Origin of the sequence: Peribacillus sp. FSL M8-0224 (assembly GCF_038003055.1) — a bacterium.
Lineage (GTDB): Bacteria > Bacillota > Bacilli > Bacillales > DSM-1321 > Peribacillus > Peribacillus frigoritolerans.
This window is the reverse complement of sequence record NZ_JBBOOJ010000001.1, coordinates 1-922,746: the sequence shown is the minus strand read 5'-3', so window position 1 is coordinate 922,746 and position 922,746 is coordinate 1. Positions and strand designations below refer to the sequence as shown.

Genomic DNA, 922,746 nt, shown 5'->3' with positions numbered 1-922,746 from the left:
TAGAGTAGCTGTTGTCCTTACTGCGGACCAGATCCCCATTCAGCATACCTCTCAACTCTTTATTGCTTTCAAGTTCCTTATCAGTAAGGTTTATCGTTTGAGTTTCAGTCGTATTGTTCATGGCGACGACAATCGTTTCTTCACCATATACACGCTTGAATACCGAAGCTCCACCTTTTTCATATAAAAGCTCCATATCCCCTTTTACCAATGCTGGGTACATGTCTCTAAGATCAGAAAGCTTCGTTATATATTCCACCAATTCCTGTTCTGTCTTAAAATTCATCAACTTATGATTATCCGGGGCAATATCGCCGTTCAAGGCAATTTCCGATCCATAAAATACGATTGGCACCCCTGGCATCGTATATAGATACGACAGGGCCATTCTCCATCTGGAACCTGGATTTTCGTTATGGTCGGCTGCATCCTTTGTAAACCGGGGCATTCCCTCTGTATCCATGAACAAAGCCTGATGGGCATTGCCCCCTAATTTATCTTCGCTTTTCGCAAACGCATTAAAAACAGGTTTCAATTCCTTATCGGGCGCAGCAAATGCTTCACGTAGCTCAGCATTCTGCGGATAAGCCATAAAAGCATCGATACCCGTCTCCTTGTAGCTTGAGATCAATTCCGCATCACCTTGAACATCGCCGATTGTATAGAAATTTGATTTTTCAGATTTGACTGCATCCACAAATTCCTTCCAAAAATCTTTTGCTACGTATTGGACTTTATTTATACGGTATCCATCAATATCGGTTTCCGTTATCCACCATTTGGCAGCATCAAGTAAATATTTCCTTGTTTCCTCATTATCTTGATTCAAATCGGGAAGACCATCAACCCACCCTGTTTCCAAATCCGTTTGGCTACCATCCTTGGAAATCTTTTTTTCTTCATGGAACCATTCTTGTTTTTTTGGATCGTTAAGCCACGCGGAATCAGGGCCCACATTATTTGCTTGAAAATCAATGATCACCTTCATATCGCGTTTATGTGCCTCGTTCACGAGTTTTTTAAACTCTTCCATTGTCCCATAGTGTTTATCCGTTTTATAAAAATCGGCCACCCAATCGCCATGATAGCCATTTGCATCATTAGCGAATATCGGTGAAAGGATAATAGCGGTATAACCCATATCTTTTAAATAATTCAGTTTCTTCGTGACACCTTCGAAATCCCCACCATTAAACGTGGAAGGATCATTCACGTTCGCATCTCCATTATTTTGGGTATCCCCATCGAAAAATCTGTCGACCAATAATGAATATACGATTTCATCCTTCCAAGTTCGTTGTTCTTTTTCAGCTGCTCCTACTGGAATGGCGTAAAAAAGAAGCAACGGAATTAAAGCGAGTGATAACGCTCTTTTTCTCATATCCGTTCTCCTCCTAGCTATCTCTTTACGCCTTTAAGATTAGCCTTTTGACCCCTTAACGTCAAATCCAATTTATAAAAAACTTTACACTTAAGGGACAAACTGGGGATACTGGTTATGGTTACTGAATTGGAAAAGAGCCGAACACGGTTAACGCTCTTTTTTTATCTTCTTGACCGCTTTATCCAAAGCCCTTTTTGGTTTTGCTTTTTGAGTGGTCATTTCATCCATGGCTGAATTCATCGGTCCCCATACTTTATTCATTTCCGGAATATTCGGCACTGGTTCAGCGTATTGTAATTGTATGCTTAAGGCTTGTGCCCTTTCATTTTCTTTGATTGCGGCACTGTGTTTAATTGATTTATTAGGTGGAAATTCCCCTGTTAAATCAAAACGCTTCATTGCATTATCATCATTAGTCAAATATTCAACTAACTTCGTAGACCAATAAGGGTGTTTTGTGAATGCTGTTACATGCCAGCCTTTGATTTCCATGAACGTTTTCATTGGCTGACCATTGGGCAATTCTGGCATGGGGGCAATTCCTGTATCCTTTCGCTCGGTAAATGAGTTCGCGTCACTCATGATAGAAGCCAATTTCCCTTGTAAAAACAACTTCTCGATTCCTGCCTTGTCGCCTTCAGGAATCAAACCCGCCCTATACCATTTTTGGATGTACGCTGCCCCTTTTATGGAACCCTTATTATTCAAACCAATGTCGGAAGGGTCTAACTTTCCATTCTTATCTTTAAATATATAACCTCCCATTCCAGCCATTACTCCATACGAATCATGGAAATCATTCCACTTGCCATAGTAACCATGCACGTTACGCTTTCTTAATTCCTTCGCCATTTTATAAAGGTCATTCATCGTCTCAGGAGCTTTAGCCATCAATTTTTTATTATAAATGAAGACGGAGGTGGTTACGGACTTTGGCAATCCAAAAACCTTATCTTGATACATCTCCCCCCTAATTGAAGGTTCAATGAAGGCATTCAATACCTCATCTTTCACCTTCACTTCCTGAATTAAGCCTTCCTTCACGATTTGCCCGACTTTTTCATGGGAAAAAGTTACGACATCCGGTGCCTTTCCATTTCCGATTGGCCCATCTCGACGAAGTCGTTCATACATCCCGGTAGCCATTTCAAGCTCTTCATGCTCAACTTTGATTCCATATTCTTTTTCAAAGGCTTCAATCACCGGCTTTAGGGCCTCCGCTTTACCTTCTTCCTCCCAAATGATCAATTTTTCCGGCTTCGCTTCATTGCTGGCTTCGTCTTCTTTTTTCTTATCTTCTTTCACTGCTTTATTTTTATTTTCTAAATCTGAACTGGATCCGCAAGCACTTACACTAACAATCAATAATATGGACATGAACAAATGAAAAATCAGCTTCTTCACTTTCATTCTCCTTTTTGCAATGTTTATTCTATCATGTCCAAAAGCACCAAATAATACTGTTTTTCAGTTCAGTACTTCAAATAAAGCCAATTGATGAAAGCGATGCCAAAGCTATTGTTATCATTATATGAACGGCTTTGATTTTTACAACATTTTCCTTGGCGTATTTATTTCCTTGTAGTGATGAACAATTTTTGTTATTTTTTAGTTAATAAGTGCTTCTTTCAATTGAAATTGGGTATATAACCATAATGAAAAAGCACTTAACCTGGCTTAGTACCACTTCATAGAGACCCTCCTCGTAACAGCCGGAAGTTTCCTTTTTCACAGCCCCAAAACTTATAGAATCGGAGTGGTTTTCATGGAATTTTCATCCATACACCATAGACCTAATGACAATTACGGCTATCCAATCAACACTGAAACCCTACATATCCGCCTACGTACGAAAAAACAAGATATCTCCTCAGTTGGATTGATTTTTGGGGATCCTTACATTTCAAATAATGGTCAATGGCAGTACGAGGAACTTCCCATGAGTCTGTCGGGCAGCGATACCCGTTATGATTATTGGCATATCTATGTGAAGCCTCCCTACCGAAGAATTCGATATGGGTTCAAGGTATCGTCAGAAGATGAATGCTCCATTTACACGGAAAAGGGCTTCTTCAAAGAGCCTCCCCGAGATCCCGGATGCTATTTCGCGATTCCCTATCTCCATCAAAATGAAGTTTTCGGGGCACCGGATTGGGTCAAAGATACAATTTGGTACCAAATTTTCCCTGAACGATTTGCGAACGGAAACCCCGCCAACGACCCCGAAGGTGTGAAACCATGGGGAAGTGAAGAACCGGCGGTGGATAATTTTTTTGGCGGGGACTTCGAAGGAATCCTTGAACATTTGGATTACCTGGAGAATCTCGGCATCAACGGAATTTATTTCACGCCTATCTTCCATGCCTACTCCAATCATAAATACGATACGATTGATTATCGGAGTATCGATCCGCAATTCGGAACGAAGGAAACATTGAAAACACTAATAGCCGAATGCCATAGACGGAATATAAGGGTCATGCTGGATGCCGTTTTTAACCATAGCGGCTACTATTTCCCCCCTTTCCAGGATTTACTCGAAAAAGGGGAGAAATCGAAATATAAGGATTGGTTCCACCCACACAGCTTCCCTCTTAAGGGAGGGGAAAGGCCCAATTATGAAACATTCGGTTTTTTTGAATCGATGCCAAAATTGAATACGGCAAATCCGGAGGTGAAAGAGTATCTGCTCGAAGTCTCGGCCTATTGGATCAAGGAGTTCGATATAGACGCCTGGCGGCTCGATGTGGCAAATGAAGTCGATCAGCCATTCTGGCGTGAATTTCGAACAACGGTGAAAAATATAAAGCCTGACCTTTATATTCTTGGGGAAATTTGGCATGACTCCATGCCATGGCTTCGCGGCGATCAGTTCGATGCCGTCATGAATTACCCTTTCACCAACCAGGTCTTTCGCCTGGTCGCCTCACAAACCATCAATGCACGCGAGTTCACTGAAGAAATGACAGCCATCTATCACAGTTATCCAACCAATGTTTTTGACGTGACATTCAACCTTCTTGGAAGCCATGATACACCGCGGATTTTCACGGATTGCGGGGAAGATCTAGCAAGAGCCAAGCTCATTCACGCAATCCTGCTGACATTCAATGGCAGCCCTTGTATTTATTATGGAGATGAAATCGGCTTAACAGGCGGCATGGATCCAGGATGCCGAAAATGCATGGTCTGGGAAGAAGAAAAACAAAACACCGAGCTACTCAATGAAATTAAGGCATTGATCCACTTGCGAAAAGAAGAACGGTTACTTGCCAATGACGGGGAGTTCAAATTCCTTGATACAGCCGGAAACGAAAATATCGTGGCCTACCAAAAGTATAATGAAAAACGTTCTGTCGTGATCCTCATCAATCCGACCGATGCCAAGCAATCCTTTACCCTTCCTGCTGAATTGAAAGGACGTACACTAACGGATTTAAGAACGAAGGAAACCACACAAGTTGGCAAATTTGAATTGGGTGGTTATCAATATAAAATTCTCGCAATCAATCATTGAGGCAAATGAAAACGGGGCGTTGATAATCATCCGCCCCGTTTTTTTCACTCGATTATTTGGATATCATATTCTTTGAACCATACATGGGTCTGTGCCAAATGCGCGAGCAATTGTGGCCCTGACATCAATTGGCCGAACCATGGCACTTTAAAAGCTGCACCCTTTGAATCTACTATATCGGTTAGCTTCTGTTTATCGAAAAATTCATGCAGGATCGAATTTTTATCCGTCAGTAAGTCTTTCAACCACGCCTGCACACGGTCTGTATATATAGGGTTATGGGTTTTTGGATATGGACTTTTTTTACGATACAATACTTCATCCGGTAATAGCCCCTCCAAAGCCTTCCTAAGAATACCCTTTTCACGGTTGCCTTCCATTTTCATTTCCCAAGGAATGTTCCATGCATATTCAACAAGGCGATGATCGGCAAATGGCACGCGCACCTCTAGACTTGCCCCCATACTCATCCGGTCCTTCCGGTCAAGGAGCGTCGTCATGAACCATAATAAATTCACATAGAAAAGCTCTCTCCGTTTTGCCGCTATACCGCTTTCCCCTTCCAATTTAGGCGTTTCGGCAAGGGTGGCCAAATAAGCTTCCTGGGCATATTCCTCCAGCTTCAATTTCTCGCGCCATCCCGTTTTCAATAAAGATACCCGCTCATCCGTAGATCTCATCCATGGAAAACCAGCACGATTCAAATCATCCTCACGGTGAAACCAAGGATAACCTCCAAAAATTTCGTCCGCACATTCGCCGGAGAGGCCTACGACAAAATCCCGCTTGATTTCCTTACAAAACCAAAGTAAAGAAGAATCGACATCCGCCATGCCTGGGAGGTCCCTTACAAGGACAGCTTCCGTTAAATAATTTGTCAACTGCTCTTGAGAGATGACCGATGAATGGTGAACCGTGTTAAAACTATCCGACATCTTTTTAATCCAATACCCATCGGAGTTTGGCTGGAAATCATTTGCCTTGAAATAACGCTCATTATCCTCATAATCAATGGAATACGTATGAAGCTGGCCTTTCCCTTCTTTTTGATAGGCATTTGCAGCAATGGCCGTGATTGCGCTTGAGTCAAGCCCTCCTGATAAGAAGGTACAAAGCGGAACATCGGATACAAGTTGCCGCGTCACTGCATCTTCGACAAGGAAGCGAACCTTCTCGGCCGTCTCATCAAGAGTATCCCGATGTTCTTCGCTTTTCACATTCCAATATCTCCAAATCCGGAGGCCTTTCCTTGATAAAGTTAGCGCATGGGCAGGCCTTAATTCCTGGATATTATGAAATACGCCTGAACCTGGCTTCCGGGATGGACCAACACCAAAAACTTCAGACAACCCTTCGCGGTCAATCTCCGTTTTAACATCCGGATGGGCCAGAATCGCCTTCAGCTCCGATCCGAAAATGAACCCGCCGTCCCTTTCCGCATAAAAGAATGGTTTTACCCCCATGCGATCTCTTCCGACGAATAATTTCTGTTCCTTTTCATCCCAAATCGCAAACGCAAAAATCCCATTGAACAAGTCAATGCATTTTTCTTTCCATTCTATATAAGAAGTTAGCAAAACTTCTGTATCAGAATGACCGTTAAAGGAATATCCTTTTAATAATAGCTGTTTACGAATATCCTCGGTGTTATATAGCTCACCATTATAACAAAGCGTATATCTGCCGTTATCTTGATTTTTCGTCATCGGCTGTTTTCCGCCTTCCGCATCCACAACCGTTAACCGTTTATGACCAAAGGCAACATGGGCTTCGCTCCAAACATTTTCTTCGTCAGGCCCCCGCTTTGCCAACGTTTTTGTCATGTTTTCCAGCGTTTTCGTTTTTGTCCGTAAATCTTTTTGAAAATGCACCCAGCCTGTTATCCCACACATTTTACACTTCATCCTTTCTATCCGGACTATCAAAAATATTGGCTCCCTGTCTTAAAAAGATTTACAGTCCCTAAGTATCGCTCAGCATCATTCCGTAGGGCCACCTGCCAACAACGCCCGGCGTCGTTAATGAATTGTTGAGCAAAGCATCCCGTGTTAAACATAGCCTATGCAAAGACGGAAAGATGGTTATTTGTCCATAATATTTTAAAATATACAGTTATATTTTCATTGGATTTTGACTAAAAAGTAGGTGAGGATTCCACTATTGGAGGTATATGTATGAGTCAGCAACAACGAACTAAGTTAATGAATAGGCAAACAAGAGCTTTTACCGAAGGAACAGTGGAAAATATCAATCAACAATGGATTTTTTTCGATGATGAAACAGATGAGGCCTGCTCCATTGAAGACCACGTTGACAGCATCATCGAAGTGTACAGGGGTGGGCGCTGGCAGCAAGGAGTAATTGAAGAAGAGGGAAAGATCCTGCTTCATCGGGAAATCACCTTCTTAAGGGAAAATGAGCCCATTCGGATACGCAAAAAACTGCTCTACTCTTTTGAACGTTTATTGGAAGAATTGAACGATGATTCCTTTTTCCAATTTGTAACGACATTGAATTCACTTGATTTTTCTATTTATGATTGTATATATAGCTATAACCAGCTCACTTTTTTAAGGGCCGTCCCAAACCAGTCCGGCGTGAATTTCTTCACCTTTGATAACGAGAGCCAAATTTGTCTCGTTCAGCACCATTTTTCATACGGGAAAAAGGATCATGATCGTTTTGAATTCACCCTGAACACCGGAAAAAGGATCGTCATTGAGAAAGTGAATTCACAATAACGGATAAAAGAAAACGGGTAAATGAGATTTCCTCATTTACCCGTCTTTAATTCTGTATTAAAAAAAGTCCATTCCTTGTGGCAGTGAAAGTCCTAAATAAAGGACGAATACAAGCGCTACGATGAACAATATCCACATGGCACCTGTGCTTTTTCTTTTTTTCGTACGGACCAGCACCATTTCCATCGCCGCAATCACGATGATACCAACAATCATTTTTACTGCATAGGCACCAAAATCAGTGATCAGCATGCCGCCAGTAAGGAAAATCAATAAATAGAACAACCGTGTTATCATATGTAGCATTTTCGCTTTCGGGTTTGCACCTTTAAGCATCGAATATGTGACAAAGAAAAGAATGATTCCGATAACCCAAGCTGTAATATGCATATGTGTCATTTTTTTGCCCCCTCGTTCAGTTTCCATTTCATCATATCATAGGCTTTTACAAAAAAACAAAACTAAGTATCCACCTGAATGGGTAAAACCAACAATTTAATGAACATCATTTACATTTCTTCTTAACTGGTCCCTACCTGCGCATGACCGGCTTTTTACCATACGTAAAAAAACGCCATATATATTCAACCGGTCCGTATTTATACAGGCCCATCCACAATAAGGAAAGCAGGATTTGCAGGCAAAACAGGGCTATTAGAAAAACAAATCCTGTAGTATATGAGACTGATCCATATAAACCAAGGCCATATGAATAAAAAATGCCCGTACATACCATCGATTGGAACAAGTAATTGCTCATCGACATCCTTCCGATATACGAAAGCGGATGTAACAGGCGGGAAGCCCCTGCCCGTTCCGCCAAAATCGTGATTGCCGTGATATAAAAAATCGTAAGTAACGGTCCTCCCAAATAATCCTGGACGAATATCGTTCCAAAATGGTATACCGTCACATATGGCAGCATCTTAATTGACATGCCCAATAGCAAGCTTACGATCGATATCGCTTTCAATTGTCGTTTATATTGGGTTGGATTTTGGAGAAAGCCCTGTTTTGCCACGCCTGCTCCCATTAAAAAAAACGGAAAAATCGATAAAAAAAGGATAATGGCATTAAAAGGGTTGTTCACCATATACCAATCCAACGCCCTTTGATTCATCAGTTCCGTAAATGTACCAGATTGATAAACTTCCAAAGACTGTTTCATCATCGCCGAATCAGTCGTGATCGCCATCCCTTCACTATCAAAAATGCCCATTATAAGAAATAGAGAACCCAATATCGCAAAAGGCAGGACATAACAAACCGAGCCAAGCAGAATTAAATTCCGGCCCTTCATCTTATAAAAAAACAAAAGTGCAAACCCAAATACAGCATAATTAATGAGGATGTCCCCATGCCAGATGAAGAAAGCATGAATGCAGCCAAGTATCAGCAGGAAACTTAGCCTTTTCATATATAGTAACGGAAATGATATACCCTTTTCTTCACTCCTTACTGCCAAAATGATTGCCCCGAAACCGAACAGAAAGGCAAATAACGGATAAAAGCTGGCCTGTGCGACTATATCACTGAATCTGTACAATATCCCATCCCATCCTCCTGCCCACCGCTTTGCACCATCTATGTACAAGAGCGGGGAGTGGAAAGATGGCATATTCACTAAAAAAATCCCTAAAATGGCTAATCCACGTAAAATATCGATGCTTACGATCCGTTTACTTTCCTGCAATGGTACCATCGCGCCCTTCATAGGTACACCCTCTTTCATTCATACAGATTTAACATCTTTTCTATATCTCCATTACATCACTTTTAACTTTCGTGACCGCTTTTTGCTTTTTTATCAGTATGACAAACAAGCTGCCCAATAAGCAAAAGATTCCAGCAAGGAAGAATGCCCATGTATAGGAGTTGAATATTTTGAAGATAAGCCCTCCACCGTACGCCGCCACTGCTGCACCCACCTGATGGGCCGCGAATATCCACCCGTATACGATCCCGCTTTTCTCCAAGCCAAATACTTGCCTTGAAATGCTTATGGTCGGAGGAACGGTCGCTATCCAATCCAAGCCATAGAAAACGGAAAAGATAATCAATAGACCGATAGAACCTTCATTTAATGCAAAAGGAAGTAATACGAGGGAAGCACCCCTTAGAGCGTAATACCAAAACAACAGCCAACGGTTATCAAAACGATCTGATAGCCATCCGGATACAGTCGTACCAATCAAATCAAAGATTCCCATGAAAGATAGCAGTGATGCTGCCGTCACAACCGGTAAACCAAAACTAATGCAGTAAGAAATGAAATGTGTCCCGATCAACCCGCTCGTTGAAAGTCCGCATATAAAAAAGCTACCTGCCAATAACCAGAATTCCTTCACTTTCACTGCTTCAATCAACGACTGAAAAGCCATGACGATGGGGTTCTTATTTTGGACTGTAACAGCCTCCTGCTTTTCCTCTTCCAATCCATACGGAAGAGTGCCCACTTCCTTCGGATTGTTTTTCATGAATAAAAAGATGATTGCCAGCATGATCAAGCTAAGGATCAAAATTAATCCAATCGCCCATCTCCACGAATAACTCTCAATGATGATGGCTAAAACCGGAAGTAAAATGAGCTGGCCCGTGGCCGTACTTGCCGTAAGTATCCCGACCGCCAGCCCCCGCCTCTTCTCGAACCAACGATTTGCCACATATGGGCTCAATACCGTTAAAAACACTCCAGAACCCAATCCAATGATAATTCCCCAAATTAAAATGAGCTGCCACTCATGCTGCATGAAAAAAGTGAGGAGAATCCCTGCCAATAAAGTGGACATGGCCGCTACCATCATTTTCTTCAATCCAAGCACTTCAATTAGGGCGGCCATGAATGGACCCGATAATCCATAAAGAAAAAGACTTATGGCAAAGGCTAAAGAAATGACGGACCGGTCCCACCCGAACTCATTTTCAAATGGTACGATGAATACTCCCGATGATGACCTAACGATACCGGCTACAATAATCGAGAAGAATGTTATGATTAAAATAACCCAGCTATAATGAATACGTTTCAATGCTCTCCCCCACAATCCAAAACTGTTAAAATCAACATGATGAAAAAAGAAAAATTATAATAATTTGAAATATTTAATAATAGTAACACTTTATCTTTAAACAGGAAGCTTTTTATCGAAACAAATTCCAATGTTCCTGAATGACCTTCCCTTATCCAACAATGGCATGAGTTACTTCGGCTATTTACGAATGGAAACATATCAGTGTCCACCTCAGGAAACCGTTTAAAACGGCAACAGAAAAAAACGCTGATCATTTCTGAACAGCGTTAGCGAGCTTCAATTAACGAATCTGCCTGTTTTCCCCTTAGATTCCCAATAATCATTACGAAGATGGATTTTTTGTATTTTCCCCGATGCCGTTTTTGGAAGCTCATCGACGAACGACACACTGGTAACTGATTTGAAATGAGCTAATTTTTCCCGTGTGAAGGCCTTTATATCATCCTCCGTTAATTTCACGCCCATTTTTGGCACAATGAATGCATGCGGTGTCTCTCCCCACTTTTCATGCGGAACGGCAATGACTGCCGCTTCAAGTATGTCCGGATGTTCGTAGAGTATTCCTTCCACTTCTATGGAAGAGATATTTTCTCCGCCACTAATGATTATATCCTTTTTGCGGTCAACGATATCCACATTCCCGTTTTCATCGATTGTGGCCATATCCCCTGTATGCAGCCATCCATTTATCAGTGTCTGGCTGGTCGCTTCTTCATTTTTCCAATAACCTAACATCACTCCATGGCTGCGGACGATAAGCTCGCCGATATCCACGCCATCTTGGGCAACTTCCTCACCATTGTCATGGATAACCTTTACCTCACTGCCTATGATGGGATATCCGGCTTTCGCCTTCATCCTGTATTTTTCTTTTTCCGGAAGATCATCGAATTCAGAACGAATCAGCGATATCAGACTGACCGGTGTTGATTCAGTCATTCCGTAAATTTGAATGAATTCCCAGCCTAACTCTTTTTCCACCCTTGTAACGAATGCAGGAGGCGGAGCGGAACCCGCAACAACGATCCGGATATCCTGCTCGATTTTCGGAACATTCCGTTCATAATATTGGAACAGTGAATTCAGAACCGTCGGTGCCATATGCATGATGGAAACCTTATGCTTTTGCAGTGCATCAAATATCATTTCTGGGCTGGTTTTCCTCAAACAAACTTGAGTGGCACCATTTGCCGTATAATAAAATGGCGCCCCCCACCCATTCACGTGGAACATCGGCAGTACGTGCAAATATGTATCGCGGTCATTGACCCTGAAATGATGCATCGCACCCAGGGCATGTAAATAGTTGTTGCGGTGAGTCAGCATCACCCCTTTGGGATTTCCTGTGGTCCCGCTAGTATAAAGAAGGCTCGAAACATCATTTTCATCCACTGACTCCCGGTTAAAGCACTTGTTATCATAACGTTCCAGCCAATGGTTGTAATCGGTTTCATTTATCTCTTCATCTTTATAATGAACGATTATGTGCTCCACCGATTCAAGTTCGTCCTTGACAGGGGAAATAAGATGATACAATTCCTGATCTACGAAAAGGACCTTGGACTCGCTATGGTTCAAAATGAAAACATAATCTGCAGGCTTCAAACGGATATTCAAGGGAACGATTACTGCCCCAATTTGAAATACCCCATAAAAGCCTTCAAGCATTTCAATTGAGTTAGGTGCCAAATATGCCACCTTGTCACCCTTTTTGACACCGAGATCCCTTAAACCATTTGAAAGCTGGTTTACACGGCCGTTCAATTCTGCGTAGGTTAATACCTTGTCATCTCCAATGATGGCTTTCTTATCGCCATATAGTAAGGCTGCTCGATCTAAGAAATGCGATAATACTAATGGTACATTCATTTCCTCACCTCTATTTTTATTTGAAAATTCTGAATTAGAATTATATTACCATATCTGTTTACAACATTCCAATAATATCAGCCGTTGTTATATAACAATATATTAATAGGCAGATGAATCACATCAATCATGAGTCAACATACAATACATTGAAACTCCCTTCAGTGATAGGCTCATGGCCTTAAATTCAGGGGAAAACCAGAATAAAAAAAGGGTGATTTTCTTGCCGGCCATCGTAGGAATCGTTCAAGTCATCAACGTCGGTAGCAGTGGAATTGTCCATATTGGTGACGTCTTTAAAATTAGTCCCTATTCCACCTCAAAAACGTTTGCAGGTGCTGGCTCGTTTAATACGGGTGAATCCATATCCCTTTATAATGCCTATAGCACCACGAATACAAATGATACTGATGGTGTTGATCAGCCACTGGTCCTAAATCTCTAATGTTTTAAGAAAGGAGTCAGCATGATCTTCAATATTCACCAGACCATACAAATTAATATGATAAAAATTGAAAGCATCGCCAATTCATCCGTTTTTCAAATAGGTAGTGCAGGGGTGATTAAACCATATTCCACATTGGCCAATACCGGTGGATTCACTGAGCCTGCTCCCGAAATTGAAGCCGATGTAACCCCATTAGCCAGTTTCGTCCCATTTACGCCCTCCTAGTTCATAGGCATTCACCTACATCCTACTTTTTCATATACTGTCTTATATGAAATCAACTTATTGTGAAGGTGGGTGTTGAATCGTGAATCAGGATCTCTATTCATATTCCATACAAATGCAGCGTTTTCTTGAAGCCCAGGATAAACGGATCATGAAACTTGAACACGAACTCAAACGCCTGACAGATGAAATTGCCGAGCTGAAAAATAAACCGCCAATCCATGTAGATAAAATTGAATATAAATTCGATCAGTTAAAAGTCGAATCTTTAGATGGAACATTGAATATCGGTTTAAATCCAACTGACCTTAACAACATTGATGAATTTGCCGTCAACAACCAACCCGTTCAACCTGCACCTAACCTATTTCCAGGAAGGGAAATCGTCGTCCAGGAAATTCACAATGATATACTTTCAGACTTGGAAAATATGATTCACGATGCGGAAACCCAGCTGAAAATATCCTTGGAAGCATCTTATCATGACTTCATTAAACAGGACGTCGAACGCCAGCTTCATCAACGCATCAATATGTATTTCGATAATCTTTCTTACGCGGAACGTGCACCGCAGCAACGGGATAATGTCAAGGAAAAGATCAGGGAGAAGGTGAAATCCGATATTCAAACTGCATTATTCCAATTCATTACCCATTCACAAGCCGAGACAGGAGGAAATCCAAATGGAGTTTAATGTAACCAATCACCAGCTTTGTGTAGGAGATATTAAAATTACCGGTGTAGCAAGCTCTGCTTTATTTCTCATAGGGGATGTACAAACGGTCCAACTATCCTCAGCATTCGATACCCCGCCGGAATCCCTTATCATAGGTCCATTCGTGCCGCTTTCTCCAGAAGGATAAATATGTTTTCAAGAATATCAAAAGTAAAATCTATAGTATCAGACACGGTATCGTTCAGCTCCGCCATGCAAATCGGGGATACTTCATATATTGACGGGAATTCCCTGGCTTTAGCCGTTCAAAAGAAAAGTGAAACTTTCCACTCAGTCGATATTCATTTCGCAGACTATGACATCTTTAAGAAACCATTTTATATCCCAAGATTGAATGAACCAGTCATATCAAGTTTTTCAAATCCGAATCCCTTCATACGGGTCGGCAATATCAATATAATCGGGATATCTTCCTCATCTGTGGTTGGTGTGGGGAACGTAGGCCATGCACGTATGGAGTCAAGAGTGAAACATATTCGGGAGGTTCCTAAAAAACCTGAAGAGACGCCAATCGGGGATTCCACCAACAACACTTAAACTTTTAAAGGAGGGGTTCATATGCCTGCCATTATCGGCCCGGTTCAAGTATTTAATGTCGCGCAAGGAAACCTGTTATTCGGTGATTGCGCCGTCATTTCCCCTAAGTCTTCCTCCAAATCGGTTTTCGGATCCGGCTCAGGGAACACAGCTGCAATCACTTTCACGGCCAATGGCCTGAATGGAAGCAATGTCCTTGATATCAATGGAGTTGACCAGCCCATTACAGGGAATAATTAGTCATAGAAAAAGCCTCCCATTTCCAGGGAGGCTTTTACATTCGGACTATTTTTCTAACATGTTAAATACTTGCTCAACATCTTTGTCTCCCCTGCCTGATAAATTAACGATCAGTATATCTTCCCTTGTTAACTCTTTAGCTAGCTTCATGGCGTGAGCCAGGGCATGTGAGCTTTCGAGAGCTGGAATGATTCCCTCTGTTTTGGATAATACCTGAAAAGCCTCCAGCGCTTCTTCCCCTTTTACCGTCACATACTCCGCTCGTCCGCTATTTTTCAAAAAACTATGCTCGGGTCCCACGCTTGGGTAATCCAAACCGGCGGCTATGGAAAATGTCGGTTTTGGTTCCCCTTGCTCATCCACTAACGTCAAACTTTTGAATCCGTGCAATACTGCCGGGACACCTTGCGAAATACTTGGGGCTTCAATTGGCTCTACACCAATTAAACGGACATTTTCTTCATCGAGATAATGAGCAAAAGCACCGATCGCATTACTTCCCCCTCCTGCACAGGCAATGATGGCTGTGGGCAGTTTCCCTTCCTTTTCAAGGATCTGGCGCTTCGATTCTTCACTTATGATTGATTGGAAATGCTTAACGATCGTTGGATATGGGTGTGGCCCCACTGCTGAACCAAGTAAGTAAAAAGTATTTTCATAGTTTTGCACCAAGTCATTCAATGCCTCATCAACAGCATCCTTCAATCGACCCTGTCCCTTTTCGACCGCTACGACTTTTGCCCCCAGCAATTCCATCCGAAAGACATTCAATGCCTGCCTCTCCGTATCCAGCTTACCCATATAGATCACACACTCCATGCCAAACATCGCACATGCTGTCGCAGTCGCCACACCATGCTGTCCTGCTCCTGTTTCTGCGATGATGCGTTTAGCACCCCTTCGTTTAGCAAGCAGGATTTGTCCAATCGCATTATTAATTTTATGAGCACCTGTATGATTCAGATCTTCACGCTTCAAGTATATTTTTGCCCCGCCAACCTTTTCAGTTAAATTCTTTGCAAGTGTTAACGGGTTTTCGCGTCCGACATATTCTTTCAGATAATATCGGAACTCCTCAATGAATTCCGGGTCATCCTTATATTTCAGGAATTCCGTTTCTAAAATATCCATAACTTCCTGAAGTTCACCCGGTATAAAGCTTCCACCGAACTCACCAAAGTATCCCTTGCTCTTGATCTCACTCGTCATACTCTTCTCTACTCCTTTAAAAAGGTATTTTTCTCCACTAGTATATAGTAAGCATTTACACTTTTTCAAACTATTCTGTTTATTCAACCAAAAAGAAGCGTCCCACATCAATGGGACACTCCTTCTCTCTTATACTTCCAATAAATGCGAGCCGTCAAAGAAAAACAAGTAACGGCCGGTTACCTTCTTATTCATTATCCCTTCAACAGCCCTCGTATAAAGCTGAAGCTGCATCTGGTATCGATCGGCAAGAATCCCTTTAGCCCCTTCGTACCCGTTTGCAAAACGGCCGGTGATCGTATCCGTTTTATAGTCGAGAAGCACAAGACCTTGTTCATCCTCAAAGATACAATCAATCACACCTTGGATAAGGACTTCTTCATCTCCAGCTTTCCAATCGCTGTAAGCTTCCTTTGCAGGCAGCGACATCGTAAATGGCACTTCACGGCGAATGCTTTTGGCCCTCTGCATTCTTTGCCCGATTTCACTATCGAAGAAATCGACGATCGTCTCAGGATCCACAGCTTCTTTCTGTTCCTCCGTCAACAGCTCACGTTGAATCAGATCAATGATCAGTTGCTGAATCGATTGAATGGTAATGTCTTTAGATAGATCAATATGCTGCATGACTAAATGTGTAATCGTACCCCTTTCAGCAGGAGTCAGTGACTTTTCTTGCATGAAAGTCGGCCGCTTCGTGATAGGCCGCTTAAATTTACGCAACAGCTCTGTGGAGCTTTGTTCGTCCTTGAGTTCATATTGACGTTTTAATTCAGAAACGGATTGCTTGGAACGATACACCGTCGCCTCATGCTCGGGGTACTCCCATTCCAGCTGTTCCTTGATATCATCATAAAACTCGGAAACGATGCCGACCTTCTCCGATTTCTGGACATGTTCAAGCATTTGCTCTTGAACCAGTGCCTCTTCCTCATCCAGAACAGCAAGCTCTTCACTCGGAATGACGGAAATGGACCAATTCGATGGATGTGACTCCATTTCCAAGCCAAGACCTGCAGCACCAAGAGAATCCCGATGTCGGACAAGGGATGGACCAATCCAATCAAGATAACTTTTTGCACCTGCCCGTACATAGTCCTTCAATAGCCAATCTCCATGTGCCGCATTACTTTCCCAGTTCTGCTGCGTTTTTTCTGCATCATTGATACTGGCAATCAAATATAGCTTTTCCTTAGCCCTTGTTAGCGCCACGTAGAGGACACGCATCTCCTCGGCAATTAATTCAAGCTGCTTTTTTTTCTTAAAAGCCAATTGAGGGAGGGATGGATATGTTATCCGTAATTCGGAATTCACATACTTTGCCGCAAAGCCATAATCTTTATCCAGTAAATAGGACTTTCGTAAATCCATCATATTGAATTGCTTGGAAAGACCGGCAATGAACACGATCGGGAACTCAAGCCCCTTTGACGAGTGAATCGTCATCAGCCGGACTACATCTTCCTGTTCCCCTAAAGCCCGAGCTGCCCCTAAATCATCTCCACGTTCTTGCATCCTTTCTATGAACCGCAAGAAACGGAACAGACCGCGGAAAGAACTTGCTTCATATTGCCTTGCCCTGTCATACAGCGCTCGTAAATTGGCCTGACGCTGTTTCCCGCCCGGCATCCCACCTGCAAAATCATAAAACTGCGTTTCGCGGTATAGGAGCCAGATCAGATCTGATAATGCCTCCTGCCTGGCAATCTTCCGCCACTTCACTAGATTTTTATAAAATGCAGAGGCTTTTTCATAAAGCCCCGGATGTTCCTCAGGGTCACTCTTTCTGTAAAAATCAGCTAGTGCTTCGTAATAGCTTCCTGTATGGAATAAACGCACCTTTGACATCTCTTCTTCATCCAACCCGACGATAGGTGAACGGAGAACGGAAGCCAATGGGATATCCTGTTGCGGATTATCAATCACCTTCAATAAGGAAATCATGATGGCCACTTCGGTCGCTTCAAAATACCCTGTGGACAAATTGGCATAGACTGGAATTCCCTGCTTTTTAAATTCCTCCATGATTTGCGGTGCCCATGGCATCGAACGAAGTAGAATGACCATGTCCCGATAAGTGGCAGATCGGTACCTTTTGGTTTTCGTATCATATATCCGATACTTTTCGCTTATAGCCTTTTTAATGAGCTTGGCCATCTGCCTTGCTTCGAGCTGCGCTTTTTCAAGCTCCTCGGCCTCAAATCCGCCATCATACCCTTCCACTTCCAAATGAGCTTCAGGATCGGCTGCTCCATCAATTAAATGAAGTTCGATCGGGTTTGGATCGTCTTCGGGATATGGGGCACCTTTTTTCAATTGGGCATCTTCATCATAATCAATCTCACCGACTGTAATGCCCATCAACTGTTGAAACAAGAAATTGGTCCCATCAAGAACTTCCTTTCGGCTCCGGAAATTGCGGTTTAAATCAATTTTCAGTCCGGAATCAACACCGTCATGGGTAAATCGTGTGTATTTTCCAAGGAAGAGATTCGGTTCTGCAAGCCTGAACCGGTAAATGGACTGCTTGACATCGCCTACCATGAAAAGATTCCCATCATATTCTCCATCAGCCGTCACCAGTTTTAAGATCGATTCCTGAACCAGGTTCGTGTCCTGGTATTCATCCACTAGTACCTCTTTGAACTGGTTCCTGTATTCAATGGCTGCCGCTGAAGGTTTTCGTTCACCATCCACCGTTTCCCCTGTCAAAATTTGAAGACAATAATGTTCCAAATCGGCGAAATCCACCAAGTTCTTTTCTGCTTTTGCAGCAAAGAATCTTTCGTCAAACCGTTTAACAAGCATTACAAGTGTATCGACATAACCCTTAAGCTCCCTTATATCCCGCAGGTAGCTTTCCGGTTTCCGGGAAAATAACTCTTCCTGTAACGATTTGATGATCTTCTTGGCCTTATCCCGGTACTTGGTAGCCTCATCAGCAACTTCCTTGATAAAATCTGCACCGGTAAGGCGTTTTGCCGTCCCGAATTTCACGTTTTGGATTTCCTCATAAAGTGCATTCCAGGATTGGTCCTTCACTTCCGAAAGTTTAGCAACCAGTGCAAGATCGGCTATATAGTTCTCAGCCCTTGGAGCCGGCCCCCCAGGGGTTTTTGTCAACGCAAGCGAGCGTTCCAATAAATCCCTGGCCGTGTCCAATTGTAAACCAATATCGAACTTCAATGAATCGATAAACGAAAGATCATCGATCCCATCATCATCTGCCAGCTCATACATGCTGGCGGCACCATCGAGCCATCGGTCCGGGTTTGGATTCGATTGCGAAAAATCATGCAGCGACCGAACGATATTCTGAAGTGCATCATCATTTCGATCACTTGTGAAAGCATCGACCAAATTAAAGAACTCTTCGTTATCACTTTGGCCATACTGCTCCTCGAAAAGCTCTTCCATCACTTCATCACGGAGCAGCTGGATCTCCGTTGAATCTGCAATCCGGAAGCCCGGGTCGATATCCGTAAGATAATAATACTTCCTGATCACCTCTAGACAAAACGAATGGAGTGTGGAAATCGAAGCACGATTAATCAAGCTCAACTGCTTACGTAAATGCTGTGAATGCGGATTATCATTAATCGCTTTTTCTAATGCCTCACTTACCCGATGGCGCATTTCGGCAGCCGAGGCATTGGTGAATGTAACCACGAGCAGTTCATCAACATCGATTGGATCTTCTTCTGAAATGACTTTTTGAATGATCCGATTGACCAGTACCGCTGTTTTCCCTGAACCCGCAGCGGCCGCAACCAGGATGTCCTGATCTTTAGCCCATATTGCCTTCCATTGATCTTCCGTCCAAGTCACGTCTCCTGGCAGAGCAGGAATTTTCGTTTTACTCATCGCTCTCCCCCTCTCCCCTTAATAGCTCAAGAACGTCATTTTGTTTCTTCTGTGCCAAATTCCTGAATTGGTTCTCCTCCAGTGACTGGTCGAATTGGCATACAGATTTAAAGGAACAGAAGGTACACGGCGTTTTTTCCTTTAATTTGTATGGAGTAATATCCACATCACCATCGACCATTCGATCACCAGCTTCCTGATAAATACGGCGCACATGATGATTCAGAAGCGAAAACTCTTCCCTGCTGGCAACTTTGGAAGCCGCCAGGAGCGATCCGTCCTTTTTAAATCCAGCTGGAATGATATCCGACTTACCCGAATTTTCAATATCAAGAGAGGTATCCATCAACTGAATGACATTTGAATGGTCCAGTACAAGTCCATTCATTTTAAAGCTTTTATAAATTTCTTCTTCAATTTTATCCAAACTGAGCATACCCTTTGATTTGACAACGGGATTATGCACATGAAAATACAAAACTCCGGCTGGAATCGCTTCTTTTCCAATCAGCGACTTGGAATGGGTGACGACGATATCTAGGTATGTCAACATTTGCAGCGCGAGTCCATAATATACTTCACTCATGTTCAGTTCCTTTTCACTCGACTTATAATCGAGCACACGCAAATAGACACCCTCATCTTCTTCCGCTTTATCCACTCGGTCGATCCGCCCGATCAATTCCATCTTCGTACCGTTTTTCAATGTAAAAGAAAGTGGCGGCAGCTCGCCATTTTTTCCGAATCCAAGTTCTAATCCGATCGGAGCAAAACCGCTCGCCTTTGCATGTTCACTTAATACGATCGAGGCACGTCCTATCACGTTTTCGAGTTTCCTGCGTAAATAGTGATGGCGGTTCGTACTTAACAAAATCTGATTTTGGAGTTTAGGAGCAAGTCTCTCCACAGCAATTCTGGCCAGCTCCAAGCATTGTTCCGGGGTCAATGTAGACCAAGGAATATCATGTTCCTTCAAGTAATCGGAAATCATTTTCAACGCTCCATGGAACATCTCGCCTATATCCGGGGCATCCAAACGGAAAATCTGCCTTTCCCTCAATTTCAAGCCATGAGCCGCATAATGGGAAAACGGGCAGCTATTGAACATTTCCATCCTGGATACACTCGTAAGAATGCTCTCACCGTATAATTGCTTACTTGTTTCCTCAGTTAATTTCTTTGTCCTATTTTGATAAAAAAGGCTCGATAAAACCTTAGTTGCTGAAGGACCGGCCATTTCATCATCAATAATGGCATTATATACATCCCACCATAGTGAATGGATTGGATAGTTCCTTTTCTTCAGCTGCAATTGGGCAGCCAGGTACGAAAGGGCCACATCATGATTCGCTGCATATTTCACCTGTTCCTCTGCAGGCAGATCGGACGGATCGTTCATATAATACACATCGGAAACGTTAGGCAATACGTCCCTTACCCGTTTCAAATAGGATGAAGGTAAAAGCGCCTTCCCTTCCTCATCGGCAAGCGGATATGATAAATAAAGGGCCTCGGCAGGCGTAGTGAATGCTTTGTACGCTGTGAACTCCTCATCCAGCAGGCGCACTTTCGAACTTGGGGCAACATCAAGTCCACCAGCCAGCAGCACATCACGATCACTATCTGAAAATATCCCGTCAGATACAGCTTTTCCCGGCAGAACCCCTTCGTTCAAACCGATAACAAAAGCTGTCTTCACATCATCCAGGCGGGATAAATCTAGATTAGCGACTAATACTTGGTCAATTGCCGGCGGTACCAAAGAAAATTCAAGAGACTCCAGACCAGCTTCAATGATTACCGCAAACTGTTTCATGGAAAGCTCTTCCCCGCTCAGCAGTTCAACGAATTGGTCCAATAGGTCGACAACCGCATTCCATGTTTGCTCATGCTCTCTTGCCGATACCAAATCACCTGCTTCTTCTGCCTCCAGTTTCAGCTTTTCCAATTTTTCCGGTATATGCAATTCTTCAAGATATAGATAAAGGGCTTCACACAATTCCCTGCCATTAGCAGCCTTTTTAGCCCGTTTTGATAGCTTCAAGATGGGCTCGGTAAATAATTGCTTCATTTCATTCAACTCTTGCTCAAGCATCATTTCCTTATCCGTTTGGTTCCGGTCCTCGAGTTCCAGACCGCGGAATCGCCGGTAGGTCCAACGATCTTTGGACGTCCACCCGCTTCCTTTAATGCCGCGTGCCAGCACATAGTTTTCCAGCTTATCTACCTGTTCACGCATCCGATCGTGGTTTTTTTGCAGCGGAAATAGAAGCTCTGTCTTGATTGCACGAAATACCGGTTCATAACGCCAATAGCCATTGATGATCTCCAAAGTCGAACGAATCAGTTCAATCAGAGGATGATTCAGCATCGTCCGCTTGGAATCGACGAACAAGGGAATTTGATAATCCCGAAAAACGGTTTGTAAAATATCTGCGTATGCTTCCCCGTTACGGACTAAAATCGCAATATCACGGAAACGGTGCTGTCTCTGTCTGACCAGCGACAAGATATCCCGGGCAACTCCTTCAATCTCAGCTCTGCGGTTAACTGCCTGGGCGATCGTTACATCAGGTGACTGCTCAAACGTTCGTGCAGGACGAATGGAAAAATAAGTTTCCAGATGATTCAGCCCCGGACTCTTTCCAAACCTTTCCGATCTTTTTAAGATTCGATCTTCTGAAATCGGTATGCCATTCCTCAATCCAGCCTGATATAGGTGATGATAAAGGTTTCCCGTTTGCCTGAACAATTGCAAATCATCCGGAGCATATTGCCTGTAGGGCTGATCTAACGTCAGCGAGATCGTTACACTCCTGCACAGCTTCATCATTTCTTCAACAATCAATAATTCCTGTGGAGTCAAGCTATAAAAACCATCGATATATATATCCGCATTCCTTATATATGAAGACTCTGACATTTTTTCGATCAGCAAAGTGAAATAATCTTCGGAGTCTAAATATTTATTGACCATTTCATCCTCAAAAGCCTGATAGACCAATTCAAGATCATGCAGTTTATCCTGAATGCCGCTGCCGGCCTGTGAGGTTTCAGCCAAATAGTTTTGAATGTCATCAGGTTGGATGCAATACTGCTTGAACTCAGCCAGCATTAGCTCCATCTGTGCAATGAACCCCTGCTTATCAGCAGATCGACTGAACATCTTTAACTCTTCCTTTTTATCATCCATGATCTTCCGTATCAGCATATTAACGCCAACACTGTCCAGATGCAGCCGGCTCATCCCCCCGGTTTCCTGAAGAACGCGCCAAGCAAGCCTGCTAAAACTGAAAACCTGTGTCCGGATCATTCCGGCAAGGCCTGGTGTTTTAATTAATTTATATTCAGATAGAAACGTCATCTGATCAGGAACGAGGTAGATAATTGGATTTCCTTCGGGATCTTCTGCCAATTTAGAGCGGATTTCGTCCAATATATTCGAAGTTTTCCCTGTACCCGATCTTCCCAGTAAAAAACGGAGTGACATCTCTTTTCCCCCTTACAACATAATATCTAGATCCATCATACCAGAAATACTTTCGTCTTTATGACTAGGTTTCTGTTTCCAATTAGATTTACCTTCTATTATTTTACCGTTTCCCTTAAAAAAACACCAACCGTACGTTCGCGTTTTCCCCAAAAGAAAAAGCCCGCATCATACTCGGGCTTCACAATCACTCACCTGTAAACTTAAAATTGAAATCATTGACCGGCCAATATCGAACATCCACTTTACCGACAACATTTTCTACCGGTATATAACCAAAGTGACGGCTGTCAGCACTTTCAAGACGATTATCACCCATGACAAAAAGCTTGCCCTCCGGAACTTTGGTCATATCCGTCAATTCTTTTAATGTAAAATCACCTGTAAAATCCTGTCCTGGGAAACCTTCCTTGAATTTCTCAAGATAAGGCTCATCCACTTTCTCACCATTTACGTATAGCCAATCATCTTTATAACGAATACGGTCACCTGCAACCCCTATAACCCGCTTAACATAATCTTCTTGTGAATTCGCATGAAAAACAATAATGTCAAAACGGTTGATATCATGAATCTGGTAATTGATTTTATTCACGACAAGTTTATTTCCATCTTCAAGGGTCGGCTGCATCGACTTTCCTTCAACATCATAGCTTGAAAAGAGAAATGTACGGATTAAGATGTAAATAACAAAAGCTATCATCGCTGGTTTTATCCAATCGGATAAAGAATTCTTGTTTGTTTTTTCCATCTAGTTCAACCCCTACTGCATTTATATATTAATTTATTGCCCTTCTTCTCTCTTCATGCTTTTATTTAACCGGACTTCCAGTCTTTTCCCCACATACCATAGGATAAAGATGACGATTCCGATAATGATCGTTCGCACAGGTTTATGAATCAATGATACTAAATCGTAACCTACGAAACTGATCGTAAAAATCATCACCGCCTTCCCTCCAACTACTGCAAGTCCATATTGCAGGGTACTGACTTTTGATAGCCCTGCAACGATATTAACGATAGCCGAAGGTGTAAAAGGGAAGCAGAGCAATATGAACAAAGGCCCGAATCCATGGCTCTCAACCCAAACCATCAACCTCTGCACCTGTTTATGCTTTTGCAAAAATCGGAAAAACCTCATTTGACCATATCTTCTAATAATCCAAAAGATCAAAAAGGACCCCGCTACCGCACCAATCCAAGAAAATAAAAACCCCCACCAGAGACCAAATGCCGTTGCATTGGCAAGCACGAACACCACTAAGGGCAAAAAAGGCAAAAAAGCTTCCAGCATCGGCAGTAAGATCCCGGGAATTGGACCGAATGAGCGATATTGCTGAATAAGTGCCGATATATGATCAAGTGTAAACCACTCACGTATAGTATCCAAATCCATAATTATCTCCCTCGACATGCTGCCATCAAAGCAGCATAAACTTATTAAAAACCGTTTATTTTAGATATATCACTTTCCCCCGAAATTGCAAGAATTATTATCCATATATCTTCATACTTTCCCTATCTCCGGAAAACATAATCTTATTAACGAATATTTCTAGATTTATCAAAACTGCTTGCATAACCACTGAAAATACATTAGGATAAAAACGGAACAAATGTTCTTATTTTTACGGAAGATACATATTAGTATTAAAAACGCGCTATTTAGAAAGGGGCGGTCATGATGACCCGCATTCCAGAAGGTGACCGAAATATGATTGAAAAAGCCATCTACCTCCCTATGGTTATTACAGTCTTAAACCGGGATCTCAAGGTCATCGAAATTAGTCCGTTTAAATTAAAAAGGCCCTATTCGGAGCTAGTCGAACATATTTTAAAAGTGGTTCAAGACGAACTTGCCGAGGTACGGCGCTATTTGCGCAAAGAGAATATTAAGGTTAGTGAAATCAAACGCGATGAATCCTTCACGATGTATTGTTTTTTATATAAAGGATACGAGGAACATCATAATTATTTCAATCCCCGCCTTCGCAACAAAACCGAAGACTTGTTATGTTATTACTTTTTCGAAAAAAAACCCTCAAGGGATTAACGGGTTACAACGGAGCCTTCCGGAAGGATACAAATTCCCTTGGACGTAAAAAGGATGACCATAAAAAAGCACCGCATCTCTCCTGGCATAAAGGTAAGGGAGTCTTTCATGATCAAGATCGATTAGACTCACTTACCTCCATTCCCCTGTTTGAATATTCCATAACATCATAATTTAATTGGCTAGTTCAAACCATGGAGTCATCTCCGTGAAAGATTACTTTTCGATCAAGGCATAACCTATGTAATCAAGTGCATACTGAATATCCTAACAATTTTAGTTTTAAGATTCCTTAAATGAAAGTTAATTACATGCTCCATGACAAAGGTTGGAGTGGCACCCGTTATGATCGACTCATCATATTGAAGAAAAGGATAGGAAAACAGTCAGCTTCGACAAATCGATGTAAAAGTAACCAATATCATGATCCGCCGCAGAATGTAACACGTATCCCATGATTTGCCCTGATCGATTGCCATCAACCAATCCCTGCATCGAATGAATGGAAATTCCTTTAGGACGATGGGACGCTTAAAAAGCCCATGCTATTGGATCAAGCTCTATCATGTCGGATGAAATGTCTGCCATGGATTTCAGATTTCAGATAGATAATATCTTCTTCTGAAAATACCTTTTACATTTAACTGCGTTACTTCAAGTTCCCTAGTTATGGCATCCTTCATTAAAAGTTTGCTGTATGCATAGCATCGCCTTCGTTCTTGATGATTAAACGGCAGAAAGTCGAAGCTGCCTGGTATGGTATACTATCCTCTTCCCTATTATAGGAACCGAGGACTGCCATAGCCGCTTCTCCTCTTCTTGTTACACAAGCCGTTTGCACTTACTGCTTACTGAATTAAGGCAACAGTTTCGACGAAAATGTCCTTAACGATTAAAAGGCTGGCCCGTTTGTTCATTATTAAGCGACATTTTAATTTCCATTCATCTATTATAACTATACGTCTAAACTATCATTTTAGTGTCAGTACAACGTTATTGAGAAAGATGTTAATTGCATATCCATAACTAGTATTATCTACTAGTAACACCCCCTTTATATTAAACGTATAAAGCAAAAAGAACTTCCAGAAAAACAAAACCATTTGTGAAATACTGAACAAAAGATACATCATCGGTGTCTTTCATATTATGTATTAAGGAGCCAATCATTAAGGAAACTTATACCCATCCCTAATTTCTTATGATAACCATGCAATGTTTTATTTGCATGGTTTAATTTGTAGCCAAAAGGGTTCCTATCTAAATTTTAAAACAAAGTTGGTTGGAACAAAAGGTGCAAACGCGCCGAGGAGGCTCTCGGACCGCCCGCGGAAAGCGAGTGCCTGGGGGGGGTAATCAACGTTTAAATTGTACAAATCCTAAAAAAACAGTAACAATCTCTTTAACAAAATATTTTGTTGGTAATACTAACTTTCTACGCAGCCTGCTCCTTTAATATATGCCAACTTCACACTCTTTTCTGAGAGGAATAGATTTTTTAGTGATTGACTCTTTAAAATAATGGTTTTCATTTTAATTCAAGAGATTAATCATAAATACCCAGGATCATTTTCCCTAAACATAAGCCTAGACGATATTTCCCTTTTTTTACCACAAATAAAAATCGTGTCCATATTCCCATATTCCCATTTTTCCGGTTACACATGGTAAATTATTAACCGGAGGGGAAAAATGAAGAAAATAAATATTCTACTGGTGGCTGTTCTTGTTTTATCTTTATTCACTGGACTTAAAACAACTGAGGCAGCCTCAAATGTAAAGGTACATTTTATCAACGTTGGACAAGGAGATTCAATCGGGCGGCAGAAGATGTCGTTGTAATAATGTGCTAAATATAGCACCCCGAGAAATGGTAACATTTTCTCCTTGGGACAGTACAGTGTCTGGGACCTAATCCCTCCCCTGCAATGAGAATTACCTCTTATTGTACGGGTCAGCTTGGAGGGTAAGAAACGGGGAAGTGAGCCGAAAGGATTGTAGGCAACAGGCAACTCTGTATGGTGAATAGGAACCTATGGTTAACGGGTCATTCGTGAAGTTGAGATGGGTGAGGAAAGTACACCGCCTATGGACGAAGAATCCTTGACAAGTCCATTTTATCCCCTGCTTTTGTATGGATTGAACGGAAGTAGAAGTCAATAGATGGCTGACTAGTGAAATAACGCTGTATACGGGATTTCGCGGATAAACACAGACACAGATTGTGTAACCATTTGAAGACAACCTAAAGGCTCCTGTAACGTGTTACAACGATAACCTGCAAAGGGCTAAGAATTGAGGATGGTTGAATATCCTACGACATTCTTAGTACCGAAAGACACATCGGATTAGTCCGCGACTGGTAAAAGTGAACCAAAAGTTCCTTTGAAAGTGTTGATAAACACGAGGGAATAACCCAGTTACACCTACATTGAAGAATGTAGGACAGTCCCTACGCGGTGACGCGAGTAATCCACGGTTCTTAATGGGTTGAAGGGTCTGCTGGCGAAAGATGTGAGGTTAATCCTAAGCAATAATTAACGATGGACTAGGAGGCGAAGCCCCGTGTTTCAAGCTACGGAAAGAATTGCTTATTTATCCAAGGTGGCAAAAGAAAAACCTGAATTGAGATTTAAAGATTTATATAACATCATTAAAAGACCTGAATTCCTCTTGCACGCCTACTACCAAATTGCGAGAAACAAAGGTTCAAAAACAGCAGGAATTGACAAAATTACTCGCAGTGAGTTAGAAGGAAATCTAGGACGTACAATTCAAGGGTTGTCGCAAGAACTGCACGACCAGAATTATACGCCACTAGCGGTTAGAAGGGTTGAGATACCTAAAAGCAGCGGTGGCAAACGACCTTTAGGAATACCTGCACTCAAGGATAGAATCGTGCAATCGGCAGTCAAACTTTTACTAGAGGCTATCTATGAATCTAAGTTCTCTGATTCATCTCACGGTTTTAGACCAAAAAGAAGCTGTCAAACAGCTATCAATTATATCACCGTAAAGAAATATGATTGGGTTATCGAAGGGGACATCAAAGGATGCTTTGATAATATAAACCACGGCAAATTGCTGGAAATACTCAGGTACCGCATTGCCGACGAAAAGCTTATAAACCTAATTAATAAATTTCTTAAAAGTGGATACCAATTGGGATATGGCATCGAGGGAAAGTTACCGGTGTTCGTAACCAAACAGGGAACCCCACAAGGTGGAATAGTAAGTCCAATTCTTGCAAATATATACTTAAATGAGTTTGACAAGTATATTGAACCCAAGCTGCTGAATTTTCCAGAGGACGAGTATAAGCTTAAAAGTAGTGAGTACACATACTACACAAATAGACTACGCGAAATCAGGAAAGCTATTCAGAACAATAAATTCCCCCTCACAATAAGTGAAAGGAATTTAGAGGAAGAATATAATACAAACTCGACCTACATTGAAAATAGCCTAGAGTTGGAGGATATATTACTTAAGACTTTGGATGAACGAAAGAAATATTCCTCCAAAGAAATTGAATATAAAACCCTAAACTCTAGAGTCCTCCGCCTAAGAAAGTACCTAAAAGAGGATAACTATCCAATAAGAATCTTCTCTAATGGTAGACCAAAGGGCTCCAAGGTGAAAATCAATAACAGGGAAGAAGCCGTGAAGAAAATCAGAGATTTAAAGAAAGATAGAAATAAAAGTAGCTTCTATGACAAGGAGAAATACTTCCAAACAAAAACTCTAGGATACGTCAGATATGCCGACGATTTCGTGATACTTATGGGCAACTACAATAAGAAAGCAGCCATCGAGCTCAAAGCAGAAATCTCAGAGTGGTTTACAGAATCGTTAAACCTCACACTAAGCGAGGAAAAGACGAAAATCACTCATTCAACAAATGGTTTCACTTTCTTAGGGTATGACATCATTAAACGCCCAAACGAAAAGGATAGAATTGGATACAGAGATACGTTTTCGCGGATATATGTTCCTAATAGCCGGATAAAGAGAGCGAAAGAAAGAATCGACTTTCTGATTCAAACACACTTTAACAGCCCACCAAGTGATTTGATAATAAATCTTAATAGATTCACGAGTGGCTGGAGTAACTACTACAAGATAGCCAACAATTGGCATACAATAGCTAGTAAACTCTACAGTTATTTATACTGGAAAGTGTTGCATTGGCTCGGTAGGAAATATAAATGCAGTATTCCACAGGTATGTAGGAAACACGTAAAGAGTATTGTTGCATTCGGAAACAACTGGAAGCGAATTGTAGATTATGTAGAAGGAAAACCAATTGTTTTAAAACAGTTTAGAGACTACAAATATACAACTCCTTACGAAATTGCTACTAAGATAATGAGTTCTAATTCAGGAATAACCGGATACCAAGGAACAGGCGAACATTATGATATATTGACCGCAAGCATAATATGGAGCGGTGGTTCACCAACACACCGCATACAACTGGAGGAAACTCAAGGTGCTATATGTTGCGAATGTGGTGATAAAGAAGGACCATTTGAAGTTCACCACATCAGAAAAGTCAATAGAAACAGGAAGAAAAGAGTCCTGGATATAATCAAAGCAAGTAACGATATTCCTAAGATGTTACTCTGCGTTCCCTGTCACAATAAGGTACCTACCACTTAAGAACAAATTGGGTAAAAGAGATTAATCGTGAGCCGTATGCTTCGAAAGTTGCTCGTACGGTTCTAACGGGGGCTTGGGAAAAACACAACTTGGTTGTGCGTTCTCATTCTACCCAATCTGATACAAACCGGTAATGAAAACGTTTTAATCGATGGCGGCGGTAAAGGAAAGGGCGACGAGGTTGTTGCCTACCTAAAAAAACAAAAGGTAAAAACACTTACTGCATTAGTTTCCACTCACCCAGATGCGGATCATGTTGGCGGTCTTGCTCATGTGATTAAATCGATTAATGTAAAATCTGTGTATGCCCCTAAAGTTTCACATACTACCCAGGCATACAAAGACTTTTTAACGACTGTTAAGAAGAAGACGCTTACAATAAAAAAAGCGAAGACGGGAGTGGAAATCAACACTAAAGCAAAGGATAATTCCCTTAAATTCATTGCACCTGTTAAGGACTATGCTAAGTCTGACTTAAATAATTGGAGTGCTGTCCTGTTGCTTAAACACGGCAAAAAAACATTCTTGTTTACAGGTGATGCCGAAGAAAAAGCAGAGAAAGATATGCTGGTTAAAAAACTGGTACCAAGTGTGGATTTACTTAAAGTAGGCCATCATGGTGCAAAAACATCGACAAGTTCAGCTTTCATTAACAAAACAAAACCGAAATATGCTGTAATCAGTGTAGGGAAAAATGGCTATGGGCACCCTACTTCCACTGTTATAAAACGGTTGAATTCAGTGAAAGCCAAAACTTATCGCACAGATAAATCAGGTAACATTATTTTTACTTCTACAGGTCAGAAAATTACTGTAAAGACGGTGAAATAATTGGTACAAGGAATTATTGATCGCTTCGAAGGAAAGATCGCTGTCGTTGAAATCGATGGTGGTGACATGAAGGATTTCCCTAAAAGTGCTCTTCCCAAGGGAGCAAAAGTAGGAGATATGCTGATTATCGATGGTGATACCATCACCATTTCCAAAGAAGGAACTGAAAAATTAAGAAAAGAAATTGACGATTTAATGGATGAATTATTCGAAGATTGATTCCAGGGCCCTTCTTTAATAAGAAGGGCTTGCTTTAAATTTGAATATTCCCGTTTGCATTCTCCTCTGATTTTTCCCCTGAACCCCCTCTTATCGCGGTATATACTTTGAGATTACCTCTGAAGCCTTGACTCCATTAGCATCAGTGAACAGATAAAAGGATTTCCTCTTTGTTTCCTCAATCCTCTGGATCAATTTCGTTTTTAAAAAAGAGGTCCGGTGCAGCTGGTTTTCGAAAGAGCTGCATGACACTGCTATATCGATGGTTTGTCTATTCCTGAATGTGATGGTTGTATGTTTGGAATCCAGGCGCTTATAGGATACCACATGCTCATGTGATAACCAGATGCATTGAGGACGTAACGGAGATGTAGTTGGAAAGAAGAATATCGAACTGGTCGGATCAATCGCGATCGGTGCTTTATGTGTGATGTTTATGAGCTGTTTCGTGCCTTGCTTGCGTCCTTCATAACTTGATCCGAAGAACTCGCAGCTTTTCTTTATTATTTCCATAGGTTTAAACGGGGAGATGAACTCGTCCTCCATTTCAACGATACGGGCATATATTTTACTGCCGTAATTAATTGGCGCAACCATTAGTGTATGTGGCGTGATTTCATATTCCTCGATGATTCCCTGATTGTTTTCCTTCATTTTTAATCCACCTCTTCCTCATTGCTAAACATCGCTATCACTTTCCAAAGCTTATATTCTTAATTGCTTGTACCCTTCCATTCCTGTCCAAGAAAAGTGAAGGGGGATAGTAAATGTATGTTAAATTACTCACTATAATAGCATAACCCTTAAACATAAAAAGCAAGTTCACAAAAAATTTAAAATTCTTTTATTTAGTGGCTTTTTCGTCACCTAAACGACACATTCTCTATCATAATTTAAATTTTTTAAATTTTCAGTTGATTTTATCCGCTCAAATCCATATAATAATAAAAAGGGTCAGGGGTGGTAACTTTGAAAAATGAAAAATCTTATTCAGAGTCAGTGAAGTCCTTATCAATGAGCGAAATGAAAAACGATGCCGTGGTTCAGGAAATGTTAATTGATATGATTATTCAGGAAGCCGTCCTTACTACCAAAAAGAATCTCCTTGCAAAACAGATCGATGATGCCTTGGATATAAAAAACAAACCTTTATTCTTAAAACTAAGTTCTGAAATGAACGTTTTACTAAAACAATTTGGAAATTAACATTCATGATCAAAAAAGCCTCCCATAATGTCGGGAGGCTTTTCTTATTATCATCACTCTTTATGAAACATACCCATGACCTCGGCAGTTTCGGTTATATTAACAAAAGCATTCGGATCCACTTCTTTTATCATCGTTTTTACATCTGTTAACTGATAACGTGTAATGACTGTCATCATTACTTTGCTCTTTTCTCCTGAATATGCACCTTCACCATCCATGACTGTAATTCCACGATATAGGTTGGTCAGGAGCTTCGTTTTCATTTCGTCACTCTTTTTGGTAACGATCATCAATGTTAATTTAATGTGATTGGAATGGATCGTATCGATCACCTTTCCTGCTGCATAAATGGAAATCAGCGTATATAATGCGGCATCCCAACCGAAGATGAAGCCTGAGATTACCACCACAACAGCATTCATCACCGAAAGCAATGTACCAAGCGGAAAGTCGCTCTTCTTAGCCAATAGCATGGCAATGATATCAAAGCCGCCCGAAGACCCCGAAGCGCGAAAGACGATGCCTATACCGATTCCCGATATGATCCCGCCAAATAAAGAAGACAAAATCGGTTCAGTGGAAATACCGTGAACTGGAATGAGGTATAAACTGATGGAAATCACGACAACTGATAATATCGTATAGGTGATAAAGCGTCTCCCTAATTTCAGGTAACCAAGAATCAGCAATGGCAGGTTCATCAGAAAATTCAATATCCCTGTGTTGACTGGGGTGATGATTCCGAACATGATCGCAAGTCCACTAAGTCCGCTGCTTAAAATTAAATGTGGTATCAAAAATAAGTTGTAGGCTACTGCCACAAGCACTGAGCCTACAGTGATGAAAAGTACATTATACATATCCGATCTCCTTAAAAAGAACTGGGAATTTAATTTATTATAGTAGAGAACCTAAGATTTTTAAAAATAATAGTTTTTTCTGAAAACGACCACAAACTTCCACTTTCCGAAGAAAAAAAGCCAGCTGGTTTTCAGCTGGCTTTCAATCACCCTTTGTATCTGCATTTTCAACCGTTGAAATCCGTTCGAGCATGGTCGGATGGGAATACCGCAGCCATTTAACCAGGAATGGCGGGTTGACCTGACTCAAACCCGACCTCGTGAGTTCCTGGAAAGTCGTGATTGCTGATTCTTTGTCCCCGGTCATTTCAATGGCATAACGGTCAGCCCTTGTTTCTTGATATCTGGAAACATAATTGGACAGCGGACTCGAAGCAAAGAGCAGCACAGACGTTATCAAGAGAAATAACGGAAGAGATGATATGCTGTCAACCGAACGGACCTTTAACTGATGGCCCCAGCGACCAATGATAAAATTCATGATTTTCGAAGTCAGCCACAAACCGATTAATGTCAGTCCTAAATAGCCTGCAATCCCTATATAAATGTGCTTTTCCACATAATGAGCCATTTCATGTGCCATGATAAAAAGGATTTCATCTTCCTTCAGTTTGTTCAGGGTCGTATCCCAAAGAACTATTCTTGAGTTGGAACCTATGCCGGTCACATATGCATTCAAGGCATTTGTCTTTTCCGCCATATTTACTTCATACACGTGTTCAGCCGGGATCTCAGCCTGTGAGGCTAGTGCCAATATTTCCGTTTCCAGCTCTTTATTTTTGAGAGGATAGAATTCATTGTACAGCGGATCAATCAATACAGGCTGAACGAACATCAGGAACAAGGAAAAAGGAATGGACAACATCCAAGCATAGAGCCACCACTTCTTCACACTTTTCTTCATTAACCAATATAAAATGCAAACGATGATGAACATCATCCCAAAATTCACCCAGAATTCGATGACTCCATCCTTCATCCACGAGGTGAAACTTTGTGTACTTATGTGGTAACTCTTGCTCATCCGATATCCAATGAAACTGATTGGAAATAGAGCCAGGTATGAAATAACGGAAAGCCAGAATAAGTAAATGCCCGTTCTGATCGCTTTCCGTCTCGAGACTGCCATTGACGATTTTTCAAATGCCTTTGAAAAACCGAATAACAATATGAAGAAATACAGAAGCCATTCATATGGTGTCGATACGAAAAAAATAAAATTCCGCAGTCCTGAATACTCTTCACTAAGCTTTAGTTCCCTTGCATTCAGGAACGTTGCAGGATCTGCTGCCGTTCCACGCAAAGCTTCGGGAATGGTCGTATCCGCTCCATAAAAAATATACCAATACATCGCTGCTGCATAAAGGATATATAATATAATCGCTCTTCCAGCCCATTTTCTAACCATGATGCCCCTCCTTAAAACGAATCTCCCTCTTAATAGTTTAATCCAAAATGGACAGGTTAGAACCGCATTTCCCTTCAATATTATTCTTCCTTACAATTCCCATCATTTTGTTGATTTTTCATTGTTCATTATCAACCTTTAGATTTCCCAGAATAATCCATAAGCCAAACATGCACTTCCGGGAAGGGAGGCAGAATGATTCGTATGCAGAGACACTAAAAAAACGGAGGGATGAGAGGTTTAAGGCAACGAGGAATTTATTCCTTTGCCTAATTGCTAAGATGAAATCGTTTCATCAAAGGATTTCAAATGTGAATTTGATTTATAATGAATGAGACCGATTAACGGAACGGCAGGCATGATCGGTCATCCCTTCATCCCGCTATTTTGAAAACCATACAAAAGTGCCATAAGCTCCGGTCGATTATTAACATTCAGTTTTCTGTAAATACGGCTTATATAGTTTTTTACCGTGCCGATCGATAGAAAAAGTTTTTTTGAAATTTGCTGATTCGTTTCGCCTTGGGTTAGCAGGATAAGCAGTTCATGCTCGCGTTTAGAAAAAGCCCCCAATTTTTCGATTGCCTTTTCCAAAGTTACTGGTGATCTTTCAACATCCCGCTCCAGCTTTTTCATTAAAATTGATTTGAATGAGGCAGGATAAACGATCTGACCGTTGGCACATTGACGGATTGCCGACATCAACTGTTTCATTCCGCCATCCTGTAACACATAACCTGCTGCACCATGGCCTATTGCTTCAATAAGATAATGATTTTCTGAATAGGCAGTAAAAATGACGAAAGGAGTGGATGGGTGTTTTTCCTTCAGGATTTGCATGACTTCCTGTCCATACTTCCCTGATGAGCGGGCATCAATAAGAATGACATCTGGAATGACTGATGTATGATCAGAATCAAGAAGGTCCATTTTATTTCCAGTCATCCCCATGACCTTAATGTCACCTTCTTGTTCGATGATTCCCTCAATTCCTCCCTGACCACCATATATCACTAGCTTAATCGACTTCATAACCTCACCTGTTACTTTCTTTATTTGTTATTAATCCGATAGTTTTTTATAACTGTTAGCCGTGGAATAGTTCTAATGGTCTATATTTTACATCATTAATTCACCTGTTAACAAATTTAAACTATAAAAATACTTTTAATAATTGTGTTCCTCCTGACAATAAAAAAGGCTATCAACCCGTTTGATTTCAGGATGATAGCCTTTTTCTTTGTTCCTCATCTATGAGCGTATCAAGTTTCATGATGCTTTCCTTTGCCCGCGGAAAATCAATTTTGCGATAATGGTGTTTTCCGCCTTCTTCTTCATCTTTTTCGTCGGCCCATTTGACGACTTGCTGAAGCGGTGTACGAATAATATCATTCGAAGGTAAGAACGAATCGGTATGAAATAAAATGGCGAGGGAAATGGTCTTTGCCTTGATCGGGTTTTCTCCCAAGCGGATTAACAGTTTATGTGCTCGTTCGGCACCTTTGATGGGGTGAATATCATTTTGTTTATAAAGATCATAATCCCATTTACCATTGCGATACCAGGTGAAATGACCCATATCATGCAATAGCCCGGCTTTAGCGGCAATATCAGGGTCGACATTATATTCATTTGCTAAGTGAAACGCATGGTATGCTACCGCAATCGCATGCGCCAGACCTGAACGGTTCAAGTATTTTTGAGCAATGGGATGTGCAAAAATATCCAAAAGCTTTACATCTCTCATCTAACCCCTCCTTACAATTTTGTGGAAATTTTTAATGACAATCATAACTCTTTTCGAAACAAGAATCAAGGTTTTAAGATTCTTCAAAATATTTTATGCAGCCTCATACACTTTGGTTGTACAAAAAAAGGAGCATTGCCGGTTATAGGCAATGATCTCCTCATGATCAATGTAATTCAGTTTTGCAGTACATGGTTTTTCAAGGAACGCCGTAAAATTTTACCAGTCGCGTTTTTTGGAAGTTCATCCAAAAACTCAATTTTTGCCGGCACCTTATATTTGGCCAAGTGTTCCATGCAATGGGCAAGCAGCTCTTCCTCAGTCAATGCATTGTTTTTCTTTACCACAAAGCATTTAACCACTTCCCCCTGATTGGGATCGGGAACGCCAATGGCTGCTGCCTCAACTACTTCAGGATGGGCATACAAAACCTCCTCCACTTCACGTGGATAGACATTATAGCCACCGACGATGATAAGCTCCTTTTTACGATCTACAATGAAAAAGTAGCCTTCATCATCCATCCTGGCTAAATCGCCTGTATATAACCAGCCATTTTTCAAGACAGCGGCTGATTCTTCAGGCATTTTATAATAACCTTTCATTACATTCGGACCCCTGACAATCAATTCTCCTACACCATTGATCGGCACTTCTTCTCCAAGCTCATTGACCACTTTGTTTTCCACCCTAAGGATGGATGTTCCGATGGAACCCGCCTTCCTTGGACGGTCCAAAGGATTGAAGCAGGTAACAGGGGAAGCTTCGGATAAGCCATATCCTTCTGAAACCCTAACATTAAATTTCCGCTCGAATGATTCAAGCAGGGACACTGGCATGGCGGATCCGCCAGATATGCATATCCGCAAAGACTTCAAAGCATCCTCTTTCGCATCTGGATATTGAAAAAGAAAGTTATACATCGTAGGCACGCCAGCAAAAACGGTTGCATCATATTTTTTGATTTGCCTGAATAATTCCTTTGGACTGAATTGCGGGACAATTAAAAGCGTACCTCCGCTTATCAACGGGGCATTCACAACTACCGTTAAACTGAAAACATGGAACATTGGCAATGTCGTAATGACACGGTCACTTTCCGTGATATTTAAATATTCACCAATATCATGTGCATTGGAGTAGATATTGGTATGTGTGAGCATGGCCCCCTTTGGTTTCCCCGTTGTCCCGGAAGTATAAAGTATGATTGCCGTATCTTCAGGATCCAGTTCAGGACCTTTAAAGCCTTCATCCCCCGATTCGACCATTTTTGTAAACGATTTCATTTTATTGCAGATGTTAAATTCGCTACTATCCCCATTATCCGGCTGCATTTCACAAATTACATATTGTTCTACGCTTGAAAGGATAGGGTTCATTTTCTCCAGTAAGGGTAAAAGCTTATCTAATGCCACAACAACCTTTACATCGCCATTATTCAGGATATAACCAATCTCGTCAGGTGTGTATATTGGATTGACGGGAATTACGGTCGCCCCTGCTCGCATAGCTCCATACAATGAAATGATGAAATGTGGAGAGTTGCCTAATAACAGCGCAATGTTATCACCTTTTGAAACACCAAGCCTATGTAATTCGTCTGCGAACTTCGTAACGGCTTTATCCAATTCCCCATATGAAGTGGATTGATCCAAAAAGTAATATGCTGGCTTATCCGCCTTTTTTAAAGCCATTTGATGAAGCTGTTCAGATAAATTCATCTTTCTCCCTCCCCTGCAAATAGCATGAATGAATGGTCATTCATTTTTATGGTGAACTAAATACATTTTTATTATATTAAAAGAATGCGATCACAGCAACCATTTTATCCATATTCAAGCAATTACTGTCATTATTAGTCACAAAAGCCGTCCTATTAAGTCGGGACGGCTTTCAGGCTTAATATATTAAAGCCAATATTTCTTCTTTTGTTACATTGCCAAAATAATGACGAACATCGATCTCATCCAGTGCTCTGCTGATTGCTTCCTTTTCATAGCGTATTCCAGTAAGCTTTCGTTCAATATCCGCAACCTCTCCGACCCCGAAGAAATCACCGTAGATCTTGCAGTTCTCAATGATTCCCCTGTTCACTTCAAGGCGGATATCAACAGATCCCACAGGAAATCTATGTGAGTTTTGCAAGTTGAATTTAGGTGATTTTCCGTAATTCCACTCCCAATTTTGATACCTATCTTCCGAGATTTCGTGAATTTTCTCCCAATCCGTTTCTGTTAAAACATACTCTGTAACCTTTCCGTTATCTTTGAAAATATTTTGCAGAAGGAATGAACGGAATTCTTCAACAGACATCGGTTCTTTTAGGAAATCGGCGATATTTCCAACACGGCTTCTTATCGATTTAATCCCTTTGGACTCGATTTTATCTTTTTTCACTTTTAAAGCGGATACAATGTGATCCATTTCTGATTGAAACAGCAATGTCCCATGACTGAACATTCTGCCCTTCGTTGAAAACATCGCGTTTCCCGAAATTTTCTTTCCTTCAGCCAGAATATCGTTACGACCGCTCAATTCAGCATGTATTCCTAGTTTCTCGAGCGTTTCCACGACAGGCTGGGTGAATTTCTTAAAGTTATGGAAACTATCCCCATCATCTTTCGTAATGAAACTGAAATTGAGATTCCCTAGGTCATGATAAACCGCTCCACCCCCGGAAAGGCGGCGAACAACTGTAATGCCCTTTTTATCTACATAATCAGAATTGATTTCTTCAATCGTATTTTGATTTCTGCCTATGATGATTGAAGGTCGATTAATGTAAAATAAAAGATAGGTTTCATCTATGTTTAAATGTTTAAGCGCAAATTCTTCGATGGCCAGGTTAATTCTTGGATCTGTAATTCCCTTATTATCAATAAAAAGCACAGTTGTTCCTCCTTGTAGACTTCATATCACTGATGTTTCATTTATAGTTGGAACTCGAGATTGGTTTTGGCTACAGCTATTTCCCTTTTGAATACCTCGGATGCTTCTTTTTTCAGTTGATCGAGATTCCCATAATGAGGGAGGTGAGTTAACAGCAAAAGCTGGACGTCAGCCTTTTCTGCCAGCAGGCCCGCTTCCCTTGCCGTCATATGCCCCGCCTTTGAACCATCCATATCACTGTAAAAGTTACTTTCACATAATAAAACATTTGCGTCTTTAGCGAAATCTGCAAGCTCATCCATATATGAACTGTCACCTGTGTAAACTATCGAATGATTTTCAGCTTCAATCCTCATTGCAAAACAAGGTACTGGATGTTTTGTTTTCATGAACGTAAATTTACACGGTCCAATGGTTAATGGCTGATCAGCAGAGATGGCTATCCCCTTTGTCACGTCTTTATAAGTTAACTTACCAAATTCGACTTCGTCCAAATCATGACCATATATAGGAATCGTCCTTTTTTCGCTGCCCAATATCTGCTGTATGAACGCAGCGTGCTGCAGGACACCAATATCCGCTACATGATCAGGATGATAGTGGGATAATACAACTGCACCAAGATCCTCCGGCTTCATATGGTTTTGAAGCTGTGATAGAACACCGCTGCCACAATCAAGCAGAATGCGAAAATCTTCATATTCAAGCAAATAGCCGGAACTTGCCTCATTTTTAGCTGGATAACCGCCCCAGCAGCCAATTACGGTGATTTTCATGCTTAGGCACTCCTTTTTTTCTCTCAATGACTTCCCCATTAATATAAACTATTCTTGCCCTTATTTCACCTTTTTTACTTATGTTATAAAACATTCATTGACATTCTAAATCTGTTATAATACAATAAAACCATAGAAAAGCGAATAATAAAAAAATTCAGGAGATGATGTTCATGATTCAAAGTAGCGTTGAGTTCTTTAAAAATCTGCCACCGAAACAATGCACGGAATGCGGAAAAAAAATTGAAGAACAGCACGAATGTTATGGAAACCACTGTGATCATTGCCTTTCTGGAGAGTAGTAGTCTTTGTGTTTCACCATCCTCTTCCCAAATAGCAGGATGAATTCATAGATGTTTCGGTTTCGCAGCTGAAAAAAACCCCAATAAAAGAAGAGATACCGATGATCGGTATCTCTTCTTTTATTGGGGTTCATTGCCTTTCAGCAAAAAAATAGAATGATCACGTAACGGATAATCCTTTGAACAAATATATTTTAAATAGTTCAGCAATTTCCTCTTTCTCTAATGGGGCATGATTCCTTTCCCAATCAAAGATCAGGGCAAGGTACATTTTTAGCATCAGGAAAGCTGTTATCTCTGGATCGCAAGGTTGTATATAGCCCTTATCAATCGCTATTTTTAGTTTTTCCTTAATATAGGATACGATGGCTTCTTCCATTTCATTAACCATTTCCTGAACGGCCGGCGTACCAATTTCCCGCTCTTCCTGAAGAAGTTTTAATGATAATTGATGTTCCTGCCTGAACTCCAGAATTCGATAAACGGCCCGATGCAGGTTTTCAAAAAAGGAGAGTTGGTCATCCAAAGATTGTTCCGCCTCATATTTCATTTCCTCTATCATCCGCTGAACGATTTCTTTAAACAGCTCTTCTTTATTTTTATAAAAGGTATAAATGGTCCCTTTTCCCACATTGGCAATTTTAGCGACTTGATCCATCGTCGTTGCCTTATAGCCAAAAAGTGAAAACGACTTGGTCGCAGCTTCCAAAATTAATTTTTTACGATCAACAGACATTTCCCACCCCAATCCTGACCAGACGGACAAAACAGTCATTATGTTCAACGATATCATACCAAAAATTTTCAGTTTTTTCAATTATATTTTCAATTTCCAAGAGAAACAATGGCCATCCTCGTTACTGGACAGCCACTTTTCGAAAATACATATTTATTTAATTCTGCAAGGCCAAAGGTAGCGTCGCTTTTCCGGTGAATAACATAACTTCAAATAAAAATATGCAGAGCACATGGCAAGCATGGTTAAACTGATTTTCTTCTATTGACTGATCACTTTTCCTGTAATCTGTTTAAAATGATCGTGGCCAAAGCATCGATGAATTCAGGTTTAACATTGGGCATATCCGGCCTATAGTAGCCTGCGCCAATCTCTTCCGTCACAACCTTACATTCATAATCGTTATCATAAAGGACTTCAAGGTGCTCGGCAACAAAGCCAACAGGAATATAAATGAAAGCTTTATAACCTTTTGCTTGATGAAGATCTCTGGTTAAATCCTGTACATCGGGTCCCAACCATGGTTCAGGAGTTTGTCCAGCGCTTTGCCAGCCTACTGAATAATTGGTAACCCCTGCGCCTTCGGCAATCATGTCTGCCGTTTCTTTCAGTTGATTTGGATACGGATCACCCGATTGCAAGATTTTTTCCGGGAGGCTATGTGCCGACACAATCAAAGCGAAATTATCGCGTTCTTCCGAGGTCATTTTCCCGATTACTTCTTTTACTTGGTCTACCCAATATTGGATGAATTTTGGTTCATCATACCAGCTTTCAACGGAAGTGATGGTCAGGTCCCCCAATTTAGCGGCTTCATCCTGGGCACGTCCATTATAAGACTTCACGCTGAATGTTGAAAAATGCGGTGCCAATACGATACTGACCGCCTCTTTGATTCCATCTTCATGCATTTGTTTCACTGCGTCTTCAACAAAAGGTTCAATATGTTTCAGTCCAAGATATGCCTTGAATTCAACTTCCTCCTGGACGGAATTCAATTTCTTTTCAAGCGCTTCAGCTTGCCCTGCCGTTATTTTTGCAAGCGGGGATAATCCACCGATCGCTTCATATCTGCCTTTAAGGTCGGCAATCAATTCGTCGCTTGGCCGTCTCCCATGTCGAATATGTGTATAATACCTTTCAATATCCTCTTCAGTGTATGGAGTACCATAAGCCATGACTAAAAGGCCCATTTTTTTTCTTGACATGAAATTACACCTCTTTTAAAGATTTCGTTCTTTTATTGTGCATCCAATTAAGGAGTTTTAGCAAATGGTTCGCTCACCTTACTTCATTTTTGATGAATATTCGTGAATGAAGGCGGTCAGCCTCTTCAGTGTTTCCGGATTTACGGATGGGAAAACTCCATGACCAAGATTAAAGATGTAGCCGTCCTGTTCCATGCCCTGATCCAAGATTCTTTTCGTCCGTTCTTCTATAACATCCCATGATGATAATAGCAGGGCAGGATCAAGATTACCTTGTACCGTTTTCTGGATTCCCATTTGTCTTGCTTCTGTAATTGGCAATCTCCAATCAAGCCCGACTACATCAATCGGAAGATCATTCCACTCAAGTGCCAAGTGACTTGCGCCGACCCCGAACATGATTAGCGGTACATTTTCTTCTCTCAATGAAGAAAAGATACGAGTCATGATCGGCTTGATGAACACGCGGTAATCTTCAACATTCAAAGCACCCACCCATGAATCAAAGATTTGGACGGCTTTAACGCCGGCTTTAATTTGTGACTTGACATAGATGATGATCATATCCGCTAGCTTATCCATTAATGCAAACCAGGCCTTTGGCTCGGAATACATGAAAGCTTTCGTCTTATTGTAGTTTTTGGAGGGGCCGCCTTCAATCATGTATGAAGCAATGGTGAATGGAGCCCCGGAGAAACCGATCAAAGGAACGGACAATTGCTCCGTGGTCAATAATTTAATCGTGTCCAACACATATGGGATGTCTTTCTCTGGGTTCAATTCACCTAATTTTTCAACATCTGTCACCGATTGGATTGGATTGGCTATGACTGGACCGATTCCGGACTTAATCTCAACATCGACACCAATGGCTGGTAGCGGTGTCATTATATCTTTATATAAAATCGCAGCATCTACATCATATTGCTCAACTGGCAATCTAGTTACATAAGCGCATAATTCCGGCTGATGAGTAATTTCAAAAAGTGAGTACTTCTCTTTTAATTTACGGTATTCCGGCTGTGAACGGCCAGCCTGACGCATATACCAAACAGGCACATGATCCGTTTTCTCTCCTCTTGCAGCTTTTAAAAATGTATCATTCGTAATTTCCTTAGACATTAATATCCACCTTTCAAGCAATCACGTTTCTATTTTTATTCATTACCTACATAGAATATCAGAAGGATGTTGAATTTCAAATCGAATCTCCTTAAACTATAGCTTTTTCTATAATATATTTGTCAAAAAATCGACTTTTATATATGTATCTTACCGGTTTACCAGCTTTATGGTTAGTGTGGAAATGGTAAAAGCACTATTCATTGGGTAAAATGGGTATACAGGCACTATATAGTAATTGGAGGGGAAATTATGAATGTATTCATCACATCAGGCACTTACGATTTTTTGAAAATCAAAAAAGATAAGCACCCGAATGAAAAAATATTACTTATGCAAAACCCTGACACTGCAGTACTTTTACATGAAACTACAGGTAAAACGATCTTCAGCTCTCCACGTAAGTATGAAGTAGTTAATGGGAAAGGAACCCTTCAGGATCATGGGTATGTAGTCATGAACAATATCCCTGTAAGTGAAGAAGGAAGGCCGGTATTCGAACATCGTTTTAAAAACAGGGCTGGATTGATTGAAAATGAACCAGGTTTCGTCGCACTTCGTGTACTGCGGCCAATCAACTCTGAAACTTATGTTATTCTAACGATTTGGGAGAAACAAGCTGATTTCCTGAACTGGAAGAATTCCAGTTCCTTTAAAATGGCACATAACAGCGACTCCAAAGCTCCCGTTACGAATTCCAGCCAGAAGATGTTTTCAGGTGAAGCCTATGTAACACAATATACATTGGTGAAGGATTCCGAAGAATAATCCATTCTTGCTCAATAAGAGGCGCATCCTAAAGGATGGGCCTCTTAAACTTAGACAAACTCGTCTCATTTTTTTTGCTTGTACAAATTTGGTAGTTGATTGGAACTTAGGCACTCGCTTTCCGCGGGCGGTCCGCCCTAGGCGCACTTTGCGCCTGGTGTCTACCTTGGACTGTTATTCCCGCAGGAGTCCGTACACCCGCTTCAATCACTATGTTTAAAAATTTGGAAATAACTCCTTTTGCCTACTGTCTTTTTTGTTTTAAAATAGATCCATTAAAACTTGAGGAGATGAGGATGCTTTCGTAACATCAATCTATTCAACGGGATCAACTGGTTCCGGCGAAGCATTTGGTTCGTAAAATGGAGGCTTACATTGACTTCTGTTTCATTATGACTTGGTGAAAGATATGTATTCAGAGGTAGGACGCCCCAAAATCATATAAACCTATAACAATCCGACAAATTCCTTCTTTATTTCCGGGGAAATGCAACCGATATTTACATATATTTCATCAGAATCCTTTAATCAAAGCACTCTAGACCCCAGGAATTTATACAATTTAAACAAGATTAAACTATATGCCGCCCCTAATGCAAAACCTGCCAAGATATCAGTTGGAAAGTGAACTTTCATAACGATCCTGCTGACACCGATCAGCAGGACCAGACAAACGAAACCAATTCCCATTGCCCATTTCAATGAGTTTCCTTTAATTTCATTCATGATTAAATAAGCTACCATACTGAAGAAAATAATGCCCACCATTGCGTGGCCACTTGGAAAACTGAAGCCGTCGATGTCCATCAAATGATTTTCAGGTCGCACTCTTTTAACATGATTTTTTATCCACCCGTTTAATACATCCCCGCCGGCAATCCCGATAGAAAAGACGGCCATGGTCCAATAATCCTTCTTTATTATCCACAAATATAGAACACATAGTAAGCTGCCAAAACCAATGAACATGGATTTCCCAAGATAGGTAAGGGACTTGAAGAAAGTGAACGAAAAAGTATTTTTATCTACGGAAAAGAGTTCCGCAATATATGTATCGAATGCTAAAGATTTCTCACTCTGAATTTCATTCATCAAAAAAAAGAATAGCAACAAGCAAAGCGAAACCATAGAAATCCAGGAATATTTATTCATTCTCTCTCTCTCTCCTCAAGGTATTTAATTCTCTTTGGATCATTCAGAATATGATATACTATTTACAATTAATCCAATCATTGGGAGGTGCAAAATGATACAGCGATTACACGATCTTCTGGATGGCTCATATGAAGAGATGGTTTCCATCAGGCGTTACCTTCATCAACATCCCGAGCTATCTTTTCAAGAAACCCAAACGGCTGCCTTCATCGCTGAATATTATGAAAAACATGGAATTGAACACCGGACGAATGTAGGCGGCAATGGTGTTATTGCCAAGGTAACAGGCAATAAGCCCGGTAAAACCGTAGCATTGCGCGCTGATTTCGACGCCTTACCCATTCAAGATGAAAAAGAAGTTCCCTATAAATCTTCCATACCCGGGGTCATGCATGCGTGTGGACACGATGGCCATACAGCGACACTCCTTGTCCTTGCAAAAAATCTGAATGAACTGAAGGATGAGCTCGAAGGTGAATATATATTTATCCACCAGCATGCTGAAGAGTATGCTCCAGGAGGTGCCAAACCGATGATTGAGGCTGGCTGCCTTGATGGGGTGGATGTAATTTTCGGCACCCATTTATGGGCCACGGCCCCTACCGGAACAGTCCAATACGCTTTAGGACCCCTTATGGCCGCTGCTGACCGTTTTGAAATCACCATTCAAGGGCAGGGCGGACATGGAGCCCAGCCGCATAAAACCCGTGATGCAATCGTAGTCGGCTCTCAGCTAGTCATGGCCCTGCAGCAAATCGTAAGCCGCCGGCTTAACCCAATAGATTCTGCAGTCATTACCGTCGGTTCCTTTGTAGCAGATAATGCCTTTAACGTCATTGCAGATAAGGCTAAAATAATCGGGACCGTCCGCACATTCAAGGAAGATGTCCGTTCATTCATTAGCGAAGAAATGGAACGGATTGTTAAAGGAACCTGCCTAGCTGCGGACTGCACCTATGAATATCAATACTTTCAAGGCTATCCGGCTGTTATTCCGCATGTTGAGGAAACTAAATTCCTCATCGAAAGCACTGAGTCCGTCAAGGAAGTTTTGATTACAGAGGAAATTGCCCCGGATATGACAGGTGAAGATTTTTCTTATTATTTACAAAATGTAAAAGGTACATTCTTCTTTACGGGAGCCAGGCAAAAAAATGAACATACATATCCACATCATCATCCTTTGTTTGACATTGATGAAAAAGCGATGCTCATTGCAGCCAAAATATTAGGCACTGCAGCGGTGACCTATCACAATAAGAAACAATCATCTAAAAAAGTGAATGAATCTTTATTACGATAATGGTAAAGGGACGGGTTTTCCCCGTCCCTTACTGTTTAAGAAGTCTGATTCGGTAACAATGGACAGCCGTCTTCCCAAGATGTTCCAACAAATGATAGTTGGCATATCCACCGACAGCTGCCCCAAAACCTGGAACGAGCTGAAACATTTTGATGACATCGATGTGATCGCGATATTCCTGCTGAAATTCCTGCCAGTCTATTTCCGGACATTTCCCTGAATCCCATTCCTCTATTACCCGTAATGTTTCCAATTTCTTCTCCTCGCTTGAAAATGCCATCTGGAAGATATGAAGGATGAACAATCGTTCCTCATATTTTTTTGGATCGAAACCGTATATACGGGATATTTCGAATAATAATTTCATCTTGATGCTAAGCAGTAATGGGAAATCAACCAATCCAATTAAAAGCCCTGCCGCTCCGGTACCCACACCTTCTATAACGGCCGTTTTCCTATATGCGGTTACAGTTTCCGCAACCCACTCTTCCTTTTGCTGCAAGGATAATAGCACTACATTTTTTTCTTTAGACATATATTTAGAACCTGATAATACAGCCTCTATCATCCCTTTAATACTATCAGTAATCACTTTGTGCACTCGGTCTGGAATATAACTATTCAATTTGATTTGCGCCTTTTTGGACATCCGCTCAAACCTGCCGGATTTCTTGGCTACTTTCTTTTTCCATGATATTAGTTCAGATAATGCCTTTTGTTCATATTCATCCATCATTTAACACCTCCGTTAAATATGTATATACCCCCTATAAGGCTTTTATTTTCAATTTTCATTTCTTAAAAATTAACTGAAACGTTTTTTTTGAGGGTTTGTAAAATTCGAACGTTGTTTTCCACTCCAGGCACTCGCTTTCCGCGGGCGGTCCGGGAGCCACCTCGGCGCTCTTTGCGCCTGTGGGGTCTCCCTTGGACGCGTTTTCCCCGCAGGAGTCTCGTACCTTACGTTCCAATCAACTGGAACGTTTTTTAAAATAAAAACTGCAGGCTGGTCTATTCCGAACCAAGTTTTAGACTAGGTTATCCTTGATGTTTTCTTACTGTATTCCTTAATGGATGGAAGAAATTTGCGACACACTCCTGCCGAAAAACTGGCTAGCCGAGACCCACAGACGCTTGCGTCGAGGAGGCTTGGCAGACAGTCGGCGAAAAGGGAGCGAATTTCTGAAATCAACTTTAACATTAATAAAGAAAAAGCTGATTTTATGAAAAATCAGCTTCTGCTTAAAAGTTTTTTATTTTCTTTGTTGCATAAATTTTAAAACCGAATATGAAAACAAGCCCCATTGCCAAGGCGGCTAAAGCGGACATCCATTCCCCTTTCACTAGCAGGACCAAACTGAAGACAAGGTCCTCAAATAATAGGAAATAGGAAATTAGTTTTATGACTGCAGATTCTCTCATTTTTGCTGGCAATGGATACAATGAGACCCATACTTTCCACTCATGTGCCTTCCAAACCGGCAGCAGTTGCAGGGCTGTCATGAATAAGAACATGAACGTAACAATCAAATGTGCAAATATGTTAGTGAATACACTTAAAATCACGGATCCCATGATCGTTAAACGAAAACAAAGTCCCACATAATCATTGGATCGCAGAAGGGTACGAGCGTAAAGATAGGTATAAGTTGATTTATCACCATACGGAATGAGTGCTAATAGCCAGTCCATCCATTTCCTTCTCGCTACCTTCCCTTTCAAATGAGGAACATCAGTAAACATGTTCGCTATTCGATAGAAAGAATTCATCCGTTTGTTTTCCAGTTCCACCAGCCGTTCCCACTTCAGCACGAAACCTTTAGTCGCGCTTCGGTAATACATGTAAAGTGCTAACAATAATAAGAAGGTTATAAGTGCAAACAGTATATTTGCCCTTGAACAGATGAAATAAAGAATCACACCATTAAGTAAAAAGCGGATGAGAGAGTCCCAATGGCTCACAGATGTATCCTGATATTTCAATACCAGCCAGCGCATGGTCAAATTCAAAAACTTCAAAATAAGCAAAACGGCCAGGATGATCCCAAGGTCCTTACCTCCTGCACCCGTAACCTTCGAATACATCGGTATCGATGCAATCAGGACAACCAGAAGAATAAAGCCCTGCATGACCCAGCTTATTATCAATGAATTCTTGAAATAACTTCTCAACTTCGTTTCAAGCGGAAGCAGGAATACCGTATCGGGTTCTTTCAAGAAAGTATTTATCGGGCTTCTGGTTACAATGATCGATAAAACAAAGGCCATGATCAATGCAGCAGGGAAATCACTGTTTAACGTCTTCACCCAATCACTGTAATAATAAGCCAACCCACCAAGAACCAATACCATGACAAAAACAAGATGGCCATTAAAAATATAACGAAGATATTTTTGCGTTTCATTTATATAGCCTAAATATCTTTCCTTCCAGAGATTTTGACTATTCATGACCGATTTCTTCTTTCGTCAATTGGATATATAAATCGTCCAGAGTTGCCCCTGGCATGGAAAATTGTTCACGAAGCTGCTCAAGATTGCCTTTCGCCCGAATCTCTCCATTATGCAGTATGATGAAAGAATCACAATACCTCTCGGCTGTCGCCAGAATGTGTGTAGACATTAAAATTCCCGCTCCGCTCTCTTTCATCTTCCTCATCAAATCAAGCAGGGATTGAATGCCTAGTGGATCAAGACCTACGAAGGGTTCATCGACGATATATAAAGACGGCTGTACTAAAAAGGCGCACATTATCATGACCTTTTGCTTCATTCCCTTTGAAAAATGGGCCGGGAACCATTTAAGCCTTTTCTCCATATGGAATTCCTTTAACAGAACGTCCATCCTCTCTTTAAATGTGGCTTCCGCCAAACCATGTGCCATGGCTGTAAGCTTTAAATGCTCCTCAAGTGTAAGCTCATCATACAAAATGGGCGTTTCTGGAACATAAGTGAATTGTTTTCGATATGTATCCGGGTCCTGAGCTAGTGTTTTACCATGAATCGAGACGCTTCCGCCTTTCGGCTCCATGAGTCCGATGATATGTTTAATCGTCGTACTTTTCCCAGCCCCGTTAAGCCCAATTAACCCAACGAGCTCATTTGGCTGAATGTCAAAACTTATTCCTTTTAAAACGGGCGTTTTCGTGTATCCGCCCACTAGCTGCTTTATTTCCAATAAGGACATATAAACGATCCTTTCTATATAGAGGTTCTTATTTCCATTTTATCAAATTCTCCTGCTTTTATATAGTCGAGTGTTCCCGGAACTAAATTTCCATAAATAACTAATTATATTTTTGCTGCATGATGGTCATCATAAATAAGGAAGAAGGGGTTAGTCATTACGTGTGATTCACATCATATTGTAAATGAGGTGTCAGTTAAAGACGTATTATACTGAAATACCCATTAGGTTTATTACAAATGATTTACATCATATTGTAAATGAGGTGTCAGTTAAAGACGTATAAACTGAATTAAACCATAAGCTTCATAACAAAAATCGTTTCGAGCAAGGAGATGGTTCTCTTGCACGTAAAAGCAGAAAAATCATTCAATAATTATCAATTATGCTTTAAAAGTTGATGAAACTTTAAAGATATAGGAGATGGTTGCTTTGAATGGAAAATCTCTATTTAGATAATAACCATATTTTACTACAATGTAGATGAGGTGTTTGTCGCAGAGAATTTATGCTAATGCGAATTTTGAAGCAAAACCCCCTTTTTCGACAGGCAGGGTGCAACTTAATGTTGCATCCTGTTTTTATATTTTTCCTTTTCTCAAGGATTCAAGCTATGGTACGATTAACCAAATACATTAACTTTTAAAGGAGCGTTATTCATGAGTGATTGCATTTTTTGCAAAATAATCGATGGGGAAATTCCAAGTAGTAAAGTTTTCGAAAATGAACATGTTTTGGCCTTTCTCGATATCAGTCAAGTAACGAAAGGCCATACTCTGGTAATACCTAAAGTACATAAGGAAAATCTTTATGAGTTGACACCTGAGATTGCCCAGAACCTTTTTGAAGTGGTGCCGGAAATTGCCCGCGCCATGAAGCAGGAATTCCAACCGGTAGGCCTGAACCTTTTAAATAATAACGGTGAAGCTGCAGGGCAGTCCGTTTTCCATTTTCATATGCATTTAATTCCTCGGCATGGGGAAGGTGACGGCTTTGGTGCAGTTTGGAAAACCAATACCAGCGACTATACACCGGATGACCTGAAACAAATTGCTGACTCCATTGCACAGCATATAAAATGAGACCGCATTAGCCTGTGAAGAAGGTTTCTTTCTCCTGACTAAACGCTGGTTGCATCAAAAACAATGATTCCGAGTTGGTCCTCACTTTAAAGTGCAGGACCTTTTTACTTTGGCCTATCATTAAAACGAATTGTCACTTAAAATTCTAAATTTTCCTCCTATTGAATTTAGTTTTCTGGTAGGATATATGAATAGTCTCAAATACTTTATCACATAGTCGCATAGGAGGAAAAAAATTGAAACGTGCACGCAATTTTAACGCTGGGCCAGCCGCCCTTCCTTTAGAAGTTTTACAAAGAGCCCAAAACGAGTGGTTGAATATTGAGGATTCCGGTATGTCAGTCATGGAATTAAGCCATAGAAGTTCCGAATTCGAAAAAATTCATAACCATGCCATTCAATCATTAAAAGATCTTATGGAAATTCCTGAAAATTATGAAGTTCTCCTGCTGCAAGGAGGGGCAAGTCTACAATTTTCCATGATTCCCATGAACATTTTGAAAGATGGAAAAAGGGCAGATTATGTCCTCACTGGTTCTTGGTCGGAAAAAGCATTAAAAGAAGCCAAAAAGGTTGGTGAAACGGCCGTAGTCGCTTCATCCAAAGATGAAAAATATACGTTCATCCCTAAAGTGGAAGATATCAAATTGAATGACGATGCTGCCTATCTTCATATCACAAGTAATAATACGATTTACGGAACACAGTGGAAGGATTTCCCGGAAACAGGCAACATTCCTCTAGTAGCCGATATGTCGAGTGATATTCTCAGCAAAAAGATTGATATTAGTAAATTCGGCATCATCTATGCTGGAGCACAAAAGAATCTAGGTCCGTCGGGAATCACAGTCGTTATCATCCGTAAAGATTTAATAACGGATAATGACAAAATCCCATCCATGATGAACTATTCAATCCATTCGAAAAATAATTCTTTATACAACACTCCTCCGACATTGGCCATTTACTTATTGTCCCTTGTGTTGGATTGGGCAAAAGATCAGGGCGGAGTAGAAAAGATTGCTGAAATCAACGAAGAAAAAGCAAAAGTCATTTACGATGCCATCGACGGCAGTGATGGTTTTTATAAAGGCCATGCCCTACCGGACAGCCGTTCATTAATGAACGTAACGTTCACGCTTCCGTCTGAAGAAGCTGAAGTGCAATTCCTTAAAGAAGTGAAGGAAGCCGGATTCGTAGGACTGAACGGTCACCGTTCCATCGGCGGCTGCAGAGCATCCATCTATAATGCGGTCCCTCTATCCCATTGCCAGGACCTTGCTGATTTCATGAAGAAATTCCAGGAATCGTATAAAGCGAAGGAAGCTCAAACTCTTTAATTCAAACAAATATAACTTCTAAAAAAATAGGTCTTATGATATACTATTTTAAACTTCTTGCAACAGGCAATAGTGCATTGTTGAAGAAAAGCTGTTAGTTGAGATGAGAATAGGAGAGATGAGTAAATGAAAACGAAAACCCTTGTGTCACTGTCCCTATTAATCGGGATTGGGGCTGCCCTGCATTTTATCGTACCTGGATTCTTCCTTGGAATGAAACCGGATATGATGCTGTTGATGATGTTTTTGGCGATAACCCTGTTTCCCGCTAAGAAGAATGTATTCATTGTCGCCCTGGCAGCAGGAGCCATCTCTGCCATGACAACTACATTTCCAGCAGGACAGATCCCAAATATCATAGACAAATTGGCAACAGCCTTTCTGTTTTACCTTTTATTCATCAGTCTAAAGAAGTTTTCAACATCCGTTGTCACCGTTAGTATCTTGACTGCCGTTGGAACATTGATTTCCGGCGCTGTCTTCCTTGGTTCGGCTTATTATATCGTTTCCCTTCCAGGGCCTTTCGTTGCACTTTTCGGCGCTGTTGTGCTTCCTGCCGTATTGTTAAATACAGTTGCGATGGTCATCATTTATCCAATTGTGAACGGCATCGTAAGAAAATCAAATATACCCATTAATGCTTAAGCAGCAGGATCATCATACCTAAAAAAGCACCGGAATGTCCGGTGCTTTTTTTTCCAATCATATGAATCTGGAATTCTAGTCAGAATCACCCTCCAATGATCAATGAATCAACATCCACATAAACCAAATGAAAAGCAGTAAAACCCCGGGGAGACCCATAGCGAAGGCTCTAGCCTGGAGCACCCTCCTAGGCGGATAGATGCCAGGAGTTTTTGCTTGCCTTAGAAAATAACCCATCCCGCACAGGCATACCAGGCCTAATAAAAAAATGATTTTCATTATTAACCCACCAGTGCCATCCATGTTCCGACAGCTTGTTTTTATTATCTATATGCCGCTCTTCCCTTTATATGAAGCATTATTATTAAAGCTTCAAGTTATTTTTAAATATTATATATTGGCTCTCTAAGTTTAAAAAAATATTTTTGTGATATAAAGATAAAATGGTCGATTCTCTTCCATAAGGATGAAAATTATGGTATTTTGATATCAATAGTATTTCTCTCCCTATTTATCATAATTTCCAATTGATGCAGCAGGGATTCAGACCATGGAAAGCGAAAACATATTATAAAATGAGGTGATCCTAATGAAAGCAAAATCATTACTAATTGGCTTTTTGACCGGAACAGTAGTAGCTGGTGCGGCAACCTTACTTTCGACACCAAGTTCAGGTAAAGACCTACGGACCCGCATCAAGACGAATACCGACGAAATTAAGACTACAATTGATGAATTAAAGGTAAAAATGCAGAATATTAAAGATGACACGATGGAAGCTTCACAAATCAGTAAAGAAACGGTAAAAACATTCATTTCGGATGTTCAGGTCGTCATCGAGAACTGGAAGCGGGAAATCGAACCCAATAAGAATGAATTATTGAAGAACGTTCAGGAAATTGAAAATTCATTGAAAGAATTGGAAGCGGCCGCCCCTACTTCTAAAAATTAATAGCTGACATCGTCACATAAGCTTGATTCTCCATTTTTCCCAATAAATTACATGGTTTATTGGAGAAGAATGGAGAATTCATTAAAAAACTAAAATTTTCTAAAAATTTTGCAAATATTTATCTTTATTAATTTTTATTTTATTGTCATAATAAATATATAGAATCTTATAAGTAGGTGAGCCCATAATATGCAGAATAAAAATTATTCTATGAAAGAAGCAATGATTTTTAGTCAACGAATTGCACAATTAAGCAAAGCATTATGGAAATCGATTGAAAAAGATTGGCAGCAATGGATCAAGCCCTATGATTTAAACATCAATGAGCACCATATTCTATGGATTGCCTACCATCTTAATGGCTCTTCCATTTCAGATGTTGCGAAATTTGGGGTCATGCATGTTTCTACCGCATTTAACTTTTCAAAAAAATTAGAGGAACGCGGATACTTAACATTTTCAAAAAAGGAAAATGACAAAAGGAATACGTATATAGAGATCACAGCGGAAGGTGAAAAAATTCTACTTGATTTAATGGAGACATACGACCCAAGTAAGAACTCCGCTTTCTCGGGTGCACTTCCATTGCGTGAGCTTTATGGCAAGTTTCCGGATATGATTGAAATGATGGCCATCATCCGAAATATATACGGTGAAGACTTCATGCAAATCTTTGAACGATCCTTCGATAACATCGATCAGGAGTTTACGGACGTGGAGGGTAAAATCACAAAAAAAAAGATAGAGAAAGAAACTGAGCCAGTTTAATCTCATACTCTATCCATTTCCTTCATGAATGATACATATAAACCTTGTGAGATGCATGCATCAATGCATTCCTTTGTAGTTATTTTTGGATTAACCTTTCTTTCAAATTGATTAAAAAGCGGTCGAAAGTTCATATACCCTTCCGCTTTTTCTATTTCATAGCGTTTGCTCAAGATATCACATGCTTCCAATAATTCTTCCGCTTCCTTCTTCGTGAAATTTTTTTCCACAAATAGATAGTCCAACTTGGCCTCCGGATTGCATATAAGGTTTAATAAAAGCCGTTGATGAAAACGGAGTATTTCCATTTCTTCATTTATATTTTTCATACATCACTAATCCCCATTCAATTTAACATAAAAGACTTATAACCAATTTTTGATTTTCCACACTCGGTAATCCGCCTGATCCCCATTTCAAAACCTGCCTTAAACGCCCATAGCATGCTTACTCACCAAAGTGATTTTATCTTAAACATAATCCAAGAATTCCATTGCTTTTTCCACCCATTCATCGTAATGTATGTAAGTATATTCAACAGCTTTGGAGGGCTGATTTCGAAATGAATTCGTGGAAAACAATTGACGTGGCAAAACAATATGGGAATTGCCGTCTGCTCTTTTTTTCAGTTTTTACTATATTGATGTCTTTTGTTCTGATCTATACATTATTAAGTGTCTTTTCAACCCATGTTATTTTGTATGGCGATCAAACAATGGTATTTTTTAGCCTATTGCTCTTATTATATCCTGTTCACAAACTATTACACTATTTACCTTTACGATTATTATGTAAAAAAGTGAAAACTTCATGGTCCTTGAAGTGGAACCTGGTGTTAACATGCAGAGTCAATGTGCATGATCCGATTCGAAAGCATCTTTATCTCTTGACCCTTATGTTGCCTTTCGTCATTATGTCAGTCACATTGATTAGTTGTGCCCTTAGTTTTCCGCATTACATCCATTATTTCACTATTTTATTATCCCTGCACACCGGCTTATGCGTATCGGATTTTATTTATATAAAAAACCTTGTTGGTTCCCCAAGGCATTCTTTTATCGAGGAACATCTCGAAGGATACGATATACTTATTCAAAAGTGATTTCTTATTCATTCATAATGATGACTGCTAAGATTTTTAGGTATCTTTTTTCATTATAATTTGGTATCGTATTTATACATGATGTTTTGCAAGGAGGGATTTTAGGTTTTGATCTCGTTCTGGTTTATTATTTTTGCTATTTTGATCCTTTATAATATTAATAGAATGACAAACTCTTTATGCATTCAAAAGGAAATTGCTGAAGACCGGCAGCCTAAAGTATTCAGGACCATTAATGTATTAATTACTATTATGTTATTATCCTCCTATATTGAAATTTTGTATACGTAGAGATGAGCAACAAATGATGTCCATCATTTGTTACATACATTGGTGATACCCGGAGCATTATCCACATAAAGAAAAAGGGCGAAGCAAAAGCTTCGCCTTTTGTTTATGAGTTTATAACCAAGAAGCTCCAATGATGACTAACAGGATGAAAAGAACGACAATTAGAGCAAAGCCTCCACCTATTCCTCCAGACATTGATCTTCCTCCTTTCCATTCTTAAGTAATAATAATTTAATGCACACTCTTCTATCCGCCAAAAGGAATCCATTCCTTTCATAGCTTGAAAATCACTTAAATCTTTTTTGTTGAGCGGCTACCCTATCCTATTCAACTCCATGGCAAAAGGAGTGGGCTCTTTCCATTAGTAATTTTGCAGCCGATTAGCAATAGGCTGCTCCTACAATTATTAATAAAATGAATAACACCACTAACAAAGCGAAGCCTCCGTTAAATCCATTACCCATTATGCTACCCCCTTTTGTTGTCCTCGATTTATCATATGTAATGGATTAATATCCGGGTAGGCGTACACCCATTTTTCAAAAAATCTTATTCAAGCACCAATATAATATTTTTTGTAAAGTAACCAGAATATGTTATAGTTAATTTTGTGGAAATACGAAAAAATAGCAAACCAGAAACTTATAACTAGGAGTTGTTTTTATGAAGAAGTGGGCATTATCGATTGCTGTTACTGCAGGGCTGATCGGACTTACAGCATGCAACAGCGACAAGGAAGCAGTCGTGGAAACTAAAGCGGGGGATATAACCAAAGAAGAATTTTACAATGTAATGAAAGATCGTTATGGTGAAACCGTTCTTCAAGAACTTGTTTATGAAAAAGTTCTTTCTGAAAAATATACAGTAACGGATAAAGAAGTTAAAGCTAAAACGGACGAACTTAAAGCGCAAATGGGTGAAAATTTCGAAACGGCCCTGGCCTCTTCCGGATATAAGAGCGAAGCTGATCTTAAACGTGCACTTAAAATTGGCATGCTTCAAGAAAAAGCAGCCGTTGCCGATATAAAAGTTAAAGAAGCTGATGTGAAAAAAGCTTATGAAGACTATAAACCACAAATCAAAGCGAGACATATTCTCGTGGAAGACGAAAAAACGGCCAATGAAGTTAAAGCTAAATTGGACAAAGGTGAAGACTTTGCCAAACTTGCCAAAGAATATTCAACGGACACAGGCACAGCTGAAAAAGGCGGGGAGCTAGGCTGGTTCGGACAAGGTGAAATGGTACCTGCATTTGAAGAGCAAGCTTACAAAATGAAGAAAGATGAAATCAGCAAGCCGATTAAATCCGATTATGGCTACCACATCATCCAACTTCTTGATACAAAAGAAAAAGAATCATACGAAGATATGAAAAAAGATCTTGAATATGATTTGAAAGTCGCTCAAATTGACCAAACTAAAGTTCAGGACATTCTGAATTCTGAAGTCAAAAAAGCGGACGTGAAGATTAAAGACAAAGATTTAAAAGATGCCATCACTTCTGGTGACGCAGCCAATGCTGAAAAATAATTGAATAGTAAAAAGCGACAGGACTTTACCTGTCGCTTTTTTTTCATCATTCGGGCTATGCTCCCTGATTTATATCCTTTTTACGCCTCTCACGCTCTTCTTCCATGCGTTCAATGTATTTCTGACCTTCCTTTTCAATCCAAGCATCATCTATGAGGCGTTCCTGCCTAGCTGTCCAAATTGACATGACTGCACTGACAATTATTCCAATAAACACGAACCAGATCCAAATTGGCATGTCCATTCCCTCCCAAAAAATCTACTATTCATTTACTAGAGAATATGCACGAACAAAAAAAATATGCCTCTTTCTCCATCGAGAAAGAAGCATATTTCATTAAAATGTCGGTTTATAGAATGAACGATTATCGAGCGCGAAGACTCTTTCCGTAAATTCACCCGGCTTCACTTTTTCCAAGGCGCGGTCCATCATATTTATCTTGGCATCCATATTATCAATATAATGCAGCACTTCCGCTTCCCTAACCATTGGCGGCTTGGGACTGCCCCACTCAGCTTTACCATGGTGGCTTAATATCAAGTGCTTGAGAATCATGATTTCTTCCGCTTCAATGCCCAATTCCTCTGCAGCTTTACCGACTTCATTCACCATGATGGTGATATGCCCCAACAAGTTCCCTTCCACTGTATAAACAGTCGAAACAGGTCCAGATAACTCATGCACCTTTCCAAGGTCATGCAGAATGACCCCTGCATACAAAAGATCCTTATTGAGGGAAGGATATAGGGTTGAAATGGCCTTAGCCAGCCCTAGCATCGATACAACGTGATAGGCCAGTCCCGACATATACTCATGATGGTTCTTGGTGGCAGCAGGGAACGTCAGGAATTCATTCTGATATTTTTTAATGAGATGCCTAGTCACCCTTTGGATATTCGGATTCCTCATTTCAAAAATGTATTGAGTGATGGTTTCCATCATTTCTTCCTGACTTAAAGGAGCCGTTTGAATTAAATCGGCTTTCGTGACACCATCAGTATCTGAAGTAATTCTAATATTACGGATTTTCAATTGGCTGCGTCCTCGATAATTCTGGACTTCCCCCTGAACTTTCACTGTTGCTTCCGCACAGTATGTTTTCTCATCAGCCTCGGAAACATCCCATAGCTTTGCCTCTATCTCCCCGGTTTTATCGCACAATATCAATGTTAAAAACGGCTTTCCATTACTTGCCACCGCTTTTGTACTCGTTTTAATGTACATATATATATCTACTACTTCACCAATTCCGTAGTGTATGATCCCATTTCCCATGCGACTGCCTCCGTTCAATTAAATATCAACATTATAACATACCAATCTTGTTAGTGCGTTTAGTTTTCGTTAATAAGTGATAGACATTGGACAGGAAAAGCTAAAGCTTTGCCGTCTCTTATCACTCCACAAGAAAACCAGGCTTAATCCCAAGCCTGGCTCTCCAATCAAATCTATTTCAACAGTTTTTGTTCGGACAATACGCGCACTTCTCCTGGCCATCAATTCGGTAATATAAACAGCATGTCACCCGTTTATAAGGGTTCATGGACTCCGGAACACTTTTTTCCCCAATGAATCGTTTAAAGGGGGAACGCGTTTCAATATTCAGCCATACTTCATCGTCAAGAAGCATTTCAATGTCCTTTTCAACTCGCGTCTTTATATCAGTTTGCTTCAATAACTCACTATACATCCATACCGTATAGCTCCAAATATTTTCCCAAAGTACTAGTTTCGATATTTTAGCAGTTCCGGAAAAGAAGCGAATGGCATCAGCACCAAAGCTGTTCAATATGGAATGGAGGGCAGAAGGGCTTTCCTTTTCCGTGACATTGCTCCAACTGTTGGTTTTCAGCAAAAAATTCGGGAGCCAATGCTCATCTTCCGGATCATCCAAAACACCAAAGTCCTGAAGTGTGCCTTCCCAGATAAGCCGATGTTTACTTAACATGTACAATTGTGCCGTGACAAAAAAAGCATAGCGTCTGAACCACATTGAAATGGCTATCCTTGACGTTTCCGCCCCAGTCCGGGCTTGTGCATACTGAATAAGCTCATCAGCATGATTGAAGGTCTTGGAAACTTTGGCTTCATCTCGAAAGGATATCCGGTATCCCTGAAGTTCTTTTTCAATGGATGGTGTAAGGTTATGCATTGGCCAGCGCTTTTATCTGAGTTTGTGCGTAGCGCCCTTTACCAAACGGGACGCACATGGGACTGCCGAAAATTGGATCAAAGGATATTTGACATTCCATGCTGAATACCTGCTGTACCAATTCAGGCGTGATGATATCCTCTGGCCGTCCTTGAGCATGTATCGCCCCATTTTTAAGTGCCACCAGATTATCCGCATAACGGCAAGCTAAATTCAAATCATGAAGCACCATCACGATCGTTCGGTTCTCAAACTCATTCAAGTCGAACAATAAGTCCAAAATCTCGATTTGATGGGTCATATCAAGATATGTAGTCGGTTCATCCAACAATATGACATCCGTATCCTGAGCAAGCGTCATGGCTATCCATGCCCGTTGCTTCTGCCCTCCCGATAATTCATCGACTGCCTGATCCTTTAAATCGGTCAGATTCGTTGCTTCAATCGCCTTTTGAACTTTTTCTTCATCCACGGAACTCCACTGTTTCAACCAACTTTGATAAGGATATCTTCCTTGTTTAACAAGTTGATAGACGGTAAGCCCTTCAGGAGCAACCGGGGATTGCGGAAGAATCGCCATCTTTCTCGCTACATCCTTCGATGACATGGTTGAAATCGCTTTGCCTTCGAGCATGACCGAGCCGGATTGAGGTTTTAACAATCGGGCTACAGACCTTAGAAGTGTTGATTTTCCACATCCATTAGCACCGATGAATACGGTGATCTCCCCTTTGGGTATTTCTATATTCATATCATTTATTATTAATTTATCACCATAACCGAGCGATAAAGACTGAGTGTTAATAGCTGGTCGCATTAAAATACTCCCCTTTTAGTCTAATAATACCAGTTTAATGAAAATGATTCTCACTGTCAATCTTAAAAAGGAATATAAACCAAAAACTCCATGTCCCGTTCCTCTTAAATGAATCATTAAAGTGATTGCTCCTTTAAAGATATGAAGCTTCCTTTGGAAACATTAATCTAAAAAAAAGCACATTATACTTTCATTTATCACTGCCTGCAGCTTCCGAACGATAGTCCATTCTCCCCCTTTGCGAATTACTATCGGAATTTCCAAACTCCATTTAGCGGAAAATAAAAAAAGCCCTCCATATGGAGAGCCTGTTAACCGACAAGCAGGCGATTTGTACAATGTTCCAAGGATTCATCCCTAATGAAGGTAAATAAATCCTGATCGATAAAAGGAATTAATCCTTCTGCAATATTCCATGCATTGACCTCTATTTGATAAAGGATTTCTGATTTTCCTGTACGGTGCAGCTCCTCACTAAGCACAGCAAGATCAGGGTCTAATGCGTGCCCCATCTCATGTGTGAGAATCACCCATGTATATTCCTCAAGCCTTGCAAGCGAGCCTAGGGAGCGTTCACACTGAATTTCAATATCTCTCTCATATAAAGTGATGCTATGACCTATGGCAGAATATTTTCCCCCAACACATCGTTTGCCAGGAAACTCCTTTTCGATGATTAACTCCAAAGAAGAATCATGGCGGCTTACAAACTCATTCCTATTCAATGACTTCACTCTCTTTATCTATAGTTTAAGACCCATTATATTTCGGGGATGATCAAATCATTCATATTTTGGCGCAATACGGGGCTGGATAGACGAATCACTTGATTTTCACTAAAGTACTCCATTATATATCGGTGGCATGTAAAAAATAAGATTTGCCGCTTTTCCGAAACTTTTTTCAATAACTCAAGCATCCGTTTTGTCCTCTCCGCATCAAAATTGACGAAACTATCATCAATGATGAGAGGGAATGAATCATTTTCAAAAGTATGATCAGCAAGTGCGAGCCTTAAGGAAACATAAATTTGCTCAGCTGTCCCGCGGCTGACCTCTTCAACCCTGAAACTCAAACCATCACTGCGCTGTACCAGAATCCCTTCTCCCGACTGATCAAGGATGATTTTCCGGTAGCTTCCATTCGTTAAAAAGGAAAAATGCCGCTCGGCATCAGCGATCACCTTCGGCAGGCGCTCCCTTTTATATCGGTCCAATGTTTTATTCAATAAGCTTTTGGCTATTGCCAATTTCGCCCATTCCTTCGCCTCTTCGTTAAAAGCAGCTTTTTCTTCATGAAAACGATGAAGTAAATCATCATAAATCCCTGAAACTTCAAGCTGTTTTATCTTATGCTTCGTATCCGCCCGCTTCTCTAATGAAAGGGATTTCGCCTTTACGGAATCCTTCCGTTTCTGTTCTAAATTCTCAAATGTATAAGTATTGGTCCCCTGTTTTAAATAAGATTGGATTTGATCAGGCAGCATTCTGGATTGCCCAATTTGAATGGTAATCAAATCAAGCTGCTTTTGTAAGGTGATTTTCTTTTCGGACAATGCAGCAACATGCCTGAATTCTTCCTCGTCCTTAACCTTCGCTAACTTAAAAAGCATTTCCATTTCTGCATCAAGATAGCCATTTTCCATCGTCAGCTGCTCGATTTCGTTCGTCAAACGGCTTCTTTCCTGCATCCATTGCGTTAACTGAACGGAGAATTCAACCGCTTTATTCAACTCCCGTTTCAATTGGCCAATCGCTTCCCTCCATGTGGAAGGTTCAAAATCAAGGCTATTTGCAAAATGAAATAAAGCCTTTGATTTACCCTCAAATTCTGCCCGGAGAAAATCATGCCTCTTGATTGTTTCATATTTCCTATCAACGGCTTCCTTCCATTTCTCAAGAAGTTCAAATACAGATTCAAGATTGATTTCCATTCCGGGATAAGACAGACCCCAACCGCTTAAGATGTTCCTCAATTCTTTATCCAACCGGTCCCTGCTAGCTTCCCAATCGGCATACTCCTGAATCGTCGATTCAAACGCTTCCTCCCTTTCTTCATATTTGAAACTTTCACTTTCAAAGCGCCTTTGGAGACGTTGGTCCAGTTCAAGCAGCCGCCCCATCGACTCTCCTTCACTCCCTTTATTGGTTTCACTCCCAATTGCAGCCCTTTTCCTTTTCATCTCATCCAATTGCCTGATATACCCGGACGATATATCATCACCTTTAAAGAGATACCTGGAAACCGCAAACAGAACAGCTACGGCTAGAAGTATCACACCCAACAAAATCTGTTCACTGAAATAACTCCCGATTGCACCTAAACATAGGAGCATTATTAAACTGCCATTCATGATATGTGAACGTTTGCGATTATCCGCTTCCTTCTTCCTCTGTAATCCCAATTGCTTTTCAAGTTCAAGTATTTGTTCATCAAGAATAAGGGATTGTGCTGCTTCAAATTCGATGTTATTCTGCTTGTTGTATAAGGACTCCAGCTCGATTCTTTTTTCATCTGGCAGTAACTGGGCCTTTATCTCCTTCAAGCGGGCTTCTGTCGTTTCCAGACTTCCCTTTTGCAGTTCATATTTCTCATCGAGCTGTTTTTTATCATTTTGGAGCTGATGCTTTTCCCTTTCGGCCCTTTTCACCTTTTCCTTCATGAATGTACTGATATCCAGTTTTCTTATTTCCTCATCAGAAACATCCAAGAATAATTCCTGCTTCACCTTTTCGATATTCTTTTCTTCCAACAGCCTTTCGTGTTCCGCTTTTTTCATATCCAGCTCGAGCTTCTCCAGCAATGTTCCTTGATCGATTGCATGTTCAATTTGCTCTTTATGCTCCTTGATGAATGGATTGATTTCGATTTCCGTGAGTTTTCCCTCAAGTTTGTCCTTTTTCTCAGTCAATGCCGCAAGTTGGGCTTTCATGGGCATTCCAACTGCCTGTAGCTGTTCAAGTCTTTTTAAGCCATCAACAGGAAAACTCACTTCCGGAATTTTACTTATTTCAGCCTCTAGCTCCCCCTGTTCTTCAACCAAGGGTTTAATTCGCAAAAATGTATCCACGTTAACAAGGTTTTCTTCAATCTCTTGAATATCTTCCGTGACTTTAGAGAGCTCCTCCTTAAGTTTTGCTTCTTCCTGAAGTAATGCCGTATATGACTGCTGTTCTTCTTCTGATGCTTTCACCTTTTTCTGCAATTCCTTAAGTTCTTTCAATTTCACATTCAGCAATGGTTTTTGGCCTGATGGCTTGAACCTTGAATCGAGCTCTTTTTGCAATTTCGTTTCGGCTTCAAGAAGTTTATCATTCCCGATCAGCCCGGCTGAAAGCAGATATTTACTCATCGTACCTTCACTTAGTGAATGTAATCCCTGCAGGCCTTGAAGGTCGAAAGAAAAAATGGCTTGGTAATAGTTTTTATCAACGCCATGAAGAATCTCATTCAATTCTTCCTCGCCGCCGACCCTTCCATCCTCGAAGGTCAATTTCACATCGCCAGTAGCTTTTCCCTTCACACGTTCAATAACGATTTCCCCGTCTTTTTTTGTTATAAGGCTGAGCCTTCCCCCATATTTGGCATGCATTTTGGGCTCGTAACGCGGTTCGTTTTGAACCTTTGTCGGAAAACCAAATAGCATACTATGAATGAAGGACATGATGGTTGACTTGCCCGATTCATTTTCCCCAAAGAAAATCTGCAGCTGTCCCAATTCAGGAAAACGCTGATTTTCCAGTTTGCCGTAACCATAAACATGGAGGTCTTTAATAATCAAATCCGTTCCTCCTCCTACACTCATTTATTCGCTTCAAAAATGTGCAAAAGCCATCTTTCCGCTTCATCCAACAGTTCGATCTGCTCTTCCGGCTCTATTGAATCGAGAAACCTTCTTGCTCCCGGATGAATGTAAAGCGGGGCAAGAGCAGCCTCCGTATCATCAAATTCAGAAGCAAGCCTGGATACCTCAGCCAGAAATGGCGATATACTTTCATTTGACCTATTCATAGGAATGGACTGGATGAGTTTGATTTTATACACCCAGACAAATGATTCCTCTTGGTCCTCCTCCTGCAAAATCCGGGTCAATTCTTCAAGATATTCCCCGGAAGCTCCTGCTGCATCACCTGCATCCAGCTTCAACTCCAAAAGAAAGCTTCTCCCATCGAAACCCTTCCGTTCAATTACTTCCTTGCATTGCTTGAACAGTGCATCAAATCCACCTTCTGCGGATCGTTCAATTGTTTCGCTTTCCCATATCACCTCAGAGGTTTCAATAAAAGAATGGCGCTTCATGTCCCCATCGAATTCTATAAGCATGCACCCTTTAACGCCTGACTCCTTTCTGTTCCTGCCTTGAATATTTCCTGGGTATATCACAAGCGGATCTTCCGAAACAACCTGATGTTTATGAATATGGCCTAATGCCCAGTAATCGAAATCTTTGGCAGCAAGTTCCTTCAATGAAAAAGGGGCGTACGGGCTATGTTCGGAATTGCCTTCCAAATTCCCATGAAGCAAACCTATATGATAATCGGCCCCTTCAGCTTTTATGTAGGTTTCGATCATTCTCTCCCTTACTTGACGGCGTGGATAACTGAATCCATAAAGATGGACAGTCGTCCCATCGATTTTTTCAAACCGTTTCACTCCGGTTTGCCCTGAAAATACGTGGACATTATCCGGCAGCTCCACAGTAATCCATGAGCCGCTGAGGTGATCATGGTTACCATGAATGATATAGGCAGGGATTTGATGCTGCTGGAGCTTTTCCATTTCGGTCCGAAAGCGGACCTGTGTCCGGAGACTCCGATTTTCCCCATCAAATAGATCCCCCGATAACACGATAAAGTCAACCTGACGGGAAATTGCTTCATTAATGATAGTTTGAAAAGCTTTAAACGGGCTTTCCCTTAATTCCTTTAATATAGATGACGGCATATCCTTCAACCCTGAAAAGGGACTATCCAGATGGAGATCCGCCGCATGAATGAACTTCACACCGCTCAAAAGTATCACCTCGATTTCTTTCAACATTTCACATTCAATTTTAACATGAACAGAACATACTTTCCCATACATTATTTTTATTACGTCATCATGCAGTATGGGCAAATTCAACAGGAAAAAGACCGAATGGCGAACATTGTTTCATTCACGGCATTCGGTCTTTTTCATCAATTAAAGATATCCATACTTAAATAGCGTTCACCATTATCCGGTGCAATGCATAATACTCGTTTTCCACTTCCAAGACGCCGGGCTTCCTGCAGGGCAGTCCAGACAGAGGCACCTCCTGAAGGCCCAATCAATATCCCTTCCTTCGAAGCCATATCCTTCATGGTGGAAATCGCATCTTCATCAGCCGCTTGAACGATTTCATCAAATACCTCTGTATTTAAGATGGCAGGGATAAAACCAGGGCTCGTACCCACTAACTTGTGGGGACCAGGCTTTCCTCCCGAAAGGACTGGGGAACCCTTAGGCTCGACAACGACAACCCTTAAATCCGGCAGATGTTCTTTCAAGGCTTCACCTGTACCGGTTATCGTTCCTCCCGTTCCAGCAGTAGCGACAAAAACATCCAGGTCTCCATCCATCTGATCCAGAATCTCGACTGCTGTCGTCACTCTGTGAATATCAGGATTGGCTTGGTTTTCGAATTGCTGCGGAATAAAGCTATTAGGAATCTCTGCGGCGAGCTCCTCGGCTTTACGAATGGCTCCCGGCATCCGCTCTGATGCAGGGGTGAGGACAACTTCCGCTCCGTATGCCTTTAAGATATTGATTCTTTCTTTCGACATATTATCCGGCATGACCATAATCGCCCGATATCCCTTAGCCGCGGCATTCATGGCAAGCCCAATACCTGTATTCCCTGATGTTGGTTCTATGATCGTAGCCCCGGCTTGAATGATACCATCCAATTCTGCCTGCCTGATTAAGTTGAAGGCAGCCCGATCTTTTACACTGCGGCTCGGATTGAAATACTCAAGTTTCACGAATACCTCAGCGTCACCCTCCGCTGTTAAATGATTAATCCTAACAACAGGTGTATCTCCTATCAATTCAGTGATATTATTAACGATTTTTACCGTCATTCAAAAAAACCCCCTTCGATCCATCCACTTCCAACATGCACCTTTACTCAAGTTTATTATATCATTTATGATTTTTCATTTTAAAGAAAGAATTCCTCTAGTATAAATAGGTTTTGTTTTCATTCTTTCCAAGCTTAAAGGAAAAAAACGATGAAGTTAGTTCGATATAGTTACTTTTTCAAGATATTCAGCTATGTATCAATATTCCTTGTCTTAATAGATTCACTCACATAACAATAGTCAAAATTGACAGATAATGATAAAATTTTTATAACAGTTGATAACATTTTTGATAAGGGAGTTTTGAAAATGAGCAGAATATACAAATTAACCGTTTTTGAACCGTCAGGGGAAAAACTATTGGATGAATCATTTACAGCCGAGAATGATGAACAAGCAAAAGAATTGGGACAAAATCTATTGAAGGAAAAAAACTATCAAGATCAAACACATCGCTGTACATCGCCTTCAGGCGCTTTATTGCTTTTTCATCGCTGATTGAAAATGGAAGCGCAATCACTGAGAATATGATCGAGTTTTCCATACTTTCCTTATATAAAAAAAGGCCGTCACTGGAAAGTGACGGCCTTTCTTATTCATTTTCCAATGAAGTTCGGTTTCCTTTTTTCCACGAACGCTTTTATTCCCTCTTGGTGGTCCGCTGTTTGGCGCATTTTCATCTGAGCAGCTTTTTCAATCTCTAGCATCTTAATTAATAGTGGGCGATTTTTTTCACTAAGGATCTTTTTCGTTTTAATCATGGCCTGCACCGGGCTTTGCAGCCAAGATTGCACTTTTTTCTCTACCGCATGTTCCAAGGTTCCGTCTGCCACTTCATGAATGAGGCCCTTTTCTTTTGCTTCAAGCGCTGTAAGCACTTTACCTTCCCAGATCAATTCTTTTGCACCCACTTCACCAAGACGGCGTTCAAGGAAGAAGTGTCCGCCGCCATCAGGGATTAATCCAATCCCGATGAAATTCATCGCAACCTTACTTTCCGAATCGGCAATAAGGTGATCCGTTGCAAGAGCTATACTCAACCCTAGCCCTGCAGCTGCACCATGAATGGCACTGATGGTCAATTTAGGCATGAAGTATAGGGTGGTCACCAATTCACTGATTCCATCCATCAGCTCATCGAAAGCGCTTTCTTTTCCAGGCGAGAGCATCATCTTAATGTCACCACCAGCGGAAAACGCTTTCCCATTCCCTTTTAAAATGACGACGTCCACTTCATCATTCTCGCTTACTTCCTTCAGGGCATTAATGAAATCATGCAGCATTTTCGGATTTAGAGAATTCATTGCCTCCGGACGGTTCATTGCAACAGTGGCCGTCCTGTCCGAATATGTGACTAAAACAGTGCCTGCAGGTGATGTCGATTCAATACTCAATTTATTTCCTCCTCTTTCGTTCTATGAATCTATTATATATTCATCAACCATTATGAGAATAGGGTGAAAAGTTATAATTAAACAAATATTACATTATTTATTGATATATTTATCCTGAAGCTGATCACGCAATGCCCTTTTCAAAAACTTCCCAACGCCGGTTTTCGGGATTTCATCCAAAAAGACCACTTCATCCGGCAGCCACCATTTTGCAAACTGCGGTTTTAAAAATCCGATGATGTCTTCCTGGGACACTTGCCCCTTGTATGCCTCCTTCAGGACAACACAGGCGATCGGCCGTTCCTGCCACTTTTCGTGAGGCACTGCGATTACCGCCGCCTCAAAGATTCCTTCATGGGCCATTAAGGCATTCTCTATATCAACGGAAGAAATCCATTCACCGCCGCTTTTAATCAAATCTTTAGTCCGGTCGACGATTTTCACGAATCCTTCTTCATCAATCGTGACTACATCCCCCGTATAAAGCCAGCCATCTTTAAACGTATCCCCTGACCGCTCATCCTTAAAATACTCATTGGCAATCCAAGGACCCCTAATCAGCAATTCTCCCATTTCTTTTCCATCAGGCTTCACTTCGCCATCCTTACCGATCACTTTAATTTCTATCATTGGCGAAACAAGGCCCTGCTTGGCCTTCAACTCATAAAGTTCTTCTTCAGGGAGGTCTTCCTGATAGCTTTTGGGTTTCGATATAAATACGAGCGGGCTTGTTTCAGTCATTCCATATGCATGCAGGAATGGTATCCCATACTTTTGTTCAAAGGTTTTAATCATGCTTTTCGGAGCAGCCGACCCTCCGCATAAAACGGCACGAATGCTGCTCGTATCATGGCTGCCTTCTTCCAGCTCCTTCAATAAGCCCAGCCATATCGTCGGAACCCCTGCTGCGATAGTAACCTTCTCCGTCTCTATAAGCTCCGCCAAAATCTTTGGGGTGAAATAGGGTCCTGGCAAAACCATCTTCGTTCCAAACCAAACACTGGCAAAAGGCATGCCCCAGGCATTCACGTGAAACATCGGCACGACAGGAAGGGCCACATCACGCTCGCTTATTGCTGTAGAATCGGCAAGCCCCAGTGCAATCGCATGCAGTAAAATTCCGCGATGAGAATAAACCACACCTTTGGGGTTCCCGGTCGTGGCGGACGTATAACATATGCCGGCAGGTGCATTTTCATCCAAGGTTTGGATGAATGGCTGTTTCGGATTTCCTTCGGCTAATAATTTTTCATAATGATAAACAGGTGAAAGGGTCGTTTCAGGCAGCTCATCTTTATCCGTCATAATGATAAACCCTTCCACTGTCGTTAACTCATCTTTAATTGCTTCCAAAAGGGGGATGACATCCGGATCTATCAATAATAATCGATCCCCCGCACTATTGACGATATAAGAAACATGTTGAGGGGACAAACGCATATTGATTGTATGTAAGACAGCACCATGACAAGGGATCGCAAAATAAGCTTCTAAATGCCGATGATGGTTCCAGGCAAGCGTTCCAATACGGTCACCTGTTTGAATACCGAATTTTTCAAGATTACTGGTCAGCCTTCTTGTACGCTCAGCAATCTCAGCATAAGTAAATGTGTGAATGCCACCATCCGTACGCGAAACTACCTCTTTCTTCGGAAAATATTTTTCAGCTCTCTCAATGATTTGAGTCATGATCAATGGAGTATCCATCATTACAATCTCCCCCTTATATTAAAAGCATGCTCATTATATATTCGACTAGAAAAAAAATAATCCTTTTTCCCTAGGTACCTTTTATGATTATTTTGAATCTTGCTTTATTTGATGATATTTTGAAATCAGTTTGACGACAAAAAGCGGATTCTGAAAAGGAGCGGATTTCTGAAATCAACTGGAATGTAATTTAAGAAAAAACGTAGGCTCATTCCGAAAAAATTTTAGATTAGGTTATTCTTCACGTTTTTTTCTGTAATCCTTAATGGATGGAAGAAATTTGCGACACTCCTGCCGAATTACTGGCTAGCCGAGACCCCACAAACGCTTGCGTCGAGGAGGCTTGGCAGACAGTCGGCGGAAAGGGAGCGGATTTCTGAAATCAAACAGAAACATTTATTAAGAGCAGATTGTGAAAAGTTTTTTTAAACCATCTAAATCCAGTGGTGCAGTTCCATGACAATTTTTTATGTTTCTTTCTAGAAAAAAGAGGAAATAGTAAAGATACAATTATATTTAGAGGGAGCTCATTTATGGTAAATAAAATAAACGAAGAACTAGAAGCTTATTGTGCGAGTGAATATTCAAAGCTATCACGGGTAATCGTCTGTGAACCTCATTATATGGAAATCCGGGAGATCATTAACGAAACACAAAAAGAGTTTCAAGAAGAAAATATCGATCAAGCGCTTGCCTTGGAGCAGCACGCACAATTTACAAAAGCTCTAGAACATGAAGGGATAGAAGTCATAAAACTTCCGCCTCAATTTACATATCCGGAACAAGTCTTTACGAGAGATATCGGTTTCACTCTTGGCGAAACCGTTTACGTAGCTGAGTTGGCAACAGGTATCAGGCAGGGTGAAGAACAAATATTGAAATCCTGGCTCGAAACGAATGGTATTTCATATTTCAACCTCCTCAAAAATCATATTGAGGGCGGGGATGTCCTTATTGACGGAAAAACCATCTATATTGGAATCAGTGAAAGAACGGATGAAACATCCGTCAAGCATCTTCAAACCTTATTACCGGAATACGAGGTCATAGCGGTTCCTTTCATTGAAACATTCCTTCATTTAGACTGTGTTTTCAATATCATATCACCGACAGAGGCGCTTATTTTTCCAGAGTCCTTTACAAAAAAAGAGATGGATATATTAGCTTCACGTTATGACATGATTGAAGTGACGAAAGAAGAACAATTCACTTTAGGAACCAACGTGCTTTCGATTGGGAATAAAAAATTATTCAGTCTACCCTGTAATAAACAGGTAAATAGTCAGCTTCGTGAACGCGGATATGAAGTCATTGAAGTCGATATAAGCGAAATCATCAAGTCCGGTGGCTCTTTCCGTTGTTGCACCATGCCACTATTGAGGACAACAAAAAAGAAGACTGATTCAGCCTGAGCAGAATGAAAGAAACCGGACTAATATGGAAGTCCGGTTTCTTTCTCCTTTTTGTTGTCAAATATTAATTTTCAATGGAATTTGCGACCACCCCTTAAAAGGCTGGCTGCATTATATAACTCTGATGATAGTCGGGCACATGAGAGTTCAAAAATGCTTGTCTGGAAGTCTTTGAAAGTAAGGATCTCTTCTATACATCAATTAAGCAGTCTTAATATAATTTCAGAATCCTTTCTATTTAACTGTACATACTGGCTATGTTCATCCTTTGTCAATTCTACAATATTTTCATCCGTATTAACCCAGGCATAATATACGGAAATTTCACCTTCGTTTTTCTGATCATTAAAATAAAAGATGAAGTCCGCCTTAGGATGATCCTTCTCCAGCGCGAATTCTTCCCAATCGGCATTCTTTATTATTTCTTTGGTTTTTTCTGTTTTCCCCAATTCTATCTTTTCTTTATATGCTTCGAATTTGTAGTGTTTACCTTCATATTTTTGAACGGAAATATGTTCTTGCTTTGTTGTGCAACCTGAAGCCAGCGTTATTGATAATAAGCAAAGGCCAACCAGGAGCGGTTTCCTTTTCATGACATGTCATCTCCTTATACCCCAATGGATTAATTATCCAATATTTTTCATTATACTAGCCCACGCAAAAGAGTAATAGGATGTTTGTCGAATTACCAACAGTAAAAAACCCTCAAGTTTATAACATGAGGGTTTTTGAACCTTTATCCCTTGGGCATATGTGCTGCATTCAACCAAACCATACAGAAAATAATTCCTCGTTGATGCCTAGATTGTACATATAATAGATTCCGAAAAGCGTGCTTATCACACCTGTCAATCGGATGAGTAAGTGATTGACTTTTTTGGAGGAAGAGCTTGTGACAAAGGGGATGCTTAAAATCGTAGTGAACAGAAGCATGCCTATACAAGTACCTACACCAAATATGATAATGTAGATTGCCCCCTGCCACGCTGCATCTATCGTACTTAAAGTAAGAAGGACCATTGCAGCACTGCCTGCAAGTCCGTGGACAATTCCCACTAACATCGATTTCAGATATGTAGCCCGGCCTGTATGGTCATGCTGCTTCGTTTGCTTCCAAGAAAAAATCGTCGTGATACCTAAATATACCAGCATGATTCCCACAAGAAATTCCAATGACATTGCCCAAGCTTCCGGAATTTCGTTTTTCAAAAGGATTAGGATTACACCGAACACCAAAAGAGTAAGTGTATGCCCTATTCCCCAAAATACGCCTGCAAGTGAAGATTTCCATATTTTCTTGCTTTGGCTCGCAATCGTAGAAACGGCAATGATATGATCGGGTTCCAGAGCATGCTTAATGCCTAATACAAATCCAATCGCTAAAACAAGCAATAAACTCATTTCCATAAAACATCGCCTTTCCCTTTACTAATATTTACGATAAAAAATTGGATCCTTCCGAAGGATCCTCCTTCGGAAGAGATCCTCACAAACTGAAAATGCCTTTTCTATCTGTTGAGTTTGATTTGCCAATACCCGCAACATCAAACCACGTATTGGCAGCCGGGAAAAACCTATTCTAACATTGCTTCCTAATGGAGAAAGCATTTCATCGAGTTCGGTAATGAATTCCCCATCCACCTCTTGATTTATCAATAATAGCGAGCCAAAATGACTATATCCTTCCAATAAAAGTACAGTGTCCATCTCGTCTGAAGGATTCAGAAACAAGTGGTCCATCAACAGCCTTTTACCATCCTGAAACACGTTCATTTTGGAGCGGATCCAATCATATGTGAATGCCCCTCTACTCTCTGACCATCCTGGTGTAAATATATCAGTCATCAACAATCCCGCTCCGCTTTCCATATGTATCGTCGTATCCTGAATATATCGAGCAGATTCATAGGCAATTACAGGGTCCTGCACATAGGTAAGGAAACTTTCCTTTTTTAAAACTAACTCGGTTTTCTGCACTGCCGGCTCATCCCTCGTTTTGTATATCTTTGTCGCAGACTGCGTCGTCAATGTTATTGTAGCCCCTTCTTCCAAACAAAAAAGCTGATGGTACTTGTCACCACCTACATAGCCGCCTCCAACATGAATGAGAAAATAGGTAGGTGAAAGTTCATCAAAAAACACAGGACGGGACAATTTGAATGCCCCGTCATAATAAGTATCACTCACTATCGTTCGAGCATTTTTCAGTTCCGCCTTTAAGCGAATGCTGCCTGTCCAACTCACTGCTCAAGACCTACTAGAAACGCCTCTGACTTTATCCAGTTCACGACATCAGTCAAACCCTTTTCGTCTTTTAAGTTAGTAAAAAAGAAAGGTTTATCCCCTCGGGTCGTTAATGTATCCCTCTCCATCACTTCCAGGCTTGCTCCTACATAAGGGGCCAAGTCCGTTTTATTAATGATGAATAAATCCGATTTAATCATTCCCTGGCCACCTTTCCGGGGGATTTTCTCCCCTTGTGCGACATCAATGATATAGATAGAAAAGTCGACGAGTTCAGGGCTGAAGGTCGCCGCTAAATTATCACCGCCGCTCTCCACAAAAATCAAATCCAGTTCCGGATGGAGTTCCATCAACTCATCAATGGCTGCAAAATTCATCGAGGCGTCCTCACGTATCGCTGTATGAGGACAGCCGCCGGTTTCCACACCAATGATCCGATTTTCAGGAAGTACACCATTTTTCATTAAAAACAGCGCATCTTCTTTTGTATATATATCATTCGTTACAACTGCCATGCTGAAGTCATTTTCCATTACCCGTGTCAACTTCTCGACAAGCATTGTTTTTCCGGCACCAACTGGGCCGCCTACACCTATTTTGACTACTTGTTTCATCTATTATCGATTTACCTCTATGAGGCAAACCTGTCACCTCTTTTCTGGTTAACTCATAAATAGTCTTACATGTAAATTCTCATGCCTCATTTGGGCGATTTCCAATCCCGGCAGTGTCCGTCCGAGTTCATCCTCCGGAAGTGCTTTAATGAATGCAACGGCTGTCTGGATGACCTCATGTGACCACAATAACAAGGATTGTCCAGTTGTCTGCCCCAAAGGGATTCCTCTTACTGCATTTTGGATAAGCGAGGACACGGCTGCATACAAACAGGCATAAATGGCCATTTCTACGGTAAGGTTCAGTTCGGTACACACAAGCGCAAATACAATGGCCGGATGACCATAGCATTGCTTTCCTTGGATTTTCTTCAAGTATGCCAATAACGCTTCGGATGGGTATAAGTTCGAGCATAGTTTAGCCATCTGCTGTCCAATTCTTTTCGAGGCTTCCCTGGATTCCCGAGCGGAACATGCGGCGTAAAGCAACTCATCCAGATCCCATATACCTTCAGCCCTATGACTACTTACGAATTCATATGCAAGCCGGCACCCCAGTCCATCTGTATAGGTTAAAGATTTAGAAATGTATACCTTCAAAAACGCCTTTAAAGAAGTTGCATCATGGACCTTCCCTTCTTGAATGTAGGTCTCCATTCCGAATGAATGGGAGAACGACCCAGAAGGAAAATTGGAATCACAAAGCTGGATCAACGGAAACAAACGTTCAATCATGTGAATGGCCGATATGACGGAATGCCTGCTTCACCTTTCTCTTTTCACGACGAAACGGTATATCAAGTTCCATTAAAAGCTCTTCCACCAGGTAATCGTATTGAACAAGCATTTCATCTCCTACAAATTGGGCAGGTAAGTGGCGATTTCCCAATTGATGCGCTACATCGCCCATCTGCCCTAGAGTTGTAGGCAAGATCGTCAAAATATCGTCATCTATCGTATGGATAACGATCATATTATTTTCATCCATATAAAGGATGTCGCCATCCATCAAATCCTTGTTTTCTTTAAGGCGTATCCCAATTTCATTTCCATGATCCGTTTTAACCCTTAGTATCCGTTTTCTTAATGCATCGCTTTCCAGATAAACCTTTTCCATATGTTTCGCTTTTTTTTCAATAAACTCTATATTTCCCAATACTTTTTCAACTATCATGTCATCACCTCAGAATAAAAAGTATCGTTGCGCCATCGGCAGGATTTCCGCTGGCTCGCACGTAATTAAATCACCATCCACCGTCACTTCATATGTTTGCGGATCAACTTCTATGACGGGGGTCTCCCCGTTTAATCTCATATCTTTTTTTGTAATATTACGAATATTCGAGACAGTCTTCACTATTTTTTTCAACCCCAGGTCATCATGAATTCCCGCTTCATATGACGCTTTTGATAGGAACGTAATCGAAGTACTCGCAACGGCCTGTCCAAAACTTGCAAACATCGGGCGGTATAGCACGGGTTGAGGTGTCGGAATAGAAGCATTCGGGTCGCCCATCATACTGTGCGCGATCATGCCTCCTTTTAGAATCATGTCCGGTTTAACCCCGAAAAAGGCAGGATCCCATAGCACCAAGTCTGCGAATTTCCCTTCTTCCACAGATCCGACGACATCAGAAATCCCATGTGTAATTGCTGGATTTATCGTATATTTGGCAATATAACGCTTAACGCGGAAATTGTCCCCTTCCCCTGTATCCTCCAGCATTTTGCCACGCTGCTTTTTCATCTTATCGGCCGTCTGCCATGTTCGCAGAATAACTTCTCCTACACGCCCCATCGCTTGGGAATCGGAGCTGATCATGCTAAAGACGCCCAGGTCATGAAGAATGTCTTCAGCTGCGATAGTCTCTTTTCTTATCCTGGAATCGGCAAAAGCGATATCTTCAGGTACGGATGGATCCAAATGGTGGCATACCATTAGCATATCCAAATGCTCTTCCAACGTATTGATGGTATATGGACGGGTAGGGTTCGTCGAGGACGGGAGAATATTCGGATAACTAGCCGCCTTGATGATATCAGGGGCATGCCCCCCACCCGCTCCTTCGGTATGATATGTATGAATGACACGGCCGTCGATCGCTCTGATTGTATCCTCGACGAAACCACCTTCATTAAGCGTATCGGAATGAATCGCCACTTGAACATCGTATTCGTCAGCCACCATTAAACTTGTATCGATCGCTGCTGCCGTCGTGCCCCAATCTTCATGTAACTTCAGCCCGATCGCACCAGCCTCTATTTGCTCAGCAAGCGGTTCTTTGGAGGAGGAATTACCTTTACCCAAAAAACCGAGATTCATAGGGAAATGATCTGCTGCTTCGAGCATTTTATGTATATTCCAAGCTCCCGGAGTACACGTCGTGGCGTTCGTTCCCGTTGCAGGTCCGGTTCCCCCACCGATCATTGTCGTGATCCCGCTTGACAGTGAAGTCTCGATTTGCTGCGGGGCAATGAAATGGATGTGGGCATCAATACCACCAGCTGTAACGATTTTTCCTTCAGCTGCAATTATTTCAGTAGCTGCTCCTATCACCACTGTCACCCCATCCATCAATAGGGGATTTCCCGCTTTTCCTATAGTTGCAATATTTCCATCCTTCACGCCAATGTCCGCTTTATAGATGCCTGTATAATCGATGATTATCGCGTTGGTGAAAACAAGATCCATCACCTCATCTCTTGAAGCGGTTGGATGCTGCCCCATACCATCACGCACCACTTTACCCCCGCCAAATTTCACTTCATCCCCGTACTTTGTAAAATCCTTTTCTACTTCTATGAAAAGCTCGGTATCTGCCAATCTAATTAAATCCCCTGTTGTCGGACCAAACATATCGGCATATTGCTTACGTGACATTTCATGGCTCATATTTTCACTCCTTATCAAGCGGACCATTCGTTTTATTGCTTAATCCATAAACTTCCCTCTTGCCGCTGAATGGGACCAGTTCGATTTCCTTCGCATCGCCCGGCTCAAAACGGACAGCTGTACCAGCAGGAATGTTCAGCCTTTTCCCAAAAGCATTCTCACGAATGAACTCCAGTCCAAGATTCACTTCATAAAAGTGAAAGTGTGAGCCAATCTGTATCGGGCGGTCTCCCCTGTTGATGACTGTTAGGACCGTTGAAATCTTTCCCTCGTTACATACGATCGGTTCTTTTTTCAAGATATATTCACCTGGTATCATGGCCTCTTCCTCCTTACTGAATCGGATTATGAACAGTCACAAGCTTTGTACCATCCGGAAACGTTGCCTCAACTTGAATATCGTGAATAATGTCAGGAATCCCATCCATAACATCTTCAATTGAAAGAATCGTCCTGCCAAATTGCATCAGTTCCGATACTGATTTACCATCCCTGGCCCCTTCAACTATTTCGTAGGTAATCAAGGCAATGGATTCCGGATAGTTCAATTTCAAGCCGCGATCTTTTCGCCTTCTTGCCAAATCCGCCGCCACTACAACCATTAACTTTTCCTGTTCCCTTGCCGTTAAACGCATACCCTCTCTCCTTTTGCCAATCTATGCCGTTAAAATACCTACCCCTTAAGTTCGGCTGCAACTCTTTCAATGCGCCGTTTCAGTCAATTACCATTATCCGACCCAACATTCCGGCCCTTAACTTTACATAGTTATGTAAGTTTATCTAACATTATTTTAATTATAATAAATTATCTGACAATTACAACCCTTAAAATGAATTTAATTGTAAATTGATAAGCCTTCCCCTTTTGAAAAGACTTAGCTAAAATTTGATAATACTGAATTATCCTTGCTATAATTTCATGGGATAACGTTTAGAAAAAAACAAGATTGAAAGGGGAATGTAAAATGAATTATGTTAAAAATCAACTGACAGCCATGCGCAGCAATCTTTTAAAAGAAATTGAGGGAATCAATCCAGAGTTCATGGATGTACAGCCTGAAGGTTTTAATAATACAATCCATTGGCACATTGGACATGTACTTTCTGCAGCGGAAAAATTTTTATTGAACTCCAGCAGCAATTTGCCAGAGAATTACGGGCAGCTATTCGGATATGGTTCAAAACCTGCCGACTGGACCGGAGATGTACCTACCGTTGAAGTATTAAAGCAACAGTTGCATGAACAACTTGATCGACTTCTTGAAATTCCGGAAGAACGATTGACCGAAAAAACAGCACAGCCTTTCAACGGAATGGAAACAGTGGGAGAATTCATTAATTTTGTAGTCTTGCACGAAACCAATCATATAGGCCAAATTCACGCAATGAAATTATTCATAGAATCCAATAATAACTAAGAGTAAGTAACTGTCACCCTGTTTTTCTTGAAATGGGAGTGGCAGTTCTTTTATTTAGGACGAAAAATTACAGTTTTGGTGCGTTTGCACGTACGTTTGGAGCATATGCTCGTGAGTTTTTTAGCTTTTACTCATAAAATTCTAGCGTTACTCGGTAATTCGGAGCTTTAATTCGTGAATTCGGAGCATTACTCGTGAGTTTTAAGCTTTTACTCGTGAGTTTGCAGTAAATACTCGTGAATTTGGTGCAAATACTCGTGAATTTTAAGCTTTTACTCGTGAGTTTGCAGCAAATACTCGTGAATTCGAGCGTTACTCGTGAGTTTGCAGCAAATACTTGTGAATAAAATTAAAAAAGGCCCCCGCTTTTTATAGCGAGGGCTTTCGTCTGTTCACCCGTAAAGCTGAGTAAACGCCTCTCAAGTCATCTGGTCCTGGTTATCCATATAATCACTGTATGCTTTTTCCGCTGAGGCTTCCGAAGTGAACAAAGCATCATCATCCTCGATCGTATGAAATGTATCGTTCAGGAACAAGGCAACTGCATTGGGATCTTTGGGGTGCGGAACAATTTCCGCTGCCCTGATATTCGAAACTGTAGGGACATGGGGATTATTATAAATCACAAACACCTCGTCACCGACCTGCACTTCTTTTGCATTGATTACACCCATTGAATTCTTCCTTTCCATTACTGATTTTCCTTTAGTTTATGGAAAGAAACTTATAATTATTTATGAAAGATGACAGACCTCGCAAGTGGCGTTATCTGAATGGGGCCCCTTCAACATGAAGGAGCCCCGCCATTCACTTAAGCATATTCATTTTTTGTAAAAATTCGATCGGATGCTGTTTCCGGAAAAATTCCCTAAGCATATAGGCAACACCATCTTGATCATTGGAGCGCGTCACCCATTTTGCCACTTTCCGTACTTCCTCATCCGCATTGCCCATGGCAACTCCCAGACCAGAACCGGCAATCATATCCATATCATCCAATCCATCGCCAATCGAGACGATCTCCGTTCTTTTCACCTTTAAATGGTCCGCTAAATACAATACACCACTCCATTTAGATACACCCTTCGGAACGATTGTCAGTTTATGTCCTGGGTGTAAGACTGCATCCACCTCAGGGAACATTTCCTTTATCAATTTCAACATATCATTTCGAGCATTTTTTTCTGGAAATATAATGTCCATCTTCGTCGGGGCCATCGGCTGATCAATAAGCTCTTCACTGATATCATCCACATAATTTTGAGCATAAATATTTTGGTCATTCAAATACATAACCGATTTACCAAGCAAATTCTCCGGGAGGTTCACCCGATTGCCCAGCGAGTATTTTTCATGAATGAGCAATATTTGGCACGTGGTCTTTTCAAGCATTTGCACTAGCTCTGCAGTCAGTTCTTCTGATATTCTTTTTACCATTATCGGCTTTTCCACGGAAGCTCCGACAAAGGCTCCTTGCTGAGCAACGATCATCGGATTTATTTTTAGGGCTTTGGCCACTTTTTTTGCTGAGTGATAGTTTCTTGACGTCACAAGTGCAACATGGACACCTTTTTGGTGAACATAATCTATTGCTTCTTTAGTCGATTTATTTAAACGGCCATTCGACTGGAGCAATGTCCCGTCGATATTGACCGCAAGTAGTCGATATACCATGCTGATCTCTCCCATCTGTTGTATCCTCTTTCAAAATTTATGACTAAAATTTCGAGAATAGAACAAATAGTGGTTCACGCCCCTTGCACTTGTGCTTTCAGGGAACAAAAAAACCCCCAACCATTAAAGAAGGGAGTCTCCAACTGCTTATTGCTGTTGCTCAGGCAAGCCATATAAATCTTCAAGCGGCTTCATGATAATTTTATTGAGGTCTGCGATGACCATGCTCATCCGTTGTTCAGCTTCCATCAATTGTGAAATGGTTGGGTTTTGTTGGACAAGCTGTACCGTCTTTTGTGCTTGCTCAACCTCTTCCGGTGCAATCTCCTGTCCCATCATTTGCTTTTGCTGCAATGACATCTGCAGATTACGGAAGTTTTCAAACATTCCTTTTGTTGCTTCATCCGAATTCACAAGATCATATAAGCGTTGCAAATCGGCGTATTCATTGCTTGCCCTAATCGCCTTTTCCATTTCATACGCTGCATCATATACGTTACTCATTTATTTCCCCTCCCGGTAATCATTGTATTCCTACACCTTTTCCACTATAACAAATCCGATTGAGAATTACACGTCATCCTATTAAAACAGTTACGAAACCTTGAAATAAACCGATGATTCCACCAAGCAAGGCCCCAAGGTATGTGATCATCGACAATTCCTTCTTAGTGATGGAAACGACCATTTCCTCAAGACGGGACACAGAAAAGGACGAAACCTGTTCTTCCACGATATCGTCCAAATGAAGTTTTTGGAATAGCGGCTGGAAATGATTGATTACGTACTCGGCACCTTTTTCCACAAAAATCGGAACGCCCTTTTCCACAATGGTGTCCGAGAAATTGACAGTCAATTCTCGAACCGGCTTATTCAGGATCGAAGCGACAGGCAGTATTTCAACCGTTTTTTCGGTAATCCATTGTTTTATCGTTTCTCTCCCGATCATTCCCTCGATTTTCTCTATATCCCATTTCTCGAGATTTCCCCACTCTTTCACCAACATCACTGACAATATATCAATCGTTCTCGATTGTTCAAAAAATTTAATGATTTCCGGCTGAATCTTGTCAATTAACTTTTCGTTTCCAATGAACATCTGAATTAAATTGATCAGCTTGCCCCGTTCCTTGAAAAAATCATCCAACATGTCTTCAAGACGGCGTTTGCCTTCCGCACTGTCAAAATATTCTTTTCCCTTTTTCACGATGAAACGTGACAAATCAGGAATCGAGTCGAGGGCTTTTTGCTGAAGGTGCGGAGGGACGATATCTTTCAAGCTCTTGCTCATGTTCTCTTCCGACCATATTTCATATTTACCAAGAATGAATGTTTGTAATCGCTGTTCTAACGTAAATGAAGAATTCTTCATTCCCAATTGATCAAGTAATTGAGCAGTACTTTTTTGTGTGGACAATGCTTTCTTTACTTCTGCCTGGACGAAAATTTTCATATTCTGTATAGAGGCATCATTGATGACTTTACTTTGAATGCTCTCTGGTGTGATTAAATGATCGACCACCAATTTGCCTAATTGTTTAGCTAACTCATCCTGCCGCTAGGAATCAACCCTGGTGTCAACGGCAGCTGCTTCCCATAAATATGGATTGGCTTATACGGTCTGAATAGCATTCTGATAGCCAATAAATTAGTGAAGCCACCTATTACTGCACCAACGATGACCATAAACAGTATCTTTAGCCAAAACTCACCCATGAAATTTCTCCTTTTATTGCTTGAAATAAAGGCTTTATGACACCTTCTAATTAAAAAATCATAGAATGTGTTATCCACATTTGCCCATCATTTAATTATTAAAGGATATCAAACTTAGTGCAAACGGGGAATTATTATGAACCTTAACCATCAGAAAGTTTACATTACGGTAAATCCCGCAGAGACTAGAAAGAAGGCGCTATTATTTATCGAAGAAAAATTATTTGAGGAATGGGACCTTCAATTTGGAGAACCCGTAACGATAATGGCTGGATGCCGTTCCGTCCCGGTACTTGTCCAGCCATTCCCGTCATCCCAGCCTACATTGAAACTTTCATATGATATGAACCAAATTTTATCCTTACCCGTTTTTTCCGATCCAATCTCCGTCTCATACCATGCGGATGAAAGGTCAATTAAGATAGGCCCATTCTTCGCTTCACTCATGAACCAGACTCCCTTGCAAGACGGGACATTCGGCGAGATGGAAAAATTTTATCAGGAAATGAAATCATATTGTAATCAGCAGGGCATCCCCTTCTATTTAGTTAAACTGCAGTCTCTTCAAGATGGGGTTGTGGAAGGCTACCTGCCAGGGCAAGGTGGCTGGAAAGCCTTGCCCCTCCCCATCCCTGATGTATTTTATAACCGGATACATTCGCGTAAACTTGAGCAATCGTCTTCTTTCAAGCTGTTTAAAACTGAACTGGAGGAACGGTCGATTCCGATGTTCAACGGAAGGTTCCTCTCCAAACATGATGTACACGAACTACTGATCTTAGAAGATGAGCTTTTGCCAAATTTACCAGAGACGATACTGTTTAACGAAAAGGAAACTTTCTTGACATTTATAGAAAAGCATTCGGTAATCTACTTTAAACCCGCATCAGGCAGCCAAGGCAGGAATATTTGCAGATTAACGCAAGTAGCTGGAAAATGGAAAATCGAGCAATCCGGACATCTCCAGAATGTACATTTTGCTGATACGGATGAAAAGTTGTTTGAAACCTTAAAAAAATTTTCCAGAAAACGATCCTTCATTCTTCAAAAAGGGATTTCCCTATTCGAAACCGATCAGAGAAAAGTTGATTTCCGCATACTACTTCACCGGAACGAACAGCTTGAATGGAAAGTTACATCAATGGTTGCCCGGATTGGGGATCCTGGTACTATTGTTTCCAATCTTGCACAAGGCGGATTGATGAAAAATGGGCCGGATTTTCTAAAAGAAGCATTTGAACTTCAGGACGCCAGCCGCATATATCAAAAGCTCGTACGCCTGGCTAAAAACACTGCACAGGCCTTAGTCGAAAACCTTGACGATTCATTCGGTGAGCTAGGGATCGATTTAGCACTGGACACCGATACCCATCCATGGATCATCGAAGTGAATTCAAAACCTTCGAAAAAATTTCAAGGCAACTATGAAACCTTTCGTCCATCAGTAAAATCAATCATAGATTTCATGCTTGCCCTTAACCCGAAAACCATCCATAAAAGGAGTTGCTAGCACGTGTTAATAGGATTAATGGCCGCGTCGGATACTCATGAAAACAACTACTTCACCGAAATAGCCAAAACCGCTAAATCATTTAATATGAAAGTTTGCAAATTCTCACCGGTAAATATTGATATGGATCTAAAAAAAGTGAGGGGCGAGCGTTTTGATGCCGAGAGCGAAACTTGGATCGCCACATCTTTTGATTTACCTGATTTTGTATATGATCGCTGTTTTCACGGTTTAGTTCGTGAGTCAACGGAAACTCGACACAAAATCGAGTGGTTAAAAGATAACTCGAATTTCTTAGGACTGGGACTTCCTGGTAAGTGGGAAGTGTACCAAATCCTCAAAAACCATCCACACCTACAGGCATTTTTTCCAGAAACCGTACAAGTGACGACACCTGAAGATATTATAGGACATTTGGAACGCCTGGATAAAATCATCATCAAACCTGAATTCGGTGCAGGCGGTACAGGAATCTATCTCCTTTCAAAAACCGAAGACGGGACTTTGGTTTCCATGACGAAAAAGGGCACCAAATATGACCGCCCATTCTCCTCCAAATCTCAGCTTAACAAATGGCTGCAGCATTTATTAAATCGATACCGTTATCTTTGCCAGCCATATTTAGAACTTTGCACCCAAAATAATGAGCCATTCGATTTACGGATTTTACTTCAAAAAAACGAGAAGAATCAATGGATGGAACGGGGACGCGGAATTCGTACGGGACAAAAAGACGGAATTACTTCAAATCTTGCCACAGGCGGGGAAGCCATTTCATTGGATAACTTCAACAAAAGAAACCCGGAAACGATTTCGATTGCTGTCGAACAAAAGATTCATCATATCCTTCGCACCCTGCCCGTTGAAACCGAAGCTGTCTTTGAAAGATTATTCGAGTTGGGAATTGATCTAGGCATCGATAAAAAAGGCCAAATATGGATAATGGACATTAACTCGAAGCCTGGTAGGAAAATCATTCAGGCACTACAGCCGGAGACCATGAAAGATATTCATCGAGCACCGTTTCAGTATAGCCAGTATTTAGCCGAACAGCTTCAGAAAGCAGGTGAATAGGAAGTGAGAAAGACTTATCCTGCCGAAATTGCCGCTATCCCTGGCAATGTTCTCTACTACCCTTCAGAGCTTGGAGATTTGGCAGAGATTGAATTAATTTATTTCGGACGGCATTCATGTCCTGCCATCGTCAAACAAAACCCGGCAGTCAATCAAACAATCGTGCTATCGAAAAGTCTTGCGGAATCTCTACTATTCGATCATACCGATATTCCCCTTCATTTATTCATATACGGCAAGAGCATCCATATCGGACCGCTTGTCGGAATCTTTTCCTCAGGCTTCACGGGCATTTCAAACAAACCTTTAGGGGAGAGATCTGAATTTTTCGCAAAGCTCCTTTCGCTTAGCAAGACCACAGGCTGTATTCCCTTTGTTTTTGGAGAGAATGTAATCAATTGGGATGAGGAGACAATCAAAGGCTATGTATTTGATAAAGATGACTGGAACATTTATGAATTTCCTTTTCCTAATGTCATCTATGACCGGCTACCAAATCGGTTGACGGAAAACCGTGATGGACCTAAAGAAGTGAAGCAGAAATTCCAAAAAATATATACCATACCATGGTATAACCCCGGATTTTTCAACAAATGGGATGTAAATGAAAGGTTATGCGCAGATGAGCGGGCACTGCCTTATTTGCCGGAAACGTATCCATTTCAATCCATATCCGTGGTGGAAACCCTTCTTTCCCATTACCGGCAAGTTTATATAAAGCCCATTCACGGCAGCCTCGGTCTAGGGATTCACCAAATTCTTTATGATAAGCATGAGAATGTTTACTATTGCCGCTATACAAACGAAGCAAAAGAAAATAAACTGCAACGGTTTTCGACATTGGAATCCATCGTTAAACACATTTTTCACGACCGCCCGCTCGAGAATCTGATCGTGCAGCAGGGCATCCCATTAATTCGATCTGAAAAACGTCCAGTGGATTTCCGGGTTCATACGAACAAGGACAGTAATGGAAAATGGCAGGTGACCGCGATTGCCGCAAAAATCGCCGGCGCCGGCAGCGTCACGACCCATATTAAAAGCGGGGGTGTCATCAAAACGGTTGCCGAACTGTTTGGAGATGACGATGAGGCGACAGAAGTCGAACGAAAGCTATCGGAAGCCGCACTGATTTTAAGTGACAGTATAGAAAAGAACTTGGACGGCATCATCGCAGAAATAGGATTTGATTTTGGATTGGATAAAAAAGGGCAGGTTTGGATGTTTGAAGCCAATTCCAAGCCTGGACGTTCCATCTTCTCCCATCCAAAACTCAAGGATTTCGAATTGCTGACCAGAAAGCTAAGCCTTGATTATGCCATTTATCTTACGGAACAGACGATTACAAAATCAATCAGAGTGCCGCAATGAACATTTTTTATGATATCCCCACTGAAAATTGGCACCACACTCATGAGAATGCGGAACTTTTCGCCGGCTCTGCCGAAGAAGAAATCAGCTATAAAAAGAACCATTCGAATCAACCTCTAATTCCAATCACAATATTTCCGGGTAACCGGATGCTTACCGTCGGAATTTTAACTGTTTCCAATCCCAAAAAGGAATCAGGTTTGGGTGGAAACCTGACCCTTTTTCGGGACTTATCATTATATTTATTGCAACATGGAATATTGGCGTATGTATTCACAGGAAATGCCCTTCATTCCGAGTCGATGAAAGGGTATCTTTTTTCCTCCATTTCAAACAAGTGGATTGAATGTAAGGTGCCCTTCCCTGACATCGTCTATAACCGTATCCCCTGGAGGAGCTATGAGGCGTCAGAGGAATTCCAACATCTTATCACACATTTTAAAGATTACCGAATGACTCTATTCAACCCCTGTTTTATAGATAAATATGTGATGTTCGAAGCATTAACTGAAGATGGATCCCTCACCAACCACCTTCCGCCCACCATGGTCTTACGAAACAGCGGTTGCCTTGATTCTTTCCTGGAGACATACAGGCATATATACCTTAAGCCATGCAAAGGAAGCCAAGGGAAGGGCATTTATACCATTATCAAAAATGATGATGATACCCTATTGTTCAATAGCTTAAAGCATAGTGAGTCCTTCCCTGATTTTGCTTCCTTCTGGGATACAAAAAAAAGGGATTTATTAAAAAGGAGCTATCTTGCTCAACAGGCGATCATACCAAAAAAACTCTTTGGACATCGTTATGATTACCGGATTCTCGTCCATTATGAAAAAGGTTTTTATAAAGTGACCGGCAAAGCGGTAAGGATGTCGCAAACTCAGGAAATCACCACCCACACTCCCCGAGGCGGAAAGCTTTTTCCTTATCAGGACATTAAATCAAAAAACCTGGATCTAAAATTAGCGAATATCGCCCAAAAATGCGGAGAGATACTTTCAAAAAAGATCGGGTTTCTCGGAGAGTTTTCCATTGATATAGGGGAAGACGAATCGGGCTCGCTTTTCATATACGAAGTGAACTCAAAGCCGATGCAATTCGATGAAGAAGAAATTGAAACAAACAGGCTTTTGCATTTAAAAAATCTTTTCATTGAATTAACTTTTCCCAACCTGAAAAGAAAATAACACCTCCAGCTGCCGTTTTCCATTATAATCGAATGAGAAACAGTATATATGGAGGTAATACATATGATCACTCATTTTCAATGGGAACCATTGCATAAGAATCTGCCAGGATGGAAAATTTCCTTTTATTTCAACAAGCAGGCAGTCAAAGCCTTGTATCATAAAGATGGATCCATCGAGTGGACAGCCAATCCGCCTTCCGAAACAGATGAAACTAAACTCAAAAGCATGATACATGATTTAATGATCTTCCATGTATATGAATGAAACCCCTTTACATTTATGAAATCGCTTAACAGAATAAAAAAAACTCCTTTGCCTAAACTAAAGAAAAGGCTAGGAGGGATTTCTTTTGGATAAAGAAAAAATGACATTTTTGAAGGATACCGAATATGATGGCAAGGACTCCGTTTACCTGGATATCGACCGTATCATCAATGAAGGAATGGCGGGCGGAAATGTGTATGAAGTCGCTAACCTTCAGAACATCGAAGAAGCACATGATTTTTATGATGAAACAGATCCCAATGTCAATAAATGAATAATGTGGGCTCTCTTATGGAGAGCTCTCTTTTATATCAGTCAGACCGTTAAACGGTAGCATTCAAATAGTCCCATTCTCCCTCGCACTTAAAATATTTTTGTTTAATATCGATGTAATGATATGCTCTGAATCCCATTCATGCCCAGATATCTCGATAAGGGGATAGCGATTCGGTAAAACGACCTGCTGGATTTCATGAACGGTCAGCCCTTGAGAATGCAAGCGTAAAATTTCCCCTTGGAGGTTTTCCAGATAATCCAGTTTTTTTCGAAACATCTCCTTCCCATCAGGAACATGCCCAGCATGACAGCAAAACACTTCCCCGAAGTCATATTGAAGCAATCTTTTTATGGAATCGATGATCACCGGGACAGACTCTTCCCGTAAGACAAGCTTTGTTTTTGGGGTTACGAAAAGGTCTCCTGAAAAAAGCACGCCATTATTGTGATTCAAATACACCATATGGTCCTTTGCATGACCTGGGGTAAAAATCGGCTCCCACGTTTGGGTACGGGAATGAATGGCCTTCCCTAGCGGCTCAGCTTTAAAGGCGTCTCTCTTTCCCCAGAAAATTTTGCGATATTCAGGATATTCAGCATCCTTTGCACAAACCTCAACCGACATCGGGTGAATGAAAAGAGGGACCTTTTTATGTTCCTTTATCCAGGCAGCGCCCCCCGTATGGTCTTCATGATAGTGCGTCAGGGCCACTGAGTCGAAGTCTGCGGATTCATAGAATGGAATAAGCTCTTCCAATAAAATCTGCGCGCCAGTATCTATCAATAGGCCATCCGTTAAAAAGACATACACACTCATCCCCCCCTTGTTCCCGCCAGGAGTCCCATGCACGCAAACCACATCATTTATCGTCTTGATCTCTATCATTCGGTTTCCTCCCCATCATTGTACAAAAATAGTTTTACCTTCCTTTTTTTAACTTTACTATAATAAATGTAGTACCACTTTACCTTTTTGACAAGGAAATATTGGAATAAATAGCCTCGATGAAAATGCTGGATTATTGCATAATAGCCCATTTTCCATGAATCGTTTTAACGGACCGTACCAGATTTATTGACAAAAAAATAAAAGAAACGATTGACATTGCCGGATTTTACAAATAATATAGATTATATTATAAAACTTGAAATATTCTAAAATAATAATTTACTTATCAAGAGTGACGGAGGGATCAGGCCCTGTGATGTCCGGCAACCGCCCTTAGGGAACGGTGCCAATTCCTGCAGAATGATTGCATTCTGAAAGATAAGCCGAGATATGATTTCGCTGCCTCTTTCTGAATGATAGAGGCAGCTTTTTTAATGTTTAAGGGGGAAAGCTCATGATTGAAATCCGTTCAATCCGAAAGGAATACGTCTCGAAGAAAAACCGAGTTATCGGAGTGGATAACGTATCTTTGACCATTCAAACTGGTGAAATATATGGCATTGTCGGCTACAGCGGAGCTGGAAAAAGCTCATTACTCCGCTGCTTGAATTTGCTTGAACGTCCGACAGGTGGAAATATCATTATCGACGGCATTGATTTAACCTCTTTATCTAGCAAAGAGCTTCGTAAACAACGCCAAAAAATCGGAATGATATTCCAGCACTTTTCCCTGGTCAGTTCAAAAACCGTTTATGAAAATGTCGCTTTCGCCTTAAGGGCCGCGCATCGATCCAAGGACGCGACTAAGTTACGTGTATTGGAATTGTTGGAAATCGTAGGGCTCAGCGATAAGAAAGATGTCTATCCTGCACAGCTTAGCGGTGGACAGAAGCAACGGGTCGGCATAGCTCGCGCGTTAGCAAATGAACCCACTGTACTATTATGTGATGAAGCGACTTCAGCCCTTGATCCAACAACTACAAAAGCGATTTTACAGTTATTGAAAAAGATAAGCAGTGAGCTTGGTATCACCATCGTGTTGATTACACATGAAATGGAAGTGGTCAAAGAACTATGCCACCGAGTCGCCGTGATGCAGGATGGCCGGGTAATTGAAGAAGGACCCGTTTATGAAATATTTTCACAGCCCAAACAGGAATTAACGAAGCAATTCATTAGCAGTGTACTGGATTTCGAACTCCCTTCGCACTTGATTGATGAAAGTGAAGGGACGATTATTAAGATCCAATTCGAAGGGCAAACCGCCGGTGAGTCGATTCTTTCGGATACTCTCCAATCCCATGCAGTAAAGGGGAATATTTTACACGGTAAAATTGAGTATATCCAGGATGTTCCTTTAGGCATTTTAATCATCGAGTTAATTGGCGATGCCGTCCAAATTCATGAGGCATTGGAATATATAAAAAATCGTTCCAGTTCTGTGGAGGTGTTAAAACATGTCACTGCTTAATCCCATCGTCAATATTTTACCTGATCTTAATAAAGCCTTTCTTGAAACGATTTATATGGTCGGCGTTTCTCTTGCAGTAGCCCTGCTGATCGGTTTACCGCTAGGAGTATTGCTATTTACAACAACCAGGAATTTATTTTTTGAAAATGGCATCGTGAATCGATCTCTCGGTTTCGCAGTCAATATTGTCCGTTCAATCCCGTTCATCATTCTCTTGGTCGCCCTCCTTCCTTTAACGGACCTACTTACGGGATCGACGATAGGGCCAAGAGCAGCTTCTGTTTCCCTGTCCGTATCCGCAATCCCTTTTTTTGCAAGGATTGTTGAAACGGCATTACGTGAAATAGACAGAGGAGTGATTGAAGCTGCAATTGCCGTAGGTGCCACTCCATGGATGATCATTAAGGATGTACTTCTTCCAGAGGCAAAACCGGGAATCATTCAAGGACTGACATTAACGACCATTTCGCTAATCGGTTACTCAGCAATGGCAGGGACAATCGGCGGTGGCGGAATTGGCGACCTGGCAATCCGGTACGGATATTACCGATATGACAACACAGTCATGATCACGACGATCGTCGTGCTGATCTGCCTTGTGCAACTCATTCAAATGGTTGGTGACAAAGTTTCATACATAGTTAACAAGCGATAGGATCAATCATTTTTTTAAATGACTCAATACATTTCATTACTCAGGAGGAATTTCAAATGAAGAAAATAGCTTCGTTATTATCAGTCTGTGCACTTGCACTCGGCTTGGCAGCATGCGGGAGCGATGATGCATCCCCAAATACTGAAGACAAAAAAGAATTGAAGATCGGGGCGACTACCGGGCCGTACGCCGATATGGTTAAGGAGGCCATCAAACCAGGTCTGGAAGATCTCGGATACAAAATAGAAATCGTCGAATTCACCGACTATATCCAGCCGAATAAGTCGCTTGGCAACAACTCGATCGACGCCAACCTTTTCCAGCATAAAGTGTACATGGATAACTTCGCTAAAGAAAATGATTTAAAGCTTTCCGACCTTATCATAGTTCCAACAGCGCCAATGGGCATATATTCTAATAAGTATAATTCATTGAAAGAAGTGAAAGACGGTACATCCCTTGCAGTGCCCAATGATCCGGTTAACCTGGCACGTGCACTAAAAGTGCTGGTGGATGAAGGGTTGATTGAAGTCGATCCAAATGTCGACCCTTTAAAAGTATCTGAAAAGGATGTAACGAAAAATCCAAAAAACATCCAGCTAAAACCATTGGAATCCGCTCAGTTACCCCGCGCAACAGACAGCGTTGACCTATCGGCGGTCCCTGGCAACTTTGCTCTTGCAGCGAAAATGGACCTCAAGGATGCCCTAGTTTTAGAAAAAATGCCGGATATGTATCGAAACGTTGTTGCAGTGAATACAAAAGATGTAGACGCTCAATTTGCCAAGGATATTAAATCAGTAGTGGAATCCGACCAGTTTGAAAAAGTGATCGATGACAAATTTGCCGGATTCGGAAAACCAGACTGGATGGATTGATCAAATAATCAAGGCCTGCTTCCCCTTTACCGGGAACAGGCCTTTCATTAAGGAGAGCAAATATGAATACCTTACTGGAGGTCCGCAGCGGCCCCGCTTATTACGCCTGTAAAGCAAATGTCCTTGAAAACCTGGAAGTGAAACTGAGTAAAGGGAACATTCGTAAAGTGCTCGTTATTCATGGACGAAAATCTTGGGAAGTTACTGAACCCTTTTTTCCTTCCTTAGAACATATTGAGACGATCTTTTTCACATACGGCGGGGAATGCAGTGACCCGGAAATTGAACGCGTCAAGAAGGCTGCTCTTGAACATGGTGCAGATGCATTAATTGGCATTGGCGGCGGTAAGTTGCTCGACCTCGCCAAATCGGCCGGAAACTCGCTTCAAAAGGAAATCATCCTCATTCCAACCTTGGCTTCCACCTGCGCTGCCTGGACACCGTTGAGTGTTATTTATGATGATAATGGTTCATATGTCCGTTATGATATTCATGAAAAAAGCACTTGGATGTTATTGATCGAACCAGGAATTCTTCTTAATTCGCCGATTAACTATTTACGTGCTGGAATCGGCGATACATTGGCGAAATGGTACGAGGGCAATGCACTGGCCGAAAAGCTTGCCACCAAGTCCGTTTGTATTGAATTGGCCCATCTGGCCGCAAGGCAATGCCAGGAAGTTTTATTGACATATGGCGAGGAAGCCTTAGCTGATTTGGAAAAAGGGAAATGGACAGATGCGCTGCAGCGTGTAATTGAAACGAACATCATCACCAGTGGTCTTGTTGGCGGGTTTGGCGGCCAGTACTTGCGCGTTGCCGGTGCCCACTCCATTCATAATGGCATGACTTCCATCACGCAAGCGCATCATTTACTTCACGGGGAAAAAGTTGCATATGGCATTTTAGTCCAGCTTGTGCTAGAAGGGAAATTCTCGGAAATCAAACAATTGCTGCCCATCTACCAGGTGCTTAAATTGCCGATGACATTGCTTGATATTGGCCTGACTGTTGAACATAAGGCCGAACTTCAACAGATTGCAGCCCACTCTGTCAAAGAAGGTGAAGACATCCATCTTCTCTTCCCTGATATCAACAAGGAAAAAGTGGCAGCCGCCATGGAAAACCTTGAAATCCTTACAAACCATGCAAACCCATCCACGGACTAAAAAAGCAATGGGGTTTTTACCCCATCGCTTTTTTTTGATTCCTCATTGTTTGTTTAAAATCATCCTTTTCACCAAGCATACATAATGTGCCGATAATACTTCAGTATAATAAAAGAAGGTATTACCTTACTGTCTGTTTCCATAATCCAAGAAGATCACTTTCATGTTGTCTGTGCATGCCTGCTTTTCTATCGGCAGATTCCGGACGGCCCTTTTCCCAATTCCATATATCTTCGAGAGTTTCTGATAGGGGACGGAATGTTAGTCCATTATTGATGGCTTGATCGTTGTCGACAGCCAAAAACCCATTCAAAGGTTCCTTACCTCCTGGTAAAGGGAATTCTTCCGGTATCCATAAAGGCATTTCTCCCCACGGCTCTACTTTATTGTCTTTTAAAAATTTTTCAGATACCCATGTAAAGGCAGCATCACTTCTTGTTACCTTTTTGCAGCCTTCAAGTATTTGCCCCATAGTCAGTGTGTAGTCTGGTCCAACGGCATTATACGTACCTGTCATGCCCTTTTCCATCATTTGGATGATCCAATGAGCCAAGTCCCTTGCATCGATAATTTGGATTGGACGTCCAGGGCGTCCAGGCGCTAAAACTTCTCCCCCTTCCGCTATTCTTTTAAGCCAGTACGGCAATCGGTCAGTGTAATCATATGGACCTACTATTTGCCCGGCACGAATTGACAAGACTTTCCCCGGCAGTTCTTTTTCAGCTGCTTTTTCGCTTAATGATTTTAACGGTCCATAATATTCACCGTATATCGGCCCAGCCGTTCCGCGGGTTATTTCTTCTGCTTTATCTTCATTTAGTGCATGAACCTCTCCATTTTCATCAATACCTGGTTCGGTTGGATCACTATAAACCGAGATGCTTGAAATATATGTATAATGTTTAACTTGATTAAGCAACCTGCAAGATTTCGATACAGTTCGAGGGATAAAGCCTGATGTATCAATTACTGCATCCCACTGTCTTCCTTTAAGCATTTCAAGATCCCCGTCGCGGTCCCCTTTTAACTGTTCTATTTCGGGGAAAACATAAGGGTCATTTCCACGATTAAAAAGTGTGACATCATGCCCCTTCTCTATTGCAGCTTTTGCTAAATATCGGCCTAAAAACCGTGTACCACCCAATATTAAAATGTTCATAAGATCTCCTCCTCTTTAACGATATTCCATAAAGCATACGCAATACCCTTTCCTGAAATTAATAATACTTGCAACTTTTCTTTGGTTTTCCCTTCTCGGAAAAACTAAAGATATCCTAATCTTTTGAACTTTATTCTTTTTCGCTATAATGATAGGGAAAGGGAGAAAGAAGGTGGAACCGATGCTTGAAAATCTTAAACAAAAATTCCCGAACGCTCTTACCAATAGAAAGGATACTGATGATATTTCTAATTATGTTTGGTTCGAAGACTTCAGAAGTATACTTGGCATTCCCCGTTCAGAAATCACAGCAGAAGAAATCCGTTTATTGGAACTGCTTTTTGTTCCTTCCATAAACCCAAATGACCTCAATGCACATCCAGGCTCATCATGGAAAATTTTTTTATCCGAACCGAATGCACCATTGCCTTTAACGAGCTGGGAGAATGTTCGATTCCTTCATTTCAAGTTGACTCATGCTGATTTTTCCAACTCCGATTTTGAAGGGGCCTTCCTCGCTTTCGTTCCATCTGACGCAGCTATTATTTGGGAAAATGAAACGTCAGGCGTCTTAATTGAACCGGACAAGGATGAACCATTATCAAATAAAGAACTGATCGCCATTACTTCCACACTTGAAAGTGACTTTTATGTAAAGACCCGTATGTTCACCGGGCGCTTTCACCCTGTAGATCAAGACCTTCGCCATCACTGGACTCAGGAGAAAAAGTGTTTTGAAGTGGCACAGGTGCATCTGCCGGATATAAAAGTGACTGATTTGGCAGACATCATCCCATACTCATTAATAAATGATCCATCCTTTAAGAATGCAAATTGGTTTATCAATGAAATTCTTGGCAAGACCAAGCAGGATACTGAGCTTATCAAAACGGTTAAAACGTATATCGAATGTAACTCCAATGCCACATTTGCCGCCAAACAGCTTTATATACATCGGAACAGCTTACAATACCGAATCGATAAATTCTCTGAAAAAACTGGTCTCGATATTAGAAACTTCCGTCATGCCCTTACTGCATACTTGATACTTTTACTGAATGATTAATTTCCAATGTAAGCACTTTTTTGTGCAATATGCCCATACTTTTTTCAAAACCTATAGCTTAGACTATAGCTAATTGGTACAAGTAATCTAAGAGTTTAAAAGGGGGATTTTTCATGGCAGAGTTAGTGTTAGATCATATATTCAAGATTTATGATAAAAAGGTGACGGCTGTTAAAGACTTCAACCTTCGTGTTGCCGATAAGGAATTCATCGTTTTTGTGGGACCTTCAGGTTGCGGTAAATCAACGACATTAAGGATGATTGCCGGACTGGAAGACATTTCCCAAGGGGATTTATACATAGACGGCAAGCGAGTCAATGATGTCCCCCCTAAAGATCGCGATATTGCGATGGTTTTCCAGAACTATGCCTTATATCCTCATATGTCTGTATTTGACAATATGGCATTCGGATTAAAGCTCAGGAAAACGCCAAAAGCTGAAATCAAGCAAAGAGTAAATGAAGCGGCAAGGATTCTCGGACTTGAAGAGCTGCTAAACAGGAAACCTAAAGCGCTTTCAGGTGGTCAGCGCCAGCGTGTTGCACTTGGCCGTGCAATTGTAAGGGACGCAAAAGTTTTCTTGATGGATGAGCCATTATCCAATCTCGACGCAAAACTGCGGGTTCAAATGCGCGCGGAAATAGCTAAACTGCATAAACGGCTCGACACCACAACGATATATGTCACACATGACCAAACAGAGGCAATGACCATGGCGACACGTCTTGTTGTAATGAAAGATGGTATCATCCAACAGGTCGGTGCTCCAAAGGATGTTTATGAGAAACCAATAAACGTGTTTGTCGGCGGCTTTATCGGATCGCCTGCCATGAACTTCTTTACCGGAACATTAAAAGAAGGCACAATCAAAATAGGCGAACAAACGCTTGAAATACCTGAATTTAAGATGAAAATGCTACGTGATCAAGGATATGTCGGAAAAGAAGTAATCCTTGGCATCCGTCCGGAAGATTTCCATAATGAAGGAGCTTATTTCACGGAGTCCCCTAACACTACATTCACGACCCAAATTGATGTAGCCGAACTCATGGGCGCGGAGATCATGCTCTACTCCACTTTAGAGGGGCAGGACTTCGTTGCAAGGGTCGATGCCAATAACATTATCCAGGCAGGCGAAAAGATCGAACTTGCGCTCGACATGAATAAAGCGCACTTTTTTGATAAAGGGACAGAACATCGCATTTTAGTTGAAGAAGATGAACAGATGCAGGAAAGCATGAAGTTATCTGCCAATTAAACATGAAAAGACCCATTCATTATGGGTCTTTTTACGTTTATTAAAATAAAGGGCGATTCATTCCTGGACCAATACCACTTCATCATGTCCGCATTCAGGGCATTTCATGAGATGGGGGCATTGCCCTTTTTGAAGGGATTGAGGGTATCCGTCGTTTTCTTTAAGTATGTCGATATCCATATAAGCACTGTAATCATCAGCATAATCCATGAATTTCCCTTTATCCTCAAGTTCACTGCCGCATTCCGGGCAATCTACATGAATTTTTCTTAGACCGTTGCAAAGCGGGCATATAGACATTGTTTTTCCTCCTGTTCCAGATACTTATGATTTCAGTATTTGTCGATTCCAGTATTTTAACACATGGAAACACCCTCCCTAATGCTAGAGGGAGGGTACTTCCATCCAATTATTTATTAACCATGTTAGCAGGATCGACCCATGCTTTGAATTCATCTTCCGTAAGGAACTCCAGTTTCAATGCCGCTTCTTTTAACGTGGAGTTGTCCTTGAAGGCAGTTTTGGCAATCTTGGCTGCTTTTTCATAACCGATATGCGGGTTCAATGCTGTTACCAGCATAAGGGAACGCTCTACATTTTCTTTAATCTTATCTTCATTTGCAGTGATGCCAACCGCACAATTATCGTTGAAGGAATGAATGCCTTCCGTCAATAATTTGACCGTTTGCAGGAAGTTATAGATGATGACTGGTTTGAACACATTCAATTCAAAGTTACCTTGGCTTGCTGCAAAGCCAATTGTAGCATCGTTACCCACGATTTGTGTCGCAATCATGGTAAGCGCTTCACTTTGGGTCGGATTGACTTTACCTGGCATGATGGAGCTGCCCGGCTCGTTTTCCGGAATGGCAATTTCTCCGATTCCGCTTCTCGGTCCGCTTGCAAGCCATCTGACATCGTTCGCAATTTTCATTAAATCCGCCGCCAATGCTTTCAAAGCACCGTGTGCGTAGACGATTTCGTTATGGCTAGTCAATGCATGGAACTTATTATCAGATGTGACAAAAGGATATCCTGTATCCGCTGCAATTTGTTTGGCAGAAAGTCCCGGGAATTCTTTCTTTGTATTGATTCCGGTTCCTACAGCCGTTCCGCCTAAAGCAAGGTTCAATAGTTTTTGGCTGCTTTCCTCAATCATCGCCAAATCTTTATCGAGCATCGCTTTCCAACCGGAAATTTCTTGTCCTAATGTTAAGGGTGTAGCATCTTGAAGATGTGTCCGGCCGATTTTCACGACATCCCAAAATTCTTTTTCTTTTGTATCGAATGTATCACGAAGTGCTTTGATGGCAGGAACCAATTTTTCAGCGACTTCCATAAAGGCTGCAATATGCATGGCAGTCGGGAAAGTATCATTTGAGCTTTGTGCCTTGTTAACATCATCATTCGGGTGAAGGATTTCCGATTCACCATTTTCTTTTAACCATTCATTCCCTTTGTTCGCGACCACTTCATTCACATTCATATTACTTTGCGTACCGCTTCCCGTTTGCCAAACTACAAGCGGGAAATGTTCATCAAGCGTACCTTCAAGGATTTCGCCGCAAATCTTGACGATGGCGTTCTTTTTAACTTCGGAAAGATCACCAAGATCAAAGTTCACCTTTGCAGCAGCTTGTTTAACGTATGCAAATGCACGAACCAATTCAATCGGCATTTTTTCGTTACCGATTTTGAAATTGTTACGGCTTCTCTCAGTTTGTGCTCCCCAATATTTATCAGCAGGAACTTTCACTTCACCCATCGTATCTCGTTCGATTCTGTATTCCATGTGTTCTCCTCCTAAGTTTGCACTATTCATTGAAGAATTTTTGCATATGAAATGAATAATGTCGGATTATTCTTTCTCTCCATACATTGTACAAACTTTATTATTTTAAAGCAAAAATATCCCGCTGACCCTTTCCATATTTCTGAAAAATCCTAGGCCATTCATATTTAGATGAAAATTTGGATATTCTTTTTTGACACATAAAGTGTAGGCACCGCTAGGCTTCAATTGACCTGGCCATGAACACCAACACATCATCACTCCCAAAATGTCCTTGACAGTATTTTGTATATATAGTAAATTCAAAAGAAATTGAATAATCTAAACTCTTATCGAGAGAGGTAGAGGGAATGGCCCGATGACACCTCAGCAACCTTCATTTGTTTCAAACCAATGAAAAGGTGCTAATTCCACAAGTTTATGAACTTGGAAGATAAGAAGAATGACTCGTCACTACTTAATCAAAGTCTTCTTCTTAAAGAAGACTTTTTTTTATTTTATTTAACTCAAAGGAGCAGTGAAAACCATGTATAAACCTGAAACATATCTTGCTCAATTAGGAAATCGCAGTGAAACGGCGACAGGAACAGTCAATCCGCCGGTATACTTTTCAACAGCTTTTCGCCACGAAGGAATCGGTCAATCGACGGGATTCGACTACACAAGGACAGGTAACCCTACCCGCCAGCTATTGGAGCGATCCATCGCCGATCTGGAAAAAGGAGACCAAGGCTATGCCTGCAGTTCAGGAATGGCCGCCATCTCCACTATACTCGCCCTTTTTAAATCTGGTGATGCGTGGATTGTCAGTGAAGATCTTTATGGCGGTACATATCGGCTGTTAGAACAAGGTTTTAAAAAATGGGGATTGCAGTGTGACTATGTAAACACTTGTTGTTTGGAGGATATCGAAAAAGCCATCACTCCTCACACGAAAGCCATCTTCATCGAAACTCCCACTAACCCTCTTATGCAGCAAACGGATATTAGCGCCGTTGCCGCATTGGCTAAACGATATAATTTATTGCTAATCGTTGATAACACTTTTTACACGCCTCTTATTCAACAACCCATCTTGCTTGGAGCGGATATTGTGATCCACAGTGCAACCAAGTATCTCGGTGGTCATAATGATGTGCTCGCCGGACTGATCGTTGCTAGCGGCGCTGAGTTATGTGATGCACTGGCCTTCCATCATAATGGCACTGGAGCTGTCTTGAGCCCATTTGATTCTTGGCTGTTGATGCGCGGAATGAAAACCCTGGCATTGCGGATGGAGCGTCATGAAAAGAATGCCAAGATACTTGTAGATTACTTATCGGAGCATGATTGTGTTACGGACGTATTGTATCCAGGCCGAGGCGGCATGATTTCTTTCCGCATCATTGATGAAGCGGCGGTCAACCCATTTTTACAATCGCTCTCATTAATTTCCTTTGCAGAAAGCCTTGGAGGGGTCGAAAGCTTCATCACCTATCCTGCCACACAAACACATGCCGATATACCGCTTGAAGTCAGAATGGCAAACGGGGTTTGTAATCGATTGCTCCGCTTCTCCGTTGGCATCGAAGATAGCGACGATTTGATTGGTGACTTGCAGCAAGCATTCGCACATGTAAAAAGGGAGGCACTACGATGACAGATCATGATTTTAGCTTTGAAACGAAATTACTTCATAATCAACATAAATTCGATCCGGTAACGGGCGGTGTGAGCGTCCCCATTCAGCATGCATCGACTTTCCATCAATCCGATATCGATCAATTCGGCAAATATGACTACAGCAGAAGCGGGAACCCAACTCGCGAGGCACTTGAAGATATCATTGCCGATCTAGAGGAAGGCACTCACGGCTTTGCCTTTTCATCAGGTATGGCTGCCATTTCAACAGCCTTCCTCCTATTGTCTGCCGGAGACCATATCGTCATTTCCGAAGATGTGTATGGCGGAACGTTCAGGATGGTCACAAGCGTATTGAACCGTTTCAATATTGAGCATACCTTCGTTGACATGACGGACCTTGAAAGTGTCAAAGCGGCGGTTCAGCCAAATACCAGGGCCATATACATTGAAACGCCTTCAAATCCGTTACTTAAAGTGACCGATATTCAAGCTGTATGTGATATCGCAAAAAAAGCTGGTGCCTTAAGTTTTGTTGATAATACATTCTTGACGCCCGCATTGCAAAAACCGCTGAATCTGGGCGCTGATGTTGTCCTTCATAGCGCGACGAAGTTTTTATCCGGCCATAGTGATGTGGTAGCTGGGCTTGCGGTCGTGAAAGATCCGGAATTGGCGGCAAGACTCGGTTCGCTTCAAAACTCCTTTGGAGCGGTCCTTGGTGTCCAGGATGCGTGGCTCGTAATGAGAGGCTTGAAAACCTTGTCAGTTAGAATGGAACATTCACAAAAAGGGGCAGAAAAGATTGCAGCCTACTTAAAGGAGCAGCCCTTGGTGAAAAAAGTGTATTATCCCGGCCTAGCCGATCATCCACAGCACGCCATCCAGAAAGGCCAGTCACTCGGAGCGGGGGCGGTCCTTTCATTTGAATTGGAAAGTGAGGAAATCTTCCGTTCCTTCGTGAACACTGTCGAGCTCCCTGTTTTTGCCGTAAGCCTGGGAGCGGTAGAATCCATATTATCCTACCCGGCCAAAATGTCCCATGCGGCCATGCCTGCTGATGAAAGGGAAAAGCGAGGCATCACGAATAGCTTGCTCCGCCTCTCTGTCGGACTGGAAAATCCGGACGATTTAATCAAGGACTTCGAAGCTGCCCTCGTCAATATTGCCAAAGGGGAAGCAATTGCTGCAAAATGATTAAAGTAATGGGTGCCTCATATTTTATGGGCACCTTTTTTATTCCATCAATAAAAGAAGACCATCGATTTCCCGATGGCCTGACTCTCATTTCTTCATATTATATTTATCCAGGAAGCGATCCACCCGTCCGCCTTTTTCAGCAAACTTCTGCTTTCCTGTATAATAAGGGTGCGTATCCGAGCTGATTTCCACTTTTAATAAGGGATATGTTTGGCCGTCTTCCCAAACGATCGTTTCATTGGACGTCTTAGTGGAGCCTGTCAAAAATTTATACCCACTGTTGGTATCCATGAATACCACTTGTTGATAATCGGGATGAATTTCTTGTTTCACTATTATCACCTCATCGTCAGTATAGGTATATCTTAAACGTAATGATTACTATTATCAATCATTATGCTTGAAGGTACCAAAAGTCGGTACCTTCATTATATTTTAATCTAGATGATCCACCCTTATTCAATTGTGTTCAGCCAGCCATGCCTTTATGCGGACCTGCCTGCAGTTCATACATTTGATAGTACTTCCCTTTCAGTTCCATTAATTCCTCATGTGTACCTTGCTCAGCAATCCGCCCTTTTTCCAGTACAAGAATTTGGTCGGCATTTTTTATCGTGGAAAGCCTATGTGCAATGATGAAGGTCGTTCTCCCTTTTTTCAGCACTTCCATTCCCTCCTGGATAATTGCCTCGGTTTCGGTGTCGATGCTTGCTGTCGCTTCATCCAAGATCAATATGGCCGGATTGAATGCGAGGGCACGGGCAAAAGAGATTAGCTGACGCTGTCCGGAAGACAGCGTTCCGCCTTTTTCGATCACGGGTTCGTCAAGCCCTAAAGGAAGATGCTTCAGCACTTTGTCCCCCCCGACATCTCTTAATGCTTTTTCAACCATTTCCCTTGTGATGCCTTTATGATTGAGACTGATATTGGAGGCGATGGTGCCAGTAAATAAATAGGGGTCCTGAAGGACGATCCCCATATGCTCCCTAAGCGTCTGATGGGGGATATCCAATATATTTCTGCCATCGATTTTGATCTTTCCTTCACTGCTGTCATAAAAGCGGAACAATAAATTCATTATGGAGCTTTTTCCTGAACCGGTGTGGCCAACTAAAGCGACCGTTTCCCCCTGTTTAGCGGAGAAGGAAATGTCCCTTAACACATATTCTTTATCCTTATAACCAAAAGAAACATTTTCGAATTGTACGTTTCCTTTGTATCTGGATATGTTTTCATCGCTGACTGCCAATCCCTTCTCATCCAATAAGCTGAACGTCCTCTCCCCTGCAACAAGCGCCTGTTCAAGATTAGCGAACTGATTAACGATTCCGTGAAGCGGATGTAGCAGGCGGCTGATCAAATCAACAATTGCATACATCATCCCTAAGGAAATGGCCGAACCCGCTGTAAGGGAAATACCGCCAAAATACCAGACGAAGGCCATCAGCGCCAAAACCTTAATGACGCCAATCAAGTTTCCACCCGTCAAAGAGTTCAAATGGAGCATTTTATTTTGATAGGAAAAATGCTCCCGGTTCAGATTTTCAAAAGATTGCTTCGTCTCCTTTTCACGTCCAAATGCCTGAATGATGCTCATACCAGAAATGGATTCATTGATCATTCCATTAATATCGCTGACCCGTTCCCGAATGATGTGATTATATTTCGAGGCGAATTTACGGTATACCATCGTCCAGATAACGATGATCGGAATAAGTAGAAGGCCAATGGTACCGACTCGTGGATCCAGAATAAACAAAGCAATTAGAACGCCGAAAATATTAATGGTACTCGAGAAGAAGTTGGCGAGCACGGTTACATATAATTCCCGGATAGCTTCCGTATCATTAGTGACCCTGGCTACAACTTTACCCGCTGGCATATTATCGAAATAACGTATCGGCAAACGGGAAATATGCCTAAATATATCATTTCGCATCTTCTGTATGATTCGGTTCGCCGCTTTCTGTAAATAAAAACTCTGGCCATATTGAAAAATGGAGGAAAGGATGACAAGGCTGAAATAAAAAGCCACAAGCTTAATGATCCGCGGGATTTCCGGTTGATAAAATCCCATCACTTCCTGACTCGTCAATTTCACTGCTTGCGCACGTTGCTCTTTCCCGTCTTTTTTGATGATCAATGATTGGTTCTCCAAGGTTCTGCGCCCATCGATAGGGACTGCTTCATCTACGAAGACAAATTGATTGCCAACCTGCAGAACATGGACTTCCCTGCCTTTCTTCTCACCTTTTGAAAAGTAATCAGCCCGTTTATACCAATTTCCATCATACTTAACTGCATCTTTTCCTTTACCTGCTTCATGCCAGGAAGATTCGATGCCAAGTATATGTGAATCGATGATTTTCTTGGCAACGAAAGGACCCGTTAAATCGGCCGCTACCGAAAGAGCAAGCATGATCAGGGCGCCAATGATCAATTTTTTATAAAGGGCAGCATAATTAAAAAGTTTCTTTACGACCTTCATGCCTTCACCTCCGTTCCTTCGTCAACCTGCTGTCGTTCATATTGCTCCCTATACCAGCCATCATTCAGCAGTAAATCCGCATGAGTCCCCTCTTCGATGATCTTTCCGCTGTCCAATACGATAATCCTGTCCGCGTGCTGAACGGCTGATAAGCGGTGGGTTGTGATGATGGTCGTTTTCCCTGCCCGTTCATTTTGGATATTTTCGATGATCGTCGTTTCCGTTTTTGCATCGACAGCGGATAAGGAATCATCCAATATAAGAATTTCCGGATTTTTGATCAATGCCCTGGCAATCGAGATCCTCTGCTTTTGCCCACCGGACAGAGCGACACCCTTCTCACCGACGAGTGTCTCTAGACGGTTTGGCAGCATCATTAAGTCCTTCTCAAAATCCGCAAGCCGGATGGCTTCAGCCAGTTCATCTTCCGTTGCATCCATTTTACCGAATAAGATATTTTCCCTAACAGTCTTCGAGAATAAAAAATGGTCCTGTGGAACATATCCGATCCATTCACGGATATCTTCAAGGCTCAGTTGCTCCAGCGGCTTGCCTGCAAAAGCGATTTCACCTGTTCCTAAAGGATATTCTCGCAGCAATTGCTTCACGAATGTCGTTTTTCCACTACCTGTTTTCCCCACTATCCCCAATGTTTGACCGCGCTCAAGCTGAACGGAAATATCGGATAGATTCACAACCGTTGAGGAAGGGTATGTAAAATGCACTGAATTGAATTGGATATTCCCCGGGTTCGTAATACTCTCCAGCCTCATTGAATTCTTCACATCCGCTTCATACGAAAGGGTATCCTGAACACGGTCTAGCGAAGCATTTCCCCTTTGCATGACATTGATCAGTTCACCCACCGCGATCATCGGCCAGATTAACATGCCTAGGTACACATTGAACGAAACAAGTCCGCCAAGCGTTATGGCCTGTTGAAACACAAGATAAGCCCCATAGCCCAACCCGATTAAATAACTGATGCCAATGATAATGCTGATCGTCGGATCAAAGAGGGCGTCGATCCTTGCCACGGCTAGGTTTTTGCGATATACATCCTCGGTCATTTCCTCAAATCGCTTTTCATCTTCCCGTTCCTGGACATAGGCACGGATAACACGGACACCGGAAATGGATTCCAGGACCTTGTCATTTAAAGTGCCAAAGGCTGCTTGTGCATCCGTAAAACGTTTGTAAATTTTCTTCACGTAAATTTGCATCAGCACTGCCATGATCGGAAGCGGCAGCACCGCCGCAATCGTTAACTGCCAGCTGATCGTGGCTCCCATCATGACCACTACCGTGATGGTGAACAGCACCGCGTCAACGAGGGTCAATATCCCGAAACCAGCTGTGAGGGATATGGCCTTTAAATCATTGGTTGCCCTTGCCATTAAATCTCCTGTACGGTTTTTTTCATAAAAACTCGGCGTCATTTTCAGCAAATGTCCCATAAACCCTGACCTTAGTTTCCGTTCGACCAAGTTTCCGCCGCCGAATAACAGATAACTCCATAAGTAACCAAATAGGTAACTGCCGATCAGTACCATGAGCAAATAAATAACGTATTTCATGACCCCTTCCTGCGTCATGCTGCCATTGTTCATATCATCGATGGCATTCCCGACAAGTTTTGGCGGGATAACCTCCAAGATATTCACTAGACATAGAAATAAAATCGCCAAGGTGTAACGCTGCCACTGTTCTTTAAAGAACCAGGACAGCTTTTTAAAAATCGCAAACATGAATTCCCCTCCCTTTTGGTCAAACCTTTCACTCGCTAACCGCTTTCTGGATCTCCCGGCTGCAATAAGATTTCCAATGTTTTTTGTCTCATTTATAGTTCCTCCTATCCTTTATATGGAAAGGGTGCTAATGCACCTGGATCCAAAATGCCAAAAAGCCCCCGCCAATTAGCGGAAGCTTTTTTAGATGCGTAATAACACATATAAAAACGCAGGCCGCGAAAATTCCACAACCTGCGCTTTAAAATCATGAATGGAAACGAGGAATCCTATGTCTGGAAAGACAAGGTCTCAGGGCAGGCGGAAGTATGATATTCAATTGTGACATCACTGTGCTTAACTGATTTAGTCATGACGTTCGCCTCCTTTTCCATTGATTAATGGTAATTTTTAACTTGTTTTTAAAGATTACTACGATTGCATATTTTTGTCAATTGTGACTTTTCTAGATTATTGATGGATAATCCTTTATTCTAATAAGAATGACGCAACCTAAGGAGGTTCAGCATATGCAATGGAGAAAATATATACTCCTGGCGGTTCCCTTTTTATTATCAGCCATTTTCATCTTATTTGCCGTACCGGTCCAATATAGATTTTTATCCTTCATTCCTGTGTTTCTTTTCTGGATAGTTTATTATATTTTATTGTACCGGGAAAAGAAGAAAAAAAGATGACATCACCTTGGGGCCGTTGTAAATGCAACGCCCCTTTCTTGATGGCCCTGCATATAATGATCGAAAAACATTCGTGGTGAAATGTATGCTTTCCCAATATTTGCAAAAGCTGTTGGGTAAACACCCTGCCAAAACCAAACCGATCATCGATTCTGAAAGATATGACACGCTAAAATCCCGTTTACAAAAAGAGCTCTTTCAGCCTGTTGATGAGTCAAAAGCTTTTTTCCCCGAGGAAGCCGCTCTGATAAAAAGCATTCGAACCGAAACGGCTGCCTTGAACCGGAACAATATCACAAGAACACAAGCCTATCTTGCCTTTTACAATCGCAATCCAGAGGTTCACTGGGCCTTTTTAGCACATATGGTTTCGAGGAATGGAGGATACCATATGACTGACTTGAAAAGTTCAAACATGACCCATCTACTTGACAGAGCGGAACGGCAGAAATTTTTCCTTTTCCTTGAGCGTGCCAATTCAGCCATATTTGCAGATGCCTTCCCCCAGCTTCTTTTATATGAACATTCTAAACAAAAAGAACTACCGCTAAGAAGGTATTTACCAGTATTCCGCATTTCAAGATTCATGACCCCGATTTGGGAATCCTTCATCGAAGAGCCCCATTCACCCCTTTTGACAACGGCTCTTATCATTAATGAACAAAGAATGCTTCAGGAAAGGATATTAAAACGCACCCGTCATGGTGAAATCCTCCGAAGGCTTGATTTTCAGCTTCAGGAATACTTAGGCTTCATGAAAGTGATCTTTCCTTATGCAAACAAGCAAAAAGGACTTCATTCCTTGACAGGACTTACCGTCGAACGCTTTGCCGACCCGAAACAGCGTATTGCAACGGGGAAATTATTATATGGGCTTCTTTTTCAGCATCCGGTGGTTTTTCGCGGTGTTCGCCATTTTACAAAAGAGATTTCCCACACGGGTTCCAGGGAGGATTACTGGGCAAGCATATATACCTCTGATGGATCCACGTCAAAAGCTGATAAAATCTTCAGTCCCACTCTTCATGATGCATGGAAAGATCAACTATTCTTTCCTCCCCATTCCTTTGATTGGTTCACGAATGAAAGCTTCATGGAAGATTTACGAAGTTTACCGATCATTAAAAAGGAGGACCTGACCAACGAGGTGCTAGAAAATGTCAAGCAGCTCAAAACCCTTAACGAAATGAAAGCCATTTTCTAGCATGATGCCTCTTACTTTGAATATCCCATCCGCCATTTGGCAAGAATGGTTAGCAAAAAGAATGGGTGAATCAAATGAGAGGCATTGTACTATTGAATCCAAATTACAAAATTGGGGATTTACATACGGATGAAAGCTTGGCAATCCAAAAGATCGTGACGGACAAGTATATGGAAGAGAATAATATTTCCCCGGTCATACTCAATCCGTATCAAATCCACCCTTATTACACCATCCCGCATGAGCTTCTATCCAATTTACAAAGTAAAAAAACGGGGCAAATCGATTGCCTTGTGCTTCACTCCCTGGAAACCATTGAACGCTTCAACTATATTTACCCTGAAAAATGGTATGAGCTATGCGGATATTTCAAAGGGATTATCAGTGTCACGACTCAAACTCCCGTTAGGAAATATGAAGCAAAATAAAATCATGGTACTTAAGTCGCTGTAGTGAATTAGGGTTATAGTCATTAATCGTTCATATACAAGACTTCTTTCCAAGTACCTTGATTTATGCTCCCCTTTTTTATATGAGCACCCCAACCACGCATCCCTACTAATGATTGCCGCTGTACCGCTTCTTCCTCTATTTATCTATTATATCAATTTTCCCAATTATAAGATTACTAGGAATTATATAACTCCAAAACATTGTTTTGGAAATATAGATAAATTTACGGATAAAGCATAGAAAAATAAGTTAATTTTATATATCATTGGAGATAGGAATTTTCTTATTTTTTACTTTTACTAGAAAGGAATGTTAATGATGGCCAAAGAAAAAAAGAAAAAAACCCCAATTCCTTTCCGACTGAACTTCATGTTCTTTTTAATATTCATTTTATTTTCAAGCTTAATAATCCGGCTTGGCATCGTCCAAATCGTGTATGGGGATGATTACCTTCGCGAAGTCGACCGAACGGAAAACGATGTGGCCAATACCCCTGTTCCCCGGGGCAAGATGTATGACCGGAACTTGAATCCGGTCGTTGATAATGAGCCGCGTAATGCCATCACCTATACGAAATACCCGAATACGAAAACGGCCGATATGGTGAAGACGGCAGAGGTCCTTGCCACCTTGATAGAAAAAGATACCAAAAAGGTAACCCTTCCGGATAAAAAGGATTTTTGGATTTTAAAGCATCCGAAAGAAGCCGAAGCCTTGATCACCAAGGCCGAGAAGAAGAAGGTAATCGAAAAGAAACTGGAGCAAAAAGATTTATACAAACTTCAAATGGAACGGGTAACCGATGAGGATATCAAGGAATTCACCAAGGATGAATTGGAAGTGATCGCCATCTTCCGGGAATTCAATAGCGGCTATGCCCTCGCACCTTCGATCGTAAAGAATAAAGATGTCTCCACTAAGGAATTCGCCAGGGTCAGTGAACATTTGGCTGAAATGCCAGGCGTGGATGTAACGACGGATTGGGAAAGGACCTATAAGTATGATGAGACCCTCCGCTCGGTTCTTGGCAAGGTCTCTTCTTCCGAAGAAGGCATTCCCAATGAAAATATTGACTATTATCTGGCACGCGACTATACCAGGAATGACCGGGTCGGAAAAAGTTATATTGAAAAACAATATGAAGATGTCCTGCGCGGTCAAAAGACGCGGATTGAAAATGTGCTGAGCAAAGGGGAAGTCATCAAAACGAATACCCTCACTGAAGGGCAAAGCGGAAAAGACTTGGTCCTTACAATTGATATGGAGCTGCAGCAGCAGGTTGAAAAAATCATCGAGAACGAATTGCGCAAAACCAAGGCTAAGGGAAATACCTACTTATTGGATCGTGCCTTCGTCGTTTTAATGGACCCGAATACAGGCGAGGTGCTTACGATGGCCGGCAGGCAATACGGCCGTAACAGTAAAACAGGCTTGACCGAAATGAACGATTTTGCCCTTGGAAACATTACGACCTCCTATACGATGGGATCATCTGTTAAAGGAGCCACTGTCTACACAGGCTTTCAGACAGGAGCCATCGCACCAGGGTCAGCTTTTTTTGACAGGAAACTCCTTTTAGCAGGGGCTCCTAAGAAAGGATCTTATAGTGATTTGGGTTATGTAACCGATGTCTCCGCGTTAAAGAAATCATCGAATGTCTATATGTTCATGACGGCAATCAAAATTGCCGGCGGTCATTATATCCCTAACCGGCCGTTAGGAATCAACCGGGAAGCTTATTCCATCATGCGGAATCATTATGCCCAATTTGGCTTGGGTGTCCGTACCGGCATCGACCTGCCAAATGAATCCGTAGGGTTTAAAGGAGTCGATATGTCAACAGACGGATTGCTGCTGGATTTATCGATCGGGCAGTATGATACATATACCCCTATGCAATTGGCACAGTATGTTTCGACGATTGCAAATGGCGGAAAAAGGCTTGAGCCCCATATGGTCAGGGAAATCAGGAATCCATCCAACGAACACAATGAATTGGGCAGCGTCTTTAAAACAATGAGTCCCAAAGTGTTAAACGATTTAGGCGGGAAAGACGTTTGGATGCAGCGTGTCCAGGAAGGATTCAGGCAGGTTGCCCAGGAGCCAGGCGGGACGGCATATAAATATTTCGGCGGGAAGTCTTACCGTGCGGCAGCAAAAACGGGTACTGCCGAGGCCTTTTACGACGGACCGCGGAGAAATCAATATAGCGCTCCAGTCCCGACTATCAATTTGACGCTTGTAGGTTATGCACCTCACAATAATCCGGAAGTGGCATTCTCTGTCGTCGTGCCATGGGTGTATCAAGGCAAGCCCTCTGATGATATTAACAAAAGGATCGGGCGGGACGTAATGGACGCCTACTTTAAATTGAAGGAAAAAAGAGCAAAAGGTGAATTTGGTGCAGATAAAGCAGTAGAAAGCACTCAATGATGAATACAAAAAAGGCCTGCTCGATTACGAGCAGGCCTTTTTATGATGCCCATTTATTCCAGCTTTTGAACGAATTCCTTATAAAGGGCCCTAAGGGCATCTCCCCTGCTGATGATGCCGACGACTTTATCATTTTTGTCCACGACGGGGATTTTCTTGAAATGATGCTTGGAAAGGACCTTTATCAATTCATCTAGCGGATCTTCGGGAGATAGCTTTGTAATCCTTTTATTTTTAATGATTTGTGAGACTTTATCATTCATTTTGGATGTAACCTTTTCATCCAATTCTTCACCGGGAAGAACCGTAATGTAGGTGAAATACCCCATGATGGCTTCCTCTGCAGGTGTCAAGTAACGTAGGATATCCCCGTCCGTCACCATTCCCAATAGCTTATCATGTTCATCCACAACGGGGACCCCGCCCACTTTATTTTCGATCAATATCCGCAGAATTTCCTTTAATGTAAAATCAGGACGGGCTACAAAGACTTCCCTTATCATGAAATCCTTAACTAACATATTACCACCCCTTTTTTAAGTTTGTACGCTCTATATTCATCTCTCCCCTATTAATACCCTTACTTACTCTATTTAAAAACCCTTGCCGCCTGAACTGCCTTTTTCCAGCCATTATATAAATCCTTCCGTTCCTGTTCTTCCATCTCGGGTTCGAATTTCTTATCGACTGCCCATAGCTTTGAAATCTCTTCCTGACTTTCCCAATATCCGACAGCGAGCCCCGCCAAATACGCCGCTCCTAACGCTGTCGTTTCACTAATAATGGGTCTTTCGACAGGTACATTCAGGAGGCCGCTTTGGAATTCCATCAAGAAGTTGTTTTTGACAACCCCGCCATCGACCCTCAATGCCTTTAGGTTAATGCCTGAATCGACTTCCATGGCGCTAAGGACATCTTTTGTCTGGTAGGCCAATGCTTCCAATGTTGCCCGGACGAAATGCTCCTTCGATGTCCCCCTTGTCAGTCCGAATACAGCTCCCCTGACATCACTATCCCAATAAGGGGTACCTAATCCAACAAATGCGGGAACTACATAGACACCATCGGCTGAAGTGACCCGCAAAGCATACTTTTCACTGTCTTTCGGATCATGCAAGAGTTTCAGTCCATCCCTTAACCATTGTATGGCCGAACCTGCGACAAAAATACTTCCTTCCAAGGCATATTCGACTTTTCCATTCAGCCCCCATGCAATCGTGGTCAACAGGCCATGCTCTGATTTCACTGCCTTTTCTCCTGTGTTCATCAGCATGAAGCATCCGGTGCCATACGTATTCTTAGCCATTCCTTTTTCAAAGCATTCTTGGCCGAACAATGCGGCCTGTTGATCTCCCGCTGCTCCGGCAATCGGGATTTCGTGCCCAAAGAAATGGTGTGGTGCTGTTTTCCCGTATACCTCCGATGAAGAACGAACATCCGGAAGCATCGACCGCGGAACCTGCAGGATTTCCAGCAGCTCTTCGTCCCACTTCAGGTCATGAATGTTATACATCAGCGTCCTTGAGGCATTCGAATAATCGGTTACATGTGATTTACCACCCGAAAGTTTCCATATCAGCCACGTATCGATCGTACCAAACAATAAGTCTCCGTTTTCAGCCTTTTCCCGTGCCCCATCTACATGGTCGAGAATCCATTTCACCTTCGTTCCGGAAAAATATGCATCAATCAATAATCCGGTTTTCTGCAAAAATAAGTCATCGAGGCCTTCACCCTTCAATTGCGTACAAATTTCGCTAGTCTGCCGGGATTGCCAGACGATGGCATGATGAATCGGCTGACCTGTTTCCTTATCCCATACCACAGTCGTCTCCCGTTGATTCGTTATGCCAATTCCAGCGATCTGTTCAGGCCTTACATTCATTTCCGATAGACAGGAAGCGATTACCGATAGGATGGAACCCCAAATTTCATTGGCGTTATGCTCCACCCATCCTGGATTCGGAAAATATTGGGTGAATTCCTTTTGGGCAATATGCAAAACTTCCCCGCTTTTATTAAATAAAATGGCCCGGGAACTTGTCGTTCCCTGGTCCAATGATAGTATGTAAGTCTCCACGGCTGTCTCCTCCTGCACTTAAGAAAAGGTTCATTTCAGCTTAAGTGTCATGCTGTTTTTTCTTTCTTCATTTTACTAGATATACCCGTGAAAACAAAAAATATATAAACTACTGCAGAAAACTGAAAAATATTGGCAGGTTAAGAGTTTATCTTTTACAATGAAAATAAGATTGATAGGAGGAATGGAAAATGAATAACCATGAAATAGATTTTAAATTATATGGAGATGACATGCAGTTTGTTGAAGTGGAATTGGATCCTCAGGAAACGGTGATTGCCGAGGCTGGAAGCTTAATGATGATGGAAGATCAAATCAAGATGGAAACCATCTTTGGTGATGGGTCTTCAAATGGTGACAGCGGAATGATGGGTAAGCTATTCGGGGCCGGGAAACGGCTACTTACTGGTGAGAGTCTTTTCATGACGGCTTTTACGAATGAAGGACGAGATAAAAAACACGTTTCATTCGCATCGCCATATCCAGGTAAAATCATCCCGATGGATTTAAGCGAGCTGGGCGGGAAAATCATATGTCAAAAAGACGCGTTCCTAGCGGCAGCGAAAGGCGTTTCAGTCGGAATCGAGTTTCAAAGAAAGATAGGGGCAGGCTTCTTTGGCGGTGAAGGGTTCATCATGCAAAAACTTGAAGGAGATGGAATGACCTTCGTTCATGCCGGCGGCACGATCCATAAAAAAGAATTGGCTGCAGGAGAGATCTTACGCGTCGATACAGGATGTTTAGTAGCAATGACTAGCGGGGTAGATTATAATATTGAAACTGTAAAAGGCGTGAAAACCGCTTTGTTCGGCGGCGAAGGTTTATTCTTTGCAACATTAAAAGGACCCGGAACAGTCTGGGTGCAATCTTTGCCATTCAGCCGGCTTGCCAGCCGTGTATTTGCTGCAGCCCCGCAAAATGGAGGATCATCCGAAGAAGGCAGCGTAGCTAGAGGCTTATTCAATTTATTCAACGATAAATAAGAACCGGACCAATGGCTGCCATCCTGGCAGTCATTGATCTTTTTTAAAAAGGATGGGTAGCTACATGCAGCTTGTTAAGTGGTCCTACATGAGACGCTATAATATCAGGGCAATTTTTGATCAATTCCCGAATTCGCCTGTTATTTTCCGAAAAATAAGAGATTACTATTTTGTTTATACCGTTCACTGGACAGCTGCCGATGCCCCTATCGGCATAAAAGAGCTTGAAGAAATGGAACAGCTGCTCAACCGTGAGCTCGGGACTGAACTGCAATATCTCTGCCGAAAAAAATGAGTTACTCCTCGTATATCATTTTTCTTGTCATGCCTCCATCGACGATAAGATCCTCACCCGTAACGAAATTATTTTCCGTTGCCGTCAAATAAAGACAGGCCCTTGCAATATCGTCGGGTTTGCCAACCCGATTGGAAAAATGCTGCTGGTGATCTTCATCCCTCAGCGATTCATAATCTCCCGTTTCAATCCACCCCGGAGAAATCGAATTGACCGTAATTTTCTCTTTGCCCAAAGAAGCGGCAAGTGCATGTGTCAGTGCTTTGATCCCTCCTTTGGTTGCTGCATATGATTCCGAATCAGGTTCAGACATCATCGCTCTGGTTGATGCTATATTGATGATCGCACCTCCCCTTTCATTTTTCCGCATCGATTCTGCCGCGGCCCGGGAACAAAGGAAAACACTGCGCAAATTCGTATTCATCATATCGTCCCATTCCTCTATCGTCAGATCATAAAGCGATTTGAATAATGCCTTTCCTGCATTATTGATTAATATATCAATGGTCTTATATGTTTTTAGAGTTACATCCATCAATTGTTGAATGTCAGCTTCCTTGCGTACATCCGTTTTAACGAACATGGCTTCATGACCGTTACTTTTGAGCTCTTCCACACACAGAAGTCCTTCCCGCTCGTCCAAATCTGCGAGAACGACTGAAGCGCCGCTTTCTGCATATCCCTTTGCCACGCCTCTCCCTATCCCATTCGAAGCACCTGTTACAATCACCGTTTTATTTTTGAAATCCATTATTCCAACCTCACTTTCACAGCCACTTTTCCCTATCATAATATCCAATCCGCTCCACTTCAAACAATTTTGAGCTATTTAAAAATCCTTTTCCTTATCATCAATAATCGCAGGGACCCTTATATTTTTGTAGCCTCCCTAAAGTGATGTATGATAGAGGGTAACAACAAGAATGAACCAGAGTGAAAGGCATCCGCTATTATCTTTCTTACAGTGTAAAAATTTATATTGGAGGAATGTAAAAATGGACTTATTAAAAAATGTGTTTTCTTTAGGATTAGGTGCTGCCGCTGCTACAAAAGAGCAAATTGAAAAAACGGTGGACTCTCTTGTCAAAAAAGGCGATATCAGCAAAGAAGACTCCAAGGTCCTTATTAAGCAATGGGTCGAAAAAGGGGAGCAAGCCCAAAAGCAGCTGGATGATTCCGTCAAGGCCAAAGTCAATCAAGCCCTCAATGGCCTAAACTTGGCAACTAAAGAAGAAGTCGAGGAATTGGAGCGCCGTATCGTAATTTTGGAGAAACAGAACCAAAACTTACAACCGTGACAGGAGGTACTTGAATGTTTCGCAAGCGACTGAAACACGCACATCGTTACCAAGAAATCATTAATGCCTTCTTGAAAAATGGGTTTGGTTACTTCATCTATCGCCTGGGATTATCCGAGAGTAAAGCGGGATCGAAACTCCAACCCGATGAAAACCTGAACCTCCGCTCAATCGGAGAGCGGCTGCATACGATATTACAAAGCTTGGGACCTACATTCATTAAACTTGGTCAGATTGCAAGTACGAGGCGTGATTTCGTTCCTGACGAAATCGTCCGCGAGCTTGAAAAGCTACAGGACCAGGTCACCCCCTTTCCATTTGATAGGGTCCGTAAAATTGTCGAAGCCGAATTGGGTGATTCTTTGGAAAACATTTTCCTTGAATTTAATGAAACCCCACTGGCGACCGCTTCGATTGGACAGGTCCATACGGCTCGGCTTCCATCAATGGAAGTCGTCGCAATCAAAGTGCAGCGGCCAGATATTCTGCCGACTGTGGAAACGGATTTGGAAATTCTCGATGATTTGGCAAGACTTATGGAAGCACGCATATCTTGGGCAAGACGCTACCAAATCAGAAAAATGATTGATGAATTCGCTAAATCACTCCGCGCAGAACTTGATTATAACTCCGAGGGTCGAAACGGGGAAAGAATAGCCAAGCAATTCATCGATGATCAAGGGTTTAAGGTACCAAGGATCCATTGGGAGTTTTCCACAAAAAGGGTCCTGACAATGGATTTCATTCAGGGAATTAAGATCAATCATTATAAACAGCTTGATGAGGAAGGTTATGATCGCCGGCAAATCGCGGAAAGATTAGCGAACTCCATGCTTCATCAAATATTGATCGATGGCTTTTACCACGGTGATCCCCACCCTGGCAATATCATCATATTGCCAGGGAATGTCGTCGCACTCATGGATTTCGGAATGGTGGGACGTCTGGAGGAAGAAACGAAATATCAGTTCGCCTCACTTGTCATCAATCTGAAACGCGGAAGCACCAATGGATTGATCAAGACGCTTTCAGATATGGGTCTCTTGACGGATGAAATCGATATGGCCCCATTAAGGGGGGATATTGATGAACTGCGAAATAAATATTATGATATCCCATTGAGCCAAATCAGCTTAGGCGGAGCAGTCAATGACCTGTTCACGGTTGCCAATCGGCACCAAGTCCAAATCCCACCCGAATTCACGATGCTCGGCAAGGCTCTGCTTACCATGGAGGCCATCGTCGAAGGATTAGATCCTAATTTCAGCATCATGAAGGCAGCTGAACCTTTTGGGGAAAGACTTTTTAAAGAACGCTACAACCCAAAAAACATTGCGAAGAACGCCTGGAATCAATTCATCGAGTCTGCTGAAGCCATTGCCGAATTGCCCAAGGATATCAGGGAAGTGACAGGCATCATTAAAAAAGGGAAATTGCGGCTCGATATCAACATTCCCGAACTTCAAGTTTTTTTACATAAGCTTGATCAAATCTCGAACCGGCTGTCGTTCAGTATCATCCTGCTTGCATTCAGCATAATCATGGTCGGTCTCATTATCGGCTCTGCAATAGGCGGGGAAACCTTGATCCTTTGGAAGATACCGGTTATCGAAATTGGTTTTGTCGTTGCAACCCTGATGTTCTTACTCATGCTCTACACTATTTTCAGATCCGGAAAAATGTAAAACTTCTTAAAATGGAATTCAGATTGGTCTCATCCCGAACGTGGAGTAGGAGGCACTTTATCATGGAAACCATAGCCTAAAAACCAGCGGTAAGCCATATTTGTTTCAACTTCTTCAATTGTTTTACGCATTGAACGAATTCCGAAGCTATATTGAATGAAAGTCAGTTTAACTTATATAACTGGATCAATACTTGGGCCTTCTACCTCTGAATACATGCCTCCAAATCATAAATGAAAGAGAAGTCAATGGCAGGCTCCATTTTAAGAACTAAGTTGCGCTGGCACCAGTTGATCTAAAGTAATTATTTCAAGTCGATTCCGCTGAATAGAATCATGTTTAGAAAGCATCCTCATCACCTCAGGTTTTAATACTTCTATACAAATATGACTCTAGGCAAAAATGTTCTATCAAAAAGGTAAAACAAAGTTGATTGGAACGGAAGGTACGAGACTCCTGCGGGAAAAGCGCGTCCAGGGGAGACCCCGCAGGCGAAAGCGAGGAGGCTCACCGACCGCCCGCGGAAAGCGAGTGCCCTACGTTCCAATCAACGTCCAAATTGTACAAGCCATAAAAATAGACAAACTCGATTTTCATCGAGTTTGTCTACATTCAAGGGAACCCCTTTGGTAAGGGGGTTCCCTTTTCTTGATTTGATTCATTGGTTTTTTATCCGACGTTCATATGAAACGGCATACGCACCATGGCGAAAATGCAAGATCTGGTCTTCCGAGCATTCGATTCCTTCAGGAATATTGGTTGGATCAAACAATAAAGTATCTTTACACACTTCCAATTTTTTAGAGATCATTAAATGCCCTATCGTGATTACCTGTTTATCTTCCGACCAAGCTGTAGTCGGATCGTCAGTCGGGTCATTTTCCCCTCCTATTTGGATGTTCAATTTAAAGCCCACCGGTCCTTCTTTAAGCCTTTTTTCCATTTCTTCTTCCAGATACTCCGGCGAATGCTCGGCCACCTCCCTTTTTTCTAACATACTAAGGCCCGCATCTGGCACCCACTCGTACTTGATTGCCTGCCGCCTTCCTTCCTTGTTAATGAAATAGAATGCGTGAATGGAGTAATATTGGCACGTTGAAAAACTGGCTGGAGAACGCATTTCTTTAAGCATTTGCAAGCTTGCCTTGCTTTCAGGGTATTTCCACAGGATTTTTGCAAGCTCTTTCAGATTGGGGAAACCTTCCTTTGCAGATTGGAAAAAGCCAGCAATATCAACAAACGCTTGCGGTGTTTTCGCAAAGAATAACGGAATGGTCACAGTAATAAGATCTGACACCTTTCCATTCGGCAAATGAAACTTGACTGCCATGCCCTTTACAGGGGAAATGGCATCAGGATGGCTTGGAATCGGTGAGCTATTTGAAAACCGAATGATCACCGGCACGGCTTCATCCTGTAGATGCGAAGCCACCGTTAAGGGGGACGCTTTTCCGTTTGGGGTAAAAACCCCCTCATAAACATATCCCCTTGCATGCACACGCCGATAACCAGGATGTGTTCCTGCTACATTTTCAATCAAATTTACTGCTTCCCTGGCCAGTCCAGGTTTGTAGTCGTCGGTTCCTTCCATGATACCTCACCCCACCTTTTCAGATTATAATCCATTATTACATGTACCCCTTATCCCATTAGCTTATTCTTTCTTGAATCACCGAAAGCATTGATTGCAAAAAAAACACCTGGCGCTGCAAACATATGTCATATCTTTATGGACACGTGATTTTATCCATTAATTCTAGAACCGTTCAAAATGATCAGCATATACAGATCTCTTTTTCTTCCATAAAAATACTCATTCCTGTTCCGGCTCCACCTGTGAAAGGATCACATGGGTAACGGTTGCCGCAAAAGGAATGGTCCGATTGATGAATTCCTCCACTTCTTCAAGGCTCTGAGTGTGGATTTTCAGCATAAAGCAAGCCTGCCCGGCAATTCGATAACAAAAGTCAACATTCGGCACCTTGGAGATATACTTTTTGAATTTCTCATATTCCCCATTTTTTATCGTAGCTTCCACGATACACTCAATTGGAAAACCTATCATTTTATGATCAATCTCGGCAACATACCCTTTAATGATTCCGAACGACTCCATTTGCCGTACCCGTTCGGCAACGGTGGGGGCCGAGAGGTTTACTTTCTTTGCCAATTCCCTCATGGAGATTCGGCTATTCAACGTTAATTCGGCAAGGATGCTCTGGTCTTTCTCATCTATTTTCATTTTTAAATTATTCTCCTTCTTCTCTTTACATTCATTCATTATTAAACCGCATTACTTTACAAACGGAATTAAAATTTCTGGATTTTTATATTAGGATTATCTCAAAGGAGAGATGTTCATGACAAGAATAAAAAAATCATCAAAGGGCTCCAGTCCATTTCAAAGATTATTTCATTCTGAAGAGATTTCGCATAAATGGTCGGACCTCTCAGATTGCATATCTGCAAATGGGAAACTTTCGGAGAAATTGAAGGAAAACGTCAGAAGAGTGCTGGCATACGGTAATGGCTGCTCATACTGTCAGGCAAAAGGGACTCCGCTAAAGCCGGAAGATATGAAAGAAAGCTATGCAATTGCCTTTGCGGAAGTATTTCTCTTGCAACGTGAAAAAACGGAGGAAAAGTTTTTCCAAGTATTGAAGGAAGTGTTCAGTGATGAAGAGATTTCTGAACTATTGGCATTCATTTGTTTTACAACCGCCCAGCAATATTTCGGGGCTTTGATGGATTTACAATAACACCAAAAAAGGAACAGGCCCTCCGCCTCGTTCCTTTCTGTAAAAAACCTAAATCCTACCCTTCATCAGTTTGAACGATATCCGAATCCTTAATCAGCATCAGTTGAATGACCGCCTAGGATTTCGCACCATGATCCTCCATTTCATTGATCCTTGGAAGAATGGAGCGGGAAGGTACCGGGGATGTCAAAACCACAGATGTATTCAGATGTCCATAGGGTATTAATCGATCTATCAGTAATCTCATGCTGTCCATATCAGCTAAAGCCGCTTTCAAAAAATATCCAACTGTTCCTGTTACACGGTGGCACTCGATAATGTCTAAATCATTTTTCACTAATTGCTCAAAATCGGTAACAGGAACCTTAAGTTCACTCACCTGAATGAACACAAGTACACCCCTTCCTATTGCCAAAGGGGAAACCCTTGCGCTGAACCCCTCAATGATCCCCTTTTCTTGCAGGCGGTACATTCGTTCAGAGATGCTAGGTCGACTGAGAGCCAATTTCTTCGATAGTTCACTAATCGTAATGCGTCCATCTTTTTGTAAAAGTTCCAGTAAACTGACATCTATTTCATCCATGAAGCAACCGCCTTTCATAATGAAGGAATATAAGCATATATTTCTTTAAAATGTTGTATGGATAGTGAAAAATACATTCTTTTTTGTATGTAATTTTAACAGTTAATATTCTATCATTAAAATAATCAAATAGAAAAAGAAAATTCAGAATTTACCAAAGGGAGGAACCTGCATTGACCTTTACTAAAATCCCGGTTCGACAAAACATCGAAAGCATTCGCCCATATGTTTCCGGCAAGCCAATTGAAGAAGTGCAACGTGAACTTGGTCTTGAAACGATCGTTAAATTGGCATCCAATGAGAACCCATTCGGTTACTCACCTCTAGCAAAAGAAGCCATGCTTGCCGAAATGGAGCAAACCTCCTTTTATCCTGAAGGTATGGCGCCTGCATTAGCTGAAAAGCTGGCAAGAAAATTGAAGATCGATAAAGATCATATCATTTTAGGCAATGGATCTGATGAAGTGATACGTTTGTTGACACGAACCTATATCCAACAAAATGATGAAGTCATCATGGCTGATGTGACCTTTCCACGCTATGAAACGAATGTATTGATTGACGGCGGCACACCTGTAAAGATTCCTCTTATCAATGGTGTACATGACCTCCAGGGTATGTATGAAGCCATAACAGAAAAAACGAGAATGATATTCGTCTGTAATCCCAATAATCCGACAGGAACGATCGTTCAAAAAGAAAAGTTACGCTCTTTTATCGAGAAGGTGCCGAAACATATTTTACTGATCGTTGATGAAGCATACTATGAATATGTCGATGATGCAGAATATTTAGAAACCTTGCCGCTTCTCAAAATGCATTCAAATCTGGTTATCTTACGCACTTTTTCAAAGATTTATGGACTGGCTGCTTTAAGGATTGGATACGGTTTAATGGATGCCTCCATCATACAAGAGCTAGTTAAAGTGAAGGAACCCTTCAATACCAATCGTTTAGCACAGGCTGCGGCATTCGCTTCCCTCGACGACGATCCATTTGTTGAGAATTGTGTTCGTAAGAATGAGGAAGGAAGAAGATATTTAGAAAATGAACTAAGCAAGATGGGTTTAACATTCTTCCCTTCACATGCCAACTTCTTGATGGTCGAATTGAACCAGCCTGGCAGGGACATTTTTGAGAAGTTATTAATCCAGGGTGTCATCATCCGTTCAGGTCATTTGCTAGGCTATGAAAATACTATCCGCGTGACCATCGGCACTCCGCTTGAAAACGAGAGATTCATAGCATCCTTACAACATATAATCAATAAAACATCTGGAGCATGACCAATCGAAATGAAGTTGCAGAATATCAGTGATCAGTAATGAAAGATACGCCATGGACGCCTTTGCCCATGTCGTATCTTTTTTACGTGGATTTTATTTAGCGATATTCTTTTCTATTATAGGTGTTTCCTGTTTGTCCACATTTTTAAATTTAAAAATCGAAATCGAGATTAAGGCAGCCAACACAATCAGGCAAGCAATGATACTGATCCGATTCTGTTCACTGAACACGAACGTGACACAAATGATGCTTAAGGTGATTATGGTAAACAAGGTTACATATGGAAATCCCCATAATTTAAAACTCGGAGCTTTGGGATATGAATTGCGAAGTTTAAGCTGCGCTAAACAGATGCTGATCCATACAAGTGATACTACAAAACCCGGAAACGCCATTAATAGAGTAAATGCCTTGTCCTGAGCAACGAAAGTAATCATGGAGCCGACGACCAATACACCTGCACTTAATATCAAACTGTACATGGGAACGCCATTTTTTGATACATAAGAGAACGACTTGGGAGCTTCCCCTTCTGCAGCTAAAGAATGAAGCATTCGGGTACACCCATATATTCCAGAGTTAGCAGCTGATAAGACGGCCGTAATCAAAATGAAATTCATGATATGTGCAGATCCCTGAAAACCTGACATGGACAAAACTTGTACAAACGGACTTGCCTGGTCGCCAATTTCATTCCACGGAATCAAACCGCAGATTACAAGTATCGGTAAGGTGAAGAATAATACGACTCTCCAAATATAGTTTTTAATGACCTTAGGTAAAATGCGCTCTGCATCCTTTGCTTCCGTTACCGTCACCCCTATTAACTCGGAACCGCCATAGGAGAACATGACGATCAGTAATGCCGAAAAGATGGACATCCACCCATTTGGGAAAAATCCTCCATGCCCTGTGAAGTTTTGCAGATAATTAGATCCGCCGCTTGGGATGACTCCAAATAAAATACAGGCTCCCAATATGATGAATAAGATGATCATTGTAATTTTAATGCCGGCAAACCAAAATTCGAATTCACCATAATTTTTGACATTCATCATGTTAATTCCAATGATGAAAGCTGTACACCCTAAACTTAATATCCATAACGGGATTGCCGGGAGCCAATACTGCAAGAAGCTTCCTGCCACCACTACCTCAATGACACAAACGGACAGCCACATAAAACAATACATCCAGCCTACGATGAAGGAAAAGCGCTTACCGAATGCTTTCTGAACGAAGCCTTTCATATTCGTATTTGGATAGACAATTGCCATTTCCGCTATAGCACCCATGACTACAAGCAGTAATAATCCTGCAAAGATATAAGTGAATATGACTCCTGGCCCTGCTAACGATATGGTTTCGGCACTTCCTTTAAAAATCCCAGTACCTATTGCCCCTCCCATTGCCATCATGCTAATATGCCTTGGCAATAATTTCTTTTGCAATGACCCACCATTTGACTCCATTACATTTGCCTCCTTCATTCCATAATTTTCTCGTATAAATTAAACCCATTTCAATCGTTGAATGGCGAATAGATATGTTATCTCATCAACCGTTATGGTTTAGGAGTGGAAGGATCCAAAGCCTTATTGAAAACTCTATACTTCCCCAAAGTAAAAATGATATCAATATGCCGATGGTTTTACAAGAGGGAATCATTGCAGGCCAATACGGCCCCTGTTTCGTCAAACGCCGGGACGGATTTTCGAAATGGAGTGAATTTACTGATAGCCTTGCCTTTCGGGGACAATTACCAGGTTTTTGACTCCATTAAGATAAAACATTCTAATCGGGGACTACATTGGTAATCCCCATTACTTTACCTTTTCCTATTTATTTACGATGTGAATTGCATGTCCCAAAACTGCCTCAGCCGCTTCCAGCCACCCCTCGGTCAAGGTCGGATGAGGATGCATGCTGAGGGCTATATCTTCGACCCGAGCCGCCAGCTCAAGGGCAAGGACCCCTTCACCTATAAGGTTGGAAGCATCAGCACCTACCATATGCATTCCGAGCAATATATGGCTATCGGCATCCACGATCACTTCGGCAAATCCCTCCGTTTCATTCGTTGCTAACGCCCTTCCGTTGGCACTGAACGGAAATTTGCCAACCTTGACGCTGTATCCCTGTTGTTCAGCTTCTTCACGGCTTAAACCAACACCAGCTATTTGTGGTTCCGAAAAGATTACATAGGGAACATAAGGCGAGTCAACGGCACTTGGCAGCCCCGCTATCACTTCAGCTGCCACGATTCCCTGTTTGGACGCTCGATGGGCAAGAGCCGGACCAGGCGTAGTATCACCGATGGCAAAGATGTGCGGTACATTTGTACGGCATTCCATATCCACTGCTATATGGCCTTTCTCGCCAACCGTCACTCCAGCCCGATTCAGGCCAATTTCTTCAGTGTTGGGGATCCTGCCAATTGTAACCAGTGACTTTTCGCTCACGACGGCTTCCGTCCCCTGTTCTTCCGAGGAAACAAGAAGATGCACTTGACCATCCACTACACTCGCTTTCTCTACCCTAGAGGATGTTTTGATATTGATCCCAAGCTTCTTGGCATTCCGGGTGACTTCCTTTACCAGGTTTTCAGCAACGTGGGGGAGTATGCGATTGTCCATCTCAATGATGGTCACTTTAGTACCCAGCTTTGCAAATGCCATACCCAGCTCGATTCCGATATATCCTCCGCCAATGATCGACAAGCTTGCTGGAACTTCCTTCAGCTGCAAAGATGATGTTGAATCCAATATATATTCTCCATCGACTTTAATGAAGGATGGAATGAAAGGCCTGGACCCCGTCGCAATAATTGCCTGTTCAAACTTGTAGGTTTCAAAATCGCCATCGGTTTCAACCCCAATGCGGTCATCAGATAAAAAAGTTGCTTGGCCTTTAACCACCGTCACTCCGTTTTCCTTACACAAATGGGCAATACCTTGCCCCAACTGGGATGTGATGCCCGCTTTCCAATCCTGCCAAACTCCCAAGTCCATAGTGGTTCCTTCCTGAGGTAGCCGGATCCCCATTTTCCCTAAATCGTTAAGCCCATGATATCGATCAGCTGCGTGAATCAATGCTTTTGAAGGTATACAGCCCCGATTAAGGCAAACCCCGCCCAGCTTATCCTTTTCAATCAGCACGACCGATTTTCCTAACTGGCCGAGACGGATAGCCGCAGCATATCCTCCCGGACCTCCTCCCATGATGACAACATCCGTCTCAACAGCAACTTCCCCTACTACCATTTATCTCATCTCCACAACTAAACGAATTGGATTTTCCAGCAATTCCTTGATTTTATTGGTGAATTGCACCGCTGTTACCCCATCAATCAAACGATGATCGAAAGAAAGAGACATATTCATCATTAACCGGATAACACCTTCCAAATCGCGAACGACCATTCGATGTTCCATTTTATGCAAAGCTAATATGGCCGCTTCCGGATAGTTAATGATCGGGGTAGCGTGCATCCCTCCGATAGGTCCTACATTGCTAATGGTAAATGTACTGCCTGTGATTTGATCAATACTCAACTTTCCTTCACGGGCTTGAGCTGCCAATTGCCTGATTTCATCAGCCAGTTGGAAAATGGTTTTTTGATCGGCATGTTTGATCACTGGAACAATGAGACCCTCGTTTGTATTCGTCGCAATTCCAATATGATAATAATTTTTCAGGATGATTTCATTGGTCCTTTCATCAATTGAAGCGTTTAGTGTTTTGAACTCCTTTAAGGCGATGACAATGGCCTTAACGAAAAAAGGCAAAAAAGTCAATTTTATATCCTTATCATCTGAATACTCCTTTAATTGATTTTTAAATTCCTTCAATCGGTCCATTTCCAATTCATCTACATGGGTTACATGAGGAATGGTCGAAACTGACTTCACCATATGTTCAGCGATTTTTTTACGAATGCCTTTAAGCGGAATCCGCTCTTCCCGCTCATTTCCCATTATCGGGGCCATCTCTTGACCCGTCTTGTTATCATGCTGTTTGGCCTTTTCCCGTGTAAATGAATCATTCTCTTTAAACTGCTTCAAGTCACTTTCGGTAATTCGCCCAGCCGGACCGGAGCCTTTAACCTTCTCGATATCAATCTTCATTTCCCTGGCCATTTGACGCACGAATGGTGTTGCCAGCGCACGCACTGCCTGATGATGATGTTTAGTCGTAATATGCTGCGCATTGACATTTACATCACCGGATTGCCCGACTTGGTTTTCTTCTTCACTAATGCCAGTATCCGGAACTGACACATCGTTCTCTTCCTGAATTGTGAATATAGTGGTTCCCACTTCCACGATATCCCCTACGGAAAAAAATATTTTCTTAACCACTCCCGCTGCCGGAGCTGTCAATTCCGCATTGACTTTATCCGTTTGCACCTCAACAATGGGTTGGTCCTGTTTTACCGCATCCCCTTCCTTGATGAGCCATTGGATAATTTCCCCTTCATGCATCCCTTCCCCTACATCAGGAAGTTTAAATTCCATCATGCGTCATCCTCCTTCTCCCTTAATCATTAAAATGATATCGTTTCGACAATTCCTTTTTTTACACGTTCAACAGTCGGTAAATAATGATCTTCTATTGTAAACGGCGGAACCGGTACATCAAATCCTGTTACACGCTTAATCGGCGCTTTCAGGTAAATAAGAGCTTCATCATTAATGATGGAGATAATCTCCGCACCTAGACCGGCAGTCTTGTGGGCTTCATGGACGATTAATGCACGACCTGTCTTTTTAATGGATTGCACGATCGAATCCCTATCTAAAGGGTATAAAGTTCTAAGATCGACCACTTCACACTTCCAGCCTTTTTCTGCTTCAATCTTTTTCGCGGCATTCAATGCCTCCCTTAACATGGCCCCCCATGCAAAAATGGTCAGGTCGCTTCCCTCCTGGACCACTTTTGCTTGACCGATTGGTATTCGGTACCTTTCGTCTGGAACTTCTTCCTTAAAAGCCCGATACAATTTAGTCGGTTCCAAAAAAATCACTGGATCTGGATCTTCGAGCGCTGAAATGAGCAGCCCTTTTGCGTCATATGGATTACTGGGTGCAACCACCTTTAAACCCGGAGTATGGGCAAAGAAGGTTTCGACACTTTCGGAATGAAGTTCAGGACCCCTGATTCCGGCACCATATGGCGTACGGATTACGATGGGCACCCCAAATTGCCCACGAGTACGATACCTCATACGGGCAGCATGGGAAACGAGCTGCTCGAACCCCGGATAAATAAAGGCGAGAAACTGGATCTCCACTATGGGCAGCATTCCGTTAAGAGCCAAACCAATGGCAGAGCCGATGATTCCGGATTCAGCTAATGGCGTATCCACAACTCGATCTTTTCCATACTTCTCATAAAGTCCTTCCGTCGCTCGAAAAACCCCGCCATTCACGCCAATATCCTCACCCAAGATCATCACGCGATCATCATGACCCAGCATTTGGTCCAGCGCTTCCGTAATAGCCTGGAGCATCGTTAAATTTTTGCCCATCATTTCTTCCCGCCTTTCCTTAAGATTTGGTTCAATTCCTGCTTCTGTTCCTTAAGATGCCATGTCTCCTCTGCATATACATGGTTAAACATTTCGAGCGGGTCGGATTTCGGATACGCTTCGGCCTTTTTAAGGTGGGCATCGATCAGTTCGTTGAATTGCTTTAACACCAATTCTTCCTGCTCTTCATTCCAATGACCCTCTTTATTCAAATACTTTCTAAGGCGTGTAATGGGATCGCGGTTTTCCCTCCAGAACGTTGAAATTTCGTCCTGATCGCGATATATGTTCGGATTGTCTGCAGTAGTATGGGCGCCATAGCGAAAGGTAATGGCTTCGATTAATGTAGGCCCTTCCCCTTTAAGCGCTCTTTCGACAGCCTCCTTTACAGTCATCCATACGGCAAAAATATCATTCCCATCCACCCGCACCCCATGGATGTCATAAGCAGCAGCACGCTGGGATATTGTTTTTGATGCCGATTGCTTTTCAAAAGGGACACTGATTGCGTAGCCATTATTTTGGCAGAAAAAGATTGTCGGGGTTTTATAAACGCCGGCAAAATTCAGTGCTTCATGAAAGTCCCCTTCAGAAGTCGCTCCATCGCCAAAATAGGCGATGCTAACATTCTTTTCGCCTTTAAGCTTACTTGCCCAAGCCGTTCCAACTGCATGAACCATTTGAGTGGCAATTGGAACACTTGGAGGCAATATCCTTTTTCCTTCTGGACAAATCGAACCATCAAAATGCGCCATCCAGTATAGGAAAACACGGTATAATTCCTGTCCATGAATGATTGCCGCTCCATGATCACGGTATGTGGGAAACATCCAGTCCCCTGCCGACAATGCCAAAGCGCTTCCTGCTTGGGACGCTTCCTGCCCTTCGAAAGGTGCATAAGTCCCGATCCTGCCTTGGCGCTGGAGATTAATTGATTTTCGGTCAAATGTTCTGAGCAGGAGCATGCTCTCATACATCTTTAACATAAGTGATTTATCGATTTTTCCATCAATCGCTTCAATGATTTCCCCATCAGAAGTCAATACACGAAACATTTCCGGCTCAACTCCGCTTGAATGCGCTTTCATTATTGGGTTTCCCGTCTTTTCCATTTCATTTCTCCCCTTAAGATAGATTTGTTTCGCAAACTTACCTAGGTTTTGAACAGTCATGAAATAACAGCCCAAAATGTTTTTATTAATCTTTCTGTCTGTGATTAAATGCTGTTTCATAAACTACATTTCCTTATATAAAAGGATAATACATCCATGTTTTTAATAATATGTTAAATAGAATGAATTTTTTACATATTACCTTTATTTAGAAGATGTTTTCTGATACTTCACCTTCATTTTGAAAATGAGAGCCTTTAATGGGAAATTTCATAATGATTACCTTCAAAATGTGATATGCTCCCGACAGATTTAGAACCTTCATCCCAAAAGTATCCAGCACAAAAAAGACCCATTATATAATATATGGGTCTTAGGCTGTATAAAAACTCCAAGAAATCAGTTGCCTACGTTTTTTTCAACAGACAGTTAATTTCAGAAATCCGCATCCCTTTCCGCCGACTGCCTGCCAAGCCACATCAAAGCAAGCGCCTGCGGGGCCTCGGCTAGCCAGTTTTTCGGCAGGAGTGTCGCATATTTCTTCCATCCAATGAGGATTACAGGTGAAAAACTTAAAGGATAAACTAGTCTAAAACTTGGTTCGGAATAGACCAGCCTGCAGTTTTTTCTAGAAAACATTGCTTATGATTTCAGAAACCCGCTCCCTTTCCGCCGACTGGCTGCCAAGCCTCCTCGACGCAAGCGTCTGTGGGGTCTCGGCTAGCCAGTTTTTCGGCAGGAGTGTCGCAAATTTCTTCCATCCATTAAGGAGTACAAGAAAAAACATGAAGGATAAACTAGTCAATTAAACATGGTTCGGAATAAGACGAGCCAGCATTTTTTTTAAATAACACAAAGGTGATTGGAACGGAAGGCGCGAGACTCCTGCGGGAAAAGCGTGGCATAGGAGACCCCGCAGGCGCGCCGAGGAGGCTCCCGCCCGCCCGCGGAAAGCGAGTGCATGAAGTTGAAATCAACGTTCCCATTTTACAAACCCACGAAAAAGCTGTCGGCAAACAATTATTATCTAGTTTTGTAAACAAAAGGGCTCTATCTAATTAAAACAAAGGTGATTGCAACGGAAGGTACGAGACTCCTGCGGGAAAAGCGCGTCAAGGGAGAGCCCGCAGGCGCGCCGAGGAGGCTCCCGCCCGCCCGCGGAAGTCGAGTGTATGAAGTTGAAAAAAATCATTACACATACCCTCTTTCAGGGATCCGAAATTAGATCAATGTTACCCTTTTTGCATTTCAGGATGGGGTAGGACCCGCAACGGGAATTGCACCCAAAGGTAGAAAAGGTCTATTTTTCAAATGTTCCTTTAACGACAGCATGGCCATCTTTGACCATCATCTGCCCCATCGCGATAACACTATTTATTTCTAAAGTTCGTTGATTCATCATGATGATATCCGCGTCCTTACCTACCGAAAGCTTTCCCTTTGCAGAAAGCTTTAAAATGTTTGCCGGGTTTTCCGTCACAACTCGTAGGGCATCGGCAATTGTCACTCCATCCTCGAGCACCGCATCGACAACACATTCATATAAGGACATGCATGTACCAATGTTCAAACCACGCAGGTTGCCGCTTCCATCGAAGTCAGGCAGGCTGGCTTGCCCATCTGAAGTTATGGTGATCTGTCCGATTTCAACGCCTTCTTCTAGAGCCATTTTAATTGCTGTACTTGCTTTGACCTCTCCTTCTTCGAGGAATTTCTGGATTGTACTTGTCGTAAAATCTATATACCCCCCCTTTTTTGCATATTCCACCCCTGCATTGAATAAATGCGGATTTCGGTTTATATGTGTAGGGTAGAACTGAGTGATCGGAATTTCCGTTGTTTCGACAACTTCTTCAATTACATGCAAATGATCTAGACTGTCGCCGACATGTATGTTTACTATACCGCTTTTCCCTGATAACAGACCTCCATTACGTGCCTGCGAGGCCAGCTTAGCGAGTTCGGCTGCAGTCGGCTGCGAAGAACGGTGATCGGCAATGGCTATTTCGCCAACACCAATAATTTTATCCACAAGAATCAAATCATCCTCGATCTTACCGGTTAACGTCTTGACTGGAACTTGATACGAACCAGTCTGAACGAAGCAGCTAATTCCTTCTTCTTCAAGCGCTTTCGCTTTAGCGAGAAGTGCAGGCATCGTCCTTGTCGTTCCATCTGTGCCGATGACCCCTACCAATGTCGTTATACCCGCTAAAGTGGCATCTGTTAATTGGATTTCAGGTGTCCTCGTTTTAAAGCCCCCTTCCCCGCCTCCGCCGATAATATGTACGTGAGCATCTATAAAACCCGGAGCCACAATTTGACCACTCGCATCAATCACTATCATTTCAACGAAATTGGCAGGTACATCAATCTTGTCCTCAATGAAGCCAATTTGCTTTCCAACCAAGAGGATATCTTTTTGGCCCATATATTCCGGACCATAAAGCTCCCCATTTTTAATAAGTGTGAGCATTGTTCGTTCCCCCTTAAAAAATTGAAATTTTCAAATAGGTTTCAAAATCTTTCACTCGGGTAAATATACAACATGACCCGCTAACAATTACATAAAAAAGTCCAAAACATACTTGTTCATTTTTAAACGTTGTAGCTGAATTGACATCTTGATTATGCTTTTCCAAAAGTATAAAAACAAAAGGAGTAAACGACATGAATAAAGTGATTTCTTCTGACATTCAAACAAATAAAAGATTATCCATGCGACAAATCATGAACCTATATCAAGTTACAAAAGAATTTAAAGGAAATATATATTTTATCTGCAACCATAAATTGGTCGATGCCAAGAAACTTTCGACTTTCGTATCCTTTGTGCTCATTCTTCAAGAGTGTGCAACCATGAAAGTCATACTTGAAGGCGAGAATGTACACGCCATGCTTGAAAAAGTACAGGCTATTTGTAAAGAAAATGATGAAAGTGCATTTCGTTTCCAATCGAACCAAACCGTAAATATTTAAATGATTCCAACTACTTTTTGAAGAGGGTGTATTTATATGAGAACCATTTTAATGGTGATAGGCGCAATCGTCGTAATCGGCATAATAGCAAATCTCATTTTTTAAGAATGATGAAAGACTGTCAATGATTGACAGTCTTTTTTTGTTGATTTGATTCAGAAAGGCTTGATCATGCTCCCGTACCTGGGAATCACCACGGAACCTCCCAGTCCCTCCATTTATTCAAGCCTTCCCGTATTTCATTTCCTTTGTCAATCCAATATTGTCTCCTCTTCTCCTCTTCTTCCTTCTCCTGTTGCTCAGCTATAAGTGCCTGTTGTTCTGCTATAAGCGGACCGATATCTTGAGCTTTAAAAGATTGAGCAGCTTGATTCTGTAAGGCTTTCGACATTATTTTTTGAAAGATGAGTGCACTTCCCTGACTGCTGTGTGTCGTTAGATAATGTTTTGCGTCCGTCTTATCATATCCCGCCCAAACAGCACCGACCAGCGAAGGTGAATAACCGATGAACCATTGATCTTTAACCCCTGATACTCCTTCGATGGGAACTTGTGTAGATCCTGTTTTACCTGCTATTTCATAACCGGAAACAGCCGCGTTTTTCGCTGTGCCATATTCCACTGTTCCAAGCAGCATGGCATTCATTTTGTCGACGGCGCCTACAGAGGTCACTTTGGTGCTTTTCTCTTTCCAGGCGGCAACCTCTTTTCCATCGGCATTTTCTATCCTTACAATGGCGTGGGTTTCCATCCGTTCCCCTTCGTTGGCGAAAGCGGAAAAGGCTCCTGCCATCTGCAGCGGGGACACACCTTTTTTCATCCCTCCTAAAGCGATAGACAGGTTTCGATCATCCTTGTCATATGGAATCCCAAACCGCTTAAGTGAATCAAGCCCCCTATCGATGCCAATCTCATTCAATAGCCAAACCGTCGGTACATTCAAGGAATTCATCACCGCTTCATACATGGGGACTTCTCCTTTATATTGACCACTCAGGTTTGTTGGCTCATATTCACCGAAGCTCATTTTTTCATCCTTTAAAGGGTCAGTGATATCATATCCCTCTTCAACAGCCGGCGTGTAAACGACAAGCGGTTTAATGGATGAACCAGGAGACCTTGTCAGTTGGGTTGCCCGGTTATATCCCATGAATTGGTGTTCACCTCTCCCGCCGACAAGTGCTTTTATGCCGCCCGTTTCAGGATCAAGAAGGACAGACCCGCTTTGAACCAGTTCCTCTGTACTCGTTCCAACCGGAAAATTGGCTGGATTCTCATACACGGTTTCTGTAGCCTGCTGCATGGACTGGTCCAGGGTCGTGTAAATTTTATACCCCTTTGAAAGCAGCTCCTCAAGCTTAATTCCATATTTACTCGATGCTTCCGATAAAACATGATCGACATAATAAGGATACTTACCTCTTAATGGATCGGTTTCCTTCTCCCCCATAAGAAGTGTCACCGAATCTTTTTTTGCGGCCGCTTCTTCATCTTTCGTCAAATAACCATGTTCCGCCATTCGCGAAAGAACCAAATCACGCCGCTTCACTGCACCGTCCAAATTCTTGTATGGATCAAGTTTGGATGGCAAGTTAATGACTCCCGCAAGCAAAGCTCCCTCGGCAACGGTCAATTCAGAGACCTCTTTGGAAAAATAAATATTTGCAGCCTTTTTGATTCCCCATGCCCCATGGCCAAAATAAACTTGATTCAAATACATTTCCAGGATTTCATCTTTTGTATATTGATTTTCAACTTCCTGGGCTAGAAAAAACTCTTCTATCTTTCTCTTCAGTGTTCGATCTGATTCCAGCATCGTGATTTTCACAAGCTGCTGGGTGAGCGTGCTCCCGCCTTCAACAACACTTCCAGCCTTCGCATTTTTAACCAAAGCCCGCATGATCCCTTGATAATCTATGCCGTGATGTTCATAAAAACGGTGATCCTCAATGGAAACCACCGCTTGTTTCATATGTTCCGGTATTTCATCTATCGCAACGCCCTCGGATTTATTTGCCGTGATCGTACTGGCTAGATTCCCATCCAGATCATAGATCCCTGTCGGTTGCTGAAGACTATTTTCAAGATGACTTATATCAGCACCCTGCTTGAAATACAATAGTGAACCGGCGCCTAAAACCGCAATCGCCAATATTATAATTAGACCTAATTTCACTAACCCTCTCATTTGTACCCCCATTTTTCCATCTGCGACATGTTTCATTAAAAATATTTTACCCTTTTTGTTAAAGAAAACTCGTCGATTGAATAAAAGGCGCTCTTTTCTTGTAGCACTTTACACGTGAATCGGCATCCTTACAGATGATAACCCTTCATCGTCTGAGCATGCCAATTAACTGAAGGACCATTTTCATCCTACCATTTTAACTATGCTCGTATCTATCCTTTACCCGTAAAAGGCAATCTATATACCGATTAAAGGCGTGAAGCCATTTAAAAGCGGGTATAACGCTATTAAGTTCTTATAAAGGGGAGAGATGATAGTAATGAAAGACTTAAAACATATTGTCGTCGCTTTTGATGGAAATGAAGAAAGTAAACGGGCCGTCGAATATGGAGCAACATTGAAAAAGGCCTTTCCAAAAGCTGAGTTGACCGTAGTTCATGTCCTAAATGATAAGGTTGAACAGCGTATCATCGGTAACGCCTCCGCGCCGGGGTTCGTGCCCTCTGCCGGATTTTATGTGGATCCAGTCCAGACACATCCTGTTGTTGAAGTTGACCAGCCAAGAAATCAAAAGGTAAATGACACCCCTTCACCCCTCGAGAATAGTATTCAGAACGCAGAAAGTAATACGTTGAGATTATTAAGTGAATGTCAAGTGACGGGAAAATTCGAACTATTGGAAGGATATGCGCCAGATAGCGTATGTGACTTTGCAGCGAGAACTTCAGCTGATCTTATCGTTGTCGGCAATAGCGATAAAAGCGGTTTGGAAAAATTCTTCCTTGGCAGTACAAGTAGTTCCATTGCGAAAAACGCACCATGTTCGGTATTCATTGCAAAATGAAGAATGAGCGGGTTTTTCCCTATTGGTTCGAGTCATACATTCTCCGAAAAAGGCCGGATTCATATAGAATCCGGCCTTTTTGTTAATAGGATTTTTTCAGTATTACATTCGGAGCAGCCGAAAGACACCGGGTTGCTAATTGTTGCCCAAACCACATCCTGCATCAGTGCTGACTATCAGGTTCAAAATGCCTGAATCAGAACCGTTCACTCTCAGTCTTTAGGCTCCCCTTGTGGAAGTATTTAATTTTCGATCAACGGTTAGAATATACTATTAGTTTCTTTAAATGAGAATTAAAGAAACTGTACATGTCATCGAATTCACATTTTACCATCATGTAAATATCATTTCGTTTATCCAACATCTTTACAGACTTTCAATACACCTGCTGAAAACCAAGTTAGATGGCTAAATATGACAATTTTTCTGTAGACTCACTAAGGTTTGATTTGGTATCTTTATTAAGCCTAATTTACATTGGGGAGGGAATGGACATGGATAAACATTCGATATCAGCTGAAAAAGGCGCCTACATAAGCATAGCCGCTTATATATTCTTGTCTGCTCTTAAATTGTCATTTGGTTATTTCGGTGATTCTAAAGGGCTTTGGGCTGATGGTTTAAATAATACGACCGACATCATCGCTTCCATAGCCGTTTTGATTGGTTTGAAAATTTCAAAGAGACCTCCTGATGATAATCATTCATATGGTCATTTACGGGCGGAAACCGTAGCGTCATTGGTAGCTGCCTTCATCATGATCACAGTGGGCCTTCAGGTTGTATTCAGTGCCATTGAATCCTTCTTTCACCAAGATTCAACAACCGTTCCCAGTATGCTGACCGGTTATGTCGCTCTATTCTCTGCAATCTTCATGTACGGAATCTACCGTTATAACCTTACATTAAGTAAAAAAATCAACAGCTCTTCCATCTATGCCGTTGCTCAGGATAATCGTTCCGATGCCCTTGTCAGTGTTGGTGCTTTCATTGGAATCATCGGTACTAAGGTGGGAATCCCTTGGCTGGATGCGATAGCTGCAGCAGTCGTTGGGGTCATCATATGCAAAACGGCCTGGGATATCTTTCGTGATGCTTCCATCTCTTTAACCGATGGTTTCGACGAGCAGCTCCTGCAAAAGATCGGACAAACCATTATATTGACAGAGGGTGTTAAAGACATGAGTGAAATTAAAGCCCGGATGCACGGAAGTGAAATCCTGCTCGAAACTACCGTTCATGTCAACCCTCTTTTGACCGTCATTCAAGGTCATGATATTACAGTTAGAATCGAAGAAAATCTTTTGAAGGAATATAATATCCAGCATGTGATCGTACACATCGAACCATATGCATTTCATAAAAAAGGTAACCGTCATTAACTTTACGGATACCTTTTTTTGTTATTTATTCCTGTAATTACTGTAATAAAACTGTGTCAAAAAAAGGTATTTATTGATTGATTGCCGAATATTTATCCAATTGACACATGTTAAAAGAACAGTAATCTGTTATCATGAAAACAAGTTGTAATTATTTTGATATTTTGTAATTTTATTCAAATAAAGCACTTTCTGGGTCAAAAGTAAATTCATTTTCCTACAGTATGGAGGGCAAAATGGTATCTAATCGAGAAATGACCATTCACTTTTTATCTTCTCAAAAAAACAGTATCATTTCCAAATGGAAAGATGAGTTGCTGCATTTACCGGACGGATATCTGGGGTATTTTAAAGGAGAAGTGGAAAATATTTTTAATTTGCTAATGGATCAGGTTGGAAAATCGGATACTGACATAGACGATGTACTGAAGGTCGTAGGGGAAAAAATTGCGGCTGATCGCGTTACTAAGCAATTGGATATGGAAAATTTCTTTTCCACTGCAACCATCGGGAGATCCGTCATCATAGAGCACATTTTGAATTCCGGAGCACACAAAGAAGAAATATCGGCTCTAATAAAACGGGTAAACGTTTACTTCGATAAACTCATTCATTTTGCATTATCCCATTATACCGAATTGAAAACGATGGAACTTGAAGAACGCTATCAATTCATAAGCCCAAACCATAAAGACCGTTTGACGCTCCTTGGCCAAATGACCTCGAGCTTTGTCCATGAATTCAGAAATCCACTGACTTCCATCATGGGATTCATACAATTATTACAGGCAGAACAACCTGAGATAAAGTACCTTGATATCATTTCAAAGGAATTGGATCAGCTCAATTACCGGATCACGCAATTTCTTAATATTTCCAAAAAGGAGACTTCAACAACACAACCTGATCTATTTTCCATTGCTCAGCTTGTGAATGAGGTGATCGAATTTTTATATCCCAGCATTTTGGAAGTTAATGCTTCCATTACATGCAATATTGCCGAGGATGCCGTAATTTCGGGTTCTAAAGAAGAATTCCGTCAGGTTTTACTAAATATTATATTAAATGCTCTTGATGTGGTTGCAGGGATGCCTTCCCCATCCATTTACATTTCAGGCTCTGAATCGCCACCCGGCATTCTTACTTTAAATATATCGAATAATGGGCCGAAGATACCTGACGACGTCCTGCCGAATATTTTTGAGCCATTCATCACCACAAAAAAAAGAGGAACGGGATTGGGATTATTCGTCTGTAAAGAAATCGTTTTAAAGCATCAAGGAACATTATCCTGTCACTCTACCGATTTCCTAACGACCTTTTCCATACAATTAAAAACTAAATAATGGATAAATATCCTTTTTTCCTTAGGCTTTTAGTGTGAAATTTTTGACTGATTGACGTCCAGTTACTTATACTAATAGGAAGGTTCCACTACTGATCGAGGTGAATGATCCTATAGATTGAAAATAAAAACCAGATTTCATACAAGATAGCGAATTATTTTTCCATCTAACATTTTATATACTAATATCATTTCATTCATTATTGGTTTTGGGAGGTGACTGGGATAATTAAATCGTTCGGCACATCTGACGATTCAATAAAGTCCCACACTAATTGGACATATTAAGTTTTTTATTTGTCATTATTTTAATTGCTTTAACAGCCTTTTTTGTAGCTTCGGAATTTTCGATCATAAGGGTTCGCAGCTCCAGGATCGATCAACTGATTGAAGAAGGAAACAAAAAAGCCATTGCGGCAAAGAAGGTTACATCCGATCTTGATGAATACCTATCCGCGACACAGCTAGGAATTACCGTTACTGCCCTTGGACTGGGGTGGCTAGGACAACCGACCGTCCTTAAATTGGTTGGGCCCTTATTCAATGCCTTGAATATCCCACAAGAAGTTACAAGCATTCTGACATTTGTCATTTCATTTTCCCTGATTACGTTCCTGAATGTGGTTGTAGGTGAATTGGCTCCAAAGACGGTTGCCATCCAAAAGGCTGAGCAAGTGACCTTGGCAATTGCCGGCCCGCTGATTTTTTTCCATAAGATAGCCTTTCCCTTCATCTGGGCCTTGAATCATTCTTCCCGATTCGTTGTCGGATTATTTGGCTTTAAGCCAGCATCCGAAAGCGAAATAGCCCATACGGAAGAAGAATTGCGTTTCATCCTGTCAGATAGCTATAAAAGCGGGGAGATTAATCAGTCGGAATTTAAATATGTAAATAACATCTTTGAATTCGATGATCGAGTTGCCAAGGAAATCATGGTTCCACGGACAGAAATCATGACCATATCCAAGGATGAAACGGTACAGGAATTCGTCGATGTGGCCAAATTGGAAAAATACACCCGATATCCTGTTGTCGAAGGTGATAAAGACCATGTCATCGGCCTAGTGAACTTAAAGGAAGTTTTTTCGGATCTTATCAAGAACCGGGAAATCCATATCAAAGCGATTGAAAATTACGCTCGTCCGATCATTCGGGTAATGGAAAATATACCAATTCACGATTTGCTGTTAAAAATGCAAAAAGAACGCATTCATATGGCTATTTTGATGGATGAATACGGCGGAACTTCCGGACTTGTCACAGTCGAGGATATCCTCGAGGAAATCGTTGGGGAAATCCGTGATGAATTCGATATCGATGAAGTTGCCTCAATCAGGAAAATTAAAGAAGGACATTATATTTTAGACTCTAAACTTCTTGTAAAGGAAGTGAATGATCTACTTGGCATTCACTTGGAAGAAGATGATGTCGATACGATAGGAGGATGGGTCCTTACGGAAAACTATGATGTGAAGGTAGGGGACATCATGGAAAAAGACGGATTCTGCTTTAAAGTGATTGAAATGGAAGATCACGCCATCCGCTCCATCGAAGTCACAAAAAAGGTCGTACATCTTCCTCTTGAAGAGGATCTTACCCAAGGTTAATGATCAAAAACAGCCACGTAAAAGGTTATTTTACGTGGCTGTTTTTTACGATTTGTTCATTTATCGGGAAACCGTCCCATTTTTTTGACCGTTACGATTGGAGGTGTGCTCTTTTTTTTCCATAAGATATACAGCATGATGAGGGTAAAGGAAAAACCAGCAGCCGGTGTAAGATAAGGTTCTGTTATTTCCCGGATTTGCTGCCAATTCTCGCCGAGAATCCTTCCTAAGGTCAGGAACAATATGGTCCAAGGTATGACAGCCGCAACCGTATAAAATATAAACTTCCATACGGACATCCTCGCAATTCCGGCAGGGATGGAAATGGCATGGCGAACAACCGGAATGAATCGAGCCGTAAAAACCACGCCCACACCATACCGCTTAAACCACTCTTCAGCATGTACAATATGATTTTCTTTAATTAGAATATATTTTCCATATTTCAAGAGAAAGGGCCTTCCTCCGTAATACCCCGCCCAATAGAGAAATAATTGTGCCATCGTCCCGCCTGCCACACCGGCAAGAACAGCTCCCCAAAAATTCATTTTCCCCAGGCCGACCACATAACCACCGTATCCAAGAACAAGCTCACTCGGGATGATTTCAACCATCAGCCCCAATAAAATCCCCATATAGCCCATTTCCGCAAACCAATTCAATATCGTCATAATAAGCTGTGATATCATGCTATCGGACTCCCCTTACCGCTAATTTCAAATTGTTTGTCCTTCTATCCTATTCAGCTCATAACGTTCTATTCGATTTTTCATATCCAGTTTCACAATGCACCACATTCAGGATTGCACAAAAAAAGACCAGCTGTTATGTACTCCGGTCTGTTTACATCAATATTCTTTTAGCTCCCCTTTTTGGGAAATTTGAGAAAAAACAGCGGTAGTGAGTAAGGATGAATCATTTTGTGAAACATTAGTGAAAATCTCCTGCCGTGATTTCGTTTTTTCAATATGAATCCCGAGATCTTTATACTTGTTGATTATTTGATTATTCATGCTTACCCTCCTTTTCTGCTGTACCGTTATCCTTTAACTTCCCATTTAACGAAGTAATAAAACCTGTTTAAACGATTCGATCCAAAAAACAATCAATTGACATGAATGGTTTGCAGTTGGTGTTCATGTACTTCGTCTTTTTCAACATGGACCTGGACCTTATAGGTTCCCGCTTCTTCGAAAGATACCTTATTTAGATATGTTCCATTCCCATCTTCTTCAGCTTTGGTGAAATGACTCTCTTCGCTGCCTTCCTTCCACACCTCGAAATTCACATCTGCATTTGTCAGTGGCTTCCCATTCAATTCAACCGTCGCTTCAAAGTTCGAACTGTTTCCTGCCTTTACAGGGTTACTTTGAAACCCGATAGATACATCCGTACTAGGATGAACCGATGCACCTTCACTTTCATGTCCTGGAACGACAACTTCTTTTTCAGGCATTACATGAAGGCCTTTAGCCGTTACATGGGACACTACAATATATTTGCCTTGTTCCTCAAAAGTATGCATCACTTGATACATGCCACTTCCAGTATTCTTAGCTTCAAGCATTTCCCGTTTATCCTGTCCGGACTTTCTCACTTCAAACAGCACCTCATCAGCTTCATTCACCAATTGGCTTCCCTGTTTCACTGTCGTTTCAAGAATGACTTCTTTTCCAGGCTCCACTTTCCCTTTAATGACAATTGATGCATCCATCGATTCTGGAACAGCACTGTTAACTTCCTTATCCTCTGGCATTTCAGACTCTTGACACCCTGCCAACATAACTAACAACGCAGTACACATATAAAGTTTTTTCATATGAACTTCCCTTTACTATTTATTAGACTAAAACTCTGTCCTCTTCATATTGCCCATCCTTTCCTTTTTCCAGATTTTTATACATAATTTTAAATCAAATAGTTCGCATTACGGTGACTGAAGTCAGCATGGCTACCGCGATGATCGTTAAAAATGAATATAAAAAGATTGAAGTCCCCACAACGCTCAATCCGCAAAGCAGTACACACCCATCAATGAAAAAAATCAGCAGACCTACATTGAGTCCACTTTTCCTGGAAAGGATCTGTGCCAACATATCGGTTCCGCCTGTAGAGGTCCCATACCGAAGCATTAAACCGATGCCAAGTCCAATCAACCCTCCCCCGATTATCGCACTTACATAAATGGGAAGGTTCCATCCTGTGACAGCGTCGGAAAAAATATCGATGCATAAAGAGGAAAAAAGCAAGCCATGCAAGCTGTTCAGGAATAATTTTTTTTCAAAGTACCAAGCATATATATATAATGGAATGCTGCTCAAAATCACACCCAGTCCTGTCGGAAGTCCTATATAGTAATGAAAAATCAGCCCAATCCCTATCATGCCGCCATCCAATAAATGATAAGGTATCAGAAAAAAATTGATTCCCACACCTACAAGCATGCTGCCGGCAATGATCGCTGCCATCCGTTCCATGATTTTCATGGCTGCCACCCCCTTTAATTCTTGCATTTAAAACTTGTCTTGGTTTCTATAGAATATGTTTGTACCATCAAAAAAATAATGAAACGGACCAATTTTTTTATGAAACGGCCATCAGTTTTCTGAATATTCTATAATATGTTACAATAAAGTAGAGAAAACAGTCAAAAACAGCTAATTATTAGCTCAAACTGATCCTTTACAAGCAATTTTCCGGATTTAAGGTGCCGTAAGCTGTTTGACTGAATGATTAACTCTTTCTATAATGAAAGTATTTAAATTAATTAGATTGAGGTGATTTGATGGGGCATTAAAGAATGTTCGTTTTGACGGACGGGCGCTGCTTTGCGTAACGGATATGTGCATCCTTTTGGAAAATGGCTGCACTCCTTCAGACAGAAATTCTTCTATTTCCCGTCTACGCATCGCTAATCGGCATATACTATTATTCTCTTCATCACTAAAAGAAATGGGAGTTCAAACGGCTGCACAACTATGGCCACGCCTTTTTGAAGCAATCCCGAAAATATTCAGCACGGCAAAAAAAATATACTTGTATATTTTAAAAATGTAGGAGGTGTACTCCTTATTCGTCTCGAAGGCGAGTTAAGGGAGACTATTTGGACATAATAAACTTGGTTCTTATTGCCATTTTAATTGCTTTAACAGCATTTTTTGTAGCTACGGAGTTTGCGATTGTTAAAGTGAGAAGCACGAGGGTCGATCAATTAATTGAAGAAGGAACGAGGAATGCCATTTCAGCAAAGAAGGTCATCTCCAACCTGGATGAATACCTCTCAACTTGTCAGCTCGGAATTACCGTTACAGCTCTAGGGCTAGGATTCCTTGGAGAACCGACAGTTGAAAACATTTTGCACCCACTCTTGAATCAATTGAATCTTCCAAATTCAGCTTCACATGCACTCTCGGTTGCAATTGCCTTTTCTTTCATTACGTTCATACATGTCGTTGTTGGAGAATTGGCACCGAAAACATTGGCGATTCAAAAAGCGGAGCAAGTAACATTATTGGTTTCGAAACCTTTAATTGCCTTTAACAAAGTCATGTATCCATTCATCTGGGTACTGAATGGCTCTGCAAGGACGCTTACAAGAATGCTAGGATTAAAAGCGGTTTCCGAACATGATTTGGCTCATACAGAAGAAGAGCTTCGAATCATTGTTTCCGAAAGCTACAAAAGTGGCGAAATTAACCAATCAGAGTTTAAATATGTGAATAAGATTTTTGAATTCGATGATCGGATCGCAAAAGAAATCATGGTTCCACGTACAGAAATTGCAACGGTATCCAAAGATGATACAATCCAGCAGTTTTTCACCGTAATGGCGGAAGAGAATTTTACGCGATATCCTGTCATTGACGGTGATAAGGATCATGTTATCGGAATGGTCAATATCAAAGAGCTATTCACTGAAATGATAGACAGAAACAATCAGGCAGCGTCAACGATCGACCGATATGTTCGTCCGATCATCCGTGTCATTGACAGTATCCCGATTCACGATTTACTTTTAAAAATGCAAAAGGAACGGATCCACATGGCCATCCTCATGGATGAATACGGCGGTACGTCAGGTTTGGTTACCGTTGAAGATATCCTTGAAGAAATCGTTGGCGATATCCGCGATGAGTTCGATCTGGATGAAGTTCCCGATGTCCGCAAATTAAAAGAAGATCACTACATCATCGATGCCAAGGTATTAGTCAGTGAAGTGAATGATTTACTTGGATTGGATATCAATGATGAAGATATTGATACGATGGGCGGATGGATCCTTACCGAGGATTATGAGGCCAAACAAGGTGATATCCTGACTTATGGTCCCTATAACTTCAGGATAAAGGAAATGGAAGATCACCATATTCGTTATATTGAAATATATAAACAAGCAAAAGTCGTAAGCGAAGTGAAAGAATTCCCGATCATATCACAAACCGAAATCGTTTCATGATAATAACCCCCGTTCCTAAAACAATAGGAGCGGGGGTTATTTTTTTCAACTGGTACATGAAATAAAATAAATACATATTATATAAAACCTGCTTCATTTAACATTGGATGATTACATGAAGTATAGTTCTACCTTTATTGTTTCATACTGTTAAAAAAGCGATACTTTTTGAAGGAGTGAAGAATCATGAAACTCATAACCATTTGCCAGCACTGCAAAGGGAAAGGGAAAACCCGTTATCTTCAATTCTTTTCCCGGGACTGTAATCATTGCAACGGTCAAGGTAAAGCGGTAAAAGATATGTCAAATTTAAGAAATCAGGCCAAAAACATCTAATAATCTTTCATATTTTGAAGTTGGTTTTAATGACACCTGCCCTCTTTAACGTATCATAAACAATCAGTATCGAAGGTCCAAGGAAAAGCCCAAGGAAACCAAGCATCTTAAACCCTAAATAAAGACTGACCAACGATGCCAAGGGGCTTAATCCCATATTTGCTGAATAGATTTTTGGTTCGATGGTCCTTCTTATGATGGTAATGACCAGGAATAGGATGATAAGGCCAATACCAAGATGATGATTTCCTTGAGCCCAAACGATCGCTGCCCATGGAACCAGCACAGATCCCGTCCCCAAGATAGGAAGAATGTCCACAACCACTATTAACAGTGCCAATGGAATCATATACTTCACATTTAACAACCAAAGTCCTCCATAAGCCATGATGAACGTTATTAAACTCAACAGGATTTGTGCCTTTATGAAGCCTACGGCTGCCATACTTAAATCTTGATAAACTAGCGAAATCTTTTGATAGGTGGATGTCTTTAAATAAAGGACTGCCTTTTTTCTTAATTTAGGCAATTCAAGACTGATTAAGAATAAAGCGATTAAGTAAATTAAAAAGTCAATGAAAAATCCCGGAATGAGTGTAACGAACTGAACCATATCCTGAACAAAGCCCTCTGCGAACCCCTCCAGAGCCATGACTCCCTTTTCCATCGTCTGTTCCACCGATTGGATGAGATTTGGCGGCAAAGTTTGGGAATACCGTTCCCATTGCCTAATGACTGGCAATATAGCCGTCAAATACACTTCACGTATGAAACCGGGAAATTCTTCCGAATAGACAATGACCTTCTTGATTAATACCGAAAAAGAAAAATAAGTGATGCTCATAAGCCCGCCTACATATAAAACAAATGAAATCAATACGGCCCAAAAACGATGCAACTTTGCCGTATCACCAATCATGCGGACCAATCCATCCAAAAGAATGGCGGTGAGCAACGCTAAAATCAACGCCCATGAATAGGGAATGACGATTAATATGACTAAAAGGAGAATCCCCCTCCAAAACCAGCGAAAAAAGACGGCGACATTCACTGAACAAACCCTCCTTGCACTTTCCTGTTCTCCTTATATTTATGAAACGGGGTCACATATATTTCGCTTATACGTTTTATTTTCTCAATAAGGGGAAAAAGAGATACAAAGAGATGGAGGGATTGACATTGGATAATAAAGATAAAGAAAAGTATATTGTGGAGCGTAATGATAAATCCAAGGCCTTCAAGAAAAATCAGGAAAAACAGCTGGAACGTGATCAAGTGGTCATGCCCATTGATGATTTACCAATTGATGAAATTAAATATGAACAGCAAGAAGAACGAAATAAAAAAGAAACAAAGCACCGCTCCACCAGCGAGAAGTTTTAAACAAAAACCAGCCACTTTTTAGAGGCTGGTTTTTGTTTGCAGGATATACTGCATTCAGCGCGTTTTTTACTTTTACCAATTTCGTCGGCACTTATGGACCATTTCAAAGAAAAATATATTCTTCCCATCATATATTACAAGCAGTAGACTAAAAGGGGTCCGGAAAACATATCTATCTTTAATTGATGTACCGGCAGCACCTTCAACTCCTCAGGTATGGTTTCTAACTAAATGTTATAACAAAATTGATTCGGGTGCTCGAGACTCCTGCGGGGAAAGCACGTCCAAGGGAGACCCCGTACGTGCAAGCCGAGGAGGCTCACCGGACCGCCCGCGGAAAGCGATTGCCTGGAACGGAAATAAACGCCCAAATGGACAAACCACAAAAAAACTGCAGGCAAACATGAATTCTCGAATTTGTCTCTAGGCTGAAATATATTCCATCATGATTAAGGTTCTTCTTGTGATTGTGCAGATGCTTCCCCTTTGTTGTTTGAGATTTGGGAAGACTGAGCTTTCCCTCAATTCATTCATTGCCAGAATTTTACCTTCCCCCGCTTTGCTTCCAAAAATAAACATTGACTGAAATAAATGATTCTTTACAATAGACTTTTAAGAATTAAAGAATATAATGGACTGGTCGACCATTATAAAGGAGAATCATATGACGAACCCTACTCAATTATTTCATCAATATTTACAAGTATCGAGATCATTAGTCAGCAAAATGAATGAACAAATTACAGCCCTTGAAATTTACCATAATCAGTGGACAATCCTGAATTACTTAAAGAACTGTGGCTATTCCACAATCCCCGATATTTGCAGTTACCTGGATGTAGACAGTGTGATCATCACACGTTCGGTCAACAGCATGGAACAGAATAATATGATTAAACAAGTTCCTGGTAAAGATGAACAGGAAAAACGAATCGAACTGACCCCCCGGGGCAAAGAGGTACATACAAAATGTCTTAAGATTGCAGAAAAAATCGAAGGAAAGGCCTTGGAAGGCATTACTGAAGAAGAACAGGAAGTATTTTTCCAGACGGTCCTTAAAATCCTCAATAATATAAGAAACTAAAATGGGTAGCTTGTATCATTGTAGAATAAGTGTGAAGCAAGGAATTTCCTTACTTTCACACCAAGCTATAGCCATGCCTTTTTTAAAAGCCGGATTCCAGCTTCGATTTCCCTTTCGGTTAAACCACCGTACCCAATCAAAATAGTCGGATCTTTCACTTTCTTTGAATGATAAACCGATGTTGGGTGGACTTTAACCCCCACACTGGCAGCCCTTTGGATGAGCTCTGCCTCACTGCTGCCGTTTTTTACGTTTAAAAGAACGTGCAACCCTGACTTTTCACCGATTATGGCTACACGATCATGGAAGCTCTCTTCCATTGCGTTCAGCAGCACCTTATTCTTTTTACGATAAATCGTTCTCATTTTATTCAGATGGCGTTCCCAATGTCCATTTTTCATAAAAAGACAGAGCGTTTCCTGAATCAGTCTGGAAACGGTCTGTTTATATCCGATTAACTTCTGCTGAAATCGGCAAGACAACTCCATGGGTAACACCATAAATCCCACCCTGATCGATGGGATGAACGACTTTGAAAACGTGCCTAGGTAGACGACCCTTCCATTTGTGTCCAATCCCTGCAACGACGGAATCGGTTTGCCTGCATGTCGGAATTCCCCGTCATAATCATCCTCAATGATATACCCTTTTTTTTCCACCGCCCAATTCAATAATTCCACCCGCCTAGTTATCGGCATGATCATACCGGAAGGAAATTGATGGGAAGGTGTGACATAGGCTACATCCGCTGTACTCTCTTTCAAGTAGTCCACACTCATTCCACTTTCATCCAAAGGTATGAATTCCGTAACCGCCCCCTCCAGCCTCAGTACCTCCCTTACCCGATGAAAGCCAGGGTCTTCTAACCCAAATACCCGCTCATTTCCAAGTAGTAACCGCAGAAGATGGATGAAATACTGGGTACCTGCCCCAATGATGATTTGATCAGCCCCGCAGCGAACTCCTCTTGATTGGAATAGATAGGATGAAATCTCAGCCCTAAGCCCCCATTCACCTTGCGGATCACCGCTCAAGAACATTTCCCTTTCCTGTAGATACAACGTATTGTTCAAGCATTTTTTCCATACGGCATGCGGGAAAGAATCCACGTCCACCCGGCCATGATTGTAATCTATCTCATTTCTTTCATTCAGAGGGTCCATCATCCCTTCTGTTACAGGCAACGGCTCATTCAAAGCTGAAATCGGTTCTAAATCGGCTACGTAATAACCTTTCCTTAATTGACTTTCCACATATCCTTCTGCCATCAACTGCTGATAAGCCGTATCAACTGTATTCAGGCCTATCCCTAAATGCAAGGCCAGTTTTCGTTTAGAAGGCAGTTTCATTCCGGCCTTTATTTGTCCATTCTGGATTTCCTTTATAAAGTATTTATACAATTGCACATATAAAGCCTCTTTGTTCGTTTTATCTAGGGTTAGAGTGATTTCAAACATTTGGTCCTCCTTCAAACTGGTTCCATAAATTATATCAGCATTGGTCCTTATTGCAGAACCAGAATATTTTTATAATGAAGATATCAATCAAGAGGAGGAAACTATGGAGCATTTCGAATTATACGGTAAACACGTGATACTCACCCCGATGATGGAACATCATATCGAACCGCTTTACGCCGCTTCCCTGCCATCTGAAATATGGGAATGGAGTGCAACAAAGATTTTGTCATATGAAGAGGCGATCTCCTATGTAAAGGAAGGCATTCGAGCAAGGGAACAGGAACTTCATCATCCATTTGTCGTTATCGATCGGACAGATGATTCGGTAGTTGGCAGCACGAGCTTAAGGAATATTCACTTTCATAATCAATCGCTGGAAATCGGCGCGACTTGGTATCATCCCGACAAATGGCGAACAGCCATTAACACTGAATGTAAGTACTTGTTATTGCAGCATGCTTTTGAAAAGTGGCAAATGAAACGGGTTGAATTCAGGACGGACGAATGCAACAAAAGATCACGTTCCGCAATAACCAGGCTCGGCGCCCTTGAAGAAGGGATTTTGAGGATGGAGAAAAAGCTGCAAGATGGGAGGATCAGGAATACGGTGGTCTATAGTATTCTCGAGCATGAATGGCCTAGTGTGAAAAGGAATTTGGAAGCTTTTTTAGAAAGGTGAAAATGTGAAAAAAGAGTGCCGTTGTTTTGCACTCTTTTCTCTTAGTGCTATTTTTCATGTGAGTCTTTACGAATTTTCGATAAAGAATCCTTTTGCCTTTTCGTTGATCGAATGAATATGAAAACGCCAATCGCAAATAAAAACGGCATTAGTAAAGCAAAAAGAAGATAAATCATATCACCAAAGAACAAGTTCATTACCCCCTAAGCAATGATTTTGTCTGTAAGCTTTTCCATCAGACTTGGAAGATCCCTGCTTAGTCCAAGCTTTGTGACAAGCGAATCATATCCTGGCACTGAATCCCATTTTCATAAATGGCCTCGAAATAGTTTCTATTAAAAAAATCCCTATCGACCCCGGTTATTCTAAAACCGCATTTTTGGTAAAGGGCAAGCTGCCCTATCCCCGAATTCCCCGTTCCGATTTCAATCATTTTATATCCCTGTTCCCTTGCATGGCCTATCGCATGTTCAATTAATTGCCTGCCGATTCCTCTTCCATGGTACTGTTCATCGACCGCGATGTTCATTATCTCTATCAGTTCCGGGCCTTTTTGCAGTAAAACACAAACGCCGATCATCCGGTTATCACCCACGGCAACAAAGCACGTTCCGCTTCCAAAATATTCCTCGACCAATTTCCTTGAAGGATCTGCCAAAAGCAATAAATGCATCGGGGGTGGCTCATCCAAGAATAATTCCCTTATCTCCATCAGCATCCAAACCCTCCTCAGTTTAATTCATCCACAAGCAGTTCAACCAATTCCGATGCAGGAAGTTCCCTGCTCAACTTATAACCCTGTCCTGCCCACAAAGCCATCAATTCAGGATTGTTCTTTTGTCCGGCTGCTTTTCGCATTTGTTTGGTCATGTGATGGACATAAGGATAGGCGACCGGTGCAACACTATCATATTCCGTTAAAAAGTGATTCACCAACCCGCGTGCCCTCCGGCCGCTGAAGGCTCGGGTAACAGCAGTCTTAGTAAATCGGGGATTCCCCAGCGCCGCCTTATGGACCGGACTTGCCCCGCTTTCGGGACAGCGAAGGAAAGCGGTACCCAATTGTGCCGCTGTTGCTCCCGCTTCAAGCACGGCCGCGATATCCTTTCCATGCATCAGTCCGCCCGCGGCAATGATCGGTAAGTCCAGCTCAGCCTTTATCATCCGAATCAATACTAAAAGGCCGTAATCATCTTCTGTGCGGTTATCAAAGCTGGCCCGGTGCCCCCCTGCTTCAAACCCCTGCACACATAGAACGTCCGCGCCTGCTCCCGCCGCCTTCTTCGCTTCCTGAAGGTTGGTTACTGTCACGGCTATAAGGGAACCGACATCTTGGAGCTCCCTTATTACATCTTCCGTTGGACATCCAAACGTAAAACTGACGACCGCGACCCCAGTATCCTTCAATACATGTAGTTTATTTCCCCAATCATCGTCATCACTATCGGCTTTTCCAATCTCAGCCCCGACGCTCTCGGCCTCTTTTTCGATCTTTTCACGATAGCCAGATAATATATTTTCATCCGCCGCCTCGTTGCCTGGCACAAATACATTCACGCCAAAAGAGCGTTCAGTCAACTGACGGGTCTGCCCTATCTCGTCCTTCATCTCTTCCGCATTCTTATAGCCAGCTGCGAGAAAGCCCAATCCTCCTGCATTGGATACTGAAGCCGCAAGCTTCGGAGTGGAAGCTCCTCCTGCCATCGGTGCCTGAATGATTGGGTATCTCATTAACTCTTTCAACATTCGATACAACTCCTCTTGATTTTTCTTCATGGCCTTATCATTTTTACGTTTTCTTGGTATAATGATTATCTGTAAGAGAAAAGTGTCTAAATGATCACCCTTTATATCTTGCAAATATAAAACATAGGTGGTAAATAAAAAATGGAAACAAAACCATATAGAGTATTACTTTATTATTTGTATGTACCTATCGAGAATCACGAAGAATTCGCAGCCGAGCATCTTGCGGCATGTAAAGCCCTTGAATTGAAAGGCCGTATCTTGGTGGCTTCAGAAGGTATCAACGGAACGGTTTCAGGTACGATTGAACAAACCGACAAATATATGGACATGATGAAAAGCGATCCCCGCTTTGCCGATATCGTGTTTAAAATAGATGAAGCTGAAGGCCATGCATTCAAAAAAATGCATGTTCGTCCACGCAATGAACTTGTAACGCTTCGCTTGGAAGACGACATCAACCCGAACCAGACGACAGGCAAATATTTGAGCCCGAAGGAGTTCTTCGAGCAAATGCAAGATGAAAACACCATCGTCCTTGATGCCAGAAATGACTATGAATTTGATTTAGGACATTTCAGGGGTGCAATCAAGCCAGAAATCACGAATTTCCGTGAACTTCCGGAATGGGTTCGGGAAAATAAAGAAATGTTCGAAGGCAAAAAAATCCTAACGTATTGCACTGGCGGTATACGCTGTGAGAAATTCTCCGGCTGGCTTGTCGAAGAAGGCTTTGAAGATGTAAGCCAGCTGCATGGCGGCATCGCAACATACGGGAAGGATCCCGAAGTCCAAGGTGAGCTATGGGATGGCCAAATGTATGTTTTCGATGAAAGGATTGCCGTACCTATCAATCAAAAGGAACATGTAATTGTCGGACGCGATATTTATTCCGGCGAACCTTGTGAACGCTATGTCAATTGCGCAAATCCTGAATGCAACAAGAAAATCCTTTGCAGCGAAGAGAACGAACACAAACATATGCGCAGCTGTACCCATGAATGCCGAGTGCATCCGCGTAATCGCTATGTAGTCGAGCATAACCTTTCTGAAGAAGAAGTGGCTGAGAGATTACAGCTAATCGAAGATTCCATTACGGCAAAATGATTTTAGCAAACCCGAATCAGTGGACATGATCCCTGTTCGGGTTTTTTTATGGATTCAATCAAATCTTATTTTTCTATATTAAACCTATGCTTTGGACTTCATTCCGCTGTAAGAATTAACTTTGATCTTTTAATGCCATCTGCTTTTACTGCAATATTACTTCCATTCTTACTTCTATATCACAATAGAAAAAACCTTCTTAATTCGTAAAAAGAATGGTTTCAGCTTTTAGATTTTAGCTGTCTGCAGTCCTACCTTCAATGAAAAGAGCGATTCCTCTTTAGAGGAATCGCTCTTCATTCATGTTATTTTGCCTCTGCACTTACAACAATCCCGCAAGCTTGTCTATCGCCTGCATCACCAGTTTTCAAAGTATCTGCATCCGGTCCTTTTTCTCCATTGGCTTCATAGCGATCAGGAATATTGGCAAAGTTGTCTGGGTTAGCATGAACGATTACAGCCAGCTCTTCTTTCTTCAGTTGGTCTATTGTCATGTTATCCAATGTTGCCGTATATTTTGCTGTCCCATCTTCTTTTACATATAAAGGGGGCATATCACCTGCGTGTTTAGAATGCGTTTCATCTGTTGGGTTGAAGTGTCCTCCCGCTGTAGTGAAAGGGCCATCCTTGGCATCCGCCTCACATGCTGCGTTCTCGTGAACATGGAATCCATGGTAGCCTGGCTCAAGACCTTCCAAAGCGGTCTCGATCACTACAGAATTCTCTTCAGCGGTAAAGTTCACCGTCCCAAGTGTTTTACCTTCTACATCTTTAACTTCCGCTTTCACCTGCGGATCAACCTCTGTATCTGTTCCTTGTCCCACTGTAGTCATGTCCTCAGCATTATTATCGGCCTCTTTTGAATCATCCGCTGAATTGCATCCATACAGTAAAAAGGCAGCACATATAGGCAGTATAAGCTTTTGTTTATAGTTCATGATAACTTCCCTCCACTCTCTTATATGTATCTTCCTCTTATTACTTTCCACTATTATGGAAGAATAAACAGATAACGGCATAAATAGGAAAATAGATTACACCACCGAGAGTGAACACCTTACTAAATTCACAGACAAGGATATTACACTATAGCTTAATGGGCTCACATTTTTACAAAGTGATGACCCCGAAAGTAATGGCTGCGATCGTCATGATGATGGTTGTCCCAAACGCCCATTTAAACAGGAATTTTTGATGATCCCCAAAATCCACGCCTACAAGGCCAATCAATATGAATGTTGCAGGCACCAATGGTGATAAGGGGAACCCTGCGGTCGAATGACCTAATAATGCCGCCCTTCCGATTTCTACAGGGGCAATGCCGAAGTTCGATGCCGTTTCACTTATGATTGGCAGAATGCCAAAATAATAGGCATCAGGTGAAAAAATGAACCCCATCGGTATGCTCGTCAGCGCTACCACCAGTGGCAAATGTGCCCCGAGCCACTCCGGAATGACAGTTACGATTGAAGCAGCCATCGAATCCATCATCTTTGTTTCCGTGAATACACCCGTAAAAATCCCTGCTGCGAAAATGAGTGTACAAATCATCACGAAACTATTGGCATGACTTAAAATCCTTTCCTGCTGTTCTTTTGGGTTCGGAAAATTAACGAATAGTGCAATCGCAAAAGCAGCGGCAAATAAGATTTGGATCGGCAGCACTTCCATCACCAGCAAAACCATCAGTAAAATCGTCAAGAACCAATTAAACCAAAAAAGCCTGGATGTTCCTTGAGGTGCGGTTTCAACAGCTGCCGCCTGTTCGCCCATACCTGGTTGCATGTTCGTCTCCAGGGAACCGACTCCCAATCTCTCCCTTTCCTTTTTGCCAAGTACATATGCCGAAAAAAGCGTCCATAAAAGACCGCAAATCATGACTGGAATAAGAGGTATGAATAACTCCGATACTTCCACCTGAAGGCTAGCGGCCGCCCTGACCAAAGGACCTCCCCAAGGAATCATATTCATGACGCCAGCGGCCAAACCAACGACACAGGCCAATACGAGCCTGTTCATCCCTAATTTGATATAAAGCGGCAGCATGGCCGAAACAGTGATCATGAATGTAGAAGAACCGTCTCCGTCCAAACCTACCAATATGGTTATAATGGCGGTTGCCATGACAACCTTTAGTGGATCTCCTTTTACAAAACTCAGTATTTTAGCGATCATGGGCTCGAATAAACCAACGTCAATCATTAAACCAAAATACAGAATAGCAAAAACGATCATGACTGCTGTCGGTGTCACCTTTAAAATACCCGCAACCATCATATCTCCCATTTCCGAGGCAAACCCACCAATCAGACCAAAAGCTATCGCCGTGAAGATAAAAGCGACAACCACTGATAACCGCTTCGTGATGACCAAGACCAGAAACGTTAAAATCATACAAAACCCTAAAATCGTCAACATGTTTAAAACTCCTTTAATTGGAAAAATGAAAACCTTTTGTTTATTTAACTTTTCTGAAAAATCAGTATTTTCACATTATACCATTTGCCCATTCATTAAAAAACCTGTTAAACAAATTCGTTTAATAAATTAGTTAATTTCTGTATACTATTATTTAGGAACCCGAAGTTTTTTTCGGAGGAAAGAAGTGTTGTATGTAAAATGAACGCTCATAAAATAGCTAAACGGAACCTTTTCATCATGTGGTTCGCCAATTTCTTCATAGGCGGGAGCATGACGATGGTTCTCCCATTCATATCCTTATACATTGGTACATTCGGAGATTATTCGACTCAATATATCCAGCATTGGTCCGGATGGACTTTTGGAATCACTTTCGTGACAGCCTTTTTATTTTCCCCCATTTGGGGACGGATTGGTGACCGGTATGGCAGAAAGAAAATCTTGATTGCCTGCGCCTTTGGGATGGGCCTGTCCATCTTCCTGATGGGATTCGTCGAAAATGTTTGGCAGCTATTCGTCCTAAGGATGTTCACAGGAATATTCACTGGCTTCATTTCCATGTCCCAGGCCTTCATATCAACGCAGACACCAAAAGAAATTGCCGGACGTGTACTGGGAACCTTACAAACGGGAAATATAACCGGTTCCCCTTTTCGGACCATTGCTTGGCGGCGTGCTTGCAGACACACTCGGCTATTCAACCGCCTTTAAATTCACCTCCATCACCATTTTCATCTCTGGTCTTCTTGTTTTTGCAACCAAGGAGTACCGAATGGAGCGGCAGAAGGGAACGAAGTCGAGCTATACTAGCAGGGAGGTTCTCTCACATATCTTAAGGAATCCCATCTTGGTGAATGTCATGCTCATCTCCACGCTTGTCCAAGTTGCCCACTTCAGCATCCAGCCCATTCTTTCTTTATACGTTGGTGAGCTGCATGGAACTTCCAATCTTGGTTTTTATTCAGGAATCGCCTTTTCTGCAGCAGGCCTGGGGAATTTATTGATGGCGCGTCACTGGGGCAAGATAGGTGATCGGCATGGACATGTGAAGATTCTTGTGCTGCTTCTTTTTCTGACAGCTCTTGTCTATTTTCCCGGTGCCTTCATCAATCATTTTTGGCAGCTTGTCTTTGTACGTTTCATACTAGGCATGGCAATAGGCGGCATCATCCCTGTAAGGATTGCCTACATTCGCCAAGAAGCGCCTGTCGCAATGCAGGGGGAAGTGCTTGGGTACAATACGAGCCTGCGCTTTTTAGGCAATATCATCGGACCCGCAATGGGCGGAATGGTTGCTGGTTTCTACGGATTCTCTGCCGTCTTCATCACGACCAGCACGTTACTCCTCATAGCCGGACTTGTCCTCTATTTCGCGATGCACCGTAATCCGGAGTTGGCCAGATCACATTAATCACATTTTTGGCAAGAAAGCCTGCTTCCATCTGGAAGCGTGCTTTCTCATGTTTAATGCTCATACAGCTGTAGTGCTCGATACTTCTGGAGCTTTTTTATATGGGGAATGATCGAAGAGAAATCAAGGAAAAGAGATTTGAAGGGTCACGTTCATGCCTATCCGAAAAGTTCACCAACTCTTATGACACACCCATAAACTGATAAGTATTTTTCCTGCACTTCATAAACACATCAAATTATATGTTAAGATTATTTTAGGCAAATTTTATGAAAGTAAAAGACGCAAAGCCACGGGCCTAAACCAACAACTTAGTTGTCATGGCAGCCGGGTTGCCAAGATTTTTCTTGAATGGATCACTTTATAATTAATTTTCTTGCCCCTTTTTAATTTGCCTAAAATTAAAGCAAGGAGGGTTATATATGTTCTTTCCAACCATTTACTCAGCTACTACGGATGAGAGACACATAGTTAAAGATAAAAATACTTGTGCATGTGGCACAAGATATAATGCATTCGCAATGTTATCCAGAAGCGACCTTCGAAAGATCAGGTTCAAGCATTATAAAGAAGTAACATGTCCTTTATGTAAATCCAGTATCATTGATGAGGAATAGCCCCTTAACACCATGACGGTTCCTACTCCCAAACTTTGATAGAGCTGGCTTTTCACCCTCACCACTTACATATATGGTAAAAGGGAAAATACCATTCCGATAAAAAACTCTCTTACCTCCCGCCCACATATTGACACAGTTAGAGCACGATCTTTTTTTCATTATATGAATGGTAAATGTATGGTCAACCTATAATGGGCTCGATAAGATATAAATCATGAAGTAATCATTAGATTGTATCGCGTAGAATGTCATGAATCGGTTCCAATCGGTGGCGTAAAGCTAGTAGGAAAGGGAAATCCATGTTTTTGATTTTTAATTATGAATTAGATCTCTACCGTTTTACTCCACTCCCCCTAGCGGGAATTTTACAAAAGCCCATAGGAGCCCCTTACGTCAAAAATGGCCAAGCCATTAACGGAAATCCCATTCGACTGACTTTATTCAAGCATGACATGTATGCATTCGCCCACCTCCATATAATTGACTTCCCTCACATGATAGCTCAATCAACTTTTGCACCAATTCTTCTCTCCTAAAGCATTTTTCCTTCGTACGATAAGAAATGAATAGCCCTCGATTTGTCGTTTATATTATCCATATAGATAGAATAAAGGACTCATGCTATAATTTAGTGCGTTAAAAAAGAAATGAACCCATATATATAAGAAAGAAGGAGTGTTTCTTTGAATACATCTGCATACAAAAAGGAATGGTTCGGCAACGTTAGAGGAGATGTTCTTTCGGGAATTGTCGTTGCCTTGGCATTGATTCCTGAGGCGATTGCCTTTTCGATCATTGCTGGCGTTGACCCAATGGTTGGTCTATATGCCTCATTCTGCATTGCCATCGTCATCTCCTTTGTCGGCGGAAGGCCGGGAATGATATCGGCTGCCACTGGCGCAATGGCACTCGTCATGGTCGACCTTGTTAAAGATCATGGCTTGAACTATTTACTTGCTGCAACCATATTGACTGGTTTGCTGCAAATTTTACTAGGGGTTTTAAAAATCGGGAAATTAATGAAGTTCATTCCGAAGCCGGTCATGACTGGTTTTGTGAATTCTTTAGCTATCTTGATTTTCACGGCACAGCTCACCCATTTCGTGGGCGAAACATGGATCATGTATGTCATGACAGCCGTTTCATTAGCTATCATTTATCTTTTTCCGCTGATCACGAAAGTCATACCTTCACCCCTTGTCGCCATCATATTCATGACGATCGTTGCGGTTACCATGGGGGCTACGGTGCGGACGGTTGGGGATATGGGGCAATTGACCGAAGCGCTTCCGATGTTCATGCTTCCAGGCATCCCTTTGACCTTCGAAACTTTGGCGATCATTTTCCCTTATTCCATTGCCCTTGCGTTTGTTGGACTGCTTGAATCGTTATTGACGGCTCAAATTGTCGATGAGATGACTGACACGGACAGTAATAAAAATAAGGAAGCAAAAGGCCAGGGGATTTCGAATATCATCGCCGGATGTTTTGGCGGCATGGCAGGATGTGCGATGATCGGCCAATCCGGTATCAACATTAAATCTGGTGGAAGGGGCCGGCTCTCGACATTTGTAGCGGGCGCATTCCTTATGGTATTAATCGTGGTATTGAATGATGTCCTTATCAAAATACCGATGGCTGCACTTGTCGCAGTCATGATCATGGTTTCAATCGGGACATTTGACTGGTCTTCCCTAAAGAGGCTCACTAGAGCTCCTAAGTCGGATGCAGCCGTGATGATCGTGACGGTCCTCATTGTCCTTTATACACATGACTTATCAAAAGGGGTATTTGCCGGAGTGCTATTGAGCATGATTTTCTTCTCGGCTAAAATTTCTAAAGTGGCAGTAGAGAAAACGGCAGACATCCAGGCTAAGAAAATCACTTATCGTATCAGCGGACAAATATTTTTCGCTTCTGTCCAGGACTTTATTTCAAAGTTCGACTTCAAGGAAAAAGCCGATGCAATCGTCATCGACTTCTCCCATTCCAAAATCTGGGATGATTCCGCAGTCGGTGCTGTCGATACGGTTATTCTTAAATATCAGCTCTTGGGAATACCTGTCCAAGTCCAAGGACTCGATGAAGAAAGTTCGACATTGCTTGAAAAACTCGCCACCTCAGAAAGTAAAATATCTTAAAGAAGTAAAATTCTGCTGAATAGAAACTTTTCAAACCGACAAAATAGATAACATGAATCATTTCCTTTTGAAAGGAGCGAAAAGCATGACACCAGAACAGGATTATACGGCAGCAAATCTGTCACCGGATTTATTGAATGAACTGAAAATCTTTGAAAGCAAACTTGGCGAGGAAGCCAATAAAGAATTGATTGTCATCGCCTATGAAAAAGAAAAGGAATCTTTAAATTAAGAAAAAAGACTCAAACACCCTTAATGGGATGGTTGAGTCTTTTTTTGAATGTACAGAAAAAGGGTGCCCATGTTTTTAATGAGCAACCCTTTTCCTGTATTATTTGCTGAATACGTCGGTTAAGACCGGCACGATTTGTTTTTTACGCGATACAACGCCTTCCAACACGGCGATGTTATTGTTTAATGAAACGTCATATGCCTTTTCAACTGCATATGACGCTTTACCAAGGGCCAAGGCAACGGAATCATTAGTCAGGATATCCGTTACGACGAATAGGAACAAGTCCAATTCCTTCACTGCGATGACCGCTTCAATCGCTGCTTCCAATTCAGCTTGCTTAGCAAGGACTTCGTTCGGATCAACAGCATTGACCTGTGCTATTTCCACTTTAGCCATTCCCATGGAGAATTCCTTTGCATCAAGAGTGATGAGCTGGGCAATCGTTTTGTCGCTTAAGTCAGCACCCGCTTTCAACATTTCCAAGCCATATTTTTCAGCGTCGACTCCTGCAATGGCAGCCAGTTCCATTGCTGCCGCAACGTCTTGCCCCGTGCAAGTCGGGGATTTGAACAATAAAGAATCGGAAATGATGGCAGATAGCATAAGACCTGCGATTGCTTTAGGGACTTCAATGCCGTTTTCTTTATAAATTTTATTTAAGATGGTTGCCGTACAGCCAACTGGTTCCGCACGGTAATATAATGGATCGCTTGTTTCAAAGTTAGCGATACGGTGATGGTCGATAACTTCCAACACACGGACTTGGTCAATATCTTCAGCACTTTGCTGGCGTTCGTTATGATCGACCAGGATTACGCCATCAGCTTCCCCTGCAACTTTTTCCACAAGACGGGGAGCATCGAATTTGAATTGGTCCAATGCATATTGAGTTTCACCATTCACTACACCCAGACGAACTGGTTCAGCGTTGATACCTAACTGCTTTTTCAGATCTGCATAAGCGATTGCTGAACAGATTGTGTCTGTATCCGGGTTTTTATGTCCAAAAACTAATACTTTTTCCAAGATTTTATCCCCTTTTTCATAAAAATTTTTCCGCGAATCCCCTCATTGCAATAAGGGAGAGCCACCTTTACTAGACACTTTATTTTAACACAAAATCCCGTAAAATCAGCGCTTGATTTATCCATTCCCCCATAAAATCTTTCATTCCCCTACCCTCTTCCATCACTTTGTCAATAGATAAGGGTTGGTTTTTTTCAAATATATTAGTTGAATTATCATCGTATATGGCTTACGATAATATAAGCAGAAATACTAGATATTGATTACATAAACAATTCCAATAACTATATATAGAATTTTTATAATCCAAGGTGCCAGTGATGGCTGAAAAGGGAATCCGGTGTAAACCCGGAACTGTCCCCGCAACTGTAAATGTGACGAAATGAGAAAACCACTGTATAGCTCTCTATACGGGAAGGACTCAAAGTAGGATGATCATGAGTCAGGAGACCTGCCTTGAATTTTTCACGTTTCTTATTCTTCGGGGATTGAGATGATGAAACGATAGTATAACGGCTATTTTTTCATGGCTCTTTTATTCTATCGTTTGATCCGCTCAATTCTTTGGGCGGTTTTTTTATTTTAGCGGAAGTTAACAAGGAGGATTATTAATGACTCAAACATATAACTCTACCATAAGTGAAAATGACACAGAAGCGAAATCCATCCAGCTTGAGACGTTATCGAAGGAATTCGAAGGCCGTCTCGATATGGAAAAGTTCAAAAGGCGTTTTACAAAATGGCTTGATCGCAAAAGTGACTCAACCGAAGAACAGGCATCAAAAAAACTGATTCAGCTCGCTCTTGAAGGCGTGGATATCGATGCACCGGATTGGACTTTCGTTGCTGCAGCAGAACTGTTGAATACAATGTATAGGGATGCACAAGCCAATCGAGGATATGAAGGCAAGAGTTATGGCCCATTCTATGAGCTGATCACAGAACTCTCCCAGCTATCGGAAGGTCAGCGTTATCCCATTTATAAACCAGAACTGCTATCTTCATATACAAAAGCGGAAATTGAGGAATTGGGATCGGTGATCGACCCGGAAAAAGATAAATTATTCTCTTACATAGGCATCTACTTATTGAATGACCGCTATCTGGCCCGCCCAAAAAAGGACAAGGTCTTCGAACTGCCGCAAGAACGTTTCATGATCATCGCGATGGAAATCATGCGAATGGAAAAAAAGGAGCACCGCCTGCAACTGATAAAAGAAGCATACTGGGCCATGTCCAACCTTTATATGACCGTTGCGACTCCTACACTCTCCAATGCAGGTAAAACACATGGACAGTTAAGCTCCTGCTTTATCGACGCAATTGAAGATTCCATTGACGGAATCTACCTATCAAACTACGATGCCGCAAAAGTATCTAAATTCGGCGGCGGTGTCGGTCTTTACGTCGGTAAGGTTCGCTCGCTTGGTTCCGATATCCGCGGTTTCTCTGGAAACAGTTCAGGCACGACGCCCTGGATTCGACTATTCAACCAGACAGCTGTTAGTGTCGATCAATTGGGTCAACGTAAAGGTGCCATCGCGATTTACTTGGATGCCTGGCATAAAGATATCATGAGCTTCCTCGATTTGAAGACTCAAAACGGGGATGACAGATTAAAAGCACATGATATTTTTACAGGTGTATGCATACCGGATTTATTCATGGAGGCTGTACGCGACAGAAAAGAATGGTATCTTTTCGATCCGCATACCGTTAAGCAAACCCTTGGATTTTCACTTGAAGATCTTTATGACGAAAAGAAAGGCGAAGGAAGCTTCAGGAATCATTATGCACTTGCTGTCGAGGCCGCAGAAAATGGCACGCTTCCAAACTATAGCTTTGAGAAAATCAATGCGATGGACATCATGAAAAGCATCATGATTTCTCAATTAGAAGAAGGCGTACCGTATATGTTCTACCGCGATGAAGTGAATCGGAAGAATCCGAATAAACATAAAGGTATGATTTATTGTTCTAACCTTTGCACGGAGATTGCCCAAAACCTAAGCCCTTCGACGATCACGGATGAATATGAAACAGAAGATGGAGATGTTGTTGTGGTTCGTAAAAGCGGCGATTTCGTTGTCTGCAACCTTTCATCCATTAACTTGCCCCGAGCGGTGGGCAGCGATGTTCTGGAAAGATTGATTCCCATTCAGATCCGTATGCTGGACAATGTCATTGATGTGAATAATCTTCCTGTCAAACAAGCATCCATCTCGAACAAACGGTACCGTGCGATTGGTTTAGGAACGTTTGGATGGCATCATTTACTTGCCACACAGAATATTTATTGGGAATCCGATGAGGCTGTTCGCTATGCAGATGCTTTATACGAAAAGATCGCTTACTTAACTATCAAGGCATCCAACGAATTGGCCAAGGAAAAAGGATCTTACCCATATTTTGAAGGTTCTGATTGGCATACAGGGGACTATTTCGAACTGCGTGACTATACAGATCAAAAATGGCTGGATTTAAAAGCAGACGTGCAGGAGCACGGAACCCGTAATGGCTATTTAATGGCGATTGCCCCCAATTCATCGACAGCCAAAATCGGTAATTCCACGGATGGAATCGATCCTTTGTATGAAATTGAATTTTACGAAGAAAAGAAAAACTTCAAATTCAAGGTGACCGCACCAGGCTTGACGCCAAATACGTATGAATATTATAAAAAGACGCGCTTCAATTTGGATCAACTGGAAAGCATCAGGCAAAATGCAGCCCGCCAACGCCATATTGACCAAGCAATCAGCTTTAATCTGTATGTACACAATACAATCAAAGCGAAGGTCCTTTTGGATATCCATTTAACGGCATGGGAAAGCGGGTTGAAATCAACGTATTATGTTCGTTCGACGTCTTCCGAATATGACAATGCCTGCGAAAGCTGTTCAAGTTAACGTCAATCATGACCCAGTAATCTATTCTTAAAGGAGTTTTCACGAATGACCAATCATATAAAAAAAATTCGGATGCTCGAACCGACGCATCCAACAAAGGCAACCGGTGTTTTCAAAGGAGAAGCTTCAGGCTTCCTCCTTTGGAACGATATACAGTATGAAAAATTCTATGATACCTATACACAGCTCATCAATAACTTTTGGAAGCCTTCGAGCGTGAACATGATTCAGGATAAAAAGCAGTGGGGCGAATTGGATGAAGATATCCAGGACGCTTTTCTCGATATCCTTACGATGATTGCTGGAATGGACAGTCTTCAAACACCCACTTTAGTAGAGATCCTTCGGTACATCAAAGATCCGGCGGCAAAAGCTATCCTGGCCAACATGGCCCAGCAGGAATCGATCCATAATGAGTCTTATTCCTATATCCTTGCTTCCTTGATTCCGGTAGGCAAGCAAAAACAGCTTTTCGACCGCATTAAAGAACATCCTGAAGTGATTAAGCGTAACCAACCGATCGTTGATGCTTATCAAACGTTCGTGGACGATCCCAGCCCTCAGCATTTATTCGAGGCACTGATCCATTCAACGAACCTTGAAGGGATTTATTTCTATCTGGCTTTCGCTTTTTATTATAATTTAGGACGCCAAAATCTAATGACCGGTTCCGCTACGATGATATCCTATATTCATCGCGATGAAATGGTCCATTTCGATTTCATTGGCATGCTCGTTCAAATCTTGATGTATGAATATCCTGAGTTAAATAATGAAGAAAACACGAAGTTCATCTATACAACGATTGAAAAAGCAGTCGAACTCGAAAAGGAATGGTCTGAATATATGCTCGAAGATATCCAAACGAAAGCCGATCTCGATTTGGAAGAATTCAATGAGTACATCGAATATATCGCCAACAAACGGTTACGTATGCTAGGCCTTGAAAATTTGTATAAAGAGTATGGCGAGAACCCGATGCCATGGATCAAAACGTTCGATGATGAATCCATCGGCCTTACCAAAACCGATTTCTTCGAACAGAAGTCAAGGACTTACAGTCAAGTAAATGCCAGCAATGGGTTCGATGAGCTGTAAGATTGCCATTGTCTATCATTCTGCCGGCGGCAATACAAAAGCGCTTGCTGAAGCCCTCGCTGCCCTTTTACCTGAGGCTTTCCTATATCGAATGAATGAATTCGATTTACGTACATTGCCGGATTACGATGCATTGATCGTCGGCACCTATACATGGGGCAATGGGGAGCTTCCCGCTAAATCAGCTGCCTTTTATAAAGAACTGGAACAGTTGCCTATTGCTCGCCTGAAAACGGGAGTCTTCGGCACTGGCGAAACCAACTATAATCATTTTTGTGGGGCGGTCGATCATTTCCGGGACATGTTATTTGCCAAGAGCCAGTTATTGGTGACATTGAAGATAGAACAGATGTATCAAGAATCAGACCTGCACAGACTTCAAAAGTTCGCCTCGCTATTCCAGAACTGACTGAAAGGGGATATGCGTTTTCGCATATCCCCTTTCAGTGTTTTTTTTAAAACTCGGCTCCCTCAATCATAGCAACGGTAAGCATGAAGTATAATGGAAGAAAAAAGGAGATGATATCCAATGATTGAGATTGCAACCCAGTTCCTGCCTATTCTTTTTATGCTAGTGCTTGTCGCTTTCGTTATATTCATCGTCTTTTTCCTGTCAGGGCATTTTAATCGTACTAAACGGATCGAAGAAAAATTGGACAAAGCATTAAGGGAAATCGCCGAAAAAAAAGAAAAATAAAAAGACTCCAATATCGGAGTCTTTTTTTTATATGCGTTCAATTATTTTTGAACGTTAGCAGCTTGTGGTCCACGAGCGCCTTGCTCGATTTCGAAAGAAACTTCTTGGCCTTCTTCAAGCGTTTTGAAGCCTTCACCTTGGATAGCTGAGAAATGTACGAATACATCGTCTTGGCCTTCAACTTCGATGAAACCGAAACCTTTTTCTGCGTTAAACCATTTTACTTTACCTTGTACCATGATAGTTCCTCCTGTGTTTGGAAAAATCCATTTTATTACTATTTTTGGTTCTGGATAATGTTTCAAGAGGAATCCTATTACAGTAAATCCTTCTATCAAACTTTTCCGAACAAAAATAATTACTCATATTATATCATGGAAAATCCTAAAAAAACAAGATTATCGCCGTAAATCAACCGACAAATTATCCTAAAATTCTACATTTTCCTCTTCTTGCTTTGTCGGAAGCCTTCGTCCAATAAGTAGCGTTCCGCCTCAACCGGACTTTCGAAACATTCCTCAAGATTCGACCCTGAATAAACATTCCAAAGCAGGTCTTCCTTTTGAAGTGTAAGCTCTTGCTTTTCAGGGCCAATCCATGCCCCTTCCAACCTAGCGAACTCGTTTTCCTCTTCTTCGATTTCAGCCGGAGGTTCAGATAGGTAATCCACGCTTCTTTGGATCAATTCTTTTAATTCCGCTTCATTATAGTCACGTATATTGATAAACCCTTTACGGTCAGTGTCTTTTTTTCTCATATGCCCTGCGTAAACGAACCCATTTCCATTGGGATGCAAGTGCTGAACGACGATCTTTTTCTCCTGGACGCTATCTGGATAATGGAAGTTCACACGTCCCAATGAAACGTCTTTTCGCTGTAATTCCGGAAAAGTTTCAATGATGCTCAATTTTTCTTCAAATGTTAACAAATTTCTTCCTCATTTCATTAGTTCATATTGTTTGTCGATTATAACACAGACTGATTAGAAACAATAATCCCCCTCTTCCATTATAATGTAATGAAAAGGAGTGATAGGATTTGATCATGAGAATTCGGGACCTGGAATCAGACTATGGCCAGCAGCTATTTAAACTGCAGAAAGAATCCTATAAAGTGGAAGCGGAAATGATCGGTTTTGCCGATATACCTCCTCTATTGGAAACATATGAACAATTCATACATTGCCATGAAACGTTTTTATGCTATTTAAAGGGTGATGCCTTAGCTGGTGCCATATCTTATACAAAAGAGAATGGCCAAATGCTGATTTGCAGAATGGTCGTCCACCCTGATTATTTTCGGCAGGGTATTGCGGACGCATTGTTGCATGCTCTCCAATTACACGTCGACTGGGAAAAGATATCCGTTTCGACCGGTAAAATGAACCTTCCCGCACGAAACCTTTACGAAAAAAACGGATTCACCCATAAAGAGGACGTAGAAGCCGCACCTCGCTTATCCATAAGCATATACGAAAAACAGCATTCATTTTATGTATGTCACGATAAAAAGCATAATGAATGAAATGACAATGATTACGGCAACCCATAGCCAGGCCAATGTCATATTCCCGGAGTCCATGGCGATATAAATCGCGGTCGGTATGGTTTGTGTCTGTCCGGGAATGTTTCCGGCAAACATGAGTGTGGCCCCGAATTCCCCCAACGCACGCGCAGAACTTAAGATGGCACCTGTGATGATCGATTTGACCGCCAATGGGAGTGTTACAAACAGGAATAACCTCCACTCGCCGGCCCCGTCAACCCTTGCTGCATTTTCAATTTCTTCATCTATACCTTCAAAGCCCGTTTTAGCGGATTGGTACATTAGCGGAAAAGCTACCACTGTAGATGCAATGACCGCAGCCCACCACGTGAACATCAGGGGCTGGTCAAAAACCCTTTCAATGAATTGTCCAGGCATTCCATTCTTGCCAAAAATCACGATCAACAAAAAACCAACGACGGACGGCGGCAAAACAAGCGGCAATAAAAACGCTGTTTCCAACAGGACTCTTCCCCTGAATTGCTTTTTAGCCATCATTCGTGCCAGGAAAATTCCTAAAATGAAAACAAGGATACCCGCCAGTCCCGCTACTTGTATCGATAGCCTGACTGGTGACCAAAAATCCCCTGTCATGATACTTCTCTCACACCACTATTAAATATCGGCATATGCAGGTCCTTATTCGGTTTCATTACCCAAACCATTTCTTTTTCATTAAAGGCAGATTTCATTTCATTTTCTCCCTTTCCTTTTAAAATAACATTTAAGTTTATTTTTCTTGACATCTTGCTGACACAAAGAAACGTTAAAGTAAGAGTATCACAAATATAAAAATAATTTCATTCCAATAAACTTGAAAACTTTGAAGGAGTCGATTTTAATGGTAACAATTTATACTACTCCAAGCAGTTTAGCGTGTCGTAAAGCAAAAGCTTGGCTTAAGAAGAACGAAATTTCCTTTAATGAACGTAACCTATATTCCCAACCTCTTTCTATAGAAGAAATAAAAGAGATTTTACGTAAAACGGAAGGCGGGACAGATGAAATCATCTCAACCCGTTCCAAAAAATTCAAAAGCCTGAATATCGATATAAATAATACACCGCTTAATGATCTTTGCAAGCTTATTCAAGATAACCCGGATTTACTTCGCCGGCCGATCATTTTCGACCATAAGAACTTGCATGCAGGATATAATGAAGAGGAAATGGGACGCTTCCTTCCAAGGAAGGTCCGTCATGTACAATTATGGCGGGCAATCAGCCAATTAGCTTAATTAGTTAGCATTCTGCATAATAAGAGGGTTGTCCATTACAAGGACAACCCTTTTTTATATTTGATCCGCTTTTTCTATGACAATCGTGAAGATGGTGCCTTGTTCATTGCTATCCTTAAGCATAAGATCTCCCTTTTGCGCTTTTGCGAGCATCTTACTGAATGGCAGTCCCAAACCTAAACCGCGTACCTTCAACTTTTTGTTTTCGCCTCGATAAAATGGTTCGAACACATATTGCTGTTCATGCTTGGGTATCCCCCGCCCGCTGTCCAGAACATCAATGCAGATTCGTTCTTCATCCTTTTCATAAAGATGAATTACTATTTTCCCTTTGCCGTCAAGTGCATGTCTGGCATTATTCAAAAGGTTAATGACGATTTGCTGCATCCGCAAAGAATCAATTTGTCCAAAGACCGGTTCATCAGGAACTTTTATCTCAAAAGCGAACGCTTGATCATCATCTTGGGTCACCTGCCAGCGATAGGCGATTTCCTTGATGAATATATTGATATTCTCTTTTTGCACCCGGATTTTAAAAGCGCCTGCCGATATGGCATTATAATTGAGTAAATCCTCTATCATACCTTGTAAACGCTGAGTTTCCTTTAAGGAAATATCGAGGAATTCCTTACTTTGCTCTCCCTTGACGACATCATCTTTCACCGCTTGTATCAGTCCGCTAATGGAAGTGACTGGCGTTTTCAAATCATGGGTTACGCCCGCGAGCAATTCCGCACGCAACTTCTCCATGACCTTCAATCGATTGGTCATTTCCTTAAATGATTCTATCAGTTCATAGATTTCTTCTTCCTTGATTTCCTCTTCCTCTTTGAAATGGATATCATAGTTGCCTTCACGAACCTGGACCGCGGCGTTAGCTACGTCTTGGATGGGGCGCGAAATCTGCCTGGAAAGAAAATAAATGACGCCCGTTCCGAGAATCAGAAGTCCTCCAATCATGATCGCCAACAAGCCATGATCTTGGTTGATTTCCTTCAATGCCCCTTCTTCCTGGGCAATGACCACCCAGCCTCTCGTCTCATCATTGAACGTAATGGGGGATTTGACGACATATACTTTGTTGTCGGAAATCTTGACCTTCTGCACCAACTCCGTATTTTTCATGATGACGTCCGGGAGTTTATTTTCATCCGGATCGATATACAACTGTGGCATCGTATATATGATGGTGGCATCGGGATCGACGATATAGATGATTGGCTGTTGATTCAGATGGAGGATTTTCTCCCGTTCCTCAACAATTTCCGAAAGGACCGGGCCAACGACAATCTGGCCATTTTCCTTAATCGCCCGATCGGATGTTTCATCCGCTAAGTACTTTAGAAGGCTGAGCCTATATTCCAAAGCCGTTTTTTCCATCCACCATAAGGAAAAAACAGATAATAATATCAAACCGGAAATCAAGGTCAATACGTATCTCTTTGTCCAATAGCGTTGTAAAGTGGTTCTTTTTTTAGTTTTCATAGACACTCAATTGATACCCCAATCCACGCAAGGTTTTTATTTCTCCCTCAGTTACCGGCCATCCATCTATCGCCTTCCTGATTCGTTTGATCGCCAGGTCCACTGCACGGTCACTGCCGTCATAATCCATGCCCCACACCTGGTCGAGCAGCTGCTCCCTCGTGAAAATTTGATTAGGGTGCTTAGCGAAAAAAACGAGCAGAGACAAATCACGCGGCGTCAAGTTTATCTCTTCCCCATTCAAATGCACCATATATGACAAATCATCGATGGTTAAACTCCCAAATTCGTGCACATGACCATCTTCCGTAGCAACCGATGATGATGACCTTCTTAAAACGGCATGCACCCGGGCCACGACTTCTTCAGCAACGAAGGGTTTGGAGATGTAATCATCCGCACCTGACTTAAATCCCGATAATCTGTAATCGACATCTGTCAGTGCAGTCAACATGATAACCGGACAGGTATCGTCCTCACGAATTTCCTTCAATATATCCCAGCCTTCCTTACCCGGCAGCATGACATCTAGCAGGACAAGGTCTGGCTTCGTTTCTTCAAACATTGGAATGGCCTTTAGCCCATCGTAAACTTGGACTACATCAAATCCTTCCCGCTCCAAATATGCTTTCAATACCATCGATATGGCAATTTCATCTTCTACTACAAGAATTTTCTTCATATATGGATTCCTCCTTCCTGAATTATAGTGAAATTATTTTGTATATGCTAACTATTAAAAAACACCAAGCCTTTTCCCTCAATTTTACCCTTTTTATGTGTCAGGATTATGTTCGCAGTAAAATTAACCGGTGTTTTCACTTCGTAACTTTATGTAAGTGATCTCGATTCATTTTAACAGGAATGCCGCAACATGATCGTAAAAATCATACAGAAAAACTATGAGCTCCTCATTACACTCTAAAGAGGCTGGCTCTAAACTGAGCCAGCCCTTTTCAATTACATGTCTCGTGTGGATTGGGACAGCCCGCTTCCTGCCTTTCCACTTGGATCGTGCTATGTTCAATTCCAAACTGATCATGAAGTAGTTTTTGCGCTTCTGCTAAAACTGAATCGTGATTACCGTTCTCATCTATGACAACATGGCAGCTCATTGTAAAAAAACCAGAGGTGATCGTCCAGATATGGAGATCATGGACATCGGATACACCATCCAATTCCACCAAGGATGCTTTCACTTCATGCATATCGACTTGGCCTGGTGTGCCCTCCATCAAGATATGGAATGAATCCCTCACTACCCTAAAACCGCTGATAATAATTAAAATCGCGACGATGACGCTCGCAATCGGATCTGCAATTCCCCAATCGAAAAAATAAATCAAGAGTGCGGCCGCAATGGCACCCACAGATCCAAGCATATCACCAATGACATGTAAAAAAGCACTTCGCACATTCAGATTGTCTTCTTTATCTCCGTTCATTAAAATCCAGGCGGCAATGACATTAACAAGTAAGCCGATGATTGAAATCATTAGCATTCCCATGCTTTGAACCTCAGGAGGATCCAGGAACCTCTTAATTGCCTCTACGAAAATGAATACGGATATGACGATCAATGTCAATCCATTCAAACAAGCAGCAATGATCTCAAACCGTTTATACCCAAACGATTTGGACGATGTCGCTTTCCTTTCCCCCAACCTTATCGCTGTATAACTAAGCCCTAATGCTGCCGCATCGCTAAGCATGTGACCTGCATCCGACAGTAAAGCCAGACTATTTGTCAAGAATCCCCCAATGACCTCGACTATCATAAATGTGGAGATTAATAAGAAAGATGCCAACAATGCTTTTTTATTGTTAGAATGGTGGTGTCCGTGCCCATGATCATGGGAGTGACCATGATGATGTCCCATGCCATCCCTCCTCTCGATTTGAAACTTATATATAGTATGGGATAAATCCAGAATGGTTTCAAATGATTCACTTCCGGTATTCACTGGCTGTAAAAAGAGCGATCAAACGGGCAGGAAGTGAGTTTTTATGAAAAATAAAAATCGGCCTTCAACCAATTCAAAGTAAAAATAAACGCTACAGACATTCCCTGCAGCGTTTTCCCCGTTTATTTATCCTCTTGCATCGTATCATCGACAATGGCAAACAGATCCTTATTAAACAATTCATCATTACAGACAAGACTATGCCGTTCCATCTCTTCCTGCTCTTGAATTACCTGTTCATTTTCCTTCATGACCTACCTCCAGCTTAATGATGTTTGCCTATTATCGTATCCGCAGGCATGTACCTTTATGCTCAACATTTCCCCAACCTTCATCTTATATAAACGTCTTAGGCCTGCTGCCCGCCATGGAAGGCACGTATAATGAATTCATGCTCTGGAACTTGTAAGCTTTGGTACGATGACAGGAACGATGTATTATCATAGGCCACTTTTTCAAGCTTTACCTGAATACCCGCATTTTCAATTGAAACAATGGCATAAGGAGCAACTGATTCACCATTACAGCCAAGAGAACCAGGGTTCAGGAATATCGTTCGGTCATTTTTATAAAGGTGGATAGGATGATGGTGTCCGAATGCTATTAAATCGTGATGCTGATCTTTGAAAAGCATTTCCAAGTTATTTAAACTCGGTTCAACGATTTTACTATATGGATTTTGGCTTATGTGCTCATCCAATTTCTTCGATTCCATGTGATAATGGGTGAAGTAAACGGAGTGATCATTAATGATATGATGTATGGTTCGAGGCAATTTTTCCAATTCATTTATGAATTTCCGCTGCATCCTTTCAGCTATCCATTCATGATGCTCCTTAACATGAATATGTCCGTCCGGATGCGGCTCCCCGTTAATGATGGCCAGGACAGCTTCATCATGATTTCCAGTTATCATCGACAAATCATTTCTTGAAAATAAAAGTTCAAGGACTTCATTTGTATCCGGGCCAATCCCAACCATATCTCCCAAACAATAGAGACGATCTATTTCTTCCCTTTTGTCAATATCCCTAAGGACGGCTTTTAACGCTGAAGCATTACCATGCACATCCGTTATAATGGCAACTTTCATGACTTAGTTCAGCTCCCTTCCTCCACAATCCACATGGTATATTATAACATTTAAAACGAAATCAAAAAAATATTCGGGCTTAATCCCTTGATTTGCCCACGCCCATTTTTTATGAATAAGCAAACACTTCGGCCTAGAATACATAGTATGAAGTATTCCCGGTAAAGATGTTTTGCTAGGTATGTAATTCATAATATATATGAGGAGGAAATCAAATGGGTGGAAATGGTAACGAATGTTGTGGCGGCGGTTTCGATAACGGATTCGCATTGCTGATCGTATTATTCATCTTGCTGATCATCATTGGATGCAGTTGGGGATTCGGCGGCGGATTCGGCGGATGCTGCTAATAATGACATAAATCAAAAAGGCGCCTGATCATGGCGCCTTTTTTTGTTATGGATTGACTTTTTAGTTTTTGTTTTTACTATTCCAAATAGGCTTTTCCCTCTTCAAACTTTTATTACATAATACGAGAAAGATCCATAAATTTCAGATGTTAACCTAGGGAAAACCTTCTTCTAGACATGGACGGATGGCAAATTAGGTACCTTCCGCACTCAAATCATAAAAGGGGCAGAGAGCCTGCTAAATCCATCCTCCATATGTTTTTTCGCATCTTTCATCATGTCATCAAGTAATTCCTTTACCGTGGGTATATCGTCAATCAATCCGGCAACCTGGCCGCTGTTCATAAAACCATTGGTAACATCCCCGTTCATCGCTCCATTAATATGATGGACTTCAGAGGTCATTTCACGATAATTCACGGGAGACAGTCCCTGTTTCTCCATATCCAGCACTTTCTCGGTATAAGGGTCCTTCAATACCCTCCTGACCTGTCCAAATGATCTGCCCAAAATTACCGTATCATTGCCCATCGCTTCGATTAGTTTCTGCTTATATGATGGGTGGAACGGTGCTTCTTGTGTAGCAATCAGCCTGGTTCCCAATTGGACGCCTGAAGCCCCCAGCATCAATGCAGCTGCCAACCCCTGCCCATTGCCTATTCCGCCAGCGGCCAAAACGGGAAGCGTCACATGCTTGCTGATTTGCGGAATGAGTGTAAACGTCGTCATTTCCAGGTTCGAGTTGATGCCGGCAGCTTCAAACCCTTCTGCGACCAGCACATCTGCCCCTGCATCTTGCGCTTTTTGTGCGTGCTTGACCGACGCAACGATGGCAATCACTTTTATATTCTTTTTTTGCAATAGTGGAATGAAAGGGGCAGGATTCCCTGCAGATAAGGAAACTACAGGTATATCATGCTTCAGGACAAGATTCACTAACTCATCTGTATATGGACTAACGTTTATTGGAATGTTCAACGCAAAATTGTTATTGGTTTTATCTTTGGTTTCGAGAATGATGGCTTCTACCTGTTCAGGAGTCATGGTACCGCACCCTATTGTTCCCAGGCCCCCTGCATTGGATACTGCAGCCGCTAGACTTGCATTGCTTATATTCCCCATGCCGCCTTGAATAATTGGATATTTTATCGCAAAAAGTTCACAAATATATTTCACTTTCATCCCTCCCAGTCATTTTAATGTTATACTATATTCATTAGAAAAACAATTCTGACTTTTTAAAAAAAGGAGCGAGACTATGATTATTCCGTACAATAATAAAAAACCATCCATTGATGAAACCGTTTTCGTGGCACCGGGTGCTCATTTAATCGGTGATATTTCGATTGGGAAAGAATCGACCATTTGGTTCAATGCGGTACTGCGCGGTGATGAAGATTCAATTACAATAGGAGAAAAATGCAGTATTCAAGATAACTCCACCATTCATTTATTTGAAGGATGCCCGGTTGTCATTGAAGATGAAGTGACGGTCGGTCACAATGTCATCCTGCATGGTTGTAAAATAGGCAAACGCTCCATTATTGGTATGGGTTCCACGATATTGGATAATGTAGAGATCGGCGAAGAATGCATCGTCGGAGCGAACACATTGATTTCCTCTGGCAAAATCATACCTCCACGTTCATTGGTCATTGGTTCCCCGGGGAAAGTGGTTCGCCGATTGAATGATAAAGATCTTGAATTGATCCAACTTTCCATCGATACATATGTTCAAAAAGGGAAAGACTTCAAGGTGATACTTGATTAATTATTGCAAGGAATTTGAAAAGAGCTTCGGTAAGTCGTTCTTAACGGCTGGCCGAAGCTCTTTTTCACTTAATGATAAGTGGATGGTCCTTGGCATCATAGGTTTCATCTTTCCGGCATAAATCATTGTTTTCCTGAAATACGCTTTCAAAGAAACGGCTTGCTGGTTCAGCCAAGACTTGATAATATTGGCTAAATAAAAGAGCAGCATGATTCCCATTCCACTTAGAAGGCAGAAGTTCCTTTGGCAGGCCCGGATCGATGAATAAAAATTTACGGTATTCATGCACCAAGTTCGTTCGTTCCACAAAACAATCTGCATCGGACATTTCGCCCCTGCTAATGATGCTTTGATGAACGATGAATTGTTTACTGTATTTCTCGATGAATTCTTCATATTTATTTTCAATCTCTTCTAATTGCCAGCTCTTCTCTACAAGCGATTGGTTTTCTTTTGGACCTTTGTACTCCGAGATGAAAAAATCAACATATTCATCTATGTCATATTTCTCGATCAAGCGATTGATTTGCTTCTCCAAATCATTGGGGGAAATCCAGCAACCACTTGAAAAACTGCCAAACCCGCTCCATAATAATTCTTTGCGGAGATCATCCCGTAATTGCCGCTTATCTTCTGGGATCGTGTACATTAAGATGCGCCATTTACCGTCCCATTCATTCGGTTTCATCTTATATATGCGATTGGCCGCTTCATCCATTCTCTGCACACCGCGATCAGTCAAAAAATAATAGCTTTTGTTTCCCTGCTTCTCTGACTGAATCCACCCTTGCTTGACCATTCGTGAAACGGCTACACGAACGCCCTGCTCATTATGGCCGAATTCCTTTAACAAACGAATTAAACTGCCTATCCAGATTTTACTTCCATAGTTACGGATATAATCGCCGTATATCGTAAAAATCATGGATTGTGTATTAGTACCTATCTTTCTCACCTCGTCCTAACATTGTTACTATTTTCACACGGAAGACATAATAATTATTATATCTTTTTAAAATGAAAGCGCAATATTATTCACCAGTAAATCGCGCTTTTCTCCGTTCACTAAATGCCAGGAGCGCTTCCGATCTATCTTGAGTCGGAATGGTCAATTCATAGGCTTTTCCTTCTATAGCCATTCCCGTTTGCAAGTCCGTATTCATTCCTTGGTCAATCGCATATTTGGCTTGTTTGACTGCAATCGGTCCATTCTTCATGATATTGGCTGCCAATTCCTCACAGGCTGACATAAGACGATCCCTTGGCACGACCTGCAAAAGGATCCCTAATTGACATGCTTCTTCCGCAGTCAATTTTTTAGCGGTGAAGATCAATTCCTTCGCCTTCATTTCCCCAATCAATCTCGGCAGCCGCTGTGTCCCGCCTGCTCCCGGAATAATGGCCCAGCTAGTTTCAGTGAGCCCCAAAGAAACACCTTCCGCAGCAATTGCAAAGTCACATGAAAGCAGCCATTCAAATCCTCCCCCCAATGCATATCCATTGACGGCAGCCATTGTCGGCTGCGGAAGCCCTGCGATACTATTAAAAACATCGCGTATCGCTTTAACGTTCCTTCTTACTTCTGTATCGTTCAAAGACTTCCTTTCTTTCAAATCCGCTCCCGCGCTGAACGCTTTTTCCCCTGCACCGGTGAAAATGACGACACGGATATCGCCGTCATAATAAACGGCATCGATGACTTCCTGCAGTTCACAAAGTGTCTCATAGTCGAAGCAGTTCAATACGTCGGGCCGATTCACTGTTATATAGCCGATTTGATTTATCACTTTATAAATAACCTTGGACATGAGTCTCCTCCCCTTTTGAAAAAATGACCCTTATGCAGATAAAATTAATAAGGGCCCTACGCTTAATCATTCTTTATCAATATTTTCTATAATGGCGGATATGCCTTGGCCGACACCTACACACATCGTCGCAAGGCCATAGCGTACTTTCCGCTTTTTCATTTCGTGGACGAGTGTTGTTAAAATACGCGCCCCGCTTGCACCGAGCGGATGGCCAAACGCTATTGCACCTCCGTTGACATTCACTTTCTCCTGATCCAATTTCAATTGGCGGATGCACTCCAAGGATTGGGAAGCAAATGCTTCATTCAATTCGACCAGCCCGATGTCTTCAATCTTCAAACTTGCCCTCTCCAATGCTTTTTTAGTGGCATGAATCGGGCCAAGGCCCATAATGGACGGTTCCAAGCCCGCTACCGCCCCTACAACATATTTGGCCAGAGGCTTCAATCCAAGCTCCCGTGCTTTTTCTGCACTCATCAAAAGCAGTGCCGAGGCTCCATCATTTACACCTGAAGCATTACCGGCGGTTACAGTGCCGCCTTTAAAGATCGGTTTGAGTTTTTCCAGCTTTTCGATGGTCGTGTCAGGACGAGGGTGTTCATCTTTATCGAAAATGACCTCATTCCCTTTTCGATCCGTATATCGAACAGGTACGATTTCATTAATGAAACGCTCATTTTCCACTGCGTTTTTCGCCCTTTGCTGGCTTTGATAAGCGAATTGATCTTGGTCCTCCCTTGAAACAGAAAAACGCAGGGCGACGTTTTCAGCCGTTTGAGGCATGGAATCCGCACCATACATTTCTTTAAGTTTCTCATTCGTGAAACGCCATCCGATCGTTGTATCCTGAAGCTCCATTGAACCCCGCGGAAATTCACTCTCAGGTTTGGCCATGACGTACGGCGCCCTTGTCATGCTTTCAGTACCCCCTGCGATATAAATATCGCCTTCACCGACTGCAATCGAGCGTGCTGCATACATGACGGCATCCAATCCGGATCCACATAAACGATTTATTGTCGTTCCAGCTACATTTACCGGAAGACCAGCTAAGAGGGCGGACATCCGGGCCACGTCGCGATTATCCTCTCCCGCTTGATTTGCATTCCCGAAGATGACATCCTCAATTTGATCAGGCGGCAGCTCTGGATTGCGATCCACCAGCGCCTTGATTACAATTGCGCCGAGATCATCCGGGCGAACGCTTTTCAATGCGCCTTTATATCTTCCGATTGGTGTTCTCACAGCATCAATGATCACAACATCCTTCATTTCCTCACCAGCTCGCCATCTTTTGTATAATCGTACACACCTTTACCAGACTTACGGCCGAGCCTGCCAGCTTTAACATACTGTTCAAGGAGGGGAGCCGGGCGGTATTTCTCACCCAGTTTACTATGTAAATATTTTAAATTATTCAAACGGGCATCCAATCCCACCAAATCACCTAGCTCAAATGGTCCCATTGGGTAATTCAGCCCTAACTTTATTGCCTTATCGATTTCTTCTGGTGTTCCTAAGCCTTCTTGAAGCATAAAGAACGCTTCATTACCTACCAAACAGCTGATCCTGCTTGTAACAAACCCAGGGAATTCATTTATGACCACGGTCTCTTTCCCCATTTTTTCGGCTACCTCTTTTATTATGGCTGCCGTTTCATCGCTTGTTTCAAGACCACGTACAATCTCAACGAGCGGCATCCTTTGTACAGGATTGAAAAAATGCATGGCAATCGTTTTTTCGGGACGCTTTCCATAAGAACCGATTTCTGTCGGACTCATCGTGGAAGTATTGGTTGCAAAGTAACAATCTTCTTTTGCATGGACTTCAATCGTTTCGAAGACTGCCCTCTTGATTTCCGCCTTTTCCGGAACTGCCTCTATGATCAAGTCGGCATATGCTGCTGATTCTTTCAGATTGGCAGAATAGGTAAATCTGCTTTTTGCAGCTGCCGCTTCTTCCTCCGTAATTTTTTGGTAGCGCAAACCCTTTTCAAAAATGGAATCGATTTCGTTTCTTGCACTTTCCAAAGCATCCTGATTCACATCCACCAATACTACATTAAAGCCCCCTATTGCTCCTACATAAGCTATTCCCCTGCCCATGACACCAGATCCGACAACCACTAGATTACTAATCATTCGTTCATTCCTCCTTCAAAAATAAATAGGGCTGGCTGCGGATGAATCAGATAAGCATTCAACCATACCTGAATTACTTTTCCGACATACCGTTCAGCCAGCCGTCTATTTTTTTGTTTTATTGAATTCCAAATGGATTTAAGGGACGGCTTCCATGATAGGAAATGATGCTTTTCGTTTCTGTATAAAGATCAAGTGTCTCAATGCAAAGTTCCCTGCCGAATCCTGACTGTTTATACCCTCCGAAAGGTGTTCCAGGAAATGCGGAGAATGGGCAATTCACCATGACGATTCCCGCTTCTATTTGATTGGCCACTCTAGTCGCACGCCCTCCATCTTTTGTCCAAAGGGCTGAACCCAAACCGAATTCCGTATCATTCGCGAGCCTCACAGCTTCTTTTTCATCTTTGAATTTCATTATGACAACGACCGGCCCGAATATTTCCTCTTTCACTACATCCATTTCATGATTGACATTCGCTATGACCGTCGGCTCATACCAATAACCGTTTTCGAAACCTTCAATGACCGCTGGCTTTCCTCCCGTCAGGATCTTCGCTCCATCAGTAATGGCAGATTGGACATAATTGTCGATGACATCCAATTGCCCTTGATCTATGACTGCACCGATGTGTGTTTCTTTGTCGAGCGGATTGCCCAATTTCAATTTTTTCGTCTTTTCTACGAATCTGGCAACGAACTCATCGTATATGTCTTCGTGAACGTATAAACGGGATCTAGCTTCGCAAGACTGCCCAGTATTATAAAAAATTCCATATAATGATCCATCGATGGCTGCTTCAAGGTCTGCATCTTCAAAAACAATATTAGGGGACTTGCCGCCAAGCTCCAATGTGACCCTTTTTAATGTCTGTGAAGCCTTGCCCATAAGATCCCTGCCGATTGGCGTAGAACCCGTGAAGGCCACCTTATTCACTTTCGGATGCTGAACAAGGTAATTCCCTACGTCCGATCCAGGACCTGGAATGATATTGACCACGCCAGAAGGAACACCTGCTTCTAAACAGATTTCCCCTAAAACAATGGCCGTCATCGGCGTTAACGAGGCTGGCTTAACGATTACTGAACAGCCGACTGCGATTGCAGGTGCAATTTTCCACGCTGCCATCATCATAGGGTAATTCCATGGGATGATTTGGGCACAAACGCCTACTGGCTCTTTTTCCGTATAGTTATGGAATTGACCAGGCACATTATTCACAGATCCGCGGTGTGCAACTAACGCTCCTGCATAAAACTCGAAATCTTCAATTGCCTGCATGACTTGGCCTTGTGCTGCAGAAATGGATTTGCCGCTGTTCAGGACCTCCAATTCAACCAATTCATTAAAGCGTGAACGCATGATCGCTGCAATTTTGTTCAAAACACGTGAACGTTTATTAATCGGAGTCCTCTTCCATTTCCCATTATCAAATGCTTCGCGTGCAGCTTGAACAGCTTTTTCTGCATCTTCCTTGGTCGCCTTTGCAACCTTGGCAATGATTTCACCAGTCGCAGGATTGTACGCATCAATCGTGGAACCATCCGAGCTTTCCACTCTTTCCCCATTAATGATCAGATGATAATAATCACGCTTCATTTCCGCTTTTTCAAATGCCGCCTCTTGTACTCTAACCATGTAATCCCACTCCCTTTTCTATATTACTTGCCTATGAAATGAGCTTTCCTTTTTTCAGTGAATGCTGCCACACCTTCTGCATAATCCTTCGTTAAGCCAGCAATGCGCTGACCCTCCGCTTCTTCTTTTAAGTATTCTTCCAATGAAAGATGATAGGACGCCTCTAAGTATCTTTTGATTAATCCGATTGCCTTCGTTGGCTTGTTTGCGATATTCTCTGCAAAGGCTTTCAAATGCTCGTTCCACTCATCCACACCGATCACTTTTGTAGCGAGCCCGATATTTTTCGCCTCGCCAGCCGTAACCTTTTCGCCCAATAAAGATAATTCCAGGGCTTTCGCATGACCAACGATTCGCGAAAGGTAATACAGATTCCCCGAATCAGGAATCAATCCAATATTGACAAAGGCATTTAAAAAACTGGCTTTTTCAGAAACAAGCCGAAAATCGCATGCCAGCGCCAGGCTGAAGCCAGCACCTGCAGCCACTCCATTGACTCCTGCAATGATCGGTTTTTCACAGTTTGCTATTTGCTCCATCATCGGACCGTAATCCTCACGCAGCTTCTGGCCTAAATTCATGCCCTCATCAACATCCGATAAATCCTGCCCCGAACAAAATGCCCTGCCTTCCCCAGTAATGATAATGGCCCGGACTTCATCTGCCCCCGCGGATATTTTGATCGCTTTCTGTATTTCCTTATTCATTTGGGACGTAAAGGCATTTAGTTTATCAGGACGGTTCAAAGTAAGCCAAGCAACTCCATTTTCAACACTATATTTGATTGTTTCGTACATAGAGCACCCCTTATCCGCCTGTGAATTTTGGCTCCCTTTTTTCAACAAATGCTTTCATTCCTTCTTTTTGGTCCTCTGATGCGAAAAGGATATAGAAATTCTTACGTTCAAATTGCATGCCCTCATTTAAGGGATAATCAACGGCCTTATTGATGGATTCTTTGATCAGCCTTACAGCTAACGGGGGTTGCTTTGCTATCTTTCTAGCAAAATCAACCGATTCTTCCATTAACAATTCAGGTGCCACGATCTTATTAATGAAACCATATTGCAGGGCTGTCTTTGCCTTTATCCTTTCAGCCGTCAATATCCATTCAAGTGCCTTCGTCTTGCCTACCAATTTCGTCAACCTTTGGGTTCCTCCTGCACCAGGCATGACCCCTAGTGTCACTTCAGGAAAGGAAAACTGGGTATCGCTGGCGGCAATCAGGAAATCACAGGATAAAGCAAGTTCAAAACCACCGCCGAATACAAAACTTTTCACCGCACCAATCACAGGCTTCTTGACTAGGCTTATTCGGTCCCAATCGGCAAATTGGTTCGTTAACTCCATACTGATTGGATCATCGTTCACCATCTCATCAATATCAGCTCCAGCGGAAAATGCTTTTCCATTGCCCGATAGCAAAATCACCTTCACTTGTGGGTCCCGGTCGAATTCTTCCATGGTCGAAACTATTTCCCTAACCATTATCCTGTTAAGGGCATTAAGTTGCTTAGGCCGATTTAAAGAGATATAACCAATTCCATCCGCGATTGACGTTTCGATGAATTGAAGCGCATTCATTTTATTTCTTCACCGATCATCATCGTTACAAGTTTCCCGGCAAAGCCCATTAGGTCTTTCCCTGATGCTTTTCCTTCCGGGGAACGCATTCCTTGTTGCAATGCATCATGGTCTTCATAATACATTTCACAAAGAATGTAATACTCAGAGTCTTTGCCCATTGGGGTCCCTACAATTTTAGTGACCTCCATTTTTTGAAGACCAGGAATTTTTTCCGTTATCGGACCATGTACATTGAAGTAGTGCTCATCGAATTCTTCCTTGTTTTCAGGTTGTTTATAAAGGGCGATTAGTTTTACCATTTTAGAAAACCTCCATTTTATTAGATAAGTTTTATCATCGGTTTCATCGCTTCGAACGGATTTTTGCATGCTTTACAATATAAAATGCTGCGGCAGGCCGTAGGACCGAAGATATTTTCCATCGTGACATATGTCGATTCACAATATGGGCAATCCACATGCCATGATCCATCACTTTTCATTTGTCGAGGAGGAGGGGAGATTCCGAAAACCTTCAATCCAGCTTTCCCCTTTTCCGTAATTCGATCGGATGTCCAGGAAGGGGAACGTAAAAATTCCACACTTACATTTTTTACGGCAGGCAGCTGTTTAAGGGCTGTTTCCACATTTTTTTGAATGATCGACAATGCCGGGCACCCTAGAAAAGTTGGCAGCATTTTTACCGAGACGTCCTGACCCGAAACCGTCACGTCTTCAACCATCCCTAAATCCAATATACTTACTGTATCGATTTCGGGATCTTTAACGTCTTCCAGGAGCTTATATATTTCTTCTGTGTTTAACTGTACGGTCGACATGGTACCCCTCCCCTTTCTATTGAATTACCATGAAGCTGCTTTATCAGTTGCGTATACTTCACTTAACGTTTTTAGCGCCTTTTCCAAATCTTCCGTATGCTGGCCATTACGGCCATCACCTCTTGCCATCCCTATTTGAATCGTTGCTGCCAAGCCGACACTTTCAAAAATCGGGGTAATGGCCTCGATCCACTTTTTCTGTAAAATAGCTTCCCCCTCTATCAAGCCGAGCTCAACCATTTCCTCCCCATATTGTCCAAGTGAAAATACGCCAGCAAAATCGGACATTGTTTTCCCGATCGCCGCTTTCATTCTCGAAACCGCTTCCAAGTGACCAGATCCCAGCAATTGGACGAACCAGGTTTTCCAGTGCATCAAATGATAGTAAAGTTCCATCTGTACCTTTTGTGCCACTTCAGCAAGCGGTTCATATGAACATGAATGAAGGGATTGAACCTTAATTGCTTTGGCTTGGGTATAAAAATAATTCCGCACTACCGCAAACGCCCAATCATAATCCGGGTCTTTCATATAGTGACCAGGACCATTGACCAATTCGAGAATGATCGCATTGCGCCGTTCCTTGGCGGGACGGTCATGAGCCAGCTTATCCGCATCCCCTTCACCGAGTTCATCAAGTAACTTATAATAAATGGCTGCATGCCCCATCGTGTCTTGGGATATCGAGGCGGATGCAACATCTTCTTCGATATGCGGTGCGAGTCCCAACCATTCTGCACCACGGTATGAATGGATGAAGTCATCGTCCGCCAGTTGAAGCAGCAATTCCTTGATTGCGATGTCCTTCAATGATTCATTCCTCATTTTTCACACCTCCAGCCCAAGACATTATCTCTTTTTCATCGAGCATTCCCTGCTCATACTTCCGCCATTTTTTCTTTAAATACCCGTACCCTTTTGTGGTCCTATAGTCTTTATTATCGATACGTTGAAGCGTTTTCTTTTCCTCGGCCGTCATTTTCCGTATATTCCGTCTTTTCACGACCCAGATATCATCAACCGCTTCACGTCTCATGAAGTTTTCTTGTGCCATCATGATGGCGATATCCTCATTCGGCGCCAGCAGGCTGAAGTGGTATTGAACGGGTGATGATTGCGTTTTACGGCTGAATACTTCAAATTCTTCAAAGTAATTTCCTTGTCTAGTTTCCATATCGTCCTCCCCCTCCCTTAAATGACCTTTGGCGCCAATGCCTCGCGTACCCATTTATTTTTTTCATAAGAATTTCTTCGAAGACTTAAGCGATCCTGCGATCGGGGACCTTCATTCCTTGCGAACACCTTCAATTTCCCCCAATCGGGTTGTTGGTAAATCCAGGTTTCAGACTCTTTGTCAAACCTAAGTGTTTCATCTGGAATGCTGAAGCCAAGTGAAAGGATCCGCTTCACATATTTGGAAAAAAAAGCTTGTCGAAGTTCTTCATTCGTACTGGTTCTGATTTTGTACTTGATCGTTATATCCTGTTTGGATGTGCCCACTTCATTCTTACTGGGAGGTCCAAAGAAAAGTAATAAAGATTCCCACCAATAATTGATGGAGTCTTGAACCAATTTCCTTTGTTCTTCCGTCCCTTCAGCCAAAGCCATGATTATCGCTTCACCATGCTGCGCGTGAAAAACTTCTTCCGCGCAAATCCTCTGTAATGCCCGGGCATAAGGTCCATATGAGGCGCCAAGCATGTTCGTCTGGGAAATGATGGCTGCACCATCAACCAGCCAGCCAATCAATCCAGCATCGCCCCAGGATTTTGCTTCCATATGGAAAACATTATGAAACTTTAAATCTCCTTTAAACAAATCTTGCATGAGGTCATCCCGTTTTTTACTGTAAGGCTTTAGCAAATCCTCGGCGACGCGAAGCAATAATTGCCCATGCCCCATTTCATCCTGCACCTTTGCCATGATTCCAAGTTTCCTATTTAAGGTCGGGGCTTTAGGTACCCATTCCTTTTCTGGAAGCGCCCCCATGATTTCACTGATTCCATGCATCGATATTAATTTGATTAAAGTGCCCCGGTATTCTTCCGGCATCCAATCATCCGCCTCTATCTTTTCTCCCGCTTCGATTCTGGCAATGAATTGATTTAGCTTTTCTTCTCCTGCCATATCATTTAAAAGAACGTTCATCCAAATCACCTCTTTTTTTCTAGTATAACGTTTATATAACGTTATTATATTTTACTGTTATATTTAATGCAAGACTATTCTGTCTTTTTTTAAAATAAAAGGAAGTTTTCTGGGTTTATTTGAATCTTTTAATCCACTAAAACTTTAAAGGGCGAAGTTTCCACTTTGATAGAATCTGTCGGACAACCCTCCACTGCATCATCCAGATCATCAAATAAACCTTCCGCGACCTCTGCAGTTCCTTCATTTTCATCCAGGATGACAAATGCCACTCCCTCATCATTGTAATCAAAGATTTCAGGTGCAGCGGCACCGCATGCACCGCATGCAATGCAAGTTTCTTGATCCACAACTGTATATTTTGACAAGAGGCCCTCCTCCTTCTCCATTTCATGATTGGCTCCATCTTCTCTTCCATTAAGAGATAAACCGATATTTAAACACGATTGCATCCGCTTTATGTATGGCGTTTACTTGTTCAATTTCTTCAGATCCACTTATTCCAATCGATACTTCAGCTGGAAAGAACTGAACGACAGAATCGTCCGGTTTCAACATGCATGTTCATGGTATGGCATTTATAAACGAATGACTTCATCCTTCCGCTTATCAACGACACGAATCGCTTTTCCTTCTGATCGGGGAATGCTTTTTGGGATGTTGACAACAATATCCATCGTGACAAGACATGCTGATTTCAAATGATGCTGAATCGTTTTCCTTAATATCTCTACATTCCCATGCGTTAAGTCTTCTTCAATCTCCCTGTAGAAACCGCTTTCAATTTCAATGTGCAGTTCAACACCGTCCATATTCCCCTTCTTAACCAGATGAATCTGATAGTGCGGCACAATTCCCTCCATTTGGAATAACACACGCTCTATTTCAGATGGAAATACATTCACTCCCCTGACTATGATCATATCATCCGTTCTGCCCTTAACACGGGACATTCTAGTTGTCGTACGCCCGCATTTACACGGTTCATGTGTAATTGAGGCGATGTCACCTGTACGGTAACGAATGATCGGAAGCGCTTCCTTTGTAAGACTGGTAAAGACAAGTTCCCCATCTACGCCGTCCTCAACCCGTTCAAGCGTGTCCGGATTAATGACCTCGACAAGAAAATGGTCTTCTGCGATATGGAGTCCATCCTGTGCTTCATGACATTCAATCGCCACTCCCGGCCCCATGATTTCACTTAATCCGTAAATATCGATGGCTTTCAATTTCAGTTTCCTTTCAAGAGTTGCCCTCATTGCCTCCGACCATGGCTCAGCTCCGAAAATCCCATACTCAAGCCCATTATCAGCAGGATCGATTCCCATCTCTTCCATCTTTTCAGCGATATTCAAAATATAAGTAGGCGTTCCGCAAATGCCTCGCGGTTTAAAGTCATTGATGATCGTAATCTGCCTATCGGTATTCCCCCCTGAAATGGGTACTGTCGCAACTCCTAGCTTTTCTGCCCCGCAATGCAAGCCCAGCCCCCCTGTAAACAGACCATATCCATATGCGTTATGGAAAATATCTGACTTGCGGCCTCCTGCAGCTACAATTCCACGTGCGACGATTGTTGCCCAGTTTTCCAAATCATTTTTTGTATATCCGACAATTGTAGGCTTTCCGCTCGTTCCGGATGAACCATGAATGCGTGTTACATCCTCCATCGGAACGGCAAATAAACCGAATGGATACTGATCACGAAGCGTCTGTTTTTTTGTAAAGGGAAGCTTTATCACATCGTTTAGAGTTTGAATATCTTCTGGTTCCAGGCCCATCTCTCTAAACCTTTCTCTGTAATAAGGTACATTTTCATAAACATGGCTAATCGTTTTTTTAAGGCGTGCCATTTGTAGACTTTCCATTTCAGCACGCGATGCCGTTTCAACTTCCGGATTGTACATTTTTTCAGTCCCCCTCAATTTACTATTGTCCAACCGACATTCATAACAGTAATAAAACGGAGATTAAATTATTGTTATGATTTAGTTCAAGATTAATACGTCATTTCTACGTTGTCAATCATGTTTTTATAATTCAGATAAAATGGCTGAATAGACAAAATACTAATTTACTAAATTTTCAGACTATGTTAATTTTAACAATGATATATCATTTTATCAAATACTCGTTTTAAAAGCGTACTACACTAAAAGGGGGCTTACCATGGAATCACAGGCTAAAACTGGGCATTCGCCATCAGGACATGACAGAGGAAATAAGTATCGTCAATTAATTGAAACGGAAGAATTCAAGGAACTAATCCAAAGGAAAAGAGCTTTCATCGTACCTGTCACTCTCTTTTTTCTTGCTTTTTATTTTGTTCTGCCAATTTTAGCTGCTTATAGCGAAGTGTTGAAAGGCGAAGCCTTCTTCCATATTACTTGGGCTTGGGTATACGCACTCCTCCAATTTGCCGTCGTATGGATAGGGGGAATCGTCTATATAAAAAAAGCAGCGAAGTACGACAAGATGGCTAAAAATATCTTAAATAAATATGAGAAGGAGCTTGGCGAATGAGCATTTTATCCCTCACGCTTTTTTTGGGCATCATCTTGTTAACGCTTACTATAACCTATTACTCTTCTAAGAAGACGAAAAATGCCAGTGATTTTTATACGGCCGGCGGCGGATTGACAGCATGGCAGAATGGATTGGCCGTGGCAGGTGACTTTATGTCAGCCGCATCTTTCCTCGGAATTACGGGGGCAATCGCACTGATTGGTTTTGATGGCTTTTACATGAGCATCGGGAACCTTGTTGCCTTTCTTGTCTTATTGTATCTTGTGTCGGAACCACTACGCAATCTAGGTAAGTTTACGCTGGCAGATATGATTTCAGCACGCTTCAAATCAAAAAAAGTGCGAGGGATAGCTGCGGCTAACACACTTGTCATTTCAATCTTTTACATGATTGCCCAACTTGTCGGTGCAGGAGGATTAATTAAACTCTTGCTGGGCATCGATTATTGGCTATCCGTTCTGCTTGTCGGTGTACTGATGACGATTTATGTGATTTTCGGAGGGATGACAGCGACAAGCTGGGTGCAGATCACCAAAGCGGTTCTCTTGCTAGGCGGTTCTGCTGTGTTGACGTTCATCGTATTTTCACGTTTTAATTTCAACATTTCAGAGATGTTTCATCATGTCCAAACTGCAACACCGCTCGGAAAGGATTTTTTGAATCCAGGAAATAAATACACCGATGGACTCGACATGATTTCATTTAATATGTCGCTTGTCCTTGGAGCAGCCGGCCTTCCGCATTTACTCGTCCGCTTCTTTACAGTAAAGGACGCAGCTACTGCAAGGAAATCCGTCGTATATTCCACATGGTTTATAGGGGTATTTTTCATCATGACGATTTTCCTTGGTTTCGGCGCTGCATCTTTCGTCGGGTTTGAGCGGATCGTCGATGCAAACCCGGCTGGAAACATGGCCGCTCCTCTTCTTGCATTAACCATAGGCGGTGAATTTTTATTCGCATTCGTTTCTGCTGTAGCATTTGCCACGATTTTAGCGGTTGTATCCGGTCTCGTTTTAACATCGGCATCCGCTTTTGCACATGATATATACGGTGAAATCATCAAGGATGGAAATATTACGGGAAAACAGCAAGTACTCGTTGCCCGATTGGCTTCTGTCGGCGTAGCGGTCATTTCGATTCTACTTGCTTTATTCGCACAATCAATGAATGTCGCTTTTCTTTCAGTCCTCGCGCTTGGGATTGCTGCCAGTGCCAATTTACCGATCATCCTTTGCACAATATATTGGAAACGTTTCAACTCAACCGGAGCGATCACAGGAATGTCATGCGGGTTACTCAGCTCCATCATACTGGTCATGCTTAGCCCCAATGTATGGAATCCGGAACCTGGAATGGGGATTTTCACAGGCGATCCCCTCTTCGCGATGAGCAACCCGACCATTTTCACCGTGCCGCTCGGCTTTATTGGAGCTTATTTAGGCACAATCTTGTCAAAGGCAAAAGATGAGGAAAACAGTTTTGCTGAAGTACTGTTCAAATCAAACACCGGATATGGGATAAGTTCAGCAAAAGACCATTAATAAGGGGGATTTCCATGACCACACATTTAGATAAGGATATTCACGAATTGCATTACGATCAAATCAAACAAGTACTGGTCGACGAACCATATGCTTCTTTTCTAGGGATGAGATTGACGAAACTCGGTCCCGGCACAGCGGAAGCAGAATTGATTCCAAGTGACCACATGCTAAATAGCCACGGAACGGTTCATGGTGCCATTATCTTTTCACTTGCTGATTACGTGTTCGCAGCAGCCAGCAATTCATATGGCAAAATAGCGGTTGGCGTTTCAAACAACATCAATTTCTTATCAGCTGGCAAACGGGGGGAGACTTTAATTGCCAGAGCGGAAGAGATCAAGAAAAACCATAAACTGGCCTGGTATAAAATAGACGTGTTAAATGAAAGGGAATTGATTGCAACCATGGAAGCGATGGTATTCAGGAAAAATCAATATTTCGTCGACCAAGTTGAATAAGTAACGTTTGAAACCGGACAAGCAATCCATTTGTCCGGTTTCCTTTCCCTTGATTTGCCAAGGATACGTACGCATAGAAAAAAAAGGGGGATTCCCGATTGGAATCCCCCCCCTCTATTTTATAACCCTTCTTCTAGTTATTGACCGCAATACTGGAACCTATCACTATTAACGGCTCCCCGCACTCCCGTTCACTTATCCCATCCGTCTGATAAGCGATTTTCCCTCTATGCCTTCCCGATGATCATGGCCAGGTTTGCTGAAATCCACATGGACATCCATTATTCAAAGAGACCGTTGTGATGCTACCATTTTCTCCTTCTTTCCTACATATACATCCAGTGCAGCCTGCAAAGCCTCTCCCCGATTAACTTGGAACCCCTTGCGCAAAAGGACAGCTTCCAAGGAGGCCAATACAAACAGGATGTTTTCTTTCCTGCAACTGAATCCCATGGTCCCGATTCTCCAGATTTTCCCGTGAAGCGGTCCAAATGAGGAAGCGATTTCGATGCCAAATTCATTCAACAGCATGTCTCTTACAGCTTCACCATCGATTCCTTTTGGAATTTCAATGCAAGTTACACACGGAAGTTTGTTTTTCCCATCCCCGAATAACATTAGTCCCATTGCCTTGATCCCTTCAACGAGAGCTGCTTCGTGGAGTTCATGACGGGCAAAGCGTGTTTCCAGACCTTCTTCGAGCACAAGGCGCAATCCTTCACGTAACGCATAAATCATGGAAGTTGCTTCTGTATGATGATTCAAACGACGCGGTCCCCAATAATCCTGCAGCATGCTTAAATCGAAATAATTACTGGCGATCGGACGGCTGAGCGAAACCTGTTGGTTGTCTTCATCCGTGGCAATACCACGTTCCACCTTTTTGCGGGACTGGATGATTTCTTCTATTCGCTCATTATACGTAATCGGTGCCATACCGGAAGGAACGGACAAGCATTTTTGCGTCCCTCCTATCAATCCATCAATACACCATTCATCCACCTTAACATCGGTGCCCCCGATGGAGGCAACCGCATCCACAATAAGCAGGACACCCAATTCACGGCAGGCCCGCCCGATTTCCTTCAAAGGCTGCATACAACCAGTGGAGGTTTCCCCATGTACGATTGCTGTTATTTTTGGGGAGACTTTCTTGATTTCCGCAATGACTGCTTGCGGTTCGAACACTTCTCCCCCAGGACATTCCATCGTATGGACTTCAGCTCCATATCGCTCACAGATTTCCACCAATAAATGACCGAACCTTCCGAATATAGGCACCAGGACCTTATCCCCCGGCTCAATGATGCTGCAAAGAATCGCTTCATTACCAGATCTTGAGGTGCCATCAATCGGGAACGCCCATTTATTTTTCGTTTGAAAAACCAAACGCAGCATTTCCATCACTTCATTCATGATAGTGGTGAATGCAGGATCGAATTGCCCTAATATCGGTGTGCTCATCGCCCTTAAAACACGCGGGTCAACTTCGACCGGTCCTGGTGTCATGATCGTTCTCATCGGTGCATTCAATTCTGAATATGCCATTTTTATCAACTCCTTCAATAGGCTATTTTATAAAGTATTTCATTCAAAAATCCGATTCCCTTATCCATATCTATCGCAACAGGTTTGACATCCCTCCATTGTGAACCCCCAGCTTCATTTCCGCTTTCTTTGCCAGGGAATCGAGAGTCGAAAAGTGTCCTTACAAAACCTTTCAAAAACCTATTCCTCACCGATGCCGTTCGGAACATTGAATTCCGAAGCCAGACGACAGCATCCTTCCTGTATGAATGGGAGTGGTGCCCGCATGATCACTCTTAATGATTTTCACCGTATAAAGGCGCTGCCGACAATATGGCTGACGCCGTCATATTCCACCCCATCCTTGTCCGTTTCCATATGGGAACTGGTCAGAATGATTCCACCGGAGGCCCCCCTAAAGCATACACTATCAAAATATATAATAAGTTTTTTCCCATCCTCAGCTTTCATTGCCTGCTGAGCGCTCATCCTTTCCTTGGAATATAATATCCGGGTCCCCCCATTACTCTCTGTTTCCCCGAAAAATGCTAACCATCTATCATCGAACGCAACATCATCCTTTTCATCTATTAATTTTTCGTTTTGATTGCCCATCATATCGCTTCCCTTCGCAATAGCCTTTGATGTCATGAACATTCACAAAATTTATGTCATCTATTATTTTACTTGCTTTCGCATTTAACTTCATTGACAATTTTGTTAGTATTTCGGTGTTTTTTTGTGCAAAATAACCAAATGAAAGACAACCAATAATGTGTATATATACAGATTTCTATGATCAAAAGAACTTTTGTTATAGTCAGCTCCTTATCATATTGACTGGTATTTTTGATAAATTAAGAAACTAGTTCTATTTATGCCAGCCAAATTAACTTTTGATGGACTGCAAACCTAAAAAGATGATGTCTTATCTTTGTTACAACTAATTCACATATGTTTTATTTGCTTTTTCTTTTTATAAAGAATTAGACCAAAATGGGGAACAAGTAATCGTGATACTTGTTCCCCATTTTATCGAATAATCACTTATTTTAATCCGAAGCCCCGTATGAATTACTGGTAGAAGTTAAGATATGACACTAAGCTAAGCCTCATGAAAATACTTAATTTGTTTTCGATTTCAAGTTCTCAAATTTATTGTTTTGTTTTCTTATAATCAATTTCAAGTTTATCGTTAGAGATGTCCAATCGTATGAACACCTTTTTTCTTCAATCGTAAAATGAAATCCCATTTTTTTTAGAATAATCACCTTATGTTTCCATTATCAGGTAGATATATCGGTTACTGCTCGACTTCCAACTTATTTGTTAACTTGTTCCAATTAATAAATTTTTCCAAAAAGATCGATATAATGACACCCATAATGAGACCATTTGTAATGAAAGGCTGCAAGAGGACAGGTATACTGCCGAATAATGCTGGCGGGATATTCATAATGCTAACTCCAACTAGGACTGGCCCCGCTAAACGGAGTATCGTTTCAGAGTTGAATAACGTTCCTTTCAGGCTGTTTAATGCGGTCCCGAATAATTGAAGGTATGCGACAAATAAAACAGCGTTACCTATTGTTAATGGTATTGTTCCTAAGAATCTCCCTAATGGCGGAATAACTCCAAGGAGAGTAAACAAAAATCCGCTTATAATGAATGGCTTTCGTTTGAATAACTTGGTACTTTGTAAAAAACCTATCGTAGATGTAAATGGTGTAAAAGGGACCAAGCCAAAAATCGAAGTGATAAACGCAAAAATACCTGTTACAAAAATAGATCTCCTGTATTGACTATGTTCCACCTTTTCCTTGTAAACATCTGCAACAGCTTGAATAGAAGCGAAAGAATTCGTTAAATTCAGAAGGACCGCAAAAAAGGAAACAAAAATAATACCAATATTCAAGTTTGGAGTTCCAAGTGGAAAGAAAGTGAATGCCATACCTGAAGAGCTAGCCGTCGGAAGATCTGAAGGGAAAATAATTCGATATAATGACCATCCTACGATAATTCCGATCAGGATTGAGAAATTGCCAAGTATTTTCCCTCCTTTAATCCTTAAAAAGCCAACGAAGATAACTATCAAGATTGAAAACAAACTGACAGGGAGATCAATTGTTCCACTTTCGGTTATTTTAAACATACCTTTGAAGAAAATAAAGATGAGCTGAAAGGTCAGTAAAAATATATAAACACTTATCACCATCGGCTTAATTACTTTTTGTATGATATAAATCAGGTTAAATGCCGCAAGCAGTACGGTTACAGCTCCAGCCAGCAAAATACCTGTTGCAATTCCTCCTCCTACGGTTGCAAAATCCAATCCGAGTGCAGATGCAGAGATGCCCATATTTATCATCAGACCCCACATTAGCCCCGAATGGCTGTCCAATAATGGATAACGATGTCCAATCCAGGCCTGCAGAATACAGGATATTCCTGTAAAGATAAAGGAGCATCTTATCGTCATTTCAATTGTTTCTGTAGGAAGCTGGAATGCTGCTCCTACAGAAATTGGTACGACAACCGTATTGGCAAAAATAAAAAAAAGCCACTGTAAAGAGGAGAATAATGTTACAGTAACTCCTTGCTGAGTCATCTTAATCATCACCATTTCCGATTTCTGGATTTTTATAAAATCTGTTTGCTAGTTTTTAAGGATGCTAATCGTAGAAATTACAACTCATCACTTTTTATAAATAAAAATATAAGCGAAGCGCTGTCTTCATTACAATCGCTTCGCCTTAATCACTTTTTTTGTTTTTTAAAGAAGAAACTTAAATTATTTTGTAATGTTTAATAATCTTAGCCTTTTTCTAATATCTTGTTATATCCATAGGCAATGCCCCTGCAGCAAAGCCTACAAACATGAATCGACTGTTTCCTGTATTACGCATTCCATGAATTTGATTAGGCTTGGCCAATACTACCATTCCTTTTCTGATCGTGATCTCATTCTCTAGATCAGGAAAGTATGTTCCTTCCCCCTCAATGCAGACCCAAATATCATCAACATTCGAATGGGAATGTAAAAATACTTCCTGCTCAGGTTCAAGACACCAAACTGCCCCAACTGTTTTATCCGTTTCATAAAAATAATTTTTTTGTGGTGCATTAGAATCGAATTTTGCTATTTTATCGATTTCAAAAACTCTTTCCTCAATTATCGACTTTTTGTTCAAAATTACATTCTGGTCCATACCTCGGCACCTCTTTTATATTTAATGGTTTTGAATTACACTTACCGGATCTCCCTAAAATACAATTCTGCCCGCATTAAATCTCTTGAAGTTGTCATCTACGCATTTCTTCTAAATGATGTGACCTTTTACAAGGATGCATCACGATTACAATCTTTAGAATAAACATATGTTAAATTTTCTCTGCCTACCGCATAGGCTGCTTGATGTACATATGGACCCATAAAAATGTAATCTCCTTTCTTTACAGGAACCCACTGATTATCCAGGTTATACATCCCTTCTCCCGAGAGTAAGTAGGCTCCATGTTCTTGCACATGTGTTTCGATGAATGGATGAGATGCAGCAGGATCAAAGGAAAGAATATGAAAATTCATATCAAAATCTATATCAGCAGGCAATAGATCCTTAAGATGGACATTATGCATATCATCATAAATCCTGAATTCAATGTTGTTAGCATGGTTTGAATAAACCCATGGCTTCCGTCCTTCAAGTGGACGATACTTTTGCTTATATAGGAATAGTTTAGAATCTCCATCCGATTGGTTTTCTAAATACATCTTTGTTCCTGGCGGACAGTATAAATAACCGCTTTCATCGAGGACAAACTCTTGTTCACCTGCAGCAGCTTTTATTTTCCCTTCAATAACATAGACAAATGTCTCAACATCTTCTTGTCCACCAAACCCTTCGCTGTTCTTTCCTTCCTTTTGCATTGTCACAATGTAATCGACAAAGCTTGCTCCAAGCTTTGGAGAACCCAAAATGGAAATGATACAATTCTCAAATCCCGGAACAACATTATTAACCAATCCTTCAGGTGCAATTAAAGCATATTTACCGTGCTCAATTATTGATCTGCTTGCTAATAAATCTTTAGGATAACCCATCTTTTAAACTCTCCTTTTAATCGTATTTTATTTGAAATATGTGACTCATGGTGTGCCCTGTTCCCGCTATAAATCAACTTATAATTGAAGCTTCTTTTCATATATTATTAGCTTGTGTTAGAAACAATTAAGTCCCTTATATAAATATTAACCGCTTTCATTTAATTAGTCTTTATGCCTTATCGATAAAAACGTTTTATATTTTTGTTCATTATAGATAAACATATTACCTTCATATTTTTTCTCTTTCAGGTAAGGTCCTGGTTCCTTACATGCTTCTTTTGCTTTTAAGATTGTGCAATAAGATTTTCTCCAGTCCTTTATAGCTTAACAATCCTAGATTTTAATTTTTTCCACAGTGGTAATGCTGCCATTTTCAAAAACAATAGCCCCATTGACGATCGTTGTTGTTACTTGCCCTTTGAATGTCCTGCCAACATAAGGCGACTGTTGATGGCGGTAGAACAAATCTTCCTTTTTCAGCTCGAAGCTTTTGTTCAGATTAACTATCGCCAGATCAGCGTCGCTATCAACAGCTATTATCCCTTTATGGGGATAAAGGCCAAATAACTTAGCTGGATTCGTTGATGTTAATTCAACAATTTTCCCCAGAGGAAGATTACGGTTGAAATGCCCCTCTGTCAACATAATATTGAGCGTAGATTGGGCACCGGAAATCCCACCCCAGGCACTGAAAAAGTCATCATTTATTACTTCTTTCATAGAGGCAGGTGCTGGTGAATGGTCGGATGCTATTACGTCAATTTCACCGTTTGCTACAGCTTCCCATAATTGTTCTACTTCTTCATCATCACGCAGTGGAGGGCAGCATTTTGCCAAACCGCCTTTTTCCTCTAAGTCTTTTAATGTCAAAGATAAATAATGAGGGCATGTTTCTACCGTAATATCCAGGCCTCTTTGCTTTGCCTGATTGATGACTTCCACTACTTTGCGGCTGCTCGCATGAACAATATGCAGCTTACACCCTGTAGCTTCTGCATATGAAATTATTCTTCTTACCGCTTCAATTTCGGAAATTATCGGTCTTGATTCGACGAAGTCTTTTGCAGTCGTCTTATTTTGTCTTTGTTTTTCTTGTGCAAGCTGATCACAAATGACTGTACTTTCAGCATGAACGGCTAAAAGTGAACCTACTGAGGCAATTTCTCTCATCCCTTTAAAAATCGTAATATCATCGACATGATTGAAATCGACAATTCCGCTCGGTGACATAAAAGCTTTAAATCCAATTACTCCATTTTCATCAAGTTCCTTAATATTCTCAATATTTTCTGGTATAAGTCCACCCCAAAAGCGGCAATTGACTACCGACTTTTCTTCGGAGCAAGCTCTCTTTAATGCCAAATATTCTTTATTGATTGTTGGCGGTGTACTGTTCAATGGCATATCAAAATAGGTTGTCACCCCACCTGCCGCTAAACTTCTGCTGCCAGTTTGAACACCTTCCCACTCAGTTCTGCCTGGCTCATTGAAATGAACATGAGAATCAATTAATCCTGGGAGGATGTGCTGCCCCTCAGCATTAATTTCTCTTGTTGCTATAGCATCAATATTTTTTCCGATAGTCACTTCTTTAATTTTCCCTTCCTTAATTGCAATATCTCCTTGAACAATCGAATCAAACATTACAAGATTTCCATTTCTAATGAGTAAATCATATGTAGCCATAGGTTCATTCCTTTCTATGGGAAATCAAATTTTATAAAAACTACAAGGCCAATCCTCTTTTACAGTTGCATAATGAAGAAACGAACATCTTGCTTTGGGCTGTTGGAACGTAAATATTCGGAATGAAATACAACTATTACATTCTGAACATCGTTTTGAGATATAGTAGATTCCACTTTCTATCAAGCAATTTTGGAAAGAATCGCATCCACCTTTATGAAGACAGGAAGCGAGATGCGCAGCCTTGGCTATTATCTTGTTTTGTACGGCATTTCCTCGCCAAGGTAAAAACGATTTTTAAATATTCAGACTCTTTTACTGACCATTTCACTTTTCCATCAATTAAGCCCCTTTAACCACATCCTCTCGTTTCTGTTGCGCTTTTTAAACAAGGCTCTTTTCGTAAAGATTGTTGTTTTTAAAACGAAACTATTTAAGGTTGATTGGAGCGGAAGTGCGAGACTCCTGCGGGAGCAGCGGGACAGGTGAGACCCCACAGGCGTTTACGCCGAGGAGGCTCACCGCCCGCCCCGCGGAAAGCGAGCACCTGGAGGGGAAATCAACCACACTGCACTACTTCGTAAATAGCAACAAAGTATGCGAAAACAGCCTTAAACAAAAACAATATAGATGAACGAATGCGAGCATCGTACCTGAGAAAAATGATAGAGAACTGGCGGATTGTATACGCTTCAAAATATAAATATAGTTTCTAAATATAATAAGAACTTGGGATTTATGGAATGTAAAAAAAAATCTTGAAAACAGTTTCATTAACCTTCAATCCTCTATACAATTGATTATAAGCGGATTCATTCACAAAATCATTATGCTATGTAAACAATTTCCATTTAAATTTTTGTCCAAATTTAACAAGATTCGTTTGCTTCCCTTTCTAGTAATAAAAACTGACAAAATGTAGAATTAGAAGGTGTATGATGAAAAAGGTAGAAGATTTATTTATCGTTGATGTGTTTCAAGAAGCCAAAATTATTGCTGGACATGCCGGACTTAAAAGGAAAGTAGAATCAATTGAGATTTCAGAAACACCAGATGCCATCAATTTTTTAGCTAAGAACTCCCTATTATTGACAACAGGATACGCTTTTAAAAACGACCCTCATGCATTATGCAATCTCATTTCCCAAATTAATGAACTTCCATGTGCAGGGATTGCCATTAAACTTAAAAGATTCATTGATAAGATCCCGCAGGATGTAATCGAATTGGCTGACTCATTAGAATTTCCAATTATTCAAATTCCAGAGACATTAACTTTAGGTGCGGTTGCTCATCAATTATTAAGCTTTATATGGGATAACCAAATTGAAGAGTTATTCTATGCGATGCATATTCACAAGGAATTTACCAATATGATGATAAAAGGCTACAGTCTGAATTCTTTAATTGAAAATCTTGGCTCCCTATTAAAATGTCCTGTTCTCCTACTTGATCCTATTGGTGATGTGACATCCTTTTCTCATCATTTTCGTACAGGAAATATGAAAATCGTTATGAAAAATGTTCAAGAACACATTAAACGTGATATAGAAACATACCTAGAGAAAAACCAGCTCACAATCGACATCCAAAATACGGACATTTCTATAAAGATGTTTCGGGTGAAAACAATGCGTCCCTATCCCTATTTTCTATTAATTCTTCACCATGAGAAGCTTTCATACCCATCATCACAATTAGCTATAGAACAAGCATCAACAGTCATTTCATTCACGCTGCTTAAAAACGAGGCTATTAGAGAAAACAGTCGTTTGTTAGAAAATAACTTTTTTGCTTCCCTTGTTGATGGAAAGATTTCTAACAAACAAGAAATTATTCATAGGGGAAAACAGCATGGCTTAATCGACAATATGAAATACGTATGCATTGTATGTAAGATTGATGATGATAAACAAAACGCTTTACAAAAAAGTGCAGACATAATGAATAGATTATACGACTATTTATATAAATTTTTACATAAATCATTTTTAAAAATAGATACTAACAACATCGTTTTTATGAAAGATGGATATTTTGTTATTTTGATGCAAGCTCCTCTGAATATTAATGATTCGATTAAAAGCATAATAGAAGAAAGGCTGAAGGAATTCCAGAATGAGGCTTATTCAAATCTAAAAATTTCGTTGTCGTTTGGAGTTGGTAACTTTTCTAATGACCTTACCTATATCCACCTTACATATGAAGAGGCAGTGGAAGCATGGACAAATGGGGCTGAACTGTTTCAAAATAAATTTATCAACTTTTACGAAACCAAGCAATTAATCGAACTGATTCGGTTAATTCCCGAAAAAGATTTAAAAAAATTTTATGAAAATACTTTACGTTCTCTATCCTACCCGAAAAATAAAGATGAAAAAGACTTAGTTAATACCTTATTGGTATATTTGGATAATAATTGTGAACTTGCTATTACATCCAGGAAACTGTTTGTTCACCGTAATACCGTTAAATACCGAATTGCCAAATGTGAGGACATGTTGAATTATTCCGTTCATGATGCCAAAAACTCACTTCATTTACGTATAGCTTTACTCATGAGTTCAATTTTCAGGGGTAATAGTGATTAATAAGTTATTGTAATCACTACTAAAGCAGATATTGACTGAAGGTAACTGCCCACGCAGACAGAGATCAATATAAAGAGTAAATCTCGACTTTATTTTCTGGAGTGTCTTGGATTATGGAGGAATCCAGGAATTTCAGTGGCTTTTTTATGAACATACAGAACTCCTTTTATTACATTGGATCATTGTCGATACTCATGACTGTTTCATCGAATGAAGGATCTTTGTCCTAAAATTGAAATGTATTCATTTTGAAAAAACTCGTGATCCGATACAGTCGGATCACGAGTTTTTTGTAAGTTCTCTTTTAGTTGATAGCCAAAACTTATTAGTTCCTCAATATTGGTTTGTGGCTATCTTAATCACTGTAGAGTAAAGGACTCTAGCTCCTGCACCCATATCTTCTACTGTCACGAATTCATCAGGGTGATGACTAAGACCATCTTTACAACGAACGAAAATCATTGCAACATTCGTTACATCCGCCATAGCCATTGCATCGTGACCAGCACCGCTTACAAGACTGATAGCACTGCCATCCAGTTCGCTAATGGACTCCTCGATTACTTTAATCAATTGTTCATCACAGTATACAGGATCGGCTTCCATGACCTGTTCAAAATGAATTTGGAGTCCTCTAGCTTTTGCTACTCTTTCACTTTCAGTTAATATGGCATCAATGGCTTTTTTCTTACGATCCACATTTAAATCACGGATATCCAGCGTTCCTGTTACAAGGCCAGGTATTACATTACTAGCACCCGGACTTACAGTAAGTTTTCCGATGGTCGCCACTAATGGTTCATTTTGGATAGCGATGTTCTCAATGTAGGAAATGAGATCACTAGCTCCTAAAAGCGCATCTTGTCTAAGGGCAACAGGAACTGTTCCTGCATGTCCAGGTTTCCCGATAATTTCAAAATAAAATCTTGTAGCACCAGCAATCCCACGAACTATGCCGACAGGTTCATTCGCCTTCTCAAGCACAGGCCCCTGTTCGATATGGAGTTCCAAATAAGCGAGAAGTTCTTCTGGAGTACGACTAGCGTTTTTATAAGCATATGGGTCAGCAATACCAATTCCTTTTAACGCTTCAGCAATTGTTATTCCTTGTTCATCTGCTCTTTCTAAATCTTCAGCAGTAAAAGTTCCTGCAATCGCTTTACTACCAAGGAACGTTGAGTGAAACCTTACTCCTTCTTCATCACAAAAACCTACCACTTCGATTGGATTGTATAATATAATGCCATTATCCTTAAGAGTTTGAACAACTTCGATTCCAGTTATAACTCCTAAAATACCATCATATTTACCTGCTTCAATCACGCTATCTAAATGTGAACCAATCATTAAAACTGGAGCTGTAGGATCTTTCCCTTCATAACGTCCGATTATATTATTAAGAGCATCTTTTCTTACCGTCATCCCAGCTGCTTTCATCCACTCTTCAACTAGACTTTCTGCTTTTAAACTTTCCACTGTGAAAGGTAGTCTAGTGACACCAACAGATGTGGATGAACAAGCTGCAAGTTCTTCGGTTCTAGTGTTGATTCTTATAGCATCAACATCCTTCTGAAGTTTAACCAATCGATCACTTCCCTGCCAATTTAATCTCTAAGAAAAATTTTTGTTATTTAAATCCAGTTACTTAATGCAAAGTCATATTAACACCTTATTTAGTCGTTGCTCAATAGGAATTCTGCATGATAAGCTAATTAAAAGTTAGATTAAACGGTGACAAGCAAAAGCACTTGTCACCGTTTAATACATATCGTACATATATATAGGCTAACTAACTAAACGCCCTTTTTTCGAATGTAATAATGACCATGCATCAACGAGTGTACGTTTTGACTGTGCAATTACAATATCAGATGATTCTGTACCGACAGGTTTTACTTCAAAAGCGACTATATTCTTTATACCTTCACCGATGTAACCAATTTCTAATAGAGATCGTAAATACTCCGCTAATTCAGGAACATCAACTTCACTTCCTGGATATCCGAAACGCGGATGCTGATCGCCGTAAGCAGGATCAGAAGTATCTTTAATATAGCAATTTCCGATATGGGCATGGTTAATATAATCACGAGCTACCGTTAATGCATCATGAGACGTTTCACGTTGCATTGGTAAATGACTTAAATCAAGCATTAAACCGAAAGTGGGATCTACCTTACGAACTTCTTTTGCAACTTCAACAGCAAGTTTATTCGAACCGATTAAACATTTCTTATCAGTCTCATCATCAAATGTTTCAAGTGAGAGTACTAAATCACCTTTAGATTTTGCATAATCGCATAATTCTTTGATAGAATTCGTTAGTAATTGTAAGGCAACATCTTGTTGAGTATCTGGTTTAGCCCCACTTAAGAAACCAAGTTTAGCAGCATTTACTTCGTAAGCCTGGTCAATTCCGCCTTTTACTAAATCGATAGCCCTCCTACGCTCAGCTTCATCAAAAGAATTAAGGTTTCCTTTGTTTCTTAATAGAATCGGTTGTGCACCAAATCCTATATTCATTCCACCAGATTGTAAAATTTGAGCAGCCTCTTTACGTTCTTCAGGATTATTAATAGATGTAATTTCAATTCCAGAGAAAAAATCATCTTGTACAATTTTCTTAATTGTTTCAACAGCTGGGCCATCTCCACCCATTGTTTCCGGATAAGCCATAAAGTGAACAATTCCGACTTTCATAGAATTATGAAGATTTGCTGACATTGTTTCGCCGATTTTTCGGCTTCCCTCCTTTAATAAACCCATTATTTAAGTACAGTCAATATGTTTTTTGAAGCAATAGGTTATATCCCATTGCTTCAAAAAAATCACTTCCATCAAGATGGTTATTATTTAGAATAATCAATTTTTTCAGAGTATTCGAAGCCGTTAAGTGCACCGTTATTAGAGAATTCACATGCGTTCTTAGGATCTGGATCAACTATAACTTCGATTAAATATGGTTTACCTGAGACTACTGCACGTTGCAGAGCTGGTTTGATATCATCATAATGTGTAACAAGCTCACCACGAACACCCATACCTTCAGCCGTTTTAACAAAGTCGATTCCTCGCTCTTCATTATCACATAATTCATTTTTGTAAATTAAGTCCGTAGAAATTTGACGTTCATTATAGAACCAGTTTTGTTGTTGACGAATTAATCCCATTAATGAGTTATTCATACAGAAAATAATGACCGGAATATCATGCTTTGCAGCTGTAGCAATATCTTGTAATGACATCCCTAAGCTTCCGTCACCAAGGATGTTTACACTTTGTCTTTCAGGAAATGCAAGTTTCGCTGCCATTGCTGCACCAAGGCCCCAACCCATTGTCCCCGCACCACCAGTTAATAAGTATGTTCTTGGTACATACGTTTCAAATAATTGAGAGGACCAGATTTGGCTGATACCGCAGTCATGTGATACGAAGGCATCACGATCTAAGAATTCACGAAGCTCTCGCAATGCACGCTCTTGTCTGATTGGAAGTGTTGTGTAATCCGTTTTACGTGCCCATTTCTTACGCTCTTCAGTTAAGTTAACTCTAGTACCTACTTCGGCAGTTGCAGCTACATGAGCACCAAGTGCTTTATGGGCTTCTGCAAGTTTAACCATGAATGTTTTTACATCAGAAACGATACCTAAAATCGTTGGTACAACTTTACCAATTTCCTTATTATCAAGATTTACATGGATGATTTTCTTACCGTTTTGTGTGAATACCGACACATTACCAGTTGAACGATCAGCGAAACGTCCGGCAAGGTTAATTACTAAGTCAGCTTCAACAATTGTTTTGTTACCGAATGGAGTATCAAGCATCGTTCCCATACGTCCAGCGAATAAAGGGTGATCGTTAGGGAAAGTATCCATCCCCATGCCAGAAGTTACTACAGGGATTTGCAGTTCTTCAGCTAACGCTTTCAATTCATTGGTAGCGTTTGCAATGTTGACCCCTCCACCAGAAAGTAAGACCGGTCTTTTAGCATCTTTTAATAATTCCAATGTTTTCTCTATATCAGCGTCAGAAGCCTGTGGTAAGTTATCGACTGGAGTAGAACCGATAAGCACATCTAAGTCGACTTCTATTTCAACTTTTTGTTGATCAACTGGTAAATCAAGAAGAACTGGACCTTTTCTGCCAGTAGTAGCTGTTACCCATGCTTCATGGATAAATTCAGCAGCTTTCGAACCGTCAGTTAAACGGTACGCAGCTTTCGTTACAGGCTTTGCCATTTCAACGATAGGCGCTTCTTGGAATTGCATGGTTCCAATTAAACTATTTTTTTGTTGACCGGTAATGGCTATCATTGGAATGGAATCCATCCATGCACCGTAAAGGCCAGTTAAGAAGTTAGTTCCGCCAGGACCTGAAGTGGCAGCACATACGCCCACTTCACCAGTTGCTCTTGAATAACCATCAGCCATGAAAGCCCCCGTTTGCTCGTGACGAACTATATATGATTCAATTTTAGTTAATTCTTTAATTGCATCATAGAATGGTAAAATTGCAGCTCCCGGTACACCGTAAACATGTTTCACCCCTCTTTTTTCTAAATACAAGGCAATTAACTCAGCAGCTGTCATTTTTTGTTTAGCCATTTATATCTCTCCCTTTTGATCCTTTTTTATATTTTCAAAGATTTGAGCAATTGAATCTTTATCCCCAACGTTGCCTGGAAATACGATATAAGGTGTATCTTTGAACTTAGCTTCACTTCCGGTTAACCATACTGGAACACCGGCGATCGCTTGCCCTAAAATTTTTGCATATTTAATATCTAAGCCGTCAGTTGCCACATCACTCGAAGTTATACCGCCTTTTGCCATGATGAATTTCGGCTTTACTTTTAGTGAGCGAATAACTTTAACTAAACAACTTGAAACAGTTTGACTAATCTTCAAGTTTTCTTCCTTATCTTTCGCACTAATTAAATCTCTACTCGTATATACAAGCGTATCGCGATTAGAAGAAATATTTTGATCTACTAATTGACATACTCGTGTTAGCTCTTCAATTCTTGTTTCTTTATTTAGAACTTTCACAACATTCATTTCGATTTGTTCAATCGGGTATTTATTCATTAGTTCCTTAATTTGTTCCGTAGTTTTATTCGTGTGAGAACCTACTATAATAAAGCCACCATTATTTTGGCTTTCATCATTTGAAACAATCTCATTAGCTGATAAATATGGACGATCCTGAATTCCCGCAATCGATTTTACAATGGATGCTGCAGTTCTAAACAAGAATTGCTTGCCAGAATCAATTGCTTTAAGGACAGCTAATGATACGATGTCCAAATCATAATAAGATTTAGCATTTACTATAATAGGAGTATTATTGTTAGCAGATATTAAAATCTCATAAACTCTATCAATGCCGCCTTTATGAATATCTTCCAGTGAAATGATCAATGCTGACTCTGAAGCTACGCTTCCATTTGTCTTTTCTTCAATCCATTTCGGCAAATTAGCGGTTTTGAAACCGAAAACGGAATCATTCGCAAATTCTGTTTCATTTACTGGGACAAGCTGGCCTTCCATACCTAAATAATGAATATTATCTATGGTGTAACGATGTGCTTCAAAAAAAGCCGGAATGATTAAATGACCAGAAATTTGTACATCAGCAGTTTTTAATAATTCATCTTGGAGCACATTAATTTCAAGTGGATAATGCCCTCTTAATGTTGAGTCACTTCTACTGATAATTGAATAATTGATTCCCATTTCCTTAGTAACGTCAACAATGTTTTGGACAATCTCCCTATTGATCTTTTCCGTCTTTTCTGCATTATAACTTCTTGTGTTTGTTAAAATATAAAGTACACTTCTCTCATCAGATAATCCTTTTTTAATCCAGTCTTTTCCCCAGTCCGTGATGACAAAAATATCATGTACCGTTTGGACACCGGTTGGATCATCATCTAAAACGATAAACTTATGTTTTGTTTGATTTAAATGTGCTTTGATTTCAGCACGAAGGCTGTCATCCGATTTAGAGAAGAGGTCTAAAGTATCCTTTAAACTTAGATATTGGGTTGCGTTTGACAAAAACCCTCCCCCTTTCATTATCTAAAAATGTGATTAGCTAGTTACTCTATGCCCTAATAATTCATTTGCAGTAGAAATAATACGGTGTGCTCTTAATTCAAATAAATCAAGTAATTCATCCATTTTTCCAGAAACCCCAAAACGGTCATTTGTACCGATTCTTCTTAATATAGCTGGTTGGCTTTCCGACAATACTTCAGCAACAGCACTACCTAATCCACCTATAATTGAATGCTCTTCAACTGTGATGACATGTTTTGTTTTCGCAGCAGATGCAATAATGGCTTCTTTATCAATAGGTTTAATTGTATGGATGTGTAAAAGTTCGGCGCTTACACCTTGCTTTTCCAATTCACCTGCCGCTTTTAGTGATTCATCAAGCATTATCCCAGTACTGATGATTGTAATATCAGATCCTTCACGGTATTTAATTGCTTTACCTATTTTGAATGGTTCTTCTTTTTTGGTAACGATCGGTACTGGTAATTTGCCAACACGGAGGTAAATTGGTCCTTCATGGTAATAAGCAGCTTCTACTGCTTTTTCCATTTCAACCGCATCAGCTGGAACAATTACAGTCATACGTGGAAGTGATCGCATTAAAGAAATATCTTCAAGCGGTAAATGTGTTGCACCTTCTTGAGCAGCTGATGTACCAGCGTTATGACCGACAATTTTCACATTGTTATTTGAATAACATACTGAAATTCTCATTTGATCAAATGCGCGCCCAGTAAGGAAGTTTGCATAAGCATTGGCAAATGGTACTTTACCCGCCACTGCCATACCGGCTGCGGTACCTACTAAATCACATTCAGAAATACCGATGTTGAAAAAGCGTTCTGGAAATCTATTTTTATATAGATTTGTCATATTCGATTTTGCGCAGTCCGCGTCAAGTACCACTAAATTGTCATGTTTTTCTCCAAGTCTAATTAGTGCATCAGCAAAACCTTTACGTGGTGCTTCTTGATTTGCCATCTTAAGCCAACTCCTTTAAAGCGATTTCTAATTGCTCATCATTCGGAGCCATTCCATGCCAATCATGTGTATCTTCCATAAATGAAACTCCCTTGCCTTTAACCGTATGAGCTAGAATTGCAGTAGGTCTGCCTTTAGTGCGTTTAGCTTCTTTATACGCTTCATTAACTGCATGAATATCATGACCATCAATTTCAACAACGTGCCAACCGAAAGCTCTAAATTTATCACCAAGATTTTTTACACCTTTTACATTTTCAACAAAATCATCAAGTTGAATTTTGTTCCAGTCGATAATCGCACAAACGTTATCAAGATTGTAATGTGCAGTTGTCATTGCCGCTTCCCATACTTGACCTTCTTGTAATTCTCCATCACCTATCATGCAATATGATCTTCTATTGCTGCCATCCAGTTTTGCAATTAATCCAACACCATTAGCTACCGATAATCCTTGACCAAGTGATCCTGAAGATATGTCTACACCTGGAATATGCTCTCCACATGGATGTCCATGTAACCTACCGTCAACATCCCTGAAGGTCATTAACTCTTCAACCGGGAAGAAACCTTTTTCAGCTAATACTGAATAAAATACAGGTGTACAATGCCCCTTAGATAAGAAGAAACAATCTCGGTCTTGCCAATCTGGGTTGTCAGGATCAACATTCATATGTTCAAAAAATAGGACGGACATTAATTCAGTTGCCGATAAAGAACCACCGGGATGACCACTTCCTGCATGGTTTGTCATTTTAACTATGTGCCGACGAATTGTTTTCGTTAGATTATTATAAAATTCGCCTTTCTCTTTAGAAAAATCCACTATTTACTCCTCCTTTTAGTCGCATAATAAGCAACGCAGTTTCATTAAATGATTAAAAAAATAAAAATAAGTAATTTGTTGCTTATTAACTAACCTTGTTTCTTATTTTGATATTATCACCGTTTTTTGAATATTTCAAGTATTTTACCATTAAATTTTTTATAAAAATTTTCGCAGGACAAAACACCAAAGTTCCTACTCGAAGATAAACTTGATTCAATAAATTTCCACAAAAAAAGAATTGGCATTATACCAATTCTTTCAGTTTGTAGACAAAAGGGATTCGGAATTAAAAAATTTCTAACCCCTTTTAAATTTTCCTTTGAAATTTTGACCAAAGGTTAAGAGAAATACTTGGGCGTCCTACCTCTGAATACATATCTTTCACCAAGTCTAAATGAAAGTGAAGTCAATGGAAGCCTCCATTTTACGAACCAAATGGTTCGCCGGCACCAGTTGATCTAAAGTAATCATTTCAAGTTGATCTCGTTGAATAGAAGGATGTTTCTAAAGCATCCTCATCACCTCAAGTTTTAATAGATCTATTCTAAAACAAAAGAGACTGTAGGCAAAAGGGTTCTATCCAAATTTTTATACCTAGTTGATTGGAACGGAAGGCGCGAGACTCCTGCGGGAATAGCGAGTCCAAGGGAGACCCCACAGGCGCAAGTGCGCCGAGGAGGCTCCCGGACCGCCCGCGGAAAGCGAGTGACTACGTTCCAATCAACGTCCAAATTTGTACAAGCAAAAAAAAATGTAGGCAAACTCGATTTTCATCGAGTTTGTCTACATTCCGAAGGAATTGGTCTTAATACCAATTCTTTTTTCACATTATTTAATTATCTGTGTAACCAAGCCTTTTGGAAATCTTTTTACCAATATCCATTATAATTGGTTTAATTTCAGTTAATCTTTCTTCAGTCATTCGTATGCTTGGTCCTGATATACTAACAGCAGCGGTAATTTTCTTCCGATTATCAAAAATTGGCGCTGCAATACAGGTGATTCCTTGTTCATTTTCCTCAATTTCCCTACCAATACCTTCGTTCCTTATTTTTCCCAATTCTTTAAAAAAGGATTCTTTATCGGTAATCGTTTGTTCAGTATGTTTTGGTAAACCATGCTTGTCAATTATATCTACGATCTCATTTAATGGCAGATGGGCCAAGATTACCTTCCCAACTGCCGTACAATGCATTGGGGCACGTCTCCCTACTTGTGAATGTGTTCTAAGGGTTTCACTTCCCTCAAGTTTTTCAATATAGATTACCTCTCCTTGATCATATACGGTCAAGTGGATCACTTCATTAATATGTGATTCTAACTCTTCCAGAAATGGTTTAGCTTGAGTTCTCAAGTCAATAGATTCAAGCAGCATCGAACTTAATTCTAAATATTTATAGCCTAATCTATATTTTTTAGTTTCAGGATTTTGTTCGATGAATCCATGATCTACAAGAGTACTTAATAATCTGAATATAGAGCTTTTATTTAAATCTAGGTTGGAGGCCAGCTCAGTAACCCCAATCCCTTCTTTACGCTTGCTCACTAATGAAATTATTGTTAACGCCCTATCTACTGACTTAACCATTTATATTAACCTCCGATTAAATCCTATATTACTGATCTGTTTCTTTATCTTACCACAATAGCAATACACAGACATAATACCAGTCAAAAAATAAACCAAAAAAGAAGGTATGACGCCATTAAGGACAACTTAAGTGCCCTTTTGGGTCAACCTTCTTTACATAACTTTATGCTTGTACGAAACTACTTTTTGCCGATATGAACTTCCCAATTGGATGACTTACAATCCCTTTTTCAAAATCAAATACTAGTTGTCCTCTTACGAACGTTTTCGTCACTCGACAGTTAATCTTTCTTCCAACATAAGGGCTTTGTTGATGACGGTAATACAAATCTTCTGGCTGAATGGTGTATGATTTATTTGGATCAAGAAGAATGATATCAGCGTCATAGGAAACTTTAATGCTTCCTTTATTTCTTAAGTTAAATATTTCTGCAGGTTTTGTCGCAATCATCTTTGAAAAATCACTTACAGAAACCCCACGTTTCTTAACAGCCTCGTCAAACATTAAATCAACATTATTTTGGCAGCCACTAATCCCTCCCCACACTTCAAACATATTATTGGTGTTGCTCTGCTTCATTTCTGGAGGACATGGGGAATGGTCTGAGGCCAGGATATCAATTTTCCCTTCCTTAAGAGCTTCCCATAATTTATCTTGTTCTGTTTTAGTACGAAGCGGTGGGGCGCATTTCGCAACAGGTCCTATCCTTTCAAAGGTTTCCATATCCAACGTGAAATAGTGAGGACACGATTCTATCGTAACCTCTTGGCCTAGTTTACGTGCTTTAAGGATTTCTTCAACAGCCTCTTCACTGCTAATATGAACAAAATGTAATTTGCATCCAGTCTCTTTACCCAATAACAAAGCACGTTTTACAGCATCAACCTCAGTAAAAATGGGGCGGGACTCTACATAATCTCTTGCTGTAGTCTTCGCTTGTTTTTTCTTTTCAATTGCCAGTTTATCAGTAAGCTCTGCATTCTCAGCATGTATAGATAAAATATGCCCCAATTCCGATAGTTTTTTCATACCTTGATATAGAGTAAAATCATCAACATTTTTAAAATCTCCAATTTCCTCACTGCCACATGTTGCCATAAAACATTTGAAGGCCACAACACCTTCGTTAGAAAGGTCCTCTAAATCTTGGAGATTATCAGGAACTAATCCACCATACAAAGCATAATCAACATACGCCTTATTTTCAGCAGATCTTAATTTTAAATGCAGTGAACTCTTTGTAGTCGTTGCCGGCAAAGCGTTTAATGGCATATCTACAAATGATGTTGTCCCTCCTGCAGCTAGTGCTTGAGTTCCTGTTTCAAACCCTTCCCACTCCGTTCTGCCTGGCTCGCAAATATGGACATGGGCATCTATCATCCCAGGCATGACATATTGATGAGCAGCATCTATGATTTCAGCAGATTCTCCGGCTATTTCTTTTGAAATTTCTGCAATTTTACCATGAAGTATACCGATATCTAGTTGTTCCACTGTATTTTCAATTACTACATTTCCGTTCTTTATAACTAAATCAAACTTCATTCTCCCAACCCCTTTTTGCAATTTTCAGTATATTGACATTGTTCAATTGCCTTGTTTATTTCATCCTCAGATTGCATCAATCCATTATAAATAGACAGAGAGAATAACCCCCGGAAACATAGAAATACAGGTTTACTTTTCAAAAATAGTACCCTTTTAGAATTTTGAATCTTTAAATGCAAATTTCATCAAAAGCAAATATGCACTGCCTCCCACAACAACGCCGATAATCCATGCCAGCTCCACTTTCAAACAGGCTGCACCGGCGCCGATAAGCAATGCAAGCACCGCTGCTGGATTATACCCGGCAAATGGACCGTCTTCCTTATACAAATCTGCAACATTCACCTTTTGCTTCCTTAATATATAATATTCGACTAATAATATAGAAACAATCGGTCCTAAAAATGCGGAATATATAAGAATGAAGATTCCAAGACCCTTTGCCGAAGAATCCTGCACAAGAACCCAAGGGAATGAACAAAATGCAAGCAGTCCAGTTATGGTAACTGCAGGTTTATATTTCATTTTTGTAAGCAATGTAATAACATAGGTTGGCGGAATAATATTGGCAACCATGTTTACTGCCACCGCACCCAAAACAATGAATGCGGATACAAAGAGGGTAATATACGAGTTATCCACCACGACCGCAAACGCTTTCACAGGATTGTTGATGCCGGTTGCGGAAGCAAGCATTCCACCGATTGTAAGTGTCAAGCCGTACGCTGTTAAAATAGGAAGAAAGTACAAAAACCCGCGTTTTTTGTCGCTAATACCGGTTTTTAGCTCTCTTGAATAGTCCGCTGCACTTAAAAAGATAGCCGCATAATTCCCCATAAACATCATGATCAATGCAAAGAAAGGTAAGCCCCATGATCCTTCTGCATGAACCCATTTTTCTGCAATAACATCGCTATAGGAGGTAAGTAGAACGCCAAATACATAGAGAAGCGCAAGTACAATAACAATAGACGCAAGCGTTTCCACCCATTTAATGGCATGGAATCCATACAGCGAAAGCCCAATTTGCACCAACTGCAGCACGACAAAGCAAATGGCAACATTATCAAAGGCGCCGCCCGTCATAATCTTCGCAATTTCATTTAAGGCAGTACCGCCAATCCAACTTTGAAAACCGTACCAAACGATGGCGGGAATACCGCGCATCAGTGATGATATTACGGAACCTTTCAGGCCAAAGGACATTCTAAGCTGTACAACATATGGGATACCCGTTCTGTATCCGAGCCTATCATTTAAAGCAAAAACAGTTGAAATGATACCAATTGCCATGATAGCTGCGGCAAATGTCTGAAAGATGTTTAACGTAGCGATTCCCGCTACAATCATACTGGCTCCAAGCGTCATATTACCTAGATTAACACCGTCACCAACCCACATGAAAATATAGTCTACCGGACTTACCGTCCTACCTTCCTCGGTTTTCGGATTAAGTGATTCATCCACACCCGTATCATGTTGGATCTGCGTTTCTTGTGGAACGTAACTTTCTAAATTTGTAGACATGATACATCCAACCCCTTTTTTATTGTTTGCCGCATTTTAATGCATTGGTTAACAAGTTAGGTCTTAGATGTTTGCCAAGGCTATGATATGATACAAACTTCCTTCTAAGTGGTCTTTTCTGTTCATCATTCACAGGAATTAAAATGCGAATTTGTTTTGTTAAAAGTACTATTTCCCATCGATCACCCGATGTCTATTCGCGCATTAAGCAACAGTGTTTCATTGAAATTGCAAAAAAAAACCACATGACAACACTTTAAATTTGAAAATGCTTTCGAAGGACTGTATCACCTCCTTAAAAACCCTTCCGGTAAGCGCTTTCAATAACTGTATATCAAATTACAATTAAAGAAATATATCTGACAAGGAAGAAGAGATCTGTAATTCCTCATTAAAATGCAGATTCGACTCAATTTCACTAAGATGAATGAGAGATAAGCGTTCTGCAAGATCACCATCCCTTTGCTTAATGGCATTAAAAATTTGCAAATGATCGTGAGAACCACATGTTTCCATTTTACCTCTTCCATAGATTGCTATAATCACATAAGTTAGGGAAATTAAGTCTTCCAGATATTGATAAAAATACGAATTCCCTGCGATTTCAGCTATTTTCAAATGAAAATCCCCAGATATTTTTAAAGATTCATAAAAATCCAGACTACCATAAATATGTCGTTCTTCTTCTACCAGAGTCTCTAGTTCTTTTAATTGTTGCTCGTTATAGAGGCTGCATGCTCTTCGCACTGCTTCCCCTTCTAAGATTCTCCTCATTTCAAATACTTCTTTTGCTTCTTCAATTGTTGAACAGGAGACAAAGGTACCTTTATGCTCTTTAATTTTCACTAATTTTTCATATTCCAATCTGCGCAGAACATTTCGAACAGGGGTACGGCTTACGCCAAACGATTCAGCAAGATCCTTTTCTATGAGTTGCATATTTGGCCGAAGCTTTTGCTGGATAATAGCTTGCTTGATTTTTTTATAGATATCTATTTCTAAACTATTCAACACTTTATACCTCCCCTCAATGAAGAATTCAAAATTGAATGCAGTATTGTATACAATACTGGGTAAAAAAATTTGAACTGGATGATTGTACTAAATTTTATAAACCTGATCATTTAAATTAAGTTGTTTAAAATGCTTCAATCTGTCTGTTTTCAAAGAACATTGCCAAAACTCAAAAGATCTAGTCACTCTTCCTGTCCCTCAATAAGCAACACCGTTTCAATCAGTGAGTAAAATATAACATTTTATTCTATATTTAACTTTTTTATACTATCACCACTAATTTAGTTTTTCAACAAAAAAATTGTAAAATTCAGAATATTTCTATCTCCTTATTAACATAAAATAAATACTATTATAGCAGGATGCAATTTTTTAACTTAAACCTATTCCTTTAAGGTAATAACAACTTTTGCACCTCACCACCCCATTATTACATATAGGAGAAGAGGCTGACCTTGTGTATGTGTAAGGCAGCCTTTCTACTGAGAAAAAAAGATTTAAATGCAGTAACATTTTACTTCTTAGGATTAATGAAAAACAATATGCGTTCTTTAAATCATGAGTATATTGTTTACTTATATCACTTTTTAACTTTTATAAATGACTTAATTGCTTTTATAGCTGCTTCATAGTTCGGATGTTCCGTAATTTCCGGAACGTATTCAACATACTGTACGACATCATTTTCATCTACAACGAATACTGCACGGCATTCTAAACGATGTTCCTTTATATATGTGCCATAAGCTGTTCCAAATGACATCTTAAAATGATCTGAAAGGGTTTGGGCTTGTTCTATTCCTGCTGCTCCACACCATCTTTTTTGTGCAAATGGAAGATCTACACTAATTGTTAACACTTCTACATCATTTCCTAGATTGCTAGCTAATTGGTTAAATTGCCGTGTTTGTGCGTCACATACTCCTGTATCAAGAGAGGGAACACATGAGATAAGGCGGACTTTCCCTTTTGAATCTTCAAGTGTAACTTTTGAGAGATCGTTTGCTAACACTTCAAAATTTGGCGCTTTATCCCCAACACGAATTTCACTCCCAATCAACGTAACTGGATTGCCAGCAAATGTTACTATACTTGATCTTTCTATAGACATATTATTTTTCCTCCTATTACCTTAGCAATTCTTCTAAAAAAAGTTATCTTCAACGATAAGTAGTATAGTTATAAATTATGTGGTTAAAGGGTTTATCTATGTGTCTAAAATATGGGGTACTGTTCAAAGGTTAGTATCATATTACTTCTTAAACATAGTAAGAAGCACTATCACTACTTATTAAAAAGTTTTCAATTTTTTCTTGTACTACGTTCTGAACTGCGTTTTGGACTAAAGTCAATGTTTCAGTCGGTAGTTCCGACCACTCTTTTTCTGTAACATGATTTTCTCGATTAAGAGTTTTTATCATCATATGTTCTAAATCTGTTGCAATATTCACTTTACTGATTCCACCATTAGGAATTTGAATTGCATTCTTTATCATCTCTGAAGGAGTGCCTGAACCGCCATGTAACACTAAAGGTACAGATGTTAATGCACGAATTTCCATTAAACGTTCAATATCAATTTTTGGATCTTTAACGAGATAAACCCCATGTGAAGTTCCGACAGATACCGCTAATGCATCAATACAGGTCTCTTCAACAAACTGCTTTGCTTCTTCAGGCTCTGTAAATAGCTCTTCATCAACGTCGGTTTCAATAAAGTCGGTTGTCCCTATCTTTCCTAATTCAGCTTCTACAGTTACGCCTTTTGAATGTGCATACTCAACAACCTTTTTTGTTATCTCAATATTTTTCTTAAATGGTTGCTCTGATGCATCAATCATAACGGATGTAAAACCAACTTTGATGGCTTCTGCAATTACATTGAAATCCTTCGTATGATCTAAATGTAACACAGCAGGGATCGTAATATTCTCCTCTTGGATTACACGATAAAACTCTCGGCTAAATTCCACTAAATTAATTCCATATCGTTCCTGCTCCCTCTCAGAAGTTTGAACAATAACCGCAGATTTCTTTTCTTGGGCCGCTCTAAGTATAGGAGCTACCATCTTTGTAGCTCTAGGGGTAAACGAACCGACAGCAAATTGATTTTGCGTAGCTACTGCAAGTACCTTTGTTAATGAACTGACATTGTTTGGTTTTAAATTTAGTTTCATTCATTCAAACTCCCTTAAAGATGATTTAACTTATTTCGTTCATTCACGCCCTTTCTGTTACCTAATAAGCAACAGTGTTCCCTTTTAATCTTTAAATGCTTTTCTGAAAATCCCCCCCCCCCCCCTCTTTCTTACCCACTATCTGAAAAAAAGCGTCTGTATTTCAATGTACGAGGATTCGGCATCTGACAGCCTCTTATCAACAAGGATTTTCTAAATATAATGCTATTACCATGTAAAAAAACATTCTCAACAAAGATAAATGAATCCATTTACTTACTGATAAATTGGCAATTCAAATTAGGCTTCCACTATTGTTTCTGAATTTAATGAATCTTCTTTTTCGGTATCATTGCCAATCGTAAGGGCGATGATTGCTGCTACAATGATGGCTGCAATCATTAATATGAAAGATGAATTGTAAGAACCACCGCTGCTTTCAATCATATATCCCATTAAAAACGGGGCGATAAATCCTGCAATTGATCCGAAACAGTTAACAGTGGATGAGCCTGCAGCCATTATTTTCGCAGGCAGTGTGTCAACTACCAAACCCCAGAATGCTCCTTGAGCCAAGAACATGAAGAAGGCTGCAACACATTGATACGTAATGACCATTGCAGTGGAAGAAGCTTGAAGCATTAATAATAATGCCAACCCACCAATTACAGCATTAGGGATGAACACCCATTTTCTTTTTCCTTTTACTTTATCTGACAAGTACCCACCAAGAACAATGGAGACTGTACCTACTAGATACGGTAAGGCACTGAAAATGCCAGTATTCATTAAAGAAAGTCCTCTAACATTTATCAGATAAGATGGAAGCCAAGAAGTGAAGCCCCAGAAAGTAATATCAAAGAAGAACCAAATAAGCGCCATTTGCCATAAAATTGGTTTTCTTAAAAGTTCCTTAAAGGAAACTCCTGATTTCTTTTCTTCTTTTGATTTTTCAGTATTAATGTCTTCTTCTAATTCTGCTAGCTCTTCTTTCGTCATTTTAGGATGATCTTTCGGATTATCTTTGAATTTAAACCAGATATACAGACCGAGTATAATCCCCGGAATACCCATTACGATAAACACTGTACGCCATCCAAATGCCCCAATAATTGCTGCAGCAGCAATAACAGCAATAGCCGGTCCCAACGTATTAACTGTTGACTGAATTCCAGTAGCTGTTCCTCGTTGTTTACTGGGAAAGTAATTAGCTATTCCTTTATAAGCAGCACCTGGTAAACATGCCTCACCTAAACCGAAAACGAATCGAATAAGTAACATAAGTGGATAAGAAAAAATCAAACCAGTCAATGATGTGAAAATTGACCACCAAACAATCGCAATGCTCATCACACGACGAAAGCCAAATTTATCTGATAACATTCCGCCCGGAATTTGGAACAGTGCATACCCCGCAAAGAAAATACTTAACAGTAACCCTTGAGCTGTTGCCGTAAGATTAAGATCTTCGCCAATATATGGCAATGCAATAGTGATTACCATTCGGTCCAGGAAAGAAAACAGCCAACATAACCATAATACGAATAAGACAGTATAACGAACTTTCCATTTAGGCTTCTTTTTCAGCTGCAGTTGTTTGTTCATTAAACAAAAACCTCCTGAATGATTTCATTTCCATCATGTAAAGTTGTGCCTTTTCTAAACTAGTTACGGTGTTACAGTCTAAAACACGGGACATTACCAACTGATAACCTTTATACAAGCGCTTACATTTCTTCCATTCCACAAAATAAATCATTAGCATACATCGCCATAACTTTTATCGGTGATGTAAACTAATTTTATTACATATTATTTCCCGTCCAATGAAGCACTTCAAATCATCTTTCTCACCCCCCTTATTAATAGATAGGAAGAATATTAAAACTGAAGATGTTTAATCAACACTACTAGTTCCCTAATAAGCAACACTGTTCCTTTCTATAACCAAAAAATTTTGTATAAAAAGAATGATTAGTTATGTCGAACTGTATAACAATCATTGTACTGATTTTTTGTTTTAAGGTACTAGGGAAGAAGGCGTCGCCATAGACTTTATTTCCTAGATAGAATCTTTAGTCCCTTCATCATTGGTTTTCGTTGCTTATTAAGAAACTCAGTTTCACCAAAAAATCAATATCATCTTATTTATAATATTCTTACCTGAAATGAATTCTAACATGTGCATGAACCACTTTCAAGAAAATTCTGAATTTTTAACCCTTCCCCCTCAAGTTTATGGCACAGCCTTTCTCTTTTACTAGTAATGTAATAGTAATTGATATTTTATTGCTTTGATTTTATAAGATCAGAAGAACTTATAAAACACCAGCAATTACAAGCTGCTTATTAAGCATACCGGCTTACCCTATACACGTCCTCGAACAAAAGAAGGGTTCTTTCGCAAACATGACCATTAATACGATGAACATTTTGAAAGTTACCTTCGTCTTCGGGCGAGCTATTAAAATGCTCAACAACAAATAAAGAGGGTCATCGCGAGAATAAATCGCCAACAACATCTGTGCAACATGCCAAGTTATCCTATTAAAAATAAGCGCTAAAAACACATGACAAAACCCCACCTGTTCCCATAGCAACTGGTGGGGTTTCTAACTGGCTTCTACATCTACATCAACCGGGAGGTCCATCTTTGCAATCACGTCCTTTCGTTTAAACGGCTAATTTACTGTATTCATCCAACTGATCTTTAGTTAAATTTTTGATGAAATGGTCAATGTTTATCGACTCGATTTCATACCTTTCACAAATCTTTAAATAACTTTCATAAGCTTTATCATAAATGTTCATCATCTAGATTCCTCCTTCTGTTATATAACAATAAATTTAACTTATTAATAATATATAACAACCTTAATTTCCCGTCAATGCATTTTTCTGAAAATTCGGTAAGAATTTCATTCTCTTAGTATTTCCCATATTGATCTTAGCTAACCGTCTCACTTAAAAAAAGTAGTACGCTAAGTGTTAAATAACTCATCTTTTTAAATACTGCTTTTTTTCTCCAAAAGTAAAGAAGCTGCTGATCAGCTTCCGGTAATGAACTTCATTATGGATTTACCTAAACATTAAGGGCGATAAATGTTTCCATTTTTTGATAAATAATGTTAGGTTGAGCAAATATTAAGAGTGTGTAAATTAATTGTTTGAATTAGAAACTAAATATTTATAAATAGTATACTTCATTATAGATAATCGACTTTGGTCTTTGGATGTTCTAAGAACTAAAATGACATGGATAAACCGTCAATTCAGGTACTTTATACACAATGGAATCTGATGGACTTTTAATAAATGAGGAACGAAACGTCGATGGGAAAATAAGAAAATTATTAATTCGACCACTGAAAAAGGAAATATTTATGGAAGCCGGAAAGAAAGCTTATGAACTTAAATAATAGGAGGACTATTTTAGTGAATCAAAACAAAACAAACAGAAGTTTAAAGTCACTAATTGAAATACTATTAGTTTCAACAAGGCTTGGTTTAACATCATTTGGTGGGCCAATAGCACATTTAGGTTACTTTCATGATGAGTATGTTAAACGACGAAAATGGATGGATGAAAAAAGCTATGCCGATTTAGTTGCTTTGTGTCAATTCTTGCCTGGTCCAGCTAGCAGTCAGGTTGGAATTGGAGTCGGAGTTATGCGGGGAGGTTTCTTCGGTGGAATTTTAGCTTTCCTTGGTTTTACACTGCCTTCGGTGATAGCGTTAGTAATATTAGCATCATTTTTCAAAGGAATGGATGTTTCAAATGAAGGCTGGATCCACGGATTAAAAATAGTAGCTGTAGCAGTAGTTGCACACGCCATTTTGGGGATGTCAAAAAATTTAACTCCAGATATAAAGAGAAAGACAATTGCATTAATAGCCTTGGTTGGGACCTTGATTTGGCAGACTGCCTATGTGCAAGTTGGTATTATAATACTGGCCGCATTTATTGGTTTTCTAATTTATAAACGACACGACGAAAGTTATGAATCTAACGTTCATTTTCCGATTTCGCGTGGTGTCGGTTTTGTTAGTTTAGTTTTATTTTTCGGATTACTGTTTCTACTTCCAATATTACGAGAGGTTACTTCATCAAATTGGATTGCTCTGTTTGATAGCTTTTATCGGTCTGGTTCTTTAGTGTTTGGTGGTGGACATGTAGTCTTGCCATTGCTTGAACGTGAATTTGTCCCTACTGGCTGGCTAGACAAAGAGGCATTTCTTGCTGGATATGGTGCAACACAAGCTGTACCAGGACCATTATTTACGTTTGCAGCGTACATAGGTGCCGTGATAAATGGATGGCAAGGTGGCTTATTAGCAACAATTGCTATTTTCTTACCTGCATTTCTTCTTATTTTAGGGACATTGCCATTTTGGGACACATTACGCCGTAATCCTAAAGTAAAAGGGGCATTAATGGGAGTAAATGCAGCAGTTGTAGGCATCTTGATTGCGGCTTTTTATAATCCCATTTGGACCAGCTCCATCTCAGCTCCTATAGACTTTGCTTTTGCTGCCATCTTATTTAGTATGCTTGTGTACTGGAAATTGCCTGCTTGGTTTATAGTGATAATCGGTGCTACTGGAGGCTCACTTATGACGCTAATATGAATCTTTATTCATTTATCGTTTCACCTTTTCACCTTGTTCATTATATATTTCCTACGGAACTAACCTGCACCGTTAGTTCAAAGGCTCCCCTAGTACAACCCTATTATTGAAATAAAATCCCCATTAGTTGCATTAGAAAAAGCTACGACAACGAAAGCTACAATCTTCATTTAAAGCTACAGCTGAAAAAAATAACCGCCCCCTTTAAAGGGCGGTCTTCGAGAATTTTGCTAAATTAATCTTTCTATAAACGCAATAATTGGCATTTAGATGCCTAATTTGACATTTTAAAAAAGCAGTATGTTGAAACAGAACATCAGGCGAGATTTCAAACTATGCTGCAGATTTTGAATCAGTTTGATAATTTCTTCCTGTTCGAGCAACTTTATTCCAGTCTTTGTTAAAGAAATAAGCAATGCTCCCATACATAACAATATACAAAGTTACAAATCGATAGACAAATATATCAAAAATAATTGTAATAAATAATCGATATCTATCTTTCTTCTGAAACGTAAACCCGTAATGCTTACCCATACCAATTGCCACCAAGTCATACGTTAAACTAAATAAAAAAATGTAAGACAAATAGGTAAATATATAATAAGGAGAGAAAGTAGGAGGGTTTAAGGTACTATTTATCACAAAAATACCTGTCGTAACATAAGTACCGATGGTCCCTACTAGAAAAGATTCGGCTATGTAGAAAAAGGAAACCGGCTTAGTGAAAAACGTTTTCCAAAAAAAGGATCTAAAATGGATAAAACAATCAATAAATGCTTTTTGCCATCGTATGCGTTGCTTGATAAAATCCTTCCAGTTCTCAGGTAATTCTGTATAACAAACAGCTTCCGGTACAAAAACAATCTTCTTTTTTTTCTGTCCCGATATGTACCTATGAATGCGCAGTGTTATATCAATATCTTCTCCTATTGTTGTACGATATCCTCCTACATCAACAAGAGCTTGTTTTGTAAAAATACCAAATGCTCCGGATATGATAGCTAATGCACGAAAGCGTGCAAGAGATACTTTAGTAATATAGAATGCTTTTAGGAAATCCAACATTTGGACACGAACTAGCATATTTGTATGAAGTAAAGACAAGTCTCTCAAAGGATTAGATGTTTTTGTTTGCAAAACGTGCACCATACCACCTGCAGCAACTACATCCTTATCCTCAAATGTGCTGTTAACAATTGATAAGGCCTGTTCTGTCAATATGGTGTCAGCATCTAATGTTACAATCAAACTTTGGCTAGAATATTCAATACCTGCATTTAAGGAATCAGCTTTTCCCCCATTCTTTTTATCTATAACGTAGATATTAGGATAAAGTTTGGATTGATAAAAATTTTCTACTTTCATATGGGAAAGCTTTCTAAGTGCAGATTTTGAACATGGTTTTAACTTTAGAAATTTATGAAAGAGATTCATAGTCTTATCATTTGAACCGTCATTGATATAAATGACCTCAAACTGTGAATAAGATAAGGATTTCATACTCTTAATGGAGGTTTCTATAATTCCCTGTTCATTGTAACAAGGGACTAGAATACTAATTCCTTTTTCCTTTTCAAGATTTTGTTTTATCCCTTCGTTTTGTTCACGAAACCAAGGTAAACAATGGAACAAATGAAGTAAAGAAAAAACAATTGATAAACAGAACAAAAATACGATAAAAATACCCAATAAAACAATCCTCCTTAAAAAAGAATAGCAAAATAATATTGCTTTCTCTCAATATAATTCAAGAGGAATTTGGCTTTTTTGAGGGTAAATAAGAAAAAGGATATATACTCCACGTATTTCAGGGAAATCTAAAACACTTAATGGATTCTTTTTTGATACTATTTTAGCGGTCTTCCTATAAAAAAATCCCTGTTTGGGAATTATCTTAAAATATAAAAAAGTACACCTATTAGTCATCTATAATAAACTAATAACTCCACCTAAAATTTTTATTTCCTCAGAATTTTTTTCCTTGTTTTTATACTTATAAACCTGTTTTTTTTGAACTTTGATAAAACTGCTTGTATTAACAAAAACGCTATACCTTTTAAGGCATAGCTCTCAGTAGCAAAAAAGAAATGATAGGTAGTCCCACCTTCTATTTCTTTTAAATATATTCCGCTATAATCGACTGAACCCCATTATCTCAATTGCATAATTTGTTACGCAGTTAGCAGAAACGGTTATTATTTTACTAATGTATTCGCCTGAACATAAACAACGTGTCCACCAACAATCGTTCGTTTAAATTTCAGGCGAAGTATACCAAATTTTGAGAAGAAGGATTGCACAGCCTTAATTACGATGTGGTAAGCGTAAAATAAGACAGCAATCCCTACTTTTAAAAAACAGAATTAGCTTGATGGGTACGGACCTCCCAAGAGAAAACACATGCATTATTTTTTAATGACTATCTAAACAGCGCTTTGTTTGTTCCCTTTTTTGAAGGGGGTGGGGTCGGTAGTATTTCTTTTTGTAATATAGGGCCGTATGTATCGACACGACGGTCTCTAAAGAATTGCAGAATTTTTCTAGTCTCTTCTATTTCTTTTAAATCAATTTCTTGGACAATAATTCCTTCTTCCTCATCAAGTGAAGCTAAAATATTCCCGAATGTATCGCTAATGAATGAACCGCCGTAAAAATTCATGTCCTTTTCCTGGCCCACTCGATTTGTCGCAGCAACAAATACACCATTAGAAATGCCATGAGCGGAAATTGCCTTTTCCCAGGATGATCTTGTTGATATCTCGGGATGATCTGGCTCTGAACCAATAGCAGATGGATAGAATAATATTTCTGCACCTTGTAAGCTCAAAATTCGGGCAACTTCTGGATACCACTCATCCCAGCAAATCCCAACTCCTATTTTTCCATAAGCCGTTTCATAGACAGGATATCCAGTATTGCCTGGAACGAAATAATATTTTTCATGATACTGGGGACCATCCGGAATATGATTTTTTCTTGTAATCCCTAAACATTCCCCATCAGCATCAAATACAGCTACACTATTAAAATAAATACCAGCACCTGCTCTTTCGTAAAAAGGGACAATCAAGACAATGGCCAATTCCTTAGCTAATTCACCCATTGCGGCCAATGTACCACTATCTACATCTTCTGCTAAATCATAATTTTTCACGCTAACCGTTTGCGGAAAATATTGCGAAGAAAATAATTCCTGTAAGCAAACGATTTGTGCACCTTTATTTACTGTTTCTTTTATTTTCTCTATCGTTTTTTGAATATTTTCCGCAATGAATTCTCCGCAATGAATTTGAATAAGCCCAACTTTCACTTTTGACATTTTTCTCACTACCTTCCTTTTTATCATTTTTTATTTTATACAGTTGTGATGACCTGGTTTTCATATACGATCTTTCCATCCATGATCGTCATCTTCACTTCTGTTTCAAGAATTTCCTCTGTTGATATGCTAAATAAATTTTTATTTAATACTGCGATATCCGCTATCTTCCCTGCTTCCAATGTGCCTAATTCCTTTTCTCTGAAAGACCCGAATGCCGGTGTAGCCGTGTAATACTTTAACGCTTGTGCTAATGTTACTCCTTCCGACTCTTGCCACGCCTTCCCGGTTAGATCTTTTCTCGTGATTGCCTGATAAATGCCCATCATGGGATTTAGGGGCACTACAGGAAAATCTGTACCAAAGGCAATTTTTGCACCAGTATCCACGAGTGTTTTGATAGGATAATAGAGTGGTTGTTGTTTTTCACTGATTCTGTCCGTATATGCCTCACTTTCCATTAATTCAATATGTTTAGGTTGAAATGAGGCGATTACATTTAATTCCTTAAAGCGATGAACATCGTCTGGATGCAATACCTCCACATGTTCAATGACATGTCTGGCATCTCTTTCCCCATTTACGTTTCTCGCTTCTTCAAATGCATCCAATGCTAAGCGGACAGCACCGTTACCAATAGCATGGAAACGAATTTGAAATTTTTCCTTATCTGCCTTTTTTACTAATTGTTTAATTGTTTCAGCTGGATACGTGGTCCCGCCTTTTGTTTCAGGACGGTCTTTGTAATGATCCAATAAAAAAGCAGTATGACTAGTCACGACACCATCTATAAATTGTTTTAATCCAGAAAAGGTAAGCTTGTCTGACTGATAATTTTTTTGTAATTCCTTGGCGGCAGCTACATCCATTTTTAACTCCGGCGAAAAGTGAATTCTGGTTGTTAGTAACCCTTCTCTCTCAAATTCCTTAAAAATTTCAAGGTCGTCTAATGGATTCGGAGCAATTTTAGCTCCGTATAAATCATTAACGGATGTGATTCCCAACCTTTTTGTTTCATTAAGAAAATCTTGGAATAGGTTTACACGTTTTTCTTTCGGTAATTTGTATGCATGTTCTGATGCATACCCAATTGCCTGTTCAAATAGAAGGCCTGTCAGTTCCCCATTTTCATCTTTTCCAATTTCTCCATATTCCGGATTTGGGGTATCCTTCGTTAATTGGATCATTTCCATCGCTTTACTATTAATCCATGCGTAATGCACTTCTGCATTGAATAATAAAACGGGACGATCACAAATATATTTATCCAGTGTTGTTCTATGTGGCAGCACTTTATTCTTCCAATTGGTATGATCCCAGCCAACACCGAATATCCACTCATCATTTGGTCTCGTTTCTGCAAATTCGGCTACTATTTTGGCTGCATCTTCTTCTGAAGCTGCATCAAATAATTTGGCACTATCCTTCTGTAAAATGCTTCCCATCATAATGTGCATATGAAAATCATGAAATCCCGGAATGATCAGCCCCTCTTCGAAGTCATACACCTTTGTTTGATCTCCAAGGAATGACATTATATCTTCTTTAGAACCGATTTTAATTATTTTATTATCTTTAATAGCGATAGCTGCCTGTATAGGCTCATCTTGTAATCCAGTAAAAACATGTTGACCAGAAAGAATGATGTCTGCATTTACCATTATTATCCTCCTTGATGCATAAAGCTTTTATGCTTTAATTTCTTTCAATCGCACTATCAATGGAAAGCTCTGGCGGCCGCTTACTAAACATTTTCGTATTTGAAAGCAGCATGATGACACCTATTCCGAACCACCCTAGTCCGAGTAAGAGTGCCTTTGAATCAAGACTGGTCCATAACCAAATTGTGAAGCTCGTACCAATCAGCGGCAATATTAGGTATTTCAATGCATTAATTCCGTTTCGCTGTTTTTCTCTAATAAAATAATGGGAAATAACCGAGAGATTGACAAATGTAAATGCAACAAGCGCCCCAAAGTTAATAAAGGATGATGCTGTCACTAAATCAACAAATAAAGCAGATAAAGCAAAAATACCAACTAAGATGATGTTGTGTGTTGGAGTTTGAAATTTTGGATGAATTTGACCAAATATTTTCTTTGGAAGAACTCCATCTCTCCCCATGGCATACAAAAGCCGCGAAACACTTGCATGAGCTGATAAACCGGAAGCCAGCCCACCGGTAATGTATCCTGCTAGAAAAATAGATTGAAATAAATGACCCCCGATGTACATGGCAATTTCCAAGGATGCGGAATCTGGATCTTTAAAGGCTTGGAAATTTGGGTAAACAAGGTGACTGATGTATGAGATGGTGACAAACAGACCTCCTCCTATTAATGCGACGAGGAAAATGGCCTTTGGTATCATTTTTTTAGGATTAATGGTCTCCTCTGAAAATGTGGTAACAGCGTCAAATCCTAAAAAAGATAAACATAAAATGGAGGATCCTGCCAATACTAAAGATAGCGGTATATCGCCATTCACGAATGGAGAACTCATGAATAATGTTCCTGAACCCATTCCGTTAAGTACCCCTTTAATCGAGAGGAATGTAAATATAACGATTATTAAAAATTGAAAGGCAACTAATAATAGATTTATTTTTGTTGCTATTTTCACTCCAATTATATTTACAGCGGTGATTAAAATGACAAAGGCAATTAACCAGACGGAAAAAGGAACGGATGGAAAATACGCGTTTAAGTAAATGGCGATCAATAATCCATTGATCATTGGCAAAAATAAATAGTCCAATAGGATGACCCATCCCACTAAGAAGCCAAGGTGAGGATTAAGGGCCTTTTGAGTAAATGTATAAGCAGAACCGGCAACAGGGTAGGCCTTGACCATTTGACCATAACTATAGGCTGTAAACAACATACCAACCAAAGCTATGATATAAGCAGCTGGCACCATCCCTTTCGTTATTTCCGCAACAACTCCATAAGTAGAAAAAACTGTTGTAGGTGCCATATAGGCCAATCCAAATAGCACTAAAGGAAATACTGTTAACGAACGTCTTAACTTTGCATTCTCCATGTATCACTCCACCCTTATTCGTGATTAATTAACTTATATGCAAATATCATACCAAGTGGGGATTAATGGTATTTTTCCAACAATTTAAATATACAGATTATTCGGTTAATTAAAAGGTTTATGCAATTCTACATCAATTATTTAATATTGCATAATCAGTCGTCCAGTGACGGGATATGGCAACCCATTATTCAATACTTTTCTTCTTCAGCTAGCCGTCCTCGGCGCTCACTATCGGATATGTAAGAAATATCTATTCATTAGGTCATATATTAAGGGAAAAAAATTAGCTGGGCTGTTTATTATTTTACTAATGCCCTCGCCGAACAGAGTCTACGTGTTCATAGCACATTAATGGTACCTTCTGCCGCAAACACTTCAAGGGACTTCAATCAAAGAGAGCGGTATCTGAAGGCTTCCCTACCTCAGCCGCTCTCCATTAACTGTGAAAACGTCACCATTTTTAAAGATCAATCTATTTCCCTCTTAGTAAGACAATCCATTACCCGCTTATTTGATTATCTGTATCCTTATCATCTAGTGTCCTTTTTTCAGAGAAAGGATTACTTTCATTTTGACTATTGCGGACAAATAATACTGAGATAAGAGATGCGATACAAAGAAATACTAAAAATGAAGCAAGCGGAATCCAAGAATTATTGTAGGCGCCCACTAATATAGTCGCAATCATTGGGGCCGTTCCACCAAATAATGCAGAGCCTGTTTGATAACCAAGCGTTATTCCTGTATAACCAACATTCGTACTAAACATTTCAGTAAACATTGTCCCGATAGTCGCCGCAATTGGAGGCCAAAGTATTCCTAAGCCCACTATTGAAATAACATATAACCAGGGAGTGGATTGTAAGGAAAACAAATAAAAGTATGGAAAGGCAAAAAGAGTTATCCCGATTGTCCCAATAAGAAAAACACGTTTAAGGCCAATTTTATCAGACAACATTCCCATAAATGGCATGCAAATTGCTGTAACGATTGTTGCCACCGTAACTACATTTAAAGCTGTAATCCTTGAAAAACCTTGTGTTTCCGTAGCATAGGAGATGAAAAATGTGGAAAATAAATAGAATGGGCCCACTTCAACACATTTTGCACCTAAAGAAATTAAGACAGCTTTCCAATGATATCGCAGTGTCTCAAAGAGTGGGATTTTTACGACGTTTCCTTTTTCTATCTCTTCTTTGAAGGCCGATGTTTCCTCAATCCCTTTTCTTATCCAAATACCAATAACAACCAAAATCGCACTTAGGACAAATGGCACTCTCCATCCCCATGAAAGGAATTGTGATTCCGGAAGTAAACTCATTAATGAAATGGAAAATGTCCCAAGTAACATCCCAAGAGGGATACCCATTGCAGGAAAGCTTCCAAAAAAGCCACGTCTTTCTTTAGGCGCAGATTCAACCGCCAGGAGTATCGCTCCCCCCCATTCTCCGCCAAGCCCGATACCTTGAACGAGACGAAAGAAAACAAGGAGAATTGGTGCCCAAAGCCCTATCATGCTATATGTTGGAAGAAGTCCAATACAGACGGTAGAAACTCCCATTAATAAAAGTGAAAGCACGAGAGTATTTTTCCTGCCAAACTTGTCTCCCAAATGACTAAATACAAGCCCTCCAAGAGGTCGTATAAAAAAAGTAATGCCAAATGATGCATAAGCAAGCAATAAACTTACAAACGGATCATCATTAGGAAAATACAGTTTATTAAATACAAGTGCAGCAACGGTTCCATAAAGAAAGAAATCATAAAATTCAATGGTACTGCCAAGTAAACTCGCAAATAATATCTTTTTTGATTTCTTGTCCAGTTTCTTTTTCCCACTCAATTTAACACACCTCCGGATTAGTTACTTTCCTGGATGTGGATTCTTGGATGTGGATGGCTTGCTGATTATTAATAGAAGGTTAAAGGTGCACCATCATTAATGAAGAACTAGGTTACTTCCCGATATAGAGAGTCTGACCTCCTGCCATTCGCTTACTTTGCTCCTATATGCTGGGTTAAATTCTACCCCTTTCCCCTTCTTTAGTTTTTCCTGTAAGATTCATCGTCATCAGCTGGCATCCAGTTAATGAGCGCCCAAATCCATAAGTATTATGTATAATGTATTGTGTATACACAATACATTATACAAAGCCTTCAATAAGGGCAATAATCGTTCTTGTAAAAAAGCATAAAGACTATCGGAATTGATCTCTCAACCGTGGACATATTCAGCTTCATTATCGGCATATCCAAATTCCCGTGAAATCTCGAGCGCTGCACTCTTCACTTTTTCAACCAATGGAGGCAACAACTCGTTTCGGTAACCCACCTCAAGACCAGTAACACTGATCCCCGCGATGATATAACCTTTGTCATTAAAAATAGGAGCGGCTACTGCAGATATATAATTTTCAAGTTCCGAGTGACTGACCGTATATCCCGTTTTTTGAGATTCTTCTAGAAGAATCCGAAGTCTCTCTTTATCAGTGATCGTTCCAGAAGCAATCGACTTCAGTTCGATTTGCTCTAAATATTGTTCGCGCTCATACTGCGGCTGAAAAGCGAGAATGACACGAGAACACGCTCCGGCATAAAGCGGAGTTCTCCGGCCAATTGCCGTATTAAGCCTAACACGCTGTTTTGTATCCAGTCTTTCGATATAGATGGCCTCTTTGCCATCTTGTACGACGAGATTAACAGCTTCCCCTACCTTGTCATGCAGTTTTTGCATTATTGGCAAAGCTACCTGCCGAATATCAAGGCGTTCGGCTACCAAATGGCCGAACTGAAGAAATAACAGGCCAAGTGAATATTTTCCAGCTCTCCCCTTATCGAGAAGACCCATCTCTTCAAGTGACATGACCATTCGATAAACAGATGTTTTCGGTATCCCTGAAATATTTGCGATTTCATTTAAACTTAACATTGAATGCGTAAAAAAAAGATTAAGGATTTCCATTGATCTGACGGCCGTCTTATTTTTGCTTTGCATGAGTTTCCCCTCCTAAACAAAACAAGACCCTTTCAAGAAAGCTTTACAGTCTATTAAGGAACCAGTAAGCTCCACGTTCGGATTCGTAACTTTTAAACATAACTTTAATGATCAAACTTAAATAATAATTCCGCCTTAAACAGCTTAGCTGAGTATTTTGCCGTATTTCCCTTCATAAAAGGCCAGTGGTGCCCCTTCGCTAATGACGAGTTCAGTTACTTCTCCAATAAAGAGTGTGTGGTCCCCAGCTATTTGTTTACTATGGACCTTACATACGATATTTGCTAAAGCATTTTTTATTACTGGAAGTTCATTTATCCAGCCAAATTCAATCTGACGGTTTTCTTTAATCTGCCCCGCAAAATGCATGGATAACTCTTTTTGAGCTTCTGACAATATATTTACAGCAAACTTTCCAGATTCATTAATTTTATCTAGCATTCTGGCTTTTTCGCCTATGGATATTAAAACCAATCTTGGATTAAGGGAAACCGACATAAATGCATTCGCCGTCATACCGTGTACTTCATCTTCTAAATATGTTGTAAGTACTGTTACGCCTGTTGCAAATTTCCCCATCGCGTTTCTAAAATTTCTATCATCCATCATTTTATAACCTCCTTAAAATTTGAACTATACTCAGGCATTGACCCAAAGGGTATCTTGTTTAAGAATTTAACTGTCAACTCTTCGGCAACACCTCCCTTCAGCATTTCTATAATTTGACCGCTTATTTCATCATTCCTCTTGCTGGACCCATATCTTATAAATAACCCCTGACAAGCTTTGTTCCCGTTTTTGATTTCTACACTATATACACCTGGTGCTGGCAGGATATACTTATTTTCAATATGAATTTCCGATTTTTTCTTTTTCTCATGTTTATGTCTATTTGAAATATAAACAAAGCCTTTAACTTCAAATTGATGTCCCATATAGTAAGGTACAAGGTGGACATCTCCGTCCCTTACTATTTTTCTAATTAAAGTTGAACTTATTTTTTCGCCATTATGTGCCTGTTTTGAAATGACGGTTACATCAAAGGAGTTGTTTTTACTCACTTTTTGCAAATAATCAACATTACCCTGAGCTTTATTTCCAAAGGTAAAGTCGAATCCTACCACTATATGTTTAGCTTGAAGACCTAAAACATATTGTTTAATAAAATCGGATGGCTGTAGGGAAGCCAATGATAAATTAAACTTTATGACAAAAAGCTTGTCCACTCCAAAAGCAGCCATTCTTTCAATCTTTAAAGCTAGGGGAGTTAAATACCGCAAATCTTTCTCCCATTTGATTACTTCATTTGGATGTGGATCGAAGGTCATTGCCGTGAATTTAAGCTTGTTCTTTTCGGCTATTCTCTTGGTTTGCTTTAACAAGGATTGATGACCTAAATGAACACCGTCAAAAAAACCTAATGCCATTACGTGGGGCTCCCTTGGATATAGGGATTCCTTTAGTGGATGTGCTAAATGGAAAACTTCCAACTTGCTTCACCTTCTCTGTCATCAAAATAATGACTTTTAAAATGTTTAGTCGATATTATTTAGTGCAATACTACTTCAAAAACCTTGTTTCCGTTTGGTACTAAGGACCATGTTTCGTCCCCAGTCGATAATCAACCATTAATGGAGTGCATTTTAAGTCATTTGAACTTTTCATGAATGTGCACTCATTGTTTACCGATTAGAGTTTATGTGTAATGAACTCTGTATACATAATTCATTACACATAAACTTAAAATAGCCACTTTCTGAAATAATCGAATTATCAATTTGAGCATTAGCATTTGGTTCCTGCGTATGAATGTATCAGAAATAAAAGGCTCCTCGTTGTTTGATGTCACGAGAAGCCATTTGATGGATTGCCATATTGCTATAGGAATGCAGAATCCCGGTACTTACCTCTTTATTGTTCCGTGGAGTAGTAGCGGACCTCGAAAATCTTACAGCCATCTGGTGATTTCCACGGTCCATGTTCCATACCGGGTGGGCGGCAAGCAACCATTCCTGCTGTAAATTCCTCATTTAAACGCAAATCGATTAAAGACCCTTCAATAATATATAATTCTTCCCAAAAATCATGGACTTGCACGCCATTAGGAGATGTATCTGTACCTGGACCGTTATGAAGAATTCTTGTAGCAACCCCTGTAGTAGGGTCAGAAGCAATGATTCTTTCAGAAAGGCTCTTAACTTTACTAAAAGGCTGCGCTTCAAAAGTGGTATGATCGACAAATTCATGTTCTTCTTTTTTCTGATCTGCATAATAGCGAACTTCGAAAATCCTGCAGCCATTAGGTGATTTCCATGGACCATGCTCCATCCCTGGAGGACGGCATGCAACCATTCCTGCTGTAAATTCCTCATTTAGACGTAAATCGATTAAGGATCCTTCAATAATATATAATTCTTCCCAAAAGTCATGGACTTGCACGCCATCAGGGGATGTATCAGTACCTGCCTCCAGTTCAAGGATACGAGTTGCTACATTAGTATCTGGAATCTGCGCAATGATTCGTTGAGATGCACCTTCTACAGTTTTTGAAGGAACGGCCTCAAAGGTCCTATACTCAACAAATTCCAACTCTGGTTTTCTATCAATTTTCATTTTTGATTTTTCCATTTCAAACTACCTCCGCATCCACTAAAATATGAACCTGATAATTCAATTGAATTTTGTTATCTGTTAAACGATCATATAATTCTGCTGAAAATGCTTCCCCATAAATGAATTCACCATTTTTAATCGGTAATGTTCCGCAAAACACAATCATATCCTCACTATCATAGCCACGTTCCTCGATAATTTTGAGCAAATCTTCAGGATGCAAGAATTCTCCTAGCTTGCCTGCTTGGTACTCTTTTTTCACCCCATCAACAATCATCCAGCTTCTCATTTCAATGTCATCCCATCGATCTTTTACGTCATCCAAGGCCCAAAATTGTGTTGAAATAGGTTTGCTGCATACTTGTTTGGATTTCTGAATAGACACTTTTTCAAGCCCGCGGTCCGTGTGGTCACTGCCAAGTCCTAAATACCATTTCCCTTCAATTTTCATGATGACCACTTCTGCTTCTCCGCTGCTGCTTTCTTGAATAACTGAAATTGAGTTATTTGTCGTAATGAGATTTGTTGAAAGATCGTAAATCATCGGAACTTGTGGAGGAGCCGGAACGCCGATCTCCTTCAATTCATCAATATGTTTTTTTACAGATTCCTGGTCTTTTCCCGTATACCCGGCAATAAGCAATCGTTTAGGGTCTGCGACAATATTTCTTCCACAAACATTAATATTTATCAACTGAATTCCTCCTGCCTATCTAAAACCCGGTGCTTCAAATTAGGAAATACATCACGAATTTTAGCAACCTGAGCTGGATCAATCTCTGTTTTAATAATAGTTTCTTCATCTCCTCCAGCAGCCACAACAATCCCCCAAGGGTCAACCACTTGACTATGACCAGCTAAAAGGACGTCATTAGTATTTCCAACACAATTACTCGAAATCAAGAAACACTGGTTTTCCAATGCCCGAACTGAATTGAATAATTTCCAATGCTCCAGTCTTCTATGCGGCCAAGCAGATGTAACAAGAAGTAACTCTGCTCCTAAATCCACTTCTGCACGGTACAATTCAGGAAATCGCAAATCATAACAAGTTGATAAGCCCACTTTCCCGAATTCTGTATCGACTACAGTTGTTTCATTTCCTCTCGTCAATATTTGACCTTCTTTTGAACCATAACGAAATAAATGCATTTTGCGATAGGTTCCTATTAGTGTCCCATCCGGAGAAAATAGAACACTTGTGTTGTAGTATTTTCCATTATTTTTTTCTATAAAACTACCTGCAAATATATATGACTTAACTTCTTTGGCCTTTGCGGAGAAACGTTGGACAAAATCGCCATTCAATTCTTCTGATTCGTCCATATAACGATCAAAAGAAAAGTACCCCGTTGCCCACGTTTCTGGTAAAACTATTAAATCTTGTCCTTTTAATCCATCAATCATTGACTCCACACGATCTATGCGAGCAGATTTAGATTCACTATCTTTAATCTCCAATTGTATTGATGCAATTTTCATTTCTGCAACACCCTTTTCTATATATTTTTTATATTAGTTCTTCCACTTTAGTGGGAAGTGAATAGCTTCCTAAAAATCTATCCACCATTTGAACCGGCTCATCATAGCCGTAATTTCTAAATGAAAAGCCTTTCGTGACGAAAGGTGCACCATTATAGAACATTTCATACTGTTGATGCCTGCCACCGAATTCTGAACCAATGATATCCCATACTAACTTAAATAGTTTAATTTTCTCCTCAGCCCCAACTCCCGTAGAACGTATATATTGATACATATCATCTTTCGTTTCAGGATTGATGAGCTCTTTATATGAGGATGGTAATTGTAAAACGCCTCCACCGCATAACTCCCGTAAAATTTTAATAGTGGAAGCATAGATAGTTTCCTGTTGACCGACTACACCATAGAGAAAACGTGGATTCGGTCGTGCCACACCGTTTTTGTCGATGATACAATTATATTCAGAAGCTAAAAGATTACCTTCTACAGAAGCCGCAATAGAAGCGAGTTCCCCTAACTTCTCTTGGACTGATGGGATTTTATCAATTCCATTCATAGCAGCAACTTTTCGGGCAGCACCAATCAAAAATTTCAATTTATTGCTAAATCTTATTTGCGCTTGATTATTGCCTAATACGTGAGCTGGTGTTTCATGGAACTGAGCTCTCACGATGTCAATATTTTTGTAAACAAAAATATCTTGCCAAGGAATAAATACATCGTCAAAAACAACTAATGAATCACTTTCATCAAAACGGGAGGACAATGGGTAATCAAATGTGCTTGGTGATTTTTCAGCATAACCAGGCCTCGCATAAAATTTTAATCCTTTTGCATGAATCGGCAGGACAAAAGACAAAGCATAATCTTCATCACCAGGTCTGAGTGGTGTAAGGCAACTTACGAATAAGTAATCGGATACGGCTGATGCAGTACCTAGCATTTGAGAACCTCGAACAATAATTCCATCCTCCCTTTCTTCGTACACTCCAACTGGGAGAAACTTATCTTCCTGCTCATGAGCTGCTTTACTTCGATCAATTTGTGGCGGAATAATAACGTATGTTACATATAGATCTTGATCTCGTACATGTTTATAGAAATTCAAAACATTATTTCCATAACCTTCTCCTCCACGATCAAACACTTCGGGTGAACTGGCAAAAGCAGCCAAAAAGCTGGCAACGTGATCAGGGCTTCTTCCGACAAATCCACAAGTTGCTTCAGACCATTTAGAAATCGCCAATCTTCTCTCTTTAAGTTCTTCCCGACTCCTTGGAATCATATAAATTTTATTTGCTAGTGTACCGTCCTCAGTTTTGTATGTCATATTCTGAGATTCATCCCATGCTAGGTCGTATAAGCCTGCAATGGTATGGGTAATTCCTGTAAAAGCTGGGTGGGTCGTCACATCCGGTACTCGTTCCCCATTTATGTAGATTGCCCTATCATCTTTCAATGTCTGTAAATATTCTTTACCTGTTCTAACCATACCTGATTCCTCCTATATGTTTGTATAAGTACATGTTTTAAAAACAAGAAACGATTTAAAAGCTTAACAGGCGAACCTTAATTGTATTTTGTATGATGTATTATGTATTGTGTATACATTAAAGGCTTTGCCAATTCCTATCATGTAATTATGGTTGGTAAAGTCAAAGTGAATTTAATGTTTATCCCTTAAATATTCTCTACTCTTTACCTATAAACATCAACGATGGGTAAACGCTTTCATTTGCAATGAACTATAGACGGTTCTTTCAACACCATGGCTTACTATCTAAGCAAAAACCCAGGAAAAAGCATTCGGAAGAATTTCTCCAAGGTTTTTGCTCTAAACGTGAGAATTGGTTTGATCTTGCTGTAAATCTTCCATTTCATAGGCAAGTTTGTTCAAAACCGTTATTTTTGTCCCTATAAATATAGTTAACTACCTTTTACTAGGAGCAATCCCTCCCTTCAAGCATTTGATAGAAAATCAGGAATTATCAACCATAATCAATGTTTCTTTTGTTTTTTCCAAATGGTTTAAAATCGCCTGTGAAGCTAGTTCGGGATTTTTCTCCTCTAAAGCCTGGATAATCTGAGTATGTTCCATTAAAACATTTTTCATTCTCCCAAGTTTACTGACTGCTTTTAACCCCATTAGCTGAGTAAGGTTATGAAGATTGTTCAAAACTTGCTCTATTATGGTGAAGTTTGCCAGTCTTGTCAACGAGAGATGAAACTCATGGTCTAGCTTAATAAAACTAATAGCATCATCATTTTGCAATGCTTCTTCTTGCTGCTTCAGAATTAATTTAAGCAGTCTCAGTTGTTCAGGTGATGTAATTTCTTTTGTTAGTTTTTTCACTGATTCAACTTCAATAGCACTTCTTAGTAAAAAGATTTCATCCTGTTCCTCTGGAGTAATCTTTCTTACAGTTAAACCCTTCCTTGGAATGGAAACAAGTAATCCTTCCTTCACCAAATCTTGAATAGCTGCCCTTACCGGAGTTCTTGAAGTATCTAACCTTTCCGCTAATTGAACTTCTGTAAATATTTCATCACTGGTAATACCACCAAATAAAATAGCTTTTTTTATTTGCTTATAAACTTTATCTTGTGTTGTTCTTTCCTTTTCGATTGGTTTTAAATGAATTCCTGCCATATTAATCCGTCCTTTTTGATAAGTCTTTACAATATGAACAACTTGGATTTATATGATTGGCTAAATCCTCATATGTGTTATGTATACATAATACATAACACTCCAGACATAAGTCAATAATATATTTTCCATTTTTCTGAATTTTACAAAACGGTCATTGTCTTTGTAATTTTCTTAAAACGCAACTTATTTAAAAATCATTCTTTTGGAAGTCAAAAACATGTAACAAAAGGATAAAAAATCCAAATAAAAACCCCCAAATAATGGGGGATGGATCGATATTCATTTATACAAAATATCATCTTTTAGTGAAGCAACTTTAGTCAAAGCTGTATCTATATCAGCTTCATTCACTCCAAAGTGAGCAAGTGCATCGTTAAGATGTTTGACAATGGCATTGAAATGGTCTGGTTGCAGATTCAATCCTTGGTGCGCCTTTGCCATGGATTGTCCAGAATATTGTTTTGGGCCGCCTAATGCAAAACTAATAAATTTTGTCTGATGACTCCGTTGCTTTTCCATATCCGTTTTTTCAAAAAAATGATTAACTGTCTCATCTTTAAGAACCAATTCGGAGTAAAAATAGTCCACAACTTTTGCTATCGCTTCTTCTCCGCCAACTTTTTCATATAGTGTTTGTTCCATATCTACACTCCTAATTTGTAATGAATAGAAGTATTCTTTGTAGAAAACTTGATTTTATTCCTTATCTTTCAATAATATCTCCTTCTGCTCTAGCACCCTTGCAACTAACCTGTCCCCTTAAATTCCGAAAGTGAAGTAAAGAACCGGTTAGTTCATTAGAAAATGATCGTAATCCATTTAACTCCCATTATTTCAACTTCTTGCCACCAAGTTGCTGAAAATGCATAATTGATATAGGTAATTTCATTTTTATGTTCAAGCTGTTATTTTCATTTTCAAATTGTAATGTGACAAAATTGTAATCTTACTTCCTGTTACATCTATGGTGGGGAAAGGAATGAATTTTATAGTATGTAACATGAGGAGGAGATTTTCGTTGCAAAAAGTATTACAAACTAAAAACTTATCTAAATCCTATGGAAAGTCACAGGTTTTAAAAAATATTGACCTGACCATAACTTCGGGTGAATTTACAGCTATTATGGGGCCTTCCGGTTCCGGAAAAACAACACTGATGAATGTGTTATCGACAATTGATAAATTTTCTGGCGGGGAAGTCTGGCTTGAAGAGCAGGCCCTGTTGGATTTGAACAAAAAAGCATTGCGCACATTTCGCCAAGAACGAATGGGGTTCATCTTTCAAGATTACAACTTGCTTGATACTTTAACGATTAAGGAGAATATTCTTCTGCCCCTTTCATTAAGGAAATTCTCTTCGGATGAGATGGAAAGAAGGCTGAGACCAGTCATTCAGGCATTGAATATTGAAGAGATTCAGGATAAATACCCTACAGAAGTTTCTGGCGGCCAGAAACAACGGGCCTCGTCGGCGCGCGCCATTATTACAAACCCTGCGATAGTTTTTGCAGATGAACCTACAGGCGCTCTTGATTCGAGATCGGCCACACAATTATTGGAACAGTTATCGAGCTTGAATGAAACGTTTCAAACGACGATCCTTATGATTACACACGATTCCTATGCAGCAAGCTTCTGTAAACGAGTCATCTTCCTGCGTGATGGGGGAATCGTAAACGAGCTTTATAAAGGTGACCAAAGTCAAAGTGACTTCTTTGATCGGATCCTTCACATCCAGAGTGCCATGGGAGGGAATCAAAGGTGAACTTACTGAATATGACGTTCCGGAACGTTCAGCGCAATTTCCGTGTTTATACGATTTATCTGTTTGCCATGATTACAGGTGTGATGGTTCATTTCACCTTCTCATCACTGATGTATAACCAGGATATATTGGATGTACTCAATAATAAGGAGAGTTTTCAAACGGGGGTGTCGATTGCCTCGGTGGTCATCTTCCTCTTTATCATTTTCTTTATTCTTTATGCTAACTCTTTCTTTATGAAGCAAAGAAAAAAGGAATTTGGACTCTATTTGCTGCTAGGTATGAAAGAAAGCCAGATTACTCGAATGGTATTCGTTGAAAATCTGCTCATTGGATCATTCTCACTTGTAATTGGAATACTCCTTGGCGGTCTGCTGTCCAAGTTTTTCGGTATGGCATTAATGAATTTAATGCAATACGATAATGTCATTACGCTGAATTTTCCTTATCAAGCGATCGGGTCGACAATCTTCCTGTTTCTCTTGTTAGCCATCATTGCAAGTATCCAAAGTTTCTTCATGATCAGTCGCGTACAACTCGTGGAGTTGTTTCATGCAAAAGAGAAAATGGAAAAACCGATACCATCTTCGGTCATTATGGCAGCTTTATCGTTAATGTTATTAGCAACGGAATTCTTTCTGATAAGCCGGGGCAAAGAATCAAGCATATGGCAAGATCACTTAACTTTTGCCATGATTGCTGTCACAGTCGGCATGATTGGCGGAACGTATTTGTTCTTCCGTCAGTTCTCCGGCTGGCTGCTGCAAAAGATCCGCCAGAAACATAACTTCCATGAAGGCAATCGGGTATTGTGGATCTCGTCATTACGCTTCCAAATAAGGTCGAATACGTTAAACCTTACCTTCATCTCTTTGTTCAGTGCGACCATCATTTTCTTGATCGGATTCGTTTCGATCAATTACGCTGTCCAGTTTGAAGCTGTCGGCAGGAATCTACCGAATGATATTGCGTTCCAATCATTGGATAAGGAAACTAACGAGAAAATTGATGCTAAGATAAAAAATTCCGACCACTCAATTGAATATCATAAAACTCTGGAAGCCTTAGTAGGAAAGCCGAATACAAACATGGACCTTGCTTTTGAGAACCCTGAGTATTTCTCAAAGGACGTTTTTCTTTTTCCAGAAAAAGCATATAACGAAATCATCTCATTGCGTGGAAATCAGGAGGAAATCCATTTAGAAGATATGGAAGCTGTAACTCTGTCACAAGGAACAGATTACCCAAAACCCTTCCCCTCCGATCAGCTTCCACGTTTTAAAGTGAATGTAAATGAAGATATCACTCTAAAACTAATAGAGAAAAAAGATTACGCATTATTAGGCTGGGCCAGCGACCCTGTTCAATCCATGATATTAAAGCCCGCAGTCCTGATTATTTCAGATGAGGCTTATCAAAACTTAAAAAGCAAAGCCAAAACGGTACATTTTGAAATTTATGAAATCGAAAATGAGAAGCAGGCTGATTCCTTATCAACTGATATACATGCCATTGTTACGAAAAAGCCCGACACTTACTATTCTTCGTTTGCTGATGTGTATTCAAAGCAAATAGAAGGTTCATCTTTAATGTTATTTGCAGCTGCTTTCCTGGCTGTCATTGCCTTGTTTGCATTGGCCAGCGTCATTTACTTTAAACAATTGCGGGAAGCAACGGAAGAACAAAGACAGTATTCCATTCTGCGGAAGATTGGAACCGCAGACCGTGAATTGAAAAGCGTGATCCGTAAACAACTTCTCTTTGTTTTCTTCCCTCCGCTAGTTTTAGGCATTTTACACAGCTGGCTCATTTTAAAATACTATATCCTGGATTCAGTACAAGATTTCCCGCAGCTTACCTCTATGCTCTGGTTCATCTTTGCTATATACTTTGTGATCTATGTATTGTTTTATCTGTCTTCCGCGAATCTCTACTACAAAATCGTAAATCAGAAATATTAATAAAAAACGCAATGGCCTTCATTAAGGTCTCATTGCGTTTTTTTGCATATTGAAATAGGGATCGACATTTTTGGGAAAGTGCATGACAAATTCGGTATACAAACCCGTTTCAGAGGTACAAGTGATATAGTGACCAAGTTTATTGGATAACTGCTGTGCTAAATATAACCCCATCCCTGTGGATTTTGTGTAGGTACGCCCGTTGGAACCTGTAAAACCCCTATTAAATATCCGTGGTAAATCAGTCTTTTCTATACCAATTCCATTATCTCTAATAATTAGCTGCTTTTCTTTTAAATCAGAACCTGTCTCAATCTTTATTTCCCCTTCTTCTTGCGTATACTTCAAGGAATTTGAAATTAATTGATTCAGGATGAATTGCAGCCACTTGGGGTCACTTTGGATGGTGGTTGGTTCAAGCTGTAACCGAAGGCGGATTTTCTTGGAAATAAATGTTTTGGAATGAGTTTTTATAACCTCTTTCACCAATTGGTCCAAATCACAATTCTTGATGTCATAATCCTGATTGAAGTTATCCAACTTTGCGTAATAAAGTGCCTGATCCACATAATGCTCTATCCTTGATACCTCATCATGAAAAATCTTGGCATCGATTTCTGTTTGCTGCATCAATCGCAGCACTGAGATGGGTGTTTTAATTTCATGAAACCACGAAACAATAAAATCATAATACTCGTTTTGCTTCTCATGAATCTGATTGAGAGACCTAATATGTTCCCTTTCCTTCTCTTCAAACAAATGCTGTAAAGAGGCTGCCTCTAAAGAAAGGTTCTCATGATCTTCGTCACCCCTTGCCCGGATTGCACGTAAACTTTGCTGATACCGATACAAAAAGAAAATAATCAATACGAAAAGGGTTAATACCACTGCATATAGAAAGGTGTTCCAGCTCCATGTCATATTGGGGTCCGTGTAAAACACGGCAGAAACCAGGCAAAAGATAAAAACGAATAAAACGATATAAGGCTTCTCGTATTTTAAAAATTGGATGAACCTCATTCGATCAGATACCCCATTCCTTTACGTGTCCCAATAAAGTCTTCTAATCCAATTCCAGAGATCTTCCGCCTTAATCGATTTACATTAACAGTCAGTGTATTATCGTCGACAAACTGTTCATCATTCCAAAGAGCTTGCATCAAGTCCTCTCTGGATACAATTTTCCCTATTCTGCGCATCATCAACTGCAAAATGATGAACTCATTACGTGAAAGTTCAATGGACTGATCCTCATATTGGATAGTTGAGTTTGTTACTTGCAAAGACAAGTCCCGGTGCGTTAATTTTAGGTTATGTCCATTTTGATAGGTATAATTCCTGCGTAGCAATGCATTGATTTTTGCTACAAGAACATCTAAATCAAATGGCTTCTGGATAAAATCATCCCCTCCCATATTAATGGCCATGATGATGTCCATGTTTTGATTTCTAGAGGAAAGGAACAGTATGGGCACACTTGAGATTGCACGGATCTGCTGACACCAATAAAAGCCATCAAAGGTTGGCAAGGTTATATCCAATAGTACCAAATCAGGCTGGAATTTCTCAAAATCATCTAAAATGTGGTCAAATTCCATTATCCCCACAACGTCGTATTTCCATTTTGTTAGCGTATCAGCCACAATTTTTCTAATTTTTTCTTCATCTTCAACTATCATAATTTTAAACATAACAATCTCCTATTCATGAATCGATAAAGGTTTACATGTTCTTTCATATCATTATGCTAATTATTCCAAACTCCTGTCATTTGTACAATACATCACTCAAGAATATGGCTCAATTAAAGTAACTATAGAGAAGGAATGCGATAGTGACACCCTGCCCCCCTTTTAGGGAATGTACAATTTGAACGTTGCCTCCAGGCACTCGCTTTCCGCGGGCGGTCCGCCATCCGTTCCAATCAGCTTTGTTTTAACTATGAAACGAGTTAGCCGACAATATTTTTTCAGCAATTAAATAACCACTAATGGGTAATGACATATCCTCAAACAGAAGGATACCCAAAAAAACTGAAGACATTAATTTTAAGATAAAAAAGTTACCAGTTTGGCCAAAAAATAAGTATAAGAATGTAATAGATTGGATAAACTAATAAAAAAGGAGTGGGAGATTATGGAGACTAAACTTAAAGAAGGAACGAAAGAAATGTGGAGCGAAATTAATGAATGTATAACTCGGAAAATCAATGAAAAGCATGATTTATCTTTTCAAAAGAAGAGCAATGATAATTATATGAATCTATATATTCAAACAGCCGTCTTACACACGTTATTTGAACTATCAGATGAGTTCAGGAAAATCGAAAGAAAATATAACGGATAGTGATGCTTCCGGAAAGGACATGCACTGAATTCACCATAACGGTGGATTAGGATTAAACTCTTTAAGGGAGCCTATTAATCCTAATCCACCTTTTCTTTCCAGCATTATTACTTACATCATTACCGCTGCCCGCAATTTGAACAGCATTATTACTGTACCATCTGTTTCCCTTCCCTATAAATCCCTCTTTCTATTCCAACTAGAATCCATGAACCAAATAGAAACCCCACCAGTTTTTAAGGTTGGGGTTTTTCCTGTGTTTAAGTTTTAGTATAATGCGAATGATTTTAATCGTACGCTAAGTTTAATACTATAATTTGTTGTTTTATTAATCTAAAATCTTGTATATTTAAATGAGTATTGTAATAACTTACTGACGTTTGAAACGAATGATCAGTAGCAGCTCCGAATAGCTTTTTAATTAGCTAAAATCATTGAAAATAAATATTTTTTGAAAGTGAGCTGAAAGCTGATGTTGTGGTCACCACTATTCGAAAATGATGTACCTGCAGTTTTTCTTCCTTAACGGCAGAAAACTTGCATCTCCGTTAGGGACTGGAATGTTTAGTTAAAACGGAGGGTACAAAAATGAAAAACACTATATTAGGTTCTTTATATTTATCACTCGCTGCCAGCATTTGGGGCGGGATGTATGTTGTGGTAAAAGTTGTGGTAGAGGTTGTTCCGCCGCTTGAATTAGTATTTTTACGATATGTAATTGCGATTTTAGCATTGCTGACAATTGGTTTTATAACAAAACAATCTTGGCGGATTGAAAAACGGGACTGGCTTCTGGTTTTCATTATAGGACTTGTTGGGAACACCATTTCCATCGTAACCCAGGAAGTCGGTACGCTGCTATCCACCGCACAAATGGGGGCCATCATCACTTCAACAACACCTGCATTCATGGTGATATTTGCACGCATCATTTTAAAAGAAAAGATCACTTTAAAAAAATCAATTTCTGTTATTTTAGCGACAATCGGTGTCGGTATCATTGTCGGAAATGCCCATATTGGCTCATCTCACCAACTTGGGGGCGTATCACTGCTTATTGCTGCGTTAACTTGGGCCCTTATGTCTGTTCTAATCAAACGTGTACCAGGACAATATTCACAAATTGTTATAACGACCTATGCCGTGCTTGTGGCAATTGTCTTTTTAACCCCTGTTACGATTAGTCGATTGGATGAGCTTGACTTTCAAGCCATCATGCATCCATCCATATGGGGCGGCCTTCTATACTTGGGCGTTATTTCAACAGCATGTGCCTTTTTACTGTGGAATCGCGGACTGCAAATGCTTACCGCTTCAAGTGGCGGACTATTTTTCTTTTTACAGCCTATAGTCGGTACTTTTTTAGGTTGGTTAATACTAGGTGAACAAATCGGCTTGCCTTTTTGGATCGGTACAATCTTAATTTTCACCGGTGTGCTATTAGTCATTCGGGAAGAATAACCCACATTAAGTTTATTAGAATTATATATTAAAAAATGTACCTTATAGAGCAGTCACTCTGAAACAGGCTGCCCATAGGGTACTTTTTTAGGTTTAAAAAAGGGGGCTTGTAGAAAAGTTGTTTTTTTGTTTATAATTTCTCCTTCTTATCCCCTATAAGGCGGAATCCAATAACCCATCGCACTAATGGGAATAGCATTATACTTGCTTGTTTGTCTAATGTAATCCAAACTTCCTTCCTCAAGGCAAAAAGATACTTTCTTTTGTTTATTTCAACCCATTATATCGAAAATCCCCAAAATTACATTCATTACGTAATTATTATCATAATTTTTTGTACATTTCGAAAGGATTTTTGTTATCATTAATTCATAATCTTGGAAATGAATGCTGAATTTTATAACAAAGGAGGAATCGTTTTTGAAAAATCCATATACGGAATTGACGATTGGAATGATGAGAACGGGGATATTAGGATTCGGCGGCGGGCCATCTGTCATCCCGCTCATCCGCCACGAAGCAGTTTCCCGTTATCACTGGCTTGACGATGATGAATTCGGGGACACATTGGCAATTGCCAATACGCTCCCAGGACCGATTGCCACGAAGATGGCTGCATATCTTGGTTATAAATTAAAAGGCTGGCCGGGAGCCATCGTAAGTGTGGCGGCTCACGTATTACCTTCATGCATTGCAATGGTTTTCTTGATTGCGTTCATTAATGTTCTAAGTAATTCGGCAATGATCAGTAATATGATCGCTGCTGTCATGCCGGTTGTCGCTGTCATGCTTGGTCAAATGGCTTATGAGTTTGGCGAAAAGGCGGTAAAAGGGTTAGGAAAGGTGCTCGGAATCACCTTTTTTGCGATTTCCTTTTTGCTTCTGCAGGTCATTTCCCTGCATCCGGGTATCGTCATTATGATGTTTCTTTTATATGGGGCGTTTCATTATAAATTAAAGGATAGATTGAAAAATAAAAAGACTGATAGGAAGGAGGAATCCGCTTAATGGGTATTATTATCCCAATAGGAGTTGCTGTTTTTCTAGCGTTTTTCATTGCCAATATTCTTGGTTACGGCGGAGGTCCAGCTTCGATTCCGCTTATGTATGATCAAATCGTTACCCGTTATGGCTGGCTTGATAATACCGAGTTCTCACAAATGCTTGCGTTAGGAAATTCACTCCCTGGACCCATCGCCACGAAAATAGCCGCATATGTCGGATATGATGTATATGGCTGGCCAGGATTTCTAGCTGCATTGGCAGGCACGATCATCCCTTCAGCCGTGGCTTTGATATATCTATTAAAAATCCTGCGAAAATACAAGCAATCGCCTATCGTAAAAGGCATGTCTCTACTTGTACAGCCCGTGATCGCGATCATGATGTTATTGCTCACCTGGAATATGGCAGCGGACGCGGTCGGGTCCATCGGCTACATCCATTCAGTCTTCATCGCTGGATTGGCCTTCTTGGCTTTAGGTAAATTCAAGATCCATCCTGCATTCGTAATCATTTTTGCCTTTGCGTATGGCGGCTTTATCATCCCGCTCACATAAATAAAAAAATCCGCCTGTATAGGGAGATTTTTTTATTAAAGCTTCATGCCCATCCGGCTTTTATAACGTTTAATGAGAATTTGGCAATCAACGCTGACAACCCCGACGACCGCATACAGTTTCTCATTAAGAAAGCGTTCCATCTCTTGATTATCAGTAAAGATTCCGTGCATATGGAGTTTACTCGGACCGGTCATATGATATAAACTCGTAACAGCCGGTTCACTTTCTAATTGCTGGGCGACCGATTCCAGATATTTTGGCTCAACCTCCACGTTAAAGAATGCCGAAACATGGATGCCGACCTTAGCTGGATTTATGACCGCAGTGAACCTCTCGATCACACCGTTTTCAACTAGATGATTAATTCTCATCTGAACCGCAACTCTGGAAAGCTCCACTTTCTTCGCTAAGTCGGTATATGAAATTCGTGCATCTTCATGTAAAACCGATATGATTTTCTTATCGATCTCATCAACTTTCAAGCTGGGAATCTTAAAGTCCTCCGCCATCTTACGTAACTCCTTTTCAATTTCTTTACTCCATTATCGCAGAGAACACCATCGGATCACAACAATCTTCCTTTTCACTTCTCATAACGCAAGAAATTTTTTCGTATCCCTTTTCAATGAACTCCCTCCTACTTGCCAAGAAATGTCCATCGTTTATGTAATTTTCAAACTTAAGGTGCATCAATTCAACCAGCTGGGTGCAGCCGCCAAAAAGATGAAATTCGATAGACTTAGAGCCCGACAAATTGACAACATCGCCCACACTTCCTTGATATCCTAATAGTCTGCAGTCCCCCTCCTTTCCCTAAGATTGAAAGGCGGGGGTTTTACAGACCGTATACTGCATGATAAAAGTTTATGAATAACCAAGGGACACTTCCTCAACCCTTTGATTGAAAGGTCTTTGCGATATTTTTGTATTCCTCATCATTGAGAATGCCCATTTTTTTGAATAATGCGGAATATGCCATTATTTTTTTCTGCGTACGGTTTGTACAATTCATATGGATCAGCTCCTTTTTTACATAGTATTCAATCACGACAAAATGTTTCCTCAATACAAAACATTTTGTATAAACTAAATCAAAGAAACGGTCCATTTTCACGGCAGTTTCCATTCGTTAGAGGTGTAATTAAAATAAGTTCTATATGAATAATTAGTAACAACTTCGAAAAGTGTTATGTTTAATGATTTCCGTATGGAAATTATGTTTTTCCACGGTTGCCGCATAGCAATCCTACGTATATGTTTTGGGAGGAGTGGCTAAATACAACCTGATTCCCCCCTGCACAGGACTTAAAAAAGTGACAGTTTTGGCCCATTAAACGGATTGTCTCTCTTGCAACAAGTCATCATTCGGATTATCGTTGTTTAATAGATGCGAAGAAATTGAAATAAACTGCATACTTTCTTCATACTTTTTCGCTAAACTGACTTTATTCAATAAGAAGGTGAATAATCCTGAAAATCTCCTTTAAACTCGGACTATCTATATTTATTTGCATTTTTTTGATGGAAACCGTCTCCATGATTTACTTGCATAATAAAGTGATCCATTCCCGTATCAATCAAGAATTGGAATCACTGAAGACCCGTGGCAATAGTCATCGTGATGTGTTGGAAATCACGTATTCCGACTCTACCCTTAAGCATATCGGCCTGATGGAATACCATACCGATACAGATGTCGTGATTACGAATACAAGAGGAGATATTCTGATATCTTCCGCAAAGGTAAATGGGGGAATGAACAAAATCTTGGCAAAAAACATCCGGCAAGTTCCCCGAAAAGGTATGGTCCTCCAATCAAGTTGGAAGGATGAAAGATATATAGCGACCATTACGCCATTTATCAGTGATAAAGAAAAAAAAGGCTATGTTTATATGTTCAAAGATACTAGGGAAGTTGAGGATTTAATTGCACAATTGAATAAGCATTTCCTTTTTGCGACTGCATTGCTCCTTTTCTTCATGCTTATCACCATTTATTTTCTATCAAAAGCTTTGACTAGACCGCTAATTTCAATGAAGGAAGCGACTACCAAACTCAGCAAAGGGAATTTTTCAGTGGCAGTGCCAGTACGATCTCATGATGAACTCGGAGAGCTTGCCCAATCCATTCAAAGCTTGGCTAATGAATTGAACTATTTAAAGAAGGAACGCAATGAATTTTTGGCAAGTATCTCCCATGAACTGCGCACGCCGCTAACTTATATCAAGGGATACGCTGATATTGCCCGCCGGAAAGACTTGAATGCTGCCGAACGAACACGATACTTAGAGATCATCCATGATGAATCCGAACGATTAAACAGCTTATTGGACGAACTATTCAATATGGCTAGAATGGATGTGAATACATTCACCATATCAAAAGAAACCGTCCAGCTCTCTTCATTCCTGCAAAACATTCATGAAAAAGTGCTGCCGGCTTTTACAAATGAAAGAATTCAATTGAATCTGGAATGTAAGGATGATTTATTTATAGATATAGATCCCTCACGGTTTGAGCAAGTCATTCTTAACCTGCTCGATAATGCGCTGAAGTACTCGAACGAATATACAGTCACCACCATCAAAGCAACTGAATGCCTTGGCAGGATTTCCGTCTCCATAATCGATCAAGGTGTTGGCATTCCCCCTGAAGATATCCCCCATATCTTTGACCGTTTATATCGTGTCGAGAAATCACGCGCCAGAGATACCGGTGGATTCGGATTGGGGCTCTCCATCGTCAAGCAATTAGTGGAGATACAAGGAGGGATCATTTCGGTTAAAAGCAACTTGGAGCAAGGAACGTGCTTCACTATCACATTTAAGGAGATTACAAATGAAGACAATAGTTCTGGTTGATGATGAACAGAGAATGCTTGATCTATTAGAGCTATACATTAAACCTCACGGATATACATGCATGAAGATGAAATCTGGACATGAAGCCTTACAGTTCTTATCGAATAAACATGCGGACATAGTACTTCTTGATGTAATGATGCCTAATTTGGATGGGTGGGAAACATGTGAAAGGATTCGTGCGTTTACCAACATTCCCATAATCATGCTCACCGCCCGGGATGCTGCACAAGAAATGGTGAAAGGGTTGAAAAAGGGCGCAGACGATTATATTACGAAACCGTTTAATGAAGAAGTTTTACTTGCCAGAATCGAAGCAGTGACGCGGCGAGTGCATAATCAGGATGATACTGTGATATTTAGAGGGCTAAAATTAAATGAATCCGCTTATGAAGCACATTATGATACAAAAACAATCCCATTGACACCAAAAGAGTTCTCACTGTTATGCTTGTTTTTAAAATCAACAGATCAAGTGTATTCCAGAGACCACCTGCTTTCGACCATTTGGGGATTTAAAACGGATACGGAAGATCGGACAATCGATTCCCATATTCGAAATATTAGAGAGAAATTGCGTCATGTCGGTTTTCCTGTAGATCAACACTTGAAAACGGTCTGGGGCATCGGGTATAAATGGAGTTCTGTGGATTGATATGAATTTCATTTCTGAGGCATTACTATCCAGCGGCCCTTTTTCCATTGCTGTAAGTTTAGTATTCAATATATTGATTAGCGTGCTTGGGTTTGTTCCAAGCGTATTCATCACGGCCGCCAATATCACCGTATTTGGATTTGAAAAGGGATTGATCCTTTCTTACATGGGGGAAATTGCCGGTGCAGTGGTCAGCTTTTGGTTATATCGAAAGGGCTTTCAAACATTCCAACCCAAGTTCATGAAGAACCGGTGGGTCATGAAGCTTCAAAAATCACAAGGGTTTCATGCATTTTGGTTGATCCTGATGCTTAGGCTCCTTCCTTTTATACCATCCGGCGTGATTAACCTTACAGCAGCATTAAGCAAGACGCGAATGATGATTTTCTTCCTCGCCACATCCATCGGAAAACTGCCTGCCCTCCTTGTCGAGGCGTATTCGGTGACACAAGTATTGAGGGCATCGGACGATATAAGGATTGTTTTGGTACTGTTGATTCTGGTAATCGCAGTCGTTTATTACATTAATAGAAATAAGTTATAATCCGAAATCTAACAAGTTGTTCTTAGGCAAATAACTATTCGTATATAAAACTGAAACGAAAACAAGGCTGCACCAGATTTTCCGTTTCTGGCTACCTTGTTTTCTTATTGGAAGATGGTAGTCTTCAAAAGTCTCTGTTTGCAATAGTATCTTAACACTACTATATGTGTTATCCGGTATGTGTGAGTAGGTGATATTAGCAAGCAAACATCCTATCATGTTTGCTTCTTAAATTATAGAAGATAAAATGTATTTCCTTCAGGACCGAGCGGCAGATGTCCATCTTCAAGCAATTCTACAATAAAGGAAAATGGGTTTTCTTCACCAGCAAGTTCAGCTGTACAAGCAAGAACACTTATATACATGGCATGTCCAACGAGGAACTTTATTGCTTTTTCATCCCTAAATGCGTTGAATGCATGTTTATATGCTCCATGAAAAACGGCCTCCGGCACTTTGTCCACGATATCTGCAAGCAGTTTTTCATTTCCAGCGGCATCGATCTTTTCCTTAAGTTGATCTGGTAATTCCTTTAGAACTTCCCAAAGTGTACTTCTTTCAAACGAAAGACAGCTGATTGCCTCTGAAACCTGAGTTGCCGAAAGCCACTTTATTTTATATTCACTGACGCCAATTGCGTTCATAAACTGATCTACTTTTCTCTCTGCTTCATTACACTTCACCCCGACTTGTGAATACCAGTCTATGGAAGTAAGTCGCACAATCATTTCATTGGCAGGCCGTGCGTCCGTACCGTACTTTTCTTCATTGATTATTCCGACTAAAGCCATATTAGTCCGCTCCTTTCATACCTTCCGTTTTATCAGGCTGACTGGGATTTCCCTGTCGACCAATGTCTGTTAATATTTTGTTGTCAGTTCTGGAGGACCAAATTTCGGTCCATATGGGCCTTCATCGAGCCAGCGTCCCAGTCTTGGAACTATGGATACGAGGGATGCTGCAAGTTCACGCTTTAGGTTCATTTCAGGGGCATCTCCTTGAAGGTGATGTAATGCAGTGGTTGATCCGTCACGGTTCCACTTTGCGGCAATACGTCTTTCGGTGGCAGCTGCATCAATTGCTTCTTTTCGCTCCGTTTCAGAGTTAGATTGAAGCGCTTTCTTAATCCCCCGTACAGAAATAATTGCATCCGGAACTCCGGAGTTCAATCCACGGGCACCAAAAGGTGCAAATAAATGGGCTGCTTCACCGGCGAGAAGAACTCGCCTTTTTTCATCTGTAAAAGAATTGGCAACGACCTGATGGAAACGGTATGTTGATACCCATGTAATACGCTCAGCATATTTAGCATCCATCACTTTTGGAAGCCACTTTTTGACACCCTCAATATTTGTATAGTCATTCGGATTGTCACCTTCTAAAAGCTGAAGGTCCACCCGCCAGCCACCTTTAAACGGAACAAACATCACATTCCTTCCTCCCATTGCTGGATGTTGATAATGAAATGTACGCTCAAGCGGCAGGGGATTTTCCTCATCCTCTTTTACATCAACTACAAGGAATGTATCTGCCGTTCGCGGTCCTTCAAATTTTAAACCAGCCTGTTCTCTTACAACTGAATGTGATCCGTCACTGCCAATAATGTATTGTGCTTCCCACACTTCACCGGATTTTGTAGTCAATCTCACCCCAGCACCGGTTATATCCAATTTTTTCACTGGTGAATCCCAAACGAACTCAACACCAGCGTCAAGACAGGCATCATAAATGTGATTTTCGATATCATCTTGGTGCAATGCCGTGAAATGGGGTAATTTTTTTTGATCGGTATTATCCGTAAATCCATAATTACGGACATATACTTCTTTTCCTTTATAAAGTGTTCGCTTAACAGGCCAAATGATCCCATTGCGCCCCAGTGTGAACCCCAGTCCTTTCGAAATTTCTTCCAAAAGTTTTAGAGTTGCACTATGCATATAGATCGCCCGGCTACCCGGACGAGGACGTCCGTGCGGATCCGCTTCTATAACTACAGAAGAAATTCCTTTTTGCTTCAATGCAAGACCTGCAACTAAACCAACCGGGCCAGCGCCAACAACTATTACATCGCATTTATTTATTTTTTCCATAGATGAGATTCTCCTTATTTAATATTTTATAATTATTTGTGGTTAGATTTATAAGGCAAAATAGACATTTTCAGTTTTACAATTCCTTAAACTTCACCGGCCAGTTTAACATCTACGGTGAATTCACCAATTTTGTCAATTTTAATGCGGACACAATCCCCCTCTTCAATCGGACCAACTCCTTCAGGGGTACCCGTTGCCACAATATCTCCAGGAAGGAGCGTCATATTATCGCATGCCACTTCAAAACATTTGTAACAATCGTAAATGAGATGTTTTGTACTTCCATCCTGACGCACTTCATCGTTCACCCATAATGTCATTGCCAAGTCATTTGGATCTTCGATTTCATCGGAAGTCACAATCCATGGTCCGATCGGAGTAAATGAATCAAACGACTTTCGCCAGGTCCGCTCTTCATTGCCCCGAATGGAAATATCCAATAAGGCAAAGTAACCAAAGATATAATCTTTTGCCTCTTCCTCCTTTATATTTTTCGCCTTTTTACCGACCACATATCCAAGCTCAGCCTCATGGTCCGTACGACGATCCTTATAAGGAAGTAAAATGGGATCGGAGGGGCCAGATAAGGACTCAGGTGATTTCAGAAACAAGGCAATTTCTTCGATTGTCCTAGGTGCGTTGTTGAATATTTCATTCATTTCTTCTTGATGTTTTCGATAGTTCACAGGTGCAGCCCAAATTTTCCGTGTACTTGGTACGGGGGACTTCAATGTCACCTCATTCAATGAATAAGAAGTTCCTGTTTCCGCTTCCCGATTCATTTCCTCTTTTAGTTCATTAAAATTTTCAACGAGCTTGAGGAAAGAAGAATTCGGGTCAGCTTTATCCCATCCTGCTACTTTTGATACATCTGTTACACGGTCTCCCATTACCACTCCAAGTAAATCGTCATTAAAAATAGCAATCTTCACAATGCCTCCCCCTTCTCTTCTCAAACGGTTCCGTCAGGTATAAAGACTTTTTCCACTACCTGGTGTCCATCATTTTCTTGGTATCCCTCGCTGAATTCAAGCTCTAATTTTTCCATGACGGGTTTGTCATTGAAGGAGAATAGGAACACATCTTCCGATCCCGTGTTCACATGCTCATGATTGCTCCATGGTGGTAGAATAAAGAAATCCCCTTTTTCCCATTCAAACTTCTGACCATCAATGACCGTATAGCCTGTACCTTCAAGAACATGAAAAATTGCGCTGTGAACATGTCGGTGCGCTTTCGTTTGCTGACCTGGTTTAAGCTTTTGCATCATTGTGCCAATGCGGGAATCAGCAGAGCCACCTGTGGTTGGATTAATATATTCAATCGCGTATCCGTCAAACGGGTCAAAATCTGCTTCTGTCATCTGATTAAGCAAATATTTAACACGATCGAATTTGTAACCGAAAATTGGTGATGGATAATCAGGATTTGATTTTTCATTTAGCTTTTTAAACGCTCCCATTGAAAATTGCTGATTAGCATAGTTTTCTGGTGCTTCCATCGGGTAAGACTCTTCCTCATACGGCTCAAAAAACGATGCAGCCATCGTGCGGACGAGACCTACATCTAGCCCATCCATCCAAAACATCGGCTCTGTTCCTTCATGCTTGTGCTCATGCCAAGTCCAGGCCGGCGTCAAAATCATGTCTCCACGTTCCATATACGTTTTCTCTCCATTAACCGCCGTGTATGCCCCGTCCCCTTCAATAACAAAACGGATCGCAGATTGTGAGTGATGATGGGAGGGGGCGCTCTCACCAGGTAACAGTAGCTGAATGCCAGCATATAAAGTATGTGTCCCATAGCCAACAAGACCTCGCTTCAGCAGGCTCGGATTTTGAAGATACACTACACGGCGTTCTGCGTCTTTCCCCGGCTCCAGCAATTCCCCTGCAGTCAGCACATATTCACGAATGGATTTCCACTTCCATAAATACGGCTCTACATCATGTACCGGCTCTTTGGTTACCATATGGCCAAGGTCGTACCATAGAGGGCCAAGATTTCTTTTCTTCATTCCTTCATAATACTGATCTAGCTTTTCCTGTGTATAAACTTCACTTTTAGCCACTCAATTCACTCCTTTTAAAATAAATTCATGATTTGAAAGCGATTCCATAATTAAATCTAATAATTGAACTTTATTTACCACCCCAATTATCTCGGTAGCTGATCAAGTATCTGCACTAATAACTAAGAAACATATTTTTCAGATTCAATAATTACATCCGCAATTTTACGCTTCACTTCCACAATATTTTCCGGGCAACTCATGATAAGACGTCCAGCAATCCGCGAAAATGCTTCATCATCACCGAGATGATTTAGAATATTTAAGGCTCTGATGGCGACCATTTGGGATGTTTCATGTATAAATACTTTCGTATAAGCAATTTTTTGGCTGTTTTCATACTTCCCTGTTATCTGTACTGCTTTTTCCGTTCGTAAAATGGAGCTTTCCGCCGAATAAATTCCTATGACTAGGTCCGCGATAAATGCAGCTGTTTCCTGTTCTTGATTTAGATTTATCAGGTCGTTCTTCCGAACAGACTCTATTGTAGAATGATAAAGCTTTTTCATCAGCTGAAGTGTCTGCTTTTCACGTAGCAGCGTACCTTCGTCAACATTTCCTTTCTTACTAGGCAATTCATAGGTTTTCAGTAATGTTGAAGCAATCAGGGTTCTATTAATTTCATTAGTACCTTCAAAAATCCGATTAACCCTGGAATCACGATATAGTGACTCTATTTCATATTCTTCCATATATCCATATCCACCGTGGATCTGCAAAGCTTCATCTACGATAAAGTCAAGAACTTCCGTGGACATAACTTTGTTGATCGAACATGCTAAAGCATAACGCGAAATCGTTTCACAAAAGTCATCGGAGCCCGTTTGTTTCATATTTGCAAACCCTTCCTGCATCGCGCCTGCAGTTCTATACACGGAACTTTCATTAGCGTATGTTTTTATAGCCATATCAGCCAGTTTATTTTTGATTAAGTTGAAGCTAGAAATAGGCTTGCCAAATTGCTTCCTTTCATTGGCGTAGCTAACTGCTAGCTCAATCGATCTCTTTGCAGTTCCTAATGAAGTGGCTGAAAGCTTATGGCGGCCGATATTCAATACGTTAAACGCAATAATATGCCCACGCCCCACTTCACCAATAACATTTTCAGAAGGTACTCTTACATTATCCAAAATAAGAGAACATGTGGAAGACCCCCGCAACCCCATTTTCTTTTCTTCAGGACTAATGGAGACTCCTTCGTAATCTTTTTCAATAATGAAAGCAGTAAACTTTTCACCGTTCACTTTTGCATACACAATAAATAGGCCAGCGATAGAAGAGTTGGTAATCCACTGTTTTTCTCCATTTAAAATGTAATATTTCCCACATTTTGAGAGTACCGCTGTTGTCTTTGCACTCATTGCATCCGTGCCGGATGAAGGTTCGGTTAAAGCATATGCAGCTATAGTCTCACCAGATAACATTTTTGGGAGATACATCGCCTTTTGTTTCACAGTTCCAAAATAGGCAATTGGCAACGCCCCAATTCCGGTTTGCCCTCCAAATGTAATGGAAAACGAACGGCCAAGCGCCATTTTTTCAGATATGATGGACGCACTGACTTTGCCAAGCTCTAGCCCGCCATCTTGCTCTGGAATATCTGCGCTGATCAGCCCGAGTTCACCTGCCTCTTTGATAAGACGCACTGTTTCATCAAACTCCTGGTTTTCTATGTTTCCTAATGCCGGATAAACTCTGTTCTTCACAAATTTCCCAGTCATCTCTTCCAGCATAATATGTTCATCACTAAAGTCTTCGGGTGTGAAAATTTCGTCAGGAAGGATGTCAGTATTCAAAAAATGTTTGATTTCCTTTTTTTCCGTAAGCATGTATTCACCTCTTCATAGACTGGTGGGTTTTTGGCATCATTTTTTTTCGGATATCTTCAGGAACCGGTAGCGCCTTCGGCTTACCCTCAAATGATGTCCAGGCACGTAATTCATACCCTTCAGCTACTATTTGTTCGCCTCTAATAAAAGCATGTCGCAATTTAAATACTTTGTTTTGTAATTCTTCAACTGTACTTTGCACAACCACGCTATCCTCAAAGAAAAGAGGACATTTGAAAATGCAGTTAGCTTCTAATAAAGGGACACCAATTTGCTGTTCTGCATAAAGTTTGGAGGATGGATACCCTAAGGCTGACAAATATTCATGAGTGGCTTCATCCATCCATTTATAAAAGTTGGGATAAAACACTATTCCTGCTGCGTCCGTGTCACCCCATCTAACCTGGAACGAATATTCTGCTATCATGTTAGATATGCTCCTTTCAATTTCAGACTGGACGACTGACCTTCGCATCCATCGGATCAAGAAGTCTCGATTTTTGGATTTTTCCGCTAGCCGTCATTGGAAAATCCTCAATGAACATGAGTTTTTCCGGGACTTTATAATTTGCTATTTGTTTCTTTACAAAGGCTTTAATTTCACCTTCTGAAATTTCTGTTCCTTTTTTTAGCTGAATGAACGCGCACACCACTTCACCAAGCACTTCATCTGGAATGCCCACGACTGCAGCAACCATTATGTTTGGATGTTTGGTCAGCACACTTTCAATTTCCTGAGGATATATGTTATAGCCCCCACGGATTATCATTTCTTTTTTTCTGCCTACAAAATGCAGATATCCTTCTTCATCCTGCACACCTAGATCACCGGTATAGAACCAGCCTTCCCGATCTAGAACATCGTCCGTATGTTCTTGCATTTTGTAATAGCCTTTCATTATCCCAAAGCTTTTGAGGGCTATCTCTCCTGTTTCCCCTAATGGGATTTCAAGCCGGTTTTCATCAACAATTTTCAACTCAACCCCAGGAATCGGTTTTCCTAGTGTCTTCGTTATTTTCTGTTCATCATCATCATAAGGAGTCAATGTAACCGTAACCGTTTCCGTTATCCCAAATGATTGACAAAGTTTTATGCCCATGCGATCTCGTATTTCCTTGACTTTACTTGGTGGAATTGGAGCAGATCCCACCATGCCTGTACGCAATGTCGACAAGTCGTAACTATCAAAATCATCCAGTTCCATTTCTTTAATGAACATTGTCGGTACACCCATCTTTATCGTAACTTTTTCTTGTTCAATCAGTTTAAGAGTTTCACGGGGATGATATTTTTCCTGTAACACCATTCGTGCCCCGGCGGATACGCCGCAAAACAAGTTGCATGCCATGCCAAAGATATGAAACAGCGGCGCTGATACAACAAAAACGTCCTCTTCAGTACATCTAAGTTCCCCTGCCAATGTATTCGCGGATTGTACCACACCTCTATGCGTGATCATAACGCCTTTTGGCACGCCGGTTGTCCCGGACGTATATAAAATACAAAATAGATCGTTATTTACATCAATTTCTGCTTCCATGACATCACCATCGGTTTGGTCCTCATATGGATGGAGGCCATCCCGTGTGAACCGTACAGAGATTAATGACGGCACAATCGACTGCGCTTCTTTTAACCCAAAGTTTTGATCAAATTCTTCCGTCACTATCAACGCTTTCGGCTCGGAATTCTTTAAGATGTATTCGACTTCATGTGTTCGATATTTATGGTTAAAGGGGACGATCACCGCCCCAATTTTGGCTGCAGCAAAAAATATAACCGCTGTTTCATACCAGTTGGGCAATGACACAGCAATCCGGTCCATTTTTTTTATGCCCAGATTGTAGAGTGTCCCGGCAAACCGTTCCACATCCTTTTTCATTTCATGGTAGGAGACCCTTCTCTTCAAATCATATATCGCTTCTTTATCCCCATTAGCTGAAACAGCACGCTCCAATAAGCCATAAACTGTCAAAAGATTCTGATCTTTTTCCATATACTCACTCGCTCCCGTATGGTTCTAAAAATCTCGCCATTTTTCCTGCCTCTATATGTGATTTTTCTAACCAGAAACTTGTTTTCCCTTTTAACTGAACCATTTAGCCTACATTAACTTCTATTTTCAGCATGAACGCCTCGTTATGGAATCCGCATTTTCATCAGTTATTTCGTCATTTGTACACAAAATCCTTTCAATCCCTGGAAAAGGACTGCCTTAAACTTTGATTATACGGTTCTATAAATCACAACTTTATAACGCTTCCCAAATTGCCGCAATTCCCTGACCTCCGCCAATGCAAACAGCTGTTGCCCCATATTTTTTATTGCGTCTTCTCAATTCATAAATGAGTGCGGTTACGATTCTTGTTCCGCTCGCTGCTAGCGGATGCCCCATTGCAACTGCCCCACCGTTTACATTTCCTATTTCAAGGTCAAAGCCTAATTCTTTTTGACAAGCAAGGTACTGAGCTGAGAATGCTTCATTGATTTCAATCAGATCTAAGTCTGCGATTGTTAAGCTAGCTTTTTTTAATGCACTTTGAATGGCCGGAACAGGTCCAATCCCCATGTACTTTGGCTCTACTCCGACTACGTCCCAGGAAACAAGTCGAGCAATCGGCTTCAGTCCTTTTACTTCCGCATAGTCACTTGAGGCGACAATGACTGCCGCCGCTCCGTCAACCATGCCACTCGCATTACCTGGTGTAACTACTCCGTTTTCAACAAATCTCGCCTTCAGTTTCCCAAGCTGTTCCATGCTAGTTTCCCGAATGTGTTCATCGTCTTCTATGACTTTATCGCCTTTTCTGCCTTTCACTTTAACAGGTACAATTTCTTCATTTAAATAGCCTTTTTCTCTTGCAGCAAGGGCACGTTCATGGCTTGCGAGAGCGTGCTGGTCGACTTCTTCTCTGGACAGACTATATTTGGCAGCCAAATTTTCAGCGGTTTCACCCATTGTACATTCTCCATAAGTATCGTATAGCCCGTCCCATACCCAGTCTTCTACAACAGGCGCCCCTAGTTGACTTCCCCATCTCATTCCGCGAATTACATGCGGTACCTGACTCATGCTTTCAGTTCCACCTGCTAATATGACATTCGCTTCTCCTGTTAAAATGTAACGCGCCGCTGTTAAAATAGATTCAACACCCGTTCCACACAGTCTATTAATGGTCAATGCAGGGACGTGAATCGGGGTACCAGCTTTTAACCCAACATGTCTTGCCAGCAAATGGGCATCTTTGCTTGATTGCTGCACATTCCCGAATACAACTTGATCGATATCTTCACCTGAAATTTTGGCTCGCCGTATGGCTTCTTTTGCGGCAAAGACGCCTAAGTCCGTTGCTGTGATATCACGGAATGATCCGGAAATTTCAGCAAATGGCGTCCTTGCTCCTTCTAACAATAAGATTTCCTTCACTTCATTCACCTCATTTTAATTTTTTATTTTAAACCTGATAATCAATACTCGTAGTTTTGGGCGTATCATTTTGCCTCATGTTCCTAGCTACCACCATTAAATGTCCTTGAATCTACAGATGAATACCTCTTTAATTGCCTTCATATCTACGTTTATGGGTTTTACATATCTAGTGTTGCTTCACTGTTTATCTTCCTGAATAAATTGGTTCTCTTTTTTCAACGAAAGCCTTAAGTCCTTCTTTCCGATCTTCCGTTGAAAATGCATTGCCAAAGCATACGCTTTCGATAATCAAACCCGATTCAAGGTCAGTATTGCCTCCTGCATTGACTGCAGTCTTCACCATTTGAAGAGCAACCGGTGGTTTTTTTGCCAAGTTCCCGGCCCATTCCTTCGCTGTCTCCAGCACCTCACCAGCTGCGACCAATTTATTGACGATATGTAAATCCAATGCCCGTTGCGCATCGATCATATCGCCGAAATAAAGCAGTTCTTTGGCAACACCCTGTCCGACGATCTTCTGTAGCCGCTGGGTACCGCCTCCCCCTGGAATGATACCGAGGCCAACTTCAGGGAAAGCAAACTTCGCACGATCGGAACTTATACGCAGGTCACAGGCAAGCGCGAGCTCGAGACCCCCACCCAGCGCCATTCCATTCAACGCGGCAATGACCGGCTTTGTCACATTCTCAATTTTCGTAAATACCGTTCTGGATGTCTTGTTCATCATATTGATTCCGACAAGATCAAGACTTGCCATTTCATTGATGTCAGCTCCTGCAACGAATGCTTTCTCTCCGCTGCCAGTAAGGACAATCGCTCGAACATCTTCATTGGCTTCAAGCTCATCAAATACGATTGAAAGTTCTTGGAATACCTTTGTATTCAATGGATTGACGGGAGGCCGGTTAATGGTTACAACCGCGATTTTATCTTCGATTTCACACAATAAAAATTTATACATTCATTTCAACCCCATTCTTATTATTCGTAGTCGTAAAACCCAGCGCCTGTCTTCTTACCGTGTCTCCCCGCCCTGACTAGCTGTTTCAGAAGAAGAGGGGGAGCAAAATGATCATCGTTGAATTCCTCTTTGAAATACTCCATCACATGGTACCCAATATCCACACCCGCAAAGTCCTGCAGTGTGAATGGACCCATAGGATAGTTCAGGCCTAGCGTAACGGCCTTATCGATATCTTCAGCAGAAGCCACGCCTTCTTCAAGCAGCTTGATCGCCTCGATAAACTGTGGAATCATGATCCGATTGACAATGAATCCCGGCGTATCTTTTTTCACCTCCACCGGCTCTTTGGTCAGCTGTTTAGAGAGCGCTTTCAATTCCTCTACAGTTTCATCGCTTGTCTGATATCCACGAACCACCTCTACAAGTTTCATTAATTGTGCCGGATTAAAAAAATGCATACCAGCCACCCGTTCCGGGTGTTGTGTCGCTGCTGCAATTTCTGTAATCGACATCGATGATGTATTAGTTGCCAGAATCACGCCTTCACGAACGATTTGGTCGAGTGCAGAGAACACTTCCTTTTTTAGATTAAGATCTTCCAAAACGGCTTCAATCACGACGTCCGCGTCTTTCATTTCTTCGAGGAGCGTCGTGGTTTGGATGCGTCCAAGCGTTTCCTGTTTTTGGTTTTCGGTCATTTTTCCCCTTGCAACACTTTTATCCATAAACTTTCCAATACGTTTTATTGCATTTTCTAAATAGCTGTCTTCAATGTCACACAAGATAACGGTAAACCCATTCATTGCCGCTAGATTAGCTATGCCTGAACCCATTGAACCTGCACCAACTACCCCAATTGTTTGAATTGCCATCTCTCCATCTCCCGACTATATAAAATTATCAATATTCTGTAAATTAATTATAACCTTGGTAATCTTAGGTTTGTACCTACAAAATGAGGGAAAAAACTATAATTACTTCGGCTATTTTGTAGGATAAAAAAACAGCCTATAAAGGCTGTTTTAGATAAGTCCACCATTCATATCATAAAGCTTTAATGCCATCATCAGATTGAACCGGACTTCAGCGTCATTTAATTCGGCATCCAGAAGCAATTCGATCCTTTCAAGCCGGTATATGAGGGAACTCCGATGAATATAAAGTTCTTCAGCCGTACCTTTTACATTCCCGTTATTTTGAAGGAAAACATGGAGAGTATTGAACAAATCGATGTTTTTCCCTTCTGAATATTTGATAAGAGGCCCTAGTTGACTCTTCACAAATAAATCAATGGCAGTTGAATGACCCAAATGATGGAGAATGGTATAGGAACCGAGGTCTTTAAAAAGTGAATAACCAGTGTTTTCGAACCGACTACTAACTATATTCAATGCCTGGACGGCCTGCTGATAGCTCACATAATAATCCTGGATATTCTCCGTTTCACTCCCGATCCCCATCAGTACTTTACATTCGATAGATCCCTTCGCGACCCAGCGCTGAATACTTTCAAAAAGCGTAGCCCAAAACTTTTTCGGCTTATTCCCTTCCATTTCAGTTGAAACAAGTAGAACAAACTTTTCGTCATGTGATGCAGATATAAAAGTACGATCGAGCTCCGACAGATGAGATTTTATTGAATCCCAAACAAGCGTTTTTTTCGTCTGCTGTTCAAGAAGATTGCTTCCTTCCATTTCACTTCCATCAAGCTCTATGGACAAAACAGCCAACCGATGGCGGCTGAACAGGTCCCATTGAAATAAGTTTGCATATTGGATAATGCTTTCTTCATTATCAATTTTTTCTGTCAGCAATTTGCTAATGAAGCTATCCTTTGCCTGTTCTTTTGCATCTAGGACGAGCTTTTGCTTTATAAACTGGATTGAGCAAATATTCCGAGCTAAATCTACCGTCAGACGGTCGAACTCATCCATCTCTACACCAGACCTGCGAATGGCTAGGTAGCCAAGTAAATTGCCACCGCCACTAACTGGCCAGAATGAAAAATAATAGTCTGCGCTAGTGGGATCTTGCATAGTGATAAGCTCGTTCCCTTTTTGGTTACCAAGTTCCTCCTTTGCTCTTTCAGCCAACTGATGTGTATATAGCGGACCACCTTCATGTCCATAGTCGAGAACTGATAACTCCCGCATAAACCGGTCAAATAAGATGACCGAACTTTGAAATATTCCGCCGAGCATGGTTGTGATGCCATCAAAATTGTCAACTTCAACGGTTTCTTTTACAAGCGCTTGCTGAGAATCCAAAAGAAATTGAAGCCTGTGTTTATGATCTCTTTCGCTATGATATAAACGAGCATTTTCGAGCAAAGCAGCAACGTGTTTGGACAACAGCTCCAACATTCTCAAATCATCTTCTGAGAATACACCTGTCCCTTCGTTCCCAACATGCAGGACTCCTATTGGTTTCAGATCATTGAAAAGAGGAATCGTTAGCTGATTCCCACCAGGTGTTTCCAGAAAGGGAAAGTAGTCTTTCAGCATATAATTGTCTTGGATCATGATTTTGTGTGCGTATTCCATCTTCCCGTAAGCAGGTTGTTGGAAAACAAAACAGTTTTCTTTTTCATTATATAAATAAATGCACGCAAAATCGGCATTGGTCCCTTTTCCTGCCCTAGACGTCAGTTCGGCGATATGCTGTTCAAGAGGTGCATCGAGTGAGAGGTTTTTGCTAATCCATTCAATGCCTTCTATTTTTTTCAGCTGTGTTTCCTTTTCCCTCGCCATTGCCATGGCAACTGCCATGTCCTTTCCAAATTCCTCAAAGTGAACTTCCATATCCAAAAGCGGGACGAAGCTTAAGAAACCAACTATGCAGAAGCCAAAATGGTGAATGTCGTCTTTGAGGGGGACAGTAAACCATGTTTTAATGTTGGCCTTCTTCAATACTTTTGCCATATGGCATTTTTCCGGCACTTCCGCTGTTTTATACGTCATACTTTGACGAAATAATTTGGAGGAACAGTCATCTGTGGAAAATGGAAAGGCCTCGGTTACAGAAGGTATGTTGCCGCTCCACGCTTTCGGTAAAAGCTGCCCGCCCTCTTCTAACACGACACCAACAAAATCGCAGTATAGTTCAGAACGAAAGGAATCGGTCAAGTACCGCAGTGCCTCTTCTTCGGTGTCAATCTTAATCAGATAACGTGATGTCTTTCGCAAATGGTTATCTACTTTTCTCATTAATTTCTCTCTTTTACTGCTAGACAAAACCCTTCCCTCCTTCCTAATTCTCCCTAATCCTATTGTAAATGAAGAAACACATAATGAAAGAGGGAAAACCAAAAATCATAGTACCTGATAAAATTTCATCTGCACATCAGAAGGTCTTCTTATGCCTTCTCCTACAAAAATATTTCGATTTAAAAAAGTATATTCTTCACTCCCGGTCTCAAACAAGGGAGCCGTTTTAAAATAATAAGATCCAATTGGAACCTCTTCCCCTTGGATGATACGGTCAATAATTTCTTTGGGGCCATGCCGGTAACCTTTGTTCACAACATAAATTAGCACCCCCTCCTCTGTTTGAATCGTATAATGGGCAAGCGCCTCCGTCATGCCGTCATATCGAATCATCTGGTAATCCGCGCCACCAGGTAAAACAATTCCTTTTATCCCAGGTCCGGAAAACGTTCCACCCGTTATAGGAATGATTCTTCTTATACCCGTTCCCACATCCCCTACTTCAATAGGATCGTCCACATGTATGTTTGCCGTAAAAATATGCTTCAGGTTTATGCTCATTTCCTCTTCCCCTTCCTCTCAGTCGTAAATCCCGAAGAGAGTATCTCATCGGGATTGAATATTATTTAGCGGCATTCAAACGATCTTCTGCCGATTCAGGTTTGTCCGCTTCCTTATTATAATTACCATGCTTCTCCTGAACGAACAGCATCGCGAATCCCCCAAGCACAGCGGCGCTTGCAATTGCTGCGAAGTTATACTGGGGCTGCAAGTTCATTGTAAGAAGAATACCTACGAATGTTGGAGCCACTATCCCCCCCATACGTCCAAAAGCCATGGTACTGCCTAGGGCCGTAGAACGCATTTCAGTAGGATAATACTGTGAAACAAATGCATTTGACATATTCTGTACACCAACCGATGCAGCACCTATTACTGAAATCAGGCCATATGCGATAAATGGACTGTTCGTGAAGCCAATGAGCGACAGGGCAATCGCACCACAGAAAAACAGGGGAACAAGTACTTTCTTAAAGCCCAGTTTATCCACCAATCGGCCAAATACGATGGTCCCTACAATAGCTCCGATTTGCATGACCGCAATAAAGGTGAGGCTTGATTTAAGGTCATAACCAGCCTGCATCATAAGGCGTGGAAGCCATGTATTCATCGAGTAAATCAAAATAAATGCGCTGAAGCAGGAAATCCAGAACATTACGGTGCTTATTGCACGTTTTTGTTCAAACAATTTTATAACAGGTGAACCTGGTGTTCTCTCATCAGGTTTCTTAAGTTCTATTGCCTCTTTCACGTTTATTGTAGGATCAATCTTGGCAAGAACTCTCTTGGCTTCTTCCACTCTACCAGTTTGAATTAGGAAGCTAACAGATTCCGGTATGACTTTGATTAACAATGGAAAAAACAAAAGAGGGATTCCCGCGAGCCAGAAAACGGGCTCCCAGCCAACAGTCGGCAGAAGCGACCGGCTTGTAAGTGCAGCTGCTATAGCTCCTACCGAATAACCACAAAAAACGAATGACACGAGAGCAGAACGGATGTGCTTAGGTGCAAATTCAGTGGTCAAGGCAATAACATTTGGCATGACTCCCCCTAGGCCAATACCTGCAATGACCCGAAAAATTATAAACATTGTCGGTCCATTCGCGAACCCAGATAGCAGTGTGAAAAAGCTGAAGAGGAAAATGGTCAACAAGATAATTTTCTTCCTGCCCAATTTGTCTGCAAGTAACCCGAATACGATTGCGCCGGCCGCTGTACCCATTACCGTATAACTACCAATTGCACCTGCTGTAACATCCGATATTCCCCACTCCTTAATAAGGGATGGAACGACAGCCCCGTATATGACAACATCATATCCATCAAACAAAATGACGAGAAAAAGCCAGAAAACAAGCCAAATATGGAATGAATGGATGCGGCTTCCGTCAATTACTTTCATTGGATTAATCAACTTCATTATTATTGCCCCCCTTTAATTTTAGATTTCATTTAACAAATCATACCCTGCACCAATAGGAAACGCTTTCATTTTTTTGTAACCTCTGTTCCCTCCTTTTAAGTAACTGACTTTTCCGTAATCTAATTTTATTAGCTGGCGGTAAGGATTGTTAGCCACTTAATGTAGGAAAAAAGAAGTTTATTTTCAGTTATTATGTAGTCTATTCGGATAGTGCAACCTATCCAACTAGTAAAACAGCTTAGTGATATATAAGAAAGAAGACGTTCCCTAATTTAATTTGCACAGTTTTCATTCGACTAATATTTATAGTGTTTTAGAAAAGCAGGGAACTCCGTTTTCAAATCTCCCTTGATCCTAATCTCTTTCGATTTCTAAACAATTTATAAAGGGCGAGCCCCTATGGCTACTAGCCTTGTTTGTTATGGCCTTATCAGTATCTTCTACCGAGTCTACTATTCATTAGAAAATTGCTTGTTAGTTTCGTATTAATGTTTATGTAGAGTTTTTTCTTTCTACTTTTTCGTTTGATTTCAAATAGACTGCAAAGCTTTTCTGGAAGAAGACCTTTGCAGACTTTTTGTTTCTTGTTTTACTGAGATAAAAATTTTGTATTTCCATTGGAATCCACTGCACACTAAGAAACCCTTCCGTATGATTCACGGAAGGATTTAGCTTCAATTCTTTTTTCTCTCTTTAGTTCTTTTTATTTTCTTTACCTTTTACGTGTTTATCTAAGAAGTTAATCAAGATTTTCATGACTTTTGGTTGCACCCAGTGAGTTCCACCATGGCCAGCACCTTTTACAACATAATAAGTGGAATCAACCCCTTTGTTAATTAAATTTTCGTGTAATATTTCAGTTTGGTTTGGTGAAACAAGTGTATCTTTATCTCCGTGCATGATTAAGAACGGAGGTGCATCCTTAGTGATATATGTGATGGGGTTTGCTTTGGATGCTTTTTCAAGATTATCAAAAATCGAACCACCAGGGCTCATTACGGAAGGTCCATTTACCCACATACCTTCTGGTGCGGAAGGAGATTTGTGAAGGGTCTGAATCTCTTCTGAAAAGCCATCTCCAACTCTCGTTAAGTCAGAAAGCCCATATAAATCGATAACCGCTTTCACATCACTGCTTTGATCTAGATTTTCCCCTTTATCGAATTCCGCCAAACCATTAGTTATTCCAGCAAACGCAGCAAGATACCCGCCAGCTGAACTACCCATTACAACGATATTCTCAGGGTCGATATTAAATTTTTCAGCATTGGCTCGCAGGTAGCGAATGCCCGCTTTCACATCTTCAAGTGGTGAAGGAAAGGTACTCTGAGGCGTAACCCGATATTCAATACTAGCGACAACGTAACCTGCCTCTGAAATGGTCATTCTTTGTTGTACAGACTTATCGTTATTAGCTGACATGAATCCACCTCCTGGTACAAATACAACTGCAGGAAGTGGTTTTTTACCTTCAGGCTGTAATATATCCATTTCTAGCGGAACATTAGAATCACCATAAATAGGTTGCTGAGAGTAAACAACATCTGAAATTAAATTAACAGAAGGGTCCTTAATAGGGACTTCTAACATTTTAGCCTTGTTGTCAGCTGCACTAGCAAGTGGAGTAGCAACAGCAAGAATACCAACCATTAGTAAAGAAAGAAAGGGAGCCTTTTTTATTTTCATTCAATTATCCTCCTAGAATATATTTTAAAGATTAATGATAATAACCCATAGGATGTATTGATTTATTTGAGCGCTTACATAATCTACACTCTTACTCAACCACGTCCATGAATTGTATCCTCCTTTATTAGGACCAAACTGTAATGGAAGTGCTGACAAATCATCAGATAGTCTCTTAGGAATTTTTTCCTTGTCTTTATATTAATAACATGCGTGTAAAATTGTTAGCCGCTTTCTGTAGGAAAAAGGAAATGTGTTTTTGTATGTTTTGAATACTAACCTGGAAGAGAAAATATTCCCTTCTTTTCAAAAGAAATTCATCGAGGGATTTACATATCTCTAAAATCTCCTACAGGAAGCTTTCAATCAAATGTATAATAAACTACTTATTACAAGGTTTCTGTCGACTAAGTTTTTTGTCAAAATGCTGGTGGAACCGATGATATCTATCGATGAAGAAAACACATATGTGGAAATTAAGTAGAGATTTAAACCGCTTAATTCCTAGAAGAGTATCCAAGAATCTTCTGACGATTCTTTCTTTTACTAAACCAATTTACAGTAGTTACGTTTTGTGATTAAGAGATTGAATATAAGCTGACTGCACCAGGTATCAGCCTTCGCATTTTTTAAGCTTATTGCATGTCGAAGGGTAAATGGGTTCATTTCCGCGAATGTTACACTTATATAATGAGATAATGCCTATACTATCTTCCTGTTTTCTGGAAAAAAGAATGAATTTATTGTGTTTTAATGGGAAATTCCTTTATAATGCGCATTAGATGATTTTTTAGCATTGAATACGAGAGGAGACTGAAATATGAAGAAACTATTGTACCCAATCATCATTGGATTATTGGCAGTTGTTCTGACGGCTTGTGGTTCGAACGATGAAGCTGATAAGAAAAATGACGAGAAAGAGGCTAAAACAACTGAGAAAGAAACGGCTAAAGCAACTGAGGAACAGCAAAAACAGATGGAAGAAATGCAGAAGAAACTAGACAAGCAAAAGGTGGATGAAAAGAAAACGGTAGCCATCGTCAATGACGAAAAAATTTTAGGTGCGGAATATAATACCGTGTTGTCCACCACACAAATGCAGATGCAGCAATTCGGACAAGACCCGACAACCAAGGAGGGAGCCAAACAAATTAAAGAGCAAACGCTCAACTCTTTAGTGGGGCAAACATTACTGCTTCAAGCAGCTGATAAAAAGGGCTACACAGCTTCCAAGGCCGAAATTGATAAGCAACTTGCCGAAATCAAAAAGCAATATGAGAGTGAAGAGAAATTCAAGGAAGCGATGAAGCAAGCAGGTCTGAACTCGGAAATGCTGAATGCCCAGATCGCAGAGAACATCCCATATACGAAGTACGTTGAAAAAGAGATTAAAGTAGAAGAAGCAACTGATGAAGAAATCCAAAAGTATTACGACCAGGTTGCGGAGCAAGCTAAAACAAGCGGACAGAAGGTACAGAAACTCGAAGAAATGAAGCCGCAAATCAAGGAACAACTAGAGCAGCAAAAGAAACAAGAAAAGCTTGTGAAGCATGTCGAAGAACTTCAGAAAAATGCTAAGGTCGATATTAAGATTTAATGATGAAAAGAGCTGCCGATTTTGGCAGCTCTTTCTTTATGGTCTTTGGTCCGCCTGCTAACATCCACGGCTTTTCAATTTCATTTATTCACCGGTTCTAGAGAAACGTGCAATTCTTTCATCTATTTCATCTCGAACACGTTGGAAGGTTGCCCATTTCTCTTCATCTGTTCCTTCCGCTTTTGCCGGGTCATCAAAGCCCCAATGTTCACGTTTAACGTGCGGTGGTGTCATAGGACATTTGTCAGCCGCATCCCCACATAATGTTACGACAAAATCGGCATTATTCAATATATCTGGGTCAATGATATCCGATGTTTGATTGGAGATATCCAACCCAACTTCATTCATTGCTTTTACTGCTTTGGGATTTAACCCATGGGCCTCGATTCCTGCACTAAGCACTTGCCATTCGTCACCTAAATATTTCTTCCCCCATGCTTCTGCCATTTGGCTTCTGCAAGAATTACCAGTACATAAAAAGTATAGCGTTTTCTTAGCCATGCGGTTTCTCTCCTTTGTTTGTAAAGTAAGGTTTAATGAATAATTTGCAGCCATATATATAAGCCGACCAATGTGATGAACAACGTTGGGATGGTTAAGATGATTCCCGTTTTAAAGTAAGTTCCCCATGAGATTTTCACGCCTTTTAATGAAAGGACATGAAGCCACAATAACGTAGCCAAAGAACCGATCGGTGTGATTTTCGGGCCCAAGTCCGAACCGATGACATTTGCATAAATAAGTGCCTCCCTGATTGCTCCCGTTGTATGGGTGTCGGAAATGGCAAGGGCATCAATCATAACGGTTGGCATGTTATTCATAAGTGATGAAAGAATGGCTGCTATGAAGCCCATCCCAATCGTTGCGGCAAATAATCCTTGATCGGCGGTAACTTGGATTAAATCCGTTAATACATTCGTCAATCCAACATTTCTCAGGCTGTAAACCACTACATACATGCCAATTGAGAAAAAGACGATGGCCCATGGTGCGCCTTTAATAACGGTTTTCGTGTTGATCGCTGGACTCCTTCTTGCCATCATGAGGAAGAAAATGGCGACAATGCCTGCAATGATCGATACAGGAACCCCAATGAATTCACTCGCAAAATAACCAACCAGCAATATTCCTAATACGATCCAGGACAGTTTAAACATCCTTTGGTCTTTAATGGCTTCCGCTGGTTTTTTAAGCTGTGATACATCGTAATTTTTCGGTATGCTTTTTCGGAAAAACAAATATAAAACCAAGATGCTTGCTACAAGTGCAAAGATGTCCGGAACGATCATTCTTGAAGCAAACTCGGCAAAACTGATATTGAAAAAGTCTGCGGATACAATGTTTACAAGATTACTCACCACTAATGGCAGTGAGGTTGTATCAGCAATGAACCCACTTGCGATGATAAACGGGAAAATCATTTTATCACTAAATTTCAAGGCTCGAACCATTGCTAATACAATTGGTGTAAGGATAAGTGCCGCTCCGTCATTCGCAAAAAAAGCAGCCACAAGAGCACCAAGGATACTTACATAAACAAACATCCTTACTCCATTTCCCTTGGCGGCTCTCGCCATATGCAGTGCTGCCCATTCAAAAAATCCTATCTCATCCAAAATAAGCGAGATGATGATGATGGCGACGAAGGCGAGCGTCGCGTTCCAGACAATCGCTGTCACGTCTATGACATCGGTAAAATCAACCACACCCACAAGTAAGGCCAAAACCGCACCGCCACAGGCTGACCATCCGATCGACAATCCCTTTGGCTGCCAGATTACGAGAATGAGTGTTAATAAAAAGATGATAACTGCCAAAATAACTGATCCCACTGAAGTAGTACCTCCTAGTTAGTCACAACAAATCCGTTTTCCTTGTGCTGTTAAGTTTTCTAATTTAAAGTTTTGACTTGGCAAATCCTTGATGACCGCCTGAATAAATGAGTAATGGGAAGAAGACGGGTTTAACGAGTAAAAAACCCATTGTCCCCTCCTCGCTTCATTCACGATCCCGCCATCTTTCAACTTTCGTAAATGCTGGCTTATAGCTGGCTGGCTCATCTCGAATAGATCCACAAATTCACATACACAGCATTCATGCTCAGACATGATCTTAATCATGGTCAAACGGGTTTTATCGCCTAGTAATTTAAGAATGTTTGCCGTGGTTTCTATATCCAACGCCTCATTCATTGCATTTCATCCCTCCTAGCCCAAATTAAATAAGTATATGCTTATATGATTATCCAACATCATTGTATAAGCATATTCTTATTTAATCAAGCATTAAATATTCAACCATTAATTATTAATAGTAGTCTGCTTAATAGATGGTTTCAAACTAACTCCCACTGTGGAGAACTTAGCCTACACGTCCCCTCGACTAGTCAGGTTCTCTATTTAAGAATTAATAGTACCAAGTTTTTGCGTGGTTTTGTATGAGTTCAATCATGCGAATTATCGAAGGGGAAAGCCATTTATCCTTATGATAAGTCAAATATGTTGATATAGAGGAATGGTGTTGTGGAATAATTTCTCCTTTTAGCTTATTGCTTTCTAATTCTTCTTTGACCGAAAAGTAAGGAACTAGTGATACACCTAAACCACTTTTAACGCATTGTTTTATCGCTTCTATACTTTGAAATTCTAAACTTTCTGTTACGTCCATATTCTGATGGCGAATATATTCATCGAAAACAGATTTATAACTACATCTAGATTCGGAGTACAGTGCTGTTTGAGATAAATCTTCTACATTTAGAGAGCTAATTAAAACCATTCTTTCTCTGATAAGTTTTTCAGAGTAAAGTTCTTCTTGTCTCCAACCATCTTTTTCTAATAATAAGGCTATGTCAATTTCCCCATTTTGAAGACTTTTTGTAACATCATAATTTTCAAGTGATTTCAATGAAAGCTTTACTTTAGGATATTTCGTTTTATATTCGAGAAGAAGAGACGGAATTCGACAAATCGTTAAAGATTCGGAAATCCCTAAAGTTAAAGCGCCTTGTGGCTCTTTGTCAATATTTAATGACTGATTATATAGTTCAATGATTTTGATCGCATAAGACAAAAATTCATTTCCATAGTGAGTTAACATAACTTTCTTTCCTAAGCGATCAAAAACTGGTCTACCTAATTCTTTCTCTAGTTCTTTGATGTGAGTAGTAATGGAGGATTGTGCATAACCAAGGTGTTCTGCCGCCTTATTAAACCCACCTTTTTCTACTATCGTTTTAAAAGTAATCAGTTGACGGAGTTCCATTTATAATTAAATCTCCTTTAATTCAATTTTTTTGAACTTAATTATCTAATATATCAATTTTACTAAACCACATAGAAGATTTAAACTAATATCAAGCAGTTGATAAATCAAATACTAATCAGATTATACATTTTTTTTTGCAAAAAAGAGGAGGCAAACATCATGTCCAATACAATTTTATTATTTGAACCATTCAATATAGGAACTTTTACGTTAAGTAACCGAGTAGGCGTAGCACCAATGACCCGTATTAGCGCTACTGAAAAAGGTTTTGTCACAGATAATATGATTAAGTATTATAGTTCTTTTGCTGAAGGTGGGTTTGGACTTATTATTACTGAAGGAACTTATATTGATGATAGATATAGTCAAACTTACGATTATCAGCCAGGTATCGCTTTTGATGAGCAAGCACAAGAGTGGAAAAGAGTTGTTAATGCTGTTCATTCAGCAGGATCAGCAATCTTTATGCAGTTACAACACACTGGGCCATTATCTCAGGGAAATCGTTTCACTGATGAAACAGTAGCTCCTTCTTCTGTTCAACCAAAAGGAGAACAGCTAAAATTTTATTTAGGGGAAGGACCCTTTCAATTACCTAGAGAAATAACAAAAGAAGAAATAGCTTATGTTAAAAACAGTTTTGTTGAAGCTGCAAAACGAGCTAAATCTGTTGGCTTTGATGGGATAGAACTACATGGAGCAAATGGTTATTTATTGGATGCGTTTCTAACGGAATATACAAACCAACGTACTGATGAATATGGTGGCACAACAGAAAACAGAGTTAGGTTATTAGTAGAAATAATTCAGGAAGTTAGAAAATCGGTAGGAGAAGACTTTACTATTGGTATAAGAATTTCACAATCAAAAGTGAATGATTACTCCTATCATTGGTCAGGCAAAGAGCAGGACGCCGCGATTATCTTTGGAGCATTAGGAAAAGCAGATCTTGATTATATTCATGTAACAGAATTTAAAGCGTGGCAACCTGCATTTGAAACAGGAAAAGATTCACTTGCAGCACTTGCCAAAGAGTATAGTCAATTACCTATAATCGCAAATGGACAGTTAGAGAAGCCAGAAAGAGCTTCTGAAATGATTAATAATGGTCATGCTGATATTATAACTTTAGGTAAAGGAGCATTGGCTAATCACGACTGGGTAAAGAAAGTTCAAAATGAAGAACCTTTAGAAGAGTTCAATTCGGAAAAAGTATTACGTCCAACTGCTGTTATTAAAGATTTCGAATTGTAGATGAAAGAATAAAATGTTTAACAACACCTATCCAAAAGTAATTTAATACTTCATCTCAAAAAAGCATCAATTTAATAAGACCAGTCGAGTTCATCAGACTGGTCTTTTGGTTTATTCAAAACAGGAATTATTTTTAATTTCCATTCTCACTTGTACATAGTTGCCACAGCAAGAACTATCGTTAGTAATAGTTGCAGGAATACCAGGATCGCATGAACTAGATGCCAGATTCACACTGCAAACTCCTGTTTCAGGAAGTTGTATGCACACTCTTTTGCCCCCTCAACATCCCCTGTCAGATAAGCCACCACGGAACGGAACAGAACGAATATCGGTGCCCTTCCGTAAATCTTTAATGAGACAAAAACAAGAAAACTGCCGAGTGACCGGCAGTTTTATCAACTTTATAAATATTTCCGGTGAATGCCTTTTCCATCATAAGAAAACAGGACTTCTTTTCCTTCTATGACTGATTCCATATGCACGGAGCGGCCCCAAAGCTGATGGATATATGGCATGACTTTTTCGAGATATTTCAGATCCAGCTCAATATCTTCATACCAATGTTTTAGATAAAGTTCCCCATTACGCATGAAGTCCCCATCGTTAACTGTGATATAAGGGAAACCTCCGTTAACCCTCATGCTCACAAGTTGATCACGAACATGTTCCCATGCCTTATCGACGATTTTATAATCCTTCCCCTGCTTTTGGAAAAGGTACATATCCTCCCGCATGACAAGATCCTTCGTCAAATAATTGCGGAGAAAGGAAATATCCGATTCGATTTCCCTGACTTCGAACATCTTTTCCCGGCCAGATCCTGGCTTGACGCCGAGCCTAATCATTTCTTCGGTCGGATTATCATAGCGTTCTTCAATATCTTCAAGCACTTTCAATCCTAGATAATAAGGATTGATGCTGGTCCGTGAAGGCTGCACGACACCTGCGTTCAGTTTAGCGAATTCAATCGCTTCCCCCGAGGATAGATCCAATTCACGGATAATCCGCTGATGCCAGTAGGATGCCCAGCCCTCCTATCGCATAGGTGTTTTTTTCTTTCTTCATATATGAATTCCCGATGCAGACATAAATTAGGCACCGTCCTACCCCCTACTGTTATATATAGGATATGACCAATGTTCATATATCACAAAGGCTTTTGTTAAATAAAACAGGTTTCCCACGATTTATCGATTATAGAGGGAAAGGATGGTGAAAAATAAAACAAAACAAACAGACCAAACTTTTATGAAAGATGGCCTGTTTACAAATAGTAATGGATTAAAACTTTCATCAAAATGCTCTTTGAATAAACCATACCAAACCAAACGCTAATATAGCTACCGACGTTCCAGGGATTACAAATTTAATGGGTTTTAAGGTAATTTTTTTCATCCACAGGATTATTGGAAAGGCTAAGGATACGATTAATAGTTGTCCCAATTCAATTCCTATATTGAAAGACAACAGAGAAGTGGCCAGATGATTTCCATCTAGTCGCATTTCTGATAGGATTCCTGCAAAGCCGAAACCATGAATGAGTCCAAAACCGAAGGCAAGCCATGGATGGTGTTTGGCATCTTTATCAAAAATATTGATGAGTGCAACATAAATAATGCTTAAGGCAATGGCCGACTCTACAAACCTGCCTGGTAACTGCACAATCTCTAATGTGGCAAGAACCAAGGTTATACTATGGGCTATCGTAAAGGCTGTGACCAAGGAAAGAATGTTTTTAATCGTCTTTGCCCCAAAGAGCAAACTAATGACAAAAAGAATATGATCATAACCTGTAAAAATATGTTCTAACCCAAGCAATAAAAACTGCTTTATGTTTTGTACGAAACTAACTTCTCCAATCTCAAATTCTCTTGATTCGTACGTAAGAATCTTTTCTTGTTGTTTTCCGTCCATTTTAACGGTTGCAAAGTTTGCATGGCTTGGATCGGAGTCATCCAGGAACATGTTATAGTCAACAGTTAGCTTTTTTGGTTTATGTTCCATCATATAAGTCAGGTTAATTACAGCAAACGGGCGGTCTTTTATCATTTCAACATCTGTTTTTTTGACATTTCCAACAACTTTTACACCATCTGCATAAAGAGATATATGTGAATTTATATATTGCTGTACTGTTTTAGAGTCAATTAATTGTTTTGCATCCGTTTCTTTATTAATCGAATGCCCAAGTTCGGTTAGATCCAGTTTAAGTTCGTAATCGAGGTTTTTCTCGTTCACTTCAATGACGGAAAACCCTTCACTGTTATTACTGTGAGCATATGCTGGTGGAGATAGTAAAGAGGTAAACGAAATCATCACAAGGAACATTAAGAACCATACCCTTTTCATTGCATTCACTCCATTCCGATTGTTTCTTTCTCTGATGTTTTAGGATTATAGCAAAGACGAGGAGTAATGATGCTCCTCGCCCATTTTTTCTCTTCACATTTACTTTGTGGACTTGATAAATATTGGGTTCGAGTAGAACCAAAGATCTGTCCATGGGTTTTCTCCCTTAGGGTCTTTTTCTGGCTCTAACTGGTCTGTACTCGTTCCACGTAAACGGATATAACTATCTTTATCAACATCCTTTAACGTATAGGAAATCTCGATATATTCGCCACGTTGCTTCCAATCTTTCTCAGTAAAACGTTTGACGACTTTTGTTGTCGGATTGGCAGCGGTTGAGCGGTCTTCCACTTTTCCAGTCACCTCTCCTACAATTAAGTCGACCCGTTTTACTTTTGGTTGATCTCCATGAGAATTCGCAGCATTAGGATCTTTTATTCGAACTGTGACTGTTACATCCTTAGACTTCTTACCTGGTAATGTAAGAGTTTCCCCAATAGAGGCCGAATTTCCTTTGGATTTAGAGTACCAGCGTGATTTTCCTCCAGCTTGAGCTTTAACATCTAATTCAGAGACGAGGTCACCTGTTGCTACGAATACTTTACCATTACGAAGGCTTTCCATGATGTCTTTGTAGTCTTTCTCTGCTTTTACATACGTTTTTGAGTATTCTCCAGGCCAGAAGTCGCTTCCCCCATCACGCCAGTTAACATGCGAGTCAGAAGTAGCGGTAATCCACCAGTGTCTTCCTTCACCTAGCATGGAATCCCATAAACCGCCAACTTTAGCTGTCATTTGATCAAATCCGCCCATGGTTGGGGCGTTTTCGTTTCCATATGATCCTCGGGCACCTTTAGGGTCAAGCGAGCCGTCTGAATTGATAGCGGAAGCTTGGTGGCCAGGAGCACCTTCCATACCGATGGAAATGTTCGGCGCTGTGTCGTTCCAATTACGGAATTCCTGCGGTGTATCCTGCCCCCACTCACCATCACCTGTTGCTGAACGAGAAGGGTGATGTGCAATTTGAATTGGAGGCTCGTCCATTTGCTTCATATAGTTAAGGGCATCGATCATAGTGGATTCCGTATCTCGGCTACCATCATTTGGATACGGCTCACGCTTATTAAACTTACTTTCTATGTCATAAAGTGTTTTTGATTCATTATCACCTTTTGGAATGATAATTGAACTGTGATCGGCAGCAGGCGTATCAAATTCCATTCCATAGAACTGAAGAACTTCTGGAACTGCTTGACGAGATTTCAACAATTCAGGGTATGCTTGCTCTAAATTCACCTTGGAATGGTTCGGTCCACCATGATCCGTCGTAACCATCCAATCAAGTCCATATTTATGTGCATTTTGAGCATTTTTGACGGTTGGGTATATAGCATCTCCACCTTTGATTGGTTCAGGAGGGTTTTTGGTGTTGTCCCAGCCTACACTCCATTCACTATGAATATGATGATCCCCTGCGAGCCATGTAGCCCTATTCTGCTTTTTTTCTTCTTTTGAAAATTCTTTTGCTTGTGTTTTTTGATCATTATCCTTGATAAAAGGTTGGGTTGTAAAAGCTGTGGTTACAAGAAGTGTTGTTGCGATTAAAGGAATAGCTTTCTTCTTATCACGAGATTTCATGTTCACGTTCCTCCTATGTATATAATCAACAGTTGAATTATAAGGAACCTGTGTATGAATTAAATTAATTGATTGTAAAACTCTTGTTAATATTCCGATAATTCTTTTGTAAAAAAAATTAGGGGGTAGCTATTCACCGAAGTGAAAAGCTACCCCCTCTTATATTACCTCAGCAACAACTGCTACCACCTAATAATACTAAGCCAACACCATCTTGATTTTCTTCCTTGTCTAATGTAAATTCCTCAGTTGAAGCAATTTAAAAAATCTATTGCCACTTTAATTCCGTTAATGTTCTGGATAGCATCTAATTCTTGCGGGGCATCTAAAGGCCATGTCATTTGTTTTCCGCAACAGCGAATAAGATTTGGTTACTACTAAGTGAATTTCTCATTCTTAATTCATGCGTGAATCAACCTTTTATATTGCAATGGATAGCATCAATCCCATATATAAGGCCGCAATAAAACTTATTCCGAACACGATTCCTAAATAGGGTTTTGTTTTTCTAAAACTTACAACAATCATCGACAAAAACACGAGCGAAATTATCATTAACAAGATGGTTTGAAGAGACGGGATGAACTGTATGTGCAACGGAGCAACAATATCTTTGCTTAATAACCATTCTACCCAAGGGGAGGCTCCTTCGGAACTTACTGTAATATCAATTTCATGAGGAGGCATGAGCGTCCCTAATACTCCTGTAAAATAGAAAACAATCATCAGTAAAATGGTTTCACCTATTAACCACGGACGTGGGTTGAAGGATGAAAGATACAATGCTTTTTTTACAAGATAGCCGTTAACAAATGCAAAAGCGATAACAGGTATGATACTTATGTGTTTAAGAAGGAGCATCTGCCCGTAAGGCAGGACCCAAGATTTCATATAATCCTGTGGTTCCACAAAAGAAAACATTATGATAAACCCACTTATTAATATGATGACTAAACAGGCAAGAGCAAATGGTGTAAACCATCGCAAAAACCTTAACCAATTGGACTGCTTCTTTGAGAACCAAGAAACATGGATGAGTATGCCTGTCCATAATGAGACAATAAGAAAATGTGTCGTGTGAGAGAACAATCCCGACCAAAATGACAACGATGCACTATGGCTAGCATAACCCACTCCAAGGAACATCAGTAATAACAACAACGCCTGTAAATATCTTGATCCTTGTACATGGATAGTCATCCATAATAACGTCGCCATAAAACCTATGAACGTCCAGGCTTTTCCTACCTGAAAATCAGTAAAGGCGGACAAGGTGGCTTGTTGTAACCCAATACCTTCCTTAAAAAAGGAGATGACTTGAACAATGGGTCCTAATGTGAAAATTATAATACCCAAAGTAGAAAGAAGCAAAACAGGTTTCGGTATCCTAATCACTGGCTTTTTTTCTTCTGGTACAAATTGTAACGCCACATGCCCAGCAAGTATGGAAAACAATATATAGTTTCCAAATTCAGCAAAAGGGATAAGCATATTCATCATTTGCGCTTCTTCCTAAACAGCAAAACTAGACCTAAGCCCAAAATGACAAAAAGAAGGACGGTGACGATGGTTGTTACTGGATTGGATGAGGTTTGATCTTCCTTCTGCACCGCTTCTTTATCCTGCTGTTCATTTTGTTGTTTGTTTTCTTCTGCTTTTGGTTGTGCCGCTTCTTTTTCTTCGTGCATGTCTTCTATTTGTACACTGAATGAAACCTTGCCAGAAATGGGATGCCCATCCTCCCCTGCAATAGTCCAGTCAATGATATACGAACCATTTTCAAGAGGAGCAGAAGGTGTTCCAACCATTTTCTTGTCTTGTACCTGAACTTGAGAAAGTGAAACTTCTTCTCCATCTTTCATGAGTTTCATAGTGCTTAATTCCTCAATAGCTCCTGCAAAGTCTAGAACGATTTCATCCAGTTCCTCGGTAACCATTTCCCCTTCTTTAGGGTTGGAGGAAGAAAGTTCCGTATGTGCATTGGCTATGGTAGGAATGGATAGGAACATACACATCAACATAAAGAGTATCTTTTTCATTCTTATGATCTATCCTTTCTTGTTAGCTGTTATTTTTCTATACAACCCATTCATCATAACATCCTTATCCTCTATAATTTCGCAGGCGTTTTCGACAATTTTGAAAACATCATAAAAGTCCATTCCGATATCGGTTCCCATTCCTTTTAGTATGGGACGTAATACTCTCTGACCCGTCCTTATTTTTTTTCCTTTTGGCACAAACTTATCAAACACGAGAAAACTGCCATTCTTCTTTAATACCCGTACCATTTCCTTAATCGTTTTTTCCGCATCAGGTACTACCGTAAGAATTAAGTTGGCAACAATAAAATCAAATGTTTCGTTCTCAAAGTCCAATTGCTGTGCATCCATTTCTTTAAACGTTATGGATTGATCCGCATATTTCCCTTGTGCCTGTTTTAACATATCACCCGAGTAGTCAATAGCCGTAATCTCATATCCCTTATGGAGTAGGTAAGGTAGGTCCGCTCCCGTTCCAACACCGACTACAAGAACTTTACTTCCCTTGTCCAAGCTAACTTCATGAAAGATTTCTTTTCTTGCTTTTAAAAACAAACCAGCATTAAAGACATAATCGTAAAAGGGCGACCAACATTTATAAATAAATTTATTCCACATGTTATTCATTGCTTTCCCCTCCAATCAAAATAGGCTCCCTCATGGGAGCCCTCTGTTATTTGTCTTTTAATCTGAGAAGTCGTAGGCTGTTGAGTGTGACAATTAGAGTAGCGCCCATATCTGATGTATGCTTTTTCAAGCTCTTCACCATATCGGATTGCCTTTTATCTTTAATCTTTTTTTGGTTTTTTTATCAAAAGCATGAACACGATAATCAAAGTAAAAGCTGATAATGCTAAAAATGGAATAGTGATAAAGCCAAGCCAGTTAATATATTCTGCACTACAAGGAACACCACTTACGCATGGTTTTAATTCGGCAAACCCTGGAACTTTTTGTTCGAGGTAGTGGAAAAGAGAAATACACCAACCAATTATCGCCATGGGTAATATAAATCTTTTTACCGAAGCGTCATTTTGGAAAGTACCAATTCCAAGAATTAAGGCTAATGGGTACATCAATATACGCTGATACCAACATAGTTCACAAGGAATAAACCCACGAATTTCACTAAAGTATAAACTCCCCAACGTTGCCACAACAGAAACTAACCACGCCATATAAAGAAATAACTGATTATTATTTGGCCTTCTTGCCCTTTCTTTCATCATTTACTATCCTCAAACTCTTTATCTATAAGGCTTGTAATCTTTTTATAGTCAAAGGGGTCTTCGAGCATCGTACCGTTAACCATGATACTTGGGGTAGATTGTACTTTAAACTCTTCAACTAATTTTTCATCCTTATTTACTTCTTCTAAACCCGTTTGGTTCTCTAAATCGTTTTTTAATTGTTGTACATCAATTTCAGGAATAGTCTTTGCTATTTCTAAAATTTTCTCATTTGTTATCCATAATCCGTCGTGATTCTCACTTGGTTGTGCTTTAAATAACTCTTTATGGAATATCCAATAACTTTCTGGGTTTTGTTTATAAACTGCTTCTCCAGCCAATGAACCTAGTTTGGATTCATCCCCATGAAATAACACATTGATATACGAAAACTTCACTTTGCCCGTGTCTACATAATCACTCATTAATTGTCGATAAATGGTTTCCCCCCAGGCTTTACAAGAAGGGCATTTAAAATCACCGAATTCCACTACTGTTATCGGAGCATCAGCTTCACCTAAAGTAGGTTGACCTTCTATTGGTGGCTGTTTATCATACGTTGTTTCACTATTTGATTTAGATTTCATATTGTTAACGATGACTAATGCAGCCAATAAAACAAATACGGCTAATGTTAGAATTACTGCAATTTTAAATGGTGGATTTTTACTTTTCATCATCCTTACACCTCTTTGAAATTATTTTCTAAACTTATAATCTTATTGGATACTTAACTAACAGTTAAATAACTTCTTTCGAAAATCAAACCAGTCCCCAACATTAAAACATCCTTTGATCCGTTTATTTCTGGACGATAATGCCTTGGCAAAAAGATATAAAAGAAAGCTACCTGTTAGAAGGGAAAGCAAAGAAATAATAATGCCTCACTAATTTCACCCAAGACGATCATTTTTCACTTTTTCCTCCTCATTAACCACAAAAAACTGCCTATAACGATAAATAATAAAACACCTATGGTTAATGGTATTATGTAAGACTGCATTTTATTTTGTTCAGTTTCATGTTTTGCTGGCGTAATTACTTCTTTTTCTTTAACTTGTGCAGTCTCTTTCTTTTGCTCTTTCGAAGGAGTTTCAGCCATAGGATCATTAACAGTGAAAGAAAAATGACCATCTATCGGATGTCCATCTCCCCCTATTATCGTCCAGTTAACTTTATAATCTCCGTTCTCTAAAGGCTGAAAGAAAGTAGCCCACATTTCATCGTCTTCGATTACGAAATTCCCAAGTGGAATAGATTCTCCGTTTGAATTTAAAACATTGATTTTACTTGTCTGTTCAACTTTCGTTCCAAAAATTAAAGTTACCTCTTGAATGGGTTGTGCTATTACTTCACCCTCTTTAGGTGTTGACTCTTTCAATGAAGTGTGTGCGAATGCTTGATTAGAACATAAAAAGTACAGGATCAAAAATAATACTGAAACCTTTTTAGTCATTCAATGAACTCCTTTTCATTAATTATGTAATCATTTAACATTGTTTGACACACATATTAGGTATTGCTAATATGATAATAACAAAACACATTAGCCCTGTCTAATATGTTCGGAGGTAAATATATGCAAAATATTGATATCGATATGAAGGTTAAACTAATCCATGGATTTTCAAATAAAACAAGGATTCAAATCCTCGAATGTATAAAAATTCAAGAAAAAACGGTTTCCCAAATTGTAGAAGAGATTAGCGGTAATCAATCTAATATTTCTCAACATCTTGCGTGTTTAAAAGGTTGTGGAATTATTGTGGGGAGGAATGAAGGAAAATACAGCTATTACAGTTTACGAAATCAACATATACGGGATTTATTAACGATGTTTGATACAGTTCTTGGAGATGTTCAAAATGATGTTGCATGTTGCGATCGTCATATCGATTAGGGGTGATTTAAATTGGATGACCAATGTTGTGGCTCAAATAAAATGAATGAAAATAAAAAGGAAAATGGTTGTAGCGCGTCTGATGAATCCATTGCAAAACTAGAGAATTCAAGTTGTTGTTCAAGTAACAATATTTCAGTAAATGGTAATAATCCATTACCTATTTTAATTCAAGTAAAAAATAATTGTTGTAGCAGTAATTCATCAAAGGAAACCGTTAATGAACAAGAAAAAATAAGCTGTTGTAGCCCTTCCCCAACAAGTGACAATAAGCAAAAAACTAATGCTTGTTGTAACAGTGAAACAACAGAAGAGAAAATTACCTTGAAAACAAACTGTTGTAGTAGTAATGATCAACAGACAAAAGATACAATCTCGAATTCTCTTCCTCCTTGCGAGAAGATGGCATATAGAGTTCATGGAATGGATTGTCCTGCTTGTGCAAAAACCATTGAAAAAGGTTTAAGCACATTAAAGGATATAGCTGAAGTAAAAGTTAATTACAGCACAGCGAAAATGCAAGTTGCTGCCACTAACGCTGATGCCTTTATCCCGATTGAGAGTGAAATCGAAAAACTTGGATTTTCTATTGAACCTTTAAATCAAAATGGGAATATCAAAACATTTGAAATTGAAGGAATGGATTGTGGTAGTTGTGCTAAGAGCATTGAAAACCACTTAAATACCCTTCCATCGGTTAAAAATGTCAGCGTTAATTTCTCGACTGGAAAAATGAAAATCGAACATTCCAATAGTGTTGAAGATATTATGACCGAAGTTTCTAAAATCGGTTTTAAAGCTTCCTTACCATCAAAAAACCAGTCGATACAGACCCATAAAAATAAAAACGAAAATGGTTTAGTCATCTTATCTGGTGTACTAATCGCTCTTGGCTTTATCGGTTCATTTAATGGAGTTTCTACCACGATGTCCTCAATACTGTACGCCATTGCAATGGTGATAAGTGGGGCTAAGCCAGTTAAAAGTGCATTCTATGCAATAAAAAGTCGTTCACTGGATATGAATGTCCTCATGTCTGTTGCGGCTATTGGAGCTGCACTAATCGGTGAATGGCTTGAAGGCGCTACCGTTGTTTGGTTATTTGCAATCGGCAATTTACTACAAACAAAATCAATTGAACGAACAAGGAATTCGATTCGTAATCTTATGGATTTAGCTCCCCCTGAAGCTTGGATCTATGTAGGCTCAGAAATCATCAAAAAACCAGTTGAAGAAATAAATGTCGGTGATATTATCTTTGTCAAACCAGGCGATAAAATTCCATTAGACGGTGAAATCATTCAAGGTGAATCAAGTGTAAATCAGGCACCCATTACAGGAGAATCCATTCCTATCGATAAGAATATTGGTGATACAGTATACGCAGGAACCATAAATGAAAATGGTTCTCTTGAGATTAGGGTCACTAAGTTAGTGGAAGATACGACTATATCAAAAATTATTCACTTAGTTGAAGAAGCACAAGAACAAAAAGCACCAACAGAAGCATTTGTAGATAAGTTTGCAAGTATATATACACCTGTTGTATTTATTTTAGCATTGGCAGTAATGGTTGTACCTTCACTACTTGGATTTGGCACTTGGGGAGAGTGGTTTTATAAAGGACTTGAAATACTTGTTGTAGCTTGTCCTTGTGCTTTAGTCATTTCTACTCCTGTTGCGATCGTATCAGCTATTGGAAACGCCGCAAAGAACGGAATATTAATTAAGGGCGGAACGTTTTTAGAAAAAGCAGGTGCCATCACGGCCATTGCATTTGATAAAACAGGAACTTTAACGGAAGGAAAGCCTCAAGTATCAGAAATTAAGTCGATAAACGTATCAGAAGAAACATTACTGTCCATAGCATTAACACTAGAAGGTTTCTCAACACATCCTATTGCCAAATCGATTGTTCGTTACGGCAACGAAAAAGGAATCCAACCTAAAAATGGTGAGTTATACAAAAGTATTGTAGGAAAAGGTGTTCAAGCAACAATTCAAGGAGATATTTTTTACGCAGGTAATCTAAAGCTATTCGAAGAAATGAATGTAGATTTAGAGGATATAAAAAAACATATTCATGAAATACAGAACAAAGGGAAAACAGTAGTTATAATAGGGACACAAACTCAAGTTATCGGAGTTATTGCTGTTTCAGATACAATACGGGACACTTCAGCATCAGCTTTAGAAGCATTAAAACAAAGTGGAGTTAATCAAACGGTTATGTTGACTGGAGATAATGAAGGAACCGCTAAAATGATTGCTTTTGAAGCGAATGTTAATCGTTATTTCGCGGACTTATTGCCAGAGGATAAAGTAGATGCCATAAAGAAATTACAAAATGAAGGTCATAAGGTGGCCATGGTTGGCGACGGTATTAATGATGCGCCAGCACTTGCAACAGCAGATTTAGGTATTGCTATGGGTGGTGCAGGAACTGATACCGCGATGGAAACAGCTGATATTGTTTTAATGGCTGATAACCTTGATAAATTATCCCATACAATGAAGTTAAGTAAAAAAGCTTTAACGATTATTAAACAAAATATTTGGTTCTCTATCATTATTAAAGTCCTTGCGTTAGTATTCATCTTCCCAGGTTGGCTTACACTATGGATAGCTGTGTTAAGTGATACAGGTGCAGCCTTAATTGTTATTTTAAATGCCATGAGATTGTTAAAATTTAAAGAATAGATATTTATGAGATGTTTCTTGATAAGAGATATCTCATTTTTTTACAATAATAATATTTTTAAAAAAACTGCCTTAAAGACAGGTTCGATATTAAGCTAACGAACCGTTAACCATCCACAAATAGCATTTGTTATAACTTCAATTAAAATTATTGCATCCAAATTCAGGCTACTACGTCAATGGTTTTCCTTCACCATCCCTTTTTTAATATCCCAAGTAGTAGTACAACATAGGGAAGACTTCAGCATTCGACCATTAAGTTATTTCAGAGAACGCACGACGGATTCCATTTCAAACTCATTATTCATTGTATTGAAGATTTAATTTAAGTAATTTGCATTTATTTGACCAAATTCAATTTTATTAGGGATGTTTAACAGGCATAACCTCCAACCCAATATTTGTTTTTCACAGTAATTTATCGATAGACATGACATCGACATATTCCCTGATTTTTAACTTGAAACAAGAAAACTGCCGAGTGACCGGCAGTTTTATCAACTTTATAAATATTTCCGGTGAATGCCTTTTCCATCATAGGAAAACAGGACTTCTTTTCCTTCTATGACTGATTCCATATGCACGGAGCGGCCCCAAAGCTGATGGATATATGGCATGACTTTTTCGAGATATTTCAGATCCAGCTCAATATCTTCATACCAATGTTTTAGATAAAGTTCCCCATTACGCATGAAGTCCCCATCGTTAACTGTGATATAAGGGAAACCTCCGTTAACCCTCATGCTCACAAGTTGATCACGAACATGTTCCCATGCCTTATCGACGATTTTATAATCCTTCCCCTGCTTTTGGAAAAGGTACATATCCTCCCGCATGACAAGATCCTTCGTCAAATAATTGCGGAGAAAGGAAATATCCGATTCGATTTCCCTGACTTCGAACATCTTTTCCCGGCCAGATCCTGGCTTGACGCCGAGCCTAATCATTTCTTCGGTCGGATTATCATAGCGTTCTTCAATATCTTCAAGCACTTTCAATCCTAGATAATAAGGATTGATGCTGGTCCGTGAAGGCTGCACGACACCTGCGTTCAGTTTAGCGAATTCAATCGCTTCCCCCGAGGATAGATCCAATTCACGGATAATGCGCTGATGCCAGTAGGATGCCCAGCCAAGATTCCAATAAAGCGGTTCAATCCTAACACATTGGAGTTATTCATTTTAAATGAATAACTCTACCCTTTTCGGCAGCTATCACCACGGCCTAGCTTTTCATCTTCAGATCTGTTTTCACTTCCGATATTAGGTCAAGTTGTTTGTTGTGAATTTCGTCATTTACCTCTTTATAGTTTGGGTACCAGCTTAAAGTGTCCATGTAATAATATTAATTGCCTTTGTCCTTTATTAATTTTTTTACTTCTTTAATCACATATTTCGCATCCACTCCGACTCCTCGAATGGTTGCAGAAGAAAATGATCGTTGTCCTGAAATTCCTACAAAATATAATCCATCGATAGTGGTACTAATTCCTTTATTTTGTAATGGGGAACCGTTGGAGCCTATTGCATTTTTAAGTGATGTTAGATAACTCACATGAGGACGATAACCAGTTGCATAAATGACCGAGTCCACTTTTTCCCTTCTACCATCACTCCATACGATCCCTTCTTCTGTATAGTTAATAAACATGTTTTTACATTCGATCTTGTTTTTTAAAATCGCTTCTTTATAAATTCCTGTATCCATTACTGAAGTATCCATCGCGAACTTTCTCCCGTAAAACAACGTATCAAATCCAGTTATTTTCAACCAAAAGTGAATGTCTTTCCCTAATATCCTTTGTGGTTTAAAAGAAATAGGTTTTCGTGTAGCAAGGGATACCTTTGATACTTTTGCTAATTCAAAGGCAATTTGCACAGCAGAATTACCTCCTCCAACTACCACTACTCTTTTATTCTTATACTCATCTACATTTTTGTATTGGCTTGAGTGTATGATTTTGCCTTTGAATCGATCACTTCCTTCTATTAGGGGCAGATTAGGATATGCAAAAGCCCCAGCTGCTGAAATGACCGTTTTCGTATAAAATACATTCCCTCTTGCGGTTACAATTGTGAAGACACCGCTAACTTTCCGAACAACCGTTACCTTTTCTCCAGTACGAATGTTCAAATTGAAATGTTTAGCATATTCGTTTAGATAAGAAATCACTTCGTCTTTGGATGGATAGCGACTTGAATCTCCTGGGAATCTTAATTTAGGAAGTGATGAATAACGTGCAGGCGAAAATAATTTTAAGCTATCATAGTATTTAGACCAAGAGCCAGCAATTTGATTATCAGTTTCAAGAACAAGGTATGTTAATCCCTGTTTTTGTAAGTGGTAAGCAGAGGCTAATCCTGCCTGCCCTGCTCCAATCACGATGCTATCAAAATGATTCTTCATATTATAATCCCCTTTTTCATATCGTTATTTAACGATATGTTATTTAAAAAAATGAACATATAGCTTCCTCCTACATGTTCATTTACAACAATCCATCAGTAATTGATTTAAGTTTTGTAATAACTCCATAATTTTATTGTTATCAGTGAAGTAAAATACTTCTTTTCCTTCTTTACGCGAAGACAGAAGACCCGCTTTTTTTAATATAGCTAGTTGCTCGGAAGATGTTGATTGACCAATCCCAACTAATTCAGAAACTTGGTTTACCGTTACTTCGCTCCTGTTTAGAAATAAAAACATAATTTCTTGTCTCTTCTCACTAGCTAGTGCTTTGAAAAAATGATGTATTTCTTCATTAATCAAGACTCATTCCTCTTTTTCTTTTTTATATATCGGGTTTATACGATATGTTTAACTTAATAGTATTCCATACGGAATTTTTTGTCAATTCACTTCAAAATGCGGGCAAAGAAGTTCCCCTCGCCTTTCTTATCAAGATGCATGGTATTGGTGTATATTTATATATGTTAAAGAATGTCATAATTATTAAGAAAATAGAAAAAGGAAGTCATCGACTCCCTTTCCTATAAAAAGAAATTTATTTAACAGCAGTTACTTGCACCTAATAAAACTAACCCCGCACCTTCTTGATTTTCTTCTTTGTCTAATGTTAATTCATCAGTTCCAGTAATTTGTGAATCGATAGCCACTTTGATTCCGTTAATAGTTTTAATATTGTCAGATTCCTGCGGTTCATCTAAAGATATGGTAAATTGTGGTCCACAACAACCAGCAACAGAAGTAAGACGAATCCCTCCTGCACCTTTTTCATTTAAAAAGTTTTCAAGTAATTCTTTTGCACCATCTGTAATTTTCATATTAAATCCTCCCCATTTCTTTCCTATGCATTAGGAAATATTCTTTTTAATGCTTCCTTCATTTCTGGTTTCACCTTAATTTTAGGACGTGCTGACTTAGCCATTTCCTCTGCTTCTTCAATGGACTTTGCCTCACCCAAAGTCAACAAGGTTCCAACGGCAACAGTTCCCGTACGATTGCTTCCTCCAGCACAATGAAAATACACTTTCTTTCCTTCATTATATGCTTTTACGACATGAGCGATCGACGTTTTAATGGATTCATCTTGGTGTTCAGCATCATCGACAATGGGACTATGCATGCGGTTATACTCCGTCTCGCCAGGTGCTTCTGCACGCAAATCAAAAATAATATCGGCTTTCTCATTTTCCATCATGTCTTTCACATCATCTGCGCCACCGATGTAAATGCGATCTTTAATTAATTCATGATAAGTCTTTGTTGTCATTATATAGATCCTCCAATTAAAGTGACTTACTCCAATCATGTACAACGTTTCCTTCTAAATATCTCTCAGCATCTAAAGCTGCCATACAACCAGTACCCGCAGCCGTAATTGCTTGACGGTATTTTTTATCTTGCACATCTCCGCAGGCAAAAACCCCAGGAATATTGGTTTCAGTAGTGCCAGGGATTACGTTGATGTATCCCACATCATCGGTATCTACTTGACCCTTTAAGAATGAAGTATTTGGTGTGTGCCCAATGGCAACAAAGATGCCCTCTGTTTCAATGATTTCCTCGGCATTGGTTTCATTATTTTTCACTTTCAAGCCTGTTACGCCGTTTTCACCAGCCATAACTTCGAGCGGGGCTTTATTAAGTTCCCAGACTATTTTCGAATTTTCTCGTGCGCGGTCCTGCATGATCTTTGAAGCGCGAAGTTCGTCTCTTCTATGAACAATGATTACTTCACTTGCAAACTTCGTTAAGAAATTTGCTTCTTCCATGGCAGAATCCCCGCCACCAACGATAACAACTTTTTTGCCTCGAAAGAAGAATCCATCACATGTAGCACAGGTACTAACCCCCTTGCCAATGTTTTCTTTCTCTCCTGGTATATTCAAAAGTTTCGCGGAAGCACCTGTCGAAAGGATGAGGGATTCCGTCTCGATTTCTCCCAAACCATTTACTTGTAAACGAAATGGTCTTTTTGAAAAATCAACATCCGTAACCCAACCTCTTTTAAATTCTGCTCCAAATCGCTCTGCTTGTTTTCTCATGTTATCCATTAATTCTGTTCCCATGATTCCATCAATAAAACCAGGAAAGTTTTCAACCTCTGTGGTTAATGTCAGCTGTCCTCCTGGTTGATCTCCTTCAATGACAATAGGATTCATGTTTGCTCTCGCCAAATAGATGGCAGCCGTTAATCCTGCTGGACCCGTTCCTAGAATTACAACTTTACTCATATCCATACACCACCAGTTTAGTTAATGTAATCTTTCAGCTTTTCATACCCAACCTTTTCCTCATGCATCCAAGGGATGATTACACATTTCTCAGATGACTTTTCCTTAACTTCATGAATCCATTCTTTTTCTGCCATTGCTTTCCCACTTAATACAGGGTCTGCCGTATTAGTAGCATATAGACTCTGATTAATTACCCACCACTGTGGGTTGATATTTGCCCTTCTTAAATCATCTTGTAATCGGGATGCTTCTAACACGGGTGTGGCTTCGGCAAGTGTGACGATTACGACGGAAGTTTCTTCTGCATTCCTAATTTGAGGAAGTAATTTTTTTACACTCTCAGGGACTTCACCCGTTGACTTGGCAATCTCTTTACTATAAGACTGTGCAGCATCCAACAATAACAACGTGTGACCCGTTGGAGCCGTATCAACGACGACTATTTCATTTTCTGATTTAGCGACTACTTCAGCAAAGGCTCGGAATACGGCTATTTCCTCCGTACAAGGGGAATTAAGATCTTCCTCTAAATAAGCGAGTCCTTCTTCATCTAAATCTTGGCCTGCGTTCTTTATGACAGCTGCTTTGTATTTTTCGACTTCTTCTTTTGGATTAATGCTGCTTATTGTTAAGTTTTGATTGAATTGATCATTTTCAAATTGGTAATTTAAGTGCCCCGCGGGGTCTGTTGTCGTTAAGTGTACACGATGCCCCTTCTCAACTAAACCGACGGCAATAGCGGAAGCCACCGTTGTTTTCCCCACTCCTCCCTTCCCCATTGTGAAAATAAGCTTTGTATTATTTGATGAGAAATCAGTGATCATTTCATTCAATCTTGGAAGATTCGCTGTGTCATCTTCATATGTCACCATCTTTGATGGAATCGTGTATTGTTTAAATAAATATCGTAAATTGTCTATCCCTGTTAAGGAAAAAGAAACAAACGGTAACGAATAAACAGCAATCTGTTTTAAATGTTCTGGTATGTGCTGTAATGCGTTTCTTTGGCGATGATAAAAGGCTGATGACACTTCATCTTCTTCAAGGTGTGTCTGAAGAAGCCCATTCACGATAAGTATTTGGTTTTTCACGCCAATCTCTTTGAGTTCACTTGATGCACGGTCTGCTTCTAAAAGGGATGAGGCATCAGGTCTTGTTACTAGGATTAGTGTGGTTTTACTTGGATTGGAAAGGACCTCCACGGTTTTAGAATAAAGGTCTTTCTTGTCCGCCAACCCTGATAAAGGACCTAAGCATGACGCACCGTGTGTGCTTTCTTCCAGGAATCCACTCCATGCCGTCGGAAGCTGTAAAAGCCTTAACGTATGCCCAGTTGGAGCGGTGTCAAAGATAATATGGTCATACTGATTGACTATGTCCACATTAGTCAACAAATTGGAAAATTCATCAAATGCAGCAATCTCCACCGTACATGCTCCTGATAATTGTTCTTCCATGGTGGCTACGACGGAATCAGGTAGCTTCCCTTTATATGGACCCACCACTTTGTCACGATACGCTTTCGCTGAAGCTTCTGGATCTAAATTACTAGCAAATAAATTATCAACACCAGGTACGGCTATTGGTGTATTGGTTAGACTGATTCCAAATACATCTTGTAAGTTCGAAGCTGGGTCTGTGCTGATGAGCAACACCTTTTTCCCACTATCGGCTAATGCAACGGCGGTGGCACTGGCTGTCGAAGTTTTGCCTACCCCTCCTTTACCCGTTAAAAATAAAAAGGGTGTTTGAATGACATTCTTCGGATTGAAAGATTGAAACATGCTTTTTCCCCTTCTTTCTTTCTTATTTCAGTTGATTTAAATCAATGGAAAGACGAGCTTTTGGCTTTTCATTTAACTCTTCAGGTTTTACTTCAAACCATTCTCCAAACTCTTCGTTCGTTGGATAACTTCCCTCTTTTACAATCTGATTATTAACTAAAATAATCGGCAAGGCATCAGGTCCTTTTTCATGTAAAGCTTTATTAATGTCAGGGTTTTCTGCGAACTTGGCAGGATCATTGGTTAATTGATATCGTTGAATATCAAACCCCTTTTTCTCCAAAGAATAAACAGCAGATGCAACTCTTGTTAATTCAGGATCAACACTCGGTCCACAAACCCCCGTTGAACAACACATGGCAGGATCAAAGATTTCAACTTTCATCACTTGCTCATCTCCTCTTCATATATAATCATTTACTTATACATTGGGTAAAATGAAAGCCGAGAGATCACTCGCGGCTTTTCAATTTTATTTATACGCCCGTTTTAGAGAAACGTTCAATTCTTTCTCCGATTTCATCACGAACACGTTGGAAGGTAGCCCATTTTTCTTCATCTGTTCCTTCCGCTTTTGCTGGATCTTCAAAGCCCCAATGTTCACGTCTCACATGCGGTGGCGTCATGGGACATTTGTCTGCCGCATCGCCACATAATGTGACCACAAAATCGGCATTATTTAAAATGTCAGGGTCAATGATATCGGAAGTTTGATTGGTAATATCCATTCCAACCTCGTTCATCGCTTTAACGGCATTCGGATTTAAGCCATGTGCTTCGATTCCTGCACTTAGCACTTGCCATTCGTCTCCTAGATATTTCTTCCCCCATGCTTCAGCCATTTGACTTCTGCACGAGTTACCTGTACATAAGAAGTAAAGTGTTTTTTTAGCCATGTTGTTTCTCTCCTTTGAGTAAAAAGATGTGTTTAGTGAATAATGAGCAACCATATATATAAGCCAACTAATGTGATGAACAATGTTGGGATGGTTAAGATGATACCCGTTTTAAAGTAGGTTCCCCATGAGATTTTCACGCCTTTTAATGAAAGGACATGTAGCCACAATAATGTAGCCAAAGAACCAATCGGTGTAATTTTTGGTCCCAAGTCGGAACCGATGACATTTGCATAAATCAAGGCTTCTCTTATGGCACCTGTTGTATTCGTGTCGGAAATGGCAAGAGCGTCTATCATGACCGTCGGCATGTTATTCATAAGCGATGAAAGAATAGCGGCGATGAATCCCATCCCGACAGTAGCAGCGAATAATCCTTGATCAGCCGTTACTTGTATAAGGTCGGCTAAAATGTTCGTCAATCCAACGTTTCTCAATCCATACACCACGACATACATTCCAATGGAGAAGAACACAATCGCCCATGGTGCGCCTTTTACAACAGTTTTGGTATTAACAGCTGGACTCCGTCTTGCCATAAACAAGAAGAAAATGGCGATAACACCTGCAATGATGGATACAGGAATGTTGAAAAATTCACTGATAAAATAGCCTACCAACAGAACACCTAAAACAATCCCAGACAGGCGAAACATTTTTACATCCCGAATGGCATCGACTGGCTTCTTCAATTGAGCCATATCATAATTCTTAGGAATGCTCTTTCTGAAGTACAAATATAATACCAGGATGCTAGCTACTAATGAAAACAGGTTGGGAACGATCATTCTAGATGCGAACTCAATAAACCCGATATCAAAAAAGTCAGCAGAAACAATGTTGACCAAATTACTTACCACAAGCGGTAAGGATGTAGTGTCCGCTATAAACCCACTCGCGATGATAAATGGGAAGATCATTCTCTCTTCCAACTTCAAGTTTCGAACCATCGCCAATACAATCGGAGTTAAGATGAGCGCGGCTCCGTCATTTGCGAAGAACGCAGCGACTAGGGCTCCGAGAATACTCACATACACAAACATTCTTACTCCATTTCCTTTGGCGGCTCTCGCCATATGTAGAGCTGCCCATTCAAAGAAACCAATTTCATCTAAAATTAAAGAAATAATGATAATAGCAATGAACGCCAACGTCGCGTTCCATACAATACCCGTAACGGTAATTACATCGTTGAAGTCAACAACCCCAACGAGTAAGGCAAGTACCGCACCCCCGCATGCTGACCAGCCGATTGACAATCCCTTGGGTTGCCAGATGACGAATGTCAACGTCAGCAAAAAGATGATACTCGCTAATATAACTGTACCCACTGATGTTCTCCTCCTTGTTAGTCACAACAAATTCGTTTTCCTTGTGCAGTTAATTCTTCTAATTTAAAGTTTTGACTTGGCAAATCCTTGATGACCGTTTGAATAAATGAGTAATACGCGGATGTTTGATTTAACGAATAAAAAATCCATTGCCCCCTCCTCGCTTCATTCACAATTCCGCTATCTTTCAACTTTCGTAAATGTTGGCTTATAGCAGGTTGGCTCATATCAAACAGGTCTACAAATTCACAGACACAACATTCATGTTCAGACATAATTTTCACCATCGTCAAACGTGTTTTATCACCTAAAAGTTTAAGAACGTTTGCCGTAGCTTCTATATCCAACGCTTCATCCGTTTGCATGTTATCCCTCCTAGCCTAATCGAATAAATAATCATATGCTTATGTGTTTATCCAATATCATTGTATAAGCATATTCTTATTTAATCAAGGATTAAATATTCAACAAAATAATTTTTAATTTTAGTCTGCTTAAAAGAGTTGATAAAAAATGATACTTATTGAACTTATGTTAGTAAATTGGTTGCAGAGTTAAGCTATAAAAGCAATTCTTAATTTTACAAACCAAAGTATTTTTCTTGTTAAATCTAAAGAAAACCAAAGCTCTAATTTTTATGATATTTACGGTGAAGAACATTTTTCTATGACCTTTGAAGTTAATGGGTTAACGCTATTCATGTTAATACATAGATGAGATTGTGAAGTATTGTATTGTATTAACGTCAATTAGTGAAAAAATTCAAAACTCCACTTTACCCTGTACTATGGTACAGGGTTTATAATTTATTATGAGGTGAATATGGTGAAATATCTTATAAGTGAACTTGCAAATAAATGCGGAGTTAATAAAGAAACGATAAGATATTACGAAAGATTTGGACTTATTCCAGAGCCTACTCGAACTAATACTGGTTATAGGACATATCAAGATGTAACCGTCAATCGTATACAGTTCATTAAACGAATGCAAGATTTAGGATTTTCTTTATCAGAAATTGATAAATTACTTGGAGTCGTTGATAAAGACGATGAACGATGTATGGATATGTATGATTTTGTAATTCAAAAAATAGATGAAGTCCAAAAGAAGATAAGAGACTTAAAAAAAATCGAACAAATGCTTAATAATTTAAAAGAATGTTGTCCTGTTGAAAAAACTTTACATGAATGTCCTATTATCGAAACTTTAATGAGTGAAAACAAGAAAACGGAAGAAGGCTTATAGAAATATAAATTGTAAAGGTGGAGGAATGATGGAAGATTGTTGTAGTAACCTAAAAACAACAAAAATTGATAATAATGGTAATTGTCCATCTTGTGAAAATAAAGCTAAAAATGTAAAGTTGATTACACTAAAATCATTGCTTAGACCATCTGCATTAGAAACATTAAATGCTAAAGAAAATCACTATTTTTGTTCAACCGAAGATTGTGAAGTAGTCTATTTTGATACAAGTAAAAAAAAGTACATTGTATCTGACATAAAGGTAGCTGTTCATCAAAAAAATGACTCAGTGACTACACCAATTTGTTATTGTTTTGATTGTACAAAGGAAAAAATTAAACAATTTGTAGAAAAAGGAATTAATCCTAATCCAGTAGAACATATTCGTGAAAACATAAAAGAAAATAGATGTGGTTGTGAGGTAAACAACCCTCAAGGTAGTTGTTGTTTAGGAAATGTTACAAAGTTTACTAATCAATTATCATAGGAGGATTTTATGGATTATTGTGAAGTTATGAGAGAAATGATTGGAAATTCCCCATTGATAGTAGTAAGGCCAAGTGTAGCTATTATTAATAATAAAGGAGAAATTATACTGTATAGATATGCAGGTGGAACATGGGGGATTCCTGGTGGTATTTTGCAGTTAAATGAGTCAGTTGAGGAATGTATTAAAAGAAATGTACAAGTAGATTTTGGGTTAACGTTAAATTCATTACAATTATTTGGTGTTTATTCTGGTATGGAATTATCTAAGAAACCAGAGGACGGTGGTGATGAGTATCACATTGTTGCAATAGGATATTTATGTACTCACTATGAAGGAGAATTAACTCCTGATGAGAATCAGGCAATTGAGGCTCAATTTTTTAAACTAGATCAATTACCTGAAGAAACAGATCCATTCATTAAGAACAAGTTAGTTGAATTAAAAGGGCAATTTACAAAAGTAGTTACACCGTAATGAAGTTGCAGACAAAAAAAATAAAGTATGAATCAATTCTATATTGGGTTCAGAACATCTCTAAACACATAGAATAAAATAAGAAGATAGGGATTAAAAAGTTTAGCTAGAAGTTAGGTTCTTCCACAATCGGGCGCGATTCTTTAATAAGAATCGATTTTCTTAATGAACTAACAGGTGCTTTACTTCATTATCAGGAGCTGACCAGCAGCTCCTTTTCTTATGGAATTTTCGGGGCAGGATAGTTCAGTAACGTCGACATATAGTGAACAAATAAAAAAAGACAGTGTACCACGCTGCCTCTTTTTTTATGGGTTAAAGAAAACGAAGAATTATTTAATCTTATCTAGTGAAATTATTCTATGTTTTAATTCTGAATTCATATCTAAAACACCTATCACAATTTGATTATCTTCCGTCAATGTTATGTATCTGAAATAATCATCATCAGAAATCAACAAATCGGTGTCATTCGTCGTTTTTTCCATTTTAGCAAATACATCTAATGTGTACTCAAGGTGAAAAAAATCATCAAATCCCTTGCTTGAGCTACCTACCCAGGTATATAGAAAATCTTTCAGTGTGATTTGTTCAATCACCGATAATTGTTTCTTAAATTTCAACTTATCTACTGTTACGCTTATCATCTTTCATCTCTCCTTAACGAGTTTTAATTATATACATTGAAGTCTCCTCCAACAATGCTATTTGCGTAACAATCCGTTTACAGTTTAGTTACTATACTAAAGGGGCAGGTTTGTTTAAGAAGAATGTCCATATTCTTCCTAAAGGCTAAATGATTGTTTTCTGATAAAATGATGTGAATTACAGCCTTTTAGGAGGAGAAAGATTGGATGCTTTGGTTGTTGGATTATTGTTTTTAATTCCAGGAATAATCTTTTTCATATTGGTTTTGTTAAAATATACGGAAGAGGAACATCTGAAGGAAGTTAAGAAGTGGAAATGGATAAGAAATGATACCTATGCTTCTTGGGCAGAACAGGATATGATTCTTTTTCACAAAATAGCAAGTAAATCCTACATTATAGCCAAAATAATTCTTATACTGTTATCAATCATTCCAATTGTAATAGGTGCTTTCGCTTTATGGGTCTTTTTTTCGTAGATTGACTCCTTATTCAGCTAACGGGTACGTTAGCTGAATTTCGAAGCTGCCATTAAGGCAGCCACATTCAATTTTATTGTTCATGTGTCCAAGTGATTGATTCACCTGTGGATGGGCAGCTTGGGAACTTTTCTCCTTGCTGAAGCACCACATGTTCTCCATCTGCATCTAGATAATGTCCTGATTCCATAACAGTTTCTCCAGTTCTATGAGTGTGGCTTGCATGAGTCCAGGTTGTAGAATTTCCTGTGGAAGGACATTCAGGAAAGGTTTCCCCTTGATGCAGGTCTTTTTTTTCCCCAGTAGTACAAATGTAAGCACCAGCTTCTGACACAGTTTCTCCTGTGTGGTGATGGTCTGTGATGTGAGTCATAAGAATTCCTCCTTTTGATTTAACTAAACAACAACTGATAGTTTCTCACAGATACATTAAATTATTCTATTGATGGGAAGGTAGAAATCGCAATAAATAATGAATCCCCACGATTCCCAAAAGCACGGTAAAAGCTACTTTTCCTTTCTAGAGACTTTTCGATTTCTGCCAAATCAATTCATAAAACGTGACGTAACCCATCGTTCCAATAGTCATTCCCATCATAACGGTATTCCACTTTATTGAATCCACTCTCATATTCAGACCCATAAAAATATTCACGCCGAGCACTATGGAAAGAGTAAAACATAAAATTGTAAAGTTTATTCTTTTCTTATTTGAGGGCCGCAACAACCTGCAATTGAGTATAGACGAATTTCTTTTGCATCATTTTCATTTAAAACGTTTTCTAAAAGTTGTTTTGCACCCTCTGTAATTTTCATATTAAATCCTCTTCATTTCTGGTTTCACCTTAATTTTAGGACGTGCGGACTTAGCCATTTCCTCTGCTTCTTCAATGGACTTTGCCTTTCCTAAAGTCAACAAGGTTCCAACCGCAACGGTTCCTGTGCGATTGCTTCCTCCAGCACAATGAAAATACACTTTCTTTCCTTCATTCTAGGCTTTTACGACATGATCGATTGACTTTTTATGGACTCATCTTGATGTTCTGCATCATCCACGATGGGACTTTGCACACGGTTATAATCATTTCCTTCATGGGCTTCTGCACGTCAATCAATAATAAAAATGATTTTCTCAGTAATTGTCGGACGCCATAAAAATAACATCATCTGCGTTTTTAAGACAATTTGAACCCTTTGATTTATCATTTTATTATGTTTATAGTTACATAGTAATTCATAAACAAAATTAAAAGGGGATAGGAGATAATGATTACGAGAGAACAACTTGAACATAACCAAGTCTGGCTATATGTCATTGTATTAGTTATAGCAGCTGGATTTGGATTAATGGTTCCTGATGCTGGAGGACAATTAGATATAACGATTTCTTTAGTCATCGCGATATTAATGTATAGCATGTTTTCACAGATTCCATTTGTATCTTTAAAAAAAGCATTTGGAAACCGTCGTTTTATAGGGGCTTTATTAACGGTTAACTATATTGCAGTGCCGAGTGTGGTATGGCTACTATCAAAGTTACTCCCAGACCATCCACCGTTGTTACTTGGGATTTATTTAGTTTTACTGACCCCATGTATTGACTATGTCATTGTTTTTACATCTCTAGGTCGCGGAAATGAAAAGCTGATACTGATGTCAACACCGATCCTCTTCATTACGCAAATGCTCCTGTTACCTCTGTATTTATGGCTGTTTATGGGAGAGGAAGCAGCAGGAATAGTGGAACCAGGTCCATTCCTTGAAGCCTTTTTCGGTCTCATCGTTATTCCACTTGGAATCGCTATTGCCATTCAGCTATTCGCAAAAAAGGCACCTGTCGGCAATCGAATATTAGATCTATCAGCATGGCTCCCTGTTCCGTTCATGGCACTTACCCTTTTTGTTGTCGTAGCGTCTCAAATTGGCAAATTATCTACCTACATAGACCAAATCATCCAGGTCATTCCGATATATATTGCTTTTATGATCATCATGCCGATCATTTCTCGATTCATTGCTAAGTGGTTCAAGCTCGATACAGGATCAGGTCGTGCCCTTATTTTCAGTGGATCAACTCGCAATTCGCTTGTGGTTCTTCCTCTTGCCTTAGCTTTGCCCGATGAATTAAGTACGCTGGTAGCAGCCGTCATCGTCACCCAGACAATCGTCGAGCTTGCAGGTGAACTGGTTTACATTCGGATCGTACCTAATCTACTCTTGCGTGAAAAATAAGCCTAGATCCTTTTGATTTGTAACAAAAAAGCCGATTCCTTCATATAAGGAATTCGGCTTTAACATTAAATAAACCTAACCATCAACTACAAGTACCATCCGATTTGACCTTTGCAAGACACTCTGACCATGTAAGACATGTACACTTTAATCCATTTTCTAAAATACCCAACATGGTGTTAATTTGTTTCTTCTTTTCCTCTAACTCCGAACGCTTTTTGTTTGCCATCTGTTTCCATCTCTCTGATGGGGAAACGGTAATATCGAACCCCTCCAAGAGGACCGTAATTTCTTGGTTACTGAATCCAGAAAGCTGGGCCGCTTTAATAAACCTTAATCGGTCTAAAATCTCTATTGTATAACGTCTTTGTCCATTCACTCTTTCAGTAAATGGTATCAATCCAATCGATTCATAATAACGAATGGCTGAAGGATTTACTTCAGCCTTTTTGGCTAACTCCCCAATCGAAAGAGTAGCATCCATAATAAGCACCTCTTCTACTCTTGACTTAAAGCTTACTTTAACTATTATACTTAAAAATGAATTAAGAATGGAGGATTTTAAATGAGAACTTTTTTTGCTGGAATTGGAGTAGTGGGCCTATGTGCACTCTGTTGTTTATTTCCTTCCCTTTTCGTTGCCGCAACAGCTGGAATAGTAGGAATTGGTCTTGGTTTTTGGAAATGGGGAGTAGTACTGATTTCTTTATCAGTAGTTGTTTTTCTATTTATGAAAAAAAAACGTACCTGTAATACAGATACTGGGTGTAATTGTTCTTCGGGGTCTTGCTCCCACAAAAAATAATTTAAAGGAGTCTATATTATGACAGATTGCAATTGTAAAAGTTCATCGGAGATCGCATGTAAAATTTCAGTTTTCAATCCAGAGGAGAGATCTCGTTATGATACAATTCGAAAGGATTTGACTAAAAACCTATCCTTCGTAAAAACCACTTCTGGCTATACATTTAATTTCCCCAATCAGCCTTCCCTATTAATAAAAATTGTTGAATGGATTTCTTTTGAAAATCGTTGTTGTCCATTTATTAGTTTTTCATTACACGTTAGTGGTGAATCAGAGAAGATAAAGGTAGAACTAAAAGGGAATGATGCAGTCCAGCATCTCTTAAAAGAAGAATTTCACTTAGACTAATAACTCCCCTAGACCATTAAGGTTTAGGCGAGTTTGCTATTTTTATTCTTAAACTGAAACTAGAGGAAAGAACAAGCGTTGCTTGTTCTAATGAAGGTAGAGACAGGTCAACGATCATTATTTGATATTAGAGATTCATTCTATTTCACTATAAGAACAGGACACTTAACTCTTTTCACCACTTTATGACTTACACTTCCCAATACCATCTCTTGTAATGAATTTAGTCCTCGGCTACCTATAATCACCAAATCAAACTTCCCTTTATTGGCATATTCGACGATGGTTGGACCAGGTTCTCCTCGTAAAACCTTAAAAGTGTAAGACACATTATTGGTTTCCAACCGTTCTTCAATAGGCAAAAGTTTCTTTCGTCGGGAAAGTTCTAATTCTTCTTTTCCATAGGAATGAAGAACTTCGTCCTTTGCCTTAGAAAAGTCAACTACATAAACCAATTCAATGGTACAATTTTCAATCAAAGAAGCAATCTTAACTGCTTCTTCCGTTGCCCGCAATGAATGTTCCGACCCATCTACCGCTAATAAGATGTTTCTATACATATTTTTGCTCCTTTTCATAAATTAATGTGATGATAATTTAGGATTGGTTTGATTATATATAGCTAACTTTTCCACTAACCTTTTACTAGCCGAATCTAACCCTTTAATGGTTACATTATTATTATTCTCACGATATTTTAAGACCACTTTGTCGATGGCTCCTACGGCTGAATCATCCCAAATATGTGCCTTAGAAAAATCAATTATGATCTTTGTATTTTGGACGCTAAAATTAAAGGACTCTACAAATCCTTCAACAGATGCAAAAAACAATTGACCCTCTACCTCAAAAATTTTATTTGAATCATTAAGTCGTTCTTTTACTTTTATGGTTGAAATCTTTGCAACAAAGAATATGGCGCTTAAAATAACCCCTGCAATAACGCCTTTTGACAAGTCATGCGTTGCCACTACGATTATGACGGTTACCAACATGACTACTGCATCACTCTTTGGTGCTTTTACTAAATAGGTAAACGAAGACCAGTCGAATGTTCCAATAGACACCATAATCATGATACCAACGAGAACGGGCATTGGAATTTGTACAACTAGATCTCCCAAAACAATAATTAAAAAGATTAAAAACAAGCCAGCAGTAAGGGTAGAAAGTCTTCCACGCCCGCCTGATTTCACGTTTATTACAGATTGTCCAATCATGGCACAACCCGCCATGCCTCCAAAAAATCCAGTAATGATATTGGCAATCCCTTGTCCTCTGGATTCTTTGTTCTTTTTACTTTCCGTTCCTGTCATATCATCAACGATGGATGCTGTTAATAAGGACTCTAATAAGCCCACAATAGCTAACGCGATTGAGTAAGGAAAGATAATTTTTAGGGTTTCAAAAGAAAATGGTACGTCAGGAATGAAAAAAGAGGGCAATGATTGTGTGATCGCACCTAAGTCTCCAACGGTTCGTAATTCCGCACCTGAAAAGATTGAAATAGTTGTTAAAACAATAATGGCTATCAATGGTGCAGGAATCGATTTAATAAACCTCGGAAATACATAGACAATTACCAAGGTAATGGCTACGAAAATGTATGTTAGCGAGGATATGCCAAGAAAATGTGGGACTTGAGCCATAAAGATGAGAATGGCTAATGAATTGACAAAGCCAATCATAACAGCCCTTGGAATAAATTTCATGAACCTTGCGATTTTAAATACTCCGAAAATCACCTGGATTACACCTGTTAATATCGTTGCTGCCAATAAGTAATTCAATCCGTGTTCCTTTACCAATGGAACCATTAGTAATGCCATGGCACCTGTTGCAGCAGAAATCATTCCTGGGCGCCCACCTACAAAGGCAATAATCACTGCAATACAGAATGATGCATATAATCCGACCATTGGATCTACTCCAGCAATGATGGAAAAGGCGATTGCCTCTGGAATTAAGGCTAAAGCAACAACAATCCCCGCAAGGATATCCGCTCTAACATTAGAAAACCATTCTTGTTTTATTTTTTCTACCACTTCTTTACACCTCATGTCTTTTTATTTTCTCACTCATACTGTATACAAGTTGAATTCGAATTTAATAAACCTAGTCTAACATCAACTTTCCCAAAATGGAACCTTTTTAGAACTTTTTTTAAAACGGATAAATATTATGGTATGATGAAAGAAACGTAGAAAAGTAAGGGAGAGTCTTAATGTTAATTGGATATATAAGACCAAATGAAGATGACCTTGATTGTAATATTCAACGAAATATTTTAATGAAATTACATTGTGAAACAATCGTATCTGAGGAACATTCATCCGCTAAAAGAAGAACACAACTTGATAACATGATGAACACCCTCGATCGAGGAGATAAAATAGTCGTGACAAATCTATTTGCTTTAGCAGACTCTACACGGCATTTAGTTGAATTATTAGAAATAATTAATGGTAAAGGAGCTTTTCTCCACTCACTTAAAGAGGACATTGACACACATCATCATTCTGGATATCCATTTTATGATATCGTCAAACACCTTTTAGAATTTCAAAGTGATGTGATCAGCGAAAAAACAAAAAAAGGATTATCCGAGGCAAAACAAAAAGGAATTACAACAGGTCGACCTAGAAAACCCGATGAAAATGTAAAGCGTGCCATTATTATGTACCAAAGTAAAAAGTATAGTCTAGCTGAAATTAAAAACGAAACAGGGATTAGTAAATCCACCTTATATAGATACTTAGAAAATTAACTTTACTTATTCGCATATTCCTTTAAAGGGCTTTATTTTTGAAAACCCCTTCTAACCAACGCGAAAAACAGGGGAATTCACTTGAATTCCCCTGTTGGTGCTTTATATGTTTTACGTTCAGTAACCGCAAATCAAAAATCTATAAAAAACTATAATGACACAGAAAAAAGCGGTGGAATTCCCATAAAAATTCGCACCGCTTTTATGATCAATTTTTTATTACTTACGCAGCCTAAGCCTGTTTATCTTTTACAAGCAAATATTTTAACATTGGCGGTGTTACGATAGTGGAAACAATCACTACAATAATAATTGATGTATAATATTGCTCTGCTAATAAACCTGAACTTAATCCAATGGTCGCAATAATCAAAGCTACCTCTCCTCTAGATACCATTCCAGCCCCAATTACAAGGGAAGAACGAGTGTTAAAACCAGTTAATCTAGCACCCAATCCAGCTCCAATTAATTTTGTCAAAATAGCCAAGATTGATAAAGCAACGATAAAGAAAACATACTCCGATAATCCTTTAAAGGAAACTGAAAGTCCTATACTTACAAAAAAGACAGGAACGAATATGGTATAAGCGATAGGCTCAAGCTTTTTCTCGACCTGCTTTTTATATTCAGTTTGTGAAATGGCTATACCTGCTGCAAATGCCCCAATGATCCCTGCAACACCAAGATATTCTGCAATATAAGCAAAGAGAAGACACAATACAAGAGCGATACTCATTACAGGCTCGGTAATTCTTAGTGAGGAGAGTTTTCTCATAATGAAAGGCACGAACTTCCACCCCAACAGTCCTATAATTAAGAAAAACACTATTTTTTTCCCTATTACTAATCCTAAACTGACATCACTTGCTGTTAAAAAGCTCATCATGACAGCTAAAGAAACAACAACAAGGATATCATCCACCAAAGCTGCCCCTAAAACGGTTGTGCTTTCTCTGCTTTTTAAATAGCCAAGTTCCTTAAATGTTTGAACAGAGATACTTACAGAGGTTGCTGAAAGTAGCAGTCCGAGGAAAAGAGCATGGCTTGGTTCCATGCCTATAACAATTCCTGAAACATATCCACCTACCAAAGGCAGTACAATACCAAATACCCCAACAGCGACAGAGGAATTCCGATTTTTGTTTAAATCACCAATATCCGTTTCTAATCCCGCAAGGAACATTAATAATAGAACTCCAATATGGCTAAATGAATCAATCACCTCTGAACTTTGTACCCAATCTAGCATGGCTGGTCCAATAATCACACCAATTATTAATTTACCTAATACGGATGGCTGCCCTAAACGAACAGCTACATCTCCTGCTAATTTTGTGCTAATAATAATGATCGCCAATTGAAGAAATAACTCCATATTTGCCCCCTCCTATACACATTAAAAAGACAAAAAGAGCCTGTCAGTGACAGGCTCCTCCAAGTGTTCTCGATATTTTTTTATACAAGTATTATAACATAATTACTTTAACTAAGTAAAACAATAAAGTGCTATTTATATACATAAGAGATTCAAATAATATCAGTAATCCTTGTTCATAACGTATAAATCACGTCTCTAAAGTGAATGACCATATTAGAAAGACCAGTCTGGTTCATCAGACTGGACTTTTGGTTTATTCGCAACAAGAGTTATTTTTAATTTCGAATCTCGCTAGAACGGGGCTGCCACAGCAAGAACCATCCTTCGTTTCAGTTGCTGGAGTATCAGAGTCGCATGAGCTAGATGTCAGATTCACACTGCAAACTCCTGTTTCAGGCAGTTCCAAGTGTACTTCTTTTGCCCCCTCTACATCCCCTGTGAGATAAGCCACCACGGAACGGACTTGTTCGTAGCCAGTAGCCAGTAAGAATGTAGGTGCTCTTCCATAACTCTTCATGCCAACAATGTAGAAGTTCTTTTCAGGGTGTCGTAATTCTTGTTCACCATGCGGCCGCACGGTTCCACAACTATGAATATTGGGATCAATTAGCGGAGCAAGCGCTTCTATGCTTTCCACAGCTGAATCAAGGTTTATCCTTACTTCATTTAAAAAGGATGTATCGGGTCTAAAACCTGTACTCACAACGATTTCATCGATATCACCGAGTGTGAATTCTTCCCCGTCTAATTCTCCCACCACAGTGATTTGACCGTTAGTTGGATACACTCCGTTAATATGAAAGGGAGTAAGAATATTGATTCGCCCAGACTCCACTAATTGCTGAATTCTAATACCCAATTCTCCACGAGCGGCCAAGCCGTCGTTTTCTTGCCCACCGTAAACTTCATGGATCTGTTTTTTACGGAGAACCCAGTAAATCTTGGTATCAGTAAATTTCTGCTGTAAGGTGGCCAGATCCAATAGAGCATTTATGGCAGAATGGCCGCTCCCGATCACCACGGTGGTTTTATTTTGATATCTGTTTTCTAATTGTTCGATGTTAGGGATGCCATAGTGGATTTGATTGTGTAATTGTCTCTCCGCATTCGTCCAGATACCATTGGAAAGGATCGGGTTTGGATTGGTCCAAGTACCTGATGAATCAATCACTGCTTTCGCTTCAATGACTTGTGTGTCACCATTCACTTCTACATACAGTTGAAAGGGAACCGTGTCTCGTTTTCCTGTTTTTAATTTATCGTGAGCCTTTTTGGCAACGCCGACTACTTTTGCCTGTAAGATGATCTGTTCTTTTATTTCTGGAAGGTTACTCAGTGGAAGAAGGTACTCTTCTACCAGTTCGCGACCTGTTGGCAAAGCATTTTCGTTCGGTGACATCCAACCAGCGTTCTCCAGTAATTCCTTTGCTTCTTTATCCATATTATACTGCCATGGGGAAAACATTCGGACGTGTCCCCACTCCAGCATGCTGGAACCAACCGAGTCGCCTGCTTCTAATACGATAAACTTCTCGCCTTTTTTTAGTAAGTGGGCGGCAGCGGCCAGCCCCACAGGACCTCCACCTATAATTGCTACGGGTAATGCACTTTTATCAAATTGAACCATCATTATTCCCTCCTATAATTTTTACAGTTTTATCTTCAAGAATCTTTCCTCATAAATAAGTTGTAATTTGCAAGTATTGTCGAAAAATTATACTACCCCCAAGGAGTAGTACAACATACCGAAGACTTCAACATTCGATCATTAAGCAATGTCAGAGAACGCACGACGGATTCCTTTTCAAACTCATTCATCGTCTTGAAAATCTCATTCAAGTAATCATTCATTTGTTGATCGATGGTTTGATTAATTTTCACGCCTTCATCGGTCAGAGAAAGGATAGAAATTCTCCGATCTTCCGCATCAGGGGTTTTTGTGACTAAATTCAATTTTATTAGGGATTGGATTTGTCGACTGAACGTCGTAATATCCGTTCCCAATGTTTCTGCAATTTGCTGGATGGAAGCCTTATTTTGTCGGTTTATTTCATACAGGATATGGCTTTGAACGAGGGATATCTCAATTCCATCAGCGCTGCAACAATTTTTATTCAATAATCCAAAACGTCTTGTTAAGAGTTGGAAGAGACCTCTAAGGTTTTCATTTTCCATTACTTTCACCTCACTTTATTTATACGCTAATTATTTGCATTTTGCAACTATTTAATTCAACTATTTTTTGTAGATCCTTTTAGCTTGTTAAAAGCCGTCATGAAATTTCGGTGAGTTTGCTCGCCGTAATAGCACGCTTCTCCTTTAAAAAAGTTGGTTTCGATGAATTCTTTTGCCTTTTCCACCACAGGTTCGCGAGAAGTTAAAACCAGTTTGAAATAGGCATCAAAATAACCAACAGACAATACGCTTGAATGGTTCACTGTCAAAATCCCTACCCCCTTTTTATTTACAGTAATTTCTCCATAGCCATCACATCGACAAATTCCCCGTCTAAAATTCCCTGGTTCTTAAACACTCCCACTTCGCGATACCCCCGTTTTTTGTACAATCCTTGACCCATCTGGTTAAAGGGAAATGTGAATAACACAATTTTATTGAAGTCATTTTCTGTTGCGAGCTTTTCGATGGATTGCAGCAATAAACCGCCAATCCCTTTTCCTCGATGATCTCTTGAGATATAAACGGATAAATCAGCAACCCCTTTATAAGCATTGCGGCTGTTATATGGATTCAAGGAAGCCCATCCAACGATTTCCCCTTCTTGCTCAGCGACCATTACCTTAAAGCGTCCGATGTGTTTGGTGAACCACTCCTCCATGTAGGTTTGATCCTTCAGTTCCGTTTCTAACGTGGCAATTCTATCCACAATCCCTTGATTGTAAATTTCTTTAATGGAATCTATGTCCGTTTCCATCGCATCACGAATGATCATACCTTTCCCCTTCTCCTTTCCCTTGAAAACGCAAATTAGTCATTTCAAATATTCTATATCCAATTTATAACACAAAAACTTGCAATTTGCAATTATAATTTATAAAATTCACATTTTAAGTGATACAAACATTACGTTTTCGCAAAATCATTAGTGGGGTTCCTCGTATTTAGAGTTAATACGAGGAAAAATTGTAATGCAATTTACTATTCAAACCACATTGCTATTAAGCTTTATGGTTCTTATTTGTTTATATGCAAAAAACTTCAGCAATTGCCCGAGGTTTTCTAACGGGAGGGAGTTTAGTTGAATAAGGATAAAATTTTAAATATTTCCACATGCTAAAGTGAATACACTTTAAGGGTGAAATAGAATGATTAAAAATGAATTGCAAGAATGCTTTCAAGAAAATATTAGCAATATAAAGAATACATTTCACCATACATCAGACCTTATCGTTAGAAAAATAAAAACGGGCTTCAAAAGTTCTTTCGAAATCAACATTGTCTATTTGGATGGAATTATTGATACAGACCGCATACAGGAATATGTTGTCAAACCATTATTAGAGCCGTTTAAGACTGTAAAGTTTAATGAATCACTTATTGATCAAGTTATCGAAAGAATGATTGAAGCAACTGATGTGAAAACCACGAATCAGTACAAAGACTTAATAGAAGCTATCGTACAAGGAAATACCATTATATTGATTAATGGGTATAGAAAAGGAATTATCATACCATCAGCCAATTGGAAGGAAAGAAGCCTTGAAGAATCACTAGGAGAACGGTCACCAAAGGGACCAGTTATTGGGCTAACAGAACAAATGAAAACAAATATTAATTTGTTAAGAAGTACAATAAAAACTCCCGATTTCTGTGTAGAAGCAATGGAATTTGGGACAATCTCCAAAACAGCAGTTTCAATATTATTTATAGAAGGTATTGTTGATAAAGGAATTTTAATAGAAGTACGAAAGAGGCTAAAAAGTCTAAAAATAAAGTATTTATTAAATTCAAAAGTTGTGGAAGATGTATTGGAAGGAAAACCAAGAACAATTTTCAATTTAGCAAGAACTTCAGGACGAATTGATGGAGTTGTATCCTCATTATATGAAGGAAAAGTAGCAATAATTGTAGATGGTTTCCCTAATGCTATCATTGCACCCACACTTTTTATGGATTTATTACAGGCACCAGATGAATATCACATAAAAATGGGTCGGTTTTCAAATCGAATAATAAGAATGATTTGCTTTTTCTTAGCTGTATACTTACCTGGTGTTTATATTGCGATAGCAAATTTTCATAAAGAAGATTTAACTAACAAAATTTCAAAGGCACTTATATCTAAAAGTGAGTTATTACCAACCTTTTGGGAAATTGCTCTTCTTTTATTTATCATAAGAATATTATTAGATGCTTCATATCGTATTCCGAAAAGTTCGGTGATTTTGCTTTCCTTAATCGGAACAATCGTAATAGGCGAAACAGCTGTTACGGCAAAACTAATTCATCCACTTAGTCTCATAATAGTAGGTATAACAACTATTTCTAGTTTTCTACTCGCTAACAGAGGAATGCTTGCTGCTGAAAATACTTTAAGACCTCTTTTTTTGATTATTGCTAATTTTTTTGGATTTAACGGATTAATCATCGCTGCAACAATTCAAATAATTTATATGGTAAGCCTTAAATCTTTGGGTGTTCCCTATCTTTCCCCTTTGATTCCGTTTAGGATACAGGAATTGAAAGATACAATTTATAGGGGAGATTTACAGACACTAATTAATAGCAAACATACTTATACTGAGGATGATGATTAATTTTTTTGTTATTATAGTCACAATTTGCAAAGAACACTAAAACATTAACTGTACAAGTCAACATATCTTGATCTTGGCTTTTTTGTCCCAATTTCGAACATAAATGCAGGTGCGAAAACATAAGTTGGTTGGTCCCTTGTTTAACTAACACTAAAGAAGACCACTAATAGGTGGTCTCTTTTATTAGTTCAAAAATCAAAATTAGTCTTTAACTAAGCCTTCAAAAGCAAAGCAATCATAAAAAACTGAAACATGTCTTCTCTTAATTCGTCCTATAAAAAAAGTTACAAGCAATGTAATTCCATTCGGAACACATTGCTCTTTATTCTCTTTTAAAAAGGTTTTATTGTAGTTTCTAAAGTTTCGTTATAGATTTTTACGGTGCATACTAGTTCCGTCATACGAGAATCGAACGGCTTTCTCCTCAACCCTCGTCTCCAAATTAACCCCTCTACCCCAAAGCTGATAAATATATGGAAGGACCTTCTCCAAATATTTCATATCCAACTCAATACCTTCATATTCATGCTTCAAATACAACTCACCGTTTCGCATGTAATCGCCATCTTGGACTGTGAGGTATGGAAACCCACCATTGACCCGCATATTCACGAGTTGATCGCGTACTTGGGTCCAATCTTTATCAACGACTTTATAGTCTTTTCCTTGTTTTTGAAATAAGTACATATCTTCCCTTGTGACCAGATCTTTTGTTAGGTAGTTTCGTAGAAAGGAAATATCTGATTCCACTTCCCTCACTTCGAATATCTGCTGACGACCTGATCCTGGCTCCACACCTTGTCTTATCATTTCTTCTGTTGGGTTGTTATATCGTTCTTCGATGTCTTCGAACATTTTCAAGCCTAAATAATAGGGATTGATACTTGTGGGTGAAGGTTGTACAACTCCAGCGTTTAGCTTCGCAAACTCAATTGATTCACCTGATGTTAAGTCCATTTCCCGAAGAATCCGTTGGTGCCAATAGCTGGCCCAGCCCTCATTTAAAATTTTCGTTTCAAGTTGCGGCCAGAAATAAAGCATCTCCTCACGCATCATGGTCAAGATATCACGCTGCCAGTCTTCTAGTTCATGACTGTATTGCTGAATAAATAACAATAGGTCCTTTTGTGGCTGTGGAGGAAATTTCCCGTCCTTCCTTACTGATGAGTTTTGTTTTGGTCCTGCTGTTTTCTCTAATCCCCATAAATCATCGTAAGGGGTAACCACATGTTTTACTTCTTCCTCTTCATCCTCAAATGTGATGGTGGAAGCAGGACGGAGAAGAGCAGGATCAATATGCTCCTCGATTGCTAATACCGCATCTAAAAACGTTTCAACCTCTTTCTTTCCATATTGGATTTCATATTGGTGAATGCGATTTGCTGTCGCAGCCATACTTTCCACCATATCTCGATTCGTATTTTGAAAACGTATATTATTTTTGAAGAAATCACAATGTGCCAAGACATGAGCCACAATTAACTTATTTTGAATTAACGAATTTGAATCTAATAAAAAGGCGTAACAAGGATTAGAGTTAATAACTAATTCATAAATTTTACTCAAACCAAAATCATATTGTAACTTCATCTTATGAAATTGTTTTCCAAAGCTCCAATGGGAATAACGTGTTGGCATTCCATAAGCACCGAACGTATAAATAATTTCACTTGGACAAATTTCGTATCTCATCGGATAAAAATCCAATCCAACACCCTTGGCAATCTCCGTTATTTCATCAATCGCCCGACTCAAAGCCTCTTGTTCATCTACTTTCACATAGTTCCCCCCTTAATCCTCTTCTCACATAATATGAGAAAGAGAGAAGAAAATGACGGAACAATTATAGTTGATAATAATTCAAGCGTTATTTTTAAGGAAAAATTGATCTTAATGACACCCAACTAAAATACTTATTGTAAATGAATAAGATACGATCGAACAATATGATTCATTCCATCTTGGATCACCAACTCTATAATAAAAAGTCATTCATAAAGAACATACGTTCGTTTATAATCTAAATAAGGAGTGATTTATGATGACCATTCGAGACAGAGGAAATATTAAATGGACCAGTCTGATGCTACCTGAGCATATAAAAATGCTACGGCAATATTTTGGTGAGGAATACTACGATGAACCCGAACCCGTGTTGGATGAACAACACCTGGAGGAAATGAATGATTTAATTGCTGCTTCGATGGAGTTTACTTTTCCGATTTCTTTTACGCTATACCAGAATAATCGGCTGAGTAGCGTAGAAGGATTGGTGCATTATGTGGATCAAATGAATGGACATTTACGAGTGATTGATGTGGACGAACGAATACATAAAATACCCTTTTCAACTATTAAAGGTGTGAAAAAGATCTAAATTTAAGTTTGTAAAATCATTCATTTTAGTACAGTAAAATTGCTTGTAAAAATGAAAAGATAAAGAGGATAAAATAAACATAATCAAGAAATTTCAATATATAATACTTCTAATCAATGCATCTCATCTCATCAAAAAGGAGATAAAACCAACTATGAAAAAGGTGCATACTTTTAGCTTGTATATCTTTGGTATTCTGTTGCTTTTGTTGCTTTTGTTAAATCTTTTGGAAATTTAAAAATTAGATGAGGGAATTTTCCTTCAAGGCATAGAAGAAAAACTCTTTTACATCAATGAAGGAATACAAGAGATAACAACTGATTAAAAGGCATAAACCACAAACTCTTCGGAGTCTGTGGTTTTTTTATTAACACGTTTAAATCACGAATAACCACTTGAGGTAAAAGAAATTTCAACATAATTGTTTAATAAATCAATTTAATAAAATCAGCATGTTTATGTTGATATCACTTAAATCTTTATGCGCTTCTTTCATATGCTATTTGCTTTATTACATTCCCTACTCTTTTCATTTGTTCTGTGTCAAAAATTTCATCGAACTCTAAACGCTTAACTCCGTATTGAATATACAGCCCTTTTTCAAAAGTGCCATCTTTAAACCAATTAATGTCCCGTATTGTCTGGTATCTGAATTTTTGAAGATTTCTTAATCCCAAGTCCAAGAAAAGCACTTTTTTGGAGGTTGCAATCAAATAACCCTTTATTTCTTGCTTCTTAGTTTTATCGAACTCACATTGTATAAACGTTAACCCTTTTTCACCAGGTTCAAAAACAGTTTCAATCAGTGATTTAAAATATTGTTTATTTCGTTTTACTTCCTGGAACTCGTATTTCGTATAATTAAGTTTATCAACATCAACCACATCAGAAAGAATAGCCAACACTTCTTGCTTTTCTTTTTCCAGTTTTTCTGCTGCAATTCGTTGATTTTCCTTATTCCTTTCTTGTTGTTCGTGCTTTTTCTGTAACTTCGATTCTTCTTTAGAACTCCGATACGTTACGACTTTTTGCTTAACTTCAACTGAGTTTTGTTTTCTTGAAAGAATTTTCACGAATATATCCTCAACCGTATAGCAGATCTTTTGATAAATCCCCATCGCTACCTCCCCTTACTTCAGCATTTTCTTTGCTACATAAAATCTTCTGCCTACCCAACCCAGTACCCCAGCGGCAACGACACCTGAACTAGCTGCATTTTTTTCTTTTCGTTCCTGATCTCCTTGTTCAAAGTAATATTTATAAATAGGCTCGGCGTGCTTGTATTTAGCTTTTACTATATAGTCATCTCCGTTTAATCCAGCGTTGTAAGCAGCATCTTGAATGGCTTTGACTTTGTTATTAGATTTGAATCCTTCCTTGTACCAATTAATGTATTTTTGTGATTTCAATTTTGGCGTTTTGTATTTCACGTTCTTAAATACTGCATCATATCCTTGTTTAACGTATGTCTTTTTAAGTTCACTTTGACCTTGGTCATATCCTTGTTTATATGCATCTATAAATATAGGTTTTACACTCTTTGGTTCGTTCATAATATCTGCTTTACCATCTTTGAATCCTAAAGCTATATAGTCTTTCTTTTTCTCTTCATCCTTTTCTTCAATTGCCTTATTGAAACCCTCATTGAATGAAGACTTTAAGGAGTTAATAGATGCGTATTGCTGAGGCACAACTAACTTATCTTGTTTTTTTCCCAGTGCGTACCCCTCTTTATTTGCAGTTATTTTTTGTTTTTCCAGCACTTCGCTTCCATTTTGATATCCCTCATCATATCCAATTGTGTATCCTTCCTGGTAAGCAGCAGAGCCTTTTGAAGTTGAATCACTAGTTACTCCCTTTTTACCTGCACCCAATCCAGCTGTATATCCAGCCTTTTCACCATTTGTTTTGTCCTGCACTGCTGCCTTTTCTGCGATTTGAGCAGGACTTCCGTTAATCTTGGCGGTATCGTATCCACTAGGTTCCTCACAGGGAATCCCGTCGTCCACTGCATTTCCCCAGCCATCCAATTTCTCTGGGTCATTCGTCTTGCTGTACCCCTTGCTGTTCCAATAGTCAACTATCTCATCATAACTGGAGAAATCCGTGCAATCCTTATCCCAAGAATCATCGGAACTTGCTGATGAATTCGAACTAGTAGAACTTTCGGAAGAACTATCATTACTAGAATTCGATTCACTTGATCCGCCATGGGTATGGTATTCTCCTGTTTCAAGACCCCAACTGGCACAATTTGTTCTACATGTGTGCCCACCACTAGAATCAGTTCGCCCTGGATGAGCATAAGTATCTGTCTCAAAAATAAAAACAAGGATAAAAGTTATTAAAAATAAAGGAACACAAAATATCCATTTTTTCATTGCAATACCCCTTTTGAACTAGAATGTCATTAACTGATTTTACCAATAGGATATTAGTAATGTAAATAAATATTTTCCAATTCTGCACTGTTAGATAAAGAAGGGTATTTTTTCAATTGTTTTTGAATTTATGATTAAAGGAATGATTTTTTTAAAAAAAGGCTTTGTTTAAGATTATTGTTGATTTTTGAACAAATAAAAGAGACCACCTATAAGTGGTCTTCTTTAGTGCACCCTATGGAACTAACGCACCGTTAGTTTAAAAACATTTCACAAACTCACTTGAAATATGAGTTGTACTTATCATTTAGGCATTCTATTAAGCCATGTTCCAATAAGCTTTTGCTTCTTCCTCAAGCACCTTTAGTCTTTTGTAGTAATCAGGAAACTCGTGAAGATGAGCTAGGGCAATTTTCCCCGTTATAATAGGATCATCACCAGTTACATTTGTTTGGCTGGATACTTTTCCATGTTCAAGCTCGGTATTTACTCCCACCCAAAACTCATCTAAATTAAACTTGCTTTTATTAAAATCAATGCCTAAAAGTAAGGCGATCGCTGCTGCTTCCTCTTTAGAAAAGCTAGTTTTTACAATGTTATTAGTTTGAATCCTATTTGGATACTTTGTTGGAGAATAGTGCATATCGCGGTCAGAACGGTGTTCTGCAACCAAAGCATCTGCTTTAGTTACATGAACCGTTCCAAATGGATGTTGTGGAGGTGCGTATATAGAATATATTTTCAACGGGATATTACCTGTATTGGTTACATTATGCCATGTTCCAGCAGGTATCATAATGGCAGAATCATCATAAACATTTCGTACAAAGTTTAAATTATCTTTTCTCTTGCCCATTTGAACAATCCCTTGACCTTGTTCAATGCGTAAAAATTGGTCAACGTTAGGGTGAATTTCTAAACCGATATCTTCCCCAGCTTTAAGACTCATCAATGTAACTTGAAAATGATTTCCTGTCCATAATGCGGTACGGTAGTTATTGTTTTGTTTTGTAGCTTCATTAATATTGATTACAAATGGTTTCTGTCCATAATCTTTTAGTCGGATTTCATTCCTTCCAATTAATGATTGAAAAAAATCAAATCGGTTAGCAACATCATGTGTAGTCCAGTATTGGGGCTGTATTACATTGTTATTTATTGGAGCATTAAAATAATAAGGATTTGGATATTGATATTGGTGAGGATACGAAAAAGGAGCATCATACATTTTTATCAACGCCTTCAAAGATTTTTTAAATTATCCTATTCACTATGTTAAGGAAATGTACTAATACTCAGGGTTACCCAATTAAAGAAATTGATTAGCCGTTAACATTTGCTCAATTTAATGGAACAATTCGAATAAGGAAATTCCCTTTTACAACTATCCTGCCCCGATAGTTCCATAAAGAAAAAGCTGCCTTAAAGACAGCTCATAATCTTCAGCTAACACACCTGTTAGTTCATTAAAATAATGTATTTAATTAGATTTTTATTATTTTATCTTCATCCCATATACGTTCCAAGATCACTTCATTATTAATACAGTTTATTTGAAAAACGTCAGGATTACTAAGACTTTTCCAACACTCGAAATCAAAGTCACTATTATAATTCTTTAAAAGTAAGGATATTATATTTCCGTGACTGACGATTACTGTGTTTTCACTCCTACTTTTAATGACTTCTTCTACAACATTTACGATTCGATTCATCGCTTCTTGACTCTCCTCCTTCAAATTTTAATTCCATATCATTAAATGTTGCTTTTAGTTTTTCATACCAATCAGGTAAGTCCGTTGTGCTTAGTGTGCGTTCTGAGAGCCGTTCATCTATCTCTACTTTAATATTTGTTTTATCACTTAATGGTTCTACTGATTGAATAGCACGCAAAAACGGACTTGATATTATTCGATCAATTTTTGCATTACTGAAAAAATCAACTAAATATTTCGCTTGTTTCGAACCTTTTTCTGTTAATTGAGATTCCGAAGGTTGCCCCTGTGCTTCACAATGTCTCACAACATAAATCTTTTTTATCATACGAATATCCCCCCATTAAGTAGTAAAAACTTTATTTCTACTATTCTCTTTAATTTTCCTTGTTTAACTAAACTGCTCCTTTAGTTCCGAAGAAAAAAGGTTGCCTCAGCAACCTCAATTATTGAAGTAAAGAACCTTATATTTCATTAAGAAAAGCCATTCTTGAATAAAAATTGCTAAGCTGAAAAATGATTATTTTGGTTATTGCTCTCATAAATTCTTGAACTACTTCCCCAAGGATGGTATCCATCACCTATATAATTGAATCCATATTTTTCATAGTATCCAATGTGGTCAGTACAAAGGAAAACTTTATTGAATCCTGCTTTTTCGGCATCAGCTTTAGCACGTAAAAGTAGCTCTTTACCTAAAGATTTACCACGATAGCTATTTTCAATATAAAGAGCACATATCCAAGGCCATAAATCCATACGACTAATAAAATCATTGCTAATAAGACCTGCACAGCCAATAACTTCACCTAAATCCTCCATTAAATACCAAATCGGAAACGGACTGTCCGTTGTTATGCTGTGTGTTATACAGTCCTCATATACCTTCATACTGTTATCGTTCGCCCATTTACTCTGAAAATATTTAATTGCTTTTTCTTTATACTCTGGATGTTCTCTAACGCTAATAATTTGCATATGACTTTCCCCCATTAGTGGAACAAAATAAAGCTGTCGCATTGAGTTCCAATCTTCTGCCTACACACCTTTTAGTTCAGATCTTTATTTGACTTGACTACCCATCAAAATATCCTTTAACTGGCTTATACTTTTGACAATATGAGTAGGGTTAGAATGAATTAGTTCTTCAAATGAACCATATCCATAAGTTACTCCAATAGAGTTAATTCCAGTGTTATTTGCACCAATAATATCGTGCTTCCTGTCGCCAATCATAATAAAGTCACTAAGCGTATGTTCCTTATACTTATCTAGTATGTATTGAATTATTTCAGTTTTTGACGCTCTAGTTCCATCAAGGTTACTTCCGACAATAAGTTCAAAATATTGGTCAATATTAAAGTACTTTATTATTTGTTCAGCAAATACAGTAGGCTTTGAAGTTGCTACAACTAAAGTAAATTGTTGTTCTTTTAACGATTTCAATAGTAATGCAATATTTGAATATAACTCATTCTCAAACATTCCCTTTTCTTTAAACCTCTCCCTATATAATTCAATTGCTTTTTGTGTGTTTTTCTCGTCAAAATCGTAATATTCAGCAAATGAAACTTGTAGTGGTGGACCAATAAAACATTCAAGTTTATCAATGTCAGGCTCAACAATGTTCATTTTTTGTAATGCATATTGAACCGATTTAGTTATTCCAACCTTAGGGTCTGAAAGTGTTCCGTCTAAATCAAATAAAATTACTTTGTATTTATCCATATTAAACTCCCTTATTGTATTTAATAATCACCCTAATTTTACCACAGTAATTACAAATAAGTTCCAACTCTTATAGAACTAACCTGCTCCGTTAGTTCATCAAAAAAATCAACAACATCCTTTAACTGAGCCAAAAAAAAATGCCCAGCAGGGCATTCCTATCTCTTTTAATTAATTTATCACCGTTAGAAAAAACTGTCTTAACAGATGCAGCCGTTATATTGTAATTTCTAATTAAGATCGAGACTTCTTCTTTAATAAGTTATTTCTCAAAAGGAAGATTATTTTGTTTAAAGAAAAGCTTTTTTTAATACATAAAGGTATTTTGTCCCACCATTCCGAATAAGTAATTAGGTTATAGGACTTCCCTTGATGAACATAGAATCTTAGAATAAGTGCTTTTTTTGTGATGGAGGTAGAAAATGATGCTGGAACATTTAGGTCAACAAATTCGGCAGTTAAGGGTACGAAAAGGAAAAGGATTAAATGAATTTGCAAAAGAACTTCATGTGTCAGCAGGGTATTTGAGCAATTTAGAAACAGGAAAATCCGAAACCATTAAATTAGATATTCTAGAGAAAATTCAAGAAGAGCTAAAAGTATTGCCAATCGACTCAACGTCTTCCTTTTCACAACGTATGAAGCGTATTGAACAGCATATTACAGAACTTGAAAAAAAAGATCCACTATATGCTGAGTTCCTAATCCAAAATATTGAGAATAGCATAGAGTGGTTTAAAGAGCGGACTAAATAACTTACTAAACAGTATATGTAAAGTTGTACCATTTATTCATATTCGTAAACAATCGTTTATTAATATGAATAAATGGTTATTTTTTTGGTTAAACTTATTTTAACAACACTTAAGGAGGTTTGACCCATGAAAAGGATGTCATTAAAAGAAATGTTGGGAAATCTTCAAGATGAGCAAATTTTATCACTGAAAGGAAAGCTTCAACGGTATAAAAAAGAAGGTACCTTATTTTTCAAGGGGACTATTCATGATATGGATTGGAATAAGCCAATGGAGCTTTATTATGCAATGTCTCCAGGTACTATCAAATACCGTAATGCCTTTCCAGTTCCATCATCACACTATTGGAGATTGGTAAATCATCAAAATCCATGGCAACTATTGAGTTCTTATTATCATGATTATTATAAAACTAAAAAAATCCCTAAGAAATGGGCTAGCAATCTTTATATCTATAAAGGAGAGAAATATATGTGGTTTTTTATAAGATAAAGGGATTTGCTTCGGTGATTATCATCTGAGCTTTTGGTAAGGTGCCGTTGTTTTCTTCACCTGGTGGATTATTCTTTTCTTCGGGACCTTCTTCATTAACAGATGGATTATTCTTTTCTTCGGGACCTTCTTCATTAACAGATGGATTATCCTTTCCTTCGGAACTTTCTCCATCAACAGGTAGATTACCCTTTCCCTCCTCAACCTTAATCTTCCCCTTCTTTTCTAGGTACATTGGGATTGTCTTTTTAAATAAACCTTTCGGAAAACGTGCTGCAATTTTAAAAACTGGACATCTTAATTTTTTTCCTTCTTCAGCCCAACATTCCTCTCTAATCTTATTATTCATATATATGAGATGATAATATTCTTCTATTTCATTTTCAAAATCCATGTATATTTTAAAACCTTCGTAACCAAGAACCTCTTGTTTAAACTCCCCCCATGTTTTTTGGTATTTTTCCCCATTATCAACAGATTCAGGATTTGGTTGATCCGCTCCCACATTTTCTGATTTGGTTTTAAATTCGTTTGTAAGATTCTGAATCATAAGCTTTATATCATCGATTTTTTCGTCGAACTTTTTATCTGTTTCTTGCCATCGCATATTTCCTTGTTGTAGATTTTCAACGACCCTTTCCAATTTGTTTTCTAATTGTTGAATTTTTTTTTCATTCTCCTCCATTTTCCCCTCAAGTAAGTAATGTTCGGGTTCAGACTTTAATTGTTTCTCAAGAAATACCTGGTGTATTATTTCACTGTTTTCCTTATTTATTATTTCCCTTTTCACTATCTTGTTCATGTCATTATAATACCCAAGGAGCTGCACAATTCCTGGGTTTACCTCGTTGGCAAATTCATAAACATCTTCCTCAAGAATTCTCCATCCCTCCTTTCTATTTTCTGAACGTTCTGCCAGGATTCTTCCCTCTCTTATCCAGCGAGTAACCATCTGAATAGAATCTGTCACGTAATGCACATTTAATATTTTCAATGCTTCATGTACATTGATATATCTTCCCATTATCCCATTCACCTCCAAATTACTATCGTTAATTTATATGAGACCCCCATAGGCTTATATTCAATTTCTGTTGAAGTTTATACCAATATTAAATGATTACAATTTATTAGTAACATGTCAGTTATAATATTATTTTAGTATGTTTACTGAAGTAAATTTATTATGTTAATTTTATTGAACTCATTTTAGTTAAGTAACTTTATTACAGTAAATTTATTATGTTAATTTTATTAAACTCATTTTAGTTAAGTAACTTTATTACAGTAAATTTATTATGTTAATTTTATTGAACTCATTTTAGTTAAGTAACTTTATTACAGTAAATTTATTATGTTAATTTTATTGAACTCATTTTAGTTAAGTAACTTTATTACAGTAAATTTATTATATTAAGGTCACTAAAACCGAGAAAAGAAAGACTTTTGTCTTATTCAGCCGAGAATAAAAATACATTTATTTATCAAAATATACAAAATAATACAACATATAACAAATACCTTAGAAACAGTAAGGACTTGTCCCCCCTTGTCATATATAGCTCGGCTGCACCATCCAAAAAGGATCCTTTTTGGATGGTGCAGCCGAGCTATAAAATGATTTTGGCCAAACAGCCGAGAAATAAGGAAAAATAAAATAAAGAAAAGAAAAAAAATGTAATATAAAATAACAAAAAAATACTGGGTAATATTTATGTTTAAATTAATTAGTCGAATGACGGATTTCAAATATAACTTGTCCAAATATAAGATCAGCATCATTAACTATTTTACTATTTATGTAAATTAAAATAATGCATAAAAAAAAGAGCCTCGATGGCTCTTTCTAGAGATTAATTCTTACTTAGGAGATAATGTAAAAACCTGATCAGGCATTGCATAAAACGTCAATGATATACGATCATCACTTACTAACCTACACTCTTTAACCATCAACAACACCAATGTTCTTAAAAAACGGGGATCATCTGTACTAACGTCCAGGGAACGATGGATTAGTTTTTCTAGGACACTTTTATCAAGTAAAATTCTTTCTAAATTATCAGCGTATTTCCTTTCTCTTTCAATATTCTCTTCTAAATCTTTAATTGTTTCATCACAATGCTTTTTGGCAATAAGCCATGCAACTTCTACTTCATCTTTTGCATCCTTCAGGTACACATTTTCTTTTTCAACTTTTCTTTTGTATGAGATTAATTGATGCAAATTCTCTCGCTCCTCTGCGAGCTGGGTTTCCCACCGAGAAAATTGGCTACTCTTCTGTTCAAATTCTACTTTAAAGCGGTTATAAACTTCATTAAATATTGCATCGAAGGAGTATGGCAAAGAATAATAAAAATTTAAAAACTGTTGGTGTACACTTTTTGCTAATATTTTTTGCCCACATGCACAGATATAATAACGGTATCCATCCTTTTCTCCAACTTTTGTTTTTGACTTGGTCTCCTGGTTTTTCCCCTTTAATTCCAAACCACAATGACAAAAAATAAACCCATTAAAAGGAAAGGAAGTGTAAAAGTAATTAGGACTAGGACTTAGTTTCTTTGACTTCTCATACTTTTCCCAGCATAGCAGCCATAATTCTTTTGAAATCGGAGGGTCTTCGATCCAATCACATTTTGTCCATTCCCATTTTTCCATAGGGTTCAGACTGTATCCCCCTCTTTTACCTAGTGTTCGGTTATATACAAAAAATCCTGTATAAAATGGGTTTGTAACAATAAAACGAACCTTCTTTGCTTGCCATTTTTCAGGTGAACGCTCCTTTGAGAGAATTTTTGCAATGCCTGTAAAGGTTCCTGTTCCTTGATACAGGTGGAAAATTCGTTTGATAACTTGAATTTCATCGTCAACTGGGATGAATCCACACACCTTTTTTACCTCTTTTCCATTTTTAAAGACCGTTTCTTTAACAGGTGAGTATCCATATGGAATTTTACCTCCAGCATATTTCCCTTTTTCTCGGATGGTTTTTAATGTGTCCCGCGTTCTCGTTGAATTATTATCGGACTCGAGTTTAGTCATTCCATCTTCAACAAGTTGCTTAATTAAGTTTTCTACATCAGTCTTTGTATACAATTCCCCTTTTGAAGCTACAATAACAGGGATATTTAGACGATCGAACTCTTCTCGAAGTTGAAAATGTTCTAACGTTTGACGAGAGATTCGGTCAATATCAGAAACAATAATACCGTCGACTTCTTTTCTTTTAACTGCATTTAATAATTTTTGGAAATTAGGACGTTTATCATGAGGGATGCGGTAAGCGGAAACTTCATCAATATATTCTTTATCTACGTCTAACTCCATCCCATGTGAATCAGCAAATCTCTTTACGATGCCATCCTGTCTTTTCTGATCCTGAACATCCGTAGACACACGTCCATAATAGGCAGGTTTTTTTATGTTCCGTATCCGTACATTCTGATCCATTTTATCTTCCATTTTACACACCTTTCTTAATCTTTTCACCCTCGTTATAAAGAAAATTAATTGTCGATTTAAAACAAACTACCCAGTCTAATAGCGCAAGAAAATCACGTTTATTATCGAAACTAAAATTAGAAAACGAGATGGCATCTATACTGTTAAAATGGGTGAAATTTCGAATTGTATTTTCTATCCGATGACACTGATTCAATAATTCTTCATGTTCACTACAAGTATCTTTATATCTCATCACAAGAGTTTGGACTGAAAGAACAATGGAAGGGTCGCTTTCTATATCTTTCATTGTTCTTTTTAAGTCCAGTTCTATTTTTAATATGGACTCCTCTAATTTTTTCTTTTTCTTAAAAGAAAAATGAAGGAATCTTCTTATTAACAAAAGTTTTAACTCGTCTATTTGAGATTGAGCCAATTCCTTTAAATGAGCGATAATTTTGTTGAACACAAACTCATCGAATTCTTGAATAGGTACCTTATAAGAACAATCACAATAATAATAGAACTTTTTTTTCTCTAAAATCTTCATCTTATCAATCTCTGTGTTACAGATACCGCACTTTATTTTTTTTTCTAACAGAGCTTGATAGGAATCCTTCGCTTTCTTCTTATCTATATCTGGACATGTAATTCTTAAGCGTCTATTCGCTTCGTTCCACACTGCATCCTCTTCATCATCGTCCCAAATCCGTAAATCATATCTAATTTTAGGAGCAGGATAATCCTTTCCTTGCAGCCTTTGGATAAGGACACCCTTATAAAGCGGCTGAGAAATAATCTTTACGATTGTGTCTTTAGGGAATTTCCCCTTTTTCAGTTCAGGATGTTGCTTCATGGCTCTAATAATTTCAGCCATTTCTTTATCTTCGCCCCAGCATGCAATAAACTCCTGAAAAATAATTTTCACAATTTCCCTTTTTTCACTTACTATTTCTATATGTCCATTTTTCGATGTGTATCCAAAAGGAGGGCTTCCACCACTCCATTTTCCATTTTCAGCTAAAAACACTCTTGTTTGCATTTGTCTACGGTGAATATTCTCTCCTTCTTGTTGAGCTAACCCTGCAAGAAGCACCTCCACAAATTCTCCAATTGGACCCGTTTGTAATGGGGGTTCATTATCCGCTGCGAAGTGGATTTCCACTTTAGAATCCAATAAACTACTTATAATTTGTAAATATTGTTCTACGTTACGAGCCAATCGATCTCGTTTGTAAACAATCAATCTTGCTATTTCACCATGCTCTGCTTCATATAGCAATTTAGATATGACTGGTCGATCTTCAATGCTACTTATTCGAGCTGATTTTTCACCTTCGTTATAAAATTCATGAACCAGCCAATCGTTATGGTGGGCATATTCAAGACAAACAGATTTTTGTACTTCTGTTGAATTTTTCTGTTTTTCCTGATCAAGCGATTGTCTTGCGTAAACGACTGTCTTTCTCAAATGTCTATGTCACCCTCCCTTAATTTCACCCTTACCTCTTGTTCCACCCAATCCGCACACAAATCTAGCCATTGCCTTTGAAATTCCTGCTTGTACACTATTTGAACAGATTCTAACCGCAATACAGATGGTGCTTTTTTATTACGTCCCATTATATTCACCTCCCTTTTGTTAGTATGTACCAACAAAAGGAAAATATTCATTTCAATAAACACTTGTTTATTAAAATGAATAAAAAAATTTTTTTATCTCATTCTAATAAAGGCAAAGAACCTTTAGGGTGGATAGTAATCGCCAGCTTTTGTTCGGGATCCATCTCTTGGAGTAAATGACCATAAGCAGAAATCCATACTTTTTCTTCCCATTTCACTAATCTTTTTGTTAAGCTTTCCCGTTCAATTAAAGGTAGTTCATGCAATTGGCAAAAGGATTGATCATTCCAATAAAAAACGACTCTCGGTTTTTCCTGCGTCATTCATTCATCCCCCTTTGTACACTTTATGCGTAAAGGAGGATTGGATAACACAGATTTCATAAGAAAAGAAATGCACTCATATAATGGACAAACAGAATGGGGGAATCGCAATGTTTAGTCAATCTGATGACTCTGATTTACGAGATATTGCAATTTACACAAGGGTTTCAACTGATGAACAGGCACGAGAAGGACTCTCTCTGGAAGAACAAAAAAATCGCTTGGAATCTTACTTTTACGCAATGGGTTGGAATCATTCCTTACGATATTTTATAGATGAGGGCTTTTCAGCTAAAAACATCAAAAGACCTCAATTGCAGGCCTTGATTGAAGCTGTCAAGGATGATCAAATCTCAAAGGTAATCGTAACCAAATTGGATAGGTTCAGCCGAAAACTTCAAGATCTATTGATTCTAATTGAGTTATTTCAATCTCACGGCGTTTCGTTTATCTCCATTAGTGAGAGTTTCGATACTAATACACCATCTGGGCGGCTGACCCTTCAAGTTTTAGGCGCAGTAGCCGAGTTCGAGAGAGAAAGGATCCGTGAACGAGTGATCGATAATATGTTTCATGCAGCAAAGAAAGGACAATGGCTTACTCAGCCTCCATTCGGCTATAAACTTGTGGATAAAGAATTAGTAATTGATGAAAGTGAAGCAAAGGTTGTGCGGCGCATTTTCAGCTTATACTTAGATGATAATTTAGGATTTTATGCAATTGCTAAACTTTTAAATGAGGAGGGTGTTCCATCAAGTACAGGCAAGGAATGGTGGAATCGAACGATTAAACTCATGTTGACCAATCCCGCCTATAAAGGAACTACCGTCTGGAATCGTAAAAATGGCAGTAGCCCCAAAAGAGCAGAGAATGACGTTGAAAAGTGGATTATTCAAGAGAATACACATATCTCCATTATCGATCCAGACAGATGGGAAAGAGTACAGATCAAATCACAAGAACGTTCTTTACCAAGTCGTTCTCAAAGAAGTTCATATTTGTTAAGTGGTTTACTCAAATGTGGATTATGTGGAGGAGGCATGAGCCATGATCGTGCAGGTTCCAAAAACAGCAAATATGGTGTTTACCGATGTTCAGCTAACAAAAACAAAGGGACATGTTCAGGAAAAGTATATCGTGCAAAAGAACTTGAACAATTTTTCAAGGAAAGCTTATACAACTTATCTAAGGACTTTACTCCACAATTTGTTCCAGAAGTACAACCTGCCAAAGATACAGTTACCTCTACATCTTTACAGCAAAAAATATACATAGCAAAAAAACGCTATCAACGAAAGGTTGAAGCGTACACCGCAGGTCTTATTGAACTTAATGATTTGGAAATGGAAAAGAAAAAGTTAGATGATCTATTAGGTGTCTTAGAAAAGACAAAAGTTCAAGAAATGAATCCAGGTCAGATTGCCGAAGAAATGAAGGCTAAATTGAAAACATTAGTTGACGCGCTGGAACAATTGCCTGTTGTGGAAGCGAAGCTGCTTCTTAAAGAGATTATTGATCGGATTGTTGTGAAGAGTGCTGAGGAGATTGAAATATATCTAATAAATTGAAAAGTAAAAAAATTCAATTTATCTTCTTATACACGCTAATCTAATTGTGATGAATTAAATTAAAAAACACCAATAATGGTGTTTTTTTTCTTTTCTCATTTTGTAATAACCGCTTAATTGGAACGAAGCCCAGCCTTCGTTCATGATTTTCGTTTCCAGCTGCGGCCAGAAATACAGCATCTCTTCCCTGATCATCGTCATGATATCCCGCTGCCAATCGGTTAAATCCCTGCTGTACTGTTCTATGAAAAGCATAATATCCTTTTCTGGCCTTGGCGGGAATTTTTTTCTTTTTTTAATGTTGGATTTCTGCGGTTTATCCTTATTATCAAGATTCCATAAATCATCGTATTGTGTGGCTGTCGGTTTTATTTCCTCTTCTTCTTCTTCATCTTCCATCGTCCAGGCAAGCTTCGGTCTCATCAGCGACGGATCGATATGTTCTTCAATGGCTAAAAGTGCATCGAGGAAGGTTTCCACTTCCTTTTTGCCATGCAGGATTTCATATTCACGGATTCTTTCTGCCGTTGCCGACATACTTTCTACCATATCCCTCTTGGTATTATTGAAGCGTATATTATTCTTAAAGAAGTCACAATGCGCCAAAACGTGGGCAACAATCAATTTATTTTGTACAAGTGAATTGGAGTCCAGCAGAAAAGCGTAACAAGGATCAGAGTTAATGACCAGTTCATAGATTTTACTTAATCCAAAGTCATACTGCAGCTTCATTTTATGAAATTGCTTTCCAAAGCTCCAATGAGAAAAACGGGTCGGCATCCCATAGGCACCAAATGTATAAATGATTTCTGAAGGGCAAATTTCATAGCGCATCGGGTAAAAATCCAACCCGAACCCCGTTGCTATTTCTGTAATTTCACTAATGGCATATTCCAGAGCCTTTTGCTCCGCTTCATTCATCCGATATCCCCCTTGTCTTCCGCCTTTAAACTAATGTATGAAAAAAAGGAGGAAAAATGCCGTGATCATGAGTAAAGGTCCTCGATAACAGAAAAAAAACACCTCCATGAAGAAGATGTCAGGCCAAATGTTTCATGCAGTTCTGCACTCAATCCCTTTGATATTAAAATTTTACTAATTCCGGATTCACAGCCTCTTTTTTCATTTTTGAACGGATCCAGGAAATGATGAGCGCTGCAATGATGACAAAACCTAAGTATCCTGTGATTGGGTATACCGTCCCAACCAATTTAATAAAGCCAACGAAACTTGCAAGGAAGGCGAGAATTCCGACTATAATCACGGATAATTTAAATCGTTTCGTTTCCGCAGGCACCAGCCTGGCGGTGAATGCATACAGCATCCCGACAGCTGTATTATAAATCATTCCTAAAAGGATGATTGATAGGATATATCCCAACCATGGAGAAATCTGATTCGCTAAATGAAGGGTAGGCATACCAGAGCTTTCTATGCCCTTTAAGTCGGACATCATCCCCAAATTGATCAAAAATAACAGGATCCCCAATCCGATACCTCCCAGAATTCCTCCCATTCCAGCCTGTTTCTTATTCTTGAAGGTCCCGCCCATTACGGCCAGCATGGCAATTCCTGCAGTCATATTATATGAAACATAAAGTAATGAACCCATCAACCAATTTCCGGTAGCAGCCGTTCCTTTACTTGAAGATGAAATGATTTGATTGAAACTTAGATTGGATGTGAAAAATGAATAACCTGAAATAATGATCATGATAACGAATAAAAACGGTGTGACGGCACTAATGATGGACATTATTTTATTAACATTAAGTAAAAGCGTACCGATCGTGAGCACCGTCATGACGATTGCACCGACCATGCTTGGAATCCCGAATTGTTCCTCAAAAATCGTTCCGGAGCCGGCAATCATGATGACTGTAACGCCAAACAAGAAAAATGTGATGATAATATCGATCGACCACCCTGCCTATATAGCGGCCGCAAATATGATCGATGATGCTTTTATGGGAACGTGTCTGGAGAGTGCTCCCCAACTGGGTAACTTGCATGCCCAAAAACGCGAATAAAACTGTCGCCACCACAATTCCCAATACACTGTAGATTCCAAAACTAGTGAAGAACTGTAACACTTCTTGTCCTGAAGCGAAACCTGCTCCAATGATGATTCCAATATATGCTCCTGCAAGATTTATACTGTTTTTCATATCAAATACCACCTTAATTATATGATTATTCTGACAATTTAAGTTATGAGAATATCTTTCCTTTCATCATTATCCTCCCAGCTTCAAGTTAACGGGCAATTGCCCATGAAGCCGGGAGGTCCTTTAATTCAACTCTTATTTATTTGTATATCTTTTACTATAGGAAGTGAATTCATCGACCGCAGTGTAATCTACTTCATAGCCAATGCCTGCCGCTTTTGGAACGGTTATGACCCCATCATTCACTGTAACCTCTGGTTGGATGATGTCTTTATGCCAATAATTCGCGGATGCTGCCGTATCACCAGGCATCGTGAAGTTATCAAGTGTTGTCAATGCGATATTATGGGCACGCCCCACACCAGATTCCAGCATGCCTCCGCACCAAACCGGTACATTCCTTTCTTTACATAATTCATGTATTTTCATAGCTTCCGTTAAACCGCCAACCCTGCCAATCTTAATATTAATGATTTTACAGCTTCCCAATTCAAGAGCTTTTCTCGCATCTTCGACGGAATGTATACTTTCATCCAAGCAAATCGGTGTTTTGATTTCCGCTTGTAATGTGGCATGATCGACAATATCATCCGATGACAAAGGCTGCTCGATCATCATTAAATCAAATTGATCAAGTTGTTTGAGTAATTCAATGTCTTTCAGCCGGTAAGCGGAGTTTGCATCTGCCATGATCGGGATATCGGGATATCGATTGCGCACTTCCCTGATTACGTCAACATCCCAACCTGGTTGAATTTTCATTTTGATTCTTTTATACCCATCCTTCAATCCAGCTTCTATCTTTGCCAGTAATTCAGGTACCGTTTTTTGGATGCCGATACTGATCCCAACATCGATCTTTTCCAGTTCCCCGCCTAAAGCCATACTTAAAGGGATATTCTTTTCTTTTGCGTATAAATCCCAAATGGCTCCCTCGATTGCCGATTTTGCCATATTATTTTTACGAATATGCGAGAACATATCCGATACATCACGAGGATGCTCTATTTCTTTATCCAATACAAGCGGAATCAGGAAATCCTCCAGCATGGTCCAATTGGTTTTTATCGTTTCTTCGTTATACCAAGGTGCTGAAAATGCCACAGATTCAGCCCAGCCTGAAAGTCCCTCTCCATTCTTCACTTCCACAAGAATGAACTCCTTATCCACAAACGTTCCAAAGCTTGTTGTAAAGGGAGCTACCAAATCCATATTTAAATGACGTAAACGCACTTCCGTTATTTTCATCCCGATTCCCCTCTTATTCTTGTTTTTTTAATAAATAGTTTTGAATGTTTTCACCTTGTTCCCGTTCGATCCCGGCTGCAACATATCCTTTGGCAAAAAGAGCTTTGAATAATTCACCGGTTTTTAACCGCCAATCAATCGCAAGGCGAAGATCAGATTTTTTGATTTGTTGAATATCCGTCGGAATGGGGATGGCGATCACCTCGGCATTGGTTTCTAAATGATAATCCTGGATGTAAGGAAAGCCTTGGTCATTCATTCCTGTCGTTACGATGTGTATGGCTTTATCAGGAAGCGGAGTCTCTTCCTTTGCTTCCTGCCGTATATTCCATTCCACCATGAATCGATCAGTGGAAAGTCCTTCATTGAGGGTATCCTTCATATTCCCATAACAATCTTCCATATATGTAGAACATACAGCTTTTAGCTTACCGATATTCAAGTTTGCATTCACACTTTCCAATGGATCATATGTCCATGTGATCAAGTCGTAGCCCTTTTTGAGTGCTTCTTCTTTTTGTGCAAGTTTAAGTAATCTGCCGAAGCCCTTCTTTTGATGGGCCGGATGGATGGCTAACATATGTGAACAAAGATATCCCCTTCCGTCCTTGAATCCCGGGAAACTGTATTGAAACCCGACTAACTGGCCATTGATATAGCAGCCTAATACAAGCCCGCCGTTTTTGACAGCCGTAATCGTCTGATGGATGGGAACGCAATCCATGCCCCATACAAGGGCTTCCAGCCGCTGCACTTCTTGTAAATCCTCTAGTGCGGATAGGGATTTAATGATGAATTCATCAGTCATGTAAGGGGCCCTCCCCTCCATACTTCTCGAAAGTGAGTATGATGGCTTTGGCTAAGATTTCAATTCCAGATAACAAAGCTTCTTTGTTGAATGTCATGTTCGGATGATGGAGCCCTGGTGCCAAATCACAGCCCAATCCAAGCATCGTCGCTTTGAGTTCAGGTCTTTTCAACGTATAAAAATGAAAATCCTCTCCTCCTGTTGTAATGACAGGCGCTACCAAATTTTCTTCCCCAAGTGTATCGGCTATCGCTTCAGACATTATTTCCTGTGCTTGATCGTTCACGGTTGCTGCAGCAACACAGGTTCCCGGTTCGAGTTTCACTTCGACTCCATGGACAATGGCCAAAGATTCTGCAACCTTTTCCACCTTTTTGGTGAGCTCTTTCATCACTGCATTATCCTGTGCCCGTAAATCCAATGAAAAAGTGGCTCTCCCCGGGATGATATTGGAACTTTCGCCGCCAGCAAAAAACTGCGTCATTTTTACGGAATAAGGGATGGACGGATTGAGATGGATTCCATTTAACAAAGTGATGAATGCCGCTCCTATCTCGATGGCATTCTGCCCTTGATGCGGTCTGGCTCCATGCGCATCAGTTCCCGCTATTTCTCCTTTAATGAACTGAGCGGCTCCATGCACAATGGCTGGCGCCGCTTGCCCATCTTTCACTTCCTCAACCGGTCTTAGGTGCACTCCATAAAGGAAATCGACATTATCCAATACTTTTTCTTCAATCATCTTCAAGGCGCCCGTGCCTTTTTCTTCAGCAGGTTGGAAAATGAATTTCAGCTTGCCTCTTGGACGAAAGCCCATTTCCTTCAATACAAGAAATACTCCAAGTGCCAAGGTCATATGACCATCATGTCCACAGGAATGATTGGCTTGAAACGTCCCTTGCACCTCCTGCCAAAGCGCATCGATATCCGATCGTAATCCGACCGTGAAATCCCCATCCCCGATTTCGCCAACCACACCTGTACAGTCCTCGAATGTTTTTACCGTACACTGATTCCCCGTTAAAATATTTGAAATGAAAGCTGTCGTATTCACCTCATTCCAACTCGTTTCTGGATTTGCGTGTAAATGGTCAAAAATACCGAGTATACACGGCCTTAATTTTTCGATAGTTTGTGTGATATCCATTTCTGTCTCCCCCTTATATACCGGTTTAATCGGCATGTTCACAAACTGATGGATGTTTTATCTCAAAAGAAATAATCGTCTTGATTGAACGCATCATATATAGCTTTTCTTTCTTTGAATCCTTGTTCATCCTTAATCGATACACCAGCTACTAAACTATTCAATAATGAGAATAACACTGGTGCCGTATCGATAGTGGAAGTCCTTGGTGTTGAAATGGGCAATAAAATGTCAGTATATTCCGCAATCGGAGCCAGTTCGGAATCCGTAACCCCAATTACAAATGCACCCGCTTTTTTGGCCATTTCCGTTATTTTCACAGTCTCTTTAACATAGCGATGAAATGAAATGGCTACAAAAACGGAATTTTCAGTCATTTTATTCAACAGTAAAAATATATCATCAGTATCAGGCCGATATAAATGAACCTCTTCCCTAACAAGCCTAAGTGTAAAGGTTAACCAATGTGCTGCCGAAAATGATAAACGGTGTCCGGATATCAAAACATTGTCAGCTGCCGCCAATTTATCGACTGTTTTGGCGAAATCTTCATTTGATAAATTTTTCATGGTCTTTTCGATGCTGATGATATCCTGCCCCATCACTTGAGCCATGAAGTTTGGCTGACTCGCGGCTTCAAGTTTTGAAGAATGATATTCATTCAAACTGCTGCTCTCGTATATCAACTGATTTCGAATAAGGTTTTGAAGCTCTGCATATCCGCTTAACCCCAATGAATAGCAAAAGCGGATGATGGTCGTTTCACTCACCCCAATGTCTTTTCCGAGCTTTTGAGCTGAAGTGACTGCAAATGTATGTGAATGCACCAACAAGTATTTTGCTACCTTTTTTTGACCAGTAGATAAACCAGGGAATACTTCTTTAACTTTTTGCTGTAAATCCATAAAACATCCCCTCTGAAGCAAGATATGAATCTAATACTTTTTATATGACAATATGAAGTATTAACTTCATTAATAATAGTGAGTATTTTATCACGGTCCTTTTAATAAAACAATAATATTCTGAATTTTTAATAATAAGATGGTGGCAATGTCCTTCAAGCAAAAAAAAAACAGAGATGGACTCCATGGTTTCAGTTTGGCGAAATAAGATGGGGTTCGGAGTACGAGGATGGTTTTTCAGTCGGCTAAAAGGGAGCGGATTTCTGAAAGAGGGTATGTGTAATGATTTCCACTCCAGGCACTCGGCTTTCCGCGGGCGGTCCGCCCTCGGCGCTCCTTGCGACTGTGGGGTCTCCCTCGACACGCTTTTCCCGCAGGAGTCTCGTACCTTCCGTTCCAATCAACTGTAACTATTTTTAAAAGAAATATTGTAGGGAAACTGGCTCTTCTCCAATTCGTCTACAGTCTGGGGGTTCCATCAATTTTTCGACAAAAGGAGTTTCGGATTGTCTCGCCCTGAACCAAGATAAAAATAAACTTGATTATCTTTCATGTTTTTTACTGCCTAATCTCGTTGGATTGAAGAAATTTGCGACGCTCCTGCCGAATTTACCGGCTAGCCGAGACCCCACAGACACTTGCTTTGATGCGGCTTGGCAGACAATCGGCGGAAAGGGAGCGGATTTCTGCAATCACCTGAAATTTTCCAATAAAAAAACTGCAGGCAAACTGATTTTTCATCGAGTTTGTCTACAGTCTGAAACCACGAAATGAACTCCGTAATTTTCCTTCATTTATTTTTTATGACGCTTTGCGTAGCCACACCGTTTACATAATTCTTCAACTGCACATCTTCTTGAGAAACCATCATACATATTTTTAGCCCGTTCACCATTTAAAATGTCTTCAAGTGATGTTTCGAATATATTTCCAAGCGGTATTTTCCCTTCACTATCCAAACAACAAGGTACGACTGTACCATCCACCAAGATACCTAACTGATCTCTAAGAGCATAGCAGAAAATATTTTCATCGATAATGTCACGGTCCAATTCCGGCCACTCGAATTTTTCGGCCATGTTTATATAAACCCGGTCCCTTAACTTAATATTATTCTTTTGCTGAAGAGCTTCACTTAAGCGAATGTCCAATGAAAGCTTCTCCTCCAGCATGCTCAGAATATCATCGTTCAGGCCATTACTCGCTTTTAATTCAGCCGTATCCATATTCCATAAACGAATGGCACAAATCACTTCACTTTTTTCATTTGCTTCATTTATGAAATCGGCAATATTACTGACATAAGAGTCAAGACTATTGGTCGTATCGTTTGCCTCAAAGCTATGAAGTGAAATATTCACCTGCCGGAGGGCTTTTTTGGAGAGCAGCTTGTCTTTGACCTTTTGAATCAAAGTACCGTTCGTTGTAATATTAACCTTCAGGTCATTTTCAGCACTGATATCCAGGAATGTACCCAAATTTTTATTTAAAAACGGTTCACCCATCAGATGAAAATAAATATGATCGGTGTGTGGTTTGATTTTCTTGATAACATCCGTAAACCCTTCGGGATCCATGAATTTCAAGGTCCTTTGCAAGCTGGAACTTGGGCAAAAATTACACTTCAAATTACATATATTCGTAATTTCCACATAAACTTTCTTAAACTTTCTCATTTTCTACTACCCCTACAATCAAGCTTATTGTTTCAATCTGATATTAACTATACTGGTTAGCTGTTCATAAATGCAATGAAAACTTCATGGCAGCTGACCGTATTGGAATTAATTTCCTTTAACAACGAATCCGATATCCCCCTTTTCCGGACAACTTTTAAAAGAAATCAGAAAAAAACATCTTCTCGAGGTGAAGATGTTCGGTAAGGTGCCTACCTGGAATTTCGGTTTGTCCTGATCTCACTTTCCTTTTTGCTCCGTGACCTTCAAACTAAGTAATATTTCATTTTTCAAATCATGTTGTACGGTAACGATGACATTGAACTCCTGACCTTTATCCTCGACCAAAAATCTGAAATCGTCTTCGACAAGATTTTTCGCTACAGTTTTTCTGCCCTTATATTCGTAGTCGGTAATCTCAACTTCAGGATAATCTGCCTGCACTACCGTAATCGCAATCTTTCCGTATTTTTCGTAATCGGGTTTTTGGGCCTGTGCTGAAATGGATCCTGCTTGTATGATTAAAAAAATCCCCATTAGCATCACGATGACTTTTTTCAAAATCTTTTCCTCCTCATACTTTCCGCTTAGTATTATTATGTAAAAATGTTCAGTTGTTATGCAGCTGCTTCGCTTCTTTTACAAGCATGATTCCAACTAATCGATTCCTCTTCCATTCCTCAGGAAACACAGTCAACGGCGGATTGGTTTCATCCACTAAATAACTAAGTTCAATCGTCATTCCCGGGCGGCTGAATTCAGTTATGAACCAATCAGTAAATCCGCTTCCTACCGCTTCTTTCTCCGGAAAGGTCAGTTCATACCCAGTCATTTCGGCAGTCTTTTTGGCAATCCCATAATCTCTCGCCATATTTTTCCGTTTATTTTTGTAATGCCAAAAGATTTCCCTTCCTGAGGTATGATAGGAAATAGCAATAAGGGGATCGATCTCCTTCGTGAAATTCGTAAGCGCTTTTACTTCAGCTGCTTCCAGTGGTTGTCCGCCTTTATAAAATTGATACGTCGGTTTTGTTTCATGACTCATGACTTCTTTCCATCCAGCCGGATATTGCCTATTCAAATCAATGCCTTTAGCGTTGGCTTTCCATCGGGACCAATTCCTGCTATATCGGTTCATTTTCCATACTGCAGCCTTTTCAAGAACATTTAAATTGGATAAATCCCCTTGCTGGATGCTCACGCCATCTGGATTAAGCATCGGGATGAACCAGATGCTCACTTCATCCAATGATTCCGACGGAAATTCTCCAATAGGTTTGCCGGCTCGATAGGCGGCTGCATATTCTTCAAGCATGCGCATTAAAAGTATGGAACTGAGCCATTCCCGTCCATGATGTGACCCCACCAGCAAAATCGATTTTTTTCCTTTTCCTAACCTGATTGCCTTTATATTTTTCCCCTTTTCAGTTTGTCCGATTATTTGAACTTCCAATCCATACTGCTTTTGGATTCCTTGCAAATCCATTTCCAGCTGTTCAGGGGAATACACTTCTGCCGCCAGCGATGGTTCAGGGAAAAAAAGAAGCACCAATATTCCAATTACCATTATTTTTCTCATGTACTCACCTTTTATTTTTATTCAGGTAAAAAGCAACAACCGCGGTCCAAATACATCGCCACTTATTGTAAGGAAATGTTCTGTCAGATCTGAACAAAATACAAATAGCTCCTTATTAAGGGGGAGAAGAACATGAGGATTGCGGATTATGATCAGGCATTGTTTCACACACACCGTTCTGATTGGGACAGCTTGTTAGTATTGATGGTTCGAACGAAAGATCACTTTCTTTCGAAAAAAATAGAACATTTTTTGCACGCTTACAGGTTTGAGCATGATTATCAAATCGTTCAATCCCAGCTGTATGCACTGCTTCGTTATCTGGATCATGCGGCAGAAAAAACAAGTGATTATTTAAGTGAACTTCCAAGCTAAAATCAACTATAGTTTTTGCAAATCGGGAAAATTTATACAAGAGGATTAATTATCGGGGATATAACTTTGGCTGGTGAAACCCTATAAAAACAAGGAAGGGTCAGGTATTGAATACCTGACCCTCATTTCATCATTTTTTCATTGTAGCATATGCAGTTGCATACATTTTAAGCTCTTCGATCATACCTTCAACAAGTACCGCAGACTCTTCAAATAAACCATCATTTTCGTAATCGAAGCAATGCGGATCCAGAACCAATTGTTTTGCGATCACATTTGCATAAAGGCTTCGACCCACTGTCCTCATTGAATTCAAGGCATTGATCCCGCCTTTTCCTCCGCCGGAGACAGCCAATAGAGCGACAGGTTTATGTGTGAATTGTTCACTGCTTAAAAAATCCAAGGCATTTTTCAAGGCTCCGCTCATGGAACCATGATATTCCGGAGTGGTCAGAATTACGCCATCAGCTTCCTCGATGCTTTTCCGGAGACCTTGAATCACTTCGAATTGATATTGCTCACCTTCACCTGAATATAAAGGGATTTCGCTATTGCTTAAATCAATAAGTTCCGCTCCGTATTTCTTGGATATGTAGCGTGAGGCAATCCCCGTACGCCCTTGTTTACGTGGTGAACCATTAATGATTACTAATTTCATGAATTAAACCTCCATTATTCCCGTTGTTTTCCGAGATCAGTCGCCAATACAGTATACCAAAACCGAAACGGAATTTCCTAGAATTTTGATTTTTCATGCAACTAAAAATCACCATAATAAAAAACCGAAAGACCGAGAAGTCTTTCGTTCAGACTGTAGACAAACTCGATGAAAATCGAGTTTGTCTACGTTTTTTTTTGCTTGTACAAATTTTGACGTTGATTGGAACGTAGGGCACTCGCTTTCCGCAGGCGGTCCGCCCTCGGCCCACTTGCGCCTGTGGGGTCTCCCTTGGACTCGCTATTCCCGCAGGAGTCTCGCACACCCGCTCCAATCAACTATGTTTAAAATTTCAGATAGGACTCCTTTTGCCTACAGTCCTTTTTGTTTTAAAATAGAACTATTAATACTTGAGGCGATGAGGATGCTTTCGAAACATCATTCTAATCAGCGAGATCAACTTGAAATAATTACTTTAGATCAACTGGTGCCGGCGAATCATTTGGTTCATAAAAATGGAGGCTTCCATTGACTTCACTTTTATTTATGACTTGGTGATAGATATGTATTCAGAGGTACGACGCCCAAGTATTGATCCAGGTATTTTAGTTAAACTCTGACGTTCTTCAATATACCTTCAGTATTCGTTCCTTGCGTAAAACGATTGAAGAAGTTGAAACAAATATGGCTTACCGTTGTTTCTTAGGCTATGGGTTTCCATAATAAAGCACCTCATTTCTCAACGTTCGGGAAAAATTATGAACGACGCTTTAAAAAGGGAATTTTAAAAGGGGTCCGGAATTTTAAATTCCGAACCCCTTTTGTCTACAAACTGAAACGAAAGACCGAAGAAGTCTTTCGTTTAGCTTTCATACATTTAAACCAATGCTTCAATCTTGCTCATGAAATCTTCCATGACTCCCGATAACTTGGACTCAGCTTCTTGCATTGATTTACCTTGGACACCGAAATAGAATTTAATTTTCGGTTCGGTGCCTGAAGGACGCAGGCAAACCCATGTACCATCCTCAAGGAAATACTTCAATACATTGGATTTCGGAAGCTCGATCAATTCTTCATCATTTGAAAGTAATGTACGCTTCTTGCTGCTTTGGTAATCTTCTTCAATGACTACCGGAATGCCAGCTATTCGGGAAGGAGGATTTTGACGGAATTGATTCAATATTCCTTGAATCTGTTTTGCTCCCTCAATGCCCTTTAAAGTCAATGAACGCAATCCTTCCAAGTAAAAGCCGTACTTTTCAAACACATTCAGCAACCCTTCATATAGTGTCAATCCCTGCTTTTTATAATGGGCACAGACCTCGACAGCAAGCACTGCAGCTTGAATGGCATCCTTATCACGTGCAAAGTCTTTAATCAGATAACCGTAGCTTTCTTCATATCCGAACAAGAAGCTACTTTCCCCGCTTTCATGATACTGATTTATTTTCTCGGCGATGAACTTAAACCCGGTAAGTACATCAACCGTCTTCAAGCCATATGACTCGGAAATCGTCCGCCCGATTTCCGAAGTGACGATGGTTTTTAAGACGACTCCATTTTGGGGAATCTTTCCTTTCTCTTTTTTCTGGGACAGTAAATAGTCCAGGAAAAGTGCACCTGTTTGATTTCCAGTCAGGACAACATATTGACCCATCTCGTTTTTAACGGCAATTCCAAGCCGATCGGCATCTGGGTCCGTTGCTATCAATAAGTCCGCCTCGACCTTGTTTCCAAGCTCGATGGCCATTTCAAATGCAGCTGGTTCCTCTGGATTCGGAGACTGAACTGTCGAAAAATCCGGATCCGGCAATTCCTGCTCCTTAACGATATGCAAATTTTGATACCCTAAGCTTTGCAGTGCCCGCCTGACTGATTTATTTGCCGTTCCATGAAGCGGCGTAAAGACGATTGACACATCTATTTCCTCGGCAAGCTGCGGGTTCTCGGGAACCGTCAGCAGCTCACGATTATAGGCAGCGTCCAATTCATCACCAACCATTTCGATGAGGCCCTGCCCTTTAAGGACTTCAGCTTCTTCAACCTGAATTTCAAGCTCACTTTCAATGGCATTCACATAGCTGATCACCTGATCCGCTGCTTCCGGTGGCAATTGTGCCCCATCTGACCCATAAACCTTGTAACCATTATATTCAGGCGGATTGTGGCTCGCCGTGATGACGATTCCAGCAAAAGCATTCAGCTCGCGAACCGCAAATGACAATTCTGGAGTTGGACGCAATTCATCGAATAAATAAGCCTTCACCCCAAATGTAGCCAAGGTCTTAGCTGCTTCGAGTGCAAATTCCGGGGACTTATGTCTCGAATCATAAGCGATCACAGCCCCTCTTCCTTTTGCTTCTTCCCCAAACGAAGAGATATATTGAGCCAACCCCACCGTTGCCTTCCTTACAGTATAAAGATTCATCCGGTTCGTTCCCGCTCCGATTTCCCCACGCATTCCGCCTGTTCCAAACTCTAAATTTTTATAAAAGGCATCTTCGAGTTGTGCTTCATCCCGCTGCATTTCCTCAAGGAGGACACGTAATTCCCCATTTAAATTCTGGTACCCTGCCCAAGTAGTGTATAAAGATTTCCAATCCATCTCCAACATCTCCTCCCAAACGCCTTATTTGTAATTATTATGTATCTGCCTTACATATACAAAATTATCATATTTATTCCAATAAATGAAGTAAAGGCTCGTAATGAAAAGAACCTAATCCAGTGTTCTTCACATCACGAGCTGTTTTCTTCCTATTTTCCGCCATCTTTGTAATGCAGATGGTAAATATCATGGCGGCGATCTTTCAATTGCTTTACAGTACCGGACTGACGCTCCCGCCTTAAGATCTCCAAATCGACATCGCCAATCAGGACCATCTCAAGGTTCGGGCTGGTTTCCCCGACTATGCCGTCACGTGCAAATTCGAAATCCGAAGGAGAGAAGATTCCCGATTGGGCATATTGGATATCCATATTTTCCGTTTGCGGGAGATTTCCGACCGTTCCGGAAATGACGGTATAAATTTGGTTTTCCACGGCACGGGCCTGGGCACAATAACGGACTCGCAGGTAGCCTTGCCTGTCTTCTGTACAAAATGGGGTGAATATGATTTTGGCTCCCATGTCGGTCGCAATCCGGGCGAGTTCCGGGAACTCAATATCATAACAAATTTGTATGGCGATTTTTCCACAATCCGTATCAAAGACACGAACGCGGTCACCTGCGTTAATACCCCACCATTTTCTTTCATTCGGTGTAATATGAATTTTATATTGCTTCTCAATCGTCCCATCGCGACGGAATAAATAAGCGATATTATAGATATTATCATCATCTTCTTTAACGAAATGGGAACCGCCGATGATATTGACGTTATACCTTACAGCTAAAGTGGTAAACAATTCAATGTACTGCTCCGTGAAATCCGACAGTTTCCTGACAGCCAAGCTTGGTGATCTTTCATTCAAGAAAGACATCAGCTGGGTTGTGAACAATTCCGGGAACACGGCGAAATCCGCATTGGCATCCGAAGCAACGTCGGTGAAATACTCGACTTGGTTAGCGAAGTCATCGAATGAATCGATTTTTCGCAGCATGTATTGCACAACGCAAATCCGTACAGGTTCCGATGTTTTATAATAACGTTTTGTTTTCGGCTGATAATCAACGTTATTCCACTCCATGAGCGTAGCATACTTATTGGATTGCAAATCGTCCGGCAAATAATTCGGATTGATCCTCATAAGCGTAAACCCATTTAAAAGCTGGAACGAAAGAACCGGATCATATATTTTGTGCAATTGAACTTCTTTTACATACTCCCTTGGTAACAGTTCCTCCGCATGTTTATGGTAATTGGGGATTCTGCCCCCGATAATGATGCTTTTTAAATTCAATTGGGCAACAAGTTCTTTCCGTGAATCATATAGTCTTTGACCAATTTTCATCCTGCGGAACTCAGGATGGACCATGACCTCGATTCCATATAAATTATAACCGTCCGGATTATGATTCGTGATGTACCCATTATCGGTTACATCATCCCATGTATGGCGGTCATCATATTCGTCAAAATTAATAATGAGGCTGGAACATGAGCCAATTACTTTTCCATCATATTCAGCCACAAACTGCCCTTCTGGAAAAATTGCCAGATGGCTCTCAAGCTGATCTCGCTTCCAGGGAACCATTCCCGGAAAGCAACTCGACTGCAAAGCAATTATTTCATCTATGTCTCCTAGCCTCATATTACGTATTTCCATTATTTTTTCATATTTATGCAGGTCCAAATTAGGCATTTTCCTCAGACTCCTTTAATCTCTTCCATAAGAATTATACCCCTTATTCAAAAATTAAAACAACTGAACCTACCCATTGATTTCAAATATAAACATTCTGAATGTCCATTAAAAGAATATATATTTTACAGACGCGGTCCTTACATACTATACTTTTCATGAGAGTAAAAAGAGATGGGGAAGAGGAACCATGAACAATACAAAACGCAATGTGGAAAACTTATTATTTGCGGCCTGGGCTGCTTCCATCATTGCGATGTTTGGAAGCTTATATTTTTCTGAAATAAAGCAATACGAACCTTGTGCGCTCTGTTGGTATCAGCGGATCATCATGTATCCTTTTACGATCATATTAGGAATTGCAATCATTCGAAAAGAGTATTGGATCAGCTTTTATACCATGATATTATCCGCTATCGGTGCATTCATTTCCACGTACCATTACTTGATACAAAAGGTTCCATTCTTTTCTGACCACACCCTTGCATGCGGAAGGGTTCCATGTACAGGACAATATATAAACGTATTTGGTTTCATCACCATCCCGTTCCTAGCCTTGACTGCATTCATCATTATTTTCATATGCAGTTACATCATATGGACAAGATCCAAGGAGGTTGCAGCTTAATGAAAAAAATGGCTATATTTTTAGTGATAATCGTCGCACTATTTGTCCTACTGGGCGTTTTTACAAACTTGAAAAAAGAAGAAAAATCAAAAGGGAATCCATACGGGAAGGATAAGCTTAAACCCGCTACTGTCGATCAGCTGGATGACCCCAATTATCAAAACCTGATCCTGCCGGAAGAATTGGAGCAGGACCTCCAGGATAATGAAGATGCGACTGTTTATTTCTATAGTCCTGAGTGCCCGCATTGTCAAAAAACCACCCCAATCGTGGCTCCTTTGGCAGAAAAGTTAGGGATCGATCTAGTACAATTCAATCTTTTGGAGTTTGAACAAGGATGGAGCGATTATGGCATCAAAAGTACACCGACAATCGTTCACTATAAAAATGGTAAAGAACAAGAACGGATCGTTGGCTATAATGATGAGAAAACGTTCGAGAAATGGTTCAAGGACCACGATATTAATTAAGGATCGAAAAAATGAGCCGGCCCTAACGGAAATGCTTCTCCCGTTATAGCCGGCTCATTTTTTTTACCTTATACTAAATATTGATTCGCCACCTGGATGTCCATCATCTGCATATCATTATTCGCTTCATGGTTTATACTTGAAAAATGGTCATAATAAAAGGGGAAGAATATTCCGCATTCATTCAATAGAGTGATGTTATGTTGGAACATTTCTTCAGATTTAGGTTCCATCACCCTCTTTTGTTTGTCTAATATCGACATAAGGACTTGAAGACATGTCATTACTTGAAATGCGTCTCTTAATGTTGCAAAGTAAGTAACAGAACTTCGATTGGGCTCTAAAACGCCAATCTCACGAAAATGAAGGATTTCACTTTCCGTAAAGTATTTTGGAAATACAGATTCGTAGAAACGAGACACGAGACTCGCTATTTCTTGCTCTTGTTCTTCCGTTGAAGAAAAGACCGTCTTCACTAAAAAAACCACCTTTTTTCAGATCCGTTAGACCTATCTATTATATGTATATTCTAGGACAAGGGATTTCTTTCCCCATAGAATAACATAAAAATTGTAAAAAATATGTGGTAATTTCCACCACTGAAAATCTTAGCAATAGGTCCAAGGTTACTTTTTTATACCTTATCCATAATTATTATAGATTTTTTTCATTCAAGCACAACCAAACGAGTCGAAAGTAGGAGTTAAATTGGAAAATTTCAAAATAACTAACCAACATTTAATAATTGATGTTCTCCAAAGTTGGAATGGATTAACATTGGAAAAGCTTTTCAGGGAGCGTTGGAAGGCCCCGAAAAAATTAGTGCATGAATGGAGGATGAGTAAAGAAGTGACAATGAACGGGAATTACGTCACCTGGTCAACTATCCTTAATGAAGGAGATACGATCAGCATCCCCTTATTGGATCACGCTGAAAATGAAACAGTTCAAGCTGCAGACTTAGGAATTACCATCTTATATGAAGATGATGTGCTGTTGATAGCCAATAAGCCGGCTGGAATGGAAACCCACCCTTCTCAACCGTGTGATGCACACTCCCTCCTCAATGGAGTCGCGCACCATCTTCAAAAAACCAGCCAGACCTGTATGATCAAGCATATTCATAGGCTTGATAAAGATACCACCGGTGCCGTCCTTTTTGCCAAAAACCGCCTCATTGGGTCCATGCTGGATAGAATGTTGGAAGAAAGGGAAATCAAGCGGACTTACCTAGCTTTAGTCGAAGGAAACATTAAAAAGGATGAAGGCGAAATCAAAGAAAAAATTGGACGTGACCGCCACCATGCCACTAGACGAAGGGTTTCCCCTACTGGCCAGACGGCAGTCACCCATTATCGGGTGCTCAACCGTGATTCCAAGAAAAACTTGACCCTTGTCAGCTGCACCCTGGAAAGCGGCCGAACCCACCAGATCAGGGTGCATTTCAGTCATTTGAACCATCCTTTGGCCGGAGATACATTGTATGGCGGAAAAAAGACATTTCCACGTCAAGCCCTGCATGCAAGGAAAATCGAATTCATCAATCCCATTTCAGAAGAAAAAATGATCGTTGAAGCTCCTTTCCTTGATAGACCTGAAATATTCGATCTCAACATTTAAACAAAAGGAGTACAACAAAGTTGATTGGAGCGTAAGGTACGAGACTCCTGCGGGAATACATGTCCAGGGGAGACCCCGCAGGCGCAAAGCGCCGAGAAGGCTTCCCGGACCGCCCGCGGAAAGCGAGTGCCTGGAGTGGAAATCAACATTTCAATTCTATAAACACTCAAAAATACTGTAGGAAAAATCAATTATTATCGAGTTTGCAGACAAATGGGACTCTTTCTAAAAGGTAAAACAAAGTTGATTGGAGCGTAAGGTACGAGACTCCTGCGGGAAAACGTGTCCAGGGGAGACCCCACAGGCGCAAAGCGCCGAGGAGGCTTCCCGGACCGCCCGCGGAAAGCGAGTGCCTGGAGAGGTAATCAACATTTCAATTCTATAAACACTCAAAAATACTGTAGGAAAAATCAATTATTATCGAGTTTGCAGACAAATGGGGCTCTTTCTAAAAGGTAAAACAAAGTTGATTGGAGCGTAAGGTACGAGACTCCTGCGGGAAAACGTGTCCAGGGGAGACCCCACAGGCGCAAGGCGCCGAGGAGGCTTCCCGGACCGCCCGCGGAAAGCGAGTGCCTGGAGTGGAAATCAACACTTTTTTTGCAAACTCAATTAATTTCGAATTTGAAAGTCTGAAACACCGTTCCATTTCAGACATTGTTATTCCTTCATTAATATTAATCCGAAATTGTCGCCTTTCGGATTTTCTGCATGTTGGTCAGATTTTTCTCCTCTACGGACTGATTATACGAAAGTCAAGACAGTTCATTTTGGCATAAAAAAATAGCTGGCCACTTGGGCCAGCTTTATTTTTGTATTTATGAAGCTTTTCTCATGCCTTTTAAGATAAGGCTTAAGATGAAGACAAATACGATTGCACCAATCAATGCTGGAATTATAGCGAAATCTGCTACTGAAGGTCCCCAGTTCCCAAGAATTAATGAACCTAACCATGCACCAACAAAACCAGCGATAATGTTACCGATAATTCCAAATGGTACGTCACGTCCAACAATCATACCTGCTAACCAACCAATGATACCTCCGATAATTAATGACCATAAAAATCCCATAATATATTTCCTCCTTCAAATTAGTTATTTTTTCATTTTCTGCAGCAGACTCCAAGAAATTAAATCACTTCCATATTGTCATGCTTTTTTTCAGTACTTTTAACCTTTACATTCAAATGGTATGATGCCGATTCGCACAATATCTAATGAATGTGAATGTTTTAGTTATTGGGTAGAGTTAGCTAGCTATAGCCCTTGAGTAACTGATTGGACAATCCTCTTGTTAGTGAATTTTTTCTTTTTGTTTGCTGCTGTACTCATTATTTTCCCCGTTTAATTAATCTAAAACCTAATTTTTTTTAAAAATATTTGGCAACAAAAACAGGATTATCAGACATGTTAAACGGGTATACCATAGGCTTAACTTTGTCACATAGTTAGTATAAGCAGCAATCGTCTTGATTATGTTCATAAAGGAAAAAGAAAAAAGGTGCCCCATTATCGGGACACCCTCCTTTCATTTGCTGTATTCTTTTTAGAACAAAAGTTCATCGGGATTGCTGCCGAAACGTTCATTTCTGTTCAAGGCATCTATTTGATTCATTTCATTTAAACTCAATGAAAAATCAAATACCTGCGCATTTTCCTTGATACGGGACGGCGTAATCGATTTAGGTATTACAACTAGATCATGTTGCAGGTGCCATCTAATCAATACTTGTGCTGAACTTTTCCCGTGCTTCTTTGCTATATGCTTAATTGTCGGCTCTTCCAAAAGGTTTCCTCTGCCTAGCGGGCTCCAAGATTCTACCTTTATTTCATGTTTTGCACAGTAATCACGAATTTCGACTTGAGTTAAAAGTGGATGCAATTCAATTTGATTGACGACCGGCTTCACTTCACTGTTTGCAAGTAAATTTTCCAAATGATGAACATGGAAATTACTTACACCGATTGATTTCACCTTTCCATCCTTATAAAGCTTCTCCAATGCCCTCCAGGTTTCCAGATATTTATCTTTTCCCGGCCAGTGGATCAGGTATAAATCCAAGTATTCCAATCCAAGGCGATTTAAACTATTCTCAAATGCCTTGAGCGTCGTTTCATATCCTTGCTCGGTATTCCACACTTTGGAGGTTATGAACAATTCTTCACGTGGCACTCCGCATTCCCGAATCGCTTGGCCTACACCTTCTTCATTTTCATAAATGGCCGCTGTATCAATCGCCCGATAACCGACTTCGATCGCTTTTTTGACGGACTCAACCGTTTCATTGCCGTTTTTCACTTTAAATACACCGAAACCCAACTGTGGCATTTTAACTCCATTATGTAAGGTGATCGTTTCCCCAATATTCGAAATCATTCCATCATTCCCCCTTACTTTTATTTACCAATTATACATCCCTCCACCTTCTATTTCTAACCATAAGCATCGGGATTTATATAGTCCCTTGAGTGAAAACCCATCCCTAAAGGCCATTTATATATATCAATGTAACATTTTATCTTTTTAATCATTCACTAAGTTAAATATTTTGTAAAAAAATGACGAAACATCTATCCTTAAAGGTATGTAATTCGTTACAATAGTATAGTTCGATTTTAAACCATGTAAAAAAGAAGGTGCCATCTTTAAAGAATAATCAAAACTAAAACTCCCATTCTAAATATTGAGGAGTGCAAACTGTCCTGCGCCCAATCATTGGCCACAAACTATATTCACTTTATATACTTGAAATCAAGGGAGTCCTCCATGTATGAATACCATACTCATCTTAACCGCGCTAATAATAATTTTTGCTTTGGTCTTTGACTTTATCAATGGCTTCCATGATACGGCTAACGCCATCGCTACAGCCGTATCAACCAAAGCACTTAAACCACGTCATGCAATCATCATGGCTGCGGTCATGAATTTATTGGGAGCATTGACCTTTACCGGTGTAGCGCATACCATTACGAAGGATATCGTCGATCCTTTCACATTGAATAATGGTTCTTATGTTATCCTTGCTGCACTAATTTCGGCAATAATATGGAATTTAATCACTTGGTATTTTGGCATTCCAAGCAGTTCCTCCCATGCGATCATTGGTTCAATAGCTGGAGCGGCCATCGTGGCCAGTGGATTCGATGCGATTAAATGGAGTGGATTCACTAAAATTGTACAAGCATTGATCCTATCTCCCATCCTTGCCTTTACGCTTGGATTCATTGTTTACAGTATCTTCAAGGTAGTATTCAAAAATAATAATTTAGGAAAAACCAATACACGATTCAGGAGAATACAAATTGTCACAGCGGCCATCCAGTCTTATACACATGGGACGAATGATGCTCAAAAATCCATGGGTATCATCACGATGGCTTTGATCGCTAACGGATATGCCTCTACCTCTGAAGTTCCTTTCTGGGTACAATTATCTTGCGCTATAGCCATGGCGCTTGGTACATCGATCGGAGGTTGGAAGATCATCAAAACCGTTGGCGGTAAAATCATGAAAATCCGCCCGGTTAATGGCGTTGCTGCCGATATGACTGGAGCAGCGATCATTTTCGGTGCAACCTTCCTGCATATGCCGGTCAGCACGACACATGTCATTTCTTCTTCAATACTTGGGGTCGGTTCTGCACACCGCATCAAAGGGGTAAAATGGGGAACCGCAAAAAACATGCTGGTCACTTGGTTCATTACATTGCCAATTTCTGCTTCCTTAGCTGGAATCATTTACTATTTGATTGCTTTATTTTTATAAAACCTTTTGCCTTTCCATATCGGAAAGGCTTTTTTTTTACAAATCCCCCTTATAAATGCAGGGTTTTTCCCTTTTTTTAATTTTCCTTGTTTTTTTATGTAAAGTTTTATTAAGATTTTGTAAATTTTCGTCGAAAAACCTTCCCGGATACTACATGAATTCGTTACAATCAATTTGTTAATACTAAGCGTACGACTAAAGTGCGTAAATTTGCATGACTAATTGGGAGGCTTTAACATGGCTTTTAAATCAAAAAAAGACAAATTCGCGGTAATGCTTTTTAACATCGCTCAAAACCTTAAAGAAGGTGCTGACTATTTCGCGGATTATAAACTCAAGAACATCTCCGATCTCAAAGTATTTTCAGATACCATGAAAGACTATGAGCATAAAGGCGATTCAATGGTTCATAATGTGATCAAAGAGCTGAACAATGCTTTCATCACTCCTATCGAACGGGAGGATATCCTTGAATTAACCATGAGAATGGATGATGTCATAGACGGTTTGGAACACTGTGCGGCATTATTCGAAATGTACTCAATTGTCAATGCAGATGAGTATATGCTTAAGTTTGTGGATGCAATCAAACAGTGTACGTATGAGATTGAAAATGCTGTCGATACACTATCCACTAAAAAATTACCAATGATTCGTGAACATGCAATCAAAATTAAAGATCTTGAATCCGTTTGTGACGGAATCCAACGTCAATCAATCAAAAACTTGTTTACAGTTGAAAAAGACCCAATCAGGATCATTCAATATAAAGAAATTTACGAAAGCCTTGAAGAGATTGCCGATCACTGTCAAGCGGTGGCCAATACACTTGAAACAATCATAATGAAAAACGCCTAAGGAGTACCCCAATAAATGGATACTTTATTAATTATAACAATATTAATCGTTTTCTTTGCTTTAGCATTTGACTTCATCAATGGTTTTCATGATACAGCCAATGCAATAGCGACTGCCGTTTCAACAAAGGCCTTGAAGCCTAGGCATGCCATCATCATGGCAGCCGTCATGAATTTCGTCGGTGCCATGACATTTACTGGAGTGGCGAAGACCATAACGAAGGATATCGTGGATCCGTTCACGCTTCCGAATGGTTCATATGTAATAATGGCTGCTCTACTTGCCGCTATCATATGGAACCTTCTAACGTGGTATTACGGAATACCAAGCAGTTCCTCCCATGCATTGATTGGTTCGATTGCTGGTGCAGCCATTGCTGCAGCAGGATTCGCTGGAATTAACTGGGGAGGATTCATGAAAATTCTTCAAGCTTTGATCTTCTCCCCGCTAATTGCTTTTGCAATCGGGTTTATCGTATACAGCATCTTTAAAGTTGTCTTTAAAAACAATAACCTGACAAAAACAAACCAAAGATTCCGGACTATACAGATTGCTACTGCAGCACTTCAATCGTATACCCACGGAACGAACGACGCACAAAAAGCGATGGGTATCATCACGATGGCCCTTATTGCAAATGGTTATGCATCAAGTACCGATATCGCCTTCTGGGTTCAGTTCTCCTGTGCGCTCGCAATGGGACTTGGAACTTCCGTCGGCGGATGGAAAATCATTAAGACCGTTGGCGGCAAAATCATGAAAATCCGCCCGGTCAATGGTGTTGCAGCCGATTTAACCGGAGCCTTCATCATTTTCGGCGCGACTGTAATACACATGCCAGTCAGTACAACCCATGTTATTTCGTCTTCAATCCTTGGTGTTGGATCTGCGCATCGTGTCAAGGGCGTAAAATGGGGAACGGCAAAAAGAATGATCATCACTTGGTTCATTACCATTCCCATCTCGGCAACATTAGCTGGTTTGATTTATCTTTTAATTAACTTCTTATTCTAAAATAAAATCCCTTCCGGTTTCCATCGGTAGGGATTTTCTGTTTTACAAAGGATTTATCTATGCTTATCAATAGGAAATCGTTTAAAATTCAAGGAGAAGGAATTTTTTTAGCGAGGGGCAAAATAAGAATGAAGGAATTCGAAAAAAATAGAGATATTTTTAAAGACCTTTATGGAGATATGATGGAGTTTGCCGATAGAATCAGTTCTGTTTTAGGTTGCCCCATTACAATCGAGGACGGTAACCACCGCTTACTTGCTTATAGCACTCACGATGATACTACGGATCAGGCCCGTATCATGACCATAATCGGAAGACGTGTCCCTGAAAAGGTTATCAACAGTTTATGGAAAGATGGCTTCATCCCTGCGTTATTGAAGGAAGATGCCCCCATTAAAATCGGGGCCATCAATGATGTCGGTCTCGGTAACAGGGTTGCGGTTTCCATCCGGAAAAATAATGAAGTACTTGGATTCATTTGGGCCTTGGAAGTAAATGAACCTTTCACAGAAGAAGATATGAAATTTCTGCAATTCGCTGCCAAGGAGGCAAAGAACCAGTTACAGCAATTGCAATTGAAAAAGAAAAGGAAAGAAGCAGGTCATCAAGAGTTTCTTTGGCGCATGTTGACCGGGCACTACCAAGAGGAATCGGAAATAATTGAAAATTACAAGAAATTCTCAATCCATGTTCCAGTGGTTTTTTCCATATTGGTATTCGAATTTCCTAAAGAGATCAATCGCGAAGTGGAGCGCTACATTTCATACATGTTAACGACCACTCAAAAGATAAACAGTTCCTTATTTGCCATTGACCATAACAAGCTCATTCTTTTCGCGGGAGCCAACCAGGAAAACAGCCCTTCTTTCACTTCATCGATTTATGAGTTCATCCCTTTTTTCATTCTGGAGATGAAACGGCGTTTCGGTGTTGAGCATATCCTTGGAACGGCTGGCAATATGTATAAAAACTTAATGGATGTTAAATCAAGTTACGAAGAAGCTCTATACACCCTAAAAATGAAGAATATATTCCCTGATGACATGGCACTCATTTTACATTATGAAGAACTTGGCATGTTTCAAATGATTGAATCACTCGCAAGCAACAAACAGCGTCGTGTTCATCCTTCCATCCTTAAACTTAAAGCATACGATATGAAAAACCAGACGGAATTGCTGCAAACACTCACCGTCTATCTAGAGAAAGACTGCAACCCAAATGAAGCTTCAAAAAATCTTCATATCCATGTAAATACATTGAATTACCGATTAAAAAGAATCTCTGAAGTGGGAAATATTCGATTAAAAGACCCTATTCAAAAAATGTCCCTCTTTCTTAACATTAAACTTAATCAATATGATGAATTTTTCAAAAAAAATTAATGATATATTCCCAGATATGGAATACTAAAAGAAGTGTGGAAAGGTTGATCATATGAAATTAGAAACAAAAGAAGAACTTGAAAAAGAATTAACAATCATTGAAAAATGGGAGAAAGATCAGAAAGGACTATGGTTTTGGGAACGGATTGGGCGCATCCCCTTCAAGCTATTGGATAAGTTGACACCGGATTTCATTCAGAAAAAATTGGGTGTCATGCTTGATGAAATCGGCAGCTACATTCAGAATGGCGGAAAATATTTAACGAAAGAAGCCCATATTCTAAGTCAGCTGCAAGCCAAGGTTCCCGATTTGAATATTAATGGCCTGGAAGATGTTTCAAGCATCCCCCTCCATATCATGGATAGCGTGAGTCAGGATATTAAAACTTCAGGCAGCAAATTGGCAACGGTTCAAGGTGCCACTACCGGGATTGGCGGAATCTTCACCTTGGCCATGGACATCCCGCTTCTTCTCGGGATGTCCATCAAAACCCTTCAGGATATCGCCATCACATATGGCTTCAATCCTAGAGACCGCCAAGAACGTATTTTCATCGTCAAATGTCTGCAATTTACAACATCGGATGTTGTCGGAAAAAAGGCTCTATTAAATGAATTGTCGAAAATGAACCAGACGGATTCCCAATCAAAAAGGGAAATAGCCTCCGAACTCCAGGGATGGCGAGAAGTCGTTTATACATACCGCGATCAGTTTGGCTGGAAAAAGCTTTTGCAAATGGTTCCTGTTGCCGGAATAATATTTGGCGCCATTACAAATCGTTCGATGATTGCCGATATCGCCGATACGGGAATCATGCTTTACAAGAAAAGAAGGATTCTAGAGCGCATTCAAGAACCTATTGCAAAGTATTGATTTCATTTTAAAAAGGTCTTGATCCTGGCAAGTCCATGTTTTTTGAAACTGCGTTTGTGGAATTCCACAAATACACCTTTTTCATTTTTCTGATTTCCACATACTAACTGTTTCTTTTTCCAACTATACTTGTGATACAAATAGTAAAACATATTATTGGAGGGATTAAGATGAGAATAGGAATTCCAAAAGAGATTAAAAACAATGAAAATCGTGTAGCTATCACTCCAGCTGGGGTCGTGGCATTAGTCAATGCAGGACATGAAGTATTAATCGAAATGAACGCGGGTCTAGGAAGCAGTTTCACAAATGAAGCATATCAAGAAGCTGGTGCCGTTATAGTCGAGGACGCTGCTAGCGTTTGGGCAAGTACAGAAATGATCATGAAAGTAAAAGAACCTATCTCATCTGAATATAAATATTTCAGAAAAGATTTAATCCTTTTCACATATTTACATCTTGCGGCAGAACCGGCACTAGCTCAGGCACTAAAAGAAAGCGGTGTCTTGGCCATTGCTTATGAAACGGTTGCAGTAAACCGCACACTTCCATTATTGACACCAATGAGTGAAGTTGCAGGACGCATGGCTGCACAAATCGGTGCTCAGTTCCTTGAAAAAAATAACGGCGGTAAAGGAATACTCTTAAGCGGAGTTCCTGGAGTTAAACGCGGTAAAGTCGCTGTAATCGGCGGAGGAATGGTTGGAACGAATGCTGCTAAAATCGCTATTGGTTTAGGCGCAGATGTTACCATTCTTGACTTAAGCCCTGACCGCCTGCGTCAGCTTGATGATATTTTCGGAAATGAACTGACTACACTCATCTCCAACCCTTATAACATTGCAGAAGCAGTCAAAGATGCCGATTTAGTAATCGGTGCTGTATTGATTCCAGGTGCTAAAGCTCCTAAGCTCGTTACTGAAGAAATGGTTAAAACGATGTCTCCAGGTTCAGTCATTGTCGATGTTGCAATCGACCAAGGCGGTATCTTTGAAACGGTCGACCACATAACAACACATGATAACCCTACTTATGTAAAACATGGAGTAGTTCATTATGCAGTGGCGAATATGCCAGGGGCAGTGCCTCAAACTTCTACAGTAGCTTTAACTAACGTAACAGTACCATTTGCTCTTCAAATTGCAAATAAAGGTGCCATCAAAGCGATCCTTGAAAATGATGCTCTTGCAAAAGGCGTCAATGTGGCGAACGGTGAAATCACGTTCGAAGCAGTTGCCACAGACCTTGGCTACAATTACGTAAGTGTTGAAAACGCCTTAAACCCGAATAACATTAACGCTTAATATAAATAAGACTCCAGAATCTTGTCTGGAGTCTTATTTTTTTTGGACGAGGGCCTCGATGAAGCTGAGTTTCTTCGTATGATAACCGGATCAGGCCGGGATATTCCGCACAAGGGTCGAATTATCCTCATATGGGTTGGATTATCTGCTCGGACGGGCGATTTTTCCGGAGATATAAGATATGCCACTTCTTGATCAAGTCTGCCCTTTCCCCGGTTGATGTTCTTACTAATCATACAAAATAGAATATTCCTCTTAATCTATGAAAATCTTTCCAGGATTCATTATTCCTTTCGGATCCAAAGCCTGTTTGATCGTTTTCATCACTTCATAAGCAGCTCCATGCTCCCTTCGCTGATACTTCGATTTTCCAAGTCCTACCCCATGTTCACCCGTACATGTACCGCCTTTTGTTAATGCATATTCGACGATTTCTTCATTTAACCTCTTCGCTTCTTTAACTTCTTCAGGATTTTTTAAATCAATCATGAACAATACGTGATAATTCCCGTCACCTACATGTCCTACAATCGCACCCTCCACTTTGGATTTTTCGACTTTCTTCCTTGTATCCAGTATGGCATTCGATAATTCATGTAGTGGCACACTTACGTCAGTCACCATAAGCCTTTTTCCGGGTGCACTATGAATGAAAGCGTACGCGAGATTATGGCGCGCTTCCCATAAGGCGTTCCGTGCTTTTGAATCGGTTTCAAACTGGATATCTCCACAGCCAAAATCACTTACGATTTCCTTGGCAAATTTGACGTCCTGTTCCAGTCCGGCAAAATTCCCATGAAACTCGAGGAATAGAGTTGGTTGGACATCATAGGATTTGTCCATGAATTGATTAACTTTTTTTATGGACTCGGCATCCACCAATTCAATTCGTGCAATCGGGATTCCAGCAAGCATGATCCCATTAACCGCAGATACTGCCTGTTCGACGGTTGGAAATGAGGCTCTTCCGGCCATTGTGACTTCAGGGATGCCATATACCTTCAATGTCAGTTCAGTAAATACACCCAGCGTACCTTCAGAGCCGACAAACAAGCCATTCAAATGAATGCCTGAAGATGATTTTGTCGCTAAGCTTCCGGAATGAATCACTTCACCGTTTGCTAAAACCACTTCCAAATCCCTGACTTGATCGCGCATTATCCCATATTTAACCGAGGTCGTCCCACTTGCATTCGTAGCTGCCATCCCACCCAATGTAGCATCGGCGCCAGGATCGACGGAAAAGAACAAACCGTATTTTTTTAATTCTTTATTAAGTTGCGTCCTTGTCACACCCGGTTGGACCTTAACAAGGAAATCATTTTCCCTGATTTCCAATATTTGATTCATCAAGGACAAATCCAGGGAAATACCCCCTTTGACTGGAACGACATGCCCCTCCAAACTTGATCCTAACCCAAAAGGAATGACTGGTATTTCATGCTCATTCGCATAACGCATGACTGCGCTTACTTCTGCAGTATCCCTTGGATATATGACCATATCCGGTAAATGAGGGGTGTGATATGATTCATCATGGCTGTGCTGTTCCAATAAAGTTTCATTCACCGTTACTTGTTCTTCCGAAAGTATCTTCCTTAATTCTTCTATATAACCTTTCATTATTGCAGCCCCCTCTTTTCTCCAAACATTCTGAAAATATTACACGAATGAGATTGCCCGCTAATAGGCAATCCATCTTTCTTCATTTACTGAAACCTTTCGTTTTATCCGTGCAGGCCTTCATTGCTTGCAGAATGCTGGATCTTAGCTGATTCTCTTCTAAAGACGCTACCGCAGATATCGTTGATCCGCCCGGCGTGCAGACATCATCCTTTAAAGCAGCAGGATGCCTTTCCGTTTCCAGTACCATTTTAGCAGCTCCCATTACAGCTTGTGCTGCCATTCGGTATGCTTGTTTTCGTGGAATGCCATCACGGACCCCTCCATCAGCCAGCGCCTCGATGAACATATAAACATAAGCAGGCGACGAACCGCTGATGGCCGGAACTGCGTCCATCAAATCTTCATGCAGGATTTCCGTTTTACCGAAACTATTCAGCAGTGCAGTCACATCCTCTATATCAGCATCGGTAATTTCATCATTGATGCACATGGCAGTCATGCCTTCACCGACAAACGAAGGAGTGTTTGGCATCGTCCGGACAACCTTCACTCTTTTTTCGAAACTTTTCTCAACTAGAGATACAGTGATCCCTGCTGCCATAGTAATGATAACGGTGTCTTCTTTAACATGATTCTTCACTTCTTCAAGTACTTGCTTATGCATGGCAGGTTGGATCCCCAGAAAGAGAAAATCGGCAAAACCGGCAACCTCTTTATTATCCAAAGTACCTCTAACGTTATATTTCGTGGTGATTTTAGTTTTGGTCTCCGCACTCGAAGTACTGACCATGATTCCTTCAGGTGAAATGACCTCTGCATGCAGCATGCCCTCAAGCATTGCCTCACCCATTTTGCCGCATCCAATAAACCCGATTTTTTTATTCATATCTTACACTTCCAATCATAAGTTCATCTATGTTCCACTTTATTATATCGAATATGATAAATGGAAACACGTTGGAGATATTAATCAGGAAGGATTTGGTGGTTTCTGGTCGAATTACTTAAAGTGATATGGATGAATCTTTATATTCACCTTTACGCAATATAGTCAAGTAATTGAATTCTTTTGCAAAAAAAAATCGTTGACTAATTGGTCATTAGAGATTTATAATTTTGACCTATTAGTCACAAACGAATAAGAAATACAGTTATAGAAATGGAGAAATGCTATGCAAATGGAAAAAAAAGCGGTCAATACCAAGCTTGTCTTAACAGGATTGATCATAGGAATGTTTTTCAGTTCATTGGAACAGACGATCGTCGGTACGGCCATGCCGACAATTATCGGGGAATTGAATGGTTTCACCATCTTTGCATGGGTAACGACTGCCTATTTAATAGCCTCAACGACTGTTGTACCCATTGTTGGAAAGCTATCTGATTTATATGGCAGGCGTTCCCTTTATCTGCTTGGCACAATCATATTTACGATCGGTTCGTTTTTATGTGCCACAGCCACTTCGATGGAGCAATTGATCATCTACAGAGGTCTGCAGGGAATCGGCGGCGGAATGATCATGCCTTTATCCCAAACAATCATCGGCGATATATTCTCTGCGGAACAAAGAGCCAAATGGCAGGGTGTATTCGGAGCCCTTTTTGGATTAAGTTCTGTCATCGGCCCTTTTCTGGGCGGCCTGATCGTTGACCATATCAGCTGGCATTGGATCTTTTTGATCAATGTACCGACGGGCTTACTATCGGCCATTTTGATTTATGTAGGACTGAAACATGAAGCGATAAGGAAAACCGAGAAAGTGAATATCGATTATCTAGGGATCTTCACCTTGATTCCTGGTATTGTCCTGTTATTGCTTGGCTTGACCTTCGGTGGTGATAAATTCGAATGGTTATCACTGGAATCTATCTTGATTTTCGGCAGCACCATTGTCTTCATTGTCCTATTCATCATTTTTGAAAGAAGAGCGGTCGAACCGATCCTTGATTTATCCCTCTTTAAAAATAGGGTTTTTTCCACCACGAATATTTTAGGATTCCTGCTTGGCCTTGGCATGTTTGGGGCAATCATGTTCGTCCCGCTGTTCATGCAAGGAGTTTTGGGAGTTTCACCAACAAAAGCGGGATCGACCATGACTCCAATGATGATCGGTATGATTCTTTCCAGCATCATTGGCGGGCGGTTACTTTTGAAATTCCGTTTTCGTACCGTGCTTACCTTTGGAATGGCCTTTGCGACGCTTGGCTTTTTCCTAATGAGTACGATGGACGGCAGTACGACTATATTCACTGCGTACTCATTCATGGCCATCCTTGGGATAGGTATGGGGCTTGTCATGCCGACATTGATGATTGCCGTTCAAAACGAATTTCCAAAATCGCAGCTCGGGTCGGTTACAGCGGCTTCAACTTTCTTCCGATCAATAGGTGGAACGATGGGCATCACGATTTTGAATGCTGTCATGAATCACAATCTCCAGCAAAATATGGATGATGCGGTCGTAAGTCAAAAGGACCCTGTATTGCATGAAGCACTGAAAGCATTAGCCGATAAAACGGATACGTTATTCAACATCATGCTTTATCCTGAAAACCTTAAAATGCCCGCAGAAGTCAGCAATGTCCTTGTAAAAACGATAGAAAATGCTTGGATCGATGCATTCTCCAGTGTTTTCATCACCGGTATCTTTTTTGTTTCCGCAGGGATATTAGTGGCACTTTCCGTGGGTTCGGGCCGAATCAAAAGAGATCAAGAAACGGAAAAAGAATTAGGCTAAAATATGCTCGGGACCGGCTGATATAATCAGCCGGCCTTTTTCATCCCTTCAATCCTATGTTTCTTTTTCATTGATAAGGGAATTTTACCTATATGAGACTAAATGGGGTGATACTATGAACAAGATAAACGATTCAATTTTGCCTGCAGATTTTTATCAGCAGCCCACGCTTGAACTGGCAAAATCCCTTCTTGGCTGCCTGATCGTAAAAGAAACAGCGGATGGAACCGCTTCTGGATTCATTGTTGAAACAGAGGCCTATATTGGACCTGGGGACAGGGCCGCACATAGTTTTGGAAATAGACGGACAAAACGGACGGAAGTGATGTTCGGAAATTCCGGTTTGATCTATACATACGTCATGCACACACATACACTGGTCAATGTCGTAAGCGGCGGACCTGAAAATCCGGAAGCCATATTAATTCGCGCGATTGAACCGTATTCAGGTCTCGAGTTAATGCAGGAAAGACGCGGAATTGCCGATATTCGTAAATGGACCGATGGACCAGGGAAGCTAACAAAGGCACTAGGCATCACCATGGATGATTATGGTCGATCTTTTACGGACCCCCCGCTTTATCTGGCTGCAGGAAAAAAGCCTGGCCACATATCCAGCGGCCCCCGCGTCGGAATCGACAACTCCGGGGAAGCAAAAGATTACCCTTGGCGTTTCTGGGTTACCGACAATCCATATATATCCCGTAAGAACTTAATTAAAAACAGGGGACCAAAATAGTCTCCGTGATGTTATCCCCTCTAAGTGAACTGTATAAACTCTGTGGATGTTACGCAACTTTGAGGGGATTTTACTATGTCCGTAAGCATTCCGATATATCAAAAAGTAGTGAATGAAAGCTTTAGGTATCCAGCCAATTACCCCGGTAATAATATCTAAATGTTTGGTATGAAATCCATATATAATCAGCCATTCAAAAAAGCCATTCCCCTACTCAAAGTATCATCACATAGTAAAATCGTGAGCCTGATGCCCCCTACGTACAAAATTAAAAAATTAATCACGGAAAGGTAAGGATTTATTATTCTTACCTTTCTTTTAATTACCGTAACTCAAACTTCCATTATACGAAATGCTCTTTTGAGTTTACTAGCTATCCATTTATGCAAAATTCCAAGATTTGGTCCTCTTATACTCCAATGAACCCACCCGATGTACCAAACTCCCATTTTCCTGTAACAGAATAACCCGAAAAATGATGAAAAAGTTGAATTTTATTGATATGGGCCATGTTTTTTATATTCCATACCTTTATAATATAAATGCTAGATATTTTTTTACCACATCAGGAGGAACTTTCCTAAATGAACAATTCTAAAAACTCTTTCATTCTTGCGGGGACCATTATAGGTACCCTAATCGCCGGCACTTCTGCTTATGCTGGTTCTTATCAAGTTAAATCAGGGGACACCCTAGATAAAATCTCTAAAGCCAATAATACAACTGTCCAGCACTTAAAATCTCAAAACCATTTGACTAGTAACCTTATTTTTCCCGGCCAAGTCTTGAAATTTAATACTCTTAACAACAGTACAGTTAAAAATAAAGATAAAACCGAAAAATATGTGGTTAAACTTGGGGATTCTTTATCTAAAATTGCCAATAAATATAATGTATCCGTTAGTGCCCTGCTTAAATTAAACCCTAGTATTTCTAATTCGGACCGGATATATATTGGCCAAACCATCCGGGTTTCCGGACAAGCCTCTGGATCCAGCTCTACGGCTAAAAACAGTTCAAATGCTACATATAAAGTCAAATCCGGGGATACACTGGGCAAAATTGCCAGAGTCAATAATATGACTGTCCAACAATTAAAGTCTATAAACCATTTGACTAGCACTCTCATTTTTCCCGGCCAGGTCTTGAAGGTTAATGCCATTACCAGCAACCCGGATAAAAGTAAAAATACAACAGACGTTTATGTCGTTAAATTAGGGGATTCCTTATCAACAATCGCTAAAAGATATAACCTTTCCCTTAGTGCCTTACTTAAAATAAACCCTAATATTTCTAACTCAGATCGTATTCGTATCGGCCAAACCATCCGGGTTTCAGGGAAGGCCTCGGCATCTGCAAGTAATAAACCGTCCAAATCCACCAAAGCAGATCAAGTTTTGGCAGCTGGTGCTAAATACATGGGAGCCAAGTATGTTTACGGTGCGAGCACTTCACGCACTGACGTATTTGATTGCTCATCCTTCACATTAAGGGCATTCCAAAGTGCAGGTATTTCCTTGCCTCGAAATTCAGTGGCCCAATCAAACGTTGGTACAGCTGTATCCTCGAAAGCCCTGCAAAAAGGGGATTTAGTATTTTTTGATACCAATAATGATGGAGTAATCAATCATGTAGGAATTTATGCCGGTAACGGTCAAATGCTGAATGCTTCGACATCTAAAGGTGTTTCCTACGCTAACATCAACAATTCCTACTGGGGACCTAGCTTTGTGAAGGCGGTCCGGGTTCTTAACTAAATGATGATGACAGTAAACGATAAAGAGCAAAAAAGCGTGGTTTGATAAAATATCATACACGCTTTTTTGCGTATCATAATGTAAAATAGCCGCCAACTGGTGTTACGATACAAATGCACTAGTAGGTTCCATATTACAATTTCCTTTGTAATGAGGAAAACAAGCTTCCATTTCAGATTGTCCCTTAAGGAGAGTCCCTCCACTGTCAGATACTGGTCATATTTTCATAAAAAATATATTTTTTTCAGTTCTATTAGTCTCTTTAGCAAGTAACATTTTCATCACTTTTGCTGGATTACCCGCAATGATGAAAAATTGTAGCATAAATACTTTTAGTGATTATCGATTCTGCCAATTACACACCTGACAAAATAGTATCCTGGCTCCTATCCAGCAATTATCATTTATATTAACTAGCTGACTTCAGAGCAGTTACCTTTTCCAAGGCAAAACAATAGGTAGAGATAATGGCTCCAAGACTCTCTCAATATAAAATGATATAATATTCAAAAAAATTAAAAATCATTTTACACCGTTACCTACAAATGTTCCCACATCATTATCTTTTTGACTCATTTCTTGCGCATTAACCTTTACATCTCCACAATCGCATAAAAGCGCAATAATTCAATTGTGGTTTATTATTTATAACTGGAAATTTATTTTTAATTTGTTAAAGTATTAAGTCTTTTTTTTATAGTTGATTTTACGATTAAAAATACTCAAAACACTTAAAAGTATTGCAAAAAATACAAAGTAAACTAAACCTTCACTAGTAAACCCGAATTTGTAAAAGATAATAGTAGCAATAATAAACACACCAGTTAAAAAGATTTTATAAGACCAATACTTACTCATTATCAACACCTCTTTTCAATTTTAAAAATCTGAATAGGTAGTTTTAGTTGCCCCCTTAAAATTCTTCTCTTTATAATATACAAATTTAAGTTGTCCTTTTTTATTAGATTTTGAACTTCTTTTGATATATACCTTGTATGACATATAGCCCTTTGAATATTCCTTTATTCCAAATGCAGATCCAGCTAAAAATGATGTAACACTCATTCCAGGAATCAAACCAGCAGCTCCTATTGCTAATGAACCGACTAATAATCCTTTTGATCTATTCTTATTACTAAAATACAATTTGTAATTTGTTGGCAAAATTGGTTTAGACATACATTGATATGCCGGATAACAAGCTTCTGCAGTTTTATTGGGAAACACTGGTGTAATTATACTAAATACTAAAATTAAAACAAATGTACTCTTATAAAATTTTTTTATCATCTCATTATCCCCCAATATTTTAATTTTATGTATAATTATTAAACTCATCGTTTTCGTTTAGCTAATTCATACTATTTTTTTTCGATTATACAGTCGATAAAGTTAAAGGGAATGCCTTCGTGCTCTGATTAATCGAGTAAATGCTGACAAAGCGCAAAGAAATTGATTTGGTTACTTAGGTTTTTATTTATGTATTTCATCGTCGAAGCGTTTCATATTAAGAGAATCCTGGAAGCGTTAATACGAATTCTCGGATTGTATTGGGGCTCCGAAGATCCGTCCTATTGTATTTACTACATTATCCTCTCTTTCCTCATACCTGGAGCATTAACCTTTGCATTTCCACAATCGCATAATTCAGTTGATTACTGATACGGACTCCTTCAAAGCTTGATAATTCCTTTCGTTGGCCTATTTCATCCTTCTTTTTTCTATGATAGGTAATCGTTTGTTGTAATAACCAAGCCTTTCTTAATAACATTTCCCTCACCTGCCTGTTTAGTTAGATGCCTTTCCTGCATTTCAACTTGCTTTCTATGGACTTTTTCTTCTATAAGATCTATGAACATCTGATTATTATTGAGATTTTCTTTATTAAACTCTATTAACCGCGCTAATGATACATTTTTACGCATTGTTTGGATCTCCTTCTCTACAGAAATTGCGATAAGAATATTTTTCCTATTACTTCATGATATCTTCATAATACTCTTAGTTTAAAAATTCTTGGTTTCAATTTTGAAATGACAGTTACCAATATTGGTATTGTCTTTTTGGATATATCCTGTTCAGTTTTTCAACTTGCATTATTGTCCTTGATTTGGCCGTGCAGATCTAAGTAAGTACATTATTTCCAACAAAAAAAGGCCTTCATCACAGAAGACCTTTTCAGAAAGTATACTAATAAGAAGAGTAAGTTTGCCTGAGCTTTTTTCTTTCAAAAACGTTCCAGGCGCTTTCAGAAATCAGCTCCCTTTAACGCCGACTGTCTGCCAAGCCACCTCAAAGCAAGCGCCTGTGGTGTCTCGGCTAGCCAGTTACTCGGCAGGAGTGTCGCAAATTTCTTCCATCCTTTATGAATTACTGTAAAAAAACAGCAAGGATCACCTCGTCTTAAATTGGTTCGGATGTGTCCAGCCTACGTTTTTTTACATTTCAGTCGATTCCAGAAATCCGCTCCCTTTCCGCCGACTGTCTGCCAAGCCTCCTCGACGTAAACGTCTCCGGGGTCTCGGCTAGCCAGTTACTCGGCAGGAGTGTCGCAAATTTCTTCCATCCTTTAAGGATTAATGTAAAAAAACCTCAAGAATCAACTCGTCTTAAACTTTGTTCGGGATGAGCCTAGACTACGGTTTTTTCTTAAATTACATTTCAGTCGATTCCAGTAATCCGCTCCCTTTCCGCCGGCTGTCTGCCAAGCTACCTCAAAGCAAGCGCCTGTGGTGTCTCGGCTAGCCAGTTACTCGGCAGGAGTGGTCGCAAATTTCTTCCATCCTTTAAGGATTAATGTAAAAAAACTCAAGGATCACCTCGTCTTAAACTTTGTTCGGGATGAGCCTAGACTACGGTTTTTTCTTAAATTACATTTCAGTCGATTCCAGAAATCCGCTTCCTTTCCGCCGGCTTTCTGCCAAGCCACCTCAAAGCAAGCGCCTGTGGTGTCTCGGCTACCAGTTATTCGGCGGAGTATTTCATAATTCTTCAATCTAGTGAGGTTTCATAAACATTCTAGTGTTTAATCAGGGTTGAGTGCATTCGAACATGGAATTACTTTAGTTTCTCTTGCTCTTCAAGGTACTGCCTTATTTTTTTCAAATAATCCGGTGCATCCATTTGATCTTTCACGACCAGTTCTATAAGGCAAAGTTTATCGGCGTTCATATCTTGGGCATTTGTAATGGCTTCATCCAGTTCACCATTCGTCTCGACTCTTGCTGTGAATGCCTCTTGACCAAATGCTTCAGCCAGTTTTGTATAATTCCACTCTGGTATCTCGTTGTATTTCTGTTTTTCTATATCGACTTTTACGTTTAAGAATTTTTCTATCGTATAGCCGTTATTGTTGAGGATAAACACGATGGGCTTACACCCGTTTTCCAGCATCGAGCTTATTTCCTGTGCTGTCAGCTGTATCGATCCGTCCCCGGTAAACAAAAGAACACGCCGGTTTCTATCCGCTATACAAGCACCGAAAGCTGCGGGCGTCGCATAACCAATGCTTTGCCAGCCTCCCTGGGCTATGTAGGTCGCCCCTTTCGGCAATCTGACCTGTGACATGCCATAAGAGAATGTTCCTGTTTCCGTGACCACAATATCATTTTCCTTCAACATTTGCTGAATTCGAGGATAATAGGAAGTCGCTTTCAGTGGTGCTGACGGGTCTTCCACCATTGTGTCATACGGAAACGAGATGTTTCCGACAGATTCGTTCTGACGGTAGCCAATGTCCTGGAGCGCATTTAGTATTTCCTCCGCCTTGACATTCATATAACTGGCTTCCCCCACTTTTAATGTGTCAGGCTGTATTTCCACCATTTTCAACGGGTTAAGCTTTGCTGTACCTTTGGAAGTATTGACGTCTGACCAAACAGCACCAACGGCTATGATCAAATCCGCTTCTTCAACAGTCTCAGTTACATCCTTACTTCCGAAAGCTCCGCCGTATACACCAATATACTGGGGATGACTCTCATCAAACCCGCTTTTCCCCTGCATCAATGAAGCAACTGGAACATTTAACCTCTCAGCGAGCTGCAGTACGGGTTTCTGCAGGTTATAACGAAGTGTTTTCACGTCGACAAGCAGAACGGCTTTATTTACATGTTCTAACATGCCTTTTATATGCTTCACTGCTGACTGCAAAGCATCGACATTCGTTTTGGTCATGTTTTCTGATGTCTTACCGTGAGAAAGCAATGGTTTTTCAACGAGATCGATAGCCACCACCAAATAAACGGGCTTTTTCTTTTCTTTCGCGATTTTGATTGCAGCCGGTATCTCCCTAGCTGCGTTTTCTGGTGTAAGTATTGCTGTATAACCGGTAATATGCTCATAAACCTTACGGAAAACATCAAAATCTCCATCCATTAACGTATGGTGGGCAAGCTCCTTTTCCTGCTGCATCATGGTCTTTGGCGAGCCGACAATATGGATGAGCGGCACATTTTCACTGTACGCTCCAGCGATTGCATTACATGCGCTCATTTCACCGACACCAAAGGTGGTTATCAGTGCCGACATGCCCTTCACCCGGGCATATGCGTCCGCTGCGTATCCAGCATTGAGTTCATTTCGTCCATTAATAAACTCAATCCCATCGTAATCTTCCAAAGTATCTAGCAATGAGAAATTATAGTCTCCGGGCACACCAAAAATCTCTGTAATGCCTTCTGCTTTTAAGCAGTCGTATAAATATTGTCCCAAGGTTGTGTTTTCAGCCAAGTCAATCACTCCTTCAATCGATTACTCTCTACTTTATTTATACCCAAACATAAGTAGGTTAACCGTATAAGTATCCATCTACTTTAATGTGGGTGGCGTCTCTATTACTCTAGTTTTAGCTTTGATAAATGAAATGAGTGAGACTATCCCAGGCATGATTCTTATAAAAAATGATTCAATTCCAAATCAAAATATCTGAAAATTCTTGATTTCGCTTCTGTTTTTGATTTATATTTGAATCACCGGCACAGTGGATAAGGGGGAAAATGATGAGTGATAACAACGTCAAAAGAGTTTTGGAATGCATTATCAACACATCCAATAATAATATTACCGTGACCGATGAAAAAGGATTCATTTTATTCACGAATCCTAACCATTGGTGGATATATGGAATTGAACCGGAACATTACCTTGGAAAGTCCGTTTACCAGCTCGAAACGGAAGGAATCCTTTCACCTTCGATTTCCGCCATGGTATTGAAAGAGAAAACACCTATCCAGATCATGCAGCAAACGAAGACGGGAAAAATCGTCATGTCGACGGCCTATCCCATCTTTGATGATGATGGTGAATTGATTCGTGTCGTCAGCTATGCCCAAGATCAAACTGAAATCAGGAACCTCCAGGATCAGTACGGTCAATTGGAGAAAAAGATTCAAGAATACCAATCGGAGGTCGAGGAACTAAGGGAACAGGAGGAGTTAATCTATCGCAGCAAGGAAATGCGGCAAATCGCCAAAACGGTACACCGTGTTTCCAAAACGGATGCGACAGTCATGCTTCTTGGGGAATCCGGTGTGGGAAAGAGCGTATTCGCCCGCCGGCTGCATAATCAGAGTTACCGCAGCAAAGAGCCATTCATCGAAGTCAACTGCAGTACCATCCCAGAAAGTCTCTTTGAATCGGAAATGTTTGGATATGAAGCGGGATCCTTCACCGGAGCGCAGAAGCAGGGGAAGCAAGGGCTGATCGAACAAGCAGATAACGGAACCTTATTTCTGGATGAAATCGGGGAGCTTCCCCTCGATATGCAAGTGAAGTTATTAAATGTCCTGCAAGAGAAGACCTTTAAAAGAGTGGGAGGAAAAAAAGAGCATAAGATTGATTTCCGGCTTGTGACGGCAACCAATCAAAACCTTGAGGAAATGGTGGAGAAGGGAACATTCAGGCTCGATTTGTATTATCGCTTAAATGTGATTCCCATCCAAATACCGCCGTTACGCGAAAGAAAAGAAGACATTGCCATCTTAATCAATCATAATCTCGAAATCATCAATAAGAAATACAAGTCGGATAAGAAATTGCACCCTTCCACTTACGAAATACTGATTCAGCATAAATGGTCAGGAAACGTGCGTGAATTGGAAAACCTGATTGAACGGCTCATTTTGACCTCGGAAGACTCCATCATTTTCCCAGGCTTTCTCCCCTCCCATTTCCATGGACAAGAATCTTTGGAGAAAATAGATGATACCCTAATGATCGACAATATGATGGTTGATGATAGTGATCTCAATACCGCCCTCGAACAAGTCGAAAAATGGATGATGATGAAAGCGAGTAAACAATGCAAGTCCACTTATGAAATGGCTAAATTCTTAGGTATCAGCCAGCCTTCCGTCGTCAGGAAAATGAAGAAATATAAAGATCATCTGCCCATTAAATAACAGGGGGATGGAAGAATGTTTCAATGCAGTATCCACTTTTTTTACCTGTATAAAAAGGAGACCAGCGTATCGAGGTCACCTTTTCCTTACTTATTTGACACGCCAGCAGATTCAAATGTTGCCATTTCTTTAATGACCAATGTCGCTGCCTTGAGAATGGGGTATGACAGGGCAGCCCCTGTTCCTTCCCCGATTCTCATTCCCAGGTCGAGGATCGGTTCCTTGCCAAGCAGTTCTATGGCCGCTCTATGACCAGGTTCTGCAGATCGATGTCCAACAAACATATAATCGGCTGCACGTCCGGAAATCAGGTTTGCCAATACAGCAGCCGTTGTTGTAATGAAACCATCAACAAGAATGGGTATACGGTTATTCGCTGCAGCAAGCATGGCCCCTGCCATACCTGCAATTTCGAATCCACCGATATTCATCAAAATGTTGATTGGATCATCAGGATTAGGATTTCTTAATGAAATCGCTTCTTCAATTATTCTTCTCTTATGTAAAATGCCTTCTGACTTCAATCCTGTTCCCTGCCCCACTAGTGATTCGACGCTTTTCCCGCTTATGATGGAGATGATGGCGGTACTGGATGTCGTATTTCCGATTCCCATTTCACCAAGAATCAGGCAGTTCACACCACGGGCAATCATTTTCTCTGCACGGTCATATCCAATGTCAAGTGCTTGATTTACTTCTTCCTTTGTCATAGCTTCTTCCTTATAAAAGTTTCTAGTTCCATTACGGACTTTTCTGGAAGTTAACCCCGGTGCTTCGATATCTGCATCGATCCCTATATCGACAATGTCCAAGTAAGCATCTATCGCACGGCTTAATACATTGATGGCAGCACCGTCATTCAGGAAATTAAGTGCCATTTGTTCCGTCACTTCTTTTGGATACGCAGAAACCCCTTCTTCCGTAATTCCATGGTCGGCTGCAAACACGATCACCCCCGGTTTCGAAATGTCCGGAAATGCCTCCCCTGTCATCTTGGCCAGTTCAATTATCCATTCTTCAAGCCGTCCTAAGCTTCCTTGAGGAACCGTCAGCGAATCGACATGTCCTTTAACCTGACGTCCCATTTCTTCATCCAGCATCGGGATGGAAATGGCAGATAAACCATTCTTCATATTAATCCCCCACAATCCAAAATAAAAACCTTACCAATAGGAAAAGGTTCTTATCCATCATCTGCTATAAATACAACTTAGTCCATATCATTATCATCTAGGCTTTCACTTGAATTCACTGTAATCCTTTTACTTCGGCACTCCCATTTCATTTAAAGGGTAGATACGAAATTTCACTTTGCCCACAAGTGATTTTTCAGAAATAAAACCAAATCTTCTTCCATCCCAACTATTCCTTCGATTATCCCCCATGACAAATAAATGACCGACAGGTACCTTGGATTTCCCGAGTAAATCACTTAGGGTGAAATTCTCCGTCAGATTCTCTTCAGGTGGAATTTCTCCTTTTTTTGTATTCAAATATGGTTCTGTATACTTTTTGCCATTGATATATAAGACATCATCTTTCATTTCGACGCTGTCCCCTGGTAAACCGATCACCCTTTTTATATAATTCTCTTCCGCGTCCGGAGCATAAAATACGACCATATCGAAGCGCTCCGGCTTTCCGATTTTAGCTACCACGATCCGGTCATCATTTTCATAAGTCGGCTCCATTGATTCACCTTTTACCGTGACTGGCGTAAATAAAAACTGTTGGCAAATGAACACGATCATTAAAGCGAATAAGATAGCTTTCAACCACGAGAACACTTCACTTTTCATATTCTTCATACGGACTCCCTCCCATCCATTGTCAACGGCTAAACCCACGATAATTGCTGTATTTTGGCTAGCAGCGCCAAAAGGAATTCATTAGCTTAATTTGCCGGTCGGTGATTTTTAGAGGAGACATTTCAAAGAAATATCTGGAAAAATTGTAACACATTCATTTATCGCTCGCGAGAATAAATGATTTTTCAGAGCCAATCTCAAACCATGAGAAAAAGGATAGCGATTTTAGCTATCCTCTTTCTTAGTTTATTCCTCAGAATTTATTCCAAGTCAATATAGTATCGAGTGGCAAACGGACTTTTTCAAAGCCTGCTTTAGTTCCTTTTCCAAGGGAAATCAACATGACAGGTTTGAAGTTTTCCGGTACATTGAACGCATCCACAAATTTGGCTTCATCGAACCCTCCCATTGGGACTGTATCGTATCCTTTTGCTTTTGCAGCCAACATGATCTGCATGGAAACCAAGCCACCGTCAATCAAGGCTACGCTTAAAGCCTTCTCAGCGGAAAAGTTGCCGTAATTATGCAGAATAGAGGCTACATATGGCTCTTTGATTTCATTCTTCATGATCCCTTTATTGACTAATTCACCATAAATCCGTTCTGCATTTTTGTAACCTTCTATATCAGCTAAAACGGCAATGACAGCAGATGCATCGACGATTTGTTGTTGGTTATTTGCGATGGGTAGCAATTCTTGTTGGGTTTGCTTATCTTGAATCACAAGGAATCTCCATGGCTGTAAGTTGGAAGAAGAAGGCGCTTGAATCGCAATCTCCAGAATTTCACGAATTTCCTCTTCAGTCATCACGTATTCAGCATCGTACTGGCGAACAGATCTCCGTTCTTTTGCTACCGTAATGAAATCCGTATCATTAAGGACTTTCGGCTTTTCAAGCGGTACATTCAATTCTTTCGCTTTATTCAGGTACTCTTCTTTACTCATTATATTTTTTGTCATTGATAATGACCTCCATTTAACTGTAATTATTACAGGAACAGTATATAACGCATACTGTTCTTTTGTCAAATACAGTTTAAGAAAAACGAAACCTTGTCAGTTTCGTTTTTCACATTAAGATTTTGATAGTAAATCAGCAATCGTCTTTTGTTCCAAGCCTTGTATAATCCAGCTCTCCATCTCGTTTTTCAAGCCGCATAAAGCTTCGCGGGAAGATGGTTGAAAGCATTTTTTAGCATTCACATCAAGAAAGCCTTTTGAAAAAGGTTCGGATTTAATTGCAGAGTATATATCTGCAAGAATGATTTGTTCGGGATTTTTGGCAAGTGAATATCCCCCATCTCTTCCTTCCTTCGCATGAATCAGCCCTGCCTTCACTAAATTACTTAATATTTTTCTAAGAAAACCTGACTCCGAATCAAGCTTAACGGCCAATTTATTACTATTGCATAATCCATCATGATCAGCAAGAACAAGCAGGGCTTGTACTGCAAGACTAAACCACATTATACTGGAAACCTTTTCTGACATTTCTTTCACCTCTCTCCTCTACTTTAAACTATTTTTCATTGAATATACAACGCTGCATCGAACAATCCTGCCTAAAAACCTCCTTATAAAACCATCCATCAGGGAAAGCTTGCAACCCTTTTTGTTTCATAGCGGTGAAAGTAATAGAGAACACAAAAAGAATGGATACATTAGCATCCCACTTGGCCTATTTTATATAGTCTTACATTAAATGCATTTCACCATTTCCAAAAAATTAAATTGACAAAATTCTTGTCTTACAAATTATATGTTTTGGAATATGGTAAACTTACTTAATAGAATGGATGAGGAAGTGGATGAATGATGCTGAAAACAATAAATGAACAACTCGATAAAGTCATGCCTCTCATCACGCCGATAAGCGTGATTATTGGGGTATTATTGTCCGAACATCTAATGGATTATACCTTTCTTGTTCCATGGATATTTGCCTTCATTACATTTTCCGGGAGTTTAGGCTCTAACTTTAAATCCCTGCAACAGGCAGTCACCCACCCTTTACCCGTTTTCATCGTATTGATCATCCTTCATATGCTTATGCCAATTTGGGCTTTTGGCCTCGGTCATTTAGTGTTTCATGGTGATGCTTTCACAATTACCGGCCTAGTCCTCGCTGTAGTGATTCCAACCGGTGTCACCAGTATGATCTGGGTATCCATTTATAAGGGTAATGCCATACTTGCCCTAACCATCATCTTAATCGACACCCTACTCTCGCCATTCATCGTCCCATACAGTATTTCCCTTTTCGGAGGCGGTTCGATCGAAATGGATTTGGGGTCGATAGTGAAAGGATTAATCGGAATGGTCGTTCTCCCCTCCTTGCTTGCCATGTTCTTGAATCAGGCTACAAAAGGAAAGATACAAAATACACTATCTCCCCGATTAGCTCCATTCTCCAAGATAAGCGTTGGAATCGTAGTCATATTGAACAGTTCAAAAATTGCGCCTTACTTAACCCATTTCGATAAGAAAATAATGATCATGGCCTTCTTGGTTTTGTTCATAGCCGCTTCAGGTTATGCCCTTTCTTGGATGGTCGGTGCATGTTTAAGATGGCAAAAGGCGGATATCATCACCTTGACATTTACAGGCGGTATGCGAAACATCAGTGCTGGAGCCGTTCTTGCAACCACCTATTTCCCTGCTGCCGTTGCGGTACCCGTTGTACTTGGCATGCTGTTTCAACAAATGCTTGCATCCTTTTTTGGCTATGTCATGGAAAAGCATTTTCATCGTGGTGTGATTGAAGAGCCATCCGCCGAATGATTATTTTCCAAGCATCCTTTTTCCCTTTCAATTACATTCCTATTATAATAGGTAAGTGGAACATTTACATGATTATCCATTATAAAATCATTGGAGGTATTGGAGATGAAAGTTGTTGCCATAGTGGGAAGTATCCGTAAAGAGTCATACAACCTTAAGCTTGCCAAATATATTCAAACTAGATATCAAGATCGATTTGATCTCGAAATCTTGAACATTCGGGATTTACCTTTTTATGATCAAGATATTGAAAATGATCCTCCATTGGTTGTAAAAGAATTTAAAAGCAAAGTGGCCGAAGCAGATGCAGTCTTGTGGGTAACACCTGAATACAACGGGACGATTCCAGGTGTATTGGGCAATGCTATTGATTGGTTATCACGTGTCGATAAAGTCTTGATCGGCAAACCATCATGGATCATGGGTGCGTCAATGGGGCAATTAGGGACGGTAAAAGCTCAATTGCATTTGCGTGAAATCTTATTCGCAATAGGTATCTCCTCCCCACTCCTTCCTGGGAATGAAGTATATGTTGGTGCAGTGCATGACAAAATCGATAACGAAGGCAGCCTTTTACATGAGTCGACTGTCCACTTTATCGATACGGTCGTCGATAATTTCATTAGCTGGTATAATCATCATACTCGTTAATGCTTTACACAAGAATCCCAGCAGGCTTGATCCTGCTGGGATTCTTGTTGCATCATATAAGAGGAATTAATCAAAACTCATCCTCTACCCGCTTGGAATGAAGGGTATTTTGTCATTCCTCCGTCAGCGAATAGAGTGATGCCCGTTACATAGCTGGACTCTGAAGATGCCAGCCATGCAGCAACCGCGGCAATTTCTTCAGGCTTTCCGATATACCCCATCGGAATCATGCTTTCAAGGTCCTTTTTCTTTTCGGGATCTTCAAGCTTGTCGGCATTTATTGGCGTGGCGATGGCTCCGGGACCAATGCTGTTCACGCGGATCCCTTTTGGTGCATATTCAAGAGCCAGGGTTTCCGTAAGCAGCTTCACCCCGCCCTTGCTAGCTGCATAGTGAACGAATAAAGGCCAGGGAATCATCTCATGTACACTGGACATGTTAATTACATTCCCTTTAATATCGTTCTCGACAAAATACTTGATAGCTTCGCGGCAGCCTAAGAAATTCCCCGTTAAGTTAGTATCGATTACCCTATTCCAGTCGCTTAACGGCATCTCGTGAGATGGTACCGGATTTTCAATCCCTGCATTATTGATGAATATATCGAGTTTCCCGAAATTCTTTATCGCTGATTGAACAAGGTTAATAACATCTTCTTCAACGGTGACATCGCCTTTTACTGCAATGGCTTCCCCGCCATTTGTTTTGATTTCTTCCATTACACTATCCGCTTCCTCTGATTTAGTGCGATAATTAACCACGACCTTTGCCTTTTCCTTAGCAAAGCGAATGGCCATCGCTTTTCCTAAACCAGTGGATGATCCGGTAATAACAACAACCTTACCTTCTAAATCTGTATACATGTAATCACCCTCCAATTAACTTTTTGCCAATCCCAGCATAATCCCAGCTATGATGATCAAGATAATCCCAATTACGATTCCAATTAGTTGGCGCTTCGTTTTCTTTTCACGTAAAATGAAGATCCCGCCAAGAGTTGAAATGACTATGCCCATCTGCGAAAGTGAAAAACTAGTGGCCACTCCCACACGTGGCTGGGAAATGAATAAAAACATGTTCCCTGCAGCCCATATCAATCCCGGAATGATATTGCGAATCGTATATTTGTTAAACGGTTTATGCTTAAAAGTCAATAACAGACCGCCTATCACCATCCCGATCGCTTGAGGGAACAACGCTGACCACCCGTCAACATCAAAAAGACGGGCCACGACCACATAAACCAAATAACCGAATGTCGAGATGAGGAGAATAACAATTCCTTTCTTCAAGTTTCCCGACTTGCCCTCTTTCGATTCTTTATCTTCCAAGGAGGTCAAGACGATTCCTATAATAATGAAGATCAATGCCAAAACGCCTAAAATAATCGCTTTCATTGTAGACCATTCGTTAAAAACTATGACACCGAATAAAGTGGTTGAAATGAGCTGCAATCCTGTTGATATCGGCATTGTTTTAGAAACTCCCATTAAATCAATGCTCTTAAGCTGATTAGCTTGTCCAACGGCCCAAAACAATCCAGATACGACTCCGACTCCAAACACCAAAAGTGACAGCTTAATATCGGCAAAAATATAAACACCAATTGAAAAAATCAAGGCGCCAATCGTTGTACCTAGTGTTTGACTATAGGGTCCACCCCCGAGTTTCACATTAAATAAAACGATGCTTCCCCAGAATAATGCCGGCAAGAGAGCTAATAATATATCCATTTTCAACCCCCATATATGTAAGTACAAAACTAAGCAGGATATTTCATTGTATTCTTTTAATATGTTCGCATTATTTGAAATGACCCTTGGTAATTTTATGAAGTGCTTTCCAAAAAAAGTGTTCAACACAAAAAGGGCTGCCGCTGCAGCCCTTTTGGATAATATTGATATTCTTGCAGCAGCTACCCGCCATGTTGATGATGTTGCATGTCCATTTCCGAATCTCCACCAACCTTGAAATAATCACGTTCCCAAAAAGCAGACGTTCCGATAATGATGATTGAGAACAAGAGGGTCAGAAAGAAAGGATCAAGCCCCCTCCCACTTTTTGTCTCTTTTACATCCTCTCTTTTTATATAAAAAGTCACAAAGAATATACTGCAAAGGTAAATTAGATCCATTGAAACGAGCATGAAAGTTTGTGAATCAAGAGGCAGCATGACCCCAAGCATGGCTCCCATCATTGCCCCCATCAGAGTCGTTGACAGAGACTCCATAACCGCTGTTAAACCGAAGGCCTTCCGATGATGAAACCTGCCACTGCACATATTGCGATGGCTAAAACGGTTAAAACCGCCAGCTTGCCGGGCATCAGGAATGACAGCATTAAACTTAAGGTTAAACTTGTCGTCATGCTTAACATCATGACCATGCATTTACCAAGGCCAACACCAATATGATCTTTTTTCAGATGGGCTTTTTTAGAAAAGTAAATTGTATAAGCCACGACTATCATAAAACTGGTCAGCAGCAGCATTCGATTCGTTTCCCCCTTTTCGAGCAATAGTTAGTGAAACGACTGATTTTAATGACAGGAAGAATGACCGTCCATCTGGCAAGCTGAATTCTTTGATTTTGATGGAGGCACGTCAAGAGCTGGATTCCGATTGAAAAAGCCCGTCGGTTTTAAAATGAAGCTAATATAAGCGGTCGGCATGACTGGCCAATCTTCGGGTCGTGTTATATGATGGTGTCCCATGTTATACCAGACCACAACATCTTCATTTTCAATGGAGCGATCGGCTTTAACCCAATCTTCCAACCCTTCTCCCCCCGCATGTTGGTTTGGGTATCGCCCTGAAGCAAACTGTTCTTCAGGATCGAATGGCGTCACCCAAAAATGGTGTTTTAAAAATCCAGCCCGTTTTAATAAAGGCGAATCATCATGGGCGAACGGGAAACAATTCTCCCCAGCAAACAATTTATAACCAACAGGTTCCCCCAATATATTCGTTTTTGCGGGATTGACGATCTTCCAGAAGCGCGCAGTACGTAAATCAAGGTCCCGGACAGCCTTGGATTCATTTTTAAGCAAAGTCGAAACCGGATAGAAACCATTTCCATATGGGTTGTCCGGTCCCTTTTCCATGCATTTTGTATTGACTTCATAAACTGAATTATTCATTCCATCAATCATCATATCAAGCCTCATATTAAAGAAATGCTGGTGATGTGCAGCAAATAATTGAGGTGCGACCAAATTGCCATGCGGGTGCTTCCGATTAGGTTCGATGGCTTGTGTATGCAATATGCCTGTCAATTTCACTTCAAACTGTATCGTCCCATCCTGAAAGAAATACCAATAAAATCCGTATTCGTAATTTCCAACTGTCGAAATGCTCGATAAGACCAATCTTCTAGAACGGCGGACTTCAACATGACCTGTCCTCCAATCCGTATGTTTCCACCCAATTCCAAAATCTTCTTCATGTAGACAAATTGCATTTTTAATTTGAATTACATTCCCTTTACTATCCACCAGATTCGCGTCAAAGTACTTGATCTCACCTAGGCAGTCACAACCAAGTTCAAGTGAATTCGCCAACATGCCAATGCCGTATTCCCCTGCATCAAAAGCATTGTTCCTGTTAACCGGATCAGTCGGATCACCATAAGGCACCACCATCTCGGATAAAGAAGCTCTATACAGGATTGGCCGCTGCACTCCATCATCATTGTAACTGACCGTATGAAGGACAAGACCCTCACGGGAGTTGAAGCCAAAGCGGATATTCCATTTTTGCCAATCGATCACATGTCCTTCCGTCGTGAAACTGGGTCCTTTTGGCTGAACTATTTCCAATGGCTTAACATCCTGCCTCATGTTACCTACTTGATCGGGTGTATAATTTCCATCAAGCGGCGGAAATGGTATGACACCTTTATCCACAATCTTGATGACTTCCATCTTATTTAAATCGACAAGGACATATATTCCTGAAATGGGACGTGCATACCCATTATCATATAATGATGTACGGTAATAACATAAAGCCCTGACGATTCGTACATCCACTTCCTCTTCAATTCCAAAATTCCCTGCTGACCATGGATCGACCATGATATTGTCCATATTCGTAAGCCCCCTTTTGGCAAAGGCTTTTATCATCTCAGGGTGGCTTTTCACGACTTCCTGACACTCCATGAATTCATCAGCCATTATGGATGGCTGCACTCCAGGAATCAGTTTCCATGACGTTATGCTGCCATTCGTTAAGGAAACTACAGCCTCATATGTTTTTCCCTCTTTATTATGAAGAATGATACAGAATGCTTCCCTATTGATTTGTTCTTCAACACGATAATCCAGAACAATGGATTTTGCAGGTTCCAGTAAGCTGATGTTAGCGAAGCGGTAATGGTCATCCAATCCTTTATCACGTTTTAAAATTTGGACCGTAAGTTTAAGTTCTTCTGCCGTTAATGGATCAAGCGGGTGATTTTCCCTCGTTACTTTCATGCTAGATGTTTTTTCCATCTTAACCTCTCCCTTATAGGTAAAATATCATTCTATCCATTAAGTAAACTTCCCCTCGAACTGCCTCGTGCATAAAGTGCAAAAATTTTATTTGCCTACCGCCATCTTTCCCGAAAACTGGTGTTGACTCTTTGTCCCAACATATTCAATATGATGAAGATAGCCAATATCAGTAACACATCCCACTCATACCGATTTATCAAGCGGATAGCTGGAAATCCAACTCAATCAAGCTGCCCATGAGGACGCGTCCCTGCCCTTAAACTCCATACCAGTTCAAGCCCTGCTCATTCAAATCGATCCACACATTTTTTGTTTCCGTGTACATATCCATCGCTTGGATGCCCAGTTCCCTTCCGAAACCGCTTTGCTTCCTGCCGCCAAAAGGTGCTGCACTATCAAGCATGCTAAACGTGTTCACATACACCGTCCCCGCTTTTAACCCCCTTACCATCCGGTGCGCCCGTTTTAAATCATTGGTCCATAGACCTGCAGCCAATCCATACAAACTGTCATTTGCCTTGTTCAATGCATCCTCTTCATCTTTGAACTTGATAACCGACAAAACCGGTCCAAAAATTTCTTCGCGGGCAATTGTCATATCATTGGTAACGTTCTCAAAAACAGTGGGCGTAAAGAAATATCCATTTCCTGCCTCCGTGTTTCTTTCTCCTCCCATGACAAGATTAGCTCCCTGTTCCAGACCGGCCGCTACATATTGTTGAATTTTGTCAAGTTGCTGCAAGGAAACCTGCGGTCCCATTTGGGTCGTATGGTCTAAAGGATTCCCTACACGGATGGATCGTGCTTTCTTCACGAATGATTCCATGAATCGATCATATATGCTTTCCTGCACAAAAAGTCTTGTACCCGAGGCGCATACTTGACCTTGTGCGAAGAAGATACCAAACATGGATCCATTCACTGCATTATCAATTGAAGCATCATCAAAAACTATATTTGGTGATTTCCCCCCTAATTCAAGGCTAATTGGTTTTAAGTTCTTACTTGCTGCCTGCATGATTAGGCGGCCAGTATTCGTTGAACCCGTAAAAGCGATTTTATCGACGTCAGGATGGGAGGAGAGGGCATCACCCGCTATCTTCCCGTATCCCGGAATAACATTGATGACTCCATCTGGAATTCCGACTTCTTGAAAGATTTTAACCAATTCCAGAATGCTTACAGGAGTTTGCTCAGCTGGTTTTATCACAATCGTATTGCCTGCAGCTAAAGCAGGGGCAAGCTTCCACATCGTCAGCATAAGCGGAAAGTTCCAAGGCACTATGGCCCCAATGACACCGATTGGCTCCTTCAAGGTATAATTGAACCGGTTATTGGGAGAGGCAAGGGTACTTCCCTGGACTTTATTGGCTAATCCCGCATAAAATTCGAGTACATCTATCATGGCTGGCATCGCAATGAATTTTGTTTCATTGATTGGCAGCCCGTTATCTTGTGATTCGACCTCGGCAAGCATATCGGCTTTCTCCCACAGTGCCTGTGCCACTTTATTCAGTAACCTCCCTCTATCCCCCGGTGCCATTTCAGCCCACGGGCCAGATTCAAACGCCCTTCGTGCAGCTTTTACCGCTAAATTAACATCTTCCGGACCTGCCTCGGCAACTACAGCATTCACTTCATCTGTTGCAGGATTAAGTGATTCAAATGTTCTTCCAGATATTGAATCAACCCATCTCCCATCAATGAACAATCGATAGTTTTTCCCCATCATCGTTTCCCCTTTCTAGTTAAAATCTCCAAACAACAAACACATATCTATTAATACAATAAGGCTGCGCACCATTTTTTTATTGTAAAAAACGGAACATTCAGAATATTTTTCGTGCATTAAAACCAAACAAAAAAGATCCTCGTCACCATGAACGGGATCCTTCAAATGTAATCACTATATAACAAGAACGTTATATTGGGTTTGAAGATTTCTTTGAAACGGCATCGATGAATTCAGTAGGAGTCAGATAACCAAATTTTTTAAATTCATTAATTAAATGTGATTGATCAAAATACCCATTCTCATTAATCACATCCCAAACTGTAAAGGCCTGTTTATTCAATAACATATGCAGGGAGTTTTGGAACCTCACTATTTGGCTGAATAATTTAGGCGGCATCCCTACATGGGCATCGAATTGCTTTCGCAAGTATCTTGTAGAGTATCCGGTCTCAGCAGCTAATTGATTCATATTTACATTTCCTTTAGAAGAATATATTTTGTTCAAGGAATATTCTATAATTGCCGGCAAACCGTTACACGTAAAAATATTAATTTCTTCTTTGAACAGCTTTATTCTTCTATGAAAATCCCGTTCAGTTATTAACCTTTCCATAATGGTAGGTTCAATTTTTAACATATCAGCTAAAGGAATTTGGCGATCGATCACCTCCTTCATGGAATATTTAAAATGCTGGGTTTCCTGCTTAGGCATAAACCTCACACCGAAATATTCACAATTAGCCTGAAAATTTATCGTTTTGTACTTGAGGACAGTCCCGTACACATCTGCGGAAGGTCTTTCGGGATCGCAATAAAATAATATGTCGATGCACCCATCCGGAATGACGGACATTGGATTCATTAAATCCCGATTGATTTTAAATTGATAGAATAATGTAGTTGAATGGTCAGAATTTCTTTGTTTATATTCTATATAATAATCTGATAGAATCTCGAATTCCGGTTGGAATGGAAAATAGTCGAAGTAATTGAAACTCTGAATGATGCTCAGCTACCATCACGCTCCTTTTATATTACACTGTCACCAAAGCCTTTTTAACACTGCAATAAGCTTGCATTTGCCCCAATTACTACAGTAATCGTTTGCCATGAATACGGCTGGGTGGTCATCCGCATCACTACGGGTCAGGAGAGCCGTTCATCATTCTTCCCACCCCTGGCCATTATCAATATGAGCGTTGTTTTTATAATTTTCGGCAAGTATTTCCAAATTCCTTTTGACTGAAAGATTTAAAACAATATCAACTTACAGAACACTTGGGTTCTCTTTTACCTTCGGTGAAAATAAAAGGCTCTGAGAAAAAACTCTTGTTTAAATATTGGTCAGGAACACTGAAATATATGGTAAAATATTCTAGTTAAATCCAGTTTTTAGCCTCTATGTTACGAAAGGAATGTATATATTGGTTTACTTATATGTAATTTTATTTTTCATTTTTGGCTATAGTTTTATATTTACCTTAATTAAAGCTATAAAAGATGAAGTATCCCCACATCTCACTGCAATCCTTTTTCTTGTATGGGCTTCATCAGCAATGATCGTGATGGCAAATTTAATGAGTTTTTAATTAATTCATCGGAGACGCTTGTTGAAAGACCGATGTAGGGGCAGTCTTTTTAATTCTAAGATTATCAGAAAGCAAACCTTATGTAGGCTTGCTCCTCCAGTTTGAGACAAAAGGGGTTCGGAAAACTTATCTTTTATCAAATGATGTTCCCAAACTCCTCAAGTATGGTTTCTAACTAAATGCTATAACAAAGCTGATTGTAGCGGAAGGTACGAGACTCCTGCGGGAAAAGCGCGTCTTGGGAGACCCCGCAGGCGTTAGACGAGGAGGCTCGCGGACCGCCCGCGGAAAGCGAGTGCCCTACGTTCCAATCAACGTCCAATTGTATAATTCATTAATAATACGTAGGCCCAATCATGAATACCGGGACCCACATTTGTAGACGGGAAACTTATCTTTCATCAAATGATGTTCCCAAACCAACACAACTTCAACTCCTCAGGTATGGTTCCTTACTACATACTATAACAAGGTTGAGTGGAGCGGGTGTACGAGACTTCTGCGGGAAAGCGCGTCTTGGGAGACCCCGCAGGCGCAAGCCGAGGAGGCTCGTCCACCGCCCGCGGATAGCGAGTTTCTTGAGTGGAAATCCACGTCCAAATTGTATAAGCCATAAAAAAATGTAGACAAACTCGATGAAAATCGAATTTGTCTACATTCTGTTCTATAAGATATGGAACTTACTTCTTTAAATGATATGGCACTGTCGTAACAACCACATTTCTTTTATAAAGTAAGTAAGCGCGAATCAGTAAACTTGATTGGTTATGAAGTATATTGTGCCAGCCCTTCTTCGGAATGAATTGGGGGATGATCACCGTAACTTTATAATTGGATTCACTAGCCTTATGTTCTACTGTATCCACAAATTTAGTTAGTGGCTGAATGATACTTCTGTAATAAGAATTCAGTGTAACAAGCCTTACATCCGGCTGCCATTTTTTCCATTTTTCTTCGAATTTCTTTTCATCATCTCTTTCAAAAGCGACATAAACGGCAATGACCTGATGTGCAGATAGAGATTTTGCATAATTTAAAGAGTTCTCAACCACATGAGTTATACCCGCAACAGGTACAATGATGATATTTCCTTCAATTGGTAAGATCGGCTCACATGTTGTAATCCTTAGTTGGTCTCCAACTGCTTCATAATGATTTCTAATTCGATGAAAAATTAAAATGATGATAGGTAAAAAAATCAAAACAGGCCAAACCTGACTAAATTTGGTTAAAAAGAATATCATCGTGACGATAAAGCTAATTATGGCACCAATTGAATTAATGGTTAATTTCATCATCCAGCCTTTTGGCTTTTCGCGAATCCATTTAACAATCATCCCGGTCTGGGATAACGTAAATGGGATGAATACACCAACCGCATAAAGCGGAATGAGATTTTCCGTATGTCCTTCAAATGCGACTATCAAGATGATGGATGCAAGTCCAAGTATGATAATTCCATTGGAATACCCTAAACGGTCCCCTCTGATCGTAAACGCCCTTGGTATGAATTTATCCTTCGCCAGATTTACCGCAAGCAAAGGGAAAGCCGAATATCCAGTATTTGCCGCAAGTATCAAGATCAATGCAGTTGTACCTTGAATGAAGAAATACATGAAATTCCGTCCAAAGATCCCTTCAGCAATCTGGGAGACGACCGTTACCTCTGCGCTAGGAACAATGCTTAAATAATAGGCTAAGAATACGATTCCCGAAAACAAAACAGCTAGTAAGGAACCCATCGCTACTAATGTTTTCGCAGCATTATTCGGTGCTGGATCTTTAAAGTTCGGGATTGCATTGGAAATCGCTTCGACTCCTGTCAATGCGGAGCTTCCTGATGCAAATGCTCTTAGCAGTATAAATAAACTGATGCCGGCTACCGGAGTCCCGATTGACGCATGCAATTCCGGTGAGACTCCTCCCGTCAGAATCTTGTAAATTCCAACCCCTATCAAGATGAACAAGGCTAAAACGAATAGGTACACCGGATAGGCCAAGACAGAGGCCGATTCCGTAACCCCCCTAAGGTTCAAGATAGTAAGTAGGATGACGAAAATAATGGCTATGAGGACATTATAGTCATGCAGGCCGGGAAAAGCGGACGTGATGGCATCCGTACCAGCGGAAACACTTACCGCGACAGTTAATATATAATCGACCAATAAGGATCCTCCAGCTATCAACCCTGGATTGACACCTAAATTGTTTTTTGAAACCACATAGGCTCCCCCACCATGTGGATAAGCGAAAATGATTTGTCTGTAGGACAAAATCAAAGCGGTTAACAGGATCAATACTCCAATCGCGATGGGGATTGAATACCAGAATGCCGCAGCACCGACCGTGATCAGGACAATCAATATTTGCTCCGGCCCATATGCAACCGAAGACAAAGCATCGGAAGATAATATCGCCAACGCCTTTGTTTTATTAAGCTTTTGTTCACCAAGTGCATTCGATTTTAAAGGTCTCCCGATCAAGAACCTCTTTATAGAAGATAACATTAAGAATTCACCACCAGTTTAATTTATAAGTTTATGTTTCCCAGCTGTAGCAAAAAACGAGACGGAACACAAAAATGCCTACAAGTCATAGCTAAATAGACCTGTAGACATCAATTTTTTTGTCTAACAAGCTCCACCTTCCTTCTCATATAACGCTTACGAGGTTAGCTGTCGGATTCGGACCTAAGAGTAGCCCTACCTTTTAAAGGATTCACCCCTTGGATTGTAAAAACAATCCCAATAACGGGTCCCCCGCACCATAAGGTTTAAGCGATTTAGAAATATGAAACTGTTGATTATCATACTCCCGTGAAATGGAAAAGTAAATGAAAATTTTGCACAGAAATAGAATTATTATTTATAAACGAGGCTTTATTCTTGACTTATATAACAAAAGTCATGCATACACATGATTCGAAGGTAGTAAAGGAGGAAAGTAAACGTCTGAAAGGAAGATATTCAAGAAGACAATGAACAAAGATAGATTCCCCAAAAGGAAAAATGAAGTAACGTGATGGATCAAGTAAAACAATCTGCCCCAGCTTGGATAGTCATTAAATCAGAATTTTCTCTTTCCGATTCCATTATTAATTCCCGTCCAATCGGGGGCATTATTCCACTGATCTACGCTAATCAGTTCCTTCCTTCTTGAATTGGCCTCAAATTGCTTTTTTTAAAGACAAAGTATTTCTGGCCAAGATAGTTAAGCACTGTATAAAAAATTGTTCCTATCAGAACAGCCAAATTTTGTTGTATGGATAAATGAACGGTTCCTTCCAGTGATTCTGCAATGGCTTGGCCTATAGAATAAGCGGCGGAATAACAAATCAGGATGACGCAAAAGAAACGGGCAACTCCTCGACGCCATTCTATATCGCTTTTAAAGGTAAAAGTCCTGTTCAAAAGAAAACTCGTTATAGCTCCCGTACCATTGCCGATAAAGGTGGAGATCCAGTAAGATAATTCAAGAACATTCATGAGAAAAAGCATGATGGAAAGTCCAACCGCTGTATTGACTATTCCAACCAATAAAAAGCGGATAAAGGAGTTAGTTTGTTTTAGATAGTTTTTCAATACTGTTCCGTTCATTGTCTAGTTGCTCCCGTTTTTTTAAATCGAGCGGATTAAATAGATCAAGATCAACAATATATTTAGGTCGGCGTTTGGATTCATTATAGATTTTACCTATATACTCCCCAATCAAGCCGACAGCAATCAACTGTAGTCCACCGATCAACCATATGGAGGTGATCAATGAGGTCCATCCAGTTTCGGTCTGCCCATAAAATTTCAACCATAAAAAGTAAGACCCAAAGAGTAAGCTAATGAAAAAGGAAAGACATCCTAGCCATAATACCAGCCGGATCGGTGTAACTGAAAAAGAAGTAATGCCATCAAGCGCAAAAGCAACCATCTTCTTAAATGGATATTTCGTTTCCCCAGCCAATCTTTCTTTACGGTCATAATAAACAGAGTCCGTCTTAAACCCAATGAGCGGTACAATCCCCCGCAAAAAAAGATTCGTTTCATCAAAACGTTCCAACTCCGTGATCGCCCTTTTGCTCATTAGCCGGAAATCGGCATGATTATAGACAAGGTTGACCCCCATCTTGTTCATCAATTTATAAAAACCTGTTGCAGATGTTCGTTTAAAGAATGAATCAAGGTCCCTTTTCTGGCGGACACCATATACGATTTCACATCCTTCATTGAATTTCCGAATGAATTCCGGGATGACTTGAATATCATCCTGTAAATCTGCATCAATGGAAATCACACAATCTGAGGCTTCCTTGGCTGTAAACAACCCAGCCAGAAGTGCATTTTGATGTCCAGCATTCCGGGAAAGCTTTAGCCCGCGAACATATTCATTATTAATCGTTTCTTTGTAAATGATCCTCCAAGTTTGATCCTTGCTCCCATCATCGACCAACAAAATTTTACTTTGACCGGAAACAACATTTTCATCGACCAACCCCCTCATCAATCCACAAAGCTGGGAAATGGTTTCCTGCAAAACGCTTTCTTCGTTATAACAAGGTACAACAATCGTTACAATCGGTGAATTCATTCTATTCCCCCCTTTTCACATGACTCTGTATAAATGAATTTTCCATACGCTTCCTTTTTTCGTAAAAACCCTATCCAGCAGCAATCCGTTTTCCTTCGCGTTGTTGATTGGGATGGCAGAAAATATATACGTACCGCCTAATCCTTTAAACGCATCCATGTTGAGGTCCAAATTTTCCAGCTCTTTCTTCGAGCCTTTCTTGAACATATAATGCTTCCCAAGCTCATCGGTAAACAGGTAACAACGTCCTCCCCATTCATCAAAGTAGATTCTGATGTTTTTATTCTTAGCCAATTCGTTTTCAATTATTTGACGAAATTGATGTTTGTAAGAAAGCGGATAAAAATTGTTATAGCTATCGAGCGTGTAAAATCCATTATATTGAGCGATTGCGGGATGCAGCCCAATGCTGGCAACACGATACTCTTCTTGTGGACGGTCTATATGATCTTTTATTTCCTGAAAAAGGCTTTCTGAATAGAACTCTTTAAAAGAGGGTTTTTTATTGTGAGTGATCTCTTCATTAAAACCCATTAAAATCAGAATTTGAATGGCGATGAAAATAGAAAGGGTTTTCTTAGCATAGTCGCTGTGTTCCCAAATGATTTTTATCGCGAGGGCAAACCCTAAGTAAATTACCATCGGCCTTAAAAAGTGAAATCTGGCAAAATTAAAGGTATCCAGGGTATGGAACCTTTCCGTTAAAGGAAGCCAGCCTTTATAAAACCAAAATGCGTACCACGCTGAGAGCATAAAATTCAAGCCGAATAAAAAAACATATACCTTCTCCTGTCTCCACAGTTTTTTGGTCAGAATAATATAAAGGGCAAAGACTGTAATCGGCAGGATGATAAGAGCATGTACAGTCATGACATGCGTATGTCCAAGAACGAAATTTTTGAAAGTAAGCTTAACGACCCAATCGAGCGGCAGCCTTGCGTGAAAATATTCATCTCTGCTGTTTGGCTCCGAATCAAAAATGAATGAAGCGACCAAACGATACTCCACCAAACCAAAAATGACGGTCATATAAACGATCGAAAGAAGAAACGTTATATTCCATCCTTTTCCCCTGATTACATCCGTTAGCCAAAGAAAACCCATTGCAACAAGGAAAAAGAAAAAGCCAAGTACGATGCTTGAATAAAGCGGTAAAAGTGTAAGGACCAAATAATTCTTCCAAGAATGATCCTTGCTGCGGATATTCAAAAAAGCCCAAAGGGCTAAAGGCATCCCAAGTGTACTGAGCATTCCCGATGGCCAAAATGGGGTAAGGGCAAAGGCTAAGGATGTTCCAACCCTAATCCAACCTGATAGTCTTCCTGTAACCAAATGTTTTTTCAATAAGATATACATACCAAAGAATGCAATAAACCTTGTTAATGCCTGGCTTATTGCATAAGCAACCATTGTCGGAAAAAGAGCATGAAGCCACACGATAATACTGAACTCACTGCCAAAAGCATTACGGGGCAGGCCATTCATAATCTGCGGAATTCTGGCGTCAATTGCACCGAATAACTCACCGCTTTCTGAAAGGACTTTATACCAGGCAAGGTTGGAATCCAAATTATCATGTACGCGAATATGCGCATTTTCTCCAAGGATGATTAAGGGGGAAAGATATAAAACAATGATGAGTAAGGCAAAAAGGATTTGTTTTCTCTCTTGATTTTCAATTGGCAAAATATCCACCTCTTGATTAAATTCATATATCCATAATATTTGGCTTCGAAGGTAAATCTATTCTTTTTAAGGGATTTATTTTAACCTATTTTGATATAGGTCAACCAATGACCACATAAAATGCAATAAGCATATAAAAGAACCTTAAAAAGGGGCTGGGCTATGATAAGGAAAGCGGTGATTCCAGCAGCCGGTTTAGGAACACGATTTTTGCCTGCTACGAAAGCTCAACCAAAGGAAATGCTGCCGATTGTCGATAAGCCGACCATTCAATATATTATCGAAGAAGCGGTACAATCAGGGATTACGGATATTATCATCGTTACGGGTAAAAACAAACGTGCCATCGAAGATCATTTCGATAAATCGATTGAGCTTGAAATGCTTCTGCAAATGAAAGGTCAAAATGATCTGCTTAAGATCGTGGAGAACATTTCCAACATGGTCGATATCCACTATGTAAGACAAAAGGAACCTTTAGGTCTGGGTCATGCAGTTTTATGTGCCAAAACTTTTATCGGAGACGAACCTTTTGCCGTCCTGTTAGGGGACGATATCGTGGATAGCCAGGTTCCAGCTTTGAAGCAGTTAATGGAACGGTATAACAAGGTACGAGCGAGCATTATCGGAAGTAAGGAAGTGTCACCAGCCGATGTCTCCAAGTATGGGATCGTAAACTTCCAAGAACGATATGAGGATTTATTTCTGGTAAGAAACTTAGTGGAAAAGCCAAAAGTGGAGGATGCACCATCAACACAGGCGATAATTGGCCGATATATTTTATCACCTGCGATTTTTGAAATCCTTGAAAACGTAAAGCCTGATCGTAAGGGGGAGATCCAGCTTACCGAAGCTTTAGACCTTTTGTTAGAAAAGGAACCATTATATTCGTATATCATCGAGGGAAATCGTTATGACGTAGGCGATAAATTCGGCTTCCTTCAAGCTTCAATAGATTTCGCCATGAAACGACCTGAACTTCGTGATCAGCTAATAAAATATTTAAGGCAGTTGTTTCCTTAATGAAGTTAATATAGACCATGCCCAATTACCAATAAGAGGTGATTGGGTTATTTCCACATCGGATTGACCCCTTTGGTTGTAAAATGATCCAATTACCATAATCCTCCAAGTGAAATATAACCGTTTATGCTTCCGTAAAATGTTACAGCAGAAAAAGTTGAACAGAGAAAGAATAGTTTTCTATAAGTGAGGTTATGTTGATAACGTATCCTTCATGAATGTTCCAAAACACGATATCCAGAAAGGATTGTAGAGAAACACATGCACAATAAAACCAATAATCCAATAATATCTGATGAATTTTTAGATCAAGTGGTTAAGGAAATCAATGCACAATTTGGCGGGCCCATCAATGAAAAAAATGATCGTTTCCAACATGGGGGCGATGATGAAAGAAGTTGAATTGAATCCCCCTTCATTAATCTAAAGCTCTCATGAAAAACTCTGGCTATATTCATCCAGAGTCTTTTCTCTGTAACTTTATTTCTTCAATAGAATTATCCGCCCTTTCTTTAACGACTTGTCCAAACCAATTTAGCTTATCCTCATAGAATGATTACATGTAAGTATTTTAAAGAAAGGGGAAAAACTTCATTGAGCCACGCTGATGATGTCTTCCGCACTTCTCAAATGGTTCCAAAAGGAAGGCTGGTTTCCGGACATACAAAAGAGTTTCAAACAGATCCGATTGGGTTTCTGACCCGATTGTCCAAGGAATATGGGGAAGTCGCTAAATTCCGTTTAGGACCATTCCAAAATGTTTATCACGTTTTAAATCCTGATCTAATCAAACAAATACTTGTAACAAAACAACAATCTTTCGTCAAATCCAAGGACTTCAATCTTTTAAAACCGCTTATCGGTGAAGGTCTGCTTACAAGCGAAAAAGACTTTCATATGCGACAGAGAAGGCTTATCCAACCCTCTTTCAAAAAGACTCATATCAGCCAATACGCCAAGGATATGATTGATATCACAATGGATTATATATCAACTTGGCAACATGATGATGAACGGATTATAACGAAGGATATGATGAACATCACTCTCGGGATAATCAGCAAGACCATGTTCAGCATGGAATTCAAGGATGGATATGAAATCGTTGGGAAACCTCTGGAAACTGCATTGAGAATAACAGTCAAAAGGATGAGAAAGATTTTCCGTATGCCATTATGGGTACCGACTAAAATCAACCGTGAATATAAAAAGGCGATACAAAGGCTTGATAAAGTGATTTACGGCATTATTGAAAAACGGAAGAACGACACAGAAAAACATGAAGACATGCTAGGGATCTTGATGGACGCCCGTGATGCCGACGACGGGTTAGGCATGACAAGCCATCAGGTCCGTGATGAATTAATGACTATTTTTCTTGCCGGTCATGAAACGACAGCAAATGCTCTTTCCTGGGCACTGTATGCACTTTCGAAGCATCCGGAAATTCAAGCCAAGCTTTTCAATGAAGTCAATAGCATAATCGGTCAACGGACACCCAAGCCTGAAGATTTCATGAAATTACAATACACTCAAAATATCATTCATGAAACACTTCGCTTTTACCCGCCACTGTATATCTTATCCCGTGATGTGACGGAGGATGTCACAATAGGAGGATATCGCTTTAAAAAAGGCGATATGATACTAATAAGTTCTTATGTGATGCAGCATAACCCAGAGCATTTTGATCAACCGGAATCATTTATCCCTGAGCGATTTGAAAATAACTTTTTGAAAAGCCTGCCTGCGTTCGCTTACTTTCCATTTGGCGGAGGGCCGCGGGTTTGTATTGGCAATCACTTTGCCATGATGGAAGCGGTGTTTGTCCTGGCCTGCATTGTAAAGCGATATAGGATAAAGCTTGCACCTGACCATCATGAAGTAACTCCCCTTCCCTCCCTTACACTCAGACCCAAGAATGGACTGCGCATGGTGTTAGAAGAAAGAACTGCAGAAGCCTTTGAACCTGGTGCATCCAATTTTTAGTAATAGGGGTTTTTTCCTAATAAATATCGTTGTAATAACTGGCCTATCCTTTTAGAAAGGAGGGATGAAAAAATGTATTTGCTCCATTCACCACGAAAGGGAATCATCCACACTGAATTGCACTATTTAGGAATGGCTTCGCAGGTATATACCGGTTATCTGCAATTTTTAAGCGAAATTGAACCGAAACAAGAAACCGAATACCTACAGGCGCCGCTCCCCTTTTCATATGGGAACGGATAGTTTCCGCTTCGTACCTTATATTAAAGAAAAACCGACCTTGAAAGGTCGGTTTTTTGTTATTCTGCAGTATGTTCCATAACCCTGGCCCCCGCAGCCGCAAATGCTGGCTGCAACAATCCTGATAGGATAAACTAAGCGACTACGACTATTAAGTACTGAAACTGATTCCATCTACGAAACAAATGCCAGTAATAATGCCATTAAACAGAATTATATTTCTCTCTTTTCAATAGGTATTTTAAAGAATGAAGAATTGCCAATTCATCCTAAAAAATCACCTAGCAGTTTTTTTCTTTGATTATTTAATAAAAACCAATATTTTTAGATAACCTTCTTCGCCGGTTGGAAATCCATTCCCGTTCACCGGCCTAAATTGACTTTTTTCCGATTCATGATATATTAATATAGTACTTTAGTACGTGAAAGCGTTCAATAATAGAAGAAACTTTTAAGTTTTACTGATAGACTATTTTATTAAAATTATGAAAGAAAGGCATGAATATAATGGAGAAGACTCATCAAGATCTAAAAAAGGGCCTATTGCCGAGGCATGTCCAGTTCATTGCTTTAGCCGGAATGATAGGAACAGGGATTTTTAAAGGGAGTTCCGATACATTAAATATGGCAGGCCCAAGTGTTGTAATAGCCTATTTAATTGGGGGGCTATTGTTATTCATTGTAATGGCCGCATTAGGGGAGATGGCAACCGCTTTTCCTAATATGAACGTCCAACATCTCATTAATAAAGCTTTTGGGTTTCAACTATCCTTCATTGTCGGATGGCTCTATTGGTTCAATTGGATTATCGTAATCATTGTAGAAATAGTCGCAGCCGGCAGTTTCCTACAATATTGGTTTCCTACAGTACCATTATGGCTGTTAAGCATATTTTGCGCTTCAGTAATAATAGGAATTAATTTGTTTCAAGTAAAATACTATGGAGAACTCGAATTTTGGTTCGCAGGAATTAAAATAATAACCTTAATTGCTTTTATCATTTTAGGAGCTTTGATCATGCTAGGACTCTTTCCTAGTTCGGCTTCATTTTCTAATTACACGGAACATGGCGGTTTTTTCCCCCAAGGAATTGACGGAATGTTAAGTGCACTTTTAGTGGTCATGTTTTCATATGGGGGTGCAGAATTAATTGGTGTAGCCGTCACGGAAACAAAGGATAGTCAGCGAGTCATACCAAAAATCATAAAAGGAACAGTATGGCGGGTGATTCTTTTCTATGTCTTGCCGATACTTATCATTTGCGGAGTAATACCTTGGAACCAAGTAAGCACTGAAGTAAGTCCTTTCGTTCAGGTTTTCAGCTTATCTGGTCTTCCCGGAGCCGCCGATATCATGAATTTCGTTCTTTTAACCGCTGTCTTATCAGCTGCAAATTCAGGTATATACGCTACCTCAAGGACACTGTTCACTCTTTCCCAGAACGGGGAAGCGCCCAAGGCATTTTTAAAAACAACGAAAAAGGGTATCCCGCTAAATGGTATATTTTTAACTACATTATGCATATTGGCTGGTGTGTTTTTATCCTATTTGTATCCCGACCTGATTTTAAGCTACCTTATGGCCATTCCTGGATTCACGGTTTTATTATTGTGGATCAGTATTTGTTCCGCGCAATTGAAACTGCGTAAGCAATACACTGGCAAACCAGGATTCCGGGTAAAATGGTACCCATATACAACTATATTAGCCATCACGGCTTTAAGCATTATCTTTTTGGCATTTCTCTTTAATAAGCAAAACATCATCGGGACTACAGTATGTCTTGTCACGTTAGTGATATTCATCCTTCTCTCATTTATTGTCAAACAAAAAAAATAGAAATATTATCCCCCTGAATTTTATTAGGGATTTCAGACTGAAGGCAAACTCGATGAAAGTCGGGTTTGCCTTCAGTCTTTTTAGTGCCAGTACAGATTGGACGTCGATTTCCACTGACCGCGGGCGGTCCGGAAGCCTCCTCGGCACCTTTTCCCGCAGGAGTCTCGAACACCCCTCCAATCAACTTTGTTTTAAAAGAAATAACACCTTTTGTCTACAAACTAATAACAAAGGAGAATCGGAATACTCTAACACCGACGATGGAAAGGGAACGGATTTCTGAAATCAACTGCAATTTTTTTCAAAGAAAAACTGAGGTTGGTCTCATCCCGAAGCATGTTTAAGATAAGTTTATCCTTCATGTTTTTTTCTTGTAATCCTTATTGGATTGAAGAAATTTGCGACACTCCTGCCGAATAACTGGCTAGCCGAGACCCCGCAGGCGCTTGCGCCGAGGAGGCTTGGCAGACAGTCGGCGGAAAGGGACGGATTTTTGAAACCAACTGCAATTTTTTCAAAGAAAAACTGAGGTTGGTCTCATCCCGAAGTATGTTTAAGATTAGTTTATCCTACATGCTTTTTCCTGTAATCCTTATTGGATTGAAGAAATTTGCGACACTCCTGCCGAATAACTGGCTAGCCGAGACCCCGCAGGCGCTTGCGCCGAGGAGGCTTGGCAGACAGTCGGCGGAAAGGGAGCGGATTTCTGAAATCAACTGCAACTTTTTCAAAGAAAAACTGAGAGTTGGTCTCATCCCGAAGCATGTTTAAGATAAGTTTATCCTTCATGTTTTTTTCTTGTAATCCTTATTGGATTGAAGAAATTTGCGACACTCCTGCCGAATAACTGGCTAGCCGAGACCCCGCAGGCGCTTGCGCCGAGGAGGCTTGGCAGACAGTCGGCGGAAAGGGACGGATTTTTGAAACCAACTGCAATTTTTTCAAAGAAAAACTGAGGTTGGTCTCATCCCGAAGTATGTTTAAGATTAGTTTATCCTACATGCTTTTTCCTGTAATCCTTATTGGATTGAAGAAATTTGCGACACTCCTGCCGAATAACTGGCTAGCCGAGACCCCGCAGGCGCTTGCGCCGAGGAGGCTTGGCAGACAGTCGGCGGAAAGGGAGCGGATTTCTGAAATCAACTGCAATTTTTTCAAGAATAAACTCATTTTCAACATACATATGTTAAAATAACCAATGAACCAATCATCCTACAAATTCGAGGTGTGTATCTTGACCATATCTAAAACAAATCGCTTATCACTTGTAGAGCAAGTGGTTTCCCAAATCGAATCGTTAATCGAATCAGGTGAATGGAAAATAGGAAATCAAATTCCCCCTGAAATGGATTTGATCCAACAGTTCGATGTAAGCAGAAATACATTAAGGGAAGCTGTACGATCACTTGTTTATGCAGGGCTTTTAGTAACGAAACAAGGAAAGGGGACATTCGTAAGGTCATCAAGTGCCTTGGGGGCTGCAATTGAAAGAAGGATCCAGCAGTCAAGTATATTAGAAACGTTAGAGGTCCGTCATGCCCTTGAAAGAGAAGGAGCTCAGTTAGCGGCATTAAGACGTAATCAAGAAGATATAGAACAATTGCGGTTTCATATATCAGCATGCAGCAGAGCTGCCGAAGCAAAGGATATCAAGGCCTACGAAGAAGCGGATATACAGTTACATAAATCGATTATGGTTTCATCACATAATGATTTATTGATTGATTTGTACGAGCATATGGAACACTCCCTGCATGAATCCATCCATCAGATAGTGGAGATGAGTTCTGATGTGAACTTTCATTTGAACATTCATTGCAAACTTATAGATGCCATCATCGAACAAGATGTGAACCGGTCAATCGAAACAGTGAATGAATACATTGCACAATTCAAAAAATCTTTAGAGTAGTAAGGAGGAGATTATGGGCATTCATCAAGCGGCAAATCAACTAGAACAAAGAAAAATGGATATTAAACCCAGAGTAGGACTGCTCATCATCGGAATCATTCTTCTTGGGGCAAATCTGAGGGCTCCCTTAACATCGGTTGGACCCCTTGTCACTTCGATCCGTGATAACTTGGGGATTTCCAATACATTATCAGGATCATTAACGACATTGCCTTTGCTTTCCTTCGCTTTATTATCACCGTTTGCACCAAGGATAGCACGGCGTTTTGGAATGGAGCTTACACTTTTCCTTTCCTTGGTATTATTAACGATCGGAATTGGGATACGCTCAGTTGGCGGAGTGCCGACATTGTTCATAGGGACCATTTTAATCGGGTTAGCCATTGCAATAGGCAATGTTTTGTTACCCAGTCTGATTAAACATAACTTTGCCAGGAACATCGGTTTGATGACAGGAACCTATGCTGTTTCCATGAATTTATGCGGCGCAATAGGTTCTGGGATCAGCATTCCCCTTGCTTCTTCATCCGGATTGGGATGGGCTGGTGCCCTTGGATGTTGGGGGATTTTATCACTTATTACAGTTTTCTTATGGATGCCGCAATTAAGACGGCCATTCAACTCAGGTAAGGATGTACAAACGGCGCAAAAGGATAAAAAGATTAACTTATGGCGTTCTGGTTTAGCCTGGCAGATTACATTCTTCATGGGTTTGCAATCGTTTATTTTCTATACAGTAATTACCTGGATGCCTGAAATCCTGGAGCAAAAAGGCCTGAATGCTGATGAAGCTGGCTGGATGCTATCCATCATGCAGCTTGCAGTCATTCCCATAACATTCCTTGTGCCAATTTTAGCTGGACGCTTACAAAGTCAGCGTCTGTTAGTGGTCCCGCCTGTCATCTTCCTTATATCAGGGATATTCGGCATATTATCCGGAAGCACTCTCTTCATCCCAGTATGCATGATATTGATTGGGATTGGAGTCGGAACCATATTCAGTTTATCGATGATGTTCTTTAGTCTTCGAACACAAAGCACCCATGAAGCGACTGAATTATCAGGAATGGCACAATCATTCGGGTACCTCTTAGCTGCCATTGGACCGGTATTATTCGGATTGCTTCATGACATTACCCACAGCTGGACTCTTCCCTTACTGATGTTGGCCGCTATATCGGCACTTATTTTCATTGTTGGAATGCGTGCAGGAAATAATGAATATGTAACGACTCAATAAAGCCAGTAAAGATATAAAAGGTCCTAAACGGCCATGGCCCCGGTATTGTACCGGGGCCATTTACATACCAGCCACTGATAGCGGTAAGACAGGTTCCTATTCCGTGTTTTTAATTTCGAATAAAGAGAGTGGTCTGTGGTTTAAATAGAGAAGGAATATATGGCGTTCTCGCTTTGGTCATTTCGCGGCTCCCTTATCTTTAGTAAAAATTATCAACCTTTAACTCTGTCAGATAAGAAAGTTTCACCTTCTCCATTTGGAGAAAAAGAAATGACCTAGGCTTAGAGGAGGTAAATTTATTTGCTGCATATTACGGTTCTTTATCAGTGGGGTAAGTACAAAGTGAATAAATGCCTTAAGACTTATATCAATCATATCAATCATTGTCTTCTTCAAATGGATATAAAATATTAGGATTTAAACCATACCGATCAATGAAATTCTTTCGAGTGAACATCTTGATTTCTTTTAATTCAGAGGGAGTTGGAAATGAAGAAACTTTATATACAGGAATGTGTTCAATATTAATTAACTGCCCTAAATCTGTGGTTATTAAGATATCAAACCCATTTTTTCTGAAAAGTGAGTCTATATCGGAAAAATCCATTACATAAATATTTAGCTTGTTTCCGAAATGATGTTTTAATATCTCACGAATATAATCTTTCTCTACATATGATCGGCAAATTAATGCAGTCTCTATAACCATTTGGTTTTGTTTTCTTAAAATTGAAGCTTGTACCAACATGAATATCTCTAATATTTCTATATTTTCAAAAGAAATAGCAAATTCATCCGATATGTATTGTGCTATTTCGTCAATGATTACAAATAACTCATTATTCTCAAAATAAGGAACGAATTGTAAAATATTATTTATTCTCGTATCCGTTTTTAACTGTAAGTCAAACGATATCCCACGAAGAGTTTGTGCAAATTCGTACATGAAAATATCATCCTGAGAAACATCCAGCCCAATTTTCTTTGATAGATTACTTAAAAATTGACCTAAAGGCTTACCGCTATCCGAATTGAGTTTGGAACGAATGTACCGAAGTTCTTGGGTACGATTTAAAGACATTTCTTCGCTCATAAAATATAAAGAAAAAAATAAAATTTCAGAAATCTGTTTCTCCCTATTTGGACATTTCACCATGAATTTAAATAGTTTCTTTGATATTTCGAATGCTGTGGATGTAACATTTTCATCTATAACCACTTTTGGTAATGTCACAAAACAATTATGATTTATTCGAATGTTGGAGATATGAAGGATTATCGCTAGTCTTTGTATGGCACCCATGTGTAAAGAAGTTGAATGTTCCTTCAATAGCTCCAATAAAGTGTCTTGAAACTCCTTAAGATTAAAGGAAGTAATAAAATCATTTAAATTGCCGGACATATACTCTACATACTGCATGATGAATCTTCTAATCTTTATTTCATCCCCAACAATTTTAAACGGACTATTTGATAATTGAACTTCGGCATTTTTTAATACTTCTTCTATTTTTTCTAACTGTCGGTACACTGTGGAGCGACTAATATGTACTTTTTGAGTAATATATTTAATCGTCACTCCATTGTTAAAAAGAATTAATTCCAAGGTTTGAAAATAGGTGTTTTCACTTTTAAGATGAAACCAAAGCTCTTCTAAGGTGCCGTTTTTAGGTTTCATTAACCTTACGCCCTGCATTTCATTCTTATCAAGTTTCCATTCAGTTGGAAGATTTGAACTCATATGCAATATATCCCGCCATAATGTGCTTTTCGAATAACCAGTTTTTTTTGCTAGCACTGTTAAACTACACCAGTTATCCTCATAAAATAAATGATACAGCAGTTTTGAATAGCGGTCAGTAAATCGATTCATAAAATCACCTTTAACTTTATTGATTTTCATATCTTTTCTTATTAAAACCATTAATATATGAATTGAGCATTAATGCCTAATATTTATGATTTCCCCACGCCTTTTTTTAAAGTAACAGAAAACACACACTACTTACTACCCAAATTTACCATAATTTTATTCCTGCGTCGTTTCATATGTGGTTTGTGAAAATCAATTATTGAAACTTATCTTAGATGTAACAAGCATGACCAGTTGGATACTATCAACAAACTATGTGTAGTTGTAAGGTTTAAAATGAAGATGCAGTAAATAAATAACCCAAATTAACAATGACGCATTTCATTTTTGAAACAATTTCTTTTGCATTATCAATCGTTAAGCAATAATGGTTTTCTTTACAGCTTTCATTTGTTCCGACAAAAAAAACACCTCATTCTTTTATAGAGGATTAAAGAGAAATACACCTTAAAAGAATGCAGTGCTTACTATTTATATGAGCAAAGCCTCAAAAGCAGTGCTCCATGTAAAAAATCGGTAAAGAGGTTTTGAAAATGAAAAGTTAAATTCATGGAAGACATCCATATTGAGGAGGAACAAATTATTCATAATTTTTATACATTCCCCAACAAGGTTCAATAGAATATTTAAGATACATCGTCTTTATATTAATGATGAATCAAGAAAAAGACTGTGTAGAATTGCAACCGCTACTCAACAATTTTCATAAGTGGACCCCTTTTGTAGATTCTCTACATAAGCCAGGTCAGTCTTTATCAAATGGGATATATGCGCTAATTCGAATTTCTCATGCTTAGCATCAAAGGAGAGAAGCTCGACTTTTAAATCATTTCTATAGATATAAATAATTTTATATTCCCTTGATTTATAAATCACTTTATCACCAATCTTCATAAGCACGCTCATTTCTAATGTAGATTTAAAAACGCTCCCCAAAAATGAAATCATTTTCAAAAGATAAGGATGATATAGGGGAATTCATCCAGGATCCTCCTTATCACAAATGATGGTATGCAGCTCTATCGCTTTTATATTTTCAACCAGCCTTTTTCTTGTAAGCTCAATCTCTCTGAAATTCAAACCATTTCGTTTATTGCTTAAACACACTAGATTGTCGATATCTTGATAAATCTGTTTAAATGTAATTCTCATATTTTGGTTTGCCTCCTTTTCATTGTAAGGAAGGTTACTTTTATATCGGGCTGTTTAGCTTATCTGCTAAATGTGACTGCATGAAACAGTTCCTTTAATGAATTGACCCATATCACACGACGAAAGAATCATCGGGCCAATTTGGACGGTTCAAGTACTTCCTTTACAATTTCCACGACCCGATCTTGATCCTCACATGTCATACCCGAACCGGACGGCAAACATAAACCTTGGTCAAATAACATACTTGAAATGCTTTTATCACCGCTTTCTGCAAAAAATGCTGCATTTTTAAAGACAGGCTGCAAATGCAATGGTTTCCATACTGGTCTGGATTCAATATTTCCTGCTTCTAACGCATTAATCACGTCACTGGATCGTACTCCATTGATATTGTCGTCTATTGTTAATGCGGTAAGCCAGCGATTTCCCATCGTATCTTTTAATTCAGGCATGAAGGTAATGCCAGGTATGTTCCCCAACGATTTTTTATACCGATCAAAAATTCCCCTCCGAACTTTTACACGGTCATCCAATACTTCTAATTGGGCACGGCCGATTCCAGCTAGAATATTGCTTAAACGATAGTTATATCCAATCGAGCTATGCTGATAATGAAGCGCTGGATCACGTGCTTGTGTAGATAGGAAGAGGGCCTTATGTAAGTATTCCTCGTTATTTGAAACCAGCATCCCCCCTCCAGAAGTTGTTATGATTTTATTTCCATTAAACGAATAAATCCCTATATCACCAACCGCTCCCGTTTGCCTCCCCTTGTATGTGCCTCCAAGAGATTCGGCCGCATCCTCTATTAAAGCAACCTTATATTTCCCGCAAATGCCCTTGATCTCATCTACCTTTGCACTTTGTCCAAATAGATGGACCAAAATAACAGCTTTTGGAATTTCCCGATTTTTCTTCGCATATTCCAAAGCCAGTTCCAATGCCTTAGGTGACATATTCCATGTATCAGATTCGGAATCAATAAAAACAGGATTCGCACCTTGATAGATGATAGGATTTGCACTGGCTATAAAAGTTAATGAAGAACAAAATACAGTATCACCAGTGGTGACGCCCAATACTTGCAAGGCCAAATGAATGGCTGCAGTTCCTGAACTTACTGCCAACGCCCCCTTAGTGCCTGCATATTTAGCAAACTCTTCTTCCAAAGCTTTTACGTTCGGTCCTAGTGGCGCTATCCAGTTTGTCTCGAACGCTTGGCTAATGTACATTTGTTCATTCCCACTCATATGAGGAGGCGAAAGATACAATCTTTTATTCTTCATCCCACACACTCCTTATTTATATTATCCTAGCTGGGGACCCCACAGCGGTAGATGCATCAGAAATGTCTTTAATAACGGTTGACCCGGCACCAACCGTACACCATTCCCCTATCGTTATGCTTGGTATGACCGTTGATCCAGCTCCTATCAAGGTACCAGTTCCTACCTTAACAGCTCCTGTCAGGGTAGCACTTGGTGCTATATGGATAAAGTCATCAAGATGGGTATCATGCTCAATGACTGAAGACGTATTAACAATGACGTGATTCCCCACTTTAGCGCCAGCGTTCAAGACGACATTAGGCATAATGACCGTTCCTTTACCTATCGAGACATTTTTACCCACTTTAGCAGTTGGATGAATGACTGTCTCATAATCCATTACATCTAAATTCAGTTCGTTGACGATTTTTACTCTTAAATCGTTCCTGCCTATCGCAATAATTACCTTATATTCAAAATGAATAAACAAGCTTCTATAGCTTAAGATGGGACCAAAATATACATTTCCCTTTCTTTTCAGCACTTCGTATTGATCATCTAAAATAGCCATGAGACGATATTCCCCCATTGCTTCAACAATATCTTGAACAACTTTTGAGTGCCCGCCAGCACCTATTATTACGATTTTCTTCAATTCAAATCACTTCTCACATCATCAAATTTGGAGTTACTTTAAGATAACTATCTAGAGAACCTGGACATTATCCAGCTGTTTCCTCCAGGTTCAATTTCATTTGATTTTTGTTACATCACACAATCATTCATCCTATTATCCAACAAATTTTTGGGTTGTGACATGTCCTTCCTGGGTAATGGCTTCTTGTTTACATACCTTAATCAAGGTATGGTATATGATCTTCATATCCAGTAAAAAGGATTGATTTTCAACGTACCAGACATCAAGCTCAAACTTCTTCTCCCACGAGATTGCATTTCGTCCATTCACTTGGGCCCAACCCGTCATTCCAGGCCGGACATCATGCCTCCTTGCTTGTTCGGAAGTATATAATGGAAGATATTCCATTAATAATGGCCGTGGGCCTACAAAACTCACATCTCCTTTCATGACATTAAATAATTGAGGTAATTCATCTAAACTTAATTTTCTAAGTAATTTCCCAAAATCGGTTAATCTCTTCTCATCAGGAACCAAATCCCCTTTTTCATCTTTTTCATCTGTCATCGTTCTGAACTTATACAAATAAAACGGTTTGCCATTAAGCCCTGGCCGCTCCTGCTTAAAAATGACAGGTGAACCTAATTTCAAACGGATGAGGATGAAGATAAACAGCATAAGAAGTGAACAGGATATAAGCGCAAGACAAGATATCAAAAATTCAAAAGCCCGTTTCATTTTTTCCTCCCAAATTATCATTGTGTATCGTTATCAAGTTAACGAATTTCTTCGATCTTTATTCTTACTTCGCTTTAACACTTTTAAAAAGGTGAATATATTGCCCAATTTCATTCATTGAAAAACACAAATTATTAAATTTGTTTGAATGTGTAACACTTGCTTTACCCTTTCTGATAATTGCTATCATCACCCGGAAATAAGCCATTATCACGGTATGGGAATTTCATTTCTCTCCCTATAATTTGCCAACTTTAACATTCTATCTTTTAACGTTTCTTCACTCAAGACATCATATGTCGTGATAATATCTTTTATTGCACTCCAATTTACTTCTCTTGGTTTTCCAATATGGATTTGCGGGTAGATCTGATTTAAGTAAACTTCGTCTTCCCCAAGCAGTTCTTCGTATAATTTTTCACCTGGCCGGATTCCAGTAAAAGTTATCCCAATGTCTTCAACAGTGTAGCCTGACAGTTGGATGAGCTTTTTAGCAAAATCGACAATTTTGACAGGTTCGCCCATATCTAGTACGAATACCTCCCCGCCTTTTGCCAGAACTCCAGCCTGAATGACTAATCTTGAAGCTTCTGGAATCGTCATGAAATAGCGAATCATATCCGGATGAGTGACTGTCAAAGGTCCCCCTTTTTTTATTTGTTTTTTGAAGAGTGGGATGACACTGCCATTACTGCCAAGTACATTTCCAAATCGGACCGTTACAAATTTAGTATGATTTGACAAACTCTTAGACTGGATCATCATCTCGGCTAAACATTTAGAAGCACCCATTATACTTGTCGGATTGACGGCTTTATCTGAAGAAACCATGACAAAAATATCCACCATGCCTGCCTCCGATGCCTCTGCAACATTCATCGTGCCTATCATATTATTTTTCACCGCTTCTTTAGGGTTGGACTCCATAAGGGGTACATGTTTATGGGCGGCTGCATGATAAACGATATTAGGCAGATGAAGGTCGATTACTTGAAACATCCTCCTGCGGTCCTGAATGTCTGCAATTTCGGTCACGATCTCAATTGTATCTGCATAAACCTCCCGCAATTCCAACTCGATTGCATATATGCTGTTTTCACCATGCCCGAGCAATACAATTTTAGCTGGATTATACTTCATGATCTGGCGACAGATTTCAGACCCAATTGAACCGCCTGCACCTGTTACTAAAATAGTGCTATCAACAATCTTTTCTGAAATCCCTTCATCATCAAGTTGAACGGGTAATCGCCCCAATAAGTCTTCCATCTGGATATCTTGCAATTCATTAATTGGAACCCCGCCTTGGACAATCGCTTCCAGGCTAGGGACAATTTGAGTCTTTTTGCAAGCTTTGATGCATTCCGAAAGAATCGTATTTATTTCTTCTCTTTTCAAAGAAGGGATTGCAATCACGATATGTTCGATCTTGTATTGCTCGACCACTTGAGAAATATGTTTTGTTACTGCTACTATAGGTATATTGAAGATTTCTAAACTTAGCTTCGCTTTATCATCATCAACGAATGCAACCGGGACTAAGTCTATATTGCTGGATTTTAACAACCGACTCGTTATCATCGTCCCTGCAGACCCTGCTCCAACGACCAACGTTCTTTTTTTATTGGGTGATTGCTTAATGTATCTTTCAAAATAGATCCTCCATGCCAAACGTGAGCACCCAATCATGGTCATATATAGAATACAAGTAATGAAAAGTTCTCTACTATATAGAAAATGGGTAAAGTATAGCTGAAAGGCGGCCGTAATGGTAATAGAAAAGGCTGTTAATTTGAATATATTGAACATTTCCTTGATACTGGCGTATTCCCAAGCCTTTTTATACTGTTTCAAATAAGCAGTAAAGAAATAATGACACACAAGCAAAATAAGCGTAATTATCATTGTAAATGCTGGTATTTCATCATACGGATGTATTAACCAGTAACTTAAAAATACAGCCATCACAACAACCAAAGCGTCCAGAAAGACTAATGTGAAAAGCCGGTTATAGTATGTCAAATCTACTTCTCCCCAAATTAATATTTTTATTCAAACAAGAATTCTTTAACTTTCATCCCGCATAATACATTCTCGGCATTTTCATTAAAGGCGTCGACTATTTCCGGTCCGAAATTCTTTTCAATCAACTTATGTGCTTCCCTGAGTTGAAAACCTCTGTTACCAACATTATGAGCATCTGATGCAATAAAATGAGAAAGACCTGATTGAACTAAATATTTGGAAAACCTTTTTGTTCTCCATCCGAATTTACCCGTGATGCTCCCTGCCGTTATTTGTGAATACGCACCCTTCCAAATCATTTCTTTTAGAAGTTGCGGATTTTTTATTATTTCCAAGTTCCGCTCTGGATGAGCAATGATCGGCGTCAGCCTTCTCAATTGCAGATCATAAATTAATCGTTCCGTATACCTTGGCACATGGTTTGAAGGCAGTTCGAGAAGGATGTACTGCGAACCATTCAAGCCCATGATTTCGTTATTATCATAATCATCTGAAAGCTCATCGGATATCCTGATTTCCTGACCTGGCCATACTTTTAGCCGGATTTCCAGTTCATCTAGCACCTGGTTCAATTTTGCAGCTTCATTCACGACTTTTTGCTTATCATTTTCATATATCCCCTTATTATAATGAGGGGTTGCTATAATGTTGGAAATCCCTTGATCTACAGCTTTTCTCGCCATTTCTATACTTTCTTGGATATCTCCAGCACCATCATCCATCTTCGGTAAAATATGACTATGAATATCAATCATCGTTATCCCCTCTTTAACCTAACCCGAATGCTATATTTAACAACTTTCAAACTACTTATTTTATTTTCCATAGTAGTAGTATTCGTCAGGATATTTTTGTTTTTTCTTATTTAGGATTGCTCCCAAAAGCTTTGCATTTGCATTCTCAAGTAACTCCTTCGCTTTTTGTGCTTGATGTATTTCAGTGCTCCCGCTGCTCAACACCAAAACCACGCCGTCTGTCATACTCGCTAGTACTTGAGCATCTGTGACTGCATTGACAGGCGGTGTGTCCAGAATTACTAAATCATAATGCTGCTTTGCTTCCTCCAACACCGTCACCATTCCGTTAGACCCAAGCAACTCCGATGGGTTTGGAGGGATTGGTCCACTTGTCAACACATCTAAATTGGGATAAATGGAAGGTTGTACAGCATCAAGCAATTGATTTTGCTTTGATATGATATTCGTTAACCCCAAGTAATTCTCCATATTAAAGTTAGTATGAACACTCGGCTTTCTCAAATCTGCATCTATGATGAGAATGCGTTTCCCTTGCTGAGAAAAAACTGCTGCGACATTGATCGAAGTCGTCGATTTTCCCTCACCAGCATTTGCAGAGGTAAAAATCATCGACTTTATGTCTTTTTCCACAGCGGAAAATTGAAGGTTCGTTCGAATCGTCCTATATTGCTCCACAACCGGTGACTTCGATTTCAACATGGAAATACTACTTCTTTTTTTTATCTCCATCGTTTTATGTCGTTTTTTGCGTGTCAAGCTTTTCACCTCTTGAGGTTCTGATTACAGATTTTTAATTTCCGTTTTTTTTTATTTTCGATTAAATTTACGATGCCTAGCATCGGGATCTTTAAATGTTCTTCAATATCAGACTCAACCTTGATTGTCTTGTCGAAAAATTCGATCATGAATGTAAGAATTAAACTTATGATTAACCCTGCAAAACATGCAACGATCGTATTCATGATCGGATTCGGTTTTATAGGTGAGGAATTATCTCCTATATTTGCTTTGGATAAGACATTGACATTGTCAACATTCATAAGCGTTTTTATTTCATCTTGGAATATATCCGTAATTGCACTTGCAACACTAACAGCAATTTTAGGGTCAGCACCCTCAACCTTAATGGTGAAAATTTGTGAATTCCCATTACTGACAATTTTGATTTGTTCCGATAATGCTGAATTTGATATGTCAAGATTCAGTCTTTCTTTAACTTTTTCTAACATCATTGGACTTTTTATGATTTCGCTGTACGTTTCAATCAATTGAATATTGGTTTGAATCTCTCCTACATTGTAAAGTTCTGACTTTTCTTTAGATTGATTGACTAAGATTTGTGTAGAAGCTTGGTAAACAGGTGAAAGAATGAAAAAGCTAACGATTCCCGTCATTGCCGTCAATAAGGTTGTAAAGATGATAATAAGCACGATGCGTTTTTTTATCATTTGAAAAAGATCTTTTATATTGAGTGCCTCCGCCATTCAATCAACTCCAATCCATGTAAAATACTTTCCGTTTATCCATTTCTAATTTCCAATTCCTATAATTTTGCGACCTTATCAGAAAGCAGTCCATTTTCCTCCATCACATTTTTGGAATCGAATATTAATGAAGCATGATCATGGACACTTTTCCAGTCAAAACAATTGTGTGGTGTTCCAATGACAACTAAATCGGCTTTTTGAAGAATGGCAGCATCGTATTTTACCACCTGTAGAACCTGTTCATTGATTCGAATTTCTTTTGCATAGGGTTCGATGACAGTTAGATTCTGGACCTTGTTTTGTAATCGTTCAAGTAAGCGGACGACCGGGCTTTCCCTTAAATCATCAATATCACTTTTGTAAGTTGCACCTAAAACCACAACATGTGAGTGTTTCATGAGCTTGTCATTGGCTGCAAGCAGTTCAAGGATGCGCGTATAAGAATAGTGAATCATTCCGTCATTAATATCCCCAGCCAATTCAATCATTTTTGTCCGATGACCATGTTCTTTTGCTTTATAGAGCAAGTAGTATGGATCGACCGGTATGCAATGCCCGCCGACACCAATGCCTGGGGTGAATTTCATGAACCCGTATGGTTTTGAAGAAGCCGCATCGATCGTTTCCCATATGTCAATTTCCAAATCATTACATAAAACCGTCATTTCATTGACCAAAGCCATGTTAATCCATCGGAAAGTGTTCTCAAAGATTTTGCTTAATTCTGCAACACGAATCCCCTTAACACGATGAGCTGTCGGACCGATGAACTTGCAAGCTAGACCTGTACAGGTTTCCGTCATTCCCCCCACAACCTTTGGAGTGTTGCTCAAATTAAACCTTTTATTTCCCGGATCTATTCTTTCCGGGGAATATGCTACAAAAAGGTTCTTCCCAATCCCATAGCCTCTTTCTATTAATGGTGTACAGATATATTCTTCTGTCGTTCCTGGATATGTTGTACTTTCCAAAATAACCAATGTACCTTCTTTCACATGTTCAGCGACAATTCTCCCTACATCCCTAACATACGAGATATCAGGTTCCTTCAAATTATTAACTGGGGTCGGAACACAAATCAAAAGGACATTCATGTCTCCAAGCAGCTTCATATCCGTCGTCGCTGTAAATTGCTTTTGGCTTATCAATTCTCTAAGCCCGTCATTATCTACATCATTGATATAGTTGATTCCGCTATTTAAACTTTCCACTTTTGTCTCAGAGACATCGAATCCTGTCACCTTATAACCTTTAGATGCATAATGGCAAGCAGTTGGGAGACCAACATAACCCAATCCAATCACTCCGACTTTAGCGGTCTTGTTCTTTAATTCTCTTAGCAAAGCTGATTTGTGCGAGTATTGGCCATTATTTTTTTGTTGCTCTCTTTCTCGTTTTATCGCTGTTATCATGATTCAATCCTCCATTTCCCTTACCAGAACATAACGAACATTTAAAATTAGTAGGCCACAATGAAATTTCAATACAAAAAAACTAGCAAATTCCTAACGATATCTTTCTTAATCAGCAAAGTTGACCAGATATATCATTTTTTATGATTGAAATACATACCTAGAGTTCCGCCTTGAAAATTCGCCTTGTAAGTTTCCCATTAATTTTTATCGTCAGCATTAATAAATTATCATATTTATTTTTGTTGCTGGTTCCAGATTTCGAATGAAGCGTTCTGTTTTTGATTCATCTACCTAATTAACCAGGATCACCTATTCTTTTGACGTGAGGTAAAACCATAAAGCCCCGTACAAGTGCATGGTTAGGGTAAAACTAATTCTGATTTAGCAACACACCTATATCCATAATTAAATATTTCATTTTGAATCAGACTTAATCCCACACATTTCACATTTATAATGGACGTCCCTCAAAATAAATTGGCAAACAGCTATAAAAACGAACATAGTCTTTTTCTATCCATACTCCATTCTTCTTATCGTTCAGGAAATGCAAATCCCCCGATTAAATGGCCTTTAAACGGGGTGCCATTCATCGGGGGAACTCCAATGTTCAGTCAGATCGTAAATTACATACTACTTTTCAGATGCGTCCTCTGTCATGTCCTTCACTTTGTTAATAATCCATTCCTGCTTATCTTTCGTTTCAGTATTTTCATACTGCACCTTGTAAGGTCCCTTTCCTTCAATCACATAGTACCCATTTCCTTTTACACTTTTTCCAGGAGCCAGTTTCGTGCCAAGATTATCTCCTGGATAGATACGTAGTTTTTTATCCTTTTGATTCCATACCGACATTTCAAAAACGTCTACAAATTTTTCTTCTGCCGTTTTATTAGTTGCCTTCAGCTGTAACTGCAAAACTTTTTTCCCTTTTTGATCTGGATGCTCGAGCTGTAATGCTTCTTCAATCCAAATACTTACGCCAGATATGTCTTTCTCCTGTCCTGCATCACCTTTAGCGGTGGAGTCCGTTTGCTTTGGCACTCCTCCCGGTTCATCCTTAGTATCCTTTTCTCCTGACATGCAGCCTGTCAAAAATATGGTTAAAGTTAATATACAGATCCAAATACCTCTGAATCTTCTCTTCAATATCATGATTCCACTCCTTTAAAAAAATATATATCCTTCTTAATGAGAGATTCTTCAGTACCTTTGATCTCATTTAAAAAATTGGACTTCATTTTGAAACGAAAAAATACTCAAACACTTTAAGAAGAACCCGCTTCCAAAAGGAGAGGCCTTCTTACATCATTATCACTTTGATTATTTCACTATTGTTTTTGCTATTTCTCCTCCAACTACTAGAGGTCCATTGTCAACTTCAATGACATCTCCCGCTTGCAATCTTCGAGTAACCCCATTTTCATCCATAATAAACCGGCTGTAAATTTGGTAACTTCCATCTGGATTAATGGTTCCGGCCCCAGTCTGAGTAAGGGACACTGTTCTCTGCGCTTTTCCATTCACTAGCAACCGGAGACTCTTAGTTCCCTCCGGCGCCTTGCCCGTAACATAATCTGCATTAGGTGCTACAGGATTCACCTGGAGTTTCTCCGCTTCCTTGATTACCGTAGTATGAGCTTGTAGGTTCGATGGAGTCCGGACACCGTAGTCAACCGTTACGATATCGCCTACTTGTAGGGTTTTATTATTTCCATTCCCATCTACTCCTACATACTTACTGTATATACTAAATGTTCCATCTTCATTGACAGGTGCCGTTCGCAGTGCTTCGCCATTTACCAACAAGCGTACAATCGTTGCTCCTTCAGGTGCAGTTCCTGATATCACTTCTGCATTTGGGTACACAGTATTGAGCTTAACAGGTTCACTCGGCATAAACTGTACTACCTTAACAGATGAGCTATCGCTGACATTTCCCGCTGCGTCTGTAAGGGTAACATTAATAACCGCATGGACTGGTTGATTTGGAATCGCAACCGCGAATTTCCCGTCTGGGCCTACAACTCCGGTATATTTCTTGGAATTAATGGTGACGGTCACATTTGCTTCAGGTTCACCGCTTCCTGTTACTTCTTTACTGTTTGTTGTAACTTCATTTAGTTTCGGTGCATTTGGAGCCGTTATATCTTTATCCAATAAATCTTGCGCTTTGTTCAGTAAATCTTGCAGACGGTCTTTTTCTGCACCTTCCGGAAGCTTATTGACCGCTTTTTGTGCTTCATCAATCGCCCCTTGATCCGTCGTGTCTTCCAATGTATCGAACTTATCATCCGTGAACAGATCTTCCACTTTGTTCTTCGCATCGGTTAGATCTTTTTCTGCCTGTTCTTTTTTATTCAATAAATCTTGCGCTTTGTTCAATAAGTCTTGCAGACGATCTTTTTCCGCACCTTCCGGAAGCTTATTGACCGCTTTTTGTGCTTCATCAATCGCCCCTTGATCCGTCGTTCCTTCCAATGTATCGAACTTATCATCCGTGAACAGATCTTCCACTTTGTTTTTCGCATCGGTTAAATCTTTTTCTGCCTGTTCTTTTTTATTCAATAAATCTTGCGCTTTGTTCAATAAGTCTTGCAGACGGTCTTTTTCCGCACCTTCAGGAAGCTTATTGACCGCTTCTTGTGCTTCGTCAATCGCCCCTTGATCCGTCGTTCCCTCCAATGTATCGAACTTATCATCCGTGAACAGGTCTTCCACTTTGTTCTTCGCATCGGTTAGGTCTTTTTCTGCTTGTTCTTTTTTGTTCAATAGATCTTTCGCTTTGTTCAGTAAGTCTTGCAGACGGTCTTTTTCCGCACCTTCCGGAAGCTTATTGACCGCTTTTTGTGCTTCATCAATCGCCCCTTGATCCGTCGTTCCCTCCAATGTATCGAACTTATCATCCGTGAACAGATCTTCCACTTTGTTCTTCGCATCGGTTAAATCTTTTTCTGCTTGTTCTTTTTTGTTCAATAGATCTTTCGCTTTGTTCAGTAAGTCTTGCAGACGGTCTTTTTCCGCACCTTCAGGAAGCTTATTGACCGCTTCTTGTGCTTCGTCAATCGCCCCTTGATCCGTCGTTCCCTCCAATGTATCGAACTTATCGTCCGTGAACAGGTCTTCCACTTTGTTCTTCGCATCGGTTAGGTCTTTTTCTGCTTGTTCTTTTTTGTTCAATAGATCTTTCGCTTTGTTCAGTAAGTCTTGTAATCGATTTTTTTCAGGACCGGCTGGTAATTTATTGACTGCATTTTGGGCTTCGTCAATCGCTGCTTGATTCGTCGAACCTTTCAATGTGTCGAACTTGTTATCCGTGAACAGATCTTCCACTTTGTTCTTCGCATCGGTTAGGTCTTTTTCTGCTTGTTCTTTTTTGTTCAATAGATCTTTCGCTTTGTTCAGTAAGTCTTGTAATCGATTTTTTTCAGGACCGGCTGGTAATTTATTGACTGCATTTTGGGCTTCGTCAATCGCTGCTTGATTCGTCGAACCTTTCAATGTGTCGAACTTGTTATCCGTGAACAGATCTTCCACTTTGTTCTTCGCATCGGTTAGGTCTTTTTCTGCTTGTTCTTTTTTGTTCAATAGATCTTTCGCTTTGTTCAGTAAATCTTGTAATCGATTTTTTTCAGGACCGGCTGGTAATTTATTGACTGCATTTTGGGCTTCGTCAATCGCTGCTTGATTCGTCGAACCTTTCAATGTGTCGAACTTGTTATCCATGAACAGATTTTCTACTTTGTTCTTCGCATCAGCCAATTCTCTTTCTTCTTGTGTATCTCTTAACTCAATCTGTTTGGTTTTAAACATGTACATATCTACTTTAGGAGTTTCTGACCAGAGGTACCCATTTGGGCGATAATTAGCTGCCCATTTAAAAGGGTCACCACCCCAGCCTTTATACATTTTGGTAGGGGTATTGGACGTGTCCTCCCAAATTCTAAACTCATCCGTTTCCACATGAAAACTCAAGCTTTGTCCATTATCAAAGGCCGTCTTATTACGCGAGGATATTAAAACATGCTTTGGTTTGGTAAAATACATATCCGCTGCATATGGTGCATACATTGCAACTCCATTTTCTGTACGCACATTAAGTTTTGCCTTTTCATTAATCCTTACATTATTATAAAACGAGAGCATAGCTGATGTATCTGTACCTTCTCTAGTCATATTCAATTCTGCCTCTGAATCCACTTTGAAATCTCGCAATGCCCCATCGTACGTAAAACTTTTTTGCCCAATAATATTCACTTTTGCATTTTTGCCAATTACTAAACTGCCATAATCATTTGTCGCATAAAATATTGCTTGCCCACTTTTTTTAGTATAAATATCCAGTCTCGCATTAGGTGCGACTACAAAATTAGGTAGTTTTGCAACAGTCCAAATAACGGAATAGGCACTATCATGAACTATGGAAGTGTCACCTTGAAATTCCACATCTCCTATTTCAGCCATTTCTTGACCCGTAATGTTTATGGTGTTTAATCCTTTAAAAGTTGCTTTTCCACCTTTGTTGTAAATCATTTGCGGTCCACTATATGTTACATTCTCAAATGTTTGTTCTACACCATTTAATCCATTCCCTATTGCAATTACACCATAAGGGTTGTTACCTATAATATTTATATTCTTTATAGTGGTACTTTGTAATTCGTATGCATACCCATAATATATGCTATCCAAATTCCCTGTTCTTCCAGTTTGCGTTAACGTATAGTTATTTCCATCAATCACTATATTTGTTTTTTTTGCCTGAATTTTAATTGTGCCACTTACATCAATATTTCTTCCAAATTTGACTGTCGTTATTCCGTTATCTCCTTCTAACGCAGCCTTTAACTCCGCATAATTGTTGACGACCGCTTCGTTGGCCATCAAAGCTCTTGCCGCTTTACTCTGTGATTGGGTTTCCTTTGTTTTTGTACGCGATTCCTGACCTTTGGTCTCAGACTCTTGCGCATTCGTAACTTCCTTATTTGGTGTTGATGATTCCTCCGCAAATCCTGCACTTGGGATTAATAGAGAACTTGCTAAAAGAAATGATGTTGTCATAACGTTGATAGGTTTTAACATTTTACTTTTCTTCATAAATGAAACGCTCCTCATAACTTAATTTTACTTACAAGATTAATATACTTTTTTTCGACAAGTACCTCGTTCCAATAATGACTCATAAAAAATCATTTTAGGAACCACATTAGAGCATTAAACATCAATTTTAATGTGATTATTTTCATTTATGGCGATGTGTTTAATCGGGAGAAATGATCCTGCAATTTATAAAAGCCTATCTTCTTATCAAATCCACCGTAAAATTCAAACTTTCTGTCTGGGGTTACAATCATTATGGTTACATAACTAAAAATGTGATAAGAGAAACCATAGGTTCCCTCTTATCACATTTTCCCTTATCCTATTTGGTTATTAGTTTCATTCCCTGAAGAGTTACTTCTATTTATCAACGTTCCGTCGGATTACATGAACTATCATCCAGTGCATAAGTGGCAACTCCGGTACATATTCCGTAACCTCCTTACATATCACTTTTACATTTATTCACCCTTTTTTTCCTTGGGCACTTTTAAGAAAGGATAGTGACGTTATTAAAATGAGGGTGATTTTCAGCTTATTTATTTCTTGTTCATTTAATAAAAGATACATCAAAAATAAGACTAAGAAGGCTTGAATAAAATAGATCCTGTATTTCAAAAGGATGGACCAAATTTGTGACATCCATAGTAAAAAAAGTTAAATGGCTTCGACATCATCTTTCTCCTTTATCATGATGTTGATATTATCTAGATTTATATTCTCGCATCATTATATACAAATAGGTGAATGGCGGTATTTCATAATGTAAAAACATTGGTTCAGAAAAAAAATGCCGTTCATTTTTAATAAATGGAACTTTGCTCTGTTTTTTTTTCATTAGATTTTGAACATGTTTGTGCTAATCAGAGTGAGCGGATGATTTTTCTTCAGAGGAACTAAGTTTGAATGAAATCGTGTAGAAAAAAAAAAAAAAAAAGAGTGGAAATCGCAAATATTTTATTTCTTAAAAGATCAAAAAAATCATTCTTAATTCAGGGAAATTAAAACAACCTGCCCCCTAGGAACATAGGGAACAGGCAGCCTGAGTGTTTATCCAAGGCACAATGTTTTGGAGCCGCTCAGAGAATAGGGTCTTCTTTTACAATGGGGTTTAGGGGAAAGAAGGGACCTCACTGCTACTTTATTTTATAACATATACAAAATCAGATCGTTCCAAAAATGAAATGATATAAACCATTATTAATATTTCGCCTTCCGTAAGAAATCATCAAACTGGTAAATTAGGATTGAAACGGAGTGTCATGAACGAAAATCCTAACTTTATATATTGAATTTATGAACAAATGTATTCATCTGCCTCATAGGGAGATATGTTCAAATCGTTCGATTAGTCACCAACTAGATCTGAATATTTTTAAATCAGATTGATCGATAAATAAAAAAAGATTGTAGAGAGAATAACGCTTTCCCTACAATCCAGAACAAGCTAACTTATTTATTTAAGCATACTTCTCACTTTCCTCATCTTTAAAAAAGCTCTTCATTGCATGGAAAACATCAGCCTTTTGCTTAAGGATATAGTACCTGAATTTTTCATTATCGATGTTCTTATAAGCTGTCATCAATGTCGAATGGCGATTGTATTGATTGACTTCCCCATATCCGAACATATTGGAAACCTTCATGAGTTCTTCGACAAGCTTAACGCATCGGACGTTATCGGATGTTAGGTTATCACCATCGGAAAAGTGAAACGGATAGATATTAAACTTCGCGGGGTCATATTTATGATCAATAAGTTCTAATGCTTTTCGGTATACGGACGAACAAATCGTACCGCCGCTTTCCCCTTTTGAAAAGAAATCCTCTTCCGGAACTACTTTCGCTTCTGTATGATGGGCAATGAACTCGATTTCCACGGTTTCATATTTTGTCCGCAAGAAACGGTTCATCCAAAAGAAAAAGCTTCGAGCCATATATTTTTCCCATAACCCCATACTTCCGGAAGTATCCATCATTGCCAGTACAACTGCTTTGGAATCAGGTTTTTGAACCTCATTCCAGGTTTTGAATTTAAAGTCTTCCTTATAAATAGGATGAAAACCTGGGTCCCCCCTTAAGGCGTTCCGTTTGAATGCGGATATCATCGTTTTCTTTTTATCGATATTTCCCATTAGGCCTGTCTTTCGGATGTCGTTGAATTCAATATGTTCAAGAGTGTGCTCCGCATGTTCTTTCTTCTGAAGATTAGGGAGTTCCAATTGACTGAACAGGGCTTCCTCCAATTCCATCATCGACACTTCGGCTTCATAATAATCCTCGCCGGCTTTGTCACCTGCACCTTGGCCCTTACCGGCTCCGGCATCGGACGGTGAGCCATCCCTTGCGACTACATCCCCCACTTTACTGTCTCCATCGCCTTGCCCTACATGTTTGTTCTTATCATAATTATAACGAATTTTGTATTCATCCAAGGAGCGAATGGGGATCTTGATGACATCCCGGCCATTGGACATTACGATGCTTTCTTCTGAAATTAGATCAGGCAAATTATTCTTGATCGCTTCCTGCACCTTTTCCTGATGACGTTGTTGATCATCATAGCCTTTCCGATGGAGGGTCCAATTTTCCTGTGAGATTACATACTGTTGATTACTCTCTTCCGACATTCTCTTCCCCCCTTAAAATTGTTTGCACGCTTTTCATCATTCCTTCATATAATAAGTTAGTGTGGGAATGCCCACATCATTCCGGTTTTCCATTGAAAAATACAGTGCGAAAAAACGGATGAAAAGAAAAGTATTACTCTATCTTATGCAGCGACGCAGGATAATTTACAACAAAATTAATAATGGATGTTTGCCCATGAACTAGACAAGTCCTGACAGGGGCGTTAAAGGTCCTGTCAGGTTATTTCTAAAAAAGAAATATAACAAAACGAACAGACCTGATGATTGTCAGGTCTGTTCGTTTTTTCATTCATTGGATTGTAGATCACTTTAAGCCAGAAATAATGGAGCTGCAAAAGGCTTCCAAGGACATCTATAAAAACAATGAAACACAACAAAAAAGGTGCCCGCAGTTTTTTCTGGACACCCCTTTTACACAGATAGAATGATTCTGGTTGTCATATTCGTCAATCTTCCTCTATTTCATGTTGAACTGTACCTGGGCGTTTATCCCACTCTTTCAATTCTTCATTCGTCCTTTGATTTTCCATCTGCTTTCCAAGTTCTTTCATCTCTTCATAATCCTTAGCCATGGAGCTATTTTCCGGTACATGTTCTTTTTTCAGTTCCTCTTTGCTCATTTGCCATCACCTCTACTTATTGATACCCAATATTACCATATCCGAAACGTAACATATCTAATGGAAATATGGGGTATAGATAAAACATTATGATCAAATGTAAGGAGGTGCAAGATTTATGCAAACAACTACCCTTTATGTAAAGGAAGCAACGTCAGAAGGCCCTATTTTAAATCTGGAGTCCATACTTTTGAAAACGGAAGGTGTGGAACGTGCGATCATCGATGTTGATGATGGGGAAATTAAAATCGACCATAGCGAAGAAAAACTATCACCGAATCAACTTATTACACTTATTGAACAGTATGGCTTGAATGTAACTAAATAGAAATCAATAGCACCGGGCTTCCTCCATTAAGAAAGGCCCGGTGCTTTGTTGAGTTATAATATCTATAAACACCGTTTAACGCCTTCAAAAGATGCATGATTTCAATGGGAATTCTGGATTTCCTCTAATCCACTTTTCATTCATCCAACCTTCCGTAAATGTTATAAACCCCTGCCCGATCGGGGGCAGGGGCAAAAAAGTATGGATTACCGATTTAACAAGCTGCCCACATAGCGCAGCAAATCATTGGCTGAAGTCGAATTATATCCGTGCTCGTCTATAAGTCTCGTGATGACCTCGTTCACTTTCTTCAGTTGCCTTTCGTCTGGTGTCTTCGTTGAAGTAGTGATCTTAACGACATCCTTCAAATCTGCGAATAGTTTTTTCTGGATCGCTTCCCGTAAACGATCATGGGAATTATAATCAAATCGCTTCCCTTTACGGGCATATGCTGAAATTCGAATCAATATTTCTTCGCGGAATGCTTTTTTTGCATTCTCGGAAATTCCAATTTGCTCTTCTATCGAGCGCATCAATTTTTCATCTGGGTTGATTTCTTCGCCAGTCAATGGATCGCGCAGCCTTGATTTATTGCAGTATGCTTCGACATTATCCAGATAATTATCCATGAGGATTTTCGCCGACTCTTCATATGAATATACAAAAGCTTTTTGCACTTCATTTTTTGCAATGGCATCGTATTCTTTACGTGCCAGTGAAATGAAATTCAAATACCGCTCCCGAAGTTCGTTCGTAATGGACGGATGCTGGTCAAGACCTGCTTTTAATGACATAAGTACATCCAATGCATTAATGGACGGATTTTCCTTACGAATGATCGTGGAGGAAATCCGGTTAATTACGTAACGCGGGTCGATTCCGCTCATGCCTTCGTCCTGATATTCTTTTTTCAATTCATTGATGTCTGCGGAATTAAATCCTTCAACATTTTCCCCATCATAAAGCCTCATCTTTTTCACTAAATCGATATCACCCTTTTTGGGATCTTTCAGGCGGGTCATGATGCTGAAGATTGCCGCCACCCTTAATGTATGCGGGGCAATATGAACATCCGAGACATCACTTTCACGAATCATTTTTTCATAAATCTTCTCTTCCTCGGTAACCTTCAAGTTATATGGAATAGGCATGACTATGATACGGGAATGCAATGCTTCATTTTTCTTGTTGGAAATGAACGCTTTATACTCCGTTTCATTCGTATGAGCCACAATGAGTTCATCTGCACTGATCAATGCAAAACGGCCAGCTTTAAAATTCCCCTCTTGTGTCAATGATAGCAAATGCCATAAGAATTTCTCATCACATTTCAGCATTTCCTGGAACTCCATCATCCCGCGGTTCGCCTTGTTCAGCTCGCCATCAAAGCGATAGGCACGCGGATCTGATTCAGAACCGTATTCGGCAATGGTCGAAAAATCGATGCTGCCCGTCAAGTCAGCAATATCCTGTGACTTAGGATCAGAAGGACTGAATGTTCCAATTCCAACACGCTTATCCTCCGAAAGGAAAATACGTTCGACCATCACATCTTCAATCCTGCTTCCATACTCCTGTTCTAACCTCATTACATTCAGCGGCGAAAGGTTTCCTTCAATCCTGATGCCATATTCTTCAAAGAAATCATCCCGTAAATACTGCGGAATGAGATGCAGTGGATCTTCATGCATCGGGCATCCTTTTATTGCATAAATCGCACCAGAGTCTTTCAACGAATAATTTTCAAGTCCACGCTTCAGTAAAGAAACGAGTGTGGACTTCCCACCTGACACCGGACCCATGAGAAGCAATATCCGCTTACGGACATCCAGCCGCTTTGCTGCCGGATGGAAATATTCCTCGATGAGCCTTTCCAGTGAATCTTCAAGGCCAAATAACTGACCGCTGAAAAAATTGTATTTCTTTGTTCCATTTACTTCTTCTATCCCTGCATCTCTGATCATGTTGTATACACGTGAATGAGCAGATTGAGCAACTAAAGGCGTTTCTTTCAATATTTCTAAGTACTCTGCGAAGGTGCCTTCCCACTTCAGCTTCTGTTCATCTTCTCTAAATTTTTCGATTTTCTTTAAAATATCCATTAAGGAACCTCCCCCTGTCACTTTCAGAGAATACTTAAATCTATGCTCCAAGTCTGACAAACATGTCAGACTTTAAAAAGTGGACGGGCATTGTTTCGAATCCCCTTTGACTCTCCATGTATCGAAAAGGGCTTAATCATTGAGAATTGAAGACAAATATGCTGACAAGAAAATTTGTGTGCACTCCTGCTAAAAATTAGGGTATACTAAGCCTATACTTAAGTGGGACAATATGGGTAAAGGGAGGTCACAACATGGGCACAGTTATTATCGTTGGAGTTGCTGTAACATTTTTAGCCGCTATCTTCACTGCCGGGTATGACGATAAACCAGGTGTGAAATAAAAAATAACAGCCTTTTCTAAAATTCAAAAAAAAAAGGGACAGCAAATTAAATTTGCCGTCCCTTTTTTGAAATATATAAATATAGAAGCACTTTCGAAGTCATTCACGAATGGCTTATTGAGCATGCCAATCGAATTGGCTTCATCATTTATACAGCGTCCTTTTCATCAGTTTGAGCTGCAACGTTGTTCTCCATCGATCTCAAGTCTTCATTTACTTTTTGTCCTTGTTCCAAATATTCCGTTTGGAAACCACTCTTTATTGCCCAACTATAAAACATTAGAGATAAACATGTAATGATGACCATGTCCAAACCAAATGGGATTATGTTTAGTCCACCAAACTTTTCACTGCCTAAGTATGAAATGGTCATCATACAGAGTAAGTAAACAACCATCCAAAGCCCTGCAGAAAAGTTTTGACGGAATCCCTTCCATTTTATTTTTGATTGATAATAGAAATAAACGGGAAGACCGGCCATAATGATAAATAATACTTGACCTGTCAGCGGCCATCTTGCCCAATATAGAACCAAAGAAGCAAAGACAAAGCCCAGTGGTGCAATGATGCTTAATCCTTTTAAACGTAATGGTCTGTACAAGTTCTGACCTGTGCGTCTTAATGTCATAACAGTAACTGGACCTGTAATATAGGAGACTAAAGTCGCAACTGAAATAACCTCTGCCAATACGCCCCAGCCTCTAAACATGAATAAAAATAAGAAAGATACGCCTAGATTAAAAAACATGGCTTGACGCGGGATACCATAAAGAGGATGCAGTTTTCCAAACACGCTTGGCAAATATTTATTCTTTTCCATTCCATAAAGCATTCGTGACGTTGTCGCCGTGTATGTTATTCCTGTCCCCGAAGGAGAAATAAAAGCATCTACGTATAGTAAAATAACCAACCAGTTTATGCCTAAAACAATTGCTAAGTCAGCAAACGGTGAATTGAAATTCAAATGTTGCCATCCATTCACAATCATGGACGGGTCAACGGCTCCAATAAACGCAACCTGTAATAAAACGTAGATGACCGTTGCAATTAAAATGGATCCAATTACTGCAATTGGGATCGAACGTCCCGGATTCTTTGCCTCACCAGCCATATTAATTGGACTTTGAAAACCATTAAATGCAAAGATGATACCCGAAGTTGCTACAGCAGTAAGTACACTTGCCCAACCATTAGGAGCGATACTTCCCGCAGAGGTAAAATTGGATCCGTGAAACCCGGCAAATAAAAGTGAGCCAATCGTAAGTCCAGGAATAATAACCTTAAAGACTGTAATAAATGAATTAGCTTTCGAAAACAAACTGACTGTCCAGTAATTTAATAAAAAGTAGACGATCAGCAATACAGAGGCAATTGCCAAGCCTCCCCCAGTAAGACTCCCATTTTCTACTAAACCGTGTGTCCACTGTGCCCATTCCCATGGCCATGAGCTCATATATTGAACAGAAGCAATCGCTTCAACTGGAATTACGGAAACGATTGCAATCCAGTTTGCCCAGCCTGCAATAAACCCTAAAAACGATCCATGAGAGTACTGCGTGTATTTTACCATTCCCCCTGCTTCAGGAAACATAGACCCTAATTCACTGTAAGATAGTGCGATAAATAAAATAACAACCATCCCGATAATCCAAGAGATAATGGCAGCGGGTCCTGCAATCTGTGCCGCTCTCCAAGCTCCGAATAACCAACCTGAGCCAATAATTGACCCGAGTCCTACCATCATTAACGAAAATGTTCCCATCTTTCGCTGCATATTATTCATATATTTTTCACCATGCTTTCCAAAAATTATTCCTTACGTTTAAAAGTAACTGGATTAATGATTTGTGCCAGTGCGTCCAATTACATCTTAAAGTAATTGCTGCATTTACATCACCCCTTGTAAAAATTTGTAAATTTGATGAGAAAATCTTAAGGATGTCCTCTTATTGCTTCTATTAATTACACCGGAACTAAATTTTTCTGTATTTCAGAAAATGCTTAAATCCCATTCTTGTGCCATTTGTTTCAATAACAAACTACCTGCTACGCTATTCCCATATTCATCGATGGCTGGTCCATAAATACCAATGCCACATCCATCTTGAAAAGGCATTCCGCTTCTGGCACTTGGAGGAACAAGCGCCATGATCCCGCCAGATACTCCACTTTTGGCCGGCACCCCAATAAAAGCCGCAAATTTCCCCGAAGCATTGTACATACCGCAAGTAAGCATTAATGCTTTGGCCAGCTTAGCCACTTTTTTAGGGATTACTTGTTCTTTACGAACGGGATGGTAACCATCTTGAGAAAGAATCAGTCCAAGCAGGGCTATGTCTTCTGTGGTCACTTCTATGGAACATTGCATGAGGTAAACCTCTAAAGCTTCCTCTACTTCCGATTCCAAATAATTAGTCTCTTTCAAATAGTGAGCCAAAGCTCTATTTCTATGAGAGGTTTGCCACTCAGATTGATACACTTCCTCATTGATTGTCGGGCGCTTCCCTAACAAATTTTCAAATAGCCCATAGAGAAATTCCAATTTCTTTTGTGAAGAATCCCCTGGGAGAAGCGAAGCTACGGTAATCGCCCCAGCATTTATCATGGGATTAAACGGCTTTCCCGGCTTATGCATTTCTAAACGAATAATTGAATTGAAAGCATCTCCTGTCGGTTCCACATCGACCCTCTCTAACACATAAGAAATGCCACGACCCAAACATGCGGCAATAAAGCTAAGCACTTTTGAAATACTTTGCAGCGTGAAAGGAACTTCCCAATCCCCTGACTTGATCATTGTTCCACCCGGCTCCAGTATGGTAATGCCCAATTGCGATAAATGTGCATTTCTCAATGCCGGTATATAATTAGCGGTTTGTCCTTCAATAGCAAAGGATCTGTAATGTGCTACCCATTCATCTAAGTCGGATTTTCTTTGACTATTAACGTGAATGTCATACTCTTTTGACAATTCTTCAATCACATTCTTCCACCTCTTCAGTTGTTGTATCATTATATTTTCTAAATGAACGTTTTACCGAATGCCATCAAGCTTACATATAATAGATTCGATGAAAAAATAATGAATATTCTAAAAATTATTAAGCGCTTTCAAAAATTTATATCTTCCGTTAATTTTAAATTGGGAACTACATAATCATACGAAAACCTACAAAATCTAAAAAATAAAAATCCACTAAAAAAACGTATCCCGTTACCATTTTTTGTGGATAGAAAAACAGATTGGTTTTGCCATAATAGATTATAAGCCGTTCTATTCAGGAACAAAGTAAGCGTTGTATTGAAGCCGATGAAACTGTATACTGATTTTTTAAACAACTTGGGAGGTGACGACTTGAATCTCAGTACGTTAATGAAAAAAGAGGTCAACATCCTCGCTTTGATGTTGTTAACAGTGCCATTAGCAGGCGAATTGAGTTTTTATCCTTTAAATGAAACGTTTCGGGTAAGTTTTGGTCCGCCTGTCCTTTTCTTCTTTTTACTATTATTACAGAAAACACCTGCCATTTTTTCGGGCTTCCTCACAGGAACAATGGTTGTGGTATTTCGTATTCTTATAGATTTTTTCATGCATGATAGTTTTTCCTGGGCATCCGCTTTCCAAGTTCATTATCCTAGTTTTTTCTTTTATTTCACCTACTGCTTTCTTTTTTATTTGGTGAAAATAAATCGCTTTCAAAACCGATCTTTGCTGATTGGATTTATTGGTCTCATTATCGAAATATTGTCCGACTCTGTAGAATTGATTTTTCAATATATTGTGTTGGAAACAACCATTACGTTAGGTTCACTAAACGAGATGATCATGATCGCATTCGCCCACAGTTTCATCGTTTTAAGCTTTTTTAATATGATGAAATTATATGAAGCACAATCAAGGGAAAGGCAAATCACAAAACAAAATGAACATATGCTTATGCTCATTTCCAACTTATATGAGGAAACGATTCATTTAAAAAAAACATTAAAGAATGCTGAGAATATTACTAAGAAATCGTATGATTTATATCGAGATTTAAAAGCTCTGGAAAAACGGGACAAGCACCCTCATGTTCATCCTGAGCCATATAGTCAAAAAGCATTGCGCATTGCGGGTGAAATGCATGAAGTCAAGAAAGATAATCAACGGATTTTTGCTGGTCTCTCCAAATTGATTTCCAATGAGAGTTTTAAAGATTACATGAATGCAGCTGAACTTTTTCATTTAATTATCCGAATTAATGAAAAATATGCCTTATCACTAGGAAAGGATATTCAATTTGAATACTCATTGGAGGGGAAAAACGATTCACCTTATCATGTGTATACCGTGTTATCTCTTTTCAATAATTTAGTCGCTAATGCAGTGGAAGCAATTAAAGAAAAAGGAATCGTCCGTTTAAGTTTGGGTGAAGTCCATGACCATGTAGAATTTAAAGTTGCTGATACCGGACCTGGAATTCCTCAAAAATATCAGACTGTGATATTCAAACCTGGATTCACTTCAAAATATGATCATTTCGGGACACCCTCAACAGGGATAGGTCTCTCATATGTAAAAGAGGTCGTAAAAGAACTGGGAGGCGACATCCTATTTGAGAATAGTTTTGACGGCGCCATTTTTTCCATAAGATTACCCATTCATAAGTTGGTCCAGAAAGGATGATTCCATGCGTTTTTTTATAACAGATGATGATTGTGCCATACGTTCAAACTTAAGCCAAATTATAGAGAACGAAGATTTAGGAGAAGTGGTGGAGGAAGCCGAGGATGGAAGTCTATTAGAAGGGCATATTTTGAATTTAAAACAAATTGATATTTTATTTATTGATTTATTAATGCCCATCCGGGATGGGATTGAGACACTTCGTCATATAAAAAATACATTTAACGGGAAAATAATAATGATTTCGCAGGTTGAATCAAAGGAGCTGATTGGTGAGGCATACTCACTTGGAATCGATTATTATATTACTAAACCAATCAATCGGATTGAGATATTAACAGTTATCCGAAAAGTTATGGAACGTATTCATTTAGAAAGATCAATCACAAATATCCAAGCCTCTTTAAATGGTGTATTGAACTTTGAACAGCCAAAGGTTGATAATTCCAATAGTTTTAATGAAAAAAGTATAAGGGAGGTGGGTGAATTCCTTTTATCGGAATTAGGGGTCGTTGGAGAAAATGGCGCAAAAGATTTAATGGAAATGCTTCAGTATTTATTTATGTATGAACGGACTTTTACTTTTGGAAAGCAATTCCCCACCCTTAAAGATATCTTTGTAGAAATCACCAAAAAAAAGCTCGGCACAGCAGCTTTGCAGGTAGATATCAATCGGGAAATAAAAGCTGCCGAACAGCGAATTCGCAGAACGATTAACCATTCGTTAAATCATTTCGCGTCGCTCGGTTTAACGGATTTTTCAAATCCTAAGTTTGAAAATTACGCTTCCAAATTTTTCGATTTTACAGTCGTTCGCCAAAAGATGAAAGAACTGCAAAATGATTCAACGGTAGTTCTTACACCTACCCGGGTAAATACAAAAAAGTTTATTCAAGTATTTTATTTCGAAGCGAAACGATTGAATCCTGATGAAATCATAAGATATAGATAATCCCTATTAATACAAAAAACTGCTGAAGCACTCAAAAAACATAAAATCCCCTGAAGATTTCAGGGGATTTTTTAGCCAGTTCTTATTTTTTCAGCAATAAATACATGAAATAAGGAGCACCGATCAATGCAACCATGATACCTGCAGGGATCCCCTCGGGTTCAATTATATTACGGCCTATCGTATCGGCAAGCAGCAATAGCCATCCACCGATTAAAATGGCAACCGGAATGAATAGTTGATTTCGAGGTCCTACCAAGGATTTTGCTATATGCGGGGACATAAGTCCAATGAATGCAATTCCGCCTGTAACAGAAACGGCAGCCGCTGCCAGTGCTACAGCCGTGATCAGCAGTACGATCCGCTCCTTTTCAATCGATACACCGACCCCAATTGCGACCGGTTCACTTAAACCAAGCAGATTCAAACGATTTGCTTTATATAAAGTGAATGGAATAAGGATGATTAACCATGGAATGATTGCCCAAATGAAAGGCCAATCCGTGCCCCATATATTTCCTGCCAACCATTTTGCGATGAAATCGACCTTCGCTCGTTCCGCTGACGAAATGAGGACAATCATCAGGCCAGAAAGCGCCATTGAAAAACCTACGCCGATCAACACTAACCGGACGGGTTCAAGTCCACTCTTCCTCTTGTATGAGAGGATATATATTAAACAGGCCGTCAGTAACGCTCCGATAAAACCGACAAGCGGAACCATATAAACAAACGAACCAGCGTCAAGCGGGAAAAACAGAAAGAAAGCGGCAATGGCAACACCTGCTCCCGAGTTGATCCCGATGATTCCGGGATCGGCTAAATCATTTCGTGTGATCCCTTGTAGAATGGCTCCCGACAGTGCAAGGGCCATGCCTGCTAAAAGGGTGATGATGATTCGCGGTAAGCGGACGGAAAATAATATGAATTCCTCTTTAAACGTCCCTTGCCCGAAGAGCGTTGGAAACAGTCGTCCTATAGAAAGATTGGAATATCCCGAACACGTCCCTATAATGATCGTAATGATGATGAGTGCACTCAATGCACCTATTATCCAACGCTGTTTTTTGACTAAAGCTGACTGGATCATGAAAATGCTTTACCTCCTTTACGCACGATTAGGAGGAAGAAAGGTAAACCTATCATCGCAACAACCGCTACCACAGGTGTTTCATATGGAGAATTGATCGTACGGCCGATCGTATCGGCAAGCAGCATGAAAGTGGCTCCCAAAATTGCAGACATAGGGAGGATGAATCGATAATCCGTACCCACGATAGCCCGAACGATATGTGGGACCATTAACCCGATGAACACCATATTTCCGACAAGCGCAACGGCAGCCCCTGCCAGGAGAATGATGACCACGAAGAGAACCGCCTTTATCTGTGTTGTCTTTTGCCCTAAGCCTACGGCCACTTCCTCACTTAAGCTAAGTATGGTGAGCTGTCTGGAAAAGATAAGGGAAATCAGGATGCCTATTAGAATGAACGGAACGATTACACGAAGCTGCTCCCATGAAGTTCCGATATTCCCTCCAGCTGTCCACATCGATACATCTTTTGATACCTTGAAATATATGCCGACCCCTTGGGAAACGGCAAATAGGAATGCAGAGACTGCAGCACCAGCCAGTACGATCCGCAAAGGTGAAAATCCTCCCTTTTTCATCGCACCGATTCCGAAAACCATGGTTGCCCCGACAGCGGCACCTATAAAACACGCAATCATGATCCCTAAATTATTAGCATTTGGAATGAATGCCAAAGTGATGGCGAGACCTGCATTGGCTCCTGCCGTCAATCCAAGCAACCCGGGATCGGCAAGTGGATTCCTGGTCATTCCCTGCATGATGGCCCCAGAAACGGCAAGCGCTGCACCCACAAAGATTGCCCCCACTTCACGAGGGAAGCGGATTTCCCGAATGATTGAAATCTTTTCACCGACAGCATTTGATGTCAGTGCTTGCCAAACGTCTTTAACGGTAACATCAGCCGCACCAAAAGCCATTGAAATAATGAACATGCCTATAAAGGCGACGATCGCTATGATCAGTTTACTTATAAATGGGATGAAACGTTGATTTTCATTAGTCATCTGTCTCTCTCATCTCTTTTTTTATAGAATAAAAGGAGAGGAATTGGAATCCCTCTCCCTCGCTGTATTATTTTCCAAGAAAACTTTTGGAAAAGAAGTCTAATTGGTAATCTAATGTGATTGGATCATTGAAATAGAATTTTTTTGCATCAGCTTCATATAGTTTATTGTTTTTAACGGCAGGTATGTTTTTAAACGTGTCAGTTTGTTGGAATGAATTGTCCTGATCTTTGTTATTGCTCAAAATCACATAATCACCGGCATAGTCTTTAAGGACTTCTAAGGATAAGGCAAAGTAACCATCTTTCAGCGCCACTTCTTTTACCTTTTCAGGCATACCCAATTTCATTTCTTGATAAAGGATTTCCGTTCCACGTCCCCAATTATCACCGTATACATAGAACTGTTTGTCAAACTTTTCGAAAACGGAAACGGTAGCATCTTCTCCAATTTTGGCTTTAATTTCATCACCGGTTGTTTTTGCCCGTTCTTTGAAATCATCCACCCATGCTTGAGCTTCTTTTTCTTTATTCAAAAGTTTACCGATTTCTACATGTTGTGTTAAGTAGTCCACTTTTCCGTATGTATAAGTTACGGTTGGAGCAATTTCCTTTAATTTATCGACATTTTTAATCGTCGATAAACCAATGATTAAATCCGGATTCAACTCGATGATTTTTTCCAGGTTTTCGTCCGTCACTTCTTCCACATCTTTTAACTCTTTAAAATTCGGGTTCATTTTAGACCAGGAATCAACCCCTACCAGGTTAACATCCAAAGCCATTACGTTACCTGCGAAAGATGATAGTACTAAAACACGCTGAGGATCTGCCGGAACTTCAACAGGACCATTTTCAGATTGATAGGTGATGGTACCTGATTTTTCTTTTTTGGAAGCGGAGCTTTTTTCCTTTTCGGCTGACTCGTTACCACAAGCACTAATAATTAACACTAACAGCAGTATAAACGGGATCAATATTTTTTTCATTTGTTGTCAAATCTCCTTTTAGTAAGTTGTATGTGCTGCACATTGGTTTGTTCGTTCGTTGATCTCGTCCGATTACCGCATCAATATGGAATACTTCCTTAAGAACTTCATGAGTGATGACTTCTTCACAATCTCCTGCTTTGACTATTTCCCCGTCCTTTAAGGCAATGATATAGTCGGCAAAGCGAGCAGCTTGGTTTAAATCATGAAGAACCATGACAATTGTACGTCCCTGTTCTACATTCAGCCTCTGTAATAATTCCAGAACCTCCAGCTGATGGGCCATATCCAAATAGGTGGTCGGCTCATCAAGGAAGATGATTTCCGTTTTCTGGGCAAGGGCCATCGCAATCCAAACACGCTGGCGCTGACCTCCTGACAGAGCATCCACGGGACGGAACTTGAAGTCTTTCGTGCCGGTCACTTCAAGTGCCCAATCAATCACATCATAGTCTTTCTGGGTCAGGCGCCCAAAACCTTTTTGATAGGGAAAGCGCCCATATGATACGAGCTCCCCAACCGTCAAACCGCTTGCACTCTCGGGTGTCTGCGGAAGTATGGCCATTTTTCTTGCAAGGATCTTAGTGCTTTCTTTTGAGATATTAACCCCATCTAAAACAACCGTACCTGATTGATTTGGAATGATTCTGGTGATCGCTTTCAAAAGTGTCGATTTCCCACATCCATTTGAACCGATGATCGTTGTGATTTTTTTATCTGGAATTTCCACACTGAGATCTTTTACAATTAAACGTTCACCATAACCAATATTCAAATTCTCTGTATATAGGCGAACCATTTTTTAACCTCCATTTACTGAAAAAATAGGTAAGTAAAAACTCAAATGAAAATGATTATCATTATCCACTACTTAATTACTATAATTCTATCTAAATATATTGTCAATGGTAATTTCATGGGCATATAAGAAGAAATTCTGACAGCATTTTTGGGGCCGGTCCGTATTACCGACTGACAAATGAACACAGTAAAGACCCCGGGGACACTTCCGGGATCTTTAGGTTTGGCTCATACTCAGGACTTTGGCAAAAATATTCCTAATAGGCCGTATTCATTAATCAATGTTTCTTAAATCCTTGCTTCTCAACATAATCTTTCATGTACAGCCTGCTTTTCTTTCCAAGCATTCCTGCCATTTGCCCGGTCCAGGTGTCTTTTCGTTTACCGTTAGTCCGAAGCTCATAATAACTGGAAATCGTTTCATTATACTCTTCAAGTTGTCCGATGAACTCTTGCTTATCCTCCTGATATCCATTTTCATGATAGATATTGGACAACGGCAAACGCGGCTTTTTATCCGAACGGTTTTTCGGATATCCGACCGCTAGAGCGAATAATGGTATAACACGATGCGGTATATTCAAAATCGCTGACACTTCCAGGAGATTATTGCGGATCCCGCCTATATAGCAAATGCCTAGATCCATCGATTCTGCCGCCAATGCTGCATTTTGGGCCGCTAGAGCCGCGTCAATACAGGCAACCATGAATTTCTCGGTACTTTCAATCGATTCGGACAGGTCCGTGTTTTCCATTTCGGAAACCATATCCTGACGATATAAATCGGCGCAAAAGACGAATAGATGTCCATTCTTCTCTACATATGACTGTGGTCCGGCAAGTTCGGCAAGCTTGGCTTTCTTTTCCGGGTCGGTTACCCCTATGATTGAATACGCTTGAATATAACTTGAAGTCGATGCAGCTTGGGCACATTCCACAATCGTATTGATTTGCTCCCCAGACAATAACTTGTCCTCAAAAGAACGAATGGAACGGTGATCTAAGATCTTCTCAATAATGTTATTCAATGCTCCCACCCCTAAAGAATATGTAAAGTATCCATCATCGGGGCTGAAATGCCCCCGATGACAGTATTGATGAAACTCAACCTTTTGTTTTCAAATCCAATTCACGGTAATTCTGCTGTCTAAGTGCTTCATAAACCAAGATGGCTGCCGTGTTCGACAGATTAAGGGAACGTACTTTATCCGTCATTGGAATCCGCAGGCACCGATCCATATTTTCTTGGATCAGATCTTTCGGCAGACCCGTCGTTTCACGGCCAAAAATGAAAAATATCTCTCTGTCTTGATCACTGTAATCGAAGCTCGAATGAGGCTGCTCCCCGAATTTCGTCAAGTAATAAAATTCACCGCCGGCGTTTCTTTCAAAAAACTCTTCTAACGAATCATAATAATGGATCTTTACATTCTCCCAGTAATCGAGCCCGGCCCGTTTGAGCTGTTTGTCATCCGTCGAGAAACCGAGCGGGCGAATGAGATGTAAAGACGTATCCGTCCCTGCACATGTTCTTGCGATATTTCCTGTATTTGCTGGAATCTGTGGTTGATATAAAACTACATGTATTGACACTTCATTTTCACCTCTAGTTTGAACTTCACCTTAATTATAGCATTAAACAAAAAAGACTAAAAACCAATCACCCTCCATCCAAAATCACAAAGAATTTATAAACGATGTTCGGTGTATATCTGGTTGAATCCTCATACGTCCAATATCGGTGACGGCTGTTCATCGTATGTGCATTCACAAGCGGCATCCCGTCCTGATCCTTCGCCGTTACAATCAAGTTATGGTCAAACCGTCCGTTCCCTTCGAAATCTATGCAGAGGATGTCGCCCAAATTCAATTCCTTGGCCGACTCCACCTGCTTTGTCCTGATGGCATTCCCGGCTTTAAGCAGATGATATAAAGAATGGGCTGTCGTCCATGTATAACTCCAGCTTTTCCCCCTTATCCACCAGCCCTTATTTTTATTTGGCGCCCCCCACATCGGTATTCCCCCTGCATGTAAACATTGTGAAATGTAATTCGTACAATCATCGGTGAATTTATAATAAGCCGGATTAAATTCATTCCACCAACGCTCGGCATATTGAACGGCCTTCATTCGATCATACTTATATGCGAGACGATCTGCGCCTGGATCACATTTTGGCGGTGCCTCTTCAGTTTCAAAGCTGGGAATCAACTCAATTTCATCCACTATATACCCATTTCGAAACCGTGCCTCCCTTTCTTCCATTTCTTCTTCTATATAAAATGAATCTTCCTGTTTCAATAAATATTGCAGATGGACATGATAGGTCAGGACTGTATCCCTGTCTTCCTTTCTTTTCGAATGTACCTTGCCTGCCGCATTCACCCGAACAATTTCGGCAGCGCGGTTCCTCATCATTTCCTTCTTCAAATGTAACTTCCTTTCACCCCGTTCCAGATCATCTGAAGTATAAAACTCCACTCTTTCTTGTAAAAGGCGTTGCAATTGTTCCCTCAAGTTCATGCCCTCCTTCTTACCATCTATGCTAATGTGTATGTACGAGGGCATGGACAAAAACACAACTTCATAAATGCGGGAGTTTCAATCCTTACCCATAATGAAACTTTTTATATAGATTTTCCTTGAAGCTGCCGGAATATCTTAAGCAAAAAAGCCGCCCCGTTATATTTACGAGGCGGCTGCATTTTAAATATTATTTTGTTTCCAAGGTAAACTGCAGTCCTTTCTCAATTTCCGCCAATACCTCTTCATCCTTTTCCTTCATTCGAGCTTCTTCCAATGCGGAAACAGCCTGCTCCCGGCCAATTTTCCCAACTGCCCAGGCAGCCGTCCCCCTGATGACGGGCCGCGGATCATTCTTCATGACCTGTATCAATAGAGGCAATGCCGTTTCATCTTTGAAATGGGCCAATGCTAAAATGGCATTTCGTTGGATTGGTTTTTTACCGCGCCAAGAGCCAGATACATGGCCGTATGTCTCTTTGAAGTCCCGATTTGAAATCGTAAGCAGGGGTTTTAACAGCGGTTTCGCCAGCTCGGGGTCGGGTTCCATCTCTTCATGAAAATGAAAATCCATTCCTTTGTTTTTCGGACAAACGGTCTGGCATGTATCACATCCATACAAACGATTGCCTATTTTCGTCCTGAACTCATCCGGAAGGAAACCTTTTGTCTGTGTCAAGAACGCAATGCAACGCTTGGAATTTAGCTGCCCGCCCTGAACGAGCGCTCCAGTCGGGCAAACATCGACACATTTATTGCATGTCCCGCATTGATCTTCCATCGGTTGATCCGGTTCAAATGGCAGGTTGGTTATCATGTCTCCCAAGTATACATAAGAACCGAATTCCGGTGTGATGATCATACTGTTTTTTGCACTCCAGCCAATACCTGCACGCTCAGCCACTGCCCTATCGGATAACTCACCCGTATCAACCATGGACTTCATCATTGCCCCTGGCACTTTATCTTTAATGAAATTCTCAAGTAACTGCAATTTATTACGGAGAACGGTATGATAATCCGTTCCCCAAGACGCCCGGCAAAAGATCCCGCGGCGTTCACTTTTTGTACTTTGCGGAGCATCCTTCAATTTCGAAGGATAAGCAAGCGCAATCGAAATGATGGATTGCGGTTTATCGAATATCAATTCAGGCCTCACCCTTTTTTCTATATCGGCTTCTTCAAACCCTGACTGGTAATCCAGTTCCTGTTGACGTATCAGCCGACCTTTCAGTTCGGTGAAAGCCGTAGCCGAAGTAAAGCCAATTTTATCGATGCCGATTTCCTTACTATATAAAATCACTTCTTGCTTGAATGAGTTCATATCCATATTAATCACCTACGTTCATTCAGTATTCCCATTGAAGCTTGAATCCATTTCAAACCATTGCTATCTATGATAAACTAATTGCAATCATTTTTGGAGGTGAAACGGTTGGAAATTACCGTATCAGCTAATCTTAGCAGTAAAATCCCTGAATTCAAAGTCGGGGTCATTACATATGAAAACATCGAAGTAGGTCCCTCCCCGCAAATGGTGAAAGGAAGACTTCAACTATTTCAGGAAGCTCTTTTCTTCGACCTTGAAGAAAAGGAATTGACCGACTTTTCCGGCATTAAAGTGTGGCGGGAAATTTTCAAGGCTACAGGAACGAACCCGTCACGGTATCGTCCCTCCGTGGAAGCCCTTTACCGCCGCGTAAAAAAACAGAATTACTTGACACCCATCCATTCCGCCATCGATTTGAATAACTTCTTCTCACTGTTATATGAAGTTCCGATCGGCATTTATGATGCTGAAAAATTAACAGGAGACATCTCGATTAAGATTGGCGAGGGTTCAGATGGGTATGACGGTTTGAACGGCCGCTTGAATTCCATGGAAAATATGATTACCTCAGCCGATCATGCTGGCGCATTCGGAAGTCCTTACGTTGATTCAGAACGCACGAAAGTCACCGAAGAAACGAAAAAAGCTATCCAAATCATTTATTTACAACCCAATACTCCAATCACGGAAGCAGATCAGCTGACGAAATCCCTGATGGACATGTTCCTTGAAATCCATGGTGGTGAAGGGACTTACTCGATTGTAGAAGGATAATTAAAAATTGAACGAAATTAAACCCTTTCCACAATCGGAAGGGGTTTTTTATGATTTTTCCAATTAATAAAACCAGTCCGCTAGTATCCTTTTATTCAACCGAATCGATCCCTACCAAAAAGGCAATAAAGATCACTGGAATTTAAGAGCATAAAGGATCACAAAGTCTTAAACTTGATTTGGGATGAATCTAGCCTACGGACTATTCTTAATTTACATTCCAGTCGATTCCAGAAATCCTCTCCCTTTCCGCCGACTGTCTGCCAAGCCTCCTCGGCGCAAGCGCCTCTGGGGTCTCGACTAGCCAGTTATTCGGCTGGAGTGTCGCAAATTTCTTCCATCTTTTAAGGATTAATGTAAAAAACCTCAAGGATCACCTCGTCTTAAACTTGGTTAGGGATGAGCCAGCCTAGGGTTTTTTCTTAAAATCTCATTCCAGTTGATTCCAGAGACCCCCCTCCCTTTCCGCCGACTATCTGCGAAGCCTCATCAAAGCAAACATCTCCGGGGTCTCTGCTAGCCGGTTACTCGGCTGAAGTGTCGCAAATTTCTTCCATCCTTTATGGGTTACTGTAAAAAAACTCTAGGATCACCTTGTCTTAAACTTGGTTCGGGATGAGTCTAGCCCACGGTTTTTATTTAAAAGAACGTTCCAGTTGATTGGAACGTAAGGTACGAGACTCCTGCGGGAAAAGCGTGGCCAAGGGAGACACCGAAGGCGAGAGCCAAGGAGGCTCCCGGACCGCCCGCGGAAAGCGAGTGCCTGTAGTGGAAATCAACGATCAGATTTGCTAACCCTCAAAAACACTTTCCGTTTTACCCAGAAATTCATTCCCTTCCCTCCGACTGTCTGCGAAGCCTCATCAAAGCAAACATCTCCGGGGTCTCGGCTAGCCGGTTTACAATGGTTACTTTCTGCCTTTCGATTGATAATCATCGATGCTACATAAGCCTGGCACGCCTTTCTCTTCCCCATTAACAAAAAAAGCACAAACTTAGTCAAACTGATTCTACTAACGTAGTTAATCAAATTGACTAAGTTTGTGGTGCATCGAAATCCCCACACTCCCGGATGAAGGATAATCAAAAATTAAAGTCCATTTTTCGGGTATGACATACTGTATTACCGCTTCGATGAAATGCAAAAAAAATCCCACTGTAAACAGTAGAATTCTTGTAATAATATTTAAACGCAAAGCTTCGTTCTCCAGGTAACGAAACCCTACGTTATGAGTATGTATTGGAGCGGGTGAAGGGAATCGAACCCTCATCATCAGCTTGGAAGGCTGAGGTTTTACCACTAAACTACACCCGCATATTCTTGTAGAAGTTTGTCGAATTACCAATCAACAAAATTAATTATATAGTCTAATATAAAAAAATGCAATAGTTCTTTAAAAAAAAAAATAATAATTAGCGTATTGTAAAATTAATATATTCATTCACTCTAGTAAAAATGTTAAAAAGTCCCCTGATTGAAGAGAACTTTTTCATCCTATATGGTGATTTAAGACCAAATGACTTCCATTAACCGCGGATAAACCTGCTGTGCCGTTTCAAGCAGCATGATTAACTTCCTGAACGCCAGATCAGGTACGATATCCCCCTCAATGGAGTATGAATAACGAATGGAAATGGTCCCATTTTCTTCATACAGTTTGGAATACCTGAAATTAGCATTATATTCATTCAATAGTGTATGTACATCCTGTTTCTTTTCAGGATTCTTCAACTCGGCGACATTAAAGCAAAATAAGTCCGCCACATTTTCATCTTGATTGAAAGCAAATACTAAAAGGACCTTCCACCCGTCCTTTAACTTTTGCTCGGCTCTAAAAAAGGTGGTGCCATCTTCATTCAACTCATTCATATAGATTTTCTCACTAGTTAAAAAATCACGAAATTTAGCAACGTTTGACATGGTTCATCACCTTTCTGTTTATAAGTACATTTTATAATGAAAACCAGCATTTTTACAGACTTTTCTAACATTCTGCCAATTTCCTCCTATTAACAGGGGCGACATTAAAAGGAAGGGAGTCAAATATGAGCTCCCTTCCTGGATTGATTAGCCAGTTGCTTCTCCGCAAAACTGAAGCGCTCCTTGCAGGTCCAAAATTTCCTGGCGGATTTTTGAGCATCCTTCAAAGGGTATATATGTCCAAGCACAAAGCAATATCCTTCATATGGATCAAAAGATACCACTAAGGGTAAGAAGGATCATATTTTAACTTGAAAGGAAAACGGCCTTTTCCCGATTGAATACGAAAAAAGGCCGCTTTTGTTATAAGCTGCTTAAAAATCACAACGAAGGGCCTTCCTCAGCTTTATTTCCATAAAACTTATAGTTGAGCGAATTCGGGTTCCGCAACTTTTACAAGCTGTTTTCCGAGGTTCGTTCCTTTAAACAAACCTAAAAATGCATCCGGTGTGTTTTCGAACCCTTCAATAATCGTTTCTTCATACTTCAGCTTTCCTTCTTGAAGCCACTTACCTAATTCCGTAGCACCCTCCTGGAATCTAGCGGCATAATTTCCAACTGTGAAACCTTTCATTAGTGCACTGGTTTTGATCATTGCCGATTGCAGACGCGGTCCTAGATCTTTTCCTTCCGCGTTATATGAGGAAATCGCCCCGCATAATGGAATTCGGGCATTCGCATTCAAAAGTGTAAAAACAGCATCGGACACCTCGCCGCCCACATTATCGAAATAAACATCGACTCCATCAGGAACAGCATTGGCTAAATCTGTTGCAAAACTATCACTTTTATAATTTACGGCTCCATCAAATCCTAGCTCTTTCGTTAAATACTCAAGTTTTTCATCTGAACCAGCGATGCCAACAACCTTCGCACCTTTAATCTTAGCAATTTGTCCGACTACTGAACCGACTGCTCCAGCCGCTCCTGAAACGACTACCGTTTCACCTTCTTGAGGTTTACCAATATCAAGCAAACCAAAGTAAGCAGTTAAACCGGTCATTCCAAGAATCCCTAAATGAGTTGTGACCGGAGCCACCTTGGGATCAATCACACGGATTTCCTTTTCAGTGACAACTGTGTATTCTGCCCAGTCGATATTCCCAACAACGACATCCCCTTGTTTGAAGGAATTCGATTTGGACTCAACAACTTCGGCAACAACGCCGCCCGTGATGACCTTATTCAATTCAAATGGAGCAATATATGATTTGGTATCTTGCATTCTGCCACGCATGTATGGATCGACAGATAAATATAGTGTACGTACTAAAATCTCATTATCCTTCGGTGTGGGAACTTCACTTTCAACAAAGTTAAAATCCCCTTTCGAAGGCATACCTTTCGGACGGTTTGCCAGGGTGATTATTTGTTGTTTGGTTTGTGTCATCATTGTTCCTCCTTGGTTTGAATACGTAATTTCGAAAAGAAGCGTATCACTGATGAAGTTCATAGGTCAAAGAATATGATTGGCTATCGCTTCCATAACACTATTTATGTAGCCTTTCCTGAAAACCTCAAACTTGCTACAGCCTATTATGTCCAATGTTTTTCATTTCGATAAACGGTTCGCTCACCAGAAAAATTAAACGGCCTTTCCCCGATTGAATACCGGGAAAAGGCCGCAGCTTGAAATAATCTATTTTTATTGTCTGCTTGGCAGGGTTACTGCCCCTTCTTCTCATTAACCAGTTTAATGAACTAATTCGTGGATAGTCTACATCAATTTTGAAATGAACATCGTTGCCATTCCAAAGTAAATAAGTAACGAGAGTATATCATTCAGTGTTGTAATTAGCGGACCAGAAGCAACTGCGGGATCGATGTTGAATTTATATAATATCAAAGGAATAATGGTCCCAGCTAAAGTCCCGATAATCAGGGTCATCACCAACGAACTTCCAACCACTAATCCCAGAACGGGATTTCCCTGCCAAACATAAGCTATGATGGAAATTAATATTCCGCAGGTGATGCCTATTATCAAGCCAACTTTCAGTTCCCGTATAATGAGCCTGGTCACGACTCCTTTATCCGTATCACTAGTGATTAGACCCCTTACAACAACGGCTAAAGATTGAGTACCTGTATTTCCAGTCATCCCTGCGATCATCGGCATAAAGAAGGCAAGTGCAACAACTTTGGACAAGGTTTCTTCAAAACCGCTTATAATGGTTCCAGACACTAATCCGATAAATAAAAGCAAAATAAGCCAGGGCAGCCGACGATACGCGGCCACGTGCGCCTTCGTGTCAAAGTCTATAGCTTTACCGGATGCCGATAATTTTTCAATATCTTCATTCGCTTCCTTAATGACAACATCAATAATATCATCGACGGTTACAATTCCTAGTAACTCATTATTTTTTTCAACTACTGGAATTGCTAAAAAATCATATCGCTCAATAACACGAGCTACCTCTTCTTGGTCTTCATATGCGGATACGGAGATAACCCGGCTGTACATAATATCTTGAATTTTTTCAGATTCATCATTTATTATTAAATCCCGATATGAGACAACACCTACTAATTTTTTATCATTATCTATTACATAAAGATAGTTGATCGTTTCCGAAAACTCCGCAAAGATTTTCAGTTTTTCAACTGATTCACGCACCGAATAATGTTGGGGGATCCATACAAAACGGTTTGTCATGATTCGCCCTGCCGTTTCAGGGGGGTAATTCATGATATTTTGAACGATTTTTGATTCTTCTTGTTTCATGCCAGAAAGAAGTTCTTCGATTTTTCCAGGGGATAGGTCCTCTAACAATGAAGCTAGATCATCATTATCCATTAAATCCATTACATGGCCGGATTTCTCTATTCCCAATTTACTAAGAATTTTTAATTGATGGACTTTCTCAACTTCTTGAATCAGTTCAGCGATTTGTTCTGAATCGAGTAACAACAAGAAGCGTGTATGGTGTTTTTCTGGGAGCCCTTCAAAAATTCGCGCAATGTCATATGGTTGGAGTTCTTCCAATATCGCTTGAAATTCTTTCTTTTTTCCTTCTTTTAATACCTTTATGATTTGTAAAGTCATTTGATCTTCCGTCAGGACTTTTATCATCTTGTCTCTCACTCCTTTTTAGGGGAGCCAAAAAATATTTCCCTTAAATATTAAGAATAAAAAAAATATTATTATTCCCCTTCCAAAATCTTGCTTCCATTCACGAGTATGTCGTCGTGAATAGTTATCCAAATCCCACACCTCCAGGAAAAAAATAAAAACACCTCCATTACAAATGAAGGTGTTAAATACGGTATATATGCGTACATTGTCTGGATGACAAATACAAACAGCCTTATATGACTGAATGACAAATACAAGCATAAATCCAGTTCCTCCATTCGTAGAGCTTTAGCACTGTGTGGCATAGGACAAAGCCAGCTACATTAAAAACCACCTTATGTCGATGGTTTCTGTTGACCCATTGGCGTCTTTCGACATTTTTGGGCAGTAGCGTATCTCCTACACAGGAGCCTCACCTAACGAGGATATTTAATTTACACATTCACTCTAAAAGAGTTTCTTTTAGATGTCAATATTTGATTCAAATCATTCTAATTTTGACCTGGTTTTCCGATCTCTAATGAAAACAACACCGACTTTTGCGCCCGGATTAAGATGGTGATTGAATGTCCCTACCTCTTCAAAAAAATTAAAAGTGTAGAGAAACAAACGCGACACAAGGGGAAATATTGGAATTTTATATTAAAAACTCCTTATAATGAAGACGGATATCCAATGACTGAGTCTAATTATTTTAAGAAAGGAACTGGCTCAAATGAAAAGACTTTTGTCGATTATATGTATTATCGTAAGTGCTGCTTTATTAATGGCAGGTTGCAGAACCAAGGACGAGGTACAGGTGGAAGAGAAATCGAAGGAAGTGAGCTCATTGAATGCTATTGAAGGCAGATGGGAAGGAGATATTAAGATCCCAAATCAACCGCTTCCAATCATTGTTCATTTTACAAAGAAAGATGGAACGATAAGTATTCCTGTACAAGGGTTGAACGAATTCCCCTTAACAAGTGTAAGGTTAAGTGAATCAGACTTGTTTTTTGATATGAAAATCCAAAATCAGCAAATTACGTTTGATGGGAAATTAAATCAGGATAAGATTTCAGGAACATTTGTTCAAAAAGGGCAAGCCTTCCCCTTTGAATTGCTCAAGAAATCCGTTCAGGCAGTTGAAGAAAAAGAATCAGGTGAAATCGTGCAGGCCGACTTAAAGAACGGAACCATTAAAGGCCTTTTAGAAACACCAAAACATGCAGGGCCTTTTCCTGTGATGATTATAATTGCGGGTTCCGGGCCGACCGATAAAGATGGTAACACCATTGCAACTCCCGGAAAAAATAATAGTTTGAAAATGTTAGCCGAAAGTCTTGCAGAAAAAGGGATTGCAAGCATCAGGTATGATAAGCGCGGAATTGGTGAAAATATGCAATTGGCAGGAAAAGAAGAGGACCTGAGATTTGAACAGTATATTGATGATGCAGCTGCCTGGGTCCAATTTACCAAAAAGGATGGCCGTTTTTCCAAAGTCGGCATCATCGGCCATAGCGAAGGCTCTTTAATTGGAATGGCAGCCGCAAAGAAAACAGAAACAGACATATTCATTTCATTGGCGGGTGCAGGGGAACCTATTGACCAAGTTCTCATGAAACAGCTTGAAGAGCAGCTTACACCGTCGTTATTAACGGAATCCAAAGATATACTGGCAAAGCTAAAACAAGGAAAACAAGTCGAGACTGTCAGTGCTCATCTGCAAAGTGTATTCCGCCCCTCTGTTCAACCTTACATGATTTCTTGGATTCAATATAACCCGCTAGAAACAGTAAAGGAACTGAATATCCCTGTTCTAATCGTAAACGGCAATAGAGACATTCAAGTGCCGGCAACTAATGCAAAAGCGTTACATGAGGAAAAAAGCGATTCAGAATTACTTATAATCGAAAAGATGAATCATGTATTGAAAGAAGCCCCTGCAGATCGAGCAGGGAATTTAGCAACCTATACAAATCCTGAACTGGCATTATCCTCTGGATTGGTGAGTGGAATCATTGAATTTTTAAACAAAAATGACATCACCAGTAAAAATAAAAATACCAATTGAGAATTGTGTCTCCCCCGGGTTTGCAAAGATCACTCAAATGATTCTCGTGCCTTCAATACTAGGGTGAATAATCTTTTTAGGTTATATCATCTTAGCCCTGGTTATCCCATAAGTGTTTGTATTACTAAAAGAAATGAAGATCATTAAGAACTTGAATTGAATAGTTTATTGGATGAGTTAAAAGCATTTTAAATAAATTCTATAGGGTTCTATCTAAAAATTAAAACATAGTTGATTGGAACGGAAGGTGCGAGACTCCTGCCGAAAAAGCGCGTCCAGGGGAGACCCCGCAGGCGCAAGCCGAGGAGGCTCCCCGACCGCCCGCGGAAAGCGGTGCCTGAAGTGGAAATCAACGTCCAAATTTGTACAAGCCTAAATCATTTTTTGTCATTCCCAAAATAGCAAGCTAAATATATTCTACCGAGGCGTTTATTGAGCCAAGTAAAAAAGCCCTCCTTCATATACATGGCATCAGTTGGCCATGTGAACGATCCTGTTTCAATAAAATCGTACATCCAGAAAAACAATGGCAGGTAATCTAACAAAGAGGAAGATTTTGTATAAATTCATTAGTATAATTGATGAAATTACAATAAGAAAGGAAGGATCACTCATGCATGCTTTAAAAAAGAATGCCACATGTATCCTTGAAATCAGTTATCTGTATATACTGTTCTTTTTTTCAGAGCTACAAACTACTACTGTAAGCTTTTTAAAAATAAAGTAAGAATTATGTAATTAAAACCCCTTGAATGAACTATGTTAAAGGATCCTCAAGTTTTCGAACATTCCCTTACGATTATTTTATCTTCATAATTAGCACTTTCAACCATCATAACAGCCAATTTGTGCGCCTTGTCTGTGCAAGATCCCCCAAGGACGAAATGACAATTCCCCATACTGGTTCCAGATTGATAAACTGGATGCCCGACAAGCGTTTTAAGACATTAACTCAGTCCTCTGTAACCCCATAGGGCTGAGCTTTTTTCAACAGGTAATGATTATTCTACCTCTCCCCCCTACTGAGCTACCTTACTAGCCGTAATGAAAAATATTACAAAGTTGTTCCTTTCAAGTGAGAAACATAAGTTCTCCAAAAAGGGACAAACTGTATTTGAAAAAAGAAAGGAGATGTGAGACATGACAAAAAAATTCAATAAAGGCAGCCGTAACCAAAATTCGCCGCAATTACACGGACAAACCCCTGTTAGTGGGGACAACAGCAAAGGAAATAAAAGAAATAAAGATCAGAGCTCTAAATCAGAGTAACTAAATGAAACAAACCGGTCATATTCAGACCGGTTTGTTTCATTTGCAGGCATTCTTCATTGTTAAAAAGAACAATTCTCAAAGGTCCCCTTCAAAAAAGGGCGATCATTGAATTATCCTGTGTCCACTGGACCAACTTTGATTCCAAAAAGCCCAATTCTTTAAAAGCGTTCCAAACTGTAAATGGCGTGCTGCAAAACTGCCCCAGGAAAGTTTTAATTGGAAGGAATTCGTGTTACATATTTATACCGGAAGTGAATGTAAAAAATCATGTTGAGTTAGCTATTTGATTCTTTTTGCATTAGATCTTCTGCTCTAGTGTTGATGTCTCCAAATCATCAGTATCTTGATGAGTATAAGTAAAGTTTTTTGTCATCAAACTGACCACCACTAAAACAACAATGTTAACAAATAGGGCGATAATACCCACATTCAGGTCTTTTATTGCTTGAGGAAGATAAGGAAATAGTTGACTGATTTTTATGTTCCCTAGTTCCATAATGGAGACTAGTACTCCTCCTGTTATTATCCCTGCAAATGCTCCATGTTTGGTTACAAAATTCTTTCTCATCAAACTTGCGAAAAAGGCAGGAGCAAGTTGTGTAATAAAATTATAGGCGATTAAAGCGAGACTAAAGAGGGTGTTTCCACCTTTAAAGGTCAAGTAAATCCCTACTAGAGAAATAAGCGGAACCAAATATTTCACCAGTTTTGCAATTTGATTTTCCGTTGCAGATGGAGTGAATACGCTGTATACATTTTTCGCAAGCAATGTTGATATAGACATCAACAGCATGGAACTTGGGACTAGAGCGGCTAACACGCCAGTACCACCGATTAAGCCTACAAACCATGGATCAAATTCTTGTTTAGAAAGCTGTAGCAAGATAAGGTCGGCGTCGCCGCCTTTTAATCCAGGCATCTGTAAGATCGCTGCAAACCCGACAAAAAAGGCAAACAATAAAATCAATTGGTACATTGGCATTAGGATTGCATTTTTTTTCAGTGCTTTCTCGCTAGAGGCAGCATAAATAGGAGAAAACCCGTGCGGCCACATATAAAATCCAATAGAGCTTAATACAACGGTCGATATATACCATGAAACGCTCTTTCCCTGATTTGGAAGTATGGTATAGTTCGGCTTTGCCTGTTCAACGGCCTCATACATAGGTTGAAGACCGCCATAATAATGAAGTGGGAAATAAACTCCTAAAAATACAACAACGCCAAGAATCAGAATATCCTTCAAAATAGCTGTCCTGGCAGAACCGTGAATACCGGAAACCATTACAAAAATGGTAACACCAATTGCTCCAACCCAAATGGCAGCTGTAGAAGAAATGACCCCATAGGATGTTGCAGAAACGATATATCCTAAACCCTTCAATTGCAGGACTAAGTAGCAAGTACAAGCTATAACACCTATTACAGCAACAAGCACACCAAGATATGGACTTTGATATTTTTTCACAAAAAAATCAGATTGGGAAACTAATTGGTGTTTCTTTGCATACCTCCAGATTGCCGGAAATGTCCAATAGGAGATGACTGTAGCCAGACAGCCATATGTCACGATACTAAAGATGGAACCGCCTTCCCCATAAGCCGATCCGCTTGCCCCCAAAAAGGTAAAGGTAGTATACATTTCACCTGCGGATAAGAGGAAAATCAATAGGGCCCCCATCCCGCGACCTCCAACCGACCATTGTTCTAAGTTCATTTCTTTCCCTTTTTTGGCCTGGATACCGATCAAAACGGAAATGACGAAAAAAAACAGGATGAAAAAAACGGCAATGTTCATCTTGAATCTCCCTTCTGATTAGCAGGATCGAGTAGATAAATAATCCCCATTATACCTGTGGTCAGCACAGACCAAAGTACAATCCAAAAATGAAAAAATGGCATACCCAGAACATAGGGAGTCACTTTATTTGTAAACAAGGTGCCTACGATAAAACCAAGAAACGGGATAATTCCGAGCCAATATATTTTTTTCATTCTCTTAGCCCCCTAGTATATTAGATTTAACATTTTTAAAGTCCCATGAACAAATAACTTCACCCCAATTTGTAGAGCCTGTTCATCGACTGTAAATTGGGGATGATGGTGAGGATATATAATCCCTTTTTCTTCATTACGAGCTCCTATTCCAATATAAGATCCCGGAACTACTTTTTGAAAAGCAGAGAAGTCTTCACTTCCCATAATTGGCTTTGAAATTTCTCGACTTTCTTCACCAAATATTTCACAGACTGTTTCGTCCATCAATCGGGTAACTTCTTCATCATTAATGGTAGGAGCATAACCAAACTGATAATCGAATTCATAAGTAGCTCCATGCGCTTCAGTAATCCCTTTTACTATCCGTTCGATAAAATTCGGGATTTCTTCCCGCAGTTCCGGATTGAAGCTGCGAACTGATCCACCAATGCTTACCTTACTTGGAATAACATTAATCGCACTTCCCGCATGGAACTGAGTCACTGAAATCACCAGGGCTTCCTGGGCATCTCGATACCTCGAAACAATGTGCTGGAGATTTGATACAACCTGAGTTCCAATTGCTATGGGATCGACGGTAAGTTCAGGCTGTGAGGCGTGCCCCCCTTTACCCACCACAGTAATGTTAAAAGTATCAGCTCCAGCCATCACTGGACCGTAACCCAAACTAATTTTCCCTAAAGGAAGAGTCGACAAGAGATGGGATCCAATGATCATATCCACCCCATCCAGCACACCGGCTCTAACCATTTCTTGAGCTCCACCGGGCGGCAGTTCCTCGGCATGTTGAAATAAAAAGCGCACCTCCCCTTTAATTTGATCCTTTAACTGTGTAAGAGTTTTTGCTGTGCCAAGCAGCAATGCCGTATGCCCATCATGTCCGCAAGCATGCATAACTCCTGAATTCTGTGACACAAAGTCAAAATCATTCTCTTCTACAATTGGAAGCGCATCCATATCTGCCCGCAGTGCAATAACCTTCCCAGGCTGCTGACCGATCAAACGAGCCATTATACTCGTTTTTGTCGGACGTGAAATTTCCAATTCACCAAAAGTTTGCAGCTTTTCATAAACAAATTGTGCTGTTTTTTCCTCCTGAAAAGACAGCTCCGGATACTTATGTAAATATCTTCTCCAAGCAATCACTTCATCTTTAACAGCCTCGATCAAATCATGAATCATTATGGTTTGAGACATACGCTACAACCCCTTTTCGTTTGATTTTACACAGCAACCCTTAATTTAGGTTAGTTTAAGGAAAAAATTCCTTAAATAGAGTATAATCTCATACGATCTTCATTACAATATTTTTTGAAAATTCCAAACTGTTTTTTCACACTAAAAAAGCACCCAAATTATGGGTGCCTGCAATTTATAATAATCGATAAATTTTACTCGGTCTTCCACGGGTGGCATTAGCCTCTTCACCAACACATTGTGCCAACTCAACTTCGCACATATCCGCAACAATACGCCGTACATTCCGCTCTGTCATCTCAAGATGTGTCGCTAAGTCCTTTGTAGTAAAATCACTCCAGCCCATTCTTTGAACGAGAGCCGATATCTTCTTATACGTTTTAACACTGATATTTCCGTTTTTCAACTTTTCTATAAGGGGTTTATTGTGGGTACGGGTACCATATTGCAGTTCTTTCTTTTTGCCTGGTGATTCGATAACTTTGCCATCATCTTGAATAATCACAATTTCTCGCTTCTTCATCTCTTTTGAATGTTGAATAGCACGAAAAGCATTGATTTCCGCCGAATAGGCAGTCTCACCGAAGCCAATTCCGACGGCAACGGTTGTATCTGCTTCAAAAGCCAATTTTTCAATCGTTTCTTCTAGCGTAATGATTTCTCGTTCAATTGCGCCGCGAGAACTAAAAATCATGTATCTTCCATTCCCTTTCTCTGAAAAGGAACCATTTATTTTTTCTCCAAGTTGAATCAACATTTCTTTTAGCCGTAGCTCCAAGTACTGTAAATGATAAGGAGTTTTCATTTCCTCTGCAACTTTGTTAAAATATTCGACTTCAATGATTTCAACTCCGATTTGTGTATCCTTAAAGTAGGAAGTCTTTACTTTTTCAGAAAGAATTCGAAGCGTTTGCCTCACTTCCATCTTACTCATCGACATACGGTAAGCTGGAATGCCATATTCCCTTAAAGCTTCACACACGGACGGAAAACAAGAAAAAGCGCCTTCTGTCTTTCCCGTATTCCATAAATCCAAGTGAAAATGTACCAATTCATCGGTATCAACATCTGTCTCAAACACTTTCGTATAAATCTTTTTGGTTTTTATATTCAACTGTGACAAAGCTTCCTCACTTATATTATTTGAGGACATAGTATCGATACTTAGATGCTCAATGATTTTCCCTTGTTCGTAGATCATCTCTAAAAAAGATTTATAAAAACCTGATTCCGTAGCAGGAACATGGACCATTATTTTATCTGTACGTATTGTTTTTCCCGCAATTTCATAGGGAAGTGGACCAGAAAAAAGCCATGCATGTACGTGAGATTCATGTTCCTTTACAATATTCTCCACCTCTTCGGTCCTTACATAGGGCAATGAGATGAATTCCAACTCATGTTTATATTCTTCTGCCAAAACTAAAATTTGTTCTATAGAAGTTTTTAGACCGACAAGTCCGATTTTATACATCCAGTAATCGACTTCCTTTACCATCTGTAATAGATTCATTGTTATTTGTAGAATATCCTGGTTTAATCCAAGTCATGATATCGTAATCCTATTTCTTCTGCTGTCTAACTATTGTTTCAATTTGTATGAGCCCTTGTTTTTATTTTTTGTTACCTCTTGATCATATCAGCAGCAAAAAGAAAAATGTGGTAGCCAATGCTATAATATATAGTTGTATTCATACCCACGCCAAATTTTTTCTCTTATGTATCATTTTATCATGCAACATGAAGTAAAAATACGTTGTATACGTTATTCAAGTGATTCATAACTACTTTTCCATCTCATTCGGTTTTCAGCACATATATAATTTTGGGTACCTATTTCGATAAAAAACCACGTAACTTTACAAGGGCTACGTGGTTTGCAAACTATGATATATTAAATTTTCACTGATAGTTCTTCTTGATAGATAATTTCACCATTAATAATAGTTGTTTCTACTTTTAAATCTTTAATTTGGTTTGGGTTGACACTTAAAATGCTGTCATTTAATATAACTAAATCCGCCAACTTTCCGACCTCTATGCTTCCTTTTATCTCTTCTTCAAAACTAGCATAAGCGCCATTCCAGGTGTATAGTTTAATAGCTTCCATTACGTTTATGGATTGATTAGCACCAAACTCCATTCCAGACTGGCTTTTTCTATTGACAGCAACATGAATTCCTAATAAAGGATTATAGTCAGTAACTGGCGCGTCCGATCCACCTGCAGCCATGATGCCACAATCAATATAATCACGAACAGCATACATGTGATTAACACGATCACCATAGTGTTGGACATATATCTCTCCGAATTCATATGGAAATGGAGGATTTGGAATAGGAACCATCTCGAGTTTTTTCATTCTCTCTTGTAAATCCGGTGAAGAAATTCCCGCGTGCTCAATCCGATGACGATGGTTTTTTCTTGGTGATTCCTCCAACGCCTTTTCCACACAATTCAAATACATTTCAATGGCTTTATCACCTTGTGCATGTACAGTGATTTGATAGCCTTTTTTATGTGCTTCACCTAAAACCTGATAGATTTCTTCCTCACTATAATAAAGAATGCCATAATTGTTAGAGTCACTGGAGTACGACTCACGAGTTGCAATTGTAGGCCCGGTACTACTTCCATCTGTAAACAATTTAACTGGTCCAACTTTGAATCTCTCATCTCCAGTACCAGTTACCACACCAGCTTCGACCATTTTATTAACAAATTCATGGGAGTTATTTACCTGACATATCATTGCATATATTCGGACACGAATATCCTTACTCTTCACAGCTTGTTGCAGTAAACGGTAACTCTCAGGACCATTTCCTCCTGCCTCATGTATACTTGTTATGCCCGCTGCAACGAAATGATCTGATGCAATTTTCACAGCCTTCATCAGTTCACTTTCTGTATAACTTGCAAACTCGTTCATACTCATATTTACTGCTTCAATTAATTTCCCTGTAAGCCTTCCTGCCTTATTCTTTTCAATGACTCCCCCATTAGGATTCGGGGTGTTCTCGTTAATTTGCGCTATTTCTAATGCTTTGCTGTTCACCACGCTTATATGGTTGCAAGTACGGGATACAATAATGGGGTGTTCATCTGAAATTCCATCCAGTTCAGCGATTGATGGATAACGCTTTTCCTTCACTGCGGCTTCATTAAAGCCCCAAGCACGTATCCATTCACCTTTAGGAGTTTCTAAGGCTTTCTTTTTCAGGTCAGCTAACAAAGCCTCGATGGAATCGATATGTTCAGCTTTACAACTTACCGCCAACTGATTCAACCCATAAAAAATGAGGTGAATATGAGAATCAATGAATCCAGGAAGAAGCGTTTTTCCTTTCAAGTCAATTACATCCGTTTTTTCTCCTATAAAACTCTTAACCTCCTGATTTGAACCAACAACTGCGATACGATTCTCTTTTATTGCTACAGCTTCGACTACTGTATTCTTTTGGTCTACTGTAATAACCTCTCCATTTATCAATACAACATCAGCTTTCATACACTCATCCCTTTCGAAATTACTCTTTTAGAGTGATCAGTTCAGTATTTAGCATTCACCTGCTTAAAATATGCCCACTTCCCATTTCACATTATTTCAGATTGATCTCATGGTTCATTTTATAATTCTTTTTCAAAAATACTGGACAATCCCACTCACAAACAAGGTCCTTAGCCAAGGAAACGACCCAGTCCTTTGTAATATGACACTTTTCTCCATCAACAGTAATAAACACTTCACCGTCTGTCACATAGAAAACTTCCTGTTCTTCTAGATGCCACGTTCCTTTATTCGGTTCGCCCACCCATGGTTCCCACGTGTCAACACCAAGTTGTTGTGCTTCTTCGGCTGTAAGTTTTTTCGCAAAAAACATGATGATCCTCTCTCTTTCTTATAGGTAATTTTGAAGGAATAGGTTTTATAAACTTACTGTCTTAACATTTGTATCTTTTAAACGTTTGAACTCTTTTTTCATAAAGTATATGGCAATGAGAAGGCCTGGAATTTCTGCGGCAGGACCTGCGTACCATATACCTTCTACACCCCAGAATTTCGGGAAAATAAATAGAAACGGGAACATGAACAACAGCATTTTGCTAACACTAATAAACGTTGCGGACCAGTTTCTCTCTTGTGCTTCAAAATAACCGGAGATAAGCAAGCTGACTGCATTAAGCGTAAACAAAGAATTGAATACAACTGTCGTCCAAATGCCCAGTTTCTGCAATTCAGGATTACCAACGGAAAAAAATGCCACAATTGGATTTGCAAAAATGATTAGTATGGATGTCACAATCACAAAGAAGGCAACCGTAAAAATGAGTCCCATCTTAATTGCTTGTTTAACACGATCAAGATTGCCCGCACCGTAGTTATAACTAATGATCGGTTGAAGCCCTGTCATCCCACCGAGCGCTGCTAAGGCGAGCATATTGGTGATGTAACCGTTTTGAATCGTGAAAGCGGCGACATGCAGCCCACCACCGTACCTTTGCAGCATGTTGTTGAAGAAAATAATGGCAATGAACATCATGAACAGACTCGAGAAAGATGCAAAGCCTGTCCAAGCCACTTCACCGATCGTCTTGAGATTAATCATCATATCTTTCATTTTTGGCTTAAGTTTTGTTTTACCAAACCAGAAATAAAAGATCAGGAAAACAGGGATCGATTGCGAAATCGTATTGGCCCATGAGGAACCCATCATCCCCATGTCATACTTCGTTACCATAATCCATTCTGTAATCCCACCAACAACTGCTGCGACTAACCAACTGTTCATTGATAATACAGGTTTTTCATTGATATTGGTTAAAACACTTAATACAACGGCCAATATCGTTAATGGCAATGAAATCCATAGCAGTCGGCTATATTGCACCGCATATGGAAGCGCTTCATCACTTGCTCCGAATAAGGTCATGATTTGATTTTCAAAGACCACTCCAATTACAGCTAGCAAAGTGGAGAAGAAAAGAGTAAACCATAAGGTTTGTCCCATAATACCTCTAGCTTCTTCGATTTTCCCTTTTCCAAGGCGAAGTGAAATGACCGCTCCGGCTCCCACACCCAAAAGTACGCCAAGCATACGGGTAATAACCATGACCGTAAATCCAATTCCAATCCCTTCGACTTCCAGCTCCTGAAAGCCACTGACGAAATAGCCATCGACAACCGCTGCAACTCCTAGAATTGCGTTAGCCATAATTCCTGCCAAAGCAAATCGTAAATATAGTAACGGAATACTTTTGGTTCCCAGCACTGAATCATGCGCTGGCTTATTCATTACTTCTACTTGCTCTTTCTTCGATGACGGACGGTTGTCTGCTATTTCCATGAGCATGTCCCCCTATAAATAATTGATGTAGTAAGTTAAGCTCAATTAATTCGCATACCAACCTACAGGCTTGGCATACTGGTGGATATTGATTTGCTTCGTTTCCATAAAGTGTTCCAGCCCAACAGTACCTAACGCTCTGCCGATTCCACTTTGCTTATATCCTCCCCAAGGACCTTCAACATAAGCGAGATGATAACTATTAATCCAAGTAATTCCCGCACGCAATTTACTAATGACACGTTTTGCACGATCCATATCTTCAGTAAATACCGCACCAGCTAATCCATAAATGGAATCATTCGCTTTTTGGATGGCATCTTCCTCATCTTTAAATTTCTGTACAACAAGGACCGGACCAAAAATCTCTTCCTTAACAATACGCATATTCGCATTTACATCAGCAAAGATCGTTGGGGCAATAAAAAATCCTCGATCAAGCCCATTTTCCGTTAAGCGCTTACCACCACAAACTAATTTTGCCCCTTCTTCGATTCCGCTCTTAATGTAATGTAAAACTTCATTCATATGAGGCTCGTTTGTGAGGGCTCCCATTTCAATGTTTTCGCTTTCCCCGTTGCCAACTACAATTTTGTTTGCGCGTTCGGCTAATCTTTCAACAAACTTATCATAAATCGTCTCTTGTACAAGCAAACGAGATGCAGCTGAACAAACCTGCCCAGCATTGTGGAAAATACCAAACATCGCATTCTCGACTGCAGTTTCAAAATCCACATCGTCAAACACAATAAGTGGAGATTTACCACCCAGTTCAAGTGTGATTTTTTTCATATTGCCCGCAGCTGCACGCATAATGCTTTGACCTGTTTTTGTTCCGCCGGTAAAGGCAATCTTATCAACATCATGGTTCTCGGCAAGCTCATTCCCAACTTTTGATCCAGGTCCCAATACCAAGTTTGCCACTCCGGCCGGAAGTCCAATCTCTTCGAAAATTCCAAATAACATGTATGCGCTTACAGGAGTGACCTCAGCAGGCTTAAGTACAATTGTATTCCCTGCGGCGAGTGCAGGAGCGATTTGCCAAACAGCTAACATAAGCGGGAAGTTCCAAGGTACAATAAGTCCACAAACACCAATCGGTTCATGAATAATAATTGTTTCTGAAGAATCAGCACGAGTGTAAGATTCCTTTTTCATGCCTTTGATCAAGTCAGCATAATAGCGGAAGCATTGAATCGATACCGGAATATCCACATAGGTGGTTGCACGAATGACCTTACCGTTATTTGCAGTTTCCAAACGTGCAATTTCAGCTGCCTTCTCTTCAAGACGGTTTGCAATCTTATAGAGATAGTCAGCTCTTTCATCAGCTGATAAATCCGACCAGATCCCGCTGTCAAACGCTTTACGAGCCGCCTTGATTGCTATCTTCGCATCGTCTGCTAATCCATCAGCAGATGTTGCGATCACCTCTCCGGTTGCAGGATTGATAATGTTTCGTCTATCAGCGGATAACGCTTCTACCCATTTCCCGTCAATGAACATGTTTATTTTCATAAACAACTCTCCTTTAAGCAATAATATCTACTAGTTTAAAACCAATATGTGCTAGATTTACCAGAATGGTTTTCTGATTATAGAATGGGAATGATTTGAGGCGTTCCTTTTCAAACCGATATCCACCTGCACTCCCCGTAACGATCCATTGTGCCAATAACTTGCCAAACAATGTCGAGAGAGAAGCGCCGTGGCCCGTATAACCCGTTGCGAAATATGCGCCTTCTTTGGATTTGCCGATAACAGGGAACGTATCAATTGTAACCCCGATAAATCCACCCCAACTGAAATCAATCTTGCTTCCTGCTAGTTTTGGCATTATTTTAACCATGGCATCGTAAACACTTTGATAAACGGCATCGCCTAAGTTTGGACGAATATCGCCACCGCCGAATACGATCCGATTATCTGGTGTACGTCGGAAATAGTAAAGGAAATTGCTTGTATCAAAAACCATGCGATCTTTAGGAATGATGGTATTCACCACTGATTCTGGTAGCTGTTCAGTAGCAATGATACGTGCCGAAATTGGCAGTACGCCTTTGTTCAGTTCATTCATGATTTTTCCGGAGTAACCATCTGTAGCGACAATAATGTCTTTCGCAGTAACAGCTCCTTTTTCTGTTACAACTTTCACTCTGTTTTGACCGTACTCAATAGATAGTGCTTTCGAATGCTCAAAGATTTTTGCACCGATCGATTTAGCTGCTTCTCCCAAACCAATTGCATAATTCAGTGGCTGGAACGAGTAACTCGAGTTGTCGACCAAGCATCCATAATAAATCGGGGAATCGATCTCTTGATGCAACTGACTTCGATCAAGCACGCTTGAATCATACCCAAAATTTTCGTTTAAGAATTCGCTTTCATTTTTCAATTCTTCAAAATGCTTGGCTTTGTAAGCCGCCACAATGTGACCTGTCTTTCTAAAGTCACAGTTGATTTGATGCTCGTCAATGATTTTTTTTACCAGTTCAACGCTAAACAGGGAGAGATCGTTAAGCTGTCTTGCCTCGTCGGCACCATACTTTTTGGCAAGCTCCTTCATCGTTGGCTTATAGCCTGGCAATACCATCCCGCCGTTACGGCCGCTGGCACCATATCCGATCGTTTCTTGCTCAAGGACAATGACACTCTTCCCTAATTTTTGCAAATGATACGCAGAAGAAAGACCTGTGAAACCTGCGCCAATAATGACAACATCCGCCTCTTCATTTCCTTTAAGAAACTTTCCTTTTTCATAGCTGTTTGCAGTCGCTGCCCACAGTGATAGAGTATCCATTCGATCCATCTTATCCATGCTCGTTATTCTCCTTATGTGACATGTATGCTATAATACAGTCAAATTTTATTCACAATATTCACACTTATTAAGTCCATCATATGACTTGGTGTTTCCTCCACGTCAATAGCCATTTGAGAGTTTTTTGAATTCATTTTCGTAAAAAAGTGGAGTAACTCCACTTTTTTTCATTGGGGGCATATATGAAAATAGGTACATTTGCAAAGCTTTTTCATGTTACGGCCGATACCGTTCGTTATTACATTGAACTTGGATTATTAATTCCAGACAAAAAAAACACCCAGTATCAAATGAACCAATTTTGTCTCGACGACATGGCTTTTATTGCTGAGCTGAAAAAATTTCACTTTTCACTTCTAGAAATTCAACAAATTTTATCGTATCGGCGAGTCACAAACTTCTCTGATCATGATGATATCAACTACTACAACAACTTACTCATTGATAAAAAGAACCATCTGATTAAGAAAAAAGAAGACATATCAAAAACTATCAAATTGATTGAAAAAGCGGTTCAAACCAGTTTACCTTCATCCAAAGAGGAGAATTTTACAGGGGTCCCACTTTCCTTTGTAAATCTGCTCTATTGTCCGATGTGCCACATTCCACTTGAAATGAAAGATGTAACGATTAAAAAAGTTTACATTCAAACGGGGAGTTTAACTTGTACCTGTGGATACGAGGCTGCTATCGAGGAAGGTATCATCATTACCGCGAACTTGTACGAGACTTCTCCTTATCCATCTTACTTTTACGATAAAGAAACGATTAAAGAGATCAATCCCAAAATGATTAACTTATTTGAAAAAAGTAATTTTTGGTTTCAAAAAGTTCTGCAAAATGTAGATTTGAAAAACAAATTAATCGTGGAAACAAACGTTGACGCTTTTGTGTCACTACCCAAATATATCGATGTTCTTGAAACGAGCGCATCCTATGTATTCAGTGGCTATTCGCTTGCGATGCTCAAGAAGGTTAGAAAAAGAATGGAGCGCATGAATCCAGAGCCAAATGTACTGTATATTTTGAATTCTGATTTAAATTTGCCATTGAAGCCGCTTAGCATCGATGTTTTTGTGGATAGTTTTACTGCAAATGATTTTTCACTGCTCAATCCGCAGTTCCCAATTCATGTTCTAAAAAACTATTTCCATAGCAGTTCAACAATTGTCGGCGGGTATTCATATTATGATAGCTCGGGCAAATCCTTGAAAAATATTTCTGCCTTATATCCAAATTCCCACGAGCATATTTTATATCCAAAATACTTAGAAGAAAATTTATCAGGCAACGGATTTCAAATCACGCAGAGTGAAAATATCGGTTACTGTACAGACCCAGGACCTTTTTTTGATTATCATGTAATAAACGAAAAATTCCACATGCTAATGTATTTGGCTAGTATGAAAAAATAGCATACAAAGAGGCTGGCCGAAAAGCTGCTAGTCAACGGATGAGACAGCTTCATTGTAGCCAATAAAGTTCTGGTGCGAAAACTTCAAGATAATTGCAATCAATCTCTGAATTTTTGTAATACTGATACTATTACTCTAATAAAGGTTCGTCAGAATATTTATTAGAGTGGAAACATTATCATCATGATATTTTTTTGCAAACAGTAAGATGGGAACTTTAGCTTTCGTAATTAGGTAGAAATGATGCACGAACAGGTTTTATCCGTTGCTCATACAACGATTAGCGTTGGGTTCTCAGTATTGATGGTGCACTGGCAAATTGGTTAGAACCCATTGAGGGCATCCAAGCGCCATTAACAGGTTCCTCGGAGGTGGGTGATGTTAGCTGGATTGTACCTACTGCCCAATGCACAACAGCTTGTTTTGTACTTGGGTCACCTTTGCATAGCTGGCAGTGGGTTACACTGGGATCAACATCCATTGCCCATAAAGGAATGCTTCATGCTGGCAAGGTTATTGCGGCAACTGCAGTAGAAGTACTTCAAAATCCGGAATTAATTGAAAAGGCAAAAACGGAACTAAAAGAACGATTACAAGGAAAAAGCTATATCTCCCCTATCCCGCAAGATGTAAAACCTTTAGTAAAAAAGATGAAGACTAGATTACTGAGTTGCCGTAATCGTAAATTGTTCGCAGCCAAACTCGATTTCTTCGAATTTGTCTAAAGTCTCAGGGATCTTCGATTGGAAGATCCCTTTTCCATTTGTGCTTATGAGCTCGCTGTTAAGATCAGGAAAGCCCCAGTTTCGCAAATCTCTAAGGGTCATAAAAATTAATGGTAAAAAGCTTATCCCATCACATTCAACAGATATCCTTCAATTTCGTGCTTGCTTTTTAAAATAACTATTAGCTTTTCAGGGTCACTCTTTTGAAGATCGGCAAATCTGGCTTTCATTTCTTTCTTGCGAGGAAAGTAAGTGGATATGATAAATTTAATAAACTGCCAGTCTAGTTTTTCATTGCAGCCTTTAGCCATATCAGGCCTTGTTTTACCTAGATTAGACAACAAGCGTTTTATCACACGGTAAAAGCAAACACGGAGAGGAAGTTCTAAATAAATAATCGTATCGGCTAGCTCCGAACGTAGGTTAAAAGAATGACTATAGTTGCCTTCCATGATCCACTTGTCATGACCCAATACCTTCTTCTGGGCAGAAATAAAAGCCTCTAAAGGAGCCTCCACCCAGCCAGGTTTCCAGTAGAATGTATCCAAATGATATACTTCGATATTCAAAAGATCTCCAAGCCTTCTTGCAAAAGTAGATTTTCCGACACCTGCGGACACTCCGATAACCATGATACGTTCCATTGATATACCATCCACTCTCCCCTTTTATGTTCATAAGAAAAGGCGACCCTTCTTGAAGAAGAATCGCATCAGTCATAGAAACGGAAATATGGGTACTGCATTGTCCTGTCATGAACAAGCCTGCCTTTTATCTTATCGCTATTAAATCAGTTGCCCTAAATGTTTCTTTGCCTCGTAATCAACAAGTCCTTCATCCTTCTTAATTCGTGCCAGATAATCCGGGTTGGCGATAAGCGGACGTCCAATCGCCGCAATATCAATGATGCCTTTTTCCAGTGCTGCTTCCGCTGTTTCAGGATCAAGCCCGCCCACACCGACTATGATTCCATCCCAGTGGCTGCGTACCAATTCATGCATGGTCAATCCTCTTGCAATCGGTTTGGTAAATTCCATCGTGGATGGGTGAATCATTTTGACTCCTGTTTCATTGAACGCTTCAATAAATGTTTGGATCGCTTTTTCAGGGTCTTCCCACATATAAGACGGCTGGTCAATTTTCAAAGCCGAGAAACGAATAAGGGTACGTTCCGCTCCTACCGCATCAATAACTGCTTTTAGCACTTCCTTCATAAATGTCAGACGCTGTTTTAAATCACCACCGTACCGATCGGTCCTTTTATTGGAGGTGTCAGAATTGAACTGGTCTATTAAGTAGCCGTGTGCACCATGAATTTCTACGCCGTCAAAGCCAGCATCCATTGCATTCTTTGCAGCTTGTTTATATTGGTCCACAACTTCAGCAATATCCGTCTCTGTCATTTCTTCAGGAATGCCAAAAGGTTTGCCGAATCGTGAAACCTTCCCTTCCGCAGCGATAGGTGACGGAGCCTGCGGAGGAAGTCCTCCTGCAATTTCATGGTGGCTTGCACGGCCCACATGCCAGATTTGCGCAATAATCGTTCCGCCTTCTGCATGTACTGCTTCCGTTACTTTTTTCCACCCGTCGATTTGCTCTTGAGTATATATTCCGGGAACCCCAGGATTGCCCTTTGCTCTTGGTGAAATCACTACACCTTCAGTAATGATGAGTCCGATTCCATCTTGAGCCCGCTTTCGGTAATATTCTACGGTCAGGTCATTCACAACACCAGTTTCGTTATCGGCAAACGACCGAGTCATAGGAGCCATTGCCGTTCTTGTTTTTAAGTTCCATGCACCTATTGTTACAGGTTCAAACATTTTGGTTTTTATTGTTTTCATTTGAGTTCCTCCTGTTAACCGCTTTACCTGAGCTGAATTTTAGTAACTTTCATTGTGTAAGATTATCCGATAAGTGGTTAATTTTCAAATAATTCACTCTGATTTTTTCACTTTTGATGAAATATGGTAATAAAGACCAGAAAAAAAGCCAGACAGAGAAACTCCATTCCCTGCTGGCTAATTTATCTTATTAGTCTCGTGCTGTTCTGATAAAAAACGATACGATCAAACCAATGATTGCAAGGACAAGGCCGAAAATAAAGGCATCTTGAACGCCTGCAGTCAATGAACCGCTAATGGCAGATGGATCGAACGGATCTTCTGCATTTGCCATATAATTTTTTTGGGATGCTGACATGATCGTAATGGCAACGGTTGTACCGATGGCCCCCGATACTTGTTGCAATGTATTCATTAGAGCCGTTCCATCCGGATAAAGATTTTTTGGCAGTTGATTCAGGCCATTTGTCTGGGCCGGCATCATGACCATCGAAACACCAATCATAAGGAGGGAATGCATGACGATTACCATTATGATCGTCGTTTCAGTCGTTACGTTCGTCAAAGTCCATAACATGACAATCATAATAATGAAGCCTGGAACCACTAACCCTCTTGGACCGAACTTATCAAAAATGCGCCCCGTAACCGGAGACATGATACCATTAAGCACTCCACCCGGCAATAGTACCAGCCCAGCAGAAAACGCAGCTAATGCAAGCCCGGTTTGCAGGTATAACGGTAAGAGAATCATGGATGACATGATGACCATGAAGGTGATGAAGACGGTTATTAACCCTAACGTGAACATCGGGTATTTAAAAACGCGCAAGTCAATCATCGGTATATCCATATTGAATTGCCTCACAGCAAACAGGAATAACGCTATAAGTCCAACAATGATCGAGGATAAAACGATCGCATTGCTCCATCCTTGCTCTCCGACAATACTAAAGCCATAAACAATTCCCCCAAAACCAATGGTCGATAAAATAATGGATGGTACATCGATTTTAGGTTTGGTGATTATTGAAACGTTTTGCATATACTTGAGACCGAATAGTAAAGCGATCACAAAGAACGGCAAAGACACCCAGAAAATGTAATTCCATTTTAGATTTTCAATAATCAAGCCTGAAACTGTCGGCCCGATGGCTGGGGCAAACATGATCACCAGCCCCATCAATCCCATCGTCGCTCCCCTTTTATGAATAGGGAAAATCAATAAAATGGTATTGAACATGAGAGGCAATAAAAGACCCGTTCCGATTGCCTGGATGACACGGGCTAGCATCAAGATGCCGAACCCGGGTGCAATTGCTGCAATGAGCGTCCCAATGATGGAGAACACCATTGAGGCAATGAATAATTGACGAGTATTAAACCACTGAATCAAGAGTCCCGAAACGGGAACCAGTATCCCCAATGTCAATAGGTAACCCGTTGTTAGCCATTGCACGGTTGAAGGACTGACATTGAATTCTTGAATTAGATCCCCCAGCGCCATGTTTAATGCCGTCTCGCTGAATAACCCGATGAACCCTGCAATTAAAAATGCAATTAATATAGGGGTCGTCCTAATGACTGGGTTTTGTTGCTGTGTTGCATCTGCTGACATAAAATAATTCCTCCAATTACTAACTGTTCGACCTAAGCTTAAGATAATTTTTCCGCATGACTTATTTATTTATCAGCAATAATGGTATCTGTTCCGCAATGGCTTGGAGAGGTTCCCCGTTTTTCGCCGTTAAGGATAAAAGGATACCGCCTTCAATCAAAGCATTAATTACGATACTCAATTCTTTTGCCCGTTTCTCACTGAAGTCTGCTTCGAGTAATTTCTTCACATAAATGGATTGCCAATCTTCCATCGCTTCTTGACAGGCCATTCTTATCTGCTCACTCGTCGTATATGTTTCCGCTGCAATCGTCCCGATTGGCAGTCCTAATAGATTTTCACTATGACCAAAAACCTCGGATAAATGAAAAATATGAGACTGAATGGCTTTAATAGGGTCTTCAATTTCATCAAACCCCCGTTTAATTTCATCTATCACGAATTCTTTTGTATGAATAATCGCCTCGATCGCCAATTCTTCTTTGCCTTTCGGAAAATAATGATACAGCGAACCTTTTGGGATACCACTTTCCTCAATAATGTCCTTAAGCCCCACACCGTAATATCCACGTATACGAAAAAGTCTGGAAGCAGCTTCAATAAGAATGTCTTTCGAGTTTCGTTTCTCTGCCATAGCTGGATCACTCCTTGAAATTATATCAACCGGTCTATTAGAGACTATACTTGTATATCATTGTTTTGTCAAAGATGAAACTTATGTATGCATGGAATATCGATTAAAACTCATTGGAAACAAAACAAAAAAGAACACCTCATAATGGTGTTCTCTGCAAGTTTAAAAAATCGAGAAAATCAATACCTTCTTTAAACAACCCAGAATTTTTTAAAACGCTTCCATTATTAATCAAACACATCGTCCTGCCTCAATATTATCAAGGATTCTTGTCATGATTTTTGAAATCAAGAATAGCAATTACAAACATGCCAAAGCTTAGCATCAGGGAAATAACTTCGAAAGTACCCATTCATACATCGCCTCCTTATATCCAGCTTTTCCTGATCAGAGATTGTCCTATACAAGAAAACATAAAGTACTGGCTTTTCAATGGTATATTGCATTAATAATAAAAAGAGCAACCCCAGTATGAGGTGCTCACGTAATAATCATATTCCTTGGAATCAAAAGTACATATTTATTGGAACGACTTCAATCTAAACTCTTTATTGACAGTAAGCTCTTGATTCCGCTTCTGCTATCGAGTGTTTTTTGAGCCACATCATATACACTCATACACTTTGCTCCTGTTATAGAATGAATTTATTATGTTGGTCCAAAGTTTAAGTTTAAGTCATTACTTACCTTTTAATAAGGCCGAACAACTTTTCCATATTTTTTCTTCTTTCTGCTCTCGCTTGGATGGCCTGATCAATGGTAACTGTGATAAAGTGACATTTCGATAAAGGTCTAGATTGAGAAATTAAATCTAAATCTTGGCTTATGACGGTGCCTATTGTGACAAAACCACCACCTGTCATTGCATCATTATGTAAAACAATCAATTCTTCCTCATTTGTAAACATAACAGATCCTATAGGATACGCAAAATCAACTACATTCGAAAAACTAGTTCCTGCACCGAATGGTGGGTATTGCTCAGTAAATGTCACACTTGGGCCAGTATATCGGTAAGCGACCCGGTTGGATTCATGCGAAACGATCCATTCCGAATTGAGGAAAGTTTTTAACCCCTGATCGCTCAACAAGTAACCTGATAACCCCATCGTGACACGTAATTCTTGAAAGTCATTAAAGGTTGGGACGAATTCTAGTGGAACAGATTTACCAACCTGCTTTGAAGCTCCCGGCAGTGGCTCATTAATCTGTATTCTATCGCCTACAGCTAACTTTCTGCCATCAAAGCCCCCAATCTGGCTTAGTTCATAGGTTGATTTACTACCTAAAACATCTTGAACCTTTATGCCACCAGAGATACTTAAATAGCTTTTCACCCCCTGTTGGCAAGCTTTTATCGTTAAGATGTCTCCTTCTTTTACTTTATGGGTTTCCCAGAAAGATAATCGATGGTGATTTAAGTATGCTTCCATTGGAGCACCTGTGAGGGCGATAATTAGATTTCTATGAATTTCAAACTTTCCCCCTAATAATGTCATCTCAAGTGATGCAAATTCAGCTGGATTTCCTACTAGAAGGTTTCCGATAATAAATGAATATTTATCAGCTGCTCCTGATGGCGGTACACCCAGATGATACTTCCCGACGCGTCCCATGTCCTGTACCGTGGTCCATAACCCAGGCTCCTTAATTTCTATCATTTAAAAACCCTCCATGAGCTCATCGATATACTTTTTTCCTTTTTGTACATATTCAAGTGGCGAAAGATCAATTTCTTTTACTTTATTAATATACGTTCCAGTACTTACATTGCTTTCGATCTCATTATATTCAGATTCCTTAACAGGACGATACTTCCATATATCTCCGGGTCTTGCCAAAAAGGAAGTCTCTTCTAAAGGGTTTATTTTATCTACTAAAGGGATAGCTGATCGTCCTATTAGTTGATAGCTGCCTGGTCCATTGACTGGATAAATCACATTGAATGCACCACCTAAACCAATGCTTCTTTCCGGCGTTTCTGTACGGGGACTATTATATTTTGGTGCTTGAATGATCTCATTTGGCTTTAATCCAAGCGGAAAATGCCAACCCGTTCCAGGCAGAAATCCAACCATCGTTATTAAATAGGGTGTCTCTGAATGAGTTTTAATAAATGATTCTTTGTCTGTAAACCCATTTACTTTCATCACATATTCAAAATCTGTTAAGTCAGGGGCCGGGTGTCTGCTCTTAAAACGCAGGGAATATTCTCTTGACACTGGATCGTCGTACCATGCTGGAATTTCTACTATTCGTACTGATAAATTTAATTTTTCAGGATTACTTTTCGTTAAATCTATTTCTTTTAAATAGTCCAATAAATCTCTTGCTGAGACGATGTCCGGATTATAACGAACTAAATAGGATGCATTGGATGAAACAATATCAATAATGCCTGGAATTTCTCTTTTTCTCAGCTCCTCAGTCACCGCAATTGCTTTAAAGTTACTCTCAATTCTCATTTCACGAGAAATTTCAGCATAAATGTATTCGTCTCCTCCGAAATTAAAATGAGTTTCAGGTAAATTAAACAATAATTGTCGCCCCCTTTGTTATTTCAGCTTTTTCATCCGCCTGCTTATTGTCGCAGGACTAACACCTAGTACCTTAGATAATTTATCGGCAGTGCCGTATTTTTGCATCCCTCTTTGAATAAGTTGAGTTTCTAATTCTTCTACCGCTTCTTTAAGCGGCATTAATTCTAAAACTAATAGTTGTTTTTTCTTTTTTTGAACTTCCCCGTACAAAAATTTCAATGCATGCTCCCGTTTAATCCATTCTCCCTCGCCCAATAATGTTAAGCGCTCCACTATATTTTGAAGTTCCCTTACATTTCCCGGCCATGAATATGTCTCTAAAACTTCAATGGCTTCTGGGGTGAAACTTTTCTTGATATCATACATTTTTTTAAATTGTTCCAAAAAATAAATGGCGAGGGGAAAGATATCATCTTTTCGTTCACGTAATGGCGGAATACTGAATGGAATAACATATAATCGGTAGTATAAATCCTCCCTGAATTCACCTTGGTTCACCAACTCTCGTAAGTCCTTATTGGTTGCTGTTATAATTCGAACATCTACAGGTCTCGGATGGGTCCCGCCAATTCTAGTCACTTCTCGTTCCTGCAACACACGTAATAGCTTCACTTGCATATTTAAAGGAAGTTCACCAATTTCATCGAGAAAAAGCGTGCTGTTATTAGCAATTTCAAACAACCCTGCTTTCCCATTTTTATCTGCACCAGTAAATGCCCCTTTTTCATAACCGAACAATTCACTTTCAATGAGATTCTCCGGAATAGCACCGCAGTTAATCCGGACTAGCTGCTGGTTACTCCGAGGACTGGCTGAATGAATTTGGTGGACAAATACTTCTTTCCCAACACCGGATTCACCTTCCAATAGAATAGTCGAATTAAATTGGGCTACTCGCTTTATCTCTACTACTAAGCGCTCAATTGTTTTCGAACGATAAACAAGTTGTTTATTGTTAAAATCATCATGATCTTGTAGAGTTTGAGAACTTTCGTCCGACTGATAATGAATTGAGGGACTTTCTTGTGTAATATCCCTTGAAAGTACAACTACTTTTTCTAATTTCCCTTCATGGTACACCGGGGTAGCGACAGACCAGACTCTACTTTTTCCCATAGAATCCTGAATCGATGTAACCTTTTTCTTTTGTTTTTGACATAGTTCAAAAACATTAGGCTGAAAAATGTTCTTTCTTGTAAACTCACTTATATGCTTACCAATTATGTTTTCTGGATTTTCTACTTTCCAAAAATCGTTAAGAAACATTCCCGCTACACGAATGATTTTTCCGCTTTCGTCAATGACGAGAATTTGTTCCTGGGAAGAAGCATATACCGTTTGTAAATCAGAATTCAGATTTCGAACAAAGTCTAATTCTTTAACAGAATCCTCGAAAACTTCACGCGAGAAAAAAATATGAATGAGTCCTTTTATTTTATCTTCCATTTTTAAAGGGTAAAAATTCCCAACTGTGTATTTAAAATTAATAGAAGCGTTCACATTTATAAGAGTTTCCCCAGTCATTACTTTATCAAGGTTTTTATCGATACTTAATAACACTTTATAGTCTCGAAACTGTAAAAATGAGCGGTGGAGACCTAAAATACTTTCTGCTGTTTCATTAATATATTCTATTTGGTAATCGATATTCGTTCGGACAATTCCTACCCCAGCTCCATGTAAAAGGAGATTTAAATCCTTCAAATTCAGCTCACTGATTTGATTTCGGGCATGTTCAATTGTAGTGAAGCCGATAATTTCTCCATTGGCATCTTCCCCTATAATAAGAGTAACGTTATGGAAAAATTCAACAGGCGAAAACTGTGGGACTTTTAAAATATCATTTTTATAGATAATTGGCTTTGATAAGTCTTCATTTTGAGCAATTTGGTTCATTAGAATCTCGATAGTACTATAGCCAACTAAAGACCCCTTATCCTTAACAAACACAATATTCGTTTTTTGATTTGATAATTTTTGAATGACAGCTCCAATAGTGCAATGTATATTAACATATACTGAAATCGGTTTAAGAATATCGTTCCAAATAATCAACTTACTCCCCCTCCCGATTACGAAATCTTTATTTTATTATACTTTTTTTAGTTAAGGATATGCATTTAGAAGTATTTTAATATAAAAATAATTTTGATTATTTGGATAACTATATCTATAATTTGTTTCAACAACTAGTGAAATAATTACGGCTTAGTTTGAGAAGTTTACAAATTAATTGAAGAGAGTCTAGAGGGCAATTACAATACAATTCGTTATATTGGGATCTAAACAGAATGACTCCGGCATACAATACCGGAGTCATTTACTAGTCAACTATCTATAAATCCTTTTTTAGGACTGTCCTTTTTAAAAGAGCATCGTTCATTAATTAGACCCCCACTACTATACCAATATACATTTTAGGACAAGTATCTTATTAGATGATCTTATTAATAGGGACAATCTCGACGCCACTCCCTTTTAAAGCTTCTACAACTTTTTTAGCCAGAGTCGGCGCTCCTGGTGTATCTCCATGAATACAAATGGTCTCTGCTTTAATGGAAACATCTTTTCCATCGTGTGTGATGACTCTTCCTTCTTTGACCATACGAACAACTCGCTGTGCCATTTCTTCATAATCATTGATTCGTGCGCCTGTTCTCGTTAGCAAAATGGATCCGCTTTCAGTATGCTCCCTGTCAGCATAAGCTTCTTTTGCAACTGGGACACCCATTTTTATCGCTTCTTCCATCACTTCCGATTGGCTAAGCGCAAATATGATCATATTTGGATCGATTTCATGAATTGTTTCTAATATTGCTCGTGCTATAGTCTTATCTTCCATTGCTTTCATAAATAAAGCACCGTGTGGTTTACAATGCTGGATTTTGACATCTGCTGCTGCACTGAATTCTCTTAAGGCGCCTACTTGATACATCACATAGTCTTTTATTTCTGATGGTGTACAGGTCATGAAGCGACGACCGAAACCCAATAAATCTGGAAAACCTGGATGTGCACCAATCCCTACATCATATTTCTTTGCTATTTCCACTGTTTTTCTCATAACATGGGGATCTCCGGCATGAAAACCACATGCAATATTAGCTGAGGTAATAAGCTGCATTAATTCTTCATCATTGCCTAATTCATAAAGGCCGAAGCTCTCACCCATATCACAGTTCAAATCTACCTTATACATAGTTTTCACCCCTCAACTTGAACTTTATTTTCTGCTAAAAATTGAGTCGTATAATTACCACTAATAAACTGGTTATTTTTCATGATTAGTTTGAGAAGCAAGAGGTTTGTTTTAACTCCCTGTACTTCAATTTCTTCAAGCACTCTCTGCATTTTTGTGATTGCTTGATCACGTGTTATTCCGTGAACAATTATTTTACCGATCATCGGATCATAAAAAGGGGTCACCGCACTGCCTTCAACGATGCCAAAATCCAACCTTACATCGTTTTCGGGTAATTTCAACCTAGAAATTACACCAGGGCTAGGAAAGAAAGTATTAGGATCTTCTGCATAAAGTCTGCTTTCAATCGCGTGTCCTGTTTTGTTTATCTCTTCCTGTGTAATCGTCAGTTTTTCCTTCGCAGCTATTTTCAACTGTAGTTCAACTAAATCTAGTCCCGTTATTTCTTCAGTTACTGGGTGTTCCACTTGCAGACGAGTATTCATTTCAAGAAAATAGAAATTTTGATTTTCATCAAAAATGAATTCCATTGTGCCTACATTTGTATAATCGATTTGTTTTACACCTCGAATGGCTGCTTCCAACAATTCTTTTCGAAGGGTATCATTTAGAAATGGCGAAGGGCTTTCTTCTATAACCTTTTGATTTCGACGCTGGACCGAACATTCCCTTTCAAATAAATGCAAGACATTCCCGTGTGTATCGGCGACAATTTGCACTTCTATATGGCGAGGTTTTGAAATCCATTTTTCTAAAAAGACAGTACCATCATTAAAAAATGAATTAGCTTGTTGCTTCGTCGCATCAAACACCTTTATTAACTCGTCATCATCTTGAATTAGCTGCATCCCAATACCACCACCACCGGCGCTAGCTTTTAACATGAGTGGATAGCCAAGATCGTTCGCAATCAGCAATGCTTCGTCAACTGACTCAATGCTTTTATCCGTACCTGGCACAACCCTTACGCCCGCCTTTTGCATTTGGGTACGAGCTTCAAGCTTACTGCCCATAATGTGTATCGTTTCCGCAGAAGGACCGATAAAGACAATATTTTCTTCCTCACATCTGCGTACAAATTCCGCATTTTCAGATAAGAATCCATACCCAGGGTGAATAGCATCTGCATGTGTTTCTTTTGCTACCTGAATCACTTTTTCAATATCAAGATAACTCTTTTTCGCTTGAGCAGGACCGATGCATACAGCTTCAGTCGCCTCACTGACATAAGGAGCCTCTGCATCGGCTTCAGAATAGACAGCGACTGTTTGAATACCTTCCTTTTTACAAGTACGAATAATTCTCCTAGCAATTTCCCCTCGGTTTGCAATCAGCACCTTTTTAAAATAGCCCATTTACTTTTCCTCCTTCCTTCTTCAAAATTGATTACTGTTCAATGATTACCGCTATTTCCTGTCCTGCGTCTAGAATGTCCTCGTCCTCTACAAAGAATTGTCCAAGAACTCCATCTGTTTCTGCTTTAATTTCATAGAAGTTTTTCATGACTTCCACCATAGCAAGAACGTCACCAGTCTTAACTGTATCTCCTTCTTTTACATACACGTCCTTATCAGGAGCGGGTTTGCGATAAAATACTCCTGGAATTGGTGATAGAACTGTTTTTTGTTCAGCCATGATTGATTCCCCCTATTTGTCCTAATACTTGTTTTTTCATTTGATTGATTTTTTCTTTGTATTCATTTCTTGCCTCGAGGGCTTCATTAATGTCAACAGCCACAAAGCGTACCTTCTCATTTGTTTTGATTTGTGCCATTTTGTCTAAATCCGTACTGATAATTGTACAAATCGTCGCATAGCCTCCACCTGTCACAGCATCGTTTAACAAAGCAATCGGTTCGACACCATCTGGTACTTGAATCGATCCGATAGGATACCCTAAATCCACAACATTTGAAGGATTGCTGCCGGCTCCAAATGGTTGTTGACGCTCTACGAATTTCAAACGCTCCCCTTTAAAACGGTAGCCAACACGGTTTGCTTCCGTTGTAACCGTCCAATCTATGGAGAAAAAGCGTTTTTTACTTTCTTCAGTAAGGCGATAACTGCACAATCCTACAACAACACGTATTATATTCGTTTTTGAGAAAACCGGAATTAATTCATCACTTATGCGTGTTCCGATTGCAATCTTTGATTGGTTTGCATTACCGATTTTCAAAAAGTCCCCAGCTTGAAGTGGTCTTCCTTCGAAACCTCCAATTCCGCACAATGTATATGTGGACCGTGATTCCATAATAAGCGGCACTTCAATTCCGCCAGCTACCGCTAAATACACCCGGGCTCCTTGTTTAACAAAATCAAAGGACAGAACATCTCCAGCCTTAACTTCTAATGTTTCCCACATTGGAACATACTGATCATTAATTTTTGGTGGTATTTCCCCTCCTGCAATAGCAACGGTTACATCTTGTTCGAATTTTAAGATTGGCCCCATATAAGTAATCTCGAGAACAGCTGCATTTTCATCGTTCCCAACAAGAAAGTTGCTTGCCCTGAAGGAGTATTTATCCATGGCTCCCGATGGCGGCATACCCACTTCATAAAACCCTATTCTCCCATAATCTTGAACAGTCGTTTGAAGGCCAGGGTTAATAACTTTAATCATGCATATAACCTCCTTATCACAGATTCTGAAAACGCATTTGGATTTTCGAGAACATCTTTAGGTCTAAAGGTTATATCCTTCGTCAAATAACGGAATTCCCCATTTTCAACTTGTTTTCGAATATCTTCGTACTCCTCCATGGAAATGCTTCGATATCTAAAAACATCCCCCTGTCTCGGGAAGGTCATTGAGTCTTTAAAATCATGTAAACGTTGCTCCTTTTGAAAAATCGGTGCTGCAGCAGTTCCAAACAATTGATAACCACCTGCACCTTGAACCGGATATATAACGGCAAATGAACCGCCGAATCCGAATGCTCTCTCTGGCGTATATGTTCGAGGACGGACATATTTAGGTGCTTCGATTTGCTGTTCGTTTGGAACCATTTGATAGCACCATGGCAAGCCCGGTACAAAGCCTATCATCGAAACCAGATAAGGGGCATCCGTAATTGATTTAATTAAATCTTCTTTCGTATGAAAGCCATTTGTATATGCCACATATTCAATATCTGTTGATGTTGGATCCTGATGTCGATCTCTAAAACGCATTAATGCCTCATGTGTCCAAGGATCTTCAAATAATATGGGTACATCTACTGCACGTGCAGTTATTTCAAAGTTTTCCAAGGAAACATATTGTCCAAGTTCTTTCAATTTTGAAATTAAGTCATCTGGATGAATGAGATCTGGATTAAACCGAATCATATAGGAAGCATTGGAAGGACAAATATCCAAAATTCCTGATACTTTCTCTTTTCGTAACGCCTTAGTAATGGCCATTGCTTGAAAATTTGTTTCAAGACTCATTGCCTCAGCTAATTCAACAAAAATAAACTCATCACCGCCATATTCGTAACGGGTCAATGGACTTCACCTCATTTATTGGATTTATACTAAACCATTGCAATTCTCATGCCAAAACGGAAAACTATAATATTTGTTGAATAATCAGACTATTAAAATGGTAAATCATCTAAATCTGTTTATTAATATTTCAATTTTGAAATATAATCTTTCAAAAATGAAATAAATCAACCGATTACTAGTTCATAATGTCTAAAATATAAAAAAGACCACAAAGCGTTCTAGGCTTTTGCGGTCTCTCAATTTATGTCCTCATCAACAATAATGAAAACTATCTATAAAGTATTTTCTTACAAAGAGTCCATTACTACTAATAACCAAGTTTTTTTTCTACAACGTTCATTAGGGGTTTACCGTCAGAAAAAAGCTTTAAATTTCTCAGGAATAATTCCATCACGCGGTCTAGGTGCTTGGAAGAGTTGTAAGCATTATGTGGGGAAACCATGACATTTTCCAGCTGCCAGAAAGGGTGGTCCTTAGGTAAAGGTTCTACTTCAAACACATCCAGAGCCGCTCCTGCTATGTGCCCATTGCTCAAGGAATGAATTAAATCTTCATCCACAATCGTATTACCTCGGCCGACATTAATTACATAGCTGCCTTTTTTCATTTTATTTAAGCGTTCTTTATTAAAAAAGTATGAAGTATCTTTTGTAAACGGAAGGGCCAAGACGACAAAGTCGGACCTGGAAAGGACATCATCCACTTGATCCATTCCCATTATCAAATCAGCAGGTTCATATTCTGTGTTCCTCTTGGAGGGGTTCCGACGGCACCCAATAACGGTCATACCCAGTGCTTTACATCTCTTTGCTATCTCATGGCCAATATCACCATACCCAATTATCCCCACTGTCGCATTTTCAAGATCTTTCACTGGAATTTCAACCCACGTTTTGTTTATTTGATTTCTGATCATTGTCGGTACGCCTCTTGCTAACGAAGATAGCATCGCAATTGTATGCTCGGCTATCGGGACAGATGTGCAGCCTTTGACATTGGTGATGATGACATCGCTGTTTTTTATATCTTCATTCAGCATGGCCTCCACTCCAGCACTATCTGAATGGACCCATTTAATCTTTGGAGCTTTTTTTATAATGTTAAGATTATCATGAAGCCCCAGCGTATATAGGACATCAAACTTTGTTAAATCAACCGTTGGCTTTGGTTCGGGTTCGCCGAATTCCCATGGCTCGACAACAACTTCTGAACAAATCTCCTTAAACTGATTGATGTATTTTTCCGGTATATCGACCCTGATATAAAGTGAAGGTGCTGTTTTCTTAGAAGCGGACATTATAAAACCTCCTCAAGAACCTACGATTCCTTTTTCCCTCTTTTACGGGAAGGCAATCCGTTGGGATTATACCATGCCGTGCTTCATGGTCACTTCAAGAAATCTGGTTGCTCTTTTCTGATCCTTTCCCACAGAGGCTGGAAACTCAGCCATCCCTCATATTCCGTTCCCGTTTGTTCTGCAGTCAATTTTGCATACTCTTCTTCTATAAAAATCGGCTTACCTACAGATTCAGCCATTATCTGTGCTTGACATGAACGTTCCATCGTTATGAACCACCAAGCAGCTGAATCTACAGATTGTCCGACCGTTAACAATCCATGATTGCGGAGGATGACAGCTTTGAATTGACCTAAAGCCTTAGCGATGCGTTTACCTTCTTCGGATGCATAAACCACACCTGTAAAATCATCAAATAATGCATGATCATTGTAAAATTGGCAGGCATCTTGCGTAATCGGGTCTAACAGTCTCCCTAAGGAAGACCATGTCTTTCCATAGACCGAATGAGCATGTGCCGCTGCAATCGCATCCGGCCGCGCTTTATGAATTTCAGAATGAATGGCAAAGGCTGCACCATTAACTGAATGTTCCCCCTCTACAATATCACCTTTATGATTAACCAATATAAGATCCGAAACGGAAATTTGACTAAAATGCATCCCAAACGGATTGACCCAGAAATGGTCTGTATATTTAGGATCACGGACCGTAATATGGCCTGCTATCCCTTCATCGAAACCAAACTTTGAAAAAAGGCGGAATGAAGCTGCCAAACGTTCCTTCCGGTGATTGCGTTCTTCTTCCATTGTATTGAATGTTGCCGGTTGCAGGGAAATTGTCTTTGTCATATTTCTTTCCTCCTTGAATCTTTTTCCGTTTTTTTGCTGAAACATCAATTAGCCATGGTATCCATATCAGCTTTACCCTTTATATCTTGCTTTACTTCACTTTCGTTTTTATGATCATTATTGGAACTTAGGAGAGTGATCGTAGTAATGACGACAAAACTAGTAGCGAGCCCGTACAGAATTGGTTGAGTGGAGGAAGGTCCATTAATCACCAATCCGACAATGATAACGATCATGCTGGCAAGAATCGAGTAAAATGCCGCTGTAGCCGTGACCCTTTTCCAAAAGAAACCAAGGATGATCGGAAAGAACACCGCACCGGATAAAATTGCGTAAGCTACATCCAATGCAACTAAAATATCTTGAATCCATATCGAAACGATTATGGTCAATACACCAATCGTTAAAGTTGTAATTCGGGATGTTTTTAAAAATTGTCGTTCACTCATTTTTGGACCAATATATTTTTTAATGATGTCATTAACAACTAAAGTGGACGAAGCAAGCAAAGTACCTGAAGCTGTGGACATAAGGGCAGATACCACACTCGCAATGACAACCCCCAATAGACCAGCAGGTAAAGTTACCATCGCTATACTGGTAAATGCATTTTGGGGATCGCCTAAATCAGGAAGGATAATAAAGGCGCACATTCCAATGATACTGATTGCAATCGCATAAAAAACACTATATAACCCCGCTCCAATCGTTCCGCCACGAGAAACAGCTTTGGTTCGTGCGGTGAATAGACGCTGCCAAATATCTTGGCCAACAACTACCCCGAGGGTAAATAATAGGAAATATTGAAAAATCGTCTCTCCGCCAATATTCCCTAACTCGAAATGTGATGCTGGGAGATTTCCTTTAAGCGAGCCCCACCCTCCTGCCTTAGAGATGCTCATCGGAAGCATGATAAAGAAAATACCGATCGTCATGATGACGAATTGCACGACATCAGTCATGGTGACTGACCACATACCTCCTAATATAGTATAAAATAAAACGATTCCGCCCCCGACTATCATGGAAACCGTTAAATTCCAACCAGCCAAAACATGTAAAATTGTCCCCATCCCTATCACTTGCGTTACAGTCAGCATGAATGTATAGATAACAGAGACAAGGGCACTGATCAATCTTGTCTGAGAGTTGTAGCGCTTCTCAAGCATTTCACTGATCGTCAATACTTTTAAATTAAATATCTTATTTGTTAAAAACAGCCCAATAGCGATAATGCCGAGCCCGATCATCACCACTAGCCAAATACCGGATATCCCAAACTGATAACCTAACTTTGCTGTTCCTAGAGTGGAAGCCCCCCCTAATATAACAGCAGCTAAACAGGATAAATACATAAAATGACCAAGATTGCGTCCTGCCACAATGAAATCATCTGCTGTTTTTGCCCGTTTGGATCCGATTACTCCCACAATGATTAAAACAGAAAAATATAGAATCATGATCGATATATCCAAAATATGCATGTACACATCTCCTTTTGGGCTTGTATTGTTCTTATCGCTTTGTAAAGAGGGAAGAAAGGACTTTACCGCTTCCTTCCTTCTCTACAGTTAAATGAGGAAACTAATTATTAAGCTGCGTTTCCAAATCTCCTACTCTCTCTTTCTTCTCCATTTTCCCTTTTTTTGCGAGTGCGATGAGTGTGATGAATTCATAGACAATATTAGCAGCTGCGGCAGCCGTGATTTGTCCGTGATCGTATGATGGTAAAACCTCAACAAGATCGAATCCAACAAAATCTATATTCGTCAATCCTCTCACCAAGGCTAAAGCATCATCAATGCTGGCACCGGAAACTTCTGGAGTCCCCGTACCCGGAGCATAAACCGGATCTAAAAAATCAATGTCAAAAGATAAAAACACCGGCCCATTCGCAACACGCTCATGAATGACCTTTAACATCTTTTCGACCCCGATACGCTTATAATCGTTTGTCGTGTAAACTCCCAAACCTAAATCCCGGGCATCCTGAAGATCTTCGGGTCCGTACAGACCGCCCCTCATACCAATTTGAAGAGATCGCGATACATCGATGAGCCCCTCTTCTATTGCGCGGCGAAAAACGGTTCCGTGATTATACTTTTGATCAAAATAACTATCCCAAGTGTCAGAGTGAGCATCGAACTGAAGCAGGGCAACGGGTCCATGTTTTTTTACGATTGCACGTAACTCCCCTAGTGTAATGGAATGATCGCCTCCCAATGAAATCGGAATGATCCCTTTTTCAATGACGGGGGTAAGCTCTTCTTCGATCTTTTTATATGTTTCCGAAATATACCCCGGGATGATCGGAACATCGCCATAATCAATTCCTGATATATAGTCAAAAATATTAATATCTTGTTCTGGATTATAAGGACGTAAAAGGATTGAAAAATCGCGAATGGCTTCTGGACCGAATCTCGCACCCGTCCTAAATGATTGCCCGGAATCAAATGGAATTCCCGTAATGACAAAATCCATATTTTCATCTATCTGTTCAACAAATGGGAGCCGCATAAACGTACGCACTCCACAAAAACGGGGTGATTTGAATGAGTCTTTCGGTTGATACTTCGTCATGTAACATCCTCCTAAATTCTGATTCTACTATTATTTTTTTCACTCCATTGCATTTGCAGATGTCATACAAACTTCCATCTTTTCTAATAGAATGGATATTCATAACACCCTTGTTTGGAAATTCTCTTCTTACCTTTTACATAAGCAAGATTCAGGCCAACTATTTCGCTGCGGTATATAAGGCTTTTCATTATTTTGTTTCACCAAATGATTAAAAACTTAATCATTTTCTCGTTTCTCGATTTAAATTTTGATTATTTAGACTTTTTGATTTATATTTTAATTAAGCAGCATCCCAAAACCCAAAGGAGCGTAACGTATGTACGATGATATGCTGGAGGAAGAACTAAATAAAATTATTGAAACATCGAATAATAACATTCTCATTACCGATCAAGATGGAATCATTTTATATTCCAACCCAAAGCTTTGGGAGATTTATGGTATGAAAAGTGACTCTTATATCGGTACCTCCGTCTATCAATTAGAAAGCGAGGGCCTTCTTGCACCTTCCATCAATGCGATTGTTTTAAAGGAAAAGAAAGCGAAACGCATAATGCAAGAAACAAAAACGGGTCATGTTGTCATGTCGACTGGCTATCCCATTTTTAATAAGGAAGGTCACCTCGTTAGGGTAATCAGCTATGGTCAGGATCAAACCGAGATCCTGCAATTGCAGGATCAATTTGAGCAATTACAACGAAAAGTTAAAGGCTATCAAACGGAAGTCGAGGATTTAAGAGAAAAGGAACTGGATTACCATTATCTGATTGCCAGAAGTAATGAAACGAAACATATTTTAAAAACGATCCATAATGTTTCAAAAACCGATGCCACGATTCTCTTATTAGGACCTTCCGGGGTAGGGAAAAGCACTTTTGCCCGTGCTGTTCATGACCAAAGCAACCGAAAGAAAGAACCATTTATCGAAGTGAATTGCAGCACGATACCTGAAAGTTTGTTTGAATCAGAAATATTCGGCTATGAGGCGGGATCATTTACAGGGGCAAATAAGCAAGGGAGGCAAGGCCTGATCGAGCAGGCTGACAGCGGAACTCTTTTCTTGGATGAAATTGGGGAACTCCCACTTGCCATGCAAGCTAAATTACTGAAAGTACTACAGGAGAAAAAGATAAAGCGCATCGGTGGAAAAAAAGAAAACCATATTAATTTCCGCCTAGTTGCAGCAACTAATCAAGATTTGAAGGAGATGGTAAGTCAAGGTAAGTTTAGATTGGACTTATTTTATCGTTTGAATGTGATTCCCATCCAAATTCCGGCATTGCATGAACGTAAAGAAGATATCCCTCTCTTAATTCAGCATTACTTAGAAAAAACCAATGATAAATACCAGAAATACAAAAAAATCCATCCATCGACTTATGAAGTCTTGACCCATTACCATTGGCCCGGAAATATACGGGAATTAGAAAACTTAATTGAACGGTTAATCCTGACCATCGAAGAGCCAATTATATTTCCCGAACACCTTCCACAATCCATCACAGGGCAAGTGGAACCCCCTGAAGATTCCACCTTCCTCGCAATCGAACAGGAATGTGAAGAGAATTTCGATTTAAAGAAGACATTGGAAAACGTTGAAAGGCAATTGATTGCAAAAGCATGGAAAAAATGTAAAACCACATACGAAATGGCAGAACATTTGGGCATCAGCCAGCCAACAGTCATCTATAAATTAAAGAAATACAAAAAGTATTTGTAAATTCATCTGGACTGAAATCCCCCGTAAACCATGAATGGTCCTTAGTCTTTAGCCACAGATGCTATTCAAGCTAAGGGCGCTTTTTAATATTTGCCGGCAATTCGAAGTGAAACGTATGAAGATTATCGACCATTCCAATATAAAGGCCATCAAAAAAATCCCCATTCAAGTTGAATGGGATTCGCAATATCACGTTTCCATATTTTAATGTTACAGCTTACATTATTTCAAACAGATGATCGTCAGTGAAGTTCCTGCAGATCCCCCACCTGTTAAGACAACGGTAGCCACTAAACCAATTAGCTTAAGGGATATTATATCCCCTGCTGATTAATGTACAATTACATCATTGAAAAACCCTCTTAGTATGTTTGGCAACTCCACTATATGTGGTTTTTTCACATCTTTGGTCGAAATGTAAAAAGGCTCCCATAAAAGGAAGCCATTCATTTACTAACATAATAATCTTGCCAAACATTTTTATACATTCAAGCTTTTTTCCAATTTGGAACCGCAAGATTCGCGGATAATCAACTCATCTTCCAGAACGAATTTTTTCTTTTCAATGGTTCCGCCTTTCATTAAGGTCAGCAATAAGTTCGTTGCCTTTTTCCCTATTTCGTACTTAGGCTGGTCAATGGTCGTCATATGCGGATTAAAAATCGATGCTATTTTCAAATTATCAAAACCTACGACAGCAATATCCTCGGGAACGCTCAACCCATGATCCTGGATTGCCTTTACAGCTCCCAGCGCCATTTCATCATTAAATACAAACACTGCTTCAGGCTTGTTATCAAGCGATAATAATTTCACCATCTGGTCATAACCTGAGTCAATGCCATAATCCCCTTCCTGGATGTATTCCGGGTTTACTTTCAAGTGATGCTTCTTCATTGCCTGCTGGAACCCCCCTAGGCGATCCCGGCTAAGAATGATGTTCATAGGTGCTGTTATATGGGCAATCCGTCTATAACCAAGGTTGATTAAATGTTCCGTTACTTTTCTGGCACTGCTTACATTGTCGATCGAAACAGTTGGAATGTCCAGTCCATCCACGTATTCACATGCCAATACAATCGGAAATTGATTTGATAGTTTTTCCAGGCTTTCCCTATTCATTCTAGCAGTAAGGAGTAACGCTCCATCTGCCTGCTTTTTGTAAAGCAAATCGATATATTCCTTTTCCCGTTCAATATCGTTCTCCGTATCTCCCAATATAACCTGATAGCCATTTTCTACAGCTGTATGCTCAATGCCCCGAAGCACTTCGGAAAAAAAGGGCCTTGTAATATCCGGAACGACGACCAGAATGATCTTTGTCTCTTTAGTCCTGAACTGACTGGCAATCATGTGAGGCTTGTAATTCATCTCTTCAATCACCTGCAGCACCTTTTGTTTAGTTTCCTCGCTGACTAAATCCGGCTGTCTGAGCACTCTTGAAACGGTTGCAGGAGATACATTGGCCAATTTCGCCACATCGCTCATTTTCATACTATTATCTCCACCTGCCTATTTCTTTTATCATTTTCATTAAGTCCATTATAAAGTAATTTAGACTTCATGTTAAAACATCGAATTCTCTAGGCAATGTTTCTTTCAAAACATTCATGGATTTTTTCACGCCCGTTAGTGGTTCCATTGTCAAATCTTCCATTTCGAGAACGATGGGCCCTTCATAACCAATCATTTTAACAATAGTAAAAAACTCCTTCCACCAGCCACTGTCGTGCCCATACCCGAGTGCAACATAATTCCATGATCTACCTGCATATTGGTTCATTGGTTTCACATCAATCAACCCCTGGACGTCATATATCCCTCTTTCCAAGCGTACATCCTTTGCATGAATATGATAAACTGCGCTTCCTAAAACCCTTAAAGCCGCAATGGGGTCGCCGCCCATCCAAAATAAATGACTCGGATCAAAATTCATGCCGATCGTATCACCGACTTCATGCCTCAATTTAAAGAGTGTTTCAGGATTGTAAACTAAATTGCAGCCTAGATTTTCGATGGCAACCTTTCTAACCCCATTTTGTTTTGCCGTTGTCACAGCTTTTTTCCAATAAGGGAATGCCACTTCATTCCACTGCCAATCAAGCATCTCAAAGTGTGAGGGCAAAATGGGATGTGTCAGCCAATTTGGCGTCCTGTCACTTGGTCCGCCGCCAGGACACCCCGACATCATGACAACCGTTTCAACACCTAAAAGCCCAGCTAGCTGAAAGGTCTTATTAACAACGGCTTTATGCATCTCTCCTTCAGCTGATGGATCAAGCTGATTGCCAGAACAATTCAACGCTGCAATGCTAATCCCCCTTACATTCAATTCATTTAATAATTGCTTTCGTTTTGCTGCATTGCCAAGAAGTCCATCGAGATCGAGATGTGGAGCCTTCGACCAATTGCCGCATCCTAGCTCCAGTGTCTCTATTCCCTGGTCCACACACGTATCCAGCATCTCTTCAAATGGCATGTAACCTAAAATATCAGTAACTAAACCAACCTTCATAAGTGCTCCTCCTCCATTAAACTAGCATCCCTTTCACATCGCTTAGTTCAAATTCAAATTATGTTTTGTTGCTTTCCTTTCAAGGTGACTCCATACAATCATAGAGAATAAAGCGGTTAAACCTAATGACCCCGCGAAATAAAATCCTGAAGAAATACCTAAATGAGAAATCAAAATTCCTGCAATGAAAGGTCCAGCGAACATACCAATCGCGTAGATTGCTTGATACCCCCCCATGGCCGTTGCCCTTTTTTCAAGGGAAATTGTCTCTACCGCCATTCCTAAAAACAATGGAAAAAGAATGCCTAATGAGAATCCATTCAATCCTTGAATCAGAAAAAGCAGCCCTTTTGTTTCTGCTAATGGCGTACATGCTGTAAAAATGGCCGTTAGAGCAAAAGCTAGTTTCAGTAACTTCCATTGTCCGAATAATGGTACGAATATTTTCCCGCTAAGCATGGTGGCAACGGCATGAGGAATCATGAAAGAAAAGATGACCATGCTGATCTCATCAGTATGGAGCCCAAGCTTTAAGGCAAATGCCGGGGTGAAGCCGAACATTGTCGAGAAGATGATGCCATGTGCGAGAATGGATAGAAATGATACTTTTAAAAGCGCCGGTTCAAGCATGACTGATAACAGTTCTTTCAATTGAATGGGCTCTTTCTGAAAATCCTCGTTTGATTCGTAAATAAAAAGCGAAAGGACGATACCAACGAAACCGATAATCCCGCCTATCCAAAAAGGTGCGTGCCATCCCCATAGATCGACAATGTATCCGCTGACCACCATTCCAAGCAGCTGTGCCAGAACCACAGCTAACGAGATACTGCCCATCGCTCGGTGAAGATCATATTCTGAAAAGTAGCTGGAAAATAAAATGGTGAACGCTACCCATGTAGCGGCGGCAACGCCTGCTAAAGAGCGGGCCAAAAGGATCCAGCCTAAACTATCGGCCCATGCAAATGTCACGCAGCTCAACGTACTCATGGTCATCCCAAAGATAATAAAAGGCTTTCTTACTTTTATGAGATCGGATAGGATTCCGAACGGAAGCCTGAAGAGAAATTGCATCAGCCCGTAACTGCCTAATACCATGCCGATAAATGTATAATCCCCACCAATCATCTCAAGGTAAGGGGACAAAATGGGAATATAAATGAAATTAGAAAACCAAAAAATAAAGCAGAGCACTAAAAACAAAAATCTATTACGTGCGGTATGTAACAAAGTCATTTCAACACTTCCTCTGACCAGCGAGCTATTTTTTCACCAATGGTACCTTAGGCAAAAAGTGAATGTACAAAAGGTGCCCGCAACGTAGTTGGGAACACCTTTTCATTCTTAAGCCTTTCCACTTGTATTGAACTCTGCGATTTTTCTCTTCACGACGGTGATGATAGCTTCTTTCGCTGGTGTGATGATGGCGCGAGGCTCATATACTGTTCCTTCAACGGCCAATACTTCCCGAATGGTTTTTGCCCACACTTGTATGCTTTCGGTATTGACATTTATTTTAGCGTGTCCAAGTTCAATTGCTTTTTTGATTTGGTGCAGCGGTATACCTGAGCCTCCATGTAAGACGAGAGGCACATTCGTCATATTCGAAATTAATTCCATTTCCTCAAAACCGAGTTTAGGTTCTCCTTGATATGGGCCATGAACGGAACCCAAAGCAGCCGCTAGTGCATCAATTCCCGTTTCTTTTACAATCCTCGTGCAATCATGGGGATCTGCATATTGAATACCGCCGACAAGGCCATCTTCCGTCCCACCGACTGTCCCCACTTCCGCCTCAACGGAAACGCCAAACTTTTGGGCATAGTCGACAACCCTTTTGGTGATTTCAATATTTACATCTATTGGATGATGGGAGCCATCAATCATGACTGATGTAAAACCCGCCTCTATCGCTTTCTTGCAGCGTTCCACATCCATTCCATGATCAAGATGAAGGGCAACCGGAACCGTAATGTCCATTTCTTCCATAAGGCTTTTTACCATAGCAGCAATCGTTTTAAATCCGCCAAGATAATCAACAAGCCTGTCCGATGCCGCAAGTATGATCGGCGCTCGTTCCTCATTGGCAGCCTGTAAAAACGACTGGGCGAATTCCAGACCATTAATATTATATTGACCCACAGCATACCTTTCTGCTTTTGCTTTTAAAAGCATCTCATTCATTGCTACTAAAGGCATTATTCCATCACCCCCTTATTCCCGAGTTTATTTAGATCCACTCATACATTCTGTAGTGCAAAGTATTTCGAAATAACTTGAATTGTCGTTTCTTTTGCAGTCTTAATGGCTTCTTCAGCATCGAGTTCATAATATTCTGGACGGAACAATTCCACGGAGGCGACGTCAGAATAACCAATTCCCTTCAAGATGGATAATATGCTATCTAAATCTATGGCACCATGTCCAGGCCATACCCGGTCTTCATCCGTCAAAAAACCAATCGGAAAATCCTCTGTATCATCAATGTGTAAAATGAAGATTTTCTCCCCATCCGCTTTCTTCAAGTCTTCCAAACTGGAACCCATAGCATGGAAGTGAAAACAGTCCAGCACCAAACCAACGTTATCACGGTTGACTGTTTCAACGATATCGTATGCCTGACCGAATGTATTCACAGTACATTGCGGATGCCCGACAAATTCCACTGCTATTTTAACGCCAAACGGTTCAGCGATCTCGGAAAGTTCAGCCAATACTTCCACACAGCTGTTTTTAATATCTTCTTTCAATATTTTCGCTTCCGTTACAAGCGGAACCGCCACCACATATTTCACACCCAATTTCTCCGCCATGATCATCATTTTCTTAAATTCGGCTATTATCGCCTTATGGGCGTCTTTATCGCGGTTATTAAAGAATACGAGGGCGTTGAAGGCAAGTGGCTTAATATGATTTGCATTAAAAAATTCGGCCAGTTCTTCAATTGTGTGTTCTTCCAAATACTCAGGCAATTTATCCATGGTACGGATTTCGATATAATCGTAACCGTGTTTTTCACAGTGTTTGAGATCTTTGACCAAGTTGGAATTTTCAAGTGTGGTCGCTTGGTTGAAACAAAGTTTCATTCTGTCAGCCTCCAATTCTTTCTGCTAAACCCAATCCGTCTCTCATTTTTTGAAGCATAAGCTTACTTGACCAGTCTGCTTTGTCGATCCAAGCAAATACTGCATTTGTCGCGATGCCGTCAAAATTCATTTCTTTCAGTTTTTTGAAGATCGTATCAAAGTCAACTTCCGCTTCGCCGATGTTCAAATGCTGGTGGACGGTTGCCTCGACACCTGGAGGATTGACGATATAACGGAGTCCGTTGGACGCTTTATGATTGAATGTATCAGCAAACAAGACATGTTGCAGGCGATCCCCGGCAGAATCGAACATAGGGGCAATATCGCCTTTACCATCATCATAGAAAAATGTGTGTGCTGTTGAATATACAAGGTTGATCCACGGACGATCAAGGGCACGGATCATATCCATAGCTCCCTCATGAGTTTCGATGAAATCGAATGGGTGTGCCTGCAAATTAAGTTTAACGCCTTCCCTTTCAAATACCGGAAGGAGCTCATCCATTGATTTAATGAATTTCTCTTCACAGATAACTTCATTGAATTTAGATCCGTTAAATTCACTATTCATCAAGTCAACATCCAATTCCACTGCCACTTCAATGGCGCGTTTCCAATTACGGACTGCGGCCTGGCGCCGTTCCTCATCAGGACCGGCCCAGTAGTAAAGCGGAAGCAAGGATGATATCTTCACACCTGCGTCGCTGCACCAGCGTTTCAAATTTTTAATCTGTTCCTTATCCACTTTAGGATATTTATAGAATGGGCAAAAATCTTCCCTCGGTGACAGTTCGATAAATTCATAGCCTAGTTCCGCTGTTTTATCGACCATTTCTTTTAATGATAAATTGGCATACATCGTAGGATCCAAAGCTAGTTTCATGGTCTTTCCCCCTATAATTTATTTTTCGTTCAATGCATAATTACGTTCACTGAACAGTAATTTTTCCCGTATAAAAAACTGGCTTCTCTTCAAGGTCAACGGATTCTTTCTGTCCGGACTCTTGTGCTTTTACACAAGCATCAGCTGTTACAGCAGCAATGTATCCATCCCATGAAGTCGGACCATTCGGCTGACCTGTCTTTACAATGGAATCTATGAAATCCTGTAATTCTATGTCATATGCATCCATAAAACGGTCCTTCCAATCTACCAAGATATCCGTGCTCCGTTTAGCGCCTTTCCTTGTCACGATGCTCGCTGGTTCAGGGAGATATGCAACACCGTCCTCACCAATGACTTCACATTGGATATCATAGCCATATTTACAATTCACGAATACTTCAGCTTGGATGACAATCCCACTCTTCGTTTCCATTATGATAAGTTGGGGATCTTTTAGGTTAGCATGCGCGCGGCTGGCTTTCTTCGGGTAAATGACTTGAACTGATTTGTAATCATCGCTGATTAACCAATGCAATACATCAATCTCATGAATCAATGTATCAACGACCGCCATTTGCGTCGTATATTTTTCATCCACTTCTGGATTGCGGTGTACACAGCGGACCATAAGCGGCTCGCCAATTTCATTTCTATCAATGGCTTGTTTCAGTTGTACGTAACCGCTATCATAACGTCGCATAAAACCAACTTGCACCAAACGCTTCCCGTGTTTCATTTCCGCTTCTGCAATTCTCCTGCAGCCTTCCGCCGTTGTCGCCAGTGGCTTTTCACAGAACACATATTTGCCAGCCTCAATCGCATTCAATACATTTTGCTCATGTGCTGGCCCCCAACTCGTAACAAGCACTGCATCGACATTTTCCGAGTTTACCAGTGATTTGTCATCCGGATATACAAGTGCCTCAAGTCCATATTGTTTCACGACCTGCCTTGCCGCCTCTTTATTCACATCGGTTACAGCCACAATTTTCCCTCCGGATAATTTGTCTGTGATTCTTTTAATATGCTCCCGGCCGATGGCACCCGTTCCTATTACACCAAAATTTAATGTCATGATCATATTCCTCCTTTTATGCATATCTGGTTCATTACTCTATAACTCTTAAATTATTTTTGTCATTTCCTTTGCAGGTTCTTTTCCATGATTGCGGAAGTTCTGTTCAAGCTGTTCAAGTGTAAGTCCTCTCGTTTCGGGTAAACATTTTTTCACAAAGGTGATAGCCATGATGCCAAAAGCGAAAAAGATATAAAATGTGGTAGACAATCCGACTTTATCTAATAAAACCGGGAATGTTAAGCCGATTAGAAAGTTCACGACCCAAAGGAAAAATACGGTGACACCCATACCGAGCCCACGAACTTGAAGCGGGAAGATCTCTGAAAGCATCAACCAGGTAACCGGTGAAATGGCCCCCTGCTGAAAGGCAAGGAAAGTGACAGTCAAGGTCAAAATGATATAGGGAAGTGCAGCCGTCCCTTCAAGAAGGGAAGATAAGACGCCAATCAATAACAATGTGGTCGTAGTACCTATCAAACCGGTTAAGAGCATTGGACGGCGCCCGATTTTACCAAGCAGCCAAATACCTAAAAATGTTGCCAACACAGAAATGATACCGTTTGCAATATTCCCGATCAAAGCAGCTTTTGTCTCAAACCCTGCATCTTTTAATATTTGGGTACCATAGTACATGATGGAATTAACGCCCGTTATTTGCTGAACGATGGCAATCCCGATTCCAAGAAAGACGATTCTCCGTATCCACGGGACGGTCAAATCCTTATATGTCGCTTTTTTAACATGGTTTTCCTCATCGAATGTCGCTTTGATTCCCTGAAATTCCGATTCTGCCTCTTCCATTTTACGTATTCTTTTCAAAACCTTCAGGGCCTCTTCATTTTTGTTCTTGGACACAAGCCACCTTGGACTTTCAGGCAACCTGATCATGCCAAAGAAAAGAAGTATGGCTGGAAGTGATGCAATGGCCAGCATGTAACGCCAAACATGTGAACTATCACCCATCGTTGTCCCAAGAATGGCATTGAAGATGAATGCAAGCAGCTGTCCGCTAACAATCATTAATTCATTTTGGGTGACGATCCGGCCGCGTCGTTCAGCTGGAGACATTTCCGCCAAATAAGTAGGAACGGTTACTGACGCACCGCCTACCGCAAGGCCGAGTAGAAAACGGCAGGCAATCATGACCGTAACACTCGGTGCAAACGTGCATCCAACAGTCGAAAAGAAAAAAAGTACCGAAAGAAAAAGAATGTTTTTTCGGCGGCCCGCATAATCCGAAAGTCTGCCTCCCAGAAAAGCTCCAAGTGCCGCGCCTAAAAGAAGTGAACTGGCAACAAGTCCTTGCGTAAGTGAATTGAGGTTAAGTTGATCCGCTTCGGACATGAACGGCAAGGCACCGTTAATGACACCTGTATCATATCCGAACAAAAGACCGCCTAACGTCGAGATAATAATAATCTTGCGTAAGAATGCCATTTGATTTCCATCATTATTCAAATTAATCACTTCTTTCCCGTTTTTAATCTTGAACTAGGAGCAGCCTTTCATTTATATACTTGCGAGCTATTAATGCGTATTCCAATGGATGGGCAACGGAAGGATCTTGTTCCGCCTCTACTACAATCCAGCCTTTATAATGATTTTCCAGTAATGTATGGTAAGCTTCTACAAAGTCAATGCAGCCGTCACCAGGCACTGTGAACATGCCGGTTAAAAAAGATTCTTGAAATGATTTCCCAACTTTTCGGCACTGCTCCAGCACGCTATGCCTCACATCCTTGAAATGAACGTGCCCAATGCGGTCGATATGCTTTTGCAGAAGTGACATGCAATCGCGATCCGATACATAAATATGTCCAGTATCATATAACAGTTGCACTTTCTTTTCGGTATTTTCCATAAGGCGGTCAATTTCACTCAATGTCTGGACGCCCGTCCCCATGTGGTGGTGATACACCAGTTTTAAGTTGTAAAGTCCTGCAATATCCCCTAGCCGATTCAGGCCCGTACACAATATTCCCCATTCTTCATCAGTAAAGCGGGGCTTGTCCTTAAATACATCGTACCTTTCGCCTTGGATACTGTAAGTCTGTTCGGATACTACCGCTACATCTCCATCGACAGCCTGTAAATATTTGCAGTGTTCATGGAAATCCTGTTCTGCTTTGTCGATGCCATCACGGATGATGAAACTGCTGAACCACTGACCGGCTATTTTTAAGTTCCGAAGCTTCAGCTCTTTATTCAGGACCTCCGGTTCCGGGAAGAAACCTCCTACCTCGGTCCCCTGAAATCCTGCCACGACAATATCGCTTAAAAGGTGGGATACGGTGTTTTCAGCTCCGATTTCCGGTATGTCATCATTACGCCAGCCAATTGGGGCAATCCCCCACGAAATCTCCTGCATTTTCCGACTTCCCCCCTTTTAATATTGTTTGGCCATTTTTAATTTCTCTTGTCTCGCTTCATATGCCCTTTGTATACTTTTCCGTTTCGAGACCTCTGCCACGCCAACATTCCACCAGGAGTCATAACCATCCGTCATCGTTTTCGGCAGAACCTTCATTTCTATTAATGTAGATGCCGTTTGTTTCTTTGCATCCTCCAATGCAGCTTTCAGCTCATCGACAGTATTGGCCCGATAAGTTTTGGCTCCATACCCTTCGGCTACTTTTGCGTAATCAATATTCATGATTTGGTTATCATGTGTTCTGAACTCACAGCAATATGTTCCGCTGCCATTCTCCATTTGCAGATTATTGATGCAGCCAAATCCTGAATTATCAAACAATAGAATGTTGATTTTATGATTATATTGGATGGCTGTGATCAATTCCGAATGAAGCATCAGAAAACTGCCGTCCCCTACCATTGCATAGACTTCCCGGTCTGGATGAGCAAGCTTGGCTCCTAAAGTTCCTGCAATTTCGTAGCCCATGCAGGAGAAACCATATTCAAGATGGTACGTGTTTGGCACGCTTGAATGCCAGAGGCGCTGCAAGTCACCCGGAAGTGATCCGGCCGAACCGACCACCACACTTTCCGGATCGATTGTATCGTTTATTGCGATCATCGCAGTTGATTGGGCCAATTCAGTTTTCAATGCATCCGAATATTCATTCAAGACTTGCTGTGAAAACTGGTCTTTGATTTCAGGCTTGAAATTTTCACGGCTAAAAGTGACTGTACTTAAACGGGTCCGTTCGGAAAGCCACTCCGCCTTCCAATCTCCAAGCATTTCCCCATATTCGGTTTCATAGCCCACTAGTAACGCTTCAAGGTTTTCAAGCGCCACTTTTGCATCGGCGACGACCTGAAATCCATCTAATTTATAAGTTTGAAGGCGGCTGACGTTAATGTTCAAAAACTTTGTCCTTTCAAAATCAAATGCAGTTTTGGAAGAAGTCGTAAAGTCCGTATAGCGGGTCCCGACACCAATTACGAGATCTGCTTGTCGGGCAGCCTTATTGGCAGCCATCGTACCGAGAATGCCGACGCCGCCCAGATTCTTAGGAAAATTTGATTCCACCGTCGATTTACCTGCCTGTGTTTCCACAAGTGGAATATTATGCTTTTCCGCCAGCTTCATCAAAATATCCCGAGCTCCGGAATATCTTGCTCCGCCACCAACGATGATGATCGGCTTCTTACTCGCTCTAATTCTCTCGGCAGCTCCTTGCAGTTCCCGTTCAACTGGAGCTTTCCGATCTAAATAATGGACTCGCTTTTCAAAAAAATGTTCATCGAAATCGAATGCCTCCCCTTCTACATCCTGTGAGATGCATATCGTCGCTGGGCCGGCTTTCCCGGGATCTGTCATCACCTCGAAGGCCCGGATCAGACTGGACATGAGCTGCTCAGGGCGAGTGACGCGGTCCCAATATCTTGATACTGCAAGAAAAGCGTCATTTGTAGTAATGGCCGTACTATGCTCATGCTCAAGTTGCTGAAGAACCGGATCCGGCTGACGTGTCGCAAATGTATCAGCAGGAAGTAGGAGGACAGGAATATTGTTGGCAAGTGCAGTCCCCGCCGCAGCTATCAAGTTTGCCGAGCCTGGCCCGGCAGATGTAGTAACTGCATAAATTTTCCTTCGGAGCATTTCCCGGCTGTAGGCAATTGCTGCGTGAGCCATCCCTTGCTCATTCTTTCCTTGAATCACTTTCAAGTGGCCAGCGTCCTGTTCGAGTGCCTGACCGATACCAACTACATTCCCATGGCCGAATACATTAAATACCCCTTCTACAAAAGGAGACTCCTCACCATCAACATGAATGTACTGCTGATTTAAAAACTTGATTAAAGCCTGGGCTGTCGTCAACCTCACTTTTCCCATCTTCTGTTCACCCCTCTATGTAGATAAATTCCTTACACGCGTTCTGCAATCAAACCCTCGATTTCTTCTGCTACGGGCATGGCCTCAGATGAGCTGTGCTTGCTTACTACTATGGAAGCGGAAGCACTGCCAAACTTCAAAGCGCTTTCAATCCCTTTGCCTCTCACTAACGCATATAAGAAAGCAGAAGCATAGGAATCCCCTGCGCCGAATGTTTTCAATACTTTCGTTTTATAGGACTTCGCTGTAAAAATTGCTCCTGATTTGGCATAGGCACATGAACCCTCGACACCGTGTTTGATGACCACCAGGTCTGCGGAATGTTTAAACAAGTAACGGACAGTTTCTTCATTTGTACCTTTTTCGGTATTTTCCATAACATCATATTCATCACGCGTGCCAATCAAAATGTCTGATTGCTCTGCGACTAACGAATAGTAAACGGACGTTTCTTCAATGGAATTCCATGTATAAGGACGGTAATCCAATTCAAATACGACTTTTACATCATTTCTTTTCGCAAGGCTGACAGCTTTTAAAACAGCCTCACGTGATGGGCTTTTTGCTAGTGCCGTCCCTGAAACCAATAGGATCTTTGATTTTTTGATATATTCTTCATCCAGTTCCGAAGGTGCTAAATGAAGGTCGGCCACATTATCCCGATACATCAGGATACTGCATTCTTCAGGGCTTTTTATTTCCGTGAAGGCAAGACCCGTTTTATGCCCTTCTTGATCGATTATCATATTCGAAGTATCAACACCTGCCTCACGCATATAAGATTCGATGAAACGGCCGTGCTGGTCATCGGCAAGCTTACCGACAAATCCGACTTTCAAGCCTAATTTTGCACTTCCAATTGCAACATTGGCAGGTGAACCGCCCACATATTTTGTGAATGTCATGGTCTCTTCCATCGGACGGTTATATTCATTGGCATTCAAATCGATGCAGGCCCGGCCAATGGCAATCAAGTCAAATTCCTTATCGATATTAAAAGTATAGTTCATCAGGTTAACAGCTCCTTTTCCTTTAACGATTCAGGATCCACTCATGATCGGGATCATTGTGAAATTTCCATGTCCTTGCCGGACCGGCCATGACATTCAAGTAATAGGATTCATAACCGTCAGGTACCCCTACCGGATGATAACCGGCCGGTACAAGTACGACATCGCCATTTTCGACTGACATGGTCTCATCGATTGAACGGTCATCTGTATATACTCGCTGAAAGACGAATCCCTGAGACGGATTCATTTCATGATAATAGGACTCTTCCAATAATGACTCATTTGGTAAGTTATCCCGATCATGTTTATGCGGAGGATAGCTCGACCAGTTTCCGCTTTCGGTATATACTTCAACAACGAGAAGGCTATTCGCATACGGAGCTGAATCCGGTAATATATTATGGACCAACCGCTTATTGCTCAAAATGCCCCTATGTTCCACGTCAACATCTTCCGCTTTAATCCATTTAGTCGGGAGTTGCTTATCGGAAGGCGAATAACACAGCGCCACTCTGGCCTCGGTTATCGCTTCCAATCCAAAATCCCTATCATTTGATACGTAAATGCTATCAGTCGGCACTTTATCAAATACACTTTCTCTTGTACCCAAGTCATGGTATACATCTTCGCCTACAGTCACATTGATTTTTCCCGTAAGAGCGACAATGCAGCATTCTTTTTTGGTTAATAATTCTGAATATTCCGCCCCCTGAGCCAACTCCACTATTTTGAATTCAACATATTCTAAAGGAGAATTTCCTTTCGTAACTGATTGAATGATTGTAACACCTTCAGCGACCTCTTGTTTTTCCGGTTTTTGAAGCAGTTTACTCATATGTACCTCCTTGTTTTCAAAAAATCCGGCCCGTATCCAAACGGGCCATCTTGCAATGTCTTTTTCATTCACTTATTTCACGTAGCGTGCAGTCACCATTTTTTTACGTGTATAGAACTCAACGCCGTCGGTTCCATTCGCATGAAGATCACCATAAAATGAATCTTTATATCCAGAGAATGGGAAGAATGCCATCGGTGCAGGAACACCCACGTTTATGCCCAGCATTCCGGCATGGATCGTTTCACGGAATTGGCGTACATCAGCTGCACTGTCCGTATATAAGCAAGCCCCGTTTGCCAGTGCTGAAGCATTGGCAATCTCAACGGCCTCCGTTAAATCTTTAGCACGGACAACGGAGAGCACTGGTGCAAAAATTTCATCTTGCCAGATTTTCATTTCCTGTGTAACATGATCAAAAATCGTAGCTCCGAGGTAATATCCATTGCCGCTTGCTGCCTCATCTTTACGGCCATCGCGTACTAGGGTCGCGCCCTGGGCTATACCTGATTCGATGTAATCAATAGTCCTCTTCTTAGCTCCTTCCCGGATCACCGGTCCTAGAAAAACGCCGTCATCCAGACCATTCCCGATCGTAATGGCATCAGCTGCCTGTTTCAATTTTTCAACTAACTCGTCCGCTACACTTTCTTCTACGACAACAACCGCAGCGGCCATGCAACGCTCACCGGCCGACCCAAAAGCCGCACTTGTTATTTCCTTGGCCGTCATATCAAGATTGGCATCTTTCAAGACAATCGAGTGATTCTTCGCTCCCGCAAGAGCCTGGACGCGCTTCAAGTTAGCCGTGCCTGTTTTATACACATATTCTGCCACTGGCTGTGAACCGACGAAGGAGATAGCTTTCACATCTTCATGCTCCAGAAGCCCATTAACCACATCATGTGCTCCATTAACAATGTTCAGTACTCCTTTAGGAAGACCTGCTTCCTCAAACAGTTCAACAATGCGTGCTGCAAGTAAAGGTGTACGTTCAGATGGCTTTAACACGAAAGTATTGCCACATGCGATCGCAAGCGGGAACATCCAGCAAGGGACCATCATCGGAAAGTTAAATGGAGTGATACCGCCGATTACACCAATTGGGTAACGGTACATACCCGATTCAATGTTGGTCGCGATATCCGGAAGCTGTTTGCCCATCATCAGCGTAGGTGCACCCGCCGCAAACTCGACACACTCGATGCCCCGCTGTACTTCACCAATTGATTCCGATAGGCTTTTACCATTTTCGATAGTGACCAGTTTAGCTAGTTCTTCCCAATTTTCCACAAGAAGCTGCTGATATTTGAACAATATGCGAGCCCTTTTCGGGACAGCAACCTGCGACCATTTTTTAAATGCCTCATTCGCCACTTGGACCGCACGATCCACATCTTCCCTAGTGGAAAGTGGCACCTCGGCAATTGCCTCACCAGTTGCAGGGTTGAACACGATTTCCGTTTGCTTTGAAGCGGATTCAATCCACTCACCATTTATATAATTTTTTAATTTTTTCACCTCATGTGTTACTGAAGACATGTTTTTTCCTCCTTAAAATAAAGTTATTTTGTTAGATCATCAGCCCCGTATAACCATCGCCTTTAATGAAATCGATTTCATTTACCTGTGGAAGAAATCCATCCATGTTTCTTTTTAGGATCAATCAATAAATTTTCTAGATCAATCCTAATATTCAAGCTTTAATCTGCGAATGAAATCGATTTCATTTATTTTCAGGGGTCCACCTTAAGAAAAAGTAAGGACCAATCCATTCCCCCTTAAGTTATAGCTTGTACATAACCTTGATTCAGGATGAAATCGATTTCATTTACTTTATAAGGAAATACTACAATGAAAAATTTTCCCTGTAAACACTTTTTTTGCATTTTTTATAATATTCTATCTTCTTCACGGTTCAAAACATTGATAAATATGGAAATGTGCTTGAATATTTATCAAAAACATCTTCAGAGGTTCTTAAAAACTGACCAATACTTTATCGATAATGGTAGTGGTATTTTGGTATATTAATATTCCTAAACTCAATTGACTTTATCATAGGAATTCCAGCTAACCTAAGAATAACATCCTTAGTCTTTCATATATGTAAACTTTTCAGACTACCTTCCTGCTCCCCTTTTCTTTACATTTCCATGAATGTCTCCATTTCAATGAAAATAATTGATATTTTACTATATCAACAGACATAACCTATCCCGAGATTTCATCAATAAAAAGAGGCACCCATAATGGGAGCCTGAATTTTAGTGAAGGTAAGCTATTATATGTGAACAGTAACCATTCCGTATCCTTATCCTAACAAGATGATTGAGAAATGGGATATTCCACCCAGTTACTTATTTGTACGGAATTTAAAACAGGCTGCTTAAGGTCAGTTATTTCACTGCCTTCTTAATAGCCTTCACTTCATATAATGATCCTTCCGAACTGACGATATATTCAGGCTTTGGTTTCCCTAGGTTTGCTTTATGGCCTGCGATATGGGCTTCACTCTTTTCCCACTGCTTCCAATGCGCCTCCGACTCCCAATTGATCATAATGATGACCTCTTCATCCCCGCGTCGCACTTTTTTCACCATTACACTTAAATCGATGAACCCTTCCTGCTTTTCTATGATTCCTTCCCCGCTGAACCGTTTTACTACTTGTTCTGCATTACCTTCTTTTACCACCATTTTTCTCATCTGAACGAACAATATGAACAACTCCAATCGATATACTTGTATTGAATTATTTTATTCGATAACGATTCTCATTGTCAATTAATGAGACTTTTATTTAAGTGTACTACTTAAAGTCTGATTCCCAAAAACAAAATAAAAAATGGATCAGGAAGTATTGAATATCTTCCTGATCCATTTTTTATTGTCACTCACCTTTTATCTTTAAGACTTTTGGGAACATAGTCATTCAGTTTGTTAAATAAAGAAGTAATGTAGGAGCTGAGTTCGAATCGATCCTCCTGAACAAATTCAACTAAAGACACTCCATTCTTTTTCATAACTTTTCCCCCTTTTAGTTTTTATCCCGGTGCATGAACTTTTCAGCAACTAATACCTGTGAATCCCGCCATTAGCGCACTTACACTCTTCTCTCCATCGTTTCTTTATTTAATTATACAAGAAAGCGCTTACAATGTAAAATATTATAATACTATAGATTGCTATTTACTTAGTATGTTCCAGGTAAATGAAGTTTTCTCTTCAGCATATTTATGGTTATCAGCTTTGCTGGCTTTTCAGTGTACATTCCATATCATAACTACTTGTCTTGTTCACAGAGAATAAAATTTCAGGAAATGCCCTTCAATATTTCAGTTAAACGTAGGAACTCTTCCTTATCACGATTTCTTAATGAGTCATCGATTTCTTTTTCGATTTGGGCTTTCCGGTAATCACTAAGGGCCTTTTTTAAAACCATTTCAGCCATCTCTTCAGGTTCAAGCGATGTTCCTGGCAATTGCTTCTCCATACGAAACCAACTCCTTAACCTTTTTTCTATTATACTAAATAACTTGGAGATTATTATTATTAATTAAAATCTTATCCTTTCCTCTTATTCATTTTTCATTTCCTTATCCACATGATTTCCACTTTGCCACTCTTCTATACACAAAATTTCTAAATATTCGGATTTCTAATCAGTAACACATTTTCTTTTTATTCACTTAGTCATTTTACCTAGGAAGATCGAATCGTTTATTTCCATTACTTTAGAATTAATTATATTCCATTACAGGTGAAGGGAGCTAAGTTATTTGCTTCATTTTTTCAGAAAAGTCAGAAATATATTGACCAGTATGGATAAGCCCTCTAAAATAATCTAAATAATCCAGTTTTTTACTTATATTCATTTACCATCATTTTTGTTCATTTCGGCTTTATTTATTGTTGAGAACAATATTGATGAAAAACTTAGCATTAAAGGAGCATTTATCATGAAAAAAAGTCGAGTTCTTTTCGCTAGTTTAGCGGGTTCCGTTATTGAGTGGTACGATTTCTATTTATACGGGACAGCAACGGGCCTGGTTTTTACGACGCTATTCTTTCCCAATCATGATCCAGCGATTTCACTTCTTCTTGCCTTTGTCACATTCGGTGCTGGTTACGCTGCCCGTCCAATCGGCAGCATCCTTTTCGGTCATATGGGTGATCGCATCGGACGGAAGGCAGCACTCATGTTCACCCTTATTGGTATGGGAGGGAGTTCAATGCTAATCGGTGTTCTGCCCACTTATGCCCAGGTTGGGTTGGCCGCCCCCGCCATCTTGGTGGTGCTGAGGTTGATTCAAGGAATTTCCTTGGGAGGAGAATGGGGCGGAGCCATCCTATTGGCAACGGAATCTGCTCCTAAAGGTGTCCGTGGGTTATATGGATCCATTCCCCAACTAGGGGTCCCCATCGGCTTGGTTGCCGGTTCGTTTAGCCTAACCCTCATCAGTTCCTTGACAACCGATGCCCAATTTTTATCTTGGGGTTGGCGGATTCCATTCCTTTTAAGCGGTGTACTGATCGGGTTGGCAATCTGGGTAAGGAGTGGCATTGAAGAAACGCCGGAATTTAAAGCGCAGAAAGATAGCGGCGATCTTGCGAAAGTTCCCATTATTGAAACGTTGAAACACGATTGGAGAAGTGTGCTGCAAGTGATCGGACTAAAAATTGGGGACGGCTTCTTCAATGTATTCATCATGTCCTATGTTCTCGTCTTTACTACGCTGTATTTTGGTTATTCCCAAGATTCAGCTCTTACCGGTTTAACGATTGGCTGCGCTACAATGCTGATTACCATTCCTGTCATTGGTTACATTTCAGATTTCATCGATCGAAAAATCATCTATTTTGGGGGCCTGACTCTCCTTTTCGTCTTGGCCATCCCATATTTCACAATGATTGGGCGTGGGGTTGGCTGGTTCTACATGATGCAGGCAATTGTACTCGGCGTCATCTGGGGAGCCATTTTTTCCACACAAGGGACATTATTCTCGGAGCTCTTTCCAGCCAAGGTCCGTTATACTGGATTATCCGTCGGTTATCAGGTCGCGGCGGCCATTGCAGGTTTCGGTCCGCTCATCTGGACCGCCATGGCGGATTCATTCGGCCCATCCCCTTTGGTATTTGGCGGATTCATGATGGCTGGTCTCGCGATTTCCTTGGCGCTTTGTATATTATCCCCGCATTTCAGCAGAAGGCAAGAAAAGGATCAAACACTCAAACCACATAAGCTGGATTTGAACTGATTCTAAAATCTCTGGCGTGATTAATAACAGAGGCTGCATGCCCTATCACTCGGACAAGCGGTCTCTGTTTTTTTACAATGCATATACCTCCCTATAATTGTTTACTTCCTACAATCTCCAAAAGATCAGTGAGTGTCCGGATTTCATAGGTGGGCTTGATTCCCAGATCATTATCCTTTTGATGGGGATTGTACCAGCATGTATCCATTCCATAATTCAAGCCGCCCTGTATATCTGAAGTCAAGGAGTCACCCACTATCAACGCTTTCGATTTATCCGTGATCTTTAACTTGGAAAATGCATAATCAAAAATCCCTCTATCAGGCTTCTGAAACCCAGCCTCTTGGGAAACTATCAAGGTCTCAAAGGTATTGCAAAGGGCTGACCCGCCGATCCTTGCTGTCTGCACTGCCGTGAAGCCATTCGTTATAATAGCAAGCCGGCATCCTCCAAGCTTCTCGCAAACCTCTATAGCCCCGGGCAGAAGATGTATTTCCTTTCCCAAATGTCCCAGGTACGCACGGCTGAACGCATCCGCATCCATATCAAGCCCATGCTTCAGGAACAACCGCTTGAACCTTTCCACTCCCAGAATCGTTAAATCTATATGCCCCCGTTCCAAATCCCTCCATAATACCTTACTGATTTCTTGGTAGCATCCCGCATAATCCTCCGCCCCTGTTGGCAAACCAAACTCTAAAAAGGCTTCATGCATTGCTTTCTTTTCCGATATTCCAAAGTCTAGCAAAGTATCATCAACATCAAATAAAATAATTTCGTATTTCATCGCTGCCCCCATAATCATTTTAGTCCAACTTAACACATTTCCTTTAATTTCGTATTAATTATGCAAATTCATGGTAAATACATACTGCAAGCTTGGAAAAATTGCGGGAACGTAAAGAAGATATCATTCCCCTTACGTACAATTTTTTAAATAAGTTCAATGAAAGGTATCATGAAAATAAAGTCATTTCGGAAGAATGCTTGAACCTATTAATTCATTATTCATGGCCCGGCAATGTACGCCAGCTCGAAAACTTGATTGAACGGTTGGTCTTAATAAGTGACTCCGTTATCCTAATGTCCGACTTGCCTGAAATATAACCGAGAACGTTGAACAGGTCACACAGATTGATCTCCCCACGTCACTCGATAAAGCACTTGATGAAACGAAACGGATATTGATCAGGAAATCTTACCAAACATACAAATCATCAAGGAAAGTCGCGAAGGACCTCTCTATCAGCCAAACGAAAGCCTCGGCATTGATCCGGGAGTACTGTGAGGACTTAATGAATAAATAGGTACCATGAAAATGAGCTTCCATTGTAATCACTATTTCTTCTTGTTTAAAGAACTAAGCTATTAAATTCAGGTACGAATAATAAATAAGGGACTTCCCCTTTGCGGGCAAGTCCCTTATTTTTATGAAGATCCCACTATTTTTTCGCCCCTCGGCTTTGTACTATTTGAGTCCGGTTCTCTTGTTATGCCAATTTGATTGAATTTATCATCTCTGGACAGTTTGTATGTCAATGATCCTGTACCTGCTTCATCAGGCTTGAAAGTGCCTGCATTTCTCCGTTTTCCATCTTTCAGCAGCCACACCTGATACACCTCGGACTCTTGAAGGCTAGGTAAATTCTGAATTTGAACGATTAACCTTCTTTCTTCACCTTGCTGCAAAATGTATGCAGCCCCATCCGTATTCATCTTTACTGCCGTCTTATTGGCAGGCTGCAAAGATAGCGACGTTTTAACCTCCGTCGGCAGCAGATTGATAGCTGCAAGTTCTTTTTTCAGTTGAATATTGGAATATAACAGCACAAATAACAAAACCAGAACAGCCAACAAAAGCCCTGAAGTTACTGGTGTAAACTGCTTAAAGAAAAAACCACTCCATTTCTTTCCCCTTCTCACCGGAACTTCATCATCAGTCTCAAAGACAAAATTCATGACCTCTGATTTCAGGGAAGAAGAAGGTTCCATTTCTTCGAAATCCCATTTCAATGAATCCCAGGCTTCCGTCATTTGTTCATACTCCCTAGTGCATTCAGAGCATTGAATTAAGTGTTCCGCGAATGCCTTTTTTTCTTTTTCTCCCAGTTCACCCGATAAAAATGAAAGCAGGTTAGCGCACTCTGTATTCATTTACAAACCACCTACTTCCAAATACTTTTTCAACAATTTTAGCGACTGGTGAAGTCTGCTCTTGATGGTACCAATCGGTTCATTTTCAATTTTGGCAATTTCCGTTAACGAGTACCCTTTCCAATACAGTAGATCAATCAGCCTTTTTTGCGGCTTGCTTAACTTACTTTTTGCATTGGCGATTTCACTGTATAATAGCCCATTTTCTATAGCATTATTAGGATCTTCTATGTCAATCGGATGACTCATGTCCATGTGTTTGTTATTCCGGTTATGAACGCTGTCTTTACGGACATAATCCACACACACATTTCGTGTAACGGTCAAAAGCCAGCTTACAAAGTGCCCCTTTTCGGAATTGTAACTGCTTTTTGTGGTCCAAAGCTTTAAAAAGACCAACTGCACGATCTCTTTAGTTTTTTCAGCATTTCCATTTGTGAACTTAAAAATAAAACCATAGATTAATTTAATATGCCGGTCATAAAGTTCTTCCAGAGCAGGACGATGCTTTTTCATGACTAATGCCATCAATTCCTTATCAAGTTTTTCTTTCAATCGCACCTGCAACTCCTCACAAGTAAATTTGGAAAAAAACGTGTAACAGGAACGACCATCACTGATCGTTCCTTTTTCTTATTTTGGAAAAACCGTCTTATCATTTACAATATACCAAACATTTTTCACACCTTCGCCATTGACATCTCCCGCTCCCTTATCATTCACAAAATAGTAGAGTGGAAATCCTTTGTACGTTACCTGCTCTTCCCCTGTATCTTCTCTTTTCATGGTTCCAAAGTCTTTTTCCTCAAATCCTTTAGGGACAGCAAAATCCCTTTCCATGAATGGCGGCCATTTTTTCAGACAATCACCCATGCAATTGCTTTTTCCTGATTTATCATTCTTGAAAAAATAAAGTGTCATTCCTTTGGAATCAGCAAGGTATTCGCCTGTTGTTTCACTTTCCATTAATTTCAGGGTCATTGCTTTTTCATTAGCAGTACCAGTAACCACTTGATCATTTTGAGGTGAATCATTAGCTTCATTTCCACATGCCGCCAAAACTAGGACCATCATAAAAACTGAAAATACCATCCGTTTTTTTTTCATATGCGCTCACTCCTCGTCAATTTACTTCCATCCCCATTTTTGAAACACTTGATGGGATTTTTCCGTTTTAAGATAATCAATGAACTGTTTTGCCTTTTTCTTATTATCACTTTTTCTTGTTATGCTTACCGGTGTTCCTCTATAAAGCTTGTCTTCCTCAGGGAGCTGAACCAGGTCCGTCACATCCGCTAGACGGTAATGCCAGGATTCATATGTAATCCAGGCGTCTAATTTAGAATTTGCCTTCCATAGATCGATAACTTCTGCACTGGATCTCACTGAAATGTCAATATTCCTGCTAATTCCAGGAATCAATCCTTTTCTTCCGGCCAAATCTTCCCATAGCCCCAGTTGCCCGGCTCCATTAACATCAACAATCTTTACGCCCTTCTTCGTTAAATCCTCCAAAGACTGTATATTCTTTGGGTTTCCTTTTCTAACCAGGATTCCAGCAGACCGTGAATACAATTCTGTACGGTCCTTTTCATCAAGGAGCTCCGGATGATCATGCATAAAATCTGTTAGCATATACTCGGACCCTCCGTATATGATATCCGCATCCTGTTTGGCTTGATCAATCCATTTTTCTTCGGGTCCCGCTGTTACTTCTACCTTTATCCCCGTTTCTTTGGTGAATTGCTCCCCCGCTTCCTTGATAGGTCCAAGAGGTCCACCTGGTCCATAGACTTTCACGACGCCGTCGACAGCATGGCCCCGTTTCGGAACCATTTCCGGTGAAAATCCTAACAGTACTAGCATTAATGATAAACATCCAACAAAAATGAGCTTTTTCAAATCTCTCTTCTCTCCCTTCTAAAAAATCTTTGTACTATAGATAACGGGTCAAAGTTCAAAACGGTTTGAAAAAAATTGTTATTTTTTTAAACTTGCTGCAAATACATCTGATGATTTTAAGCATTTCTCTTTTTTCTCGACAAAAACACCCCATTCGAAAAAGTATCCATTCGAATGGGGCATGACTTTAATTACATACTCTTTCAATCCTCTTAACCAAGTGGCAGAAAAGGTTAGCTTGAATTGCTTCCCTTTTTTCTCTGTCTATTTCTTTTAACAACAGCTATCACCAACAATAACAGAGGAATCAACGTTTGCATCAAAACCCCATAAAAAGGGAAGGCGATGATATCAAAACGGCTGACATCCATAGCGCTAGGATACGACCAAAAGCTGAATTCTACAATTAAAATCCCTATCGGCCATACCACAGGACGATAGTCGGAGAGATTCAGCCACTGCGCGGTACCCAAAGCAGCCGCATAATAAAACACAGAAATTTTGACAAACGCTCCTACTATCCATACGGCCATGATGGCGGACTCCAAATGTTCAAAAAAGTCGGCTAAACTGATGTACCGAGATACATTCATCAGGGGATAATTCTTTGTAGATGTTGTTGATCCGAGTACAAAAAGAACGATAAGATTCACTACAACTAACGTCACCATCACGGCAAACACAGTCATCATCCCGTGTTTCATTCCTTTTTTCATATCCGCTAAAAAAGGGAGTAGAAAAATGATCAGAAAAAACTCGCTGAACCATCCACCCGGTACAATTGAACCCTTGATTGGAGGCATAATTCCATTCCCCAATACCGGGAATATATTCTTAAATTCAAGATCAGGGCCCAGTAAGATGATTAAGAGGAGGATTGGAATGATAAAAACAGGAACAAACAATTGGGCAGCTCTCCCCAACACTTCTATCCCTCCGCATACGATAAAGGCACAGAGGAGTATCATCGATGCCATGACCACGCTAATTGGGGTTTTGACCAGAAAAGAGTCGACAATATATTCTCCGTAACTTCTTAGGATTTGCCCTGTGATCGGGATATAAAAAAACAAGAATAAAAAACCGAGAATTTTCCCCGGAATCCGCCCAATGATCTGTTCACTGAATTGGATAACCGTTTGTTTCGGATAAAGTTTGTGCAGTTTATAAGCGATATACACCGTCGCATATCCGATGAGAGACGCCAAAATGGGGGACAGCCATAAATCAGTTTTGGCATATTTCGCTGTGATGCTTGGAACACCGAGAATAGCCGTTGCCACAATCGTCGGATACATCATGAATGCCATCTGCAGAGATGAAATTCTCCCTTTCTCCATCATCTTCCTCCCTTCTGTGATAGTATGTAAATTTTAAATCACGCAACCGACCGATAGATTTACTTTTTCATAAACTCTTCAAACGGCTTCATAAAGAGATTAATCCATTCAGTACGTCCTGCCTTCTGCGCGAGTACGACATGTGTAGCACCTAAACGATAGGATATTTAGCATAAAAAATGCCCAGTCAGCTTGTTTAAGTTCCTTTACGATTTCTTTTTCTTACAACAGCAATCACCAACAATAACAGAGGAATAATCGTTTGCATCAAAATTCCTTGTAAAGGGAAGACGTTGACATCATTACGACTGACATCCACAGAGCTAGGCAACGACCACAAACTGAATATGACAATCAAAATCCCTATCGGCCATACAACAGGACGATAGTCGGAGAGATTCAGCCACTGTGCTGTACCTAAAGCAGATGCATAATAAAAAACTGAAATTTTTACAAACGCCCCCACTATCCATACCGCCATGACGGCGGACTCTACATGTTCAAAAAAGTCGGCAAAACTGATGTATCGAGATACATTCATCAAGGGGTAAAGCTTTGTGGATGTTGTTGACCCGAGTACAAAAAGAACCGTAAGATTCACCACAATTAACGTCATCATCACGGCAAAAACAGACTTCATACCGGATTTCATCCCTTTTTTCATATCCGCCAAAAAAGGAAGGAGGAAAATGATCAGGAAAAACTCGCTGAACCATCCCCCCGGTACAATCGCACCCTTGATTGGGGGCATTATACCATCCGCCAATATCGGGAATATATTCTTGAATTCAAGATCGGGAATCAGCAAAAGGATTAAGATACAGATTGGAAAAATGAAAACAGGTACAAACAATTGGGCAGCTCGCCCCAACACTTCTATTCCCCCGCGTACGATGAACGCACACAGAAGCACCATCGATGCCATGATCACACTAATCGGGGTATTTACCAGAAAAGAGCCGACAACAAATTCTGCGTAGCCTCTAAGGAGTAGCCCCGTGTTCTGGATATAAAAAAACATGAGTAAAAAACCGAAAATTTTCCCCGGAATCCGACCAATGATCTTTTCAGTGAATTGGATCACCGTTTGTTTTGGATACAGCTGGTGCAGTTTATAAGCGATATACACCGTCAGATACCCTATGAGCGCAGCAAAAATGGGAGACAGCCATAAATCAGTTTTGGCATATTTCGCTGTGATGCTTGGAACCCCGAGAATGGCCGTTGCCACAATCGTCGGATACATCAAGAATGCCATCTGTAATGATGAAATTTTCCCTTTCTCCATCTGCTTCCTCCCTTCTGTCATAATTTGAAATCATGCAACCGACTGATAGACTCACTTTTCCATAAACTCTCCAAATGGCCTGAAAAGAGCTTCGATCCATTGAGTGGGTCCTGACATCTGTGGGAGATTGAACATGGACAGAATCAAGCCAGTGAGGAGCAGTGTAAGAAAGGCCATTTTATCTTTTTTAGGATTCTGTTTCATTCTCGGCCATTCATACAAAATGATTAGAGCTACAACCACGCTTGTACAAAAAAAAGCTCCCCATCTCATTTGTCCTTCACCTCTTCCTCAGACAATCCTGCCGGTTTGTTTATATAGCCCTGTCTTCGAATATGGGCCGCAACATCGACTTCCACTTCCATTTCTGCGAATATCTCATCCCAGTGGTTATCGACCTTATTAAACTGTTTAGGATATTTCCGATAGAAATCTTTACCTAACCCTAAAATGTCCGCTTTCTTATGCTGAGTATTCAGAAAAGCCATCTCGATGCGTTTTTCTATATCTTTTTGATATGCTCGTTCTGCAGCTTTTAGAGACTTAGGATTTGAAAGGTTTAAATTCGTTCCATTTTGTATAACAGATCCATCTGTATTCACCCTCACTAATAATTTCCATTTTTCATTGATAATTTGCGGAATGATCTTGACTTTGGCTGACACTGGACTTAAAGATATCTTCCCTTTCACCCCTTTGGGTTTTATGGTCACGGTATATGATTCCACTTCATCCCTTAACCACAATAGCCCTCTTGTTTCTTTTTCCGTCATCATCCCAGTCATTTTATCTTTTTTGAATACGGCTGTCCCGACAATGTAAGGAATTCCCTGTAATTTCGTTTGACCTTTCCCTGGTGGTAAAATTTTAACGAATGGAAGTGCGGCCGCTTGAGGTATACCCGTTAACATTTCATCTAAATCCTGCATTGTGACCAGCATCCCGATATGTAAATCTGATAGTTCTCTAAGCACTTCCCCTGAATAGTTTTCCAGGGGTGGCAAAGATTCAAGGATAGGCTTTGCTTTCCCTTTGCTGACATACACATTTGCTTTCTCTCTTGGCTGCGGATGACGCAGTAAAAAATCCAGCTGCTCTTGAATTCCTTCCTTCGCTAACTGTTCACCGAATACAAATATTTTACAATGTCCCCAAAATACTTTTCGCGGAAGCTTGCTCTGAAGCTTAGACAATGCATCTGAAATATTGGAGCCTTTTTCATATCTTACCAATGTCGTAACCGCACCCCCTCCTTGACTGCTCCCTCCTCCTTGACCGCCCCCTCCACCACTTATTGAACTTGGAATAAAGACTTGGATGGATAGTTCGATTTGATTATTATCCTTCTTATCGATGGCTGCTGCTGTGACAATCGCCAAATCAGTGATTTCTGTTCGATCCCAACAACCGCTTAGAAAAGGGGTTGTTCCACTAATACCGAGCAAAAGAAGGACGCTTTTCAAGAAATGACGCCTCTTTACTTTCTCCCATATCTTTGTTCTCCTCCAACCATTATTCACTCCGTTTCACTCCCCCTTTTTGGATTTGGACTCTGTTCCGGGGCTTGACGGTATACATTAGAATCCCCTGTGAGGCGCGGGCGTGTATCCATCATCCACCAAGGAGCTCTCCACAGCACATCTTTCAGCTCTTGTCCTTTTAACGGTGCCAGTGGCGTTAAGTAGGGAACGCCAAAAGAACGCAAGCTGCATAAGTGAATGACTATGGCAATGATCCCCATCATGATGCCGAGCAGTCCTAAGGTACCGGCAAGCAGCATCATTGGAAAACGCAGCATCCGGAAAGCAATTCCGGCAATATAACGAGGCATCATAAAAGAAGCGATTCCCGTAATCGCAACCACAATGACCATTGGCGCTGAAACCAACCCTGCTTGTACGGAAGCTTGACCAATCACTAGAGCGCCAACAATGCTGACAGCAGAACCTACCTGCTTCGGCAATCGAACCCCTGCCTCTCTTAGTGCTTCAAAGGTAATTTCCATAGCCAATGCCTCTACAATTGCAGGAAAAGGGACCGATTCCCGGGATGCCGCGCTGCTTAGCAGGAGTGCGGTTGGGACCGCCTCATGATGGAACGTCAAAATAGCAACATATAGGGACGGAAGCAAAAGAGATAATCCCATAAAAATAAAACGTAACCAACGGATAAAAGTGGCTGCCATAAAACGTTGAGCATAATCCTCTTGTGATTGAATTAAAGAAAAGAAGGATATTGGAGCAATCAGAGTAAAGGGAGTTCCCTCTACAAGAATGACAGCCCGTCCCTCGAGCAAGCTTGAACAGGCTACATCCGGCCGTTCTGTCGTCATGATCTGAGGGAAAGGTGAATACGGATTGTCCTCAATCATTTCCTCGATGTACTCGCTTTCTAAAATTCCGTCTATTTTAATTCGTTCCAACCTGGTTGTAATCTCTTCAATCAGTGTTTTATCCGCAAGGCCATCAATATAAGCAATCGAAACATTCGTCCTGGTAAGAGTTCCAATCTTCATTGATTGTATTTTAAGGGCAGGACTTTTAATAATACGTCGCAATTGGGACGTATTTACTTCCAGAGATTCAATAAATCCCTCTCGTGACCCCCTAACTCCCCCCTCTGCCATAGGTTCTTCAATCGCCCGCTTTTCCCATTTGGACAATCCTAAAGAAAATCCATCGCTTTCCCCTTCATATAGAAGGATCGGGTTTCCAGAGGAAATCGATTCAATACAATCCGCCAACATATTCACTTTTACCACTTTAGGGACGGGCATTTTATGTTCAATAAACTCATTTAATGGCTGTGGCTCTTTTGATGACTCTTGCATGAGTGGAGATAGCACATATTGCTCTATCGCCTCGATGTCTGAGAGTCCCGCAATGTAAATAAGCATGGCCCTCGTCTTTCCGAAAAGTAAGAACGAACGGAACATCACATCCGAGCAATTATCATAAATAGAACGAAGTGTTTCTACATTTTGACTGAAATTCGCAGCAAGTACATCTGCAGGCTTAGAATCCTGGTAATTATTCTGTACACTGGATTTTTTTTCTTTCGTTTTCCTTAACAATCTACCTACATTACGAATCAAGCTGAATACCCCCATTTTTTTGCAGGTCGCTCTAACTCCATTTTTCTATGTTTCTTCATTAAGGGTATTTTATACAGGAAATCCTGTTTCCGGCATGAACTAATTTTCATGGAAAAGCTATGTTATTAGTTGATTTTGAATAAACCGTAAACTCTTGTGATATCCTGTTTGTAATTAATAACTAAAGGGTATATCAAAAACCGAGGCTATATATTAGTCGAAAACACTGTCTCTGGCTAAGTATTGTATTTTGAATAAGCTACACAGGACCATAAAGTAGGGGTTACTTTTTAAAGGATGGATATTGCTTTTAAAAATACCTCTGTTTTTTTATACATTGCATGGGCAATCAGACTAAAACATTAGAAGATAAGGGAGATTCTATGTCATTATTAATCACATTGCTCGGATTATTGGTGTCCACAATAATCGCTACAATATTAAATGCTATATGGCCTCGTATCCCACTTCCGATATATCAGATATCCATGGGAGCAGTGTTCTCATTATTACCATTTCAATTATCATTTGATTTTCATTCAGAATTATTTATGATCTGTGTCATTGCTCCGCTGCTCTTTACAGAAGGAAAAAATACGTCCAGAAAAGAAATGCTTGAATTGCGTAAGCCTATTCTGTTATTAGCCTTTGGGTTAGTATTTGTGACGGTTTTTGCAGGAGGCTTTTTCATCCACTGGTTAATACCTGATATGCCGATGGCTGTGGCTTTTGCTTTAGCAGCAACCATTACCCCTACGGATGCGGTAGCGGTACAATCGATTACAAAAGGATTGAAATTGCCTGGAAACATGATGCCCATCCTTGAAGGTGAATCACTTTTCAATGATGCTGCCGGAATCGTTGCTTTTAAAGTTGCCCTGGCAGCTGCCTTAACTGGAGTGTTTTCTATAAAAGATGCTTCGCTTAATTTTATATTTGTCGCTTTAGGCGGCATCTTTATAGGGATCCTATTGGGCTATTTAATCGTTAAATTACGATTATTTTTACGGGTTCATGGACTTGAAGAAATCCCAATGTCTATTGTCATTGAACTAATTACGCCTTTTGCCATCTATATGGCAGCTGAAGAATTCCATGTTTCCGGAATCTTGGCAGTGGTTGCTGCAGGTGTCATTCATGGCATCGAGCGGGATCGCCTTCAGAGTTCCACGACTAAATTGCAAATTGTATCAACTAATACATGGTCTGTATTAGGTTATGTCTTGAATGGACTTGTATTTGCTTTGTTAGGATTTATGTTGCCGAGTGTTTATCAGGAAATTGAGTCCAACTTAAATAGGGGCATTCTTTTTGGGATAAGTGTCTTGATCGTTCTTTTATTATTGGTGATCCGTTTTATATGGGTATACATCCTGCATGATACTTTTACGAAAAACAGAGTGAATCCATTAGAGCAATTCATTATGTCCAGGGTTCATCCAGAAGATAGCAATGACACCGATGAGGAGAATGTTTCAAGATCCCGATTTGCATTTTTGACATCCGTTTGCGGCATTCATGGAACCATTACATTAGCTACAGCTTTATCCATACCATATTTCATGCGGGATGACACTTTATTCCCGATGCGTAATACTGTCTTGTTCATCGCAGCTTGCGTAATATTGTTAAGCGTCACATTGGCTACGGTTCTCTTGCCACTACTGGTAAAGACACCGACTGAATTCAAAGATGAGCGGCTAACCTCTGAGGAGGCTTATAAAATTGTTTTAAATAAAACGATCAACCAGCTGAGCAAAGAAGCAACCATCGAGAATCAGAAAGCGGTCCATCAAGTAATGGAAGATTTAAATGAACAACTGATAGATTTGGAACGGGGAATAACGAATCGACCGGATGATCGGACAATACGCGAATTAGTGGAGCTAGGAGCCAATAAGGAATTGGAAGTCGTTTCTGGATTAGTCGAAAAAGGGACTATATCTGAAACAGCCTTTGAACTATATAAAGTGTATCTTTCAAGAACCTCGAATTATATGCAAAAATCCTCCCTGAAAAGGGCTTGGATCAATTTGCAGGCCATTCTTTTCAAGAAAAAGATCAATGTCAAATGGGATAAGAAATGGAAAGCGAAATTAGAGAACTCCATCGTTAAAAATGCGGACCTGATCAGTGAGTTCCGTAAAGCACAAAAAGAAGCTTCCAAGGAAGCCATTTTATTGATCAAACAACAAACTGCACCTGAAAACCGCCATGAGGTCATGCTTGTCATCCAAAGATATAATCGTAATTTGAATCCGTTCGGAACATTAAGTGAAAAAGAAGCAAAACGCTTTGAAGAGATGGTGAGTCAATTTCAGTTGAATGCGATGCAAATCGAACGTGATATCATTGCGCAAATGGTTGAAGATGAGCAAATATCCATGCAAACAGCAACTGAGCTTAGACAAAACTTAATCTATGATGAAATGATAATGATACAAAATTGATAAAATATTAAGAGACTCCGATGCAACAGGAAACGGTGTCTCTTTATTTACATTCCAAAGCAAGGATGAATACCTCAGGAAAAATGAAATGACCGTAGATCGAGCAGGTATAAGGGCTTTCGTCGAAATTCCAGACGATTCACGGCATCTGTTCCCATTATTCTTTATTGCCCTCACAATGGAGTTAAATCACCGTTTTGCAACTTTTACAATTGAACCTAACTCAGTTAATACAAGTGTCATGAAGCTGGCTGGTCAATACAACGAACTCTTCCTTGAATTCAAGATACATCCTACATAACAAAGGTAAAAGGCATGTTCGTTTCTGTGTATCACGAGTAATTTCTCCAAATTCACGAGTATAAGCACCAAACTCACGAGTATTCGCTCCAATCTCTCGAGTAATTGCCCCAAACTCACCAGAAAAGCACTAAACTCACGAGTAATTGCCCCAAACTCACCAGAAAAGCACCTGGAAGGTCCCTTTCCAGTTCATATAACCTTTCTTTCATTTCGAAAATCCCCTGTTTCGTCCGCACCATTATGGAATCTTGCTCTGTGAACAAACAGATGATTTCTTCTGCCCGGAAAACATGCTGCATTTCTCCTTTTCTCCCGACAAAATACGGTCTTTTCCTCTCCTTCAAGCGTTCCATCAATTCCTGCACTTCCTCATTCCATTCATGATTGCGGATAAGCACCTCTATCGCCTGATCTCCTCATCTATCTCTACGTTTATTTTCATCTATGCGACCTCCCTTTGCTTATAATGTATGTATATTAATATCTTAATATTTGGCTTGTAATTTCCAGCTACATGCCACTTTATTACGATAACATGCTTGAAATGGATACTCAGATACACTAAATAACCGTCCAAATAATTGGACGGCCCTTTGATAGTACATCTAATTCCGGATTCGATGCGTTTACATTAATGAAGATCACTCTTTACTTGTAAAAGTACTTGGCATCACCACAGCGATTACCTCTCCACGGGCGCAAAGTTTATCGAGTGCAAATACCTCTGTTTCGATTCTCCATTTTTTAGGATGAATTTCATGAATCGTCCCAACGGCCATTAATGGCACATCATTTGGTGTTGGCTTTACGAACTCCACATTCAGTGACGCAGTCACGAACCTGGGTGGTTCAACTCCATCTCCAACTTCATGACCGTTTTTACGGTGTAAAGCCAATGCAGCGGAACCTGTTCCGTGACAATCAATTAAAGAGGCAATCAAGCCGCCATAAACAAATCCTGGAATTGCAATATGCTCTGGACGTGGTGTATAGATAGTCCTTGTTTGCTCGTCTTGCCAACCTGTTCGAAAATGATGACCATCTTTGTTCAAGCGACCGCATCCATAACACCATGCAAATGCATCCGGATAATCATCTTGAATCGCTTTTAGCACATTCTCCTCCATCATCTCTCCCCCTTTTTCAGAATATTATAACACCATTAAAGAATAAGGGGTCTATTTGGATACATGCTGAAAAGTTAGTTTTTTGAAATTCCATGAATCTTTATTGAGGGTACTACCAAGTTTTATTTTCATAGAATAGTAACCTGAGGCAGCTTTAATCGAAAAAAAGTTTGTAAGAATCCCTGCTCCTTTACTCCATATAATTGACAAAAGCCCCTGTTAGCAAGCAGCATTCAGGGGCTTTCATTTGAAAATATATATAGTTAAGAAGTGTATCTATTATTTTGTTGCAGGTTTACCTTCTTAAAAGTTAAGCCTTTTTCTTAAATCCCAATACTTGAATGTCATTTTACCCATTTTCGACTTCGAAAGTGAATCATATTTACGTCCAAGTGCTTGATTTTGTTTTTCTAGCTTAGTAATTTGTTTAAGTTGAACTTTGTTCAGTTTTTTTAATTGCTTTACTTCTTTAGCTAATTCTTTATTTTTCCCTTTCATATCATATTTTTCTTTATCAACAATTGCCCGTTCTTTGATTGAAATCTCCACATCTTTTGGTTTTAGTTTAGGATTGCCAAAGGTTTCAAATCCTATCGTTTTTAAATAGGGGATGTTATTTTGAAAATTTTGTTCAAAGGTTCCATACCTTTTATGGATGTGGAGAAATGTATAACATCCAGCTTTTTCTGCTGAAATGATTTGACCATACCCAGACAGTTTAAACAGTTTTTCGACTCGTTTTATTTCTTCAGGTATGTTTTTGACAATATAGGTGAAAACTTCGTCAACATTAAACTCCGCAGGCAATATTTTCACTTTATTTAATGATGTATGCCTAATCAATTCATCAAAGTCAGCTTCATCAATATAAAACATATTCGCACTTTCATTCACATAATCGGTAATGCGCTTGCTCCATAATGGTCCTTGCAGTTTTTTTATTGCTTCTGAAAATAAAAACTGCCTGCTAACTTGATACATTCGTTGTGCCGCAAACTCATATATATCCTTATTACATAATGCTAATTTGACAGCGTCACGGAAATCCTTCTCTGTAACAGCATATAACGGGTAATCTTCGCCAAAAAGCTTCATATGCATTTTGGTTGGATTCATTATTACAGCCTTTCTTAAAATCCCATACTCCAATAGCTTTGTAGACAGTTCCAGACTGCTGTCCATTTCCTCACTTCTCCAGGTTATCCCAATATCACTGTTCACGATTAATTGTTGGGCATTCTCCCTTGTCAAAGCACCGTACCATGTAAGCCCATCCGTATTTTTAAGGAGGTATGCCGCTTCTTCCTTAAACTGAGAATCATCTTTAACCCATTTGAATTTATCCCCCGCCACATCAAGTGATAGATTCGGGATCTCACGTTTTAATTCTTTAAAAGCAGTAATAATGGGAATGGTCTTCCAATCCGGGTCGAATTTCCCTGTATATACAAGTTTGTTTTTTAACCGGGTCTGCCCTTCCGCTGATTCAACGTTTGGTATCATCGGGGTAAGCAGGGAAACTTTGTTTTTTTCTTTATTCAAATTAAGGATCTCAATGACAAATTCGCACATCTCTTCTGTTTGACATAAGAAATACGCACACTGATCATATATATTTTTGATGCTCTCGAATTTTTCTTCATTAACATCCTGACCTATGTGAGTCAATCCTGTAGCATAAACTAATGTATTCTTTATGATTTGCTTATGCTTTGCGATTTTTTCAACAGTCTCAATGCTTCTAACAAATAGCCAATCATAGTCATTTTGACTCCAATAATGAGAAATGAGCATTTCTGCTACATCGAAATCAATGACTCCTTTTTTTACCCATTCATCACCGGCGGCATTAAAAAAAGGATCGACAAAAGGATTGAGAATGGTTATATTATCAAATTTCTCAAGTGGCTGAAGTAAGATATCACGTTTGACCGGGCTAGCTAAAAGTAAATCAACTTCGATGTTGGAATCTAACGCAATGGTCGATGCTAAGGAAGATAAAAATACTGCAGATCCATCCATTGAATTCATGTCAATAAAGCCAAATAGAAGTACCTTCATTTTTCTGTTTTCAACTAGTTCATGTGAATTCAAAGTTTTCACTCCAATGACTGAAATCTGATATGAATTTTTATTTCTTTATTTGTTCTTTAATAGATGATTTAAGCGCAAGATATTTTAATGTGAATTTCCCTGCATATGTAACGTTGAATTTATGTTCTAACAACTTAAGTCTTCGTATTTCTTTGTTAAGCTTAATATTTTCGATTTGGGCCATCTTACTTTTTTCTACTTCTTCTCGCAGCCTATTATTTTCTTTTGTAACGTTCTCAATGGTTTTTTGTTTTTCCATGCCATTGCTCTCTATGAGTTCCAATGTCATGGACATCATGTCTTTCATTTGTAATTCGAGTTCCTCATACATCGTTTTCCAATATTCGTTTCGTTCGTCCATATTGAAAAAACTCCCCTCCATTAACCTTGGATGATCTCCAATTCTCTTTTTATAACAACATCTACAGCGCATTTTTCCCGAATCGACTGAGAAGCTTGTTTTGACACTCTTAAAAATACGTCCGAGTTGTAATATAAGCGCTCTATTGCATCGGCAATATCGGTAGGAGACTCAGGTTTTGTTAGAAGGCCAGAAACGTCATGTTTAACGAATTCCGGAATTGCCGTAATATCTGTTGAAATCGGCACTAGTCCGCTCGACATTGCCTCACACATGGAAACCCCTTGAGAATCCAAACGGGTCGGGCAAAGGAAAATTCCATACTCCTTATGTAATGCAGCGATTTTCTCCTGAGATAGGAAACCTTTATGAATCGTTACATTCTCAAAATCCCGGATTGGCTCAACGGTTTGATCGAACAATTTTCCATCGCCATAAAATGCAAATTCCAACTTATCGAAGTATGGTCTCTTCGATAGTTCCAGCACTGCTTTCACCGATAGGTCATTGGCGTATTTTCGTGAAGCGTATGGCCTGATTGAAAGGACTTTTGTCCGCATTTCAGCTGGCTTTTCAATAAAGGTAAACAGATTATCATCTATGACATTGGGAATGATTACTGAATTTTTCGATTCTGCTCTTGCATCACATTCCGCTATATGCTCTTTGAACCATTTGGAAATATGAACAAAGGTTGTATCCAATTCATTCGTTTGATAAAACCAATTCATAAAAGAAAGCTGTGATACATAATAGTCGTCCGACATTTCAAGTATCTTCCTCAAGCTTTCAGGGCTTTCAAGAAAATTAAACCATCTTCTATGCCATGCCTCCGTTTCAAATCCATGTATCCAGGTGATAATCGGTAAATCCGTGTTCGTTTCTTTTATCGCTTGTACCATTTTTGGATTAACAAAATGAATGAGCGCTTTTTTATGTATTTTATGATTTAAGAAAATGCGCAAATGCTGTTCAGTTCCTCGATAAACAGGCACATCTTCATACGTATACTTTTCCGCTTTTTTATAGGCAGGATGCAAAACAAAGACATCCACCTTCAAACCCTCATCCAGATAAGCCTTGACTCTTCGGTGGATAAACCCATTCCGATATAGCTGATCTTCATGTGGATAAGCATTCGTAATGATCACATATCTATCTTTTTCACTAAATGTAAGCTCATATAGATTTATAGATTCCTCCATTTTTGTTCACTCCTACTATTCAGTCATCTTCAATCAGCCTGCTACTTATCTGTAAATGAAGGATTTTTAAAAGACCCTTTTCCAACCACTTTTAAAACCGTCAATCGATTATAACAAACATGTATTACTGAATATTGACATCAATGTGAGAATTCTGTAAATAAAAGTAAAGTTTTCATGAACTTTTATATGTTTTTGTAAAGTTTCAGTATGTATAAACAAGCAAAATAAAGAAGGGCGATCCAGTTACCGGAAGCGCCCTCTTATATATTTCCCCAAAGCTTAGACTTGATTATTTTTATATCCATAATGGGGTTATTGGTTTAGTTACCAGTAAGTTGACTTTTTTCTACCTTCCAGAATTATTCAAGCATGTTTTTGTAAGAATAGAATAGAATCGAAAAAAGACCAATTTGCTGAAGAGAGTGATATGGATGGAAGAAATTACCTTTAAAGCATGTGCAATCACTAATGAAATCGATTTGAACAAAATCGCCATTCATTGCGGCATCCCCAAAAAATTCACCTGGGAAGAGCCTTTAATTCTTAAAGGCGATATTCTACGTTCCATCCTTTATAAAAATGTGGACGAATCGCAGCAGGTGCTGGTTTTTTCCTTTGGCAGCATCGTATTCATCAATTACTCACATGAGGATGAGATCAAGGCATTTTCCTCCTTTATCCAATCATTCGAGCCGGACATTGATCTCGTCAATGTAGATAGATATACGGATGATTACAGCCTTCACTTCAGTGAAACTGAAAACATCAATTTGACAGACGAATATGTAGTTGTTCCTAAATATGAATTTTTCTACCCTGAATTAATATCCACCATTCTCGCAAAATCGGTGGCTCTTGAAAAGACTGAGGAACAACTAGGAACAATCCACGACAAGCTTGAAGCCATGATTGACCGACTGGAAAAAGGCAAGCTCAGAATCGGTAACAAGGAACTAGCGAGGACGACGGCGAAAATCGTACGTCACGAGTACAATACCCTGGCATATATCATGATTCTGGATAAACCTGATATTACATGGACAAGCAGCATTGCCGGCGAATTTTATGACAGAATGCTTGAATTTTTTGAATTGAATGATCGGTATAAAATCCTGAAAAGTAAAACCGAAATTTTATATAACATTATGGATGGGTTTTCTAACATCAGCCATTCGATCAGGGGACTATTCGTTGAATGGATCATTGTAATTCTCATTGTCTTTGAGATTCTTCTGACGATTCTAGAAATTGTAGGATGGATTCCATGAATTCTTAATCATATCGTAAGGAATACTTTCCAAAAAAATAAGCATCGTTTTGATGCTTATTTTGCGTTTAACCACTTCATCATATTTAAGCTGACTGTATACTGTCGTTTAATTACATGCTTTTTCCTATCGGGTCGAAGCATTCCGGAAGTTATCTATATTCCCCTTAATCCAGAGCAAAGTGGAAAATGAATTCCTCCCCTTCTTCCCCATTAAATCTGTATCCTTTGTCAATGAATCCAGCTTTTTTATATAAATTTATCGCTGGGACATTCGAATGATGCACCGTTAGAATAATCTCATCTTTATCTGGATGACTTAGTTTGATCATATCAGGCAACACTTTTAACGTCTTAAAAGCTAGCCCTTTTTTTTGATGGCGCAAATCCAAGGAGAATGATTTAAGAAGAATCGCATTCTCATTACTTGTATATTGATTTCCCGCTTTATCCGTATATAAGGCAAAACAACCAATCAAATCCTTATCTAAATAAATGACCATGGGGAGGTTATATTTATCCTTCCTGAAGTCTTCGATAACTTTTAAAGGTAAAGAAGTATAGATTGCTTGTTCTATAGGTAAACAATAATTGCTCAGCGCCTCATGGTCAGTTTCCATAAAAGGTCTAATAATTAATCCAGCCATCATACTTGCACCCCATTTTCACATTTCTGATAAAGTCACGTAAAAAGGAATGGTTTTGTTTACCATTCCTTCAGACTGTAAACAGACTCAATGAAAAAATCAAGTTTGCCTGCATTTTTTATTTGAATGGTTCAGTTGATTTCAGAGATTCACTCCCTTTCCGCCGACTGACTGCCAAGCCTCCTCGGCACAAGCGCCTGCGGGGTCTAGGCTAGCCAGTATTTCGGCAGGAGTGTCGCAAATCTCTTCAATCCAATGAGGCTTACAGTAAAAAAATATCAATGATCATCTAGCTTGTTTGAATATTATGGTTCGGGATGAGAGCATTCCGAATCTCCTTTTGTAGATAAACTAGATGAAGACTCAGTTTGCCTGCATTTTTTATTTGAATAGTTCAGTTGATTCAGAGATTCACACCCTCTCCGCCGACTTTCTGCCAAGCCATATCAAAGCAAGCGCCTCCGGGGTCTTGGTTAGCCAGTTATTTAACAGTCGCAATTTCTTCAATCCCATAAGGATTATAGAATAAAAACATAAGGATAATCTAATCTTGTTTTAATTTCATGGTTTGGGGTGGGACCAATCCGAACTCCCTTTTGTCAAAAAATTGATGGATCAGCCAAACTGTAAACCAATTGGAAAAGAGCCTGTTTCCCTACAATATTTCTTTTATAAAATTCCAGTTGATTGGAACGGAAGGTACGAGACTCCTGCGGGAAAAGCGTGGCCAGGGAGACCCCGCAGGCGACGCCGCGGGCGGACCGCCCGCGGAAAGCGAGTGCCTGGAGTGGAAATCATTACACATACCCCTTTCAGAAATCCGCTCCCTTTCCGCCGACTTTCTGCCAAGCCATATCAAAGCAAGCGCCTCAGGGGTCTTGGTTAGCCAGTTATTCGGCAGGAGTGTCGCAAATCTCTTCAATCCAATGAGGCTTACAATAAAAAAACATCAATGATCATCTAGTCTTGTTTGAATATTATGGTTCTGGATGAGACTATTCCAAATCCACTTTTGTCACAAACTGAAGGAGTTTCCAATCCTATTTTCTTCTGTTTTTGAACTCATGATGTTAAATCATTTAGACGCTGATAATTCGCTTTCAGTTACCCATTTATGGTTCTTCACTTTTTCTCCACCCGTAGTCGGTGTGAAATCGACCATATAAACAGTCGTTTTTTCGGCAGATTCAACTTCAGCGACTGCCCCGTTCATCCCTTCCATATGAGAAGCATTTACTGTGACCTCCGCTCCGGGTTCATACGTCACTTCACCTGCATCTTTGATTTCTTCGTGAATGATCCATTTATGATTTTCCACTTTTTCTCCGCCGGTTGCAGGCGTATACGAAATTGCATAAGCAGTCGTATCAAAGGCACCCACTATTGTTGCTTCCGCCCCTTTCATGCTTTCCATATGACCTGATTCGATAATCGCTTGACTTCCAACTTCATAAGTTGGATTTTCTGCCGCTTTTAATCCCTCCGGAACATCACCCGAGCTAGAATGGTTCATGTCCATTTCACTATGTTCATTTTCTTCCTTCTCTTCTTTGCTTTTATCATCGCTGTTGGAACATGCTCCAAGGACTAAAAACAGGGCTGCAAATAGGGATAAGATGGTAGGCAATTTTGTTCTTTTTTTCATATTGAATAAAACCTCCTTTATGATTACACCCATCTTACCAATTAAATATGCAGAAAATATGGAGTATACTCGTGACTGAATTTAACCTGATGGCGTTCTGGATAAAAGTGAACAGCCATCGAGCGTGGTTTAACGAGGAAAAAGAATGGTTTAGTGATAGTGGTTATTTGAGGTATTCAATCCTGCCGGGTGCTTGGAAATCAAGCAAGAAGGACTTGGTCAAAAGTCCTTCCTCTGTCTAGTCTTCCAAAGTTGATTGTTCGATTTTTTGCATGATATGTGAAAGGTTCATGGAGGCATGTTTTTTATAATCCCTGCCTATTGATTTGAATAACCCTTTTGCTATATCTATTAACATGATTTTCGTATGTCCATCCGAAATAAATGACTTATTAGGGAAACTTGATTCAGCATGTGCACCGCCAATTTTATTAGCTGTTTCCTTAATAAAATCAATGACTTTAATTTCCTGGGTTTTTCCTTCGATATCGATTTTATAGATAATTTGATTTCTCCAAAGCTTTAGCTCAATCCTTTGTTTAGTATAATCGAAGAGTTCTTCCGATATATGATCATTGCTCATTTGATTGGAGTCTTTAATGGGATACAATTTCGGGTTAGGATTGATTTTCTTTATTAAGGATTGGTCAATTGTGACCTTTTCCCGTTTTATTCGCGTATTTTTCGTTTCACATAGAATCAGCCTTAACTGTCCGGCAATTATATTGTTGAATTCTTGTAATCCAAAGAATTCAACAAGCATTACACTATATTCCAAAATGGTGATGGCTTCATCGAATTTTCGTTTAGCAGCTGCATTCGACCTAGTAAAAACCAATCGGTTCTTCTTCTCCATATCCTTCTCACCCCACTGAATTCGAATCTATTGAATAAATAGTAAAACATCCATAATGGATGTTTCAGATTGTAGCAAATTTGTAGAAAGCCAGTTTGCCTACAGTTTTCAAGTGTTCTCAGAAATTCGCTCTCTTTCCGCCAAAAAGCATTCAGCGGGTTCTCGACTTGCCAGCTATTCGGCAGGATTTTCGCAAATTTCTTCATTATAGTAATAGTTTTCTATGTCTTGCATATCAATGACATCCCATGGAATGATCATACAATTCATAAAAAAACTGTCAAGAATGGACAATCTTTCGATAAGGATGCCTTTGATATTCAGATCTTTTTCCACTATCTATCGAAGTGCTGTTTCAGTAACTCTTTAAATCGTGCTCCATCTATTTCTTCTTTCGTCACTTTTCCATTTTCCCACTGTGTAAAGGAAGTATCGGTTAAAGTGATGTTCCCGCTGTTTGTCAAACGGGTGATTAATGGATGCTTATTGAATGGTGATTGGGGATTTTCCCTGATGATTGTTTGGACCTCATTAAGTTCCGCTACATTTCCCACGGGTTGTGAAGAATCGAAAGCATAGCCTATTCTCCAATCGCGATCTTTATGTTTCAGTTTTAATTCAAGGATATGATCTCCATGGTCGGTACTTTCTTTTTTTATCCTGAATTCGCCATTTCGGGAAACGACCGTTTCTCCGTTCAACGGAACTGGTTTTAATGGCAGATTCCCGCCAAAACCCGTATCAATCAAATAGGTTTGGCCCTCATGGTTCAATAGAATGGTGACATGTGTCCTTCCTATGGTCATCCACCCCTGATTATAGATGACACCACGAGCCAAAGATACATCAAAGTCATTTTCCATCAGGAAAAAATAAAGGGCTGAATTCAATTCATAGCATAATCCCCCCTCATTCCTCACGAGGACTTTGTTCATGATATTCGCTTTATCGATATCACTCAGATGGGATGCCATGATTGATAAGTTTTCAAAAGGAATGGTTTTCGCTGTCTTATCCAGAATTTCGTCTAATTTCTCAAATGTCAGTTTCACATCTTCCTGGAGCCCTATTCTTTTCCTGAATAATGCATTCAGTTCATTCATTAAGATTCCCCCTTAGACAGATACCGGCGAAGCGTATCTTGACTTTGTATATATTCATTATACTTTGTCCATATTTCTTTCTTCAATCAATCTGCCATCAGCTCCACCTTTTCCTCATCACCTGAAAAGAAGTCGCCCAATCAAGTCTTAATCCTGGGCAACCTCCCCCATTCATGCACCGAGGCAGTTTTTCTTTAATCATTCATTAATCTGTAAGATGATTTTACCTACATTCTTATTGGCTTCCATATGTTCATGCGCTCTTTGTACCTCTTCAAAAGGGAAGACATGGTCCACGATTGCCTTGATTTCATTTTTGCGGAACAACGGCATTGCCTTTTTAACGAATTCTTCCGTTAACTCTTTTTTATATTCATCACTCCGAGGAGTTAGTAGAGTGCCTTTTAATTGAACTCTTTTTAAGAGAAGTTCCATCAGGTTCACCTTCTCGACTACCGTTCCGCCTAGAATGCCTATAAATACCCATCGTCCATCAGTTTTTATGCTTTTAAGGTTTTTCTCCCAGTAAGAAGCACCGATGAAATCCAGGATAACATCCACTCCTTGATTATTTGTAGCTTTCAGGATTTCCTCATCAAAAGATTGTTCTTTATAGTTGATACAGATATCCGCTCCTAGTGAGTGACAGAAATCCAATTTTTCCTTTGAGCCGGCTGTAGTGATGATTTTCGCTTTTGTCAGTTTTTTTGCCAGTTGGATAGCTGCAGTGCCTACACCGCTTCCGCCAGCATGAATCAATACCGTTTCTTGATCCGTCAATTCACCTAACCAAAACAAGGTTTGGTACGCAGTCAAGAATACCTCAGGTATCGCTGCCGCTTCTTCAAATGACAGGTTATCCGGAATCTTCATTGCACGATCAGCCGGCATCAAGGCATATTGAGCATAACCGCCGCCGTTTACCAGGCCCATCACCCTCGTCCCCGTTTGTATATTTGCACCTTCCCCTGTTTCCACCACTTCCCCAGAAACTTCAATCCCCAATATTGGATTGGCCATATAACCGGATTTTCCTTCCCGGGAAACAATATCCGTTCTATTTATCGCAGAGGCTTTAACCTTTATTAATATTTCCCCTTTACCGGGCACGGGCTTTGAAAAATCTTTTAATAGTAATTGTTCTGCACCACCCGGTTCTTTAACCACTACTGCTTTCATTTGCCCCACTCCTTACCATTAAATTAGTGACCATCCTTTTAAAATGGTTTGTCTTGAAGATGGAAACTATCCTACTCCAAAAAATATCCACAAGCAAATAATTAGGTTTTGCAAACAAGATAGAATAAAAAAGCCGATGTCCCCTTCAGGGCCATCGAGCTTTTTTTGAAAAGTTTTTATTACCTTTTATTAAGCGATTGACTTCTATCCAGGTCATGATGCAATTGTGCTGCCGGAACCTTAGGGTTAGGAATCTGTCCTTTTGCAACTGGTTCAGCTACATAAACAAAATCTCCCGTACCATCTGGGGCGCTTCCTTTTGCCCACAGGCCGTCTGCCGATTCATTACCTTCCGACAAGTTCCAGAATTCGTACGCTTCCGGTTGAGATTCCATTTCCGCTTCCGGTGGGAATGATGCGGGAACAACCACGCCATTTTTTTCTTCAAGTTCTGCAATGGCCGCCATCCATTGATATTGGTGGTAACGATCACGGGCTAACATTTTACGGAAGGTAGCACGTACCCCTTCATCTTTGGTCATATGATATAAACGGGCCACTTGAAGGCGTCCTTGGCTTTCAGCATGCAGATTGGATCGCATGTCCGCTAATAAATTTCCGCTGGCTACGATATAAGATCCGTTCCAAGGCACCCCATTCGAGTTGGTTGGCAGTCCGCCAAGACCGCTTACGAGCAAATGCTGGGGATTGATACCACCCATGATCGCTGCTGTAGCAGGATCTTTTGCGGCTTCTGCTTGATCTTCCGGAGAAGCGCCATCAAGCAATTGACTAATGAGTGAACAAAGCATCTCTACATGTCCAATTTCCTCTGTACCGATATCCATCAGCATATCTTTGTATTTTTCTTCTCCACGACAGTTAAATCCCTGAAAAAGATATTGCATCATGACAGTCATTTCCCCAAACTGTCCACCTAACACTTCCTGAATTTGACGGGCAAGCATCGGATCTGGTCGATCTACCTTAACTTCAAATTGCAATTCTTTTTGATGGCGAAACATATTAACTCCTCCTTTTTTTATATGATGTACGGTTTTTTATTACCCGCCTGTACATGCTTAAAACCATAATTCAGTTATAATGAACAATAATTAGAAGAAATTTACATACCATTAACATTGATGACTGAACTAAAAAGCCAAGGATTTCTTTGTGCTATGAATCCCTCAATAAATAAGATATATAAAAGGTCCATTTACCTGTCTATAACTTTAAAATACAGGGTAAAGTAGAAAGAACCATATATAGGAAAAAGGAGGATGGAAAATGGATTTCAAGCCTCGAAATCAAAGAGATCAATCCATTTCAGAACTACGTTATACTTATTCCGCTCGTAACTTATGGTCCGGTTTTCTATTCGGGATCGGATTGGTTGCTTTCATCGATGAAGCCATCTTTCATCAACTATTACATTGGCACCATTTCTATGACAAGTCCACAACCAGTATCGGGCTTGTCTCGGATGGTTTATTTCATGCTCTAAGCTGGTTCGCAACGGTCGGGTCGTTATTCATGTTCGCTGACCTTCGCCGTCGAAAGGGATTATGGCTGAAAAGGTGGATTGGGGGAGTTTTGCTCGGGGCAGGTTCTTTCCAGTTATATGACGGAATCATCCAGCACAAGCTCATGCGCCTCCATCAAATCCGTTACAATGTCGATATTTTCCCATACGACTTGACTTGGAACATTGCTGCCACAATCATGATCTTGATCGGCATTACCCTCGTCATTCAAACAAGGCGCAGCTTACTTAAAATGAAAGAAGACGCCAGCAATGCACAGTAATGGACATATTCATGATAATGGAACTGGTTTTGAACCGATTTTATTGATGCTACTCATGCTGGTTATAGTGATTTATATCGCAGCTGCCATCATTTCGAACCGCCGCTATAAAAAATGGCCTTTATACCGTACCTTCTTTTGGATTCTTGGCACTCTCTGTGCAGCCTCTGCAATCATAGGCCCAATAGCCAATCGCGCGCATATGGACTTCACGGCGCATATGGTTGGTCATTTACTGCTTGGAATGATTGCACCCATCCTGCTCGTGCTTGCTGCACCCATTACGCTTGCACTGCGAACACTTGAGGTACAATCAGCAAGAAGCCTTTCAAAGGTGTTGAAAAGTTGGCCGCTGCGGTTTTTAAGCAATCCAATCACTGCCGCTGCGCTTAATATTGGAGGGCTTTGGATCCTTTATACGACTGGTCTGTACGGGTTGATGCATCAGAATGCCCTTCTGCATGCATTCGTGCATTTTCACGTGTTCATAGCTGGCTATCTATTCACTGCGTCTATGATTTATATGGACCCTGCCCCCCACAGGTTCAGCTTCTTGTTTCGAGCTATCGTATTTACAGTTTCACTGGCCGGCCATGATATCCTTTCTAAATATATTTTTGCCCACCCGCCAAGCGGAGTCACCAAGGTACAAGCGGAAAATGGCGGAATGTTAATGTACTATGCCGGTGATGCGATTGACGTTGCACTTATATGCATCCTTTGCTATCAATGGTTCAAAGCCACCCGGCCCAAGGGGTCACTAGCCTTGTAGGAAGGCGGTTCCACGATTACTTCGGTAAACTCCTGCGTTTCTGTTTAATCGTCCAACATTTAGCTCATACTAATTTTTGATGAAAAAATTTTTTGATGGAGCTGAATGAAAAATGGAATATGAAGCGAATAATTCTACTGAAAATGCTCTTCGTGATTATAAAGCTGGAATCGGTGTCTTTACGCATAAAATGCCAGATCTTGCTGAGAAATTCAATTCGTTTACGGAAGAGTGCTTTAAAGAAGGTCAATTGTCCAAGAAAGAAAAACAGCTTATCGCACTAGGAATAAGCTTATATTCACAAGATGAATACTGTATTATCTATCATACAAAAGGATGTCTTGATCAAGGCTGTTCCGAACAAGAAATTCTTGAAGCAATTGGTGTGACCGCGGCATTTGGCGGAGGAGCAACCATGAGTCAGGCTGTTACCCTCGTCCAGGAATGCATTCAGGAAATAAATCAGATGAAACAATGATAAAGAAGGGATAGGAGAATCAGTCCTATCCCTTCTTTATGTTCTTAAAAATGCTTTTAATGACTCATGTTGTTGTTATTTCCTTGTGCGGGGGCATACGAATTCATCATTTGCTGCATATCCTGCTGTGCAAGCTGAGGAACTTGGTAATAATGATGTTTGTTTTGATATATCGAAATCTCATAAGCCATTTCAATGCAGTTCGGAACGGAATCTGCAAATACGCGGCGAACCACCGGATTCGTTATTTCAAGCGCTGCCATCGCCTTCATGGATGCTGCAGACTTAACAGCTCCAAGCATCAAGCCTGAAATGCATTCATCCGTAATTTCCGATACGGATTGCAAAGGTTTCTTTGGCTGAGTCGGTGTCAATCCATATATAAAATCGTTACCTTGATTCATTTTGTAGCTCTGAGTCGGTTTAGAAGGATCCTGGCCCGTTTGGAAGCACTCCAATGAAATATTATATTCATCTTGGATGAACTGATATTGACGATCCAGAATGTCGAGTAATTCCTGATCTTGGACATGCTGACGCAAAAGAGTATACGTGTTTAAAGTACCAATCGCTCCCGACAGCACTTCATGTACATCGAATACTTCGTGACCACCGTGATTCAATTGTGGGGGAATGGCACCCGTTTGCATGTTCTGGTGTACTTGACCTTGTTGATTTTGGTTTTGCATTGTATTTCCCTCCTCATTTTATCAATCAAGCGAACACGTTTAGTATGTTAAACCCCAACCGGATTATTCAGTCTAAACTCTTCCAAGAAGACCAATAAGCTGCTGAACCATTTTTTCTGTATAAAAAAACCGTGGCGCTTTAAACTATAAACACTTTATATACATGGGAGGATTTCTAATGACACATCAATGCTTCTATTGTAGTGATGTCACGGAAGAAAAAAAAATCCATGTCGTAACATTTCAAGTTACTGACACGGATAGAAATGAAATGCTCTGTGATGAATGTTATCAAGAATGGCTGCAAGGAATAAAAGGGTAAGCATTAAAAGCCCTCTAACCTTTCCCAAACATCAACGATGCATGCTTGGATGAATTCAGGGTAACTTAAATGCGTTAATGAATTTCAAGGAGGATGGTTATGGGAATTTTAAGCGGAAATCCGAAAGATGAGCCTATGCATTACGGAGAGGTATTTGGAACATGGGCATTTCTAACCACTACAAAAGGGTTGATTGCCTGTCATCAAACCATGCTTAATCATACTGGCGACAAGGACCTGCATAAATTGCTTGTTGAAGTGATCAATCAAGAAAAACAGGAACATGACCAACTTGAATCATTATTAAAATAAAATAACGTAGGACTGCCTCCCTCACCACCTGAAAGGCCTAAAGCTAATTTGGAGGATATTCCCGTCGGGGCACGTCTTCAAGATCCTGAAATCTCCGCTTCAGTATCAATCGATATTAATGCAGGATTAGTTGCTTGCAGCCAAATGATGGGTCAATGCATCCGCGAGGATATTGCACAGATGTTTGCGCAATTCCATACCAACAAAGCTGCATTGGGTGCTGACTTCCTTAGATTGAATAAGGAAAAAGGATGGCTTGTCCCTCCTCCTCTTCATATTAATAAAACAAGTATGTAAATAGTAATGAAAGATCCCCTTAATCATGTTTTGTGATTGAATGTCCAACATGATTAAGGGAGTCATTCCATAAGGACGATTATGGAATCATTACCATTGCAGACTTTCGATCAAGTGGCACTTTGTACATTGTTGACTATAATCATTTTTCACAAATTCATGGTTACAATTCTCCCGAAAAATGTTCAGCTCCCTTTTCAGCTGCTCCAATTGAGTTTCCAACTGTTTCATTTCAACTTTTATCTGGATTACCCGATTCATCGAATTCTCCCTCTCGTCGGAATCATTGATAGATTTCCCCATCCGTTTTCCTAAATTCATTCGCTTTTTCTTTAAGCCCTTCATCGATTACCGACTCAAAACCCAGACCCTTTTCCTTCGCCAAATCACGAATGTCCTGAGAGATTCTCATACTGCAGAATTTCGGTCCGCACATTGAACAGAAATGGGCTGTTTTGGCCCCTTCTGCCGGAAGAGTTTCATCGTGATACTCAACCGCCCTTTCAGGATCAAGGGAAAGATTGAATTGATCTCTCCAACGGAATTCGAATCTAGCCTTCGAAAGGGCATCATCCCGTTTTCTTGCCTGCGGATGGCCTTTTGCAAGATCAGCTGCGTGTGCTGCAATTTTATAAGTAATGACCCCTACCCGAACATCCTCTTTATTCGGCAGTCCCAAATGCTCTTTCGGTGTCACATAGCAAAGCATGGCAGTTCCAAACCATCCAATCATGGCAGCACCAATCGCAGAAGTGATATGGTCGTATCCAGGAGCTATATCCGTCGTCAATGGTCCCAGGGTATAGAATGGTGCTTCTTGACAGACTTCCAGCTGCTTATCCATATTTTCTTTAATCAAATGCATCGGTACGTGGCCGGGTCCCTCCACCATGACTTGAACGTCGTGCTTCCAAGCAATCTTCGTCAATTCCCCAAGTGTTTCCAATTCCGCAAATTGTGCCTCATCGTTTGCATCTGCAATGGATCCCGGACGGAGACCGTCACCTAATGAGAAAGAAACATCATACGTCTTCATGATTTCACAAATCTCTTCAAAGTGTGTATAGAGAAAACTTTCTTGGTGGTGGGCCAAGCACCATTGTGCCATGATGGAGCCTCCCCGGGAAACAATACCCGTAACTCGCTTTGCTGTCATGGGGATGTATCGCAAAAGTACACCAGCGTGTATGGTGAAGTAATCGACACCTTGCTCAGCCTGCTCGATTAATGTATCCCGGAAAACTTCCCAATTTAAATCTTCCGCGACCCCATTCACTTTTTCCAATGCTTGATATATCGGAACCGTCCCAACCGGCACAGGTGAATTCCTGATAATCCATTCCCGCGTCGTGTGAATATTCTTTCCTGTGGAAAGATCCATTATGTTGTCTGCACCCCATCGTGTAGCCCAAGTCATTTTCTCCACTTCAGCTTCGATCGATGAACTGACAGCTGAATTTCCTATATTCGCATTTATCTTCACGTGAAAATTACGTCCGATGATCATGGGCTCACTTTCAGGATGGTTAATATTTGCCGGAATGATTGCCCGCCCGCTAGCTACCTCTTCCCTTACAAACTCAGGGGCTACATTTTCCCTGATCGAAATGAACTCCATTTCTGGAGTAATGATCCCTTTGCGGGCATAATGGAGCTGGGTTACGTTTTTCCCTTTCACCGCACGCAATGGTTTTCTTTTCAATCCCGGAAAAACTTCGGCATTGGATTGTGACTCCACTTTTCTATATCCGTTATCTTCAGGCTTTATTTCACGCCCTTCATACTCTTCAACATCTTCCCGTTCCAGAACCCAGCTGCGTCTAATCGGGGCAAGGCCTTTATGAATATCAATCGGATATTCTGAATCCGTATAGAAGCCGCTTGTATCATATACACGTAAAGGCGGATTCTCCTCTTCGCCGAATGCCCCTGTTGTCGGACTTAGCTCAATTTCACGCATAGGTACTTTAATATCGGGTCTAGATCCCTCAACATACACTTTTTTACTCCCGGCAAAACTGGACATAATTGAAACGTTCATGTCATTTACTGAATTACTCTTCATGATTTCATTTCTCCTTTTTAAGTTCATTTAAAAAGGACAAAATCCAATCCATTTCGCACGAAAAAGCCAGGTCTCATATTTAAGACCCGGCTAACGTTAGTATGACTACAGAAATGACCGATTGAAATGTCATCGTTTAGTAGATTCTAACTTCCCCACGCTGGTATGAACCAGATCAGGTCCTGAGGGTTAAGAAGCTTAAGCGCTTCTCTCTCAGCCCAACTTTTATTGGACACCCCTAGTCTGAATAATTTAATTGATTACAGGGTAACTATATCTCACCCTTTTCATTCTGTAAATAATTTGAAAGACCTAATATTTTCTCTGCAATCATTTAAAATTTGTTATTTGGAGGAGGACCGCCAATTAATTCCCCAGGCTCTCAAGGATAGGGAAAAGCTCCTCTAAATGCTTGATTTCATAGGTTGGAAGCACTTCATTCCGTTCCTTATCATGGCGATTTATCCAAACCGACTTTATGCCTACCCGTGATGCTCCAAGGATATCGGTCATTAAATTATCGCCGACCATCAATACTTCATCCTTATCAAGCTCCATGATTTCCAAAGCGTGCTCAAAAATGGAGGCATCCGGTTTACCTCGTCCAAATGCGCCTGAAATCACGATTTGGTCGAAATAAGGAACCAGTTCAGGCGTTATTTCAAGTTTGGTATTTTGCAGTTCAGGAGATCCGTTCGTTAGCAATAGCAATTTGTACTTCCCTTTTAATTCATCCAGAACACGGAATGTTTCTTCATAGATAAATGGCTTTTTGCGTCTTTCGGCCGGGAAACGTTCTGCCAGTTCAAGCCCAAATTCCGGGTCATCGATCCCTAATGCCTTCAAGCCCCTCGTCCACGCTTCTTTCCGATAAGCCGGTGCAATCCCGGCCATCTTCCGGAATTCATCATGATCATCCTGAAAATTCCCCCATAGTCCCTCAAATGGGTTGATTCCGATCATTTGAGTGAATGCATATGTATCGTAAGAAGAATAAAGATCACGCGCTTCCTTCCGCACCGCTTCTTCAAACTCGTCGACATTCAGACCATATTTCTCCTTGGCAACTTCGCATGTGGCCACAAAAGCTTCTTTTACACTTTTCTGATCCCATAGTAATGTATCATCTAAATCAAAAAAAACTGCCTTCAGCAAAATGTCCACCCCTCTTTCCCCAATATTGAATTCGTAAAAATTACACTATTACAATAATAAACCACAACCAATAAAAAAAGAATAACTATTCGGAAAATGCCTGCCTCTTTCTTCGCAAAATGGCTTACCTTTTCCGGTGGGGAACCATATATTCATTTCCCTTTTCCGCTTTCAAATATATACAATTTTCCATTACTGGCAATCTTGAACTTTGGACCGGTGAACCCCCGTCGGATCAGCTCTTTCCTCATATATACCATGAGGGCGGCATGACTCACGATCAGAACATTCCTTTCCCCCTTTGCAAAGACTTCATCCAATACTTTATTGATTCTTTGCTCTGCAATCTTAATTTCCGCCCTTGTCTGCTTGTTGATCACCGAGCAGCAGCGAATCCAGATGGCCCAAAGGATGAACGGCAGCTTAATCCTTCCTCTCAAAGGGGGCGAAGGTATTTCCCGCAGCTCCTCCATCCGATGAACCGTGCCTGGATAGATGTGTTCCGCTGTCTTGACGGCTCTCGACATATCACTGCAATAACATTCCTGCCATTCCTCCACGCCAAATAAAGTCGTTCCATAAATAATATCCGCTGCATCATAGTCCACAAACCATTGCTTCATATCATCCGCCGTCACAGATTTCCCAGTAGGAAATTCATGTGCCACCTTAAAATGCCGTACCAAACCAATTTTCATATATTCTCCTTTTTATCTTTTAAAATATTCGTTTCTATTTCTTATAAAAGCCCTTAACAATATATTAACCTATGTAAAGCAATATAATAAATGCAAGTTGAAACCATTAAAACCTGGTCAAAGGTTCTCACAGATTGTGTCACTGCAAGCATTTAATTATCATAAGGAAAAATATCATGGCCATATGTAAAAAAGAGAAAGCATATCGCCTTCTCCTTTCGTTTAATCTATGAATTGGAGTTCTGTTATCGTACATCTTTTCCTGAATTTATATTTCCCGCTCAAATCACTGAATTGATAATCATTTAGGGATTTCCCCAGTTGTTCCTTTAGTTTATCCGCCGTGATGGATTCCTCAACTGTCTCTTTCCAATTTTCATTTCCCATTATCTCTTCGAACGGAATGGTAGTCAGGATTTCATCATATATCTGGATGCTTTGATCGATGCCAAAGCTGCCATAGATACTGCCATTTTCATCGGCAAAGATATGCTCCGATTCCAATTCTTCCACCAATACTTCCAGATATCCCTTTGCCTTAACAGGCTTGATGGCTATCTCCGCTTCTGCCTTTACAGGTCCCAATCTCTTATCGATGATCTCTATCGTCAATTTAACGTGAACGGGCGGATAACCAAACCCTTCACAAAGTTCTGCTGCCGAGTTATATACCATCTGAACATCCTCCTTTTGTCACTATCATTATATAATATAAATACTCCATTCCCTTACCAAAAACCCTTATTCAAGATCACTCGGCACTGCATCTCTCCATCATCATCGGAAGGGTCAATCGTCACTTTCTCGGAATCCCCTTTAAACGGCATCATAGTAAAAAAAAACAGTGTAACCCTGATTTCCTCAGTTCACGGGTATGATGAGCATTTATCACGCGTCATTTATACGTTTATCGATCATGCACCATACACTTTGATCTATTTATGAACTCAACTAAAAAATCCAATGCAGCTCAGGGGCATTGGATTTTTATAGCTTCACATTATGGCTTTAGCACCACTTTAATACATTCATCTTCATGATCGTTAAAGATTTGATAAGCCTCACTCGCTTTTTCGAGAGGGACTTTATGGGATATGATTTCCGTAGGATCGAACTCTCCAGCCGTGATTTTATCAAAAAGCTTGGGCATGTAGTGAATGACCGGTGCTTGTCCCATTTTCAGGTTAATGTTCCGCTCAAATAAATTGCCTAATGGGAACATATTATATTTCGATCCGTATACGCCAGTCAATTGGATCGTGCCGAATTTACGTACGGCGTTAAGGGCAATCTCGATCGCACTTAACGTTCCGCCCTGAAGTTTCAGCTTTTGCTCAATCGCCTCGAACGTCGATTTCTTGCCATCCATTCCCACACAATCTATGACCACATCGGCCCCGCCAGAAGTGATTTCCTTAATGTAGCTGCCCATATCGTTATACTGATCGAAGTTATACGCCTCTACCTTATTCATCTGTTTAGCCTTATTGAGTCGATAAGGAAGATTATCGATGGCAATGACCCTTTTTGCTCCTTTCATCCAAGCGAACTTCTGAGCCATCAAGCCAATCGGCCCACAGCCCAATACCGCTACCGTATCATCTTTATTGACGCCAGCGTTCTCTACACTCCAATATGCGGTAGGCAGCACATCGGACATGAACAAAAGCGCCTCATCTTCTAGTTCACATGACTCTGGGATGATAAACGGCATGAAGTTTCCATATGGTACCCTTAAATATTCTGCCTGCCCGCCTGGATAGTTCCCATATCGTTCCGTAAAACCAAAGTACCCGCCTGTATCCACCGCTTCATTAGGGTTGGAATTATCACATTGACTCTCCATATCATGTTCACAATAATAACAGTGCCCGCAAGAAATGTTGAAAGGCAGGACAACCCTGTCCCCTTTTTTCACCTTTGTCACTTCCGGACCCACTTCTTCTATGATGCCCATCGGTTCATGGCCAATGACATAATCTTTATGCGTCGGCAAAGCACCCTGATATATATGGAGGTCGGACCCGCATATAGCTGTTGAAGTCACTCGGACGATGATATCATCCTTTTGCTGAAGTTTCGGATCTTCAACTTGTTTTACTTGTATATCTTTTGCTCCTTGAAAAGTTACAGCCTTCATAATCTACCTCCTAAAATATTCTTGATTTATTTTATATACCCATCCGAAAGACCACTAAGCCTATGGACATCTAATTTCCCCAAGAATTAATCGCCCATTATGCTGCACCAGGATGACAAAAAAAAAGCCCCGGAAACCGGAACTCACATTTGAAACCATTTATTTAGTAACTTTATTTCCATTATCTTTGTGTTTATACTCACTTAGTACCTCGTTGAACACATCCGGATAATTCGTAAACAGCCCCGTTGCACCCCACTCAAGCGCCTTTTTCATATCGGCTCTTTCATTTACTGTATATGGATGGAATTGGAGGTCATGGTTTCGAACCATCTTCACATATTGTCCGTCAACTTTACTGAAGTTCGGGCCAACGCCAACTGCATATTCCTTTATGGATTCCAATTCTTCATCGGAAATGGTTGCTTGGTTCTTGTAAGAAAAAAGTTGCACAAGAGGTAACTTTGGATTCAAGTCATGAACCTTCATAAGGCTTTCTTTACTGAACGATTGTATTAATACATTCTTTGTACGGCCCTTGGAATCCACCATTTTATATTCTTCCAGAACCTGCAGAAGTTCTTCTTCCATCCCTGGATACACATCAGGGGACTTTGTTTCGATATAGTAATTGGCCTTCTTTCCAAACTTCTTAAAGACTTCTTCAAGAGTAGGAACCTTTAACCCTTCATATACCTCTTTTGCCAATTGTGGATATTTTTCATTGAACCAAGTACCAGCGTCCAGTTTCTTAATTTCTGCCAGCGTTAAATCCTTCACAAGGCCAGTACCATTCGTTGTACGATCCACTTTTTCATCATGCATTGCTACCAATCTACCATCTTTGGTCATTTGCAGATCGATTTCTATGTAGTCGCCTTTCATTTGTTCTCCCATTTGATAAGCAGGAATGGTATGTTCAGGTGCATAACCAGAAGCTCCCCTATGTGCGACATTCACAATTTTCTTCTCATAAATAGATGAATTGGAATGATTTCCATTTGCAGCGGAGGCCCCCATTGAAGTAGCCTGCAATATAAAGGCCGCACTCATCATACAAAAACCGAATTTCTTTAGATTCGTTTTCATTTCCCTCTCTCCCTCCTATTATTACCATTATTTTAAAAGGGGAATGTGAATCTACAGCGAATATAATGTAAAGAAATAATATAGTAGTTAAAATGGTTAAAATAACCTATCAAAAACAGGGCATTCATGCAGTTCGTTCTACCCAACCAAAAAGTTGAATGAAAATTTTATTGTAATGATAAGAAGTCTCCCAAAGCCTCTTTTTCTAAAAAAATCGTAAATGAATAATGTGCTATATATGGGTAATGGTAATCCATGAAAATATAAAATGTTTCTTGGCATGTACATATTGAAATAGTAGGAAAAAAACGGTCATCCAAATGAGTATAACTAAATATTTCCAAACCCTTAACTCCTTACTCCGCTTTTATGCAAGTCATGCTTCTTATTCAAACAATTTAAGTCTTCCATATCTAAATTCCAGACTTTTGGGGTCCTGATAGGATGTTTTCCTCAAACCCTTCACCTTTCCATAATATAGATAGAAAGGTTATCGATGACAAAATCTATCTTTTTCTGATTTACAAAAAACTAGTATCATATTACTATTAAGCAAACAGAATATTAATACTAAGGGGAATTATGTTAAAAAATTATCAATATTATCAAAACAAACACCGATTTATACTGAAGGCTTTCATGGAAATGATATCCTTTTTACTATTAGTTGGGATTTCTGTATCACCTATAAGTTGGAAAGATAATCCCTACGAGATGACATTACAGGTCATTTTAATATCGGGGATGATAATTTCTCTGTTATTTTTCTTAAAAACAGAAGTCAATTTTTATAAAACCCTATTCATTTTCTTAATTACTGTTTATTTTTATAGCAAATTTTGGATATTCCCGGATACTGCCATCATGCTGGCCTTATTTGCTATAGCACCCTTGTTTCCCATTTTTCTCTTTGATAAAATCGGTTTTTATATTGTGGCCACTTTAAATATCATATTAGGTCCCGCTTCCATCTTGATCATTTCAAAAACGGATCTTCAACACACTTATGAATATGTCGCTTTGGATAGTTTCGGCAACACGCTTAATTTCATCGCTATACAAATCATATTGGCATTCGTATTCATAGGAACCAATAATAGGATGGAATCCAATAATGCATTTCATAAGGAAATACAGCAGGCCAAGCAATTGAACTCAGTCGGACAGCTAGCTGCCACCATTGCACATGAGATACGTAATCCGATTACAGTCGTTAAAGGGTTTGCCCAGCTATTAGATCAAGAGAAGGAACTGAATGAAACGGAAAAATTTTATGTACAGACCATGCTTACGGAACTTGAATATACACAAGTGATTATCAATGACTATTTGTCTTTAGCAAAACCGCAAACGGATAATGTACAGGTCATTCCTTTAAATGATGAAATCCAAAAGATTTCCGACCTATTAACCAGTTTTGCCAATAATCGCAACATCGGCTTTCTTCTCGATTTCCGTGACGTCCTGCACATTAACATGAATCCCATCGAGCTTAAACAGATACTGGTCAATATCATGAAAAATGGTATTGAGTCAATGAACAAACCCGGATTCATCAAGGTTGAAACAGAGCAGGAACGCACTATGGCAAAAATACGAATAACGGATACAGGAATAGGCCTATCAAAAGAACAGCTTGAAATACTCGGCACCCCATTTTACTCGCTTAAAGATAGGGGAACCGGTATCGGTCTGACCGTTTGTTATTCCATCGTTCAAAAATACAAAGGGAAAATCGTGGTACAGAGCGAAGTGAACAAAGGAACATCGTTCACCATTTATTTGCCCTTATATAAAGAAATAGATTAAACATACATACCTAATAAGAAAAAGGATGACCACCCATCACCGGGCGGTCATCCTTTTTCAATTAGGCTTTAAAACTATCTTGCCATTTCAGCAAATGATTTTCTAAAAAGCGGACAAATGAGTCTGAGATTTTACCAGCAAGGGCAAAAATGATGATGCCTACGAATACGACGTCCGTTTGCATGAATGAACGGGCATCCTGGATCATGAAGCCCACCCCTCTATCCGCACCGAGCAATTCAGCGACGACCAGGCACATCCAAGCCGCACTTAAGGCTAAACGGATACCAAGTAATATGTTAGGCAATGCTGCCGGAATCATGAGCTTCGTTATTTGTTCCCGACGGCTAAACTCCAAGATTAGGGCAACATCGTAGAGTTTTTTATCCACATTCCGAAGACCCAAAAAAGTTTGTAGATATAGAGGAAAAAAAGCACCTAAAGCAATAAGCAGCACTTTGGATAGTTCACCAAACCCGAACCACATAATGAATAAAGGCGTAATCGCGAGTAAAGGAACCGTTCGTAACATTTGAATGCTTGGGTTAAGATACTCTTCGGATTTTTTTTGCATCCCAACGATGACCCCTAGCAATAAGCCTAAAAAACCACCTAAGGCAAAGCCAAGAAAAGCCCGCGTTAAGCTGATTTGTAAATGCATGCCCATTTCCCCCGACTGGACGAGATCAATGAACGTCATGACGATCAATAAAGGGGATGAGAACAATTGGGCAGGCAGGATGCCAACCGAACCTAATGCTTGCCATGCAATCAACACGACAACGGGAAGGACCGAACCCCGCAATGCCGATTTGGCAAGTTTGGATTGTTTTGTCGTTTCCCTTATGACAAGGTGCTTGTTTTGTGCAACGGTCTGTGTAGACATAATTTTCATCCTTCCTTTTTCAAAAATTCAATTAAATGCTCCAATCTTCCACCTCTACTGGATGATGTTCAAGTTGGGTTAATATGACGGACCTGAATTCCTGGAACGTTTTGCTTGTTCGGGTTCTTGGGTATGGCAAATCAATCGGAACGATAGCTTTAATCCGTCCAGGCTTTGCATCCATGACGACCACCTTCCTCGATAAAAAGATGGATTCATCAATATCATGGGTGACAAGCACCATCGTTGTCTTATTCCTCTCCCATATTTCTAGTAAAGCCTCTTGAAGATGCGTTCGCGTGAATGCATCCAATGCACCGAATGGCTCATCCAGCAATAAAACTTCAGGATTACGCAATAAGGCCCTGGCAATGGCAACACGCTGCGACATTCCTCCGGATAATTGGCGTGGATACGCCTTCTCAAAACCTTTTAGTTTGACAAGTGAAATCAAATCATCCACCCTTTTTCGAATGTCCGGTTTCTTTAATGGAAGGTTACCTGCAATATTCTTCTCCACGTTTAGCCATGGAAATAAGCGATGCTCCTGAAAAATGAAACCACGGTCTTTAGAAGGTCCGCTAACCGTAAGATCCCCTGCCATGATCGTGCCATCAAAGTCTGAATCAAGTCCTGCGATCAACTTTAATAGTGTGCTTTTCCCGCAGCCGCTCGGACCAATGATGGTAACGAACTCACCATTGTTGACGGTCAGATTTAAATGATCCAAAACATGGACACTTCCATTCTCATTCTTAAATGTTTTGCTTACTTGATTAATTTCTAATGTCGCAACCAATCCCCTCACCCTTTCTCAAATAAAAAAATAGAGATCCAGCAATAAGGCACAAATTGTCCCTTTGCTGAATCTCTAGTTAACTAGTCGATTCAATATTTCATTTTATATTAACTTATCGATTATTTATAATCAACACTTAATACCAATTTATTTTATCGGATTAATCGTAAAAAAATAATTGACAGATAATTCTAACAGCTGTTAAGATGCATTCATACACAAATCCGCTTCACACTGGAGCCAATTAAATAAAGGTCATGTGAATCAACTGGACTACCGGAGATTCAATGAAGAGTAACCAAGCAAACTCTTCGTTGAATCTCTTTTTTGTCATTAATCTGACTATCCAGATGTGTATAGCTGTAAAAAAGGAGGGAATTCATGAAGGAATATCGTAAACATCTAACCGCAGTACTACTTGCCTTCATTAGCATCGCTGTATTGGCAGGCTGTAATTCCGATGCCAGCAAAGCTTCCGGGAAAAGTGATCCACTGAAAGTTCATATTGCCTTAAATGGCAAAATGGGACCATTGGTCATTGCAAAGGAAAAGGGATTGTTCAACGAAGAGTTTTCTAAACTGGATGCCCAAATCGAGTGGAGTGAATTCCAGAGTGGTCCCCCGCTTTTGGAATCCCTTGCTTCCAATCGGGTTGATCTGTCTTTTTTAGGGGATGGTGCACTGATTGCCGGCATTGATAAGAATCTGCCATTCGAAGTGATTGCCCAAACAGGCCGGGGTGAGTCATCTGTTCGGATTCTGGCTCAAGCGAAAGGTAACATAAAGCAGATTGAAGACTTAAAGGGGAAAACGGTCGGTGTTGCTTCGGGGACAACGGGGCATGTGTATTTAATCAAGGCGTTGAAAGCCCATGGTTTAACGACTGATGACATTAAACTCATCAATTTGCAACCAGATGATGCTCAAGCGGCTTTTGAAACCAAAAAATTGGACGCCTGGGCAATATGGAACCCCTATTACCTTAATAATATTGAAAAAGGGAATGCTGTCGCACTTAAAGTAAAAGGAAAAATATTAGCTCCTGGTGCAATCATTGCACGTAACGGCTTTGCCGAAGAGCATCCTGAAATTGTCGAGGCCTATTTAAAGGTTTATAAAAAAGCTGCCGATTGGCAAATTGAGAATCCAGATGAAGCATCTGAAATTTATTCGAAAGAAACTAAATTGCCTGTGAGCACGGTAAAGACAATAATAACGGCCGAAGAACCAAATATCTTCTTTACCGAAGATGCCATCAAAGCACAACAAGAATCCATCGATACTTTAGCTGGTGTGGGTTATATCAAGAAATCATTTAATTTTAAAAATCACATCAACAATGAATACATTGATGAAGCCTTTAAATAATAAAAAAACTAACCATACAGGAGGAGATTGATTATGACGGAAACTAAAACACAACAATTGAAAGTGATACCGGTAGCAGGAAGGATTGGAGCGGAAATTCAAGGAGTGCAATTAAGCGGGGACTTGGATTTACCTATTTTCAATGAAATCAAACAAGCGTTAAACGATCATAAAGTCATATTCTTCAAAGGTCAAAATCATTTGGACGATGCCAGCCAAGAAGCATTTGCCAAACTATTGGGTGAACCTTATGCACATCCTACAGTACCGGTCAAAGACAATACTAACTATATTTTCGAGCTTGACTCCGAACGCGGTGCTAAAGCAAACCATTGGCACACTGATGTCACTTTCGTTCCAGAGGTTCCTAAATACTCTGTTTTAAGAGGGGTAACCATCCCTGATGTCGGCGGAGATACAGTTTGGGCCAATACGAATGAAGCATATGAGGACCTGCCGGATGGATTGAAGAAATTAGCGGACGGACTATGGGCAATCCATACAAATGAATATGATTATGCTCAATTCAAACCAGCCGAAAACATTGATGATGAGGTTAAAAAGAAGTATCGTGATATATTCGAATCGACCATTTATAAAACAAGGCACCCAGTCGTTCATGTGCACGCCGAAACCGGAAAAAGGCATTTGTTATTAGGTGGCTTTGCTGGTAGAGTGGAAGGCTATACAACAAGTGAATCCGAAAGATTATTAAGCATCTTCGATTCATACGTCACGCGCTTAGAAAATACCGTGCGTTGGCAATGGAGTGAAGGCGACGTGGCCATTTGGGATAACCTAGCCACGCAGCATTACGCTATTGCCGATTACGGGGACCAGCACCGCGTCGTTCGCAGGGTCACAGTAGGAAAAGACGTTCCCGTAAACAAGGAGAACGAGTCCAGCAGACTAATTATTAAGAAATAAAACTCCTGTATCGAAGGTAAGCTTCCATTACTTGACTGCCCCATAAGCGAATGAAAACATTCAAACGGCCTTATTGCAGGAAGTTTGAGTGTTTTCTTTATTGAGCAGGACTTGCCAACTCGCCCTTTGGTCTTTTCAGTACTTTCCCCTCATTTAAAATTAACTTCAATGAATTCAACCTCTTCTGCCCGACTTAATGTTCCATGGGCTTTTCCAACGGTGCCTTCTTTGTCTTCCCAAAAGAAGTTATGGTCCTGAACGATCGTGCTAAAATCAAAGTCTCGCCACCGGGCAGCGATGGACAGCAATCGATCTCTATGCTGAAAATCACTTGAATCAACTATTTTATAAACTTCTTCTATAATCTTAGGGGACATCGGTATAGCTCCCCATTTATCTTGCGAGCGAACCTTTTGATGAGTCATTTTATGCATGACGTCCATGACTTCCGTTTCGGTTGAGCCTTCATCAAGTCCTGTTTCAAATTCAATCCCAGCATATATCGCTGTTTTCGCTTCAAGTTCCGCCGCTTTAGCTTTCGCTTCCCTTTGGGCTTCGATTTTTTCATCTTCTCTTTCTCTTTCAATTTGTTCTTTGGCTTCCCTGGCTTCCATTACCTGTTGAGCTTTTTCGTACTCATTGGAGTTCTCCATGATTTTAAAGGAAGCAACCCCCACCCCGAATAATGCAACAGCAGAGATTCCACTAATAAGTAAAACCTTTTGCGTTTTCTTCATAAAAACTTCCTCCAAGATTGATAATGTCAGATACTATTTATTTTAACATATTGAATGGATGGACTATCCAGAAAAGGAACACATCCCCCTCTCATTCTTCAATAAAAATTACATAGTTTCAGATATCGATAATTACCCAACATCCCATTCTATTTTTTGAAGAAGATTTATTCGTCACTTATTGCATGCTGGATGACACATATAATGCAGCAACAGTCGACAAGAAAAATTGATAATACCGGGTGCCGGGCATTGTGAAGCTGAGGTAGTGGATTTGGAATAGTATTGGAATAAGGTATGGGGGTTTGTGGATAAATAGATGGAGTAATGTAAAAAGGTAAAAAAGAAACTGCCAATCTAATATCGGCAGTTTCTTTTCGTTTTCGTACAGCCGGCGTCTTTATCAGAATTAATTATCCTGAACGATTATTTCATCGATTATACCGTAATCCTTCGCCTCATTTGCACTTAAGAAGTAATCGCGATCTGTGTCCTTCGCCACCTTTTCGATAGGCTGACCGGTCCTTTCGGAGATGATTTGATTGATATGATCCTTTAGCTTCAAAATCCTTCGGGCAGAAATTTCGATTTCCGTTGCTTGCCCCCTCGCCCCACCAAGCGGTTGATGAAGCATGATTTCACTATTTGGCAAAGCGCACCTTTTCCCTTTCGTACCCGCCAATAAAAGCATGGCACCGAATGATGCGGCCATCCCCGTACATACAGTCCGGATATCAGGCTTAATATATTGCATCGTATCATAAATGGCGAAACCGGCACTGGTCGATCCCCCCGGACTGTTTATGAAGATGGTAATTTCTTTATCAGGTGCATCTGCTGCCAAGAATAACAATTGGGCTACCACACTATTGGCTAAATGATCGGTGATCTCTTCCCCAATCATGATGATACGGTCTTTTAGAAGTCTGGAATAAATATCGTACGAGCGCTCACCTTTGCTGGATTGCTCAATTACATATGGAATGGTGGTCATATCTCTTCTTCCTCCTAACAATAATATTGGCTATGCAGCCATTGAGAGTGTGTTTGAAGGAGTGAAGCTTGATTTGGAAAGATTCGAACGATTCATCAGTTTAGGAATCATCGACTCACTGTTCAGGGATTTGAAAGATGGGATGCTTCTAATGAGGATATCCGGATTTTGGGCTTTTAAAGCCTGTGTCATCAGGGAGATGAGCCGCTGCTCCTCCTCATCCTGCCAATCTTCCACGCAAGACAACCTACGATCTTCAACGTCATTCTCAAAACGCTTCTTCACACGGTTCAAGATTGCCTTTACAGCCGTTTCCGTGGTGTTCAAGTAATCTGAGATTTCTTTTGACCGGTAGAGGAATCCTTCCTTTAATATGAACACTACAGCTTGTTTCGGGGTAAGGGATTTTATTATATATTCAACCGTTTCAAAGACATTTCCCCCAACTGCCCCCAGTTGTTCGGTATCCAACAGATCGTCTAAAGATTCTTTTTTCCTTTTTCGTATCGTATCAATCCAGGAATGTCGGGCTATCGTCTTCAATAAAGCTGTTGTTATCACCGTTTTCTTCCCATAGCCCTGCATTGCCTTCAATATCGTTTCCTGAGCCAAATCATCCCCATCCCAATTATTTTGGGTCAGGAATCGGCAAAACCGAATCAATTCAGGATAAACTTCACGCAAAATTGCACCGTTATCCCTTTCTTTAGCAATATCTTCCCTCAACTTATTTATCATTTTTCTCACTCCTTCAACACCCTCTATCCTCTAAACGTTTCAGAAAGAGAAAAAGATATGGGGGTGAAAAATTTCCCTTCATGCTTCATTATATTCTATTCCATTTTTTCCATTGGATTTCCTTTCATACTAAAAACCTGTTTGGTTAGGATCCAAACAGGCTAATATATGGCCTCCCCCGCTGTGTACCCGGTTCGTCACCAATCATTTCAGTGTAGACCTTATTTTCGAAAACAATTATTATTCCCGTGCATTCCGCTCCATTCCAATAAGCCAGCCAGACGCTTGGATGTGACGTACCTGATGTCCTTGGTGTGAATCCTGAATTCGATCCATAGGAACTCTGCTGCTATTCCAAGTGTTCAATGCATTCGACCGTGTATTCGCTAGGTTCCATTTCGTTTACTTCCATACCAAACCAACTGGAGGAGCGACTCTCATTAGCGCTATCTTTACAATAGTTCACCATAGAACCTGCTGGAATTTCTTCAGACTCTTGATCGCTCATCTCTTCAAAATTCACCGACCGCTCGTTATGACGCTCGCTGTCTGACTTTTCATTATCCAGGTCTGCGAACATGAACATGCAGTAAAAAACCAAAACCATAATTGCCATGGTAATCAACCTTGACATTATAGGCATTAATTTTTTCAATATAGCCAAAACTCTCTTCATGGTGGTTTCCCCAATCCTGCTAAAGCATATAAATTCAGAATGAATTAATTCATCTATTAAATATCCATCAATAACACTAGTTTAGAAAAATATTACTATTTTCATTATATCAAGTTCCAGAAGTTTTTTATTGCTTTTATCCAATAAACAACTAAAAATACACCGAACCCTTTATAAAATGGACAGTCCAAAAAATATCAATATCCCCCTCAAATTGACTTCCCTCCTTTTTCAGTGTTACTCTTAAAAGTATACATTCAAAATACTGATTTCATTGGCGTAAATTAAGGGTGATCACTTTGCCAAAAGAACATTTAATAGACGTGCAACCAATCAGATCATCGGAAAAATTAGATGATATGAAATGGTCATTGAAAAGACATTGCAGCGAGAGAGACTACATATTGTTCTTGTTAGGCATCAATACCGGATTACGGGTGACTGATCTATTATCACTGAAGATAACGGACATTAAAGGAAAGTTTGAGGTCATCATCGAGGAAGGGAAAACAAAAAGGCCAAGAATGATACAGCTTAACAATGTCTGTAATGAATTGGCCGCCTATATAGCCACCATTGATGGTGAATGGCTATTCCCCTCACGCAAGGGCGATAAGCCAATAAGTAAGATACAAGCTTACAGGCAGCTTAATAAAGCAGCGGACATGGTGGACATCGAGGGCGTCGGTACACATACCATGCGGAAAACATTCGGTTACTGGCACTATAAACGAAGTAAGAATCTTGCTGAGCTACAAATGATCCTTAACCATTCACATCCTGTAATTACACTTAAGTACATTGGGATTGCTGATGAAGGGACAGAGGACAGCTTAAATGACTTTACACTATGGGAGGACGGAAGAAATGTCATTGACTGAATACAATGCAAAATATGAATCTATCATTCGCAGCAATATTTCCGACAGACAAAAGGCATTGAAGTTAGCTGATCTAATGACCGATATTGAAGACCAGCTAAAAAATGAAATCGGGGAACATCGAAATAAAGAGGTAAATGCTTTATATAAAAAAGTATCTCTTTTCTCCAACTTGTTATGAAATAGTCCTAAGACCTTGCCCTTATGTGCAGAGGTCTTTTTTTGCCTTGAAAGTAAATGATATGTTTCCTTAAGGCATTACACTGAACTCATTTAACTTCCGACTGACTCGGTACTGGTTTTAAAGTTTACAAATTAAACATACTTAAGGAATACTTTTTCGCCATCATTTCCAAGATTTTTATCCCTGCAACGCTGTTCCCCTTCTCATCCAGCGCTGCACCATAAATTCCAATCCCGCATTTTCCGGGGACGGCCCCCATGATTCCCCCTGACACACCGCTTTTAGCTGGTATGCCAACATTAATGGCAAATTCACCTGATGCGTTATACATGCCGCAGGTAACCATGAATGTCTTGCAAATACGGGCAATGTCCCCGGGGATGATTTGCCTTCCCGTCAGCAAATCTTTCCCATTCATGGCCAGCACACAGCCTATCCTCGCTAAATCCTGACTGTCCATTTCAATGGCACACTGCTTCGAATACAATTCGATTAACTCCTCCACATCCTCATTTATTACATGATGCTGCTTTAAAAAATAGCTTAACGACCTATTCAAGTCTGCTGTATTATATTCTGACCGGGCAACATCTTCATTAAAGCCGATATTCGGATTTTGCGTCAACTCCCGGATAAAATGTAAAATACGTTCAAATCGCTCGGTTACACTGGCACCCTCAATCATGTGGGTCACAGTCAATGCTCCTGCATTGATCATGGGGTTTAACGGTTTGGATGGCTTGTTTGTCTCTAACTTGGCAATCGAATTAAAAGGATCGCCAGTTGGTTCTTTTCCTACATAGGAAAAAACATAATCCTCCCCTTTTTCCATTAATACAAGAGCAAGTGTCAAAACTTTTGATATGCTTTGCAGGGTCATTTTACCTCTTACATCACCCGCACAATATCCTTTCCCGTCAGGATAGTAAATAGCAACAGACAAATCCCCAGGATTCGCCTTTTCAAGAGCCGGTATATAGTCTGCCACTGTTCCGTTACTCGTATATTTTTTTGCCTCATCAACCAGTTGCTGTAATTCGTCATTGGACCTGCATTGACATCCCATATTGTTCACAATTTTCCGCCCCTTAGAAAATATGTTTTGTGAAGTGTTCCTAGATATTGTTTTTTTATTTATTGCCATATTTCATCGATATTATTTATTAAAACTGCGAAGCGGCTACTTTCCTGGTCTTGGTTTTCTTAAATAATAATTCTTTATAGAAATTTTTAAATGCTTCTTATTGATACTAATTAGCCCTTTGTAAGGTACAACCATACTTCCCTAATCTGGTTCTGAATTATTTTCGTCTTGTTTAAGAAAAGAAAAAAGACCTCACACTATTGTTGAGATCTTGATTTTAATGCTGCGGTGGAATCAAATAAGGTTCATCTTTTTTTGTTATGTGTATATATTCTAAGTTAATCATCCAATTCTTCAACTCTTAAACCTTCAATACCCATAATTTTTGAAGCTTCGGTTTCATTCTCAGGGAAAATGAAGCATTGTTTTTCATGCGAAGAAGTAGCCAGCCAGACCTTTCCTTGTTTAAAAAAAGACAAATCCTCAGGCAAATTAGGCATTTCCCACTGAAAAAGAGATTTTGCAATCATTTTTATTATTGATTTTGCATTCCCATCAGCATAAAAATAATAAACATTTGCAGTTTGATTATCACCAAGAGTTGTACTAGCCCATGTTGATTCGCTTCTCATTTCTTTTAATGATGCTTTGAACATATTTATGATTTCCTCTAAGTCTTTTATTGCACCCATATCGGTTCTAATAACTAGATGAAATTCATCACATACTTCAAAGCATAAATCAATTAGTTCCTGATAAACTCTATTTTTTGGATCCCTTTCAACGCTTAACATCTTGTCCCCCTATTTATATATCAAGTATTTGCACTGCCATAGAACGCATGTGCACCCTCAATCCGAATACCTTTACCATTTCTGTCGTATCCAGAGAGTGGATGATTGTGCCAAACCATGTTCTTTCCATTTGAAACGCTGATGATAACGGGAGTAATGCATCATGTCTCATATGAATTTTCTATCCTCACAATAATGTTCTCCTACGCAGATCGTGATTCAGAATTACTTTGATCTTGAAAAACAACAACAACAACATATATAACAAAGGTCAAGCTGTAAGACACGTGGGCTAACGCCTTGTAAAAAAACAGGGGCAACCTTCTCTGTTCTTTAAAGATTTAATTAAAAAAAGAAGGAATTAGAAGCGATAAGACGGAAATATAGAACATACGAATATTATCGCATAAGAAGCTTTCATATGTATCTCACACTTGATGGAAAGTAGGAAAGGTCATGGGAAAATCAAAAAGTTTACAAGAAATCTATAACGCCAACCGTCCAGAAAATAATGAACTTTTCCGAGCGATACAACAGCAGCTACAACTGAAGTATCCAGACAAACGAATGACAGCTACGAGAACCATGCAAATAATTGTGGCTGATAGTGTTTCATCTGGAGAGCTGCGGAATGTGGAAGCCCGCCTTCTGTACAGTTTATAAGAATCTGCTGTTTCATAAACCGTTTAAAAGTTTCGAACACAGAAACGAATTCATCATTGAAAGAAATTCTGAAAAAAATGGCCCATTTGTTGAATAAAGTAAATGGATGAAGTATATAATCCATTTGGTTATGATCGAGCCTGAGACCTAACGATCGAGCTTGAATCAACATGGTACATATAATTTGGGTCGTTTCGTAAACAAACTTCATTCTTTCGCCTACTTCGTGCGCCCTGTGCAATGATTTTTGCCTTTGGAAAAGTCTCAGATATTTTATTACTCAATTTCAATATATACCTACTTTCAACTGGTGAGTAAAAATGCTCAAAAGATAAAGATTGACAACATTTTTAGAGTGACTCATACTAGTAATGACTCAGGTGACAGAATATTATGAATAGTGGAGGGGTAATTATGAATAAGATTTTCGTTCCTAACGCAATCGCCACTTTAACAAGGCTTTTCTACAGTTCGACTACAACGAATGAGTATTTAGCTATGAGAACCGCCCAATTCTACATTGAAGACCTGAAGTTACTGCAAGACGTGGAGGCTGTTGCCTTGGCGATCGAAAATCAAAATGCTTTCGCATTAATGTCTAAATTCAAATTATTTGATTATAAGGCTGCTGAAAAAATTGAAATCGCACTCTCCGCTTCTGGCTATACCGAAGCAGACTTGAATGCTATGAATATTGAATTCTAAATCATTTATCAAAGTTAACGAAACGAATGGCAGAGTTAATACTCTTTGACCCATTCGTTTTTATTTAATCATAAGGTCAACTTTCTTTATGCCTATCATCTGTGGCAAATAATTCACATTCAACATCGGATACTTTTTTATATTTTTTGATCTGTGAAGAAAAATCAAGAAACTCCTTACTTACTCACAGACTCGAATTAATTGACCTACTTTAATAAACTGTTTGCACACTACCCCGCATAAATTATTTGTACATATTTTATAATGCTGATAAACAACTAAAAGCTCCAATCCACCCTAAAAAACGAAAACAATACAAATGGATACCCTAATGAAAAAAAGAACTTAGAAAGAAAATGCTTAGGATGAGTGGAAGAATCAGAATCATTTTTCTCATACTGATCCTATCCACAAACCATCCTGCCGGGAGACTTGCTACTGATTCCCGCATATAAAGCACAGCTGGCACCCAGCCCACCTGCGCTTTAGATAAGTAAAGACATCACTGATAAAAGGCGCGAAAGGACCCATCCCTCTGCCGACAAAAGCAATCATCTCACATACCTCCAGTAAGAGTTAGGTAGATTAAAAGCTTATAATGAACTTTTGCCGCCTGTATTGCCTTTCCACTTATATAGGGAATAAATGGAATAACAAAAGACACTAAACGAATAAAGGAAATCGTAACGGAGGAATGGATTACGATAGTATTTACCCTCCACGGCATTTTCCAATTTTTTCATAGGAACACTTGTCCTCATATTTTGAATTTGCATCCTTGTTTCTTCCTATTATATATAAAATTAAAAAAATTCATCCTATACAGACTGTGATCATTCAGGAACACATTTTTCTTCTGGGACATCCGCCTTCGTTTACCATGGCATTCCAATCACCACAAATAGGAGCCACGCGAGTCCTGGTCCAAATGCGATGAAGACTCCAGTAGTGAGCAAAAGCTGTCTGAAAAAAACCCTTTCTTTTATACCTTGTACATTCGCAAGTAATAGTGCTCCAGCTGAGGAAAGTGGACTTAAGTCAACAATGCTGGCTGAAGCAGAGACCGCTGAAATTATATTGTTAGCTGAAAGAGTAGGATCCTGTAAGATTGGAGTCGCAATTGGAATAACAGATGCTAGGAAACCCGTTGTCGAGGCAAAGGCTGATACAAATCCACCTACGTATGAAACCGCAAGAGTTGCCATCAGAGGGTTACCCATATTCGCTATAAGCCCGGTCACATAGGATATAACTCCAATTTTCTCCATAACCCCTACGTATGTGACAATTCCCACAACTAAAAATATTACCCCCCAAGGCATTTCTTTAAGAATCCCATCTTGTTTGCTAGGGGCTATCAAAGCCAGTATTAAACCTACTATAATCGCTGCAAAACCAATATTTACATCGAACCCAAGAGATAAGACGCCTAAGACGCCAATAGCCGCAAGACAGGCTCCTTTATATAAATCTAAACCACTTTCTCGTTTTTCTGCAAGTTCATTCCCGTCCGGTTGGATGATTTCTGCGGTAGCCGCTATGTAATCAATAGCAGTCCGCTTTTTAAAAAAGCGAAGCCCGCCAAACATGATGAATGCTATTAGCGCAACCAGTCCAAAATAAATGAAGCAGTTAACTAAGAGCAACGCCGGGGAAAATGATATATCTCGAGATTGCATTCCACCGTTGACAATTACGCCAAAGACATTTAGAGGTGAGAAGGAACCAGCCTGCATCCCCATAATAATCATTATACTCATCATAAGGGGATTGATTTTGTGTTTGTAAGCTATTTTTAATGCAATTGGGGCAACAAGAGTAACAACTGCAATCCCATAAGTACCAACGCCTGCCAATACCGCACTCAACAAGAACATGAGCCATGGTGTCAGACTGACCTTACCTTTGACTAAACGGAGACCCGAGTCAGCGATTAAGTCAATGACCCCACTTTTTTGGATAATGGTGAACAAATAAGTGATCCCTGCCATAATGATAAATAGTTCCGCTGGAAAGATGCTATAAATTTCATCCATGCTAAGCCCGCTTATTTGAGTACCGACAATATATGCTGCGACTAATCCCAAAACACCGATATTGATCGGTAAGCTTGCACCAACGACAAATATAATCAGAAGCACAATGATTGCAATTATTTCTAAGCTCATGTAATCCCCCTAAATTTTATAATCAAAAGAATTTGTGTACAGATCGGTTATGGTTATACCACTCGCATCACCAAGAAAAAATCAATGGAATAAGCCTCCTTAAGCAACACAAATCTCCCCATCGATCGTTGATTCAAACATACGTTTATCTAACTCTTATGAAGTCCGTTGATAGACTACGTTCATCATTTCTGTATGATTACGAAAGTTTAGATTGTACATATCATCGATACCCCACTGTAACAACATTCTGGTCGATACCACTCCTGTTTTAAACGTGTTTTTTCCTATCTTAATAGATACTTCATTACGCATCTACAGTATGAGATGGATTCTAATGATGAATGTTGAGGCTCAAAAGTCATAAGCACATTTCCGCTGCCCTAAGATTGACCATAGCCATAATAATCACTCTTTTTACTCTCTTCCAACACACCTAGCAGTGCTGCCTGGTGAGGGCAACTGATTCTACACCGCCATTTTTCTGAGGCAGCATGTTCCACGCTGATGAAAGGTCATTGTTGTGTAAATAGTCTAGGAATTGACGGTCAAGAGCCTGCTTAGACAAGGTTGGCATTGCTTTCCGGTCCCCTTACTGGGTTATGAGAAAGAGCACCGCTATTATAAACATGATACGTTTATCGCTTTTTAAGTAAAACTTTTCCTATTTGTTGGGCCCAAGCATACGTCTCTTCTAAACTAGCTGCCCATGTCACTGAAAGATCAACAGGGATATCCGATTTTGGAATAAGTTGTAGAATAGGAGGCGGTTGTACCGTGATTCCATACGTATTACAGCTATGACAGGACGGCTTGCCTCTGTGTGCTAAAATCAGAGCACCCCTCATCATGCCAAATAAGGAATAACTGCCGACTGCCCTGCCTGAATGGAAGTTAATACTTACTCTTCCATCATCCAAGGCAAACCCACACCATTCATCGCAAAAACATACCCGGCGGCGATTGCATAAAAACACCAAAAAGCAAGAAAATGAAAGCGGTTAAATTTACTGGCAGCCATGATACCCGGAGCAACTGCACTACGCATTTTATGCCACCCATCACTAAAAAAATATCTGTCTCGAATGTATTTTCCAAGTTCCAATATAGGAACTTGGAAAGGTCTGAAAAATCAGATAAATAGGATTGGAATAGTTCAACAAATTATCTTTCATTTCATTACCCACTTAGGGTCTCCCAGATATATAGTTTCGAAAAGATACATAGGTATATATACTACTGGAACTAACCTTTTTTTTCAAGACTCTTTGCCTGCATATTCTTAGGGATGATTAGTTTTTCACAATAGCTTTATTGAAAACAGGTTTATCTTGTAATCTAAGTTCAAAATCTAAATGAGCCGTATAATAATCATTTTTCAAGCCTTTTTTTGCACCGGAATGCTTATCTAACTTCGTAATTAAGCTTCCGCGAACCCCTTGTGCAACATCATTTTCTATATATTGATCGCCTTCAAAATATATTTGTGTTACTAATCTATCGCCATTTTCCGGTTGGAATAAGAGGTGCAAATGTGCTGGACGAAATGAATGATGATCAATCCACTTTAAGAACTGACCAGAAGGTCCATCTGTTGGAATTGAATAATTACCCGGTACGACTGTTTTAATTTCAAAATTACCATTCGCATCCGTATAAAAAACACCGCGTAAATTATTATCTGGAATACCTCCAGCGAAGTATGAGTATTCACCATTTGCATCCGCCTGCCATATATCGATTTTTGTATTTGCTAACGGATTTCCATTTACATCTTTCACAGATCCCGAAAAGTAAAGAGCGTCACCTGGTTCATTTTCACGTTGTGTCAGGACTCCTGGATTTTGAACGACCGGCGTATTTTCAATGTAATAAGGTCCAAGAATAGTAGGTTCCGTCCCTTTTACATTTTTATACATTTCTTGAAGTGCATGTGTTTCAAAGAAAACATCCATAAACAAAGGAATTTCTCCGGCCCTGCCTAATTGATCCATCCAATCAACAAGAGCCTGATAGTCATTATGATCAATTTCGTATTCACTAACTAATTCCTTGAATTTAACTACCAATCCACTGTAAACGTCAATTACTTTTTGATTTTTCATTCCTCTTCCCCCAATTTATGTTCAATTTATATAAGTATTTTCAAAATTAGTTGTAATTCCTTACCCATTGCACTTAGGAGGTAATTATGCTTACCAGATTAATATATACATTTTGTTCATTCGGTTCTGGATTTCACTTCTCTACTTTCGTTTCACGTAATCATTCGATTACTGCTGGTTAAATGAATGAGCTGGAAACTAAAAGGAGAGGAAAAGATTTTCACTAAAAAGTTTCCTGCCGAAGAAAAAATCTCTAACCGATTTTCATTTCTTCTGTAAATGCATGGTTTGATATTTTAATCGAATCTGTGGGGCACCCATCAAGAGCATCATCAAAATCATCCATCAACTCATCTGGTATTTCACAATTACCTTGATTTTCGTCCAGGATCACGTAAGCTATCCCTTCATCGTTATAATCAAAAATTTCTGGTGCAGCTGCTCCACATGCCCCACACGCGATACAGGTGTCTTGATCTATCCGTGTGAATTTCGTCATATTAAAGACCTCCATAAATCCAAATTAGCGTTTAAACTCGCACTTTATCTTTTTTGTTTTCCATTAAGCTCGTACTATGCAATGGCTGCACTTTAGCTGAAGGTTCTACATAAACTTTTGCATTGCTAACTGCAGTAGCTGCTTCACCAAACCCAGTCGTAATCAATCCTATTTTTCCCTCATACTTACAAATGTCTCCTGCAGCATAAATTCCTTCAATACTGGTTTCCATTTTCGAATTAACTAATATAGAATTGCTTTCAATTACGAGATCCCAATTTTTAATTGGTCCCAATGATGAAACAAATCCATAATTGACTAAAACATCATCAACTTCGAGCTCTATCTCGCCATTCCCTTTAACTTCTTCAAGCACTACTTTTTCCACTTCGTTATCGCCAACTAGACGAATAGGAGCATATGGGGTAACAATATCGACTTTCGATTCCTTAAGCATCGTTACACTATGCTCATGTGCACGGAACTTGTCACGTCGATGGACAAGTGTAACTTTTTCAGCAATCGATTCTAACATTAGCGCCCAATCAACAGCCGAGTCCCCTCCACCAAATACTACCACTCTTTTCCCAGCAAATCGGTTTAAATCATTTACAAAATAATGAACATTCGAACTTTCCTGTTTTTCCGACGCTTTTATCGGTAACTTTCTTGCTTGAAAAGCCCCATTTCCAGCAGTAATAATAATAGCTTTTGAATAATGGGTTTCATTCTCTGTTTTGATCGTAAAGATTCCATCCTTTTTCTCAATCTGCAGAACAGATTGTCCAAGACAAATGGATGTATTATCTTTAAATAGACTCATTTGTTCAATTAAGTTATCTACTAATTCCTGAGCGCGCACTTTTGGATATCCAGCTATATCGTAAATATACTTCTCGGGATATAAAGCAGAAAGCTGTCCTCCCAAGTGAGGCAAACTCTCGATGATTTTAACAGATGCTTGTCTCATCCCTGCATAAAATGCTGTAAATAATCCGACTGGGCCTCCGCCAATAATGGTAATATCTAAAACCTTTTCTTCCATCTCATTTCACCTCCCCTCATTTTGAATTACCGTTTATTCTCAACTGACTCTTTTTTAACCGGCACCTGATAATCCAAATACAACTCTTTTCTTTCTTTTGAGGATTGAATCGCTTTTATGCATATTTCCAAGTTGGCTCTTGCCCACCGACCATCATGAATCGGCTTTACTCCTTTACATACAGCTTCATATAATTCATTTATAACGTTTATCCGTCCGGTCTCTTCCATAGGGATTTGAACCGTATATTTTTCTTCTTCCCCATAAACGAGTAAACCTTCTGGACTTTGCCGGATATCACCCTTTTCACAGCTCACAATGGTTAAGCCAAAAAAAGGATGGTGTTTTTCCGCCTCTTGATAATTTTTGGATCGACTTCCTCCATACCCTGCCGCCACTTTTAAGGCCACCTCATCTTCTGGAGAGTTTGTTTCTTTAATCGTCCTCCGAGCTTGAGCATAAATCCCTAGGTTTGAAAGAGGTCCCCCCTCCCCGATGTCAAACGTTAACTCAGTCGTATGGAAGTGATCGTAACCATTGTATACAGCCGTTGCTGCAATCCCATTTTCGAACTCTAAAAAGACAGTATGGGTCCCTTCTGTCGGCCTTTCCTTATCCGAAATGCCTGTGACTGCCCTTATACTTCTTACCTCTCCACCACCTAATAGCCGAATAATATCAAATTGATGAGAACCTTGACGATATGTCACCCCCCCACCAAGCTCTGTCATTAATTCTTCAGGTGTTCTAGGGCGGTAAATCCAATCGTTGTAATACCAATTGTGAATCATCAATACTCTTCCAAGTTTCCCGCTGTCGATAATTTCCTTCATTTTTTGAATAGGCGGTTCAAAGCTGTGAGAATGACCTACAATAAGGTGAACACCATTTTTTTCAGCAAGTTCAATCATTCTCTCTGCATCTTCTAAAGAAGTTGCTAAAGGTTTTTCTACAATAATATGTTTTTTTGCCTCTGCGGCAATACGAACATGTTCCGTGTGCAGCTCTGTCGGCGTGGCAATGTAGACAGCATCTATATCTGGATTCATACACAATTCATTTATTGTATAATATGTTTTTGAGTTATAATCTTTAGCAAACTTTTCAAGACGTTCTTGATTCCTCGTGGCTACTGCAGCTAAGTTCACATAGGGGTGTGTAAGGATTGCCGGTATCATCGATGCTCCTGCAATCCCTAAACCAACTATTCCAATATTTATACTTTGTTTTTTAAAAGGCATATGTCTCCTCCTTTTCTTTCTTTATTTATCTAGTTTATTTTTCTTGCTCTTTTAATTTTTTCACATAATATTGCCAGACCCATTTAGCATTAAACTTTGTCCCCAAATCAGGTAATTCCGCAATATCTTCTTCGGAAATAGATGGGACTTCTCTACCTGTTTTCCCTACCTCCAATGTAACTTTTGCCAGTGTGTTAAAATTCAACGCATTAATCGTTGCTTCTTCAACCGTTGCGCCCGTAGCTGTAATACCATGCCCCTTCATTAAACAAATATCTTTGTCTCCCATTGTTTCAATCATAGGGGCTGCCAGTTCTGGCCGTGTTACTAAATAAGATCTAGGAAAAACAGGAACACCTTCCAGGGCCATGCGCATTGCTGGTATGTTAAATGCACCAAAAATTGGACGGAACTCCAGGTCGGTAATACCACAAATTAAAGTTGCTGGCGGATGGGCATGAATAACACAGCCAACTTCAGAACGTGATTTCATAATTTCACCATGTATGGAAAGTTCTTTCGGGACATGATACACTCCCTGCAAATCATCTCCTTGACCATCAAAATCCACTTGCCTAATTGATTCAAACGTCGTATATCTAAGCCCTTTTTCCGATTCACCTCGGCAGCGTATAAACATTTCATCAGTTCCCGGAATACGGGCGCTTACGTGACCTAATGTTTCATCCACTAATCCTTCCATTGCTAAAATTCTACAAGATAGGGCTACTTTTTCTCTAAGCTCTTCCAATGAGTCATTCATCCTGCCACCCCTTCTTTTATGATGTAACTAATTCTGGGCCGATTACACGTGCTATCTCGATAATTTCACCTCTCCATGAACACTCTCCGCACCAGCAAAAGTAAGCTGTATCTTCAGAGATCCAATATTCATTCAGGAGACTACCAGCTTTTAATAATGACTCCCCACAATTCGGACAGTATTTCAATTTTATGTTGCACTTTTTCTTCTCCGGCATTTTAAAAACCTCCTACAGGGACAATCAGCCCCTCCCTCTTAACAGAAGGGCTGTTTTATAAATTAACTATTAGAAGAAATCGGTTCACCTTTACAAATTTCAATAATCTCATGTAGGTTTGGCGCATAGCGTGTATTCCAATGAATAGCTACCCCTGACAATAACCCACCCTCACTAAATTTGTCTTCTTCCTGCGGCAATTCAATATACTGATTTTGTTGTGGATCCCGAATTGTACACTTTGGATCTTCCCCATTTTTCAACTTCTTCAACTCTCGTTTCAGCATTTGGCGATACATAATGATCCCTTTATCAGATGTTCCAAGTCGTTCCACAGTTCGATCAGCTACAGGACCTTGCGTAATCCACGCCATCATATCCTGACCATCGATGTAGTCTGTTACAAATTTCCCGTTTTCATCATAAATTGGACATTCATAAGATGATATAGGATAGTTTTCAGGTACTTTGATACCTTCAGCTGGAACAAAACATGTATACCAAAAATGTAATGTATGTGTATCATCTATTGGTACCCGGATTTGGAAAGAGTGTGCTCCACTATCTCCGACTCTCAAGTAATTTGGAAAAACAATGGGGTGGCCGACTGCCCAATCTTCATTTTCTTCTGTTTGCCCTTCTAAAACTCGACGTTTAATAATTCCATAATCAAATTCATCAAATCCAATTTTTAGGTGTCGCTTTGTTATAGGCCATTCATTTTGCGGGCGACCTTGTTGCTCAAATACATGCTCAAAATAATGTCCATGCAACCACTCTAAATGTGTTGGGTCAAGTGAATTTTCCATAATTTGCACCCAATTACATGGTATCTCTGCATATCCAATGGTTCGAATAACATTTTCCTGAACAAATAAATCCCAATTTGGCAATTCAGGAGCAGGTTTAGGACCCATATAACCAAATACTAAACCGCCTAACTCTCTTACTTCATAACCTGAGATCTTGATTCGTTTTTTAAATGTGCTATTTTCCGGCTCATTCGGCTGTTCGACACATTGTCCTGTTTGATCGTATAACCAGCCATGGTATTGACAGCGTAATCCACATTCCTCCGGAATGGCATACTCAAGTGATACCCCACGGTGAGCACAACGATCAGCTACTAAACCAAGATTATTAGATTTATCACGGTATAAAACAAGTTCTTCACCAAGAATTTTTAATTTCTGAATGGTACCGATTTTTTCCACATCTGTACTAATGGCAATGGGGTGCCAATACCTTCTTAAAAGCTCCCCCATCGGCTTTCCAGCTCCAACTTGAATCAAGTCTTCGTTTTGTTCTTTGCTTAACATTTTCATCTCTCCTTCAATAGAAATTAAGTTTATTGAAAATTCATTATGATAATTAATTACTAAATAACCAACCGTATGCGCTTCCAGTTTTTTCACTATTAATAATTATCAGATATTAATTCCCGGATGAATCACCTCTTGTTTTAGTTTTTGTAGTTCTCATTCTAAGGATTTAGTGTTTTCTATACAACTACCATGTTCTCCTATATGCAACACTTGATTTTTTTTTATTATCATTATTAAGTTAATATTTTTATCCCTAATCTTATAGAATAAATTGGAATCTTTCGTTGCACTTGAATCAGTCGGCCATATGCTAAAATCAAATGCAAATCTGCATCAAAACGAAATTCCAAGCGCTAATTTTTTATAGAAAAGGTCATCACTGGCAAGCGTCGCCGACGCCATTATTCGGCTGAATGCACTTTTTTATTGATTTCAGTTATTTTGTGCAATATTGTCTACCAGCTTCATTACCTTTTCCCCAGGTTCTTCAGGTTATTTGAGAAAATATATGAGATTGTCCTAATGCTTCGCTTAGTTTTTAATTAGGAAATTCAAAACTATACAACAGCGTTGTTGATTTATGTGCAACAAAAAATCAAGATGTAGTCGGCACTGTGCAGAGGGCGAAAAAGAAGACGTGGATTATGCTCAAGCATGGCAAACGCTGAACGGTCGATGGAAATAATGACGTTTTAGAGCGTTCAAAGATTTTTGCGCGCAAAAATCCTACAGTGTTAATTCTGCAGAAGCAGATGATCCGGGACAATATTGTCAATCTTGTTGACGGATATTATCCCAATTCTGCGGACGTTATCTCGCAATACTACTAAGAGTATTAAAAAAACCTGTATAGGTGTAGCGGGGCGTTAATCTTGAACGTTGAATTTTGTTTCAATAAACAAGAAGTCAAACAAATTAGATAACAGATAAGCAAAAAAGCATTACCAGCCTCATTAGGGATAGCAATGCTTTTTATTTTCTATTGGTTTTGATCTAATATCCTCAATGCTCCACCTCTAGAGCACCTTTAAAAAAGAGTAACCACCTAAAAAAGGTCTCTCTCCTAACTATAATTATAGCGTAGTCTCTTGTAAGTAACGTTTATAATATACCTAATATTTCCAACAACCCAAATTCTCGGATATATCTTTCGCTGCCTTTATTACTTTTTTAATTAATGCCGGGTTCTGTGGATTCATACGGTGTTCGGGACCTGTAACAGAAACTGAGTAAACCACTTTTCCGGTATAGTCACGTATAGGTGCCGCAATAGATACTACACCATCAAGAAGTTCTTCCGAACTAGTTGCGAATCCCTGTTTTTTGACGAGGTTTAAACATTCACGCAACTGTTCAGGATTAGTAATGGTATTATTCTGGTATCCAAACAATCCATTATCTATTAAATTAAGAATAACATCTTCCGCCCGATGAGCTAATAGAACTTTCCCGGAACTGGTAGCATGAACCGGATTTCTTTTTCCAATATGAGTTAAAATTTGTACAGGATGCTTACAATCCACTTTATATAGATAAACCACATCCGTTCCTTCTAAAACAGCGATATGTGCAGTTTCATTGACTTCATTGACAAGTTCTCTCAAAATAGGCTCAGAGTCTCGATTAATTTCGATATTGTTTGTCACGATGGTATTCATGTTTAAGATAGATAAGCCTAAGCGATACTTGTTTGTTTCAGGATTTTTTACAACAAAGCCTTCACTTGCTAGAGTAGATAATAAGCGACTGACAGTACTTTTTCCTAAATTTAACGAAAGTGCTAAGTCCGTTACTTTTTTTTCCGGCTCATCTATTGTGAAACTCCGCATGATTAGCAGTGCATTCTTCACAGAAGAAAGTAAATAGTTTTTATTTAATTCGTTACCCATAATACCCTTCTCCCCTTATTTTTAAGAACGATTTTGCTTCATCATACCATACACAAAATAATCTGGATTTTTATAAGACAATAAAAACTAAACCACTTAAAACTAAGCCAATGCCTATTAAAGTCTGATAAGTAATACCCTCTTGGTTTTTAAATAGGAAATAGCTCACTGGAGTTACCAAAATTGGAGTTGAGAGTGTAATGAGATTAGCGACAGAAATGGGTATATATCGCATCGATGCAATTACAGAAATTTGAGCAGATATGGTAATAATTCCGCTGCTAACATAGAGCCAAACACCGGTGATATCAGCCTCTTTAAAATGTCGCCAAAAGTCACGTTTACTTTTACTCGTAGCTACATGTAACAAAAATCCAAGTAATGCACCCAATGCTCCCCCTAAAATAGGTTGATCCCAGTTTAAAATCGCAGCTCCCCTTAACACATTACCAATGGCATAGGATAATGAACTTAGTAAAGCCACAAGGATTCCTGATTGTACAAATCCCTTAAAGGACACCTGAGTGAAAGGTTGAAAGTTTATCATTTTGCTTTTTTTAGCTATTTCATTTTTATTTGATCGTTGCGGGATATAAGATACTAATAATAAGCCAAACAGTATCAATAGGATAGAAGATAGTTCCCTTGAACCTAATTGCTCCTTCAAAAATAGCCAAGCAATGATTGTTGTAAATACTGGATTTGTCACTTGGAAAGCACTTGCCCGTGTTGGTCCCAATTTAGCTATCGTTTCAAAGAAAAACCATCTACCCAAATATGTACCAAAGAATCCTGCTATCAAAAAAAGAAAAAAACCTTTTTTATGCCAAGCTAAATCACCAGCATCAAAAAAGATAATTTGAATAAAAAACAGAAAAAACGCAAATAACACATTAACCGCTACCGATATCAGAAACCCGAGATTTAAATTCAATCGGGCAATCGCCAACTTTGTAAGTATGATATTAGCTGAAAACAATATCATTGACAGCAGAGCGAGCATTTCTCCCATTCTTTCCCCCCTTTCTTCTATTATATTTTGTTCATGTATGAATTCATTTGACCTAAAAAATTATACGTTTTGGGTGCATACTCTTTTTACTTTACGGATGAAAGACAACATGGATATCATGCAAAGGGCTTATAACTATTAAGCAAACTACTTCCCTTTTTAATAAAGAGAGAATACGATTGGCAAGTTAATGTGTATATCTTTTAATTTTCTGTACCTGGTTTAGGGTGGAAATCGGTCGCAGAAAAATATTTAGCAGGTTTCATCCTTCCTATTAATATCTTGTCTCCTCTAAAGCGCTTACACAAATTACGAAATTTTTCCACCACAAACGTTAAATAAAATATATACATATTAGAATAATTTTCTACTATTCAAAATTAATGATAAGGGAAACTTGTTCACGATACAACTACCTCGTTCTTATATAAGCAACAAATATTATTATTATTTTTCTTACATTTTTCTGACATCCCACACCAACATATAAATAGTAGAGCAATAAGTTTTATTAGATATTTACCCTTTCAATTGCCTCGAATGCTACTGGAATCTGAGCTGCACTATAATACCGATCACCATGTTCATCGATATGTACAGGTTTCGGGCGAATTCGTTTTTTAATAAAGGATGATCCTGCTCCACGATATTGTTGAGATATTTAACTTGCCTTAGTTGGATACCTTCCGACATCTGTTTTTCTTCTTTTAACTCTTGGATAGCGATAGGATAATCTAGGTTCTTGTCTACTGTTAACACACGCGGCTTAAAAACGTGCGAAAAAGCCAATGCATTCTTAAAAAATAACTTGGCTGCTTGTTTATTTCTTGCTTTACTTATACAATCAAAAAACAATCACCTTATCATAAGGTGATTGTTTTCGTTTTGATATTATTCATTCGATAGATAGTCGATACGCCTTCACGATGATACCATCATCAGCAGGTTGGAAGTCGAATTGGGGCAATCGTTCAAAGCCCATACGTTCATACAATCGCATAGCAGTTTTCATAAAATCCGCGGTATGTAAGCCGACGTACTGTGAACCGTTTACTTTTGTTCGACGAATACATTCTTTGATTAATGCCTCAGCAACACCTTTGTGTCGTGCCTGTCGTGTGACTGCAAGCATTCTTATCTCAGGATAATCTAACATGTCAACAAGTCCTTTGTAGGCATCTGATTTCGCAGGAAACAAAGCAACACTACCTACTACTTCCCCATCTAATTCAGCAACTAGAAGTTCAACATCTCGCTGTTCATCGGCATCTGAAGATATAGCTTTCTTCAGAGCATCCCAATGCCCTTCAGGAATGCTTTGAGCATGTTCTTCGTAGGCCTTCACTCTCTGTTCACGAATGATTTCTACTTCATAAAATAAGGCGTTTCTAATTTTCACCATTTAATCCACCGCTCCTCTTATTCAGCTACACCTTTAAAGTGTACCTCTCTATGTTTATTAATCCAATAGAATATAAATTCAAATTAGTGTAGAAAGGATAAATTATAGATTTTCCTATTTGTTTTATAAAATTTGCATAAAGAAAGAGTCCTTTTAATACTTTTACATGTTTTTACACAGTTTTTATCTATATCTAGTTCTATAATGGCAGTTAAAAATAAAGCTAAAAAAGATTACTCTTAGAGAGGTTCATAGAAATACTAAAATTGAGGGACAATCGAAAGATTGAAACCCCATAGGCCATGACCGTGACTTCATTCTTCTCTGGCAATCAAAAAATTTTGCGATCGGATTTGTACCATATAGGAAAGAGCAAAGGCACAACTAGCAATAAACCGCTAGTTGCGCCTTTTTCCTCGCAGAACTTCCGATTGTCCCCTGTAAGAACCGTCCCCTTGCTTTTAATTTTTAAGTTTACTAAGGTGGTAATCCCATACCTTTTGAATATTTTTCGGCTGCCAAATAAATTTTGACATACTTACAATTTCCTCATCCTCTAATGAATGAGCATAGCCTAATTGACTTGCCATATATTGACGCTGTGCGTTCTCTTCTAAAAACACACTACGCACAAATGTTTCGATAATGGAATCACCAGTGATGACGGCACCATGTGCCTTTAAAAGAGCAATATGATGATCTTCTATTTTTTTTGCCAATTCATCGGCAATTTCAACGTTACTAATTGAATGAGATTTAGACAAAACTGGAATCGTTCCCAGCACTGCTCCTTGTATAATGACTGGACGCAGCGGCATCTTCGCTATTGTAAAGAGCGTTGACCACCTTGGATGGGTATGACTGATTGCCTGAACATCTGGTCTACGCTTGTAAATTTGTGTATGGAGAGGATATTCATTTGGCGGCCTGCCCGTTCCTTCAACAAGGTTTCCCGCCATATCAATGGTAATGATATTATCTACAGTTAAAGAACTTCTGCTCGCTCCAGCCGAGTTTATGAAAATCAAATCGGTTTTAGGAATCCGAACACTGAAATGCCCATTAAAATCGATATGTCCGATATTCTCCAACATCCGAATCCCCTCTACCAGCTGTTTTTTTAACTCTTCAGGATGATAAACGTTCAATTAGTAACCTCCCATCACTAACATGATCGCCTAACCAATTACGATAAAACCTGCTCCGATCTAGCAATAATAGCTGCCAAATATACAGTTTTAGTTGTTCCCTCATGGTTTTTTTAAAATAAAAGCTGACAATATAAGTGTAAAAACAACATCGGTTGACGTAATAATCGCTACTCTGGATACATCACTAAACATTAATGCTGAAAAATATAAAATTTGCCCTAATGAAGTGGCCATTCCTGCGGCAAATAACCATGGTTGAAAATGTGTAAAGGTCGGCACGATCGATTGTTGGAATTTCTTTTTTAGCAAAGAGATAATGAGGAATATCAGGATCCCTACTAGCCCTCCGATCATGGTGCCGAAAAATGGATCAGGAATTTCGGCCAACCCCTCTTTTCTCATCACATAACCAATCGAATACGCTAAGGCAGATACCACGCCATACATATATCCTAAACTAGTAATTAATTTAAATCGTTTATTCCAAAGTATCCTTTTATTCACATTTTTTTGTACTTACCACTGTAGCTTCGTTCGCTGCAGCCGTCTCACTTTTTTGTAATCTTCTATTTGAAATAATCGTTTCATACATCAAGAACGATGAACTGGCAAAGACCATGATCATTCCAATATAAACCATAAGGTTCATCGATTCATGAAGGAACAACACACCAATCAGGACAGTAAAAAGTGAATTTAAACGTTTAAGTGTAGAAGCCCGTACTGAACCTAAGTGCTGGATAGATGTAAATAGTAAACTTCTCCCGATGTAAGCTGTTAAGATACCTGCTAAAACATACCATCCTATCCCTTTTGTTGTATATTGCGGCCAATCCTGAAATAGCCCCTTGGCCAGGGTGATGATGCCGGCAAGTCCGAAGGTTATCAGGAAGGAAAGAAAAGCACCGTTATTTTTTGAATTAGGGCATACCCCCTTTTTTCACCATGACATTGGCACATCCAAAAGAAAAGGCAGCCACTAAAGCTAAAATTTCCCCTATCATTCCACAGCTACCAAACTTGAATGATATCCGCCGATTCTACTGCATCCCAAAGATTTTTCACATGAAACCCCTCCCGTTCTGCTTCTGTCCATAAATCATCAACTGGCCTAAGTCCTATAACGACTGAGATATTATGATCTCGTAACATTTTTGCAAATTCCCTGCCTTCTCTGCTGTATCCGAGAATCGCAATGGATTTACCATATAAATAATCTGGAATCACCAATTGTTCCGCTAATGCCATACGATTCACCCCTTAAAGTAAAAGCCTGTACGATAGAATAGTTGTGAATTTTTCTATCGTACATGGATTTCATCTAAATCTGAAATTATAGTTAATTGCTTTTAATTCGTTTTAATAAGCTGATATTTTGCTGTCATATTTTCCTTCATACCTTCTCTCCAATCAATTCCCTTAGGAAGGAAGGCATCACAAGCCCTTACATCACGGTAGGTTTCTGGAAGAATCCCTTTTGGAGCCTTACCATTTTCCACCTCTCTTACCGCTTCTAACAATAGCTGCCTTGCTGCAATAATCGCTAAATCGGCAGTTCCAAGACGTTCTTTTGTACGGTCTGGAAACGGTTTTTCCATTGTTTCCTGCAAAGCATAGTCCTGAGTGTTAATTCCCTCTATTCCCGTAAATGTTTTCGTGCGCTGAACTTCTCGATCAATGAGATAATCATTGGAAGGATTTCGTTTTAATCGATAACCTGGCAGTACATCATCAGGACCTCTTCCAAAGGCAATCTCCTGCTGCAAGGAAAATTCTGGATCTAAAGGAATGGAAGGATCAGAAGTATATTTAAAATTAAAGACCCACACACTTTCGTCATCTATTGGTACCCATATGTGACCGCGAATGGTTGGATATTCCTCTTGGCTGCCATCGTGCCACTTCAACATCTGACCACGCATTTGCTGGGACGGCATGATAAACTGATAAGCACGAATATAGTTGCCATCCTCTTTTAAATCGCGGATCCCTGCATAACGAAAACCGTAATCCGTTTTATCCACTTCGAGCTTTGGATTTGTTGCACGGTTGCGTAAGGAATTTTTATCTTGGATATTGTTGTTATGAGCAAACGACGAATGGGATGTATCAATTCCGCCTTCAAGAGCTTGCAGCCAATTGCAGCTTTCATAGGTTTTCGACACTTGGAAATGAGTTTCAGGTGCCCTCAGCCATTCATAATCCGGAAAGCTTGGCTGTTTTTCTTTAGGTCCCATATAGGTCCAAACGATCCCGTTTTTCTCCCAAGTCGGATAGGATGTCAGACGAACTTTTTGCTTAAAGTTGCTTTCACTCGGTTCATTTGGCATATCCACACATTCACCGTCTCGATTAAACTTCCATCCGTGATATGTACAGCGAATCCCGCATTCTTCATTCCTACCCCAGAATAAATGCGCCCGGCGATGTGGACAATACGCGTCTAAAATCGCTACCTTCCCCTCTGAATCACGGAAAGCAACCAGATCTTCACCTAATAATCTCAATCTAATTTGCGGACTATCCGGTTCAGGTACTTCTTCTGAAAGAATTGCCGGGATCCAGTAACGTCTGAATAATTCTCCCATTGGGGTTCCTTTATTCGTAAGACATAATTTTTCATTATCCTCTTTTTTTAACATAAAACCCTCTCCCTTTTGTGATTATTTTGAATTTATTGACTATTTATAAGGGAATTATACGGTGATAAAAGGGTGTATTATAGGGGAGGGTTCTTGCATTTGGAACAAAGTGAAAAAATAGCCAACATTTTTCATAATTATTTATCTGCAACCATAAAAGAACAGGTTATTGCGATAGTCTATAATCTTATTCAGCGAAAAGGTGCAGCATCTGTTTAAACTATTGGAAATGGTTATGGCAACGAAAGTAAGTCGCCTGCATCAACAATTTTTTAAGTCCCTTTACCGTTGTCCAACGCATTCCATGCTTTTCTTTTGAGTCTGCAAATAAACAGTGTCCGGGAAGTGTGTAAGGTAATTCAGGAGTGATTTCATTTTCCAATAAGTAACTTGTAATAGCAGATGTTTTATAAGCTGCGTCTGCCCCGACCGCTTCTGGCTTTCCAACTTTTTTTAAATCACTTTTTCAACTAGTTGCTAGGATTTGACTGTCGTGTGTATTGCCAGGTGTTACAATCGTGCTAAGTACAAAGCCTTTGCGATCTGAGGCTTGCATGGAAAAAATAAGCGAATTGTTTCGTACGTTCGTCTTTGACCTAGTATCCACTGTAAGGATCAGTTGTACTCTCTTTGATTTCTTTGGATTCTTCTTTATCAAACTTATCCTGTGGAAACAGCTTTTTCCCCCTGCTCCTCACGATCTTGATTAATTTCTTCTTGAGGCATTCTTGATAAGCACGTGTTTCTTTTCTTTCTTTTCCAATTTACGTTTGTCCGCACTCGCTTTTACATGTGTTGAATCAACAAAAACGTGCGATAGAAAATCTGTTCAAATAAGTCTATATCTTTAAAACGACGCTGGTAGTTTTTCCTGAAAGTTGAAAAGTGTGGCACCTTATCATAAATGCCATAACCAACGATAGGCGATATTTATTTTCACTTCTCAATCGTCATTCTCCAACGATCGAATCCGAATGTATACTGAATGAAAGTTAATTTAGTCAAAATTATCGGGTCTATACTTGGGCGATCAAGCGAAATCAATAGCTGCCTCTATTTTGCGAACCAAATGATCCTCTGGTACAAGTTGATCACGTTGGGTAGAATTATGTTTCGAAAGCATCCAAATCACCTCAAAATTATTGTTACTTTTAAATGAAAAAAGCCTGCAAATAAACTAGAATTTTCTCGAGTTTGTTTGCAGGCTGAACTCACCGATTGCGGTGAGTTTTTTTGTTTTTAACCTTTAAAAATAGCTCAAACTATAATTTTTTCCTTATAAATTCCGCCAAGGTGCAATTTTCTTTTCAAATATCTTTAACAGCTCTGTTAGTAAAACAGATAGCACCATTAATACCGCCACATAGGCTAAATATTGGGCTGTTTGGAACAGCTCTGATGCATGCCTGATCGCATACCCAATTCCCTTATTACCTGCAAGCATTTCTGCAACAACTACTGCAATCAATGCTCTCCCAATTGCTAAGCGGATACCAGTGATAATAAATGGGATGGCTGAAGGCAAAATAACCTCTTTAAACATTTGCCCTCTGCTTGCTCCATAGGAGCGGGCAGCCTTAATTAAAGATGGATCCGTCATTTTGACACCTGACATTGTGTTAATCAAAATTGGGAAAATGGATAAGGCAAACACCATCATAACCTTGGAAAGGGTATCTAAACCGAACCATAACACAAATAACGGTGTCAATGCGATCATTGGTGTTGTATAGAGTGCTGTTACAAAGGGATCAAAAGCTAATTCAAGACTTTTCCAATACCCCATTGCTAATCCGATCGGAATCCCGATTAACGCCATGGCAAATCCAATGCCAACCTCCATCCCGCTGACAGCAAGATGTGTAAAAACCTCTGCAGAGACAAAAAAGGCAATGGCTTCGGTAAAAATTTTGCTTGGCCAGCTAAACATAAACGGATCTATGAGATTTAAGAGACCGCATAATTCCCAAATAATTAAAATAATGAGCAGTGTTAAAGATGGATAGAGGACACTTTTAGGTATCTTCCATGGACTCTTTTTCAAAGTAGATGGAAGATTTTTAGTAACTCTTACTTCTTGCATTATGCTTCCCCCTTCTTATATTGCCTTCTTACTTCCCCTTTTAGATGATCCCAAATCGACTGCTTATATTCCTGGTATTCCGGTAAAGCCTTGGTTTCGAGCGTTCTTGGATAAGGGATATCTATTTTAATTTCATCTACTATTTGTCCGGGCCGCACGGACATTAAGATAATTCTGCTGGAGAGAAAAACCGCTTCATCAATCGAGTGCGTGATGAAAATGACCGTTTTCTTCTCATTTAACATGATTTTCAAGACTTCTTCCTGCATGATTTCCCGTGTTTGTTCATCTATCGCAGAGAATGGCTCGTCCATCAGTAAAACCTTTGGCTCTACTGCAAAACCACGGGCAATTCCAACCCTTTGTTTCATTCCCCCGGACAGCTGATGAGGGTATTTATGTTCAAAACCTTCCAAGCCAACCATTTTGATATAATGCAAGACTTTATCACGTATATCCTTTTTTTTCTTTCCTGCTATCCGTAATCCAAAAGCAACATTATCATAGACTGTTTGCCATGGCATTAAGGCAAAATCCTGGAATACCATTGCTCTATTTTCATCAGGTCCATGAACTTCCGAACCATTTATCAAAATAGTACCAGAGGTAGGCTTAAGCAGCCCATCTAATGTGTGAAGAAGGGTGCTTTTTCCACATCCGCTCGGTCCTATGATCGAAATAAATTCTCCCTCATGTATTTTCCCGGACACACCTTTTAATGCATGTACTTGATTCGGCTGACCTTCATTATAAATAACGTTCAGATTATCAAATTTTAAAATAGGAGTCTTTGTTTTTACGATTGTTTTAGTCATGGAACTCACCTCTTTAGATAGATTTCACTTAAGGATGTCTTGTTTAATCTGAAATATAAGAATCATCATATAATTCCTCGATTGTTACTTCACCTGTTAACATCCCTGCTTCTTTAGTGGTTTCAACAGCCCATTCTAATCCTTCTGTGTTGGCTTTTCCTTTATCTGCTAAAGCAGGCAGTACGAAATCAAACGATTTTTCAGCGTCTTCCTGATTCATTTCTAATTTTTCCATAATGATTTGAACCATTTCTTCTTTATTTTCTGGTTTTTTTGCATACTCGGTTGCTTCGGCGATTGCTGCCATAAAGCCTTTTGCTGCCTCCGGATTTTCCTTTAAAAACTCTCCATTCGCAATTAACATGTTGTGATTATACGTTTTCAAGTCATCACTCATAATAGATAGTTGATGCATACCGGCAGCTTCCGCTTTTAAATCTGTTGGTTGGCTTAGAATGGTTAATTTCGCCTGACCTGTCACTAATGCCTGAAGACGAGTAGGGTTTTCCCCTGCCTCCACGATACGGACATCCTTATCAGGCTCCAATCCATTGTTTTGTAACCACCAGCGTAGCTGAATGTCTGTTCCATTTCCTGTCCGGTTAGTTGCCACAACTTGTCCTTTAAGATCTTCTGGCTTCTTGATATCTGATGTAACGTAAATACTATACATAGATTGATCATCCAACGTCCCAATCAGTTTGATATTTGCTCCTGATGCGATCCCATTAATCACTGATTCTGGAAGACTCGAAATAATCTGAAACTCATTTGTCTGTAGTCCTCTTAGTGCAATGACCCCACCCTGTACCCTTGTGGTAGAAACTTCAAGATTGTTCTTTTCAAACAGCTTATTCTTTTCCGCTACAAATACAGGCAGATAGCTAGCGTTATTGGAAGGTAATGCCATGCTAATGCTCGTTTTTCCATCTTTACTTGTACCGCCCCCAGCTTTTGCATCTGATTGAGTTTTCTCCGTTTTTCCACAGGCACTAAGGATCAAAGCTATTATTAATAATGGTAAAATGAATAGTTTTGGTGAAAATCCATTTACTACTTTTTCCATAATTTGGACCCCCTAGATGTGTTTGATTAGAACTAAGAATACTATTTACAGTTTCATTGAACGATTCCTTCTACCACCTAGCACCTCCTCCATTACGGAAACGCTTTCACCCCGAAAAAAATAATAATCCGGAATTCCCTTGATATTTTTTTCAAATATTCTAAATATTACAATAAACGTTTTCCCATAAAAAAATAAGCATGTGGTTCTTGTATATGGAAAGAGCATTAAAAAATTTTTCACTATTGTTAACTTGTAAATATTCACAATCAAAGTTATTGATCAACCAACTTACTACACGTTTAACTAACACAAAAATGAAAACCTACAGTTAACTCTATAAAAAAAAAGAATGATTAGTTAGACTAATCATTTCTCGAAAATTGAGTATGTATTATTTTTAGCATTCTACTATTAATTAATAATAGTCCATTCCCATTTGTTCTGTAATCAGTCTGCTGCATTGTCTAAGTTCACGCACGTATTGCTCGATCTGATTTAAAGAAAAGGATGATCTAGAACCGGTAATGCTTATCGCGCCTACCACCTTTCCTAAGTCATTTTTTACAGGTACTGCTACAGAGGAGATCCCATCCCTCAACTCTTCCATTGTTAAAGCAAAATCCTTCTTTCTAATTTCGTTTAGATTTTCTCTCAATTCGTTTGCTGAAACAATTGTTTTATTTGTATATTGAGGTAAACCACCTTCAATTACCCTTTCAACTTCTTTATCATTTTGGTGAGCTAACAGCATTTTACCAATTGCAGTGCAGTGTATAGGAATACGGTCACCAATCTTCGATTTCGTTCCATTATCCCCATCGGCACTTCGCTTAACAAGGTATACCACTCCACCATTATCATATACACCAAGCCGTACAACGAGGTAAATAGACTTTGCTAGCTTTTCAAGGATAGAGGCTGAAACTCTGCGTAATTCCATTGAATGATAGACGGTGAAGCCGAGCTCGAAAGCAGCGATACCTAATTGATATTTTTGGGTTTCCTGATTTTTTTCGACTAATTTTGATTCATTTAATGTTTTCATAAGCCGGAAAACAGTACTCTTTGCCAACCCTAATCGCTTACTCAATTCAGTTATTCCTAATTCTGTCTCTGTCTTCGAAAAAGTCTGCAAAATTCTGATCGCATTATGTACTGAAGACAACACTTATTGTTCCTCACCTTCTATTTTATTAATCGTTTAATTAATCTTAATCTAACAAAAGATAACTGTTTTTTCAAATAATTTCGTAAATATTGTGCTGTATAAAGGAACAGTCTGTTTTCAACACATGCATCCATAAGACATTATGAAAGATATAATTTTAAATTATTGGAGAGAGGAAGTTGCTAGATGTCTAAACTATCATTAAGCTTTGCCTGCTGGGATTACGATCGGATCCATGCTCTAACTAATGGTTCCGTTCAAGTAGAGGGAATTGACCTCAATTGGTTGAATATGCCGGTTGAGGAAACCTTTTGGAGAATGATGCGTCACCAAGAATTTGATGTAGCAGAATTATCCTTATCATCTTATTTAGTTGCTAAGGATCGCGGTTATCCTAATTTCACGGCGATTCCCGTTTTTATGTCCCGGTTCTTCCGCCATTCCGGCATTTATATCAATAAGAATTCCGGTATAAAAAAACCTGAAGATCTAAAAGGAAGACGAGTTGGGATTCCAGAATATCAGTTAACTGCTTGCCTTTGGATTCGTGGTATACTCCAACATGATTACGGAGTTCATCCAGCCGATATGAATTGGTATATTGGCGGACAAGAAACAGCAGGCCGAATCGAGAAGATAAAGCTTGACCTACCTTGGAATATTAACATCAAGCAAATCGATGATAACCAAACTTTAAATCAAATGCTCGAATCTGGAGAAATAGATGCTTTTATCGCACCACGTGCACCGTCTTGTTTTCTTGAAGGGTCGCCAAATGTTCAGCGTCTTTTTCCTGATTATTCAGCTGTTGAAAAGGAATATTACAAGCGTACCGGGATTTTTCCTATTATGCATGTTGTAGCGATAAAAGATGAAATTTTAGCAGAACATCCATGGGTTGCTCAAAATTTATACAAGGCTTTTGAGCAGGCAAAACAAAAGGTATATGAGGGTTTCAAGCAAACGGCCGCATTAAAAGTAACACTTCCATGGTTCACTTCCGAATGGGAAAATACGAGAGAATTAATGGGAGAGGATTTCTGGCCATACGGATTAGAGAATAACCTCAAAACCTTAGAAGCAGCTGTAGCCTATTCCTATGAACAGGGAATGATCAAGAACCAATTAAAGATAGAAGATTTGTTTGCCAAATCTACATTAGAAAAATATACGCTATAAGGAGGCAATCAAATGACTAATAAAGTTTTAGCAGCGGTAGCAGTAGGTCAAAAGGAAACAGTCCTTCGTGAATTTGATTTACCTGATATCTCAGCAGAGGAAGGAATACTCCGCATCGAAATTGTGGGAATCTGCGGAAGCGATGTTTCTTATTACCGTCACTTTCAGGAGCCTAAAATTTTAGGTCATCATGTTGTGGGCTATATTGAAAAAATCGGTGAACTTGCTGCTAAGAAATGGGGATTAAAAGAGGGAGATCGCGTTGCGATGGAGGAATACATTCCATGCGGCCAGTGCAAAGCCTGCCGGACTGGCTCCTACCGTTCATGTACCTTTACCGATCCGCGTTCGGGAGGAATCCGCTATGGAACAGTTCCCGTTTCGATAAAGCCTTCTTTATGGGGAGGATTCAGCCAATATATGTACCTCCATCCCAATTCCGTGCTACATAAAATGGCGGACCATGTACCTGCTGTCGATGCAGCACTGACGTTACCGCTAGCTAACGGATTTGAATGGATGAGTATGGAAGGAAAAGTGAGAACAGGTCAGGTAGTTGCCATTTACGGACCAGGGCAGCAAGGATTAGCCTGCGGACTGGCGGCGAAGGCTGCAGGAGCAACTGTGATTATGATTGGAAGAAGCTCCAGCCTGCGCCGCTTAACATTAGCCCGCGAATTAGGAATGGATTACATTATAAATACGACTACTGATGATTTATATTCTAGTATTGAAAAAATAACGGACGGACGGATGGCAGACGTTGTGCTGGATGTAACATCCGGCGGGGCAGCTCCAATTACAAACTCTATTCATATTGCAAAAAAAGGTGGAACTGTACTACTTGGAGCCTACAAATATCAAGCTATTCCGGAATTGCATATCGATACAGTTATCAAAAAGACCCTGACTCTTAAAGGTGTAAGAGGCCATAGCTATGAATCTGTTCAAATGGCTGCTGAGCTCATCTCAGCAGGAAAGTTCCCGCTCAGCAAACTAAATTCTCATAATTATGGGCTAGATCAGGTGGACTTAGCATTAAAAACTGCCGGCGGCGAAGGAGAGCCAGCACCTTTATTGGTTACTGTTACACCATAAATGACACACGGGGACGGTTCTTACAGGGGACAATCGGAAGTTTTGCGCCTAGTGCATTAATAATCCAAGGTTTTTTCCTTTGATAGCTGTTTTGAAAAAAGGCTTTCCATAAAGGAAAGCCCCGAATTTTTCGGATATTTCTTATTTCGCCATCCTTCAAAAACAACGCCAGTGCATCGTCGATGTCGAGGAAATCAGACCGCATGCTCCCACGCCGCACCTCATTGCTTTTCCTTCTTTTCTTTCTTTTCCATTATGTGCAGTAGGATAGTAGAAAACAGCATATATACTGCAAATATCAGCCAATAATATCCTGGATAATCATCAATGGACGAAAACATGAATATTGAAAACAGCAGTATTGGAATGAACAAAAATAATCGTAACTTCCACAAATACCGTCCCCACATGGCAATGCCTCCTATTGAAATTATTAGCAGTGATTTTGGGATTTTTTCCATTCTTCAAATACTATGTCACTGGCAATAATTTCAGCATCGGTATATCCCAACCCACATAAAGCAACTTCAATTTCATCAGCTTTCCTACTGTCAAAAGATCTAACCTTTGGAATGAGCGCCCACGCTCGCTGTTTATCAATTTCCACAGCTACAGCATGACTCGGCTTCATAGTTTAGTAAAAACGGGGAAAATCACTCCTTGTAAAAAATCAGAGGCAACTGCGCTGTTCCTACGTGATGATTTAATCGAAAAAAAGAAGGAATTAGAAAGACTCAGGAAGAAGTATAGACCGTATGAATATTGACCCGTTTAGAAAGTAGGAGAAGCCATGGATAAACCAAAGAGTTTACAAGAAATATATAATGCCAATCGACCAGAAAATAATGAACTGTTCCGAGCAATCCAAACGAATTTACAGTTGAAGCACCCTGACAAACGAATGACAGCCACAAGAACTTTACAAATACTTGTGGCGGACAGTGTAGCATCTGGGGTGCTGTTTAATGTTGAAAGTCGGCTTTTGCATAGTTCTTGAAAGTGCGTAGTGCTACACGATGGAGCTGACCAAAAAGGAGGTGGGCATCAGAAATGCTTACAGATAGAATAATCGACACCATAATAATTCTCACTATAATCGCTATATTGGCTGCCATTCCTGTCAAATGGTTCCGTGATTGGCTTTGGAATGATTAAAAATATGCTGGTTGTACATCAATTGAATATAAAGATTCAAAAACTGGGAGGTATGTCACCATGAAAAAATACATAAATATAGTTGGAGCGTTTGGTTTAATCGTGTTGATTATGGCAATGCCCTTCTTCTACACCGCCATATTCTTTGGCAGTTTTTTCTTGGACACAACACCGCATACGAATCCTCAGCCTGGCCATGAAGATCACAATGCAACAAAAATTTGGGAAGGTATGTCAAAAGAGGAATATCAGAAAATTAAATACGTAGAAGAACATAAATTTAAATATGAAAATGAAGAACCTACATTCAACCCAGAAGAGCCTTCAAGCTTTAACCTTTTTGAAGTTGAAACTGAAAATGTGGAATACTAAAAGGACAACTCATAATCGAGATGTCCTTTTTGTTCACTTGTCTTGAGAAATTGACTCTTTTAACATTTTTTCGTAATTCAAAAATTCTTTGTATCTATCTTTAAGTTCGTTTAAAATATCAATGTTTATTTCACCATCTGCTGTTCTAATTAAAGCAAGATGTAACATAACCATTTGAATTTCTCTATTAAGCATATTAACTTTGTCTTCTACTTTATAGGATAAGCTCGTAGTATCAATATTTTTTAATTCTTTAGCCATTTGGAAATTTACATCGACCAATCCTATGAAAGCTTCAAAATTTGCTTCTTTTTTATATCCTTCAATTATTGTCAAATTAGCCATTATTGGACTAACAATTCTTGAATATTTTTCGTTAAATTTCATAAGCATATTGTATTCATTTTTCAGTTCTTTTTTGTTTTCATGATTGAATTGGGATTTTAATATGCGTATTGATATCCAAGCTGCAATAAACGCTCCCAAAAACGTACCAATTAATCCCCCGATACTCTGTATCCAAGCGTCAGGTGAAATACACGACCAAAATCCTTCGCAAGCTTGCTTAATTTCTATTTCATATTTCAAAAGCTCCCCTACGATCAATCAAAGAAAAAGACACACTACAGAGACACTGGTAACATTAAAATAATCAATACTTTAATGTTAGACTTCCTTGGTGAAAAAAGGTAAAGTGGAGTTAATAAACTAGGTTATATTAATTGAGGAGGAGTTACGTGTTCTTTAAAAACGATGACAAGATTGACCGCAGAGCCGTGAATATTGCTTATTTTGCAACCTTTATATTCTGGTCTGTGGCACTTCTTATAAATTCTGCTTTCGAATTCTATAACAAGGAATTCATTTCTAGTTCATTTATTATTCTTCTAATGGGACTAGCCGTTTTCTTTCTTACTGAATTTATCGCTACAAAAATTAGGAGATCTCAGGCTCATAAATAACCTGAGATCTCTTTTATTATTTTCTTGCAGCGCAAGACCAGCTATGAGTTGCACCTATTCTAACATCTGTGATAACAACGCCTTTGCTGTATTTATTGCATTTGTTTAGGGCGGCTACTCCCAATACAGGTATAGCTACGAGCATTGCAGTCAGAAGAGTAGGGTTTTTCGCAAAAGCCTTCGCTATTGCCGATAAAACTGCCCATGTTCCACCATAAAGTCCTGCATCTTTAATAATATTATTAACTTGTGTATTTGAAAGGTAATACTTTTTAACAGCGCCTATGGATGAGGCAGAAACTTGTCCACTAGCTTCTTGTTTAGTAGAAGCTACATTTACATTATTCATAGACTGATAGTAAGTTGCAAGCGTGGCTATAGCCTTTTCAGCATCATCACCATTCTCTTTGACTACCTGTTCAAATATGTAATAGAACTCTTGTGCCTCTTTGCTAAGTTTGTTAATTTCACTTTGCTTGTTCTTGGACAGGTTATCCATATTTAAGTTACTCTGATCCAATTCATTAACGACATCGATTAATTCCTGCGTGTCACCAATTTGTTCTTTACTAACTTGCACGGTTGGCGTATCGACTCCTGTCGAAGCGAATGATGCAGATGGTGAAATGCAGCTAAGTAGAGTAACGGCTGATATAACACTGACGATTCCTTTTTTAAATTTCATACTTCCAATCCCTCCCAATTTCTCCAAACAAGTCAATTATACTAGATTCGACACCATAAAAATACATTTTTTTATATTTTTGTGCAAAATAGGATATACTAACGTTTTGTAAATGGTTATTTTGACGAAGTAAGCCGAAACTTGAAGAATTTTAAAAAGTCACCCAGGATGAAATACCTATTAAGTGTCAGTGTCTGGAATTATGAAATTTTCTTGAATGAAGAATATGATTTCCTTTGTAAACCATTTTTTATGGTAAATAAAATATTGATTTTAAAATAAAAAATAAGCCTCCTCGATAGGCTCGTTTTTTTACTGCTTATTCAAAGTTTAATTTAACAAATTGAGCTTCTTCTTCAGGAGTAAGAACTCCGGTTGCTTTACCGACATTTCCATTTTGTTCTCCCCAAAGGTAATTGTGTTCTTCCACTATATCGTCGAAGTTTCCTTCTTTCCATTTTCCTACGATTCTCAGCAATTCACTTTTATAGTCGATCATTTCACTATCATCAATGAAATTATAGAGTGCATTGATGTTTTCAGAATTCATTTCAAGGTTGTACCATTTTTCTTCAGAAACTACTTTTTGATGAGTCATACTATGCATTGTTTTCATAACGTCTTCTCTTTTTGAAGCTGGTCCAAGTCCTAGTTCATATAGAACTTCTTCATTTTCTAAAGCTGGTTCTTCCGTATATTCTTCGTCAGTTGTCTCAAAGTCCGTTGTCTCCAAAACAGGAGATGTATCTTCTTGCGTTTCTTCATAATTTTTAGCATTCTGATTGATTGTTATTATTACTGAGATAGCTGCGGCAGCTACTATAAGTCCAAACATTGACCATCTAAATTTATTCATTATAAGTTCCTCCGAGTCATAGTTCGATTATCACTCATTTCAGTTACATCCTTTTATGGATAAGCTAACCATTATTATATTAACATAAACTATTAACAAATAATCTTAAACTATTAAGTAACCATATAGATAGATATAAAATTTTTATCTTTTAATAATAAAATTGAGCATAAGTTATTAATCCCATCTAAATCTAAATTGATTAGATGGGATTAATAATCACTCTGTATTGGCCATTAAACTATTCCCTATATAAATTCTATATAAAATTTATTGGAGACCAATACAGAGCATCCCGAGACTTCTAAGGATTATATAAATCTTACCAGTTAATTAATTGAACATTGGAATTATTTAATCTTCCTTCAAATATCTCATAAGGATCAATTTGTCCATGCTTCAATTGGCTTTTATATAAGGTGTTTTCTAAGCAAGTTCTAAAGTAAGTTCCAAATTTATCTATATCAGGATTTGCTTCTACCTCTTTTAAGACCCTATAACAAACTTCTTTACTCAATCCTTTTAATCGATATTCAGAAATTAATTTATTTATCATTTCATCGTTGTTAACCGATTCTTTGTTAACAAAATAATTATTAAAATAATTATTTTGTTCTTTTTTATTTTTCTTTTTATAAGCTGGTAACTTTTGTACAGGCTTGGATTGCTCTTTTGTTATTGCTAGGGTTACACATTTGTCATAGCTCAAAAAATCTTCAGACTGTTTCTGTGCTAAAGTTCCTTGTACATTTTCCTCGTTTAGGTCTGCTCTTTTGTCAGAGCTGACAACAACTTTTGGAAGTAAATGCTGCACTATTTTATCTGTGATATGAAAGTACTTCTTAGATGGCGAACCCATGATTACCGATTCGATATATCCTGCATCTTCTAAATCCTTAATTGCTTTCAATTGCTGCCTGTATGATAAAGCTGTTTCTTCTTCCAAAACTCCACTTAGTTAAATAGAAGTACTCTTTACCATCTCGTACAGTTAGCATTTTCTTACTTCCAAAACTTTCATAACTTGAACATAACTGTCCAAAAATAATTGCTCCGTTGACTGATACTTCATGAGCTAGTTCTTTATTGAACATAACAAACGCATTGCCTCCAAGTATGGATAATAAATTCATGTTCTTTTTCCCCTTTTGATACAGAAAAAGAAACTTGCTAAAATTTAATTAGAAGTTAATTCTTCTGTTTTTTATGTAGAGATGGTAGAGCCGCCAAACTCATTTGCCATCTCTTTTATTATTAAAAGACACCGAACATTCGTTTGTAAAGTATAGATTGGGATATATTACCTATATTTTTAATCCTCTTAATGCTCCGTGCAACTTATGCTTTTGCTCCAGATCTTGTCCCCATAAATTCACATATCTTTTAGTAACAGTGATATCTGTATGACCAAGTAAATGCATTAAAGAGAATGCATCCACACCTGAAACAATCATCCTCTTAGCCATCGTATGTCTAAATGTATGAGGACTAACTCGCTTATTTATCATTGCTTCCTTCCCATACTTAGTAAGCCTAGTTTGAATGCTATGTCGATTTAATTCTTTATTATCCTGGCTTATGAACAGTTTGGTCGTCTCAACGTCTCCTCTTATCTTTATATATCTGCTTAGCTGCTCTTGTGTCGTTTCAGATAAGTAAACCGTTCTTTCAAAGAGATTTTTTGTTCTTCTAATAATGATAATGTTCCCCCTAACATCATCTACTTCAATGCCTACAAGTTCAGACAATGTGACTCCAGTATCTAGGAAAACAAGTATGATTACTTCATCTCTAAAGGATATAAACGTTTTTTCTTTTCTAATTGTCCTTATAAGTTTCTCAATTTCTTCTTTATTGTTTCAATTGTCTTTTGTCTATCCCTTAATAATTTGATGTTCCTCATTGGGTTCTTAACGATTTGCTTACATAAAAAGTTATAGAATGCTCTTAGAGCTCTCAACAGGGTATTAATAGTAGTAACTTTCATTAGTTCCTTACTCTGAAGAATTAAGCTTTCTACGTCCTTTTGTACCCATTCAACGAGCTGCTTATTAATTATCTTCTTTGCTCCATGAAATTCATTTTTGTAGTATTCAATCGCGGCTGGTCTTAAGTTTCTTAAATAGCAGTCCTTAAAAAGGCTTCATATGCTTCATCATCTGAAATCTCTTCTTAATAATTCTTAGTTCATCTTCCCGTTAATTCTTTACTTCTTCTCATTACGACCTCCTACGCACACGATTCGCAGCACACGATTCTTAGTTATTTTTGTCGTGTAAAAGACAAAGAAAAAAGGCCTCAACAATTAAGTTGAGACCTTGATTCTATAAGCTTTCATGATACCGGTGGCCGGGGTCGAACCGGCACTCCAGAGGAACACGATTTTGAGTCGTGCTATAAAGAGTCTCCGTTTCCCTAACGAGTAGAGAACCGTGACGTCAGCGTTTATATATTATCGTTCAGTATTTAAGAGTATTACGATGCGTACGATTATATCACTTAAACGTAATTGTACACGGACAGGCTTCTGAAAGCAATACCAACTGTTAACTCTCGTCCTCCGTTTTCACGCCTATTTAATAGGAAGAAACACGGAAATATCAGCGGAATTTATTCGATAACTTCCACGGCAATTATGTCGGCCATCTTTACCGATAAATATCCAAGCTACTTGTCATAAATTCAGACATACTTTTGCTCGATTATCTGTAGAAGCATCTGCTGGTATCTTTGAACTTCAAGCAATTTTAGGACATACATCAATGGAAATGGTAAAGCACTATGTAAATTTGTTTTCTGATGACGTTATCAGAAAGCACAAAGAGTTTTCACCGATTGAAAATATAAATAAAAAAAGGGTACGAAATTAAGTCGAATGAAAAAAAGAGACAAGGTACTCGCAATACCCTGCCTCCAAACATTTTAAATCAATAATCCTATAAAACTAAATATGGAATTTCCTTATCCTTATAGTATGGAAAAAAATTCGATGTTGCAAGGTGTCTTTAGTATTGCCTTTTTTAGGGTATTCCCTTGTGAGCTGCCGTTAAGCACAAGTTAATAGACAAAAGAAAGGAAAAAATAGCTGATTTTAAGCAGGAGAAAACTGTTCTACAATTCGATTTTTCTAGCTTTATCGACAGTGAAAAGTTAGAACCGTTTACTGTAGAACTGCCAAAATAATGCACTAGCATCTATTATGTCCACATGCACTTAGTGTTGCAACAAAATATAGTTAGGACCACGAGGACAGCGTACATTTTGGTTAGCTGTCTTTTTTATGGCAAAAGAGAACATTAAATCTAGATACAGTCTATATTATCCTTATTCAAGGGAACTATATAACCAATTAACTTAATGATGTCAGGAGCAGGGGGATTAATAATGAAAGTACTGTCGATGATCCAGCCTTGGGCAAGCTTATTTGTCCTTAGGGAAGCCGAATATGAAACAAGGACTTGGAGAACGCATTATCGGGGTCCTCTTGCTATTCATACGAGCAAAAAAGTAGATAAGCCCACCTGTAGACTGGATGGAGTTGCCGAGCTGCTGGCTAAGCATGGGTATACAGAAGATAATCTGCCGACCGGAATGATAATTGGAGTCTGCAAGCTGAAAAACTGTTTGAAAATAGAAGAAAACAATGGAAACTGGGCGGTCTTAGAAGATAGTCGGGTTATTCCAGGGAACGACTTGTTTTTAGGGGATTACAGAGTTGGCGGCTATGCCTGGGAAATTGAGGACATGCGGATGCTCGATGAATATATTCCTGCAAAAGGGCAGCTTGGGCTGTGGGAGTTTAGCGGAAAGATATAAGTATCAAACCATAGTGGCACTGAATCTGGAAATTCTATGCTTGTGGTTCTCTTTGGGGTTGCCATTTGATTAGGAATTTACTGTTTTTTTGGTGGTTTTTCATAGTTCTGAGACTAATTAAAGAAAACCCCGAATTAATTCGAGGCGCAGCGTACTTCAAGAGTAAAGCTTGTCCAAGTTCAGTGAGTACGAATGAATCGACATAATCAACATTCCTCTTACTTTTTTATGCAGATTTCTTTAAGGCTGTTACTTATTTATTTCCCACCTTATCTAAATGTTGTTACAGTAAATATTATTATTAAGATTCCAAATAAATATAAACAGAAACTTTCCCAATGAAGAAAAGGAAATTTATCTTTAGTCGTGAGTTTCAACTCTTCTGTTACCCATTTTGACTGCATCACTTGAAAAAATCCAAAATGAGTAATAATATGAGTGCCAATTGCTTGCTTTGATATACCTATTTCAGATTCTTTTTGAATCTCTTTCAATCGTACCTTATAAGGTGCCAAATCTATTTCTTCTGTATATTTAACTTCATTGTACATAGTCCTTAGTTCATTAAACAAAGAATGGAGCTTCTTTCCTGCTACCTCATATTGGTCCTTGTTATCGCCATGGAAATCTAAAACTAGACCTAAAATACCTACAATGATGAGGACAGCAGATATTACATCACCTACATTCGTATGTACAGTTTCTTTATAAATGTTGGTCAACTGCATAATACCAATGAATATCGTTATACAACTGATCAGCCTTGGAAAAATACGATATAAATCATAGGTCATAAAATGCTTTTTACCACCGAAACCAATAGCGTAGCCAGTTTCAGCTATATTTTTTAGTAATGAGTCTTTTTCACCCATACACAATCCCTCTCTTAGCGTGGATAATAGGTACCAAAAATTTCCCTCCATGTTTTATAGGCAATGGTAGGATACTCTTTGTCATCTTTAATCGCTTCAACAGCCTTTAAATATCCCTGCTTTGCTTTATACTCAAATTTTCCTTTGCGATATACTTTAGCGCCACAACCACGCGCTTTCCAAAACGTTTGTTCTTGATTTCTTTCAGATAAGTATTTTAAAAAGTCCCTTGTCATCCAATCATAATAGGTATAGGATTTATCATTATTTTCATACCCATCTAAGAAATTTATAACAAGCGTTTCAAGAAGCATTCCTGAAATAGGGACATTATTTTGGTTTCTCCAAGATTTCATAATACGGACGAGTTTTTTTACATTTTTATTGTACTGATTATTTAATTGATTTATTGCATTGATTTCAAGAATAGGATAGGTGACTTTCCAGCTTCCCCCATCATTTGAATCAGGATAGGTGTAACTTTCTCCCCCTTTGTTTTTAAAAGCAGGAACCACTTCAAACATCATGCCGTCACTAAAATTAACAACAATAACTTGTCCATCTCCACCTATATCTGTATTGACGTAGGTTTTTTTAATCGAAGACCTTACTTCTTGAAGCAATGCAGATTGTCCGTTACCTAAGTAATCGTTATACCTAGCATAAGTGGCATACGGAAGTTCAATCAACATATCTACATCGCTAAATCCTTTAATTGCCGTTCCTCTCCCATATGAACCTACGTATCTTGAATAACTTGATGAAGAATCCAGATCTCTAAAGTCAAGATTCAATCTTCTCGTAATTCTTTTATACCGTTCTGAGACTAAATCATGGTTTTGTGTGCGTGTATTTTGTACAAGTACTTTAAAATTATCATAAGTTCCCAATAATTACCTTCCTTAGAAACAATTGCTAACTTATTTTATCAAATAATACATAGATATTGGTTAATCTTAGGAAATAAAAAGTATTTATTGAGGTAAAAAATTTCTTCTTAAACTAACCTGCCCCGTTGGTTCAACAAGAAAAAAGCTGCCTTAGAGACAGCTCCGAACTTCAGCTAACGCACCGTTTAGTTGAACAACTCCAGGGCTTATTTAAACTGTTCATAATTTCCTTTGGATTAGAGATACCGTTCTCAATAAAAATAGTTGCCTATCCTTAAACAATTTCATATAAGCTTCTTCAATCATATTTGAATTTAGGTGGGCTACTAGGCATACATCCAATCCAAGCTTTGACCCTGAACATAAACTTGGATATAAGTCTAATTTCAATAAGGAGTGAACCTCGAATTATGGTATATACACGACAAATGCCATCTGCCCTGAGTCCCTGGGGTCTTCAAAATTGTTTGTATCGTTTTACGTACTTGTGGCTTAGAAACGGAGACAATTTCTGGTTTTATTTGACGACTGTCGGGGAATCAAGAGTTTATGGATATAGGTTTTTCGGCGGAAGATGGAATAATTATTCGGTTGCTTTAAGAGATATTGTTAACTTCCATTGTTCTCCTCCGACTCCAACTCTATATTAAAACACTGTGACTGACCCTCGTAATCGTATCGTTCAGTCTTACTTTAAAAGCGTCTGTGCTTTCGCATAATCAGAGATCGTTTTTTTGAATCGAATACTGTGATCACCAGATATCCGCCACTGCATGTTCTCATCCATCATGTATAAGACAATTTTTTTCAGTAAACTATATGTAATCAATATCAGTGCGGGGCGTACGGTTGTTACCAGCAACCGGCGCTCTTTTTTTATTTTTATAGTAGATACTTTAAAGGTGAAAATTCTTTGTGCTTTTCTTTAACATCATCACTATATAAATTGACGTATATTCTAACCATTTCCATAGAGGTATGTCCTAGTATTTGCTGCAGTTCAAAGATGCCAGCACCTTGTTTAACAGCCCTCTTCGCAAAGGTATGACAAAACGTATGACAAGAGCACCGTACATTTTTGATCTTGGACTTTTCCCCATAATAAGAAATTCTGTTTTGTAATTGGCATTTAGAAAGCGCAGTATTGTCCATGGTCACAAGCAGAGCATCCGTTTCACACTTACCACGGATAGAAAGATACTTCTTTAGCTGAGCCCTCATCTTCGATTGAAAAGGCACTAATCTCTCACGATGCCCCTTAGTATTGCGTATAAGGATCATCGAGTCTTCCCACCGTATATCATCCGTTTCTATACCAATCAATTCCGATGCCCTGACGCCTGTTTCGAGTAACAGCAGCATTATTGTATAATCTCGTACGCCAGTAAAAGTCCTTAAGTCTGTAGATTTAAGTAGCTTATGTATTTGTTCGCGAGTAAACGTTTCTATAACCGTCCGCCGGTCTTTAAGTAGCTGAATGTTAGTGAAGGGATTCTTCGAGATATAGCTGTGCTTATACGCGAAATTAAAGAACGCTCTTATCGCCCTAAGACGTGTATTAATTGAAACAATCTTTAACTCCAGAACATCCTTCGCATAGATAATAAATTGATTAATGTGATCCGGTTTTATCTTCGCCGGCGTAGTGTCGAGTTCTAGCGTTTCTAACGCCTTTCTAAACGACATTAATTCGTTAGAGTAATAGGTTAATGTATGAGGACGCAAATTACGCAGATTTCCGTCTTGAAGGAATAGCATGAAGAGTTCGTCAAAGTTGAAACTATCGTGGATTACTTCGGATTGGATAACTTTCATTTCGCGTTGATTAAGTTGATTATTACGACGTGCCATATATATCGCCTCATTCCGATTAGTTAGCGATACTACGCACACGATTGACTGCGTACGATAATTTACGTCGAGTCGTGTAATTTACGCAAATAAAAAACGTTCCCTACCGAAGTAGAGAACGCTGACGTCACCGCATTTAAGGCGACTTCTTTTTGATACCGGTGGCCGGGGTCGAACCGGCACTCCAGAGGAACACGATTTTGAGTCGTGCGCGTCTGCCAATTCCGCCACACCGGCATGTATGTTGGAGGCGGCAACCGGAATCGAACCGGTGGTAAAGGTTTTGCAGACCTCTGCCTTACCGCTTGGCTATGCCGCCAACGTTTTTTGGAGCGAAAGACGGGATTCGAACCCGCGACCCCAACCTTGGCAAGGTTGTATTCTACCACTGAACTACTTTCGCATATGGCTGGGCTAGAAGGGATCGAACCTTCGCATGACGGAATCAAAATCCGTTGCCTTACCGCTTGGCTATAGCCCATTAACGTTGTAATCATTATATCATATTTTTTAAAATGGGGCGACTGATGGGAATCGAACCCACGAATGCCTGAACCACAATCAGGTGCGTTAACCACTTCGCCACAATCGCCATTATATAATTTAAATTGGCAGGGGTAGTAGGACTCGAACCCACACTGGAGGTTTTGGAGACCTCTGTTCTACCTTTAAACTATACCCCTGTAATAAAATGGTGGAGGGGGGCAGATTCGAACTGCCGAACCCGAAGGAGCGGATTTACAGTCCGCCGCGTTTAGCCACTTCGCTACCCCTCCGCATATGGATGAAACATGGTGCCGGCAAGAGGACTTGAACCCCCAACCTACTGATTACAAGTCAGTTGCTCTACCAGTTGAGCTACACCGGCACTACTATGGTGGCTCAGGACGGAATCGAACCGCCGACACAAGGATTTTCAGTCCTTTGCTCTACCGACTGAGCTACTGAGCCAAACAATAAAAATGGCGGTCCCGACGGGAATCGAACCCGCGATCTCCTGCGTGACAGGCAGGCATGTTAACCGCTACACCACGGGACCATAGATTGCGGGGACAGGATTTGAACCTGCGACCTTCGGGTTATGAGCCCGACGAGCTACCGGACTGCTCCACCCCGCGACGGTAATAATGTTACTATTTTGCATCAAGTTTTCGTGTTAAGCGTTTCAATGGGCTGAATAATCAATCCTTTATGCAGAAACAACCTGATCTTATTGAAAATGGTGGAGGATGACGGGATCGAACCGCCGACCCTCTGCTTGTAAGGCAGATGCTCTCCCAGCTGAGCTAATCCTCCAATATGTTGTCTAAATGGTGACCCGTACGGGATTCGAACCCGTGTTACCGCCGTGAAAGGGCGGTGTCTTAACCGCTTGACCAACGGGCCAGGTATAAATGGCGGAGAGCAAGGGATTTGAACCCTTGAGACAGGGTTACCCGTCTACACGATTTCCAATCGTGCTCCTTCGGCCACTCGGACAGCTCTCCAATAATGGCTCCGCAGGTAGGACTCGAACCTACGACCGTTCGGTTAACAGCCGAATGCTCTACCACTGAGCTACTGCGGAACAATATAAGCTTGGCGACGTCCTACTCTCACAGGGGGAAACCCCCAACTACCATCGGCGCTGAAGAGCTTAACTGCCGTGTTCGGAATGGGAACGGGTGTGACCTCTTCGCTATCGTCACCAAACAATGTTAACATTTTTTCAAGACATATATTATTATAACGTCTTTTTGAGAAAATGCAAGAAGAAATTTTCATTCCTTCAAAACTAGATAATAAGAAGGTATTTCATTTTTTAAAAAGCGTTGGTTAAGTCCTCGATCTATTAGTATCAGTCAGCTCCACATGTCACCATGCTTCCACCTCTGACCTATCAACCTGATCATCTTTCAGGGATCTTACTAGCTTGCGCCATGGGAAATCTCATCTTGAGGGGGGCTTCATGCTTAGATGCTTTCAGCACTTATCCCGTCCGCACGTAGCTACCCAGCTATGCCTTTGGCAAGACAACTGGTACACCAGCGGTGCGTCCATCCCGGTCCTCTCGTACTAAGGACAGCTCCTCTCAAATTTCCTGCGCCCGCGACGGATAGGGACCGAACTGTCTCACGACGTTCTGAACCCAGCTCGCGTACCGCTTTAATGGGCGAACAGCCCAACCCTTGGGACCGACTACAGCCCCAGGATGCGATGAGCCGACATCGAGGTGCCAAACCTCCCCGTCGATGTGGACTCTTGGGGGAGATAAGCCTGTTATCCCCGGGGTAGCTTTTATCCGTTGAGCGATGGCCCTTCCATGCGGAACCACCGGATCACTAAGCCCGACTTTCGTCCCTGCTCGACTTGTAGGTCTCGCAGTCAAGCTCCCTTGTGCCTTTACACTCTACGAATGATTTCCAACCATTCTGAGGGAACCTTTGGGCGCCTCCGTTACTCTTTAGGAGGCGACCGCCCCAGTCAAACTGCCCACCTGACACTGTCTCCCACCCCGATAAGGGGCGCGGGTTAGAATTTCAATACAGCCAGGGTAGTATCCCACCAACGCCTCCACCGAAGCTGGCGCTCCGGCTTCTCAGGCTCCTACCTATCCTGTACAAGCTGTACCAAAATTCAATATCAGGCTGCAGTAAAGCTCCACGGGGTCTTTCCGTCCTGTCGCGGGTAACCTGCATCTTCACAGGTACTATAATTTCACCGAGTCTCTCGTTGAGACAGTGCCCAGATCGTTACACCTTTCGTGCGGGTCGGAACTTACCCGACAAGGAATTTCGCTACCTTAGGACCGTTATAGTTACGGCCGCCGTTTACTGGGGCTTCGGTTCAAAGCTTCGCTTGCGCTAACCTCTCCCCTTAACCTTCCAGCACCGGGCAGGTGTCAGCCCCTATACTTCGCCTTGCGGCTTCGCAGAGACCTGTGTTTTTGCTAAACAGTCGCCTGGGCCTATTCACTGCGGCTTTTCTGGGCTATTCACCCTAAAAAGCACCCCTTCTCCCGAAGTTACGGGGTCATTTTGCCGAGTTCCTTAACGAGAGTTCTCTCGCACACCTTAGGATTCTCTCCTCGCCTACCTGTGTCGGTTTGCGGTACGGGCACCTTACATCTCACTAGAGGCTTTTCTTGGCAGCGTGGAATCAGGAACTTCGGTACTATATTTCCCTCGCCATCACAGCTCCGCCTTAATGGAAACGGGATTTGCCTCGTTTCCGGCCTAACTGCTTGGACGCGCATATCCAACAGCGCGCTTACCCTATCCTTCTGCGTCCCCCCATCGTTCAAACGATGTATAGGTGGTACAGGAATATCAACCTGTTGTCCATCGCCTACGCCTTTCGGCCTCGGCTTAGGTCCCGACTAACCCTGAGCGGACGAGCCTTCCTCAGGAAACCTTAGGCATTCGGTGGAAGGGATTCTCACCCTTCTTTCGCTACTCATACCGGCATTCTCACTTCTAAGCGCTCCACCAGTCCTTCCGGTCTGACTTCAACGCCCTTAGAACGCTCTCCTACCATCGACACCATACGGTGTCAATCCACAGCTTCGGTGATACGTTTAGCCCCGGTACATTTTCGGCGCGGAGTCACTCGACCAGTGAGCTATTACGCACTCTTTAAATGGTGGCTGCTTCTAAGCCAACATCCTGGTTGTCTAAGCAACTCCACATCCTTTTCCACTTAACGTATACTTTGGGACCTTAGCTGGTGGTCTGGGCTGTTTCCCTTTCGACTACGGATCTTATCACTCGCAGTCTGACTCCCAAGAATAAGTATTTGGCATTCGGAGTTTGACTGAATTCGGTAACCCGTTGGGGGCCCCTAGTCCAATCAGTGCTCTACCTCCAATACTCTCATCTTGAGGCTAGCCCTAAAGCTATTTCGGAGAGAACCAGCTATCTCCAGGTTCGATTGGAATTTCTCCGCTACCCACACCTCATCCCCGCACTTTTCAACGTGCGTGGGTTCGGGCCTCCATTCAGTGTTACCTGAACTTCACCCTGGACATGGGTAGATCACCTGGTTTCGGGTCTACGACCTCATACTCATTCGCCCTATTCAGACTCGCTTTCGCTGCGGCTCCGTCTCATCAACTTAACCTCGCATGAAATCGTAACTCGCCGGTTCATTCTACAAAAGGCACGCCATTACCCATTAACGGGCTTTGACTACTTGTAGGCACACGGTTTCAGGATCTATTTCACTCCCCTTCCGGGGTGCTTTTCACCTTTCCCTCACGGTACTGGTTCACTATCGGTCACTAGGGAGTATTTAGCCTTGGGAGATGGTCCTCCCTGCTTCCGACGGGATTTCTCGTGTCCCGCCGTACTCAGGATCCACTCAGGAGGGAACGAAGTTTCAACTACAGGGTTTTTACCTTCTTCGACGGACCTTTCCAGGTCGCTTCATTTACCCCGTTCCTTTGTAACTCCATGTTGAGTGTCCTACAACCCCAAGAGGCAAGCCTCTTGGTTTGGGCTAATTCCGTTTCGCTCGCCGCTACTCAGGAAATCGCGTTTGCTTTCTCTTCCTCCGGGTACTTAGATGTTTCAGTTCCCCGGGTCTGCCTTCAGTACCCTATGTATTCAGGTAAAGATACTGTTCCATTACGAACAGTGGGTTTCCCCATTCGGAAATCTCCGGATCAAAGCTTACTTACAGCTCCCCGAAGCATATCGGTGTTAGTCCCGTCCTTCATCGGCTCCTAGTGCCAAGGCATCCACCGTGCGCCCTTTCTAACTTAACCGTTAAAAAAGATCTTACAGATGCTTTGAAAAAAATTAATTGCCTTCTATCTATTATCTAGTTTTCAAGGAACAAAGCAGAAAGAATCCATCACATCGTGATGACTGTCTTTCCTATTTGAATGAATTACTCATTCAAAACTGAACAAAACAAAAGCGCTCTCGTAATTATCCTTAGAAAGGAGGTGATCCAGCCGCACCTTCCGATACGGCTACCTTGTTACGACTTCACCCCAATCATCTGTCCCACCTTAGGCGGCTGGCTCCATGAAGGTTACCTCACCGACTTCGGGTGTTACAAACTCTCGTGGTGTGACGGGCGGTGTGTACAAGGCCCGGGAACGTATTCACCGCGGCATGCTGATCCGCGATTACTAGCGATTCCGGCTTCATGCAGGCGAGTTGCAGCCTGCAATCCGAACTGAGAATGGCTTTATGGGATTCGCTTACCTTCGCAGGTTTGCAGCCCTTTGTACCATCCATTGTAGCACGTGTGTAGCCCAGGTCATAAGGGGCATGATGATTTGACGTCATCCCCACCTTCCTCCGGTTTGTCACCGGCAGTCACCTTAGAGTGCCCAACTGAATGCTGGCAACTAAGATCAAGGGTTGCGCTCGTTGCGGGACTTAACCCAACATCTCACGACACGAGCTGACGACAACCATGCACCACCTGTCACTCTGTCCCCCGAAGGGGAAAGCCCTATCTCTAGGGTTGTCAGAGGATGTCAAGACCTGGTAAGGTTCTTCGCGTTGCTTCGAATTAAACCACATGCTCCACCGCTTGTGCGGGCCCCCGTCAATTCCTTTGAGTTTCAGCCTTGCGGCCGTACTCCCCAGGCGGAGTGCTTAATGCGTTAGCTGCAGCACTAAAGGGCGGAAACCCTCTAACACTTAGCACTCATCGTTTACGGCGTGGACTACCAGGGTATCTAATCCTGTTTGCTCCCCACGCTTTCGCGCCTCAGTGTCAGTTACAGACCAGAAAGTCGCCTTCGCCACTGGTGTTCCTCCAAATCTCTACGCATTTCACCGCTACACTTGGAATTCCACTTTCCTCTTCTGCACTCAAGTTCCCCAGTTTCCAATGACCCTCCACGGTTGAGCCGTGGGCTTTCACATCAGACTTAAGGAACCACCTGCGCGCGCTTTACGCCCAATAATTCCGGACAACGCTTGCCACCTACGTATTACCGCGGCTGCTGGCACGTAGTTAGCCGTGGCTTTCTGGTTAGGTACCGTCAAGGTACCAGCAGTTACTCTGGTACTTGTTCTTCCCTAACAACAGAACTTTACGACCCGAAGGCCTTCTTCGTTCACGCGGCGTTGCTCCGTCAGACTTTCGTCCATTGCGGAAGATTCCCTACTGCTGCCTCCCGTAGGAGTCTGGGCCGTGTCTCAGTCCCAGTGTGGCCGATCACCCTCTCAGGTCGGCTACGCATCGTCGCCTTGGTGAGCCATTACCTCACCAACTAGCTAATGCGCCGCGGGCCCATCTATAAGTGACAGCGTAAACCGTCTTTCCATCTTCTCTCATGCGAGAGAAGAACGTATCCGGTATTAGCTCCGGTTTCCCGAAGTTATCCCAGTCTTATAGGCAGGTTGCCCACGTGTTACTCACCCGTCCGCCGCTAATCTCAGGGAGCAAGCTCCCGTCGATTCGCTCGACTTGCATGTATTAGGCACGCCGCCAGCGTTCGTCCTGAGCCAGGATCAAACTCTCCGAAGAAATGTTTGACTTGCTCATTTGCTTTTTTCGATAGTGTGTGCTCACTTAAAATTTAACGTTGGCGCTTTGTTTTGTTCAGTTTTCAAAGAGCAATTTCGATGTCGTCTACTTCGTAAGCGACTTTTACATCTTATCATGTTTTCAACTCTGTTGTCAACATGTTTTTTTATTTTTTTTGTTTTGATGAAGCTGCGAAAGCTGATGTCCCGCAGCGACATGTATTAATATAACACCTATATTATTATTGGTCAACAATAAAAATGAATTTTTTTAAAAGTTTTTTGATACACGATAAAACCGATGATATACCTCGTGCCCTTTTGTCTCCGCTTTGATGACGTCGATTACCTTCTTCTCTATCAAGTATTCCAATAAAACGCCTAGGTCGACTGAATAAAACTTAACTTCCGGATGCTCCATAAGCTCCGCAATCGTCCACGGTTCTTCTTTCATCCCCATTATTTCGATCAAATGCTGTGAACCTGCATTCGTCCTCGAATAAATAAGAAATTCACTCGCAAGGAATAGAAGCTCCAATCTTTTTTCGAGCGTTTCCTCACTGCTGATCAATTCTTTATACAACTTGTAAATTTCAGGTTCCATATGCTTCACTTGGTTCCAGACAGTAACCTCCGGATAAAAGCCTTGTTCTATTATCTCCAAACGGGCCAAATGATGCAGGGAATGAACGATATGATTGTATGCCTCAAGATGATGGCCTTTTTCAAAGAAGCTTTTTCCATCCATGTACCTGCGAATTAACTTCGCGAACTCCATCCCCATCTTTAACTTCCTTCCATAGAAGGGGAACTCCCGAAGTTCGCTTTTCAATCGGTCCAAATATTCATTACGGTCAAAAAGGACCTTCCCGTTATATATCCAGTCAACCACTTTGCGGTTCGTGCCTAATAGGAGCCATTCTTTTAACTGGTCTTCCTTTACGATATGCAGGGCCGCCTTTTTATCCTGGTATGTGTAATGTTTTAAAAACACGGCCTCTTCTGCTTCGTCTGCAATTACAAAAAGGATGTAGTCAAACGTATCGGTAATCGGGCTATTATCCTCTCTTTTTTCTACTAACAAGATTCCAAGTGTAGATTTTAAACTTGCTCGCTCTTGATAAATCGGGCGAAGGATATCTTCCATCATAAATTCCTCCAAAACCTTTTTTTTAGATTTTCGACAAAACTCTTCAAATTCCTGCTTAGTTCCCTTACCCCAAACCATTTCAATTCAAAAGTAATATGTATCCTTTATTTCTTTTTTGTTCCATCCATTGTTTATGTTATAGTTAAAGTTATATTTTAGGAGGGACAATCCATGGCTAAATATTCTAGCAAAATCAATAAAATACGCACTTTTGCTTTGAGTTTGATCTTCATTGGCTTTATCGTAATGTACCTTGGGCTTTTCTTCAAAACACATCCTGTTGTCATGACGATTTTCATGGGGCTGGGCCTTTTATTCATAATCGCAAGCACAGGGGTTTATTTCTGGATTGGAATGCTTTCTACAAAATCGATCCAGGTTGTCTGCCCTAACTGCAGCAAACCTACAAAAATACTAGGACGTGTAGATATTTGCATGCATTGTGAAGAACCATTGACACTTGACAAAAAGTTGGAAGGCGAAGAATTCAATGAGAAATATAACCGAAAAAGCCTGCATGACTAAGTCGATTAGCTGAATTCCCTTTCAGGAAGGCTTTAACAATTGTATCATTTCTTCATAACATGAAAAAAAGTTCCAACCAAGTGGAGGAACTTTTTTTAATGCGATTCTTTTTTCGCACAATCCATACAGTCGCCGTAGATTTCCATCCGATGGTGACTAACATTGAAACCAGTGACTTGTGCTGCGAAATGCTCGACTTCATCCAAAGCAGGATAATCGAAGTCCACAATTTTTCCGCAAGTTTGGCAAATTACATGATAATGATTCGTCGTCACAAAATCAAACCTTGCCGAAGAATCACCATACGTAAGTTCTTTTACCAAACCTACCTCACGGAACACACGCAGGTTGTTATAAACCGTTGCCACACTCATATTCGGAAACTTGCCTTCCAGCGCTTTATATATATCATCAGCGGTAGGGTGGGACATGCAGCTTATCAAATACTCAAGTATCGCATGGCGTTGAGGAGTTATTCTTACACCGGTATCTTTTAAGGAATCCAACGCTTCTTTTAACTGAACTTCAGACACCGTCATCCACCTCTTTTTCTCATTAAGTATGCATTCTTAAATTATAATGTTTATAAATAGTGTACCTTTTATGCGTTGAATTTGTCAATAATTCAATGGCTTAACCATTCTTTTTTAGTTTATTCATGAAGACTTTGATTCTTTCCCATTTTTGCATTGGGTTTAGTATCCCCTAGATAAGTCGATTACGTTGGTGAAGTCTTTTCCAGCTCTCAGGTATTCAAGCATATTTTTTTCGAATATGGCAAAGGTTCTTGGTAAATATTCTCCGCTTTTACTTGAAAGATGCGGTGTGACTGTAACATTCTCCATCCTCCAAAACGGATGCCCTTTTCCTAAAGGTTCCGGATCAAATACATCCAAGATGGCATGAGACAATTCCCCGGCATCCAGGGCTTCGATCAGCACTTCATCGTTAATCAGGTCACCGCGGCCAATATTCACGAATACTGCAGATTCTTTCATGGCTTTGAAGTGTTCTTTTTGCAGAAGGCCCTTCGTTTCATCCGTACTTGGCAGGACGGATACAATATAATCGGCTCCCGGTATGGCTTCCAATAAATGCTCCAGGTCATAAAGGTGATCGATGGATTCCACCGGTTTCCCGCTCCGGTTCATTCCTATCGTCTTCATCCCAAAGGCTTTCCCAAGTCGAGCCACTGCCCCTCCAATTGCACCCACACCCATTACGAGCATAGTCTTGCCATTCAATTCCCCGACTTCAATCTTTCTATCCCACAATTCTTCCTTTTCATTCTTCATAAGCAGCTTCAATTTCTTTTCATATTGCAAAAGCATCCCTATCGTATACTCGGCCATCGGGATTTTATGAATGCCTCTAGCGTTGGTCACCATAATGCCTCGTTCCTCGATGGCTTTAAATGGCATTAGTTCCATCCCTGCACTCATGACCATGATCCATTTCAAGTTCGCTGCTTTCCCAATGATTTCTTCAGTTAAATCTTCACCATATGTAATTAAGATTTCCGCTTCACGAAGCGGCCCATCCTTCCATCCTTTTTGATAAATGAAGTTCAAATCAGGAAAAGCTTTCATCATTTTCGTTTGGATACCTTCATTCGGAATGACAGTCGAAAGTACTAACATGTTTATCTCTCCCTTTTAATTAACATAAAAAAACACGGGCTCTATGTGTCCCGCGCAACTTTCTCTGAGGAGGTATTCCCTTAATAAAGCATATTCGGGTGTCCCCTTTTTGAGTTGGACAAAAGCCTTACCCTTATTAAAAAAGGCTTTATTTTAAAGAATTTGGGTTTAATGCATGTAATTCCGGCAAAACAAAAAAGCCATCCCTTCTGATCAGGACGTCGTCGAAATAGATGTCACCGCCCCCATATTCCGGACGCTGGATCAAGACCATATCCCAATGTATCGATGACCGGTTTCCATTATCCGCTTCATCATAGGCAAGCCCGAGAGCCAAATGCAGACTCCCGCTTATTTTCTCATCGAACAAAATATCGTCCATAGGTTCCAATATGTATGGATTGATTCCAATAGCGAACTCCCCTATAAACCGGGACCCTTCATCAATATTCAGGATTTGGTTCATTTCAGGGTCACGATTGGAAGTCGCTTTAATGATTTTCCCCTTTTTGAAGTTTAATTCTATGTCACTAAAGGTGATTCCTTCATAGGTTGTGGGTGTGTTGAAGGATATCCTTCCATTGAGACTATCTTTTATGGGTGCCGTAAATACTTCCCCATCCGGTAAATTCTTTTTTCCGGCACATATGACGGCCGGCATGCCTTTGATGGAAAAGGTCAAATCTGTCCTTGGTGAAACGATCCTGACTTTGTCAGTACGTTGCATCAATTGTTTTAACGGCTTCAAAGCCGCCTCCATTTTCCCGTAATCCATTGTGCATACGTTCAAAAGAAAGTCTTCGTACCTATTGAAGGTCATGCCGGCTTTTTGCGCTGATGCCTTGGTGGGGTAATTAAGTAAGACCCAACGTCGGTTGTTTACATAAAAAAGTGTAGGGGAATTCATGGCCTCCCCTTGAAGACGGTGCCTCTCGATGGGAACATCAGTCATTTCCGCATTGTTTTCTTCCCCAGTGATGATGATGACCGCATCGATATCCGTATATTTCTTCAAGGCCCATTGTGAAGCTGTGTCAAGCTGCTCCTTCACATTCCCTAGTAACAGGTGGCGGCTTATCTCATCGTCCTCGAGTTCCACATATGGATAAGCACCCACTCTGTATATTTCATCAATCAACTCTTTCAATAATGGTTTCGTGTTGATATGCCCCCGTATGAGGATTCTCTCTTTTGGCTGTAATTGTATCGAATGATGAATCAGCCTGGCTGCAAGCTTCGTTATCCTCTCATTCTTCATCTGCCTATCCCTTATTTTTCGAGTTCGCGAAGAGTTTCAAGCGCTTCTTCGACGTGGCCTTTAACCTTTACTTTACGCCATTCTTTGACTATATTTCCTGCCTTATCAATCAGGAAAGTTGAACGTTCAATGCCCATATACTCCTTGCCGAAGTTCTTTTTCAATTGCCAAACATCAAATGATTCAGCCGCCTCATGATTTTCGTCAGCCAGCAGCAGAAAAGGCAATCCATGTTTTTCGATGAATTTTTCATGACGTGCCGCTGGATCTGGGCTGATACCTAGGATGACCGCGTTCAATTCCTCGAATTGCTCATTATGGTCCCGGAAATCACAGGCCTCCGTCGTGCAACCTGGCGTCATGTCTTTTGGGTAAAAATATAAAACAATGTTTTTCCCCTTAAAATCCGATAGGGAAACCATTTCACCATTGTTTGCAGGGAGTTTGAAATCAGGTGCTTTTTCTCCAATTTTAACAGTCATATTGAACCCTCCATTTCTTTCATTATGGTAAGAGTACCCAATAATCGAAAGAAACACAACTTTCATTTATCCTTCCTATCTTTCTGCTCCAGATCGATCACCGTCCGAATCACGAACGCTGCCGGCAGTGTATACCCAATGAAGGCCTGAATGGTAGCTATCATCCTGCCCATGCCAATCGGGGCTATATCTCCATACCCTACAGAAAACATCGTCATCGCACTAAAATAAAAAGAAGTCTTCAATTGTTCATAGAAAGTCCCATCCAACCGATTGCCCATATCAAGAATCACCGAATGATTCTGAAGCTCGTATAATAAATATATCAGTGCAAATCCAACTAATATCGTCGCATATAAATTGCCAAGCCACAGCATATCCTCAAGAGAAAACTTCTTTCCTCCCGACTCAACAAGAAATAACGTACGAATGCTCATCACCATGCAAAAAATGATTCCTGCAATCAAGATGTAGAAAGTCATCCCCCACGCCCCATTTCAAAACGCCACTCCCTCTATACATACTCCCTGTCCAAACAATATATTCTTTTTTAGGAATCAGCCCTATCACCGACTAACTCATTAAACGGAAACTTTCCCGAATCTTTTTTCCATGTTGACCCTTTTGGTCGGATATGTTAAGATTGTCTAAATTTTTATAATAATTTTTATTTTATAAATATTTGACCTGCAAACAATTAACAAGGCAGGTTTTGCAAAATTTCATATGTGGAAATAGGTTCCTAATTTTCATTAGGATTAAAAGGGAAGTCCGGTGTAATTCCGGCACGGTCCCGCCACTGTAATGGGAATGTTAGCGTCAATCAATATGCCACTGATCAACGGATCGGGAAGGCCAGCCGCTAATGATATTCCCTAAGTCAGGAGACCTGCCTATCTCGACAACACTGTTTTAACCTACGGGAGATAGGGAGGTGTTAGGGACCTTATAATTGTAAGGGGCATTATGCATGCCTCTTTATTTTAAGCATTTCTAACTTTCTTTTTTGACTGTTAGGAATGCTTTTTTTATTGTTCGAACAAATGAATGTAGGAGGATGGGAATTTTGAAAAGCAGCAGTTTGGGTTACCCTCGAATCGGGGAAGATCGTGAATGGAAACGTACATTGGAAGCTTACTGGTCCGGTAAAATCGATGAAGCGGAATTTACGTCACAACTAAAAGCCATCCGTTTAGGCAACTTACAAAAACAGAAGCAACAAGGCATTGATATCATCCCTGTCAACGACTTCACTTTTTATGATCAAATGCTCGATATGTCCGTCATGTTCGGTCTTGTTCCTGAACGTTATTCAGCATATGAAGGCGGAAGCGTCCCCCTTTCCGTTTATTATTCAATGGCCCGCGGAAACAATGATGAAGTCGCTTCCGAAATGACGAAATGGTTCAATACGAACTATCACTATATTGTCCCTGAATTAAAACTGGCACAGCTTACTTTAACAGAAAATAAACCACTTACAGCATATCGGGAAGCCAAGGAAAAGCTAGGGATCGAAACAAAGCCCGTTTTGATCGGACCTTATACTTTCCTCTCCCTTTCAAAAGGCTTCAATAAACAAGAAATTCCTGGCATCATCCTGAGCCTGCTTCCCCTATACACGCAAATCCTGCGGGAATTGGAGCAAGAAGGCGTGAAGTGGGTTCAAATGGACGAACCTTCCCTTGTTTCATCCATTTCCAAGGATGATATGCAAACCGTTACTTACCTCTATGAAAAACTGAATGAAGCAGCACCAAACCTGAACATCATGCTACAAACATACTTTCATGCGGTGGAACATTACCAAGAAGTCATCGAATTACAAGTCCAAGGGATCGGTCTTGATTTTGTACATGATAAAGGGAGGAATTTAAGTAACCTTGAGGCATTCGGTTTCCCGAAGGACAAAGTGCTTGCAGCGGGTGTGATTGACGGAAAAAACATTTGGCTATCTGATTTATCCCAAAAAATCGAATTGATTGAGACACTTAAGAAACAGGTAGCCGAGGACCAAATCTGGCTACAGCCCTCTTGTTCCCTGCTTCATGTCCCGGTGACCGTTCGTAATGAAACCGCCCTTTCAAAAGAAGTGAAAGAGGCCCTTGCTTTCGCTGATGAGAAACTTGAGGAAATCACACTTTTGGTCAAAGGGAATAATCAAGGCATTGAAGCAATCGCCGAAAAAGTCGATGCCAATAAATTTACGATTCAAACTTTAGCCAATTCAAATGTCCGAAATCACGGGTCTGTACAATCCAATGTCGAAAAGGTTAAAACCAGGACCGCCGGCCGTCAGCTTCCATTTAAAGACCGTTACCAAAAACAACAGGAATTTTTCAAATTGCCTTTTCTCCCTTCGACTACGATCGGCAGCTTTCCGCAGACATTTGAAGTTAAACAAGCACGCGGGAGATTCAATAGAGGAGAATGGACAGCCCAGCAATATGAAACATTCGTTAACGAAGAAATCGGCAGGTGGATCGAAATCCAAGAAGAAATCGGTTTGGATGTTCTTGTTCACGGGGAATTCGAACGGACGGATATGGTTGAATACTTCGGCCATAAATTAGGCGGATTCGTCTTTTTAGAAAAGGGTTGGGTACAATCCTATGGATCCCGCTGCGTGAAACCTCCAGTCATCTATGGCGACATCCATTTCATCGAACCGATGACAGTCAAGGAAAGTGTATACGCACAATCACTGACGAAGAAGACGGTGAAGGGAATGCTGACAGGTCCTGTTACGATTTTGAACTGGTCATTTGTCCGTGATGATATTTCCAGGGAGAATGTTTGCTATCAGCTGGCGCTCGCTTTGGAAAAAGAAATCATTGCCTTGGAATCTGCTGGAATTAAAATGATTCAGGTTGATGAACCTGCACTTAGAGAAGGTCTGCCATTGAAAAAAAGCGATCGCGACGAGTATTTGAACTGGGCAGTGAATTCATTCTTGATATCCACATCAAGCGTGGAGGATACAACCCAAATTCACACGCATATGTGCTATTGCGACTTCAACAGTTTCATGGACGTCATCTCCTCCCTCGATGCCGATGTAATTTCCATCGAAACATCCCGCAGTCATGGGGAGCTCGCTTCCGCATTCGAGGAAAAAACATATGAAAAAGGCATTGGCCTGGGGGTGTATGATATTCACAGCCCGCGTGTGCCGGCAGTGGAAGAAATGGTCGATATGATTGAACGGGGCATAAAGGTATTGGATAAAGACCAGTTTTGGATCAATCCCGACTGCGGCCTGAAAACAAGGGGTATCCCGGAAACCGTCGCTTCCCTGAAAAACATGGTCGAAGCAGCAAAAATCGTCCGTGAAAACCTTTTAGTAAACCAACAGGCAAATGATTGAGGAGAACGTTGCCCATCCAACACAGCAGTCACGGACTTTTTTAACCGACCTTGTTTTTCCACCGGATACAAATCATCATAATACCATCTTTGGCGGAAAAGTAATGGCCTATGTTGATAAAATAGCTTGCATTTCCGCTATGCGCCATTGTCGAAAACCCGTTGTGACTGCTTCAAGCGACTCTTTTGATTTTTTGGCCCCCATCAAAACAGGGGACGCGATCAACCTTGAAGCTTATGTCACCTGTGCTCATCGCACATCAATGGAGGTATTCGTGAAAGTGGAACGTGAGAACCTATTAACAGGTGAAAAACAGCTAACGGCACGCGCTTTTTTAACGATGCTGGCCATTGATGAAGACGGTAAGCCGACAAACGTCCCTCAGGTCATTCCGGAAACGGAAGAGGAAAAACAGCAATATGTTCAAGCCAAAGCTAGATATATCGAAAGAAAGAAAAAACGGAACTAAACAAAAACCCCTTCAACATGAATGCTGTTGAAGGGGTTTTTGTTTAGTTCCCTGCCCCGCGGTACCTCTTCACTCCCTGATTCCATATGAAAACGGATATCACGAAAAAGGCAACCCCAATTACAGGTGTGGCAAATGCATAAACATACCACTCTTCTTTTCTTAGGAAATAAGATGCCGGATAGACACCGACAAACGCGAATGGCAGCACCCATGTAAGGACAAAACGGATGACCTTATTATAAATATCAACAGGATAGCGCCCGTAGTTCCCGATATTGTACATCATTGGCATGATGGATGTTTTCGCATCCGACCAGAACCCAATGCTTGCTATCGCAACGAATATGGCTGCATAGGCAAGGGCCCCGCCTATTGCAAAAATGATGAAAAGAATCGGGTCATACCACGCAAGCTGCAAATCCAATGAAATCCCCGAATAGAATATGATGATCAAACCGGTCACAACACCAAATAACGCTTCAAGCTCGATTCTTTCTAAAATGACTTGAAACAGGCTATGGATCGGTCTTGTTAATATCCGGTCCATTTCACCTTTGACGATATAGCGGTCATTAAAGTCCCAGATGTTGAAAAAGGCTGAAAAAAGGGCGAATGGGATAAGGAAAAACCCATAAATGAATATGATTTCTTCACGGCTCCAGCCGCTTAAAAATTGGGTATGTCCAAAAACGACTAAGATAAATACCAGATTCACGACCTGATTGAGCAGGTCAGATAGGATTTCCATGAAGAAATCCGCTCTGTATTGCAATCTTGTTTTCATATATTGACTCACATATTGAAAAAACATCGATACATAAAACATCCCGTCAACCTCCTTGAATAATCAGCTGTTTTTTTGCGACTATCCATAAAAGCTGAATCGGTATTATGAGAATGATGCACCAAATTAACTGCTGTAAAAGCGCCATGCCAATTTCGCCTGAACTGTAACCGTTCGTAAAAATCATGCTTGGTACATAGCTGATCCCTTGAAAGGGTAAATATTTCATCACTTCCTGCGCCCATATCGGGTAGAAACTGATGGGCAGCAGCAGACCGGAAAATAAATCAATGATAACCCTTTTAGCGCGGATTAATCCGGCATTATTATATAAGAAAAAGGTAGTGATTCCCGTCAATAAGTTAATTTGTGTATTGATGATGAAGCTGAACAGCAAGGAAATGCCGAACATCCCCCACGTAGCCGGCTCATGCGGCAATTCGATAGGAAAAATGAAAGCTACCAGCAGCATCCCCGGAATCGAGAAGAAGAAGAAACGGAATATCCCTTCCCCAAGTCCTTGCATCGTTTTCATGCCTAAATAGTTATAAGGCCGGATCATCTCAATGGCAACCTTGCCGTCTTTAATCTCAGTGGCGATTTCGCGGTCAATATTATTGAAATAAAAAGCGCGCGCCATCCATGCAACTGCGACATAGGTTGTCATCTGCATGCTTGAAAGTCCTTCGATGGAGCTTTTTTCTCCATATATCGCATTCCATAAGAAATAATAAGCACCGATATTAATGCTATAAATTAAAATGCCAGTATAATAATCCGTTCGATACGCAAGCATCATTAAAAAACGCATGCGGATCATGGCAAGATACTTCCCCATGGCCCTCCCCCTTCTTGATAGACACGTTGTTTCTTAATGATAAGAGAGTCAGACAGTGCCTTCTTCGTAAATATTGCGAACGATCTCTTCAATGGACGTTTCATGTATTTTGATGTCTTTTATTTTAAAATGAGATACGACAGCTGAAACAAGCTGTGAAATATGATCACCTTCTTCTTTCAACAAGGCAATGTAAGTTTGACTTTTCTCATCATAAACCCAGTTAGCGGTAAATGGGAGCGCTAATGATTGTAATTCCTTCAATGCGATCGGCTCGATGAATTGAAAATGGATCTGTTTTTCCTCAGCCCAGTTATCTTTCAAACTCTGCAATTCCCCATCATAGATGATTTGCCCTTCATCAAGCATGATTACACGCTCACATAATGCTTCAATGTCCCCTAAATCATGGGTGGTCAAAAGGATTGTCGTATTATATTTCTCATTGATTTCTTTCAGGAATTCACGAATCTTCATTTTCACGAGCACATCAAGTCCAATTGTCGGCTCATCCAGGAACAGCAAAGGCGGATTATGGATCAAGGCTGCCGCAAGTTCGCAGCGCATTCGCTGACCAAGCGAGAGTTTACGCACTGGTTTGTCCAGCAAAGGACCGATATCAAGCGTCTTGATGACATGTTCCATATGATCGTTATATTGTTCATCCGTTACCTTATAGACCTTTTTTAGCAGCCTAAACGATTCTTGAACCGCAATATCCCACCAAAGCTGTGAGCGCTGACCGAATACGACTCCGATAGTCTGAGTGAACTTTTCCCTCTCTTTATGTGGATTCATGCCATTGACCGTGATTTCGCCTGCTGTCGGTTCCAAAATACCTGTCAGCATTTTGATCGTGGTCGATTTCCCTGCACCATTTTCCCCGATATAAGCTACCATCTCACCCTTTTTTACAGTAAAATTGATATCATTGACGGCAGGGACGACCTTATAATTTCTGGTAAGTAAATCCCGGAAGGCACCCTTTAGCCCTGAACGGCTTGATGCCGACTTAAATTCCTTCCGAAGCTGTTTCACTTGAATTGCATCACTCATCCTGTTACATCCTCCGTAATCTCTTGTCCTAATGAATTAGTTTATCCAAACCAACCTTTTTAGACAATAAAAATGCTTGGATGCCATCTACCATTTTCAGGGAGGAAATGGCCGTTGTACCAGATACATATATAAAGGAGACGAGTATGCTATGAATATCAAAAAATTATTACTATCCCAAATTGAAAAGGTCGTTTTCGACCTTCGATATGACTTCCTTTATGAAGATGAGTACGGTGAATTATTATGCCAGGTCATCCAAAGGGATTCCAGCGGGTCGATCGAAAGCACACCCATCAGTTTCCACCTTCGCATTAATGAAGAGAAAGGAACCGGGCAGCTAATCTATTACCAAGCCCAGGGCGAAATGAACCGCCAATCCTTCGACATCGAAAATCCTGACACCATCTTGGCCATCCTTACTTTCATAACAGGAGTTTTGGGATCCCCCAAAAAAAATGTTGGCCCGGAATCCTGATTCTTCTGGGGGTGCTGCGTTTCCACCAGGGTACGAATCACATTTCCTAGCCTTCCACCCCAGATTTCCGGAGAGAAAAGTGCTATGATTAAGGGGAAATATGTTTATATTTATAGGAGGTTTTAAGATTGGATTTTAGAAATTCGGAGCTTTTACATAAAGAGGCATTGGAACATATCGTTGGCGGGGTTAACAGCCCATCCCGTTCTTACAAAGCTGTAGGCGGCGGTTCGCCAGTTGCGATGGATCATGCCAAAGGGGCTTATTTCTGGGATGTTGATGGCAATAAATATATCGATTATTTAGCTGCATATGGCCCGATCATCACAGGGCATGCGCATCCACATATTACGGAGGCTATCGTTAAAGCAGCGGAATCCGGCGTTTTATACGGCACTCCGACAAAACATGAAGTCAAATTTGCCAAAATGCTGAAAGAAGCCATACCTTCCATGGATAAAGTCCGCTTCACCAATTCAGGCACCGAATCAGTCATGTCCACCATCCGTGTTGCCCGTGCTTACACAGGGCGCGATAAGATCATCAAATTTGCAGGCTGTTACCATGGACACTCCGACCTTGTTCTCGTCGCTGCAGGTTCCGGCCCGTCCACTCTAGGTACACCGGACTCTGCAGGCGTTCCAAAAAGCATTGCACAAGAAGTAATCACGGTACCTTTCAATGATATCGGTTCATTTAAAGAAGCACTTGATAAATGGGGCAATGAAATTGCAGGCGTGTTGGTAGAACCGATCGTCGGCAACTTTGGAATCGTGGAACCAAGCCCTGGCTTCCTGGAAGAAGTCATTTCATTATCTCACGAAGCCGGATCACTCGTCATTTTCGACGAGGTCATCACAGCGTTCCGATTCATGTATGGAGGGGCACAGGACTACTTGGGAATTCAACCCGATTTGACCGCGCTCGGAAAAATCATCGGGGGCGGGCTTCCCATTGGTGCCTATGGCGGTAAAAAAGAGATCATGGATTCTGTCGCACCTCTGGGACCAGCCTATCAAGCTGGTACGATGGCAGGAAATCCGGCTTCCATGCTTTCCGGGATAGCTTGCTTAGAAGTACTTAGAGAAGAGGGGCTTTACGAAGAGCTTGACCGCCTGGGGGAAATCCTTGAAGAAGGTATCCTGAAAGCGGCTGGCCAATATAATGTTCCGATCACCATTAACCGCCTTAAAGGGGCATTGACGATTTATTTCACGACAGAAAAAATTGAAAACTATGAGCAGGCGGAAAATACGGATGGTGAAATGTTCGCCAAGTTCTTCAAACTCATGCTCAATCAGGGAATCAATTTGGCACCGTCCAAATACGAAGCCTGGTTCTTGACAATCGCTCACACGGATGATGATATCGCTTATACTCTAAAAGCGGTTGAACATGCATTCAAAAACCTAATATAATAAATCGAATCAGCATAATTATGCATTTTTTATACACCCTCAGGATGTACATCTATCTTGAGGGTTTCTTATTTCCCTGTAATAAATCTTTAATATTAGCATTTGAAGCCAATCCTCACAAAAATCCCATCAATCACAGCATCCATCCCATTGTATAAAAAATTGATTTCTGAATATTTAAATGATATGATATGGATACATTTATATACATTTATACACTTTCTTTCAATCTATCAAAACTTGGACTATTGTTCGGGTTTACTAATATTTCCCCCATTAAACACATGCTACAGGAGGTGAAAGGCAGAGAATAAGGGTAACCTTATTCAAGCCACAAATATGGCCCAACAATGGACACCTGCTACATTCAAAGAATTTCACAAGGAAGAACATGATGCCTGCGGAATCGTTTCCTGCATCGAAAAAAAGAAGATCCCTACTAACGAAAACATCTTTGCCTGTATCGACGCCCTGGTTAAAATGAACCATCGCTGCGGCTTCATCAATGGTGAGGGCGATGGCGCCGGCATCCATATCGATATTCCCCGGGCTCTTTGGAAAAAGAAACTTGAAGCGGCAAATGTCGATTCAAGCATCGTCGATCAAGATACCTTCATAGTCGGCCACTTATTTCTAAGCAAAAAAACAGAAGCGAACGACTTAAAGATCGAAGTTAAGGAGAAACTGCTCCAACATGGTCTCTCATTGATATTCGAAACGGATAAAGCCTACCGTTCCGAGGCATTGGGACCGATTGCCATTCAAGAAGACCCAGTGTTCTGGCAATTTGCCTGTTCCTCAACCATCAATAACAACCAGGAGCTTTCAAATGTTCTTTTTGAGCTGACTTCCGACATCGAAAAAAGTGATTTCATCCATGTTGCCTCTTTAAGCCAGCATCATGCGGTATACAAAGTGATGGGTGCGGGGGATACGCTCCCTGCCTATTATCTTGATCTTGCCGATCCTTTGGCTGCCTCCACCATGACACTGGGACATAATCGTTTTTCAACCAATACTCTATCAAGCTTCTTCCGGGTCCAGCCTTTCAGCGTGCTTGGTCATAATGGCGAAATCAATACCATCGCCAAATTGCGTGATGAAGCGAAAATGATCGGAGTTCCCATCGCTAAAGACGGAAGCGACTCTCAGGATTTAAACAAGACGATCGAAACTTTCATCTGCCGTCATGGCTACTCTTTATTTGAAGCTGTCGATCTTATGTTTCCGCCAATCATCAATGAAATCAAGGAATATCCCGAGCACTTACAAGACTTATATACGTATTTAAGGGAAGCATGGGGTCATTTTGCACAAGGTCCGGCAGGCATCATCTCCCGTTTCGGCGATGAAGCCGTATTCTCTGTCGACTCTCTAGGCTTGCGCCCTTTATGGAATATTGAAACGGAATCATCCTATATGTTCACTTCCGAACCAGGAATCATCCCTTCCAGTGAATATACCGGAGATCCGAAACCGATGGGTCCAGGGGAAAAAATCGGGTTGAAATGGAACGGCGACCGAATTGAATTGTACACATACAAGGATTACCAGGATAAAGTGTTTGAACTATTCAATGATCGTTTCGTCCTTTCCAATGACCGAGTCCGCTTACAGCCCCAGGCTTTTGAAAAGGTTGTCTCCATGGCAAACACGCAAGCCATTCATAATGGTCAGTATAAAGCCTTTGGGTGGGAAAGGGAGCATGTCCAATTAGTGGAGCAGATGGCCGAAAAAGGCGCTGAGCCCATTCGTTCACTTGGTCATGATGCGCCGCTGGCAGCACTTAATCCCCAACGGACCAACATTGCTGATTTCATCAAGGAAAGCGTGGCCGTTGTAACCAACCCGGCGATCGACCGGGACAGGGAAACCGAGCACTTCTCAACAAGGACGATCATCGGAAAGCGCCCTTCCCTATTCGAAGCGAATAAGGCAGGAAAGGTGACGGAGCTGCTGACTCCCTTATTGATCGAAGGATCAACGGGTTATGAGTGCTCATCCATCGTATCGCAGCCAAGCTACGACCAGTTCATTAAATATAACCAAGATCAAAAACTCGTGCACATCATTTCAAGCACATTCAAAGAGGATGAAAACATCACGGATGCCCTGACCAGGATTACGGATGAAAGTGTCAATGCTGTGGATGAAGGAAAAACGCTGCTCGTTCTGGATGATGCCCTTGCCCATCAAAACGGCAACCTTTGGCTTGATCCACACCTGGTCACTTCAGCCGTCGACCAAGCGTTGGTCCGTACAGGCAAGCGTCGTGATTGTTCCATCCTTTTACGTTCAGCATCGCTAAGGTCACTGCATGATATCATCGTTTCTTATGGTCTTGGGGCCAACTTAATCAGCCCTTATTATATGTTCCTTTCCTTATCTTCAGATGACCATAAGGGGGTTACCAATCTATATAACTCCTTGACGAAAGGGCTTGAGAAAGTCATCTCCACCATTGGCATTCATGAGCTGCGCGGCTATGGAAGACTTTTCTCAAGCATCGGTTTACATGAGGAAATCGCGAAATATCTAAATGTGGCTAATTTCTTCGGATCCAATGATCTGGACTATAATTTTGATAAAATCAAGGCAGATGCCATCCAGCGTGCAGAGGATTACGGCAATGAAAAAGAACGGATGGGCAAGACCTTCCATCTATTCCCAAGAATCTGGAAATCCATCGGGGAAGTTGCTTCAACCGGGGACTATGATGCTTATCGCGAAAAGATCACTGAACAGGAAGAATCCAATCCGACGACGATCCGCCACTTGACATCATTAAAAACTTCAGATGCTTCCGTCCCTTCTGAAGAAGTCAGCCTTTCGATCGGTGAACAGGAATTGCCGTTCGTCATAGCCTCCATGTCCTTTGGATCACAAAATGAGATTGCTTTCCGGGCCTATGCAGAAGCTGCCGAGAGGCTAGGCATGATCAGCATGAATGGTGAAGGCGGGGAAATAAAGGATATGCTGGGCAAGTACCCGAAATCCCGCGGTCAGCAAATCGCTTCCGGACGTTTCGGTGTCAATGCAGAACTCCTGAACTCTTCAAATCTATTGGAAATTAAAATTGGTCAAGGGGCAAAACCCGGTGAAGGCGGTCACCTTCCCGGTTCCAAGGTCACAGCGAAAATCGCAGAAGCCCGAAATGCAACAATCGGTTCCGATTTGATCTCCCCTTCCAATAACCATGATATATACTCAATTGAAGATTTGGCCCAAATGATCCATGAGCTAAAAACGGCAAATGACAAGGCAAAAGTTGCCGTCAAAGTACCAGTCGTTCCAAACATCGGTACGATTGCTGTCGGCGTCGCAAAAGCCGGGGCCGATATCATAACGCTTTCCGGTTTTGATGGCGGGACGGGTGCTGCCAGGATCCATGCACTCTCACATGTCGGCCTGCCAGTTGAGATCGGTGTGAAAGCGGCCCATAATGCACTGCTTGAATCAGGTATCCGGCAGAACGTTGAAATTTGGGCTGACGGTGGGTTAAAAAGCTCGATGGATGTTTTGAAGGTAATGCTGCTTGGGGCAAATCGTGTAGGCTTTGGGACCCTTTCGATGATTGCAGTCGGCTGCACAACGTGCCGCGGATGTCACCTTGATACTTGCCATGTGGGCATCGCCACCCAAATTGAATCGGAAGCTCAGGCGAAAGAACACGGGCTGCGCCGTTTTGTTCCACGTAAATTTGATTTAGCCGTTCAGGGTTTAACGAATATGTTCAGTGCATTTGCAAAAGAACTCAAATCTTTGACCGGGTCACTTGGGGTGAAGAATCTTCAGGATATCGTCGGGCGTTCTGATTTGCTGCAGCAAGTTAAAGGTCAACAATCATTGGATTTAACCTATTTATTAAAAAATCTGGATATAACACCGTTCTCGCATAAGGAAGCGGCGGCATATTTGAATGAAGGCTCCATGCAGGTAGCCGTTGGCGCCGAATATCTTGATTCGCATGTAGATGACCTGCAGCAATCCCGCAGCTATAGCTCGATCACTTCCGAGCAGCGTGTACTCGGCAGCAGGGTCTCCTGTCACCGCGTTAGGGGCAGATTGGATGGATCATACAAAAAACTTCCTCCCGTTCACCTATCCTACCAGGATGGTTCCATTCCGGGTAATGGACTTGGGGCATACAATACGGAGGGAATTTCAATCAGCGTGAATGGCGGTGCACAGGATGGTATCGGCAAAACATCGATTGGCGGTAACATTGCCATCTTTAAATCTCCAGGAAAAGATGGGAAGTTCTACAATGGCTCTGTCGGTAAGGGCTTTGGTTACGGGGCACAGCATGGTCTCCTCATTGCCCAGGGTGATGCCGATGCCAGGGCGGGAATCCGGCTTTCCGGAGCGGATATGATCATTGGAGGACTATTGAAACAACCGCTTCCTAAAAAGGAAAACGGGAATATTGCGGTAACATCCAATATTAAGGGATTCGCTTTTGAATACATGACAAATGGAAGAGGTTTAGTTCTTGGTGATCCCGGTCCATGGATTTGCGCAGGGATGACAGGCGGTGTCGTTTATTTACGGCAACAGCCTGAATCTGGCTTAACCAAAGAAGTCATTAAAAAACGGGTTGCGAAAGGGGCAAAGATTTCCATTGAGCCCCTATCTGCAAAAGGCCTGCAGGATGTGGCCGAACTCCTTGGCAAATACACGGCCCTCTTGAAAGATCATGGCCAAACCGAAGAAGCTGCCTCTTTAGAGACACTGCTTCAGAATCTTGGAGAGCACTTCCTTCAGGTCGTTCCAGTTAAAGAACAGGCGGATCCTGCTGTATCCACGGAGTGATGCCGAAAACATATATTAAAAAAGGCTGATGCTCTTCAATTCGAGCATCAGCCTTTTCCCGTCATAGACCTCTGGGGTCGTCTTCGAACGATTGAAAAACAATGCTGAAAGCAATCAAGAAATTGCCTATCGTTTCTTTATATATTAAACTTGATTTTAACTATTGTAACTCTCAGGAAAATCCTGTATATTACTTTTTGTTTACATCATCTTATTTTAGTGTAAAGTACTAACAAATAAGTTAGAATACAACTTTAAGCAAAGGCCTATATATTAATAGAGCCTTTTCTTGCCAGATCCATTACAACACAAAGAAAGGATTAACCCATATATGAAGTTTGGTGCCCGCATTCTCAAAACAGGAATAGCAATTGTTTTAGCGCTTTACCTATCGGAACTGCTTAACCTTCCTGCTCCTGTCCTTTCTGGGATTGCTGCAATTTTTGCAATACAGCCGACCATTTACCGTTCATATCAAACGGTATTGGAGCAAATTCAAGGAAATATCATTGGCGCATTGGTTGCTGTCTCCTTCGTTTTGTTGTTCGGAAATGATATTTTTATAATTGGTCTTGCCGTAATGGTTGTCATAACCATCAATTTAAAACTGAAAATGGATAAAACGATTGTCCTTTCCATCGTGACAGTCATTGCCATCATGGAAAGCCAGGACGGGGAATTCCTTAATTTTGCCTTTATTCGTCTCTCATCCGTTTTGCTTGGAATCGTTTCTTCGTTTATCGTGAATCTTGTTTTCATTCCTCCAAAGTACGAAGCAAAGCTTTATACACGCATTACAGATGTAACGGAAGACATCTTGAAATGGATCAGAATCAGCACAAGACATGCTACAGAACACACTTTATTGAAAAAGGACATCAGCCGATTGAAGGCCGAGTTACTCGATTTGGAACATATCTATTCCATGTACAAAGAGGAACGGGAATATTTCAAGAAGAACAGTGTCGCTAAAGCAAGAAAGCTTGTCGTTTATCGGCAAATGATCATAACGACGAAAAAAGCGTTTGAAACCTTGAAGAGAATCCATAAATTCGAGAATGAAGTATATCAAATGCCTGAAGATTTCCAACGGAGCATCTTACAGCAGCTTGATTCCTTGATCCGCAAGCATGAGCAGTTGATATTACTGCATATCGAAAAAATCAAGTCAATCGAGGAGATTGAAGATTGGGACCAGGATTGTTTAAGTCGTAAAGAGCTGCTCGCCCATTTTTTCGAACAGCAGAATCAAGTGGACGAAATGCATGATAACCTAGGCCACCTCTCTGCCCGCCTTGTTCCATTGATTTCTGCAGTCATAGAATATGACGAACAATTGGAACACCTTGAAAAGCTGATCGTCAGCTTCCAGTCCTTCCATAAGGAAGATAACGAAATATCTGTCCAGTATGAAGAAGATTAAAAAAGACGGTTCCCGGGAACCGTCTTTTTTTCGTCTCTATTTAGAGCATGCCCTCATTCAATCATCCAAAAGGTTCTTATCAGCAGCCTTTTCAATCGTATCCAATTTCTTCAAAAGATCCTGCAGCTCGTCTTCCGAGAATGAATTGAAGTTCTTGCCCATCAATTTGTTATGATCCGCAAGGACTCTCCCCAAAATAGCTTCCCCAGCCTCTTTCAATTCAAGGTTGATGACCCTGCGATCCTTATCAGAGGGCTGCCGTTTCACATAATCCATTTCGACCAGCTTATCTACAAATACGGTAATCGCACTTGGCTTTACGGTTAAGAAGTCAGCCAGCTGGGTCGATTTAATCGACCCCTCTTTTTTCAATATCAATAAAATGAAAAACTGAGGCGATGTTAATCCATAAGGCTGAAGATTTTTTGCTACGATGGCCCTAAGCTTCTTCCTAATCCGAAAAATCTGCATCTCTATACTATTAGTTACTTCCCATTTAAATTCCAGCCTTCTCACTCCTTATATAGGACAATCCTACCTCTTAAATTTAATTAAATGGCATTCCAATGTCAACTTTACTTTCCATATATCCTTAAAACTAAAAAAAATTCAAATTTTTACTATTTCACTGTATTTATTTCCCACCATTATTCCGAATAAATTACATGACAAAAAATAATTAAACTGGTAAACTCTTTACTTAATAATATTAATACTTATAAAAATTAATATTTATTAAAATTAATAAATAAAATTTAGAATAGGAGGCGATGTCATTTCTAGCTAATGAACGTAAATCAAAAAAAAGGAACACATCATCAATATATTTTTGGAGGCGAAACAAGTGAATAGAGGACGTTTAGTTTTAATCAATGTCATTGGTTTGGTTATTATAATAGCGGCATTGGCCGGTGGGGCTTATTACTATTATGAAAGCACGAATTTCATTAAAACGGATGAAGCGAAAGTGTCAGGTGAGCTATATACCATCGTTGCCCCCGCTGCCGGTAAACTAGCAGATTGGGACTTACACGAAGGAGACAGTGTAAGTAAGGATGACAAAGTTGCCAATGTAACTACCTTAGACGGTAAAGAAGCGGTAAAAACCGCAGCACAAGGTACGATCGTTAAAACACAAGTGCATGATGAGCAGCTTGTTCAAGCAGGTCAAACGCTAGCTCAAACCATCAATATGGAAGATCTGTCCATAACGGCTAATATTGAAGAAAATAAATTGAAGGATATCGAAAAAGGTGATAGCGTCGATATTATCATCGATGGAGATCCCGATACGGTCTTCGAAGGTACATTGGAACAGATTGGTTATGCTACAACGTCTGTCTTTTCAGTGATGGGCAATCAAAACAGCAGCGGGAACTATACGAAAGTCACTCAAAAAGTACCAGTGAAAATTTCCATCAAAGCACCATCCGATAAAGTTCTGCCTGGAATGAACGCAGAAGTGAAAATTTCGACTAAATAAACCGGCTACACAGTTATACAGAAAGGAGGCTTTTCTTTAAATGGCTTCTCAAACCATCACAGTAAATGAAAACAAGGGAATGAAACAGTTTGCCCCCATGTTAATTATCCTAATGCTAGGTTTGTTCATGGTCATTTTGAATCAAACCCTGCTTAGTGTCGCCATGCCTAGGATGATGGCAGAATTCAATGTAGCTGCGACTACGATTCAATGGTTATCAACTGGATTCATGCTCGTGAATGGAGCCTTGATTCCACTTTCCGCTTTTTTAATAGAACGGTTTGGCACGCGCATTTTATTCCTGGCTGCCATGTTTCTATTCACCGTCGGGACATTCATCTGCGGCATCGCACCAAATTTCCCCGTCATCCTTACAGGCCGGCTGATTCAGGCCGCTGGCGGCGGAATCCTGCAGCCCTTGGTCATGACGATCATTCTTTTCATCTTCCCTCCGGAAATGCGCGGGAAAGGTATGGGGATCTTTGGACTTGCCATTATGTTTGCCCCTGCAATCGGCCCGACTTTATCAGGTTGGGTCATTCAGGAATATAGCTGGCGGGTCATGTTCTACGCAATGGTGCCATTAGGCATGATCGTCATGACACTCGCCTTTTTAAGTATGCGTAATGTAGCGGAACCAAAGAAAATCAAATTGGATTTGCTTGGTGCCTCTCTATCCTTGCTAGGTGTTGCATCATTACTATACGGTGTCAGTGAAGCAGGTTCCAAAAGCTGGACGGATCCAATCGTTCTGGGAACGATCATCATTGGGCTGATCCTTTTGACGCTTTTTGTGGTTCAACAGCTAAAATCGGAAACACCTATGCTCGACTTCCGTGTATTTAAGTATGACATGTTCGTATTATCCAATATCATTTCTGCAATCGTCACAGTGGCCATGTTTACCGGGATATTCTTATTACCTATATATTTGCAGACTTTAAGAGGCTTCACACCAGTTCAATCCGGCCTGTTGATGCTACCCGGAGCCCTTGTGATGATGGTGATGTCACCCATTTCAGGAGCATTATTTGACAAAATCGGACCTCGTCCATTAGCACTAATTGGGTTGGCGATCACTGCCGTCACAACCTTCGAATTCGCTAAATTGACTACGGAAACAACCTATTCGACTTTGGTCATCATCTATGCCATCCGCGCACTTGGAATGTCTTTACTGATGATGCCGATCATGACTGCTGGGATGAATCAGCTTCCTAAGCATTTGAATACACATGGTACGGCAATGAGCAATACGCTGAAACAAGTGACCGGAGCCATTGGTACGAGCTTCGTGACGACCATTTATACAACCCGTGCTTCTTTCCATGGAACTGCTTTAGGAACGGAAATGAGTACGAGTGATCCCGGTTTTGTTCAGAATTTCCAAACTATCGTTCAATCCATCATGACTTCGATGAATCAAACTAGTGAACAGGCACAGGAAACTGCCATGTCGCTGATTTCTTCTCAAATTCAGGGTCAAGCAAATGTGATGGGAATCAATGATGCATTCTTTTGGGCAACAGGCTTCGCAATTGCCGGCATCGTTCTCTCACTATTTTTGCGCGACGTTCGGAAGGATAAAGCAATGAAACAAGCTAAACAAGAACCTTTGGATGTACCTTTGCTTCCTTCGCCAGTAAAAAAATCGGTTTAATTGAATGGAGGAATTAAAATGAAGATCTATGTTGTTTACGACAGTGAAGGTAACCATACGAAAGCACTTGCCGAATCAATAGCTCAAGGAGCCGCTGCGGTTCCTGGGGCTGAGGTTCTCATTGACCATGTAAACGAGGCGGATGTTTATAAGCTTCAGGAAATGGATGCGATCATTTGGGGCTGTCCCGGTCATTTCGGAACCATCAGTTCGAGTTTGAAAACATGGATCGATAAACTTGGGTATCTATGGGCGGAAGGTGCGCTGATCAATAAAGTGGGTGCTGTGTTCTGTACCACGGCCACCGTACATGGCGGACTCGAGGCTACCATGCTGAACTTAATCACCCCTATGCTTCATCAGGGCATGATCATTGTCGGCTTGCCCGGCACTGTCCCGGAAAATGCCTTATATGGTTCCTACTATGGAGTAGGGATAAGCTGTCCGCCCGGTGTGGATGACAATATCACCAAAAATGACTTGAAGCTTGGAGAAGCATTAGGAAAACGGGTAGCCCATGTCACCCGTTCATTCATAAACGGGCTCTAGGAGGCTTGATTCAATGGGCATAATTCTAATTATCATCGTTGCCATATTAGCGGTTACTGGCTTGATCACATTCAATATCAAAGCCCTATCACCTGAAGGTAAGCCGCCTGCAGTCGAGGAAGAGAATTCGTCGGAATCATCCGCTTTCCCGACTGCAGATGATTCCATTACCGAAATCATCTCCCCGACAGACAATGATGAATTGAAAATGAAAGATCAGGATTATCGTTTGGCTCTTTCCAAGCTTCATGAACAAAAACCAAATGATGAGCCAACTGCAGAAAAAAAGCCTGATATTCGCAAAATGAAAGACAAGGAATACCGTGGTACATTGGAGGACTTCCAACAGAATGGCGATTGAAACACCCCCCCCATTAGGCTAATTTGCCATTTGGGGGTTTTGTTTTATATGCCATTGAATGGATCTTCTCTTACCTCTGCCACCAGTGATCGATGTGCAGGCTTTAACTTTATTTTCTGGTTGACAAATATTCACAAAGACTTTAAGCTAAGGTAATGCAACGCATACAATTTGTTAAACTCAGCTTTTGTTGAGAGACGGAATTTTAAAAGGATTTCCTTTTTTCGTTCGTCACTTGCCTTTTTGGCAGGTGGCGATTTTTATTTTTATAGGGGTGAAAAATATGCAACTTTTGAAGTATTCCATAATGGTCTTAATCGGTTCGATTTCATATGGCACTTTATCCACCATGATGAAGTTTGGATTCATGGATGGCCATTCTTCTGGAGAACTGGTCGGCAGTCAATATCTTGTCGGTTGGCTGATTGTCTCCGTTATATTTCTCTTTTCGTTTAAATATAAAGTTTCATGGAAGAGTGCCGGATTACTTTTAATCACGGGCATGATGTCCACTTTCGTCGGAAAGGCATATGCGGTTTCCGTATCCGAGCTTCCCGCTTCGATTGCCGTTGTCTTTTTATTTCAATTTACCTGGATAGGCGTCCTTATTGAAAGCTTCTTAAATAAAAGAAGCCCGGATAAAAATAAACTCATTGCCATTTTCGTTCTTTTCATCGGTACATTATTGGCAGGGGCGATCTTTGGTCAGCCTCTATCTGGCCTAAGTCTAAAAGGCGTATTGTTCGGACTATTGTCTGCATTGCTTTTTGCGCTGTATATGTACTGCAACTCTCAATTCGCTGTTGGGGAATCTTCCATGAAACGGCTGTTTTTCATTGCAACGGGTGGTATGCTGACTGCTGTATTCACGACTAACCCCGTCACACTTGTGACGAATCTTGTCCAAACGAACCTATGGTACTACGGTCTGCTGCTCGGCACATTGGGTGTTTTAGTTCCTTTCTTTTTCTTTGCTGTCAGTTTACCAAAAGTGGGGGTCGGGCTTGGAACGATTCTTTGTGCTGCGGAACTGCCTTCAGCGATGGTCGTTTCCGTCATCTTCTTGAATGAACAGGTTACGTCACTGCAATGGTTCGGGATGTGCTTGATCATCGTCGGCATCGCCTTGCCTGAGGGAATAAAGCATCTGCCGCATTTCCTTCCTGGAAAAAAAACGCTGCATGAAAAAAGGATTTCATAACGTGCATGCACAAGTTCGTTTCAGAATAAAAAAGAAGACCATTCCTTTAGCGGAATGGTCTTCTTTTTTATCTTGTATTCCTTAAGAATCCAATTGTTGTACTTGAAATAGGTTGTAGTAATTCCCTTGCTTTTTCATAAGTTCTTCGTGTGTTCCCATTTCCGTAATTTCGCCATTATCGATATGAATGATCCGATCGGCATGGGTGATGGTTGATAACCGATGGGCGACGATGATCGTGGTCCGGTTTTTCGCCAAAATATCCAGCGCCTCCTGGATAAAGTGTTCACTTTCCAAATCCAATGCGGAGGTGGCTTCGTCGAGAACAAGGATTGGCGGGTTTTTCAAAAATACCCTCGCAATGGCCACCCGTTGCTTTTGGCCACCGGATAATTTAACTCCCCGCTCCCCGACTTTCGTTTCATATCCTTCTTTTAGACCCATGATGAAGTCATGGGCATTCGCCGCCTTTGCCGCTTCAAATACTTCTTCATCACTTGCATCAGGTCGTCCCATAAGGATGTTGGCCTTAACCGATTCACTAAATAAGATATTATCCTGTAGAACCATTCCTATTTTATCTCTTAGGCTGCGGACTTGATATTTACGGATATCCGTCCCATCCAATAATACCCTTCCCTCCGTCACATCATAGAAACGGGAAATCAAACTGACGATCGAGGATTTCCCGCCGCCGCTCATACCGACAAGTGCAATGGTCTCCCCTGGTTTAACATCCAAGTTTATATGTTTCAAAACGGGTGCCTCTTTCTCGTCATAAGCAAACGATACATCCTGAAAGGTTATTCGGCCATCTACATGCTTCAGCTCTTTCGCCCCTGGTTCGTCATCGATATCATACTTCTCATCCACAAACTCAAAAACCCTGTCCATGGACGCCAGTGTCTGGGTCATTGTCGTCGAAGAGTTAACTAAACGTCTGAGGGGATTATATAGCCGGTCAATGAAACCGACGAAAGCAACCATGGTACCCAGTGACAATTGTTCATGAATGACCTGATAACCGGCAAATCCTATCACGAGCAAGGGGGCAATATCCGTGATCGTATTCACGACAGCGAATGACTTGGCATTCCAGCTCGTATGCTTTAGGGCCTTATCGAGGAAATTCTTGTTCTGCTTCGCAAACAATTCCTGTTCCCTGTCTTCTATCGCAAAGCTTTTGATGACTGACATCCCTGAAACCCGTTCATGAAGGTGACTCTGTACATCCGCTAAGGCTTGGGACCGAATCCTTGTATAGGTTCTCAGCTTGCCAAAGAAATGCTTAATCGAAAATGCGTAAAATGGAAGCATGATGATGGATACAATGGTTAATTTCACGTCCATCGTAAACATGATGACTATCACTATGATGATCGTTGCGATATCAAGCCAAAGGTTCATCAAACCCGTGATGACAAAGTTCTTCGTTTGTTCCACGTCCGTGATCATCCTTGAAATGACCTCGCCCACCCTTGTATTGGAATAATACTTAAAACTCAGTTTCTGTATATGAGTAAATAAATCATTACGAATATCATATAAGATTTTCGTTCCGGTCCATTGAGCGAAATATTGTCTGTAATACTCAATCGGCGGTCTAACTGCAACAAAAATGAATATCATGATAGCCATCGCCCATATAAGGCGTTCGGACTTCACGGCTTTGGACAGATCACCGTTTCCAATGATGTCATCCACTATATACTTACTGAGCAATGGAAGCAAAAGCGGAATCGCGAACTTTAGCAATCCAATCAGTACCGTTCCGATTATCTGCCATTTATATGGTTTGACGAATTGCAAATATCTCTTAATGCTCCCCACGGAATTCCTCCTTTTCTTAATCAACAAATGCTAAAAAAAAGCCCATAACGGTCAATTGGGAATCTTATATGCACTATTCAATTATATTTTCCTTTTCGGTAATTAACTATCAAAAGGATCACTTTCATAAACATTTGTAGGAGGTTAAATGGTTCCTGCGTATTGAAAGATTGAATCAGATGATGTAGGTACGATACACAATGAAAAAGCCTGCCAATTATGCAGCAGGCCTTTTCTATCATCGATAGGTTAAAAAGCGTTCATACCAACTATCAATAAACTCTGCGGAGAATGGTCCTTTTCGCTGGCGTATCATATAAATCAAATAGTCTACGTTCTGTTTCAATATTGAATCGATGGCATCCGGGTAATTCATTTCTTTCCGATGCCTTTCATATTCATCCTCATCCAGCAAATTAAACGTCATATCTGGGAATACTTTAATGTCCAGGTCATAATCAATGTATTTCAATGCTCCCGAATCGTATGTGAACGGCGAACTGATATTGCAATAATAATAAACCCCGTCCTCTCTCAACATACCAATAACATTAAACCAATACTTTGAATGAAAATAGCAAATCGCCGGCTCTCTCGTAATCCAGGTCCTTCCATCTGATTCCGTTACCATAGTACGGTCATTCGCTGCTATCACCAGATTTTGGGTCCCTTTTAAAACGGTTGTCTCTTCCCAGATACGATGGATATGTCCATTATGTTTATAGCTATGGATTTGGATTTTTCCTCCTTCGGCAGGAACAATCCCCATTTATCTCTCCCTACTTTCTATAGACACCCTGACAGCGTACTGTGCCCTATTCCGTTTGCAGTTGTTGTGTGTATTTAAAATATATACTTTTTTCCATTTACCCTATATTCCTATATTATAGCGATTTATTCATAAATTTAAAACAAAAGTGGCTAATCTCCCAGTGAAAATGTGTAAATAAGTCGAAAAAGTCTGACCATCCACCCATTTCATCTAAGAAATTAGCCGGTTATTTATCGTATGGCTGCCTGTCCTTGCTGAAAATAACGGATGACTTCTTCCGTTTGCTTTTCGAACATTTCATGGATACTTTTCAATTCCTGCTTTTTTAGTTGAATCTCTTCCTGAATGGTGACCGCTTCACTCTCCTCTTCAAGGGCAAGGAGTTGCTTCTCTATATCTTGGCATCTTTCGATTTCGGATTGTAAAAGTAAAAGCTTATCCATCGTTTTCAACTGGTTGTTTATAAGCCGGTTAAATTCCTCCATGAATGCACCTTCCTAATCTGTATTTTTTCTATAGTATGTATATTCTATTTTTATCAGCTTTCTCCTTTGACATAAAATGTAAACACGACGAAACATTTGTCGAATCCAATGGAAGGCAAAAAAAAGCACCCTTCATAAGAAGGATGCTTTTCATCGGCAATTAGCCTTGGTTTTTATTGCTTTGAGATTTTTGGTTTTGTTGTTTCACTTCTTGAACGTTAGTTTCAGAAGCAAACTCTGTACCGAATTGGCCTTGTGCTTGACCTTGGCCTTTTCTTTGTTGAGATTGCGCGTTTTGTTGTCTTACTTCTTGAACGTTAGTTTCAGAAGCAAATTCTGTACCGAATTGGCCTTGGCCTTGCTGAGATTGCGCGTTTTGTTGTCTTACTTGTTGAACGTCAGTACCTGCTTGTGATTTATTCATGTTGTTTTTAGCCATTGATATCACCTCCACGATAATAAGATAACCATTATCCAGGAGTGCTATCCAACAAAAATCATTTAAATTTTTCCAGTTACATTAAACAAGCAATGAAATGCCTCCATCAACTATTACGGTTTGTCCACGAATCATCCTGGCCCCATCGGAAATTAAAAACAGGATGGTATTCACCATATCTTCCACCTCGACCATGCGTCCAGCGGGAGTCTGTTCTGCCGCCTCAGCAAGCATTTCATCCCGATTCGGGAAAGACTTCAGGGCATCCGTATCGATCACACCGCCTGAAACGGCATTGACACAAATATTTTTAGCAGCCAATTCGACCGCTAAATATCTTGTCAGGGCTTCAAGCGCAGCTTTGGAAACTCCAACAGCTGTATAATTTTTCAAATAGCGAATGGACCCTAGTGAACTGATGCTGACGATTTTCCCCCCGCCGTTTCTCTCCATTAATTTCGCCGCTTCCTGTGCGCAGAAAAGGAGGGCTTTTGTATTGATGTCCATGGTCCAATTCCAATGGGATTCCTCCAGCTCCATCAATGGACGCTGCACGCCTGAGGCCGCATTATTGATGAAGATATCCAAACGTCCGTAATAAGCATCGATTTCCTCGAACATGCTTTTCACTTTCGCAACATCACCGACATTTGCCTTGACTACAAGGGCTTTTCGCCCCAACGCTTCAATTTCGGCTGCCACTTCTAATGCTTTCGACTTGCTCCGGGCATAATTAATAACGAGGTCGTAACCCTCCTCTGCAAGCCTTATTGCCGTGCTTCTTCCTAAACCTTTACTGCTACCTGTAACGAGTGCCACTTTTTGTTCCATTTGTTTATTCATCCTTTCTGAGTAAACACCGAGTAATAAAAATCTTTTTTAAGGAGTGTTACTGTTATGTATGTTGGACGTGATATGACTGAGTTGTCGATGATGAAAAAATCGGATTGGGAAAATAGTGAACTTGCCTATTTTCATCACTCCCTTCAACAAATGGTACCTTATTTAAACCAAGAAGGACAGAGTATCCATAGCGAAATCGTCAAAGAAATTGAAAATAGAGGCGGACTTAACAGGCAAGAAGCCGATTATACTCATGGAACGAAAACCAGTTACGAATGATTTTATACGGATATTGCTTTAAAAATCAACAAAAGGAAGAGGATATCTTATCGGATATCCTCTTTCTATGCATATATCACGATTTCATTAAGGCATTATCGCCATGGCACAAATCAGGGCTGTCCCCCAATATTGTTAACGAATATCTCATCGCACGCCCAAAATTAATGAACCGATTTACTCATCTTTCCATAAAAAGCAAATAAACCGCTTATTCAATACACTCTTTTTCTTTATACGCCTTCATCATTTTTTGGTGGGAGACCGGAAATGCCAACTCCACCATCTCTGCTTCACTCACCCACTTAAGTTGCTGTTCTTTTAGCGTCTCTTCACCGATGTCCTCTTTGACCACACCGATATACGTGTCCACTTTCCAAACGAGATGTGAGAAAACATGTTCAATTCTCACAAGTGATTCAGTGATTTCCGGTTTGACGCCATACATTTCCTTAAACCGACTCTCGAAGAATTCCCTCTTATGCAAGAGGGATGTATGGTTTTCGAAATTCGGATATTCCCAAAGATTAGCTAGCAATCCTTCTGAGGCTCGCTTGTGAATTAAAAATTCACCTTTTTCATTCGTTAAAACTGCAGCTACAATTGGTACATCCCTTGTTTTTTTCTTTTGGATTTTTACCGGCAATTCCGACTGAACCCCTGCTTCAAATGCTAGACAATGACTTTGAACGGGGCATAATAGGCAGGCAGGCTTACCAGGTGTGCAGATTAATGCTCCAAGTTCCATCAAGGCTTGATTGAAGGCAGAGGTATGTTCATGATCGATCAGCTTCCTGACGGCAGCTTCGAATGTTTTTCTTGTCTTTGGCTTTGCTATGTCTTCATATATCATTAATATCCTTGATAAAACACGCATGACGTTTCCATCAACGGCTGGCTCCGGCTTGCCGTATGCGATACTTAAAATCGCACCGGCAGTATATGGGCCGACACCTTTCAATTTGGAGATTTCCTCGGGATCATCCGGTACAATCCCATTGTAGGATGCCTTCACTTCCTGAACGGCACTATGCAGATTCCTTACACGCGAGTAGTATCCCAGCCCTTCCCAAGCTTTCAGGATCTTCTCTTCATCTGCATTGGCAAAGTCCTCGAGTGTCGGAAACCATTCGATGAACCGGTTGAAATAAGGAATCACCGTATCCACTCTCGTTTGCTGCAGCATTATTTCAGAAACCCAAACGCGATAAGGATCCTTATTTTCCCTCCATGGCAATTCTCTTTGTTCTTCGAGAAACCAGGAAACCAAATCTTTTTGAAATTCATCGATTTTTATTTTTTCTATTGTCGGGATCGTTATTTCTTTCACATCAGTTCCTCCAAAGATGTTACACTCTAATCAAAATTGGGAATACCTATAGTAGGCCATTCTTTTTTTAATATCATGTTCATATCCATTTATTTGTAACAGGTCACTTGAAATAAATCAAAATTATATTCATTTGATGGTTAATATATAAATACGGTATGATGAAAGAAGACCATTTTTTTCAAATTGTGGCAGGGAGGTTAGTTTTTTGGATACAGGTACTCACTTTGTCATGGGAATTGCTCTTGGAGGTCTTGCCACATTAGATCCCGTCATTGCGCAGAGCCCAGTTACTGCAAGTGCAGTCATAGCAGGTACGATATTGGGATCACAAGCTCCGGACATTGACACCGTTTTAAAATTAAGGAATAACGCTGTATATATACGTAACCACCGTGGAATCACGCATTCCATTCCCGCTGTTTTACTTTGGCCCTTGATTATCAGCGGAGCAATTTTCGCCATCATACCTGAAGCAAATTACCTTCATCTTTGGCTTTGGACCTTTTTAGCCGTATTCCTTCACGTATTCGTGGATATATTCAATGCTTATGGGACCCAGGCTCTTAGGCCGATTTCGTCAAAATGGGTAGCTTTAGGCGTCATCAATACATTCGATCCATTCATTTTTGGAATACATGTTGCAGGCCTGATATTATGGGGCTTCGGATTTCCTCCAGGCTATTTATTTCTTTCCATTTACGGGATACTCGTCATTTATTACATTTCCAGGTTCAGGGAACAAGCTTTTATAAAAAGAGTGGTTAAACAGCAAATTCCTGGAGCAAGGAAAATTCTTTTATCACCGACGATGCGTTTTCACCGCTGGAAAATTGCAGTGATTACCGAAAAGAATTATTATGTGGCACGAGCCGATAATGGATATGTGAAGATACTTGATACGTTCGATCGAGTGCCCTTGCCTGAAAGTGAAATTCTCGAAGCCGCCAAGAAGGATATCAACTTGGCAGCCTTTCTGTCCTTTTCTCCGGTTTACCGCTTCGAAATCGAACAGATAAAAGAATATTACGAAGTCCGTTTTATCGATCTAAGATATCGCAGCAATGGATATTACCCGTTTGTGGCAGTGGTCCATTTAGACAGCGAATTGAATATCTTGAATTCTTATACCGGCTGGATTTTTAGCGAAGCGAAGCTGCAGAAGAAATTGAATATTATTTTGTAGTATATTGAAAAAGAGCTGATTCCAGGGAACTCCTCTGGAATCAGCTTTTTTAATGCAGTCGATTCTGCTGATTTAATAACTGCTGATATTTAGGGTTCTTTGCAATGAATTCGTGGAATTGCTCACCGTAGTTATCAATCCAGGTCCTTACAACGCGCGATGTCATTTCTTCACCGGCATATTCATGCCCAGCCTTTGCATAGGTCGCTTCGAAATCTTCCCATAATAATTCCACCCAAGTCAAAGCTTGCTCATACGTGATGTGTTCATTTTTCTCAAGCAGTATCTTGGTTAATCTTTCATGGTAATCATTCATTAGAACCACCTCATTGCCAATATTTTTACAGAATGAACTATACTGTCCCATACCCATACTAGTTGTAAGCGGAAACGCTTCTTTCTTAATCTGATGCTTGGAGGAGAAAAAATTTGCGAAATAAACAAAAAGGATTCCCCAACCAAAACAATAACAAATTCCAAGGCGAGCCCCGTGCAAAGGCAAGATATGCTTCAAAGCGTGCAGATGGAAGTATTAATACACACCCTCAAGAAAGAATGAAAGCTTCAAACGAGCGATCGAATTAAAAGGTACATCAGAAGGAACCGGGTACTTCCCCGGTTCCTTTTTATTTCAGCATTGAAATCGGGAGTGCTTCTTCCTTACCGCTACCGCCCAAGCGGTAACCCCAAGCGAATACGCCGTTCATATAATCAATTTTGAAATAGACACCGGGATCTCCGTCAATTTGATATATTTCACCTTTTTTGAAATCATCAGGATTTAACAAATAGGCCTTGGCCATCGTCACTTTTCGTTCCAATACTGAATATTCATTAACCATTCCCAATTGCTCTGCTTTTCTCGCTTTTTCAGTCAACGCTGCGATTTCCTGTTGTAGTTCATAGGCAGACAGCTTGCTGTATCTTACGTCGCTCATATATATGACTCCTCAAATGAAATAATTAATTTACTTCTATATTAAACAAAATTTTGTGATTTGGCTATTGATGCACTTAATCACCATCAGGATTGGAAAGATAACGCTCAATCAATTCTATTGGAAAACCTTTTCGGTATAATGCCTGCTTCATTTTTTGTTCATATTCGAAGCCTTCATGGTTTTTATATCGGCGTTGCATTTTTTCGGCATGGTGGCAAAGGGAATCCCATTGTTCATCCTCATCCTTTTCAACCGTCACATCTTCAAGTGCTTCATGGATGACATCTCTTGGGAAACCTTTCCGTAACAAGGTTTGTTCAACCTTAAGCCTTAAAGCTCGTTCGGAAATGTTTTTTTCCTTTTTGACCGCTTTTCCAGCCAGATTCCTTGCATGTTCAATTTGAATATCATAAGGGTATTCCTTCAATGCCTCGACAATCAACTTTTCTTGCACCCCCTTTTCCTTAAGCTCAAGCTTAAGGGTAGTGGGCCCTTTATTCCCTCCATTCACATGGGTCCGCACGTAAGCCTTGGAAAATTCAAGGTCGTCTAAATAGTTAAAACTGTATAGTTTATGTATCGCTTCCTTAATGATCGGCTCTTCCGTTTCCTTCTTTTTTAAATAAAGGCGAATTTCCGATTCCGAGCGCATCCGGTATGATAAATAATTAAGTGCATCGGTAAATGCTTTTTGGATTTCATCATGGAATTGTATTTCGGCCAAAAGCAGGTCATCAAGTTCCGTACCCTTTTTCAACTGAAATTTCAAAAGCACTTCTTCGTCTACACTGAAGGCATATTTTTCGTCGACGAAGATGTTATAACGATCTTTACGTTTCTTTTGGGTTGTTATTTTTGTTATGTTTGGCATAAATCCACCCCCCACACCTACTTTACCCCTTTACGTTTACCATTTCTATATATAGCATGCCTAAAAATGAAAAAAGAACATGGGCATGTTAAAGTGAAGGAAAGACAGGGAAAGGAAGTGGTTTTCATGAAAATAGCCATTGCTGGTGGAAGCGGTTTTGTCGGCACAGCCCTAATTGATGAATTATCAAAAGAGAATCATGATATATATATTTTGACCCGTCATCCCGAAAACTTTAAAAAACAGACTAATTTGACATATATCGGCTGGTTGACCAAGGAGGCAACGCCGGAAATGCACTTGGAGGGGCTCGATGTGTTCATTAACCTTGCTGGTGAATCTCTGAACAGCGGCCGTTGGACACCTGAACGTAAGCGCCGGATTGTCGAAAGCAGGATCGAGGCTTCCAAAGAGATGAACCGGATCATTTCCATACTGCCCTCTAAAGTGTCTGTCATCATTAATGCAAGTGCAATCGGATATTATGGTATTTCGGACGATGAGACCTTTACCGAAACCTCTAAATCCATTGGTGATGATTTCTTGGCCCGTACTGTTCAACTATGGGAAAAGGAAGCGGCTAAATCACGCTCTTACAGTAAAAGGTTGATCTTTACAAGATTCGGGGTGATTCTTGGAGAAAAAGACGGAGCACTGCCAATGATGGCCTTCCCCTATAAACTATTTGGCGGAGGAAAGATTGGCAAAGGGAATCAGTGGCTTTCCTGGATTCATATCCATGACGCGGTCCGTGCAATCATCTTTTGCATGAATGATGCTAGGATAGAAGGTCCAGTCAATTTTACGGCACCGAACCCCGTTCAGATGGATACATTCGGAAAAACGATAGGAACTGTCCTGCACCGGCCCCATTGGATAACTGTCCCCCCCTTCTTCCTCAAGAAATTGTTGGGGGAAATGAGCATCCTTGTACTTGAAGGGCAAAATGTCCTTCCCACTAAACTTAAAGAGGAAGGATTCACCTTCTCCTTTCCAACCCTTAAAGAAGCCTTACAAAATATCTTAAAAGAAGATTCCCACGTATGAAAGGGTCATTTTAGGAAAAAATAGGGATATTAAGTGAATGGAGATGATCTAATTGCTCAAAAAACACGATAAAGAAAAAAGTAACTTAACTAGTACACAAGCGATTCTTTATGCCCGCGAATTTAAAAAAGCAGATCGGGCTGGTGGATATACCGAGAAGAAATCCCGTCGTTAGGTTTGGAGTTTTTTCCCTTACATTTTGAACAGCCACTCAACACAAAATAAGCTGGAGATGATTAGTGAATTCATCTCCAGCTTATTCTATTTTCCAGGGGGCGATAACATGGGACGAAATAACATACACCATAATCGAGATAAGAACAAACAGAAACTTCCTCAGGTTCCCAAAAACCTGAAAAGTGACGGACTTGACGTTGAATATTCTTCCGAACTGGCTGATCAGGAAGATATCGAGGCACAAGCCCGTGCAAATGCGGCTGACCGCCGTGCTCATAATCGCCGATAAGCAGAATAAACCAACCCAAGGGGCTATAAATCAGCCCCTTGGTTCTCTTTATTTACATAGCTTATCCACAACCCTGTGTATATTGTGGATATATTCTGAAAATACTGACAAAAAACAAGTCCAATAACTCACCTTATCAACATGAAAATAATGTTATTTCTGGATAACCCTGTGGATTATGTGGATAAAGGAGAGATTGGGCTAATCACGCTGCATTTTCGTTGTGGATAACTATTCTCTCTCCTTCATTTGATCCATAAGATTATTATTTATAAAATAATTCATCCATATCTGTTTCCAGCAATCCTAAATTCCACCCCTAACTTGGTATTGCATCGGCTGCTGCCCCCGGCATTTAAAGAAGGTTCCCCAAACCTTTGCCATCAACATTTTCTTCCAACTGTTTACGAAGCAAGAACTTTTGTATCTTCCCACTTGCGTTCCGAGGCAGCTCATTACAGAAGATATATCTCCTTGGACGTTTATAGTTCGCCAAACTATTACTGTTCTTACACCAAGTTTCTAAATCGCTTTCGGCAAGCATTGGGTCTTTGGCTACGATGAATGCCGTTACCGTTTCCCCCCATTGATCATCTGGCTGACCAAGTACCGCACAGTCGAGAACTCCTTGATGCTCATATAGTGTATCTTCCACTTCACGCGGATAAATATTTTCCCCTCCAGAAATAATCATGTCGTCCACACGGTCCTTGACCCACAGATATCCATCTTCATCTAGGAAACCGATGTCACCGGAATGGTACCAGCCTTTGTAAAGCGCCTTTTCGGTCTCTCTATCTTTTTGAAAGTAACCCTGCATGATACACGGACCCTTTACAAGGATTTCCCCTGTTTCCCCAGGTTCCAGCATATCCTCGGGATCGGATGGTCCTTCGTCATTCGGACGGGCAATGATGATTTCATGTTCGGAACATGCCTTGCCGGCAGAACCCGCTTTCCTAATTTGATCTTCCTCCAATAGGAGAGTTATGGCCGGCCCCATTTCAGTCATTCCATAGGCTTGGATGAACTGGATGCCGAGTTTCTCCTGACAGGCACGTACAAGGGATGGAGCCATCGGGGCTGCTCCATAAAGCCCTAACTTCAAGCTCTGGAATTTATACTCCTCCAATTTTTCCTGAATGAGCATGTTCCACATCGTAGGTGCAGCAAAAAACTTGGTGACCCCCTCGGATTCAATCAGTTCCATGACTTTTTGGGGATGAAACTGATGTAATATGACATTAGCTGCACCGACCTGTACACGAGGTAAAAAAGAGCAGTGCAATTCAGCACAATGAAACATCGGTGCAGTAATCAAACCGATATCAGAGCGTTCATACTTCATGGCCTCTATTAAAATCTCGGTTTGTTTGACCATGTCTTTATGAAGGTGAATGACCCCTTTGGGACGTCCGGTAGTTCCGCTCGTATACATGATGGCATAAATATCATCTTCGTGAACTTCCACTTCATCTGGCTTTGAGGAGATACTGGCCAATTTTTGGCGGTAACCTTTGGCATACCCAGGCACATCGTCATCAATATACCAGAAGGCCATTTCTGGAAATCGCTTTTCAACCGCGGCAACGTTCGTTTCCAATTCCCGTTCGAATAGAACGACCTTTGGAGCAGCGTCTTTCAAGATGAAGGCCAACTCTTCCGGCATTAAACGAAAGTTGATCGGATTAAAGATTGCACCGATTTTTGCACAGGCAAAGAACGCTGTTGCAAGCTCTTCATTGTTGTAAAGGTACGTAGATACCCTATCCCCTTTTCGCACCCCTTCCGCTTGAAGGGCCGCCGCCAACCTATTCACCTGTTCATTCCATTGGATGTACGTATAGCGGATATTTCTTCTCACGTCGTAGATAGCTTCTTTAATGGGGAATTTCTGAACCGTCTGATCAAAGATATTTTTAATCGTTACTGACAAATCCTTCTCCTCCTCAAGTAACCACCATCAACAGGAAGAATTCAGCAAAGCCTGCCGATGGTCGACTTCATCCCTTTTTCAGCTTTTACTATCGTGCGAATTACGAATTTTCATAAATGGATAGTCCAGCTTCAGTCCATTCTTTCAATGATGGTGGCATTCGCCATGCCGTGGCCTTCACACATTGTTTGCAGCCCATAACGGCCGCCCGTCCTTTCTAATTCATGGATCATGGACACCATCAATCGGGCCCCGCTGCCGCCAAGAGGATGCCCCAATGCAATCGCCCCTCCATTTGGATTCAGCTTCTTGGGGTCTGCCCCCGTTTCTTTTAGCCAGGCAATCGGTACAGGAGCGAAAGCCTCGTTCACTTCAAAGATATCGATATCATCAATTGTAAGACCCGCTTTTTCCAAAGCTTTTTGGGTGGCGGGAATCGGTCCCGTTAGCATCAGGGTGGGATCTGACCCGACAACAACCCGTGTATGCACTTTAAAGCGCGGTTTCAATCCAAGTTCTTCTGCTTTACTGCGTTCCATCAATAATAAAGCGGCAGCACCGTCACTGATCTGACTAGAGTTCCCTGCATGGATTAAACCGCCTTCTTGAAATGCCGGTTTCAATCCAGCCAGCACTTCAAGCGTAGTTCCGCTCCTTGGGCCTTGATCTTCCGTAACTTCGATTTGATTTCCTTCTTTATCAGTACCCGTTACTGATATCATTTCACGGTTAAAATGTCCTTCTTTTTGAGCACGTATTGCCTTGGCATGACTTTCAACGGAAAACCGATCACAATCTTCACGTGTTATTCCCCACTTATCTGCGATTCTTTCAGCTGATAAACCTTGGTTGATCACCTCGTAAAGGTCCATATACTTTTGGCTTGTTACAGCACCTAGAAGATTTGACCCCATGGGAACTCGTGACATGTTTTCCACTCCGCCGGCCACTACCACATCCATATCACCCGACAGGATGGCCTGGGAAGCAAAATGGACTGCCTGCTGACTTGATCCGCATTGACGGTCAATCGTCGTTCCCGGCACTTCAATCGGAAATCCGGCTATCAGTGCGGCAACCCTTGCTATATCACCGGCCTGTTCGCCCGACTGTGAAACACAACCTAAAATGACATCATCGACAATGGCAGGATCGATGCCCGCTTTTTCAATCAGCTTCTTCAATACTTCCCCTGCCAGGTCATCAGGGCGAACATCTTTCAAGACACCGTTCCTTCTGCCTACCGGCGTGCGAATTCCTTCAACGATAACCACTTCCCGCATATACTCTCTCCCCTTCTGATCTTTATTATAGGCCCAGATTCTTAGCGATGATTTTCTTCATGATTTCATTTGTGCCGGCATAGATGCTTGCTACTGGAACATCCCGATACCTTCTTGCAATTTTGTATTCCTCCATATATCCATAGCCGCCATGGAGCTGCATGCATTCAATGGATATTTTTCTGGCAGTCTCCGTCAAACGCCATTTCGCCATCGAAACTTCCGTTACAACATGTTCACCAGCCATATGTTTGGTGATCAATTGATCTAGGAAGGCACGCCCCATTTTAATCTCCGTGGCCATTTCCGCTATTTTGAATTGAGTATTTTGAAACTGACTTACAGATTTTCCGAACGCTTCCCTGCCCTTCACATACTCAATCGTATCGGCCAGCATATCCTCAGACGCGGTTTGAGCACAAATTGCCACCACAAGACGTTCCTGCTGCAGTTTTTCCATTAAATAAATAAACCCCTTGCCTTCTTCACCAAGCAGGTTTTCCTTTGGAACACGGCAATCCTCGAAGATGAGTTCTGCTGTATCCTGACTGTGCAAGCCAAGTTTCTTCAGTTTTCTCCCCCTGGAAAACCCGGGTGTATCCCTTTCGACCACGACTAAGCTAACGCCTTTATGTTTCGGAACGGCGCTGGGATCCGTTTTACAGGCAACAATGATCAAATCCGAATGAATGCCATTTGTGATGAATGTCTTTTGACCATTTAATATGTAATGATCTCCATCCAAAATGGCAGTCGTTTTAATATTGGCCAAATCCGAACCTGTACCAGGCTCTGTCATGGCAATGGCTGTAATGATTTCCCCTGTCGTGCATTTAGGAAGCCAGCGCTGTTTCTGCAACTCATTTCCGTAGGCGGAAATATACGGTACGGTGATGTCACTGTGAAGTCCGAAACCAATGAACCCAGAACCAACTCTTTCCAATTCTTCATTAATTATAACGGCAAAGCCCCAATCTACCCCGGAACCCCCATAATCTTCTTCAAGGTCCGGACATAGAAAACCCTGTTCTCCCATTTTCACCCAAAAAGACCGGGGAATGATCCTCTCTTCTTCCCATCTTTCATAGTGGGGAACTGCTTCTTTCTCTAAAAACTTTCGGAAGGACATACGGAAAATTTCATGTTCTTCACTTAGGTATGGATGCTTCATCTTTTTTATCTCCTCTCCATTCCTTTGTCGGAGGCTCTTTTTCTAGAATTACAATGGTTTGCCCTGAAGGGATTGACAACTTACCTTGGTGACATTCTAATGGCCCCATCCAGTCTGATGGTTTCCCCATTCAGCATTGGATTCGTTATAATGCTTTCCGTTAGTTTAGCGTACTCTTCTGGATACCCGAGCCTTGATGGGAATGGCACGGTTTTCCCTAATGACGTCCTGGCTTCTTCAGGTAATGAATCGAACATCGGTGTATGGAATAGACCCGGTGCAATCGATACGACACGTATCCCTTTGATGGCAAGCTCCCTCGCGATTGGCAGAGTCATACCGACAATCCCTCCCTTTGAGGCACTATATGCGGCTTGTCCGATTTGTCCTTCAAAGGCAGCGACCGAAGCTGTATTGATGATGACTCCTCGCTCCCCCTCTTGATTCGGTTCATTTTCGACCATTTTTTCCGCCGCAAGCCGGATTACGTTAAATGTACCGACCAAATTGATTTGCACGACTTTTGAGAACGCTTTCAATTCATGTATGCCTTTCCTGCCTATGACCTTCTCTGCAATGGCAATGCCTGCACAGTTGATGACAGTATTGATGCTACCGAATTTTTTTATTCCTTCATCCAATGCTACCGATACGCTATCTTCACTAGTTACATCCGTTTTAATAAACAGGACCGAATCTCCCAACTCCTGAGCCATTTTAGCGCCATTTTCCTCCGAGAGGTCAAATATGACCGCTTTTCCACCTTTTTTAATGATGTTTCTTACTGTCGCCGCCCCCAGACCTGAAGCACCGCCTGTCACAACTGCAATGGTTTCTTGAATTTCCAAATTCTCACCCCATCTGTTTCTAGAATATATATTCATCCTTCACTATCATCAAAACCTATTTTCAAGATTAATTTCACCGCTTGCCTGTTTTATCGTTCATTTTCAACTCATGAAGGGTTTCGGTAAAACCTTTGATTACCTGTTCAAAATCCTGCTTCAGCCCATTCAGCTCTTTAATTCGTTCATTAAGTTCGTTTAACTTCTGTCCTGCAGTTTCAATCGTTTTTTCCAATTGCTTAATGCCTGTCCTATCCTTATCGAATAAAAGGACTATATCCTTTATTTCCACTAACGAAAAACCATACTTCTTACCGCGCATTATGATTTTGAGCTGTGCATATTCTTTCTTTCCATAAACTCTTTTTCCCGTTTCGGTACGCATTGGCCTAAGCATACCCAGTTCCTCATAATAACGGAGGGTCCTTGTCGTCAATCCGAATTCTTTTGCTAACTCAGAAATGGTGTACATGTTAAAACCACACTTTGCAAAGGGATTATTTACCTTTATTTTAACATTAACGTTAACGTAAACTTCAATGAAATATTCACAAAATTTATAATATATGAAACTGCCTGAAAGATTTATATTGATATACTATGGATATATTCTTTTATAGAAGGGAATGATCGATCAATGCTATGTTCAAAAATATTAGTTGCTTATGATGAATCTGAATTGGCACTTAAGTCTTTAGAAAAAGCGATTGAATTAGCGAAGCTGGATCCCGCTATCGAAATCCAGGTGCTTCACGCTGTTACACTGCCAATCAAGCCAAATATATATGGCAATGCTTTTCAGGAAATTGAAGAATCCATGCTTAAGTATGGCAAGGAAGTGATTAAAAAAGCGGAAGCGCTTTTATCCGAAATCCCGAATGCATCCCAAACATTTGTCGTAGAAGGTTCAGCCATCACGACTTTATTGGAACATGCAAAATCCGAGAATTGTGACCTTATTATCATGGGCAGCCGCGGATTGAGCGGCTTCAAGGAATTCCTGGGCAGCGTGAGCCACTATATCGTTCAACATTCTCCAGTTCCTGTCTTGTTGGTCAAATAAAATTCACGGCAGATATGGCCAGCCCCTTCATAAGCTGGGTTCCCCTTTGGAATCCAGCTTATTTATGCGTTCATGAACTCCAAACTTATCATGTTTTACAAACACTTCCGTTTACGGGTAAAATGAAACTAATTTCAAACGAGGATAACAGGTGACGCAATGGATATTAAACATTTGCAATACTTTATAGAGGTTGCCAATTTCAATAGCTTCACTCGGGCTGCCGATCATTTATTCATTACCCAGCCGACCATCAGCAAGATGATCAAAAACCTGGAAACCGAGCTAGGTGTTGAGCTTTTTGATCGTTCACGTAAGCAACTGATCTTGACCGATGCAGGGAGGGTTGTCTTAGAGCAGGCAAAATTGATCGATAAGGCCTTTCACAATTTAGAAACGGAAATGGACAATTTATTAGGTTTAAAAAAGGGACATATACGCATCGGGCTGCCGCCGATCATCGACGCTTCTTTCTTCCCCCGAATTCTTAGCCGTTTTCACCAGGACTATCCCAATATCACCTTTCAATTAGTAGAGGATGGTTCAAAGAAAATAGAAGAATCCGTCCAAAATGATTTAATCGATATAGGCGTAATAGTCCTGCCAACCAACAACGCGCTTTTTCACCATTTTGCTTTTTTGGAAGAAGACATCAACTTGATTGTTCATCCCTCCCATCCCCATGCTTGTGGGGATGAAATTGATTTGGCCGACTTGGAAAATGAATCTTTCATCTTATTCAATAAAGATTACGTCCTTCGAGACCTCATCATTTCATCCTGTAATGAAGCTGGTTTTTCTCCACATATCGTTACTGAAAGCTCACGCTGGGATTTTATTGAGGAAATGGTTTACTGTAAACTTGGCGTTGCTCTATTACCGGAAAGCTTATGCCGTCATGATGAACGCATAAAGACAATCAAGGTTAGAAACCCCTCCATTAGTTGGAATTTAGGATTCATATGGAGTAAGGACCATTACCTTTCATACGCTGCAAAAGAATGGCTGAAATATACTAGGGAAGCATTGTCCCATAAGTAGTGGATCATCCAGCATGATTGATGTAAGCACTATCATAGATTTGGGTTATGCACATGATAACATCTAACCATTTTACAATCCGTTACGGCGGGGGTAGACTAGTATTAGTAAAAAGCACGTTGAATGCTGATGGATTCCATATGTTCTAAAAAGGAGATATTCATGATCACTTTATCTAATGTCGATGAGTTACAGGCATCAGAAGCAGCTCTGGAGAAAATTAAATATTCATACCCCGAACTATTTAATAAACTGCTCCATGTCGTTGCCTTAACACGGGCTCTTCAATTTAAATATCAATTTATGGGCACATTAATCATGGATGAAAACCCTAACGAATACACCCCTGAATTCGTTATGCCCTCCATTATCGAATTATATATAGAGGAAGTTCAAAAGTTAAAGGATGATCCGAATATCCAGGTATTACTTCAGACCTTCTCCCAAAGTAAAAATATTGGATATGCCAAAATCAGTATGCTTGTGCTCGGTAAAAGCCCTGAATCGCTTTTAGGCGCTTCATGCATCAAATGAAGCCCCTGATATGCCCCGAAAAAAAAACCTCCCATAATGGAAGGTTTTTTTCTTTACGTGTAATTAAAGCACTTTACTCAAAAAGGCTTTAGTTCTTTCCTGCTGGGGATTATTAAAAATCTCACTAGGAATATTTTCTTCGATAATATAACCTTCGTCCATGAAAATCACGCGATCTCCAACTTCTTTTGCAAACCCCATCTCATGGGTCACAACTACCATGGTCATGCCTTCCTTAGCCAGTTGCTTCATGACCTCAAGGACTTCACCGACCATTTCCGGATCCAGGGCGGAAGTGGGCTCGTCGAATAGCATGATTTTGGGTTCCATCGCCAACGCCCTTGCTATTGCTACGCGTTGCTTTTGTCCCCCTGATAATGAATCCGGATATGCGTTCGCTTTCTCTGCAAGTCCGACTTTCTTAAGCAGTTCCATCCCTCTTTGGGAAGCCTGTTCTTTGGATATCTTGCGGACCTTTATCGGCGCAAGCATTATATTCTCAAGAACAGTCTTATGTGGAAATAAGTTAAAATGCTGAAATACCATGCCAACTTCCGTCCGGACTTTATTGATATTGACCTTCTTATCTGTCGTATCAAGCCCTTCAATGAAAATATGGCCTCCCGTTATCGTTTCAAGTTGATTGATGCACCTTAGGAAAGTGGATTTTCCCGACCCAGAAGGACCAATCACCACGACTACTTCCCGAGGGGAAACGATTGCATTGATATTTTTCAATACATCATTATCGCCAAATGACTTCTTAAGATTCTCCACCTTTATCATTCTGTTTTCAACCTACTTTCGAGTCTATTTAATACAAAACTTAAGATGAGGGTAAGGAATAGATAGATGAAGGCACACGCCAAGTACGGCTCCCATACTTTAAAGTACTGACTCCCCATCGCTTTCCCCCAATACATCAATTCCGGGGCAGCAATGACACAAAGCAGGGATGAATCCTTCAATAATACGATGAATTCATTTCCTAACGGAGGAATCATTCGTTTGAAAGCTTGAGGCAATACAACATGTATCATTGTTTGGGCATGGGTCATCCCCAATGAACGCGCCCCTTCCATTTGCCCTTTATCGATGGATTGAATGCCCGCCCGGAAAATTTCTGCGATATACGCGGCTGCATTTAACGATAAAGCAATGACACCGGCGGTTACTGCATTCGTTTCCCCGGTAAAAAAGGGCACGATTCCAAAATGGATTAAAAAGATTTGAACTAAAAGCGGTGTTCCGCGAAAAACCGTGACATATCCGTAAAAAGGAAGGGCAAGCACTTTGTTTCTCATGATTTTCCCTAAACCGATCAATAACCCCAAAAAGGTTCCGATCAGGATGGAGGAAACCGAAAGCCCAATAGTAAGCAATGTCCCTTTTAATAAGAAAGGAGCATATTCAAAAATAATATCCCAGCGAAAACTCATTTCGTTCCCCTCCTAAAGACCAAAAAAACTGCGTAACTTCACACGTAAAGTTACGCAATCTTTTACTATCCATTTGTTTTATTGTTGTGCTTTCAACGTTTCAATATCTGGGTCAGTACCAAACCACTCTTTATAAATTTCTGCATATTTCCCATTTTCATAAATGGCATTCACGGCTTTATCGAACTCCGATTTCAATTCACTGCCTTTTGGGAACATAAGACCATAAAACTCCTCATTGAAACTTTTGCTGTCTTCAACGACTTTCAGTTTTTGATCGGGGTTATTTTTCACATATTCTTCAACAACCGTATTATCAGCTACGACAGCCGATGCTCCGCCTTTCAGTAATTCCTGAATGGCCAGGTTATTATTTTCGAATTTTTTGATATCCTTGTGATTCTTTCCAAGGAGTTTCTCTACCGCTTCCTGTCCAGTAGTACCGGTCTGAACGGCAATGACGTTTCCTTTCAATTCATCTCCAGATTTTATATCACTATCCTCAGGAACGAGAATTTTGTTTGTGGATAAGAAATACGGAACCGAGAAGTCATAAGATTGTTTTCTTTCGTCATTCACTGTAATCGCAGATATGGCGACATCCGCTCTCTTACCTTCGATTTCAACAAAAATCGGATCCCAACCGACACTTTCCAATTTAACTTCATATCCCGCTTCTTTTGCAACGGCATTGATGAAATCAACATCGAATCCTACAATCTTATCGCCTTCAAGATATTCAAATGGAGCATAGTTGGCGTCAGTCACGATCCTGAGTGTTTTCCCATTGGACTCTTCTTCTTTACCAGTTGTCGAGACTTCCTTATCCTTCCCGCATCCTGTCATGACTAGTAACAAGGAAGCAACCATGGCAAACACTAAAAAAGAAACCTTTTTCAAAATAATCCCCTCTTCTCTCTCGTAAACTCTCTTTTTTGAAAAAACAGATAAATCTAACTTTAGAGAACTTTCAGTATATTCTTTTAAGAATATTATACGTTTATTTGTTTTTTTATGCAATAAAAAGTCGATAAATAACTTTAGTAAAATAAAATTTTAATCAATTAACTCGGTAAATTAAAAACGCAACTGTGCTCTAATGGGGAAAGAGGCAACTTTCTCCCCTTCACTCGAATTAATGGATATTATATTGAAAACAGATAGTGCCACCATTCAAAAGATTTAATGGAACAAAAATAAGCAGCGGCCATATTAGCGGCTGCTGCTTAAATGATTATTATGGGACTTCCGTATTCCCCTCTTCAATATCCAACATATCCAACAGGAAGATGAATATCGGTATTCCGATGATCAATCCCCATATCCCAAGAAAATGCTCGGAAAACAATAGGATGATGAAGGTGAAAAATGTTGGAAGATTCGTTTTTGCCGACATGAATTTCGGATTTAAAATATAGCTTTCAATTGCATGGATCACAACAATCATGATTAATACGGCAATCACTTTGGGCATGCCGCCGATGCTATAGGCAATCATGCTAAGCGGGATGAGGGAGATGATGACCCCTGCAACCGGAATCAAACCAAGGAAGAAAATCATGATTCCTAGACCAAGTAACTGCGGGAAGCCAAGAATCCATAAGAAAGTTACGGATAGGACAGCATTCGTAATGGCTATCAAAAACTGGACCTCAATTACCTTTCCGAATGAATTGATGAATTTGACGCCAAAGTGGCTTAAGTTTATAAAGAAAGATTTAAATTTGGCCCGCTTGAATTTAGAAGTGAAACGAATGATTTTATCTTTTTCCAATAAGAAAAATAGACTAAGCAACATGGAAATGAAAATTTGAAATGCCAGTTTACCGAAATCGGATATATAAAGATAGAGTGTATTCATCTGTGTTTGAAGATCGAGCGGCGATCGCAGCTCGTTCATTATATTAATGGCATATTGAATGACCCTGCTATCTGGTGGATGTTGAAAGAAGAAAACGATCTGTGTCACTAATTCCGTGAATTGTAACGTAATGACCGGTAGATATTTATAAAGAACGATGGCTAAACAAGAAATGACGACTGCATATAAAAAGCTTATAACAACCTTGGAGTTGATATGCATTACTTTATTCAGCCGAATCATGATAAATTGCTCCAGCCTTCCCATCAGGAAAGTGAAAACAAATGTGAATAACACGATATTAACCATACTGCCGATGCTTATTAAAAAGAGAACTAACACAATTAATGTAATTAACCTTGAAAAACCTTCGCTTTGCAAATAATCTTTTACCACTTACTTATCTCCTAACTACCATTCTGCCGTGATAATTCCTATTACCTTTCATTTTACACGGAATTGAAGGATTCTACTACAATTACCTTCCATTGACAACAAAATTATTTGAATGATGAGTAAGGCCCCTGATGCAGACGTAGTTAAGACCTTTTTCGGAAATTCGACCATTACTTTCACAGCCATTTCCTGCATGAAAAAAACATTTGCCAAATCGGTAGATGCCAGACCTTGGACAACTCACTGAAAATACGATTTTTTATTGGTTTGTACAATTTGGACGTTGATTTCCGCTCCAGGCACTCGCTTTCCGCGGGCGGTCGCGAAGCCTCCTCGGCTTGCGCCTGCGGTGTCTCCCCTAGACGCGCTTTTCTAAGCAGGAGTCTCGTACCTTCCGCTCCAATCAACTTCTGTATAAAATTGAGATAGAGCCATACCTATGGAGTTGAAGGTGTTACTTTGGGTCAATTGGTTCGGGAACTTCACTTGATGAAAGATATTTTTTCAGGACCCCTTTTATCTACAAGCAAAAGCTGAGGCTATGGCCTCAGCTTTTGTTATGGCTGTACAATTTGGACGTTGATTTCCGCTCCAGGCACTCGCTTTCCACGGGCGGTCGGAGCCTCCTCAGCTTGAGCCTGTGGTGTCTTACCCTAGACGCGCTTTTCTAAGCAGGAGTCTCGTACCTTCCTCCTTTTTGAAACTCAACATCTGCCAAATGGACAGATGCTAATCTTCATCTTTCACATCGATATCTTCGGGAATGGGTTCGTTAAAATAATCCGCTAAATCCTTCTTATATTTCTCCATCTGTTCAAGATGCATATTAAATTGATCTTTAAAAATCAAATGCTGCTCACCATCATGAACGGTGCGAATTTTATTTTGAACGATTAAACTTTCTATATAAGATTCCGGCATCGATAGATATTCCGCAGTCTCTTTTACTGTCAAGTACATGCCTTCACCCCTTTTCCCCTCTAACTATACTAGATATGAGGCATTATTTGAAGCGCTTGATTTTTAACTGAAAACCCCTTACATGCCAAGGAAAGGACGATACCCGATTCAGGGTATTGTCATGCAACCTCACGAGATTAATCAATTTCCGCCAACGGAACATTTTAGATAAAACAACTTACAATCCCTTCCATTAACATGTAAGATAATGTTAAAGCAATATATCCATAGATTAAGAGGAGTGGACAAAAATGACCTTCTTTTATGTCATTCTTGCGGCAATTTTTGCTGTTTTCCTGGTCAATTTCGTTAAAGGGCTAAGTGAACCGGCTAAAATGGAACGCTATCAAAATGAATTCCGTAAATACCATGGTGAAACTTTAGATCTTCATGCAACGGAAATCGTTTCAGAAGCATTGATAGAAAAGCTTAATAAAGCACTGGATTTCGATTATATGGAAAAGGTCAATACTGAATTCCGCCTGAAGCATCCACGGGACTCACAGTTAAAGGTCAATCAGGCCTGGCGTGAATTGAAACGCTATTTGATTATGGCTGCAGTGTTTGGAAAAGTTGAAATGTTTAATTCAGTCATCGATGAGTTATGGCATATCATGCTGAACTATAGACAGGAATATGATGAGTTTTGCCAGGTTTTCATCGGTAGGACCATTCAGCACCATCCTCATTCAGAACCTGTTTTCAAACCCGATGAGCGCACTCTTTTTGACTTTTACTATGTACAGCTATTTACGGTGGACTCCCATTCCATTCAAAAATGGGGCAAATTTTTCAAACATGATAAAGGGCTAACGCTTCTCCGCGATTTTGAAACGTTGGAGCTGGAGCAGTTAAAAGAGAAATATATGCGGAAACCGACAAGTATACAGGCGGAACGGACCTTTGAAGCTTTCACTTCACAATTTAAAGAAAATCGCCCCATGACAGAATTGAATTGGCGGAAAACGTATGATCAGACTGACTACGCAGCTCCTGCCTATTTCACTTATGCAAGTACCGATGATTTTGACAGCGAATTTAAAGATATATTCGGGAATGAACCGAACACAGTTTCCTCCGGGTCCGGCCATGCCGATCATGGTGGCCATACCGGTTCCCATGACAGCAGTTCTGATTCCTCTTCCAGCTGTTCTTCATGCAGTTCTTGTTCGTCTTGAGCTTTCATTTGAATAAACGTGAAAAAACCACTCTGTATGCTTTCAGAGTGGTCTTTTATGGTTTTGATGATATTCTCAATTGTATTTCTCCTAATTCTCCACAAACTTTATTTCAGATGTTTTTGAAGTCTTCAAAACAACTCCATGAAAAGTAAGAGAGATTCTACTATGAGTTTGTTTTTTTAGATAATAATTCAAAATTGAAAAGATATTAACCAAAATTGGAACAATGTCCTTTAATAAATTCTATAGAATTTAATTTATAGCTTTTAGATTATTAGTAAAAGGAGAAGAAAAAATAAAAAAACACTTTTTAGCAATTTTAGCAACGATTTTAATGTTTTCCACTATTGCTCCAACATTTAGTTTTGCTGTTGGTAATAAAACAACAGTTAATATTGAAGAAGATGTAAATAAGACTAATGAATATTCAACTAATACAGCAGATTCAATGTTTAACAATTCTTATGAATTTGCTACAGAAGAACCATCCTCAGGAGTGGTAGGTATTCAACCTGCCGGATTTAAAGGGTGGGCAATACAGATTGGGATCGATGCACTTAAAATAGCAGTAAAACAAGGTGGTAGTATCTTGTCTTATGCTCTAAAGTTTTAGATAAAGATGCTGCTAAATATGTGAAAAGTAATTCATCTAAAATGACAAAAGCGTTAGATAAACTTGATAATTGGATTGATGAAGCTGAGGGTGTTACTCAATCAACAATTAAATCACGATTAAATACTTATTTAAAAAATGCTGGGGTACCTTCTAAATATTCTTTACAAATTGCCGATGCTTTTGCTCGTGCAATCACTTGGTTTATAATGTGATTATAATACTTTGAATAAAATTTATATAAATATATTTAATTTATTTTTTAAAAGGAGTTACAACTGATATGGGTGATAATGAGATCCGAAAATTCAGACCAGTTTTTGTCTATGCAAATTTGGAAAGCAAAAAAAAATTAGTGCAAGGTTTAACTGAAGATCGAGTGAAATTGATTCAAGAACTAGAAAAATACAGTAATGTCCTATCACCATTTTTAATTAATGTTTTGCAAACTAATATAGATCAGTGGGAAATAGAAATTCATGATTGGGATGAGGAAATAAAAAAAATAGAAGCAGAGAAAGAGAGCTTTTAAGTACTCTCGGTTCACAGGCAAAAGGGGTTCGGAATTAATAAATTCCGAACCCCTTTTAATTTTCGTCCAAGGTTAAGAGCTTGGGTATCTGACGCATTCCATTTTCTTCTTCATTAATTCCACCGATTGAACCAATTCTTGATCCTTTGTTTATTTTTCTCAAGAACCTCCTTAGAGGTCCTGTTGTCTTTTTGTTTTTTCCATTCAAAGAAAGATGCAATTCCGATAAGCAGCCCTCCGCCGATGATTAAATACAGCCACCATGGCATCTCGCCCCACATCGAATTGGTATTCATATAGACATTGAATAAAATCGTCCCAGTTCCAGCGATGAAATAGGATTTGTATTTCATCATGAATCCAAAGAGCATTGCTGCCAATGACACGGTTCCGATAATGAGGGCATCATATAAGGTGTTTCCTGCCATTGCATCAATGATCAGGGCTAAAAACAAAAGGAAAACAATACCGCTTTCGATATACTGTGTAATTTTGCCTTTAACAAAGATTTTCCTCAGCAGAGTGGTGCTGACAATGAATAGCGGCAGAATATTCACCTCCTCCTCAAGTACAGGAGGGATCGTGAGCTGATCGACAATGACCCAATAAGGATATAGGCTGAACAAAATCGCTGCTGCCAACTGGGATTTTCTTTCCAACATCCCTGTCGTCGTGCTTCTCATCAAAATGAAATAGGCCGGAATCAGAAGTGCCGCGATGATTTCCAAAATGAAATGTGCCGGTCCCCCTGTCAAAACATCCATGTTCATGGCAATAAGAAACAGCAGACCATAGACTCTGTAAAAATCCAATTGAAGTCCTGCCCCGCCTTTATCAAGCAAGCCTTTAAAGTATTTCTTGCTTAGCAAGACCATTATGGCCGTACCCCCAAAAAGGACTGCCGTTCCAACGAATGGCTGCAATGTGTCCGCGTACATGATGATGATCCAATACGGATACAAACTGAGAATTCCCGTCAGCCAAACGTAGATGCCCTTTTCTTTTACATCCTTTGTGAAACTTCCAATCAAGATGAAGTAAACCGTGATCAAGAGCGATACAAAAACTTCGAGTAACTGGGTCAATGTTTCAGTTGCTGGAAATCCCCGATTCATGGCCAGTAAAAACAGCAGGCCATATATCCTGTATGCATCGATGATCATACCTGCTTCTTCCTTTTTGATTAAACCATCGAAATAACGCCGGCTTAAAAGCAGCATCCCTGACATACAGCCGAAAAGGAACAGCAAGCCCATTACAACAGATAGGCTGTCGGCATAGCCGACGATGATCAGGAAGGGATACAGACTGACTAGTGCAGCAATATTGGAATGAATTTTCCTTTCTAGCTTTTCCGCTGTCAAGCTTCTCAGGAAAATGAAATAAGCGGTTAACAGAAGCGATACAAAGACTTGGAGTAACTGATGTTTAGTATCGTTAAAAACCTCCGCATTCATATCGATCAAAAAGAATAAACCATAAATCCTGAAAGGATCAAAGCTGATGATGCCTGATCCGTTTTTCTTGAGTGAACCGCTGGAATACAGCCTGCTTAACAACAACATTCCTGCCATACAGCCAAAAAGAACAGCCAAACTCGTGACGATTGGGAGTGTATGGGCATAAACTATGATATTGATGAAGGGGACAAGGCCGATGATTGCCGCTATTCCCGAGTAAATGCTTTTTTCTTTCTTATAGATTGTGAATCTTCCCATCAGGATGAAGTAGCTAGGCAACAGCAGGGAAACAAAAATTCCCAAAACCGCAGAAGCTGTATCGCTCATAAACACTTCCAGATTCAGAGTACACAGAAATAGCAAGCCAAAAATCCGATAATGATCAATGACTCTCTTCGTACCCTCTTGGTTGAGCAATCCTTTGAAAAGGCGTCTGCTAGCCATCAACATCACAACCATACATACAAACAATACGATAATCGCCATAACCAGAGGCAATGTATTTACATACATATTATAGAAGATGAACGCAAGGCCTAGAGGAACCGCAACATAGTTCCGCCAATTCCTTTGCATGAGCAGATACCAGGCAAACAAGAGCTGTACAGTCATCACTCCTACCCAGACTGACTCGCGGTTAAGTGGAAAGCCCCGGATCGCCGTTTCCAAAATGGATATGCTTATCCCTAAATGAATGAATGGAATAAGGTAATACTCCATGATGCCTTTCCAATTCTTATTGGATAACCCCCACAGAATGGTTATGAGTCCTGCTGTAATCATCATGCATATTGATGTAATGAATACTATTTGCTCCATGTTTACCACAAATAAATGGACCTGTAGGAAAAGGACTGAAAACCCTAGGTACGTAAAAACGTATTTTTCCCATTTAACATGCGCCCTTAAAGCACTCAAAATATAAATCGACAGTTGTGCAACATATAGTAACGGTGAGCTTTCCGTAAAAATAATGAGCAAATATCCAACAGGAATCGCCAGTAAATTGGCAAGGTGACTTGCGTAAAAGAAATACAGTTTCCCACTTTTCGAATATTTCCCAAGCCATTCTCCTAATAGGAAAAAGATAATGGGGCCGAGCAACACGAACGCAATCCTCAGTACCATTGATGCAAAATCAAAAACATCGTAGAGTGAAGCATATAAGCTGGCACTTGTAATCACGACAGGCACCCAGAATATTTGCTTCCGATGGATATGGACGGACCAGCCGTTTATTGCAGTAGCTACGGCAATCACTCCGCTTGCCTCCAAAGGATTTTGTGAATCGAATGGAATCGATATCAAGGAAAGGAAAGAAAGAATCTGCCCGCTATATGCAAAAACTGGAAAGAGTTTATAGTATCCCTTTTTAAATGTGTAAGCCGCACCGATGGAAACCAGTGAAACACCCATTAAATAGACGCTGAGCGGGAAATTTGACCGAACCCATTCTAAACTCTCCGTCAAATATGGATAGAAAGCAACTAAAGCTAGTACGAAAGTGATTGGAAATCCGTATAAGGCATTTTCCTTCATATGCTTTGTTTCGTCTTTTATATAGGTGATGAAGAAAAGCCCAGAGATCATGGCGAGAGCCGCACTAACTGCAAGCCAATCCATTTCGCTGAATTGAATGGTCAGAATCACTAACATGATCATTGGGGAGATAAGTAAGGTACTCTTCCTAAACAGGATGTACCTTGGGTGACGATTATATAAATATACTCCAAGATATTGAACGACCTGAATAACAAATAACAGATTTAAAATGGTAGAAAAAGAGATTGGCAAGGCAAAGAAAAGGTATAGTAACGCTAAGTCGAAAATAACAACAGCCGGGTACGTGAGGCTTGAGTTTCTCGATTGAAGGGAAACATAGGCAAGCTGGGCGGATAATAACATGAGCGCGACGAATATTTGCGCATAGTTCTCCTGGTACACCATCGCGTTACTATATAAGAAAACGATCCCGCTCTCAATCAAACTGGTAATCATGAAGTGCTTCGAAAGCTTAGTTCTTTTGGCTTTAGCCAGATATTTCGATAGCATGGTAAAAATGATTGGAACAAGTGCAAATGCAATGATCATGTACTCACTTATAAACGAGTTATAAACTAGATGGATATATCCATACGTGAAAACGGCGCTAAAAGCCATTTCATAATATTTTTTTTTGAATTTGACCGAAATAATTAAAAACAAAACAGAAAAGACCATCAACGTTAGCGAATACACCAAGTTGCTTGAAAATAACGTCAGGATCACAAAGGTCTCCACGATAATCTTAAACTGGATAAATTGAAAAATGAATGGTTTGAATAACGTTAATGCTTTTTGATTTTTCAATTGCTCAATATTCCCTAATAGCAATAAATTAAGAACGCCAATCGCCAAAAACATCCACTCGATAGTCGGCGTCACAAAAGCCAATCCGAAATAGCAGGTAATGGCAAACGTGAATATTGAAATGAAAATGAATATTTTCGACTTGAAGTAGTCAGCAATCTTACAATAAATGGCTAAGCAGAGTAATCCCCCAAGAAACCCCAGAAGCCCCCGCCCCCCACCATTAAGTGAAAGGTACTCTCCAAAAATCCGATAATATGAAGCTGATAAAATCGTAATCGGAATGAATAAACCCGCTAGTGTCAGGAATGCAAAAGAGGTCTGTTCAATTTTCAGTTTCGAAGCGATGAAGGCCATCCCTGCAAAAATGACGGATACCATTCCAATGAAGAGAACTTTCAGGACCGCATTCAGATCCCCCCATGAAGTGGTTGCTAAAATCAACCCGCCAAACAGAAGCAATATGACCCCAGTGAGCAGGATGACAGAAATATTCCGTTCCCTGATTTGTTCAGGTGTTTTCTTCGGCTTTGCCGGCTTTGCCGGTTTTACCGGTTTCTCCCGCTTGATGGCCTGCTTTTGAATAACCGGTTTCCTATCATTGATCTCCTTGACAGGTTCAAGGCTCTCCTCGAAACCAGATTCAATAGGCGCATACCCGGCCTTCTCATCTTTCATTATTGATTCATTCAATCCACTGGATTCCCGTAATTGGAATGAAGATTCTTCGATCAGGCTATCCTGAATCCTCTTATCGGCACTTTCACCGATTATCGTTTCAGTTCCATGGGTGGATTTCTTCTTTTCTTGCTCTAAGCGCTTTTGTTTATGGAGGGCTAATTGGAAATGCCGATTGTAAGCCCTGCTAATCCGGATATATTCTGATTTAGGGATGAGCCGCCTTTCCCATAAAACATCCAGCTCTTCTTGGAAAATACGCTTCCTTCTTTCTAATGTCATTTCTTCGTTTGAAGAGTCATTCATTCCAAGCTTCCCCTTCCTTCAAATAGACCTTCTATCATCTTATGTATAATCTCCTTTCGATAATAATAAAGTTTTTCCATTTTTAAAATATTTAGGATAATGTACCAAGGGTGTTCCTACTGACTCAAAAAAAAGAATGACTTCCATTGAAGCCATTCAACATCCTTATATTGATTTTCCTTTATCCTCGCTCCTGATGATGAATAAATAAACGATCATCGAAATGAAAATCGAGGCGGCTGCCGTGATATAGATGCTCCTATATCCGAAGAGGAAGCCAATCTGCCCGAACACGATGGCACCTATGCCCACTCCAAGATCGAAAAATGAAAAGTATGTGGCATTCGCCATCGCCTTCCGATTGGGTGCCGTCTTTTCAATCGACCATGCCTGCAGCGCCGGCTGCACAGAACCGAATCCAAATCCATAAAGCACTGCCGCAATGTAAAGTACCGCTTCACTCGGCATCCATGCAAGCAGCAGCATTCCAGCCATGATGAGTACCGTTGAAGGCACGAATACGGCTCGATGTCCCCTTCTGTCATATAGTCGACCCGCGAATAATCTCGTGACCATAAGGGCCATTGCATATACTAAAAAGTACCACTGAATTCCATCTACACCTTTTTCCGCTGTATACAGGGGAAGGAAGGTTGCAATTCCACCAAATGTAACGGAGATGAAGAAAATGAGCAAAGATGGCTGAAGGGCACTTTTTTCATAAATATCAAATCTTTTGGCTCTGACAGCCGCCGAAGGATCACTTTCCACTTTTTGATACCGAATAAGTGATGCTGCAATGATGGCAAGCAATCCTAATAAAGAGCAGATCAAAAACAACTCTTGAAACGGAAGGACCGTAACTAGGAAAAGACCCAATGATGGCCCGAATGCCAGTGCTAAGTTACCCGATAATCCGTAATACCCCATCCCCTCACCACGCCGTTTCGCAGGGATTATATCGGAAGCAATCGTTCCTGAAGCCGTTGAAGAAAATCCCCAGCCGACGCCCTGTACAATCCGCATCATGAATAACAAGCCGATGCTCCCCATGAAACCGAAGGAACCCACTGACAAAGCAAAAATGGCTAACCCGGCAAGAAAAACGATGCGCCTTCCTTTCGTCTCCAATAATCTTCCGGCAATTGGCCGGACAAGCAATGCCGAAAAAGTGAAGATTCCAAGGACAGCCCCCACAAGACGGTCATCACCGCCAAGCTGTTCTACAAACAACGGGAGGGTCGGCATCGTCATTTGAAAACCCATGAAGATGCACATATTTGCCAAACAGATCATGATGAAATCACGTGTCCAGATTTTATCAGTCCCTCTTACCCGTTCATCCACTAAGGTTTCCCTCATATCCCTTCACCTTCTAATTATAATAGTCATTGCCAGTTTACTAAAATTGCTTAAAATAAGCGAATGATTTATTTCGTGTACCTAAATATATATATATAAATAAAAGCCCAATATGACACCGGGCTCCCCCCTTTAACATTCATGATCATTTCCGTCCACTTACCTTCCGTATGCAAACCAATAATTTTTAGGTTCTCCATGCTGTAATGCATTAAACCATTGCCTCTATTCATCCGTAACGGCTCTTAGCTGAAACGCATCCCGCCAGCATAATGGATTTTCCTTACATTCAAATTTTCATAAAACATCCCCTGAAACAACCATTCTGCAAGTGAAGAATGGTTCTACACCCTATCTTATTGTTTCCATATCTTTCATCTGCCCGGCCGAACGAGTTTCTGTTCTTTTCTTCGCCGTTTATCTTGAAACATTTTTTGATCCGCTTCCATGAATAAGCTATCCATATTCCCTTTGGAATGCGAACGGTAAGCATGCCCGAATGAACTGATGTGAGGGCCTTTTTTTAGGGAGTTTTGCAAAAGGATTTCTTCCATTAATAATTCACAAAGAGATTCTACCTCTCGCTTGCTTCTGTCAATCAGAAGAACGGCAAACTCATCGCCTCCCACTCTCGCTACAACAGCGATTTCTGAAAAAATCCGTTTTAATAGATTTGCCGCTGCTTTAATCAATTCATCTCCTTTCTTATGTCCATACGTATCATTCATAAATTTCAGTTCATCTAAATCACACAATATCATGGCAACCGGAGTGTCAAAATCCAGATTGGATTTTGCAGCTATATTATCGAAAAACTGTCGATTATGAATGTTCGTTAAAGGGTCATGGGACATTTGATACTCAATATCCTGTATGAATTTCACTCTTTCATCGATATTGCGAATGATTCCTTGAACGGCTACCAATTGCTCTTCTTCATAAATGGGTGTAGCATATTCCTCGAACCACAAAAAATCACCCTCGATAGTTCTCCAGCGTTGAATGACCGGCTTAGTATAATCTATCCCACCATATATCTTTTCATTTAGGAGTTCAAAATCATCAGGATGAATCCTTTCGAAAGGGGAGGAAGGGTCATTGTATGCTTCTTCCAAGACGCCTTGACCTAAAAGTGTATTGATGGATGGACTTAGATACCTGAACTTGGAACTTGGATTCGATTCGTAGCAGTAGATAATATCCTTAGAACTTTCCACTATATTAAACACTTTTTTTTGCACTTCGAAGCCTTTTTTAAGATAATCCTTTTCCCTTTTCTTGCGAGTGAAGATCGTCCGTTTAAATATATCCAATGACCATTTATTGAATTTCATTATACAGCCCCCATACTTTTGAAGTCGTTTCCTTAAAACCCTATCATTAGATTTGAGGGCGGACTTACACTCATTACTTTTAACATAATTATCCTTTCTATATTATAATTCCAAAAACATCTAAAAGGAAAAACTTTAAATGTTTTCCTTATCTCCTTAAGAAAAGGGGACGCATAACTGAAAAAAGCCGATCCCAATTGGATCGGCTTATATACTTCGACTATTTCGTTATCTCGATTTTCCCATTATTCGTTTCCAATTTAACTAGATTTTCACCTTTGCCAATGACAGTATCGCCCTCATACTTACCAAGGATATCCACTCTCCCATTGTCAACATGAACATCGAATGTTGTATTCGTCGGTTCATTCTCCGTTTTGATCATGATTTTACCATTATTACTTTCGAGTTCGATCTCCCTATCCAAGTCTTTCGTGACTAATGTGATTTTACCGTTATTCGATGAACCAACCAGTTTTCCCTCCACATTATTAAGCTCTACTTTTCCATTAGCAGATTTCACTTCAACTTTTTCGGTTATTATATCATTTAATTCTACCCGGCCATTTTGAGATTTCACATTTAGATTTTCACTTTTCAATCCTGTTATTTGCAATCTTCCATTATCGGATTCGGCGACAAAGGATTTATAAGATTCATCAGGCACATACACCTTTAAATGTAAGGATTGAATATGAAAGCCAAAGCTAAACGTACGCCGATCCTTTAATTGTACCGAAAGCTTCTTCCCTTCCACATCTGCAGTGAAATCCAACTTGGAAACATCCATCCCTTTTGAAACCAACTCTATCCTGGTCTCCTTATCCTTCGTTGGCACGATCTCTACAGCTGCATTGTCAGCGTCGATCTGAATGTCCGTCACGATTTCCGAAATCGTTTTTTCCTCTGTAGTCGTTTCCTTATTCGTCATTTGGGAAAACGTAAACAGACTTCCTATTACCCCGATCAATAACAATACAAGTGCAATGATCGATAATTTTTTTACATTAATCATTTTTCAAACCGCCTTTCACAAGGGAAGCGTTAAATTTTAAATAGCGAATGAATCCTTTAGTTAAAGCACTCGTAGCGACAAACATTCCCATGGCAATGAAAATGCCAATCCCGCATAGTCCCAATGCGAAGAAAAGATCGAATAATTGAAAGTTACCTAACACAAGGTTAAACAGAGCGCCAAGCGGAGCAAGAATGAACGCTATCGCCGAAACCCACCCTGCAATGACAACTCCGATCAAGGCTATAAATGGTCCCAAAACGATTACTAAATTAAAGAACCCTAAACCAATGACTGCCCAAACCGCCCGCATAACATTACTTGCAGAAGTCGTTTGTTCGACCTGACCAAGATGATAGGTTGCCATCAGTTCCTTGGAAATCTGTTTAGGATTCCCAAGGGATTTGGAGATTTCCTGCTCTGACTTCCCTTCTTCCATTCCAATTTCGAAATACTCTTCGTAATCTTGAAGGATATCTTCCCGTTCCTCTAAGGAAAGTCTGGTTAAAGAGGCATTCAATTGTTTTATAAATTGTTCTTTATTCATTGGTTCACACCTTCCTTGATTAATTGATTGACCCCATTGGAAAATTCATTCCATTCCATCAGCAGTTCTTGAAGGTATCTCCGTCCTTTTTCGGTTAATGTATAATATTTGCGCGGAGGCCCTTCTGTTGATTCTTGCAAATATGTCGTAAAATACTCTTCCTTCGTCAATCGTCGTAAAAGTGGATATACCGACCCTTCCGATATTTCAATTTGATCCGAAATCTTCTGTACAAGTTCATATCCATAGCGATCCTGCTTATCCAGTAAAACCAAGACACACAGTTCCAGAACACCTTTCTTAAATTGTACATTCATAGCACCATCACTCCTTCCAATAGTTTTTCAGTACAGTTCAATAAACAGTACCAAACACCGAACAATACATCTTATGTAAATAATTTACCACATGGTACTGTTCATTGCAAGGTACTATATTTTTTTGCCTTACACGCATTCCAATAAGGGTAGAAGAAAATTAGCATTATATTCAAAGCAGCAAGAGAATACGATGTATAATAGTAAAATGTGGAAGGAGGAGTTACTTTGGCCAACAAAGCAATAACAAAGAAGCAATTCGATTTTCTTGAGCATGAATTTAATTACCTTGAAAAGGAAGGAGTCATCTCCCGGCAAGAGAAAGTGAGGATGTTAGGTTCCTATCATGTAAAAGGCAATTTGAACTTCATCACGATTTTATTATCCATTGGGGCACTTCTTTTAGGTTTAGGCGTATTGACCTTCGTAGCCAGCAACTGGATCTATTTAAGTAAAGCGGTTAAATTCCTGCTTATCATTGCATGCCTCATCGGAGTGAACTTTGCTGGCGTGAAAGTGCAGGCACGCTTTCCCAAAACGTCACGAAGTCTGCATTATGCAGGTATCCTGATCTTTGGTGCAGGGATATTTCTAGTCGAGCAGATGTTTAACATTAGCATCAATTTCAACAATTCCTTTTTATTATGGGCGATTGGAACGGTATTCATTGGATACTATTTGAAGGATGTTTTCATCCTCCTTTTTACATCTTTCCTGCTTTTCATTTATTTGAACGGAAGTATATTCGTTGATGAAACATCTTATCCGTTTGCCATTCTTGTATTTCTACCGGCTTTATACATTCTGTTAAAGAAATTCGATTACCCTAATTATCTGACCTTTTTCATTAACGCTTTAGCCATCAATACAATTGCCTTATTTCTTATGGAATTCGTGCCGAAACTAGGGTTTGAAAATTCGAATACGATTGTCCTTTCCATCTTGTTTGTACTGGGTATCGTGCTTGCCTATATTCCGGTAAGAGCCAAATTACAAAACATCACACACATACAAGGGCATATCTTACATGGTATAACCGCACTCTTCCTTACCTTTGAATTTTCAATCTGGTTTCCTATAGCTTATTTCGTTTTTCTGCTTTATCTGATTCTAAAAGGCAGTTTGACTAGCATCGTGATAATATGTGCACTGATTTTCAGATATTACATCTACTCCTTTGACTTCCTGCCAAAATCGCTTACATTCATCATCGGTGGAATCATGCTCATCGGTTTTGGCTTCTTCTTTGAAAACCAACGACAAAAAGGAGGGGAACTCAATGAGTAATCCATCATTCCGGCCACTCATCGTATTTTCCATTCCAGTCTTGATTTTGTTAATCTTGGCGTTTCCCCCGGTCTGGACAACAATGACAGGAGATGTAATCAAGATCAAGACAGCCCCGGTCGACCCGACTGATTTGTTTAGGGGAAGCTATGTAGCTTTGAAATACGAAATTGAATCAGTAAAGTCGTCGCAAGTCGATGACTCGATTAAAACCGAGTTCAATACAAGGAATATGGGTGATTATAAAAAGGTATATGTACGTTTAAAACAAAACGCTGATGGACTATACGCTGTTGATTACGTAACGAAAGAAAAGCCCGGCGAAGGCGTGTACCTAAAAGGAGAATTGGAAGTCCCTTATGACCTGCAAAATGCTAAAACCATTCAGATCAGATACGGTCTGGACAATTATTTCGCATCCGAAGAAAAGGCAAAGGAAATGGAGAAGGAAGCATTGGCCAATCCTTCAGTGGCTGTCGTAAAAGTTCGTAATGGCCATGTTGTTTTAACCGATATCATCATTGAATGAATGGCCCCCGGATATGACTAGCAAAAAGAGCATCGGTTTTTCGATGCTCTTTTGTTTTCTGGACTATTATCTTGTGAAATTCAGATTGTTACTTAATGACCCGTTTTGCCCCTATATATTTTTCTTTCCAATATTTATCACTCATTTTGACCACCTTGACCCCTTTGGTGGTAGTCCCGACAAATGTGCCATTTCCATAATAGATTCCTACAAAAGAAACCTGCTCCTTCTTACCTGTCGCATAGAAGACCAAATCGCCCGCTTTCAAATCTTTTTGCTTCACGGCCTTTCCGGTTTTATACTGGTCCGCACTCGTTCTTGGAATCTTCATTTCTGTGGCGGCATTTTTATATACATATTGGGTAAGACCGCTAGCATCAAACCCTTTAGGGGTCGTCCCCCCATATTTATATTTACTTCCCACCTGCTTCTTTGCCAAAGCGGCAACTTCATCACCATAATTGATAGAGGCTGAAGCATTAGCCGGACTGAATATGAATGCCGTCAATAATGCCCCGACTAAAACTATGGCTGCAAACCATTTTGAAACTGGTAAACGATAACTCATCCTTTTTCCTCCCCAAACTGAAAATGAACCACAATTTTAAATGTATGTTGATTTTCGGTTTTTAGACCAAATCATTTTCGGCGATCGTCATCCCTGCAAAAAAAATAACCAGATAACGCCGTTGTCTAGCTAATACGGTGTTATCTGGTATACTCTACTTTTCAGTAGCTGAAAGAATAGTGTCCATTACTTAGGTTCCTCGTATTGTCGGGCATTTTCACTGTCACTTAAACCTTTAGTTGTATGATCGACCACACCGCCGATCCCAAAGAATGTAAGCGCTATGAAGTTAATGATGCCTAAAGCGCCGTTCAATGCATCATCAGTAATGGTAAAGCCTATAGGAGTAATGAAATTGTTTATGAACGCGGCAACCATCTGCGCCAATATTAAAAGCCCAGGAAGGAGTACAGTGAATATAAACGTAGGGTTCTTAAGACGCACTTTCCAGTTGATCATTGCTTTTCCCCCTCTCTATCCTATTAAGTCCGCTTCATTGAAGATTGTCGCGGACCTGCTATATTTTATGCGGCTTGTCCTTTTTACGTTCAAAAATTCCATTATCATCTATTACTCTAGTTTCCCATAAACATAAAGAAGCCCATCAGAGGATGGACCTTCAAAGTAGTTTTTAAAAACACTAGAGAACGCCTCACTTTAATAAGTAAGTAACAGCTTCCTCGAGCTCTATATACTCCTCGGCGTGCCAGTTTATTCCTGACTTTAGAAAATAAGCTTCTGCCTCTATGGGTAAATGGGTAGTCACCGTCCGCAAACCTTTTCTCTCAATTTCCCCCGGAATGGATACCGGTGCCCAAATCCATTTTACTGCCGAGCCAATTTATTACCTGATTATATTAAATGCTAGATTTTTCACACTCCATTTTTTCCTGCAAAAACACTCTGATCCGTTCAGCCGCTTCAGTCAATCTCTCGGCCGGCTGGACCAAGGCCATCCGGACATACCCTTCACCCTGCTTCCCAAAAGCATCGCCTGGAACGACCGTTACCCCTGCTTTTTCAATCAATGCATAGGCAAAATCCCGTGATTTCCAGCCAGCAGGAATTTGGGCCCAAATAAACATCGTAGCTGATGTTTTCGGTACATGCCATCCCCCTTCCGCAAGACCTGAAATCAAGGCATCACGTCGGGACTGGTATTCCTTAACCTGTTCGGATAGCAGCGAAAGATTGGAAGTTAGCGCCATTTCGGCAGCTTTTTGAATAGGATAAAAAACCCCATAATCGATGTGTGATTTCAGCGTTCCCAGGATGTTCAGCGCCTCTTGATTGCCCACTGCATACCCAATGCGGCAGCCGGCCATATTAAAAGTTTTGGAAAGTGAGTTAAATTCAATCCCCACTTCCTTAGCACCAGGAATGGACATAAAACTGATTTGCGGATGATCATCAAAAATCAATTCCGAATAAGCAAAATCGTGAACCACCATGATTTCATTCTTTTTCGCAAACGATATAACGTCCGAAAAGAAAGTCTCATCAGCAAGGGCCGTGACAGGATTTCCAGGATAACTGATGATCATCATTTTCGTCTTTTTCAGTATTTCATCCGGAATTTCGTTGAGCTGCGGCAGGAATCCATTTTCGGCAGTAAGCGGCATCGGATGAATGATTCCGCCGGCAAGTTCCACACTCGCTTCATAAATTGGATATCCCGGATCTGGCACCAGCACATAATCTCCAGGGTTTATCATCGCCGTTGCCAAGTGTGCAAGGCCATCCTGTGACCCCATCAGTTGGAGGACTTCCCTTTCTGCATCCAGCTCCACTCCATAACGCATCCGATAAAAGTAACGGACTGCCTCATGGAATTCAGGCGTACCTTTTAACGTATACCCGTAGGAATTGCGATCCTGCGCATACTTCACAAGCGTATCCACCACAAAATCAGGCGGTGGTAGATCCGGACTTCCAACACTCAAATCGATAACATCCAGCCCCCGTTTCATTGCATCCTGCTTGCGGGCCGCCAACTCTGAAAATATTCCTGTTGTGAATCTTCCGACTTTTTCAGATGGAGTCATATTCATTCTGCCATTCCCCTCCATTAATGATTTTCTATCTATCATTATAGCAATCTTTCTCGAGTATTTTAAGAATTCATCAGTATCTGTTCGAGAGCCACATCAAGATGATCGAATTTAAATGCATACCCCGCCTTTTCCAATCTCTCAGGTTTGACCCACCGGCTTTTTAATATCAATTCCGTTTCGGTCCCCATAAAGAAAGCCCCCATTTCAAGCATGGGTGTTGGACAGGGAAGTCCTATCCGAATATTCATGAGCTTTTTCAAATGAGCCATCAATTCACGATTTGTAACTGGATGCGGCGATGAACAATTGAACACCCCGCTCAGCTCCTGATTCTTTCTCAGAAAAATAACAATGTTAAATAAATCTTCTATATGTATCCAACTGAATTTCTGATTTCCTGATCCTTGATGGCCTCCCAGTCCGAATTTAACCAAATTCCTATATTCCTGAAATGCTTTTCAAAGAATTGACCGACAAAACCAGTCCCGCCAGCTAAAACCACTTTCTTCAGCATATAACCAACCCACTTTCGTTTATGAGTTAATAGTATGAATAATAACGAGCGTCTTCTATGTGAAGTAATTCACATAGATTACACCATGTTATTACATTAAATGGTAGAAACACCTGCCGCTGTGCAATAATTGGTGAACTTGTCCAAGCAAAAGGGAAAATTACACATAAATTAGTAATGTGGAAATTTATAAAACAAAGGGGATGATTTCAGTGTCAAACAAAAAGCTAAGAAGAGCTGTTAATTCTGGAACTGGTAATTCTGGAACTGGTAATTCCGGAACTGGCAATAGCAGCCTTAGGTCTGCCTTGAGAAGAGTATTACAAAATTTATTAAACAATAATAGAGGTACTTCAATTAAGGAACCTACTTCCATCAAGCAACCCACTTCTGTCAAAGAATTTGAAAATTAGAAGGTTGCTTTTTTGAGATTAACATGGAATCCCTTTGGACTTATTTAAAGGGATTCCATGTTATGTATTTACATGTACCAGCTATATATGTCTAGTGAATAACTGTTATATCTGATAGAGATAAAGGAGAAGTTATGATGTATTTTTTTCGAGACTGGAAACCTAAAAAGGATATAAAGAAATTAACGGATATCACCGTAAAAAATTTTCGGGTTTCTTCCGATAAAGTTAATGAAATTCTGCAAAAGTCACACAAGGTACTTGTGATTTGTAATGATAAAGGTAAAGTAGTGGGATTCATTTGTTATAATCTTTATTTATATAAAGTTGCTCATATTAATTATGTAGTCATTGACAAAGAATATAGAGGAAAGGGAATTCTGCAAGCTCTTTTACCTGAATTAGTAGAATATGTGAGAAATAAAGGAATCCTTGTAGTGTCCGGTTTCGTGAACAAAAATAACCATGAAGCATTGAAAAAGTTTAGAGCCCTTGGTTTTAAACCGATTTTTATTTATCATGATGACATTCTAATTCAATCACTGATTTAAGAAGGGTCTCTTGAAGCTTATAGCGTAGATAAGAAGAAAGATCGATCAAATACATTCTGTTTCACCCCTATATTAACTGAAATTTCATTCCTGATACTAATACAAATAAGCGGGAATAGGATTATAGGGATATTTGAATTCTCTGTTCCTCCATGCAATGAACAACTAGGGAAGGAAAGCCTGTAAATTCTACACGGATTCATAGGCATTTTTCCTGTAGTCTCTTCTACCTTTCTTATAATCTTACCCCTCTCTCCGATGCTTCTTTTTCATGCAATATTCCATGTATTCAAGGCACTTCTATTAAAAAAACAGTATGCAACGTATGTCATTGCTTGGCTTGATCGTAGAGTTCCCATTAAAAAGGTCAACCAGTAAACACTAGTGAACCTATCATATGTTTATCTTTTTGAATAAAACTGGAGCGGTACTATATATATTGGAAGGAATCGCAATGATTTAATACCCCAGACATAATATTTTTCTATATTTTCAAAATAAACCCATTCCTGTATAGTGATTGTATACCTTCTAAAAGGGGAGATATAATGAAATCGATAGAACTAATCATCTTAAATCTGGAAGAGGTTAGAAGAAGAAACATTAAACTATGGACTTCAATACCTAAAGGCACACTCCATTGGAAACCGGACGACAAGGCAATGAGCTGTTTAGAAATGGTTAGACATGTCCTTGATAGTGAGCATTACTATCATTTATCCATTAAAAATCAAGGCAGCTTACCAGTTTATGAATCACCATATGAAAAACAGCCACTTAGCTCCGTGGAAGCGGAATTAAATTTTGCTGAACCATACAGGCGTGATTTTTTGGAAACAATCATGTCATTCAGAGAAGACGACTTATCCACTATTAAAATTGATCGCTCTGATGTAGGATATATCAGGGATTTAGGAGACATGTTGCTAAGAATCGCTTATCATGAGTCTGTACATACTGGTCAATTATTGGACTATTTAAGAACTGCTGGAGTCCCTAGAATAAGCGTTTGGGATTAATCAAATCATTTTCAATTGTGTTTCATCATGCTGAAGCACCACACTGTAGGCAACTCGATGAAAATCGTGTTTGTCTGCAGTTTTTTTTTGCTTGTACGATTTGGATGTTGATTTCCGCTTCAGGCACTCGCTTTCCGCGGGCGGTCGGCCCTCGGCTTGCGCCTGCGGGGTCTCCCCTAGACACGCTTTTCCCGCAGGAGTCTCACCCCCTCTCCAATCAACCTAGTTTTTAATTTTAGATAGGTTATTGTTTTAAATAGAACAATTTAAACTTGTGGTGATGAGGATGCTTGCTAAACATGATTTTAGAGATCAACTTGATATGTTTACTTTAAATCAACTGTTGCCGCAGATGCAGCTTATAAATCCCCTGATGCTCCACCATAATCAAACACTCCAATTATCTTCAAGAAAATGTTTCATGCAAGAAAATTGTGGAAAGGTAATGATATAGGAGGGATAAGAAATGTTATCAAAAAAACCGGCGGCCAGAATGGTCAGCGCCTTTATTCTGACCGGTTCTCTTTTAGGGGCAGGTGCATCGTTTTCAACAGAACCTGTTGAGGCTGCATCCACAATGGATTCCGCTTCTGCCATAGCTAAGGATCACGCTCTTACCACCTTACATGAAATCTACAACAAAGCTTTTTCAGGAGAAATGCCTTATACTGCCATGGGTTTGAAAATTAATGAAAACACCCAAAAAGATGTATATGAGATATTTGGTTCTCCCCCTGAACCAGGTAACACAGATGAAACTTTTGACTATTACCATGCAGAAATGGGGCATCCAGGTTTTGCATTTGCCTATAACGCTGACAAGACCATCTCACAAATCCGATATTTCGGGACAAATGTGGAACGGGACCATAATCTAGGAAGCATCACACCTAAAGTATTAGGAAATCAACTCGGCAGTGCTGACGAAATACGCCATATTTTCAGTACGAATGAAATCAACTACATTTACAAGACAGGGAATTATGAACTGCAATTCATTGTCGGTGAAAATCAAATTGTAGATCATATCAATCTACTCGAAGCTAAATAATATGTACGGTAAAATGGTTGTCGAAGGTTGCAGAGAATGAAATTATCCCTGCACCCTTTTTTTTGTTTCAAGCCCCTCCCCTTCTTTCCCTTTCAACTTCAAAGCCGTGTACTGCCAAAATCAGATAATGGAAACAATACGGTGGATATGGGCGGGGACCTTAAAGTGAAGGAAGGACAGATGGTCAAGATCACCGTCCGATTTAAGAGCCCCCAAAAGAACAATAACGGGGACCCCGTCAAGGTAGATCACGTGGATTTAATTTCCAGTTAAGTAACCGGGAAAGCAGAGCCTGGAACACCTGCTTATAATAAAGCCACCAATGATACGACAAAAGTGGTTAAACGCTTTACAAGTAAAGACTGGAAAACCGATCGCATGGTTTTCATGCCATCACTTACAAAGTCAAAGCAAATAAGGATCAATATTTCCGTTTACGCGGCACGAATCTAGGGGAAAATGTCTCTGGAGAAACGATGGACGGTGAACCGCTGATCGATAAAAAGACTGAAATCGAGGATAACGAAACGCGTTTTTCAGAAATAAACAAACGTAACTATAAAGACCTTTGGTTCTATTCAAACCCTATATTCTTCAGCGTAGAGGATAAATAATCATGGTAAAACTAAGTTAAGAATACTGCAATAGTTCTGGACGGCCTCAAAGAGCCCCTCTCCCACTTAGCGGAAGAGGGGTTTTTGACCCCTTAGAATCTTAATGTACACTTCCCTTCCCTTTCGTTTTATTTCACTTCCAAGCATGAAAAACCGTATAATTCACCAAGTTTCATTAACAATAATGATATAAGTTATTTTCATTGACTTTTTTCCTTTTCTTGTATAGTATCACAGAGTATCAATCCCTATCAGATTACTAGGAGGTTTACCCAAATGAAAAAAATGGTTGCACTTTTATCGCTATTGTTAGCTTTCACGGTTGTACTTACCGCTTGTGGTACCGATACTAAAAATGAGGCAAACGATACCGGCAATAAATCTTCTTCACAAGAAAGTCTATATGATAAAGTCAAAAAAGATGGCGTATTAACTGTTGGAACAGAAGGTACATATCCTCCTTTCACATTCCACGATGATTCAGATAAACTTACGGGGTTTGATGTTGAAATTGCTAAAGAAGTGGCAAAACGCCTTGGAGTGAAAGCTGAATTCAAGGAAACACAATGGGACGGCATGTTTGCAGGCTTGGATGCAAAACGATTTGATATGATCGCAAACCAAGTGGGCATCGATGAAGACCGTCAAAAGAAATATGATTTCTCTGACCCATATATTCAATCAGGGGCCGTATTGCTTGTACACAAAGATAATTCGGATATTAAATCCTTCGATGATTTGAAAGGCAAGACCTCTGCACAATCTTTAACGAGTAACTACAATGATCTAGCCAAATCACATGGTGCTGAAGTTACAGGTATTGAAGGATTTTCACAATCCGTACAGCTTATTGGTTCTAAACGTGTAGATGCGACGATCAATGACAAATTATCTTACCTTGATTATAAAAAGCAACATCCGGATGCACCTATCAAAGTGGCTGATGAGGAAGAAAGCGGAGTTGCAAGTGGTTTAATGTTCAGAAAAGACAGCGGCAAATTAGTGGAAGAAGTAAACAAAGCACTTAAAGCAATGAAAGACGACGGCACGTACGCGAAGATCTCGGATAAATGGTTTGGTGAAGATGTTTCTCCTAAGTAATATTTTCACAGACCCCGAGCGTATGGACCAGCTTGTTTCCATCGCTCAAACCTCCCTCTATCCGATGATAGAGGGAGCTATTCAATATACGATTCCACTAACGCTAATTTCATTTGTTCTCGGCCTTATTCTCGCTGTACTCACAGCATTGGCTAGATTATCTTCCATTAGAATTCTTCAAATAATTGCGCGTGTATATGTGTCAATCATCCGCGGGACACCTTTACTTGTGCAATTATTTATCATTTTCTATGGACTTCCAAATTTAGGTGTCACCATCAGTCCTTTTATATCGGCCATAATCGGATTCTCACTAAGTGTTGGAGCATACGCCTCGGAAATTATTAGAGCGGCCATTTTATCGATACCAAAAGGGCAATGGGAAGCAGGCTATTCGATCGGGATGTCATATACCCAAGCGTTAAAGCGCATCATTTTACCGCAAGCAGCACGTGTATCCGTTCCCCCATTATCCAATACGTTCATTAGCCTTTTAAAAGATACATCGCTTGCATCACTCATTCTTGTAACGGAATTATTCCGTAAAGCTCAAGAAATCGCTGCAAAAAACTATGAATTTCTACTGCTTTACATAGAAGCAGCTGCTTTATATTGGATTTTGTGTACGATTCTATCTTTCATTCAAGGAAGTTTAGAGGAGAGACTTAATCGTTATGTAGCAAAATAAGAACCGCAGTAGTTAAAGGAGATTTTAAAATGATCAACATTAAGAATCTTCATAAATCGTTTGGTGACCTTGAAGTATTAAAGGGCATCGATTTGGAAGTGGAGCAAGGCAAAGTCATTGTATTGATCGGTCCTTCCGGTTCAGGTAAAACAACCTTTCTTCGGTGTTTGAATCTCCTTGAGGTGCCCACGGACGGGACGATTGAAATCGATGAAACGGTAATGGACTTCAAAAAACCCGTTAGAAAAAATTCGATTACATCTTTTCGCAGTTTGACAGGGATGGTTTTCCAAAGCTATAACCTCTTCCCCCACAAAACAGCTTTGGAAAATGTAATGGAAGGCCCCATCATTGTAAAAAACATCGCCAAACATCAAGCGAAAGAAACGGCGGCTGCCCTGCTTACAAAGGTGGGCTTAGGTGAAAAAATCGATTTTTATCCGTTTCAATTGTCCGGCGGTCAGCAGCAACGGGTCGGAATTGCAAGGGCCCTGGCCATGGAGCCTAAGGTGATGCTATTCGATGAACCCACTTCCGCTTTGGATCCCGAACTAGTGGGAGACGTCCTGCAGGTCATGAAAGACCTGGCGAAAGATGAAGGCATGACAATGATCGTGGTAACCCATGAAATGCGTTTCGCCCGCGAAGTCGCCGATGAAGTCATTTTCATGGATGAAGGAAAAATAATGGAGCGGGGAACACCCGAGCAGATTTTCACAAACCCTAAAGAAGCGCGTACACGAAAATTCCTCAATATGATTCAATAAAAAAACGGTGCTATTCAAGCACCGTTCGCAAAACCCCCCATTTTTAGAAATGGGGGGTTTTGCCCATCATTATATCAATGAGATGCTTGGACCTGTTTAGTCTGTGTCCGTGCATGGTATAACTGAAAAAGAATCAAAGCAAAAACGGAAAGGATGGCACCCGATATAAATGGTAAATCAATCGAAATCGAAAATAACCAACCGCCGATCGGAGGACCGGCAATCCTGCCGAACGAGTCGAAGGAAGATAGCAACCCCGTGACACTGCCATGGCCCGACATGGAACTTTTGGTAAGCAGGGCCGAAATGGCAGGCCGGATGAACCCATTACCCACTCCGAAAATCGTCAGGAAGACCGCCGATGTCCAGAAGCCGGAAGAAAACAGGATGAGAATGAAACCGACTGCCGAGACGATGATTCCCATTCGTATGACCGAACCTTCCCCATATTTCTTTGTCATCCTGCCCACTAATCCACCTTGAACGATCGCACTCCCAAACCCCATGATCATAAAGATATAGCCTAATTGCACAAGACTTATATCAGCCTTTTTGGCTGCAAAATAGGCGAAAGTCGTTTCTAGTCCTGCCATTGAAAGGGTGACGATCATTTGCAAAAAGAACATGGTTTTAAGAGGCCCTCTAAAGGCTTTCCACATGGACTCTTTATTTTTTGACTGTTGGGCCCTCTTCTCTACTGTATGTGATTCCTTCAGTATCGCAATCACTAAGAATAAAGTAATCAAAGAGGATATTCCAGCAATGTAAAACGGCAAGTTCAAACTTGATTTGGAGAATACCCCGCCAATCGCCGGTCCAAAGATGAATCCAAGCCCTGTGGCGGCCCCGATGATTCCCATCCCTTTTCCCCGATCTTCCGGCGTCGTGATGTCAGCCACATATGCCATTGCGGTTGGCATGTTTGCCGATGACAAAATCCCGCCAATGATTCTGGCTGCAAATAATACCCATAGGGAATCTGCCGAAGCCTGGATGAAAAACGAAAGGGCCAGTCCAGCAATCCCGATAATCATGACAGGCTTACGCCCTATCCGGTCAGATATACGTCCCCATATCGGGGCAAAAAATAATTGCATCAGTGAATAAACAGCCATTAAAAGGCCAAGCTCTGTAGGACTGCCACCAACCTTTTCAGCAAGGAACGGTATGACGGGAATGATGATCCCAAATCCGACCATGACTAAAAACATCACTAAAAAAAGTACGGGTAACACCTTTTTTGTTTCCATTATATTTTTCTCCTTTTATTCTTCCACATTCGCTACGTACATTGGATCGAGTTCCTAAAATCCCATTACTTAGCATAATCTACCTGGCAATACTTTAAACAGTTTATCATACAACCTTTACCAAATCAGTATGAAGCACGACCTTCTTTCGGAAACTCCCTTAAATAAATAAGAACCAGGCATAAATATCCTCAACTCTACAGGCATTTCTCATGTAATGGCACTTCGTTATTTTCACTGTGTTTCGTGAAATCAATGGCATGAGTTCGTTAAAAATCTTTTCCTCCCCTTATTTTTTCTTAAGGGGTACTCTATACTGTAGGGTATGATTGATGTTTGGGAGGTAGAAGAATGTCTAATGATCAGTGGATTTTAATTATTGACGATGAAGAAGATTTGGCACGTCTCATGGAGACAGTTTTACATAAAGAAGGTATCCCCAATATTATTACGGCGGGGACGATTGCGGATGGGTGGGCAAAGTTTCAAAAGTTCGATCCATCACTAGTCTTGCTGGATATCATGCTGCCAGATGGTGAAGGCTATGATTTATGCAAGCAAATTCGTGAAGTGTCGAATGTGCCCATTTTATTTTTGTCGGCAAAGGATGAGGAAATTGATAAGCTTTTAGGGTTGGCGATTGGAGGGGATGATTATATTACCAAACCATTCAGTCCGAAAGAAGTTGCCTATCGAGTAAAGGCGCAGCTTAGGCGGGCGGGCTATACAGAGGAAAAAACCTCACCTAAAAAATTGCAAATTGGTCCATTTGAGCTTAGTTCAAATGAAAATGAAGTGAAAAAGGATGGCGAAACCCTTGAGCTCACAGCTAAAGAAATCGGTCTGATGAGCTGTTTCATGCATCATCCGAATCAGATATTGAGCAAGGAAACTTTGTTTGAACATGTGTGGGGCGATGATTTCTTTGGCTCTGATAATACAGTGATGGTCCATATTCGCCGTTTACGCGAAAAAATCGAAGCAGATCCTTCAAAGCCATCTTTTCTAATAACCGTTAAAGGGCTTGGTTATAAATTACAGACCAAGGGTGAAACAAGATGAAGTGGAAATTGACACGGCGCTTTTTAGGATCCGTTGTGACAATTGTTGTAATCGTAGGAATCGTAAATACCATTTTACTTTTATGCTTACTCTTTGTTCATTTCGACACGGAAGAGGAATCTGCGGAGAACTTTAGCCGATCTTTTTCACAATATGTTGAACTAATAGATGACAAACCAAAGGTAAATGAAGAAGGACTGGAAAAACTGCGGAACACGAACGCCTGGATACAATTTTTGAATGATAAGGGTGAACAAGTAGCAGCCTATTACACACCTCAAAAATTGCAAACCGTATATTCTCCTGTTGAAATCGTCCAAATGTATAAGTATAAAGAAATTGATGCAGAGACGACTGTTTTTGCCGGCGAAGCTCATGATTTCAGCTATTTTGTAGGGGTTAAAGATCGAGGAATAGGCCGATATGTACTGTCCTATAATTATGTTCACATTTTAAAGTACTTCAACATCATACTTTTACTGTTTTTAACGGTGGATATTATTATTGCCCTAGTCATTGGACTATTATTTGGTAAAAGATTAACGACACCACTTAACACTTTAATAGAAGGAATTCAGCAGCTTCGTGAAAGACGTTTTAAAAAGATGAGTATACCAAAAGGCGTCTATGAAGATGTATTTCACAATATGAATGAACTATCGGTAAAGTTAGATCAGTATGAAAAAGAACGTGATCAACTCGACCAAATGCGTGAGGAATGGATTAGCAATGTTTCTCATGACATGAAGACACCACTTGCATCCATCCATGGTTATACTGAATTGATGAAAGACAATGCCACTGAATTAACACCACAAGAATTGTATGAGTTTACATCCATTATTAATAGACAGTCCGTATATATGAAAAATCTGTTGGATGACCTCAATTTAACGATGCGTTTACGCAACCAACGACTTCCTTTGCAATTTGAAGATGTTGATATCGTTGGGTTTATAAGAGAAATGACGATAGAGCTCTTAAATGATTCACAATTTGGTGATCGACAGGTCGAATTTGAGGCAAATGTGGATAAAGCAATACATAAAGTTGATAAAAATTTACTGAAACGGGCAATTTTTAACTTTATCTACAACGCACTCGTACATAATGATGAAAATGTCGTCGTGAAAATACAAATTGATGATATTCATCTACAATCAGAACATCATACCCAAATTACCATTGCCGATAATGGCCGCGGTATTCCCTCCAAAGATTTGGATCAGGTTTTTGAACGCTACTATCGAGGTACGAATACTGCCAGTACCCATGGGACCGGCTTAGGAATGGCCATTGCAAGGGACATCATTCTGGCTCATAAAGGTAAACTGGATTTGACTAGCATTGAAAATAAGGGAACAACCATCACGATACTTATATAATTTATTTTTTCTACAGAGAAAGGGCTGTCCATAACTTACAGACAGCCCTTCTTTCCTATTTATTTTGGTTGTGCCTTTTTTGGAATATCCTCAAATTTCACTTCATCATATGACGAAACTTCATCACCATTTTTCACGTACATCTTTAAGTAAGCATCTTTTCGAAGATTTTTTTGTGCTGTGAATTCAAGCGGTAGCGTTTCACCATCTGCATTTTTGGCGTCAAGTTCATAAGAATAGTAAGTCATCACTGTACCATCATCCAGTTTGGTTTCATGCTGCACCCCATCCTCTGTAATTTGCAAATAATAATTATCGGCATTCATGCGGTTAAAGTCCATTTTAGTAAGCGCGAATACTCCTGCCGCTCCAAGTATGAACAATATGCCAACTACCATAAAAAATTTCTTCATTTCGATCATCCTTCTGTTTTATTATTTTGTGTGATAATACGACTATAAGAAGCTACCGTTAAGATATAATACAGACCGTAAATAATCGTATAAGCAATCATCCAGATCAATACAGGTTTTGCCAGATTCATCATCAATAACCCCGAGAAGGCTTTTAAAGCGACCGCACTGTGCAATAGCCCGACTGCCAGCGGGACGAAAAAGATTACAAACACTTGGGATGCAATGGATTTCCGCATTTCTTTTGCGTTAACGCCCATTTTATGAAGCATATTGTATTGTGATTTATCTTCCTCAGCCTCCGTTAGAACTTTAAAGTAAATGATACTCCCTGTTGCCGCTAAAAAAACCAGACCAAGAAAACTGCCGATAAAGAGCAATGATCCCACACTTTCAATGCTTGCTTGAAAATCTTGAGGCGCACTGGAAAATAGAGCTTCTTCAGGTATTTGTTTTGATATTTTTTCAGATAAATCCACGGAGGCTTGATCAACACCGATAGCACGATAGTTCAGGGCTTCCCCTTCTTTTTGCAATGATTTAAATTGATCATTCGATACAACCACTGCAATGCCTGCTGTTTTGGCATTTAAAACCGTTTGTGTTTTAAAGCTTTGGAATGTTATCGCCGTGTTGTTTTCTGTCCTTATCGTCTTGTCCTTGTATTCAGGTGAGAATCTTTTGTCATATCCAATATCTAAAATGACTGCTTTGCCATGATTCACATGCAATGCTTCCTTACCTTGTACATCTGCCAATTTGTTATATGTTCTTTCATCGATTACCGTGTAAATCCTTTTATCCGAGTTATCGAATGCTGATTCCTCGCTAAGTTCTTTCGTATTAAATGTAATGGATAGCGCTTCAACATTTTCATCATACTTTGTATCTGGCAAAATGGCGGTGACTTGATGATCGCTTTTAGCATCCGTTTGCTGATACATGAAGGTATTCGGATCAACGGTCATAACTTGGTCATTCGCGTTATAATAAAGACCATAAACAGCACCGCCAGCCGTTACCGTTGTAGCACTTAACACCGCAATTACGGTCAATGTCCTTGCATTCCCCCGAATGCGATAAAGCAATTGCGAGACCGTCATCAGATGCAGGCCTTTCCATAGCCATTTTTCATTTTTCTTGATCACGGCTAACACAAAGCCTGTCACGCTATGAAACAATAAAAATGTACCGGCAATAACAGTTGTCAAAATAATGAGTGCCGTCATCAAAAAGCCAATCTTTTCCCACACTTTAGAAGTAAAAAGATCTTGCATCGCCAACCAATATCCGATGACAATCAGGAAAATTCCCAGAAAGGCTACAATCATAGATGGCTTCGGAGCCGCTTCCCCCTTTTTCGATGCATGGAAAAGATCAATTAGTTTAAATTGGTAAATTAAACGATAGCCCTGGAATGATGTCACCAAGAAAATAATAAGAAATACGATAGAGGTGTTCAAAGCTGCAGATCCCGAAAATGTAAAAGGTGCGATGACATCATAGCCCATTAAATAGATCAAGATCGTCATGAACCCTTTTGAACAAAGAAATCCAAGTAAAATCCCCACAACTAATGAAACCAAGCCTAGCAATAGATTTTCAAAGAAGAGCATAAAGCCAATCTGGCGATTACGTACGCCAAGCAATGCATATAATGCCACTTCTTTTTTACGTTTTTTCATGAAAAATGAATTGGAATAGGCAATAAAAATGGCAACGAAAAAAATCAGGATGACGGCCGCACCACTCATTAATGAACCTAATTTCTGTGATGAAGCCGTTTGTTCTGCAACTGCATCACTATACTTCAATGTTACAAATGTGAAGTAGATGATAATGCTAAATACCATGGATGCGATATATATAAAATATTGGGAAAGGTTCCGGGCAATATTTTTTCTCGCCAGACTAAATAACGTCATCTACCTCACCTCCAATTGTTGCAAGGACATCCATGATTTCTTGGAAGAAAGCTTTACGTGATTGGCCACGACGATAAATTTCTGTTGAAAGTGTACCATCCTTGATGAAAATGATCCGCCGGCAGAAGCTTGCGGCATATGCATCATGTGTCACCATCATGATGGTGGAATTATTATTTTCATTTAGTTCACTTAAGCTTTCCAGCAGACCTGTTGCAGATTTTGAATCAAGTGCACCTGTTGGCTCATCTGCCAGGATCAATGCCGGCTCTGTCACAAGCGCTCTGGCTGCAGCTGTTCTTTGCTTTTGCCCACCGGAGATTTGGTATGGATATTTAGCTAATAAATCTTCAATCCCAAATACTTTAGCAATACGATTCACCAATGCAGTAATTTCTTTCGCTGGAATTTTCGCAATCGCCAGTGGCAATAATATATTTTCCTTCACAGTCAATGAGTCTAGCAAATTGTAGTCCTGGAAGATGAAACCCAGATTTTCACGTCTGAAATCCGTTAAGGCCGCCCCTTTCATATCGTGAATGCTCGTATCATTCATATAAATTTTCCCCTCAGTCGGCGAGTCGATAGTTGCCAACATATTGAGCAATGTCGATTTCCCCGCTCCAGAAGGTCCCATGATTCCTACAAACTCCCCTGCATGAATGTCAAAAGATATATTTTCCAGCGCCGTATAGGCAGTGCTTGATTTACCATATGTTTTTTTTATATTTTCCACTTTTAATAATGGTTCCATTTGTTTCACCTCTTCAGTATTGTTGATACATTTATCTTACATGCTCATTCTTACAGCATCTTTGTGCCAACCTTACAGCAAGCTTAAATCCATAAAAAAACACCTCCCATTTAAATGGAAAGGCGTTTTTTTGATTTTTTAAATAGTAAAAGTATTTAACTTTGCTTCAGAAGCCTGCGGTCGATAACAAAATTACCAAATGGAATGAATGAAACGATGAAAATCATCGCCATTTTTAAAAAGGACCATTTTGATATGATGCTCACATAAAGTAATAAAAGCCCAAACACGACAAACAGGAAACCATGGATGCTGCCTAAAATGAGTGTTGCTTCCCCAATATCCAATATGTACTTAATGGGCATACCAATGGCAAGCAATAGAACATATGAGATTCCCTCAATTATTGTAATAAACCGAAACCAACCAATAGCTGTCGAAAACATTCGCTCATCCCCTTATTCATTGTACAAGTACGGCACACAAATCCAGCTTCCTGTCCCAATCCAAAATCTGTTACTCTATCATATTATATTACGTTGGCACCCACTAATAAATAGTACCAGGTTTTCCTAAAAGTAGAACAATAAAAAAAGCCCAATCAAAGGATTGGGCCTGTCAATAACGTATGGTTGTAGTTTACTTAAAGACGCTAAATGCGAAACCAATTCGCTCCCTCATCCATGTGCACGAAGGGAATATCCGTATCGATTACACCTTTGATTTGTCTTAAATCAACATCTTCCCCTTCGAGCCATTTCGCAAAATCTATGGAAGTCGGCTCCTGGTTCCCTCCCAAGGCAATCCAAGCTTTCATCTCTTTAGGTAAATAAGCGGATGTATGAATCGTTCCCGCCCAGCTGCTGTATAAATCCGAAAAGACTCCTTGGTTTGTATCATTAAACAACCGATAAGCATCGTAGGCTGAAGAAAGTTTCCCTTCATGATCTTGAATGATCTCCAATCGGCGTTTCGAATCGATAAGATGGTTACGGTTTTCATTTTTCATGATTTCAAAATGATTGGTACAGGCATTTGACGTGCGCACCTCTACATTTCTCGGAGAGGTTTCCACTATATAGGTACTTCCGCTTTTATCATAGACGACGTAAGTGAAAGAATGACGATGCGGGATTTCCTTCAACATCGCCACCGCTTCCTGAACGTCCGCACATGATTCAACGATCAGTCTGCCAATCATGCAACAGATGAAACCATCACCAGGGTTCTTGCGATTCATGAAGTTATAGCCTATCACCAACCCTTTTTCGTTCATTCCATCCATCCGGCCAGTCCCTCGCTGACTAGGGCCGATGCTTGAATACCCTTGATCCGTTGGCTGGAATAAGACATAGCGTCCTTCATAGGTCTTCGGGTGGTAATCATAATTGCGAATGAGATAATCATTGCCTGTCATGATCGAACAGCCCGACCGGACATAATCCAATCGGTATCCACCGAACTCTTGCAGCACGCGGTCCATTGGCCATTTCAACGCTTCTTGCAACCCCAGTAATTCTTCCCAAACGCCAGGGGCGAATTGAGTAATGGCTCTTTTGACCTCTTCTTCTTCAACCGTAAACCGCGGCTGCCTGATCTTCCACTGATCTTCACGGTTTTTTACCGTTAGTGAATCTTTTAATTCCTCCCCTTGCATGTATCCAAACTCATAATGTGTACCCCGAAATTGTATGACATCACTATATATTTGCTTCACGGCTTATCCCTCATTTACAGTAGTTGCTATTCAAATTAAGGATACTTGAAGTATTGTTGAAAATAAAGAAGATAAGCCTTTAAAATTTATGAAACAACTCACCACCCCGTACCTCCTTCATAATCTGTAACTAGGCACATTTATGAGGGGGACGGATCATGGAGATGGAATTAACGCCACTCCATTGCAAGGCGTGGCGATGGCGATGAACCTTTTTGGTCACGGAATAGCATTATCAGGGTAAACAAGAAATAGAGATAGTTGACGAAGAATTCACTTTAATAAGAAGGACTTATACTGTATTTGAGGAGTCCTGCTTATGGAAAACTTATTCGAAAATAGAAAAGACCTGCTTCATGTTGTAAGGGTATATGAATTCTCCTTTTTATTTTTGACTCGTCTTACAATGCTGTATAAGTAAGGAACAAAAAAAGGCCTGGTAATCCAGACCTCTTATCGGGGAAAGTGATTCCACTAATAAAACCAACTACCTTTTAGATTTATCTTTTATAGTTTTTGCTATTGCTAAAAAACTATAAATCCGATAATACCCACGAAACCTAATATATTAATTATAGTAGACAATCCGATTCTTCCTTTCCGTATAAATCTTATTCTTTATTTTGAATAACAACTCTAAAGGAACCAAAAGTTTGTTGACTCTCATAATTATCAGGACTTATTTCAAAAGGAAAGGGAAAGGCGATGAGTTGGAAATTATTTTCTCTTTCAACGTCGGGTAGATTAAAATCAAAAAGATGTCTAGTTTCTGGTGGAACAGTGGTATATAAGACGTCTGTGTTATCTCTAACTGCAACTTGTTCCCAATCTTTTAAAGCTATGATTGCATATCTGATCTCAGCATTTGTCTAATTTCCGGCAGAGAACTTAAGTTCCTTGCCTTCTTTTTCAGTCATAATTGATTGCAACTTTTCCTGACTATTTGTGATAGATATATTTTCATTGAATCCATCCTTTACAATAGCATCAGGTTTTACTTGCTTTACTTTTTTTGCATCTTTCCCGCTGTCAGCTTTGTTGATGGAATACCGCATACTTAAAACTTGTCCCTAAAATCCCTGCCCTATTTAGATCGAGCTCCTTCAATTTATACTCTGGCTTTTGAACGATTAAAAAAGTCAATTCACTGGAATCGGAACGAATGGGAACAGAAACATTGAAGTTTATGGAGGTGTTAGGTTTCGCATCAAAGAAAAATTTATTTACTTCCTGCTCCTTATTTTCAGCTTTGAAATTTACTTGTTTATAATCTTCAAAAATAAGTAAAGCATACTTTCTGTCCTCATCAATGTCATTGTCTACTGAGGCAACAACTGTCACTTCATTGTTTTTACTATTAAGTGCCGCTTTCTTTTTCAATATCATCATTATTAGACGTGCTTAATTCTTTAGGTGGAGATGAAGCATAAAACCAGTAAATAACCCCAAGCAATATCAAAACAGATAACGCAGCTATGTAGTATTTTTTCATAAACCAAGCTTCTCCTAATTAAAAGAGATATGCAATGAGCATATCTCTTCATTATTTTTCTACTACCAATTACCAATAGGCCTTTGTTTGACCATTAACAGTTTTATACCCTTTAAGTTTAAAAGTATGAGTCCCAATAGCAAAATCATTCCTGAAGTATATTGAATCGTTCAATGTTTTAACTCCAATATAGTCCGTCTTTGTAGAACTTGCTGATTTAGTTTTTATTAAAAAAAGCCTTCTCGATTGAGAAGGGTTTATCTGAATAAGTGAAGGGTAACACATTATTTGATTTTATTCATTTAATTACTTAATATTCCTGTAAATTAAAAAATCCCTCTCATTAGAGAAGGATTTTTTTGTCTGAAGGAGTGTTGGAAACAACAATAATATTTTTTCCAATCAATTATCTAATATACATTTTAAACCATTTAATTATTCTCAGTCTAACTTCCTGATTACTGTAGTCGATTTTGTTGTCCCATTTGACCATATTGTTGTTGCCCTTGTTGGTTCCCCATTTGTTGGCCAGATTGTTGCTGTTGCCCACCTGTCATTTGTTGTAATTGCTGTTGTGCTTGACTTACAGCTTGATTCATTTGAGTTAATGCTCGATTACTTTGAATGTATTGAGAAGCTTGATTTAAAGTTTGAATTGCTTGTTGGATAGATTGTTGAAGTTGTTGATCTGTTTGTTGTAATTGATGTTGAGTTTGACCACTTAATTGTTGAATTTGTTGCGATAATTGGTTTTGCCCTTGTGGTTGTTGCTGATTTTGTTGTCCCGTTTGTTGGCCGGACTGTTGTATCCACAATAATCCCTCCATATTGAAATTAACCCTTTGAAAAAGGCCATTTATTAACCTGTTCAATATTCGCGGTAAATATCCATAAAAACACCAATAAAAAAACCTTCTCGATTAAGAGAAGGGCTTTTTTGTCTGAAGGAGTGTTGTTGGAAACACAATAATATTTTATCCAATTAATGATAATAGAAAAGCCCTCTCATTAGAGAAGGGCTTTTGGAAAAGGAGTGTCTATAGGAAGTATTAACACATTTCATACTTTATCCATTCGATTACCTTTTATTCATCCTACAAAAGATAAAACCCTCTCCATTAGAGAAGGTTTTACAACTGACGAGACTTGTGAGGGCTTCTCACATTAGTATTTTAACCGTGTAAAATCCTTTTATTCCTCGCTTTATATTATGCAGCAAACAATTCCGTGATGGTAGCTTTGCCCGCCTTCTTATCTGCAGTCATCTTTTTATCTTTCTGGAATTTATATAAAGCCGACTCTGTACCTTTTCCAAATATAGAATCAAGTGATCCAGGATTATGCCCTGCCAAATAAAGTGCAGCCTGTAGAATCCATGTGAGATTGCCTTTTGCACCTTTTTCGACCGTAACGATGGCGTCCTTAGTTTTTACTCCCCATTTACCATCCACAACAAGCTTTTTATTAAACTGCTTTATTAAGTTCGGTTTGCAAAACTTTAATAAGTTCGATTGATTTTAGGTCCATTAAATCCATCCGTAACAAGACCCGCTTTATAACGGCTATTTAAGGTTTTTTGAATGGACCTAACTACTTCATCTCCACTGTTTGAAGTTTCGGTTTCTTTCTTATTATCATCAGGTTGGACAATAATGCCTTTAGCATTTTCAAAATTGATTTTCTGACCAATTTTTAGTTTAGTTGGATCGATACCAGGATTCGCTTTAATTAAATCTTCAACTTGAACGCCACCAGTACCGTCCTTATGTGCAATGCTCCATAAAGTATCACCTTCTTGGATTGTATAAACCTCAGGAGCCGGATGTGGTTTGACTGGAGCCTTTGAACCTTTCCAATAAAATGCATTTCTGTAGTTATCTGACAACAAACTTTTTTCAAGCCATAACCTGGCATTTCGTTATGAGCTTTATCTAACTGTCCAATTCCATCTTTAACAAGAGCAGCTTGAAGCTCTGCGATACTTGCAAGGGTAGCATCATCCATAGTGTCATATCGATAATCACCATCAACACAGATTCCAAGCGAGAACTGATTGCTATTCCCTACATGATAGGTCCTTCGGATATCATTTGCATATACAATCCTAGCCCTTTTACCATTTGGGGTATTAATTAGATTCTTAGGCTCGATAATAAATGTATATCCACCTCCAGGCCACCCCAGCGTGTTTACATGGTGATCCGCGAAGCTTTCAGCATCAGATTCAACCAAACTCTTTTTTGTTAATGAATGATGCCATACACGGTGAGTAATTGTTTTCGTGCGCATTGAATATATGCCTTTTGACTTTAATTTGCCAATTCTACCGTCTAATTGTGGAAGATTTGTAAAGTTCATTTACTTACTTTGTACGGATGATAGCTGATTCAGTAGCATTATCTTATACAACATTCCCCTATTTCAACTAAGTCTTAAGCAAAAGAAAAAATACACCATGTAATCTCCTCTTAAACTCGTTATTTACAACATAAGTTGTAAATAAGATAAGCCTTTAAAATTTATGAAACAACTCACCACACCGTACCTCCTTCATAATCTGTAACTAGGCACATTTATGAGGGGGACGGATCATGGAGATGGAATTAACAGCACTCCATTGGATTTATGTTGTATTTATTGCATTGATAATCGGGTTTATGGTAAAACGTCGTGATACTACCCTCATCTGCATAATTGGCATTTTCCTTTTGGCTTTAGTGGCTACAGGCAGTTTAGCCTCTTCCATAAGCGGGATATTCAACAGCTTCATTTTCGCAATCACGGAATTAATGTCCACGATATTAATCATTTCCATCATCGTTGCCATGAGTATGGTTTTGACGAAGTCGGGCATTAATGATGTCATGATTGCACCATTTGCGAAATTCATTAAGAATCCTACACTCGCCTTTTGGGTAATCGGCATCGTCATGATGGTGATATCCTGGTTTTTCTGGCCATCACCTGCCGTTGCCTTACTTGGGGCAGTCCTGCTCCCCGTAGCCTTACGGGCTGGTTTACCTGCCCTTGGGGTGGCAATGGCGATGAACCTTTTTGGTCATGGAATCGCATTATCAGGGGATTTCATCATTCAGGCTGCGCCTAAACTTACGGGCGATGCGGCTTCGATACCTGTCGGTGATGTCATTGCTGCGAGCATCCCCCTTGTCATTACGATGGGGGTCGTCACCACCCTCTCCGCCTTTATCCTTTTAAAGCGGGATATGAAGCTTGGAAGAATCAAGGCGGATAATGAGGGATTTGTCCAAGATCAAACAATGAGTGAAAATCTGCTTACACTGGGACAAAAGAAGTTTTTTGCCGTCTTCATTCCAATCGCCTTTCTGTTGGATGTTGTGGCATTGTCGATTTTGAAGTTGCAAGGCGGAGATGCCACGGCGTTGGTTGGCGGTACAGCGGTTTTCATTTTGCTGGTTTTATCCCTTGTCGCACATAAGCAGCAAGGGCTTGAAAAATCAACGGCCTATTTGATCCAGGGTTTTCAATTTGCCTTCAAAGTATTCGGACCGGTCATTCCGATCGCCGCATTCTTCTATTTAGGTGATTCTGGATTCAATCAGATCATCGGTGACTACTTACCGAAAACATCCCTCGGCATCGTCAATGACCTCGGTGCCGCATTGGCGGCCTCCGTTCCTTTAACGAAAGAAATAGCCGCCGTCACATTAACCGGCATCGGTGCCATCACCGGCTTGGATGGATCGGGCTTCTCAGGCATTTCTTTAGCGGGATCTGTCGCTAAACTCTTTGGCACGGCAATCGGAGGCGGAACCGCCACCTTGACTGCACTCGGGCAAATAACCGCGATTTGGGTTGGCGGAGGTACCCTCATTCCATGGGCACTGATTCCGGCAGCTGCCATATGTAATGTCAGTCCCTTTGAACTTGCCCGCCGGAATCTGCTTCCGGTAACCATTGGTTTAGCAGTGACTACAATAGTAGCGATGTTTCTCATTTAATCGAATTGCGCCGATTTGTGTGGACTCCTAAAAGGAGGTTCGATTGTTTTTTACTTTTTTATAAGGATGGACCCTCATTGATTGAAGAAATCAGCGACATTCCTGCCGAATAACTGGCTAGCCGGGACCCCACAGGCGCTTCCGTCGAGGAGGCTTAGCAGACAGTCGGCCGTATGGGAGTGGATTTCTGAAAGCAACTGGTGCTTTTTAAATTTGTCTACAGTAAAAAGGACTGAAATAAATCAGTCCTTTTTTAGATGAAGATTGGGTTTCATGGGTATCCAAACGGATGCTTACATTAGAGCAAGTTTTGGTCAAGTCAGTCAGTCCGCTCTCTTAAATCAAGACTCCACAACGACTATTGAGTACATACTCTTGAATGATTTTTAAAACGATATCCTGGTTTTGCTTTATATAGAAATGATCACCCTTTAATATATGCAATCCTTCAATATGTTCAATGTATTCATTCCAGCTTTCGATACTTTCCTTCGTCACGGTATCATTCGATCCCAATAGCAAAACGGCCTTGTTTCCCACCTTTTTCTCGCGTTTTTTTTCATGGTGATAGTTGGCTAATACATTCAAGTCGGACTGAATTATCGGAAGGAATATATTCATGAAATCTTCCGTTTCCAGGAGTTCCTTGTTTGTTCCCCCGATTTTTTCAAGCGACTGTTTTAAATGTTTTGTATTAGAGCAATCTATTTGATCTACTTTATATTCTGGGGATGACTTACTTGAAATGAATAAATGTTCAACTTTATTATCATCTCTCTCTTCTAATTTTGCCGCAATTTCATAGGCTACGATCGCACCCATGCTATGTCCAAACAAAGAGATGTTTTCCAGTGAATTCATTTGATGTTTCGTTTCCATTTCCTTCAATAATATATCCGTCAAATCCGTCATATGTTCACATAATGGTTCACTATATTTACTGCCATGTCCAGGGTATTCCAGCGGGATTACCTCTATCCCATCATCATCAAATTTCCATTCTCTATAAAAAGATGCACTTCCCCCCGCATAAGGGAAACAAAAAAGTGTTTTCTTCAGTCCTTCCATCCCCCTTCTCTTACGATTCATTATTTCAACATGTACTTCATAAAGCTTTCAACATACCTTGAATCGATTTCCGGCATTTTCATTGATAGCAGTTCCATTTCCTTCTTGGTTTTTGATTGCAGGATTTCCGACTCTTTTAATTTTGTTGATTCATCTATTAACTGGGACAAAGCACTTAATGAATGAATCTCGTTAGATTGTGTCTTTTCTTTTAAAGATTGTAACCACTCTTCCAAATCCATATTGGAGTAAGATATTTCATTTTTTTCGAAGAAGGAGGTCACGAATTCACTTGAAACCCTCTGATCATTGAACATATGATAGATCCCAAGCTTCTGATTCTCTTTCAATCTTGATATTTTGTAAATAAACTCACTTACAAAATCGACTGGCATCAATTCAAAATGAATTTCCTCTTTAAATGGCAATATCCTTTGTTCAATAAATGATTCAAAAACCTTGTACAACATATCCTTCTCGTTCCAAACCCCATTTGAATTAGATGAAATCCTGCCTAATCGGAAAATATCGATTGTCAGTCCGAGTTCCCTTGCTTGAAGAAGCAATTTCTCGGCAACCCATTTGGACTGGCTGTATCCGATCATTAAATCGGGGGAATAAACCAATTCGTCTTCCTCGTCCCATTTCCTTTCTCCGGTCAAGACAGAAAGCGTTGATGCATAATAAATGTTTTTCCGATTGCATGATGAAGCAAACTTAATGACTTCCACTACACCATCCACATTCGATATTTTTGATTTGCTATACGGCTCGAAGAAATTCGTTTCTGCACCGACATGATACACATGAGAAACATCATTGCTTAATTTCTCATATGTCACATCATCCAGACCGAAATGATGTTTACTAAGGTCCCCTTCAATGACAACGATTCGACTTACGAATTCATCCTGCCAAAGACCATATTTCATTAAAGTATCTTTCAATCTATTTCTTGAAGGAAATCTAACCAAACAATAAATTTTGACATCTTCCAATTCCAGTAATAATTTGTTTAATAGATGTGCCCCCAAGAAACCTGTTCCACCTGTAATCATCATATTTTTTTCAATTTGAACTGGTTTAGCGGATATTTCCCTTATTTTCTCCATCAATTCTCGATCGAGCATGGAATCCTTCTCCATCACTGCTTCCATGCTGCCAGATGAGTCGACTTCAAGTGCTTCAACAAATTTATTCACTGTATTATTTTCCAATAAGATTTGTAAAGTGGCTTCAGGAAGTACAGTTTCCTTCATTACATAGACCAGTTTGGTAGCTAAAATGGAATGGCCTCCATGTTCAAAGAAGTTGTCGTCCAATCCTAGACTTTGATTTCCTAATACATTTCTCCAAATCTTCAATACTTCTTTTTTCTTTCCAGTTTCCTGATTGGCTAAGGAAGTTTTATTTTGCACGATCTCCATTTCCAATAATTTCTCTTTATCGACTTTGCCGTTGGCATTAAGCGGGAAATCATCCACTCTGACAAAAAAGTGGGGAATCATATATTTCGGCAATTCATTGTTCAGATAATCTTTAATATCCTTTTCAGCGTTTTCCGCTTTTTCATCTTCATGTTTGTAATAAGCGATCACATAATTTTCATCATTGATGTTTTTAACAGCAACTACTGAACTTTCAACCTTCATGTATTTATCAAGCTTGTCTTGAATTTCATTCAGTTCAATTCTAAAACCGCGAATTTTCACTTGACTGTCTTTTCGACCTTTATACAGGATCTCACCATTTTGTAACCGGACGCCATGATCACCTGTTTTATACCACTTCATCTGATTCAAATCATCCATGCTCAACGCTTGTTCCGTTAATTTCGGCTGATTTAAATAGCCTCTCATGACCCCTTGACCGCCAATGTAGATTTCGCCTATTTCCCCATCTGCTACCTCGAGTAGTCCTTCAGATAGAATCCTGATTTCTACATTGCTCAATGGTTTTCCAATGGGAATAACATCTGCATCTTTGTCTTCGACCTCATGACAAATGGCAAAAGTTGTGCATTCAGTTGGTCCATACCCATTAATCAAGGAGAAGTGACCGATTGTTTGCTTCAATCTCCTCACATGGGGAACCGAGATTTTATCTCCGCCAACCACAATTTTCTTTAATCCTTCAAAAATCATAGGATCCTCATCTACCATTGCATTGAAAAGACCTGTCGTAAAAAAAGCTACATCCACCTTTCCAATGGATATCGCTTCTTTCCAATCATCAAAAGAAGTGAACTCATTCGGCATCAAGAATAAAGTCGCTCCATTCAATAAAGCTCCCCATATCTCAAAGGTTGCGGCGTCAAAACACGGGTTGGAAAATTGAGCCACTCTATTATTTTCGTTTATTTCAAGTATTTCAGAGTTCAATACTAAATTGACTACACTTTTATGCTCTATCATTACACCTTTTGGATTTCCGGTCGTTCCTGATGTATAGATGACATATGCGAGACCATTCTCCGAGGAACGGTTCACGGGAATATGCCCGTCCCTGCTTAGTTCATTCATCTCAAATGGAATTGGTTCAATATCCAATTCTCTGAGCTTCCCTCCTTGACCATTAAACGATAAGAAGAACTTCATATCCGTATCTGCAAGCATATATTCCAATCTTTTTAATGGGTAATTTTCGTCGATTGGAACATAGCAACAGCCTGACTTTATTATGGCAAGCATCCCTATGATCAGTTCAATGGACCTTTTGCTTGGAATACCGATCATTGTTTCTTCTTGAATCCCCAGATCAATGATCCTTTTGGCAAGCTTATCTGAAAGCATGTCTAATTCTTTATAAGTAATTTGACGTTCATTTTCGCAAAGTGCCGCTTTTGATTGATTATCTTCCGCGATTTTTTTAAAAGCTTCAGTTATTGACATCAATTTATTCGTCGTCATCGATTTACTTATCATCGGGCCCCAACTTTCAAGTGATTTATTAATTTTCCAATAGGTGGCAGTGTTTCATTTTCTGTTAGTTTTAAGAATATTTCCTGCATGGAATCCATAAAAAGTAAAATTTCATTTTCGGCAAATTTACTTTCTTTATAAATGATTTTATAATGCAGCTTGGTTTGCACTACAGCCGCAGAGAACGTAAGATCAAAATTGGTCGATTCACTTCCGACTGAATTTTCGATCATGATTCGCGAATCCTCTGCCAGTTCTGTGCTCGGATAATTTTCGAATACAAATATATGTTGGAATAATTCCTTATCCCAAGGAATTTCAGCGTATCGCTTTATATCCGTAAGTGCACTGAACTCATACTCTCTCATTTGTAATTGCTTGTTTTGAATCGCAGTAAGATAGGATTGCAAATCATCTTCCCAATCGATTTTCAACGAGAATGGCAGAGTATTGATCAATAAGCCTACAGCTTTTTCAATATGCGGAATGCTGAGGTTCCTTCCTGAGCTTGTCACCCCATAGCATACTGATTCGCTCTCACTGAGGCACGATAGAACGATGCTCCAAACTCCTTGAACAACGGTATTAATCGTCTTTCTATACCGCTTGGATAATTCTATTAATCTTTCGGTAAGCTCTTCAGGCAGGCTATATTCAATAACTTTATCCGCTGTAAAAGCTGCCTTATCCGTTTTCTTACCTACTTGTGCTTTTACTTGTTCGAAATCCCTCAATTCTTCATTCCAAAAAGCTGCTTCATCCTGTTTATTCATATTCCTGACATGATTCATGACTTGCTTATAGGCAATCTTATGTTCATCACTGTCTTTTACCATATTGGATGGGTTTCGATAATTATCCAAAAAATGATTAATGACGATTTGCAGGCTCCAGCCATCCATTAAAGCATGATGATGTGTCCATATGAATTTAAAGCGATGATCCGATAGCTGGATCAAGGTGATGTTCATGAGCGGACCATTCTCTAAATCCATTTGTCTGTTTTTACTATGCTCTAAAAGATTTTCTATCTTGGATGCCGATTCGTCCTCACTAAACATCGTTAAATCCACATGATTAAACACATAATAAATGTCATTTAGTATGATTTGGTAACGGTCCCCCAATTGATTGCGCCTGAAAACGGATCTAAGAACGTCGTATTTTCTACAGGTTTCATTCCAGGCTTCTTCCAATTCGTCCAAGTCCAGATCACCTATTAAATCAATGGACAGCTGTGAAATATATTCAGGACTTTGAGTTACTTCACTATGGAATAACATCCCTTCTTGAAGTGATGTCACGGGGTAAATCTCTTCAATGTTATTAAACTTATTAATGAAATGGGTAATCGTACTTCCATCGACTATTTTCTCAGCTTGAAAATCCGTTTCCACAATGGAGTCATTCAAATCTGCGCATCCACTTAAAATATTGTTTAAGTGTACTTCAACTTCTTTACATATCATTTGGTAGTTTTCATTGTTGCTATCGCCAATTATATTCAGCATGAGTCTATTGTTTACGATGCTGGCGACAAAATTGAGCTTATATGGAAATTTATAGTTCAAATCGATATTGCTGCTATTGGTTTGTTCCATATCACCAGTGTTATTAAATTGACCTAGATAGTTGTAACTCACTAGGCTGTCTGGATAGTTATGATTCCGAGCGGAAATATACTTTAGGATTCCAAAGTCAAACCCTTTGTTTGGCACACTTCTTAATCTGTTTTTTGTATTTCTCAAGGTTGAGCCCAAAGACGGCATTCCTTTAATCCTTACTGGATAAATGGAGGTGAACCACCCTACTGTCCTTGATAGATCAATATCATCTTCAATATCCTCTCTGCCATGACCTTCTAAATCGAGCCAAAATTCATCAATTCCCATTATATTGGAAACTGAATGAGCAATAACGGATAATAAAACCTCATCAATCGTCGTTTTATGTTTTCTTAAAGTGTTTTTAATGAGGTTTTGTGTTTGGTCCTCATCCACTTGTATTTTGTACATGTTTTCAAAATCACATGTTTCTCCTAAGCTATGCGTCAGCGGAGAAACTGGAATATTCATTTCCTTTTCCCAATATTGAACGGCATCTTCCGGTAGGCCAGTGTTCTGATACTCGTTCAGTTTCTCGGACCATTGTTTATAAGAAGTCGTTTTTAAAGGCAGTGATGGTTCTTGTCCATTCTTTATCTGTTGATAGCATCTTTCGAAATGATCAAGAAGTATCCTCCACGAAACACCATCAACCACAAGGTGATGAATCACCCAAAAAATCCTTACGTCCTTTTGATTCCTGAATAGAAGGAACTTCATCATGGGGCCATTGTATATGTTTAAACTTTGTTGGGCGTTTTCTTCCAGCTCCTTAATTACTTTCAGAGTATTTTCATCTGTAAAACTGGAAACTTGATACTCATGAAAACCGCATGCCGTATCAGCATTTGAAATATTGCCAATATATGAATCACCATGTTTTTCAAATAATGTCCTTAATATGTCGTGGTGATCAATTAATTTCATGATGATTTGTTTATATTGTTCGGTCGCCAATGCATGATCCTTCATCAAAACGACTGACTGATTCCAATGATGGATATTGTCATGATTTTCATTAAAAAACCAAGATTGAATAGGCGTCAACGGTACATAACCTGATATTTTTTCTTGGACCACTTGTTTTTGTTTCAGATCATTTACAACATTCCCTAGCTCACGGACCGTTTGGTATTCAAATAAATCTTTAGGCGTTATAAATAGATCTTTTTCTTTTGCAGCCGAGCATATTTGAATGCTGATGATTGAATCACCGCCACATTCAAAGAAGTTATCTTCCGGTCCTATAGTAGGATCGTTTAATACATCTCTCCATATTGTCAGAAGCTCTGTTTCAGTTTTGGACAGCTCTTGCACATCCGGCACTTTTTTCTTCCTCTCATCCAACTGTTCCGTCCATTTCGGCAGGGATTTCCGATCAACTTTTCCATTCGGCGTCAAAGGGAATTTATCCAGTTGCATAAAATGAGCAGGAATCATGAAAGCAGGCAGTGTTTCTTTCAGTCTTCTTCTAATTGAATCCACCGAAACCTCATCATTCACCGTATAATAAGCAATTAGCCTCTTATTCTGAAATCCATCTTCCATTGCCGTTACATAACTATCTTTGATTTCTGCTAGTTTTCGTAATGAAACATTAACCTCCGATAGTTCAACTCGGTATCCTCTTATTTTCACTTGGTCGTCCTCTCTGCCTATATAAACTAATTCCCCAGCTTTATTATGCTTAACTAAATCCCCGGTTCTGTATACTTTTTCAGCAGGGTTGAATGGATTGGATATGAATCTTTCATTTGTCAGGCTCTCATTATTCAGATATCCCCTCGCTAACCCAATTCCTCCGACATAAAGTTCACCAACCGCTCCTGCCGGCACTAGTTTCCGGTTTTCATCCAGCACAAATGCAACAGTGTTAGTCAGTGGCTTCCCAATTGAAACAACGAATTCATCTGTAGCATCCTCATTCGGGGGAAACATTTTAAAACTTGTACACACCGAATATTCAGTAGGCCCGTAGCCATTGAAAAACGATATATGCTTAAACTTCGAAACGAGCTCGACTGGACATTCAGAGCCTGCAGATCCCAACACTTTAAGCGTGCTCAAATCATTGATTGGCATTTCCTTCAACACAGCAGGCGGTAAAATAATATGAGAAATTCCTTCACGCTTAATTTGTTCAACAAGTTTACTCATGTCAAATTGATTTTCTTTATCTACGCTTATATGCAGCTCGGCACCGAACAATAGTGTGCTGAAAATCTCTATGACGGATGAATCAAAATTAAACGTAGCGAATTGCAGCACTTTAGCTGATGTATCTAAACACATCATTTTATTTTGGTTATGAACTAAGTTAATGATTCCCCTATGTTCCAACATGACTCCTTTTGGCCTGCCTGTCGTTCCAGAGGTATAAATGACATATGCTAAGTCCCGCTGATCTGCAATGTGAAGATTCTCTGTCATTGACAAATCCGATTCATTTTCAATATTTTCAAAATATATTATTTTGAATGGGTCAATCAAACCATTCTTTCCGAGTTCTTTGTGACTCAAGCAATAGGAAATGGACGAATCTTCAACCATGTAGCTTAATCGTTCATTAGGATAATGAGGATCCAATGGAACATACGCAGCACCTGCTTTAATTACTGCCAACATCCCCGTCACCATATCAATTGATCGATTCACATAAATTCCGACTCTTTCTTCTTTAGAAATCCCTTTGCTTAGTAAATAGTGAGAAAGCCGATTGCTCTTATCATTCAATTCGCGATATGTAATGGTTTCGGAACCATCAACAATGGCTACCTTATCAGGAAATCGCTCGACAATTTTATGGAAGGCTTGTGGGATTGTGTCATTGATCCCCTCAAAGCGAATGGTTTCTCCCTGCCATTCTTCCAATAATAATTTCTCCTGCTTCTTACTCACGACGGATACCTTGTCAATGGATTGTTCAGGCAGATAAGTAATCTTCCTGATCCACTCCAGGAAATTTTCAGCTAATGATTGAATGGTTTGTTCATTGAAGATCCCTGAATTATACTCCAAGGCGAATAATAGCTTATCTTCATATTCTTCTGCAGCTAAACTCAAATCGAATTTTGCTGCCTTTGACTTTATTACTTCAGGCGTTATCTTTATGTATTCACTTTCCAATGCAGCTTTGGCATTATTTTGTAAAATGAAGACGGTTTGAAATAAAGAAGTGCTTGCTAAATTTCTTTCAGGGTTAATGACTTCAACGATTTTCTCCAATGTCATTTGCTGATGATCATAGATATCGATGATATGGCCTGTATTTCTTTGAAGTATCTCTTCAAATGTTTCCTCATGTCCCAGCTTTAATCTAAAGGGCAGTGTATTGACAAAATAACCTATCGATTTTTCTGTCCCTTCAATCATTCTATTCGCCAAAGGACTTCCAACGATGATATCGTTCTGACCTGTATATTTTGCTAGGAAAGACTGGTACATCGTTAGCAGTGTCATGAATAATGTCGAGTTTTTTTCCAGGGACATCCGCTTTAAACCCTGGAGCTCTTCCCTCGTTAGTTCCACTATAAAACTACTGCCATCGTTGCGATTTTCTTTTGAACGTATCTTATCTAAAGGAAGCTCCAATTTAGGTAATTCCCCAGCTAAGTTTGTTTCCCAAAATAGCGATTCTTCTTTCATGTTATTTTCCAACCAGTTTTTCTGCTCTAATGCAAAATCCTTATATTGTTTAAAGTCTTTTCCAAGGATAAGTTCCTTTTCATTCACTTCACTGTCATAAAACGATAACCATTCATCTAAAAATATACTCACTGACCATCCGTCAAAAACGAAATGGTGGAGATTCACAAATAAAACAAAATCCTTTTCACTCAATTTAACAAGTTTCACTGTCAGGAGAGGACCTTTTTCAATTTCAAAGATTTCCGATTGGACATCGTCTTCAATTTGCAGCATACGAGTCTTTTGCTGTTCGGGCTTTAACGCAGAGAGATCGATTTCATCTATTTTAATGTATAAATCTTCCATGATTTCCTGATAGCCTTTACCAGCGTTTTCACGGACGGTGGTCCTCAAAATCTCATGTCTAGTAACGACATGATTTAAGGCTTTTTCCAGCATTGAAGTATCCACTGCTCCAATCATTTTATATTTCTGAGGGATATTATAATTGGCTGTCTTACCGTTGAGTTTTTCGTTGAACCATAAGGCCTCTTGGTTACTGGATAAAACATGATTTTCTTGTTGCGCTTCTATGTGCTCCATGTCATGATCTGAAATTTCATTAATGATGAAGTCCGTCAACGAATCGATTGTTGAATTTTGAAAAATATCTTTCAAAGTTAGAATTTGATTATATTCTTTGTTTAATTTCGTCAATAATTTCATAGCTAAAATCGAGTGTCCGCCCATTTCAAAAAAATCGGCATCTTTATCGATTTGACTTGTTGATAAGACTTCCAAAAATGTCTTTTCCACGAAAGATGAAACGACCTGCGTTTCATTTCCCGGAGGTGTACTCATTTCCGGAAAGATCTTATGATTTAGCATTTTCAATGTAGGATTTTCAAACAAATCAGCTAATTTCATATTCGCATCAAGTCTTTTATTTATTTTAGACACCATTTTCATGGCTGTTATCGAATGCCCGCCCAATTGAAAGAAATCACCATTAATATCGCTGTTCAAGAAAAACTCTTGCCATATTTCTTTAAGTTCTTGATTAACCGATGTGGATGTGACCGAATGGCCATCAGCTGCTTGATCGTCTTTACTCACATTATTTTTTAGTTTTGAAAAATCAATATCCACATATATTTCATCAATTTGCTGAGCTTCAGTAATTTGATGGGCAACCTGCATGAAGGCTGATTGGATATCATATACTAGCGAACGCTGTAAGAAGCACGTATTAAAATACAATTTGCATGTTATCGTTTCTTTATTATCCTGGGCTTGTAACGATAATGGAAAGCTATGTGACTCTTTTCCGCCTTCGACCTCCCAGTTAATGCTAAAGCCTTCATCTTTCGCTTCCGGATAATTTTCATAAACAAATAAAGTTTGGAAAATCGGATCTTCCTTCTTTAATTTCGTATGCTTTTTGATATCCACTAAAGAAATTTGGGAGTAATCCAGCATATTGTTCAATGTTTCCTGGAATCGTTTCAGTAAATCGGTAACGCTGTCTGTATCGTTTATTTCAGCTATCATAGGAATCGTATTAATGAGCATCCCAACGATTTCTTCCGATTTGAATAAGTTATTCGACCTGCCAGAGCTAACGATTCCAAAGACGATTCGATTTTGATTGGACATTTCCTTTAGGACGATTGACCAAATTAACTGCAGCAATACATTAAGCGTTACATGGTTTTTAGCGGCAAACTCTCTTAAAAGCTTACTTTGTGTTTTATCCAGCTCCCAGAAGAGATCATTGTCCTGGTGGTTTTCCTTCACATGTTTCATGACGGGAAATGTGATCGTCGGCTGCTCAATATCCTTTGCAAGCTCTTTCCAAAAACGATTTAAATCTTCCGCATCTGTTTTATTCATATACCGGATAAAATCTCCATATTGCTTTGGCTTTTCAATAAGCCCTTTGGAGTCTTTTCCTACAATTCGGCTGTAAATAACAAAGAGTTCATCGATGACTATGCTGGTACTCCAGCCATCCAAAATTATATGGTGATGAGTCCAAATCAAGATAAACTGATTTTCTTCAATTTTCACTACCTGGAGTTTCATCAAATTGGAGTTATTCACATCCATCTCCTGGGATTCGGAAGTCACTCTTTGAATTTCATTTAATTGTTCATGTTCACTCAACTCTGTCAGATCGATCATTTCCGGTTGATAATCCATTGTATTGAAGACAACCTGAACATTATTTTCAATATTTTTAGAGATGACCTTCATTCTTAATGCCTCATGTCGTTCTACAACCTGACTCCACGCCTCGAACAATGCATTCACTTCAAGAGCGCCCGTTATCCTGATTCGCATTTGAGAAATGTAAAGGTTTTCTGCTGTATTGTTCATTTCCAGTTCATAAAGGATTCCTTCTTGAAGCGGAGTTAATGAGTAGATATTCTGAATAGATTTCTCCAATTTTGCGCCTCCCGATTCCATTATCTTCGTGTCATCCATACCCGCAGACCACAATCATTCTATTAAACCAGTAATCACTTTATTTGTTAGAATTCAATATATGAAACAAATCTTCCTCAGTGAGCATCGCATCCGGGAAATCACTTTCTATTAAAGAACCTTGGTCAAATTCAGTTCCCTTGATTTCAATGACAACATCACCAATAGCTTCCATTATTAGATTCATCTTTGCTTCGGCTAATTTTGAAATTATTTTTATGATTAGTTTTCCATCCTGGATAAATGACAGGAAATGCAGTTTTGGTTTATTTTCAAACTCACCAAAGTCCCTGCTATTGGATGATTCAAATTGAGAATCCAATCTTCCTAAGTAATTAAAAGTAACGTAGATATCCGGCTCCTGAATGACCCCAGGTCGTAAATACTTGATGACGCCATAATCAAAACCTTTATTTGGGATTTCCCTTATAGCATTCTTCGTGTTTTTTAAAGTATCATCAAACGTCCCATCTGAATGCAGTAATATTGGATACATCGCAGTAAACCAGCCAACGGTCCTAGTAACATCGATTGTTTCATCCACCATTTCCCTGCCATGCCCTTCTATTTCCAACCAGAAGTTCTTCACTTCAAAGGATTGTTTCAAACCCTTTGCGATTAATGACAACAATACTTCCTCCACAGTCGCTTTTGATTGCTTTGATAATTCCTGGATCAAGAATTCAGTTTCTTCCTCACTGAATGATTTCTCCATCGTTCTTTCTTCTTTAGCTATAAAGTCTTCCGCTATCTTAAAATCCGTTATTTCACTTTTTGTTTTTTGTTCCCAATAACGGAGTGTTTCAAGGTCCATCAACGATTCATTGTATTTCTTCAAGAAGTTTGACCAGTCTTTGAATGATGACGTTTTATGAGCAAGCCTTCCTGTTTGATTGTTTAATGCCTGATCATGGAGAGTATTGAAATCCTCAAGTAAAATCCTCCAGGAAACGGCATCAATCAATAAATGATGGATTACCCAAAAGAAGCGATACTTGTTCGGTTGTTCTTTTAAAACAAGCATTTTCATGATCGGTCCATTACTTATGTCCAATGAACCTTGAGCCTTACTTTCCCATTCATCTCTCACCCTTATTCGCGTTTCCTCATCCAAATGATGTATATCCTTATAGACTAACTCCCATGTTTTGTGTTCGGAGTCTATATTCCCGATATATTTATTGTCACGTTTTTCAAATAGGGTTAACAATCCATCATGATGTTCCACGATATGTGATAGGATTTTTTCAATATCCTCCATTTGAGCACAGGAATCTTTACTAAAAACAATGGACTGGTTCCAATGATTGATGAAAGCAGTGTGCTCCGCAAAGAACCATTCTTGGATGGGGGTCAGTTCCACATTCCCTCTAGTGGCTATAGGTTGAATCATGACCTTATTTTCAGTTTTCGCTATCGCTGCCAGCTCTGCTACCGTTTGATTTTCAAAAATTGATTTTGGACTGATGATTATACTTTCCTGCCTTGCTAGTGAACATATTTGAATGCTCTGAATGGAATCGCCGCCAAGTTCAAAAAAGTTATCTCGGATACTTATGTCATCCAACCCTAAGACACTTTTGAATATTTGAAGAAGCACTTTCTCAATGAACGTCTCAGGTTCTTCCAATGTATTGCTTCTGTTTACGGGTACCGGAAGAAGTGCTGAATCAATTTTCCCATTTGCATTTAACGGAAATTTGTCCACTTGCATAAAGAATGAAGGAATCATGTAACTTGGTAATCTCTCTTTTAAAAATGCTTTTAAGTGATCGTAATCAACTTGTTGCTTGGATGTGAAATAAGCGATTATTTGTTTATTTAAGTTGGGCTGATCCTGAACCTTAATGAATGAGTCACTTACTTGCGGATAAGCATTGAGGTTGACCGAAATCTCATCCACTTCGACACGGAAACCTCTGATTTTCACTTGATTATCTTTACGCCCCAGAAAAATCAACTCGCCATCGCTCGTGAATTTTGCAAGGTCACCGCTGCGATACAAACGCTTTCCAGCTTTAAAAGGATGTTGAATGAACTTTTCTTTTGTTAAAGCATCATTATTCACATATCCAACAGCTAACCCTTCACCACCAATATATATTTCCCCTGCAGCACCGATTGGTACGAGTCTTTGCTCAGGATTTAATAAATAGACGTCAGTATTCAGGATGGGTTTGCCTATCGAAACTTTATTATTGGTAGTCTCATTGTTTTCATACGCTTTAAACATTTCAATCGTGGTCCATACTGAATATTCCGTTGGACCGTAGGCATTATAAAAATTTATATTTTGATAGCGATCCAGCAAGGCTATTGGACATTCAGACCCGGCTGAACCGACGAATTTCACATGGGATCCCTCTATATTGAGCTCTTGTAATACTGCGGGCGGCAATACTAGATGCGTTAACTTTTCACTTTTGATTTGATTTTCCAATGCGAGTAAATCAAACATTTCCTCCTTATTATTCCCGATATGCAGCTCTGCACCATTTAATAAGCTTCCAAAAATCTCATATATAGAAGCGTCAAAATTAAAAGTGGCAAATTGTAATACCTTTGAGGTCTCATCAAGTTGTAAGTACTTGTTTTGACTTATTATTAAATTCACTACGCCTCTATGGGATAACATGACACCTTTAGGTTTTCCTGTCGTTCCCGAAGTATAGATTATGTAAGCCAGATCGGAAGGTGCAATAGATTCGTTACAGCACTCGGTAGCCATGTAATGTACGGATTCAAGATCAATCAGCGTAGCTATTTTTTTAATGGCAGGAGCCTCAACTTGATTCGTAATGCATATATCCATTTTCGAATCATTGACGATATAGTCCAATCTTTCAGCTGGCAGCATAGGATCAAGCGGAACGTATGCACACCCGGCTTTAATGACTCCCAACATGCCGATTACCATATCAATCGACCTGTTTACATGCAGGCCTACCTTATTAGAACCGTTTTCGGTTTGATTTCTGACCAATTTCGCTATCACATTCGATCTTTGATCTAATTCCGAATAAGTAATGGCCTGACCATTATCAGCAATGGCTAATTTGTTTGAATGCTTCTTGACGATTCTTTTGAATATGGAGGTGATCGTCTCATTTTGATGTGCATCCGAAACCTCACCTTGCCACTCAAATAACAAATGATTCATTTGATTGTCATCTAAATACTCCAAATGACAGATAGGTATATCCGCATTTCTGCAAATTTGGAATAACCATTTTTCGAAACTCAGCATGAGTCTTTCAATTGTTTCCCGTCTGAAAAGTTCATCGGAATACTCGAATTCCAGGATTAAGTCATGTGAACCCTTCACCTTTATAGTCAGGTCATAATTTGAATAAGGAATTTCGAATTTGTCTTGTTCAAGAGTGAAGAATGCGTTGCTAAAGTTCCCATCAAAGCTTTCTTCCATTGCCAAAGCTGTTTGGAACAATGGGGAATGACTGAGATCCCTGTCTGGATTAATGATTTCAACGATTTTTTCAAATGGAAAAGCCTGATGTTCCAATACATCCAAAATCCCTTTACGATTCCGGTTCAATATTTCATGAAATGATTCTGATGGATCAACGGTCAGCTTCAATGGCAGCGTATTGACAAAGCATCCAACTGTCCGGGCAAATTCTTCTTGGCCACGGTTTGCCACGGTACTCCCGACAATGATTTGATCCTTCCCGGTATACCGACTTAAAAACACTTGATAGGCGGTCATCATAAAAGCATATAAAGTCGTACCATTCTCCTTTAAAACCCTGTCAATCCATGCACGAAGTTCATTCGTTATGGCCATTTCCAGTCTTTCGCCTGAGTAAGAAGGTGATTTTGGACGTTGAAAGTCAAATGGAAGTTCTAATGCTTCTTCCTCTTGATCTAAATAACTTTCCCAAAACCTCCTTTGGCTTGGCGTACTTTCCTTGACCCACTCCTTATGCCAGACAGCATAATCTAAATATTGCATGTCCAGAGGGGGAATATCCCCAACCCTGCCTGTTTGAATTCCTTCATAAACCTCCAATAACTCTTCGAAAAAGGTGACAAACGATACTCCATCAAAAATGATATGGTGAAAATTGCATACCAAATAATGTTTTTCTTCATCAACTCGAAATAGTTTCATATTAAATAAATGATCATTTTCCAGGTCGAAGCATCTTTCCATTTCTTCAGTAAGATGGGAGGTGACCATTATATCGCTGACTTCGGGATCTAATCCCCGGCAGTCTTCATAGGCAATCATGTTTCGGCTTTTTTTTGATAAGAATTGAAGGATTTGATGTTCTTCTCCTTTGAAATTAGTTCGCAAAGTTTCATGGCGTTCAATCATGAAATCTAATGCCTGTTGCAGGTCATCAATGTCCACAACGCCATTTAAAATGAATTTAAATGGCATATTATAGAGCATTTTCCTTTCATCCAGGCTGTCGAACAGATACATTCTATCTTGATTATGAGAAAGCATTCCTTCACTTTTCCCACGTTTATAAGGCTTATTTACCTCGTCTTCCCTCATGTAGAGGAGCATGTCCAGAAAACTTGCCAGTTTTTCTATATTCCATTGACTTGAAATGATTTCCGGTGTTAATTGAATACCAAACTCCTGTTTTATCGAAGACAAAAACTCATCTTTTTTTTCATTTGTGCTTAGTGATTCATTCATGTCCTCTACTAGTGATAGTTTAAAAGGTTCAATAACAATTGAAATCAAGTTTAATAGCCTATCTTCCGTTTCACTGATCATCCTGTTCATAGAAAAACACCTCAATTCTTTTCCATTCAACTTAACTTATGCATATCGTCCAATTGTTTGATGAGTACTGATAGTTCCTTGATGGTGGATTGTTCGAACATCACTTTGATTGGTAATCTCACTCCCAGGTTATTCTTCACCATTTGAATAAATTGCATCGCTAAAAGGGAATTCCCCCCTAAGTCAAAGAAGTTGGAATCTGTATCTATTGTCTCTTGTTCTAAAATTTCTTTCCAAAATCCAATAAGTTTTTCCTCAATTAACCTTTCCTTCACCGCAATTGTTGTCTCCATATATTTCCCCTCATTTCACTTTTGATTTTTCCAGCATTTCACTTAAGATTTGATTAAATATAGAAAGTACGGATGACCTTAACTTTGGATTGACCGCTGCCTCATTAAATTTAATTTGAACACTTGAACCAGGGGTGATGATGATGACGATTGGATAATGGGTCGTTTCCCGTCCTTCTTTCAAACTAACATTGATTTCATCAATATTAGCTAGTTTCATCGGATAGTTTTCAAAAGCATATAATGATTCAAATAGTTGGTTTTCCAAATTAGCCCACTCATAAATCTCTGATAAAGGTGTATTCTCATAGGCACTTAATTCCAAAAATTCATTTTGAACCTCATCCAGTATTTCCATGTAGGTCTTTTCATGGCTGATATGCTTGATGAACGGCACAGTGTTGATAAATGGACCAACCATTGCCTCAATATTTTGGATAGGAATATTCCTGCCGGATGTCACTACGCCGCAGCATACATATTCCGTACCTTTTATTTCTTTCAAAGTGGCTAGCCAAATGGTTAGAAAGAAAGTATTCATGGTAATCTTGTATTCCTGACAGAATCGTTGAATGGAATCACTTAATTCTTCATCCAATACTTTCAAGTAGCTATTCTCAATGTACCCCTCGCCTTCTTGCACTCCCATTAAACTGGATCCGGAATTTCGGGCACCTTCCAACTTTCCTGCCCAATAGTCCCGCAGTTCCTTATTACTTGTATAATCTTTCATATATTCAACATACTTTTTAAATGAAGGACTCACGGATGATGATGGTGTTATTGAATGATAAGCAGCAAAAATGTCATTAATCACCATCGAGTAACTCCAGCCATCCATAATAATATGATGGAATGTCCATATTAATTGGTATTGATTTTCCGCAAGCTTAACGATCATGAAGCGATTCAGCTTATTATTCTCGATATCTATGATCTTATATTGATCAGCTAACAACTTTTCAAACTTCTCTTGATGATCGATCATTTCTTCATATTCAATCTCGGTATCCATGGAACTCATTAACAGTTGGTAGAATACCCCTTTTCTGCTTGAATACAATTTGGTTTTTAAAATGTCATGTTTCCCTGCAGTTGTCACAATGGCATTGGTTAATTTTTCGACGTCCAGAAAACCTTTAATATCAAAAATGAGCTGCACTTTATACTGGCTGCTTTCACTATCAAACAAGCTATGGTACAACATCCCTTTTTGCAAAGCCGTCAATTCATAAATATCAACAATTCTTGTTTCTTTGTGCAAGAGTTGGTTAAATTCCTCTTCAGGCATATCCACCAATGGAAAGTCTTCCGGACGGTACATCTGTTTTCCCCTTGTTTCTTCTTCCAATGTCCGTAACAATTCCTGCATATTGTGTTGCATATATTGCTCAAAATCTTCTCTTACGAAATGTCTGTTATAGTTTATTTTTATGGTTTGCTCCTCATTCACTACAAGCAATTCGATATCGACTTCATGTTCGGTATAGGAATTATGTTGAATATCTTGTTCACTAAAAAAGGTGACGTCTTTTGCAGCCCATTCATTGTTTTGATGAAATCTACCTAGATTATTGAAACTGATGATCGGCCTATTTTGTTTCATATGTGTCTCGCCGCATAATTCGGTTATGATCCCATACTCAATCCCTTTATTAGGCAGGGACCTTAATTTTTTCTTTGTACCTTGAATCGTGTTCGAAATCGATTCTTTATTTTCTATATAAACCGGGCACATGGTCGTAAACCAGCCTACTGTCCTGGACAGATCGACACCTGCAAATAACTCTTCGCGACCATGTCCCTCCAAAGTAAAATGAATATCTTTTTTATTAAAATATTTCCCGATTAGCGCTGCGAAAATGGATAAGTATATTTCATCGATAGATGCTTTATACGTTTTTGTCATATCATTATAGATTTTGTTTGTAATCTCTTTATTCAGTTTCATTTCAAATGATTTTCCATCGTAAACATTTCCTGTTTTGACCAGGGCGTTTTCATATACCGTTTCATGTTCATTCAGCCAGTACTCTTTAATGCCTAAAGGAATGCTATTTTTATATTCATTGAGATTATTCGCCCATTCCTTATATGATGTCGTTTTATTATCCAGTTTTAGTTCCTGATTGTTTATATCTTGAATATATAGCCGGTCAAAATCTTCGATCAAGATTCTCCAGGAAACCCCATCAACAAGTAAATGATGAATGATCCAAATGATTACATGCTCGTTTTGCCCAGTATTGATGCATACTATTTTCATTAGTGGTCCGTTTGAAATGTTGATGCCCTGTTGTGCACCGATCCCGAGTCTAGCTATTTCCCGTTCCTGTTGGTCCTTATTCAGGTTTGATAGATTTACGTAATTCAAAGTCCAATTTTCAGACGGGCCGATTTGCTTTTCCACCTGCGAAAATGATTCTTCTCTATTGAACCTTGATCTGAGCCCATCATGATGTCTGACGATATGGGCCATGATTCTTTGCAGCCCTTTCTCATTCAATTGCGGGTAGCCCTTTAACGTTACAGATTGATTCCAATGATTAAAATTATTTATTTGTTGAGTGAAAAACCAACTTTGAATAGGTGTAAATGGTGCCTTTCCAAAAACATCAGACTGATTTATCGTTACATCGCCCGTCAATTCCACAACCTTTGCCAGCTCTTCGATACTTTGTTTTTCAAAGATGTTTTTTGATGTGATGAGAAGATTTTCTTTCTTGGCAAGTGAACAAATTTGAATGCTTAGGATGGAATCTCCCCCACATTCGAAAAAGTTATCAAAGATGGTTATTTCCTGATTATTCAGCACCTCTTTCCATATCTTTAACAATTTTTGTTCCGTTCCATTCATGACACTTTTACTGTTAGTTCCTTCCGGGTTCGTTTTTGTATCCGGCAAGCTCTTCGCATCCACTTTGCCGTTAACGGTTAGCGGAAAGGACTCCATTTTAATGAAATAAGAAGGAATCATATAATGGGGAAGATGATTCTTCATATAATCCCGAATATAATTTTCTTCAAGGACATTGTCGGAGATATAATAGGCCATGATGAATTTCTTCGATTTAGATTCATCTTTTATCGCTATAAAGCAATCCTTTATACCAGGGCATTTATTTAAAACTGCACTGACCTCCCCAAGTTCGATACGATATCCGCGTATTTTCACTTGGTCATCAGCCCTGCCTGCAAAGAGTAGATTTCCATCTTCGGCATACTTAACCAAATCTCCAGTTTTATATAGTTTCCTTGAGGGATTGAACGGATTTTGAATGAAACTTTCATCGTTTTTCCCCGGATTATTTATATATCCCCTTGCAATGCCTTTCCCGCCGATATACAGCTCGCCTATTTGACCTTTAGGAACAGGCTTCATCCTGGAATTGAACACGTATGCTTCTGCATTTAATATTGGCTTTCCGATTGGAATCACTGTATCATCACTTGGAAGTACCTTATATGCTGTCGCAACGACCGTGCCCTCCGTTGGACCATAATTATTATATAAATCAAAGCTCAAACGCTCGGGTATCGTTTTTAAACGATCTCCCCCTGTCAAAATAGCTCTGATTGATTCTGGAAATTTCATATCGTTAATAAATAATTGCTCGAGCAGCCCAGTTGAAAAAAACGCGAGTGTTACCTTCTCCTTTTCCATCTTCTCCGAAAGGATCTCTACATCCAATAAATCATAGTAATCCAGTATCAGGAGTTTATTCCCATTCGTCAGATAAGGGAATATCTCCCAAACGGAAGCGTCAAAAGATGTATTCGAAACCAGTACTGCTGCATCCTTTCCATCTACTGAATAATAATTGATATGCCAATTACAGAGGTTGGCCAACCCTCCATGTTCAATCATGACCCCTTTAGGTTTTCCCGTTGTTCCTGAAGTGTAGATGATATAGGCAAGATCACTTTCCGATATCTTTCTTGAATGGAATTCTGAGCACTCCATTTCCCGTTCTTTTAGTATGTCTTCGATACATAATAGTTTTCCTTCTTCACCGGGATACTTTGGAAGTCCTTCTTCATTACTTAAGCAATATGTGATTTGAGAATCCTCAATCATATGTTTCAGCCGTGACTCTGGCTGTGACGGGTCCAAAGGCACATATGCCGCCCCAACTTTCATAATGGCTAAAATGGCCGTAACCATATTGATCGATCGATCCATAAAAATCCCAATTCTATCCTCTACACCTACATGATTTAGGAATAAGCGTTGTGCCACTTGATTTGCCCGGGCATTTAACTCGCTATACGTCACCTGATCATCACCATGAACAATGGCAACATCATTGAAATTTGTACTCACTTTATTCTCAAACCTGGTTATTACATCTTCAAAACGATGATCTTCCACTTCTTGAGTTACATTGCCTGTCCCCATTTCGATTAATGATCGCAACTGTGCAGGCTCTAAGTAGGTAATGTCCTTTATTCGCTTGCTTGCCTTGGTTGTAATCTCTAACAGCCAATGCTGAAAATTACTAGCCATTCTTTGAATCGTCGTTTTATTAAATAATGAGTTGTTGAATTCAAATGAAATGACTAATTCATCCTCATCCATTTCTTCTGCCTGAACAACCAAATCAAATTTAGCTTTAAAGGTATTGATTTTTCTCGGTTTTAACTTGAAATTCCTATATGCCAGCTTTTCTTTTTGGTTATTTTGCAGGACAAATACTGTATCGAACAATAGCGTATTTTCCATGGTTCTTTCTGCCGATAAATATTTCAAAATCTCCTTAGTAGGTAAATTTTGATGGTCAAAAACACCTGCAATTTTTTTTATGTTTTTTCGCAAAATCCCTTCAAATGAATCTTCCTGGGATACATGTAATTTAAAGGGCAAGGTGTTGACGAAATATCCTATCAATTGTTCAGTATCCACATGGTTTCTCTTCGCCAAAGGGCTGCCGACGACAACTTGCTCTTCATCAAAGTAAACCGATAAAAAGGTTTGATAGGCGGTAAGTAAACTCATGAACAAAGTCGATTTCGTTTTTTTATGAAGGCTTTCCAGGTTGTCTTTAATTTCTTTAGGTAACAAAAAGCTGATAATATCGGACGCGCTTTTACCTTCTCCGGTTTTTTGATGATCATATTGTAAAAAAGACTTTTGCCGTAATGCCGTTATTTCATTGCTCCAGAACTCATTATCCTTACCTGTTACATAATTTGGTGAGTTTTTTTGCCATAAAGCATAATCTCCATATTGGATTGCTTGGTTATCTCTATCATTTCGGTCGCCATTCTCGATTTCCTCATAAATGGAAAACCAATCATTGATCATTATTGGAATCGACCAACCATCAAAAATAATATGGTGGATGTTACATAATAATTGATATTCACTTTCATTCTTCTTCACTAACGTAATTGATAGGAGGGGACCATTTCCTAAATCAAATTGCCGTTCCGCTTCTTCCTTCACGAAGTAATTCACTTTTTCTTCCTGCATGTCTAAAGGAAGATCCGAAACATCGAAATAATTAATAACATGATGAATCGACTCATCGAAAACCAAGATGCCCATTCCAGCTTCTTCCCTAATGACACTTTTTAAAATTTGATGTTTATTGCTTAGCTTATTTAACGATAATCCCAGGTTTCCTTCATTCACTTCACCTGCTATTTCATACGAAAAAACGATGTTATATAATGATTTGTCCACATTGGTTTGATGAATGAACCACAAATTTTCTTGCTCATATGTTAAAGGGTATGTATTTCTGACATTGATATGGATAGGTGTATAATCTTGCTTTACCTCTTCTTTTTGACGAGCTTCTATGACTTCGGATAATTTCATAATCGTATCGTTTTCCAATAAAACGGAAGGAGCAATTTCAATCTGAAATTGATTTTTAATATTGACAATCAATCTCATTATCGATAATGAGTTCATTCCACTTTCAAGTAGCGACTGATTATTTTTTATAACCCCATTGCCTATGATACTAACAACCAATTCCCTTACTTTTTCACTTATAGTTTCATCTGCTGGACTCTTGATATTCGGTGTAGCTTCACAGTCTTTTATTATGAATTTTGGTAATAATGATTTATCCAGTTTTCCATTTACAGTTAGGGGGATGTTGTCCACCTTGATAAAAAAGCTTGGTATCATATACGCTGGCAATGAGCTTTTTACACTTTCCCTCAAATAATCAGCAGCTAATTCTTCATCAGCAACATAGTATAAAAATAAATGCATATCATCGTTAAACGCTTGATCCATCGTAACAACTGCATTCTTGATGTTTTGCAATTCATTATACGCGCTCTCAATTTCCCCTAATTCAATCCTGAAACCTCTTAGCTGCACTTGCTCATCATTCCTGGAGATATATTGCAGATCACCATCATCCAACAGTTTCACTACATCCCCTGACTTATAGTAGCGGACATTATCAATATCCGTAAATTTCATCTCATTCATCATCGGATTTTTATAGTAGCCAAGCGATACACCTTTTCCTGAAACGTATAACTCGCCCTCTTCATCTCCAGTTACTTCTTGTCCATTTTGATTCATCACTTTGAATCCAAGATGAGGCAGGACTTTTCCGATATTGGTCATTCCTTTTTCCACATCACTATTGGCGATTTCTTTGTATGTTACATGAACGGTAGTTTCTGTTATTCCATACATATTTATTAGCTTTGGCAGCCTGCCATTTTCGGGAGAAAACCACTGCGTCAATTTCTTGAAGTTTAATGCTTCCCCTCCAAAAATAATGTATTTTAAACTTAAATCATTTTGACGATTTAGGAGCTCACCACTCACTTCGAAGAAAGCGCTTGGCGTACAATTAAAAACGGTTGTTTGTGTATTTATCAATAATTCAACAAAGGATATTGGATTTCTGCTTTCTTCAAATGAAACCACTACAACTTCTCCGCCATATATCCAAGCCCCCCACATCTCCCAGACGGAGAAATCAAATGCGTAGGAATGGAAAAATGTCCATTTATCTTTATTAGTAAATTCGAACAAATCGTCGCAGCCATAAAATAAGTTCATGACATTTTCATGTGAAACGCAAACTCCTTTAGGTTTTCCTGTAGAGCCCGATGTGAAAATGATATAGGCTGGATCCTCTGGGTCAATTAAAGTATGTAGATTCTCACCTGTCATTTCTTTTGAATTCTCTATCACTTCATCAATGGATACATAATTACAATCAATGTCGCTAATCCGGCTTTTATCCCCAATTAATAACTTCAATTCTGAATTCTTTATTATATGCTTTACTCTTTCATCAGGACTTTTAGGGTCGATAGGTACATAAGTAACACCCGATTTAAGCAGGGCTATGATCAAAAATAAAACATGCTCGGATTTTTCAATATAGATTCCGACGTTGTCTCCTTTATTTATCCCTTTGTCCTTTATGTACATTGCCATTTTATTTGCCAAGATATTAGTTTCTTTATATGTAAATTGCATATCCTTATTTCTTACTGCAATATTGTCTCCATATTTCCTGACACTTTCTTCAAATAAATTCGCTAAAGAATTCATATTCATCATTTTCCCCCATTATTTTAAATATGTGCCTGATGCAACTGTCAACATATGAAAAAACAAAGAAACCAAAGCGATTACAATCGTTATGATCCATGCGTTTCTTCTCTTAATGAGCGCCAATTTTTCGAGACTATAGCTGAATAGAATTAAACTGACAATGTAAAACAACTCAAACTCGGCCATGAATGTGTGAAGGATGGAGTTTTTATCATGTACCAGTAAGGATAAACTAGTGAATGTCGTTTCCTTGCTCTTAACCAATAATGCGATGATTGCATTAACACCAGATCCAATCACGATGCATATCCCTGCATTTATGACGGCTTGGCAAATCCCTTTTATATTTACCGGCCTTTCTTTTAAAACTAAAAATAATAGGCACACAATTAATATTTGAATGATGAATGTAACCAATAATCCAAGAGCTCCCATTACAATTGTGTTAATGGCAAAACTCGTTGCCCCGATCTCTGAAATGGACATGCCATTTAATACGTTCATCCCTTTTTGATCTGCAGAATATAACAAAAGCGTCGTTTCGACACCTGCTATTAAACTGAGTATCAATAACGAAATGATTAACTTGTGAACTCTTTCCTCTTTTTTAAAAAGATATTGTACTAATCTGTTATTGTTTTTTAAATCAGCATTCGCTTCCATTTTCAATTCCATTGGTATTCCCCCTCAATTATTTTCGTAGAATTTATCGGAAAGGTAACACTCCTTATTTCATCATTCACGAGTACAACCGTTGATTTATATTGGGTAAAATTTTTATAGAAAAGTGAGATGCTATCTTGATCCATATCAACCTTGGAAATTTCATAGATTTCAAGTGGAGAGGTCAATCCTGTTTTTAGTATCTTTGATAGACTTTCTTTTGCACTAAAGAAAACTTCTTTACTTAAAACACCATCGCTTTCCTTAATCATTTTTTTCTCGGATTCCGTTAAGTAGGTTTCTAAAAATTCAGAATCGGATTTCGTTTTAGTCTCAATATCGATTCCCATTGGATGCAATTGATCAAAAAGCAATATTCCGAATGTTTTATCCGTATGTGTGATGGATATACCTATGTTCATTAATAAGAACAAGCTTGTAATAATGACCGGCTGTCCAAAGACTCCTTTCAACAGGGATACATTCTTTATTTCATCCAAACCAATACCTAAAAACTCCATAATTGCTTTTTTTCCAAAGTACAAACTTTTCTTTGCTTCGATGGATCTTTTGGGACCATTTTGCAAATTTAGATAATTCCATTCTTTTTCGTTGAAAATATCATCAATATAGTCCAAATTGACTGAATCAGCTTCATAAAACTTGATATAAGATTTATAAATTTTTTTCTTATTCATAAAATATTCAATCAATTATAATTTCCCTCCCCTCTTTTTTCTAGAAATTCCGCATTTTTTCTCCATTTTTTTCCTCTAAAATTTCTTTTTTAAAACAATTATTTCATTTTCTGGGTTAAATATTACCTATTATCATTATCGATAACACTTTATCACAACAATTTTACCGAGTCCATTAAAAATTTGTAAATTATCTACATTACATAATAACTTTACCAATTTTTATTATTTTTCTACTTTAGTAGTATTTTCATAGGACTTATCGTGTGAAATTTAGAATGAAAAAAGCAACTTGAAATTTTCTAATTAAAAAAGCCATATTTTATTTTTCACTATAATTTGTGAAAAATAGAATATGGCTTTAATACTGTTCAATCATTTTGGTTGTTTAATGAAAATGTGCATGGCCTTTTTTAATATCTCATTCTCTTCTTGTAGATCTTTAATTATTTTATCCTTTTCCTCTTTCATACTGAGCCCTGAAAAACCATTACTGGAGTCCGCCGAGCCAACTTCATTTGTTTCTTTATAGATATTGATCCAATTTCTTAATGTAGGTATGGATATATTAAGTTCTTCGGCCAATTCTCTAGGCTTTCTGCCTTCTTCCAATACTAATCGAGCAGCATAAATTTTAAAATCTTTATCATGGTGCTTCCCCATAATAAGACACTCCTTTTTTAAATTTATTTAGTGCCGATTTTCTGTACTTCCTTTATCAAACGAAAATGTTTTTCTAATATAAAGACTTTCATAAATTTAATTTCAATCTATTAATCAAAATGGAATTGATCGCTATTGCGATCACTAAAATCATTAGCGCTCCAATCAGGGGTTGGACACTGAACCAAACCAAGCCAAAATGAATCGCTGTTACCAAGATCAATAATGGCAATCCATAAAGCAGGCTTATTAATACATTGGGGTTGGATTTAATTGCAGCAGATGGGTTCTCCCATTCAATACTAGGATTTTTCATATCATATAATGGTGTTAGAAGATTATAGCAAACCACTAAACAAGAAGTGATTAATAACATGACTGCATTTTCCATTTCCCAATAGCCAAATAGGGCAAATATCAAAAAGCTGATCACCACGGCTATAATACTGATTATTGATGAAAATATCACTTTAGAAAAATAAACATATTTTTCATCAAACGGGACGCTTTTCAGTAAATAATGGTATTTACCTTCTCTTGAATATGGGGTTCCGCTTATATTATTTATACAACACAAGAAAAGGACCGAATAGGAAAAGTATTTATCAAAGACTCCCTCTTTCGTTATATTCAAATAATTCGGGAATACTTCATTCTGAATCAGCAATAACATGACAAGTGAAAAGATCGGAGGCAAAAGAAGACCTAAAGCGATTTGCATCTTAAAATATGCTTCAGACTTAATGATCCATATCTCTCTTTGTAAATAGTTACTCCATTGATTTTTTGATATATTAACCTTTGAGTTTTTCATATTCGTTTTGTTGTTTCCCAATATCCCATTTTTAAAGTAATGAACAGAAATGTTCTCTATAATCATTGAATACAAAAGGAAACCTATTACCATTATCGAAATATAAATAATGAAAAATTGAACGGTTATTTCATTTGATACAAAAGCATCCAATATCCATTTGATCACTGGAATCATATTTGCGGTTTCAAATATATGTCTCATTAACAATTCCAACGAGTTTTTTATCCCTTCAAAAGAATTCAAATCTATTTCCGAGATGACCTTTGAAATGGCAACTGATGATTTTCCTGCAAAATATACAATGGAAATAATCATAAGCGTTAGGATGATAGCAATGTTAACCATTAAGTATGCTACTTTACTTTTGAATCTATAATAATGCCTATTCATGCACGATAGGATAAAAAGCAGGAACAAAGCCGTTAAACCATTGACAATTGGTAAAAACGTGATTAATTTAATCGCTTCGATAAACTTTAGATCGACTATCAAGAAGCCTAATGTTGGCACTTGGATCATCATTGATAAGATGATCGGGACCCATAAGCTACTTAACACTTTGGCCCTTGATATTTCCTTATAGGTGAGTGGTAGAGGTGCCAATACTTTAAATTCATCATAAGAAAATATTTGTGATGTGGACAAATAGCAAACCAACGCAAAGACGAGAATGCTGGAAATCGTTAAATTATAAAATAGGAAGACCTGGGTATCTCCAAGAAAATAAACAACGGCGTTAACGACAGTCAGCTGCAAAAACATATAAAAAACGGCTATTATCAGGACAGCCTGCAACATTGTCTGCTTGGGCATTTTATAGAAGGAAGAAACGAAAAATCTAGTTAACTGAAGTTTTTCCTTCATATACCTGAGCCTCCATAAAGGTAGATTCTAATGAACTTTCACCTATTATATTTTGTATCTCATCATGCAGGATGATTTTTCCCTCTTTTAAAATAGCCACTGTATTACAAATTTTCTCCGCCACATCCAGCAGATGCGTCGAGAAAAACACTGTACCGCCCATTTCAACATATTGTTTGATTAACCCCTTAAAAACTAAAACAGCGTTTGGATCTAATCCGTTCAATGGTTCATCCATAATGATGATCGGGGGATTAATGGTAAAAGCCGCTATCAGGGATACCTTATGCATCATTCCATAAGAATAACTTCCCATTGGCTTTTTAATGGACTCCTGCATCCCAAACCGATTGATATATTTCCCCAACCGTTCTTTGTCATCATTTCCATATAGGTTCATCAAGAAACGAATCCAATCAAATCCCGAAACATTGTTAAACACATTGATAGTATCAGGAATGAAGAAAAATTGTTTTTTATATTCAATGCCGTCTTCTTTGGTCAGGCCATTTATTTCAACCTTTCCATTTTCTGAATCTAAAATGCCTGTAATAATGTTCAGCGTCGTGGTTTTCCCTGCACCATTTGCTCCTATAAAACCTAAGGTTTCCCCTTTTTTGATTTCTAGATTTACACCATTCAAAATCTTCTTGGCCGAGTAGCTTTTCTCCAAATCTGTGATGCTTAACAAAGTTATCATCCTCCCATCTCTTCATGATTAACACATTTCCATCCCCAACTTATTCATTATTGAACTTCTTTTTAGAAATCCATAGGTTCGTTATCAATATCGTTACTGCCGTCCATGCAAGTGCAGCTAATGCGCCCCAAACCGCCTGTGAATTGACTGTGCCTAAAATCAGTACTTCCATGGCATGCTTACTCATGCTTGCCGGATTCACATTGTCTATTACCGGACTTAATCCAACTATGATTCTACAGCCGAGGAGAAATACTATCGAAATTAATGCAATGATACCCTGGCTATTAAAAATGGTACTGATCATCGTCGTGAATGAAACGATAAATAGGATCCATAGCAGATAGAACAGTAAAGCCACTATTAAATCCCCAAAATCAACACTCGTAAACAAAAAAACTACATACAGATATGAAACCAAATATCCCAATGCCACACTGCAGGCAACAAACAGGTAATTGGAAATGATTTTCCCGCTTATATAAGATCCAACCGTCACAGGCCTTGTAAGTATGAAAGCAAGCATCCCATTTGCTTTATCGGATTGAACGACTCCCATCATTGAAACGATGATGATCATGACCCCTAGCTGATCAAATTGAGACCCTAAAGTACTGGCAAGAACTTCGCCGCCTTTTTGGGCAGCCATGCTTGGATCAATGGTGATCCCTTGGCCCCCGCCCAGTGCCTCTAATATTGAAGGTAAATAATAGCTTACAACTGGTTGAGTTATTCCTAAAAATATAAATACAAGCGGCAGCCAAATCACTTTAAATTCACGTACCATCTGAACAAATTCCTTTTTAGCTAAAACGGCAAAATTATTCATTTTTCCACCACCAATTTTAAGAATATCTCTTCCAATGTATCGTTATCTATTTCGAACCTGACAAGATCAACATTATGCTCCAAAGCATTGGCCAGTAACATATTCTTGTTTGACTCAATATCTTCCACTTCTATCTTCAATTTATTTCCCATTACCTCTACACCTTTGACGAAGTTCAAGCTTTTAACGTTTTCAATCCATTTTTGACTTTTAGAGGTTATGTCGACATTGATTTTATTTCCGCTATTCCTATTCAATAATTCTGACATCGTTGTGTCCTCAATTTTTTTACCGCTTTTTATAATGACAAACCTCTCACATATTTCTTCTGCATCGCTTAATATATGCGTCGATAATAAAATTGTCGTATCTTTCTTTATCTCTTTTATGATATTCAACACTTCTCTCCGGCCGATGGGATCTAATGCCGAAACCGGTTCATCCATGACAATCAATGCCGGTTTATGTAACAGCGCCTGTGCAATACCAAGCCTTTGTTTCATTCCGCCCGAAAAAGTCCGTACCTTTGAATTCTCTTCCCCGCTCAACCCCACTTTCGACAATATCTCTGGGATGCCGTTTAATAATTCTTCCCTCTTGATACCCGAAAGCTGCCCCATGAAAGTAAGGGTTTCTTTGGCGGTCATCCATTGAAAGAAGTTAGGATATTGTGGTAAGTAGCCTATTTCCTTTTTCATTTTTGAAATTTTCTTACCGTCAAGCAATACTTCTCCCATACTTGGATCTATAATATCTGCAATCACTTTTATCAGTGTCGATTTACCAGCCCCATTTGGTCCAATCAATCCAACACATTCCCCTGATTGCAATTCCATTGAAAAATTATTGACCGCTGTTTTTTCTTTGAATTTTTTTGTAACATTTTTAATTTCTAATTTCATATTCTTTCACTGTCCTTTCTACCGATAACGAAGTACAGAATTGGACCGATAGTATTTGCAAAAATAATGATGAGTGTCCACAATAAAACATTTTTCCTCGTCTTTCGATTTCTGTATAAATCAATTAATGCTATAAGCACTAAAATCATTCCAATTGCAATTACCGGTAAAATGATCGGCAGAATAGACATGAAATCAATATCTTTCAATTCGTTCCATCCATAATGCAATTCCATATATACCACTCCTTTGGTAACGAAATATTATTATCATTATCGATAATGATAACATCTAATTTGGAATTTTGCACCTATTTTTTTCTTAATAAAATATTGTTTTAGTTTTTATTGTTATTTATAATGATAATATTATCATAATGAATAATAATAAAAATATAGCGATATTTATTAATTTTCATTGCATGTAGACATTTTTTAAAAAAATTAAAATAATTAAAAAATACTTATTATTTACTTCGAAAAAATATTTCGGTACTATTATTTTTCGAACCGTGTCATTTTTATTTAAATGACAATGATTCAAACATTACAATATATGACGAATTAAACTTATTATTCATGACCAACAGGAAAGTTCACTAAAAATTATCCAGTTATAATTTCCAATGTGAGGAGAATAAGATGATTAATAAAGCTGAAATTTTAATGCACCCAGTAAGAATAAAGATTACCCAAGCTTTAATGAGAAATAGGGAAAATGGTTTAACACCATTAGAAATGTTAAAAATCATTAAAGATGTACCCCAAGCAACATTATATAGACATATACAGGTTCTTTTGGATTCAGGGGTCATTCGCATAGTAAAAGAGAAAAAAGTGAGATCCGTTTCCGAAAAATACTACGTTTTAAATGAAGAAGAAGCACGACTTAGCGGGGAAGAATGGAAAAAATCCTCTAATGAAAAAAAGGTGAACTATTTTTCTTATTATCAATTATCCCTTATGACCCAATATCAAAACTATCTTACTAAATTGGAAGAAAGAGACTGCGCAGAAGATGGTTCAACCTTTTCCCTTTTAGAACTAAAGCTTGATGATGAAAGCTTCCTTAACTTCCAAAATGAATTGAACGATCTAATGTTAAAATACTACAAAGCAACGAATCAAAGTGCGAAACAAGACTCTCCTATTCGAACAATCGGCGTTACAATTATTCCAGAATCATAAAAAATGAAAAGGCTGTTCCAAAACCTTGGACTCAAAAACGAATATTATAGAAAAAACCGTTAGGAAACATATCTATATATTCACCAACCAGTCAGGTTGCAGTCCATGTTTTGAAACAGCCCTATAAATTCCATAATGGGCTTACCACCCGTTATGGGACATGACTAAAAGTGATGCACCCGCAATCAGCAGCTCCCCAATGTTTCCTTTATACTGCCGTATACTTCGTCCCACAGGTGTTTTTCTTCAGCAAAAGCCGCAGTTATCTTTTTAATAACTGCTTTTTGCTCTGCCTCGAAACGTTCATCATCCTTGGCAGGCAGGTCAGACCTTAACTCCATTACGAACTCTTGTACCTTTGGTGCACGAGGTCCCCAAACAGCTTTTTCTTCACCATCCTTATCAATGAATATAAAAATGGGAATCGAACGCGCTGTTCCATTCGTTAAATATTGATCCATCAGTTCAAGATTTTGATCTCGTAAAATCATGCGAGTTTCGATATTTGCCGCTTCAGATATATTCAGCAGTATAGGAATATTCATCATCGCGTCTCCGCACCAGTCTTCAGTAATGACAATAACTCGAAGTTCCTTCTTCTTTAATGCATCAAAAAAATCTTGGTCCTCTGCAGAAGTGGAAAAACCTTGCTGGATCGATTGTAAGTTTTCTTTATGAACTTTCATCGAAGATACAAATTCTTGAGCAGGAATCCCCTTTTCAAACCATTCATTCAGTGTCGTCATCGTATTTCTCCTAACTATTTTTTAAATTAAAAGTACCATAAACCACTTATTATTTCATTGTTTCCACACCGAAAAATAAAATGACAAATTGGTAAATTAAATCCATGTTTTCTTTCCCGTGTAAAGGGAAAACTATACATACATTCAATAGCTTACTAACTATTTTATATTGATAAAAACATTGTTTTCTAGTTTAGGAGATGAAATTTTGTGGAAGGCTTTCTCTTTGCGCTACTCCCTGCATTGACATGGGGCAGCTTAGTGCTTGTTTCCGAAAAACTCGGAGGCAACTCTTATAATCAAACACTTGGCATTACAATCGGTTCATTACTGTTCGCCATCATGATGTCTTTCATCAATCCGCCGGAATGGAGCAGTCTAGTGTGGATTGTCGGCATCATTTCCGGGATAGGCTGGGCATTCGGGCAGTTATTTCAATTCAATAGCGTCAAGGAAATCGGGGTATCGAAAACCGTTCCAATCTCAACAGGACTGCAAATTCTAGGAAATACATTTTTTGCGGTTATCATTTTCAGGGAATGGAATGACAAGATGACAATCATCATCGGCATTGTTGCAATCATCTGTTTGATTACAGGTGTCTTGCTGACAAGCTATGGCGATGGTGATAACAAAAAAGAAGGAAGCATGAAAAAAGGGGTTTTTTACCTTGCCATTTCTACGGTGGGTTATGTTACATATGTCATCGTCGTCAGATGGAATGAGGTTGACGGATGGTCGGCGATCCTGCCGCAAGCAATTGGCATGTTCCTGGCTGCCTTGCTCCTTTCCATCAAACATAAACCGTTTAATAAGTATGCCGGACGAAATATCCTTACCGGAATGATGTGGGCTGTCGGTAATATCGGTCTCCTGCTCGCTAATCCTAAAGTGGGCGTGGCCATCGCATTCTCATTTTCCCAAATGGGAATCGTCATTTCCACTTTAGGCGGCATCTTTCTTTTAGGAGAGAAAAAATCCAAAAAGCAAATGGCCTTTGTCATCATCGGATGTGTACTCGTAATTGCTGGCGGAATCATGATTGGCTTTACAAAAGAATAATCAAAGGAGAGCTGAATGATGTATGAAGATTTAGAGAAAAAAGTGGTCGTGATCACTGGCGCGGCAAAAGGATTAGGAAAAGCCATGGCCGAAAGGTTCGGTAAAGAAAAAGCACATGTAGTATTAAATTATCACACTGAAAATGGCGACCATAAAGAAATCATCAAAATGATTGAAGCTGCAGGCGGGAAAGCCGCAGCCATTCAAGGTGACGTTTCAAAGGAAGCGGATGTGAAGAAATTGCTTTCTTTCGCTGTGGACACCTTTGGTACAATCGACATCATGATCAACAATGCTGGTATTGAAAATGAAGTGCCCAGCGAAAAATTGACTCTTGAAGATTGGCAGAAAGTCATCGATGTAAATCTAACGGGGATGTTCCTGGCAAGCAGGGAAGCAATCAGTTATATGCTCGATCATGGCATTAAGGGCAATATCATTAACATGTCTTCCGTTCATGACCGGATACCTTGGCCTCATTTTGTCCACTATGCAGCAAGTAAGGGCGGAGTCAAGATGATGACAGAAACCCTTGCACTTGAATATGCTCCTAAAGGGATCCGCATTAATAATATTTCACCTGGTGCAATCGACACACCCATCAATGCCGAAAAATTCAATGACCCGAAAGCTAAACAAGAAGTAATCGACCTGATACCGATGGGATACATCGGAAAACCGGAACAAATTGCCGCTTGTGCCGCTTGGCTCGCTTCCGCTGAATCGAGCTATGTAACGGGCTTGACCTTATATGCTGATGGCGGAATGACCAAATATCCAGGTTTCCAAGCAGGAAGAGGCTGAACTTAACTTGTTAGTTTTAGTAGCGGTTGATATTTAGGAGAAAAGAATTTGAGGGACTAGGATTTCTCCTATGTCCCTCATTCCTTTGGACTCCCATTATATATAACTTTAATGATTCTAATGAAAATACGAGATATCCCTTATTCCAAATAATTTGATATTTCTTCATTAGCAAAGCGATTTTTTGGATTCTTTAATCCAAGGTGATCACGGAGAGTGTCTCCTTCATAGTCCAAACGGAACAAACCCCTCTCCTGTAAAATGGGAACAACCTTCTCGACGAAATCCTCTAAGTCGCCTGGTAACAATGGAAATTGAAGCATAAAGCCATCTGCAGCTTTTTCAGTAAACCATACCTCCATTTCATCAGCTACTTGAGTTGGTGTACCGACAAATCTATCTCGTCTGGCAGGACTGAAAAATCTCGCATATAATTCACCCACTTTTATGTCTTCTTCACCAATAATTTTCTTCATTTCATTAAAGTTACTTTGTATGCTATTTACTAATGGAAATTCAACATCCTTCGCTGGTGTATCTAAAGAATATTTTGAAAAATCCACGTTGCCCATATAACCAGAAACGAATTTCAAACTCTCATAAGGGTCGACGAGACTTTGGAGTTTATTGTATTTTTGAATGGCTATTTCCTCGGTTTCTCCGATAATAGGGGAAATGCCGTGAAGGATGTGAAGCTCTTCCACGCTTCTTCCAAAGGCCATTAAAGACGATTTTAATTCTTGATAATATCGTTTGGATTCTTCAATGTTATCCCAATGTGTGAAAACGACTTCGGCTGTTCGAGCGGCTAATCGCTGCCCTGGTATAGACGCACCCGCTTGAATGATAACCGGCTGCCCCTGCGCCGAACGTGCAATATTCAACGGACCTTTTACCGAAAAATAGTTGCCTTTATACCGAAGCTCATGCACTTTATCAGGATCAAAAAATTGTCCCGTTTCTTTGTTATGCACAAACGCATCATCTTCCCACGAATCCCATAATCCTTGGACAACGTCGATGAACTCCTCCGCTCGTTCATAACGATGATCGTGTGCCAAATGTTTATCACGACTGAAATTCAAGGCCGTCTCTCCGGTCGCATCAGCTGTAGTAACAACATTCCATCCCACCCGTCCGCCGCTTATATGGTCAACAGAAGCAAATTGGCGAGCGAGTACATATGGTTCACTATACGTTGTAGAAGCTGTCGCCCCAATGCCGATTTTTTCTGTCGCTGCAGCTAATGCTGTAATTAGTACAATAGGATCAAATCGATTAAGTATTTGAGGATGCGATTCATGATTAATGGCCAAACTATCTGCCACAAAGGCAAGGTCAAATTTCCCTTTTTCTGCAATTTTCGAGAGTCTTTGCAAAGCTTTCACATCAATACTTGCATTCGGATTTGATGTCGGATGCCGCCACGACGCAACATGCATACCTGTTCCAATCAGATAAGCAGCTAACTTCATCTGTCTGTCTTGAGCCATTCTAATCTCTCCTTCCTTATTTATTAGAATAAATCTCCTTATAACTGCTCAATTCTTTCAAGGTAATGAATGTTGGAATATAGTTTCCATTGTAAGTTTCTTCAATAAATTTAGCCGTTTTCTCTGATTGATAGAGATCAACTAATTTTCTGTAAATTTCATTGTCTTGATCTTCACTCCTAGCCGCTATGATATTAATATAAGGCTTTGCAGTACTACTTTCATAAATAAGAGCATCTTTTAAATTTAGTCCCGCTTCTACCGCAACTCCATTATTAATCACCGAACCAGCTGTATCTTCCATCACACGCGGGGCACTGGCACCATCGACAGGAACAATTTTGATTTTCTTCGGATTTTCCTTTATTTTGTCCTGTCCACCATTCCCGTCAAAGTCATCCACAACCTTTAAGAGTTTTGCTTCTTGTAATAGCAATAAAGCTCTTCCCCAGTTAGCTTGGTCATTGGGCACAGCAATTTGTGCACCATTTGGGATCTCTTCCACCGATTTATATTTGCTTGAATACAAACCGAGAGGAGCAATAATCGTAGTCCCAATTGGAACGATGTCTGTATTATTGTTCGCATTAAATGAATCTAAATAGGCAACATGTTGAAAGGCGTTGATATCAATATCCCCTTCTGCCAGCGCTTCGTTCGGATCATATGCCGAAGAGAAATTAACAAGTTCAATTTCCACCCCTTCTTTTTCAGCCTGTTCCTTTAAAAATTCCCATGTTCGAAGTTCAGAATTTCTAATACCTACCTTCACTTTCTGTTTCCCTCCTGCATTCGTTGAATCACTTGAGCAACCTGCCAATAACACCCCCAAGATAAGCAGTATAGGTAAAATACATTTTTTCATCATTCATTCCACTCTCCCTTTGTACACTACCGCCACTACACTCTTCTAATTTTCCGTTCGAATATATTTCCTAAACTTTGTACTCCCTGAACAACAATTACTAGAATTACAACGGTGACGAATATCGTAATAGTGCTAAAGCGTTGATAGCCATATGTTATCGCTACATCTCCAAGTCCACCGCCACCTATAGCTCCTGCCATGGCTGTAGCGCCCACTAACCCAATTGTTGCAGTTGTTATACTTAGAATTAATGACGCAAAAGCCTCAGGCATTAAAAACCTGAAAATAATTTGTAACGGCGTTGCTCCCATGGCTTTCGCGGCTTCAATAATGCCTTCATCCACTTCCAATAGCGAATTCTCCACAAGTCTTGAGATATATGGGCCAATATGAAGCACGAGTGGCACAATTGCTGCTGTTGTACCAATCGACGTACCAACCATTAGTCTTGTAAATGGAATAATCGCCACAAGCAAGATAATAAACGGAATCGATCGGAAAATATTTACAATCGGATTCACGATAGAAAAAATAAATCTATTTTCATAAATATGACCTTTTCTTGTTACAACCAATAAAATGCCTAAGAATATTCCAATGATGCTTCCAAAAAAAAGTGAAATACTAACCATGTACAGAGTTTCCCACAAGGCGTTTAAAATGAGCTCTTTGCTTACTTCCATCCTTCGTAACCTCCTTCACTTTGACATTTTGATTCTTTATAAACTGTAATGCCCGATCAATTTCATCTTCATTTCCTATTATTTCAACAATTAAATTACCAAATGGGATGCCTTGTAACTCAGTAATATTGCCGAACAGAACGTTTATTTCCACACTAAACCTCTTCGCTGTTTTTGAAACGATAGGCTGCCCAGAGCTCAATCCCAAAAAATCAATTTTAAAAATTCGACTGAAATAGGCATCCTCATTGAGCAATCCATATACACTTGATGGCACTTCATCGCGAACAACCGATCGAATGAAGTTACGTGTTGTTTCTGTTCGTGGACGGGCAAAAATATCGATCACATTTCCTGATTCAATCACGCTCCCATCCTCCATCACTGCAACCCGATTACAAACTTCTTTAATCACTTCCATTTCGTGCGTGATAATTAGAATTGTAATTTTATATTCTTCATTAATCCGTTTCAACAGATTCAGGATTGATTTTGTTGTTTGTGGATCCAATGCCGATGTTGCTTCATCGCATAATAAAATCGAAGGGTTTGTAGCCAAAGCACGGGCAATCCCGACACGCTGCTTTTGTCCACCTGAAAGTTGATTTGGATAGTTCATTGCTTTGTCTTCTAGACCAACAAAGCGGAGAATCTCATTAACTCGTTCTTCAATCTCTTTTTTCTTTTTTTTACTTAACAATAATGGCATCGCCACATTATCAAAGACTGTTTTGGAATTAAGTAAATTAAAATGCTGAAATATCATGCCAATATTTTTCTTAGCTTCACGCAAATCTTTTTCAGACATCTTGGCAAGGTCTTTTCCTTCTACAATCACTTCACCTGAAGTAGGATATTCAAGTAGATTCACAGTTCGGATGAGTGTACTTTTTCCGGCTCCACTAAAACCGATAACCCCGAATATATCCCCTTTTTCAACGGTTATATTAATCTCCTTTAACGCTTCAATTTTCTTCTCCCCGCCATCAAAAACTTTTGAAACCCGACGAAATTCTATCAAAGTGGCCACCTCCTCTTATTAACTAGCTTGGTATAGACACCCCTTAAAACGCGGGCACGACGGCTCCTTCATATTGATCAAAAATAAATTCTTTGACCTTTTCCGTCGTTAATGCATTCGCAAGCTTTTGGATCGCTTTATCGTCCTTATTGTCTGGACGAGCAACTAAAATGTTTACATAAGGTGAGTCCTTCCCTTCAATTATCAGTGCATCATCGAGAGGTTTTAACCGTCCTTCCAGAGCATAGTTTGTGTTAATGGCCGATGCTTCCACATCATCTAGCGAGTGAACTAAAAGAGGGGAATCGACTGGAATGAATTCTATTTTTTTATCATTTTTTGTAATGTCCTCAATCGTATAATCCCCTGACTTGGAAGCATCCAACTCAATGATATTATTTGCCGCAAAAAGCTGTAACGATCGCGAAAAGTTTACTGGATCTTTCGGTACGGCTACTTTCGCTCCGTCTGACAATTCACCTATAGACTTAATTTTTTTGGAATAGACACCAAATGGTTCAATATGTACACCCTTCACATTAACCAAATTCAAACCACTATCTTTATTTACTTGCTCTAAGTAAGGGGTATGTTGGAAGAAGTTTGCATCCAATTCTTTGTCTGCTGTTTGTTGATTCGTTTGAATACCATCCGTAGAAATCACTACATCCAGTTTCACGCCTTGTTTTTCTAAATCCGGTGCGATAAACTCTAAAATTTCTGCATGTGGTATTGAGGCTGCACCAATTTTCAAAGTCACTTCCTCATCCTTGTCTCCTTTACTCCCCGATGATGTTTGCTCATTACTTCCACAAGCTCCTAATACCAGCAATACTACTGTTAAAACAGTAACGGACAGCCATTTAATTTTCTTCAATGTTTCTCGCTCCTTTTTTATCCTTTTATATTGGAATAACAAACATTTATCAGCTTCTTCATGCCCTCTGGATCTTTTCTTTTCCTCTATATGTTAGTCTCTTCCCCTAAGAGAAGCGGACTCAACAACTGAAAGGATTGGATCCGTTCTGCTTCTCTTCGAAGCGGTGTATGCAAAATAAATTCATCCACTTGAAAAACTTTCTGAAGTTCCTTTAAAATCCCGTTAACATATCCTGGAGTTCCAGCAATAACACTTGCGGTCTGCTCTTCTATTTCGTAAGCTTCACCAGCCTGCTTCTCAAATGACTCAGCCTGCTCACGTGATTGAACTGTCAGCGTCCGGCCACTTTGTAGATGAACTTTAAATAGTTTGTGTTCGCTTGCCAGCTCCTCTGCTTTTTGTTGGGTAGGAGCTGCCACAACCGCTACTGATACGATAAAGCGCCCTTCTGGGTACTTGCTTCGGTAAGCAGAAGACGCTTCATACAGCTTGGTATCATCACTATTAATAAATCTGGCGAATACAAAATCCATTCCGAGGTTAGCGGCTAGTTGAGCGCTGTCTGAACTTGCACCAAGCAGAAAGGTTTCTGGCTTTTCAGGCGGTATCGGTGTTGCTTGAATACCAGAGAGCAAGTGAACATCATCGATTGAATTTTCAATTATCTTTTGCAATAAGGATGCACGTTCCCCAAAATCTTTTCCATCATTCACAGTTCCAAATTGTAACGCCTTTGTTGATAAAGGAAATCCACCTGGTGCTTTACCAATGCCAAGATCTACCCTGCCCGGGGCAAGAGTGGATAAAACATGAAAATTTTCAGCGACTTTATAAGGGCTGTAGTGTTGAAGCATGACACCTCCCGAACCTACACGAATGGATGTGGTTTTCGATAATAAATAAGAAATTAATACTTCCGGTGAAGATCCAGCAACTTGTTCCATATGATGATGTTCCGATACCCAAAAACGGGTATATCCCCATTCTTCAGCTTTTTGAGCTAGGTTTACGGTTTGCTTAAGTGCATCAACTGCTGAACTCCCAGGAAAAATGGGGCTTTGATCTAATATTCCAAGCTTAAAACTCATATGACTTTCTCTCCAATCATTAATACCGAGTTAACAAATCGAATTAGTTGTTTTAATGTAATTGAAATTCATCCTAACATTGTAAACAAGCACTTGACAACACCTTATTTGATAGAAAAATTTATTTAATTGATAAAAAAATTCTATCAATTACTTATGAATTTGGAATGCCTTTGCCTAATAATTAACCACGCTCTCGCCTATCATGGTTTGAGATTTATCTTCATACCGCTATCAGAATAAGATTAATCAATGAGAGGAAGAGAAATGGAGAGAGGAGTCTATGAAAAGCTGGAATAAAAAAATGAAGAGTGGCTATGTGTGGAAGCTAAAATGGGGGGAATGTTCGCATCATGAATATGCTTGAAATCAAATTTGACCGAAACCTTAGGAATTACAACAACAAAGGTGCTAGGCACGAAAATGTGTCTGGCACCTTTGTCATGTATGTTCACCACTTACCATGGTTATATAATAAATCCTTGGCACTTTCATATAAAAAATGAGCGGCCTTAATAATGGCTTTTTCATCAACAGTAAAAGCTGGATGATGCCAGTCTTCGTTTCCGTTTGTACCAAAAAAGGCAAAGGTACCGGGGATATGTTGAAGGTAATAAGCGAAATCTTCACCACCCATTGAAGGTTCTGGATTGATTACATGCAATGATTGCTGCCGAGCAGACCTGCGTGCCATCTCTGTGACTGCCGGATGATTAAGAAGCGCGGGCGGTCCAGGAAACCAACCAATCTCAGCTTCCTGTGAAAAAGCAGCAGCAATATGATTCACAATCGAATAAAACTTTTCTTTTACTTCTTCGCGGATCCCAGAACTAAAGGTTCGAATCGTTCCTTCCAATATGACGTCACCCGGAATTACATTCCACGTGTTTCCACCTGTTATTCTCGTAACACTCACCACGGCACTTTCTAATGGGGATACATTCCGGCTGACGATAGTTTGAAGAGCGGTAATAAGCTGAGCCGCTGCCGCTATTGGATCTTTTCCGTGTTGAGGGATGGCCGCGTGGCTCCCCTTCCCTTGAAGAACAACATGAAAACGGTCTACTGCCGCCATTAACGGACCATCTTTTATCCCAATGGTACCGACAGGCAAATTGGGTTTATTGTGCAGCCCAATCACAGCCGCTACATCGTCAATTTGACCATCTTTTATCACATGTACCGCTCCGCCACCTAATTCTTCTGCGGGTTGAAAAAGCAATCGCACTGTCCCGCACAACTCTGATTGATATTCTTTCAAAAGGTAGGCAGCACCTATAACAGCTGCCGTATGAAAATCATGGCCGCAAGCATGCATCACCCCTTTTACTTTCGAAGCAAATGGAAGCCCGGTTCGTTCCTCAATTGGAAGAGCATCAATATCCGCCCTTATGGCTACTGTCGGTCCGGGTCTGCCACCCTTTATATCTGCAAAAACACCTGTTTTCAATCCTGTATGACGGATTTCAATGCCCTCTTCCTCGAGCCAATTTTGAATTGATTTTGTCGTTTCAAATTCTTCATTTGATAACTCAGGATATTGATGTAAATGGCGCCGTATCGATATTAAGCGCTTTTCCAGCTCTCGACTCATACAGTCGCCTCCTTCTATAAATCCAAGCGATAGCATTTTACTAAAATATCATGATTTTGAAATTCCTTCGTTCGATCCCGTTTAAAGCCAAACCATTCATATAGTTTAATGGCCTTATGCATCTTATCAGTAGAATGTAGATACAAATTAGACGCACCTTGCGATTTTGCATAATTTACACTAGCCTTTAATAATTCCTGAGCGATACCGCGTCCCCTTGATTCGGGATGAACGGCCAACAACCGAATGATTGGTGAAAAAATCCCAAGTTCCGGCTTTTCATAGGCTTTTTCAGATGACTGAAAAAGCTGTAATGTGCCAAGGATATCCTGATTGCACTTTGCAACCAACACCTTATCAACATGTGGATTATCCACCGAGGATTCAATATTTTTTAAATATCCTTTCCAAGCTTCCGGGTTCGAATATTCATGTTCATATTGTTGATAACTCTCTACCAATAAGCGGCGCACCGTCTCTTTATCCGCTTCAATCAATTCATCGACTACGATTGTATTAATCATACGTCCTCCTTTTGCCCCTTCCTTTAATTGGCCCTTTCTTCTAAAAACGATACGGAAAAATCTCTTGATATCCGATTTAAAAATTTTCGTGTTCGATCTTCCTTTGGAGCATTGAAAATCTCCAATGGTGAACCTTCTTCTACAATCACCCCGCCATCCATGAAAAGAACACGATCCGATATCTCTTTAGCAAAACTCATTTCATGGGTTACAATCACCATCGTGATGCCTTCCTGTGCAATTGCTTTTATGACAGAAAGCACCTCCCCAACCAACTCAGGGTCGAGTGCCGACGTTGGCTCGTCAAATAGAATGACCTCCGGATTTAAAGCAAGTGCCCTGGCAATTCCAACACGTTGCTGTTGACCTCCTGACAATTGCGAAGGAAAATGGTTACGCTTATCTCCCAAACCTACTTTTTCCAATAACAGCTCGCTTTCCCGTTTCGCTTCAGCTTTCTTATATTTTTTTGTAACAATTAACCCTTCCATTACATTTTCCAAAACAGTTTTATGAGCAAATAAGTTATAATGCTGAAAAACCATCGCCGATTGTCTTCTAAGGGACAAGATTTCCCTTTTGGTCGCCTTCTTGGGCTTCACCTGTATATCTCCCACTTGAACGATACCCTCTTCTGGTTTCTCCAGAAAATTCAAGCACCTAAGCAGGGTCGTTTTCCCAGATCCACTTGGTCCTAGAATGGTAACTACTTCTCCCTTGTCTATTTTCAAATTAATCCCTTTTAAAACAGGCTGCTGGTTAAATGATTTTTTTATATCTTTTAAATAAATCATTGTACTCCTCCTCGATTATAGGCAGTGACCTTTTTCTCAATTAAAAACGAAAGCCCCTCTGCAATGATTGTGAGACCCCAATAAATCAAACCAGCAGCGATAAAAGACTCCAAAAATTTCAAATTGGTGGATGCAACAATATTGGCTGCTCCTGTCATTTCTTTTTGCGATACAATGAAAGCAATGGATGACGTATGAAGAAATCCAATGAAGATATTCGTGAAATTCGGGATGGACTGTGCAATGGCCTGTGGCAAAACAATTCGCGTCATGGCTTGAAACGAATTCATCCCCACGGAATAGGCTGCCTCCATTTGGCCATTGGAGACACTGATAATTCCCGATCTGAATATTTCCGACAAATAGGCACCCGAACTCAACGATAAGGCGGTTAAGACAAATAAAATGATCGGAATGGAATTAGATTGAATACCCAAATCAAACTTTTTAGAAATTTTATCGATTAATAATGGAAAACCGAAATAGATGAGCATTATGTGCATGATAATCGGTGTTCCTCTAAAGAAGGAAACATAGCCATTTGCAATTCCACTTAGAAATTTCACTTTATAAATCCTAATCAAGGCAACAGCGAGACCGATAATAAAACCTGCAAGAAGAGGAAGAATCGTTAAGATAAGTGTGATCGGAAGTGCTCTAATAATCTCCTTAAAAGCAGTCCAAATGAATAATATATCAATCGTCAAGTCCTTCCCTCCTCCCTTTGTTATCCAGTAACAGACACATCAACAGATTGATGCCGATTAATGCGGTTTTCATAAAGTCTGAATATCTTCTCGAACAATAGCACGACTGCATAATAGATAACGGCCAATGAGAGATAGACTTCGAGAGCATGTGCAGTTGCGGCAATCAATGTCTCTCCCCTCCCCATCATATCCATTACGCCAATGGTAAAGGCAAGTGAGGTATCCTTTAAGGATCCGATAATAGAGTTTGCGATATTCGGAAAAGCAATCCGTATGGCCTGAGGAAGCACAATTCTAAAAAAGCTTTGACTATTATTCATGCCAACAGAATATGCTGCTTCCGTTTGCCCGTAATCGACAGCCTTAATTGCTCCCCGGAATATTTCTGCGAAATGCGCCCCATTACTTAATGCATACGTAATAATGACAAAATACAGAGCATCCATTCTTGAAATATCAATATTAATGAATATCAGGATTGCAGGCAGCCCATAAAAAACTAGAAATAATTGTATTAAAATAGGCGTTCCCCGAATGAATGAAATATATAATATGACAAATTGATTCAAGACAGGGATACGAAATATTCTCAGGATGGCTGCCGCTATCCCGATGACCATTCCTAATAAAACGGATGCTGCCAGAATTTGCAATGTTACTCCAAGATAATATATTAATGTCGGAATGAAATCGACGATTAATGAAGGATCAAATGCTTTCCCCATGCTTTAGCACCTCCGCGCTTACTACTATCTAATTAAAATCCCACTGAATAGTCTGCGCCCAGCCACTTTTTACTTAGTTCGCTAACTACCCCTTCTTCTTTCAGTTCCACAAGTGCTTCATCAATTCTCTTCTGTAAAGGCGTTTCGTCTTTTCTTAGCAAAAAGTATACTTTTGAATTAAGAAGCGGCTCACCCACAACCTTTTGCTGTGCATCTGCTTGTTTATTTAAGAAGTCGACGGCAAATGGTGTAGTAATGGTAGCATCCGCCCGACCGGTTTTGATTTGATTCTTCGTATCATCTACGCCTTGACCAGAATAGACAATTTCAATACCGGCATTATTTTCTTTATTATACTTTTCAAGAAAAACAGCAGAATTGCTCGTTGCACTCACTATCGCTTTTTTTCCTTTTAGATCTTTAATGGAGTGAATATCATTGTTGTCCTGATGAACTGTAACTTGAAGGGGAAAGACATTATATGGTTCTTTATTAAATAGAAATTTTTCTTTTCGTTCATCATTCACCTCCATTTGGTGCGCAACAAAATCTATTTTGTTCGTTTCTAAACTTAATAATAGATTAGAAAATTCCATCGTTTTAAATTCAAATTCATATTCAGGCAGCTTTTCATCGATTTGACGAACCAACTCGACATCATACCCTGTCAGCTTACCATTACTATCCAAAAAGCAAATATTAGGGAATTGCGTCCCAGTTCCGACAATGATCTTCCGAACTTTTTTATCCTTTGAATCTCCAGAACTGGATTTTGCTGTACTCGTTGTTTCATTCGAAGAGCAAGCTCCCAAAAAAGTAAGTAGCAGTGCCATGACAAGTAATAATGTTTTTTTCATCTCAATTCCCCCGAACATTTTTAATTACTAACAATTGGTTCTTTATTTTCAATAATGCGATACAGCGTTTCATCTAGAATTTTACGAAGATACACAATTTTTTCTCCATCGTGATCTCGTTCAGCAAAAATCTCATAGCCTCTTCTTTCATAAATGGAAACAAGCCAAGGATGACGTTCAGCTGTCGCCAAATAGACGGCCGGCGCTTTCACCTGTTTCCGAAGTATGTTTTCTTCCACCCAGGTTAACAAAGTCGAGCCAAAACCTTTTTGTTTGTATAGGGGGTCGACTGCAAACCACCAAATGAATGGGTAAGGACTGAACTGATCAGGATCATTCCATGGATGACGAACTGTCACAGTGGAAACAATTTGGCCCTCTTGTTCTAAAACATAAGTGAGATTCCGCCGAATATTATTCGTCACTAGCTGCAAATCAGCAGTCGCAGCGAGAAAGTTAATATTCAATTCCCTGATTGGTTCATAAGCCCGAAGTGTAACGTTTAGCACTTCGGGAGCATCCTTTACAGTGGCAAGACGGATTAGCTGTGTCATGATTAACTCCCCTTTTCTATAACATATTAATTACACAAGAATAGTCGGATTTATTTATGCAATCTTTCCTTAATTCAATCAGTCATTCTTTTAGACTCAGTTTTAATCGCGTGATTTTTTGTTATTGTACACGTTTAAGCACTTTTTCAAGATTAGGAATTCCAATTTCCGTAACGCTCTCATATACGCTACCTCGCCCAATTTCAATAATGGGCACATACCGAACACCATATTTGATTTCTAAAATATCTCGCCGATCATCATGATTTGTAACATCCACCGTTTGATAAGCGATCTCCTTTTCTTTTAAGTATTGTTTAACCTCTTCGCAATAGTGACATCCTTGTTTTGACCAAACGACGACAGATAACGCTTCTCCCAATTCTTATTCCTCCTTCAATTTTTAAATTGATTCTTCAATCATTGTTTAATGCTTTCTTTCGCATAACGATTTTCCGGGAATGGAAGCCCCAAGTTGCCTCTTAATGTTTCTGCTTCATATTCAGTACGATATATTCCCCTTTTTTGAAGGATAGGGATCACATAGTCTACAAAGTCACTTAAAGCATTTGGAACACTTGAAGAAAAGATAAATCCGTCCGCACCCTTCTCTTCAAACCATTGCTGAATCAGATGCGCTACTTTCTCGGGAGTTCCAATAAAAGAAGTCCGGGGTGTTGTCTCCTTAAGTGCTACTTGACGGAGCGTTAACTGTTTCTCCTTCGCTTCCTGTTTGATTCGGTCAGTCGTACTTCGGAAACTGTTTTTTCCGATGTCTCCGAGATCTGGGAAAGATGCATCCAGTTCATATTGGGAAAAATCATGATGATCGAAGTATCGTCCCAAATAGTCAAGCGCCTTATCTATAGAAACCAGGTTAGCGAGTTCTTGATATTTGTGCTCCGCTTCTTCCTCAGTTGCACCAATGATTGGCGCGATACCTGGCAGAATAACAATTTCATCAGGATTTCTCCCGAATGCAATAGCCCTGTTTTTTACATCTTGATAAAATATCTTGGCATCTTCCAATGTTGGTTGACCTGTAAAGATTGCATCCGCTTCTTTAGCCGCAAAATTTTTGCCAGCTTCTGATGAACCAGCTTGAAAAACGACAGGTCTCCCCTGTTTAGATCTGGCAATGTTGAGTGGTCCTTGCACGGAGAAAAATTCTCCTTTATGCTTTAATTGATGCATTTTAGAAGGATCAAAAAACTCACCGGACTCTTTATCCCGAGTAAACGCGTCATCCTCCCATGAATCCCAAAGTCCCTTGGTGACTTGTATATATTCTGATGCTATCCGATAGCGTTTGGCATGATCAGGGTGTTCTTCAATCGTTTTGTTATAGTTCAAGGCCGTACTCTCAAGAGGGGTAGTAACAAGGTTCCATCCGCCACGACCTTGACTAATGTGATCAAGTGAAGCAAATTGCCGAGCTACAGTAAATGGCTCACTGTATGAGGTGGAAACTGTTCCGACAAGCCCTATTCTTGATGTGAAAGCAGCGAGTGCGGATAAAATGGTAAGTGGTTCAAATCGATTTAAGAAATGCGGTATTGACTTCTCATTGATAAACAATCCGTCAGCAATGAAAAGTAAATCGAACTTTCCCTCTTCAGCCTTCTGGGCCTGCTCCTTATAAAATTCAAGACTAACACTGGCATCTGCTTGAATGTCTGGATGTCTCCAACCAGATATACTCCCTCCAACTCCATGAATAAGCGCTCCAAATTTCAACTTTCTCTGTTCAGACATCGATACTCCTCCTTTAATTAGTCGGTTTTCAACTATGCTGACATCCCACATCTCCCCTAATTGCTGAGGCCCTTTTAATTTTGGCTCGTAACGTGTTTCACTTCAGATAAGGCTAATTGAAGTGGACTCAACAATCGAAAAGATCTGAACCTTTCTGCTTCCTTTAAAATTGGCGAATGTAGGATAAACTCATCTACCCCGTACTTTTCATGTAAATTTGCTAAGACTTCTTTTACATAAGAAGGAGTTCCAGCAATAATATCGGAATCCTGTTCTTCTATTTCGTAAAGCTCCCCAGACTGCTTCCCGAATAACTCTGCTTGCGCTAAGGTTTGGACCGTGACAGAGCGACCGCTTTTGAGATGAACTTTCACAATCTTCTGATCACCTGTTAACTGTTCCGCTTCATGTTGTGAAGGAGCAGCAATCACTGAAACCGATACCTTAAAGCTACCTGTTGGATAGATACTTTGGTAAATGTGTGCAGCATCTTCAAGTACAGTTTCATTACTGTTGATAAATCGAGCAAATACATAAGCTATCCCAAGTTCAGCTGCTAACCTGGCACTGTCGGCACTTGCACCAAGCAGAAACAGCTTAGGCTTTTCGGAAGGTAGCGGTGTCGCTTGAATGCCTGCAAGCGGGTGAGTTTCATTAACTGAATTTTCGATTATTTCTTGCAGGAAAGATAACCGCTCTTCGAAATCTTTTCCATCATTCACAGTTCCAAACTGTAGCGCCTTCGTTGATAAGGGGAGCCCACCTGGTGCCTTTCCGATGCCAAGGTCTACCCTGCCTGGCGAAAGATTCGATAATACGTGAAAGTTTTCCGCCACTTTATATGGACTATAATGCTGAAGCATAACACCTCCGGACCCTACCCGAATCGACTTTGTCTGAGCTAATAAATAAGAAATCAAAACTTCCGGGGAAGACCCCGCCAGCTGTTCGGCATGATGATGTTCCGATACCCAGAAACGGGTATACCCCCACTCTTCTGCAAGTCTGGCCAGATTAATGGTTTGCTGTAGTGCATCAAATGCTGAAGCCCCTGGAAATATCGGGCTCTGGTCTAAAATGCCAAGCTTATAACTCATATTCTCTCCTCCTATTTAATTCAAAGTTTACTTATGCGAATAATTATATTTTGACATATCCTATCACCTAAAACATGCTAATGGCAATGGTTTTACTAATAGAAAAAAATATTGTATTGATAGAAAATATCTATCAATTCGATTGTATCTGTAATTGCTGATGGTTTTTCTCAAATTTCCTTATTGATAAAAGAATGTCTTTCCATAATAAAGGGGATTCCATCCCGTGATTTAAATGCGTCAGATAGATGTGCTGCTTTATCTTGATTAAATGTGACACATCCACTTCAATCAAAGTTCCCTGTTCTAACTCTTTTTTAATACATAAGTACGGTAAAAATCCGATACAGCTTCTGCTAAGAATTAGCGACTTCGCCACTTCCAGGTGATCAACCTGAAAATCAATGCGCGGCTCTACATTTGATACTTCAAAAATTTTATGAACGTGGTTCCAGTCAAGCGCACCACACTCAAAAAATACCAACGGCTGCATTGCTAATTCCTGTACTGTTAGCCCAGTTCGAAGTTGAAATGGATGTCCTGGATACACGACTAAACGAATTGAATTATCAAGGGTTTTGTAATTTTGCAGACCACTATGTGTAACATCCTTCATAAAGGCTATATCAACCTGTTTCTGAAGCAATTTTTCCATTAATGCATCATTTGTTGCTGAAATAAATTTAAAGCGTAAATTTGGGTTTTCCTTTTTCCATAGAGGAAGAGCAAATGGAATAAAGTATTGCGATGTAATGATATTAGCCCCTATCGTTATTTCCTCCAGTTCGCTTCCTGTTTTCAACTGCTTTTTCCCCTGGTGAAAGGTACGAATTATTTGATCCGCAAATGGAATGAAGGCTTTCCCTTTTTCAGTTAAAATAATTCCTCTTCCTTGCCTCTCAAATAATACTGAATCGAGTTCACTCTCAAGCGTCTTAATCCTTGCCGAAACCGTTGGCTGTGATAAAAACATTGCCTCTGCGGCTTTATGAAAACTATTAAGGTGAACAACATACATAAAAGCTTCAATATGATCAATATTCATCTTGCCAACTCCTTTTTCCAAAATGAACGCAAAAAGCTCCTGTTCGCTTATCGCGTTCAGGAGCTTTCGGTTGTCCAATCAGCTCATCCTCTTATAATGATTCTTTCTCCGATTTTAATCTGATAAATCCAATAAGTAAAGTATAATTTAAATAACTGAACAACGAATAAGTCACGATTTTTTTTCATTATCTTACAATTTGATATCAATATGCAGATGAAAATTTCAGGATTCTAAGTAAATAAAACGAATAATTCCGTTCTCTTTCTGCCCGCTTTTCAATCCTAAGGATGCACCTTTTTTACGAATTTGGATTGTTAAATTGTTTACCCCAATGGACTTTTTTGGCCTTTTCAGAACTTTTCCAAGCTGTACATCCTGTCTACGTTATATTTTTTTCTTCTTATAAAAAAGAAAAGAAAGGTCATCCTAATGGAGTAATTCTAATAATGACATAAGGAGAGAAACTACATGCCTCAACAACAAATTGATATCAATCAATTAAATCAAGCAAAAGCAAACGTTACCCTTACGCAAACCTTACTTTCACAAGCAATTGAAAAATCTTCCTCGGATCCAACTTTGGCACAAGAAGCCATTAAACAAGCGGCTCAAGAAATCGCACAAGCCCAATCTTCCGTAAATCAGGTTTACAGTACAGTACAAGCTCAGCAAGCGGAATGATTCTGGGGATTATCTCGATTAATTGATTCAAAACAAGAAGAAAGAGGCCTATATCCAAATTCAGGAATAGGCCTTTATATAACGAATGTTTTTGGTGAATCCAAGCTTTTTCAACCCCACTTATTTAATGGCGGTATGCTTTGTGGGAACTTAAACGCATTGTATGGATCATACCTCGTTTTCACTACTCGAAGCCGTTTAAAATTTCCTCCATATTAAGCAACTGGTCAATCTTTAATGGTGTAACGATACGCCCGGTAAGCTTTGTTCTTTCCAAAAGATAGCCCCTTCCTCGGGCAACATCCTATGAAAAAATCTGGCAAGAAGACATATTCCTAAGCTTATTGATTCATTCCCCCTGCTGGCCCCCTTGTTACGGGGGCAAATTAGCTACACTCGTGAGTTTCGCTGTTTTACTCGTGAATTCAACGACTTTACCCGTGAGTTTCGCTGTTTTACTCGTGAATTCAACGTCTTCTCGTGAGTTTTGCTGTTTTACTCGTGAATTCAACGACTTTACTCGCGAATTTCGCTGTTTTACTCGTGAATTCAACGACTTTACTCGTGAGTTTCGCTGTTTTACTCGTGAATTCAACTTCTTCTCGTGAGTTTTGCTGTTTTACTCGTGAATTCAACGACTTTACTCGCGAATTTCGCTGTTTTACTCGTGAATTCAACGACTTTACTCGTGAGTTTCGCTGTTTTACTCGTGAATCCAACGACTTTACTCGTGAGTTTCGCTGTTTTACTCGTGAATCCAACGACTTTACTCGTGAGTTTCGCTGTTTTACTCGTGAATTCCACAATTGATCTACAAGGACAAAAAAGGCCCTTCTCGAATTAGAGAAGGGCTTTTTAATAGAATTTCTTATCCTGAAATCTCATCATCGGATTTAACGTCCAATGGTGTTCGTTTATCCATTTTCAGCATGTAATAACTTGCTATTACCAAGGCTAGGAAAACGATCCCGACAACCAAGGAAATCCTTGTACTAGGATTGATCCACATACCTACCAGCACCATCAGTAAAAAGGCTATTGTCGCATAGTTACTGTAAGGGGCCAACGGCATTTTGAACGGATGTTTCTCCATTTCAGCGGCATTTACCTTTCTGAATTTAAGCTCACTGATCAGTAAGACAAACCATGGAATCATCCCAGGTAAAACACTCGCACTGTACACATAAAGGAATACTTGCGGCGGTGCAAGATAGTTCAGGATAACTCCGATGCCCAATCCTAAAAGTACAGCGATCGTACAATATGCCGGCACTCCATTTTTAGATACTTTAGCAAAGATTTTCGGAGCTTGGCCATTCAATGCCAGTGTGTAAAGCATACGCCCTGCACTGAAAATACCACTGTTGCATCCAGACATTGCCGCAGTGATTACGACAAAATTGATGATGCCTGCTGCTGCTGTGATACCTATTTTAGCAAAGGTTGAAACGAATGGGCTGCCTAAGTCATCCAGTTGATCCCAAGGGAAGACTGTCACGATGACGAATATGGCACCAATATAGAAAATTAATATGCGCCATATGATTGATTGGATCGCTTTTGTTACGGTCTTCGTTGGGTCTTTCGCTTCTCCGGCTGTGATGCCGATAAGCTCAACGCCTTGATAGGAAGCCACGACAAGCGAAAGCGCAAAGAAGAATCCTGTCCAGCCTCCCGTAAAGAAGCCGCCATTTTCCCAAAGATTCGATAATCCAATCGCATCCCCGCCATTCCCTATTCCAAAGAAGATAAGGCCTAGGCCGGCAACGATCATCAATATAATCGTTATGATTTTTATAAGTGCAAACCAGAATTCAAATTCCCCGAAGGATTTAACGGAAATGAGGTTGGCCGCTCCCAAGATGAACATGGCGACCACACCTGGTATCCAGGCCGGTAACTCCGGGAACCAATATTGCATATACAAGCCAACCGCAATGATTTCGGACATTCCGACGATTACCCATTGAAACCAATTGCTCCAAGCAGTCATATAACCTGCCAAAGGATGTATATAGCTGCTCGCAAAGGTTGCAAAAGAACCTGTAGTCGGTTCTAAATAAAGCATCTCACCCATGGAACGCATGATGAAAAATATAAAAATACCTGCGATGGCATAAGCAAGCATTACAGAGGGCCCTGTCCATTTGATCGTGCTCGCCGATCCCATGAATAACCCGACACCGATGGTTCCGCCCAAAGCTATCATTTGAATGTGACGTGATTCTAGCCCTCTCTTTAATTCCTTGTTCGACATGTTTAACTCCCCCAGATGCAATATCGGTAATGCTTTTCTATCCTTACCACGAACTTATTAATTATTGCGGTTAGAAATGCTCTATCGAAAAAATATCAATAACACTTCATTTATGTTTTCTTATCTTATAATAGTAAATATTCTGTAAAAATACAATTGTATTTTTGAAATAAACAGTTGCCAAATATATCTTGGCAATTTTCCTAATCGAAAAATATCATTTTTAAAAAATGATGATCAATATTTCATAATAGTGATCATCCAAAAAAATAAATTTTTCAAGTACCTTTATAAAAATTAAGACCACTATTAAACTACAGATAATGCCTGTTTCCTTTCAAAAAAATTGTTGACCTACCGAAAAATAGATGATAGAATTCCAATATTATTTTATAAGCATAATGAATGATCAAGCAGTGGAAAATTATACTGACTGACTTTCTTCACAACCGCATAAAAGCAAGCGATGAATGCTATGGATGACACTATAGCAGGAGCAGCTTCTGGAGAGACTGTACAAGATGCAGCGCCGAAGGATTCACAATCTCAGGCAAAAGGACAGAAGAGTAACGAATGATATATTGTTATTCTGAACCCTTTAAGAGATTGGTATTATCCAATCTCTTTTTTTATTGTCCATTTTGTGATTGGACTAAAACAACAAATGGGAAAGGCAAGCTGGACGACAATCACGTCCCTCTCTCCAAGACCATGCAGGTAAACTCATTCACTTCACTACCAAGACTATAAAAACGGGGGCGTACGAATTGGCTAAACAAGAATTAAAAAGAGATTTAAAAAATCGACATGTACAACTGATTGCAATAGGAGGAACCATTGGCACCGGTTTATTTTTAGGTTCCGGAAAAGCCATACAATTGGCGGGGCCTTCCATATTATTCTCTTATCTGATAATAGGGATTGCCTTGTTTTTTGTGATGAGGGCCCTGGGGGAATTGCTCTTATCCAATGCAGGGTATGTATCATTCACTGAATTCGCAACTGAATATGTCGGTCCATGGGCCGGCTTCGTGACAGGTTGGACATATTGGTTTTGTTGGATCATGACCGCAATGGCCGATATCATAGCTGTCGGTGTTTATATGCAATATTGGTTTGATGTCCCTCAATGGATTCCGGCTCTGCTATGCCTGGTCATTCTGTTAGGATTGAACCTATTGACCGTTAAGATCTTTGGCGAATTGGAATTCTGGTTTGCCATCATTAAAGTAATCACGATAATCGCCTTGATCATCGTAGGAATCTTCCTTCTGATCATCGGCTTCAATACCAATAGCGGAACGGTTTCCCTAACGAACCTATGGAATCATGGGGGCATGTTCCCTAATGGCATTTCTGGATTCCTATTATCTTTACAGCTGGTCGTCTTCTCATTTGTCGGTGTCGAATTGGTCGGGGTTTCTGCAGCAGAAACGGCAAACCCGAGAAAGAACATTCCATCTGCAATCAATAAAATCCCTGTCCGGATTTTACTTTTCTATGTTGGGGCACTATTCGTCATTCTCTGCGTCAACCCATGGACACAACTGGATGCCACAAGCAGCCCATTTGTAGAGGTCTTTGCGTTAATCGGCATTCCTGTCGCTGCAGGGATCATCAACTTCGTCGTTTTGACATCCGCTGCTTCTGCATGCAACAGCGGTTTATTTTCAACGAGCCGAATACTTTATACGTTAAGCAGGAATGGCGAAGCCCCTGCTAAACTGGAAAAATTAAATAAACAGGCTGTTCCGAGCAATGCCTTATTAACATCCACAATCGTTGTATCAATAGGGGCATTATTAAGCAAACTGATACCTGAACAGGCATTTACCGTCGTGACGACCATCAGTGCCATCTGTTTCATATGGGTATGGAGCATTATCTTGATTTCCCATATCAAATATTCGAAAACAAGGCCTGACCTAAGAGCAAAATCGACTTTCAAGGCTCCTTTTACACCCTTTGTCAATTACGCCATATTAGGATTATTCCTGTTCATCCTTATTGTTATGCTATTCGCTGAAGCTACACGACTATCACTGCTCTTGACCCCAATCTGGTTCATACTTTTGGTAATACTATATAACTCTAGGAAAAAATATAGCTAAAGGAAATAAAGCCTTGAACTCAATATGAATTCAAGGCTTTATCTGTTTTATGAACATATCATTGTTCGGCTGTCTGCGCACAGTTGCTCAAATATATCAGGCAACTGCATTAAATTTTATATCAAAATAGTGTAAGCTAATATATATTATCGGACCTTTTCCGTCATGTATGAATTTTTCATCCGGTTCGGTTCACATATCCATCAGTGGCATTGAAGAATAAACCCCCATTGGTGGGCGTTTCACTTTATTTAAAACGGAGGGGGTTGTTTAATGAAGATTATATATATTCTTACTCTAGTTCCTTTTATAGGCATACTAGGATTTCTGCCTTTTGTTAATAAAATAGAACCATATGTATTAGGGATGCCTTTCAATATGTTCTGGATGGCTATGTGGGTGGTCCTTACCTCTGCCATACTGGGCATCATGTATAAGCTGGATCCCAGGAATCGGGAAGGTGACCAGGAATGAATATTGCTCTCTTAATCATTTTAGCATTTTTACTTCTATCGATATTTTTAGGCATACGCTCTTCAAAAGGAAAAGATATGGACTTGGAACAATGGACGGTTGGCGGACGCGGTTTTGGTGCGATATTCGTCTTTCTGCTGATGGCCGGGGAAATCTATACGACCTTCTCCTTCCTGGGCGGCAGCGGCTGGGCTTATGGCAAGGGCGCACCCGCACTATATGTTCTAATTTACATTACTTTGTCTTACGTATTATCCTATTGGCTCCTGCCGGAAATATGGAGATATGCCAAGGAAAATAAACTGATGTCTCAATCCGATTTCTTTGTAAGCAAATATAAGAGTCCCGGTTTAGGAATTTTGGCTGCGCTTGTCGGTGTGGTGTCGATGATTCCAGTGATCGTCGTGCAGCTGAAAGGATTGGGGATCATTGTTTCAGAAGCATCTTATGGTGCCATCTCTATGTCTGAGGCAGTTTGGATGGGGGCGATCAGCCTTACCATTTATGTGATGATCTCCGGTATACACGGTTCAGTTTGGACAGCGGTCATTAAAGATATCATGATGGTCGCCATAATAGGATTTTTGGGGATTTATCTGCCGATTCATTACTTTGGCGGATTTCAGCCGATGTTTGAAGCGATTGATGCGGCCAAGCCTGGTTTTCTTAAGTTCCCAGATCAGGGACTTAGCGTATCATGGTTCATCTCCACGGTAATATTGCTCGTATTCGGTTTCTATATGTGGCCACAGGTTTTCAGCGCTGTTTATTCAGCACGCAGCGGCAAGGTATTTCGAAAGAACGCCATCATCAGCCCTTTATATACACTCATGCTGTTATTCGTCTTTTTCGTTGGGTTTACAGCTATATTGAAAGTGCCCGGACTCGTTGGGGCAGATGCAGACCTCTCATTGCTGCGCCTTTCGATCGAGACCTTTGATCCATGGTTTATAGGCATAATCGGCGGCGCTGGATTGTTGACCGCATTGGTGCCGGGATCCATGCTTTTGATGAGCGTCGCTACACTGCTCGCGAAAAACGTTTATAAGGAATTTGCACCTGCCGTATCCGATCGCCACATTGTACGATTGGCAAAGTTCCTTGTGCCAATCATTGCCCTTATAGCCGTCTACTTCACCTTAAACGGCGGCGAAACGATGTCGGCATTAATTCTTATGGGATACAGTCTCATCACACAGCTCTTTCCATCCCTTCTCTTTAGTCTGAAAAGGAATAATCCGATCAATAAATTTGGCGCAATCGCCGGCATCATTACCGGATTGGCCATCGTAATCTGCATTACACTCAGCCAATCGACAATAGGGACCTTGTTTCCATCCTTGCCGCAAGCAGCAAAAGATTTGAATGTGGGAATCATTGCATTGGCAGTCAATTTCATTGTGATGATCACGGTGAGTATTGCTTTCAGAAAGCACGCGGTTCAGTTGGAACCTAAATCCATTAACGATATATGAAGCAAATTTGAAACTGGTTATGGATAAATAAACATTGGAGGCTCAGTCAAAAGACTGAGCCTTACTTATTATCGACAGCCAAGTATAGTGTCTTTTTCTCAATATTGTTTATAGGAAACCTCATTTTAGACTATTAATCTTTTCTGTTTATAAACAAATCCCCTATTTTAACTAATAAATACAACGAAAAAATAATCATCAAGGTTCTGGATACTACCAGACCATCAATAGCTAAATCATATCCACCTCTTAATAAGACTTCCGGATTCAAACAAAAAGTAATCGATATTACGAAAGCTATTAAAATCAGGATAACACCGAACTGATATCTATTTGACATTAACATTCCTCCTCATATTATATGTTTTCCAAATAATAGAATTGTTTTTAGGAATAAATCTACATTCATTGTCTCTGGGGATGACTCAGTTGCATTAAAAATCCAAAATAAATAGCCACCCTGATAAAGAATGACTATATATCATAAAATATGAAGCTTTCTCAGTAAAATGGATCGTATTGCTTCCGAGCCAACAAAAAAACTCTCTTCAGAAGGTTCATGCTTTTATTCGTGAGTTAGGAGCAAATACTCGTGAATTTCATGCTTTTACTCGTGAGTTTGAAGCAAATACTCGTGACTTTCATGCCCGTTAAAGTTCATTTCAGTAATCCACTAAAGCCTTCCTGCCATCATTCAATTCTTTGACCACTTTCTTATATTCCTGCAACTCTTGTTCCAGTTTTTGTTTTCTATTTACAATCATTCTCGTAACCTCTTTCGGGGAGGGCCCGCCTTGAATGCTTCTGATTTCCACAAAATATTCGGGAGAGATTATTTTTTTCCATTCATCTTCTGCTATGTTCACTGAAACGAATTCATTTATGATCTTGTTGATTTCTTGTGTGTCCCAATCATATAGCTCTTTCCCTTCACTAATCGACTTTTTTGCAATATGACTGGCTATCGAATGGGCTTTTCTAAAGGATATGTCGTAATCTCTTGATAGGGTATCCGCTAATTCAGTAACCGTTATACTGGATTTTGCGGCCAGTTTCTTTGTATGTTCTTCATTTACTTTCAAAGTCGATATGACGGCATACATTAGTTTCATGACACGGCCTGCATTCGAAAAAGCCCGATATAAATGCGGCTGTAAATCATCTTCCGTATCGACGATATCACCAAATGGTGTATTGTGAATCATATTCATTGCAGCAAGTGCATCACCATACGCACTGCTTGCAATCGAACGGGAATGTTCAATGGAGACAGGATTCCTTTTTTGCGGCATGATGCTGCTCACTTGAACATAAGGGTCCGCCACGTGAAATGTACCAAACTCCCTTGTCACATGCTGCAGGAAATCTTGGATCCACCTTCCGGTATTGACCATGCACGTCATGATGGCAGTTGCGGTTTCCAATAAATAATCTGCCCCGCCTATCGAGTCATAGGAATTTTCAATCACCGAATCAAACCCAAGCAGTTCAGCCGTACGGTTCCGACTGATCGGAAAGCCGGTGGTCGTTAACGCGGCTGCACCCAAAGGGGATTGGTTAACCGTTTCATAGGCTGCCCATAACCGGCCAATATCCCTTTGAAGCACATCATAAATGGCTAAAAAGTAATGTCCTATTGTAGTCGGCTGAGCCGGTTGGGTATGCGTGTAACCTGTAATATAGGTTTCTGTATGTTTTTCAGCATGCACCAAGAATGCTTCACTCAATTGGTTTGCATAGCCAACCAATTGGAGCAGATGACCTCTCAAAACAAGCCGGTACATCGCAACCCCCATATCATTACGACTGCGGCCGATATGAATCTTCCCTGCAAGTTCATGGCCGATTTCCTCACCGATCTTTGCCTCCATCATGAAGAATAAGTCTTCGAATTGGGGCTGATAGGTCAACTGCGCGAGATCTGTTTGGGCCACTTTCCGAATCCCATCAAGCATGGTTTTCGCCTCTTCATCTTTAATGATCTTTTGTTCCGAAAGCATGATGACATGTGCCCGATGAATATCGAACATTGCATCAAATAAGTAATCTCTTTGATCATTAAAAACAGGCATCAGAAGCTCTCTAGCATAGGTTTTTCCTGGAAAGACACTACCTTCATTTTTGATAAATTCTTCAAGCCTGCTCATCTTTGAACCTCCGATTTATAAAGCTTTTTCCGCTTTGATTCCAAAAAACTTGTTCGAAATTAAGAGAACGATTACAATCAGCGTGATTTGAATCATCCCATAGGCAGCGGCCTGCCCCATATTGAACATCCGAAGCTGATTCATGATTTCAATGGATATGGGCCTGTTTGAAATCGTGTACAACAGGACCGAGGTCGGGAATTCCCCCACAGATTCGATAAATGCCAATAATGTCCCTGATAAAACACCAGGCATAATAATCGGAAATATGACCCTTCTGAAGGTATAAAACCACTTAGCCCCCAAGTTTCTGGCTGCTTCCTCAATCGAATCATCCAGCTGCTCCAGAACGGCATTAGTCGACCGGACAACGAGTGGAATATGCCTGATGAAATAGGCAAGCGGCAAAATCCAAAATGTTCCTACCAAGATTTGACCGAAAGAAAAAACGCTAGGTTCATTGAATGCGAATATCAAGTTCATCCCTATGACCGTTGCAGGCAACGCCCAAGGAATCATGACCAGAATATCGACAAAGCTTTTCCCGACGAATTTCCGTTTGACAAGTACATAAGACGCTATGACCCCAAACACCAGATTTGCCAACGTTGCAATAACCGCCATCAGTAAACTATTTCTTAACGGTTTGAAGATATTAGGGTCTTCAAACAAAAGCCTGTAATTTTCCACATTAAATACTGTGGGATACGTTTGAAATGTCCAGGTTCCATCCGGCACAAGTGAAAGCAATAGAATCGTAAAGTGCGGTAAAAGCAAAACAATTACGCCGATGATACCAGTTAGGACCATCACCCATTTCATAAATGGGTTCCTCACTTCACTCCTGTGTGCGCCTATTCCTTTCGAAGCCATGCGATAATCCTTCCTATTCTGATACCAACGCATGAATAATAGAAATGAAATCGAAACGATGGATAGGATGACGGATTGAGTAGCGGCAATTTCCATATCACCATTGATTTTTGAAAAATAAATTTGCAGGCTTAACACCCTGTATCCGCCAGCTAATAAAAACGGGGCACTGAAAGAAGCCATCGATATCATGAAAACAAGTAGTGAAGCGGCAACGATGGCAGGTGTCAATAATGGAAATGTCACCTTCAAAAAAACCTTGATTTTATTTGCGCCTAAGTTATACGCCGCTTCTTCAAGTGACGGATCTATTTTATTGATTGCAGCGGATACGGTCATATAAAAATAAACATACATCGTATAGGCATGCACGATAAGGATTCCCGATACCCCGCCAATCTTGAATGGAACCTTCTCGAGACCAAACAGGTCCTTGATGGCATTTGGAATCAAACCCGATTCTCCATATAAAAACATAAAGGCCATGACCCCTACCAATGATGGAAGGACAATCGGCAAAATCGCTGCTGATGAAAAGAAGCTTCTGCCGGGAAAATCGTAACGGTTAAAAATGAATGCGAGCGGAATGCCAATCAAGGCACTGACCAATACACTCAATAAGGATATATAAACAGAATTCCAAAGAGCCTCTAAGTTCGTTTTCGATTCCTGTACGAAGAAGTCCTGATAATTTCCAAGGGATATCGTTCCGTCTTTGTGCAGACTTTCAATAAAGGTCCTCACTGACGGGTAGAGTACATATGCGATAAGCACCAATACAACTGGTATAAGGAGCCAAACCGTCAATCTCGTATCACGATTTTTAATCATGTCGCATCACCGCTTATGACAGGGATAAGACGCAGCTGTTTCTCGGGAAGCTGGACATACACTTCCTTTCCTTGATAAAAGTATCCAAAATCATGGGTGTTAAATACGTCGACCCTCAGTAACACGTCTTGAACATCCACCATGACATTCACAACAGATCCAAAGAATTGGACGGAATTTATTTTACCTTTAAAGATATTCATTCCTTCTTCGGTCACATCCAGAATCCTGATTGCTTCAGGACGAATCGAAACAGCAAGGTCAGCATCACCCTGTATGATTGAAATTCCGTCCCTAGCTTGATTTCCCACATTCAATTTAATCGGTTGTTCACTATTCTTAAGGGCAACCTCTATATTATCTTGTTGAACTTTTTCAACTTGAACGGGCAAAAGATTAATTTCGCCTATAAAACTCGCCACAAAATCATTGGCCGGCCGATTATAAATTTCTGTTGGCGTCCCGACCTGGTGACATACACCATAATTGAACACAGCGATTCGATCACTCATGGATAATGCCTCAGCCTGATCATGTGTGACATAAATGGTGGTAATCTTATAATCACGCTGCAGCCTTAAGATTTCCACTCTCATTTCATCACGAAGCTTGGCATCCAGATTACTTAATGGTTCATCCAGCAGTAATATTTCCGGTTCAATGACCAGTGCTCTCGCAAGGGCCACCCGCTGCTGCTGTCCTCCGCTTAACTGGCTCACTTGACGATTCGAGTAGCTCTCCAGCCTGACCTTTTGGAGAGCATCCAGCACTCTCTTCTTTAAGTCAGCAGAAGAAACCTTTCTCACACGCAAGCCAAACGCTACATTTTCAAAAACAGTCATATGGGGAAAGAGGGCATAGTTTTGAAAAACCATGCCTGTATTTCTTTTCTCCGGAGGTACACGCGTCATATCTTTGTCGCCAAATCGGACGACACCTTTAGTTGGATAATAAAAACCGGCAATCATCCGAAGTGTTGTCGTTTTACCGCAGCCGCTTGGACCAAGAAAGGTAAAAAACTCACCTTCTTTGATGTCCAGATTTAACTGGTCAACAGCTATCGTTTTCCCGAAGGCTTTTTGGACATTCTCTATTTTTATTGACGCCATCCCAACGACACTTCCTTATTCTTTAATTTCTTTATCTCCACTTTTAATATTTTCGTCCCAGTATTTCATCCACTCGTCACCTTTTTCCTGGAATGCCTTCCAATCAATTTCCATCGCTTTAATTTCCGTTTCCGTGATCCATTCAGGTAAACCCTTCACATCACTTCTGGTCGGAATCCTGTAAAATTCTTCTGCTAATGTTTTTGCGGCTTCTGGTGAATTCACGAACTCATAAAAGGCTTCAGCCGCTTTGGGATGCTTGGCACCTTCAACGATGGCGATACCTTCTGTCAATACTGGCGTTCCGCTTTCTGGAATGACGAACTCAAATGGATAATTTTTATTCTCTTTCAGCATGACGACATCCGGCATTGCCCAAACGGAAAGTGAGCCCTCTCCTTTGGCTACCTTGTTATACATCATTTCAGGATTCGCTGAATATTCCTTCGTGTTTTGGTCGAGCTTCTTTAACCAGTCATACCCTTCTTTCGGATCATTTGTATCCTTATACGTACGATAGATCATCGCAGAAAAAATTGTCCTCATCGTTCCGGAGGCTAACGGATAGCGGATGATGATTTCGTCTTTCCATTTCGGATCAAGCAGCTCATCCCAATCTTTCGGTACCTCGTCTTTTGATAATTCTTTGCTGTTATACATGATGACTTCCGGTGTCTGGCTCGTTCCTGTCCAATACCATTCCGGGTCGCGGAATCCTTCATCGAGACTATCGGAATAGCTAGGCTTATAAGCGGCCAGCAGCCCATCATCCTTTGCTTGATTGAAGTTCGTGGAAGGTGCCCCCCACCAAACGTCTGCCTGCGGATTACTTTTCTCTGAACGAACACGGTCAAGGATTTCCTGAGACCCCATATCAAGCCACTCAACATCAATACCATACTTATCTTCGAACTGCTTTTCGAATTTTGATAAAATATCTTTGCCATGCGGCGAATAAACAACGATTTTATCTTCGAGCTCACCCTTTTCGCCAGCATCCGAATTCGTTTTCGTATCTGTACCGTTACATCCCGAAATTAATAGTGCTGCCGATAAGGTCAGTACTGAAACAAGCGACTTTTTCCTATTTTTCATTAATATTCCCCCTCATCACGAAAATTCAAAATGCCATCATGTTCCCTTAAGAAAAGGGAAACCGCTCCAAGCACCCCTGCGTTTTCTCCCAGTTGTGAAGTTTTCATTTCTACTAAACTTGGAAGATATCGATCAACGACCTCCCGAATTCTAGGTAAAATGTATTCAGCAGAATTTAATACACCACCTCCTAAAATGATCACTTCCGGATTTAGCAAACTAGCCGCATTGACAATTCCGCAGGCTAAATGTTCGATGGCTTCATTTATGATGGCCATAGCTGCCGTGTCTCCTTTTTTTGCTGCCAAAAAAGCATCCTCCCCTGATAGTTCGGAAGATTTGGCCCGTTCGAATAAAAAATGGTGAGGATCCTTGAGGACCTCCCTGGTGAAATGACCGCCAATCGACTTGCCTCCTGCGACACTTTCCAAATAGCCGTATCTATGGAAAATCGGCTTGAATTCACGTTTTATATCCTCTTTGTCCGTCACCATATATCCCATTTCCCCAGCGGCACTGGAAGCTCCTCTGTATAACTGGTTATTCAAGATGATGCCGCTTCCGATTCCCGTGCCAACCGCAATGAACAGCAAATTCCGCTTATTTTGTGCATTACCCAGCCACTGTTCACCTAGTGCAGCCGCGTTTACATCATTGTCCAGAAAGATGGGGAAATCAAAATAACGCTTCGCTTCTGCTATAAATGGATATTGTACCCAGCCTAAACTCGGTGCCTCTATTACTAATCCGCTTGCCGTTTGCGTAATGCCAGGGATCCCGACTCCCATCCCCAATATCCTTTCCTTCGCAATCTGATTCTTTGCAATTAACCGCTCCGTTTCAATCGCCATTTGTTTAAGAAGCCCTGAATTTAAATAAGTGTTTGTTGAAAAACTAGTGTCAGCAAGGATGTTGCCGCTTAAATCGCTTAAAACGATTTTCACTTTCGTCCCGCCTATATCGACACCGATGATATAGGCAGCCTTTTCATTAAAAAAGAGCTGGATGGGCCTCCTCCCGCCTTGAGATGAGGATACTCCTATTCCTTTCTCGAATACCCACTTCTCCTGTATAAGTTCATCCACAGCCTGAGAAACAGTTGGTTTACTTAGCTGAAGCTTAACGGCGATTTCAGCTCTTGAAATGGGTGAACATTCTTGGATGCATTGAATGATTCTTTTTTTATTTACATATTTTTGATGACTGGGTGTCCTTTTAAAACTCATCACATCACGGCCTTACATTATTTAGTTAGTAAATCTTCCTAATTAAGTAAAAATATAACTTAAATAATTTCAACGCACAAGATTTTTTCGGAACGTTTAAATGTTCAATTTTTAATAGTTACTTCGCATTATTTACATTTATAACCATTAGTGCTATTTATTAGATAGGTTTTTTTGTCTGGTTAGTTAGAAAACATTACTAACCTACATTTTTTTAGGTGTTTTATAAAAGTTGAAGGGGGTTAAAGAATGAAAAAAGCTTTGTTATCGTTGCTTTCCCTTTTGTTGGTTCTTGCGTCATTGCCGCTTGGAGGCAGCGCTGCAAATCCTGATGAAACCAACGTTGAATTATGGAATGCGGTCAAGCCGCTCGAAACGACCGTGACATTCTTGAACAGCGGTGCCCATCCCGATGATGAACGCAGTGACTTTCTCGCTTATCTATCGAGAGGGTTAGGGGTGAAAACATCCAGCCTGATTGCAAACCGTGGTGAGGGAGGACAAAATGAAATTGGGGATGAACTGGACAACGCTCTTGGAATCATCCGTTCGAGGGAAATGATAGAAGCTGCAAAAATCACCGGGGTTAAAGCCTATCATCTAAGCGAAACCACCTCTGATCCCATTTATGATTTCGGTTTCTCTAAAACACCAGAGGAAACATTACAAAAATGGGGCGAGGAACTCACATATGAACGGCTTATCCGCTTTATTCGGACGTATCAGCCAGATATATTGATGCCATCCTTTCAAAACGATGATACCCAGCATGGACATCATCGAACAATGACAATCCTAAGTGAACGTGCCTTTACGGATGCCGCCGACCCAACTGTGTTTCCACAACAATTGAAACAAGGTCTATCGGTATGGCAAGTGAAAAAGTTATATTTGCCCGTTTCCTCGGCAGATCAAGCAACCACTTCGATAGAAATCGGTAAATATGACCCAATATACAAAATGACTTACCCACAGCTTGGAGAACAATCCCGCTATCTGCACAAAAGCCAAGGCATGGGTTCTGATATCCCTGCAGCACCACGCCAGATCCATTTGGATTTGAAGCAAAGCGCGGTTGATATAAAAAGCGAGTCGGACCTTTTTGCAGGTGTACCTTACAATTTTACTGAATGGGCTGAAAAACTCCCTCGCTCAGCTTCAAAATTAAAAGGTGAATTTAGGTACCTGCAACGGAATCTGGACGCTGTTATTGAGTCTTATCCCCATGCTAAACGTGTTTTTTCAACATCCCAAAAAGCTCTTTCCAATGTTCGTTCAATGACTGCGCAAGTCAAAAAGGCAAAGCTAAGCCCTGCCATCAAAAACGACTTGCTTCATAAGCTCTCATTAAAAGAAGAGCAATTGCAAAACGTCAGTTATGTCTCCTCAGGGCTCGAGGTTCAAGCTGAAGCAGCTTCAAAGATTCTTACTAAAGGTCAAAATACGTACGTAACCATAACCATGAAGAATAACGGGAAACAAACATTGAAAAAAGTCGCTGCTGCATTGAACGTGCCTAAAGGATGGAAGACAAAAACAAAATCAAAAGATGTCAATCTGGCACCTAATAAATCAGCGACAATGACCTACCTGGTTGAAGTCCCTGAAGATGCAGCTTATTACCATGCCTATGATGAATCAACCATTACGACCAGCATTTCTTATAAATACGGGAGCACAAAAACTTCCATCAAGGAAGAATTGGATGGAACGATCGCCGTCCTTCCCGACGTTGGCCTTACCTTATCTCCTGAAGATATCGTCGTAAATACAGCAGATGTAAAAGAGGAAATCCCAGTGACGGTGACCTTGAAAAATTATACAGAAGGAAAAGCATCAGCAAAGGTCGCTTTAAAAGTCCCTGAAAATTGGGGAGTTCATCCCCAAAATGCCACTGTATCATTTAATGAAAAATCAGAAGAAAAACAAGTGAAGTTCACCCTCAGACCACCGAAGGCCATCCAAAAAGGTGAATATCAGGTGAAGGCAGCTGCCACTGTCAATGGGAAAACCTTTGATTCGACCATTCAGGAGATTTCCTATGACCATATCGGAACATTCTATTACCAATACCCAGCAGCTATCAATACCGTTGCATTTGAGCTTTTGAAGCCAGCTTCATTAAAAGTGGGGTACATTGAAAGCGGATTCGATAAAGTGGCAGATTACTTAAGCAATGCAGGGCTGAACATTACGAAGTTAACTGCAGCTGATTTAGCTGAAGGTGATTTAAGTCAATATGACACGATCGTTACAGGCATCCGTGCCTATCTATCGAGGGAAGATTTAAAGGCAAATAACGCGCGCTTACTTGAGTATGTGGAAAACGGCGGACATCTCGTCGTGCAATACCATAAACCGGGTGATGGATGGGATGCCTTGAAGACGGCTCCATATCCTCTTACCCTCGGGAATCCTTCGATTCGCTGGCGGGTAACCGATGAAAAAGCCACAGTAAACGTGTCGAAACCAGAATCGGCGCTTTTTACCTATCCAAATAAAATAACAAGGGATGACTGGAGCAATTGGGTCCAAGAAAGAGGATTGTATTTCCCAATGGAATGGGATGAACGGTATGAAACATTCATTTCCATGGCTGATCCGAATGAAGAACCATTTGATGGCGGTATCCTTATGGCTAAATACGGTAATGGCACCTACCTCTATACCAACCTTGTCCTATACAGGCAAATTCAAGGCCAGGTTCCAGGCGGATATCGAATCATGACGAACTTGATTAGTTACGGTGCCAAATAAATAAAAAGAAACCTATGCATGTGTTAAATGCATAGGTTTCTTTTCTGTGACGTTTGCCCGATTGAAATTGATATGAATAAAAACATCTCCTGACTGATAGGTTCCTGCTCTAAAAACCAAAAAAGTTATGCACAAAGATGAGGGAAAGGCTCATGCGTTTGGGGTTTCCCCTCATTTCCCGCATTGCTTTGTCCACACTTTATGCACAACTTCATTCATGATTTACGATCTTAAAAGCATCCCGTTAAAGCACTTTGCTCAAGAATGCTTTGGTTCTTTCGTGCTGTGGGTTACCGAATAATTCATTCGGCTCATTTTCTTCCACGATATACCCTCCATCCATGAATATCACCCGGTCCCCGACTTCCCGGGCAAAGCCCATTTCATGCGTAACGACGACCATTGTCATTCCTTCTTTAGCCAGTTGTTTCATTACCTCCAAAACATCACCGACCATTTCAGGGTCAAGGGCAGAAGTCGGTTCATCAAATAGCATGATCTTCGGATTCATCGCCAATGCCCTTGCGATGGCGACCCGCTGTTTTTGTCCGCCGGAAAGTTCCCCCGGATAGCTATTTGCTTTTTCCTTTAGACCAACCTTATCCAATAACTCAAGCGCTAATCTTCCTGCTTCCGCTTTATCGGTGGCACGAATTTTAATGGGGCCCAAGGTTATGTTCTCCAAAACGGTCTTATGTGGAAATAGATTGAAATGTTGAAAAACCATTCCAACTTCTTGCCGGACTTTGTTTATATTGATTTTCCTTTTAGGATCGGTTATATCATGTCCGTTAATGACCACCTCGCCGCCGGTAACTTCCTCAAGGAGGTTAAGGCAACGCAGGAATGTACTCTTTCCAGATCCAGAAGGGCCTATTACGCAAATTACTTCCTTTTCCTGCACTTCTGCATTTATATCTTTTAAAACCTCGACAGTTCCAAATGATTTTCTTAGGTTTTTTACTGTAATGATGCTCATCGAACTTGTACCCTCCTTTCTATGAAGTTAGCAATTAGGGTTAACAAATAGATGATGATAAAGTAAATCACACCCACGGCCAGCCAAATCTTGAATGCTTCAAAAGTTGCCGAAGCTTGAATCTGACCTTGCTGGGTTAAATCGGCTATACCAATGACGGATAATAGAGAAGTGTCCTTCAAGCTAATGATCGATTGATTCGTAATGGTAGGGAGCATCCTTCTAAAGACTTGCGGAAGCACGACATATCTCATTGTTTGAGCTCCAGTGAACCCGATGGATCTTGCCGCCTCCGTTTGCCCTTTATCGATTGATTGTATCCCTGCCCTTATTATTTCAGCAAAATATGCCCCTGCATTGATTGCAACGGTAATTATTCCAGCTGTTGTACTGTCCAAAGAAATCAAATTCAATGAATTCACACCAAAATAGATAAAAAATAACTGAACGATGAACGGTGTCCCTCGTATTGCATCCACATAAACCTTTGCAATCCAGTTCAAGATTTTGATGGGGGCAAGTCGCAGCAATGCGACAAGTAAACCAATCAAAAACCCTAGGATAATGGCAATCACAAAGATATAAAGTGTCACCTGAAGTCCTTTTAATAAAAGTGGCAACGCCGCAACAATTATATCCATTTCTTTCACCCCTTTGAAAAAGAAAGCGCGCAATAAGCGCGCCTAATGAGCTTTAATCTATTGTTTATTAACCTTATTCACCAAGATACGTTTTTATAATTTCATCATACGTGCCGTCTTTTTTAAGATTGGCAAGACCATCATTTATTTTTTTCAATAAATCCTCGTTTTGCCCTTTCAATACAGCAATTCCATATTGGTCACCATTCAAACGGTCACCTACGATTTTCAACCCAAGATCTTTTTGGGCGATTGCATATGAGATGACAGGATAATCTTCTATAAGGGCATCCGCATTACCGTTGGCCACTTCCTGGAACATCGCTGGACTATCATTGAATTGAACAACTTTGATTCCTAGTTTCGTAGCATTATCCTGTGCATATTTAGCACCTGTTGTTCCTTTTTTCACTGCTATGGTTTTTCCTTTAAGATCCTTAACGGTTTTAGTGCTTGTATTATCTTTCTTAACAACTATTGTTAACCCTGCATCAAAATACGGTGTTGAGAAATCCACTACCTTTTTTCTTTCCTCTGTAATGCTCATTCCCGCAATGGCCACATCAAGCTGATTGGCTTGCATAGCCGGAATGATTCCACCGAAATCCATTGGAGACAATTTGATTTTGAAATCCTGGTCTTTCGCGATTGCATTGATCAATTCAATATCGATACCTTTATAGTCGTTCCCCTCTTTAAATTCAAAAGGAGGATAAGTCGTATCCACACCAACTTTATATACCTTTTCAGGTTTCTTTTCCTCACCTGCATTTTTTCCTTCATTGGTTCCACAAGCCGAGATAAAGATAGTTAAAATCAAAAACATACTCAATAAACCAAGTTTCTTCATTCAAATCACTCCAATTCTTAAATTATACGTGATAATAAATAATTCTCCCTATAATATAGCATAAGAATAAAGTATTATAATATGAATTTTTAGAATAAATATTATTTTCTCCAAATAATTTTTATGGATGTTTTTCCTAATATTGTTCATGTGATGGAAAACATAAAAAGGCTATGGGATCCTTCTCGATAAAAATGGCCGATCATGTCATCAATACCTCTAAAACAAGACTATTGGAAGGTGGTATTCACCAGGGTCCTTTAGTCATCCCTAATAGTAGATGCCCATTAGTTGGATAAGAAAAAAACTAAATCATTAACTTTTGGATGCTTTTAAACTGGAATACAAGGAATTGTTTTTCCGCCTTCCACTCCCCCTGCTTCAAATGTCCCGCGCAACCGTGAGTCCTACCATGTCTACTTCTATCAAAAAAAGCCAACCAGTAATTACTGGTCGACCTTATAATACGAACGCATCCGTTCGATTTGTGATCGAATTAAGATTCATTGATTTGCACTAAAGCAGCAATATTGCGATGGGTGCCGTAATAATTAACGTGATGAGTGTCCGTTCAAACCAGATTACAATCAACTTCGTAATGCTGATCGGGATTTCGGTTGATAGGATACAAGGTATCGTCGCTGAAAAGAACAATATGGATGAAACAGAAACCACGGCAATGATGAACTTTGTTACCAGAGGTGCATCAACTACAAGAAGCGCCGGCAGGAACATTTCTGCAATTCCTATAGCTGAAGCTTTTGCAGCCAAAAATGGTTCAGGTATTTGCAATGCCCAGGTAAATGGGTAAAAAAGATAGCCAAGTAAATTAAATATTGGAGTGTACTCCGCTAATACAAGGCTGATGAGACCAACGGATAAAATGGACGGCAGAATGCTCATTGTCATAAGAAAACCGTCCTTTAAGTTCTCCCATAAATTTCTGCCAAGACTTACGGAATTATTTGCTCCCACCATCGCACTGTTCCAGGCATTTCGGAAAAGTCCTTCTTTGATAACTTCTTCTGGATCCGCATTATCCGAATAATATTCGTCGCTCATTTTATTTAATGGCCAAATGCGTACGGTAATGGCAGTGACAAGGTACGTGATTCCTAAAGAAACCCAAAAGAAAAGCGACCATAAATCCATAAGCCCGAGGGTTTTTGCTACAACGATCATGAACGTTGCTGAAACCGTTGAAAAGCCAGTTGCAATAATAGCTGCCTCTTTAAGGGTGTATTTTCCTTCTTTATATAGTCGATTCGTAATAAGCATACCAATGGAATAGCTACCTGCTAAATCAGCAACCATATCAACCGCTGAACGCCCCGGCGTTTTAAATATCGGCCTCATGATCGGCTGCATCAGTACACCCAAAAATTCGAGAAGCCCGTATCCAATGAGAAGCGCCAAAAATATAGCACCTAAAGGAACGACAAGACCTACAGGTATGACAAGTTTTTCGAAAAGGAAAGGACCCATACTTGGGGCCATTAACCATTCGGGTCCGATCTTGAAATATATTAAGATCGCAACAACAGCACCTAATACTTTTAATAAAGAAAAAACGATTGATACCTTATCTTTGCTCCAGCTTTTTGAAATAAATGGATAAACAGCTCCTAATAGAATGACAATAAGAGCATAAATGGGAACGGCTGACGGCAAGGTTACTTTGATCCATGTTACTATATGATCAATCGGTATGCTTGAAACACCATTTATGGTAATGGGAATAAAAAACATAAAACTTCCTATTAAACTGTATATAATAAACTTCAGTACATTCGTAGTAGATTGAATCTGCGGCTCCTCTTGTTTCGTATTTGTCGCAACATTTGGTGATTCCATAATCATTCCCCCTATAATTTAATTGCCTACTGGGTAAATTCTGGCGTCATGCCCACATCCAATCACGTAAAGTTTCACCTTATTCCAGCAGCAAAACACCCCAGCTATGTGCCGCTTTTAATCCCCCGTGTACCGGTGCACAACTAAAACCCGGTAATATTGTTCATTAACATGCGAAGCACTGCCACTTGTTGCGAGACTTTTATATGCAATCCTGTTCTTTTTTTAATATCTTTACCCTTTCACTTGTATCCGCTTTCATTTTGCTTGTCCTCCTCATTATTTAACATTCATTGTATACTGAAAATTCTAATAATAATTTTACTTTTTGATGATTATTTTATAATTTATATTCTAAAATTCATCTATTATTGTCCTTTTTATAATCTATATTAAAATCAGAGCGAAATTTAAGAGCAGAATCTATAGTTTTGGTACCAAAAACTAACTGAATGAGTGGTCTATTAAGCTTGGGCAGATAAAACTCAGTGTTCCTGCCCCTTTTTTGCATAAGAAACAGAGCTGAACGTCACACATCCAATCAAGCTTTCTTTTATATGCTTTTTGCTCCCAACTTGGGGATAAATAGTTCTTACTCTTACGTTTAATTATCTGTTAAATTGGGGAAATATAAATTCAATCGACGATGACTTAATAACTAGGATGGGTATGATGAGAATTAAGGTAAAAAAAATAATATATTACCTGATTAAATTAAGAGGGAAAATCTTTATACCATTTGCCATTTTATACATATTAGTTGCAGCATATATTGCTTTTTCTATAGAGCCACAGACGTTCGAATCATATTTAACTTCAGTTTACTGGGTTCTTACAACGCTTGCTACGGTTGGTTTTGGTGACTATGCACCGGTCACCGATCTTGGAAAAGCATTTACCATCGGTCTATACATAACGGGTATTGGGCTTGTTAGTCTTTTTATTGGAAAAATCATTAAATCTGTATATCTTATCGAAAAACGTAAAGTTGGTGGAAAAATGAAATATACAGGTAAAAATCATATCATTCTGATTGGATGGAGTGAAAAGTCAAAATCAGCAATTCAAGAAATTTTTAAATCTGATGAAACCATCGATATTGTAATCATTGATAACCTGGAAAAATCCCCCATGATGGAGGAGCGTCTGTTTTATGTTCGCGGGGATGCCACGGATGAAGAAACATTACTCCGTGCAAATCTTTCTAAAGCAAAAGGCGTTATCATTTTTGCTGACCAAATAACACAAGATAATTATGCTACAAAGGATCCGTTACTTGTCGATGGAAAGACATTATTAGTTGCCACTGCCATAACGTCCATTGAAGAAAAAACCAATACGGCAATACACGTCACCGCTGAGGTAATCAATCAAAAGCATATTCGTTTATTTGAGCGTGTAAAGGTGGATGAGTTTATTCCTACACAAGAAATGATCTCCCACGCAGCAGTACGATCCTTATTTTCTCATGGAGTCACTCACATGTATTCAGAACTTATGAGCTCAAAGTATGAAGAGACGATGTATGAGATTTCTAAACAAGATGAATGGCGAACCTATCGTGATGCATTCATGGACCTTCTTAATAAAGGGGCCACACTGGTAGCAGATCGTGGTGATCTTAACATAAACCAAAAATTAGATGCACGAATTCCCGATGATGCACAGCTTTTCATTATTTGCGATAAAGAGACCATTTCCAAAATAAATTCAAAAATACATTAGAAGCAGAAATCTTTAGGGATGCTATAATGGCATCCCTCAGTTTGTAGACAAAAGGGTTTTATCTAAAGTTAAAACTAAGTTGATTGGAGCGGGTGTTCGAGACTCCTGCTTAGAAAAGCGCGTCAAGGGTAGACCCCGCAGTCGCAAGCCGAGGGAGGACCGCCCGCGGAAAGCCGAGTGCCTCTCGTTCCAATCAACGTCCAAATTGTACAAGCCATAAACTCAATTTTCTTCGAATTTGCCTGCAAATATGCATCCTTAATTGAATAGACTTTAAAACAAAAAAAGAACCTTCAATCAAAGATCGATTAAAGGTTCTGTTGTTTTTAATTTCAATGTTGCTTCGATATCCAAAAATTAACTATAAACTAGCTCTTTTTTTTTGCTAAGACCAAGCGTCTCTGATGTTGAAGTTTGAATTTCGTGCAAAAGCTCTGTATTTTCCATTAGTGACTCTCCATAAGAAGGAATCATTTCTTTAATTTTCGGTTCCCACTCTTTCATGCGTTGCGGGAAGCATTTATTAATTACCTCAAGCATAACGTGAACAGCAGTAGAAGCCCCTGGAGAAGCACCTAGCAATGCTGCAATTGAGCCATCGGATGCACTTACAACTTCCGTACCAAATTGAAGTGTACCTTTGCCGCCTTCAGCAGTATCTTTGATAACTTGTACACGTTGGCCAGCCACTACTAAATCCCAATCCTCGCTCTTAGCGTTCGGGATGAACTCTCGTAACTCTTCCATACGCTGTTCTTTCGATAACATAACTTGCTGGATCAAGTATTTTGTCAATGGCATCTCTTTTGCGCCAGCCGCCAACATAGTTAAAACATTATTCGGTTTTACGGAAGTTATTAAATCGAACATTGAACCTGTTTTTAAGAACTTCGGTGAGAAGCCCGCAAATGGTCCAAATAGCAACGATTTTTTATTGTCGATAAAACGTGTATCAAGATGCGGAACAGACATTGGTGGTGCACCAACTTTAGCTTTTCCGTATACTTTCCCATGATGCTGTGCAACAACTTCCGGATTATTACATACCATGAAGTATCCACTTACCGGGAATCCTCCGATATGTTTCCCTTCAGGAATGCCGGATTTTTGCAGTAAATGCAAGCTTCCGCCCCCGCCTCCGATAAAGACGAATTTAGCATTATGACGTTCTACGCTACCGGTATCGACATTACGCACTTTTAATTCCCATGAGCCATCACTGGCACGTTTAACATTATCAACACTATGTTTATATTTGATATCGACGTTTTGAGCCTTTAAGTGGTCAAACAACATGCGTGTCAGAGCACCGAAGTTAACGTCTGTACCGTAATCAATTTTTGTTGCCGCTATAGATTCATTCGATGGACGGTCTTGCATAATAAGTGGAATCCATTCCATCAGTTTTGCTGGGTCATCGGAATACTCCATACCTTGGAACAGAGGATTTTTGGACAGCGCTTCAAAACGTTTCTTTAAGAACGCTACATTTTTATCCCCTTGCACCATACTCATATGAGGCAATGGCATGATAAAGTCTTGCGGATTATCAATCAGCTTACAGTTTACAAGATACGACCAAAACTGCAATGAAACTTGGAACTGTTCATTTATTTTAATTGCTTTGCTAATATCTATAGATCCGTCAGCTTTTTCGGATGTATAGTTAAGCTCGCACAGCGCAGAATGACCCGTACCCGCATTATTCCATTCGTTAGAGCTTTCTTCTCCTGCGTTTGCAAGCTTCTCAAATACTTTGATTTCCCATTCCGGTGCTAACTCTTTCAGTAATGATCCCAAAGTCGCGCTCATGACTCCGCCGCCAATTAAGATAACGTCTGTTTGTTTCTGTATGTTGCTCATTATAACCTTCCTTATCCCCTATATTTGCAAAAAAGATGTAGGCGCTCCTGCTTAGGTGTCAAAAAAAAGCCCGGCACGAACTAGGAACACACCTTTTCTGTCTCCTTATAACTATATCATAATCTATTATTATTATTTCATAGATTAAAATATTCTACTATTACTTTTTTTGTTAAAATGTTGATTTTGAGAAGAAATTAGCTTAAACTTATCCGCCCCGATAGTCGCATTAAAAGATTTCTTCAGCAACTTCCCATCATTGAAGGAAGAAACTGTTAGTGAAATAATATTGACAGATTCGAAAAAGCCAGGAAAATACACATTTATTGACAAAAACAAAAGGGAAATTAGAACTTTCTGTAACCATTTCCCTAAAAAACAAGGGCCTTCCTGAAATTGCTAAACTCTTAACTTTTTAACTAGTATCATAAATTCCATCCAATTATTAGATATTATAACAATACCAATAATTACTGAAAGCTAAACCAATATAAGGTAATGTCACTGATAATATTCTTAATTTTAAGACTTATCTCATAGTCCCTCATTGGTATAATTTCTTAACTTATTGCTATTACAAAAAAACATTATTTCTATTATTTTCGCAAGAAGATATTTTCAACTTTGTGTTCTGACCCTTTTTTCAAGACGAGTTTTGCCCGTCCTTTTGTCGGCAGTATATTTTCATGTAAATTTTTTAAATTAATTTCTTCCCAAATTTGAGTCGCTTTTTTTATGGCCTGTTCTTTAGAAAAGTCAATATAACGATGGAAATAGGATTCGGGACTTTGAAATGCAGTCTTTTGAAGTAAAAGGAACCTTTCGACATACCACCGCTCTATGTCGTTAACATCTGCATCTACATAGAGTGAGAAATCAAAAAAGTCACTGACGAATACTTGATTTTCCTTGTCAACTTGAAGAACATTAACACCTTCCACTATTAAAATATCCGGATTACAGATCGTCTGCACTTCATTTGGCAAAATGTCATACTTCAAATGTGAGTAGATTGGAACTTCCACTTTATTTTTTCCCGCTTTTACATCTCCGATAAGATTGATTAACTTTTGGGTATCATAACTTTCAGGAAACCCTTTTCTTTTCATCAATCCTTTTTCTTCTAAAAGATCATTTGGGTACAAAAAACCGTCGGTAGTGACAAGACCTACGTTTCTGTGATTATCCCATCTGGATAATAAAGTCTGAAGTAACCTTGCAGTCGTACTCTTTCCTACAGCAACACTCCCTGCAATCCCAATGATATAAGGTACTTTTTTAGCATCAGTTTTTAGAAATGAAGAAGTGGCTGTGTTAAGCTGCTGAGATGCCTCAACATGTAAATTGATCAAACGAGTCAAGGGCAAATAAACCTCTTCCACTTCCTGAATGGATATTTCTTCATTTATTCCTTTTAAGTTATCCAATTCTTCTTCAGTTAAAGGAAGAGGGGTATGGTTTCGCAAAGATGCCCACTTTTTTCGATTGAATTCAAAATAGGGAGTATAGGAACTCATGATTTTTCGTTACCTCACTTTTTAGAGTTACTATTAGTTTAACAAGGATGATGTCCATAAAAAAGATGTTCCTGATCCCTTATTCACTAAATTGATTAAGCTTTGAATGATAACCCGCCTGTCTCCAAAGCTTCCCTAAGTTTCGGTAAAGAAGCTGGTCCCATACCGTGGAATTTCAAAATTTCTTTTTCACTATATGTTGATAGCTGTTGTAAAGAGGTTACCCCATTGCTTTCCAATGCACGTCTGGCAGGTGCCGAGAGCACTGAAAGGAATCCTGTATCAGGTTTTCGTTCCTGCTCACATACAGGGCAGGTTGGACAGTCGCTGGATTTATAGTATTTGTGTCCCTTTTCGCAAGTCCTCAAATTCTTCTTTGAAGTGGTCATTGTCAATTTCTCCTTATCTTCTGGCTTTTAAGTCCAAACATAAAAAGTTCACCCTTTACAATGAAGCAATCATTTTAATCCATTTTATCATTAATTTCATTGGAAAAGGGTTGCCGCAGCAACCCTTTGCAAAACCCAAAGTGAATGATGGATTAACCCACTTTGTCCTCCTTCTTAGCCTCTGTCTGAGCATTGGCTTGTACACGCTTGTCTATTCCAAAAGCGAAATAACTAATTGCTACGATAGCCAGAAAACCTATTCCAACCATAAGAGATATACGTGTGTCATCATTAAACCACATACCGATCAATACCATGATCAAGAAAGCTATGGTCAAGTAGTTTGTAACAGGTGCAAACGGCATCTTGAATGGATGATTGTGCATTTCAGCTTTTTTGACCTTCCTGAATTTAATTTGACTGATCAGAATGACAAACCATGGAATCATTCCAGGAAGTACACTCGCACTGTATACATGCACAAATAAATTTTCTGGTGCAATATAACTTAAAACAACTCCAATCGCTAAACCGACGATCACTCCGAACGTACCGAATAAAGGGACACCGCTATTAGATACTTTTGCAAAGAACTTTGGAGCTTGTCCATTCATCCCTAATGTGTAAAGCATGCGTCCTGCACTGTAAATACCACTATTGCAGCCAGACATTGCAGCCGTGATTACGACAAAATTAATGATTCCAGCTGCTGCCGTGATACCAACCTTCGCAAAGGTGGCAACAAATGGACTGCCAATCGAACTTAATTGATCCCAAGGGTAAACGGTTACAATAATGAAGATCGCACCGATATAGAAGATTAAAATACGCCAAATGGTACTTTGAATCGCTTTGGTTATCGTTTTTTGCGGATCTTTTGCTTCACCAGCCGTAATCCCAATTAATTCTACACCTTGATAAGCGGCAACCACCAGTGAGAGAGCAAAGAAGAAGCCCTTCCAGCCGCCTGTAAATAAACCGCCATGTTCCCAAAGATTCGATAACCCTAAGGCTTCCCCTCCGTTACCGATTCCAAAGAAAATCAGTCCAAAACCTGCAACGATCATTAAAATAATCGTTACGATTTTAATCAGTGCAAACCAAAATTCAATTTCCCCAAAGGATTTAACGGAAATTAAGTTCGCTGCTCCAAGAATCACCATTGCAATTAAACCTGGAATCCAAGCAGGGAGATCAGGGTACCAATACTGCATGTACGTCCCCACTGCAATAATTTCTGCCATCCCGACGATAACCCACTGGAACCAGTTACTCCAAGCTGTCATATACCCTGCCAATGGATGAATGTACTTATAACCAAACGTTGCAAAAGAACCTGTACTTGGCTCTAAGTACAACATTTCCCCCATTGCGCGCATGATCAAGAATATAAATAAACCAGAGATCGCATAAGCTAACATTACAGACGGACCTGTCCATTGAATCGTGCTGGCTGAACCCATAAATAAACCGACACCAATCGTTCCGCCCAAAGCGATCATCTGAATATGACGACCTTTCAAGTCCCTATTCAAATCTTTGTTTGCCATTCCATTTCCCCCTACACTACTAATAGTCGAAATTTTATGCAAGATGCTTATTACACTCCCTATTTAGTATAGAAATGATATAGCAGGCACCACTTTATTTCATCTTTCTTAAAGCCGCCTCATAAAATCACTCTTCACTTTTAAGCATTCCTGACAGTCAGAAAGATTACTATCCATTTTCATGTTATTTCTCTATTCTGTCCGAGGTGCCATAGAAAGCGCTTACTTTTTACCGGTTATAACAGTTCACCCCTCATACGTAAAAATTCCCCTGTATAAAATAACTCGAATAAAAGAGTTTTGCAACTCTTTTATTCGGCTGGCAGGTTTATTACGCTGTTACCAAAAGGGACTTTAATCTCAGCTTTAACAACATATCATTGGTCATTTTCTCCAAATCATATTCCGCCTTGAATCCCCACTCTTCCTTTGCACATGTTGAATCGATTGTATTTGGCCAACTGTCTGCAATGGATTGTCTTACAGGATCGACTTCATAATTCATGACAAATTCCGGTATATGCTTTTTAATTTCGGCTGCAATTTGCTCCGGATCAAAGCTCATGGCAGAAACATTGAAAGAATTCCGATGTTTCAATTTTGAAGCATCTGCCTCCATTAAAGCAATGATGGCAGCTAAGGCGTCCGGCATATACATCATGTCCATATACGTTCCCTTATCAATGTAAGAAGTATATCGCTTGTTTTTAATCGCTTCATAGTAAATTTCAACTGCATAGTCGGTAGTTCCGCCGCCAGGAGGTGTGACATACGAAATCAGTCCCGGGAATCGAAGCCCCCTCGTATCAACCCCAAATTTATGATGATAATAATCACATAATAACTCTCCGGATACTTTATTCACGCCGTACATCGTATTCGGCCTTTGAATGATGTCTTGCGGTGTCCAATCTTTAGGAGTGGTTGGACCAAACGCACCAATGGAACTAGGTGTGAATAATTGGCAATCGAGTTCTCGTGCCGTTTCCAAAGCATTGACCAATCCGCCCATGTTTAAATGCCAAGCTAAAAGCGGCTTCTTTTCAGCTGTTGCCGACAATAAAGCGGCCAAATGTATAATCGTATCCACTTCATGTTTTTTTGCCATGTTAAACATCGCTTTTTCATCCGTAACATCCAAAACTTCAAATGGACCTGATTGAGCAACATCGCTGTCCGTTTTTCGGATATCTGTCGCAATGATATTGTCAGCTCCATAAACCTCTCTCATTTTTAGCGTCAGTTCTGAACCAATTTGACCTAAAGCTCCCGTTACCAAGACCTTTTTCATCAAAAATCCCTCCCCATGTTTTAAACTCTGAAACAAGCAATCTACTTATATGATCGACATCTCTTTTCCTACTTTTTCATAAATGGCCAATGCGCTATCCAACATCTCTTTTGTATGAGCCGCAGTAGGCATATTCCTCACTCTTCCTGTACCTTTTGGAACGGTAGGGAATACGATGGATTTAGCATACACACCTTCTTCATTCAGCCTCTTGCTGAATTGCTGCGTTTTTGCTTCATCACCTATAATGCAAGGCGTAATCGGTGTTTCGCTCTCCCCGATATCAAACCCTAATTCTTTTAGGCCTTTTTTCAAGTAATCGCTATTTTCCCAAAGCTTATTTTGAAGTTCTGAGCTATTCATCAAAATATTGATGGCTTCTATGCTAGCTGCAACTGCTCCCGGTGTGGCAGCCGTTGAAAATAAAAATGGACGGCTTCTCACCTTTAACCAATCAATCAAATCTTTCTTTCCTGCTACATAGCCCCCAACAACACCAATGGCTTTGGATAATGTTCCAATTTGGAAATCCACTTTATCCGATAACCCAAAATGTTTAACCGTTCCTGCACCATTACCTAATACACCCGAACCATGCGCATCATCAACATACGTAATTAAGTCGAACTCTTCGGCAATCTTCACAATTTCAGGAAGTTTGGCTATATCCCCATCCATCGAGAACACTCCGTCGGTAATGATCATGATCTTGTTATACAATCCGGATTCCTTTGCTTGATGTGCTTTTGTCCGTAAATCGTCCATGTCGGAATGGATAAAGGGAATGATTTTCGCCTTGGATAGTCGGCATCCATCAATGATTGAAGCATGATTCAGTTCATCTGAAAGAATGGCATCGTGTTTATCCATCACTCCTGAAATCGCTGCCATATTACAGTTAAATCCAGATTGATAAGCAATGGCTGCTTCTGTATGCTTAAACTCGGCGAGCTTTTCTTCTAATTTGACATGAATATCTAACGTTCCGTTGATCGTACGAACGGCACCTGCACCGACACCATATGTTTTCGTCGCTTCTATGCAAGCCTCTATTAATCGTCTATCTGTTGCTAAACCTAAATAATTATTGGATGATAAATTAATTAGCTCCCTGCCCGCAATCGTGATAACCGGACCATTAGCACCTTCCACTGGATCAATAACGTTGTAAAGTCCCTTTTCTTTTAAATCTTCCAAATTTTCTTTCAAAAATTCATTTAATATTTCACTTGACATTTAATATACCCCCTCATTGATGGTTGGAATACATGCAGGATTTTTATATGTTTTACACCTATTTTAAAAATATTGTATTTTTTCCCTTTTTTCCAAAAATACACGTGTCTTCTCCATAAACACACACAGAATTAGTGTAAATCCCTTTATACTAAGTGTTATAACAATCATAATAATGGATAATTTTAATGTTGTCCATATTGTGCGGACAAAAAAATTTGAATTTTTGTAGTTCTTACAATCAACATCCGCCTAAAATGCGTTTAAATCAATGAAAATACGAAGAGAATTTCATCAATTTTCCAAGGCAACCGATGTTATATCTACTGGTTTTTTGGAGACCTTAACCAGTAACCTAATTAAGGAGGGGTATAGTGAAAACGGAAGATGAAAAAACCTCAGAAGGCCTAAATGAGATTTTTGAGATTATCAATGCAAAAGGTGACATTGGGGAATTAAAAGAAATCGTCCAAAAACCTGATGAACAAACAAATGAAGACAAGTAAACCAAGGGGAATATCCTCTTTCAGTTTGTTGACAAAAGGAAGTTCAGAATGGTTCATTCCTAATCATGAATTGTTTTTGGGGCTTATTTTCCTCTCCAGGCAATCGCTTTCCTCGAGCAGTCTTAGCGCCTGAGGGGTCTCCCTTGGACATGCTTTTTTAAGCAGGAGTCCCGAACACCCGCTCCAACCAATTGGATTGTTTTTTAAAGATAAAAACTGCAGTCAAACCCGAGTTCTTCCAATTTGTCCATAGTCAGCAAGGGGATTAATTATCCTCTTTTTCGTCTGTTTTACATTGTACTAATGGACGCTTAAGTCCATTACAACATTAAAAAATGAGCTGCTGATCAGCTCGGATATTGCATTAAATCTCATGTACAAAAAACAAAAAAGTCATGCAAAAGAATGGGATAAAGGGGCTAGAGAATAAGGATTTTCCCTATTTCTCTTCCTTATCCACAATCCATGCACAACTAACAAAATTACTCCTCTACTGCACTAACCTATGACAGTAGTGCTCCATAAATCAGATTTCCATGTCCCACCGTTTCTTTTCGGTCTCTTTCATCAGTTTTTCCGTTTTCTCGGGATGGACAGTACGGAATTTATGGTGGTCAGCCGGGATGATTTCGATCATCTTTTCTATCATATCTTCCGGATCGAATTGGTTTTTTAATCCCTTTTCTTGCTTTTTCATATCCTCTGCTCTTGTAAAATTCTTTTCTCCATCGTACCATTTCCATTTTTCCTCAGCTGCCCTGTCGTTAAAACCGGTATTGTAGGCACCCGGATTGATGGTCGCAACCTGCACCCCAAACTCCTCCAGCTCATCCTTTAAGGTTAATGCCATTCCCTCGATGGCATGTTTGGTTGCTGCATACGGACCGCCGTATGGTGTCGTTATGATCCCAGCCATTGAACTTAAGAACACGATTTTCCCTTTTCCTTTTTTGACCAGCTTTCTTGCAGCAAACTGAACGGATTCTAGTGTAGCAAAAACATTCACTTCGAAGATCGCCCTGAATCGGTCCATCGGCATTTCTCCGAGCGGTCCTCCTTCATTGATCGCCGCATTTGCAACAAATACATCAAAGTCATGATTATCAATTCTTGCTCGATCACGTTCATTTGTAATATCCAATTTGAAGACTTCCATATCCAAGCCCCGTTCCCGCGCCTCCCTCATAAGATCCGTTTTCTGGGAAGTGATTTCCGTTGTGGCAATTACACGGTGTCCCTGCTTTGCTAACCCGAGTGCAGCTCCTCTTCCAAGCCCGCTGCCCGCTCCAGTAATGAAAATTGTTTTGCCCATCTTACATTCCTCCTATCAAGCTTCTCTATGTCTCTTCTTCCCATAAACGAATGGTATAAACCATTTAAAATGGTCTGCCTATAGGAGTGTTTATCCGTTTTTTAAAAGGGAAAAAAACTATATCAAGTTTATTCCTGCATCTATATTCAAGTTAAGTGCATAATTAACAAGAAGAGATATTCAGAGAAATAAAGGAGAAATGGCCATGCATGATAAAAATATCACGATTGCCGGCAGCGGCGTTTTAGGAAGTCAGATCGCATTTCAAACCGCATTCAAAGGGTTCAACGTGTCAGTATATGACATCCATGATGAAGCATTAGAACGTGCAAAAGATAGGATCATTAATTTGAAGACATACTATAAAGAAGACATAGGCGCTACAGAGGAAGATCTTAATACTGCATATGCCCGTATATCTTTCCACAGTGATTTATCTGCGGCAGTTGCCAAAGCTGACCTTGTGATTGAAGCGATTCCGGAAGTGGTTCAAATCAAAACGGATTTTTACACAGAGTTAGGAAAAGTCGCTCCTGAAAAAACAATTTTCGCTACAAACTCTTCTACATTATTACCAAGCCAATTTGCCGAAGCGACAGGCCGTCCTAAAAAATTCCTGGCTTTACACTTCGCTAATGAAATCTGGAAAAACAATACCGCAGAAATCATGAAACATCCTGGAACGGATAATGAAGTGTTCGAGGAAGTGATTGAATTTGCAAAAGCGATTGGAATGGTTCCTCTGCCTTTACAAAAAGAGCAGCCAGGCTATATATTGAATTCCTTATTGGTTCCTCTTTTGGATGCTGCCCAAATGCTTTTATTAAAAGGAGTGGCTGATACGGAAACCATCGATAAAACGTGGATGGTCGCAACAGGAGCACCTCTTGGACCTTTCGCCATTTTAGATGTGGTAGGAATCAATACCGCTTATAATATTTCACTTGCAAAAGCGAAAGCGACAGGTGATCCAGAAGTTGAAAAGCTGGCTAACTTATTGAAAACAGAGTATATCGATAAAGGGAAAATCGGAAGAGAAGCAGGAGAAGGCTTCTATAAATATCCCAACCCCAATTTCGCAAAACCAGACTTTTTAAGAGGCTAATGATTGAGAAGGTGCCTTGAGGATCCCTTGTGTTTCTTTACTATTTCGCACTTTATATCCCTTCAATAACATCATTAAAAAAAGACCATGAAATCGTGAAAAGTATTTTTCACGATTTCATGGTCTTATTCATAATGGGCATGTTACAGTATTATCCCCTATATCTCAAAGTTAATCCTTTTAAGAAATTCCTGGCGTATCGATCTCCACACTCTTTATAATTCCTATGACCCACTTTTCTTAATATAGCGCTTAATTCCCCTTTGGTTATCATGACTCCTGCTTCTTCCAAAATATCAATCATATCCTCACTGGTTAATGATAATGCTATTTTCAGTTTCTTCAGAAGGATATTATTCACACTTTCCTTATGCTTTACAGCCGGTGCCGGACTTTGAGGCTGACCAGGTTTTGGCTCTTGTCTCCCTCTTTTAAAAATGATCAATCCATTTAAAAAGGACTCTAACATCATGTTATTGCAGTTTACCCCATCATCAGCTTCATCCATATCATCATATTCTTCATATTCATCATAATAATCATCTTTTGGTTTTGTGAGCATCTGCATGACTTCTTCCATTGTCACTTCGATCTCCCCGAGTTTAAATATCTCAACCATATCTTTATTTTTAATATCCAGCGCATATCTTAATCGAATTAATATATCATGATTATGCATCCAAAACCCTCCTATGTATTTCTCGATTTTCACAGTACTTTCATTATTTCACAAATGGTTGGAAATAAACGCAGATTAAAATCCGAGAACCTTTTACAGATTCCCGGATCACTCTGCTTATTCTTTAATCAGCTTCAATGAGGTTACCACTTCCACATGGCTCGTCTGCGGGAACATGTCCACGGGCTGCATGGCCTCCACGCGATATGAAGAGCCCAGTTCTTGTAAGTCCTTCGCCAATGTGGACGGGTTGCATGATACGTACACTATGGTTTTCGGTTTAACTTTCAAGATTGTCTGCAGTAAAGATTGGTCACAGCCGGATCTTGGCGGGTCGACGACCAGTACGTCCGGTTTCCAGCCTTCTTTGGTCCAGCGTGGAAGGATATTCTCGGCTTTGCCTGTTTCATAGTATACATTGTTGCGTTTATGTTTTTTGGCATTTTTCTTGGCGTCCTCAATGGATTCTTTGATGACGTCCATCCCTCTGACTTCCTTGGCATTTTCAGATAGCCATAGCCCAATGGTTCCAACACCGCAATAAGCGTCAACCACTTTTTCCGTGCCGGTTAAGGCTGCTGCTTTTTTCACTTCATCATATAAGCGAACAGTTTGAACCGGGTTAAGCTGGAAGAATGTACGGGCTGATAGTTCGTATGATAGGTCACCCAATGTTTCGTTGATGACTTTTTCGCCTGCCAGGTGAATCGTTTTTTCGCCAAAGATCAGTGATGTGTCCCGGTTGTTGATGTTTTGTACGACCGATTTCACTTCTGGCAATTGGTCACGAATTTGTTTTAGCAACTGATCTTTTTGTGGAATTTCCTCCGCTCCCGTAACAAGGACAACCTGCACTTCACCTGTTTCAAATCCTACCCGTGTAATGACCGTACGGATAACACCTTTTCTTTTTCTTTCGTTATAGATCGAGATGTTCAGGTTCTTTAGTATCTTTTTCACTGTACGTGTCACCTTATTCGTTGCCTTATGCTGTACAAGGCAATTCGGGATATCGATCAGTGTATGGGAATTCATGCCGTAAAGGCCAGCAATCAACTTGCCATCTTTTTGGCCGACTTGGTACTGACTTTTATTGCGATAATTCCAAGGATCTTCCATGCCGATCGTTTCTTTTATATTTAATGAAGAAACTGGGAATTTCGAATGACGTTCCATCGCTTGAATGACGATATCTCGTTTTTCAATAAGCTGCTGGTCATAGCTCAAATGCTGCAACTGACAACCGCCGCATTCTGCGTAAACCGGACATGGCGCTGCAATGCGATGCGGTGATTCTTTACGGATGGTTTTTATTTTCGCCTCGGTGAAGTTTGGCTGAACCTTTGTAACCAAAGCTACAATTTCTTCACCAGGTAATGCTCCTGGGACGAAGACGACTTTCTTTTTGAAATAGCCGACTCCCTCTCCGTTAATCCCCAGCCGTTTAATCGTAAGGGGAAGGGTTTGATTCACTTCTAGTTTTGTATCTTGAATGTTTGTCATTTCTTTTCACTCCGTTTTTCAATGCTTCTCCACAAATAGAGGGAAGCGTAGCTTAGATATGGAGCCCATTTTACACTATAGGACTCCATTTCTTCTTGGGTTGGCTTTTGCGGTAAGCCATATAATATTTTCAAGGCATTTTGAATGCCAATGTCGGCTTTAGGAAATAGGTTCGGCCGGCCAAGTCCAAAAAGCAGGAAGTTTTCAGCCGTCCATCTACCGATACCGCGTATTTTTATTAGTGTATCCATAACCTCTTGATCGGATAGCTTTTCCATTATATCAAGGTTGAGATGGCCCTGAATGATCTGCTCGGAAAGTCCGATGACGTATTCCGCTTTCCGGCCACTGAATTGAATGGCTCTTAATTGCTCGATTTGAAGTTGGGCGGTTGTTTCCGGTGTCGGATAAAACCAGGCGCCTTCCATCTGGAAGCCGAAAGTTTTAACGAATCGTTCCGTGAGCGTATGGGCAAAAGATAAGTTCAATTGCTGATGTATGATGCATTTGACGAGGCAACTGTAGTAATCGAAGTCCAAGACTATGGCAGTACCGCGGTGCTCTTCGAATATTTCCCGCAAATCGGATTCCCGGAAGTGCCGGGAAACGCCTTCTAATGGCTGATGCCAATGAAAAACCTTTTTTAACCGTTCGATTGCTTTTGACTTGTACACCTCTGATTGACCTTTGATGATAAAAGATGGTTCATCGATATTTCCTATTGCCTGAACCTGCAAAACGATTGGTTCTTTTTCTATATATAGCGGAACTTTTACCGTCCTGTTAGTAAAATCAACTACCTGAAGTGGGTCTAACGATAATCGTTCGAGAACAAGATCGAAATTATAGGGTCCTTGAACCTGTAATTTTTCTGTCCACACAAGCGATCCATCCTTTAGCAGTTTTCCACGTATTATAGCATGTTTCCTGAAATATTACTTTAAATTGAGAAGAATGGATAAAAGCGGGACCTGAAATATCACGACAGGACCCGCTTCTCATTTTAATAAAGCATTCGGTTCGGCAACTGTTTCTCAATCATTAATTCATCAAGGCTACCAAAAGTGTACCCCTGTTTTTCAAGATCCGTCAGAATCGAGTCCAATGCTTCCGCATTATCCTTCGATACGGTATGCAATAATAAAATCGCGCCGGGATGAATCTGCTTAAGCACTTCATCATGTGCAAAAGCGGCACCCTTTTGTTGATCTACAATCCAGTCCCTATATGCCAGTGACCAAAAGATGTGGTAATACCCTTCTTTTTTTGCGATCCTCATTGTTCTCTCATTAAATACGCCACGAGGCGGCCTTAAATAGTTCATTCCCTTTTGCCCCGTTAATTTTTCCGTTGCTTCTTTTACCCGCTCAAGCTCGGTGCGAATCACATCGTCCGTCACGCTGGTCATATCCGGATGGTTCCATGAATGGTTTCCTACGATATGCCCCTCATTGGCCATACGGACAACAAGCTCAGGTGCCGTTTTTAAGTAATGACCCGTGACAAAAAAAGCTCCAGGAGCACCATGTTTCTTCAGAACATCTAAAATCTGGGCCGTATAGCCATTTTCATAACCGTTATCAAAGGTTAAATAAACGACTTTTTTCTTTGTATCCCCCTTATAAATCGCTTCATATTCAGGCAGCATTTCATTGAATTTTTTTCCGGCATCGGCAGGTGTCCCATTTTTTCCTTTATTGAAGCCCCAGTTATAGGATTCTGCAAAAGCTGGACTGGCCAAAGAGCATATCAAGCATATAAAAGCGGATAAAATCACCATTTTTTTCATTGGAATATCCCCCATGTCTTTTTTCTTATTGTTTCGAACATGGAGATTTATATGCATGATATTGTGAAGGTCGAATTCCTTCCGCAAAACCAATCCCACGCAAAAAAAAGGCCCTTCCTCCGAAAAGGATAGGCCCACATGTTTTTTTTATCCCTTAAATAACGCTTGTGCCGCCTTCCAAATAATGGCGATAGCGAAAATGAGAACGATTACAATTCCGACTACGTCAAGGAATGTTTCAAGACCGGAGAAAATCGTGTTTGCCACAGGAAGTTGGATGAAAGCAAAACCAGTTAACATGGCGAAAAAGAATAAGATGTAGTTATTCTGCATGAAAATCCCTCCTTTCTCTTCTAATGTATGTGCGACCATTCCAAAAGATTGTACTTTTCTGAGGTAATTTTCGCCTTTTTTTTCATATACATGTACCAAGGGGGGAATGTAATGCTGGAATGGGTTATCACTCTAGGCTTTGTTGGCTGTCTTGGTTTAAGTGGTGGAGTGTTTGTTCATTTTGTGAAAAGCGGATTGAATTTGGAGGATTCATCAAGGATCGATCCACTGCCGGAAATCAAAGAGTAAGATATGCAAAAGACGCTCAACCTTTTGGTGAGCGTCTTTTGCCAAACATTTATTTAAATACCGGTTCTTTGAATTGTGCCAATTTTTCCAATGAAGATTGCTGAACGTCTTTATGCAGGCTGTTTCCATGTGAATCCATGGTAACTACTGCAGTGAATCCTTCAACATTCAGATGCCACATTGCTTCTGGAATACCAAATTCAGTGAAGTTCACACCTTCGACGGATTTGATGCAGTCTGCATAATATTGAGCAGCCCCGCCGATTGCATTTAGATAAACGCCGCCGTGTTCACTTAATGCTTCTAGTGTTTTTGGTCCCATTCCGCCTTTACCGATAACTGCACGGATGCCGAATCGCTTCATGATATCGCCTTGGTATGGTTCTTCACGAATACTTGTTGTTGGTCCGGCGGCCTTCACATGCCATTTGCCCTCTTCATCCTTCAGCATAACTGGTCCACAGTGATAGATGATTTGTCCATCCAGGTCGATTGGTGCAGGATTTTCAGATAAGTGCTTGTGGATGGCGTCACGGCCTGTATACATTCTGCCGTTAATATGAACTACGTCACCCACTTTTAATTCACGAATTTGTTCTTCCGTGATTGGTGCTTGCAGGGTGATTTCACGGGAAGCTTCAACGTCCGATTCTGCAGCGGCTGCCACTTCATCCTTCGCTGCTTTTTCTGCTTCCAGAGCAAAGTCGATTTTCTCGCCTTCTTGATACAACCACTCATTGATTTCGCCTGTTTCAGGATTGACTTTCACTCCTAAACGGCGGAACGCCCAGCAGTTGTAAGCAACGGATACGAAAAAGCTTGCCGGAATACGGTGCATGACACCGATTTTACATCCAAGCAGTGTAGTTTCGCCGCCAAAGCCCATCGTGCCGATGCCCAATTCATTAGCAGTCTTCATGATGTGATCTTCAAGTTGACGAAGATCTTCATTCGGATTCACATCTTCATTACTGCGGAAAAGTTGAGCCTTAGCCAGATCATATCCAGATGAACGGTCCCCTCCGATACCCACGCCGATGAAGCCGGCACTGCAGCCTTGTCCTTGTGCTTGGTAGACAGAGTGAAGGATACATTTACGGATTCCGTCCAAATCACGGCCCGCTTTTCCCAATCCTTCAAGTTCCATAGGCAGACTGTATTGGATGTTCTTATTTTCACAGCCGCCACCTTTTAAGATGAGACGAACATCAATATAGTCTTTTTCCCACTGATCGAATTTAATGACAGGAAGACCTTCCCCAAGGTTATCCCCGCTATTTTCACCCGATAAAGAATCAACTGCGTTTGGACGAAGTTTTCCGCCTTTTGTCGCTAAAATGATTGCATTTCGAATTGCTTTTTTTATTTCAAGTTGGTTCACGCCAACCGGAGTTTTTATTTTGAAAGTCGGCAGACCAGTATCCTGACAAATCGGTGATACATTGTCGTCAGCCATTGTAATATTATTCGTGATGGTGGTCAGGCTCAATGCAGAACGAGTACCTGCATTTTCACGTTGTTTTGCACTTTTGACCGCACGACGAACATCCTTTGGAAGATTCGTTGAAGTTTCAACGATAAGACTGTACATACTTTCTTGGAATTTTTGAATATCCAAATTTCTCTTCCCCCTCTTATTTCCCCTAGATTAGATTTAATCATTTCCCTGCTTCTCTATAAATAGTGAATGATTCAACACCCGTTTTATTATACATCTAACATAATCTTTCGAAAACAAGTAATTATTTTTCTTAATGAACAGCAATTTGGAGAGAAATGAGTAAAGCGCCAGAAATAGCCCATGTGTTAAATTCCATCACCAAACATTTCCATCAAAAAAGGATGACGAAGTTTCTCGTCATCCCTTCATGAATATTAACATTGAAAAAATCATACTATCGAAACAGATATTAGTCTTCGCGGGTTTTGAATTGTTCCACTTTGCCTTCCAAATCATCTATCATGCCGATTAAACGGTCTATATCTTCCAACTCCGTATTTTCCGGTTCGATATGATCAAGAACTTCCATGAACATCGTGAGGCGTTCTTTTAAATATGTTAATTGTTCGTTTTTACCTGTAATGGATTTTCCCATGAGGCACTCTCCTTCCGTTCTTCTTTCATCGTAACGAAATCTGCTTGAAAGTGCAATGGCAAGCTATAAATGCAGCTCTCCGCCATTTGACAATTTTTGTCCCCATTGTTCATAATGGGTTAGTGCATTATTACGTAAGGAGTTTTAAATATGTCAATAATCAAGCAAGACCTTTTAACACCAATTACACCCAAGTATGATCCTTGGGAAGCATATATGGACGTTGAACAATATGGAAAACTCAGCCTTACCAATGTGGAGTTCACCACCACCACCCTTTGCAATATGCGATGTGAGCATTGTGCCGTCGGTTACACACTCCAGCCCAAGGACCCGGATGCACTGCCTCTGGAATTACTGATCCAGCGCCTTGATGAGATCCCTTTGCTTCGCTCGCTCAGCATTACTGGCGGGGAACCGATGCTTTCAAGAAAACAAGTGAAGAATTATGTTTTGCCTCTATTGAAATATGCCCGTAGTCGCGGGGTCCGGACACAAATCAATTCCAATTTGACCCTTGACTTGGAACGGTATGAGGAAATCATTCCTTATTTGGATGTTCTCCACATTTCCCATAATTGGGGAACGATCGATGAATTCATTGATATCGGCTTTGCCATGATGGACCGAAAACCATCCCGGGAACAGCGAAAGAAATTATTTGATAAAATGATCGAAAATTCCCGTGCCCTGACAAAGGCTGGTGTACTGGTATCTGCGGAAACGATGCTTAATAAACGGACATTGCCTCATCTTGAGCATATTCACAGGCAGATCGTCGATGAAATGGGATGTCAGAGGCATGAAATTCATCCGATGTATCCAAGCGATTTCGCTTCGGCACTTGAAACTTTACCACTGGACAAAATGCGTGAAGCGATTCATCATTTGCTTGATATCCGTGATGAAAATGTTTGGATGCTTTTCGGTACCCTGCCATTTTATCCTTGCAATAACAGTATAGAGGATATTAAGCTGCTTCAACGCCTTTATGGTTCACATAAAGTGACTGTGCGTAATGATCCTGATGGACGATCACGGTTGAACATCAATATTTTCACCGGGGAAGTGATCGTTACCGATTTTGGGGACGCGCCTACTTTAGGGAATATCAAAGATCAGCCCTTGACCGAATCCTATGAAACATGGATGAATTCGAAACTGGCCAATGAATTGAATTGCCACTGCCCGGCAGTCAAATGTCTAGGCCCGAATGTACTCGTCAAAAATGCATACTACCCGAAAGAGGACTTCAGGATCAGGAAGTCAACCATATGAAGAAAAACTCGCCAATCCGGCGAGTTTTTCAATTTACCTGGGTTGCTGTGAGACTGTAAAGCTGAAGGATACATGGTCCTGAACCGGTATCCATGCACCGATGCCTTGGGAAGTGATGTTCTTTATCGTAATGGTTCTTTTATTTCCTTTTAGGTTCAAATACACTTCCCCATATGTGACCTTGCCTTTTTCATTTACGGCGGAAGCAAAACTGGATAAGTAACCAATCCTATTTGACGCAACATTGTATACTTGATCTTTTTTCGTACCAGCTCCAATGATCGTTTCAAAAGCCAAAGGCAAATTCGTTTTCTCAGTGGCTTTTAACAGCATCATCTTTTGAACATCCTCAGCCTTAGGGATTTTCGCTGTCAGACCGCCACTCACTGCCTTCTGACTTTCCTGGACATAACGGATCTTATAAGGAACTTCACCGCCGCGATTATCATAGTAATTCGTATTGATCTTTTGGTATTCCCAGTTTGGTGCCGTTTCTGAAGACTCATAATTCAAGGCCCAATGGCCAAGGTAAATGGTCGCCCTGTATCCAAAAGCAAGCGGGGCTTTTGCAATTGCGGATTCATTCAACATTTGGATGAGTTCTGGATTTTCAATCTTAATATCCGACGATTCGATCAATTGTTCAGCAAGATTACTTGGCTGCAGCATCGGAAGATCCTGGGTCGGGTTCGGATACGTATTCTCCTTTGCAATATTCAATACGGAAGGTGGGATATTCACCTTATTCGGATTTGCTTTGACTTCTGGTATATCTGCTGCAAAACTTACATTCGCCTGAATAAAGGCAATTAGGGCAATCATCGTAATAAGAATAATTCTTCTCATGCTGTCGCACTCCTTTTGAGGGGTTCAATCATTTGTTTATAGATTTTGTTTTTAGCCAACATTCTATACATTTCATTCCGATTTCAACTTTGTAATAAATTTGTAAAGTTCAGAATATTTACTTTTATTCTCAAATCGGTTATACTTATTTTACATTATAAAAAGGAGGCGAAATCGTTCATACCTATTAAACCTTCAGGAGGTATGCTTATCGAACAATCCATGACACCCTTTTAAAGGATGACAGAAAACGAATTCGCTAATACTTAAATCTGATGTAAAAGGATGGTGTGACACTCTAGAATATTTTCTCAACTTTTACAAAAGCATGATGAAAAATTTTGGAATAACTTATGAATGGTAATTTACTAATATAGAAATGACTCTGCTAAATCTAACCTGAGCAGAGTCATTTTTATTTTTATAAAAAGAAAGACCTCCCGCATCGGAAGGCCTGCATTCTTATAATAAGTAAAATCCGATTCCCATAATGATGTAAGCGGCCAATAAGGTAAGCCCTTCAAACCAGTTCGTTTCCCCGTCATTGGATATCATGATCATCAAAAAGACTGCTGTAACCATTGAGATCAGTTCTGGCATTGTGAAGACAAGCGGCATATGCGTTGGATACATTAATGAAATAAGTACGAGGACAGGAGCTACGAACATCGCTACTTGAAGCGTGGAACCGACGGCTATCTCCACTGCGACATCCATTTTGTTTTTATAGGCCATTATGACGGCGGACGCATGCTCTGCCGCGTTACCCACGATTGCAACGATAATGACACCGATGAATAACTCCGACCATCCGAAGGTTTCCCCCACTTCGCTGAACGTATGGACAAGTTTTTCCGATACGTATGCAACGGCCAATGTAGCGGCAGCAAGTATTATAATTGCCTTTTTCCTGCTCCACTCCGGTACTTCCTCCTCATGTTCCTCGGTTTTCTCCGTATGCTGATATACCCCGCGGTGAGTCACCAATTTAAAGAATAATGCAGCAAGATATAATAAGATCAATATAATGGAAATTCCTACACTTAACGACATCGTGCTTGATTCACTCATGTCTTGTGTGAATACTTCCGGTATGACAAAGGCTACAATAACCGCAAAAATCAATAGACCGGCATTATGCCTCGCATCGAATACATTAAACTTCTGCCGTTTGTATTTAGTCCCTCCGACAAAGAATGAAAGGCCTGCCACCAACAATAAGTTCCCTAATACGGAACCTGTCAAAGAAGCCAACACGACCCCCACAAGCCCCGCCTTTAATGAAAAGATGGATATGATCAATTCCACTGCATTCCCAAAGGTTGCATTCAAAAGACCGCCAATCCTTGGTCCCATGACGATCGCTAAGCTTTCAGTAGCCCGGCCCATGAAGCCTGCAAGCGCGACAATGGTTAAGCAATATACGATGAACATGATCACACTCGGCCAATGCAAAAATGACCCGATGACTGATATAGGGACGCCCAGCAGGACAAGCCCAAAAAATATTTTATTCACGATACTTCTCCTCACAATCCTATAGTTCTTTTTATGTAACAAAAACTATCATATAAAATCTTCGGGCGAAGACAAAGGAAAATTTTATCACCTTCTCTCTTCTTGTCAATATTTACCCAAATTTCTATTGCTTAATCCTCTTCCTAAGATGTAACATCAAGAAGGTATACATTTCTTAGGAGACTTGATTTTATGAATAATAAATTGCTTTTTAGCGTTTTAATCTTAATTGTCGGCATATCGGGGTTTTCTCAAGGGATGCTTCTGCCGATCATTGCCATCATTTTTGAAAATGACGGACTTAGCTCATCCCTGAACGGGTTTCATGCAGCCTCGCTTTATATTGGAATTCTGTTGATTTCTCCTTTTATGGAAGCACCGCTCCGTAAATACGGCTATAAGCCATTGATAATATTTGGCGGGATAACGGTCATTCTATCGCTAGCCTTATTTCCTGTTTGGAAATCATTCTGGTTTTGGTTTGTCCTCCGTTTCTTCATTGGAATCGGCGATCATACACTTCACTTTGCTACCCAGACCTGGATCACTGCCATTTCACCTAAAACGAAGCGCGGAAGGAATCTCGCCATTTATGGACTTTTCTTCAGTCTTGGCTTCATGGTAGGCCCGCTGATGACGAAGCTTCTCGAGATTAATCAGTCTTTGCCTTTCATCATCACATCCATACTTAGCCTTCTGGCTTGGTCTGCTGTTTTCCTTATTAGAAACGAACTTCCTGAACAGGATGATTCCGAAAGCACCTCATTCCTGGGCACACTCAAAAGGTTTACGAAAGTGAGCCGCATAGCTTGGGTCGCATTTTTGCTTCCGTTCACATTCGGCGTGCTTGAGGCATCATTGAATAGCAATTTTCCTGTATTCGCCCTGCGTTCCGGAATCGATTTAACCGCAGTTTCCATCATCATTCCGGCATTTTCCGCGGGGACCCTGCTTACCCAGATTCCCTTAGGGATGATAAGTGACCGTTTTGGACGGCGAAAGACCTTGCTGACGATCCTTTTTTCAGGATTTGCCATATTCACGCTTGCAGGGATTTATTCCTATTCAGTGCTTGGTCTATTCATCTGCTTTATGTTTGGCGGAATGATGGTTGGTTCCACTTTCTCGCTGGGAATCAGTTATATGGCAGATCTTTTGCCTCGAAACCTATTACCTGCAGGAAATTTATTATGCAGTATTTTCTTTAGTCTCGGCAGCATCGGCGGTCCATTTTTTGGCGGCCTTGTCATTGAACATATCCAAGGCGGGAATTTTTTCTACATGATCAGCATCATGCTTTTCCTTGTCTTCATTTCATTGGCCTTGTTTAAGGAGAAAATGCCTGCTTCTGTTATGTAATATAGTTTATTATCTGGACTCCTTCTTTTATTATTCAATTTGACCGGTATTTATCAAGAGTGCCTGTATATTGGAGATTCGATACTTTATATTTTTTACTAGATTAGAATCATTCTTCTTTATTTCTGAATAGGATATGTGGTAATATAATATTAACAAAAGGGACATCACCTTTATAAACCTTTGAAAACATTGCTGTCATCGCAATTACGATGGCAGCTTTCATATTTTATCCAGAGAAATGACGTTGATTATCTTTCTCAATTAGATATTAATCAAATGATAATCTATATCATTTACACAAAATAGAGAAGAATGTGGGAGGGAATCTTATGACTACAGATACTAAACATTTAACCCAACCGGCTACATGCAAAACCACTTGGTTGGAAAAAGCAAAACCTCATTTAGAACTTTTTGCAGCATTATTCAGCGGTTTATTAATAGTATTGGGCTGGGCCCTTTCAAAGAACGGAGTGGAGTCCACTTCCATCGTCATATACGTAGCCTCTTTCTTGATTGGTGGATTTGCCAAGGCAAAAGAAGGTATAGAAGATACGATTGCCGACCGGGAATTGAATGTTGAGATGCTGATGATTTTTGCGGCCATCGGTTCTGCGGTCATCGGATACTGGACGGAAGGTGCCATTTTGATTTTCATCTTCGCTTTAAGCGGCGCCCTTGAGACATACACGATGAATAAAAGCCATAAAGAAATTTCGGCACTTATGGACTTACAGCCTGAAGAAGCACTGCGCATCACTAACGGATATGAAGAAACCGTGTCCGTTTCCCAGTTGTATGTCGGGGATCTGATTTTAGTGAAACCGGGTGAGCGAGTTCCTTCAGATGGAAAAATCACGGACGGACGTACCAATATCGATGAAGCCGCCATTACTGGCGAATCCATACCAGTCAGTAAATCATTGGATGATGAAGTTTTCGCTGGAACGGTTAATCTCCGTGGTACGATTACCGTGGAAATCACCAAACCGGCAAGTGAAACATTATTTCAAAAAATAATCAATCTCGTTCAATCCGCACAAAGTGAAAAGTCCCCTTCCCAGCTGTTCATTGAACGGTTTGAAGGGACTTATGTAAAAGTGGTATTGACGGTTGTCGGTTTGATGATGTTCGTACCCCATTTCCTATTGGAGTGGAGCTGGACTGAAACATTCTACAGAGCGATGGTCCTGCTCGTTGTCGCTTCTCCTTGTGCCCTTATGGCCTCTATTATGCCAGCTACACTTTCTGCCATTTCAAATGGTGCACGTCATGGCATTTTGTTTAAAGGCGGCATCCATCTTGAGAATCTAGGTAACCTGCAGGCGATCGCTTTGGATAAAACCGGTACATTGACAAAAGGAAAACCAGCGGTAACGGATGTCATTATCCGCGAAGATTTAAACGAAGAAGATTTCTTATTTCACATTGCATCTGTTGAAAATTATTCGAACCACCCATTAGCAACTTCGATCGTTCGTTATGCCAAAACGAAATTGCAAAGAGATATCATTAAACCGGATAACATGGAAGATATCTCAGGTAATGGGGTTCAAGCATACATCAATGGCGTACTTTGGCAGGTAGGAAAAGCTGATTTCGTCGGTCGCAGTGAAGCAGAACGATTCCAAAATGGCATTGCGCTGACATTGGCTGAACAAGGTAAGACAATCGTGTATGCTAAAGATGATTACGGAATTGCCGGTATACTCACTTTGAAAGATGTCATGCGTGAAGAGACAGTTACAGCCATCGAAGCTTTGAGGAATGAGGGCATCCATACCGTCATGCTGACAGGCGATGGTGAAAAAACGGCTAAAGCGATTGCCTCGGAGAGCCATATTGATGCATATATTGCCGAATGCCTGCCAGAAACGAAAGTGACTGAAGTGAAAAAGCTTAAAGAACATTTTGGCACTGTAGCGATGGTTGGGGATGGCATCAATGATGCACCTGCTCTGGCAACAGCATCTGTTGGTATTGCAATGGGTGAAGGAACGGATGTTGCCTTGGAAACAGCGGATGTCGTTCTGATGAAGAATGACCTGCCGCGCATCGCGGAAGCAGTCAAATTATCCAAGAAGATGAATCGGATCATCAAACAAAACGTCATCTTTTCCATTTCGGTGATCATGATCCTGATAGCATCCAATTTCCTTCAATTCCTGGACCTCCCATATGGTGTCATTGGCCATGAAGGAAGCACAATCCTCGTTATACTGAACAGCTTAAGACTTTTGAGAAACTAAACCATGAAAAAGGAGCCATCCAAGGCTCCCTTTTTTATGTTCATTTAGTGATATCCGTTCTTACCGTTTGCAGAACCTGATGTTTTATGGTTCGAACCTTTATTTTTTCCTTTTTGTTTTGTGCTGCCATCCTTTTTACTCATGAATGAACTCCTCCTCTTTAAAAGTTGTCATTTCTTGAATAGTATCCGCAGCATGATAGTCCGCTATTACGGGAACTCCAGGAAGCTCATGCACATTCTGGCTTTTTCCTTTCACTAATGAGCGCATTTATTTCCCCGCCCAGTATGATGATGAGCCCCGATAAATAAAACCAGACCATTAATACGATTATCCCTCCAAGACTTCCATATGTTGCGGAATAATTAGCGAAGTTCTCCACATAAAATGAAAACAAAAAAGAAGCGAGGCTCCATCCTGCCGTTGCAAAGATTGCACCAGGCAGTACGGTTATGCACTTTAGCTTAATGTTGGGCGCAATCCAATAAAGGATGGTGAACACAATTAAAAATACAAGCGTACTGACCACCCAGCGAAGTTGGTTCCAAATCGTAAGAAACTCATCGGATTGTCCAATTTCGGCAAATAGGAACACTCCGATCTGTTTTCCGAATACCGGCAGCAATAAAACGACAATAAAAACAAAAATCATCGCTAAAGTGAGAAGAATCGACATTCCCCGGGAAATAAAGAAAGTTCGACTTTCTTTTACACCATATGCATGGTTAAATGCTTTAATGATTGCATTCATCCCATTCGATGCCGACCATATCGTTCCGATGACACCAAACGACAATAAAGTCCCATTCGCTTCCATCACTTCCGATAGGTTAGCTTCAATGATTTTCATCGAATCGTCAGGTGCATATGTACGGACGGTATTTAATATATCTTCATGTGAAAATGGCAGATAGGCCAATAAAGTGAATAAAAAAATAAGTAACGGAAACAGGGAAAGCAAGAAGAAATAAGACAGCTGTGCGGCAAGCCCCGACACATCATCGACCTGTAACCGTTTTACCAAAGTCTTGAAGAATGAGCCTTTCAGCCATTCTTTTTTATTGGCCATACCTCCACCCCATTTTTTAATTTAAGGAAATTCGTTCGTGGTCTCTAGAGGACTGCTCTTCTTCCTCTGCAGTAAAAACTTCCTTCGTCTCCATCACCACTTGGGCAACTTGTGATGGAATATCTTTCATTTCCTCAACCTTTTGGGAAATGAAGGATACATCTTCGGAAATTTTTTCAACAGTGGAACGGACCTTGGATGATGTTTCACGTACTTGTGTAAGCACCCCATTGGGATTCTTCACGAATTCCTTCATATTACTCATGCAGCTTTTGCTGTTTTCCAATACAGAATAACGCGTTTGCTTGTCAAAAAGGCTTATTGCCGCCCCAGCTAACGCCCCAATAAAGACCGCTTGCATAAATTTACTTTTCTTGGCACACTTATATTCTTCTCGAATGTTGCTCATATATTCTCCTCCTCGTCATATATTAGTTGATGGATAATGGTAGCTCTCTCCATTATACAATGTTTAAAAAAGTTTTTTCCTATCTTTTCCCAAACTCTCTCACTTTAAAACGCGAAGATCACCAAGATTATCCGGGGTCAAGCTTCATATCCCACCCGAATACTCATTGACTTCCAGCGGTAATCATGCAAAGATGAAAATAATTTAGGAACGTATGAAAGGATGAAGGAAATGGATTTAACGCAAAACACAGCCGAAAGTGTCGAGTTTATGATCGAGGCAATCAAGGATAAATTAAAAGTGATGAACTTCGGTGCAATCAAATCAACTCATTTTGATATCGAAATGTACGAAGAACTGCACGATATTTATACAATGGTGATGAAAAAAACGAATTTCAGTGTCCGTGAAATGGAAGCGATCGCTGAAGAACTTGGAAGACTGCGTAATAAGTAACATTCAAATCCTCCCATACCGGTGAGGATTTTTTTCATTTTCCAAAAATTTCTGCTACATTTGATATAGAAATTGAAAACGGACAGGAGTTGTAAGCATGGTAGAAAGAAGAACGCCCATCAGCATCGCAGAAGCAGTGGAAAAAGTGATGAAGCATAAATTAACAGGACATGTGGAACTGATTCCCCTAGAGGACAGCCAAGACCGTTTTTTGGCTCAGGATATTGTAGCTACAAATGATGTTCCGCATTTTAACCGCTCCCCATATGATGGATTCGCCCTCAGGTCCAAGGATACTTCTGAAGGTTCCATAAATAACCCTCTCGAGTTCGAAGTGGTGGAAGAGTTGGCTGCGGGTATGGTATCGACTATTCCCGTTCAAAAAAATCAAGCGGCAAGAATCATGACTGGAGCCCAGATGCCAGCTGAGTGTGATGCCGTAATCATGCTTGAACTTACGAAGGAATTCGAAAAGGACGGAAAGAAGTACATATCATTTAAACGCTCACTTAAGGAAGGCGAAAACGTTTCTTTTCAAGGCGAGGATGCTAAGAAAGGCGATGTTCTTGTAAAAAAAGGAACAGCGATCAATCCAGGGATCATCGGCTTGCTGGCAACATTCGGTTATGCGGAAGTGCCAGTTGCCAGGAAGCCTGTCGTCGGATTATTCGCTACGGGATCGGAACTGCTTGATGTTCATGAACCGTTGCAGCCTGGGAAAATCCGAAACAGCAACTCACATGCCATCTCCGCCCAAATTCGGAGGGCCGGGGGGGAAGTCCGTTTTTACGGAAAGCTTAAGGACGAATTCGAATTAAGCTACGAGGCCATTTCAACTGCTTTGGAGGAAGTGGATCTGCTCATTACAACAGGAGGAGTTTCTGTCGGTGATTTTGACCTTCTCCCGGATATTTATCAAAAGATTGGCGCCGATGTCTTATTCAACAAAGTGGCCATGCGCCCCGGCAGCGTGACGACCGTAGCGGTATATAATGACAAATTTTTATTCGGTTTATCCGGCAATCCATCCGCCAGTTATGTCGGCTTTGAACTATTTGCAAGACCGATCATCCGCACGATGCTGTTCTCGGAACATCCGCATTTAAGAAAAGAGACGGCCCAATTGGCAGAGGACTTCTTAAAACCCAATCCTTTCTCACGTCTGCTTCGCACCCGATTATTTTACGAATCTGGCCAGATGAAGGTAATTCCAAGCGGTGTGGATAAATCCAATATTACAACAAGCTTGGCAGGTGCCAATTCACTGACCGTCTTACCTGGGGGGACACGTGGTTTCCAAACGGGAGACTTCGTGGACATCCTGCTCCTCGATGACCAGGAAGGTTCCAAATGGCCTTGGTGAAGCCCTTTATTTTTCAGGTGGTTGGCTACCAAAATAGAGGAAAAACGACCTTCATAACGACTTTAATCAAAAAGCTTCGCGAAGCAAAATTAGAGACAGCCGTTTTAAAACATCATGGACATGGCGGAAAACCAGATGTTACAGGCACGAAGGATTCCAATAAACACTTTCTTGCTGGGGCGGCCGCTTCACTTGTTGAAGGAGATGGAACAATCGAGCTGCTCGGCAATTTCAGGGGGAGCGCCCCTATCACTGAGCTGATTCAATTACTGTGTCTATTTCTCCCTGATGTGATTTTAATTGAAGGGTATAAGCAAGAGGATTTTCCCAAGGTCATTTTAATCAAGGAAGAAAGTGACCTCCCGTTATTGGAACGGCTTACCAATGTCAAGGCAGCGGTGGCTTGGCCCGAATGTCTTGAACGAACCAGGAATCATGCTTCAGTACCTGTCTTCCCTTTGGATTCGGATCAATTCATTACATGGTTTTTAGAACAAATATGAAGGAGTGGGACAATGTTCATTCAATTCCCCATAGAAAAACGCCGTAAAATGATCGAAAGTATCCAAGAATATGTGTATCAGGAACATGGGAAGGAAATCGGTGAAATTGCTGCTGAAAATCACTTGCAGTTCATTTTCGAAAATATCGCTCCCTTTATTTACAATGAAGGGATCAAAGATGCTAAAAAAGTCATGGAGGACAGATTAGGAAATATCGAAGAGGATTTGTATTCATTGGAACGCCCCATTGATTAAAATGAAAAACAGCATCATAATCGATGCTGTTTTTTTATATTCACTGTTCGGTTAGAATAAGCGGACCGTTTTTCGTTATGGCAATCGTATGCTCATATTGAGCCGAGTATTTCCCATCTGCAGTGGATGCCGTCCATCCATTCGGGTTCCGGCTTGCTTTATATGTACCTACGTTTACCATTGGCTCGATGGTGAATACCATTCCTTCCTTAAGACGAGGACCTTTATTCGGCAGTCCATAATGCGGAACCTGAGGCTCTTCATGAATGACATTCCCTATCCCGTGTCCGATGAAATCACGAACGACAGAGAAGCCTTCCGCTTCGACATATGTTTGTATGGCATGACCTATATCTCCAATCCGATTGCCTTCCACACATACTTCAATCGCCTTATATAAAGATTCCTTCGTCACATTCACTAAATGTTCGGTTTCCTTTGAAACCTTACCGACCGTATACGTCCAAGCAGAGTCAGCAAGGGCCCCATTATAATTGACGACCATATCAATCGTTACGATATCTCCGTTTTTCAAAGGGGTCTTACGAGGGAAACCATGACAGATTTCTTCATTTATGCTGGCACATGTCGCATACTCATACCCTTTGTAACCCTTTTGTTCCGGCTTCGCACCATGTTTTTTTAAGAATCCTTCAACAAATTCTTCTATTTCCCATGTTGTCACACCAGGAACAATCAACTTTGCAATCTCCCTATGACAAGCTGCCAAAATTTTACCCGATTCATGCATCGCTTGAATTTCACGTGCAGATTTTAATACGATCAATCGTGACACTTCCTTTTTTATTCGTCTCTCCTTTTATTTTACTGCAAAGATTGAAGTATATGAATCCTTTAAAATGAAAAATCCCGGCAGCTGCCGGGATTTTTCATTATTTCAATAGATTGAGCGATTCCCGGTTAAATGCCGGAAGATCTTCAGGTGTCCTGCTGGTTACAAGCTGGTTGCCGCAAACCACAACCTCTTTGTCCAAATATGTGGCACCTGCATACTCCATATCGACTTTAATGGATGTATACCCTGTTGCGTGGCGTCCTTCAAGTGTTTTGGCCGTAATCAGCAACTGCGGACCATGACAGATCGCAAATACAGGTTTTTTATCATCCATGAACGATTTTGCGAAAGATACGAAGCGTTCGTCAGCACGCAGTTGATCAGGCGAGAACCCACCGGGGATGAATAACGCATCGAAACTTTCCGGTTTCACCGAGTCGATGCTTTCATCAATCTCGACTTCCACCTCCCCTTGTTTCCCTTTAACCGTTTTCCCTTTTACCATTTCAATCGTCGTTACCTTATGGCCGGCTTCTTCAAATGCTTTTGCCGGTTCACTATACTCCGAGTCCTCAAACATATTCGTTACTACACATGCGATTTTTTTACCCATAATCATTCATCTCCTCAATTTTTGATCGAATGAACCTACTTTGCACTTTATTTATGTTCCCTCTGACACTATAAATAAAACACATAATTAATAGTTGACCTTTTGTTTATGAGTAAAATACCGCGAATCAATGTTTAGGGTACTGGCCAACAACGTGTATCGCATTGATGATTCTTTTATTGATCCATTTCCTGTTTTCTTCTGTATTCAAATTTCCAAATATCCTTTTCCGCCCTACTTCCGTGGTTACATAGTAATTAGGCAGGTTATTCAATGATAATGTGATGATGTCATTTTTACATTTCCTGCACGAACAAAATGTTTGGTATTCTATACCTGACATTAAAACCTGCACCCATGTCACAACGATTTCTTCCATCACATTTGTGTATTCTCTTTCCATATATTCTCCTTCAAAAAGAAAAACCCGTCCATTCCTGACAGGTTTTCACTCATTTATCGCTGTCCGTGGAACGATTAGGATTTCAACTCTCCGGTTTTTCGCCCTTCCTTTTTTCGTTTCATTGGAAGCAACCGGCTTGAATTCCCCATGTCCTTTAGCACTGAACATTTCGGGATCCAAATCCTTATTTTCGAGGAGAAGTTTCATAAAATTCACGGATCGCATCACACTCAGGTCCCAGTTGGATTCATACTTGGAATTTTTAATAGGAATATTATCGGTATGTCCGCTTACGATGATGTTTCTGGGTAAGTCCATGACCAGTAACTCCGAGATTTCTTTAGCAATTTTACGGTTTTCACTTCTCACCTCGGCCACACCCGATTCGAACAGCACATTTTCCCTAATTGAAATCAACATGCCTTCATCAGTAAGGTTCGTTCCCAATTTATCCGTCAAATCATTCTTTTCGATATAGGCATTTACGCGCTCCTGAACTTCCGTAAGTTCTTCCTGCTCGTTTTCCCCTAGCTTCTCAAGATCTTCTGCACCTGTTCTTTGTTCTGGTGACGTCGGCTCATTGCTGGGGGAATCACTTGGAAAATCCATAAAACCCGTTCCGCTTGTAAAAACCTGGTTAAATACATTGGACAACTGCTGGAACCTTACTGCATCAACCGAACTTGAAGCGAATAAAACGATAAAAAGCGCAAGAAGCAATGTTAAGATATCGGCATAGGGAACCAGCCATGATTCATCGATATGCTCTTCATGCCTTTGTTTCTTTTTGCGGCTAGCCATCTTCTCTCACATCGCCTTCCAACCACTTTTTACGATCTCCAGCAGGCAAATATGATGTTAATTTCTGTTCAATCGTTCTCGGCGCTTCCCCTTCGATGATCGATAAAATCCCTTCAATCATCATTTCTTTGATTCTGACTTCCTGCTGCGATTTCCGTTTGAGCTTATTGGCAAAAGGATGCCATAACACATACCCCGTGTAAATCCCCATCAAGGTCGCGACGAACGCTGCAGATATGGCATGTCCCAATGCCTCCGTGTCAGCCATATTACCCAATGCAGCAATCAGCCCGATTACCGCACCCAATACGCCAAGCGTCGGAGCGTATGTACCGGCTTGACTGAAAATTGCCGCCGCACTTAGATGACGTTCTTCCATCGCGTCTATTTCCTCTGCTAAAATATCACGAATATAATCGGCACTCTGACCTTCGACTGCTAGGTTCAAGCCATTTTTCAAAAAGGCATTATCCACCTGATCCGAAATGCTTTCCAAGGCCAATAAGCCTTCCTTCCTGGCAATGACCGCCCATTCCGAAAAGGTTTTTATTAAATCTTCCGGCTTTGTCAATTTTTGTTCAAAGAATAAAATCTTGAATACTTTTGGCAGTCTTTTTAATTCCGACAAAGGGAAAGCCGTTACGACAGCAGCTATCGTCCCTACAATGATGATCAAAATAGCCGCCGGATTAATCAGCGCCGTTACACTAACACCTTTCAACACCATTCCGACTAAGATGGCTACAATACCAAGAACTACGCCCAAAACTGATGTTATATCCATAATACTCACCCATTCATTTAAAGTCTCGTCTCCTCCTTATATCGGATGAAGTTAAAAAAAAGTGAGGATTATTTTACTATTCGATTTCAATTTTCATTAAATCATCACAAAATCTACCCACCTTATTGCCTGCATGAGCTTATCAACAGCACAAATATTCCTTCAAGAATGGAACCTCAAGCATGTTCCGTACATGATTTTCTCATAACATCTGGAATATGCGCATTTATTTGTGGTTTTCACGCTTTTATTCGTGAGTTTCACACTTTTACTCGTGGGTTTCGTGCTTTTACTTGTGAGTTTCACACTTTACTCGTAAATTCCGCATATTGCTGACATTTTTTCTCACTCTTCAGTTTTTCCGAAAGAAAAGGACAAAGCCTGTCAGCTTTGTCCCTGTTCTTGTTTCCCGTGGTTTCTTCCGGCCAGCCATTTTATGATGGGGGACAGAAAAAATAAAATGAATAAGATCCTGAATAAATGAAAGCTTGTGACAACGGATAAATCCACATGCACAGACATGGCTGTGACTGCCATTTCGGCGACGCCGCCTGGCGCCATGCTCAAAAAAAGTTCATTCGCCTGTAAAGATAGGGCTGGGGCAAACTGAATGGATAGATAATAGCAAAATCCAATCAATAGGACATTAATGACGAACACGGCTCCGAACATCTTCCTGAAAAGTCGGGGATTATCTACCTTCAGTGTGTAGCCTAAATGTGCGCCGATCAACAATTGCGACAGGTTCAACCAAAAGTCAGGAATCTGCGGGGCACCTGGGCCTGCTAAATTGAATAGTGCTGCTGCCATGAGAGGTCCTAGCAAAAAAGGCAGCGGAAAATTGGCTCTCTTTGTGATGAAAATGAACACTAGCAAGGTTAACAACATCATGATGGCTAATTTCCCATCATATTCAAATAAGAAAAACGGCCGCTCCGTGACGGCCATTACCGCACCTGGTTCAACTGACATTACATGAGTCACAATCCACGGAACAATGGAAATCACCAGGATGACCCGCAGTGTTTGCATAAAGCCTACAACCGTTTCATCACTATCCTTCATTTCCTCACTTAAGACCACCATCTGGGAAAGACCTCCCGGGAAACTGCCAAGCATGGATGTGCCCAAGGATAAGTTCATTCGTTTTCCGATAAACCAGCCAGTCAACACTGTAAATGAAATGATTGCGATTGTCGTAAAAAGCATTACAGGCAGATATTCAATCATCTCATTTAACGATTGTTTCGTGAATGAACTGCCCAATTGTAAACCTAGAATGACCAATCCAGTACTTCTAAAGGTTTTAGACCAATATAAGTACTTCCTTAACTTCACTTTCGCAATCATCACGACGAATAATGGTCCTAGCATCCATGGCAGGTATATGCCAAGGCTATCAAACGCGTAACCACCCAGGAATGCTAGAAAAGCTGTAAAAATGATTCTAAAACTCTTACTCTCGATTAAATTTACACTCACAAAATTACCTTCTTTATCTAAGCGGTTTTTCATCTATATCTTAACATAAAATAAGTTGGTTCAAAGCTGTCATCCACGCTTGTTTCGACTGTAGCAAGGAGCGCAGCATGGAAATATACTAAAAGCAATTGCCTTCTCCAGTGCACTTTTTTATATTTAATCATGTTTTCGCTCCATGAAAAGAAACAGCATGGCACTTCCACCATTTACTAGATTTCCCACCCCCACAAACTCGCAATAAAAGGTAGAATAATATATATAGGGGGTCAAACTCTTATGGAGGGGTGACTAGATGTTATCAAATACAGAAATAGGCATTGACTTAGGAACTGCAAATACGCTAGTTTACAGTAAAAATAAAGGAATCGTATTTAATGAGCCATCTGTGGTGGCCATTGATATAGAGACTAATAAAGTATTGGCAGTCGGTGTTGATGCAAAAAACATGATCGGGAAAACACCTGGAAATATCGTGGCAATCCGTCCGCTTAAGGATGGTGTCATTGCGGATTTTAATGTGACCGCGCAAATGCTTAAGGAAATCATGAAAAAAGCAAGCAAGGCCCTAGGTTTATCGATTCGCAAACCTAGTGTAGTGGTCTGTACACCATCAGGTTCCACTTCAGTTGAGAGAAGGGCCATTCAGGATGCAGTCAAAAGCTGCGGAGCGAAACAGGTCCACCTTATCGAGGAACCAGTAGCAGCAGCAATAGGTGCGGGCCTGCCTGTCGAAGAGCCCGTTGCCAATGTCATCGTTGATATCGGCGGCGGAACGACTGAAGTCGCAATCATTTCTTATGGCGGCGTCGTTTCCTGCAATTCAATCAGAATTGGCGGAGATCAATTGGATGAAGATATCAGCCAATATGTCAGGAAAAAACATAATGTGCTGATTGGGGAAAGAACAGCCGAGGAAATAAAAAAAGAAATCGGCTACGCACTCGTTGAACATTCCGTGATCACCATGGAAGTCAGGGGCCGCGATCTTGTAACGGGGCTACCAAAACCGATTACAATATCATCCACTGACGTCCAGGAAGCCATCCAGGAATCGCTTCTTCATATACTGGAGGCGATAAGGGCCACCTTGGAAGATTGTCCTCCTGAATTGAGCGGGGATATCGTCGATCAAGGAGTCATCCTATCCGGCGGGGGTGCACTTCTCAACGGGGTACAGGAATGGCTGACGAATGAAATCGTCGTCCCTGTCCAACTTGCGGATAACCCGCTTGAATCAGTTGCCATCGGAACCGGGCTTTCACTAGAGGTCATTCACAAATTACAAAAAGCCGTGTACTAGAAATAAATGGCTGTCTTTGAACCGCACCCCAATTGTTAGACAACATTTAACAATTGGGGTGCGGTTTTTTTCCTAAATATACGATAGACCAAAAATCAAATGCAGTTTTAGAGTACTTAGAAGGAAAAAGAACAAGAAAGACATGAGGTTTATCCCCTCTGAAAAGATGGGTCGCTATCTAAAACATGGAATGGAAGGACTTGTTTCATCCTATACAAAATTACACTTGATGCGAGCACCTTGGTTACGTAATTCTAAGGTGATACGCCTATCCCCATAGCGCCGTCCTCCAGCAACCTTTTTTGCGTATCCAATACAAAGAAAAAAGACCTCAACATTTAAGTTGAGACTCTTTCATGCTTTGTAAAGGTATATAGGATTCACCCTTATTTTAATCAAGGAAAACTCCCATTTGTTAATCTTCCAATTCTTGAATTCTTAAGCCTTCAATATCCTTAATCCTAGAAGCTTCGGTATCATTTTCAGGATAAATAAAGCATTGTTTTTCATGCGAAGAAGTAGCAAAACCAAAACTTTCCTTGTTTAAAAAATGACAAATCTTCAGGTGAATTTGGCATTTCCCACTCATAAAGCGATTTTGTAATCAATCTTATAATTTTCTTTTCTTTGCATTCTCGTCAGCGTGAAAATAATAAACATTTGCTGTTTGATCATCACCAAGAGTGGTACTAGCCCATGTTGACTCGCATCTCAATTCTATTAATGATGCTTTTAACTTATTTATTATTTCTTCTAACCCTCGTATCGAACCCATATCGTTTCTAACAACTAGATGAAATTCATCACACACATCAAAGCATCAATCAAGCAGTCCTAAATATACTTGATTTTTTGGATTACTTTCAATACTTAACATCTTATCCCTCCCTTCGTCATCAATTACTTTTACACCGTTTACTTCTACTAAAGGATTAATTCCTTGCACAGTTTCTTCATTTTCCTTTGCGGCAATTATGCTTGCAATTGGAGTTCCATGACCATATATATCTTTTGTATAATTTTTTTATTAATTACGTCATATTTAGCAACAATTTGTCCATTTAATGCAGGTTGCTGATTATTAATAACGCTGTCTAAAATTGCGACTTTTTTAGGCTTATCATAAATACTGATATTAGACACATAGCCCAGATTTCTAACACTCAACATCATTAAATTTCACCTTAATTTCTTTACTACTAAAATCGTATGCTGATAAATAACATAGTGATTATGTAAAAGATTGTTTTTTCATGGTTATACCTCAACTCGATAAACTTGAATTATCTGCGTTACAACCACTTCCTTTAATACACCTGTTGTTCATTAACTTGCAATCATTATTCACCATGAATTTTAAAATTAAATTAAATATTCAAACATCATTTCACCATTTATTTCTTTATACTATTATTCTTTTCTGAAACAGAACATTTCAAAATTGAGACGTAAATTGTGGATATTTACGATACTATAGTCCTTGTTAACAAATAGGTAATATGTGGTCACATATGAAAAAAAACGGAAAGTGTGTAATTATTGAAAACTAAATTATTTTCAGTTTCAGTAATATGTATATTATCAATTATAATAGCAATGCCCTCTTTTGCTTTTGCAGCAACTAACGCTTATAGCTTTACAATGAATCTTCGTATAGTTGATGGAAGTAAAAACGGTCAATATTTTAAATTAAATAAAGGAACTGCAAAATTAAGTGGTACACATTATCAATATAGCTCTGACCCTAGCCCTGTTGGTCCTAACCCCATAACTTATCAATTATGGAATAAGACCTCAGGTAACAGTTTTGGTACAATAAAAGCTACACCTAATAAAAATGGTACTTCTTCTAGTGTGTCAGGTAGCTATTCAGGTCTAGGTGGGGGTACTAAGTATTATTTGCAAATTTTTAGAGTTGATGACGGTAGAAATATAAAAGGTTCAGGAAAAATATCAAATTAAACAACTGGAAAGAGCTTATAATTCTTTATAAGTTCTTTCTTTATTAATATAATATTTTTACGATAGGAGTCTCTAAAATGGTTTATCATTTCAGCGGTTGGATTCTTTACAGTTTTATAATTTTATATATCATTTTGGCACTAATACTAAAATTAAGTTTCAAAAAAAGTTATACCTATCTTTTATTCTATACAATTATGTATGTTTATTTATGTAATGTTATAAACCTCACTCAATTTCCCATTTATGTAGATGATGATCAAAGAGAAGCATTTGGGGGGCAAAATGTTTGGAGAGAAATGAATTTAATCCCATTTAAATATGAATTTACCAAATTGAGCTTTTTTAATATTTTAATGACTGTCCCACTAGGCTTTGGATTACCCTTCTTATTTAAAGCCTCATTTAAGAAAATTTTAATAGCTGGTGTATTAACTGGAATAATTCTCGAATCAGGTCAACTACTAACAGCTTTATATGCAGGATATACTTTTAGATTTGTTGATATTGATGATGTAATCTTTAATATATCAGGGACATTATTAGGATACTTCATTTTATTTAAGTTATTTAAATTAACGTTTCATATCCTTGTGAGAAAGTGGCATATAAAGTTTAATTCCATAGTTAAACATATCAATAATACATAATAACGATTTATCCTGTGAAAAACGCCATTTCAAATCATTATCCGACTACACAGACACGGGTATGATGAAGCATCATCAGCGGGTCTCTATTTGGCATGAGAATTCAAGGAGCAACAGCCATTTTCGCAGTCAACCTCAAACGAATTTTCACGAAAATCAAAGCAGAAAAGTAACTAAATATGAAAGAAATAGATCACTTCCTGTTCATTATCGTACAGGAAGTGATCTATTTTTGTTGAAAAAACAATAACTCATTCAAAACCGTTAGTTTTTCAGCAGCCTCGCTGAAAGCCGATGCGGCTCCCGTACCGCCTCTGGAAAGCTTAGTGCCTCTCGTTACAAACACGCCCACATTGTACAAGCCATAAAAAAATGTAGACAAACCCCTTTTTGCTTTTAAAAGAAACTGATATATATTTTCACTTAATTGTGTAGAGAATAAGAAAAAGCTTTTTTTGGTTCAACAGTACTTTGCTTTTTGGAGAAGCCTTAATAGGACTTAACGCATGCAATGTTACATAACTTGTGTTATAATGTAATTATGTTACATTGGTAAGAGGAGAAGATCTATGGAATATGTAGAAGCCTTTAAGGATATCAATCAAATCAGCAAAATAAAAACATACTTACGCGCTCACTCCAGTCGGGATTATTTATTGTTTGTACTCGGCATCAATACAGGTATGAAGATAAATGAAATGCTCGAAATCACCGTCGCCAGCGTTCTGGATGAAACCGGCAAAATCAAGGAGTTCTATGAGCAACGGACTGAAAGTGACGAAGTCAACCAAATTTATTTGAACCTGAAAGTCCGTACCGCCTTACAAGAATACCTTAAAGGCTCGAAGGTTATCGAAGGTCAGTTTTTATTTCTTTCCCCTAAGACAAAAAAGCCGATTACACGTCAACAGGCCCACCGAATCATCCATGATGCTGTGGAAGGTGCAGGGCTGACAGGCAAATTCGGAGCAAGTTCGATGCGTAAGACTTTTGGCTACCATGCCTATAAACAAGGAGTGTCACTGGCCTTGATACAGAAGCATTACCATCATTCCAGTCCATCGGAGACATTAAAATACATCGGTATATCCAAGGAGAAGAAATTCAAGACGAATATTGACGTTAACTTATAAACATTCTCCTATCTTCTATTAACTCTAACCAACATTTTAAGGAGGAATTCCAGTGAAAATTAGAGAAAGTGAACTTCCTGGTATTGGTCAAAAATTCGAAATCATAACGAGAAATGATGAAAAGTTAGTAATCGTCATTCACGATGATGGCCGTCGGGAATTATACCATTTTGATAATGAACATGAGGACGTCATATCGAGCATCACCCTTAATGATCAGGAATCCCGGCAACTGGCTTCCATCATAGGCGGTATGGTCTATAAACCACAAGCACTTGAAACAATTGAAATGTCATTGGGTGACTTGGTGATCGAATGGTTCAAAGTCGAACCCGGTTCAAAGGCCATCAATCAAACAATCGGTTCGATTGATATCAGGAGCAATTATAACGTGACCGTCATCGCCCATTCTAAAAAAGGCAAAAAACAACTGAATAATCCTGGTCCCGACTCCATCATCGAAACAGGCGACACCCTTGTAATATCCGGTGAAAGAAAAGATATCCGTAACCTGATAAGAGAATTATTGACCGACGAAAGGAGTGACTAAGCTCATATGGACCATTTAGTCTTTGAAGTGGGAACTGCCCTACTTCTAGTGGCATTTGCCGCTCTCGTTGCAGGTAAATTCAAAATATCAAATGTTCCGCTATTAATTATCATCGGGATGCTCGTTGGCCCCCATGCCCCGCACTTCGGATTAATTGACCTGCGTTTCATTGAAAGTGATGAAATCATAGCATTCCTCGGTCGTGTCGGTATTTTATTCCTTCTGTTTTACCTTGGGCTTGAATTTTCCGTCAAAAAGCTTATGAAGTCAGGGAAAAATATCGTGACAGGCGGAACCTATTACATTTTAATCAACGTGGGAATGGCCTTGCTGTATGGTTTCCTGCTAGGTCTTCCATTAAAAGAGGTCCTGATATTAACCGGGATCATCAGTTTTTCTTCAAGTGCCATCGTGGCAAAGGTACTTGTGGACCTTAAAAGGACCGGTAACAATGAAACGGAGCTAATCCTTGGCATCATCATGTTTGAAGATATCTTCCTCGCTGTTTATTTATCAGTCGTATCCGGATTGGTATTAAGCTCTTCTGGTTCCGTTTGGGGAACATTACTTTCTACATTTATCGCGATTGGGTATATGCTGATATTTTTCGTTATCGCCCGGAAAGCATCTGGGGTCCTTAACAAATTATTCAATATAACCTCCGATGAGATTTTTATCATCGTCGTGTTCGCATTACTATTCTTCATCGCCGGTTTCTCGGAAACGATTCATGTTGCGGAAGCCATTGGTGCATTACTGCTCGGCCTGGTCTTTTCTGAAACGGAGCATAGTGACAGGATTGAGAAACTTGTCATTCCCTTCAGAGACTTCTTCGGGGCCATATTTTTCTTCAGCTTTGGCTTGAGTATCGATCCGACGACCCTTGGCGGAGCTGTCTGGATGGTTCTTGGTGCCGTCATCATCACCATAATCGGTAACTTTGCAGCTGGTATGATTGCCGGACGCAAATCCGGTTTATCTCACAGAGCTTCCGCAAACATCGGTTTAACGATCGTTTCACGCGGCGAATTCTCCATCATTTTAGCCAACTTAGGCATTGCAGGAGGTTTAATGCCTATACTAACCCCGTTTGCGGCACTTTATGTTTTAACCTTAGCGATTCTTGGGCCGATCCTTACAAAAGAATCCAAACACATCTATAATATCCTAAATAAAGTATTCAAATGGACCCCTCCGAAAGTTCAAAAGAAACAGGAAAAAGAAGTCCAATAGAAGAAAAAGGCCAGAAATTGCTTACTGGCCTTTTTTCTGTTCATCTTTTATAACTCACTAACATGATAATACTTGTTAGAAAGCGGGCATAAAATCATACTTAGTAGTAGTATTGGTGCCGTCCTTGAAGTATCAACAGCACCTATCACAGTTATTCTAGAAACTTTCGAGATTGAGGGATATTTCTTTACTGAGGATTTTAAACTTGCTTCTCTCCAAATATGTTTTGCGGGTTATGTAATTGTCACAAGCTTCTACAAGTGCCCGGATTAGAGGTTTCAATTTCTTTTCTTTTGAGGATTAACTTACATGATCAGAGGGAATAGAAGCAGATAACCTTAGTAACTATTCAGGAGTGATGCCCAGATGAATAAGTCGATCCAATTTTCAAAGAAACTTATTAAAGAAATAAAGGAAGATCGTGTGACCGGGCTGGCAGCAGAACAAGCTTATTACTATTTACTGGCACTATTCCCTTTGCTCATATTACTGCTGTCCATATTACCTTATCTGAACATCGATATTCAGACAGCCCTCGACACGATAAAAACCTTCATGCCTGCGGAAACGATGGAAGTCATCGAGAAAAATATCATCAACATATTATCTGAACGGAACGGCGGCTTACTGACCTTTGGTTTCCTTGGAACGATATGGTCTGCTTCCAACGGAATGAATGCGTTCATCCATTCCATGAATATTGCCTATGATGTGGAAGAAACAAGGAATTTCATTAAAGCCCGCTTCATTTCCATTATATTGACATTAGGCCTGGTTGTAGCATTCATCGTCATGTTAGGTCTCCCCGTCTTCGGAAAAGTCATCATCGAATTATTACAGCATGTCATTCCGATCCCAGAAGAAACGCAAATCTTATTCAGCTTATTACGGTGGGTCATCGCGGTTGTGGTCATCTCACTTGTCCTGGCCTTTTTATATCGCTTTGCACCGAATAAAAGTTTTCCCATTAAACATGTCATCCCTGGCGCAGTGACCGCAACTGTACTTTGGCTGGGAATATCACTTGGATTTTCATTCTATGTCAGTAACTTTGCCAACTACTCTTCCACTTACGGCAGTTTAGGAGGCGTCATCATCTTGATGCTATGGCTGTATTTGAGTGGTCTGATTTTTGTGATCGGCGGAGAAATCAATGCAATTCTTCATCGCCAAAATTCCATTCCAAAAAAACAGTCACGCACGATCGTTCATCCTGTCCCGCTTAAAAGATAAAATCAAGATTAAAAAGCGGCTGTCCCATTCGGACAGCCGCTTTCCTATTTAACCCTTATTGACAAACTCTTCATATCTTTCATCATGGGCCAGCCATGCAGCGTATTTCCGCTTCATGTATTTTTCCGCTTCCGCAAATGTATCGAATGTTTTTTTCTGTTGTTTGCCGTTGATTTCAACAATCCATTCCTCTTCTTCATCTTCATAGATGAATATGTCCTGTTTGTCTCTTGTTGAATATAGGCAACCCTCTGGGGATCCTTTTACATTCAATTGATTCTTATGTGCGTCTCGTTTAAGGGGCTCGGCATAGAAGGTCTTTTCGACATATTGGCTATATGCCTTTTCGGACATCGTACAACCGGCGGCTTTTTGGTGGCCGCCACCATCGTACTTGCCAGCAACCTCAGAAACATCTATATCATCGTGGATTGTCCGGAAGCTGATTCTTTTACTTCCTACCATCAGGATGGCTATATAATCCAGATGTGAGAACTCTTTCGACAGTTCATTTCCCAATTCCGAGTGGTATGACTCTGCATGGACCACACCAGCTGTATGGGGACCGACCGTAGCTTGATAAACTTCTCTTTTTTTCCTGTTTATGTACCTATCCACTCGACTCTCTTCAACATTCAGAAGCGTTTGCTCCACTTCGTCAAAAGTGAAACTTTCAGCCGTGGACAGCTTATTTGCGATTTTCATTTCGAATTCCTCTATCGGAATCATGAAAAACAGGTCATTCAATCGCTTTGCCGTTGTATTTTTATTGACTTCCCATTCCCAAGTATCATATTGACGGACCAATTCAACGAATTCAGCGACAATGCTTGAAGGTTCCAGCAATTTATTTTCAACTGCATACTGATAGAATAATGATGTGGCTGCCGTCTGTTTACCATCTTCCTGTTCGACAGTTACAGATGCCCAATCATGTTCGTTCAAATGCAGTGCTGACTTATGATGATCGATCAGCAGAGCCTTGCCTCCATCTTCCACAAACTGAGTAATCATTTTTTCATTATCTTCATCAACCGATAGATCAGTAACGATCAATGTATCTTCAATCTTGGCCTGCTCAAGAAATGCGCCTACATTCTGATTAAGGCGACCAATTGAATTATAACTAACCACTACATCTTCTCCGAATGCCAGCTTAGCTACAATGCCGCACCCGACTCCATCTAAATCATTATGTGTAAAGAGATGGTACACACAAACCCCTCCTAATAACTAATAAATTTACTTTTCCCTAAAGACATGAATTTCAATTGCAATCTTTACAATTGTAGCATAATCATATCTGCATATTTTATCATGCTTCCATTACGTGACGCTTTTGTTCGGTTTTTTTTCGAGGAATTACCTAATGATTCCTTACTTCCCATAATTTATAACGATAAATAATGAAAAACACATTACTTTGAAATCGAGGTAATTCCATTGAAGGGGTTTCGGTGAGTGTCGAAGAGCCGCAATAACTAATCGATCAATGGCTAGGAACTTTACGAACTTAAGAAGAATTGCCAAATGGTTGAAGAAATTTGACTCAATCAGACCCAAGATCCGGCACATCAAAAAAAGCCGCAGGAATGTTATTTCCTGCGGCTTCCTTATGTGAAATCACTGTTCTATCAATTTTCCAAGGTTGGCCATTTCAATGGCACTAACCGCAGCTTCATAGCCTTTGTTGCCTGATTTTGTTCCAGCACGTTCAATGGCTTGTTCAATATTCTCAGTTGTCAGCAAACCGAAGATAACCGGTACACCTGTTTCCAATGAAACGGAAGCCATGCCTTTAGCTGCTTCATTGCAGACATAATCATAATGTGAAGTAGCACCCCTGATTACCGTTCCAAGACCGATTACCGCATCATATTTACCTGTATTCACAAGTTTCTTAGCAATTAACGGAAGTTCAAAAGCACCTGGGACCCACGCGATGTCAACATCATTCTCATCAACTCCATGACGCTTAAGACCATCCAATGCCCCTCCTAAAAGCTTGCTTGTGATAAACTCATTAAATCTCCCTACCACGATTCCTACTTTCAATCCTGATCCGATTAATTGTGCTTCAATAGTTTTCCCCATGTCCAATTCCTCCTAATTTTTAAAAACAATAATATTTTTTCATGTTAAGATTTCATTCCTTAAAAATCCTTCAAGCTTTCGGGATGTTCAGTTCAAGTTCCTGTTTCCCGATTGGATCATTATGTTGAAGATACCGAATCAAATCGGCTATCGTAATGAACTTCAGGTTGAATTTATCAGCGATGACTTCTAAATCGGATACGCGGGCCATCGACCCATCTTCATTCATGATCTCACAAATGACACCGGCTGGAGCGGCACCGCATAACTTCGCCAAGTCCACCGATGCCTCCGTATGTCCTGCCCTTCTTAATACGCCGCCTTCTTTAGCGACTATCGGAAAAGTGTGACCAGGCCTTTGGAAATCTTCAGCGACCGAATCTTCATTAAGAAGCTCAAGGATGGTCAAGGACCGTTCAAAAGCACTGATTCCTGTAGAGGTGCTTTTATGATCGACGCTTACCGTAAAAGCAGTGCCATGATGATCGGTATTTTCTCCTACCATAGGATGCAGTTTCAATTTTGCTGCCAGTTGTTCAGTGATGGTCGTACAAATCAAACCACGTCCATGAGTCGCCATGAAATTAATCGCTTCCGGAGTCGCCTTTTCGGCCAACACTACAAAATCCCCTTCATTTTCACGGTCTTCATCATCGGATACGATTACTACCTTGCCAGCCTTCAAATCTTCTATTGCTTCTTCAATTGTATGGAACATCATTACACCGCCCTTTTATTAGAATCCATGCTCTGCCAAAAACTCTAAATTCAGTCCTGGTTTTGGATTGCCATTTTTCATTTGATGTATTATATATTTCCCTATCATGTCGTTTTCGATGTTAACGATATCGCCAGCCGCTTTTTGTCCCAATATGGTGTCCTGATGAGTCAATGGAATCAATGAAACCGTCAAAAGGTTCCTTTCGATCCCAAATATCGTCAAGCTTGTTCCATCAATGGCCACGGAACCTTTTGGAATGCAAAAGGCACTAAGCCCTTCTTCCAATTGGATTACATAATATACGGCATTTTCTTTCCGTTCTTTTTTTATGATCGTTCCGGTTCCGTCGATATGACCTGAAACAAAATGACCGCCAAACCTTCCCTGTGCACTCATGGCTCGTTCGAGATTAACAGGTGATCCCAATTTTAACGTCCGGATCGAGGAAGCTTTGACCGTTTCCGGCATCACGTCGACCGTAAATAAACTTTTCGTGAAGGACGTTACCGTTAAGCAGACCCCGTTGACTGAAATACTATCCCCCAGATGCACATCTTCAAGGATTTTTTCAGAACGAATCGATAACTCCATACTGCTTTTTCCTTTTTTCAAGGAATGTACGGTACCGATATCCTCAATGATTCCCGTAAACATGTTTTTCCCCCTTTTATAAAATATAAAAAACCCCTTAGGATGGCCTAAGGGGTTAGCAGGAGAAATGAGTGAAAAAAATTGTATACCTAAAAAGCCTAATATTTTCATTTTCGAAAAATTAGGCATACGTATACACTTGGGTTCCACACGTCCTTCTCCCATCCAGACTGTACTGTCGGCTTTGGAATCTCACCAAATCCTGCCTTTTAACAGGCTCGCGGGCTTAGAATTTCTTCATCACCGCCGGTTGGGATTTTCACCCGACCCCGAAGGACTAAAATAATATGAATCTTTGAATATTTTATCACCATAAAGTGAAGATGTAAAATTTCTAACCTTAAATGGTTCAATTGTTACAGGAACTTCCTATCTTTATGTAAAAATGGTCCCCCATTAACCCCGATGTGCTCCAAAAAGGTTAGGCAGGCTAAATATGTGGAATAGGGTTAGAGGATCAAAATTCAAATAAGGAGGAAGACCATGCTTATTTCCATCATCAACTTGATTTTCTATCTGTTCGTCGTCACGATGAATTTTTTAGCCAATTTCCTGCCATTGAACGGCCAGACATCAGGAGAGATTTCCGATAAACTTAATGTCCTTTTCACTCCTGCCGGATATGTATTTTCCATATGGGGCTTGATCTATTTCCTGCTCGCCATCTGGGTATTCAGGCAGTTTTTAAGTAAACATCAAAACAGCCCTGCTTATAAGGCATCCTTCCCTTGGTTCGCTTTAAGCTGTGTCTTGAATGGAGCTTGGCTTTTAGCTTGGCACTATGAATACTTTTTGTTATCCGTATTCATTATCATTGCTTTGTTGGTTACTTTAATGGTCATTTATACAAACATAAAAAAAGTGGAACACACTACTTTTGACCTATTTCCGTTCTCCGTTTATACAGGCTGGGTAAGTGTCGCAACCATAGCTGACATTTCTTATTACCTAACCTATATCAAATGGGACGGTTTTGGGGTTTCCGAATCAACCTGGACGATCGTCCTGCTGATTGCAGCAACAACCCTGGCCTTTTTCTTTGCAGGTAAAAACCGGGATTGGTGCTATCCTCTCGTATTCGTTTGGGCGTTCATAGGCATCGGGATACGAAATAGCGACGCCTATCCGGTAATCACAGACATTTCTTATATCCTGGCTACCATCACTTTTATCGTATCCATCACCATCTTCATTAAAAATAGAAGGAACTAAATGAGGGATATGGTATCTTAAAATGCTTGTTGAAGATCTTGCCATACATCCTGCCAAGCTTCTAGGCCAACTGAGAGACGGACCAGCTGGTCACTGATGCCCATTTGTTCCCGTGAATCTTCAGGAACGGCAGAGTGCGTCATGGTAGCGGGGTGCTGGATCAATGTTTCGGCATCCCCTAGACTTACGGCAATTTTGATAAGTTTCAATTTATTGAGGAAATCTTGTGCATCCTGTTTTGTGCCATGCAATTCGAAAGAGATAAGGCCGCCACCATGTTTCATCTGTTTTTGCATGATATAATGATCCGGTGAAGCATCATCACCTGGATAATATACCTTTTTCACCTTTGGATGTTTCTTAAGTTCATGAAAGATTGCCATTGCATTGGCCGAATGACGGTCCATCCTGACGGGCAAGGTCTTTAACCCCCGCAATAGTAGCCAGGCGTCGAATGGTGAAATGATTCCACCGATATCTTTCTGTGTAGTCCCAGCTATATGATTCATGAATTCCTTTTTACCGACGACAAGTCCCGCAACGACATCCCCATGCCCGCAAAGATATTTCGTAGCGCTATGAAGGACAATATCACAGCCATATTCAAGCGGTCTCTGTAGGTAGGGCGTCGAAAACGTATTATCGACTACGACCGTCACATTATATTCCTTCGCAATCCTTACCACCATCTGTAAGTCAATCATTTTCATCGTCGGATTGATCGGGGTTTCTACATAGATGCAGGTCGTTTCCGGCCGGATCATTTTCCTAACCTGTTCTTCAGTATCCATTTCACAAAAATCATGAGTGATCCGGTATTTATTTTTCATTAGCTGCAGAAGGCCGAATGTACAACCATATAACCCCTGTGAGCAGAGGATGTGATCATCTGTTTTAGTTAACGCAAAAAGTACTGCTGAAACGGCTGCCATGCCTGAACCGAAAGCAAGGCCAGCTTCCCCGCCTTCCAGTGCGGCAATCTTTTCTTCAAGCACTTGTACCGTTGGATTTCCAAGGCGAGAATAAATATATCCATCTTCGATACCGGCAAAACGCCTCTCCCCTTGCTCGGCATTTTCGAAAGTGAATGTTGAGGTTTGGAATAAAGGTGTTGCCAAGCTTCCCAAATGCTTCTTCGAGTCATATCCTTCATGGATGACTGCCGTTTCAAATTGTTTATACTTTCTTGTCATACCGTCTCCTCCTAACCTATGTCTATTGCTATCATATGTCAAAAACCCATATAAAGGAAGCGTTTTCATTCATGATTATCCCCCATAAATGAACCCTGAATTTAGTAAAAATAAGCTGCATTCTGTTCAGTTGGATTCTACAAGTTGAGCACCTCTTTTAATTTTTAATCCTAACGTGAATTCCAAAAAAAAGGGGACAGCCGCCATGGCCGTCCCTTTTTCCGAATCATTCATCGACTACGATGTTTCCACCATAGAAGGTTACTCTCGTTAATGGAATCTCCAGTTCACGAGCCATTTTTTTCAACTCTCGCTCTTCTCTTTCCGTTACGATTGAAATGACCGTACCATCTGCACCTGCACGCCCAGTTCTACCGGATCTATGGATATATTGTTCGATGTTGTCAGCCATATCAATATGAACGACCGCAGTAAGACCTTTAATATCAAGCCCCCTTGCCGCTACATCTGTTGCTATCAGCATCGGGGACTTTCCGGATCGAAGCTTGCGCAGTGCTTTCTCCCTGTCGACTTTATTGGATTCACCGTGAAGCACGCCCATTTCAATACCTTTATAACTCAGTTTTTCATGTAAGACGCTAAGCTCCGCAATATCATTCAGGAAGGCAAGTGCCTTCACATCTTTAAGTCTTGTGATTTTCTCGAGAATCTTGGACTTTTCCCGTCTCTCAACAACAAAGTAAAGATGGTCCACCTTGGATTCCATTTTTTCATTTTTATCGACCTTGATCATTTCGGGTTCATTCATGAATCCCCGGGCCGCTTTTTCCGTTTCCTCTGGCAGGGTTGCTGAAAATACCATGATTTGCCGATCTTTTAGTGTTGTTTTGATAATATTATTGATCGTTCCCATATGCTCTGGAATGATCAATTGGTCACCTTCATCAAGTACTATCGTCTTAACTTCATGCATCTTCAGTTTCTTTTGGGCAATCAATTCGTAAATCCGTCCCGGTGTTCCAGCAATCACTTGTGGACGCTTCTTCAGTTTGTCCAACTGCCTTTTCACATTAGCACCGCCGATGAATGCTGCACCCGTAATGCCGCTTCCCTCTGACCAAATGCGAATTTCTTCATTGATCTGCATGACCAGTTCTCGTGATGATGCCAGAATCAAAGCCTGGGGCGATTTTTTTTCAGGATCAACCTTTTCCAGCAATGGCAGTAAATATGCCAATGTTTTTCCTGTACCTGTCGGTGATTCGGCCATGATATCCTTTCCCTCGACAATCACGGGGATCGCTTTCGTTTGTATCGGGGTAAGTTGTCCGAATCCGGATTTTTTCCAGGCTTCTTGTATATATGGTTTTCTATCGTTTATTAATGCAGGTAATTCGCTCATATCGTTCTCCTTTAATATAAAACTTTTCCTATCTTTCATAGTACCATTTATTCTTGTCCAGTAGCCAACGGAATACGAATTGTAACCGTCGTCCCTTTGTTTATCTCACTTTCAAAATCCATTTCCCCCTGAAGGCGATGAACGATTTTCCGGCAAATTGCAAGCCCGATCCCTGAACCTTTTTCCTTCGTCGAGTAAAAAGGCTCACCAATCCGTTCAAGGCGCTCAGGCCCCATTCCCATGCCATTATCACTCACGCTGACTACAGCATGTCCATCGATTATTTGCAGAGATATATCAATTTCCCCATTATCTTCAATCGCTTCAATGCTGTTCTTGACGATATTGATTACCAACTGTTTAAGTTCAATTGAATCAGCCATAATATAAATCGGTTCGGCGGTTTTAATCCTTAGCCCCATTTCGATATTATTCAAATTCGTTTCTGCTTTCATCAACGTGAATACCTGTTGTAAACTGTCGGCAAGATCGATCCTGCAGTATGCGACATCCTGTTTCTTTCCGAGAACCAAAAGTTCACTTGAGATAATATTGATTCGGTCAATTTCCTTCAACATGATATCAGAATGCAGCGGGTTCACTTCCTGGGTCATATCCATTAACTGTACGAATCCTTTTAAAGATGTCAGCGGATTCCTTATCTCATGTGCGACGGCCGCAGCCAGATGTCCGATAACAGATAGCTTTTCAGACATGATCATCAATTCCTCTTCGCGCCGCAATTCGGTAATATCCCTAACGATTGCATATACTCCAAGCATTTCCGAGTGGACGATGATCGGTAAAAAGGTTACACGGATAATCCGTTGTTCATCACCGCTATTCTGAATGGTCGTTTCGAATTTTACAGCCTCCCCTTGAAGGGACTGTATAAAGAACTCAGCTACTTTATCACTTTCATTCCAGTTGATGAGATGATTCGCATTCTTGCCTTTCGAATTGTCACTATTATGACCTAACAGTTTTTCGGCTTCCGGGTTTATCGAAACAACATTTCCTTCGAGATTCAGCTCAAGGACACAATCCGGGTTATGCTTGAACAGCGACCGATACTGTTCATCCTTAAGAATGAATTCCTGTTGGGACCTCAACATCTTCCCCGTCCAATACCTGATTATGAAGTATAGGAAAAGCCCGGTTATGAATATGAACATCCACCCTTTGGAATGTTGAAACATTGCATATATTTGAACATCTTCCCTCGCCTGTGTCATAGAGATGTAATCCGTAACGATAATCCATAAGACCCCAAAGAATATATATATAAAAGCCACTTTACATGCAATTTTATGAGATTGGTTCATTTTTTTTCCTTTGCATTGTTTTTTGGTTTATTATTCCCAAATCACTCAAAAAAAGCCCTCATGTTTTCAACATAAGGACTCTATCGATATTGTACCATATATATTGCATTCATTGTTTTATATCGTTAAAAAATCCAGCAGCAGTTTAACTGGACGTTCAATAAATCAAGAAAGGTTTTTAATGGCTTGATTGAATTCTTCTTCTATATCTTTTGTAGGCTTGGCCGTTAATAAGCTGAAAACGACAACCGCTATTGAACCAGCGATGAAACCAGGAATGATTTCGTATATTTCAGCAAACTTATCGATCATATCCCAGACGATCACGGTTGCCGTACCGACAATCATTCCCGCCAAGGCTCCCCATTTCGTCATCCGTTTCCAGTACAGGCTTAACAAAATGACAGGACCGAATGCCGCCCCAAAACCAGCCCATGCATAACCAACCAATTTAAGGATCGTACCGCTTGGATTAAAAGCCAATAATAGGGCAATGACAGATATCGCCAACACACCAAACCGACCTACCAGCACTAATTCCTTATCAGATGCGTTCGGCCGAATGAACTGCTTATAGAAATCATCTGTCAGAGCACTTGCCGATACCAACAGCTGTGATGCAATCGTACTCATGACCGCCGCTAAAATCGCAGCCAACAAGAAGCCTGTAATTAAAGATGGAAACAGTTCTTTAGCTAATATGATGAAGACGGACTCAGCATTCCTATCCCCTAAAGGACTATTTGTCAGGTTAAAATATGCTATTCCCACCAATCCGGTGAACATCGCTCCGACGATAGCAAAAATCATCCACCCCATACCGATTCGCCGTGCACTTTTCAATTCTTTAACAGATGAGACCGCCATGAAGCGAACGATTATATGAGGCTGCCCGAAATAACCAAGCCCCCATGCCAGAAGAGATATGATGCCAATGGTTGATGTTCCTTCAAAAACATGCAATAAATTCGGGTTAATCGATTTTATTTCATTGAAGGTAGGATCCCAGCCCCCAATATTTACAATCGTGACAACTGGTACTAGAATTAAGGCAATGAACATGATTGTACCTTGTACGAAGTCCGTCCAGCTGACAGCCAGGAATCCGCCAAATAATGTATAAAGAATAACAACGCTCGCCGTCAGCCAGATACCCCACCGGTAATCTAAATTGAAAGCCGTACGGAAAAGCTCACCGCCTGCTACCATGCCTGAAGAGGTATAAAAGGTGAAGAAAATTAAAATGACCGATGCTGATACCACTTTTAAGACCCGGGAGCCATCTTTAAACCGATTTCCCAAAAAGTCGGGAATCGTAATCGAATTGCCGGCAATTTCCGTATATGTCCGAAGTCTTGGTGCCACGAATAACCAGTTTAAATAAGAGCCTGCACACAGGCCGATGACAATCCAGCCAGCACTCAACCCGCTTATGTACATCGCACCAGGAAGACCCATCAACAGCCAGCCACTCATATCGGAAGCCCCTGCACTCAATGCCGTTACAGCCGGGCCCAAGTTCCGGCCGCCAAGCATGTAATCGGTTAAGTTAGCCGTTTTCCGATAGGCCAAATAACCAATTAAAAGCATACCTACCATGTATATTGCAATTGATATTATAATTCCATATTCCAAAAATGAATCCTCCTATTTATAGGTTAATTTTCATCTTGTAAGCTTATCAGAAAAAAAAACATATGTTAAGAAGTTCTTGCACCTTTCAACGATTTCACTTTCAATATAAGTAAGAAAATTCATTTTATTAGAATAAATCATTTAGGAGGAATACGCCATGCAATCCTATATCAATCAGCCAGATGGAGTCTTTCCCTCTGTTTGTTCTCTTGACTGTCCTGATCAATGCGGTTTACTGCTGCACAAAAAAGATGGGAAAATCATTAAAGTTCAAGGAGACCCTGATCATCCAGTCACAAAAGGGAATATTTGCAACAAAGTCCGCAACATGACTGCCCGCCTATATGACCCCAATCGCTTAAAACAGCCATTAAAGCGCATTGGTCCGAAAGGAAAAGGGAATTTCGTTCCAATCAGCTGGGAAGAGGCCATTGACACAATCACTTCCAAATGGAAAGACTTGATCGAAATGCATGGACCGGAAAGCATACTTCCTTACAGCTTTTACGGAAACATGGGCAACCTCAGCGCCGAAGGGATGGATCGCCGCTTTTTCCACAAACTCGGCGCAAGCATGCTCGAGCGTTCCATCTGTAATGCGGCAGGCTCAGTCGGATACAGCTATACAATGGGTGGTTCATTCGGCATCGATCCAGAAGAAACGATCCATACCAAGCTATTCATCATGTGGGGCATCAACGCTGTGAGCACAAATATGCACCAAGTGACGCTTGCCCAGCAAGCCCGAAAAAACGGGGCCAAAGTAGTTGTCATTGACGTTCATAAAAACCAAACCGGCAAGTGGGCAGATTGGTTCATTCCGATTCTGCCCGGCACCGATAGTGCACTTGCCCTCGGATTAATGCATATTCTTTATGCCGAGAATCTAGTCGACCAGCCCTTTCTCGATGAATACACAGTGGGTGCTGCTGAATTGCGCGAACATGTCCGCCAATATGACCCTGCGACCGTCTCCGCGATAACTGGCGTTCCCATTGATGACTTATATGAACTTGCCAGGATGTATGGCACTACAAGCCCATCATTCGTTCGGATAGGCAATGGCCTGCAGCACCATGACAATGGAGGCATGGCGGTACGTACCATTGCCTGCCTGCCTGCCCTTACCGGCCAATGGATGGAGGAAGGCGGCGGAGCCATCAAAGGTAATTCAGGATATCTGGCCTTTAATATAAATGCCTTAAGACGTCCTGATTTATTGCGAAATAAAGCTACCCGGACCATTAATATGAACCAAATCGGCCAAGCTCTTATGGAAAAAGAAAACCCGATTCGCTCCATGTTTGTATACGGCTCCAACCCAGCACTTGTCGCTCCGAATGCAAATAAGGTGCAGGAAGGTCTAATGCGGGAAGATCTATTCACAGTGGTCCATGATCTATTCTTAACCGAAACGGCCATGTTTGCCGACCTCGTCCTTCCTGCCACGTCATCTTATGAAACGGAGGATTTTTATAATTCATATTGGCATAATTACGTCCAAATACAAAAACCTGTAGTCGAAAAATATGGCGAATCGAAATCGAATGTTGAATTGTTCAAACTGTTGGCTGCTGGGATGGGATTTGGGGAACAAGCATTTAGAGATTCAGAGGAAGATATGATACGGCAGGCTCTGGATTTTCCCGACAACCCGCATTTGGAAGGCATCACCTATGACTCCCTTTCAAGGAATCAATTTGTCAAAGCCAAAATGCAGCCGATGTTCCCAGGCAAACTCCCGACACCAAGCGGTAAAATCGAACTTTATTCCGAACGGATGAAGCGGGATGGATACGAGCCATTGCCCACATATACGCCAATCATAAAAGACAGCGACCTGCCATTTTTATTCATTCCGGCACCTAATCACAATTTCTTGAATTCAACCTTTTCAAATAATGCCAAACATATCTCCATGGAAAAGGAACCGAAACTGCACATGAATGCCGCCGATGCCAAAACAATGGGAATAGCCGCCGGAGATATGGTTAGAATCTGGAACGGTCGCGGTGAATGTTTGCTTACCGCTGCTCCCGGTGAAAATGTGTTACCAGGCGTTCTTGTCAGCCAAGGCTTGTGGCAGAATACGCCCGAAACAAAGCAACACATCAATTCCCTTACCCCAGATCGCCTCGCGGATATGGGTAATGGCGCCGTTTTCTTTTCAGGACGGGTTGACCTTGAAATAGTCCAACAAAAGTAAAGAAATGTTTAGCAATCTTTGAATATACTTGGGATTCTCAGCATTATATCTGCTATTTCAGGATTATATCTCCGATTTCGGATTATATATCTGCGTTTCTGGGATTATATCTCCGATTTCGGATTTTTATCTGCGGTTTTCGGATTATATCTCCGATTCCATAGAAAAAAGGCTGTTCCGCCAGGAACAGCCTTTTTTCGTCAAGCTATTTACTCTTCATCAAACCAGCCTGTTGGCTGGATATCCAAGTTGTTATTGATTTGCTTCACTTCGGTGTATGCTTCGTAACCGAAAGTTCCCAGTTCGCGTCCATTTCCACTTTGCTTGAACCCTCCCCAAGGAGCTTCGTTATAAGTAGGATGATATGAGTTTATCCACGTGATGCCGGCACGCACTTTTTTAATGACACGGTACGCTTTTGAGATATCATTCGTGAACACCGCTCCCGCTAAACCATATTTCGTATCATTGGCAAGTCGTAGAGCTTCCGCTTCATCCTTGAACTTTTGAACGACAAGCACCGGTCCAAAAATTTCTTCCTGCACAATCCGCATATCCGGTGTCGTATCAACAAAAATAGTAGGTTCGACAAAGTAACCTTTATCCATGCCTTCTTCTTTAATTCGATTTCCACCGACGATTAATTTGGCACCTTCTTCTTTTCCGATTTGGATATACGATAATATTTTGTTCATATGGGCTTCTGAAACGATAGGTCCCATCTGGCTGTTTTCATCAGAACCTGAACCTACTTTGATTTTTTTCGCCTTCGCAGTAAGACTTGCAATGAACTGATCGTAAATGGACTCTTCCAATAGTAAACGGGAGCCTGCTGAGCACACTTGTCCTTGATTACAGAAAATCCCGTATAGAGCATAATCAACGGCAGTCTCAAAGTCAGAGTCCGCAAATACGATATTAGGCGATTTGCCGCCGAGCTCCAATGTGACTTTCTTTAGGTTACCCAGCGAAGCCTCCATGATCTTACGTCCTGTTGCCGTGCCTCCTGTAAAGGCTACTTTATCGATTTCCTCATGCTCTGCAATGGCTTGTCCGACAACTGGCCCCGCTCCTAACACAAGGTTCGCGACACCTTTTGGCAATCCTACCTCATCCATGATTTCAAATAGTTTGACCGCCGTCACCGGAGTGATCTCAGATGGTTTGAACACAACGGAATTTCCTGCAGCAAGCGCCGGAGCGAGTTTCCAGGCTGACATCATTAGCGGGAAATTCCAAGGAACGATCTGCCCGCATACACCGATCGGTTCCCTTACGACCATCGATTGCTGGCCGTCAGGAACTTCAAAAGTCTGACCTGTCGGTTTTGTGGCCAATCCTGCATAATATCTAAAACATGCTGCCGAATCAGCTATATCAAAACGAGCCTCACGCAATGGTTTCCCATTATCCAATGTTTCCAACGCAGCTAGTTCTTCAGCTTTTTCTTCTATTTTGTCGGCTATTTTGAATAAAATGCGAGCTCTTTCGACGGCAGGAGTTCCCCACCAACCACCTTCATAGAAAGCATATTTTGCTGCCTCGACCGCTGCATCCACATCTTCCTGTGTTCCTTCCGCTGCTTTGGCAATAACTTCCCCCGTGGCCGGATTCAATACATCCCTCTTCTCACCCGAAGTCGAATTCACCCATTCCCCATTGATGAACATCTTTAAGTCCAATGCTCCCGTTCCTTCTTTTTTCGTATTATTTTGCAAAGTTTCCTGCATGTAATTTCCTCCTCTGTTTTAAGTTATCTACCTATATATAAAATATGAGCAAGATTCATGCCAGTTTGAAATTTTAGGTAACTCACGGTTTTTTGCCCATTCCGCTCATATTTAAATTCAGTCGTGAATTACCTATTCATTTTTGCATAACCCATAGGCAAAACTCTTCCTAGTTTCATAGAAAAAAGAGATGAGCAGCTGCTCACCTCTTTTCTGATTAATTCCGATTAATAATGACCAATTTCATTTCCGTCATTTCTTCAATGGCATATTTCAACCCTTCGCGCCCAGTCCCGCTTTTTTTGACTCCGCCATATGGCATGTTGTCAACACGGTAAGTTGGGATATCATTAATGATAACACCGCCGACTTCCAATTTTTCTGCGGCAGAAAGAGCCAGATTGATATTTTCCGTGTATATCCCGGCCTGCAATCCGAATTCGGAATCATTGACCAAGTCAATCGCTTCCTCAACGGAAGAAACCTTATTGATCAAAACAATTGGAGCGAAGACTTCCTGACAAGATACCTTAAGCATTGCATCCACTTCCAGCAACACAGTGGGATGCAGGATATTTCCTTCAGATTTACCTCCTGCTGCAACTATCGCACCGTGTTGTTTAGCTTCACCGATCCAATCCAGGCTTCGCTGTACATCCCCGGCGCTGATCAATGCTGAAATATCCACAGACGGGTCCAAAGAATCTCCCAGTTTCAAGCCATTCGTTGCTTCCGTGAATTTTTTGACGAACTCATCATACACCTCTTCATGAACATAAGCGCGCTGCAAGGAAATGCAGACCTGCCCTTGAAAAGCGAATGCTGCCGATACACAGCGTTGGATGATTTTATCGATATCGATCCCTTTATCCACGATGACAGCCGCATTCGAACCTAGTTCAAGACTCACTTTCTTTAACCCGGCCTTATTACGGATCCCGATTCCTACAGCCGGACTTCCAGTAAATGAGATGCTCTTCACCCGTGAATCGGTGACTAATTTATCACCGATTACCGAACCGCTTCCGGTAACTAAATTAAACGCACCTGTCGGCAAATCCGTTTCGGCCAATAATTCAGCAAGAAACAGTGAAGATAGCGGTGTTTGGCTCGCAGGTTTCAGGACGAGTGTATTTCCGGCAGCAATGGCCGGGCCCACTTTATGGGCAACCAGGTTCATCGGAAAATTAAATGGCGTAATCGCACCCACAACGCCTAGAGGCTCACGGACCGTGTATCCTATCCTTCCTTCTCCGTCAGCTGTGGCATCCATGGTCAATGTTTCTCCATGAATCCTTTTTGCTTCCTCTGCTGCAAATTTATATGTGGCAATTGTCCGGGATACTTCAACCATTGCCGTTTTAATCGGTTTCGCTGCCTCTTTTGCAATAATTTCAGCTGCCTCATCTTTGCGGCTTTCCAAAAGGCTCGCAAGCTTTTCAAGTATGGCAGCGCGTTTATGACTAGGTAAAGCTGCCATCGCTTTTCTAGCCTGATAGGCTGATTCTATGGCCAACTCGACATCTTCAAGGCTTGCCGAGGGAATCTCCGCTAGAACTTCCCCGCTATAAGGGGACTTTAGTGTCGTGAACTTTTCAGCTTCTTGCCATTTACCATTAATGTATAATTTCTTTTTCAGCGTTTCCGTCATGACCATCACTTTCACCTCTTATAAAATTTCTTTTTCGACTGCAGTAAATGTCTCATCAAGGATTTCAATCATTCTTTCGACTTCTGCTTTAGTAATGATTAAAGGCGGTGCGAATACGAGTGTATCTTGATCAAACGTAACCGAACGGCAAATCAAACCATTCTTCGCAGCTTCGGCAACAAGTCTTGGAGCAAGCTGTGTCTCAAAGCCTTCACCTGTTTGTTTGTCCTTTACGATGGAGATGCCTCCAATTAGTCCAAGTGCCCTCACATCACCAACAATCGGATGTTTGCTTTGGAGCTTCTTAAAGCCGGCAAGCAACTCTTCACCACGCTGTTTCGAGTTTTCTATAAGGTTTTCACGTTCAATTATTTCAATATTTTTCAAAGCAACCGCACATGCCATCGGATGGCCACTGTATGTGTAGCCGTGTAAAAGCGTACCTTTTGAAAGGGCAATGAAATCCTGATGCATCTTATCATTCAGGACGACCCCGCCTAACTGTGCATATCCACTCGTCACACCTTTTGCAAAGCACATCATATCAGGCACAACACCAAAGTGTTCAATCCCAAAATAAGTCCCTGTTCTTCCGAAACCTGTAATGACTTCATCCGTCACCATCAAAATGCCGTATTCATCACAAATTTCCCTTACTTCCTTAAAATAGCCTTCAGGAGGAAGGTTCACGCCACCGGCCCCTTGAATCGGTTCAGCGATAAATGCCGCAATCGTTTCCGGTCCTTCCTGTTCTATGACCTTACGCAGCTCCTCAATGGAGGAACCGTCCACATGATAAAAATCAGGTGCGATTGAATTCGTGAAATCCCGGAATGGCTTCAGGCCAGTCGCACTTGTAGCTCCCATTGCCACTCCATGATAGGATTTCGAGCGGGAAATGATTTTTTGACGATTAGGCTGCCCTTTCAAAAGCCAGTAATGACGAGCAAGTTTGATCGCTGTATCATTCGACTCCGATCCACCTGAAGTGAAGAAAACTGCATTCAAATCCCCAGGCGCGATGGATGCGATTTTGGCCGCCAAACGGATTGCCGGCTCATTGCTGAAAGTGGCGAAACTTGAGGTGAAAGCTAATTTGGCCATTTGTTCCTTCGCGACTTCAGCCATCTCTTCTTGTCCATGTCCAATATTCACATTCCAAAGTGAAGCCATGCCATCAATGACAGTCCTGCCCGTGACATCCGTAAGATATATTCCCTTTCCTTCCTTAAAGATGAAACTTGGACCATCTGCCTGCTGTTGTTCGATTGCAGTAGTCGGATGAATAAAATGCTTTTTATCCAAATCGATTAATTCCTGAATACTCGTAGTCTCTTTAATCATGTAAAAAACACCCTTCTCATGTAATGGATTTTTTAAAGCTAGTTTATTTTTATATTTATAGATGTAGCAAGAAGCATGCCAAATTATATGAGCCTTATATTAAAGGTATTCAAGTTAAAATGATTCATATATAAATCAATAGGAGCACGTGTTGATTCACATATAAATCATTTGATTCACATTCGAATCATTCAACTCCCATTCATTAGATTAACTACTGAATGACAAGCATTTTTTCGAATTCCCCTCTTTATTTCTATTTGATGTTACAAAACCTTACACACAATGTTGAATTTTCGGAAGATTTGTATTATTATCATGTTAATATTTTTTCATTCCTTTTGAGCCGCTATGTTAATCTAAATGAAAGAAGTTGATATATATGCAGGTAGGATTTGAACTGTACCAAAAACAAACCTTGAAGTTGTCATTAACCCCTGAATTACAGCAATCGATCAATATCCTTCAATATTCCACCCATGAACTGATAGATTTCCTGAACCGGCAGGCTTACGAAAATCCCGTTCTCGAAATTAGCTTTAAAGAACCCCTCGCATCACTTAGTATTCGTACAAATAAAATAAATTCTCAGATACGCGGTTCTTCCTCTAAAAGTAAAGGTTTCAACGGAGACAATGATTACAACCCTATCAACAATCATTCAGTCAGCACAGAAACACTTGAAAGGCATTTACTGGAACAATTGAGTTTACTAAGTTCATTGAATGCATTTGAAAAGAAGATTCTCCAATTTTTGATTGGAAACTTAAATGATTATGGATTTCTAGAATTGGATGTCCATTGGACTGCTTCGCATTTTTCCGTACCCGTGGAAGAAATCGAAAATATGATTCAAATATTGCAATCCCTTGACCCAATTGGAGTCTGTGCTAAAGATCTGACCGATTGTTTACTCATTCAGCTGCGTGAGCATGAGAATCACAATGAATTGGCGTATAAGATCGTTAAAAAGCACTTAGAAGATTTAGCAGAAAAACGCTACAGGAAAATTGCCGCCCTTCACCAAGTGACCGTTCAGGAAGTACAAGGGGCCTCGGATTTCATCCGTACGTTAAACCCCCGTCCTGTCAGTCACTTTTCCGATGATATGACTCATTACATCGTTCCGGACGTTTACGTGGAAAAAGATAAAGAAGGTTTTCTGATAACGGTCAACGATAGCTGTACACCTAAACTTTCCATCAATCCTTACTACAAGAACCACGTCGCCATCAATTCAGTTAATCCAGCTAAAGATTATATAAAAGGGCACATAAATGATGCCCAATTACTGTTAAAAGGGCTCGAACAAAGGCAAATGACGCTTTACAAAGTGACCGCGTCAATCGTGGAGGAGCAGCATGAGTTTTTCATGAAGGGAATTACGGGATTAAAACCTATGACACTGAAGGACATTTCGGAAAAACTTCAGCTTCATGAATCAACGATCAGCAGGGCGACGAGCAATAAATATATCCAGACGCCGCATGGCCTCTTTAAACTAAGGAACTTCTTTACTAGAGGGTTACACCGCGTGAACAGCCCAGCAACCGAATCATCGACCACCATCAAAGAAAAAATAAAGGTCCTGATTGCCGATGAAGATAAAATAAAGCCTTTTTCAGATCAGAAGCTTTGTCAAATATTCGAAAATGAAGGGACGAAGATCTCCCGCCGCACTATTGCAAAATACCGTGAAGACCTCGGTATACCGGGATCTTTAAAACGGCGCAGATTTTAAAATCAAACCGAATTTTTAAAAAGACTCTTACAATGGAGTATCTATTGTAAGAGTCTTCTATATTTTCCACCCCTGAACCAGGGGCTTAATAAACAGTTTTGGAATCATAATATATCGGTTTATTTATTCCCCCATTTATCCTCGAAAATAAGTTCATCCATCAGCCTTCTTTTTTCCCAATTGGCAAGTTCAAGAATGGGTTTATCCGGATATTGATCCGTATAGCCAATCGACAGGAGTGCAACAGGTTCTATATGCGGCGGAATCTCCAAAATATCACGAATATCATTTTTCTTGTAAAAACTTACCCATCCCATTGCCAATCCTTCCGCATAGGCAGCCAGCCACATATTTTGAATGGCGCAGGCAGTGGATAGGATATCGGTTTCCGGAATGGAGTTCCTCCCTAAAACATGGGAGCCTCCCCGTGTCGGGTCGCATGTAACACAAATGGTATATGGTGCTTCTTTTAACCCTTCCACTTTCAAACTAAGAAACTTATTTTCTTTACCTCCTTCATAATGAATAGCGAGGGCCCTTCTTTCTTTATCCGCTGCCCATGCCAAACTGTCCTTGGTTTCCTGAGACGAAATCACGATGAAACTCCAAGGCTGCATGAATCCTACAGACGGCGCATGATGTGCAGCATCCAAAATTCTGCGGAGTATATCCTTTGAAATGGGCTTTGTCAAAAAACTCCTGATATCCCTACGGTTATAAATGGCTTTATATACGGCAGCTTGTTCTTCATTAGTAAACATAGTTTCCCCCCTGTTTCCGGCTCCCCAGAAATTCATCTAAACATACAATATATTTTATAGGTAAACCCTTACAATTAAAATATCCTCTGGCTCAGCTCATTCCGTCCACAACAAGATCCGCTCTTTCTTGAGGCCTTTGCACACCCACATAGAGACCTTCATGAACCATCCAATTATCCTCCCACATTTGACGCGCATCTTCACCATCCCGCTCAAGGCCACGTTTCAAACGCTGATCACGGGGACATTCCACCCAAATCGTGAAATCATGGTACCCTGCCAATTCTTTACGGATAGAATACGTTCCTTCTATAATGACAAGGCCCCCAGCAGGAACTTCATGCCATTCGGCCATAGTGTCCGTTTCCCAATCATACCTTTGATATCTTGCTTCTTTCCCCTTTGTAAGCGGTTTTAGGATTTGGTTACAAACCCGTTCCCAATCATAATCCGCCCCGATAGGCTTTTGGGATGGAGGCAGTTGAACCCTTTCCGATGACGGCAAATAAAAATCATCCATATGAACGGCCACGCTACCTGGACATTCTGCTTGGATACGGGCAGCGAGTGTGCTTTTTCCAGATCCGCCCCGGCCATCTATGGCCAATATATAGAGTAAGCGTTTTTTGGAAATTTCGTGAATTTCAGCTATAAGACTGCTGATCGTATACTGTCCATTGAGTGTTGGAAAGTTCATAAGCATTCCCCCCTATACTACTTATTTCTATTAATCCTCCCTTAAACTCCTTCCTTGAGGGGATAATTTAAAAAAATAAGCAGAAGGTGCTGGCATTGAATAAAATCCAATTTGCTCCCAAGCTTCATGTCTGATTAAAGAAACAGAGAAGGAAAAGGCCCCTTTCCCTCCACTTCATGGAGAAAATGTCTACGATCAAACGGGTAGGACTTTCCATGTAATGGACTTGAAAACTTCTTGTTAAAGACATATATATCAGAGAAAGGCCTTCGAAGGTTCGAATGCCGACTTGATGCAATGTTATATAATGACCATCGATTTGAATACGCCATTCGGATCTGCGATTGAAACCTGATCGGGTCAGCAAATAAAATGGCTTATCGGCATTATGCTGCCAATTCGGACTTGCCGAAGAAAATGATTTGGCTTTTTCTCGCAGATCCTGAACTTCAACTTAGCTTTCCATGGATACTAATGGCCGCTTCCCAATAGGTTTTCCTGTTCTGCGAGCATCACGGCTATCTTATCCTGGATTGCCGTAATGCCTTTTTCTTCTACAAAATTATTAAGGATGATTGAAAATATGATTTTTTCCCCTCTTTTGGTCGTCACATAACCTGATAAGGAGCTCGTACCTGAAATTGTCCCTGTTTTCGCGCGGACATTCCCGGCTGCAAGTGTCCCTTTCATCCTCTTTCTAAGCGTACCGCCCACCATCCGATTTTCGTTGCCTGCAATCGGTAAAGCATTCAAGTAAGCAGGAAACCACGTTTTTTCCTGAATGGCATACAGCAGCTTCGTTATTTCATTCGCTGGAATCATATTGACTTGGGAAATTCCAGACCCATCACGCATCATGATCGTTTGCATATCGAGACCCATACTCTTCAGCTGATTTCGAGCAACCTTCAAACCATCCTTCCAGCTTCCCTCCCCATCTGCCTTTTTACCCATTTCCTTCACCAAAACCTCGGCATGGCTGTTATTGCTCAATTTCATGAAAGGAATAAGCAGTTGTGAAAGCGGCATGGACTGATGAGTGGCAATCATGTCCGCTCCTACTGGCGTTTTCCCTTTTTTCCTTTTTCCCAACACTTTAATTCCATGTTTCTTCATTGATTTTTCAAATAGGCTCAAGGCATATTCTGTGGGATCTTCCACCGAGATCCACTCTTTGGTCACCCCGGCATCTTCCGGAATGGTCCCGGTCACCGTAATGACTTGTGTGCCATGAGACCGTTCGACTTCAATTCTATTATTAGCGTCTGCCGATACAGTTTTCGTTTTGTTGATGACCTTCACGTGATCGGTCTCAGGCTCCAGCTTTACCGTTGCCCTCTTTCCAGCCTTTTCCCCAGGGGCTATCTTCACGATGATGGTACCGGTATCGTAATCTTCATTCGGGGAAGCAGTTAAAGCCGAAACGGCTGCACCGTAATATTCCTGTTCATCGCTCCAAACTAAGTCTTGGGAATAACGAACATCATCATACCAAGAATCGTCCCCTATAAGATCCCCGTGAACGAACTTAACGTGCCTTTGCTTCAGTGAAGCTGCCAGCTCATCAAAATCCTTTTCCAATAATGTGGGATCTCCTTTTCCCTTCAGGTATACATTGCCCTGCAGAACCTGGCCAACCTGCACTCCTTTTATGTATAGTTCTGTTTGAAAAGCATGATCTTCCCCTAAAGTTTCCAGCGCAGCTGCTGCTGTCAAAAGCTTAAGGTTCGAAGCAGGCCGCAATCTCGTTTGCGATCCCCGTTCATAAATCATTTCCCCCGTTTCAGCTGAACGGATGGAAATTCCCGTCAACGCCCCAGCCAATCCTGGCGAATGCTCCAATATTCGTTGAATTTCCTGCCCTAGGTTTCCATCATCATTCGCAGCCTGCATCGATTCTCCATTAAAAAAACAAATCAAAAACAGGAAGAATATAAAACTCATCTTCCTTTTATACGTCAAACCTATCACTCCCGCTCTAGAAACTCACCACTTCTATCTTGTCCATTTTTCGGTCATATAAAAAGAAAAGATCCACTAGAAAACTCCTTATTTATACATACTCGGGAAACTGCAGGATTATTCACCCTCCACTCCATGGTATGCGGCTGCATAATTTCTATACATATACCTTTAATAGGGAACTTTTTTGCAAGATAATCCGTATAAGTATAAAGACATAGTAAGGAGTGAATATATGTATTCCAAGATACAGCCACCAACGAAGAAAATATCCAAAGAATCAGTGAAGGTTTGGCGGATGACTGAAGCCATTACCAATCTCATTATCCTCGCCGTCCTTGGCATCCTATTATTTGTTGATGATTATTTCACTTGGAAAGAATGGATTGGATGGATTTTAAACGGACTTATCGTATTATCTTTTTTCCATGCTATCTGGTCCATCTTCATTGAACCGATACTTTTGCAAAAGTATTGGCGTTACGACGTGAACGAAGAATTCATTCAAACAAAACGTGGAGCATGGAGTGAAACGCATGAACTTATTCCGATGACGAAGGTTCAATCTGTCAAATTGAACCAAGGACCGTTTTTGCGAAAATACAACCTTTATTCCCTAAGCATCGGAACAATGGGCGACTCTCATGACATACCAGCCATCCCCGAGAAAGAGGCGTATGAATTACGAGATAAAATTGCCCATTTCGCAAAAATTAAGGAAGTGGATTAATGATGGAAGAACACGCAAAACGATTACACCCTATCAAAATCCCTTTCGAATTTTGGAAATTGCTGAAAGGAAATGTATTTTTCATAATCATGCTTTATGTCCTGAATTTCGGTTCTGAAAAGATGTATATGAAGGTACTCCAAATCGGCTTTCTAGTTTATTTGGTTTGGAAAGTCATTTCTGTCATCCTTAGATGGTATACATACAAATACCAAATCAAAGAAGGTACCTTATACATTACTTCAGGGCTTGTCTCGAAATCGTATCGAACTGTCCCGGTTCATAAGGTTCAGAATGTCCAGCAACGCACGACGTTATTTCATAAGATTTTCAGATTGACCTCTTTAACATTCGAAACGGGGATGACTGGTGATCAGGGTAGCGTACCTTTCGAGATGATTTCCCGAAAAGAGGCCGAACGGCTTGAGGGGGAATATGCTTCAAAACAGGAACTTCCGGTTATTGAAGCGGATATTCCCGAAGAACGAATTGCTGAGGATATGGAACCAGCCAATGAAAAAACGATCCATTTCACTCCAAGCAAACATGATGTGCTGAAAGCTTCCTTTACATCACTCAGTTTCCTGGCTCTTATCCCGATATTGGCTACGTTATATAATACACTCGATGATTTTTTCGATTTGGAGAACGCCGAAGGGTTTCTTGCCAAGTTATTGGATACATGGTGGATCATTACCATCGTTATTGCAGGCCTCGTATGTGTCGCCGTTGCCTTCGGAATCGTTTCCACATTCGTTAGATATGGAAAATATGAAATTTCATCCGATCACGAGCGCATATATATCAAGAAAGGTGTTCTGGACGAATCTGCTTTTTCCATTCGGAAAGAAAAAGTACAAGCAGTCGAAATCACCCAATCAATCATTAAAAGAGTGCTGGGGTTGGCAGAAGTGAAACTGATCAGTGCAGGAAGCACCGGTGATAAAGAGCTGGAAACGAACACCCTCTATCCTTTTTTATCAATTGAACGGGCATATGGGATGGTAGAAGAGATTTTACCCGTTTACAAAGTGGAACGATCAATGAGGTCACTATCGAAACAGGCCTTCAAAATCCGAATGCTGCGGCCCAGCTTTTTCTGGATTCTCACAACATTGGCGATTTATTATTTCAAACCCTCCCTATGGTATATCTCGCTGATTCTACTCGTCCTCTTTTATACATTGAGAATAATGGATTACAAAAATAGCCGTTACTTGTTAAATGATGAGTTCATTCAGTTCAAATCCGGAAGTTTGGAAACATCACTATTCATTACCAAAAGAAGCAAGGTCATTCAAATTGAGGTGGAACGTTCGAAGCTGCAAAAGCTTTTCGGGCTTGCCACAATTGAAACGATCAACCGCTCCAAGCCTGTACACCATACAAAGCTCCAAGATGTATCCGTTGAATATGCAGACGAATTTTACACATGGTATATGGACAGGACAAAAAATATCCAATTCGAATAGTATTCAATGAATGAAAGAGTTGACCATGGCAGTCAGCTCTTTTTTTATCCACTATATTCCACCCCCTTCCCACCTTTGCACTTCACGACAAAATTAATATTGGAATTCTCTAACTTGTCCCTTCAAAAAAAGCGAAAGAAGACCGAAATATCAAATAGAAGTCAAAATTAATTTGAAGTATATAAGGAGAATTTTAAAGATGAAAAGACTGACAGACTGGTATTTTAATTCGCTAAAAAAACAAATATTGATTCCCTTTTTAGCTTTGATCATGATAAGCGGAATGGCCATTTCCTACATGAGCTATAAAAATAGTATCGAGTTGACGACCAAGGAACTTACCGGATCGACGGAAGAACAAGTCAAGTCAATGAACGATTCTTTCGAGACCTTCTTTCAAAAAACGGAAAACCAATTGGATAGAATCAGTAAATATCCTATTATGATTTCTTATGATAAGAACCTCGAATCCATAATGGATGAATTTTCTTATACGCAAACCAGTAACTCTGAAATAAATGGTATATATCTCGGCACAGAGAAAGATGGAAAAGCATTTATATTCCCAGAAACTGAATTGCCGGCTGACTACGACCCAAGACAGAGGGATTGGTATCAATCCGCATTAAAACAAAAAAACAAGACCATTTGGACGGAACCTTATACCGATCAGGCTACGAATGAACTTGTCATTACGGCAGCAAAAGCCATATATGATGATCGTGATGAATTAATAGGCGTGCTAGGTGTCGACATCTCGATCGATACATTGATCACGATGGTCAATCAAACGAAATTCGGCGAAACGGGCTATACGGTTTTGCTTGATCAGAAAGGGTCATTCGTTACACATCCAGACAAGGAAAAAATTCAACAGGATATATCAAAGGAAAATATTTTCAAAAAAATGAAAGGTGAATCCGGATCAATGACCGAGGAATTTGAAGGGCAAAGCCGGATCGTCGGATACGCCACAAATCCTACCACCGGATGGAGAATAGCAGGGGTAATGGAGGAAAATGAAGTGAAAGTCCGGGCAAGCCCGATGATAATCGATAATGTCATCACACTATTGATTGTCTTTACCGTCACTGCACTATCTGCCATCTTCATCACCCGTTCTTTAACGAATCCCATTAAAAAGCTGCAGGAATCCATACGGAAAATGGCTGACGGCGATTTCACCTCCTGGAATTCCATTTCCAGAAAAGATGAGATTGGCCAACTTGCAGAAGACACCAGCTTAATGACCAGGAATATGAGTCATATGTTAGGGGTTGTCAACAACCTTTCCGATAAAGTATCTGATTCCTCCATGACGCTAGTGGCCAGTGCCGATGAAAATTCAGCAGCAGCTAACGAAGTGGCCATGACGATGGAACAAATAGCAGCCGGTGCCATAGACCAAATCGAAGTCGGGCAGAATAACGAAATGGCCGTAAAGCTATTGGCTGACAAAATCTATGATCTTGAGGCGCAAACGGGAAAAATGGCCACGGAATCCGAAAATATGTTCAAGGCTTCCGAAAACGGAATCACTCAAGTACAAGGCCTGAAACAACAATTCAATGAAACGTCCCAGATATCCAATAAGATGAGCACGGCAGTCAAATCATTGGATGCACGATCCAATGATATCAGTGCGATCGTAAAAACCATTAGCGGGATTGCAGGACAAACGAATTTACTCGCCCTGAACGCTGCCATCGAAGCAGCGAGGGCTGGTGAACACGGAAAAGGGTTTGCAGTTGTTGCCGATGAAGTGAAGAAATTGGCCGAACAAACGGAAAAATCACTGAAAGAAATCTCTGAAATCATTCAAGCCATGCAAAACGATACAACCAATACCGTTCATTTGATTGATCAAGTCAATCAAAAAATCCATCTTCAGGATACTTCTGTAACGGATACGGAAAATGCTTTCAGTCACATTGCATCCATCATCGCGAACACATTCAGCAATTTTGACGAAATAAAAGAGATGATGAACGATATGGTAAACGAAGTCACACGGATGGCGGGCAATGCAGAAAAATTAAATTCAATCAGTCAGGAAACTGCGGCAGGAACCGAAGAGGTATCAGCTTCCGCAGAACAAACGAATGCTTCCATGGAACAATTAAATGCCCTGGCTAGTGAATTGGATGCCCTATCCCAGGAAATGCACAAAGAAATAAAGAAATTCACATTCTAATCAAAAAAGGACGGCCCCCTAAGGGATCCGTCCTTTTTAAAATTACGCCTTATAGAGTTCTTCTGCCATTCGTCAGCGTTTCATCGGTTTCGGTTATTCCCGAGTAAGAAGAACTGGATTTTCTAGCATCCGAATCGACTAACACAAGCAATTTGCCGCTCTTTACATCCGCTTCATAACGATTCGCTTCGTCTTCAGGTATGCCCATTCCGATTAATGTACCGGCCAATCCTCCTGTTCCAGCGCCTACAGCCGCTCCGGCTAATGTTGCAGCAAGCGGTCCAGCAGCCAGTACCGGCCCGATTCCCGGAATTGCCAACGCACCCACACCTGCCAATAATCCGGCAGCACCGCCCAAAATACCGCCAGTCGCCGCACCAGCTGCGAGCCCCTCTTCAACTTTTGTACCCGTTTCTTCATTCACTGCATTTAATTCTTCTTTATCTTTAGCTACCACTGAAATATCTTCACGATTATACCCTTGGGCCTGTAATGACTCAACAGCCTTTATAGCTTCTTCTCCAGTTTCATATACACCAATTATACGTTTATCCATATCTATCATCCTCCTTAAAGAATGTAAATTGTCGCTCCCCCTTTACATACCCCAGGGGATGAAAGTGCTAAACGTTATTTAACAGGAAAATATTTTCGAGTTAACCCTTATTCAGAAAGGGTATATATAATAGTAGTATGCATATTTTTAGGAGGTTTTCTTTTTGCTCATCGAGTTACTTAAAGATTTAGTATCTATCGACAGTTCATCGAAAGAAGGAGCCAACCAAGCGGTTGATTACTGTGCGGACTGGCTTAAAGATCAAGGACTTACCGTGAATGTGATTGTAAATAACGGTTATAAAATGCTTGTTAGCGAGATTGGCAGCGGGGAAAAAACCCTAATTTGGAATGGCCATGTCGATGTTGTCAGCGGTACGCCGGATCAATTTTTCCCTGAGGTTCATGAAGGAAATTTATATGGACGCGGAACAGCCGATATGAAAGCTGGAGTTGCAGGGATGATGTGTGCATTTACCGAACTGAAAGATAAGGACTTAGGTTTAAAAATCCAGCTACAGATCGTATCCGATGAAGAGATTGGCGGGTTGAACTGTTCCGGATATTTAGCGAAACATGGTTATCGGGGGGACTTTGTAATCTGTGCTGAACCGACGCAACTGGGAATCGGACTCCAGGCAAAGGGTGCCCTTCGTCTCGATATTGAAGTATCCGGCAAATCTGCTCACGGAAGCCGTCCATGGGAAGGCGTGAATGCAATTGAAAAGGCCTATGATCTCTATCAAAAAATAAAGGAACTTCCTTTCACCCGGGATCATACTCCCCTTTACTCTTCCCCTTCACTTAACCTAGCAAAAATAAAAGGCGGGGATGTCTATAATAAGGTACCGGATGCTTGTTTGCTAAGTCTTGATATTCGCTATCTTCCTACGCAAACAATGGAAGAAATCATTGCTCAGATCGAAAGTGTGACAGGAAATAATGTTCTCCTTAATATGTACAGTAAACCTGTAAAAACCGAAGAATCAGACCCATTCATCACTTTGCTCCGACCGATTATCGAAAGAAACACCAAGCAAGATGCTGTCATTTTTGGACAACATGGCTCTGCAGATACCGTCTTTTTTGCGGCATATGATATCCCAGCGATTGAATTCGGACCAAAAGGCGAGAACTGGCATGGAGATAGGGAATGCGTCAATCTTGAATCAGTAGCAGTCTACCAAAAAATGCTGGTCGATTTCGCTTCTGAATTTATTTTACATTAATCCAAATCATGAAAAAAGCCGGCATCACATATAGACAAAAGGAAGTCTATCTACATTTTAAAAACAAAGTTGATTGAAACGAAAGGTGCGAGACTCCTGCGGGAAAAGCGCGTCCAAGGGAGACCCCACAGGCGCAAAGGCGCCGAGGGGCTCCCGGACCGCCCGCGGAAAGCGAGTGCCTGGAGTGGAAATCAATGTTCGAATTTTAACAAGCTCTCAAAAAAACTTAGACAAACTCGATTTTCATCGATTTTGTCTAAGTTTGAGCCGGCATCACATAGATGTCGGCTTTTTTCATGTTCCGAATATCCTCTCCCACTAAAATAAACAGCATTCAATCGTCTATTATTACGTTGTTTTTTTACAAAATATACAGGACTTTAAAACCAGGGATTTAACATCCATATGTTACCTCATCATACAGGATGTGCCATTACATCAACACTATTTAACAAAAATATGCTTATACTGACATAATAAATAATATATTCACATTTAACTGATAAGTACTTTTGACCTAGTTTATATTACATTTATTTATCAAGGGAAACCTTTTTGTAACACAATTACTATTCCACCGAAACATTATTGTCATAAAGACCTGTTATTCTAAGTCTACGATTTAAAACAAAGGAGACTATTCATTTTGAAAAAAATACTACTTCCACTATTCACTGCTTTCTTTTTGGTATTTAGTTTTTCCGGAGTTTCATCGGCTGCTACTACTACATACAAAGTTAAAAGCGGCGACACACTATGGGGTATCGCCAATAAACATAATATAACAGTCAATCAACTCAAAAGTTGGAACAACCTGAAAAAAGATAACATCCATCCAAAACAAGTTTTAAAGGTCAAGAAAACATCGACCTCTGCTAAACCTAAAGCTAAAGCAAAAACATCATCATCATCCAAGAAATATAAAACGATCACGGTGAAGGCAACAGCTTACACTGCGAACTGCAAAGGCTGCAGCGGGATTACAGCATCTGGTCTTAACTTAAAGAAAAACCCTAACGTAAAAGCCATCTCGGTCGACCCTAAGGTCATTCCACTAGGAACAAAAGTTCATGTAGAAGGATACGGGGATGCCATTGCGGCAGATAAAGGCGGCGCAATCAAAGGGAATAAAATTGACGTCTTCTACTCTTCTCACTCAAAAGCTATCAATTGGGGCAGAAAAACCGTTAAAGTAAAAATCTATAAATAATGATAAGCACCAGCCTGAAACCTTTCAGGCTGGTCTTTTGTTTTTCCCATTCTTACAAACATCTAAACAACCAGTTGACCTTCAAACGGAAATATTTACTGAAATTTCAGTCAATGTTATGATTAGTACATCTTAATCAAAAGAGAGGTGTGCGCTTTGAATATTGTCATTATAGGGGCCGGGGCACTCGGCTCCTACTTTGGGGGCAGGTTGCAGCAGGCCGGACAGGATGTTCAATACCTTGTCCGAAAAAACCGCGCCAAACAATTGAAGGAAAACGGGATCAGCATAACCAGCCCACATGGAAACTACCAATTCAACGACCTTCATATCACAGAGAATGTAAATGATATAGAAAAGGTCGACCTCGTGATTCTCGCCGTAAAAGGACAGCATCTGCAAGGCACTCTTACAGATTTAAAGGTCCTTGTTGAAAAGGGCGCAAAGGTCCTCCCGCTTTTGAATGGATTGGAGCATATATCCATTTTACAGGAGGCGCTGGGCGATGAAGCCGTCTTGGGAGGAAGTGCCTTCATCATCGCCACCCTTGATGAAAAAGGTCATGTCATTCACTCCAATGAAAATCACGATTTAATCTATGGCCCGCTTCATCCGTCACAAAAAAAGATTTGTGATGAATTCGAACAGGCGGCGGGATCAGCTATCATGAAGGTAAGCAGAACGGAAAACATATTGATCAGGATGTGGATCAAATACATGTTCATCACCGCATTTTCCGGTGTGACAACAGCATCGAACCTCCCTATCGGCACGATACGGAGATACCCGGAAACCAATGGATTGCTAGAAAAGGTCCTTGTTGAAATGAAGGAGCTTGCAAATGCTTATGACATCGGAATTACTGTGGAGAATATTGCTCAAGCGTTGGAAAACATGGCAGGCTTACCTGATGAATCCACCTCTTCGATGCACCAGGACCGCCGGAAGGGCCTAACCCTCGAAGTGGAACATTTACAGGGCGGTGCACTGCGCCTAGCCGACAAGGTCGGTTTGAAACTTCCTGTGATTGGAACCCTATATGCACTAATAAAACCATTTGAAAATTGATTTTCGCCAATACCGGTGCTCCACCGGTATTTTTTTACGGCTTAGTAATCTCTTTATATCCTAATCTTCACTTTTAATTCCTCTTCAGTTATTCAAAATCCCCAAGACCAAAAAGAACAAAAAGAAAACAATATCACCAAAAGAATATTCTGATTCTTTCTTCTGTTACACTATTATCAAGTTAAGAAAGCGCTATCATATAACAAAGGAGAATGCCCCTTGAAAATATTAAAAAATTTAACAGTTCAGGTCATCATCGGTATCATTCTGGGTATAACAGTCGGTTTCTTCTTCCCTGCTTTCGGTGAACAACTGAAGATATTGGCTGATTTATTTATTAAAATGATTAAAATGGTCATCGCACCAATCATCTTCTTAACCGTCGTAATCGGAATTGGCGGTATGGGTGATATGAAAAAGGTTGGCCGCATCGGCGGTAAGGCCCTGCTTTATTTTGAAATCGTTACCACTTTCGCACTTGCCATCGGAATCATCGTGGTCAATCTGCTGGGACCTGGTAAAGGCTTTAACATCGATTCAGTCGAGGGCGGAGATGTATCACAATATACGACAGCCGCTTCCGAAACGGAACATGGCGCCGTTGCTTTCATTTCTAATATCATTCCTGATAATGCCGTTGCCGCACTGGCTGGCGGAGACTTACTCCCTATTCTATTCTTTGCCGTATTATTCGGATTATCAATGGCGGCAATGGGACCGAGAGTGCAGCCAGTCGTTTCTTTCTTTCAGCATATTGCCGATATTTTCTTCGGCATCGTCGGTATGATCATGAAAGTTTCTCCATTGGCCGCATTTGGAGCAATGGCTTATACAATCGGTAAGTTTGGCCTTGGTTCTTTAACCTCGTTAGGACAATTAATGGGCAGTGTTTATATCACAATGGCACTTTTCATTGTTCTTATCCTTGGCTCGATTGCAAAAATGTATGGCTTTAATATTTTCAAGTTCATTGCCTATATAAAAGAAGAGATCCTCTTAGTTTTAGGAACCTCTTCATCGGAATCCGCCCTGCCAAGCGTGATGAAAAAACTCGAAAAATACGGTTGCTCAAAATCGGTAGTCGGTTTGGTTGTCCCAACCGGTTATTCTTTCAACCTTGATGGCACTTCCATCTACTTATCCATGGCTGCGATTTTCATCGCCCAAGCCTATGGTGTCGATTTAAGCATCTGGCAGGAGTTGACCCTTCTAGGAATCTTGATGTTAACATCCAAAGGTGCTGCCGGTGTAACGGGATCCGGTTTCATCACACTTGCTGCAACATTAGCTGCCTTCCCAATGATTCCAGTTGAAGGAATGGCATTACTGCTTGGGGTCGACCGCTTCATGTCAGAAGCACGCGCCATCACCAATCTAATCGGTAACAGTGTCGCTACAGTGGTCATTTCTAAATCAGAAGGTGAATTCAATCCAAACCAAGCCATCTCAGGTGATATGAGTGAAGTGGCTGTCTCATCGGAAAAATAATTGAACCTTGAATGAAGAGGTGTGCAACTTGCACCTCTTTTTTGTGTATTTCTCCCTTTCTAGCAATGAAAGCCATTTTTCTATAAATAGCCAATCAAATAAATTTCAGAATCACTGAAAAGTGTTTATACTTTTATGTAACAGGTAAAAGTATAAAGTTTAAAGTTTTAGTAGTTTGATGGATTTAACCAAATTAGGAGGTTTTATCATGAAGGATTACGGATTATTTATTAACGGTGAGTGGTCGGATTTTGGATTGGATAAAATTGAAGTGAGAAACCCGGCAACGGATGAAGTAGTTGCCACCGTTCCTAAAGGCGGTGCAACTGAAGCGGCGAAGGCTGCAGATGCCGCATATGAAGCCTTTACGGGCTGGGCTGCACTCTCAGTCTACGAACGCGCTGAACTAATTTGGAAATGGCATCGATTGATTGATGATCATAAAGAAGAACTGGCAAAAATCATGACTGAAGAGCAAGGAAAGCCCCTTAAAGAAGCTCTTGGTGAAATGACATATGCCAATGGCTTTTTATCTTGGTTTGCCGAAGAAGGAAAAAGGGTATACGGCGAAACGATTCCTGCTTCCGTGTCCAATAAGCGGCTTTTTGTGACTAAACAGCCTGTCGGAGTTGTAGCTGTCATTACGCCTTGGAACTTTCCTGCAGCCATGATTACAAGAAAAGTGGCACCAGCGCTTGCCGTCGGCTGCACAGTCGTCATTAAACCGGCAAACCTTACTCCCATAACAGCTTTAAAAATGGCTGAATTAGCTGAAGAAGCCGGCATTCCAAAAGGAGTCATCAACGTCGTGACAGGAAAATCCTCAGAAATCGGCGAAACTTGGCTTCAAGATACGAGGGTTCGTAAATTGACGTTTACCGGTTCTACAGAAGTCGGCAAAACCCTGATGAGGGGCTCAGCAGACACGGTAAAGAAAATCTCGCTTGAACTCGGAGGTCACGCACCAGCAATCGTTCTTGAGGATGCCGACCTTAATAAAGCGGTTGATGGCATCATCAGTTCAAAATTCCGTAACGCAGGACAAACATGCGTCTGTTCAAATCGCATTTACGTCCACGAAGCCATTCAAGAGGCCTTCATCGAAAAGCTCGTTGCCAAGGTCAAGGAACTAAAGGTAGGAAATGGACTGGAAGATGGCGTCGATATCGGTCCGCTTATCGATCAAAATGCAGTGGATAAGGTTCAAAAACAAATTGATGAAGCAATCAGCAGCGGCGCTAAGCTCGAAGCTGGCGGCAAATCAATAAGCGGCCTTTTTCTTGAACCGACCGTATTGTCCAACATTGATGACAGCATGCTCTGCATGAAGGAAGAAACATTTGGTCCACTAGCTCCCATTGCCTCCTTTAAGACTGATGAAGAGGCAATCAAGAGGGCAAATGACTCCATCTTCGGTTTGGCAGCTTACGTCTTCACTGAAAACATCACAAAGGGCATCAAATTCACCGAGGCACTTGAATTCGGTATTGTTGGCTTGAACGATGGACTTCCTTCCGTTCCGCAAGCTCCATTTGGCGGATTCAAGCAAAGCGGACTCGGCCGTGAAGGCGGACACCAGGGCATCGAAGAATTCTTGGAAGTAAAATATATTTCCTTAGGTTTGTGACCAGAAAACGGGCCCGACTCAAATGAGTCGGGCCCGTTTTTTCATTCCAATATATCTTCTTCAAGCTTTTCCTCTTTTCGGATCCTGATGAATTTAACGATATTCAATACTATCGTTTTAACAACCGAGTAGGTCGGAACGGCCAAAATCATGCCGATGATACCGGCAATGTTTCCGGCCACGAGCAATAGGATGATGATGGTCAGCGGATGTGTGTTCAATTTTTTCCCGATGACTAGCGGTGAAATGAAATTACCATCCAATTGCTGAATGACCGTTACCACCAGAATGACCAATAATGCCTCTGTCGGTGAATGAATCAATGCCACAATGACAGCAGGAGCGGCTCCGATAAACGGGCCTACATATGGAATGATATTGGTTACAGCACCAATCAGCGCGAATAAGAACGCGTAAGGCAAACCAATGATCAAATACCCGATGAACGTTCCGATCCCGACAAACATGCAAACAAGAATCTGCCCTTGTATGTATGTAGTAAGCGTCCCGCCAGTTTCCTGAAGTACTGTTAAAGCTGGTTTTCTATAGCGAACCGGTACGAATTTCATAATGGCGGCCGGAAGCTTATCTCCATCCTTCAACATATAAAACAGGATGAAAGGAACCGTTACGACCACTAAAGTAATATTCGTCACCACGCTGAAAACGGAAGTTAAACTGTTCGTTATATTACTAGGTAAGTTGGTCAAATATTTTTGCAGCGAATCCCCTACTTCTTGCAGAGGTACATAATCTTGTTCCACCGTCCATAAAAACCATTTTGACTCCGCAGAATCTTCAATGAACTTCCTTGTTTGATTGAAATAATCCGGAAGGTTATTGATTAAGTCCGTAACCTGTTTGGAAAGTGACGGGCCAACCAGACCGACCAGTAAACTAATCAATCCAAGGAAAAATACGTAAAGCAATAAAATCGCCAATCCCCTTGGCATTCTCCTTTTAACGAGGAAATCAACGGTAGGGTTGAACAAAAAGTAGAGAAAACCCGAAATCAAGATTGGAAAGAACAATGTAGATGTAAAAATGACTATTGGTTCAAAAAGAAAAGAAATCTTTGTACCAACATAAAAAAGTAAAGACAATAGTAATAACTCTAACGTCCAAAAATGCAGTTTTTGCTTGAACAAATTATCTCCTCCACTATAAGCAATTCTATATAACTCCCTATTTCTAAGGAAACAACATCATGAATGTGAAAAATTCTATGTATGATAATCTTTCATTGTTAGCAGTTTACCATATTTCTATAACTTGAATGAATAATTATATACAAAAATAAAAGAAAAAGCCTAAAGATACAGTTCCCTATCCATTTGATGGTTAAGCATCATTTTACACTTTAAAATCTGTTATTTGTCGCAGAAAAAAGAATCAATAGGAAACACCATACAAATTACTTAGGAGAAATAATCTATTTACCTTTCAATATTCCATTGATGTGACGAAAGATTCATTGGTTTTCACCTATACCGGACACGGACCCAAATAAAAAACCCCGCTGTATTGGCGGGGTTTTGAGTCTTATTTTTGATCTTGAAGAACCGCTTCAAGCATCGTACCGTTTTTAGCTAGGTTCGTATGCCATGAAAATGCTTTTTCAAGAATGTGCGGAGTTTGATGCCCGCCCGTTTGCGCAACAGCTTCAGTGAAGTATGCACGTAGCTGTGGACGGTAGTCAGGATGAGCACAGTTTTCTATGATTAACTCTACGCGCTCTTTTGGTGCCAAGCCACGTAAATCAGCGATCCCTTGCTCTGTCACTAATACATCCACATCATGTTCAGTATGATCCACATGCGAAACGAAAGGAACGATACTGGAAATTTTGCCGCCTTTTGCATATGATTTCGTTACGAAAATGCCTAGGCGTGAATTACGGGCAAAATCTCCTGATCCGCCGATTCCATTCATCATTCTTGTCCCAGAAACATGCGTCGAGTTTACATTACCATAGATATCACACTCTAACGCTGTATTGATTGAAATCAAGCCCAAACGACGGATGATTTCAGGATGGTTAGATATTTCTTGTGGACGAAGAACCAGTTTATCACGGTATTTTTCAAGCTCACCGTAAACTTGTTTCCCTTTTTCTTCAGCTAATGTAATCGAACACCCTGAAGCGAATTTAACCTTTCCAGCATCGATCAAATCAAATACCGCATCTTGCAGCACTTCTGAATAAACTTCCAAATCCTTGAATTCAGAATCAAGGAAGCCAGCGAATACTGCATTTGCCACTGAACCTACACCCGACTGAAGCGGAGCAAGGCTTTCAGTTAAACGGCCAGCCTTGATTTCTCCACGAAGGAAGTTAATGAGGTGGTTGGCGATTGTTGCAGTTTCTTCATCCGGCGGCACGATTGTGGAAGGTGCATCAAGATCTGTAGAAACGACGATTCCCATTACTTTTTCAGGATCAACCGCAATGCCGATCGATCCAAGGCGATCACTTGCTTTAGTCATAGGAATCGGTTCGCGTTCCCCTTGTTTAGCCGGTGTATATATATCATGCATCCCTTCCAATCCTTCTGGATGGGATACGTTCAATTCAATGATCACATGTTTAGCTTCTTGAACGAATATGGCTGAGTTGCCTACAGAAGTTGTCGGGATGATCAATCCATCTTCCGTAATCGCCAATGCTTCGATGATTGCAAAATCTATCGGTCCGACAATGCCTTGACGAACTTGTTCAGCTGTATGAGACAAATGCTGATCCACATAAGTTACTTCATCAGCATTGATTTTATTGCGAATGCCTTTATCCGCTTGGAACGGCAAACGTTTATTTATGATACCTGCTTCCGCCATATGTTGGTCGACTTCCGGTCCTAATGAGGCACCAGTATATACGTCAACTTTGAATTTTTCAGTTTTAGCTCTTTCAACTAGAGCCATCGGAATAACTTTAGCATCACCAGCACGGGTAAATCCACTCATACCTAGTTTCATCCCATTTTTAATCCATGAAGCTGCTTCTTCCGCTGTAACTACTTTCCCCTTAAATTGTTCGTTGCGAATTTTTTTGAAAACGCTTTCGTTCATACAAAAGACCCCCATTTTTCGCTTTTCTTACACTTAATTTTACCAATCCTGTGTAATCGTCACATTCATTTTCGAATGAAAAGCCTTAAATTGGGCATAAACCAGCATTTCTTTCACACAAAGGAGAATCACTAAAACCCCAAAGCCCTCCTGAATTGACTTGCATATGTTTGACTGACCTGGATTTTGGAGTTATCTTTCATTATCAATAAAAATGTAGAATGGAAATCAGGAAGGATCTCTTTTATATAGTTGATATTGACGATGTACGAACGGTGCACACGAATGAATAAATCACTAGGTAAAATGAATTCCAATTCACTTAAATTCATTTTATGAAATCCACTCACACGTTCGGACTGAATTTTAGTTTTCCTATTTTGAGCTTCCAGATACATAATTTCAACATATGGAAGCGGTATCCAGCGGTCATCTGTTTTAATGGTCAGGAATGATGTCGGTAAAATTAATGGCTTTGACGGCAAGATGGCCGTTACCGCCCCTAAAGGATTGCCCTCGTCCATGATAGGAACACTCAGCCCATAGTAAGGTACGCCAAATACATTACTTTCAACTTGCACCCCTATTTTTTTACGGACGCTCAGCGCTTTATATGTCGCCGTATTTTCACTGATTAAATCACCTGGTTTTATTCTTAAGTCCACTTGTTTGCTCGGTTGATAATAAATGTATTTTTCGGAATCAGCCACAGAAATTGAAGCATCCTTCGGAACAAACTCCCTGATGATATTTAAAACGGATTCGACCGTAAATTGATCCATTTCCTTTCACCTCTTAAAAGAACATATTAATAATTTCCCTATTATTAAGCAGGGGCATTCATGAAGTAATTCATAGTTTTTTGGTAAATTTACATTTTTTTGAATTTTCTTTTCGGAAAATTAAAGAAAAATTGAAGTAACTAAGCGAAAAGCGTCGAAAAAAGCAAAAAAATCGTATTTAAATTTATATCCTTATTCATTATAGTTGGAATGCTCCGCGATTTCCATGGGGGATTCAAGAAAAAAGGTTTCCTTAATATACTAATATTTAAATGTCACAATCCAGCTGGACATCAAACAAAAAAAGCCGCTCTCCCCTAGGATAACGGCTGAAAGGTTATTTTTTTGAACGGGGATTTTGAAACGTGGATTTTAATCGGAGTGATAAAATCTCTTCTAAATTTTTCAGTGGCAATTCCAATAAAAAGGGTCTGTCATCAGGTTGATATACATCCTCTGAAATGAGCGTATTAACGATCTTCTGTTTTTTTGCATTAACAATTCGGACCAGTCTCCCCATTTTCAGCTCCCTTTCTTTTATCTTCTGTATCCGGCGGAATTGATCATCAGATGTCATTCTTTAACGCATCATGACCTTCTTTACCGGTACGGATATTCACAACATTCGCCAATTCATATATGAAGATTTTACCGTCACCCGGTTTACCGGTACTCAAGAATTTCCTTGCTACATCCACAACATCCTGAACTGGCACTTCACACACGACGATTTCGATTTTCATTCGATCATGCAATGACATTTCACGATTTCTGCCTCTATATGTTTCCACATAACTTTTCTGAAGACCCGTTCCTTTTACTTCCGATACTGTCATTCCGCTTACCCCTATTTTTGCAAGTTCCGCTTTGAATTGTTCAAATTGGATAGGACGTGTAATGATTTCTATTTTCGTTAAAATCTCGGACATATGAGCACCCCCATTTAAATGGATTCGTGATAAGCTTTTTCTCCATGAAGTGTAAGATCAAGCCCCATTGACTCATCTTCTTCACTGACACGCAACGGTACGAAAAGGTTAATGGCTTTAGCAACGATATAAGTGACCACGGCAACGAAGATATATGTCGCAATGATCGCTACAAGCTGCTTCCACAACAAGTTGAAATCTCCATAGAATAAACCATTTGCACCGCTTTCGTTTACGGAAGTTGTCGCGAACAAACCTGTAGCGATGCCACCCCATGTCCCGCCGATTCCATGTAACCCGAAAGCATCAAGCGCATCGTCGTAACCCAGTTTATTCTTCAGGAAGAATACGCCCCAGAAACAAACGGCACCGCCGATGACACCGATGATGATTGATGAAGCGGGCGTTACGAATCCGCAAGCGGGTGTAATGGCCACCAAGCCAGAAATGGCTCCGGATACTGCACCCAGCAATGTTGCCTTTTTATTAGCCATATACTCGACGATCAGCCATCCAATGATACCAGCAGCTGCTGCAACAGCTGTATTAACGAATACATTCATCGCCACTTCATTGATTGTCAGTGCGCTTCCGACGTTGAAGCCATACCAACCGAACCAAATTAATGATCCTCCAAGAAATGTTAAAGGAAGATTATGCGGTGCACTGTCCCCCGACTCTTTCCTTTTACCTAACATGATTGCTAATACCAAACCTGCAACCCCTGAAGATATATGAACAACGTTGCCACCTGCAAAGTCAAGTGTACCCAGTTCCGCTAACCAGCCTCCCCCCCATACCCAGTGTGCAACGGGAGCATATACGAATAAAGACCATAGGATCGTAAAAATCAGGAATGCTGAAAACTTCATCCGTTCGGCAATGCCACCCGCAATGATCGAGACCGTTAAAACGGCAAAAGTCATTTGGAATAACATGAACAAACTATGGGGAATTGTTTCGCTGTAAGGTCCAGGTGCAAAACCCACATCCTTTAAACCAACCCAGTCCAGACCGCCCAGAAGTGAATTACCAGGTGAAAATGATAATGAATACCCAATCAGCACCCAAAGAATAGAAATGACAGCCAGAGGCATATAACTATGCATTGCCGTATTCAAGACATTTTTACTTTTTACCATACCTCCATAAAATAGGGCAATTCCTGGTGTCATTAGCCAAACCATCATCGTCGCCAAAAACATGAATACCGAATCTGCCATTTGCATACTGTTTTTTCCCCCTTATTTTTTATATATGTTATGTTTACTAACACTATTATGTTATATTTTTTATCATATACTTAATTTTCTAATAATTCAACTTAATTTTTGTATTTTTCATAAAAAATGTTAGATTATATAACATCAATAAGAATAAAGGATCAGCAAATGTGATTTTTTTGGTTAATAGTCACTTTTCCACATCTTCACGACTCCATGGCTGTTACATTTCACCCTCCACTTATTCCCCCTCGAAAAAACCATTAAAAAAAGGGCCCTCCTATTGAGGACCCTTCAATAAATATTCATTAACAGCAACGAGACACTTTCCCCCCCTTTGCGTTATACCGTTCATCCTGGGCTTCGCAGAAAAATTCTTTCCTGGTTTTCACGGGATCTTCAGGATGATGCTTTCTCATATGTGCCACATACGTATCATAACTTGGCACGCCGACGAGCAAACTGATGAATTGCTTTCTGTAGCTGAGAATTGTAATTATTCTTTTCAACATCGCTTTCCCTCCCTTATGACGACCTTGATACATAAGGCGTTTCATGTAAATCTATTTTCTGGTTCTTCAAGACTTTTATCCATAACCTAATGGCAGAAATCAGGACCGTGATCACCACGATCATGAAGATGGCACATAGGGCAGCATCCACATAATCATTGACGATAACCCGCTTCATCTCGGCCAGATTGGCTGCCGGAGCAAGAACTTCCCCGCTATCATAAGCCTCTTTAAATTTATCCTTATGTGCTAAAAAGCCAATTGCCGGGTTTTCGTGGAACAGCTTTTGCCACCCTGCCGTCATGGTCACTATCAACAAGAATGTAGTGGGCACAAGAGTGACCCATGTGTACGCTTTTTTGCCCATTTTGAAAAGGACCGTCGTCCCAAGCAGCAATGCAATGGCGGAAAGCATCTGATTCGCAATTCCAAACAATGGCCAAAGGGTATTGATTCCGCCAAGAGGATCAATGACCCCTTGATAAAGGAAGTACCCCCAACCGATTACACAAATGGCAGTCGCAATTATATTGGGCAGCCATTTATTCGTTTCGGCAAATGGTTTGTAAAAGGTGCCGATGATATCCTGTATCATAAAACGTCCCACCCTGGTTCCTGCATCAATCGTGGTTAATATGAACAATGCCTCGAACAGTATCGCGAAATGATACCAGAACGCCATCAGGGACGCACCCCCAATCACTTGGGAGAAGATATGGGCCATGCCGATTGCAAAGGTTGGAGCTCCTCCAGTACGGGATATAATTGTCTCTTCCCCAACATCGTCTGCAAGGCCGGTAATCATCTCAGGTGTCACAAGGAAACCCCAATCTGATATCGTAGCAGCCACTTGCGCTGGTTCCGTTCCCACAACGGCCCCCGGGCTGTTAATGGCAAAATAGATGCCTGGCGTCAATACACAGGCGGCAATCATCGCCATGATGGCTACAAAGGATTCAGTCAACATCGCCCCGTATCCGATTGGACGTGCATGTGATTCGCGTTCAATCATTTTAGGAGTTGTACCTGAGGAAACGAGTGCATGGAATCCCGATACCGCTCCACAAGCGATCGTAATGAATAGGAACGGGAATAAATTGCCGGAAAATACAGGTCCCGTTCCATCGATGAATTGAGTGACGGCAGGCATTTCAAGGCTCGGCATGACAATAAAGATACCAAGTGCAAGTCCGATGATCGTACCGATTTTCAAGAATGTACTTAAATAATCACGCGGTGCCAATAACATCCATACAGGCAAAACGGAGGCAACGAAACCATAGACAATCAACATGATGGCAATCGTTTCCCCGCTGAAAGTGAACATTGGCGCCAATGTTGCACTCTCGGCTACAAAGCGGCCGAAATATAACGCGAGCATCAAAAGTATGATTCCGATAATCGACCCTTCACCAACCCGTCCCGGCCTTATATAACGCATGTAAATGCCCATCAGGACTGCAATCGGTATGGTCGAGGCAATCGTGAACATTCCCCACGGACTGCCCACCAGCGCTTTTACGACAACCAGGGCAAGTACCGCCAGTAAAATGATCATGATACCGAGGATACCGATCATCGCTATCAAGCCTGTAATCGGTCCAATCTCCTCTTTGATCATCTCTCCCAAAGATTTGCCGTTACGGCGCATCGAACCGAAAAGAATGATGAAATCCTGTACGGCACCAGCCAAAACAACTCCGACTACAAGCCATAGCGTCCCTGGCAAATATCCCATCTGCGCTGCAAGGATAGGGCCTACGAGAGGTCCAGCTCCGGCAATTGCTGCAAAGTGGTGGCCAAACAACACCCATTTGTTTGTAGGTACATAATCTTTCCCATCATTATTCGCTTCCGATGGAGTCTGGCGATTGTCATCTAGCTCAAACACTTTCCGTGCAATGAATTTACTATAAAAGCGGTATGCAATTGAATAAACACAGAGTGCCGCAGTAACAATCCACATGGCATTGATGCTTTCCCCCCGGTTTAGCGCGACGAAACCAAAGCTCACCGCACCCAATGCAGATATGATCCCCCAAAGAATAACAGACTTAAGCGCTTTCATTTTTTTCCATCTCCTCTCTATCGATCTAGTGTACAACTATAAAAAAACCTTCATTTATAAGGGGTCAGGGCAGTATTTCTCCCCGTACCCATTAAATTTAAAGAATTTTATATATATTCTGAATTATATGTTACCATAAGGTTTTTTAGCAATAGCAATTTAGTCAATTTGTAAAGTATTTTCCATTATTTTGTCGATAATTCCCTCCTTTCCCACTTTGGTGGAATCAATGATTTCCATGCTTTATAAAAATCGTATTGTGTGAACGCATTTTTAGAAGATTCATCATTAAATGAACGGGATGCAATCCCCAAGTTTATGATGCTCATTATGGGACCAACACAAAAAATGCGCGCCGGATGGCACACATTTTTTCTTTATCCTATCTGATTTTCCCTTAATGAGCTGCGGTTTAGATCGTAATAAAAACCCCTCTGCCGCAACAATTCATCATGGGATCCTTTTTCAATGATCCTTCCTTCATCAAGTACGAGGATTTGATCACTTTGCTGAATTGTATTCAATCTGTGGGCAATGACAAAACTTGTCCTTCCCTCCATCAAGCGCTGTAATGCTTCCTGGATTTTAAGCTCGGTTATCGTATCTATGCTACTTGTCGCTTCATCCAAAATCAATAAAACGGGATCCGCTAAAATAGCCCTGGCAATCGATATTAGCTGGCGCTGCCCCTGACTTATTCCACTGCCATCTTGATTCAAGATGGTATCGTATCGATCTGGCAGTTTCATGATAAAGGAATGGGCATTGGCAAGCTTGGCTGCATTCACCACTTCTTCATCTTCCGCCTCCAGCCGGCCGTAGCGGATATTTTCACGAATCGTACCTTGAAACAAGAAGGAATCCTGTAAAACGAAGCCCATATGCTTACGGAGACTGGACCTCGTCACCTGTTGGATATCCTGGCCGTCAATCAATATCCGGCCGCTGTTCGGCTCGTAAAAACGGGCAAGAAGATTAATGATCGTGGTCTTACCTGCCCCCGTGGGACCTACAAGCGCGACGGTCTCCCCTTTTTTTGCATGGAAACTAACATCATATATCGTTTGCTCCTCATCATTATACGAAAAGGAAACACCCTCAAAGTCCACCTCACCGCGGACTTCACGAAGTTCAGAAGCCTGTTTCTCATCCACTTCTTCTTCTTTTTCATCAAGTATGGCGAAAACCCGTTCAGCACCGGCAACAGCTGAGAGGAGTGTATTGAATTGGTTAGCCAGGTCATTGAGCGGACGGGTGAATTGCCTTGAGTACTCTGTGAAGATGACAATGACCCCGATGGAAACCGTACCTATGCCACTCAGCGCCAAAAACCCGCCGACAGCGGCTATTACCGTGAAACTTAAGTTGTTCAGTAAATTCATCAGTTTTGGGATCAGCCCTGAGTATGATTGTGATAGGAATCCGGCTTTCTTTAAATTTTCACTCCGGATGATAAAATCACGGATCACTTTATCTTCCTGTGAAAAAGCCTTTACGATCCGTTGTCCGGAAATCGTTTCTTCTATAAACCCATTCAGTTCTCCAAGGTTCTTCTGCTGTGCTTTAAACAGCTTTCCCGTCCTGTTCGTTATCCACTTCAGACCGAAGAACATGAGAGGAACGATGAATAAGGTTAAAATAGTTAATAAAGGGCTCAAATACAGCATGACTCCGATCGTCCCGACAAGTGTCAGCACACTTGAAAAGATCTGGATGACGGAACTATTCAAAGTGGAACTGACATTTTCAATATCATTCGTGACCCTACTCATCAACTCCCCGTGCTGACGCCGATCAAAAAAGGGAATGGACAACTGGTGAAGCTTTTTGAATAGTTGATTGCGCATCGCATAAACCGTATCCTGTGCAATTCCGATCATCCAATAATTCTGAAGCCACATGGAAAGGGAATAAAATATGTAGACTCCGAGAAGCCCTAAAAGAAGGCTGATCAGCCCCCCGCTATCTCTTGTGACAATATAATCATCAATGGCCATCCCAACAAGAAAGGGTCCAAGCAATCCCAAAACCGAGCTTATCAGTACCATGAAAAGGACACAAAATAGCAGGCTTTTATTCGTTGCCAAGTAGGGAATGATCCTTTTTACCGTATTCCAGGAGTTGACCGGTTTAGACTTTGCCTTATCGGGGGATATTCTTCGACTCAAGCGAAATCCCCTCCTCCCCAAACTGTGAGTGAACGATTTTTCGATAAAGATCGCTTGTTTGCATCAAATCCTGATGTTTCCCCAGCGCAAGGACTTGACCGCTTTCCAGCAACAAGATTTTGTCAGCCTCCATGGCTGTACTGATTTTTTGTGTAATGATGAGCGTTGTGCATGTATAGTCCTTTAAAGCGGCAAGCAATTTACTTTCCGTCTTCAAATCCAAGGCACTTGTACTATCATCCAGAAGGAGAATCTTCGGTTTGCGCACCAATGCTCTTGCAATCGATAAGCGCTGCTTTTGCCCTCCCGAAAGGTTCACTCCTTTTTGCCCTAACTGGGTTTCATATTGCTTCGGAAGTTTCATTACGGTCTCATGGACCTGAGCATGCATGGCCGCAGCCATGATTTCCTCCATCGAGGCACCCTCTTTTCCCCAAGCGACATTATTTTTTATGGTCCCCGAAAAAAGCAGGGCCTCTTGCGGTACATAGCCGATCCTGTTCCGCAGCGAATTCAAGGGAATATCTTTCAGATCTTGGCCATCAATTTGAATGGAGCCGATTTCAACTTCATATAATCTCGGAATCAGCTGAAACAGTGATGTTTTCCCTGATCCTGTCGCTCCTATGATGGCAAGCGATTCTCCCGGATCGATGGAGAAGGTCAGGTTTTTCAATATCGGGGTTTCGGTTCCAGGATAGCGGAAAGATACATCCAGAAACTTAATGCCTCCCCCATTGACGGCCCCACTCTTGCTTTCCGCCTTACCTTCATCAATATCTATCGGGGTTTCAAATATTTCCGTCACACGTTCCGCTGAAGCCTTTGCACGGGAAATGACCATGATCAGCCATGAAAAAACGGAAAGGGATGCCGCGATCCTCGTGGCATAGTTGACAATCGCCACAACTTCCCCTACCTGTATATCTCCCGTTGTTATAAATTCACTTCCAAGCCAGAGAATGATCAGAATCGCCACATTCATGACAAGCATCAGCACAGGCATCGTCGTTTCAATTAAACGAAGGGAAGACACAGTCTTTCTTTTCAACTCTTCATTCGCATCGTCAAATCGGCCGATTTCATGCTCCTTACGAAGAAAAGCTTTGATCAAGCGCATGCCTATCAGGTTTTCCCTCATGACTCCATTGACATTATCGAGTTTTTTCTGGACGAGCTTAAACAGATTAGCCGCCCGCTTCATAACCCATCCCAAGAAGAAAACCAGAACCGGAATTGAAATGACCAATACGAGGGATAATTTCAAATCGACCGCAATAGCCATGATCGCTCCGCCGATTACGATCAACGGCGCCCTTGCCATGATACGCAAGCCCATAAAAATCGTATTTTGAAGTTGGGTAACATCATTCGTCATCCTTGTGATCAACGAGGAAGTCGGGATATTATTCAAGTTCGCAAAAGAAAACGCCTGTATTTTACCAAAAAGGCTTTTCCTGACATCATGTCCAAAGCTTTGACTTACATGTGATGCCGTAAATGAATTAACGATCCCGCCAAGAAATGAAAAAACGGAAAGTCCAACCATGACACTTCCCCATTTAATCACCACCGATAAATCTTTCTGCAAAATGCCATCATCAATGATTTTTGCTATAAATAGAGGTTGTAATAGCTCTACCCCGAGCTCGACAATCATTAAGGATAAAGCAAGAATGATCAAAAGCCAGTATGGCTTAAGAAATGAGGACAATTTTTTCATCTATGACACCTTCGATTCTCCGTATGTAAATAGCATCTTTTCATCCTCTCATTATACATTTTTATACAGATTTTTTAAAAGATTTTAACTGTTTTAAAGCATTGGTAAATATCTTGAATTTTTTTTATAAATACCCTTGACAAATAACAGGAAATAAGCGAAAATTCTAATTGATAATGATTTTCAATTTCATTATCGATCTCTGAAATTTGATAAGCAATTACGATATTCTCTTATCGTACCCTTTTGATATTGTACATAGATACAATGTCGCCCCGGCTTCTCTGTGCCTAGTAAAATTATATGCTCATTAGCGAATGCAAGTCACTAGAATATTGCCCCCTCTTTATTCAAGTAATTTATTCACATTGGAAGCATATTAGGCAGCCGGGGATTATTTTTTTCAACTATTAAACTTACATATATGATTAAAGGAGCAGGATGATCATGAAACTAGAAGATATCATTAAAGAACGGCGCAGCATCAAACGATTTAAGGACATTCCTGTTCCTATTGATACCATCCAATCATTATTGGAAACTTCGACATGGGCACCGAACCATAAAATGACCCAGCCATGGCGCTTCGTCGTGGTGCATGGTGATAGCCGTTTAAAACTCGCAGAAGCAACACGTGCATTCATGGAAGGCAAAGAGAAGGACCCTGAAAAGAAAAAAGCAGCCGGACAGCGAGGATATAATAAACTCATAGGTGTACCGATGTTTGTCGCAGTGATCATGGAAGAGAATCCGAATCCCATGACACGTGAAGAAGATTATGCGGCTACAAGTGCCTTGATCCAGAATTTCAGCCTGCTTGCCTGGGAACAGGGAATCGGGATGATATGGGAAACATACGGCATGATACACAGCATGGAGTTTCGTGAAGCTTTGGGCGTGAACCCAGGCGAGAAGATCGTCGGCAGCCTTCACGTTGGCTATCCCGATATGATCCCTGCCCCGCGTCCAAGGAACGCGATCGATCAACTCCTGACCATTATGGACTAACATAAAAGGAAAGCCTCCAATCTTCCAGTTGGAGTCTCAGACTGTAGACAAACTCGATGAAAACCGGGTTTTCTACAGTTTTTTTATGCTTTTACAATTTGAACGTTGATTTCCCCTCCAGGCACTCGCTTTCGTCTCTAGACGCGCTTTTCCCGCAGGAGCCTCGTGCCTTACACTCCAATCACATATAGATAGAACTTATTCCTACATTCTTTTTTTGTATTATATAGAAGTATTTAACTAGGTGATAAGGATGCTTTCTAAACATGATTTTATTCAGCAAGATCATTTATAATTTGGTGTAAGATATGTATGAGGTTGGACCCCCCTTTTTATCCGCTTCAAGAGCGTCAACTCCGATCTCCTCCAATTGCATTTGCCACTTGTCATATGGGTATTAAATTAAAACAGACGCACTGAACCCTGCAGCGCGTCTGTTAGCTTGTAATGATTATCCCCACACAGTCATTGCCACTACCATAAAGAACCAGATAAAAAGGTATGTTTAGTGATTAAAAGATTAATCGCAAAAAACCCCCTTCTAAAAGGAGGTCCCTAAACGCTCATACTCAAAAGAACTCGTGATATAATGCCTGAATTGCCGTCTCTTCGTTGTGCCCTTTCACACCGAACATCATGCTTACCTCCGAAGAGCCCTGGTTGATCATCTCAATATTCACCTTTGCTTCGGCCAAGGCTTTTGACGCTCTTGCCGTTGTACCGACATTATGGCGCATTCCTTCCCCTACAACCATGATCAAGGCAAGATCATGCTCCACATTCACTTCATCGGCATGAAGCTCTTTCTTGATTCGGGAAATGATTTTCTTCTCGGCATCCCCTTTCATCTGGTCCTGCCTAAGAATAAGCGTCACATCATCGATGCCTGATGGAATATGCTCATATGAAACTCCATAATCCTCGAGGATGTGCAGCAGTTTCCGGCCAAAACCAACTTCCCGGTTCATCAAATATTTGCTAATGTAAATACTGCAAAATCCTTTATCACTCGCAATCCCAATAACCGGCCCGTTCGTATTATCCCGTGTATTCACAATGCGGGTCCCTTGTGCCGCCGGATTGTTCGTATTCTGGATATGGACAGGTATTCCCGCACGGAATGCAGGAATCAGCGCCTCATCATGAAATACCGAGAAACCTGCATAAGAAAGCTCACGCATCTCACGATAGGTTAGTTCCCGGATTCCCTTCGGATTGGAAACCACATTTGGATTCACCGCATAAACGGCATCCACGTCCGTAAAGTTCTCATACAAATCAGCCTTGACCCCATTAGCAAGAATCGAACCCGTAATATCGGAACCGCTTCTTGAGAAGGTTAACACATCACCATCTAACGTATATCCGAAGAATCCTGGAAATACAACGATTCCTGGCTCATCACGCAGAGCATATAACCGATCATAAGACTCTGGCAGCACCCTGGTAAATCCACCTTCATCCGTTACGATCAAGCCTGCCTTCTTCGGATTGATATACTGCGCCTCCACTCCAAGGCTTTGGAAATAACCTGCGACCAGCTTCGCATTATTATCCTCGCCACCGGCCTTCAAGGCATCCAGATAGCGCTTCGGGTTAGATTGATCTGCATGCAGCAGTGCCATTAAATTTTCATGAATCCCTGTGATGACACTCTCGGATATATCCAACTCTGCAGCAATGCTCGCATAGCGGGATACAACATCTTCTATCAAATGCTCTCCGTTATCCCCGCGCAGCTGCTGTTCCGCAGCTTCAATCAATAAATCCGTTACCTTTATATCATCGGAATTGCGTTTTCCTGGAGCGGAAACGACCACAATCTTCCTCTCTGGATCAGAAACAACAATTTCGAATACCTTCCTCAACTGTTCACCTGACGCAAGTGAACTTCCACCAAACTTTGCAACTTTCATCTCGACATCCCCTATTTTCGTAAATATTCTGTCAAAATTAACTCTCCCTATTATTACGCTTTTTCTCGAAACAATCAAGTGGAAATTCCATTATAGGAGGACATTTGTACTTTTAAAAAGGACAGAATGACAGAACCACTGATCGAAATTAGCTATAACTAAAAAAAAGACAACGGGCATATGCCCATTGTCTCTCCATTCTTTAGCGATTATCCACGGTTTCCGGGTATAAGTCATGATTCATCAAGCGGTAATTCGCCATTTCCTCATACTTCGTACCTGGTTTCCCATAATTCGTGTAAGGGTCGATGGAAATTCCGCCCCTTGGTGTAAACTTGCCCCATACTTCAATATATTTAGGGTCCATCAATTCGATTAAATCATTCATGATGATGTTCATGCAGTCTTCATGGAAATCACCATGATTGCGGAAGCTGAATAAATAAAGTTTCAAAGACTTGCTTTCCACCATTTTCACACTGGGAATATAGCTGATGTAAATGGTAGCAAAGTCCGGCTGGCCCGTGATCGGACATAAACTAGTGAATTCCGGGCAATTGAATTTGACGAAATAATCCCGGTTCGGATGCTTGTTATCGAATGATTCAAGGATTTCAGGAGCATAGTCGAATGTATATTTTGTTCCTTGATTCCCAAGCAGTGTGATATCTTTTTTTAATTCTTCTTCTTTTCTTCCAGACATGAAAAGTCCTCCTAATCCCACATTTCAGGGAGATTCATAAAATGGGCCTCTATATAACAAAAACCATATCTCCTCAAAGATATGGTTGATTCGCGAAAAATATCAAAGCCATAGTTTTTTTAAGAGGGTGATGCTATGAACCTCTCCCGTATATCGGGAAATATTTTAAAATTGTCATAGTAAATATAGAAAAAATAATCTAATCTGTCAATCATACATTTTAAATTTGGTTTGATTCTTGATGGCATTCAGCTTAAAATGTAGAAGAAGTTTATCCTACACGAAGGAAGAGATTAAGTCAATGTGGATTTTTGCAGCACTCATCACGAGTTTATGCTTCGGAATCAATAACAGCATTTTTAAATGGAGCAGCGGAAAAGGGTATTCCAAGATACATATCCAATTTTTCTTTTATTTTTCAGCATTTATTTTGTCCATTGTTTATGGAGTATTAATGGATGGTTTGCAGATGAACTGGCTGTCCATCATGCTTGGTGCAGCAATTGGTGTACTGAACGCCAATGGTAACATCCAGATGGCAAGCGCCTTTGAAAAGGGTCCGGCAAGCTTGACATCTCCATTAATCGCAGCGAATGCCATATTCCCCATTCTCTGTGCAGCTTTAATTTTTCACGAACATATTTCTTCCTTGCAGTGGAGTGGAATCGCCTGCATGTTTATCGCTACATTAGTCATCCAATATACACCTAATGCAAAAGGTAATCATCAATATGTCCCATGGATGATGCACACATTACTCTCCATCTTATCTTTTGGTGTGCTCGGCATTCTTATGACGACATCAACACGTCTTCATTTAAACTCCCTTGATATCCTTGTATCAATGTATGGAGGCGGAATGCTTTATCTTCTTTCGGCTCTAGCCTTTAAAAAAGAAAAAATCAAGCTAAAGGAAGTCAAAATCGGTTCCTTAGTAGGCTTTTTAAGCATGATAGGCTATGGATGTTATTTCTTTGCGTTGAACACCGGCATCGCAAGCATCATTTTCCCTGTCGTCAGCCTGAACTGTTTGGTTGTCGTATTCGCTGGATGTTATATATTCAAGGAAAAACTAAAAACCTATCAAATTGCCGGTGTTCTAGCGGCATTAATCGGTATTATTTTAACTAAAATATAAATATAGTTCGTATAATAAAAACGACCTGGCTGTCATGTATTTAAGCCAGGTCGTTTTTTATTTAACCGGAAAATAGAGTAGGTCAAAAAAAAAAGTGTTGACACCTCCTGAAAAATATCAGATAATTTTGAATATTAACTTTCTCGATTTTACTGCTTTTGAAATGTTTGATTATCCTTCTGCCACGGGTATAAAAGAAATAGGTACAACCACCTCATTTAATTCTGAATCAGGAAAGGAAAGATGCATAATGGTAAAAGTTACAGTAACAGTTGATTTCCAAGGAAAATCTTATCAAACTAACGTCCTAACTAAACCGGGTACTGATCATGAAGTAATTTTACAACAAGCCCTTCATCAAGTTGAAAAACAATGGAAAGCATAAAAAAGCAGGCATCGCAATAGATACCTGCTTTTTTTTACCTTAAATACTATCCAAAATACTTTTCATATGCACGATTAACGACCCTCTTGCAGCAATTCCCTCCTGCTTAAAAACACTTTTAATTATTATTATTCAAAAGACACTAAAATTAAGATGTCAGTTTGTGTACTAGAATTTTTTATTATGAAAAAATTCCCAATTGAAATGGGATTATATAATAAAAGTCTTTTAAAAAGACGGTCTTTTAAAGGCGCGTCTCAGCTGTAGACAATTTAACCGTTAATTTCCACTCCAGGCACTCGCTTTCCGCGGGCGGTCAGGAGCCTCCTCGGTGCCTTTGCGCCTGCGGGGTCTCCCTTGGACTCGCTTTTCCCGCAGGAGTCTCGCATCTTCCGTTCCAATCAACTTTGTTTTAAATTTTAGTTAGAACCCTTTTGTTTGCAAACTCAAAGACGGTCTTTTAAGGACCGTCTTTTTAATGTTCTATTAAACTAAATTTCTTATTAATGGCATGGAACGTTCTTGGAGGCTATCGGAAAACAGACTATAAGAAATGAGCTTCTTCCTGTACTGTTTAACTACATCCACACGGTCGCTGTAAATATATACAAATAACCTAACATCCTTTTTGCCTCTTTTAGTATCAATGACCAATGGAGTCCCGCTGTTCTCTGGATGTAAAAACAATTGCTCGTTCCCTGGGAATATATGATTTTTCTTCAAAAACCTAGCTTTATTAAAATAATTAATAACTTGAATTTTTTCTTCACCTTCTAAACGTTTTCCGTCAAAGGTTACGATCGCATTCCCGCCACTAATTTCTGCGTGTATTTTAAATTTGCTGATAATCCAATTAACTGCATCGGTTGGAAGACAGGAAACCAATATTTTTAACAAACTTAAGATAATTGTCAAAATCAAAACCGGCAAAGTCAATTCATCATCTCCGCTACATTTATAAATTAATTCTTATATCACTTATTATATCAAAAGGGGCTGACCGTTTTTCTTAGTAGATGTGTCCGTTCTATTAACGTTTCACATTAGTTATACCGCTGTACTTAAACTAACGGGTTCTCGAAGAAGGGCATTAGATAATCAAACTATTATTTAAAAGTGTATACTAAATCAAAAAAAAGAATCCATTTTTGAATCATTTGATTACAAAAATGGATTTTTATATACAACTAATATGTTTATTCAGGAGGAACCTTTGATCTAAAAGTAAAACATAGTTTTCTAGCTAAAGCCATTAGGACAAAGCCAAACTCTGTACATTTAGAAAATGGGCTAAGCAGCTTCAAGTACGTTTAAACAAAATAAAGGAAATTATCTTTGAAATTAACTCAATTCATCCCCTGCTTCATTACTGACATTTCCACCGGCAATATTAAAGATTTTTTTTAATATTTTGCTTTTTCACGAGAACCATACAAACAATAATCAAAGTAAAGGCCGTTAAGGCTAAAAATGGGATGGTTACAAAGCCAAACCAGTTAATATATTGGGCATTACATGGCACACCGTTAACACAAGGCTTTATTCCTGCAAAACTCGGAACTTTTTGTATCAAGTAATGGTAAAAAGAAATAAACCACCCAATAATCGCCATAGGCAATACAAACTTCTTTACTGATGAGTCATTTTGAAAGGTGCCAATTCCAAGTATTAAAGCTAAAGGATACATTAATATGCGTTGGAACCAACATAGTTCACATGGAATAAAACCCCGGATTTCACTAAAATAAAGACTCCCTAGCGTAGCCACTGTTGAAACAAGCCATGCTAAATAGAGAAAAAATTGTCTATTGAATCCCGCCATATCTTCCTTCATTATTCATTACCTTCTAGCTCTTGCTCAATAAGGCTTTTTATTTTTTCATAATCAAAAGGATCTTTTAGCAAAGTACCATTCACCACTATTGAAGGAGTTTGTTCTATTTTAAACTCTTCCACTAATTCTGTATCCTTATTTACTTCTTCCATCACTGATTCCTGTTCAATATCTGACTTCAATTTATCTGCATCAATGCCAGGTATACCATCAGCTACTTCAAGTATTTTCTCTTGCGTTATCCATAATCCATCATGATTTTGACTTGGCTGTTCCTTAAATAAACCTTTGTGAAAATCCCAATACGAATCTGGAGAGTTTTTAAAAACTGATTCAGCTGCGACTGCACCTAACTGTGATTCCTCTCCGTGAAATAGTGTATTTATATAAGAAAATTTCACTTTTCCAGTATCAACATAATCTTCAACTAACTTAGGGAAAACCGTTTCTCCCCATGCCTTACAAGATGGACATTTGAAATCACCAAATTCTACAACGGATATAGTGGCATCTGCTTTTCCTATAGTCGGCTGTCCTTCAATAGGAGGTTTTTTTCCTGTGGGAGATTCATTGGTTGTTTCTGATTTCAAATTATTAATAACAACAAGTGCAGCTATTATTGCCAAAATAACAGTAGTGAGTATAACTGCAATTTTAAAACTAGAATTTTTACTTTTCATCTCATTTCACCTCATATATGTATTTTAATTAATGATTTTCAAACTTTATTGTATGCTAACCATTAAAGTTAAATAACTAGTTACGACGCATAGTACGCTCATCGTGAAACTCAAAAGAATAGGAGCCCTTTTTATGTATGACATTACGGTTAACCCTAAAAAAATTAATCCGGCTATCAATAACATCCCACTATCAATTCCTATATTTAGGACAATTTCCAAATCGCGCGTTATGATTCCTTGATAGAAAAGGTCAAACAATCGAGAAACTCCAGAAGATGCTACTGTCGTTTCAACATCATGCGGGGGAGATTGTTGCCCTAATACTGCCGTTACTGAAAAAATCAAGAATACGATTACACTTTCGGATTTTGTCCAAGGGATTGGGTTAAAGCTTTCATTTTTTCTTAACCTTTTTCTCATCAGAATACTATTTATAAAGGCATACGCCAACAATGGAATGATTAGCAAATGTTTAATTAAAAGTGCTTGTCCATAAGGAAGGATCCAAGCATTTGCATAATCATTAAAATCAATCACGATGCTCATTAAGAATAGTCCCGATATAGCCGTTATAAGAAAACAAATTATCGCTACCGGTGTAAACCATTTTAAGAAGTTTAACCAATTTAAATGATTTTTTGAAAACCAACTAACTATAATTAATATCCCGACCCAAAGTGTAACAGCAAGAAAATGAGCTGTATGTGCAAGGAATCCTTTCCATTGTTCTATGGAACTGGCATGACTGGACCAACCTAATGCAAGAATTAATACAAAAGTAAAAACGATACCTATGTATGTATATAAAAGTTTCTTTCGATAATCAAACCAAACGATATAAACAAATAATATATTCGTAAGGATATAGGTGAAAATCCATGCTTTTCCCACCTCAAAAGTAAAGAGGACAGATTGAAAGGTTTGTCCTAATCCAACATCCTGATGTAGAACCAAAATCAGTTGCAAAACAGGGATAAACGAAAAAATGGCTATACCTGCTGTTGCAATCATTAACACACCTTTAGGTACGTTAATATCTGGACGATAGGCACTTGGTACAAGACGTAGAACAAAACTGCCTATAAGCAAGGAGAAACAAAGATATAGTATTGGTTCACTAATCATTCCCAAGGTAAGCATATACTATTTTTTCCTCCTCACGAGCCATAGGAAACTCCCTACTGCCAGTACAAATAAAACACCAACAATGGACGGAATAACGTAAGAAGGAATGTTACTTTGTTTAACTTTTACCTTCTGTTCAGGTGGTGTATTTGTAGTTTCCTTACTCTCTTCAGTTTTTACAGGATCCTCTTGTACCGATTCCTCCTGGTTATCATTTGAGGATTCATCACCAGGGACCTTCACTGAGAAAGCAAATTCTCCTTCAATTGGATGTCCATCCGCGCCAATGATCTCCCAATCCACTTTATAATTCCCATTCTCTAAGGGCTGGAGGAAAGTGGCCCACATTTCATTACCTTCAATTACAAAATTTCCAAGATTAACAGGTTCTCCCTTTGAATTTAAAACATTAACCTTACTTGTCTGTTCCACTTTTGTTTGAAAAATGAGAGTCAGTTCCTGTATTGGCTTCGTTAGTACTTCACCATCTTTAGGTGTCGAGTCCTTCAAACCAGTATGCGCCAGTGCTTGACTTGAGAATAAGGTAAAGAGAAGTAAAAATAATAAAGAAACTTTTTTTGCCATCCCACAGACTCCTTATAAATATTTTATTTGTTCAGATTGACACATATATTAACCGTTGCTAATATGATGATAACAAAACACATTAGTCCTGTCTAATATGTGTTAGGAGGTAATTATGCAGAATCTTGATATAGACCTTAAGGTAAAAATGATTCACGGATTTTCTAATAAAACAAGGATTCATATTCTCGAAAGTATAAAGAATCAAGAAAAAACGGTTTCTGAAATTGTAGAAGAAGTCAGTGGGAATCAATCGAATATTTCACAACACCTTGCGTGTTTAAAGGGTTGTGGAATTATTGTAGGAAGGAACGAAGGGAAATACTGCTACTATAGTCTACGTAATCAACAAATACGAGATTTATTGACGATGTTCGATGTCGTTCTTGCAGATGTCCAAAATGATGTTTCATGTTGTGAGCGACAAATAGATTAGGAGTGTATAAAATGGCTGACAAATGCTGTAACTCAACTAACGATACAAAAAATACAGAAAATAAGACGGAAAGTTGTTGTAGTCCTGCTGTTAATTTAAATATAAAAAAAGAAGACTCAAGTTGTTGTGCCAGTAACAACGATTCAGTAAATACCTTTAAGTCAATACCTGTTTTAATTCAAGGGAAAACTAGTTGTTGCAGCAGTGAAACATCCAAGGAAACAGGGAATGACCTAGAAAAAGGAGACTGTTGCAGCATTCTCCAAACGATTGAACATACACCAGAAACTAATAGTAGTTGTTGCAGTGAAACAATGACGAATGAAGATAAAAATCCAGTGAAAACAAGCTGTTGCAGTAGTAATGAACATCAGACAATAGAGACATTCTTAAATCCACTTCCTTCTGGCGAGAAGATGGCATACAGAGTTCAAGGAATGGATTGTCCTGCTTGTGCAAAAACCATTGAAAAAGGATTAAGCGCTTTAAAAGATATTGAAGAAGTAAAAGTCAATTACAACACAGCAAAAATGCAGGTAGCTGCAAGCAACCTTGATGCCTTTATCCCGATCGAGCGTGAAATCAAAAAGCTTGGATATTCTGTTGAGCCCTTAAATCAAACAGGGAATGTAAAAACGTTCGCAATTGAAGGCATGGATTGTAGTAGTTGTGCTAAGAGCATTGAAAATCACTTGAATACCCATCCATCCGTTAATAATGTCATTGTTAATTTCTCGACTGGTAAAATGAAAATTGACCATTCCAATAGTGTCGAAGATATTATTTCTGAGGTTTCTAAAATTGGTTATAAAGCTTCCTTACAATCGAGAAATATACCGGTACAACCTACAAAAAACAAAAACGAAAATGCCTTAATCATAATGTCTGGTGTATTTATTGCCCTCGGTTTTATTGGTTCTTTTAATGGTGTTTCTACTTTGATGAGCACAATATTGTATGCCATTGCAATGGTGATAAGTGGTTATAAGCCTGCTCGAAGTGCATTCTATGCCATTAAAAGTCGTTCATTAGATATGAATGTTCTAATGTCTGTTGCGGCAATTGGGGCAGCTCTCATTGGTGAATGGCTAGAAGGGGCTACCGTAGTATGGCTATTTGCGATTGGAAACTTGCTGCAAACAAAATCCATTGAGCGGACAAGAAACTCCATTCGTAACCTTATGGAATTAGCACCTCCTGAAGCTTGGGTCAAAGTTGGTTCTGAGTTAATCAAGAAGCCGGTTGAAGAAATATCCATCGGTGATACGATCATTGTCAAACCAGGCGATAAAATTCCATTAGACGGGGAAATCATTCAAGGAGAATCAAGCGTCAATCAGGCTCCCATTACAGGAGAGTCCATTCCTGTAGATAAGGAAATTGGGGATATCGTATATGCAGGAACTATAAATGAAAATGGTTCCCTTGAGATAAAAGTAACGAAATTAGTTGAAGATACAACCATATCAAAAATCATTCACTTAGTGGAGGAAGCTCAGGAACAAAAAGCCCCAACTGAAGCCTTTGTAGATAAATTCGCAAGTATTTATACACCTATAGTATTCGTTTTAGCATTGATCATTATGGTGTTTCCCCCTTTACTTGGGTTTGGCACTTGGGGAGAATGGTTTTATAAAGGGCTTGAGCTATTGGTTGTAGCGTGTCCTTGCGCCTTAGTAATTTCCACTCCTGTCGCAATCGTATCAGCCATTGGAAACGCGGCGAAGCACGGAGTCTTAATTAAAGGGGGAACGTTTTTAGAAAAAGCAGGGGCCATCACCGCCATCGCCTTTGATAAAACGGGCACTTTGACTGAGGGAAAGCCCAAAGTATCTGAAATCAAGACGTTCAACGGTTCTGAAGAGGAATTACTATCGATCGCTTTGACACTAGAAGATTACTCCACACATCCTATAGCCAAGGCAATTGTACGATATACAAACGAAAAAGGCATTCACTCTAAAAAGGGTGAATTATTCAAGAGTATTGTTGGCAAGGGTGTTCAAGCAACTATTGAAGACACTGTTTTTTATGCCGGTAATCTTAAACTATTTGAAGAAATCAATGTATCTGTAGATGATGTAAAGCACGATGTTTTGGAAATGCAAAATAAAGGAAAAACCGTAGTTATTATAGGAACACAACAGCAAATAATCGGGTTAATTGCTGTTTCTGATACTTTAAGAGAAACAACGGTTTCGGCTTTAGAGGGATTAAAACAAAGTGGAATAAACCAAACGGTAATGTTGACTGGGGATAATGAAGGTACGGCTAAAATGATTGCTTCTGAAGGTAATATAAACCGTTATTTTGCTGAATTATTGCCTGAGGATAAAGTAACTGCCATAAAGAAATTACAAGACGAGGGTCATAAGGTAGCAATGGTAGGGGACGGAATCAATGATGCACCTGGACTTGCAACGGCTGATTTAGGCATTGCGATGGGCGGGGCAGGTACTGACACCGCAATGGAGACAGCAGATATTGTATTAATGGCTGATAATCTAGATAAACTTCCTCATACAATAAAGTTAAGCAGAAAGGCTTTAACTATTATCAAACAAAATATCTGGTTCTCCATAATAGTTAAAGTAATTGCATTGGCCCTAATCTTTCCTGGTTGGCTTACACTCTGGATGGCAGTATTAAGTGATACAGGTGCTGCTCTCATTGTTATTTTAAATGCATTAAGATTGTTAAAATTTAAAGAATAGATATTTCCGAGATGTTTCTCATAGAAACATCTCCTTTTTATATAAAAAGTCTTGTTAAAGAATTATGTTGATTTTCTTGTTCAATTATAAGATGCTATTGTGTTTAATAGTGGTTGATAGACATAAGAATTTCGAAGGGGCAATGGAGTTGCTAAAGCAACTCTTTTTCTTTTTGGAAATCCCTCAGTTAATTAAGTATTTCTTACGATTCGCAGGATTTCATTCCACTGGGTAGAGTAAGAAGATTGAATAAAAGGGACAACGGAAGTGTTATTGACATAAGATATATATTCTAATTATTTCAGCCAGGGCTAAGAGAGGACCAATTAAGCCCCCCCTCTTAGCCTTGCACGATTCATATGAAAACATGTCCCTATAGTGCCCTCACCTAACCGTAAGCTGTTTTTTTATATAAAACCATTTTCTATTGTTCATGTTTCCAACTTGTAGATTGTCCTGAAGAAGGGCAATTAGGAAATTTTTGTCCTGCCTTTAATTCAACATGATCCCCATCTGAATCAATATAATGACCTGTTTCCATTACGTTTTCACCAGTTTTATGAGAGTGATGATGTTCTTGATTATGAGCCATAAATATCCTCCTATTCACATTGTTAGAATGAAAACTTAACAATCATATAATGCCCTCAAAGTAAATCATTATTCATAATGTACAAATGTTTCCGTTTTGGCACCAATCTCGACTTCTCTAATAATTAGATCAGAAGTATTGTTAAAATTCATTTTTATATTGATAATATTCTTCTCGAGAACCTCCTGCAAAGAAATGTACATTGTTCGTTTAACCACCTAAAATTTAATTGCTTTTAGTATGTTCATAAAAGAAATAATGTATTTATGAAAAATTTTTGAAATACCTCCCATTTAGTTTAATGTACATTTGTTTACAATATTCCCATGACAGTCCCTACCCCATGCCCATCAAGCGAAGTTAAAATCATACCCTCAAAATGAAAAAACGCTATGCTTATCGTAAGAAGTTTACGAGAAAGGATGGCGTTTTGAATCGTATCATTTCAAATGAACTGAATCTTTTCGCACAAGAACTACTATACTTATCATCTCCAGTAATCCTACAAGATATCGCCAAACAAGTGGGCTTTGTAGAAGTGTTAGTTGAATATCTGGTCTCTCTTTTAAGCAGTCTTATTTAATATTTAATTAAACTAAACTAAGCGGCGGGAAAGCTCTCTTTAAGAATATTGATACTGTGATTAATCCCCCCCCTATTTATTAATGGGTTTTACTTTTTGGTAAGAAAACTTGTAATGACATGTTAACAGTTAAACATGCAAAGAAAAGGCAGCCTTTTTGTGTCTTTAGAGAAATATTTACTTCATTCAAATAAATGTTTGAATAATAAAAGGAATTGGGTATAATATAATCAAATAAACATTTGAATGAGGTGTGGTTGTATGAGTAAGAAAGATACCTGTGAAATATATTGCTATGACGAAGAAAAGGTCAATCGCATACAGGGGGAACTGGAAAAAGAGGACCTTTCTAGTGTTGCCCAATTATTTAAGGCTCTTGCAGATGAAAACAGATCAAAAATTTCCTATTCTTTATGCCAGGATGGAGAGCTTTGTGTATGTGACATCGCCAATATCATTGGTTCTACTGTCGCAACCGCATCCCACCACTTGCGGACCCTGCATAAGCAAGGGATCGTGAAATACCGCAAAGAAGGAAAGCTCGCGTTTTATTCTCTGGATGATGAACATATCAAACAGTTAATTGTGATTGCCTTAGCACATAAGAATGAGGTGAAAGTCAATGTCTGATCAGCAAGCAAAATTATCTGAAGAAGAAAAGAAAACCTATCGTGTTCAAGGATTCACTTGTACAAATTGTGCAGGTATCTTTGAAAACAACGTTAAACAATTACCAGGTGTTCAAGATGCTAAAGTAAACTTTGGAGCATCTAAAATTTATGTTCAAGGGAATACAACGATTGAGGAATTAGAAAAAGCAGGATCATTTGAAAATTTAAAAGTTCGAGACGAGAAAGATCAAAAGGTAGAACGTGAACCTTTTTGGAAGCAAAAAGAAAATATTAAAGTCTATATTTCGGCAATATTGCTAGTGGTTAGTTGGTTTCTTGGTAATCAATACGGGGAAGAGCATATTCTTCCGACGATTGGTTATGCAGCATCCATTTTAATTGGAGGGTATTCGTTATTTATTACAGGTCTAAAAAATCTAAGCAGATTTAAGTTCGATATGAATACGTTAATGACCATTGCCGTTTTAGGTGCTGCGGTGATTGGTGAATGGGGAGAAGGAGCAACAGTTGTCATCCTCTTTGCCATCAGTGAAGCATTAGAGCGTTATTCAATGGATAAAGCTCGTCAATCTATTGAATCATTGATGGATATTGCTCCAAAGGAAGCATTAATCCGTCGTGGAAATGAAGAGATGATGATTCACGTTGAAGATATTCAAGTCGACGATATTATGATAGTAAAACCTGGTCAAAAATTAGCGATGGATGGATTAGTTGTTAAAGGTACATCCACATTAAATCAGGCTGCGATTACGGGAGAGAGTGTTCCTGTAACCAAAACAATTGATGATGAGGTCTTCGCAGGAACATTGAATGAAGAAGGATTATTAGAGGTTAAAGTAACAAAACGGGTAGAAGATACGACTATTTCAAAAATCATTCATTTGGTGGAAGAAGCTCAAGCAGAACGGGCACCTTCTCAAGCGTTCGTTGATAAATTCGCGAAATACTATACACCAGCTATTGTTATTTTGGCGTTTTTGATTGCGGTTGTACCCCCATTATTCGGTGGGGACTGGAGTGAATGGATTTACCAAGGTTTAGCCGTATTAGTGGTTGGATGTCCGTGTGCATTAGTTGTTTCAACTCCAGTTGCAGTCGTTACGGCAATAGGAAATGCTGCTAAAAATGGTGTATTAATTAAAGGCGGTATCCATTTAGAAGAAGCAGGAGCCCTAAAAGCCATTGCTTTTGATAAAACAGGAACATTAACAAAAGGGATTCCAGCTGTAACAGACATCGTGACTTATGGTGGAAATGAAAATGAATTGCTTACCGTTACAGCAGCCATTGAAAAGGGATCACAGCATCCACTTGCTTCAGCGATTATGAGAAAAGCAGAAGAAAAAGGATTGAATTTTAATGGAGTGTCGGTTGAAGAGTTCCAATCCATTACAGGTAAAGGCGTAAAAGCAAAAGTAAATAATGAGATGTATTATGTAGGAAGTCCAAATCTTTTTGAAGAATTGCATCAATCAATTGAAAGTACAATCAAAGAAAAAATTACGCGTATGCAAACCGAAGGAAAAACCGTAATGGTGTTAGGAACGGAAAAAGAAATTCTATCTCTAATTGCCGTAGCAGATGAAATGAGAGAATCATCAAAAGAAGTCATCAGTAAATTGAATCGTATGGGAATTGAAACGGTGATGCTAACTGGTGATAACCAAAGAACCGCAGCAGCAATTGGAAAACAAGTTGGTGTTTCTGATATTAAAGCTGATCTACTACCGGAAGATAAGCTGAATTTCATTAAAGAACTTCGTGGTAAACATCAAAGTGTAGCAATGGTTGGGGATGGTGTCAATGATGCACCAGCACTTGCGGCATCTTCGGTTGGTGTGGCGATGGGTGGTGCTGGAACTGATACAGCATTAGAAACTGCTGATATCGCATTAATGTCTGATGACTTAAGCAAATTGCCATATACCATTAAATTAAGCCGTAAAGCTTTAACGATTATCAAGCAAAATATTACCTTTTCTTTAGCAATTAAATTACTAGCATTGCTGTTAGTTATGCCTGGTTGGTTAACACTATGGATAGCAATATTTGCTGATATGGGAGCAACCTTAATAGTAACATTAAACAGTTTACGCCTAATACGGGTAAAGGAATAAAGATCAATAAAGGCTTCCCAAATGGGAAGCCTTTATTAAACGATCCGAATGCCATTACTCCCGTATCAAACGATATAACTCACCTACATTTGAAAACATGGAGTTGATTAAAGTTAGGGAAAATTTTTTCAGCAATTGAAGCATTTTTTCGTAACGAATATTGATGATATCTTTGTTTTGATGCTGTGTTATAGCAAGCTTGGAGAATCAATATATTTTAACGAGGTTTTAAAGGTCCATTTGTTCATCAAAAAACGGTCTTAAAACCTTAACTTGGTTTTAAGACCGTAGTAACAATTCCCCCGGCTAATTGGGCTTTATGGAAAATGTGTGATCTCCCCATACTTATTCTTATTGAATACTGAACATGAGCGACAAGTATATGGAGATAACAAGAAATAAACTCAAAAATAAAGACGCGGCAGGAACCTTTTTGATATATGACCATAAAACAAGGATGAAGAAAATGGCCGAGATACCAAACAAGGATATGTTCATGAAATTAAGCTCAAATTGAACTGGCAACGACGGTGGTAGTGTTCCACCATAGATATACTGAAACAAAGGAGAAACTCCACTACCATTCACCGTCGTTTCAATCTCTTTCGGTGGCTCTTGCTGCCCTAGAACGGCTGTGGCTGTAAAAATCAGCAATAACAAAATGCTCTCTGCCTTTGTCCAGGGCTTTGGATTAAAGTTTGATCCTTTTTGAAGGTGTTTTTTTATCCAAAAACCATTAATGTAAGCAAATATCAAGATTGGTACGATGATTACATGCTTAATTAATAAAGCCTGTCCATAGTTCAGCATCCAAGAGTTTGCATAATCTTTGGCATCCACGATAAGAGACATAATCAGAAATCCTGATAGGATTGTCAGCCCAAGACAAATGATGGCTGTTGGTGTAAACCATTTTAAGAACGCTAACCAATTCTCCTGATTTTTTGAAAACCAGCTGACAATTAACAGTGTTCCTACCCATACACTCACCGCTGTAAAGTGAATCGAATGATAAATAAAACCTGTCGACTCATTTAGAGACGCAGGATGGCTGGCCCACCCAATCGTGAAAATGAGTAAAACGAGAAATATAACAGAAATAAACGAATACCTCTTATTTTTTAACACAGGAAAGAAGGTCACGAACAGGTAAAAGAAAACCGAAATGATGAAGGTGATGATCCACGCCTTCCCAACTCTAAAGCTTAAAAAAACATCTTGAACTCTTAAAGAAATACCCGTGTCATTAAATAGCATAAAGATTAAATAAAGTACTGGCATTAAAGAGAACAGCATAATGCCTATTATGGAAAATTGAAGCCATCCTTTATGAATATGAATCGATGGCCTTTTGGTTGATGGTATCAAATGCATGATAAACGTTCCCATCAATAAAGAAAAACTTAAATATAATAATGTTTCAGTAAGATATAACGCGTAGATCATTTTTTTCCTTTTCTCATCAACCAGACAGTCACGAAAATCGCTACAACAAGTAAAATTCCGACTAGTATCGGCATGAAGTTAGCATTCGATTGAGATTCTTCTTCCACATCACTTGCAGCTGGTGCTTGTTCTGATGCCTTTTCTGGTTCTTCGATTGTTTGAGATTTATCTTCATCCGATTTTGTTGGGGACTCGGTACTCTCCTTATTTGCATTCGCTTTCGCCACAGTAAAACCATATTCCCCATCGATGATGTGTCCGTCTTCCCCGATGATATTCCATTTCACTGTATACTTTCCGTTTTCTAACGGTTCATTAGATGCACCGGTCAATTTATTTCCATCCACTTTAATGTCTGAAACCGGGATTTCCTTTTCACCATCTAAAAGTAAAGTGAAGGAACTGCCAGTCTCCAATCCCGTTTCAAACTCCATTGTGATTTCCTGAATTTCCTCTGTTATCGTGTCTCCATTTGATGGAGAAGACTTCTCTAACCCGGTATGTGCAGATACTGAAGTAGAGAAAGCGAACAGCAGAAAGAATAAAATATAGAATGACTTTTTCAAAATAAATGACCTCCTTATTTTCACCAGAAATTCCATCTAGTGATTAAAACCATTATGCAGTCTTTATTATCTGCAAAAAACTAACTTTTCAAAATGAAAAACAGGCTCTTTACCATGAGAAAATAATCTTCTCATTTTGATGTCCACTTACTATAATTGCTTCTTTGGCCTGATATGTAATCCAGTTGGTAAGTAGTATGCCCAATCTTCTTAAACAAAAAGATTCAAGTACCGAACCCCCTTTTAGAGGATGGATTCGTGTACTCTGCACATGATTTTCTTTAATATCATCACCAAAATCTCTCCACTTCTGACTCCCCATTATCAACAAGCTAATGTCCAATGGCTCTACCAACATCAATTTTATTGGTCAAATGTGAAGAAAGAATGAAGAATAATGGTATATTTATAAGCATTTATCTTTAAACCTTTTAAATACTGCCTTTTCGATAATAGATCGTAACCGAATCATGAAAATTTCACCTTTTCGAAGTGAAGCACCTGTTAGTTGATTATTTTAAGGTGCAATAGAAAAAAACACTCCAGTCAAAACTACGGTTGAATATCCCCTCCTGAGCAAAAATTTTTAATTACATATCCTAAAAAAAGAGTTGACATAAAACTTGTACACACCTTAAAGTATAGCTTATACAACAAAAAGTTTCCCTAAGGAAACTTTTTGGAAGGAGGTCAAGTAATGTCGGATGAGAAAAAGGTTTCCCGCAGAGATATTTTAAAGATGGGGACTGCTGGTGCGTTTGGAATAGCTGGATCTTATTACTTAAATAAAATGGCACAAATCCCAACTATGGCTCAGGCATCCAATGGTTCGTCTAACAAGAAGAGCAATCATTCCAATCATGAAAATATGAATGATAAAACAATAACAACAGGTTATAAAATGGCTGAACGGCTCCTTACTGAGTTTGATTATGGAAAAGTTACCAAGCTTCCAAACGGACAAATACTCCGGGAATATGAAGTCGAGGCAATTGATAAGGAAATCGAAATTGCCAAAGGAATTAAATTTCCAGGCTGGACGTATAACGGAACAATTCCAGGACCATCTTTTCGTTGTACCGAGGGGGACCTATTGCGGTTTCACTTTATTAATAAGGGTAGCCATCCCCACTCTATTCACTTTCACGGAATTCATCCTCCAGAGATGGACGGTTTAACTTCCATTTATCCTGGACAGAAATTCACGTACGAATTTGAAGCGAAGCCTTACGGATTACAAATTTACCATTGCCATGTACTCCCCCTAGCCCGCCATATTCATAAAGGCTTATACGGTAATTTTATTATTGATCCAAAGAAGCCAAGAGAACCGGCATTAGAGTTAAACATGGTTATGAATGGATATGATTTGGATTTAGACGGTGAAAACGAGTTTTATACGGTGAATGGCTATGCTTTCGCATTTATGAATCACCCTATTAAAATCAAAAAAGATCAACTCGTAAGGATTTATCTAAGTAATTTAACAGAATTCGACTTATTAAATTCGTTTCACTTACATGCGAATTACTTTACGTATTATCCAACCGGGAGAAACGATAACCCCTCCCAGTTCACAGATACCATCATGCAATGTCAGGGAGAACGTGGAATTATTGAAGTTCGTTTTCCATATAAGGGAACATATATGTTTCATGCTCATGTTAGTGAATTTGCTGAGTTAGGCTGGATGGGATTCTTTGAGGTCGAGTAAAAAGGAGGGATAATATGAAGAGCAAATGGCTAATTACTGTTTTAATTCCGTTAGTATTACTTATAGGGGTGCTAGGATGGGTGCTAAAGAATGGAGCAGGTGTAGAAAAAGACCCTGCAGCACCGATTGAAGTCTTGAACATTGAACGCATCAAGGTAACTAAAACCGGTTTTGAATTATCGGTTAGCAATACAGGGCCAAAACCATTAACGATTTCTCAAGTGATGATCAATGATTCAGTGTGGAATTACAATGTCTCTCCTCAAGCAAAACTTGAACGATTTGATGAGGGAAAGTTGACCATCTCTTACCCATGGGTGGAAGGTGATCCACATACCATTAAGTTAATCACAGAGAATGGGATTATCACGGAAGGTGAAGTTGCAGCTGCCACACTCACTCCAGAAACCACCTGGAGCAACTTTCTTAATTACGGCTTAATTGGATTTTACGTTGGAATTGTCCCGATCACATTGGGGTTGTTGTGGTATCCTTTTATGAAACGTTTCTCACGAAAATCTATAAATGGGATCCTTGCCCTTACCGTTGGGCTCCTTTTATTCTTATTTGTTGGGACTCTGGCTGATGGATTTGAAATTGGTGCAGAAGCACCTTCTGTCTTTCAGGGCAATATGGTTGTGATTATTGGAGCTTCCTTAACCTTCTTATTATTGATTGGCTTTGATCAGTATCAGCAAAGAAAGCAAGAAAAGAAAGGATATTCTCCTTTTGGTTTGGCTTTGTTGATGGCTACCGGAATAGGACTTCATAACTTTGGAGAAGGTTTGGCGATTGGTTCTTCCTTTGCACTAGGTGAAGCTGCTTTAGGAACCTTTTTAATCATAGGGTTTACCCTTCACAACATTACGGAAGGGATTGGAATCGCTGCTCCTTTATTAAAGGCCACACCTCGATTTAGAGACTTTCTTTTACTCGGAGTTATCGCAGGTGCACCCGCCATTGTAGGTACTTGGGTTGGCGGATTCATCTTCTCACCAATTTGGGGCGCTTTGTTCCTTGGTATTGGAGCAGGGGCAATTCTTCAAGTAATTTATGTAATAACGAAAATGCTCATTGAAGATCATAGAAAACATAATGAAGTATCTGTTTCATGGTTAAACCTTTCTGGTTTCGCGATTGGACTATTAATCATGTACTTTACTGCATTTTTCGTGAAATTTTAAGGGATGCCTTAATCTTGTTTGGACTCATAAATAATTCCCGATCTTGGTAGCGCTATGGGTTCAACATTGTTGAATAAAAATTAACCAACGCTGCTAAAACTAATTAAAAGGAGCTTCATTGGTAATGAATCTTGGTAAAAAAAAGAAGTAATTTTGGACGATGGTGGATAAACAAAAAGACATAAATGAATTAGAGTTAGAAAGAGTATCAAATATAAGTAGAGGTACAATTTTAAAATTATGTAGCGATCCGAATCATCAAAAATTTTCACTGTGATTAAAATAATATCAGGGCTTAAAAAAACTTGATAAGAATATGGATTTAAATGATTTTTTTACTGAAGTTATTCTAAAAATGATCTAAAAGGAATTACAAAATTTAATTACTTGGGGGAAGTATTATGTTTCAAAGTATAGGTATACCGGGTTTAATTTTAATACTTGTCATTGCCTTGATTATTTTTGGACCTAAAAAGCTGCCGGAAATCGGTAAAGCCTTTGGACGTACTTTAACTGAATTCAAGAGTGCAACCAAGGAATTAGTATCTGATGAAGGAAAAGAAGAGGGGGAAAGTCCTGAGTTAACGACTGTTGAAAAGAAGCAGGATAAATCGTCAGTTTCATAAGTAAAAAGTAGACGAGGCAACTCGTCTATTTTTTTTTCATCTTAAAGGATACATCCTGCCATGAAAAACAAAGAGATAAATCTCATTGAACATTCGGAGGAACTTGGTCTTTGTTACTTTGATGCATGGTCTGTACATGTGGGGGTTATACTAGCAGCCTTATTTTTGTTTGATAGAGTACATCATAGACTTCTCGGTATCGTAACCTATTAGTAGAACAATAAAAATAATAAAAGCCAGCTCTTTAAAAAAAGAACTGGCCGCTATCTCTATTACATTCTTTTCGCTCCTAAATATCTCTGTTTCCAATAACTATTATCCATGGAGGAAATGCTTACACCATTTGATGAGGAGCTGTGTATGAATTGATTACCTCCAATATAAATACCAGCATGTGAGGCACCAGGTTTGTAGGTTTCATAAAAGACTAGATCCCCAACCTGTGGTTTGGACACCTTTGTCCCCTTTTTATAAATTTCAGATACCGTTCTTGGTAAAGTGACATCCGCACCTTTATCGAAAACGTATTTTAGGAATCCGCTGCAATCAAAACCTTTTGGTGAAGTTCCACCCCATACATACCGTACATTCAAATGTTTCTTTGCTTCATTCACTATCGCAGTAGATTTATTGCTTGTTTTATTTACATTAGCTACGTTAGAGCTCTTCTTTTTTACCCCCAAAGCTTTATATGTATTCGGCCCTACAATACCATCAGCTTTTAAACCTTTACTTTTTTGGAACTTTACAACTGCACTTTTCGTAACGGTCCCAAAATATGTAGTTGTATTCTTACTCTTAAAATACTCTTTTTTCTTTAGAACCTCTTGTAATTGTTTTACTTCGGTATGAGTCATTCCACTTTTTAAGGTCCGATCGCCCAATGCAGCATCACTGACCAATGGATTTGATAGTAACAATCCCGTCACAACAACGGATGCTATGATTTTCTTCATTATCTATTTTTCCCCCGATTAGATCTTTTTTATTATTTTATCACCATTAAATGACATGCACATTTACCTAAATTTACATTATCATTACAAAATTATGCAGAAAGAGTGCAGAAATGACAAAATACCTATAATACCCCAACCACAAAAATCGATAAGACTGTAATTCATCATATAATTAATTACATTTTTTTATATGCAACCCCATTAATTGTTTTCAAGGAAGCTGAAAATTACAATAGGTAGATTAATGTGCGGTTTGTCGGATGTGTTAACATTGGACACTATTAATCGTCGAGCATGAACTAGCATAATCAATAGCGATTTTCTTTTGTGGTTAAATTTTGGATTTTTTTCTGCTAATAAAACCACAAAATAACCTCAGTAAAAAGAGCTTATCCCTCTAGGGATAAGCTCTTTTTTATGGTTTAAGTCTATTCATTTCGTTCAAACATTATTTTGCCGGTGATAACTCACTCTCTGTTACCCATTTATGATTTTTAACTTCTTCTCCATCGGTAGTCGGTATGTAATCAACTACATATACAGTCGTTGCTTCGGCTGAATCAATTTTAGCTTTCGCGCCATCCATTCCTTTCATATGAGCTGCATCTACTGTAACTTCTGTTCCATGTTCTAAAGGTTCATCCCTAGCATCTTTAATCTCTTCCTGGATAACCCATTTATGATTTTCCACTCTTTCTCCACCAGTTGTCGGAGTATACGAAATAGCATAGACCGTCGTATCGTATGCACCCACAATCGTTGCTTTGGCACCCTTCATACCTTCCATGTGATCTGTTTCGAGAATGGCTTGACTTCCAACTTCATAGGTTGGATTCTTTGCCTCTTTCAAACCTTCAGGAACTTCTTCTGAGCTAGAATGGTCCATATTACCATGGTCCATGCCTTCCATGCCTTCCATGTTTTCTTTGTTTTCATCTTTCGCGTTAGAGCAGGCAACCAGCACTAAGAAAAGGGCTACAAATATCGATAAGCTGATGGACATTTTCATTCTTTTTTTCAACATGTATTTGATTCCTCCTTTGGATAATCATTTGTGTTGGCTGCTAATTTGTAATAGAAAATAAGCTTCATTTTAAATGTTTCAATGATTTCCCCCTCCTGTCTAATTTGTACCATTTATATTTTTTTTTATGACAAGACATTCGCTATTCCTTTGGTACCCACTTATATCCAACTCCCCAAACAGTTGAAAGGTATAAATCTACAGGAAATTTTGCCTGCCTTAATTTATCTCGGATATTACGGACATGAGAATCTATCGTCCTATCTTCAGTAAAAACTTTATTCTCCCAAATGCTTTCCAATAAATGTGCCCGTGAAAATACTTTATTTGGATTTTTCAATAATATCCCCAGTAAAGAAAACTCTTTTGGAGTGAGTTGAATCTGCTGTTCTTCATACGACAATTCATGAGATTCCTCATCCCACTTCAATCCCTTGAATTGAATTGCCTTCGTGTTTTTATCGTCCATTCTTCTGAAAAGTGCATCTATTCTAGCCAGTAATTCCCCCTCGTCAAATGGTTTTGTTACATAATCGTCTGCCCCTAATTGGAAACCTCTAACTACATCCGATTTTTCATTTCGAGCAGTCAGCATAATAATCGGTACTTTAGAGAATTCACGAATTTTGGCGCATGCATTCCAACCATCCATGTCCGGCATCATCACATCTAACAAAATTAAATCGGCATATGAGTTTTTCATATGAACAACAGCTTCAAGTCCGGAGTTCACCTTGATACATTGATAAACCGGAGATAAGTATATACTCAACAAATCAAGCATTCTTGCTTCATCATCTACAAGCAATAAGGTTTTCATTACGGCAACTCCTTTAACGAAATAAAAAAGGCTGTCCCTTTTCCTTGCTCGCTTTTTATCTCTATCGTACCTTCGTGTGCTTCCAGTAGTTCTTTGACAATGGAAAGTCCAAGTCCTGACCCTCCAGTGTCCCTAGATCGAGATTTATCCACTCGATAAAAGCGATCAAAGATGTAAGGAAGATCACCTTTAGGAATCCCACGACCTTCATCTTTTATAATCAGCAATACCATTCCCTTATCACTTTTTACAGATATACTCGTTTTGGCATGGGGTTCGGAGTATTTGATCGCATTATCTAATAAATTAAAAATTACCTGTTCAAATCTCATAGGGTCTATTAGGACATTTACATTTTTTTTGCATTCAACGGCAAGTTCCATTCCTTTTTCCGTGAAAGCAGGTAGCATCTTCTCACATATAGAGTTTAAAAAGGAACAAAGCTCTACTTCCATGCGATCTATGACAAAAGTATTTTTGTCTAACTTAGCCAAATCAAATAAATCTTTCATCATATCAGACAGTTTTTTTGTTTCCTCAAAAATAATGCTAAGATACTGATCGCGGATGGTTTCGTCTATATCTTTTCTCCTTGATACATCCGCATATCCCTTAATATAGGTAAGGGGCGTCCTTAACTCATGAGAAATGCTGGCCAAAAACTCATTTCTTTCCTCTTTTAGGTGTTTTAAGTCCTCGGCAAGAATTTTTATGGATCTGGATAACTCCCCCAGCTCATCATCACCCATGTCAGGGAGATTGACAGAGAAGTCACCCTTGCTAAGCTTTTCAGTAGCCCGCTTCATCCTGATCAGAGGCGTCGTCAGCGCTTTAGATAAAAAGAGGATGGTAATGATCATTAAAGTAAGAATCATGATGGCACCTGCTATAAAATGGTGGTTCAGTCGTGATATTAAACTTTGAATCTGATCCGTACTCCGGAACATGTACACATTTCCTTTTTGATTTTGGTTAATTTTAAAAGGCGTGACCGTGGATATATACTTTTCACTTTTCCACCTGTTTTCCAGTATCTCTCCATCACGTGGGACTTGCCCTATTTCTTTGGTTATAATTTTCTGCTCTTCATTATCAAATTTTGAGGACGTAATTATAATGTTTTGATTTTGATCCGTGATAATGACCTCTGTATCAGCTTTTGCTTCCATTACAGCAATGTGATGTAAGGTTTCCTCTTTATAGGAATTTTCAAGCACGTCCCGATGACTATTGCCTCTTGCCTGAAGTGCAGCTAATTCTTCTTCTATTCGGGAATCTACAATGCTTGTATGGAGAAAAAAGAACAAAAATATTTCAAGAATAAGCATGGCACCTAAAAACCAAAGCCCGAATTTCAGGGATATTTTATTCAAATTAATCACCGCTTTTTCGAATTACTATCACCATCATAATGAAAAAATATCAAAAAATTGTGCAGTTTTTAAGGAGTTTTTGATATTTCGTTAAATAATAGTTGAACTGGGTAGAATATGATTGTTGAACAACAAAATACTTAGGAGGTTTTATTATGAATACCACATATGAAGATTGTATTAGAGCATGTCTTGAATGCATGGAGGCCTGTAATACATGTTATGATGCATGCTTAAAGGAAGAAAATCTTAAAATGATGGCTTCTTGTATAAGGATAGACAGGGAATGTGCGGATATCTGTGCGTTTGCAGCTAAAGCTATGCAATCCAACAGTCCCTTTGCCCATCAGATTTGTCAACTTTGTGCAGACATTTGTGAAGCATGTGGAAATGAATGCAAAAAGCACGATCATGATCATTGTCAAAAATGTGCGGAAGTATGCTTTAAATGTGCAGAAGCCTGCCGAAAAATGTCCGCTTAAGGAAAAGGTGGACATTATAAATATGCGTGTGACACCTGAAAACCCATTTCCAAGACTTTAGGGAGATGGGTTATTCTTTTTCCCACCTTAAAAACAAAATGGTTCCACTTACTACATATATTTTTATCTAGTAAATATAGAATCGTTTCTTTTAAACGAAAATCGCCTCTTGACCCAATAACCTTTTTAGGACAGTCTGTATCGCCAATGTTCTATCTGTATTTTCCAATTATTGTAAATGACTTCCGATAATGTTCCACAGGTTTGCCAAAATATTGACAAGCCTATAGACCATTATATCTAGTATTCAGTCGTTATAATTGGTGTACCCATTGTAATTTGAACATTATTATTTTTTGATTTCCTTAGACCAATTTGAACATTAAATGACTTTCCTGTTTTGGTATGAATCCTTTCATCAAATTTACTAGAGAGAGCTGAGACGGAAATAAAATCTCTTTCTGATACCCCTTCCACATAACTAGCAGAAAATGAATCCAGCAAATTACCTTCAAGTTGATTAAGTTTTTGTGCACCCTTTTTCCCCACCACAGTAATATACGGATTAACTTTTTTAAATTGAACTGGTATGTACAAATCTTTAATTTTGTTTAAACCTAACCTATTGTCGCCTGTAACTTGATAACTTAGACTAACATCAGATAGCTTCCCATTTTTAATTACGGAAAAGGTAAATAGTATTTCCTCTTGGTTAGTTTCTTTTACGCCTTTAATAGTTTTATGGTGAATATCATTTCCTTCTTCCGACCAGGTAAATGAGTCATCGCTTTTTATAGTAGTAACCATCCGGTTCAGATCATCATCCTCTACATTTTCCATTATTGTCCGGTAATATATTCTCCACTCCTTAACTTTTATTTTGTTTTCACTAGCTACATTTAAAACATCATTGAGATTATGATATACATCAAAATTCTGACTATATGCACCTTTTGTAAAGATTAGGAAACTAAATAAAATTAAGAAAGCTACTGCATTGATTTTCATAAAATTCACCTCGCTATTATCATTGACAATAACAAGCTACAATATACTGACATTATCAAACTAGTAAGCACGGAACCACTAACCGGAACAAAAAAAATGGTTTTCCAAGCCCACAATGATCTTTGAAATAATTGAGGACCACGGTTTAAAAGATATACTAAAAGACACGACTTTTAATCGACCAGTCTCCATTAGCAGTTTACTGTTCACCTTATTAAGCAGTAGATACATTAAGATCGAAGCGACCCGTTAATATGGAACTATATCAAAATCGATTGGCAAAATATAATTCAAAACGGGCAGAAAGCTAAGCTTCTGCCCGTTTTTTTACTCACTCGTTGTTTCACCTTCAGTGCTTTTGAAACAGTCACTGAGAATCTAAGGGCCCTCAATTCCTCTCCTAATTCTCCTAATATGCTGTTTATAAATTCCATTTATTTAAACTATTTTCACGTTCAACTTTTCGACCATTTACGTCAATGAAATACAAATGTAATGCTTTTATATTATTTCTTGTCGAACCCTGATGATATAATAAATCCCAGTAAAATAATGCTATTAAATTGTGCTAGATAAAAATAAATGTGTACATAAAAAATGAATTTGAATCTGAATAGTCCCCATTATTATTGACCTCGTGTGATCAGTTTATCCTTTGTTTTATATTTGGTTGCTTAAAATGCTTAGATATAGTTTCCCTAAATATAAAACTATTAATTATAGTGAAAAAACATACAATTTTTATACTTGAAATGCATTCATTTCTGTTGGTGTGACAACTCGCTAATAATAATTTAATACTGAGGTATTTTTGATGCTATCTTCTTTTCGAAGATTCGCTTTAAAACTGTATGGGAATCTTTATATAGGAACAGATTCAAGGGCATTACCAGGAGGAACAAGAGATTGAGAAAAAAGATTTTATCGTTAGGATTTGTTGCCTTAATAGGTACCGCTACCATAACTAATCCAATAACCCAAGATTTGACCTATGCAAGCGCAGACCTAGAGCAAAAAAAAGAAAATATAAAAAATGAACGTTCCGATGTAGATACAGACATTAAAAAGAAACAAAATGAACTATCAAATCTAGAGGACAAGCAAAGAGTCCTTGATAACGAAGTAATGGAACTCGATATGGAAATGAAAGATACCAATGAGCAAATTCGTGAACTTCAAGGTAAAATGGATGAGACTAAACAAAAGATTAAGGAATTGAAAGTAGAAATTGCGGAATTAAAAGAACGTATAAAAAAAAGAAATGCTATTTTAAAAGAAAAGGCACTTGCCTTGCAAGAAAGTGGTGGTGAGGTTGAGTACATAGAAGTGCTACTAGGTGCAAAGGACTTCAGCGACTTCGTAAGTCGTGTTGGTGCGGTAAGCACAATGGCCGAAGCTGATAATGAAATATTAAAGGCTCATGAAGAAGACAAAAAAACACTTGAGGAAAGTGAAACGGAACTAAATAACGAATTGAAAGATCTCGAAATCGGACTCGCTGATTTGGAATCATTAAAACAAGAATTAAAAGGACAAATCGCTAAAAAAAATAAGCTTATTAATCAAGTAAAAAAACGACTACAAGATACGGAAACATCCATTTACGAATTAGAGGACGAAGCGACCTTCCTTAAAGAACAGGAGTCAGCCATTCAAAGTGAAATGGATCGCCAAGAACAACTAGGACGGGCCAAGAATTCAAAGCCAACTGTCACGAGTTCATCTCAACCGGACATCACGAGTGGTAATTTCATGTGGCCGGCAAAAGGGACATTCACTTCCGGATATGGCTCTCGTTGGGGTAAACTCCATGGAGGGATTGACTTGGCGAACCCTGCAGATAATGTGCCTATCGTCGCTTCAGCGAAAGGGACGGTTATTCGTTCCTATTATTCTAGTAGCTACGGTAATGTTGTTTTCATCTCCCATAATATTGAAGGTAAGGTTTACACCACCCTGTACGCTCATATGGATTCACGACTGGTAAGCAACGGACAATCTATAAGTAAGGGGCAACAAATCGGATATATGGGGAACACCGGCCGTTCAACAGGTAAACACCTACATTTTGAAATACATGATGGTGCCTGGAAAAACCCTATTAATCCTATGCAATTTTTAAAATAGAAGGGCAACTCCTGAAATCGAAGGGTTTTAGGAGTTTTTTTGTACCCTAAAACGGCGCAAATGTATTGTACATTTATGCATCCCCCTTCCAATTTTCTCGATTTGAATACCAAACAGCAACGTTAATTCCCTCCTTCCATGTTAGGTTGTTGGACAAATTGAACTGTATATTTATTAAGGAAATTTCAAAAATTTTAATGTTCCTATTTACGAAATTACACAGATTTCACTGGTATGTGAAAATGCTCTCAATTCGTTTTTGAAGTCACCTGCACATTAGGCTTTATGTGAACTCTCTGTTTTTCAAATTTGTGGCCCTGATCATCTTTCACATGGGCGAAAATAGGAACAAAAATTTGCTTGGTTTTTACTTAAGTAAGACAAGACCATGTATGCGTATAATAATAAATGCAGGAATTTCAAATGGAATGCTTCAAATATTAATCTTTTTAAAGGATGGTTTATACCATCCTCGCCTTTTTAACCTTATTCATTCCGAACCACCATAGGAAAAACATGAAAGGTAACATCCAGTATATCGTAAAACCACCCTTTAACAGTATCAAGTTATATAGCCCATGTAAGATGAATGGTATGAAAAAGGCCAAGAACAAATAAAGACCTGCATTAGATAGAGAGAATTTTCCTTTACCAAGATAGTACCCCATAATCACGCCAAAGAGGGCGTGGCTCGAAACCGGCAGTAATGCACGGCCCATAGCAATATGTACACCATTTGCAAAAAGATACAGGATATTTTCTAATGTGGCAAACCCTAATGAAACAGCTACCCCATATACAATCCCATCATATGGCTCATCGAATTCGACATGGTTGTATATAGTGAAAAACAAAATGAACCACTTGAAGAACTCCTCTATAAAAGCGACCGTCAGAAAGGAGGACAAATACATATTTTCAATTATTTGTTCCTCCTCCATTATATATTCCATGAACATTAGAGGGAAAACCAGTAATGCCCCGTATAAGAAGGACCTTAACACCAAAGATAATGGCTCTGTTTCATTCTGGTCATTTAAATAAAAATAACAAAGCAAAGCCAGCCCTGGCGCTATGGCGGCAGAAAGTAAAACCAGCATGAATAACTTCTCCCAACTTTTTCTAAGTTTCACAATGGTAAAGCTATTACACCTAAGGCTTTGGTTAACCACCCACCTTTGCCAATTCAATCAATCATTGTTTTTATTTTTTTAAGGTGATCCTTTAACGATGTTCTTCTTTCATAATGAAAAATTATAATCTGTATATATTTCACTTGAAAAATACCCAGCTGATAACTGATTCAAGTGTAATTTTCAGAATTGAAGAAAAAATCTTGGTTCACGTATCCGTATTACAGCCACACCTTTTAATTTTTAAAAATGCTATTCAAGGGGCACTGCGATAGCTCTTACTTAGTTTTGATAGCATCGCATTATGACGACTCAAAAGATCCTCGGAAAATCAAAAATTCACACAAATTAATAAGATGGTAAATTGAATAAAAAACAGAAAGAGGCCCATTACAGGCCTCCATCTTGTCCTAGATAGTAATGAGCGGGGTAGTAAACTCATTACGTATATTATACAAAAAAAGTATGCATTTTGTTTGCAGATTCTTTGAATTTTATTAGGCAGTTCATATTTTGTGGCCCCTCTCTTTACAATCAGCAACATGAATTATACTGAAATTGATAAACTACACCCGTTGGCTACACACTTTTCCCTATGTCTCAGCATGTTATTCATTATTTTATTTCACCTGAGGAGAAGCAAATGGTATCAGCTAATATCTTCCGGAAATCTACTTATATGCAAAAAAACTGGGCGTCTTAATGACGCCCAGTTTTAAAGGTATAATTATTGGAATCCCCAAACCATTGTTAGCATTGTACCGAAAATTGTAACCAATGCAACGAACAGTCCGTAATATACGTTTGTGTAAATAGACGCTTTATCTTCTGACTCTCCTGCGTGCATGAACAGAACTAATTGAAGGCCTGCTTGCATGAAGGCTGTCACAAGTAAGATGATGACTCCCATCTTAAGGGAAAGATCAAATACTAACACTGAGAGTGCAACCACAGTCAGGATTAGTGAAAAGGCGAATCCCATTACTTGTCCACGTGGGAATAATTCTTTCATATTACATCATTCCTTTCAAATAGATGAAACTGAAGATGAAAATCCAGACAACATCCAAGAAATGCCAGTAAAGAGAAAAGATGAACGCTTTGTTTGTTGTTTCTGCAGTCAAGCCGCGTTTTTTAATCTGAAGGATAATGAATGTTCCCCAGAATAAACCGAGTGTAACGTGAGCTCCATGTGTACCTAGAGTCGTAAATAAACTAGATAAAAAACCACTTGTTTGAAGAGTCGCCCCTTCATGTACATACTCCACGAATTCATAGATTTCGACTCCTAAAAAGCCTAAACCAAGAAGAAGTGTAATAATGAAGAAATTAACCATTGCTTTCTGTCTACCAAGTCTCATTGCATGAATTGCAAGGCCAATGGTGAAACTACTTGTTAAAAGAAAAACTGTTTGAAGCATTAGGGTTGGTACTTGAAAAAGTTCTTCCCCTGTTGGACCATCTCCAGTACCATTAACTAGTACAAAATAAGCGGCGAACAGTGTAGCAAAAAGAGCTATTTCTGCTCCTAAGAAAATCCAGAATCCAAAAATCTTTAAGCGATTTTCTTCCGTGCTATATTCTAGTGGCAGCGAGCTATCTACTTTCATTACTTAGCACCTCGCAATTTATTTTCTGTCTCTTCTATTTCTTTAACAGAGATGTATCGACCATGATCTTTTTCGAAAGAACGGTGAGCCATACAAGCAAAGATACCGATCGTTGCAATGATTGCAATGATCCACATGCTGAATACCATTGCAAAGCCCCAAACGAAGAAGATACAACTCATGATAAACGGAACTCCACTATTATTTGGCATATGAATCTTTTCTACTTTACCGCCAAATAATTTAAAGCCTTTTTTCTTTGCATCCCAGAATGCTTCTGTAGAATCAACTGTAGGCACAATTGCGAAGTTGTATTCTGGTATTGGTGTATGGGTAGCCCACTCGAGAGAACGTGCGTCCCATGGATCGTTTGAAATATTTCTTGATGCATAACGAGTGCTCCAATAAATGTTGTATACGATTAGCGCGAAACCTATTGCTAAGCCAACTGCCCCAATGAAAGAAAGCATATTCAATGGACCATAGCCCGTTGATTCAGAGTACGTATACATACGACGTGCCTGCCCATCTAAACCAGTGATGAACATCGGGAAGAATGTTACATTAAAGCTGATTGTGATAAACCAGAACGCCCATTTCCCGATTTTTTCGCTCAACATGAAGCCAAACATTTTTGGCCACCAGTACGTAAAACCAGCAAGTACGGCAAAGACAGTACCAGGAATCAATACGTAGTGGAAGTGAGCTACTAAGAACATTGTATTATGGTATTGATAGTCAGCACTTGCCATGGCAAGCATAACTCCAGTTACCCCACCGAGTGTGAAAATCGGAATGAAAGCTAAGGAGTAAAGCATTGGGACGGTAAATACGATTTTACCTTTCCAAAGTGTGAACAACCAGTTGAATATCTTAACGCCGGTCGGAACAGCGATTGCCATCGTTGTGATGGAGAATATGCTGTTAACCATTGTACCTTGACCCATTGTATAGAAATGGTGAGCCCATACAACGAAAGATAGAGTAGAAATAGCTACCATGGAGATAACCATCGAATTATATCCATACAGGTTACGACGTGCAAAAGTCGAAATGATCTCACTGTAAATACCGAAGGCAGGAAGAATTACGATATAAACTTCAGGATGTCCCCAAACCCAGAACAAGTTCGCCCAAAGCATATCGCTACCGCCATTGGACATCGTAAAGAATTGAGTTCCGAATAGACGATCCATTGTCATCAACGCAAGTGCCACTGTCAATACAGGGAAAGCGAAAACGATAATGAAGTTTGTGATCAAGATAGACCATGTGAACATTGGCATTTTCATTAAGTTCATGCCAGGTGCTCTCATTTTCAGTATTGTTACGATAAAGTTGATACCAGTCAGTAATGTCCCGATACCAGCTATTTGAATGGCAATCGCGTAATAGTTCGAACCGACTGATTCACTGAAATCGTTACTTGCCAGAGGGAAGTAAGATGTCCAACCTGCATCAGGAGAACCACCAACTACGAAAGAAATGTTAAATAGCATCGCACCCATGAAAAATAACCAGAAGCTTACTGCGTTTAAACGTGGGAATGCTACGTCACGCGCTCCAATTTGTAATGGTGTAACGATGTTCATTAACCCAATGATAAATGGCATAGCCATAAACAGGATCATTACAACCCCGTGTGTTGTAAAGATTTCATTATAATGCTGCCCATCCAACAGACCGTTATCTGGAACAGCCGTTTGAGCACGCATCATGAGAGCATCGGCGCCACCACGGAAGAGCATAAGCAGTGCTGACAAGATGTACATGATACCAATACGTTTATGGTCAACCGTTGTTAACCACTCACGCCATAAGTAACCCCATTTTTTAAAATAGGTAATTCCTGCGACAACCGCGATCATGGTTAAAGCAATGGCAACCATGGATGCATATATCGCAGGACTTGGATGAGGTACGGCAAATCGATCAAAGTAATCCATACTCTTTGTAACTCCTTTCATAACGTTGCTACATTAATGGTAAAAAGTTAAAGCCTGTTATTTTATCGGACGACCTTTAAATATTAATCATTCATGGTTCATGTTGCTGTGGTCAGTATTTGTGGAATCTTCACCAGGTTCATTGGATTCCTTAGAATCATTTTCAGTTTCATTAGTATCTGATGATCCGTGGTTACTATGACCTTCTGGAGCTGGTGAAAACTTCAAGTGAGTTCCAGTGTACGTGGATTGTCCCACATGACCGGGCTCTAATAATTTATTGAATTTCTCTTCTGTGATTGGTTCAGCAGTAGCTTTAATTTCATCTACCCACTTAACATACTCTTTTGGAGGCATCACCTTAACGTTGAACGTTTGCTCAGCAAAACCAGAACCACTGAAGTTGGCGTTTCGACCCATATAGTCGCCTGGAGCATAAGCTGCTAAATGTAACGTGTTTACCATATCGGACATCGCATATTTTTGTCCTCCAAGTTGTGGAATCCAGAAACTAGAGATTGGTCCGAATGAATAAAGTTTAAATTCAATTGGTCGGTTTGTTGGCAAAAACAGGTAATTTACTGTTTCGATATCTTCTTCCGGATAACTAAAGTGCCACTTCCAGTTCGATGAAGAAGCATAAATAATTAATGGTTCCTTATCTTCATATCCTTTCGGTGTCGCCTCGACTTCAGAAGTCGATTGAACAGTAACAACTGAAAGGAAAGCGACGATTAAAATTGGGATTGCAACCCAAATTATTTCCAGAGTCTTACTTCCTTCAATGTGAGGTGGTTCATAATCTTCACGCTGTTTGGAAGCACGATATTTCAATATCATGAAGATATAAAGTACGACCACAACAAGAACGACAAAAGCCATTGTCCAAATTGATATCATAATAACATTTGCTTGTGTCTCGGCTACAGGACCCTTAGGATCTAAGACCATTAATGGGTTATCGCAACCAGTAAGCACTGTGGCAATGGTAAAAAGTATAGTTAATAAAGCCCATTTCATTTTCATAATACTACCCCTTTCTTATATAATAAAATTTCAAATGGTAATTATTCGGATAAAGTGTTACCATATTCACATATCCCGACATACTCATATTAATCCCAAGTAAAAAAAAAGACAATATAAAGTGACATCTGTCACATAAAGTTCATTAAAGAGCAGTAAGAAGTTGGTAACTGAACTGAAACGTTCGAAAATCTTTCTGAAATGAAATATAATAAGTGTTTAAAATCTACTAGTTGAGGAGTTTACTTTTCTTTTAAGGATTTACTAGTGACTCAGCCCTTTATGCCTTTTATCTTATTTCAATATAATTCTGTATAATTTTTACATACACCTTTGTAAATACCGAACATAACTTAAACTGAATATTCACTAATAATTTATCAGTTTAAGCGGTCCTTTCCACAGTCCCACTTAAATCAATGGACTTTCACACCGCCTTTTATATTCTGAATATTTTGATTAATGAAATTGAATATAAGACTGTGTTCTCTAACCATAACTTCAAATATAAAATGTTATTCCAAAATATCCACTCACAAATTTTTCATATTTCTTTCCTGGTGCATGAAATTTCAGACTAAGAGGTAATTTTAAAATCTCAATTAAGAATGCAATAGCCAATATCAAAAAATGCGTAAATGTTTAAATTTAAAAAAATTCTTAAAAGGTTGGATTTCCTTTGACAATTTAAGCATATATCCCATAATATAAAGTAAAAGTTGCGCATGGTAAAAAAAAATGTAGAGGAGAAATATTGATGGGGTTGTCTAAAAAGTTATCATTGTATGATGGAAACAAGGGAGATTTCATCCGCATCAAACATTTAAATATTGTTGGCGTCATGCGGCGAAGGTTACTCGATTTAGGATTTGTTCCTGGAGCCGTTGTCGAAGTGATTCGCAAAAGTCCGTTAGGTGATCCTATTGCCTTCCGTGTAAGCCAAACATCCATTGCTTTAAGAAAAGAGGAGAGTCAAAAGATAGAAGGGGAGTTGATTCAATATGAGTGAGACGTTTCGAATAGCCCTTGCCGGAAATCCCAATACAGGCAAAAGCACTTTATTTAACCTTCTTACAGGTTTGAGGCAGCATACCGGGAATTGGTCTGGAAAGACTGTCGATATGAAAGCTGGAACCTTTTCTTTCAAGGAAAAGCAATATGAAATCATTGATCTTCCCGGGACCTACTCCCTATATTCAAATTCGTTGGACGAAGAAATCGCCAGGGATTACATCGTGTTCGAAAAGCCCGATGTCACTATTGTAATTCTTGATGCGACAGCAATGGAAAGAAACCTGAATTTGGCGTTACAGGTATTGGAAATGACCGAAAAAACAATCATCTGTATAAATTTAATGGATGAGGCGGAGAAATTAGGAATCCATATCAATGAAAGGGTTTTAATGAGGCGATTAGGCGTTCCCGTCATTAAAATTTCTGCACGAAACAAAGAAGGTATACCCATGTTGCTTGATACCCTTGATCGTTTATTAATGGGAGAAATACAGTGCACCCCTTTCCATATGCCCTATGATGATGAAATCGAACAAAGGATAAAATCTCTTGAACCAATGGTGCAAAAGATTTTCGGCGCTGGCCTTCCTACTCGATGGCTTACCTTACGTCTCCTGGATGGGGATAAGGACTTGTTGAGGCAAGTGGAAAAGAGAAATACCATAAATGAGGTATATAAATAATGGAGATGAACACATCGAAAGAACAGCATAATATGGATGAACTATTTCAACAGGCGGACCGTCTTTCCTCTTCACATATTCGAGATCGAATAGTCGAACAGCTGTATAAACAAAGTAATCAATTAATCAAAGCAGGAGTTACTTTCTCAAAAGCCCAACATAACGAGAGAACGGAAAAATTGGATGCTATTTTCACTTCTCCAATTTTCGGCTTTCCCATCATGTTGGTTATGTTGGGGACGGTATTCTACTTAACCATCGCCGGGGCCAACATTCCATCTTCAATGTTGGCCGACTTTTTCGGATGGGTTGAAGGTTATTTGACTGTTTCCTTTAATAATATCGGCGCACCTGATTGGCTACATGGGGTTCTAGTACTTGGATTATATCGCGGAACAAGCTGGGTGATCAGTGTCATGCTTCCACCTATGGCCATTTTCTTTCCTGTCTTTGCCCTACTTGAGAATTATGGATATCTTCCACGAGTAGCCTTCAATATGGACCGATTATTCAAAACTGTAGGAGCCCACGGGAAACAATCCCTTACAATGGCGATGGGGTTCGGGTGCAATGCAGCAGCCGTCATGTCCTCCAGGATCATCGAATCTCCTAGGGAACGTATGTTAGCCATCTTAACCAATAATTTTGTCCCTTGTAATGGACGTTGGGGAACGTTGATTATTCTATCTTCCCTCTTTATGGCCTCGGGTTTCACTGGGGGGATGAATTCAATAGTGACGACTTCAGTGATTGTTGGAATTGTGATAGTCGGCATAATGACCACATTCCTTGTATCGTGGGTACTTTCCAAGACGGCTCTTAAAGGGGTTCCCACACATTACACTCTGGAGCTCCCTCCTTATAGGAAACCAAAATTTTTCGATACGGTCGTGAGGTCGTCTTTGAACAAATCGCTATCTGTTCTCTATCGTGCCATAAAAGTGGCAGCCCCTGCAGGTATCTTAACCTGGGTTCTAGCTAATATACAGATTGGGGATATGAGCATTCTTTTATACATCGTTAACTTTCTGGACCCGTTGGGACAATTAATCGGACTGGATGGGTATATCCTAATGGCTTTTCTAATTGGTCTGCCGGCAAACGAAATTGTTTTACCTATCCTGTTAATGGGATATCTATCGACGGGATCGTTAATGGATGTCGATGGGATCGAGGATCTAAAGCGAATTTTCCTTGACCATGGGTGGACCTGGGTAACGGCATTGAACATGATGTTATTTTCCCTGCTTCATTACCCTTGTGGTACGACACTGGTCAATATATATAAGGAAACAAAGAGTTTGAAATGGACATTCTGGTCCTTCATGATACCTACCGCGATTGCCTTCCTGGTGACATTTGCGGTAGCTCAGGCAGCCCTTCTATTCGGTTGGGGTTGAAAATAATTCATTCATTTTATAAGAGGAAAAAAAGGAGAAGTTAAGGGGGAAGGACGTGTACATTGGAATAGGAATAACCATAATCGCACTTGCGTTACTTTGCTTTATAACAGGGTTACTCTTGTTAAAGGACAATAATAAACATTGGATGGTGATTGGTGTAATTTCTCTAGCAATACTAATTGCTATTTCAGTTTTTCTATCATTGAATGGCAATGGTTAGGTCACTTGTAAAAATCATCATCAACCAAAAGGAGTTATTTTAATATAAGGAGTACGTCCTTTTTAGATTTGAGAATCCTGCCCTCAATTTGGGGCAGGTTTTAATTTGTTAGATACAAATTTGTCATTATAAAGACAAGTCACATAATCCATCAATAGCTTTTACCTACCGTTTTAAGTATTCACTTCTCTACCAAAGCTAGAACTATTTTTCAATGGCTAAAGGCAGCGATTTGCAGGAATAGAAAGGTTAGAAATCCAGCCAAAACAGCCCCGACCATTAATGGGGTGAAACGGTCGGAAGCCCCCTTCCATAGTATTTCATAGAGAGTGACATAACTAAGGGTACCCAGAGCTGCTCCCAAAAGCAGGGTTTGAATCTTTATTGAGCCAGTATTTATTGTCATTCCAAGATATGAAGTCGTACCAACTGCTAAGGATAGTAAAAAGCTAAACACCCAAAAGACTTTAGGGTTGGCATTGGAAACCATGACTGAAACCATCATGACCATTCCTTCGGGAAAGTGATGAATCAAAATGGCCGAGAACAGGGCTGAATTTTGGAGTTGCTGGTCCTGAAAACTCATGCCTAAGGCCAAGCCTGTAGGAATGCTGTGAATGAAGAGTGCAAGGAACAGGAAAATGTACATTTGGGGCTTCTCGAAATGTACACCTTTCATGTTATGCAGAATATGATCCATAAATAGCATGAAGACGATTCCTGAGGAGAAGCCAGCAAGTATACCAAGTGAATCATAATCACTGATCGTTTCCGGAAAGATTTCCAATCCCAATAACCCAACCAATAATCCACCACAGAACATGTGTAATAGCCGATAATTCCTTCTCAAGACACCCTCTACATACTTTGTGGCCAGACCACCTAAACCAGTTCCAAGGAAAATCATCATCATTATAAATAGGCTGACTTTTAAACCCTCTGTCATACTTTACCTCCAATAATAAAAGTTTGTACATTATACTCAAAATTGGGGGGGTTAAGTTCTTTTATTTTGCCTCGGCCCTGAATCATCAATATCACGAAATATGAATATATGCTCATATTTCAAAATTGAGGTGAATGACTCTGACTATTTTAGATGTAATCGTCGTCGGGGCCGGTCAGGCCGGTCTCTCCATGGGGTATTGGCTTTCAAAGAGCGACCACATGTTTATCATCATTGATGGTGGGATCCGTATCGGGGATACTTGGAGAAAGAGGTATAATTCTCTGACTTTATTTACACCAAGATACCTTAGTTCTCTTCCAGGATTACCCCTAAAGGGACCCCAACAAGGATTTCCCACTAAAGATGAGGTTGCAGAGTACCACCTTGAACAATACGCCATTACTTTTGATTTACCCATCCAAATGGAAACAGAAGTGATGGTTTTGGATAAACAGGACGACAATTTTTTCCTGACGACGACAAAAGGCACATTTCAAGCAAGAAAAGTCATTATCGTGACAAGTCCTTTTCAAACACCTTTCATTCCGGAAATTGCTAGGAATCTTTCACCCCTGGTATTTCAAAATACACTCTTCATCGTATAGGAAACCTTCCCAACTAAGACCTGGGAACGCCGTAGTCGTGGGTGGAGGTAATTCAGGGAGCCAAATCGCAGTCGAACTAACTACCACGAGGCAAGTATATCTCTCGGTAGGGAAAAAACGCGACACCTACCGTTGTCCATTTTAGGAAAAAGTACATTTTGGTGGTTCAACCGACTGGGTTACTGAAGGCGAAAAGGATCCTAGAATTGGGCAAAAACTTAGAAAGGCAGGTGATTCGATTTTCGGTTATGACCTTAAGGAATTTACAAGAGATAGTAAAATAAAAATCCTGCCTCGGACCATTAAATGTGAAGATCAGTCAATTGGGTTTTTGGACTATGAGAATTTAAAAGTCCAGAATTTCATTTGGGCAACTGGCTTTAAGTCTTCTTACAGTTGGATTAAGATTCCTCACGTCTGTGACGAAATGGGTAACCCCATCCAATCCAGGGGTCTAACTAATGTTAAAGGCTTGTATTTTTTAGGTCGGCCTTGGCAGCATAAGCGCGGTCGGCCCTTTTGACAGGAATCGGTGAAGATGCAGAGTATTTAGTAAGGGTTATGCAAAAAAATAAAAAAATCATAGGTATGAGATACCCATGATTTTTTTAATACTTCATTATTGTTATAATCAAAATTGGGAGTTGATCACATGGAAAACCAAAATGATAACCATCCAAATTTAACAGAAAATCTTGATGAGGAAACATTGTTTATCGTGTCGCAAACTTTTAAAGCATTATCAGACCCGACTCGCTTACGCATTCTACACTTACTGTTTCACGGGGAATACTCTGTAAATGACATTGCCGATAAACTATCTTTGCTTCAATCGACCGTATCACATCAGCTTCGCTTTCTTAAGAACTTGCGTTTGGTGAAATTCCGAAGGGAAGGAACCACCCTTTTCTACACGCATGACGATGAACATGTTTTGGATCTCCTGAAACAGGCCATTGAACATGCCAATCATCAATAGTTACAGGTACCATGCGGACTGGCGCATCCCTTATCTGCATTCTCAACCTGGAGCGTACTGTGTTCAAATCCAAATTCATCGTGAAGGACCTTTTGCGCTTGATGGAGTATCGCATCATGGCTTCCATCCCCACCGAAAACGATGTGGCAACTTAACATTGGCATCTCCGAAGTGATGGACCAGATATGCAGGTCATGAACATCTTCAACTTGAGGGATGTCCTTTAGTGTTTCCTTAACTTTTTGTATATCTATCTGTGAAGGGGTACCCTCCATCAGGACATGGAAGGATTCCCTCGTCACCCTCCATCCGCTAATGATGATCAAGATGGCCACAATGATACTGGCAATAGGGTCAGCGATCCCCCATCCAAAGAACATGATTAACAACGCAGCCACTATGGCACCCACTGATCCCAGCATGTCCCCCAGGACATGTAAAAATGCACTCCGCACGTTCAGGTTTGAGTCCTTATCCGCTTTCATTAAGATAGCTGCAGCTATGATGTTCACGATTAACCCTAGAACCGAGATCAATAACATCCCAATGCTTTGCACTTCAGGGGGATCCATCAATCGTTGATACGCTTCATAGAAGATGTAAAGGGAGATGGCAATCAGCGTAATTCCATTTAAGGAAGCCGCAATGATTTCGAACCGTCTATACCCGAATGTATTCGTGGCTGACGCTTTCCTTTCCCCTAACTTGATGGCAGTTAAGCTAAGCCCTAACGCAGCTGCATCACTAAGCATATGGCCTGCATCGGACAGTAAAGCCAAACTGTTCGTCACCAGTCCACCAATTACTTCCACAATCATAAAAATAGTGATGATTATAAATGATAAAAATAATGCTTTTTTATTTCCCGACCCGTGACTATGACCATGTCCGTGACCATGGGAATGTCCGTGATTATGTCCCATCCCAACACACCCTTCCTATATATGAATATATGCTCATATATATATTATGTAATATAAATTCATTTAGTTCAACATTTTTTTACTATTCCCCACATAAGGATTTAAAAAACAAGATCCAGACTTTTTAACTCTCTAGCCGTTATCAGCTAAAGCATAATCTACGTCAAGGATACAGATTCCGCTGCTGTTAAGTTTTCGGAAGATGTTTTCAAGTTGTTTATTGTGTGCACTAAAAGGTTTTGGAATGCACCAAGTTGTGACGGTTGAGCAGAAAAAAAGAATCCATTGTCTAAAACAACTTCAACACCTGCAGAACTTCCCACTTCTTTGCTTGTAATTGAAAGTACTACTGAAGAATCTTGGATATATCGGCGAAATCTTTTATTAAACATAGCTCTAAATTATTATAGTATTGTTAATTACTTAAACAACACTATATGCTGGTTTTCGGCCATGATTGGGATCGTAATATCTTTCTTCTGTAAATTGACCCCTAATGCATTTATCTTTTTAGCAATCAAATATATAAAGATTGGAATCCTCCATGCTTCCCCATGCAGTTCAAGAAAAACAACAAATATATAGGAACATAGGTCTCTTAATATGTGAGTATATCTATCCTTGTTAAATTGACATAAATATTATTTTAATCCTAAAAAAGCCTAAAAGAGTTCCTTCTCTCTTTTAGGCTTTCATAATCTATCGAAACAATAGGGAGATTCAATACAAAAACCAGTTCTAGTACTCCCCCCTTTTGGAATCAGCACTTTGCCCTTGACAATCTCAACTTTTTGTTTTAAATTTCGTTTATTTATTTTCACGCTCAGTATCCAATATGTGAGTTGGAGGCTCTTCCTTATCTAGCATTGAGGTATGATTAATATAAAAGTATGCAATAATGACAAATGCAAAAAGAATTACATAAATCACCCTATTATCCATACTTGTTCCTCCTTACGAACTCTTTTATAAAACTAAATGGAATTTTAGTTTATCATGCGGAACAAGGTTTGTTTAATTTTTTGTATGTATCTTACACTGAAAATCAAATTGATAATATAAAATAAATTAAGCCTAAAAAAGCATGGAAAACCATTCCTTTTTTTTCATCCTATGTATTAAAGAGTCCTGCAAATGGGTTACCTGGAAACGCCAATCATAGTTTGACTGGTCATTACACAGAACACCATCTAAAGGTTTTAGAAGTTATGCATATCTTTTATACGTTCCAGCCTTACTTTATCTTCAAACTCTGTTTTCTTCCTTTCATCTCGGGTCCATTGAAAGAATATACAGAATAGTGCTGTTCCGTATATGACTTCCTGCAAGATTTTCATGACAATGCCACCAGACTGTTGATCATCGAGAAGGGATACCCCTACCCTAGGTGCGTTTAGATATGTTTGATATAAAATCCCCTCCGAAAAGATGATCAGTGCACAAGCTGGGGTAAGTAACATGCCCATTCCAAAAATGTAGCCGATTTTATGCAAGGGCTTCATGCTATTGATAGCAGGATTCGGCGCTATGACCGGCCACCACATAAAAAAGGCGGTGGGCAATAGAATTACTATGGATACATTCATCCAGAGTATACTGGACATGATGGCATCAAATATAAATGGTATATGATAAAAGGAAAAGAGCACATTAAATGTCAAAATTGCAATAATGGGTTTAGTAAAGACCTTCCATGCTTTCCTTAATGGCCATATGCCCAATATCGAGTCGACCATTCTAGTAGGCAGACCGGCCAGTATCAGGGGAGGTACAGCCAGATAGATAATCGATTGCTGCAGCATATGGATGAGAAATAAATAATGCCCCCACATATTCAAAGGGCTCCCCTTTGCAATGAAAAAGAGGAAAATTCCAAACAGAAAGGAAAACTTTTTCAAACGATTCACCGGTCCCATGCCGCTAAACTTACTTAACCGTTTTCGTTTCCCTATAGCAAATAAATAAAGACCCCCTATACATATGAGAAGCAATAGTAAAAAGGGACTCCATCCCATCAAGAAATTAAAATCCATCGTGTGTTTCATTTCTGACATTAGAAAATCCTCTCCTTTCGCTAAAAATATAGTTTTGAGTAATCCAGATGATAGGAAGGAAATGATTCAAGAAATAACCTGACTACCATTAAGATGGAATGTAAGGCTTTCCTTACTATGGCTGTTAATAATTAATTATATGAGTTCACTTCCCTTCTAAAAAATAAGACTTCAAAAATCACGAGTATATGTCACAAGACACTTTATCATTAGGTTGAATATACTTCATTTTACAACAATGGTTGCTTTAATTTCGAAAAATTCATATTTTGCACACAATTAAGTATATTTCTATTTTTTCATGAAGTAAGGTTCTCGTTCGGGCTTGACCAGGGCAACTAATTTATATGAAATCATGTACAAAAAAATTTCCTAATGGACTGGGTATGTAGTTTTAGCAAAAAAAAAGACGAAACCGGGTTTCGTCTTTTTTTATTGCCTTTTGTCTTTAACGCTTGTTACTGTCCTTTAAAATATCAAAAATGATTTTGGCATTGTCAGTATTGTCTATCAGTCCCGAAAAACGTTCTTTACCTGGCCCAAATGCGTAAACCGGTACATCCTCGCCCGTATGTCCACCAGATGTCCAACCAGTAAATGAGCGATTGTTGAAGATTTCTTCAATGGCATCATCCACCTTTTTTGTCGCGACAGCACCTTGAACAGATTTAATTTCTTCCTGCGTCAGTTCAAGGTCGATATATTTCTTCAGTGTTTTCTCTACATCTGCACCTTTTAAAATTTCAGCAGACATAAAGTCTGGCGTGCGCTTAGCTGCTTTGATAGGCTCTGAATCCCAGTTGTAAACTCCGTCACTGCCGACACTAATACCACCAGTAGAGTGATCTGCCGTTGCGACTACTAGCGTATTTCCATCCTTTTTAGCAAACTCGATGGCTGCTTTATATGCTCGCTCGAAGTCATCCATTTCACTCATCGCCGCCACTACATCATTGTCATGCCCTGCCCAGTCAATCTGGCTCCCCTCGACCATCAAGAAGAATCCATCTTTATCCTTCTTTAATTTCTTGATGGCCGTGTTGGTCATTTCCTCTAAGGATGGCATTTCCTTGGTACGGTCGATCGCTTTTGGCATACCGCCTGGGGCAAACAAGCCTAGAAGTTGATCATCCTTATTCTTTAACATGTCTTGCTTATTGGTAACATAGCCAAACCCGTCTTTTTCGAACTCCTTGGTCAGATTCCGGTCTTTACGGTTAAAGTTCGAGGAACCTCCACCCAATAGTACGTCTATTTTATGCTTTCCGTTTATCTTTTCGTCGTAGTAGTCATCTGCGATTGCATCCATGTTTTTGCGATTCTCATCATGGGCACCGAATGCTGCAGGTGTAGCATGGGTGATTTCAGAGGTTGCTACCAAACCTGTTGCTTTACCCTTAATCTTTGCGGTCTCCAAAACGGTTTTTACTTCTGATTTGTCATTATCCACTGCTATGGCCGCATTATACGTTTTTACGCCACCTGACATGGCTGTTGCAGCCGAGGCGGAATCCGTAATGTTTTGACTTTCATCTTCCGGGAAGGTCATTTGACTACCGACTTTATATTTATCAAATGTCGTTCTATCAAAACCTTGTGTATTAGGGTTATCTTTCATATAACGATGGGCTGTAATATAGGATTCACCCATCCCATCACCAATCAGGAAAATCACATTTTTAGGCTGTTTCTCCCCTTTTGCCTGAATTGGGTCTTGTTTAACGCCAACAACCCCACCAATCACCAATGATGATATCACAGCGAAAGGAATCACTTTTTTTGCTATTTTTTTATTCAGCATTGCATTGCCCCCTCAAATTTGTATGCTTTAACTATAGCTCCCTTTTATTTATTTCTCGTATTATAAATGTAAAGGAAAGTAAATTAAGTGTTAATATAGTTAAAATAAATACAGAATTCAAATATCCATTTAATAATATAATACACAAAAATTAATAAATATGAAAAAATGTGCATATAACCATGTAAAGGGGAAAATTAAGGGAGTGATTGAATATGGAATTCCTGTCACAGGCGGGTATGAGTAAGGATGCCATCTATATTATTTCAACTTATTTGGTTTTATCATTATTATCTATACTCGTAATCTATGTATTTAAGAGAAAATCCAATAAAGAAATCCAAAAGTTGGAGGAAAAATATAGGGTTGACTCCGAAGCTAAAGCCAAACAAGACAAATAGACCTGATCCTTTTTGGAGCTGGTCTTTCTTTATTCTGTTATAAGATAGTAAACGTACGGACATTAAAGGTAAAACACATATCAGAAAAGGATTGCAACCGTAAGATGAGCAAATCTGAAATTTTCCGTTAATTCTTTCTACTTTAATAAGAAAGATAACGTTTTTGTTAATAATCCCCGTAGTTTTTCAACTTAATTGGATGTTGTTGTAAAGCATCTATTCAGATTGCCAGGCCATTAGTACAGCATCAGTTATTTTTCCTCCCTTACAATACCGACATGAAAAGGGTGCAAAATAAATTATCCACTTTACAGACCTGGAAAAAATGCACCTAAATAATGAACTCAGAAAGGATTTTTTGTAACCATATTAGGGTTATTCGTAAATGGTTTCACAGCTCCACACTCAAGCCGGATGTATTAGTCTGAACTCTATAAAATTTTGCACACTTTTTAATGGAGACAGTCTTATGCATTTAATCGGTCTATTTTTTTGAATATATCGAACTTTTTAATTAATATTATATCGTACAATCATTATATTATTGATTCGAATGAAAAAGGGAGAGTAAAAATGAAAACTAAAAGATCAAGGTTAATTTTGCGAACTAGTCTTTTACTTATTATGGCTTTAGCAGTGGTCTATGCTCTTTATCTAAATTTCTTTACGGAAAAAATTCGCGTTCAACCAGGTGATCCAGCACCTGACTTTGTACTTGAAAATATGGAAGGTGATAAAGTTCAGCTATCGGAACTCAAAGGAAAAGGTGTTTTCTTGAACTTTTGGGGAACATGGTGTAAACCATGTGAAAAGGAAATGCCCTATATGGAGCGTCAATACAATTATTTCAAAAATCAAGGGGTTGAAATCTTGGCAGTAAATATAGGTGAAAGTGACGTTGCAATCGAAACATTTGCCAAACGGTATGGCCTAACATTTCCAATACTGAAAGATAAGAAAAGTGTTGTTACAGAAACTTATGATATTACCCCTATTCCAACCACTTTTTTAATTGATAAGAACGGCATAGTAACGAAAGTGATAACAGGAAGTATGACAGAAAGAGATATAGCAAATTACATGGAAGAAATAAAACCATAAACATAATAATACTTTTCAGGTGGTTAAATCATGGAACAGCTTAATTTATTTCTTGCATTTGGTGCAGGGTTTTTATCGTTTTTATCCCCATGCTCTCTCCCTTTGTACCCAGCTTTTCTTTCTTATATTACCGGGGTATCTTTAAATGACTTAAAGAAAGAAAAAGGGATTTTCAAAAAGGAAGCTTTTATACATACTATTCTGTTCTTAATAGGGTTTTCCTTAATCTTTTTAGCTTTGGGGCTTTCCACCTCTTTTATAGGAACATTTTTCATGCAGTACCAAGACTTATTAAGGCAACTAGGTGCTGTAATAATGGTGTTTTTTGGTCTAGTTCTAACCGGTATGCTTAAATTTGATTTCTTACTTACCGATAAGAAAATGAACTTTAAAAGGAGGCCTTCAGGATACACTGGGTCTATCTTAATTGGCATAGGTTTTGCTGCAGGGTGGACCCCTTGTACAGGTCCTATACTGGCTGGTGTCATTGCTCTAGGAGTTACAGATCCAGGAAAAGGCATGCTTTATATGCTGTTCTATATTCTGGGTTTTTCAATCCCTTTTCTAATAATGTCATTATTCATTGAGAAGATGCACTTTATTAAGAAGAAAAGTTCTATATTAATGATGCTTGGTGGCATATTAATGATCTTGATGGGAGTATTATTATACTTTAATATGATGACTAAAATCATCTCCCTTCTGACTCAATTGTATGGAGGATTTACAGGTTTTTAATTTTAAACTAATTATTTATCAGAGTTTATTATTTTTGATGCGGATTTAATAGCCTTCATTGAGTCACAAAAAAAGAGTCATGTGCTATTCTTTTTCATTTAGACACTTATCCCAGTGTTATATACCAATAAAGTTGTTTACCTTTAACATCAAATTTTCATTATTCTTCCATTTGAAAATTCGACTTTTTTTAAAAATTTTTATCTCTCTCTTATTCAGTAGGACTCACTTTAACGACAATATAGTTTTTTACTTTTGTTCTTTAAACAAATTTAACTTCAATTAGGATATCTACTTCTTTTATTACAAGTAAGTCAGGGTGTAAACGGAATTTTGGTAAATAAAAAAACACAGAAAGCGTAGCTTTCAAGATATTTTTATAAATTTCACTTTTAACTACAAATAAGGGTACTTACTACTCAAGAACCCCATATAGATACATGCATCCCTTTGCATCTTCAAGTAAAAGTACAAAAAAAACCACAAAAAAAGGACTTTTGAAAAAATGTCCTTTTCTCGTGGATATAGTTCAAAATGTAAAGTTAGAACTTCCTGAATACGGGCAGTTCTTTGGATATCCAAGCACATCGTATGCATTCAATGAAAGGGTTCCTTAAAATATTTTAATACATAACGAGTGCCGTGTATTGTATTAAAATTTAATCGTTACAAATGATATGAAAGCGCATTCAATGAGTGAAATCAAATTGGCTCCCTGATAAACGAATCAGCTAGTTTTGTTCAAACATGTTAGTGAATCTGATGATAGTAAGCCAATTCATTACGCTATATTCTCGGTTTTAGTTACTGAATTCCGTACTTCTTTTTGTATGAGTTTTAGCCTTTGATTTCATTTTTATGATTTTAGTCGTTTCCGGTTCAATTCTTTCACCTTTATGTGTATTCATTACCATTTCTTCTGTCAGGACAAAAAATATACCAACTAGAAAAATGGCAGCTGCACTTAGTGTGATGGCGATTCCAACAACGGTAAATATATAATCCTTATTGTAATCGCTTACAAAAAAACTTAAAGCAAAAATAATAAATCCGATTACACAACCTGTGCCCGATACCCATTTCACTGCATCTAACATCTTCTGATTAGCTTCCATAATTTCATCCCCTTTCTTTCTATTTTATGACATTTCACAAATTTGTCAAATCTTTTCTATTTTTTAACATATTAACGATGAAAACCTTGACAAATAGAAGCCGCTACCATTCACTCTTAGGTATTCAAGACTATATGAAAAATATGAAAAATATGTAAAACAGTGCAAATACACTATCTATTTTTCCGATATTAACCTTTTGTATACTATTAAAAACTTCTAAATAAAAGGCCCCTGATGAATGATCAGGGGCCTTATCTCTTTCTATGGTTTTTGCAAGGTTATCGTTACCGTTTTCTCTTCAGTACCTCGATACACTTTAATTTTTACTTTATCGCCGATTTTCTTATCTGTATATAAGTATTTCCTTAATGCTGCGGCAGTATTTATTTTCGTTCCATCAATATCAACAATGATATCCTGTTGCTTAAGCCCTCCGTTCGCCGCTGCCGAGCCCGCTTCTATACTCGTCACCATTACGCCGGATTCTGCAGCTTCTGGAACATTTTGAATGTAATATTGCGGCAGTTCATCTATACTGGCCAAGCTGACTCCTAAATACGGACGCGTGATTTTTCCATTTTCAATCAGTTCCGTAACAATCGGAATCACATCATTACTTGGTATGGCAAACCCTAAGCCTTCCACACCGTTTTCGGAAATCTTCAGACTGTTTATGCCAATCACTTCCCCAGCGGTGTTGATCAATGCACCGCCGCTATTACCAGGGTTGATCGCTGCATCTGTTTGAAGGACATCAAGTGCCCACTCCCCGTCCGAGGTATCGACTGAAATGGTGCGTCCGGTCGCACTTACGATTCCTTGTGTAACCGATCGTGAAAAATCAAGTCCAAGTGGGTTGCCAATTGCCAATACTTCTTCACCTGGACGCATGCTATCAGAATTCCCGAATTTAATTCCCTCCGGTGCTTTCGAGGAATCAATTGTCAAAACCGCCAAATCCGTCAAAGCATCAGCCCCGACAACAGCTGCCGTTGCCTTTTGTCCGTCATACAATGAAATTTCGACTTCCTTAGCTCCTTCAATAACATGATTGTTCGTGATGATATAGGCTTTCCCATCAGCTTTTTTATAAATGACCCCTGAGCCAGTTCCGCTCTCTACCGTTTCGCTCTCCGTGCTTTGCCGCTGGTACGGGTTCTGGCTTTGCATCTCCTGTAAATTCACGACCCCTACAATCGATTTGGATGCTGATTCGACCATCTCTGCCCTATCATTTGAATCCGTACTTGCCGATAACTTTTCCGCCGTGACACTTTTATCCTTTTCAACACTGTCCGTTTGCTGTATTCCTGCCGTTTCGGTTGACTCATTCACTGAACTTTTCCCTTGATCTATAAAGTCTCCGCCAAATAGAAATACAGACGATGTAACCATAGAAGCAACCGTTCCGGAAACAAGGCTAGTTATCCAGAGAGACTTACCCTTTTTCCGTTCTGCCTTGACTCTGACTTGCTCCTCACCATTATAATTCTCCATCTTTATCCCTCCTATGATTGTCCTTTACTTGCCTCAATCATAAACAGGAAATATTAAAAAATTCTTAAGAAAATAAAGAATTAGGCTACCTTTTAACAAAAATCATAAAATTTTATCGAATCCTGTATGTTTCCGCACCACAAAAAAAAAGGCCACAACAGAGGCCTTCAATTCGACCATTCAGTTATCCTTACATGACTTCATAAACTTCTTTGGTCTCCTTATTCACGCCATACCAGCCCCAAGTGGTTTTGTGGCCGCTTTTCTGACTAGGTTCATCTACCTCGAAAACATGAAAAATATAATCTCCCTTTTCGGCATCATGATCATATTCGATTTGTAAATGTGAAAAGTTTTCCATATCCACGTAATCCTTCACAAGCTTCTCCGCCTGAGATTTACTTAAGGGATGATCCGAATCCTTGCTTCCTTCTTTGCCTTTTGTATCCGTTGCCGCCTCATCTTCTGCCTTGGATCCTTCCTCAGTTGTTTCCTCCGCCGGTTTCGCTTCATCATTTCCCACTACTGCTTCTATCGTGGCTGAGTCTGAAACCGGGTGCATTTCCGCCGCCTTTGAAACCATTTGTTTACCTTCCCGGTATTTTGCTTTATATGCGGTTGCTTCTTCAAAATCTTTTTTGGCCGATTCAAAATCCTGTTCGTCGTATTTCTTCATTCCACTCGCCAGCAAACCGGAAAGATTCATTAACTCCCTTGATTTAGGTGTTTTTCCTTCTTTATAAGCTAATTCAAATGCCTCGTGGGCTTCTAAATAATTTTCCTCATTCAACTGACTTTTCCCTAAATCCATATTGGAGTCATAATTCCTTGTTACGCAGCCTGAAGCAATCAACACAAAAAAAACAACCATGATTGACCTCTTCACTATATCACCACTCCATTTACCATATTATCCTGTAAATCCATCTTAAACCATTTGATAAGGAATCCGATACCTTTATTTCCTATCTTTTTCATTAAGGAAATGTTTACTTTCATGATTAACTTTTTACAAATAGTGGTACAGAATAGATAAACGCTTGAAAGGGTGATGTGCAGAATGATACAGGAAAAACAGACCTACCATGTCGATTTGGTCAGCGGCGACGTACTCGGACAAAAACTTGAAGAGAATCCGAGCTTCACTGTACACGCAACTGATGAGGAACTTGCAGAATTGAAACAATGCTTGGAGGAACACCGGACAGATGACCTGGAGGCATATGCCCGATCACATGTGCCCTACCTTCTCTATCATCATGACCGGGCAAATGATAAATACGATGCAGCCATGAAAAGGCTTTATGCCCTCATTTATAAATTAGGGGATGAAACGGCACGAAATCATATTGAAGAAATTGGCATATTGAAAGATAACAAATTCGAGGGAAATGAAGAAGTGCAAAAGTTCAAATAAGAAATAGGAACAGAACCCGAAATTCAAAGGTTCTGTTCTTTTATGATCAAGTTTACAAAAGGGTTTCATTCCCTTGGGAATCACTATGCATTTTTAGAAGAGAGTATTTTTAATCCACATATTTATCCTTCAAATAATCCGAACCGATGCCGCCAATAACCATCAAAGCTAATGGTAAAAAATTCGATACAACTGGCATGCTTTTTAAAATGGTAATATCGGTGCCAGCAAATTTGTTAAGACCAAAAATAATTAATTTAGACACTAATAAAAATGCTCCTATTACTAACACGATATCAAAAAACATTTTCCTTTTTGGAAATGCTAACTGCTTACTTTCCCGTATTATTTTTTCTTTCAATTCCTCGTCACTCCTTAATAATTCATCTACCGTAATCTGAAATAAATCACTCAGATTAATGAGTACCTCAATACTTGGGTAATTTTTTCCTGTTTCCCATTTGGACACAGATTGGCGACTCACATGAATCTTCTCTGCAAGATCATTTTGTGACCAATTTCTTTTTTCCCGTTCTTTTTTTAATCGTTCGCTAAAAATCATAATGAGTTCATCGCCTTTCCTTCTCCTAGTATTGTGAGATGAATCGTGCAAAGTAAAGATAGTAATGAGCGCAATACTATGCAACCTATGAGTGACACCGAGGAATACCTTGATATATCAGGGTTTTCCGTTTAATTTTATGAAACTGCTGCAGAAAGAAAAAACATGAAAACTTCCAGTTGATTTCAGAAATCCGCTCCCTTTCCGCCGACTGTCTGCCAAGCCTCCTCGGCGCAAGCGCCTCCGGAGTCTCGGCTAGACAGTTATTCGGCAGGAGTGTCGCAAATTTCTTCAATCTAATGAGGGTTTCATAAAACAATAAAACATTAATAAGTATAACCTATTTAGTTTTAAAATCATGGTTCGGGATGTACCCACTCTAGAACCCTTTGATCTGACCCAATAAAGTTAGAATATATCCATTATTACAATCATCAGCTGTTCATAGTAAAATTAAAAGGCATGAGCCCGGTAGATAAACCGGGTTCATGCCCTCTAAATGCCTAACATTTTGGGTACACTTCAGTTCAAAGGTTCTGTTTTTGAAAAAGGATGTTGGGACATACCTCTGGAGAGTCATACCATAAGAAGGAAGCCAATCGGAGGCCTTCTTAAAGTGCAAACTAAATTATTAGTTGTAGAAAATAGCTTTATAGGGTCCAATCGATAAGCAATCCAGCTTGAGCTAGTCCACCGCCGAAACCATATAATAAAACCTTCTCACCACCACGGAGCTTCCCTTCTTTTATCCCTATTTCCAAAGATAATGGAATTGTTGCTGAAGAAGTATTTCCATACTCCACTAGGCTATATAAAGTTCGTTCGATTGGAAAGCCGCTTCTTTCACATATTGACTCGATCATTCTTAAATTTGCACTATGCGGCACGAACCAATCAACATCATTCAATTGATATTCAGCATTTTTCATCACAGTTTGCATTCCTTTTGGAACGGTCGTGACAGCCCATTTATAAACCTCACGTCCATTTTGTACAAGGTTGCCGCTATCATTTAAGTCTTCACCATTTATGCGTGTCGATAGGTTTGTACTATATAAATGTTTTCCGCCTTCACCCTCCGAATATAAATGTGAAGAAAGAAAACTTGGCTGTTTTTCATCATATTCTACAAGAACTGCTCCTCCGCCATCTCCAAATAAAATACAAGTGGCTCGATCTTCATAGTCCATAAGTTTTGATAAAGTATCCGCTCCAATAACTAGGATTTTCTTATTTAATCCCGATGTTACTAATCCATTAGCTACATGCAGCCCATAAGTAAATCCTGCACAGGCAGCGTTTAAATCAATAGCTCCAGTATTCTTAATGCCTAGCTTTGCTTGGACTAAAGATGCTACACTTGGAGTGTTGAAATCAGGAGTAAAGGTACAGACAATGATCATATCAACATCTTCGACAGATTTATCATACCGTTCCATTAAATCCTTTACAGCTTTATAACCGATATCACTAGTAAACTCCTCTTCATGTGCAATTCTTCGTTCTTTAATACCGGTACGTTTAACAATCCATTCATCATTGGTTTCAACCATTTTTTCTAAGTCTTTATTTGTTAACCTTTTTTCAGGAACATACGAACCTATCGCAGTAATACGTGCTTTGGATTTGAACATAGAATAGCCACCTCGTGTGTATGAATTGCATCATTTTATAACTTGATATTAACACCTGGTACTAATTATAAAGCAAAAAAAATCTTATGCAACTAACCGTTACATTAAAAAAGAGCGGGGCGGGGCAAAGCAGCTTTAAAGTAAAGCACCTGTTAGTTTAATACAATCTTTAGAGAGAATGCCAAAAGTCATCTTCAAGACATTTCCTCTAATAATATTAAATTCTGCTTGCCTTACTGAACTTGTCAAAAAAATCAACACTCCTTAGTTGAAGCAGATCTTACTTATTTATGATGACGACAGATTTGATCTTGCCTTTCGAGGTTTTGTTCGACTGCATATGTAGTGCCCCATTCACACATTGTATTTAATACAGGTACAAATGATTGACCTAACTCAGTTAAACTATATTCTACTTTTGGTGGTACTACTTTATATACTTCTCTTCGGACAAGCCCATCTCTTTCCAGCTGCTTTAATTGGTCGGTCAAGACTTTCTGGGTTATGGCCGGTATTAGAATATAAAACTCTTTTGTCCTCATTGGTTTTTGACTCAGAAAAAAGAGAATTAAGCATTTCCACTTTCCTCCTACAGTATTCATGAAAATATTTATTCCCGTATTTAGACTCTTCATTCCTCATTCCTCCTGAATAGGCACATAAAGGTGGCTATGCCACTTTATTGTGCGTTATTTTCTTCTACATCATGGGTCCATTATACTCTGATTATAAAGCAAATATAACATTGGGAGTGAACACGATGAGTGTAAGAGAGACTATAGAAAAAAGACGTTCCGTAAGGCAGTATGATCCCCATTATAAAATTAGTCCAGAAACGTTGGCGACACTTATTGAAGGAGCCAGTAAATCGCCTAACGGAAACAATATTCAAGCAACACGATACCTGGTTATAGATGAACCATATTTAAAGAATTTGTTACTGCCCATCGCTTTTAATCAACAACAGGTAATTGAAGCCTCAGTACTGGTTGTTATACTAGGTGATTATCAAGCATTTGAAAAAGAAAATATCATAATGATACATGAGGATGAATTTCAAAAAGGTTATTTTGACGCATCAGTAAGAGATTATCTAACAAACGCGGCAATCAATTATTATCTAAATAAATCAAAAGAAGATTTAAAGGTTGAATTAATAAGAGACGCAAGCCTGGCGTCAATGTCGTTAGTTTTATTGGCGAACGAGGCAGGTCTTGAAACCATTACAATGTCCGGGTATGATTCCGAACAATTAAAGTCAGCCTTAAACATTTCCGATAGGTATTTAGATGTTATGCTTATTGCCATGGGGAAAGGAATGAAAGAAGGTCACAAAACAGTAAGACACGATGTTAACAAAGTCATTTATAAAAACAAAATATAGTGAGTGTATTGGAAAGAGGGTTAAAAAGAACCCTCTTCCTCTTTCTTCTTAATCTTTCGTAAAACTTTAGTGTTTTAGCTAGCTTGTAGTAGGTTACCGCGAGCGCGAGCGCAAGGGCAAGAACTGTTCCTTTGACGATATCCATCGCATAATACGGAACGGACATCCATGATCAGCCCATTTTGAAGGATTCCGATCAGGACTGCACCGATGAAGGTTTCAAAGGCATTCGGTTTTCCCGCTCCTAAAACGGAGGAACCCAATGAAGGCTGCCGCGACGGTATTAATAGCGGAATCCTGAATTGATTTCCGATTTCATGCCCCTTAAAGCAAGGACAATTCCCCCGATTGCAGCAAATAAAGCTGAAATAGATAGATATTAACTGATATCCCGGAAAGTCTAGCCGCTTCCTTATTTCCCCCAATCTAAAAAGGAATCAATCACATCTCTTACAAATTCCCATTCCAGGCGCTTTTGTTTAAAGCCTTCTTCACCCACTGATGTAAGTCTGTAATATTTTCTTCACGAACAATTTTTGGCTAATTCAAAGCCGTACATATCCCTCCTATGTAAAAGTGACAGGATGAGCGGGTCTATCTGACCTTTTAAGTTTCCCTTATTAACATCTTCCTCATATTGGAATTTACAGATTGTTTTTTTAGTTATACCTGATTTAACACTCTCCTTTAGGTAAGTACCTATACTAAAAGTGCATACTTACGTACTTGCAGAGTGCAATTTATACTTAAAATAAATAATAATTAAGGAGGAGAAATCTTTGAAAACTCTTGTTATCGTAGCACACCCCAGTCTAGAAACATCCCTCATAAATAAGCGATGGGTAGAAGCGCTAAGGAAATATCCGGAAAAGTATACAGTACACGAATTGTATAAGGTTTACCCTGACGGAAACATTAATGCGGAAAAAGAACAGCAATTAATCGAATCGCATAGTAATCTTGTTTTACAGTTCCCTTTTTATTGGTTTAATTGTCCGCCTCTCCTAAAAAGATGGCTTGACGATGTTTTTACTTATGGTTGGGCTTATGGTTCAAATGGAGGGGATAAATTAAAGAATCGCAAAGCTGCTTTAGCTGTATCTGCCGGAATTAACAAAGAGGATTATAGTGAAGAAGGAAGATATCGCTATACACTTGAACATTTATTATCTCCCTTTGAAACTACCTTCCTTTACTGCAATGCAGATTATCGTTCATTCTTTGCGTTTTATGGTGCTGAAAATGAGCCATCCGTGAGCGAATTGGAAAAAAGCGCACAAGATTATTTGAATTTTGTCGATAACCTTTAATAGGCAGTTCATTAAAGAAGTATTTCCTTGTCAGGGAAATACTTCTTTTGATTTAATCAAAATAGCTACACCTACTGCTGTTTAGTCTCCTGAACTGGCAAACTGTTTTTCTCTCCCCACTCGCACATCATATTTAACAATGGGATGAGAGATAGACCACGTTCAGATAATGAATATTCTACTTTTGGAGGTATTTGGGGAAATTCCTTGCGTATGATAAGGCCGTCTGCCTCCAACTCTTTTAACATGATGCTTAGCGTTTTAAAGGAAATGGTACCGATACTTCGCTTCAGCTGATTATGACGCATGACCTTATTTTCAGACAGCCAATACATTATGATCATTTTATATTTGCCGCCTATCAAGGACAGCGTATATCCAAAGCCAGTTTCATTCGGTTTCACACCTGCCGGAACACAGGTTTCGCGCATAAGTCTACACTCTCCTTTAGATAAGTATATGATATGAATGTTCATACTTTACAATAGATCATTATCAATCTTATTAAAAGGTAAATAAGGTTCCTATAAAAATTACAATTGCGGTCAATCTTTATACTCCAACAATGAGGGTTCAAAAAGTGCTCCTGCCACCATTTTAGCGTAAGTAAAATGATGACGATCTCCTTAACCCATCCCTTTTTAAAAAGGAAAAATCCTGTTGCATTACAACAGGATTTTTTTTGGATTTTTGTAGAGTAACGCAACGAATACATTTTAATGTTTTTGCTTGTAATAGGTTACCGCGAGCGCAAGGGCCAGCACTGTTCCTTTGACGATATCCATCGCGTAATACGGAACGGACATCATGATCAGCCCATTTTGAAGGATTCCGATCAGGACTGCACCGATGAAGGTTCCAAAGGCATTCGGTTTTCCCGCTCCTAAAACGGAGGAACCAATGAAGGCTGCTGCAACGGCATCCATTAAATAGGGGGATCCTGAATTGATTTCCGATGTCATGACCCTTGAAGCAAGGACAATTCCCCCGATTGCAGCAAATAGAGCTGAAATCAGATAGGCAAGTATTTTGTATTTATTAACCGATATCCCGGAAAGTCTCGCTGCTTCCTTATTCCCCCCAATAATGTACATATAACGACCGTGCTTCGTATAAGTCAAAAAGATATGGGTCGCTATCACAATGACGGCCATGATCAGGATTATCCATGGTACTTGGCCAATTTTGGCGAAAAACGGGCTGATCAGTCCTGTTGCGAATGTCCCGTCGGGCATGACCATATTTTGCGAAACCGTGGCCCCTTTTGTATAAGTAAGGGCAATTCCCTGAATAATGAACATGGTAGCCAATGTCATCAGCATGTCGGGAATTCTTAATTTAACGATCATGAATGAATTCAAAGCCCCTACGAAAAGTGAGGCACCGACCGCAGCTAATATGGCGATGAATGTATCCTGGGAAAACCAGACAAACATCGAGATGACGATGGCATTGGCCAATGATGCGACGGAGCCCACGGAAAGGTCGAAGCCATCCACGGTCAGTGATATCGTAATGCCGATCGCAATAATGGTCACGATTGAAATGGAACGCAGGATGTTTATCAGGTTAGACGTTTGGATGAAAGATGGATTGGATACGGCGAAAATTCCAATCAGAATGATAATCGTCAATATTGTGCCGTATTTATAGAAAAAGTCGAATAGTTCCACCTTTTTCTTCGCTTTCGCTGTCTGTGTAACAGGAATGGGTATGCTCATCCTATTTACCTCCTGTTGAATAGAATAGTAGTTCTTCTTCATTCGTTTTGCTTGTTTCTAATTCGATGACAGTGCTCCCGTCATATAACACATAGGTCCGGTTCGTAATGCCAATGATTTCGGAAACCTCGGAGGATGCATAAATGATCGCTTTTCCATTCCTTGCAAGCTTTGCAATCAATTCGAATATATCCTTCTTGGCTCCGACATCGACCCCTTTCGTTGGTTCATCGAATATGTATACATCCGCATCTGCCATAAGCCATTTTCCAATGGCAACTTTTTGCTGGTTACCACCGGATAGGTTTTCGACCTTCACTTCCCCTGAAGGAGTTTTAATGCCGAGAATTGCGATTATTTCCTTCGCCTTTTCCTTTTCCGCCTTACGATCGACGACACTGAATGTTTTGCAGAATTTGCCGAGACTGGCTGCAGTCAAGTTTGCCGAGACTGATTCCTGTACAAGGACCCCTTCTTTCCTGCGTTCCTCAGGTACAAGTGCCAGCCCGCTTTTTACTGCTTCATGCGGTGATTTCAGAGAAAGCTTTCGACCATTCAGGATGACTTCACCCGCTGTGATGGACGTATGACCGAAAAGGGTTTTACACAGCTCCGTTTTCCCAGCCCCGACCAACCCAGCCAAGCCGATTATCTCTCCTGCTTTAATATTCAAACTGACATTCTTAACTTTCTCGGCATCTGACAATCCGTTCACTTCCAGAATTACGTCTCCAATCGAAGCATTCACTTCAGGAAACTGTTCATCCATGGTTTTCCCGAGCATGTTCTCTACCACTTCGGTACGGGTTATGTCCTCGATTTTTCGACAAGTGACACGCTCCCCATTCCTCATGATCGTAATTTCCTCACAGATTTCAAAAATCTCAGGCAGACAATGTGAAATGAAAATGATTGCCACGCCTTTTTGCTTTAACTCATTTACAATTCGAAAAAGTTCCGTCGTCTCCGTATGACTTAACGGAGCAGTTGGCTCGTCGAGAATCAGGAATTTGCATTCTGTCGAAACGGCTCTTGCTATCAGGACCATCTGTTTTTCAGCCAAGGTAAGGTCTCTAACCAGCTTTTTCGAAGGGACATGAATTTTCATATCTTCAAGAATAGAAGTGGCTTTGTTGTGCAGTTCTTTCCATTGTACCCTTTGTTTTTTTCCCATGTTTTGGACCATATCATTCAACATTACATTTTCCCCAACTGTTAAATAAGGGATGAGGGCGGTATCCACTTCCTGATAAACTATTTGAATGCCCTGTCCCTGAGCAGCTTTTGGCGAGCGGATATCCCACTTCATCCCATCAATAAAAATGTCACCTGAATAATGAACATGGGCTCCCGATAAAACTTTCATTAACGTCGATTTCCCTGCTCCGTTTGCACCGACCAATGCGTGGGCTGTTCCTGATTGTACGGAAAAATCAACATCACTCAGCGCCTTCACCCCCGGAAATTCAATCGAAATCTTCTTCATTTCTAGTTGCTTGCCCATGTCCATTCCCCCTTATAGAACAGACACTCCCTTCGCTGGAAAGAGAGTGTCTCTTTTTATTTTTTATAATGATCTTTCAAAACCTTCATCCAATCTTCTTCAAATTCCGTCGATACCCCCCAGCCATCGACAATATCAGACAGGTTTGCCATGTTTACCGCTTCTTTTGAAGCTTGGATTTGCTTTTGCGAAATAAGTGATGCCTCCAAATCATATGTTTGCGGCGTTTCTTCGCCAGCTAATTTTTTAGCCAATATCCTCATATTCACTGCACCGATCAACTTGGGATCGACTGCTGCCGTGTAGGACCATGAGCTATCAGCCGATTGGATCTCCTGGAGATCTGCGTTCGAAACATCAATTCCATATATCTTTACTTCATCGCGGCCCGCTTCTTTAATCGCCCGGGCTGCACCGATAGCAAAGGCATCCCATGTTGCGAAAATGGCATCCAATTTACCTTTAGGGTATTTATTCAGCATTGCGGCTACAGCATTTTGTGTCTGCACCGAAGTATCAGCGGATGCCACTCCGAATCTTTCGACTTCTTTAATCCCAGGATTTTCTTTTAATTTTTCCTGATAGACTGCATTTCTTCTTACCATTGGAGGAAAACCATCCACCCAAAGATATGCAATTGCCGCTTCACCTTTCTGTTCTTTTATCAGTTTATCGAAAGCCAGTGTTGCCAGCGCTTCATCATCTTGTGAAGTTAATGTCACGCCCTCTATTTTAGATAGATCGCTTATTGAATCGAATGTGACAACGCTTTTACCTGCATCAACCAACTTCTGAACGTCATTTACAGTTGCGGCATCATCACCATGTGAAATGATATAGCCGTCGTAATCTTCCTCCAAAGCCTGTGCTATCGCATCATGGAATTTAGCCGTATCACCATTGGCTGTGTACGTATCCACTTGAAACCCCAGTGCTTCTCCTTCTTCTTTCGCCCCCGCCAGGTATTGGGCAGTATGATCATCACCGCCAATTTTACGGATCACCTTGATTTTGGCTCCATCGCCATCAGCAAATCTCTCCGGGACATTTTCAAATGATACTTTTTCTTCTTTCTTCGATTCTGTGGAACTCTGCCCTGCAGAGCAACCCGTTAAAAGCAAAGCCGAAGCGATGGCAGAAATGAATATCCCTTTAATAGACCTTCTCATCTTGTTTCCCTCCATGTTTTCTCATTAGTCTTATCAGTTAAGTCGGTGTAAATCCCAAAATAAAAACCTCTCTAATATAGAGAGGTTTAATCGGCTGTTTTGCAGACTTTTCCCTCTCTTATCTGTCAAAACATTTCTGTTTTGCAGGATTTAGCACCAATTCCTAATGGAACGGTTGCTGGGCATCTTAGGGCCAGTCCCTCCGCCACTCTTGATAAGAGATATATTGTGTTACGTTTTCGTAATTATCACTTTATAGGGATATAGTCGTAAAGTCAATAGATTTTTGAATATTTGAAATGTTTCCCGTTATTTTTATTTTCTTTGAAGCTGGGCTAGACGCTTTTTCTCGATTTTTTCAAGCCTCTCCAACTGCCTTAATTTCACTTCGAACAACGTGATCGGATCACGGTAAACCTCAGGATTTTCTTTCATATGCTCCAATGCAGCCTGGTAGTCTTTTATTTCAGTCTGCGTCTGCTCTATCGTTTTTTGAAGTAAGGCAAATGAACTGCGATAGAAAAGTGAGATGTCCCGATCCAATGATTTTTCAAACAATCCAAATTGGGTTAGAAAACGTTCCGTGATCATTTCGGCAACATCCAGGTAATCTTCACTTTCCAGGTATTTCTTGTAACGATTGTACATATTGGCCTTATTTTGCGGTATCGCCCCAAATAGCTTCCCTGCTCCTTTAAGCAGCAATTGTGATGGAGTCCTGCGCAAAAGGATATTAACGTTTTCGATGCGGATACTGCTTGTCATCCGGTCGGCATCACGACGCCAGTCATCCAACACCCTGAAGTCACCTGCCAGTGTAATCCGTTCTTCTTTGTATAATTCATTGAATCCGGCACTCATCTCATCCATGAACTGCTGGCTTTGTGAGAACTCCATTTGGGAACTGGCAATCCAGTCTTGAAGAGAACGGTAATATTGAGGCATGATCTTGTCAGAAATGAAGTTTTGAATCCGCTCATTCATTTCCTGGTTTAACTGTACATGGACCTGACTGAAATCACTGCTTTCCGTTAACGATTTAGAGCAATCCCTCAGTAATTCAGGAATTTTTGAATAAAGCTGACTTTTCACTTCGTCCTTAAGCGAACGATACGACCTTATGATATTTTCACTTTTTTCTTTTTCCAGATCAGCCAGTTGATTGACCGCTCCATTCAGTTTGACTTCCATCTGCTCATTCCACGAGATGGAATGCTCGCATTTCCGCTCATTGGCTGTCCGTTTTTCTAATAGATAAGATAAAGTTTTACGAATGAATGCCAGGATTTTTTCAGATCTTCTTTCCTTCCAATTATCATCTTGATAATTCGATTGAAGGAAGGCTGAAAGGTCCTTCAATTGCTGCCTGCTGTCATAATGTTTGGAGAAAGCGAACACTTTCGCATTCGGGAAATATGCATTCACTTTATCCCATGTTTCGTCTTCCATCCGGACTGCGACCTGATCACTGTATATCGTATCCATTTTATTTAATAGGAAATGGATCGGCAGTTTCGGAGCCATCATTTGAATTTCCAATAACAGATCCCTTTCGCTGCCCGTGAAAGGAGCCCGGGCGTCAAGAACGAACATCAGGCCATCACTGCCATGTAAATAGCCTTGGAAATCGGATTCCACGCTTTGTTCCCCATTGAACCCCGGTGTATCCAATAACCGCAGATGATTATTTCTTAGGTAGTCACTGATGATTGTCACATCGACAATAGTCCCGCGCTGACGGCGTGTTTCATCCAAATCAGTTAGCTCCTCGACAACTTTGCTATCTGTATCGGTAATTTCAAGGATTTCCAAATCATCCCCATCTTTGACACTGACTAGGGAAGAATGGTCCTCAGCAGCAATGCTCTCGCCAACGATTGACTGAATAAAGGATGTCTTGCCATTTCCTGTACTTCCTGCAAGAAGGAGATTGAAATTCCTGGTATCCTTAAGCCCCTCCACCATCCATTTAAGCTTATTGCCAACCCTTAAATCATTATCTTCAGCCCACTGGATAATGGAATTGAACAGTTTCTCTCCCGCTTCCAGTCCGCCTCCCAATTTAGGCGATTTCGAAAGCAGGCTCTCTGCATCCTGAATGACCAGCGCATTGACCGTATCCGGGAAGATTTCATTCCAGGACAACGTGGATGCCGCCGCAAACAGCGAAAGCTCCCCGTCTGCGATTTTGAGCCAGTTTTCCAGCAACCTTGGCACGACAGGACTTAATTCTTTGATTAGATGCGTTCCTTCTAACAGACCTGCATACGCATCCCTGTAATAGACGGAAAGCTCATCCCATACATCCGCATGGTTCAATTCGATGGTATCTATCAAATTATTAATCACTCTTAACCATTCGAAATAAGAATCCGTATATTTATAATTTTTCCAAAGGGCAACCGTCATTTTCTCGAAACGTTCCTGGTCGAGTGTGTATAGCGAACCAAGGACAGTTGAGAAATAATCCGGCTCCATCGATTGGGCAACACCCTGCTGGATATACGTTTTCAGCACATCGAACCAGCCCATTGACTCTGTACGGATACTTTCATTCGCCGCTAATACCACCGCACTGTTCCAATCCTTTTGCTCTTCAAAAAAGGCGCGTGCGATTTCCGTGACATTCGGGTAGTCCGGTTGAAACTCGACTGCTTCTTTCACGACTTTGGAAGCCAAATCATTTCTCGATTCCACTATGTACAGGGAAAACAGCTGCAAAAGAACTTCTGTTTTCAAGACAGCTTCATCCGTATCGACGGATTTATAGATATCCTCTGCGGTTGAATACATTTCCAATTCAAAATACGCATCAGCGATGTTTTTCTTCGCCCATGAACCAAGTTCCCCTTCTATGTTTTCCCATTTAAAAATGGCTGCTTCATAGTCATGGTGCTGAAAATATACCTCTCCTTGAGCAAATCTAATTGCGGTTAAATCGGATCTTTCCTTTTTTTGTTCCACGAGAAACATTTCACCCAAAGCTTGAATGGGGTGCTTCCTTGTATCCTCAAGCATCGTTTCATAATATTTTTTTCCGATCAGACGTTCGTCCATCTTTATTCCTCCGATATATTTCATATTTTCAATTAAAGGGTAATCACTGATTCTATTAGACTTATAGCAGACCTAATATTCAATTTATAGGTTCCTTTAGTTAAAAAATCATTTACAAAACCTTAAAATGTTATTTTAGCAAAACAATATGGTAACAACATGTCACCACTCTTACAATTTTAAAACAGAAACAACTGGAACTGTAATGTTTTTAATAAACCGATACAAAGATGTCATTTCCATTTTCGAGAAAATATGTTTTTCTAGCTTTACCACATATCAGCTAGAAGTGAGCGAACCATTCTTCATCCCTCTAAATGACCAGAAGCCCAGCCCTCCAACTTACCTATAAACGGTAAAAAACAAAATCACCCTGCCTCTTCCATTACTTAATCACCAATTTTGCATTCATATAAAAAAGCAGTTCCCTCATTCATAAAAGGTAACTGCTCAATGATAAGCTCCGAACAGTACTTGTCCTTTGACGAATTAGGATTATACCCCTGTACGCTTACGTTGGTTATTCGGCTTTTTGGTCAACTGGCTTTTAAGCTGTTTCGTTTTCTTCACAACGCCTGTTTCCAGTTTATCTTTACTTGATCCCGCTTGCTTTTGAGCCAGTTTTTGTTTGACTGCATCCGCCAGGCTTAATTTTTTGTTTTCAGACATACTGTTGTCTCCTTTAGTGTTCTGCTTCTATTATAATATAGTTGCGATTAGAAAGATAATAGGGAGTAATATCCTATTCTTCTTCAAAAAACACTCTTAATAAAGGAGGTTTCGCCAAATAGGGACTAATTTCCTGCTCCTTTAAAAGGATTAATGATAAATTATGTTGACTTCATAATCAGAATTTGCTAAATTATCTTTATATTAAAAAATCTATGAAGAGAAAGAGTAAGATGAGAACCCTGTTCCACAGAGAGTCGACATGTGGTGGAAGTCGATGTCCAAGGCCTATCCGAAAATCATCTCTGAGATGCAAAGCTGAAAATGCAGTAGGCTTTGACGGGTTTCCGCCGTTACAATGGATCACGTATGAATTCGTACGTTGACTGAGTGCCGCAGCTTCTTTGAAGTGCGGAATATGGGTGGTAACGCGAGCACAAACTCGTCCCTGATTTTTCAGGGGCGAGTTTTTTATTTGCACAAAACACTTTAATTAGCCTTTTTCAGGCCAGTCGGCGGGAGTTATCATTTTAAAAAAAGGAGAAATCACCATGAAAAAAACAGACACATTATTTATCGGCCTTATGCTTTTCTCAATGTTCTTCGGAGCCGGGAATCTCATATTCCCTCCATTTTTAGGAGCATCTTCTGGAACTTCTTTCTGGCCAGCCATTGCCGGTTTTGTCGCCACCGGAGTCGGCCTGCCAATTTTGGTGCTTCTTGCAGTCTCACTTGTTAAAGGCGGGGCACAAACCATCGGTGCCCGAGTACATCCCCTATTCAGCACGTTGTTCATGGTCGTAATCTATTTAAGCATCGGGCCGTTTCTGGCCATTCCGCGGAATGCGAATGTTGCCTATGAAATGGGCTTCAAGCCGTATCTTGGCGACTCTGTGGATCAACCACTATTTCTATTCATGTTCACAACCATATTTTTCATCATCGTTTATGCCATTTCATTGAACCCGGAAAAAATGGAAACCTTCATGGGACGCTGGATCACGCCCGTTCTACTTTTGTCCATGGTCATTCTCTGTGTCGTCGGGTTCGTAAAGCTTGATGCTCCTTTCCAAGCTCCAACCGAAGCATATGCTGCAGGAGCCTTTTCAAAAGGGTTCATCGAAGGCTACAACACGATGGATGCTCTAGCTGCCTTGGCCTTTGGAATCGTCATCCTTACTTCAATCCAGCAAAGGGGGATTTCCGAACGAAAACAATTGACGAGATATACAGTAAAAGCGGGTCTCATCGCTGGCGTTTTGCTTTCTTTAGTTTATATCTCCTTAGGTGTAATGGGAGCACGCATGGCGGCCGGCGGGTCATTCGAAAACGGAACGGATATCCTCACTGTCGCATCCACCCTTTTACTAGGAACCGGCGGGAAGGTCCTTCTTGGCATCATTTTCACTTTGGCATGCTTCACCACCGTTGTCGGGTTGACGACTGCTTGCGGACAGTATTTCTCAAAACTTTTCCCAAGGCTGAAATATAAAACCGTCATTCTGATTGTAACAATCGTAGGTTTCATCCTTTCAAATATGGGTCTGAATCAAATTCTGAAAGTATCGGTACCATTCCTTGTGATGGCTTATCCGCTAACGATCGTCCTGATTGTCCTGACATTCTTCAGCCGTCATTTCAAAAACCCGAAGAAGGTTTATCGCAGTGCAATGACTTTCACAGGAGTTTTCGCCTTGATGGATGGGCTGAATGCTTTCGGCTTACAATTAGGACCCGTACAAACCTTGACTGATGTCCTTCCCCTTTCCGCTTACGGCATGGAGTGGGTCATCCCTGCTCTCGTCGGTACAGCCCTTGGCATTCTGCTCAGTCAAATCGGACAAACAGCTCCAGCTGAGGAGATGGAAATCGAAACACTATAATAATGAAGTAAGCAGGTGATTTTACCGGTCATCTGCTTATTTTGTACACACCCCCATTGCTTTATTTTGGAAATCGGCACCGAATTTTTGTTATGATGGAGTCAAAGGAGATGATAAGTAATATGTCTAAGCAAACCCGTATTGGTAAAACAGATCTGTATGTAAACCCGATTGGCCTTGGCACGAATGCAATTGGCGGACATAACCTTTTCCCTAATCTAAGTGAGGATACAGGAAGGGATGTTTTGAGAACGGCATTGGAAGAAGGAATCAACTTTTGGGATACAGCTTACATTTACGGTCCTGAACGTTCAGAAGAACTTATCGGTGAAATCCTTAAAGAGAGTCGCAAACGCGAAGGCATAGTCCTTGCCACCAAAGGAGCACACAAATTTGTCGATGGGAGCATCGTTTTTGATAACTCTCCCGCTTTTCTGAAAAATGCCGTGGACTCGAGTCTAAAAAGGCTCCAAACAGACTACATCGACTTATTCTATATCCATTTCCCTGATGGTGATACCCCTAAAGATGAAGCAGTAGGTGCCTTAAAGGAATTGAAGGATGCAGGCAAGATAAAGTCAATCGGCGTCTCTAACTTTTCGTTCGAACAATTGAAGGAAGCGAATAAAGACGGCTATGTCGATGTCCTGCAATCCGAATACAATCTATTCAAACGGGAGGCAGAACAAGACCTGCTGCCATATACAGCCGAAAATAATATTTCCTTCATTCCTTATTTCCCCCTTGCTTCCGGTTTGCTCGGCGGCAAATATAATCAGGAATCAACATTCGAAGACGGCCGGGCAAAAAGTCCGCTTTTCCAAGGACAAGCCTTTGTAAGCAACCTGCAAAAAGTGGAAGAAGTTCGGGCGATCGCCAAAAGGAAGCATACCGATGTCGCCGATGTCGTACTAGCTTGGTATTTAACTAGGCACTCGATAGATGTACTGATTCCCGGAGCGAAGAAACCGGAACAGGTCACACGCAACCTACAAGCATTGGACGTCGATCTAACCATGGATGAAATCGCCGAAATCAGTGCCATTTTCGCTTAATAAAGATGTGTGAAAAGGCTGTTCAGCTCAAGTTGAACGGCCTTTTTATCCTGGTCCCATATATTGTTTAGAAACCCCCATTCTGCTATATTTAGTGAATATTCCATAAATTGAGGAAGAGGCAGTCAGATGAAAAAATCTATTGTTATTTTATTTCTTATCTTGGCAAATTTGTTCTGGGCCGGTAATTATATATTCGGAAAGTACGTTGTGACCGAACTTTCCCCGATCCAACTAACATTTACGCGATGGCTAATCGCCGTTTTCTTATTGTTTCCTTTAGCGCAATGGATTGAAAAGCCAGACTGGAAGAGTGTATGGAAAGCCTGGAAATTGTTATTAGTCATGGGTGTGCTCGGGATCATCAGTTATAATTTTTTCCTTTATTGGGCTCTGACCTATACAACTTCCATGAATGCCGCTCTTGTCAATTCCATGAACCCTGCATTAATTGTTCTTTTTTCCGCTTTGCTGTTAAAGGAGAAAATTTCATCCCTCCATTCACTCGGACTTATCATATCTTTATTCGGCGTTTTATTGGTCTTGACAAAAGGACACCTTCTGGATATATTCCAGCTCACTTATAATAAAGGCGACCTATTGATGATCCTGGCTATTCTCGTTTGGACCTTCTATTCTATAATCGGGAAAAAATTGAAAAACATTCCGATCATCTCAGCCACTGCCGTTTCCGTATTTCTCGGATTGATTCTCATTGCTCCATTTGCCATTGGCTCGGGAATGAACCTTGATTTAAGCAGTAAAGCCATCATCGGTCTCTTATATATCGGGATTTTCCCTTCTGTCGGGTCATTTATTTTCTGGAATATTTCCCTTCGTCATATCAATGCCGGCCAGGCTGGGATTTATCTAAATCTGATTGCAGTATTTACAGCCATTCTTAGCCTTATTTTGGGTCATGCGATTACGATCATCCAAACCCTAGGTGGCCTCCTTGTTTTCCTCGGGGTCTACCTGACAAGCAAAAAGAAAAAAGCAGATCCGTCAGCTGTCACGAAGAACATGTAAAGGGCATCCAGTGATACTCATCAACTAACGCTTTCTTCTCTTTTCCCCTTGTCTATGCACCATGATTTACGTTATCCTTTAAAGAAGAAAATCTGAATGTAAAGGTGTGCTTTAGTTGAGGATCAATAAATTTATCAGTGAATCCGGAATTACCTCGCGACGAGGCGCAGACAAATGGATAGCCGAGGGACGTGTGACGATTAATGGCATTGTAGCTGAGCTCGGCAGTCAAGCTGAACCCGGCGATGATGTCCGGGTGGACGGCAAGCCGATAAAAGTCGAACAGCAAAATGTCTATATTGCACTGAATAAACCGATAGGGATTACAAGTACGACCGAAAAACACATAAAAGGGAACATCGTTGATTTTGTAAATCATCCGCTTCGCATTTTTCATATCGGACGGCTGGACAAAGACTCAAGCGGCCTGATCCTTCTTACAAATGACGGAGATATCGTTAATGAAATCCTTCGTGCAGAAAACAAGCATGAAAAAGAATACATCGTAACCGTAGATAAGCCACTTACCGCTTCCTTCATTAAAGATATGTCATCCGGAGTGGAGATTTTGGATACAAAAACACTTCCTTGTAAAGTTGAGCAGTTGACCAAATACACATTTAACATCACTTTAATGCAAGGGCTGAACAGGCAAATCCGCCGTATGTGTTCCGCACTAGGTTATGAAGTCCGTGATTTACATCGAATCCGGATCATGAACATCCATCTGGACGGACTGGCGATCGGACAATGGCGCGATCTGACCGAGGATGAATTGACGGAACTATTTAAGGAATTGGATTATTCCCCTAGGAAAAGATGATAATGAAGATGCCCCCAGAATTCCGGGGGCATCGCTTTTTAATTTCAGGAGAATTTCCTGCAAACATTTTACTTTTATTCGTAGTTTTGCTGATTTACTCGTGAATTTTACGCTTTTACTCGTGAGTTTTGTACTTTTACTCGTGAATTTTGTACTTTTACTCGTGAATTTTACGCTTTTACTCGTGAGTTTTACGCTTTTACTCGTGAATTTTGTACTTTTACTCGTGAATTACGTCGATTTACTCGTGAGTTCCACGCATTTTATGATAATGAAAGGAATTGGTTTTGTTTCTGAATCTATTTCCAGCCAATTACATCTATGTGCTTTATTCTTTTCATTTCTCCTCTGCGAATGACCACTACCCTTTTGCTGTAAATTCTTCTAAAGCAAGTATGGCAAATCTCATTATGGGTTAAGTGGCAGATACCAATCATACCAATTTTAAGGTTTCCATGATTTCATCGAAGGTTGCCTCTGCATTTAAGCAATCTTCCATGTGATGCATTCATCGCATCAGCTGACTATGAAATGACCAATCCCGATAATGGTGTACTTACCCGAACTGGCGTTTAAATACTTTACTGGCGAAGAAGTAAGCGATGACCATGATGCCGACACACCAGGCAAGCGCAATCCAGATATCGTTCCCAACAGACCCTTCATACAAAAGGGCACGAATCGCATTCACGATTGAAGTCACTGGCTGGTTCTCGGCGAACGCACGGACAATTTTAGGCATGGTTTCGGTGGGGACGAAGGCCGAACTGATAAACGGCAGGAAAATCAGCGGGTATGAGTAGGCTGTCGCCCCTTCCAAAGACCCCGCTGTCAATCCAGGAATGACCGCCAGCCATGTCAGCGCCAGCGTAAACAGCACGATTATTCCAGCTACCGCTAGCCAATCCAGGATATCAGCGCTGGAACGGAAGCCCATCAAGAGTGCGACGAGGATAACCACGACGACAGTAAGCAAATTGGATACAAGCGAGGTCAACACGTGAGCCCACAATACCGACGAGCGCTTGATGGGCATGGTAATGAAACGCGCCATCAACCCGCTCTTTACATCCGTAAACAGCCGTACGGAAGTGTAAGCGACGCCGGATGCGATAGCCATCAGCAAGATTCCCGGCAATAAATAATTGACGTAGTTGTCCGTGCCTGCCTCTATGGCGCCGCCAAATACGTAGACAAACAGCAGCATCATCATAATCGGCGTAATCGCCACCGTGATAATTGTATCCGGGCTGCGCATGATATTGCGCATTAAACGCCCTAGTAATACCCCTGTTTTGTTATTCATTTACAACTCCTCCTTTTTGCCGATGATTGCGAGGAAAATTTCCTCCAATGTCGGCTGCTTCTCGATGTACTCTACCTTTGCTGGCGGGAACATCTCCTTGAGTTCGGTAAGGGTCCCGGTCGAGATGATCTTTCCGCCATGCAGGATGGCGATACGGTCCGCCAGTTGTTCGGCTTCCTCAAGGTACTGGGTCGTCAGCAGAATTGTCGTGCCTCCTCCAGCTAGCTCCTTAACTGTATCCCAGACTTCAATCCGCGCTTCGGGGTCAAGCCCTGTCGTCGGTTCGTCGAGAAAAATGACTGCTGGCGTCCCGATCAGGCTCATGGCGATGTCAAGCCGGCGCTTCATCCCGCCGGAATATTTATCCGCCCGGCGGTTGGCCGCATCGGTCAGGCTGAATCTCGCAAGCAGATTGTCGGCGACTTGAGCGGGATTGGAAACTCCCCGCAGCTTGGCGATCATCAGCAGGTTTTCCCGCCCGGTGAGCATGCCGTCTAAAGCTGCAAACTGCCCTGTCAGGCTGATGCTCTGGCGAACATGATCCGGTTCACGTTGAACGTCAAAGCCGCAAATACCTACTTCGCCGCCATCGGACTTCATCAGAGTCGAGAGGATGTTGACCGTCGTCGTCTTGCCCGCTCCATTTGAGCCCAGCAGTGCGAAAATTTCGCCACGCCGCACCTCAAAATCCACCCCCTTTAAGACTTCATTGTCTTTAAATGACTTTTTTAACCCTTTTACTGAAATCACTGCATTGCTCATATTTTTTTCCTCCTTTTAATAGCGCAGTAATGCCGCTTGTAAGATTCGTATTTATCCTTCCGAGCGCCTAGCGGAACTAAATTGCCTATAGTTCTCTATTTAGTCTGACTGATAATCTGTATGACTTACTACCGAGTTAAAATATAACTGAATAGCGAAGGTGGCATTTCACATTTGTAACCAGCTATTCAGTCGGAATTATTTATTGAATTTATTTTTTCCCAATCGCTTCATGATACTGTCATTCAAATCCTCACGATACTTGGCGAAATAGGTTCTAGCATTTGCCACTAGTTCGTCGGCAAAGGATGCCACATCGTCCCCAGTGATTTCCAGCACTTGCCTGCCTTCCGCAGCACCGGCTTCGAACAACTCGATTAATTCATACTGCATGTGCAGCATATCCATCCCGTTGCCCGCTGAGAAATTCCACATATAGTTTTGAATTTTCTTAAATACAAATTGGTAGTCCTCTGGCAGAGCTTCAACCCGTGCCATCATCATTTTATACTCTTTTTTATCACCAATCATTTTTTTGAATAATTCCATCATGTTATTTTTCCTCCTTTTTTATAAACAAGACACTCCAAAAATAGCGTACGGAATATCTTATGAAGCTAGATTGACTTTAAGACATTGATTTTTGATGATACAAAATCCCATTTTTCCCAAAACAATTCAAGTTCCTGGCGTCCAGCCTCATTAAGTGAGTAAAACTTGCGGGGCGGCCCCATATCTGACGGTTTCTTCTCTATGTTCACCAGTTTTTTCTTTTCTAATCGCACGAGGATGGTATAGACCGTCCCTTCCACGACTTCAGTAAACCCAAGCTCATTCAGGCGGCGGGTAATCTCGTAGCCATAGGTTTCATGGCGGCTGATGATTTCCAGCACGCAGCCTTCCAGCGAACCCTTCAGCATTTCAGTTAAATTTTCCATGTTCAGCCTCCTCTATTTGTGACTTATATTATAGCGTAGTTCCGAGGGGAATTTTTATCCTGAATAGCTTTTGGGAAATCACGCTATTTAGTATTACTTATTACAACTAAACTGTAACACTGAGTAGCGGAGGTGTCAACTTTTTTTCTTAAAAATATTTCTGCAACTTCACTACTCGGTGATATCGGTATCTTGCGTTACTTACTACAATGTATGTTGTAACACGCAGTAGGGTGACTGTCAAATTGATTTTTTTAAAAAACCAGCTCTCTCCATTGGATACATCCGACGTAAATTATCCTGTTTTACTCGTGAATTCCGCTTTTACTCGTGAGTTTCATGCTTTTACTCGTGAATTCCGCACTTTTACTCGTGAATTATGCTGTTTTACTCGTGAATTTCACTTGTACCTGTGAGTTTCACGCTTTTACTCGTGAGTTTCACGCTTTTACTCGTGAGTTTCGCACTTTTACTCGTGAATTATGCTGTTTTACTCGTGAATTTCACGCTTTTACTCGTGAGTTCCGCACTTTTACTCGTGAATTCCACTTATCCACTTTTGCACGAGTAAGGGCGAAAATAAAAAGCAACCTGCATTAGGCTGCTCGTTATCGGCTCAAAATTATACCCACCATAAATCAGTTGGACTTTCGTTGATGAGTACAGTTTTCAGATTGGTTACGGCCCGTTGGAATCCTTCTTCAACTGACATCAGCGGATCTTCGTGTTCGATGCTGACGACGTAATCGTAACCGTATGTGCGAAGGGCGCTCATGATGTCGGACCACTCTTGCAGGCTGTGGCCGCATCCTACAGAGCGGAAGTTCCAGGCACGGCTCTGGATATTGCCATAAGGCTGCATGTCGGTCAATCCATACATATTGATGTTATCCTGATCCAGGTATGTGTCTTTTGCGTGGAAGTGGTAGATTGCTCCCGCTTTCCCTAGGATTTTGATGGCTCCTACTGGTTCGATGCCCTGCCACCAAAGATGGCTTGGATCAAGGTTGGCGCCTATCGCATCAGATGTAGCTTCCCGCAGTTTTAACAAGGTGTAGGGTGTGTGGACGAGAAAGCCCCCATGCAGTTCAAGGCCGATTTTTATATTGTGTTCATCGGCAATGGCGGCCACTTTCCTCCAATAAGGGATCAATTTTTCTTCCCATTGCCATTTCAGCACATCTGTATACTCATTCGGCCATGGGGCGACGGGCCAGTTTGGATATTTAGCTCCTTCGTGATCACCCGCTGTACCAGAAAAGGTATTGACGACCGGGACGTTCAGTAAGGATGCAAGCTTGATTGTTTTGATCAGTGTTTCATCACTTTCTTTAGCGAAGGCTTCATCAGGAGAGATTGGATTGCCATGGCAGCTGAATGCACTGATCGTTAACCCTCTTGTTTGAACGGCTTCGAGGTATTTTTGGCGCTTTTCTTCACTTTCGAGCAGTTCATCGAGTGGACAATGGATATTCCCTGGATACCCGCCTGTACCGATTTCAACTGTTTTTAATCCGGAATCCGCGACATAATCAAGCATATCCTCGAATGATTTTTGAGCAAATAGCACTGTAAAGATCCCTAATTTCACATGCCCCACCTCACCTTTTCATTAATTTATGCTCATGACCTTCCCACTTGCCGAGCTTTGATAAATCGCTTCGATTATTTTCGAAACTTTCATGGCTTCCGATGGTTTTACCAATGGTTCTGCCAACCCCAGACAGCTATTAATAAAGTTCTCTGCCTGTTGCAGGTCTGGTGTATCCTCCCCTGGCATCCATACTGCCTCACTGTTTAAAAGCATGCCGTGCTTAGCCTGATTCAAGACCAGCGGGAACACATCAAGTCCGCCCTGCGTTCCGGATAAACTCAAAACAGTTGCTTCTTCACGGATATTCGCGGCCCAAGAAGTTTCGAATAATAGAGATGCTCCGTTGGCAAATTTGATATATGCCGTGGCATGGTCATCCACTTCAAATACCGAGGCATCGAAATTGCCCCATAAATTGACCTGATCGACACCCTTACTGACATAATTATATGTCGAACCTACGATTTCAATCGGTTCTGGGTCATCCATCAGCCATAATGCCAAATCGAGCAAATGGCAGCCGTAATCGATCACGCTTCCCCCGCCTTGCAATTCCTTGCTTGTAAAAACTCCCCAGCCAGGGACTTTGCGCCGCCTGATTGCCTGTACACGCGCTACATAAGGTTCACCGATTTCACCGGCCTGAATCATTTTCTTTGCAGCCTGGGCTTCCTTCATGAAGCGGTAATGATAGGCAGTCGATAACACTTTACCGGATATGTTTGCAGCCTCGGTTATCGCTAAACATTCCTCGGTTGTAATGGCCATCGGCTTTTCGCATAACACATGTACACCCGCTTGCAGGGCAGCAATGGAAATCTCCGCGTGAAACTTGTTTGGTGTTGCGATTGTAACGGCATCCACTTCAGCAAACATTTCTTCATAATTGGTGAAAACCTTTTCGATATGAAATTCCCGCGCCACTTCCCGCGCCTTCATTTCATCTATATCCTGAATGGCGTATAAAACCACTTTATCTTGAAATTTTTGAAAAGCTGGGATATGCCTTTTTTGGGCAATTCCGCCAGCACCGATAATACCCATTTTTAATTTGTACATGATGACTTTTAACCCCTTTATAAGCGGATGATTTTTCGGGATGCATTTGATTCCATCGCGCCAAGAATGACTTTTAATGACTTTAATCCTTCAACTCCTGAGACAAGAGGCTCCTCATTGTCCACCACACATTTTACAAAGTGGCTGATCACTTCGGAATCATGCTGTCCTTCTGAGTCATTAGTCTGGATGCTTCCTAATTGGATGGTTTCTGTCTTTCCATTATCATGATGGATGATCAGTGAGTATTTCGGATCGTCTTCAAGGCGCAATACCGCTTTTTCCGCATAAATGACCGTAGCATTGTCTTCTTTTGCATAAGACCAGCTGGCGGTAAGAGTTCCGATGATACCGTTCTCCGTCCGGAGGATACAGGCCGCACTGTCATCAACGTCTGTGTTTTTCTTGGCAGTCGTTTCCACAAAGGCTCCCACTTCAACAAATTCTTCTCCAAGGATATACCGTAATAAATCAGCTTTATGAACGCCTAAATCGCCCATTGCACCAATGACCGCCTGATCCTTTTTAAAAAACCAGCTTTCCAGTCCGTCCACGCTCCAGGTTTCCGGCCCGGAATGTCCAAAAGCCGTCCGGAAGCTATAGACCTTCCCTACCTCCCCGCTCTCAATAAGCTGTTTCGCTTTTTGATGAGAGGGAACAAATCGCTGATTATGACCAATCATTAGTATTTTGCCGCTTTTCGCTGCTGCTTCATTCATTTTTTCAGCGTCTGCTAAAGAAGTAGCCATTGGTTTCTCACATAGGACATGCTTACCCGCTTCCAAGGCCGCAACCGTGATGCGTGCATGCAGGTAATTCGGTGTACATACACTGATCGCTTCAATCTCCTCATTCTTCAAAAGTTCTATATAATCAGTATATGCTTGCGCTCCATACCTTTGTGCTGCTGCATTCGCCCGGTCCGGCACAATATCACAAACGGCAATGATCTCCGTTTCCTGATGTGATTCATACTCCGGAAAATGCCTGTTTTTTGCGATACTCCCGCATCCAATGACTCCTACCTTCACTATGCCCATTTTGTTCTCTCCTTCACTTCAGCTCTTTGGATGAGATGGATTCCAACGGTTCGGCTTTACCATAGTTCGTTGCGATTCCAAATTCCGGCTTGACCCAATCAACGGCATTTTTAATCACACGTTGAATCTCCGGATTATGGTAGGTAGGATATGTTTCATGTCCTGGACGGAAATAGAAAATCCTCCCTTTACCCCGCTGATACGTGCAACCGCTTCTGAATATCTCCCCGCCTTCAAACCAACTGACGAATATTAATTGATCTGGTGCAGGAATATCAAAATGTTCCCCGTACATCTCTTCTTTTTCAAGCTCAATATATTCTCCGATTCCATCAACGATAGGGTGACTCGGATCGACTACCCAAAGCCGTTCCCTTTCATCCGCCACCCGCCATTTCAAATCACAAGTCGTTCCCATCAATCGTTTGAAGATCTTTGAAAAATGACCAGAATGGAGGACGATGAGACCCATTCCCTCGAGTACTCGCTTGTGAACCCTTGCAATGATTTCATCTTGAACTTCATCATGTGCAACATGACCCCACCAAAGCAGTACATCGGTTCGTTCCAGTACTTCCTCGGTTAATCCGTGCTCTTCTTCATCGAGAGTAGCGGTCCTCACCTCGACCTGTTCACTTTGTAAAAAGCCGGCAATTGCACCATGGATGCCATCCGGATATACTTTTGCTACTTCGGGCTTTGTTTTCTCGTGGCGAAACTCATTCCATACAAGGACTCTCATGAACAACCTCCTCCATTCAAGAATCACAACTTGTTTTGATGTTTAACTATTACCTCTTTATTCAAAACGCAAACGTTTGCGTTAGGGATGATCAAAATATAAGAACATACTTATCGACCTTAGAAAGTATGAATTTTCAAAAATAATAGTGATAATCTATATTGTAAATTTATGTTAGCAAAAATCAAGCTTTAATTGGTAAAACATTTCTACAATTTTCATTTAATTTCCTTTTCAGCAACAAAATGCGACTCCCGCTTTATGATTTTGGTAGGAATGCTGATGCTCTTTTCCATCATTTCCGGATTCGCAATAAGATCGAACACGCATTTTGCGGCTTCATACCCTAACTGATACGTATGGATATCAACCGTTGTCAGCGGGGTACTTAAAAATTCTATGAATTCTGAGTGGTTAAAACAGACAACGCTTATTTGCTGCGGCACTTTCAAGTTCTTTTCGGCTAACACTCCAAGTAAGAGCACACCCAATAAAAGATCCATAACCAAAAAAGCGGTTGGTGCCTCCTTCAATTCCAGCAATTCGTCAATCGCCTTTATTCCATCCGTTCGATTTAAAGGAATCAATTTGATATATTCCTGTCGCACATCCACCCCGGCCTGTTCCATCGCTTGTTGAAAGCCTGTCAAGCGGTCCTGGATCACTTCAAACTCGGGGCTGCCTCCTAAAAAGGCGATTCGCTCATGTCCAAGATTGATTACAAACTCCGATACTTCCCTGGCCGCTTGAACATTATCGTTATCAATGAATGTGATACCGCTCATGTTCGTACTTGGCTTCCCGATCAAAACGAACGGGAAGCCCTGCTTCAATAAATACGGCACCACTTTATCGTCCTTTTTAGAGTACAAAACAATCATGCCATCCACTCTTCTGCCCTGGACCATTTTCACGACATCCTCAAAGATGGCATCCTCCGTCTCGCCGGTAGTCAGAGAAAGACTGTACCCTTCTTTATTACAGAAATCCCCGATGCCCCGGATCACTTCGGGAAAAAAGGGATTATAAAGTGATTCCCTTGCCGAACTTTTCATGACGATCCCAATGGCCTTAGTTGACTTCGTGACTAAGTTCCGGGCATTTTCATTCATATGATAGCCCATTTCCTTTAATACCTTGCGTACCTTGCGCTTGGTCTTTTCACTGATTGTCGGGCTGTTATGGATTACACGCGATACCGTTGATGGAGCGACATTTGCTTTTTTGGCAACGTCTTTTATAGTAACAGACAAATTCATCAACACTCCCCGTTCACCGCACATGGTTTAATATTCCCTATATTTAAATAGTTATTTAACGGCTCCATCTGCAATTCCTTTAATAATTTGCCTCTGAGCAAAAAAGTACGCAATGATGACTGGAATGATGGATAAAGTAAGTCCAGCCAAGGCGAGATGCCATTGCTTCGTATATTGTCCGAAGAAGAAGAATAATTTAAGTGGAATGGTCTCCGATCCCGCGCCGCCAATAACAAGGGATGGCAGCAAATAGTCGTTCCATATCCAAATGACATTCAAGATCCCAACTGTAATGGACATCGGCTTTAATAGTGGAAATATGATATACCAAAATACTTGAAATCGGTTTGCACCATCAATCTTTGCTGCCTCATCAAGTGAGAGGGGAATCCCTTTTAAGGTACCGTGATATAGGAATATGGATAGACTGCAGCCAAAACCTAAATACATGAAAATCAGTCCAGCCTTGTTCAGCATCCCAAGCTGTCCGAATTGGGCAACGAGCGGTATCATCACAGACTGAAACGGGATCAGCATGGCTGCTACAAACACAAAGAAAAGCAGGGAACTTATTTTACTTTTGTTTCGGGAAAGAGCGTATGCTGCCATCGCAGAAAAGATGATGATGATGACTACACTGACGCCCGATATCAATAAAGAATTGAATAAAGTCCGGAGGAAATCCAATTGCTCGAAAGCTTGAGTGAAGTTTTCCAATGTCCAGGTTTCAGGCAGTCCCAATGTATCGGCAAATATATCCCGTTTCATTTTAAAAGCATTGACAAGCATTAAATAAAACGGAGTGAGCCATAATATGGCCAAAATGAATCCGATGAATCCAATCAGCCACAATTTCCATTTTCCCTTCATTACAGCTCAACCTCCCGTTTTTTATTGAAATAGACTTGTGTCAGCGAAACGACCGCCACGATTACGAAAAAGATAACGGCTTTTGCCTGTGCATATGCCATATCGTTTTCGGTGAAGGCGGATTTTACAATGTTCATCGCAACCATTTCAGTTGAATTATAGGGAGCTCCATTCGTCAAAGAAAGGTTTTGATCATAGATCTTGAACGAGTGGGAAAGCGTCAAAAACAAACTGACGGTAAAAGCAGGTGCCACTAGCGGAAAAGTTATATGTCGAAAACGCTGGAAGCTGTTCGCTCCGTCAATTTTTGCCGCTTCGATCAAGTCTTCAGGAACAGCCTGCAGATAGGCAATATAAATGATCATGATATATCCGGCCATCTGCCAAGACGTTAAAATGATCAATCCCCAAAATCCTGTATCAGTAGTTGATAACCACCCATTAAAAGCTTCGATCCCCGTCAAATCACCAATCGCACCGAAGACCTTAATAAAAATGAACTGCCAAATAAAGCCGAGTATCAAGCCGCCAATTAAATTGGGCATAAAGAAAACTGTCCGCAATATGTTGCTTGATTTAATTTTCGAAGTCACGATGAGGGCCAAACTTAATCCGATGATATTGATTACCACAATTGCCGCTACGGAAAATTTAATCGTGAACCAAAATGTATCAAGGAACCCTTTATCCGTAAACAAGTCTATATAATTTTTAAAACCGATGAAATCCGGTGTCCCTAAACCGTTCCAATTTGTAAAGGAATAATAAAATCCGTAGATGAGTGGCACGATCACAACCAAAATGAGTGCAGCAAGAACAGGTGTCAAAAACAGCCAATATGCGGCATCCCGATTTCTCAACGAAACCGACCTCCTTGAAATGATTTAATAGTTAATGGGTTAGATCATGACTGGGTTATTTGATGAATCCCTTAGCGGCTTTTCTATAATAAGGAACAACCAATCGACACGTTTTTCCTGCCGATTGGTCACTTGCATTTCCCAACTCTTATTTGCTATGAATCTTCTCCCAATTTTCAATGTTCTGTTGGACAAGTTCCTCCCAAGTCAATTTACCAGTTACGTATTTTTGGACACTTGCACCAAGATCATCATTCCAACCGACCGGATATCCATTAAACACCCACCCAATCGTATTTCCTTCTTGAGAGTATTTATAAATTTCTTTTGAAATTGGATCGGCAATTTTTTCTACATCATATCCTTCATAAGCAGGAATGAATTTAAAATCTTCCAAAACGGCTTTTTTCCCTGCTTCGGATGTATACATCCAGTCGAGGAACTTCTTCGCTGCTTCCTGTACCTTTTCATCCGATTTCTTGTTCACTGCCCAATAGTTCGGTACACCGACCGGCATGCCTGCATTGTCTCCATTTGGAATCGGGATGATGCCTATTCCCTTTTCAGCTAACTCAGGATCCATATCATAGACTGTGTTATACACCCAGTTACCTTGCTGAATGATCGCAACCTTTTCAAGCGAGAACAGCTCCTCCACTTGTTGGGAGTAATCAAGACTTGCTGTCGGCTGGACGGAATACTCATTTTGGATATCGACCAATTGTTTAAACTTGTCACCATCCGTGAATTTAACCGTCGATGCCTTACTTGCTTCCAACACATTCCCATCAAACTCCGGTGATAAGAATACATTGGATAAATGGTTTCCTGTCACCCACTTCTCTTTGACCGGATAAGCGAAAACTGCATCGATTTTCAATTTGTCTTTTTGTGAATCGATTTTCTTAACTGCCGCCTCTAAGGCTTCATAACTTGTAATTTCATCAGGATTGATTCCGGCTTCTTTAAATATCCGTTTGTTATAAATCAAGCCGTATCCTTCCTGGTTAAATGGAAGTCCAAGGACTTGCCCGTCCTCTTCCACGCCATCCAAAGTACCGTCAAGTGCTGCAGCAGCAGCCTTCGTGTCCTTTAAATCTGTTAATCTATCTTTATATTGTGCGACATCTACCGGTCCGCCAATGTTAAACACCGCTGGCTCCTCACCTGAAGCGAACTTTGCCGTAATGGCTGATTTATAATCATTTCCGCCGCCGACTGTCGATACCTTGATCTTCACATTTGGATTTTCTTTTTCATATTGTTTTGCCAATGTCTCGAATTGCGACTTGAATTCTACCTTGAATTGAAATATATCCAGCGTCACGACATCCTTTGAGTCGCTGTTTCCGCCAGTTGAAGAAGAGCATCCAGCCAAAATCACACTAAAAATCAATAAAACAGTAAGAATTCCCCCGTACCATTTTTTACGCTTCATGCCTACCCACTCTCCCTTTTTCTCATAATATTCATGCAATTTTAAGAAAACGTTTGCATAAAATTAGTAAAATAAAAGCCATTCATTCTATAAAATTCATAGTCTATCGTACTTCTTTTACATCACCTCCTCACAAAAACATTGCAAACGTTTACATTTATGCGCTTTATATTACCACCAAATTCCATACTTTACAATAAAATTGTAGTATATTGTAAAAAAAGGATGTTAAGAACTCTCTTAATCTAATTATATGATTCAGAAACCTTTGATTATTCCTTTATCCGATTATTTATTGTACGGGCATTTTCATTCCCGGCATTATACAAAAAAGGGAAACCCGTCGGTCCCCCTCTTTTCACTTCAATATCATCTTCACATTGGAAGGACCGTATTCATCCTTCAATTCATAATATTTATCGCTTGCTTGTCCAAATTCCTTAAACACACCGCTAATGATCAATTCATTCGTTTCCTTATCAACGACACTGTACTTGATTTTGCTTTTCCCAAACTTTCTGTCATCCACTTTTAAAAGGATCATCTTGGACACCTCCACATTTAATGGCTGCACTCCTCAGGGTGTGTGGTTTCTTACTTACATAATATAACAAATTATTCAGAATTTATAGATTTTTCGCCATGCAAAATAAAAAAGCCTAATTAGGCCTTTTCATTTCGCTTATACATTATTACCATCAGGACTTCGAGATATCCAGGAAACCTTCACCGAATACGTCCCGAACATCATGTATGGCTATAAAAGCATTGCTATCCGTTGACTGCACTATTCTCTTTAACTTTAGTACCTCTTGCTTACTTATAACGATATATAAAATATCCTTGGATTCTTTTGTATAGTATCCATGACCACTAAAAACAGTGACCCCCCGGTCCATCAATTCGGTTACTTGTTTTGCAATCTGGTCCGCTTCTTTTGAAATGATGGTAATCGCTTTTTTCGGATTCAATCCCTCAATGATGAATTCCATCGTTTTTGTTCCAATATAAAGCATTAGTATAGTGAGCATCAGACCTTCTGCGCCAATGATGAAATAAGATGAGAACGCAACGATTAAATCGAAAAACAGAAGTCCGTAGCTTAAGCTCCATCCCAAATACTTATTCGTAATTCGGGCAAGGATCGTCGTACCGGCAGTAGTTCCTCCAACACGAATGATCATGCCAATACCTGCACCGGCAAAAACCCCGCCAAATATCGCATTGATGACCAATTCATCTGAAGATATCGTCCAACTTTCGGTTAAATGAAGGAAAAGTGAATTAAAGGCAACGGCTACGATTGTATATACCGTTGTCATTTTCGACAAAAATTTATAACCGACAATGAGCAGGACAGCGTTAATGATCAAACTTAACAGCCCTGGTGACCATTCAAAAAGATAAAACAGAATGATGGTTATCCCCGTGACTCCTCCCTCACCAAGCTCATTGGGAATGACGAAAAGATTTATTGCCAAAGCGAAAATAAAAGCTCCTATTAATATAAAGAAAACATCCAAAGAAATCTTTTTCATATTTATACCCTTCCTTTATGTAATGGTTAATGTGAATTCTGTTAAATTTCACTGCTCTATAGTAACATGGAATTCCATTTAATCCTTCAAAGATTTCAAGGTTTAACAAAAAGACTACCTTGAAAGTTAGATTATCTTCAATGAACGAGCTTAATACATAAAGGCACCAATTTCATTAAGCTCTTTTATACATTAGCTTAACAAAACCGCCTCCCGATTCCCCTTAAACTTATTTTTTATGGTTAGATACATATCTAAATAATCTACCAGCCTTTTCCGACCCTTGAATTCTCCCAGATTAATGGATCATTACTTTATTCTCATGCTCTTTTTCAAAGCTTGACAGTTTCATTGAGTCATGATTAGAATATTTTATATGTTAACCTATATTAATTTTAGTTAACATATAAAAAGGAGAATGTCCATGCACAGTGAAAAACGTTTACCTTGTTGGGAAGAAAAAATAAAAAAAGAACTGGCTCATTTAGAAGAGATTTCGCAAAAGCGTGAACTCGTATCAACCGAATGTGCCGAGCAGCCTTGGCTTACGATAAACGGGTGCAGGATGCTTAATCTAGCTTCTAATAACTATTTAGGATATGCAGGAGATGAGCGGCTGAAAAAGGCTATGGTTGATGCCGTACATACATATGGTGCAGGAGCAACGGCTTCACGTTTAATTGTTGGCAATCATCCTCTTTACGAGCAGGCGGAACAAGCTCTTATCAATTGGAAGAAGGCCGAAGCAGGACTCATCATCAACAGTGGATATAACGCGAACCTTGGAATAATCTCCACCCTGCTGTCCCGTAACGATATTATTTATAGCGATAAATTGAATCATGCAAGCATTGTCGATGGAGCTCTTTTAAGCAGAGCAAAGCATATACGCTATCGTCATAATGATTTAGATCATTTAGAAGCATTTTTGAAAAAATCACCGATTGAAGCACGTAAATTAATCGTGACGGATACGGTCTTCAGCATGGATGGTGACTTCGCTTATCTTGAAGACCTAGTTCTGTTAAAGGAACGTTATAACGCAATGTTAATGACAGATGAAGCACATGGAAGCGGCATTTACGGTAAAAACGGTGAAGGCTATGCCGGTCATCTCCATCTTCAAAATAAAATAGATATCCAAATGGGAACATTCAGTAAAGCGCTTGGTTCATTCGGGGCCTACGTTGTCGGGAAAGAATGGCTCATCGACTATTTAAAAAATCGCATGCGCGGATTCATCTATTCAACTGCACTTCCCCCTGCCATACTCGGTGCTATAAAAACAGCGATTGAACTTGTACAGCAAGAACCGGAACGCCGCTCACTGCTCCAAACACATTCAGAATACTTTAGAGAAGAACTCACAAATTACGGGTTTAACATTTGCGGAAGCCGATCACAAATTGTTCCTATCGTCATCGGAGAAAACGAAAAAGCGATGGAATTTGCTGCACGTTTGCAAAAAGAAGGAATTGCCGCTATTGCTGTCAGGCCGCCGACCGTTCCTGAAAATGAAGCGAGAATCCGGTTTACCGTAACGGCTCTCCACGATAAAAAAGATCTTGATTGGGCCGTTCAAAAAGTTTCGATCATTGGAAAAGAAATGGGTGTTGTTGAATGAAGCAGCCTAATTTAGTCGTGCTTCCTGGCTGGGGAATGGAAAAAGAGGCGTTTCAACCGTTAATCAAACCGCTGTCAGAACTATTTCACCTTTCATTTATAGATTGGAGAGATATGAAGGCACTAAATGACTTTGAAGAACGGGTCATAAACACAATCGCTTCCATCGATGGTCCTGTTTATTTATTGGGCTGGTCATTAGGATCACTAGTATCACTTGAACTTTCAAGTTCTTTTCGAGAAAGAATAAAAGGTTTTATCCTTTTTGGCGCAACAAGTCGGTTCACTACAGGAGAAAATTATTCATTTGGCTGGGATCCGCGAATGGTCGAGCGCATGAAGAAACAACTGCCGCGCAATAAAGAGAAGACTTTGACTTCCTTCTATGAAGCGATGTTTTCCGATGCTGAAAAAGAAGCAGGTTTTTATCATCAATTCACCAAGACCATTCAAAGCGAGTTTCATGGAGATGATGTGTTTTCGCTTCTGATTGGTTTGGATTATTTACTTCAGAAAGATGCTCGAGCAAGACTCGACCGGATTGAAGCCCCCTTTTTAATGCTTCATGGGAGGGAAGACAAAATTTGTCCACTTGAAGCTTCATCTTTCATTAAAGAGAATTTGGGAGGGAAAGCCGAGGTTCGTATTATCGAAGGTGCTGGTCATATTCCATTTTTCACAAAACCAGAGGAATGTATGGAGCATATAAAAACATTTATTCAAAAGGAGTACGTTCATGATAGATAAACGATTGTTAAGCAAGCGATTCAGTGAACACGCGCAAACATATGATGCGTATGCCAATGTTCAAAAAAACATGGCAAAGCAATTAGTGGATTTGCTTCCTCAAAAAAACACCAATCATAAAATCAATATTCTTGAAATCGGCTGCGGCACCGGTTACTTAACCAGGTTACTCGTCAAAACATTCCCTAATGCCGCCATTACGGCTGTTGATTTGGCACCCGGTATGGTTGAAGTGGCAAAAGGATTGACAAAGGAAGACCGTGTTACATTTTTATGTACGGACATCGAAGAAATGGCGCTAAATGAAAATTACGACTTGATTATTTCCAATGCAACGTTTCAATGGCTGAATGATATTCCTGCAACCCTTGAAAAACTTTTTACACGATTAACGGCGGAAGGAAGCCTGATATTTTCAACGTTCGGAATAGATACCTTTCAAGAGCTTCATAGATCATATGAACAAGCGAAAGAAAAGCTTCAACTTTCCATGGATAGTTCACCAGGCCAAACGTTTTACACTCTGGAAGAATTATCCCAAGTTTGCGAAGCAGCAATCCCCTATTCAGCAGCAGCTCCAATCGAGATTACAAAAATAGAAAAGCTTGAACTGGAGTACTTTCAGACAGTACGTGAATTTTTCACTTCAATCAAAAAGATTGGCGCTGCTAACAGCAACAAAGAAAACTACTGCCAGCGCCCTTCCTTTTTTCGAGAGTTAATCAACATATACGACACAGAATACCGAAATGATTCAGGTGTGAAAGCAACCTATCACTGCTTGTTCTTTAAAATAAAAAATTGATTAATCCGCAGATAACCATCTGGGATTATACATAATCGCAAATCGTTTATATAAAGTAACGACTAGTATTCCATCCGCTTACTGTCGGTTAACCATCCCCTTCATGCAATTCAGTCCACCGCCACTCCTAATTCCTTTGGAGAGGCGGCGGACTTTTTACGTATAACTTCATCCAAATACCTTGCCATCCGTAATATTGACCACTCGATCACATAAATCCAACATTCTTTCATCGTGGGTGACCATGATGGCCGCTTTATTTCTTGATTTCACCTCATGTGCAAGCATTTCAACAACATCCCTGCCTCTTTTGGAATCAAGACTTGCGGTTGGTTCATCCGCTAAAATGATTTCTGGATCATTCATCAGCGAACGGGCGATTGCTACCCGCTGCCGCTCACCGCCCGACAGTGCTTCTGGCAGGTGACCTGCCCGATGGCCAAGTCCAAGGTGGCTAAGCAATTCGTCCGCTTTTTTCACAGTTGTTTTATCTCGCTTGCCGATCAATTCAGAAAGCAGCAGAAGCTGATCTCGTACGGAGAGATATGGCACAAGATTCGACGATTGGAATACAAACCCGATCTTTTCAAGGCGCACCCGAGTCAATTCTTTTGGGGAGAGTGTTGTTATATCCTCACCATTCAGCAGTAAGCGGCCTTTGCTCGGGGATAGTAACGCACCTGCTATTGAAAGGAAAGTACTTTTTCCTGAGCCCGAAGGACCCACAATCGCGACGAATTCCCCCGCTCTTACATTCAGGGAAATATCATCAAGGGCTATTACCTTATTATCGCCTTCCCCATAAACCTTACTGACGTTTTCAAATAATAGTTTATCCCCCATCATGATACCCTCCCTATTGCTTCGATCGCATCTATCTTCGCTACTCGGTATAGTGATAGCAGCGAACCCAATACGGATACAGCCAAAAGTAACACGGAATATTTAATGACCAAATCGGCACTCAATTCAAATGGCATTCCTTCTGGCATGATTAAAGTGACGCCGTATGTCAGGGCAACACTGATGGCTATGCATGTCACGGCAAGCAGCATTACTTGACCAACGATGCTTTTTGCCAGGTAGCCCGTATTGGCCCCGAGTGCTTTAAGGACTCCAAATTGATTCGTCTTCTGCAAGGTAATCACATAAAAGAATACGGCCAAAACGAAAGCTGCGATGACAAACAAGAAGGCAATCATCATCGTCAACGTCCCCTGTTCCTCTTTGTAGCCTGGTATACTCTGAAGTGATTCTTCTTTCGAAATGAGCGTTAATCCTTCAGGCAATGATTCACGTACATTCACTTCTGCCTTCGAATCCATTTGCACGGCTATTGTGCTGATTGAGTCTTTTCCGTGATTTCTCAATCCAGGATTAATCTCCTGCCACCCCTTAACATTCATGTAAACTGCCGGTGTATGGCTATAAGACTGCTTTTCAGTAAAACCAACAATGGTGAAAACATTACCAGATAGGTCATCTTTGAGTGAATCACCCAATTTATAACCGACTTCTTTTAAAGAACGATCTGCAACGACTTCACCTTGTTCCTTATTGTCATAGCTCGTTCCTTCTATGACCTTCGGTGCTAAAATCCCACTGGCATCGGTCGCAAAAATCGTGACATCCGTTTTCTCCGAAGAGCTGACTTTATTCAATGTGATCATCATTTGCCCAAGTCCTTCGGCTGCTTTAACATCCGATATAGCCCGGATTTCATCCAGCTTTTCCATCGATATGATCGATCGATTCAATTTATTTTTAGAGTCATGCTCCATAACGAAATAGTCAGCCTTCATGTTTTGTATGGATGAGGCATTATCTGAAGAAAGTCCATTAGCTAATCCTGAAATGATAAAGACAAGCAAAGCGACCAATATCATGATCAGTCCAATCAGCAGATAACGTAATTTGGAATGCTTTAGTTCACGTATTGCCAAAAACATCATTTCATCTCCCATTACTTTTGTTTACCGATCAAGTCCTGTTTGATCGGTATGACCCGATTGTAAACAATCAATATGAATGGAAGATGAACAACTGATTACATAAGGGGCAGCCGTATATAAAAGGTGGTCCCTTTACCAAGTTCGCTTTGAACTTCGATCGTTCCCCCATGAAGATCAACCGTCTTCTTCGTAATCGAAAGTCCTAATCCGCTTCCGGTTTCACTCCGGTTCCTCACTTTGTCGACTTTATAAAAGCGATCAAGGATATAAGGAAGGTCTTCTTCTGGAATTCCGATGCCCGTATCCGCGATCATCACTTCAACAGTACTGTCTATTCTTTTAATCCGAATATTGATTGAACTGCCGCTTTCCGAGTATTTAATGCTATTGGTTATCAAATTCGTCCAAACTTGATTTAAAAGTTTCTCATCTGCAGAAATGACGGTGGACGGCAAATCCATTTCGATCACCATATCCTTTTCCCGCCAATTCCATTCCAGCATGAACAACACCTGCCGGATTTGCTGCGCTAAATCAAACGTTGACCGCTGCAGCGGATCATCTACTTTATCCAACGAAGCAAGCATGAGCAGCTGTTTGCTTAACGACGACATGCGCCTGCTTTCTTTTTCAATGATGGATAAGTACTGATTTCTTTGTTCCTTTGTTAATTCCTCCGATTGGAGGGTTTGGGAAAAACCTTGGATGGATGCAAGCGGAGATTGAATTTCATGAGATACATTCGATACGAACTCCTGCCTCATATCATCCAACCGCTGTATGCTTTGAGTCATTTTCGAGAAATGCTGTGCCAAGTCCCCTATTTCATCGCTTCGGGAGACATTCAATTCACTACTATAATCCCCATCGGCGATTCTTTTTGTAGCCTCCGTTAATTTCGTAATCGGCTTAACGATGAAACGCGTATTAATGATCACAAATAAAAAACTGAGAAGTAGCGTCAGTACGAGCAAAACTGCAAGGAAAAAGCGAAATTCGCCAAACTGCAGCTCTATATTGGGCCTTACAAACAATGCATACTTTTCGCCATTCACGGTCATCGGGACCCCAATGCTATTAATTAATACATCTTCAAAAAACCCCGTAATAAATAACCCATTATTATAATTGGCGATCCCTTGATAGATATTCCCATTCAAGACTCCGGAAATCGTGTCACGGTCCAAATTCGTTTCCCGAAACGGCTCACCATATAAAGTTCCTTCACCCTGCTCATTAAATAGATACATTTGATAGTGCAATCCTGCAATATGATTTAAATACGCATCAATATCCTGATCAGGATTCTCCTCATATAAAGAGACGATCTCATTTGCGACTTTGCTTATCTTCTCACCATTGTTGGGTTTTTGAACCTTATGATAATAGACATTGGAAATTAAAAAAGCGATGACACTGGCAAGCACCATGATCAAAATGGTTTGAATAACTATCCTGAAATAAAGTGTTTTCACTTCTTGTTGACCTCCAGTTTATAACCTAAGCCACGGACAGTCGTTATGACAAAGTCATCTGTCCGGCCGGCAAAACGTTCCCTCAACCGTTTAATATGGACATCAACCGTTCGATCGTCCCCTGCAAAATCAGCACCCCAAACCAGTTCAATAAGCTGCTCACGCGTAAAGACCTGATCAGGAAAACTCCCCAGCTGGGCCAGCAGCTCAAATTCCTTAAGGGGCAGGAGCAGCGTATTCCCCTTTATTCGCACTTCGTAACTTTTACGGTCAATCACCGTTTGATTCAATGAGATGGATTCAGAATTCACCATACGGTATCTTCGCAATAGCGCTTTTATCCGAAATAGAAGCTCCCTTGGCTCAAACGGCTTCACGAGGTAATCATCCGTACCCGCAAAGTACCCCTTTTCCTTATCGATAAGTTGATCTTTAGCTGTCAATAAAATGACGGGCAGATCATATTGATCCCGGATTTCCTTACAAAGATCCAGTCCGTTTTTATACGGCATCATTATATCGACAACAGCCAGATGGATCCGTTCCTTCTCCAGTAACAAGGAAGCTTCATTACCGTCCTTCGCTTCCGATACCATGTACCCTTCCTTTTCCAAGTGAAATTTAAGCAACTCCCGAATATGCCGATCATCATCCGCAATTAATATATGTATCAAAGAAACCACATCTCCACTTCTTTTATAGCCCTGGCTAAACATACAATAGCAATAATTAAACCTGTAAAACAACAAATACTAATTCAATTTCCGGTTCCTTATAAACTAGTTTGCCACTAATATACAGCACCCTCTTATTTTTTTAAAAAAATAAAGTCAAAAGCGGACAGAATCTAAAAACCCTGTCCGCTTTTTTCCTATAGTGAATCGTCATATTTACACTAGTTCAGCTCTATTGATATTTTTATTGCTTAAAAGGGTTTTAAATATTCTGAATATAAATTATAATTGTTTTATTTTAAAACATCTAGGAGGTCACTATGGGAGTAGTAGAGAAAATCAGCGGATTTGCTGGTAAAACGTTTACCTTATGGGTCATTTTATTTGCAGTTATTGCGTATATCTTACCTAATCAGTTTATATGGATTGGAGACTATATTGTTCCATTACTAGGAATTGTCATGTTTGGCATGGGACTTACATTATCAGCAGCGGATTTTAAAGAAGTATTCCGACGGCCAAAAGAGGTCGCACTAGGGGTAGCAGGTCATTTTATCATTATGCCCTTATTGGCATTCGGATTAGCAATAGGGTTCGATTTGCCCAAAGAAGTCGCTGTTGGTGTTATTTTGGTAGGATGTTGCCCTAGTGGAACGGCTTCAAATGTCATGGTGTTTCTTGCGAGAGGAAATGTTGCGCTTGCAGTTGCCATTGCTTCTGTTTCCACTATTCTAGCGCCTATCGTAACGCCCCTGCTTATTCTGCTCTTGGCAAGTAAATGGGTCAACATCAGTATTGGGTCATTATTCTTTTCGATCATTCAAGTGGTGATTATCCCACTGATACTAGGATTTCTTGTTAAAAAGTTTTTCGGCAAACAGGCAGAGGCCGGTGCAAAGGCTTTACCTCTAGTATCTGTCATTTCCATCGTTCTGATCGTATCTGCCGTAGTAGCTGGCAGCCAAGATCAGCTGGCTAAAACAGGTTTGCTGATTTTTGCAGTAGTCGTTCTTCATAATGTTCTTGGTTTTTTACTCGGCTTCTTCTTTGCTCGTTTATGCGGGATGGATTTAGCTAAACAGAAAGCTGTTGCAATGGAGGTCGGTATGCAGAACTCTGGTTTAGGTGTAGCCATAGCAACAGCCCACTTCTCGCCTTTGGCCGCTGTTCCAAGTGCCATTTTCAGTGTTTGGCATAACATATCAGGTTCCGTTCTGGCCTATATCTTCAGTCTCATGAAAGATAAAAAAAATTTAGGCACCGATAAAAATAATTCGATAAAAACAGACGCATCATAATATGTTGGAGATGAACAAAAAAATGCTTTTCAGTAAATGAATAAAAAAAGCCGATTGAGTGAATCGGCTCAGACTGTAGACAAACTCGATGAAAATCGAGTTTGTCTATTTTTATGGCTTGTACAATTTGGACGTTGATTGGAACGTAGGGCACTCGCTTTCCGCTGGCGGTCGGGAGCCTCCTCGGCTTTCGCCTGCGGGGTCTCCCCTAGACGCGCTTTTCCCGCAGGAGTCTCGTACCTTCCGTTCCAATCAACTTTGTCTTACCTTTTAGATAGAACACTTTTGCCTGGAGTCATTTTTGTTTTAAAGTAGAAGTATTAAAACTTGAGGTGATGAGGAGGCTTTCTAAACATGATTCTATTCAGCGAGATCAACTTGAAATAATTACTTTAGATCAACTGGTGCCACCGAACCATTTGGTTCGTAAAATGGAGGCTGCCATTAATTTAAAGAAGATGGTCAATTGGGCATGGCGAGGTCCAAAAATGGCCTAACATGTGGGCTCGTAGAGCCGCAATCTCTTAACCTTAGGAGAAAATTCAAAGGGAATTTCAAAAGGGGTTCAGAATTTTTTAATTCCGAACCCCTTTTGTCTACAAACTGAGCCGATTGAGTGAATCGGCTTTTTTTGTGCATTTATCATCAGAATATTGAACATTAAAGGGAAAATGACAATATTCAATGCCCAAAAATAATGAACTTACTGCCTTGTTGTGGTTATTTTTTTGTACTACCTGCTATACTACTAGATGAAAGTAAGTTATAAAATTTGCTAATGATTCGGTTTATAGTAATTGACTATCATTTTAAGGATGAGGGAATATAATGTCACCAAAAATAAAATCTTCAAGAAAAATAGCTAGATATTCACTAATTATCATGGGGGCGGGTTATATTGCAACCACTCCATTTCAAGGTACATTGCCTTTAGATTTATTACATGGAGGGTTTGAGGCTGGTTTAGTCGGCGGATTGGCAGATTGGTTTGCAGTCACTGCATTATTCCGCCATCCGCTTGGATTACCAATCCCCCATACAGCGCTTTTGCCCAACAATCGTAAAAGAATGACAAATGCACTTGTTTCGATGCTAAAAAACGACTGGCTTTCTAAGGAAAGCATTCAGGACAAAGTAAAACATATTCCTTTTACTGAAAAATTGATCCCTATTTTAGGAAAAGAGATTCAAAGTGATACTTTTAGAAAAGTCCTGATTAAACTGATCAAGCAAATGATTGGTTATATAGATATAGAAAAGATTACGCCTTTCGTTGCAAAAAAAATTAAAGCATCACTTTCTGGCATAGACATGAGCAAGATTCTACATTTAGTAAGTTCAGAGTTACTTAACGAAGAGTTTGATAAGAAGGCTTTGGATCATGTTTTGAAAAAAGCTGAAGATTGGTTAGGAAAAAAAGAAACCAGTCACCGACTTGGCACTGTTTCCATGGATGTACTCAGCAAGATTGAACTGGAAGGTATGCTTCAGTTCGCCGTTAAGTCCATTCAAAGTCTACTTAACGAAGAGAAACTTGGGAATATCATCCAAAACCTGCTATTAAGTGTCGTAAATAATTTACAAAACGAGAAAGAACCAAATAGAGAGGCTTTAATCTTATATATCAGGAAAGAGATACAAGGCATTAACCATAACCGGGAACTGTTAGAAGGAGTTGAAAAATGGAAAAAACAACTTCTGACAAAATGGGAGCCTGAGGCGACAATAGAGGGAAGCCTAAAACAAATTAAACAAGAAGCATTGGTTTTCGTCGAAGAAGAACACTTCATGGATACTTACCTGACTCCAATGATTCATCATATACTGGACAATATTAAGGAAAATAGCACCCGCATCGATCAATGGATACAGAAACAAATTACTGTTCTCATTGAAAAAAATCATACGCAAATCGGCAATCTTGTACAAGAAAACTTAGATAAGCTAGACAACGAAACGCTGATTGATATGATGGAAAACGGTGTTGGAAAAGACTTGCAATGGATTCGGGTGAACGGGGCGGTCTGTGGTTTTATCATAGGGCTTATCCTAACAGGTGCACAGGCTTTGCTTAAGCTATTATAATCCAGGCATAACGGTAGAATACTGTCGCTACCAAATCAACTGGGACTGATTCGTTTTTCTGAAAATGAAGAGATAAACAAAAAGCCAGCCAAGGTTTTCATGAAACACCTCGGCTAGCTTTTCCTTTTTCATATTAACATGTTTGCATCAATAAACTTAGATTACAGGTACACATATAAATCAAAGTTCCACTTAAAGTAGGGCTTCAATTAACTAAGGGTTGGATTGCTGATCACTAAGCCAGCCATCAATATGATCTAAATTAAAAATCAACAAGTTATCGATGGGTCTGAGATGGGGGATCTTTTTATTCAATATTAGATCATTGATTTCCTCTTCGGTAATTGGATAATTTACCGACTCAAGGTAAATCATCAAACTTTTTATACCATAGGCCTTTCTCATTTAATCACCTCCCACCAAATTCTCCTTATTCAACATAAAGAAAACTTAGTGCTAGATATTAAATGAAAGACCGCTTAATTCTTAATACCCACTTTTTGAAGAAATAATCGCTTTTACTTTATGTAGGGCTTTAAATCAGGAAATTAAACTAATGAATAGGGTTCCCTCTCCTCGATTATCTCCACTTCATCCCATATTACAGATTTAGAGTACATATATTTATCTGTCCGTTCAAAACCCATCCTTTTAGCAAGTTCAGTGTTTGTTGTATCCAACAATACTTTGCCAGTTCTTCTTTCTTCAGATGCTGGAAACACCTCTCCCTGCCTTTGAATTTATCTTAAATAAATCTACCTCTTCTACAGAAACATTTTTTATATAGATATTTTCATCTAAATGCTTGAAACCTTGAGATAGATCAGCATATTTATTACTTATTAACCTTATAGACTTATCTTCCAGTAGACTAAAACTATACTCGCTACCATTATGTATTGCATACTTTCCTTTTCTTATCATAGGTTCCTCCATTTTCAAACTTTATCAAGCATGGAATAATTCTCTATTTAATTTTTCAGCTTTATGTAATTCTCCTAATAACGGATTTAGATAGTCATTATAACTATCCATATAAGCCCTTACGCCGCCAATAATATTCACTTCTCTTATATCTTCATTATTCTCCATTACATCCAATGCATTCTTATATCTAATATATATAAGTTGAAAAACGCCGCTAGTAATTTCATTACTATAATCTTTTTCAAGATTATTTATCACAACTTTTAATTGATCGATTAACTGCTTTTTCTTATCCATTTCATCTTCCTATCTACTCGCCTATAAAGGAGACCCTTAACAAAACAGTTCCAAAACTCATTAGAGGGGATAGTACAATAAATATAATCGCGTTTGAAATGAAGAAATTAATCTAATGAATAAGGTTTCCTCTCCTCGATTATCTCCACTTCATCCCATTTTACAGATTTAGAGTACATATATTTATCTGTCCGTTCAAATCCCATCCTTTTAGCAAGTTCAGTGTTTGTTGTATCCAACAATACTTTTCCGGTTTTTCTTTCATCAGATGCTGGAAACACCTCTCCCTTATATACAGCATAGGGATTAATAGAATATAATTCTTTAACTTCATTTACACCTACTATTTTCGTGTAAATATTTTTTTTATAATATGTAAAGCCATTCTCCATATCTTTTTTATCATTGCTAATTAATTCAATAGCTTCCACTGTATCAGATTCTATGAATCTATACTCTCTCCCATCATAGATTGTATACTCACCTTTTCTTATCATTTTCCCACTCCATTATTTAATTTCCCATCACCAATAATAAACTGCTTCGCTTCCCGTTTAACATAGCATAAACTGTGCTCAGGACATAAAAAAACCCTATAAAGGACTTTTATAGGGCGTTTCTTATGTTTATATGAGGGGTTTTACTTCAATCCCCATACTCTTCTTTAATTGCTTTATCTGCACAAAATCTATGGAATTGCTCAATTAATTTATCAATATCTTCTTTTCTTGTGATTTTCTCAAGCCATTCTTTTGGGATGTCATCCATTTTATAGTACATACCTGCCATTGTCCCTGTAATGGCACCTACTGTATCCGTATCATCCCCTAGATTCACTGCTTTTAAAACGGCATCGCTAAACGAATTTGAATTTCCTAAGCACCAAATGGCTGCTTCCAACGTATGAACGACATAACCATCTGACTGAATTTCTTCATGTGGTAATGAAAAGAAATCTTCCTCAAAAATCCTTGAATAGGATTGCAGCTCTTTTTGGTATATATGATCTTTATCAAAATTCTCATCAAAAAGTTCTTTTATTTCCCTTTTTGAAACTTCAGGAGAATTATTATAATAAAGTCTAAGTAAAAACTCGACATAAATAATGGAACCTACCACAGAACGCGGATGAGAATGTGTAACTTCCGTATATTTTTTAATGGTTTGGATTTTTTCAATGAAATTAAAGTTATTAAAAAGGATAAATACCACGGGAGCGATCCTCATCAACGCCCCATTCCCATTATCAAACATGGCATTTCCGCCACATTCTGGTGCCGGGGTTCCATTTCTAAACTTGATTATGGCTTCACTGGTCGTTCTGCCAATATCGAACATTTCATGATGTGGTGTCCAATAACCAGATTCCATATACTGAACGAATTTTTGCATTAGCTCCGCTGAATCGCCTTTTTCAATTAAGTTTTCAATTAAACATAAAGTTAATGAAGTATCATCCGACCAAGTGCCTGGCGGCTGATTATAGGTTCCATATCCCGTTATATCATTAATAGTGAAAGTCCCTCTTTTTTTAAATTCAACTGGGACACCAAGCAAGTCTCCAACAATACCGCCATACAGACTTGGTAACATTCTTTTTTTTAGATTATATCTCAAAAAACTTTTACTATCGTCTTCCCATCTGTCTACCATTCTTCTGCTTGTCATTCATTACACCTACTTTTTAATTAAGTCTTAAGTCTAGTATAAGATGCAATTTACCATTTGCATCTTCATTCGCTTCTTTTATGAACAATTCTTGACCTGCATTGAGAAGTAATTCGGCCTCATCAGGGACGTTACTAATATCGCCGACATAGGCAGCCTTTGCTCCTTGGGGTATATTTATTGTCCATAAAACTTCTTTGTAATCAAAAGAAGATTCTTTTACAATCGCAGTACTAATAAATCCTTCATCTTTAATAGTCTTCCCTATTAAAGATTCAACATCTATATTCCCATATTTATTTATGCTAAAAATACCTTCAAACGGTATAAAGTCAGTTCCTCTATATACCTGCATATTATGTGGAACTGTTGCTTTACTAAGTCCACTTTTAATATCATCAATAACCTGCATATCGATGCCATGTAAAGAATCATCGATTCCTCTTAAATAATTATTAATATATTGATAGTCAATTCCAGTATATTTAATAATAGCCTTTCTTTCACTTTCAGTTAAGGATTTCAACCAATTAGTATAGTTTTTATTACCCCATTCATGAGCTTCGGCTATATTACTAATTGTAGGCGTTGCTTCACTGGCCCCACCTCTAACACTAAATTTCTGCACGAGCTCCTTCACTTTTACTGAATCGGTTTCAAGTCCAACCATATTATGCCCAGCAGGTTGAAGGGATTGTCTGAGAACAGGCATTTTGATTTCACCAATAGCCCGGCCAGCCGCTTTCCCATGAGATACGGCAATTTCCTTAAAGTTTTTTGTTTCATTGGCAATGAAGCGGCCGGTTGTTTTAGCAACCTGCCCGGTGGCTTTACCCACCTTTATCACATTTTCATATGTGGCTTTGCCCATACCGCTGATGATGGCTTGAACCTTCTGAACCTGCTTTTGCGCAAATTCTTTGCTGTAAGGGATGAACTTTGTACCACTTGCTACTTTATCAGCGACCTTGGCCGCACCTGCCACACCGCCGATTCCAAGTGCCATTAACAGCCCGTTCTGGCGCTGTTCCTCGGTTAGCTGGTTGCCGAACATGTCTTTGCCGGTGGCTGCTTCACCGAGGCCGTTGGCTGCGAGGAGTCCGTATATT

At 40.0% G+C, this 922,746-nt stretch carries 848 protein-coding genes, 16 tRNA genes, 3 rRNA genes, 25 pseudogenes, 12 riboswitches and 1 other annotated feature (1 of these 905 only partly in view); of the genes and pseudogenes, 275 read left to right on the top strand and 617 right to left on the bottom strand.

Annotation, left to right across the window (positions count from 1 at the left end; all coding sequences use genetic code 11):
* Both MKX49_RS04420 and MKX49_RS04415 read right to left on the bottom strand, forming a co-directional pair.
* Positions 1-1,381, bottom strand: the 5' portion of a protein-coding gene (locus tag MKX49_RS04420; RefSeq protein WP_340875243.1) for an alpha-amylase family glycosyl hydrolase. Its footprint begins 155 nt before the window's first position; 1,381 of the gene's 1,536 nt are visible here — the first part of the coding sequence; it begins with the start codon at positions 1,379-1,381; its stop codon lies beyond the left edge, outside the window.
* A 150-nt stretch (positions 1,382-1,531) separates the two neighbouring features.
* Positions 1,532-2,794, bottom strand: coding sequence for an extracellular solute-binding protein (locus tag MKX49_RS04415; RefSeq protein ID WP_340875241.1), 1,263 nt, complete (start codon positions 2,792-2,794; stop codon positions 1,532-1,534).
* Positions 2,795-3,149: 355 nt separating this feature from the next.
* Here MKX49_RS04415 and MKX49_RS04410 point away from each other — a divergent pair, with 355 nt between their 5' ends.
* Positions 3,150-4,901, top strand: coding sequence for a glycoside hydrolase family 13 protein (locus MKX49_RS04410; RefSeq protein ID WP_340875240.1), 1,752 nt, complete (start codon positions 3,150-3,152; stop codon positions 4,899-4,901).
* Positions 4,902-4,945: 44 nt separating this feature from the next.
* Here MKX49_RS04410 and asnB read toward each other — a convergent pair whose 3' ends face one another.
* Positions 4,946-6,793, bottom strand: a complete 1,848-nt coding sequence (gene asnB, locus MKX49_RS04405; protein WP_340875238.1) for an asparagine synthase (glutamine-hydrolyzing) — start codon at positions 6,791-6,793, stop codon at positions 4,946-4,948.
* A gap of 282 nt (positions 6,794-7,075) precedes the next feature.
* Here asnB and MKX49_RS04400 point away from each other — a divergent pair, with 282 nt between their 5' ends.
* On the top strand, positions 7,076-7,642 hold the full coding sequence (locus MKX49_RS04400) for a DUF2777 domain-containing protein (RefSeq protein WP_020018810.1): 567 nt from the start codon (positions 7,076-7,078) through the stop codon (positions 7,640-7,642).
* A gap of 57 nt (positions 7,643-7,699) precedes the next feature.
* Here the strand turns inward: MKX49_RS04400 and MKX49_RS04395 are convergent, their stop codons facing one another.
* The 4 genes from MKX49_RS04395 to MKX49_RS04380 all read right to left on the bottom strand — a co-directional run bounded on the left by MKX49_RS04395 (position 7,700) and on the right by MKX49_RS04380 (position 12,543).
* Positions 7,700-8,041, bottom strand: coding sequence for a YisL family protein (locus MKX49_RS04395; RefSeq protein ID WP_048686864.1), 342 nt, complete (start codon positions 8,039-8,041; stop codon positions 7,700-7,702).
* 133 nt (positions 8,042-8,174) lie between these two features.
* The gene (locus MKX49_RS04390) at positions 8,175-9,356 is read right to left on the bottom strand and encodes a DUF418 domain-containing protein (RefSeq protein ID WP_340875236.1); all 1,182 of its coding nucleotides are present in this window, start codon (positions 9,354-9,356) and stop codon (positions 8,175-8,177) included.
* 40 nt (positions 9,357-9,396) lie between these two features.
* A complete protein-coding gene (locus MKX49_RS04385) occupies positions 9,397-10,671 on the bottom strand; it encodes an MFS transporter (RefSeq protein ID WP_340875235.1) in 1,275 nt (424 codons plus the stop codon).
* 279 nt (positions 10,672-10,950) lie between these two features.
* Positions 10,951-12,543, bottom strand: a complete 1,593-nt coding sequence (locus tag MKX49_RS04380) for a long-chain-fatty-acid--CoA ligase (protein WP_340875233.1) — start codon at positions 12,541-12,543, stop codon at positions 10,951-10,953.
* 223 nt (positions 12,544-12,766) lie between these two features.
* Here MKX49_RS04380 and MKX49_RS04375 point away from each other — a divergent pair, with 223 nt between their 5' ends.
* The 6 genes from MKX49_RS04375 (at position 12,767) to MKX49_RS04350 (ending at position 14,729) form a co-directional block, all read left to right on the top strand.
* Positions 12,767-12,988, top strand: coding sequence for a spore germination protein (locus MKX49_RS04375; protein ID WP_034315507.1), 222 nt, complete (start codon positions 12,767-12,769; stop codon positions 12,986-12,988).
* A 21-nt stretch (positions 12,989-13,009) separates the two neighbouring features.
* Positions 13,010-13,216, top strand: coding sequence for a spore germination protein GerPB (locus tag MKX49_RS04370; RefSeq protein ID WP_034314608.1), 207 nt, complete (start codon positions 13,010-13,012; stop codon positions 13,214-13,216).
* An 82-nt stretch (positions 13,217-13,298) separates the two neighbouring features.
* Positions 13,299-13,910: a spore germination protein GerPC gene (gene gerPC, locus MKX49_RS04365; protein WP_048686854.1), complete on the top strand. Its 612-nt coding sequence runs from the start codon at positions 13,299-13,301 to the stop codon at positions 13,908-13,910.
* Positions 13,900-14,079, top strand: coding sequence for a hypothetical protein (locus tag MKX49_RS04360; protein WP_034314611.1), 180 nt, complete (start codon positions 13,900-13,902; stop codon positions 14,077-14,079). Before gerPC ends, MKX49_RS04360 begins: the two co-directional genes overlap by 11 nt.
* 2 nt (positions 14,080-14,081) lie before the next feature.
* Positions 14,082-14,489, top strand: coding sequence for a spore germination protein GerPE (locus MKX49_RS04355; protein WP_340875228.1), 408 nt, complete (start codon positions 14,082-14,084; stop codon positions 14,487-14,489).
* A 21-nt stretch (positions 14,490-14,510) separates the two neighbouring features.
* Positions 14,511-14,729 (top strand): spore germination protein, encoded by a 219-nt coding sequence (locus tag MKX49_RS04350; protein WP_063596493.1) that lies wholly within the window; start codon positions 14,511-14,513, stop codon positions 14,727-14,729.
* A gap of 45 nt (positions 14,730-14,774) precedes the next feature.
* On the opposite strand, the gene trpB is transcribed toward MKX49_RS04350, so the two are convergent.
* The 5 genes from trpB to MKX49_RS04325 form a co-directional block, all read right to left on the bottom strand.
* Entirely contained in the window at positions 14,775-15,938 is a 1,164-nt protein-coding gene (gene trpB, locus MKX49_RS04345) for a tryptophan synthase subunit beta (RefSeq protein ID WP_340875226.1), read from the bottom strand.
* A gap of 129 nt (positions 15,939-16,067) precedes the next feature.
* Positions 16,068-19,802 carry a helicase-exonuclease AddAB subunit AddA gene (gene addA / locus MKX49_RS04340; protein ID WP_340875225.1) on the bottom strand — a complete coding sequence of 1,245 codons (3,735 nt, stop codon included), beginning with the start codon at positions 19,800-19,802 and terminating at the stop codon, positions 16,068-16,070.
* A complete protein-coding gene (addB, locus tag MKX49_RS04335) occupies positions 19,795-23,292 on the bottom strand; it encodes a helicase-exonuclease AddAB subunit AddB (RefSeq protein WP_340875223.1) in 3,498 nt (1,165 codons plus the stop codon). Before addB ends, addA begins: the two co-directional genes overlap by 8 nt.
* A 187-nt stretch (positions 23,293-23,479) precedes the next feature.
* A complete protein-coding gene (gene lepB / locus MKX49_RS04330; RefSeq protein ID WP_034314624.1) occupies positions 23,480-24,043 on the bottom strand; it encodes a signal peptidase I in 564 nt (187 codons plus the stop codon).
* Positions 24,044-24,076: 33 nt separating this feature from the next.
* A complete protein-coding gene (locus tag MKX49_RS04325) occupies positions 24,077-24,691 on the bottom strand; it encodes a TVP38/TMEM64 family protein (protein ID WP_048680052.1) in 615 nt (204 codons plus the stop codon).
* A 288-nt stretch (positions 24,692-24,979) separates the two neighbouring features.
* Between MKX49_RS04325 and MKX49_RS04320 the strand changes: the two genes are divergently transcribed.
* The 5 genes from MKX49_RS04320 (at position 24,980) to MKX49_RS04300 (ending at position 31,060) form a co-directional block, all read left to right on the top strand.
* Complete coding sequence (locus MKX49_RS04320; RefSeq protein ID WP_034314629.1) at positions 24,980-25,348, top strand: hypothetical protein; 369 nt, start codon at positions 24,980-24,982, stop codon at positions 25,346-25,348.
* A gap of 1,692 nt (positions 25,349-27,040) precedes the next feature.
* Positions 27,041-27,190 (top strand): hypothetical protein, encoded by a 150-nt coding sequence (locus MKX49_RS04315; protein ID WP_336863264.1) that lies wholly within the window; start codon positions 27,041-27,043, stop codon positions 27,188-27,190.
* A 723-nt stretch (positions 27,191-27,913) separates the two neighbouring features.
* Complete coding sequence (locus MKX49_RS04310; protein ID WP_336863262.1) at positions 27,914-30,010, top strand: reverse transcriptase domain-containing protein; 2,097 nt, start codon at positions 27,914-27,916, stop codon at positions 30,008-30,010.
* Between the two features lie 93 nt (positions 30,011-30,103).
* A complete protein-coding gene (locus tag MKX49_RS04305) occupies positions 30,104-30,841 on the top strand; it encodes a ComEC/Rec2 family competence protein (protein ID WP_340875219.1) in 738 nt (245 codons plus the stop codon).
* Positions 30,842-31,060 carry a DUF3006 domain-containing protein gene (locus MKX49_RS04300; protein WP_057275817.1) on the top strand — a complete coding sequence of 73 codons (219 nt, stop codon included), beginning with the start codon at positions 30,842-30,844 and terminating at the stop codon, positions 31,058-31,060.
* Positions 31,061-31,150: 90 nt separating this feature from the next.
* Here the strand turns inward: MKX49_RS04300 and MKX49_RS04295 are convergent, their stop codons facing one another.
* The gene (locus MKX49_RS04295) at positions 31,151-31,714 is read right to left on the bottom strand and encodes a competence protein ComK (RefSeq protein ID WP_323597936.1); all 564 of its coding nucleotides are present in this window, start codon (positions 31,712-31,714) and stop codon (positions 31,151-31,153) included.
* Positions 31,715-32,029: 315 nt separating this feature from the next.
* Between MKX49_RS04295 and MKX49_RS04290 the strand changes: the two genes are divergently transcribed.
* Positions 32,030-32,266: an IDEAL domain-containing protein gene (locus MKX49_RS04290; RefSeq protein WP_323597935.1), complete on the top strand. Its 237-nt coding sequence runs from the start codon at positions 32,030-32,032 to the stop codon at positions 32,264-32,266.
* Between the two features lie 53 nt (positions 32,267-32,319).
* Here the strand turns inward: MKX49_RS04290 and MKX49_RS04285 are convergent, their stop codons facing one another.
* The 7 genes from MKX49_RS04285 to MKX49_RS04255 all read right to left on the bottom strand — a co-directional run bounded on the left by MKX49_RS04285 (position 32,320) and on the right by MKX49_RS04255 (position 39,949).
* Positions 32,320-33,129 (bottom strand): YitT family protein, encoded by an 810-nt coding sequence (locus MKX49_RS04285; RefSeq protein ID WP_048677994.1) that lies wholly within the window; start codon positions 33,127-33,129, stop codon positions 32,320-32,322.
* Between the two features lie 142 nt (positions 33,130-33,271).
* Positions 33,272-34,537: a M48 family metallopeptidase gene (locus MKX49_RS04280; protein ID WP_340875215.1), complete on the bottom strand. Its 1,266-nt coding sequence runs from the start codon at positions 34,535-34,537 to the stop codon at positions 33,272-33,274.
* 366 nt (positions 34,538-34,903) lie between these two features.
* Positions 34,904-35,569, bottom strand: coding sequence for a LuxR C-terminal-related transcriptional regulator (locus tag MKX49_RS04275; RefSeq protein WP_340875213.1), 666 nt, complete (start codon positions 35,567-35,569; stop codon positions 34,904-34,906).
* A gap of 187 nt (positions 35,570-35,756) precedes the next feature.
* On the bottom strand, positions 35,757-36,284 hold the full coding sequence (locus tag MKX49_RS04270; RefSeq protein WP_048677997.1) for an HD domain-containing protein: 528 nt from the start codon (positions 36,282-36,284) through the stop codon (positions 35,757-35,759).
* Positions 36,285-36,460: 176 nt separating this feature from the next.
* Positions 36,461-38,005, bottom strand: a complete 1,545-nt coding sequence (locus MKX49_RS04265; RefSeq protein ID WP_340875210.1) for a fatty acid--CoA ligase family protein — start codon at positions 38,003-38,005, stop codon at positions 36,461-36,463.
* A gap of 178 nt (positions 38,006-38,183) precedes the next feature.
* Complete coding sequence (locus MKX49_RS04260; RefSeq protein ID WP_340875208.1) at positions 38,184-39,173, bottom strand: lipoate--protein ligase; 990 nt, start codon at positions 39,171-39,173, stop codon at positions 38,184-38,186.
* A 41-nt stretch (positions 39,174-39,214) separates the two neighbouring features.
* A complete protein-coding gene (locus tag MKX49_RS04255) occupies positions 39,215-39,949 on the bottom strand; it encodes an MBL fold metallo-hydrolase (protein WP_048678000.1) in 735 nt (244 codons plus the stop codon).
* A 173-nt stretch (positions 39,950-40,122) separates the two neighbouring features.
* Between MKX49_RS04255 and yhfH the strand changes: the two genes are divergently transcribed.
* Complete coding sequence (yhfH, locus tag MKX49_RS04250; RefSeq protein WP_065310849.1) at positions 40,123-40,251, top strand: protein YhfH; 129 nt, start codon at positions 40,123-40,125, stop codon at positions 40,249-40,251.
* A gap of 160 nt (positions 40,252-40,411) precedes the next feature.
* On the opposite strand, the gene MKX49_RS04245 is transcribed toward yhfH, so the two are convergent.
* The 3 genes from MKX49_RS04245 to hemE form a co-directional block, all read right to left on the bottom strand.
* On the bottom strand, positions 40,412-40,987 hold the full coding sequence (locus tag MKX49_RS04245) for a TetR/AcrR family transcriptional regulator (RefSeq protein ID WP_048678001.1): 576 nt from the start codon (positions 40,985-40,987) through the stop codon (positions 40,412-40,414).
* Positions 40,988-41,259: 272 nt separating this feature from the next.
* Positions 41,260-42,195, bottom strand: a complete 936-nt coding sequence (gene hemH / locus MKX49_RS04240) for a ferrochelatase (protein WP_340875202.1) — start codon at positions 42,193-42,195, stop codon at positions 41,260-41,262.
* Between the two features lie 78 nt (positions 42,196-42,273).
* Positions 42,274-43,317, bottom strand: coding sequence for a uroporphyrinogen decarboxylase (hemE, locus tag MKX49_RS04235; protein WP_048678002.1), 1,044 nt, complete (start codon positions 43,315-43,317; stop codon positions 42,274-42,276).
* A 252-nt stretch (positions 43,318-43,569) separates the two neighbouring features.
* Between hemE and MKX49_RS04230 the strand changes: the two genes are divergently transcribed.
* The gene (locus MKX49_RS04230) at positions 43,570-44,085 is read left to right on the top strand and encodes an antibiotic biosynthesis monooxygenase family protein (RefSeq protein WP_340875200.1); all 516 of its coding nucleotides are present in this window, start codon (positions 43,570-43,572) and stop codon (positions 44,083-44,085) included.
* A gap of 528 nt (positions 44,086-44,613) precedes the next feature.
* Here the strand turns inward: MKX49_RS04230 and MKX49_RS04225 are convergent.
* Positions 44,614-45,237 carry a phosphatase PAP2 family protein gene (locus tag MKX49_RS04225; RefSeq protein ID WP_340875199.1) on the bottom strand — a complete coding sequence of 208 codons (624 nt, stop codon included), beginning with the start codon at positions 45,235-45,237 and terminating at the stop codon, positions 44,614-44,616.
* A 94-nt stretch (positions 45,238-45,331) separates the two neighbouring features.
* Between MKX49_RS04225 and MKX49_RS04220 the strand changes: the two genes are divergently transcribed.
* A complete protein-coding gene (locus MKX49_RS04220) occupies positions 45,332-46,543 on the top strand; it encodes a M20 family metallopeptidase (protein WP_340875197.1) in 1,212 nt (403 codons plus the stop codon).
* Between the two features lie 28 nt (positions 46,544-46,571).
* Here MKX49_RS04220 and MKX49_RS04215 read toward each other — a convergent pair whose 3' ends face one another.
* The 3 genes from MKX49_RS04215 to MKX49_RS04205 all read right to left on the bottom strand — a co-directional run bounded on the left by MKX49_RS04215 (position 46,572) and on the right by MKX49_RS04205 (position 49,730).
* Positions 46,572-47,279, bottom strand: a complete 708-nt coding sequence (locus MKX49_RS04215; RefSeq protein ID WP_340875195.1) for an EcsC family protein — start codon at positions 47,277-47,279, stop codon at positions 46,572-46,574.
* 506 nt (positions 47,280-47,785) lie between these two features.
* Positions 47,786-48,994 carry an ABC transporter permease gene (locus MKX49_RS04210; RefSeq protein ID WP_340875194.1) on the bottom strand — a complete coding sequence of 403 codons (1,209 nt, stop codon included), beginning with the start codon at positions 48,992-48,994 and terminating at the stop codon, positions 47,786-47,788.
* Positions 48,987-49,730 (bottom strand): ABC transporter ATP-binding protein, encoded by a 744-nt coding sequence (locus MKX49_RS04205; protein ID WP_048677969.1) that lies wholly within the window; start codon positions 49,728-49,730, stop codon positions 48,987-48,989. The genes MKX49_RS04210 and MKX49_RS04205 overlap by 8 nt, the downstream gene beginning before the upstream one ends.
* A 659-nt stretch (positions 49,731-50,389) precedes the next feature.
* Here MKX49_RS04205 and MKX49_RS04200 point away from each other — a divergent pair.
* The 5 genes from MKX49_RS04200 to MKX49_RS04180 all read left to right on the top strand — a co-directional run bounded on the left by MKX49_RS04200 (position 50,390) and on the right by MKX49_RS04180 (position 54,517).
* Positions 50,390-50,812: an HIT family protein gene (locus MKX49_RS04200; RefSeq protein ID WP_323597925.1), complete on the top strand. Its 423-nt coding sequence runs from the start codon at positions 50,390-50,392 to the stop codon at positions 50,810-50,812.
* 236 nt (positions 50,813-51,048) lie between these two features.
* Positions 51,049-52,152 (top strand): 3-phosphoserine/phosphohydroxythreonine transaminase, encoded by a 1,104-nt coding sequence (gene serC / locus MKX49_RS04195; protein WP_048677967.1) that lies wholly within the window; start codon positions 51,049-51,051, stop codon positions 52,150-52,152.
* A gap of 126 nt (positions 52,153-52,278) precedes the next feature.
* Positions 52,279-52,797: a tryptophan transporter gene (locus MKX49_RS04190; protein ID WP_034314684.1), complete on the top strand. Its 519-nt coding sequence runs from the start codon at positions 52,279-52,281 to the stop codon at positions 52,795-52,797.
* Positions 52,798-53,386: 589 nt separating this feature from the next.
* Entirely contained in the window at positions 53,387-53,749 is a 363-nt protein-coding gene (locus tag MKX49_RS04185; protein ID WP_048677965.1) for a YtxH domain-containing protein, read from the top strand.
* Between the two features lie 189 nt (positions 53,750-53,938).
* Positions 53,939-54,517: an HTH-type transcriptional regulator Hpr gene (locus tag MKX49_RS04180; RefSeq protein ID WP_034314691.1), complete on the top strand. Its 579-nt coding sequence runs from the start codon at positions 53,939-53,941 to the stop codon at positions 54,515-54,517.
* Between the two features lie 2 nt (positions 54,518-54,519).
* Here MKX49_RS04180 and MKX49_RS04175 read toward each other — a convergent pair whose 3' ends face one another.
* A complete protein-coding gene (locus MKX49_RS04175; protein ID WP_340875192.1) occupies positions 54,520-54,846 on the bottom strand; it encodes a DUF1878 family protein in 327 nt (108 codons plus the stop codon).
* 233 nt (positions 54,847-55,079) lie between these two features.
* On the opposite strand from MKX49_RS04175, the gene MKX49_RS28360 reads away from it, so the two are divergent.
* Both MKX49_RS28360 and MKX49_RS04170 read left to right on the top strand, forming a co-directional pair.
* Positions 55,080-55,619, top strand: coding sequence for a DUF3267 domain-containing protein (locus MKX49_RS28360; RefSeq protein WP_445670111.1), 540 nt, complete (start codon positions 55,080-55,082; stop codon positions 55,617-55,619).
* A gap of 108 nt (positions 55,620-55,727) precedes the next feature.
* Complete coding sequence (locus tag MKX49_RS04170; protein ID WP_034314696.1) at positions 55,728-55,910, top strand: hypothetical protein; 183 nt, start codon at positions 55,728-55,730, stop codon at positions 55,908-55,910.
* 111 nt (positions 55,911-56,021) lie between these two features.
* Here MKX49_RS04170 and MKX49_RS04165 read toward each other — a convergent pair whose 3' ends face one another.
* Both MKX49_RS04165 and MKX49_RS04160 read right to left on the bottom strand, forming a co-directional pair.
* Positions 56,022-56,105: a YjcZ family sporulation protein gene (locus MKX49_RS04165; RefSeq protein ID WP_034314699.1), complete on the bottom strand. Its 84-nt coding sequence runs from the start codon at positions 56,103-56,105 to the stop codon at positions 56,022-56,024.
* Positions 56,106-56,290: 185 nt separating this feature from the next.
* Complete coding sequence (locus MKX49_RS04160) at positions 56,291-56,374, bottom strand: YjcZ family sporulation protein (RefSeq protein ID WP_034314701.1); 84 nt, start codon at positions 56,372-56,374, stop codon at positions 56,291-56,293.
* 199 nt (positions 56,375-56,573) lie between these two features.
* Here MKX49_RS04160 and MKX49_RS04155 point away from each other — a divergent pair, with 199 nt between their 5' ends.
* Positions 56,574-57,440: a peptidylprolyl isomerase gene (locus MKX49_RS04155; protein WP_048677963.1), complete on the top strand. Its 867-nt coding sequence runs from the start codon at positions 56,574-56,576 to the stop codon at positions 57,438-57,440.
* Positions 57,441-57,495: 55 nt separating this feature from the next.
* Here the strand turns inward: MKX49_RS04155 and MKX49_RS04150 are convergent, their stop codons facing one another.
* The 8 genes from MKX49_RS04150 to cysK all read right to left on the bottom strand — a co-directional run bounded on the left by MKX49_RS04150 (position 57,496) and on the right by cysK (position 66,514).
* Positions 57,496-57,678, bottom strand: coding sequence for a sporulation YhaL family protein (locus MKX49_RS04150; protein ID WP_053344914.1), 183 nt, complete (start codon positions 57,676-57,678; stop codon positions 57,496-57,498).
* A gap of 99 nt (positions 57,679-57,777) precedes the next feature.
* Positions 57,778-58,716: a 3'-5' exoribonuclease YhaM gene (yhaM, locus tag MKX49_RS04145; protein WP_063591870.1), complete on the bottom strand. Its 939-nt coding sequence runs from the start codon at positions 58,714-58,716 to the stop codon at positions 57,778-57,780.
* Between the two features lie 178 nt (positions 58,717-58,894).
* A complete protein-coding gene (locus tag MKX49_RS04140; RefSeq protein WP_340875189.1) occupies positions 58,895-59,593 on the bottom strand; it encodes a (2Fe-2S)-binding protein in 699 nt (232 codons plus the stop codon).
* Complete coding sequence (locus MKX49_RS04135; protein ID WP_340875187.1) at positions 59,586-60,410, bottom strand: ABC transporter ATP-binding protein; 825 nt, start codon at positions 60,408-60,410, stop codon at positions 59,586-59,588. The genes MKX49_RS04140 and MKX49_RS04135 overlap by 8 nt, the downstream gene beginning before the upstream one ends.
* Positions 60,411-60,721: 311 nt before the next feature.
* Positions 60,722-61,135 (bottom strand): hypothetical protein, encoded by a 414-nt coding sequence (locus MKX49_RS04130; protein ID WP_318291125.1) that lies wholly within the window; start codon positions 61,133-61,135, stop codon positions 60,722-60,724.
* Positions 61,136-61,170: 35 nt separating this feature from the next.
* Positions 61,171-64,191: an ATP-binding protein gene (locus MKX49_RS04125; protein WP_340875184.1), complete on the bottom strand. Its 3,021-nt coding sequence runs from the start codon at positions 64,189-64,191 to the stop codon at positions 61,171-61,173.
* A gap of 20 nt (positions 64,192-64,211) precedes the next feature.
* On the bottom strand, positions 64,212-65,414 hold the full coding sequence (locus MKX49_RS04120) for a metallophosphoesterase family protein (protein ID WP_340878464.1): 1,203 nt from the start codon (positions 65,412-65,414) through the stop codon (positions 64,212-64,214).
* A 176-nt stretch (positions 65,415-65,590) separates the two neighbouring features.
* A complete protein-coding gene (gene cysK, locus MKX49_RS04115) occupies positions 65,591-66,514 on the bottom strand; it encodes a cysteine synthase A (protein WP_048677955.1) in 924 nt (307 codons plus the stop codon).
* A 309-nt stretch (positions 66,515-66,823) separates the two neighbouring features.
* Here cysK and MKX49_RS04110 point away from each other — a divergent pair, with 309 nt between their 5' ends.
* Complete coding sequence (locus tag MKX49_RS04110; RefSeq protein ID WP_048677954.1) at positions 66,824-67,012, top strand: YhzD family protein; 189 nt, start codon at positions 66,824-66,826, stop codon at positions 67,010-67,012.
* Between the two features lie 98 nt (positions 67,013-67,110).
* Here the strand turns inward: MKX49_RS04110 and MKX49_RS04105 are convergent, their stop codons facing one another.
* The gene (locus tag MKX49_RS04105) at positions 67,111-67,908 is read right to left on the bottom strand and encodes an enoyl-CoA hydratase (RefSeq protein ID WP_133348856.1); all 798 of its coding nucleotides are present in this window, start codon (positions 67,906-67,908) and stop codon (positions 67,111-67,113) included.
* A 93-nt stretch (positions 67,909-68,001) separates the two neighbouring features.
* Positions 68,002-69,618, bottom strand: coding sequence for a long-chain fatty acid--CoA ligase (locus MKX49_RS04100; protein WP_340875175.1), 1,617 nt, complete (start codon positions 69,616-69,618; stop codon positions 68,002-68,004).
* A gap of 533 nt (positions 69,619-70,151) precedes the next feature.
* Here MKX49_RS04100 and MKX49_RS04095 point away from each other — a divergent pair.
* On the top strand, positions 70,152-71,030 hold the full coding sequence (locus MKX49_RS04095) for a dimethylarginine dimethylaminohydrolase family protein (RefSeq protein ID WP_340875173.1): 879 nt from the start codon (positions 70,152-70,154) through the stop codon (positions 71,028-71,030).
* A 197-nt stretch (positions 71,031-71,227) separates the two neighbouring features.
* Here the strand turns inward: MKX49_RS04095 and MKX49_RS04090 are convergent, their stop codons facing one another.
* The 9 genes from MKX49_RS04090 to MKX49_RS04050 form a co-directional block, all read right to left on the bottom strand.
* Positions 71,228-71,623 carry a hypothetical protein gene (locus tag MKX49_RS04090; protein ID WP_323597920.1) on the bottom strand — a complete coding sequence of 132 codons (396 nt, stop codon included), beginning with the start codon at positions 71,621-71,623 and terminating at the stop codon, positions 71,228-71,230.
* Positions 71,624-71,792: 169 nt separating this feature from the next.
* Positions 71,793-72,437, bottom strand: coding sequence for a sulfite exporter TauE/SafE family protein (locus MKX49_RS04085; RefSeq protein WP_095392715.1), 645 nt, complete (start codon positions 72,435-72,437; stop codon positions 71,793-71,795).
* A 21-nt stretch (positions 72,438-72,458) separates the two neighbouring features.
* Positions 72,459-73,274, bottom strand: a complete 816-nt coding sequence (locus MKX49_RS04080; RefSeq protein ID WP_340875164.1) for an urease accessory protein UreD — start codon at positions 73,272-73,274, stop codon at positions 72,459-72,461.
* Positions 73,271-73,888: an urease accessory protein UreG gene (gene ureG / locus MKX49_RS04075; protein ID WP_048687385.1), complete on the bottom strand. Its 618-nt coding sequence runs from the start codon at positions 73,886-73,888 to the stop codon at positions 73,271-73,273. Before ureG ends, MKX49_RS04080 begins: the two co-directional genes overlap by 4 nt.
* Before the next feature lie 48 nt (positions 73,889-73,936).
* Positions 73,937-74,623: an urease accessory protein UreF gene (locus MKX49_RS04070; RefSeq protein ID WP_340875160.1), complete on the bottom strand. Its 687-nt coding sequence runs from the start codon at positions 74,621-74,623 to the stop codon at positions 73,937-73,939.
* On the bottom strand, positions 74,616-75,062 hold the full coding sequence (gene ureE, locus MKX49_RS04065; RefSeq protein WP_340875157.1) for an urease accessory protein UreE: 447 nt from the start codon (positions 75,060-75,062) through the stop codon (positions 74,616-74,618). Before ureE ends, MKX49_RS04070 begins: the two co-directional genes overlap by 8 nt.
* Before the next feature lie 9 nt (positions 75,063-75,071).
* Complete coding sequence (gene ureC, locus MKX49_RS04060) at positions 75,072-76,781, bottom strand: urease subunit alpha (protein ID WP_340875155.1); 1,710 nt, start codon at positions 76,779-76,781, stop codon at positions 75,072-75,074.
* A gap of 4 nt (positions 76,782-76,785) precedes the next feature.
* Positions 76,786-77,100 carry an urease subunit beta gene (locus MKX49_RS04055; protein ID WP_340875153.1) on the bottom strand — a complete coding sequence of 105 codons (315 nt, stop codon included), beginning with the start codon at positions 77,098-77,100 and terminating at the stop codon, positions 76,786-76,788.
* 13 nt (positions 77,101-77,113) lie between these two features.
* Positions 77,114-77,416: an urease subunit gamma gene (locus MKX49_RS04050; protein ID WP_340875149.1), complete on the bottom strand. Its 303-nt coding sequence runs from the start codon at positions 77,414-77,416 to the stop codon at positions 77,114-77,116.
* Between the two features lie 330 nt (positions 77,417-77,746).
* On the opposite strand from MKX49_RS04050, the gene MKX49_RS04045 reads away from it, so the two are divergent.
* Positions 77,747-78,199, top strand: coding sequence for a DinB family protein (locus MKX49_RS04045; RefSeq protein ID WP_034314737.1), 453 nt, complete (start codon positions 77,747-77,749; stop codon positions 78,197-78,199).
* A gap of 419 nt (positions 78,200-78,618) precedes the next feature.
* On the opposite strand, the gene MKX49_RS04040 is transcribed toward MKX49_RS04045, so the two are convergent.
* From MKX49_RS04040 to MKX49_RS04020, 5 genes and pseudogenes are all read right to left on the bottom strand, one after another.
* Positions 78,619-78,891, bottom strand: a complete 273-nt coding sequence (locus tag MKX49_RS04040) for a transcriptional regulator SplA domain-containing protein (RefSeq protein ID WP_222620128.1) — start codon at positions 78,889-78,891, stop codon at positions 78,619-78,621.
* Between the two features lie 115 nt (positions 78,892-79,006).
* Complete coding sequence (locus MKX49_RS04035; RefSeq protein WP_340875145.1) at positions 79,007-79,873, bottom strand: Cof-type HAD-IIB family hydrolase; 867 nt, start codon at positions 79,871-79,873, stop codon at positions 79,007-79,009.
* Between the two features lie 147 nt (positions 79,874-80,020).
* Positions 80,021-80,377 carry a YlbF family regulator gene (locus MKX49_RS04030; protein ID WP_034314741.1) on the bottom strand — a complete coding sequence of 119 codons (357 nt, stop codon included), beginning with the start codon at positions 80,375-80,377 and terminating at the stop codon, positions 80,021-80,023.
* Between the two features lie 73 nt (positions 80,378-80,450).
* Positions 80,451-81,505: pseudogene (locus MKX49_RS04025) on the bottom strand (DUF445 domain-containing protein).
* 324 nt (positions 81,506-81,829) lie between these two features.
* Positions 81,830-82,036 (bottom strand): hypothetical protein, encoded by a 207-nt coding sequence (locus MKX49_RS04020; RefSeq protein ID WP_162259522.1) that lies wholly within the window; start codon positions 82,034-82,036, stop codon positions 81,830-81,832.
* 37 nt (positions 82,037-82,073) lie between these two features.
* On the opposite strand from MKX49_RS04020, the gene MKX49_RS04015 reads away from it, so the two are divergent.
* From MKX49_RS04015 to MKX49_RS03990, 6 genes are all read left to right on the top strand, one after another.
* The gene (locus MKX49_RS04015; protein ID WP_340875142.1) at positions 82,074-83,099 is read left to right on the top strand and encodes a YheC/YheD family endospore coat-associated protein; all 1,026 of its coding nucleotides are present in this window, start codon (positions 82,074-82,076) and stop codon (positions 83,097-83,099) included.
* Between the two features lie 3 nt (positions 83,100-83,102).
* Entirely contained in the window at positions 83,103-84,173 is a 1,071-nt protein-coding gene (locus tag MKX49_RS04010; RefSeq protein WP_340875139.1) for a YheC/YheD family endospore coat-associated protein, read from the top strand.
* Between the two features lie 3 nt (positions 84,174-84,176).
* On the top strand, positions 84,177-85,544 hold the full coding sequence (locus MKX49_RS04005) for a YheC/YheD family endospore coat-associated protein (protein ID WP_048687401.1): 1,368 nt from the start codon (positions 84,177-84,179) through the stop codon (positions 85,542-85,544).
* Positions 85,541-86,737: a YheC/YheD family endospore coat-associated protein gene (locus MKX49_RS04000; protein WP_289349250.1), complete on the top strand. Its 1,197-nt coding sequence runs from the start codon at positions 85,541-85,543 to the stop codon at positions 86,735-86,737. The genes MKX49_RS04005 and MKX49_RS04000 overlap by 4 nt, the downstream gene beginning before the upstream one ends.
* A 63-nt stretch (positions 86,738-86,800) precedes the next feature.
* Entirely contained in the window at positions 86,801-87,004 is a 204-nt protein-coding gene (locus MKX49_RS03995; RefSeq protein ID WP_034314751.1) for a YheE family protein, read from the top strand.
* Between the two features lie 85 nt (positions 87,005-87,089).
* Entirely contained in the window at positions 87,090-87,278 is a 189-nt protein-coding gene (locus MKX49_RS03990; protein ID WP_034314753.1) for a hypothetical protein, read from the top strand.
* 63 nt (positions 87,279-87,341) lie between these two features.
* Here MKX49_RS03990 and MKX49_RS03985 read toward each other — a convergent pair whose 3' ends face one another.
* On the bottom strand, positions 87,342-88,166 hold the full coding sequence (locus MKX49_RS03985; RefSeq protein ID WP_052137500.1) for an MBL fold metallo-hydrolase: 825 nt from the start codon (positions 88,164-88,166) through the stop codon (positions 87,342-87,344).
* Between the two features lie 283 nt (positions 88,167-88,449).
* Positions 88,450-88,554, top strand: a riboswitch (SAM riboswitch).
* A gap of 69 nt (positions 88,555-88,623) precedes the next feature.
* Between MKX49_RS03985 and MKX49_RS03980 the strand changes: the two genes are divergently transcribed.
* The 4 genes from MKX49_RS03980 (at position 88,624) to MKX49_RS03965 (ending at position 92,342) form a co-directional block, all read left to right on the top strand.
* On the top strand, positions 88,624-89,640 hold the full coding sequence (locus MKX49_RS03980) for a methionine ABC transporter ATP-binding protein (RefSeq protein ID WP_340875133.1): 1,017 nt from the start codon (positions 88,624-88,626) through the stop codon (positions 89,638-89,640).
* Positions 89,627-90,295: a methionine ABC transporter permease gene (locus MKX49_RS03975; RefSeq protein ID WP_048687408.1), complete on the top strand. Its 669-nt coding sequence runs from the start codon at positions 89,627-89,629 to the stop codon at positions 90,293-90,295. The genes MKX49_RS03980 and MKX49_RS03975 overlap by 14 nt, the downstream gene beginning before the upstream one ends.
* 56 nt (positions 90,296-90,351) lie before the next feature.
* Positions 90,352-91,173, top strand: coding sequence for a MetQ/NlpA family ABC transporter substrate-binding protein (locus MKX49_RS03970; RefSeq protein WP_202186550.1), 822 nt, complete (start codon positions 90,352-90,354; stop codon positions 91,171-91,173).
* A 62-nt stretch (positions 91,174-91,235) separates the two neighbouring features.
* A complete protein-coding gene (locus MKX49_RS03965) occupies positions 91,236-92,342 on the top strand; it encodes an iron-containing alcohol dehydrogenase family protein (protein WP_340875130.1) in 1,107 nt (368 codons plus the stop codon).
* A gap of 121 nt (positions 92,343-92,463) precedes the next feature.
* Here MKX49_RS03965 and MKX49_RS03960 read toward each other — a convergent pair whose 3' ends face one another.
* Entirely contained in the window at positions 92,464-93,501 is a 1,038-nt protein-coding gene (locus tag MKX49_RS03960) for an NAD-dependent epimerase/dehydratase family protein (RefSeq protein ID WP_340875128.1), read from the bottom strand.
* 181 nt (positions 93,502-93,682) lie between these two features.
* Here MKX49_RS03960 and MKX49_RS03955 point away from each other — a divergent pair, with 181 nt between their 5' ends.
* Positions 93,683-94,567 carry a PucR family transcriptional regulator gene (locus MKX49_RS03955; protein WP_340875127.1) on the top strand — a complete coding sequence of 295 codons (885 nt, stop codon included), beginning with the start codon at positions 93,683-93,685 and terminating at the stop codon, positions 94,565-94,567.
* 113 nt (positions 94,568-94,680) lie between these two features.
* Complete coding sequence (locus tag MKX49_RS03950) at positions 94,681-95,826, top strand: ABC transporter ATP-binding protein (RefSeq protein ID WP_053534052.1); 1,146 nt, start codon at positions 94,681-94,683, stop codon at positions 95,824-95,826.
* Between the two features lie 57 nt (positions 95,827-95,883).
* On the opposite strand, the gene MKX49_RS03945 is transcribed toward MKX49_RS03950, so the two are convergent.
* Both MKX49_RS03945 and fumC read right to left on the bottom strand, forming a co-directional pair.
* Positions 95,884-96,126 carry a hypothetical protein gene (locus tag MKX49_RS03945; protein WP_034314767.1) on the bottom strand — a complete coding sequence of 81 codons (243 nt, stop codon included), beginning with the start codon at positions 96,124-96,126 and terminating at the stop codon, positions 95,884-95,886.
* 109 nt (positions 96,127-96,235) lie between these two features.
* A complete protein-coding gene (gene fumC, locus MKX49_RS03940) occupies positions 96,236-97,618 on the bottom strand; it encodes a class II fumarate hydratase (RefSeq protein ID WP_340875125.1) in 1,383 nt (460 codons plus the stop codon).
* Positions 97,619-97,944: 326 nt separating this feature from the next.
* A riboswitch (SAM riboswitch) is annotated at positions 97,945-98,058 on the top strand.
* 86 nt (positions 98,059-98,144) lie between these two features.
* Here fumC and MKX49_RS03935 point away from each other — a divergent pair.
* Together MKX49_RS03935 and metC are read left to right on the top strand one after the other, a co-directional pair.
* Positions 98,145-99,257 carry a methionine biosynthesis PLP-dependent protein gene (locus MKX49_RS03935; protein ID WP_340875124.1) on the top strand — a complete coding sequence of 371 codons (1,113 nt, stop codon included), beginning with the start codon at positions 98,145-98,147 and terminating at the stop codon, positions 99,255-99,257.
* A complete protein-coding gene (gene metC, locus MKX49_RS03930) occupies positions 99,254-100,435 on the top strand; it encodes a cystathionine beta-lyase (RefSeq protein ID WP_053534051.1) in 1,182 nt (393 codons plus the stop codon). The genes MKX49_RS03935 and metC overlap by 4 nt, the downstream gene beginning before the upstream one ends.
* Before the next feature lie 87 nt (positions 100,436-100,522).
* On the opposite strand, the gene MKX49_RS03925 is transcribed toward metC, so the two are convergent.
* From MKX49_RS03925 to MKX49_RS03915, 3 genes are all read right to left on the bottom strand, one after another.
* Entirely contained in the window at positions 100,523-100,771 is a 249-nt protein-coding gene (locus MKX49_RS03925; RefSeq protein ID WP_034314776.1) for a type B 50S ribosomal protein L31, read from the bottom strand.
* Positions 100,772-100,907: 136 nt separating this feature from the next.
* A complete protein-coding gene (locus tag MKX49_RS03920; protein WP_340875121.1) occupies positions 100,908-102,926 on the bottom strand; it encodes an ABC transporter ATP-binding protein in 2,019 nt (672 codons plus the stop codon).
* Positions 102,923-104,674 carry an ABC transporter ATP-binding protein gene (locus MKX49_RS03915; protein ID WP_323597900.1) on the bottom strand — a complete coding sequence of 584 codons (1,752 nt, stop codon included), beginning with the start codon at positions 104,672-104,674 and terminating at the stop codon, positions 102,923-102,925. The genes MKX49_RS03920 and MKX49_RS03915 overlap by 4 nt, the downstream gene beginning before the upstream one ends.
* Before the next feature lie 509 nt (positions 104,675-105,183).
* On the opposite strand from MKX49_RS03915, the gene MKX49_RS03910 reads away from it, so the two are divergent.
* The 4 genes from MKX49_RS03910 (at position 105,184) to MKX49_RS03895 (ending at position 109,441) form a co-directional block, all read left to right on the top strand.
* The gene (locus MKX49_RS03910; protein ID WP_153246154.1) at positions 105,184-105,351 is read left to right on the top strand and encodes a hypothetical protein; all 168 of its coding nucleotides are present in this window, start codon (positions 105,184-105,186) and stop codon (positions 105,349-105,351) included.
* 22 nt (positions 105,352-105,373) lie between these two features.
* Entirely contained in the window at positions 105,374-106,555 is a 1,182-nt protein-coding gene (locus tag MKX49_RS03905) for a DUF2515 family protein (protein ID WP_340875119.1), read from the top strand.
* Between the two features lie 74 nt (positions 106,556-106,629).
* Positions 106,630-106,983: a hypothetical protein gene (locus MKX49_RS03900; RefSeq protein ID WP_340875117.1), complete on the top strand. Its 354-nt coding sequence runs from the start codon at positions 106,630-106,632 to the stop codon at positions 106,981-106,983.
* 343 nt (positions 106,984-107,326) lie between these two features.
* Positions 107,327-109,441, top strand: a complete 2,115-nt coding sequence (locus MKX49_RS03895) for a peptidoglycan D,D-transpeptidase FtsI family protein (protein WP_340875116.1) — start codon at positions 107,327-107,329, stop codon at positions 109,439-109,441.
* A 53-nt stretch (positions 109,442-109,494) separates the two neighbouring features.
* On the opposite strand, the gene MKX49_RS03890 is transcribed toward MKX49_RS03895, so the two are convergent.
* Both MKX49_RS03890 and glpK read right to left on the bottom strand, forming a co-directional pair.
* A complete protein-coding gene (locus MKX49_RS03890) occupies positions 109,495-109,962 on the bottom strand; it encodes a CBS domain-containing protein (RefSeq protein WP_214769613.1) in 468 nt (155 codons plus the stop codon).
* 68 nt (positions 109,963-110,030) lie between these two features.
* Positions 110,031-111,521, bottom strand: coding sequence for a glycerol kinase GlpK (glpK, locus tag MKX49_RS03885; RefSeq protein ID WP_340875112.1), 1,491 nt, complete (start codon positions 111,519-111,521; stop codon positions 110,031-110,033).
* Positions 111,522-111,712: 191 nt separating this feature from the next.
* On the opposite strand from glpK, the gene MKX49_RS03880 reads away from it, so the two are divergent.
* Positions 111,713-112,504: a TIGR00266 family protein gene (locus MKX49_RS03880; RefSeq protein ID WP_048687434.1), complete on the top strand. Its 792-nt coding sequence runs from the start codon at positions 111,713-111,715 to the stop codon at positions 112,502-112,504.
* Between the two features lie 88 nt (positions 112,505-112,592).
* Positions 112,593-112,799: a hypothetical protein gene (locus tag MKX49_RS03875; RefSeq protein ID WP_237752157.1), complete on the top strand. Its 207-nt coding sequence runs from the start codon at positions 112,593-112,595 to the stop codon at positions 112,797-112,799.
* A gap of 1 nt (position 112,800) precedes the next feature.
* Here the strand turns inward: MKX49_RS03875 and MKX49_RS03870 are convergent, their stop codons facing one another.
* Positions 112,801-113,550 (bottom strand): glucose 1-dehydrogenase, encoded by a 750-nt coding sequence (locus MKX49_RS03870; protein WP_323597973.1) that lies wholly within the window; start codon positions 113,548-113,550, stop codon positions 112,801-112,803.
* Positions 113,551-113,794: 244 nt separating this feature from the next.
* On the opposite strand from MKX49_RS03870, the gene MKX49_RS03865 reads away from it, so the two are divergent.
* Complete coding sequence (locus MKX49_RS03865) at positions 113,795-114,097, top strand: phasin family protein (protein WP_251538531.1); 303 nt, start codon at positions 113,795-113,797, stop codon at positions 114,095-114,097.
* Between the two features lie 14 nt (positions 114,098-114,111).
* A complete protein-coding gene (locus tag MKX49_RS03860) occupies positions 114,112-115,782 on the top strand; it encodes an ABC1 kinase family protein (protein ID WP_289349236.1) in 1,671 nt (556 codons plus the stop codon).
* A gap of 33 nt (positions 115,783-115,815) precedes the next feature.
* On the opposite strand, the pseudogene MKX49_RS03855 reads toward MKX49_RS03860, so the two are convergent.
* The 3 genes and pseudogenes from MKX49_RS03855 to MKX49_RS03845 form a co-directional block, all read right to left on the bottom strand.
* A pseudogene (locus MKX49_RS03855) lies at positions 115,816-116,132 on the bottom strand (transposase); the annotation flags it as partial.
* 308 nt (positions 116,133-116,440) lie between these two features.
* Positions 116,441-117,373, bottom strand: coding sequence for a catalase family peroxidase (locus tag MKX49_RS03850; protein WP_340875105.1), 933 nt, complete (start codon positions 117,371-117,373; stop codon positions 116,441-116,443).
* 222 nt (positions 117,374-117,595) lie between these two features.
* A complete protein-coding gene (locus MKX49_RS03845) occupies positions 117,596-118,024 on the bottom strand; it encodes an Lrp/AsnC family transcriptional regulator (RefSeq protein WP_340875103.1) in 429 nt (142 codons plus the stop codon).
* Between the two features lie 118 nt (positions 118,025-118,142).
* Between MKX49_RS03845 and MKX49_RS03840 the strand changes: the two genes are divergently transcribed.
* Positions 118,143-118,541, top strand: a complete 399-nt coding sequence (locus MKX49_RS03840; protein ID WP_340875100.1) for a carboxymuconolactone decarboxylase family protein — start codon at positions 118,143-118,145, stop codon at positions 118,539-118,541.
* 115 nt (positions 118,542-118,656) lie between these two features.
* On the opposite strand, the gene MKX49_RS03835 is transcribed toward MKX49_RS03840, so the two are convergent.
* Positions 118,657-119,124 carry an Lrp/AsnC family transcriptional regulator gene (locus tag MKX49_RS03835; protein WP_048687446.1) on the bottom strand — a complete coding sequence of 156 codons (468 nt, stop codon included), beginning with the start codon at positions 119,122-119,124 and terminating at the stop codon, positions 118,657-118,659.
* Positions 119,125-119,297: 173 nt separating this feature from the next.
* On the opposite strand from MKX49_RS03835, the gene hisC reads away from it, so the two are divergent.
* Entirely contained in the window at positions 119,298-120,410 is a 1,113-nt protein-coding gene (gene hisC / locus MKX49_RS03830; protein ID WP_251538512.1) for a histidinol-phosphate transaminase, read from the top strand.
* Positions 120,411-120,503: 93 nt separating this feature from the next.
* On the opposite strand, the gene MKX49_RS03825 is transcribed toward hisC, so the two are convergent.
* From MKX49_RS03825 to iadA, 6 genes are all read right to left on the bottom strand, one after another.
* Positions 120,504-121,883, bottom strand: coding sequence for an amino acid permease (locus MKX49_RS03825; RefSeq protein WP_340875095.1), 1,380 nt, complete (start codon positions 121,881-121,883; stop codon positions 120,504-120,506).
* Between the two features lie 366 nt (positions 121,884-122,249).
* Positions 122,250-123,674, bottom strand: coding sequence for a dihydrolipoyl dehydrogenase (gene lpdA, locus MKX49_RS03820; protein ID WP_072272527.1), 1,425 nt, complete (start codon positions 123,672-123,674; stop codon positions 122,250-122,252).
* Positions 123,675-124,931 carry a dihydrolipoamide acetyltransferase family protein gene (locus MKX49_RS03815; protein ID WP_340875092.1) on the bottom strand — a complete coding sequence of 419 codons (1,257 nt, stop codon included), beginning with the start codon at positions 124,929-124,931 and terminating at the stop codon, positions 123,675-123,677. It lies immediately after the preceding gene.
* Positions 124,932-124,957: 26 nt separating this feature from the next.
* Positions 124,958-125,941: an alpha-ketoacid dehydrogenase subunit beta gene (locus tag MKX49_RS03810; protein WP_340878463.1), complete on the bottom strand. Its 984-nt coding sequence runs from the start codon at positions 125,939-125,941 to the stop codon at positions 124,958-124,960.
* Entirely contained in the window at positions 125,941-127,053 is a 1,113-nt protein-coding gene (pdhA, locus tag MKX49_RS03805) for a pyruvate dehydrogenase (acetyl-transferring) E1 component subunit alpha (RefSeq protein WP_340875090.1), read from the bottom strand. Before pdhA ends, MKX49_RS03810 begins: the two co-directional genes overlap by 1 nt.
* Positions 127,054-128,353: 1,300 nt before the next feature.
* On the bottom strand, positions 128,354-129,529 hold the full coding sequence (gene iadA / locus MKX49_RS03800; RefSeq protein ID WP_340875087.1) for a beta-aspartyl-peptidase: 1,176 nt from the start codon (positions 129,527-129,529) through the stop codon (positions 128,354-128,356).
* A 194-nt stretch (positions 129,530-129,723) separates the two neighbouring features.
* Here iadA and MKX49_RS03795 point away from each other — a divergent pair, with 194 nt between their 5' ends.
* On the top strand, positions 129,724-130,032 hold the full coding sequence (locus tag MKX49_RS03795; protein ID WP_034314818.1) for a hypothetical protein: 309 nt from the start codon (positions 129,724-129,726) through the stop codon (positions 130,030-130,032).
* A 190-nt stretch (positions 130,033-130,222) separates the two neighbouring features.
* Here MKX49_RS03795 and MKX49_RS03790 read toward each other — a convergent pair whose 3' ends face one another.
* Positions 130,223-132,220, bottom strand: coding sequence for a transglycosylase domain-containing protein (locus MKX49_RS03790; protein WP_340875085.1), 1,998 nt, complete (start codon positions 132,218-132,220; stop codon positions 130,223-130,225).
* Between the two features lie 319 nt (positions 132,221-132,539).
* On the opposite strand from MKX49_RS03790, the gene MKX49_RS03785 reads away from it, so the two are divergent.
* The 4 genes from MKX49_RS03785 (at position 132,540) to MKX49_RS03770 (ending at position 137,398) form a co-directional block, all read left to right on the top strand.
* On the top strand, positions 132,540-133,064 hold the full coding sequence (locus MKX49_RS03785) for a universal stress protein (RefSeq protein ID WP_340875082.1): 525 nt from the start codon (positions 132,540-132,542) through the stop codon (positions 133,062-133,064).
* 494 nt (positions 133,065-133,558) lie between these two features.
* Positions 133,559-134,446, top strand: a complete 888-nt coding sequence (locus MKX49_RS03780; RefSeq protein WP_340875080.1) for a cation diffusion facilitator family transporter — start codon at positions 133,559-133,561, stop codon at positions 134,444-134,446.
* A gap of 236 nt (positions 134,447-134,682) precedes the next feature.
* A complete protein-coding gene (locus tag MKX49_RS03775) occupies positions 134,683-135,792 on the top strand; it encodes a sensor histidine kinase (protein ID WP_034314825.1) in 1,110 nt (369 codons plus the stop codon).
* Between the two features lie 274 nt (positions 135,793-136,066).
* Positions 136,067-137,398, top strand: coding sequence for a hemolysin family protein (locus MKX49_RS03770; protein WP_096339913.1), 1,332 nt, complete (start codon positions 136,067-136,069; stop codon positions 137,396-137,398).
* A 56-nt stretch (positions 137,399-137,454) separates the two neighbouring features.
* On the opposite strand, the gene MKX49_RS03765 is transcribed toward MKX49_RS03770, so the two are convergent.
* From MKX49_RS03765 to MKX49_RS03750, 4 genes are all read right to left on the bottom strand, one after another.
* The gene (locus tag MKX49_RS03765) at positions 137,455-138,084 is read right to left on the bottom strand and encodes a DedA family protein (RefSeq protein ID WP_340878461.1); all 630 of its coding nucleotides are present in this window, start codon (positions 138,082-138,084) and stop codon (positions 137,455-137,457) included.
* Positions 138,085-138,246: 162 nt separating this feature from the next.
* On the bottom strand, positions 138,247-138,411 hold the full coding sequence (locus MKX49_RS03760) for a hypothetical protein (RefSeq protein ID WP_156319568.1): 165 nt from the start codon (positions 138,409-138,411) through the stop codon (positions 138,247-138,249).
* Positions 138,412-138,503: 92 nt separating this feature from the next.
* On the bottom strand, positions 138,504-139,217 hold the full coding sequence (locus MKX49_RS03755; protein WP_053534025.1) for a FixH family protein: 714 nt from the start codon (positions 139,215-139,217) through the stop codon (positions 138,504-138,506).
* 94 nt (positions 139,218-139,311) lie between these two features.
* Positions 139,312-139,884 (bottom strand): YitT family protein, encoded by a 573-nt coding sequence (locus MKX49_RS03750; protein ID WP_048678063.1) that lies wholly within the window; start codon positions 139,882-139,884, stop codon positions 139,312-139,314.
* A gap of 617 nt (positions 139,885-140,501) precedes the next feature.
* Between MKX49_RS03750 and MKX49_RS03745 the strand changes: the two genes are divergently transcribed.
* Positions 140,502-141,854 (top strand): hemolysin family protein, encoded by a 1,353-nt coding sequence (locus MKX49_RS03745; protein ID WP_048678061.1) that lies wholly within the window; start codon positions 140,502-140,504, stop codon positions 141,852-141,854.
* A 343-nt stretch (positions 141,855-142,197) separates the two neighbouring features.
* On the opposite strand, the gene ytvI is transcribed toward MKX49_RS03745, so the two are convergent.
* A complete protein-coding gene (ytvI, locus tag MKX49_RS03740; protein WP_340875070.1) occupies positions 142,198-143,241 on the bottom strand; it encodes a sporulation integral membrane protein YtvI in 1,044 nt (347 codons plus the stop codon).
* Positions 143,242-143,369: 128 nt separating this feature from the next.
* Between ytvI and MKX49_RS03735 the strand changes: the two genes are divergently transcribed.
* Both MKX49_RS03735 and MKX49_RS03730 read left to right on the top strand, forming a co-directional pair.
* Positions 143,370-143,573, top strand: coding sequence for a hypothetical protein (locus MKX49_RS03735; protein ID WP_340875066.1), 204 nt, complete (start codon positions 143,370-143,372; stop codon positions 143,571-143,573).
* Between the two features lie 664 nt (positions 143,574-144,237).
* Positions 144,238-144,657 (top strand): MarR family winged helix-turn-helix transcriptional regulator, encoded by a 420-nt coding sequence (locus MKX49_RS03730; RefSeq protein WP_034314851.1) that lies wholly within the window; start codon positions 144,238-144,240, stop codon positions 144,655-144,657.
* A 65-nt stretch (positions 144,658-144,722) separates the two neighbouring features.
* On the opposite strand, the gene pdxR is transcribed toward MKX49_RS03730, so the two are convergent.
* The gene (gene pdxR / locus MKX49_RS03725) at positions 144,723-146,114 is read right to left on the bottom strand and encodes a MocR-like pyridoxine biosynthesis transcription factor PdxR (RefSeq protein WP_340875064.1); all 1,392 of its coding nucleotides are present in this window, start codon (positions 146,112-146,114) and stop codon (positions 144,723-144,725) included.
* Between the two features lie 103 nt (positions 146,115-146,217).
* On the opposite strand from pdxR, the gene MKX49_RS03720 reads away from it, so the two are divergent.
* A complete protein-coding gene (locus MKX49_RS03720; RefSeq protein ID WP_340875063.1) occupies positions 146,218-146,796 on the top strand; it encodes a GNAT family N-acetyltransferase in 579 nt (192 codons plus the stop codon).
* A 47-nt stretch (positions 146,797-146,843) separates the two neighbouring features.
* Here MKX49_RS03720 and MKX49_RS03715 read toward each other — a convergent pair whose 3' ends face one another.
* From MKX49_RS03715 to MKX49_RS03705, 3 genes are all read right to left on the bottom strand, one after another.
* Positions 146,844-146,987 carry a hypothetical protein gene (locus tag MKX49_RS03715; protein ID WP_161922753.1) on the bottom strand — a complete coding sequence of 48 codons (144 nt, stop codon included), beginning with the start codon at positions 146,985-146,987 and terminating at the stop codon, positions 146,844-146,846.
* Positions 146,988-147,052: 65 nt separating this feature from the next.
* Positions 147,053-147,508, bottom strand: coding sequence for a GNAT family N-acetyltransferase (locus MKX49_RS03710; RefSeq protein ID WP_340878460.1), 456 nt, complete (start codon positions 147,506-147,508; stop codon positions 147,053-147,055).
* Positions 147,509-147,525: 17 nt separating this feature from the next.
* Positions 147,526-148,602, bottom strand: a complete 1,077-nt coding sequence (locus MKX49_RS03705; RefSeq protein ID WP_445670157.1) for a nitronate monooxygenase — start codon at positions 148,600-148,602, stop codon at positions 147,526-147,528.
* Between the two features lie 81 nt (positions 148,603-148,683).
* On the opposite strand from MKX49_RS03705, the gene trhO reads away from it, so the two are divergent.
* The gene (trhO, locus tag MKX49_RS03700; protein ID WP_048678052.1) at positions 148,684-149,649 is read left to right on the top strand and encodes an oxygen-dependent tRNA uridine(34) hydroxylase TrhO; all 966 of its coding nucleotides are present in this window, start codon (positions 148,684-148,686) and stop codon (positions 149,647-149,649) included.
* A 305-nt stretch (positions 149,650-149,954) separates the two neighbouring features.
* On the opposite strand, the gene MKX49_RS03695 is transcribed toward trhO, so the two are convergent.
* Positions 149,955-150,587 (bottom strand): superoxide dismutase family protein, encoded by a 633-nt coding sequence (locus tag MKX49_RS03695; protein ID WP_323597882.1) that lies wholly within the window; start codon positions 150,585-150,587, stop codon positions 149,955-149,957.
* A 172-nt stretch (positions 150,588-150,759) separates the two neighbouring features.
* Entirely contained in the window at positions 150,760-152,067 is a 1,308-nt protein-coding gene (locus tag MKX49_RS03690; RefSeq protein ID WP_406594846.1) for a CitMHS family transporter, read from the bottom strand.
* 201 nt (positions 152,068-152,268) lie between these two features.
* Between MKX49_RS03690 and MKX49_RS03685 the strand changes: the two are divergent.
* The 3 genes and pseudogenes from MKX49_RS03685 to MKX49_RS03675 all read left to right on the top strand — a co-directional run bounded on the left by MKX49_RS03685 (position 152,269) and on the right by MKX49_RS03675 (position 156,474).
* Positions 152,269-153,481 (top strand): annotated as a pseudogene (locus tag MKX49_RS03685) (MFS transporter).
* 249 nt (positions 153,482-153,730) lie between these two features.
* Positions 153,731-153,821: riboswitch (cyclic di-GMP riboswitch) on the top strand.
* A 963-nt stretch (positions 153,822-154,784) separates the two neighbouring features.
* Entirely contained in the window at positions 154,785-156,242 is a 1,458-nt protein-coding gene (locus MKX49_RS03680) for a SulP family inorganic anion transporter (protein WP_340875056.1), read from the top strand.
* Between the two features lie 85 nt (positions 156,243-156,327).
* Positions 156,328-156,474 carry a hypothetical protein gene (locus tag MKX49_RS03675; protein ID WP_340875054.1) on the top strand — a complete coding sequence of 49 codons (147 nt, stop codon included), beginning with the start codon at positions 156,328-156,330 and terminating at the stop codon, positions 156,472-156,474.
* A 99-nt stretch (positions 156,475-156,573) separates the two neighbouring features.
* On the opposite strand, the gene MKX49_RS03670 is transcribed toward MKX49_RS03675, so the two are convergent.
* Positions 156,574-157,503, bottom strand: coding sequence for a manganese-dependent inorganic pyrophosphatase (locus MKX49_RS03670; RefSeq protein ID WP_340875052.1), 930 nt, complete (start codon positions 157,501-157,503; stop codon positions 156,574-156,576).
* 292 nt (positions 157,504-157,795) lie between these two features.
* A riboswitch (cobalamin riboswitch) is annotated at positions 157,796-157,976 on the top strand.
* A gap of 138 nt (positions 157,977-158,114) precedes the next feature.
* Here MKX49_RS03670 and MKX49_RS03665 point away from each other — a divergent pair.
* From MKX49_RS03665 to MKX49_RS03650, 4 genes are all read left to right on the top strand, one after another.
* Complete coding sequence (locus MKX49_RS03665; RefSeq protein WP_340875050.1) at positions 158,115-160,412, top strand: ribonucleoside-diphosphate reductase subunit alpha; 2,298 nt, start codon at positions 158,115-158,117, stop codon at positions 160,410-160,412.
* A gap of 45 nt (positions 160,413-160,457) precedes the next feature.
* Entirely contained in the window at positions 160,458-161,510 is a 1,053-nt protein-coding gene (locus MKX49_RS03660) for a ribonucleotide-diphosphate reductase subunit beta (protein WP_034314867.1), read from the top strand.
* Positions 161,482-161,919, top strand: a complete 438-nt coding sequence (locus MKX49_RS03655; protein WP_057275730.1) for a flavodoxin domain-containing protein — start codon at positions 161,482-161,484, stop codon at positions 161,917-161,919. Before MKX49_RS03660 ends, MKX49_RS03655 begins: the two co-directional genes overlap by 29 nt.
* A 120-nt stretch (positions 161,920-162,039) precedes the next feature.
* Positions 162,040-162,207 carry a hypothetical protein gene (locus MKX49_RS03650; RefSeq protein ID WP_340875047.1) on the top strand — a complete coding sequence of 56 codons (168 nt, stop codon included), beginning with the start codon at positions 162,040-162,042 and terminating at the stop codon, positions 162,205-162,207.
* Between the two features lie 41 nt (positions 162,208-162,248).
* On the opposite strand, the gene MKX49_RS03645 is transcribed toward MKX49_RS03650, so the two are convergent.
* Together MKX49_RS03645 and MKX49_RS03640 are read right to left on the bottom strand one after the other, a co-directional pair.
* The gene (locus MKX49_RS03645) at positions 162,249-162,446 is read right to left on the bottom strand and encodes a cold-shock protein (protein WP_028393295.1); all 198 of its coding nucleotides are present in this window, start codon (positions 162,444-162,446) and stop codon (positions 162,249-162,251) included.
* A gap of 197 nt (positions 162,447-162,643) precedes the next feature.
* Positions 162,644-163,135, bottom strand: coding sequence for a hypothetical protein (locus MKX49_RS03640; protein WP_048678038.1), 492 nt, complete (start codon positions 163,133-163,135; stop codon positions 162,644-162,646).
* Between the two features lie 116 nt (positions 163,136-163,251).
* Here MKX49_RS03640 and MKX49_RS03635 point away from each other — a divergent pair, with 116 nt between their 5' ends.
* Positions 163,252-163,731 carry a GNAT family N-acetyltransferase gene (locus tag MKX49_RS03635; RefSeq protein ID WP_251543557.1) on the top strand — a complete coding sequence of 160 codons (480 nt, stop codon included), beginning with the start codon at positions 163,252-163,254 and terminating at the stop codon, positions 163,729-163,731.
* On the opposite strand, the gene modB is transcribed toward MKX49_RS03635, so the two are convergent.
* Positions 163,693-164,346 carry a molybdate ABC transporter permease subunit gene (modB, locus tag MKX49_RS03630; protein WP_323597877.1) on the bottom strand — a complete coding sequence of 218 codons (654 nt, stop codon included), beginning with the start codon at positions 164,344-164,346 and terminating at the stop codon, positions 163,693-163,695. The two genes, MKX49_RS03635 and modB, sit on opposite strands and share 39 nt — an antisense overlap.
* Before the next feature lie 247 nt (positions 164,347-164,593).
* Between modB and spx the strand changes: the two genes are divergently transcribed.
* The gene (gene spx, locus MKX49_RS03625) at positions 164,594-164,989 is read left to right on the top strand and encodes a transcriptional regulator Spx (RefSeq protein WP_034314875.1); all 396 of its coding nucleotides are present in this window, start codon (positions 164,594-164,596) and stop codon (positions 164,987-164,989) included.
* Positions 164,990-165,043: 54 nt separating this feature from the next.
* On the opposite strand, the gene MKX49_RS03620 is transcribed toward spx, so the two are convergent.
* The 5 genes from MKX49_RS03620 to MKX49_RS03600 form a co-directional block, all read right to left on the bottom strand.
* Positions 165,044-166,474, bottom strand: coding sequence for a HAMP domain-containing sensor histidine kinase (locus MKX49_RS03620; RefSeq protein WP_340878459.1), 1,431 nt, complete (start codon positions 166,472-166,474; stop codon positions 165,044-165,046).
* Positions 166,464-167,156, bottom strand: coding sequence for a response regulator transcription factor (locus MKX49_RS03615; protein WP_072272516.1), 693 nt, complete (start codon positions 167,154-167,156; stop codon positions 166,464-166,466). Before MKX49_RS03615 ends, MKX49_RS03620 begins: the two co-directional genes overlap by 11 nt.
* A 274-nt stretch (positions 167,157-167,430) precedes the next feature.
* Complete coding sequence (locus MKX49_RS03610; protein WP_340875043.1) at positions 167,431-168,354, bottom strand: cation diffusion facilitator family transporter; 924 nt, start codon at positions 168,352-168,354, stop codon at positions 167,431-167,433.
* A gap of 206 nt (positions 168,355-168,560) precedes the next feature.
* Positions 168,561-168,689, bottom strand: coding sequence for a hypothetical protein (locus tag MKX49_RS03605; RefSeq protein ID WP_318260538.1), 129 nt, complete (start codon positions 168,687-168,689; stop codon positions 168,561-168,563).
* Between the two features lie 98 nt (positions 168,690-168,787).
* A complete protein-coding gene (locus tag MKX49_RS03600; RefSeq protein WP_340875038.1) occupies positions 168,788-169,531 on the bottom strand; it encodes a metallophosphoesterase family protein in 744 nt (247 codons plus the stop codon).
* Between the two features lie 215 nt (positions 169,532-169,746).
* On the opposite strand from MKX49_RS03600, the gene MKX49_RS03595 reads away from it, so the two are divergent.
* A complete protein-coding gene (locus MKX49_RS03595) occupies positions 169,747-169,881 on the top strand; it encodes a YjcZ family sporulation protein (RefSeq protein ID WP_063577172.1) in 135 nt (44 codons plus the stop codon).
* 210 nt (positions 169,882-170,091) lie between these two features.
* Here MKX49_RS03595 and MKX49_RS03590 read toward each other — a convergent pair whose 3' ends face one another.
* Positions 170,092-171,057, bottom strand: a complete 966-nt coding sequence (locus tag MKX49_RS03590) for an NAD(P)H-dependent flavin oxidoreductase (RefSeq protein ID WP_340875035.1) — start codon at positions 171,055-171,057, stop codon at positions 170,092-170,094.
* Between the two features lie 82 nt (positions 171,058-171,139).
* On the opposite strand from MKX49_RS03590, the gene MKX49_RS03585 reads away from it, so the two are divergent.
* Positions 171,140-171,652: a gamma carbonic anhydrase family protein gene (locus MKX49_RS03585; protein WP_323597873.1), complete on the top strand. Its 513-nt coding sequence runs from the start codon at positions 171,140-171,142 to the stop codon at positions 171,650-171,652.
* A 64-nt stretch (positions 171,653-171,716) separates the two neighbouring features.
* Here the strand turns inward: MKX49_RS03585 and paaX are convergent, their stop codons facing one another.
* From paaX to MKX49_RS03515, 14 genes are all read right to left on the bottom strand, one after another.
* The gene (gene paaX / locus MKX49_RS03580) at positions 171,717-172,598 is read right to left on the bottom strand and encodes a phenylacetic acid degradation operon negative regulatory protein PaaX (RefSeq protein WP_095391064.1); all 882 of its coding nucleotides are present in this window, start codon (positions 172,596-172,598) and stop codon (positions 171,717-171,719) included.
* Between the two features lie 85 nt (positions 172,599-172,683).
* Entirely contained in the window at positions 172,684-173,460 is a 777-nt protein-coding gene (locus MKX49_RS03575) for an enoyl-CoA hydratase-related protein (protein WP_340875033.1), read from the bottom strand.
* Between the two features lie 66 nt (positions 173,461-173,526).
* The gene (locus MKX49_RS03570) at positions 173,527-174,735 is read right to left on the bottom strand and encodes an acetyl-CoA C-acyltransferase (RefSeq protein ID WP_340875031.1); all 1,209 of its coding nucleotides are present in this window, start codon (positions 174,733-174,735) and stop codon (positions 173,527-173,529) included.
* Complete coding sequence (locus tag MKX49_RS03565) at positions 174,732-175,604, bottom strand: 3-hydroxyacyl-CoA dehydrogenase (protein WP_048678764.1); 873 nt, start codon at positions 175,602-175,604, stop codon at positions 174,732-174,734. The genes MKX49_RS03570 and MKX49_RS03565 overlap by 4 nt, the downstream gene beginning before the upstream one ends.
* A 118-nt stretch (positions 175,605-175,722) precedes the next feature.
* Positions 175,723-177,243, bottom strand: coding sequence for an aldehyde dehydrogenase family protein (locus tag MKX49_RS03560; RefSeq protein WP_340875027.1), 1,521 nt, complete (start codon positions 177,241-177,243; stop codon positions 175,723-175,725).
* A 23-nt stretch (positions 177,244-177,266) separates the two neighbouring features.
* Positions 177,267-178,040 carry an enoyl-CoA hydratase-related protein gene (locus tag MKX49_RS03555; RefSeq protein WP_340875024.1) on the bottom strand — a complete coding sequence of 258 codons (774 nt, stop codon included), beginning with the start codon at positions 178,038-178,040 and terminating at the stop codon, positions 177,267-177,269.
* Between the two features lie 10 nt (positions 178,041-178,050).
* Entirely contained in the window at positions 178,051-178,827 is a 777-nt protein-coding gene (locus MKX49_RS03550) for an enoyl-CoA hydratase/isomerase family protein (RefSeq protein ID WP_048678754.1), read from the bottom strand.
* A complete protein-coding gene (locus MKX49_RS03545) occupies positions 178,824-179,129 on the bottom strand; it encodes an EthD family reductase (RefSeq protein ID WP_034314904.1) in 306 nt (101 codons plus the stop codon). The genes MKX49_RS03550 and MKX49_RS03545 overlap by 4 nt, the downstream gene beginning before the upstream one ends.
* 20 nt (positions 179,130-179,149) lie before the next feature.
* On the bottom strand, positions 179,150-179,647 hold the full coding sequence (gene paaD, locus MKX49_RS03540) for a 1,2-phenylacetyl-CoA epoxidase subunit PaaD (protein ID WP_054397354.1): 498 nt from the start codon (positions 179,645-179,647) through the stop codon (positions 179,150-179,152).
* A 24-nt stretch (positions 179,648-179,671) separates the two neighbouring features.
* Positions 179,672-180,472 carry a 1,2-phenylacetyl-CoA epoxidase subunit PaaC gene (gene paaC, locus MKX49_RS03535; RefSeq protein ID WP_340875021.1) on the bottom strand — a complete coding sequence of 267 codons (801 nt, stop codon included), beginning with the start codon at positions 180,470-180,472 and terminating at the stop codon, positions 179,672-179,674.
* Positions 180,462-180,821, bottom strand: a complete 360-nt coding sequence (paaB, locus tag MKX49_RS03530; RefSeq protein ID WP_034314912.1) for a 1,2-phenylacetyl-CoA epoxidase subunit PaaB — start codon at positions 180,819-180,821, stop codon at positions 180,462-180,464. Before paaB ends, paaC begins: the two co-directional genes overlap by 11 nt.
* 17 nt (positions 180,822-180,838) lie before the next feature.
* Entirely contained in the window at positions 180,839-181,795 is a 957-nt protein-coding gene (gene paaA / locus MKX49_RS03525; protein ID WP_048678742.1) for a 1,2-phenylacetyl-CoA epoxidase subunit PaaA, read from the bottom strand.
* A 128-nt stretch (positions 181,796-181,923) separates the two neighbouring features.
* Positions 181,924-182,163 (bottom strand): ferredoxin, encoded by a 240-nt coding sequence (locus MKX49_RS03520; protein WP_048678740.1) that lies wholly within the window; start codon positions 182,161-182,163, stop codon positions 181,924-181,926.
* A gap of 210 nt (positions 182,164-182,373) precedes the next feature.
* Complete coding sequence (locus MKX49_RS03515; protein ID WP_048678737.1) at positions 182,374-183,702, bottom strand: phenylacetate--CoA ligase family protein; 1,329 nt, start codon at positions 183,700-183,702, stop codon at positions 182,374-182,376.
* 262 nt (positions 183,703-183,964) lie between these two features.
* Between MKX49_RS03515 and MKX49_RS03510 the strand changes: the two genes are divergently transcribed.
* The 3 genes from MKX49_RS03510 to MKX49_RS03500 are packed head-to-tail and all read left to right on the top strand — an operon-like array spanning position 183,965 to position 186,326.
* A complete protein-coding gene (locus MKX49_RS03510; RefSeq protein ID WP_340875016.1) occupies positions 183,965-184,318 on the top strand; it encodes a DUF485 domain-containing protein in 354 nt (117 codons plus the stop codon).
* Entirely contained in the window at positions 184,315-185,865 is a 1,551-nt protein-coding gene (locus tag MKX49_RS03505; protein WP_063596777.1) for a solute symporter family protein, read from the top strand. The genes MKX49_RS03510 and MKX49_RS03505 overlap by 4 nt, the downstream gene beginning before the upstream one ends.
* A 14-nt stretch (positions 185,866-185,879) precedes the next feature.
* Complete coding sequence (locus tag MKX49_RS03500; protein WP_323597866.1) at positions 185,880-186,326, top strand: PaaI family thioesterase; 447 nt, start codon at positions 185,880-185,882, stop codon at positions 186,324-186,326.
* A gap of 285 nt (positions 186,327-186,611) precedes the next feature.
* Here the strand turns inward: MKX49_RS03500 and MKX49_RS03495 are convergent, their stop codons facing one another.
* From MKX49_RS03495 to MKX49_RS03465, 7 genes are all read right to left on the bottom strand, one after another.
* Positions 186,612-187,874: a pyridoxal-phosphate-dependent aminotransferase family protein gene (locus MKX49_RS03495; RefSeq protein WP_340875012.1), complete on the bottom strand. Its 1,263-nt coding sequence runs from the start codon at positions 187,872-187,874 to the stop codon at positions 186,612-186,614.
* A 14-nt stretch (positions 187,875-187,888) separates the two neighbouring features.
* Complete coding sequence (locus tag MKX49_RS03490; RefSeq protein WP_340875010.1) at positions 187,889-188,050, bottom strand: hypothetical protein; 162 nt, start codon at positions 188,048-188,050, stop codon at positions 187,889-187,891.
* 109 nt (positions 188,051-188,159) lie between these two features.
* A complete protein-coding gene (locus MKX49_RS03485) occupies positions 188,160-188,468 on the bottom strand; it encodes a hypothetical protein (RefSeq protein WP_340875007.1) in 309 nt (102 codons plus the stop codon).
* A 688-nt stretch (positions 188,469-189,156) separates the two neighbouring features.
* Positions 189,157-190,461 carry a uracil/xanthine transporter gene (locus MKX49_RS03480; protein ID WP_340875006.1) on the bottom strand — a complete coding sequence of 435 codons (1,305 nt, stop codon included), beginning with the start codon at positions 190,459-190,461 and terminating at the stop codon, positions 189,157-189,159.
* A 217-nt stretch (positions 190,462-190,678) separates the two neighbouring features.
* The gene (locus MKX49_RS03475; RefSeq protein ID WP_207117649.1) at positions 190,679-191,062 is read right to left on the bottom strand and encodes a cupin domain-containing protein; all 384 of its coding nucleotides are present in this window, start codon (positions 191,060-191,062) and stop codon (positions 190,679-190,681) included.
* Between the two features lie 128 nt (positions 191,063-191,190).
* Positions 191,191-191,955, bottom strand: coding sequence for a (S)-ureidoglycine aminohydrolase (gene allE / locus MKX49_RS03470; protein WP_048678712.1), 765 nt, complete (start codon positions 191,953-191,955; stop codon positions 191,191-191,193).
* A 336-nt stretch (positions 191,956-192,291) separates the two neighbouring features.
* Positions 192,292-193,644 carry an allantoinase gene (locus tag MKX49_RS03465; RefSeq protein ID WP_048689595.1) on the bottom strand — a complete coding sequence of 451 codons (1,353 nt, stop codon included), beginning with the start codon at positions 193,642-193,644 and terminating at the stop codon, positions 192,292-192,294.
* Between the two features lie 938 nt (positions 193,645-194,582).
* On the opposite strand from MKX49_RS03465, the gene MKX49_RS03460 reads away from it, so the two are divergent.
* Positions 194,583-196,235, top strand: coding sequence for a PucR family transcriptional regulator (locus MKX49_RS03460; protein ID WP_340875000.1), 1,653 nt, complete (start codon positions 194,583-194,585; stop codon positions 196,233-196,235).
* A 333-nt stretch (positions 196,236-196,568) separates the two neighbouring features.
* On the opposite strand, the gene MKX49_RS03455 is transcribed toward MKX49_RS03460, so the two are convergent.
* The 13 genes from MKX49_RS03455 to MKX49_RS03395 form a co-directional block, all read right to left on the bottom strand.
* A complete protein-coding gene (locus MKX49_RS03455) occupies positions 196,569-197,819 on the bottom strand; it encodes an allantoate amidohydrolase (protein WP_340874998.1) in 1,251 nt (416 codons plus the stop codon).
* Between the two features lie 201 nt (positions 197,820-198,020).
* Entirely contained in the window at positions 198,021-198,959 is a 939-nt protein-coding gene (locus tag MKX49_RS03450; protein ID WP_340874996.1) for a sugar phosphate isomerase/epimerase family protein, read from the bottom strand.
* Between the two features lie 125 nt (positions 198,960-199,084).
* A complete protein-coding gene (locus MKX49_RS03445) occupies positions 199,085-200,842 on the bottom strand; it encodes a thiamine pyrophosphate-binding protein (protein ID WP_340874994.1) in 1,758 nt (585 codons plus the stop codon).
* Entirely contained in the window at positions 200,843-202,297 is a 1,455-nt protein-coding gene (locus MKX49_RS03440) for a four-carbon acid sugar kinase family protein (protein WP_340874991.1), read from the bottom strand. It lies immediately after the preceding gene.
* Between the two features lie 33 nt (positions 202,298-202,330).
* On the bottom strand, positions 202,331-203,278 hold the full coding sequence (locus MKX49_RS03435; protein WP_214769829.1) for a transketolase family protein: 948 nt from the start codon (positions 203,276-203,278) through the stop codon (positions 202,331-202,333).
* A gap of 1 nt (position 203,279) precedes the next feature.
* A complete protein-coding gene (locus MKX49_RS03430) occupies positions 203,280-204,104 on the bottom strand; it encodes a transketolase (protein ID WP_034314956.1) in 825 nt (274 codons plus the stop codon).
* 835 nt (positions 204,105-204,939) lie between these two features.
* Positions 204,940-205,695: an IclR family transcriptional regulator gene (locus tag MKX49_RS03425; protein WP_053533978.1), complete on the bottom strand. Its 756-nt coding sequence runs from the start codon at positions 205,693-205,695 to the stop codon at positions 204,940-204,942.
* Positions 205,696-205,861: 166 nt separating this feature from the next.
* A complete protein-coding gene (gene allB / locus MKX49_RS03420; RefSeq protein WP_340874984.1) occupies positions 205,862-207,244 on the bottom strand; it encodes an allantoinase AllB in 1,383 nt (460 codons plus the stop codon).
* A 156-nt stretch (positions 207,245-207,400) separates the two neighbouring features.
* Complete coding sequence (locus MKX49_RS03415) at positions 207,401-208,774, bottom strand: NCS1 family transporter (protein ID WP_340874982.1); 1,374 nt, start codon at positions 208,772-208,774, stop codon at positions 207,401-207,403.
* A 345-nt stretch (positions 208,775-209,119) separates the two neighbouring features.
* Entirely contained in the window at positions 209,120-209,785 is a 666-nt protein-coding gene (locus tag MKX49_RS03410) for a GntR family transcriptional regulator (RefSeq protein ID WP_226990553.1), read from the bottom strand.
* A 583-nt stretch (positions 209,786-210,368) separates the two neighbouring features.
* Positions 210,369-210,899: a thiol peroxidase gene (tpx, locus tag MKX49_RS03405; RefSeq protein ID WP_063596766.1), complete on the bottom strand. Its 531-nt coding sequence runs from the start codon at positions 210,897-210,899 to the stop codon at positions 210,369-210,371.
* Between the two features lie 148 nt (positions 210,900-211,047).
* Entirely contained in the window at positions 211,048-211,965 is a 918-nt protein-coding gene (locus tag MKX49_RS03400) for a class II fructose-bisphosphate aldolase (RefSeq protein ID WP_340874978.1), read from the bottom strand.
* A gap of 300 nt (positions 211,966-212,265) precedes the next feature.
* The gene (locus tag MKX49_RS03395) at positions 212,266-213,570 is read right to left on the bottom strand and encodes an MFS transporter (protein ID WP_340874975.1); all 1,305 of its coding nucleotides are present in this window, start codon (positions 213,568-213,570) and stop codon (positions 212,266-212,268) included.
* Between the two features lie 714 nt (positions 213,571-214,284).
* Between MKX49_RS03395 and MKX49_RS28355 the strand changes: the two are divergent.
* A pseudogene (locus MKX49_RS28355) lies at positions 214,285-214,477 on the top strand (IS5/IS1182 family transposase); the annotation flags it as partial.
* A 161-nt stretch (positions 214,478-214,638) separates the two neighbouring features.
* On the opposite strand, the gene MKX49_RS03390 reads toward MKX49_RS28355, so the two are convergent.
* Positions 214,639-214,779 carry a hypothetical protein gene (locus tag MKX49_RS03390; protein WP_153246179.1) on the bottom strand — a complete coding sequence of 47 codons (141 nt, stop codon included), beginning with the start codon at positions 214,777-214,779 and terminating at the stop codon, positions 214,639-214,641.
* 591 nt (positions 214,780-215,370) lie between these two features.
* On the opposite strand from MKX49_RS03390, the gene MKX49_RS03385 reads away from it, so the two are divergent.
* Positions 215,371-216,594, top strand: a complete 1,224-nt coding sequence (locus MKX49_RS03385; RefSeq protein ID WP_445670110.1) for a chromate transporter — start codon at positions 215,371-215,373, stop codon at positions 216,592-216,594.
* Between the two features lie 333 nt (positions 216,595-216,927).
* On the opposite strand, the gene MKX49_RS03380 is transcribed toward MKX49_RS03385, so the two are convergent.
* The 14 genes from MKX49_RS03380 to MKX49_RS03315 form a co-directional block, all read right to left on the bottom strand.
* Positions 216,928-218,286, bottom strand: coding sequence for a glycosyltransferase family 2 protein (locus MKX49_RS03380; RefSeq protein WP_063596761.1), 1,359 nt, complete (start codon positions 218,284-218,286; stop codon positions 216,928-216,930).
* A 730-nt stretch (positions 218,287-219,016) separates the two neighbouring features.
* A complete protein-coding gene (locus tag MKX49_RS03375) occupies positions 219,017-219,916 on the bottom strand; it encodes a carbon-nitrogen hydrolase (protein ID WP_340874971.1) in 900 nt (299 codons plus the stop codon).
* A gap of 35 nt (positions 219,917-219,951) precedes the next feature.
* On the bottom strand, positions 219,952-221,577 hold the full coding sequence (locus MKX49_RS03370; RefSeq protein WP_340874968.1) for an amidohydrolase: 1,626 nt from the start codon (positions 221,575-221,577) through the stop codon (positions 219,952-219,954).
* Between the two features lie 34 nt (positions 221,578-221,611).
* Entirely contained in the window at positions 221,612-222,958 is a 1,347-nt protein-coding gene (locus MKX49_RS03365) for an APC family permease (RefSeq protein ID WP_340874966.1), read from the bottom strand.
* A gap of 502 nt (positions 222,959-223,460) precedes the next feature.
* Positions 223,461-224,804, bottom strand: coding sequence for an MFS transporter (locus MKX49_RS03360; protein ID WP_340874963.1), 1,344 nt, complete (start codon positions 224,802-224,804; stop codon positions 223,461-223,463).
* Between the two features lie 372 nt (positions 224,805-225,176).
* Positions 225,177-225,956 carry an IclR family transcriptional regulator gene (locus MKX49_RS03355; RefSeq protein WP_340874961.1) on the bottom strand — a complete coding sequence of 260 codons (780 nt, stop codon included), beginning with the start codon at positions 225,954-225,956 and terminating at the stop codon, positions 225,177-225,179.
* 144 nt (positions 225,957-226,100) lie between these two features.
* Positions 226,101-226,562 (bottom strand): flavin reductase family protein, encoded by a 462-nt coding sequence (locus MKX49_RS03350; RefSeq protein ID WP_063596850.1) that lies wholly within the window; start codon positions 226,560-226,562, stop codon positions 226,101-226,103.
* The gene (locus MKX49_RS03345) at positions 226,562-227,383 is read right to left on the bottom strand and encodes an FAD synthetase family protein (protein WP_340874959.1); all 822 of its coding nucleotides are present in this window, start codon (positions 227,381-227,383) and stop codon (positions 226,562-226,564) included. The genes MKX49_RS03350 and MKX49_RS03345 overlap by 1 nt, the downstream gene beginning before the upstream one ends.
* Positions 227,384-227,867: 484 nt before the next feature.
* On the bottom strand, positions 227,868-228,584 hold the full coding sequence (locus tag MKX49_RS03340) for a hypothetical protein (protein ID WP_340874956.1): 717 nt from the start codon (positions 228,582-228,584) through the stop codon (positions 227,868-227,870).
* A 1-nt stretch (position 228,585) separates the two neighbouring features.
* The gene (locus MKX49_RS03335) at positions 228,586-229,263 is read right to left on the bottom strand and encodes a DUF2848 family protein (protein WP_318291041.1); all 678 of its coding nucleotides are present in this window, start codon (positions 229,261-229,263) and stop codon (positions 228,586-228,588) included.
* A complete protein-coding gene (locus MKX49_RS03330; protein ID WP_048689657.1) occupies positions 229,260-230,051 on the bottom strand; it encodes a carbon-nitrogen family hydrolase in 792 nt (263 codons plus the stop codon). Before MKX49_RS03330 ends, MKX49_RS03335 begins: the two co-directional genes overlap by 4 nt.
* Before the next feature lie 28 nt (positions 230,052-230,079).
* Complete coding sequence (locus MKX49_RS03325; RefSeq protein ID WP_340874949.1) at positions 230,080-231,546, bottom strand: 4-hydroxyphenylacetate 3-hydroxylase family protein; 1,467 nt, start codon at positions 231,544-231,546, stop codon at positions 230,080-230,082.
* A 486-nt stretch (positions 231,547-232,032) separates the two neighbouring features.
* Positions 232,033-232,704, bottom strand: a complete 672-nt coding sequence (locus MKX49_RS03320) for a GntR family transcriptional regulator (protein WP_340874948.1) — start codon at positions 232,702-232,704, stop codon at positions 232,033-232,035.
* Between the two features lie 282 nt (positions 232,705-232,986).
* Positions 232,987-233,349 (bottom strand): group I truncated hemoglobin, encoded by a 363-nt coding sequence (locus MKX49_RS03315; RefSeq protein WP_063591950.1) that lies wholly within the window; start codon positions 233,347-233,349, stop codon positions 232,987-232,989.
* Positions 233,350-233,725: 376 nt separating this feature from the next.
* On the opposite strand from MKX49_RS03315, the gene MKX49_RS03310 reads away from it, so the two are divergent.
* Positions 233,726-234,472, top strand: a complete 747-nt coding sequence (locus tag MKX49_RS03310; protein ID WP_340874946.1) for an ABC transporter ATP-binding protein — start codon at positions 233,726-233,728, stop codon at positions 234,470-234,472.
* On the top strand, positions 234,469-236,433 hold the full coding sequence (locus MKX49_RS03305) for an ABC transporter permease (RefSeq protein ID WP_340874943.1): 1,965 nt from the start codon (positions 234,469-234,471) through the stop codon (positions 236,431-236,433). The genes MKX49_RS03310 and MKX49_RS03305 overlap by 4 nt, the downstream gene beginning before the upstream one ends.
* Before the next feature lie 21 nt (positions 236,434-236,454).
* Here the strand turns inward: MKX49_RS03305 and MKX49_RS03300 are convergent, their stop codons facing one another.
* Positions 236,455-237,453, bottom strand: a complete 999-nt coding sequence (locus MKX49_RS03300) for a sensor histidine kinase (RefSeq protein ID WP_340874941.1) — start codon at positions 237,451-237,453, stop codon at positions 236,455-236,457.
* Complete coding sequence (locus tag MKX49_RS03295) at positions 237,450-238,124, bottom strand: response regulator transcription factor (RefSeq protein ID WP_340874938.1); 675 nt, start codon at positions 238,122-238,124, stop codon at positions 237,450-237,452. The genes MKX49_RS03300 and MKX49_RS03295 overlap by 4 nt, the downstream gene beginning before the upstream one ends.
* A 445-nt stretch (positions 238,125-238,569) precedes the next feature.
* On the opposite strand from MKX49_RS03295, the gene MKX49_RS03290 reads away from it, so the two are divergent.
* The 4 genes from MKX49_RS03290 (at position 238,570) to MKX49_RS03275 (ending at position 241,799) form a co-directional block, all read left to right on the top strand.
* Complete coding sequence (locus MKX49_RS03290; protein WP_048689679.1) at positions 238,570-238,779, top strand: hypothetical protein; 210 nt, start codon at positions 238,570-238,572, stop codon at positions 238,777-238,779.
* A 588-nt stretch (positions 238,780-239,367) separates the two neighbouring features.
* Positions 239,368-240,240, top strand: coding sequence for a DMT family transporter (locus MKX49_RS03285; RefSeq protein ID WP_340874935.1), 873 nt, complete (start codon positions 239,368-239,370; stop codon positions 240,238-240,240).
* Between the two features lie 420 nt (positions 240,241-240,660).
* Positions 240,661-241,248 carry a chromate transporter gene (locus MKX49_RS03280; protein ID WP_034315014.1) on the top strand — a complete coding sequence of 196 codons (588 nt, stop codon included), beginning with the start codon at positions 240,661-240,663 and terminating at the stop codon, positions 241,246-241,248.
* On the top strand, positions 241,248-241,799 hold the full coding sequence (locus MKX49_RS03275) for a chromate transporter (RefSeq protein ID WP_336863094.1): 552 nt from the start codon (positions 241,248-241,250) through the stop codon (positions 241,797-241,799). The genes MKX49_RS03280 and MKX49_RS03275 overlap by 1 nt, the downstream gene beginning before the upstream one ends.
* Before the next feature lie 35 nt (positions 241,800-241,834).
* Here the strand turns inward: MKX49_RS03275 and MKX49_RS03270 are convergent, their stop codons facing one another.
* Positions 241,835-242,311, bottom strand: a complete 477-nt coding sequence (locus MKX49_RS03270) for an Lrp/AsnC family transcriptional regulator (RefSeq protein ID WP_034315019.1) — start codon at positions 242,309-242,311, stop codon at positions 241,835-241,837.
* A gap of 1,027 nt (positions 242,312-243,338) precedes the next feature.
* Between MKX49_RS03270 and MKX49_RS03265 the strand changes: the two genes are divergently transcribed.
* From MKX49_RS03265 to MKX49_RS03255, 3 genes are read left to right on the top strand one after another with little or no spacing between them, the layout of a single operon-like run.
* Positions 243,339-244,664, top strand: a complete 1,326-nt coding sequence (locus MKX49_RS03265) for a HAMP domain-containing sensor histidine kinase (RefSeq protein WP_340874930.1) — start codon at positions 243,339-243,341, stop codon at positions 244,662-244,664.
* Positions 244,642-245,319 carry a response regulator transcription factor gene (locus MKX49_RS03260; RefSeq protein ID WP_340874928.1) on the top strand — a complete coding sequence of 226 codons (678 nt, stop codon included), beginning with the start codon at positions 244,642-244,644 and terminating at the stop codon, positions 245,317-245,319. Before MKX49_RS03265 ends, MKX49_RS03260 begins: the two co-directional genes overlap by 23 nt.
* A 1-nt stretch (position 245,320) precedes the next feature.
* Positions 245,321-245,863 carry a TVP38/TMEM64 family protein gene (locus MKX49_RS03255; protein ID WP_340874926.1) on the top strand — a complete coding sequence of 181 codons (543 nt, stop codon included), beginning with the start codon at positions 245,321-245,323 and terminating at the stop codon, positions 245,861-245,863.
* 233 nt (positions 245,864-246,096) lie between these two features.
* Here MKX49_RS03255 and MKX49_RS03250 read toward each other — a convergent pair whose 3' ends face one another.
* The 14 genes from MKX49_RS03250 to MKX49_RS03185 form a co-directional block, all read right to left on the bottom strand.
* Complete coding sequence (locus MKX49_RS03250; RefSeq protein WP_230177227.1) at positions 246,097-246,654, bottom strand: hypothetical protein; 558 nt, start codon at positions 246,652-246,654, stop codon at positions 246,097-246,099.
* A gap of 69 nt (positions 246,655-246,723) precedes the next feature.
* Positions 246,724-247,953, bottom strand: a complete 1,230-nt coding sequence (locus MKX49_RS03245) for an FAD-dependent oxidoreductase (protein WP_230177226.1) — start codon at positions 247,951-247,953, stop codon at positions 246,724-246,726.
* An 86-nt stretch (positions 247,954-248,039) separates the two neighbouring features.
* The gene (locus MKX49_RS03240; RefSeq protein ID WP_340874923.1) at positions 248,040-248,888 is read right to left on the bottom strand and encodes a fumarylacetoacetate hydrolase family protein; all 849 of its coding nucleotides are present in this window, start codon (positions 248,886-248,888) and stop codon (positions 248,040-248,042) included.
* Positions 248,889-248,908: 20 nt separating this feature from the next.
* Complete coding sequence (locus MKX49_RS03235; protein WP_402942887.1) at positions 248,909-249,973, bottom strand: cupin domain-containing protein; 1,065 nt, start codon at positions 249,971-249,973, stop codon at positions 248,909-248,911.
* A 176-nt stretch (positions 249,974-250,149) separates the two neighbouring features.
* Entirely contained in the window at positions 250,150-251,823 is a 1,674-nt protein-coding gene (locus tag MKX49_RS03230; RefSeq protein ID WP_340874921.1) for an acyl-CoA dehydrogenase family protein, read from the bottom strand.
* Between the two features lie 37 nt (positions 251,824-251,860).
* On the bottom strand, positions 251,861-252,280 hold the full coding sequence (locus MKX49_RS03225) for an acyl-CoA thioesterase (RefSeq protein ID WP_230177431.1): 420 nt from the start codon (positions 252,278-252,280) through the stop codon (positions 251,861-251,863).
* Between the two features lie 25 nt (positions 252,281-252,305).
* Positions 252,306-253,853 (bottom strand): class I adenylate-forming enzyme family protein, encoded by a 1,548-nt coding sequence (locus MKX49_RS03220; RefSeq protein ID WP_230177218.1) that lies wholly within the window; start codon positions 253,851-253,853, stop codon positions 252,306-252,308.
* Positions 253,854-254,108: 255 nt separating this feature from the next.
* Positions 254,109-255,284: an acetyl-CoA C-acetyltransferase gene (locus MKX49_RS03215; protein ID WP_230177217.1), complete on the bottom strand. Its 1,176-nt coding sequence runs from the start codon at positions 255,282-255,284 to the stop codon at positions 254,109-254,111.
* A 187-nt stretch (positions 255,285-255,471) separates the two neighbouring features.
* Positions 255,472-256,248 carry an enoyl-CoA hydratase/isomerase family protein gene (locus MKX49_RS03210; protein ID WP_230177216.1) on the bottom strand — a complete coding sequence of 259 codons (777 nt, stop codon included), beginning with the start codon at positions 256,246-256,248 and terminating at the stop codon, positions 255,472-255,474.
* A 20-nt stretch (positions 256,249-256,268) separates the two neighbouring features.
* Positions 256,269-257,123, bottom strand: a complete 855-nt coding sequence (locus MKX49_RS03205) for a 3-hydroxyacyl-CoA dehydrogenase family protein (protein WP_230177215.1) — start codon at positions 257,121-257,123, stop codon at positions 256,269-256,271.
* Positions 257,124-257,273: 150 nt separating this feature from the next.
* Positions 257,274-259,484: a helix-turn-helix domain-containing protein gene (locus tag MKX49_RS03200; protein WP_340874916.1), complete on the bottom strand. Its 2,211-nt coding sequence runs from the start codon at positions 259,482-259,484 to the stop codon at positions 257,274-257,276.
* Between the two features lie 78 nt (positions 259,485-259,562).
* Entirely contained in the window at positions 259,563-260,018 is a 456-nt protein-coding gene (locus MKX49_RS03195; protein ID WP_340874914.1) for a DUF3237 domain-containing protein, read from the bottom strand.
* A 61-nt stretch (positions 260,019-260,079) separates the two neighbouring features.
* Positions 260,080-261,438 carry an MFS transporter gene (locus MKX49_RS03190; protein WP_340874911.1) on the bottom strand — a complete coding sequence of 453 codons (1,359 nt, stop codon included), beginning with the start codon at positions 261,436-261,438 and terminating at the stop codon, positions 260,080-260,082.
* A gap of 696 nt (positions 261,439-262,134) precedes the next feature.
* Positions 262,135-263,127: an alpha/beta hydrolase gene (locus MKX49_RS03185; RefSeq protein WP_340874909.1), complete on the bottom strand. Its 993-nt coding sequence runs from the start codon at positions 263,125-263,127 to the stop codon at positions 262,135-262,137.
* A gap of 820 nt (positions 263,128-263,947) precedes the next feature.
* Here MKX49_RS03185 and MKX49_RS03180 point away from each other — a divergent pair.
* Positions 263,948-264,724 carry a SurA N-terminal domain-containing protein gene (locus MKX49_RS03180; protein ID WP_340874907.1) on the top strand — a complete coding sequence of 259 codons (777 nt, stop codon included), beginning with the start codon at positions 263,948-263,950 and terminating at the stop codon, positions 264,722-264,724.
* Between the two features lie 84 nt (positions 264,725-264,808).
* On the opposite strand, the gene arsC (MKX49_RS03175) is transcribed toward MKX49_RS03180, so the two are convergent.
* The 4 genes from arsC (MKX49_RS03175) to MKX49_RS03160 form a co-directional block, all read right to left on the bottom strand.
* Complete coding sequence (gene arsC, locus MKX49_RS03175; RefSeq protein ID WP_340874905.1) at positions 264,809-265,228, bottom strand: arsenate reductase (thioredoxin); 420 nt, start codon at positions 265,226-265,228, stop codon at positions 264,809-264,811.
* A 32-nt stretch (positions 265,229-265,260) separates the two neighbouring features.
* Positions 265,261-266,559 (bottom strand): arsenic transporter, encoded by a 1,299-nt coding sequence (locus MKX49_RS03170; protein ID WP_340874902.1) that lies wholly within the window; start codon positions 266,557-266,559, stop codon positions 265,261-265,263.
* 18 nt (positions 266,560-266,577) lie between these two features.
* Complete coding sequence (locus tag MKX49_RS03165; protein WP_340874899.1) at positions 266,578-266,919, bottom strand: ArsR/SmtB family transcription factor; 342 nt, start codon at positions 266,917-266,919, stop codon at positions 266,578-266,580.
* A 214-nt stretch (positions 266,920-267,133) separates the two neighbouring features.
* Positions 267,134-267,991: a LysR family transcriptional regulator gene (locus MKX49_RS03160; protein ID WP_252268754.1), complete on the bottom strand. Its 858-nt coding sequence runs from the start codon at positions 267,989-267,991 to the stop codon at positions 267,134-267,136.
* A 162-nt stretch (positions 267,992-268,153) separates the two neighbouring features.
* On the opposite strand from MKX49_RS03160, the gene MKX49_RS03155 reads away from it, so the two are divergent.
* Entirely contained in the window at positions 268,154-269,248 is a 1,095-nt protein-coding gene (locus MKX49_RS03155; protein ID WP_252268752.1) for an NADH:flavin oxidoreductase, read from the top strand.
* 404 nt (positions 269,249-269,652) lie between these two features.
* Here MKX49_RS03155 and MKX49_RS03150 read toward each other — a convergent pair.
* The 9 genes and pseudogenes from MKX49_RS03150 to MKX49_RS03110 form a co-directional block, all read right to left on the bottom strand.
* Positions 269,653-270,285: pseudogene (locus tag MKX49_RS03150) on the bottom strand (SpoVR family protein); the annotation flags it as partial.
* A gap of 259 nt (positions 270,286-270,544) precedes the next feature.
* Positions 270,545-271,600 carry a HupE/UreJ family protein gene (locus MKX49_RS03145; protein WP_340874898.1) on the bottom strand — a complete coding sequence of 352 codons (1,056 nt, stop codon included), beginning with the start codon at positions 271,598-271,600 and terminating at the stop codon, positions 270,545-270,547.
* A gap of 99 nt (positions 271,601-271,699) precedes the next feature.
* Positions 271,700-273,238 (bottom strand): phosphoesterase, encoded by a 1,539-nt coding sequence (locus tag MKX49_RS03140; RefSeq protein ID WP_340874895.1) that lies wholly within the window; start codon positions 273,236-273,238, stop codon positions 271,700-271,702.
* 420 nt (positions 273,239-273,658) lie between these two features.
* On the bottom strand, positions 273,659-274,738 hold the full coding sequence (locus tag MKX49_RS03135) for a copper resistance D family protein (RefSeq protein ID WP_340874893.1): 1,080 nt from the start codon (positions 274,736-274,738) through the stop codon (positions 273,659-273,661).
* Positions 274,735-275,277 (bottom strand): copper resistance CopC family protein, encoded by a 543-nt coding sequence (locus tag MKX49_RS03130; protein WP_340874890.1) that lies wholly within the window; start codon positions 275,275-275,277, stop codon positions 274,735-274,737. Before MKX49_RS03130 ends, MKX49_RS03135 begins: the two co-directional genes overlap by 4 nt.
* A gap of 9 nt (positions 275,278-275,286) precedes the next feature.
* Positions 275,287-275,907, bottom strand: a complete 621-nt coding sequence (locus MKX49_RS03125; protein WP_340874887.1) for a class I SAM-dependent methyltransferase — start codon at positions 275,905-275,907, stop codon at positions 275,287-275,289.
* A 161-nt stretch (positions 275,908-276,068) separates the two neighbouring features.
* Complete coding sequence (locus MKX49_RS03120; RefSeq protein ID WP_340878457.1) at positions 276,069-276,506, bottom strand: disulfide oxidoreductase; 438 nt, start codon at positions 276,504-276,506, stop codon at positions 276,069-276,071.
* Positions 276,506-277,189, bottom strand: a complete 684-nt coding sequence (locus tag MKX49_RS03115; RefSeq protein ID WP_340874885.1) for a DsbA family protein — start codon at positions 277,187-277,189, stop codon at positions 276,506-276,508. The genes MKX49_RS03120 and MKX49_RS03115 overlap by 1 nt, the downstream gene beginning before the upstream one ends.
* A gap of 233 nt (positions 277,190-277,422) precedes the next feature.
* Entirely contained in the window at positions 277,423-277,965 is a 543-nt protein-coding gene (locus MKX49_RS03110; protein WP_340874883.1) for a copper resistance CopC family protein, read from the bottom strand.
* Positions 277,966-278,088: 123 nt separating this feature from the next.
* Between MKX49_RS03110 and MKX49_RS03105 the strand changes: the two genes are divergently transcribed.
* Both MKX49_RS03105 and MKX49_RS03100 read left to right on the top strand, forming a co-directional pair.
* Positions 278,089-278,409, top strand: coding sequence for an ArsR/SmtB family transcription factor (locus tag MKX49_RS03105; protein ID WP_340874881.1), 321 nt, complete (start codon positions 278,089-278,091; stop codon positions 278,407-278,409).
* Positions 278,410-278,451: 42 nt separating this feature from the next.
* The gene (locus MKX49_RS03100) at positions 278,452-281,109 is read left to right on the top strand and encodes a heavy metal translocating P-type ATPase (RefSeq protein WP_340878456.1); all 2,658 of its coding nucleotides are present in this window, start codon (positions 278,452-278,454) and stop codon (positions 281,107-281,109) included.
* Positions 281,110-281,612: 503 nt separating this feature from the next.
* On the opposite strand, the pseudogene MKX49_RS03095 reads toward MKX49_RS03100, so the two are convergent.
* From MKX49_RS03095 to MKX49_RS03045, 11 genes and pseudogenes are all read right to left on the bottom strand, one after another.
* Positions 281,613-282,248 (bottom strand): annotated as a pseudogene (locus MKX49_RS03095) (SpoVR family protein); the annotation flags it as partial.
* A gap of 205 nt (positions 282,249-282,453) precedes the next feature.
* The gene (locus tag MKX49_RS03090) at positions 282,454-283,515 is read right to left on the bottom strand and encodes a flavin-containing monooxygenase (protein WP_340874879.1); all 1,062 of its coding nucleotides are present in this window, start codon (positions 283,513-283,515) and stop codon (positions 282,454-282,456) included.
* Positions 283,516-283,593: 78 nt separating this feature from the next.
* Complete coding sequence (locus MKX49_RS03085) at positions 283,594-283,878, bottom strand: ArsR/SmtB family transcription factor (RefSeq protein ID WP_340874877.1); 285 nt, start codon at positions 283,876-283,878, stop codon at positions 283,594-283,596.
* A 239-nt stretch (positions 283,879-284,117) separates the two neighbouring features.
* Positions 284,118-284,393 carry an adhesin gene (locus MKX49_RS03080; protein WP_340874875.1) on the bottom strand — a complete coding sequence of 92 codons (276 nt, stop codon included), beginning with the start codon at positions 284,391-284,393 and terminating at the stop codon, positions 284,118-284,120.
* Between the two features lie 23 nt (positions 284,394-284,416).
* Positions 284,417-284,842, bottom strand: coding sequence for a protein-tyrosine phosphatase family protein (locus MKX49_RS03075; protein WP_340874874.1), 426 nt, complete (start codon positions 284,840-284,842; stop codon positions 284,417-284,419).
* Positions 284,843-284,858: 16 nt separating this feature from the next.
* A complete protein-coding gene (gene trxB, locus MKX49_RS03070) occupies positions 284,859-285,806 on the bottom strand; it encodes a thioredoxin-disulfide reductase (RefSeq protein WP_340874871.1) in 948 nt (315 codons plus the stop codon).
* A 17-nt stretch (positions 285,807-285,823) separates the two neighbouring features.
* The gene (gene arsA / locus MKX49_RS03065; RefSeq protein ID WP_340874869.1) at positions 285,824-287,593 is read right to left on the bottom strand and encodes an arsenical pump-driving ATPase; all 1,770 of its coding nucleotides are present in this window, start codon (positions 287,591-287,593) and stop codon (positions 285,824-285,826) included.
* A gap of 22 nt (positions 287,594-287,615) precedes the next feature.
* Complete coding sequence (gene arsD / locus MKX49_RS03060) at positions 287,616-287,981, bottom strand: arsenite efflux transporter metallochaperone ArsD (RefSeq protein WP_340874868.1); 366 nt, start codon at positions 287,979-287,981, stop codon at positions 287,616-287,618.
* Positions 287,982-288,069: 88 nt separating this feature from the next.
* Complete coding sequence (gene arsC / locus MKX49_RS03055) at positions 288,070-288,489, bottom strand: arsenate reductase (thioredoxin) (protein ID WP_340874866.1); 420 nt, start codon at positions 288,487-288,489, stop codon at positions 288,070-288,072.
* A 32-nt stretch (positions 288,490-288,521) separates the two neighbouring features.
* Positions 288,522-289,820: an arsenic transporter gene (locus tag MKX49_RS03050; RefSeq protein ID WP_252269692.1), complete on the bottom strand. Its 1,299-nt coding sequence runs from the start codon at positions 289,818-289,820 to the stop codon at positions 288,522-288,524.
* Between the two features lie 17 nt (positions 289,821-289,837).
* The gene (locus tag MKX49_RS03045; protein WP_340874862.1) at positions 289,838-290,185 is read right to left on the bottom strand and encodes an ArsR/SmtB family transcription factor; all 348 of its coding nucleotides are present in this window, start codon (positions 290,183-290,185) and stop codon (positions 289,838-289,840) included.
* A 165-nt stretch (positions 290,186-290,350) separates the two neighbouring features.
* Here MKX49_RS03045 and MKX49_RS03040 point away from each other — a divergent pair.
* The 4 genes and pseudogenes from MKX49_RS03040 to MKX49_RS03025 all read left to right on the top strand — a co-directional run.
* A pseudogene (locus tag MKX49_RS03040) lies at positions 290,351-290,531 on the top strand (VOC family protein); the annotation flags it as partial.
* Between the two features lie 114 nt (positions 290,532-290,645).
* Positions 290,646-291,068, top strand: a complete 423-nt coding sequence (gene merR, locus MKX49_RS03035; protein WP_340878454.1) for an Hg(II)-responsive transcriptional regulator — start codon at positions 290,646-290,648, stop codon at positions 291,066-291,068.
* Between the two features lie 28 nt (positions 291,069-291,096).
* Positions 291,097-291,555 (top strand): putative iron-sulfur cluster-binding metallochaperone, encoded by a 459-nt coding sequence (locus tag MKX49_RS03030; protein WP_340878453.1) that lies wholly within the window; start codon positions 291,097-291,099, stop codon positions 291,553-291,555.
* 9 nt (positions 291,556-291,564) lie between these two features.
* The gene (locus MKX49_RS03025; protein ID WP_340874861.1) at positions 291,565-292,032 is read left to right on the top strand and encodes an NUDIX domain-containing protein; all 468 of its coding nucleotides are present in this window, start codon (positions 291,565-291,567) and stop codon (positions 292,030-292,032) included.
* A gap of 332 nt (positions 292,033-292,364) precedes the next feature.
* On the opposite strand, the gene MKX49_RS03020 is transcribed toward MKX49_RS03025, so the two are convergent.
* Positions 292,365-292,679: a hypothetical protein gene (locus MKX49_RS03020; RefSeq protein WP_340874860.1), complete on the bottom strand. Its 315-nt coding sequence runs from the start codon at positions 292,677-292,679 to the stop codon at positions 292,365-292,367.
* Between the two features lie 203 nt (positions 292,680-292,882).
* Here MKX49_RS03020 and MKX49_RS03015 point away from each other — a divergent pair, with 203 nt between their 5' ends.
* A complete protein-coding gene (locus tag MKX49_RS03015) occupies positions 292,883-293,158 on the top strand; it encodes a hypothetical protein (RefSeq protein WP_340874858.1) in 276 nt (91 codons plus the stop codon).
* 73 nt (positions 293,159-293,231) lie between these two features.
* On the opposite strand, the gene MKX49_RS03010 is transcribed toward MKX49_RS03015, so the two are convergent.
* Positions 293,232-293,531: a hypothetical protein gene (locus MKX49_RS03010; RefSeq protein WP_148357276.1), complete on the bottom strand. Its 300-nt coding sequence runs from the start codon at positions 293,529-293,531 to the stop codon at positions 293,232-293,234.
* 444 nt (positions 293,532-293,975) lie between these two features.
* Positions 293,976-294,265, bottom strand: a pseudogene (locus MKX49_RS03005) (protein-tyrosine phosphatase family protein); the annotation flags it as partial.
* A 159-nt stretch (positions 294,266-294,424) separates the two neighbouring features.
* Between MKX49_RS03005 and MKX49_RS03000 the strand changes: the two are divergent.
* Entirely contained in the window at positions 294,425-295,390 is a 966-nt protein-coding gene (locus MKX49_RS03000) for an arsenic resistance protein (protein WP_340874853.1), read from the top strand.
* A gap of 82 nt (positions 295,391-295,472) precedes the next feature.
* On the opposite strand, the gene MKX49_RS02995 is transcribed toward MKX49_RS03000, so the two are convergent.
* Positions 295,473-295,874, bottom strand: coding sequence for a MerR family transcriptional regulator (locus tag MKX49_RS02995; protein ID WP_340874851.1), 402 nt, complete (start codon positions 295,872-295,874; stop codon positions 295,473-295,475).
* 81 nt (positions 295,875-295,955) lie between these two features.
* Here MKX49_RS02995 and MKX49_RS02990 point away from each other — a divergent pair, with 81 nt between their 5' ends.
* Both MKX49_RS02990 and MKX49_RS02985 read left to right on the top strand, forming a co-directional pair.
* Complete coding sequence (locus MKX49_RS02990; protein WP_340874850.1) at positions 295,956-296,195, top strand: hypothetical protein; 240 nt, start codon at positions 295,956-295,958, stop codon at positions 296,193-296,195.
* An 18-nt stretch (positions 296,196-296,213) separates the two neighbouring features.
* Positions 296,214-296,543: a hypothetical protein gene (locus MKX49_RS02985; protein ID WP_340874848.1), complete on the top strand. Its 330-nt coding sequence runs from the start codon at positions 296,214-296,216 to the stop codon at positions 296,541-296,543.
* Positions 296,544-296,683: 140 nt separating this feature from the next.
* On the opposite strand, the gene MKX49_RS02980 is transcribed toward MKX49_RS02985, so the two are convergent.
* Both MKX49_RS02980 and MKX49_RS02975 read right to left on the bottom strand, forming a co-directional pair.
* Positions 296,684-297,103 carry a universal stress protein gene (locus MKX49_RS02980; protein WP_340874846.1) on the bottom strand — a complete coding sequence of 140 codons (420 nt, stop codon included), beginning with the start codon at positions 297,101-297,103 and terminating at the stop codon, positions 296,684-296,686.
* A 21-nt stretch (positions 297,104-297,124) separates the two neighbouring features.
* On the bottom strand, positions 297,125-298,588 hold the full coding sequence (locus tag MKX49_RS02975; protein WP_340874844.1) for a SulP family inorganic anion transporter: 1,464 nt from the start codon (positions 298,586-298,588) through the stop codon (positions 297,125-297,127).
* Positions 298,589-298,767: 179 nt separating this feature from the next.
* Here MKX49_RS02975 and MKX49_RS02970 point away from each other — a divergent pair, with 179 nt between their 5' ends.
* Entirely contained in the window at positions 298,768-299,310 is a 543-nt protein-coding gene (locus MKX49_RS02970; protein ID WP_340874842.1) for a recombinase family protein, read from the top strand.
* A 232-nt stretch (positions 299,311-299,542) separates the two neighbouring features.
* Here the strand turns inward: MKX49_RS02970 and MKX49_RS02965 are convergent, their stop codons facing one another.
* The 5 genes from MKX49_RS02965 to MKX49_RS02945 all read right to left on the bottom strand — a co-directional run bounded on the left by MKX49_RS02965 (position 299,543) and on the right by MKX49_RS02945 (position 303,638).
* On the bottom strand, positions 299,543-300,685 hold the full coding sequence (locus MKX49_RS02965; protein WP_340874840.1) for a cation:proton antiporter: 1,143 nt from the start codon (positions 300,683-300,685) through the stop codon (positions 299,543-299,545).
* A gap of 256 nt (positions 300,686-300,941) precedes the next feature.
* The gene (locus MKX49_RS02960; RefSeq protein WP_340874838.1) at positions 300,942-302,318 is read right to left on the bottom strand and encodes an FAD-dependent oxidoreductase; all 1,377 of its coding nucleotides are present in this window, start codon (positions 302,316-302,318) and stop codon (positions 300,942-300,944) included.
* Between the two features lie 89 nt (positions 302,319-302,407).
* The gene (locus MKX49_RS02955; RefSeq protein WP_053344745.1) at positions 302,408-302,863 is read right to left on the bottom strand and encodes a MarR family winged helix-turn-helix transcriptional regulator; all 456 of its coding nucleotides are present in this window, start codon (positions 302,861-302,863) and stop codon (positions 302,408-302,410) included.
* Between the two features lie 56 nt (positions 302,864-302,919).
* A complete protein-coding gene (locus MKX49_RS02950) occupies positions 302,920-303,132 on the bottom strand; it encodes a hypothetical protein (protein WP_445670106.1) in 213 nt (70 codons plus the stop codon).
* A 20-nt stretch (positions 303,133-303,152) separates the two neighbouring features.
* Positions 303,153-303,638 carry an arsinothricin resistance N-acetyltransferase ArsN1 family A gene (locus MKX49_RS02945; protein WP_340874833.1) on the bottom strand — a complete coding sequence of 162 codons (486 nt, stop codon included), beginning with the start codon at positions 303,636-303,638 and terminating at the stop codon, positions 303,153-303,155.
* Between the two features lie 373 nt (positions 303,639-304,011).
* Between MKX49_RS02945 and MKX49_RS02940 the strand changes: the two genes are divergently transcribed.
* Positions 304,012-305,463: a spore germination protein gene (locus tag MKX49_RS02940; protein ID WP_161922787.1), complete on the top strand. Its 1,452-nt coding sequence runs from the start codon at positions 304,012-304,014 to the stop codon at positions 305,461-305,463.
* A gap of 366 nt (positions 305,464-305,829) precedes the next feature.
* Here MKX49_RS02940 and MKX49_RS02935 read toward each other — a convergent pair whose 3' ends face one another.
* Complete coding sequence (locus MKX49_RS02935; protein ID WP_340874829.1) at positions 305,830-307,242, bottom strand: SpoVR family protein; 1,413 nt, start codon at positions 307,240-307,242, stop codon at positions 305,830-305,832.
* 259 nt (positions 307,243-307,501) lie between these two features.
* Between MKX49_RS02935 and MKX49_RS02930 the strand changes: the two genes are divergently transcribed.
* Entirely contained in the window at positions 307,502-307,840 is a 339-nt protein-coding gene (locus tag MKX49_RS02930; protein ID WP_340874825.1) for a YolD-like family protein, read from the top strand.
* 479 nt (positions 307,841-308,319) lie between these two features.
* Here MKX49_RS02930 and MKX49_RS02925 read toward each other — a convergent pair whose 3' ends face one another.
* The 7 genes and pseudogenes from MKX49_RS02925 to MKX49_RS02895 form a co-directional block, all read right to left on the bottom strand.
* Complete coding sequence (locus tag MKX49_RS02925; protein ID WP_340874823.1) at positions 308,320-308,958, bottom strand: PH domain-containing protein; 639 nt, start codon at positions 308,956-308,958, stop codon at positions 308,320-308,322.
* Between the two features lie 12 nt (positions 308,959-308,970).
* A complete protein-coding gene (locus MKX49_RS02920; protein WP_340874820.1) occupies positions 308,971-310,221 on the bottom strand; it encodes a YHYH domain-containing protein in 1,251 nt (416 codons plus the stop codon).
* A gap of 319 nt (positions 310,222-310,540) precedes the next feature.
* Entirely contained in the window at positions 310,541-310,864 is a 324-nt protein-coding gene (locus tag MKX49_RS02915; protein ID WP_340878449.1) for a DUF5661 family protein, read from the bottom strand.
* 18 nt (positions 310,865-310,882) lie between these two features.
* Positions 310,883-311,449 (bottom strand): annotated as a pseudogene (locus MKX49_RS02910) (cupin domain-containing protein); the annotation flags it as partial.
* Positions 311,450-311,705: 256 nt separating this feature from the next.
* A pseudogene (locus MKX49_RS02905) lies at positions 311,706-312,264 on the bottom strand (histidine phosphatase family protein).
* 176 nt (positions 312,265-312,440) lie between these two features.
* The gene (locus tag MKX49_RS02900; RefSeq protein ID WP_340874818.1) at positions 312,441-312,914 is read right to left on the bottom strand and encodes a GNAT family N-acetyltransferase; all 474 of its coding nucleotides are present in this window, start codon (positions 312,912-312,914) and stop codon (positions 312,441-312,443) included.
* Between the two features lie 84 nt (positions 312,915-312,998).
* Positions 312,999-313,664 (bottom strand): HAD family hydrolase, encoded by a 666-nt coding sequence (locus MKX49_RS02895; RefSeq protein ID WP_340874815.1) that lies wholly within the window; start codon positions 313,662-313,664, stop codon positions 312,999-313,001.
* A 422-nt stretch (positions 313,665-314,086) separates the two neighbouring features.
* Here MKX49_RS02895 and MKX49_RS02890 point away from each other — a divergent pair, with 422 nt between their 5' ends.
* A complete protein-coding gene (locus tag MKX49_RS02890) occupies positions 314,087-314,419 on the top strand; it encodes a helix-turn-helix domain-containing protein (protein ID WP_340874812.1) in 333 nt (110 codons plus the stop codon).
* Positions 314,420-314,545: 126 nt separating this feature from the next.
* Complete coding sequence (locus tag MKX49_RS02885; protein ID WP_340874810.1) at positions 314,546-314,911, top strand: hypothetical protein; 366 nt, start codon at positions 314,546-314,548, stop codon at positions 314,909-314,911.
* On the opposite strand, the gene MKX49_RS02880 is transcribed toward MKX49_RS02885, so the two are convergent.
* From MKX49_RS02880 to MKX49_RS02860, 5 genes are all read right to left on the bottom strand, one after another.
* A complete protein-coding gene (locus tag MKX49_RS02880) occupies positions 314,901-315,935 on the bottom strand; it encodes a hypothetical protein (RefSeq protein WP_340874807.1) in 1,035 nt (344 codons plus the stop codon). The genes MKX49_RS02885 and MKX49_RS02880 overlap by 11 nt on opposite strands.
* Before the next feature lie 836 nt (positions 315,936-316,771).
* Positions 316,772-318,376, bottom strand: coding sequence for a recombinase family protein (locus MKX49_RS02875; RefSeq protein WP_340874805.1), 1,605 nt, complete (start codon positions 318,374-318,376; stop codon positions 316,772-316,774).
* A 1-nt stretch (position 318,377) separates the two neighbouring features.
* Positions 318,378-319,826 carry a recombinase family protein gene (locus MKX49_RS02870; RefSeq protein ID WP_340874803.1) on the bottom strand — a complete coding sequence of 483 codons (1,449 nt, stop codon included), beginning with the start codon at positions 319,824-319,826 and terminating at the stop codon, positions 318,378-318,380.
* Positions 319,823-319,978: a hypothetical protein gene (locus MKX49_RS02865; RefSeq protein WP_340874802.1), complete on the bottom strand. Its 156-nt coding sequence runs from the start codon at positions 319,976-319,978 to the stop codon at positions 319,823-319,825. Before MKX49_RS02865 ends, MKX49_RS02870 begins: the two co-directional genes overlap by 4 nt.
* Positions 319,979-320,076: 98 nt before the next feature.
* Positions 320,077-320,301 carry a hypothetical protein gene (locus MKX49_RS02860; protein ID WP_340874798.1) on the bottom strand — a complete coding sequence of 75 codons (225 nt, stop codon included), beginning with the start codon at positions 320,299-320,301 and terminating at the stop codon, positions 320,077-320,079.
* Positions 320,302-320,411: 110 nt separating this feature from the next.
* Here MKX49_RS02860 and MKX49_RS02855 point away from each other — a divergent pair, with 110 nt between their 5' ends.
* On the top strand, positions 320,412-321,869 hold the full coding sequence (locus MKX49_RS02855; RefSeq protein ID WP_340874795.1) for a recombinase family protein: 1,458 nt from the start codon (positions 320,412-320,414) through the stop codon (positions 321,867-321,869).
* Between the two features lie 120 nt (positions 321,870-321,989).
* Here MKX49_RS02855 and MKX49_RS02850 read toward each other — a convergent pair.
* From MKX49_RS02850 to MKX49_RS02805, 10 genes and pseudogenes are all read right to left on the bottom strand, one after another.
* Positions 321,990-322,790 (bottom strand): annotated as a pseudogene (locus tag MKX49_RS02850) (SpoVR family protein); the annotation flags it as partial.
* Between the two features lie 163 nt (positions 322,791-322,953).
* Positions 322,954-323,742: a YkvI family membrane protein gene (locus tag MKX49_RS02845; RefSeq protein WP_340874792.1), complete on the bottom strand. Its 789-nt coding sequence runs from the start codon at positions 323,740-323,742 to the stop codon at positions 322,954-322,956.
* Complete coding sequence (locus MKX49_RS02840; RefSeq protein ID WP_340874789.1) at positions 323,714-324,037, bottom strand: hypothetical protein; 324 nt, start codon at positions 324,035-324,037, stop codon at positions 323,714-323,716. The genes MKX49_RS02845 and MKX49_RS02840 overlap by 29 nt, the downstream gene beginning before the upstream one ends.
* Before the next feature lie 135 nt (positions 324,038-324,172).
* Positions 324,173-325,285, bottom strand: coding sequence for an o-succinylbenzoate synthase (gene menC / locus MKX49_RS02835; protein ID WP_268590716.1), 1,113 nt, complete (start codon positions 325,283-325,285; stop codon positions 324,173-324,175).
* A gap of 13 nt (positions 325,286-325,298) precedes the next feature.
* Positions 325,299-326,093, bottom strand: a complete 795-nt coding sequence (locus MKX49_RS02830; RefSeq protein WP_340874786.1) for a GNAT family N-acetyltransferase — start codon at positions 326,091-326,093, stop codon at positions 325,299-325,301.
* The gene (locus MKX49_RS02825; RefSeq protein ID WP_340878447.1) at positions 326,086-327,234 is read right to left on the bottom strand and encodes a M20 peptidase aminoacylase family protein; all 1,149 of its coding nucleotides are present in this window, start codon (positions 327,232-327,234) and stop codon (positions 326,086-326,088) included. The genes MKX49_RS02830 and MKX49_RS02825 overlap by 8 nt, the downstream gene beginning before the upstream one ends.
* 68 nt (positions 327,235-327,302) lie before the next feature.
* Positions 327,303-328,145, bottom strand: a complete 843-nt coding sequence (locus MKX49_RS02820) for a MurR/RpiR family transcriptional regulator (RefSeq protein WP_340874784.1) — start codon at positions 328,143-328,145, stop codon at positions 327,303-327,305.
* A gap of 794 nt (positions 328,146-328,939) precedes the next feature.
* Complete coding sequence (locus MKX49_RS02815; RefSeq protein WP_034315057.1) at positions 328,940-329,821, bottom strand: radical SAM/SPASM domain-containing protein; 882 nt, start codon at positions 329,819-329,821, stop codon at positions 328,940-328,942.
* A gap of 240 nt (positions 329,822-330,061) precedes the next feature.
* A complete protein-coding gene (locus MKX49_RS02810; protein ID WP_340874782.1) occupies positions 330,062-330,382 on the bottom strand; it encodes a DUF3889 domain-containing protein in 321 nt (106 codons plus the stop codon).
* Positions 330,383-330,431: 49 nt separating this feature from the next.
* Positions 330,432-331,400: a M14 family zinc carboxypeptidase gene (locus tag MKX49_RS02805; protein WP_340874780.1), complete on the bottom strand. Its 969-nt coding sequence runs from the start codon at positions 331,398-331,400 to the stop codon at positions 330,432-330,434.
* Positions 331,401-331,532: 132 nt separating this feature from the next.
* Between MKX49_RS02805 and MKX49_RS02800 the strand changes: the two genes are divergently transcribed.
* Positions 331,533-331,775, top strand: coding sequence for a YhdB family protein (locus MKX49_RS02800; protein ID WP_048689737.1), 243 nt, complete (start codon positions 331,533-331,535; stop codon positions 331,773-331,775).
* 130 nt (positions 331,776-331,905) lie between these two features.
* Here MKX49_RS02800 and MKX49_RS02795 read toward each other — a convergent pair whose 3' ends face one another.
* A complete protein-coding gene (locus tag MKX49_RS02795; RefSeq protein ID WP_340874778.1) occupies positions 331,906-332,433 on the bottom strand; it encodes an NADPH-dependent FMN reductase in 528 nt (175 codons plus the stop codon).
* 424 nt (positions 332,434-332,857) lie between these two features.
* On the opposite strand from MKX49_RS02795, the pseudogene MKX49_RS02790 reads away from it, so the two are divergent.
* Positions 332,858-333,208, top strand: a pseudogene (locus MKX49_RS02790) (transposase); the annotation flags it as partial.
* Positions 333,209-333,310: 102 nt separating this feature from the next.
* Here the strand turns inward: MKX49_RS02790 and MKX49_RS02785 are convergent.
* Together MKX49_RS02785 and MKX49_RS02780 are read right to left on the bottom strand one after the other, a co-directional pair.
* Positions 333,311-335,041, bottom strand: coding sequence for a phospho-sugar mutase (locus MKX49_RS02785; RefSeq protein ID WP_340874776.1), 1,731 nt, complete (start codon positions 335,039-335,041; stop codon positions 333,311-333,313).
* A gap of 152 nt (positions 335,042-335,193) precedes the next feature.
* The gene (locus MKX49_RS02780; protein WP_063591975.1) at positions 335,194-336,741 is read right to left on the bottom strand and encodes a carbon-nitrogen hydrolase family protein; all 1,548 of its coding nucleotides are present in this window, start codon (positions 336,739-336,741) and stop codon (positions 335,194-335,196) included.
* A 190-nt stretch (positions 336,742-336,931) separates the two neighbouring features.
* On the opposite strand from MKX49_RS02780, the gene MKX49_RS02775 reads away from it, so the two are divergent.
* Both MKX49_RS02775 and MKX49_RS02770 read left to right on the top strand, forming a co-directional pair.
* Positions 336,932-337,369, top strand: coding sequence for a disulfide oxidoreductase (locus tag MKX49_RS02775; protein WP_340874774.1), 438 nt, complete (start codon positions 336,932-336,934; stop codon positions 337,367-337,369).
* Complete coding sequence (locus tag MKX49_RS02770) at positions 337,369-337,839, top strand: thioredoxin family protein (RefSeq protein WP_127777223.1); 471 nt, start codon at positions 337,369-337,371, stop codon at positions 337,837-337,839. Before MKX49_RS02775 ends, MKX49_RS02770 begins: the two co-directional genes overlap by 1 nt.
* A gap of 68 nt (positions 337,840-337,907) precedes the next feature.
* On the opposite strand, the gene MKX49_RS02765 is transcribed toward MKX49_RS02770, so the two are convergent.
* Positions 337,908-338,315 carry a DUF5365 family protein gene (locus MKX49_RS02765; protein ID WP_340874768.1) on the bottom strand — a complete coding sequence of 136 codons (408 nt, stop codon included), beginning with the start codon at positions 338,313-338,315 and terminating at the stop codon, positions 337,908-337,910.
* 232 nt (positions 338,316-338,547) lie between these two features.
* On the opposite strand from MKX49_RS02765, the gene MKX49_RS02760 reads away from it, so the two are divergent.
* Positions 338,548-339,459, top strand: a complete 912-nt coding sequence (locus MKX49_RS02760) for an RluA family pseudouridine synthase (protein ID WP_340874767.1) — start codon at positions 338,548-338,550, stop codon at positions 339,457-339,459.
* 818 nt (positions 339,460-340,277) lie between these two features.
* Here the strand turns inward: MKX49_RS02760 and MKX49_RS02755 are convergent.
* Positions 340,278-340,532, bottom strand: a complete 255-nt coding sequence (locus MKX49_RS02755; RefSeq protein WP_170946860.1) for a GlsB/YeaQ/YmgE family stress response membrane protein — start codon at positions 340,530-340,532, stop codon at positions 340,278-340,280.
* A 475-nt stretch (positions 340,533-341,007) separates the two neighbouring features.
* The gene (locus MKX49_RS02750) at positions 341,008-341,838 is read right to left on the bottom strand and encodes an aldo/keto reductase (RefSeq protein WP_340874765.1); all 831 of its coding nucleotides are present in this window, start codon (positions 341,836-341,838) and stop codon (positions 341,008-341,010) included.
* Positions 341,839-342,232: 394 nt separating this feature from the next.
* Between MKX49_RS02750 and MKX49_RS02745 the strand changes: the two genes are divergently transcribed.
* From MKX49_RS02745 to ald, 6 genes are all read left to right on the top strand, one after another.
* On the top strand, positions 342,233-343,231 hold the full coding sequence (locus MKX49_RS02745; protein ID WP_072272470.1) for an inorganic phosphate transporter: 999 nt from the start codon (positions 342,233-342,235) through the stop codon (positions 343,229-343,231).
* A gap of 237 nt (positions 343,232-343,468) precedes the next feature.
* Entirely contained in the window at positions 343,469-344,089 is a 621-nt protein-coding gene (locus tag MKX49_RS02740; protein ID WP_048689774.1) for a DUF47 domain-containing protein, read from the top strand.
* 15 nt (positions 344,090-344,104) lie between these two features.
* Complete coding sequence (locus MKX49_RS02735; RefSeq protein WP_048689777.1) at positions 344,105-345,103, top strand: inorganic phosphate transporter; 999 nt, start codon at positions 344,105-344,107, stop codon at positions 345,101-345,103.
* Between the two features lie 128 nt (positions 345,104-345,231).
* Positions 345,232-346,488, top strand: coding sequence for a PucR family transcriptional regulator (locus tag MKX49_RS02730; RefSeq protein WP_034315574.1), 1,257 nt, complete (start codon positions 345,232-345,234; stop codon positions 346,486-346,488).
* 52 nt (positions 346,489-346,540) lie between these two features.
* On the top strand, positions 346,541-347,362 hold the full coding sequence (locus tag MKX49_RS02725) for an EcsC family protein (RefSeq protein WP_340874757.1): 822 nt from the start codon (positions 346,541-346,543) through the stop codon (positions 347,360-347,362).
* A gap of 170 nt (positions 347,363-347,532) precedes the next feature.
* A complete protein-coding gene (gene ald, locus MKX49_RS02720) occupies positions 347,533-348,666 on the top strand; it encodes an alanine dehydrogenase (RefSeq protein WP_034315093.1) in 1,134 nt (377 codons plus the stop codon).
* Between the two features lie 255 nt (positions 348,667-348,921).
* Here the strand turns inward: ald and MKX49_RS02715 are convergent, their stop codons facing one another.
* Complete coding sequence (locus MKX49_RS02715; protein ID WP_323597814.1) at positions 348,922-350,289, bottom strand: FAD-binding oxidoreductase; 1,368 nt, start codon at positions 350,287-350,289, stop codon at positions 348,922-348,924.
* 82 nt (positions 350,290-350,371) lie between these two features.
* The gene (proC, locus tag MKX49_RS02710; RefSeq protein ID WP_340874754.1) at positions 350,372-351,178 is read right to left on the bottom strand and encodes a pyrroline-5-carboxylate reductase; all 807 of its coding nucleotides are present in this window, start codon (positions 351,176-351,178) and stop codon (positions 350,372-350,374) included.
* A 286-nt stretch (positions 351,179-351,464) separates the two neighbouring features.
* On the opposite strand from proC, the gene MKX49_RS02705 reads away from it, so the two are divergent.
* From MKX49_RS02705 to MKX49_RS02695, 3 genes are all read left to right on the top strand, one after another.
* Complete coding sequence (locus MKX49_RS02705) at positions 351,465-353,030, top strand: MDR family MFS transporter (RefSeq protein ID WP_340874751.1); 1,566 nt, start codon at positions 351,465-351,467, stop codon at positions 353,028-353,030.
* Positions 353,031-353,145: 115 nt separating this feature from the next.
* A complete protein-coding gene (locus tag MKX49_RS02700; RefSeq protein WP_340874748.1) occupies positions 353,146-353,769 on the top strand; it encodes a DNA-3-methyladenine glycosylase in 624 nt (207 codons plus the stop codon).
* A gap of 584 nt (positions 353,770-354,353) precedes the next feature.
* Entirely contained in the window at positions 354,354-355,526 is a 1,173-nt protein-coding gene (locus tag MKX49_RS02695; protein ID WP_340874746.1) for a C40 family peptidase, read from the top strand.
* Between the two features lie 879 nt (positions 355,527-356,405).
* Here MKX49_RS02695 and MKX49_RS02690 read toward each other — a convergent pair.
* The 3 genes from MKX49_RS02690 to MKX49_RS02680 all read right to left on the bottom strand — a co-directional run bounded on the left by MKX49_RS02690 (position 356,406) and on the right by MKX49_RS02680 (position 360,257).
* Complete coding sequence (locus MKX49_RS02690; RefSeq protein WP_340874744.1) at positions 356,406-356,816, bottom strand: hypothetical protein; 411 nt, start codon at positions 356,814-356,816, stop codon at positions 356,406-356,408.
* 431 nt (positions 356,817-357,247) lie between these two features.
* Positions 357,248-357,451, bottom strand: a complete 204-nt coding sequence (locus MKX49_RS02685) for a hypothetical protein (protein WP_340874742.1) — start codon at positions 357,449-357,451, stop codon at positions 357,248-357,250.
* A 1,132-nt stretch (positions 357,452-358,583) separates the two neighbouring features.
* A complete protein-coding gene (locus MKX49_RS02680) occupies positions 358,584-360,257 on the bottom strand; it encodes an alpha-keto acid decarboxylase family protein (RefSeq protein ID WP_238141706.1) in 1,674 nt (557 codons plus the stop codon).
* A 269-nt stretch (positions 360,258-360,526) separates the two neighbouring features.
* Between MKX49_RS02680 and MKX49_RS02675 the strand changes: the two genes are divergently transcribed.
* Complete coding sequence (locus tag MKX49_RS02675; RefSeq protein WP_445670099.1) at positions 360,527-361,927, top strand: sigma-54 interaction domain-containing protein; 1,401 nt, start codon at positions 360,527-360,529, stop codon at positions 361,925-361,927.
* An 86-nt stretch (positions 361,928-362,013) separates the two neighbouring features.
* Here the strand turns inward: MKX49_RS02675 and cobT are convergent, their stop codons facing one another.
* The 4 genes from cobT to MKX49_RS02655 form a co-directional block, all read right to left on the bottom strand.
* Positions 362,014-363,060 carry a nicotinate-nucleotide--dimethylbenzimidazole phosphoribosyltransferase gene (cobT, locus tag MKX49_RS02670; protein ID WP_081088517.1) on the bottom strand — a complete coding sequence of 349 codons (1,047 nt, stop codon included), beginning with the start codon at positions 363,058-363,060 and terminating at the stop codon, positions 362,014-362,016.
* A 129-nt stretch (positions 363,061-363,189) separates the two neighbouring features.
* On the bottom strand, positions 363,190-363,735 hold the full coding sequence (lepB, locus tag MKX49_RS02665; protein ID WP_053533917.1) for a signal peptidase I: 546 nt from the start codon (positions 363,733-363,735) through the stop codon (positions 363,190-363,192).
* Positions 363,736-363,988: 253 nt separating this feature from the next.
* Positions 363,989-364,696 (bottom strand): nitroreductase family protein, encoded by a 708-nt coding sequence (locus MKX49_RS02660; RefSeq protein ID WP_340874735.1) that lies wholly within the window; start codon positions 364,694-364,696, stop codon positions 363,989-363,991.
* A gap of 114 nt (positions 364,697-364,810) precedes the next feature.
* Entirely contained in the window at positions 364,811-365,227 is a 417-nt protein-coding gene (locus MKX49_RS02655; protein ID WP_340874733.1) for an RrF2 family transcriptional regulator, read from the bottom strand.
* A gap of 324 nt (positions 365,228-365,551) precedes the next feature.
* Between MKX49_RS02655 and MKX49_RS02650 the strand changes: the two genes are divergently transcribed.
* The gene (locus tag MKX49_RS02650; RefSeq protein ID WP_323597966.1) at positions 365,552-366,517 is read left to right on the top strand and encodes a bile acid:sodium symporter family protein; all 966 of its coding nucleotides are present in this window, start codon (positions 365,552-365,554) and stop codon (positions 366,515-366,517) included.
* A gap of 105 nt (positions 366,518-366,622) precedes the next feature.
* Positions 366,623-367,168, top strand: coding sequence for an NADPH-dependent FMN reductase (locus MKX49_RS02645; protein ID WP_340874731.1), 546 nt, complete (start codon positions 366,623-366,625; stop codon positions 367,166-367,168).
* Between the two features lie 77 nt (positions 367,169-367,245).
* Here the strand turns inward: MKX49_RS02645 and MKX49_RS02640 are convergent, their stop codons facing one another.
* The 11 genes from MKX49_RS02640 to MKX49_RS02590 all read right to left on the bottom strand — a co-directional run bounded on the left by MKX49_RS02640 (position 367,246) and on the right by MKX49_RS02590 (position 381,244).
* Complete coding sequence (locus tag MKX49_RS02640) at positions 367,246-368,031, bottom strand: SDR family oxidoreductase (RefSeq protein ID WP_048689825.1); 786 nt, start codon at positions 368,029-368,031, stop codon at positions 367,246-367,248.
* A 15-nt stretch (positions 368,032-368,046) separates the two neighbouring features.
* Positions 368,047-368,901 carry a RhaT/GlcU family sugar-proton symporter gene (locus MKX49_RS02635; protein WP_054397517.1) on the bottom strand — a complete coding sequence of 285 codons (855 nt, stop codon included), beginning with the start codon at positions 368,899-368,901 and terminating at the stop codon, positions 368,047-368,049.
* Positions 368,902-369,083: 182 nt separating this feature from the next.
* Positions 369,084-369,362: a hypothetical protein gene (locus MKX49_RS02630; RefSeq protein WP_340874727.1), complete on the bottom strand. Its 279-nt coding sequence runs from the start codon at positions 369,360-369,362 to the stop codon at positions 369,084-369,086.
* Between the two features lie 44 nt (positions 369,363-369,406).
* Positions 369,407-369,658 (bottom strand): hypothetical protein, encoded by a 252-nt coding sequence (locus MKX49_RS02625; RefSeq protein ID WP_340874725.1) that lies wholly within the window; start codon positions 369,656-369,658, stop codon positions 369,407-369,409.
* Positions 369,659-369,706: 48 nt separating this feature from the next.
* Entirely contained in the window at positions 369,707-371,659 is a 1,953-nt protein-coding gene (locus MKX49_RS02620) for a primary-amine oxidase (protein WP_340874723.1), read from the bottom strand.
* A gap of 259 nt (positions 371,660-371,918) precedes the next feature.
* Positions 371,919-373,391, bottom strand: coding sequence for an aldehyde dehydrogenase family protein (locus MKX49_RS02615; RefSeq protein ID WP_340874721.1), 1,473 nt, complete (start codon positions 373,389-373,391; stop codon positions 371,919-371,921).
* A gap of 193 nt (positions 373,392-373,584) precedes the next feature.
* Positions 373,585-374,274 carry a helix-turn-helix domain-containing protein gene (locus MKX49_RS02610; RefSeq protein WP_445670156.1) on the bottom strand — a complete coding sequence of 230 codons (690 nt, stop codon included), beginning with the start codon at positions 374,272-374,274 and terminating at the stop codon, positions 373,585-373,587.
* Between the two features lie 1,392 nt (positions 374,275-375,666).
* Complete coding sequence (locus MKX49_RS02605; protein ID WP_340874719.1) at positions 375,667-377,493, bottom strand: APC family permease; 1,827 nt, start codon at positions 377,491-377,493, stop codon at positions 375,667-375,669.
* Between the two features lie 137 nt (positions 377,494-377,630).
* Positions 377,631-377,776, bottom strand: a riboswitch (cyclic di-AMP (ydaO/yuaA leader).
* A gap of 350 nt (positions 377,777-378,126) precedes the next feature.
* Positions 378,127-378,582, bottom strand: coding sequence for a GtrA family protein (locus MKX49_RS02600; RefSeq protein ID WP_340874717.1), 456 nt, complete (start codon positions 378,580-378,582; stop codon positions 378,127-378,129).
* Positions 378,542-379,564: a glycosyltransferase family 2 protein gene (locus MKX49_RS02595; protein ID WP_340874715.1), complete on the bottom strand. Its 1,023-nt coding sequence runs from the start codon at positions 379,562-379,564 to the stop codon at positions 378,542-378,544. The genes MKX49_RS02600 and MKX49_RS02595 overlap by 41 nt, the downstream gene beginning before the upstream one ends.
* A gap of 15 nt (positions 379,565-379,579) precedes the next feature.
* Positions 379,580-381,244, bottom strand: a complete 1,665-nt coding sequence (locus tag MKX49_RS02590) for a DUF6044 family protein (protein WP_340878444.1) — start codon at positions 381,242-381,244, stop codon at positions 379,580-379,582.
* Positions 381,245-381,412: 168 nt separating this feature from the next.
* On the opposite strand from MKX49_RS02590, the gene galU reads away from it, so the two are divergent.
* From galU to MKX49_RS02555, 7 genes are all read left to right on the top strand, one after another.
* A complete protein-coding gene (gene galU, locus MKX49_RS02585; protein ID WP_340874714.1) occupies positions 381,413-382,273 on the top strand; it encodes a UTP--glucose-1-phosphate uridylyltransferase GalU in 861 nt (286 codons plus the stop codon).
* Between the two features lie 261 nt (positions 382,274-382,534).
* Complete coding sequence (locus MKX49_RS02580; protein WP_095391400.1) at positions 382,535-382,675, top strand: hypothetical protein; 141 nt, start codon at positions 382,535-382,537, stop codon at positions 382,673-382,675.
* A gap of 192 nt (positions 382,676-382,867) precedes the next feature.
* On the top strand, positions 382,868-384,262 hold the full coding sequence (locus tag MKX49_RS02575) for a cytochrome P450 (protein ID WP_340874711.1): 1,395 nt from the start codon (positions 382,868-382,870) through the stop codon (positions 384,260-384,262).
* A 72-nt stretch (positions 384,263-384,334) separates the two neighbouring features.
* Positions 384,335-384,505, top strand: coding sequence for a hypothetical protein (locus MKX49_RS02570; RefSeq protein WP_153246180.1), 171 nt, complete (start codon positions 384,335-384,337; stop codon positions 384,503-384,505).
* A 504-nt stretch (positions 384,506-385,009) separates the two neighbouring features.
* On the top strand, positions 385,010-386,341 hold the full coding sequence (locus MKX49_RS02565; RefSeq protein ID WP_340874709.1) for an amino acid permease: 1,332 nt from the start codon (positions 385,010-385,012) through the stop codon (positions 386,339-386,341).
* A gap of 1,234 nt (positions 386,342-387,575) precedes the next feature.
* A complete protein-coding gene (locus tag MKX49_RS02560; RefSeq protein WP_340874708.1) occupies positions 387,576-388,253 on the top strand; it encodes a FadR/GntR family transcriptional regulator in 678 nt (225 codons plus the stop codon).
* A 13-nt stretch (positions 388,254-388,266) separates the two neighbouring features.
* On the top strand, positions 388,267-389,493 hold the full coding sequence (locus MKX49_RS02555; protein ID WP_421161763.1) for a CynX/NimT family MFS transporter: 1,227 nt from the start codon (positions 388,267-388,269) through the stop codon (positions 389,491-389,493).
* 376 nt (positions 389,494-389,869) lie between these two features.
* Here MKX49_RS02555 and MKX49_RS02550 read toward each other — a convergent pair whose 3' ends face one another.
* From MKX49_RS02550 to MKX49_RS02485, 14 genes are all read right to left on the bottom strand, one after another.
* Positions 389,870-391,396 (bottom strand): BglG family transcription antiterminator, encoded by a 1,527-nt coding sequence (locus MKX49_RS02550; protein WP_340874706.1) that lies wholly within the window; start codon positions 391,394-391,396, stop codon positions 389,870-389,872.
* Between the two features lie 948 nt (positions 391,397-392,344).
* Positions 392,345-392,518 (bottom strand): hypothetical protein, encoded by a 174-nt coding sequence (locus MKX49_RS02545; RefSeq protein WP_202315312.1) that lies wholly within the window; start codon positions 392,516-392,518, stop codon positions 392,345-392,347.
* Positions 392,519-392,646: 128 nt separating this feature from the next.
* Positions 392,647-393,807, bottom strand: coding sequence for a DegT/DnrJ/EryC1/StrS family aminotransferase (locus MKX49_RS02540; RefSeq protein ID WP_340874702.1), 1,161 nt, complete (start codon positions 393,805-393,807; stop codon positions 392,647-392,649).
* Between the two features lie 16 nt (positions 393,808-393,823).
* The gene (locus tag MKX49_RS02535) at positions 393,824-394,444 is read right to left on the bottom strand and encodes an acetyltransferase (protein WP_340874699.1); all 621 of its coding nucleotides are present in this window, start codon (positions 394,442-394,444) and stop codon (positions 393,824-393,826) included.
* A 135-nt stretch (positions 394,445-394,579) separates the two neighbouring features.
* The gene (locus tag MKX49_RS02530; RefSeq protein WP_323597792.1) at positions 394,580-395,164 is read right to left on the bottom strand and encodes a sugar transferase; all 585 of its coding nucleotides are present in this window, start codon (positions 395,162-395,164) and stop codon (positions 394,580-394,582) included.
* Between the two features lie 210 nt (positions 395,165-395,374).
* Complete coding sequence (locus MKX49_RS02525; RefSeq protein WP_340874696.1) at positions 395,375-397,186, bottom strand: polysaccharide biosynthesis protein; 1,812 nt, start codon at positions 397,184-397,186, stop codon at positions 395,375-395,377.
* Between the two features lie 26 nt (positions 397,187-397,212).
* Positions 397,213-397,944: a tyrosine-protein phosphatase gene (locus MKX49_RS02520; RefSeq protein ID WP_340874695.1), complete on the bottom strand. Its 732-nt coding sequence runs from the start codon at positions 397,942-397,944 to the stop codon at positions 397,213-397,215.
* A gap of 60 nt (positions 397,945-398,004) precedes the next feature.
* A complete protein-coding gene (locus tag MKX49_RS02515; RefSeq protein ID WP_340874694.1) occupies positions 398,005-398,712 on the bottom strand; it encodes a CpsD/CapB family tyrosine-protein kinase in 708 nt (235 codons plus the stop codon).
* Complete coding sequence (locus MKX49_RS02510) at positions 398,709-399,431, bottom strand: YveK family protein (protein WP_340874693.1); 723 nt, start codon at positions 399,429-399,431, stop codon at positions 398,709-398,711. The genes MKX49_RS02515 and MKX49_RS02510 overlap by 4 nt, the downstream gene beginning before the upstream one ends.
* Positions 399,432-399,490: 59 nt before the next feature.
* Positions 399,491-400,846 carry a nucleotide sugar dehydrogenase gene (locus MKX49_RS02505; RefSeq protein WP_323597787.1) on the bottom strand — a complete coding sequence of 452 codons (1,356 nt, stop codon included), beginning with the start codon at positions 400,844-400,846 and terminating at the stop codon, positions 399,491-399,493.
* A gap of 636 nt (positions 400,847-401,482) precedes the next feature.
* The gene (locus tag MKX49_RS02500; protein ID WP_340874688.1) at positions 401,483-402,004 is read right to left on the bottom strand and encodes a hypothetical protein; all 522 of its coding nucleotides are present in this window, start codon (positions 402,002-402,004) and stop codon (positions 401,483-401,485) included.
* Between the two features lie 168 nt (positions 402,005-402,172).
* On the bottom strand, positions 402,173-405,946 hold the full coding sequence (locus tag MKX49_RS02495; protein ID WP_340874686.1) for a toxin Cry1Ac domain D-VI-related protein: 3,774 nt from the start codon (positions 405,944-405,946) through the stop codon (positions 402,173-402,175).
* 1,463 nt (positions 405,947-407,409) lie between these two features.
* Positions 407,410-408,579: a sporulation protein YhbH gene (gene yhbH / locus MKX49_RS02490; RefSeq protein ID WP_323599560.1), complete on the bottom strand. Its 1,170-nt coding sequence runs from the start codon at positions 408,577-408,579 to the stop codon at positions 407,410-407,412.
* Between the two features lie 467 nt (positions 408,580-409,046).
* A complete protein-coding gene (locus MKX49_RS02485) occupies positions 409,047-409,220 on the bottom strand; it encodes a hypothetical protein (protein WP_340874682.1) in 174 nt (57 codons plus the stop codon).
* Positions 409,221-409,338: 118 nt separating this feature from the next.
* On the opposite strand from MKX49_RS02485, the gene MKX49_RS02480 reads away from it, so the two are divergent.
* On the top strand, positions 409,339-409,548 hold the full coding sequence (locus MKX49_RS02480) for a metal ABC transporter ATPase (RefSeq protein ID WP_034315156.1): 210 nt from the start codon (positions 409,339-409,341) through the stop codon (positions 409,546-409,548).
* Positions 409,549-409,754: 206 nt separating this feature from the next.
* Here MKX49_RS02480 and MKX49_RS02475 read toward each other — a convergent pair whose 3' ends face one another.
* The 3 genes from MKX49_RS02475 to MKX49_RS02465 all read right to left on the bottom strand — a co-directional run bounded on the left by MKX49_RS02475 (position 409,755) and on the right by MKX49_RS02465 (position 414,974).
* On the bottom strand, positions 409,755-411,650 hold the full coding sequence (locus MKX49_RS02475; RefSeq protein WP_034315159.1) for a PrkA family serine protein kinase: 1,896 nt from the start codon (positions 411,648-411,650) through the stop codon (positions 409,755-409,757).
* Between the two features lie 492 nt (positions 411,651-412,142).
* Complete coding sequence (locus MKX49_RS02470; protein WP_340874680.1) at positions 412,143-413,777, bottom strand: APC family permease; 1,635 nt, start codon at positions 413,775-413,777, stop codon at positions 412,143-412,145.
* Positions 413,778-413,984: 207 nt separating this feature from the next.
* The gene (locus MKX49_RS02465) at positions 413,985-414,974 is read right to left on the bottom strand and encodes a glutaminase (RefSeq protein WP_226990560.1); all 990 of its coding nucleotides are present in this window, start codon (positions 414,972-414,974) and stop codon (positions 413,985-413,987) included.
* Positions 414,975-415,397: 423 nt separating this feature from the next.
* On the opposite strand from MKX49_RS02465, the gene MKX49_RS02460 reads away from it, so the two are divergent.
* Complete coding sequence (locus MKX49_RS02460; protein ID WP_318291168.1) at positions 415,398-416,660, top strand: sensor histidine kinase; 1,263 nt, start codon at positions 415,398-415,400, stop codon at positions 416,658-416,660.
* A 4-nt stretch (positions 416,661-416,664) separates the two neighbouring features.
* Complete coding sequence (locus MKX49_RS02455; protein ID WP_251541106.1) at positions 416,665-417,612, top strand: response regulator; 948 nt, start codon at positions 416,665-416,667, stop codon at positions 417,610-417,612.
* 82 nt (positions 417,613-417,694) lie between these two features.
* On the opposite strand, the gene MKX49_RS02450 is transcribed toward MKX49_RS02455, so the two are convergent.
* The 8 genes from MKX49_RS02450 to queG form a co-directional block, all read right to left on the bottom strand.
* Complete coding sequence (locus MKX49_RS02450) at positions 417,695-418,702, bottom strand: FecCD family ABC transporter permease (protein WP_048689868.1); 1,008 nt, start codon at positions 418,700-418,702, stop codon at positions 417,695-417,697.
* Positions 418,699-419,709, bottom strand: a complete 1,011-nt coding sequence (locus MKX49_RS02445; protein ID WP_048689871.1) for a FecCD family ABC transporter permease — start codon at positions 419,707-419,709, stop codon at positions 418,699-418,701. Before MKX49_RS02445 ends, MKX49_RS02450 begins: the two co-directional genes overlap by 4 nt.
* Before the next feature lie 67 nt (positions 419,710-419,776).
* Entirely contained in the window at positions 419,777-420,697 is a 921-nt protein-coding gene (locus tag MKX49_RS02440; protein ID WP_063596691.1) for an ABC transporter substrate-binding protein, read from the bottom strand.
* Complete coding sequence (locus MKX49_RS02435) at positions 420,648-421,496, bottom strand: ABC transporter ATP-binding protein (protein WP_340874674.1); 849 nt, start codon at positions 421,494-421,496, stop codon at positions 420,648-420,650. Before MKX49_RS02435 ends, MKX49_RS02440 begins: the two co-directional genes overlap by 50 nt.
* A 280-nt stretch (positions 421,497-421,776) precedes the next feature.
* On the bottom strand, positions 421,777-422,526 hold the full coding sequence (nfsA, locus tag MKX49_RS02430; protein ID WP_340874671.1) for an oxygen-insensitive NADPH nitroreductase: 750 nt from the start codon (positions 422,524-422,526) through the stop codon (positions 421,777-421,779).
* Between the two features lie 76 nt (positions 422,527-422,602).
* A complete protein-coding gene (gene trmL / locus MKX49_RS02425; protein ID WP_340874670.1) occupies positions 422,603-423,091 on the bottom strand; it encodes a tRNA (uridine(34)/cytosine(34)/5-carboxymethylaminomethyluridine(34)-2'-O)-methyltransferase TrmL in 489 nt (162 codons plus the stop codon).
* 67 nt (positions 423,092-423,158) lie between these two features.
* Positions 423,159-424,016 (bottom strand): amidase domain-containing protein, encoded by an 858-nt coding sequence (locus MKX49_RS02420; protein ID WP_063596687.1) that lies wholly within the window; start codon positions 424,014-424,016, stop codon positions 423,159-423,161.
* Between the two features lie 196 nt (positions 424,017-424,212).
* The gene (queG, locus tag MKX49_RS02415) at positions 424,213-425,352 is read right to left on the bottom strand and encodes a tRNA epoxyqueuosine(34) reductase QueG (protein ID WP_034315181.1); all 1,140 of its coding nucleotides are present in this window, start codon (positions 425,350-425,352) and stop codon (positions 424,213-424,215) included.
* A gap of 105 nt (positions 425,353-425,457) precedes the next feature.
* Here queG and MKX49_RS02410 point away from each other — a divergent pair, with 105 nt between their 5' ends.
* The gene (locus tag MKX49_RS02410; protein ID WP_072272455.1) at positions 425,458-426,126 is read left to right on the top strand and encodes a B3/B4 domain-containing protein; all 669 of its coding nucleotides are present in this window, start codon (positions 425,458-425,460) and stop codon (positions 426,124-426,126) included.
* A 1,241-nt stretch (positions 426,127-427,367) separates the two neighbouring features.
* Here the strand turns inward: MKX49_RS02410 and MKX49_RS02405 are convergent.
* The 4 genes from MKX49_RS02405 to mgtE form a co-directional block, all read right to left on the bottom strand.
* Positions 427,368-427,441, bottom strand: a tRNA-Gly gene (locus MKX49_RS02405).
* A 192-nt stretch (positions 427,442-427,633) separates the two neighbouring features.
* The gene (locus MKX49_RS02400) at positions 427,634-428,047 is read right to left on the bottom strand and encodes a YbjN domain-containing protein (protein ID WP_063235961.1); all 414 of its coding nucleotides are present in this window, start codon (positions 428,045-428,047) and stop codon (positions 427,634-427,636) included.
* A gap of 421 nt (positions 428,048-428,468) precedes the next feature.
* The gene (locus MKX49_RS02395; RefSeq protein ID WP_048684398.1) at positions 428,469-429,497 is read right to left on the bottom strand and encodes an NADP-dependent oxidoreductase; all 1,029 of its coding nucleotides are present in this window, start codon (positions 429,495-429,497) and stop codon (positions 428,469-428,471) included.
* A 327-nt stretch (positions 429,498-429,824) separates the two neighbouring features.
* Positions 429,825-431,183 (bottom strand): magnesium transporter, encoded by a 1,359-nt coding sequence (gene mgtE, locus MKX49_RS02390; RefSeq protein WP_176702821.1) that lies wholly within the window; start codon positions 431,181-431,183, stop codon positions 429,825-429,827.
* 268 nt (positions 431,184-431,451) lie between these two features.
* A riboswitch (M-box (ykoK) riboswitch) is annotated at positions 431,452-431,617 on the bottom strand.
* Positions 431,618-431,901: 284 nt separating this feature from the next.
* On the opposite strand from mgtE, the gene MKX49_RS02385 reads away from it, so the two are divergent.
* Together MKX49_RS02385 and MKX49_RS02380 are read left to right on the top strand one after the other, a co-directional pair.
* Positions 431,902-433,239 (top strand): alpha/beta hydrolase family protein, encoded by a 1,338-nt coding sequence (locus MKX49_RS02385; protein ID WP_340874662.1) that lies wholly within the window; start codon positions 431,902-431,904, stop codon positions 433,237-433,239.
* A 1,140-nt stretch (positions 433,240-434,379) separates the two neighbouring features.
* Positions 434,380-434,508: a hypothetical protein gene (locus MKX49_RS02380; RefSeq protein WP_258832991.1), complete on the top strand. Its 129-nt coding sequence runs from the start codon at positions 434,380-434,382 to the stop codon at positions 434,506-434,508.
* A 301-nt stretch (positions 434,509-434,809) separates the two neighbouring features.
* Here the strand turns inward: MKX49_RS02380 and MKX49_RS02375 are convergent, their stop codons facing one another.
* The 9 genes from MKX49_RS02375 to MKX49_RS02335 form a co-directional block, all read right to left on the bottom strand.
* Positions 434,810-436,309 (bottom strand): sodium:solute symporter family protein, encoded by a 1,500-nt coding sequence (locus MKX49_RS02375; protein ID WP_340874660.1) that lies wholly within the window; start codon positions 436,307-436,309, stop codon positions 434,810-434,812.
* Positions 436,306-436,506 (bottom strand): DUF3311 domain-containing protein, encoded by a 201-nt coding sequence (locus MKX49_RS02370; protein ID WP_340874658.1) that lies wholly within the window; start codon positions 436,504-436,506, stop codon positions 436,306-436,308. Before MKX49_RS02370 ends, MKX49_RS02375 begins: the two co-directional genes overlap by 4 nt.
* Positions 436,507-436,518: 12 nt before the next feature.
* Positions 436,519-437,706 carry a M20 family metallopeptidase gene (locus MKX49_RS02365; RefSeq protein ID WP_340874657.1) on the bottom strand — a complete coding sequence of 396 codons (1,188 nt, stop codon included), beginning with the start codon at positions 437,704-437,706 and terminating at the stop codon, positions 436,519-436,521.
* A 175-nt stretch (positions 437,707-437,881) separates the two neighbouring features.
* Entirely contained in the window at positions 437,882-439,180 is a 1,299-nt protein-coding gene (locus MKX49_RS02360; protein WP_340878441.1) for a hypothetical protein, read from the bottom strand.
* A gap of 420 nt (positions 439,181-439,600) precedes the next feature.
* On the bottom strand, positions 439,601-441,220 hold the full coding sequence (locus MKX49_RS02355) for an amidohydrolase (RefSeq protein ID WP_340874654.1): 1,620 nt from the start codon (positions 441,218-441,220) through the stop codon (positions 439,601-439,603).
* Positions 441,221-441,311: 91 nt separating this feature from the next.
* Entirely contained in the window at positions 441,312-441,593 is a 282-nt protein-coding gene (locus MKX49_RS02350) for a cupin domain-containing protein (RefSeq protein WP_340874653.1), read from the bottom strand.
* A 45-nt stretch (positions 441,594-441,638) separates the two neighbouring features.
* Positions 441,639-443,057, bottom strand: a complete 1,419-nt coding sequence (locus MKX49_RS02345; protein WP_340874651.1) for an MATE family efflux transporter — start codon at positions 443,055-443,057, stop codon at positions 441,639-441,641.
* A 45-nt stretch (positions 443,058-443,102) separates the two neighbouring features.
* Positions 443,103-444,575 carry an aldehyde dehydrogenase family protein gene (locus MKX49_RS02340; RefSeq protein WP_340874649.1) on the bottom strand — a complete coding sequence of 491 codons (1,473 nt, stop codon included), beginning with the start codon at positions 444,573-444,575 and terminating at the stop codon, positions 443,103-443,105.
* Positions 444,576-444,588: 13 nt separating this feature from the next.
* Complete coding sequence (locus MKX49_RS02335) at positions 444,589-445,875, bottom strand: NAD(P)/FAD-dependent oxidoreductase (protein ID WP_340874646.1); 1,287 nt, start codon at positions 445,873-445,875, stop codon at positions 444,589-444,591.
* A gap of 185 nt (positions 445,876-446,060) precedes the next feature.
* Between MKX49_RS02335 and MKX49_RS02330 the strand changes: the two genes are divergently transcribed.
* The 3 genes and pseudogenes from MKX49_RS02330 to MKX49_RS02320 form a co-directional block, all read left to right on the top strand.
* On the top strand, positions 446,061-447,293 hold the full coding sequence (locus MKX49_RS02330; RefSeq protein WP_340874643.1) for a MerR family transcriptional regulator: 1,233 nt from the start codon (positions 446,061-446,063) through the stop codon (positions 447,291-447,293).
* Between the two features lie 158 nt (positions 447,294-447,451).
* A pseudogene (locus tag MKX49_RS02325) lies at positions 447,452-447,524 on the top strand (IS6 family transposase); the annotation flags it as partial.
* A gap of 80 nt (positions 447,525-447,604) precedes the next feature.
* Positions 447,605-447,943: pseudogene (locus tag MKX49_RS02320) on the top strand (amidohydrolase); the annotation flags it as partial.
* Positions 447,944-448,140: 197 nt separating this feature from the next.
* On the opposite strand, the gene MKX49_RS02315 reads toward MKX49_RS02320, so the two are convergent.
* From MKX49_RS02315 to speB, 17 genes are all read right to left on the bottom strand, one after another.
* On the bottom strand, positions 448,141-448,662 hold the full coding sequence (locus MKX49_RS02315; protein ID WP_340874641.1) for a topology modulation protein: 522 nt from the start codon (positions 448,660-448,662) through the stop codon (positions 448,141-448,143).
* A 141-nt stretch (positions 448,663-448,803) separates the two neighbouring features.
* Positions 448,804-449,862 (bottom strand): alkene reductase, encoded by a 1,059-nt coding sequence (locus MKX49_RS02310; protein WP_445670090.1) that lies wholly within the window; start codon positions 449,860-449,862, stop codon positions 448,804-448,806.
* 190 nt (positions 449,863-450,052) lie between these two features.
* Entirely contained in the window at positions 450,053-451,480 is a 1,428-nt protein-coding gene (locus MKX49_RS02305; protein WP_340874639.1) for an MDR family MFS transporter, read from the bottom strand.
* A 61-nt stretch (positions 451,481-451,541) separates the two neighbouring features.
* Positions 451,542-452,114, bottom strand: a complete 573-nt coding sequence (locus MKX49_RS02300) for a TetR/AcrR family transcriptional regulator (protein ID WP_106026772.1) — start codon at positions 452,112-452,114, stop codon at positions 451,542-451,544.
* 259 nt (positions 452,115-452,373) lie between these two features.
* Entirely contained in the window at positions 452,374-452,466 is a 93-nt protein-coding gene (locus MKX49_RS28350; protein ID WP_220126990.1) for a putative holin-like toxin, read from the bottom strand.
* A gap of 331 nt (positions 452,467-452,797) precedes the next feature.
* Positions 452,798-453,775 carry a 5-oxoprolinase subunit C family protein gene (locus tag MKX49_RS02295; protein ID WP_340874637.1) on the bottom strand — a complete coding sequence of 326 codons (978 nt, stop codon included), beginning with the start codon at positions 453,773-453,775 and terminating at the stop codon, positions 452,798-452,800.
* Entirely contained in the window at positions 453,776-454,651 is an 876-nt protein-coding gene (locus MKX49_RS02290) for a 5-oxoprolinase subunit B family protein (protein ID WP_323599573.1), read from the bottom strand. It abuts the gene before it with no gap.
* Positions 454,652-454,669: 18 nt separating this feature from the next.
* On the bottom strand, positions 454,670-456,709 hold the full coding sequence (locus MKX49_RS02285; RefSeq protein ID WP_340874635.1) for a sigma-54 interaction domain-containing protein: 2,040 nt from the start codon (positions 456,707-456,709) through the stop codon (positions 454,670-454,672).
* A 379-nt stretch (positions 456,710-457,088) separates the two neighbouring features.
* The gene (locus MKX49_RS02280) at positions 457,089-457,853 is read right to left on the bottom strand and encodes a LamB/YcsF family protein (protein ID WP_340874632.1); all 765 of its coding nucleotides are present in this window, start codon (positions 457,851-457,853) and stop codon (positions 457,089-457,091) included.
* 5 nt (positions 457,854-457,858) lie between these two features.
* Positions 457,859-459,211, bottom strand: a complete 1,353-nt coding sequence (locus MKX49_RS02275) for an acetyl-CoA carboxylase biotin carboxylase subunit (RefSeq protein ID WP_340874631.1) — start codon at positions 459,209-459,211, stop codon at positions 457,859-457,861.
* 31 nt (positions 459,212-459,242) lie between these two features.
* Positions 459,243-459,491 carry an acetyl-CoA carboxylase gene (locus MKX49_RS02270; protein WP_340874629.1) on the bottom strand — a complete coding sequence of 83 codons (249 nt, stop codon included), beginning with the start codon at positions 459,489-459,491 and terminating at the stop codon, positions 459,243-459,245.
* On the bottom strand, positions 459,484-460,482 hold the full coding sequence (locus MKX49_RS02265; protein ID WP_323599578.1) for a 5-oxoprolinase subunit C family protein: 999 nt from the start codon (positions 460,480-460,482) through the stop codon (positions 459,484-459,486). Before MKX49_RS02265 ends, MKX49_RS02270 begins: the two co-directional genes overlap by 8 nt.
* Positions 460,479-461,348: a 5-oxoprolinase subunit B family protein gene (locus tag MKX49_RS02260; RefSeq protein ID WP_340874627.1), complete on the bottom strand. Its 870-nt coding sequence runs from the start codon at positions 461,346-461,348 to the stop codon at positions 460,479-460,481. The genes MKX49_RS02265 and MKX49_RS02260 overlap by 4 nt, the downstream gene beginning before the upstream one ends.
* 310 nt (positions 461,349-461,658) lie before the next feature.
* Entirely contained in the window at positions 461,659-462,648 is a 990-nt protein-coding gene (locus tag MKX49_RS02255; RefSeq protein WP_340874624.1) for a D-2-hydroxyacid dehydrogenase, read from the bottom strand.
* An 89-nt stretch (positions 462,649-462,737) separates the two neighbouring features.
* The gene (locus tag MKX49_RS02250) at positions 462,738-463,544 is read right to left on the bottom strand and encodes a class II aldolase/adducin family protein (protein WP_323599589.1); all 807 of its coding nucleotides are present in this window, start codon (positions 463,542-463,544) and stop codon (positions 462,738-462,740) included.
* Positions 463,544-464,983, bottom strand: coding sequence for a sodium:solute symporter (locus MKX49_RS02245; protein ID WP_323599581.1), 1,440 nt, complete (start codon positions 464,981-464,983; stop codon positions 463,544-463,546). The genes MKX49_RS02250 and MKX49_RS02245 overlap by 1 nt, the downstream gene beginning before the upstream one ends.
* Positions 464,984-465,083: 100 nt before the next feature.
* Complete coding sequence (speB, locus tag MKX49_RS02240; protein WP_340874621.1) at positions 465,084-466,082, bottom strand: agmatinase; 999 nt, start codon at positions 466,080-466,082, stop codon at positions 465,084-465,086.
* A gap of 319 nt (positions 466,083-466,401) precedes the next feature.
* Here speB and MKX49_RS02235 point away from each other — a divergent pair, with 319 nt between their 5' ends.
* Complete coding sequence (locus MKX49_RS02235) at positions 466,402-467,805, top strand: sigma-54 interaction domain-containing protein (protein WP_238141709.1); 1,404 nt, start codon at positions 466,402-466,404, stop codon at positions 467,803-467,805.
* A gap of 480 nt (positions 467,806-468,285) precedes the next feature.
* Here MKX49_RS02235 and MKX49_RS02230 read toward each other — a convergent pair whose 3' ends face one another.
* The 15 genes from MKX49_RS02230 to MKX49_RS02160 form a co-directional block, all read right to left on the bottom strand.
* Complete coding sequence (locus MKX49_RS02230; RefSeq protein WP_072272447.1) at positions 468,286-469,299, bottom strand: LacI family DNA-binding transcriptional regulator; 1,014 nt, start codon at positions 469,297-469,299, stop codon at positions 468,286-468,288.
* A gap of 67 nt (positions 469,300-469,366) precedes the next feature.
* Complete coding sequence (locus tag MKX49_RS02225; RefSeq protein ID WP_340874614.1) at positions 469,367-470,320, bottom strand: sugar phosphate isomerase/epimerase family protein; 954 nt, start codon at positions 470,318-470,320, stop codon at positions 469,367-469,369.
* Between the two features lie 42 nt (positions 470,321-470,362).
* The gene (locus tag MKX49_RS02220; RefSeq protein ID WP_340874612.1) at positions 470,363-471,556 is read right to left on the bottom strand and encodes an MFS transporter; all 1,194 of its coding nucleotides are present in this window, start codon (positions 471,554-471,556) and stop codon (positions 470,363-470,365) included.
* Between the two features lie 108 nt (positions 471,557-471,664).
* Complete coding sequence (gene fba / locus MKX49_RS02215; protein WP_340874609.1) at positions 471,665-472,519, bottom strand: class II fructose-1,6-bisphosphate aldolase; 855 nt, start codon at positions 472,517-472,519, stop codon at positions 471,665-471,667.
* Between the two features lie 41 nt (positions 472,520-472,560).
* Complete coding sequence (gene iolI, locus MKX49_RS02210; protein ID WP_340874608.1) at positions 472,561-473,406, bottom strand: 2-keto-myo-inositol isomerase; 846 nt, start codon at positions 473,404-473,406, stop codon at positions 472,561-472,563.
* A gap of 4 nt (positions 473,407-473,410) precedes the next feature.
* On the bottom strand, positions 473,411-474,289 hold the full coding sequence (locus MKX49_RS02205) for a sugar phosphate isomerase/epimerase family protein (RefSeq protein WP_340874605.1): 879 nt from the start codon (positions 474,287-474,289) through the stop codon (positions 473,411-473,413).
* A gap of 46 nt (positions 474,290-474,335) precedes the next feature.
* The gene (locus MKX49_RS02200) at positions 474,336-475,367 is read right to left on the bottom strand and encodes a Gfo/Idh/MocA family protein (RefSeq protein WP_340874603.1); all 1,032 of its coding nucleotides are present in this window, start codon (positions 475,365-475,367) and stop codon (positions 474,336-474,338) included.
* A gap of 48 nt (positions 475,368-475,415) precedes the next feature.
* Positions 475,416-476,828: a sugar porter family MFS transporter gene (locus MKX49_RS02195; RefSeq protein WP_340874601.1), complete on the bottom strand. Its 1,413-nt coding sequence runs from the start codon at positions 476,826-476,828 to the stop codon at positions 475,416-475,418.
* Positions 476,829-476,850: 22 nt separating this feature from the next.
* Positions 476,851-477,738: a myo-inosose-2 dehydratase gene (iolE, locus tag MKX49_RS02190; RefSeq protein WP_340874600.1), complete on the bottom strand. Its 888-nt coding sequence runs from the start codon at positions 477,736-477,738 to the stop codon at positions 476,851-476,853.
* Between the two features lie 18 nt (positions 477,739-477,756).
* On the bottom strand, positions 477,757-479,667 hold the full coding sequence (gene iolD / locus MKX49_RS02185) for a 3D-(3,5/4)-trihydroxycyclohexane-1,2-dione acylhydrolase (decyclizing) (protein WP_340874598.1): 1,911 nt from the start codon (positions 479,665-479,667) through the stop codon (positions 477,757-477,759).
* A gap of 32 nt (positions 479,668-479,699) precedes the next feature.
* Positions 479,700-480,677 (bottom strand): 5-dehydro-2-deoxygluconokinase, encoded by a 978-nt coding sequence (iolC, locus tag MKX49_RS02180; protein WP_318292770.1) that lies wholly within the window; start codon positions 480,675-480,677, stop codon positions 479,700-479,702.
* Between the two features lie 22 nt (positions 480,678-480,699).
* A complete protein-coding gene (gene iolB / locus MKX49_RS02175) occupies positions 480,700-481,515 on the bottom strand; it encodes a 5-deoxy-glucuronate isomerase (protein WP_340874595.1) in 816 nt (271 codons plus the stop codon).
* A gap of 72 nt (positions 481,516-481,587) precedes the next feature.
* Positions 481,588-483,057: a CoA-acylating methylmalonate-semialdehyde dehydrogenase gene (locus tag MKX49_RS02170; RefSeq protein WP_340874593.1), complete on the bottom strand. Its 1,470-nt coding sequence runs from the start codon at positions 483,055-483,057 to the stop codon at positions 481,588-481,590.
* A gap of 857 nt (positions 483,058-483,914) precedes the next feature.
* Positions 483,915-484,235 (bottom strand): antibiotic biosynthesis monooxygenase family protein, encoded by a 321-nt coding sequence (locus MKX49_RS02165; RefSeq protein WP_053533860.1) that lies wholly within the window; start codon positions 484,233-484,235, stop codon positions 483,915-483,917.
* A 595-nt stretch (positions 484,236-484,830) separates the two neighbouring features.
* Positions 484,831-485,010 (bottom strand): IDEAL domain-containing protein, encoded by a 180-nt coding sequence (locus tag MKX49_RS02160; RefSeq protein ID WP_034315231.1) that lies wholly within the window; start codon positions 485,008-485,010, stop codon positions 484,831-484,833.
* A gap of 466 nt (positions 485,011-485,476) precedes the next feature.
* On the opposite strand from MKX49_RS02160, the gene MKX49_RS02155 reads away from it, so the two are divergent.
* Positions 485,477-486,775, top strand: a complete 1,299-nt coding sequence (locus tag MKX49_RS02155) for an MFS transporter (protein ID WP_340874590.1) — start codon at positions 485,477-485,479, stop codon at positions 486,773-486,775.
* Positions 486,776-486,866: 91 nt separating this feature from the next.
* On the opposite strand, the gene MKX49_RS02150 is transcribed toward MKX49_RS02155, so the two are convergent.
* On the bottom strand, positions 486,867-487,562 hold the full coding sequence (locus tag MKX49_RS02150) for a YjjG family noncanonical pyrimidine nucleotidase (RefSeq protein ID WP_340874588.1): 696 nt from the start codon (positions 487,560-487,562) through the stop codon (positions 486,867-486,869).
* 92 nt (positions 487,563-487,654) lie between these two features.
* Here MKX49_RS02150 and MKX49_RS28345 point away from each other — a divergent pair, with 92 nt between their 5' ends.
* Both MKX49_RS28345 and MKX49_RS02145 read left to right on the top strand, forming a co-directional pair.
* Entirely contained in the window at positions 487,655-487,882 is a 228-nt protein-coding gene (locus MKX49_RS28345) for a hypothetical protein (protein WP_445670086.1), read from the top strand.
* Positions 487,883-487,959: 77 nt separating this feature from the next.
* Positions 487,960-488,082 (top strand): hypothetical protein, encoded by a 123-nt coding sequence (locus tag MKX49_RS02145; RefSeq protein WP_340874585.1) that lies wholly within the window; start codon positions 487,960-487,962, stop codon positions 488,080-488,082.
* A gap of 121 nt (positions 488,083-488,203) precedes the next feature.
* On the opposite strand, the gene MKX49_RS02140 is transcribed toward MKX49_RS02145, so the two are convergent.
* From MKX49_RS02140 to MKX49_RS02100, 9 genes are all read right to left on the bottom strand, one after another.
* Positions 488,204-488,929 (bottom strand): anti-sigma factor, encoded by a 726-nt coding sequence (locus MKX49_RS02140; protein ID WP_340874583.1) that lies wholly within the window; start codon positions 488,927-488,929, stop codon positions 488,204-488,206.
* Positions 488,930-489,484, bottom strand: a complete 555-nt coding sequence (locus tag MKX49_RS02135; protein WP_264896411.1) for an RNA polymerase sigma factor — start codon at positions 489,482-489,484, stop codon at positions 488,930-488,932. It lies immediately after the preceding gene.
* 78 nt (positions 489,485-489,562) lie between these two features.
* Positions 489,563-490,036, bottom strand: coding sequence for a hypothetical protein (locus tag MKX49_RS02130; RefSeq protein ID WP_340874581.1), 474 nt, complete (start codon positions 490,034-490,036; stop codon positions 489,563-489,565).
* A 21-nt stretch (positions 490,037-490,057) separates the two neighbouring features.
* Entirely contained in the window at positions 490,058-490,795 is a 738-nt protein-coding gene (locus MKX49_RS02125; protein WP_445670155.1) for an extracellular solute-binding protein, read from the bottom strand.
* Positions 490,796-491,064: 269 nt separating this feature from the next.
* Positions 491,065-492,171 (bottom strand): GerAB/ArcD/ProY family transporter, encoded by a 1,107-nt coding sequence (locus MKX49_RS02120; protein WP_323598936.1) that lies wholly within the window; start codon positions 492,169-492,171, stop codon positions 491,065-491,067.
* A gap of 196 nt (positions 492,172-492,367) precedes the next feature.
* Positions 492,368-493,459, bottom strand: coding sequence for a GerAB/ArcD/ProY family transporter (locus MKX49_RS02115; RefSeq protein ID WP_340874578.1), 1,092 nt, complete (start codon positions 493,457-493,459; stop codon positions 492,368-492,370).
* Between the two features lie 51 nt (positions 493,460-493,510).
* Positions 493,511-493,732, bottom strand: a complete 222-nt coding sequence (locus MKX49_RS02110) for a hypothetical protein (RefSeq protein WP_336865379.1) — start codon at positions 493,730-493,732, stop codon at positions 493,511-493,513.
* Positions 493,729-494,979, bottom strand: coding sequence for a Ger(x)C family spore germination protein (locus MKX49_RS02105; RefSeq protein WP_340874574.1), 1,251 nt, complete (start codon positions 494,977-494,979; stop codon positions 493,729-493,731). Before MKX49_RS02105 ends, MKX49_RS02110 begins: the two co-directional genes overlap by 4 nt.
* A complete protein-coding gene (locus tag MKX49_RS02100; RefSeq protein WP_340874571.1) occupies positions 494,976-496,553 on the bottom strand; it encodes a spore germination protein in 1,578 nt (525 codons plus the stop codon). The genes MKX49_RS02105 and MKX49_RS02100 overlap by 4 nt, the downstream gene beginning before the upstream one ends.
* A 383-nt stretch (positions 496,554-496,936) precedes the next feature.
* Here MKX49_RS02100 and MKX49_RS02095 point away from each other — a divergent pair, with 383 nt between their 5' ends.
* Positions 496,937-499,003 carry a Na+/H+ antiporter gene (locus tag MKX49_RS02095; protein WP_340874568.1) on the top strand — a complete coding sequence of 689 codons (2,067 nt, stop codon included), beginning with the start codon at positions 496,937-496,939 and terminating at the stop codon, positions 499,001-499,003.
* An 88-nt stretch (positions 499,004-499,091) separates the two neighbouring features.
* Positions 499,092-499,304 carry a hypothetical protein gene (locus MKX49_RS02090; protein WP_340874567.1) on the top strand — a complete coding sequence of 71 codons (213 nt, stop codon included), beginning with the start codon at positions 499,092-499,094 and terminating at the stop codon, positions 499,302-499,304.
* Positions 499,305-499,419: 115 nt separating this feature from the next.
* On the opposite strand, the gene MKX49_RS02085 is transcribed toward MKX49_RS02090, so the two are convergent.
* The 5 genes from MKX49_RS02085 to MKX49_RS02065 all read right to left on the bottom strand — a co-directional run bounded on the left by MKX49_RS02085 (position 499,420) and on the right by MKX49_RS02065 (position 504,093).
* Positions 499,420-499,704: a hypothetical protein gene (locus MKX49_RS02085; protein WP_323598942.1), complete on the bottom strand. Its 285-nt coding sequence runs from the start codon at positions 499,702-499,704 to the stop codon at positions 499,420-499,422.
* Between the two features lie 243 nt (positions 499,705-499,947).
* Positions 499,948-500,433: a PaaI family thioesterase gene (locus MKX49_RS02080; protein ID WP_063577300.1), complete on the bottom strand. Its 486-nt coding sequence runs from the start codon at positions 500,431-500,433 to the stop codon at positions 499,948-499,950.
* 303 nt (positions 500,434-500,736) lie between these two features.
* Positions 500,737-502,527: a glycosyltransferase gene (locus MKX49_RS02075; RefSeq protein WP_340874564.1), complete on the bottom strand. Its 1,791-nt coding sequence runs from the start codon at positions 502,525-502,527 to the stop codon at positions 500,737-500,739.
* Between the two features lie 37 nt (positions 502,528-502,564).
* Positions 502,565-502,888 (bottom strand): hypothetical protein, encoded by a 324-nt coding sequence (locus MKX49_RS02070; RefSeq protein ID WP_142398499.1) that lies wholly within the window; start codon positions 502,886-502,888, stop codon positions 502,565-502,567.
* Between the two features lie 20 nt (positions 502,889-502,908).
* Positions 502,909-504,093, bottom strand: coding sequence for a glycosyltransferase family 4 protein (locus MKX49_RS02065; RefSeq protein ID WP_052137176.1), 1,185 nt, complete (start codon positions 504,091-504,093; stop codon positions 502,909-502,911).
* Positions 504,094-504,527: 434 nt separating this feature from the next.
* On the opposite strand from MKX49_RS02065, the gene MKX49_RS02060 reads away from it, so the two are divergent.
* Entirely contained in the window at positions 504,528-505,364 is an 837-nt protein-coding gene (locus tag MKX49_RS02060; protein WP_340874559.1) for an RMD1 family protein, read from the top strand.
* Between the two features lie 166 nt (positions 505,365-505,530).
* On the opposite strand, the gene MKX49_RS02055 is transcribed toward MKX49_RS02060, so the two are convergent.
* Together MKX49_RS02055 and MKX49_RS02050 are read right to left on the bottom strand one after the other, a co-directional pair.
* Positions 505,531-506,013, bottom strand: coding sequence for a GNAT family N-acetyltransferase (locus tag MKX49_RS02055; protein WP_251541049.1), 483 nt, complete (start codon positions 506,011-506,013; stop codon positions 505,531-505,533).
* A gap of 1,072 nt (positions 506,014-507,085) precedes the next feature.
* Positions 507,086-507,655: a YdhK family protein gene (locus tag MKX49_RS02050; RefSeq protein ID WP_340874555.1), complete on the bottom strand. Its 570-nt coding sequence runs from the start codon at positions 507,653-507,655 to the stop codon at positions 507,086-507,088.
* A 71-nt stretch (positions 507,656-507,726) separates the two neighbouring features.
* Here MKX49_RS02050 and MKX49_RS02045 point away from each other — a divergent pair, with 71 nt between their 5' ends.
* Complete coding sequence (locus tag MKX49_RS02045; RefSeq protein ID WP_340874552.1) at positions 507,727-507,897, top strand: hypothetical protein; 171 nt, start codon at positions 507,727-507,729, stop codon at positions 507,895-507,897.
* On the opposite strand, the gene MKX49_RS02040 is transcribed toward MKX49_RS02045, so the two are convergent.
* The 4 genes from MKX49_RS02040 to MKX49_RS02025 form a co-directional block, all read right to left on the bottom strand.
* Positions 507,894-508,511: a hypothetical protein gene (locus tag MKX49_RS02040; protein ID WP_340874551.1), complete on the bottom strand. Its 618-nt coding sequence runs from the start codon at positions 508,509-508,511 to the stop codon at positions 507,894-507,896. The two genes, MKX49_RS02045 and MKX49_RS02040, sit on opposite strands and share 4 nt — an antisense overlap.
* A gap of 335 nt (positions 508,512-508,846) precedes the next feature.
* Positions 508,847-509,614 carry an arylamine N-acetyltransferase family protein gene (locus MKX49_RS02035; protein WP_251541046.1) on the bottom strand — a complete coding sequence of 256 codons (768 nt, stop codon included), beginning with the start codon at positions 509,612-509,614 and terminating at the stop codon, positions 508,847-508,849.
* 198 nt (positions 509,615-509,812) lie between these two features.
* Positions 509,813-510,793 (bottom strand): NAD(P)H-quinone oxidoreductase, encoded by a 981-nt coding sequence (locus tag MKX49_RS02030; RefSeq protein ID WP_340874546.1) that lies wholly within the window; start codon positions 510,791-510,793, stop codon positions 509,813-509,815.
* 179 nt (positions 510,794-510,972) lie between these two features.
* On the bottom strand, positions 510,973-511,818 hold the full coding sequence (locus MKX49_RS02025; protein WP_239860326.1) for a manganese catalase family protein: 846 nt from the start codon (positions 511,816-511,818) through the stop codon (positions 510,973-510,975).
* Between the two features lie 265 nt (positions 511,819-512,083).
* On the opposite strand from MKX49_RS02025, the gene MKX49_RS02020 reads away from it, so the two are divergent.
* The 3 genes from MKX49_RS02020 to MKX49_RS02010 all read left to right on the top strand — a co-directional run bounded on the left by MKX49_RS02020 (position 512,084) and on the right by MKX49_RS02010 (position 513,852).
* The gene (locus tag MKX49_RS02020; protein WP_063596621.1) at positions 512,084-512,602 is read left to right on the top strand and encodes a DUF2243 domain-containing protein; all 519 of its coding nucleotides are present in this window, start codon (positions 512,084-512,086) and stop codon (positions 512,600-512,602) included.
* A gap of 46 nt (positions 512,603-512,648) precedes the next feature.
* Positions 512,649-513,374: a cytochrome c oxidase assembly protein gene (locus MKX49_RS02015; RefSeq protein ID WP_445670154.1), complete on the top strand. Its 726-nt coding sequence runs from the start codon at positions 512,649-512,651 to the stop codon at positions 513,372-513,374.
* 112 nt (positions 513,375-513,486) lie between these two features.
* Positions 513,487-513,852 (top strand): carboxymuconolactone decarboxylase family protein, encoded by a 366-nt coding sequence (locus MKX49_RS02010; RefSeq protein WP_034305272.1) that lies wholly within the window; start codon positions 513,487-513,489, stop codon positions 513,850-513,852.
* A gap of 56 nt (positions 513,853-513,908) precedes the next feature.
* Here the strand turns inward: MKX49_RS02010 and MKX49_RS02005 are convergent, their stop codons facing one another.
* Entirely contained in the window at positions 513,909-514,541 is a 633-nt protein-coding gene (locus MKX49_RS02005) for a spore coat protein (protein WP_323598951.1), read from the bottom strand.
* 178 nt (positions 514,542-514,719) lie between these two features.
* On the opposite strand from MKX49_RS02005, the gene MKX49_RS02000 reads away from it, so the two are divergent.
* Entirely contained in the window at positions 514,720-514,863 is a 144-nt protein-coding gene (locus MKX49_RS02000; RefSeq protein WP_174878762.1) for a hypothetical protein, read from the top strand.
* Between the two features lie 99 nt (positions 514,864-514,962).
* Positions 514,963-515,472: pseudogene (locus tag MKX49_RS01995) on the top strand (DUF3231 family protein).
* A gap of 90 nt (positions 515,473-515,562) precedes the next feature.
* Here the strand turns inward: MKX49_RS01995 and MKX49_RS01990 are convergent.
* The 7 genes from MKX49_RS01990 to MKX49_RS01960 all read right to left on the bottom strand — a co-directional run bounded on the left by MKX49_RS01990 (position 515,563) and on the right by MKX49_RS01960 (position 522,619).
* A complete protein-coding gene (locus MKX49_RS01990) occupies positions 515,563-515,733 on the bottom strand; it encodes a hypothetical protein (RefSeq protein ID WP_153246124.1) in 171 nt (56 codons plus the stop codon).
* 22 nt (positions 515,734-515,755) lie between these two features.
* The gene (gene thiC, locus MKX49_RS01985; RefSeq protein ID WP_048684249.1) at positions 515,756-517,537 is read right to left on the bottom strand and encodes a phosphomethylpyrimidine synthase ThiC; all 1,782 of its coding nucleotides are present in this window, start codon (positions 517,535-517,537) and stop codon (positions 515,756-515,758) included.
* 135 nt (positions 517,538-517,672) lie between these two features.
* Positions 517,673-517,787: riboswitch (TPP riboswitch) on the bottom strand.
* A gap of 116 nt (positions 517,788-517,903) precedes the next feature.
* Complete coding sequence (locus MKX49_RS01980; protein WP_054400534.1) at positions 517,904-518,692, bottom strand: HAD family hydrolase; 789 nt, start codon at positions 518,690-518,692, stop codon at positions 517,904-517,906.
* Between the two features lie 152 nt (positions 518,693-518,844).
* On the bottom strand, positions 518,845-519,390 hold the full coding sequence (locus MKX49_RS01975; RefSeq protein ID WP_340874530.1) for a histidine phosphatase family protein: 546 nt from the start codon (positions 519,388-519,390) through the stop codon (positions 518,845-518,847).
* Positions 519,391-519,612: 222 nt separating this feature from the next.
* Positions 519,613-520,065 (bottom strand): hypothetical protein, encoded by a 453-nt coding sequence (locus MKX49_RS01970; protein WP_336865347.1) that lies wholly within the window; start codon positions 520,063-520,065, stop codon positions 519,613-519,615.
* Positions 520,066-520,390: 325 nt separating this feature from the next.
* Positions 520,391-521,530 (bottom strand): zinc-dependent alcohol dehydrogenase, encoded by a 1,140-nt coding sequence (locus tag MKX49_RS01965; protein ID WP_340874528.1) that lies wholly within the window; start codon positions 521,528-521,530, stop codon positions 520,391-520,393.
* A gap of 159 nt (positions 521,531-521,689) precedes the next feature.
* Positions 521,690-522,619, bottom strand: a complete 930-nt coding sequence (locus MKX49_RS01960; protein WP_421161709.1) for a glycerophosphodiester phosphodiesterase — start codon at positions 522,617-522,619, stop codon at positions 521,690-521,692.
* Positions 522,620-523,258: 639 nt separating this feature from the next.
* On the opposite strand from MKX49_RS01960, the gene MKX49_RS01955 reads away from it, so the two are divergent.
* A complete protein-coding gene (locus MKX49_RS01955) occupies positions 523,259-524,428 on the top strand; it encodes a HAMP domain-containing sensor histidine kinase (protein ID WP_340874525.1) in 1,170 nt (389 codons plus the stop codon).
* Positions 524,429-524,489: 61 nt separating this feature from the next.
* Here MKX49_RS01955 and MKX49_RS01950 read toward each other — a convergent pair whose 3' ends face one another.
* Complete coding sequence (locus tag MKX49_RS01950; protein WP_048684234.1) at positions 524,490-525,323, bottom strand: ABC transporter permease; 834 nt, start codon at positions 525,321-525,323, stop codon at positions 524,490-524,492.
* Positions 525,324-525,345: 22 nt separating this feature from the next.
* The gene (locus MKX49_RS01945) at positions 525,346-526,113 is read right to left on the bottom strand and encodes an ABC transporter ATP-binding protein (protein WP_340874521.1); all 768 of its coding nucleotides are present in this window, start codon (positions 526,111-526,113) and stop codon (positions 525,346-525,348) included.
* A gap of 381 nt (positions 526,114-526,494) precedes the next feature.
* Between MKX49_RS01945 and MKX49_RS01940 the strand changes: the two genes are divergently transcribed.
* Together MKX49_RS01940 and MKX49_RS01935 are read left to right on the top strand one after the other, a co-directional pair.
* Complete coding sequence (locus MKX49_RS01940) at positions 526,495-527,481, top strand: ABC transporter substrate-binding protein (RefSeq protein ID WP_340874519.1); 987 nt, start codon at positions 526,495-526,497, stop codon at positions 527,479-527,481.
* A gap of 33 nt (positions 527,482-527,514) precedes the next feature.
* Positions 527,515-528,408 (top strand): TauD/TfdA dioxygenase family protein, encoded by an 894-nt coding sequence (locus tag MKX49_RS01935; RefSeq protein ID WP_323598960.1) that lies wholly within the window; start codon positions 527,515-527,517, stop codon positions 528,406-528,408.
* Between the two features lie 149 nt (positions 528,409-528,557).
* Here MKX49_RS01935 and MKX49_RS01930 read toward each other — a convergent pair whose 3' ends face one another.
* The 4 genes from MKX49_RS01930 to MKX49_RS01915 all read right to left on the bottom strand — a co-directional run bounded on the left by MKX49_RS01930 (position 528,558) and on the right by MKX49_RS01915 (position 531,553).
* Positions 528,558-529,145: a DUF6241 domain-containing protein gene (locus MKX49_RS01930; RefSeq protein ID WP_340874515.1), complete on the bottom strand. Its 588-nt coding sequence runs from the start codon at positions 529,143-529,145 to the stop codon at positions 528,558-528,560.
* A gap of 409 nt (positions 529,146-529,554) precedes the next feature.
* Positions 529,555-530,139: an ATP-dependent Clp endopeptidase proteolytic subunit ClpP gene (gene clpP / locus MKX49_RS01925; RefSeq protein ID WP_034305312.1), complete on the bottom strand. Its 585-nt coding sequence runs from the start codon at positions 530,137-530,139 to the stop codon at positions 529,555-529,557.
* Between the two features lie 30 nt (positions 530,140-530,169).
* Positions 530,170-530,877 (bottom strand): sigma factor, encoded by a 708-nt coding sequence (locus MKX49_RS01920; RefSeq protein WP_340874512.1) that lies wholly within the window; start codon positions 530,875-530,877, stop codon positions 530,170-530,172.
* A gap of 349 nt (positions 530,878-531,226) precedes the next feature.
* Complete coding sequence (locus tag MKX49_RS01915; RefSeq protein ID WP_340874510.1) at positions 531,227-531,553, bottom strand: hypothetical protein; 327 nt, start codon at positions 531,551-531,553, stop codon at positions 531,227-531,229.
* A 359-nt stretch (positions 531,554-531,912) separates the two neighbouring features.
* Here MKX49_RS01915 and MKX49_RS01910 point away from each other — a divergent pair, with 359 nt between their 5' ends.
* Positions 531,913-532,434, top strand: a complete 522-nt coding sequence (locus MKX49_RS01910) for a tyrosine-type recombinase/integrase (protein WP_340878439.1) — start codon at positions 531,913-531,915, stop codon at positions 532,432-532,434.
* Positions 532,421-532,615, top strand: coding sequence for a hypothetical protein (locus tag MKX49_RS01905; protein WP_340874507.1), 195 nt, complete (start codon positions 532,421-532,423; stop codon positions 532,613-532,615). Before MKX49_RS01910 ends, MKX49_RS01905 begins: the two co-directional genes overlap by 14 nt.
* 127 nt (positions 532,616-532,742) lie before the next feature.
* On the opposite strand, the gene glsA is transcribed toward MKX49_RS01905, so the two are convergent.
* Together glsA and MKX49_RS01895 are read right to left on the bottom strand one after the other, a co-directional pair.
* On the bottom strand, positions 532,743-533,684 hold the full coding sequence (gene glsA / locus MKX49_RS01900) for a glutaminase A (RefSeq protein WP_063596831.1): 942 nt from the start codon (positions 533,682-533,684) through the stop codon (positions 532,743-532,745).
* Between the two features lie 356 nt (positions 533,685-534,040).
* Complete coding sequence (locus MKX49_RS01895; RefSeq protein ID WP_336865336.1) at positions 534,041-534,496, bottom strand: stage III sporulation protein AH; 456 nt, start codon at positions 534,494-534,496, stop codon at positions 534,041-534,043.
* Between the two features lie 456 nt (positions 534,497-534,952).
* On the opposite strand from MKX49_RS01895, the gene MKX49_RS01890 reads away from it, so the two are divergent.
* Both MKX49_RS01890 and MKX49_RS01885 read left to right on the top strand, forming a co-directional pair.
* Positions 534,953-535,159 (top strand): hypothetical protein, encoded by a 207-nt coding sequence (locus MKX49_RS01890; RefSeq protein ID WP_289348959.1) that lies wholly within the window; start codon positions 534,953-534,955, stop codon positions 535,157-535,159.
* A 414-nt stretch (positions 535,160-535,573) separates the two neighbouring features.
* The gene (locus tag MKX49_RS01885; RefSeq protein ID WP_034305321.1) at positions 535,574-535,864 is read left to right on the top strand and encodes a hypothetical protein; all 291 of its coding nucleotides are present in this window, start codon (positions 535,574-535,576) and stop codon (positions 535,862-535,864) included.
* Positions 535,865-536,739: 875 nt separating this feature from the next.
* On the opposite strand, the gene MKX49_RS01880 is transcribed toward MKX49_RS01885, so the two are convergent.
* The 24 genes and pseudogenes from MKX49_RS01880 to MKX49_RS01770 form a co-directional block, all read right to left on the bottom strand.
* Positions 536,740-538,032 carry an SLC13 family permease gene (locus MKX49_RS01880; RefSeq protein WP_340874503.1) on the bottom strand — a complete coding sequence of 431 codons (1,293 nt, stop codon included), beginning with the start codon at positions 538,030-538,032 and terminating at the stop codon, positions 536,740-536,742.
* Between the two features lie 638 nt (positions 538,033-538,670).
* Entirely contained in the window at positions 538,671-538,952 is a 282-nt protein-coding gene (locus MKX49_RS01875) for a hypothetical protein (RefSeq protein WP_340874501.1), read from the bottom strand.
* Positions 538,934-539,080, bottom strand: coding sequence for a hypothetical protein (locus MKX49_RS01870; protein WP_340874498.1), 147 nt, complete (start codon positions 539,078-539,080; stop codon positions 538,934-538,936). Before MKX49_RS01870 ends, MKX49_RS01875 begins: the two co-directional genes overlap by 19 nt.
* 244 nt (positions 539,081-539,324) lie before the next feature.
* Positions 539,325-540,137, bottom strand: a complete 813-nt coding sequence (locus MKX49_RS01865) for a dioxygenase family protein (RefSeq protein WP_340874496.1) — start codon at positions 540,135-540,137, stop codon at positions 539,325-539,327.
* 253 nt (positions 540,138-540,390) lie between these two features.
* A complete protein-coding gene (locus MKX49_RS01860) occupies positions 540,391-540,636 on the bottom strand; it encodes a ferredoxin (RefSeq protein ID WP_340874493.1) in 246 nt (81 codons plus the stop codon).
* 31 nt (positions 540,637-540,667) lie between these two features.
* Entirely contained in the window at positions 540,668-541,681 is a 1,014-nt protein-coding gene (locus tag MKX49_RS01855) for an NAD(P)/FAD-dependent oxidoreductase (protein WP_340874492.1), read from the bottom strand.
* Between the two features lie 26 nt (positions 541,682-541,707).
* A complete protein-coding gene (locus MKX49_RS01850; RefSeq protein WP_340874489.1) occupies positions 541,708-542,922 on the bottom strand; it encodes a Gfo/Idh/MocA family protein in 1,215 nt (404 codons plus the stop codon).
* A 34-nt stretch (positions 542,923-542,956) separates the two neighbouring features.
* Entirely contained in the window at positions 542,957-543,685 is a 729-nt protein-coding gene (locus MKX49_RS01845) for a class II aldolase/adducin family protein (protein WP_340874487.1), read from the bottom strand.
* A gap of 16 nt (positions 543,686-543,701) precedes the next feature.
* Positions 543,702-543,902 (bottom strand): hypothetical protein, encoded by a 201-nt coding sequence (locus MKX49_RS01840; RefSeq protein WP_340874485.1) that lies wholly within the window; start codon positions 543,900-543,902, stop codon positions 543,702-543,704.
* A gap of 62 nt (positions 543,903-543,964) precedes the next feature.
* On the bottom strand, positions 543,965-545,221 hold the full coding sequence (locus tag MKX49_RS01835) for an aromatic ring-hydroxylating dioxygenase subunit alpha (RefSeq protein ID WP_340874483.1): 1,257 nt from the start codon (positions 545,219-545,221) through the stop codon (positions 543,965-543,967).
* 1,118 nt (positions 545,222-546,339) lie between these two features.
* On the bottom strand, positions 546,340-547,116 hold the full coding sequence (locus tag MKX49_RS01830; RefSeq protein WP_340874481.1) for an IclR family transcriptional regulator: 777 nt from the start codon (positions 547,114-547,116) through the stop codon (positions 546,340-546,342).
* A 70-nt stretch (positions 547,117-547,186) separates the two neighbouring features.
* A complete protein-coding gene (locus tag MKX49_RS01825) occupies positions 547,187-548,128 on the bottom strand; it encodes a DMT family transporter (RefSeq protein ID WP_340874479.1) in 942 nt (313 codons plus the stop codon).
* A 607-nt stretch (positions 548,129-548,735) separates the two neighbouring features.
* Positions 548,736-548,968: pseudogene (locus tag MKX49_RS01820) on the bottom strand (DDE-type integrase/transposase/recombinase); the annotation flags it as partial.
* Positions 548,969-549,023: 55 nt separating this feature from the next.
* Entirely contained in the window at positions 549,024-549,530 is a 507-nt protein-coding gene (locus MKX49_RS01815) for a GNAT family N-acetyltransferase (protein ID WP_340874477.1), read from the bottom strand.
* A gap of 461 nt (positions 549,531-549,991) precedes the next feature.
* Positions 549,992-550,678 (bottom strand): class II aldolase/adducin family protein, encoded by a 687-nt coding sequence (locus MKX49_RS01810; protein ID WP_340874474.1) that lies wholly within the window; start codon positions 550,676-550,678, stop codon positions 549,992-549,994.
* A 102-nt stretch (positions 550,679-550,780) separates the two neighbouring features.
* Complete coding sequence (locus tag MKX49_RS01805; protein WP_340878438.1) at positions 550,781-551,128, bottom strand: EamA family transporter; 348 nt, start codon at positions 551,126-551,128, stop codon at positions 550,781-550,783.
* Positions 551,129-551,177: 49 nt separating this feature from the next.
* Complete coding sequence (locus MKX49_RS28340; protein ID WP_445670153.1) at positions 551,178-551,567, bottom strand: EamA family transporter; 390 nt, start codon at positions 551,565-551,567, stop codon at positions 551,178-551,180.
* Between the two features lie 125 nt (positions 551,568-551,692).
* The gene (locus MKX49_RS01800) at positions 551,693-551,929 is read right to left on the bottom strand and encodes a hypothetical protein (RefSeq protein ID WP_340874471.1); all 237 of its coding nucleotides are present in this window, start codon (positions 551,927-551,929) and stop codon (positions 551,693-551,695) included.
* A 101-nt stretch (positions 551,930-552,030) separates the two neighbouring features.
* Entirely contained in the window at positions 552,031-553,323 is a 1,293-nt protein-coding gene (locus MKX49_RS01795; protein ID WP_340874469.1) for a Rieske 2Fe-2S domain-containing protein, read from the bottom strand.
* A gap of 340 nt (positions 553,324-553,663) precedes the next feature.
* Positions 553,664-554,446: pseudogene (locus MKX49_RS01790) on the bottom strand (transposase); the annotation flags it as partial.
* A gap of 153 nt (positions 554,447-554,599) precedes the next feature.
* The gene (locus MKX49_RS01785; protein ID WP_340874468.1) at positions 554,600-555,406 is read right to left on the bottom strand and encodes an ABC transporter permease; all 807 of its coding nucleotides are present in this window, start codon (positions 555,404-555,406) and stop codon (positions 554,600-554,602) included.
* On the bottom strand, positions 555,406-556,221 hold the full coding sequence (locus MKX49_RS01780; protein WP_340874466.1) for an ABC transporter ATP-binding protein: 816 nt from the start codon (positions 556,219-556,221) through the stop codon (positions 555,406-555,408). Before MKX49_RS01780 ends, MKX49_RS01785 begins: the two co-directional genes overlap by 1 nt.
* A 43-nt stretch (positions 556,222-556,264) precedes the next feature.
* The gene (locus MKX49_RS01775; RefSeq protein ID WP_340874463.1) at positions 556,265-557,287 is read right to left on the bottom strand and encodes an ABC transporter substrate-binding protein; all 1,023 of its coding nucleotides are present in this window, start codon (positions 557,285-557,287) and stop codon (positions 556,265-556,267) included.
* 418 nt (positions 557,288-557,705) lie between these two features.
* A complete protein-coding gene (locus MKX49_RS01770) occupies positions 557,706-558,458 on the bottom strand; it encodes an IclR family transcriptional regulator (protein ID WP_340874460.1) in 753 nt (250 codons plus the stop codon).
* A gap of 186 nt (positions 558,459-558,644) precedes the next feature.
* Between MKX49_RS01770 and MKX49_RS01765 the strand changes: the two genes are divergently transcribed.
* Together MKX49_RS01765 and MKX49_RS01760 are read left to right on the top strand one after the other, a co-directional pair.
* Complete coding sequence (locus tag MKX49_RS01765; RefSeq protein WP_340874458.1) at positions 558,645-559,637, top strand: ABC transporter substrate-binding protein; 993 nt, start codon at positions 558,645-558,647, stop codon at positions 559,635-559,637.
* 12 nt (positions 559,638-559,649) lie between these two features.
* Complete coding sequence (locus MKX49_RS01760; protein ID WP_340874456.1) at positions 559,650-560,735, top strand: zinc-dependent alcohol dehydrogenase; 1,086 nt, start codon at positions 559,650-559,652, stop codon at positions 560,733-560,735.
* Positions 560,736-560,956: 221 nt separating this feature from the next.
* Here MKX49_RS01760 and MKX49_RS01755 read toward each other — a convergent pair whose 3' ends face one another.
* The gene (locus MKX49_RS01755; protein WP_340874454.1) at positions 560,957-561,145 is read right to left on the bottom strand and encodes a hypothetical protein; all 189 of its coding nucleotides are present in this window, start codon (positions 561,143-561,145) and stop codon (positions 560,957-560,959) included.
* A 380-nt stretch (positions 561,146-561,525) separates the two neighbouring features.
* On the opposite strand from MKX49_RS01755, the gene MKX49_RS01750 reads away from it, so the two are divergent.
* Together MKX49_RS01750 and MKX49_RS01745 are read left to right on the top strand one after the other, a co-directional pair.
* Positions 561,526-561,732, top strand: a complete 207-nt coding sequence (locus MKX49_RS01750; protein ID WP_340874453.1) for a hypothetical protein — start codon at positions 561,526-561,528, stop codon at positions 561,730-561,732.
* A gap of 218 nt (positions 561,733-561,950) precedes the next feature.
* Complete coding sequence (locus MKX49_RS01745; RefSeq protein WP_340874451.1) at positions 561,951-562,262, top strand: hypothetical protein; 312 nt, start codon at positions 561,951-561,953, stop codon at positions 562,260-562,262.
* Positions 562,263-562,295: 33 nt separating this feature from the next.
* Here MKX49_RS01745 and MKX49_RS01740 read toward each other — a convergent pair whose 3' ends face one another.
* The 6 genes from MKX49_RS01740 to MKX49_RS01715 all read right to left on the bottom strand — a co-directional run bounded on the left by MKX49_RS01740 (position 562,296) and on the right by MKX49_RS01715 (position 566,567).
* A complete protein-coding gene (locus MKX49_RS01740; protein ID WP_340874449.1) occupies positions 562,296-562,850 on the bottom strand; it encodes a hypothetical protein in 555 nt (184 codons plus the stop codon).
* Positions 562,851-563,240: 390 nt separating this feature from the next.
* The gene (locus MKX49_RS01735) at positions 563,241-563,909 is read right to left on the bottom strand and encodes an OmpH family outer membrane protein (protein WP_106028442.1); all 669 of its coding nucleotides are present in this window, start codon (positions 563,907-563,909) and stop codon (positions 563,241-563,243) included.
* Between the two features lie 319 nt (positions 563,910-564,228).
* Positions 564,229-564,765, bottom strand: a complete 537-nt coding sequence (locus tag MKX49_RS01730) for a DUF6241 domain-containing protein (protein ID WP_340874447.1) — start codon at positions 564,763-564,765, stop codon at positions 564,229-564,231.
* A gap of 322 nt (positions 564,766-565,087) precedes the next feature.
* Entirely contained in the window at positions 565,088-565,711 is a 624-nt protein-coding gene (locus MKX49_RS01725; protein ID WP_340874445.1) for a hypothetical protein, read from the bottom strand.
* On the bottom strand, positions 565,662-565,898 hold the full coding sequence (locus MKX49_RS01720) for a hypothetical protein (protein ID WP_053087397.1): 237 nt from the start codon (positions 565,896-565,898) through the stop codon (positions 565,662-565,664). Before MKX49_RS01720 ends, MKX49_RS01725 begins: the two co-directional genes overlap by 50 nt.
* 171 nt (positions 565,899-566,069) lie before the next feature.
* Positions 566,070-566,567 (bottom strand): tyrosine-type recombinase/integrase, encoded by a 498-nt coding sequence (locus MKX49_RS01715; protein WP_340878437.1) that lies wholly within the window; start codon positions 566,565-566,567, stop codon positions 566,070-566,072.
* An 858-nt stretch (positions 566,568-567,425) separates the two neighbouring features.
* Here MKX49_RS01715 and MKX49_RS01710 point away from each other — a divergent pair.
* Both MKX49_RS01710 and MKX49_RS01705 read left to right on the top strand, forming a co-directional pair.
* Positions 567,426-567,635, top strand: a pseudogene (locus tag MKX49_RS01710) (tyrosine-type recombinase/integrase); the annotation flags it as partial.
* 514 nt (positions 567,636-568,149) lie between these two features.
* Positions 568,150-568,581, top strand: coding sequence for an ASCH domain-containing protein (locus MKX49_RS01705; RefSeq protein ID WP_340874444.1), 432 nt, complete (start codon positions 568,150-568,152; stop codon positions 568,579-568,581).
* 269 nt (positions 568,582-568,850) lie between these two features.
* Here the strand turns inward: MKX49_RS01705 and MKX49_RS01700 are convergent, their stop codons facing one another.
* The 22 genes from MKX49_RS01700 to MKX49_RS01595 form a co-directional block, all read right to left on the bottom strand.
* Positions 568,851-569,453: an SLATT domain-containing protein gene (locus tag MKX49_RS01700; RefSeq protein ID WP_340874443.1), complete on the bottom strand. Its 603-nt coding sequence runs from the start codon at positions 569,451-569,453 to the stop codon at positions 568,851-568,853.
* Between the two features lie 14 nt (positions 569,454-569,467).
* On the bottom strand, positions 569,468-570,343 hold the full coding sequence (locus MKX49_RS01695) for an SMODS domain-containing nucleotidyltransferase (RefSeq protein WP_340874442.1): 876 nt from the start codon (positions 570,341-570,343) through the stop codon (positions 569,468-569,470).
* An 882-nt stretch (positions 570,344-571,225) separates the two neighbouring features.
* Positions 571,226-572,194, bottom strand: coding sequence for a tyrosine-type recombinase/integrase (locus tag MKX49_RS01690; RefSeq protein ID WP_340874441.1), 969 nt, complete (start codon positions 572,192-572,194; stop codon positions 571,226-571,228).
* A gap of 156 nt (positions 572,195-572,350) precedes the next feature.
* A tRNA-Leu gene (locus tag MKX49_RS01685) sits at positions 572,351-572,431 on the bottom strand.
* Positions 572,432-572,439: 8 nt separating this feature from the next.
* Positions 572,440-572,513 (bottom strand) — tRNA-Cys (locus tag MKX49_RS01680).
* Positions 572,514-572,522: 9 nt separating this feature from the next.
* Positions 572,523-572,597: transfer RNA gene (locus MKX49_RS01675), tRNA-Gly, on the bottom strand.
* Between the two features lie 3 nt (positions 572,598-572,600).
* Positions 572,601-572,675 (bottom strand) — tRNA-Gln (locus tag MKX49_RS01670).
* 35 nt (positions 572,676-572,710) lie between these two features.
* Positions 572,711-572,786 (bottom strand) — tRNA-His (locus MKX49_RS01665).
* 17 nt (positions 572,787-572,803) lie between these two features.
* Positions 572,804-572,877 (bottom strand) — tRNA-Trp (locus MKX49_RS01660).
* A 9-nt stretch (positions 572,878-572,886) separates the two neighbouring features.
* Positions 572,887-572,970: transfer RNA gene (locus MKX49_RS01655), tRNA-Tyr, on the bottom strand.
* Positions 572,971-572,986: 16 nt separating this feature from the next.
* Positions 572,987-573,062: transfer RNA gene (locus tag MKX49_RS01650), tRNA-Thr, on the bottom strand.
* 7 nt (positions 573,063-573,069) lie between these two features.
* Positions 573,070-573,145, bottom strand: a tRNA-Phe gene (locus tag MKX49_RS01645).
* Between the two features lie 12 nt (positions 573,146-573,157).
* Positions 573,158-573,233: transfer RNA gene (locus MKX49_RS01640), tRNA-Asp, on the bottom strand.
* Between the two features lie 5 nt (positions 573,234-573,238).
* Positions 573,239-573,312: transfer RNA gene (locus MKX49_RS01635), tRNA-Met, on the bottom strand.
* 102 nt (positions 573,313-573,414) lie between these two features.
* Positions 573,415-573,490, bottom strand: a tRNA-Val gene (locus tag MKX49_RS01630).
* A gap of 15 nt (positions 573,491-573,505) precedes the next feature.
* Positions 573,506-573,580, bottom strand: a tRNA-Glu gene (locus tag MKX49_RS01625).
* 9 nt (positions 573,581-573,589) lie between these two features.
* A tRNA-Ser gene (locus MKX49_RS01620) sits at positions 573,590-573,681 on the bottom strand.
* 5 nt (positions 573,682-573,686) lie between these two features.
* Positions 573,687-573,761: transfer RNA gene (locus MKX49_RS01615), tRNA-Asn, on the bottom strand.
* 9 nt (positions 573,762-573,770) lie between these two features.
* Positions 573,771-573,886 (bottom strand): 5S ribosomal RNA (gene rrf / locus MKX49_RS01610).
* Between the two features lie 119 nt (positions 573,887-574,005).
* Positions 574,006-576,938: ribosomal RNA gene (locus tag MKX49_RS01605) — 23S ribosomal RNA — on the bottom strand.
* Positions 576,939-577,114: 176 nt separating this feature from the next.
* Positions 577,115-578,665: ribosomal RNA gene (locus tag MKX49_RS01600) — 16S ribosomal RNA — on the bottom strand.
* Together the 16S, 23S and 5S rRNA genes with 15 tRNA genes alongside form the textbook arrangement of a ribosomal RNA operon.
* Positions 578,666-578,935: 270 nt before the next feature.
* Positions 578,936-579,811, bottom strand: coding sequence for a nucleotidyltransferase-like protein (locus MKX49_RS01595; protein ID WP_340878435.1), 876 nt, complete (start codon positions 579,809-579,811; stop codon positions 578,936-578,938).
* A gap of 174 nt (positions 579,812-579,985) precedes the next feature.
* On the opposite strand from MKX49_RS01595, the gene MKX49_RS01590 reads away from it, so the two are divergent.
* Positions 579,986-580,339 (top strand): YgzB family protein, encoded by a 354-nt coding sequence (locus tag MKX49_RS01590; RefSeq protein ID WP_034305326.1) that lies wholly within the window; start codon positions 579,986-579,988, stop codon positions 580,337-580,339.
* A gap of 95 nt (positions 580,340-580,434) precedes the next feature.
* Here MKX49_RS01590 and perR read toward each other — a convergent pair whose 3' ends face one another.
* The 5 genes from perR to MKX49_RS01565 form a co-directional block, all read right to left on the bottom strand.
* Positions 580,435-580,878, bottom strand: a complete 444-nt coding sequence (perR, locus tag MKX49_RS01585; RefSeq protein ID WP_034305329.1) for a peroxide-responsive transcriptional repressor PerR — start codon at positions 580,876-580,878, stop codon at positions 580,435-580,437.
* 156 nt (positions 580,879-581,034) lie between these two features.
* Positions 581,035-581,979 carry a D-2-hydroxyacid dehydrogenase gene (locus MKX49_RS01580; protein WP_340874439.1) on the bottom strand — a complete coding sequence of 315 codons (945 nt, stop codon included), beginning with the start codon at positions 581,977-581,979 and terminating at the stop codon, positions 581,035-581,037.
* A 148-nt stretch (positions 581,980-582,127) separates the two neighbouring features.
* Positions 582,128-583,237, bottom strand: a complete 1,110-nt coding sequence (locus MKX49_RS01575) for an aminopeptidase (RefSeq protein ID WP_340874437.1) — start codon at positions 583,235-583,237, stop codon at positions 582,128-582,130.
* A gap of 11 nt (positions 583,238-583,248) precedes the next feature.
* Positions 583,249-583,719, bottom strand: coding sequence for a thioredoxin-dependent thiol peroxidase (bcp, locus tag MKX49_RS01570; protein ID WP_340874435.1), 471 nt, complete (start codon positions 583,717-583,719; stop codon positions 583,249-583,251).
* Positions 583,720-583,781: 62 nt separating this feature from the next.
* Positions 583,782-584,201, bottom strand: a complete 420-nt coding sequence (locus tag MKX49_RS01565; protein ID WP_034305333.1) for a potassium channel family protein — start codon at positions 584,199-584,201, stop codon at positions 583,782-583,784.
* A 237-nt stretch (positions 584,202-584,438) separates the two neighbouring features.
* Positions 584,439-584,630: riboswitch (cobalamin riboswitch) on the top strand.
* Positions 584,631-584,776: 146 nt separating this feature from the next.
* Here MKX49_RS01565 and metE point away from each other — a divergent pair.
* Both metE and MKX49_RS01555 read left to right on the top strand, forming a co-directional pair.
* Positions 584,777-587,086: a 5-methyltetrahydropteroyltriglutamate--homocysteine S-methyltransferase gene (gene metE, locus MKX49_RS01560; protein ID WP_340874433.1), complete on the top strand. Its 2,310-nt coding sequence runs from the start codon at positions 584,777-584,779 to the stop codon at positions 587,084-587,086.
* Positions 587,079-587,555, top strand: coding sequence for an acyl-CoA thioesterase (locus tag MKX49_RS01555; RefSeq protein ID WP_323598762.1), 477 nt, complete (start codon positions 587,079-587,081; stop codon positions 587,553-587,555). Before metE ends, MKX49_RS01555 begins: the two co-directional genes overlap by 8 nt.
* Positions 587,556-587,598: 43 nt before the next feature.
* Here the strand turns inward: MKX49_RS01555 and MKX49_RS01550 are convergent, their stop codons facing one another.
* The 3 genes from MKX49_RS01550 to MKX49_RS01540 are packed head-to-tail and all read right to left on the bottom strand — an operon-like array spanning position 587,599 to position 590,236.
* A complete protein-coding gene (locus MKX49_RS01550; RefSeq protein WP_072272422.1) occupies positions 587,599-588,384 on the bottom strand; it encodes an ABC transporter permease in 786 nt (261 codons plus the stop codon).
* 4 nt (positions 588,385-588,388) lie between these two features.
* Positions 588,389-589,180 (bottom strand): ABC transporter permease, encoded by a 792-nt coding sequence (locus MKX49_RS01545; RefSeq protein ID WP_072272421.1) that lies wholly within the window; start codon positions 589,178-589,180, stop codon positions 588,389-588,391.
* A 48-nt stretch (positions 589,181-589,228) separates the two neighbouring features.
* Positions 589,229-590,236 carry an ABC transporter ATP-binding protein gene (locus MKX49_RS01540; RefSeq protein ID WP_072272420.1) on the bottom strand — a complete coding sequence of 336 codons (1,008 nt, stop codon included), beginning with the start codon at positions 590,234-590,236 and terminating at the stop codon, positions 589,229-589,231.
* Between the two features lie 151 nt (positions 590,237-590,387).
* Between MKX49_RS01540 and MKX49_RS01535 the strand changes: the two genes are divergently transcribed.
* The 4 genes from MKX49_RS01535 to MKX49_RS01520 all read left to right on the top strand — a co-directional run bounded on the left by MKX49_RS01535 (position 590,388) and on the right by MKX49_RS01520 (position 598,367).
* Positions 590,388-590,714 (top strand): hypothetical protein, encoded by a 327-nt coding sequence (locus MKX49_RS01535; protein ID WP_072272419.1) that lies wholly within the window; start codon positions 590,388-590,390, stop codon positions 590,712-590,714.
* Positions 590,715-590,842: 128 nt separating this feature from the next.
* Positions 590,843-592,132: a glutamate-1-semialdehyde 2,1-aminomutase gene (locus MKX49_RS01530; RefSeq protein WP_340874429.1), complete on the top strand. Its 1,290-nt coding sequence runs from the start codon at positions 590,843-590,845 to the stop codon at positions 592,130-592,132.
* A gap of 339 nt (positions 592,133-592,471) precedes the next feature.
* On the top strand, positions 592,472-596,944 hold the full coding sequence (locus MKX49_RS01525; protein ID WP_340874427.1) for a glutamate synthase-related protein: 4,473 nt from the start codon (positions 592,472-592,474) through the stop codon (positions 596,942-596,944).
* A gap of 331 nt (positions 596,945-597,275) precedes the next feature.
* Positions 597,276-598,367, top strand: coding sequence for an FUSC family protein (locus MKX49_RS01520; protein WP_034305350.1), 1,092 nt, complete (start codon positions 597,276-597,278; stop codon positions 598,365-598,367).
* Positions 598,368-598,424: 57 nt separating this feature from the next.
* On the opposite strand, the gene MKX49_RS01515 is transcribed toward MKX49_RS01520, so the two are convergent.
* Positions 598,425-598,883 carry a MarR family winged helix-turn-helix transcriptional regulator gene (locus MKX49_RS01515; RefSeq protein WP_082196714.1) on the bottom strand — a complete coding sequence of 153 codons (459 nt, stop codon included), beginning with the start codon at positions 598,881-598,883 and terminating at the stop codon, positions 598,425-598,427.
* Positions 598,884-599,211: 328 nt separating this feature from the next.
* Here MKX49_RS01515 and MKX49_RS01510 point away from each other — a divergent pair, with 328 nt between their 5' ends.
* The 5 genes from MKX49_RS01510 to MKX49_RS01490 all read left to right on the top strand — a co-directional run bounded on the left by MKX49_RS01510 (position 599,212) and on the right by MKX49_RS01490 (position 603,621).
* On the top strand, positions 599,212-599,850 hold the full coding sequence (locus MKX49_RS01510) for an HlyD family efflux transporter periplasmic adaptor subunit (protein ID WP_057278723.1): 639 nt from the start codon (positions 599,212-599,214) through the stop codon (positions 599,848-599,850).
* 55 nt (positions 599,851-599,905) lie between these two features.
* Positions 599,906-601,510 carry a DHA2 family efflux MFS transporter permease subunit gene (locus tag MKX49_RS01505; RefSeq protein ID WP_370023600.1) on the top strand — a complete coding sequence of 535 codons (1,605 nt, stop codon included), beginning with the start codon at positions 599,906-599,908 and terminating at the stop codon, positions 601,508-601,510.
* Positions 601,511-601,528: 18 nt separating this feature from the next.
* Positions 601,529-602,059 carry an NAD(P)H-dependent oxidoreductase gene (locus MKX49_RS01500; RefSeq protein WP_034305357.1) on the top strand — a complete coding sequence of 177 codons (531 nt, stop codon included), beginning with the start codon at positions 601,529-601,531 and terminating at the stop codon, positions 602,057-602,059.
* 13 nt (positions 602,060-602,072) lie between these two features.
* Positions 602,073-602,420: a hypothetical protein gene (locus tag MKX49_RS01495; RefSeq protein ID WP_323598766.1), complete on the top strand. Its 348-nt coding sequence runs from the start codon at positions 602,073-602,075 to the stop codon at positions 602,418-602,420.
* 283 nt (positions 602,421-602,703) lie between these two features.
* Entirely contained in the window at positions 602,704-603,621 is a 918-nt protein-coding gene (locus MKX49_RS01490) for an EamA family transporter (RefSeq protein WP_340874424.1), read from the top strand.
* A gap of 81 nt (positions 603,622-603,702) precedes the next feature.
* Here MKX49_RS01490 and MKX49_RS01485 read toward each other — a convergent pair whose 3' ends face one another.
* The 5 genes from MKX49_RS01485 to fabL all read right to left on the bottom strand — a co-directional run bounded on the left by MKX49_RS01485 (position 603,703) and on the right by fabL (position 607,978).
* A complete protein-coding gene (locus MKX49_RS01485; protein ID WP_034305364.1) occupies positions 603,703-605,451 on the bottom strand; it encodes an ABC transporter ATP-binding protein in 1,749 nt (582 codons plus the stop codon).
* Between the two features lie 238 nt (positions 605,452-605,689).
* Entirely contained in the window at positions 605,690-606,220 is a 531-nt protein-coding gene (gene ntdP / locus MKX49_RS01480) for a nucleoside tri-diphosphate phosphatase (RefSeq protein ID WP_048685440.1), read from the bottom strand.
* A gap of 233 nt (positions 606,221-606,453) precedes the next feature.
* On the bottom strand, positions 606,454-606,708 hold the full coding sequence (locus MKX49_RS01475) for a YgaB family protein (protein ID WP_048685443.1): 255 nt from the start codon (positions 606,706-606,708) through the stop codon (positions 606,454-606,456).
* A 160-nt stretch (positions 606,709-606,868) separates the two neighbouring features.
* A complete protein-coding gene (locus tag MKX49_RS01470) occupies positions 606,869-607,147 on the bottom strand; it encodes a gamma-type small acid-soluble spore protein (protein ID WP_048685445.1) in 279 nt (92 codons plus the stop codon).
* 81 nt (positions 607,148-607,228) lie between these two features.
* Positions 607,229-607,978 carry an enoyl-[acyl-carrier-protein] reductase FabL gene (fabL, locus tag MKX49_RS01465; protein WP_048685448.1) on the bottom strand — a complete coding sequence of 250 codons (750 nt, stop codon included), beginning with the start codon at positions 607,976-607,978 and terminating at the stop codon, positions 607,229-607,231.
* Positions 607,979-608,044: 66 nt separating this feature from the next.
* Here fabL and MKX49_RS01460 point away from each other — a divergent pair, with 66 nt between their 5' ends.
* The gene (locus MKX49_RS01460) at positions 608,045-608,269 is read left to right on the top strand and encodes a hypothetical protein (RefSeq protein ID WP_034305377.1); all 225 of its coding nucleotides are present in this window, start codon (positions 608,045-608,047) and stop codon (positions 608,267-608,269) included.
* A 211-nt stretch (positions 608,270-608,480) separates the two neighbouring features.
* On the opposite strand, the gene mutY is transcribed toward MKX49_RS01460, so the two are convergent.
* A complete protein-coding gene (mutY, locus tag MKX49_RS01455; protein WP_340874421.1) occupies positions 608,481-609,599 on the bottom strand; it encodes an A/G-specific adenine glycosylase in 1,119 nt (372 codons plus the stop codon).
* A 208-nt stretch (positions 609,600-609,807) separates the two neighbouring features.
* Here mutY and MKX49_RS01450 point away from each other — a divergent pair, with 208 nt between their 5' ends.
* Positions 609,808-610,785, top strand: a complete 978-nt coding sequence (locus MKX49_RS01450; protein WP_048685454.1) for a metal-dependent hydrolase — start codon at positions 609,808-609,810, stop codon at positions 610,783-610,785.
* A gap of 49 nt (positions 610,786-610,834) precedes the next feature.
* On the opposite strand, the gene MKX49_RS01445 is transcribed toward MKX49_RS01450, so the two are convergent.
* Positions 610,835-611,101 carry a YfhJ family protein gene (locus tag MKX49_RS01445; protein ID WP_034305384.1) on the bottom strand — a complete coding sequence of 89 codons (267 nt, stop codon included), beginning with the start codon at positions 611,099-611,101 and terminating at the stop codon, positions 610,835-610,837.
* A 113-nt stretch (positions 611,102-611,214) separates the two neighbouring features.
* Between MKX49_RS01445 and MKX49_RS01440 the strand changes: the two genes are divergently transcribed.
* A complete protein-coding gene (locus tag MKX49_RS01440; protein ID WP_034305387.1) occupies positions 611,215-611,370 on the top strand; it encodes a small, acid-soluble spore protein K in 156 nt (51 codons plus the stop codon).
* Between the two features lie 41 nt (positions 611,371-611,411).
* Here the strand turns inward: MKX49_RS01440 and MKX49_RS01435 are convergent, their stop codons facing one another.
* Complete coding sequence (locus MKX49_RS01435; RefSeq protein ID WP_034305394.1) at positions 611,412-611,723, bottom strand: YfhH family protein; 312 nt, start codon at positions 611,721-611,723, stop codon at positions 611,412-611,414.
* Positions 611,724-611,799: 76 nt separating this feature from the next.
* A complete protein-coding gene (gene recX / locus MKX49_RS01430) occupies positions 611,800-612,597 on the bottom strand; it encodes a recombination regulator RecX (protein WP_340874417.1) in 798 nt (265 codons plus the stop codon).
* Positions 612,598-612,723: 126 nt separating this feature from the next.
* On the opposite strand from recX, the gene MKX49_RS01425 reads away from it, so the two are divergent.
* The 3 genes from MKX49_RS01425 to MKX49_RS01415 all read left to right on the top strand — a co-directional run bounded on the left by MKX49_RS01425 (position 612,724) and on the right by MKX49_RS01415 (position 614,110).
* Complete coding sequence (locus MKX49_RS01425; protein ID WP_340878433.1) at positions 612,724-613,644, top strand: TIGR01777 family oxidoreductase; 921 nt, start codon at positions 612,724-612,726, stop codon at positions 613,642-613,644.
* A gap of 52 nt (positions 613,645-613,696) precedes the next feature.
* On the top strand, positions 613,697-613,819 hold the full coding sequence (locus MKX49_RS01420; protein ID WP_081088510.1) for a YfhE family protein: 123 nt from the start codon (positions 613,697-613,699) through the stop codon (positions 613,817-613,819).
* Positions 613,820-613,927: 108 nt separating this feature from the next.
* The gene (locus MKX49_RS01415; RefSeq protein ID WP_034306455.1) at positions 613,928-614,110 is read left to right on the top strand and encodes a YfhD family protein; all 183 of its coding nucleotides are present in this window, start codon (positions 613,928-613,930) and stop codon (positions 614,108-614,110) included.
* 355 nt (positions 614,111-614,465) lie between these two features.
* Here the strand turns inward: MKX49_RS01415 and MKX49_RS01410 are convergent, their stop codons facing one another.
* The 5 genes from MKX49_RS01410 to MKX49_RS01390 form a co-directional block, all read right to left on the bottom strand.
* The gene (locus tag MKX49_RS01410) at positions 614,466-616,046 is read right to left on the bottom strand and encodes a fatty acid--CoA ligase (protein WP_251541328.1); all 1,581 of its coding nucleotides are present in this window, start codon (positions 616,044-616,046) and stop codon (positions 614,466-614,468) included.
* Positions 616,047-616,177: 131 nt separating this feature from the next.
* Entirely contained in the window at positions 616,178-617,329 is a 1,152-nt protein-coding gene (locus MKX49_RS01405) for a thiolase family protein (protein ID WP_340874413.1), read from the bottom strand.
* 25 nt (positions 617,330-617,354) lie between these two features.
* Entirely contained in the window at positions 617,355-618,500 is a 1,146-nt protein-coding gene (locus MKX49_RS01400) for an acyl-CoA dehydrogenase family protein (protein WP_340874411.1), read from the bottom strand.
* Positions 618,501-618,580: 80 nt separating this feature from the next.
* On the bottom strand, positions 618,581-619,348 hold the full coding sequence (locus tag MKX49_RS01395; protein ID WP_048685468.1) for a 3-hydroxyacyl-CoA dehydrogenase: 768 nt from the start codon (positions 619,346-619,348) through the stop codon (positions 618,581-618,583).
* 73 nt (positions 619,349-619,421) lie between these two features.
* A complete protein-coding gene (locus tag MKX49_RS01390; protein ID WP_251541334.1) occupies positions 619,422-619,817 on the bottom strand; it encodes a MerR family transcriptional regulator in 396 nt (131 codons plus the stop codon).
* A gap of 165 nt (positions 619,818-619,982) precedes the next feature.
* Here MKX49_RS01390 and MKX49_RS01385 point away from each other — a divergent pair, with 165 nt between their 5' ends.
* The 3 genes from MKX49_RS01385 (at position 619,983) to MKX49_RS01375 (ending at position 621,983) form a co-directional block, all read left to right on the top strand.
* Positions 619,983-620,408, top strand: a complete 426-nt coding sequence (locus MKX49_RS01385) for a universal stress protein (protein ID WP_048685474.1) — start codon at positions 619,983-619,985, stop codon at positions 620,406-620,408.
* Between the two features lie 159 nt (positions 620,409-620,567).
* The gene (gene cidR, locus MKX49_RS01380) at positions 620,568-621,449 is read left to right on the top strand and encodes a cidABC operon transcriptional activator CidR (protein WP_340874407.1); all 882 of its coding nucleotides are present in this window, start codon (positions 620,568-620,570) and stop codon (positions 621,447-621,449) included.
* 162 nt (positions 621,450-621,611) lie between these two features.
* On the top strand, positions 621,612-621,983 hold the full coding sequence (locus MKX49_RS01375; RefSeq protein WP_048685483.1) for a hypothetical protein: 372 nt from the start codon (positions 621,612-621,614) through the stop codon (positions 621,981-621,983).
* A gap of 63 nt (positions 621,984-622,046) precedes the next feature.
* On the opposite strand, the gene MKX49_RS01370 is transcribed toward MKX49_RS01375, so the two are convergent.
* From MKX49_RS01370 to MKX49_RS01350, 5 genes are all read right to left on the bottom strand, one after another.
* Positions 622,047-622,769, bottom strand: coding sequence for an amino acid ABC transporter ATP-binding protein (locus tag MKX49_RS01370; protein WP_076371113.1), 723 nt, complete (start codon positions 622,767-622,769; stop codon positions 622,047-622,049).
* Complete coding sequence (locus tag MKX49_RS01365; RefSeq protein ID WP_251541342.1) at positions 622,766-623,422, bottom strand: amino acid ABC transporter permease; 657 nt, start codon at positions 623,420-623,422, stop codon at positions 622,766-622,768. Before MKX49_RS01365 ends, MKX49_RS01370 begins: the two co-directional genes overlap by 4 nt.
* A 78-nt stretch (positions 623,423-623,500) precedes the next feature.
* On the bottom strand, positions 623,501-624,322 hold the full coding sequence (locus MKX49_RS01360) for a basic amino acid ABC transporter substrate-binding protein (protein ID WP_034305421.1): 822 nt from the start codon (positions 624,320-624,322) through the stop codon (positions 623,501-623,503).
* Between the two features lie 337 nt (positions 624,323-624,659).
* Positions 624,660-625,679 (bottom strand): AI-2E family transporter, encoded by a 1,020-nt coding sequence (locus MKX49_RS01355; protein WP_048685492.1) that lies wholly within the window; start codon positions 625,677-625,679, stop codon positions 624,660-624,662.
* Positions 625,680-626,408: 729 nt separating this feature from the next.
* The gene (locus MKX49_RS01350) at positions 626,409-626,639 is read right to left on the bottom strand and encodes an excisionase family DNA-binding protein (protein WP_323598776.1); all 231 of its coding nucleotides are present in this window, start codon (positions 626,637-626,639) and stop codon (positions 626,409-626,411) included.
* Positions 626,640-626,890: 251 nt separating this feature from the next.
* On the opposite strand from MKX49_RS01350, the gene MKX49_RS01345 reads away from it, so the two are divergent.
* The 4 genes from MKX49_RS01345 to MKX49_RS01330 all read left to right on the top strand — a co-directional run bounded on the left by MKX49_RS01345 (position 626,891) and on the right by MKX49_RS01330 (position 628,965).
* Positions 626,891-627,817 carry a hypothetical protein gene (locus MKX49_RS01345; protein WP_048687216.1) on the top strand — a complete coding sequence of 309 codons (927 nt, stop codon included), beginning with the start codon at positions 626,891-626,893 and terminating at the stop codon, positions 627,815-627,817.
* 337 nt (positions 627,818-628,154) lie between these two features.
* Positions 628,155-628,433: a hypothetical protein gene (locus tag MKX49_RS01340; protein WP_340874400.1), complete on the top strand. Its 279-nt coding sequence runs from the start codon at positions 628,155-628,157 to the stop codon at positions 628,431-628,433.
* A 20-nt stretch (positions 628,434-628,453) separates the two neighbouring features.
* Positions 628,454-628,648, top strand: coding sequence for a hypothetical protein (locus MKX49_RS01335; protein WP_340874398.1), 195 nt, complete (start codon positions 628,454-628,456; stop codon positions 628,646-628,648).
* A 68-nt stretch (positions 628,649-628,716) separates the two neighbouring features.
* Entirely contained in the window at positions 628,717-628,965 is a 249-nt protein-coding gene (locus MKX49_RS01330; RefSeq protein WP_340874396.1) for a hypothetical protein, read from the top strand.
* A 113-nt stretch (positions 628,966-629,078) separates the two neighbouring features.
* Here MKX49_RS01330 and MKX49_RS01325 read toward each other — a convergent pair whose 3' ends face one another.
* From MKX49_RS01325 to MKX49_RS01300, 6 genes are all read right to left on the bottom strand, one after another.
* Positions 629,079-633,758 (bottom strand): hypothetical protein, encoded by a 4,680-nt coding sequence (locus MKX49_RS01325; protein WP_340874393.1) that lies wholly within the window; start codon positions 633,756-633,758, stop codon positions 629,079-629,081.
* A 165-nt stretch (positions 633,759-633,923) separates the two neighbouring features.
* Positions 633,924-635,120, bottom strand: coding sequence for an MFS transporter (locus MKX49_RS01320; RefSeq protein WP_048687223.1), 1,197 nt, complete (start codon positions 635,118-635,120; stop codon positions 633,924-633,926).
* Positions 635,121-635,494: 374 nt separating this feature from the next.
* Positions 635,495-636,454: a sensor domain-containing diguanylate cyclase gene (locus MKX49_RS01315; RefSeq protein WP_340874389.1), complete on the bottom strand. Its 960-nt coding sequence runs from the start codon at positions 636,452-636,454 to the stop codon at positions 635,495-635,497.
* A gap of 220 nt (positions 636,455-636,674) precedes the next feature.
* Positions 636,675-637,469 carry a DUF4097 family beta strand repeat-containing protein gene (locus MKX49_RS01310; protein WP_048687226.1) on the bottom strand — a complete coding sequence of 265 codons (795 nt, stop codon included), beginning with the start codon at positions 637,467-637,469 and terminating at the stop codon, positions 636,675-636,677.
* A complete protein-coding gene (locus MKX49_RS01305) occupies positions 637,462-638,016 on the bottom strand; it encodes a DUF1700 domain-containing protein (RefSeq protein ID WP_340874384.1) in 555 nt (184 codons plus the stop codon). The genes MKX49_RS01310 and MKX49_RS01305 overlap by 8 nt, the downstream gene beginning before the upstream one ends.
* A complete protein-coding gene (locus MKX49_RS01300; RefSeq protein WP_034305446.1) occupies positions 638,013-638,333 on the bottom strand; it encodes a PadR family transcriptional regulator in 321 nt (106 codons plus the stop codon). The genes MKX49_RS01305 and MKX49_RS01300 overlap by 4 nt, the downstream gene beginning before the upstream one ends.
* Before the next feature lie 228 nt (positions 638,334-638,561).
* On the opposite strand from MKX49_RS01300, the gene MKX49_RS01295 reads away from it, so the two are divergent.
* Together MKX49_RS01295 and MKX49_RS01290 are read left to right on the top strand one after the other, a co-directional pair.
* Positions 638,562-639,620: a DUF2157 domain-containing protein gene (locus MKX49_RS01295; protein ID WP_340874382.1), complete on the top strand. Its 1,059-nt coding sequence runs from the start codon at positions 638,562-638,564 to the stop codon at positions 639,618-639,620.
* Entirely contained in the window at positions 639,613-640,149 is a 537-nt protein-coding gene (locus MKX49_RS01290; protein ID WP_202316025.1) for a GDYXXLXY domain-containing protein, read from the top strand. The genes MKX49_RS01295 and MKX49_RS01290 overlap by 8 nt, the downstream gene beginning before the upstream one ends.
* A gap of 88 nt (positions 640,150-640,237) precedes the next feature.
* On the opposite strand, the gene MKX49_RS01285 is transcribed toward MKX49_RS01290, so the two are convergent.
* From MKX49_RS01285 to MKX49_RS01270, 4 genes and pseudogenes are all read right to left on the bottom strand, one after another.
* Positions 640,238-640,717: a C40 family peptidase gene (locus MKX49_RS01285; RefSeq protein ID WP_340874377.1), complete on the bottom strand. Its 480-nt coding sequence runs from the start codon at positions 640,715-640,717 to the stop codon at positions 640,238-640,240.
* A gap of 186 nt (positions 640,718-640,903) precedes the next feature.
* Positions 640,904-641,176, bottom strand: coding sequence for a phage holin (locus tag MKX49_RS01280; RefSeq protein WP_053533767.1), 273 nt, complete (start codon positions 641,174-641,176; stop codon positions 640,904-640,906).
* A gap of 398 nt (positions 641,177-641,574) precedes the next feature.
* Positions 641,575-642,768 (bottom strand): LL-diaminopimelate aminotransferase, encoded by a 1,194-nt coding sequence (locus tag MKX49_RS01275; RefSeq protein ID WP_340874373.1) that lies wholly within the window; start codon positions 642,766-642,768, stop codon positions 641,575-641,577.
* A gap of 62 nt (positions 642,769-642,830) precedes the next feature.
* Positions 642,831-643,214: pseudogene (locus MKX49_RS01270) on the bottom strand (DUF1731 domain-containing protein); the annotation flags it as partial.
* Positions 643,215-643,497: 283 nt separating this feature from the next.
* Here MKX49_RS01270 and MKX49_RS01265 point away from each other — a divergent pair.
* From MKX49_RS01265 to MKX49_RS01230, 8 genes are all read left to right on the top strand, one after another.
* Positions 643,498-643,698 carry a hypothetical protein gene (locus MKX49_RS01265; protein ID WP_340874371.1) on the top strand — a complete coding sequence of 67 codons (201 nt, stop codon included), beginning with the start codon at positions 643,498-643,500 and terminating at the stop codon, positions 643,696-643,698.
* Between the two features lie 137 nt (positions 643,699-643,835).
* Positions 643,836-644,249: a GNAT family N-acetyltransferase gene (locus MKX49_RS01260; protein WP_340874368.1), complete on the top strand. Its 414-nt coding sequence runs from the start codon at positions 643,836-643,838 to the stop codon at positions 644,247-644,249.
* Between the two features lie 548 nt (positions 644,250-644,797).
* Positions 644,798-645,268, top strand: a complete 471-nt coding sequence (locus MKX49_RS01255) for a DinB family protein (RefSeq protein ID WP_340874367.1) — start codon at positions 644,798-644,800, stop codon at positions 645,266-645,268.
* 466 nt (positions 645,269-645,734) lie between these two features.
* Positions 645,735-646,319 carry a YjgB family protein gene (locus MKX49_RS01250; RefSeq protein WP_340874365.1) on the top strand — a complete coding sequence of 195 codons (585 nt, stop codon included), beginning with the start codon at positions 645,735-645,737 and terminating at the stop codon, positions 646,317-646,319.
* A 476-nt stretch (positions 646,320-646,795) separates the two neighbouring features.
* On the top strand, positions 646,796-646,933 hold the full coding sequence (locus tag MKX49_RS01245; RefSeq protein ID WP_340874362.1) for a hypothetical protein: 138 nt from the start codon (positions 646,796-646,798) through the stop codon (positions 646,931-646,933).
* 276 nt (positions 646,934-647,209) lie between these two features.
* Complete coding sequence (locus tag MKX49_RS01240) at positions 647,210-648,034, top strand: amino acid ABC transporter substrate-binding protein (RefSeq protein ID WP_063595121.1); 825 nt, start codon at positions 647,210-647,212, stop codon at positions 648,032-648,034.
* Positions 648,018-648,722 (top strand): amino acid ABC transporter permease, encoded by a 705-nt coding sequence (locus MKX49_RS01235; RefSeq protein WP_340878432.1) that lies wholly within the window; start codon positions 648,018-648,020, stop codon positions 648,720-648,722. Before MKX49_RS01240 ends, MKX49_RS01235 begins: the two co-directional genes overlap by 17 nt.
* A 29-nt stretch (positions 648,723-648,751) precedes the next feature.
* A complete protein-coding gene (locus MKX49_RS01230; RefSeq protein WP_063592139.1) occupies positions 648,752-649,489 on the top strand; it encodes an amino acid ABC transporter ATP-binding protein in 738 nt (245 codons plus the stop codon).
* Positions 649,490-649,563: 74 nt separating this feature from the next.
* Here the strand turns inward: MKX49_RS01230 and MKX49_RS01225 are convergent, their stop codons facing one another.
* Positions 649,564-650,739 (bottom strand): MFS transporter, encoded by a 1,176-nt coding sequence (locus MKX49_RS01225; RefSeq protein ID WP_230135756.1) that lies wholly within the window; start codon positions 650,737-650,739, stop codon positions 649,564-649,566.
* Between the two features lie 351 nt (positions 650,740-651,090).
* Between MKX49_RS01225 and MKX49_RS01220 the strand changes: the two genes are divergently transcribed.
* Both MKX49_RS01220 and MKX49_RS01215 read left to right on the top strand, forming a co-directional pair.
* Positions 651,091-651,801, top strand: coding sequence for a response regulator transcription factor (locus MKX49_RS01220; RefSeq protein WP_072272401.1), 711 nt, complete (start codon positions 651,091-651,093; stop codon positions 651,799-651,801).
* Positions 651,798-653,186 (top strand): sensor histidine kinase, encoded by a 1,389-nt coding sequence (locus tag MKX49_RS01215; RefSeq protein ID WP_340874356.1) that lies wholly within the window; start codon positions 651,798-651,800, stop codon positions 653,184-653,186. The genes MKX49_RS01220 and MKX49_RS01215 overlap by 4 nt, the downstream gene beginning before the upstream one ends.
* 59 nt (positions 653,187-653,245) lie before the next feature.
* On the opposite strand, the gene MKX49_RS01210 is transcribed toward MKX49_RS01215, so the two are convergent.
* From MKX49_RS01210 to MKX49_RS28335, 11 genes and pseudogenes are all read right to left on the bottom strand, one after another.
* A complete protein-coding gene (locus tag MKX49_RS01210) occupies positions 653,246-653,599 on the bottom strand; it encodes a YxeA family protein (protein WP_340874353.1) in 354 nt (117 codons plus the stop codon).
* Between the two features lie 5 nt (positions 653,600-653,604).
* Complete coding sequence (locus MKX49_RS01205) at positions 653,605-655,524, bottom strand: ABC transporter permease (RefSeq protein ID WP_340874350.1); 1,920 nt, start codon at positions 655,522-655,524, stop codon at positions 653,605-653,607.
* Entirely contained in the window at positions 655,511-656,278 is a 768-nt protein-coding gene (locus tag MKX49_RS01200) for an ABC transporter ATP-binding protein (RefSeq protein ID WP_340874348.1), read from the bottom strand. Before MKX49_RS01200 ends, MKX49_RS01205 begins: the two co-directional genes overlap by 14 nt.
* Before the next feature lie 155 nt (positions 656,279-656,433).
* A complete protein-coding gene (locus MKX49_RS01195; RefSeq protein WP_034305497.1) occupies positions 656,434-656,724 on the bottom strand; it encodes a DUF3817 domain-containing protein in 291 nt (96 codons plus the stop codon).
* Positions 656,725-656,930: 206 nt separating this feature from the next.
* Positions 656,931-657,995 carry a C45 family peptidase gene (locus tag MKX49_RS01190; protein ID WP_340874345.1) on the bottom strand — a complete coding sequence of 355 codons (1,065 nt, stop codon included), beginning with the start codon at positions 657,993-657,995 and terminating at the stop codon, positions 656,931-656,933.
* Positions 657,996-659,024: 1,029 nt separating this feature from the next.
* A complete protein-coding gene (locus tag MKX49_RS01185) occupies positions 659,025-659,375 on the bottom strand; it encodes a hypothetical protein (protein WP_340874342.1) in 351 nt (116 codons plus the stop codon).
* On the bottom strand, positions 659,353-659,487 hold the full coding sequence (locus MKX49_RS01180; RefSeq protein ID WP_340874340.1) for a hypothetical protein: 135 nt from the start codon (positions 659,485-659,487) through the stop codon (positions 659,353-659,355). Before MKX49_RS01180 ends, MKX49_RS01185 begins: the two co-directional genes overlap by 23 nt.
* A gap of 458 nt (positions 659,488-659,945) precedes the next feature.
* Positions 659,946-660,293: pseudogene (locus MKX49_RS01175) on the bottom strand (hypothetical protein); the annotation flags it as partial.
* Between the two features lie 402 nt (positions 660,294-660,695).
* Positions 660,696-660,938, bottom strand: a complete 243-nt coding sequence (locus tag MKX49_RS01170) for a peptidoglycan-binding domain-containing protein (protein WP_340874338.1) — start codon at positions 660,936-660,938, stop codon at positions 660,696-660,698.
* A 47-nt stretch (positions 660,939-660,985) separates the two neighbouring features.
* Positions 660,986-661,372: a LysM peptidoglycan-binding domain-containing protein gene (locus MKX49_RS01165; protein WP_340874337.1), complete on the bottom strand. Its 387-nt coding sequence runs from the start codon at positions 661,370-661,372 to the stop codon at positions 660,986-660,988.
* Between the two features lie 71 nt (positions 661,373-661,443).
* Positions 661,444-661,776, bottom strand: a pseudogene (locus MKX49_RS28335) (peptidoglycan recognition protein family protein); the annotation flags it as partial.
* 302 nt (positions 661,777-662,078) lie between these two features.
* Between MKX49_RS28335 and MKX49_RS01160 the strand changes: the two are divergent.
* Positions 662,079-663,467 (top strand): hypothetical protein, encoded by a 1,389-nt coding sequence (locus MKX49_RS01160; RefSeq protein ID WP_340874335.1) that lies wholly within the window; start codon positions 662,079-662,081, stop codon positions 663,465-663,467.
* Positions 663,468-663,803: 336 nt separating this feature from the next.
* Here MKX49_RS01160 and MKX49_RS01155 read toward each other — a convergent pair whose 3' ends face one another.
* The 14 genes from MKX49_RS01155 to MKX49_RS01090 all read right to left on the bottom strand — a co-directional run bounded on the left by MKX49_RS01155 (position 663,804) and on the right by MKX49_RS01090 (position 694,141).
* Positions 663,804-664,535 (bottom strand): thioesterase II family protein, encoded by a 732-nt coding sequence (locus MKX49_RS01155; RefSeq protein WP_340874333.1) that lies wholly within the window; start codon positions 664,533-664,535, stop codon positions 663,804-663,806.
* A 20-nt stretch (positions 664,536-664,555) separates the two neighbouring features.
* The gene (locus tag MKX49_RS01150) at positions 664,556-667,459 is read right to left on the bottom strand and encodes a non-ribosomal peptide synthetase (protein ID WP_340874332.1); all 2,904 of its coding nucleotides are present in this window, start codon (positions 667,457-667,459) and stop codon (positions 664,556-664,558) included.
* Entirely contained in the window at positions 667,456-675,135 is a 7,680-nt protein-coding gene (locus MKX49_RS01145; protein ID WP_340874331.1) for an amino acid adenylation domain-containing protein, read from the bottom strand. Before MKX49_RS01145 ends, MKX49_RS01150 begins: the two co-directional genes overlap by 4 nt.
* Positions 675,136-675,214: 79 nt before the next feature.
* A complete protein-coding gene (locus tag MKX49_RS01140; RefSeq protein ID WP_340874329.1) occupies positions 675,215-679,933 on the bottom strand; it encodes an amino acid adenylation domain-containing protein in 4,719 nt (1,572 codons plus the stop codon).
* A 26-nt stretch (positions 679,934-679,959) separates the two neighbouring features.
* The gene (locus tag MKX49_RS01135) at positions 679,960-680,226 is read right to left on the bottom strand and encodes a phosphopantetheine-binding protein (protein WP_053533736.1); all 267 of its coding nucleotides are present in this window, start codon (positions 680,224-680,226) and stop codon (positions 679,960-679,962) included.
* A gap of 10 nt (positions 680,227-680,236) precedes the next feature.
* Entirely contained in the window at positions 680,237-687,772 is a 7,536-nt protein-coding gene (locus MKX49_RS01130) for an amino acid adenylation domain-containing protein (protein ID WP_340874326.1), read from the bottom strand.
* 12 nt (positions 687,773-687,784) lie between these two features.
* Entirely contained in the window at positions 687,785-688,444 is a 660-nt protein-coding gene (locus MKX49_RS01125) for a hypothetical protein (RefSeq protein ID WP_340874324.1), read from the bottom strand.
* Positions 688,435-689,145 (bottom strand): 4'-phosphopantetheinyl transferase family protein, encoded by a 711-nt coding sequence (locus MKX49_RS01120; RefSeq protein WP_340874322.1) that lies wholly within the window; start codon positions 689,143-689,145, stop codon positions 688,435-688,437. Before MKX49_RS01120 ends, MKX49_RS01125 begins: the two co-directional genes overlap by 10 nt.
* Positions 689,146-689,505: 360 nt before the next feature.
* Positions 689,506-689,793, bottom strand: a complete 288-nt coding sequence (locus MKX49_RS01115; protein ID WP_034305533.1) for a transposase — start codon at positions 689,791-689,793, stop codon at positions 689,506-689,508.
* A gap of 88 nt (positions 689,794-689,881) precedes the next feature.
* Positions 689,882-691,474, bottom strand: coding sequence for a hypothetical protein (locus MKX49_RS01110; RefSeq protein WP_340874320.1), 1,593 nt, complete (start codon positions 691,472-691,474; stop codon positions 689,882-689,884).
* Positions 691,449-692,165, bottom strand: a complete 717-nt coding sequence (locus MKX49_RS01105) for an ABC transporter ATP-binding protein (RefSeq protein ID WP_034305539.1) — start codon at positions 692,163-692,165, stop codon at positions 691,449-691,451. The genes MKX49_RS01110 and MKX49_RS01105 overlap by 26 nt, the downstream gene beginning before the upstream one ends.
* Before the next feature lie 49 nt (positions 692,166-692,214).
* Positions 692,215-693,003, bottom strand: coding sequence for an ABC transporter permease (locus tag MKX49_RS01100; protein ID WP_340874319.1), 789 nt, complete (start codon positions 693,001-693,003; stop codon positions 692,215-692,217).
* Positions 693,000-693,905 carry an ABC transporter ATP-binding protein gene (locus tag MKX49_RS01095; RefSeq protein WP_048679037.1) on the bottom strand — a complete coding sequence of 302 codons (906 nt, stop codon included), beginning with the start codon at positions 693,903-693,905 and terminating at the stop codon, positions 693,000-693,002. Before MKX49_RS01095 ends, MKX49_RS01100 begins: the two co-directional genes overlap by 4 nt.
* Entirely contained in the window at positions 693,902-694,141 is a 240-nt protein-coding gene (locus tag MKX49_RS01090; protein ID WP_034305547.1) for a PLD nuclease N-terminal domain-containing protein, read from the bottom strand. Before MKX49_RS01090 ends, MKX49_RS01095 begins: the two co-directional genes overlap by 4 nt.
* Positions 694,142-694,546: 405 nt before the next feature.
* On the opposite strand from MKX49_RS01090, the gene MKX49_RS01085 reads away from it, so the two are divergent.
* A complete protein-coding gene (locus MKX49_RS01085; protein ID WP_034305549.1) occupies positions 694,547-695,092 on the top strand; it encodes a helix-turn-helix domain-containing protein in 546 nt (181 codons plus the stop codon).
* A gap of 185 nt (positions 695,093-695,277) precedes the next feature.
* On the opposite strand, the gene MKX49_RS01080 is transcribed toward MKX49_RS01085, so the two are convergent.
* Positions 695,278-695,838: a thioredoxin family protein gene (locus MKX49_RS01080; protein WP_318292250.1), complete on the bottom strand. Its 561-nt coding sequence runs from the start codon at positions 695,836-695,838 to the stop codon at positions 695,278-695,280.
* Positions 695,839-696,048: 210 nt separating this feature from the next.
* On the opposite strand from MKX49_RS01080, the gene MKX49_RS01075 reads away from it, so the two are divergent.
* Positions 696,049-696,900, top strand: coding sequence for a GRP family sugar transporter (locus MKX49_RS01075; RefSeq protein ID WP_063592162.1), 852 nt, complete (start codon positions 696,049-696,051; stop codon positions 696,898-696,900).
* Between the two features lie 18 nt (positions 696,901-696,918).
* Complete coding sequence (locus tag MKX49_RS01070; protein WP_336863822.1) at positions 696,919-697,704, top strand: glucose-1-dehydrogenase; 786 nt, start codon at positions 696,919-696,921, stop codon at positions 697,702-697,704.
* A 140-nt stretch (positions 697,705-697,844) separates the two neighbouring features.
* On the opposite strand, the gene MKX49_RS01065 is transcribed toward MKX49_RS01070, so the two are convergent.
* The 17 genes from MKX49_RS01065 to MKX49_RS00985 all read right to left on the bottom strand — a co-directional run bounded on the left by MKX49_RS01065 (position 697,845) and on the right by MKX49_RS00985 (position 713,392).
* Complete coding sequence (locus tag MKX49_RS01065; RefSeq protein ID WP_251541435.1) at positions 697,845-699,197, bottom strand: LLM class flavin-dependent oxidoreductase; 1,353 nt, start codon at positions 699,195-699,197, stop codon at positions 697,845-697,847.
* A 16-nt stretch (positions 699,198-699,213) separates the two neighbouring features.
* Positions 699,214-700,062, bottom strand: a complete 849-nt coding sequence (locus MKX49_RS01060) for a MetQ/NlpA family ABC transporter substrate-binding protein (protein WP_252270290.1) — start codon at positions 700,060-700,062, stop codon at positions 699,214-699,216.
* Positions 700,063-700,097: 35 nt separating this feature from the next.
* Positions 700,098-700,748 (bottom strand): methionine ABC transporter permease, encoded by a 651-nt coding sequence (locus MKX49_RS01055; protein ID WP_063595201.1) that lies wholly within the window; start codon positions 700,746-700,748, stop codon positions 700,098-700,100.
* Complete coding sequence (locus MKX49_RS01050; RefSeq protein ID WP_336863820.1) at positions 700,690-701,769, bottom strand: methionine ABC transporter ATP-binding protein; 1,080 nt, start codon at positions 701,767-701,769, stop codon at positions 700,690-700,692. Before MKX49_RS01050 ends, MKX49_RS01055 begins: the two co-directional genes overlap by 59 nt.
* A 43-nt stretch (positions 701,770-701,812) precedes the next feature.
* Positions 701,813-702,646 (bottom strand): MetQ/NlpA family ABC transporter substrate-binding protein, encoded by an 834-nt coding sequence (locus tag MKX49_RS01045; protein ID WP_063595203.1) that lies wholly within the window; start codon positions 702,644-702,646, stop codon positions 701,813-701,815.
* A gap of 86 nt (positions 702,647-702,732) precedes the next feature.
* Complete coding sequence (locus MKX49_RS01040; RefSeq protein ID WP_063595204.1) at positions 702,733-703,737, bottom strand: LLM class flavin-dependent oxidoreductase; 1,005 nt, start codon at positions 703,735-703,737, stop codon at positions 702,733-702,735.
* A 451-nt stretch (positions 703,738-704,188) separates the two neighbouring features.
* Complete coding sequence (locus MKX49_RS01035; protein WP_340874308.1) at positions 704,189-705,331, bottom strand: amidohydrolase; 1,143 nt, start codon at positions 705,329-705,331, stop codon at positions 704,189-704,191.
* Positions 705,332-705,345: 14 nt separating this feature from the next.
* Entirely contained in the window at positions 705,346-705,855 is a 510-nt protein-coding gene (locus MKX49_RS01030) for a GNAT family N-acetyltransferase (RefSeq protein ID WP_340874305.1), read from the bottom strand.
* 23 nt (positions 705,856-705,878) lie between these two features.
* On the bottom strand, positions 705,879-706,649 hold the full coding sequence (locus MKX49_RS01025) for an amino acid ABC transporter ATP-binding protein (protein WP_340874303.1): 771 nt from the start codon (positions 706,647-706,649) through the stop codon (positions 705,879-705,881).
* Positions 706,646-707,356 carry an amino acid ABC transporter permease gene (locus tag MKX49_RS01020; protein ID WP_340874301.1) on the bottom strand — a complete coding sequence of 237 codons (711 nt, stop codon included), beginning with the start codon at positions 707,354-707,356 and terminating at the stop codon, positions 706,646-706,648. Before MKX49_RS01020 ends, MKX49_RS01025 begins: the two co-directional genes overlap by 4 nt.
* Positions 707,357-707,376: 20 nt before the next feature.
* Entirely contained in the window at positions 707,377-708,084 is a 708-nt protein-coding gene (locus MKX49_RS01015; protein WP_340874300.1) for an amino acid ABC transporter permease, read from the bottom strand.
* Positions 708,085-708,116: 32 nt separating this feature from the next.
* Positions 708,117-708,941, bottom strand: a complete 825-nt coding sequence (locus tag MKX49_RS01010) for a transporter substrate-binding domain-containing protein (protein WP_340874298.1) — start codon at positions 708,939-708,941, stop codon at positions 708,117-708,119.
* Between the two features lie 20 nt (positions 708,942-708,961).
* Positions 708,962-709,495, bottom strand: a complete 534-nt coding sequence (locus MKX49_RS01005) for a GNAT family N-acetyltransferase (protein WP_063595209.1) — start codon at positions 709,493-709,495, stop codon at positions 708,962-708,964.
* Between the two features lie 121 nt (positions 709,496-709,616).
* Positions 709,617-709,877, bottom strand: coding sequence for a glutaredoxin family protein (locus MKX49_RS01000; protein WP_048678988.1), 261 nt, complete (start codon positions 709,875-709,877; stop codon positions 709,617-709,619).
* A 38-nt stretch (positions 709,878-709,915) separates the two neighbouring features.
* A complete protein-coding gene (locus MKX49_RS00995; RefSeq protein ID WP_340874292.1) occupies positions 709,916-711,250 on the bottom strand; it encodes an LLM class flavin-dependent oxidoreductase in 1,335 nt (444 codons plus the stop codon).
* A gap of 74 nt (positions 711,251-711,324) precedes the next feature.
* Positions 711,325-712,347 carry an LLM class flavin-dependent oxidoreductase gene (locus tag MKX49_RS00990; RefSeq protein WP_340874289.1) on the bottom strand — a complete coding sequence of 341 codons (1,023 nt, stop codon included), beginning with the start codon at positions 712,345-712,347 and terminating at the stop codon, positions 711,325-711,327.
* Positions 712,348-712,480: 133 nt separating this feature from the next.
* Positions 712,481-713,392 carry a LysR family transcriptional regulator gene (locus MKX49_RS00985; RefSeq protein ID WP_340874287.1) on the bottom strand — a complete coding sequence of 304 codons (912 nt, stop codon included), beginning with the start codon at positions 713,390-713,392 and terminating at the stop codon, positions 712,481-712,483.
* A 471-nt stretch (positions 713,393-713,863) separates the two neighbouring features.
* Here MKX49_RS00985 and MKX49_RS00980 point away from each other — a divergent pair, with 471 nt between their 5' ends.
* Positions 713,864-714,076: a hypothetical protein gene (locus MKX49_RS00980; protein ID WP_034305596.1), complete on the top strand. Its 213-nt coding sequence runs from the start codon at positions 713,864-713,866 to the stop codon at positions 714,074-714,076.
* 110 nt (positions 714,077-714,186) lie between these two features.
* Here MKX49_RS00980 and MKX49_RS00975 read toward each other — a convergent pair whose 3' ends face one another.
* Complete coding sequence (locus MKX49_RS00975; protein WP_419721567.1) at positions 714,187-714,261, bottom strand: BBE domain-containing protein; 75 nt, start codon at positions 714,259-714,261, stop codon at positions 714,187-714,189.
* A gap of 282 nt (positions 714,262-714,543) precedes the next feature.
* Positions 714,544-714,711 carry a hypothetical protein gene (locus MKX49_RS00970; RefSeq protein WP_340874284.1) on the bottom strand — a complete coding sequence of 56 codons (168 nt, stop codon included), beginning with the start codon at positions 714,709-714,711 and terminating at the stop codon, positions 714,544-714,546.
* On the opposite strand from MKX49_RS00970, the gene MKX49_RS00965 reads away from it, so the two are divergent.
* Positions 714,702-714,920: a hypothetical protein gene (locus tag MKX49_RS00965; RefSeq protein WP_340874281.1), complete on the top strand. Its 219-nt coding sequence runs from the start codon at positions 714,702-714,704 to the stop codon at positions 714,918-714,920. The genes MKX49_RS00970 and MKX49_RS00965 overlap by 10 nt on opposite strands.
* A 24-nt stretch (positions 714,921-714,944) precedes the next feature.
* Here the strand turns inward: MKX49_RS00965 and MKX49_RS00960 are convergent, their stop codons facing one another.
* Entirely contained in the window at positions 714,945-716,333 is a 1,389-nt protein-coding gene (locus tag MKX49_RS00960; protein ID WP_340874279.1) for an amino acid permease, read from the bottom strand.
* A gap of 493 nt (positions 716,334-716,826) precedes the next feature.
* Positions 716,827-716,905: riboswitch (glycine riboswitch) on the top strand.
* 195 nt (positions 716,906-717,100) lie between these two features.
* On the opposite strand from MKX49_RS00960, the gene MKX49_RS00955 reads away from it, so the two are divergent.
* The 3 genes from MKX49_RS00955 to MKX49_RS00945 all read left to right on the top strand — a co-directional run bounded on the left by MKX49_RS00955 (position 717,101) and on the right by MKX49_RS00945 (position 720,393).
* Positions 717,101-718,444, top strand: coding sequence for an amino acid permease (locus MKX49_RS00955; RefSeq protein ID WP_340874277.1), 1,344 nt, complete (start codon positions 717,101-717,103; stop codon positions 718,442-718,444).
* A 273-nt stretch (positions 718,445-718,717) separates the two neighbouring features.
* Entirely contained in the window at positions 718,718-718,918 is a 201-nt protein-coding gene (locus MKX49_RS00950) for a DUF3311 domain-containing protein (RefSeq protein WP_048685209.1), read from the top strand.
* Complete coding sequence (locus tag MKX49_RS00945; RefSeq protein ID WP_336863800.1) at positions 718,915-720,393, top strand: sodium:solute symporter family protein; 1,479 nt, start codon at positions 718,915-718,917, stop codon at positions 720,391-720,393. The genes MKX49_RS00950 and MKX49_RS00945 overlap by 4 nt, the downstream gene beginning before the upstream one ends.
* A gap of 133 nt (positions 720,394-720,526) precedes the next feature.
* Here MKX49_RS00945 and MKX49_RS00940 read toward each other — a convergent pair whose 3' ends face one another.
* From MKX49_RS00940 to MKX49_RS00915, 6 genes are all read right to left on the bottom strand, one after another.
* Positions 720,527-720,733, bottom strand: coding sequence for a hypothetical protein (locus tag MKX49_RS00940; protein WP_323598822.1), 207 nt, complete (start codon positions 720,731-720,733; stop codon positions 720,527-720,529).
* A gap of 322 nt (positions 720,734-721,055) precedes the next feature.
* Positions 721,056-722,540, bottom strand: a complete 1,485-nt coding sequence (gene argH / locus MKX49_RS00935) for an argininosuccinate lyase (RefSeq protein ID WP_340874272.1) — start codon at positions 722,538-722,540, stop codon at positions 721,056-721,058.
* A gap of 15 nt (positions 722,541-722,555) precedes the next feature.
* Complete coding sequence (locus MKX49_RS00930; protein ID WP_340874270.1) at positions 722,556-724,244, bottom strand: ABC transporter permease; 1,689 nt, start codon at positions 724,242-724,244, stop codon at positions 722,556-722,558.
* A complete protein-coding gene (locus MKX49_RS00925; RefSeq protein ID WP_323598824.1) occupies positions 724,241-725,353 on the bottom strand; it encodes an ABC transporter ATP-binding protein in 1,113 nt (370 codons plus the stop codon). Before MKX49_RS00925 ends, MKX49_RS00930 begins: the two co-directional genes overlap by 4 nt.
* A gap of 15 nt (positions 725,354-725,368) precedes the next feature.
* Positions 725,369-726,448 (bottom strand): extracellular solute-binding protein, encoded by a 1,080-nt coding sequence (locus MKX49_RS00920; RefSeq protein WP_283867069.1) that lies wholly within the window; start codon positions 726,446-726,448, stop codon positions 725,369-725,371.
* Complete coding sequence (locus MKX49_RS00915; protein WP_048685189.1) at positions 726,448-727,674, bottom strand: ROK family transcriptional regulator; 1,227 nt, start codon at positions 727,672-727,674, stop codon at positions 726,448-726,450. Before MKX49_RS00915 ends, MKX49_RS00920 begins: the two co-directional genes overlap by 1 nt.
* A gap of 249 nt (positions 727,675-727,923) precedes the next feature.
* Between MKX49_RS00915 and MKX49_RS00910 the strand changes: the two genes are divergently transcribed.
* The gene (locus MKX49_RS00910; protein WP_340874262.1) at positions 727,924-730,431 is read left to right on the top strand and encodes an NEW3 domain-containing protein; all 2,508 of its coding nucleotides are present in this window, start codon (positions 727,924-727,926) and stop codon (positions 730,429-730,431) included.
* A 244-nt stretch (positions 730,432-730,675) separates the two neighbouring features.
* Here the strand turns inward: MKX49_RS00910 and MKX49_RS00905 are convergent, their stop codons facing one another.
* The 4 genes from MKX49_RS00905 to MKX49_RS00890 all read right to left on the bottom strand — a co-directional run bounded on the left by MKX49_RS00905 (position 730,676) and on the right by MKX49_RS00890 (position 734,755).
* Positions 730,676-731,410 carry an amino acid ABC transporter ATP-binding protein gene (locus tag MKX49_RS00905; protein ID WP_048685183.1) on the bottom strand — a complete coding sequence of 245 codons (735 nt, stop codon included), beginning with the start codon at positions 731,408-731,410 and terminating at the stop codon, positions 730,676-730,678.
* Positions 731,407-732,051: an amino acid ABC transporter permease gene (locus MKX49_RS00900; protein WP_340874259.1), complete on the bottom strand. Its 645-nt coding sequence runs from the start codon at positions 732,049-732,051 to the stop codon at positions 731,407-731,409. The genes MKX49_RS00905 and MKX49_RS00900 overlap by 4 nt, the downstream gene beginning before the upstream one ends.
* Positions 732,052-732,124: 73 nt before the next feature.
* A complete protein-coding gene (locus tag MKX49_RS00895) occupies positions 732,125-732,901 on the bottom strand; it encodes a transporter substrate-binding domain-containing protein (RefSeq protein ID WP_048685177.1) in 777 nt (258 codons plus the stop codon).
* Positions 732,902-733,417: 516 nt separating this feature from the next.
* Positions 733,418-734,755 carry a YjiH family protein gene (locus MKX49_RS00890; protein ID WP_063592195.1) on the bottom strand — a complete coding sequence of 446 codons (1,338 nt, stop codon included), beginning with the start codon at positions 734,753-734,755 and terminating at the stop codon, positions 733,418-733,420.
* Positions 734,756-735,427: 672 nt separating this feature from the next.
* Between MKX49_RS00890 and MKX49_RS00885 the strand changes: the two genes are divergently transcribed.
* Positions 735,428-736,480, top strand: coding sequence for a potassium channel family protein (locus MKX49_RS00885; protein ID WP_063595222.1), 1,053 nt, complete (start codon positions 735,428-735,430; stop codon positions 736,478-736,480).
* Positions 736,481-736,837: 357 nt separating this feature from the next.
* On the opposite strand, the gene MKX49_RS00880 is transcribed toward MKX49_RS00885, so the two are convergent.
* From MKX49_RS00880 to MKX49_RS00855, 6 genes are all read right to left on the bottom strand, one after another.
* Complete coding sequence (locus tag MKX49_RS00880; protein ID WP_048685171.1) at positions 736,838-738,343, bottom strand: malate:quinone oxidoreductase; 1,506 nt, start codon at positions 738,341-738,343, stop codon at positions 736,838-736,840.
* A gap of 596 nt (positions 738,344-738,939) precedes the next feature.
* Positions 738,940-739,860: a type I pantothenate kinase gene (coaA, locus tag MKX49_RS00875; RefSeq protein ID WP_063595223.1), complete on the bottom strand. Its 921-nt coding sequence runs from the start codon at positions 739,858-739,860 to the stop codon at positions 738,940-738,942.
* Between the two features lie 95 nt (positions 739,861-739,955).
* Positions 739,956-740,249 (bottom strand): RNA polymerase alpha subunit C-terminal domain-containing protein, encoded by a 294-nt coding sequence (locus tag MKX49_RS00870; RefSeq protein ID WP_048685166.1) that lies wholly within the window; start codon positions 740,247-740,249, stop codon positions 739,956-739,958.
* A 152-nt stretch (positions 740,250-740,401) separates the two neighbouring features.
* Positions 740,402-741,799: an amino acid permease gene (locus MKX49_RS00865; protein WP_034305642.1), complete on the bottom strand. Its 1,398-nt coding sequence runs from the start codon at positions 741,797-741,799 to the stop codon at positions 740,402-740,404.
* Positions 741,800-742,130: 331 nt separating this feature from the next.
* Entirely contained in the window at positions 742,131-743,090 is a 960-nt protein-coding gene (locus tag MKX49_RS00860; RefSeq protein ID WP_053533708.1) for an L-threonine 3-dehydrogenase, read from the bottom strand.
* Between the two features lie 45 nt (positions 743,091-743,135).
* Positions 743,136-744,326 (bottom strand): glycine C-acetyltransferase, encoded by a 1,191-nt coding sequence (locus MKX49_RS00855; RefSeq protein ID WP_340874254.1) that lies wholly within the window; start codon positions 744,324-744,326, stop codon positions 743,136-743,138.
* A 374-nt stretch (positions 744,327-744,700) separates the two neighbouring features.
* On the opposite strand from MKX49_RS00855, the gene MKX49_RS00850 reads away from it, so the two are divergent.
* A complete protein-coding gene (locus tag MKX49_RS00850) occupies positions 744,701-744,832 on the top strand; it encodes a hypothetical protein (RefSeq protein WP_258832873.1) in 132 nt (43 codons plus the stop codon).
* Positions 744,833-745,358: 526 nt separating this feature from the next.
* Here the strand turns inward: MKX49_RS00850 and MKX49_RS00845 are convergent.
* Positions 745,359-746,144 (bottom strand): SDR family oxidoreductase, encoded by a 786-nt coding sequence (locus tag MKX49_RS00845; protein ID WP_063595226.1) that lies wholly within the window; start codon positions 746,142-746,144, stop codon positions 745,359-745,361.
* 205 nt (positions 746,145-746,349) lie between these two features.
* Between MKX49_RS00845 and MKX49_RS00840 the strand changes: the two genes are divergently transcribed.
* On the top strand, positions 746,350-747,249 hold the full coding sequence (locus MKX49_RS00840; protein WP_340874250.1) for a 3-hydroxyacyl-CoA dehydrogenase: 900 nt from the start codon (positions 746,350-746,352) through the stop codon (positions 747,247-747,249).
* Positions 747,250-747,400: 151 nt separating this feature from the next.
* On the opposite strand, the gene MKX49_RS00835 is transcribed toward MKX49_RS00840, so the two are convergent.
* The 5 genes from MKX49_RS00835 to MKX49_RS00815 all read right to left on the bottom strand — a co-directional run bounded on the left by MKX49_RS00835 (position 747,401) and on the right by MKX49_RS00815 (position 751,553).
* On the bottom strand, positions 747,401-747,928 hold the full coding sequence (locus MKX49_RS00835) for a YehS family protein (RefSeq protein ID WP_048685154.1): 528 nt from the start codon (positions 747,926-747,928) through the stop codon (positions 747,401-747,403).
* A 117-nt stretch (positions 747,929-748,045) separates the two neighbouring features.
* The gene (rlmD, locus tag MKX49_RS00830) at positions 748,046-749,431 is read right to left on the bottom strand and encodes a 23S rRNA (uracil(1939)-C(5))-methyltransferase RlmD (RefSeq protein WP_048685151.1); all 1,386 of its coding nucleotides are present in this window, start codon (positions 749,429-749,431) and stop codon (positions 748,046-748,048) included.
* A complete protein-coding gene (locus MKX49_RS00825; RefSeq protein WP_063595228.1) occupies positions 749,428-750,312 on the bottom strand; it encodes a DNA-3-methyladenine glycosylase family protein in 885 nt (294 codons plus the stop codon). Before MKX49_RS00825 ends, rlmD begins: the two co-directional genes overlap by 4 nt.
* Positions 750,313-750,434: 122 nt before the next feature.
* Complete coding sequence (pdaA, locus tag MKX49_RS00820) at positions 750,435-751,220, bottom strand: delta-lactam-biosynthetic de-N-acetylase (RefSeq protein WP_063596049.1); 786 nt, start codon at positions 751,218-751,220, stop codon at positions 750,435-750,437.
* A 147-nt stretch (positions 751,221-751,367) separates the two neighbouring features.
* Complete coding sequence (locus MKX49_RS00815) at positions 751,368-751,553, bottom strand: hypothetical protein (protein WP_289348749.1); 186 nt, start codon at positions 751,551-751,553, stop codon at positions 751,368-751,370.
* Between the two features lie 111 nt (positions 751,554-751,664).
* On the opposite strand from MKX49_RS00815, the gene MKX49_RS00810 reads away from it, so the two are divergent.
* A complete protein-coding gene (locus MKX49_RS00810) occupies positions 751,665-751,802 on the top strand; it encodes a hypothetical protein (protein ID WP_164468808.1) in 138 nt (45 codons plus the stop codon).
* A gap of 49 nt (positions 751,803-751,851) precedes the next feature.
* Here MKX49_RS00810 and MKX49_RS00805 read toward each other — a convergent pair whose 3' ends face one another.
* The gene (locus MKX49_RS00805; RefSeq protein ID WP_340874249.1) at positions 751,852-753,420 is read right to left on the bottom strand and encodes a fumarate hydratase; all 1,569 of its coding nucleotides are present in this window, start codon (positions 753,418-753,420) and stop codon (positions 751,852-751,854) included.
* A 292-nt stretch (positions 753,421-753,712) separates the two neighbouring features.
* The gene (locus MKX49_RS00800) at positions 753,713-753,898 is read right to left on the bottom strand and encodes an SE1561 family protein (protein ID WP_034305661.1); all 186 of its coding nucleotides are present in this window, start codon (positions 753,896-753,898) and stop codon (positions 753,713-753,715) included.
* 156 nt (positions 753,899-754,054) lie between these two features.
* Between MKX49_RS00800 and yfkAB the strand changes: the two genes are divergently transcribed.
* Positions 754,055-755,176: a radical SAM/CxCxxxxC motif protein YfkAB gene (yfkAB, locus tag MKX49_RS00795; protein ID WP_373689780.1), complete on the top strand. Its 1,122-nt coding sequence runs from the start codon at positions 754,055-754,057 to the stop codon at positions 755,174-755,176.
* Between the two features lie 33 nt (positions 755,177-755,209).
* Here yfkAB and MKX49_RS00790 read toward each other — a convergent pair whose 3' ends face one another.
* Both MKX49_RS00790 and cax read right to left on the bottom strand, forming a co-directional pair.
* Complete coding sequence (locus MKX49_RS00790; protein WP_336863776.1) at positions 755,210-756,022, bottom strand: YfkD famly protein; 813 nt, start codon at positions 756,020-756,022, stop codon at positions 755,210-755,212.
* A 462-nt stretch (positions 756,023-756,484) separates the two neighbouring features.
* Positions 756,485-757,543, bottom strand: coding sequence for a calcium/proton exchanger (cax, locus tag MKX49_RS00785; RefSeq protein WP_336863954.1), 1,059 nt, complete (start codon positions 757,541-757,543; stop codon positions 756,485-756,487).
* Between the two features lie 189 nt (positions 757,544-757,732).
* Here cax and MKX49_RS00780 point away from each other — a divergent pair, with 189 nt between their 5' ends.
* Complete coding sequence (locus MKX49_RS00780; protein WP_048685135.1) at positions 757,733-758,899, top strand: MFS transporter; 1,167 nt, start codon at positions 757,733-757,735, stop codon at positions 758,897-758,899.
* A gap of 332 nt (positions 758,900-759,231) precedes the next feature.
* Entirely contained in the window at positions 759,232-761,151 is a 1,920-nt protein-coding gene (locus tag MKX49_RS00775) for a heavy metal translocating P-type ATPase (protein ID WP_336863772.1), read from the top strand.
* A 229-nt stretch (positions 761,152-761,380) separates the two neighbouring features.
* Here MKX49_RS00775 and MKX49_RS00770 read toward each other — a convergent pair whose 3' ends face one another.
* On the bottom strand, positions 761,381-762,220 hold the full coding sequence (locus MKX49_RS00770) for a YihY/virulence factor BrkB family protein (RefSeq protein ID WP_340874247.1): 840 nt from the start codon (positions 762,218-762,220) through the stop codon (positions 761,381-761,383).
* Between the two features lie 16 nt (positions 762,221-762,236).
* Positions 762,237-762,629, bottom strand: coding sequence for a hypothetical protein (locus MKX49_RS00765; protein ID WP_063595231.1), 393 nt, complete (start codon positions 762,627-762,629; stop codon positions 762,237-762,239).
* 231 nt (positions 762,630-762,860) lie between these two features.
* On the opposite strand from MKX49_RS00765, the gene MKX49_RS00760 reads away from it, so the two are divergent.
* The 4 genes from MKX49_RS00760 (at position 762,861) to MKX49_RS00745 (ending at position 765,206) form a co-directional block, all read left to right on the top strand.
* Positions 762,861-763,085 (top strand): DUF1128 domain-containing protein, encoded by a 225-nt coding sequence (locus tag MKX49_RS00760; protein ID WP_034305672.1) that lies wholly within the window; start codon positions 762,861-762,863, stop codon positions 763,083-763,085.
* A gap of 97 nt (positions 763,086-763,182) precedes the next feature.
* On the top strand, positions 763,183-764,448 hold the full coding sequence (locus tag MKX49_RS00755; RefSeq protein WP_336863768.1) for a molybdopterin molybdotransferase MoeA: 1,266 nt from the start codon (positions 763,183-763,185) through the stop codon (positions 764,446-764,448).
* The gene (gene mobB, locus MKX49_RS00750) at positions 764,436-764,951 is read left to right on the top strand and encodes a molybdopterin-guanine dinucleotide biosynthesis protein B (protein WP_063595233.1); all 516 of its coding nucleotides are present in this window, start codon (positions 764,436-764,438) and stop codon (positions 764,949-764,951) included. The genes MKX49_RS00755 and mobB overlap by 13 nt, the downstream gene beginning before the upstream one ends.
* A 12-nt stretch (positions 764,952-764,963) precedes the next feature.
* Complete coding sequence (locus MKX49_RS00745) at positions 764,964-765,206, top strand: DUF2164 domain-containing protein (RefSeq protein WP_034305676.1); 243 nt, start codon at positions 764,964-764,966, stop codon at positions 765,204-765,206.
* A 40-nt stretch (positions 765,207-765,246) separates the two neighbouring features.
* Here the strand turns inward: MKX49_RS00745 and map are convergent, their stop codons facing one another.
* The 6 genes from map to MKX49_RS00715 all read right to left on the bottom strand — a co-directional run bounded on the left by map (position 765,247) and on the right by MKX49_RS00715 (position 770,085).
* The gene (gene map, locus MKX49_RS00740) at positions 765,247-765,993 is read right to left on the bottom strand and encodes a type I methionyl aminopeptidase (protein WP_034305678.1); all 747 of its coding nucleotides are present in this window, start codon (positions 765,991-765,993) and stop codon (positions 765,247-765,249) included.
* Between the two features lie 106 nt (positions 765,994-766,099).
* Positions 766,100-766,615, bottom strand: coding sequence for a type 1 glutamine amidotransferase domain-containing protein (locus MKX49_RS00735; protein WP_034305681.1), 516 nt, complete (start codon positions 766,613-766,615; stop codon positions 766,100-766,102).
* Between the two features lie 127 nt (positions 766,616-766,742).
* Positions 766,743-767,018, bottom strand: a complete 276-nt coding sequence (locus MKX49_RS00730; protein WP_072272367.1) for a late competence development ComFB family protein — start codon at positions 767,016-767,018, stop codon at positions 766,743-766,745.
* Positions 767,019-767,063: 45 nt separating this feature from the next.
* Entirely contained in the window at positions 767,064-767,819 is a 756-nt protein-coding gene (gene motB / locus MKX49_RS00725) for a flagellar motor protein MotB (protein ID WP_340874244.1), read from the bottom strand.
* Positions 767,812-768,603, bottom strand: coding sequence for a flagellar motor stator protein MotA (gene motA / locus MKX49_RS00720; RefSeq protein ID WP_063595237.1), 792 nt, complete (start codon positions 768,601-768,603; stop codon positions 767,812-767,814). Before motA ends, motB begins: the two co-directional genes overlap by 8 nt.
* Positions 768,604-768,987: 384 nt before the next feature.
* Positions 768,988-770,085 carry an AbrB family transcriptional regulator gene (locus MKX49_RS00715; protein WP_336863761.1) on the bottom strand — a complete coding sequence of 366 codons (1,098 nt, stop codon included), beginning with the start codon at positions 770,083-770,085 and terminating at the stop codon, positions 768,988-768,990.
* 292 nt (positions 770,086-770,377) lie between these two features.
* Here MKX49_RS00715 and mreBH point away from each other — a divergent pair, with 292 nt between their 5' ends.
* On the top strand, positions 770,378-771,385 hold the full coding sequence (mreBH, locus tag MKX49_RS00710) for a rod-share determining protein MreBH (protein ID WP_034305687.1): 1,008 nt from the start codon (positions 770,378-770,380) through the stop codon (positions 771,383-771,385).
* Between the two features lie 820 nt (positions 771,386-772,205).
* On the opposite strand, the gene MKX49_RS28330 is transcribed toward mreBH, so the two are convergent.
* A complete protein-coding gene (locus tag MKX49_RS28330; RefSeq protein ID WP_419721565.1) occupies positions 772,206-772,358 on the bottom strand; it encodes a hypothetical protein in 153 nt (50 codons plus the stop codon).
* Positions 772,358-772,558, bottom strand: coding sequence for a hypothetical protein (locus MKX49_RS00705; protein WP_063595239.1), 201 nt, complete (start codon positions 772,556-772,558; stop codon positions 772,358-772,360). The genes MKX49_RS28330 and MKX49_RS00705 overlap by 1 nt, the downstream gene beginning before the upstream one ends.
* A 366-nt stretch (positions 772,559-772,924) precedes the next feature.
* On the opposite strand from MKX49_RS00705, the gene MKX49_RS00700 reads away from it, so the two are divergent.
* On the top strand, positions 772,925-773,347 hold the full coding sequence (locus MKX49_RS00700; protein WP_336863759.1) for a hypothetical protein: 423 nt from the start codon (positions 772,925-772,927) through the stop codon (positions 773,345-773,347).
* Between the two features lie 77 nt (positions 773,348-773,424).
* Positions 773,425-773,997, top strand: a complete 573-nt coding sequence (locus MKX49_RS00695) for a VanZ family protein (RefSeq protein WP_063595240.1) — start codon at positions 773,425-773,427, stop codon at positions 773,995-773,997.
* A 226-nt stretch (positions 773,998-774,223) separates the two neighbouring features.
* On the opposite strand, the gene MKX49_RS00690 is transcribed toward MKX49_RS00695, so the two are convergent.
* Positions 774,224-774,379 carry a hypothetical protein gene (locus tag MKX49_RS00690; RefSeq protein WP_252268462.1) on the bottom strand — a complete coding sequence of 52 codons (156 nt, stop codon included), beginning with the start codon at positions 774,377-774,379 and terminating at the stop codon, positions 774,224-774,226.
* A gap of 187 nt (positions 774,380-774,566) precedes the next feature.
* Here MKX49_RS00690 and MKX49_RS00685 point away from each other — a divergent pair, with 187 nt between their 5' ends.
* The 4 genes from MKX49_RS00685 (at position 774,567) to MKX49_RS00670 (ending at position 778,146) form a co-directional block, all read left to right on the top strand.
* Positions 774,567-775,130, top strand: a complete 564-nt coding sequence (locus tag MKX49_RS00685) for a tyrosine-type recombinase/integrase (RefSeq protein ID WP_048685101.1) — start codon at positions 774,567-774,569, stop codon at positions 775,128-775,130.
* Between the two features lie 52 nt (positions 775,131-775,182).
* Positions 775,183-775,680, top strand: a complete 498-nt coding sequence (locus MKX49_RS00680) for a cation:proton antiporter regulatory subunit (protein WP_034305691.1) — start codon at positions 775,183-775,185, stop codon at positions 775,678-775,680.
* A 6-nt stretch (positions 775,681-775,686) separates the two neighbouring features.
* Complete coding sequence (locus tag MKX49_RS00675; RefSeq protein ID WP_336863754.1) at positions 775,687-776,913, top strand: cation:proton antiporter; 1,227 nt, start codon at positions 775,687-775,689, stop codon at positions 776,911-776,913.
* A 366-nt stretch (positions 776,914-777,279) separates the two neighbouring features.
* Positions 777,280-778,146: a YihY/virulence factor BrkB family protein gene (locus tag MKX49_RS00670; protein ID WP_340874237.1), complete on the top strand. Its 867-nt coding sequence runs from the start codon at positions 777,280-777,282 to the stop codon at positions 778,144-778,146.
* 48 nt (positions 778,147-778,194) lie between these two features.
* Here MKX49_RS00670 and MKX49_RS00665 read toward each other — a convergent pair whose 3' ends face one another.
* The 4 genes and pseudogenes from MKX49_RS00665 to ribE form a co-directional block, all read right to left on the bottom strand.
* Positions 778,195-779,361, bottom strand: coding sequence for a DHH family phosphoesterase (locus tag MKX49_RS00665; protein WP_063595243.1), 1,167 nt, complete (start codon positions 779,359-779,361; stop codon positions 778,195-778,197).
* Positions 779,362-779,769: 408 nt separating this feature from the next.
* Positions 779,770-780,240: a 6,7-dimethyl-8-ribityllumazine synthase gene (gene ribH / locus MKX49_RS00660; RefSeq protein WP_048685088.1), complete on the bottom strand. Its 471-nt coding sequence runs from the start codon at positions 780,238-780,240 to the stop codon at positions 779,770-779,772.
* A 79-nt stretch (positions 780,241-780,319) separates the two neighbouring features.
* Positions 780,320-780,958: pseudogene (gene ribB, locus MKX49_RS00655) on the bottom strand (3,4-dihydroxy-2-butanone-4-phosphate synthase); the annotation flags it as partial.
* 18 nt (positions 780,959-780,976) lie between these two features.
* Positions 780,977-781,615, bottom strand: coding sequence for a riboflavin synthase (gene ribE, locus MKX49_RS00650; RefSeq protein WP_034305702.1), 639 nt, complete (start codon positions 781,613-781,615; stop codon positions 780,977-780,979).
* A 146-nt stretch (positions 781,616-781,761) separates the two neighbouring features.
* Positions 781,762-781,893, bottom strand: a riboswitch (FMN riboswitch).
* A gap of 202 nt (positions 781,894-782,095) precedes the next feature.
* Between ribE and MKX49_RS00645 the strand changes: the two genes are divergently transcribed.
* On the top strand, positions 782,096-782,824 hold the full coding sequence (locus MKX49_RS00645) for a TspO/MBR family protein (protein WP_340874234.1): 729 nt from the start codon (positions 782,096-782,098) through the stop codon (positions 782,822-782,824).
* A gap of 17 nt (positions 782,825-782,841) precedes the next feature.
* On the opposite strand, the gene megL is transcribed toward MKX49_RS00645, so the two are convergent.
* From megL to putP, 4 genes are all read right to left on the bottom strand, one after another.
* Entirely contained in the window at positions 782,842-784,017 is a 1,176-nt protein-coding gene (gene megL, locus MKX49_RS00640; RefSeq protein ID WP_252268456.1) for a methionine gamma-lyase, read from the bottom strand.
* A gap of 226 nt (positions 784,018-784,243) precedes the next feature.
* Positions 784,244-785,380 (bottom strand): DEAD/DEAH box helicase, encoded by a 1,137-nt coding sequence (locus MKX49_RS00635; protein ID WP_289348711.1) that lies wholly within the window; start codon positions 785,378-785,380, stop codon positions 784,244-784,246.
* Positions 785,381-785,427: 47 nt separating this feature from the next.
* Complete coding sequence (locus tag MKX49_RS00630) at positions 785,428-786,705, bottom strand: ATP-binding protein (protein WP_289348709.1); 1,278 nt, start codon at positions 786,703-786,705, stop codon at positions 785,428-785,430.
* Positions 786,706-786,870: 165 nt separating this feature from the next.
* Entirely contained in the window at positions 786,871-788,340 is a 1,470-nt protein-coding gene (gene putP, locus MKX49_RS00625) for a sodium/proline symporter PutP (protein WP_063595249.1), read from the bottom strand.
* Between the two features lie 157 nt (positions 788,341-788,497).
* Between putP and MKX49_RS00620 the strand changes: the two genes are divergently transcribed.
* Positions 788,498-790,546 carry a molybdopterin oxidoreductase family protein gene (locus MKX49_RS00620; protein WP_340874231.1) on the top strand — a complete coding sequence of 683 codons (2,049 nt, stop codon included), beginning with the start codon at positions 788,498-788,500 and terminating at the stop codon, positions 790,544-790,546.
* 209 nt (positions 790,547-790,755) lie between these two features.
* Here the strand turns inward: MKX49_RS00620 and MKX49_RS00615 are convergent, their stop codons facing one another.
* From MKX49_RS00615 to MKX49_RS00605, 3 genes are all read right to left on the bottom strand, one after another.
* Positions 790,756-792,276, bottom strand: a complete 1,521-nt coding sequence (locus tag MKX49_RS00615; protein WP_048685059.1) for an aldehyde dehydrogenase family protein — start codon at positions 792,274-792,276, stop codon at positions 790,756-790,758.
* A 217-nt stretch (positions 792,277-792,493) separates the two neighbouring features.
* Positions 792,494-793,927: an aldehyde dehydrogenase family protein gene (locus MKX49_RS00610; protein ID WP_445670152.1), complete on the bottom strand. Its 1,434-nt coding sequence runs from the start codon at positions 793,925-793,927 to the stop codon at positions 792,494-792,496.
* Between the two features lie 18 nt (positions 793,928-793,945).
* On the bottom strand, positions 793,946-795,271 hold the full coding sequence (locus MKX49_RS00605) for an aminotransferase family protein (RefSeq protein ID WP_048685056.1): 1,326 nt from the start codon (positions 795,269-795,271) through the stop codon (positions 793,946-793,948).
* Positions 795,272-795,653: 382 nt separating this feature from the next.
* Here MKX49_RS00605 and rpoN point away from each other — a divergent pair, with 382 nt between their 5' ends.
* Positions 795,654-797,012 carry an RNA polymerase factor sigma-54 gene (rpoN, locus tag MKX49_RS00600; RefSeq protein WP_340874225.1) on the top strand — a complete coding sequence of 453 codons (1,359 nt, stop codon included), beginning with the start codon at positions 795,654-795,656 and terminating at the stop codon, positions 797,010-797,012.
* Between the two features lie 119 nt (positions 797,013-797,131).
* Here rpoN and bluB read toward each other — a convergent pair whose 3' ends face one another.
* The 3 genes from bluB to dacB form a co-directional block, all read right to left on the bottom strand.
* Positions 797,132-797,773 carry a 5,6-dimethylbenzimidazole synthase gene (gene bluB, locus MKX49_RS00595; RefSeq protein ID WP_340874224.1) on the bottom strand — a complete coding sequence of 214 codons (642 nt, stop codon included), beginning with the start codon at positions 797,771-797,773 and terminating at the stop codon, positions 797,132-797,134.
* A 91-nt stretch (positions 797,774-797,864) separates the two neighbouring features.
* Positions 797,865-798,470 carry a uridine kinase family protein gene (locus tag MKX49_RS00590; protein ID WP_340874223.1) on the bottom strand — a complete coding sequence of 202 codons (606 nt, stop codon included), beginning with the start codon at positions 798,468-798,470 and terminating at the stop codon, positions 797,865-797,867.
* A gap of 471 nt (positions 798,471-798,941) precedes the next feature.
* Positions 798,942-800,414, bottom strand: a complete 1,473-nt coding sequence (gene dacB, locus MKX49_RS00585; protein ID WP_445670151.1) for a D-alanyl-D-alanine carboxypeptidase/D-alanyl-D-alanine endopeptidase — start codon at positions 800,412-800,414, stop codon at positions 798,942-798,944.
* A 253-nt stretch (positions 800,415-800,667) separates the two neighbouring features.
* Between dacB and MKX49_RS00580 the strand changes: the two genes are divergently transcribed.
* The 3 genes from MKX49_RS00580 to MKX49_RS00570 all read left to right on the top strand — a co-directional run bounded on the left by MKX49_RS00580 (position 800,668) and on the right by MKX49_RS00570 (position 804,828).
* The gene (locus tag MKX49_RS00580; RefSeq protein ID WP_034305830.1) at positions 800,668-801,162 is read left to right on the top strand and encodes a PH domain-containing protein; all 495 of its coding nucleotides are present in this window, start codon (positions 800,668-800,670) and stop codon (positions 801,160-801,162) included.
* Positions 801,162-802,634 carry a PH domain-containing protein gene (locus MKX49_RS00575; protein ID WP_340874220.1) on the top strand — a complete coding sequence of 491 codons (1,473 nt, stop codon included), beginning with the start codon at positions 801,162-801,164 and terminating at the stop codon, positions 802,632-802,634. The genes MKX49_RS00580 and MKX49_RS00575 overlap by 1 nt, the downstream gene beginning before the upstream one ends.
* Positions 802,635-802,833: 199 nt before the next feature.
* Complete coding sequence (locus MKX49_RS00570) at positions 802,834-804,828, top strand: methyl-accepting chemotaxis protein (protein WP_340874219.1); 1,995 nt, start codon at positions 802,834-802,836, stop codon at positions 804,826-804,828.
* Positions 804,829-804,877: 49 nt separating this feature from the next.
* Here the strand turns inward: MKX49_RS00570 and MKX49_RS00565 are convergent, their stop codons facing one another.
* Entirely contained in the window at positions 804,878-805,384 is a 507-nt protein-coding gene (locus MKX49_RS00565) for a general stress protein (protein ID WP_048685038.1), read from the bottom strand.
* Positions 805,385-805,547: 163 nt separating this feature from the next.
* On the opposite strand from MKX49_RS00565, the gene MKX49_RS00560 reads away from it, so the two are divergent.
* From MKX49_RS00560 to MKX49_RS00540, 5 genes are all read left to right on the top strand, one after another.
* A complete protein-coding gene (locus MKX49_RS00560) occupies positions 805,548-806,612 on the top strand; it encodes a M20 family metallopeptidase (RefSeq protein ID WP_340874218.1) in 1,065 nt (354 codons plus the stop codon).
* 646 nt (positions 806,613-807,258) lie between these two features.
* Complete coding sequence (locus MKX49_RS00555) at positions 807,259-807,822, top strand: 3D domain-containing protein (RefSeq protein ID WP_063577450.1); 564 nt, start codon at positions 807,259-807,261, stop codon at positions 807,820-807,822.
* A gap of 147 nt (positions 807,823-807,969) precedes the next feature.
* On the top strand, positions 807,970-808,890 hold the full coding sequence (locus MKX49_RS00550; protein ID WP_340874215.1) for a ketopantoate reductase family protein: 921 nt from the start codon (positions 807,970-807,972) through the stop codon (positions 808,888-808,890).
* Between the two features lie 219 nt (positions 808,891-809,109).
* Positions 809,110-810,378, top strand: coding sequence for a dicarboxylate/amino acid:cation symporter (locus MKX49_RS00545; RefSeq protein WP_095390446.1), 1,269 nt, complete (start codon positions 809,110-809,112; stop codon positions 810,376-810,378).
* A 208-nt stretch (positions 810,379-810,586) separates the two neighbouring features.
* Positions 810,587-812,005, top strand: a complete 1,419-nt coding sequence (locus MKX49_RS00540; RefSeq protein ID WP_048685027.1) for an NAD-dependent succinate-semialdehyde dehydrogenase — start codon at positions 810,587-810,589, stop codon at positions 812,003-812,005.
* 41 nt (positions 812,006-812,046) lie between these two features.
* Here the strand turns inward: MKX49_RS00540 and MKX49_RS00535 are convergent, their stop codons facing one another.
* The 10 genes from MKX49_RS00535 to MKX49_RS00490 form a co-directional block, all read right to left on the bottom strand.
* Entirely contained in the window at positions 812,047-813,153 is a 1,107-nt protein-coding gene (locus MKX49_RS00535; RefSeq protein ID WP_034305852.1) for an AI-2E family transporter, read from the bottom strand.
* A gap of 394 nt (positions 813,154-813,547) precedes the next feature.
* A complete protein-coding gene (locus MKX49_RS00530; RefSeq protein WP_034305854.1) occupies positions 813,548-815,074 on the bottom strand; it encodes an acetyl-CoA hydrolase/transferase family protein in 1,527 nt (508 codons plus the stop codon).
* A gap of 131 nt (positions 815,075-815,205) precedes the next feature.
* A complete protein-coding gene (locus MKX49_RS00525; protein ID WP_323066546.1) occupies positions 815,206-815,856 on the bottom strand; it encodes a LytTR family DNA-binding domain-containing protein in 651 nt (216 codons plus the stop codon).
* A gap of 337 nt (positions 815,857-816,193) precedes the next feature.
* Positions 816,194-816,433 (bottom strand): hypothetical protein, encoded by a 240-nt coding sequence (locus MKX49_RS00520; RefSeq protein ID WP_340874212.1) that lies wholly within the window; start codon positions 816,431-816,433, stop codon positions 816,194-816,196.
* Positions 816,423-816,785 (bottom strand): P-II family nitrogen regulator, encoded by a 363-nt coding sequence (locus MKX49_RS00515; RefSeq protein WP_048685015.1) that lies wholly within the window; start codon positions 816,783-816,785, stop codon positions 816,423-816,425. Before MKX49_RS00515 ends, MKX49_RS00520 begins: the two co-directional genes overlap by 11 nt.
* 14 nt (positions 816,786-816,799) lie before the next feature.
* Complete coding sequence (locus tag MKX49_RS00510) at positions 816,800-818,014, bottom strand: ammonium transporter (protein ID WP_034305862.1); 1,215 nt, start codon at positions 818,012-818,014, stop codon at positions 816,800-816,802.
* Positions 818,015-818,316: 302 nt separating this feature from the next.
* Entirely contained in the window at positions 818,317-818,520 is a 204-nt protein-coding gene (locus MKX49_RS00505) for a YbdD/YjiX family protein (protein ID WP_251541563.1), read from the bottom strand.
* A 13-nt stretch (positions 818,521-818,533) separates the two neighbouring features.
* Complete coding sequence (locus MKX49_RS00500) at positions 818,534-820,588, bottom strand: carbon starvation CstA family protein (RefSeq protein WP_340874211.1); 2,055 nt, start codon at positions 820,586-820,588, stop codon at positions 818,534-818,536.
* A gap of 377 nt (positions 820,589-820,965) precedes the next feature.
* Positions 820,966-822,756, bottom strand: coding sequence for an ABC transporter ATP-binding protein (locus MKX49_RS00495; protein ID WP_340874210.1), 1,791 nt, complete (start codon positions 822,754-822,756; stop codon positions 820,966-820,968).
* Positions 822,731-824,479 (bottom strand): ABC transporter ATP-binding protein, encoded by a 1,749-nt coding sequence (locus MKX49_RS00490; protein WP_340874209.1) that lies wholly within the window; start codon positions 824,477-824,479, stop codon positions 822,731-822,733. Before MKX49_RS00490 ends, MKX49_RS00495 begins: the two co-directional genes overlap by 26 nt.
* 447 nt (positions 824,480-824,926) lie before the next feature.
* Here MKX49_RS00490 and MKX49_RS00485 point away from each other — a divergent pair, with 447 nt between their 5' ends.
* Positions 824,927-825,487, top strand: a complete 561-nt coding sequence (locus tag MKX49_RS00485) for a nitroreductase family protein (RefSeq protein ID WP_340874208.1) — start codon at positions 824,927-824,929, stop codon at positions 825,485-825,487.
* A gap of 569 nt (positions 825,488-826,056) precedes the next feature.
* Here MKX49_RS00485 and MKX49_RS00480 read toward each other — a convergent pair.
* A complete protein-coding gene (locus MKX49_RS00480) occupies positions 826,057-827,403 on the bottom strand; it encodes an aspartate kinase (RefSeq protein WP_340874207.1) in 1,347 nt (448 codons plus the stop codon).
* Positions 827,404-827,605: 202 nt separating this feature from the next.
* Positions 827,606-828,106, bottom strand: a complete 501-nt coding sequence (gene queF, locus MKX49_RS00475; RefSeq protein ID WP_034305880.1) for a preQ(1) synthase — start codon at positions 828,104-828,106, stop codon at positions 827,606-827,608.
* Positions 828,107-828,210: 104 nt separating this feature from the next.
* A riboswitch (PreQ1 riboswitch) is annotated at positions 828,211-828,256 on the bottom strand.
* Positions 828,257-828,407: 151 nt separating this feature from the next.
* On the opposite strand from queF, the gene MKX49_RS00470 reads away from it, so the two are divergent.
* Positions 828,408-829,244: an EamA family transporter gene (locus tag MKX49_RS00470; protein ID WP_048684990.1), complete on the top strand. Its 837-nt coding sequence runs from the start codon at positions 828,408-828,410 to the stop codon at positions 829,242-829,244.
* A gap of 94 nt (positions 829,245-829,338) precedes the next feature.
* Positions 829,339-829,629, top strand: a complete 291-nt coding sequence (locus MKX49_RS00465) for a BA3454 family stress response protein (protein ID WP_340874206.1) — start codon at positions 829,339-829,341, stop codon at positions 829,627-829,629.
* Between the two features lie 486 nt (positions 829,630-830,115).
* On the opposite strand, the gene MKX49_RS00460 is transcribed toward MKX49_RS00465, so the two are convergent.
* From MKX49_RS00460 to MKX49_RS00440, 5 genes are all read right to left on the bottom strand, one after another.
* Complete coding sequence (locus MKX49_RS00460) at positions 830,116-830,565, bottom strand: YfmQ family protein (RefSeq protein WP_340874205.1); 450 nt, start codon at positions 830,563-830,565, stop codon at positions 830,116-830,118.
* A gap of 454 nt (positions 830,566-831,019) precedes the next feature.
* Positions 831,020-831,463: a disulfide oxidoreductase gene (locus tag MKX49_RS00455; protein WP_340874204.1), complete on the bottom strand. Its 444-nt coding sequence runs from the start codon at positions 831,461-831,463 to the stop codon at positions 831,020-831,022.
* A complete protein-coding gene (locus tag MKX49_RS00450) occupies positions 831,463-832,143 on the bottom strand; it encodes a DsbA family protein (protein ID WP_340874202.1) in 681 nt (226 codons plus the stop codon). The genes MKX49_RS00455 and MKX49_RS00450 overlap by 1 nt, the downstream gene beginning before the upstream one ends.
* Before the next feature lie 45 nt (positions 832,144-832,188).
* Complete coding sequence (locus tag MKX49_RS00445) at positions 832,189-833,286, bottom strand: copper resistance D family protein (RefSeq protein ID WP_340874201.1); 1,098 nt, start codon at positions 833,284-833,286, stop codon at positions 832,189-832,191.
* A gap of 3 nt (positions 833,287-833,289) precedes the next feature.
* The gene (locus MKX49_RS00440; protein ID WP_340874199.1) at positions 833,290-833,856 is read right to left on the bottom strand and encodes a copper resistance CopC family protein; all 567 of its coding nucleotides are present in this window, start codon (positions 833,854-833,856) and stop codon (positions 833,290-833,292) included.
* 115 nt (positions 833,857-833,971) lie between these two features.
* On the opposite strand from MKX49_RS00440, the gene MKX49_RS00435 reads away from it, so the two are divergent.
* Together MKX49_RS00435 and MKX49_RS00430 are read left to right on the top strand one after the other, a co-directional pair.
* Positions 833,972-834,292 carry an ArsR/SmtB family transcription factor gene (locus MKX49_RS00435; RefSeq protein WP_340874197.1) on the top strand — a complete coding sequence of 107 codons (321 nt, stop codon included), beginning with the start codon at positions 833,972-833,974 and terminating at the stop codon, positions 834,290-834,292.
* A gap of 11 nt (positions 834,293-834,303) precedes the next feature.
* Positions 834,304-837,006 carry a heavy metal translocating P-type ATPase gene (locus MKX49_RS00430; RefSeq protein WP_445670074.1) on the top strand — a complete coding sequence of 901 codons (2,703 nt, stop codon included), beginning with the start codon at positions 834,304-834,306 and terminating at the stop codon, positions 837,004-837,006.
* Between the two features lie 424 nt (positions 837,007-837,430).
* Here MKX49_RS00430 and MKX49_RS00425 read toward each other — a convergent pair whose 3' ends face one another.
* Positions 837,431-837,598 carry a hypothetical protein gene (locus tag MKX49_RS00425; protein ID WP_340874195.1) on the bottom strand — a complete coding sequence of 56 codons (168 nt, stop codon included), beginning with the start codon at positions 837,596-837,598 and terminating at the stop codon, positions 837,431-837,433.
* 68 nt (positions 837,599-837,666) lie between these two features.
* The gene (locus tag MKX49_RS00420) at positions 837,667-837,801 is read right to left on the bottom strand and encodes a hypothetical protein (RefSeq protein ID WP_340874193.1); all 135 of its coding nucleotides are present in this window, start codon (positions 837,799-837,801) and stop codon (positions 837,667-837,669) included.
* Positions 837,802-838,028: 227 nt separating this feature from the next.
* Here MKX49_RS00420 and MKX49_RS00415 point away from each other — a divergent pair.
* The 3 genes and pseudogenes from MKX49_RS00415 to MKX49_RS00405 all read left to right on the top strand — a co-directional run.
* A pseudogene (locus MKX49_RS00415) lies at positions 838,029-838,175 on the top strand (IS4 family transposase); the annotation flags it as partial.
* A gap of 267 nt (positions 838,176-838,442) precedes the next feature.
* Positions 838,443-838,811 (top strand): ArsR/SmtB family transcription factor, encoded by a 369-nt coding sequence (locus tag MKX49_RS00410; RefSeq protein ID WP_340874191.1) that lies wholly within the window; start codon positions 838,443-838,445, stop codon positions 838,809-838,811.
* On the top strand, positions 838,804-840,933 hold the full coding sequence (locus MKX49_RS00405) for a heavy metal translocating P-type ATPase (RefSeq protein WP_340874189.1): 2,130 nt from the start codon (positions 838,804-838,806) through the stop codon (positions 840,931-840,933). The genes MKX49_RS00410 and MKX49_RS00405 overlap by 8 nt, the downstream gene beginning before the upstream one ends.
* Before the next feature lie 351 nt (positions 840,934-841,284).
* Here MKX49_RS00405 and MKX49_RS00400 read toward each other — a convergent pair whose 3' ends face one another.
* Both MKX49_RS00400 and MKX49_RS00395 read right to left on the bottom strand, forming a co-directional pair.
* A complete protein-coding gene (locus MKX49_RS00400; protein ID WP_340874188.1) occupies positions 841,285-842,379 on the bottom strand; it encodes a copper resistance D family protein in 1,095 nt (364 codons plus the stop codon).
* Positions 842,376-842,945 carry a copper resistance CopC family protein gene (locus MKX49_RS00395; RefSeq protein ID WP_340874186.1) on the bottom strand — a complete coding sequence of 190 codons (570 nt, stop codon included), beginning with the start codon at positions 842,943-842,945 and terminating at the stop codon, positions 842,376-842,378. The genes MKX49_RS00400 and MKX49_RS00395 overlap by 4 nt, the downstream gene beginning before the upstream one ends.
* 697 nt (positions 842,946-843,642) lie before the next feature.
* Between MKX49_RS00395 and MKX49_RS00390 the strand changes: the two genes are divergently transcribed.
* The 3 genes from MKX49_RS00390 to tatA all read left to right on the top strand — a co-directional run bounded on the left by MKX49_RS00390 (position 843,643) and on the right by tatA (position 846,469).
* Positions 843,643-844,659 (top strand): multicopper oxidase domain-containing protein, encoded by a 1,017-nt coding sequence (locus MKX49_RS00390; RefSeq protein ID WP_340874184.1) that lies wholly within the window; start codon positions 843,643-843,645, stop codon positions 844,657-844,659.
* Between the two features lie 14 nt (positions 844,660-844,673).
* The gene (locus tag MKX49_RS00385; protein WP_340874183.1) at positions 844,674-845,843 is read left to right on the top strand and encodes a ZIP family metal transporter; all 1,170 of its coding nucleotides are present in this window, start codon (positions 844,674-844,676) and stop codon (positions 845,841-845,843) included.
* 401 nt (positions 845,844-846,244) lie between these two features.
* Positions 846,245-846,469: a twin-arginine translocase TatA/TatE family subunit gene (gene tatA, locus MKX49_RS00380; protein WP_340874181.1), complete on the top strand. Its 225-nt coding sequence runs from the start codon at positions 846,245-846,247 to the stop codon at positions 846,467-846,469.
* A gap of 272 nt (positions 846,470-846,741) precedes the next feature.
* On the opposite strand, the gene MKX49_RS00375 is transcribed toward tatA, so the two are convergent.
* The 4 genes from MKX49_RS00375 to MKX49_RS00360 all read right to left on the bottom strand — a co-directional run bounded on the left by MKX49_RS00375 (position 846,742) and on the right by MKX49_RS00360 (position 850,645).
* Entirely contained in the window at positions 846,742-847,425 is a 684-nt protein-coding gene (locus MKX49_RS00375) for a C40 family peptidase (protein ID WP_340874179.1), read from the bottom strand.
* 451 nt (positions 847,426-847,876) lie between these two features.
* Positions 847,877-848,452: a YdhK family protein gene (locus MKX49_RS00370; protein WP_340874178.1), complete on the bottom strand. Its 576-nt coding sequence runs from the start codon at positions 848,450-848,452 to the stop codon at positions 847,877-847,879.
* 142 nt (positions 848,453-848,594) lie between these two features.
* Positions 848,595-849,272 (bottom strand): response regulator transcription factor, encoded by a 678-nt coding sequence (locus MKX49_RS00365; protein ID WP_340874176.1) that lies wholly within the window; start codon positions 849,270-849,272, stop codon positions 848,595-848,597.
* A complete protein-coding gene (locus tag MKX49_RS00360) occupies positions 849,272-850,645 on the bottom strand; it encodes a sensor histidine kinase (protein ID WP_340874174.1) in 1,374 nt (457 codons plus the stop codon). Before MKX49_RS00360 ends, MKX49_RS00365 begins: the two co-directional genes overlap by 1 nt.
* Positions 850,646-850,800: 155 nt before the next feature.
* Between MKX49_RS00360 and MKX49_RS00355 the strand changes: the two genes are divergently transcribed.
* The gene (locus tag MKX49_RS00355) at positions 850,801-851,127 is read left to right on the top strand and encodes a four-helix bundle copper-binding protein (protein WP_340874172.1); all 327 of its coding nucleotides are present in this window, start codon (positions 850,801-850,803) and stop codon (positions 851,125-851,127) included.
* Positions 851,128-851,427: 300 nt separating this feature from the next.
* On the opposite strand, the gene MKX49_RS00350 is transcribed toward MKX49_RS00355, so the two are convergent.
* Positions 851,428-852,135 (bottom strand): YwmB family TATA-box binding protein, encoded by a 708-nt coding sequence (locus MKX49_RS00350; RefSeq protein WP_340874171.1) that lies wholly within the window; start codon positions 852,133-852,135, stop codon positions 851,428-851,430.
* Positions 852,136-853,041: 906 nt separating this feature from the next.
* Here MKX49_RS00350 and MKX49_RS00345 point away from each other — a divergent pair.
* Positions 853,042-854,262, top strand: a complete 1,221-nt coding sequence (locus tag MKX49_RS00345; protein ID WP_340874170.1) for a murein hydrolase activator EnvC family protein — start codon at positions 853,042-853,044, stop codon at positions 854,260-854,262.
* A 461-nt stretch (positions 854,263-854,723) separates the two neighbouring features.
* On the opposite strand, the gene prsW is transcribed toward MKX49_RS00345, so the two are convergent.
* The 5 genes from prsW to qoxA all read right to left on the bottom strand — a co-directional run bounded on the left by prsW (position 854,724) and on the right by qoxA (position 859,977).
* A complete protein-coding gene (gene prsW / locus MKX49_RS00340; protein ID WP_336864937.1) occupies positions 854,724-855,362 on the bottom strand; it encodes a glutamic-type intramembrane protease PrsW in 639 nt (212 codons plus the stop codon).
* A 760-nt stretch (positions 855,363-856,122) separates the two neighbouring features.
* Positions 856,123-856,407 carry a cytochrome aa3 quinol oxidase subunit IV gene (gene qoxD / locus MKX49_RS00335; RefSeq protein ID WP_161923085.1) on the bottom strand — a complete coding sequence of 95 codons (285 nt, stop codon included), beginning with the start codon at positions 856,405-856,407 and terminating at the stop codon, positions 856,123-856,125.
* A gap of 1 nt (position 856,408) precedes the next feature.
* Complete coding sequence (gene qoxC / locus MKX49_RS00330; RefSeq protein WP_336864940.1) at positions 856,409-857,005, bottom strand: cytochrome aa3 quinol oxidase subunit III; 597 nt, start codon at positions 857,003-857,005, stop codon at positions 856,409-856,411.
* The gene (gene qoxB / locus MKX49_RS00325; RefSeq protein WP_336864941.1) at positions 857,005-858,951 is read right to left on the bottom strand and encodes a cytochrome aa3 quinol oxidase subunit I; all 1,947 of its coding nucleotides are present in this window, start codon (positions 858,949-858,951) and stop codon (positions 857,005-857,007) included. Before qoxB ends, qoxC begins: the two co-directional genes overlap by 1 nt.
* An 87-nt stretch (positions 858,952-859,038) precedes the next feature.
* Entirely contained in the window at positions 859,039-859,977 is a 939-nt protein-coding gene (gene qoxA / locus MKX49_RS00320) for a cytochrome aa3 quinol oxidase subunit II (RefSeq protein ID WP_336864942.1), read from the bottom strand.
* A gap of 757 nt (positions 859,978-860,734) precedes the next feature.
* Here qoxA and MKX49_RS00315 point away from each other — a divergent pair.
* From MKX49_RS00315 to MKX49_RS00305, 3 genes are read left to right on the top strand one after another with little or no spacing between them, the layout of a single operon-like run.
* Entirely contained in the window at positions 860,735-860,986 is a 252-nt protein-coding gene (locus MKX49_RS00315; RefSeq protein WP_063595296.1) for a FeoA family protein, read from the top strand.
* The gene (locus MKX49_RS00310) at positions 860,979-861,674 is read left to right on the top strand and encodes a FeoB small GTPase domain-containing protein (protein ID WP_336864945.1); all 696 of its coding nucleotides are present in this window, start codon (positions 860,979-860,981) and stop codon (positions 861,672-861,674) included. The genes MKX49_RS00315 and MKX49_RS00310 overlap by 8 nt, the downstream gene beginning before the upstream one ends.
* Before the next feature lie 32 nt (positions 861,675-861,706).
* A complete protein-coding gene (locus MKX49_RS00305; protein ID WP_419721594.1) occupies positions 861,707-863,074 on the top strand; it encodes a nucleoside recognition domain-containing protein in 1,368 nt (455 codons plus the stop codon).
* 434 nt (positions 863,075-863,508) lie between these two features.
* On the opposite strand, the gene MKX49_RS00300 is transcribed toward MKX49_RS00305, so the two are convergent.
* Positions 863,509-864,243: a ZIP family metal transporter gene (locus tag MKX49_RS00300; protein WP_336864949.1), complete on the bottom strand. Its 735-nt coding sequence runs from the start codon at positions 864,241-864,243 to the stop codon at positions 863,509-863,511.
* A gap of 134 nt (positions 864,244-864,377) precedes the next feature.
* On the opposite strand from MKX49_RS00300, the pseudogene MKX49_RS00295 reads away from it, so the two are divergent.
* Positions 864,378-865,454 (top strand): annotated as a pseudogene (locus MKX49_RS00295) (flavin-containing monooxygenase).
* Positions 865,455-865,503: 49 nt separating this feature from the next.
* A complete protein-coding gene (locus MKX49_RS00290; protein ID WP_095395529.1) occupies positions 865,504-865,830 on the top strand; it encodes an ArsR/SmtB family transcription factor in 327 nt (108 codons plus the stop codon).
* On the opposite strand, the gene MKX49_RS00285 is transcribed toward MKX49_RS00290, so the two are convergent.
* From MKX49_RS00285 to MKX49_RS00265, 5 genes are all read right to left on the bottom strand, one after another.
* Positions 865,824-866,753 (bottom strand): cation diffusion facilitator family transporter, encoded by a 930-nt coding sequence (locus MKX49_RS00285; protein WP_340874168.1) that lies wholly within the window; start codon positions 866,751-866,753, stop codon positions 865,824-865,826. The genes MKX49_RS00290 and MKX49_RS00285 overlap by 7 nt on opposite strands.
* 158 nt (positions 866,754-866,911) lie before the next feature.
* Positions 866,912-867,145, bottom strand: a complete 234-nt coding sequence (locus MKX49_RS00280; protein ID WP_340874167.1) for a flagellin — start codon at positions 867,143-867,145, stop codon at positions 866,912-866,914.
* A 415-nt stretch (positions 867,146-867,560) separates the two neighbouring features.
* On the bottom strand, positions 867,561-867,695 hold the full coding sequence (locus tag MKX49_RS00275; RefSeq protein ID WP_340874166.1) for a hypothetical protein: 135 nt from the start codon (positions 867,693-867,695) through the stop codon (positions 867,561-867,563).
* A 257-nt stretch (positions 867,696-867,952) separates the two neighbouring features.
* The gene (locus tag MKX49_RS00270) at positions 867,953-868,807 is read right to left on the bottom strand and encodes a cytochrome c oxidase assembly protein (protein WP_340874165.1); all 855 of its coding nucleotides are present in this window, start codon (positions 868,805-868,807) and stop codon (positions 867,953-867,955) included.
* A 448-nt stretch (positions 868,808-869,255) separates the two neighbouring features.
* The gene (locus MKX49_RS00265) at positions 869,256-870,608 is read right to left on the bottom strand and encodes an alkaline phosphatase (RefSeq protein WP_340874164.1); all 1,353 of its coding nucleotides are present in this window, start codon (positions 870,606-870,608) and stop codon (positions 869,256-869,258) included.
* Positions 870,609-870,823: 215 nt separating this feature from the next.
* On the opposite strand from MKX49_RS00265, the gene MKX49_RS00260 reads away from it, so the two are divergent.
* The 3 genes from MKX49_RS00260 (at position 870,824) to MKX49_RS00250 (ending at position 872,848) form a co-directional block, all read left to right on the top strand.
* Complete coding sequence (locus MKX49_RS00260) at positions 870,824-871,009, top strand: hypothetical protein (protein ID WP_340874163.1); 186 nt, start codon at positions 870,824-870,826, stop codon at positions 871,007-871,009.
* 573 nt (positions 871,010-871,582) lie between these two features.
* Positions 871,583-872,110: a thiol-disulfide oxidoreductase ResA gene (gene resA, locus MKX49_RS00255; RefSeq protein ID WP_340874162.1), complete on the top strand. Its 528-nt coding sequence runs from the start codon at positions 871,583-871,585 to the stop codon at positions 872,108-872,110.
* Between the two features lie 30 nt (positions 872,111-872,140).
* Positions 872,141-872,848 carry a cytochrome c biogenesis CcdA family protein gene (locus MKX49_RS00250; protein ID WP_340874161.1) on the top strand — a complete coding sequence of 236 codons (708 nt, stop codon included), beginning with the start codon at positions 872,141-872,143 and terminating at the stop codon, positions 872,846-872,848.
* Positions 872,849-873,648: 800 nt separating this feature from the next.
* Here the strand turns inward: MKX49_RS00250 and MKX49_RS00245 are convergent.
* The 3 genes from MKX49_RS00245 to MKX49_RS00235 all read right to left on the bottom strand — a co-directional run bounded on the left by MKX49_RS00245 (position 873,649) and on the right by MKX49_RS00235 (position 876,334).
* The gene (locus MKX49_RS00245) at positions 873,649-873,963 is read right to left on the bottom strand and encodes a hypothetical protein (RefSeq protein WP_048684972.1); all 315 of its coding nucleotides are present in this window, start codon (positions 873,961-873,963) and stop codon (positions 873,649-873,651) included.
* Positions 873,964-874,227: 264 nt separating this feature from the next.
* The gene (locus MKX49_RS00240; protein ID WP_318292569.1) at positions 874,228-875,463 is read right to left on the bottom strand and encodes a S1C family serine protease; all 1,236 of its coding nucleotides are present in this window, start codon (positions 875,461-875,463) and stop codon (positions 874,228-874,230) included.
* 190 nt (positions 875,464-875,653) lie between these two features.
* Positions 875,654-876,334: a hypothetical protein gene (locus MKX49_RS00235; RefSeq protein ID WP_340874160.1), complete on the bottom strand. Its 681-nt coding sequence runs from the start codon at positions 876,332-876,334 to the stop codon at positions 875,654-875,656.
* 189 nt (positions 876,335-876,523) lie between these two features.
* Here MKX49_RS00235 and MKX49_RS00230 point away from each other — a divergent pair, with 189 nt between their 5' ends.
* Positions 876,524-876,880 carry a hypothetical protein gene (locus tag MKX49_RS00230; RefSeq protein ID WP_048684962.1) on the top strand — a complete coding sequence of 119 codons (357 nt, stop codon included), beginning with the start codon at positions 876,524-876,526 and terminating at the stop codon, positions 876,878-876,880.
* Between the two features lie 109 nt (positions 876,881-876,989).
* On the opposite strand, the gene MKX49_RS00225 is transcribed toward MKX49_RS00230, so the two are convergent.
* Entirely contained in the window at positions 876,990-877,442 is a 453-nt protein-coding gene (locus tag MKX49_RS00225; RefSeq protein WP_072272349.1) for a helix-turn-helix domain-containing protein, read from the bottom strand.
* Positions 877,443-877,844: 402 nt separating this feature from the next.
* Between MKX49_RS00225 and MKX49_RS28325 the strand changes: the two genes are divergently transcribed.
* Positions 877,845-877,949, top strand: coding sequence for an IS3 family transposase (locus tag MKX49_RS28325; protein WP_445670150.1), 105 nt, complete (start codon positions 877,845-877,847; stop codon positions 877,947-877,949).
* Positions 877,950-878,092: 143 nt separating this feature from the next.
* On the opposite strand, the gene MKX49_RS00220 is transcribed toward MKX49_RS28325, so the two are convergent.
* A complete protein-coding gene (locus MKX49_RS00220) occupies positions 878,093-879,076 on the bottom strand; it encodes a ketoacyl-ACP synthase III (protein ID WP_063595309.1) in 984 nt (327 codons plus the stop codon).
* Between the two features lie 284 nt (positions 879,077-879,360).
* Positions 879,361-879,711, bottom strand: coding sequence for a winged helix-turn-helix transcriptional regulator (locus MKX49_RS00215; RefSeq protein WP_034305903.1), 351 nt, complete (start codon positions 879,709-879,711; stop codon positions 879,361-879,363).
* 125 nt (positions 879,712-879,836) lie between these two features.
* Between MKX49_RS00215 and MKX49_RS00210 the strand changes: the two genes are divergently transcribed.
* Complete coding sequence (locus tag MKX49_RS00210) at positions 879,837-880,460, top strand: nitroreductase family protein (protein WP_048685545.1); 624 nt, start codon at positions 879,837-879,839, stop codon at positions 880,458-880,460.
* A gap of 82 nt (positions 880,461-880,542) precedes the next feature.
* Here MKX49_RS00210 and MKX49_RS00205 read toward each other — a convergent pair.
* Positions 880,543-880,886: pseudogene (locus MKX49_RS00205) on the bottom strand (ABC transporter permease); the annotation flags it as partial.
* A 353-nt stretch (positions 880,887-881,239) separates the two neighbouring features.
* Between MKX49_RS00205 and MKX49_RS00200 the strand changes: the two are divergent.
* A complete protein-coding gene (locus MKX49_RS00200) occupies positions 881,240-881,770 on the top strand; it encodes an NAD(P)H-dependent oxidoreductase (RefSeq protein ID WP_063595312.1) in 531 nt (176 codons plus the stop codon).
* A 71-nt stretch (positions 881,771-881,841) separates the two neighbouring features.
* Here the strand turns inward: MKX49_RS00200 and MKX49_RS00195 are convergent, their stop codons facing one another.
* The 6 genes from MKX49_RS00195 to MKX49_RS00170 form a co-directional block, all read right to left on the bottom strand.
* Complete coding sequence (locus MKX49_RS00195) at positions 881,842-882,201, bottom strand: winged helix-turn-helix transcriptional regulator (RefSeq protein ID WP_034305910.1); 360 nt, start codon at positions 882,199-882,201, stop codon at positions 881,842-881,844.
* 285 nt (positions 882,202-882,486) lie between these two features.
* Entirely contained in the window at positions 882,487-883,491 is a 1,005-nt protein-coding gene (locus MKX49_RS00190) for an ABC transporter permease (RefSeq protein ID WP_048685534.1), read from the bottom strand.
* A gap of 1 nt (position 883,492) precedes the next feature.
* Positions 883,493-884,995 carry a sugar ABC transporter ATP-binding protein gene (locus MKX49_RS00185; RefSeq protein ID WP_340874159.1) on the bottom strand — a complete coding sequence of 501 codons (1,503 nt, stop codon included), beginning with the start codon at positions 884,993-884,995 and terminating at the stop codon, positions 883,493-883,495.
* Positions 884,996-885,051: 56 nt separating this feature from the next.
* Positions 885,052-886,164, bottom strand: a complete 1,113-nt coding sequence (locus MKX49_RS00180; protein ID WP_048685529.1) for a sugar ABC transporter substrate-binding protein — start codon at positions 886,162-886,164, stop codon at positions 885,052-885,054.
* A gap of 115 nt (positions 886,165-886,279) precedes the next feature.
* Positions 886,280-886,385, bottom strand: a riboswitch (SAM riboswitch).
* Between the two features lie 94 nt (positions 886,386-886,479).
* On the bottom strand, positions 886,480-889,221 hold the full coding sequence (locus tag MKX49_RS00175; RefSeq protein WP_237766582.1) for a GTPase domain-containing protein: 2,742 nt from the start codon (positions 889,219-889,221) through the stop codon (positions 886,480-886,482).
* 495 nt (positions 889,222-889,716) lie between these two features.
* Entirely contained in the window at positions 889,717-889,890 is a 174-nt protein-coding gene (locus tag MKX49_RS00170; RefSeq protein WP_164468807.1) for a hypothetical protein, read from the bottom strand.
* 206 nt (positions 889,891-890,096) lie between these two features.
* Positions 890,097-890,343, top strand: a binding site (T-box leader).
* A 98-nt stretch (positions 890,344-890,441) separates the two neighbouring features.
* On the opposite strand from MKX49_RS00170, the gene brnQ reads away from it, so the two are divergent.
* The 4 genes from brnQ (at position 890,442) to rluF (ending at position 894,680) form a co-directional block, all read left to right on the top strand.
* The gene (gene brnQ, locus MKX49_RS00165; RefSeq protein ID WP_251542468.1) at positions 890,442-891,773 is read left to right on the top strand and encodes a branched-chain amino acid transport system II carrier protein; all 1,332 of its coding nucleotides are present in this window, start codon (positions 890,442-890,444) and stop codon (positions 891,771-891,773) included.
* Positions 891,774-891,895: 122 nt separating this feature from the next.
* Positions 891,896-892,828: an aldo/keto reductase gene (locus MKX49_RS00160; RefSeq protein ID WP_340874158.1), complete on the top strand. Its 933-nt coding sequence runs from the start codon at positions 891,896-891,898 to the stop codon at positions 892,826-892,828.
* 129 nt (positions 892,829-892,957) lie between these two features.
* A complete protein-coding gene (locus MKX49_RS00155) occupies positions 892,958-893,857 on the top strand; it encodes a DMT family transporter (RefSeq protein WP_323596664.1) in 900 nt (299 codons plus the stop codon).
* A 115-nt stretch (positions 893,858-893,972) separates the two neighbouring features.
* Positions 893,973-894,680: a 23S rRNA pseudouridine(2604) synthase RluF gene (rluF, locus tag MKX49_RS00150; protein ID WP_340874157.1), complete on the top strand. Its 708-nt coding sequence runs from the start codon at positions 893,973-893,975 to the stop codon at positions 894,678-894,680.
* Positions 894,681-895,236: 556 nt separating this feature from the next.
* Here the strand turns inward: rluF and MKX49_RS00145 are convergent.
* The 14 genes from MKX49_RS00145 to MKX49_RS00080 form a co-directional block, all read right to left on the bottom strand.
* Complete coding sequence (locus MKX49_RS00145) at positions 895,237-895,986, bottom strand: ABC transporter permease (protein WP_048685514.1); 750 nt, start codon at positions 895,984-895,986, stop codon at positions 895,237-895,239.
* Complete coding sequence (locus MKX49_RS00140) at positions 895,987-896,748, bottom strand: ABC transporter ATP-binding protein (RefSeq protein WP_048685510.1); 762 nt, start codon at positions 896,746-896,748, stop codon at positions 895,987-895,989.
* Between the two features lie 198 nt (positions 896,749-896,946).
* A complete protein-coding gene (locus tag MKX49_RS00135; RefSeq protein WP_034305937.1) occupies positions 896,947-897,300 on the bottom strand; it encodes a DUF1048 domain-containing protein in 354 nt (117 codons plus the stop codon).
* 65 nt (positions 897,301-897,365) lie between these two features.
* Positions 897,366-897,686 carry a PadR family transcriptional regulator gene (locus tag MKX49_RS00130; protein WP_033796096.1) on the bottom strand — a complete coding sequence of 107 codons (321 nt, stop codon included), beginning with the start codon at positions 897,684-897,686 and terminating at the stop codon, positions 897,366-897,368.
* Positions 897,687-898,308: 622 nt separating this feature from the next.
* Positions 898,309-899,277 carry a sugar phosphate isomerase/epimerase family protein gene (locus MKX49_RS00125; RefSeq protein WP_048686708.1) on the bottom strand — a complete coding sequence of 323 codons (969 nt, stop codon included), beginning with the start codon at positions 899,275-899,277 and terminating at the stop codon, positions 898,309-898,311.
* A gap of 21 nt (positions 899,278-899,298) precedes the next feature.
* Entirely contained in the window at positions 899,299-900,339 is a 1,041-nt protein-coding gene (locus MKX49_RS00120) for a Gfo/Idh/MocA family protein (protein WP_034305944.1), read from the bottom strand.
* Between the two features lie 17 nt (positions 900,340-900,356).
* On the bottom strand, positions 900,357-901,379 hold the full coding sequence (locus MKX49_RS00115) for a Gfo/Idh/MocA family protein (protein WP_048686706.1): 1,023 nt from the start codon (positions 901,377-901,379) through the stop codon (positions 900,357-900,359).
* Positions 901,380-901,392: 13 nt separating this feature from the next.
* Positions 901,393-902,121 (bottom strand): ThuA domain-containing protein, encoded by a 729-nt coding sequence (locus MKX49_RS00110; RefSeq protein ID WP_034305948.1) that lies wholly within the window; start codon positions 902,119-902,121, stop codon positions 901,393-901,395.
* Positions 902,122-902,339: 218 nt separating this feature from the next.
* Positions 902,340-903,374, bottom strand: coding sequence for a LacI family DNA-binding transcriptional regulator (locus MKX49_RS00105; RefSeq protein ID WP_034306559.1), 1,035 nt, complete (start codon positions 903,372-903,374; stop codon positions 902,340-902,342).
* 57 nt (positions 903,375-903,431) lie between these two features.
* Positions 903,432-904,250, bottom strand: a complete 819-nt coding sequence (locus tag MKX49_RS00100) for a carbohydrate ABC transporter permease (protein ID WP_034305951.1) — start codon at positions 904,248-904,250, stop codon at positions 903,432-903,434.
* Positions 904,250-905,110, bottom strand: coding sequence for a carbohydrate ABC transporter permease (locus MKX49_RS00095; protein ID WP_034305954.1), 861 nt, complete (start codon positions 905,108-905,110; stop codon positions 904,250-904,252). Before MKX49_RS00095 ends, MKX49_RS00100 begins: the two co-directional genes overlap by 1 nt.
* A 148-nt stretch (positions 905,111-905,258) precedes the next feature.
* On the bottom strand, positions 905,259-906,548 hold the full coding sequence (locus tag MKX49_RS00090) for an ABC transporter substrate-binding protein (protein ID WP_251542459.1): 1,290 nt from the start codon (positions 906,546-906,548) through the stop codon (positions 905,259-905,261).
* Between the two features lie 358 nt (positions 906,549-906,906).
* The gene (locus MKX49_RS00085) at positions 906,907-907,092 is read right to left on the bottom strand and encodes a hypothetical protein (RefSeq protein ID WP_340874155.1); all 186 of its coding nucleotides are present in this window, start codon (positions 907,090-907,092) and stop codon (positions 906,907-906,909) included.
* Positions 907,093-907,246: 154 nt separating this feature from the next.
* Complete coding sequence (locus tag MKX49_RS00080) at positions 907,247-908,086, bottom strand: YitT family protein (RefSeq protein WP_034305961.1); 840 nt, start codon at positions 908,084-908,086, stop codon at positions 907,247-907,249.
* A gap of 424 nt (positions 908,087-908,510) precedes the next feature.
* On the opposite strand from MKX49_RS00080, the gene bioF reads away from it, so the two are divergent.
* Genes bioF through bioC form a run of 3 tightly spaced genes read left to right on the top strand, consistent with a single transcriptional unit; the run spans position 908,511 to position 911,261 of the window.
* Entirely contained in the window at positions 908,511-909,710 is a 1,200-nt protein-coding gene (bioF, locus tag MKX49_RS00075) for an 8-amino-7-oxononanoate synthase (protein WP_340874154.1), read from the top strand.
* Complete coding sequence (locus MKX49_RS00070) at positions 909,707-910,456, top strand: alpha/beta fold hydrolase (RefSeq protein WP_340874153.1); 750 nt, start codon at positions 909,707-909,709, stop codon at positions 910,454-910,456. The genes bioF and MKX49_RS00070 overlap by 4 nt, the downstream gene beginning before the upstream one ends.
* Entirely contained in the window at positions 910,446-911,261 is an 816-nt protein-coding gene (bioC, locus tag MKX49_RS00065) for a malonyl-ACP O-methyltransferase BioC (protein WP_289348639.1), read from the top strand. The genes MKX49_RS00070 and bioC overlap by 11 nt, the downstream gene beginning before the upstream one ends.
* A 168-nt stretch (positions 911,262-911,429) precedes the next feature.
* Here bioC and MKX49_RS00060 read toward each other — a convergent pair whose 3' ends face one another.
* The 4 genes from MKX49_RS00060 to MKX49_RS00045 all read right to left on the bottom strand — a co-directional run bounded on the left by MKX49_RS00060 (position 911,430) and on the right by MKX49_RS00045 (position 915,362).
* Complete coding sequence (locus tag MKX49_RS00060) at positions 911,430-912,107, bottom strand: ABC transporter ATP-binding protein (protein WP_340874152.1); 678 nt, start codon at positions 912,105-912,107, stop codon at positions 911,430-911,432.
* Positions 912,104-913,210, bottom strand: coding sequence for an ABC transporter permease (locus tag MKX49_RS00055; protein WP_340874151.1), 1,107 nt, complete (start codon positions 913,208-913,210; stop codon positions 912,104-912,106). Before MKX49_RS00055 ends, MKX49_RS00060 begins: the two co-directional genes overlap by 4 nt.
* A gap of 98 nt (positions 913,211-913,308) precedes the next feature.
* Complete coding sequence (locus tag MKX49_RS00050) at positions 913,309-914,688, bottom strand: sensor histidine kinase (protein WP_340874150.1); 1,380 nt, start codon at positions 914,686-914,688, stop codon at positions 913,309-913,311.
* Positions 914,685-915,362 (bottom strand): response regulator transcription factor, encoded by a 678-nt coding sequence (locus MKX49_RS00045; protein WP_053533625.1) that lies wholly within the window; start codon positions 915,360-915,362, stop codon positions 914,685-914,687. Before MKX49_RS00045 ends, MKX49_RS00050 begins: the two co-directional genes overlap by 4 nt.
* 320 nt (positions 915,363-915,682) lie before the next feature.
* On the opposite strand from MKX49_RS00045, the gene MKX49_RS00040 reads away from it, so the two are divergent.
* Both MKX49_RS00040 and MKX49_RS00035 read left to right on the top strand, forming a co-directional pair.
* Complete coding sequence (locus MKX49_RS00040) at positions 915,683-916,660, top strand: bile acid:sodium symporter family protein (RefSeq protein ID WP_340874149.1); 978 nt, start codon at positions 915,683-915,685, stop codon at positions 916,658-916,660.
* 828 nt (positions 916,661-917,488) lie between these two features.
* Entirely contained in the window at positions 917,489-918,745 is a 1,257-nt protein-coding gene (locus MKX49_RS00035) for a DUF445 domain-containing protein (RefSeq protein WP_340874148.1), read from the top strand.
* A 213-nt stretch (positions 918,746-918,958) separates the two neighbouring features.
* Here the strand turns inward: MKX49_RS00035 and MKX49_RS00030 are convergent, their stop codons facing one another.
* The 6 genes from MKX49_RS00030 to MKX49_RS00005 all read right to left on the bottom strand — a co-directional run.
* Positions 918,959-919,150 (bottom strand): hypothetical protein, encoded by a 192-nt coding sequence (locus MKX49_RS00030; RefSeq protein ID WP_057278530.1) that lies wholly within the window; start codon positions 919,148-919,150, stop codon positions 918,959-918,961.
* 300 nt (positions 919,151-919,450) lie between these two features.
* Positions 919,451-919,669: a hypothetical protein gene (locus MKX49_RS00025; RefSeq protein ID WP_318292586.1), complete on the bottom strand. Its 219-nt coding sequence runs from the start codon at positions 919,667-919,669 to the stop codon at positions 919,451-919,453.
* Positions 919,670-919,693: 24 nt separating this feature from the next.
* Entirely contained in the window at positions 919,694-919,969 is a 276-nt protein-coding gene (locus MKX49_RS00020) for a hypothetical protein (protein ID WP_072272337.1), read from the bottom strand.
* A gap of 107 nt (positions 919,970-920,076) precedes the next feature.
* Positions 920,077-920,466, bottom strand: coding sequence for a hypothetical protein (locus tag MKX49_RS00015; RefSeq protein WP_340874147.1), 390 nt, complete (start codon positions 920,464-920,466; stop codon positions 920,077-920,079).
* Positions 920,467-920,614: 148 nt separating this feature from the next.
* Positions 920,615-921,637, bottom strand: a complete 1,023-nt coding sequence (locus MKX49_RS00010; protein WP_340874146.1) for an ADP-ribosylglycohydrolase family protein — start codon at positions 921,635-921,637, stop codon at positions 920,615-920,617.
* A gap of 16 nt (positions 921,638-921,653) precedes the next feature.
* Positions 921,654-922,746, bottom strand: a 1,093-nt coding sequence (locus MKX49_RS00005) for an ADP-ribosyltransferase (protein ID WP_340874144.1), incomplete at its 5' end; no start/stop codon positions are given.

Coding starts and splice junctions, on each gene's coding strand:
- MKX49_RS03425 (WP_053533978.1), bottom strand. CDS start 205,695: ATGGTTAAGTCAGTAGATAGGGCGTTAACAATAATTTCATTAGTGAGC.
- MKX49_RS00190 (WP_048685534.1), bottom strand. CDS start 883,491: ATGAGCATACCCATTCCTGTTACACAGACAGCGAAAGCGAAGAAAAAG.
- MKX49_RS02055 (WP_251541049.1), bottom strand. CDS start 506,013: ATGATGGCTGGATTAATTATTAGACCTTTTATGGAAACTGACCATGAG.
- MKX49_RS00080 (WP_034305961.1), bottom strand. CDS start 908,086: ATGAAAAAGATTTCTTTGGATGTTTTCTTTATATTAATAGGAGCTTTT.
- bioF (WP_340874154.1), top strand. CDS start 908,511: ATGCACAGTGAAAAACGTTTACCTTGTTGGGAAGAAAAAATAAAAAAA.
- MKX49_RS00565 (WP_048685038.1), bottom strand. CDS start 805,384: ATGGATAAACGTATAATTGGTGTATATGAAACTGGAGAAGAAGCTATA.
- MKX49_RS04190 (WP_034314684.1), top strand. CDS start 52,279: ATGAAAACGAAAACCCTTGTGTCACTGTCCCTATTAATCGGGATTGGG.
- MKX49_RS02505 (WP_323597787.1), bottom strand. CDS start 400,846: ATGATAACAGCGATAAAACGAGAAAGAGAGCAACAAAAAAATAATGGC.
- MKX49_RS01385 (WP_048685474.1), top strand. CDS start 619,983: ATGCTATGTTCAAAAATATTAGTTGCTTATGATGAATCTGAATTGGCA.
- MKX49_RS01540 (WP_072272420.1), bottom strand. CDS start 590,236: ATGAGTGATGCAATTCAAGTGAAACAGCTTCGGAAGGAATTTAAGTCG.
- MKX49_RS03220 (WP_230177218.1), bottom strand. CDS start 253,853: ATGGAAAAAGATCAGAATCTTTTGACAGTTTATGGCTTATTGGAGCGT.
- MKX49_RS03295 (WP_340874938.1), bottom strand. CDS start 238,124: ATGTTTAAAATTATGATAGTTGAAGATGAAGAAAAAATTAGAAAAATT.
- MKX49_RS02035 (WP_251541046.1), bottom strand. CDS start 509,614: ATGAATGAACTGAATGCATTATTCAGGAAAAGAATAGGGCTCCAGGAA.
- MKX49_RS01950 (WP_048684234.1), bottom strand. CDS start 525,323: ATGAAAATTATGTCTACACAGACCGTTGCACAAAACAAGCACCTTGTC.
- MKX49_RS02550 (WP_340874706.1), bottom strand. CDS start 391,396: ATGAAAATCAATAAAGTTAAAGGTGATTTTATGAATCGATTTACTGAC.
- MKX49_RS03180 (WP_340874907.1), top strand. CDS start 263,948: ATGAAGAAACTATTGTACCCAATCATCATTGGATTATTGGCAGTTGTT.
- MKX49_RS03495 (WP_340875012.1), bottom strand. CDS start 187,874: ATGGCATATTCAGAATTGAATGCACCGATGAGAACGATCATGACACCA.
- iolE (WP_340874600.1), bottom strand. CDS start 477,738: ATGCAGGAGATTTCGTGGGGGATTGCCCCAATTGGCTGGCGTAATGAT.
- MKX49_RS00285 (WP_340874168.1), bottom strand. CDS start 866,753: ATGGGACATAATCACGGACATTCCCATGGTCACGGACATGGTCATAGT.
- MKX49_RS02915 (WP_340878449.1), bottom strand. CDS start 310,864: ATGCACTATTCTCCAACAAAGTATCCAAATAGGATTCAAACTAATAAC.
- MKX49_RS00645 (WP_340874234.1), top strand. CDS start 782,096: ATGCTTATTTCCATCATCAACTTGATTTTCTATCTGTTCGTCGTCACG.
- MKX49_RS04040 (WP_222620128.1), bottom strand. CDS start 78,891: ATGGAAAGGAAGAATTCAATGGGTGTAATCAATGCAAAAGAAGTGCAG.
- MKX49_RS03275 (WP_336863094.1), top strand. CDS start 241,248: ATGGGTATTATTATCCCAATAGGAGTTGCTGTTTTTCTAGCGTTTTTC.
- MKX49_RS02695 (WP_340874746.1), top strand. CDS start 354,354: ATGAACAATTCTAAAAACTCTTTCATTCTTGCGGGGACCATTATAGGT.
- MKX49_RS00160 (WP_340874158.1), top strand. CDS start 891,896: ATGTCTAAGCAAACCCGTATTGGTAAAACAGATCTGTATGTAAACCCG.
- MKX49_RS02200 (WP_340874603.1), bottom strand. CDS start 475,367: ATGACATTAAATTTTGGTGTAATAGGAACGGGTGCCATCGGCCGGGAG.
- MKX49_RS02690 (WP_340874744.1), bottom strand. CDS start 356,816: ATGATAAAAAAATTTTATAAGAGTACATTTGTTTTAATTTTAGTATTT.
- MKX49_RS03205 (WP_230177215.1), bottom strand. CDS start 257,123: ATGGCAATTCAAACAATTGGGGTAGTTGGTGCAGGTTCAATGGGTTCA.
- MKX49_RS03510 (WP_340875016.1), top strand. CDS start 183,965: ATGGAATCACAGGCTAAAACTGGGCATTCGCCATCAGGACATGACAGA.
- MKX49_RS02080 (WP_063577300.1), bottom strand. CDS start 500,433: ATGGAGGAGAATGTGCTAAAAGCGATTCAAGATGATTATCCGGATGCA.
- MKX49_RS00945 (WP_336863800.1), top strand. CDS start 718,915: ATGAATATTGCTCTCTTAATCATTTTAGCATTTTTACTTCTATCGATA.
- MKX49_RS02875 (WP_340874805.1), bottom strand. CDS start 318,376: ATGGAAGATAAAATGGATCAGAATGTACGGATACGGAACATAAAAAAA.
- arsC (WP_340874905.1), bottom strand. CDS start 265,228: ATGGCTAAGAAAACGCTATACTTTTTATGTACTGGTAATTCTTGCAGA.
- MKX49_RS02600 (WP_340874717.1), bottom strand. CDS start 378,582: ATGAACGGAACAGTATTGAAAAACTATCTAAAACAAACTAACTCCTTT.
- ureC (WP_340875155.1), bottom strand. CDS start 76,781: ATGAGCCATGAAATGTCACGTAAGCAATATGCCGATATGTTTGGTCCG.
- MKX49_RS00590 (WP_340874223.1), bottom strand. CDS start 798,470: ATGAACTTTCCAACACTCAATGGACAGTATACGATCAGCAGTCTTATA.
- MKX49_RS02840 (WP_340874789.1), bottom strand. CDS start 324,037: ATGAAAAACAGTATAAATCTTGCAGGAGCATATATTGGAATCATCATT.
- MKX49_RS04220 (WP_340875197.1), top strand. CDS start 45,332: ATGATACAGCGATTACACGATCTTCTGGATGGCTCATATGAAGAGATG.
- MKX49_RS04140 (WP_340875189.1), bottom strand. CDS start 59,593: ATGCATAACCTTACACCATCCATTGAAAAAGAACTTCAGGGATACCGG.
- MKX49_RS01545 (WP_072272421.1), bottom strand. CDS start 589,180: ATGGGGAAGTATCTTGCCATGATCCGCATGCGTTTTTTAATGATGCTT.
- MKX49_RS03395 (WP_340874975.1), bottom strand. CDS start 213,570: ATGAACAAACAACTGCAGCTGAAAAAGAAGCCTAAATGGAAAGTTCGT.
- MKX49_RS03160 (WP_252268754.1), bottom strand. CDS start 267,991: ATGGAACTCCGTCAACTGATTACTTTTAAAACGATAGTAGAAAAAGGT.
- MKX49_RS00410 (WP_340874191.1), top strand. CDS start 838,443: ATGAGTAAGAAAGATACCTGTGAAATATATTGCTATGACGAAGAAAAG.
- MKX49_RS03575 (WP_340875033.1), bottom strand. CDS start 173,460: ATGTCCAAGGTTATTTATAAAGTGATAAATCAAATCGGCTATATAACA.
- MKX49_RS01795 (WP_340874469.1), bottom strand. CDS start 553,323: ATGTTAAAAAAAGAGGATAATGAAAAATTATGTCTTACGAATAAAGGA.
- MKX49_RS01205 (WP_340874350.1), bottom strand. CDS start 655,524: ATGACGTTATTTAGTCTGGCGAGAAAAAATATTGCCCGGAACCTTTCC.
- MKX49_RS00090 (WP_251542459.1), bottom strand. CDS start 906,548: ATGAAGCGTAAAAAATGGTACGGGGGAATTCTTACTGTTTTATTGATT.
- MKX49_RS00685 (WP_048685101.1), top strand. CDS start 774,567: ATGGAATATGTAGAAGCCTTTAAGGATATCAATCAAATCAGCAAAATA.
- MKX49_RS00905 (WP_048685183.1), bottom strand. CDS start 731,410: ATGAGCATCATTACAGTAAAAAACCTAAGAAAATCATTTGGAACTGTC.
- MKX49_RS02110 (WP_336865379.1), bottom strand. CDS start 493,732: ATGAGATGGGGAGCTTTTTTTTGTACAAGCGTGGTTGTAGCTCTAATC.
- proC (WP_340874754.1), bottom strand. CDS start 351,178: ATGAATAAAAAAATCGGGTTTATTGGATGCGGCAAAATGGGTGAGGCA.
- MKX49_RS04180 (WP_034314691.1), top strand. CDS start 53,939: ATGCAGAATAAAAATTATTCTATGAAAGAAGCAATGATTTTTAGTCAA.
- cobT (WP_081088517.1), bottom strand. CDS start 363,060: ATGAAGAATGGTTTATCTGCCATTTCCATCCCGATGCTGGATGAAGAA.
- MKX49_RS00185 (WP_340874159.1), bottom strand. CDS start 884,995: ATGGGCAAGCAACTAGAAATGAAGAAGATTTCGATTGAATTTCCGGGG.
- MKX49_RS02010 (WP_034305272.1), top strand. CDS start 513,487: ATGGAATATGAAGCGAATAATTCTACTGAAAATGCTCTTCGTGATTAT.
- MKX49_RS04395 (WP_048686864.1), bottom strand. CDS start 8,041: ATGACACATATGCATATTACAGCTTGGGTTATCGGAATCATTCTTTTC.
- MKX49_RS04020 (WP_162259522.1), bottom strand. CDS start 82,036: ATGAGTGAAGCGAAGAATGGGCCTATCTTAATTGACCTTTCATCCGCA.
- MKX49_RS03750 (WP_048678063.1), bottom strand. CDS start 139,884: ATGAAAATCATGGAACGGATGGCAGCGATCATTGCCGGCAGCATGCTT.
- MKX49_RS02300 (WP_106026772.1), bottom strand. CDS start 452,114: ATGGCAGAGAAACGAAACTCGAAAGACATTCTTATTGAAGCTGCTTCC.
- MKX49_RS03965 (WP_340875130.1), top strand. CDS start 91,236: ATGAATACCTTACTGGAGGTCCGCAGCGGCCCCGCTTATTACGCCTGT.
- pdaA (WP_063596049.1), bottom strand. CDS start 751,220: ATGAAAAAAATGGTGATTTTATCCGCTTTTATATGCTTGATATGCTCT.
- lepB (WP_053533917.1), bottom strand. CDS start 363,735: ATGAAGAATATGAAAAGTGAAGTGTTCTCGTGGTTGAAAGCTATCTTA.
- ald (WP_034315093.1), top strand. CDS start 347,533: ATGAGAATAGGAATTCCAAAAGAGATTAAAAACAATGAAAATCGTGTA.
- MKX49_RS03115 (WP_340874885.1), bottom strand. CDS start 277,189: ATGATGAAAAGTAAAAATCCACCATTTAAAATTGCAGTAATTCTAACA.
- pdxR (WP_340875064.1), bottom strand. CDS start 146,114: ATGTTTGAAATCACTCTAACCCTAGATAAAACGAACAAAGAGGCTTTA.
- MKX49_RS00620 (WP_340874231.1), top strand. CDS start 788,498: ATGCAATCCTATATCAATCAGCCAGATGGAGTCTTTCCCTCTGTTTGT.
- MKX49_RS01915 (WP_340874510.1), bottom strand. CDS start 531,553: ATGAAGAGAGTTTTGGCTATATTGAAAAAATTAATGCCTATAATGTCA.
- MKX49_RS02030 (WP_340874546.1), bottom strand. CDS start 510,793: ATGAAAGCAGTAGTGGTTAAAGAACCGGGTGGTGCAGAACAATTACTA.
- MKX49_RS01220 (WP_072272401.1), top strand. CDS start 651,091: ATGTCTAATGATCAGTGGATTTTAATTATTGACGATGAAGAAGATTTG.
- MKX49_RS03835 (WP_048687446.1), bottom strand. CDS start 119,124: ATGGATGAAATAGATGTCAGTTTACTGGAACTTTTACAAAAAGATGGA.
- MKX49_RS02815 (WP_034315057.1), bottom strand. CDS start 329,821: ATGAGAAAGTTTAAGAAAGTTTATGTGGAAATTACGAATATATGTAAT.
- iolC (WP_318292770.1), bottom strand. CDS start 480,677: ATGAACTATACTTTTAATATCGATAAGGAATTTGACTTGATTGCCATT.
- MKX49_RS00705 (WP_063595239.1), bottom strand. CDS start 772,558: ATGATGTTGAGTGTTAGAAATCTGGGCTATGTGTCTAATATCAGTATT.
- MKX49_RS28360 (WP_445670111.1), top strand. CDS start 55,080: ATGAATTCGTGGAAAACAATTGACGTGGCAAAACAATATGGGAATTGC.
- MKX49_RS00355 (WP_340874172.1), top strand. CDS start 850,801: ATGAATACCACATATGAAGATTGTATTAGAGCATGTCTTGAATGCATG.
- MKX49_RS04205 (WP_048677969.1), bottom strand. CDS start 49,730: ATGTCCTTATTGGAAATAAAGCAGCTAGTGGGCGGATACACGAAAACG.
- addB (WP_340875223.1), bottom strand. CDS start 23,292: ATGTCACTCCGTTTTTTACTGGGAAGATCGGGTACAGGGAAAACTTCG.
- MKX49_RS03080 (WP_340874875.1), bottom strand. CDS start 284,393: ATGAAAATTACAGATGGTGCAAAAGAATTACTTGAAAACTTTTTAAAT.
- MKX49_RS02485 (WP_340874682.1), bottom strand. CDS start 409,220: ATGAGCAAAGAGGAACTGAAAAAAGAACATGTACCGGAAAATAGCTCC.
- MKX49_RS00675 (WP_336863754.1), top strand. CDS start 775,687: ATGGACCATTTAGTCTTTGAAGTGGGAACTGCCCTACTTCTAGTGGCA.
- MKX49_RS03610 (WP_340875043.1), bottom strand. CDS start 168,354: ATGGGACATCATCATGGTCACTCCCATGATCATGGGCACGGACACCAC.
- MKX49_RS00020 (WP_072272337.1), bottom strand. CDS start 919,969: ATGGATAAGAAAAAGCAGTTAATCGATCAATTAAAAGTTGTGATAAAT.
- MKX49_RS00510 (WP_034305862.1), bottom strand. CDS start 818,014: ATGCAAATGGCAGATTCGGTATTCATGTTTTTGGCGACGATGATGGTT.
- MKX49_RS00315 (WP_063595296.1), top strand. CDS start 860,735: ATGGGGTTGTCTAAAAAGTTATCATTGTATGATGGAAACAAGGGAGAT.
- MKX49_RS02470 (WP_340874680.1), bottom strand. CDS start 413,777: ATGAATAATATGCAGCGAAAGATGGGAACATTTTCGTTAATGATGGTA.
- MKX49_RS00530 (WP_034305854.1), bottom strand. CDS start 815,074: ATGAACGAAAGCGTTTTCAAAAAAATTCGCAACGAACAATTTAAGGGG.
- MKX49_RS01845 (WP_340874487.1), bottom strand. CDS start 543,685: ATGAATGACTCATTGGAAGAGCTTAGAGAAAAAGTAGCCCTATCTTGT.
- MKX49_RS02235 (WP_238141709.1), top strand. CDS start 466,402: ATGTACGATGATATGCTGGAGGAAGAACTAAATAAAATTATTGAAACA.
- MKX49_RS04410 (WP_340875240.1), top strand. CDS start 3,150: ATGGAATTTTCATCCATACACCATAGACCTAATGACAATTACGGCTAT.
- MKX49_RS01005 (WP_063595209.1), bottom strand. CDS start 709,495: ATGACACAGCTAATCCGTCTTGCCACTGTAAAGGATGCTCCCGAAGTG.
- MKX49_RS01920 (WP_340874512.1), bottom strand. CDS start 530,877: ATGATAAATAAGTTGAGGGAAGATATTGCTAAAGAAAGGGATAACGGT.
- MKX49_RS01940 (WP_340874519.1), top strand. CDS start 526,495: ATGAAGGAATATCGTAAACATCTAACCGCAGTACTACTTGCCTTCATT.
- recX (WP_340874417.1), bottom strand. CDS start 612,597: ATGCCAAACATAACAAAAATAACAACCCAAAAGAAACGTAAAGATCGT.
- MKX49_RS02230 (WP_072272447.1), bottom strand. CDS start 469,299: ATGAAAATGAGCGATGTGGCGAAATTGGCCAATGTATCTCCTGCAACC.
- MKX49_RS02830 (WP_340874786.1), bottom strand. CDS start 326,093: ATGACTGATGAATTCATCATTAAATCCCTATCCGCACTAGAGGATTTA.
- MKX49_RS02775 (WP_340874774.1), top strand. CDS start 336,932: ATGAACAATACAAAACGCAATGTGGAAAACTTATTATTTGCGGCCTGG.
- MKX49_RS03110 (WP_340874883.1), bottom strand. CDS start 277,965: ATGACTAAAAAGGTTTCAGTATTATTTTTGATCCTGTACTTTTTATGT.
- tpx (WP_063596766.1), bottom strand. CDS start 210,899: ATGTCTATAGAAAGATCAAGTATAGTAACATTTGCTGGCAATCCAGTT.
- fumC (WP_340875125.1), bottom strand. CDS start 97,618: ATGGAATACAGAATCGAACGAGATACGATGGGTGAAGTGAAAGTTCCT.
- MKX49_RS04015 (WP_340875142.1), top strand. CDS start 82,074: ATGGAAAAATTTTATCAGGAAATGAAATCATATTGTAATCAGCAGGGC.
- MKX49_RS00870 (WP_048685166.1), bottom strand. CDS start 740,249: ATGACCACTTCAAAGAAGAATTTGAGGACTTGCGAAAAGGGACACAAA.
- metE (WP_340874433.1), top strand. CDS start 584,777: ATGGGAATTTTGAAAAGCAGCAGTTTGGGTTACCCTCGAATCGGGGAA.
- MKX49_RS00915 (WP_048685189.1), bottom strand. CDS start 727,674: ATGAGTTTTAAAAGGACACCCAGTCATCAAAAATATGTAAATAAAAAA.
- rpoN (WP_340874225.1), top strand. CDS start 795,654: ATGCAGGTAGGATTTGAACTGTACCAAAAACAAACCTTGAAGTTGTCA.
- bcp (WP_340874435.1), bottom strand. CDS start 583,719: ATGACTGTTAAAATTGGAGAAAAAGCACCTGATTTCAAACTCCCTGCA.
- paaC (WP_340875021.1), bottom strand. CDS start 180,472: ATGAGGAATGAATCATTGAAGGACATCGCAATCAAGGAATTGCTGCTT.
- MKX49_RS01140 (WP_340874329.1), bottom strand. CDS start 679,933: ATGAACAGGATGATCAGTGAAACGGAAGATAGGCTATTAAACTTGATT.
- MKX49_RS03635 (WP_251543557.1), top strand. CDS start 163,252: ATGAGAATTCGGGACCTGGAATCAGACTATGGCCAGCAGCTATTTAAA.
- MKX49_RS00060 (WP_340874152.1), bottom strand. CDS start 912,107: ATGATGGGGGATAAACTATTATTTGAAAACGTCAGTAAGGTTTATGGG.
- MKX49_RS01400 (WP_340874411.1), bottom strand. CDS start 618,500: ATGAAGCATCCATACCTAAGTGAAGAACATGAAATTTTCCGTATGTCC.
- fabL (WP_048685448.1), bottom strand. CDS start 607,978: ATGGAACAAAAAGTGGCACTCGTTACAGGTAGCAGTAAAGGTTTAGGA.
- MKX49_RS02255 (WP_340874624.1), bottom strand. CDS start 462,648: ATGTCCGCTTCTAAGAAAACAGCACCTTCACTTTATATCAGGGTCGAT.
- MKX49_RS00985 (WP_340874287.1), bottom strand. CDS start 713,392: ATGAATATTGATCATATTGAAGCTTTTATGTATGTTGTTCACCTTAAT.
- MKX49_RS03730 (WP_034314851.1), top strand. CDS start 144,238: ATGACGAACCCTACTCAATTATTTCATCAATATTTACAAGTATCGAGA.
- metC (WP_053534051.1), top strand. CDS start 99,254: ATGACAGATCATGATTTTAGCTTTGAAACGAAATTACTTCATAATCAA.
- MKX49_RS02700 (WP_340874748.1), top strand. CDS start 353,146: ATGAACAAGATAAACGATTCAATTTTGCCTGCAGATTTTTATCAGCAG.
- MKX49_RS02480 (WP_034315156.1), top strand. CDS start 409,339: ATGCAAACAACTACCCTTTATGTAAAGGAAGCAACGTCAGAAGGCCCT.
- MKX49_RS03250 (WP_230177227.1), bottom strand. CDS start 246,654: ATGGCTTTAGTCGGAATAATCAATGAAGAAAAGTACGGTACGGACGCA.
- mobB (WP_063595233.1), top strand. CDS start 764,436: ATGGCCTTGGTGAAGCCCTTTATTTTTCAGGTGGTTGGCTACCAAAAT.
- MKX49_RS00925 (WP_323598824.1), bottom strand. CDS start 725,353: ATGGCGTCAATAAAAATAGAGAATGTCCAAAAAGCCTTCGGGAAAACG.
- MKX49_RS02805 (WP_340874780.1), bottom strand. CDS start 331,400: ATGAGAAAAATAATGGTAATTGGAATATTGGTGCTTCTTTTTTTCCCT.
- MKX49_RS01775 (WP_340874463.1), bottom strand. CDS start 557,287: ATGGAAAAAGTAGTAAATGGATTTTCACCAAAACTATTCATTTTACCA.
- MKX49_RS02660 (WP_340874735.1), bottom strand. CDS start 364,696: ATGACAAAAAATATAATGAGTAAAGAAGAGTACCTGAATAAAGCGAAA.
- pdhA (WP_340875090.1), bottom strand. CDS start 127,053: ATGGAAAAGACGGGAAACCCAATAATGAAAGCGCATTCAAGCGGAGTT.
- arsC (WP_340874866.1), bottom strand. CDS start 288,489: ATGGCTAAAAAAACACTTTACTTCTTATGTACAGGTAACTCGTGCAGA.
- MKX49_RS03550 (WP_048678754.1), bottom strand. CDS start 178,827: ATGAATGCGCTTCAATTCATCGAAACGTCAATCGCGGATGGAATTGGT.
- MKX49_RS00800 (WP_034305661.1), bottom strand. CDS start 753,898: ATGGGAAAATCCATTACAGGTAAAAACGAACAATTAACATATTTAAAA.
- MKX49_RS02930 (WP_340874825.1), top strand. CDS start 307,502: ATGATGACCATTCGAGACAGAGGAAATATTAAATGGACCAGTCTGATG.
- MKX49_RS02520 (WP_340874695.1), bottom strand. CDS start 397,944: ATGATTGATATTCATAGTCATATTTTACCGAAGATGGATGATGGTGCT.
- MKX49_RS01095 (WP_048679037.1), bottom strand. CDS start 693,905: ATGAAATTAGAAATTAAAAATGTTACAAAAAAATTCAAAGAAAAAACA.
- MKX49_RS03570 (WP_340875031.1), bottom strand. CDS start 174,735: ATGAAGGATGTTGTGATCATTGATGCTGTGAGAACACCAATCGGAAGA.
- MKX49_RS02845 (WP_340874792.1), bottom strand. CDS start 323,742: ATGATTGCCGGCTCCGGAACGATTTTTGAGGAACAATTCGGGATTCCA.
- MKX49_RS04360 (WP_034314611.1), top strand. CDS start 13,900: ATGGAGTTTAATGTAACCAATCACCAGCTTTGTGTAGGAGATATTAAA.
- MKX49_RS01065 (WP_251541435.1), bottom strand. CDS start 699,197: ATGGCTCAAGACAGACAGATGAAGTTAGCTGCTTATCTGATTGGAACA.
- perR (WP_034305329.1), bottom strand. CDS start 580,878: ATGACGGTGTCTGAAGTTCAGTTAAAAGAAGCGTTGGATTCCTTAAAA.
- MKX49_RS03010 (WP_148357276.1), bottom strand. CDS start 293,531: ATGACTCACATCACAGACCATCACCACACAGGAGAAACTGTGTCAGAA.
- MKX49_RS03645 (WP_028393295.1), bottom strand. CDS start 162,446: ATGGTACAAGGTAAAGTAAAATGGTTTAACGCAGAAAAAGGTTTCGGT.
- MKX49_RS01880 (WP_340874503.1), bottom strand. CDS start 538,032: ATGAGCTTAGAAATAATTGCAATCATTGTGCTTCTGATTATATTTGTC.
- MKX49_RS02270 (WP_340874629.1), bottom strand. CDS start 459,491: ATGGCTGAACAAAAAACAGTTCTATCACCAATTCCAGGAGTATTTTAT.
- MKX49_RS04230 (WP_340875200.1), top strand. CDS start 43,570: ATGAATGTATTCATCACATCAGGCACTTACGATTTTTTGAAAATCAAA.
- MKX49_RS02125 (WP_445670155.1), bottom strand. CDS start 490,795: ATGCTAGTACTGTTAGGATTTTCACCGGAAATGGTTCCGAAACGGGGC.
- MKX49_RS01555 (WP_323598762.1), top strand. CDS start 587,079: ATGATTGAGGAGAACGTTGCCCATCCAACACAGCAGTCACGGACTTTT.
- MKX49_RS03600 (WP_340875038.1), bottom strand. CDS start 169,531: ATGAAAGTTGCCATTATAACGGATGTGCATGGTAATGCTTCAGCGTTA.
- MKX49_RS28350 (WP_220126990.1), bottom strand. CDS start 452,466: ATGGGTACTTTCGAAGTTATTTCCCTGATGCTAAGCTTTGGCATGTTT.
- MKX49_RS01835 (WP_340874483.1), bottom strand. CDS start 545,221: ATGTTAAGCAAAGAACAAAACGAAGACTTGATTCAAGTTGGAGCTGGA.
- MKX49_RS01800 (WP_340874471.1), bottom strand. CDS start 551,929: ATGGCATTAGCGGAACAATTGGTGATTCCAGATTATTTATATGGTAAA.
- coaA (WP_063595223.1), bottom strand. CDS start 739,860: ATGAGTTCCTATACTCCCTATTTTGAATTCAATCGAAAAAAGTGGGCA.
- iolI (WP_340874608.1), bottom strand. CDS start 473,406: ATGAAACTTTGTTTCAACCAAGCGACCACACTTGAAAATTCCAACTTG.
- MKX49_RS02980 (WP_340874846.1), bottom strand. CDS start 297,103: ATGTATAGAAACATCTTATTAGCGGTAGATGGGTCGGAACATTCATTG.
- MKX49_RS03415 (WP_340874982.1), bottom strand. CDS start 208,774: ATGTCTACAAATTTAGAAAGTTACGTTCCACAAGAAACGCAGATCCAA.
- MKX49_RS00425 (WP_340874195.1), bottom strand. CDS start 837,598: ATGGCTCATAATCAAGAACATCATCACTCTCATAAAACTGGTGAAAAC.
- ribE (WP_034305702.1), bottom strand. CDS start 781,615: ATGTTTACGGGAATCATTGAGGATATCGGTACCGTACATTCCTTGAAA.
- MKX49_RS00265 (WP_340874164.1), bottom strand. CDS start 870,608: ATGCTGAATAAAAAAATAGCAAAAAAAGTGATTCCTTTCGCTGTGATA.
- MKX49_RS03845 (WP_340875103.1), bottom strand. CDS start 118,024: ATGAAAATAGATGAGAAAGACCAGAGCATCCTTGCCGAATTAACGTTG.
- MKX49_RS03265 (WP_340874930.1), top strand. CDS start 243,339: ATGATTTACTTGCATAATAAAGTGATCCATTCCCGTATCAATCAAGAA.
- MKX49_RS00440 (WP_340874199.1), bottom strand. CDS start 833,856: ATGGCAAAAAAAGTTTCTTTATTATTTTTACTTCTCTTTACCTTATTC.
- MKX49_RS02545 (WP_202315312.1), bottom strand. CDS start 392,518: ATGAGAATTACATTTAAACAGATTTATCAAGATATCGACAATCTAGTG.
- MKX49_RS04315 (WP_336863264.1), top strand. CDS start 27,041: ATGAAGAAAATAAATATTCTACTGGTGGCTGTTCTTGTTTTATCTTTA.
- MKX49_RS03975 (WP_048687408.1), top strand. CDS start 89,627: ATGTCACTGCTTAATCCCATCGTCAATATTTTACCTGATCTTAATAAA.
- MKX49_RS02000 (WP_174878762.1), top strand. CDS start 514,720: ATGACACATCAATGCTTCTATTGTAGTGATGTCACGGAAGAAAAAAAA.
- MKX49_RS00035 (WP_340874148.1), top strand. CDS start 917,489: ATGTCACCAAAAATAAAATCTTCAAGAAAAATAGCTAGATATTCACTA.
- MKX49_RS00490 (WP_340874209.1), bottom strand. CDS start 824,479: ATGAAAAAATTGTCCTCATTTCTTAAGCCATACTGGCTTTTGATCATT.
- qoxA (WP_336864942.1), bottom strand. CDS start 859,977: ATGAAAATGAAATGGGCTTTATTAACTATACTTTTTACCATTGCCACA.
- MKX49_RS03615 (WP_072272516.1), bottom strand. CDS start 167,156: ATGAAGAAAATTCTTGTAGTAGAAGATGAAATTGCCATATCGATGGTA.
- MKX49_RS00505 (WP_251541563.1), bottom strand. CDS start 818,520: ATGTTGAAAAGAATAATTACAATTCTCAGCTACAGAAAGCAATTCATC.
- MKX49_RS01755 (WP_340874454.1), bottom strand. CDS start 561,145: ATGTGGGGACGGTATTTGTGGAAGTTACGATTATTTTTGTTCATTCCA.
- MKX49_RS03585 (WP_323597873.1), top strand. CDS start 171,140: ATGATTATTCCGTACAATAATAAAAAACCATCCATTGATGAAACCGTT.
- MKX49_RS00260 (WP_340874163.1), top strand. CDS start 870,824: ATGGAATTCCTGTCACAGGCGGGTATGAGTAAGGATGCCATCTATATT.
- MKX49_RS03320 (WP_340874948.1), bottom strand. CDS start 232,704: ATGGCAGGAATTCATTTAAAACCAATCGAAAAGGAAAGAACAACACAA.
- MKX49_RS02540 (WP_340874702.1), bottom strand. CDS start 393,807: ATGAAGAATAAAAGATTGTATCTTTCGCCTCCTCATATGAGTGGGAAT.
- MKX49_RS01260 (WP_340874368.1), top strand. CDS start 643,836: ATGTATTTTTTTCGAGACTGGAAACCTAAAAAGGATATAAAGAAATTA.
- MKX49_RS01470 (WP_048685445.1), bottom strand. CDS start 607,147: ATGGCTAAAAACAACATGAATAAATCACAAGCAGGTACTGACGTTCAA.
- MKX49_RS02755 (WP_170946860.1), bottom strand. CDS start 340,532: ATGGGATTTTTATGGTCATTAATTATCGGAGGTATCATTGGTTGGTTA.
- MKX49_RS01055 (WP_063595201.1), bottom strand. CDS start 700,748: ATGGAAGTAAGCAAAGAGCTCATTTTAAACGCCTTGTGGGAAACTCTG.
- MKX49_RS02160 (WP_034315231.1), bottom strand. CDS start 485,010: ATGGAGAAGCAATTGCCAGGAACATCGCTTGAACCTGAAGAGATGGCT.
- MKX49_RS02225 (WP_340874614.1), bottom strand. CDS start 470,320: ATGAAGGTTGGTTTAGTTACTGATATTTTAGGTTACATGCCATTTGAA.
- MKX49_RS01305 (WP_340874384.1), bottom strand. CDS start 638,016: ATGAATAAAGAACAATTTATAAAACAATTGAATGCCTCTTTAACCAGA.
- MKX49_RS01735 (WP_106028442.1), bottom strand. CDS start 563,909: ATGAAATTTAAAAAAGGAATCGTCAGTGTTATATCAGCCGTTACTCTA.
- MKX49_RS01300 (WP_034305446.1), bottom strand. CDS start 638,333: ATGAATGTACAATTTAAGAAAGGTGTTCTGGAACTGTGTGTCTTGGTT.
- queG (WP_034315181.1), bottom strand. CDS start 425,352: ATGGATATGAACTCATTCAAGCAAGAAGTGATTTTATATAGTAAGGAA.
- MKX49_RS01490 (WP_340874424.1), top strand. CDS start 602,704: ATGCAACTTTTGAAGTATTCCATAATGGTCTTAATCGGTTCGATTTCA.
- MKX49_RS03300 (WP_340874941.1), bottom strand. CDS start 237,453: ATGAGGTTCATCCAATTTTTAAAATACGAGAAGCCTTATATCGTTTTA.
- MKX49_RS00730 (WP_072272367.1), bottom strand. CDS start 767,018: ATGGAAAGAGAATACACAAATGTGATGGAAGAAATCGTTGTGACATGG.
- MKX49_RS01240 (WP_063595121.1), top strand. CDS start 647,210: ATGAAAAAAATGGTTGCACTTTTATCGCTATTGTTAGCTTTCACGGTT.
- MKX49_RS00885 (WP_063595222.1), top strand. CDS start 735,428: ATGAGAATTAAGGTAAAAAAAATAATATATTACCTGATTAAATTAAGA.
- MKX49_RS01815 (WP_340874477.1), bottom strand. CDS start 549,530: ATGGTGAAAATTAGAAACGCCTTATTTTATGAAGTAGAAATCATTCGT.
- MKX49_RS00615 (WP_048685059.1), bottom strand. CDS start 792,276: ATGCAGGAAACTTTGCAAAATAATACGAAAAAAGAAGGAACGGGAGCA.
- MKX49_RS04245 (WP_048678001.1), bottom strand. CDS start 40,987: ATGTCTGTTGATCGTAAAAAATTAATTTTGGAAGCTGCGACCAAGTCG.
- MKX49_RS01525 (WP_340874427.1), top strand. CDS start 592,472: ATGGCCCAACAATGGACACCTGCTACATTCAAAGAATTTCACAAGGAA.
- MKX49_RS03365 (WP_340874966.1), bottom strand. CDS start 222,958: ATGGAGAATGCAAAGTTAAGACGTTCGTTAACAGTATTTCCTTTAGTG.
- MKX49_RS02885 (WP_340874810.1), top strand. CDS start 314,546: ATGAAAAGGATGTCATTAAAAGAAATGTTGGGAAATCTTCAAGATGAG.
- MKX49_RS01750 (WP_340874453.1), top strand. CDS start 561,526: ATGGATAAACCAAAGAGTTTACAAGAAATATATAATGCCAATCGACCA.
- MKX49_RS02435 (WP_340874674.1), bottom strand. CDS start 421,496: ATGGTTCGCCTATATACAGAGAATTTGAATATTGGTTATGGTGAACGT.
- MKX49_RS03145 (WP_340874898.1), bottom strand. CDS start 271,600: ATGAAAAGGGTATGGTTCTTAATGTTCCTTGTGATGATTTCGTTTACC.
- MKX49_RS02050 (WP_340874555.1), bottom strand. CDS start 507,655: ATGAAAAAAAGAACAAAATTGCCTACCATCTTATCCCTATTTGCAGCC.
- MKX49_RS03235 (WP_402942887.1), bottom strand. CDS start 249,973: ATGAAGAAAAGAAATCTTGGCCCTCTATGGTACGACCTTGGCCATATG.
- MKX49_RS02330 (WP_340874643.1), top strand. CDS start 446,061: ATGAAAATAGGTACATTTGCAAAGCTTTTTCATGTTACGGCCGATACC.
- MKX49_RS02860 (WP_340874798.1), bottom strand. CDS start 320,301: ATGACGCAGGAAAAACCGAGAGTCGTTTTTTATTGGAATGATCAATCC.
- MKX49_RS00245 (WP_048684972.1), bottom strand. CDS start 873,963: ATGGAAGCTAATCAGAAGATGTTAGATGCAGTGAAATGGGTATCGGGC.
- MKX49_RS02005 (WP_323598951.1), bottom strand. CDS start 514,541: ATGCAAAACCAAAATCAACAAGGTCAAGTACACCAGAACATGCAAACG.
- MKX49_RS02380 (WP_258832991.1), top strand. CDS start 434,380: ATGACAAAAAAATTCAATAAAGGCAGCCGTAACCAAAATTCGCCGCAA.
- MKX49_RS03865 (WP_251538531.1), top strand. CDS start 113,795: ATGGACTTATTAAAAAATGTGTTTTCTTTAGGATTAGGTGCTGCCGCT.
- MKX49_RS01225 (WP_230135756.1), bottom strand. CDS start 650,739: ATGGAAACAAAAAAGGTGTTACCCGTACTTTTTTTAGTGATGTTTTTA.
- MKX49_RS02360 (WP_340878441.1), bottom strand. CDS start 439,180: ATGTATAAAATCGGACTTGTCGGTCTAAAAACTTCTATAGAACAAATT.
- MKX49_RS01865 (WP_340874496.1), bottom strand. CDS start 540,137: ATGAAAAATCAAAAAGTAATTGACGTTTACAGTGGATTGGTAGTTAAA.
- speB (WP_340874621.1), bottom strand. CDS start 466,082: ATGACGAAGTATCAACCGAAAGACTCATTCAAATCACCCCGTTTTTGT.
- MKX49_RS02970 (WP_340874842.1), top strand. CDS start 298,768: ATGTTAATTGGATATATAAGACCAAATGAAGATGACCTTGATTGTAAT.
- MKX49_RS01025 (WP_340874303.1), bottom strand. CDS start 706,649: ATGATTTATTTAAAAGATATAAAAAAATCATTTAACCAGCAGCCTGTT.
- MKX49_RS00520 (WP_340874212.1), bottom strand. CDS start 816,433: ATGACATCTGATGATCAATTCCGCCGGATACAGAAGATAAAAGAAAGG.
- MKX49_RS03900 (WP_340875117.1), top strand. CDS start 106,630: ATGAGAGGCATTGTACTATTGAATCCAAATTACAAAATTGGGGATTTA.
- MKX49_RS00900 (WP_340874259.1), bottom strand. CDS start 732,051: ATGGATATAATTGTTGCGGCGTTGCCACTTTTATTAAAAGGACTTCAG.
- MKX49_RS02940 (WP_161922787.1), top strand. CDS start 304,012: ATGATTAAAAATGAATTGCAAGAATGCTTTCAAGAAAATATTAGCAAT.
- MKX49_RS00995 (WP_340874292.1), bottom strand. CDS start 711,250: ATGTCTGAACAGAGAAAGTTGAAATTTGGAGCGCTTATTCATGGAGTT.
- MKX49_RS03165 (WP_340874899.1), bottom strand. CDS start 266,919: ATGAATGAGGCGTTGGATATAGAAACCACGGCAAACATTCTTAAATTA.
- MKX49_RS02495 (WP_340874686.1), bottom strand. CDS start 405,946: ATGAAGAAAAGTAAAATGTTAAAACCTATCAACGTTATGACAACATCA.
- MKX49_RS02615 (WP_340874721.1), bottom strand. CDS start 373,391: ATGGGGAAAAACTATCGATTGTTCATTGATGGGAGATGGGTTGATTCA.
- MKX49_RS01965 (WP_340874528.1), bottom strand. CDS start 521,530: ATGAAGGCTGTAACTTTTCAAGGAGCAAAAGATATACAAGTAAAACAA.
- MKX49_RS00960 (WP_340874279.1), bottom strand. CDS start 716,333: ATGTCGAACAAGGAATTAAAGAGAGGGCTAGAATCACGTCACATTCAA.
- MKX49_RS03400 (WP_340874978.1), bottom strand. CDS start 211,965: ATGAAACTAAATTTAAAACCAAACAATGTCAGTTCATTAACAAAGGTA.
- MKX49_RS02375 (WP_340874660.1), bottom strand. CDS start 436,309: ATGAACATTGCCGTTTTTTTCATCCTGTTTTTTTTCGTCATTTCCGTT.
- MKX49_RS01230 (WP_063592139.1), top strand. CDS start 648,752: ATGATCAACATTAAGAATCTTCATAAATCGTTTGGTGACCTTGAAGTA.
- MKX49_RS02385 (WP_340874662.1), top strand. CDS start 431,902: ATGAAAAGACTTTTGTCGATTATATGTATTATCGTAAGTGCTGCTTTA.
- MKX49_RS02655 (WP_340874733.1), bottom strand. CDS start 365,227: ATGTCAGAAAAGGTTTCCAGTATAATGTGGTTTAGTCTTGCAGTACAA.
- MKX49_RS04225 (WP_340875199.1), bottom strand. CDS start 45,237: ATGAATAAATATTCCTGGATTTCTATGGTTTCGCTTTGCTTGTTGCTA.
- MKX49_RS01415 (WP_034306455.1), top strand. CDS start 613,928: ATGGGACGAAATAACATACACCATAATCGAGATAAGAACAAACAGAAA.
- MKX49_RS03100 (WP_340878456.1), top strand. CDS start 278,452: ATGAATGAAAATAAAAAGGAAAATGGTTGTAGCGCGTCTGATGAATCC.
- paaA (WP_048678742.1), bottom strand. CDS start 181,795: ATGAACGTTCTTTTAAATGATATGGCAGGAGAAGAAAAGCTAAATCAA.
- MKX49_RS00030 (WP_057278530.1), bottom strand. CDS start 919,150: ATGAGAAAGGCCTATGGTATAAAAAGTTTGATGATTTACCTTGAGTCG.
- MKX49_RS01690 (WP_340874441.1), bottom strand. CDS start 572,194: ATGGCACGTCGTAATAATCAACTTAATCAACGCGAAATGAAAGTTATC.
- MKX49_RS01435 (WP_034305394.1), bottom strand. CDS start 611,723: ATGAGCGACGTAAGATACAGCAAGCTGTCTGCCTATGAACTACAACAG.
- hemE (WP_048678002.1), bottom strand. CDS start 43,317: ATGTCTAAGGAAATTACGAATGATACATTTTTAAAAGCTGCAAGAGGA.
- MKX49_RS02625 (WP_340874725.1), bottom strand. CDS start 369,658: ATGCTGCTGCTGACCAGTTTTATGATAGTCGTGGCTTATACAATTTAC.
- MKX49_RS03795 (WP_034314818.1), top strand. CDS start 129,724: ATGAATAAAGTGATTTCTTCTGACATTCAAACAAATAAAAGATTATCC.
- MKX49_RS03620 (WP_340878459.1), bottom strand. CDS start 166,474: ATGAAAACTAAAAAAAGAACCACTTTACAACGCTATTGGACAAAGAGA.
- MKX49_RS00990 (WP_340874289.1), bottom strand. CDS start 712,347: ATGAGTTATAAGCTTGGCATTTTAGACCAGAGCCCGATATTTCCAGGG.
- MKX49_RS00455 (WP_340874204.1), bottom strand. CDS start 831,463: ATGAAGGAAGATATGGCGGGATTCAATAGACAATTTTTTCTCTATTTA.
- MKX49_RS02640 (WP_048689825.1), bottom strand. CDS start 368,031: ATGTATACAGATTTAGAAGGTAAGGTTGTTGTTATTACCGGATCATCC.
- ureG (WP_048687385.1), bottom strand. CDS start 73,888: ATGAAACAAGTAGTCAAAATAGGTGTAGGCGGCCCAGTTGGTGCCGGA.
- MKX49_RS02090 (WP_340874567.1), top strand. CDS start 499,092: ATGACCGTAGATCGAGCAGGTATAAGGGCTTTCGTCGAAATTCCAGAC.
- MKX49_RS03690 (WP_406594846.1), bottom strand. CDS start 152,067: ATGTTGACGATTTTAGGGTTTTGTATGATTTTAACGTTTCTGGTCTTG.
- MKX49_RS00385 (WP_340874183.1), top strand. CDS start 844,674: ATGAAGAGCAAATGGCTAATTACTGTTTTAATTCCGTTAGTATTACTT.
- iadA (WP_340875087.1), bottom strand. CDS start 129,529: ATGCTCACACTTATTAAAAATGGGGAGCTTTATGGTCCGGAATATATG.
- MKX49_RS00575 (WP_340874220.1), top strand. CDS start 801,162: ATGATGGAAGAACACGCAAAACGATTACACCCTATCAAAATCCCTTTC.
- MKX49_RS00110 (WP_034305948.1), bottom strand. CDS start 902,121: ATGAGAGTCCTTGTATGGAATGAGTTTCGCCACGAGAAAACAAAGCCC.
- arsA (WP_340874869.1), bottom strand. CDS start 287,593: ATGTTTCAATCTTTCAATCCGAAGAATGTCATTCAAACACCCTTTTTA.
- dacB (WP_445670151.1), bottom strand. CDS start 800,414: ATGAGTTTTATATTCTTCCTGTTTTTGATTTGTTTTTTTAATGGAGAA.
- MKX49_RS03190 (WP_340874911.1), bottom strand. CDS start 261,438: ATGAAGTTGATTAATCCAATGAAAGTAATTGACGGAAGCCGCATCCAT.
- MKX49_RS00040 (WP_340874149.1), top strand. CDS start 915,683: ATGGGAGTAGTAGAGAAAATCAGCGGATTTGCTGGTAAAACGTTTACC.
- MKX49_RS01315 (WP_340874389.1), bottom strand. CDS start 636,454: ATGAAATTCAATAAATGGTCATTGGATATATTTAAACGGACGATCTTC.
- MKX49_RS01040 (WP_063595204.1), bottom strand. CDS start 703,737: ATGAGTTTTAAGCTTGGAATATTAGATCAAAGCCCCATTTTTCCTGGG.
- MKX49_RS04155 (WP_048677963.1), top strand. CDS start 56,574: ATGAAGAAGTGGGCATTATCGATTGCTGTTACTGCAGGGCTGATCGGA.
- MKX49_RS02565 (WP_340874709.1), top strand. CDS start 385,010: ATGGAGAAGACTCATCAAGATCTAAAAAAGGGCCTATTGCCGAGGCAT.
- MKX49_RS01310 (WP_048687226.1), bottom strand. CDS start 637,469: ATGATTAATGTAAAAAAATTATCGATCATTGCACTTGTATTGTTATTG.
- MKX49_RS01495 (WP_323598766.1), top strand. CDS start 602,073: ATGGGCATAATTCTAATTATCATCGTTGCCATATTAGCGGTTACTGGC.
- MKX49_RS02880 (WP_340874807.1), bottom strand. CDS start 315,935: ATGGGAAGATATATCAATGTACATGAAGCATTGAAAATATTAAATGTG.
- MKX49_RS01700 (WP_340874443.1), bottom strand. CDS start 569,453: ATGGGTGAAAAAGACTCATTACTAAAAAATATAGCTGAAACTGGCTAC.
- MKX49_RS02995 (WP_340874851.1), bottom strand. CDS start 295,874: ATGGATGCTACTCTTTCGATTGGGGAGTTAGCCAAAAAGGCTGAAGTA.
- spx (WP_034314875.1), top strand. CDS start 164,594: ATGGTAACAATTTATACTACTCCAAGCAGTTTAGCGTGTCGTAAAGCA.
- MKX49_RS04285 (WP_048677994.1), bottom strand. CDS start 33,129: ATGTATAATGTACTTTTCATCACTGTAGGCTCAGTGCTTGTGGCAGTA.
- MKX49_RS03515 (WP_048678737.1), bottom strand. CDS start 183,702: ATGTACAATCCGGAAGTTGAAACGGCATCGCGTGCTGAAATGGAAAGT.
- MKX49_RS00235 (WP_340874160.1), bottom strand. CDS start 876,334: ATGGTTGTTTTTTTTGTGTTGATTGCTTCAGGCTGCGTAACAAGGAAT.
- MKX49_RS04070 (WP_340875160.1), bottom strand. CDS start 74,623: ATGATTGAACGTTTGTTTCCGTTGATCCAGCTTTGTGATTCCAATTTT.
- MKX49_RS01235 (WP_340878432.1), top strand. CDS start 648,018: ATGTTTCTCCTAAGTAATATTTTCACAGACCCCGAGCGTATGGACCAG.
- MKX49_RS02395 (WP_048684398.1), bottom strand. CDS start 429,497: ATGACACAAACCAAACAACAAATAATCACCCTGGCAAACCGTCCGAAA.
- qoxD (WP_161923085.1), bottom strand. CDS start 856,407: ATGAAAGAATTATTCCCACGTGGACAAGTAATGGGATTCGCCTTTTCA.
- MKX49_RS01370 (WP_076371113.1), bottom strand. CDS start 622,769: ATGATAAAGGTGGAGAATCTTAAGAAGTCATTTGGCGATAATGATGTA.
- MKX49_RS03655 (WP_057275730.1), top strand. CDS start 161,482: ATGCCAGCAATGGGTTCGATGAGCTGTAAGATTGCCATTGTCTATCAT.
- MKX49_RS01275 (WP_340874373.1), bottom strand. CDS start 642,768: ATGAATATGACTCCATCTGAAAAAGTCGGAAGATTCACAACAGGAATA.
- MKX49_RS02865 (WP_340874802.1), bottom strand. CDS start 319,978: ATGGGACGTAATAAAAAAGCACCATCTGTATTGCGGTTAGAATCTGTT.
- MKX49_RS04325 (WP_048680052.1), bottom strand. CDS start 24,691: ATGGATTTGGATACTATACGTGAGTGGTTTACACTTGATCATATATCG.
- MKX49_RS01070 (WP_336863822.1), top strand. CDS start 696,919: ATGTATGAAGATTTAGAGAAAAAAGTGGTCGTGATCACTGGCGCGGCA.
- MKX49_RS00755 (WP_336863768.1), top strand. CDS start 763,183: ATGGTAGAAAGAAGAACGCCCATCAGCATCGCAGAAGCAGTGGAAAAA.
- MKX49_RS00140 (WP_048685510.1), bottom strand. CDS start 896,748: ATGAGCAATGCAGTGATTTCAGTAAAAGGGTTAAAAAAGTCATTTAAA.
- MKX49_RS01475 (WP_048685443.1), bottom strand. CDS start 606,708: ATGGAGGAATTTAACCGGCTTATAAACAACCAGTTGAAAACGATGGAT.
- MKX49_RS03710 (WP_340878460.1), bottom strand. CDS start 147,508: ATGGAGATAAGGGAATTATTCTTGGATGAGCCACCCCCGATGCATTTA.
- MKX49_RS03210 (WP_230177216.1), bottom strand. CDS start 256,248: ATGTATAAATTTTTATTGTGTGAAATCGAAGATAAAATCGCGGTTGTA.
- MKX49_RS00350 (WP_340874171.1), bottom strand. CDS start 852,135: ATGAAAATCAATGCAGTAGCTTTCTTAATTTTATTTAGTTTCCTAATC.
- MKX49_RS01565 (WP_034305333.1), bottom strand. CDS start 584,201: ATGACTTTCTACATCTTGATTGCAGGAATCATTTTTTGCATGGTGATG.
- MKX49_RS01825 (WP_340874479.1), bottom strand. CDS start 548,128: ATGGGAGAAATGCTCGCTCTGCTGTCAATGATATTGTTTTCAGCTAAT.
- MKX49_RS03270 (WP_034315019.1), bottom strand. CDS start 242,311: ATGGCGGAGGACTTTAAGATTCCCAGCTTGAAAGTTGATGAGATCGAT.
- iolB (WP_340874595.1), bottom strand. CDS start 481,515: ATGAGTAAACTGCTTCAAAAACCGGAAAAACAAGAGGTCGCTGAAGGT.
- MKX49_RS02500 (WP_340874688.1), bottom strand. CDS start 402,004: ATGATATTGAAGAGAAGATTCAGAGGTATTTGGATCTGTATATTAACT.
- MKX49_RS00300 (WP_336864949.1), bottom strand. CDS start 864,243: ATGACAGAGGGTTTAAAAGTCAGCCTATTTATAATGATGATGATTTTC.
- MKX49_RS03850 (WP_340875105.1), bottom strand. CDS start 117,373: ATGGAAGGAACCGACGACTACAAACCTGGACTGGCCAGGGAAGCAGTA.
- cidR (WP_340874407.1), top strand. CDS start 620,568: ATGGATATTAAACATTTGCAATACTTTATAGAGGTTGCCAATTTCAAT.
- MKX49_RS00760 (WP_034305672.1), top strand. CDS start 762,861: ATGGATTTAACGCAAAACACAGCCGAAAGTGTCGAGTTTATGATCGAG.
- MKX49_RS00155 (WP_323596664.1), top strand. CDS start 892,958: ATGAAAAAATCTATTGTTATTTTATTTCTTATCTTGGCAAATTTGTTC.
- MKX49_RS00135 (WP_034305937.1), bottom strand. CDS start 897,300: ATGATGGAATTATTCAAAAAAATGATTGGTGATAAAAAAGAGTATAAA.
- MKX49_RS01015 (WP_340874300.1), bottom strand. CDS start 708,084: ATGGGGAAAGCATTTGATCCTTCATTAATCGTCGATTTCATTCCGACA.
- MKX49_RS02770 (WP_127777223.1), top strand. CDS start 337,369: ATGAAAAAAATGGCTATATTTTTAGTGATAATCGTCGCACTATTTGTC.
- MKX49_RS00950 (WP_048685209.1), top strand. CDS start 718,718: ATGAAGATTATATATATTCTTACTCTAGTTCCTTTTATAGGCATACTA.
- MKX49_RS03955 (WP_340875127.1), top strand. CDS start 93,683: ATGCTTGAAAATCTTAAACAAAAATTCCCGAACGCTCTTACCAATAGA.
- MKX49_RS00305 (WP_419721594.1), top strand. CDS start 861,707: ATGGATGAACTATTTCAACAGGCGGACCGTCTTTCCTCTTCACATATT.
- MKX49_RS03460 (WP_340875000.1), top strand. CDS start 194,583: ATGAAAAAGGTAGAAGATTTATTTATCGTTGATGTGTTTCAAGAAGCC.
- MKX49_RS03315 (WP_063591950.1), bottom strand. CDS start 233,349: ATGGAACAAACACTATATGAAAAAGTTGGCGGAGAAGAAGCGATAGCA.
- MKX49_RS03090 (WP_340874879.1), bottom strand. CDS start 283,515: ATGAAGAATCATTTTGATAGCATCGTGATTGGAGCAGGGCAGGCAGGA.
- MKX49_RS03810 (WP_340878463.1), bottom strand. CDS start 125,941: ATGGGCAAAAATTTAACGATGCTCCAGGCTATTACGGAAGCGCTGGAC.
- MKX49_RS01955 (WP_340874525.1), top strand. CDS start 523,259: ATGGAAATGATATCCTTTTTACTATTAGTTGGGATTTCTGTATCACCT.
- MKX49_RS03255 (WP_340874926.1), top strand. CDS start 245,321: ATGAATTTCATTTCTGAGGCATTACTATCCAGCGGCCCTTTTTCCATT.
- MKX49_RS01280 (WP_053533767.1), bottom strand. CDS start 641,176: ATGATCAACTGGAAAGTGCGTCTTAAGAACCCTACGTTTATATTCACT.
- MKX49_RS02620 (WP_340874723.1), bottom strand. CDS start 371,659: ATGGAAAAAACATCTAGCATGAAAGTAACGAGGGAAAATCACCCGCTT.
- MKX49_RS00375 (WP_340874179.1), bottom strand. CDS start 847,425: ATGAAGAAAATCATAGCATCCGTTGTTGTGACGGGATTGTTACTATCA.
- MKX49_RS01115 (WP_034305533.1), bottom strand. CDS start 689,793: ATGGGGAAGCACCATGATAAAGATTTTAAAATTTATGCTGCTCGATTA.
- MKX49_RS00835 (WP_048685154.1), bottom strand. CDS start 747,928: ATGCATAATCATGATATATTAATTCGATTAAGATATGCGCTGGATATT.
- MKX49_RS00525 (WP_323066546.1), bottom strand. CDS start 815,856: ATGGATCAATTTACGGTCGAATCCGTTTTAAATATCATCAGGGAGTTT.
- MKX49_RS04090 (WP_323597920.1), bottom strand. CDS start 71,623: ATGAAAAGGAAACCGCTCCTGGTTGGCCTTTGCTTATTATCAATAACG.
- MKX49_RS04185 (WP_048677965.1), top strand. CDS start 53,387: ATGAAAGCAAAATCATTACTAATTGGCTTTTTGACCGGAACAGTAGTA.
- fba (WP_340874609.1), bottom strand. CDS start 472,519: ATGCCTTTAGTAGCAATGAATGAGATGCTTTTAAAAGCAAAAGCAGAA.
- MKX49_RS03910 (WP_153246154.1), top strand. CDS start 105,184: ATGCAATGGAGAAAATATATACTCCTGGCGGTTCCCTTTTTATTATCA.
- MKX49_RS00865 (WP_034305642.1), bottom strand. CDS start 741,799: ATGGCAAACAAAGATTTGAATAGGGACTTGAAAGGTCGTCATATTCAG.
- MKX49_RS02645 (WP_340874731.1), top strand. CDS start 366,623: ATGAAAGTTGTTGCCATAGTGGGAAGTATCCGTAAAGAGTCATACAAC.
- MKX49_RS00010 (WP_340874146.1), bottom strand. CDS start 921,637: ATGACAAGCAGAAGAATGGTAGACAGATGGGAAGACGATAGTAAAAGT.
- thiC (WP_048684249.1), bottom strand. CDS start 517,537: ATGAAGAGTAATTCAGTAAATGACATGAACGTTTCAATTATGTCCAGT.
- MKX49_RS03475 (WP_207117649.1), bottom strand. CDS start 191,062: ATGGACCAGAATGTAATTTTGAACAAAAAGTCGATAATTGAGGAAAGA.
- MKX49_RS01760 (WP_340874456.1), top strand. CDS start 559,650: ATGACTAATAAAGTTTTAGCAGCGGTAGCAGTAGGTCAAAAGGAAACA.
- MKX49_RS01245 (WP_340874362.1), top strand. CDS start 646,796: ATGGACGGTGAACCGCTGATCGATAAAAAGACTGAAATCGAGGATAAC.
- bluB (WP_340874224.1), bottom strand. CDS start 797,773: ATGTTTACTAATGAAGAACAAGCTGCCGTATATAAAGCCATTTATAAC.
- MKX49_RS02800 (WP_048689737.1), top strand. CDS start 331,533: ATGAGGATTGCGGATTATGATCAGGCATTGTTTCACACACACCGTTCT.
- MKX49_RS03660 (WP_034314867.1), top strand. CDS start 160,458: ATGACCAATCATATAAAAAAAATTCGGATGCTCGAACCGACGCATCCA.
- MKX49_RS01210 (WP_340874353.1), bottom strand. CDS start 653,599: ATGAAGAAATTTTTTATGGTAGTTGGCATATTGTTCATACTTGGAGCG.
- MKX49_RS02350 (WP_340874653.1), bottom strand. CDS start 441,593: ATGTTTTTTGCGAAAAAACTTACAGCCGAAGAAGCACAACAACTTGGT.
- MKX49_RS02245 (WP_323599581.1), bottom strand. CDS start 464,983: ATGCATATTTTGGATATATCGATCATGATTCTATATTTTTCTGTTTTA.
- MKX49_RS01150 (WP_340874332.1), bottom strand. CDS start 667,459: ATGATAAGTAAATCGATGACGACGAATAAATTGATGTCAATAACTGAA.
- MKX49_RS01090 (WP_034305547.1), bottom strand. CDS start 694,141: ATGGAATTGCATTATGGATGGAACGAATTGAAAGATATTGATTTCATG.
- MKX49_RS01705 (WP_340874444.1), top strand. CDS start 568,150: ATGAAAGTACTGTCGATGATCCAGCCTTGGGCAAGCTTATTTGTCCTT.
- mgtE (WP_176702821.1), bottom strand. CDS start 431,183: ATGATAAAAGTCCTGACGGAAGATCAAATGACTTTACAAATCATAAAG.
- MKX49_RS01125 (WP_340874324.1), bottom strand. CDS start 688,444: ATGGAATTGAAAATGGAAGCGAATGCTGATTTAAAAAACAATAACAGA.
- MKX49_RS00100 (WP_034305951.1), bottom strand. CDS start 904,250: ATGAAGGGAAAATGGAAATTGTGGCTGATTGGATTCATCGGATTCATT.
- yhaM (WP_063591870.1), bottom strand. CDS start 58,716: ATGGGAAATGGGATCATACACTACGGAATTGGTGAAGTAGTAGATATA.
- MKX49_RS01960 (WP_421161709.1), bottom strand. CDS start 522,619: ATGAAAACGAATCTAAAGAAATTCGGTTTTTGTATGATGAGTGCGGCC.
- MKX49_RS02370 (WP_340874658.1), bottom strand. CDS start 436,506: ATGAAAAAAATATATTGGCTCGGAATTATCCCGTTTCTTGGTTTTATC.
- MKX49_RS00390 (WP_340874184.1), top strand. CDS start 843,643: ATGTCGGATGAGAAAAAGGTTTCCCGCAGAGATATTTTAAAGATGGGG.
- MKX49_RS03000 (WP_340874853.1), top strand. CDS start 294,425: ATGATTACGAGAGAACAACTTGAACATAACCAAGTCTGGCTATATGTC.
- MKX49_RS00570 (WP_340874219.1), top strand. CDS start 802,834: ATGAAAAGACTGACAGACTGGTATTTTAATTCGCTAAAAAAACAAATA.
- MKX49_RS01405 (WP_340874413.1), bottom strand. CDS start 617,329: ATGCGGGAAGTGGTTATCGTTGAAGGAATTCGCACGCCGGTAGGCAGA.
- MKX49_RS03860 (WP_289349236.1), top strand. CDS start 114,112: ATGTTTCGCAAGCGACTGAAACACGCACATCGTTACCAAGAAATCATT.
- MKX49_RS00735 (WP_034305681.1), bottom strand. CDS start 766,615: ATGGGTAAAAAAATCGCATGTGTAGTAACGAATATGTTTGAGGACTCG.
- MKX49_RS00310 (WP_336864945.1), top strand. CDS start 860,979: ATGAGTGAGACGTTTCGAATAGCCCTTGCCGGAAATCCCAATACAGGC.
- MKX49_RS00275 (WP_340874166.1), bottom strand. CDS start 867,695: ATGGATAATAGGGTGATTTATGTAATTCTTTTTGCATTTGTCATTATT.
- ribH (WP_048685088.1), bottom strand. CDS start 780,240: ATGGGGAAAACTATTGAAGCACAATTAATCGGATCAGGATTGAAAGTA.
- MKX49_RS03020 (WP_340874860.1), bottom strand. CDS start 292,679: ATGATAAGCGTAACAGTAGATAAGTTGAAATTTAAGAAACAATTATCG.
- MKX49_RS03120 (WP_340878457.1), bottom strand. CDS start 276,506: ATGAAAGAAAGGGCAAGAAGGCCAAATAATAATCAGTTATTTCTTTAT.
- MKX49_RS00280 (WP_340874167.1), bottom strand. CDS start 867,145: ATGTTTAATAAAAGATTTCGCCGATATATCCAAGATTCTTCAGTAGTA.
- MKX49_RS02070 (WP_142398499.1), bottom strand. CDS start 502,888: ATGGACGAACGAAACGAATATTGGAAAACGATGTATGAGGAACTCGAA.
- MKX49_RS04390 (WP_340875236.1), bottom strand. CDS start 9,356: ATGAAGGGCGCGATGGTACCATTGCAGGAAAGTAAACGGATCGTAAGC.
- MKX49_RS03450 (WP_340874996.1), bottom strand. CDS start 198,959: ATGTCAGCAAATCTTCATAATTCTATGAAAGTCGGAATTGTTCACTTT.
- MKX49_RS03025 (WP_340874861.1), top strand. CDS start 291,565: ATGGATTATTGTGAAGTTATGAGAGAAATGATTGGAAATTCCCCATTG.
- MKX49_RS02785 (WP_340874776.1), bottom strand. CDS start 335,041: ATGGATTGGAAATCTTTATACACTACTTGGGCAGGGTACCAGAATTTA.
- MKX49_RS03505 (WP_063596777.1), top strand. CDS start 184,315: ATGAGCATTTTATCCCTCACGCTTTTTTTGGGCATCATCTTGTTAACG.
- MKX49_RS00210 (WP_048685545.1), top strand. CDS start 879,837: ATGAGTGTAAGAGAGACTATAGAAAAAAGACGTTCCGTAAGGCAGTAT.
- MKX49_RS04050 (WP_340875149.1), bottom strand. CDS start 77,416: ATGCGTTTAACGGCAAGGGAACAGGAAAAGTTAATGGTTGTAGTGGCG.
- MKX49_RS01520 (WP_034305350.1), top strand. CDS start 597,276: ATGAAGTTTGGTGCCCGCATTCTCAAAACAGGAATAGCAATTGTTTTA.
- MKX49_RS03135 (WP_340874893.1), bottom strand. CDS start 274,738: ATGATGAATATGCTTATCCCTTTTGCTGAATTTGGAAACTATATATTG.
- MKX49_RS02955 (WP_053344745.1), bottom strand. CDS start 302,863: ATGGAAAATGAAAACCTTAGAGGTCTCTTCCAACTCTTAACAAGACGT.
- trhO (WP_048678052.1), top strand. CDS start 148,684: ATGGAAACAAAACCATATAGAGTATTACTTTATTATTTGTATGTACCT.
- tatA (WP_340874181.1), top strand. CDS start 846,245: ATGTTTCAAAGTATAGGTATACCGGGTTTAATTTTAATACTTGTCATT.
- MKX49_RS00170 (WP_164468807.1), bottom strand. CDS start 889,890: ATGTCTGAAAACAAAAAATTAAGCCTGGCGGATGCAGTCAAACAAAAA.
- MKX49_RS00025 (WP_318292586.1), bottom strand. CDS start 919,669: ATGATAAGAAAAGGAAAGTATGCAATACATAATGGTAGCGAGTATAGT.
- MKX49_RS02280 (WP_340874632.1), bottom strand. CDS start 457,853: ATGTATAAGGTAGATTTGAACTGTGATATGGGTGAGAGCTTCGGCCTT.
- MKX49_RS00815 (WP_289348749.1), bottom strand. CDS start 751,553: ATGCAGAATAACTACATCTTATTCTTTTTCGCCATGTTAACTGGTTTT.
- hemH (WP_340875202.1), bottom strand. CDS start 42,195: ATGTCAAGAAAAAAAATGGGCCTTTTAGTCATGGCTTATGGTACTCCA.
- cysK (WP_048677955.1), bottom strand. CDS start 66,514: ATGACGGTAAAAATCGTTAATAATATCACTGAATTGATAGGAGATACA.
- MKX49_RS01805 (WP_340878438.1), bottom strand. CDS start 551,128: ATGTATGGCGTGGTATCTGCCTTAGCGTATTCGATTGGTTATGTGATG.
- MKX49_RS00470 (WP_048684990.1), top strand. CDS start 828,408: ATGTGGATTTTTGCAGCACTCATCACGAGTTTATGCTTCGGAATCAAT.
- MKX49_RS02750 (WP_340874765.1), bottom strand. CDS start 341,838: ATGATTTCGAATATTGGGGAAACGATCACCTTACATAATGGAGTTAAA.
- MKX49_RS04370 (WP_034314608.1), top strand. CDS start 13,010: ATGATCTTCAATATTCACCAGACCATACAAATTAATATGATAAAAATT.
- MKX49_RS03500 (WP_323597866.1), top strand. CDS start 185,880: ATGACCACACATTTAGATAAGGATATTCACGAATTGCATTACGATCAA.
- MKX49_RS03290 (WP_048689679.1), top strand. CDS start 238,570: ATGGAGACTAAACTTAAAGAAGGAACGAAAGAAATGTGGAGCGAAATT.
- MKX49_RS01285 (WP_340874377.1), bottom strand. CDS start 640,717: ATGAGTTATCGTTTACCAGTTTCAAAATGGTTTGCAGCCATAGTTTTA.
- MKX49_RS03370 (WP_340874968.1), bottom strand. CDS start 221,577: ATGGTAAATGCAGACATCATTCTTTCTGGTCAACATGTTTTTACTGGA.
- MKX49_RS01195 (WP_034305497.1), bottom strand. CDS start 656,724: ATGTTTTCGACAGCTATTGGTTGGTTTCGGTTTATTACAATAATTGAG.
- MKX49_RS01345 (WP_048687216.1), top strand. CDS start 626,891: ATGACCTTCTTTTATGTCATTCTTGCGGCAATTTTTGCTGTTTTCCTG.
- MKX49_RS02965 (WP_340874840.1), bottom strand. CDS start 300,685: ATGGAGTTATTTCTTCAATTGGCGATCATTATTATTAGCACAAAATTA.
- MKX49_RS01250 (WP_340874365.1), top strand. CDS start 645,735: ATGTTATCAAAAAAACCGGCGGCCAGAATGGTCAGCGCCTTTATTCTG.
- MKX49_RS00745 (WP_034305676.1), top strand. CDS start 764,964: ATGTTCATTCAATTCCCCATAGAAAAACGCCGTAAAATGATCGAAAGT.
- MKX49_RS02205 (WP_340874605.1), bottom strand. CDS start 474,289: ATGAAACTAGCTTTGGATCCTACGATGTATGCCAATTTATCATTAAAA.
- MKX49_RS01860 (WP_340874493.1), bottom strand. CDS start 540,636: ATGACGAAATTCACACGGATAGATCAAGACACCTGTATCGCGTGTGGG.
- MKX49_RS04110 (WP_048677954.1), top strand. CDS start 66,824: ATGAGCAGAATATACAAATTAACCGTTTTTGAACCGTCAGGGGAAAAA.
- mreBH (WP_034305687.1), top strand. CDS start 770,378: ATGTTATCAAATACAGAAATAGGCATTGACTTAGGAACTGCAAATACG.
- rlmD (WP_048685151.1), bottom strand. CDS start 749,431: ATGACAAACATTCAAGATACAAAACTAGAAGTGAATCAAACCCTTCCC.
- queF (WP_034305880.1), bottom strand. CDS start 828,106: ATGTCTGGAAGAAAAGAAGAAGAATTAAAAAAAGATATCACACTGCTT.
- MKX49_RS00180 (WP_048685529.1), bottom strand. CDS start 886,164: ATGAGAAGGTCTATTAAAGGGATATTCATTTCTGCCATCGCTTCGGCT.
- MKX49_RS02340 (WP_340874649.1), bottom strand. CDS start 444,575: ATGAAAATAAACATGTTCATTGACGGGAAATGGGTAGAAGCGTTATCC.
- MKX49_RS03375 (WP_340874971.1), bottom strand. CDS start 219,916: ATGTCAAAAGTGAAAGTTGGGCTTATTCAAATTCATTGCGGAGAATTC.
- yhfH (WP_065310849.1), top strand. CDS start 40,123: ATGATTCAAAGTAGCGTTGAGTTCTTTAAAAATCTGCCACCGAAACAA.
- MKX49_RS01130 (WP_340874326.1), bottom strand. CDS start 687,772: ATGAATATGAATTCTTTAGCGAATTTATTTGAAGAAAGTGTCAGGAAA.
- MKX49_RS01870 (WP_340874498.1), bottom strand. CDS start 539,080: ATGCGTAGTGCAGTTGCTCCGGGTATCATGGCTGCCAGTAAATTTAAC.
- MKX49_RS03555 (WP_340875024.1), bottom strand. CDS start 178,040: ATGTACGAAACAATCAAATATAGTGTTGAAAATGGAGTTGCTTGGCTT.
- MKX49_RS01010 (WP_340874298.1), bottom strand. CDS start 708,941: ATGAAAAAAACATTATTACTTGTCATGGCACTGCTACTTACTTTTTTG.
- MKX49_RS02595 (WP_340874715.1), bottom strand. CDS start 379,564: ATGAATTCACCGATTGTAACGATTGTTGTACCTTGTTATAACGAAGAA.
- MKX49_RS03355 (WP_340874961.1), bottom strand. CDS start 225,956: ATGCAAAGCAAAAATAAGACGGCCGTCAGATCAATGGAAATCCTTAAT.
- MKX49_RS04280 (WP_340875215.1), bottom strand. CDS start 34,537: ATGGTTAGAAAATGGGCTGGAAGAGCGATTATATTATATATCCTTTAT.
- MKX49_RS03950 (WP_053534052.1), top strand. CDS start 94,681: ATGGCAGAGTTAGTGTTAGATCATATATTCAAGATTTATGATAAAAAG.
- MKX49_RS00500 (WP_340874211.1), bottom strand. CDS start 820,588: ATGAAAGCGCTTAAGTCTGTTATTCTTTGGGGGATCATATCTGCATTG.
- MKX49_RS02155 (WP_340874590.1), top strand. CDS start 485,477: ATGAAAAAAAGTCGAGTTCTTTTCGCTAGTTTAGCGGGTTCCGTTATT.
- MKX49_RS00810 (WP_164468808.1), top strand. CDS start 751,665: ATGCTGGAATGGGTTATCACTCTAGGCTTTGTTGGCTGTCTTGGTTTA.
- MKX49_RS03465 (WP_048689595.1), bottom strand. CDS start 193,644: ATGGCTACATATGATTTACTCATTAGAAATGGAAATCTTGTAATGTTT.
- MKX49_RS02630 (WP_340874727.1), bottom strand. CDS start 369,362: ATGGGAGCCATGCTTGGGGTCATGCTGCCTCTTGATTCACAAACTTTC.
- paaB (WP_034314912.1), bottom strand. CDS start 180,821: ATGGAAACTAGACAAGGAAATTACTTTGAAGAATTTGAAGTATTCAGC.
- MKX49_RS02060 (WP_340874559.1), top strand. CDS start 504,528: ATGGAAGAAATTACCTTTAAAGCATGTGCAATCACTAATGAAATCGAT.
- MKX49_RS02745 (WP_072272470.1), top strand. CDS start 342,233: ATGAATACCATACTCATCTTAACCGCGCTAATAATAATTTTTGCTTTG.
- megL (WP_252268456.1), bottom strand. CDS start 784,017: ATGACAAGAAAGTATAAACAATTTGAAACGGCAGTCATCCATGAAGGA.
- MKX49_RS02460 (WP_318291168.1), top strand. CDS start 415,398: ATGTTGTTAACAGTGCCATTAGCAGGCGAATTGAGTTTTTATCCTTTA.
- MKX49_RS02140 (WP_340874583.1), bottom strand. CDS start 488,929: ATGAATACAGAGTGCGCTAACCTGCTTTCATTTTTATCGGGTGAACTG.
- MKX49_RS00890 (WP_063592195.1), bottom strand. CDS start 734,755: ATGGAATCACCAAATGTTGCGACAAATACGAAACAAGAGGAGCCGCAG.
- MKX49_RS00290 (WP_095395529.1), top strand. CDS start 865,504: ATGGAAAACCAAAATGATAACCATCCAAATTTAACAGAAAATCTTGAT.
- MKX49_RS00540 (WP_048685027.1), top strand. CDS start 810,587: ATGAAGGATTACGGATTATTTATTAACGGTGAGTGGTCGGATTTTGGA.
- MKX49_RS00015 (WP_340874147.1), bottom strand. CDS start 920,466: ATGATAAGAAAAGGTGAGTATACAATCTATGATGGGAGAGAGTATAGA.
- MKX49_RS03075 (WP_340874874.1), bottom strand. CDS start 284,842: ATGACAACAAAGACTTATCATGAATTAATTAAAGATCGCATTTACATC.
- MKX49_RS00430 (WP_445670074.1), top strand. CDS start 834,304: ATGGCTGACAAATGCTGTAACTCAACTAACGATACAAAAAATACAGAA.
- MKX49_RS02530 (WP_323597792.1), bottom strand. CDS start 395,164: ATGAAACGGGCTTTTGAATTTTTGATATCTTGTCTTGCGCTTATATCC.
- MKX49_RS01340 (WP_340874400.1), top strand. CDS start 628,155: ATGTTTTCCACTATTGCTCCAACATTTAGTTTTGCTGTTGGTAATAAA.
- MKX49_RS01935 (WP_323598960.1), top strand. CDS start 527,515: ATGACGGAAACTAAAACACAACAATTGAAAGTGATACCGGTAGCAGGA.
- MKX49_RS00400 (WP_340874188.1), bottom strand. CDS start 842,379: ATGATCTACGCGTTATATCTTACTGAAACATTATTATATTTAAGTTTT.
- MKX49_RS01320 (WP_048687223.1), bottom strand. CDS start 635,120: ATGAGGGAAACCTTAGTGGATGAACGGGTAAGAGGGACTGATAAAATC.
- MKX49_RS03780 (WP_340875080.1), top strand. CDS start 133,559: ATGGATAAACATTCGATATCAGCTGAAAAAGGCGCCTACATAAGCATA.
- MKX49_RS02310 (WP_445670090.1), bottom strand. CDS start 449,862: ATGAAAACAATAAAAACCAAAATGTTTGAACCTGTAACAATAGGTGCA.
- qoxC (WP_336864940.1), bottom strand. CDS start 857,005: ATGAAAGTAGATAGCTCGCTGCCACTAGAATATAGCACGGAAGAAAAT.
- MKX49_RS02265 (WP_323599578.1), bottom strand. CDS start 460,482: ATGATTAAAGTTATTAACCCTGGCCTTCAAACGACTGTTCAAGATTAT.
- MKX49_RS00085 (WP_340874155.1), bottom strand. CDS start 907,092: ATGATCCTTTTAAAAGTGGATGACAGAAAGTTTGGGAAAAGCAAAATC.
- MKX49_RS01535 (WP_072272419.1), top strand. CDS start 590,388: ATGAATATCAAAAAATTATTACTATCCCAAATTGAAAAGGTCGTTTTC.
- MKX49_RS02900 (WP_340874818.1), bottom strand. CDS start 312,914: ATGCAAATTATTAGCGTTAGAGAACATCCAGAGTATAAAGAAAAAGCA.
- MKX49_RS00845 (WP_063595226.1), bottom strand. CDS start 746,144: ATGGGCAAAACAATTTTCATTACTGGAGCGGGCAGCGGGCTTGGAAGA.
- MKX49_RS00240 (WP_318292569.1), bottom strand. CDS start 875,463: ATGGAGAATTATAATGGTGAGGAGCAAGTCAGAGTCAAGGCAGAACGG.
- MKX49_RS03880 (WP_048687434.1), top strand. CDS start 111,713: ATGAATAACCATGAAATAGATTTTAAATTATATGGAGATGACATGCAG.
- MKX49_RS00115 (WP_048686706.1), bottom strand. CDS start 901,379: ATGGGCATAGTGAAGGTAGGAGTCATTGGATGCGGGAGTATCGCAAAA.
- MKX49_RS02780 (WP_063591975.1), bottom strand. CDS start 336,741: ATGCCTAATTTGGACCTGCATAAATATGAAAAAATAATGGAAATACGT.
- MKX49_RS01080 (WP_318292250.1), bottom strand. CDS start 695,838: ATGACGACACTGAATGAATGGTTTGAAAAGGGGATTCCTGCTCAAGAA.
- MKX49_RS00055 (WP_340874151.1), bottom strand. CDS start 913,210: ATGTTTTTGGCAATACGTGAACTAAAGCATTCCAAATTACGTTATCTG.
- MKX49_RS01180 (WP_340874340.1), bottom strand. CDS start 659,487: ATGAAAAAATACTACATAGCTGCGTTATCTGTTTTGATATTGCTTGGG.
- MKX49_RS02130 (WP_340874581.1), bottom strand. CDS start 490,036: ATGAAAAAAAAACGGATGGTATTTTCAGTTTTTATGATGGTCCTAGTT.
- iolD (WP_340874598.1), bottom strand. CDS start 479,667: ATGGGAAAAGTGAGGTTGACGACAGCCCAGGCTTTAATCAAGTTTTTA.
- MKX49_RS02025 (WP_239860326.1), bottom strand. CDS start 511,818: ATGTTTCGCCATCAAAAAGAATTGCAATTTGAAGTTAAGGTAGATCGA.
- MKX49_RS00450 (WP_340874202.1), bottom strand. CDS start 832,143: ATGAAAAGTAAAAATTCTAGTTTTAAAATTGCAGTTATACTCACTACT.
- MKX49_RS03445 (WP_340874994.1), bottom strand. CDS start 200,842: ATGGCTAAACAAAAAATGACAGCTGCTGAGTTAATTGCCTTGTATTTA.
- MKX49_RS03195 (WP_340874914.1), bottom strand. CDS start 260,018: ATGAGCATAAACCTGAAGCATATTTTTACGGCAAACATACATGTGGAC.
- MKX49_RS00940 (WP_323598822.1), bottom strand. CDS start 720,733: ATGTCAAATAGATATCAGTTCGGTGTTATCCTGATTTTAATAGCTTTC.
- MKX49_RS00775 (WP_336863772.1), top strand. CDS start 759,232: ATGACTACAGATACTAAACATTTAACCCAACCGGCTACATGCAAAACC.
- MKX49_RS02305 (WP_340874639.1), bottom strand. CDS start 451,480: ATGTCAGCAGATGCAACACAGCAACAAAACCCAGTCATTAGGACGACC.
- MKX49_RS02400 (WP_063235961.1), bottom strand. CDS start 428,047: ATGTCAAACGTTGCTAAATTTCGTGATTTTTTAACTAGTGAGAAAATC.
- MKX49_RS04150 (WP_053344914.1), bottom strand. CDS start 57,678: ATGCCAATTTGGATCTGGTTCGTGTTTATTGGAATAATTGTCAGTGCA.
- MKX49_RS03155 (WP_252268752.1), top strand. CDS start 268,154: ATGTCCAATACAATTTTATTATTTGAACCATTCAATATAGGAACTTTT.
- paaD (WP_054397354.1), bottom strand. CDS start 179,647: ATGTCGACCGTACAGTTAAACACAGAAGAAATATATAAGCTCCTGGAA.
- lpdA (WP_072272527.1), bottom strand. CDS start 123,674: ATGGTAGTAGGGGAAGTTGCTGTTGAGACGGATGTTGTCATCATGGGA.
- MKX49_RS01035 (WP_340874308.1), bottom strand. CDS start 705,331: ATGAGTCGAGAGCTGGAAAAGCGCTTAATATCGATACGGCGCCATTTA.
- MKX49_RS01290 (WP_202316025.1), top strand. CDS start 639,613: ATGAGTAATCCATCATTCCGGCCACTCATCGTATTTTCCATTCCAGTC.
- MKX49_RS03105 (WP_340874881.1), top strand. CDS start 278,089: ATGCAAAATATTGATATCGATATGAAGGTTAAACTAATCCATGGATTT.
- MKX49_RS02015 (WP_445670154.1), top strand. CDS start 512,649: ATGCTACTCATGCTGGTTATAGTGATTTATATCGCAGCTGCCATCATT.
- modB (WP_323597877.1), bottom strand. CDS start 164,346: ATGACAGGGGATTTTTGGTCACCAGTCAGGCTATCGATACAAGTAGCG.
- MKX49_RS00605 (WP_048685056.1), bottom strand. CDS start 795,271: ATGATTAAAGAGACTACGAGTATTCAGGAATTAATCGATTTGGATAAA.
- MKX49_RS02095 (WP_340874568.1), top strand. CDS start 496,937: ATGTCATTATTAATCACATTGCTCGGATTATTGGTGTCCACAATAATC.
- MKX49_RS01390 (WP_251541334.1), bottom strand. CDS start 619,817: ATGTACACCATTTCTGAGTTAGCAAAAGAATTCGGATTGACGACAAGG.
- glsA (WP_063596831.1), bottom strand. CDS start 533,684: ATGGGATGTCAATGCAGGTCCAATGACGAATTACAGCAACTGGTTGAT.
- MKX49_RS00895 (WP_048685177.1), bottom strand. CDS start 732,901: ATGAAGAAACTTGGTTTATTGAGTATGTTTTTGATTTTAACTATCTTT.
- argH (WP_340874272.1), bottom strand. CDS start 722,540: ATGAGCAGGCTTGAAGAATTTATCAAAAATGAAGGTAGTGTCTTTCCA.
- MKX49_RS02890 (WP_340874812.1), top strand. CDS start 314,087: ATGATGCTGGAACATTTAGGTCAACAAATTCGGCAGTTAAGGGTACGA.
- MKX49_RS03815 (WP_340875092.1), bottom strand. CDS start 124,931: ATGATGGAATTTAAACTTCCTGATGTAGGGGAAGGGATGCATGAAGGG.
- MKX49_RS02115 (WP_340874578.1), bottom strand. CDS start 493,459: ATGGAGAAAGGGAAAATTTCATCATTACAGATGGCATTCTTGATGTAT.
- MKX49_RS02345 (WP_340874651.1), bottom strand. CDS start 443,057: ATGGAAATAGCAGACAACCGTCCGTCATCGAAGAAAGAGCAAGTAGAA.
- MKX49_RS01975 (WP_340874530.1), bottom strand. CDS start 519,390: ATGAAAATTGGTTTGGTACGGCATTTTAAGGTGGCACATGAATTTCCT.
- MKX49_RS02020 (WP_063596621.1), top strand. CDS start 512,084: ATGGATTTCAAGCCTCGAAATCAAAGAGATCAATCCATTTCAGAACTA.
- MKX49_RS03130 (WP_340874890.1), bottom strand. CDS start 275,277: ATGAAAAAGATACTCTTTATGTTGATGTGTATGTTCCTATCCATTCCT.
- asnB (WP_340875238.1), bottom strand. CDS start 6,793: ATGTGTGGGATAACAGGCTGGGTGCATTTTCAAAAAGATTTACGGACA.
- MKX49_RS02275 (WP_340874631.1), bottom strand. CDS start 459,211: ATGGGCTATTTTAAAAAGGTGCTGATTGCAAACCGAGGGGAAATTGCT.
- MKX49_RS02675 (WP_445670099.1), top strand. CDS start 360,527: ATGAGTGATAACAACGTCAAAAGAGTTTTGGAATGCATTATCAACACA.
- MKX49_RS04210 (WP_340875194.1), bottom strand. CDS start 48,994: ATGAATAGTCAAAATCTCTGGAAGGAAAGATATTTAGGCTATATAAAT.
- MKX49_RS04165 (WP_034314699.1), bottom strand. CDS start 56,105: ATGTCTGGAGGAATAGGTGGAGGCTTTGCTCTAATTGTCGTTCTTTTC.
- MKX49_RS03875 (WP_237752157.1), top strand. CDS start 112,593: ATGAGACGCTATAATATCAGGGCAATTTTTGATCAATTCCCGAATTCG.
- MKX49_RS01830 (WP_340874481.1), bottom strand. CDS start 547,116: ATGGGTAACGAATTAAATAAAAACTATTTACTTTCTTCTGTGAAGAAT.
- MKX49_RS04270 (WP_048677997.1), bottom strand. CDS start 36,284: ATGAGAGATGTAAAGCTTTTGGATATTTTTGCACATCCCATTGCTCAA.
- MKX49_RS03760 (WP_156319568.1), bottom strand. CDS start 138,411: ATGAATAATCAAATAATCAACAAGTATAAAGATCTCGGGATTCATATT.
- MKX49_RS00670 (WP_340874237.1), top strand. CDS start 777,280: ATGAATAAGTCGATCCAATTTTCAAAGAAACTTATTAAAGAAATAAAG.
- MKX49_RS04095 (WP_340875173.1), top strand. CDS start 70,152: ATGGTAAATAAAATAAACGAAGAACTAGAAGCTTATTGTGCGAGTGAA.
- MKX49_RS00480 (WP_340874207.1), bottom strand. CDS start 827,403: ATGAAAGTTGCAAAGTTTGGTGGAAGTTCACTTGCGTCAGGTGAACAG.
- MKX49_RS03595 (WP_063577172.1), top strand. CDS start 169,747: ATGGGTGGAAATGGTAACGAATGTTGTGGCGGCGGTTTCGATAACGGA.
- MKX49_RS01850 (WP_340874489.1), bottom strand. CDS start 542,922: ATGCCTTTTAAAAAACAAAGTATAAATATTGGAATAGTTGGTTTAGGG.
- MKX49_RS02605 (WP_340874719.1), bottom strand. CDS start 377,493: ATGTTATCTTCTATAAAGAGGTTCTTGATCGGGAGACCTTTAAAATCG.
- MKX49_RS01160 (WP_340874335.1), top strand. CDS start 662,079: ATGGAGATGGAATTAACAGCACTCCATTGGATTTATGTTGTATTTATT.
- MKX49_RS03945 (WP_034314767.1), bottom strand. CDS start 96,126: ATGTCTATATGCCCGCTTTGCAACGGTCTAAGAAAAATTCATGTAGAT.
- MKX49_RS02040 (WP_340874551.1), bottom strand. CDS start 508,511: ATGGAGAAGAAGAACCGATTGGTTTTTACTAGGTCGAATGCAGCTGCT.
- MKX49_RS02250 (WP_323599589.1), bottom strand. CDS start 463,544: ATGTTTCAGCAAAAAAACGGAAAAAGATTCAAGGAGGAAAGAAATATG.
- MKX49_RS04200 (WP_323597925.1), top strand. CDS start 50,390: ATGAGTGATTGCATTTTTTGCAAAATAATCGATGGGGAAATTCCAAGT.
- MKX49_RS02555 (WP_421161763.1), top strand. CDS start 388,267: ATGGGCATTCATCAAGCGGCAAATCAACTAGAACAAAGAAAAATGGAT.
- MKX49_RS04215 (WP_340875195.1), bottom strand. CDS start 47,279: ATGATGGATGAATATGAACAAAAGGCATTATCTGAACTAATATCATGG.
- MKX49_RS01895 (WP_336865336.1), bottom strand. CDS start 534,496: ATGTTAAGCGTTGAAAGGGATCCAAAAAATAGAGTTTATCAGGAACTA.
- MKX49_RS00070 (WP_340874153.1), top strand. CDS start 909,707: ATGAAGCAGCCTAATTTAGTCGTGCTTCCTGGCTGGGGAATGGAAAAA.
- MKX49_RS03675 (WP_340875054.1), top strand. CDS start 156,328: ATGACACCAGAACAGGATTATACGGCAGCAAATCTGTCACCGGATTTA.
- MKX49_RS01155 (WP_340874333.1), bottom strand. CDS start 664,535: ATGGAAGGACTGAAGAAAACACTTTTTTGTTTCCCTTATGCGGGGGGA.
- MKX49_RS01990 (WP_153246124.1), bottom strand. CDS start 515,733: ATGAATCGGGTAATCCAGATAAAAGTTGAAATGAAACAGTTGGAAACT.
- resA (WP_340874162.1), top strand. CDS start 871,583: ATGAAAACTAAAAGATCAAGGTTAATTTTGCGAACTAGTCTTTTACTT.
- MKX49_RS03185 (WP_340874909.1), bottom strand. CDS start 263,127: ATGAAAATAAAAAAGGCTCCCTTTCTTTCTTTACTAATGGTTGGTATT.
- MKX49_RS02365 (WP_340874657.1), bottom strand. CDS start 437,706: ATGTCTCAAACCATAATGATTCATGATTTGATCGAGGCTGTTAAAGAT.
- MKX49_RS03980 (WP_340875133.1), top strand. CDS start 88,624: ATGATTGAAATCCGTTCAATCCGAAAGGAATACGTCTCGAAGAAAAAC.
- MKX49_RS03920 (WP_340875121.1), bottom strand. CDS start 102,926: ATGAAGGTCGTAAAGAAACTTTTTAATTATGCTGCCCTTTATAAAAAA.
- MKX49_RS00880 (WP_048685171.1), bottom strand. CDS start 738,343: ATGAGCAACATACAGAAACAAACAGACGTTATCTTAATTGGCGGCGGA.
- allB (WP_340874984.1), bottom strand. CDS start 207,244: ATGAAGTTTGATTTAGTTATAAAGAACGGAAATGTAGTAATTGAAAAT.
- MKX49_RS02735 (WP_048689777.1), top strand. CDS start 344,105: ATGGATACTTTATTAATTATAACAATATTAATCGTTTTCTTTGCTTTA.
- MKX49_RS01215 (WP_340874356.1), top strand. CDS start 651,798: ATGAAGTGGAAATTGACACGGCGCTTTTTAGGATCCGTTGTGACAATT.
- MKX49_RS04160 (WP_034314701.1), bottom strand. CDS start 56,374: ATGGGTAATGGATTTAACGGAGGCTTCGCTTTGTTAGTGGTGTTATTC.
- MKX49_RS01325 (WP_340874393.1), bottom strand. CDS start 633,758: ATGAATGACTCTTCAAACGAAGAAATGACATTAGAAAGAAGGAAGCGT.
- MKX49_RS02925 (WP_340874823.1), bottom strand. CDS start 308,958: ATGGGGATTTATCAAAAGATCTGCTATACGGTTGAGGATATATTCGTG.
- MKX49_RS03905 (WP_340875119.1), top strand. CDS start 105,374: ATGCAACGCCCCTTTCTTGATGGCCCTGCATATAATGATCGAAAAACA.
- MKX49_RS02220 (WP_340874612.1), bottom strand. CDS start 471,556: ATGACTTTGTTACATACCGCACGTAATAGATTTTTGTTTTTAGTGCTC.
- MKX49_RS01930 (WP_340874515.1), bottom strand. CDS start 529,145: ATGAAGAAAACGCAAAAGGTTTTACTTATTAGTGGAATCTCTGCTGTT.
- MKX49_RS03340 (WP_340874956.1), bottom strand. CDS start 228,584: ATGGAAAAATCAAAAATGAAAATTGATAGAAAACCAGAGTTGGAATTT.
- MKX49_RS00920 (WP_283867069.1), bottom strand. CDS start 726,448: ATGAAAAATAGGAAAAAGTCGCTTGTTTCAGTACTGACCTTATCGGCA.
- MKX49_RS00610 (WP_445670152.1), bottom strand. CDS start 793,927: ATGACGGAAACGCTGAAAAAGAAATTATACATTAATGGTAAATGGCAA.
- MKX49_RS03245 (WP_230177226.1), bottom strand. CDS start 247,953: ATGGAAAAAATAAATAAATGCGATGTAATAGTTGTTGGCGCTGGCCCG.
- MKX49_RS03995 (WP_034314751.1), top strand. CDS start 86,801: ATGATCACTCATTTTCAATGGGAACCATTGCATAAGAATCTGCCAGGA.
- MKX49_RS00635 (WP_289348711.1), bottom strand. CDS start 785,380: ATGAGCGAATTACCTGCATTAATAAACGATAGAAAACCATATATACAA.
- MKX49_RS00765 (WP_063595231.1), bottom strand. CDS start 762,629: ATGAGCAACATTCGAGAAGAATATAAGTGTGCCAAGAAAAGTAAATTT.
- MKX49_RS04320 (WP_034314629.1), top strand. CDS start 24,980: ATGACCCGCATTCCAGAAGGTGACCGAAATATGATTGAAAAAGCCATC.
- MKX49_RS00405 (WP_340874189.1), top strand. CDS start 838,804: ATGTCTGATCAGCAAGCAAAATTATCTGAAGAAGAAAAGAAAACCTAT.
- MKX49_RS01135 (WP_053533736.1), bottom strand. CDS start 680,226: ATGGAGACAACAATTGCGGTGAAGGAAAGGTTAATTGAGGAAAAACTT.
- MKX49_RS02960 (WP_340874838.1), bottom strand. CDS start 302,318: ATGATGGTTCAATTTGATAAAAGTGCATTACCCGTAGCAATTATAGGT.
- MKX49_RS02440 (WP_063596691.1), bottom strand. CDS start 420,697: ATGAAAAAAATATTGATCCCGTTTATACTGCTGTTAGTGTTAATTATT.
- MKX49_RS01590 (WP_034305326.1), top strand. CDS start 579,986: ATGGCTAAATATTCTAGCAAAATCAATAAAATACGCACTTTTGCTTTG.
- MKX49_RS00630 (WP_289348709.1), bottom strand. CDS start 786,705: ATGAACCAATCTCATAAAATTGCATGTAAAGTGGCTTTTATATATATA.
- MKX49_RS03840 (WP_340875100.1), top strand. CDS start 118,143: ATGACAAGAATAAAAAAATCATCAAAGGGCTCCAGTCCATTTCAAAGA.
- MKX49_RS02945 (WP_340874833.1), bottom strand. CDS start 303,638: ATGATCATTCGTGATGCGATGGAAACGGACATAGATTCCATTAAAGAA.
- MKX49_RS03785 (WP_340875082.1), top strand. CDS start 132,540: ATGAAAGACTTAAAACATATTGTCGTCGCTTTTGATGGAAATGAAGAA.
- MKX49_RS03695 (WP_323597882.1), bottom strand. CDS start 150,587: ATGAACTATAAACAAAAGCTTATACTGCCTATATGTGCTGCCTTTTTA.
- MKX49_RS04055 (WP_340875153.1), bottom strand. CDS start 77,100: ATGATACCAGGTGAATATATCTTGAAAAAAGAACCGATCGTATGTAAC.
- MKX49_RS00790 (WP_336863776.1), bottom strand. CDS start 756,022: ATGAGAAGAATTATTCTTATTACGATGATTGCCCTAATTGCCTTTATT.
- MKX49_RS03350 (WP_063596850.1), bottom strand. CDS start 226,562: ATGGATGATAGAAATTTTAGAAACGCGATGGGGAAATTTGCAACAGGC.
- MKX49_RS01330 (WP_340874396.1), top strand. CDS start 628,717: ATGGGTGATAATGAGATCCGAAAATTCAGACCAGTTTTTGTCTATGCA.
- MKX49_RS01030 (WP_340874305.1), bottom strand. CDS start 705,855: ATGATTAATACAATCGTAGTCGATGAATTGATTGAAGCGGATAAAGAG.
- MKX49_RS01840 (WP_340874485.1), bottom strand. CDS start 543,902: ATGCCGGAGAAGAAAAAGTGCAACATAAAATTGAAATACTGTCCGAAT.
- MKX49_RS01780 (WP_340874466.1), bottom strand. CDS start 556,221: ATGACTAAAACAATCGTAAAAACAAAGACTCCTATTTTAAAATTTGAT.
- MKX49_RS03480 (WP_340875006.1), bottom strand. CDS start 190,461: ATGACTCAGCAAGGAGTTACTGTAACATTATTCTCCTCTTTACAGTGG.
- MKX49_RS04265 (WP_340875210.1), bottom strand. CDS start 38,005: ATGAATTTATCTGAACAGCTTCATCAAATGGCTTTAAAAAAGGCGGAT.
- MKX49_RS03970 (WP_202186550.1), top strand. CDS start 90,352: ATGAAGAAAATAGCTTCGTTATTATCAGTCTGTGCACTTGCACTCGGC.
- MKX49_RS03045 (WP_340874862.1), bottom strand. CDS start 290,185: ATGCAAACGGATGAAGCGTTGGATATAGAAGCTACGGCAAACGTTCTT.
- clpP (WP_034305312.1), bottom strand. CDS start 530,139: ATGACCACCATTCCATATGTAATTGAGCAATCCAGCAAAGGTGAGCGC.
- MKX49_RS01595 (WP_340878435.1), bottom strand. CDS start 579,811: ATGGAAGATATCCTTCGCCCGATTTATCAAGAGCGAGCAAGTTTAAAA.
- MKX49_RS04380 (WP_340875233.1), bottom strand. CDS start 12,543: ATGAATGTACCATTAGTATTATCGCATTTCTTAGATCGAGCAGCCTTA.
- galU (WP_340874714.1), top strand. CDS start 381,413: ATGATAAGGAAAGCGGTGATTCCAGCAGCCGGTTTAGGAACACGATTT.
- MKX49_RS02150 (WP_340874588.1), bottom strand. CDS start 487,562: ATGAAATACGAAATTATTTTATTTGATGTTGATGATACTTTGCTAGAC.
- MKX49_RS03605 (WP_318260538.1), bottom strand. CDS start 168,689: ATGAAGGAAAATGAACAGGTAATTCAAGAGCAGGAAGAGATGGAACGG.
- MKX49_RS03870 (WP_323597973.1), bottom strand. CDS start 113,550: ATGGATTTCAAAAATAAAACGGTGATTGTAACAGGTGCTTCGAATGGG.
- MKX49_RS04355 (WP_340875228.1), top strand. CDS start 14,082: ATGTTTTCAAGAATATCAAAAGTAAAATCTATAGTATCAGACACGGTA.
- MKX49_RS04085 (WP_095392715.1), bottom strand. CDS start 72,437: ATGGAAATGAGTTTATTGCTTGTTTTAGCGATTGGATTTGTATTAGGC.
- MKX49_RS04255 (WP_048678000.1), bottom strand. CDS start 39,949: ATGAAAATCACCGTAATTGGCTGCTGGGGCGGTTATCCAGCTAAAAAT.
- trpB (WP_340875226.1), bottom strand. CDS start 15,938: ATGACGAGTGAGATCAAGAGCAAGGGATACTTTGGTGAGTTCGGTGGA.
- MKX49_RS02635 (WP_054397517.1), bottom strand. CDS start 368,901: ATGGATATATTATTAGCTCTCTTGCCGGCATTATTCTGGGGAAGCATC.
- MKX49_RS02445 (WP_048689871.1), bottom strand. CDS start 419,709: ATGACTAATGAAAATCAACGTTTCATCCCATTTATAAGTAAACTGATC.
- MKX49_RS03825 (WP_340875095.1), bottom strand. CDS start 121,883: ATGGAGTCAAATGGTGGGTCATTGCAAAAGAAATTATTGCCAAGGCAT.
- MKX49_RS01350 (WP_323598776.1), bottom strand. CDS start 626,639: ATGTACTTGACAGTAAAAGAGACTGCGGAATATCTATCGATGCCGGAA.
- MKX49_RS00435 (WP_340874197.1), top strand. CDS start 833,972: ATGCAGAATCTTGATATAGACCTTAAGGTAAAAATGATTCACGGATTT.
- MKX49_RS02315 (WP_340874641.1), bottom strand. CDS start 448,662: ATGGAACGTATCATGGTTATCGGAGTGTCCGCAGGTGTCGGAAAATCT.
- allE (WP_048678712.1), bottom strand. CDS start 191,955: ATGGGTTATCCTAAAGATTTATTAGCAAGCAGATCAATAATTGAGCAC.
- MKX49_RS03790 (WP_340875085.1), bottom strand. CDS start 132,220: ATGAGAGGGTTAGTGAAATTAGGTCTAATTATAATATTGGCGATTGCG.
- MKX49_RS02920 (WP_340874820.1), bottom strand. CDS start 310,221: ATGAAAAAATGGATATTTTGTGTTCCTTTATTTTTAATAACTTTTATC.
- MKX49_RS03560 (WP_340875027.1), bottom strand. CDS start 177,243: ATGGTTAGAGTACAAGAGGCGGCATTTGAAAAAGCGGAAATGAAGCGT.
- MKX49_RS02475 (WP_034315159.1), bottom strand. CDS start 411,650: ATGGATATTTTAAAGAAAATCGAAAAATTTAGAGAAGATGAACAGAAG.
- MKX49_RS02895 (WP_340874815.1), bottom strand. CDS start 313,664: ATGGATAAATACAAAGTAATTTTATTTGATTTAGACGGAACACTTTCA.
- MKX49_RS04400 (WP_020018810.1), top strand. CDS start 7,076: ATGAGTCAGCAACAACGAACTAAGTTAATGAATAGGCAAACAAGAGCT.
- MKX49_RS01910 (WP_340878439.1), top strand. CDS start 531,913: ATGAAATGGTCATTGAAAAGACATTGCAGCGAGAGAGACTACATATTG.
- MKX49_RS00780 (WP_048685135.1), top strand. CDS start 757,733: ATGAATAATAAATTGCTTTTTAGCGTTTTAATCTTAATTGTCGGCATA.
- MKX49_RS02990 (WP_340874850.1), top strand. CDS start 295,956: ATGAGAACTTTTTTTGCTGGAATTGGAGTAGTGGGCCTATGTGCACTC.
- MKX49_RS02455 (WP_251541106.1), top strand. CDS start 416,665: ATGCGTTTTTTTATAACAGATGATGATTGTGCCATACGTTCAAACTTA.
- MKX49_RS03665 (WP_340875050.1), top strand. CDS start 158,115: ATGACTCAAACATATAACTCTACCATAAGTGAAAATGACACAGAAGCG.
- ntdP (WP_048685440.1), bottom strand. CDS start 606,220: ATGGGGATTGTTCCTGCCGAAGGAGGAAAAATCCAAATCCATAGCTAT.
- MKX49_RS01575 (WP_340874437.1), bottom strand. CDS start 583,237: ATGAAGAATGAGAGGATAACGAAGCTTGCAGCCAGGCTGATTCATCAT.
- MKX49_RS02985 (WP_340874848.1), top strand. CDS start 296,214: ATGACAGATTGCAATTGTAAAAGTTCATCGGAGATCGCATGTAAAATT.
- MKX49_RS01885 (WP_034305321.1), top strand. CDS start 535,574: ATGAATAAGATTTTCGTTCCTAACGCAATCGCCACTTTAACAAGGCTT.
- MKX49_RS04100 (WP_340875175.1), bottom strand. CDS start 69,618: ATGATGGATACTCCATTGATCATGACTCAAATCATTGAGAGAGCTGAA.
- MKX49_RS01445 (WP_034305384.1), bottom strand. CDS start 611,101: ATGAATGATTACCATGAAAGATTAACCAAGATACTGCTTGAGAAAAAT.
- MKX49_RS04175 (WP_340875192.1), bottom strand. CDS start 54,846: ATGAAAAATATAAATGAAGAAATGGAAATACTCCGTTTTCATCAACGG.
- MKX49_RS00580 (WP_034305830.1), top strand. CDS start 800,668: ATGTATTCCAAGATACAGCCACCAACGAAGAAAATATCCAAAGAATCA.
- MKX49_RS04030 (WP_034314741.1), bottom strand. CDS start 80,377: ATGAGTAACGTATATGATGCAGCGTATGAAATGGAAAAGGCGATTAGG.
- MKX49_RS03330 (WP_048689657.1), bottom strand. CDS start 230,051: ATGAAAATTGCATCAATACAATTGGAGATTAAAGATAGTGAATCTAAA.
- MKX49_RS03260 (WP_340874928.1), top strand. CDS start 244,642: ATGAAGACAATAGTTCTGGTTGATGATGAACAGAGAATGCTTGATCTA.
- MKX49_RS02725 (WP_340874757.1), top strand. CDS start 346,541: ATGAAATTAGAAACAAAAGAAGAACTTGAAAAAGAATTAACAATCATT.
- MKX49_RS01720 (WP_053087397.1), bottom strand. CDS start 565,898: ATGAATTTATTATCCATACTTGGAGGCAATGCGTTTGTTATGTTCAAT.
- MKX49_RS02295 (WP_340874637.1), bottom strand. CDS start 453,775: ATGATAGAAATTAAGGAGCCTGGGTTATGGACCACGGTACAGGACATG.
- lepB (WP_034314624.1), bottom strand. CDS start 24,043: ATGGAAAAAACAAACAAGAATTCTTTATCCGATTGGATAAAACCAGCG.
- MKX49_RS00145 (WP_048685514.1), bottom strand. CDS start 895,986: ATGAATAACAAAACAGGGGTATTACTAGGGCGTTTAATGCGCAATATC.
- MKX49_RS01060 (WP_252270290.1), bottom strand. CDS start 700,062: ATGAAAAAATGTATTTTACCTATACTGCTTATCTTGGGGGTGTTATTG.
- MKX49_RS04350 (WP_063596493.1), top strand. CDS start 14,511: ATGCCTGCCATTATCGGCCCGGTTCAAGTATTTAATGTCGCGCAAGGA.
- MKX49_RS03140 (WP_340874895.1), bottom strand. CDS start 273,238: ATGAAATCTCGTGATAAGAAGAAAGCTATTCCTTTAATCGCAACAACA.
- MKX49_RS03345 (WP_340874959.1), bottom strand. CDS start 227,383: ATGGCATTAGGTTTTTTTGACGGTGTTCATTTAGGTCATCAATCCTTG.
- MKX49_RS03385 (WP_445670110.1), top strand. CDS start 215,371: ATGAACTTAAATAATAGGAGGACTATTTTAGTGAATCAAAACAAAACA.
- MKX49_RS00225 (WP_072272349.1), bottom strand. CDS start 877,442: ATGATTTTTAGCGAACGATTAAAAAAAGAACGGGAAAAAAGAAATTGG.
- prsW (WP_336864937.1), bottom strand. CDS start 855,362: ATGCTGGTTTTACTTTCTGCCGCCATAGCGCCAGGGCTGGCTTTGCTT.
- MKX49_RS02065 (WP_052137176.1), bottom strand. CDS start 504,093: ATGGAGGAATCTATAAATCTATATGAGCTTACATTTAGTGAAAAAGAT.
- MKX49_RS03985 (WP_052137500.1), bottom strand. CDS start 88,166: ATGATAGAGATCAAGACGATAAATGATGTGGTTTGCGTGCATGGGACT.
- MKX49_RS01425 (WP_340878433.1), top strand. CDS start 612,724: ATGAAAATAGCCATTGCTGGTGGAAGCGGTTTTGTCGGCACAGCCCTA.
- MKX49_RS03720 (WP_340875063.1), top strand. CDS start 146,218: ATGGAGCATTTCGAATTATACGGTAAACACGTGATACTCACCCCGATG.
- MKX49_RS02580 (WP_095391400.1), top strand. CDS start 382,535: ATGCACAATAAAACCAATAATCCAATAATATCTGATGAATTTTTAGAT.
- MKX49_RS02685 (WP_340874742.1), bottom strand. CDS start 357,451: ATGCGTAAAAATGTATCATTAGCGCGGTTAATAGAGTTTAATAAAGAA.
- MKX49_RS03030 (WP_340878453.1), top strand. CDS start 291,097: ATGGAAGATTGTTGTAGTAACCTAAAAACAACAAAAATTGATAATAAT.
- MKX49_RS00215 (WP_034305903.1), bottom strand. CDS start 879,711: ATGAAGAGTCTAAATACGGGAATAAATATTTTCATGAATACTGTAGGA.
- MKX49_RS00220 (WP_063595309.1), bottom strand. CDS start 879,076: ATGTTCAAATCCAAAGCACGTATTACTGCGATAGGTTCGTATGTTCCT.
- MKX49_RS00515 (WP_048685015.1), bottom strand. CDS start 816,785: ATGTCCGAGATTTTAACGAAAATAGAAATCATTACACGTCCTATCCAA.
- MKX49_RS02795 (WP_340874778.1), bottom strand. CDS start 332,433: ATGAAATTAGTAATCATTAATGGTTCACCACGTAAACAAGGGCGTACG.
- MKX49_RS03325 (WP_340874949.1), bottom strand. CDS start 231,546: ATGGTTAGAACAGGTAAAGAATATTTACAGACATTGAAAGATGATAGG.
- MKX49_RS01745 (WP_340874451.1), top strand. CDS start 561,951: ATGAAAAAATACATAAATATAGTTGGAGCGTTTGGTTTAATCGTGTTG.
- MKX49_RS02705 (WP_340874751.1), top strand. CDS start 351,465: ATGCAAATGGAAAAAAAAGCGGTCAATACCAAGCTTGTCTTAACAGGA.
- MKX49_RS00120 (WP_034305944.1), bottom strand. CDS start 900,339: ATGTACAAATTAAAAATGGGTATTATCGGTGCTGGCGGAATTGCCCAA.
- MKX49_RS00860 (WP_053533708.1), bottom strand. CDS start 743,090: ATGAAAAAGGTCTTGGTAACGGGAGCTTTAGGTCAAATTGGTTCAGAA.
- MKX49_RS03755 (WP_053534025.1), bottom strand. CDS start 139,217: ATGAAAAAACTTTATATGTGTACTGCGTTGTTAGTTATGTTGGCAGGG.
- MKX49_RS02335 (WP_340874646.1), bottom strand. CDS start 445,875: ATGGATAAGATGGATCGAATGGATACTCTATCACTGTGGGCAGCGACT.
- MKX49_RS01890 (WP_289348959.1), top strand. CDS start 534,953: ATGGGAAAATCAAAAAGTTTACAAGAAATCTATAACGCCAACCGTCCA.
- MKX49_RS03125 (WP_340874887.1), bottom strand. CDS start 275,907: ATGAATAACATGTGGAATAAATTTATTTATAAATGTTGGTCGCCCTTT.
- MKX49_RS03895 (WP_340875116.1), top strand. CDS start 107,327: ATGGCCAAAGAAAAAAAGAAAAAAACCCCAATTCCTTTCCGACTGAAC.
- MKX49_RS00770 (WP_340874247.1), bottom strand. CDS start 762,220: ATGGCCAATAAAAAAGAATGGCTGAAAGGCTCATTCTTCAAGACTTTG.
- MKX49_RS02450 (WP_048689868.1), bottom strand. CDS start 418,702: ATGATCCAGTCAGCTTTAGTCAAAAAACAGCGTTGGATAATAGGTGCA.
- MKX49_RS01200 (WP_340874348.1), bottom strand. CDS start 656,278: ATGGAACCATTATTAAAAGTGGAAAATATAAAAAAAACATATGGTAAA.
- MKX49_RS00365 (WP_340874176.1), bottom strand. CDS start 849,272: ATGAAAACCTTATTGCTTGTAGATGATGAAGCAAGAATGCTTGATTTG.
- MKX49_RS01905 (WP_340874507.1), top strand. CDS start 532,421: ATGTCATTGACTGAATACAATGCAAAATATGAATCTATCATTCGCAGC.
- brnQ (WP_251542468.1), top strand. CDS start 890,442: ATGAAAAAAACAGACACATTATTTATCGGCCTTATGCTTTTCTCAATG.
- MKX49_RS03935 (WP_340875124.1), top strand. CDS start 98,145: ATGTATAAACCTGAAACATATCTTGCTCAATTAGGAAATCGCAGTGAA.
- MKX49_RS00930 (WP_340874270.1), bottom strand. CDS start 724,244: ATGATTAAAAATCGTGATACGAGATTGACGGTTTGGCTCCTTATACCA.
- MKX49_RS00980 (WP_034305596.1), top strand. CDS start 713,864: ATGCCTCAACAACAAATTGATATCAATCAATTAAATCAAGCAAAAGCA.
- MKX49_RS03545 (WP_034314904.1), bottom strand. CDS start 179,129: ATGGTAAAACTAATCGCCCTTTATAAACAACCTGAAAACAAGGAAGAA.
- MKX49_RS03650 (WP_340875047.1), top strand. CDS start 162,040: ATGATTGAGATTGCAACCCAGTTCCTGCCTATTCTTTTTATGCTAGTG.
- MKX49_RS02730 (WP_034315574.1), top strand. CDS start 345,232: ATGAAGGAATTCGAAAAAAATAGAGATATTTTTAAAGACCTTTATGGA.
- MKX49_RS00230 (WP_048684962.1), top strand. CDS start 876,524: ATGATACAGGAAAAACAGACCTACCATGTCGATTTGGTCAGCGGCGAC.
- MKX49_RS01970 (WP_336865347.1), bottom strand. CDS start 520,065: ATGGTATATAACTCGGCAGCAGAACTTTGTGAAGGGTTTGGTTATCCG.
- MKX49_RS03435 (WP_214769829.1), bottom strand. CDS start 203,278: ATGGCAAATCAAGAAGCACCACGTAAAGGTTTTGCTGATGCACTAATT.
- menC (WP_268590716.1), bottom strand. CDS start 325,285: ATGAAAATAACGGAAGTGCGTTTACGTCATTTAAATATGGATTTGGTA.
- MKX49_RS00195 (WP_034305910.1), bottom strand. CDS start 882,201: ATGCGCGAAACCTGTGTTCCGGCAGGTGTGAAACCGAATGAAACTGGC.
- MKX49_RS01460 (WP_034305377.1), top strand. CDS start 608,045: ATGTATGTTGGACGTGATATGACTGAGTTGTCGATGATGAAAAAATCG.
- MKX49_RS01375 (WP_048685483.1), top strand. CDS start 621,612: ATGATCACTTTATCTAATGTCGATGAGTTACAGGCATCAGAAGCAGCT.
- motA (WP_063595237.1), bottom strand. CDS start 768,603: ATGGATATAACATCAGTTTTGGGCGTAGTTCTTGGTATTGTAGCCATC.
- MKX49_RS02570 (WP_153246180.1), top strand. CDS start 384,335: ATGTATTTGCTCCATTCACCACGAAAGGGAATCATCCACACTGAATTG.
- MKX49_RS02715 (WP_323597814.1), bottom strand. CDS start 350,289: ATGAAAGGTTATATAGAAGAATTAAGGAAGATACTTTCGGAAGAACAA.
- MKX49_RS04035 (WP_340875145.1), bottom strand. CDS start 79,873: ATGGTATATCGACTACTTGCGGTCAATATCGACGGGACATTGCTCCAG.
- MKX49_RS01765 (WP_340874458.1), top strand. CDS start 558,645: ATGTCTAAACTATCATTAAGCTTTGCCTGCTGGGATTACGATCGGATC.
- MKX49_RS00175 (WP_237766582.1), bottom strand. CDS start 889,221: ATGGACGAACGTCTGATCGGAAAAAAATATTATGAAACGATGCTTGAG.
- MKX49_RS02120 (WP_323598936.1), bottom strand. CDS start 492,171: ATGGAGAAAGGGAGAATTTCATCTCTGCAGATGGCATTCATGATGTAT.
- MKX49_RS02170 (WP_340874593.1), bottom strand. CDS start 483,057: ATGTCTTCAGTAACACATGAGGTGAAAAAATTAAAAAATTATATAAAT.
- MKX49_RS02820 (WP_340874784.1), bottom strand. CDS start 328,145: ATGGATTTACAGCAAAAAGTTAAAGAAGTATTCCCTGGTTTATCTACT.
- MKX49_RS02740 (WP_048689774.1), top strand. CDS start 343,469: ATGGCTTTTAAATCAAAAAAAGACAAATTCGCGGTAATGCTTTTTAAC.
- MKX49_RS04000 (WP_289349250.1), top strand. CDS start 85,541: ATGAACATTTTTTATGATATCCCCACTGAAAATTGGCACCACACTCAT.
- MKX49_RS01365 (WP_251541342.1), bottom strand. CDS start 623,422: ATGAGTTTTCGCTGGGATATTATTTTTGAATATGCTCCTTTCTTATTA.
- MKX49_RS01550 (WP_072272422.1), bottom strand. CDS start 588,384: ATGTTTTATGTATCGATGTTTTTTCAATATGTGAGTCAATATATGAAA.
- MKX49_RS00695 (WP_063595240.1), top strand. CDS start 773,425: ATGGTTTATCATTTCAGCGGTTGGATTCTTTACAGTTTTATAATTTTA.
- MKX49_RS01255 (WP_340874367.1), top strand. CDS start 644,798: ATGAAATCGATAGAACTAATCATCTTAAATCTGGAAGAGGTTAGAAGA.
- MKX49_RS01785 (WP_340874468.1), bottom strand. CDS start 555,406: ATGCAAGAAGTAAGAGTTACTAAAAATCTTCCATCTACTTTGAAAAAG.
- MKX49_RS00270 (WP_340874165.1), bottom strand. CDS start 868,807: ATGTCAGAAATGAAACACACGATGGATTTTAATTTCTTGATGGGATGG.
- motB (WP_340874244.1), bottom strand. CDS start 767,819: ATGGCTAGCCGCAAAAAGAAACAAAGGCATGAAGAGCATATCGATGAA.
- MKX49_RS03285 (WP_340874935.1), top strand. CDS start 239,368: ATGAAAAACACTATATTAGGTTCTTTATATTTATCACTCGCTGCCAGC.
- trxB (WP_340874871.1), bottom strand. CDS start 285,806: ATGAGTAAAGTTGTAATTCTAGGAACGGGTCCAGCAGGATTAACGGCT.
- MKX49_RS04045 (WP_034314737.1), top strand. CDS start 77,747: ATGAATTATGTTAAAAATCAACTGACAGCCATGCGCAGCAATCTTTTA.
- MKX49_RS01110 (WP_340874320.1), bottom strand. CDS start 691,474: ATGAAGGAAAAACTTCAGTTAACTAGATTTTTCGTTTCTTCCTTCTAT.
- MKX49_RS01085 (WP_034305549.1), top strand. CDS start 694,547: ATGATTAATAAAGCTGAAATTTTAATGCACCCAGTAAGAATAAAGATT.
- MKX49_RS00840 (WP_340874250.1), top strand. CDS start 746,350: ATGCATGATAAAAATATCACGATTGCCGGCAGCGGCGTTTTAGGAAGT.
- MKX49_RS03890 (WP_214769613.1), bottom strand. CDS start 109,962: ATGTTAGTTAAGGATTTCATGATAAGGGAAGTCTTTGTAGCCCGTCCT.
- MKX49_RS03565 (WP_048678764.1), bottom strand. CDS start 175,604: ATGATTAGTAATCTAGTGGTTGTCGGATCTGGTGTCATGGGCAGGGGA.
- MKX49_RS01100 (WP_340874319.1), bottom strand. CDS start 693,003: ATGAATAATTTTGCCGTTTTAGCTAAAAAGGAATTTGTTCAGATGGTA.
- MKX49_RS03775 (WP_034314825.1), top strand. CDS start 134,683: ATGGTATCTAATCGAGAAATGACCATTCACTTTTTATCTTCTCAAAAA.
- MKX49_RS00130 (WP_033796096.1), bottom strand. CDS start 897,686: ATGGAAAATTTAACTGAAATGCTGAAGGGTTCGCTGGAAGGCTGCGTG.
- MKX49_RS02650 (WP_323597966.1), top strand. CDS start 365,552: ATGCTGAAAACAATAAATGAACAACTCGATAAAGTCATGCCTCTCATC.
- MKX49_RS03390 (WP_153246179.1), bottom strand. CDS start 214,779: ATGATGAACATTTATGATAAAGCTTATGAAAGTTATTTAAAGATTTGT.
- MKX49_RS00855 (WP_340874254.1), bottom strand. CDS start 744,326: ATGTCAAGTGAAATATTAAATGAATTTTTGAAAGAAAATTTGGAAGAT.
- MKX49_RS00445 (WP_340874201.1), bottom strand. CDS start 833,286: ATGCTTACCTTGGGAATGATTAGTGAACCAATACTATATCTTTGTTTC.
- MKX49_RS02355 (WP_340874654.1), bottom strand. CDS start 441,220: ATGAAAGCTGATGTTGTATTGATAAATGGAGAGGTTATTACAGTAGAC.
- MKX49_RS00250 (WP_340874161.1), top strand. CDS start 872,141: ATGGAACAGCTTAATTTATTTCTTGCATTTGGTGCAGGGTTTTTATCG.
- MKX49_RS00420 (WP_340874193.1), bottom strand. CDS start 837,801: ATGTACATTTCTTTGCAGGAGGTTCTCGAGAAGAATATTATCAATATA.
- MKX49_RS02510 (WP_340874693.1), bottom strand. CDS start 399,431: ATGGCGGAGGCACTCAATATAAAAGATCTTTTTCAAATGATAAAAAAA.
- MKX49_RS00910 (WP_340874262.1), top strand. CDS start 727,924: ATGAAAAAAGCTTTGTTATCGTTGCTTTCCCTTTTGTTGGTTCTTGCG.
- MKX49_RS00485 (WP_340874208.1), top strand. CDS start 824,927: ATGAAACTAGAAGATATCATTAAAGAACGGCGCAGCATCAAACGATTT.
- MKX49_RS01855 (WP_340874492.1), bottom strand. CDS start 541,681: ATGGAAGAAAAGGTTTTAGATATTACCATTATTGGCGGAGGCCCAGTC.
- MKX49_RS01500 (WP_034305357.1), top strand. CDS start 601,529: ATGAAGATCTATGTTGTTTACGACAGTGAAGGTAACCATACGAAAGCA.
- MKX49_RS03915 (WP_323597900.1), bottom strand. CDS start 104,674: ATGTTTGCGATTTTTAAAAAGCTGTCCTGGTTCTTTAAAGAACAGTGG.
- MKX49_RS02855 (WP_340874795.1), top strand. CDS start 320,412: ATGTTTAGTCAATCTGATGACTCTGATTTACGAGATATTGCAATTTAC.
- MKX49_RS04275 (WP_340875213.1), bottom strand. CDS start 35,569: ATGAAGTCGATTAAGCTAGTGATATATGGTGGTCAGGGAGGAATTGAG.
- MKX49_RS04295 (WP_323597936.1), bottom strand. CDS start 31,714: ATGAAGGAAAACAATCAGGGAATCATCGAGGAATATGAAATCACGCCA.
- ureE (WP_340875157.1), bottom strand. CDS start 75,062: ATGATAGTTGAAAAAGTATTGGGAAATATAGAGTTTATTGAAAAAAAA.
- qoxB (WP_336864941.1), bottom strand. CDS start 858,951: ATGGATTACTTTGATCGATTTGCCGTACCTCATCCAAGTCCTGCGATA.
- MKX49_RS01730 (WP_340874447.1), bottom strand. CDS start 564,765: ATGAATAAATTTAGATGGTCAATGTTTGGACTTATAGTAGCTGCCGCA.
- addA (WP_340875225.1), bottom strand. CDS start 19,802: ATGAGTAAAACGAAAATTCCTGCTCTGCCAGGAGACGTGACTTGGACG.
- MKX49_RS03960 (WP_340875128.1), bottom strand. CDS start 93,501: ATGAACATTTTAATATTGGGTGGTACACGGTTTTTAGGCCGATATTTA.
- MKX49_RS04415 (WP_340875241.1), bottom strand. CDS start 2,794: ATGAAAGTGAAGAAGCTGATTTTTCATTTGTTCATGTCCATATTATTG.
- yhbH (WP_323599560.1), bottom strand. CDS start 408,579: ATGTCGGAAGAGAGTAATCAACAGTATGTAATCTCACAGGAAAATTGG.
- MKX49_RS01580 (WP_340874439.1), bottom strand. CDS start 581,979: ATGTTAGTACTTTCGACTGTCATTCCGAATGAAGGTATCCAAACGAAA.
- MKX49_RS03485 (WP_340875007.1), bottom strand. CDS start 188,468: ATGGGCAATCAAAACGAAAAATTAATAGATGAAAAGGATGATGTTGCG.
- bioC (WP_289348639.1), top strand. CDS start 910,446: ATGATAGATAAACGATTGTTAAGCAAGCGATTCAGTGAACACGCGCAA.
- MKX49_RS04135 (WP_340875187.1), bottom strand. CDS start 60,410: ATGCGACCAGCTATTAACACTCAGTCTTTATCGCTCGGTTATGGTGAT.
- MKX49_RS00370 (WP_340874178.1), bottom strand. CDS start 848,452: ATGTTGAAAAAAAGAATGAAAATGTCCATCAGCTTATCGATATTTGTA.